A 768528-nucleotide genomic window follows, 5' to 3' on the forward strand; every position below is an offset into this window, starting at 1 on the left:
CGATGCCCGAAGACGCGGATTTCATCATGAAGAACACCGCCAATTGCCATGGCTTCTATGGAGCCTCCTCGATGGAGAGGTTGCCGACCGAAGTCGCGCTTACCGAGCAGACCCGCCAGTTCAAGCGGATCAAGGGAAAATGACATGCCGATAGAATTCATCACGTCGGCACCTTCGCGGGAGGGACGAAAATGACTGGACAGATCATCGGCCAGCTCATCCTGTGGCTCATCGCAGCCGTCATAGTCATCGCCATCATCTACTGGGTGATGAACTGGCTCTACCGCCGGTCGACGAAGGAGATAGCCTTCGTGCGGACCGGCTTCCTCGGCGAGAAGGTTGTGATCGACGGCGGCGCCTTCGTATGGCCCATCGTCCACGACGTAACACCGGTCAGCATGAACACGCTGGTGCTGGAGGTCGTCCGCAACAAGGACCAGGCCCTGATTACCCGCGACCGCATGCGCATCGATGTGGAAGCGGAGTTCTATGTGCGGGTGCGGCCGACACGCGAGGCGGTGTCGGTTGCGGCCTCCACGCTGGGCCGGCGAACGCTGGACGCCAAGAACCTGCACGAACTGCTGGTCGGCAAATTTGAAAGCGCCATGCGCGCGGTCGCGGCCGAAATGTCGATGGGCGAAATGCACGAGCAGCGCGGGGTCTATGTCAGCCGCGTTCGCGAGGCGGCGCAGGAAGACCTGTCCCGCAACGGCCTGGAGCTGGAGTCGGTCGCCATCGTCGACATTGACCAGACCGCGCTCGAATATTTCAACCCCTCGAACCGCTTCGATGCCGAAGGTCTGACGGCGCTCATCAAGGACATCGAGGAGCGCCGCACGCTGCGCAACGACATCGAGCAGGGTGCGATGATACAGATCCGTACCCGCAACCTCGAGGCGGAGAAGCAGTCGCTCGAGATCGAGCGCGCCAGCGAAGAAGCGCGACTGGAACAGGAACGCGACGTCGAGTTCCGGCGCGCCCACCAGCGTGCCCAGCTCGCGCGCGAACGCGCCGAACGCGACACCGAGGCCGAAAGCGCGCAGATTACCGCGCGTGAGGCTATCGAGCGGGCGCGCATCGCCAACGAACAGTCGATCGCCGAAAGCCGCATCGCCTCCGAGCGCGAGATCAGGCAGCGCGAGATCGAGCGCCAGCGCGCGATAGACTCTGCCGAAATCACCACGCGCGAGGAGATCGAGAAGGCCCGCATCGCACAGGAGCGTGCGATCAAGGAAGCCCGTATCGACAACGAAAAGGAAACACAGACCCGCGAGATTTCACGCCAGCGCGAAGTCGAGCAGGCCGAGATCGCGGCAAAGGAGTCGACCGAGAAAGCGCGCATCGAACAGGAGCGTGCGGTCGCCGAAAGCCGCATCACGACCGAGCAGGACATCCGCCGGCGCGAGATCGAGCGCAGCCGCGCCATCGAAGAGGCGGAGATCGCCTCACGCGAGGCGACCGAGAAGTTGCGTATTCTCGAAGCTGCGAACACCCACGAAGAGCGCATAGAGACCGACCGCAAGATCCGCGAGCTGGAGATCGGCAAGCAGAAGGCGCTGGAGGAAGCCGAGATCGCCGCGGGACAGGCCACGGAGGCAGCCCGCATCGCGCGCGAAAAGAAGATCGCGGCCGAACGCATCGCCTACGAGCAGGAAACGCGCGAACGCGAAATCGCCCGCAACCGGGCCGTCGACCAGGCCGACATCTCGGCACGCGAGCTGATCGAAAGTGCCCGCATCGAGGTGGAAGCCAAGATCGAGCGCGAGCGCATCGACAGCGAACGCGGCACGCGCGAGCGCGACATCGAACGCAGGCAGATGCTAGACGAGGCGCAGGTCGCGGCCGACGAGGCGGTCGAAGCCGCCCGCATCGCGCAGAGAAAGATGCTCGACTTCGAGCGTATATCTGCAGAACAGGAGACGCGCGAACGCGAGATCGAACGCGAGCGGATCGTCGAGGAGGCCAGCGAACGGCGCATCGTCGAGCTCGCCGCCAGGAAGAGCGAACGTGCCGAAGCGGACGCCAAGGTGCGGCAGGCCGAGATCCTGGCGCAGCGCGACGTGGAGCGCAGCGACATCGCACGCCAGCAGGCGCTGGACGCGGCCAAGCTCGAACGCCAGCGGGCACTGGAACAGCTCGAGATCGCCCGCTTGCAGATGCTTCGCGAGGCCGAGATTGCTTCGAAAGAAGAGATCGAACGCGCCCGCATCGCGTCCGAGCGAGGTCTCGACGAGGCCCGCATCGGCCACGAGACGGAGCGGCGCCGTCTGGAGGTCGAGCGCGAGCGCAATATCGAGAGCGCGCAGATGGAAAAGGCCATCGTGCTCTACCGCAAATCGCTGGAGGAATCGGCTGCCCGTGCCGAGGCCGACATTGCCAGAGCCCGCGCGGCCGAGGCCGAGGAGCAGATCAAGACCGCCCGCGAGACCGAGGAGGCCAACCGTCGCAAGAGCGTCGATGTGCTGATGGCGGAGAAGCGCGCTCAGGAGGAAAAGATCGCCGCCGAGGCCGAGAAGGTCCGCCGCGCGGTCGAGGCCGAGGCGCAGAAGCTGCTCAACGAGGCCGAAAACGTGCTGTCCGATCCGGCCCGGCATTCGCTGTTCCGCCGCAAGCTGCTGGAGCATGTCGAGGGCATCGTTTCGGCCTCCGTCAAGCCGCTGGAGAAGATCCAGGACATCCGCATCATGCAGCTCGACGGCATCGCAGGCGGGCACGGGGGCGAACGGGCCAACATGACCGACGAGGTCATCAACTCGGCGCTTCGCTATCGCGTCCAGGCCCCGCTGGTCGACAGCCTGCTTGCCGACATCGGCATCGAGGGTGGCAACCTGACGAAGCAGGGCGGCCTGATCCGCGAGGCGTCCGACCTGACGCGCATCGCCGGTGAGGTGCAGAAACAGCAGCGCTCTGGAGGTGACGGTGGCTCCAGCGGTGGCGGCAGCGGGTCCGATGGCGGCGGAAAACCGTCGTCCGGTTCGCGGTCGAAGAAATAGGGGCCGGCAATGCCAAGGGTATTCGTCTCCACTGTCATCGACGCGCCGCCCGCCAGGGTTTGGGAGCGGATCAGGGATTTCAACGCGCTGCCGCGCTGGCATCCCCGCATCCGCGAAAGCCGCATCGAAAACGGCGAGCCTTCCGACAAGGTCGGCTGCGTGCGCGATTTCACGCTGCAGAACGGCGACCGCCTACGCGAAAAGCTGCTCGGCCTGTCGGACTACGACATGTTCTGCACCTACGCGATCCTCGAAGGACCGATGCCGCTGACCGATTACGTCGCGACGTTGCGGCTGACCCCGATAACGGATGGCGACCGCACCTTTGCCGAATGGTCGGCCGAGTTCGAGTGCGCCGACGAGGTGGCCGACGACCTCGTCGGGGGGATCGGCACCAATGTTTTCCAGGGCGGCTTCGACGCGCTCAAGCGGCATTTCGGGGGATAGGCGGATGCTTGCCGACGCTGCCTCTTCACGTTGCCCCCCTCTGGCCTGCCGGCCATCTCCCCCACAAGGGGGGAGATCAGCCGTCGGCCGATCTTTCGCCAATCTCCAGCGTTGGAGAGGCAGCGCTGAGCGTGAAGCTGCCGATCTCCCCCCTTGTGGGGGAGATGTCCGGCAGGACAGAGGGGGGCGTGAAGGAACGCAGAGCATTCAGGAGTTGCTATCACCCTGGGAGGTGGCCCCGTTGTGGTGAAGATCGTCAAATCCACCATCATGGAGGCGCCTGTGGAGGCCGTGTGGGAGGTGCTGCGCGACTTCAACGGCCACGACCAGTGGCACCCGGCGGTCGCCGACAGCCACATCGAGCGCGGACAGCCCTCCGACAAGGTCGGATGCGTTCGCCGCTTCCATCTGGCCGATGGTTCGGAACTGCGCGAGCAGCTTCTGACCATGTCCGACATCGACATGGCGTTCTCCTATTGCCTGCTCGATACGCCGATTCCGCTGCTCAACTACGTCGCCCACGTCCGTCTGATCCCGGTCACTGACGGTGACATGACGTTCTGGCATTGGGAGTCGCGCTTCGACACGCCGCCGGGCCGCGAAGCCGAGCTTCAGAAGCAGGTCGGCGAGGAAATCTACGAGGGCGGCTTTCACGCCGTCCGCGCCTTCATGGGGCTCGCGCCCGCATCGCAGGGAGGGGCCTGATGCCCGTGAAAGTGGAGACCTACGATCGCGTTGAGGAGGCCGCGCGCGCCCTCTCGGCAAGCCGTTCGGCGCGTTTTCTTGGTGGTGGCACGCTTGTCATGCGCGCGGTGAATGCCGGCGACCAGTCGTTCGATACGATCATTCGACTGCGCGATCCCGATTTTCGGACGATCAGGATGCAGGGCGACGGTCTCGTCATCGGCGCCGGGGTCACCATGGCCGCGCTCGTCGCCAATCGCGATGCGGCATTCCTCGCACCCGTCGCGCGGGTGATCGGCGGTCCGGCCATCCGCAACATGGCGACCGTTGGCGGAAATTTGTTCGCGAGCGGCAATTACGGCGATCTCGCCGTGGCGCTGCTGGCGCTGGGCGCCACGGTGCAACTCGCCGGCAGCGGGAGCCGCAGCATGCCGATCGACGAGTTCCTGCGCGACCGCGAGCGCCATGCGACCTCCCTGGTCCAGTCGGTCACGGTGCCACGGCCGCGCGACCCCGCCGCATTTCGCTTCACCAAGGTCAGTCGCGTGAAGCCGAAGGGTGTGTCGCTGATGTCGATCGCGGCACTCCTGCCGCAGTCGGGCGGGCGCGTGCAGGGCGCGCGAGTCGCCTATGGCGCAATGGGGCCGACGCCGCTGCGCGCTATTGCGGTCGAGCGTGCGCTTGAAGGACAGGCGCTCGATGCCGCTGCCATCGATCGGGCGGCTGCGCTGGCGGTAGAGGGCATCGCGCCGCCGACCGACGCGCTCGCCTCATCCTGGTATCGGGCGGAGGTGGCCGGTGTGCATCTGAAACGGCTCCTGGCCGGGGAACGGAGATAGGCATGGCGAAGAAACCGGTCCAGTTTCGTCTCAACGGCTCGGAAAAGGCGGTGTTCGTCGACGACGGGCAGAACCTTCTCGACGTACTGCGTCGCGGCGTCGGCGACCTGACCCCGAAATATGGCTGCGGGCAGGGAACCTGCGGCACCTGCACGGTGCTGATCGATGGCGAGCCGCATCTGTCATGCCTGACGCTCGCCGAAACCATCGACGGCCGGCAGGTCTCCACCACCGCCGGGCTTGCGCGCGGCAGCGAGCTTCATCCGCTGCAGGCCGCCTTCATGGATGGGTTTGCTGCCCAGTGCGGCTACTGCACGCCGGGCATGCTCATGGCCGCGAGCGCGCTGCTGGAGCGTAACCCGGACCCTTCGCGCGAGGACATCGTGGAAGCCATCTCCGGCAATATCTGCCGCTGCACCGGCTACGAGCCGATCATCAACGCGATCCTTGCCGCGGCGAAGGCCGGCGGCGCACGGCGCTACGGGTAGGTGAGCCAAATGAGCATCGAGTTCCGCAAGGAATATTTCGCCGACGAGCGCGACGACAACCTGAATGAGGTCGGCAAGCCGACCCAGCGCCAGGATGCGCTTGGCCATGTCACCGGCAGGTCGCCCTATTTCGACGACCATCTCTTCGACGGACTGCTTCACATCCGCTGCGTGAGAAGCCCGCACCATCACGCGCGCATCCGGCGCATCGATACAAGCGAAGCAGAACGCATGCCGGGTGTGGTGAGGATCATCACCGGCAAGGATGTGCCGCATAACCTCAACACGCTGCTGTCGCTGCTCGACTTCGGCCTCGATGACGAGCCGCTGCTTTCCGACAAGAAGGTCGCTTACAAGGGCGAGCCGGTGGCGGCGGTGATCGCCGAGAGCGAGCGGGCGGCACGCGACGCGGTCGCGAAGGTGCGGGTCGACTGGGAGGAGCTTCCTGCCGTCTTCGACGTGGAGGAAGCGGTCAAGCCGGGCGCGCCGGTGGTCAACGAGGTCTACCCGAAGAACCTCTTCGTCTATCACGGCCGCTACGACCACCAGAAGCTGCGCTACGGCGACGTGGAAGCCGGTTTCCGTCAGGCCGATCGCATCATCGAGGGGCGATACCAGATGTCGCCGATCGAGCAGGCGCCGACGGAAACCTGCGGCGCGATCGCTGCCCCCGAGACAAATGACCGCTACGTCGTCTACACATCCACGCAGGCGCTGTTCTTCTCGCTCGACACCACGTCGAAGCTGCTCAAGACGCCGTCCAACCGGCTGCATTTCATCGGCGGTACCGTGGGCGGCGGCTTCGGCGGCAAAGTCGATTCCCTACACGAGCCGATGGCGGTGCTGGGCACCATGCTGACCGGCCGGCCATGCAAATACATCTTCGACCGCGAGGAGGAGATGCAGGTGGGCGCACCGCGCGGCGCGGAACGCTGGTATCTCAAGGACGGTGTGATGAATGACGGGCGCATCGTCGCCCGCAAGTTCGTCGGCTATTTCGACAGCGGTGCCTACACGCGGCTTTCCAGCTACGCCATCATCAAGGGTGTGGGGCACCTGCCCGGGCCATACACCATCCCCAACGTCTATGCCGACGTCTATTGCGTCTTCACCAACCGCACGCCGGCCACAGCCATGCGCGGCTTCGGCATTACCGGTGTCGATTTCGCCATCGAGGCGCATATGGACAAGGTGGCACACGAGGTCGGCATCGATCCAATCGAACTGCGCATTCTCAACGCCTATCGCGACGGCGATATGAAGGCGCATCGCCGTCTCGCCAAGAACACGGCGCTGATCGAGTGCTGCCAGGTGGCTGCCGAAAAGGCCAAGTGGCCGATCAGCCAGGCGGCCAGCCAGGCATCGTCACTGCGCGATGGCGGCGGCGAGCGCGGCCGGCTGCCGGCCCATACGGCGACCGACCAGAACGGTCTCGTCACCGGGTTCACCGCCCAGAGTTACGCCAAGAAGTCCAGGGCCACGCAGCCATCCGCGACACCGCCGCCCCAGATGCCGCGGCACGAGAGTGCGCCGGTGACACCGCGTGTCGAACAGCCCCGGCCGCAGCCTGCGCGACCCGCTTCTGCGCCGCCCCCGCCACCGGCCGCAACCGAACAACGGCACACGCGGTTTTCCTCCATCTCCGGCCTCAGGAGGCGATGACATGACGATCCATCGCGGACGCGGCTTTGCCTCGATCAACTATCCCATCGGCATGAATCTCGGTGGCGACCCCTCGCAGGCGCTCGTGCACTCCAATCCCGGCGGCAAGTTCATGGTGGCGCTGTCTTCCATCGATCTCGGCCAGGGCATGAAGTCGGTCACCAGACAGATCGCTGCCGAAACGCTCGGCGTGCCGGTAGAAGACGTCTATGTAGATACGGCCGACTCCGACACCGGCCCGCACTGCATGGGCTCCTTCGCCTCGCGCGGGACGCACCGCGTCGGCAATGCCGTCATTCAGGCCGCGCAGGAAGCGCGCGCGGTCATGCTCGAAGCGGCGGCCGAGGAACTGGAGGTCGACCCCGCCGATCTCGTCACCGACGGCAAGGGCAACATCCACGTGAAGGGCGCGCCCTCGAAATCGATCACCACGGCGGAAGCTTGCGGCGCGGCGCAGTTCAAGCAAGGCCGCACCGTTTCGGGGCGCGGCATCTTCCTGATCCCGCTGTCGGAGGTGGACGCGGATACCGGCGAGATGACGCCGGTGTCCTGTTTTGCCCATGCCGCGCTGATCGTCGACGTCGATGTCGACGACGAGACGGGGGAAATCGATGTCATCCAGATGAACAGTGCCTATGAGCTCGGGCGAGCGCTCAACCCGCGCCTTGTCGAACAGCAGCTCGTGGGTGGGGCCTGGATGGGTATGAGCCATGCCGCATGGGAGACCACGGAACCCTACTATCCCGAACGCAGCCACGGTCCGCTCGACTTCAACACCTATCTGATGCCCGGGCCGGGCGACATCGCCCCGCATAACATCGCGATCCTCGAGCGTCCCGCGCCGGATGGCCCTTTTGGCGGCAAGGGGCCGGGCGAAATGTGCGCCAATCCGGTGCTGCCGGCGATGGTCAATGCCGTTTTCAACGCCGTCGGGGTCCGCATCGACGAATTGCCCATCACGCCGGAAAAGGTGCTGCGCGGCATCCGCGCCAATGGCGGTGCGCAGCCGCAGGGCCGGCGGGGTTGAGGGGCTTCTAGGATGCAGGTGCTCTACGTTGCCCCCCTCTGTCCTGCCGGACATCTCCCCCACGAGGGGGGAGATCGGCAGCTTCGACCTCGCCGCTTCTCCTGCGGCGCTGACGACTGGCGAAAGCAGCGCGGCCGGCTGATCTCCCCCCTCGTGGGGGAGATGTCCGGCAGGACAGAGGGGGGTGCGAAGGAACGCGACGGTGACCAGCGGGGTGCCCCATGCCGATAAGGCGCTCCATCGTCGGCATAGACAGCCCCGATCGCCTCGCGACCTCGCTGCGCGACGCGCAGTATCTGGCCGATGACAGCCTGGCGACGGCGGCCTATCTCGCACTGGCGCTCGGCAAGCCGCTGCTGCTGGAGGGGGCGCCGGGGGTCGGCAAGACCGAGGGTGCAAAGGCCATCGCCTCCGTGCTCGGACGCCAGCTCGTGCGGCTGCAATGTTACGAGGGAATCGATTCCGCCCACGCGCTTTACGAGTGGAACTATCCGCGCCAGATGCTGGCGATCCGGCAGGCGCGGGAGGAGTTCGTCAACATCTATGCCGACGATTTCCTCATCGCGCGGCCCATGCTGGAGGCGCTGCGCCATCCGCGCGACACGGTGCTGCTGATCGACGAGATCGACCGCGCCGACCATGAGTTCGAAGCGTTCCTGCTGGAGTTCCTGTCCGATTTCTCGATCTCGATTCCCGAGCGCGGGACGATCCGCGCTCAGGAGCATCCGGTGGTCGTGCTGACATCTAACCGCACCCGCGAGCTTCATGAGGCCTTGCGGCGGCGCTGCGTCTATCACTGGATCGATTATCCCCATCCGACGCGCGAGGCGGAGATCGTGATGATGCGCGCCAGCCAGGTCGCGCACGACACGGCCTATCGCGTGGTCGCGGCGGTCGGTGCGCTGCGTGCCGAGCCGCTTGCGAAGCCTCCCGGCGTTGCGGAAACCGTGGAGTGGGCCGAAGCAGCGACCTTGCTGCACGAGCAGGGCGCTGCGTGGCCGGCGGCGTTCCGGCGGGCCATCGGTGTGGCGTTGAAGGACCAGGACGACCTGACCTTTCTCGAATCCCGCCTGGACGACATGCTGCGGGAGGCTGCGGCGTGAACGATCCGCTCCCCCGTCCGCTTCTGCCATTCGTCGAATTCGCGACCCTGCTGCGAATGAATGGTTTCGCGGTTGCGCCGGAGCAGACCCAGACATTTGTCGCTGCGGTGGGACTGCTCGGTCCGCGCTCGATGGAGGAGATTCACCGCGCAGCCCTCGCCACAATCGGCCCGTCGCCGGATCGCCGCGACGAGTTCGATGCGCTGTTTCGACTGGCCTTCCTCGGACAATCGCTCCCGGCCGCGACCGGCGAGCCGGACGAGGACGAACTGGAGGCCTATGACGATCGCGACGGCGGTATGGAGCCGCCCGAAACCGACGAGGCCGAAGAGTCTGGCGGCACGCCGACGGGGGCGGAGCGCTTGTTCAATCGCCGCTTTGCCGAGCTCTCGGAGGCTGAGGCGCTGCGCCGTTTCCGCCGCCGCGCGCCATCGGAACTACCGCGCAGGCGCTCGCGGCGGCTTGTCGCGGGTAAGGGGCGCGGGCGTCTCGACATGCGCGGCGCACTGCGCGAAGCGGTCGCGCGCGATGGCGAGGTCGTGCATCTGCCGACGCTCGATCGCAGGCAGCGCCGTCGGCGTATCTTGCTGCTGATCGACGTGTCCGGATCGATGAAGGACAACACCGACACCTATCTGCGCTTTGCCCATGCCTTGGCGCAGGCGACGGACAGGCTCGAGGTCTTCACGCTCGGAACCCGTCTTACGCGCATCACGCGGGCGCTCCGTCGGCGCAGCCGCGACCAGGCGCTTGGGCTCGCCTCGACGCTCGTGGCGGACTGGGATGGCGGCACGCGGCTTGGCGATGCCTTGCAGGCATTCCTCGCCGTGCCGCGCTTTTCCGGTTTTTCGCGCGGGGCGCTGGTCGTCGTTCTTTCCGACGGATTGGAGCGCGGCGACCACACCGCCATGACCGATGCGATGCAACGCTTGGCGCGGCTTGCATGGCGCATCCTGTGGCTGAGCCCGCTTGCCGGCGGTGCGGCCTATACCGCCGAGACCGGCGCGCTCAGATCGGTGCTGCCATTCATCGACCGGCTCGGCGATGGAACGAGCGCGCGAAGCGTGTGCGCAGAGGTGCTCGGCTTCGAACGGAGACTGTCTGCATGAAGATCATCGACGCGCATCATCATATCTGGCGGCAAGCGGATCTGCCCTGGCTTCTCGGGCCCACCCAGCCGCGCATCTTCGGCGCCTATGACGCGATCAAGCGCGACTACCCGATCGAAGAATATCTGGAGGACATTGCGGGAAGCGGCGTCGAGAAATCCGTCTACGTGCAGGCGAACTGGGCGCCCAACTGGGCCGAGGATGAGGTTGCGTGGGTGCAGGAAGCGGCCGACCGCACGGGATGGCCGCATGCGATCGTCGGCTATTGCGACATGACGGTTCCGGACGCGCGGCCCGCCCTCGACAAGCTTGCGAAATATCCGCTGATGCGCGGCATCCGCCAGCAGTTCCACTGGCACGAGAACGAGCAGTACCGTTTCGCCAGCACGCCCGACCTATGTCGTGACGCCAACGTGCAGCGCAACGTCGCCTATCTGAAGGATTACGACTGGAGCTTCGACCTGCAGGTCTTTGCCGACCAGATGGACGGGGCGGCCGAGCTTGCGGAAGCATGCCCCAAGATCACGTTCATCCTCCAGCATGCCGGCATGCTGGAGGACCTTTCCGACGACGGCCGCGCCACGTGGAAGGCGCAGATGCGCAAGCTTGCAAAGCAGGAGAACGTCGTCTCGAAACTTTCGGCCTTCGGCACCTTCATCCACCAGAACGACACTGCGCACATCGAGCGCATCCTGCACGACACCGTCGCGATCTTCGGCGCGAAACGCTGCCTCTACGGCTCCAATTTCCCCATCGAGAAACTGTGGACCAGCTACGGGGAGCTCATGCGCGCCTTCCTGAAGGCCGCGAACGACCTCAGCGCGGGACGGCAGAAAGCGATCTTTTACGACACGGCAAAGCGGGTCTACCGGCTTTGAGCATCAGGCAAGGGAGGGAGAGGGACCATGGCTCTTGAAATCAAGGTTCTCGACTATGGCGACATCGAGCTCGAATCGAGCTTCCTCGTGCTCGGCCGCAACTGCGGGATCAGGGCGCGTGTCTACACCTATGGGTTTCTGATCCTCGGCGGGCAGTATCCGATCGTTGTCGACACCGGATTCCGCGACAACGCGATCATGGAAACGCTTGGCATGCGCGGCCTGCAGTTCCATGAGCAGATGATCGAGAACCAGCTTGCCCGGCACGGGGTGAAGCCCGGCGACGTCCGCTACATCTGCCATACGCATCTGCACATCGACCACGCCGGCAAGGACGACCATTTCCCGATGAACACGACGGTGGTGATAAACCGCCGTGAGATGGAATGCTCGGTCTCGGGGCTCATGCATCCGCAATATCCGAAGCCTGACATCATGCATCTCGTAGAACGGCTGCACACGCCCGGCGCGCTGCGCTTCGAGGATCTGGAGCTTTCGGGGCCGGTGGAGCTGATCCCGGGTGTGGTTCTGGAGGCCGCCAACGCCCACACCGAGGGCTCGATGAACGTCCATGTCGAGACCGCCGAGGGCCGCGCCACCATCTGCGGTGATGTGATCTACGACATCCAGAACCAGATCGTCGAACCGTTCCATCAGATCCAGGCCAACGAGCCGCAGGTCACCGGCAACCATGCCGGATCGAAACGCTCGGAAAAGGCTGCGATCAAGAAGCTGCTTAACGGTTCGCGTTTCCTGCTGCCGGTGCACGACAAGCCGGCCAAGGTGGAAAACGGCCAGATCGTCGGCCGGCTCGACATGGCCGTGCCGGGCCCGGTGAGCCAGACGGTGCACCGCCGCAACTGGTTCCCGGTCTAGGTTCGGCGATACGAGGAGGGGACAATGGCGCACGACGCAGCAAGACCGCATTTCCGCGATCTGATCGACGAACACGCGCCGGTGCGGCAGATCGGGTCCGGCTTCATCTTCACCGAGGGGCCGATCTGGCATCCGCTCGAGCATCATCTGCTGTTCTCGGACATGCCCGGCGATGTGCGCCGGCGCTGGGACCGCGACGGCGTGCGGGAGGTCATGCGGCCGGCCAACAAGGGCAACGGCATGACCTACGATGCCGACCTCAACCTGCTGGTTTGCGAGCACGCCACGTCGAGCGTAGCGCGGTTCGGGCCTGACGGCCGCCGCGATGTCGTTGCCAGCCATTTCGATGGCAAGGAGCTGAACAGTCCGAACGATCTGTGCGTACACTCCAGCGGGGCGATTTATTTCTCCGACCCATGGTACGGCCGCATGGCGCATTACGGCGTGGAGCGACCGCGCCAGCTCGGCTGGCAGGGCGTGTTCCGCATCCCGCCCGGACAGGTCGGCGGCGAACCACAATTGCTGGTCGACCGCTACCTCTTCAGCCAGCCCAACGGACTGTGTTTCTCGCCCGACGAGACGCTGCTCTATGTGAACGACACCGAGCAGTGCAACATCCGTGTCTTCGACGTGAAGCCGGACGGCACGCTGGGCGGCGGCCGCCTGTTGGCCTCTGGCATCAAGGATACGCTGAAGCCGGGCGTGCCCGACGGCATGAAGTGCGACGCGGACGGCAACGTCTGGGTGACGGCGCCGGGCGGTGTATGGGTCTACGATCCTGCAGGGCAGCTTCTCGGCAAGGTGTCCATTCCCGAACTCCCGGCCAACCTGCACTGGGGCGGGGAAGACTGGCGCACGCTGTTCGTGTGCGCGTCGACCTCGGTCTATGCCGTGGACGTCAAGATCGGCCCGCGTATCGAACCTTTCATGCGCGCGCGTGCTGCTGCGCGGTCGGCACCATCCGCCGCCGCGGCCGGCGATGGCAGCTTCAAGCTCGACACGTCGCGCTGCGCACTCATCATCCAGGACATGCAGAACGATGTGGTGATGGAAGGCGGAGCGTTCGCCGATTCGGGATCGCCGCAGCATTGCCGCGAGCAGAACGCGATCGAGAATGCGCGCCGTCTAGCCCAGCATTGCCGCGCCATAGGTATCCCGGTGATCCATGTCTGGTTCGAAGTGGACAATGCCGGTCGCGGCATGACGCTCAATGCGCCGCTGTTCGAGAACACCATGCAGGCCAACGCGCTGGTGAAAGGCAGTTGGGGCGCTCAGCCCGTGCCGGGGCTGGAAGCGCAGGCGGGCGACCATGTCGTCTCCAAGAACCGCATGAGCGCCTGGGAAGGCACTAGCCTGGAAACCGTGCTCAAGGCCGAGGGCCGGGACACCATCATCGAGACCGGCGCGTGGACCAACATGTCCATCGAGCACACGGCCCGGACCGGCGCCGACAAGGGCTACATCATGATCGTGCCGGAGGATGCCTGCTCGACCATGAACGCCGACTGGCACCGCGCCTCGATTGACTACGCGTTGCAGAACGTCGCCGCCGTGACCACGACCGACGAGGTCTTGCGGGCACTCGGAGCGACCGGCTAGGGCGTTCCGCCGCCGTTGGCACGACGCATCATCGCATGTGCTGCGACATTGTCGGCAAGCCGACCGGCATCGCCGACACCTGCCGGGCCAATCAGGTAGGATATCGGCAACGACGGGCGTCAGCGTGTCCCGACACGCGGGTCTACCTAGAAGCGCTTACCGATCTGCAATCCGAATGCGTGGTCCTGCTGGTCGCTGCCAAATGCGGTCCGGTAGTCGAAGCCCAGGGTCCAGTCCTGCGAGAGGTCCGCATCGAGCGAAAGCCCAAGCGTCACATAGTTCCGCTTGGATGGCTCGATCTCCAGCCAGTAGGGCAGGTGATCGAGATCGATGTAGCCTAGATTGATCCGGCTCGACCCTGCAAAATCATGCGTGTATTCGACGCGCGCGCCGGGCTTCAGCGTGCCCCAGGGCATCTTGAAGGCATATTGCGCGCGCAGGCCGATCACCCCTGAAACGGTATCGATGCTCTGGTCCCCATAGCGCAGGCCGAAGTCGCCGCCTCCTTCTTCCGCAAACCCGTCGAGCCACGTCCGGGAGAGTTCCACCCGGCCATAGGGTGAAAGAAGCCAGGTGTCGTCACGGAATTCGTATGCCGCCGTCAGCGAACCGAATAGCTGATGGCCCGACCGGCTGCCGTTGGCGAAGTCTCCGGTTGCCGAGACATAGCGGCGGCTGTCGAAATCGAGCCAGCTCCCGCCAACCAGGCCATCAAGGAAGAAATTGTCGAACGGCTTGTAGCTCCCATAGATGGCAGCGCTGTAGGCGTGGCCCGTGCTCTGCGTGCCGTTGTCACCGACATCCGTACGGTCGCGACCGAAGCCGACACCGAAGCCGGCGACGAACTTCGGCGAGAAGCGGTAATCGACACCGGCGCTGACGCCAACCATCGTGTGGTCGAGATCGAGCGCGCCATCGTCGCTCTCGCCAAAATTGATATAGCCGCCTGTCCAGACCGCGAAGGCGCCCAGATCCATGCCGCCGCTGCCGTTGGGCATCTCAGGTTCGGCGTTCGAACCAAAGGCGTCGCTTGGCGCTCTTCCATCGCTTGTCGATGCATAGCCGAGGAGCCCCGGAACATCGTGAGCCCGTTCGACAAGCTGCTGGATTTCGCGGTCGCCGCGCTTTTCCTTCGCATTGTAGCCGAGGCTCAGGTTCATGCTGCTTCTGCGCCTGTCGCCTTCATCGTGCAGCTGCTCAAGCCTGTCGTTGAAATTCTGCGTCTGGGCCTGGGCGAAGCGCCTTGCTGCATCCGTCTGCGCATTCAGGAGCCCTATAACCTCGGGGTCCTGCGCAGGGTTCGGGCGGCCGACGATCGTGAAGGCAATTGTTCCCGGTGCCGACATTCCGGTCGCGTTCGAAAGCGTGAAGCGGACATCCGCCCCACCCGCATAGGTCGAGCTGGAGGCAAAAAGGAGACGGTATGTCTGCCCGTCACGCTCTACGCGGGCCGATCCCGCATCGGGATTGGAGAGGTCGACGATTGCGGCATCCGTGAACGGGCCGCCGGTCGCGCCTTGTGTAAGGTCGACCGACGCCGTCTCGCCGGCATTGATTTCGATTTCGCGCGAAACCACTGTCGGCACCGGTTGCGCCCGCATCGCGGTGACCGTGTAGGTTCGGGTCGTTGTGCCGTCTCCAGCGGTGACAACAACAGAAATCGCGGTGGAGCCGACAGGCAAGGCGATTGCCTGGCTGACGCCGCCAGACGTCACACTCTGCCCATTGACCGTGATCGTCGCATTAGCGTCGTCGGCGGTTGGCGTCAGCGCGATGCTCTCGACGGCGTTGGCGACCGCCACAGCGTAGTCGAAGCTGTCGGGGTTGAAGCCCGGATCGAGTGCGCCGACGCTCGGCGTCAGGCTGGCAAGCTTTGCATTGGACGATGCCGCACGGGTGACCGTGACGGTGTAGGTGCGCGTCGTCGTTGCATCCCCGGCGGTGACGACAACCTCAATGACGGTCGATCCGACAGCCAGGGCGATCGCTTGGCTGGCGCTTCCGGACACGACATTTTGCCCGTTAACGGTGATGGTTACGTTGGGCTCGGCTGCCGTCGGCGTCAGCGCGATGCTGTCGGTCGAATTGTCGACCGCGACCGCGTAGGCCGCCGTTGACGGGCTGAAAGCTGGGTCGAGGGTACCCGCGCTGGGCGTCAGGCTTGCAAGCGTGGCATCGGCCGATGCTGCACGGGTTACCGTCACCGTATAGGTCTGCGTCGTCACGCCATCCTCCGCAGTCACGACGACGGGGATTACGGTCGAGCCGACTGCCAACGCGACTGATTGGCTTGCACTTCCGGAAACAACGCTTTGTCCATCGACGGTTATGCTCGCGTTCGAGCCGGCTGCAGTTGGGGTGAGGGCGATGTTGTCGATCGCATTGTAGACAGCAACGTCATAACCGGTGGTTGCGGGGCCGAAGGCCGGATCGAGGGTGCCCGCACTGGGCGTCAGGCTCGTAAGCGTGGCATCGGCCGATGCCGCGCGCGTAACCGCCACCGTATATGTCTGCGTGGTGACGCCGTCTTCCGCGGTCACGACGACCGGGATTGCAGTAGCGCCCACTGCCAATGCGAGTGGCTGACTGGCATTGCCGGAAGTCACGGCCTGGCCGCCGACGGTTATGCTCGCGTTCGGCTCGGCTGTCGTTGGCGTCAGCGTCAGGCTGTCGGTCGAGTTGTCCACGGCGACCGCATAGGTCGTCGTTGCCGGGTCGAAGGCGGGGTCGAGTGAACCAGTGCTTGGCGCAAGGCTCGCAAGCGTCGCGTCGGTGGATGCGGCGCGGGTGACCGTAACCGTGTAGGTCTGCGTCGTGGCGCCGTCCTCAGCGGTCACGACCACCCCAATTGGTGTGGAACCTACTGCCAGCGCGATTTGCTGGCTGGTGCTGCCGGACGCCACCGCCTGTCCGTCGACGGCGATTGTCGCATTGGCATCTGCTGCCGTTGGTGTCAGCGTGATGCTGTCGGTCGCATTGTCCACGGCAACAGCATAGGCCGTGGTTGACGGATCGAATGCGGGAGCGAGCGTGCCGGCGCTCGCTGCCAGGTTGGATAGCGTCGCGTCGGCAGAGCCACCGCGCACCCATGGCGTCCCTGACGTGTAAGCGGCAACCATCGCATTGCCGGCGCCGTCGCCGATAGACCCGTCTGCCAGGACGTCCATCCGCAGGGAGCCGGTGCCGGATATGCCCGTGATGGATACGACGTAGGTTATGTTGTCGGCTGTGGCGACCCCGCTGATGGTCCCGGAAACCGCCCCTGATGTTGTGAGTGCGAAATCCGAGGCATCGACACCGGTAACCGGCTCGGCGAATGACACCGAGAAATCGGCCGTGGTTGCATCTGGCAGCGGGCTGCCACTCACCGCACTGGACAGTACCGTGGGCGCTACCGCGTCAACGAGGACACCGCTCGTGCTACCCACGTTGTTGAGAGCAAGGTCTGCGGGCGTAGCAGAGGCGTTTGCGATGGTGCCGCCATCGAGCTCGATGGCGCTTCCCACTTGAATGCCATTCGTGTCCAGATCGCCCGGATTGACGGTGTACCGGAATACGAGCGCATTCGATCCGCTGCCGGACAAATAGTAGGCATCGGACGTCGTTGCTCCGATTGTGATGGGAACGCTCGGTGTACCCCCCGAGGTATTGACCACGACGCTCTCGTTGAAGTTCACTAAAAAGAAGAGAACATCTCCGGCACGATAGGACGCGTTTGCGGGAACACTCACCGAGCTGACAATCGGCGGCACCCCTGCATTCACTTGCAGCGAATAGGCTTGGCTGCCCGTAAACGGACCGGTTCCAGTGCTGCCGTCGGTAGCGGTGACGGTGAAGTTGAAGGTGCCGTTTCCCGTCGGTGTACCGGAGAGCACACCTGAGGAGCTCAGGTTAATGCCCGAAGGCAGGGCGCCAGCAGCAATCGAATAAGTATAAGGCGCCGTGCCGCCACTGGCGGTAACGGTCTGCGCGTAGGCGACACCTTGAGTGGCGGAAGGCAGCGTGCCGGGGCTCAGGGCGATGACGGGCGCCGCGACGGTGAGCGTATAGGCCCTGCTGCCGGTGTACGGCCCGATTCCGCCGCTGTCGTCAGTGGCGGTAATGGTGAAATTGAATGTCCCGCCCGCCGTAGGGGTACCGGAAAGCACGCCCACCGAACTCAGGTTCATGCCCGACGGCAAGGCGCCGGCCGTAACGGCATAACTATATGGTGCTGTTCCGCCACTGGCGGTCAAGGACTGGCTATAGGACGCCGCGACGGTTGCGGCAGGCAATGTAGCTGGGCTCACCGTTACAGTCGGCGCAGCGACGGCAATCGTGTAGGCTCTGCTTCCGGTATATGGTCCGGTTCCGCCGCTGCTGTCGGTCGCGGTGATGGTGAAATTGAACGTACCCTCTGCCGTTGGCGTGCCCGACAGTGCGCCTGCGGAGGTCAATGTCAGGCCCCCAGGCAACGCGCCGGCGGTGACGACATAGGTGTATGGACCCGTCCCACCGCTGGCGGTGACGGTTTCACTGTAGGTCGCCCCCACCGTTGTTGCGGAAAGGCTGGCAGGAGCCAGGGTGATCGTGGGTACGGCATCGTCGTTGACGATGGTGCCCACGCCCTGGCCATCGCCCAGGATAGCGTTTGTCACGTTGGTGATGTTGACGAAAAACGTCTCATTGGGTTCGTTGGTCGTATCACCGTAGACATCAACATTGAAGCTATACGTGCTCCCCCCTGGCGCGATGTAGGCACCCACGAGGCTGGTTGCTTCGTAGTCCTCGCCTGCTGTCGCTGTGCCGTCGGCCGTTGCGATGTCGAACGTTACACCACCGGGTCCGGCAGGCTGGCTGAGCGATATTGTGAACGATATCGCTTGAGTTCCGGAGTCCTCCTCGGGAATGGTGACATTGTTGATCGTCAGAACCCCAAAGTCGTCGTTCAGGATCGTGCCTGTGGCAGAGGAAGGTGCACCGACGGTATAGCCTGAGCCGCTCTGTATGCTAATGATTACGGTCTCATCCGCCTCCGCGATGGGATCGGCAAACGAATCTATCACCACGATGCCGCTCGTCGAGCCGGACGGAATGAGCACGGTCAAGGTCGCACCGTCATAATCGCTACCATCCGCGCTGCCGCTGTAACCGAGATTGACGAGAGTGGGGGTCGCCAGGTTCTGGCTGCGCGTGACCGTGTAAACCAGATTGGCTGCGCCGTCCTCACTCACCGAGGCCGGGCTGACGCTGATGGACACTGACGGTGCCGGTGCAACCGTCAAAGTAAAGTTCTCAAGCTCAAAATAGACACCCGGTCCAGTGCTGGAATCCGTGACCCGCAGCGTCAGAGGGTAAGATCCGGGCGCGCTGGAAGTGGTGCCGCTGAGAAGGCCGCTGCTGGACAGGGATATCCCCGCCGGCAAAAGGCCGCTCTCCACAGCGAAGGTATGAGGCGCTACACCGCCGCTGGCGAAGATGGTCTGCGAGAACGATACGCCCTGAATGGCCGTCGCCGATGTCGGGGCAATGGAGATCGTCGGGTTCAGCACCGTGCCGGTGTAGCCCTTGTCGACAAACTGGCCGATGTTGTCGGTCGCCCTCACGGCAAAGGCGTAACCACCGCGCTGCGTCGGGGTTCCGCTCAGCAGTCCCCCGGAAGTCAGGGAGATTCCGACAGGGAGCGATCCTGACTGGAGGCTGTAGGTGTAAGGCGCAGTACCGCCAGTTGCCGACAGCGACTGGCTGAACGCGGTTCCTGCGGTCATACTCGGGAGCGAGCCTGGCGAAACGGTGATCGGCGAGACCGGCGGGTCGATGGTTATGTTGACAGTCACGACACCCAGGTCGTTGTCTTCAAGGGCGAACTGATCGCTCGTCGCCGCATCGCCGCTATGTGCATAGGTGACGAACTGTATACCGCCGCTATTGCTGCCGATGGTCACCGTGCCATGCTGGGCGAACGGTGCGATCGGCCCGCTCATGCCGCCGTCGAACGGTCCGTCACAAGCGCTGACGTCGATCATTACCGATCCGCCATTGGCAACGGTAGCGTTTATCGTCGGGCAATAGACGGACGGCGCGGCGAAAGCCGTATTGGGCAACGGCAACAACAGCATGGCCGTGAGGGACATACAGAAAAGGACGGCAAGTCTTCCGAAGGCCGCATGCAATTTGCCGGTGAGCCGACCGCGCGGTGCCGGCCGCGGCGGGAGACGCAGAAAGGCAGAAAAAACTGCCCATATGGACAGGTGAGCCCTGTCCACAGGCCGCCAAACTTCTTGCATCTCCAGTTCCCCTCGTAGTTGCCTGAATATTGGGCGGAGATCGCAAAGTCGCCCAATATGCGCCAACATAAAGCCACGAACAGCCTCATGGCAACCACAGGTGGTATGATGCCGCCGTAAAATTGTGCTCCCGCGCGGCGGCACGACCAGGCGGACGCGAAAGCCTCCGGCGGATAAAAGCTGGTTCAGTCCATGGGATAAAATGGTGCTGCGAGAGAGGATTGAACTCTCGACCTCTCCCTTACCAAGGGAGTGCTCTACCACTGAGCTACCGCAGCAGGCCGTGAATGCGGCGGACTTCTGCCACAAGCGCCGGCCAAGCGCAAGCGCGGATCGGTGCATTCTTGAGCGCGTTTCGCATTGGGTGCCGCACCGGCGACCGATCCTGCAAATCGGGCGGCTTGAGCGCGGGCGCGCCTGTGCTGTAGGCTGCGCCGCCAGATGAACACAATTTGCTTTTAGCCGGGGTATTCCCGATTGAACCCGCCACGCGTGCCCTCACCGACCGATTCCGCGTCGAAACAGACCGAAGAGCAGGACAGGAAGGCCGCGCGGCTTGCCCAGAAGCTGCGGGCAAACCTTCAAAGGCGAAAGGCGCAGGCGCGATCGAGAGGGGAAGGCGGGGCCGATTCGCGCCCCGAAGGATTGTTGAAGGGGGAAGGGGACGACAGCGAATGAGCCGGCTTGCCGGTGCCGCTTCGCAATTGCTTCCCCCACGATCCGGTTGAATCAGACCGCCCGCCGCGCTAGACGGGCCGGCCTCGGACCATTGGACGCAAGCATGCCGGCAGGCCGGCGAGGGGACCACGCATGGATCGTATCAGGATAGTCGGCGGCAAGGAACTGAACGGGTCGATCCCGATCTCCGGCGCCAAGAACGCCGCCCTCCCGCTGATGATCGCATCGCTCCTGACCGACGAGACGCTCAGCCTCGAAAACGTGCCGCATCTGGCCGATGTCGAGCAGCTCACGCGCATCCTCGGCAATCACGGTGTCGACTATTCGGTCAACGGCCGCCGCGAGGCGCAGAATTCGACCTATGCCCGCACCGTGAACTTCACCGCCCGCAATATCGTCGACACCGTGGCGCCCTATGAGCTGGTGTCGAAGATGCGCGCGTCGTTCTGGGTCATCGGTCCGCTGCTGGCGCGCATGGGCGAGGCCCGCGTCTCGCTGCCGGGCGGCTGTGCCATCGGCACGAGGCCCGTCGACCTCTTCATCGACGGTCTGCGAGCGCTGGGTGCGGAGATCGAGATCGAGCAGGGCTACGTCCACGCCAGCGCGCCCAAGGGCCTGATCGGCGACCGTTATGTATTCCCCAAGGTCTCCGTCGGCGCGACCCATGTGCTGATGATGGCGGCGTCTCTCGCGCGCGGCCAGACGGTTCTGGAGAACGCTGCCCGCGAGCCGGAGATCGTCAATCTTGCCGAATGCCTGAACGCGATGGGCGCGCGCATCTCCGGCGCCGGCACTTCGACTATCGTGATCGACGGCGTCACCTCGCTGTCGGGCGCGACGCACCAGGTTATCCCCGACCGCATCGAGACCGGCACCTACGCCATGGCGGTCGCCATGACGGGTGGCGATGTTGTGCTGGAAGGCGCGCGCGCCGACCTTCTGGAAGACGCGCTCGACGCCGTTTCGCGCGCCGGGGCCGAAATCACGCCGCTCAACTCCGGTATCCGCGTCCGCCGAAACGGTGCCGGCATCCTGCCGGTCGATGTCACGACCGAACCTTTCCCCGGCTTCCCGACCGACCTGCAGGCCCAGTTCATGGGCTTGATGACGCGCGCGGCAGGCCGCTCGCGCATCACCGAGACCATTTTCGAGAACCGCTTCATGCATGTGCAGGAGCTCGCGCGTCTCGGCGCAAAGATCACGCTGTCGGGGCAGACGGCCATCGTCGACGGGGTGCCGCAGCTCAAGGGCGCACCGGTGATGGCGACCGACCTGCGCGCCTCGGTTTCGCTCGTGATTGCCGGGCTTGCCGCCGAGGGCGAGACCGTCGTCAACCGCGTCTATCATCTCGACCGCGGCTTCGAGCGGCTGGAAGAGAAACTCTCCGGTTGCGGCGCGACGATCGAGCGCCTGTCTTCATAGGGCCCCAAGGCATTAGGGCCGTGGGGAAACGGGTGGTTGTTTCCCTACTGCCTTACTCCCCTATTCCCTCTCATCCTGTTGCGCCGCACATCAAGACGGCCTAACACCGGAACTGAACGGTTCCGGCCCTCGCGGATTGCGTATCGATGTCACAACTGAAGCTTGTCGCGCTCGACGAACAGGATCTACAGGTCATCTCTGCCCACACGCAGGATGCCGTGATGAAGGTCGCCGACCTGTCCTACCTTGCCGCGGAGAAGCGTTTCGTGGCCGCGATCAACCGCTTCGCCTGGGAGGCGAAGAAGGGGTTCTTCTCGCGCCACAACGAACGACGTCGCAGCGCGCTGCATTTCGAGAGCGTTCGCGGCGTCAAGCTGACGGGCATCGATCGCAGCAAGGCCGACGATGTGCTGTCGCTGCTGGCGATCCGCTTCGAACCGGGCGCAGAGGCGCCGGCCGGTTCGATCGAACTCACCTTCTCCGGCGGTGCCGCGATCCGGCTGGAGGTGGACTACATCGAAGCGCGCCTTGCCGATCTTGGCGCTGCATGGGAAACACCGTCCCGCCCCGTCCATACGGGTTGAGGGAGTTCTACCGACCATGCCATTACGCCTCGACCGATCCGCTACCGGTTTCGAAGCCGACTTCGCCGCATTCCTCGCCACCAAGCGGGAAGTGTCGGAGGACGTCGACACGGTCGTGCGCGATATCATCGCGCGCGTTCGGGAAGAGGGCGACGCGGCGCTCATCGACTATACTAGGCGGTTCGACCGGCTCGATCTCTCCAAAACGGGCATAGCCGTAAGCGAAGCCGAGGTCGACGCGGCAATGGCCGAAGTCGATGCCGATACGCTTGCTGCCCTGCGTTTCGCACATGAGCGCATCACCGCTCACCATGCGCGCCAGATGCCGCAGGACGACCGTTATGTCGATCCGGTCGGCGTCGAGCTTGGCTCGCGCTGGACCGCGGTCGAAGCTGTCGGCCTGTACGTGCCGGGCGGCACCGCAAGCTATCCGAGTTCAGTGCTGATGAACGCCGTGCCGGCCAGGGTTGCGGGTGTCGAGCGTATCGTCATGACGGTTCCTTCGCCGGACGGACAGCTAAACCCGCTCGTTCTTGCCGCAGCCCGGCTTGCCGGAGTGTCCGAAATCTACCGTGTCGGCGGCGCGCAGGCGGTTGCCGCCCTTGCCTATGGCACCGAGACCATCGCGCCGGTGGCGAAGATCGTCGGTCCGGGCAACGCCTATGTCGCCGCCGCCAAGCGCCGCGTGTTCGGCACGGTCGGCATAGACATGATCGCCGGCCCGTCCGAGGTGCTGGTGATTGCCGATGGCAACAACGACCCGTCATGGCTGGCCGCCGACCTGCTCGCGCAGGCCGAGCACGACGCTGCCGCACAGTCAATCCTGATAACCGACGATGCAGGGCTCGCCGACGCGGTCGAGGCCGAGGTGGAGCGCCAACTGGCGCGCCTGCCGCGCGGCGAGATGGCAGCTGCAAGCTGGCGCGACTTCGGTGCGATCATCATCGTGGCGGATCTCGCCGATGCCGTGCCGCTCGCAAACCGCATCGCGGCCGAGCATCTCGAGCTCGCGATGGACGACGCCGAAAACTACGTCGAAAAAATCCGCAACGCGGGCGCGGTTTTTCTCGGCCGCCACACGCCCGAGGTGATCGGCGACTATGTCGGCGGTTCCAATCACGTTTTGCCGACTGCGCGGTCGGCGCGTTTCTCGTCTGGTCTCTCGGTGCTCGATTTCGTCAAGCGCACGTCTCTCCTGAAGCTAGGACCCGAGCAGTTGCGCCTGCTGGCGCCTGCTGCAATCGCGCTCGCGCGCGCCGAGAATCTGGACGGCCATGCGGCTTCCGTCGCAATCCGGCTCAATCCCGAAAGCTAGGTCATGAGCGAGCGCGATCGAAACGCCCGGCTGATCGATGTCGAACTCGACGAATCGATCGGGCGCTCGACACCGGACGTCGAGCACGAACGCGCAGTCGCGATTTTCGACCTCATCGAGGATAACTCGTTTCGGCCTGCCGGCGATGACAAGGGCGGTCCCTACAAGCTGAGGCTATCGGTTGTCGATTCGAAGCTGGTCTTCGCGATTTCACGCGAGGATGGCGAGGCCGTCGTCACCCACATCCTGTCACTGACGCCGTTCCGGCGCGTGGTGAAGGATTATTTCCTGATCTGCGAGAGCTATTACGAAGCGATCCGCACCTCGACTCCGTCGCAGATCGAGGCGATCGACATGGGTCGCCGCGGTCTTCACAACGAAGGGTCGCAAACCTTGATGGATCGCCTCTCCGGCAAGATCGATGTCGATTTCGATACTGCGCGCCGGATATTCACCCTGGTCTGCGTGCTGCACTGGCGGGGCTGACGATGCCGGCGACGGGCGCGGCCCCGCTTCCCCGTTCGATCCTGTTCCTGTGCGGCATGAACGCGATACGCTCGCCGATGGCGGAAGTGCTGGCCAGGAAGGTCTTGCCTCAGGCGACTTTTGTTGCCTCGGCCGGCGTACGAGCTGGCGCGCGCGACCCCTTTGTCGATGCCGTTCTTGCCGAAAAGGGGCTAACGCTGGGCAATCGCCAGCCGCAACGGCTCGATGAGATGGAAGACGCCTATTTCGACCTGATCGTTACACTCGCGCCCGAGGCGCATCACGCCGCACTGGAACTGACCCGCTCGATGGCTGTCGATGTCGAATACTGGCCGACGGCGGATCCATCCGGCGCGGCTGGAACGCGCGATCGCATACTCGACGCCTACCGCGATGTGCGCGACAGGATCGAGCAACGAATAGCCGCCCGCTTCGCTGCCGGAGGACCGTGAACATTCCAAGAATAAGCATGTTCACAAATCCGGAGTAATCATATAGGTTCCGCCGGAATTTCCGGCCGGGGCCGGCGATATCCAACAAGCCATAGGAATCGGATGCCGAAGGAAGAAGTACTGGAGTTTCCGGGCGTCGTCACTGAACTGCTGCCGAATGCCATGTTCAGGGTCAAGCTCGAGAACGAACACGAGATCATAGCGCATACGGCCGGCCGCATGCGCAAGAACCGGATTCGCGTTCTGACCGGCGACAAGGTCCTTGTCGAAATGACGCCCTACGACCTGACCAAGGGTCGTATCACCTACCGCTTCAAGTAGCGGTCGACGTTCTCTCCCGCATGCCGACGGGTCTTCGATGAGTGTTTTCCAGAAGCTTGTGCTTGCCTCGGGCTCGCCGAGACGGATCGAGCTTCTGCAGCAGGCGGGCATAGAGCCCGACCGCCTCTTTCCTGCCGACCTGGACGAGACGCCGCTGCGCGCGGAGCATCCGCGCTCGCTGGCCAAGCGCCTTTCGCGCGCGAAAGCCGAGAAGGCGCAGGAAGGGCTTGCCAGGGACGGCGAGGGCGATGCGTTCATCCTCGCCGCCGACACGGTGGTTGCCGTCGGCCGGCGCATCCTGCCCAAGGCGGAGCTGGTCGACGAAGCCTCGAACTGCCTGCGGCTGCTTTCGGGGCGCACGCATAGGGTCTACACCGGCGTCTGCCTCATCACGCCGTCCGGCAAGCTGCGCCAGCGGCTGGTGGAGACGCGCGTGCGCTTCAAGCGCCTGTCACGGGAGGAACTCGAAAGCTACCTCGCCTCGGGCGAATGGCGCGGCAAGGCGGGCGGCTACGGCATACAGGGCCTGGCCGGCACCTTCGTGGTCAAGATGGTCGGTTCCTACACCAACGTGGTGGGTCTGCCGCTCTACGAGACGGTGGGACTATTGACGGCTGACGGCTACAAGGTTCATTTCAACTGGCTGGCGGGCACGAGGGCCTGAACCGTGAGTGGTCAGGAAACCGGCAAGGTGACGCCGCTTCGCCCCCGCCGCCCATGCCCGGAATGCGGCAAGCCGTCCACCCGCGCGGACTATCCGTTCTGTTCGCCGCGCTGCAAGGATGTGGACCTCAATCGCTGGCTCTCCGGCTCCTATGCAATTCCCGTCACCGAGGCCGAAGAGAACCTCGACGACAACGAGCATTGACCGCTCGGACGTGAGGGCTAGCGGGTCCAGCGAAGCCCACTGAATTTAGTCGCGAAATCGCGCCGCTTCGCGCTGGACAGGCGCAAAACTCGTGCTATAACCCACGCGCTTTCGGGCGGAACACCAACGCCGCTCGTTGCAAGGAACGCCTTCAGGCGACCTTGCCGGATGCCCAGATAGCTCAGTTGGTAGAGCAGCGGATTGAAAATCCGCGTGTCGGTGGTTCGAATCCGCCTCTGGGCACCACTATTGTTTGCCGGTACTCTCACGGACAATCCATTTCAAACACCAAGAAACTCGCGCAGCCGTTCGAACTGGCCGAACGTCATCGCGCGGCCATTCACGGTCTGGAGGCCGATGGCCGCTGCGTCACGCAGAAATTGTGTCTCGACGGGTTCGGTGATGGCATCTGCTGCGAAGCTTCCTCTCCGCATCGTTGCCAGGAGCTCACGCGGGAAGACACTGCCCGGTGCGTAAGCCATTCCGACGGGCGTGGCATTGATCGCCATCGAAAATCCGTCCAGCGACAGGGGAATACCCGGCTCCACAGCCAAGCCTTTGCCTGCCAGCACGGCTATGAGCGCTTCAATTTCCCGATGTTCGCGCGACCAGACGGCGAGCCTGCGGCCGCCGCGCTCCGCAAACTCGTGGGCAATCGCGATGCCGGCAGCGCCAGCACCTGCAAGGACGACGCTGCTGCCTCGAACCTCGAAGCCGGCGCGACTGACGCCATTCCAGAAGCCGGCGCCGTCGGCCATGTCGCCCGACAGCCTGCCATCGGCGCCACGTTTCACCACATTGACGCTTGCAAGTGCCTTTGCGGTCGGAGAGGCGTCATCGACCAGATCGAGCAGACTTCCCTTGTTCGGAATTGTCGAAACGAAACCGTCGCAATTCGAAGCCTCCCGGATCATCTCCACAAAACCTGGAAGCGCGCGCGCGCCCACATCGACTGGAACCATGATCCGGTCCGCCCCATGGTCGGCAAAATACGTATTGAAAAGATAGGGCGATCTTGCCTGTGTGATCGGACTTCCGATCATGAAGATCACCCGGGTCTGCCCGGTGACCAGCCGTTCTCCTGCAGCCAAAATTCCCTCCCTTGGGTTGACTTGCTCCTGATCGTTCAATAGCAGGCGAAATGTTGAAGATTTTCTGGCACGTTGGAGGAGATAGCGTGTTCGGGAGGAAAACCCAGGATTCCGACACGGTCGTTCGGCTGATCGCCTCGCAATTGCGCCGCGACATATCCGTCGGCGTGCTCGCCCCGGATACCAAGCTCAAGATCGATGAACTGCGCCAGCGCTATGGGGGCTCGGCGCATTCGTTCCGGGAGGCCCTGACGCTTCTTGCCAGCGAGGGCATCGTCGAGGCCAGCGCCCAGCGCGGCTTCCGCGTGGCCTCGGCGACCCAGTCCGATCTCGAAGACATCTCTCGCCTGCGCGCCGAAATCGAAAGCCTGGGCCTTGGCTGGTCGATCAAGCACGGGGACCTGCGCTGGGAAGGCGAGGTACTCGCCGCCTTCCACACCTATTCGAAGCTCTGCATGCAGACGGATGCCGATCGCCAGGCCTTCGCCATCGAATGGGACGAGGCAGGTCGCCACTTCCACACGACGCTGGTGGCCGCCTGCCGCTCGCCGCGGCTGATCGGGTTCCAGGACAGGCTGTTCACACAGAGCCGGCGCTTTCGCTATGCCGCGCTCGTCGAGGGCAGCATCGACCTCGCCGCGGAGACCCGCGGCTTGGGGGAAGTCGTTGAGGCGACGCTCTCGCGCGATGCGGACCGTGCGTGTGAACTGCTTTCGAACCAGATTCTCGGCGCCTTGACGCGTTGAGATACGGCATCCGCCGGAACCATCACCAAAAGCGTATCGATTACAGGGAGGAATGACATGCTTAAGATTACCCGCAGAGCCTTCGCAGTGCTTGCCGCCGCGACCGTGTTGGCCGGCACCGGTGCGGCCAGTGCAGAGCCGATCAAGGTCGGCATTCTGTCGTTGGTGTCGCACTCGCCGAGCATCATCGCAGAAGGCAAGGGCTACTTCGCCGAACAGGGCCTCGAAGTCGAGTTTGTGCCATTCCAGGCAGCCCAGCCCATGGCTGTGGCGATTGCCTCCGGCGATGTCGATTTCGGCATGACGGCGATGACAGCCGGCCTGATCAGCCTCGCCGAGAAGGGCGCGGTCAAGATCATCGGCGGCGCGCTGCAGGAAACGCCGGAGATCGACGGCCAGAAAATCCTTGTCTCCAAAGCGGCCCATGAAGCAGGCGTGAAGACGCCTGGCGATCTCGCCGGCAAGCGCTACGGCATCACCACCGCAGGCTCTTCCTTCCACTACATGGCGCACAAGATCGCCGACAAGGAAGGCTTCGAGCGCTCGGCGCTAGAGTTGGTTCCGCTCAATGCCGTGCCAGCAGTCATCGCTTCGCTGAAGTCGGGCCAGATCGATGCCTGGTCGATCGTGCCGAACATTGCCGCGGGCCTGACCAAGAGCGGGGAGGTCTTTGAGATTGGCAAGGTCTCGGACTACATCGACGGCTACCAGGTGACGACCGTCTTCACCTCGGCAGACAATGTCGCCAACAATCGCGAACTCGTCGAGAAATACCTCGCCGCGCTCTCGAAGGGTGTTGCCGATTACAACGCCGCCTTTGTCGACAAGACCATGTCGGATGAAGACAGCACCGAGGTCGTCGGGATGATCCACGAATATGTCTATTCCGACCGCCCGCTCGACGCTGCGGACCCGGCAATCCGCGCTGGGGCAATGCGCATCAACGAAGACGCCAAGCTGAACGTGTCCAGTATCGAAGACCAGCTCGAATGGTTCAAGTCGGAGAACCTGGTTCCGGCGGAGGCTTCGATGGACAAGCTTGTGGACACGAGCTTCGTCGAAACCTTCTGAAATCGAGGCGCCGGCCCCTACACCCGTGGGGCCGGCTCCTCCCCAACAAGGCGATGATCATGGACATTGTGGTCGACAACCTCTCGCACCGGTACGGGCAGACCGATGTGCTCGACGGCATCACCTTCGAGCTGAAGGGCGGCGAGATCGTCTGTATCATCGGGCCGTCGGGCTGCGGCAAGTCGACCCTGCTGCGCTTTATTGGCGGTCTTGAGCAGCCGACGTCGGGCCGTATCCTGATCGCCGGTTCGCCGCCGGCGGGGTCTCTCAATCCGCTCACCTACATATTCCAGGACTTCGCGCTGCTGCCGTGGCGTACGGTCGAAGGCAATGTCAGCCTGGTTCTCGAGGACCACGGCATCAAGGGAGGCAAGGCAGACGCGATCATCGACGATGTTCTGCGCCGCACCAAGCTTTCTGATTTTCGCAAGGCGCTGCCGCGTCAGCTTTCCGGCGGCATGAAGCAGCGCGTCGCAATCGCGCGCGCGCTTTCAGTCAATCCCGCCGTCATGCTGATGGATGAACCGCTTTCGGCGCTCGACAGCCAGACCCGCGAGCTGCTGCTCGACGATCTGATCGAACTGTGGACCCGCGAACGCTTTTCCGCCTGCTACGTCACGCACAATCTCGCCGAAGCGGTGCGGTTGGGCCACAAGATCATCGTCCTGTCGCGCCGCCCCGGCCGGATACGACAGATCGTCAGGATCGACATGCCGCTTGACGAGCGCGCCGGGCGGATCGCGGAACTGGAAACGACCCAGCGCCATCTGTGGAACCTGATGCGCGAAGAAGCGCGCGCCGCGGACATGGAGCTGTCGGATGTCGCTTGAAACCGCGAATACGTTGCACGCTACGACCACCCAGGAAACCGTTGTTGCTCCCCCGGATGCCCGGCCCGTGCCCTTCCGCGGCGGCGGCTTCAAGGTCCGGAAATACCGGCTGATCTCGCCGCTGGTCTTCGTCGTGCTGATCGGCTTGTGGGAAATCGGCTCGCGGACGGGCTTCATCAGTTCGATTGCCTTGCCCGCGCCGTCCGAGGCGTTTCGCGCCTTTCAGGATCTCGTGCGCACCGGCATGCTCTGGACGCATCTGGAAGCCAGCCTGTATCGCCTGTCGGTCGGCTGGATATTCGGCTCGGCGCTTGGCGTCGCGGTGGGCCTGACGATCGGCCTCTTCTCGCTCGCGCGCGCCGGCATGCTGCCGATCGTCTCGGCACTGTTTCCGATCCCCAAGATCGCGCTTCTGCCGCTGTTCATCGTCTGGTTCGGCATCGGTGAGGGCTCCAAGGTCGCGACGATCCTGTTCGGCACCTTCTTCCCGACCGTCATCGCGACCTATGGCGGCGTCGACAATGTCGACCGAAACCTCATCCGCATGGGTCAGTCCTTCGGGCTTTCCTGGTTTTCCATCGTGCGTAAGATCATCATTCCCGGCGCGCTGCCGGCAATCCTGTCTGGGTTCCGCATTTCGGCATCGATTGCGATCGTCCTGCTTGTGGCCGCCGAGATGATCGGAGCACAGTATGGTATCGGCGCCTATATCCTGATGGCGGGCGCGCTGTTTGCCACCGACCAGTTGATCGCCGGCGTTGCCATGCTCTCGATCCTGGGTCTTACCGTCAGCTGGCTGATCGGCAAGGCTGAGCAGTATTTCCTCAACTGGCGGACGTGAAGAGCAAGGCATGACAAAGCGTTTCGAGGCCGACTACGACGTCGCGGTCTGCGGCGGAGGCGCTGCCGGCGTGGCTGCGGCCATCGGCGCGGCCAAGGCTGGAGCAAAGGTCTGCCTGGTCGAGAAATACGGCTTCCTTGGCGGCGCGGCCACCACGTCACAGGTCTACGCCTATTGCGGCCTGTTCCAGCAAGGTGTCGAACCGAAGCGGGCGGTTGCCGGCGTGGCGGCCGAAGTCACCGACGAATTGAAGACGCACGGACTCGACGGTGAGGCCTATCGTTCGGAAACGACAGGCAACTGGATCGTGCTGCTCGATGGGGAGGTGCTGAAGTTCGCTCTCGACAACCTTGTTCGCCGGTATGGCATCGACGTAAAACTGCATACGCGCGTGGCTTCCGTCGCCCGCACCGCCGAGCGCCTTGAGGCCGTCACGCTGGCCGGGATGGGTGGGCGCACACGCGTGACTGCCGAAGCGTTCGTGGACGCCAGCGGCGACGCCAAACTGGCCATGCTGGCCGGGGTTCCGTTCCAGATTGGCGACGGCGAAGGCAAGCTGCAGGCCTTGACCATGCCGATCCGCATCGGCGGCATCGACCGCGATCTCAAGATTGACCGGGCGGCGCTTCAAGCTGCCATCGCGCGCTACAACGGGAAGGGAGCATACCCGATCCAACGCACGGACGGGGGAATCATCCTCCGGCTGCCCTTGTCGCACGACATGTGGTGGATGACCGTCGACATTCCGCTTTCGAACCTGTCCTCGGAGAGCTTCACCGCAGCCGAGATGGAAGCGCGGGCGCGTGCCAACGACTATGTCGCGATGCTCAAACGTGAGTTGCCGGGCTTCGAAGGCGCATACCTCGTCGCAACGGGTCCGCAAATCGGCGTGCGCGAGACCCGGCATCCCGCCGCGCGCTACGAAATGACCGGGGAAGACGTTGTTCTGGGGCGATGCCGCGACGACGGCATCGCGCGCGCCGCATGGCCGATCGAATTGCACGGTGAAGCCGGCAAGCCGAGCTACACTTCGATTGGCGGTGCCGGCTACTGCCACGTGCCCTACGATTCCATCCGCGCCAAGGGGCTCGACAATCTCTGGTACGGAGGTCGTGTCATCGGCGCCGACCCGCAGGCCTACGGTTCGATCCGGGTCATGGGCACCGCCTTTGCCACTGGACAGGCCGCCGGGGTCGCCGCGGCCGACCATGTCGATGCTGGCCATCTTACCGATCTCGGGCAGATCCAGTCGAAGCTGCGCGAACAGGGAGCGCTTATCTAAGAGCGAGGGAACTGGTCTGCCAGGCGGAGCCGCGGTGCACCCATCCACTGCCCTGATGGCTATGGTGAAAGTCCCAACTATGCGCGTGATATCTGCGCATCGTGCTTCTCAATCTCATCCGATATGGTCGTTGCGGTCTGCACCACACCCTCGATGAGCGACGGAAGCCTGCGTTCGAGATCTGCCTGTTTGGCGTCGGTAACCAGACTGATGCTTGCCACCACGGCCGACCCGCGCATGATCGGTGCGGCGATGCCTACGCGGCCGGAGCCGACTTCCGACGTGGTGACGGAGTAACCCTGCCTCCTGACAGCTTTTAGCGCATTGCGCATTTCAGCATAGGCGGGTGCGCCGGTGCGACGCAGTTCTTCTTCGTTGCGTAGATAGAGCGCCTTCAGGGCCCGATCGGGCAAGAAAGCCAGAATGGCCTTGGCTGGCGCACCGACGAAAAGCGACATCGCCACGCCTCTCTCGTAGCTGACGGGCAGATGCGGCGCATCGCCCTCGCGCTTGTGCACGCTCATGATCCGGTCGCGAAAACGGCGGCACATGATCACGCTGGCGGCCTGGGACGCCTTTTCGAGCAACTCGGCCATCGGCTGGTCCGCGATATGGATCAGCGGGTCGCTCTGACGGATAAGCCGGTCGAAATGGATGAAAGCAGGCCCAAGAACATAGCCCGCACCGGTAACGGGGTCGAGAAACTCTGCCTGGCTCAGCTCGCGGACGTTGCGATAGGCGGTGCGAACCGAGATGCCGAGTGCGGCCGCGATGTCTTCCACCGTGAGCACCACGCCATCGCCGTCGAAGAGCTGGAGAATGCTCAGAAGGTTGTTTTGACTGGCCATTTAACGTTCCACATCCGGCTGTCCGACCGCCACTATAATGATGGCCGAGGATTTGCAAATAGTCAAAATTGACAAAATAAGACAATTCATCTTGATTGTTGAAATGAGGCAATTATAGTCGGTTCCAGGCAAGAGCGCAGAGACGCTCGCCCCAACCGACAGATGAGGAACAGATATGAGACCTTTCAGATTGATCGCTGCATGTGTCGCTGCTGCGGCCATCGCGTTTGCCGTTCCAGTCGCGAATGCGCAGGAAAAGCACCAAGTCCGTGTCGCCATGCTCGGACCCAGCTCGCTCCTCTGGCTCCACGCCATCGCCAAGGACCAGGGCTTCTACGACGCGCACGACATCGAGGTTCAGGAACTGGTTGCATCCACCAGCCCGGCTCTTCTCCAGGCTGTTTCCAGCGGTAGCGTCGAAGCCGGCATCTCGGTGGCGGACCTCGCAATGAGGGCAATCGACCAGAATGCGCCGATCATCATTTCCGGCGCGGTGCTCGGCAAGTCGATCCTGCGTTTCGTCGGCGGAAAGGGTGTTGAAACGGCGGCAGATATAGACGGACGTCCGGTGACCGCAGGTGGCGTGCAGGGCGGAACGGCCAATCTGCTGCGTTATCTGATGAACGAGCAGGGCGTGGACGGAACGGGGGCGCAACTGGTTGCGATGGCAAATTCGCGCGACCGCATCGTGGCTCTGCAGAACGGGCAGGTGGCCGGCTCGCTTCTCATCGCACCGTTTGATTCCATGGCCCAGCGCGATGGAATGAAGGTGCTTGGAGACTACACGGAAGACTATCTGCAGACGCCGCTTATCCTGAACACCAGCTGGGCGGAAGCCAATCGCGAGGCGGCTGTGGGCATCACGCAGGCGACCCGCGACGCCGCCAACTGGATCTACGATCCTGCCAACAAGGAAAAGGCGATCGATATCCTGGCGGCCTTCACCAATGTCGATCGTGAGCTGTGCGCAGAATCCTATGCATTCATCGTCGAGGAGCAGAAGGCAATCGGCGTCGGCCTTGAAGTGACGCCGGCAAGCCTCGAAAACCTCCTGAAGATCAGTGATGCCGTTGGCGCGTCGCGCGAAAGCGATCAGACGTTCGATATCTCGCGTTATTACGACCCGAGCTACCTCGCCGGAAACTGAAGCGCTCGTGTGAAGCCGCGCATCGAACCGGATGCGCGGCAGCCGAGCCAACTCTCCAAGTGAACGACATGCCTATTCCTGTGACCCTGCTGACCGGTTTTCTGGGCAGCGGCAAGACGACGCTGCTGAATGCCTGGCTGCGTGATCCGTCGCTGTCCGATGCCGCGGTCATCGTCAATGAATTCGGCGAGATCGGCATCGACCACGCCCTGATCGCCGCCAGCAACGACAACACCATCGAACTGAGCACCGGGTGCCTTTGCTGCATGGTGTCGGGAGATCTCGTCACGACTCTCCGGGAGCTGAATGAAAAGCTCGCTCGCGGCGATGTGCGTCCGTTCAGCCGCGTCTTCATCGAGACGACTGGCGTTGCCGACCCGATCCCGGTGATCCAGTCGCTGATGACGTTCCCCGTCGCGGGGCGCTACGTGCTCAACCGCGTGGTGACGGTGGTCGACGCGGTACAGGGCGAACGTACCCTGCGCGACTTCCAGGAAGCGTCGCGACAGGTCGCGGTCGCCGACGATGTGATCCTGTCGAAGACCGATCTTGCAAGCGCCCGGGACGGTGTGTTGGCACAGATCAACGCGCTCAATTCATCCGCGCGGGTTCTTGAATCCGGCGCAGCGGACCCCGTGCTGCCCTCTGACCTGCTGGCTCCCGGGGCTTTCAATCCGGCGGGCAGCGTCGTCGACGTCGAAAAGTGGATCGCCGATGCCGGTTTTGCGGCCGAGACCCCGCACCACGATCATCACCACGCCCATGATCACAAACACCACCATCACGAGAGCGGCTTCACCACCTTCACGCTGGAGTTCGACGAGCCGCTGGCATGGTCGCATGTTGCCCATTGGCTTGATGCGCTTGTGATCGCGCACGGCAGCGACTTGCTGCGCGTGAAGGGCATATTCGACATTGCTGGACAGCCCAGGCCGATCGTCGTCCAGGCGGTGCAGACGCTGTTTCATCCGCCCTTCGAGCTGCCGCGCTGGCCGCTGGGCGAAGCGCGTTCACGCGTGGTCTTCATAACGCGCAACCTCTCCAGGGATTTCGTCGTCGAGGTGCTCGACACGATCCGTGGCCGTGCGCCGGTGGCCGCGCAGGCCTGATCCCTTTCCATTCGAACATAAGGACTTGCAGATGGACACGCTGATCAAGAACGGAACTATTGTCGTGCCGGAAGGCCGGTACCAGGGCGACATCGCCATCAGCGGCGGCAAGATCGCAGCCATCTACGAGCCAGGCAAGGCGCCGGCATCCGGCGATGCCGAGATCATAGACGCCAACGGGCTGGCGGTGTTTCCCGGCGTCATCGACATGCATTCGCATCACCGGCAGGGCTCCAAGCCGGGCTTCGAGTACAAGGACACGATCTACACCTCGACGCAGCAGTGCGCGGCCGGCGGCGTGACGACTTCGGTTGCCATGCCCAATGTGACCCCGCCGCCGAATACGATGCAGCTGCTGCAGGATCAGTTCGCCATCTACGAGACCGATGCGATCGTCGACTGGAATTTCAATCCTGCACCGACCATCATCGAGGAGGTGCCGGCAATGGCGAAAGCCGATATCGCGGCCTTCAAGTTCTTCATGGTCGTCGATACCGGTCGCGACTATCCGCACATGCCGGGCATCGGCGTGCACGATCATGGCAAGATCCTTGAAATCATGATGGCCTGCGCCAAGGAAGGCGTGCCGCTGATGGTGCATCCGCACGATCAGGCGCTTATGGACATCATCGAGCAGGAATACTGGGCACGCGGCGAGCGCGACGCTCTCGCCTACGCCAAGGCCTATGCCGCTTATGACGGGGTGATCTGGGAAACGGCGATCGCTACGCTGCTGCGCCTGCAGAAGGCTGCGGGATGCCATCTGCATATTCTCCATACACAGACCGCGGGCAGCGTCGAACTGATCAGGCAGGCAAAGGCGAACGGCCAGAAGGTTACCTGCGAGATCAACCCGTGGGCGCTGTTCCTCGGTTGCGACTGGTCGTCAATCCAGCGGTTGGGATCGTATGCTTTGTCATACTGGGTGCCCGAAAAGAACGTGCCGGGACTCTGGGAGGGTCTCAATGACGGCACGATCGATATCGTGGCGACGGACCATGCTCCGCACATGCGCGAGGAAAAGGAGATCGGTTGGACCGACGGTTGGAAGGCCCATACCGGCACGCCGTCCGCGCAGTTCTACCTGAGCATGTTCGTGACTGCCGCGCTTGAAGGCAAGATTCCCCTCGAGCGCGTCTCGGAGGCAACGTCGGCTGCACCCGCTCGCCTGTTCGGTCTCAAGACCAAGGGCCGGATCGCGGAAGGGTACGATGCCGATCTGGTGCTGGTCGATCTCGAGAACGAATACGAGATCCGCGACGAGGACGTGCTCAGTCTGTCCGGCTGGAGCCCCTATGCGGGTCGCAAGCTCAAGGGCAAACCTGTCCGCACCGTGCTGCGCGGCCGCACCGTCTATCTCGATGGCAAGGTGGTTGGCGAGAAGGGATACGGACGTCAGGCCAAGGCGGTGCATGGGGCCCGGGCCTGATGAACGTTCCGCATCGCCCCGGCACGAACGATAGGACGGTGGCAGCGACGCTGGCTGAATGGCTGGTGGAGCTGCACGCCTCCGCAATTCCCGCAGGGGCGCTGACCGCAGCCCGGCGGTCGTTGATCGACGTTGCCGGGGTGATGCATGCAGGCATGGAGATGCCCATTGTTCGCCTCATCACCGATGAGGTGGTACAGGAGAGCGCCGCAGGGCCAGCGAGCGTTCCCGGCACCGGGTTGCGGCTCCCTGCGGTTGCCGCAACCCGTGTCAATTCCACGGCTGCGCACGCGCTTGACTTCGATGCAAACTTCAATCGCGGCATGGTCTTCGGGCCGGCCATTCTTTTCCCGGCGCTGCTTGCGCTCGGCGAAGCTGAAAAGTCCGATGGTCGTGCGCTTCTGAGCGCGTTCGCGATCGGCACGGAGGTTTGCCGGGTGCTCGCCGAGAGCCTTTCGCCGCGGCCGTATACGAAGTCGCGGGACAGCCTGTTCTATCTTGGCTGGTTCAACACGGGCGTGCTTGGCCCGATCGGCGTGGCGGCTGCCTGCGCGTGGATGTTGAAGCTTTCAGCGGAGCAGGCGCGCAACGCCGTCGCCATCGCCGCCGTGCAGGCGTGCGGTCTCAGGATCGGCGTAGGCTCTGACATGAAGCCGTTGCTGGCGGCGCGCGCCGCCGAAACCGGTCTGCGCGCAGCGTTGCTGGCGCGCAAGGGTGCTCTGGCGCCTGGCGATGCGATAGAGGGATATCGGGGCCTGGTGCAGGTGGTGAACCGGGGTCAATGGACCTCGGAGGCTTTCGCGTCGCTCGGATCGTTCGAAGACGCCGGCCCGTCACTGAAGCTCTATCCGGCCTGCTCCTCTGTTCAGGCCGCAGCCGAGGCGCTGGAAACAATGCTCGTTCGGGATAGCGTTTCGGGCGATCGTGTGGAGAGCGTCACCTGCGAAGTGACGCCCCATATCGCCAGCAACCTCACCTTCGACGATCCGCAGAACGTGACGCAGGCCCAGTTCTCAATCTCCTACGCGCTCGGATGCATCTTGGCCGACGGGGATTTCTCCTGGCGGCACCTCACCGCCGAAAAGATCGGCTCTGCCGAGATACGGCGCCAGATGGAAAAGGTGAGGATGGAAGCATCGCTTCGTTTCGACAACGACGCACTGGAACGGGAATCCCCCGAAGCCACGCGCGTCATCGTTCGTCTCTCCGATGGCAGCACCCGCGAAATGCGCCTGAACGCATCGACGGGAAAGCCGGTGAGCCCGATGAGCGACGCGCTGCTGGAGCGCAAGTTCCTGGCGAATACGGTTCCCGGGCTGGGCCGGACACAAGCGACTGCGTTGCTTGAGGCGCTGAGGAACATCGAAGATATGCCCGACGTGACCCTCCTTTTCGCCGATGCGGAAGGTCAGTCATGAGACTGGCGATCCTGGGCGCTGGTGCGATGGGATTGACTACGTCCGCTCTCGCGGTTTCGCGCGGCCACGATGTCGTCTTGTGGTCGCCATCGGGAGCATCGACCAATGGTCTCGGCAGCAAGACCCGGATCGAATCCACCGGTGCGCTTTCGGGCAACTGGTCCGTTTCCATCGCCCAAACGGCCAAGGAAGCCGTCGCGGACGCCAAGGCGGTGCTGCTTGCGGTTGACGCAAACGGTCATCGCACCGTCATGGAGGCAGTTGCGCCTCATATGCAGGCGGGCGTTCCTTTCATAGTCAGCGCCGCCCATTCGCTGAGCGGCCTCTATATGGCGCAGCTTCTACAGACGCGCGGCATCGATGCCGCGGTGGTTTCGCTCAACACCAGCCCGGGAACCGCGCACCGCACTGAAAACGGCAAGGTCGACATCCGCGTCGTGCGTGCGCATATCGAAGCATCCGTCACGCCGAACGGTTCACAGACGGATGCCTTGAATATATGCGCGGAGCTTCTGCCGGCGCAGTTTGCGCGGCGCGAGAGCGCCTTGGCGATCGGCCTTCTGGCCAACTGCAACCCTGTCTTTCACGTGCCGGTGTGCCTGCTGAATATCACGCGTATCGAACGCCCGGAAAACTGGGCACCTTATGGGCAGACGACGCCCGCCGTTGGCCGCATGATGGAAGCGCTGGACCGTGAACGTCTGGCCATCGCGGCGGCGTTTGGTTTCGACATTCACTCCGTCAATGAGCATTTTCACCGTTCCTTCAAGATCCCGCTGGCCCGCATGGACGTGATGAACGCTACGCTTCATGCCTCGGGCAGGGGACCCAAAGGTCCGAAAACGGCAATGCACCGCTATCTGATGCAGGACATCCCCTACGGGCTGGCATTCGCGTCCAGGGTCGCGCGCGTTGCGGGCGTGCCAGCGCCGGTCCACGATGCAACGGTCCTCCTTGCGGGCTCGATCCTCGACGTCGACTTTGCGCAAACAAACACGATTCTCGATGTGCTGGGCCTTGATGCCATGTCGCATGACCAGCTTATCGCATTCGCCACAACAGGGCTTCGGCCCGTCACGCCTTTCCACGAGGGAACAAGCCAATGACATTCTGGGCGCGCACCTACGACTTCCTCCAAGGAGACAGCCGGACGAGTTCCCTGGTTCGGGTCGCGTTCTCGGTGGCAGTCGTGCTGCTGATCTGGGAGATACTGACGGCGACGGTCGTGACCAACCGGCTCCTGCTGGTGCCGCCGCTGGAAGTTTTAGCCGCGCTCGGTCGCGAACTGGCTAATGGCAATGTCTGGACAAACGGCGTGGCAACCGGGGTCGCGCTGCTTGTCTCGTTTCCTGTTGCCGTCTTCATCGGTGTCGCGGGCGGACTGATCCTCGCGTCGAACCGGCTCTTTTCACTGACGGCAGGGCCGATGCTGATGGCCTTGTATTCCGTTCCAGTCGTCGCGCTGGCGCCCCTCTTCATCGCATGGCTTGGACTGGGGTTTGCCTCCAAGTTCGTGATCGTATCGCTAGTGGCGGTTTTCCCGGTACTGGTGACAACCGAAGTCGGGCTGCGCGCGACCGATAAAGCACTTGTCGACGCTGCCCGCTCGTTCAATGCCAATGGCTGGCAGATATTCACGACGGTGACTTTGCCCTACGCGCTTCCTTATGTGGTCAGCGGTATTCGTGTTGCCTGGGCGCGTGCGCTGGTAGGCATCGTCGTCGCAGAGTTCTTCGGATCGTTCGCCGGATTCGGTTTCGCCATCCTGGCAGCCGGCCAAACCTTCGACACGGCAACCTTGCTCGCCTACGTCATTCTGCTGGGCGCGATGGGCGTTGTCGGCAGCCTGGTTTTCGAAAGTGCAGAGCGTCGTCTGGCGCCCTGGCGGCACGAATAGGCGGTTTCTCATCATAGCGAGCAACACTTCTTCCACCCGAGAGGCATCCATGTCCAAAACCACCGCACTCGAGATCAGCAACATCTCGAAGAAGTTCGAGCGCCCCGGCCGCCCCACGATTGAAGCCTTGAGGGATATCAATCTGTCGGTGAAGCAGGGAGAATTCGTCTCCATCGTCGGCGCCAGCGGCAGCGGCAAGTCCACTCTCCTGCGCATTGTCGATGGGCTGACGCAGGCCACCGCCGGTACAGTCTCGGTGAACGGCAAGATCGTTACCCGCCCCGGCAAGGACAGGGCGGTGGTCTTCCAGCAGGATTCGCTGCTGCCCTGGAAGACGGTGATCGACAATGTCGCCTACGGGCTTGCGATCAACGGGGTCAGCCGGCGCGAGCGCGAGCAGACCGCGCGCCATTTCATCAACGTGTCGGGCCTGCAGGGCTTCGAAAGCCACTTCCCCCACCAGTTGTCGGGCGGCATGCGCCAGCGCGTCAACGTCGCGCGGGCCCTGGCAGTCAGCCCCGACATCCTTCTCCTTGACGAGCCCTTCGCGGCACTTGATGCCCAAACCCGCGAGGTCATGCAGACCGAGCTGCTTCGGATATGGGAAGAAGAAAAGAAGACCGTTGTGCTGATAACGCACCAGATCGACGAAGCTGTGTTCCTTTCCGATCGTGTGGTGGTTTTCAGTGCGCGCCCGGGTCAGATTCGCGAAGAAATCGAGATAGAACTGCCGCGCCCGCGCGATCTCGAGGTCAAGCGTAGCGCCACCTTCGTCGCGCATGTCGATCACATCTGGAAATTGATCGAACAGGAAGTGCGTATGGGCATGAAAAGCTGAAGCTGCTTACCTGGAGTTGCCGCAAAGGCGTTGATTGCAGCGTAATGACGGGAGGCACAAACTGTCAGTTTAAGTGCGCCGCAGCCTTCGATATCGGTTTTCGCAGATCGCGCTGCGTTCGACTACACTATTTCTGGTTACGATCATGCGGAATTGATGGCGTCGACCAGTGTGGTCCGGACCGTCCCTGCCAGTTCCGCGAGCCGCGGATTGGCAACTGATGCCATACTGACCACCGGATCGACAGCCGCGATCTCGACGCTTCCCGGCTTGGTTTCAGTGACGATCACGTTGCAAGGCAGCAGAGCACCGATTTTGTCTTCTTCCTGCAGTGCTCGCCATGCGAAGTGCGGATTGCACGCTCCGAGGATGGTGTAGGGCCGGAATTCCACGCCGAGTTTGTTCTTCATCGTGGCGGCGACGTCGATCGAAGTCAGCACACCGAAGCCGCGATCTGCAAGCGCCGTCTTTACCCGTTCGATCGCCGCATCGTGCGAGGAGGCAAGGGTTCTGGCGAAATAGTAGCTCATGGTAGCACTCCACAATATCGTGCATGCTTGCATACGCTACGCGGGGCGTTAGCTCCTTGATCTAGCACAACCCTGCGAGCGGCAGTGAAGATGGAGGAAGGGGACCCGTGAGCAGCAGGAATCTTGATCTGGCAGTGCGACCGCGTTCGCTGGCAGTCATCGGCGCCTCTAACCGCGAAGGGTCCGTCGGGCGCGTCGTGATCGACAATATCGTCCGGGGTGGGTTTGTGGGGACGGTCTGGCCGGTCAATCCCAAATATCGGCAAGTTTCCGGCCTGTCATGCTATCCGGATGCGGTCGCGCTTCCGGATGCGCCCGACCTTGCTATCATCATGACGCCGGCCGCAACCGTGCCGCAGATTATCGATGAACTCGGCAGAAAGGGATGTCGTGCCGGCGTCGTGATCACTGCCGGCCTGACGCCTGAGAACGGACTTCGCCAGGCAATGCTCGATGCCGCGCGTCCTCATCTCTTCCGGATCATAGGGCCCAACACGGTAGGTCTGATGATCCCGCCTTTGAAGTTGAATGCAGGCTTCGCCCACATGGCAGCGCAGCCCGGCAATATAGCGCTCCTGTCACAGTCCGGAGCCATCGCCACCTCGCTCATTGACTGGGCAGGCGAAAACAATGTCGGCTTCTCCTACATCGTTTCGCTCGGCGACATGGCCGATGTGGACGTTGGCGACTGGCTCGATCTCCTTGCCGGAGATCCGACCACGCGGGCGGTCGTGATGTATCTGGAGTCGATCCCCGAACCGCGAAAATTCATGTCGGCAGCCCGCGCTGCCGCTCGCATCAAGCCAGTGATCGCAATCAAGTCCGGACGTCATGAAGAAGCCGCCAAGGCGGCTTCCACACACACCGGAGCGCTTTCAGGCGCGGATAGGGTAGTCGACGCTGCCTTGCGCCGCGCAGGCGTATTGCGCGTCGATGGACTTGTCGAGCTCTTCGACGCTGCCGAGATCACTGCGCGGTTTGCACCGCTGGATCGCGCGCGCATCGGGATCGTGACGAATGGCGGTGGCGCCGGCGTGCTGGCGGTCGACGGATTGATCGACCTCGGTGGCGAACTCGCTCACCTCGCGCAGCAAACACTCTCGGCACTGAACGAGACCCTGCCTGCTACGTGGTCTCACGCAAATCCCGTCGACATCATCGGCGATGCCCCACCGGAACGCTACCGGGCGTCGGTGGCCGCAGTCGCCGCCGATCCAGGCGTCGACGCGCTGGTCGTGCTCAATTGCCCGACCGGCCTCGCATCGCCCGTAGATGCCGCGAAAGCCGTAGCCGACCTTGCCACGAACGGACTGATCGACGGCAAGCCGGTCATCTCATGCTGGCTGGGCGAGCAGACCGCACGAAAGGGCAGGGCGATCCTTCAGGAAGCGGGAATACCCAGCGTCGACACGCCCGCGGAAGTAGCGCGCGCCACGCGGTTTCTGTCGGATTGGTCCAAGGCGCAGAAGGCACTCGGCCGCGTGCCGGCAACGCGTGGGGAGGACGTATCCGTCGATCGCGCTGCAGCGCTGGCGATTTTCCGACGGGTAGCTGCCGACGGTCGCAGGATGCTCACCGAACCGGAAGCCAAGGCCGTCATCGGCGCCTATGGAATGGATGTACCGGAAACTGTTGTGGCTGCCACGCCCGACGCGGTGCAAAAGGCGGCACAGTCAATGCTTGCGGCTGGCGGCAAGGTCGCCGTCAAACTGCTGTCGAACGCGATTTCGCACAAGTCGGATGTCGGCGGCGTGGTGCTGGGGATCGAGACCGACGACGCGGCGGCCGAGGCGGCGGGCGCGATCGGTGAACGAGTGCGGAAGATTCGGCCGGATGCCGACATACAGGGTTTTGCAGTGCAGCCAATGATCGAACGCAAACATGCCCAAGAGCTGATCCTTGGCATGAGCATCGATCCGATCTTCGGTCCGGTCCTTCTGTTCGGCGCCGGCGGGGTCGCGGTCGAGGTCGTTGACGACACCGCCATGGCGTTGCCGCCGATGGACGAGGTGTTGGCCGGCGATCTCATCGAACGGACTCGTATCGGCCGGTTGTTGGCGGGCTATCGCGACCGCAAGCCCGCCGACCGCGCCGCGATCGTCAAGGCGCTCAACGGCCTGTCGCAACTGGTCGTGGACTTTCCCTGCCTGGTCGGTGTCGACATAAACCCGCTGCTGGCCGATGCCGACGGCGCCATCGCGCTCGATGCACGGATAGAGATCGACCCCGAACGCGTCGATGAACCCGGCCCGAACCCGGCGCTTGTGATCCGGCCATACCCCGCCGAATGGGCCAAGAGTGTCACGCTCGGGGATCAAGACTTCGATATTCGTCCGATCAAGCCGGCGGACGTGGCCCTGTATCCGCGGTTCCTCGCCAGAGTGTCTCCCGAGGATGTGCGCCTTCGTTTCCTGGCGCCTCGGCGTCGGTTTCCCGACGAGATGCTCAAACGGCTGACGCAACTCGACTATGACCGGGATATCGCCTTCGTCGCTCTTGAAGACAGCGGCGATCTGGCAGCGGTCGGCAGGCTGTCTTGCGATCCGGGGCGGAAGCGCGCGGAATACGCGATCCTCGTGCGCAGCGACTTGCAGGGCCACGGTCTGGGTTGGGCGCTTCTGCATCACCTGCTGGACTACGCCCGAGCGGAGAATATCGGCCTTGTCGAGGGAATGGTGCTGGCCGACAACGTCAAGATGCTTGCCATGTGCCGCGAGGCCGGTTTCAAGGTCGAACCTCATCCGGAAGAAGCAGGCGCCATGCGTGTCTGGCTTAACTTGTGATATTATCGCGATATCCTGCGTTCCCACGCGGGCACAGCGGTTGACCTTCGACAGTTGCGCGGCCATGCGAGATGCGGGCGCGCAATTGCGTCTGCCAATCTTGAAATTGGCCGTCAAGAATCCCACATAGAATTGCGCCCTGCAGGTTCTTGCGGATGGCGCCCATTCAGATTGTCAGAGGATACTCAGATGGCCGAACTCATCGAAGCCATCACGGTTGCGCTATCTTCCGGTACCAACCCGGTTACAGCCATCCGTGAAGCGACGGGCTACACGATCGAACAGCTCGCTGTAACGTCCGGTCTCGCCGAAGCCGAACTCGTCGATCTCGAGGCAGGGGCCGTGGACCAGGCCAGGCTAACAAGACTGGCTTCCGCGCTCGGGTTGCCGGAGAGCGTGGTGACGCTTTAGGCGTCTCCAACCGTGTCGAAAGCAACGTTAAAAGGCGGAGCGGCGACGATGTCGCAACGCTCCGCAAATCGGGAATGCCGCGCTGGGTAGCGGCTTCCCCGTCCCATGCTGGTTACTGGATCGTACGTGTTGCCGAGTTGAACCGGGCCCAGCCTACCGTGCGCGATTTCCCACCGGCTTCGACCGTCAGTTGATAGTTAGAGTTGAGCCGGCCCCCGGTGGTGTTGCACGGCGGCAGGAAACGGTGATTGACCGTTGTCGTTCCCGAGCCATCCGAGGTTACGCGTGTGCTGCGATGATTGAACGTGCTTCCGTCACTCAGCTTGTCCTGGAGGCTGAGGCGGATCGGCACGCCTGCCGCAGCCGTGTGTTTGATGGTCACCGTTGGCGCCTGTCCCTGTCCGCCGAGCTGGCTGCACAGGTTCGCCGTCGTCATCGGGCTGATGCTGACGCTGTCGATGGCGAAAGGCAGCGCAGGCGCAGTCGCCTGTCCCGTGCTTTCGCCGCTGGTCGAGCATGCCGACACCGCAAATGCTGCGCAGATTGATACAAGCATCCCGCCAAGCTTGCGTGGGCTCATGGATTTTCCCCTTACCGTTTGGATCCACTCATTCGGCGAATGAGCCTCTAGGTGCATATGCGGCCTGGCATCTCTGGTCAGCGCAGAATCGGGGAAGAAGTGGAAGTGCCAGGAAAAAACGCAAAAATTTCACATTAATATCAAAGGCATGCTATCCATTATCGACTGGGGTTGATTTTGGTGTGATCGATGGGCGGATCAGGCGATTGGGCAGCCTGTGAAACATGGCATGAGCTTCTGGATGCGCTTTGCATAGAGAAGGGACATCTGGATAACATGGCGCTTGCCGACCAGCTTTGTTCGGCCGCCGGCAACACGAGCCAGGCTGCTTTCGATACGGCGGTGAAAAATCTCCGCAACTGGCGGCAGGGCGTACACATCCCCCGGCGTCGCAACTTCGTGCTGCTTGCAAAGGTCCTGAACGTCAACGAGCGTCCTGACCTGCTCGAACATTGGAACAGGCTTTATGTCGAAGCCAAGTCCGGTGGCGAGAACGACGACGACAATGCCTCCAACGAGGCTCCGGTGCCCGACGCGCGTTGGTGGAAAAGGCGTTTTCGGGCGAACGGGATCGCCTTGGCTGCTTCGGCCGTGACGCTGCTGGCTGCGTGGTGGTTATGGCCGCATGGTTTTGCGCCGACAACAGACCCCGCAGCGACTTTCGAAGGGGTCCAGGCAGAATACGTGCGCAACGTATCCGTACAGGTTGGAGACGCTGTCATCATTCATGGGGCGCGAGGCAACGAATGTGGTCCGGCACCATCCTGGGACAGCGCCAGGGAGCTGCTGCCGACGCTGGTGACGGGCACCCTGGCGGATGGGGGCGTTGGCACGCGTTTGAGCCGCCAGTGCGGCGGTCGCGTTCCCGCCAGGGCCATCTTGTTCACGGCTGCCAAGGTGGGAGCGGAGCAGATCAGCCTCTACGGCGATGAAATCCACATTCGTGTGGAGCCGTGAGGTATCCGTGGCCCCAACACCGGCGCTTGCCCGCCAATGGCTACGGCGCTAGGGGTTGCGCGACCATCGCTCCCGGGATTCCCGCATGAACGAACTTCGCGACAATATCGACCGTCAACTGGTCGGGCTCTTGCTCGCCGACGGTCGTGCATCGGCGACCGAGCTTGCCCGCAAGCTGGGTGTCGGCCGCAGCACGGTTCAGGAGCGCATTGCGCGGCTGGAGCGCAGCGGGCTGATCGCGGGATACTCCGCGATCCTTTCGCATGATCCATTCGGTGATGCGGCGCAGGCGCTGGTGATGGTCAGCATCGTCCAGCGCCGGCAGAAGGATATCCTGGCCCGTCTGCGCGCACTGCCTGAGGTGGTGAACTGCCTTACGATAGCAGGGGACTATGACCTGGTGCTGACGGTGCAGACCCCCCGCGTCGAGGACATCGACGCGGTGCTTGACGAGATTCTCGGCTTCGAAGGTATCGAGCGCTGCAAGTCGTGGATCATCCTCGGCCGCCATATCCAGCGTGGAGCAGCGGCGACCGGTCAGGCCGCTGCCGTCACCGAAGGGCCGAGCGCGGGCGGCAAGTCGGCATAAACCTGCCCGAAGCGGTTTCCGAGGAAGGCCGACAAGGCGACATCTTCCTGGCGCACGAAGCCGCTTTTCGGCAGTACGCCCTGCGCCTGAAGATCGAGCGCGGCGCAGATGCCGGCTGCCGTCGTGATCTGGATCGCGCTGCGGTGCAACGTACCGATCCTGCCGCCGAAGATCTGCCTTGTGTAGGTTTCCTGTATCAGGCGTCCCGCCTTGTGGCCGGTGACGGTGACGTAGATCACGATCACATCCTGCAGCGTGGCGGGAATGGCCGTCTCGAGGATTTCCTTTAGCAGATCGCGGCGGTCACGCAGCTTCAAATCCTGCAGCAACAGCTTCATCGCAGCCGCGTGGCCGGGATAACGGATGGTGCGGTAGTTCAGATTCTGCACGCGACCGCCATAGGTCTCGCACAGCGTGCCCAGCCCGCCTGACGTGTTGAATGCCTCGTAGGTGACGCCGTCGACGATGATCTGCTCGATCTCCTGCAGCGGCGGCACCTCGGCCGGGCTGCCGTTTACGATCGCCTCACACGGCTCGCAGCATTCGTTGATCATGCCGTCCGTGCTCCAGGTCAGGTTGTAGCCGAGAGCGTTGTTGGGATAGCGGGGCAGTGCGCCAACGCGCAGGTTGATCGCGTCGAGCGTGTCGAACCCCTTGGCCATGTCATGGGCGACGATGGAGATGAAACCGGGCGCAAGGCCGCATTGTGGCATGAAGGCATTGGCGGAACCGGCAGCGAGCGCCTTGACGGCGCGCGTGCTGGCAACATCCTCCGTCAGGTCGAAATAATGGACGCCTGCGCTTGCCGCAGCCTGCGCGATCGCAACCGTAAGCTGGTAAGGAGCTGCGCTTAGCACGGCGTATTTGCCGTCGAGCAGGGCAGCGAGCGCCTGCTCGTCGCGCACGTCGATGACCGCCGTCTTGACCCGCGCACAGACCTGCAGCGCCGCGATCTGCGCCTCGCCCATGTCGACGACGGTAACGTCATAATCGCCGGTCAACGCCAGCATGTCCGCGATGGTGGACCCGACCTTGCCGGCTCCGATGACGACGATCTGCTTCATCAAGAAACTCCCTCTGCTTCGGCACCAAAGTGCCGGAGGGGGGCGCCGGGACAAAGCGGAGGAATGTCGGTTGGCGAGCCCGTTTCCGGCGATTTGCCGGACGAACCGTCACAATGCGGAATGGAGCTCGAAGACGTGGTGGTGAATATGCCCGTCGAACATCTGCATCAGCTCGCCGGTCAAGGCCCTGCTTTCGAACCGCACCGGCGCCTGGAGCGCGGCGGCAAGCGCCTCTTCGTTTTCGAAGGTCATCGCGAGCGATAGCGCGAAGGGCGGGGCGCCTTCGTCACGTGTTTGCGAAAAGAGCACGCGAACGTCGAGTACACCGGGAAAGAGCCGCCAGAGCGGCATCAGCCGCTCTTCCACGAAAACGCGGAACTCCGCCTCGCGGCCGGCATGGATGGTCCCCTCGAAGAAGGCCTGGCGGGCAATCATGAGTGGTGGCTTTCAGCCGTGAGCGATCTGCCCGAGGAAGGTGCGCGTGCGCTCCTGCTTCGGGTTCGAGAAGAACTCTTCAGGTTCCGCCACTTCCACGATCTCTCCCTGATCCATGAAGATGACCCGGTCGGCGACTTTGCGCGCGAAACCCATCTCGTGGGTCACGACCATCATCGTCATGCCTTCGGTGGCGAGGTCGATCATCGTGTCGAGCACTTCCTTCACCATTTCAGGGTCGAGCGCAGAGGTTGGCTCGTCGAACAGCATGATCTTCGGGTTCATGCACAGCGCGCGGGCGATGGCCACGCGCTGCTGCTGGCCGCCCGAAAGCTGGGCGGGGTATTTGTCGGCCTGTTCCGGAATGCGCACGCGGGCGAGATATTTCCGCGCGGTTTCCTCCGCTTCGGCCTTCGAGACGCCGCGCACCTTCATCGGTGCCAGCGTGCAATTCTCAAGCACGGTCATGTGCGGGAACAGATTGAACTGCTGGAAGACCATGCCGACATCGCGACGGATCTGCTCGACGTTCTTCGGCCCGGCCGTGAGCTCGATGCCTTCGACGAAGATGCGCCCCTTCTGCACGTCCTCGAGCTGATTGACGCAACGGATCAGCGTCGACTTGCCGGACCCCGACGGGCCGCACACGACGATCTTCTCGCCGCGCGCGACCTGGAGGTCGATATTCTTGAGGGCGTGGAACGTGTTGTACCACTTGTCCACGCCCTCCATCTTCACGGCGGGCATGCCGGCGTTGGCCGTATTGGTCTGGGACATGCCCGCGCTCCTTTGGTCTTACTGCAGGAATTCGGGCAGCGGGGCGCTGACCCACTTTTCGTGCAGTTCGTTCAGCTTGCCGCTTTCCTTGACCTTCGCCAGGAACGCGTTGATGTGTTCCATCAGATTGTCCTGACCGGGGCGGGTGGCAATGCCCTGGCTTTGCTGGCGCAGCGAGAACTTGGTCTCGTAGCGGTCCGGAGCAACGGACTGGACCTGCGAGACGACGACGTTGGACGCGCCCATCAGAGGCACCTGGCCCGAAAGCAGCGCCTGCACCGCCGATGCGTCGTCGTCGAAACGCTGGATGTTGGTGCCCTCAGGCGCGATTTCGGTGATGGAGGTGTCCTGCGTCGAGGCGCGCGCAACCGCAACGTTCTTGCCGGCGAGATCGGCCGCATCCTTCACTTCCGTGTTGACGTCTCCGAACACGAAGATTTCGATACCCGCATAACCCTGCGAGAAGTCGACCTGCTCGGCGCGCTCCGGCGTGATACCAAGCGAAGCGACGAGAATATCGACCTGATTGGACAGCAGGTAGGGGATGCGGTTGGGGCCGGTCACCGGCACGAGGTTTAGCGTGACGCCGAGATCCTCGGCGAGAAGCTTCGCCACATCGGCGTCGTAGCCGTCTGGCTGGCCCTGCTCGTTGATGATGCCAAAGGGTGCGAAGTCCACCAGCATGCCGATATTGACGCTGCCGCGCGCCTTGATCTCATCGACGGTCTGCGCCGATGCCGCGGTCGCGGCAGCGCCGGTTGCGAGCGCGACGCCAAGCGCAAAGCCCGCCAGTTTCTTCAAGATGTTCATCGTCGTTTCCTTCCCTGTTTGACTTCCCGGTTTCTTCTCAGCGCCGTGTCGCCACGGCGAAGCGGGCCTCCATGCGACGCGCGAGGATCGACAGCGGCCAGCAGAGGATGAAGTAGAGAGCGGCCACCAGCCCGAACACGGTGAACGGGTCGAAGGTGGCGTTGTTGATGATCTGTCCGGCGCGCGTCAGCTCCACGAAGCCTATGATCGAGGCCAGCGACGTGCCCTTTATGAGCTGCACCAGAAAGCCGACCGTCGGCGCCACCGCAATCTTGGCGGCCTGCGGCAGGACGATGGATTTCATGCGGTCGTGGTAGCGCAGCCCGAGCGCCCAGGCCGCCTCCGACTGGCCCTTCGGCACGGCTTCGATGCAGCCTCGCCATATCTCGCCCAGGAACGCGCTCGCATGCAGCGTGAGCGCGATCGCGGCGGCGACCCACGGATTGACGCCCGACCCGAAGATGTTGAGCCCGAAGAAAACCAGGAAGAGCTGCATCAGCAGTGGCGTACCCTGGAACAGGCGGATGAACCCCAATGCCGCGTAACGCAGCGGCGCGGCCGGGGAGACGCGCGCCAGTGCGACCGCGAGCCCGCCGAGAGCGCCGCCCGCGAAGGCGACGGCCGACAGCGCCAGCGTCCACTGGACGGCCATGACGATGAACCAGAATTCATTGATGCCGAAGGGGCGGATCATTCTTCGTCCCTCCCTAACGCGCCAGCGGGTAGTTGAACGCGTAGCGCTGGACCGCCGAGAAAAGCGCGGAGAAGCCGAGCGCCAGCACCAGATACATGGCGGTAATCACCAGATAGACCTCGAACGCCGCGAAGGTCTGCGACTGGATGTTGTTGCCGGCCGCCGCAAGGTCGGTGGCCGAGATGACCGAAACGACGCTCGATGTCAGCATCAGATAGATGAACTGGCTGGTTAGCGCCGGATAGATGGTCCGCAACGCAGGCTTGATGATGATGTAGCGGAAGATCTGCCAGCGCTTCAGGCCGAGCGCGACACCGGCCTCGACCTGCCCGCGATTGATCGACTCGATACCGGCCCGGATGATCTCCGTGGCGTAGGCCCCGACATTGACGGTCAGCGCGGTTAGGGCCGCGACGTTGGGCGAAAGCCTGATGCCGAGCGCCGGCAGCGCGAAGAAGATGAAGAAGATTTGGACGAGGAACGGCGTGTTGCGGATCAATTCGATATAGGCGTCGATCAGCCAGCGCACCGGCTTCGGTCCTGCCGTCTTGCCGATCGCGCAGGCAATGGCGACGATTGTGCCGAGGATCATCGCGCCGAAGGAAAGCTCGATCGTCACCAGCGCGCCGGCCAGCAATTGATCGAAGTTCCGGAAGACCGGCGCGAAGTTGAATTGATAGTCCAAGCTGACCTCCCGGCCGCGTCGCCAAGGCATGCGCGGCAGCGCACTTCACTCCTCCGTGCGTTTAGATCGATCTAAATCATTACTTTGGCACGGTCAAGCCGGAACGGTGCCTGCGGCCATGCGCACCGGCCCGCAGGAGCCGCGCTGCACGAAGTACGTTTCCTCGATGCTACTGGCGATCGTGCTGTCCGGCGCATCGATGCGCCTGAGAAGCAGCCGCGCCGCATTCTCGCCGACCACGAAAGGTTCGGTCGCGACCGATGCGAGGCCCGGCATCACGAGGTCCGCCTCCGCGACATTGTCGAAACCGACAAGAGAAACGTCGCGGCCCGGCATGACGCCGAGATCGCATAGCCCGCGATGAAGCCCCAGCCCGAGAACGTCGTTGTGGCAGATTATCGCCGTCGGGCGCGCGGGCCGGCTCATGAGCTCGGGTGCGGCCATGCGGGCGCTCATATGCGTGGATTCGAGCGGGCGCACGAAAAGCGGTGCGAGATTCGCAGCGTTCATCGCCGCGTGAAAGCTCTCGAGGCGTTCCGTGCGGGCGGAATGGTGGGTGTCCGTCGCGACATAGCCGATGCGGCGATGGCCGAAGCCGACGAGGCAGTCGACGGCCTCGCGCATGCCCGGCGTCGGGTCCATGCCTGCATAGTCGCTCGCCGTTTCCGGCACCATGCGCAGCGTCTGGACCAGCGGCACGCCCCATTTGCCGGCATCGTCGACGAAACGCCGCTCCGTGCCTTCGGCTGGACAGACGATCAGCCCGTCCACGCCATGCTCGCGCATGCGGTTGACGAAGCCGTCTTGCTTGGCGGCATTCTCGTTGGAATTGGCGAGGATGACGGCAAGACCGGCGGTTTCCAGAATGCTTTCAATGCCCGCCAGCAGAACCGCGAAGAACGGGTTGGTAAGGTTTGGGATGATGACCCCGACCGTTCGGCTGCGCGCCGCGCGCATCCTTGCCGCGCCGAGATTGTAGACATAGCCGAGCTCGGCCATGGCCGCCTCGACCTTGGCGCGCGTCGCCGCGCCTACCAAGGGGCTGTCCCGTACCACCAGCGATGCGGTGGCGCGCGACACGCCGGCATGCTTCGCCACGTCGAGAAGGGTGACCCGTTTCATGCCCGGACACGCTGGGTGACCATGGCCTCCTCCTGGCTTGGATCGATCTAATAGAACTTAGTATCAGTTGGGGATGTTCCGCAAGTTCGTTTAGGTCACGCCGCGGAATGGATGCGTACAGGCGCTGTTGCCGTCGGAAGGCGGGCGGTTGTGTCGCCCGGCTCGTTCCCGGCCTCATCGAAAGTGGCGTTTCCACTTACCAACTGCGCAAGCGCGGTTGCTTCCTCCTGCACGAGACGCCCAATCTCGGAGAATTTTTCGGCAGCCTCTATGTTGCGCCTTGCGGCAATGGCGATCCCGCCCATGAAATGCCGCACCCTTTGCAGCATTTCTTCGCGATCGTTGCAGTTTTCGATAGCCAAAAGCTCGATGTCGATCCGCTCGGCGAGCTTTTGGGCGCGCTGTCCGAGTCGACCGGCAGCCGCGTCGATTTCCTGCTGGTGCGCCACAAGATGCTTGCTGCTTGTCGTCAGCGTTGCGAAGGCGGCCTCCAGCCTTTCCATGGTCGCGTTGAAATCGTCGCGAAACGCCCGGTAGGGCTCGGGAAGGTCGAGCGTCACGCGGCGCGAAAGGTCGCCGTCGGCGAGGCTGCCTATGGCCGCGCCCATCAATCGGGCGACAGCAGCGTGAACTTTGCCGGCGCGTTGCCTGCCCTCGAGTCCCGAACGGCAGTGCTCGATGGCTGCGCCGAGGCCGGCGGTCTCGCTGTCCGCAAAGGGCGCGGCTGGCAGCCTGAAATCGTTCTGGGCGATCCGTTCAAGGCTATCGATCGCCGGTTCGAGGCTTGACGCGATGGCGCGATGTGCGCTTGTCCACGCAGTCGCGGCGACGACAATCGGCATCGCGATCAGCGGGAGGGCAATGAGCGCAAACGACGTGCCTGCTTCCCCCGAAAAGCTCCACAGGATGACAGTGCAACACGCGACAGCAGCTGACACGCCACCGGCTGCGATGGCGATCCGTGTGGCTGGCGACATTGAAATGTCCCGCTTTTGGCTGGCGCGCGTACGCATGCGGGCGCGAATTCCCATGCTCGATCTATTCTGCCATCGTACAAGCGCAACCTTGCATCAGGCAGGAGCGCCGCTGCGCGGTTGACATTCCGTGCGGCCGTCATTCTATCTGCCCGCAAAACTGCCAAGGATGGGAAACGCCATGACCAATGTCGCACTGACGGGCCTCGCCCGCGATCTGGCGCAGCGCGCCGACGAAGGCCGGCCGGTGCGCATCGGCCTGGTCGGCTGCGGAGAGATGGGCACGGACATCGTGACCCAGGTGGCGCAGATGCGCGGCATCGAGGTGGCAGCCATTGCCGATACGCGCGGAGAGCGCGCTCGGCAGGCGGTCGCAATCGCCCAGCGGCCGCCCGAAAGCGCAGGCGATGCGGCAAGCGCGCAGGCTATGTCGGCGCTGATCGAGGCCGGCCGCACGGCAATCGTGCCGGATTCGTCCATGGTCGTCACTCATGATCTGGTCGACGTCGTGATCGACGCCACCGGCAAGCCGGCCGTCGGCGCTGAGATCGGGCTCAAGGCGATGGAGCACGGCAAGCATCTCGTGATGATGAATGTCGAGGCTGATGTCACCATCGGTGCCTATCTGAAGCATGCGGCCGCGAAGCTCGGCGTCGTTTACTCGCTTGGCGCGGGCGACGAACCGTCCTCCTGCATGGAGCTGATCGAGTTCGTCTCGGCGATGGGCCATCGGGTCGTCGCGGCCGGCAAGGGCAAGAACAACCCGCTCAACCACGACGCGACACCGGACGAATATCGCGAGGAAGCGGAACGCCGCAACATGAACCCACGCATGCTGGTCGAGTTCGTGGACGGCTCCAAGACCATGGTCGAGATGGCGGCGATCGCCAATGCGACCGGGCTTGTGCCGGACAGGCCGGGCATGCACGGTCCAGCCGCCACGCGCGACGAACTTTCGCGGGTTCTCTGCCCGGTGGAGGATGGCGGTGTGCTGTCGCGCAAGGGATGCGTCGACTTTTCCATCGGCAAGGGTGTCGCGCCTGGCGTCTTCGTCATCGCGGAAATGGCGCATCCGCGCCTTCGTGAGCGGATGAACGACCTGAAGCTTGGCGAGGGGCCGTATTATACCTTCTTCAGGCCCTATCACCTGACCAGCCTCGAAGTGCCGCTGACCTGCGCTCGCGCCGTGCTTTACGGCAAGGCCGACATGGTGCCGCTCGACAGGCCGGTGGCGGAAGTGTGCGCGGTCGCCAAGCGCGACCTGAAGCCAGGCGACAGGCTCGACGCGATCGGCGAATACACCTACCGCTCCTGGATCATGACGGTCGAGGACGCCCGCGCGGCGAAGGCGATCCCGTGCGGTCTCCTCGAAGGTGGGGTCGTGACGACGCCCATCGCGAAGGGTGAGCTGCTCACCTACGCCAATGCCGCTCCGGATGCCGGTTCGGGCCTCGTTGCGCTCCGCCGCAAGCAGGACGAATTGGTCGGCGTTGCTTAGCCGCTACTTGCCCAGTTCGACCGATCTCGCCCTCGCCGCTTCGACGGCTTCCGTCATCAGCATCTTCAGGCGATCGTCACCCATAAGCACCGAAAGTGCTGCGGCCGTCGTGCCGTTGGGGCTCGTTACCTGCTGGCGCAGCGTGCCGGGTTCCTCACGGCTTTCGGCGGCAAGTGCCGCGGCTCCATAGACCGTCTGCATGGCGAGCAGCTTCGCGGTCTCGACCGGCAGACCGGCTTTCTCGCCTGCTGCCGTCAGGCATTCGATGAAATGGAAGACATAGGCGGGGCCGGATCCGGAGACCGCGGTCACGGCGTCCATCAGCCCCTCGTCGCCGATCGCCGCAACCTCGCCGCTGGCCGACAGAAGATCGCGCACGAAGTCGCTCGTGTCTGCACCGACATTGTCGTTTGCGACAACCACCATCATGCCTTTGCCGATTGCGGCCGGCGTATTGGGCATGCAACGGATAATGCCTGCGTCTGCACCCAGCGCACCTTCGAAGGCAGAGATCGGCGTACCGGCCGCAACGCTGACATAGGTTGCTGATGCCTTGAAGCGTGCGTAGGCCGGAACGACGTTTAGGATCACCTGCGGTTTGACGGCGAAAACGACGAGGCGCGGGGCCGCGTCGGCGGGAATCGCCCCAGCATCCGGAAGGGCGGTGACACCCAGCGTAGCCGCGCGCTCGCGCAGGGTGTCCGTTGGTTCGACGACGATTGCTTCATTCGCCGCAAGCTTGCCCGAGGACAACCACCCCGCCAGCATCGCGTATCCCATGTTCCCGCATCCCACGAGCACGATCTTGGCAGCCATGTCATTCTCCCGAGCTTTGCCGGCACGTTGCCGGCGTTGCGAAGCCGTTTAGTCCTTCGGCCACCAATGTTCAACACAACCGGATGGTCGCGCCGGTTCCGCCCGAAATTAACCTTTTGTTTTCCATCCCCGTTTAGCTTGCCTTAACGAATGAGGTCACCAGCTCGCCGTCGTGCGCGCATCTTCTGCAGGCAACGATGTCCGGTTCAACAAACGATTACAGGCAAGGTCGCGCTTCGCTGCTGGCTATGGTCAGCGACGAAGAGGACGCCGTAACGCGCCATGCCCGGGCACGCGCACGGCGCGAACGCCGCGCGAATCCTGTTCTTTCCGCGCCGATTGAACCGGAGGTCGACTCGGTCGATGAACCATTGGTGCACGAGCAGCCGGAACCGCATCGGCTGAGGGACCTGATTTCCGGTCATCTGGCCGAAGACGATCGTGGCACCACCGAATCGCCGATGGAATCCGAGCCGCTGGGGGGCGACGTGACCGGCAAGACAGTATCAGAACCGTTGAATGCCGACGGAGCCGTATCGCCTACTGAACGGCGGACCGGCGGCGGAACGTCGATGCGTCCCGTGATCGGGCTGACGCTTGCAGGTGCCGCGATCGGCGCCGCCGTCGCCTTTGCGTGGCCGAAGTCATATGTCGCCACGAGCGAATTGCTGATCGATCCGCAGGCGCTACGCGCCGGCGTGGTTTCGGGGCAACTCTCGGCCGATACCGCCTTCGCTCTGGTCGACAACCAGCTTCGCGTGCTGCGTTCGGGGACCATGCTTGAGGCAGCCGCCGACCGGTTGAACCTTGCCGCCGACCCCGAGTTCAACGGCGACGCCGCCGGCCCGTTCGGCCTGGGCGGCTCGCTTGCCGGTCTTGGCGACCTTGTGGCAGGCGACGGTGCCAGCTCGGTGGAGCGCCGCCGGGCCCGTTCCTTGCAGACGCTCGAACGCGCGGTCGAGACGAACCGGCAGGGCGGCTCGTCCGTCATCGAGGTTTCGGCTCGAACCGGCGATCCAGAAAAATCGGCGCTGATCGCCAACACGATCTCCGAGCTGTTTCTGGCGAATGCCGGCGGCGGCACTGCCTCGCCCAGCGGCAGCATGAGCGAACGCCTTTCGGAACTGCGCGCAGGCGTGGAGGAGGCTGAACGGGCGATCGCCGATTTCAAGGCACAAAACGATCTTGTCGATGCCCAGGGGCGGCTGATCTCCGATGATGAGATCGTTCGCCTCAGCGAGCGCCTCTCGGCGGCGCAGGCGCGTACGGTGGAGCTCAATGCACGCACCGCGTCGACCCGCGAGGCCAACGTCGATTCGATCGTCACCGGCTCGCTGCCGGAGCAATACGCGTCCTCGACATTGACGGATCTGAGAAGCCGGTACGCGGCAGCGCGGCAGCAGGTGGATCGGCTGGGCGTGAAGCTCGGACCCCGTCACCCCGAATTGCTCTCCGCCCGCGCCGAGCTTGAAGGCACGCGCCAGGAGATTGCCGATGAATTGCGGCGGGTGGCCGCGGCGCTGCAGACCGAATTGACACGGGCTGTGCGCGAGGAGCAGGAACTGGCCTCGCAACTCGCCGAGATGAAGACGCGCCAGGGCGACATCGGTGGCGAACTGGTCGCCTTGAGGGAGCTGGAGCGGGAGGCCGCGGCAAAGCGCTCGGTCTACGAGCAGTCTTTGCAGGCCGCACAGGCCGGTCCCGGTGCTTCGGCGCCCGGCAGTGCCAGCCTGATTTCAAGGGCGGCCCCGCCGCTCTTTTCAAGCGGGCCTTCGATGCCGGCCTTTTCAATGGCCGGCGCTCTGACCGGTTTGCTCGCAGGGCTGGCCTTTGCCGGGCTGCGCAGGCGGCGCGACGACGATGCCTGGCTCAAGGACGATGCGTATGCATCGCTTCAGGCCGACGAGGCATTCACCGAAGCACCTGAAACTGACCTGGATAGTGACATTCGTTCCGCAGAAAGCGGAAACGTCGAGGAGACCGACGAAATGCATTCCCACAATCCCTACAGCGCTTATCCGCATAACGATGCCCAGGCCGGCGGGCAGCCGGCGTCGACGGAAGCCCGGCAGCACCAGCCGGCCGGTGGGCACGGCCAGCAGCCATCGCAGCAGCCTCATCACCCCGGTGCGATGTACGCGCAGCCTGTTCCCCCGGCGCCGCCCGGATGGCCGCAGATGCCGATGCACGGCGTCTATCAGCCACAGCCCCCGCTGATGCCGATGCCGGGCTGGCCCGCAGCGCACTATCCGGCCCCGCCGCTGCATTATTATCCTCAGCCCGGGGCCTATCCCGTGTCGCCGCAGCCCTACTTCGGCGCGCCTGCCTATGCGCCGCCACAGCAGCATGCCTATCCGCAGAGCCAGGAAGCGCCGCGCCCGGTCGATGAGCCACGGCGGGCCGCGCCCGAGGCCGCCTTCGACCAGAACGAATATATTGACGAAAGCACGGACGCGGCGATCGAGGAAATCCGCCAGAGCCTGCGCGAGTTCCGGGACGCGATCGAGGACTTCGCCCATAGCCGGTCGCCCCGCAAACGCTACGGCACCTGACCGGCCGGCGATTTCGCCGCGCGTTTTCGGGTTTACGGCATCGGACGGCGCAATGACGGGATCGCCTTGCGTCGAAATCGCCAGAATGCGATGCCGAAACCGGACGACGCGGGGAGAATCATGGCGAACATCATCGACGGAAAACAGGTTGCCGAAGACGTCATTGCAACGGTGACGAAAGCGACCGCAACGCTTGCCGAAAAGGGTGTCACCCCCGGGCTTGCCGTCGTGATTGTCGGTGAGGACCCGGCCAGCCAGGTCTATGTCGCCTCCAAGTCGAAGAAGGCGAAGGCGTGCGGCTTCCACTCGGTGCAGCACACGCTGGCAGCCGATACGCCACAGGCCGATTTGCTGGCGTTGATCGGGCACCTCAACGCCGATCCGGCGATCCACGGCATTCTGGTGCAGCTTCCGCTGCCTGACCATATCGATGCCGGTGCCGTCATTCAGGCAATCTCCCCGGATAAGGATGTAGACGGCTTCACTTTCGTCAATGTCGGTCGACTGGGCACTGGCGAGGTGGCAAGCGCCTTCGTGCCCTGCACGCCTGCTGGCTCGATGCTGCTCATCGAGCGGGAACGCGGACGTGACCTCTCCGGCCTGAGCGCCGTCGTCGTCGGTCGCTCCAACATAGTCGGCAAGCCGATGGCGAACCTGCTGCTGGCGGCCAATTGCACCGTCACGGTTGCCCATTCTCGCACCAAGGACCTGCCTGCCCTGTGTCGCACCGCCGATATCCTGGTCGCAGCGGTCGGCCGGCCGGAAATGGTGCGCGGCGATTGGGTAAAGGAAGGTGCGACCGTCATCGATGTCGGCATCAATCGGATTCCAGCGCCCGAGAAGGGCGAGGGGAAAACGCGGCTCGTCGGAGACGTCGCCTTCGGTGAGGCATTCGAGCGGGCAGGTGCAATCACCCCCGTGCCGGGCGGTGTGGGACCGATGACCATCGCGATGCTGATGGCGAACACGCTCGTTTCCGCAAGTCGGGCCGCGGGCATCGAGCCGCCGAAATTCTGAGGCCGCTTTTCGACATTCAAACCAGCGAGTAGAACGCGGTTATGACCGATACGCCTTCGCCCGGCCGCCAGTTCGCCTTCCTGCTCGTCGACAAGTTCTCGATGTTCTCGCTCGCGGCGGCGATCGACACCGTGCGCTCGGCCAACCGGTTGCTCGGCCGCGACTTCTACGGCTGGACGACGGTCTCCGCCGATGGCGATTCCGTCATCGCGTCAAACGGCCTGCCCATCAAGATCGACTATGCGATCACCGACCTGCCGGTTGTTGACATCCTTTTCGTCTGCGCCGGGCTCTCCTACGAATTTCCAGGCAAGTCCAAGGTGCTCGGCGCGCTTCGCTCGCTGGGGCGTCGCGGCGCGGCCCTCGGAGGGCTCTCCGTGGGTTCCTACCTGCTTGCCGAAGCCGGCCAGCTCGAAGGTCATCGGTGTACGATCCACTGGGAGAACAAGGCGGGCTTCAAGGAGCGGTTTCCGGAGATCGACTGTACCGGAAACGTCTTCGAGATCGATCGTAAGCGCTACACATGCGCGGGCGGCACGACCTCCATCGACCTGATGCTCGAGATCATCCGTACCGACTTCGGCCAGAACCTCGCCAACGAGGTCGCCAACCAGTTCCAGCATGAGCGCATCCGCTCGGCGGGCGATCGCCAGCGTGTCGGGCCGGAACGCGATCTGACCGGCAAGTCCGAGAAGCTGCGGCGGATCGTCGAACTGATGGCGGACAACCTCGACGAACCCTATTCGGCCGTTCAGCTAGCCAAATCCGCCGGTCTCTCCGTGCGGCAGGTGGAGCGCCTGTTCCTGCGTCATCTCAACATGACGCCGGGGCGCTACTACATGCGGCTGCGGCTGGAGCGCGCGCGCGAACTGCTGCGCCAGACCAATATGCCGATCCTCGACGTGGCGATCGCCACCGGCTTCACCTCGCATTCCTATTTCGCGCAGAGCTACCGGCTGCTGTTCGGCCGCCCGCCGAGCGAGGAACGGCGGACGACGTACTGACGTGACGCTCGCACAAGGCAGCCAAAACAGAAACGCCGCCCGGTGGGCGGCGTCTCCGTATAAGGTTGTGGCGTACCGTCTTACGCAGGCGGAATGACGCCCTCGACATACCAGTCCATCGACAGCAGATCCGCGTCGGTCAGCGTCACGCCGGCGGCGACCTTCTCGGCGCCGGTATGGTCGTTGATCGGGCCGGTGAAGATGTGCATCGAGCCGTCGATCTGGCCGTTCTTGACGGCCTCGGCTGCGGCAACGACATCGTCGGGGATCGACTCGTTGTAGTCGCCGATTACGACTTCGCCTTCCTTGAGGCCCGGCCAGCTATCCTTGCTCTCCCAGGTGCCGTCGATGACCGCCTTGGCGGTCGCGGCATAGTGCGGGCCCCAGTTGTCGATGATCGAGGTGAGCTGCGCCTTCGGCGCGAAGGCGCTCATGTCTGCGCCCTGGCCGAAACCACCGACGATGCCGCGCTCCTCGGCCACCTGCAGGGCGGCAGGGCCGTCGGTGTGCTGGGCGATGACGTCGATGCCCTGGTCGATCATGGCGCGGGCGGCGTCGGCCTCGCGCGCAGGGTCGTTCCAGGTCGAGATGTAGACGGGCGTGATCGTGAATTCCGGGTTCACCTTGCGCGCCGCCAGTACAAAGGCATTGATGCCCATCACGACTTCGGGGATCGGGAACGAGCCGATGTAGCCAGCCTTGCCGGTCTTCGACAGGTGGCCGGCGAGCGTGCCGCAAACCGCGCGGCCTTCGTAGAACCGCGCATTGTAGGTCGCGACGTTTTCGGAGCGCTGGTAGCCGGTCGCGTGCTCGAACTTCACGTCCGGGAACTGCTGCGCGATCTTGATGACGTAGTCGCCGTAGCCGAAGCTGGTGGCGAAGATCAGCTTGCAGCCGGCCTGCACGAGTTCGCGCATGACGCGTTCGCAGTCAGGGCCCTCGGCGACGTTCTCAACGAAGACGCTCTCGACGGCGTCGCCCAACTCCTGCTCCATGTAGAGACGGCCCTGGTTATGGGCGTAGTTCCAGCCATTGTCGTTGATGGTGCCGATATAGATGAAGCCGACCTTGAGCGGTTCGGTCTGCGAGAAAGCCTTGTGGCCGAGCAGCGGCAGCGCGGCGGCTGCACCGCCGATCTTGAGGACGTTACGACGGGATAGGGTCATTTTGGTTTCTCCTGAGCTTGTGGTTCGGTCGATCGAAGGAGCTCCTCGCCCACTTCAATTGCTTGGCAGGAACGGCTTGCCGAGGCAGGCCGGCGCATTGGTCGAGGCATCGCGGCGAATCGATATGAGCACCAGCACGGCGATCGTCGCGAGATAGGGCATGGCTGCCCACAGTTCCGACGGGATGGCGGTCAACGGGCCGCCGCCCGCCTTAGCGTAGAGTTCCATGGTCATCACGAGGCCGAAGAGGTAGGCACCCGCCAGCAGGCGGAATGGCCGCCACGAAGCGAATACGACGAGCGCGACCGCGATCCAGCCGCGCCCGGCGGTCATGCCTTCGGCCCACTGGGGCGTCAGCAGCAGCGGGAAACACGCGCCGGCGATGCCGGCCATCGCGCCGCCGAAGGCGACCGCTCCGTAGCGTATCGCACGCACCGGGTAGCCGATCGAATGCGCCGACAGATCGTTCTCGCCCACCGCGCGCAGGATCAGCCCGCCGCGGGTGCGCTTCAGGAACCACCAGACCACCACGACCATGATGAGTGAGAAATACACCAGCGGTGAATAGCCGAACAGGACGCGCAGATACGGATGCGTCGTCAATTCGGCCGGGAAGACCGAGCGGAAAAGGCTGACCGGCATTGCCGAATAGCTCTGGCCGGCAAGCGCGGAAAAGCCGGTCCCGAAGATGGTCAGCGCCAGGCCGGTCGCGGTCTGGTTTGCCGACAGGCTGAGCGTCAGGAAGCCGAAGATGAGGGACGATAGCAGCCCGGCGATGGCGGCGACCAGCACCGCGAGCCACGGATTGCCCGTCGTGAACATGGTGATGAAGCCCGTCACCGCACCGATGAGCATCATGCCTTCGACACCGAGATTGAGCACCCCGGCGCGTTCCACCACCAGTTCTCCCAGCGCCGCGATCAGGATCGGCGTCGACGCGACGATCAGGGTCATAGTGACGGCGATCAGAAGGCCGATTGTCATGGCTGGGCCTCCGCTGCTGCGCGTACCTCGGCGACCGGCTGGCTGGAAACGCGCCGTACCCGGTACCGTACGAGAATGTCGCCCGCCAGCAGGAAGAACAGCAGCATCGCCTGGAAGATGCCGCTGGCCGCGCTCGGCAGTCCGGTCGTCGTCTGGGCCAGGTCGCCGCCGACAAACGTTACCGCGAGAACGATTGCCGCGAAGATGACGCCGATGGGATGCAGCCGGGCGAGGAACGCGACGATGATGGCGGTGAAGCCGTAATTCGTCGGGAAGCCGGGCACCATGCGCTGGAACGGCCCTGCGACCTCCAGCACCCCTGCAAGTCCGGCGAGCCCACCGCTGACCAGCAGCGCCAGCCAGATGGTTGCGTTGGTCGAGAAGCCGGCGTAGCGGGCGGCCTTTGGCGCCGCGCCCACGACCTTGATGCGGTATCCGAACACGGAGCGCGACATCACGAACCAGACGGCAAGCGCCACGATGATGGCAACCGGCACGCCCCAATGCACGATGGTTCCGGGGATCATGTTGGGTATGCGCGCGGCCTCGGAAAAGACACGCGTCTGGGGAAAGCCCATGCCCATCGGATCTTTCCACGGGCCTCGCACCACATAATATACAAGCTGGACCGAGGCGTAGGTCAGCATCAGCGACGTCAGGATTTCGTTGACGTTGAACCGCGTCTTGAAGAATGCCGGAATTGCCGCATAGGCCATGCCGCCCGCCATGCCCGCCAGCACCATCGCTGGAAGAATCCAGAGGCCCGTCATGCCATGGGTGGCAAGCGCGACCCATGTGCCGGTCAGACCGCCGACGATGTATTGCCCCTCCGCGCCGATGTTCCAGACGTTCGCGCGATAAGCGACGGCCAAGCCTACGCCGATGATGATCAGGGGCGAGGCTTTCACCGCAAGGTCCTGCCAGCGGAAGGTGCTGGTCAGCGGCGTAATGAAAATCTGCTGCACGGCGGCGAGGCCGTCATAGCCGATCAGCGAGAAGACGAGCGCCCCGGCAATCATAGTCAGTGCCAGCGCGCCGAACGGCGTCGCATAGAGCATCAACCTGCTCGGGGCAGGGCGCTTCTCAAGCCGGAACGGCATCGGAAGCCTCCGTTTCGCCGTGGATGCCGCCCATCAGCAGGCCGACCTCTTCAACGTCTACCTCCGCGACCGGCATCGCGCGCGAAAGCCGCCCCCCGTTGATGACCGCCATCGTGTCGCAGAGTGCAAGCAGCTCGTCCAGATCCTGCGAGATGATGACGATCGCCGAGCCGGCCTCGGCAAGATCCACCAGCGCTTGGTGGATCGCCGCCGCGGCGCCCGCGTCAACACCCCATGTGGGCTGGCTGACGACCAGCACCGACGGCCGCTGAAGTATCTCGCGACCCATGACGAACTTCTGCAGATTGCCGCCCGAGAGTGAGCCGGCGATCGCGCCGGGTCCCTGTGCCTTGACGCCGAACGTCTCGATCACCTTGCCGGCGAAGGCTTCGGCCTTGTCCCGGCCGATCAGCCCTAGCGTGACCATGTCGATGCGATCGCGCGCCGTCAGCACCGCGTTGTCGGCAAGGGTGAAGTCGCCGACCGCTGCATGGCCGTTTCGCTCCTCGGGCACCGCCGAGAGGCCTTTGCTTCGACGCGCCGAAACATCGGCCGTGCCCATCGGCTTGCTGTCGACGGCGACCGCGCCGGCTTCGCTGGCCGGTGCTTCGCCCGAAAGCGCCTCCAGAAGCGCGTTCTGTCCATTGCCGGCGACACCCGCGATGCCGAAAATCTCGCCAGCCCGCACCGCGAAGCTGACCTCCCGGACAGGCACGTCGAAATGGTCCGTCTGAACCGTCGAAAGTTTCGAGACGACGAGGCGCGGCTCCCCAAGCGCCCGGTCATGGCTGCGGGTGACGTCGCGCAAGCCTGCCCCGATCATCTTTTCCGCCATCGAGCGGGAGGTTTCCTGACGGGGATCGCAGGTATGCACCAGTCTCCCCGCGCGCAGGATCGTCGCCGTGTCGCAAAGTGCCTGGATCTCGTGAAGCTTGTGGGAAATGTAGAGGATCGAGCAACCCTGTGCGGCAAGCTGGCGCAGCACGCCGAAAAGCTGCTCCACCTCCTGAGGGGTAAGCACGGATGTCGGCTCGTCCATGATCAACAGCTTGGGATCGAGCAGCAGCGCGCGCACGATCTCGATTCGCTGGCGCTCGCCGACGGAGAGCGTCTCGACCGTACGGTTGGGATCGAGCGTCAGGCCGTACTCGTCCATGATCGCGCCTATGCGCGCGCGCAACTCGCGCGACGGCACCTTGGAGTCGATGCCGAGCGCGATGTTCTCCAATACGCTCAGGGCCTCGAAAAGCGAGAAGTGCTGAAAAACCATGCCGATGCCGAGGCGGCGCGCGGCGTTGGGATTGGAGATGGTGACCGGCTCGCCGTTCCAGCGAATCTCGCCCGCGTCCGGCTGCATGATCCCGTAGATCATCTTGACGAGCGTCGACTTGCCGGCTCCGTTTTCGCCAAGCAGAGCATGTATCTCGCCCGGCTTCACCCCGAAGCTGACACTGTCGTTGGCGAGTACTCCCGGAAATCGTTTCGTAATGCCGGAAAGTTCCAGCCGAAACGGCGTATCGCAGTTCAATCCAAGCCTCGGTTTCCCGGCGCTTCACGCGCGCCCAACTCTTATGTTCCCCAGCGCCATGTTGCACCAAGTTTCGGTGCGGTGCTAGTCTCACAAAGCATCAAGATTGCCTCTTTGCAAGGCCCTCAACGAGGATGCACAAAAATTAATCTTGAGCGCGCGAATGCTGCCGTGCGATGATGGTTTTATGAAGCCCGACAAGTTGATCGATCCCGTCACCCGCGACCTTTGGCAGGTCATCGCGGCAGCCGAGGAAGTGCCCATTGGCGCTGTCGAAACGACGCTGCTGCTGGATACGCCGATTGCCCTGACGCGAGACGGCGAGGGGCAGCCGGTGGTGTGGCTCAGAACCGTGGAGGAAGCCGGAGACGAGATCGACGCGGACGAAATCGTCGAGCGGCTCCCGGTTCTGGTGCGCTACGGTTATATCTGGACGAGCCTCGGCAACCCGCCGGCGGACATCTTCCCGATTCCCGAATATGCCGAGCCTGACCGCAAGAATATGAGCTGCGGCTCCATCGGCGTGAACGTCTCCGCACCGCGCGCGGTCGAGAACTTTCTCGACATGGGGCATTTCCCATATGTCCACACCGACATTCTCGGCGCCGAGCCTCATACCGAGGTGAAGGAATACGACGTCGAGGTCTCGGAGGAGCGCGACGAGGTCCTCGCCACGCGCTGCCGCTTCTTCCAGCCGCGCGCCGCGCTCTCGGCGACGGAGGGCATCGAGGTGGAATATGTCTACCGCGTGCCGCACCCGTTCTGTTCGGTGCTCTATAAATCCTGTCCGGAGGACGAAAGCCGCCGCGACGTGATCGCCATCTTCCTGCAGCCGATGACGCAGGACCGATGCCGCGCCCATCTGCTGCAATCGATGGTCGATTCGGTCTCGACGATCACCGAGCTGCGCCGGTTCCAGCAGACGATCTTCGGCCAGGACAAGCCCATCCTGGAAAACCAGATGCCGCGCCGACTGCCGCTCGACCCGCGCGCCGAAACCCCCATCCGCGCCGACAAGTCGGCGATTGCCTATCGCCGCTGGCTCAGCCGCAAGGGCATCGCCTACGGCGTCATTCCTCAAGCCGGCTGATAGCGCATATCGTTGAAACCATGACCCTTTCTATCGACGATGCCCGCTGGCATCCCATCGCCTCCAGTGACGACCTGCCTTTCCGGCACGTCTTCCACGGCCAGTTGCTCGGTCGCGAACTTGCGGTGTGGCGCGCCGACGACGGCAATGTGAACATCTGGGAAAACCGCTGCCTGCATCGCGGCGTGCGTCTGTCGATCGGCATCAACGAGGGCGGCGAACTGAAATGCCAGTATCACGGCTGGCGCTATGCGAACCGCTCAGCCGGCTGCACCTACATCCCGGCCCATCCCGCCGACGCGCCCGCGCGCCGTATCCAGAACAGGACCTATCCCGTGCGCGAGGCATTCGGGCTCGTCTGGTCTGCTCAAAGCGAGGGCGCGGCATTTCCGGACCTGCCTCGAGCAGAGGACGGGACCTGGCTGCCGCTACGGCCGATGCCTGTCAACGCGGCGCCTGAAGATGTGGCTGCGGGCCTTGCCAAGGCCTTCGACGCAGAAGGCCCGCACGGTCTGATCGTGCGCGCCGGCGACGCAGTCTATTTCGTGCAGCCGGTCGATTCAGGCCGCAGCGTGATCCGCGGACTTGTTTCCGATCCGACGGCCGACACGGCCCCACTGTTGCGCGAGAAGAATCGCACTCTGGCGAAGCTGCGCGACCGGCTGGAGCGCGCGGCTGCGCGCAAACCCGCGCCAGCCCCGCTGCAGCCTACCTACGAGAAGGTCTCCGCCGAGCTTGCCACGATGCCCGACATCGCCGTGCCGCACGGCGGCACAATGATCGTCGTCGTCAAGCGGAAGTGGCAGACGGCGCGCGGCGTGACCGGTTTCGAGCTGGCGGACCGTAGCGGCAGCCACCTGCCGACCTTCCAGCCTGGGGCGCATATCGACGTCCATCTTCCGAGCGGGCTGGTCCGGCAATATTCGATCACCAACGGTCCCGGCGAACTGCTGAGCTACGTGATCGGCGTCAAGCGGGAGGAGGTGTCCAAGGGAGGGTCGCATGCACTGGCCGACAGCGTCCGCGAAGGCGACCTGCTGACGATCTCGGAGCCGCGCAACAATTTCCCGCTCCGCCGCGATGCAACGCGCACCGTACTTGTCGCGGCAGGCATCGGCATCACGCCGATCCTTTCCATGGCCCGGTTCCTCGACAAGTCGGACCTGCCCTACGAACTGCACTACTTCGTTCGCGATGCCAACGCCGCAGCTTTCCGTGACAGGCTGAATGCCCTGCGCGGCAAGGTAACGGTGCATGATGCGCTCGCCCGCGACGCGATCAGGCAGACCATCGGCGAAGCGCTCGGCCGCTGGAGCTTCGCCCAGCACGTCTACATCTGCGGGCCGGGTTCGATGCTGGAGATGGTGAGGGCGCTCGCAGCCGATCTCGCCTGGCCGGACGAGGCGGTCCATTTCGAGTATTTCAAGAACGACCGGGTGATCGACGACAGCTCTTCCTTCGAGATCGAGCTTGCCCGCTCCGCCATGACCCTGCAGGTGCCCGCTGGCAAGACCATCCTGGAGGTGATGCGCGAGGCTGGCGTTACCGTGCTTTCATCCTGCGAGCAGGGTGCGTGTGGAACCTGCATGACCACGGTGATCGAAGGCGAGGTCGACCATCAGGACGTCTATCTCAACGAAAGCGAGAAGCGCGCCAACAAGGCGATCATGACCTGTGTGTCGCGCGCCAAATCCGCTCGTCTGGTTCTGGATATCTGACGTGGCCATCAAGCTTTACGATTTCGAGCTGTCCGGCAACTGCTACAAGCTGCGCCTGCTCATGAGCATCCTCAAGGTGCCTTACGAGGTGGTGCCGGTTGATTTCTATCCCGGTCGCGAGCATCGCTCGGGCTGGTTCCTGGAGCTGAACCCTTTCGGTCAGTTGCCGGTTCTGCAGGACGACGAGGAAACACTGTCGGACAGCGGTGCGATCCTCGTCTATCTGGCGCGCAAATACGACAGGTCCGGCCAGTGGTTTCCCGATGACCCGGCGACGATGGCTGAAATCCTGCGCTGGCATGCCGTCGGCGACGACCTGACGTCGACCGTATCCGCCGCGCGGCTGGTGCTGGGCATGTTCTACGACTTCGATCTGGAGAAAGCGCAAAAGGGCGCGCACCGCATCTTCCGCATCATGGACGAACATCTCTGGTTCGGTGAGAAGGAAGGGCGCGACTGGCTTTGCCGGCCGGCCCATCCGACGACGGCTGACATCGCCTGTTTTCCTTATGTGATGCTTTCCGACGAGGCGGAGGTATCCCGCCAGGATTACCCCGCCCTGCGCCGCTGGACCGATCGGGTTCGCCGCGTCCCCGGCTTCACCGTCATGTCCGGCATCTTCCCGGCAGGGCCGGCGCTGGAGGCGCAAGCCGCGTCGTGAGCACCGGCGTGCGAACACCGTGGCAGAGCCAAACCGGAGGTCTTCAGAGCTCCGGCCTAGACTAGATGTACTAGCACCCACTTTGCCGTTGCCGGCCCCGTGATCGTCCATTAGCTTCCGCTGGGGAATTTAGGCGACATGGACACAGGTGGCGGATGCGGGCGATTGTGATGGGTCTTGCTGCGGCGGGAATGGTGGCGGCATCGTCCCTCGCTGCATGGTCGGCTGAACGGACGATTATCGTCCTGGATGCTTCGGGTTCCATGTGGGGCCAGATAGACGGCAAGCCCAAGCTGGAAATCGCACGCGAGACGTTACGCTCCGTATTGCCGACAATCCCGGCCGATCGCGAACTCGGTCTGATGGCCTACGGTCACCGGCAGAAGGGAAGCTGCACCGACATCGAACTGGTGGTCGAACCGGCCGCGGGCACCGCTGACGCCATCGCGGCTGCCGCAGACAAGATGAAGTTTCTCGGCAAGACGCCGCTTTCCGATGCGGTACGCCAGGCCGCGGAGGCGCTGCGTTACACCGAGGACAAAGCCACCGTCGTCCTGATTACCGACGGTATCGAGACGTGCAACGCAGACCCCTGCGCACTCGGCAAAGAACTCGAGCAATCGGGCGTCGACTTCACCGCCCACGTTGTCGGTTTCGGCCTCTCTCGGGACGAGGGCCGGCAGGTCGCCTGCCTCGCCGAAAATACCGGCGGCCGCTATATCCAGGCAAGCGATGGGCAAGGGCTGAACGAAGCTCTCAGCGAGACCGTCGCCGCCCCGCCGGCTTCGGCGCGCGCGGAGCAACCGGAAAAGCCGGAACCTGTCGTCCTGCCCGAGGCGGCTGTAACGGCGCCGGATTCCGCGCCGATCGGCTCAGGCATAGAGGTGTCGTGGACCGGTCCAGGCACGGGCAACGACTACATCGACATCGTGCCCGCGGGATATGATGAAGTGTCCGGCGAGCTTGCCTATGCCTATGTCGATCGCGGCAGCCCGCTGCCGATCCGCGTGCCTGGCAAGGTCGGCGACTACGTCGTGCGCTATGTCTGGGAGGGGCCGGACGGTCGCCACGTGCTGGCTTCGAAGCCGATTGGCGTGATCGACAGCGAGGTTGCGCTTGTCGCGCCACCGAAGGTCTCGGTGGGAGAAGCGTTCAATGTCGAATGGAAAGGCCCCGACTCCGGCGGCGACTACATCGACATCGTGCCCGCCGGCTATACCGAGGTTTCAGGCGAAATTTCCTACTTCTATGTCGAGGGCGGCAATCCGGCGAAGATTGAGGCGCCGGGCAAGGCCGGCGACTACCAGATCCGCTACATCCTCGAGGGGCCGGACGGTCGCCGCATGCTGACGTCGATCCCGCTGGAAGTTTCCGACGCAGCTGTGAGCCTTGCTTTTCAGCCGACTGTCGGCGCGGGCGAGAAGATCGACATCCATTGGACGGGACCGGCTTCGAGCGGCGACTATCTCGACCTTGTGCCCGAAGGTCATACGGAGCCGAGCGGCGAAACGGCCTATTTCTACATCGATGGTTCGCCAGACGGCGAGACGGCGACCATGCAGGCGCCGGGCGATGCCGGTGAGTATCAGGTGCGCTATGTTCTGGAGGCTCCTGGGGGCCGACGCGTGATGGCCAGCCAGCCGATTACGGTGACGCCTGCCGCCGCGACGCTCAACGCCCCCGAAGCCGTGGAGACCGGAACGACGTTTGCTGTTGAATGGACGGGCCCCATGGCCGATCAGGACTACATCGATCTGGTACCTCAGGGGCATTCGGAGATCTCAGGCGAACTCGCATACTTTTATGTCGCGCAGTCGGAGGACGGCACCGCGAAGCTGACGGCGCCTGAAAAACCTGGAGCTTATGAGCTGCGTTACGTTCTCGAAGCACCTGGTGGACGTCGGGTTCTGACCCGGGTTCCGATCACGGTTCAATAAGAGTTCACGCCGGTAGGCAACTCGCCTACCGGCGTGAAAATCTAACCGAAGGCACCTGCACCCGCATCGGCGCGTAGTGCCAGGGCGCGCATGCCGGCGAAAAGTTCGCGGCCCATGCCGAACCCGTTGTCCGAAAGATCCGGTGCGGCGGGCGCGCGGCTCGCCAATACGCCGTCCCCCACCTTGACCTCCAGCGTACCGGCCTCCGCATTGAGGCGGATCACGTCGCCATTCTCGATCCGGCCGATCATGCCGCCGTCGAGCGCTTCCGGGGTCACGTGGATTGCCGCCGGCACCTTGCCGGAGGCGCCTGACATGCGTCCGTCCGTCACCAGTGCGACCTTGCGCCCGCGGTCTTGCAGGATGCCGAGGACAGTCGTCAGCCGGTGCAGTTCCGGCATTCCGTTGGCCTTCGGTCCCTGAAAGCGGATGACGGCGACGAAGTCGCGGTCGAGTTGTCCTGCCTTGAACGCCTCGTTCAGCGCCTCCTGGCTGTGAAACACCAGCGCGGGAGCCTCGATGACACGGTTCTCCGGCTTTACGGCCGAAACCTTGATGATCGCCGCCCCTAGATTGCCTTTCAGCACCTTCAGGCCGCCGCTCGGCTGGAACGGCTTGCCCGCCGTCGTCAGCACCTTGTCGTCGCCGCTTTTCTCGGGGGCCGGTGCGCGCGAGACGGAGCCGTCGTCAGCCAGATGCGGCTCGATAGCGTAGTTACGCAGCCCTTCGCCCCAGACGGTGCGCACGTCCTCGTGCAGCAACCCGTCATCCAGCAGTTCGCGGATGAGGAAGCCCATACCGCCGGCGGCATGGAAGTGGTTCACGTCGGCAAGCCCGTTGGGATAGACCCGCGCCAGCAGCGGCGTTGCGTCCGAGAGGTCGGATATGTCCTGCCAGGTGAGCCTGATGCCGGCGGCAGCCGCCATCGCGACCAGGTGGATTGTGTGGTTAGTCGACCCGCCGGTGGCGTTGAGGCCGACCACGCCGTTGACGATGGAACGCTCGTCGATCATCCGCCCCACCGGCGTGAACTCGTTGCCGAGCGCGGTGATGGCCAGCGCGCGCTTGGCGGCTTCCCGGGTCAGCGCGTCGCGCAGCGGCGTGTTGGGATTGATGAAGGATGCGCCAGGCGTGTGCAGGCCCATGATCTCCATCAGCATCTGGTTGGAGTTGGCCGTGCCGTAGAAGGTGCAGGTGCCAGGTCCGTGATAGGACTTGGACTCTGCCTCCAGCAATTCGGCGCGACCCACCTTGCCCTCTGCATAGAGCTGGCGCACGCGCGCCTTCTCATCATTGGGAAGGCCCGACGTCATCGGCCCTGCCGGGATGAACACCGCCGGCAGGTGGCCGAAGGTCAGCGCCGCGATCAGCAGGCCGGGTACGATCTTGTCGCAGACGCCGAGATAGACGGCGGCATCGAACATGTTGTGCGACAGGCCGATCGCCGCCGACATCGCGATCACGTCGCGCGAAAAAAGCGAGAGTTCCATGCCCGGCTGGCCCTGGGTCACGCCATCGCACATGGCCGGAACCCCGCCAGCCACCTGAGCCACGCCGCCCGCGTCCGCAGCCGCCTGCTTGATGAGCTGCGGGAAGGTTTCGAACGGCTGATGCGCCGAAAGCATGTCGTTGTAAGACGTCACGATGCCGAGATTGGCGACGCGGTCTCCGGCAAGAGCGGCTTTGTCGATGGGGCCGCAGGCCGCGAAGCCATGAGCGAGGTTGCCGCACGACAGCACACTACGGTGTGGGCCGCTGGAGATCGCGGCGTCCACACGCGCGAGATAGGCCTCCCGTGTCGGCTTCGACTGCTCCCGGATACGTGCTGTGATGGCTTCGATCTCAGGTCTGGCTGTCATGGCTGTCCGTCCTTTCAGCCGGCCCAATAGACGGGGACCGGCCTTTCCGCATGGGCAAAAACCGCGCTGACCGGCAGGTAGCCGCCTGGGGCAAGTGCGTTTTCCAGCACCGCGCGTTTCTCTGCCCCTTCGATATGCAGCGCGAGGAAGCGCGCTTCCAGAAGACGCCCCAGCGAGAGGGTCAGCCGCGGCTCGCCGGCGCTGTGAGCGTGAACCGGCAATACGAGAGCCTCGTTGTCCGGATCCAACAATGCGTCGAGATTTCCGGCGTCGGGGAAAAACGATGCGGTGTGGCCGTCCGTTCCCATGCCCAGAATGGCGGCATCGAGGGGCATCGGGAGATCGCGCAGTTCTGCAGAAGCCGCAGTCGCGGCTTCTTCGGCGTTCGCATCCTTATGGTAGAGACCAACGAGCCGGGCGGCATTTGCCTTGCCTCGCAGAAGCCTGGTCCGCACCAGCGCTGCGTTGGAGCGCGGCGAGCTTTCCGGAACAAGCCGTTCGTCCACGAGCGTGACGATTACGCGTTTCCAGTCCAGCGGCTGTTGCGAGAGCGCGTCGAAGAAGAGCCCGGGGGTCGTGCCGCCCGATACTGCCAGCAGTGCCGTCCCGCGATCCTTGATCGCGGCCGAAAGAACACGCGCTACCTCTGTCGCCAGCGCGGTCGCGAGCTGTTGCGACGAGGAATAGATTCGCCAGTCTGGAGATGCAGCCATCTCCAGACTCACATGCTCTCGTGCCAGGTCCGCCCGTCGCGCTCGATCAGCGCGATGGACGCAGAAGGGCCCCATGTGCCGGCCGTGTAACCTTGCACGGTGTGGCGGTTTTCCTCCCACGAGGCCTGGATCGGATCGATCCACTGCCATGCCGCCTCGACCTCGTCGCGGCGCATGAACAGCGTCTGGTTGCCGCGCACCACATCCATGATGAGGCGCTCGTAGGCATCCGGGTTGCGCACCTCGAAGGCGTCCGCGAAGCTCATGTCGAGCGGCACGTGACGCAGCCGCATGCCGCCGGGACCTGGGTCCTTGATCATGATCCACTGCTTGACGCCTTCGTCTGGCTGAAGCCGGATGACGAGCTGGTTGGCGGTGACGACACCGGCGCTGTCGTCGAAGATCGAGTGCGGCACCGGTTTGAACTGGATGCAGATTTCCGAGACGCGTTCGGCGAGGCGCTTGCCCGTGCGCAGGTAGAAGGGCACGCCGGCCCAGCGCCAGTTGGCGATCTCTGCCTTGATGGCGACGAAGGTTTCCGTGTCGCTGTCGTTGCCGAGTTCCTCGGCGTATCCCTTTACCGCACCGCCCGCCGATGCCCCCGCCTTGTACTGGCCGCGCACCGTCAGCTTCGGCGCCTCGTTGCCGTTGATCCGCTTCAGCGAGCGCAGGATCTTCAGCTTCTCGTCGCGCACCGCGTCGGCATCCATGGAGGAGGGCGGTTCCATCGCCATCAGGCACAGAAGCTGCAGCATGTGGTTCTGCACCATGTCGCGCAGCGCGCCGGCCTTGTCGTAATAGCTGACGCGGTCTTCGAGCCCCACCGTTTCCGCGACGGTGATCTGTACATGGTCGATATGCGCCGAGTTCCACAGCGGTTCGTAGAGCGTGTTGGCGAAGCGCAGCGCCATCAGGTTCTGCACTGTCTCTTTACCGAGATAGTGATCGATGCGGAAAATCTGCTGTTCGTTGAACACGCAGCCGATGGCGTCGTTCAGTGCCCGCGCCGAGGCAAGGTCGCGGCCGATCGGCTTTTCCACGACGATGCGCGGATCGCCTTCATTGAGGCCGTGTTTGGCGAGATGCCCGGCAATGTCGCCGAAAAGGCCCGGGGCCACGGCGAGGTAGAAGGCGCGCACGGCTGTGCTGTCGCCGATGGCCTCCTTCAGCCGATCGAAACCTTCGCCTGATTTCGCATCCACCGGCACGTAGGAAAGCCGCGCCAGGAAGCTGTCGAGCTCGCCATTGACGATTTCATCGGGCTTCACATGTTCGGTGATCGCCTTGCGGGCGAATTCCCGGTACTCGTCATCCGACAGCGAAGAGCGCGACGCGCCGATGATGCGGGTCGGCTCCGAAAACTGGCCGGCCATCTGACGCTGATAGAGCGCCGGCAGCAGCTTGCGTTCGGCGAGATCGCCGGTGCCGCCGAAGATGATGAAGTCGAACGGGTCGACGGGGATGATCTGGCTGGTCATGTCGGTCGCGGGAATCCTGCACTTCGCATCTGCAAAAAGGCGTATAATCTAATCGATTTAAAATGGCCAGTGCCGATATTCGGCTGTGTAGCCCTTGACACCTTTTGCCGCGCTGGGTTTGTCACGCGGCAAGACTGGTCCATCGCGCCCGCGCTTTCAAGCCGATAGGACCGGCACGATCGCGAACGCTGGAGACTGTCGACCATGGGCACCCCCTTTTCCCGCACCGTCGCCGAAGGCGCAGCCTTCATGAACCTCATCGACGGCAAGCCGGCCGATTCGCTTTCCGGGATGCGTATCGACGTCGCGTCGCCGTCCGATGGGAAGGTGTTCTCATCCATTCCCGCATCCAATGCAGCCGACGTCGACCGCGCGGTCAGGTCGGCTCACGAGGCTTTTCATGAAGGGCCGTGGAGCCGGATGCCGGCGGTGGAGCGCGGGCGCTGCCTGACGCGCCTGTTCCAGCTCGTCGAGAAGAATGGCGACGAACTGGCCGCGCTCGAATCGCGTGACACCGGCAAGCCGGTGCGGCAGGGCAGGGCGGATGTGACCGCCACCATGCGCTATTATGAGTTCTATGGCGGCGCGGGCGACAAGATCCACGGCGACACGATTCCGTTCCTGGACGGATATACCGCGCTGACGCTGCGCGAGCCGCACGGCGTCGTTGCCGGCATCATTCCCTGGAACTATCCGATGCAGATTCTGGCCCGCGTTGCCGGTGCCGCTCTTGCCATGGGCAACACGCTGGTGGTGAAGCCGGCGGAAGACGCATCGCTCACCACGATCCGCATTGCCCAGCTCGCGCTGGAGGCCGGCGTGCCCGAAGGTGTCTTCAATGTCATCACCGGCTATGGCCGCGACGCAGGCGCCGCACTCTCCTCCCACCCGCTGGTCGACTACGTCACTTTCACGGGTTCGCCGATGACCGGCACGGCTATCCAGCAAGCGGCGGCCGTCAACAATCGCGGCGTGACCATGGAACTTGGCGGCAAGTCGCCGCAGATCGTGTTCGCCGACGCTGATATCGAGGCAGCACTGCCGGTGCTGGTCAATGCGATCATCCAGAATGGCGGCCAGACCTGTTCTGCGGGCAGCCGCGTGCTGATCGAGAAGCCGCTCTACGAACAGATAGCCTCGGCTCTCGCAGAGCGGTTCTCCGCACTTGTCGCCGGTCCGCATGACGCCGACCTCGACCTCGGGCCACTCATCAACAAGTCGCAGCAGACCCGTGTCGCGGCGATGATCGCGGCGGCCAGGGAAGCGGGCGTATCGGTGCTTGCCGAGGGTTCTGTTCATGCCGATGCACCGGCAGGCGGCTACTACCAGGCGCCTGTGCTGTTCGGCGCCGTCGATCCGCGCGCTGCGGTCGCGCAGGAAGAGGTCTTCGGCCCGGTGCTGACACTCTTCCCGTTCGAGGGCGAGGAAGAGGCGATCCGTCTAGCCAACGGCACCGAGTTCGGTCTTGTCGCCGGCATATGGACGAAGGACGGCGCCCGCCAGCACCGCGTCGCCAAGCGCGTGCGTGCTGGGCAGGTGTTCATCAACGGCTATGGTGCTGGCGGCGGCATCGAGCTGCCATTCGGCGGCTTCAAGAAGTCCGGCCATGGCCGCGAAAAGGGGTTCGAGGCGCTTTACGACATGTCGGCAACCAAGACGGTCGTCTTTAATCACGGCTGAGCGGATCGAAATCCGTCGGTTTGTATTGTGTGACTGTGCCCGCCACTGAAGCGAAAGGCGGGCAACAAGCAAGAAGGAAAGCAACGCATATGGCACGTCTGCAGGACAAGGTCGCGATCATAACCGGCGCCGCGTCGGGTTTCGGCGAGGGCATGGCAAAGCGCTTTGCCGAAGAAGGTGCGAAGGTTGTTGTTGCCGACCTCAACGTGAAGGGCGCCGAGCGGGTTGCCAGGGAGATCGGCGAAGCGGCCGTGCATGTGCAGACCGACGTATCGTTGAGGTCCGAGATCGACGAGATGGTCGCCGCAGCCATGGATGCCTTCGGCCGCGTCGACATCATGGTCAACAATGCGGGCTATACGCACCGCAACGGCGACATGCTCTCGATCGAGGAAGAGACCTTCGATCTGATAGCCGCCGTAAACATGAAGGCGATCTACTATTCCACCCTGGCCGTTGCACCGATCATGGAAAAGCAGGGCGGGGGATCGATCATAACCACCGCCTCCACGGCGGGCCTGCGGCCGCGCCCAGGCTTGACCTGGTACAACGCCTCCAAGGGTTGGGCGATCACCGCCACCAAGTCGATGGCAGTCGAGCTCGCACCGAAGAACATCCGCGTCAACTGCCTGTGCCCGGTGGCCGGCGAGACCGGCATGCTGGCGCAGTTCATGGGCGAGGACACGCCCGAGAGGCGCGCGCAATTCCGCGCCTCGATCCCGCTCGGGCGGCTCTCGACGCCGCTCGACATTGCCAATGCCGCGCTGTGGCTCGCTTCTGACGAAGCGGCATTCATCACCGGCGTCGCGCTCGAGGTCGATGGCGGCCGCTGCATCTGAGCAACTCTCTCGACCCCGCTCCCGATAGACGCCGAGGCACCGCATGACTTACGAGCAGATTTTCCTCTTCTGCCTGCTGGGGGTGGTGTTTGGCTTTCTGGTGTGGGGTCGCATTCGTTACGACCTCGTCGCCTTTGCAGCACTTATCGTTGCCGTGGTTGGCGGCGTCGTCGAACCGCACGACGCCTTTGTCGGCTTCGGGCATGAAGCGGTCGTCATCATCGCGCTGGTGCTGATCGTTTCGCGCGCGATGATGAATGCCGGGGCCGTGGAGTTGATCGCGCGGGTCGTGCTGTCCTCGGGACGCTCGCTCTCGTCTCATATCGGCTTCATGTCGGTCATCGGTGCAGGCCTTTCGGCCGTTATCAACAATGTGGCCGCGCTGGTCATGTTGATGACGCTCGACATCGAGGCTGCCGAAAAGGCCAAGCGACCTGTTTCCCAATCGCTCATGCCGTTGTCGTTCGCGACCATCCTCGGCGGCATGATCACCCTGATCGGAACGCCCCCCAACATCGTCGTGGCCGAGTTCCGCGGGCGCGCCCTTGGCGAACCCTTTTCGATGTTCGATTTTTCTCCCGTCGGCCTCATTTGCTCGATCGTTGGCATTGCCTTCGTGACGCTGGTCGGATGGCGCCTGATACCGACAACGGGACAGGCCGCTGCCGCGGGCGGAGCCGATGAGCCGGGCCTGTTCGTGGCAGAGGCGGGGGTGAAGGAAAATTCCAAGGCGATAGGCAAGCCAGTCGATGAACTTTACCCCCTGGCCGAAGAGCACGACGTCGCCATTCTTGGGCTGGTGCGGCGTGGCAAGCGCCTGCCTGGCTTTGCCGCGAGCGAGGAAATCCGCAAGAGTGACCATCTCGTTCTGGAAGGCGAGCCGAAGGCGATCGAGGCCTTCATCGGCGCCGCCGAACTCAATACGTCGGCGTCGGAAAAGCACGGCGGAATTCGCGGTCAGTCGCTTGTTCTGGTCGAGGCGATCGTGCCGGACAATGCGCGCATGGTGGGACGCACTGCACTCGATTTGAGGCTTCTGTATCGGCGCGGCGTTACGCTGCTTGGCGTTTCCCGACAGGGCAAGCGGTTTCGCGAGCGCGTCCGCAAGCTGACGATCAAGCCCGGCGACGTCGTGTTGCTGCTTGGCCCGGAAAGCCGGGTGATGGACGCCACGGACTGGCTCGGCGTGTTGCCGCTGGCTGACAAACGTCACACGGTCATTCAGCGCGGCAAGGCGTTTTTTGCCGTGGCGGTCTTTGCGGCTGCTGTCGCGTCGTCGGTCATGGGCTTCGTGCCGCTTGTCGTCGCGCTGGCAGCGGCGGTGGCGATATACTGCCTCTTCAACGTCGTCGCGGCGCGCGAAGTCTATGAATCGGTCGAATGGCCCGTGATCGTGCTGCTGGCTTCGCTCATTCCGCTCGGCCTGGCGCTTGAGACGTCGGGAGGAACCAAGCTGATCGCGGATTCGATCCTGTCGCTGACAGGTGCGCTGCCTGCCTGGGCGATCCTCACGATCCTCATGATCGTAACCATGACCCTGTCCGATTTTCTCAACAATGTTGCGACCGCGCTGATCGCTGCACCGGTCGGTTTGTCGATCGCCCAGGGTCTGAATGTGTCGCCTGACCCGTTTCTGATGGCGGTCGCGGTTGCCGCGTCCTGTGCCTTCCTGACGCCTATCGGGCACAAGAACAACACGATCATCATGGGACCGGGCGGCTACCGCTTCGGCGATTATTGGCGGATGGGTCTGCCTCTGGAAATCATCATAGTGGCGGTCTCGGTGCCGGCACTGCTCTTTTTCTGGCCGCTCTAGATCCTGTCGCGCAGCGCATACCAGTTGAGGGCGAGGAAGAGCAGCGGCGCGCGCAGGCGTCGCCCACCTGGAAAGGGCGGTATCTTCAGGTCTTCGAACAGCTTCAGCCTGTCTCGGTTTCCCGCGACCGTCTCGGCGTAGAGCTTGCCCACGAAGTTGGACAGCATGACACCGTGACCGGAATAGCCGCCGGCGGAAATGACGTTCGGCATCACCTCGCGCACAAATGGCTTGCGCGGCATCGTGATGCCGACATAGCCGCCCCACGAATGGGTGATCTCCACGTCCTTCAACGCGGGGTAGATCTCTGCGATCTGCCGGCGGATGTGCACGGCGATGTCCTGCGGATTGCCCGGCGCATAAATTTCGCGCCCGCCGAAGAGTAGGCGCCCATCCTTGGACTTGCGGAAGTAACGCACCACAAAACGTGAATCGTCGACCGCCTCGCCGCCGGGAATGACCGGACTGTCGCTGCCCAGCGGCACTGTGGCCCCAATGAACGAACCGATGGGCATCACGTGCGACGCGCTCTCGGGCTCGAGGTTCCCGCCATAGGCGTTGACGGCGATCAGCGCCTTCTGGGCGGTAATCGTTCCCGAAGGCGTCGTGACGCGCACTTTACCGCCGTGGTTGGCGATGCCTGTGGCCCTGGTCTTCTCGTGGAGTTGCGCCCCCGCATCCGCGGCCACACGCGCGGTGCCGATGACCAGCTTCAGCGGATGGATATGGCCGGTGCCGGTATCGCGCACGCCACCGAAGTAACGGTTGGAGCCGAGCCGTTCGGCCGTCTCTGCGGCGTTCATGAAGTTTAGGTGCGGATAGCCGAAACGCTCGGCCATAACGTCCGGATGGGCCCGGTAATCGGCCAGATAGCGCTTCTTGTGCACGACCGACATCTGGCCCGGCGCGTAGTCAATCTCGATGCCGTTCGCCTCGGCGAAACCCAGCAGATGTGCCTTGGCCTCTTCTGCCAGCTCAAAGAGGGCGCGGGCACGCGTCAAGCCCAGCTCCGCTTCGAGCTCTTCCCCCCAGGCGCGCTGGCCTGTTCCCAACTGGCCGCCGTTGCGACCGGAAGCGCCGTCGCCGAAGCGGTGCGCTTCGATCAGCACGACATTCGTACCGGCCTTGGCCAGATGCGCTGCTGCTGACAGGCCGGTGAAGCCGCCGCCGATGATGACGACGTCGGCCGAAACGTCGCCGTCGAGCGCCCCATATTCAGGTCGCTCGCCAGCGGTATCTTCATACCATGAAAAGCCGGGAGAGATGGGGGATTGGTAAGGCATTCAGACGTTCAACAGCAGATATTCGCGTTCCCACGGGCTGATAACTTCCATGAAGGTCTCGAACTCGGCCTTCTTGATCGCAGCGTAGGTTGAAACGAAGGGTTCGCCCAGCATGTCGCGCAACGCGTCGTCGCTCTCGAAAAGGTCCACCGCTTCCAGAAGACCGCGCGGCAGCTCGATCTCGTCCTCGTTCACCGATGTCCCCACGGGCGCATCGCACGGCACCTTGTTGATCATGCCGATAAGCCCGCAGGCCAGCGAGGCAGCGAGTGCGAGGTAGGGGTTGGCGTCTGAAGATGGAATCCGGTTTTCCACGCGGCGCGCCTGTGGGTCCGAGCGCGGCACGCGAAAGGCTGTGGTGCGGTTGTCATATCCCCACTTCGTGTTGACCGGCGCGGAGGCTGCCTGAGTGAGCCGGCGATATGAGTTGACGTAAGGCGCCAGCATCACCAGCGCGTTGGGAATGTGGCGCTGCATACCGCCGATGAAATACCCGAAGGCTTCGGTTTCGCTGCCGTCATCGGCTGCAAAGATATTCTTTCCCGTCTTCCTGTCGACGATCGACTGGTGAATGTGCATGGCCGAGCCGGGCTGTCGCTGGATCGGCTTTGCCATGAAGGTTGCGTAGGTCTCGTGCTTCAGCGCGGCCTCGCGGATCGTGCGCTTGAACATGAACACCTGATCGGCGAGTTCGACAGGATCGCCATGGCGCAGGTTGATCTCGAGCTGCCCGGCGCCTTCCTCATGGATGAGCGTGTCGATCTCCAGACCCTGGCCTTCGGAGAAGTGGTAGATGTCGTCGATCAGCTCGTCGAATTCGTTGACGCCGGCGATGGAATAGCCCTGTCCGCCGCCGATGGCGCGACCGGATCGGCCGACCGGCGGTTCGAGCGGGTAATCGGGATCGGGATTCTTGCGTACGAGGTAGAACTCGATCTCCGGGGCAACCACCGGGCGGAGTCCGCGATCGGCGTACGCAGCGACCACACGCTTGAGCACATTGCGCGGAGTGAACTCGACCGAGCGCCCGTCCTGGTGCACGAGATCGCAGATGACCTGCGCCGTCGGATCGCTCTCCCACGGCACGACGGAAAGTGTCGACAGGTCAGGCAGCAGCTTCAGGTCGCCGTCATCTTCCGGGTAGGTGAAACCGTTGCCGTCTTCCGGATAATCGCCCGAGATCGTTGTCATGAAGACGGCCGAGGGCAGAGCGAGCGATGTGTTCGAGGTGAACTTCTTCGATGGCATCATCTTGCCGCGCGCCACGCCTGCCTGGTCGGGCGTGATGCACTCGATGTCCTCAATGCCGCGCCAGTCCAGCCAGCCGGACGCTTCCTTCCAGTTCTTCACGCCCCTTTGGCTTTGCACGAATGCAGGTATGCGTGTCCTGCCATTGCGGCTGGCAGGCCGGGCTTCCTTCTTCTGGACGGGCATCAATCACCGGTGGGTCGTTTGAGATATGCCAGTATAGCCGGGCCCGGTGAGCGAAGGAAAGGGGGGCTCAGGTGTTGACGCGGTCGATCAATGCGAAGGGCGGCGTGTCGACACGCCGCCCTTCATCGGTTTTGTAATGTCGGTCGGGTCAGGCGGCGTTGCGCGCCTGGGTCACGATCACCGGCACCAGCAGGTCGCCCCAGTTTCCGTCGCCGCCATGGTGGCGAGCCGAGCGAACGAGCTCGACCGACACGCCCGCCTCCACCGCCTTCATGACGGACTGATTGAGCCGGTGCAGGTCGTTCGCCACCATGCGGATGACGGCCTGCTGGTCGATGTTCATGCTCGAGGACTGTTCCTCGGCCCTTTCCTTGACACGGGTTCTGGGCGCCATTGGTCTTCTCCTTCGGTATGCCCTTGGGCGGTTGATCCGGTTATTCCGCCGCCGGGCGGAACTGGTCGTGTTCGGTCGATTCCTTCATGGCGGTGGTCGACGACTGCCCGCCGGTGATCGCCATGGAGACGGCGTCGAAATAGCCGGTGCCGACCTCGCGCTGATGCTTCGTCGCCGTGTAGCCGTTTGCCTCGGCCGCGAACTCGGCTTCCTGCAGCTCCGAATAGGCGGCCATCTGCCGGTCCTTGTAGCCCCGCGCCAGCTCGAACATGCCGAAGTTGAGCTGGTGGAAGCCGGCGAGCGTGATGAACTGGAACTTGTAGCCCATCGCGCCCAGCTCGCGCTGAAACTTGGCGATCGTCGCGTCGTCGAGGTTCTTCTTCCAGTTGAAAGACGGCGAGCAGTTATAGGCCAGCAGCTTGCCCGGGTGCGCCTTGTGCACACCCTCGGCGAACTTGCGCGCCTGCTCGAGATCGGGCTTCGAGGTCTCGCACCAGATCAGGTCGCAATGCGGCGCATAGGCCACCGCGCGGGCGATGCAAGGCTCGATGCCGTTCTTGACGTTGTAGAAGCCTTCCACCGTGCGGCCGGCGTCGTAGTCGACGAAGGGCTTGTCACGGTCGTCGATATCGGACGTCAGCAGCTTGGCGGCTTCCGCGTCGGTGCGAGCGATCACCAGCGTCGGCGTACCCATGACGTCGGCGGCGAGCCGAGCGGCGTTGAGGTTGCGGATGTGGGCCGCAGTCGGGATCAGCACCTTGCCACCGAGGTGGCCGCACTTCTTTTCGGATGCGAGCTGGTCCTCGTAGTGCACGCCCGCAGCACCGGCTTCAATGAAGGCCTTCATGATCTCGAAGGCATTGAGCGGGCCGCCAAAACCAGCTTCGGCGTCGGCGACGATCGGCGCGAACCAGGTATCGACCGACAGGCCCTTGCCTTCGGAGGTCTCGATCTGGTCGGCGCGCTGCAGCGTGCGGTTGATCCGCTTTGCAAGTTCGGGTGCTGCATTGGCCGGATACAGCGACTGATCCGGATACATCGCTGACGCCGTGTTTGCGTCGGCGGCAACCTGCCAGCCCGAAAGGTAGATCGCCTTGAGGCCGGCGCGCACCATCTGCATCGCCTGATTTCCCGAAAGCGCGCCCAGCGCGTTGACGAAGTCTTCCTCGTGGATGAGCTGCCACAGCCGGTTGGCGCCGTTCTCGGCCAGCGTATGCCGGATTTGGACGGAGCCCCGCAGTCGCTTCACGTCCGCAGCGGAGTAAGGGCGCTCGATGCCATCATAGCGGCCCTCGGGAGCGGAAGGGACGAGGTTGTAAAAATCAGTCATTGCAAACTCCGTGGCAATCTTTGCTATTCGTCAGGAGCCAATTTCGTCGACCCCGTATGTGACGAGATTTACATTGCGCTGCCGAAGACGACGAGGAAAATCAGGAAAAGGCTGCAAAGATTCGGGTTAAGCTGTATTGCGTTTGACATCGACGGTCTGTAAATTTGTAAAAAATGTAAATACTGCCAGATGGGCAAAGTTGTAAAATCTGGTCAAAGGCAGCGAGATGGCTGAGCAGAAAATATTCGCCGGGCCGCGCATTCGCCGGATCCGCAACGCGATGGGCCTGACCCAGACCGCGATGGCGGAGGGGCTCGGTATCTCACCCTCCTATCTCAACCTGATCGAGCGCAACCAGCGTCCGCTGACCGTCCAGCTCATCCTGAAGCTCGCCTCGGCCTACGACGTCGAGCCGGAAGCTCTGCAGGGCGAGGCTGGCGGTTCCGTCGCCGCGCTGCGCGAGGTGTTCGCCGATCCGTTGCTTTCAGGTGAACTGCCGAGCGACCAGGAACTGCTCGAGGTGGCCGAAGCCGCGCCCAATGCGTCGGCTGCGGTCGTCAAGCTGTTCCGCGCCTACAAGGAGCAGGCGGAGCGGCTGTCCGATCTTTCGGAACTGCTCGCGCGGGAGGGACGCGCGACCACGCTTTCCTCAGCCCGCTTGCCCATCGATGAGGTGCGCGAGACGTTCGAGCGCCGCCCGAACCATTTTCCGACGCTGGAGGAGGAGGCCGAGGCCTTCATCCAGCTCCTCCAGCCCGGCGACGATCTCTATGCCGCGCTGAAGGAATGGTTACGTCGCGATTACGGCATCGTCGTCAAGGTACTGCCGGCCGCCACCATGCCGAACTGGCGACGGCGCTACGACCGCCATTCGCAGCGCCTGTTCATCTCGGAGCGGCTGTCGCCCTTCGACCAGTTGCGCGAGGTGGCGATGGAGGCCTGCCTCATCCGCATGCAGGTGGCGGTGGCCGCCGAGCTGAAGGCGCTGAAGCTCGGCAGCGACGAGGCGCGCCGGCTTGCCCGCTTCGAGCTCGGGCGCTACGCGGCCCAAGCGCTGATGATGCCGTATGCGGCGTTTCTGGCTGCGGCACAGCGCGCCCGTTATGACATCGATGTGCTGCGCTCGCGTTTCGGTGTATCCTTCGAGCATGCCGCGAACCGGCTCACCATGCTGCAAAGGCAGGGCGCGGCGGGCGTGCCCTTCTTCATGCTCGAGGTGGATAATGCGGGCAACCGCTTCCGTCGCGCCGGCGCGCAGGGCTTTCCGCAGGCCCGCTTTGGCGGGGGATGCCCAAAGCTCGCCGTGCATGCGGCCTTCGCTCAGCCGGGGCAGGTGCTGGTTGAGGCTGTCGAGATGCCGGACGGCGCCGAGTTCCTGACGATCGCGCGTACGTTGGAAGGGCCGCAAGGCGGCTTCAATGAGCGCCCTCGGCGCACCGCGATCCTGATCGGTTGCGATATCGCTTTCAGGGATGAGGTCGTCTACGGCGCGGCTCTCCCGGCTTCGTCCGGCAAGGGGCCGGTGCCGTCCACGCCGGTCGGGGCTGCCTGCCGGCTGTGCGAGCGGGTCGGTTGTCTCGCGCGCGCCGAACCGCCGGTCACACGGCCGCTCGGCCTCGACGAGATGTCGACCGGCCTCAGCGCGTTCGATTTCCAGTAGCAGCAGCCTGGCTTCTACGCCCCGCCGACCGGCCGCTCGCCCTGGAACAGCGGCGCGTGAGCGCTGACCAGTTCCACGATGCGGTCGATGACGGTTCGCACTTCGGCGCGGTGTCGATCGTCATTGTGCATGACCAGCCATTGCGCGCCGCGCAGCTCTTCGATCTCCTCGCCTGCGCGCTCCAGCAGCGGGTCCCGGTCGCCGGCAAAACAGGGTAGCAGGCCCTTGCCGACACCGACGCGAACCAGATCGTGCAACGTACGCGGTGAGTTCGCCCAGGCGACGACATCGCCCTCGGCATGTTCGGCAAGCCAGCGGGCCGAGCGGGTCACCATATCCTCCGGTGCGATCGCAACCCACCCTTCCTCCCGGCCCGGATGCGAGTGGCCACGGGTCCGGAAAGGTGCCTGCGCGACCGTCACCGTGCGCCTGCCGGCAAGGTTGGGGCTTTCCGGCGGCGCATTGCGGATGCCGATTTCCACTTCGCGATGGGCGATGTCCAGCTTCGCCTCGGTGGCCTTGAAGGCGATGCGGAACGGGTCGTCAGGGGTCCACAGCCGGGCGAAATTGTCGGCGAGGAAGTTGGTCGTCCAGGTTCCGGACGAGATGCGGACCAGCGGCCGCCTGCCGCCCATATCGAGCCAGTCGTCGATCGTCCGCGCGCCGTCTTCCATCGTGCGCGCCTTGATGAGGAGCGATTGCCCGTCGGCGGTGAGTTCGTAGCCGGTCTGACGGCGGATGAAGAGTGGCCGGCCCACCGCCTGCTCCAACGCCAGCATCCGCCTGCCGATCGTGGCGGGACTTGATCCATGCGCCTTTGATGCTGCCGAAAGCCCGCCGCCGCGGGCGACTGCGATGAAAAGTTGCAGGTCGTCCCAGTTGATGTTTTTCATCAGTGAAACATGACATCCGGATTTCCGGCGTTCAAGCGCCGAATGGCCACTCCTATCTTTCAGTTACGAAAGAATTCAGGAGATGTGCTATGGATTTCATGACAGCTCTTGTGCTCCTCCAGCACGAACTGACGCGAAAGTCGCAACAACAGCGGGATTGGACGCTCGACACGCCCGAGCCCGATCATCCGACGGTGAGAACCACGTTTCCAGTCAGTCGGCCGCCTTCGACGGCCTCGTGCGCGGCAGCGATCTCGTCGAGCGGGAAAGTCGCGCCGACGGAGTGCTTGAGTGCGTCCGCCTCGAGCAAACGGGTAAGTTCGTCAACCGCCGCCGTCCTCTCGTCAGGCAGCAGGTCGTAAACGACGAAGACCGAAAGCTTGAGGCTGCCCCACAACATTGCCGGAAAGGAGATCGGTATCTCGCCGGCGACATTGGACCCATAGCACACCATGGTGCCATGAGGCGCGAGTGCGCCCTTGGGCAACAATGCAGCGGTGCTTGACAGGTCCATGTCAATGATGCCGTCGGCGCCCTTTCCGCCGGTCAGCGCCTTGACGCGCTCGGCGACGTCCTCGTGGCGGTAGTCGATCAGTTCGTCAACGCCGGCCGCCCGGGCATGGGCCTGCCGGACCGGGGAAACGGTGCCAATCACCCGCGCGCCTCGCAACTTGGCGATTTGAACGGCGTAGTGGCCTACGGCGGCGGCTGCTCCGGTTATCAGCAGGGTCTTTCCTTCGATGTCGCCATGCAGGCTCACCGCATGCAGCGCCGTCAGGGCCGGAATGCCGAGACAAGCGCCGACGGCAAAGTCGATGTTCGAGGGCAGGGGGACAGCCTGTTCCTGCGGCACGGCGATATATTCGGCAGCCGTGCCCATCGGCCGCTTCCACTGGCCGTTCCAGACCCAGACCCGCTCACCGACGCGGCTGTTCTCGACGCCTTTGCCTACCGCCTCGATGATTCCTGCGCCGTCCGAGTGCGGGATGATGCGCGGCGCGATCATGGGGCGGCCCTTGCGGCTCTTCACGTCGGAAGGGTTTACGCCGGATGCATGCAGCCGCACCAAAACCTCGCCCGGCCCCGGTTTAGGCGTTTCCATCTCGCCGACTTCCAGAACTTCACGTGCTTCGCCATTCCGGTCGTACCAGGCAGCCTTCATGCCATCCCTCCAGCTTTGCGTGGGTGCCACAACTAGACGAGGTGGCTGGACCACGCCAGCCCCGACCATTCGCGCTAGCGATAATTCCCTTCGTCACGTCTGGAATAGCGGCCATGGCCCACGCAGCGCCACAGCACGAGATGCCGTCCGCAACGCCGGCCGCGCGCGAGGAGCGCATCGGCTTTCTCCTCGTTTTCCTGGCTGCGCTCTGCTGGAGCCTGGGCGGGGTTATCGCCCGTTTCATCGAGGCGGACGATCCGTTCACGTCGATCTTCTGGCGTTCGATCTGGGCTGCCGCGTTCCTTCTTATGTACATGCTGTGGCGTGACGGCTTACGCGGCACGCTGCAGCTCTTCGGCGCCATGGGCCTGCCGGGACTGGCGGTTGCCTGCTGTTTCGCCATCGCGACATCGACCTTCGTGATAGCGCTGTCCTACACCACCGTCGCCAACATCCTGCTGATGCAGGCAGGCGCACCATTGATCGCGGCGCTTTTGTCGTTCCTGCTGTTTGGAGAGCGGATTTCATCGATTACGTGGCTCGCCATCGCGGTGGTCATCGCAGGCGTTGCCGTCATGGTGTCGGATTCGTTGACCGGCAACATGTCGATCGTTGGCGACGGGCTTGCGATCCTGATCGTCTTCGCCTTTTCGGTTGCGACCGTCCTGACCCGTCGTTTCGCGCATGTGCGCATGACGCCCGCCATGTGCCTCGGCACCGTCTTCGCCGCCGTCTTTGCCGCGAGCCAGGCCTCGACGCTGGCGGCCTCCGGTTCCGACATGGCGTTTCTGTTCGTTTTCGGTGCGGTCAATCTGGGACTCGGCCTTGCCTTCTTCGCAACCGGTGCGCGCGTCATCCCCGCCGCCTATGCCGCACTGCTGGCAACGTTCGAAACTCTGTTCGGCCCGGTATGGGTGTGGCTGGTGCATGGCGAGGTGCCGTCGTCGCGTACGCTGATCGGCGGCGCGATCGTCTTTGCGGCGCTGATCATCTACATCGGGATAGAGTTTCGACGCATGTCGCGGCCCGCCCGCCCGGGTGTCAGCGGCATAGCTGCACCGCACTGAGGTGCGCTTCCGCCGCGCCCGTCCCCATTGACAAGCGCGCTGGGGCAGGGGCAGGCTGGTACATCGGCAACAACCATACAGGTCTATTTTGCGTCCAACGTCACCCGGCGTCATCGCACCAGCAAGCAAGCGCACCGTCAAATCCAAAAGAATCGACACCGCCGGCGAGACCGGCAGCAAGCCTCGCGCGAAAGCAAAAGCGATTGGCTTTATCTCGCCCGATCACGAGCGCGAATATCTGGCCTTCGTGGAGGAACATCCGGATATCGAAGCCGTCGAGTTCCTCATGGTCGATCCCAACGGGGTGATGCGCGGCAAGTGGGCGCCGGGCGATGCGTTGAAGAAGGCCTTCGAGGAAGGCGTCAATTTTCCGATGTCGCTCCATGGCCTCGACGTGTGGGGCAGGGAGGTTGAGGAGACTGGCCTTCACATCGAAACGGGCGACAAGGACGGCTATTGCCGCGCCACCCGCGGCTCGCTTTCGATCGTACCGTGGGCCAAGCGCAAGACCGCGCAGGTGCTGCTCCAGACCTTCTCGCCCGAAGGCGAGCCCTTCATGGCCGATCCGCGACAGGTGCTGAAGAAGAAGGTCGCCGAAGCCAACGCCAAGGGCTTCTTCCCGGTCGTCGCGTTCGAGCTCGAGTTCTATCTGCTCGATCCGAACACGGACTGGGACGATGGGATGCCCGCCCCCGTGGGCGCGACAGCCGGGCCTGACCGACTGCGCATGTATGGGCTCGACGATCTGGCCGAGCATGCGGAGCTTTTCGACATGATCCGCGACGCGGCCGCCGCGCAGAGCCTGCCGATCGACACGATCATCAAGGAAGCCGCGCCCGGGCAGTTCGAGGTCAACCTCAAGCACCGGGCCGATCCACTGCGTGCGGCTGACGATGTCATCATGCTGCGCCGCATCGTAATCGGCTGCGCGCGTGCCCACGGGCTGACCGCCACTTTCATGGCGAAGCCCTTCCTCGAATATGCCGGCAACGGCATGCATGTTCATGCCTCGATGCTCGATGCGGACGGCGTCAACATCTTCGGCGGCAAGAAGGGCAGGAAGCGGCTGGAGTCGGCCGTCGCCGGCTTGCTCAAGACGATGCCGGAATCGCTACTTCTGTTCATCAACACCTGGAACGGCTTCCGCCGCATCACGCCCGGCTCCTATGCGCCGACGCGTGCCGTGTGGGCGGAAAACAACCGTTCCGTGGCGTTGCGCATACCGGTATCCAACGACGAAAATCGCCGCGTCGAGCATCGCATCGCGGGTGCCGACGCAAACCCATACCTCGTCATGTCCGCAATCATCCAGGGCATGGTGGAGGGCGTGGAGCAGAAGGCAGTGCCGCCGCCGCCCGTCGAGGGCAACGCCTACGACGACGAAGGGCTCTTCCTGCCGGACGACATGGATGACGCGCTTCAGCTCATGGAGAAGAGCAGGTTCGTCGACAGGGCGCTCGGACCGCTTCTCGCCAAGGTCTACAAGGATTTGAAACGGGCGGAGATACTGGCGTTCTGGGGCGAGATCACGCCTCTGGAGCGAACGACTTATCTTTGATGCAACGCAGCGTTTTCGTGCTTGTCGCACTGCGAAAACGCCAATAGGCTTTCACCCAACAACCCGGCCGTAAACGCAGACAACGAGCCGGGACGGGGCTTACAGAGGAGAACATCATGATCCGCAAGGCAATCGTCTATTCGACCGTCTCGCTCGCAGCGGCGACCTTCGCGTTCGCCGCGCAGGCGCAGGAGCGCGTCGTCAACGTGCTGAACTGGTCCGACTATATCGACGATTCGCTCATCGCGGAGTTCACCGAAAAGACCGGCATCCGCGTCGTTTATGACGTGTTCGATTCCAACGAGATTCTCGAAACCAAGCTGCTCGCGGGTGGCTCGGGCTATGACGTCGTCGTGCCGACCGGGTCGTTCCTGTCGCGTCAGATCCAGGCTGGCGTCTTCCAGAAGCTCCAGAAGGACAAGCTGCCCAATCTCTCCAACATGTGGGACGTGGTGACCACCCGCACCGACAAGTACGATCCGGGTGGCGAATACTCCATCAACTACATGTGGGGCACTGTCGGCATCGGCTACAACGTCCAGAAGGTTGCCGAAATTCTCGGAACCGAGAAAATCGATAGCTGGGACGTTCTGTTCAAGCCGGAAAACGCCGAGAAGTTTGCAAGCTGCGGCATCTACATGCTGGACTCGCCGAGCGACATCATCCCGATCGTGCTCAACTATCTCGGCTTCGACCCCAACAGCCACGAGCCCGATGAGATCGCCAAGGCCGAGGAACTTCTGCTTTCGATCCGGCCTTCCATTCGCAAGTTCCACTCCTCGGAGTACATCAACGCGCTCGCCAACGGCGACATCTGCATGGCGGTCGGCTGGTCCGGCGACGTGCTGCAGTCGCGCGACCGAGCGGCGGAAGCCGATCAGGGTGTGACGGTTGCCTATGTCGCGCCGAAGGAAGGCACGCAGATGTGGTTCGACCAGATGGCGATCCCGGCAGATGCGCCGCATGTCGAGGAAGCGCACGAGTTCCTCAACTTCATCATGGAGCCGGAAGTGATCGCCAAGGCGACCAATTACGTCTACTTCGCCAATGGCAACCTCGCCTCGCAGGAGTTCATCGACGACGAGGTGATCAACGACCCCGCGATCTACCCGGACAAGGATGCGCTGGAGACGCTGTTCACCCACATTCCCTACGATTCTAGGACGCAGCGCGTCGTCACCCGGAGCTGGACCAAGGTAGTGACAGGCCAATAGGACGACGAAAACGCCGGTGCATCGCGCCGGCGTTTTCCTTTTGAGCGTGGCATCTGGATTGGGGAACCCGAGATGAAATCGCTTGGCAGCATTCGCAGGAGCTTCGCGCCCTGGAACGATCCCGAGGCGAAACCCTACATTTCGTTTGAACGCGTGACCAAGCGCTTCGGCGATTTTACGGCCGTCAACGACCTCTCGCTCGACATCTACGAACGCGAGTTCTTCGCGCTGCTCGGCGCTTCCGGCTGCGGCAAGTCCACGCTGCTGCGCATGCTGGCTGGTTTCGAGGAGCCGACATCCGGCCGCATATTGCTGGAAGGCCAGGATCTGCGCGGCATTCCGCCCTATCGCCGGCCCGTGAACATGATGTTCCAGTCATACGCGCTGTTTCCGCACATGACGGTGGAAGCAAACATCGCTTTCGGTCTCAAGCAGGACGGCATGAGCAAGGCGGACATCGCGTCGCGCGTTGCCGAGATGCTCAAGTTGGTCAAGCTGGAGCAGTTCGCCAAGCGCAAGCCGCACCAGCTTTCAGGCGGCCAGAGGCAGCGCGTGGCACTGGCACGCTCTGTCGCCAAGCGGCCCAAGGTGCTGCTGCTGGACGAACCGCTCGGCGCGCTCGACAAGAAGCTGCGCGAGGAAACGCAGTTCGAGTTGATGGACCTCCAGCAGGAGCTCGGCCTCACCTTCGTCGTCGTCACCCACGACCAGGAAGAAGCCATGACGATGGCTGACCGCATCGCCATCATGGACAAGGGCCAGGTGATGCAGGTGGCAACCCCTGCCGAGGTCTACGAAGCGCCTTCTTCCCGGTTCGTGGCCGATTTCGTCGGCAACGTGAACATGCTCGAGGGCACGGTCGCAGAGCGAAGCGACAACGCGGCGACAATTACTGGCGCCAGCGGCGCGCGCATTCGTGTCGAGAATGCCGGCGAGGCAACCGAGGGCAGCAGCGTCGCCTTCGCGATCAGGCCCGAGAAGATCAAGGTGTCGTCGAAGCCGCCGGCGGACGGCGCCACGAACGTGATGGAAGGCGAGATCTGGGATCTCGCCTATCTCGGCGACATGACGGTCTATCACGTCAAGCTGTCCGACGGGCAGGTGGTAAAGGCTAGCGCGCTTAACAGCGCACGTACGATGGACGACCCTCTGAGCTGGCATGACCGGGCCTGGATTTCCTTCGCGCCGGATGCCGGCGTCGTGCTGACCCGCTAGGATCGGGAGGCGGCCATGGCCCAAACGATTGCACGAGATGTCGCCGCACCGGCAGGCCGGAATGAAGGGATCGGCGGCCGGCTTCTGGCTGCGGTGGCCAATCGCGCGGTGATCCTGGTCCCCTATCTTTGGCTTCTGATTTTCTTCCTGGTGCCGTTCGGCATCGTGCTCAAGATATCACTGTCGCAGACGACCATCGCTATGCCGCCCTACCTGCCGGTATTCGGCCTCGGCGACGGCGTCTCGGGCTTCATCGCCAATTTGCGCGAACTGTCCTTCGAGAATTATCTCTGGCTTCTGGATGATGCGCTCTATTTCAACGCGTACGTCTCCAGTGTTGTCATCGCCGCGGTTTCCACATTTCTGGCGCTGCTGATCGGCTATCCGCTGGCCTACGGCATGGCCAGATCGTCGGAATCCATGCGTCCGCTCCTGTTGATGCTGGTGATCCTCCCGTTCTGGACGTCGTTCCTGATCCGGGTCTACGCCTGGATCGGCATTCTCAAGCCTGAGGGCCTGCTGAACCAGTTCCTGTTGTGGGTTGGTGTTATCGACACCCCGCTGCAGATCATGAACACCAATACGGCGATCTACATAGGTATCGTTTATTCCTACCTGCCCTTCATGGTGCTGCCGCTCTACGCCACACTGGAAAAGATGGATTACTCGCTGATCGAGGCGGCGCAGGACCTTGGCTGCCCGCCGACGACAGCGTTCTGGAAGATCACATTTCCATTGTCGCTGCCGGGCGTCGTCGCCGGTTGCCTGCTGGTCTTCATCCCGGCAATTGGCGAATTCGTGATCCCCGACCTGCTTGGCGGTTCGCAAACGCTGATGATCGGCAAGACGCTCTGGAACGAGTTTTTCTCCAACCGCGACTGGCCCGTCGCGTCGGCGGTCGCCATCGTGCTGTTGCTGATCCTCGTGGTGCCGATGATGTTCTTCCAGCGTGCTCAGGCGCGCGCGCAGGAACAGGGGAGGTAGGCCATGCAGGGGCAACTCAGCCGCTTCAACATCGCCTCGCTGGTGCTGGGGTTCTCGTTTCTCTACCTGCCGATCGTGCTGCTGGTCATCTACTCGTTCAACGACTCGCGCCTGGTCACGGTATGGGGCGGCTTCTCGACGCGCTGGTATGTGTCGCTGCTGTCCAACCAGCAGCTTCTGGACGCCGCCTGGGTGACGGCTCGGATCGCTTTCGTTTCGGCAACCGTGGCCACAGTGCTGGGCACGTTGGCGGCACTCGCGCTCACGCGTTACACGCGCTTTCGCGGGCGGTTCCTGTTTTCCGGCATGGTCTTCGCGCCGCTGGTCATGCCAGAAGTCATCACCGGTCTGTCGTTGCTTCTGCTGTTCGTTGCCGTTGGGCTCGATCGTGGCTTCCTCACCGTCACGCTCGCCCACATCACCTTCACCATGTGCTTCGTGGCTGTGGTGGTGCAGTCGCGCCTGCTGAGCTTCGACCGGTCGCTTGAAGAGGCTGCCATGGACCTCGGCGCAACGCCGGTACGCACCTTCTTTCAGGTGACGCTGCCGGTCATCATGCCCGCCATCGTGTCCGGCTGGATGCTGGCCTTCACACTGTCGCTGGATGATCTCGTGATAGCCAGCTTCACCTCGGGGCCCGGGGCCACCACGCTGCCGATGCGCATCTACAGCCAGGTGCGGCTGGGCGTGACGCCGGAGATCAACGCGGTCTGCACGATCCTGATCGTGGTCGTCACCGCAGGTGTACTGACCGCCGCCGTTCTCAATAAGCGGCGTGACGTGCAGCGCCGGCGCGACGAGCAGGCCGCCCAGCGCGGATAGCGCAAACTATTCGAAATCGACTGTGGGGCCGACCTGCGCTGCGAAGGGAGAATCCCACGCGCCGCCGATGAAAAAGGACAGATCGGCGTCACCCTGCTGGCCGTCCTGGCCAATCGGCGCCAGATAGCCGGAGAGTGCGAGCGCGCGGCCGAAATAGGGAACGATGCCGCCCAGCGTCAGTACTTGCCCATTTGAGCGGAATTCAGCCTTCTCGATCTGTGCGACGCCGCCATTGACCTTCGCCTTGAATTCCGCGCCGCGCAGCGGCAGCGTGCCGCCGACGATTTCCGACAGGGCGAAGAATCCGCCTGTGGATGCGCGCTCCCTGAACTTGGCCAGGTCGAATCCCTGCAGAGCGCCTTCACCAAGGGTCGCGCTGACAGTGCCTTCGGCATTGCCCATCACCGTGTTCCAGTCGCGCCCGGTACCCTTGAGCATAAGCGAGAGATTCGCACGGCCTTGCGGCATCAACTGCGTCGCACCGGTGGCCTTTGCGAGTGCCTGCGCGTCGACATTGTCGGCCATCATGCGCATTTCGACAGCCTTGTTCTCGCCCTGCAGGTCGACCCGCACGCCGGCCTGTAGCTTGCCACCGAATACCGTGGCGTCGGAAATGTCGAAGGCGGCAAGCGTGCCCTTCACCTGAGCCGCAGCGGCCAGCTCGGTCATGGCGACTGATCCGAGTGTCGCATTGCCGGCCGACAGGCGCAGGTCCAGCGACAATTGCTCGGCGAAGCCCGTATCGATCTGGTCGTAAATGTTGCCGCTCGTGGAAGCGATCGGCGTGAACGCTGCAAGAAAAGACCGCACGTCGAGCGTATCGAATGCGAGCGTCCCAGAAATGGCTGGAAGTGGATCGGCGAAGGAGACCTCAAGTACGCCGCGACCTGAATTGCCGCCCAGGTTCAGCGCGACCGAGTCAAGCCGCAGCCGCTGCGCTGTGCCTTGAACCGTTCCCGCAATGGACATCGCGCCGATCGCCGCGCCCGGCGCGATGTCTGTCTTCGACCATTCAAGCATGCGCCGCAGAGACGGCGATGAGAGACTGGCCTTGCCGTCGAAGTACGTATTCGTCGACAGATTTGCCGTTCCTTCGAAGCTTGCTTCCAGCAGTGCCGATTTCAGGCTTGCGGTCGCAGGCGCATTGCCGCCGGCAAGAAGCAGCAGCGGCTGCGCGCTCGACCCTTCGACGCTGATGTTCTCGCCACGCCAGATTCCGGTGGCGTTCAGCCGCGCGGTGCGGTTAAGCGATGGCCAGACGATCTTGCCGTTCAGGCTGCTGATGCCATCATCATCGTCTCCATCGACAACCGCGATACGACCGTCGAAGAACTCGACCGTGCCGAACGCATCGTCCGGCAATGCGCTGCGGTCCGGATTGGCCGGGTTGCTGGCCACGATCCCCCGCGCCGCGGTCACCGCGCGGGTCATGCGCCCGCCGCCGGGCGAAGCGGGGAGATCGATGACCGAACCTTCGATGGTGAGCCGCAGCACCGGCCGGTACATCGCCACGGCCGAAAGCACCACATTGCCGCGCAGCGCCGACAGCGCCGAAAGGCCCACCTCCAGCCTGTCGGCCTTCAGCACGGGCGGATTTCCGTTGTCCGCCCATTCGAGGAATGCAACGTCGTGAAGCGTTGCCCTGAAGGTCGGCCAGACGTCGAGCACCGGCGCTTCACCCAGTACTACCCGGTAGCCGCTCCAGAGACTGAGCTCATGGGCGATGCGGTCCCGTACGATCTGCGTGGATGCCACCCAAGGCAGCGCGGCTATGAACAACACCGCGAGCGCAAGCACTGTCGCCAGCGCGATAACGCCTCGTTTCAACATGGAAAGCCGCATCTCGCCTCGCCGCTGCGGGATGTCGCCGGCGACGCTCCCTACACTACCCGACCCGCAGGATAGCTGTTTTTCAACCTTTTGTGGCCTGCCGATGGCGTTTTCCACCAGCCAGATAAGGGTATTTTCGCCACCTTGCCTTGCTGGCGGACGATATGCTTAACCGTCTGCGAATTGCCGTCGGCATATTCCGCGCCGCCCGGCCCCTCAGGAGGAACCCGCATGAACCAGACTGCCCCGCTTTGGAGCCCGTCGGCCGAAGAAATCGCGGCGTCGCCCATGACAGCCTTCATGGCGCTGGCTGCGAAGGCGAGCGGCAAGCCGATTGCGGATTACGAAGCGCTCCATGCGTGGTCGATCGACGATCGCGAAGCGTTCTGGTCGCTGGTGTGGGACTATTGCGATGTGATCGGCGAGCGCGGCGAGCGTACCCTGATCGACGGAGACATGATGCCGGGCGCCCGGTTCTTTCCGGATGCGAAGCTGAATTTCGCCGAGAACCTGCTTCGCAAGACGGGAGGTTCCGACGCGCTTGTGTTCCGCGGTGAGGACAAGGTTGAGCGCAGGTTGTCCTGGGACGAGCTGCGCGCACTGGTCTCGCGGCTTCAGCAGCTGTTTCGCGCGCATGGCGTCAAGGCCGGCGATCGTGTCGCTGCAATGATGCCCAACATGCCCGAGACCATCGCCTGCATGCTTGCGACTGCCTCGATCGGCGCGATCTGGTCATCCTGTTCACCGGATTTCGGCGAGCAGGGTGTGCTTGACCGCTTCGGACAGATCGAACCCGTGCTGTTCATCGCGCCCGACGGCTACTGGTATGCCGGCAAGCGCATCGATGTTAGCGCGAAGATCGCTGCGGTACTCGAAAAGATGCCATCTGTGAAAGCGGCCTTCGTGGTCGACTATCTCGGAACGGCCAACGATGTGGCGGGCGGCATCGCGAAAGCGGAGGCGCTGGACACGGCACTCGCGCCATTCGCGCCGGCATCTCTCCAGTTCGAACGGCAGGCTTTCGATCATCCGCTCTATATCCTGTTCTCCTCCGGCACGACGGGCATTCCCAAATGCATCGTTCATTCGGCAGGCGGCGCGCTGCTGCAGCACGTCAAGGAACAGCGATTGCATGCCGGCATCGGCGACGGCGACCGCTTCTTCTATTTCACCACATGCGGCTGGATGATGTGGAACTGGCTGGTGTCCGGCCTGGCATCCGGCGCGACGCTTCTGCTCTATGACGGCTCGCCCTTTTATCCGAACGGCAATGCCATCTTCGACTTCGCTCAGGCCGAGAAGATGACCTATTTCGGAACGTCGGCGAAGTTCATCGATTCCGTGCGCAAGGAAGGGCTGCGCCCGATCGAAACGCATGACCTTTCATCCGTGCGTGTCATCTCGTCGACCGGCTCGCCGCTGGCCCCGGAATGCTTCCGCTTCGTTTATGACGGCATCAAGAAGGACGTTCACCTGGCGTCGATCTCCGGTGGCACCGACATCGTCTCCTGTTTCGTCCTCGGCGTGCCGATCAAGCCGGTATGGGTTGGCGAAATCCAGGGTGCAGGGCTGGGTATGGCCGTGGACGTGTGGGACGATTCCGGCAATCCTGTCCGCGGGGAGAAGGGTGAACTCGTCTGCACCCGGGCGTTTCCCTGCATGCCGGTGAAGTTCTGGGCCGACCCGGATGGCTCCAAATACAAGGCCGCCTATTTCGACCGGTTCGACAATGTGTGGTGCCATGGCGATTTCGCCGAATGGACCGAGCATGGCGGGCTCATCATCCATGGCCGCTCCGATGCGACTCTCAATCCGGGCGGCGTGCGTATCGGAACGGCGGAAATCTACAACCAGGTCGAGCAGATGGAGGAAATCCTCGAGGCGCTCTGCATCGGCCAGACCTGGGACGACGACGTTCGCGTCGTGCTCTTCGTACGGCTTGCGGAAGGCGTTGTCCTGGACGAGGCGCTGGAAAAGAAAATCCGCACGAAGATCCGCACCGGCGCCAGCCCCCGTCACGTACCAGCGCGGATCGTGCCGGTGGACGATATCCCACGCACCAAGTCGGGCAAGATCACCGAGCTTGCCGTGCGCGACGTGGTGCATGGCCGTCCGGTCAAGAACAAGGAGGCGCTTGCCAATCCCGAGGCACTGGAGCTCTACCGGGACATCGCCGCGTTGCAGTCCTGACCGCGACTATGGTTATCAAACGGTTGCCGCGAAATTTACCTCGATTTCACGGATGATACAGAATCGTAAACTGCCGTATAGTCAGGTAAGGTTTTGTTAAGGTTCGGGCCCGATAGTCCTACTCAACTTGAGGGAGAAATCCCGCTCCGCTGCCTTGGAGCTCGGTACGCTCAAGCTTCTTGTGTGACAGCCAAATTCATACTCAGGCGCTTCTCTGAAGCGCCTTTTTCTTTGGCGGTAGCGGGACTGATTTACATCATCGCTTCGCGATCGCGCATCAGGGCGCCCGACAGGAGGACTATCGGGACGGTGGCCGTCACGATGATCAGCAATGCCGCCACGGCGCCATCCTGGGCCATGCCGCGTGATGCGCTCTCGTAGATGAAGGTGGCGAGCGTGTTGAAGCCGAACGGCCGCAGCAGGATCGTCGCCGAAAGCTCCTTCATCGTATCCACGAACACCAGTACGCCCGCCGTGAATATCGCCGGCCACAACAGGGGGATGGTAACGCTAGCCGCACTCTGCAGCGAGGAGCGCCCGAGGCTTCGTGCCGCTTCGTCGATGTTTGGCGGCAGCTTTTCCAGTCCGGACCGAATGGAGCCTTCTGCCAGCGCCAGAAAGCGGATGGAGCAGGCGAGCACGATCGCCGTTGCAGAACCCGTGAGCAGGAGACCGGTCGAGACATCGAACCATGCGCGCATCTGGGCGTCGAGCCAGTTATCGAAGCGCGCCAGCGAAAACAGCAGGCCCAGCGCCATGATGGTCCCCGGCAGCGCATAGCCGATCATGGCGAAGCGCGTGGCAAGCGTCACGCTCCTGGAGCGCGCGACGCGGGCTGCATTGATCAGCAACAGTGCGATCAACACGGCCAGCACCGCCGCTGCCAATGCGGTAGTGAGGCTATTGACGAAAGCGCGCGCCAGCGCCGGATCGAAGAACTGGTGAGCGCGGCGAAGTGCATAGGTGCCGAACACATAGATAGGGACACCGAAACCGAGCAGCATGGGTGTAGCAACGGCAAGCGTTGCTGCCGGTCCCTTCCAGCCGGTGAGTTGCACGCGCGGCGGCCGCGCCTTCATGTGTGTCGCGCGCGCCGAATGGAAACGCTGGCGTCGGCGGGCCCACTGCTCGGCCATCAAAAGGGTGAAGACCAGTACGAGCATGAGCATCGCGATCTGCGCCGCACCTTCGAGGCTGCCGCGATTGAGCCACGTCGTGAAGACCGACAGCGTCAGGGTGCGCACGCCGAGATATTCCGATGCGCCGAAATCGTTGAGCGTCTCCATGAGGACGAGCGCGACGCCCGCGATGATGGCGGGACGCGACACCGGCAGCAGGATGCGGCGGAACACCGTGGACGGCTTGGCGCCCAGCGTGCGTGCGACGTCGGCGATGTTGCGGCCCTGCATGATGAACACGACGCGCGCCGTCAGATAGACGTAGGGATAGAGCACGCAGGACATGACCAGGGCGGCCCCGCCTGTCGACCGCAGGTCCGGAAACCAGTAATCGCGGGCAGTATGGAAACCGAAGAGCGAGCGCCACGCCGTCTGCACTGGGCCGGCAAACAGGAAGAATTCCGCAAAGGCGTAGGAAGCCAGATAAGGTGGCACGGCGAGCGGCAGCACTAGTGCCCAAGCGAGCGTTTTGCGCAAAGGAAAGTCATAGCCCACAACGAGCCAGGCGCATGCGACGCCGGTAACGGATGTCAGTATCGATACGAGCGCGAGGAGGTGCAGCGTCGTCAGCGTGGCGCCTGGCAGCACGGTTGATGCCAGATGCGGCCAGGCCTCGCCGGTGCCGGAAAACGCAATTCCGGCGAGCGTGGCGACCGGCAGCAGCACCATCGCGCATACGGCGAGCGCAATGAAGAAGACCACACCGTGCCGCTCGCGCTTGACGCGCGGGGCAGAGGCTGTCTGCGTTCGTGCGGTTCCGTCCAGACTGGTCACGCCGGGTCCTTCAAATGCAAAAGCCGGGCTGCATGCGCAGTCCGGCTTCTGCCTTGCATTGGAGCAAGCCTAGCTCGACGGGCCGTCGTCGAGGGCCACGCGATCAACCATCTCGGAAGCCGCCTTTCGGTGAGCGGCGATCTCGGCCAGCGATAGGGTGTCGGCGTTCAGCTCGCCGAATGCCTGCACCACCGGTGAAGCCTCAAGGCCGGGCTGCACCGGATACTCGTAGGACTGCTCGGCCTGTATCTGCTGGGCTTCCGGGCTGGACAGGAACTGGATCAGCTTCACGGCATTGTCGCGGTTCGGCGCGTTCTTGGCGAGCGCGACGCCGGAGACGTTCACGTGGGTGCCGCCGTTCTCGAAGGTGGGGAACACGACCTTGATCGCGTTGGCCCATTCCTTTTCTTCCGGGTCCTTTTCGTTGGTCTGCATCAGGCCGACATAATAGGTGTTGCCGAGCGCAATGTCGCATTCGCCGGCCATGATGGCCTTGGCCTGCGGGCGGTCGCCGCCATCCGGCTTGCGGGCGAGGTTGTTCTTCAGCCCGGTCAGCCATTCCTCTGTCTTCTCCTCGCCCCAATGAGCGATCGCAGCGGAGAAGAGCGCCAGATTGTAGTCATGCTGGCCCGAGCGCATGCAGATCTTGCCCTTCCACTTCGGGTCGGCCAGCTCGGCATAGGTGATCGGCTCGTCCCCGACGCGCTCCTTCGAGGCGTAGAGCACACGGGCGCGCTTGGTGATGCCGAACCAGTGACCCTCAGGGTCGCGATACTCGGCAGGCAGGTTGGCGTTGACGGTCTCGTCTTCCAGAGCCTGAGTCACACCCTTTTCCTTGACGTTCGTCAGGCGTGCGATGTCGACGGTGAGGATGACGTCGGCCGGCGAATTGGTGCCCTCGGCAGCGATGCGGTCCTCGAGCCCCTTGTCCAGGAAAAGGATTTCGGTGCGGATGCCGGTTTCGGCCGTGAAGGCATCGAGAGCAGGCTGGATAAGGGCCGGCTGGCGATACGAATAGATGTTGACCACCTCATCGGCCGCCGCGGCAAAGGGTACATAGGCAATGCCGGCTGCAAGCGCCGCCGCCGCGAGGCGGGTGCTGGTCGAGCGAGATGCTCCGAAAATCATGACTTCCTCCAGGCAGGGGGTTCAAGGCCCCGTGTTCGAATGGATTTTGTTCCAGCGGTGGAACACGCGGTTCATGATCGAAACAGCGAGAGCGGTCAATAGAAAGCGCAACAAAATCAGCAGTTTAGAATAATTCTAAACTAGATCAGTCATGTTTTAATCTGTGAATCTCGGGGTTTGGCCCTGCCGCCTCAGTCTGCCAGCACCCGGGTTGACGGAAATGTGATCTCCACCATCGTGCCTTCGCCCGGTGTCGAGGAAATCGAGAATCTGGCCCTGTTCGCTTCCACCATGGCTTTGGTGAGCGGCAGGCCAAGCCCGGTCCCGTCATGCCGGCCCCGCTTCAGGGCGTTGATCTGCTTGAAGGGCTTCAGGGCCTGGTCGATCTCCGACAGGCTCATGCCGATGCCGGTGTCGCGCACCCGCATGACGACATCGCCCGACGGTTCGTACGAGGTCGATACGATCACCTGCCCGCCGGCCTGTGTGTAGCGAACCGCATTGGAAAGCAGGTTCAGCGCGATCTGGCGTACGCTGCGCAGGTCGGCCACCACTTCCGGCAGACGCGATGCGAAGCTCGAGCGAATGATGACGCGGTCGCGGTTCGCCTGCGGCTGCATGACCGCGACGGACTCGCCCAGCGTATCGTTGAGCGACACCGCCTCGTAATTCATCTCCTGCTCGCCGGCCTCGATCTTCGAGATGTCGAGCAGGTCATTGACGAGGTCGAGCACATGGTTGCCGGAACGGTTGATGTCGCGAAGATAGTCGCGGTAGCGGTCCGACCCGATCGGCCCGAACTTCTCGTCGATCATCAATTCCGAGAAACCGATAATCGCGTTGAGGGGCGTGCGGATTTCATGGCTGACGCGGGCAAGGAACTCGGTCTTTTGCGATGACGCGCGCTCGGCCTGCGTACGCGCCTGGGTCAGTTCCTCTTCAGCACGCTTCCACTGCGTGATGTCGCGCACGACGGCGCAATAGCCGCTGTCGCCGGGCAGCCGACCGATGGTCATGAACAGCGGAATGAAACGGCCTTCCGCCTCGCGGCCGATAACCTCGCGTCCGTCATTGAGCACGCTTGCAACGCCGTTTTCGGCAAGACCGGCGAGGTAGTCGCGCGCGGCGCGCTGGCTTTCTATGGCGAACAGCGACGCAAAGGGCTTGCCTTCGACCGCCGCGCTATCGAAGCCGAACAGCGCCTCGGCTGGTCGGCTGATGTTACGGATGGTCCCGTCGGCCGCGATCAGCACCACGCCATCGGTCGCCGTGTCGATGATCGTGCGCATCTCGGCGACGTGCCGCGCCATATCCTCGACCTCGGTGGGATCGGCCGTGATCGTCGGCTGGGCAAGAGGCTCCGCAGCCGCCATTGGCTGTGCGCCTTCGGCGCGTTGCAGCGCCAGCAACAACGCCGATCCGTTGCGCCAGCGTATGGACTGCAAATGTGCGTCGACCGGAAATTCCTCGCCACCCAGCGTGCGCAGCCGCAGCTTGCTCCCGTCGGGCTCCGATGCGGCATCCGGGCTCTTGTCGACGAACAACCTGTCGAGGCCGCCCTCTCGACGGATTTGATCAAGACTGGCGTAGCCGGTCAGGTTCAGGAATTCGCGATTGGCGAAATAGAGCTCGTCGCCGGCGTGCACCAGAAGCGGCAGCGGCAACCCGGCTACCAGTTCGGCATCCAGCCCGGTTTCATGGCTGCGCTCGCTGAAGACGAAAGCCGAAGGGGTGAACCCGTCTACGGCGATCGGCGGGGCAGGGGGAGGCGCGACGTTGCCAAGCATCGATCCAGCCGGCACCGCATCGAGGGGCTCGTCGGATTCGGCATCCTGCGTGCCTGCTATCGGCGCCTCATCATCGGCCTGGAGGGCAGATATGTTCTCTTCGGCGGGTTCGTCGTGATAGGCTTCGGTTTCTTCGTCATATTCGGCCGAACCTTCGTCCTGTCTGACGGTGGCGAACTCTGACCCTTCATCACCCGCTGTGTCGCCGGAGGCGCCATCGTCGTTGGCAGCAACGCCGGCCGCGTCGGCGTCTCGCTCGTCGGCGTTGTTGTAGGGGCCTGTTATGTCCTCATCGAAGTCCGAGCCTGCATCATCGGCGCCGTCTAGCTCGGCAAGGCGCGGCTCGTCGTAGAATTCGTCCGGAACTTCGTGGTGGTCTTCCGGTTCCAGCGCAACGGCATCATCGTCCGCCAAGTCGTTGGACCGCACAACTGCGGTTTCTGCGTTCGCAACGTCGGCAGGCGCTTCAGCCGCCTTCCTGTCATTCGTTGCTTCCGGCGCTTCAGGCTTCAAATCATCCGAGAGCTCGGTTGCCTTCTCTCTGGCGTGGTCCTGCTCTGCCTGACGCGCTTCATCGTAGTCGCGGCGCAGCCGTGTCCGGATCTCCTCGAACGCGTTCCGCTCGCCCGGGGAAAGCTGCCTGCCCGGTGTGCGGACCGGGCGGTGCTCGGCGAGGCGCACGACCTTGTCGCTAGACCGCCGCTCATGTCCCTCGGTGAGTGACAGCGCCGGCACTTCTCCGTTGAATGGATCGTTGTCGGCAGGAGTCGACGTTGTATCGGTCGCGTCGCGGGATTCCTCCCCCGGCTTTTCTTCTGTAGGAGGCACGCCACCGCCGCCCGCCAGTTTCATGCCGAGGGCATCCGGGTCGGCAGTCACGTCGCCCATGCGCACCACGCCGAAGCCGCGAAAACCTTCGAATTCGCGGTCGCGGTTGTAGACGGGCAGGGCTGCAAGATCGACGGGTGCCCGCAGGTCCGTGCCGGCGACGGGCCACAGTACCGAACGGCCTGACCAGGTGTCGCGACGCTGAAGCAGGCCGGCGATCTCGCCCTGCGGGTCGAGTTTGAACACGGCGGCAACATCGTTGAACCGCCGGCCGAGCACGTTGGCAGCCTCCTTGCCGACCGCGCGGGCGAAATCGTCGGAGACGGCGCTGAATGCGCCATTGGCATCGGTTTTCCAGACAAAGCGCACGGGACCTTTAGGCAGCTCCGGCCTCTGCTGCTGCCGATCGTCAAAGTACCAGTCATCTGACGCATCCGGCGCCGGTGTTTCCTGGTCGTCGCGCGTGGCGGTGATGGGATCGGCCGCAGGGGGGGGCTCGGTCGCGGTCTCCGAAGAGTGCGCGACTTCCGCGGCTTCATCCTCGACGACACGCTCCGGAAGGTCGGCATCGGACGGAAGCGGTGCGACTTCGTCTTCCACCGGCTCATGCCGCGCGTCGACGCTGGCCCGTGTCGGGATCTCGTCGCGGCCGCCTTCGCTGTCTGGCTCGATCTCCTCCACGGGCTCATCCACCGCGACAAGCAGGTGAAGGGAAGGCTCGTCCACGAGCCGTGCGATGCCCGCCGGAATCAGTCCACCTCCAGCCGGAATCAGCCGCTTCACCAGCCGGTCGCTTTCGCGGGCAACCTCTCCCACCAGCCGCGACAATGTCTCCTGCGAAATTCCAAGGCCGTCGAAGCCGGGCGACGTCGCGTTCGCATGCGCCGCATCGTCGATGAGGGCAGCGAAATAACCTGCCTCGCCGAACCCTTCGATGACGCGCGCAGCGGCTTCGTCACCGCCGATGGATCTGGGCGTTTGTGTCGGAACGGCCAGCAGTACCGCAGGCTCGCCATCGGGTAGCATGACGCCGGACACGAGAAACTGCACGGCGCGGCTCGTCATGCCGCTTGCCAGTCGCACCATTACCTGCCGGTCGCGATCCATGCGTGGAAAGCCCGGCGTCGCTGCAATCTGCCTGCGCGCCGCAAAACCCAGGCCGGGCGAGCCGCCCATCACCGCCTCGATGTCCGGATAGCCGAGCAATGCCGCGCCAGGGCCATTCGCCCAGATCACTTCATCAAGGTCGACCGTCAGGATTGCCAGCGCATCGCCTGCGGCAAAACGCGTACGCACCTCTTCCATCACGGCAATGTCGATGAAGGAATAGGGGCCTGAAGCCATGCGAAAACCTGAAGCCGTTGAGTGGGCGGACGAGCCGTTGTTAACTCTTTGTTAGTAAAAGTTCGGTGGCGCCGCGTCCAGAAAGTCGGGACCCCACAGCGCGCGAATCTTGTTCCTTGGTTAATCCCCGGGGCGCAATTTTGCTGCATCGCAACAAAATTGTTGCAATGCACAAAAGGGGCGCCTATATTGGCTTCAAGTCAAACGAGCCGGCACGATAAGACGTTGCCGGACCAAGTGTAAAGGATCGAGCGATGACCAAAGCCGCCGCAAAGACCGCCGAAACCATCGAATTCCCGACCTTCGACGCCGACAAGACGGCAGACCAGTTCCGCGCCTTCGCCGAGAAGGGCGTCGAGCAGTCGAAGGAAGCCTATGCCAAGATGAAGACCGGCGCCGAGAACGCGCAGAAGGCCATGGAATCGACCCTAGAAACCGCCCGCGCCGCCGGCAGCGAATTCTCGATGAAGTCGATCGCAGCCGCCCGTGCCAACACGGAAGCCGGCTTTGCTCACCTCGAGGCGCTCGTCGCGGCCAAGTCCCTCTCCGAGGTGATCGAGCTGCAGACAGCGTTCCTGCGCAAGGCTGTTGAGACCGCCGTCGAGCAGGGCAAGGATTTCCAGGCTGCGTCGACCAAGGCTGCCGAAGAGGTTTCCAAGCCCATGAAGGAAGCCTTCGAGTCGACCGTCAAGGAACTCAAGATCGCCTGACGCGTTCAGGTTGCAAGTACACCGCGTGAAGGAAACCTCCTCCCTTCCCGATCGCGGCTCAGAAGACCGGCTCCTCCTCCCGCCGGTCTCCTAACAGGAAAAGGCCGGGATCTCCTCCCCCCGGCCTTTTTCCTTTTTTAGGCTTGGCTTGCAGCGCATCGGGCTTGAAATCGCCGCCGATAGTCCGTAAGAGCCTCGCCAGCCAGAGCTTGGCGCGTGCGGTTGTAGCTCAGTTGGTTAGAGCACCAGATTGTGGATCTGGGGGTCGCTGGTTCGAGCCCAGCCAACCGTACCATCTTCTTCCGACATTCCGCCGTCAGTCGATTGCCTCGATGCCCTGAGCTTTCAGCCGTTCGAGATTGTCCTTCATTTCCTTCAGCCGTTCCGGAGAATGGCCCTGCCATTCAGCCACTTCGCCCGTGATGAGAAGCGGTTCACGCGTGCGGTAGGATTGTGTGGGGTTGCCCGGGAATTTCTTGTCGGTCAGGTTGGGATCATCCTCGATGGCACCCGTCGGCTCTACGATATAGATTCTCTGCCGGCCGTCGCCTGCGGCCAGTTCCGCACCCCATATCGCCGCGTCGAGCGTCGCTGTCAGATACACCCACGACGCGAGCTTTCGGGCGCCGAAATTGGAGTTGTAGCCGGCTCGGATCAGGTCTCCCTGTTTCAGGTCTGCGCGTGTGCCGTGGTAGAACAGGCGTGGATTGTCGTTGTCGGGGATCGTCATTGCGTCTTTGCTCCTTGCGCCGCCGCAACACATTTGGTGTGACTGCACGCGTCATCAAGACACGTCTGCGAATATGGACAAGACACAGACGGCTGGTTAGCGTCACGCCATGTCACGTCTGATCTTGCTGATCTGCATCGCTCTTTCCCTGTGCCTCTCCCCATACATAGCGAGCGCGGGCGAGACAGGCATGACCGGCGACGCGTCGTACGGAATGCAGATGTCGGCCGGCGGCGACCATGACATGTCGGCTATGGTCGACTGTCCGCGCCGGGGTAGCTGCATAGGCGCTGCATCGGTCTGCGCATGGGCCTGCACCGGCAATGCGGTGGTTGACCTGGCTCATCCTCGTGTAAGCTTGGCGCATGTTCCTCGTGAGCTTTATGCGCTGCTCCTGACGCAGGTGGGCGAAGGCGTGTTTCTTTCCACGACAGAGCGCCCTCCCAAAATCCGTCTCCTGTGAGCCCGCGCCCTTCGGGGTGTGAATCGTAGGATTTGCATTGGGGCCACTGCGTCCCAAGGAGACGGATATGACTACTTTTTCAAGACGCGGCTTTCTGGCCGCCAGTGCTGCCGCTTTGGCAATCTCACAGTTTCCGCGAACGGGTTCGGCACAACAGCATGCACTGGACCTGCGTGCCACAAGCCGGACGTTGGACATCGACGGAAAGGCTGCAACGGTGTGGGGACTGGCCGGCCCGCCCGGTCAGGGCCTGGTGCTCGATCCCGGTCAGCGCTTCATGGTGAACCTGACCAATGAACTGCCGACGCCGACTCTGATCCACTGGCACGGCCAGATTCCGCCCAATGAACAGGACGGGGTGCCCGATATGCCTATGCCCATGCTCGCGCCCGGCCAGATGCGTGGCTACGACTTTGTGGCTACTCCGGGAACGCATTGGATGCACGCGCATATTCCGCTTCAGGAGATGCGGCTTCTCGCGGCGCCGCTGATCGTCCGCAGCCCGCAAGACATCACCGGCGACCGTCAGGAAGTGACAATGTTTCTGCACGATTTCGCCTTCAAGTCCCCTGAAGAGGTAATGGAGGAAATTACCGGCGGGCATTCCTCAGGCGGACATGCATCCATGGGACATGGCGAAATGTCCGGGAACCGCATGCCGCAGATGGACCAGTCCGCCATGCCTGGAATGGATCATGGAAGCATGCCGATGGCTGGTATGGAGATGGACCTCAATGACTACAATTGGGATGCCTACCTAGCCAATGATCGAACGCTTTCGGACCCGGAAGTGGTTCGCGTCGAGCGTGGCGGGCGCGTACTTCTGCGCGTCATCAACGCTTCTGCCGCCACGGTGTTCTGGGTCGATACCGGGGCCGTCGATGCGCGGCTCGTCGCAGTCGATGGTCACGCGGTGCAACCGGTGAAGGGCAGCCGCTTTGGTATCGCGATGGGCCAAAGGCTGGACATGGAGATCGACCTGTCCGGCTCCGGAGCCTGGCCGATGCTCGCCTTGCGGGAAGGCGCGCGTGAGCGCACGGGGCTGATACTCGCAACGGCAGGCGCAGACACAGCCAAGATCGGATCGACAGCCGACGAGGAGGCCGCGGCTTTCGACACCGATCTTTCCCAGGAATTGCAGCTCGTAGCCCGCGATCCGCTGCCGCCACGCGCGCTGCAGCGCAGTCACATGGTGATGCTTGGCGGTGGGATGCAGCCTTACCGCTGGACGATCAACGGCAGAACCTGGGGTGAGCATGTTCCGGTCACGGCACGTACCGGCGAGCGTGTTGAGATCATGTTCCACAATATGTCGATGATGGGCCATCCGATGCACTTGCACGGCCACGTTTTCCAGGTGGTGGAGATAAATGGAAAGCGCATCGACGGGGCCAGGCGCGACACGGTCTTTGTGCCTCCGATGGCGATGGTGACTGTCGCACTGGACGCGGGCGAGGCCGCGCGCTGGATGCTGCATTGTCATCATATGCCGCATCTTGAAACCGGCATGATGACCGAGTTTGCAGTCGCGGCGTGATGATGACGGGGCGCGGCAACGCTCCCCGTCAGATCTTCCCGCGGTCGCTCGCCATTTCGTCAAAAATCCAGCCCCGGAAGGCGCGGACGCTTTTCTGCCTGAGCGCGCCTTCCGGATAGACGACGTAGTATTTCCATCTCGATTCAAGCGCGAGATCGAAGGGCCGAAGCAGCCGCCCGCCCGCCAGGTCGGCGGAGACAAGGACGCTGCGGCCCAACAGCACGCCTTCTCCCTGCACGGCCGCCTCAACCGCGTAAGCGGCGGCTTCGAAAGTCACGCCACTTTCCGGATCGATTCCATCGAGACCCGCATGCTCCAGCCACGCCGCCCAACCGATGCGAAAATTGTCATGAATGAGCCGGTGATGCCTCAAATCGCTGGGCTGCCGCAGCGGATGGTCTCCTTGCAGCAGTTGTGGGCTGCAGACAGGAGACACCGTTTCGTCGGACAAAAGCTCTGATACAACGCCCTCATACCCGCCCGCTCCGTAGCGTATCGCGATGTCGATGCCGTCCCGCAGGAAGTCCACCAGCGCGCCAGACGTGGAAAGGCGCACGTCAATATCGCGATGCGAGCGGTGAAAACGGTGAAGGCGCGGCACAAGCCATCGGCCGGCGAAGCCGTCGGATGTGCTGACGTTGAGGGTTCGTTGTGGACGGGCGGCGGTGGCTGACATGGTGGCTGCCGCGATGCGGTCGAGGCTCTCCCCGACCGCCGCCGCATAGGCGGTGCCGGCGTCAGTCAGACGCACAGACCTGGTCCCCCGGTCGAAAAGCCTTATGCCAAGCTTGTCTTCCAGATTGCGGACTGCGCGGCTGACCGCGCCGTGCGTAACGTTCAGTTCGGCGGCAGCCTTGGAGAAGCTCAGGTGTCGCGCAGCGGCTTCGAAGGCGGGAAGGCTCATCAACGGAGGCAGCTTGCGGGGCATGGATGACCTGTGAGCGATACTCACAAATGCTGCACGATTAATCGTTTGTCGTCCAGCGTGTCAGCACCAATTCTACGCTCAGGCCGGTGCGGTCAGGGGCTCGCCGGAAGCTGTTTCGGCAAAGAAAGAAGCCGGTGTTTGCGGCGGTGTCGCTGCAGATCGGACAATGGCAAAGGATATGACGATGAAAATCTACCCCCATCTCTGGTTTGCATCCGAGGCCGAGGAGGCGATGGAGTTCTATACCTCCATCTTCAAGGGATCGAAGGTTCTGGAACGTGTCGACCTGCCCGATCCGGAACTCTCCGTCGTGCGCTTCGAGCTCCCGGGAATGCCCGTGGCGGCTCTCAATGCCCATTCGCGCGTGCCCTACAACGAGGCCTTTTCTTTCCTGGTCGAGACGGATGATCAGGAAGAGACCGACTATTACTGGAACGCGCTGACGGCGGGCGGCGGCAAGGAGCAGCCCTGTGGATGGCTGACTGACAAATTCGGCGTCTACTGGCAGGTAACGCCAACCATCCTGCTCCGCATGATCGCGGATCCGGATCGTCAGAAAGCCGCCCGAGCGCTGCAGGCCATGTACAAAATGAAGAAGATCGTCATTGCCGATCTTGAGCGCGCCTTCGCCGGCGATGCGCGTTTGTCGGCGTAGGTGCCACGGCAGGAGATATTCATGGCTATGTTGAAGGATGGCAAAGTGGTCATCGTTGGCGGCAGCTCCGGTATCGGTCTCGGTGTCGCCCAGGCAGTGGTCGCAGCCGATGCGCATGTCGTGATTGTGGGTCGGTCGGCAGCGAAGCTTGAGCTGGCGCAGCGAACCCTCGACGCCGGCTCGCGGGTGAGTGCGATCGCCGCCGATATGACGAACGAGCAGGACGTTGCCCGTACGTTGAGCGACGTGGGCTCTTTCGACCATCTTGTATCGACGGCCGGCACGCCGCCGCCCGGTTACCCGATTGGCGATACCGATATGGAGGTGGTCCGCGGCTTTGTTGACAACAAGCTGGTCGGCGCCGTGCTGCTGGCGAAGCATGCGGTTCGGACGTTAAAAGTGGGTGGATCGATGACGTTCACGTCGGGAATCAACAAGGACCGGCCGCCGGTGCCCGGAGGGGCGGTCGTGTCCGCGGTCGCCGGGTCATTTAGCTATTTTGCGCGGGCACTGGCGCTGGAACTGGCCCCGATGCGAGTGAACATAGTCTCGCCCGGATGGGTCGACACGCCGATGTGGGACGAACTGGTCGGGGAAGCCAAATCGGCGTTCTTTGCAGAAATGGCGCCCCGATTGCCGGCCCGAAAGATCGCGACGCCGGCGGACGTTGCACCCGCCTACATCCATCTCATGGAAAGCGAATTCACGACGGGCGAGACAATCCGTATCGACGGCGGACACAATCTGATCTAGCCGCCCTCAGAAAAGCGAACCCTGTTCCCCGCCGCCGGCCTTTGGCTTTGTCGTCTGCTTTCTGGCTGGAGGCTTCGCGGGGACCTCGCTGCCTGATGCCACGGCCTCGGCACGGCCGTCTGCAAACTCGATGCTGAGCACGTCGCCCGGCTTTATGTGTGTCGCGCTTTTGACCGGCTTTTCATCAGCATCGCGGATGAGGGCGAAGCCGCGTTGCAGCACCGACTTGTGGGACAGCGTTTCCGCCAGTCGCCCGGCCTGGGCAAGACGCGTCGAACGCCGTTCCAATGTCGCGGCAATACATTGATCTGCGCGCCGGCCAAGCAATTGCAGCGTCTGACGGTGCGTCTCCATCCTTCGCGTAAGCGTGGCCGGTGCAACCCGTGCGGCATCGCGGGCAAAGCGCGTCCGGGCCTCGTTGACGCGACGCTGAAGCATTGCCGGCGAAAGGCGCAGGCCGCGGAAGCGCAGGCGCTTCGCTTCGGTGTTGGCGAACAGAGCGCGGCCCAGCCGGCTTGCGGCCTCGTCGAAGCGTCGGCGCGGCAGGGCCAGCAACTGGTCGGCCGAGGGCAACGCGCGCGCCGCAGCGCGCAGGCCCTGGCGTTTGCGTTCCGTGCTGCGCGAGACGGCACCTTTGAGACGAGCCGAGAGCCGCGAAAGCGCCGCTTCCAGATCGGCCTTTACCGGCACCGCGAGCTCCGCCGCTCCGGTCGGCGTGGGCGCGCGCACATCGGCTGCATGGTCTATCAGCGTCCAGTCGGTCTCGTGGCCAACGGCCGAGATCAGTGGAATGCTTGATGCGGCGGCCGCGCGAACCACCGCTTCATCGTTGAAGCCCCACAGGTCCTCGAGGCTGCCGCCCCCGCGTGCGACGATCAGAACGTCCGGCCGGGGTATGGGACCTGCCGGGTCGAGCCGGTTGAAGCCTTCGATCGCAGTGGAAACTTCCGCACCGGTCGTGTCGCCCTGCACCCGCACGGGCCACACCAGCACGTGCAGCGGGAAGCGATCGGTTATGCGGTGAATGATGTCGCGGATAACCGAACCAGTGGGTGATGTGACGACACCGACCACGCGCGGCATGTAGGGTAGGGCGCGCTTGCGCTCGTCGTCGAACAGCCCCTCGGCTGCGAGCTTGCGGCGGCGTTCTTCCAACAGCGCCATCAGGGCGCCGGCTCCGGCCGGCTCCAGATTGTCTATGACGATCTGGTATTTCGACGAGCCCGGATAGGTGGTCAGCTTGCCGGAGGCGATGACCTCCATCCCTTCCTCGGGCCTGAATTTCAGGCGCGAAAACGTACCCTTCCAGATAACCGCTTCCAGTCGCGCGCGCTCGTCCTTCAGCGCGAAGTAGGCGTGGCCGGATGAGTGCGGACCGCGATAGCCCGAGATCTCGCCACGCACGCGCACATTGCCGAACTGATCCTCGACCGCGCGCTTGAGCGCGCCCGAAATCTCGGAAACGGTGAATTCGGCGGCATTGGTTGCGGCGCCGGATGACGGGTCAGACGTGAGAAAGGAATCGCTCATCGGCAAAACATGGCACCAAAGCCTCCGTTCGCGTCAAGGCGCACGAGACATTCAACCGGCGGCAACGTCACAGTAAAAGCCGCTGCTCCACCGTGCGTCCAGCATCCGTCACCAGCCAGCCATCGCCGGCCGTTGCTTCTGTCGCTTCACGCGGGCAAACGCCATTCCGTCGAAGTCGAACTGGCCGGACTCCTCCGGCACAGGCACGGAGATGTTGTCGAGGCTGTCGCAGATGTGACGCGCCAGCGCATCGACCAGCTCCGGCTGGCTCGAATGGCCCCGCACGATGCCGATCCGCACGTCGGGCAGGGCGCCGAACCCGTCCGTCTCCCCGAGAATGCGCATACCCGGCCGCAGCGCGCACTCCGGCAGGATCGAAACGGCCTGGCCCGACAGCACCGCAGCGATGATGACGGTAGCCGACCAGCTCGTGAACAGGATGCGGTAGTCGCGACCCATCTGGTCGAGCATGTCGCACGCCGTCCTGCGCCACATGCAGGTAGCACGGCCGACGGCAATCGGCAGCACGTCCTCCATATGGATCGAGTGGTTCGCGGACGTGACCCACAGCAGCGGCTCGCGCCGCACCACTTCGGCCGCGCCCTTGTCGCTGTCGTGGGTAATCAGGGCGATGTCGAGATGGCCGCGCTTGATGTGGTCGATCAGGTTCACCGTCGGCTCACAGATGACGGACAGTTCCACGCGCGGGTTGGACCGAGCGAAGCGGGCCATGATCTCGGGCAGGAACCGGTCGGCATAATCGTCCGGCGTGCCGATGCGAATATGGCCTTCCAGGCTAGCGTCATCGAAGGCCGCGAGCGTCTCCCTGTTCAGGCGCAGAAGCCTTCGTGCATAGGTCAGCAGGCGTTCGCCTTCCTCGGTCAGCCGGTTTGTGCGGCCTTCCTTTTCGAAGAGCGCCTTGCCCAGGCGTTCCTCCAGCCGCCGCATCTGCATGGAGACCGCCGATTGCGTGCGATGCACTTCATCCGCGGCCCTCGTGAAGCTGCCGGTGTCGGCTATGGTGATGAACGTGTGAAGCTGGTCGAGATCGAGTGGAGCGGCCATGCGCGTGATCCATCATGTTTTCTGATCCGACACATTAAAAACATTCGTTAGACTAATCAATCGCCTCGTGGGACTGTCTCGATGCTAACCAGCAGACGCGATTCAACAGCGGCTGCCGCGGCGCATTCATGCGCTGGCGGTGGATTCGTGATGAGCCGCGTCGATTTTGAAGGAGAGATGAGATGACCGCCCTTGACCACCACACGCATGCGATCGCTGCCGAACGGCGCACGGTTGCCGCCGTGTCGCGCGTGGCCAACGGTTTCCGCGCACTCTTGCGCGCGCTCATCAATCGACGCGAAGTAAACCGCCTTGGCGACCTTTCGGACCACGAACTCGCCGACATCGGGCTGATGCGCACCGACCTCGTGGTCGCCATGCGCTCGCCGATGAGCATCGATCCGACGGCGCGCCTCAGCGACATCGCCCGCGAACGCTACCTCACCGAGGATGGCGCGCGCCGGGTCTGCTGATGCCACAGTTTCCGCAGGCTGACTCCCACATCCCGCCGGTTCCCCTCCGGTAGCCTGCATGCTGCCCGGTCATCCTCCCAGGATGGCCGGGCTTTTTTATTAGCGCGGCGGGTTCTTCATGCCCTGCAGAAACTTGTCGAAGACCGATTCCATATTCTTCTGGTAATCGTCCCGCGTCTTGCGGCCGCTTTCGAACATGTCGCCGAAGAGATCGTCATAGGGCGTTCGCGCGCGTCCGCTTGGATTGGTGCGCTGGGGTTGGGATTCGCGCTGGGTCTGCGGCCGAGGCTGTTGTTGCCCGCCACGCATCATCTCCTCGAAAATCTTGCCGAGCGGGTTGTCGAACGGCCCCTGCGGCGCGCTGGGCGCCTGCCGCTGGGCCTGTCCGCCGCCGAACATGCCTTCCAGGATCTTGCCGAATGGGTTGTCGAACTGGTTGAGGTCGGGCTGCGGCGCTTCCGGGCGTGGTGCCGGCTGCTGGGGCATGCCGCCCTGCTTCATCATCTGCTCGATGATTTCCTGGAGCGGATTGCCCTGACCACCGAAGCCGGCCGCCTGCACCTGGCCGGTCGACTGCTTGAAAAGCCCGCCCATGATCATGGTCGCCAGCGCGGGCAGCATCTGCTTGAGGACGTCCTGGCCGATGCCTGTCGCCTGCGAGGCCTGTGCCGCCACTGCGCGCGAAAGCTCCTTGGAGCCAAAAAGATGGCCTAGGATGCCGTTGCCTTCTTCCATTCCCTGAGGCGAGAAGGCCCGTGTCGCATCCTCGAAATATTTGGCGTGCTGGCCGGAAGACAACGCAGTGAGGAACGAGCCGAGATCGTAGGGGTTCGAGGCATTGCGCTTCAGCCCCTGGCTGAAGGCAGGCAGCAGCGCTTCCATGGCCTGCTGTGTCTGCTGTTGGGAAAGGCCGAATTGCCGCGCCATCTGGTCGACGGCATTGCCGTTCTGGGCCTGGGCGAGCATGTCGAACAACGGCAGCATGGCGGTCTCCTCCGGTATCGCTTTAGGCCGAAAGCCTACCCTATGGGCAGGCGTTCGCAAGCGTCATCGCAAGTTTGCCATAGACGGGCATCGTGGAGTGCGGTGCCGGAAGCCCTCTGCCTCAGTAGGCGTATTCGAGGAAGACGGGTTCGATGGAGCCGCCCCAGCGCGTGTTGTAAGCCTTGAGCATCTCCTCCGCGCTCGTGCTGCCGCGCGCGACCACTTCCTCCAGCGGGGCCAGGAAGCCGGTCTCGTCGTAGCCTTCGCGGTTCTTGCGGTCACGGCGGGCGAGGCCGCCGCGCGAGATGTCGAGCACGTCGCGCGCAACCTCGCGCAGCGTCCTGTTCCCATAGGGCGTCGCCAGTCCCTGCGCCGGCACGGCATTCCGCATTGCCTCGACGTCGGTAAAGGTCCACTCTTTCGTCAATGCCTCGGCGGCGTCCAGCGCGGCCTCGTCGTAAAGAAGACCGACCCAGAAGGCGGGCAGGGCGCAGATACGCCGCCACGGCCCGCCGTCGGCGCCGCGCATTTCGAGAAAGCGCTTGAGCCGTACATCGGGAAACAGCGTGGACAGATGGTTGGCCCAGTCGCCCATCGTCGGCAACCCGTCCGGAACGCTGTCGCGGAGCGCCCCGTCCATGAACTGGCGGAAGGTGACGTGGGTCACGTCGAAATAGCGCCCCTCGCGGATCAGGAAATACATCGGCACGTCGAGCGCCCATTCGACGTAGTCTGCAAAGCCGAAATCGGGCGAGAAGCACAATTCCAGCAGCCCCGCCCGCTGGTTGTCGGTGTCGCGCCATATCTCGCCACGCCAGCTCTGCAGGCCGTTTGGCCGTCCCTCGGTGAATGGCGAGTTCGCGAAAAGCGCGGTCGAAAGCGGCTGCAGCTTCAACGAGACCTGCATCTTGCGGCGCATGTCCGCCTCGCTCTCGAAGTCCAGGTTCACCTGGATCGTGCAGGTCCGGTACATCATATCGAGGCCCTGCGTCCCAACCTTCGGCATGTAGGCCGTCATGATGTCGTAGCGCGATTTCGGCATGCGCGGCGTTTCGGCGAGCGTCCATTTCGGGCTGCCGCCAAGGCCGAGGAAGCGGATTCCCAGTGGCTCGGCGATCTCGCGAAGCTGGGCGAGATGGGCGTTGCCTTCGCGGCATGTCTGGTGGATCGTCTCGAGCGGCGCTCCGGAGAGCTCGAACTGACCGCCCGGCTCAAGTGAGATCGCGCCCTGTCCGGTCGGCTCCACCAGTCCGATGATGTGGCCGGCATCGACGATCGGCTCCCAGCCGAGCACGCGCTGCATGCCTTCCAGTAGTGCCTTGATGCCGCGCTCGCCGCCATAGGGTACCGGGGCGTTGCCGTCGATATAGAAAGGAAACTTCTCGTGCTCGGTGCCAATTCGCCATTGATCGCGCGGCTTGTTGCCGGCGCTCAAATAGGAGACCAGTTCGTCGATGCCTTCGATCGGCCGGAAATCGGTCGTGTCGCGCGCCATGTCGTTTCCTCAACTAAATGTCCGGCCGGCCGTTCTTGCGACGGCGCGCGAGTGTTGAACGAAAGACCGCCGTGCGATCAAGCGAAAAATCCTGACAGCACGTTGACGCTAAGTTGATTGTCGCGCGTTGAAAGCTTCTCTCGGCCTTCCCATGCATCAGCTCCAGTCGCCGATTGTCGCCTGGATGACGGCGAGCGCAGCAACCGCGGCCGTGTCGGCGCGCAGGATACGCGGGCCAAGCGGTATGGCGGTCACGAACGGCAAGGCTCTCAGCATTCGGCGTTCGTCTTCTGAAAATCCCCCTTCGGGACCGACGAGCAGGCCAAGTCTGGTTTCAGCGATTGAGCGCAGCGCCGGCACCGGGTTGTTTGTTGCGGCGTCCTCGTCGCAGAAGATCAGCCGTCTGTCGGGCTCCCAGTCGCCGAGCAGCCGCTCCAGTTTCAGGGGCGGGCGCACCGGCGGCACTGCCAGCACGCCGCACTGCTCGGCCGCCTCGATCGCGTTCGCCTCGAACTTCTCAAGTGATGTCCTGGTGTTCTGCGTGTGCTGTGTGATGACGGGTTGCAGCACGCCAGCGCCCATTTCCACGGCCTTTTGCACCAGATAATCGAGCCGGCCGACTTTCAGGGGCGCAAAGGCGTAGACAAGGTCGGGTGTGGGCGGTTGCGGTCGTGTCTGGCTTTCCACCGCGATGCGCACGGCCTTCTTTCCGAGCGCTTCTATTCTCGCGCTCCACTCGCCGTCGCGCCCGTTGAAGACGAGTAGTTCGGCCCCTTCGGCCATGCGCAGCACGTGGGCCAGATAGTGGCTCTGTGCCTTGTCGGCCTCGAAGGTCGTGTTCTGGGCGAGGTCGTGCGGCACGTAGAGCCGCTGAAGCTTGTAGTTGGCGCGCATGATGCTGTGTTGCGATGGCTGCCCGGCATTCGTCAAGTTCGCCTGCCGTTGAATCTTGCTGCCGTCCTGTCGGTTCGCACCCGCCGCAAACGTCCTGAGTGGGCAGTCACGCAAACAAAGGAGAAGAATGCGATGCTCACTTTGCCGGAAATCGTCGAGCGTGGTCCGCAGCCATACGTCGCCGTGCGAGAGCGTGTTTCGCTTGGCGCGATGAAGCCGGCGGTGGACCGGGCGTTCCAGAAGCTGTTCGGATGGCTTGGCGCGAACGGAGTGGAGCCGGTCGGCGCTGCGTTCTTCAAGTACAATCTCATCGACATGGGTGGAATGTTGGACGTCGAGTTCGCTGTACCGGTGGCCAGAGAGATCGATTCAGGCGGAGAGATCACCGCAGCCATGCTGCCGGCAGGCCACTATGCTCAGGTCAAATGGACCGGACCCTATGACGCGCTCGTCGATGTCAACGCTGTTCTGGTCGGTTGGGCGAAGGAAAAGGGTGTCCGCTGGGACACGCAGGAAACTCCGGAGGGCGACCGCTTCGCTGCCCGCATCGAAATCTACGAAAACAACCCTGCCGAAGTCGAAGATCCGAAAGACCTGGTGACGACGGTCGCCATCAAGGTCGCCGACTGACCGTCAAGGCAGTGCGCTGGGATGCCATGCCGGCGCATAGCCTGCTCGCAACGCCGCGATTGTGGATCGTGGCGTGAGGAGCCGGGCATGCGCAGGCAAGGCCCGGGGCTCCCCATACCCGCTGAAGCTCCATGGCAGAGCCAGTCCGGCTCGGAGTGCAAATATCCCTGCATTGGCCACGATTGCCGCGCCGTCGGGAAGCTGGCGGATCTGGTCTTGCTGCAGCGGTGGCTTCTCGCCGGTGACGGCGTGCCTTTCGGCGTGCAGCAGGCTGTCGATCTCAGGCGCCGTTGCAGTGGCAAGACCGTTGCCCCTGGCGAAGAACCGTTGGAAATCTCGCGCAGCGTCGCGCCGGCAATAGAAGCAGGGCCGGTGGCCCGCAGCCAGCGCCGTCACCTCGTCGAGGAAGAAGAGTTCGGTCCAGCCTGCTCCCCTGGAAGGACTGTTGCGCCCCATCGGCTCCCGCCGCGTTCCGTGCGGGTGTTCCAATGTGCAGACGATCCACGCTTTGGTCGTCCACCGTCGCGAAAGAAGCGTCTTCGACGCTGGATCGTGAATGACGCCGCGATTGCCTGTGAAGAGACCCCGCGCCGGCGTCGCGACGATCTCACCGGCAGGGTCGACCCGGTTCTGCAGTGGCACAAGCAGCCTCCCTTTCCTGCGTCGCGCGCGCCATGCTATCGCTCCGCGCAGTCTTCGACACCACCCGAAAAAAAAGCCGGAAGCTTCCATGCACGTTCTTGTTGTCCAGAATTTCGAGGGTGCGAGCCTTGGACAGGTGGCGATTGCGCTCGACGAAGCCAATGCAAGCGTCGAGACGATCCGCGCCGACAAGGGTGAGCCGCTGCCGGACGGCGCGAATGGCTACGACGCACTGGTCGTGCTGGGTGGCGCGCAAAATGCGCTGGCCGACGATGTGTGCCCGTGGCTTCCCGCACTGTGCGATCTGATGCGCGATTTCTCCGAAGCCGATCGGTCCGTGCTGGGCATTTGCCTTGGTAGTCAGCTTCTCGCTCGCGCCTATGGTGGGCAGAATATCGTAGGCGGGGCGACCGAGTTCGGCTGGCGCGAGGTCGAGTTGACGGGCGATGGCGTTGCCGACCCGATCTTTGAAGGCGTGGGTGAGCGCTTTCGCACCTTCGAGTGGCACGACGATACATTCATGTTGCCCGGCGGTGCCGTGCGGCTTGCCGGCAATCTCGACGTTCAAAATCAGGCTTTCAGGGTTGGCCGCGCGGCCTATGGCATGCAGTTTCATTTCGAGGCCGACCGGCCAATGGTCGAGCAATGGAGCGATGCATTCGCGACGCTGCTGGCCGATCTCCAGCCTGGTTGGGCCGAGCGGCACCCGGCTGAGGCCGCCCTGCACGGGCCGCAGGCCGACGCTGCCGGCATGACCATCGCCCGCAACTGGGTGCGCACCATCGCAGCGCCTTAACCCGTGATGCGAACCGAAAATTTCGATACCGTCATCCTCGGCGCGGGCGCGGCGGGCATGATGTGTGCGATTCATGCCGCTGCGCGCGGCGGTCGCGTCCTTGTCATCGATCATGCAAAATCGCCAGGCGAAAAAATTCGAATCTCAGGCGGCGGTCGCTGCAATTTCACCAATCTGGGCTCAAGCCCCCGCAACTTCCTCTCGCAAAATCCGCATTTCGCCAAGTCGGCTTTAGGCCGCTACACGCAGCACGATTTCATCACGCTGGTGGAAAAGCACGGCATCGCCTACCACGAGAAAACACTCGGGCAGCTCTTCTGCGACCATTCCGCCAAGGACATCATAGCGATGCTGCTGGATGAGATGGCGCAGGTCGGTTGCGAGATCAGGCTCAAGACAAGCCTCGGTACGGTCGAACGAACGGATGCGGGGTTTTCGCTTGTGCTGGCGGGCGATGGCGCGGGCAAGGTGCGATGCCGCCACTTCGTGGTCGCTTGCGGGGGGAAGTCTATTCCCAAGATGGGCGCGACGGGGTTGGGCTATCAGATCGCGGAGCGGTTCGGGCTTGCCGTCACCGAAACGCGACCCGCATTGGTGCCGCTGACATTCGGCGAGGACATGCTGGACGGTTTCCGCGAGATCGCCGGTGTGGCGGTCGATGCGCGCGTTTCCTGCGGCAAGGCCGCCTTCAAAGAGGCTTTGCTGTTCACCCACCGCGGCCTTTCCGGCCCGTCCATCCTGCAGATTTCGTCTTACTGGCGTGAGAAACAGCCGATCAGCATAGCCTTGCTGCCGGACGTAGACTTCGCTCGCGTCCTGCTGGATGCCAAACGGGAGAACGCGCGACGAAGCATCGCAAACGCGCTGGGGGAAATCCTGCCGAAGCGGCTGGCGTCGTATCTGGCGCAGACGCATGGCTGGTCGGGAACCCTCGGTGAGGCAAGCGACCGGAAGCTCTTGTCGATCGCGCAGGCGCTTCACGGATGGGAGCTGTATCCCGTCGGATCAGAAGGCTACCGAACCGCCGAGGTGACTTTGGGCGGCGTGGATACGGCTTGCCTGAACTCGCGCACGATGGAAGCGAAGGGGGCCGATGGCCTCTATTTCATTGGCGAGGTGGTCGACGTGACCGGCTGGCTGGGCGGGTACAATTTTCAGTGGGCGTGGTCGTCGGGCTGGGCCACCGGGACGGCTATCGCCGAACGCGGTACGGCGCATTAAGTAAAACCGCACGGCCCTTAACCAAGACGCGAGTCGATCTTCTTGACTCGCCCGGGCGCAGTGACTATCTCACCGGTCATGTTAGCACTCTCTTCAGGTGAGTGCTAACCGCGATCCGGCCCAGCCGGACGGAGGGAACCCCTTAACCTATCCTTATCGAGGACACCAGAGACATGGCAAAGTCGAAATTCCGCCCGCTCCATGACCGCGTGGTCGTTCGTCGGGTCGAATCCGAGGAAAAGACCGCCGGCGGGATCATCATCCCGGACACCGCCAAGGAAAAGCCGCAGGAAGGCGAAGTTGTCGCCGTCGGTTCCGGCGCTCGTGACGAGGCCGGCAAGCTCGTGCCGCTCGACGTCAAGGCCGGCGACCGCGTCCTGTTTGGCAAGTGGTCCGGCACCGAAGTGAAGCTCAATGGCGAAGACCTTCTGATCATGAAGGAATCCGACATCATGGGCATCATCGGCTAATCCGACCAAACCCGAATTCAGGTTCACGATGGCCGGTTCGCCAAGGCGACCAGCCGTGAAAACAGGAGCTCAACATGGCTGCCAAAGACGTAAAATTCTCCCGTGACGCCCGCGAGCGCATGCTGCGCGGTGTCAACATTCTCGCCGACGCTGTGAAGGTCACGCTCGGCCCCAAGGGCCGCAACGTCGTGATCGACAAGTCGTTCGGCGCCCCGCGCATCACCAAGGACGGCGTCACCGTCGCCAAGGAGATCGAGCTGGAAGACAAGTTCGAGAACATGGGCGCCCAGATGGTGCGCGAAGTGGCCTCGAAGACCAACGACATCGCCGGTGACGGCACCACCACCGCGACCGTTCTGGCTCAGGCGATCGTTCAGGAAGGCCACAAGGCCGTTGCTGCCGGCATGAACCCGATGGACCTGAAGCGCGGCATCGACCTCGCTGTCAGCGACGTCGTCGCCCAGCTTGCCAAGGCCACCAAGAAGATCAAGACCTCGGAAGAGGTTGCTCAGGTCGGCACCATCTCGGCAAATGGCGAGAAGGAAATCGGCGAGATGATCGCCGCCGCCATGCAGAAGGTCGGCAACGAAGGCGTCATCACCGTCGAGGAAGCCAAGACCGCCGAGACCGAGCTCGAAGTCGTCGAAGGCATGCAGTTCGACCGCGGCTACCTGTCGCCGTACTTCGTCACCAACCCGGACAAGATGGTTGCCGAGCTGGAAGACGCCTACATCCTGCTGCACGAGAAGAAGCTCTCCAACCTGCAGGCAATGCTGCCGGTGCTGGAAGCAGTCGTTCAGACCTCCAAGCCGCTCCTCATCATCTCCGAGGACGTCGAGGGTGAGGCTCTGGCCACGCTCGTCGTCAACAAGCTGCGCGGCGGTCTCAAGATCGCTGCCGTCAAGGCTCCGGGCTTCGGCGACCGCCGCAAGGCCATGCTGGAGGACATCGCGATCCTCACCGGCGGCCAGGTGATCTCGGAAGACCTCGGCATCAAGCTCGAAAATGTCGGCCTCAACATGCTCGGCCGCGCCAAGAAGGTGTCGATCTCCAAGGAGAACACCACCATCGTCGACGGCGCCGGCAAGAAGGGCGAGATCCAGGGCCGCGTTGCCCAGATCAAGCAGCAGATCGAGGAGACCTCTTCCGACTACGACCGCGAGAAGCTCCAGGAGCGTCTGGCGAAGCTGGCTGGCGGCGTGGCCGTCATCCGCGTCGGCGGTGCGACCGAGGTTGAGGTCAAGGAAAAGAAGGACCGCGTCGATGACGCCCTGAACGCGACCCGCGCGGCCGTTGAGGAAGGCATCGTTCCTGGCGGCGGCACCGCGCTGCTGCGCGCTTCCCACAACCTCAAGGCCAAGGGCGAGAACGCCGATCAGGACGCCGGCGTCAACATCGTTCGCCGTGCTCTGCAGGCTCCGGCCCGCCAGATCGCGACCAACGCCGGTGACGAAGCTTCCGTGATCGTCGGTAAGATCCTCGAGAACAAGTCGCAGACCTATGGCTACAACGCCCAGACGGGCGAGTTCGGCGACATGATCTCCAACGGTATCGTCGACCCGACCAAGGTCGTGCGCACCGCGCTGCAGGACGCGGCTTCGGTTGCCGGTCTGCTAGTCACCACCGAGGCCATGATCGCCGAAGCTCCGAAGAAGGAATCGGCAGCTCCTGCGATGCCCGGCGGCGGCATGGGTGGCATGGGCGGCATGGACTTCTAGGAAGTCCATAAAGCTCGCCCATCACTTGAGAATCTCAAGCCCGTCAAGCGGGCTTGAGTGGCGGCATGGACTTCTAGGAAGTCTATAAAGCTTGAGAATACGAAGGGGCGGCAGCAATGTCGCCCCCTTTTTCTTTTGTGCCCAAGCAACCAAAATCCTGTCCTGCCGTTGTCTGACGCCGCAAGCGTGCGGTTGTTCGAAAGGAACCAGGCAGATGGTCAATAAGGATCAGGTCAAAGGTGTCGCAAAGCAGGCCACGGGTTCGGCCAAGGAAGCCGTCGGCAAAGCCACTGGCTCGAAGAAGACCGAAGCCAAGGGCAAGGCCGAAAAGGTGGCCGGCAAGGTCCAGAAGGGCTTTGGTGACGCCAAGGAAAAGGTCAAGAAGGCGCTCTGAACCCGCCTTACCGTCAGGCAAAGACAGGGAGCGATGCGATCGCTCCCTTTTTTCGTGTCGGACAGCCGCCGGTAAGAGGTACGAGCCGACGCGATAGCTGCTCCCCGACCCCACCGGGATTGCAGCGCGTGCAGCCGGAGACACTGCCAACCAGAACCATTGACAGCTTTGACGCTGCCCGCTACCCACCGCCGCGGCAAGAGGCGCCGGCCGCTCGCGGCGAAAGCCAAGGTGAAGCCTCTCCGACACGCTCGTCGTAACCGACGCATCGGCAACAATGGCAATGCGAGCCCCATTCGCTCTCCGTCGATGCGATCTGGAGACGACCACATGACGACGCCTGAACCGTCGCGTCAAAACGCGTTCCTGCATGGCCCATTGGGCCCGCTTTTCATCAAGACTGCACTTCCCATCATTCTCATCATGAGCACGAACGGTCTGCAGACCGTGATCGATGCCTGGTTCCTCGGCGAATTCGTCGGCGCGGATGCACTGGCCGCCGTAACGCTGATGTTTCCGGCATTCATGCTGCTGGCGGCACTTTCGACACTCGTCGCGAGCGGTATGGCAAGCGTGCTGGCCCGCACCTTCGGCGCGGGCGATATCGGCGCCACGCGTGTGGTCTTTGCCGGCGCGCACGGCCTTGCGCTGTTGGTCTGCGCGGTGCTGATCGCCTGTTTCTGGCTGGGCGGAGAGCCTCTGGTCAACCGCCTTGCAGATGGTTCGCCGTCGCTTGCAGCCATGGGCTACACCTATATCGCGATCGTCATATGGAGCTCTCCGTTGATGTTCGTCCTGTCCATCAATGGCGATGCGTTGCGCAGCGAAGGACGGCTTGGCTTGATGACCGTGGCTAGCCTCGTCACTTCCCTCGCCAACATCGTCATGAACTACCTGCTTATTGTCGAGTTCGGCTATGGCGTTGCCGGCTCCGCAATCGGCACCGTGCTTGCGCAAATTATCGCGCTGGCGATCGTGGTGGTCTATCGGACGAGGGGCAGGACGCCGCTTCGCTACGGCGTGCTTTCCGTGCGGCACTGGCGCGCGCATTGGGGATCGTTCCTGGCGCTTGGCGCGCCGCAGAGTCTTAGCTTCATCGGCATCTCGCTGACGGCTGCGGCAGTGATCCTTTCCGTCCAGCGCTGGTCCGGCGAAGATTATGCAGCAACGGTCGCGGCCTATGGCATCATCACCCGCATCATGACATTTGCCTTCATGCCGCTGCTGGGCCTCAACATGGCCATGCAGACGATCGTTGGCAACAATTTCGGGGCGCAGCTCTGGTCGCGTTCGGATGCCGGCTTGAGGCTCGGCCTCGTGGTGGCGCTGGGTTATTGCCTTACCTTCGAGGTCGCGATGCTGCTTTTCGCGCCGGTGATCGGCGGTATCTTCGTCGACGATCCGGCCACCATCGCGGAGGTTGGGCGCATTCTGCCGGTTACGATCATGCTCTATGTCGTCGCCGGACCGATGATGATGCTTTCCGGGTATTTCCAGGCGATTGGCGATGCGCGACGGGCGCTGTTCCTGAGCGTGACGCGAACCTACTGTTTCACGATCCCGCTGACTATCGCTCTGCCATTTGCGATTGGAGAGTGGGGTATCTGGTACGCCGGACCGACCTCGGAAGGGCTTATGCTCCTGCTTGCTCTGGGCCTGCTGGCCTATACCCAGGCCGCAACCGGCTATCGTTGGGGTGTGTTGCGGGCTGCTAGATCGTGAACCGGCCCGGGTAGGGCGAAGGAAGGGTTGAGCGTGACACGTGGCGGATAGTTCCTGGCTCCTTGTGCTGGCGCTGTCCGCCTTTAGCTCCGCCACGTTGCTGCCCGGATCCTCGGAGGCAACGCTGATTGGCCTGCACCTTTCGCAGGTCGCACCGGGCTGGCTTTTGCTGGCAGTTGCGTCGACGGCCAACGTCGTTGGCTCATGTGTCAACTGGATGCTAGGCCGGTTCGCGGCCCTGTGTGCCGGGCGGCGCTGGTTTCCGGCAACGCCCGAGCAACTGGACCGTGCGTCAGACTGGTATCGACGTTTGGGCTGGCCGACGCTTCTGCTTTCATGGGTTCCGATCATCGGCGACCCGCTGACGGTCATGGCCGGCATCCTGCGCACACCGCTATGGCTGTTCCTGATCGTTGTGGCCTTTGCCAAGACGGCGCGCTATGCAGCCTTGCTCTGGTTGATCGACCTGATCTGAGCACCAGATTTAATGCCGGCCACGCCAGCCCCCTACGGACGAGCAAGCCACGGACGGCTCTGAATAAGGAGACCGACAATGACGAAAACCCGCACCGAAACCGACACCTTCGGCCCCATCGAGGTCGATGCCGGAAAATATTGGGGCGCGCAGGCGCAGCGCTCGCTCGGCAATTTCAGGATCGGTTGGGAGAAGCAGCCGCAGCCGATCGTGCGCGCGCTCGGCATCGTCAAGCAGGCTGCTGCAGAGGCCAACATGGACCTCGGCCGCCTCGACCCGGCGCTCGGCAAGGCGATCGTCGATGCCGCGCAAGAGGTGATCGATGGCAAGCTGGACGATCACTTCCCGCTGGTCGTCTGGCAGACGGGCTCGGGCACCCAGTCGAACATGAATGCCAACGAGGTGATTTCCAACCGGGCAATCGAGATGCTCGGCGGCGAGATGGGCTCCAAGAAGCCGGTCCATCCCAACGACCACGTCAACATGAGCCAGTCGTCCAACGACACCTACCCGACGGCGATGCACATCGCCTGCGCGGAGGAGATCGTGCACCGGCTGCTGCCGGCGCTGAAGAAGCTGCACGGCGCGCTGGACGCAAAGGCAAAGATGTGGGGCGACATCATCAAGATCGGCCGCACCCACACACAGGATGCAACACCGCTGACGCTCGGCCAGGAGTTTTCCGGCTATGCGCAGCAGGTCGAAAACGGAATCGCTCGCATCGAACAGACCCTGCCGGGCCTGATGCAGCTCGCGCAGGGCGGCACGGCCGTAGGCACCGGCCTCAATGCACCTGTCGGCTTTGCCGAGAAGGTCGCCGCGCGCATTGCCGCGATCACCGGGCTCGAATTCACCAGCGCGCCCAACAAGTTCGAGGCGCTCGCAGCCCACGACGCGATGGTATTCTCCCATGGCGCGATCAACGCGGTCGCGGCGTCGCTGTTCAAGATAGCCAACGACATCCGCTTCCTCGGTTCCGGTCCGCGTTCGGGCCTTGGCGAACTGGCGCTGCCGGAAAACGAGCCCGGCTCGTCGATCATGCCGGGCAAGGTCAATCCCACCCAGTGCGAGGCGCTGACGCAGGTCTGCGTACAGGTCTTCGGCAACCACGCGGCGCTCACCTTTGCGGGCAGCCAGGGCCATTTCGAACTGAACGTGTTCAACCCGGTCATGGCCTACAACTTCCTGCAGTCGGTGCGGCTGATGGCGGATGCAGCGGTCTCCTTCACCGACAATTGCGTCGTCGGGATCGAGCCGCGTGTGGACAACATCAAGGCCGGCGTGGAGCGATCGCTGATGCTGGTGACGGCACTGGCGCCGAAGATCGGCTACGACAATGCGGCTAGGATCGCCAAGACCGCGCACAAGAACGGCACGACACTTCGCGAGGAAGCGCTGGCCACGGGGCTGGTGACGGCGGAAGAGTACGATTCCATCGTACGGCCCGAGGCGATGACGCAGCCGGGGTGAGGCACCCAGAGATTGTGAACGGAATTTTCGGTGCCGTTCGCAATCAATGAACACTGAGTTTGCAGCTCTGCGGATTGTTGCAGCGCACAGATAGTCTATTTGGGTGGAACGAAACCCGGAGAGTTACCTGCCAATGTCAAACGACCTCGTACTACTCGTCGCGCGCATCTTTCTCGTCGCGCTGTTCCTCGCTTCCGGCATCCCGCTGATTTTCGCTCCTGGCGGCTTCGCCGGCTTCATGGGCTCAATCGGCTTGCCCGCACCCATGCTCGTTACGTGGATCGTCATCGCCGTAAAGGTGCTTGGTGGACTGGCCGTTCTCGTCGGCTTCCAGACGCGCTATGCAGCTTATGCTCTTGCCGCCTTCTCGATCGGCTCGGCACTGCTCGGCCACACCAACTGGGCCGACATGAACGAGTTCAACAACTTCTTCAAGAATTTCGCGATCGCCGGCGGCTTCCTTGCCCTGTCGGTCGCGGGCCCGGGCGCGCTGTCGGTTTCCGGCCGCCGCTGATCCCAAACCCTCCCAAGGCGGATACGAAGAGGCCCGGAGCGATCCGGGCCTTTTTTATTGTGCGTCCTTCGAGGCTCGCCCTCGAAAGGACATAGCGAATTTGCAAGCGGCCTTGCGGGCTCGCACCTCAGGATGAGGGAGGTGGGCTGATCGAATCCGCTCAAAGTGGGCTCGATACGGGCCAATGGAAAGATCCTCTAGCCCGCGAGCTTTGCTAACCATCCTCATCCTGAGGTGCGAGCCCCCGGGTCTTGCCTTTGGCAAGCCCGAGGACAGGCTCCGCGAGCCTCGAAGGACGCACCTACTTACAGACCGTTCACCGCCTTCAGCACGCCATCGAGGGTAGCGGCATCCGCGTTGCTCCGCTCCTTCAGCGATTGCACGAGGCACGCTTCCGAGCGCAGTATGACGCCGTCTTCCAGTATCTTCAGGTGGTTGGCGCGCAGCGTCGAGCCGGTCGTGGTGATGTCGACGATCACGTCCGCCGAACCGGCCGCCGGTGCACCCTCGGTCGCGCCGAGACTCTCGACGATGCGATAGACCTGAATGCCGTGCTGGCTGGAAAAGAACTGCTGGGTCAGCCGCCAGTATTTGGTGGCGATGCGCAGGCGACGGCCATGCCGCTGGCGGAAATCGGCGGCGACGTCGTCAAGGTCCGCCATGGTGTCGACGTCGAGCCAGGCGTCGGGCACGGCAACGACCACGTCTGCGCGGCCAAAACCGAGCCGCGCGCCGACCGACACGCGCTTTTCCCATTCCGGTATGGTTTCGCGCACGAGGTCCTCGCCGGTCACGCCGAGATCGACTGTGCCTGCGCCGAGCTCACGGGCGATTTCGGACGCGGAGAGGAAAGCGACTTCGATGTCGTCGCGACCTTCGACCCGCGCGCGATAGCGGCGCTCGTCTTCCGGCTGCACGACCACCAGCCCGGCGCGGTTCAGCGCGGCCATTGCCTCATCCTTGAGGCGGCCTTTGGAAGGCAGTGCGAGGGTGATGGTCATGCCGCCCCCCTTTCCTTCGACTCTATCCTCGCGGGTTGGCGGATTGCATACCCCCACCCCTCACCCCTCCCCACAAGGGGGAGGGAGATTCTGAGGCGCTGATGCCCCCCTCCTCTTTGTGGGGAGGGGTAAGGGGTGGGGGTAGGAACGTAAGAAGCCATACGCCGACGGGTCATGCCGTCTCTCCCCGCAGCGCCGCGATGCGGTCGAGCCAGACGGAGAAGCCGACGCCGGGAATGGGGTTCGCGGCGCCGAGAAGCGTGAGCAGCCGGTCGTAGCGCCCGCCACCAACGAGTGGCTTAGCGCCACCAGCGGCCGAAATTTCGAAGACAAGGCCGGTATAATAGTCGAGCGGTCGGCCGAAGCTTGCATCGTAGTCGACGCTGCCTGTTGCCAGTCCATGCGCCCGAAGCGCCTCGACCCGCGCGCCGAACAGGTCGAGCGCGGCACCCAGCGATACGCCTGCCTCGCCGGCGAAACCGCCGAGCGCGCCGGCCGCCTCTTCCAGTGGCACGCGGATCGCAAGGAACCGCTTCAGCGCGTCGAAGGCGTCCTTCGAAAGCCGCACGCTGCGCAGCTCGGCCTTCTCGATCAGCCGCCGCGCGATTTCCTGGGGCGTGCGCCCGGCGCTCGCCGAAAGCCCGGACTGTTCCATCAGCACGCCGACATGGCCGGCAAGGCCGTCGATGTCGCCCTCGGATACGAAATCGGCCACCGCCTCGGCGGGCGCCGCGCGCTGGGACGGGTTGGCCAGATCGTCGAGCGCGGCTGCAAGTTGCTCGCGCGAACCGAAAGCGCGCGCCAGGCGCTTCTGCCAGCCGCGCGGCAGGCCGAGCGCCGCCAGCACCGCCTCGAACACGCGCTGGTCGCCCAGCGTTACGGTCAGCGTTTTGCCGGGCAGGGTGCGTGCCAGCAGGGCATGGGCGTCGGCAATCGAGCGGGCGTCGGCGGTGGCGATGTCGGCCTCGCCGAGGTCCTCGATGCCGGCCTGGAAAAATTCCGCCTCCCCCTCGCGGCGCTGGCGGAACACCTCACCCAGATAGCCGTAGCGGCGCGGCGTGCCAGCGCGGCTGGCGATATGGTCGAGGCAGACGGGAATCGTGAATTCGGGCCGCAGGCACAGCGCCTCGCCGGTCTCGCTTTCGGTCAGGAATATGCGGCGGCGCAGATCCTCGCCGGCCATGTCGAGGAATGGATCGGCGGGCTGGATGGTCGGCACGTCGATCAGCCCGGCCCCGCGTTCGGAAAACAGTGCGAGGATGTCGGGCGCGAATGAGGGCAGGGCGGTCATGGGTTGACCTGCGTAATGGTCGAGGCAGAGGCTTGCGCTCTACGTTGCCCCCCTCTGTCCTGCCGGACATCTCCCCCACAAGGGGGGAGATCGGCAGCTTCGCATCCTTCACCTTCTCTCCAACGCCGACGATTGGCGAAAGCCGTGCAGTCGGCTGATCTCCCCCCTTGTGGGGGAGATGTCCGGCAGGACAGAGGGGGGCGCGACAGGACGCCGGCCTCTGCAATCATTGGTCCCGCTCCGCCGCCTGATCCGCCAGCACCTTGCGCACCGCCTCCACCAATTCATCCACGGGCACGGAAAACTGCGCCGGCCGGCTTTCGCGCCATTCGGTGTTATCGGTGATCGCCTCGGCGGCTTTCGCGCCGGCGACGAGGTCCTTGATCTGCACCTCGCCCTTTTCCAGCTCGTCGCCGCCCTGAATGACGACGCAAGGGCTGCCGCGTCGGTCGGCATATTTCATCTGCGCCTTCATGCCCGAGCCGCCGAGATACATCTCCGCGCGGATGCCGGCCTGGCGCAGCGAGGCGACCATCTTCTGATAGCGGCCGAGCGCCTCGGTGTCCTTGTCCATGACGAGGACGACGACGGGGGCGACGACGTCGGAAGCGTCGAGCTTGCCGAGATTCTTGAGCGCCGCGGTCAGTCGCGAGACGCCGATGGAAAAGCCCGTCGCCGGCACCGGCTCGCCGCGAAAGCGCGAGACCAGCCCGTCATAACGCCCGCCGCCCGCCACGGAACCGAAGCGCACGATCTCCCCCTTCTCGTTGGGCACCTCGAACAGCAGCTCGGCCTCGTAGACCGGGCCGGTGTAGTATTCGAGACCGCGGACGACGGAGGGATCAATCCTGATGCGATCTAGGTAGCCTGAATCAATTACTAAGCGATCAATTATCGCGAGTTCCGACAGCCCCTCGTTGAGGATATCTGAGTCGAAGTCGCGAGAAATTCGCCAACCGGTCTGAGGGCGGCCGGTTTTGTCCATCTGATTCTGAACGCCATCCCACATATCACGCGGGACAGGCCCTTTCAGAAGCTCTCGAGGCACGCCAGTGACGACGGACAGGACCAATGCTGTCTGATCCTCATCCAGCCCCGCGCCCTTGGTAAAATCGCCGCTCTCGTCGAGCCTGCCTTTGCCCAGCAGGAGCCTCACCCCGTCCGACCCGAATTTGTCGAGCTTGTCGATGGCGCGCAGCACGGTGAGCCGGCGTCCGGCATTCTCGTCGCCGCCCAGCCCGATCGCCTCAAGCACGCCGTCGAGCACCTTGCGGTTGTTCACCCGGATCACGTAGTCGCCGCGCTTGATGCCCACGGCCTCCAGCGTGTCGGCCATCATCATCGCCATTTCGGCATCCGCCGCCACGCCCGGCGTGCCGACGATGTCGGCATCGAACTGCATGAACTGGCGGAAGCGGCCGGGGCCGGGCTTCTCGTTGCGGAACACCCAGCCCTGCCGGTACGACCGGTACGGCTTCGGCAACTGTTCGAAGTTTTCCGCCACGAAGCGCGCCAGCGGGGCAGTCAGGTCGTAGCGCAGCGACAGCCACTGTTCGTCATCGTCCTGGAAGGAGAAGACGCCTTCGTTCGGGCGGTCCTGGTCTGGCAGGAATTTTCCGAGCGCGTCGGTGTATTCCACCATCGGCTGCTCGACCGGCTCGAAACCGTAGAGCTCGTAGACTTCGCGGATGCGCGCGGTCATCGCATCGACGGCGCGGATGTCGGCCGCATGGCGATCGACGAAGCCTCGCGGGAGCCGCGCCTTCATCCTGTCCGCCTTGTCAGCCATGGTTTTTCCGTCCGTCTGTCTTGGAGAATGCATCCCCGGCGGGGAGCGCCGGTTTCCTAGCCGATAAGGTCCGGAGCGGCAAGGGCGGCAGGTACGTTGCATTTCAGCAACGCTCAGCCGAATCCCCAGGGAACGTACCAAATGGATATGGCGTTTGTGGAACGCCAGCCCTATCAGCGCGTTCCGAACGAAGCCGGCCCGAAACCGGATCGTAACTTTGTCGAAGCTATAACATCGGAAAACCAACCGAGATGTCGCCCGTGAAAGCCGTTATCCTGTCCGTATTCATGCTCTCCGGCATCCTGATGTGGGGCGCGGGCATCTATGCCGCCGACGCGGCAGGCGATCACATCGCCGTCGACGGCTACGGCGTCACCATGGCGACGCGCTAATCTGGCTAAGAAAACTCGGTTGGAGCTACGCGCTTTAGAACGCGCGCTGCTCTAGGCTTCAGCCACCAGAAACCGTTTTTGCATTCCGTCGACCACGAGCACGGTCAGCCGCCCGGTGTCGAACGCGGCCGTGTCGACGTTGACACGGTTGCCCATCACCTGCGGCTCGTGATGCGGCGTGTGGCCGTGCACCACGACCTTCTCGAACAGGCCGGGATGGTTGAGGAACTCGCCCCGAATCCAGATCAGGTCGTGCGGGCTCTGCGCGTCGAGCGCCACGCCGGGTCGCACGCCGGCGTGACAGAAGAAGAAATCGCCGAACGAGATCGAGCGCGGCAGGTCGCGGATAAAAAGCGGATGCGCGTCCGGCATCGCAGCAAGCAGCCGCCGGTGGCTGTCGGCGCGGGCCTGCGGCGTCTGCACGTCCAGCACCACGCCGTATGAGGCGGCGGTGTCGAAGCCGCCGTAGCGCACGAACAGCTCCGAGTCTGCGGGGGAGGCGAGAAAGTCCAGCATGCCTTCGTCGTGGTTGCCCATCAGTGCGAGGACGCGTTCGTCGCGCGCGGTCGCCTCGACCAGGAAGTCCAGCACCTGCGCGGATTGCGGCCCGCGGTCGACATAATCGCCAAGGTGGATGATGCGCCAATCCGACGGTCTGTCCCGCTCGAGCTCGTCGGCAATCAGTGCGTGCATGCGCGTCAGCAGGTCGAAACGGCCATGCACGTCGCCGATGGCGTAGAGCCTCATGCCGTCCGGCGCAGCCGCATCCAGGAAATGTACGCCTTCGTTCATGATGCGCCTCCCGCGCCGATCGGCGGCGTGTCGTTCATCCCTGCCAGCACCTCGGCCACGTGTCGAACTTCCACCGCCGATCCGTCGCGCTTGAGGCGCCCTGCCAGCCCCATCAGGCAACCGAGATCGCCGGCGAGCAGCATGCCCGCGCCGGCAGCACGGATGCTGGCAGCCTTTTGCGCCGCAGCCTTGCCCGCCAGGCTGGCACAGCCGGCGGCGCCAAGTCCGCAGCAGGTGGCAGCGCCGTCCATCTCCCGGAGCGCCAGCCCGTCCACCGAGGCGAGCAGCCGGCGCGGCTGCGGCGCGAGCCCGCCGCCGCACGCGTCCTGATAGGTCACGCTGCCATGAAGCCGCGTATCCACGCGCGAAACCCCCATCACGTCGACCAGAAAGGCGACCAGCTCGTGCACCTTGGCACAGAACGCTTGCGCGCGTTTTGCCCACACTTCATCGCTCGCAAAGTGATCCGCATGATAGGCCACCAGCGTCTCGGCACAGCTTGCCGAGGGCGCCACCACATAGTCGAAATCCTCAAAGGCGCGGATGGTTGCTTCGGCAGCCGCACGGGCGTCGGCCGCATCGGCAACGCCGCGCGATGGCCGTCCGCAGCAGCTCTGCGCTGCCGGCACCTCGACGATGCAGCCGGCATCCTCGAGCAGCTTGACCGCCGCGAAACCCACGCTCGGTCGAAACAGATCGACAAGACACGTGACGAACAGGCCGACTCGCGGCGGTTTTGAACTGGTTTGCCGCAAAATTGGTCCCGTCTGCACACTATTTGCCTGTCGCGGTTGCGGATTTTACACTACCCGCGGCGCGTGAGCTGGTTATAAGGACTGTGCTTCGCTGGCGGAAGGCCCCGCCGGGAGGAAGGAGGAAGTCATGTCCGGCCTTGCCATGCCAGCCCTCGATACGGCCACGCTTGCGCGGCGCGACGAGATCGTCGCCGATATGCGCATCATCGTGCCCGGCGAGGGCGTGGTCGACACCGAAAACGCGATGCGTCCGTTCGAGACGGATGCGCTGACGGCCTACCGGCAGCTTCCGCTGGTGGTGGTGCTGCCGCAGACGACGGCGCAGGTGGCGCGCATCCTCAAATATTGCTCCGACCGCAATATCCGTGTCGTGCCGCGCGGCTCGGGCACCTCGCTGTCGGGAGGTGCGCTGCCGCTGGGCGATGCGGTGCTGCTGGTGATGAGCCGCTTCAACCGCATCCTCGACATCGACTACGCCAACCGCACCGTCACGGCGCAGCCGGGCGTCACCAATCTCGGCATCACCAACGCCGTCCAGCACGAAGGTTTCTATTACGCGCCGGACCCGTCCTCGCAGATCGCCTGCTCGATCGGCGGCAATGTCGCGGAAAATTCCGGCGGCGTGCACTGCCTGAAATACGGGCTGACGGCCAACAACGTGATCGGCGTCGAGATGGTGCTGATGAATGGCGAGGTGGTGCGGCTCGGCGGCAAGCATCTCGACGCGGAGGGCTACGACCTGCTCGGCATCATGACCGGTTCGGAGGGGCTGCTGGGCGTGGTGACGGAGGTTACCGTGCGCATCCTGAAGAAGCCCGAGACGGCCCGCGCCGTGCTGCTCGGCTTCCCGTCCAGTGAACAGGCGGGCCAGTGCGTCGCCGACATCATCGGCGCCGGCATCATTCCCGGCGGCATGGAGATGATGGACCGCCCGGCCATCAAGGCGGCGGAGGACTTCGTCCAGGTCGGTTATCCGCTCGACGTGGAAGCGCTGCTGATCGTGGAACTCGACGGACCGGGCGCCGAGGTCGACCACCTGATTGCCGAGGTGGAGGCGATAGCCGGCCGCAATGGCTCGACCACCTGCCGTATATCCACCTCCGAAGAGGAGCGCATGGCATTCTGGGCCGGCCGCAAGGCGGCCTTTCCGGCAGTCGGCCGCATCTCCCCCGACTATCTGTGCATGGACGGCACGATCCCGCGCAAGGAACTGCCGAAGGTGCTGGCGGGCATGCGCGAGCTTTCGGAAAAATACCGGCTGCGCGTCGCCAACGTCTTCCATGCTGGTGATGGAAACCTCCATCCGCTCATTCTCTACGATGCCAACAAGGACGACGAGCTTGAGCGCGCCGAGGCGTTCGGTGCCGACATATTGCGCCTGTGCGTCAAGGTCGGCGGGGTCTTGACGGGCGAGCATGGCGTCGGGGTCGAAAAGCGCGACCTGATGCCGGAGATGTTCTCCGAGGATGACCTCAATCAGCAGATCAGGGTCAAATGCGCCTTCGACCCGAACCACCTGCTCAACCCCGGCAAGGTGTTCCCGCAACTCCACCGCTGCGCCGAACTCGGCCGCATGCACGTCCATCGCGGACAGGTGGCGTTCCCGGACATTCCGAGGTTTTGAGATAGGCGCACGGCCCGGCCAGATTGACAGACAGGCATGACGACATTCACCCCCGATACAGCCGACGAAACGCTCGAGGCAATTCGCTGGGCCGTCTCCGAGGAGACGCCGCTTGAAGTGCTGGGGCAGGGCTCCAAGCGCGGGATCGGCCGCCCGGCGCAGACGGAACATGCGGTGGATTTGTCGCGTCTCACCGGCGTGACGCTCTACGAACCCGAGGAGCTGGTGCTGTCGGCGCGCGCGGGCACACCGCTGGCCGAGTTGCAGGCGCTGCTGGCGCAGCACCGCCAGGAATTCGCATTCGAGCCGATGGATTACGGGCCGCTGCTGGGCGTCGAGCCCGGCCGGGGCACCATCGGCGGCGTGCTTGCGGCCAACCTTGCCGGCCCCCGCCGCCTCAAGGCGGGCGCGGCGCGTGATCATATCCTCGGCGTGCACGCCGTTTCGGGGCGCGGAGAGGCCTTCAAGTCGGGCGGGCGGGTGGTCAAGAACGTCACCGGCTACGACCTTTCCAAGGCGATGGCCGGCTCGTGGGGCACGCTGGCAGTGGTCACCGACGTGACCTTCAAGGTGTTGCCCGCGGCAGAGACCGAAGCGACGCTTGTGCTGCGCGGGCTGACCGAGGAACAGGCTGCCGAGGCTATGGCGATAGCCATGGGATCGAGCGGCGAGGTTGCCGGTGCGGCCCACCTGCCCGAAAGCGTGACAAGCCGCGTGCTCGATGGAGCATTGGCGGGCCAGGGCTCCACCCTTTTGCGCCTCGAAGGGTTCGGCCCCTCGGTCGCCTACCGTTTCGAGCGGCTTGCTGCTCTTCTTTCAGGCCATGGAACGCACGAGCGGCTGGAGGAAGAACAGTCGCGCCGCGTCTGGCGCGAAATCCGCGATTGCCTGCCCTTCGCCGATGGAACCCAGCGCCCGGTCTGGCGCGTCTCGATGGCACCGTCGGACGGTCACCGCATGGTCATGGCGTTGCGCATGGGGGCTGCGGTCGATGCCTTTTATGACTGGCAGGGCGGCCTCGTCTGGCTGCGCATGGAGGGCGACCCCGAGGCCGATGCGCTGCGGCATCTGATCGCCCGCCACGGCGGCGGCCACGCGACGCTGGTCCGTGCCGCGCCGTCTGTCCGCGCCGCCGTGCCGGTCTTCCAGCCACAGCCGCCGGCGCTTGCCGCGCTTTCGCAGCGCCTGAAGGATCAGTTCGATCCGAAAGGCATCCTCAATCCCGGACGGTTGAATGCCTAACCGGTCCATGACAGCTTCGATCCGTTCTCACAGGGAGATCACGCAATGTCCGATCCGAACATGAACCCGGTGCCGCGCAGCACGGATGGCTGGCTCGACCCGGGCCCGAAGAACGTGCAGGTGATCTATATCTGCTACATCGTCGGTTTCGTGATCGGCATCACCACGCTGGTGGGTATCGTTCTCGCCTACCTCAACCGCGGCAAGTCGCCCGCCTGGGTCGAAACCCATTACACCTGGGCAATCCGCACCTTCTGGATCGGTCTTCTGTTCGGCTTCATTTCGCTGCTGCTGCTGTTCGTCGCCATCGGGTTCCTGACGGCGCTTGCGACTGCGGTCTGGGCAATCGTGCGCATCGTGATCGGGCTACAGGCCATCGGCCGCAGCGAGCCGATCAAGAACCCGCAAAGCTGGCTGATCTAGTTCGAATGCAGACCAACTTTTCCCTCGCCCAGCTTGCCGACGCGCATGTCGCCGAATCGGAGCAGATTCTGCGCAAATGCGTGCATTGCGGGTTCTGCACGGCGACATGCCCCACCTATGTGACGCTCGGCAACGAGCTGGATAGCCCGCGCGGGCGCATCTACCTAATCAAGGACATGCTGGAAAACGGCAGGGCCGCGGACGAGGAGATCGTCACCCACATCGACCGCTGCCTCTCGTGCCTCTCCTGCATGACGACGTGCCCGTCGGGCGTGCACTACATGCACCTCGTCGATCACGCTCGTGCGCATATCGAGCAGACCTACCGCAGGCCGTTCCTCGACCGCACGATCCGCGCGGTGCTGGCGGCGGTCCTGCCCTATCCGGCGCGTTTCCGGTTCGCGCTCGGGCTCGCGCGTTTTGGCCGGCCGTTCGCGGGGCTGTTCGACAAGGTCCGGCCGCTTAAGCCGCTTGCGGCCATGCTGAGGCTGGCACCTTCTTCCGTGCCGGCAAAGCAGGACGCGGTGTCGACCGCCCCGGCACAGGGCGTCCAACGACGCGGCCGCGTCGCCATACTTGCTGGCTGCGCGCAGTCGGTGCTGGACCCCGGCATCAACGCGTCGACCGCGCGGCTTCTCGCGCGCTTCGGCGTCGAGGTTGTCGTGCCAGTGGGGGAGGGGTGCTGCGGTGCCCTGGTCCATCACATGGGCCGCGAGGATGACGCGCTGGCTGCGGCACGGCGCAATGTCGAGGCCTGGACGCGTGAGATCGAAGCCGGCGGGCTGGATGCCATCATCATCACTGCGTCGGGCTGCGGCACCACGATCAAGGATTACGGTTTCATGCTCCGCCTCGATTCGGCCTATGCGGAAAAGGCTGCACGTGTGTCGGCGTTGGCGAAGGACATCACGGAGTATCTCGCGACCCTCGATCTGCCGGAACCCGACACACGTCCGGGCCTGACCGTCGCCTACCACTCCGCCTGCTCGATGCAGCACGGCCAGAAAATCCTGCGCCAGCCGAAGGACCTGTTGGCGCGCGCGGGCTTCGTCGTCAGGGAGCCGGCGGAGGGGCATCTGTGCTGTGGCTCTGCCGGCACCTACAATATCCTGCAGCCTGAAATCTCGCGCACGCTGCGCGATCGCAAGGTCAGGAACATCGAGGCGACCGGCGCGGTGGCGGTCGCCACAGGCAATATCGGCTGCATGACGCAGATCGCCTCCGGCTCCGAGCTGCCGGTGATCCATACCGTCCAGCTTCTCGACTGGGCCTGGGGCGGACCGAAGCCGGCCATGCTGCCGGATGCAATAGCGCCTTCGCCCGAGGTGGCTGCCTGAACCGTCAGCCAGCCAGGCGCCGCCGCCACAGCACGAACGGGATCGACACCACATACATGGTGATGCCGTAGACGCCCGACGGCAGGCTGAACGGCGGCAGCGCCGTAGCCTGCTCGACGATCAGCGAGCCGACGGTGATGCCCAGTGTGGCGTTCTGGATACCGGTCTCGATGGAGATCGCCGTTGCTTCATCGCGGCTGAGCGAGAACAGACGGGCAAGGCCCAGTCCGAGGGCCAGCAGCAGCACGTTGAGAATCACCACCACCGGGCCGAGCGCGTAGAGGTTCTCGACGAGTAGCCGCCAGTTGGTGGCGACGGCGCCTACAACCACGATGACGAATAACGCCAGCGCGATCTTCTCCACAGCGCGTTCGATCGTTTGCGCGAAGCCGCTCGCGAACCCGCGCAGCAGCATGCCAAGGATCACCGGCACCGCGGTGATGAGGAACATCGAAAGCCCGAGCGCCGTCACGTCGACTGCCGGCGCGTCGAGGCCCATGAAGCGGTCCGCGAAAAACGCAACCAGAAACGGCACAGTCGCCACCGCCACCAGGCTGATGATGCCTGTCAGCGAGATCGAAAGTGCGAGGTCGCCCTTGCCGTATTTTGTCAGGACGTTGGAGGTTACGCCGCCGGGGCACAGCGACAGGATCATGATGCCGACCGCTAACTCCGGCGGCAGGTTAAAGATTACCGCCAGAGCATAAGCGACGATCGGGATGAGGATCAGTTGCGAGGCCGCACCGATGGCAAAGGCCTTCGGCTGCAGCAATACGCGCCGAAAGTCAGCCAGGGTCAGGCCGAGACCCAGCGAGAACATGATGATTGCCAGCGCAAGCGGCAGGAATACTGTCAGAAGCATGTTTATTGGTCCCCCGAACGGCTGCCCTCCCGCAGCCTCGCCAATCCTTAGCGAAAGCCGCTACGTCAGACAAATGCGGCGAACCTAAACAAGGGGCGGCCCGACCAATGCCGGACCGCCCCTTTTTAGCGACAGCGGAGCTGACTGCCGCTTGTCGGCGCCGCCCGTCCCCTGGGCGTACCGCCATCCCCTGCTCCGGAATTGACGCGCAGAAACTAGATCACGACCACCTTGGCTCCGACGGGCACGCGGTCATAGAGGTCGATGACGTCCTCGTTGCGCATGCGGATGCAACCTGATGACACCGCCCGGCCGATGGTCGAGGGCTGGTTCGTCCCGTGGATACGGTAAAGTGTGGACCCCAGATAGAGCGCACGCGCGCCGAGTGGATTGGCCGGGCCGCCCTTCATATGCGCGGGCAGTATGCGCCCCTTCTTCTTCTCACGGGCGATCATCTCCGCCGGCGGACGCCAGTCGGGCCATTCCGCCTTGCGTGTCACCTTGTGCGATCCGGCCCACTCGAAGCCAGGCTTGCCGGTGCCGACGCCGTAGCGGCGCGCCTGACCGCCGGCCTCGACCAGGTAGAGCAGGTTCTGCGTGGTATCGATGACGATGGTGCCCGGGCCGTGCGGCCCGTCATAGGCGACGGTCTGCGGCAGGAATTTCGGATCGATCTGCGCGCCGGCATCGCGTGTCGCGCTGGGCAGCGCCGCCGTCTGCATCTGGTCGGGTGCGGGCGCGATTGCCACACGCGCCCGTTCACGGACGATGGGTTGCGGCGCAACCCGGACTTCGACGCCTGGCAGGCCGTGGCGCGCGGGCTGCCGTCGTTGATGGCCGACTGGCGATCGCTGCAATTGCATGACCCATGGCGCCGAAAGATCCGGGCTGACGACCACAGGCGGCAGCTCGCGATAGCGCTCCTGCGCCATGCCTTGCGATGCAATACTGGCTAGAATGGCGGCGACCGCCACGGAAAGAACATGTCTCATCGAACCCACTCGCAACATCTCGTCGTGAGAAAGCCGCAAACCGGGTGGCTGGCGACTGTTTCATGCCCGATTGTCAGGAGAGGCGACGCAAAAAGTGTGAACGGACTTCCGTAAAATGCCGCCTTTTGCGTAAACCTTCAGGTGTGGTTACCGCGTCGTTGAGCGGCATGGTAAAAGCGAACTTAAGGAACCTTTCGAAGATGGATGGATCGAACGGCCTGGTGACGGGCGAAGACGGCGTGGTGCGCTGCGCGTGGCATGGCAACCTGCCGGACTATCAGCGTTACCATGACGAGGAATGGGGGCGGCCCGTGGTCGATGACATCCGGCTGTTCGAAAAACTCTGCCTCGAAGGGTTCCAGTCCGGCCTGTCGTGGCTGACGATCCTGCGCAAGCGCGAGAACTTCCGTATAGCGTTCGAAGGATTCGACTTCCGCAAGCTGGCCGTGGCGGATGAGGACGCCGAGATCGAACGGCATCTGCAGGACCCCGGCATCGTCCGCCATCGCGGCAAGATCGCCTCGGTCTACAACAACGCGCGCCGGGCGGTTGAGCTGGCGACGGAAAGCGGCTCGTTGTCCGCATTCTTCTGGTCGTTCGAGCCCACACTGGACCAGCGTCCCTTGGTCATCGACATCGCAGCCGTACGCGCCATGCCGAAGACGGAGACTTCGACCCGCATCTCGAAGGAGCTGAAGAAGCGCGGCTGGTCCTTCGTCGGGCCGACCACGGTCTACGCCTTCGTGCAGGCGATGGGCATGGTCAACGACCACATCGAAGGCTGCATCTGTCGTGCCGAAGTCGAGCAGGCAAGGTCCGCATTCAAGCGGCCGCTCTAGGCTGTTCCTGCACGATGCGGCCTGGCAGGCATGCGAGCCGTATTAATCTGGTCATCGATGGGCGGCAGTTTGGCACTAGTGACAGGTCAGGCCGCTTCGGCTAATTCCGGGCGCCCGGCAGCGGCCGGCAACAATGACAGTGGACGGAGTGCAATGGCCGAACTGATAGAGACACTGGATGAACTCGCGGAAGGCTACGCGGCGATCTTCTGCGACGTCTGGGGTGTCGTTCACAACGGCATTCGTCCGTTCCAGAATGCGGTGGATGCGCTCAGGCGCGCGCGGCAGAAGGGCAAAGCGGTCGTGCTGCTGACCAATTCGCCGCGCCCGAGCAAGGGCGTGGTCGAGCAGCTGGGTGCGATCGGCGTTGCCGAGGATTGCTGGGACAGTATCGTCACCTCGGGCGACGTGACCCGCGACCTGATCAGCGATGGCCCGCGGCGCGTCTTCCACATCGGCGACGAGCGACAGCTTGCGATCTATGACGGGCTCGACGTCGAGCTCGTCGAGGAATTCGAGGCGCAGACGGTTGTCTGCACGGGCTTTCTCGACGATGAAACGGAGGGACCGGAGGACTACGCCGAACTGCTGCAGCGCCTGCGCGCACGCAACCTGCCCTTCATCTGCGCCAATCCGGATATCGTGGTCGAACGCGGCGACAGGCTGATCTGGTGCGCCGGCGCGCTCGCCCGCGACTATGCCCAGCTTGGGGGGCGCACCGAGATTGCCGGCAAGCCGCATCGGCCGATCTACGAAGCCGCGCTGGCTTCTGCTGCCGACGTTCTCGGCCGTGACGTGGAACGTGGCGAGGTGCTGGCGATCGGAGATGGCATGCTCACGGATGTGAAAGGCGCGGCGAGCAACGGTTTCGACGTGCTCTACGTCTCCGGCGGTATCCATGCCGCCGAGTATGGTAGCGAGCTTGCACCGGATCGCGAGCGTCTTACTGCCTTTCTCGACAAGCACGGCTACCGCCCTGTCGCCGTCATCCCGCGTCTCGGGTAGTCGTCCATGAGCCGCCAGCCGATCGAGCGCATTGCCGGCTCTTCAACCCTTCCCGCTTCATGCCGGGGGGGCGTGGTCGCCATCGGCAATTTCGACGGTGTGCATCGCGGCCACCAGACCGTGCTCGCCCGCGCACTCGCCGAGGCCGAGCGGCGCGGCGTGCCTGCGCTGGCGCTAACCTTCGAGCCGCATCCGCGTGCCGTCTTCCGGCCGGACGTGCCGCTCTATCGTATCACGCCCGCGCCCGTTCGCGCCCGCCTCCTTCAGGTGCTGGGTTTCAGGGCGGTGGTGGAGCAGCCGTTTGACCGGCAGTTCTCGTCGCTCAGCGCCGATGCGTTCGTGAGCGACGTGCTGGTCGGTGGGCTCGGGATCAATCATGTCGTTACAGGCTTCGATTTCCATTTCGGCAAGAACCGGCAGGGCGGGCCTGCCTTCCTGATGGAAGCCGGCGAGCGGCTTGGCTTCGGCGTCAGCCTCATCGACGCCTTCCGGGATGAGGGCGCTCAAGTCGTCTCGTCGAGCCGCATCCGCGAACTGCTTTCGGCCGGCGAGGTCGCGGAAGCAGCGGGGCTGCTCGGTTATCGCTACACCGTTGAGGCGGAGATCTCGCACGGGAAAAAGCTGGGCCGAGAATTGGGCTTTCCGACAGCTAACATGCAGTTGCCTGTTTCTACTGGCCTCAAGCATGGCATCTACGCGGTCAGGCTGCGCCGCGCCGATGGTTCGCTTCATGACGGCGTGGCAAGCTTCGGCCGCCGGCCGACCGTCACCGAGGACGGCGCGCCGCTGCTCGAGACATTCGTGTTCGACTTCTCCGGCGATCTCTATGGCGAGGTTTGCAGCGTCTCGTTCTTCGGTTTCCTGCGCGGTGAGGAGAAGTTCGACGGGCTGGAGCCGCTCATCGCGCAGATGAAGCGCGACGAGGACGAAGCGCGCGCGCTGCTCTCTGCTGTGCAGCCTTTGTCCGAACTGGATCGCACGATTGCGTTTTAATCGTCCGGCGGGTGGACGAATCTGGACCCTTAATGCAAAATTTACCGAACGCTTGCAGTGCTGAATGCAAGAGTATCGCGTAGGTGAGTGGTATGAACCGCCAAAAATATCTGGGTATCGCGCTGACAGCGCTCGCTACACTTGGCCTGGCCGCGCCTGCAGCCGCCGAGGGATGGTTCTCAGGAGACTGGTATCTGAAGCTTGGAGGCACCGCGCTTTATGCACCGAAATTCGACGGTGCTTCGGGTCGTTCGCTCGCCTTCCAGCCGATCGTTTCGCTGGGCAAGCACGGTCGCTCGTCGCGCTTTTCCTCGCGCAATGACAACATCTCGCTGGCGCTGGTCGATACCGGTCTGATCCGCGCGGGCGCTGCCGGCAAGCTGGTTTTCCGCCGCGATGGAGACACCGATGCGCGCCTGATCGGCCTGTCGCCGGTGCGCTTCGGCGGGGAGCTAGGCGGTTTTGCCGAGATCTATCCTACTGACAACATGCGCATGCGTGCCGAGCTGCGCCATGGCATCCGTTCGCATGACGGCGTAGTGGCCGACCTGTCGGCCGACTTCTTCGTCAACGTTACCGATACGATCCAGATTTCGGCCGGTCCGCGTGCCCGCTGGGCATCGGCGGACTATTTCGATGCCTACTACGGCGTCGATGCAGCCGAATCGGCGGCAACCGGGCTTTCCCAATATGCGCCGGGCAGCGGCTTCGCCTCTGCTGGCGTCGGCGGCGCGGTCAACTGGAAGGCGACGGACAGGCTCGACACCAGCCTCTTCGCCGAATATGCGCGGCTGACGGGACCGGCTGCGGATTCGAGCCTGGTTCGCGAGGGCGGCTCCCGCGACCAGTTCACGGTTGGCGCCAGCGCGACATGGCGCTTCGACTTTTCGATCCGCTAGGTCGGGGCTTGCATTCGCCTCTTTATTCCGCGTTCGCGCTCGGCTAAAAGCGCGGACCATGAGACAGCGCGCGCTTCCGATCGCGATCACGATACGAATTATTGGCCCGGCTTTCCGGGCGGCCTGAGCGGCTGCCGGAAGGTCCGGGTATTTCGCGCGCCGCACGCCCGCGCGCCTTTCGCCTGTTTGACAAGACACCCGCCCGGAGCCACGCCGCCCGGGCCGACGATGCGACGAGATCATGACGACCGCTGAGAAGATCGACTATTCCAAGACCCTCTATCTGCCGCAGACGGAATTTCCGATGCGCGCCGGCCTGCCGGACAAGGAGCCGCTGCTGGTCAAGCGCTGGCAGGAGATGAAGCTCTACAACCGCCTGCGCGAAAGCGCTGCCGGCCGGCCGCTCTATGTGCTGCACGACGGCCCGCCCTACGCCAACGGCAACATCCATATCGGCCACGCGCTCAACAAGATCCTCAAGGACGTCATCACCCGCTCGTTCCAGATGCGCGGTTATGATTCCAATTACGTGCCGGGTTGGGACTGTCACGGCCTGCCGATCGAGTGGAAGATCGAGGAGCAGTACCGCGCCAAGGGGTTGGACAAGGACCAGGTGCCGGTCAACGAATTCCGCAAGGAATGCCGCGACTTCGCGCAGCACTGGATTGAGGTGCAGACCGGGGAGTTCAAGCGCCTCGGCATCGAGGGCGATTTCGACAATCCCTATACGACGATGAACTTCCACGCCGAGGCGCGCATCGCCGGCGAGCTGATGAAGTTCGCCATGTCCGACCAGCTCTATCGCGGCTCCAAGCCGGTGATGTGGTCCGTGGTGGAGCGCACCGCGCTGGCGGAGGCAGAGGTCGAATATCAGGACTATGAGTCGGATACGATCTGGGTGAAGTTCCCAGTGATGATTGCACCGGACGCAACGGTGGTGCAATTCTCTGAAGGAGGGTCTGCTGTTGTTTCTCCGCCGGAGAGCCTTGGGCACGCCTCGGTCGTCATCTGGACGACGACTCCCTGGACGATCCCCGGCAACCGTGCAGTGGCCTATTCGCCGCGCATCTCCTACGGACTTTACGAGGTCACTGCCGCGGAGAACGATTTTGGCCCGAAGCCCGGCGAGAAACTGATCTTCGCCGATGCGCTAGCCGAAGAGTCTTTCGCCAAGGCAAAGCTTGAATACAAAAGGCTGCGCAAGGTCGAGGCTGATGAGTTGTCATCCATGGTGCTGGCGCACCCGCTGGCGGGCTTTGGTGGTGGATACGACTTTGAAGTTCCGCTTCTCCCCGGCGACCATGTCACCGACGATGCCGGTACTGGTTTCGTCCACACTGCGCCGGGCCATGGCCGCGAGGACTTCGACGCGTGGATGGACGCAGGCAAGGAGCTTGCCGCGCGCGGCATCGAAACGCGCATCCCCTTCACCGTGGACGATGCCGGCTACTTCACCAAGGATGCGCCGGGCTTCGGGCCGGACCGCGAAGGCGGGGCCGCGCGAGTCATCGACGACAACGGCAAGAAGGGCGACGCCAACAAGGCCGTCATCGAGGCGCTGATCGCGGCGAACATGCTGTTTGCGCGTGGGCGCCTCAAGCATTCCTACCCGCATTCGTGGCGTTCCAAGAAGCCGGTGATCTTCCGCAACACGCCGCAGTGGTTCGTCTATATGGACAAGGACCTGGGCGGCTACGGCCTTCCTCGGGAGGGCCGAGCGTCCGACCGGACGCCGGGCGACGTTTCGCCCGCCCCCGCGGAGGCCAGCGAGCGGAGCGAGCGCTCGGCCGTGAGCGATAACACACCCGACACGCTGCGTAGCCGCGCGCTCAAGGCCATCGACGACACGCGCTTCGTGCCGGCTACCGGCCAGACCCGCCTGCGCGCGATGATCGAGGACCGGCCCGACTGGGTTCTTTCCCGTCAAAGGGCATGGGGCGTGCCGATCTGTGTCTTTGCCGACGAGAAGGGCGAGGTGCTCAAGGACGAGGCCGTCAACGCCCGCATCCTCGAGGCTTTCGAAGCCGAAGGCGCCGACGCATGGTTTGCCGAGGGCGCGCGCGAGCGCTTCCTGGGTTCGCGTGCCAACGAGAACTGGACGATGGTGATGGACATCCTCGACGTCTGGTTCGATTCGGGCTCGACCCACACTTTCACGCTCGAGGACCGGCCGGACCTGAAGTGGCCGGCCGACGTCTATCTCGAAGGCTCCGACCAGCATCGCGGCTGGTTCCATTCCTCGCTGCTGGAAAGCTGCGGCACGCGGGGCAGGGCGCCCTACGACACCGTCATCACCCATGGCTTCACCATGGACGAGGACGGCCGCAAGATGTCGAAGTCGCTCGGCAACACCGTCGTCCCGCAGGACGTCATGAAGCAGTCGGGCGCCGACATACTGCGCCTGTGGGTCATGACCACCGACTATTGGGAAGACCAGCGCCTCGGCAAGAACGTGCTGCAGACCAATATCGACGCCTATCGCAAGCTCCGCAACACCATTCGCTGGATGCTCGGCACGCTGGCCCATGACGAGGGCGAGGACGTTGCCGTCGCCGAAATGCCCGAGCTGGAGCGGCTGATGCTGCATCGGCTGGCCGAGCTCGACGAACTTGTGCGCAAGGGCTACGACGCGTTCGACTTCAAGCGCATCACCCGCACGCTGATCGACTTCATGGTCGTCGAGCTGTCAGCGTTCTATTTCGACGTGCGCAAGGACACGCTCTACTGCGACGCTCCATCGAGCACGCGGCGCAAGGCGGCCATCGTCGTCGTGCGCCGGCTGTTCGACAGCCTCGTGACCTGGCTTGCGCCGATGCTGCCGTTCACCATGGAGGAAGCTTGGCTCGACCGTCATCCGCGGGCTGAATCCGTGCACCTGGAGCAGTTCCCCACCATTCCCGCCGAATGGAAGGACGAGAAGCTTGCCGCCAAGTGGCGGAAGGTGCGGCAGGTTCGCCGCGTCGTCACGGGCGCACTGGAGATCGAGCGGCGCGAGAAGCGCATCGGCTCCTCGCTGGAGGCCGCGCCGATCGTTCACGTTACCGATCCGGAGCTGCGTGCGGCAATCGCCGACGTCGACATGGCTGAAACCTGCATCACCAGCGGCATCTCGATCGTGGATACGCCGGCACCCGATATCGCCTTCACGCTGGACGAGGTGAAGGGCGTTGGGGTCGTTCCGGCCATGGCCGGCGGGGCCAAGTGCGCGCGCTCCTGGCGCTACACGTCCGATGTCGGCTCCGATCCGGAGTTTCCCGATGTCTCGGCGCGCGATGCGGCCGCCCTGCACGAATTGCGTGCTTTAGGCCGCTTGTAAACAGGGCCTGGCGGGCAAATGTCCTCCGACATTGCCCGCCGGAGCCGATTAGGGTACAAGGCGCGCTGACTGAACGCCTTGTTGTCGCCGGATTTTCTGGCGAAACTGGACGTTGATCCGGCGTTTTTCGCCCGATGTGAGAGGCAAGTTTCAGTGAAGATCGACCGCATTCAAACGCGTGGCCGCACGCCGCTCCTTCTTGGTGCTTCCATGGCATGCGCCGCAACGCTGCTTTCGGGCTGCATGGGCTCGCCCACTTACGGCACCGGCAAGACCGCCAACCAGCAGCTTGTCGAGGATCTCACCGGCATTCTCTCTGTCGGCCCGGCCGACAAAGGCCCCGAGATCGCCTACAATCCACGGCCGAAGCTGGTCCAGCCGGCCTCGCTCGAGGTTCTGCCCGAGCCACAGCAGGATTTGGCCAGTGCTGGCAATCCGGCCTGGCCCGAGTCGCCCGAGGAACGCCGCGCGCGCATTCGCGACGAGGCGACCGCCAACCAGAACAATTCCTCCTACAGGCCCCAGGTTGCGCCCGGGGGCGTTGGCAAATCCGATCCCAACTACGATCCGGAGCGCTGGGGGGCTCAGCCCATGGTCAGCGGTGCTGCCCAGCGGGCGGAAGTGCAGCGTCGCCTGCGCGAGCGCAATCAGGGCGAAGCGACCAGCCGCCGTTACCTGAGCGAGCCGCCGCTCGACTACCGCCAGCCGAACGCGACGGCGCCTGTTGGCGATCTCGGCGAGGAAGAGTGGAAGAAGGAACGTCGCGTCAAGCGTGCGTCGAGCAAGTCTTCCTGGCGCGACTACGTACCCTGGCTTTGAGGACCGGTCTTCAGCGCCGATCCCTGAAGAAGTTTTTCAGCATTTCAGAAGCGCGTTGTTCGCCGATGCCGGCGTAGACATCCGGCGCGTGATGGCAGGTGGGCTGCGCGAAATAGCGTCCGCCGCTGACGACGGCGCCGCCCTTTTCGTCGACTGCGCCGAAATAGAGCCGCCGGATGCGCGCGAAGGAAATTGCCGCCGCGCACATCGGACACGGCTCGAGCGTCACGTATAGATCGGCGTCGGGCAGCCTTTCGCTGGCCACGAGCCGGCAGGCATCGCGGATCGCCAGGATTTCGGCGTGAGCGGTGGGGTCGTTCAGTTCCCGGGTGCGGTTGCCGGCCTTGGCCAGTAGCACCCCTTCGCGAACGAGAACGGCGCCGATTGGCACTTCGCCGCGGTCGCGCGCGGCTTCCGCCTCGGCAAACGCGGCTTCCATGAAGGGGGACGATCTCATGCGTTCTCCGCCAATGACATTTCACTCGCAAGGCCCAATGTGGTCTGATAGTTACCCGCGCTGAAAGGCGAGCGCCACATGAACGATGACAAGAAAAGACCGCCGCGCGGCGACGCAGGACGCGGCCCGCGCGGTGAAGGTGGCGAAAAGCGCCAGTTCCGCAAGCGCGAGGACAGCGAGCGCCGGCCCGGAGCCAAGGCCGATGGCGAACGCAAACCCTTCCGAAAGCGCGAGGATCGTCCCGCCGGCGAAGGCGGTGATAAGCGTCCGTTCCGTAAACGCGAGGATGGTGAGCGCCGGCCCTACGCGAAGGCAGAAGGTGAGCGCAAACCCTTCCGAAAGCGCGAGGACCGTCCCACTGCGGAGGACGATAAGCGCCCGTTCCGGAAGCGTGAGGATGGCGAGCGCAGGCCCTATGCAAAGGCAGAAGGCGAACGCAAGCCCTTCCAGAAGCGCGAGGATCGTCCAAGGGGAGAGGGTGGCGACAAGCGACCATTCCGCAAGCGCGAGGACGGCGAACGCCGGCCCTATGCGAAGGCGGACGGCGAGCGCAAGCCGTTCCACAAACGCGACGACACCGCCGCACCGCGTCCGGGCAAGCGAGAGCGTGAGGCAGTCGAGGCGGGCGAGGAGACTGCTACGAGCGAGCGCATCGCGCGGCGTCTCGCACGGGCTGGCGTGGCCTCGCGTCGCGACGCCGAGGAAATGATCGCGGCCGGCCGTGTCAGGCTCAACGGCAAGGTTCTCGACACGCCGGCTGTCAATGTCGGTCCACGCGACCGTATCGAGCTCGATGGCAACGAAATTCCGGCCATCGAGCGCACGCGGCTGTTTCTGTTCCACAAGCCGGCCGGTGTGGTCACCACCAACCGCGATCCGGAGGGCCGCACGACCGTCTTCGACATCCTGCCGAAGAAGCTGCCGCGGCTCATGACCGTCGGGCGGTTGGACATCAACACCGAGGGGCTGTTGCTGCTGACCAATGATGGCGGCCTGTCGCGTGTGCTCGAACTGCCGGCCACGGGCTGGCTGCGCCGCTATCGCGTGCGCGTGCACGGGAAGGTCGAGCCGGAGGCGCTGGCCGCCCTCAAGGATGGCATCGCCGTCGACGGCGTTTTCTACGGCGGCGTTGAAGCGACGCTCGATCGCGAGCAGGGCTCCAATGCCTGGCTGACGGTCGGCCTGCGCGAGGGCAAGAACCGCGAGGTCAAGAACATCCTCGGCGCGCTCGGGCTCGACGTGACGCGGCTGATCCGGCTGTCCTATGGCCCCTTCCAGCTTGGCGAACTTGCCGAGGGCGAGGTGCGAGAACTCAAGGGCAAGCTCCTGCGCGACCAGCTCGGCGAACGCCTGATCGAGGAATCGGGCGCGAATTTCGATGCGCCGGTGCTCAACGAATTCTCCAACAAGCCGGTCTCGGCCACCTCGGAGAAGAAGCGCGAGGAGCCGGCTGAAAGGCCCAATCGCAAGCGCGAACGCGAGCAAAAACGCGAGGACGCGCTGGGGCGGCTGCAGACTAAGCCGATGCGTGGGGCGGGCCCGAAACGGGGAAATCCCAACGACAGGGCCGCGCCGGCCGTCGGAAAGTTCCCGCGAGCCAAGGACGGTCCGCGCGAGGAGCGTCAGCCCGAGAAGCAGCGTTCGCGTACGGCCAATGTCTGGATGGCGCCCGGCGCACGCCCTATGGGCGAGAAAAAGGCGGCAGCACTTGCCGAGCGCAACGACGGGCGCCGGTACGCGGGAAAACCGCGACCTGACGGTGCCAAGGGTGGCAAAGGCGGCGGGAAGCCCGGACCGCGCGGCAGCGGCCCGCGTAAGCCGCGAGGCGAGGGCTGAGCTTGCGCGTCGTCGGGGGCGAATTGCGCGGGCGCCCGTTGGCCGCGCCGCGTTCTGATGCGATCCGGCCGACGACGGACCGCACGCGCGAGGCGGTCTTCAACATCATCACCCACAGCCAGTCGGTGCGGCTTGAAGGCGCGCGCGTGCTCGACCTTTTCGCGGGCACCGGTGCTCTTGGCATCGAGGCGCTGTCGCGCGGCGCGGCGCATTGCCTCTTCATCGAGGAATCAGCCGAAGGTCGTGGCCTGATCCGCACCAATGTCGAAGCGATGGGGCTTCAGGGCCGCACCAAGATATTCCGCCGCGACGCAACCGCGCTCGGCGAAACGGGTACGATCCAGCCTTTCGATATCGTCTTTGCCGATCCGCCCTACGGCAAGGGACTGGGTGAACGCGCGCTTGCCTCGGCAATTGCCGGCGGCTGGCTCAGGCAACAAGCCTTCGTGATGGTGGAGGAGGCGAGCGGATCCCCATTCCATCCGCCCGCGGGGCTGAAACTGGTTCAGCGCCGCGACTATGGCGACACCACCGTGACTTTCTGCGAGCGCGCCTGACTTTTGTCACGGTTGCGCCCGATGACGCAGATGTTAGTGCCGCCGCGATTGCTTGCATCGCCGCAGGCGCTAAGTCTCGCAGGGTCTCTGGAGAAGGAAGCTTTCATGATGCTGATTCCCGGCCGCGGTGCTGGCGCTCCTTTCAGGGCAGTGCTCACCGCCGCGTTCATGGCCGTCCCGCTTGCCTTTGCCACCGCAGAGGAAGCGCCGCAGGTCGAGCATTTCACCCTCGACAACGGCCTCGAGGTCGTGGTGATCCCCGACCGGCGCGCGCCGGTCGTTACCCAGATGGTCTGGTACAAGGTCGGCAGCGCCGACGAGGAACCCGGGAAATCGGGCATCGCCCACTTCTTCGAACATCTGATGTTCAAAGGCACCAGCAATCATGGCCCCGGTGAGTTTTCCGCCCGTATCGCCGAGATCGGGGGGCGCGAGAACGCCTTCACCTCCTATGATTACACCGCCTACTTCCAGCAGGTCGCGCCGGGTGAGCTGAAGACCATGATGGAGTTCGAGGCTGACCGGATGCGCAACCTCATCCTCACGGATGACGTGATCGGGCCCGAGCGCGACGTCATCATCGAGGAGCGCAATTCGCGGGTCGAGAACAGCCCTGAATCGCTGCATGGCGAGGAAGTCAACGCTACGCTCTACCAGAACCATCCCTATCGCTTTCCCGTGATTGGGTGGATGCAGGAGATCGAGCAGCTCAACCGGGAGGACGCGACCGAGTTTTACGACCGGTTTTACGCGCCGAACAATGCTGTGCTGGTCGTAGCAGGCGACGTGGATGCCGCGACCGTGCGCAACCTTGCCGAGGAGACATACGGGCTTGTCGAGCGCGGCCCGGACCTGTCGCCGCGCATACGCCCGGTGGAGCCGGAGCAGAACACGAGCCGTATCGTCGAGATGTCGGACCCGCGCGTCGGCGTGGCGAGCTACTCCAAGCGTTGGGTTGTGCCTTCCTACACGACCGCCGAGGACGGCGAGGCCGAGGCGCTCGACCTGTTGTCCGAAATACTTGGCGGCGGCATGCGCAGCCGTATCTATCAGGAACTGATCGTGCGGCAGGGCATCGCCTCGTCGGCCGGCGCCTACTATCAGGGCACCTCGCTCGATGACACGGCGTTTGTCGTCTACGGATCGCCGCGCGGCGACTCCACGATCGAGGAAGTCGAGCGCGCGATCGATGCGGAAATCGCAAAGGTCGCAGGAGAAGGCATTTCCGAGGACGAGCTTGCGAAAGCCAAGAAACGGGCGACCCGTTCCATGATCTTCGCCCGCGATGACCAGTCCGGCATGGCGCGTATCTACGGCTCGACACTGACGACCGGCGGGACAGTCGAGGATGTTCTGGAGTGGCCAGAGCGCATCGACGCCGTCTCCGCCGACGACGTAAAGCGGGCCGCCGCGCGCTACCTCGATCAGCGCCGGTCTGTGACCGGCTATCTGCGGCCCGAAAAGGACGACCGCTCATGAACGCGACGGAGGCAACCCCCTCAATGCAGGCCAATCGCTTCACGCTGACGCTGACGACGCTGCTTCTGGCGTTGATGTTTCTCACGCTGCCGGCCGTCCTTCCGGCGCGCGCCGCCGTCGACATCCAGGAGGTCACCTCCGACAGTGGCGTCAAGGCCTGGCTGGTGGAAGATTACACCGTGCCGATCATCTCCGTGCGGTTTGCCTTCAAGGGCGGCAGCACCCAGGATCCGGAGGGCAAGGAGGGTGTCTCCACGCTCATGACTGGCCTGTTCGACGAGGGTGCAGGCGATCTCGATGCCGACGCCTTCCAGGAACGGCTGGACGAGGTTGGCGCGGAAATGAGCTTCAACGCCACGCGCGATGCCGTGTATGGCCAGATGCGTATGCTAGAGGAGGGGCGCGACGACGCGTTCGACCTTCTTCGGCTTGCCGTCAACAACCCGCGTTTCGACCAGGAGCCGGTCGACCGCATCCGCGCCCAGATCATGACGCGCATCCAGCGCGACATGCGCGATCCGGAATCGCTGGGGCAGGAAGAATTCGCCCGCGCGCTATACGGCGATCATCCCTACGCACGCCGGTCGGACGGGACCGACGAAACGCTCGGCTCGGTAACGGCAGAGGACCTGAAGGCGCTGCATGCGCGCACCTTCGCGCGCTCGAACGTCAGCATTGGCGTTGTCGGTGCCATCGATGCCGAAACCCTCAAGACGATGCTCGACAAGGTGTTCGGCGACCTGCCGCAGGAACCCGAGCTGCTGCCGGTGGAACACGTTTCGCCAAAGCTGGACCAGGAAATCTCCTACGCCTATCCCCTGCCGCAGGCGACGATCCAGCTTGTCTATCCGGGCATTGCCCGCGACGATCCGGAATTCTTCCCAGCCTTTCTCATGAACCACATCCTTGGCGGCGGCACCTTCTCTTCGCGCCTGTTCGACGAGGTGCGGGAAAAGCGCGGTCTTGCCTATGGCGTTGGTTCCGGCCTTCATACCGGCGAATACGCCGACATGCTGACAATCGGCACGTCCACGCGAGCCGATCGGGCAAAGGAAACCCTCGAACTCATTCGCGACGTGGTTCGCGGGATGGCGCAGGAGGGGCCTACGGAGGCAGAGCTGGAGCGCGCCAAGACCTACCTGATTGGCGCGTATCCGATCAACAATCTCGATTCGTCGGCGGCTATCGCGCGGACGCTCGTTGAATTGCAGCTCGACGATCGCGGCATCGACTACATCGACCGCCGGGTCGGCTACATCAACGCCGTGACGCTCGATCAGGTCAAGGCGGCTGCCGGCCGCCTGCTTGTTGCCGAACCTGCGATACTGGTGATAGGTCCGGAGGCGGCAGACGGCGGCTGAAAGGAAGGCTATGGAAGCCTCGGTCCCCGAGCGCGCCACGGAAAGCGGCGCGCCGCAGCTCGAGAAAGGTCGTGACCCGACCTTTGCGGTCGCCTTCGGCGGCGGTGGTGCGCGAGGCCTTGCTCATATCCACGTCATCGAGGCGCTCGACGAACTCGGCATCAGGCCGGTGGCGATTTCCGGCTCGTCGATCGGGGCAATTATGGGCGCCGGCATGGCCGCCGGAATGTCGGGCAAGGAGATCCACGATTATGCGCACTCGATACTCGGGCGACGGTCCGAGGTGGCAGCGCGCATGTGGCGCGCACGTCCGGGAAGCTTTTCGGAGATGGTTTCCGGCGGGGTGGGTCTCACGCAGTTCAATGTAGAGCGCATCATCCACGCGTTCCTGCCAACTGTCATTCCGGAGACCTTCGAGGAACTGCAGATTCCGCTGCAGGTGACGGCTACCGATTTCTTCGCCCATAGGGAAACGATTTTCGATAGCGGTGATCTTTACAAGGCGGTCGCGGCGTCGGCGGCCATTCCAGCCGTGTTTCGCCCGGTCAGGCATGAGGGCCGCATCCTGGTCGACGGCGGCATAGCCAATCCAGTCCCGTTCGACCTGCTCGAAGGCAAGGCGGACATATTGATCGCCATCGACGTGGTGGGCTCGCCGGTGCATGACCGCCGTGCCAAGCCCAACTCGCTCGATCTCGTATTCGGCGCCAGCCAGATCATGATGCAATCGATTATCGCGCTGAAGCTGCAGCAGGGCCGTCCGCAGATACTGCTGCGTCCGCCCGTGTCGCACTTCCGCGCGCTGGACTTCCTCAAGGTCGACCGCGTCATGGCAGAGACAGCCTCCATCAAGGACGAGCTGAAACAGGCCGTCGGCGCCGCGGTGGAGCGCTTCGAGAAGGACGCGGCCTGAGCATCGCTCCCCGTCGCTATTGAAGTGTCGCCGCCTTACCGGTGGAGAAGGGCGAGTTGGCGGCAGGCGGCGGCGACGGCACGTCATCTTCAGCCGGTGGCTTGTCGCCGATGCCGCGAACGACGCGAAAGGCCACGACGGCGGCGACGATGCCGAACACGATCGCGCCGAGACCCCAGCCAGCGATGACCCCTTTGGCTCCGTATAGCTGCGCGCCCGCCCAGACGAACGGGATCACGCCCAGCGTCGACCGTCCCCAGTTGAAAACCGTAGAATAGGTTGCAAAGCCGAGATTGTTGAAGGCGGCATTCGCCACGAACAGCATGCCGTTGAAAAGGAAGCTGCCCGCAACAAAGAGGCAGAAGAAGATAACGAGCTCGCGCGCTTCGCCCACAGCGCCGAAAAGATCGGCGACCGGTGTCGACAGCAGGGCGAGTAGCATCCAGACGCCCAGGCAATAAAGCGTGACGAAGACCAGCGCATCGCGCAGGGCGGCGTTGAGGCGATCGTAGCGCCGCGCGCCGTAGTTCTGGCCAAGGATCGGTCCAACAGCCCCGGAAAGCGCGAAAATCACGCCGAAGGCGACAGGGATGAGCCGGCCGATGATCGCCCACCCTGCGACCGCCTCGTCGCCGAAGCGCGCCATCTCGATCGTCACATAGGCGTTGCCCACGGGCGTTGCGATTTGGGTCAGGACGGCGGGTATCCCGATCGCAAAGAATGGCCGCGCTGCCGCCACCATCTTGCGCGGGCCGGGCAGCGCCATCAGTCGGTGCACGACATGCGCGCCATGGATACCGATTGCGAGCAGGACCAGTCGCGACAGCACCGTCGAGATCGCCGCGCCGTCAAGCCCAAGATCGAACCCGAAGATGAGGATGGGGTCGAGCACCGCAGCCGCCGCGCCGCCAGCCAGCGTCACATACATGGCGCGCCGTGCATCGCCGACGCCACGCAGGATGCCGGTTGCGCACATGCCCATGGAGACGAGCGGCGACGACGGGATCACGATCTGGAGAAACCGCGTTGCTAGCTGGCGGGTCTCGCCCGTTGCGCCCAGGAGACCGACGAGCGGATCGAGGAACGGCCAGATGGCCAGCACGATGACGCCCGTCGTCAGGCCCATGAACATCATCGCCGCGCCGCCCATGCGCGCGGCTTCCGCCCGGTCGCCGCGCCCGAGTGCGCGCGAAACCAGCGCCGAGGCCGCGATTGTCAGGCCGATGGAGACAGACAGGGTAAAGAACATCAGCGTGCTGGCAAAGCCGATTGCCGCTGCGAGCTCCTGCACGCCGAGCATCGAAATGTAGAAGAGATTGAGGGCATCCACGATGAAGATGGCGACCAGACCCACCGAGCCCGTCGCTGTCATCACGGCGACATGGCGCATCGTCGATCCTGTGACGAATTTGGCCTGTGTGGAGGTGGCGGATGCGGGTGCTGGCATCGGACTCGGGCGCGGTGTTTATCGCTCCTACCACGAATTGGCGTCGCCGCCAGCCATTGCAACGCGCAACCCATGGCCATAGATGGAGGCTACATACCGCCAGACACCTCCCGTATCCGCAGGACCAGAGCTTTTTGATGAACCAGAAGATCGATTCCAGCAGCCTCGCCGATCTCGTTGCGCGGCTTGTGGACGCTGCGAAGCGTGCCGGGGCCGATGCTTCCGATGCCGTTGCTGTCCGTTCGCGGTCGACCAGCGTTTCGGTGCGGCTGGGCAAGGTGGAGAACACCGAGGCAGCCGAAAGCGACGACGTCTCGCTTCGCGTCTTCCTCGGCAATCGCACCGCCAGCGTTTCGGCCAATGCCGCGTCCGATCCGGCGTCGCTCGCCGAGCGTGCGGTAGCGATGGCGAAGGCCTCGCCCGAAGATCCGCATCAACGGCTTGCCGATCAGGCGCTGCTTGCACGTTCGATCCGCAACCTCGATCTGTTTGACCCGACGGAACTGTCGGCGGAAACGTTGCGCGAAGATGCGCTTGCGATGGAAGAGGCGGCCATGGCCGTATCAGGCGTCACCAATTCCAGCGGTTCCGGCGCGTCGGTGGGCATGGGAGGGCTGGTGCTCGCCACCTCGCATGGTTTTCTTGGCGAGTACATGGCGACGCGCTTCTCGCGTTCCGTCAGTGTGATCGCTGGCGAAGGCACGGGCATGGAGCGCGACTACGAATACTCGTCCCGTCTCCATTTCGCAGACCTCGACCAGGTCGCGGAGATTGGCCGCAAGGCGGGCGAGCGCGCAACTAGAAGGCTCGGTGCCCGCAAGGCACGCACAGGCCCTGTGACGGTCATCTACGACCCGCGTGTCGCGCGTGGCATCGCCGGACACCTGGCGGGCGCCATCAATGGCGCGTCGGTGGCACGCAAGACCAGCTTCCTGCGCGATATGATGGGCAAGAAGGTGGCGTCAGCCGGCATCACGGTGACCGACGATCCGCTCAAGCTGCGCGGCCAGTCCTCCAGGCCGTTCGACGGTGAAGGCGTGCAAGGCGAGAGCATGACCATGGTTGACCGCGGCGTGCTTGGTCACTGGTTTCTCTCGACCTCTGCTGCAAGCGAGCTCGGGCTGCAGACCAACGGACGCGGCGTGCGTGCATCGTCATCGGTGTCCCCATCGTCGACCAACCTAGCGATTGAGCCCGGTGACCGGTCGCCGGAAGAGATGATTCGTTCGCTCAAGTCCGGATTCTACGTCACCGAAGTGTTCGGGCAGGGCGTAAACATGGTGACGGGGGAGTATTCGCGCGGCGCTTCGGGCTTCTGGATTGAAAATGGCGAACTCGCCTGGCCGGTGTCCGAGGTCACGATCGCCGCCAACCTCAAGGACATGTTCCTGAATATGGTTCCGGCCAGCGACCTCGATCGCAATTTCGGCACGGCCGCGCCGACGCTTCTTATCGAAGGGATGACGCTTGCAGGCGAATGAAATGGTCGTTGACGATCTGGATGCTGACCTTGCGCTCCTGCGCGACGCGGCGCGGGAGGGCGGCGAGATCGCGATGCGCTATTTCCGCAAGGAGCCGGAGGCCTGGCTCAAGGACGGCTCGTCTCCGGTAACCGCCGCCGACATTGCCGTCGACCGGTTCCTGTTCGAAACGCTGCGCGCCGCGCGACCTTCCTACGGCTGGCTCTCGGAAGAGACGGTCGACAATCTTGATCGGCTTTCAGCGCGACGCACATTCGTGGTCGATCCGATCGACGGCACGCGCGCCTTCATCGCGGGCAGGCGGACGTGGTGCGTTTCCGTCGCCGTGGTCGAGAACGGCGTTGCCATGGCGGGCGTACTCGACTGCCCGGCCAAGCAGGAGATCTACGAGGCGGCCGCTGGCGGTCCGGCGATGTGCAACGGCAAGGTGATCGCCGTCGCCGGCCATGGCGAACGCCCGCGCGTCGCCGGCCCCAAGCAGCTTCTGGCGCGTGCGCCCGCTTATATGCGTGCCGGCCCGGAGATCGCATACATTCCATCGCTTGCCTATCGGCTGGCAATGGTGGCGAGCGGGCGTCTCGACGGAACCTTCGTCAAGCCCAATTCCCATGACTGGGACCTTGCCGCCGCCGATCTGATCCTGCGCCGTGCGGGCGGTGCCGTGGTCAATGATAGGCGCGAAGCGCCGTTCTATGCCGGCGCTGATCCGCGCCACGGCGCGCTGGCGGCCGGCAGCGGCAAGCTGCTGCATGATATGGCGCAGGTAATAGCGGTTGCGGAATGACGCAGCGCCTTCACGCGACGGTTTCAAAACGTAACGAATTCCTCTAGAGGAATTGCCATCGCCTCGGCGCCGCCCCCGCGCCGGGGTGCTGCTCCACCCAAGACATGTGTGACCGATATGGCCGAAGACACCGGAAGCAAGCAACTCCTACACCTCGTATTCGGCGGCGAGCTGACGTCGCTGTCCAACGTTGATTTCCGCAATCTCGACGAGCTGGACATCGTCGGAATCTTTCCCGACTACAAATCCGCCGAAATTGCGTGGAAAGCAAAGGCGCAGGCGACCGTGGACAATGCCCATATGCGCTATTTCATCGTCCACCTGCATCGCCTGCTCGACCCGCAGGCCAAATAAGCCAGAACGACAACAACAAGAATAACGATACGCATGGACGACAACGCCGTTTCACCCCTGCAGGACACGCGCGCGAAGGCGCGCAAGTCCAAGCCGGGCGTCTTCAAGGCCACCTGGAAGAAGATTAGGCAGCCGCTCGTCCGCTCGACATTCGTGAAGCATCTGCTGGCGACGCTCATCGCGGGCTTGGTCAAGTTCATCTACTGGACCAATCCGGCTGTTGCCGGGTCCGACGATCCGGCACCGCGCATTGCCGCACTGTCTCCAGCGATCGGTGCGCTGTGGCACGGCCAGCACCTGCTGGGGCCGGCGGTCAATCCGCGCCGCCACAAGCTGGTTGCCATGTTCTCGCGCAGTGCCGATGCCGAGCTCAACGCGCTCGTTGCACAGAAGCTCGGCTTCGGCATCGTGCGCGGCTCGGGCGGCCGTGAGGGCACCAAGGCCGACAAGGGCGGCGCCAAGGCGCTCATCACGCTCAAAAAGACGCTCGACAGCGGCATGAACGTGGCAATGATCGCCGACATTCCGCACGGCACGCCGCGCCAGGCCGGGCTCGGCATCGTGACGCTGGCGAAGGTTTCCGGCCGGCCGATCGTCCCGGTGGCGATTGCCACCAGCCGCCGCAAGGTGCTGGAGCGAAGCTGGGACAAGACCACCATCAACCTGCCTTTCGGCCGCCATGCGCTGGCGGTCGGGGAGGAGATCTACGTGCCCTCCGATGCCGACGCGGAGACGATGGAGGCAAAGCGGCGCGAAGTGACCGCATCGCTCAACGCGGCGACTGAGCGGGCGTATAAACTGGTCGACGGTACGCGATGAGCGAACGCTGGGCCCGTACGCTGCTGACAGCATACAGATGGGCGGGCGCAGCCGCCTACCCTGTCATAGGCGGCTACGTGGCCTGGCGCGCGACCAAGGGCAAGGAAGAACACAACCGCCGGCGCGAACGCTACGGCCGCGCTGGCCTGCCCCGCCCGGAAGGGCCGCTGGTGTGGCTGCATGCGGCGAGTGTCGGTGAAACGATCGCGGTTGCACCGCTGATCGAGCGTATCGTCGATTTCGGCATCAATGTCGTGCTCACCACGGGCACCGTCACGTCGGCACAGGTCGCCAAGGAGCGCCTCGGCGACCGCATCATCCACCAGTATGTGCCGCTCGACCTGAAACCCGCAGTGAGCCGGTTTCTCGACCATTGGCAGCCCGATCTGGCGATCATCGCCGAATCCGAGATATGGCCGATGACCATTCTGGAACTGGGCGCGCGGCGTGTGCCGCAGGTGCTGGTCAATGGCCGGCTGTCCGATCGCTCGTTCGCGAGCTGGAGCAAGCGTGGGTTCATCGCGGAAGCATTGCTCGAGAACCTCGCCCATGTGATTGCCCAGTCGGAGGTGGACGCCGAGCGCTTCCACAAGCTCGGTGCGCGCCCCGTTACGGTTTCCGGCAATCTCAAGGTCGACACGGTGCCGCCGCCCGTCGATGCCGAGATTCTGGCCCGCATCAAGGGCGAGATCGGTAACCGCAAGGTCTGGGCCGCGGTCTCCACGCACGACGGCGAGGAGGACGCAGCGGTTCATGTGCATACCCTGCTGCGGGGCCGTCATTCGGATCTGCTCACCGTGATTGTCCCTCGCCATCCCGAGCGCGCCGATGCTATCGCCGCTGCCTGCGCCGAAAAGGGACTGACCGTGGCTCGCCGCAGCCTCGGCGACAAGATTTCATCGGGCACGGACATCTTCCTCGGCGACACAATCGGCGAGATGGGGCTCTATCTGCGCCTTACCGAGATTGCCTTTGTCGGGCGCTCGCTGACCGGACAAGGCGGCCAGAACCCGCTGGAGCCGGCCATGCTCGAGACGGCGGTGCTGGCTGGCCGAAACGTGCAGAATTTCCGCGAATCCTATCAAAAGCTCGCGGCCGCCGGCGGTGCCCGGTTCGTGCGCGACAAGGATGTGCTGGCGGGTGCGGTCAATTTCCTGCTCAACAATGAGCCGGAGCGGCGCAAGATGATGGACGCGGGCATGCGCACGGTCGAGGAGATGCGTGGCTCCCTCGCCAAGACGCTGCAGGCGCTTGAGCCCTACATCCATCCCCTCATCGTTCAGGCGCGGTTGGGCACCGCCGTCAACGGCAGCGGGCGCTAGGGCCGGCCATGGTCAGCGAAGCGCCGCCCTTCTGGTGGGGTAAGCCCGACTGGCGCGCCTGGGGGCTATGGCCGTTTGCCGCGATCTACGGTGCGGTTGCCCGCAAACGGCTTCTGAATGCGCCACGCGAAAAGGTCGATGCGCCGGTGCTGTGCGTCGGCAACCTGACGGTCGGCGGTTCCGGCAAGACGCCGGTTGCGATCGCCTTGGCGCGCGAAGCCGCCACGATAGGGCTGAAACCCGGCATCCTGTCTCGCGGACACGGCGGATCGGTCGCGGGTGAACCGCACCTCGTGGATGCCCATCACGATAGCGCGCGCCATGTCGGCGACGAACCGCTGCTTCTGGCGCGCGCGGCACGGGTCGCCGTCAGCACCGACAGGTCCGCCGCCGCACGGCTGCTGATCGATCTTGGCTGCAACTTTCTGATCATGGATGACGGTTTTCAGAGCGCCCGCATTCATATCGATCATGCGTTGATCGTGGTCGATGCGCGCCGCGGCATTGGCAACGGCTACACGATTCCCGCAGGTCCGATGCGGGCGGCACTCGTCGACCAGATGCGTTATGCCGACAGCGTGCTCAAGGTCGGCGACGGACCGGGCGCAGATGTGGTGCTTCGTCAGGCAGCCCGCGCCGCGAGACCGTTCCACGAAGCATCGATAAAGCCGGCTGCGCCCGAAGGCATCGCAGGCGCGCGCTGCCTGGCTTTTGCGGGCATCGGCGAGCCGCAGAAATTCTTCGACACTGTCACGGCGGTCGGCGGCCAGATCGAGATCGCGAAAAGTTTCGGCGATCATCATTTCTATTCGGATTTCGACGCGCAGGACCTTCTCGCGACAGCCGACGCGCAGGGCCTTGAGATCGTCACCACCGCCAAGGATGCCGTGCGGCTCGACCACGCCAGCGAGGCGCTCTCCGCGCTGCGCAAACGTGTCAAGATCATCGAGATCGAAACGGTGTTCGAGGTTGCCCGCGCGCCGCGCGCCATCATCGAGGCGACGCTTGAAGCGTGGCGGCTGCGCCGCATCGAGGCGCGGTAGGTCCTAGCCGCGCTTGCGAAGCTCGGGGTTGACCTCGATCTCGCGGGACAGAGAGGCGGCCGCATTTGCGTAAGGCTCCTGCCGCGCGACGCTCCAGTATTTCAACTCGTCCAGCGGGATCGGCTCGCCGCTGACGGCACAGCGGACGAACGCGCCCGGCGTAAGAACCTGGAAATCGCCATCCAGATAGCGGATGCGAGCTTCCTTGCCGCCTGGCCCTTCGAAACGGTTCATCTCATTCGCCTTTCGCAACGCGCCTGTACCGCCATAAAACCGGTGTCAGGTCAAGCCGGCAGCTCAGCGGCGGCCGAACAGCCGTTCGATGTCGGAAAGCTTCAGCTCCACATAGGTCGGCCGGCCGTGGTTGCAGGTGCCGGAGCCGGGTGTCGCTTCCATCTGCCGCAGCAGTGCGTTCATCTCTTCAGGTCGTAGCCTGCGGCCAGAGCGGACGGAGCCGTGGCAGGCCATGGTGGCGGCGATGGCGTCCAGGCGTTCCTTGAGGGTTTCCACCGTATCTGTGTCGGCGATCTCGTCGGCGAGGTCTCGCAGCAGCCGCTGAACGTCGACCTCGCCCAGCATCGCGGGCGTCTCACGCACGGCAACCGCGCCGGGACCGAAGCGCTCCACCCCGAGACCGAAGCGGCGCAGCAGGTCGCCATGCGAGGCGAGCCGTTCGGCGTCTTCTTCAGGCAGGTCGACAATTTCCGGCAGGAGCAGCATCTGCGCAGGGACGTCGCGCGAGGCGAGCGCCTGCTTCAAGGCCTCGTAAACCAGCCGTTCATGCGCGGCATGCTGATCCACGATAACGAGTGAATCGTCGGTTTGCGCGACGATGTAGTTCTCGTGCACCTGCGCACGAGCGGCCCCGAGCGGCCTTGCCGTCATTTCCGGCATTGGCTCGACAACGCCGGCACGCGCATCCGCGCTTGGCGCCGTCGTGTCGAACATCGCCTGTACAGTTTCGGCGAAACCGCCGTTCAGCGGCCGGTGCGGTGAGGCTGCCATGTCGAAGCCAGCTGCGGCAGAGGCCTGCAATCCCGCAGGGGCGTATGCCGGCTGGCTCCCGCCGCCCGTGCCGCCTGGCCGGAACGCGTCCATCATCGCGCCTGCGGCGGTGGTGGCCGGACGGATGCCTGCCTGGGCAAGAGCCTGCCGGATCGAGCCGACGATCAGCCCGCGCACCATGCCCGGATCGCGAAACCGCACGTCCGCCTTGGCCGGATGCACGTTGACGTCCACCAGCGCCGGATCGAGTTCGATGAACAGCGCGGTTACAGCATGGCGATCACGTGGCAGAACGTCGGCATAAGCGCCGCGGATCGCGCCCGCCAGCATCTTGTCGCGCACCGGGCGCCCATTGACGTAGAGATACTGGTGTAGCGAATTGGCGCGGGTATAGGAGGGGATCGACGCGTAACCAAACAGCCGCACGTCGTCCCGCATCGCCTCGACGGCAAGCGCGTTGTCCGCGAACTCCCGGCCGATGACCTGTGCGATACGCTGCTGCAAGCCTTCGCGGGATTGGCCGCACGCGGCAAGGTCCAGCGTCGAGCGATCGGTGCCCGACAGCGTGAACCGTACATGGGGGAACGCGATGGAAATGCGCTTGACGATGTCGGCGACGGCCGTCGCCTCGGCACGCTCGCCTTTCATGAATTTGAGCCGTGCCGGGGTGACGAAAAACAGGTCGCGCACCTCGACCAGCGTGCCGCGGTTGCCCGCTACCGGCCGCACCGGAATGATGCGTCCGCCCTCGACGGCGATCTCGTGCGCGGTGTCTGCGGCGGCAGGGCGGGAGCGGATCGAGAGTTTGCCGACCGAGCCGATGGAAGGCAGTGCCTCGCCGCGAAAGCCGAGCGAGCGGATGTCGTGAATGTCGTCGGAAAGCTTCGACGTGCAGTGCCGTGCAATGGAAAGGGCAAGGTCGCCGGCATCCATGCCGCCGCCGTCGTCGGTGACCCGGATGAGCGAAAGCCCGCCGCCGGCTGTCGCGATCTCAACGCGCGAGGCGCCCGCATCCAGCGCGTTCTCGACCAGTTCCTTGACCACGCTGGCCGGGCGCTCGATCACCTCACCGGCGGCGATCTGGTTGATGACGGTCTCTGAAAGCTGGCGGATGTTCATGGCGCCATTCTAGCGGGATTCGCCAGCTCAAGGTAAGGGTGTGGGACAGCGCGGGGGTCGCCGTCCCCGCTATACTATGCCCAACTCCCGGCCCACCTCCGCGAACGCCTCAACTGCCCGGTCGATGTCGTCGAACGAATGGGCGGCGGACATCTGCGTGCGGATGCGGGCCTGCCCGCGTGGTACCACGGGGAACGAGAAGCCGATCACGTAGATGTCGCGCTCCAGCATCCTCGCGGCCATGTCTCCCGCCAGCGCGGCATCGCCGATCATCACCGGGATGATCGGGTGGTCGGCGCCGGCCAGCGTGAAACCTGACGCGGTCATCGCTTTGCGGAATCGGTCCGCGTTGGCGTAGAGCTTTTCGCGCAGCGCGTCGCCGTCATCGATCATGTCGAAGACCTTGAGGGAAGCGCCCGCGATCGCCGGCATCAATGTGTTGGAAAACAGATATGGACGTGAGCGCTGGCGCAGCCAGTCCACGACCTCGCGCCGTCCACTCGTATAGCCGCCCGATGCACCGCCCAGCGCCTTGCCCAGCGTGCCGGTGATGATGTCGACGCGCCCCTCGACGCCGCAATGCTCGACCGAACCGCGTCCGCGGGTGCCGACGAAGCCGACCGCATGGCTGTCGTCGACCATCACCATGGCGCCGTACTCCTCCGCGAGATCGCAAACGCCCCGCAGATTGGCGATGATGCCATCCATCGAGAAGACGCCGTCGGTTGCGATCAGCCGGAACCGCGCATCCTTCGCCTCTTCTAGGCGCGCGCGCAGTTCGGCCATGTCATTGTTGGCATAGCGGTAGCGCCGGGCCTTGGAGAGCCGCACACCGTCGATGATCGAGGCATGGTTGAGCGCATCGGAGATGATCGCATCCTCTTCGGAAAGCAGGGTCTCGAACAGGCCGGCATTGGCGTCGAAGCAGGAGGAGTAGAGGATCGTGTCCTCCATGCCGAGAAAGGTGGAGATGCGCTCTTCGAGCTTCTTGTGCTCCTCTTGCGTGCCGCAGATGAAGCGCACGGACGCCATGCCGTAGCCGTAGCGGTCGAGAGCGGCCTTGGCCGCATCGCGCAGGTCCTCGCTGTCGGCAAGTCCAAGATAGTTGTTGGCGCAGAAGTTGAGGACCTTGCGGCCGCCGACTTCTATCTCGGCAGACTGCATGGACGAGATGACGCGTTCCGATTTGTAGAGCCCCGAATCCTCCAGCCCCGCGAGTTCTTGGGAAAGATGTGCGATAAAATCCTGCGTCATGATTCGCCTCCGATCGGTATCGGCCGAGTCTTGCGCCGACGCGGTTCGAAATCCACCAGCAATCCGATCTGCGGAGTGCAAGCTGTGGCAGCCGATGCGCTGAGACGCGGGGCAAGCAAATATTAGGATTGGCTGCCTAAGCTTACATGGCGTAATTTGAGGCGGGTCGCGGTGGCGGAAACACAGGCAGAAAACGAAGAACACGACGCCATCCTCAAGATGCGCATGGATGCGATGCTCAATTCGTCGCCCGCGTCGTTTTTGAGCCTCGTTGGCGCGCTCTTCGCCGTCTATGTCTATTGGTCGCCCTCCACGGCCATCCCGTTGATCGCCTGGCAGTTCGTCATCACCGCGGTTGCGGTTACCAATCTCGTGTCGACCGTGCTTTACGCCCGCAATCGTCCGCAACGTTGGGGCGCGAGGTCCTGGGCCCGCTTCGTCTGTGTCATGCATCTGGTGTCGGGGCTGGCCTGGGGCGTCGGTGGCGCCTGGATGCTGACATTCGCCAACGAGAATCAGGCTGTACTTACGCTGTCGATCGGAATGGCGGCCGTCACTGTGTCGATCCCGTCTGTCGTTTATCTTAGGGCCTACAACCTTTTCCACCTGCCGATCTTCTGGACCTATGCGCTCGGCCTCGCGCTCAGCACGTTGCAGTTCAAGTGGCTCATCGCTTCCGGCTTCTTCCTGATGGGCGCCTTCGCGATCATCATCGGCCGGGCTCTCGGCGACCAGCTTTCCAATGCGCTGCATCTGTCGATGGAAAACAAGCGGCTGGCCGAGCGGCTCAAGGATCGTGGCGCGGAACTGGAGGCCGCCAACCGGCAGCTCGAGATTGAAAGCCACACCGATCCGCTTACCGGTGTTGCCAATCGGCGCCGTCTGATGAGTTTCGCGCGGGCTGTACGCGGCCGCTGCGCGCTCCTCGTGGTCGATATCGATCACTTCAAATCCTACAACGATAGCTTCGGTCACGTCGAAGGCGACACCTGCCTCGTCGCGGTTGCCGCCGCGCTGGAGCGCAGCATTCGCCCTGATGTGGATCTTCTCGCCCGCCTCGGCGGGGAGGAGTTCGCAGTCGTTCTGAATGGCGTGAGCGCGGAAGAGGCGTCGACCATCGCCGAACGGATGCGCGTCAACATTGAGGCGCTCAAGTCGGCCCGCAGAGCGCGGATCAAACGGGATGTCACGGTCAGCATCGGGCTCGCAGTCCGCGGCGCGGACGAGACCAGATCACTGGCGGCGCTGATGGAGCAGGCCGACGTGGCCGTCTATCGCGCAAAGTCGGAGGGCCGTAACCGGGTTTGCATCGGCGGCGACGTGGAAGGCAACCGCAACGTCGCCTGACAACGCTGCTAAGGCCTCTCGTGGCCCTTGCCGTAGTGGCGTTCGATGCGTGCCTGGATCAGCTCGAAGCAGATCGACAGCGCCCAGTAGATGATCGCGGCCGCGATCAGCATCTCGAAAACGCGGAAATCCCGCCGCCCGATGATCTGCGCCGTACGCGTCAGCTCCCACACCCCCATCACCGACACCAGCGACGAATCCTTGAGCATCGCGATAAACTGGTTGCCTGTGGGCGGCACGATCAGGCGCATCGCTTGTGGAAAGACGATCTTGCGAAAGGTCAGTCGTGGCGGCAGGCCCAGCGCCTTGGCCGCGTCGTGCTGGCCATGCGGTACACCCAGTATGCCCGCCCGGAAGATCTCCGCGAGATAGGCGCCGTAGCATAGCGACAGTGCGAGTATTCCCGAAGGTACGGCGTCGAGCGCGAATTGCGGGCCGAGTTGCGGCAGGCCCAGATAGATCAGGTATACCTGCAGCAGCAGCGGCGTTCCGCGGAAGAACGAGGTGTAGAAGGTCGAGACCGCATAGGCCGGGCCGAAGCTGGAGAGCCGGGCGAGGGCCGCGGTCATGGCAAAAATGCAGGCCACGACGATGGAAATCGCCGAGACGTAGAGCGTGGTGACCGCGCCAGTGGTGATCATGTAGGCGATGTTGGAAACGCCGTCCTGGCTCTGCTCGAACCAGATGCCGAAATCGCGGTTGAAGCTGTTGACGAAGGCGACGAACAGCAACAGCAGCTCCGCCCACACGATCATCACTTGCAGCCGGAAGGGCAGCAGCCGCAGAACGATGATGTTCACCCACACCGCACCGGCGACGAGAAGCCCTGTCAGCACATGAAGCCCCCAGCCCGGCGCCGTGTTTTCGCCGGTCGCACCGCCGGTCAGCGGCGCAATCAGGCCGCCGATACGCGTTCCGCCGAGCTGCAGCCAGATGAGTAATATAGCCACGCACGCAATTGCGATCGCCTCGCCGCGCGATGGCCTTGCCGCGTCGTGCCAGGATCGCGCGGGCTGATCTTCGCGCGATCCTGTCCGGCTTGCTGCTGCCGTCACCTCACTCTGCCGTAGTCAGGTCGACGCCATACCACTTCTCCGAGAGCGCCGTGAGCGTACCATCCTCATGCATAGCGCCGACCACCTCGGCGATCTTCGCATCGAATTCGGCGTCACCCTTGTCCGTTGCCACCGAAAGCGGTTCGTAGAAAGCAGGGTCGCCCACTACTTTCATAGGGTAGCCGTTCTTGATCGCTTCCTGGATGGTTGGCAGTGCCGAGAACACGGCGTCCACGCGCACACCGTCGCCCAGCCGCAGGTCGTCGAAGGCGTTGGTGTCGGTTTCGTAGGTGCGGATTTCGCCCGCGGTCACCTGATATTCGAAAGGCGGTGCGCCCTCCGCGTCGATCACCAGATCCTTGTTGAGATAGGCATCGTAGGTGCAGCCGCCGCAGGTTCCGATCACCTTGCCGTCTAGGTCGGCAAGCGTTGCCGCCGAAGAGTCCGCATGCACCGCGAACGACGCAGGCGTGTAATAATAGACGGCGGGGAAGCTCAGCACCTCCGCGCGCGAGGCCGTCGGGGTCATCGAGCCGACCGACATGTCCCATCGCCCGGCCCAGCCGCCGGCGGTGATGACCTCCCAGGCCGGCGTGACGATCTTGAGCTCGACACCGAGCCGCTTTGCGATCTCCTTGCCGACGTCGACGTCGAAGCCGTCCATTTCGTTTGCATCGTTCAGGAAGGACTGCGGCGGATATTCCGGGTCGGACGACATGGTCAGCGTGCCGCTGCTCGTCACCCGGTCCAGGGTTTCACCGGCCATAGCCGGAGAAACCAGGCATGCGATCGCGGCCGCCACAAGCGGCAGTCTGGTCATCGTCATCGGTCGTCTCCCATTGCTGTTTCGTATCTCTGCCGGTCGCGTTCCCGTTTTTGTCGTCCCGGCTATCACACCCAGCAGACTAAGGCGGAAGCACGTGGAAGTGAAAGCCCTGCTGTCCGGATCGGCAGACGATTGCGCGCAATTCGAGCGATTGGCGGAATTCTACGCTAACCAGCAGGTCAGAAAAAACGTCCATTTGCACGCGCCGTGGCCGCGATGCGCAGTTCCGTTAATGTCTCCTCCGGCAAGGATTCCACCAAAAGCGCGGGCAACAGCACTACAGGGGGATTTCCATTCCATGGCGTCTACGGATCAGCCAACATCGGGATCGGACAGACTGATCCTGACCATCAAGGCCGCTTACTGGATGGCAGCGCTCATCATCGCCGCCATGGTGTTCGCAGGCTATATGCTGCTTCAGCAGCGGATCGGCGCACACCAGCGCGACGAAACGCTGCTGGATCTTGTCGACGACCAGAAAGCACTTTCGCAGCGGATCGTATTCCTTGCCAGCGAAGCGCGGCTGGCTGCGCCCGACAACCGGCTGCCATTACTTGCCTCGCTGCGCGCTTCAACCGACCGCTTCGATTCCAACTATTCGGCAATCGTCGCGCAGGTTCGGCTTGAGGAAAATGAAGCCGGTGTCAACGCGGATCGGGTGCTGAACGACAGTCCGCACCATCTCGCCCATTTTTCCGCCAACCTCTCCAGCAGCAGCAGGCACTTCCTGAAATCGCTCGGGTTGCGGCTCGAACCGTCCGGCGTGGGCGCGACCGACAATCGGGCCATCGAGAATACGGTGCTGGACGAAACAGTCGCCACCGCCACGCTTGCGGGCTACACGGCCCTGGGCAACATACTTGCCGCGCATTCGCAGGACATGTTGGCGCGGATGCTTGCGGTCCATCGCATGCTGTTTGCGGCGACGCTGGCGGTCATAGGTCTCGTCGTGCTGTTCATCTTCCGGCCGGTGACGGAGATCATCCGCCGCCGCACGAGCGAACTTGTCGACGCGCGCAACTCGATGGCCATGGTTGCCGTGCGTGACGGTCTTACAGGTCTCTATAATCGCGCCTTCATGCGCGACCATTTCGATACGCTCATCAAGGCATCTCACCGGCGTCAGGAACGGCTGGCGGTTATCCAGATCGATCTCGACCGCTTCAAGCAGATCAACGACACGCTCGGTCATGCGGCTGGCGACCTCGTTCTGGTGACTACAGCCGAGCGCATGCGCGGTTCATGCCGTGCCTCCGACATATGCGCCCGCCTCGGTGGCGACGAGTTCGTCATGGTCATGCCGGCAGCCGGAAACCCGGAGGACATAGACAGTCTGGCGCGGCGCATACTCACGCGACTCAATGAGCCGATCGTCTACGAAGGCGCTACCATCTTCTGCGGCGCGAGTGCCGGCATCGCTGTCTATCCCGTCGATGCTGACAATGTGGGCGATTTGCTGGTGCACGCCGATCTCGCGCTTTATGCGGCCAAGAAGCAGGGCGGCGGCACCTTCTCCTTCTTCTCGGATGAGCTTCGACGCGAGCTGGAACACCGCAAGCAGCTCGAGCGCGACATTGCCGATGCGATCGCCAATGACGGTTTCAGTGTCTACTTCCAGCCTCAGGTCTCGCTCGTCAACGGTTCGATAACCGGTGTCGAGGCGCTGCTGCGGTGGCATCACCCCGAACGCGGGATGATCCCGCCGGTGGAATTTCTCCCGGTAGCCGAGAAGGCGGGCGAAATGCCGCGCATTGGCCGCATCGTCATGCGCAAGGCAATCGAGGAAGCGGCATCGTGGCATCGCGCCGGGCTGCAATTCGGGCGCCTAGCGCTTAACGTCTCCGGAATGGAGCTGCGTGAACCCGACTTCACCCGCTTCCTCTTCAAGACGCTCGAGGATGCCGGCCTTCCGGCGCAGAAGCTGTCGCTGGAGATCGTCGAATCCGTCATTCTGGACGACGAAAAGACCGGCATTGCATCAAAGCTGAGGATGATTCGCGCCGCCGGCGTGCATCTCGAACTGGACGATTTCGGCACTGGCTATGCCTCGCTTAGCCACGTCAATCCCAACGAGATCGACCGGCTGAAGATCGACCGACGGTTTGTGCAGAACATCAACCTGAACGGCGACAATTCGAAGATCGTCCGCGCGATCACGGAGTTGGCTCGCGGCCTCGGCATCTCCATCATCGCCGAAGGCGCGGAGACTGAGGAGGAGCTTTCGGCGCTGCTGTCGATCGGCTGCGAGCAGGTGCAGGGCTATTCGATCGCGTTTCCGATGCCGGATGCGCAGACGCGCGACTGGCTCGTGGCACGCTCGCCGCGCCGTCCAGTTCTGACGGTCGTTCAGGGCACGATGGCTTGACGGTTCAGATACGCATAGCGAACCGGATGCCGTCATAGATCGCCGCGTGGATGTTGCGTGAGGCAACGGCGTCGCCGATGCGCAGCAACATGAAGGCTGCATCTGGATTCGCGATAGGGAAAATCGCACCGTTGCCCACCAGCCGCTCGTAGTCGACCGCGCCGCCGTTCTTTGCCAGCGGCTTGAGCGCATGATAGAGTTCGTCATTGGCCATGGTGCCGTGCTCGACCACGATTTGGTCGACCAGTCGTTCGCCGCGCCATCCCTGGGCGAAGTCGGAGCCGAGGGTCGCCACCAGCTTGTTGCCGTCACGGCGCACGGCGACGAGCCGCGTATTGATGGTGACCGTGACATCCTTCTCATGGAAGGAGCGCATGTAGGGCACGTGGTTGAGCCCGCCCATCTCGGGCGCGAAGAAGCGCTCGGGCGAGACGAGCTCAATACGCGCGCCGGCATTCGCGGCAACTTCCGCGACGCTCATGCCGGGGTGGCCGCCATTGTCGTCGTAGACCAGTACGCTTTCCGCCGGCTTGACCGCGCCCGACAGAAGATCCCAGCTTGATATCACCAGTTCCTCGCCCGTTTTGAGCGGAGGGGATTGCGGCAGGCCGCCGGTTGCAACGACGACCACGTCCGGCTCCAGCGCCAGCACGTCCTCTACCTCCGCCCAGCAGTCGTAGCGGATTGTGACGCCGAGATGCTCCAGCTCGGAAAGCCGCCAGTCGACGATGCCGACCAGCTCACGCCGGCGCGGGTTCTGGATTGCCAGATTGATCTGGCCGCCCGCCTTGCCGGACGCTTCCAGCACCGTTACCGCGTGGCCTCTCTCCGCAGCCACCCGTGCGGCTTCCAGCCCCCCGGGACCGGCGCCGACCACGACGACGCGCTTCGGCGCGTCGTCGGTGCGCGTCATCACGTGCGGTATCGTCGCCTCGCGTCCCGTCGCGGCATTATGGATGCACAGCGCCTCGCCGCCCTCATAGATGCGGTCGAGGCAGTAGGTCGCGCCCACACAGGGCCGTATGCGATGTTCCTGGCCCGCCGCGACCTTGCGCGCGATATGCGGGTCGGCGATGTGCGGCCGGGTCATGCCGACCATGTCGAGCTTGCCAGCCTCGATGGCATGCCGTGCGGTTGCGACATCGGAGATGCGCGCCGCATGGAATACCGGGAAGCCGGTTGCCGAGCGCACCTTACCCGCGAAGTCGAGATGGGGCGCGGAGCGCATGCCGGTGATCGGGATGACATCGGCCAGCGCCGCATCGGTCTCGATGTGCCCGCGGATGATGTTCAGGAAATCGATCTTGCCCGACCCGGCGAGGCGCCGCGCGATTTCGATGCCTTCATCTCGCGAAATCCCGGTTGCGAGGTCCTCGTCCGCAACCATGCGCACGCCGACAACGAAATCCGGTCCGACGGCCTCCCGAACCGCGTCGATAACCCGGTTGGAAAAGCGCATCCGGTTGTCGAGCGCACCGCCGTAGTCGTCATTGCGATGGTTGGTGGCCGGCGACCAGAACCCGTCCATCAGGTGGCCGTAGGCCTCGAACTCGATGCCGTCGAGCCCGGCAGCCTGCATCCGCTGGGCCGCAGAGGCATAGTCGGCGATGATGCGTTCTATGTCCCAGTCCTCCGCCTCTTTCGGAAAGGCGCGGTGGGCCGGCTCGCGCACCGGCGAGGCGGAGAGTACCGGCAGCCAGTCTGCCTTGTTCCACCCGGTCCGCCGCCCGAGATGGGTAAGCTGGATCATCACCTTGCAGTCGTGCTCGTGGCAGGCTTCCGCCAGCTCCGCCAACCAAGGCACGATCTCGTCGCGATAGGCCTGCAGATTGCCGAACGCGGCAGGGCTGTCACGCGACACGATCGCGGAGCCCGCCGTCATCGTCATCGCGATGCCGCCCTTCGCCTTTTCGGCATGGTAGAGCCGATAGCGCTCCTTCGGCAGACCCTCTTCCGAATAGGCCGGCTCATGCGCCGTCGACATGAGGCGGTTCTTGAAGGTCAGGTGCTTGAGGCGATACGGGTGGAGAAGCGGGTCGGTCGTCATGCTGATGTGGAGCGCCTATTCACACACGAACTGGCTCACGCGCCAGCCCGCCGCCTCGTTGGCGATGTCGGCGACCTTCCAGGCGCCGTTCTCCTCAACCAGTGTCCACTCGATCTCGCGTGGTTGGCCGAAATTCGTGAAGCGTGCGACCACGATTGCCGCGCCGTCATTGGCGGCCTCGTCAAGCTCCAGCGTGCTTGCAATTTCCGTAGGGTCGAAATCCTGCCCGTCGACGGCAAGCCCGAAATCGAGACAGATCTCCTCCCGTTCGTCGAAGGCGCGATCGCTGGCGTCAAGATAGGCCTTCGCTGGTCCCGTGAAGCGGTCCCGGCTCGCCTCGTCCGCTTCCATGCCGATCCCCTCGGAATAAAAATAGCCGACTGCATCGGCTGCGGGTCCGGCCCATGCCGGATGCGACCACACGGCCGCGATTGCCAGGAGGGGGCCGAACAGCTTCTTCACGCGTACGCTCCGTGCAGGTGGGTGTGGGCAATCAATACCACGCATCGTCGGCTGCGGCCTTCTTCCGTTCGATGAAATCCTTCAGCGCCTCGTCCACGCCTTCGTCCAGCGGCGGCGCTTCGTATTCGGCCAGCATCGCTTTCCATTTGCGGTTTGCATGAGTCGCTGCGTCTTCGCTTCCGGCCGCCTCCCATTTCTCGAACGGCTCGTTGTCGGCGATGCCGGAATCCCAGAAGGCGTGTTCGTAGTTCGCCATCGTGTGGGCGCAGCCGAAGAAATGGCTGCCCGGCCCAACCTCGCGGAAGGCGTCGAGCGCGAGCTGGTTGTCGTCCACGGTGACGCCGTCCAGATAGGTATGGAGCGCGCCGCAGAAGTCGGCGTCCATGACGAACTTTTCGTAGGACATCGACAGCAGCCCGTCGAGGAAGCCTGCCGAATGCAGGATGAAGTTCGCCCCGCAATGGACGGCGGCAAGCATCGACATGGTGCCTTCGTTCATCGCCTGCGCATCGGGAAGCTTCGAGGTGGTGAAGTTGCCCGAGCAGCGCAGCGGCAGGTTCAGGCGCCGGGCAAGCTGGCCCACGATCATCGAGCCGATGGCCGGTTCGGGCGTGCCGAAAGTCGGCGAGCCGGAGCGCAGCGACATCGACGAGAGGAAATTGCCGAAGATCACCGGGGCGCCCGGCCGCTCGAGTTGCGTCAGCGCGCAGCCAGCCATGGTTTCGGCCAGCGATTGTGCGATCGCGCCCGCATTGGTCACCGGGCCCATCGCGCCGCCGAGTATGAACGGCACCACCACCGCCGCCTGGTTGGCCCGCGCATAGGCGCGCAACGCGGTGGTCATCGTGGCGTCCCAGACCAGCGGCGAGTTGACGTTGACGTTGCCGAGGATCACGCAGTTCCGGTCAACGAAGTCCCGTCCGAAGACGAGCCGCGCCATCTCGATTGAATCCTCGGCGCGGCTCTCCGCCGTCACGGAGCCCATGAAGGGCCGGTCGGAATAGCGGATGTGGGCATAGACCATGTCGAGATGCCGCTTGTTGACCGGCACGTCGACCGGCTCGCAGATCGTGCCGCCGGAATGGTGCAGCCAGGGCGAGGCCTGCGCCAGCTTCACGAAATTGCGGAAATCCTCGATCGTGCCGTAGCGCCGGCCCCGGTCGAGATCCATGACGAAGGGTGAGCCGTAGGCGGGCGAGAACACGACATTCCTGCCGCCGATGACCACCGACTTGGCCGGGTTGCGCGCATGCTGAACGAATTCGGACGGCGCGGTGGAAAGAATTTCCCTCAACATGCCGGGTTCGAACCTGACGAGTTCCCCGTCGATGCGCGCCCCGGCTCGTCGCCAATGGTCAAGCGCTATCGGATCGTCGCGGAACTCGATGCCGATCTCGGCGAGAATCCGGTCCGCCGTCTGTTCTATGCGACGCAGGTTTTCTTCCGACATCACGTCGTAGGTCGGAATGTTGCGGACAATATAGGGCCGGCCGGGACCGTCCTGCCCGTGGCTGCGCTGCTCGCGGCGTGCCTGCCTGCCGCCGCGTTCGCGGCGTTGAGCGGTCGGGTTTGAGGTGGCGGCTTCGGAAGCGTGCATGCCATGGTGCCCTTGCGTCACGGTCGAGGCTAGGCTGCCAAAACCGTCATGGCCATGCTTCGTTGCGGCTTCCGGTGACGTAAATGGCACAAAGCTGTGCTATCTGGCGCAGGCGATTTTGGAGGAAGGCGACGATGTCGAACATGATGCGCGCACTCGTGAAGGCCAGGGCCGAGCCGGGCATCTGGATGGAACAGGTGCCGGTTCCCGAGATCGGGCCCAACGACGTGCTCATCAAGGTGAAGAAGACCGCGATCTGCGGCACCGACGTGCATATCTACAACTGGGACCAGTGGGCGCAGAAGACCGTGCCGGTTCCGATGGTGACCGGCCACGAATTCGTCGGCGAGGTCGCCGATTTCGGTTCCGCCGTCACCGAATACAGGGTCGGCCAGCGGGTCGCCGGCGAGGGCCATATCGTCTGCGGCCATTGTCGCAACTGCCGCGCGGGCAGGGGACATCTCTGCCGCAATACGCTTGGTGTCGGCGTCAACCGGCCCGGCGCATTCGCCGAATACCTCGCCCTTCCGCAGCACAACGTCGTGCCCATCCCGGACGACGTGCCGGACGAGATAGCCGCGATCTTCGATCCGCTCGGCAATGCCGTGCATACCGCGCTGTCTTTCGATCTGGTGGGTGAGGACGTGCTCGTCACCGGCGCCGGGCCGATCGGCATCATGGGTGCGCTGGTCGCCCAGTGCGTCGGCGCGCGCAAGGTGGTCATTACCGATATCAACCCCGTTCGCCTCGACCTGGCGCGCAGGATGGGCGTGCATCACGTCGTCGACGCATCGAAAGAGAGCCTGCGCGACGTGATGAACGAAGAGGGCATGACGGAGGGCTTCGACGTCGGCCTCGAAATGTCGGGTTCTGCCGTGGCCTTCCGCGACATGATCGACACGATGAACAATGGCGGGAAGATCGCCATCCTCGGCATCGCGCCGACCGGCTTCGAGATCGACTGGAACAAGGTCATCTTCAAGATGCTGCACCTGAAAGGCATCTACGGCCGCGAGATGTTCGAGACCTGGTACAAGATGATCGCGCTGATACAGGGTCCGCTGGACGTGACAGGGCTGATCACGCACCGCATCGGTATCGACGACTATCAGGCCGGTTTCGACGCGATGCGCAGCGGCAATTCCGGCAAGGTGGTGATGGACTGGTGAGAGATTGCCTTGTGGAACGCCGTGAGCAGTCCCCATTTGAGAATGCGGGCCGGGCCTGTTAGGCCAGAATGTCCTGCAAACAGAACATCCCGCCCATGAAAGCCTTCCTCAAAGCCTTTTTCGTCAGACACGAACCTCCGGTGGCGCTACGGGCCAATCTGCGCGCCGGGCTTGCGGCAATCGCGGGCATCGCGCTTGTTGGAGGGCTTGCCACATGGATCGACCTGCCGCTTCTGATCGCGCCGCTTGGCGCGACCTCGGGTCTTCTTTTCGGCCAGCCGTCGAGCGCGCTTTCCCAGCCGATCAATGTGATGGGCGGCTATCTCGTCGGCACGATCGTCTGCGAAGCGGCGTTCTTTATCTTTCCGGGCGCCTGGCTGGCGGCTGCCGTGGCCGTCGGCCTCACCATCGTCGTGATGCGCGCTTTAAGGGTCACGCATCCGCCGGCGGCGGCGCTGCCGATACTCGGCTTCGGCGAGCCTGTACACGGCGTGCAGCTCTTCCTCATCGTCTTCATGGCATGCGCCGTGCTGATCGCATTTGCGCTAGTGGTGCACAACCTGCCGCCGCGCCGGCCTTATCCAATGCCGGAGGAGCCCGACCGGAAGAACGGATAGATAGAAATTGAACGATCCGGTAAGCGGCTCGTTTACCGCATCTGCAGGTTTGACGTTGGGTTAAGTGCCGATTTGCACTTCCGTGGCAGTGATGAACGCATCAACAGGGCCATGGAGACCGACCATGCGGGGCACTTTTCACTTCGAAGCCGACAATCTTTCCACAGAGTGGAACAAGAAAATCGTTCCGGTACGCCATGATCTGGCGACCAATCCCCTCTTTGCCGACGAGGCGCTCGCCAAGCTGATCGAGGGCAATCCGCAAGCGATCCGCGAGGTCTCGACCATGGATCCCGGTCGCGAGGACCGCGCCAGCTGGAAGCGTGCCTCGTTCGAGGACATGAGCGGCATGGAAATTCTCCAGGCCGTGCGCGACGGTCTTCTGTGGATAAACGTTGCCGAAGCCGGCAGCTTCGATCCGCGCTATCAGGCGATCATCGACAAGCTCTTAGGCGATCTGGCCGCGCAGGTTCCGGGCCTCAAGACGTTCCAGCACCGCATCGGCCTGCTGATTTCCTCGCCCAATGCGCGGGTATTCTACCATTGCGACATTCCGGGGCAGGGATTGATGCACGTCCGTGGCGAGAAAACCATCTGGATCTATCCCGACGGCGACCCCTTCCTGCCGCAGGAAGCGCTGGAGCGTGTCGTCACCGGCCTGTCCTACGAGGAGATCGACTACGATCCGTCCTTCGAGGAAAAGGCGACTGTCCTGCATCTCAAGCCGGGCATGGGCGCGCTGTGGCCGCTCAACTATCCGCACCGGGTCGTCAACGGCGACAGCCTCAACGTTTCCTTCACGGTTGAATACTGGACCGACGAGATCCGTCGGCACTATCTCGTCAATCTCGCCAACGGCGTGGGACGGCATTTCGTCGGCTGGAAACCCCGCTCGCGCGCAATCAGCGGTCCGGTTTTTTGGATGAAGGCCGGTTTCGCGGCTGCCTGGAAGCTCTCCGGCGCCAAGAAACGCTTCGCAGCCAAGATCAAGCCGGATTTCAGCATCAGCAAGAAGAAGCAGCTTGAAGCGGCGAGCCAGCCATTCAAGGAAGCGGCGGAGTAGCCATTGATGCATGCGGCGAAAGTGTTTCGTCGCATGCGCTTCAATCGTGGTCCCTTTGCTTCAGCATGGCGCGTTCCAGCGCGGCCAGCCCGCTTATGATGGCGCTTTTCTCAGCTGGGCGCATCTGCTCGAGGATGCGCGTCTCGAACTCCCGCGCTAATGGCACAAGTTCGCGGTAGGAGTCCTCGCCGGCTTTCGTCAGCGTCAGGTGCTCCACCCGCCGATCCGTCCCGTCCGGTGTCCGTCGCAGCCAGCGGCGTTCCTCCAGTGCGGTCACCGCGCGACTCACCTTGGTCTTGTGCATGGCCGAGTGGTGGCCGATCGCGGTCGCCGTCATCGTGCCATATTGGCCGAGCGTCGCCAGCAGCCGCCATTCAGGCCGGGTCAGGCCGAAGCGGTCGCGATAGAGCCGTGAAAAGTCGCGGCTGACGGCGTCGGCCAACCGGTTGAGGCGATAGGGCAGGAATTCTTCGAGCGAAAGCAGGTCGTCGTTCACAGTCAGGCCGGGTTGATAGTTACATATTCAATTGTTACCGATGTAACAAATTCGGGCGCCTGTCAAAGGACATGCGCCACGGCGAGATGTCGCCGCGATCCGATCGGGAGGCGAAGATGAACGAGATGAGCACCCCCGCCGCGCAGGCGCGAGCCGGCAAGGTGGCGTCCGCCTATACCTACATGCCTGGTTTCGGCAACGACTTCGAGACCGAGACGTTACCGGGTTCCCTGCCGCAGGGACGCAATTCGCCGCAGCGCCCTGCCTATGGCCTCTACGCGGAGCAGCTTTCCGGCTCTCCCTTCACCGCGCCACGCGGCACCAACGAGCGCTCCTGGCTTTACCGCATCCGGCCCAGCGTCAAGCATCACGGTCGTTTCAAGGCTTTCGACCTGCCGCTCTGGAAATCAGCACCGAACGTCGGCGACCATGAGCTTCCGCTTGGCCAGTTGCGTTGGAACCCGACGCCGATGCCGTCGGAACCGACCGATTTCATCCATGGCATGCGCACCATGACCACCGCCGGCGACGTGTTCGGGCAGGCGGGCATGGCCTCGCACGTGTATGTCGCCAATACCGACATGGTGGACGATCATTTCTTCAACGCCGATGGCGAGCTGATGGTGGTGCCGCAGGTGGGCGGCGTCCGCTTCGTTACCGAGATGGGCGTGATCGAGGTGCAGCCGGGCGAAATCTGCGTGCTGCCTCGTGGCCTCACCTTCAAGGTGGAGTTGATGGATGGAACGGCGCGCGGCTATGTCTGCGAGAACTATGGCGCCAAGTTCACGCTCCCCGACCGCGGGCCTATCGGCGCCAACTGCCTCGCCAATCCGCGCGATTTCAAGACGCCCACCGCCTGGTATGAGGACAAGGAAACGCCCTGCCGCATCGTGGTGAAGTGGTGCGGTCGCTTCCACGTCACCGAGATCGGCCATTCGCCGCTCGACGTCGTCGCCTGGCACGGCAACTATGCGCCCTATAAATACGACCTCTCGACCTTCTCGCCTGTTGGCGCGATCCTGTTCGACCACCCGGACCCTTCTATCTTCACGGTACTGACGGCTCCTTCGGGTGAGGAAGGTACGGCCAATATCGATTTCGTCATCTTCCCGCCGCGCTGGATGGTGGCGGAGGACACGTTCCGCCCGCCCTGGTATCACCGCAACATCATGAGCGAGTTCATGGGCCTCATCCACGGCCAGTACGACGCCAAGGAAGAGGGCTTCGTGCCAGGGGGCATGAGCCTTCACAACATGATGCTCGCGCACGGCCCCGACGCGACGGGGTTTGAGAAGGCGTCGCGCGCCGACCTGAAGCCGGTCAAGCTCGACCACACCATGGCGTTCATGTTCGAGACGCGGTTCCCGCAGCTTCTGACCGGCTACGCCGCGGGGCTCGAAACCTTGCAGGCGGATTACGTCGACTGCTGGTCCGATCTGAAGAAGCGTTTCAACGGTACGCCGGAGGGTGACTGGAGCTGATTTGTTTGGGGCCTGTCGGAACCGGCGCCGTCCATTCGTCCTTTGACAGTCAACACCAAGAGAGGAGTCTGTCATGACCTATGTGGATGGTTTCGTTCTGGCGGTGCCGAACGCCGAATTCGAGGAATATCGAAAGAATGCCGATCTCGGCAGGACGGTCTGGATGGAGCACGGCGCCCTGTCCTATGTTGAGGCCAAGGCCGATGACGTGCCGGACGGGGAGGTTACCTCCTTCCCCATGGCAGTAAAGCAGGGGGAAGGTGAGACGATCGTCTTTTCCTACGCCACCTACAAGTCGCGAGAACATCGCGACGAGGTGATGAAGAAGGTGATGGCCGACCCGCGCTTGGCGGCGAGCATGGAAAACATGCCCGCCTACATGAAACGAATGATCTATGGTGGCTTCCAGGTGTTCGTGGAAGCCTGACGGAGGAAGAATGAAACTTGCCAGCCTGAAGAACGGGACGCGTGACGGAAGACTCGTCGTCGTCTCGAAAGACCTGACGCGCTATACTGACGCGTCTTTCCTCGTCCCGAATCTTCAGGCCGCGCTTGATGACTGGCGGCGCATCGCGCCGCATCTCGAAGCCTTGGCCGAAAGCCTCGATCACGGCTCGGTGCCGTCCGAACGCTTCCACGAGCATGACGCCCATTCGCCGCTGCCGCGCGCCTATCAGTGGGCGGACGGCTCGGCCTACGTCAATCACGTCGAGTTGGTGCGCAAGGCCCGCGGGGCCGAGCTGCCGGAAAGTTTCTGGACCGACCCGCTGATGTATCAGGGGGGCTCCGATTCCTTCCTCGGCCCGCGCGATCCCATCGTGATGGCCGACGATGCCTGGGGCATCGACATGGAAGGCGAGATCGCCGTCATCGTCGACGACGTGCCGGCGGGTGCCAGTGTCGACGTGGCGCGGGACGCGATCCGTCTCGTCATGTTGGTCAACGATGTCTCGCTGCGCCGCCTGATTCCGGATGAGCTTGCCAAGGGCTTCGGCTTCTTCCACGGCAAGCCGTCCTCGGCATTCTCGCCCGTGGCGGTCACTCCCGAAGAACTCGGCGAGGCATGGGATGGCGGCCGGCTGCACCTGCCCTTGTGCGTGGATCTTAACGGCAAGCCCTTCGGCCGCGCCAATGCCGGCATCGACATGACTTTCGACTTCCCGACCCTCATTGCCCACGCGGCAAAGACGCGCCCGCTCGCCGCCGGCACGATCGTCGGGTCCGGCACGGTCTCCAACAAGCTCGATGGCGGACCCGGCAAGACGATCGCCGAGGGCGGTGTCGGATATTCCTGCCTTGCCGAGCTGCGCATCGTTGAAACGCTGGAAAACGGCAAGGCCACCAGCAACTTCATGCGCTTCGGCGATACGGTTCGTATCGAGATGAAGGACAAGGACGGCCACTCGATCTTCGGCGCCATCGAGCAGGTCGTGGAAAAACAGGCGGCCGAATAGGCCTTCCCGAACGTTCTCTCCGTCTGACGACCCGTCGCCAGACGGCTGTGGAACCGCGTAAAGACTGAAATGGAGTTTGCATTGACCAAGCAATTCGCATCGCAGGGCGACCTTACCGAAAAGAAAATCTCTTTCACGGAGATCGGCCGCGACCTGTGGGCATTCACCGCCGAGGGCGATCCCAACACCGGCGTCATCATCGGCGACGATTCCGTGATGATCGTTGACGCGCAAGCCACGCCCCGCCTTGCCAACAAGGTCATCGAGAAGATCAGGACCGTTACCGACAAGCCGATCAAATATGTGGTGCTGACCCACTATCACGCCGTGCGCGTGCTTGGCGCATCGGCTTATGGCGCCTCCGAGACCATCATGTCCGAGAAGGCGCGCGCAATGGTCGTCGACCGCGGCCAGGAGGACTGGGAAAGCGAGTTCGGCAGGTTCCCGCGGCTGTTTCAGGGGCACGAGTCGATCCCCGGCCTCACCTGGCCGACCCTGACCTTCACCGACCGCGCGACGTTCTACCTCGGCAAGCGCCGGGTGGACCTCGAGTTCCTCGGCCGTGCGCACACGGCGGGCGACATCGTTGCCTACGTGCCTGACGCCAACGTCATGTTCACTGGCGACATCGTCGAATATCACTCGGCCTGCTATTGCGGCGACGGCCATTTCGGCGACTGGCCCGCCACGCTGGAATCGATCCGCTCCTTCGATCTCGACGCGATCGCGCCCGGCCGGGGTGACGCGCTGGTGGGCTCCGACATGGTCGATGAGGCGCTCGACAACACCGCCGACTTCGTCATGTCCACCTACCGGCCGGTCGCCCGCGTCGCGCAGGGTGGCGGCTCGCTCAAGGAGGCTTGGGACGCCTGCCGTGAAGCCTGCGACCCGAAGTTCGCGGACTATGCCATCTACGAGCACTGCCTGCCCTTCAACGTCGCGCGCGCCTATGACGAGGCGCTGGGCATCGACACGCCGCGCATCTGGACCGCCGATCGCGACCGGCAGATGTGGGAGGCCCTGCAGGGCTGAGGGCGAAGGGAGGAGCAGGCATGGCGTCGCTGACGGCGCATTTTTCGGCCATGGCCCGCAACAATCGCTGGTCGAACCATGTGCTGTTGCGAGCGGTCTGCTCGCTTCAGCCGGGCGAGTTCGAGGCCGAGCGCACCAGCTTCTTCCCGTCCATCGCCGAGACGCTGAACCACAATCTGGCGATTGACCGCTATTATCTCGACGCGCTCGCGCAGGGCGGCGTTGGTCCAGCCGCATTCCATGTCTTCGAGCCCTATCGCGAACCGCAGGCACTGACCGACGCCCAGCGTGCGCAGGACGAGGCGTTGATGGCATTCTGCGATCGGCTGGGGGAAAGCGATCTGGACCGAAGCGTCATCACGGATCGAGGGCGCAATGGCCAGATTCCCGAACGCATCGACAATCTGCTAGCGCATCTCTTCCAGCACCAGATTCATCATCGCGGCCAGGTTCACGCCATGCTCGCCGGCACGTCGGTAAAGCCGCCGCAACTTGACGAGTTCTTCCTCGACTACGACCGCGATCCTGAGATCGCGCGCATGGGACTGCTGTGATGCCGCGCTACGATTACAAGCCGTTTCCATACCGCACCCCGGCTGAACTCTCCGGCGGCGAACCGCGGCGCGCGCCGGTCGTCATCGTCGGCGCAGGTCCCGTCGGGCTCGCGGCTGCGATCGACTGCGCGTTGCATGGCGTGCCCTGCGTCGTTCTCGACGACAACGACGTCGTCTCGCTGGGCAGCCGCGCTATCTGCTGGTCGAAGCGCACGCTGGAGATATTCGACCGGCTCGGCATCGGCGAGCGCATGGTCGAAAAGGGCGTGACCTGGAAGGTCGGCCGCCTGTTCCACCGCGACCGCGAGGTCTGGAGCTTCGACTTGCTGCCGGAAGCGGGCCACAAGATGCCCGCCTTCATCAATCTCCAGCAATATTACGTCGAGCAATATCTGGTCGAGCGCGCCGCCGAGTTTCCCGACTTGATCGAGCTGCGGTGGAAGAACCGCGTGACGGGTGTCGCGCCCCGCGCCGACGGCGCGCAAGTCTCCATCGAGACGCCGGACGGCGCGTATACGCTCGAAGCCGACTGGCTGATCGCCTGCGACGGCGCGCGCTCGCCAGTGCGTGGTATGCTGGGCCTCGACTTTGCCGGCCGCGTGTTCGAGGAACGCTTCCTGATCGCCGATGTCGAGATGAAGGCGGAGTTCCCGTCCGAGCGCTGGTTCTGGTTCGAGCCGCCCTTCCACAACGGGCAATCGGCCCTTCTGCACAAACAGCCCGACGGCATATACCGCATCGACCTTCAGCTTGGCTGGGACGCCGACCCGGACGAGGAGAAGAAGCCGGAAAACGTCATCCCGCGCATCGAGAAGGTGATCGGGCATCGCGATTTCGAGCTCGACTGGGTGTCGGTTTACACATTCCAGTGTCGCCGACTTGAGCGGTTCATGCACGGCCGCGTCGTCTTTGCGGGAGACTCGGCCCACATCGTCTCGCCGTTTGGCGCGCGGGGCGGCAATGGCGGCATCCAGGATGTCGACAACCTGATCTGGAAGCTGGCGATGGTGGTGCGCGGCGAAGCGCCCGAGAGTCTCGTCGGCACCTACGACGAAGAGCGCATCCACGGCGCAGACGAGAACATCCTGAATTCTTCGCGCTCCACCGCTTTCATGACGCCGAAGACGGAGATGGAACGCATCTTTCGCGACAGCGTGCTCGACCTCGCCCATGAGCATGAATTTGCGCGCAAGCTTGTCAATTCCGGCCGGTTGTCGAAACCCTGCGGGCTCGGTGGTCTGTCGTTGCAGACGCCCGTTGGCAATGGGAACGGCGTTGCGCCCGGCAGCGCCATGCCCGACGCGCCGGTCGCCAACGGCGATGCCGGTTGGCTTCTCGGTCATGTCGGCGGCCGCTTCACCTTCCTTGCGGTGGAAGCTGCGATCCCTGACGATCTGCCGGCCGGTCTCGACCGCGTTCTGGTCACCGCCGACCGCTCGCGTCGCGCCAACGGTGCAACCACACTGTTCGACGAGGAAGGCCACGCCATTGCGCGCTACGGCGCGGGCCAGTCCTATCTGGTCCGTCCGGATCAGCACATCGCGGCACGATTTGACGCAGCCAGTGGTGAGGCTGTCTCCGCAGCCCTGCGGCGCGCGACGGGGAGGGGAGCATGAGCGGCGACGAAGACATCGGTGCCGACCGGCTTGGCCCCGCCGGCGACGATTTCTACGCGGCGTTTATTGCAGCGCATGAGGGCTTGAGCTTTGAAGAAAGCGCCCGGCTCAACGCCCGGTTCGTGCTGCTGCTGGCCAACGAGGTCGGCGACCTCGACCGACTGGAAAAGCTGCTGGCGGCGGCCATGAAGTAGCTGCCAGGCCCCGTGATAGGTGCGTCCTTCGAGGCTCGCTACGCTCGCACCTCAGGATGAGGACCGTAGTGCATCGAGCCGGCAGACGGTGGCTTCGATAAACTCGCCTCCCTTATTCTCCGAAGCTGGCGGAACTCGCACCTGAGGATTAGGACCGGAGTGTTTCGAGCCCCCGGAGAGTGGCTTCGATCAAACCACCTCCCTCATCCTGAGGTGCGAGCGCAGCGAGCCTCGAAGGACGCACCCATAACTGGCCGTCGACCTACTCCGCGGCTTCCGTCTTGATGACGCCGCGCCGGATCTGGTCTTCCTCGATGGATTCGAACAGCGCACGGAAATTGCCTTCGCCGAAGCCTTCGTCGCCCTTGCGCTGGATGAACTCGAAGAAGATTGGCCCGATCACGGTCTTGGAGAAGATCTGCAGCAGTATCTTGGTCGTGCCGCCGTTCACCACGCCCTCGCCGTCGATGAGGATGCCGTGCTTCTTCATCCGCTCCAGGGGTTCGTCATGCCCGTTCACGCGGTCGTACGACATTTCGTAGTAGGTCTCCGGCGGCCCGGGCATGAACTTCAGCCCGTTGTTGGCCAGCCTGTCGGTGGCGTCGTAGATGCCGTCGGTGCCGACCGCGATATGCTGGATGCCTTCGCCCTTGTATTTGCGCAGGTATTCCGCGATCTGGCTGGTGTCGTCCTTGGACTCGTTCAGCGGAATGCGGATCTTGCCGCAAGGGCTCGTGATCGCGCGGGAGACCAGCCCGGTGATGCGACCGTCAATGTCGAAGAAGTGGATCTGCGTGAAGCCGAACAGCTCGCGGTAGAAATCCCACCACTTGTCCATGTTGCCGCGATAGACGTTGTGCGTCAGGTGGTCGAGGTAATAGAAGCCCACGCCCTCGGGCCGCGGGTTGCGATCGCCCAGCCATTCGAACTCGGTGTCATAAGCCGAGCCCTTGTCGCCATATCGCTCGATGAAATATAGCAGCGACCCTCCGATTCCGACGATCGCCGGCACGTCCAGCGCCTTGTCGTCGCCTTCATAAGGAGTGGCGCCCTTGGAAACGGCGTGCTCGAAAGCATGTTGGGCGTCGACCACGCGCCACGCCATGGACGGCGCGCAAGGGCCATGCTCGCCGACGAAGCGCATGGCGTGCGAACCCGGTTCGGAATTCACCACATAGTTGATGTCGCCCTGGCGCCAGACGGTGGTGTTCTTGCTGCGATGCTTGGCGACCGGCGCATAGCCCATGCGCGAAAACAGCTCTTCCAGCTTCGCCGGGTCCTCATGCGCGAACTCGACGAACTCGAATCCGTCGGTGCCGGCGGGATTTTCCGCAGTGATTTTAGCGGGCGGTGCGTCGTGCGGGAACGGACCCATGATGTTCCTCCTTTGGGGAGCTGATTGAAGCTTGGAGGAATCCTAGCACCTGCCCTCCGCAAGGGGCTTGCATTCGGCGTGCGTAAGGTCACTATGCATGCGGGGATGATGCATCATGAGGAGGAATATCGTGGCAGTGGAGCGTCTCGACAAGTTTGACCGCAAGATACTGGCACATTTGCAGGAGGATGCGCGACTGACGAACAACGATCTTTCGGAGCGCGTGAACCTGTCACCCTCGCAATGTTCGCGCCGGCGGCAGCGCCTTGAGGATGAAGGGCTGATCCGCGGCTATCGCGCCGTCCTCGACCGCGACCGCCTCGGTTTCCCGCTCGTCAACGTCATCTCGGTGACGCTCGCGACGCACAACCGCGACAACGCACGGCGCTTTGGCGAACTTCTGACCCGGTTGCCCGAGGTGCAGGAAGCGCACGCGCTGACCGGCGAGATGGACTACATCCTGAAGGTCGTGACTCCGGACCTGAAATCATTGGCCGATTTCGTCAACGACGTGCTGCTGCCACACGATTCCGTGCAGCACGTTAAGACGGCGATCGTGCTGGAAACGCTCAAGGAGACCAACGCACTGCCTATCTGAATGTTACAAAAAAAAGCCGAAGGCATACTTTATTGTTACATAAAGTTCTGTAGGATCGCGAGCCCGGACCGGGTAAAAGGGGCATCGAGGAGCCACCCGGAAATCGGATCGTTCAGGGAGGAACAGAATGAAGCCTGCATTCTTCAAATCGCTCGTCGTCGCCGCATCGATTGCATCGGCGGGATGGCTGGCAACCACAACCACCACGCTTGCGCAGGAAGTCACCCTGCGCCTCCACCAGTTCCTGCCGCCGCAGGCAAACGTGCCGAAGCTTGTGCTGGACCCGTGGGCCGACAAGGTTGAGGCGGAGTCGGGCGGCCGCATCAAGATCGAGCGCTACCCGGCCATGCAGCTCGGCGGCACGCCGCCCCAGCTCATCGACCAGGCACAGGACGGCACGGTCGACATCGTGTGGACGCTTCCGGGCTCCACCCCGGGACGCTTCCCCTCGACAGAGGTGTTCGAACTGCCCTTCATGATGACCAACGCCGAGGCGACGTCGCGGGCCTATTGGGACCTCTTCGAGTCGCGCATGAAGGACACGGAGTTCAAGGATGTCCACGTCATCGGCGTTTGGGTCCATGGACCCGGCATGCTGCATTCCAAGACGCCGATCGAGAAGCTGGAAGACCTCACGGGCATGAAGGTGCGCGCGCCGACACGCATCATCAACACGCTTCTGGGCACGCTGGGCGCCACCCCGGTAGGCATGCCGGTGCCGCAGATCACCGAGGCGCTGTCGAAGGGTGTCATCGACGCCTGCGTCATCCCGTGGGAGGTAACGCCGGCACTGAAGGTTCCGGAATTGGTGGAGAACCACACCGAGTTCGGTGGCGACCATGCGCTCTACACGACGACCTTCGTGCTCGCGATGAACAAGGCGAAGTATGACAGCCTGCCTGACGATCTGAAGAAGGTGCTCGACGACAATTCCGGCCAGGAGTTTGCTGCCTTCGCCGGTCGTACCCAGGCCGGCGCCGACGGTCCGAGCCGCCAGATCGCCGTCGATCGCGGCAACAACATCATCACGCTCGACGAGGCCGAGGTTGCCCGGTGGCAGGAAGCCGCCCAGCCGGTGATCGACAACTGGGTCGCCGAGATGGATGGCAAGGGACTGGACGGCAAGGGCCTTCTGGAAGAAGCCCGCGCGCTGATTGAGAAATACACGGCCGCGCAGTAACATCGTCCGACAGAATGAAGCGGGGCGGATGACGAGTCCGCCCCGCTTCGCATCCGGGGAAGCCAATGAGCGTCATCATCGTCGGCGGCGGCATCGCGGGACTGTCGCTTGCGCTGTCTCTGCATCAGGCCGGCATCGCAGCCCGCGTGTTCGAGCAGGTGTCGGCGATCCGTCCGCTCGGCGTCGGCATCAACGTGCAGCCGCATGCGGTACGCGAGCTTTTCGAAATGGGGCTGGAGGCTGAACTCGAGGCCATCGGCGTGCGGACGCAGGAAGTCGCCTATTTCTCCAAGCGCGGACGCCTGATCTGGTCGGAGCCCCGCGGTCGGTTCGCCGGATACGACTGGCCGCAATTTTCGGTCCATCGCGGCATGCTGCAGACCATGCTGTTCGACGCAGTGCGCAAGCGCCTCGGGGAGGGGGCAGTCGTCACCGGCATGGCGGCCGAAGGCTTCCAAGAGTTGGGCGGCAAGGTCGAGGTGACGTTCAGCGACGCAGGCGGTGCGGCCTACCCGGCGGAGGCCGACATATTGATCGCAGCCGATGGCATCCATTCGGCCGTGCGCAGGCAGCTTTTCCCCAATGAGGGACCACCGCGATGGGGCGGGGCGGTGCTGTGGCGGGGAACGACCCGTGCCCTGCCGTTTCTGACTGGCGCGACAATGGCAATGGCCGGACACGAATGGCAGAAATTCGTCACCTACCCGATCTCGCGGCCGGATCCGGAAACCGGCGAGGCACTCATCAACTGGATCGGCGAGTTGAAATATGACGCCGGTGCCGGCTGGAACCGCGAGGACTGGAACCGTCAGGGCGACCTTGCCGATTTCCTGCCGGCTTTCGAGGACTGGCGTTTCGATTGGCTGGATTGCCCGTCGCTGATGCGCGCCGGCGGCGTATGCTTCGAATATCCCATGGTCGACCGAGACCCGCTGGAGCGCTGGACGCATGGGCGCGTCACGCTCATCGGCGACGCTGCCCACCCTATGTATCCGATCGGTTCCAACGGAGCCTCGCAGGCTATCATCGATGCGCGCGTGCTCACAAGGGCGTTCATCGACCATGGCGTGGGTCAGGAAGCGCTCGAGGCATATGAAGCAGAGCGCCGCCCGGCGACAACGCGCATCGTCGTTGCCAATCGCGGCAATGGACCGGATCAGGTAATGCAGGTCGTGGAGGAGCGTTGCGGGGGCGAGTTCGACGATGTGACGGAGGTGCTCTCCCGCACCGAGCTGGAGCAGACGGCAGCCGCTTACAAGAAGCTTGCCGGTTTCGACGTGGAGACGCTGAACGCGCGACCCTCGCTGCTTCCGCCACGTGGCGCATCGGTTCCGGCTTGAACGCGGATGGGGCAATCTGTTATGAAACATAACAAAAATGAACAACCGGACGGTTGTCGCTGCATTCGGCAGCGAGTAGCGTTCCGATCCGGACGTCTGGTGGGTGGAGGAACTGGATGAGGCGATCGGCGGCCATCGAGTGGCTGGCGCGGGCGCTCGCCATTCTCGGCGGGCTCGTGCTGGTGGTCATTACACTGCTGATCGTGGTCAGCATCACGGGCCGTGGGCTTGTGCGTCAGGGTTTGGGACCGATACCCGGCGACTTCGAGCTGGTCGAGGCTATGACCGCCTTCGCGGTCTTCTCGTTCCTGCCCTGGTGCCAGCTCCAGCGTGCGCATGCGACAGTGGATGTATTCACCAGCTTCTTTCCCGACAGGATCAACAGGGTCATCGACCTGCTCGCCGAGTTGTTGATGACGCTGGTCATGATCCTGCTCGCCTGGCGGCTCTGGTACGGCATGATGGACAAGATCCGCTATCAGGAGACGACTTTCATCCTGCAGTTTCCGGTATGGTGGGGTTTTGCAGCCGCCATGTGCGCCATCGTCGTTGGCGTGATCGTGTCCGTATACATGACGATTGTCCGGGCTCAGGAAGCGTTCGCCGGCGAAAGCCAGTTCGCACCGACGAAGGGGGGAGATGCGTCTTGAGCAATCTCGAGCTGGGTATCTACTCGTTTCCCGTCCTTCTGCTGCTGATCTTCCTGCGTATTCCCATCGGTCTGGCGATGCTGACATGCGGGCTGGCCGGCACATGGCTTATCATGGGCTCGACCGCGCCGATCCTCGCGCGCCTGAAATTCGAGACCTACTCGACGTTCTCAAGCTATTCGCTGTCGATCATCCCGCTCTTTCTGCTGATGGGGCAGTTCGCCACGCTTGGCGGTATGTCGCAGTCGCTGTTCAAGGCCGCGAATGCGTGGCTCGGCCATCGCCGTGGCGGCGTTGCCATGGCGGCCATCGGGGCCTGCGCCGGCTTCGGCGCGATCTGCGGGTCGTCCCTCGCCACGGCCGCCACGATGGCGCAGGTGGCGCTGCCCGAGCTGCGCCGCTACGGCTATTCCGGGGCGCTGGCGACCGGCACGCTTGCCGCGGGCGGCACGCTGGGTGTGCTCATTCCGCCGTCTGTCGTGCTCGTCATCTACGCGATCCTTGCCGAGCAGAACATCGCCAAGCTTTTCGTGGCTGCGTTCATTCCCGGTATCCTGGCCGCCATAGGCTACATGATCGCCATCTCGATCTATGTCAGGCTTTTCCCGGGCGCGGCCGGCTCTCACCCGAGACAGACCTATCGCGAGCGTTTCAGGGCGCTGGCCGATGTCTGGCCGGTGCTGCTGGTCTTCATCGCCGTCGTCGGCGGCATCTACACAGGCTGGTTCACGCCCACCGAAGCGGCTGCCGTGGGCGCTGCCGGCACCGGCCTGATCGCGCTGATCAATGGTGGGCTGACCCGCGAGACGCTGGTCGCTTCCATCCTCACCACCGCCTCGGCAACAGCGCTGATCTTTTTCATCGTTTTCGGCGCGGCGATCTACAACAGCTTCCTGGCGCTCTCGCAGCTTCCTGTCGAAGCCGCCGCCTTCATCACCGAGCAGGGCTTTAACCCCTGGATCGTGCTGATCTGCATCCTGCTGTTCTATCTCGCGCTTGGCTGTTTCATGGATTCGCTGTCCATGATCCTGCTCACCGTGCCGATCTTCTTCCCGATCGTTAGCGGGCTGGATTTCGGTCTCGGTGCGGAGGAGTTCGCGCTCTGGTTCGGCATACTGGTGCTGATCGTGGTCGAGGTCGGGCTGATCACACCGCCGGTGGGGATGAATCTCTTCGTCATCAACTCGATGGCAAAGGATATTCCGATCCTGCACACCTATCGCGGCGTCACGCCTTTCGTCATCAGCGACGTGGTCCGCACCGCCTTGCTGGTGCTTTTCCCGATGATCTCGCTGTTCATGGTGCGATTGCTCTATTGAGCGCAAAAGAAAACGGCCGGCATCTGCCGGCCGTCTTTCAGGTCTGTCGTAGCACTCAGCCCCGCTGCTGCGTGACCAGTCCGTAAAGGTTCGTGCAGCGGGCGCCGGAGCGGCAGTAGGCCAGTACCGGGCCGGGCAGGGCATCCAGTGCCGCCGCCTGGTCGTCCACGTTCTCCTGCGTGATCTGGCCGCTTATGACCGGAATGTAGCGGAACTCCAGCCCCGCCTCGCGAACGGCCGCCTCGATGGCATCGTGTGGCACCGCGCCATCCTCGGCATCGGGCCGGTTGGAGATCACGCTCTTGAAGCCGGCGTCCTTGATCTGCGCGATGTCGTCGATGCTGATTTGCGGGGCGACGGAATAGTTCTCGGTGATCTGGCGGATTTCCATGGATCTGTCCTGTGTCTGTGAAGCGGTGTCGGATGGCATGTAGGCATGCCGCCCCGCGCTTGCCAAGCACAGGGCGCCCGCCAATGCCGTTTTGCCGCTCAGGCAGCCGCGAACAGCCCGCCGCCGGCCGACAGCAGATATAGATGATGGTCGCCGTCGCCGAACGTCGTGTCGATCATCGTCATGCGTTTGAAGTAGTGGCCAACCGCGTATTCCATGGTCATGCCGACGCCGCCGTGAAGCTGGATCGCGTTCTCGCCGCACAGCCGCCCGCCGCGTCCTATCTCGGCCTTTGCGGCGTGCATGGCCCTGCCGCGCTCCTCCTCGTCCTCGCTGTCCGCCATCATCGTGGCGTAGAGCGCGATGGAGCGGGCCTGCTCGATGGCGACGAACATGTCCACCGCCTTGTGCTGCAGCACCTGGAACTGACCGATCGCGACGCCGAACTGCTTGCGCACTTTGAGGTAATCCACGGTCAGAGCGTGCATTGCCGCCATCACACCGACCGATTCGGCCGCCAGCGCCGCGATGCCGGCATCGACAACGCGGCGAACGAGCGGGAGCCCGTTTTCGGGATCGCCGAAGACGCCGTTCGCCCCTACCTTGACGTTGTCGAACGTGACTTCGGCCGCGCGCGCGCCATCCTGCGTTGGGTAGCCGCGCACCGAAACGCCGTTCGCCCGGGCATCGACCAGGAAGACGCCGATGCCGCCTTCGTCGCGCGGCCCGCCGGCCGTGCGCGCGGTGACGAAGAACTTGTCCGCGCTGTCGCCGTGCAGCACGACGCTCTTCTGGCCGTTCAACAGGTAGCCCTCGCCGTCCCTGGCGGCCGTCGTCTCGACATGATGAAGGTCGTAGCGCGAATTGCGTTCGACCTGCGCAAAGGCCAGTTTCAGCGAACCGTCAGCCACCGCCGGGATATACTCGGCACGCTGGTCGCCATTGCCGCCAAAACGCAGGAACGACCCGCCGAGTACGACGGTCGGGAAGTAGGGTTCGAGCGCCAGCGCGCGGCCGAGCGATTCCATCACGATCATCGTCTCGACAGGGGTGCCGCCAAGCCCCCCATCCGCCTCTGCGAACGGCAGCGCCATCAAACCCATCTCGGCGTAGCTCGCCCACATCTGCGCGCTCCACCCTTCCGGTGCGGCCATGTGGCGCTTGCGGTCTTCGAAGCCGTATTTGTCCGTCAGCAGCCGGTCGAGCGAATCCTTGAGGATCGATTGTTCTTCTGTGAGGTCGAAATCCATGTCCGTATTCGCTCCCTAGAGTCCCAGAACGGCCTTGGCGATGATGTTCTTCTGGATCTCGTTCGAGCCGCCATAGATCGAGACCTTGCGATAGTTGAAGTAGGACGGCGCGGCGTGCGCCGCGTAGTCGGGCTCGATCGGCGGCATGTTGGAACCCTCGATGTCATGATCGTGGTAGGGCAGCGCGTGCGGCCCCATCACCTGCATAAGCAGATGCGTTGTCGCCTGCTGTATCTCCGACCCCTTGATCTTGAGGATGGAAGATGCCGGGTCGGGCCGCCCGGTGTTGCCGCGCTTGGCATCGGCTGCCACCACGCGAAGCTGGGTCAGCTCCAGCGCCTTCAGTTCGATCTCGACCGCCGTCAGCTTTTCGAGGAAACGCGGATCCTCGATCAGCGGCCTGCCGCGTGACATTTCCTTGCCGGCAAGCTCGCGAATGCGGGCGATGCGCTGCTTCGACATGCCGACACGGGCGATGTTGGTGCGCTCGTTGCCGAGCAGGAACTTGGCGTAGTCCCAGCCTTTGTTTTCCTCGCCGACGAGGTTCTCGACCGGCACCCGCACGTCGGTGAGGAACACCTCGTTGACCTCGCGCCCACCGTCGATGGTGACGATCGGCCGTACCTCGATGCCGGGCGTCTTCATGTCGATCAGCAGGAAGGAGATGCCTTCCTGTTTCTTCACCTGCGTGTCCGTGCGCACCAGGCAGAAAATCCAGTCGGCATATTGCGCCAGTGTCGTCCATGTCTTCTGGCCGTTGACGATGTAATGGTCGCCGTCGCGCACCGCCCGCGTCTTCAGCGAGGCGAGGTCGGAGCCCGCGCCGGGCTCGGAGAAGCCCTGGCACCACCAGTCGTCCAGATTGGCGATGCGCGGCAGGTATTGCGCCTTCTGTGCCTCGTTGCCGAAGGTATAGATGACTGGTCCGACCATATTCACGCCGAAGGCGAGCGGCTGCGGCGCAGGCCATTTCTGCGTCTCTTCGAGGAAGATGTACTGCCGCATCGGATCCCAGCCGGTGCCGCCGTATTTTTCCGGCCAGTGCGGAACGGCCCAGCCCTTCTGGTTGAGAATGCGTGACCAGCTTACGAGGTCTTCCTTGTTGCCGTATTCGCCATTGTTCAGGCGCTGGCGGACATCTTCGGGCAGGTTCTCTTTCAGGAACGCGCGCACCTCGTCGCGGAAGGCCAGTTCCTCGGGCGTGTATCGAAGGTCCATCTGTATTCCTCCAATGTTGATTTGCCCCCGCCGCCGCGCCGGGCCTGCCTCAGGCAGAGCAGCCGACGTTGCTATCATCTTCGAAGGTAAGTCCTCACCCGTTCGGGGGAAGAGCCGTCATCGAAGGCGGTAAAGGGGCGGTATAAGTCAGGCGATCTCGAACAGCCCGGCAGCGCCCATGCCGCCGCCGACGCACATCGTCACCACAGCGTATTTCGCGCCGCGCCGCTTGCCTTCGATCAGTGCGTGGCCGGCCAGTCGCGAGCCGCTCATGCCGTAGGGGTGGCCGAGTGCGATCGCGCCGCCGTTAACGTTGAGCTTCTCCGGGTCGATGCCGAGCCGGTCGCGGCAGTAGAGGACCTGCACTGCGAAGGCCTCGTTGAGCTCCCAGAGACCGATGTCGTCAACCTTCAGGCCGTGGCGCTCCAGCAGGCGCGGCACCGCGAAGACCGGACCGATACCCATCTCGTCAGGCTCGCACCCTGCGACCGCGAAGCCGCGGAAAATGCCCAGCGGGGTCAGGCCGCGCTTTTCGGCTTCGTTGGAACTCATCATGACGTTGGCCGAAGCCCCGTCTGAGAGCTGGCTGGCATTGCCGGCGGTGATCGTGCCGCCCTCGCGCACCGGCTTCAGGGCGGCCAGGCCCTCGGCGGTGGTTTCGGGACGTGGGCCCTCGTCATGCGCGATCTCCACGTCGCGATGGCTGACTTCTTTCGTCTCCTTGTCGATGACGGCCATGCGCGTCTTGATCGGAGCGATCTCGTCGGTGAACTTGCCTGCCTCGCGGGCGGCCGCCACGCGCCGCTGGCTCTCCAGCCCGTATTCGTCCTGCCTCTCGCGCGAGATGCCGTAGCGCTTTGCGACCACCTCGGCCGTGTCGATCATCGGCATGTAGACGTCGGCGGCTGGGCCGGTCAGCGTCTTGTCGACAAGCCGGAACGTGTTGCGATGGTCGTTCTGCACCAGGCTGATCGATTCCAGCCCGCCGGCGATGCCGGCTACGACGCCGTCATTACGGATCGCGTTTGCAAGCAGCGCCATCGACTGCAGGCCGGACGAGCATTGACGGTCGATGGTGGTTCCCGCCGCCGTTACCGGCAGCCCGGCGACGAGGAGGGCGCGCCGTGCGACGTTCAGCCCGGTCGTGCCTTCCTGCATAGCGCAGCCCATGATCACGTCCTCGATCTCGCCGCCCTCCAGGCCCGAGCGCTTCAGCGCGTGGCTGATCGCATGGGCGCCGAGCGTGGCGCCGGGCGTGTCGTTGAGCCCGCCGCGATAGGCCTTGCCGACCGGGGTTCGTGCGGTTGAGACGATGACGGCATCAGCCATGTTGTTCTCCCTGTGGGTTCAAGAAACCTTGGCGGGTTCTTGCCGCGCGGCTTCTTCCTGTTTGAGCTGGAGTTTGGAAAGCTTGCCGACCGAGGTTCGCGGCAGAGCGTCCCGGATTTCGACAAGCGTGGGCAATTCGTGCGGACCGAGCCGCGATTTGAGGAAGGTGCGCAGTGCCTCGATCGTGAGCTGCGGCGCGCCTGCCTTCAACTTGAGGAATGCCTTCGGCGTCTCGCCGCGATAACCGTCGGGCACGCCCAGCACCAACACCTCCTCGACGTCGGGATGCTCGTATATCGCCTGCTCGATCATCTGCGGATAGACGTTATAGCCGCCGCACAGGATCATGTCCTTCTTCCGATCCACGATGGTGAAGAAGCCGTCCTCGTCCATGAAGCCGATGTCGCCGGTCAGCAGTCCGCCTTCGCTGAAGGCCGCGCGCGTCTCGTCCTCGCGGTTCAGGTATCCGGCCGTGACGTTCGGCCCGAACACCCGCAACTCCCCGGTCTCGCCGGTGGACAGCACGCGCGTCGGGTCGTCGAGCGCGACGATGTCGAGATGAACGCCCGGCAGCGGCACCCCGATGGTCGCCACCTTGTCCGGCCGGTTGATGGGAATGTTTGTGCCTGCGGGCGATGTCTCCGTCATGCCCCAGCCGCCTAGAATGGCGTGGCCGGTTGCTGCCCGCAGCCGCCGCGCGATCTCGACCGGCAGCGGCGCGCCGCCCGATGCGCAGTAGCGCAAAGAGCTGAAGTCGCGTTTCTCGAAACCCGGCACGGATGCGATTGCGATCCACATGGTCGGCACGCCGGGAAAGCTGGTCGCGCCGGCCTCGATTTCCGCCAAAGCGGTCTCGGCGTCGAAGCGCGTATGCAGGATCAACTCCTGGCCATTGTTCAGCGTCCGCAGCATCACCGCTACCAGGGCGTAGATATGGAACAGCGGGAGAAACAGCAGCACCCGCTCCTGACCTGGGCGGGAAAGGTTCCACCCGTTGAACCACAGGTCGTAGCTTGAAACGGCGGTCGATAGGTTGCGGTGGCTCAGCATCGCCCCCTTGGGCATACCGGTGGTGCCGCCGGTATATTGCAGCAGGGCAATGTCATCGAGACCGACGGTGGGAAAGCGTTCGGCCTGCGCACCGGCGACGAAGTCTGCGAAGGTGACGATCTCTGCGCCTGAGATCACTTCGCCGGGTGTCGCTGGAGGTCCCCACGCGCTGTCCTCGCCAAGGATGATCTTATCGACCGCTCCATCCCTCAGCAGCGCCTCCGCGCGCTGTCCCAGATTGCCGATATTCGTCGTCACCAACAGCCTTGCGCCGCTGTCGGCAAGCTTGTGGGCAAGCACGCGCTCGCTGTCGAGCGGCGACAGATGCACCACCGCCGCGCCGGCCTTGAGCGCGCCGAAGAAGGCGATCGGGTGATAGAGGGTGTTGGGCAGCAGCAGCGCTACCTTCGACCCGCGGGCGATGCCGTGGCGCATGAAAGCGGCCGCGCAAAGCTCCACCTCGGTTGCCAGCGCATCGTAGCCGAGCACCGTATCGCGAAAGCGGAATGCCGCCTTGCTTCCCCAGCGCGCCGCCGCCCGATCGACGATCTCGTGAACCGGAAAGGCCGCGAGTGCGACCTCCGGCACGAGGCCGGGCGGGTAGGCGCTTCTCCAGGGAGCGGCGGCCAGGTTCATCGCGCTCAGGCCGCTGGCCGGCCCGAGAAGCTGCCGCCGTCCTCGGCCATCTGCTTGAGGAGGGCCGCGGGCTTGAACACGTCCTTGCCCGTCTTGCCGTGCCAGTATTCCAGACGCTCGACGATCTTCCTCAGCCCTTCGGTATCGGCCCAGAACATCGGACCGCCCTTGCCGATCGGAAAGCCGTAGCCATTGGTCCAGACGATGTCGATGTCGGACGGCCGCGCGGCGATCTTCTCCTCGAGGATGCGGGCGCCTTCGTTGATCATCGGATAGAGCGTGCGCTCGGTGATCTCGTCGTCGGAGATGTCGCGCCGGTTGACGCCGCGCTCGCGCGCCTTCTCTTCGATCAGCTTTGCCACTTCCGGATCGGGGATCGGCTTTCGCGACCCCTGTTCGTAGAGATAGAAGCCCTTGCCCGTCTTCTGGCCGAAGCGGCCGGCTTCGCACAGCGCGTCGCCGATCGCGGCCGTCTTGCCAAGCGACTTGCGGTTGCGCCAGCCGATGTCGAGACCCGCGAGGTCGCCCATCGCGAACGGCCCCATCGGCCAGCCGAAATCGGCGAAGACCTTGTCGATCTGCTCGGGAGATGCGCCTTCCAGCAGCAGGTCCTCGCCTTCGGCCGAACGCGCGCCGAGCATGCGATTGCCGACGAAGCCGTGGCAGACGCCGACGACGACCGGTACCTTGCCGATCTTGCGGGCGACGGTGAGAGCCGTCAGAAGGACGTCGGGCGCTGTCTTGTCGCCGCGCACGATCTCCAGCAGCCGCATCACGTTTGCCGGCGAGAAGAAATGCAGCCCTACGACGTCCTGCGGCCGGCCGGTTGATGCCGCGATCTCGTCGACGTCGAGGTAGGACGTGTTGGAAGCGAGGATCGCGCCGGGCTTGGCGATTGCGTCGAGCCTGCCGAAGACCTCCTTCTTGACGCCCATCTCCTCGAAAACGGCTTCGATGATGAGGTCGCAATCGGCAAGGTCAGCATAATTTGTCGTGCGCGAGAAGCGGCCCATGCGCTCGGCCTTGGCCTCCTCGCTCAGCGAGCCGCGCGAGACCGAGATCCCGTAATTCTTGTCGATGGTGGCAAAGCCGCGGTCGAGCGCTTCGTCGCTCATTTCGAGGATCGTGACCGGGTATCCGCCATTGACGAAGGACATGGCGATGCCGCCGCCCATCGTCCCGGCACCGATCACGCCAACCTTCTTGACCGCGCGCGGCTGGACCTCCTTGCTGACGCCCGGCACTTTGGCCGCCTCGCGCTCGGCAAAGAACAGGTGGCGCTGGGCGCGCGACTGCACGCCGTTGACGAGCCCGATGAAGAGCTCGCGTTCCTTTTTCAACGCTTCATCGAAGGGCAGGGTGACGGCATTGCGAACGGCAGTGGCGCAGGCAAGCGGCGCTTCGAGCCCGCGCGTCTTCCTGGTCGCCTCCTTGACCGCCGCCTCGAAACCGGAGAGGTCGGCGCGTGCAGGAGCGATCTTGTCGTCGCGATCACGCACCGGAACATGCGGGCCGCCATCGGCCACCCTGGCCTTTGCGAAGGCAATGGCATCGGCTGTCAGATCGCCCGCGGCGATGGCATCGACCACACCGGCCTCCAGCGCTGCTGAGGCGTTGATCGGGTTGCCGGAGACGATCATCGCCACTGCCTTTTCGGGACCAACGAGGCGCGGCAGGCGCACCGTGCCGCCAGCTCCTGGCAGAAGGCCGAGCTTGACCTCGGGTAGGCCGACCTTGGCGCCCTTGTCGGCGACGCGGTAATGGCAGGCGAGCGCCAGCTCGAGCCCGCCGCCCAGTGCGGTGCCGTGAATGGCGGCGACCGCCGGCTTGGGCAGCGATTCCAGCAGCGCACAGAGTTCCGGCAGGGAGGGGCTTGCAAGCGCCTTCGGCGTGCCGAATTCCGTGATGTCGGCGCCGGATATGAAGGTGCGCCCGGCGCAGGCGATGACAATCCCCTCGACCGCCGCATCGTCTCGTGCGGCTTCCAGCGCCTTGAACAAAGGCTCGCGCAGGTGGTGGCTGAGCGCGTTGACCGGCGGATTGTCCAGCGTGATGACCGCGATTGCGCCATCGCGCGCCACTGTCACATAGTCACTCATGGGTCGTATCCTCGGTGTTCGTTGTCTTGGGATGGCGGCGTCAGCGCCAGCCGGCGTCGTTCAGGAACCCGCCGATCAGTCGGGCGGTTTCATCCGGTCTTTCGATACACGGCAGGTGGCCGGCGCCCTCGATGATCTCGAAGCGCGCGCCCTCGATCAGGTCGGCGGTCGAGCGCACGAGATCGGGCGGTGTCGATCCGTCCTGGCCGCCGACGACGCAGAGCACCGGCAGCTTCAGCGCGCGGGTGGATTCCGTCAAGTCGGCATCGCGCAGTGCCGCGCAGGTTCCCGCATAGCCGTCGACGTTCGTCCGCGTCAGCATTGCTGTGTATCCAACATAGTCGGCGTTTTCGGGGTCGCGGTAACCGACGGTGAACCAGCGCTCCAGGATCGCGCCGGCAATAGATTCGATGCCGTTCTTCGTCACCGCGTCGATGCGGGTGTTCCACAATTCGTCATTGCCGATCTTGTGGGCCGTGTCGCATAGCACCAGCGCCGCGACATGGTCGGGCCGCATCGCTGCCAGCCCCTGCGCGATCAGGCCCCCGACCGACAGGCCGACGACGCCCGCCTTCTCGATTCCGAGATGGTCGAGCAGCGCAGCGAGATCGTGCACGTGGTCGATCAGACGATAGGGCGCGGGCGTCGCCTCCGACAGGCCATGGCCGCGCTTGTCGTAGAGCACGATGCGATAATCGTCGCCTAGCGTCTCCGCGACCTTGTCCCAGATGCGGAAGTCGGTGCCAAGCGAATTGGAGAACACCAAAACAGGCCCGTCAGGCCTGCCGCGTACGTCATGATGCAGAACGACGCCGTTCACCCGCGCGAACGCCATATGGCTCCTCCCTCAAGAACATACTACCGAGTATGTTGCATCATCGGAGCGCGGTCAATCGTGCCTGTAAGGAATTTCAGGCGCGATCGAGCCCCGACAGATCCAGCTCGTCCGGCAACGGTGCGAAATAGGCGTCGACATCGGCCGTTGAAACGCCGTCGAGCCCGGCAGGTTGCCAGTTGGGCGCGTTGTCCTTGTCGATGATGACTGCGCGCACGCCTTCATAGAAGTCGACGCCATCGATGATGCGGCTGACGATCCGGTATTCGATGCCCATGCAGGCCTCGAACTCCACCTTTGCGCCCTCCTGCATCTGCCGCAGCGCGATCTTGAGGCTGGTGGGCGACTTCTGGCGCATGGTTGCAGCCTGCTTGGCTGCCCATTCGGCATGCTCGCCGGTTTCTGCATCGAGCAGCGCCAAAATCTCTTCCACGGTGTTGGCGGAAAAGCAACGATCGATCACCGGCTGCAGGGCCGGTGCCTTGGCTCCATCCAGAACCTGGGCGAATGACGCAAGCGTGGCGTCGGGATCGCCCTTGTCGCAAAGCGCCTCCAGGATTGCATCGAAATCGGCCGAACGGGCGGCATGGGTGGCGAAACCTGTCCACAGCGCATCCGCCTGGCCGAGCCGTGCTGCGGTGAGCCCAAGCCAGGTACCGGTCCTGCCGGGCAGGCGAGGCAGGAAGTAGGTGCCGCCGACATCGGGAAAGAAGCCGATGCCGGTCTCGGGCATCGCGAACATCAGCTTTTCTCCAGCCACGCGATGACTGCCATGAACGGAAAGGCCGACACCGCCGCCCATCACGATACCGTCCACCAGTGCCACATAGGGCTTCGGATAACGCTTGATGAACGCATTGAGTCGGTATTCGTCGCGATAGAAGGAGCGTATCGCCGGGTCGCCGGCCTTACCCCAGTCGTGGAGCTGGCGAATGTCGCCGCCCGCGCAGAACGCCTTTTCGCCGGCGGCCTTGACGATCACGAGTTCCACCTTCGGATCGTTCGCCCAGGCAACGAGCTGGGGATGCATCAGTGCGACCATGTTGCTGTTGAGCGCGTTGAGCGCTTTGGGCCGGTTGAGCGTGACCACGCCCGCACGGCCGCGCGTCTCGAAGATGATGTCCGGCTCGTCGCTCATGCGGCTCCTCCTTGCTGCTTCGAGGCGACCATAGCGGCTATCGTTCGTGCTGGAACATCAAAATGCGCACCGCCGTTGTGCGCCCCGTCAATCGAGCCGGTAGGGCACCGCGCCGCGATGGTTGTGGTCCACCACCAGCCTGCGCTTGAGCGGCGGCACCGCGCGTTGCGCGCAGTTGGGCCTTTCGCAGATACGGCAGGATATGCCGATCGGGTCGAAGCCGGCGCGGTTGGCAATGTCGAGATCGTCGGCATAGACGAAGTCGCCCGCATGCGTCACTTCGCAGCCCACCGCGATGGCATAGCGCCGCTGCGGTGCACGGAAGCCCCCGCCGCCCTTCGATATCTCCGTTGCGAGACACAGATAGCGCACCCCGTCCGGCGTTTCGGCAAGCTGGCGGATGATGCGCCCCGGCGTCTCGAACGCCTGATGCACGTTCCACAACGGACAGGCCGCGCCGAAGCGTGCGAATTGCAGCTTGGCCGCGCTGTGCCGCTTGGTGATGTTGCCGGCACGGTCGATGCGGGCGAAGAAGATCGGCACACCCTTGCGGCCGGGGCGCTGCATTGTGGAAAGCCGATGGGCGATCTGTTCGACGCTGGCGCCGAAGCGGCTCGCCAGCAGGTCGAGGTCGTGGCGCAGTTCCCGCGCCGATGCCAGCAACGCTTCGTAAGGCATCATCAGTGCGCCGGCGAAATAGTTGGCGAGCCCGATACGGCAGATCTCGACGGCCTCGCCGCTGTGGAAGCCGGCATTCTCCGCGATGGTTGCGATGGTCTCCGCCATCTCGAGTTCGCCGATCTGGAATGCGGCCTGAAAGCTGCGGGTCGAGACTGGCGAGAAGGGATTGAGGTGCAGCGTGCGCCTGACGGGGTCGAAGCGCCGCAGCAGGTTTTCTTCAGGTGCTGCGCGCGCGGTCGTCACCCCATGCTGACGCTCGAGATAGTCGGGCAGGGCGGCAGAAGGGTCGCGGTCGGGGATGCCAAGCTTTGCAGCCAGTTCCTCGGCGGCGATGTCAAGTTCATGGATGTAGTTGTCGACGAAGTGGAAGAAGTCGCGCACCTCCTCATAGGCGCTTGGCTCAGCCACGCCGGCCCCGCGGCCAATCGTATCGTCGAAGCTCGCAAGCTGTTCGGAATTGCGTCGATAGGCCTGATGCGCGGTGATAAGCGCGTGCGCGAAGCCGGGCGCGTTCTGGGTTACCAGCTTCATTTCCTGGAGACTTGGTTTGAAATTCTCGAACAACGGATCAGTCACCGCCTCGGACAGCGCCGACAGCAGCCTGTCGCTCTCCCCGGACGAGAAATCGGAGATTTCGATGCGAAAGGTCTCGGCCAGCGCCAGCAGCACGGCCGCCGACACGGAGCGCTGGTTGTTCTCGATCTGGTTCAGGTAGCTTGTCGATATGCCGATGCGCTCGGCAAACGCTGCCTGCGCAAGGCGGTTGGCCTCGCGCAGGTCGCGTATCTTACGGCCGATGAACAGTTTGGTGTTTCGCATTTCGCAAATTCGCTTTTTGCAATATTGCGAAACCTACTTTATGCGCCTCCGCCCGTTCAAGTCTTTTCGCCGTCTTGCTAAGGCGTTATGCCGGAAAGTGCCGGCCATGCCGCAACAAACGCGAACAAACTGCCCAGGGGACGCCCGATGCACAGACAAGCCGACGCCGCGCGGGGATACCGCTGATGCGCGAAATCCTTGAGCAACTGGAAGAGCGCCGCGCCCAGGCGCGCCTCGGCGGCGGCCAGAAGCGCATCGATGCGCAGCACGCCAAGGGCAAGCTGACGGCGCGCGAGCGCATCGAGGTGCTGCTCGACGAAGGCTCCTTCGAGGAATTCGACATGTACGTCGCCCACCGCGCGGTGGATTTCGGCATGGGGAGCCAGAAGTATCCCGGCGACGGCGTCGTCACGGGCTGGGGTACCATCAACGGCCGGCTCGTCTATGTCTTTTCGCAGGATTTCACCGTGCTTGGCGGCTCTCTGTCAGAGACCCATGCGCAGAAGATCTGCAAGATTATGGATATGGCGGTGCGCAACGGCGCGCCGGTAATCGGCCTTAACGACAGCGGCGGCGCGCGCATCCAGGAGGGTGTTGCCTCGCTTGCCGGCTATGCCGATGTTTTCAAGCGCAATGTCGACGCCTCCGGCGTCGTGCCGCAGATCTCCGTCATCATGGGGCCGTGCGCGGGCGGCGCGGTGTATTCGCCGGCGATGACCGACTTCATCTTCATGGTGCGCGATAGCTCATACATGTTCGTCACCGGGCCGGACGTGGTGAAAACCGTCACCAACGAGATCGTAACTGCGGAAGAGCTTGGCGGGGCGCGTACGCACACGCAGAAATCCTCCGTCGCCGACGGCGCCTTCGACGATGATGTCGAGACCCTGGAACAGGTACGACGGCTATTCGATTTCCTGCCGCTCAACAATCGCGAAAAGCCGCCGGTGCGGCCCTTCCACGACGACCCGGACCGGACGGCGATGCGGCTCGACACGCTCATTCCCGATTCCGCCAACAAGCCCTACGACATGAAGGAGCTGATCCTGGCGCTGGCCGACGAGGGCGATTTCTTCGAGATTCAGGAAGCGTTCGCCCGCAACATCATCACCGGCTTCATGCGTATCGAAGGGCAGACCGTGGGCGTGGTCGCCAACCAGCCGATGGTGCTGGCGGGCTGCCTGGACATCGATTCATCGCGCAAGGCGGCGCGCTTCGTGCGCTTCTGCGACGCCTTCTCGATCCCGATCCTGACGCTGGTCGACGTGCCTGGCTTCCTGCCGGGCACCGCGCAGGAATATGGCGGCGTGATCAAGCACGGCGCCAAGCTGCTGTTCGCCTATAGCCAGGCGACGGTGCCGATGGTCACGCTCATCACTCGCAAGGCCTATGGCGGCGCCTACGACGTCATGGCGTCGAAGCATATCGGCGCCGACATCAACTACGCCTGGCCGACGGCCGAGATTGCGGTCATGGGGGCGAAGGGCGCCACCGAAATCCTCTACCGCTCCGAGCTTGGCGACGCTGACAAGATCGCCGAGCGCACCAAGGAATACGAGATCAACTTCGCCAACCCCTTCAAGGCGGCCGAGCGTGGCTTCATCGACGAGGTTATCCTGCCGCATTCATCCCGCAAGCGTATCGCGCGAGCCTTCGCCGCGCTGCGCACGAAGAAGCTCGACCAGCCCTGGAAGAAACACGACACGATCCCCCTGTGAGGAACGACATGACCGACGAGAACAAATTCCCGCCCGAGAAGAATTTCCCCGCAGGCTATGTGCCGCCGAAGGTCTGGACATGGGATTCGGCAAGCGGTGGAACGTTTGCTTCCATCAACCGTCCGATCGCCGGCCCGACGCATGACAAGGAACTGCCGGTCGGCAAGCATCCGCTGCAGCTTTATTCGCTGGGCACGCCCAACGGCGTCAAGGTCACCATCATGCTCGAGGAGCTGTTGGCGGCGGGCCATGCCGGCGCGGATTATGACGCCTGGCTCATCAAGATCGGCGACGGCGATCAGTTCGGCTCCGGCTTCGTCGACGTCAATCCGAACTCCAAGATCCCGGCGATGATGGATCATGCGCCGAAGGGCGGCGGCGACCCGGTGCGCCTCTTCGAATCCGCCTCGATCATGTTCTATCTGGCCGAAAAATTCGGCGCCTTCCTGCCGACCGACATACGCGCCCGCGCCGAGACGATGAACTGGCTGTTCTGGCAGATGGGTTCCGCCCCCTTCCTCGGAGGCGGCTTCGGCCATTTCTACGTCTATGCGCCGATGAAGATCGAATACGCCATCAACCGCTATGCAATGGAGGTGAAGCGCCAGATGGACGTGCTGGACCGGCATCTGGCGAAGAACGAATATATGGCCGGCAAGGACTATACGATTGCCGACATGGCGATCTGGCCTTGGTACGGCCGGCTGGCTGCCAGCGGCGCCTATGAGGATGCCGGCGACTTCCTCGAGGTCGACAAGTACGAGCACGTCCAGCGCTGGCGCAAGGCGATCGGCGAGCGCCCGGCGGCCCAGCGTGGCTCCATGGTCAACCGCACCTTCGGCGAGCCGGCCAAGCAGCTCCACGAGCGCCATGATGCTTCGGATTTCGAGTTGAAGACGCAGGACAAGGTCTCGGGCCAGTAATGTTCAAGAAAATCCTCATCGCCAATCGCGGCGAGATTGCCTGTCGTGTCATCAAGACGGCATCGAGGCTCGGCATCGCTACGGTAGCCGTCTATTCCGACGCCGACCGCGATGCCCTGCACGTCAAGATAGCCGATGAGGCGGTGCATATCGGGCCGGCACCCTCGTCGCAGTCCTATATCGTCATCGACCGGATCATCGAGGCGATCCGACAGACCGGGGCCGACGCCGTTCATCCAGGCTACGGCTTCCTGTCGGAGAACGCGAAGTTCGCCGAAGCGCTGGAAAAGGAAGGCGTCGCCTTCATCGGCCCGCCGGTCGGCGCCATCGAGGCGATGGGCGACAAGATCACCTCCAAGAAGCTTGCCGCCGAAGCCAGGGTCAACACCGTGCCCGGCCACATGGACCTGATCGCCGATGCCGACGAGGCTGTGAAAATATCGTCCTCGATCGGCTATCCGGTGATGATCAAGGCGTCGGCGGGCGGCGGAGGCAAGGGCATGCGCATCGCCTGGAACGACGCCGAGGCGCGCGAGGGCTTCCAGTCGTCGAAGAACGAAGCGAAGTCATCGTTCGGGGACGACCGGATATTCATCGAAAAGTTTGTCACCCAGCCCCGCCATATCGAGATTCAGGTGCTGGGCGACAAGCATGGCAACACCATCTATCTCGGCGAGCGCGAATGCTCGATCCAGCGCCGTAACCAGAAGGTCGTGGAGGAGGCGCCGTCGCCCTTCCTCGACGAGGCGACCCGCAAGGCGATGGGCGAACAGGCCGTCGCGCTGTCGAAGGCGGTCGGTTATCACTCGGCCGGCACAGTCGAGTTCATCGTCGATGGCGAGCGGAACTTCTATTTCCTCGAGATGAACACGCGACTGCAGGTGGAGCATCCGGTGACGGAGCTCATCACCGGCATCGATCTGGTCGAGGAGATGATCCGCGTCGCCGCCGGCGAGAAGTTGCAGATCGCCCAGGATGATGTGACGCTTGATGGTTGGGCGATCGAGAGCCGCCTTTATGCCGAGGACCCCTACCGCAATTTCCTGCCGTCGATCGGCCGGCTGACGCGCTACCGGCCGCCGGAAGAAGGCACGCAGGACAACGGCACGGTGATCCGCAACGATACCGGTGTCTTCGAGGGCGGCGAAATCTCGATGTATTACGATCCGATGATCGCCAAGCTGTGCGCGTGGGGGCAGACGCGCGAGGACGCAGTGCGCGCCATGAGTGGGGCGCTCGATGATTTCGAGGTCGAGGGCATCGGCCACAACCTGCCGTTCCTGTCGGCGGTGATGGAGCATCCCCGCTTCAAGGCAGGGCGGCTGACCACGGCCTTCATCGCCGAAGAATGGCCTGAGGGCTTCGCGGGCGTAACGCCCGACGATGGCGAGGCGCGCACGCTTGCCGCGGTCGCGGCATTCGTCAACCTGCGCACGCAGAAGCGCAACGTGCTCATTTCGGGCACGCTCGCCAACCATCCGCGCCATGTCGGCCGCGACTGGGTCGTCAAGCTCAACGGCAGCGGCGAATTCGCGGTGAACGTGCGCGACGAAGGCGGCAAGACGCAGGTCGCGTTCGTGGATGACGACAGCTCGCTGGCTGTTGCCTCCGACTGGCTTCCGGGCCGCAGCCATGCGCATTTCACCGTTGGCGGCCGGCGCATCGGCGTCAAGGTCCAGCCCGCCAACTCCGGCTGGCGTCTTCGCTGGCGTGGCATTGACGCGAAGGCGCACGTGCGCAGCCCGCGTGTCGCTGAGCTTACGCGGCTGATGCCGGAAAAGCTGCCGCCGGACACCTCGAAGATGCTTCTGTGCCCGATGCCAGGAGTGGTGACGGCGATTGCCGTTGCTGCTGGCGACGAGGTGCAGGAAGGCCAGGCGCTCGCCACAGTCGAGGCGATGAAGATGGAGAACGTGCTTCGTGCCGAAAGGCGCGGCGTCGTCAAGAGCGTCGCCGTCGAGCCCGGCTCCAGCCTCGCCGTCGACGAGCTGATCATGGAGTTCGAGTGATGGTTGCGGACAACTCCAAACTCGACACCTGGCGCGCCGCTGCCGAAAAGGAAGCCAAGCGCGACCCGGAAACGCTTGTCTGGCAGACGCCCGAGGGCATCGCGGTCAAGCCGCTTTACACTGCCGAGGACCTTGAAGGCGTCGGGCATCTCGGCTCGCTGCCGGGGCAGCCGCCATTCGTCCGCGGGCCGCGCGCCACGATGTATGCGGGGCGCCCGTGGACCATCCGCCAATATGCGGGCTTCTCCACGGCCGAGGAGTCCAACGCCTTTTACCGCAAGGCGCTCGCGGCCGGCCAGCAGGGTGTTTCGGTCGCTTTCGACCTCGCCACCCATCGCGGCTACGACAGCGACCATCCGCGCGTCGAAGGCGATGTCGGCAAGGCTGGTGTGGCGATCGATTCCGTTGAGGACATGAAAATCCTGTTCGACGGCATTCCGCTGGACCAGATTTCCGTGTCGATGACCATGAACGGCGCAGTCATTCCGATCCTCGCCTCCTTCATCGTCGCCGGCGAGGAGCAGGGCGTCTCGCGCGACAAGCTTTCGGGGACCATCCAGAACGACATCCTCAAGGAGTTCATGGTCCGCAACACCTACATCTACCCGCCCGAACCCTCGATGCGCATCGTCGCCGACATCATCGAGTACACGGCGAAGGAGATGCCGAAGTTCAACTCTATCTCGATCTCCGGCTACCACATGCAGGAGGCGGGGGCGACGCTGGTGCAGGAGCTTGCCTTCACGCTCGCAGACGGGCGCGAATATGTGCGCGCCGCGCTGAAGAAGGGGCTCGACGTCGACGCTTTCGCAGGCCGACTTTCCTTCTTCTTCGCCATCGGCATGAACTTCTTCATGGAAGCAGCAAAGCTGCGCGCGGCGCGCCTTTTGTGGACGCGCATCATGGAGGAGTTCGAGCCCAAGAAGGCCTCCTCGCTGATGCTGCGCACCCATTGTCAGACCTCCGGCGTGTCGCTGCAGGAGCAGGACCCCTACAACAACGTCATCCGCACCGCCTATGAGGCGATGTCCGCAGCGCTCGGCGGCACGCAGTCGCTGCACACCAACGCGCTGGATGAGGCGATCGCCCTGCCGACCGAGTTTTCGGCGCGCATTGCCCGCAACACGCAGCTCATCCTCCAGCATGAGACAGGCGTAACCAAGGTCGTCGATCCGTTGGCCGGTTCCTACTATGTCGAGAGCCTGACGAACGAGCTTGCCGAAAAGGCATGGGCGCTGATCGAGGAGGTCGAGGCGCTGGGCGGCATGACCAAGGCGGTTAACGACGGGCTGCCAAAGCGGCTGATCGAGGAAGCCGCGACCCGCAAGCAGGCGGCGATCGACCGCGGCGACGAGGTGATCGTCGGCGTCAACAAGTACCGTCTCGAAAACGAGGACGATCTGGACATCCTCGACATCGACAACAAGGCAGTGCGCGAGGCGCAGATCGCGCGCATCGAGAAGACGCGTCGCCAGCGCGACCCCGGGAAGTGGGAAGCGTCGCTCGACGCATTGCGCGCGGTGGCCCGCACCGGCGAGGGCAACATCCTCGAGGCGGCTGTCGAGGCAGCCCGCGCCCGCGCCACGCTCGGCGAGATTTCGGATGCGCTGCGCGAGGCCTTCGGCGATCACTCCGCCGTGCCCGAGGTGGTTCGCAAGGTTTACGGTCCTGCCTATGAGGGCGAGCCGGAATACGAAAACCTCGTCGGCCGGTTGGAGCAGCTTGCCGCCGCGCTTGGCGAGTCGCCCAAGCTCTTGGTCGCCAAGCTCGGCCAGGATGGCCACGACCGCGGTGCCAAGATCATCGCTTCGGCGTTTGGTGACATCGGTTTCGAGGTGATCGCAGGTCCGCTGTTCCAGACGCCGGCGGAGGCCGCCGATCTCGCCGTGAAGTCGAAGGTTCACGTCGTCGGCATCTCGTCGCTCGCCGCCGGACACAAGACGCTCGCTCCGCAACTCGTGCAGGAGCTGAAGGCCAGGGGCGCTGAAAACGTCATCGTCGTTGTCGGTGGCGTCGTGCCCAGGCAGGACTACCAGTACCTGCTCGATCACGGCGTAGCCGCCGTGTTCGGCCCCGGCACCAACGTGCTCGATGCAGCTCGCGCCGTCATCGACCTGATGGAAGGCAAACGCCGCAACGAGTGAGTGGCGCTCGCGGCGGTGCGGCTACCACGCACCGCCGTCATCCCGGCCGACTGAACGCAGTGAAGGAGAGCCGGGACCTATTGGCGCGAAAATCGTGTGGCAAGGCCCGGCTCACGAGTTGGCTCATGTCATCGCCGCCGCAAGAGCCCGCAACCCGGCCGCGCCTCTCAATGAATTCCGGCTCGGCGGTCGCTTGTGCTCCCTTGGCCGGGATGACGCTCCACAGACGACCGCCCTACCATTCCCTTTCGTTTCGCTTTATGGTCGAAGAAAACGAAAAGGGAGGGAAGCGATGTACCTGCCGCCACGCCATGCCGAGATCATCCAGATGGCCAAGGACCATGGCCGGGTGCTTGTCGACGACCTTGCGAGCCATTTCGGCGTGACGCCGCAGACCATTCGCAAGGATCTCAACGACCTTTGCGACCAGCGCATGCTGACGCGCGTGCATGGCGGTGCGCTGTTCCCGTCTGGCATCGAGAACATGCAATACGAGGCGCGGCGCAAGATCGCGGCCGACGAGAAGGATGCCATCGGCCGTGCTGCCGCGCGTCTCATCCCCGACAGCGCGTCGCTTTTCGTCAATATCGGCACCACAACCGAGGCCGTCTCGAACGCGCTGCTCGACCATCAGGGGCTGATGGTCATCACCAACAACATCAATGTAGCCAACAGGATGCGCGTCTATCCGTCGCTCGAGGTGGTTATCGCCGGCGGTGTCGTCCGTGGCGCAGATGGCGGTATCGTCGGCGAGGCGGCGGTGGATTTCATCCGCCAGTTCAAGGTGGACTATGCGGTGATCGGTGCATCCGCCATCGACCATGATGGCGCGCTGCTCGACTTCGATTTCCGCGAGGTGAAGGTCGCGCAGGCAATCATCGCCAATGCGCGCCACGTCATCCTTGTCGCGGACTCCACCAAGTTCGAGCGTACGGCGCCCGTGCGGATCGGCCATCTCAGCCAGGTCGACACCTTCATCACCGATACCTGTAACGTCGAGGCGATACGCACCATCTGCCGCGATTCCGAAGTGGAGCTCCTGGAAACGACCCGCGAGTAGCCGGGGAGGTGTGCTTCGTTTGACATTCGTTCTGTTTTCGAAATAATCGCATTTGAGTTTCGGTATTGCCGCTAACGTTTGTGACGGAACTCAATACCGCCGGGAGGGGACATGAGCGGGCATATTCTCGCGATCGATCAGGGCACCACGTCCAGCAGGGCGATCATATTCGGTCCCGACATGAAGGTCGTCGCGGTCGGCCAGAAGGAGTTCGCCCAGCATTATCCGGCGTCGGGATGGGTCGAGCACGATCCGGAGGAGATCTGGTCGACGGTGGTATGGTCGGTGAAGACGGCGCTGAAGAAGGCCAAGCTCAAAGCCTCGGACATCGCCGCCATCGGCATCACCAACCAGCGCGAGACAGTCGTCGTTTGGGACCGTCAGACCGGCGAAGCGATCCACAACGCCATCGTATGGCAGGACAGGCGCACTGCCGGCCTGTGCGCCAAACTCAAGAAACAGGGGCTTGAGCCCGTCTTCGCGCGCAAGACCGGCCTGCTGCTCGACCCTTATTTCTCCGGCACCAAGATCGCCTGGCTCTTAGGCAAGGTGAAGGGCGCGCGTCGCCGCGCGGCCAAGGGCGAGCTTCTGGCCGGCACCATCGATTCCTTCCTGATCTGGCGGCTGACTGGCGGCAAGGCGCACGTCACCGACGCCACCAACGCGTCGCGTACGCTCGTCTACAATATCGAGAAGAACGCGTGGGATGCCGAGTTGCTGAAGCTGCTCGATATTCCCGCAGCCCTGCTGCCGCAGGTGAAGGACTGCGCCGACGATTTCGGCGTCACCGACAAGAAACTGTTCGGCGCGGAGATTCCGATTCTCGGCGTTGCCGGCGACCAGCAGGCGGCCACCATCGGCCAGGCCTGTTTCGAGCCCGGCATGCTGAAATCGACCTATGGCACGGGCTGCTTCGCGCTTCTCAACACCGGCGACAAGCTGGTGCGGTCGCGGAACCGGCTGCTTTCCACCATCGCCTATCGGCTCGACGGCAAGACGACTTATGCGCTTGAGGGCTCGATCTTCATCGCGGGCGCGGCCGTCCAGTGGTTGCGCGACGGTATCAAGGTGATCGGCAAGGCCGAGCAAAGCGGTGTGCTTGCGGCCGAAGCCGACGAGACCCAGTCGGTCTATCTTGTGCCTGCCTTCGTCGGCCTCGGCGCGCCCCATTGGGACGCCGACGCGCGCGGCGCGATCTTCGGTCTCACCCGCAATTCCGGCCCGGCCGAATTCGCGCGCGCCGCGCTCGAATCCGTCGCCTACCAGACACACGATCTGCTGACGGCGATGCGAAAGGACTGGAAGGGCGGCGCCAACGCCGACACCGTGCTGCGGGTCGATGGCGGCATGGTCGCCTCGGACTGGACCATGCAGCGCCTTGCCGACCTGCTCGACGCGCCGGTTGACCGGCCGACGATCCTCGAAACGACGGCCCTGGGTGCAGCCTGGCTTGCAGGTCAGCGCGCGGGCGTTTGGCCCAAGGCCGCCAAGTTCGCGAAGTCCTGGTCCCTCGACCGGCGCTTCAAGCCGTCGATGGACGCTGCGACCCGCAAGGCCAAGCTTGCCGGCTGGACGGATGCCGTCCGGCGCACACTTTCGAGCTGATCCTTAACCTCATCGTTCAATCGGGCGCTTTCCTTTCTGCCATCTCCGTGTTACCAGCCACCGCCATCCTGAAAGGGAGAAAACGAGTCGCCGCCAGCCTTTGGGCCAGGGCGCTCCTCCCGCGCACCCGAACGTCGAAGGATCGGCAATGGCAAGAATCATCGAGACCGCAACCGGCGCGCTGGCGCTTACCTTCGACGACGTGCTGCTTCAGCCCGGCCATTCGGAGGTGATGCCCGGGCAGACCGACGTTTCCACCACGATCGCGCGCGACATCGAGCTGAATATCCCGATCCTGTCGGCGGCGATGGACACCGTCACCGATGCGCGGCTGGCCATCGCCATGGCGCAGGCGGGCGGCATCGGGGTGGTTCACCGCAACTTCTCGCCCGAGGAGCAGGCCGAGCAGGTGCGCCAGGTGAAGAAGTTCGAAAGCGGCATGGTCGTAAACCCGCTCACCATCGGCCCTGACGCGACGCTGGGTGATGCGCAGGCTTTGATGCGCACCCACGGCATCTCCGGCATTCCTGTCGTGGAGAACGGCGGCACCGGCGGTCACACGACCGGCAAGTTGATCGGCATTCTCACCAACCGCGACGTGCGCTTTGCCTCCGACCCGGCGCAGAAGGTCCGCGAACTGATGACGAAGGAGAGGCTCGTCACCGTGCGTGAGAGCGTCGAGCAGGAAGAAGCCAAGCGTCTCCTGCACCACCACCGCATCGAGAAGCTGCTGGTCGTGGACGGGGAGGGCCGCTGCGTCGGCCTCATTACCGTCAAGGATATCGAGAAGTCGCAGCTCAATCCGCATGCGGCGAAGGACGCGCAGGGCCGGTTGCGCGTGGCGGCCGCCACCAGTGTCGGCGACGACGGGTTCGAGCGCGCCGAACGTCTGATCGATGCCGGTGTCGACCTCCTGGTCATCGACACGGCCCACGGCCACTCGCAGCGCGTGCTCGATGCCGTTGCGCGGGCGAAGAAGCTGTCCAATTCGGTGCGCATCATCGCCGGCAATGTCGCCACCGCTGACGGCACCATGGCGCTGGTCGATGCCGGCGCGGATGGCGTCAAGGTCGGCATCGGTCCCGGTTCGATCTGCACCACGCGCATCGTCGCCGGCGTCGGCGTGCCGCAGCTTTCGGCGATCATGTCGGCGGTCGAAGCGGCAGACCGGGCGGGCGTCGGCATCATCGCCGACGGCGGCATCAAGTTCTCCGGCGATCTTGCCAAGGCGCTTGCCGCAGGTGCATCGGCCGCCATGGTTGGTTCCTTGCTGGCCGGCACGGACGAGAGCCCCGGCGAGGTCTATCTGCACCAGGGCCGTTCCTTCAAGGCCTATCGCGGCATGGGTTCAGTCGGCGCGATGGCGCGCGGCTCCGCTGACCGCTACTTCCAGGCGGAGGTGCGCGATACGCTCAAGCTGGTGCCGGAAGGCATCGAGGGGCAGGTGCCCTACAAGGGGCCGGTCGGCGGCGTGCTGCATCAGCTCGTCGGGGGGCTGAAGGCTGCGATGGGTTATGTCGGCGCTGCGAACCTCACCGAATTGCGCGACCGCGCGACCTTCGTGCGCATCTCCAATGCGGGCCTGCGCGAGAGCCACACGCACGACGTGACCATCACCCGCGAAAGCCCCAACTATCCGGGCGGCATGTAGAACCGGTCAAGGATACAAGCATGAACCAGACCGCAATCTTCTGGCCGATGATCGCCCACGCGGCGCTGGTCGTAATAATCTACGGCATGCTCGGCCTGCGCCGTCGGCAGGCGGTCGCGGGCGGCAACGCAAAGGTGTCGCAGTTTCGCGAAAACCGTGAAGAACCGGCCGAGAGCCTGTTCGTGCGCAACGCGCTGGAAAACCAGTTCGAGCTTCCGATGCTTTTCTACGCAGTCTGCCTCGCACTGCAGGCAAGTGGCGCTGTTGATGCAATCACATTGTCGCTCGCATGGGTGTTTGCAGCGTCACGCTATATGCACACCTTCATCCACGTCACCTCCAACCGCATCCGCTACCGTCAGCCCGCCTTCACTGTTGGCTTCCTGGCGCTCATCGCCTTGTGGGTCCTGCTCGCCGTCCATCTGCTGGGCGGCGCGGGCTGAGGCCGGCGCAAGCCCGCGGACGATTTCGGCCAGCGACCGGCATTCGCCCTGCCGGCTCGAGTTGCGCCGCCAGGCAAAGCCCAGCATCCGCGCCGGCATCGGCTCGGCGAAGGGCACGACCCTGAGCTCCGGCATCGCCTCGCTGGCCGCGCGCGCCATCTCCGGGATCAATGTCACGCCCTGGCCGTGGGCAACCATCTGCAACAGCGTCGTCAGGCTGGTCGCGCCGTAATTGGCCATAGCGGCCGGCCGCACAGAGCCGCAGACCGCCAGCGCCTGGTCGCGCATGCAGTGGCCTTCCTCCAGCAGCATCAGTCGCTCGAGCGCCGGACTTTCCGGCGGTACCGGTGGCGAGACGAAACCAGGATCTGCCTTCGGCACCGCGAGAAAGAAGCGGTCCTCGAAGAGCGGCTCGACGCTGACACCCGCATGGTCGAGCGGCAGCGCCGCGATCATGCCATCAAGCCGGCCAGCTACCGTCTCCTCTATCAGTGTCGCCGTCACCGCCTCGCGCAGTTCCACGGCCAGTGCTGGAAACCGCTTGCGCAGTTCCGGCAGAAGCGCCGGCAGGAGATAAGGCGCGACAGTGGGAATGACGCCCAGCCGGAATCGACCTTCCATCGACGCTCGACCTCGCCTCGCCGTCGCTTCGATTTCCCTTGTCTCGGCAAGCACCCGATCTATCCGCGGTTTCAGAGCTCGCGCTTCCTCCGTCAGGTGCACGGTCTTGCCGCCACGGTCGAACAGCCGACGGCCAAGCCGCTCTTCCATCTCCGCAATCTGCGAGGAAAGGGCGGGCTGCGTCACGCCTGCCAGTTCGGCAGCACGGCCGAAATGCAGCGTTTCCGCCAGAGCCTCGAAATATTCCATCTGTCGGAGTGTCAGTCTTATCATAATCATAGATTATCGAAACGAATAGGAAATGCAATTTGTCCCTATCGGCGCGTCGGGATAGTTTGGAACAATTCCAGACTTGGAAGCCGGCAAACCTGCCATAGGCGGGATGCCGAAGCCTTGGTTGGAGACCGGCAGATTTTACACATGCCCCGCCGCGCACGCCGCAGCCAAGGGTACTGAACAAGCGCCTAACGATCGGAGATGAAGATGGACAAGAAGGTTGACGACAGCGCGGGTAAATGCCCGTTCAGCGGAGGCGCGCGCGGACACAGGAACCGCGACTGGTGGCCGGAACAGCTCGATCTCGACGGCTTGCACCGCAATTCCGATCTGTCGGATCCGATGGACCCGGACTTCGACTATGCCGAAGAGTTCAAGTCTCTCGACCTTGATGCGGTGAAGCAGGACCTTCACGCGCTGATGACCGATTCGCAGGACTGGTGGCCGGCGGACTTTGGCCACTATGGCGGCCTGTTCATCCGCATGGCCTGGCACAGCGCCGGCACCTACCGCATCACTGACGGCCGTGGCGGCGCCGGTGCGGGCCAGCAGCGCTTCGCTCCGCTGAATTCCTGGCCGGACAACGCAAACCTCGACAAGGCGCGCCGGCTGCTGTGGCCGATCAAGCAGAAATACGGTCGCAAGATTTCCTGGGCCGACCTGATGATCCTCACCGGCAATGTCGCGCTGGAATCGATGGGCTTCAAGACCTTCGGCTTTGCCGGCGGCCGTGCCGACGTGTGGGAGCCGGAGGAGCTTTACTGGGGCCCGGAGGGCACCTGGCTCGGCGACGAGCGCTACAGCGGCGAGCGTCAGCTCCAGGAGCCGCTCGGCGCGGTCCAGATGGGTCTCATCTACGTCAATCCGGAAGGCCCGAACGGCAATCCCGATCCCGTCGCTGCGGCCCGCGACATCCGCGAGACCTTCGCGCGCATGGCGATGAACGACGAGGAAACCGTCGCGCTGATCGCCGGCGGCCATTCCTTCGGCAAGACCCACGGCGCGGGTGATCCGTCGCTTATAGGCGCTGACCCCGAGGGTGCGGATATCGAGGATCAGGGGCTCGGTTGGAGAAGCGGCCATGGCACCGGAATCGGCGCCGATACGATCACCGGCGGACCCGAGGTCACCTGGACCCAGACGCCGACGCAGTGGAGCAATCTCTTCTTCGAGAACCTGTTCAACTTCGAATGGGAGCTGACTGCGAGCCCAGCCGGTGCCAAGCAGTGGAAGGCCAAGAACGCGGAGCCGTCGATCCCGGACGCCTACGATCCGTCGCGCAAGCACCTGCCGACGATGCTGACGACCGATCTGTCGCTGCGCTTCGACCCGGAATACGAGAAGATTTCGCGTCGTTTCCTGGAGAATCCGGACCAGTTCGCCGACGCCTTCGCCCGCGCCTGGTTCAAGCTGACCCACCGCGACATGGGCCCCAAGGTCCGTTACCTCGGCCCTGAGGTTCCGGCCGAAGACCTGATCTGGCAGGACGTCATCCCGGCGGTCGACCATCCTCTTGTCAACGAGCAGGACATCGCCGCCCTCAAGGCGAAGGTGCTTGCTTCCGGCCTTTCGGTCTCCGAGCTCGTCTCCACTGCCTGGGCCTCGGCATCAACCTTCCGTGGTTCCGACAAGCGCGGCGGCGCCAACGGCGCGCGTATCCGGCTTTCCCCGCAGAAGGACTGGGAGGTCAACCAGCCCGGACAGCTCGCCAGGGTCCTGTCGAAGCTCGAGGCGGTCCAGGCCGAGTTTAACGGCGCACAGTCAGGCGGCAAGAAGGTATCGCTCGCCGATCTGATCGTGCTCGCCGGCGGCGCCGCCATCGAGAAGGCGGCCAAGGACGGCGGCTATGACGTCGCCGTGCCGTTCACGCCGGGTCGCGCCGACGCCTCGCAGGAGCAGACCGACGTACAGTCCTTCGCGGCGCTCGAGCCGCGTGCCGATGGCTTCCGCAACTATCTAAGCGGTCGCCAGTTCATGGCCCCGGAAGAGTCGCTGGTAGACAAGGCGCAGCTTCTCACCCTGACCGCGCCGGAGATGACGGTTCTGCTGGGCGGTCTGCGCGTGCTCGGTGCCAATGCCGGCAACTCGGATCACGGCGTGCTGACTGACAGGGCCGGCGTTCTGACGAACGACTTCTTCGTCAACCTGCTGACCATGGACACGCAGTGGAAGGCGCTGTCCGATGGCACTTACGAAGGCCGCGACCGAAAGACCGATGCCCTGAAGTGGCGCGCGACCCGCGTCGACCTGATCTTCGGCTCGCACTCGCAACTGCGTGCGCTGGCCGAAGTCTATGCCAGCGCGGATTCGCAGGTGAAGTTCGTGAAGGACTTCGTTGCCGCCTGGGTGAAGGTGATGAACGCGGATCGCTTCGACATCGCCTGAAAGCGTGACTGAACAAGAGCTAGCGGGCGCGGAGAAATCCGCGCCCGCTTCCGTTTGCGTATAAGGTTCATCTTGCCTTCATCCCGTCCCTGCTAGCCAAGGAGCAAGAATTCATTAACCATAACACCATATCGATCTTGGCGAACAATTGCTTTGGGGGACGTCATGACCATTTCACGCCGCGGTTTCATTGCGGGCCTGCCGCTTCTTTTCGCCGGTTGCGCTGTCACCGAATACCGATCCGACCAGCTCAACTACGCCGCGGTCCCGCATGATCGCTTCCCGCTGGCGGCCCTTTCGCCGGAAAAGATCAAGCCGGAGCTGCGCCGCCGCGAAGTGGCGTATGACGGCAACTACAAGGCGGGAACTGTGGTTGTGGATACGCCGGCCCGCCGCCTCTACTACGTGATGGGTGATGGTCGCGCGATGCGCTATGGCATCGGTGTCGGCCGCGCGGGGCTGGCCTTGCGCGGCGATGCTACCGTCGGCCGCAAGGGCGAGTGGCCGAGCTGGACGCCTACCGACAACATGATCCGCCGCGACCCCCGCAACCGACGCTACGCCGGTGGCCTGCCGGGCGGGCTGAGCAATCCTCTGGGTGCCAGAGCGCTCTACCTCTATCGCGGCGGCCGCGACACGATGTTCCGCATTCACGGAACCAACCAGCCGAACTCCATCGGGCAGGCGGCGTCGAGCGGCTGTGTCCGCATGCTCAACCATGACGTGGTCGATCTCTACGAGCGCGTCCCCGTCGGCGCCCGCGTCGTGGTCATTCAGGCCTGACCCGAAGGCAGCGAGGCGAGGGGGATGTCCGCAGGGCTCTCAGAATGATCCAGCATTCCACGCGCGAGCGGCTCGTCGCCATGCCCATGGCGGCGCTCGCCGGCTTCGTGGATGCGGTCGCCTTTCTCCACCTCGGGGGCTATTTCGTTTCCTTCATGACCGGCAACACGACGCGACTTGGCGCGTCGATTGCCGAGGCCAACGGCCGGATGTGGCTGCCGGCCCTGCTCATCGTCCTATTCGTCTCCGGCGTTGTCGCGGGAACGCTGGTAAGGCAGGCGGCGGTGTCGCGCGGCCAGGGCTGGGTCATGGCTCTGGTCACCGCAATGCTGGCCTTGGCCGGTCTGGCTTCCATTGCCGGATTCCCATGGCTTGCGATGGGCGCGCTGGCAGTCGCGATGGGCGCCGAGAACGCAGTGTTCGAGCGTCATGGCGAGGTCAGCATCGGTGTCACCTACATGACAGGCACGTTGGTCAAGATGGGGCAGCGCATAGCCTCCGCATTGCGGGGTGGCAGCCGCACGGCATGGGCCTGGTATGGCCTTTTGTGGCTGGGGCTCGCTCTTGGCGCAGTGATGGGAGCAGGCGCTTTCCTCGCACTCGGCCTTGGCGCGATCTGGATCGCCGTAGCCATCTCCGTGACGATCACGGTGTTCTTCTTTCTCCTCGATCCGGCCAACGAGACCGCCTGAAGCGGTTTCTATCCGTGGTCGGTTGCCGCCGGCGCTCGAAGCGTCTAACAGCCGGACGACGGGTCAACCGAAGCGGGAACACCGAAAATGCGTTTAGGCGGCAGGCTGGCGGCAGCCATCGAAATTCTTGACGACATGGAACGACGGCACCGCCCCGCAGCCGAAGCGCTCAAGGATTGGGGGCTTTCCCACCGCTTTGCCGGTGCCGGCGACCGCGCGGCCATCGGCAACATCGTCTATGACGCACTGCGGCGCAGGCGATCGGCGGGCTGGCTGTTCGATGCCGATACCTCGCGCGCGCTCGCCTTCGGCGCGCTGGCGCTGGAGTGGGCTATGGATGGTGCTGCGATCAACAGCGCTCTTGACGGCGACCGCTTCGCGCCGGCGATGCTCGACGGCGCGGAACTGGCTGCACTTTCCTCACGCTCGCTCGATGACGCGCCGGATGCAGTGCGCGCCGACTGCCCCGACTGGTGCGTGCCGCTGGTGACCGACGCCTTCGGTGACGATTGGGTGCAAGAGCTGGCGGCGCTGGCCGCGCGCCCGCCGCTGGACCTGCGCGTCAACACGCTTGCGGCTACACGCGACAAGGTCCTGAGCGAACTCAAGGGCACTGGCGCCGCGCCATGCCTGCTGGCGGCCGACGGCATCCGCATCCCGCCCATCGATGGCGCAGGCCGGCACCCGAACGTGCAGGCCGAACCCGCATTCCGCAAAGGCTGGTTCGAGGTTCAGGACGAAGGTTCGCAGATCGTTGCCGAGCTTGCCGGTGCGGAAGCAGGAATGCAGGTGCTGGACTATTGTGCCGGCGCCGGCGGCAAGACGCTGGCTCTGTCGGCGGCGATGGACAATCGCGGCCAGATCTTCGCCCATGACTCCGAGAAGCAGCGTTTGGCCCCGATCTTCGATCGGCTCCGCCGCGCCGGTGCCCGAAACGTCCAGGCTGTCGCCGATGCCTCAGGGCTTGGACCGCTGGCTGGCCAGATGGACCTCGTCCTGGTCGACGCGCCTTGCACTGGCAGCGGGACCTGGCGGCGGCGGCCGGATGCGAAATGGCGGCTCACCGAGCGCCAGCTCGATGTGCGGCTGCGCGAGCAGGCGGATATACTCGAGAAGGCCAGCGCCTTCGTGAAGCCCGGCGGTCGGCTCGCCTATATCACCTGTTCGATCTTCGCGCGCGAAAACCAGCGGCAGGTGGAGGCATTTCTCGCTGGAAACGCGGATTTTTCGCTCGTCGAACCCGTACCACTATGGCGCGCCCGGTTTGCAAAGGCTGCGGATCGCGCGCGCCTCGGCGACGGCGGCATCGTTCTAACCCCAGCCAACACGGGAACCGACGGGTTCTTCTTTGCCGCACTTCAGCGGCGCCCCGCCTGAGGCAGACACGGAACGCCAAGGCGACACCGCCGTTTACCCTTTGATGAAACATCGGGGGACGCCGCTTATGTCGCGTATCGTCACGCTTGTTCTGTTTCTTGTCCTTGTCGTCGGCGGCGGAGTGCTGATTGGAACGGCAACCGTCCCGGGTGAATGGTACGAGGCTCTGGCCAAACCGGCCTTCAATCCGCCCAACTGGATTTTCGCACCGGTCTGGACCATCCTCTATGTGATGATCGCCGTAGCGGGCTGGCGTGTATGGACCCGGACCCACACCGCAGGAGCTATGGCCATCTGGTGGCTGCAGCTTGGTCTCAACTTCCTCTGGTCGCCCGTCTTTTTCACGCAAAAAGCGATAGGTCCGGCCTTTGTTATCATCCTCGCATTGCTGGTGAGCATCCTCGCCTTTATCTCGGTTACAAGACGGCGGGACCGGGTGGCTGCATTGATGTTTGTTCCTTACGCGGCATGGGTCGCATTTGCTGCACTACTCAACGGCTCGATTCTGGTTCTCAACTAACCTCTGCTGCGCTGCACAAATTGCACGTTGCCTGCACGATGCCGCTTTGCGATAAGCGAAGCCGGCGAAGCTGAGGGAGAGATGCATGTCGGTTCGTTTCGAGCCTTCCGGTGATTTCGAGGGCCGCGTGCGCGCGAGTTTCGCGCGCCAGCAGATCATGACCACCATCGGCGCCGAGCTCACGCGGGTGAACGCCGGCGAGGTCGAGATCGAAATGGGTTACCGCCCGGAGTTGACCCAGCAGCATGGCTTTCTGCATGCCGGCATCATCTCCACCGCGCTGGATTCCGCCTGTGGATATGCCGCCTATTCGGTGATGCCGGAAAACGCGGCCGTGCTTACCATCGAGTTCAAGGTCAATCTTCTCTCGCCGGGCAAGGGCGAGCGCTTCCTGTTCCGCGGCTCCGTCACGAAGCCCGGCCGCACGATCATCGTCGCCGATGGCCAAGCTTATGCCTATGACGGGGACGGCAACGCACGTCTCGTTGCCACTATGACGGCGACGATCATGGTTGTGAGCGGTCGCGATGGCATCGAAGGCTGAACCTGCGCTGACGCCGCTTGCCGGCCGTCGCATTCTCTTCGTGATGGCGGCGCAGCCAGAATACGGGCCGCATCTCAAGGTTCGCTTTTCCCCGCTGATGACCGGCGTCGGGCCGGTTGAAGCGGCGGTGGCGCTCTCTGCCGCGCTCGCCCGGCTCGAGATCGCAGGCAACTTGCCCGATCTGGTTGTCTCGCTTGGTTCGGCCGGTAGCCGCACGCTTGAGCAGACCGGCGTCTATCAGGTTTCCTCGGTGTCCTACCGCGACATGGACGCGTCGCCGCTGGGGTTCCCCAGGGGCGAAACGCCGTTCCTTGATCTTTCGCGCGTCGTCGACCTCCCGCTTTCCGTGCCGGGTGTTCCTTCGGCCAGCCTTTCGACCGGCGCAAATATCGTCTCGGGGCCTGCCTATGACACGATCGATGCCGACATGGTGGACATGGAGACCTTCGCCGTTTTACGCGCCTGTCAGGCATTCGACGTGCCGTTAATCGGTTTGCGCGGAATCTCCGACGGGGCGGCCGAGTTGCGCCACGTTGCCGACTGGACCGAATATCTGCACGTGATCGACGAGAAGCTCGCGCAGGCGGTGGACCGTTTGGAGGCGGCTCTGGCCGAGGGGACGGTCCGGCTCTAGCGCTGGCATTGCCAATGAGGGAGGTGGCCCGCGCAGCGTGTGCCGCGCGGACCGTTGGCGTCAGCTCAGGAAGTCGAGCAGGACTGTGTCGAACAGCTCAGCTTCCTCCAGTTGCGGCGTGTGGGCGCTGCGTTCGAACAGCGCCAGTCTCGGCGTGTTGCCCTCCGGCAGCAGTGGTAGCCACGTCTCTGTCGGCGCCACAAGGTGGTCGTGGCGTCCCATGCAGATCAGCAGCGGCTGTACGATTTCCGCTAGCACGTCGCGCGTCGGATAGGTGGCAAAGACCTCACCCCACAAGCGGTCGAAGACAGGCATGTTGACCCTGACGCCTTCCCACAGCATGGCAGCATCGTAGACCGGATCGAACCAGCTTCGCGCGCCCAGCCCCAGGCACATCCAGATGAAGCGACGTTCGGGGTCAGTGCGGATGCGCTTCTCCATCACGGCCAGATCGGCCTCCAGCCGCGCCTTGCGCTCTGGGGCCGCGAGAGCCTCCCATATCTGCGCGCCCGTTTGCATGTGAGCCTCCGCGTGGCTCGGTCCGGTGCCGACGAGAACGGTCCGACGAACCCGTTCCGGAAAACGTCGCGCGAATTCCAGCGCCATATAGCCATGGCCGGAATGGCCGAGCACATCGACTTCGCCCAAATCGAGCACGTCGCACATCGCCGCCACATCGTCGACGATGGTCTCCAGTTCGCAATCGCGCGCTTCAAGCGGGCGCTGCGCCTCCGCGAAGCCGCGGTGATCGATGAAGACGAGCCGCCGCTTCTGGCGAAGCTGTGTCGAGAAAGTGCGCGGATAGAAGACATGGCTGCCGATGACCAGAAGCGTCGGTCCTTCCCCCTCTATCGTATAGCCGAAGGAGAAGCCGTCGCGCGGGACCGCGCCACGCACCGCCAGGGTGTTCGTGGATTGAGACATAAAAACATATTCGCAAGGTACTTCGCCCTTGCGCTCCATTATCGTGAATGCAGAAAGCGGCCCTGCCATCTCAGGCGGGCCGGCGAATGGTCTGCGAGCTTCGCTAACGGATCAGTTTCATTGTCGTCTCGATCATAGTCGGTGCGGTTGATACATGCCCGCCGCGGTTGGCACAAGGCCGCCGGCTGTTCGAGGTCAGGCGGCCTTGCTGGTTGCCGGATAAGCGCCTTTATGTTGCCCGCGCCGATGTTCCACCTTGGCGAGAAGCGTCAGGCTTGCCGTCAGGAGCAGCGCCGCGTTGGCGGGATGCAGCGAGAGCGGCAGCGGTGCGCCGGTAGCTGCCAGCGAGACTTGCACTACATAAAGCGCGAAGAGGAGACCGGCCCACAAACCAAAGCCGCGCAGGCGTCTGACGAAAAGCGCGCCTAGGAACAAGCCCATCGCCGGCAGCGACAGCGTGAAACCCATCGAAGCATGCAGCCCGATCAGGTCCGGGTTTAGGAACAGGCCGAGCCCGGCACTTGCGAATTGGGCAAACAGGCCGATCGGCATCAGCCATGCCAGCACCGTGAACCAGCCGGGTGTTCCAAGATGCAGATCGGCGAACGTGTCGTGGGTGTTGTCCATCATCGTATCCGTTCTTGCTTGGCGGCCTTTAGGCCGACGCCTGGCGCAAAAGGGGCAAGGGGGTGTCCGCAATGCAGCCCATCTCGATCAGCGTTGCCCGCATCGCTTCGTCCAGCGGCGTGCGCGGCTCGGAACCGATGAGTTCTACCAAGCGGGTGTTGTCGAACCGCATCGGGTGCTGCCACACAGGTGCGATCTCTGCTGCCTCACGCGGGAAGCTGGCGAACGGTGCCAGAAGCCGCATCGCCCACCATGGAAAGCCGTAGACGGGAACCTTGCGGCCACAGACGCGGCGGATCGCGTCCACCATGCGCATGCCGGTGTCGTCGTAGAGGCCCTCGAACTGGACACGCTCGAACGGACGCAGGCGTTCCGGCCTGTCGAGCAGGAGCGCAAAGGTCTCGGCCAGATCGGGCAGATAGGCCCAGCTATGACCTCCGCCACGCGCCGGATTGACGATGCGGCGAACGGGCTTTCCTGGCGCAACCATCGCCTGCGCGAACCAGCTCGAGCGGGCGCCCGGACCGAAGAAGTCGCCCGCTCGCAGGATCAGCGATTGCACCTCGGGCGCGGCTTGTTCCAGCCGCTGCTCCAGGGCGACGCGGATCGCACCTTTACGACCTGTCGGGTTCTGCGGCGTGCCGGCCTTGACCACGGGCGTCTTCGCGGGATCGTAGTTGTAGACCGTGCCCGGCAGCACGACACGGGCACCGACTGCTCTCGCGGCCGCGATCGTATTGTCGATCATCGGCAGGACCAACTTGTCCCAGTTCATGTAGTTTGGCGGGTTCACGGCATGGACGATCACGGCCGCACCTTCGGCTGCACGCATCACGTCTGCGCGCTGCATGGCGTCGCCCTGCACCCATTCCATCTGACCCTTGTTGCGAAGGCTCGTCACGTCGCGGGCCATGCCGCGCACTTGCCAGCCATGGCGCGCAAGTGCAGCGGCGACACTGCCGCCTACGCCACCGGTCGCGCCAAGCACGAGTGCTGCTTTCGTGGTTTCCATCGGTCCAGCTCCTGATGTCCAAACATTGCGATGGAAGGAAAGTGGCGCATGCGGGCATGAAAAGGAATTGCAAACGAACCAACATTCGTCTGTAATATATTTATGAGTGATATGGTTGGCTGGGACGATCAGCGCATCTTTCTCGCGGTCCTTGAGGAGGGCAGCCTTTCGGCTGCGGCGCGCCGACTCGGCCTGTCGCATCCGACCGTGCGCAGCCGTATCGAGACGCTGGAACGACAGCTCGGCACCGTGCTGTTTACCCGGTCCGTCAACGGCTTGACCCCGACCGAGACAGCCGAGGCGCTGCGCGAGCCCGCCCGCGCCATGGCCTTGGCATCAGAGTTCTTCGTCAGGCAGGCGTCCGCCTCAGGTGGCGAGGCTTCAGGAACGGTGCGCATCAGCGTACCGGATTTCATGGGCATCGAGGTGATCCCGGTCATGCTCGCGCGCTTGCGCGAGGCGCATCCAGCCATCCGCATCGAGTTGTCGCTGAGCAATCTGCCGGCCGATCTGCTTGCCCAGGAGGTCGATCTGGCCGTCAGAACCGTCGCCCCGAAGCAGGACGCTCTGGTGGCGCGCAAGGTCGCGGCGATACCGCTGGGGTTCTTCGCCTCACCGTCCTATGTCGAGCGCCGCGGCCGCCCGACCAGCCTCGCTGAACTGGCCGAGCATGACGTGATCGGCCCGGACCGCAATCGCAGCGACCTGGCGATGGTCGAAAGGCTCGGCGGCCTTGCGCGAGACCGCCTTGTTCTGCGCACGGACAGCCACCCCGCTCATGTGGCCGCCGCCCGCGCCGGAGTGGGCATAGCGGTGGCGCAGGTGCCAGTGGGCGAGCGCGATCCCAACCTCGTGCGCATCCTGCCCGACCTCGACGTCATGGTGCTGGAAACCTGGATCGTGACCCACGAAAACCTCGCCCGCGTTCCGCGCGTTCGGGCTGTCTTCGAATCCCTGGTCGAGTCTTTCCGGGAAATGTCCCGATCGGTCTGACGAGGAGGCGGCATGCGGTCGACCGGCCCCCATTGCGCCGACTCGCTTCTTTCACTAAAGGCTCACCATGACCGAGACAGCCCATCCCGACACCGTCCTAATCATCGACTTCGGCAGCCAGGTGACGCAGCTTATAGCGCGTCGCGTGCGTGAGGCCGGCGTCTATTCCGAGATCGTGCCGTTCCAGTTGGCCGATGAGGCGTTCATCCGCCTTGCCCCGAAAGCAGTGATCCTTTCCGGCAGCCCTGCCTCCACTGTCGACATCGGTAGCCCGCGCGCTCCGCAGGCGATCTTCGAAGCCGGCATTCCGGTGCTCGGCATCTGCTATGGCGAGCAGACCATGTGCGCGCAGCTCGGTGGCAAGGTGGAAAGCGGCCACCATCGCGAATTCGGGCGTGCCTTCCTCGATATTGAGGATGAAAGCGCCCTGTTCGAAGGCGTCTGGGCCAAGGGGACGCGCCACCAGGTGTGGATGAGCCACGGCGACCGCGTGACCGCGCTGCCGGAAGGGTTCCGGGTCATTGGCACGTCCACCGGCGCGCCCTACGCCGCGATAGCCGACGAGAAGCGCCACTTCTACGCCGTGCAGTTCCACCCGGAGGTTGTGCATACGCCCGACGGTGCGATGCTGCTTGCGAATTTCGTGCATCGCATCGCCGGCCTAAAGGGCGACTGGACAATGGCAGCGTATCGCGAGCAGGCCATTGCCGCGATTCGCTCGCAGGTCGGAGATGGCCGGGTAATCTGCGCGCTCTCGGGCGGCGTCGACTCCTCCGTTGCTGCGGTTCTGATCCATGAGGCGATCGGCGAACGGCTGACCTGCATTTTCGTGGACCACGGCCTGATGCGAAAGGACGAGGGTGAGCAGGTCGTCTCGATGTATCGCGAGCACTACAACATCCCGCTGGTCCATGTGCAGGCGCAGGACAGGTTCTTGGCCGCGCTTGACGGCGAGGCCGACCCGGAAAAGAAGCGCAAGACCATCGGCCGCCTCTTCATCGAGGTGTTCGAGGAAGAGGCAAAGAAGCTCGAGCGCGACGGCAAGCAGGCCGAATTCCTGGCGCAGGGCACGCTCTATCCGGATGTGATCGAGAGCGTGTCGTTCACCGGTGGACCTTCGGTAACGATCAAGTCGCACCACAACGTGGGCGGCCTGCCGGAACGCATGAACATGAAGCTGGTGGAGCCGCTGCGCGAGCTCTTCAAGGATGAGGTGAGGGCGCTTGGCCGGGAGCTCGGTCTGCCGGACCATTTCATTGAGCGCCATCCTTTCCCGGGGCCGGGGCTCGCCATTCGTTGCCCGGGCGCGGTCACCCGTGAAAAGCTCGACATCCTGCGCGAAGCAGACGCGATCTACCTCGACGAGATCCGCAAGGCCGGGCTCTACAACGCGATATGGCAGGCCTTCGCCGTGCTGCTTCCTGTGCAGACGGTGGGCGTGATGGGCGACGGCCGCACCTACGAATATGTCTGCGCGCTTCGTGCGGTGACATCTGTCGACGGCATGACCGCCGACTTCTACCATTACGACATGGATTTGCTCGGCCGCGCCGCCACCCGCATCATCAACGAGGTCCGCGGCATCAACCGTGTCGTCTACGACGTCACCTCAAAGCCGCCCGGCACCATCGAGTGGGAATGATCTAGCTCCCGCGTTGCAGGCGGTAGGCCGGCTCGAGCATCTATGACGCAGGCACGCTACGCGCCGTGGTCAACCCCGGTAAAAGTGGACATCGTCCGGCGCATGGGGGCGCGCCGGACGATGTTTGCACAGAAAATCAGCGATACGGGTACCCTGCCTTCTCCTGGTCGGCGGCGTAGCGCTTGAATATCTCGACCACGCGGGCCGCGCGCTCCGATTCCTGCGAGATTTCATCCCAGAAGCCTTCGGCATCTTTCGTGATCTGGCTCCATTCCTCGGCCGGCAGCGAAGTCTGTTCCATCTTCTCGCCGTGTACGCGAAGCTGCGCTTCTCCGCCCCAGTACCAGACGTTTCGGTAATAGTGCGACTGATCGATCGTCGTTTTGTAGAGCTGCTGCAGGTGTGGCGGGACCTTTTCCCAGCTTTCGGTATTGGCAAAATATGAGCCGAACCACGCGCCGGTCACCGAGTTCGACAGCGCGTATTTGCAGACGTCCGCCCAGCCGACTTCGTAAGCTTCGGTGAAGCCGCACCAAGCCACGCCGTCGAGGTCGCCCGTGCGCATCGCAACTTCGACATCGTCCCACGGCACGGTGACTGGCACCATGCCGTACCGTGAAAGGAAACGGCCGGCCGTTGGGACGCCGAACACGCGAAGGCCGTTGAAGTCGGCGATGCTGCGGATCGGCTTGTTTACGGTGAAGACGTGCAGCGGGTCCCATGCACCGGTGGACAGGTATGTCACGTTCGGGACGTCCGCGTAGGCTTCCCGCCAGATCTCATCGAGCCCGTAATACATGAACATCGATGCCACATCGAGGCTGAAGCGCGTGGCAAACGGGAAGTAGCCGCCGAACACGGCGATATCGACGGGTGAGGCCATGGTCGCCTCATCGGACTGGATGGCGTCGAGCGTGCCGTTCTGCAGTGCACGGAACAGTTCCGAGGTCGGGACCAGCTGGTCGGCGTAGTAAAGCTCGATCTCCATCTCACCATTCGCAGCCGCGTTGAAAGCATCGATCTGTGGCTTGATCACATGCGCGCCCAGCGGGGCGCCCGAATAGGTCTGCAGCCGCCATCTGATCGGCGCCTGTGCGCGCACGATCGCGGGTGCGGCAAGCGTGGCCGGCATCGCCAGGCCTGCCGCCGTGAGGAACTTGCGTCGGCTGGCGAGAATCCTTTGGGAAGGCGTCTTATCGATTTTGTCTGTCATGCTGTTTCTCCTCTGGTCGCTCTGTGAACACTACTCTCATCCACGAAACTGGCTGGGCAGCCAGGTCGCAATTTGCGGGAATGTCATGAGCAGCCCGATCGTCAGGATGATCATGATCACGAAGGGCCAGATCGACTTGTAGATGTCGATCAGCGTGATTTCCTTTGGAGCCAGCCCGCGCATCAGGAACAGATTGTAGCCGAAAGGCGGGCTGATATAGGCGATCTGGCATGTCATCGTGTAGAGGATGCCGAACCAGATCATCTGATTGTCGATGCCGAGGTCGAGCTGCGCGACAAGCGGTATGTACAGGGGCGCGACGATCACAAGCATGGCAGTGTCGTCGAGGAACATGCCCATGACGATGAAGCTGGCCTGCATCAGCAGGATGACCGCCCATGGCGACAGTTCCCAATTATTGATGAACACGTTCTCGATCGCCCTGACGGCGCCGATGCCGTCGAAGACAGACGAGAAAGCCAGCGCGCCCAGGATCACCCACATGAACAGGGCAGTCACTGACATGGTTTCCCGCGCGGTTTCGTTGAGCAGGGCAAAGGATAGGCGCCCCTTCCATGCGGCGGCTAGAATGGCCGATACGGCACCGACGGCGGCGCTCTCCAGCAGGCTCGTGTAGCCAGTCACGAACAGGCCGATCATCACGACGAAGATGAGGACCGGTATGATTCCGGCCCGCAACAGCTTCAGCTTGTCCACAAGCGGCATGGCAAGTTCCTCATCGCTGAGCTTGGGCGCCAGCGACGGGTTCACCTTGCAACGGATCCAGACATAGGCCGCGAAGATCACGGCCATGATCAGCCCCGGGAACACGCCGGCGAGCCACAGGTCTGACACCGGCTGCCTGGCGATGACGGCGAAAAGGACCATGACGACCGACGGAGGCAACAGGATGCCCAGCGTCGAGCCACCCTGCACCACGCCCGTGATCAGGGCCTTGTCGTATCCCCTGCGCAGCATCTCGGGAAGTGCGATCGCGGAACCGATTGCAAGCCCGGCCACCGACAGACCGTTGATGGCACTGATGATCACCATCAGGAATACGGTTCCCAACGCCAGACCGCCAGGCAACTTTCCGAACCAGACATGCATCATCTGGTAGAGTTCTTCGGCGATGCCGCTCTTCGACATCATGTGGCCCATGAACACAAATAGCGGCAGTGTCAGGAGCGCGTGCCAGGAGAACAGCTTGAACGCGGCGTTGAACGGCAATTCCGCGGACGCGTTTCCATAGAGCGCAAGCGCGCTTGCGGCCGCTACCGCGCCAATCATCGCGAAGACGCGTTGACCCGTCAGCATGAGAAACACCATGCCGGCGAACATCAGTACGGCGATTGTCTCGTAACTCATGCCACCACCTTGCCACGCGCCCTGGCGAGGTCTTTGAAGAAGATTGCGAAGCACTGGAGGATCATCAGCACCAGGCAGATGGTCATCAGGACCTTGATTGGTACCAGCGAGGGCGCCCAAAGCGACGGAAGGCGCTGATTGGTCGCCCAGGAATATTGCAGCGAGGAAATAGATCCCCAGAGCATCACAGAGAGATAAAAAGTCACGATCCAGATCGTGATCATGTCTATCCAGGCCTTGGCCCGGTCGGACAAATTCGCATAGATGAGGTCCAGCCGGACGTGGCTGTCATCCTTCAGGGTCTTGGGCCCGGCTAGAAAATAGAAGGCGGCAAGCGTGAATTGTGCGGTCTCGACGGTCCAGTTCTGAACGAAGCCGAAGGCCTTGTCGGACACCACATCGAACAGCAAGACACCGATCATCAGGTAGATCAGATATTTGGCAAAAGCCCCGATGAACTCGGCAAGGCGGTCCATGAGGCTGACATAGGATCTTATCACAGCGGCCATCCGTTACCTCTGCGTGGTGTGTGTGTGAACATCGGTCATTGCACCGTCACCGCGGCCGACTGGAGCGCGAGCCTTGTCTGCGTTTCAAGCATCCCGTCGCACACCAGAATGTCGATCTCATCCAGCCGACAGATGCGATGCGCCGCCTGCCGTCCGAATTTGTCCACATGCGCAACGACGACGATCTTGCGGGCGTTGGAACACATCGCCCTCGCGATGGATGCTTCGTCGAAATCCGCAGCATAGGCGCCGGCTGACATGTCCAGGGCCGCAACGCCGACGATCGCATAGTCGGCGCGAAAGCGGGCAATCTGCTCGATCGCATCGGCGCCGACGGATTCATCGTTGTCTGGCGCGTAGAGGCCTCCGATAAGGTGCACGCGCGCATTCCCCGGCCCCCTGGCCATGACGTTAGCTATACGCACCGAATTCGTAACGATTGTCAGCCCGGTCGTGCCGGTCAGCGCATGGGCGCACGCCAAGGTCGTCGATCCGGTGTCGATCAGGCATGTATCGCCCGGTTTCACGATTTGCGCCAGCTTGCGTGCGATCTCGTTCTTGCCCGCAGCGGCCTCATCCATGCGTTCGTCGAAGGTGCCCTCGGCATGGAGCCGCATCCGCCGCGCGCCGCCGTGAACCTTCTGGACAGATCCTTCTTCGGCAAGCACCGCCAGATCGCGACGGATCGTCTCTGCCGACACTCCGAAATCGGAGGCAAGCGTATCGACGGTCACTTCGCCTTCGCGTTCGATGATATCGAGCACGCGTGTCCGACGCTGCTGCGGCTTCACCCCTGTTCCCCTTCTCCAGACTCTGGAATGGTCCGGTCTCAGGATTTAGGCCTGCCGGAAATGGCCATGTCAACAAAATAAATCCACTTCTCAAAGACAAAACGGTCAAAACCTCATTCGATGTTGACTATTTGGGCAATCTGGCTGACAAACAGGCTTTCAAACGGAGAGTTCCTTGACCGCTTCGGCTCCAGCCCTGTCCGGTCTGTTCGACGTCGCGATCATTGGCGCGGGCGTGGTCGGCTGTGCGCTCGCGCGCCGGTTCACTTTGGCCGGGGCCCGCGTGGCGGTCGTCGAGAGGGCGGCGGATATTCTGGACGGAGCCTCGAAGGCCAATTCCGCCATCCTTCACACGGGGTTTGACGCCCCACCCGGATCGCTCGAGCAGGCGTGCATTGCGCAAGGATATGAGGAATACCTGAGGATCCATCCGAAACTCGGCCTGCCGCTCGTCAGCTCTGGTGCGCTCGTCGTGGCGTGGACAGAAGAGGAGGAGGCGGCCCTGCCAAGCTTGGTGGCGCAGGCGCAGGAAAACGGAGTCACGGACGTGGAGATGCTCTCCCACTCCGCCATGCGGGACGCCGAACCAGGCCTGGGTCCAAGGGCTCGTAGTGCGTTCCGCGTTCCTCGTGAATACCTGATCGATCCGTGGTCGGCTCCCTTTGCCTATATGTTGCAGGCTATCGAGAACGGAGCGAAACTGCTTCGCGGCGCCGAGGTGGTGGGAGGGCGCCATGAGGGGCATTGGGTTCTCGAAACCACGAGAGGCACGGTGAGTGCAGCGCTGGTCGTCAACGCCGCAGGGCTCTGGGGCGACGTGATTGACGAAAGGCTGATCGGTCGACGCGATTTCAGCATCAGACCCCGCAAGGGGCAGTTCGTCGTCTACGACAAGTCCGCAGCCGCGCTGGCAGCGCATATCATTCTTCCGGTGCCAAACAAGGTGACCAAGGGGGTGGTGGTCTGCCGAACGGCCTTCGGCAATCTGCTCGTCGGTCCGACTGCCGAAGATCAGGAAGAGCGCGAGCACGCCACGCTGGTTCCCGAGACCCTCGAACAGCTTCGCAAGCGCGGCGCGGAGATACTCCCCGGACTGGGCGCGCACGCTGTGACTGCCATCTACGCCGGGCTACGCCCCGCGACCGAGTTCAAGGATTTTCAGATTCGCAGCCATGAGGGTCGAAACTACATTACCGTCGGCGGCATTCGTTCGACCGGCCTGTCGGCTGCTCTCGGTATCGCGGCACATGTCGAGCGCCTTGCCGGTCTGACGCTCGATGCGCCGTCTACTCCGGTTTGGCCGACCGTCTCCAATATAAGCGAGTATGCTCCCCGCGACTGGGAGGTCCCTGGTCATGGCGGGGTCGTTTGCCACTGCGAGATGGTCACGCGGCGCGAAGTGCTCGCAGCGCTCGACGGTCCGCTGCCCGCTCGGTCCCTTGCCGGTCTGAAGCGTCGTACACGCGTCACGATGGGGCGCTGTCAGGGGTTCTTCTGCTCGGCGGAGCTGGCCAGCATAACGGCCGGTCGTCTCGAACATGACATGGCGGACAGGATCGAATGAGCTTGCCGCCCGAAGTAGACGTGATCGTCATCGGCTCCGGACCGGCCGGACTGGCCGCGGCGACGACGCTCGCGTCTGTCGCGTCGGTGCTGGTGCTGGATCGCGAGAATTGCGCAGGCGGCATCCCGCGTCATTGCGGGCACTATCCATTCGGCTTCCGGGAATTTCATCGGCTGATGAAGGGCCCCGACTATGCGAAGAAGCTGGTGGACCGTGCCGTGAAGGCGGGGGTGCGCGTCGCGACGGGCGTCAACGTTGTGGAGCTCGAGCCGGGACCGCGGGTTGGCGTCACGTCGAATGCCGGCCGTTCGCACATTCGCTCCAAACTGGTCCTGATCGCGACCGGGGTACGGGAAAGTTCCCGTGCGCAAAGGCTTATCGGTGGCGACAAGCCGGGTGGCATCCTGCCCACGGGCGCACTGCAGGGTATGGTCTATCTCGAAGGCAGAAGGCCATTCCGGCGGCCGGTGATCCTGGGAACCGAACTTGTCTCGTTCTCTGCAATCATGACCTGCGGCCATGCGGGCATTCGTCCTGTCGCGATGATCGAGCCGAACCCTACGGTCACGGCACGCTGGCCAACGGGGATCTATCCCTGGCTCAAGGGTATCACCCTGCATTTGTCGACGGACATAAAGCGCATTGAAGGCCGTAGCTGGGTGGAGCGCGTCGTGCTCGAAGGCCCGGCCGGCGAAACGGTGGTTGAAACCGACGGAGTGATCGTCAGCGGGCGTTTCCTGCCAGAGGCGACGCTGCTGCATGGGAGCCATATCGAGCGTGATCCGGCCACCGGCGGCCCGGTTGTGGACAGCTACGGCCGCTGTACGGATCCTGCATACTTCGCCGCCGGGAACGTACTGCGTCCGGTGGAAACCGCTGGTTGGAGCTGGGCTGAAGGCAGGGCCGTAGGTAAGGCCATGTGCCTTGCGTTGGAAAACGCCTTGCCTGCACGCGAGACACCACGACTCAATCTCGTAGGTGATGCGCTCGCCTGGGCCATTCCGCAGCACGTGGGAACGGGTGCGGAGGCCGCCCTGGATAGGCTGCAACTGCGTGTCACTCGCCCCGTGCGGGGGCGGCTTTCCATGCGCGTTGACGGGGTGGAAGTCGCCTCGCGCCGCATCAGTACCCGCCCGGAGCGCCGCATAACTTTGCCGTTGCCCCACAGAAGCGGTTCGGTCGAAATCGTGCTTGAGGAAGAATGAGGGCGCTGGCCATTGATCAGGGCACGACGTCGACCCGCGCTTTAGTGGTGGATGAGGCCGGCGTCACCACTGTCCATTCCGTGGAACACAGACAGTTCTATCCTGCTCCCGAGCATGTGGAACACGACCCTGAAGAGCTGATCGCGAACCTGACTGGATGTCTGCAAGCGGCGCCCGATGTCGATTGCGTCGGACTGGACAATCAGGGCGAGAGCTGTCTGGCCTGGGATGCGCAGACGGGCCGTGCCATAACGCCGGTCATTGTCTGGCAGGACAGTCGCACGGCGCAGATATGCGAACGCCTCAAGGCAGGCGGGGCCGAAGCGCTCACCTTGTCGAAGGCTGGGTTGCCGCTCGATCCATACTTCTCCGCGTCGAAGCTGGGGTGGATCATGACTCATGTGCCGCAGGCGCGGGAGCTGCTGCGCGCAGGCAGGCTTCGGCTGGGAACCACCGACGCGTTCTTTCGAGACAGGCTGACTGGAAGTTTCGCGACCGACCCGAGCACCGCATCCCGCACGAGCCTGCTGGATCTGGAGACCGGGACATGGGATCCGGAATTATGCGCTCTGTTCGGCGTGCCCATGGAGGCGCTTCCAGAAATACGGCCTACGAGCGGCATCCTCGGAACCCTTCCGGGCGGGAGGAAGCTGACGGCCTCCGTCGTGGACCAGCAGGCCGCTCTATACGGACATGGCGCGCGTAAGCAAGGCGACACCAAGATCACCTTTGGCACCGGCGCTTTCGCGCTCACGCTGACGGGTACGTTAGCCCGCGGGAACGGACCATTGCCGACCATCGCGTGGAGCGATCAGGCTGGTCGAAATGTCCATGCGCTCGATGGCGGGGTGTATGCCGCCTCGTCAGCGATCAACTGGGCGAGGGGCTTGGGACTGTTCTCCGATTTCGCAGACATCGATGAATTCGACCGACCACCGGCGATCTCGCGTGGCATAGCTTTCGTGCCTGCACTGGCCGGGCTTGCCTGCCCGCATTGGGACCGCAACGCCAGAGGCGCCTGGATGGGGCTGTCGCTGGACAGTAAATCCATCGATATGGCGCAGTCCGTTCTGGAAGGCGTGGCTTTCAGGACTGCCGAGGTGATGTCGTCCATCGCGGCAACCACTGCCATTTCGGAGCCCGTCAGCATTGATGGTGGTATGAGCCGCAATCCCTGGTTCTGCCAGTTCCTCTGCGACGTGCTCGGCCGGCCGCTTATGATTTCGGATGAGCCCGAACTGACGGCGTTGGGATGCGCGCAGCTTGCCGCTGTCGGCGCGGGTTCCTCGCTCGAGAGAGCGCCCACCGGCCGTCTGTTGACGCCTCGTCCGGTCGATCCGGGGTGGTTCGAGACGTTCGTGAAGGCTAGGGACGCGATCCGCGCCTTCGGCGCGAACGGGTAGCACGCCCGACCTGTTAGCGTGGTTCGGATACCATTATCGACAGCCGTTTGGCCGCGCCGGCAACGTCGCCAGCGTCCGGGAAGACGCGAAAGGATGCTAGTTCTCGGACAGGCTATTGGCTTCAGCTCGGGTCGACTAAGGCGTCAAGGAAACGCGCTTTGATCGCTTCGGCGTCGCAATCGAGCAGAACATTCACCGAGGGGCGGCCGTGTGTGCGGCGGGTTTTTCCGATCGCAGGGCCTTCCAGATCCACGCTCAGCGGCGTTCGCTCGCCGGAAAAGAGTTCAGGATGGCGGGCGGCGATCAGTGTCATGGGGTCGTGAAGGCCGCAGCCCGTCAATCCGATCGATCTGTAGAAATCCAGGTAGAATCGGCTGATGTCCTTGAGAAAGGGGCCGTTTGCGATGTTGCTGGCGGCGACGAGATCGAAATCTGTGTCGGTAAGCAATACCCTGAGAGTTACGTCGAGGCCGACCATGGTTATCGGAGCGCCGGAGGCCAGCACGACATCGAGCGCATGAGGGTCGTGATAGGTATTGGCCTCGGCAAAAGGGGTCACGTTGCCGGGTGCGTCGAGCGCTCCGCCCATCACGACGATCTCGCGCACGTTCGTGGCAAAGCCAGGGTCCATTTCAATGGCGGCCGCTATGTTGGTAATCGGCCCGATCGGACAGACCACAACATCTCCAGGATGTTCACGAACGGTCCGGCAGAGAAATTCGGCGGCGCTTTCAGTGTGGGGCGCTCCCCGGGGCAGCGGCGCGGCTAGCGCGCCAAAGCCTTCGGGCCCATGGACGTGGTGCGAAGGTGCAAAGGGGGGCAACACAAGGGGTTGTGCGGCACCCTGCGCAACGGGCACGTCGCGCCCGATACGCTCGACGAGATGCAGCGCGTTGCGAGTAGCCTGGGCTACGGTGACGTTGCCGAAGACCGTGGTTAACCCCAGAAGCTCGATTCCCGGGTCCGCTGCGGCGTAGACAATGGCCAGAGCGTCGTCGACGCCGGGGTCTGTGTCGATAATCAGTTTCATGACGCCAGGTCTTAATCGACGTCGCGCGTCTGTGGAAGACGTATGCGATCATCGCCCTCGTTGGTCTAGCCGGTATCAGGCCTGAGCGAACGCCGTGTTTCCGCTTGCAGATAGCGCTCCGGTTCGGGCGCTATCCTTGCGAAGCGGCGCGAACGGTTCGCGGCGCTCAAGAGCGCCGCGATTGTCGGCGCGGTCAATCGACGATCTTGGTGTCGGTCTGCTTGTAGCGGAATTTGACGTCGGTTAGCCCGGCTGCGTCTGACAGTTCTGCTGCAAGAAGCTGTGCGGTGAAAATGTCGACGATGCCGCGCAACACGAGGTCGTCGCACGCAGGCACGTGTACGACTGAAAGTGTGCCGTGATCCGAAATGCCGGTATCGCTGGTGACCAGTAGGCTCGGGCAGCCGATCTCGTTCAGGTTTTCCGCCAGAGCCAGCTCGCGCGCGTCACCGAACAACACGACCCCCGTCGACGCATCCATGGCTTCCATGGGGCCATGCAGATAGTGCCGTGTCTCGTAGCCGGAAGCAGGCAGCCGTGCGGCCTCGCGGATCAATAGCGAAGCGCCGTCGGCCGTCCCGATGGACGCACCTGCGCCGACACAGTCGATGGCTCGGCGATCCCGGAACAGTTCGGCCAGACGCGGCATTTTCGCGGCTGCGCGGCTTTGAATGTCCTTCGTCAACGCCGACAGGCCGGTCCAGTCGGCGCCGCCGCTGCCCTGGATCGCGTCGACAACGAGGCCGGCAGCCAGCAACGTCGCGGTGTAGCCGGTGCTGGACGGCGTCGCATCCGTGCCGTTGTTGAGTGTGAGGTGGTAGGTCGCAGCCTTCGCCAGGGGGCTTTCGGGATTGTTGGTGATCGCGATGCTCTTGGCCCGCGGCAGTTTCTGCAGGGCCTCGACCGTCTCGACGCTGCGGCCGCGATGCGACAGCGCCAATACTGTATCGGCGATGTCGTAGCCCTCCATCATTTCACCGGAGCGGACCGCGAATGCCCGCCGACCGCGGCGCTGGAGTTCCGCGGCGACGACCACAGCCGCCGCATAGGACGCACCGATGCCGGTCACGGCGACAACCCCCGACGCCATAGGCGTCAGGTCGAGCCCTTTGAGTTCGGCCTGCGCGGCGGTCAGGGTGTCAGCGAGCGACTCGGATTGTCGCGCAACGGTGGAACGATAGCTCATGGTTCTCGCCTTTTCGGATCAGTTTTATTGAGGGCCTGCGGCCTTTTCAGCCGCCAGTTTGTCGGCCAGGACGATCGCGCCTTCGACGGGCGGGCCTTGATGGAGAAACAGCGCCAGTTCCTCACCGCAGGCATCCGCGACGCCATCTTGGAATGCTTCCCAAAGCCGTGGCTGAGAGGCGATGACGCTGCCACCGGCGACGACTGAGGACGCCTGCGCTCCGCGCAGTCGCAACCGCGTGACGAGGTCCGCCAGCGCACGTCCGCCATCGCGGATCACACCATCGGCAAGATGCGACCCATCCTCCGCAGCCTCGAAGATCAGGCTGGCGTGGCGTCCGACTGCGACGGCATTGCCAAGGCTGCCGAGGCGGCTACCGATGCGTGCGGCGGACGGTATCTCGAGAGAGGCGAACAGGCGACGCACGAGCGGGTCGCTCGCAGCCCCGCCTCGATCGAGGTGCAGGGCAACCGTACGGGCGGCCTCGCGCACGAGGCTCGCTGCGCTGCCTTCGTCGCCAATGATCCAGCCCCAGCCGCCGGCCACCAGCATCTCGCCGTCGGCCGCACGACAGACCGCAATGGATCCGGTGCCAGCCACCACGCCGATCTGCCGTTCGAGCCCGAATGCGGCGGGCATGAGTTCGGCATCGTTGACCACCCGAACCGGCAAGGGGCCAGCGCGGCGGAACGCATCCTCGAACGCCCGGCATTCGTCGCTGTCGTCGCACCCGTGTGCACCCACGCCAATGGCCTCGAGCGGAGCGCCTTGGCTGAAATGCGCGACCAGTTCCAGCAGCGACCGAGCGTCGCGCTGCCATTCGCGATGCCGCCAGTCGCTGGTCGGCACGACAAGGTCGCGCTGGCCTGCGGCGTCCCGTAGCCGCAAATGGGTCTTGGTCCCGCCGATATCGACGCCGACGACGCTGGCCTGCGGCGCCAGCGGCATCACCTTAGGAATTGTCATGATGTCAGGCCCCGTTCTCGCGCAGGCGCCGACCGTCGGCGTCGAACAGCAGCAGCCCTGCGGGATCAAGAGCGACCCGGCAGGCGTCAGAGCCATCATGGCGCATACCGTCGCTGCGGATGGTCAGTGGCGAACCCGCCGGAAGCTTGCCATGAATGTAGGTGACGTCGCCAAGTTCCTCGGCGAAGCTCACGACAACCGGCAATTCGTCTGCGCCGCCTGTTCCGGGCCTGACATGCTCCGGTCGCACGCCAACCGCGACAGTCTTCACTTTCGGATCGAAGCCGCGGAAGGGAATGCGAAGTTTAGCTTCGCTGCCGCCCACATCGGCAAGGGTTACATGCTCCGCGCCTGCCTCGGCGACCGCTGCATCGATGAAGTTCATTTTCGGCGAGCCGATGAAGCCGGCGACGAAACGATTGTCTGGATCGTCGTAGAGATCGAGCGGCCGGCCGTATTGCTGCACCACGCCGCCATTCATCACCACGATGCGGTCGGCCAGCGTCATCGCTTCCACCTGGTCGTGGGTGACGTAGATCATCGTCGCGCCCAGGCGGCGGTGCAGATCGATCAGCTCGGCGCGCATCTGCACCCGCAGTTCGGCATCGAGGTTGGACAGCGGCTCGTCGAACAGGAACACCTTAGGCTGCCGCACGATGGCCCGACCGATCGCCACGCGTTGCTTCTGCCCGCCGGAAAGCTGACCTGGCCGGCGGTCGAGAAGCTGCTCGAGGCGCAGAATTGAGGCGGCCTCTTCCACTTTCCCTCGGATCGACGCCTTCGGCTCGCCCGCCATTTTCAGACCGAAGCCCATGTTTTCGGCCACGGTCATGTGCGGATAGAGCGCGTAGGATTGGAACACCATCGCCGTGCCGCGCTTTGCGGGGTCGACATCGTTGACGCGCTGGCCGCCAATGAAGAGGTCCCCGGCGCTTTCCGTTTCAAGCCCCGTGATCATGCGCAGCAGCGTGGACTTGCCGCACCCGGACGGCCCGACAAACACGACGAACTCGCCCGAGTTGATCTTCAGGTTGACGTCCTTGAGCACCTCGACTGCGCCAAAGGATTTGGAGACGGATCTGATTTCTACTTCAGCCATGATTTTCTCACTGTGTCCGTTCAGCCTTTGGAGCCCGACATGGCGATGCCCTCGACGATCTTGCGCTGGAAAATGAGGAAGAAGATCAGCGGCGGCACGGCTGCGAGCAGGTTGGCCGTCATCACCACATCGACGGTCTGGTGCGAGAAGGGCGCGTTGAACAGGCCGACCACCTGGCCGACCGTATAGGTGTCGGGACGCGGAGCCACGATCAGTGGCCAGGCGAAATTGCCCCAGGTCTTCATGAAAGTGAGGATCGCCAGCGTGACCATCGCGTTCTTCGACAAGGGGAGGGCGATGTACCAGTAGATCTTGAAGTGGCTCGCGCCATCCAGCCTTGCGGCCTCGATCATCTCCATCGGCAGGGTGCGCATGAACTGCACCAGCATGAAGAGCCCGAAGGCGGAGGCAAGCCCCGGAACCACCAGGCCTTGCATCGTGTTGAGCCAGCCGAAGTCCGCAACGAGAAGGTAGGTGGGAATGATCGTCACGACGGTCGGCACCATCAGCGACAGCATCACGAGCCCGAACAGGATGCGTTTGCCCGGAAAATCGAACAGGGCGAACTCGAAGGCCGCCATCGAGCCGATGAACAGCACCCCCAGTATGGTCAGCAGCGCATAGGCGATGGTGATGTAGTAGGCCCGCAGATACTGGGTCTCCGTCAGGATCATCTGTATCTTCGACAGGCCTGAACTGAGCGAAGTCGGGTAGAGGCGCGGGTTGATCGAGACAGGCGCGCCGGGGTCGGCGAAGACCACGTTGATCATCCACCAGATCGGGAACACCGCGACTATCGCGACGCATATGGCCACCACCCATTTCAGGAAGCGCCAGGTCCACAGGTCGGCAATCACATATCTGTTGGCGGCAAAGGCTTGGCTGGCGCTCATTTCGGCGTCCTCCAGGCGCGCACCGCGAACATGGCAGCGGTGATGAAGATGATGATCGCAGTCAGGATGAAGCCATAAGCGGCGGCTTCGCCAAAACGCACCGAGCCGAAGGCCCGTCCCATCATGTCCATGACCGGAAACAGCAAGGCACTGCGCCGGCCGCCATATGCGGTGAAGGACGACCCCGTCAGCAGCCATGGCACGTCGAATACCTGTAGCGCCGAGATGAAGCCGTAGGTGATGACAAAGAACAGCACCGGCGCAAGCATCGGGATGGTGATGTAGCGCACCTGCTGGAAACGGCCCGCGCCGTCCAGCCGCGCCGCTTCATAAAGGTCTTGCGGAATGTTCTTCAGACCGGCGAGCAGGATGACCATGTTGAACCCCGCCGATACCCACACATCTACGGCGATGAGCGCGTAAAGCATGGTGCCGGTGTCGTTGAGGAAGTTGATCGACGGCATGCCGAACCAGCCCAGAACCATGTTCACAAGGCCGAAGTTCGGTGCGTACATCCAGCGCCATATCGTGGCCGCCAGAAATGCCGGCAGCACCACGGGAAGGAAGAAGGCGCTGCGGAAGAAGTTGGCCCAGAAACCGGCGAAGCTGTCGACAAGCAGCGCCAGTCCGAACGCCACTGTAATGCCGAGTGGCACGGTTATGGCGATGTAGACGACGAGATTGGACATGGAGCGCGAGAAGTCGCGCGAACTCAGCACCGCCTCATAGTTGGCCCAGCCCACGAACTGCGCTTCGGTGGCGGCATTCCAGCTATGGAAGCTGTAATAGAGCCCGCTCACGATCGGATAGAGGAAGAATGCCGCGAACAGGACGCCGAATGGCAGCACCATTGCGTAATGCGGCAGAAGTCGTCTGACGCTCATGACGGCTCCAGGGTGAAGCGGGTTCAGGGGGTGAAAGGCGGATGGCGCGGATGGATGTCCGCGCCATCCGAACGCAGGCTTATTCGGCCAGGCAGTCGTTGAGTTCGGCGATGAGCTCCTCGGCGCCCTCTTCTGCCGAATACTCGTCATCGGCCACGGCTGAAGCCATGTCGGTCATGATCGAGCGATAGCAGTTCGGCACCGCGCCCTCGAAATAGGGCGGCATGACATCCATTGCATACTTCACCGCCTCGACCGACCGGACAATGAGCGGAAGTGCGGTGACTTCCGGGTCGGCCATCGCCGCGGCGTTGGCATTGTATCGCGACAGCAGCTTCGCCCAACGGGCCATCTGGTTCTTTTCGGTGATGTAGGTCGCGAACTTCCACGCGATCTCGCGGTTCGGCCCCGGAGCGACGCTGACGAATTCGTAGCTCTTGATGCCGCCGTGGTCGCCATCCGTGCCGCCCGGCACCAGCACGAAGTCGTACTTCAGACCGGAATCGGCAGCAGCCTGCGCGTAGGTGGGGTTGACCCATGGACCCACAACATGGAAGGCGAGCTGGTTTGTGATGAACAGATCTCGCGTACCCTGGTCGTTTCGGCTCGTGCCGCTGTTGAGCGGTGCCATGTCGACGAACATCTGCATGACCCGCGTCATCGGCTCGGGTTCGATCAGCGTCTTGCGCGCCTCGAAATCGATGCCCCACTTGGACTTGTCGCCGCGCACGGCATACATGCTGGCAACGGAATTGAAGACCTGCGTCTGGTCCGGCACGGCATATTTGCCGGATTCGCTCACCTTGAGCATCTGGTCGTACCATTCTTCCCAGGTGGCCGGCGGTGTCGCCGTGTCGATGCCGGCTTCTTCCAGGACGGTCAGGTTGCGGTACATGATCTCACCGAAGCCGGTGTAGGGGATGCAGTACATCTCCTCGGGCCTGGGGGTGCAGCTCGCGATCGCGTCCGCGTCGAACTGGTCGCGGAATTCCTGCGGCATGGCCATCCAGTCGTCGTGGATGTTTGCGAGCGCGCCGACCTCGACGAGTTGCGCGCCGACGGCAAGGCCGTTCATGAAGACGTCGGGAAGCGTGCCCGAGGCGGCACCCGCGATCTGACCGGAGGTCAGGTCGTCATCGCCCCGGCCGGAGATCACGATCTTCACGCCGGGGTTCTCAGCTTCAAATTCCGCGATGAATTCCTGTTGAAGCGCAAGCGCATCGCCCTGCGCGAAGTCGGAATAGACCCAGTATTGCAGTTCCTGGGCAGCCAGGCTGCCGGTACCCAGAAAGGTTGCGCTGGTTGCCAGTATGGCAGCGCGGCACGTCATTGCGATCATGATCGTCTCCCTTGTTAACACCCTCGAAACACGGTCCGTCCAGCGGCCGCTTATTATGTTAGGCAAGTTAACAAAAAAATTCGGGAGCGCAACGGGAATCGTCACAGGCACGTCGGCATATCGAGAATTTCAGTCCCGCCGTTCGCCTAGAAGCAGGTCGACCGTTTGCTCGCAGGTCAGCTTTTCGATGCCGAGCACGGTCGCGTCCTGTCCAAGCGTACTGGTGCGAACTTCAACGGGGTAGCTCAGCCGGTTGGCGACGTCGGAGACGGTGGGCAGGAGTAGCGAGCTGCCTCCAAGCCCGCCGCCGAGCACGACCAGGCCAGGGTCCAGCACACTAACGCAACTGGCGACGATCGCACCGATGTCTTCGGCGTGGCGCGTCACATGCGCCAGCGCGGTCGCGCAGCCTTCACCCGCCCTCGCCATCAGATCGGCGGCATCGGCCGGTTGGCTATCAGCGCTATCCGGCCAGGTCGCGAGCACGCGCTGCATGAACGCTTCAGTCCCCATGTAGCGCTCGATCTCACCCGGTATCGGCCTGCTGCCATCCGCCATGGGGAAGGCGAGGTGGCCGATTTCGCCGGCCGCCCCGTTGCGCCCGCGCAGGAGCCCGCCGCCGAGCATGACCCCCATGCCTATTTTCAATCCGATCTGGACATAGGCGAATGTTTCCGCGTCCTTTGCGGCGCCATTGGAACGCTCGGCAACTGCCGCGCAATTCACGTTGTTTTCCAATACGACGGGCACGTCTGCCGGCGGCTCGAAACGGCTGAATATCTCCTCCTGCCGGGTCGCGTTCTGATCGCCCTGCGGTCCCACGACGCGCGATGGAACCGCGATGCCGATCATGCGCAGCGGCCCCCATCCCTCGTCGGTCTCGGCAAGGGTGGCCGAAACCTCGTCGGCAACGGCGCGGCTGATTTCCTCGCCGAGCAGAAGCTGGCTCGCCGGAAGGCGATAGACCCGGCTGTGGAGCAGCCGCCTGTCGATAGTCGAGACGCGCAGGCGCACATGGGTGGAGCCCGCATCGATCGCAATGACGTGACCAGCTTGTGGGCCAGGGCGATAGATTGCTGCCTTGCGGCCTATCAGTCCCTGAACTTCGCCTATCTTGGCCACCAGCCCGAGCTGTTCCAGCTCGCCCATCGCCGCCGACATCGTCGGCCGGGACAGGTTCAGCACCTCGCCCAGTTGCGGACGGGTTGACGGGTTGCCCTCGGCCAGGAGCCTGAATATCGACTTGGCGCTCGCTGTAAGCGAGCTGCCGGGATTCGATTGCAACGTTGCTCGCAAGCGATGTCTCTTTCTTTTGTTCCGCCGCTTTGCAAAAATAGCTGCATTAGCCGAGTGCCATCAACCTGCATCGCCCGGCACCAGGGAGTTTTATTGTGACATACGCGAATAATCGCCGCTTTCCCGATGCTGGCGAACTCGGTTTCGATGTGCCCGCGATACCTGGGATGGCTTTACACGAAATCCAGACACCGGCGCTACTGGTCGATCTCGACGCGCTGGACCGCAACATCGACAGGATGCGGCAGGCGATCGAGGAGAGCGGTGTGCGCTTGCGGGCCCATGCCAAGACCCACAAGTCGGCCGATATTGCGCGCATCCAGATCGAGCGGGGCGGCGCCTGCGGCATCTGCTGCCAGAAGGTCTCGGAAGCCGAAGCCATGGTGCGCGCGGGCATAAGCGACGTTCTCGTGGCCAATGAAGTGCGTGATCCCGCAAAACTCGCCCGGCTGGCGCGGCTCGCCAGGCATGCGCGCATAATCGTCTGCGCCGATGATCCGGCTGCCGTGCCCGATCTGTCTGCGGCAGCGGTGGAGGCCGGCACGACGCTGGAAGTGCTGGTCGAGATCGATTGCGGCGCGGGGCGCTGCGGCATCGCGCCCGGTATTCCGGCGCGTGACCTGGCGGTGGCAATATCTGAAGCGCCGGGCCTGCATTTCGCCGGCATCCAGGCCTATCATGGCCGCGCCCAGCATATGCCGACGGCAGATGCGCGGCGCGCAGCCATCGCATCTGCCGAGGCGCTTACGCGCGATACCGTCGCGCTTGTGGCGGCGGCCGGCCTTTCCTGCGACATCGTCGGCGGCGCGGGCACTGGCACCTATCCGCTCGAGGCCGCCAGTGGAATCTGGAACGAGCTGCAGTGCGGCTCATACGTCTTCATGGATGCCGACTACCGGCGGGTGCTTGGCCCCACCGCTAATGCCGGTTTCGAACACGCTCTGTTCGTGCTCACTTCGGTCATAAGCAGGGCACCCGGCCGCGCGGTGGGCGATGCCGGGCTGAAGTCTTTCTCGGTGGACAGCGGCCTGCCTGTGGTCGACCAGCTCGATGGCGTAACCTGCACAGGCCTGTCGGACGAGCATTGCCAGCTCGACGATCCGCAAGGGCAGCTTGCGATCAACCAGCGCCTGCAACTGATCCCCGGCCACTGCGACCCGACCTGCAATCTATATGACTGGTATGTCGGCATCCGCGGTGGCCGCGTCGAGACGCTTTGGCCTGTCACCGCGCGCGGCAAACTCTATTGAACTGCGCCCTTCTGTGACGGTTGAAGCGAGGGCAAGGCACGGGTGACTTCTGTGTAACAGGGCTCGACTGCCTCTTGCACCGACGGGTTCTATTCGTCGACGGCTTCGCGACCGGACATGTGCTCGATGCGGATGCGGAAGAAGACGTTCCCGGTATGGTCGGAAAGCGGTGGCGTGACCGGCTTCAGAGCTCCCGGTTCCCACCAACCGGCGTGTTGGCTGAGCAGCGACCAGGCGTAATCCCTCTGTCTCTTGGACCCGATGCGATCGGGCAGCTCTTCGAAGCGTCCTTCTGCCACGACGCTGCTCCAGCCCCGGCCGTTGCCTTTTTCCTCAACAAGCAGCGTTACGTTCGGATTGTTGCGCATCATGTTCAGCTTCCGACCCGGCATGGTGAAGGCATAGGCGCAGCTATCGGCATAGGCATAGAAGATCGGCACGAGATAGGGGCGATCTGCCTCGGAGCATGCAAGACGCGCGAGCCGGTTGGCAGCGACAAGCGCTTTGCATTGGGCCTGTGGAATATCGCGGATAATCATGGCGGCGTCTCCGTTGAAGACTGATCAATAAGCGCCAATTGCCGGCACCCGCTTTGTCGCGTGTCAATTCGGCGCCGAAACCCGTTCCGGTCACTTCACCATCGGATCACGAATCGAGCCGCAGTTGCGCCAAAGCGCGGCGGATTTCGTTGCCCAGCAGCCGTTCGGGCGGCGAGATGCCGGACGACGCGGACATAACGACGCCGATCCTCAGGTTGAGAAGCACGTCGTGCATCAGTGGCACGAAGCACAGTGTGCCTTGCTGGATGTCCTCGTAAAAGCCGATCTTCGTGTAGAGGCCCACACCGCGCCCGGCCAAAATCATCTGCTTGGCAACATGGAGAGTGTCGGTGAAGCAGCTCGTCGACAGCGCCGCCGACATGCCGGAAATCGCCTGGTCGATGATCGAATTGCGGCCGCGCGCATCGACCGTGCGCACCATTTTCTGCCCGGCTATATCGGCAATCGTCAGGTTGGTGCGACCTGCAAACGGATGGTCCGGCCGCATGATGATGCCTATAGGCGCGGTCTTTTCGGAAATGACGCGGACGTCCGGATGTAGGTCGAACGTGAATGTTATGCCGATGTCGGCGAAGCCGTCGGCTACCGCCTGCATGATCTCGTCCGGCTGTGCCGTGGTGATCGAATACGTCACCTGGGGATAGATGCTGTTGAAGCTGAGAAGGATGCGCGGCAGCAGCCCGTAGGTCACGGAATCGATCGCCGCGATGTTGAGATGGCCGGCACGCAGGTCGCGGATGTCGTCAAGGAGCGTTCTGGTGCGCTCGTAGTCGTGCAGCGTCTTGCGGCAATGCTCGAGGACAATGGCACCCGCATCGGTCAGCGTGACCCCTTCCGGGGTTCTCTCGAACAGGCGAACCCCCATCTCGGCTTCGGTGCTGATGATCTTGCGGTTCACGGTCGTCGACGAGACATTCAGGATAGCCGAGGCTTTCCGGATCGAGCCCTGCCGGGCGACTTCGTCAAAGTACCGCAGAAAGTTGGAATGCACCGTACGGCTCCTGAAAGGGGCGATGCAGAATATGCCTCACTGTTAGCATGTTTTTGCACTTTTTGCATCAGGCATATCCCTTCTACTCTTCGTGATGGAAGCCGGCACGGGGAACAGTCGGCCCATCGCCACAATCGTTGGAACCGGGAGAACTGCAAATGTCACATGCAATTTCCAAAGGGGTAAACCGCCGCTCGTTTCTCAAGACAATGGGTGCTGCCGCCAGCCTGGCCGGCACGGGCACGTTCGTCAGCATCTCGCGCGCCGCAGCGCAGGACAAGTTCAAGGTTTCCATGCAGCTTGGCTGGCTTGCCGGCAACGGCAACCTTGGCGAGATCGTCGCCGACAAGCTCGGTTATTTTGCAGAGGAAGGGCTGGAATTCGAAATCGTGCCGGGTGGCCCCAATGTCGATGGTGTCGCCTCTGTCGCCTCCGGCCGTTCCAATCTCGGCCAGGTCTCGTCGAGCCCTTCGCTGCTTCTGGCGCGTTCGGCAGGCATTCCCATCAAATGCATCGCGGCCGGCTATCAGCAGCACCCCTACACCTACTTCTCACTGAAGAAGAGCCCGATCAATACCCCGCAGGACATGATCGGCAAGGTCATCGGTACTCAGGCGACAGGACGCATCCTTTTGCGCGCCCTGCTGGCGAAGAACGGCATTTCCGAAGACCAGGTCGAGCTCAAGGTGATCGGCAGCGACATGGCGCCACTGATGACCGGACAGGTGGATGCCATCACCGGCTGGAAGACCAACATCAATGCGCTTTCAGTGCTCGGCGACGAGCGCGTCGACATGACCCTGTGGGATGCCGGCATCCAGCTCTATGCCAATCCGTTCTACACCACTGACAGCGTGCTCTCAGAGCATGGCGACAAGGTCGAGGCGATGATCCGTGCGATCTCCCGAGGCTGGGGATGGGTTCGTGAAAATCAGGAGGAGGCCGTCGACCATCTCGTCGAGCGCCTGCCCAATGTCGACAGGGATAGCGAACTCAAGGCCGTGCCGCTCGTGGTCGACTATTCCTTCAGCGAAAGCACCAAGACCGGCGGCTGGGGTGTAATGACGCGCGAGAACTGGCAGGCCCAGATCGATACCTATGCGGAACTCGATCAGTTCGCCAAGGATGCTCCGACGGTCGACGACATCATGACGCTGGACATTCTCGACAAGACCGCCGACGTCCGCCCGAAGGTCGGCTGATCCGATGGTCGCTGTTTCGACGAATGGCGCTGCAGGAACCCAGGTCCCTGCAGCCAGCCTGCGCAATGCCTGGGTCAAGTTCGGGCAGTTCACGGCTATTCAGGACATCAGTCTTGAGATCGAGGCGGGCGCCTTCTATTCGATCCTCGGCCCGTCCGGTTGCGGCAAGTCCACATTGCTGCGTCTGGTCTCCGACCTCATCCCGCCGGCGGCGGGTGAGGTCTCGGTCTTCGGCAAAACGACGGAGGCAGCGCGACTGGCGCGCGAGTTCGCCTTCGTCTTCCAGGACGCAACGTTGCTGCCCTGGCGCAGCGCCCTGAAGAATGTCGAACTTCCGCTGGAGATCGGCCGCAGCCGCGGCATCGACATTCCGGTCAGCGACAAGACCCCGATGGAGCTTCTCGAACTGGTAGGGCTCAAGGGGCGCGAGAACGCCTTGCCGCACGAACTCTCAGGCGGCATGCGCCAGCGTGTGGCGATCGCCCGCGCGCTGGTGTGCCAGCCAAAGCTGCTTCTGATGGACGAGCCGTTCGGCGCCCTCGACGAGATGACGAGGGACCATCTCAACCTTCAGCTTCTGAAGGTGTGGGAAGAGACGGGCGTGACGATCCTGTTTGTCACCCACTCGATCCCCGAGGCGGTGTTTCTCGGGCAAAAGGTGCTGATGCTGAAGGCGCATCCGGGCCGGTTGCACGAAATCGTCGATATCGATCTGCCGTATCCGCGCAGCATCGCACAGCGCGATACGCCGGAGTTCACCCGCTATTCCGCGCATCTGCGCGGACTGCTGGAGGCGTGCTGATGACCACCCTCGAAAACGCATTGAATGTGATCCAGACAGACGAAGCCGCTGAGATCGCCGCAGCAAGGCGGAACCGACTGATCGCCGTCGCCACGCCCGTGGCAACCGCCGCGGCGCTGATTGCGGTGTGGGAAGTCGGTGTGCGCGCCTTTGGCGTGCCCGATTACATCGCGCCGACACCGAGCGCCGTGGCGTCGACGCTCGTCGGCGAGTTTCCGCAGCTCATGCGCAACTTCTGGCCGACCTTCTACGAAAGCGTATTGGGGTTTGTCGTCGGCAATCTGGCCGCGGTTCTGATCGCCGTCGCTTTCGTGCATAGCCGGCTGGCCGAACGCGCATTCTTTCCTATCGCGGTCTTCATCAACACCATCCCCATCCTGGCCATCGCGCCAATACTAGTCCTGATCTTTGGGGCGGGCCTTACGGCGAAGGTCGTGATCGCGGCGCTCATCTGCTTCTTCCCCACCCTGGTCAACATGGTGCGGGGCCTGCAGGCGGTCAGCCCGCAGGCGCTGGAGCTGGCCCGTATCCTGTCGGCCTCAAAGTCGGAGGTGTTCTGGAAGATCCGCCTGCCGTCCTCGCTGCCGTTCCTGTTCTCGGCACTGAAGATCGCGGCCACCACCTGCGTCATCGGCGCGATCGTCGGCGAATGGGTCGGGGCCGATCTCGGGCTGGGCGCGCTGATCCTCGACGCCACATTCAACTTCCGCTCCGCCTTGCTCTACGCGACCGTCTTCCTGTCGTCCGGCCTGTCGGTGCTGTTGTTCGTCGCGGTCTCGGTCGTCGAACGGCTGGTGGTGCGATGGTGAGCACAACCTGAGCAGAAGCAAAATTTGAACTGAAACAGGGCCGCCCGCAGCGGCTCAACGGGAGGAGTGCGCCGAAATGAGCACCAACACAACGCATATTTCCTTGAACCGAAGCGAGCAGATACCGGTCGTTGCCGATTGCGACGTGGTCGTCGTGGGCGGTGGTCCGGCCGGTCTGAGCGCGGCCGTCTCCGCTGCCCGCAACGGTTGCTCCGTAACCCTTCTGGAGCGCTACCATCACCTTGGCGGGATGGCGTCCGGCGGCATGGTTCTCGTTCTCGACGACATGGTCAACGACGGAAACGAGATCGTCACCACCGGCATCGTCAGCGAGTTCGTCGATCGGATGGCAGCCCAGAACGGCGCGGTCTATCCGCCGTCGCAGGACTGCCTCACCAACTGGGATATGTGGAAGAAGTGGTCGCGCTGGGGCTGCATCGACTTCCACAAGACCGGCATGCCGCAGCCGATCATCCATGCCGTCGCGTTCGACCCGGACTGCTGGAAGCGTGTCAGCCTCGACCTCGTGCGCGAAGCCGGCGTGAACCTGCGCCTGCATTCCTGGTTCTCCGAAGCGATGGTGGAGGACGGCCGCGTGACCGGGGTGATCTGCCAGACCAAGCTCGGTCGTCAGGCGATCCGTGCAAAGATGGTGATCGACGCCAGCGGCGACCTCGACGTGGCATCCTCGGCCGGGGCATCGTTCATGACGGGACAGTATATCGTCACGACCGTGTTCCGCCTTTGCGACGTCGACACGGACAAGGCGGAAGCCTTCGAATACGAGAACCCGGAAGAATACAAAGCGCTCGACCGGCAGGTGCGCCGGGTCATCGGCGGGGCCTGGGGCATGTGGTGGCTGAAGACGCCCCTGCCGGGCATCGTCTGGTGCAACTGTCCGCACATGCCGGGCTATGACGGCCTGTCGCCCGAGGACATGCTGGCGGCCGAGGTGGAAGGCCGCTCGCGGATGATGAAGCTGCTGGCTTTCGTACGCGAAAACCTGCCGGGCTTCGAAAACGCGAAGATGCTGGGCGCCGCGGAGCAGATCGGCATTCGCCAGACGCGGTTGTTGCAGGGAGAATACGTCGTCACGCGCGACGACGTGCGCTCTCGCCGCCACTTCTCCGACAGCGTCTGCCGTGGCCGCGACTATTACACGCCGTTCCGCGCACTGCTGCCCAAGGGCATCGACAATCTCATCGTTGCCGGCCGGCACTACTCCGTCGAGAGCGAGGCACAGAAGCTTTCGCGCGAGATCCCGCCCTGCATGGCCCAGGGCGAGGCGGCCGGCGTGGCGGTCGCGGTGGCGCTGGACCAGAACTGCGCGCTGCGGGACGCCGATGTCGCGACCATCCAGAAACGCATGCGCGCGCAGGGCGCTGACCCGGGCGACGTTCCGTCTGCAAACGCACTCGTCGCAAACGTCGCCGCCGAATGAAGGATACGACCGTGAATACCGATACTCTCCCACTTTCCGGAGTCCGCATCCTGGACTTCACCCAGGTCATGCTCGGCCCCTGCGCCACGCAGATGCTGGCGGATTTCGGCGCCGACGTGATCAAGATCGAACGGCCGGGCGCCGGCGATCTGTCGCGCAATTTCTTCGATCAGCGGTCCGAGGCCGGCATGAACAATGCCGTCTATTCCTCGCTCAACCGCAACAAGCGCTCCGTGGAAATCGACACCAAGTCGCCTGCCGGCAAGCAGATGGTCTACGACCTTGTGCGTCAGGCCGATGTGGTGGTCGACAACTTCCGCGCCGGCGTCATGGACCGTCTCGGCTTCGGTTACGAGACGCTGAACGCGATCAACCCGCGCATCATCTGCGCCTCTGGCACGGGGTTCGGTGAGAAGGGGCCTTATGCTCACAAGGGCGGGCAGGATGTGCTGGCGCAGGCGATGAGCGGTGTCATGGAGAAGACCTCCGACCCGTCCATACCGCGCTCCATCTACCCGACGACGCTGTGTGACTATACCGCCGGAATGCATCTGGTTCAGGGCGTGCTTGCCGCCCTTCTGGCGCGCGGCAAGACGGGCCACGGCCAGAAGGTCTCGGTGTCGCTCTACGATTCCATGATCGCGATGCAGATGCAGGAAGCCGCTCAATGGAGCAAGCATCGCGAAGTGCTCAACTGGGCCGCGATGCCGCTCACCGGCGTGTTCGACACCACGGATGGTGCGCTGGTTGTGGTCGGTGCCTTCAAGGCAAATCCCCTTCGCGACATCTGCACCGCTCTGGGGATCGAAGACCTGTCGAACCGGTTTCCCGATCTCGCCAGCCAGCGTGCGGACAAGCCCTACCTGCAGGGGCGTTTCCGGGATGCCTTCGCGACGAACACGACTGCCCACTGGATCGCGCGGCTGGAGGAACAGGACTTGCTGTGCGCGCCGGTGCGCGCGCTCAGCGAAGCCCTTGACGACCCGCAGACGGCGATCAACGGCATGCTGCTCGATTTCGAGCATCCGGTACTCGGGCAACTCACCGTCGTCGGCTCGCCAGTTCATCTCAGCGACGCACCGCTGGTTCTCCGGCACGCGCCGCCGCGTCTCGGCGAACATACCCAGGAAGTGATCGACGAGTTCGGCCTGCAACCGACGGCGAGGGCAGCGGAATGACGGTCCGGCTCGAAATCGATGGCCATGTGGCAAGGGTGACGATCGACCGGCCTGCGCGCATGAACGCGGTCGACGCCGATACGGAAGCGGCGCTGGAGGCGATCTGGCAGAAGATCGAGAACGACGACGCGATCCGTTGCGTCGTCCTGACCGGGGCAGGGGACCGTGCGTTCTCGGCGGGCGCGGACCTCAAATCAGGTTCCGGCCTCTCAGGGCTGGAATACTGGGCGCGGCAGAACCCCAACGGTTTCGGCGGCATCTCGTTACGCGAGAGCCTGAGCGTGCCCGTCATCGCGCGGGTCAACGGGCTGGCTCTGGGCGGCGGGATGGAGATGGTGCTTGGCTGCGACATCGTCATCGCTGCGGATACCGCGCGTTTCGGCCTTCCCGAGGCGAAGGTGGGGCGCTTGCCGCTCGACGGCGGCATGGTCGCGCTGCAACGGCTCGTGCCGCGCAACATCGCGGCGGGCCTTATGCTGACGGGCCGTATGATGAGCGCGACCGAGGCCGCCGCCTACGGCCTCGTGAATGCGGTCGTGCATGCCGAGCAACTGGACGCGGAGGTCGAGGCGTGGGTGGCCGACATTCTCGCCTGTGCGCCTCTGTCGACGAAAGCCATCAAGGCGACGCTACGAAAGACCGCCCATCTCTCACCGCGCGAGGCGCGCTCCTTCCAGACCCCGGAGCTGATCGCAGCGCTCCTTTCCGAAGATCAGGACGAGGGCGTGCTGGCCTTCCGGGAGAAGCGGGCACCTGTCTGGCAGGGAAAGTGAGCTGCAATGCCTCTGGTCATCACGAGCGCGTGCATCGACGTCAAGGATGGGATCTGCACGACAAGCTGTCCAGTCGATTGCATCTACGAAGGCGAGCGGATGTTCTACATCCACCCGGTGGAATGCATCGAATGCGGCATGTGCGAAAGCATCTGTCCCGTTGACGCAATCCGCTACGCCGACGAGGTGAGCGAAGCGGAACAAGAGTTTGTGCGTATCAACAATGACGTGTTTTATGACGCCGACGGAAAACTGAACGAGCCTGGAGGCTGGCGCCGAGGCGACAAGCCGATACCGGACCACCGCGCAGTGCATGAATTCCCACGTAGAACGATCGAGGACAAGACAGCATGAAAGGCATAGTAGCGGCGGTTCCGACACCGGTTGACGAGAATGGTCGTGCCCTGAAAGAGGCCTTCCTGGAGCACTGCGGCTGGGCATTGGCCAATGGCTGCGATGCCCTGAACGTTCTTGGCACCACGGGCGAGGCCAATTCGCTGGGCGTCGCCCAACGCAAGCACGTCATGGCTTGGGCGGCGGAAGCGTTCGATGCCGGCAAGCTGATGGTGGGCACCGGCCTGCCGGCGCTGGAAGACACGCTCGACCTGACCCGGTCGGCTGCCGAAATGGGCTATCGGGTGGCCCTCGTCCTGCCGCCGTTTTACTACAAGCCCGTGAGCGACGATGGTCTCGTGGCCTGGTACGAAGCGCTGGATCGCGCGCTCGGCGATACGCCGATCCAGGTCTATTTCTACAATTTCCCGCAAATGACCGGCGTGCCGATTCCGGTCGACGTGGTTGCGCGCTTGGCAAAGGCCAATCCGCAACGCTTTGCCGGCATCAAGGATTCCTCCGGCGACCTGGCTTACTGCCGCGCTCTGGTGAAGGCGGTGCCGGGCCTCAAGGTTTTCCCGAGTTCGGAAACGGCCCTCGGGGAGGCGAAGGAGGCGGGCTTTGCGGGATGTATCTCTGCGACGGTCAACATCAGCGCCCCGCTCTGCGCAACCCTTGTCGAAAAGGGAGACGAAAACGGCCTTGCTGCCCGGATCGGCAAATTGCGAGCCGACATCGCCGCGCATCCTCTGGTGCCGGCGGTCAAATATCTCGTAGGCAAGCGGTCCGGCGACACAATCTGGAACCGTGTACTTCCGCCATTCGTACCGCTTGCCGGTGCTGCGCGTGAGGCACTCGACGGCATCGACGGACAGCTTTGAATTCGGGGGAATCAATGGACAGACACGACAATCTGATCGGCGGCGAGTGGGTCGGCGCTGATACCTATGGCGAGAACCGCAATCCCTCGAATTGGGACGAGGTGATCGGCCTTTATGCGCAGGGCAGCAGCGCCGATGCGGAGAGGGCGGTGGAGGCAGCGCGTGCTGCGGCACCGGGTTGGGCCGCGGCCACACCGCAAGCGCGCCATGATCTCCTGGAGGCTGTGGGCCGCAAGCTCGCCGAACGGTCGCAGGAAATCGGCCGCCTGCTGTCGCGTGAGGAAGGCAAGACGCTGGCCGAAGGCATCGGCGAAACCATGCGGGCCGCGCAGGTGTTCAAGTTCTTCGCCGGCGAGGCCTTGCGCGTGACCGGGGACATGCTGGCATCGGTGCGCCCCGACATCGATGTCGAGGTGACCCGCGAGCCGGTCGGTGTCGTTGGCCTGATCACGCCATGGAATTTCCCGATCGCCATTCCTGCTTGGAAGACAGCCCCGGCGCTCGCCTACGGCAATTGTGTGGTCCTCAAGCCGGCTGATCTGACGCCTGCCTGCGCGCATGTCATCGCACGGCTGCTGGACGAATGCGGCTGCCCGCCGGGCGTCTTCAATCTCGTGATGGGCCGCGGTTCGGTGGTTGGCGAAACGATCGTCACGCATCCCGGCGTCGATGCTCTCTCGTTTACCGGGTCTGTGGGCACCGGCAGCCACATCGCCGAGGTCTGCGGGCGACTGAAGCGCAAGTGCCAGCTCGAGATGGGCGGCAAGAACCCGATGGTGGTGCTCAACGACGCCGATCTCGACGTAGCTGTTTCGGCTTGCCTTAATGGGACATTTTTCTCCACCGGTCAGCGCTGCACCGCTTCGTCTCGGCTGATCGTCGAGGACGGCATCCACGACGCGTTCGTCGAAAGGCTCGTTGCCGGGATGCGGGCTCTGCGGGTAGGGGATGCGCTCGCACCCGAAACGCAGATTGGACCGGTCGTCGACGGCAAGCAGCTTGATTCCAACCTCGCCTATGTCGACCTTGCCGGCAAGGAAGGAGCCGAAGTGATCGGCGGCCAGCGGCTCGAACTTGCGACAAACGGCTTCTTTCAGGCGCCGGCCCTGTTTCTCGGTACCGACAATTCCATGCGCATCAACCGCGAGGAAATCTTCGGGCCTTGCGGCTCGATCATCAAGGTCGGTGACTTCGATGAAGCGCTCGCGGTGGCCAACGACACCGAGTTCGGCCTGTCCGCCGGCATCTGCACAACAGGCCTGAAATCGGCGCGCGAGTTCAAGCGCAGGTCTCAGGCTGGCATGGTGATGGTCAATCTGCCGACGGCGGGTGTCGATTTCCACGTGCCTTTCGGTGGCCGCAAGGGTTCGTCCTACGGACCCCGCGAGCAGGGTCGCTATGCGGCTGAGTTCTACACCACGGTCAAGACCGCATACGTCTTCGCGGGGTGAATCGAATGGGAGACGACGTCTGGCGTGATCGTTTTCTCGGCCTATGTGACGAGGTCGCGAGCTGGTCGGAGGACCGCGACTTCAAGGTCGGCGCGGTGGTTGTCGGGCCCGGCCACGAGGTCCGCGCGACCGGCTATAACGGCCTGCCGCGTGGCGTCTCGTCAGCCGACGAGCGCCGTTTCGACCGCGCGAGCGGCGAGAAGTTCTTCTGGATCGAACATGCCGAGCGCAATGCCATCTACAATGCGGCGCGCGCGGGAACTGCACTCGCGGGATGCACGATCTACGTGAACCGCTTCCCCTGCGCCGATTGCGCCCGCGCGATCATACAGTCGGGCATCGTCTGCGTCGAATGTCCGCCGAAGCCCCGGAACGATGGAAAACTGGATCACAGCTTCGACGTGTCAGAGACCATGCTGCGCGAGGCGGGTATTTCCGTCCTGACGCTTGATGAGCCGCTTGCGCACAAAAACTGATCCAACACCCTTCCTACCGATCGAGATTGGCGTTCCGTGCTGAAAGCCAGCGCAGCACGATCGATTCATCGGCGTCCAGGCCCTTCAGTGGCTGCCGGTAGCGCCGCCGCAGTGTTTGGATTTCGTCCCCCAGCGTGCCGTCCTGCCAGGCTTCGATGACCGCAGGGTGCACGTAGCAGCGACGGCAAACCGCGCGGGTGTTGCGCAGGCGCTTCGCCACCGCGTCCAGCACTTCGTTGAGCGCGATTGCCTGCTGGCGCTTCGAGGGCGGCAACTCCCTGGCCGCCAGCGCGAGCGCGGCAGAAACCGTCGCGCCCCAGGTGCGAAAGTGCTTGGACGTGAATTCCGCGCCGATAGCAGTCCTGATGTAGTCGTTGACGTCCTGCGAGCGGATATCGCGTCTTTCACCCTCGTCGCCGAGATATTGGAACAGACGCTGGCCCGGCAGTTCCTGCACTGCGCGTACGACTGACGCGACCCTCCGGTCGGTGAACTTGAGGCGCCATTTCTGCCCGGATTTCCCGATGAAAGAGAAACGCAGGCTTGCCCCTTCCACATCAAGGTGTTTCGAGCGCAGAGTGGTCAGGCCGAAACTCTTGTTGTCACGGCTATAGATGTCGTTTCCGACCCGGATCAGCGTGTTGTCGAGCAGTCTGACCACGGAAGCCAGAACCCGCTCGCGCGGCAGGCCACGCCTTCGAAGATCGCTGTCGATCTGTTTGCGAAGTTTCGGCAGTGCGCGGGCGAACATGGCAAGGCTCGAAAACTTCGCTTCGTCGCGACAGGCCGTCCAGGCCGGATGGTAACGGTACTGCTTGCGTCCGCGCAGGTCGCGACCAGTGGCCTGGATGTGACCTTCAGGCAGAGTGCAAATCCACACATCCATCCATGCAGGTGGTATGGCCAGCGCCTTGATCCGCCCGATGACAGTCTCGCTTCCGAGGCGCTTTCCGTTATCGTCGAGATAGACGAAGCCCTTGCCGACGCGGCGGCGGCGGATGCCCGGTTCCGCATCATTGACGTAAGCGAGATCGGCCCGCTCTGCGACCTCGGCTGGATCTCTGCCGACAACAAGCGCGTCCATCGCCGTCAATAGCCGCCTATGATGGGCAGGATTTCGCCCGTGATGTAGCTGGAGCACTGCGGTGACGCGAGGAAGACATAGGCCGGCGCGATCTCCTCGGGCTGTGCCGGTCGCTTCATCGGCGTGTTCGCACCGAAAGTCGCTACCTGCTCCGCGGGGCGCTCGGAGGGATTGAGAGGTGTCCAGACCGGCCCCGGCGCGACGCAATTGACGCGGATGCCCTTCGAAACGAGGCTGGAGCCGAGCGCGCGCGTGAAGGCGTGGATGCCGCCCTTGGTCATGGAGTAGTCAAGCAGTTCCGCGCTCCCTTCGATGCCGGTCACGGATCCGGTGTTGACGATCGCGCCGCCGTTCTTCATGTGCTTCACGGCGGCGCGCGCCATGTAGAAATAGCCGTAGAGGTTGGTTTTCAGGGTCGTATCGAAGTGCTCGCTTGTGAGGTCCTCGAGACCGGCCGCGTGATACTGGAAGGCGGCATTGTTGACGAGCACGTCGAGCCTGCCGAATTCCTGCACGACCTGCTCCACGGCATGCTGGCAGTAGGCTTCATCGCTGACGTCTCCCGGAAGAAGCAGGCAACGCCGACCTTCATCAGCAACGGCCAGCCGCGTCGTCTCGGCGTCTTCGTGTTCGCTCAGATACGAAATGGCGACGTCGGCGCCTTCACGGGCAAACAGAACCGCGACGGCGCGGCCGATGCCGGAATCGCCGCCGGTGATCAGTGCAGTCATGCCTTCCAGCTTGCCCGAGCCACGCCAGAACGGCGCGTCGTACATGGGCGGCGGCTCGAGTATCGCCTCGTCGCCCGGCTTGGCCTGATGCTGTTTCGGAAAGGGCGGCACCGGATAGGTTCGGGCGCCTGCCTGCATCGCGCCGGGCTTCGCGCCGTCGCCTTGCTCCTGGTCGCTGCTGTCCACCTGCTGCTGGATGCGGTGCTGCTGCTCGACGGCGTCGGCAGCGGTTTCATCGTGCTTCTGGTCAGCCATCGTCTGCTCCTCGATTTTGAGCGCAGAACGGCGGTGGATCGGTATGGTTCCAGACGGCTTCGAATTCGCAATGCCGCCCCGGATCGCCGCCGCGGAACCTTCGCCAGCGCCCCGTGTTGTGGAGCATACGGAGAAGCATCGATGGCGACGAGAGCCCTCTGGAAAGGCCATCTCAGTATCGGAGAATTGAGTTGCGCGGTTGCCCTCTACGCAGCCGCGACGACTTCTGACCGCGTCTCTTTCCATATAGTCAATCGAAAGACCGGCAATCGCGTACGGCGCGAATACGTTGATGAGGAAACCGGCAAGCCGGTCGATCGCGACGATCAGGTCAAAGGCTACGAGACGTCCAAGGGCAACTACGTGCTGCTCGAACCGGATGAGATCGCGGCGGCGGTGCCGGAGAGCGACAAGACGCTGGCAGTCGAGAGTTTCGTCCCGTGCGACGACGTCGACACGGTCTATTTCGACAAGCCCTATTTCGTCGCGCCGGCAGACGAAGCGGCCGAAGAGGCATTCGCCGTGATGCGCGAGGGCATGCGCAAGAAGAAGGTGGTTGCGCTGGCGCGCGCCGTACTCTTCAGGCGGGTGCGCACCCTGCTGATCCGGCCGCGCGGCTGTGGCCTCCTCGCCAACACGCTGAACTTCGACTACGAGGTGCGCGCCGCCGACGATGCGTTCGACGCTGTCCCCGAAATGAAGATCAAGGGCGAGATGCTCGACCTCGCCAAACACATCATCGACACCAAATCCGGCACGTTCGACCCGTCCGCTTTCGACGATCGCTACGATGCCGCGCTTGCCGAACTGGTCAAGGCCAAGGCCGAGGGCCGCGAGATCGAAAAGCCAAAGCGAAAACGCGAGGGCAAGGTCATCGACCTGATGGAGGCGCTGCGCGAGAGTGCCGCCGCAGGCAAGGGAAAGCGGAGCGCGAAGAAGAAGGCTTCGACGACTTCTACTCCCAAACGCAAGGCCGGTTGAGCAATGGCGCTCGACACATATCGCCGCAAGCGCGACTTCGAAAAGACGCCTGAACCGAAGGGCGCGGATGGCAAGGCCGCCGCCGGAAACAGCTTCGTCGTGCAGAAGCATGACGCGCGCCGACTGCATTACGATTTTCGACTGGAGATGGACGGCGTTCTCAAGAGCTGGGCGGTCACCCGTGGCCCGAGCCTTGTGCCGTCGGAGAAGCGGCTTGCCGTCCATGTCGAGGACCATCCGCTCGACTATGGCGACTTCGAGGGAACGATCCCGAAAGGCGAATATGGCGGCGGCACGGTCATCGTCTGGGATCGCGGGACGTGGATGCCGGAAGGTGACGCGGAGAAGGGGCTCAAGAAGGGCCATCTCGAATTCACGCTCGAGGGCGAGAAGCTTTCCGGCCGGTGGCATCTCGTGCGGATGGCGAAGCGGCCGCGCGAGAAGCGCGACAACTGGCTGCTGATAAAGGGCGACGATGAGCAGGCCCGCTCGGAAGACGATCCCGACATTCTGGAGGAACGGCCGGAATCCGTCAAAACCGGCAGGGAGGTCGCGGACGTGGCCGGCGAGGAGCCAGGCTGGTCGTCCAGGACCGGCAAGATCGACAAGGCGCCACAGAAGGCTGCACCCGCGGTTCGTGGCACGAAGAAGGCGCGCATGCCGGATTTTGTCGCGCCTCAGCTCGCCACGCTGAAGCCGCACGCGCCTGCCGGCAAGGGCTGGATCCACGAGATCAAGTTCGACGGATACCGTCTCCAGGCCCGCATCGAAAAGGGCAAGGTGACATTGCTGACCCGAAGCGGCCTCGACTGGACCGCAAAATTCGGCAAAGACGTGCCGAAGGCGCTTGGCGCGTTGCCGGTCGAGCAGGCTATCCTCGATGGCGAACTGGTCGTCGAAGGGTCTGGCGGCGCGTCGGACTTTTCCGCGCTACAGGCGGATTTGAGCGCGGGCCGCGCGGACCGTTTCGTCTATTATGCCTTTGATCTTCTTTATCTGGACGGTCGCGACCTGCGCGGTGCCGCGCTCGTGGATCGCAAGGCGGCGCTGGCCAAGCTTATCGAGGGCGCGCCGGATACGCTACGCTACTCCGACCACTTCGAAGAAGACGGTGAAATGGTACTTCGCCATGCGTGCCGCCTCAGTCTGGAGGGCGTCGTTTCCAAGCGTGCCTCAGGCAAGTACGCCTCCGGTCGCGGGCGCGACTGGGTCAAGTCGAAATGCAGCGATCGGCAGGAGATGGTCGTTGGTGGCTTCATGCCTTCGACAACGTCGAAACAGGCCATCGGTTCGCTCGTGCTCGGCGTCTACGACGACGGGAAGCTGCGTCACGTGGGGCGTGTTGGCACAGGCTTCAGTCGTGAAGTCGCGCAGGACCTCTACGCGCGTCTCAGCGCCTTGGAGCGCAAGACGTCCCCGTTTGCCGACAAGCTCGACGCGGTGGCCCGGCGCGGCGTCCGTTTCGTCAAACCGCAATTGGTCGCCGAGGTCGAATTTCGCGACTGGACTGCGGATGGCAGGCTGCGCCATGCTGCGTTTCGTGGCCTGCGGGAGGACAAGCCTGCCGGCGAAGTGGTGCGCGAGGATGAAGGCGTGGCAACCAGAAAGGCGTCGACCTCAAAGGTGAAGCTCACGCACCCGGACCGCGTCTACTGGAAGGATGCCGGCGTCACGAAAGAGGGACTTGCGAGCTATTATGCTCAGGTCTGGCGGTTGATGGCCCCGCATGTCGTTTCGCGCCCTCTGGCGCTTGTGCGCTGTCCGCAAGGCACAGCCAAGCAGTGCTTCTTCCAGAAACACGGTTGGAAGGGGATGAGCGGCGAAATCCTCACACGTCGCGATCCGCAGGGAGACGGCGAGGATGACACCCTGATAGCCGTCGATTCCCTGGATGGACTGGTCGGCCTCGTGCAGGGCGCTTCCCTGGAAATCCATACCTGGCAGGCCAGCCTCGACGAGCTCGAAAGGCCGGACCAGCTCGTGATCGACCTCGATCCGGGCGATGGCGTTGCCTGGAGCACGGTGATCGACGCTGCGCTTGAGGTGCGTGAGCGGCTGGAAGCCGCCAAGCTCACCGCTTTCGTCAAGACCACTGGCGGCAAGGGCCTCCATGTCGTCGCGCCCCTGAAACCGGCGGTCGGCTGGGACGGGGTCAAGGACTTCGCGCGGCAACTTGCCGATTCCATGGAAGCGGATGCTCCGGACAGCTTCATCGCCAAGGCGACCAAGGCGGAGCGCAAGGGCAGGATATTCGTCGACTATCTGCGTAACGGCCGCGGTGCGACCGCGATTGCGCCGTACTCGACGCGTGCTCGGCAAGGTGCGACGGTGGCGATGCCGCTGGGCTGGGACGATCTCGGACCTGAAATTGGCCCAGGCTACTTCACCGTCGACAATGCGATGGCACGGCTCGACAATCTCGCTGCTGATCCATGGGGCGATTTCCGCAAGGCCGCCGCGCCGCTGAAAGTCAAGAAATCATAACCTTTAGCGCGACTTGCCGCCCTTCTTCTCGGCCTCGACGCTTTTACGCAGCGCGTCCATGATCGAAACCACATTGTCGGGCGTCTCGGCCGATGCTTCCTTCTTCCCACCCTTTCGCGGTGCCGGCGGCTTCTGCTTTTTCTTCTTTGAAGAAATGATGCGTTTCAGGCGCTTCTGCACCGGGTCCTGCACCATGGATGGGTCCCACTCGGCGGTGCGCTCGTCGATCAACTTGCCGATCATGCGCAGCGCTTTTGTATCCGGTTTGCCTTCATCGATGCCGGAGAAATAGTCTTCCGCTTCCCGCACCTCGTCACCGTATCGCAGCGTCCAGACGACGATGCCCTTGCCGCGCGGCTCCAGCATCAACGCGCGCTCTCGCCGGTAGAGCACCACGCGCGAAATGCCCACCATGCCCGTGGCGGCCATCGCATCGCGGATCACCGAGAAGGCTTCTTCGGCGATCTTGTCGTCGGGGGTGAGATAGTGGGCCTTGTCGAGCCATATCCAGGGAATTTCGTCACGGGCAACGAAGGTGTCTATGTCTATGGTGCGTGCGCTTTCGAGCGCGACCGCCTCCAGTTCGTCATCCTCGAGCAGGATGAACCTGTCCTCGGAAACAGGGTAGCCCTTGACCTCGTCGCTCTCGCGAACCGGCTTGCCGGTTTCCTCGTCGACATAGCGGCTTTCGACGCGATTGCCGGTGGCTCGGTTGATTGTGTGAAAACGCACTTTGCCTCTGGGCGAGGTAGCAGGAACCATCGCAACCCGGCATGTCACCAGCGAAAGCCGCAGATAACCCTTCCAGAAGCTGCGTGGCGCCATTGCCGTCTCCACGTTCCAGATCAGGCAACGTGGGAGCTTCTCCTTCGTTCCGTCTGCCCTGCAGGGCAACGGCAAGGGCGCTGAAACGCTGGACATTGACGGCTGGCAATCGCGATGGAAACCTCGGCGCGGGAAACGTCGCGGCCGATGCTCACGACCGCATCACGCGGCCTCCACTGACGTGAAGGCCGATTTGGAGGTCTTGCGCGCGCTTGCAAGAAGTCCTCGGGTGTAGTCTTCGTTCGGCGCGTTGAAGATGTCTGCCGTCTTGCCCTGCTCGACGATCCTGCCTCGGTTCATCACCAGCACCCGGTCGCACAGTTCGCGCACCACCGCGAGGTCGTGGGAAATGAAGACGTAGGTCAGGTCCAGTTCCTCACGCAGTTCGCGCAGGAACGCGAGCACCTGTGCCTGCACGGACACGTCGAGTGCCGAAGTCGGCTCGTCTAGAAGCAGGAGTTTCGGGTTCAGCGCGACGGCACGAGCGATGCACACACGTTGCTTCTGGCCGCCCGACAGTTCATGCGGGTAGCGATAGCGGAAAAGGCGCGGCAACTGCACTATGTCCAGCAGCCTGTCCACCTCCGCGTCGATGTCACGCCGCGACAGCTTCGACTGGATGCGGAATGGTTCGCCGATGGCATCGCCGATCGTATGGCGCCCGTTGAGCGCCGAATGCGGATTCTGGAAGACGAGTTGCATATGCCGGCGCATGAGCCGCAAAGGCTCTCCGGAAAGCCCGGTAATGTCCTGCCCGTCAAAGATCACCTGTCCGCCGGTCGGCTCGATAAGGCGCAGCACGAGGCGGGCGATCGTCGATTTGCCGGAGCCGGATTCGCCGACGATGCCGAGTATCTCTCCCTTGGCCACGGAGAAATCGACCGCGTCGACGGCACGGACTTCGCCGCCCGAGCGCGTCGCGTAGACCTTCGACAGATCCTTGACCTCGAGCAGCGGCGCGCTTGCCGTCGGCGCTTGCTGCAGGTCGAGCGGAGCGTCGATATCGGGAACGGCGGCAAGCAGCTTTCTGGTGTAGTCGTGCCGAGGCGCGCGCAGGATGTCGACGGTCTCGCCTTCCTCGACGATTTCGCCGTGGTACATCACCGCGCATCGCTTCGCCACGGTCGCGATCGCGCCGACGTCGTGGCTGATCATGATGACAGTGAGGTTCAGCTTCTCGACAAGCTCGTTGATGAGGTCGAGCACCTGTGCCTGAACCGTGACGTCGAGCGCGGTGGTCGGCTCGTCGGCGATCAGCAGGTCGGGCTTGCCGGACAGCGCCATGGCAATCAGCACCCTCTGGCGCATGCCCCCGGAGAGCTGGTGCGGATACTGGTCGCAAACGCGTGCAGGATCGGGAATGCCGACCTGGTCGAGCAGTTCCTCGCTGCGCGCGCGGCGCGCTTTGGGCGTTGTTGCCGTTCCGGTCGCGCGGCCATGTGCGGCGATGACGTCGCCAATCTGCTGCCCGATCGTGAATAGCGGATTGAGATAGGTCATCGGATCCTGAAAGATCATAGAGATCCGCACGCCGCGGATCTTCTTCCATTCCACGTCGCTCAGCGTCGAAAGGTCGATCCCGTCGAACGCAATGCTGCCGTCTACCGTTCGTGAGCGCTTCGGGCCTATGCCGAGGATGGAACGGACCAGCACCGTCTTGCCTGAGCCGGACTCCCCGACGATGCCCAGCGTCTCGCCGCGCTTCACGGTGAGGTTGATGTTCTTCAGCACATGGACCGGACCGTCGAACGTGTCGATGTCGAGGGTGAAGTTTCTGATCTCGAGCAGGTCGCTCATCGTTCGCGGCTCCTCGGATCGAGAATGTCACGCAAGCCGTCGCCGAGCAGGTTGAAGCCCAGCACGGTCAGGAAGATCGCGGCTCCGGGGAAGAAAGAATACCACCACCAGTCGGGCATGTAGCTGCGCGCCACCGAGATCATGGCACCCCATTCCGGCGCCGGCGGACGCGCGCCCAGCCCGATGAAACCGAGGCTGGCGGCCGAAAGGATCGCCATGCCCATGTCCATGCTCATCTTGACGATGATCGGCGACCAGCAGTTCGGCAGGATGTGATGCCACAGGATCCATGGCGTGCGAGCGCCGAGCGAGCGGGCGGATTCGACGAACAGCTCTTCCTTGACCGAAAGCGTCTTGGCTTCGACCAGGCGGACATAGCCCGGCCACCATACGATCGCCAGCGCTATGACGCAGTTGGTAATCCCGGGGCCTAGGGCGGCGACGATGGCCAGCGCAAGCGCCAGACCGGGAACGGCCAGGAAAAGTTCCGTGAGACGCATGATGGCCGCGCGGATGAAGCCGCCCTTGTAGCCGGCGATGATGCCGAGCGGTATGCCGATGAGCGCGCCGATGCCGGTGATGAGGACGCCGATCCAAAGCGAGGTCCGGGCACCGACGATGACGCGCGACAGGATGTCGGAGCCCATCTCGTCAGTGCCGAAGAGATGTTCGGCACTGGGCGGCTGAAGCCGCTGCGCCATGTCGAAGCCGCCGGTCGTATGTTCGGGATAGGGGGCGAGCCAAGGCCCGAAAGCTGCCAGAAGCAGGAACAGCACCACCAGCACGAGACCCAGCATCGACGAGAAACTGCCGGCGAAGGTGTAGGCGTAGAGACGCCACTGCCGGATGCTGCTTTCGTGCCGCTCGCGGAAGGACAGCCGTGCCGGCGGCGTGATGTCGTTGGTCGTCATCAGGCGTTCCTCAGGCGCGGGTCGATCCATGCATAGGCGAGGTCGACGATGGTATTGGCGATGATGAAGAAGAAGCCGATCAGCAGGGTCACGCCGATGACCGGCTTGAAGTCCGACGACAGCGCCGACGACACCGCGTAAAGGCCGATTCCCGGCCAGTCGAAGACGGTTTCCACCAGCACCGTCGACCCCAGCATCCAGCCGAAGCGCAGGCCAATCATCGCAAGCGTTGGCAGCATTGCGTTCTTGAGCGCGTAAAGCGCAACGATGCGGCGCGACGACAGCCCGTGCGCGCGGGCAGCGACGACGTGGTCGGATTGCAAAACCTCGACCATCTCGGCGCGATTGACGCGCAGGATCGAGGCCAGACAAGGAAAGGAAAGCACGACCGCAGGAAGGATGATGTGGCTGAGTGCCGTCCAGAACAGGGAGAACTGCCCGCGCAGAAGCGCATCGACCAGCAGCAGGTGCGTGATGGGTTCCGGCGGCCGTGCGACGAGCGGCAGGCGTCCCGATACGGGCAGCCAGCCCATCTGGACCGCGAAGAATAGCTGCAGGAGTATGCCGAACCAGAATGCCGGAAGTGCTACACCGGAGATGGAGAATATCCGCGTCAGGTGGTCGAACCAGCTATTGCGATAGACAGCGGACAGCATGCCGAGCGGCACGCCGACGAATATGCCCAGCGCCATGGCGACCAGAACCAGCTCTATCGTCGCCGGTGCGTAACGCAGAAGCTCGTCGATGACGGGGCGCGTCGTCACGATGGATGTGCCGAGATCGCCCCGCAGCAGGCCACTCATGTAGATGATGAACTGCTCGGGAAGAGGCTTGTCGAGCCCGTTTGCCACGCGGATGGTCTCGACCATGTCCTCGGTGGCATTGGGGCCGGCGACGAGGCGGGCCGGATCGCCCGGCGCGACATTGGTGATGAGAAACGTCAGCGCGGCGATGCCGAGCATGGTTCCCACCAGGGTCGCCAGTTTCCGCAGCGTGAAGCTCAGCATGTGGCCTTTGGTCCTTGTCGGTGCGGGGAGCGCGGACGCTCCCCGCGTAGCGGTATTATTCCGCGTCGATCCACAGGGGATAGAGGTCGACCTCGCCGGTAAACCGTACGGGGCTGAACTTGAAGCCCTCCAGATAGTCGCGGTGTGCCCAGCGGCGGTTCTGGAGCATGCCGAACACCTCCGGCTGGTCGGCGACGATCTGCGTCTGGATCTTTGCGTAGAGATCGGCGCGCTCGTCCCAGTCTGTGCTGGCGCGAGCCTTGTCGATCATACCGGCAACCTCCGGATTGTCGTAGAACGCCATCGCGTAATACTGGCCCCAGCTATTCTTGTGATACTGGTACGCCACCGCATCCGGGTCGGTCGAGATCGGCGTGACGTAGACCGAGGTCATTGCCGGCGAGGTTTCAACCCGCGAGCCGTTGGCGACCATGTTGGGCCACTGCTCTGGCGTGATCTCGACGTTGATGTTCAGTTCCTTGAGGTTTTCGAGAAGCACCAGGCCGATACGACGCGCCTCTTCCAGACCGGCGACATGGACGTAAGGCAGCGTGATGCCTCCATCCGGGTATTGGGATTTCGCCAGATATTCCTTCGCCTTGGCCATGTCCTGTCGCGGAATATCGGGGACGTCGATATGACCGCGCATGGCATCGGGCAGGGGGCTCGTCTGCAAGGACGCCGCGCCGTTGTAGATCTGGATGAGAGCGTCGTAGTCGAGCGCGTAGGCAATCGCCTTGCGCAGGTTGATGTCGGCGGTGGGGCCCTGCTGGGTGTTGAACTTGATGCCGAAGGTGGTCATGCCCTTGTGGTTCTGGATCTCGATCCCGGGCGTGTTGGCGATCTGGACATAGTCGTCAGAGGTCAGGCCCTCTACAATGTCGACCTCGCCGCGCTGCAGCGACGCGCGCTGTGCGGATGGTTCGCGGATGATGCGGTAGATGAAGCCCGCCGGACGATTCTCGCCTTGTGGCCAGCCTTTCCAGTAGTCCGCGACGGCCTCGATTTCATAGAGGACGTTCGGCTCCCAGCGGCCGAGCTTGAAGGGACCGGACCCAGCCGCGTTTTCCGTCAGCCACTTCTCGCCATAGTCGCCGTCGACCTCGTTGGCCTTGAGCTGCTCGGGATTGACGATGAACCACCAGGGCATGAAGGACAGGAACGGCGCGTAGGGCGCCTTGAGTTCGAACTGGACGGTGTAGTCGTCAACGACGGTGATGCCTTCGGGTGCGAGGAAGTCCTTCAGCATCCAGGCCACGCCCTTGTTGAGCTTGAGGCCGCGTTCGAAGGAATAGCGAACGGCCTCGGCGTTGACGGGATCGCCGTTGTGGAACTTGGCGTTCTCGACCAGCTTGAAGGTCCAGGTCTTGCCGTCTTCGCTCGTCTCCCAGCTCTCGGCGAGCCACGGCTTGATCTCGGCTGGGTCGCCTTCGTATTTGACCAGCGCGTCATAGACGGCCTGCTGGATCATGCGCGTCGACCAGTCGTAGCGCACATGGGGATCGAGAACAGGGATCGCCTGGCGACCGGCAAAGACGACGATTTCGCCATTGTCGGTGCGCTCGAAGGCGGATGCCGGCGATGTCATCAGGGTGCCGCTCAGCAGCGCTGCTGCCATCGCGGCCAGAACAAGGTTTTTCTTCATCGATAGTTCCCCTTTTTTCAGGTGTTCAACCCAAGCCTCAAATCATCTGGCGAACGACGCCTGCCACGACGCGCCGGGAGAGCAGAACAGGTGCATTCGTCTGGGTACGGACCTCATCCAGCATTGCGGCCGTGTAACCCATGCAATGCATGACCACGAGGTCGCAGTCGGCCACGCCCTTCGCGCCGTCCGATACGCCGTTTCCCGAATAGGGTGACGCCGACACCACGGTCGGCTCTCCTGCGAAGACGTGCCGGCGCGCAAATTCCGCGACCTGCCTTTCGAGCGGGACGATGACGCCCAGCTTGCGGCAGGAAGCGGCAAGCGCCTCGACGGTGGAGTCCACGATCCTCTGGGCTTCGACCACAAGCGTGTTCTTCAGCGGGTCGATGCGGGTACCGGTGCACAGAAGCACCACAAGATCAAATCCGCCGGCATCGATCTCGGCCAGGATTTCGTTCAGGCGCGCTTCGGTCCGTTCCTTGGAGGTAATGATCTCCGTGCCGTCGCGCATGCGGGTCGCGAACGACAACTCGCCATCGTGTGCGCGAAACGTATCCAGCGCGTCGCCTTCAAGGTGGTCCAGGACTCCGAATTCTTGGAAAGCAGGTTTGGCGTCGAGCCCGGCCGTGATCTCGGCCATCATCTCCGGCACGATGTCGGAACGCGGGGTCTGGCCGATCGTAACGAATGCGATGCGCGCAATGCCGGACATGTGGCTCGGTTCCTCCTGCTGATGGAACCAAGCTAGCCGTCAAAAAGTCCGCGCGACTATAGGGAACTCCCCCTAGGTGAGGAGGGAAACGCGGATTGGCGCTGCCGCTCCGCCGTGCAATCGCGTGCCTTCCACGGCGGCAAATCAGGGATGCCCGGCCTGAATCACCATACGGATGAGGGCAGCCGAGGAAGCGACTTCCATTTTCGACATCACGTTCGAGCGGTGTATCTCGACGGTCTTCGGGCTGATGCCAAGCTGTCGCGCGATCGCCTTGTTCGAAAGCCCTTCGGCGACCAGCGACATGACCTGCCGCTCGCGCGCGGTGAGCCGGTTCACGCGGTCGGTGAACTCGCTCGACATGCCCGGCAGGGTAATCGGCTGCGACTGGTAGAGAAGCAGGCGCACGGCGCTGGCAATGATCCTGCGGGCGAGCACGACCGGCTTGCCAGTCACCTTGGCTGCCATCTCGCGGTCGGCTTCGGAAAAGCTCACAGAGTTGAGCACAATGATCTCGCAGTCGGCGAGGTCGAACAGCGCGCGCGCAAGCGACTGCTTGTCGTTGTCGAGCGCATGGCTGGCTGTGATCCGGTAGGGCTGGAGCGCCGGGATGTCGAGTTCGTTGATCTGCCGTTCCAATGGCTGGATCAGGCCGACCGACGAGCCTTGCGCGGCCAGCGAAAAAACCGCCGATTCCAGCGCGCGCTGCGCGTTGACGGTCAGGCAGGTGCTGTCGAAGTCGCGGAAAAGACCGGTCGAAAGGATAACGACCAGGTCGAATTCATTCGGTCGAAACGCGGCGACAAGTTGCGCCATGCGCTCGCCGATCCGCGCTTTGGAAACAACGATTTCGCTGTTGTCGGCCAGCCGGGTCACGATGCTGGTCTCGCCCGGCCTGACCCGGAGGTTGTCGATCTCTCGTGCCGACAGCCCGTCCAGCGCTCCCAGTTCCAGGGCCTCGATCGGCATGTCGAGATTGGCGAGTATGTCGCCGATCAGGTCGGAGCGCGGCGACTGCCCGACGCTGACGAACATCACCTTCTTCGGCGGGGCCGGGGCGGTGCTGTTGTCCGTCGTGGTCACGTGGCGAGATACTCCTGTCGATGCCCATCGGCGTGCCTATTCGTTGGGCAAGCGCGATATAGGGGCAGTTCCTTATATTGTCGGCCGGTCTCCGAAGCTAGCTTCTAGCGCATCTTTCGGAGGTGAATATGATCCGTGACTTCGAGGTGGACGAGATCGATCCGCTGGCAGTGGGCGCCTGGATACTGGGAACGGGTGGCGGCGGCAGTCCTTACCTGGCGCAGCTCAATCTCAAGAAACTTTATCGCGACGGCCGCAAATGCAGGCTCATCGACCCGCTGGAACTCGATGACGACGATGCGGTGGCTGTCGTTTCCAAGATGGGCGCGCCACTCGTCGGTCAGGAGAGGCTGGTGGACCCGGCGCATCTCGCGCGCGCCATGAAACTCATGGAAGAATATACGGGCAGGCCGTTCCGCGCGGTTATGAGCGTCGAGATCGGCGGCGGCAACGCGCTGTCGCCCTTCCTTGCCGGTGCGATGCTCGACATCCCGGTCGTTGACGCCGACGCGATGGGCCGCGCCTATCCGGAAGCACAGATGACCTCCTTCGCGATCGGCGATCTGCAGATGTATCCGCTGACACTGGTCGATTGCCGCGACAACGAGGCGATCGTCGCCAAGGCGGCAAGCTGGAAGTGGATGGAGCGGATTTCGCGCAAGGTCTGCACCGAAGTCGGTTCCACCTCGGCAACCTGCAAGGCGCCACGTACGGGCCGCGAGGTGAAGGACTGGGGTGTGCTGCACACCGTCACCAAGGCAACGAGCCTGGGCCGGGCGGTGCTCTCGGCGCGCGCGCGCCACACCGACCCCGTTGCCGCGGTGCTGAAGCACGAGGGCGGCGTCGAGCTTTTCAGGGGCAAGGTCACGGATGTCGACCGCACCACGACCGGCGGCTTCCTGCGCGGCGTTGCAAAGATCGAAGGGCTCGATTCGGATCGCGGGTCTTTGCTGGAGCTCTCCTTCCAGAACGAGTGGGCCGTCGCCTTCCGCGATGGCACACCGATGGCGATGACGCCGGACCTGATCTGCCTGCTCGATACGGTGTCGGGCGAAGCGATCGGGACCGAGACCGTCCGCTACGGGCAGCGCGTCACCGCCGTCGCTCTTCCGGCTCCCGCCGTGCTTCAGACCCCCAAGGGTCTCGAACATGTCGGCCCCCGGGCATTCGGCTACGACCTGGACTTCAAATCGGTATTTGCATCATGAAGCGTATTGGCATCGACGTCGGCGGGACGAACACCGACGCTGTCCTGATCGACGGCGAAACCGTTCTCAGTTCAATCAAGTTTCCCACCACGGCGGATGTGATGAAAGGCGTGGTCGATGCGATCCGCCATGTCACTGCCAGCCAGCCGGCCAGCGCCTCGCAGGTCGATGCGGTGATGATCGGCACCACGCATTTCACGAATGCGGTGGTGGAGCGGGCGCGCCTCGAACGCGTCGGTGCGATCCGCATCGCGATGCCGGCCGGCGCCTCCCTTCCGCCGATGGTCGACTGGCCGGACGACCTGCGCGAGGCAGTCGATCCGCTGAGCTTCATGGTGGAAGGCGGGCATGAATATGACGGGCGGCCGCTCGTGCCGCTGGATCGTGACGCCGTGCGGGATGCCGCGATGCGCATCCGCGATGCTGGCATCCAGTCAGTCGGTATCACTGCGCTGTTTTCGCCGCTGACCACGGAATGTGAGGTCGAGGCCGCTGAGATCGTACGCTCAGTGATGCCCGACGCGCGGATCACCCTGTCGCATACGCTTGGCCGCATCGGCCTGCTCGAACGCGAGAACGTGACACTGCTCAACGCCGCATTGCAGGGGCTTGGCCAGCGCACAGTCGACGCGTTCGCCAAGGCGCTGAAGGAATCGGGTGTCCATGCGCCGTTCTATCTGACGCAGAACGACGGCACGGTGGTGCTCGCCGAAGTGGCGGCTGCCAACCCGGTTTACAGCTTTGCGTCAGGCCCGACCAATTCGATGCGCGGCGCTGCATTCCTGACCGGTCTCAAGGAGGCGATGGTCATCGATGTCGGCGGCACGACCAGCGACATCGGTTGCCTCGTCGGCGGCTTCCCGCGCGAGGCCAATAATGTGGTCGAGGTCGGCGGCGTGCGCACGCTATTCCGCATGCCAGACCTGTTGCCTATGGCGCTCGGCGGGGGCACGATCATCGACGCGGAGAAGGGTACGATCGGTCCGCGCAGCGTCGGCTATCGCATCACCAGCGAGGCGCTTGTCTTCGGCGGATCGACGCTGACCACGACCGACATCGCGGTTGCCGCGGGGCTCGTCGAGATCGGCGATCGCGATCGGGTCAGCCACCTCGACCAGACGCTCGTTTCGACCTTGCTCAAGCGTATCGAGCAGATGGTCGAGGACAGCGTCGACCGTATGAAAACCTCCGCGGATGGCGTCGAGCTCATCGCTGTGGGCGGGGGCTCGTTCCTGATCCCCGAAAAGCTGAACGGCGTCAGCGAGGTCCTGCGCGTCGAGCACGCCGGCGTCGCCAATGCGCTCGGCGCTGCCATGGCGCAGGTATCGGGCGAGGTCGATCAGGTCTTTTCCGAGATGAGCCGCGACGCTGCCATCGCGGAGGCCGAGAAACTTGCCCGGCAGCGCGCGATCGAGGCCGGAGCCCAGCCGGGCACGATCTCCTTGCTCGACACGGAAGACATTCCGATCGCCTATCTGCCCGGCGATGCACGCCGCGTGAGGGTACGCGTCGTGGGCGACATCGCCTTCAACGAGAAGCGCGAGGTCGCTTGACGGCGCAGACGGCGGTGGGCAAGCCCATCGTCCGTCTGTGCATGATGATCGGTTAGCTGGCGAAAGTGAGCTGCATCTTGATGGCGCGGCTGCGGTCGCCGGCGACCTCGAAGGCGGCCGGCGCTTCCGCGAGATCGACCGCGCCGGTGATGATCGGCCTGACATCGATGCGCCGCTGATCGATCAGCTTCACCGCCTGGGCGTATTCGCCGACAAACCGGTGCGTGCCGACGAATGAGATCTCCTTGCCGACGATCAGGTTCAGCGGCACGGCGACATCTCCGGCCACGCCCACTTCGACCAGAGTGCCCTGCGGCCGGATAGCCGCGATAGCGGTGCGTACCGCTGGCGCCGCAGCCGAGCATTCGAAGGCCAGGTCGAAAGTGCCTTTTCCCTCTGTGTAGCGATCCAGCCGCTCCGAGTTGGATCCGACGTTAATGATCTCGTCCGCGCCCATGCGTCGTGCGACATCCAATGCAGCGTCCTGCAGGTCGGTCGCCACGATGTGGCTCGCGCCTGCATGGCGCAGGGCAGCGATTACCAGCGCACCGATCGGACCAGCACCACTGACGAGCGCCGTCTTGCCGGCGAGGTTCCCGGCCGACGCGCCGGCGCGGTTGAGCGCATGCAGGCAGACCGCCAGTGGCTCCGCACAGGCGGCCTCGGCAAGCGAAACGTCGTTGTTTTCGAGCTTCACGCACTGGTAGGCGTCGACGACCATGAGGTCGCGAAAGCCGCCTTGTTCGTGTGGGAACCGCAAGGCCGAACCGAAGAAGCGCATCGTCATGCAGTGCTGCTGGAGACCTGCGAGACAATAGCGGCACTGGTTGCACGGGCGGCTGGGGTTGACCGCGACCCAGTCGCCCGGCGCGAGCCCTTCGACGTGGGTTCCGACAGCGCGAACGGTGCCCGCAACCTCGTGGCCGAGGATGATCGGCTCGCGAACGCGGATCGGGCCGAAACCGCCATCCTGATAGTAGTGAAGGTCGGACCCGCAGATGCCGCCGGCGCCCATGGCAACCAGCACTTCGCCTGCGCCCGGCTCCGCGACATCGATCTCCTCGATCCTTATATCGCCCTTCCCATGCAGGCGGCAGACGCGGGTTTTCATGGAACGACTCCGTACAGGTTATCGCGCCATCAGCGTGGTTGGCAGCCAGGTCGAGATTGCCGGGATGTAGGACACCAGCAGCAGCACGATGATGTTTGAAAGCAGGAAAGGCATGATCGCCTTCACCACCGGCAGCAACGGTAGCCGGGCGATGTTGGCACAGACGAACAGGCAGACGCCGACCGGCGGCGTGGTCAGCCCCAGCATCAGGTTGAGCACGGCGAAGGTGGCGAAATGCAGCGGGTCGATGCCCACGGCCTGCGCCAGCGTAAGCAGCGGCACGAACAGAATGATGAGCGCTGCGATCGTCTCCATGAACATGCCGACGAACAGGAGAAGCAGGTTGATCAGCAGGATTACCAGAAACTTGTTGTCGGTGATGGACAGAACCGCACTGACGATCATCTGCGGGATGCGTTCGGCTGAGAGTATCGATCCGAAGACGTTGGCGAAGCCGACCAGCGCGAGAATGCCCGCTGACGAGACGGCGCTGTCGATGACGATCTTCGGCACTCTGGCGATCGGCAGTTCGCGGTAGACGAAGGCGCCGACGACGAAGGCGTAGATGGCAGCGACTATGGCGGTTTCGGTCGGCGTGGCGACGCCTGACATCAGCCCCCCGACGATGAGCGCCGTCATGGCGATCGCCCAGAATGCGCTGAAGAACGACGCGACGAGTTCGCGCACGCCTTTCCATTCCTGGCGGGGAAAGTCTCGGCGTACGGAGATGATGTAGCACACGACCATCATGCCCACGCCCATCAGGATGCCGGGTATGGCGCCTGCCAGAAACATCTGGCCGACCGAGATGCCCGACAGCGCGCCGACGATGATCATCGGCACGCTGGGCGGGATCATCGGCCCGACCGTGGAAGACGCCGCGGTGATGGCCGCCGAGAAGTCTGCCGGATAGCCGGACTTCTTCATGCCCGGTATCAGCACGCTGCCGAGCGAGGCGGCGTCGGCTACAGCCGTGCCCGAAATGCCGCCGAAGAGCATCGAGCCGGCGACATTGGTCATGCCGAGCCCGCCGCGCATCCATCCGACAAGCGCGTTGGCGAAACGGATGATGCGCTCGGTGATGCCGCCGCCGTTCATCAGGTTGCCGGCGAGGATGAAGCCGGGGATGCACAGGAGCACGAAGACATCGATGCCCGCGAACATGCGTTGCGGGATGATCACCAGCGGCATGCCCGAGGCGACGATATAGGCAAGTGACGCCAGTCCGAGGCAGATCGCCACCGGGACGCCAAGCGCGAGCGTGATGAGAAATGTGCCGAAGAGCCAGAAAAGTTCCACCTATTCCTCCTCGGCAAACTGCGCCCGGCCATCGTCGGTGCCCGTCAGCATTCCGATGGCGCGGAGAAGCGAAAACACCAGCAGGGTGATCGCAAGAACCAGAACGCTGGCGTGAATCATGTCCATGGACCAGCGCAGACTGGGTGAGGTCTGCATGGCGCCGATGCTTGTGAAGCGCCAGGCCGGCGCGATCATCAGAGCCGCGAGCCCGGCGGTAAGGATGGTCGACACGAGCCGCATCCACCATGCGAGGCGTTCGGACATCGCATCCTGGATAATGTCGACATTGACTAGGTCGCCGCTGCGAAGCGAAAGGCCTGCTCCGATGGCCGCCATATAAAGCAACATGAAGCGCGCCAGCTCTTCGGTCCAGATCGGCGAACTGGCCGTGAAGGTGCGGGCATAGACCTGGATCGCGACCGCGGCGATCAGCACGGCGAAGACGGCGCCGATCGCGATGCGGCAGAGCATGTCCAGGATGTCGGCTATGCGGGTGACGGCCGTCATGATGCGCCCACCTCATTGGAAGGGGAGCGCGACCGTTGGTGGCCGCGCTCCGTTTAAGTGACTACTGCTGGCTGAACAGGTCTTCGACGATCGGCCGGATGCTCTCGTCGACGCTGTTGATCACGGCATCGCGCGCGGCGGTTGCGAAAGCCGCTGTATCGACCTCGACGAAGGTCATGCCCTTGCTCTCCAGATCGTCGCGGATCGCCTTTTCGTCGCTGAGGAACTGCTCACGCTCGAATTCCTGCGCGCGCCGTCCCGCTTCCAGCACGTGCTCGCGATCTTCCTCCGACAACTGGCCCCATATCTGCTCGGAGATCGTGAGGTAGATCCACGAGCGGACGTGCTCGGTGAGGTTCACATGGCTTTGCACTTCGTTGAACGAAGCGGACTGGATGAGCGCCAGCGGGTTTTCCTGGCCTTCGATCGTGCCGTTCTGCAGCGAGGTGAACACCTCCGAGAAGGCCATCGGGGTTGGAGATGCGCCGAGCGCCGACCAGGTGTCGACGAAGAGCGGCACATTTGGAACGCGCATACGGAAACCGTTCAGCTCCGAGGGCGATGCGATCGGCCGGTTCGAGGTGAGATTGCGCGGCCCGCGTGCGAAATAGGCGATCGGGCGCACCTGTGCGCGCTCGATGATCTGGGCTTCGATCTGGTCGCCGATCTCACCGCTCGCGACCCCGTCCATCTGCTCGAGAGAGGTGTAGGCATAGGGGACGGCAAGAAGCGCGGCCATCGGCGCCCAGTTCTGCAGGCTCTCGCCGGTGATCGTCATCTCGACGGTGCCAAGCTGCATGCCGTTGATGAGGTCCATTTCGCGGCCGAGCGAGTCGTTCGGAAACACCTCGACGGCGATGCGGCCGTCGGTGAGCGCGGAAAGCTCCTCGCCGAACTTCACCGATGCCTTGTGCCAGGAGTTCTGCTCGTTGGCGAGGTGGCCGAGCTTGAGCGTGAGCTCCTGGGCAAGGGCGCCGGTGGCCGTCAGTGCTGCAAGCGCCAGGCCCGCGGCGAACGACTTGATGATGGAACGAGACGTCATGAGGTATCCTCCCTGTGGATTGATTTTCTCGGTTTTCAGTTTCATCGCGCTGCGCCGAAAAGGTCCGGCCTTGCCTTGGCGACCTCGGGCAGGGATTTCAGGATTTCACGCAGATGAGCGCGCATCGCGGCTTCCGCGCGCGGAGCGTCATTTTCGACGATGCCGGCGACGATTTCCTCGTGCTGGCTGATCAGCAGCCGCACATGCAGCTTCTCGACGCTGAGGTAGCGCACACGGTCCATCTGCGCCTTGACCTCTTCGATGACCCTCCAGGCGTATGACTTGCCGGCCATCTCGGCGAGCGTGCGGTGGAAGAGTTCGTCCAGCTTGACGAAGCCGTCTGAATCGTCGTCCGCGACGCGCTTCTGGCGGTCGATCTGCCCGAGCAGTTCCGTCCTGATCGTCGTATCGCACCGCTCGACGACGAGCTTGACCACATCGGCCTCGATCGCCTCGCGCACGAAGCGGGCATCCATGACGGCGTCGGTCGAAATGCGGGTGATCATCGTGCCACGCTGCGGCCTGATCTGCACGAGCCCGGCTTCAGCAAGCTTGATGAAGGCCTCGCGCACCGGCTGGCGTGAAACGTCGTAGCTGCGGGCGATCTCGGTTTCCGAAATCACCTCGCCGGGAAGGAGTTCGGTGCGGACGATGCGATCGCGCAGCAGCCGGTAGATCTGCGGCGCAATTGCTGCCGAAGAGTTTATGGCGCTCGCAATGACGACGGTGTCCATAGTCAGGTTGCTCCTCCCATGGGCAAAACTATCCACCATACTTCCATACTAGTCAACACTTGTGTATGAATCGGGTCCTGACTATGGACACATGGCTGGCCTCGCTGCTGTTACAAAGCGACCGCCCTGGGAGTGAGATGCACAGATGAGACAGACTTGGCGTTGGTTCGGCCCGCGTGACCTCACCTCGGTCGACGATATGCGGCAGGCGGGTGTCGAGGGCGTTGTCAGCGCTCTGCATCACGTTCCAACCGGCGCGGTGTGGACGAAGGACGAGATCGCCAGGCGTCAGGCAGAGATAAGCCGCATGAAGGACGGGTCGTCGTCCGGCCTCGCTTGGGAGGTGGTCGAAAGCCTCCCCGTTTCGGAAGACATCAAGAAACAGAAAGGCTCTTGGCGCGAGCATATCGACAACTACAAGACGAGCCTCGAAAACCTCGCCGCACAAGGCCTAGAGACCATCTGTTACAACTTCATGCCCGTGTTGGACTGGACGCGCACCGATCTTGCTTTCCGTGTCGCGCATGGCGGGACCTGCATGCGCTTCGATCTCATCGACTTCGCTGCATTCGACATCCATATTCTCAAGCGCAAGGGTGCTGCGGAAGGCTTCGATGCCAAAGTTGTCGAAGCGGCTGCCCAGCGTTTCGCCGGCATGAGCGAAGCGCGCAAGGTCGAGCTCGCCGCCAATGTGACCGCGGGCCTGCCCGGCTCCACCGAAAGCATGTCGACTGCGGAAGTGTTGCAGCATCTGGACGAATACGCCGCCATCGATGCCGAGCGACTGCGCGCTCATTTCGTCGCCTTCCTTGAGGAAGTGACGCCGGTCGCCGAGAGGCTGGGCATGCGGCTGTGCTGCCACCCGGACGATCCGCCGTTCCCGCTGCTCGGCCTGCCGCGCATCATGTCCACGGCCGACGACTACCGCCGTGTGCTCGATGCGGTTAATTCGCCGGCCAGCGGCATGACCTTGTGCTCGGGCTCGCTGGGCGCGCGGCCGGACAACGACATGCCCGCGATCATGCGCGAGTTCGCGCCGCGCGTGCACTTCCTGCATCTGCGCAATGTCACGCGTGAGACGCCGGGAACGCCGGCTTCCTTCCACGAGGCGGAACATCTCGGCGGCCACACCGATATGGTGGCGCTGATCGCCGAGGTGTTGAGGGAAGAGGCTCGTCGCAAGGCGGAAGGCCGAACGGACCACCAGATCCCGATGCGGCCCGACCATGGCCAGGACATCGTCGACGACCTTGGCCGCAGGGGCCAGCCGGGCTACCCGACCATCGGCCGTTTGAAGGGGCTCGCCGAACTGCGCGGCATGATGGTCGCGCTGTCGCACCCGGTGGCCGGGCTCGGGCAATGACGACGCGCCTTAGCGCAACGTCAATGCCGCTCGCGGGCGTCGCGATGCCTGCCTATGATCCGGAAAGTTGCGGCGCGGGCATCGTGCATATCGGGGTCGGTGCTTTCCACAAGGCGCATCAAGCCGTCTACACCGATACGGCGATGGGCCTCGCCGGCGGCGACTGGCGGATAACCGGAGTCAGCCTGCGCAGTGCCGACGTGGCGTCCGCCCTTAATCCGCAGGATGGACGCTATCTCCTCATGGTCCGCGACGAGGCGGGTGACAGCGCGCGCCTGATTGGCAGCATCGCGAAGGTTGTCGTCGCGCCGGCCGAACCGGACGCGGTGATCCAGGCCGTTGCATCGCCTGAAACGCGGATCGTGACGCTAACGGTGACGGAAAAAGCCTACGGCATCGACCGAGCAACGGGTGGTGTCGACGTTACGCACGATGTAATCACCCACGACCTGAACAATCCGACAACCCCCAAGGGACTGGTAGGCTTCCTGATCGCCGGTCTCAGCCGACGGCGTGAAAGGGAGGCAGGGCCGCTAACCATCCTGTGTTGCGACAATCTTCCCGAGAACGGCCGTTTGGTGCGGCGGATCGTGCTCGACTTCGCCGAAAGGGTGGAGCCGGCTTTGGCGCAATGGATTGCACGGACCGTCACTTTCCCCTCTTCAATGGTCGACCGCATCACGCCGGCTACGACGTCGCAGACCCTGCAAGACGCTGAGCGGCTGTCGGGGTTCAGCGACATGGCAGCGGTGGAGACCGAACCATTCAGCCAGTGGATCGTCGAGGACAATTTCGCTGCAGGCAGGCCCGAATGGGAGGCGGCCGGCGCGCTGTTCGTTGAAGACGTCGCGCCCTACGAAAAGATGAAGCTGCGGCTGCTCAACGGAACGCACTCGCTGCTTGCCTATGCGGGTTTCCTCGCCGGTCACGAGACAGTCGGCGAAGCCGTCCGCAACGAGGCGCTGCGTGCGATCGCCGAAAGGCAGATGCAGGCCAGTGCGGCGACCCTTCCGCCGGTTCCGGGCATCGATCTCGATGCGTACCGCGCCGAGCTTCTTGCACGTTTTGCAAACCGCGCCATCCGCCACCTGACCTACCAGATCGCCATGGACGGCACCGAGAAGCTGCCCCAACGCATCTGTGCGCCGCTTGGCGAAACCCTGGCGGCAAACGGTGATGCCTGCGCATTCGCTTTCGCCGTTGCCGCATGGATGCGCTACTGCCTCGGCGTGACGGATGACGGCCGCAGCTACGACTTGCAAGACCCCCGGCAGGCGGCTATCGCCGCAAGGCTCGACGGTGTTCCGCGCGACGCCGACGCGATTTTCGACGCCTTGAGTGCCCTGCAGGATGTATTCCCTAAGGAACTGGCCGGCGATCCGCGCATGCGTGGGCGGGTGGTCGAGGCGCTATCCACCATCCTTGAGCTGGGCATGGCCGAAGCGATACGTGTCCATGCGAGGCGACAAGTAGATAGAACGCGGATCTGAGGTCGCCGTCGGCGCCAGATTGCGCGGGCGGGTTATATGTTCGATAGAGGTCCTGTCGAAGATCAACCTGCTGTGCCGAGGGTGTCATGGCGTCGTCAAAGTCCGAAAGGTCCGATCGCCGCCGCTCGCTCGCGATCGGGCTGTTGCGGGCGCGCGAAGCGGTCATGAGCCATTTCAGGCCGATACTTGCTGCCCACGACGTCACCGAGCAGCAATGGCGGGTGATCCGCACCCTGTCCGAAGCCGGCATGCTCGACGCGACGGAAGTGGCCGAAAAGGCCTTCATCCTCGCACCAAGCCTTACCCGCATGATCCGCTCACTGGAGGAGCGGGGGCTGATCACGAAACACAAGGACGAAAGCGACGGCAGGCGCGTGCTTCTCAAGCTCTCGCCTGCCGGTCATGCACTGATCGACGCTGTGATGCCGGATTCTCGGAGAGTCTATGCGGAAATCGATGCGCGGTTCGGCGCGGCACGCGTCGAGGAACTGCTCGATCTCCTCGACGAGCTGGCTGCCCTGAAGCTGGACGGCAGGACAGGCGGCGGCGGCTAGTTTGCCGCGCGTTTCCCGGCCGTCAGTCGAAAAACAGGCTCACGGTACCGTAAGGGCCGAAATCGCCGATGATGGTGTCGCCGTGGCGCGCCTCGATGGGACGGATGAAGGAACCGGCGAGCACGATCTGCCCGGCCTCGATACCATCGCCATACTCCGCCAGCCGATTTGCAAGCCATGCGACGCCCCGGGCCGGCTGGTTGAGGACACCGGCGCCGAGGCCGGTTTCCTCCACCTCCGCGTTGCGGCTGACGATGGCGCCCATCCATCGCATGTCGATCTGGTCCGGTCGCATCGCGCGGCCACCCGTGACGATGCCGGCATTGGCGGCATTGTCGGCGATCGTATCGAAGATGGTCCGCGCCTTCTTCGTCTCGCGATCGACGCGCAGGATGCGCGTGTCGAGGATTTCCAGCGCCGGCGTCACGTAGTCCGTGGCGTTCAGCACGTCGAAGGTGGTGACGCCGGGTCCTTTCAGCGATTCTTTCATGACGAAGGCGATTTCCGCCTCGACGCGCGGCTGGATGAAGCGTTCGGCCGGCACCGTCGCGCCGTCCTCGAAGACCATGTCGTCGAAGAGTACGCCGGAATCGGGAACGTCGATGTTCAGCGCATATTGCATGGCTTTGGACGTGAGGCCGATCTTCCAGCCGATCACCTTGCGCCCGTGCGCCAGCTTCTTCTTCACCCACGCACTCTGGATCGCATAGGCGTCGTCCATGGTGATGCCGGGATGTTTCAGCGATAGCAGGCCGGTCTGCACCCGCGTGCGCTCGGCCTCGTCGAGACTGGTCGCGGCCGCTTCAATCACGTCTGGCGTCATCATGGTCGTCAAACCTCGTCGGCGATGGTGTTTCGCAAAAGGCCGATGCCTTCGGCCTCAACCTCGACCACGTCTCCCGGCTTCAGCCAGACGGGCGGGTCGAAGCGCGCGCCTGCGCCGGTCGGGGTGCCGCAGACAATGACGTCGCCCGGCACCAGCGTCGTGAAGGTCGAGATGTAGTTGATGATCTTGGCGAAGGAGAAGATCATCCGGCCAGTGCGATCGCTCTGCCGGAGTTCGCCGTTGACGCGGGTTTCGAGCTTGATGTCGGCAAGCTGGCTTTCCTCCGCATAGGGTACCAGCCACGGGCCGATGGAGCCGCTGGCATCGAAGTTCTTGCCCTGCGTGACGTTGAACTTTGCGTGGCGCACCCAGTCGCGGATGGTGCCTTCGTTGCACAGCGACAGCGCGGCGATGTGGCCGAGCGCGTCGGTCTGCGCGATGCGCCGTCCGCCCTTGCCGATGACGATGACGATCTCGCCTTCATAGTCGAGCTGGGGGCTTTCCGGCGGGCGGATCAGAGGCCGGTCATGACCGGTGAAGGAACGCGGAAACCGGACGAAGAGCGACGGGTTGGGCGGTGCGTCCTGGCCGTCCCTGTATTCCGCGTTGCGGTCCGGGAAGTTCACGCCGACGCAGATAATCTTTTCCGGTGCGGGGATCGGGATTTCGTAAGCGATGTCGGCGAGTGCATAGTCTGCGGGAAGAATCGCCGCCTCATCCGCGAGCCTCGCCAAAACACCTTCCTCTATCATTTCGCGAAGGCTCCGCCAGCGTTCGCCATGGCGCGCGGAAAGATCGACGATGCCGTCGTCTCTGACGAGCCCGTATTTCAGGACACCGCGATGGGAGAAGCCGGCGAGGCGAGTGCGCTCGGTCACGTCGGGCTCCTCAGGGAAAGATTTCGGGCAACCTCGACGATCACCTTGAAGGCGTCATCGGCGTCGTCGCGCGTCATCTCGAACTGGCCGGCCTGGAAACGGATCGCGATCCGTCCGTCGACGCGTGTCTGTGTCAGGTAGATGCGGCCGTCGTCATTGATGGCGTTGACGAGCGCGAGATTGTGGCCGTCGGCATCATCGCCCGCCTCGTGGCGAAATGAGAACAGCGAAAGCACCGGCTGGGTGACGATCTCGAAATCAGGCTCGGCAGCAAGCCGCGCGGCCAGTGCCTCCGACCATTTCACGTGGTTGCGGATCACGCCGCGCAGGCCTTCCAGCCCGTGATAGCGCAGCAGGAACCAGAGCTTGAGCGCGCGGAAGCGGCGGCCGAGAGGGATCGACCATTCGGAATAGTTGATGATGCCGTCATGGCCGTGCGTCTTGAGGAATTCCGGGTGGATGGCGAGCGTGCGCACCTGATCCTCGGGGCTGCGGATGAACTGCACCGAGCAGTCGAAATTCGCGCCGAGCCATTTGTGCGGGTTGAAGACGATGGAATCGGCCGCCTCGATGCCGTCCCAGAGCGTGCGGAATTCCGGGCAGATCATCGCCGAGCCTGCCCAGGCCGCATCGACATGCAGGTAGAGCCCATGTGACCTGACGACTGCTGCGACAGCGCGAATCGGGTCGCAGGCGCCGATCGAGGTGCCGCCGGTACAGGCGATCACGCCTGCCGGGATATGACCGACGGCAAGGTCTGCCCGAATGGCGGCGTCCAGCACGTCCGGGTCCATCCCGTTGAGCGGTCCCTTGGTCGGAATGCGTACGAGGTTCGCCTCGCCGACGCCGGCAATCCAGATGGCGCGGTCGATGGAGGTGTGAACCTGCTCGGAGGCATAGACGCGCACCGCCTTGTGCGCCGCAAGACCCTGGCTGTTGCCTTTCCAGCCGAGCGCCTTTTCGCGCATCACCAGCACTGCGGTGAGCGTGGCGGTGGATGCGGAATCCTGTATCACGCCGGAGAAATCTTTCGGCAGTCCGAGTGCCTGGCGCAGCCAGTCGACGACGCGGGTTTCGAGTTCGGTTGCTGCCGGCGAGGTCTGCCACAGCATGCACTGGGCGGCGATCGACGTAACGAGATAGTCGGCGATCACCGACACCGGCGCCGCGTTGGCCGGGAAATAGGCGAAGAAACGCGGATGCTGCCAATGGGTCAGCCCGTCCGGGATGATGCGCTCGAAATCGGCGAAAATCGCCTCCATGGTGTCGCCGGTCTCCGGAGCTGCGTCGGCTATCTGGCGGGCGATGTCGCCCGGCTTCGTCTGCGCGCGCACTGGCCGCTCGCGTAGACCCGCGCGATAGTCCGCGCCCCAGTCGGCAACCCGTCGCGACCAGTCGCGGAATTCTTCGCTGTCCATATCCTGCTCCCTGTCGGTGTCAGGCTGTTGTCTGCGGTTGCCCGCGGCGATGCAATGCCCCTCAGGGCGCGATGATAGGCTGTGCCTTCAATTGCGCATCCACCACATCCGTGCCGGCAAAAAGGCTGCCATGCTCGAACCAGGATTTCGGCGCCGGCGCGCCCCATAAGGTCTGCCGCTGCGGGTCCTTGAGGTCCCATTTGATCGGTTCGAGATCCGGGTCAACTGTCTGGTAGTCCGAGCAGTAAATCTCGATGCGGTGGCCATCCGGGTCGAGGATGTAGAGGAAGAAGGCGTTGGAAATGCCGTGTCGGCCGGGGCCGCGCTCGATGTTGGAAACCCAGCCGGTCGTCGCCATCAGGTCGAGCAGGTCGATGATGTTGAGCGGTGTCGGCACCCAGAAGGCGGTGTGGTGCAGGCGCGGGCCGCGGCCGTTGGTGAAGGCGATGTCGTGGACGCCGCCCTTGCGGTGCGTCCAGGCTGCCCACAGCCGGCCGGTCTCCTCGTCCTCGGTGTACTCCGTCACCCGGAAGCCGATCTCGTTGTAGAAGGCGACGCTTTCGTCGACGTTGGGCGAAAAGCAGTTGAAGTGATCGATGCGCAGCGGCTTCACGCCGCGATAGAGCGCGTATTTCTGGTGGATCGGTGGTAGCCGATCCATCTTCGCATAGAATTCCAGCGGCACACCATGCGGGTCGCGCGTGCGGAATGTGCGGCCCTGATAGGGGCGCTCGACCCATTCCACCGGCAGGTCCTTTTCCCTGAAGAACTGTTCGGCCCTGTCGAGGTGGTCCTCGTCGAACACCTTGAAGCCGAGGTCGCGGGCTTCCGCCTTGCCGGATTTCTTCAGCATGATGCAGTGGTGGCCACGCTCCTCCATGGCGCGCAGATAGATCGTGTCCGCCGTCTCGTCGGTGACCTGCAGGCCGAGTGTGTCGACATAGAATGTGCGCGATTTCGCAAGGTCGGTGACGCCGAATTCGACATGGCTGAGCCGCACGATGTTGAACGGCGGGTAGAGGTTCGGCTGCGGTACGGGCATCGGGTTCCTCCTCCGATCCGCCCCGACAGGCGAGGGCGGTTTCTATCCTGTGCTTGCGCGGTCAGCCGCCGAGTTTCGGGATGGCGTGAGCGCCGGTGGCGAAGGCGACGTTCTTCGTCTCCATGTAGAAGTCGAACGACCAGTCGCCGCCGTCGCGGCCGATGCCGGAATTCTTCACCCCGCCGAAGGGCGTCGGCAGGTGTCGCACATTCTCCGAGTTCACCCAGATCATGCCCGCGTCGAGGCGATCGGTGAAGCGGAAGGCGCGCGTGACATCGCAGGTCCAGAGATAACCAGTGAGGCCGTATTGCACGTCGTTGGCAAGCTCCAGCGCTTCGGCCTCGTTCGCAAAGGGGATAGCGGTCAGGACCGGCCCGAAGATTTCCTCCTGCGCGATGCGCATTGTGTTGCTCACACCGGTGAACAAGGTCGGCGAGACGTAGCATCCGCCGCCGGGGCCATCGAATTTGCCGCCCCCGGCAGCGATCGTGGCGCCCTCTTTCCGGCCAATCTCGATATAGTCCAGCACCTTCTTCTCATGCACCGGATGGATCAGCGGGCCGACCACCGTGTCCGGGTCGAGCGGGTGGCCGACCTTGATGCGCTTCGCCTTCTCGGCGACGAGTGCGGTGAAGCGATCATGGATGCTTTCCTCGACCAGCAGGCGTGAGGAAGAGGTGCAGCGCTCGCCGTTGAGCGAATAGATCATGAAGACGGCGGCATCCGCGGCGCGCTCCAGATCGGCATCGGCAAAGACGATGACGGGGTTTTTGCCGCCGAGCTCGAAATGCACGCGCTTCAGCGTGTCGGCCCCCTGCTTCATGATCAGCGAGCCGGTGCGGCTCTCGCCGACGAAGCCGATGGCCTTGATCAGCGGATGTTCGGTGAGAGCCTTGCCGGCGTCTTCGCCGAACCCGTTGACGAGGTTCCACACACCTTTGGGCAGGCCGGCCTCTTCCGCGATCTCGACCAGAAGGCGCGCGGTCAGCGGCGAAAGCTCGGCCGGCTTGTGGACGATGGTGCAGCCTGCCGCGAGCGCCGGCGCGATCTTCCACGTCGACAGCATGAAGGGCGTGTTCCACGGCGTGATGATCCCGACGGGGCCGATCGGCACGCGCGTCGTCATGTTGACCTGACCTTCCGTGCGCAGCGTCTTGCCGTCGCGGGCCTCCGGCGCACGGTCGGCGAAGAAGCGGAAGTTCTCCGCCCCGCGCAGCGCCGCCTTGGCCATGAAACGCAGGGATTGCCCGGCGTCCATGCATTCGACGAAGGCAATCTCTTCCGCGCGCGCAACGATTGCGTCGGCTATTCTGTGCAGCAGCTTCTTGCGCGTCCCTCCTGGCATCGCCGCCCATTCGGCAAAGGCAGCCCTGGCGGCCTTCGCGGCGCGGTCGATGTCAGCCGCCGTGCCCCTTGCAACGGTGGCAAGCGGCTTCAGATCGACGGGAGAGATGGTCTCGAATGTCACTCCATCGGCGGCTGGCAGATCTTCGCCGGCTATGCGATTCATAACGCCGTGTTCCCTGAAGCGGGCAAGATAGGCATCTGCCTTCGCGATATTTTCCTCGAGCTTCGACATGCGGTTTCCTGTCACTTGCCGCGCAGGCGCGGATGAATGGCGTTCTTCTTCCAGCTCAGTTCGGCGTCGATCTCGCGGATTTCGAGCGACAGTGCGAAATGCGGCGTCTTGAGGAGCGGAGCCAGCAGACTGCTGGCGGTAGCGAAAATAGCCTCTCCGGCGCGCTTCTTCTCGTCAGCGCTGCGGCCTTTGCCGATCCGGAAACTAAGGTCGACGAAAGCGTTTTCCGGCAGGCGGTCGGCGATCGCATAATGATCGGCGCGCAGCGCCCTGACGCGCACGGCCCCAACCTCGAACAGGCCGGTCTCCAGCACGGTCTCCAGCAGGGCCGCGCAGAGCGCGTCGAGATCGACACGCCCGTCCAGATTGGCCGAATATTCGATGGTCAGATGCGGCATCGTTCCTCCCCATGTGCATTCTCATTAACATGTTAAATAATGGCAGTCTTGTCAAGCAAAGCGACCACCGGCACGAGAGTGCCGGTGGTCGCAATGATCTTGTCAGGGTGTGCCGGTGGCCGGCTGTCGTCGCAGGGCAAACAGGCCTACGCTGTAGTCTCCCTGCCGGCAACGGAGCTGTGCCAGGGGGTAAGCCAGGCGCGGAGCTGTGAGATCAGCGTGTAGAGCGTAAGGCCGATGAGCGTAAGCAGCACGATCACGGCGAAAAGGCCGGGCACCTGGAGTTCCTGCAGCATGGCGACGGCGAGATAGCCAAGCCCCTCATTGCCACCGATGAACTCACCCACGATCGCGCCGATCATCGACATCACCACCGCGACCTCCACACCTGCCAGCACGACAGGCAGCGCCGTCGGCAGGTCGAGCATGGTGAAGCGCTGGATCGGGGTCGCCTGCAGCATGGTGAACACGTCACGGTCGCCCGGCTCCACCGAACGGAAGGCTACCAGGGCGTTTGAGAAGACCGGGAAGAAGGCGAGCGCGGCGGCGATTACGATCTTCGATTCCAGCCCGAAGCCGAACCACAGGATGAACAGTGGCGCCAGCGCGATCTTGGGGATGAGCTGAAGGCAGACGATGAACGGCTTGAAGGCCCATTCCAGCATCTGGACGCGCGCCATGGCCATGCCCAGCGTGACGCCCAGAAACACGGCGATGAGGAAGCCGGAAACGGCCTCGATCACGGTGACGAGCGCGTGGCGCCACACGGATGCGTCGCTCACGAGGTCGACAAAGGCCATGATGATCTGCCACGGCGTCGGCAGGATGAACGCCGACACGTCAGCCGTGCGCACATAGAGCGTCCAGATCAGCAGAAAGGCGATGACGGTGCCGGTCGGCAGTGCGACGCGGATGAGACGATCTGTGCGCATCAATGGCCTCCCGTCAGGCTGGAACGCAGTCGCACAAGCATGTCCTGAAACGCGGTGGTGCGCTGCAGGTCGAGCGTGCGCGGACGTTCGAACGGCATCTCGATGACCTCGGTGATGCGCGCGGGCCGCGCGGCGAGCACCACCACGCGATCCGAAAGGAACGCGGCCTCGGTGATCGAGTGCGTGACGAGGATGGTCGTCACCCGCGCTTCGGCGCAGACAGACATCAGCTCCATGTTGAGCGTGTCGCGCGTCATCGCGTCGAGCGCGCCGAACGGCTCGTCGAGAAGCAGCACCTGCGGCTTGGTGATAAGTGCGCGGGCAAGCGATGCACGCTGGCGCATGCCACCGGACAGGGCCGACGGGCGCATCGCCTCGAAGCCCTTGAGGCCGACGGTCTCGCACAGCGCATGCGCGCGCGCTTCCCGCTCAGCCTTCGCCACGCCCTGCAGGCGCAACGGCAGCGCCACATTCTCCGCGACGGTGAACCACGGGAACAGCCGCGCTTCCTGGAACATCATGGAAACCGGTCTGGTCGCCTCGCTCGACCGCCTCCCGTCTTCCCAGACGGCGCGGCCACGTACCAGGATTTCGCCCTCGGTCGGCCTCTCAAGGCCGGCAATGATGCGCAAAAGCGTGGTCTTGCCGCAACCCGACGGGCCCAGAAGCGAGATGAAATCGCCGCGCTGCATGTCCAGCGTGGCATCTCCTATGGCGCGGACGGCGTTCGCGCCACTGCCGAAGGTCTTGCCGACACCCGCGAGACGGATGTCGGCCTCCGTCTCCATCTTCATGCCTTGAGAGCCTGATCGAGCAGGTCGTTGGTGTAGAGTTCGGTCGCCGGCACCGTCTTGTCGATCAGCTTCGCGCCGGCAAGCAGCCCCACGGCGCGGTCCCACATCTCGGGAATGTTGCGCAGCAGGTTTTCCTCGCCTTTCGAGGCCCAGTTCTGTGCGTTGGCGCGCAGGTCCTTCTGGGCTGTTTCCATGTTCTTGAGGCCGGAGACATCGTGCTTGCCGCCGATCGTCGTAAGGATCGGCGTCAGGTCTTCCGTACCGACGATCTCCTTCGCCGCGCGGTGGGTTGCGCGCAGGAACGCGACGAACTTTTCGGGGTTCTCCGCTACCTGGTCGGGACGCGCCACATAGACCTGCCCGGGCATGCCGTCATCGATCGGCATCGCCGCGACGTCGTCGCGTGCCGAGCTTGCAATCACCATGGACGACGTGTTGCCGAGGAATGCGCCGGCGCGCCCGGCTTCGATCAGCGCGAAGGAGGCGGCTGAATCGGCCACCTTCACCTTGTTGACCTTCTCCGGCGATGCGCCGGCATTGGTCATCATCAGGTCGAGCGTACCTTCCATCGAGCCGCCGAGCGTCGCCATGCCCACGGTGCGGCCTTCCAGGTCGGCGATCGTGTTCACCGGGTTCTCAGTGGAGGACAGTACGAAGAAAGGCGACATCTGCGCAATGGTGGCGATCGAGATCAGCGGCGCGTCGTTGTTGACGCGGGAGACGATGTAGTTGGTGCCGCCGGTGCGGCCCGAATCCATCTGTCCGGCGATCGTCATCTGCGCTGCCAGCGCCGCGCCCTTGCCGGCCTGCAGGTTCATCTCCAGCCCCTCATCGCTGTAGTAGCCGGCGGCGTCGGCATACAGCACCGGCGCAAAGGCCAGGGAGAAGGTGAAGGGGGTGATGAAACTGAACGCGTTCTGCGCCCGCGCTCCGACCGGAAGCGACAGCAATGCAGCGCTCCCCATTGCACCCAGCATCAGGCTTCGCCGCGTCAATTCCATCAGTTTCGCTCCATGTTCAAATGTGAACCTATTGTTCAATACTAGGCGCAAAATTAGAACTGTTGCAAGTCCAGACCTTGACTGGGCATTGCGCAGCCAGGACTTGCGCAATGAAATCCGCGTGTTACCGATCGCAATACGTGCGTGTTTCGCCGGGTGAGAGGCGCGGCCTCACTCGGTTGCGGTACTTTCGGGGAGGCCGCCAAGCAACCGGGTAATGGCGGCGGCCGTACGGAGGACTTCCGTTTTGACCCCGGCTTCGATGTCGTCGACGACGTTGCCGGAAGCCGCCCGCGTGACGTTTATCGCGGCGACGATGTTGCCACTTATGTCGCGCACCGGCGCTGCCACGCTGGCGATCCCGGTTTCAAAACTGCCGATCTGGACGACCGCGTCCGCCTTCCGGTCGCGCCGCCATTGCGCGACCAGTTCGGTCAGGCTGCGCGGGGTCTGGCCGGGCGCGTTCTGATAGGTCTCGTCGCGATAGAGCCGCAGCAGGCCGTCCTCGTTCAAGTCGGTGAGAAGGACGCGGCCCATGGTGGTACCCGCGGCTGGAAGCCGGCTGCCGACATGGACGATGCTGGCCAGGCCAAGGTGGCTGGGCACCCGCAGCATGTAGAGCACGAAGCGCCCGTCGCGAACGCCCAGATGCGCCGACCAGTCGGTCGCATCACGCAGCTTCTCGAGCTCCGGTAGCGCGATCTCCACCAGTTCGCGCGTTGCGAGATAGCCATAGCCGAGCCGCAGCACCGCCGGGCCGAGCGTGTAGCGGGCGGTTTGCTGGTCGTGCAGCAGGTAGCCGTGGTGGGCGAGCGTGTAGACGGCGCGAAAGGCAGCCGAGCGGGTGGTGCCCAGGCGGCGGGCGATATCCGAAAGCGTCATCTCGCGCGTCTCGGGCGTGAAAGCCTGCAGCACTTCAAGGCCGCGGATCAGGCCGGGCACGAGATATTTGTCGTCGGACTGTGTGCGAGGGGGATCGATTTGTGTTTTGTCCATAAAACGTCGTCTAGCAGGTAAAACGCCGTCCCGATAGCCTTGTTGCAGTTGAGGAGAAAGGACAGCCCCATGACTATGCACACCACGCCCACATCCGCGCTGGCACAGGAACTCGCGGCCCATGTCGGCCGCTTCACCGACAAGTCGTTCGACTGGAACGCATTTCCTTCCAATGCAGGCTTCGACGATCTGGCCCGCGCGCAGATGCGCTATATCGGTGCCGGCGGCTCGCCCAAGGTCGGCGACACGACGACGCTCAAGCCGGACCATTTCACCGTCAGCCTGATCTACAAGGAGCCGGGGAAATACGCCGCCTGTCACAGCCACGAGATCGAGGAGAGCTTCCTCATCATCGACGGCGTGCTGGTCGTCGGCTGGGAGAAGGACGGCGAGGTCGTCGAGGTCAAGCTCGGCGCCAGGGACATGATCCTCAACGCCCGTGAGATCGGTCACGGCTTCCGCAACGATGGCGTAACGCCGGTGCTGATGTCGATCTCGGTCGACGTCGGCAAGCCGCTGCCGCCCGTCTATCACTACCATCCGAAGGAGCATCCGGCGGAACTCGCCCGCAGCTTCGGCGCAGCGCCCGGCAAGACGCTGCCCTTCGACCGCAATGGCAGCCACCCGCTGCAGAAGCTGATGGCGAAATATGTGGTGCGCCACAGCGAACTGCCGACCGTATGGGAGAAGGCGGGCTTTACCCGCAAGGTCTATGTCGGCAAGGGCGGCATCGAGGACGACACCTGCCGCAAGGAGATGCTCGGCATCCCGTCGCAGGTCGGCATCAAGCCGATCGTGCGCGACGTGGAAGACGCTTACCTCGTTCTCGAAGGCTCGCTGACGGTGGGCTGGGAAGAGAATGGCGAGAAGGTCGAGCTCGAGCTCGGGCCGCGTGACCTGGTCAAGACCCCGGCCGGCCGCAAGCACTGGTTCCGCAACAACTCCGCCGCCCACGCGACCATCTGGTCGGTCATCGGTTCGGCGGAAGAGGACAGCATCGTCTACGAAGCCGCCTGAGAAATACTGTCTGCGAACTCAACCTGCGCCCCGGCCCGAGCCGGGGCGACAGACCGGGCTGCGCATGCCCGCCTCTTGCCGCAGCCCACAACGACAATGAGGAGGAGAGGAAAAGTGCAGATTACACGCAGAACCGGCCTGAAGCTGATGGTCGCCGGCGCGGCCGCTTCGGCTTTCCCGACTATCTCGGCTGAAGCAAAGTCGCCCCCGGCTCAGGCTAAATCGACCCGGTTGATCCTGCTGGGGACGGGCGGAGGCCCGACGCCCCTGCCGGGACGCAACCAGCCTGCCAATGTCCTGCTGGTCAATGACGAGCCCTACATTGTCGATGCGGGGAACGGCGTTGCGCGACAGTTGATGTTGGCCGGAATAGCGGCGCACCGCGTCGGTCGCATCTTCATCACCCATCACCATGACGACCACAATGCCGATATGGGAACGCTGATGGGGCTCGCCTGGTCGAATGGCCGCGCTTCACCTTCCGAAGCTTACGGGCCGCCCGGCACGGAGGCCATGGTCGAGGCGTTCGTCGAGTATTTCGAACCGAATGCAGCCGTGCGACTTGCCTTCAGCGGTGGCAAGAAGCCGCCGCGCGAGCTATTCCGTGGCCATGACATATCGGCCTCCGGGCCGGTGTACGAGGACGACAATGTTCGCGTGACCTGTGTCGAGAACACCCACTATCCGAACCAGGGGCACAAGGACGGCGTGCACCATGTTTCCTACAGCTATCGCTTCGAAACGGCGGATCGTGTCGTGGTCTTCAGCGGTGACACTGCCGCCAGCGAGGAACTGACGGAACTGGCGAAAGACGCCGACGTGCTGGTGCACGAGGTGATCAATGCCGAGCGCACGGCCGCATTGTTCCGTGAGAAATTCGCCTCACAGGGACGCTCGCCGGAAGAGATCGAGCGTGTTCTCCAGGCGGTAATCGCTATTCACACGCCACTCGAGGATGTCGGCCGCATCGCTGAGGCCGCGAAGGTCAAGACGCTCGTCCTCAATCATTTCGTGCCGGGTTTCGACCCGGAAGAAACGCCGGAGGGTTGGACTGTCGGCGTCAGCAGGCATTTTTCCGGCAGGGTCATCGTCGGTGAAGATCTGATGGAAGTATGAAACGGAGAGGGGCGGCGGGTTACCGTCGCCTTTCTTCTTACCAGGAATGGACCCGTCTCAGGCCGGCTCGGTCAGTTCCGTCGCCCAGGCGTCGTACCCGTACACCCAGTCGGCATTGGTGCCCTGTTTGAGCCAGTCATTGGCCAGCGACCCTTCCTGCACAAGTGCGGTGCGCGGTATGCGGGCAGCCTCGTAGCGCTTGAGTGCATCCGACACCGTCACTTCGGTGGCGCCTTCCAGGGCGCGGCCGAGCATCACTGCGTCCTCCACTGCCATACAGGCGCCCTGCGCCATGAAGGGCACCATCGGATGGGCGGCGTCGCCAAGCAGCGTGATCGCGCCGTGCGACCAGTGGGGCATCGGCTCGCGCACATGCAGCGCGGAGCGGGTGACATCCTCACAGGCGTCGAGCAGGGCGCGCGCTTCCGGATGGAAATCGGCATAGGCCGAACGCAGTTCGTGGATGTCGCCCGGCAGCGTCCAGCCCTCCTCACTCCAGTCCTGCTGCGGCGTCGTCGCGAAGACGAAGATTTCCTCACCGCGATTGAGGGGAAAGGTCACGATTTGCCGGTCCGGCGTGGGACCCCACCACTTGGTGAAGGAATCAAGATTGGGGATACCTTTGCCGCGTTCGCGCGGGAACACGGCTCGGTAGGAAACGAGGCCGGTGAAGCGCGGGTGATCCTCGCCGAACAGGGCATGACGGACCGCGGAATGGATGCCGTCGGCGCCGATCACCACGTCGGCCTGCACCCGCGTTCCGTCTGACAGAACCAGTGCGGCACCATCGCCATCCGGCTCCGCAGTCTCGACCGCAGACGCAAAACGGATGGTGCCGGGCTGCAGTGCGCCTTCCAGCGCGGCGAGAATATCAGCGCGGTGAATGGTGAGTTGCGGCGCGCCGTAACGCTCTTGCGCTGCCGTGCTCATTGGTAGCCGCGAGGTCTCTTCGCCCGTGTCCCAGGTGCGGCTGATGCGAAATTCCGGCCGGGCCGCCGTCTGACGCAGCACATCGCCCACGCCCAGGCCGTCCAGCGCATGGACGGCATTGGGCGTCAGGTTGACGTCTGCGCCGATGCGGCCGAACGCGCGCGCGCGCTCGAAGATCATCACCTCATGCCCCTGCTTCTGAAGGGCGATCGCCGCCGCCATTCCTCCGACGCCACCGCCGGCAATCACGATCTTCATCAGGCACCACTCCAGTGTTCAAAAATGAACAAATTGTTCAAAGAAAACGATACTTGCGTGGAATGCCCCTGTCAACGCGGCGGGAAAGCCGCCTTGCGTACCGACGTTTCAACTCTCCGAACCAGCGTCTGTTTCGCCCGATCCGCCCTGCACAAGGCCAGTTGACTCCGTCTTCAGCTTGAGGCAATCTGTTTTGAACAAAGTGTTCTTATTTGAACATAGCTGGGGAGCTAGAGATGGACGCATTCAAAGATCGCCTCTCGCAGCGTGCCTTCGATACGGGCCGGGCGGATCTTGCACATCAGTGCCGGGGCCGCGAACTGGACGAGAAAGAGAACGAGCTGGCGGACGCGCTGATGGCGATCTTCGCAACCGGCGAGCACGACTTCGCCGGTGTTGCGCGTCAGCTCGCCGACAAGGGCGCGGTCGCGCCGCGGTCGGGCCGCACGGACTGGAACGAGGCGCTTCTGGTCGAGGAGCTGGAGGCCACCAACCGCGAGCTCGATGCCGCCTACGAGGCCGACGGCTATGGCGCTTGAGTTTCGCTCGGTCACGAAGGAATTCACGACCGGCTCCGGCCAGAACCTCGTTGCCGTCGACGACATCAGCTTCCGCGTGAATGGAGGCGAATTCGTATCCGTTGTCGGGCCTTCCGGCTGCGGCAAGAGCACGATCCTCAGCATGACGGCGGGCCTCTACCAGCCGACCCAGGGCGAGGTGCTGGTCAGCGACGACCGCGTCGGCGGCCCCAACGGGCATGTCGGCTTCATGCTGCAGAAGGACCTGCTTCTGCCCTGGCGCAACATCGTCTCGAATGTCGAGTTCGGCCTCGAAGCGCGCGGCGTGGCGAAGTCGGAACGCCGCGATCGCGCGATGGCCGAATTGAAGCGCTGCCATCTGGCTGGGTTCGAGAACCATTATCCCTACCAGCTTTCCGGTGGCATGCGGCAGCGCGCCGCCCTTGCCCGCACGCTGGCCATCGAGCCGGAGATCGTGCTGCTGGACGAGCCGTTTTCAGCGCTCGACGCCCAGACCAAGTTGCTGCTCCAGAACAGCTTTGCCGGCACGATTTCGGAAACCGGCAAGACGACGCTGCTGATCACCCACGATCTCGCCGAGGCGGTGCTGATGTCGGACCGCATCCTCGTTCTTTCCGAACGGCCGGGCACCGTGGTGGCCGAGATCAAGGTCGACCTTCCGCATCGTGACCAGCCGCTTCGTCGCAGGGTGATGCCGGAGGTCAGCGATTATGCGGCGCAATTGTTCAAGCATCTCAAGCTCGAAGAAAAAGCCGTCTGACGGCTCAAGAACGCAAAGGGGAATTTCATGAGACACATGCTTCGTTCGACCATCGCCGCGGCAATGCTGGCGGCTTCCGCGACGGCCGCCTTCGCTGCCGAAAAGGTAACCTACCTCTTCCCCGCGCCGGACTTCCTGCCGGCCTTCGCCCCCTTCCAGCTTGCCAAGAGCAAGGGCTATTTCGACGAGGCCCGCCTCGAGGTGACGTTCCAGGTCGGCAAGGGCGGTGCCGATGTGGCCACGCAGGTCGCCGTCGGCAACGCCGATCTGGGCGGCGGCATCGGCGACACGCCGATCATCGTGCGGGCCAACGGTCTCGACATTCGCGGCGTGGCTCTGCTCGGCGGGCGCGGCCTGACACAGCTCGCATGGCGCAAGGATAGCGGCATCACCGGCCCGGCCGACCTGAAGGGCAAGGCGATCGGCGTCCTCGCCTTCCAGGACACGACTTATTACAACCTCCTCGGCGTGCTCGCTTCGGTCGAGTTGTCGAAGGGCGACGCCGACATCCAGGCTGTCGGGCCGGGCGGCATCATCCAGCTCACCATCGCAGGTAATCTGCAGGCGCTGTCCGGCGTGCCGGAATGGATCGCGGCCATCGAGGCTGCAGGCGTCGAGATGGAGCAGATGCCGGTCGACGAGGTGTTCCCGGCGATGGCGCAGGCGATCTTCGCCTCCGACAAGACGATCGCCGAGCGGCCGGAGATCGTTCGCGGGTTCGTCGGTGCGGTCCTGAAAGCGGTTCGCGACATCTCCGCCGATCCGGCACAGGCTGCGAAGGATTATGTCGCCGCCATGCCCCAGCACGCCGGCAAGGAGGCCGAGATCGAGGGCATCATGCGCTCCTACGCGACGCTTGTTTATCCGGAGGCCGAGAACCAGCCGCTCGGCGCTTTCGATCCGGAGCGCATCACCAAGGTGCAGGCCTTCTACGTCAATAACGGCATCGTCCAGACCGCCGTGCCCGTCGAGGATCTCTACACGAACGACTTTGTCCAATGACACAGGCAAGCTCGATAGAGACCGGAGCACGCGCTCCGGTCTCGGCAACCAAACCACGGAAGCCAGCCATGAACGGTCGCTCGGGAACGCTCGTCGTCAGCCTTGGTCTCCTTGTGCTCGTGCTGCTCGCCTGGCAGTTCCTGCCGCCAGCGCTCGACGTTCCGAAGTTCATCATTCCGACGGTTACGGATTGTCTTGCTGAACTGAAGCGCATGTGGATGCAGGAAGGACTTGTCGGTCACACCCTGTCGACCGCGCTCTACACCGTGCTCGGCTTTGCCATCGGCAGCCTGCTCGGCGCGGTGATCGGCTACCTGCTCGGCATGTCCGAATTCTGGGAGAAGGTGCTGTCGCCCTACATTCTGGCGCTGCAGATCGCTCCCAAGGTCGCCTTCGCGCCGCTCTTCATCATGTGGTTCGGCTACAACGCCATGCCGAAGCTGCTGGTTACCGTGCTGATCGTGTTCTTCCCGGTTCTCGTCAACGTGCTGCAGGCCATGCGCACCGTCGACCGCGATCTGGTCAATCTGGCGCGTGCCTACAACCTGTCGCGCTGGGGCATCTTCCTGAAGGTCGAGATGCCGTCCACCGTGCCGAACCTGATGGCCGGGCTGCGCATCGCCTCGACCCTCGCCGTCATCGGCGTAACGGTCGGAGAGCTGGTCGGCGGCAATACCGGCCTCGGCTTCCTGATTTCCTACGGCGGCGGACAGGCGAACGCGGCGATGGTGTTCAACGCCATCGTGCTCCTGACCGTCATTGGCTACCTGCTCTACACGGTCCTCGTCATGATCGAGGAGCGGGTGCTCCACTACCTGCCCAAGGCCCAGCACTAGCAGGCCGGTCGAAACATTGCGGAGGCGGGAGGCCTCCGACCATCGAGGATGGAGACGCACATGACAGCCACCGACAAGAAATCCCTGATCGAGGACCGGGTGAACAGCGGCCTGCTCGGCCAGTGGTATCCGGTTGCGAAGTCGGTCGAGGTGAAGGCGACGAAGCCCTATGGCACAAGGCTGCTCGGCGACAAGATCGTGCTGTGGCGCGACACCGAAGGCCGCCTGCGCTGCGTCGAGGACTTTTGCCCGCATCGCGGCGCGCCGCTCTCCTATGGCGAAATCCACGAGGGCAATATCGGCTGCCGGTATCACGGCGTGGTCGTCAACGGCGATGGCGTGGTGGTTCGGGTTCCAGCGATGCCGGAATGCGCGCTCGAAGGGCGCAAGGCGCTGAAGTCGTTCGAGGTGACCGAGGCCAACGACGCGGTCTTTGTCTACGTGCCCTCGATCGAACAGCCCGAGGCGCCGGAGCTGGTGCTGCCCAAGGAGCTGACGAGCGACGACTGGACCGGCTTCCTCTGCACCGGCCTATGGGAGACCAACTATCGCTACGCGCTCGACAACCTCGCCGACCCGATGCACGGCTGCTATCTGCATGCCGAGAGCTTCACGCTTGCCTTTGGCTCCAAGCAGGACCTGATGAAACTCGACAAGACCGATGCGGGATTCCGTGTCAGTCGTGTTGGCCAGGTCGGCGAAAACTTCGACTGGACCGAATTCGAGGTCCATCCCGGCTCGATGTTCTGCTTCCTGGAAATCCCGTACCCGCCGGCTGCCGGACCCGGCGGCGTCTTCCGCATCATCGGCTTCGTGACGCCGGTCGACGCGACGACCTGCAAGGTCTTCTTCTGGCGTATGCGGCAGGTCTCCGGGCTCGCCCGCGAGAGCTGGCGTTTTCTTTATCGCGCCCGGCTGGAGCGCAACCACTGGAACGTTCTGGAGCAGGATCGCGTCATGCTCGAGGGCATGCCCGACGACGCCCGCAGGCGCGAGATGCTCTACCAGCACGACCTTGGTGTCTCACGCGTCCGCCAGATCCTGACGCGCGCCGCCAAGAGCCAGGTTGAGGCCGAGCTGGAGCAGACGGCAGGCTGATGCTCGACGGACGCACCATACTTGTCACGGGCGCCGCGCGCGGGCTGGGGGCGGAGATCGCCCGCAGCCTGGCCGCGAAGGGAGCCGACCTCCTGCTCGCCGATATCGCCGAGGACGAAGGCCGTGCGGTTGCTCAGGACCTCGGCGCGCGCTTCCTGCCCGTGGATCTCGGCGATCCGGCTTCGATCGAAGCGGTCGGCGCGCATCTCGTGCGAGAGGGAAATGGTGTGCTGCACGGGCTCGTCAACAATGGCGCCATCGCGACCGGCATCGGCGGCATCCCGTACGACGAAATCGCGATCGATAGCTGGGACCGGGTGATGACTGTCAATGTGCGTGGCACCTGGCTGATGACCCGCGCCGCCGCGCCCGCGCTCAAGGCTTCCGGTTCCGGTCGCATCGTCAATGTCGCGTCCGACACCGCACTGTGGGGCGCGCCGCGCCTGATGTCCTATGTCGCCAGCAAAGGCGCCGTCATGGCCATGACGCGCTCGTTCGCTCGCGAGTTGGGTCCCGACCGGATCGGGGTCACCGCGGTGGCGCCTGGCATCCTGACGACGGAGTCCACCGACTACGTGCCCGAGGCGCGCCACCGGCTTTACGCGGAGGGCAGGGCGGTTCCAGGGCCGCAGGCACCCGGTGAGATTACCGACGTCGTCGCCTTCCTGCTTTCCGAGGGCGCACTGTCGCTGACGGGGCAGGTGCTGCCGGTCAACAACGGCTTCGTGTTCAATTGAGGCGGCAGTGATGTTCGAACAGCATATCAACGGCAACATCGAATATCTGGAACGGCCGGGTGCCAACGGTCCGGTCCTCGTGATGCTGCATGGCGTCGGCTCCAACGCCGCGTCGTTTTCGACATTGCTGGATCATATGCCGCGCGACTGGCGCGTGATCGCGTGGAACGCACCGGGCTATGGCGGGTCAGCCGCCCTCGATGCGCAGTGGCCGCTGGCGCTCGATTATGCCGAGGCGCTGCGCGCGTTTCTCGACCGGCTGGGCCTGAAACGTGTGCTGCTGGCAGGCCATTCGCTCGGCTGCCTGACGGCGGCCTCGTTTGCCGCCACGCACCGCGAACGCGTCGCCCGGTTGCTGCTGAGTTCGCCGGCGCTCGGCCACGGCGTGCCGCGCGGTGCCGCTTTGAGCGCGGCGGCACAGGCGCGCATCGACGACCTCGAAACGCTCGGGCCCGACCAGTTCGCAGCCTTGCGCGCGCCGCGGCTCGTCTACCAGCCGGAGAGCAATCAGGAGATCGTCCGCCGCGTACGCGACGGCATGGCGCGCGTGACGACGCCCGGCTACCCGCAGGCCGCGCGCATGCTGGCATCGGGCCGCCTCATCGATGACGCCGAGCGGCTGCAGGTGCCGACGGATGTGATCGTGGGCGCGGAAGACGTCGTTACCCCGCCCGACTCGGCGCGTCGCGCGCATGCAGCGCTTCGTGACCCGTGGCGCGGCTCGCTAACCATCGTTCCGGGTGCCGGGCACGCCCTTTATCAGCAGGCTCCAGCGGCCTTTGCCGGCGCGCTTGCAGCACTTGCAGAAACCGTCGGCTAGAGCCGGGGAGGAGAAGAGACATGGCAGAGACCGTTCGCGTCGGCAGCCTTCGAGGCATCATGATGCGTGGGCCCGGCATCACCCAGACGCTGCCCTTCTACGAGGACATGTGGGGCCTGAGCCTCGCCCACAAGGAAGACGGCATCGCACTGTTGCGCGGCACCGGCAGCGAACCTTTCCTGTACGGCCTCAAGGACGGCCCTGTCTTCGGCATCGAGTATGTGCATTTCGCCATGCCGGATCGCGCCTCCATGCACGCGCTCCACGCGCAGATCGTCGAGCGCGGCGGCATCGTACTCGGCGAACCGGCTGCGTTCGACGACTATGCCGGCGGCTACGGCTTCGAGATGCTCGACCCTGACAACCGGCGTCTGCGTTTCCGCACGGAAGCGATGTCTCTGGACGAGGAACCGGAATGGGCGAAACCCCGCAAGGTCAGCCATGTGGTGCTCAACACGCCCGACATGGAGGGCGTGCAGGAGTTCTACTCCCGCGTTCTCGGTTTCCGCGTGTCGGACTATTCCGCCGACCAGATGGTGTTCCTGCGCTGCAACTCGGACCATCACTCGATCGCGCTGGTGCGCGGCAACTATGCCAGCGTCAATCACGTCGCCTTCGAGATGCCGTCGATCGACGAGTTCATGCGCGGCATCGGCCGCATGAAGCAGAAGGGCCACGTGCCGACCTGGGGGCCTGGCCGTCACGGACCGGGCAACAATCCCTTTGCCTACTTTGTCTCGCCGTCAGGTTTCGTCATCGAGTTCACCTCCGAGCTGCAGCAGATCGACGAGACGACTCACGAGGCCAAGGTGTGGCCGCGCGACAATCCGGAGGCGATGGACCGCTGGATGACGGCAGGCCCGCCCACGCCCGCGCAGCGCGCCGTCATGCAGGGGCGGCCTGATCCGGGCTTTCCCGAGCTAGCATCGGGCAAGGAGGTCGCGTGATGGACTATGGTTATGCCGGCAAGGTGGCAGTCGTCACCGGTGGTTCGTCGGGCATCGGGCTCGCGTCCGTGCAGACGCTGCTGGAGTCAGGGGCAAAGGTTGCGCTGTGCGCCCGCACCGAAAGCCGCCTAAACGACGTCGCGTCGGTTCTGATCCGTGATTTCGGCAAGGAGAATGTGCTTTCCAGCGCGTTCTCGGTGCTCGACCCCGAAGCCGTCAACGGTTTTGCCGCGCAGGTGAAGGAGCGTTTCGGTCGCTGCGACCTGCTCGTCAACAATGCCGGGCAGGGGCGGCAGTCGACCTTCGCCACCACCTCCGATGACGACTGGCGCGCCGAATACGAGCTGAAGCTGTTCAGCCAGATCCATCCCGTGCGGGCTTTCCTGCCCATGCTGCGCGAGGCGAAGGGATCGATCGTCGTCGTCAATTCGCTGCTGGCCTACCAGCCCGAGCCGCACATGGTCTGCACGTCCTCGGCCCGCGCCGGGGTGCAGAACCTGGTCAAGTCGCTGTCGATCGAACTGGCGCCCGACATCCGCGTCAACTCGATCCTGATCGGCATGGTCGGCTCCGGCCAGTGGCTGCGCCGCTTCGCCGAGCGTGAGGACCAGAGCCAGAGCAAGGCCGAATGGTACGGCGCGCTGGCCAAAAACAAGGGCATTCCGCTCGGCCGCCTCGGCGACCCTTCGGAAGCCGCTTCGGCCATCGCATTCCTGGGATCGCCGGGAGCAAGCTACATCACAGGCGCTCACCTCGAGGTTTCGGGCGGCCTCGCGCGTCATATCTGAAGGATACGAGATGAAACTCGAAACCATTGCAGCTTCGGAGACGGTCGGCGACTTCATCGCCCGCTATCTCGCCGAGATCGGCGTCACCACGGTTTTCGGGGTGATCTCGATCCACAACATGCCGATCCTCGACGCCATAGCCCGCCAGGACCGCATCCGTTTCGTGCCGTCGCGCGGCGAGGCGGGCGCGATGAACATGGCAGATGCCTATGCGCGCGTTTCCGGTGAGCTAGGCGTCTGCCTGACGTCCACCGGCACGGCTGCCGGCAACGCCGCCGGCGCGCAGGCCGAGGCACTGACCGCCGGCTCTCCGGTGTTGCACATCACCACGCAGGTCGATCTCGAATTCGCCGACCGCGACCGCGCGGCGATCCACGACGTGCCGCGCCAGCCCGAAATGCTACGCGGTGTCTCCAAGGCGGTGTTCCGCATGTGGGATGCCAACGGCGCGATCGGCGCGCTGACCGCCGCCGTCTCGGCAGCCCTTTCCGCGCCGACGGGGCCGGTAAGCCTGGAGATCCCGGTCGACGTGCAGCGCAAGCCCGCCCGTTCGACAGAACGCATCCACCGCCCGCAGCCCACGCGCCCGGTAGCACCCGATACCGTCATCGACGAGATCGCGGAGATGGTGAAGGCGTCCAGGCGTCCCTTGCTGTGGCTGGGCGGCGGCGCGGTCGGCGCGTCGCGCGAGGCGACCGAGTTGATGCGGCGCGGCTTTGGCGTGGTCACGTCGACCAACGGCCGCGCTACCGTCTCGGAGGCTGAGCCCGCGACACTCGGCGCCTTCAACATGACGCCGGAGGCCGTCGAGCTCTACAAGAGCTGCGACCTGATGATCGTCGTCGGCTCGCGCCTGCGAGGCAACGAGACCCGCAACAACAAGATGCCGCTGCCGCGACCGCTGGTGCAGATCGATGCCGATGCGGCTCAGGGCGGGCGCAACTATCCCGTCGAGGTGTTCGCGCACGGCGATGCCGCCGACACGCTTTCGCGCCTGCTCGAACGACTGCCCGATACGCTGGATACGGACACGAATCTGTCGTTCGACATCGCCCGCACACGGGCTCAGGCCGAAGGCAGGATGCGCGATGTCCTTGGGCCATATCGTGTCGTCGCCGATACCTTGGCTGACCGCATCTTCGCCGGCGGCCACCCGTGGGTGCGCGACGTGACCATCTCGAACTCGACCTTCGGCAATCGGTATGTCCGCATCGCAGGACCCAATCTCGGCGTTCATGCGCTGGGCGGCGGCATCGGGCAAGGTGTGGCCATGGGTGTCGGCGCCGCACTTGGATCGAAGGGGGCCAAGGCGGTCACGCTGCTGGGCGACGGCGGCACGATGCTGGGCCTTGCCGAGATGATCACCGCCGTCGAAGAAAACGCCCCGCTGGTCTACCTGCTGATGAACGACAAGGCCTACGGCGTGATCCAGAACATCCAGGATGCGCAATATGGCAACCGCCGGCACTATTCGGCGCTCGCGACCCCCGACTTTGCTGCCTTCTGCGGCTCGATTGGCATGCCGCACACGCTGGTGCGCGACGTTGCGGATTTCCCCGCGCTTCTCGACGAGGCGCTGGCCTCTGAAGGCCCGCGCCTGATCGAGATCGACATGTGCACGATCGGGCCGTTCAACGAAGCGTTCGCCGGGCCTCCCGCCGGCGCGGCCGGAAACGGTGGGTGAGCCGATGCGGCTGGGACTGATCGGCTTCGGCAACATCGCCGTCACGCTGCTCGGCCAGTTGGCCGGCATGCACGACGCGCCGCTCGAGCGGCTGACGGTCCTGTGCCTGCCCGATTCCGCCGACGAAGCATCAGCGCGGCTGGCTGCCGAGTTTGCCGGCGCTTCGCGCGAAACCGCAGTCGTCACCGATGTTCAGGCGTTGCTCGCAGACCGACCGGACATGGTGGTCGAATGCGCGGGGCACGCCGCAGTCGTCGCGCATGTGCCGCCTGTCCTTCGAGCGGGAACGGACGTGGTGATCGTTTCGATCGGCGCGCTTGCAGACGCCCCTCTTGAACAGGAATTGCGCAACGCTGCGGCCGAAGGCAAGGCACGACTGATTCTGCCGGCGGGCGCGGTCGGCGGCATCGACCTTCTCGCGGCAATAGGGCAGGCCGGTGGTCTCGAGGTGCGTTATCGCGGCTTGAAGCCGCCACTCGCCTGGAGCGGAACGCCGGCCGAAGCCCTGATCAATCTCGGCGCGTTGCGGGAACCCAAAACGTTCTTCACCGGCACTGCGCGCGAGGCAGCGCAGGCCTATCCGAAGAACGCCAACGTCGCCGCAACGCTGGCGCTCGCCGGCGCCGGCTTCGAAGCAACGCATGTCGAACTGATTGCCGACCCCGCCGCGCCCGGCAACGTGCATGAATATTCAGTCGTCTCGCCGCTGGCGAAATACACCATGCGTATCGAGAACCTTCCGTCCGCGGCCAACGCCAAGACGTCCGTATCCACGGTCTACAGCGTGCTGCGGGAAATCCGCAACCGCATCGGCCCCGTGTCGATCTGAGGTGGAGCCAGAGATGATAGAACTACCGCAGAACAAGCTTTTCGTCGGCGGCGAATGGGAAGAGGGCACAGGCGCCGAGATCGTCTCGATCTTCCCCGCTGACGGCAGCATCAACAGGGTTTTGCGCGGTGCATCGGTTGCAGACGGCGAGCGCGCGATCGAACGCGCGAAGCGGGCACAGGCTGATCCGGCATGGCGCAATCTCAAGCCACATGAGCGCGCGCGCTTCCTCTATGCGATTGCCGACGGCATCCAAGCCAATGCGCAGCGCATCGCCCACATCCAGAGCCGCGATACCGGCAAGACGCTGCGTGAAACGAGCGCGCTCGCCGCTTCCGCAGCAGGTACCTTCCGCTATTTCGGCGCTGTGCTCGAAACCTCGGATGACGCGCTGACGGCGCAGCGGGGCGATGCCCTGACCATGTCCGTGTACGAGCCGCTGGGGCTGGTGGGAGCGATCACGCCGTGGAACTCGCCGATCGCATCCGATGCGCAGAAGGTCGCGCCAGCGCTTGCCGCAGGCAATGCCGTGCTGCTGAAACCCGCCTCGTGGTCGCCGCTCGTCTCCCTGGAACTGGCTCGCATCGTCGAGGCATCCGGCCTGCCGAAGGGATTGTTCTCCGTCCTGCCTGGGTCCGGCCGCGAGATTGGCAATCTTCTGGTCGAGCACCCCGACATTGCCAAGATCAGCTTCACCGGCGGCACCGAGACCGGCCGGGCGCTGGCCTTGAAGGCTGCGCAGAAGCTGATGCCGGTGTCACTGGAACTCGGCGGCAAGTCGCCCACCATCGTCTTTGCCGACGCCGACATTGAGCAGGCGCTGGCCGGCGTGCTGTTCGGCATCTTTTCGTCGACGGGGCAGAGCTGCATCGCCGGTGCCCGGCTGTTCGTCGAACGGCCGATCTACACGCAGTTCGTCGAGCGGCTGGTGGAAGCGACGAAGCGGCTCAAGGTCGGGCATCCGTTCGAGGCCGATACGCAGGTCGCGCCGCTGGTGCATTTCGACCATCGCGACAGCGTCGCTGACCATGTGCGGCGCGCACGGGAAGAAGGAGCGGAGCTTCTTGCGGGCGGTGGTGCGCCGGAGGGCGCGGCCTACGAGAAGGGCGCCTACTATCTGCCGACGATCCTTGCCGGCGTAGACAACGGGGCACGCATCTGCCGCGAAGAAGTGTTCGGGCCGGTCCTGGTGGTGCTGCCTTTCGATGACGAGGCGGACGTGATCGCGCAGTCAAATGACAACGACTACGGGCTCGCCTGCGGTATCTGGACACGCGACTTCCCGAAGAGCTGGCGCGTAGGCAAGGCCATCCGCTCCGGCACGGTCTGGGTCAATACCTACAAGCAGTTCTCGATCTCCACGCCCTTCGGTGGCGAAAAGGAAAGCGGCATGGGCCGCGAGAAGGGTCGCGACGGCATCAGGGCCTATATGGCTCAGAAATCATTCTACACCGACCTGTCCGGCGCGCCGCATCCCTGGGCTGCGGCGACGGTGCGCGTATCATGAGCCGCGCCGTCGCCATCGTCGGCTCCGGACCGTCCGGCTGCTATCTGGCGCAGGCGCTGCTGAAGGCTGACCCGCAATTGCGCGTCGACATACTGGACCGGCTGCCGGTGCCATACGGGCTGGTGCGCTATGGCGTCGCCGCGGACCATCAGGGCACGAAGGCCGTCATCCGGCAGTTCGAGCGCCTGTTCGAGCGGCAGGGCGCGGGCTTCATCGGTAATGTGGTTGTCGGCGAGGACGTCAGCCTCGACGAACTGCGCCAGGCCTACGACGCCGTGGTGCTTGCAACCGGATTGTCCGGCGACCGGGCGCTCGGCATTCCGGGCGAGCATCTGGAGGGCGTTCATCGCGCCGGCCACCTGACCCGCGCGCTTTACGAACATCCCGACGCTGAGCCGCTGCCGGAACTCGGACGGCATGTCGTCATCATGGGCAATGGCAACGTCGCCATCGACCTCCTGCGCCTGCTAGCCAAGACGCCGGGCGAGCTTGCCGGTTCCGACCTCGGCCCCGTGCCGACCGGCTGGCTGGCGGGCTCGGGGGTCGAAACCATCGACATCATCGGACGATCGCCGGCCGCTGACGCGAAGTTCGATGCCGTGATGATCAAGGAGCTGGCCAAGCTCGAGGGCGTCACGATCGACGTGGTTGGCGCCGGCGCAAGCGACGACGAGGAAGGCGCCAAGAAGATCGCGGCTCTCGAATCGATACACGGCCACGGAACCGGAGGTCGGCGCATCACCTTCCGCTTCAGCCTGACGCCCGTCAGTTTGGAAGGTTATGGCGGGCGTATCGGCGAGGCAGTTTTCCGCAATATCGATGGCGACACGGTCTCTCTGCCGTGCAGCGCCTTCATCACGGCCATCGGGTTCGAGGCGGCAGCAGGCCTGCCGCGTGACGAACTGGTCGGCTCTGCAGTCGAACTTGAGCTGGGCGTGCTTGCCGACGGGCTTTACGCAACCGGCTGGTTCCGGCGCGGCCCGCGCGGCACCATCCCCGATAATCGCACCGATGCGCAGCTTCTTGCAGCGCGCATACTGGCCGACCTTGAAGCTTCGGATACCGGGCTTGAAAAGCCCGGCCGTCACGCCTTTCCGCAATGGACGGCGGCCGTCTGCTACGACGACTGGAAGCGCATCGATGCGGCGGAGACGGCATCGCCGCCGCAGGACCGCTGCCGCGTCAAGATTCCCTCGCGCGAAGCCATGCTGGCGCTTGCCCGCCAAACGAAGGAGCCCGACCTATGAAGATCATGCTGCTTTACGGCACCGAGACAGGCAATGCCGAGATGCTCGCCGAGGACATCATGGCCGAACTGGAAGGCGAGCACGAGGTGGAGTGCCGCAACCTGTCGAACTTCGAGCCGGCCGAATTCGATGCAGGGCGTCTCCACATGATCGTCTGTTCGACCTATGGCGACGGGGAGCTGCCGGCATCCGCCCAGCCCTTCGCCGAAGCCTTGAAGGCTGCAGCCCCCAGTCTGTCCGATATTCATTTCGCGATTTTCGGCCTGGGCGACAGCGAATATGAAGAGACGTTCAATTTCGGCAGCAAGGGGATGGCGGAACTGCTGGCAAGCTACGGCGCAGTCCAGATCGGCGAACGCGTCACGCATGATGCCTCCGGCAGCGACATGGCCGAGGATCTGGCGTTTCCATGGGCCGCAGGCATCGTCGCGCTGGCGGGCGAGAAGATCGGCGAGGTCGCCTGAGATGAAACCGGCGGAGATACGCGACCTGATCGCGATGCCGTGGCAGCACGGAGACTGTGTCGACCTGGCAGGCGTCATCTGCGAAGGCCCGCTCGATCTTGCCGGCCTTGATTTGACGGGCTTCGATATGAGCGGCGCGTCCTTCCCCGAAGGTATCGACGCAACGGGGGCGCGCTTTTTGGGCGTGAGTTGGTTCAGCGGTGCGCGCTTCGGCGGCAAGGCGACTTTCGAGCGTGCGGTTTTCACCAACGATGCGCGTTTCGAACGCGCGCAGTTTGGCGAAACGGTACGGTTCGACGAGGCGGAATTTCGCGGCATCGTGCGGCTCGATGACGCCCGCATGGCGGGCGACGCCAGCTTCGAGCTAATTTCCAGCTACGGCAATTTCTCGCTTCAGAACGTCGAGATAGGCGGGCGCGCATCGTTCAGCGGCGCCGAGTGGCTCGGCGGGCTGTGGTGTCAGGACGCTAGGCTACCGGCGGGCGCTGACTTCTCCGACACGCAGGTGCATGGCCGTTTGTGGCTGCGCCGCGCGGTTGCCGGCAATGCGCCGCTGCCGGACAGCGCCTTCGCCCTGTCCTACGGCTACACCTACATCTGATCGGCTGACCAGCCGCGATAGCCCAACGCTTCCGACATACTGCGCGCGGCGGCCTTCAACTCCTTCTCGATCCGTTCGACGTGCGGGCCGTCGTCAGCGAAGACGCTCGCATGGCCGGTGACGTTGATCGCACCGACGGCGCGCGCCTGATGATCGTGAACGGCGACGGCGGCCGATCCGATCTCGGCTTCGAAATTGGCGACGCTCCATGCCATGCCGCGCGAACGGTCCGTGCGAAGCTGCTCCTCGAGGTCCGCGAGCGACGTGCGGGTCTTGGGCGTAAACGATTCCATGGCCTGCCCGGCATAGAGCGATTTCAGCGCTGCGGGTGACAGCTCGGAGAGCAGGATGCGCCCGATGGTGGTCGCGTGCGCGGGCAGGCGGGTTCCCTCGCGCACCGTGCTGGCAAGGTGGGAGTTCGGTGTCTCGCGGGCGAGATAGACGATCTCCCGGCCTTCGAGCACGCCGAGATGGGCCGAAAGGTTGAGCGAATCGACAAGCTGTTTCAGGAAAGGCCTCGCGACCTGCAGGATGCTGCGCTCGTTAAGGGCTTCGGACGCGAGCGCGATCAGTCCGGTACCGAGGCGATAGCCGCCATCGTCGGGCAGCGGCTCGAGAATGCCCTCTACCTCCAGCGTCGAAAGCAGGCGAATGAGCGTGGTGCGGTTGATGTTCAGCGCCTTTGCGGCGCTGCTGGTATTACGGCAGCGATTGCCTGCTGCGATGTAACGCAGGAGCGCAATTGCCCTGGTAACCGGCGGAACGACGTAGAGCGACCGCCCCGCTTCCTGATGTTCTGTCTCTGCCATGTCGATCCCTAGACTGCTGCACATATATGCGCAGTTTAGTCATATGTGAACAGTCAGGGGATTGATAGGCAGGGGCTCTCTTGTCCCCACCCCGCCAACTTAACGCTGCTGGGCGCGTCCGCCCAGCCCTACCAACGTCGTGCTTGTCGTCCGCTTACGATCCAGGGCTCGCCAGCAGCGCGTTTGCCGCGTTCAACGCAGCCAGCAATTCGCCGGCACCTTCGGCAACCGCGTCCGCGCCCGCTGCGCGAAGGACCTTTGCACGCTCCGGCCGCGGGTCGGCGGGATCGACGAAGCCGATCGCGATCATGCCGGCGGCGACCGCCGCCTCGACGCCGTGGGGGCTGTCGTCGATCATCACGCAAAGCGACGGATCGACTTTGAACTCCTGCGCACAGTGCAGCATCAGGTCGGGCGCGGGCTTCGGTCTTGCCACCGCTTCGGCGCTGAAGATGGCTGGCTTGAAATGATCCCAGAGTTCCAGATGGCCGAGGCTGAGTTCGAGCCGGCGCATGCTGCTGTTAGATGCCACGCATTTCGGCCGTTGAAGGTCGCTCACCACCTGCAGGATGCCCGGCATCGCCGTCAGACGTTCTCCGAAGGTCCGAAACAGGGTCTCGTGCCACGACGACATCAGTGGCTCGATGTCGGTGATGCCGTAATCGTCCTCGATCATGCGGCGGATGGTCGAGACCGAATTGCCGGTGAATTTGACGTGTGATTCCGAAGCCGAGATGTCGACGCCTGCGCCGCGCAGGCTTTCCGCAAGCGTGCTGCTTGCGATGGGCTCGCTGTCGATCAGCACGCCGTCGCAGTCGAAGATGATGAGGGCGATGTTCTGCAACGGATCGCGTTCCGCCACAATGGCGGCAGTCTGAAGTGGCATGTTGTGCAAGTCTTTATGCTCCGCGCAGGGCGACGGCCAGATCGGGGCGGTCGGTGGTGATCTGGCGGATCGGCTTTCCGAGCCAGTAGGCGATGTCGGCTTCGTCGTTCGGCACCCAGGCGCCGAGCCTGTCGCCCGGCACCAGATCGGTGATCATGTCCCAGTTCTGATCGAGGACGTGTCTTTCGATAGCGATTACGTCGGAGAGATCGAGCATACGGCGAAGCCCTTCGGTCAGGCCGTGGCGCTCGACCGACTTCGCGTCGAACGAGGACAGCGTTCGAATGTGCGGTGCAACCTCGCGGATCGTCGCCAGCACTTCGGGCAGGAAGCTCGTCAGAATCGAGCGGGCAGCCATGCCACGATCATCGAGCAACGCCGCCGCCTTGGCCTCAAGGCCGGGATAGGGCTTTCGCTCGTGGTCAGCCTTCAACTCCACATGCAGTTCGATTGCGCTGCCGGCGAAGACATCGAGGACTTCGTCCAGCGTCGGTATCGTGCCACCATTGTCCTTCAGCCTGACCTTGTGATTTTCGCCAAGGCCGAGCTCGGCGACCGGTCCGCTTCGTTCCGTCGTCCGGTCGAGTGTCGGATCGTGGATCACGAGCATCTCGCCCGCCTTCGTCAGATGGACGTCGAACTCGACACCTTCGACGGGCAGTTCCAGGAGTTTGCGGAAGCCTTCGATGCTGTTTTCAGGCCAGAGATTGCGGCCACCGCGGTGACCGATGATGGAGACCATATGCGTCAATTTCCTTTGTTGGGGGATGTCACTTGCCTGAATCGACCAGGCCCTTCGTGAACCAGCGCTGCATCAGCAGGATGATGACGGCTGGCGGCAGCATGACGAAGAAGGCCGCGCTCATGGCTATGTTCCAGGCCGGTTCAGCATCCGAGACTGGAACCAGATGCTTCAGGCCCAGGATCGCCGTCTGCATCTCGGCATCGGTGGTGAAGAGGAGCGGCCAGAGATACTGGTTCCAACCGTAGATGAAGAGGATGATCGACAGCGCGGCAATGTTTGCGCGCGACAGAGGCAGCAGGATATCGAGGAAGAACTTCACTGGCCCAGCGCCATCCAGCCTCGCTGCCTCGCACAGCTCCTCCGGCACCGTCAGGAAGAACTGGCGAAACAGAAAGGTCGCCGATGCGGATGCGATCAAAGGCAGGATCAGGCCGCTATAGGTGTTGACCATGTTCCATTGCAGCGCCGCCTCAAGCTGGTAGCCGGTGACGCTGCCGACAAGCCATGAGATGCCTGTGATGTCGGCGAACCAGCGTAGCGGCCCTGCTGCGTCGGCCACCGCCTCGTAGGTCGGTATTATGCGCACCTCGACCGGCAGCATCAGTGAGACGAAGATGAGCCAGAACGCAGTCATCCTGAAGGGAAACCGGAAATAGGTGATGGCGAATGCCGCGATCAGCGAGATCATGAGTTTGCCGACAACGATGCCGACGGTCACGATCAGGGAGTTGATGTAGAGCCGCGAGAAATTGCCCTGGTTCCAAGCCGTGGCGATGTTGTCGAGGAAGTGCGTGCCCGGCACCCAGGGAAACGGTGTCTGCTGCACTTCCTGCAATGTCAGCGAGCCGGCGACGAAGGCGAAGTAAAGCGGCAGACACACGGCTGCCGCGCCGAGCAGCAGCACGGCGTGGCAGAAGATCGTCAGCCCGAGATTGCGCTCGATCATGGTTACACCTGATAGTTTACCCGGCGCTCGAGCGCGCGGAACTGGAGGACGGTGAAGAGGATCGCGATGATCATCAGGATCACCGACTGGGCGGCCGAGGAACCGAGGTTGAGCTGGACGAAACCGTCCTGGTAGACCTTGTAGACGAGCGTGTTGGTTGCACCCGCCGGACCGCCTCGCGTCACCGCGTCTATGATGCCGAAGGTCTCGAACAGTCCATAGACCACGTTCATGACCATCAGGAAGAAGATGGTCGGCGTCACCAGCGGCAGTGAAATCGTGAAGAAGCGCCTGACCGGTCGCGCGCCGTCGAGCTTTGCAGCTTCCAGCAGCGACTGCGGCACGGCGAGCAAAGCGGCGACCAGGAAGATGTAGTCGTAGCAGATGTGCTTCCACACCGACGCGACGATCACGAGAAGCTGCGCGTCGAACGGGCGGCGGTTTGGATCCCAAGGTATGCCGAGCGACTGGATGAACTGCGCCAGCGGACCGACGGCCGGATTGAACAGGAACGCCCACAGCACGCCGGAGATCACGGGCGCAATCGCATAAGGCATCAGGATGACGCTCTTGTAGAGGCCGCGGCCTCGGATCACGAAATCGGTGGCGAATGCAAAGAGCAGTGCCAGAGCGATGGTCACAACGGCCTGGATCACAGTGAACCAGAGCGTGAAGAACACGCTTTGCCTGTAGTCCGGGCTTCCCAGAAGTTGCGCGAAATTGGCGAACCCGACGAAGATTTCCCGAGCACCGAACGGGTCGACCTGCACGAAGGCGAGCGAAAGCGCTTTGTAGGATGGAATGAAGAAGAAAAAGAGCAGGATCAGCAGTTGAGGGGCGAGCAGCGCCGCCGCAAGGCCTGGCTTGCTGAAATGCGCGGTCTTGAGCCCGGCTTCCGAGGTCTTCGGCAGCAGGCGGCTGAGCGCGATGCCGATCGCGAGTGGGGGGCGCGTGTCCGCGCCCCCAATGCCCGCTGTCGCGTTACTGCGAGGCATGGAGCCTCTCATACTGGCGCAGGATTTCATTGCCGCGGCGCGCGGCGTTGTCGAGCGCTTCCTGGGCCGTCTTCTGGCCGGTCCACACGCCCTGGATCTCTTCGACGAGAAGCTGCATGGACTGGTTGTGGTTGCCGAAACGGAAGCCGCGCGAATTCTCGGTCGGCTCGCCCCGGCTGAGCTGCAGGATGGCGATCTCGCGGGTCGGGTTCTCCTCGAAATAGCCTTCGGCCTTCAAGGCTTCATAGGCGGTCGTTGTGACGGGGACATAGCCGGTCTGCTTGCTCCACCAGACCTGCGTCTCGGGGGAGGCGACGAAGTCGATGAAGGCTGCAGCGCCGGCATATTCCTCGTCGCTCTTGCCCTGCAGCACCCACAGCGCACCGCCGCCGATCGTGCTGTTCTTCGGTTCAACACCCTCCTCATGCGGCAGGAAGGTCGCGCTCCAGTCGAATTGCGCGCCCGAGCCGATGCCCGCATGCGCGGCGGTCGAGGCGACGTAGGTCGCGCAGGTGCCAGAGGTGAAGAGCTGCTCCGGCGACAGACCCTGGCCGGCGATCTGGAGGACGTCGTCGTCCATCCACTTCGACAGCCGCTCGAGTTGGCCCACGACCAGCGGGCTCTTGTTGAACACGAACTCCGTGCCAAGCCCGTCGAACCCGTTTGCGAGCGTGCCGTAGGGCTGGTCGTGCAGGGCGGCGTAGTTCTCGATCAGGCTCCAGAAAAAGTCATTGGCCAGCGCCATCGAGCATTCGCTGACGCCCTGCTCCTTGATGGCGTAGAGCTGCTTTTCGACTTCCTGCCAGGTCTCGCCGGGCGCGTCGAAGCCGGCTTTCTTGAACATGTCCCGATTGTACCAGAATATCGGGGTCGAGCTGTTGAAGGGCAGGGCGGCCGGAACGCCGTCGACGAGGAAGAAGCCCGAGACCGGCGCGATGAAGTCGTTCCAGTCGACGTCGTGGCCTTGCTCTTCCATCAGCGTCGGCACCGGAACGACGGCGCCCGAATTCAGCATCGTCATGAAGCCGCGTTCGGCTGCCTGGATGATCGTCGGCTGTTGGCCAACGCGATAGGCCGCGACCATCGCGGCCATGTTCTCTTCGTAGTTGCCCTTGTGGACCGCGACCACTTCGTACTGGTCCTGCGAACCGTTGAAATCCGTGACGAGCTTGTCGACTACCTCTCCGAGACGGCCGCTGAGCGCGTGCCACCATTCCACCTTGACGCGTTCCTGCGCGGCTGCTGCGCCGGGCAATGCCAGCATGCCGAGCGCAATACCGGCCGCCAGCGTCTTCGCGAATTTGCGCGGCGCATTCCTGATACCAAAATCGATTGTCATCTGTGTCTCCTCTCGCATCGCCGTATTCCTTGCCCGCGTCTTTCCAGCACGCGGGTGGGCCGCTTCCACGGCGGCGACAAAAAGAAGCTAGCGCCCACGGATTACAAATGTCAATATCATGTTACAAATGTATGACGCATTGCTAGGAGGAACTCATGGCCGCTATCGAACTGGTGGATCTGAAGAAGAATTACGGGACTGTCCCCGCGGTGAAGGGCATCGACCTTTCCGTCTCCGATGGCGAGATGATTGTGCTCGTCGGACCGTCAGGCTGTGGAAAATCAACCTTGCTGCGCATGATCGCGGGCCTCGAATCGGTCACGTCGGGGCACCTGCGGATCGCGGGCAAGGACGTCGGTTCGGTGGAGCCGGCCGACCGTGACATCGCCATGGTCTTCCAGAACTACGCGCTCTACCCGCACATGTCGGTGCGGCAGAATCTGGAATATGGCCTGAAGAACCGGGGCTTTCCGCGCCAGGACATCGCGCGCCGCGTTGCCGAAGCCGCAGCGATCCTCGAGATCGAGCCGTATCTGGAACGCCGGCCCCGGCAGCTTTCAGGCGGCCAACGCCAGCGCGTCGCGATGGGGCGGGCGATCGTCCGCAACCCGGCTGCCTTCTTGTTCGACGAGCCGCTCTCCAACCTTGATGCCAAGCTCCGGGTGCAGATGCGTGTCGAGATCCGCAAGCTGCAGAAGCGGCTCGGCACCACGAGCATCTACGTCACGCACGACCAGCTCGAGGCGATGACGCTGGCCGACCGCCTCGTCGTCATGAATGGTGGCCGCATCGAGCAGATCGGCACGCCGATCGAGGTTTACGAGCGGCCGCAAACGCTCTTTGTTGCTGGCTTCATCGGCTCGCCGCCGATGAACCTGATCGACGTCGGGCAGGCCGATAATGTGGATTGGGGCGAACTGCCGCCGCAGACCGGCGTCGTCGGCGTGCGGCCGAATGCGGTTCGCACGACGCCGACGAAGGGCGCCATCCGGTTCACCGGTGTGGTCGAACTGATCGAACCCATCGGTGGCGAGAGCCACGTGCACTTGATGCTGGATCGCGGACAGGCTCTTATCGCCTCCGTTCCTGGCAAGGCCGGTATCGCGGAAGGCGACCGTGTGAACTGGCATGTCGACCGCGCCGACCTGCATTGTTTCGACAAGTCCACCGGGCGGCGAACCGACTAACCGGAAGAGGGCTTTCGCGGGAGGCTGCGATTGACAAGCGCCCCGCGTGAAGTCCTATACCGGAAGTCAATCAAGAAAGTGCATGAATGCTTGCAGACCAGCCCGCGCCGACCCCAGAAGAGCAGATGAATGTCCGGGTCGTCTGGATGTATTTCATGGAAGGGCGCACCCAGGGCGAAATCGCCGAAGCGCTTTCGACCAACCGGTTGAGGGTCAACCGCATCATCAGCGATGCCCGGCGCACTGGCCTTGTGACCATCAAGCTCAACTCCAGGCTGACCTCCTGCGTGGAACTGGAGCAGCACCTTGCCGAGAGCTTCGGTCTCCACCGCGCGATTATCGTTCCAACGCCGAACGACCCGGAGCTCGTTCCGGTGCTTCTTGGCCAGGCCGCTGCCGACTATGTCACGCAGCTTCTCGCAGACGGCAAGATGAGCGGCATCGGCGTGGGGTGGGGCGCTACCTTGCGCGAATTGGTGCGGCATATGCCGGCGATGCGCCGGCCCGAACTGTGCGTGAACTCGGTCATGGGCGGACTGACGCGCGGCATCGAGATCAACACCTTTGACATCGCCAGCGATTTCGCGCGACAGCTCAGCGCGACCTGCGCATACCTCGCCGCCCCGATCTACGCCGGCAGTCCCGAATCGCGCGACGCGATCATGACGCAGGACGTGTTCCGCAGCGCGTTCGAACGCATCGCGGCCAACGACATGATCATCCTGAGTGCAGGCGACCTTTCCGAGCGCTCCCTTCTGATGCGCTACGGTATGCCGAGCGATGTCGACATCGACGGCCTGCAGGCGGCAGGCGCGCAGGGCGACCTGCTTGGCCAATTCATCAACAGCGCCGGCAAACCGGTCAACCACGAGATCAACCGTCGTGCCATCGCCCTGCCGCTCGAAGCCTTGCGCGACGTGCCCAACGTCGTCCTCAGCTCCGGCGGTCTGAACAAGGTCGGCGCCATCGCGGCGGCGCTGCGTTCGGGCCTTTGCAATGTTCTTGTCTGTGACGAGGATACGGCGCGCGCGGCCGCCGACCTGGCCGCTAAGTGGCGGACGCAAGAGGGCGACTGACGCCGTCCTTCCAAACGGAAATTTCCAGCGGGTAGGGACTTGCCCTGCGCACTATCGCCTGTTAAACGTTTAACAGTAAAACGTTTAACAGGTTGCTCGCGCTCTATGGAACGCAGGAGAGTCACGATCAAGGACGTCGCCGCCCGGGCAGGGGTTTCCATTGCCACGGTGTCAAATGTCTTCAGCGGCACCAAGCCGGTGACCGACGATCTGCGCCGCCGCGTGGAAAAGGCGGCGAGCGATCTGTCCTACCAGATGGACCGGGCCGCCTCGCAGCTCCGCTCCGGTCAGGCTCGCGTCATAGGCGTGCTGGTTCCCGATCTCGATGACACGTTCTTCACCTCCCTCGTCTCGCGGATCGAGGTGTTGGCCATGGAGGATGGCTACGATGTCATCGTGGCCAGCTCCCGCGATGACGCGGACCTCGAGCAGTCACGTATCCGGGCTTTACTTGGCTGGCGCCCTTCGGGCCTTATCGCGGTGCCGTGTTCGGATACCGTGCCGGATCTTCTTAAGTCCGAAGCCGCTCGGCTGCCCATGGTGTTCGCCGACCGTGTCGGGCCTGAAGGCTCTTTCGTGGATACGGTGGCGATCGACAATTTCGAGGCCGGCGCGATCGCCGCCAGGCATCTGGTGGAACTCGGCCATCGCAAGGTCGTCGTTGCCGCGTCGGACATGGGCATATCGCCGATCCGCGAGCGTGTGCGCGGCGTCGCTGAGACGCTTATCGCAGCGGTTGGCACTGAGCCCGTGGTCGTGGAGCTCGGCTCAAACGGCGAGCGCGGCGCCGATAGATTCTCCTCGTTTCTTGCCGGCAATTCCGCACCCTTCGCGGTCATCGGGCTTACCAATGTCACCACGCTCAGTGCTCTCTCGGCGCTGGCGCGGCACCGTATCGACATCCCGGAGGCCGTGTCGGTGATCGGCTTCGATGACTATCCGTGGATGAGCGCACGCAAGACGGCGCTGACGGCAATTCGCCAGCCCATCGAGGAGATGGGCAGGCTGCTGTGGGAGCGCCTGACGCTGCGCATGTCCGGGGAAGATGCGCCGCCGCGCCACGTCTCGCTGTCGACAGCGCTGCAGGTGCGGGACTCGGTCCGGCCCGTGATCGGGCAGCCGCGCCGTAATTCATCGGGCGAACCCGCGGAGGAGCGGGGCGCCGGGCAACATCATTCAGCAGGCCAGGAGCCGGCCTAGGAAAGTACGAGTCCGCGTTGCGGTCGGGAGGACCTTTTGCGTTCAAGAAGTATCATCGGCATCGCGCCGCTCCTGGCGCCAGTTCACGTTCTCATCTTGAGCGTGATCGTGCTGCCGTCGCTCTATGTCGTCTGGCTGAGTCTGAGCGAGTCGAGCTTCGGGCAGGCGCCGACCTTCGTCGGCCTGCAGAACTTTATCGACGTCATCACCGATCCCGCATTCCGCAGCGCGCTCTGGAACACCGTTGTGCTTGTGGTGGTTGCGGTCCACATCGAACTGGCGCTGGGGCTTGGCATGGCGCTGCTGTTCGCTGGAGGCCTGCCGTTCCGCCGTTTCCTTCTGGTTGCCGTGCTGGCGCCCTATGCCGTCAGCGAGGTGATCGCCGTTGTCATGTGGCGCTTTCTGTTCGATCCCGATGTCGGGCCTGTGACGCTGATGCTGCAGTCCATGGGGCTGCCGATCCTCGACTGGTCCTTCGAGCCGTCGCACGCCATGATCCTGATTGCGCTGCTGACGATCTGGCTGCATCTGCCTTTCACCTTCATCATCCTCTATGCTGCGCGGCTGGCGATCCCCAGCGACCTCTATGAGGCGGCCCGGATCGATGGCGCTACCGCATGGCAGGCGTTCAAGCGGGTCACGCTACCTCTGCTTGGCCCCGCAATCGTCGTGGCGCTGCTGTTCCGCTACATCTTCGCGTTCCGCCTGTTCTCGGAAGTGTGGCTGCTGACCCAGGGTGGGCCGGCGCGCTCGACCGAGGTGGTCGCGGTTTATCTCTACCAGGAGGCGTTCAGCTACAACGCGTTCGGCACCGCCGCCGCCACGGCGTGGATCATGGTGTTGGCTTCACTGCTGCTCGGTGCAGGCTACGTGTTCATCCTCCGCAGACAGGTGTCCGCAAATGCGAACGCGTAACCTCCTCGCCGCCATCGGCAAGACGGTCGCCGTCGCCGCGATGCTGTTCTGGTCGCTGTTCCCGATCGCATTCATCGTGATGTCGTCGCTCAAGCCCGGGCAGGACATCTTCGCCGTGCCGCCGCGCTATGTCTTCGAACCAACGTTCGAGCACTACGTCTCGCTGTGGCAGCAGTGGGGAGCCTTCTTCGACGGCCTCCTCAACAGCACGATCATCACCGCAGGCGCGACGGTGATCGCCATCGCGGGCAGCACCTTTGCGGGCTACGTCTATTCCCGCAACAGCAGCCGCATGCTGGACGCCAGCGTCCTGTTCCTCATCGTGGTGCGGCTGATCCCGCCCATCGTGGTCACGCTGCCGCTGTTCCCGATCGTCAACGTGCTGGGGCTCAACGACACGCATGCGATAATGATGGTGCTTTACGCCACCTTCTTCGTCTCGCTTGGCACGGTCCTGATGCGGACCTTCATCGACCAGATCCCGCGCGAACTTGACGAGGCTGCCGAAATAGACGGTGCCGGGCGCCTGACCGTGCTGCGCCGGGTGATCGTGCCGCTGGCCGCGCCCGGCATCCTTGCCGTTGCCGTCTTCGTAGTCGTGTTTGCGTGGAACGAATATCTGTTCGCCTTCATCTTCACGTCGACCCGCGCCAAGACCGCGCCGCTCGTCATCTCGGAGATGATCGGTTCGATCGATGGTGTCGACTGGGGCATCCTGTTCGCCGCCTCGACGGTGCAGTTGGCGCCGGTCCTGCTCTTCGTCGTCTTAATGAATCGCTATCTCGTCGCCGGTCTCACCGCCGGCGCGACCAAGGGGTAAGTCAGCGTAAAAAAGGGAGGTTTGAAATGAACGATCGCAACATCATCGCCCTGTCCCGCAGGGGATTTCTGGGTACCGCCCTGGGCGGCATCGCAGCACTTGCCACGCAGCCTTCGTGGGCCGCGTCCAAGACACTGAACGTACTCAGCCACAAGGTTCACCAGACGGTGCTCGGCGCCGACGGTGGCGACCTGCTCGCCGACTGGAAGGCATCGAACGATGCCGACGTTTCCTGGACGACCTTCGATTCCAACCCGCTTCAGGATCGCCTCTTCCGTGAGGCCAGCCTCGGCTCGACCGACTACAGCGTCGGCTACATGATCGACAACCGGCCCACGTCCGAGATCGCGGCACTGTTTGAGCCGCTGGACGACTATCTCGCCAGCGATCCCATCGAAGACTTCCAGGACATTGCGCCCGGCCTCGTCGACGGCATGACGGTCGACGGCAAGCTGATCGGCATTCCCGTCCGCCATGCCACGCAGGGCCTGTTCTACAACGAAGAGCTTTTGCAGGAAGCCGGCATCGACGCGCCGCCCACGACGCTGGAGGAACTGGTCGAGCAGGCTCGCAAGCTGACCTTTACATCGTCGGCGGGTACGCCGGTGGTCGGCATGGTGCTTGCGAGCGACCTCGCGGTCTTCCCGGTGATGTTCGCCCGCGCTTTCGGCGGCGACTTCATCACCGGCGACTTTCAGCTCATGCCGGACAAGGACGCCATGGTGAAGGGCCTCACGGTTCTCCGGGAAATGTTTGAGGCCGGAGCCTTGCCGCGCAGCTACGCCACCACCCGCAACGACGATCAGGTGACCTGGCTCCAGCAGGGCCGCGCAGCCTTCACCGTGCTGCCATTCGCCCGCCATGCGCAGCTCAACAATCCCGAGCAGAGCAAGTATCCCGGCAAGATCAAGGCCGTCGAGTTCCCGATTTCCGCCGAGTTGAAGGGCAAGATGCCGATGTCGTCCATCGTCGAGGCGTGGGCCATGGTCATTCCCAAGAACGCTGCCGACAAGGACCTAGCCTGGAGCTTCATCAAGGACGTGTCCAGCAAGCGGGCGACGCTCGGCATGGCGCTCAACGGCAACGGTCCGGTTCGGGTCTCGACCTATGCGGAACCGGATCTTGTCGCCAAGAACCCGCTCGCCGAGGTCGAGGCCGCGGTGCTGGCCAATGCGCGCGGCGCGTTCCCGCCGTTCCCGGAAGCGGCTAGGGCGCAGGGCATCATGCTTGAGGAGGTGCAGCTTGCCGTTCTCGGCCGCAAGCCGGTCGCCGAGGCGGTGGATGCGATCGTCGAGCGCGTGACGCCACTCATGCCGGCCTGACCGGAACGATAGATGCTGCCGGGCTTCGGCCCGGCGGCCACCAACCCTTTCACCCCTGATCACTCCTGAGGATCACCCATGCCTGCTTCCCCCGTCCGCTCGATAGAAGAGCCCGCCCGTTCGATCCCCGTATCAGCCGAATACGATGTGCTTGTCGTCGGCGGTGGCCCCTCCGGCCTCACCGCCGCTCTGGCGGCTTCCGAGGATGGGCTGCGGGTCGGATTGATCGAAAGCCGCAGCTTCGTCGGCGGCAACATGACAATCGGCTTGCCCGTGCTCGGTTTCCTTGGCCAGAAGGGCAACCAGATCATCGACGGTTTGCCGCAGAAATTCATCGAGCGGCTGCGCAAGGAGCGTGACGGGGCGAGCGAGCACAGGCCCTGCCCATTGCATATGGGGATAACGCTGGTCGAGCCGGAAGCCGTTAAGACGGTTGCCCTCGAAATGCTGACCGAGGCCGGCGTCGACGTGTTGTTTTACACCTTCTTCGCAGGCGTGGTTATGGACGGCGACACGATCCGCGGCGTTATCACCGAGAGCAAGAGCGGCCGCACGGCAACGCTTGCAAAGGTCGTGATCGATTGCACCGGGGATGCGGATGTCGCATATCGCGCCGGCGTGCCGACGGAGAAGGGCAACGCCGATGGCGGCATGCAGCCGCCGACCCTGATGTTCTGCCTTGGCGGCGTCGACACCGAGAAGCTGCGCCTCAGCATTGCCAATGCGCCGCCGCAGGCGCGCACCTACCTGACCGACTTCATTCCTGCCGAGTATTTCGGCCAGAACCATCAGTTCATCGTCGTCGGCATGCGCGAACTGATGGCCAAGGCCAAGCAGGAGCGCGGCCTGCAGATACCCAACGAGCGCACCATCATCATCACCGGCCTCAAGAAGGGCGAGGTCTGGATCAACATGACGCGCGTGAAGGACACCGACGGTACGGATGCCCGCAGCCTCACCCGCGGCGAGATCGAGGGCAGGGCGCAGATCGACGACATCATCACCTATCTCGTCAATTACGTGCCCGGTTTCGAGCAGGCCTACTTCACCAAGACAGCCCCTTTCCTCGGCATCCGCGAGACACGACGCATCGTCGGCCAGTATGTGATGACGCAGGAAGACGTACTCGCCTGCAGCCATTTCGACGACGCGATCGCGGTCGCCAGCTATCCGATCGACATTCACCGGCCGGCCGACGACGGCTGCACGCTGATATGGTGTGGCGACTGCTACGACATTCCCTACCGCTCGCTGGTGCCGCAGAAAATCTCGAACCTTCTGGTGGCCGGAAGAAGTATCTCCGCCACCCACGAGGCGATGGGTGCCATCCGGGTCATGGCGACCTGCATGGCGATGGGTGAGGCAGCCGGTCGCGCGGCCAAGATTTCGGTGCGCGGCAACCGCACGCCGGCCGAGATCGACGTTCAGGAGCTGCGCCGCCAGCAGCTCGAGCGCGGCGTCTACCTTCGCAATCCGGACGGCACGAGGGCACCGGCTGCCGAGCACGCGCCTGCCGCGTGACCGAAGCAATCCGCAAATCGAGAGGAGGGAGCTTTGCTCCCTCCGGCAACGAGGCTTTTGCATGAGCCAGGCTCATTTCATCGGCATAGATGTCGGCACCGGCAGCGCCCGCGCCGGTATCTTCGACGCGGCGGGAGCGATGCTCGCTTCGGCCAAGTGCGATATCGCGCTCCATCTGGAAGCTGGCGACATCGCCGAGCAATCCAGTGAGAACATCTGGCAGGCTGTCTGTACGAGCGTTCGCCAGGCAATGTCGTCTGCCCGCCTTGCGCCGGGGGATATTGCCGGCATCGGCTTCGATGCAACCTGCTCGCTGGTGGCGCTTGGCAAAGATGGCGCGCCGCTGCCCGTCGGCCATCATGGCGACGCCAACCGCAACATCATCGTCTGGATGGACCACAGGGCCATGGATCAGGCGCGGCGGATCAATGCCGGCGGCCATCCGGTTCTCAACTATGTCGGCGGCACAATCTCGCCGGAGATGGAAACGCCCAAGCTGCTCTGGCTGAAGGAAAACCTGCCGGAGACCTATCGTGCTGCATGGCAGTTTTTCGACCTCGCCGACTATCTGACCTGGCGCGCCACCGGCAGCCTCGACAGGTCGGTCTGCACCGTTACCTGCAAATGGACCTATCTCGCCCACGAACAGCGCTGGGACGAAAGTTATTTCCGCGCGATCGGTCTGGACGATCTTGCCGATGACGAGTTTGCCCGCATCGGTACGACGATCGTGCCTGCAGGCCAACGCCTCGCCGACGGGCTGACAACCGCTGCTGCTCGCGATCTCGGGCTGATGCCCGGAACGCCTGTCGCCGCCGGGTTGATCGACGCCCATGCAGGCGGGGTCGGTTCTGTCGGCGCCAGCGGCGGCGACGGGTCGGCGACGACGCGCATGGCCTATGTGTTCGGCACCTCCGCATGCACGATGGCAAGCAGTGTCGAGCCGGTTTTCGTTCCCGGTGTCTGGGGGCCGTATTACTCGGCCATGGTGCCGGGCCTCTGGCTCAGCGAGGGCGGACAGTCGAGCGCCGGTGCCGCGATCGACCAGATTCTCGCCCTTCACCCGGCCGCGGTAGAGGCTCGCGAAACGGCGAAGACGCGGCAGATGTCGCTGCCGACACTGCTTGCGGATATTGCCGTGGATCGGGCCGGCTCGAACGCAACCGCGGCAAAACTTGCGGGACATCTTCTGGTCGTCCCCGATTTCCTCGGCAACCGCTCGCCGCATGCCGATCCCGATGCGCGCGCGGTGATCGCGGGGCTTGGCATGGAGCGCGACCTCGACAGCCTCGTCGCACTCTATGTCGCCGGCGTTCTGGGCATCGGCTACGGACTGCGCCAGATCATCGAGGCCAGCCGCGCGAACGGCATAACAGTCGAGACGGTGGCGCTGAGCGGCGGTGCCGGGCTGCATCCGCTGGTCCGGCAACTGCTCGCCGATTGTGCCGGCCTGCCGGTCACTACCTCGCGGCAGCCGGAGCCGGTGCTTCTCGGATCGGCCATGCTCGGCGCCACGGCAGCCGGCGCGTTCCCGGACCTGCAAGCCGCCATGCGCGCAATGTCCTCATCCGGTGACACATTCGCACCGGAGCCGGACTTGGCCGGCTTTCACAGTCGCCGCTTTGCAGCCTTCGAGGCGCTCCAGTCCGCGGCGAAGACGACGCGCGACATTATAAATGGGGAGAAATGAGATGGCCGGCTTGCAGCTCGAAAAGCTGGAAAAGCGCTTCGGTTCGGTCGACGTCATCAAGGGGGTCGACCTTGAGGTCAAGGACGGCGAGTTCGTCGTCTTCGTCGGACCGTCGGGATGCGGCAAGTCGACCTTGCTGCGGATGATCGCCGGCCTCGAGGACATAACCGGCGGCACGCTGTCGATCGGTGGAAAGCGCTGCAACGACATGGAGCCGCGCGAGCGCGGCATCGCGATGGTTTTCCAGTCCTACGCGCTCTATCCGCACCTGACCGTCTATCAGAACATGAGCTTCGGGCTCACGCTCAACAAGACGCCGAAAACCGAGATCGACGCACGGGTGCGCGAGGCAGCACGCATCCTCAAGCTGGAGCCGCTGCTGGCGCGCAGGCCGAGCCAGCTTTCGGGCGGTCAGCGGCAGCGCGTGGCCATCGGCCGCGCCATCGTGCGCCAGCCCTCGGTCTTTCTGTTCGACGAGCCGCTGTCCAATCTGGATGCGGCGCTGCGCATGGACATGCGCATGGAAATCGCCCGGCTCCACAAGGAACTCGGCGCGACGATGATCTACGTCACCCACGACCAGGTCGAGGCGATGACGCTCGCCGACAAGATCGTGGTGCTGGAGGGCGGTGTCGTCCAGCAGATCGGCGCGCCGATCGAGCTCTACAAAAAGCCCGCGAACAAGTTCGTTGCCGGCTTCATCGGCTCGCCCCGGATGAATTTCCTGGACGTGCGGGTCACCGGCGTCGCTCGCGGCTCGGTCACCGTCGAATCGCCCTCGATAGCGCCGGTCACGATCGATGCGCGCGGCTTTGCCGCTGGAGATCGGGCGCTTCTGGGCGTGCGGCCCCAATATCTGAAGCGCGAGGGGCTGGATGGCGCGGCAGGCGCAGTGCGTGGCAGCGTTTCTCTGGTCGAGCGGCTTGGTGCAGAGACCGTCGTCAGCTTCGAAACCGCGTCGAGCGAGCGGGCACTTGCAGCGATCCCGCAGGACGAGGTGTTCGAACCGGGCAGCCCGGTCGAGTTCCGTTTCGATCCCGGCGCGGCGCACCTGTTCGCAGCCTGACAGTGGCGGCTAAATGATACGAGGAGAGGGTAGATGAGGCGTCTGGAACTGACTGGCAAGGTAGCGGCCGTTACGGGTGCCGCCTCCGGCATCGGGCTGGAATGCGCGAAGATCATGCTGGAAGCTGGCGCGCGCGTGGTGCTGGTCGACCGCAACGAGGAGGCGCTGCAGTCGATCTGCACCGAACTCGGACCTGAGGCCATGCCGCTCGTGGTCGATCTGGTTTCGCCTGAAAGCGTTGCATCGATGATGCCTGCGATACTCGATAAGGCGGGCTGGCTCGACATCTTCCACGCCAATGCGGGCGCCTATATTGGTGGCGAACTGGTCGATGGCGATCCGGATGCGTGGGACCGTATGCTGACCCTGAACGTCAACGCTGTGTTCCGAAGCGTCCACGCTGTGCTGCCGCACATGATCGAACGGCGAACCGGCGACATCGTCGTCACCAGCTCGATCGCCGGCGTCGTTCCTGTCGTGTGGGAGCCGATCTACACAGCCTCCAAACATGCCGTGCAGGCGTTCGTACACACCGTGCGTCGGCAGGTTGCAAAGCACTCCATCCGCGTCGGCGCAGTGCTGCCGGGGCCGGTGGTCACCGCGCTTATCAGCGACTGGCCGAAGGACAAGCTCGAATCCGAACTGGCGGCCGGTGGCCTGATGGAACCGGTCGAGGTCGCCGAGGCAGTTCTGTTCATGCTGACGCGCCCGCGCAACGTAACGGTGCGGGACCTCGTGATACTGCCGCAGGCAAACGACCTCTAGGCATTGACCATTTGGCGATGGTTGCGCCCGAAAACAGCCTCCGATTTGATTTCTCTAGCCAGACGCTTTTTATTGTCGCCGGGCATATCGAAGGGGGATGCTGTTGCAGGCGGAGCGCTGGCGTGTAGAGCCTTGGCAGGTCGTCTATCTGTGCGAGATCGGCAGCAGGGCGTGGTTCATTCATATCGCGGTCGTGCTCCTGGCCTTTCTTGCCCAGGGAGACACCGGCACGCTTGCGCAGCTATGGCTCGCCGGGATGGTGGTCCTTTCGCTCGTCATATGCGGCATGTGCCAATATGCCATCCGTCGGAAAAGTGCAGATGACCGCTGGCTGATCCGCGCAGGCTGGGCTCACACGTTCCTGACCACACTGGTGGCGCTGTTCTGGTTTCTCGGGGCCGTACTTGCTGCCCGCTCCTCCTTCGAGAACCTGCTTCTCTACAGTTTTGCGCTCGGCGGAACGGCGCTGGGCGCTGTCTCCTCGCAGCATTCGGTGCTGCGGTCCTGTTTCATCAGCATCTGGATCGGCCTGTTGGGGCTGGCGGTCGCTCACATTCTGCTCGACCCGGGCGCTGCCGGCGCTATCAATGCAGGCATGATTGTCCTGTATGGCGGAGCGCTCAGCATTCTGGCCGTGCGGATGAACCGCTTTCTCATGTCGAACCGTGGGCTCGCGAGAAACCTCGATGCTCAGCTTGCCGAACTGTCGCGCGAGCATCAGCGCGCGGAGGAGGCCAACCAGGCCAAGACGCGCTTTCTCGCCAATGCGAGCCACGATCTACGCCAGCCGGTGCATGCCATCGGCATGTTGACAACCATTCTGCGCCAGTCGTCACTCAACGACGAGGCCCGCGAACTCGTCGACCGGATCGACGCCTCGGTGGATTCCCTGTCGGGACTCTTCCAGTCGCTGCTGGACGTTTCGGCGGTCGATCTCGGCCGCGTGGTGCCGCGGTCCGAGGTCTTCAATCTGGGCGGGCTGCTCAACCAGCTTGCGATTCAGAATGCTCCGTTGATCGAGAAGCAGGGCGGCAGCCTCCGGCTCGTGCCGACGAAGCATTGGGTCGAAACCGACCCTCGAATTCTGGCGAACGTCATTCAGAACCTGCTCACCAACGCTGCCAAGTACGCGCCGGGCCACGCTGTTCTGCTTGGGGTCAGGCGATGCGGAGAGGAGCTCGCGATCGTCGTTGCCGATCAGGGACCGGGCATTCCCCAGTCGGAACAGCAGCTTGTCTTCCAGGAATTCTACCGCGTTGCAGGGAAGTCTGGCGGGGCGGCCCAAGGGCTTGGCCTCGGATTGCCCTTGGTGGCGCGGTTTGCCGCCTTGCTGGGTTTGCGTCATCGGCTGGAGTCGGAACCCGGCAAGGGAACTATGGTTCGGATTTCAGGTTTGCGCCCGACAGAGGCGCGCAAACGTGGAACCACAGCCAGGCCCGCGATCGCTCACAGGCTAACAGGCTTGCACGTGCACGTAACCGACGACGATGCCGATATACGGCAGGCGATGGTTGAATTGCTCGAAAGCTGGGGTTGCGTCGTTTCGTCCAGCGCTGGCGTGCCACAGGCCGCGACGCGCGCAGACATGCTGGTGACCGACTACGATCTAGGAGATATGCACACGGGAGCTGAGTGCATCGCCGCAGTACGCGCTCAGGAGGGTTTTGCCGTGCCGGCGCTTGTCGTCACCGGTGTCGCCGGTTTCGACCAGCATCGACTGGACGGTCTGGAGCCTGTCCGTCTGCTTGCCAAGCCGGCGCGGCCGGCGCAGTTGCGTGCCGCACTCATGTCCCTGGCCCTTGAACACGCCGGTGACAAATTGGATCAACAGCCGAGGTCGCGCCCCAATGCTGCCGCAGCCGAACGCGACGTGACATTGAGTGCCCGGAACAACGCGGATGCGTGAATCCTGACCGTGTGCGGCGAGATGCCGAGCGCACGCCCGATTTCCTTGTTTGTCATACCCTGCACGATCAGGCGCAGAACATCCCGTTGCCGGGGTGGAAGGCTTTCGAGTTCGACATCGCTATAGTCGAGGAGATCGGCGTCGCCGCCGTCCTGCGGCCCGATCACCACGATCTTGCCGTTCAGCACATCGAGCACACCGCCTGCGATTACCTGCGGATGCATGGCCTTGCTGACGAACCCGTCGGCGCCCATCGACATGACGCGCTCGATCGTGGCGTCGTCGTCCAGCATGGATACGATCACGATGGAGGCCAGCGGCCATATCTTGCGTAATCGTGCAATCGAATCCGGCAGTACGAAATCTGGAAAGTTGAGGTCTAGAAGAAACAGGTCTGGCGCACCAATGCCCGCCATTTCCAACACGCTACCGAAATCCGCGGCCTCGGATATTTCGGCATCGGTGATGGTGCGCTGTACTAGGCGGCGCATGCCGTCGCGGAAGACGGGATGGTCGTCGGCAATGATGATTTTCACGGCCCTGTCCTCGCCGGCGTAATCGTCGTGGGGCATCAGTCTACGGCCTTCGTTACGCAAGCGCGACCCGATCGGTTCTGCGCATTCGTCGTCACTTGCTGCTGCATCGCTTCGCGCGAATTTTTCGTTTCTGGAAAGCGTAATCGACACTGGGCGGCACCGCTATTAGTTCATGTGCACTAGCGCCCGGTGGCTGGGGCGTCCTTCGCACCTGTATCTCGAGATGGAAACCGCCTAAGACCACCGCAGATACGATTCCGGATCTGCAAGAGGAGCGTTCGATGTCCGCCACGATCTACGGCATCAAAACCTGCGACACGATGAAGAAGGCGTTTCGCTGGCTCGAGAGCGAAGGCGTCGCCTATCGCTTTCACGATTATCGCGTCGAAGGCATCGACCGGGCTTCCGTGGAACGCTGGTGCGCCGCTGCGGGTTGGGAGAAAGTGCTGAACAAGGGGAGCACCACGTTCCGTGCCCTGCCAGATGCGTCGAAGATCGACCTCGACGAAAGTTCAGCGATCGATCTGATGCTCGCGGAGCCAACCATGATCAAACGCCCCGTTCTGGAGACCGGCGGCCGGATCGAGGTCGGCTTCAAGCCGGAGCGCTACGCCGCACTTTTCAAGGGCTGAAGACAAGGCAGTCATCTGGTCCGGGTGTCGCCACCAAGTCGCCTCTTGCAGAGAGTTCATGTTTTGTTCTAATTTGTCGGATGCAACTGGCATTCGACCTCGACTTGCCTGCCGAAGCGGCGCCGACCGTAAAACGAGCCCGCGCGCCGAATCCCATAGTGGGGCGTCGCCGCGCCGAGCAACTTAGCCTACCGGGTCTTCCGCCTGCTCCGATCGCGTCGCTGTTTCTGGCTATCGGCCCTGACGCATGTGCGTCTGCGGAAATCGACCAGAGGATTGTCCCGGCAATTAAGGGTGCTATCGCCAGCAAGATCGGCATTGTGCCTGGAGAATGCAGGCACATCTCGATGGTCGGCTTCGGAAAGTTCGACCACGTTGCTCCAGCACAGGTCGACAAGCTGGATGCCCTATTGCGTGAACTGAAAGCCCCAGCCTTTTCTGCGATCTTCGACCGACTGATGACATTCGGCCCGAGTGGTGCCGTCGTCATGACAGGTGTGGACTGTGTTGGGCCCCTGCGCGATTTTCATGACAGGGTTTGCGACGCTTTGCAGTTGCCCCGGCATTGTCGCAACTTCACGCCACATATGACTGTCGCGCGCGCGCCGCGGATCATGCCGGAGCTTGAGATTCCGCCGGTCTCCTGGCAGGTGCGGGAGTTTCAACTCATCCACAGCCTGCGCAAACCTTATCGGCATGTCATCAAGGCGCGCTGGCCGCTCGCAGCTTGATGTGCAGTGCACCATAACCGGCTTTCGAGTGGACCAGCGCGGCTAAACGGTTGTGCGCCGGCACACCGGTCGTAAGCTTCGCTCCAATGGATTCTCACGCACGTTCCCCGGTCACGTATGCGATCTCAGGCATGATCGCCATGGCGGTCGCCATGGGTATCGGCCGCTTCGTCTATACTCCGATCCTGCCCGGCATGATGGACGGTCTCGGCCTCTCTGCATCCGACGCCGGGCTGATCGCATCGGCCAACTATGCAGGCTACCTCGCCGGCGCCATTCTTGCCGCGGGCAATTGGGGCCAGGGCAGGGAGCGGGCGATTGCAATGGCCGGCCTTGCCGCCAGCACGGTTCTCGCTGCGGCGATGGGCCTGACCGAAAGCGTCGCATTGTTCCTGGCGATCCGCTTCCTCGCAGGCGTCGCAAGCGCCTTCGTTATGATCTTCCTGTCGACCATCATTTTCTCGCGGCTGGCGGCGGGTGGACGCAACGACCTTCAGGCGTGGCATTTCGGCGGTGTGGGGGCCGGAATTGCCGTCTCGTCGGTGATGACCGGTGCCCTGCTTCTGGCCGGTGCCGAATGGCAGGCGAGCTGGCTCTGGTCGGGCGTGTTGTCTGCAGCAGGGTTCGCGGTGGTGTTCTGGTTGGTCGACAAGGGGCCTGCGGCGGCCCAACGACCCGTTGCCGAGCCGGCCATGCCGATGAGCCCGGCAATGGTGCGCATCATTCTCGCCTACGGCCTTTTCGGTTTTGGCTACATCGTCACCGCCACCTTTCTGGTTGCCATCGTCAGGCAGGGCGATGCGGGACGGTTGTTCGAGTCGGTGGTCTGGTTTGCCACCGGCCTGGCGGGGTTCTTCTCCGTGTGGCTCTGGGGCAAGGCTGTCAGGCGGCGTGGTCTCGCCACCATTTTTGCCGCTGGCTGCGTGGTCGAAGCCGTTGGCGTCGCGGCCAGCGTCAGCGTCGGCGGGTATGCAGGCCCGTTGATCGCGGGCGTTCTGCTGGGTGGTACATTCATCGCCGTCACCGCCTTTGGGCTGCAACTCGGGCGTCAACTGGCCGGCGAAGCGCCACGGCGGGTGCTGGCGCTCATGACGGCGGCCTTCGGGCTCGGTCAGATTCTCGGGCCAATCGTTGCAGGGCTCGTGGCGGACCGCACCGGCAGCTTTACCGCGCCGTCCTTGCTTGCCGCCGCGACGCTTCTGCTCTCGGCAATCATTGGCTACGGCGTCAGGCCGCAGACCTGATCGCTACCCGTCGGCAGGCGTGGCTGGTCCTGTCGCGTCAAGATAGCCGCGATATGTGACGCACTTCACTTCGGCCCGCGCGCATGCATCTTCGGTGAAACGCTCCAGCGCACGCCAGTAAGCCCCACCGTTCATAAGCGTGAAATGCAGGCCGATCTGCAGCGGCACGCGATTGCCTTCGAGTTCGGCATCGAGCGCGGCGCGAAGTGCCGAGAGCGTGCGTTCCTCGAAAGCGCCATCTACATCTTCCGTCTCCACGGCTTTGGAGTGACGCACGAAGAGGTTGTAGTCCATGGCGATCACCGCCCGGCCTTTGGGACCTTCGGGGATCATTGGCAGCGCGAAGCGCCTGACCGGGCCTTCCGTTGCCATCGCCGGTCCGCTCGATACCGTGCTTGCATCATAGGCGAAACCGGTTTGCGCCAGCGCATCGAAGAGACCCGGCCCGGTGGAGAGATAAGGCGCGCGGAAACCGACGATCTCGTTTGCAACGAAGTCTTTCCAGTTGTCGGGTTCCCGCTCGCCGATGCCGTTTCGCTGCCAGGCATCGGTCAGCAGTGCCGAGAACTGCCCGAACTCGCTCTTCCAGTCGGCCGCGCTCCAGTCGCCGCCGTCGAAATGGCCGCACCCGTGGCTCGCGATCTCGTGGCCCTCCGCCCGCGCGGTCCATATCTGTTCGAGGCGTTGAGCCGCCTCACCGCGCGATTCGGCGAAACCGACATTGGAACCGCCCGCCCGATGGCGCGGCGGCTCGTATATCGCCCGATCCTCGCGCGCCACGGCATAGACGCAGGACAGGAAATAGGTGAATCGCGCACCGGTGCGATCGGCAAGGGCGCGGCTGCGTTCCCATTGCTCGATCGGCCCCGCGCCGTCGAAGGAGATCATCACATATTGGAGAGGGCGATCACGCGTTTCGTCGGCAAAAGCCGGAGCGGTGCTCAGGCAGGCGATGACGGCGAGGGCGGAACAACGGACAGAAGACATGGGGAGAGGCAACGCAGTACACATATTGAGGGTTCCCGTTCCTCGCAGGCGAATATGGCGCGCGTGGGACCTCGCTGAGCTGTCTTGCCACCCTTAAGCGATCACGGTTTTTGCCAAAGCCCCTTCCATGGCCAAGAAATTTCGCTAAAACCCATGCCGATATAGGCCTGATAAGGAAAATCCGGGCCTGATTTTCCCCTAGACGCCGGTGACCGATGTCGGACGACAGTTTCATTCGCGAAGTAAACCAGGAGCTCCGCCAGGATCAGGCGAAGGCGCTGTGGGACCGTTTCGGCCCCATCACCATCGCCATCGCGGTGGGTGTGGTGCTGGTTACCGCCGCATGGGTTGCCTGGGACTACTGGACGCAGACGCAGGCCAACAGCTCGGGCGATGCCTACTCGCAAGCCTTGTCCCTGGCACGCGAAGGCCGGACCGACGAGGCGACTGCCGCACTGGAGCAGCTCGAGGCCGATGGTCACGGCGCCTATCCGGTTCTCGCGCGTATGCGCGGCGCGACCGTGCTGGCCCAGGCGGGCGACTACGAAGGCGCGGTTGCCGCCTTCGACAATGTTGCTTCAGACAGCTCGGTGCCGGGCTCGATCCGTGACATGGCCAAGCTGCGCGCCGGACTGCTTCTGGTCGACCATGGTTCCTACGAGGATGTGTCGGCCCGTGTCGAGGCGCTGGCGGTCGAAACCAATACGTTGCGCCATTCGGCGCGCGAGGCGCTGGCGCTGTCCGCCTGGAAACAGGGGCGCACGGAGGATGCCGCAACCCTGTTCAACCAGATCATCGATGACGAGGGCGCACCTCAGAACATGCGTCAGCGAGCCGAACTCATGTCCGAACTGATCCGCGGTTCGGGCTCGTCGTCGTGACGAATCCGGATGCGCTTCAAGGTCTCGATCATCGGCCGTCCCAACGTCGGCAAGTCGACGTTGTTCAACCGGCTTGCCGGGCGCAAGCTCGCGCTCGTTGACGACACGCCGGGCGTGACGCGCGATCGGCGCGTGCACCCTGCAAAACTCTTCGATCTTCGCTTCGATGTCATCGACACCGCCGGTCTGGAGGATGCCGCCGCGTCATCGCTCGAAGGCCGCATGCGTGCCCAGACTGAAACCGCGATAGACGAAGCCGATCTCGTCCTGTTCCTCATCGACGCCCGCACGGGCCTGATGCCGGATGACCGCACCTTTGCCGAGGTAGTGAGACGTACGGGCAAGCCCGTGGTGCTGGTTGCCAACAAGGCGGAGACACGTGGTGCCCAGGGCGGCATGCTCGAGGGGTGGGAACTCGGTCTCGGCGAGCCGATCCCCATTTCGGCCGAGCACGGCGAGGGCATGCCCGATCTGCGTGAGGCGATCATCGAGGCGCTCGGCGAGGAGCGTACGCTGGGCGACGATGAGGACGAGCCGGCTGCGGTTGCTTCCACGGGCGTGTTGATCGGCGAGGATATCGAGAATCCCGATGACGAGACCGTGCCGGAGTATGATGCAACCAAGCCGTTGCGCATCGCGGTCGTCGGCCGTCCGAATGCGGGCAAGTCGACGCTTATCAATACCCTGCTGGGTGAGGAGCGGCTGCTGACCGGTCCTGAGGCGGGAATCACGCGCGATTCGATTTCGGTCGACTGGGACTGGCGTGGCCGTCGCATCAAGCTCTTCGACACAGCCGGCATGCGCCGAAAGGCCCGCGTCCAGGAAAAGCTTGAGAAGCTGTCCGTCGCAGACGGTTTGCGCGCCATCCGCTTCGCCGAGGTCGTGGTGATCGTATTCGACGCGACCATCCCGTTCGAGAAGCAGGATCTGCAGATCGCCGATCTGATCATCCGCGAAGGGCGTGCGCCGGTTCTGGCCTTCAACAAATGGGACCTGATCGAAAACCGGCAGGAACTTCTGGCCGAGCTGCGCGAAAAGACCGAGCGGCTGTTGCCGCAGGTGCGCGGCCTCCAGGCTGTGCCTGTGTCCGCAGAGACGGGCAGGGGCCTCGACAAGCTGATGGAGGCGATCGAAAAGACGCATCGCGTCTGGAATAGCCGTGTCTCCACCGGCAAGCTCAATCGCTGGCTGGAAGGTGTGCTTACGCACCATCCGCCTCCGGCAGTCGCCGGCAGGCGGCTCAAGATCAAGTACATCACCCAGGCCAAGACCCGTCCGCCGGGCTTCGTCCTCTCCTGTTCGCGGCCGGATGCCATGCCGCAATCTTACATCCGCTATCTGGTCAATGGCCTGCGCGAGACGTTCGAGATGCCGGGCGTGCCGATCCGCATGGCATTGCGCGCGCCGGACAATCCGTTTGCCAACAAGGCCAAGAAGCGCCGCTGAGGCGCTTTGCCGCGCCTGGCGCGGCCGCCACAATGTCGTCTTTCCCGCACCGTTAACGCTCCATCAAGGTTAATGCCTGACTATCGCGGCCTGTTCAGTTGGGTTGCGTTTCTGGAGAAAATTCGTGCTGCGTCGAAAGGTTTTGCGCCGGCGGGATGTCGTCGGCAGCATGCGATCCCTCGCTGCTCCTTTCATGGTCGGTCTCGGCATTTGGGTCTGTTCGCCGACCCAGGCCGCCTACCAGGATATTGCCAGCTATGTTTCCGGCGTCGAGCGGGGCGGAGAGCGTTGGGGCTCCTTCGTCGAGCGCGCGGTTGCGGGTTCGGTTCATCAGGCGGAAATGCCTTTTCTCGATTCCACCACAACGGGCTCGATTTCCGGTGGAGGTCTGAATGCGGCCGGTCTTGGCGCGGTCGCTTTCCGCGGCAAGGGCGCAACGAGCGAAACGCCTGACGAGGCGCGCATCAACCGGTCCGACAAGCGCGGCCGCATCGTCAACGTTGCGCCTGTGGCGCCGCCGAAGCTGTTCAACGCCGGCTCGGTATTCGAGCGCACCAGCTCGCTGATCGACCTCAAGGCCGAGCCGGAGGTCGCAATGGCCTTCGCCGTGCCGGACATCAAGGGCAAGGAAATCCAGATCGCCGGGGCCTTCCATATCAAGGAAGACAAGATCGACCCCGGCGTTCCGGCTTTCCTTGCCTCGCTGGTTACCAATGAGAAGGCCGACATTCTGGCGACAGCCTATGCGCCGCCGGAGCCGGACTACGCGACCGCCTCGCCGTTTGCCAGCCTGCTCAAGAACGAGCAGGACGAGACCGCCGGCCGGTTCATTCCGCCCGTTGTGGCAGGCGACCACGAATGGATGAGCAAGCCGCTGCCGGCTACCGTATTCTCTTCTGCGGAGCAGAAGTGCCTCGCCGAGGGCATCTATTTCGAGGCGCGCGGAGAAGACGTCAAAGGCCAGGCGGCGGTTGCGCAGGTCATCCTCAACCGCGTACGCAATCCGACCTACCCGTCGACGATCTGCGGTGTCGTCTACCAGAATCGCAGCTGGCGCAATCGCTGCCAGTTCTCGTTTGCCTGCGACGGCTCGCGCCCGCGCGTGCGCAGCGCCTCGCATTACAAGGTGGCGCAGGAGGTGGGCATGGCCGTGACCGCCGGCAAGATCTTCATTCCCGAGGTCGGCTCGGCCACGCACTATCACGCCACCTATGTCCACCCCGGCTGGGCACGAACCATGGAAAAGATGAAGAAGATCGGCCTCCATATCTTCTATCGCACCTATGGCGGCGGCTGGAGCTGAGGCCGCCTTGGCGCGGGGATTCGCGCCAATCCGCCCGGCTTTGCCTGACGACGCATTGTCGCATATGGTCAAGTAATTGAAATTATTTGGCAAATAAGTTCCCTCCAGCCGTCCCGCCCCGGCTTGACTGGGGACATACCCCTAACTATGTTGCGCGCGACTTTGAAAGCGGAGAGCCGATACCGGCTGTTCGGGCAGGAGGTTCGCGATGGCCGGCTCAAACAGGCCAGACGAAACCGGAGACGAAAAGCCCGGCGCAGCGGCAGGATCGCCCAACCGCGAGCAGGACCTCGTCCGCCGCAGCCGTGAACTGGATGCGGCTCTCGCAGCCAGAAAACCGGCGCGGGACGAAACCGAGAGTAAACCCGCGACCGGCGGCATGGCCGGTTTCGGACAGGCGCTGAAGCTGTCGAGCGAGTTCATCGCTGGGATAGCGGTGGGGGCGGGCCTGGGATGGCTGATCGATCGCGTGGCGGGTACGTCGCCATGGGGTCTCATCATCTTCCTGCTTCTGGGGTTTGCCGCTGGCGTGCTTAATGTCCTGCGTTCAGTGGGCATGGTCGCCGAGGGAGGGCCGGGAAAGGCGCGGAATGGCGCCGGACGGCCCGATTGAGATTGAATTGCGCCGCGTGGCGCGCGTGACGCATCGAGGGGGTCCAGGTTGGCCAACGATCCAATTCACCAGTTTCAGATCTCGAAACTGATTCCGATCGAAATCGGTGGGCTCGATTTCTCGTTCACCAACTCGTCGCTGTTCATGGTCGCCACCGTGGCGACCGCAGGCGCGTTTCTTTATCTGACGACCTCCAGCCGCGGTCTGGTTCCCAGCCGTCTGCAGTCGGTTTCGGAGATGTCCTACGAATTTGTCGCCAACATGCTGCGCGACGCTGCCGGTACCCACGGCATGAAGTTCTTCCCGCTGGTGTTTTCGCTGTTCATGTTCGTGCTGGTGGCAAACCTGCTGGGCATGTTCCCCTACTTCTTTACCGTCACCAGCCACATCATCGTCACCTTCGCGCTTGCGATGCTGGTGATGGGCACCGTCGTCATCTACGGTTTTTGGAAGCACGGGCTCAAGTTCCTCGGTCTCTTCGTGCCCGAAGGTGTTCCGGCCATTCTCGTGCCGCTGGTGGTGCTGATCGAGGTGATCTCGTTCCTGTCGCGTCCGATCAGCCTTTCGGTGCGTCTCTTCGCCAACATGCTGGCTGGTCACATCACGCTCAAGGTTTTCGCCGGCTTCGTCGTCTCGCTGGGTTCGCTGGGCGCGCTTGGCATCGGCGGAGCTATTCTGCCGCTGCTCATGACCATTGCGCTGACCGGCCTCGAGTTCCTGGTGTCGTTCCTGCAGGCCTACGTTTTCGCAGTGCTGACCTGCATGTATCTCAACGACGCGCTACACCCGTCGCACTGACCCGTTCACCGGCGGGCTCTCCCGCCAACTTCGAAACCGCATCAATCTCAAAGTTCCATTGAAGGAGTTCTACCATGGAAGCGGAAGCAGCAAAGTTCATCGGCGCCGGTATTGCCTGCCTTGGCATGGGCGGCGCGGGCATTGGTCTCGGCCACATCTTCGGCAACTACCTCGCCGGCGCCCTGCGCAATCCTTCGGCTGCTGACGGCCAGTTCGGCCGCCTGATCTTCGGCTTCGCGGTGACGGAAGCGCTCGGCATCTTCTCGCTGCTGGTCGCGCTGCTGCTGCTGTTCGCAGTCTAAGACCGAAGCCGTATATTGTCGGCCGCCTTGTGCGGCCGGCCACTCTCTAGACAGGGGTAGCCCATGTTCGTGGCGCCTGCATTCGCGCAGGAATCGGAAACGGAAGCGCACGGCGAGACGCAATCCGAAGTTGGCGTCGACCACGGCGCTGGCGGCGGTTCGTTCCCGCCATTCGATTCTTCCACATATCCGTCGCAGCTTCTCTGGCTGGCGATTACCTTCGGCCTGTTCTACCTGTTCCTGCAGAAGGTGGTTCTGCCGCGCATCGGCGGCATCCTCGAGGTGCGCAGCGATCGCATCGCGCAGGATCTCGACCAGGCCGCCAAGTTGAAGGAAGAGGCGGACGCTGCCCTTGCTGCCTACGAGCAGGAGCTTGCCGACGCCAAGTCCAAGGCGAATGCGATTGGCCAGGAAGCCCGCGAGGGTGCCAAGGCGGAAGCCGAGGCGGAACGCAGGCAGGTTGAGGCAGCGCTGGATTCCAAGCTTTCGGAAGCCGAGGCACGCATCGCGCTGATCAAGGACGCCGCCATGCGCGACGTCGGCCAGATCGCCGAGGAAACCACCGGCCTGATCGTCAAGGAGCTTGTCGGCACCACGATCGACAAGGCTGCGGTTTCATCCGCGGTCAAGGCTTCGAGGAGGTAGGACCATGGATGCTACATTCTGGGCCACAGCCGCTCTGCTTATCTTCCTCGCGCTTATGGCCTATCTGCGTATACCGGGGATGATCTCGAAGTCGCTCGACGCGCGCGCCGAACGTATTCGCAACGACCTTGAGGAAGCGCGTCGCCTGCGCGAGGAGGCCCAGCAACTGCTGGCCGAATACCAGCGCAAGCGTAAGGAAGCCGAGCAGGAAGCGGGCGATATCGTCGCCGCCGCCAAGCGCGAGGCCGAGCTTCTGGTTTCTGAAGCCAAGCAGAAAACCGAAGACTACGTGGTGCGGCGTACGGCGCTCGCGGAGCAGAAGATCGCTCAGGCAGAGCGTGACGCAGTCAACGAGGTGCGCAGCAGCGCGGTGGATATCGCCATCGAGGCTGCCGGCAAGCTGCTCGCGGACAAGGTCGATGCACGCGCTGACGCCGCGCTTTTCAAGTCGACGCTTGACGACGTCAAGGCGAAGCTGAACTGATCGGTTCTACCGGTTCGAACACTCTAAGGCCGCCTCCGGGCGGCCTTTTGTTATGGTGCGTCCTTCGAGGCTCGCTTTGCTCGCACCTCAGGATGAGGACGGCTGTGCACCGCCCGGCGATGTTGCGGGCTTGAGGGGGCTTCTTTGACGTCCGTCGAGCCACCCGTGGGAGAGTTTGATCAACCCTCGTCCCTCATCTTGAGGTGCGAGCAAAGCGAGCCTCGAAGGACGCATGACGGCAAACAGGTTTTCTGGGCAACTGCTCTTTATGTGCGGAACGGCGCGAAGGAGAGCCTGTGCAGCCGTGTTACCGGCCCGTGTTCCAGGATCGCGGTGCGATGGCGGACCGTTGCGTAGCCCATATGGAGCTCGAAACCGTAGCGCACGTCACAGGCTCCGGCGCGCGCCATCATCCGGTCTCGCATCACCTTGGCGATGATGGAGGCTGCCGCGATCGATTGCGAGCGCTGGTCACCCTTGACGACCGCGCGGCCGAGACAGGGGAGCCCGGGTGGAACGTCCCGGCCGTCCGCAAGCACCAGCAACGGCTTCACAGTAAGCGTGGCCACTGACCGGCGCATGGCTTCCAGGCTTGCCTTGCGGATATCGCCGCTGTCGATGGAACCCGCGCATACGGCCGAAAACGAAACCGCCCTTGCGCGCGTGAGAATTTCGGTGAACACGCCTTCGCGTGCTGCTGCATCCATCCGCTTCGAATCGTCCAGCCCATCCGGAATGTTCTCAGGATCGAGGACGACGGCGGCCGCAACCACCGGGCCTGCGAGAGGCCCCCGGCCTGCCTCGTCGGTGCCGGCCACGGGCCAGCGGCTATCGCGCAGGGCCTCCCTCTCCAGCGAGAAATCGGGTCGCACGGGCAGGTCGAAAAGAAGCGGAGAATCGGGCTGTGGTCGTGGCATAGCCTGTCGATGCTTGCACCGGCTGAGGCCCCGGTGCAAGCAGCGAACCATCCCACAGCGAGCGTATCCACTTGTCGTCGGGCAAAAGAAAAGCGGAGAACCGGAGCGCGGGCGAGGCATGTTGCGGCGATGCTCGCGGGGCTCCGGTTCTCCAGTCCTTCCCGCCGGATGGGGCGGGGCGGGAAGGCTCCGTCGGGTGCCAGGGGACGGGGCAGGCCGGACGGAATTCGCTGGCGCGGGCGATGCTGGACATCGCCCGCGCTGCCTATGATTACTAGAGCAGCATCAACTGCTCGCCCGCCTGGGCCGGCGGCTTGAACAGATCGGTTCGCAGCCGCCTCTTCTCAACATTGAGTTCCAGCCGCTTTGCCGCGATTTCGAAGCGCCGGCCGATCTGCCATGCATAGGGCCCTGCGCCCTTCATCCGTTTGCCCCACTCGGCATCGTAGTCCTTGCCTCCACGCATCGAACGGATCAGCGAAATCACGTGGCGGTATCTGTCCGGATAGTGCCGCAGCAGCCAGTCCTTGAAGATCGGCGACACCTCCAGCGGCAGACGCAGGATGATGTAGCCTGCCTCGCGGGCGCCGGCCGCCTGGGCGGAGTCAAGAATGCGCTCGATCTCCTGATCGTTCAGCGCCGGGATCACAGGGCCGATCATCACCGAGACTGGCACCCCCGCATCTGCCAGCGTGCGCAGAGCCTCCAGCCGCTTCGGTGGCGTGGCCGCGCGCGGCTCCATCATCCGTGCCAGCTTGCGGTCGAGCGTGGTGATCGAAAGCGCCACCTTGGCCAGCCCCTTCTCGGCCATGCGTCCGAGAATGTCGGCGTCGCGTGTCACCAATGCCGACTTGGTGACGATGCCGACAGGGTGGTTATGCGCCTCCAGCACTTCGAGAATTTCGCGCATGATGCGCCACTGTTTCTCGATCGGCTGGTAGGGATCGGTGTTGGTGCCGATCGCAATCGTTCGGGGCTCATAGCCGGGTTTCGCCAGTTCCCGCTCCAGCAACCGGGCAGCGTCCGGCTTGGCAAACAGCTTCGCCTCGAAGTCCAGCCCCGGCGACAATCCCATGAAAGCGTGGGTCGGCCGCGCGAAGCAATAGACGCAGCCATGCTCGCAGCCGCGATAGGGATTGATCGAACGGTCGAATGAGATGTCCGGCGACGTGTTGCGGGTGATGATGTTGCGTGGCTTCTCGACCTGAACTTCGGTCTTGAACGGAGGCAATTCCTCGAGGCTGTTCCACCCGTCGTCGAAGACATGCCGCGTCAGCGGCTCGTAGCGGCCGGAAGGATTGACGCCGGCCGCGCGGCCGCGCCGCCTGTCGAAGCCGACGCGGAGCCCGCTATCGTCCACCAGCGCGTTCGCCGCGGCCGCGCCGCCGCCAGCAAAGGCTGCCATATCCGCTTGTCTGATCGGTTCCATGTCTGGCTCCGTTGGCGAACGACTCGCCTGTCCGTGATGAAACTATTCCTATTTCTGGACGCAGAACAAAGCAAGAACTTTTTCTGCTGCAGTGCAGCACTGGCTTTAGCCGGCGCTTTCAGCTATTCCGGTCGAATGCTGTCCGTCCTGATCGAGACGCGTAACCATGAAGATGCGTTGGCGCGCACGCTCGCCTCGCTCGTTGGCGGGGCCGTCGAAGGCGTGGTGCGCGAGGTGATCGTCTGTGACGGCGGCTCGTCGGACCGCACCCACACCGTCGCTGAACATGCCGGTTGCAGCTATCTGGCCGGTGCCGATGCGCTGTCCGGCATCAGGCAGGCGCGCAGCGAATGGATACTGATTCTCGAGCCGGGCGCGCGGCTGCTTGAAGGATGGATGGACGCCGTTCTCAGCCACGCGGAAGTGGCCGCCGGCGCGGCCCGCTTCACGCGCGCGCGCCAGTACAGGCAGCCCTTCCTCGCCCGCGTCTTCGCCGGTCGTAGACCGCTGGCAGACGGGCTGATGATTACTAAACGCCAGGCGCTATCGCTGGCTCGGGCTGACGGTCTGGCGATCGCTCGGTCGGTATCGGCGCGCAGGCTGGGCGCGGAGATTCTTCCCGCGCCGCCTTCCGCAAAGACAGCCTAGCTTGTTCCGCCGCGCTTCAGATGCTCGTCCAGCCGCGGCATGATCTCCACGAAATTGCATGGCATGTGGCGGTAGTCGAGCTGCGCCTTGAGGATATGGTCCCACGCGTCACGGCAAGCTCCCGGCGAGCCGGGCAGCACGAAGACGAACGTGGCGTCGACCACTCCGCCAGTCGCCCGCGACTGGATCGTGGACGTGCCGATCTTGTCGTAGGAAATCCGGTGGAAGACTTCCGAGAAGCCGTCCATGCGCTTCTCGAAAATGGGCTCCAGCGCTTCCGGCGTCACGTCGCGGCCGGTGAAGCCGGTGCCGCCTGTTGTGATGATCACGTCGACAGCATCGTCCTTCGCCCAGCCACGTACGACGGAGCGAATTGCCTCGACGTCGTCCTTCACGATGTCGCGTGCGGCGAGCCGGTGACCGGCCGCCCCGATCCGCTCGGCAAGCGTCTGCCCGGACTTGTCGTCCTCCGGCGTCCGCGTGTCGGAGACGGTCAGCACGGCAATGCCGACAGGCAGGAAGGGTCTGTTCTCGTCAAGTGGCATCTGCTCGAGCCCTTTCGATCGTTCGCGTCGCCGTCACGTACCACGAGGGGTGCAGCACCGCGATGGCGGATGCGGCGACCTTCGCCTCGTCGCGCGATGCGAACAGCCCGAAACACGTTGCACCCGAGCCAGACATACGCGCCAGCGCCGCGCCGTTGGCGGTGAGCGCCGACAGTACCTCACCAATTTCCGGCGCGAGCGTTTGAGCCGGCACTTCCAGGTCGTTGCGCGTATCCGTCAGCCAGGCAGACAATGCCTGCGGTCCCGGCAGCGTCGGCAAAGGCGGGTTCTCGCGGCTGGCCAGCGCGCGGAATATCGCGGGGGTCGGTACGGCTACGCCGGGGTTGGCCAGCACCATATGAAGCGGCGGAATGCCCTCGACCGGCTCGATTTCCTCTCCGATCCCGCGTGCTACGAGCGTCCGTGCATAGAGGCACATCGGCAAATCTGCACCCAGCCGCAGAGCCGCTGCCGCCAGCGTATCGGCGGAAAGCTCGATGCCCCATAATCGCATCAGTGCCCGCAGTGTCGCCGCTGCATCGCTTGAACCGCCGCCGATGCCGGAGGCGACAGGCAGGTTCTTTTCAAGCGAGATAGCGACCGGCGGCAGGTCGCCGTGCTTGCTTCGCAGCAGGTCCCGCGCCCTCAGCACGAGGTTGTCGGCCTCGTCGTCGAGCAGACCAGCGAAAGGACCCTGGATGGTAAAACTGTCTTGCTCCGCCGCCGCGACCGACACTGTGTCGCCTACCTCGGTGAACACCACGAGCGTGTCGAGCAGGTGGTACCCGTCATCCCGGCGGCCGGTGACATGCAGCGCAAGGTTCACCTTGGCCGGCGCGTGCTCGACGACTTTTGCAGGCATGGACCGGCGTTCAGTCCTTCAGGAGGTGGTATTCGCCGGTCTTGGGGTCTTTCACCAGCGTGCCCTGCGACCCCGTGCGCTGCTCCGCCTCGGCGCGCCGCGCTTTCGCTGTCAGGCGCTCTGCCTCGCGGATGAAGGAGCGGTAGCCGACATAGGCGACGATGCCGAGCGCTGCGAAGAAAATAAGCTGGGGCATTGTCCGGTCTCCTCCCGGATTGGGATGCTAAGGGTCACGGTGCCAGTACGGACCCAATTCTAGTGCCTTTTCCCGCGTCGTCAAAGGCCGAACCGGCTCCAGAGGGCGCGTTCTTCCGCCGCATCGAAAAGCCCATCTGCTGCCGAGGCCGCGATCCCGTTCGCCTGGGAGCTGAACACGCCGAGCTTGCGCCCGAACAGGCCGCGCGGCATCGACACGAGCTGCAGCCGCGTCTTCTCGCCGTATCGCTGCTTGAGAAACGAACGCATGTCGCCAAGAGCGTCGACAAGGCCCAACTCCAGCCCCTTCTTTCCGGTCCAGAACATGCCGGTGAAGAGGTCTGGATCGTCCGTGAGCCTGGCGCCGCGCCGCCCTTTGACCAGGTCGATGAAGGTGTCATGGATTTCGAGCTGAAGCGCCTTCAGGCGTTCCACATCCTCCTTCCTCTCTGGGCTGAACGGGTCGAGAATCGACTTGTTGCGCCCGGCGGTGTGGACGCGGCGTTCCACTCCGATCTTCTTGATCATCTCCTGGAAGCCGAAACCGGCCGAAACAACGCCGATGGAACCGACGATGGAGGAGGGGTCCGCGACGATCTCGTCGCCGGCGACAGCGATCATGTAGCCACCCGAGGCGGCCACATCCTCGACGAAGACGATCACGCGCTTATTCTTTTCCTCGGCAAGGTCGCGAATGCGCCGGAAGATCAGACGCGACTGCACCGGCGAACCGCCGGGAGAGTTGATGGAGATTGCGACTGCGGGCGCCTCCTTGAACGCGAAAGCCTTCTCGATCAGCCCCGCTGTCGAGGCCAGCGACAGGGAGGGCCGGAACTGGTTCCCGCCCGCCATGATAGCGCCGTGCAGCCGAATGACGGGAATGGTGATGGCGCCGGAGCGCATGGAGCGGGGAAGAAGGCGGCTGAAAAGTCGTCTCAAAGGGGCAGGTCTCCACTGTTCATTGTGGATGTAGGCATTCGCGGCGCGCAAGCAATATGGGGCGCCACGCCTTTGTGGCTCAATCGCCGAAAAGTGTAGCCCGGCCGTTGTTGATCGCATCCGCTTGCTGCGAGAAGCGGCGACCCGTCGGTTCGTGTATCGCCAGGGCCGGCATCAGCGTCAGCCCCGCGCGCGAGCCTCGCAAGGCGCGAATCAGGATCCGTATCGCAGGCTCGTGCGTGCGGGGGTGAATGGGCAAGATCTGCGCCGCGCCGAACCGTCCCTGCATCGCGGCCAGGATTTCCGGTAGCGAACCAGGGCGAGCGATGATCGAGAGTCCCCCACGCGGGCGCACGATTGCCGCCGCCGTGCGCAGCCAGCGCTCGAACAGCCCGTCCTCCATCACATGGGCCGAGCGGCGCAGAGCGTCGGGTGAGGGGCGGTCTGCCGCGGCGTTGAAGGGCGGGTTCATCAACGCGAAATCGAAAGCCCTGTCGGCGAGGCCAGCTGTCATCCGTGCCTTGCCCGTCAACGTGACGTCAGCCTCGATCACGGAGGCGCGGTCGCGTAAGCCAGCATTGGCCTCGTGCGCAATCGAACGCCGCGCGTAATCGGCCATTTCCTGATCGCGTTCCACGAGGGCCACTGTGGCGTCCGGACAACGCGTGGCAACTGCAAGTCCGGCCGCGCCGGCGCCAGAGCCGAGATCGGCGAGCCGGCCTGCGAAGGAGCCCGGCACGCTTGCGGCCAGCATCATGGCGTCCATGCCGGCGCGATGGCCGCGCCGCGGCTGTATCAAATGAAACGCCCCCCGGTGGAAGGCGTCCAGCGTGGACTCTTCGGCCTTGTCTGCGATCTCCGCGAACGCCGTCATTGTTTGCCCAGTTCGCCCGCTATGCCGGCCTCTTCCAGCAGCTGGCGCGCGGCATCCAAGTCGTCGTCCGAAACCATGACGCGGCGCGGGAGGATCCCCAGCGAGCCCTCTATGACGCTCATATTCTGGTCGGCCACGAAGTAGGAGAGCCCCGCGTCGCGCAACAGCGCCTCGACGAACGAGATCAATACGGGGTCGTTGGTGCGCATCAGTTCGATCATGGCGGCGAGGCTTTCAGGTTGCAGCGCTAAAGTAAACGACAAACCGCGCCAATTCGCCACTTGCCGCGCCTCATACGCCTGCCTAGAGTCGCGCAAGAAAGTTACGGGCGGCGGGCCGCGCTCAAGGGAGTTTCATGTGGTGGGTGTCGTAGTCAATCTGGAGGGCGGTAAACGCGAAAACGCCTCCATCGAGGCGTTGATAGCGCTGACGCGCGCGGATATGGGCCGCGTCAACGAACTCATCCTGTCGAAAGCCGGCTCCGACGTCGAGATGATTCCGGAAGTCGCCAATCACCTGATCTCGTCGGGCGGCAAGCGGCTTCGGCCCATGCTCACCCTCGCAGCCGCGCAGATGTTCGGCTATCAGGGTGATGGCCACATCAAGCTGGCGACCAGCGTGGAGTTCATGCACACCGCGACCCTGCTGCATGACGATGTCGTCGACGAGAGCGACATGCGGCGCGGCAAGCGCACGGCGCGCATGATCTGGGGCAATCAGGCAAGCGTGCTCGTCGGGGACTTTTTGCTCGGCCAGGCCTTCCGTATGATGGTCGAGGTTGGCTCGATTGATGCTCTCGACATTCTCTCCACCGCGGCATCGATCATCGCCGAAGGCGAGGTGATGCAGCTCGGCGTGGCGAAGAACCTGGAGACCACCGAGGACGACTATCTCGCCGTCATCAAGGCGAAGACGGCAGCCCTGTTCTCGGCAGCCGCCGAGGTCGGGCCGATCGTTGCGGGAGCGTCAAAGACGGACCGCGCCGCGCTGCGTTCCTACGGCATCAATCTCGGCCTTGCTTTCCAGCTCATTGACGACGCGCTCGACTATGGCGGCGATTCGAAGAACCTCGGCAAGAATGTTGGCGACGACTTTCGCGAGGGCAAGGTCACGCTTCCCGTGATCCTCAGCTACCGCCGTGGTTCCGCCGAGGAGCGCGAATTCTGGAAGGCGGCGATCGAGAACGACCGCACCGACGACGAATCGCTTGACCGCGCCCGTGGCTTGATGACCAAGCACGGCGCTATCGGCGACACCATCGGGCGGGCAAGGCACTTCGGCGAGATTGCCCGCGACGCTCTCGCGCCGCTCAGGCAGACGCCGCAAAAGCAGGCGATGCTCGACGTGATCAACTTCTGCATCAGCCGCGTAAGCTGAAGGGTTAGGCCCTGCCGCGCTACGGCTGTCCTGATCGTGAAGTAAGGCGGATTGAACCGCGACCGCAAAAAGGCCATGCTTTGTGCCTTCAACGTCTGACATGCTCGCCGTGTCGGGCGCGGCGGACCGACAGGAAGGGAACCAATGCGGCTTAAGACTGGACGCTGGATCATGGCTGCGGGATTGGCAGCCGGCATCGCGACAGGCAATGCGTGGGCAGCGCCGGAAACGGACGAAACGGTATCGATCAAGACGCTGTCAGGTGCCTATCTTGCGGCCAGGGTCGCCGAGACGGACAACGATCTCGCATCCGCGATCGCCTATTACCGCCGTGCCATCTCGTTCGATGCGGACAACCAGACGCTGCAGCAGAGCCTGATGCTTGGCCTGATCTCGGAGGGAAGCTTCGATGAGGCGCTTCCTTATGCCGAAAAGCTCAAGGAAGTGCCCGAGGTCGAGCGCTTCTCGCGCCTCGCACTCGCCGTCGACTCGATCCGCGGCGAGCGCTACGCCGAGGCTGAAACGTGGCTCAAGCTGACGCTCGAATCGGACCTCGACAGGCTGATCACCGGCCTTATGACTGCCTGGGCGAAGCTTGGCGCTGGTGACAGTGCGGGTGCGCTGGCGTTTGTCGATCAGCTTTCGGGTCCCGAATGGTACGACCTCTTCATTGGTTATCATCGTGCCCTGATCGCCGAGCGCGCGGGCGACATGGAGACTGCGCGCACGGCCTTCGAGGCGACGCAGACCAATGTGTCGGGTGGCGGCGCGGCTCCGGAAGTGTTCCTGCGTAGCCTGGAGGCCTATGCGGGCTTCCTGGCACGCGAGGGTGAAAACGACAAGGCGCTGGAGGTGCTTGCCAAGGCTGAGGAGTTTGCGCCGGGCCGGGTCACGATCCAGGCACTGCGCGAGGACATCGAGAGCGGCGAACAGGCCGCACTGCTGGTGCCAGACGCGCAGGCGGGTGCCGCCGAAGCGCTCCTCAATCTCGCAACGGCCCTTAACCGCAGCGGCGGCGAATCCTTTGTGCGGCTTTACCTGCAATACGCAGTGGCGCTGCGGCCGGACAGCGACGCGATCCTCGTCCAGCTTGCCGGCATCGCCGAGCAGCAGAGCAACGCCGAAGCGGCCATCGCCAATTATGAGAAAGTACCTGCATCGTCGCCGATGCGGCGCATCGCCGAATTGCAGCTCGGTCTCAACCTTGCCGATCTGGAGCGTTTCGACGAGGCCGAAGGGCATCTGAAAGCCGCGCTTGCCGAAGACGAGAACGACATGCGGGCCTATCTCGCGCTGGGCGGGGTCTATGCACGGCAGGAGAAATACCGGGACGCCGCCAACCTTTACGACCAGGCGGTCGCCCGCATGGGTGAGCCGACGCGGGCCGAATGGAACATCTTCTACCAGCGCGGCATCGCCTATGAGCGGTTGAAGGAGTGGGACAAGGCCGAGCCCAATTTCCACAAGGCGCTGGAGCTCTATCCAGACCAGCCGCAGGCGCTGAACTATCTGGGCTATTCCTGGGTCGACATGAACATCAATCTCGAAGAAGGGCTGGAGATGATCCAGCGCGCTGTCGAGTTGCGACCGAGCGACGGCTACATCGTGGATTCGCTTGGCTGGGCCTTCTACCGGCTCGGTCGTTTCGAGGATGCTGCACGCGAGCTCGAGCGTGCGGTGGGTCTGATGCCCGCCGACCCGATCCTCAACGACCATCTCGGCGATGCCTACTGGCGTGTCGGCCGCAAACTTGAGGCCACGTTCCAGTGGCGGCACACGCTCGCGCTGGAGCCGGACGACGAGGTAAAAGCCGATGCCGAGCGCAAGCTGGCGGAAGGCATGCAGCCGTTCGAACAGCGCGCGGATGCGAATGACGCTTCGGAGGAAACCCTGCCCGCCAACGTGGTGCCGCTGCCGGATGGTGCCGACAGCAAGGCCGACGAGCCGCCCGTTGAAACCGTGGCGGTGGGCAGCACTGTCCATGTCGTGTCGCCCGGACAGTCGCTGTGGTCGATCGCGGCCGAATTGCTGGGCGACGGCAACCGCTACATCGAGTTGCTGGACCTCAATCCCGACCTCCGTGGAGATCCCGGCCGCATCGTGCCCGGCTACCGGCTTAACCTGCCGCAGCCGGCAAACTAGCCGCCTCCGCTACAGTGCGCTTCCTTGACGCTTGCGAACGGCCGCACTAGGACGTGCCACGTCCCGACATAGGCCGTGAAAGGCACGCACGTGAACGCCGAACAGTCCGCCATGCACCCCAGCCGCTCGTTCCAGGGGCTGATCCTGACGCTGCACCGATACTGGGCGGATTACGGCTGCGTCATCCTCCAGCCCTACGACATGGAAGTCGGCGCAGGTACGTTCCACCCGGCAACCACCCTGCGCGCTCTGGGCCCGCGCCCGTGGAACGCGGCCTATGTGCAGCCCTCGCGCCGGCCTAAGGATGGCCGCTACGGCGAGAACCCCAACCGGCTGCAGCACTACTACCAGTATCAGGTGATCTTGAAGCCCAACCCGTCGAACCTGCAGGAGCTTTATCTTGGCTCGCTTGCCGCGATCGGCATCGACCCGCTGCTGCACGACATCCGCTTCGTGGAAGACGACTGGGAAAGCCCGACGCTGGGCGCCTGGGGTCTGGGCTGGGAATGCTGGTGCGACGGCATGGAGGTCTCGCAGTTCACCTATTTCCAGCAGGTCTGCGGCATCGAATGCGCGCCGGTGGCCGGCGAGCTGACTTACGGCCTTGAGCGGCTGGCCATGTATGTGCAGGGCGTCGACAACGTCTACGACCTGAACTTCAACGGCCGCGAGGGCGCTGAGAAGGTGACCTATGGCGACGTTTTCCTGCAGGCCGAGCAGGAATACTCGCGGCATAATTTCGAGCACGCCGACACGGCGATCCTGTTCCGCCACTTCGAGGACGCAGAACGCGAGTGCAAGGCGCTGCTGGCCGCCGGTGCGCCGAAGGAAGGCGACAACAACCCGATGCACAAAATGGTGCTGCCAGCCTACGACCAGTGCATCAAGGCGAGCCATGCCTTCAACCTGCTCGACGCACGCGGCGTGATCTCGGTCACCGAGCGGCAGAGCTATATTCTGCGCGTGCGCAATCTGGCCAAGGCGTGTGGCGAGGCGTTCCTGGCGACGGATGCGGGCGGTTACGCATTCGAGACGAAAGCTGCCTGACATGCCTGATCTTCTTCTTGAACTCCGCTCCGAGGAAATCCCGGCCCGCCCGCGCGCCCGCAGCGCCGCAGGCGCGAGGACGTGCAAACAGAAGGCATGCGGCATGGAGAGCACCGATGCCTGATCTGCTTCTCGAACTTCGCTCCGAGGAAATCCCCGCCCGCATGCAGCGCAAGGCTGCTGGCGACCTGAAGAAGATGGTCACCGACGGTCTGGTCGATGCCGGTCTTACCTATGAGGCGGCGACGGAGTACTGGACGCCGCGCCGGCTGACGCTCGACATTCGTGGCCTGACGGCGCGATCGAAGGATGTGCGCGAGGAGCGCAAGGGCCCGTCGACCAAAGCGCCCGAGCAGGCTGTCCAGGGCTTTCTACGCTCCGCCGGGCTTTCCTCCGTCGAGGAGGCGCAGATCCAGTCCGACCCGAAGAAGGGCGAATTCTACGTCGCGGTGATCGAGCGGCCGGGCCGTCCGGCCGAGGAGATCATCGCGGACCTGATGCCCGGCATCGTTCGGAGCTTCCCGTGGCCGAAATCGATGCGTTGGGGTGCTGCCTCGGCGAAGCCCGGCTCGCTGCGCTGGGTGCGCCCGCTGCAATCGATCCTCTGCACCTTCGGGCCTGAGACCGAGGAGCCGGTGGTGGTCGATTTTGAGGTCGACGGCATCCGCGCCGGCAACGTCACCTACGGCCATCGCTTCCATGCACCGGGTGAGATCATCGTGCGCCGCTTCGACGATTATGTCTCCAAGCTGGAGGCCGCAAAGGTCGTGCTCGACGCCGAGCGGCGCAAGAGCATCATCCTCGACGACGCGAAGAACCTCGCATTCGCCGCAGGGCTCGAACTGGTCGACGATGAGGGCCTGCTGGAAGAGGTCTCAGGTCTCGTCGAATGGCCGGTGGTGCTGATGGGCGAGTTCGAGCAGGCCTTTCTCGACATTCCGCCGGAGGTCATCCGGCTCACCATCCGCGCCAACCAGAAGTGCTTCGTCACGCGTCCGCAGGGCGATGGTGACAGGCTGTCCAACCGCTTCGTGCTCGTTTCCAACATCGAAGCGAAGGATGGCGGCGTGGAGATCGCCCACGGCAACGGCAAGGTCGTGCGGGCGCGCCTGTCGGACGCGGTCCATTTCTGGAAGACCGACCAGGCCGACCTGCCGGACCTAGCCACGCTGGAGGCTTCGGCCGCAAAATTCGGGCTCGATCTCAGGAAGCCGCTCGACCAGCGCATGGCACGGCTCGACCATCTCGGCGTCACCTTCCATGCCAAGCTCGGCACGCAAGGCGAGCGCGTGGAGCGCATCCGCAGGCTCGCGCGCGAACTGGCACCGCTGGTCGGCGCCGATCCCGATCTGGCCGACCGCGCGGCGGTACTTGCCAAGGCCGATCTCCAGACCGAAGTCGTCGGTGAGTTTCCCGAATTACAGGGCGCGATGGGCCGCAAATATGCGCTGTTGCAGGGCGAGGATGCTTCCGTCGCCGCAGCGCTTGAGGAACACTACCGCCCGCAGGGGCCGTCCGACGTCGTCCCGACCGATCCGGTCTCGGTAGCGGTGGCGCTGGCCGACAAGCTCGACACGCTGGTCGGCTTCTGGGCCATCGACGAAAAGCCCACCGGTTCCAAGGACCCGTATGCGCTCAGGCGAGCGGCGCTGGGCGTTATCAGGATCGTGGTTGAAAATGGGGTGAGGGTGGCGCTGCGAGAGCGGGTCGCCGTCCATGCCGTGGACACTGGGCTTTTGGATTTGCAGGATATCGGCGGGTTCGATTCTTCGGCAGCGGACGACCTCCTCTCCTTCTTCCACGATCGCCTGAAAGTCTATCTCCGCGACAAGGGCGCGGGGCACGACCTCATCGACGCGGTGATCTCTCCGGAAGCCGACGACCTTCTCCTCGTCACAAGCCGTGTCGCGGCACTCGGCATCTTCCTCGATTCCGACGATGGCAAGAACCTGCTCGCCGGCACCAAGCGTGCGGCGAACATTCTGGCTGCCGAAGAGAAGAAGGGCACCACCGTGGCCGACGCCGTCGATCCCGCCCTGTTGCGCGAGCCAGCCGAGAAAAAGCTGTTCGATGCGGTGAATCAGGCTGAGAAGAACGCGGGCGAAGCGATTCAGAAACAAGACTTTTCCGCTGCCATGCTTGCACTTAGCGCACTGCGTGAACCAGTTGATTCATTCTTTGAAGCGGTTCTCGTGAACGATGAGGACGAGGCGGTGCGGGCCAACCGGCTGGCGCTGCTCGCCCGCATCCGTGAGGCGACCGGCCAGGTCGCCGATTTCTCGAAGATCGCGGGCTAAATAAACACCCACACGCCGAGTGCCATCGCGACCAGCGTCAGCACCGGCGTCGTCATGCCGAGCTTCGGCAGCCAGGCGGGCGGCGGCGTGCCCGTCTTCGCCGCACGCGCATTGATGCGGTCGATCGCAAGGATCACGCCCAGCAGCACCAGCGCCGTCAACAGCTTCAACGAATAGGCGGCGCCGAGATCGACGAAGTCGTAGCGGAACATCCACAGCCCCAGCCCGCTCAGCCAAAGAAGCGTGATTCCGGTCAGAGCCATAGTCGAGAAGACGGACCGAAGGGCGGCAAGATCGGGCGAGGGCGCACCGGCCCGCCGGGCCTGCCGCGCGACGACCATGGCACCGAAGCCGGCGGCCGCGCCCAGCATCAGGCCCAATATGTGCAGGAACTTGAAGACGAAATTGACGGTCAGTTCGATCACGTTGCCTCCGCCGGCTGAAATGGTGGCCAGCGAGATGGCCCTCGTCAAACGACCGCGATACTAGTCGACGAGAGAGACAAGTCCATGGCCGTCGGTCCCGCGAATCGCCAGCGGCATCGCGTCGGCCACATCCTCAGGAGCAGGCGCTTCATCGGCCGTGATGGAGGCGACCTCGTCTGACGAGACGGGAATGGCGTCTGCGCCGAAGGCCATGACCGAGGTGCTGATTGCCAGAGGGGCCTCGCCATTGTCCTGCAGTGAAGGCGTCTCTGCCTCCAGGGCCTCGATCGGCGTCGCTTCCGGGTCTAAGTGCGCGATGAACGAGGGAAGCGCGGCCGGCTCCACCTCCGGCAATTCGATGAGTGAATCCGCAGCACTGGTGCCGGCCGTCGCGGCAAGGATCAATGAAACACGCAGGAATGACCCGACAGGAACTCGAAACGCAAACATACCCAACCCGCCTTGCTTGCCGCCGGCACCGAACAGGCGCAACACGGACGGCGGGCACCGTACCGACCGGGGATTAACAAATCGGTGACGCAACGGCACTTGTCGCGTGGTCCCGGGCGGGGTAGGCAATCGGCTCCATCAAACCAACGCTGCGGGGAGCGCTCTTGGCCCGGATACTGCCGCTCGAGGAAGCCTTCGATCCTGCACTCGACCTTCTGGAAGCCGGCGACGTGGTCGCGCTTCCCACCGAGACCGTCTACGGCCTCGCTGCCGACGCGACCAATGGCGAGGCGGTCGCCCGCATCTTCGAGGTCAAGGGCAGACCGCGCTTCAATCCGCTGATCGTGCATGTCAGCGACATGGCGATGGCGCAGAAGATTGCCGTTTTCGATGACATTTCGCTGCGGCTGGTTGCCGGCTTCTGGCCGGGCCCGCTGACGCTCGTCCTGCCCTTGCGCGAGGGTCACGGCATACATCCGCTGGTCACGGCCGGGCTCGATACGGTAGCCCTGCGCATGCCGCGCGAATTCGCCCGCGAGGTGATCGACGAGCTGCGGCATCCGCTTGCCGCCCCGTCGGCCAATTCTTCGGGACGCATCAGCGCCACCACGGCGCAGGCGGTGGAAGACGATCTGGGCGACAGGATCAAGCTGATCGCTGATGGCGGGCCGACGCATGTCGGCGTGGAATCGACGATCCTCAAAGTCACCCCCCAGGCGGTCTACATGTTGCGGCCGGGTGGCGTCACGGCGGGCGAGATCCGCAACGCCATCGGCGTCGACGTGGTACGCGGCGGCGGCAAGGGCATCGAGGCGCCCGGCATGCTGGCGTCCCATTACGCGCCGAACGCCGCGGTGCGGCTCGACGCCACCGAGCTGCGCGAGGGTGAGGCGCTGCTGGCCTATGGCCCGAACCGCATCCCCGGCGCGGATAAGGCAGTGGCGATGCTGAACCTTTCGGAGAAGGGACACATGCGCGAGGCTGCCGCCAATCTTTATGCAGACCTGCAGGCGCTCGACCGCTCGGGTGCCGCGACCATCGCCGTTGAGCCGATCCCCGAGGACGGGCTGTGCGAGGCGATCAACGATCGGCTGCGCCGCGCAGCCGCGCCGCGTTCCTGAATGATGAGTTGAGCGTGATGCCGACCGAGCAGCATTTCCCCGATCCTGCGGTTCTCGACCGCTTCGCGGCGATCGTCGGCGAAAGCCACGCGCTTCGCGATCCCGCCGACATCGCGCCCTACGTGACCGAGCGGCGCGGCCTCTGGCCGGGCGCAACCGCGCTTGTGCTGCGGCCGGGCAGCGTGGAGGAGGTGAGCGCGATCATGCGGCTCGCCACCGAAACCGGCACCCCCGTTGTGCCGCAAGGCGGCAATACCGGGCTGGTCGGCGGGCAATCGCCCGACATTGGCGGCGGCGAGATCGTCCTGTCGCTGTCGCGACTGAACCGCATCCGTGAGGTCGACCTTGCATCGAACACCATCACGGTAGAGGCCGGTGTGGTGTTGCAGACACTGCGCGACAAGGCAGACGAACTCGACAGGCTCTTTCCGCTCTCGCTGGGCTCGCAGGGCACCGCTCAGATCGGCGGCAACCTCTCATCCAATGCCGGCGGCACCGGGGTTCTGGCTTATGGCAACACGCGCGAACTCTGCCTCGGCGTCGAGGTGGTGCTGCCCACCGGCGAGGTGTTCGATGACCTGCGCAAGCTAAAGAAGGACAATACCGGCTACGACCTGAAGAACCTGTTCGTCGGCGCCGAGGGCACGCTTGGTGTCATCACGGCGGCGGTGATGAAGCTGTTTCCCAAGCCCAAGGGCAGGGAGGTGGCGTGGGTCGGCCTGCAAAGCCCGAAGGATGCGCTCGCCCTTTTCACGCTTGCCTCGGAGCGCGCCGGCGCCAGCCTCACCGCGTTCGAGCTGATCGTCGATGCGCCGCTCGCCTTCGTGCTCAAGCACATTCCGGGTTCGGTTGCCCCGCTGTCTTCGCCCCATCCGTGGCATGTCATGCTCGAAATCTCATCCGGCCGCTCGGCGGAAGATGCGCGCGCCCTGATCGAGGAAATCTTGTCGGAAGGCTTCGAGGCCGGAACCGTTTCCGACGCGGTGATCGCGGCAAGCCTTGCGCAGGCGGAATCTTTCTGGAGGATCCGGGAATCGATGTCCGACGCGCAGCGACCGGAAGGCGGCTCCATCAAGCACGACATTTCCGTGCCGGTTGCTTCCATCCCCGATTTCATCGATGCCGCATGGCAGGCGGTGCTGGCCGTGGAGCCCGGCGCGCGCATGGTCTGCTTCGGCCACATGGGCGACGGCAACCTGCACTACAACATTTCCCAGCCCGTGGGCGGCGACAAGGATGCGTTCCTGGCGCTCTACCGCCCGATCAATGATGCGGTCCATGACGTCGTGCGCGCGTTCGACGGTTCGATCTCGGCCGAGCACGGCATCGGCCGCATGAAGCGCGACGAGCTGATCGCCACTGCCCCGCCGGTCGCCATCGACCTGATGCGGCGCGTCAAGGCCGCCTTCGACCCGGCTGGCATCATGAACCCGGGCAAGGTGATTTAGCCTTTGTTCACCCCGGTTTACGGGCCGTTGCGCGTGGTTGCAAAGCGATAACCATCCTCCAAGGCGACGAAACCTTAACCCTGCTTCTTAAGCCGGTCGGAACGGGCCGGCGCCTAGTCTCACACACATAACGAGGCGGGATAACCCGCCCGCGGGAGACCGGAAAACCGGCTCTCAGGAGAGACAGGAAGGCAGTGCAACCATGAACACCCGGTTGAAACCCGTCTGGGCTGGCAGCGACCTGCGGCTCGACCCGTTCCGTCTGCCGCAGGCCGTGAGCTATGCGGCGCGCGACGATCTCGGCGACGTTACCTTCACCATCGACCGCCGCGGCGTGAGCCTGCGCCGTGTGCTGGAAAACAGCCGCCTGCCGATGTCCATCGTCTTGCCGGCCAAGGCATTTCGCGGTGTCGCCGCGCGCGCCATTGAGGATGGCGACGGCAATGTTACGGTGACGCTCGAACTCATGCACAGCGACCCGATGCTGTCCGTGCCGCTGCTGGTCGCCCACAACCTCGACGATGTCGCCGCCGACTGGCGCGCCTGGTCCGAAGCCTACGGTCTGCCGATGCTGCTGGTGGAAGCCGATGGCGTCGCCCGCACGCTCGAGGAATCGGTCGGCCTCGTGAAGAAGGGACAGCCGATCGAGCGCCGGAAGGGCCGCGTCTCGATGCATCGCCGTCCGCGTTTCCTGGCGCGCCGCCGCACCGGCACTCTAGGCCTGCGGCTGGTGGTCAACGGCGAGGAGATCATCGCCCGCAAATAGGCCGCACCGGCCTGTTGTTCGGCGAATTGAGACGAGCGGCGCGACACCCTACATTCGGGGTCCGCCGCTTCGTCCCATCTCACTGTCGCAATCTTCATGACAATCGAACAGTCCGCGCCTGAATCCCAATCCTCCGCCGCGCGGTTCGCGGTCAAGGTCGACCTCGTCGTCATCGGGGCAGGGCAGGCAGGGCTCTCTTCTGCCTATCATCTTCACCGGCTGGGCTTCGCTCCCGACCGCGATTTCGTGGTGCTCGACCGGGCACCGGCGCCCGGCGGCGCATGGCAGTTCCGCTGGCCGTCGCTCACGCTTGCTACCGTCAATCGCGTGCACGACCTGCCGGGCATGCGTTTCGACGAGATCGTCGGCACCGAAAGCGAAACCGTGCAGGCCTCCGTGGCAGTGCCGCGCTACTACGCGGCCTACGAAGAACGCTACGATCTCCGCGTCCACCGGCCGGTGAAGGTTAGCGTCGTCTGCGACCGGGGCGAGCGGCTGCGCGTCGAAACCGACGCCGGCGCTTTCTCCGCACGCGGCATCGTCAACGCGACCGGGACGTGGGAAACGCCCTATATTCCAGAATATCCGGGTGCTGACAGCTTTCGCGGCCGGCAACTGCATACGAGGGACTATCGCACCGCCGACGCGTTCCGCGGTCAGCATGTCGTCGTGGTCGGCGGCGGCATTTCAGCCATCCAGTTGCTCGACGAGATTTCGCAGGCAACCACGACCACCTGGGTCACGCGGCGCGAGCCGCAATTCCGCGAAGGGCCGTTCACCGAAGAGTTCGGCCGGCGCATCGTCGCGATGGTCGAGGACAGAGTTCGCCAGGGCTTGCCGCCCGGTTCCGTGGCCTCGAACACCGGCAGTCTGCCGCTCACACCCGCCGTCCGCGCCATGCGCGAGCGAGGTGCGCTAAACAGGTTGCCGATGTTCTCCGAGATCACCGAGACGGGCATCCGCTGGGCGGATGGAACGGAACAGCGCGCCGACGTCATCCTGTGGTGCACCGGTTTCCGTTCGTCGCTGGACCATCTTGCGCCGCTGCAATTGCGTGAGGAAGGCGGCGGCATCACCATGACCGGCAGGCTCGCCACGCAGGTCGCGCGCGATCCGCGCATCCACCTGGTCGGCTACGGCCCGTCCGCTTCGACCATCGGGGCGAACCGGGCAGGCGGGGCTGCTGCCCCCGAGTTGACGCAATATCTTGAAATGTCGCCTGCGGAGATCAGAAGCTCGGGCTGATCGTCGCCCAGACGCCGCCACCCATCAGGCCAAGGAAGATCAGCCAGCCGACGATCTTGTTGGAGTGAAACAGCTTCAGGCACTGCTCCGGATTGTCGATGTCGAGGACCTTGATCTGCCGCGCCATGTGCGCTGCCGCCGCGACCAGCCCGGCCAGCGCCGGCATCGGCACGGCGGCATTGGCGAAGGCGACCACGAAGAACAGCAGCGCGCCGCCATAAAGCGCGACCAGCCATTGCTTGGTCCTGTCGCCGAAAAGCCGTGCGGTGGAACGAACACCCACCAGCGCGTCGTCTTCCTTGTCCTGGTGGGCATATAGCGTGTCGTATCCGATCACCCACAGGATGGAGCCGAAATAGAGTAGCAGCGGTGCCAGCTCCAGCGAGCCGAAATGCGCCGCCCAGCCCATCAACGCGCCCCAGGAGAAAGCAAGGCCGAGGAAGAGTTGCGGCCAGTCGGTGAAGCGCTTCATGAACGGATAGATCGCCACCGTCGCAAGCGATGCGATGCCGACGAGGATCGCGAAGCCGTTGAACTGCAGGAGCACCACGAGCCCGACGAGGCTTTGCGCGATCAGGAAGGCCCATGCCTGCGCGCGTGAGACCTTGCCGGATGGCAGCGGCCGTGAGCGGGTGCGCGCGACCTGCTCGTCGATATCGGTGTCGACGATGTCGTTATAGGTGCAACCCGCGCCGCGCATCGCGATCGCACCGGCCAGGAACAGGAAAAGGTGCCACGGTGAGGGAAGCACGTTGGCGATGCTGTCGCCCGGCTGCGCATGAGCGGCGGCTGCCATCGCCGCAGACCACCAGCACGGCCACATCAGCAGCCACCAGCCGATCGGCCTGTCCCAGCGCGCGAGCTGCGCATAGGGCCACATGCCGCGCGGCAGCGCGCGGTAGACCCAATGGCCTGACGGCGCGTCGGCGACGCGGCCCTGGCTCTGTTTCGACTGGATCTCTTCCATGCCCCGTGCAGTGGCAGGGGCCGCCGCCGCCGTCAAGGCGCGGCAATGTCGCAAGGCGGGGCTGGTGGGGCGAACGCCTGACTTGTCTTGACCCGCGCCCGCTGTCGCCCTACCGGGAAGCGCATCCGAAGGGACAACAGGGAATCGCCGCCATGAACGTACTTCTGATCGGATCGGGCGGGCGCGAACATGCGCTGGCGTGGAAGATCGCGGCCTCGCCCCTTTTGACGAAGCTGTACGCGGCGCCCGGCAACCCCGGTATATCGGAAGAAGCCGAATGCGTGCCCCTCGATATTGCGGACCATGCGGCAATCGTGGCTTTCGCCCGCGATAACCGGATCGACCTCGTCGTCGTGGGCCCAGAAGCGCCCTTGGTCGCTGGCCTCGCCGATGATCTCGCCAGCGCCGGCATCCGCGTCTTCGGGCCTTCCGCCGATGCCGCGCGCCTCGAGGGATCCAAGGGTTTCACCAAGGATTTCTGCGCCCGTTACAACATCCCAACGGCCGCTTACGGCCGCTTCAACAATGCGCCCAAGGCCAAGGCCTATGCCCGATCGGTGGGCGCACCCATCGTGGTCAAGGCCGATGGCCTCGCGGCCGGAAAGGGCGTCACCGTCGCGATGACGCTGGAAGAAGCGCTCGATGCCATCGACCAGTGTTTCGAGGGCGCGTTCGGCGAGGCCGGCGCGGAGGTGGTGGTCGAAGAATTCCTGGAGGGCGAGGAGGCGAGCTTCTTCTGCCTCTGCGATGGCCAGAATGCGCTGCCCTTCGGAACCGCGCAGGATCACAAACGGGTAGGCGAGGGCGACACCGGCCCCAACACCGGCGGCATGGGAGCCTATTCGCCCGCGCCAATCCTTTCCGACGACATGGTCGAGCGCGTCATGGCCGAAATCGTGCGGCCGACCATGATTGGCATGGCCGAAATGGGGACGCCTTTCGTGGGGGTGCTGTTTGTCGGTCTGATGATCGGGCCGGACGGCCCCAAGCTCATCGAATACAATGTCCGGTTCGGTGATCCCGAATGCCAGGTGCTGATGATGCGCCTCAAGGACGATCTTCTGGTGCTCATGAACGCCGCCGTCGATGGCCAGCTCGGCCACCTTTCGGTGCGCTGGCGCGATGATGCGGCGCTGACGGTCGTGCTTGCCGCGAAGGGCTATCCGGCAGCACCGGAAAAGGGCAGCCAGATCGTTGGCGTCGCCGATGCGGTGGGCGATGACGGCGTAGCCAAGGTCTTCCATGCAGGGACCCGGCTTGACGGCGACCGCCTTCTGGCCGCAGGCGGCCGGGTGCTGAACGTTACCGCCTTGGGCGAGACCGTTTCCCAGGCTCAGCGGAGAGCCTATGAAACGGTGGACCTCATTGACTGGCCCGAAGGCTTCTGCCGCCGGGATATTGGCTGGCGCGCGGTCGAGCGCGAAGCCGCAAAGGGCTGACGCCGTCATCAGACCTGCCGTTGAAGTCACGTCGTTCCGGGGTCGATCCTTTCAGATGCTATCTCGTGGAGTGCCAACGTTTGACGTTTACGTAAAAAGGAAATAGCACTCGGCGTTGAAAAAGGATGGACGGAGCGGCTGCCATGCAGGCAGGGTTCCGGGATGCAGCAGGAGGAGAAACACGGATGTATCGCGCGCCCGTAGACGAGATCGCTCACACCCTCAAGCATGTTGCCGGCCTTCGCGCCGCGCTGGACGCGGGCCGGTTGGGCGATCTGTCGGAAGACCTCGTCGACGCCATCCTGGGAGAAGCCGGTCGTTTCGCGACAGACGAGGTCACGCCCTTGCGCAAGATCGGCGACGAGCACGGCGCGGTGCTCAAGGATGCGGCGGTCACCACGCCGCCCGGCTGGAAAGACCTTTACCGCCGCTGGACGGAAGGTGGCTGGAACGCGCTCACCGGCCCGGAGGATTTCGGTGGCCAGGGCCTGCCGCAGATGCTGTCGGTTGCAGCGCTTGAGATGTGGAACTCGGGATCGATGGCCTTCGCAATTGGCCCCACGCTCACCATGGGCGCTGTCGAGGCGCTGGACAAACACGGCTCGGACGAGCTCAAGGCGACCTATCTTGAAAAGCTCGTCTCCGGCGAGTGGATGGGCACGATGAACCTGACGGAGCCGCAGGCTGGCTCCGACCTCGCCGCTCTGCGTTCACGCGCCGAGCCGGTTGGCGACGGCACCTACCGTATCTTCGGCCAAAAGATATTCATCACCTATGGCGAGCACGATTTCACCGACAATATCGTGCATCTTGTGCTCGCGCGCCTTCCCGATGCACCTGCGGGCACCCGGGGCATCTCGCTGTTTCTCGTGCCTAAGTTCTTCGTCAACGAGGATGGCTCGCTGGGCGCGCGCAACGACGCGTTCTGCGCCTCGATAGAGCACAAGCTCGGCATTCACGCCTCCCCGACCTGTACGATGATCTATGGCGATGGCTTCGCGAAGGATCGCGAGCCCGGCGCGATCGGCTGGCTGATCGGCGAGGAGAACAAGGGTCTCGCCTGCATGTTCACGATGATGAACAACGCCCGCCTTGCGGTCGCCATGCAGGGTGTGGCCATTGCGGAAGCCGCACGCCAGCAGGCGCTTGCCTATGCGCAGGATCGCCGTCAGGGCAAGGCGGCCGGCTTCGACGGCGAGGGGATGGCGCCGATCGTCCACCACGCCGACGTCAAGCGCAATCTGCTGACCATGAAGGCGCTGACCCAGGTCGCGCGCTCGATCGCGTACTCATGCGCGCATGCGCTCGACATGGCCCGCACCGGCGAGGGCGACGATGCCCGCCACTGGCAGGAACGCGCAAACCTGCTGACCCCGGTTGCCAAAGCTTTTGCCACCGATGTCGGGGTTGATGTTGCCTCGATCGGCGTGCAGGTGCATGGCGGCATGGGCTATATCGAGGAGACCGGTGCGGCTGCCCTGCTGCGCGACGCACGCATCGCTCCGATCTACGAAGGCACCAACGGCATCCAGGCCATCGACCTCGTCACCCGCAAGCTACCGTTGTCCGGCGGGGAGCACGTAAAGGGCTATATCGGTGAGTTGCGCGCCGACATCGAGGCCCTGCGCAAGTCCAACGCCGACGGTTTCGGTGCGACGGCGGAACGGTGCAATGCCGCGCTCGACGACCTCGCCGAGGCCACCGATTTCCTCCAGCGCGCGCTCGCGGATGGTCGGCAGGAGGAAGCGCTGGCCGGCGCGACGCCGTATCTCAGGCTGTTCGCGCTTGCGGCGGGCGGCGCGTATCTCGTGCGTGGCGCTCTTGCTGGCGAAGACAAGGCTCGCGTGGTGCTGGCCCGTTTCTTTGCCGAAAACCTGGTCGATGAGGCCTCGGCTCTCAAGCGGCGTGTGATCGCCGGCGCTGAAAGCCTGGTGTCCGCCGACGCCGCGCTGGCGTCCTGAGGAGATTGCGATGAGCCAGCATATCGAAATCGAGCGCAAGGGCGCGGTTCAGATCATCCGCATGAATCGCCCGGACAAGAAAAACGCCATCACCCGCGACATGTATGCGGCAATGGCTGCGGGACTGACGGCCGCCGATAAGGACCCGCAGGTGCGCGTCCATCTGATCCTCGGCGTTCCCGGCGCTTTCTCGTCCGGCAACGACCTGGCGGATTTCATGGCCGTCGCGACAGGCGGCGACGGGGGTATGGAGGTCTACGACTTCCTGCTGGCGCTCGCGAAATCGCAGAAGCCGATCGTGTCGGGCGTCGACGGCATTGCCGTCGGTATAGGCACCACCATCAATCTTCACTGCGATCTCACCATCGCCACGCCGCGCACTGAGTTCCGCACGCCGTTCGTCGATCTTGGTCTGGTGCCCGAAGCCGGCTCCAGCCTGCTCGCACCCGCCGTGCTCGGACGTCAGCAGGCTTTCGCGTTGCTGGGTCTCGGCGAAGGCTTTTCGGCTGACCGAGCAAAGGCTGCCGGCCTCATCTACGAGGTCGTTTCCGAACAAAAGCTTGAGGCCGCGGCCCTCGAAGCCGCCGAGCGTATCGCGGAAAAGCCGCCGGAAGCGCTGAAGATCGCACGTGACCTCATGCTCGGCGACCGCGAGGCGCTGGTTGCCCGCATCAAGGAGGAGGGCGCGCATTTCAGAGCCCGGCTGAAGTCCGACGAGGCGCGAAACGCCTTCGTCGCCTTCATGAACCGGAAGAAGAACTGACGCCGATCCATTCTCTCGGGACGACAGGGTTGCGAAGCCATCTCACGGATAAAGCCGCGTCTTCTTCCAGCCGTCGCCTTCGGCTTCGAACAGGACGCGGTCGTGCAGGCGGAACGGGCGGTCGTGCCAGAACTCGATCGACACCGGTTTGATCCTGAAGCCTGACCAGTGGGCAGGCCGCGGAATCTCGCCGATCGCGTAGCGCGCCGTATATTCGGCCACCGCTTTTTCGAGCGCAAAGCGACTTTCCAACGGCCGTGACTGTGCCGAAGCCCATGCACCGATCCGACTGCCACGCGCACGCGTTGCAAAATAAGCGTCGGCTTCGGCGGCGGTGACCTTCTCCACCGGCCCGCGCACCCGCACCTGCCTGCGCAGGCTTTTCCAGTGGAAGCACATGGCCGCCTTCATCGAGGCGAGGATTTCCCGGCCTTTGGTGCTTTCATAGTTTGTGTAGAAGACGAAACCGCCTTCATCGAAACCCTTCAGCAGCACCATGCGCACATTCGGCAGCCCATCGGGATCGACCGTCGCCAGCGCCAGCGCGTTGGGATCGTTCGGCTCGGCCGCGGTGGCGTCGTTGAGCCAGCGGGCAAAAAGCGCGTAGGGCTCGGCGCTCTGGGTGAAATCACCGTCCGTTAACCCTGTCTCGGTCATAATCCTGTCCTGACGTATTGGGATAGACGGGAGAATGCCCATTGGCGCGCCCGGCGCAACCTTTCGCTGGATGGGACAGGCAGGTTTTCCGTTGGCTCAGCGCACGCGGGGCGCTTGTGCTGCTTGCCGTTGTCGCGCTTTCGGGGTGTGGCGCCAGAGGCTTTTCCATCGACGATGCCGTGCCGGACCGTTCGATCGTCACCGGATCCATCTTCCGTGATTCAGCGGCACCGGCCAGCGATGCGGCCGCGACCTCGGATGAAATGACCATTCGCAACGCCGTCTCGTCCGCCCTCGTCGAGGAGTTGAGCGCGGAGGGTATCGGATGGGCCAATGCCGAGACCGGTTCTCGCGGAGCGATCAGCGCCATCACCGAAAGCCGCGACAGCGGTTATCTCTGCCGCGCCTTCACCGCCTCCCGCGAGAGCTTCGACGGTGTCCGCCTCTATCGCGGCGAAACCTGCCTTGGATCAGCGAAGCTTTGGGTGATGAAATCCTTCGTCCCTGTCGATTAGCGCTGGAAATGCTGCATCGCACTGGAATTTCTTCCTAGCCATACGCATATTAGCGGCGGAAGACCTCACAACGCTTTTTCGGCAGACAGGACACGATGCGCGATCCCTATGACGTCTTGGGCGTTGCGAAGAACGCCTCTGCGAAAGACATCAAGTCGGCGTTCCGCAAGCTCGCGAAGAAATATCACCCGGACCAGAATCCGGACGACCCGAAGGCCAAGGAACGATTCGCCGAGGCGAATCAGGCCTATGAGGTGGTGGGCGACGAGACCAAGCGCGCCCAGTTCGACCGCGGCGAGATAGACGCCAGCGGCAAACCCCGCTTCGCCAATTTCGAGGGCGCGGGCGGTGGCGACCCGTTCGAGGCGTTCCGTCGCGCAGGCGGGCGAGGGCCCGGCGGCGCGCGGTTCGAATTCCGTGGCGGCGGTTTCGATGGCGATGCCGGCGACATTTTCAGCGAGATTTTCGGCCAGTCGTTCAGGCGTGGCGCGGGAGCGGGAGGCCCCGGTGCGGGCGCGCGGCAGGCCCCGGCAGGCGCAGATCTCAATGCCACGCTCGACGTCACCGTCGAGGAGGTGGCCACGGCCGCCAAGGTGACGGCGGCGTTTCCCGATGGCCGCAAGCTGGGCATCAAGCTGCCGGTCTTCGTTGAGGACGGCCAGACCATACGGCTCAAGGGGCAGGGGTCTCAGTCGCCGCTTGGAGGTGCGCCGGGCGATGCCCTGGTCAAGGTGCGGCTGGCAAGGCATCCGCTCTATCGCGTCGAGGGGCGTGACCTGCATGTCGACGTTCCGGTGCCGCTGGCCGACGCCGTGCTTGGTGCGAAGGTCGCCGTCGAGACGCCGTACGGGCGGCTTGCCGTCTCCATCCCCGCGTGGTCGAGTTCCGACCGCAAGCTGCGCCTCAAGGGCAAGGGCCTGCCGCTGAAGGGCGGCGGCCACGGCGATCTCTACGCGCATGTGCGCATCATGCTGCCCGAAGGTGGCGATGCGGACCTTGAAGCGCTGATGCGCGCGACGAAAGCCGGCACTGCATAGGCGGGAGCCGTCACCGTTCAGCTTGAAGCATCCATGCGGCTGTGCGATAGGCAGCCAACGGCAGAAGATGCGGAGAGATGTCACATGTCGGCAGGAAACGGCCTCTTGGCGGGCAAGCGCGGCCTCATCATGGGTGTCGCCAACAACAGGTCGATTGCCTGGGGCATAGCAAAGGCGTGCGCCGATCAGGGCGCGGAACTGGCGCTGACCTATCAGGGTGAGGCGTTCCGCAAGCGTGTGGAGCCCTTGGCCGCCGATCTCGGCGCCGTGGTGGCCGGCGATTGCGACGTCACTGACATGTCGAGCGTGGATGCTGTTTTCGACGGTCTGCGCGAGAAATGGGGTAAGCTCGACTTTCTCGTTCACGCCATTGCCTTTTCCGACAAGGACGAACTCGACGGTCGCTATGTCGAGACCACGCGCGAGAACTTCCAGCGCACCATGGACATCTCCGTCTATTCGCTGACGGCTGTCGCACAGCGCGCCGAGAAATTGATGACCGAGGGCGGTTCGATCCTCACTCTGACCTATTACGGCGCCGAAAAGGTCATGCCGCACTACAACGTCATGGGCGTCGCCAAGGCCGCGCTCGAGGCGAGCGTGCGTTATCTGGCCGTCGATCTCGGCGGCTCGGGCATCCGCGTCAACGCCATTTCCGCCGGCCCGATCAAGACGCTTGCCGCCTCCGGCATCGGCGATTTCCGCTATATTTTGAAGTGGAACGAATACAATGCTCCGCTGAAGAAGACCGTCTCGATCGAGGAGGTCGGCGGTTCAGGCCTGTACCTTCTTTCCGATCTTTCCAAAGGCGTCACGGGTGAGGTGCACCACGTCGATTCGGGCTACCACGTCGTCGGCATGAAGGCAGTCGACGCGCCTGATATTTCCGTCGTCAAGGAATGATGCCCCGCACCGTCTATTTCGTTCGCCACGGACAAACCGACTGGAACGCGGAAGGCAGGCTCCAGGGACAGGCCGACACCGACCTGAACGACACCGGCCGCGCTCAGGCGACGCGCAATGGTGAGCTTCTGCGCGGGCTGGTTGGCGACCCGGCGGCTTTCGACTTCGTATCAAGCCCGTTGCGTCGTACGCGCGAGACGATGGAGCGCATTCGCGTTGCCATAGGTATGGCGCCAGACGGCTACCGGCTCGACCCGCGGCTGGTGGAGGTGCATTTCGGCGACTGGCAGGAACATACCTTCGCCGAGCTTGAAGCCAGTGATTCCGGCTGCTTTGCGCGCCGCGAAGAGGACAAGTGGAACTTCGTGCCGCCGGGCGAGGGGGCGGAGAGCTACGCGATCCTGACCGAGCGCATCCGGCCTGTGCTGGAAGAGATGGAGCGTGACACGATCTGCGTCACGCATGGCGGCATCATCCGTTCGATCTTCCGGCTGACCGACACACTGTCGCCTGCCGAATGCGCTGCCCTTATCGTGCCGCAGGATCGCGTGCTGCGCCTGCGCGACGGCAGGCTGGAGTGGCTTTGAAGCCTATTCGTAGATAATCAGGTCGGTGACGGTCTTCACGCCGCCGATCGTGTCGTAGGCCAGAACGACGTCGACGCCTTCCTGGAGCGATTCGACGTCGAATTCTCCCGACAGCTTGTAGGTGTTGCCATTGTCCAGCGTGATCGTCAGGCCTTCGCGGTCGACCGTGGCGATCGTGCCTTCATCGTCGTCGGCGGCGAATGCGGTCATCGGCGACAGCGCGATGCCGGTTGCGATCAGAAAAGCGGAAGCAGCCCTTGTCACCTTACGCATTGTGGTTCCTTGCAACTGGCCTCGCACCGGCGAGGCGACCTACGAGCTTGTGGCGCGACCAAAGCAGAAACAGGCTGACTGTGTCAAAACTTTAACCGTGCCCGGTGGCAACTGTTCCACCGCATAATCCGGCTCGCAGGTCGGGCCTGTTCAGGCCGCCATGCCAAGCAGTTCCTGCTCTTCGGCTGCAAGGACCGTCCGGACCGAATCGCGGGCCTCTATCAGTCCCGCAAGTGCTTGCAGCCTTTCCGGGACTTCCAGTTCAACCATGGCCGCCCAGCGCAGCATGACATAGCCAAAGGCGTCCGACGCCGAGAAGTGCTCACCTAGAATGTGGCGCCCCCGCATGACGGAACCGATCCATGCGAAGCGCTGTGCCAGGACTTGGCGCAGATAGGTCTTTTCGTCTTCGCTCTCGGTAAAGAACATTCGCACGAAAGGCTTGTGCACCTCGGTGGACAGGAAGGCGAGCATCTGGAGGTGCCGGTAGCGCTCCATCGGCGTTGGCGAACCAGCATCCGTGCGCTGCGCATCGATCCAGTCGAGCAGGGCGACGTTTTCCGTTAGCAGCGTGCCGTCGTCGAACGCGATTGCCGGCACATAACCATTCGGGTTGATCGCCCTGTAGTTACTGCCATCCTCAACCTTGCCGGAAAAGATGTCGACCTTGTGCGCGCGAAATGCCAGCCCTGCCTCGCGAAGCAGAATGTGGGCAGCCTGGCTGCAGGTTCCCGGGGTGTAGAAGAAATCCATCATTGCCTCCATCTGGTGAGCGGGCGCCGTGCCCGATGCGGTGATGGTGGCGTAGCCGCAGCTTTCGTGTCAGTGGCGAAACGGCAGCGAACGGGGCAAACGAGCCATCATTGGGCGAGCCCGCGAAACCGGTTGCGCTGCCGGTATTGTGCGGGCGTCACGCCGACCCGACGTCGGAACAGCTTCCGGAAGAAGGTCGGATCGCTGTAGCCGACCTCGGCGCCGATCTCCTCGATGGCGCTGTCCTCCGTTTCGAGCATCTGCTTGGCTTCCTCGATGCGCAGCGCCTGCACATATTCGACGGGCGCATAGCCGGTGGCCGCCTTGAACCTGCGCTTGAGCGTGCGCTCGGGCAGGCCGGAGCGTTCCACCATCGCGGTGACGGCATTCGGCGTGGCGTAATTATCCACCAGCCAGGCCTGCACCCTGCTCACAACGGCGTCGCTGTGCTGGCGCGGACGGGCCATGGAGGCGAAGGGAAGCTGGCCGTAGCCGCGGTCGCCCAGCAGAAACAGCCGCGCCACGCGTGCAGCTTCCTCTGCCCCGCAGAAGCGTCCGATCAGGTATAGCGCGAGGTCCTGCCACGACGAGGCGCCTCCTGTCGTGACGATCTGGCCGCCGTGCCCGCTGTCGCACAGGATGCGTTCCGGCCTGAACGTCACGCTCGGATAGCGGTCGCGGAAGAGGTCGGCCATCGTCCAGTGCGACGCTGCCTCGGCTCCGTCCAGCAGCCCCGCTTCGGCGAGAAGCACGGCGCCGCTGCAGGTCGAACAGACGAGAGCGCCGCTGTCGAGGTGGCTCCGCACCCAGATGATCTCTTCGGCCCAGCGGCCTTCCGGCGAGTCGCTCTGGTCGAGATGGATGTCGCAGACGATGACCACGTCCGCGCGTTCGGCGCCGAGATCCTGCTGCGGCGTGACGCGCAGCCCCGTGCTGGAATTGAACGCTTGCTCGCGCCGGGCGGTCAGTCGGGCCTCCAGCGGACGCGCGCCATGGCCTTTGCCGGCATCGTTCAGCACCTCATGCAGGCCGAAGGCGGCCATCGTCCCGCTTTCCGGCAGGGAAAGGATGGACACGCGCAGAGGCTCTGTCGGGCAAGGTTGAAATGGCATGAGAGAAGAATGGCACGAATGCCCCGGTTTTGTCGATACGTGCTCTGGCGGCCTGGCGCTGCTTTGCCGATGCTGGCCTCGTCAAACACCCGGCAGGAAAGGAAAAATCATGAAACTTGAAGAAGGCACCGTCGATCTGACGAAGGAGTACCATCACCCGGTCGCTGCGGTATTCGCGGCCTGGTCGCAGGAGGACGCGCAACGGCAGTGGGGCCATCCCGGCCCGGGCTGGCATATGGATTTCGACCGCTTCAGCTTCGCTGCCGGTGGCACCGACATCTGCCGGTTCGGCCCGAAGGGCGGCGACGAATATCTGAACGAGAACCGCTACCTGGAGATCGATCCCGAACGCCGGATTGTCTACGCCACATCGCTGCGGTCCAACGGCGTTTTGACTTTCGCAGGTACGGTAACCGTCGCCTTTGACAGCCACGGCGAGGGCACGCGCATGCGGCTGGTGGAACACGGGCTCTATTTCGACGGTCATGACAGCGTCGAGGGTCATCGCGAAGGCTGGCAGCATATGCTGACATCCATCGAGGGTTGGCTGGACGGCAAGGCGAAGTAGGCGCGGATACCAGAGCCACGGGCGTCGTTTGACGCCCATGGCAAACGCCAATAGAAGCGACGCGAAAACTCTCCGCGGGCTGTCGCATGTCGCACAATACATTCGGTCATCTGTTTCGCGTCACGACCTGGGGCGAAAGCCACGGGCCGGCGCTCGGCTGCGTCGTTGATGGCTGCCCGCCCGGTATCCGTTTCACGCTGGCCGAGATCCAGGCCGAACTCGACCGGCGACGCCCTGGCCAGTCGCGCTTCGTCACCCAGCGCCGCGAGCCGGACCAGGTCAAGGTGCTCTCCGGCGTGGTCCCCGACGAAGCGGATGCGGAAATACTGATTACCACCGGCACGCCTGTGTCGATGATGATCGAAAACGTCGACCAGCGGTCCAAGGATTATGGCGAGATCGCCCGCCAGTATCGGCCCGGCCATGCCGACTACACCTACGACATCAAATACGGCATTCGCGACTATCGCGGCGGCGGCCGATCCTCCGCGCGGGAGACGGCGGCGCGGGTGGCGGCCGGCGCGCTGGCGCGCAAGGTCGTGCCGGGCATGGTCGTGCGCGGCGCCCTGGTGGCGATGGGAACGAAGGAGATCGACCGCGCGAACTGGAACTGGGATTTCATCGAGAGCGCCGACAATCCGTTCTTCACGCCCGATCCGGCTTCCGTGGCCGTCTTCACCGACTATCTGGATGAGGTGCGTAAAGCCGGCTCCTCCGTCGGCGCATTGATCGAGATCGTCGCCGAGGGTGTGCCCGCCGGTCTCGGCGCGCCGGTGTACGCCAAGCTCGATCAGGACATCGCCTCCGGATTGATGTCGATCAACGCGGTAAAGGGCGTTGAGATCGGCGACGGTTTCGCCACCGCGCGCATGACGGGTGAGCAAAACGCCGACGAGATGCGCATCGGCAACGATGGCAAGCCGCTGTTCCTGGACAACCATGCTGGTGGTATCCTTGGCGGCATCTCCACGGGCCAGCCGGTCGTCGCGCGTTTTGCGGTGAAACCGACATCGTCGATCCTGACGCCCCGCCGTTCCGTCGACGTCGACGGCAAGGATGTTGATGTGCGCACCAAGGGCCGTCACGACCCTTGCGTCGGAATCCGCGCCGTACCGATCGGCGAGGCCATGGTTGCCTGCGCAATCGCGGACCATTATCTGCGACATCGCGGCCAGACCGGCCGCATTGCCTGACCGGACATAGCGAGGGGCAGCCTGCATGGCATACGACCAGAAGAAGATCGTTGAGGCGCTGCGCGCCTTCGAGCGCGGCGAGATCGTCGTCGTCATGGACGATGATGGACGCGAGAACGAAGGCGATCTGATCGTGGCCGCCGTGCACTGCACGCCGGAGAAGATGGCTTTCATCGTGCGCCACACCTCGGGCATCGTCTGCACGCCCATGCCGCGCGAGGAGGCCAAGCGGCTCAATCTTCAGCCGATGGTGGCCGACAACGACGCGCCGCACTCGACGGCTTTCACCATCAGCGTCGACTTCAAGCACGGCACCACGACCGGCATTTCGGCCGAGGACCGCACGCTGACGGTGCGCAATCTTGCGAACGGCAACGTCGGTGCTGCCGATTTCGTGCGACCGGGCCACATCTTTCCGTTGGTCGCGCGCGAGGGCGGCGTGCTGATGCGCTCCGGCCACACCGAGGCTGCCGTGGACCTGTGCAAGCTGGCCGGTCTGCCGCCGGTCGGCGTCATCTGCGAACTGGTCAACGACGACGGCACCGTGATGCGCGGCCCGCAGGTTTCCGCCTTTGCCGAAAAGCACGGCCTCCGGCAGGTCTCGGTCGCCGACCTCATCGCCTACAGGCAACGGCAGGAAACGCTGATCGAGCGCGTCGCCTGTTTCGACGTCGACACGGTCGCCGGCCCAGCCAAGGCCTATACATACCGGCTTCCGTGGGACGCCATGCAACACTTCGCGCTGGTCTTCGGCGACATCCGCGACGGCACCGACGTGCCCGTACGTCTGCATCCCGAAGACGTGGTGACCGACGTGTTCGGTCCCGACAGCCGCCTGGACGAGCTCATGCGCCGCATGGGCGAAAGCCGCCGCGGCGTCATCGTCTATCTGCGCGAGGGCTCCGTCGGCGTTGGCCAGAAGACGCGCAATCGCCCAGCTCACGAAGGCAGCGAGGCGCATGAGGAGGCGCTGCGGCGCGAGAGCGAGTGGCGCGAGATAGGCCTCGGCGCGCAGATCCTGCGCGACCTCGGCATCGCCTCCATCCAGCTCATCACCTCGCGCGAAAAGCACTATGTCGGGCTGGAAGGCTTCGGCATCGAGATCAGCGCGACGGAAATCCTGTAGCCGCTTTCGCCTGCAGGTGCCTGAACGGAAAAGAGCCCCGCAACTGCGGGGCTCCTCGTTTCCGGCGGGGCGCTACTCTGCCGGCTGAGCCAGCGAGGCAGCCGATGCCCGCCTTTCGCCGGCAAGGCTCCGCTGGCCGAGAAGGACGGTCGTGAAGGCTGCGGTGCCTGCGATGACCGATACCCAGAAGCCGTTTCGGGCTCCGAAATTGTCGACCACCCAGCCAGTCGCGAACGCGCCGAGCGCCATGCCGATGCCGATGCCGGTCATCACCCAGGTAACACCCTCGGTGAGCATGTTGGCCGGCACGCGCCGCTCAATCAGGCCGAAGGCCGTAATGAAGGTCGGCGAGATCGCCACGCCGCTGAGGAAGACCGCAAGTGCCAGCAGGGTGACGGTGTCTGCGAAGAGAAGCGGAACCGTGGTGGCGCCGACGATCGACAGCGCAATCAGAAGCTGGCGGTGCAGCGGCGTCTTCAGGCTGAGCGCGCCCATGATGAGCCCGACGACGAACGAGCCCAGCGCATAGACGCCGATGACGAGCGTGGCGGCGTTCGGCTGGCCGAGTTCTTCCGTAATCGCCACCGAGCTGACTTCGGCGGTGGCGAAGATGGCGCCGACGAAAATCAGTGCCAGCGTCACGATCTGTACCGGGCGCTGCCGGATCGCGGAATGCGTCGACGCGTCTTCGGCGGGCTGCAGCGCCGGCTCAGTAGATCGCTGCGCCAGAAAGACGGTTGTGCCGACGATCAGCAGGACGGTGCTGGTCAGCATGCCTGCTTCGGGAAACAGCGCGACGCTGAGGCCGACGGAAAGCGAAGCGCCGGCGATGTAGACCAGCTCGTCGGCTGCCGATTCGAAGGCGAAGGCGGTGTTGAGTTCCGGCCTGTCACGGAAGAGCTCCGTCCACCGCGCCCGCACCATCGCAGGCATGCTCGGCATGAAGCCTGCGAGAAAGGCCGAAACGAATAGCGTCCAGTTCGCCCAGCCCTGGTTGGTGGCGGCAAGCAGAGCCAGGAACGCTAGCGCGGAGACGATCGTGGCCGGCGTGGCAACGGCCGTCTGCCCGAACCGGTCGATGAAACGCGATATCTGCGGCGCGATGAACGCGTTGGTAAGTGCAAAGGTGGCCGAGACGGCACCGGCCAGCCAGTATTCGCCATGGGTTTGGGACAGCATCGCCACGATGCCGATCGGCGCCATCGCGATCGGCAGGCGGGCGAAGAAGGCCGCGGAGGAAAAGCCCTTGGCTCCCCGCGCACTGAAAATTACGCCATATGGATTTGCCATCGGGAAACTCCTCGATTTTCGGCATGAGTTGACTTACATACGCATCGTATGAATGTGCACGTAAGTTCATACGTCTCGTATGTCAATTGGCATACGAGACGTATGTCGATTGGTGCAGAAGCTGATAGGAAACCAGACCATGGCGCACAGACCGCGCAGCGAGATGATCGCCGAAACCAGAGGCAAGCTGATCGTGGCTGCGCGGAAGGCTTTCGGGACAGTCGGTTATGCGGAAGCGTCGATGGACGATTTCACGGCCGAGGCAGGGCTGACGCGGGGCGCGCTCTACCATCATTTCGGTGGCAAGAAAGGGCTGCTCGAAGCCGTCATTGCTCAGCTCGACAGCGAGATGTCGGCGCGGCTGAACGAGATTTCCAGCAGGGCGGATAATCCCTGGCAGGGCTTCGTGGACGAATGCACCGCCTATATCGAGATGGCGCTCGAGCCTGAAATCCAGCGCATCGTTCATCGCGATGGCCCGGCGGTGCTGGGCGACCCCTTTCAATGGGCCAACCAGGATGGTTGCATCGCTTCGCTGATCAGGAACCTGACCGCGCTGAAGGCGGCGGGCTTCGTGCGGCCGGACGTCGAAGCGGACGCAGCCGCGCGCATGATCAATGGTGCGTCGGTGCAGGCAGCTATTTGGATTGCCAATTCCGACGATCCCGAGGCCACTTCTGCAAGGGCAGTCGTAGCCTTCAGGGCAATGCTGGAGGGCTTGCGACTAGTCCATCGCGCTCAGTGACGTAGCGGAAGTGCCGCCGCTATACTCCGCACCTGTGATTCGTTTCAGGGGCTTTGGGATGTGGGACTTCGACATAGGCAGGACGCTCGGCATCATGGCGAGGACCTGGCCGTTCATCGCGCTTAGGCTGGTCGTCTATTTCGGCATTACCGTGGCTTACATCGTCGCGACGGGAGCAGGCGCAGGCGTCGGCTACGGTGTTGGCCACATCTCCGACAGCCCCGGCAGTTTCGCGCTCTGGGGCGGCATCGCGGGCTTCGGGCTGGTGTCGGTCGTCGTCTACTGGATTCGTGAATACATCCTCTACGTCGTGAAGGCCGGCCACATCGCCGTGATGGTGCACCTGATCGACGGGCGCGAGGTTCCGGGCGGGCAGGGGCAAATCTCCTACGCGACCGATACGGTCAAGGCGCGCTTTGCGGAGGCCAACGTGCTCTTCGTTGTCGACCAGCTCATCAAGGGCGTTGTTCGGGTGATCACCGGGCTGATCGGCGGCACGGCCGCGCTCCTTCCGATACCCGGCCTGCAGGGCATCGCCAACTTCGTCAACACGGTCGTGCGCATCTCGCTCACCTATGTCGACGAGATCATCCTCGGCTACAACATCCGCACAAACAGCAGCGCGCCGTTCGAAAGCGCCCGGCAGGGCGTCGTGCTCTACGCCCAGAATGGCACGGTGATGATCAAGAACGCCGTCTGGCTGGCGGTCTTCATGTGGGTGCTGGCGGCTGCGGTCTTCCTCGTCATGCTCGCGCCAGCGGCCGCGATCCTCTATGTGATGCCGGGCCAGCTTGCCGGCTGGTCTTTCGTGCTGGCGCTTGTCTTCGCTTGGGCGGTCAAGGCAGCGCTGATCGAGCCCTTTGTCATCGCCGCCCTCATGCAGGTCTATTTCCGCGCGATCGAGGGGCAGGCCCCCAATCCGGAATGGGATCGCAAGCTCGCAGGCGCTTCTCGTCACTTCCGCGATCTCAAGGACAAGGCCGCCGCTTCCATGGGCATGGGGCGGGGCAGCGAGGCAGGCGCGCCGGCATAAAGCCTGTTGAACACAGGCTCTGTTTCAGCTCGCGACATGGTCATTTTGCGCGACTGCGCCTATATCGGGGCATGACCACGAGGCTCTATACCCACCCGATCTATCTCGAGCACCTGACGCCGGCTGGTCACCCGGAGCGGCCGGACAGGCTACGCGCCATAGAGCGGGTGCTGGCCGACGAGGCCTTTGCCGATCTGGACAGGCAGCAGTCGCCGGAGGGTGATCCGGCGACGATCCTCTATGCGCATCCTGAAGAGTTCGTGGAGAAGGTTCGCTCACGCATTCCCGAGGAAGGCATTGCCCGCATCGATACAGACACTTCGGCGAGCCCGAAGAGCTGGCAGGCGGCACTGACGGCTATCGGCGCGGCCAATGCCGCCGTGGACGACGTTTTCTCCGGTACAGCCGACAACGTGTTCGTCGCCGCCCGCCCGCCCGGTCATCACGCCGAGAAGGTGACGGCGATGGGCTTCTGCCTTTTCAACAATGCGGCGATTGCGGCCCGCCACGCGCAGCGTGTGCACGGTGCAGAGCGCGTGGCCATTGTCGATTGGGATGTGCACCACGGCAACGGTACGCAGGACATCTTCTGGGACGATCCGTCCGTGCTCTACTGCTCCACGCACCAGATGCCGCTTTATCCCGGCACAGGCGCCAAGGACGAGACCGGCGCGGGCAACATCGTCAACGCACCGCTGACGGCCGGAACGGGCAGTGACACCTTCCGCGACGCGTTTCTCTCGCGTGTCCTGCCGGAGATCGACCGTTTCCGGCCCGACCTCATCATCATCTCGGCCGGCTTCGACGCCCATCACCGCGACCCGCTGGCCGAGATCAATCTTGATGAGGACGATTTCGACTGGGCGACCGGCGAGTTGATGGACAAGGCAGGTCGGTGGTCCGACAATCGGCTCGTCAGCCTGTTGGAAGGCGGTTACGACCTTCACGGGCTGGCCTTCTCGGTCGCTGCCCACGTACGCCGCCTGATGAAGGGATGATGTGATGAACCAGGATGCGGCCAACGAGGACATCAAGGCGCTGAGCTTCGAGCAGGCGCTCGAGGCGCTGGAGCGTATCGTCGACGATCTGGAGCGCGGAGACGTGCCGCTCGAGCAGTCGATCCGCATTTACGAGCGCGGCGAAGCGCTCAAGGCGCATTGCGAGAAGCTGCTGAAGGCGGCCGAGGACAAGGTGGAGAAGATCCGCCTGTCGCGCGACGGTGCGCCTGTCGGCACCGAGCCGCTCGATCCCGAATAGGCGATTCTAGCCGTCCGCCGGAGCGGCCTCGCCAAAATCCTCCGGCCTTGCCGCATAGAACCGTTCAGGCGCTTCCCATCTGTCCGGAATGTTTGCCTCGCCCCATCGGGCGAGCTCCTGCAGGGCGGGAATAAGTTCCGCGCCACGCGGCGTCAGCGCGTAGGCGCCCCGGATGGAGCCTTGGCGCGCGGTAGTGCGCGCAATCAAACCTGCATCTTCCAGCCGGCGCAGCCGCTCCGCCAGAATGTTGGTCGATATCTTCTCGGCCGAGGCGAGAAAATCCGAATAGCTCGTCGCTCCGACCACCATCGACCTGAGGATCAGCAACGACCACTTGTCGCCGACGATGTCGAGCGTCGAGGCGATCGGGCATTGGGAACGAAACTCCATCATGCCACCATTATGGATTCTCACTTGCAAAATGCAAGTACGAAGGCTTAAGCTGCACGAAGAGTTGAGACTGGAGGAGTTTCCATGCTGCCCATCACGTCCATGGTCGCGTCGCTTGCGGCGGTCGCGCTGATCGCCATCAGTATTTCGGTCAGCCTTCGCCGGATGAAGGTGGACACCAGGATCGGCTTCGGTAGCGACGAGACTTTGATGCGACGCATCCGTGCGCAGGGCAATTTCACGGAATACGTCCCGCTGGTGCTTATTCTTCTGGGCCTCGCTGAATATCGCGGCGCAGCTACCCACTGGCTTTGGCTTGTTGCCGGTCTTCTGGTTGCAGGCAGGGCGCTGCACTATGCCGGCATCATCACCGGCAGCACCGCCATACGCGCGCCGGGCATGATCTTTACCTACAGCGCCCTCCTTGCAGGCGCATGCATTCTCGCCTTCGCATAGGGGCCCGCGGCTCTGAGGCCAAATCCCTCTTGGCAAGCGCGTTGCGGGGGGCGAAGATGTCTCATGAGCTTCTTCCCCGGCAATGATCCCCAGCCCGGCGACGCGCTTGCGTGCGACGCCATCGAAACCCTCATCATACCCAATGCAAAGGATATCGGCGGGTTCGAGGTGCGCCGTGCACTGCCGACGGCCAGGCGAAAGCTGGTCGGCCCTTTCATCTTCTTCGACCGCATGGGACCGGCGATCCTGCGCGGGGACAAGATGCTCGACGTACGCCCGCATCCCCATATCGGACTTTCGACCGTCACATACCTTTTTGACGGCAAGATCAGGCATCGCGATTCGCTCGGGACCGAGATGGTCATCGAGCCCGGCGACATCAACCTGATGACCGCAGGGCGGGGTATCGTTCATTCCGAACGCTCGCCCGAGGAGTTGCGCGGCAACCCCATGGCGATGTCCGGTCTGCAGACCTGGCTCGCCTTGCCGGACAGCAAGGAGGAAGTCGATCCGCTGTTCGAGAACACCGCGCGTGACGAGATGCCGGTGCTCGATGCCGACGGCGTCTCGGGCCGCGTGGTGATCGGCGCCTTTCACGGTCTGCGTTCGCCGGTCAAGACGGCATCCGACACACTCTATGCGGATATCAGGCTTGCTCCCGGAGCGCGCCTGCAGATTCCAGCCGATGCCGAGGAGCGCGCCATCTATGTACTGGACGGCGAAGTCGACGTTCTCACCGACCGCTTCCCATCCGACCGGTTGCTTGCCTTCCGTCCGGGTGACGAGATCGTCGTCTCGTCCGAGCGCGGTGCGCATCTGATGCTGTTCGGCGGCGCATCGCTGGGCTCGAAACGCTACATCTGGTGGAACTTCGTGTCCTCCTCCAAGGAGCGCATAGAGCAGGCGAAGGAAGAGTGGCGGACCGGCCGTTTCGACATCGTTCCGGGCGACGAGGAAGAGTTTATTCCGCTGCCCGAAGGTTGAACCGGCCCAAAGGCCGCATTTACTTTCGTGGCTCAACGGCCTATTTCGGGCTCGATACGACAATGGATGAAACGGCGAGCCTGTGACGCCAGCCCCCGATACCCCGCTCCTCGACAAGGTCCGCATTCCAGCCGACCTGCGCGACCTGACCGAAGGCGAACTGCCGCAACTGGCTTCCGAGCTGCGGGCGGAACTGATCGACGCGGTTTCGCAGACCGGCGGCCATCTGGGAGCCGGCCTCGGCGTGGTCGAGCTGACGGTGGCGCTTCACTACGTCTTCGACACGCCCGCCGACCGCATCATCTGGGATGTCGGCCATCAGGCCTATCCGCACAAGATCCTGACCGGCCGGCGCGACCGCATCCGCACGCTGCGGCAGGAAGGCGGCCTTTCCGGCTTCACCAAGCGAGCGGAGAGCGAATACGATCCGTTCGGCGCGGCGCATTCCTCGACCTCGATTTCCGCCGGCCTCGGTATGGCGGTTGCGCGCGATCTAAAGGGCGGCGCCAACAATGTGATTGCCGTGATCGGCGACGGCGCCATGTCGGCCGGCATGGCCTATGAGGCGATGAACAACGCCGGCGCGCTCGACGCGCGGCTGATCGTCATCCTCAACGACAACGACATGTCGATCGCACCGCCGTCCGGCGCGATGAGCCACTATCTGGCCCGGCTGGCGTCTGGCTCGACCTATGCCGGCATCCGGGATTTCGGCAAGAAACTGACGTCCTATCTCGGCAAGCGCGTCGACCGTGCTGTTACGCGCGCCGTCGAACATGCGCGCGGCTACGTCACCGGCGGCACGCTGTTCGAGGAAATGGGCTTCTTTCACATCGGCCCCATCGACGGGCATGACCTGGAACACCTCGTGCCCGTGCTGCGCAACGTGCGCGACAACGGTACCGGTCCCGTGCTCATCCATGTCGTCACCCAGAAGGGTAAGGGCTACGCGCCGGCCGAACAGGCTGCCGACAAGTATCACGGCGTCAACAAGTTCGATGTCATCAGCGGCGCGCAGGCCAAGGCGCCGGCCAATGCGCCGAGCTATACCAAGGTGTTCGCCGAAAGCCTCGTGCGCGAGGCCCAGGAAGACGACCGTATCGTCGCCGTCACCGCTGCGATGCCGAGCGGCACGGGCCTCGATCTCTTCGGCGAGGCGTTCCCTTCGCGCACCTTCGACGTCGGCATCGCCGAGCAGCATGCCGTCACCTTCGCGGCCGGTCTGGCGACTGAGGGGCTGAAGCCGTTTGCGGCCATCTACTCGACCTTCCTGCAGCGCGCCTACGACCAGGTCGTGCATGACGTTGCGATCCAGAAGCTGCCGGTGCGCTTTCCGATCGACCGTGCCGGCTTCGTCGGCGCTGACGGCCCGACTCATTGCGGCGCGTTCGACGTGACCTATCTGGCTTCGCTGCCGGACTTCGTCGTCATGGCGGCCGCCGACGAGGCGGAACTGCGCCATATGGTGCGCACCGCCGCCGATTTCGATGAGGGTCCTATCGCCTTCCGCTATCCGCGAGGCAATGGGGTGGGCGTTGAGATGCCCGAGCGTGGCCAGCCGCTGGAGATCGGCCGCGGCCGCATCGTCAAGCAGGGCACAAAGGTGGCGCTGCTGTCTTTCGGCACCCGCTTGGCTGACTGCCTGCTGGCGGCGGAAGAACTGGACGCTGCGGGCCTCTCAACGACGGTCGCCGACGCCCGCTTCGCCAAGCCGCTCGACGCCGATCTGGTGCGGCGGCTCGCGCGCGAGCATGAGGTGCTCATCACGGTCGAGGAAGGCGCGATCGGCGGCTTCGCGACACATGTCCTGCACCAGCTCGCCCATGAGGGCCTGCTGGAAAGCGGCCTCAAGGTCAGGCCGCTGATCCTGCCGGACGTCTTCGTCGATCACGCCAAGCCTGAGAAGATGTATGCGGATGCCGGGCTCGACACGGCCGGCATCGTGCGTGCGGTATTTGGCGCGCTCGGTCGCTCGGTGGGCGCCGCAAGCGCCTGATTGAGGCCAATGAGTGCCCGCCTTCCAGGCTTTGGTGCGCACGTCGCGCATACGTTTCGCTAACCCTTCCGCTTGGCGCTTCCTTAGGTCCGCTGCGATAGAACCGCGCCCGAAAGCGAATGGGGTTTCGGGATGCGCAGGCTGGCGTTTGCCTTGCTGGTGGTGATGGTGCTTGGCGGTGACGTGGCCGCCGACGAACGCTATGACCGCCGCCTCGATGAGGCGGCCGCCAGCATAGTCGCTTCCCGACTGAACGCCCCGTTGCGCGGCGCTTTCGGTCTCGGCGAGGAGCCCCGATTGGGGAGGCGACCCGAGGAGGGCAAGCCGGCAAGACCCGGCGCCAGACTGCCCGGCGTCTGGCAGGACGGGCTGGCGATCGCGGTCGAGAGAAGACCGCGGGCCTCTCCTGAACTCTGACAATCCCCGATCCGTCTTGCCTTGGCCGCGCGCTTGGCCCAAGGAAGGCGCATGAACACGCAACACCAACCCGCCGGCCGACTGCGCCTGGATGAACTGCTCGTCCGGCGCGGGCTGTTTGCCAGCCGTTCGCGGGCGCGCGACGCGATCACGCGGGGCGCGGTGGTCGTAAATGGGGTTGCGGCGGCGAAGCCGGGGCAGGCGACCGTCGAGACGGCTGAGATTGCCGTCGACGATCCGGCGCGCGCCTACGTCTCGCGCGCGGCGCTTAAGCTGGTGGCGGGGCTCGACGCATTCGGCATCGATCCGGCGGGGCTGCATGCGCTCGACATCGGCGCATCCACGGGCGGTTTCACGCAGGTGCTGCTGGAGCGCGGCGCAACACATGTGGTTGCGGTTGACGTAGGCCACGGCCAGCTCGATCCGGCGCTTGCATCCGATACACGCGTCACGTCGCTGGAAAAGCTCAACGCGCGCGAGCTTGACGCCGACCATCTCGGCGGCATCCGGCCTAGCCTCGTCGTTTCCGATGTCAGCTTCATCTCGTTGAAGCTGGCTCTGCCGCCGGCCCTCGAACTTGCCGCGCCCGGCGCGCGCTGCGTGCTGCTGGTCAAGCCGCAGTTCGAGGCAGGCCGGGAAGCGATCGGCAAGGGCGGCCTCCTCCGCGACCCCGCGATGGGCGAGCAGATTGCGCGCGACCTCGAAGCATGGCTCGACGCGCTGCCCGGATGGCGTGTGCTTGGCTTCGTGCCGTCGCCGATCGAAGGTGGCGATGGCAACCGGGAATTCCTGCTGGCAGGCGTGAAGGACAGATGAGCGGCATTCTTACCATTTCGCGTCTCGGCGCCCAGGGCGACGGCATCGCCGAGACGGGGCAGGGGCAGGTCTTCGTGCCGTTCGCGCTGCCCGGAGAAAAGGTCAACGCCTCGCTGGACGGAAAGAAGGCCGACCTCGTCTCGGTCATCGAGCCGTCGCCGCTGCGCGTCGAGCCGCCATGCCGTCATTTCGGCGATTGCGGCGGCTGCGCCCTCCAGCATCTGGAAGAGACGGCCTATCGCGAGTGGAAACGCGAGAAGCTTGTCGAGGCGCTGCGGTCGAAAGGGCTCGAAGCACCGGTGGACGATTTGGTCCCCTGCCAGCCGCACACGCGCCGCCGCGCGGCATTTACCGCGCGCACGACGGACAAGGGTGTGCTGCTCGGCTTCAACGCCGCGCTCTCGCACCGCATCGTGGATGTCGAGGAATGCCCGCTCCTTCTGCCGTCTATCGTCGATAGCCTGCCGCTGCTCCGCGATCTGACGGCGCTGATCGCGCGCAGCTTCAAGCCTTTCCGGCTCAACGTCACGCACACCGCATCCGGCCTTGATGTGGCCGCCGAAGGGAGCGGGTCGCTGGAAGGTAAGGCGCGCCAGGCAGTGGTCGAATTCGTCGTGCGCAGCGGTCTCGCCCGCCTTTCCATAGACGGCGAGATCATCGTCGAGCCAAAGAAGCCGCTTATCATGGCCGGTGAAGTCGCGGTGCTGCCGCCACCGGGCGCCTTTCTGCAGGCGGTCGCCGAGGCGGAGACGACCATGGCCGGACTGGTTGGCGCGCATCTGGCGAAGGCAAAGCGCGTGGCCGACCTTTTCGCCGGCGTCGGCACGTTTGCCCTCCGGCTGGCGCGCAACGGCGAGGTCCATGCGGTGGAGGGCGACGCGGCGGCGATTGCAAGCCTCGATCGCGCCTACCGTTTCGGCGAGGGACTCAAGAAGGTTACGGTCGAAAAGCGCGACCTGTTCGTGCGCCCGCTCACCTTCAAGGAACTCGACGCGACATTCGACGGGCTGGTCTTCGATCCGCCGCGTGCCGGCGCGGAAGATCAGGCCAAGCAAATAGCCCGCAGCCAGGTCCGCTTCGTCGCAGCCGTTTCTTGCAATCCGGTCACGCTGGCGCGCGATCTGCGCATCTTAGTCGATGGCGGCTATCGCATTACGCGGGTGGTGCCGGTCGACCAGTTCCTGTGGTCGCCGCATCTCGAAGCGGTGGCGCTGCTGGAGAAGCCGCGGAAAAGGCGATAGTCAGGCCAGCAGCCGGTCGACGAACGCCGGCACGGTTTCCGTTGCCGGCCCCCGGATCGTTTCGTCAAACAATTCGGTATTTTCCGACTGTTCGAGGTTAAGTTCCACCGTGCGCGCACCTGCTGTCCGTGCCTCCTCGACGAAAGCCGCGGCCGGATAGACATTCCCGGAAGTGCCAATGGCAATGAAAAGCTCCGCCTCACGCAGCGCGCGGTAGATGCGGTCCATCTGGTACGGCATCTCGCCGAACCACACCACGTCGGGCCGCAGGCGCCCGATGGTCCCGCACAAGGTGCATTGCGAATTCACGGTCATGTCGCCGCGCCAGCGCATGCGCATGCCGCATGCTTCGCACAGCGCCGACCCGTGCTCGCCATGCATATGGATCAGCTTCCTAGATCCAGCCGATTCGTGCAGGTCGTCGACATTCTGCGTCACCAGCAGGAATTCACCTTTGAACCCACCTTCAAGCCGCGCCAGCGCGTGATGCGCTTCGTTGGGGTAGATGTTGGCCAGGTTGCGTCGGCGCATGTTGTAGAATTCGAGCACTTTGCCGGGATTGCGCGCATAGCCCTCGGGTGTCGCGTAATCGCGATAGTCGATCTTCGACCAGAGACCGTTCTTGTCGCGAAAGCTGGGTATGCCGGATTCGACGGAAATCCCCGCACCGGTGAGGATAACGATGGAGGAGGGGGGCTTCATAGGCGGCTCAGCTTGAAATGGGCGACTATTGAGCGCATATTGAGCATACAAATGTCAAAATACGCAAGGATGTTGTCATGTCCATGATGGCGTTGGAAAGCTCCGCACAGAAGTTCGGCGAGGGCGGCACGCCGTTCCTGTCGGCGCGGCGCGTGGCCGATCTGCTCGGGGTGACGATGACCGAGCTGGCCAGCCTGATCGGTGTTGCCCGCAACACGCTGGCAGCCAAGGGCGGTGCACGCAAGGTCGACGCCGCATTGAGCCCGGTGGTGCGGGTGCTGGCGATGGCCGGCGAGATGGCCGGCGGCGAGGAGCGCGCGGCGATCTGGTTCAAGCATCAGCCGATTCCGGGCTGGGCCGGCAAGACCGCCTACGATCTCGTCCGCGACGGCAAGGCCGACAAGGTTCTGGCCTATCTGGAGGCAGTGCGTTCCGGCGTCTATGCCTGACGGAAAGCCACCGCTGACCCTTTGGCGCGCTTTCGTGCCGCGCTGGGCGCATCTGCCGCTCTCGGGCGAAGGCGCCGCGCGCTTCGGTGGACGGTGGAATCCCGAAGGTGAGCCGACGATCTATGCCGCGCGCGAGCTCTCGACAGCCTGGGCAGAGTACAATCAGGGCTTCGTCCAGCATCCGGCCCTCATCGCCCGGCTCGAGCTGGAGGGCGCAAGCCTGGCCGATCTGACCGATGAGCAGGTGCTTGGTGGTTTCGGCGAGACTTCAGAAATTCATCGTTGCGAATGGCGCGCTGCGCTTGATGCCGGCGAGCAGTCGCAGACCCACATGCTGCGCGAGCGGCTGCTCGACGAAGGGTTCCACGGCGTCGTTTATCCATCCTTCATGTCGCCGGGCGGCACCTGTGTGGCCCTGTGGCGGTGGAACGGGCCTGACGAGCCGAAGCTGACGGTGGTAGATCCCGAAGGCAGCCTGCCAAAGACCCCGGCGTCATGGCTCTGACAGCTTGATTTCAGGTGCGTCCTTCGAGGCTCGCTGCGCTCGCACCTCGGGATGAGGGAGGTAGGTTGATCGAACCCGCCTACAGTGGGCTCGATGCACATTACCGAAACGGCCCTCGAGCGCACGAGCTTGCAGGATTGGTACAACGGTCCTCATCCTGAGGTGCGATCCTGAGCCTGTCGAAGGGGAGCCTCGAAGGACGCACAACCGGAACTACGTCCGCGTGCCGCCCACGGTCATCTGGTTCATGCGCAGATGCGGTTGTCCGACGCCAACCGGCACGCCCTGGCCGGCCTTGCCGCACATGCCGATGCCGTTGTCGAGCTTCATGTCGTTGCCGATCATGCTCACGCGGTGCATCGCGTCCGGGCCGTTGCCGATCAGCATGGCGCCCTTTATCGGCTGGGTCACCTTGCCATCCTCGATCATGTAGGCCTCGGTGCAGCCGAACACGAACTTGCCCGAAGTAATGTCGACCTGCCCGCCGCCGAACGATACGGCATAGATGCCGTTCTTCACCGAAGAAATGATCTCCTCGGGCGTATGCTCGCCGGCGGTCATGTACGTGTTGGTCATGCGCGGCATCGGCGTGTGTGCGTAGGATTCGCGCCGTCCGTTGCCGGTCGGGCGCATGCCCATCAGCCGCGCGTTCTGCCGGTCCTGCATGTAGCCGACCAGCTTGCCGTCCTCGATCAGAACGGTGCGGTTGGTGGCCGTGCCCTCGTCGTCGATGGTCAGCGATCCGCGGCGGTCTGTAATCGTGCCGTCGTCCACCACGGTGACGCCTTTGGCGGCGACCTGCTGGCCCATAAGGCCCGCAAAGGCAGATGTCTTCTTGCGGTTGAAATCGCCTTCGAGCCCATGTCCGACAGCCTCGTGCAGCATCACGCCCGGCCAGCCTGCCGAAAGCACGATGTCGAACGTGCCGGCGGGGGCGGGCACCGCTTCGAGATTGACCAGGGCCTGGCGCAGTGCCTCCTCGGCCGCATGCTTCCACGATTGCTCGGCGATGAACTCGCCGAAACCCTTGCGTCCGCCCATGCCGTAGGAGCCACTCTCCTGGCGGTCGCCCTCGCCGACGACGACCGCGACATTGACGCGGACCAGAGGCCGGACGTCATGGGCGATGCGGCCGTCGGCGCGCAGGATTTCCACCTGCTGCCACGAGGCCGCCAGCGACGCGGTGACTTGGCGCACACGCGGATCGCGATCGCGAACCCATGCGTCGATCTCCTGCAGCAGCTTTGCCTTTTCGCCGAAGACCGGCTCCGAGGTAGGGTTTTCTTCGCCGTAAAGCTTGCGGTTCGTGCCGGCCGGCGCGTCCGCCAGCGTGCCGCTATAACCGGCTTTGACTGCGGAAACCGCGTCGGACGCGCGCAGAAGTGCCGCGTGCGAGAACTCGCTGGCGTGCGCGTAACCAGCCGCTTCGCCGGCGACTGCGCGCAGCCCGAAACCGCGATCGGCGTTGAAGTTCGCGGTTTTCAGGCGGCCGTTGTCGAAAACGAGAGCCTCGCCTTCGCGATATTCCATGAAGAGTTCGCCGTCATCGGCGCCATCGATGGTTTCGGCGACAATGCGGCGGATGGTATCTTCGGAGACGTCGAACTGTTCGAGAAGGCTGGCTGGCACTGTGCGGCTCCGTTCCTGAATGGCACTGGCCGCTATATAGTCGCGCGGGCGAAAAGTTGCACCCGCCGCCGTCAAATGCCCAAAAAATCAGGGAAGCGCGTCGAAGCCTTCGGCGAAACCGTCGAGTTCGACGGGGATACCGATGCCTTCCTCGGGTGTCTGGAACACGATGAAGGTCGCCGCCTGGCCGTTGCGCAGCATATCGAGCAGGGGCTGTTCGAGAATCACCTCGGCGTAGCAGCCGTCCTGGAAGCAGCGAACGAAATAGGCGCGCCCGACGTCGTTGCCGTCGACATTGAGCCCGAGCCCGTTGGGAAGAAGCACGCCGAGCGGTGCCAGCACCCGCAGGATTTCTGCCCGGTCGTCCGCCGTGCGCAACACCACGACGGAAAGGCCAACCTCCGGCCTGTCTTCAGCGATCACGTTCTGCATCAGGGCGCATTGCTCGGTCGCTGCGCCGCCGGGCGTATCGCAGATCACCGACCACGCCCCATGGGTCGACTTCACCGCGCCCGAGGGCGCCTGCTGCTGCGCCGCCGCCGGAAGGCAAAAGGCGATCGCACCGAGGGCGGCCGCAAACGGCATTGTCCAACGAAACGGCATCGATCCTACCCCTTGCATCCTTAAGCACTCTGGCGGCGCGGCATCTTCGCCTGCGTCGCGTCAGGTCAGCCCAAATCACATCGATGGGGCATGATCGTGTCCGAAGCCGGCATCTGCGACCGGAATTTGCGATCATGCCTTCGCGAATCACGACAATCTAGCCCGAGAGTCGGTTCGCGCAAACAAGACTGTGCGCAAGTCCTTGCGATGCCTCGCGATTGTACCCCGTCGATGCGCATCTTGAGCGCGCCCGATGCTTTCGTCGCAAGTTGAGCGAAATCAAGGCATATGGGGCAGGATGTGGGCCGCGCGCGCAAAAATGCCGCAGATATCCCGCCATGCCTTTCTTGCGGTTGATATGAGAGTATGGTTTGAACGCGCGATAGCGGCCCGGCGCATGTCCGCCAGCCGGCATTGTAGTTTCGTCGAGACGTTTCGACCGGGGAGATGAAGAGGGTTATGAAGAAGTTCCTTGCGGGCCTGGGCGCCGTTTCGCTGGTACTTGCCGCTTCGAGCGCATTCGCGGGGCAGGCGGCTCCCTGGCAACTGAGCTTCCAGGAGCCAGCTTCCGACATGATGGAGGCGATCGTCTGGTTCGAGCGCTACACGCTCTGGTTCATCGTGCCGATCACCTTTCTTGTGCTGGCGCTTCTGGCCTGGTGCATCATCAAGTTCCGCGCGAGCGCCAATCCGACGCCGTCGCGCACCAGCCACAACACCATGATCGAGGTGATCTGGACCGTAGGTCCGGTTATCGTTCTGCTTTTCCTGGCGGTTCCCTCGTTCCAGCTCCTGACGGCGCAGTACAATCCGCCGGAAGAGCCGACCATGACCATCAAGGCCACCGGCTACCAGTGGAACTGGGAATATGAGTACCAGGACGAGGAACCGCTGACGTTCGCTTCCTTCATGCTGCAGGAGGGCGATCGCGCCTCGGCGGGCAAGGAAGACATGGCAGAGTTTCCGCGTCTTCTGGCTGTCGACAACGAGGTCGTCGTGCCGGTCAACACCACCGTGCGCGTTCTCGTCACCGCGGCCGACGTGATCCACGCGTTCGCGATGCCGTCCTTCGGCATCAAGGTCGACGCCGTGCCGGGGCGTATCAACGAGACCTGGTTCAACGCCACGCGCGAAGGCATCTTCTACGGCCAGTGCTCTGAGCTCTGCGGCAAGGATCACGCCTACATGCCGATCGGCATCCGCGTCGTCAGCCAGGAGCAGTACGACGCATGGCGCTCGGAGGCTCAGGCGAGCCTCGAAGAGGCCAACAAGTCGCTGATGGCCTCGATTCGCGGCCAGCAAATGAATGTAGCGGACGCCGGCAACTGAAGTCTGCGTGAGAGAACAGGATACGGAGCGGGAAAATGGCAGGCGCTGCAGCTCACGACGCCCATGACGATCACAAGCCGACCGGCTGGGTTCGCTGGGTCTATTCGACCAACCACAAGGACATCGGCACTCTCTACCTGATCTTCGCGATCATGGCGGGCATCATCGGCGGCTTCCTGTCGGTGATGATGCGCTGGGAGCTCGCCGAACCGGGTATCCAGATCTTCCATGGCCTGGCGTCCATGGTCTACGGCTATGAGGGCGATGCCGCCATCGACGGCGGCAAGCACATGTTCAATGTGTTCACCACCGGCCACGCGCTCATCATGATCTTCTTCATGGTCATGCCGGCGATGATCGGCGGTTTCGCCAACTGGATGGTGCCGATCATGATCGGCGCGCCGGACATGGCGTTCCCGCGCATGAACAACATCTCGTTCTGGCTGCTGCCGCCTGCCTTCATCCTGCTGCTGATCTCGATCTTCATGCCGAGCGCCCCCGGTGCCTATGGCGTTGGTGGCGGTTGGACGATCTATCCGCCGCTGTCGACATCGGGCCAGCCCGGCCCGGCGATGGACTTTGCGATCCTCTCGCTGCACATCGCGGGTGCCTCGTCGATCCTCGGCGCCATCAACTTCATCACCACGATCTTCAACATGCGCGCTCCGGGCATGACGCTGCACAAGATGCCGCTGTTTGCCTGGTCGGTGCTCATCACCGCGTTCCTGCTGCTGCTGTCGCTGCCGGTTCTGGCTGGCGCGATCACCATGCTGCTGACTGACCGCAACTTCGGCACGGCCTTCTTCGACCCGGCCGCCGGCGGCGATCCGATCCTGTTCCAGCACCTGTTCTGGTTCTTCGGTCACCCCGAGGTGTACATCCTGATCCTGCCGGGCTTCGGCATCGTCAGCCACATCGTGTCGACCTTCTCGCGCAAGCCGATCTTCGGTTATCTCGGAATGGCCTACGCCATGGTGGCAATCGGCGCGGTGGGCTTCATCGTGTGGGCGCACCACATGTATACGACCGGCCTGTCGCTTGACACGCAGCGCTATTTCGTCTTCGCGACGATGGTCATCGCGGTTCCGACTGGCGTGAAGATCTTCTCGTGGATCGCCACCATGTGGGGCGGATCGATCTCCATGCGCACTCCAATGCTGTGGGCGATCGGCTTCATCTTCCTGTTCACCGTCGGCGGCGTGACGGGCGTTCAGCTCGCCAATGCCGGCCTCGACCGCGCGCTTCACGACACCTACTATGTGGTCGCGCACTTCCACTACGTGCTGTCGCTGGGTGCAGTGTTCGCGATCTTCGCGGGCTGGTACTACTGGTTCCCGAAGATGTTCGGCTACATGTACTCGCCGCTCATCGCGCGCACCCACTTCTGGGTCACGTTCATCGGCGTGAACCTGGTGTTCTTCCCGCAGCACTTCCTGGGTCTGGCCGGCATGCCGCGCCGCTACATCGACTATCCGGATGCCTATGCGGGCTGGAACGCCGTCTCGTCCTATGGCTCCTACATCTCCGCAATCGGTGTGCTGATCTTCCTCTATGGCGTCTTCGAGGCCTTTTCGAAGAAGCGCGAGGCCGGCGCCAATCCGTGGGGCGAGGGTGCAACCACGCTTGAGTGGCAGCTTTCGTCGCCGCCGCCTTACCACCAGTGGGAACAGCTGCCGAAGATCAAGTAAGGCAGCAGCCGCAACAGAATGGAAACCGCCGGCCCGGCCGGCGGTTTCGGCCAGACGGAAAGAACGGACCGCGTACGCATGGCCCTCGTCGAGAAGAATGGATATGAAGACGCCGCCTTCCGTATTTCGGAAGCGCAGGCTGGCGACTATCTCGCGCTGCTCAAGCCGCGGGTGATGTCGCTGGTCGTCTTCACCGCCTTCGTCGGGCTGGTGACGGCGCAGGTGCCGGTCAACCCGATCATCGCGGTGGTCTCGATCCTCGCGATCGCGGTCGGCGCCGGTGCGTCCGGCGCACTCAACATGTGGTACGACGCCGACATCGACGCCGTGATGTCGCGCACTGCAGGCAGGCCGGTGCCATCGGGCCGCGTGTTGCCGGGCGAGGCGCTGGTCTTCGGCCTGTTCCTGTCGGCTTTCTCGGTGATGACGCTCGGTCTCGTCGCCAACTGGCTGGCCGCGAGCCTGCTGGCCTTCACCATCTTCTTCTACGCCGTCGTTTACACGATGTGGCTCAAGCGCTGGACGCCGCAGAACATCGTCATCGGCGGTGCGGCCGGCGCATTCCCTCCCATGATCGGCTGGGCGGCCGTCACGGGCCAGATTGGCCTAGAAAGCGTAATCCAGTTCCTCATCATCTTCCTGTGGACCCCGCCGCACTTCTGGGCGCTGGCGCTGTTCAAGTCTGGTGACTACGGTCGCGCCGGCATCCCCATGATGCCGAACGTTGCTGGCGAAGCATCGACCAAGCGGCAAATCTTTGCCTATGCGGTGCTCGTGGCTGTCGTCGGCGTTCTGCCGTCGGTGCTCGGCCAGGCAAGTGCTACTTACGGCGTGTTCGCCGCAGCGCTCGGTGCCGGCTTCGTCTGGTATTCGTGGAAGGTGCTGCGTATGCCCGACGCCGATCGCGTCATGCGGCCGGCCAAGGCGCTTTTCGGATATTCGCTGCTCTATCTCTTCGCGATCTTTGCGGCTCTGCTGCTTGATTCGATTGCGACGCGCCTCGGGGCGCCGGTCTGGTGAGTGTGATGGAAGACGACAAGGTCAGCCTTACGGATTCGCAGAAGAAAGCGCGTCGTGGTCGCTCGGTCGCCATCGCGCTGGCGCTGGTCGCTTTCGTGGTCATCATCTACGTCGTGACCATCGTGAAGATGGGCCCGACGATCCTCGACCGGCCGATGTGAGAGTATCGATGAGCGAACGCGATAACACTGTCAGCGAAAAGGCCCAGCGCTCCAACCGCGTGATTGCAGTTGTATGCCTGGCCTTCTTTGCCAGCATGGTTGGCGCAGCCTACGCGGCGGTGCCCTTGTATCAGCTCTTCTGCCAGGTGACAGGCTATGGCGGCACCACGCAGCGGGTCACGCAATATTCGCAGACCGTGCTCGATCGGGAGATCAAGGTTCGCTTCGACGCCAACACGGCCGGCGGCCTGCCGTGGGACTTCAAGCCGGTCCAGCGCGACGTGACCATGAAAATCGGCGAGACCACGCAGATTTCTTACAAGGCGAAGAACATGTTCTCGCGCCCCACTTCGGGCCGCGCGTCGTTCAACGTCACGCCGCAACTCGCGGGCGCCTACTTCATGAAGGTGGAATGCTTCTGCTTCACCGATACGGAGTTGCAGCCCGGCGAGGAGATGGATATGCCGGTCGTCTTCTACGTCGATCCGGAGATCGTGAATGTGCCTGAGTTGAAGAACGTCGGTACGATCACGCTGTCCTACACCTTTTTCCCGCTCGCCGAGGGCAAGCCGCAGGAATCGGCGGCCACAGGCGGGCAACTGAACAGCAATACGGACGCCGACACCGAAATCGGGGGATGACATGGCAGACGCACACGCAAAGAACCACGACTATCATATCATCGACCCAAGCCCATGGCCCTTCCTCGGCTCCGTCGGCGCGCTTGTCATGGCGGTTGGCGGCATCGGCTGGATGCAGTATCTGAAGGGTAACGAGTTCTCGCTCGTCGGTATCCCGCTGGCGACGCCGTGGCTTTTCTTCATTGGCCTGGCGCTGGTGCTCTATGTGATGTTCGGCTGGTGGAGCGACACCATCAAGGAGGCTCATGAGGGTCACCATACGCGTGTCGTTTCGCTGCACCTGCGCTACGGCATGATCATGTTCATCGCCTCGGAGGTGATGTTCTTCGTCGCCTGGTTCTGGGCCTTCTTCGACGCAAGCCTTTTCCCCAACGAAGCGGCGCAGGTCGCCCGCGCCGAGTTCCTCGGTGGCCAGTGGCCTCCGGCAGGCGTTGAGGTTCTCAATCCTTTCCATCTGCCGCTCTACAACACCATCATCCTGCTGCTCTCCGGCACGACGGTGACGTGGGCGCACCACGCATTGCTGCACGACGATCGCAAGGGCCTTGTATGGGGTCTCGCAATCACCGTTGCGCTCGGCGTGCTGTTCAGCTTCGTCCAGGCCTACGAGTATTCGGTCGCGCCGTTCAGCTTCTCCGGCTCGATCTATGGCGCCACCTTCTACATGGCGACCGGCTTCCATGGCTTCCACGTGTTGATCGGTACCATCTTCCTGCTGGTGTGCCTGTTGCGCGCGATGGCAGGCCACTTCACGCCCAAGCAGCATTTCGGCTTCGAGGCGGCAGCCTGGTACTGGCATTTCGTTGACGTGGTGTGGCTGTTCCTCTTCGCCTGCGTCTACGTATGGGCATCGGCCGGCGCGCCAATTGCTGCGCACTGAGCAGCCTGAATCGAACGGTTTTCGGGAGGCGGCCGTGGCAACATGGCCGCCTTCTTTCTTTGGCCCGTTTCGCATGCGATAGCGTGCCACCATGCACGAGGCTGCAACATGACTGACGATCGCAAGCCCGACAGCGCCATCTGGGCGCCGGTCGACCCGGTGAAGGCCGGCCTGTCCGGCCGCTGCCCACGCTGCGGCGAGGGCCGCCTGTTCCGAGGGTTCCTCTCCGTCGGCGATCGCTGCGGCAACTGCGGGCTCGACTATTCGTTTGCGGATGCCGGGGATGGACCGGCGGTTTTTGTCATACTCATCATCGGCTTCGTGGTCGTCGGCCTTGCGCTGTGGATGGAGGTGTCGCTCAATCCGCCGCTATGGCTGCATTTTATGCTCTGGATACCACTGACGCTCGTGCTGAGCCTGGTGGCCTTGCGGCTCATCAAGGGACTGCTGATCGTGCTGCAATACCGCAACAAGGCGGCGGAAGGGCGATTGGACGACCGATGAGTGTCAGCGACAGCAGGGCGAAAGTCCGCAGGCCGGGCATCAGCGTGCTGTTGGCCATCGTTTCTTTTGCAGCGCTGGCCGCGCTGCTGGCGCTCGGCACCTGGCAGGTGCAGCGGCTGCACTGGAAGGAACAACTGATCGCGACCATCGACGCGCGCATCACGTCCGAGCCGCGCTCCCTTGCCGATGTGCAAACGCGGCTGACGACGACCGGCGACGTCGACTACTGGCCGGTGACCGTCAGTGGCGAGTTCCGCCACGAGGGCGAGCGTCACTTCTTCGCCACACACCAGGGGCAGTCCGGCTATTTCGTCTATACCCCAATGGCGCTCGAAAACGGGCAGTTTGTCCTCGTCAATCGAGGCTTCGTACCATTCGAGTTGAAGGAGCCCGAAACACGCCCTGAAGGGCAGGTCGAGGGTCCCCGGACCATCACCGGCCTTGCGCGCAACCGGCTCGATGCCAAGCCGTCCCTCATCGTGCCTGACAACGATCCGGCCAAGAACATCTTCTACTGGAAGGACCTCGACGTCATGGCGGCGACATCGGGCGTGGGCGACCAGGGAGACTACCTGCCGTTCTTCATCGATGCGAACGATGCGCCCAATCCCGGTGGGCTTCCGGTCGGCGGTGTGACGCTGATCGATCTGCCAAACAATCATCTCCAGTATGCCGTCACGTGGTACGGGCTTGCCGGCGCGCTCGTGGCGGTGCTAGGCGCGTGGTCGTTGCGACAGCGCCGCACGCGCGCCGCCGATGCGGGTTGACAGGGCAGGGCCTCAACCGCCATCTGCACACGACGGATCACAGGTAGAATGATGAAGCGACCATTGACGATCAGGCTTTGCGGCCCGCGCGGTTTCTGTGCGGGCGTCGACCGCGCGATCCAGATCGTGGTGCTGGCGCTGAAGAAATACGGCGCGCCGGTCTATGTGCGCCACGAGATCGTGCACAATCGTTACGTGGTCGAGGGGCTGCAGGCGCGGGGCGCAGTATTCGTCGAGGAACTGGACGAGATTCCGCCCGAACACCATGCCCAGCCGGTGGTCTTTTCCGCCCACGGCGTTCCCAAATCCGTGCCCGCGGATGCCGAGGCGCGCAACCTGTTCTATCTCGACGCCACCTGCCCGCTGGTTTCCAAGGTGCACAAGCAGGCGATGCGCCATCAGCGTCAGGGGCGTCATGTGCTGCTGATCGGCCATGCCGGCCACCCGGAGGTGATCGGCACCATGGGTCAGTTGCCCGACGGTGCGGTGACCCTCGTGGAGACCGAGGAAGACGCTGCGGGCATCCAGCCGGCCGACCCGACCGCGCTCGGCTTCGTAACGCAGACGACGCTGTCCGTGGAGGACACCGCCGGCATCATCAGCGCCCTTCAGGCGCGCTTCCCGCAGATGCAGGCGCCTGCCGCAGAATCGATCTGCTACGCCACCACCAACCGTCAGGACGCGGTGAAGGAAGCCGCGCCCGGCGCGGACCTGTTCCTGATCGTCGGCGCGCCGAACTCGTCGAACTCCATGCGGCTGGTCGAAGTCGCCGAGCGCGCGGGTGCGAAGCGCGGCCTGCTGGTGCAGCGAGCATCCGAGATTCCCTGGAACGAGATCGGCAACATCGGCACGCTCGGCCTGTCGGCTGGTGCTTCGGCGCCGGAGATCATCGTCGACGAGATCATCGATGCCTTCCGCGAACGGTTCGACGTCACCGTCGATCTCGCCGTCACTGCCGAGGAGACGGAGAACTTCCCCGTCAACCGCGTCCTGCGCGACATCGAACTCACCACGGCCGACATGGCATTCGTCAACGGGAACGCCTGAAAACATGGCCGTCTACACCGACATCACCGAGATGGAACTCGGCGCGTTCCTGCGCGGCTACGCCATCGGCGACCTGCTGTCCTACAAGGGCATCGCCGAAGGCACCGAGAATTCCAACTTTATCCTCCATACCAGCGGGGGCTCCTTCATCCTGACGCTGTATGAAAAGCGGGTGGAAAAGAACGACCTCCCGTTCTTTCTCGGACTGATGGAACATCTTGCCCGGCAGGGCATCTCGTGTCCGTTGCCGGTCCATCGCCGCGACGGCGAGATCATCGGCGAGCTTGCCGGCAGGCCCGCGGCCATCATCACGTTCCTCGAAGGCATGTGGCCGCGCCGGCCGAGCGCCGCCCACTGCCGCGAGGTGGGCAAGGTGCTTGCCGCCATGCACCTGGCCGGGGCGGATTTTCAGCTCTCGCGTCCAAACGCGCTTTCGCTGCCCGGCTGGCACAGGCTGTGGGAGGGCTGCGTCGACCGTGCGGACGAGGTCGAGCCCGGTTTGCGCGCCGAGGTGAGCGCGGATTTTGCCAGTCTGGAGGCGGCGTGGCCCGCCGATCTGCCGGCGGGCGTCATCCATGCGGATCTCTTCCCCGACAACGTCTTCTTTCTCGGCAACGACCTCTCCGGCGTCATCGACTTCTATTTCGCCTGCAACGACTTCCTCGCCTACGATGTCGCGACCTGCCTCAATGCCTGGTGTTTCGAGCGCGACCACGCTTTCAACCTGACCAAGGGCACGGCGTTCCTCGCCGGCTACCAGAGCGTGCGCCCGCTGACCCCGACCGAGATCGAGGCGCTGCCGTTGCTCTGCCATGGCTCGGCGCTACGCTTCATGCTGACGCGGCTCTACGACTGGCTCAATGGTCCTGGCGGCGCGCTGGTCAACAAAAGGGACCCGCTCGAATATGTGCGCAAGATGCGCTTCCATCGGCAGATCGGTTCCGCCTCCGAATATGGCGCGGTGATGCCATGAAGAATGTCGAGGTGTTCACCGACGGTGCATGTTCGGGCAACCCCGGTCCCGGCGGCTGGGGCGCGATCCTGCGCTTCAACGGCGTCACCAAGGAGCTCTCCGGTGGCGAGGCCGAAACCACCAACAACCGTATGGAGTTGATGGCGGCGATCTCCGCGCTCGGCGCGCTGAAGGAGCCGTGCACGGTCGATCTCTACACCGATTCAAACTACGTCAAGGACGGCATTTCAGGCTGGATCGAGGGCTGGAAGCGCAACGGCTGGAAGACGGCGGCGAAAAAGCCGGTCAAGAATGCCGAGCTTTGGCAGGCGCTGGACGAGGCGCGCCGGCGCCACAAGGTCACCTGGCACTGGGTCAAGGGCCATGCAGGCCACCCCGAGAACGAGCGTGCCGACGAACTCGCCCGCCTCGGCATGGCCCCCTTCAAGACGAAACGCCGACCAGCGGCGGCCGGCTAGCCTTTGCGGGCCGCCGCCTGTGCCGCCGCCAGCCTGGCGATCGGCACGCGGAAGGGCGAGCACGACACATAGTCGAGCCCAACCTCCTCGCAGAAATGGATCGAGGTCGGGTCGCCGCCATGTTCGCCGCATATGCCGAGCTTGATGTCGGGCCGCGTCGCCTTGCCTTTCTCTGCCGCCATCCGCACCAGCTCGCCGACACCCTCGAGATCGAGCGAGATGAATGGATCCTGCTCGATGATGCCCTTCTGGCGATAGGTTTCGAGGAAGGACGAGGCGTCGTCGCGCGAGATGCCGAAAGTCGTCTGGGTCAGGTCGTTGGTGCCGAAGGAGAAGAACTCCGCCGCTTCCGCAATCACATGGGCGCGGATCGCCGCGCGCGGCAGCTCGATCATCGTGCCGACCAGATAGTCGATGGTCGTTCCGCTCTCCTCCATCACCGCCTTGGCGACCTCGTCGATGCGGGCCTTGACGTAGTCGAGCTCTTTCATGATGCCCACCAGCGGCACCATGATCTCCGGCACCACGGGGCTTCCGGTCTTCTTGCCGGCCTCAACCGCGGCCTCGAAGATGGCGCGCGCCTGCATTTCGGCGATCTCCGGGTAGGAGACCGCCAGCCGGCAGCCGCGATGGCCGAGCATCGGGTTGAACTCGTGCAGCGCCTCGGTGCGCTGGCGCAATTTCTCCGCCGAAACGTTCATCGCCCTGGCGACCTCGGCGATTTCGTCCTCGCTCTTGGGCAGGAACTCGTGCAGCGGCGGGTCCAACAGGCGGATCGTCACCGGCAGGCCGGCCATGATCTCGAACAGCTCGGCGAAGTCCGAGCGCTGCATCGGCAGAAGCTTGGCCAGCGCCGCGCGGCGGTCCTTCTCGACATCCGACAGGATCATCTCGCGCATCGCCACGATACGCTCGTCGTCGAAGAACATGTGCTCGGTGCGGCATAGCCCGATGCCTTCCGCACCGAAGGAGCGCGCCATGCGTGCGTCGGCCGGGGTCTCGGCATTGGTGCGCACCCTCATCCGCCGGATCTGGTCGGCCCACTCCATGATCGACGCGAAGTCGCCGGAAAGCTCGGGCTGCAGCATCGGCACCGCACCCTTCAGCACCTGTCCGCTGGCGCCGTCGATGGTGATGACGTCGCCCTTCTTCAGCGTCTGCCCCATCGCCGTCAGCGTGCCGGTCTTGTAGTCGACGCGCAGCGTGCCCGCGCCCGAGACGCAGGGCTTGCCCATGCCGCGGGCCACCACGGCGGCATGGCTGGTCATGCCGCCGCGTGTGGTCAGAATGCCTTCGGCGGCGTGCATGCCGTGAATGTCTTCCGGGCTTGTCTCCACGCGCACCAGGATCGCCTTGCGGTTCTGTGCGCGCATCTCCTCCGCCTCGTCGGATGAAAAGACGATCTCGCCGGTAGCTGCACCGGGCGACGCCGGCAGGCCGATGCCGATCACGTCACGCTTGGCGGACGGGTCGATGGTCGGGTGCAGAAGCTGGTCCAGCGATGCCGGGTCGATCCGCGCCACAGCTTCCTGCTTGGTGATGAGCCCCTCGGCAGCCATGTCTACGGCGATCTTCAGCGCGGCCTTTGCCGTGCGCTTGCCCGAGCGGGTCTGCAGCATCCACAGCTTGCCGCGCTCGATGGTGAATTCGAGATCCTGCATGTCGCGGTAGTGGCGTTCCAGCCGCTGCGAGATGTCGACGAAGGCGGCAAACGCCTCAGGCATCACCTTCTCCATCGAGGGCTTGTCGGCGCCCGCCTCGATGCGGGCTTCCTCGGTCAGGTTCTGCGGCGTGCGGATACCCGCCACCACGTCCTCGCCCTGCGCGTTAACGAGGAACTCGCCATAGAGCCTGGCTTCGCCCGTCGACGGATTGCGGGTGAATGCGACGCCCGTTGCCGAGGTGTCGCCCATGTTGCCGAACACCATCGCCTGCACGTTGACCGCCGTGCCCCAGCTTTCGGGAATGTCGTGCAGCCGGCGATAGGTGATCGCCCGGTGGTTCATCCAGCTCGAGAACACCGCGCCGATCGCCCCCCAGAGCTGCTCCTGCGGGTCTTGGGGGAAGGGAGAGCCAAGCTCTTCGTCGACCTTCGCTTTGTATAGCCCGATCACCTCCTGCCATTCCCTGGCGGAGAGGTCGGTGTCGAGCTCATGGCCGCGACGGGCCTTCTCGTCTTCCAGGATTTCCTCGAAATGCTCGTGGTCGACGCCCAGCACGACGTCCGAATACATCTGGATGAACCGGCGATAGCTGTCATAGGCGAACCTCTCGTCGCCGGAATCGCGCGCAAGCGCGGCGACGGTCTCGTCGTTGAGGCCGAGGTTCAGCACCGTGTCCATCATGCCGGGCATCGATGCCCGCGCGCCGGAACGCACGGAGACCAGCAAGAGCTTGTCCGGGTCTCCGAAGCGCCTGCCGACGATCGCGCCGATGGCTTCCAGCGCCTCGGCGACCTGCGCCTTGAGATCGTCGGGGTAGGTGCGGCCGTTCGCATAATACGAGGTGCACAGCTCGGTCGTGATGGTGAAACCCGGCGGGACCGGCAGCCCCAGGCTACACATCTCGGCAAGATTTGCACCTTTGCCGCCCAACAGGTTCCGGTCTCCGGCGCTGCCTTCCGCCTTGCCGTCGCCGAAGCTGTAGACCCACTTCGTCATCCTGCTTCCCCGTCTCCGTGCGTGTTCGCCGGCGTGTTTCCGCCCGCGCGCTGAGCGATAAGACCCCGAACCCGCAAAGGCAAGCAGCCAGCAGGGGCGGTTCCCAAATCAATCGATTAGGCACGGCGAAAATTTTCGACTTGCGGGTATCGGCCGTACGGATTAGAACAAAAAGAGAACAATGGAGAGTGGAATTATGCGCAAGGACGGCAAGCTCGATTATCTGGAAATGCAGGCTGCTGCCGGCACGATCGACAGCGTCAAGTCCTTCTACAGCGCCGCCTTCGGCTGGTCGTTCACGGATTATGGCCCATCCTATGCAGCCTTCGAGGAGGGGTTTGACGGTGGTTTCGACGCGCAGGCAACGGCACAAACGAAGCCGCTTCCGGTGCTCTATTCGGATGATCTGGAACGGTCGGTGGAGGCCGTCGAGGAAGCGGGTGGCAGGATCGTCCGGCCGATCTTCACCTTCCCGGGCGGCAGGCGTTTCCACTTTACCGATCCGGCCGGCAACGAGTTGGCCGTATGGACCGAGAAAGGCGCGTGAAGATGCAGGTCGGAAGCTGCCATTGCGGCAAGGTGAAGTTCGAGGTCGAGGGAGAGTTCGCCGAGGCTATGGAATGCAACTGCTCGCATTGCAGCCGCAAGGGTTATCTCCTGTGGTTCGTGCCGCGCGAGCAACTGCATCTGCAGACACCGCAGGACGACCTGTCGACCTATCGCTTCAACCGTCACGTGATCGACCACCATTTCTGCCCGAATTGCGGTTGCGCCCCATTCGGGTTCGGCACCGCGCCAGACGGAAAAGCGACTGCAGCGGTCAACATCCGTTGCCTCGAGGGCGTGGATCTCACGTCCGTGAAACGGGTGCCGGTCGACGGCCGGAGCTACTGATTGGCGAGCAGCTTGCGCAGGCGTCCGGTGGCGAGCCCGACCTCCGGTTCTTTCTGGAGCGCCATCAGGTGACGCAGCCGAAAGGCAGCGGCAGCTTCGCCTCCCGCCTCGCCGATCAGCCCCGCCGCTTCTTCGCGGAAGCCGGGCAGGGCGGCGATTTCGTCCACCTCCTTGTCGGCAACCATGTGATCGATGCGGGCGATCAGCTCCGAGAGCGTGCCCATCCACGCAAAGCGCGGGTCGCCGATCAGGGCAAAAAGCATCGTGTACGGGTTCTGCAGGGCAGGATCGTCGCCTATTTCGGCGCGGATGAGCGCGCGATGAAGGTCCTTCAGCGCGCTTGAGAGCGCGACAACCTGGGCCGTATCGAAATTCTGGTCGGGCATCTCTAACTCTCTTTCGTGCACTGGCGTCAACCAACCGCGCCGACGCTCGTTATCTCGCGGCTAGGCCTTTGCAAGCTGCACTATGTGAGGTCGCCGAGGCTGGAACGCAACAGCAGCGGATCAGTCTCGATCAGCCTGAGCGAACGGACCATTTTTTCGGTGCCCGTCTTGTACTTGAGGAAGTGTTCGGATTGCAAATGAGCCCGATAGGCGTCGTCGTCGGCATAGATTTCGACAAGGCGCCGCTGCGTCGGCTGTCCAAGCACGCGCAGCGCATAAAGCATAAGCACACCTGGTTCTTTTGAGATCGAGGCCTCGATCTCCTCCTTCAGCAGTGCATCGTATTCGTCTAGGCAATCCGGATCGATCTCGATTTCTGCCAGTCTCACCAGTGGATGGTCGCTCACGAACCCCTCCGGTTCTGCGATGCCGCGTCCACGTCGGTCAGCTCGCCTCGCGCATCTGCTCGGCAGTTTGCAGGTCGACCGATACGAGCTGGCTCACGCCCTGCTCGGCCATTGTGACGCCGAACAGGCGGTTCATCCGCGCCATGGTGATGGGGTTGTGGGTGATGATGACGAACCGCGTCTCGGTGGTCGCCGCCATTTCGTCCATCAGGTTGCAGAAGCGCTCGACATTATGGTCGTCGAGCGGCGCGTCGACCTCGTCCAGCACGCAGATCGGCGCGGGGTTGGTGAGGAACACGGCAAAGATCAGCGCCATGGCCGTCAGAGCCTGCTCCCCGCCCGAAAGCAGCGTCATCGTCTGCGGTTTCTTGCCGGGCGGACGGGCGAGAATTTCCAGCCCCGCCTCAAGCGGGTCGTCGGATTCGATAAGCTGCAGTTCTGCGGTGCCGCCGCCGAAGAGGTGCGTGAAAAGTCGCTGGAACTGGGTGTTGACCACCTCGAAGGCGGCTAGCAGGCGCTCGCGGCCTTCCCTGTTCAGGCTCTGGATGGCCTGCCGCAACCGGCGGATCGCCTCGATCACGTCCTCGCGTTCGGCGACGATCGTCTCCAGCCGCTCGGCCATTTCACGCTGTTCTTCCTCGGCGCGCAGGTTCACTGCACCAAGCCGCTCGCGCTCGATCTTCAGGCGGTCCAGGTTGCGTTCGACGACGGCCATGTCGGGCATCGGATCGTCGGCTTCGAGCCCGGTATGACGGATCACCAGATGCGGCGGCACGTTCAGCGCCTCCAGGATGCGCGCCTCGACCTCCTTGCGCCGCTCGTCGGCGGCCGTCAGCCGCTCTTCCGCGCGAACGCGGTTCTCGCGGCCTTCGGCCAGCGCCTGGATCGCGGCGGTAGCCGCCTTGTCCAGATCGGCCTGTCGGTTCTCGGCCTCCTGCAGCCGGTCGGCTGCAGCCTTGCGCAGCGTTTCGGCCTCGCTGAGCTGCGACATCAACGCCCGGCGGCGCGCATCGAGCTCATCCGGCGCCTCCGCCAGTGCTGCATGCTCGTTGGCGGTCTCCGTGCGGCGCTCGCGCAGCGAAGCGATGTGCGTGTCGGCATTGGCCGCACGTTGCGTCCACGATGTCCGCTCGGTGCCGATCGCGGCCAGCCGGCGCGCGCGGGCCTCGGCTTCACGGCGCAGCCCCTCATGTGCCGCGCGCGCGTCGGCGAGCTTCGCCCGATCCTGCGCCACGTCGCGTGCCAGCCCGTCCAGTCGCACCTGAAGCTCCGTAAGGTCGGGTGCGGCTTCGAGCGCCTTCTGCGCCTGCTGGAACCCTTCCTCGGCCTCGGCGACGCTTTCGGCGACACGGCCGCGCGACTCGTCCAGCACAGCGCGGCGGCTGGCCAGCTCGCCGGCTGCCTTTTCGGCGCGCGCCAGCGTGTCGCGTGCCTCACCCAGCGCCCGCTGGGCCTCGCGCCAGCCGTCGCGGGCGGCCTTTTCGGCATCCACGGCCTGCTTCACCTGAGCTTCGCTCGCGGCAAGCGCTGCCTCCGCGGTGCGCAAAGCGCGCGTGGCTTCGGTCGCTTCCGCTTCGAGTTCCGCGAGGCGGTTCTTCTGCGCCAGCCGTAGTGCGGCTGCAGTAGGTGCATCGGCGCTCGCCGTCAGCCCGTCCCAGCGCCACAGCGCACCGCTGGCGCTGACAAGCCGCTGGCCGACCTTCAGTTCGCGTTGCAGCCTGACCCCGTCCGCATCGTCGACAATGCCGATCTGCGCTAGACGTCGGGCAAGCTGGTGGGGTGCCGTAACCACATCGGCCAGCGGCCTCACGCCTGCAGGCAGGGCAGGATCGTCCGCCTGCCGTTCGGCCTCGCCCCAGTGGGCGGGTGCCGCGCGGTCCAGCGGTACGTCGAGGTCTTCGCCCAGCGCCGCGCCAAGCGCCGTTTCGAAACCACGCTCGACCTTGATCTGTTCGAGCACGGCGGGGAAGAGATCGCCACTCGCGGCATTCAGCATTTTGGCGAGAGTGCGCGCTTCGGTTTCCACCCGCTGCAACTCGCTGCGGGCCTCGGCGAGCGGGGGACGGGCAGCAGCTTCGGCCGCGCGGGCGTCCGCGACGGTCTTTTCCGCCTCGACAGCGGCCGTCTCGGACGCGGTCGCCGCCGCCTCGGCCTCATCCACCAGAACGCGCTTCTCGGCCGGGTCGGCAAGACCCGCGATGCGCTGCGCGATCTCAGCCGCCTCGCGGTCGATCTCGGCAAGTTGCCGCTGAAGCCGGTCGCGGCGCTCACCGGTCTCGCGCAGCGTGCGCTCGATCTGTCCGCGCGCGGCGGACGCCTCGGCGCGTTCGGAGGTCACCTTGGCAAGTGCTGCCTCGCTTGCCGTCAGATGCGCCTGCGCTTCCTCGAAGGCGGCGCGCGTCTGCGCCTCGCGCTCGGCCGCACCTGCATTTTCCGTGTTCAGCGCGCGTTCCTCGGCGTCGAGCCGTTCCAGCACGTCGGCGTTGTCGCGCACGAGCTGTTCCTCGCGGGCGATGTCGGCGTCGAGTTGGGCAAGCCGTTTCTCGAGCTCCGCATTGCGCGCGCGCATGCGGTTGGCTTCTTCCTCGAGCTGCGTCTTGGCGATCGTCAGCCTTTGCAGGGCTGCGGCGGCCGCTGCTTCCGCGTCGCGAAGCTCCGGCAGCTTGTGGGCGCCGACCGCCTGGTCCTTGGCGGCCTGCATCTGGCCCGCCGCGCGGTCGCCCACCAGCGTGGTCGCCTGCGCCAGGGCCGACTTCGCTTCCGCTTCCTGGGCCTTGGCCTGCGTCCAGCGCAGGTGCAGCAGGGTGGCTTCCGCCTTGCGGATCTCCGCCGAAAGATTCTTGAAGCGCGAGGCCTGTCGGGCCTGTCGTTTCAGGCTTTCGATCTGGCTTTCGAGCTCGCCGACGACATCGTCCAACCGTTCGAGGTTCTGTTCGGCGGCGCGCAGCCGCAGCTCGGCCTCGTGGCGGCGCGTATGCAGGCCTGAAATGCCCGCCGCCTCTTCCAGCAAGGCCCGGCGCGCCTGCGGCTTGGCCTGGATCAGCTCGCCGATACGGCCCTGTCCTACCATCGAAGGCGAGCGCGCGCCGGTCGACTGGTCCGCGAAAAGAAGCTGCACGTCCTTGGCGCGCGCTTCCTTGCCGTTGATGCGGTAGATCGACCCCGCCTCGCGCTCGATGCGGCGCGAGACCTGCAATTCATCCGCGTCGTTGAAGGCGGGCGGCGCGGTGCGGTTGCTGTTGTCTAGAAACAGCGTCACCTCGGCCGTGTTGCGGGCAGGGCGCGTGCCGGAGCCCGAGAAGATCACGTCGTCCATGCCGGACGCGCGCATGTTCTTGTAGGAGCTTTCGCCCATCACCCAGCGCAGCGCTTCGACAAGATTGGACTTGCCGCAGCCGTTCGGCCCGACGATGCCCGTCAGGCCGCGCTCGATGACGAATTCGCCGGGTTCGACGAAGGACTTGAAGCCGAGAAGGCGAAGGCGCGAGAACTTCATGCGCGCGCCTCCGCGGACGCGCGGAAGCGGTGCCGCGCGGGAACCGTGCGGTTACAGCATGCTGTCGATGATGGCCGACATCTCGGCAACCGTCAGTGCCCCCGAATACTTGTTTCCGTTGATGAAGAAGGTCGGCGTGGCATCCACGCCGAACTCGCTTGCGCCGCGGGCCCGCACTGCTCTCACATCGTCCAGAAGTTTCTGGTCAGTCAAGCAGGCCTCGAACGACTCCTGTGAAAAACCGGCCAGTTTGGAGATTTGCAGCAGTGCTTCGCGCGCATTTTCCACGCCGGCCCAGGCCTGCTGCTGCTTGAACAGCACGTCCACCATGGCGAAATACTTGGTGTCAGCGCAGCGCGCGAGCATGAAACCTGCCTCCGCGCGTGGGTCGAAGGGGAACTCGCGCATGATCATGCGCGCCTTGCCGGTGTCGATGTAGTTTTCCTTGATCGCCGGCAGCGTGTTGTTGTGGAAGTTGGCGCAGTGGCCGCAGGTCATCGACGCATATTCGACGATCGTCACCGGCGCATCGGCTTCGCCCAGCACCTTTTCTGGCAACGAGCCCTCTTCAAGCAGCTTGGCCATGTCGACGGTGCCGGCGGGCTGCGGCGCATCGGCTGCCGCCGGCGTGGTCGACGAGGTCTGCGCCTGCGCGCTGCCGGAATCGCTACATGACGACAGGAATGCCGCGGCTGCGGGCACTGCCACCAGCGATGCGAGAACGGTTCGGCGTGGAATGGCGCGGGTCATGCGAATCACCTGTTTGCGGTTGAATGGTGCAGCTTTGGAGCATCTAAAGGCGAGTGTCGAAGCGAAATAAGGCAAATCTGTCCCCAATCCAATCGCCTTGAAGCGACAGATCGTTCACGAAAGCGCGAAACAGGGTGTGACTTCAGCGCTTTTCGCCGAACACCGAGCGGCCAAGCCGTGCCAGCGCCTCGCGCAGGCCGTCATCCTCGATGCCTTCCACCAGCGTGTCGAGCCGTGCCGTCTCCTGCCCGCTGAGCGGCCTCATTCGCGGCCGGGGCTTTGGCGCGGGGGCGACCGGTTTCTGCACGATGCGTATGCGGCCGATCGCGGCGAAGCCGAGGAAGGCGTTCACCCTGGCGATGATCTCGCCCGTTTCGTGCTGTAGCCGCAGCGCGGCCGCGCCTTCGCAGGCGATCACCAGCGTCGCCGGCTCGAACGGATCGTCATCGCTCAGCCGGCGCGGCCATGCGATCTTTTCCGGTCGTGTGCTCTGCGCAAGCCGCTCACCGGCGATTTCATCCCACGACTGCACCAGTCCGATGGTGATGCCGGCGCGCTTGCGCAGCACCGGATCGATCACATGGGCGGCGAGATCGCTCACCGGCACGGCATTGCCGTCTCTGCGTTTCCCTGTCATGAGCGGTCGGCGCTTATCCTTCGCGCGGTGGCGCGGTTACGGTTCACTGGGTTGATGACGACCGACACTAGCAGCATTCGCAGCGAAAATCAGGAGGCGAGGGCGGCGGCTCTTCTCGCCTGGTACGACGCCCACCATCGCGAACTGCCCTGGCGCACGCCGCCGCGCGAGATCGCCGCCGGCCGCCGGCCGGACCCCTACGGCGTCTGGCTGTCGGAAGTCATGCTGCAGCAGACCACGGTGGAGGCGGTGAAGTCTTATTATTTGCGCTTCCTGGCCCGCTGGCCCACCGTCGCAGACCTGGCCGCTGCCGAAACCGACGACGTCATGAAGGCCTGGGCCGGCCTCGGCTACTACTCGCGTGCCCGCAACCTCAAGGCCTGCGCCGACCGGGTCGCGGCCGACCATGGCGGCCTTTTCCCTGACACGGAGGACGGGCTTCGCGCTCTGCCGGGCATCGGCGCCTACACGGCCGCCGCAATTGCCGCGATCGCCTTCGGCAGGCCTGCGGTGGTCGTCGACGGCAATGTCGAGCGCGTGGTGTCGCGACTTTTCGCCATCGCCACGCCGCTGCCGGCGGCCAAGGAGGAAATCAGGCGGCATGTCCAGGCTATGCTCCCGGCGGACTGCCCCGGCGATTTCGCGCAGGCCATGATGGACCTGGGCGCGACCATCTGCTCGCCCCGCCGGCCGAAATGCATGCTCTGCCCGCTGAATGAAGGCTGCGCCGCGCTGGGCGAGGGCGACCCCGAGCGCTACCCGGTGAAGCTGCCCAAGCCCGAGCGGCCACAGCGGCGCGGCGCGGCCTTTGTCGCGATCCGCAGCGATGGCGCCGTACTTCTGCGCAAGCGGCCGGGTTCCGGCCTTCTGGCAGGCATGGCCGAGCCGCCCACCACAGGCTGGACCGCCCGCGCCGACGGCGAGACGGGCGTCGGCGCGGCACCCTTCGCTGCCGGCTGGCGCGCGGCAGGTTCCATCCGCCACGTCTTCACCCATTTCGAGCTGACGCTGGACGTCTTCCGCGCCGAGCGCGTCGAGCATGTGCCGCCGTCCGGCTGGTGGTGGTCGCCGCCGCAGGACCTTTCCGGCGAGGCGCTGCCCACCGTCATGAAGAAGGCAATTGCCGCGGCTATGGAAGGTGCTGCAACCTATCGAGAGCAACAGGACAAGGCATGACCCAGATCGACCACATCGTCTTCGACATCGGCAAGGTGCTGATCCACTACGACCCGGACCTGCCGTTCAGCCGGCTGATTCCCGACGAGGCCGAACGCCGCTGGTTTTTCGACAATGTGTGCACGTCGGACTGGAACATTGAGCAGGATCGCGGCCGCACCTGGCAGGAGGCCGAGGCGCTGCTGATCGCCGAGCACCCGACACACGAGGAAAACATCCGCAACTTCCGACGCCACTGGCACGAGATGGTGCCGCATGCCTATGACGGCAGCGTCGCCATCATGGAAGGTCTGATCACGCAGGGCCGCGACGTGACCATGCTCACCAATTTCGCCGCCGACACCTTCACCGAGGCGAGAGGGCTCTTTCCGTTTCTGGAAAAGCCGCGCGGCGTCACGGTCTCCGGCGAGGTCGGCCTTATCAAGCCGGACGAGCGCATCTATCGCCTGCACGCCGAAACCTTCGGCCTCATCCCCGCCGCCACGCTCTTCATCGACGACAGCGCGAAAAACGTCGAAGGCGCGAAGGCGGCCGGCTGGAACGCGTTGCTATTCACCGGTGCCGATAGGCTGGCGGAGGATTTGAAAGGGCTTGAGGTGATGTGAGGGGGAGCGCTTGTTGTTCGTGACAGCTTGCGATCCCCTTTCGGTCTTTGCGAGCTATAGCTGGGGGGCGGAAAAGCAGACTGGCCAGTGTACTTGGAAGTGCCTACGGTCTCGCGCGCCTGTCGGCGGGCGAGACCGTTTGGATTAGAGGCTCAGCCAGGCCGGAGCGATGGCAGTGCCCTTGCCCAGACCATAACCAAGACGAATGTTGAGCATGGCGACAGGTTCGATCAACCGTGCCGCATCCAGCCCGCCGGTCTTCTCCGCGGCAAAGCCTGATGCCTGGACAAGCTGTTCCACCGTGGCAACGGCAGCTTCGTCATTTCCGGCGAGGAACACCGGCACGTTTGCCGTATCAGCCGCAGGAAGGTCGAACAGGCCGGCGAAAACAGTGTTGTAAGCTTTGACGACCTTGGCCGAGGAGGCCGCTGCCTGGATTTCTTCGGCAGCGGATGTGGTGTGGCCGATGGTGAGGCCAGAAAAATCGGGCTTCACCGGATTGGTGAGATCGACAACGACCTTTCCTGCCAGGCTGGGCTTTTGAGAAATTTCGAGGGCGGCTTCATAAGGCAGCGCCAGGATCACGACGTCAGCGCGAGAAATGGCAGCGTCGATTTCGAGGACTTCGGGGCCCGCGGGCAGCGTGGCGGCGAAAGACCGGGTTGTTTCGGTGTTCCGGCTCGCCAGCATCAGATTGGTCTTGCCTGCCAGCCGCTTGGCGATGCCCTTGCCCATGTTGCCCAGGCCGATGATTGCAACGTTCGTCATATCGTGTCTCCAGAATTGTGTTTCGTGAGATCCATATGGACCGCACCGGCCTTTTCGTTAATTGCTTGAATTTAGTGTTCTTAATTGCAAATATGTATCGAATGGCCGATTTCGACGAACTCCGAACATTTGTGACAGCGGTTCGCCTGGGCAGCTTCGCCGCCGCGGCGAGGCAGCTCAACCTGTCTCCAGCAATGGTCGGCCGTCGTATCCAAACACTGGAGGAGCGATACCGGCTAAAGCTGATCGAACGCTCCACACGCAGCCAGCATATAACTGAGGAAGGGCGAGATTTTCTGGCCCGTGCCGAAACAGTTCTGGAGGCTGCGGAAGCGTTGGGAGAAAGCACGGGCGGGACGGAGCTGACCGGCCGTATCAGAATTACCGCACCCACAATTGTCGGCGTAACCCGTCTACCTGCCATTCTCGCTGCGTTTGACGCCAGGCATCCTGGTGTCATCCTTGAGGTCAATCTCAACAACAGGCGCGTTGATCTCATCACCGAAGGGTTCGACCTGGCCATCCGGATCGGCACGCTGCCCGATTCAGGACTCATTGCCCGGCGTTTGGGCGACTATGGCTTTGCCTGTTGCGCTGCTCCCGACTTCATACGCCGCTATGGCAAGCTGTCCCACCCAAGCCAGTTGTCGCAGGCGCGCTGCCTGCTCAATCTGAATCTGGTTCCGCGCAACCGTTGGCCATTCGTCGGACCAGATGGACAGGAGGTGATCATTACGGTGGGGGGCGGGATCGAGATCGACCTTGACGAAGCGCAGCGCAGGCTCGCTATCGATGGCGCCGGTATCGCGTACTTGCCGTTGGATCTGGTGGAGGCAGATCTTGCACAGGGGCGCCTGGTGCCCATGTTCTCGGACTGGACCATGCCCAGCATGCCCATACACGCCGTGCAGCCTTCTCGCCGCTTCGTGCCGCGGCGTGTCAGGGAATTCGTGGAAGTCGTAGCGGCCAGCTTTAGCGGCAGTTCCCAGCTTGGTTCCGCTCCGGAAATGTAGATGCTGGAACATTCGCACCTAAGAGCTCTCCAGCTTTAGCCTGCTTTCTAAACTTTCTTTGCGAGCAGTGGGCTGTTGTCACCCCACCCCGACCAGGGCGCAATGGACCCCGAGCCCGATGGTGTGCACGTCTTGGGAAAACTGCGTTCGATATCTGGCTGAAAAACCGTACTCTTAGCTCAGCCAGCTTCGTTCCGGTCGTCACACCCATAAGTCTTGGATTTCGTGTCCGGATCAATGGCGGTCCCATTTACGTGTAACCACGGAACCTGCCGCTCTCACTGCCGTTGGTAGTGCTTATCCCCACAACGCACTCCGAGGGCACGATCATGGCCGACAAGACACCCGCCCCCCGCACGACAACCGATGCAGGCATCCCGGCCCAGAGCGACGAGCATTCGCTCACGCTGGGGCGAGACGGCCCGATCGTGCTTAACGATCACTACCTGATCGAGCAGATGGCGAATTTCAATCGCGAGCGGATCCCTGAACGGCAGCCTCATGCCAAAGGAAGTGGAGCTTTCGGCCATTTCGAGGTGACGAAGGACGTCAGCAAATTCACCAAGGCAAAATTCCTCCAGCCTGGTGCAAAAGTGGAGACCGCGGTTCGTTTCTCCACCGTGGCCGGAGAGCGCGGCAGTCCCGACACATGGCGAGATCCGCGTGGGTTCTCAGTGAAGTTCTATACCGAAGACGGTAACTTTGACATGGTCGGCAACAACACGCCGATCTTTTTTATCCGCGACCCGATGAAGTTCCAGCATTTCATCCGCAGCCAGAAGCGCCGGGCCGACAATGGACTGCGCGATCATGACATGCAGTGGGACTTCTGGACGCTCAGCCCCGAAAGCGCACACCAAGTCACGTATCTTATGGGCGATCGCGGCGTTCCGAAGAACTGGCGAGAAATGAACGGCTACGGCAGCCACACCTACATGCTAGTAAGCGCAACGGGCGAAAAGTTTTGGGTCAAGTGGCACTTCCACACCGATCTGGGCGACGGCAACGCGCACCTGACGCAGGACGAGGCTGACAAAATGGCCGGGCAGGACGGCGACTATCACCGTCGCGACCTGTTTGATCACATCGCCCGGGGCGAATTCCCAAGCTGGACGCTGAAGTTCCAGGTGATGCCGTTCGAAGACGCCAAGACCTATCGGATCAACCCATTCGACCTCACCAAGACATGGCCGCATGCAGATTATCCGCTGATGGAGGTTGGCAAGCTAGCCCTCGATACGAACCCGGTAGATTGGGACACCCAAATCGAGCAGTTGGCGTTCGAGCCCAACAACATGGTGCCCGGTATCGGCCTGAGCCCGGACAAGATGCTTCTAGCGCGCGGGTTTTCGTATGCGGACGCGCATCGCGCTCGGCTGGGGGTCAATTACAAGCAGATTCCCGTCAATCAGGCTAAAGCGGCGGAGGTGCATTCCTATTCGCGCGCAGGACGGGGGCGGACGGTCAACGCGGTTGATCCGGTCTATGCTCCCAACTCCTACGGCGGCCCCGGAGCACAGCCGGAAACAGGGGGAGAAGCGACCTGGATGGCCGATGGCGACATGGTCCGCGCTGCTTACACCTTGCGCGCGGGAGATGACGATTGGAGCCAGCCCGGCGCACTCGTACGCGAGGTCATGGATGATCCGCAACGCGAACGATTTGTCAAAAATGTCTCCGGGCATCTCGCCGACGGGGTCAGCGAGCCTATCCTGGAGCGCGCGTTTGCTTATTGGCGCAATGTCGACAGAGATATTGGTGACCGGATCGAAAAGGCTACCCGCGATGTACTCGGCGGCAAGTCGCAGTCTCCGGGGATGGCGAGCGCCGCATCGATTTCCGGCTACCATGGCGTTCCCGCGACGTCGTCGATTGCCAAAGGTGAAGGGCAAAAGAACGCCTTGATTGACCAGCGTGAAGTAGCAGGCTCAAAATAGCTGCCACGTCGTTTGATCCTTAATTTTGCTTGTCCAGGTTTGACCGCCGGAAGCGGTCGGATGGTACACCACCCCAGGTCACGCGGTTCACCGCGCAACGATGCCCTTAGCTCCGTGCAATGCGCACAACGATCCTCATCCTTCTTAGGTGCGACCCTGAGCTTGTCGAAGGGAAGCCTCGAAGGAAGCACCACTCTTCTCGGGGCCGGAACCCATTGAGCAGCACGGCCAGGACGACGGCGGAAAGCTGAGCGCTATCCGCTGAAGGCGAGACGGCGCGTGAGCGTGTATATGCTGGAAATCCCGCGACTGCAGGTCGTCGGACGTCTGGCGACCTCGCGGAGCGCCAATGAGAAGGCGAGTGAAACTGGGCGCGAGCGAAGACCTACGCCCCCGAACGCTCCATGCCGAGGCGGGCGATGCGGCGGAGGTCGTCGATGGGGTTGAGGCCGCCATTGCGTTCGTAGTGCCAGAAGGTCCAGCCGTTGCAGGCATCGAGCCCTTGTACGGCCGCGCCCACCTTATGGATCGAGCCGGAGACTGCGTCGCTGGTCAGCGTGCCGTCGGCGCGCACGCGCGCACTCCAGCGCCGCTTGGCGTCGTAGAGCGTCGCGCCCGGCTTCATGAGACCGCTGTCCAGCAGGCTGACGAAGGCGACGCGCGGCTCGGCGCGCTTGCTGGTCATCACCGAAAGCTCGGCCTCGCCCAGCGGGCGCACGGCGGAGATGCGGTCGAGCGCAGCGTCGATATAGGCCTGCTCGCGCTCGACGCCGACGAAATGCCGGCCAAGCCGCTTAGCAACCGCGCCGGTGGTGCCGGAGCCGAAGAACGGGTCAAGCACCACGTCGCCGGGCTTCGAGGAGGATAGCAGCACCCGCGCCAGCAGCGCTTCCGGCTTCTGGGTCGGATGAACCTTGGCGCCGTTCTCGTCCTTCAGGCGTTCCGCCCCGGTGCAGATCGGAAATAGCCAGTCGGAGCGCATCTGCACGTCGTCATTGGCCGCTTTCATGGCTTCGTAGTTGAAGGTGTAGCTCTTCGCCTTGGCGTCGCGTGAGGCCCAGATCATCGTCTCGTGGGCATTCTGGAAGCGGCGGCCGCGGAAGTTCGGCATCGGGTTGGTCTTGCGCCACACCACGTCGTTGAGGATCCAGAAGCCCAGGTCCTGCATCGTCGCGCCGACGCGGAAGATGTTGTGATAGGAACCGATCACCCAGATCGTGCCGTTGGGCTTGAGAACCCGCCGCGCTGCCAGCAGCCAGGCACGGGTGAAGGCGTCGTAGGCCGCAAAGCTCTCGAACTGGTCCCAGGCATCGTCGACCGCGTCGACCTTCGACTGGTCCGGCCGATGCAGGTCGCCATCGAGCTGCAAATTGTAGGGCGGATCGGCGAAGATCACGTCGACCGATTTTTCCGGCAGCCGCTCGAGGGCAGCGACGCAGTCGCCCTTGAGGATCGTGTCGAGCCACTGGGCGGCGGGGGCGGCATGGGAGAGGTCGTCGAGGAGACGCAGGGCAGACATGGTACACCGGATACGCGGGGTTACTGTTTACTTCGCGTTATGGTTACCGCAGCGCGTAAATATTTAATGAAGCGGCGATTGAGAGGGGCAGGGCGGATTTGCCGTTTGTGCCTGCATGGTGTAAGCCCCGCGCCTTCATTGGCTGGCCGTGGAGAGCGCTGAAGGATGTCCGGTATCGATCTCGTCATTTTCGATTGCGACGGTGTGCTCGTCGATTCCGAGATCATCGCCGCGCGGGTCGAAGCGGAACTGTTGACCGCCGCCGGCTACCCGATCGAGGCCGAGGAACTCGCCCGGCTCTATTCGGGGCTCACCTTCAAGGACATCATGCTGCGCATCGAGCAGGAATCGCAGCAGCTCTTCCAGGCGAGCCTGATTGCCGAAGCCGAGGATTTGGTGGATCGCCGGCTGCGCGCCGAGGTCCGCGCCATCGACGGGGCAGCCGAAGCGGTCGCGTCGGTGACGGGCAAGCGCTGCATCTGCTCCAATTCCGGCACAGAGCGCCTGCGCGCCATGCTAACCCGCACGCATCTGCTGCCCTTTTTCGACGGTGTGGTGTTTTCGTCGCTCGACACCCCGTCGGGCAAGCCGAAGCCCGCGCCGGACGTCTTCCTCTACGGCGCGGAGAAGATGGGCGCCGATCCCGCCAGAACTTTCGTCGTCGAGGATTCTGTGCACGGTGTTGCCGGCGCGAAGGCTGCCGGCATGAGGGTGATCGGCTTCACCGGTGCCTCACACAGCCATCCCGGCCATGCCGACCTCCTGATGGAGGCGGGCGCCGAGACTGCCATCCGCCGCTGGGCCGACTTCGCGCCCATGCTGGCCGCGCTGTCGGAATGGTCGGAAGACGCCTGAGCCTAGCGTTTGGCGTTCGAGGGCTCGTCGAAGCCGACGAGGACGCGGATGTTGCGCGCCGTCGGGTTCGGCATCGAGATGCTGGCATCGCTGAACACGAACTGCGTCGCGCCTGCGATGTCCGTGACGTTGACCTGATGGGTCTTCACGTCCGACTGAACCTGCTCGGTGTCGCGGAAAACCGTGACGCGCAGCGGCAGGTTGACCTGACCGGCGCTGCCCTGAGGGCCGGGGACCACACGGCCCGCCACGGCGATCGTCATGTTCATGATGCCGTTCTGATAGGTGCAGCTTCGCGTGGTGTCGCTGATCGACGCCTGATAGATCACGGCAGAGGGATCGTCAGCAGCGTTGCGCTGGTACGTCGTGTGGACCGCGCCGTCGCTGCGGAGCGCAACCGACGGGCAGTAGGCCAGAAGCTCCTGCTGTGTAACCCGCGTGTCGGGCGCCGCTGGCTGGGCGTTGCCGCCGCCCCCGAGGTTGAGCGCGCCGAGAGTGTCGCCGGACTGGCATCCGGAGACGGCGAGTATAAAGCCTGCAGCGGCGATACCCGCCAGCTTTCTGCGTTCAAACAAACTGACAGCCATAAACTGCACTTCCCTCATGCAAAGCTGGCGTTCTATACCAACGCCGCAATGAAAATGCGACCATTGGATTGCGGTTTTTCCGTAGCCGGATTCGAGGTCCCGACGATGGACGAGCAATCATGCGTTATGTGAGCACCAGGGGCAGCGCGCCCGATCTCGGTTTCCGCGACGTTCTGCTGGCCGGGCTCGCCCGGGACGGCGGCCTCTACGTGCCGGCCGAATGGCCGAAGTTCAGCGAGGCCGAGATCCGCGCCATGCGCGGGCTGGCCTATCCGGAACTGGCGTTGCGGCTGCTCACCCCGTTTGTCGGCGGCGAGATCGACGAGGCGACGTTCGCCCGCATCGTCCGGGAAGCTTACGCCACCTTCCGCCACGAAGCCGTCTGCCCGATCGTCCAGACCGGGCCTAACGAATTCGTGCTGGAACTCTTCCACGGCCCTACGCTGGCCTTCAAGGACGTCGCCATGCAGCTTCTGGCCCGCCTGATGGATCACGTCCTGGCGGAGCGCGGCGAGCGGGCAACCATTGCCGGCGCGACGTCGGGCGACACGGGTGGCGCGGCCATCGATGCTTTTGCCGGCCGCGACCGCACCGACATCTTCATCCTGTTCCCGCATGGCAAGGTCTCGCCAGTGCAGCAGCGGCAGATGACGACGTCGACGGCGGCCAACGTGCACGCGATCGCGGTCGAAGGCAATTTCGACGATTGCCAGGACCTCGTGAAGGGCATGTTCAACCACCATGCCTTCCGCGACAGGGTGCGGCTGTCCGGTGTGAACTCGATCAACTGGGCGCGCATCATGGCCCAGATCGTCTATTATTTCTCGTCGGCGCTTTCACTCGGTGCGCCCGACCGGGCCGTTTCGTTCACCGTGCCGACCGGCAATTTCGGCGACATCTTCGCCGCTTATGCGGCCAAGCGCATGGGCCTGCCGATCGACCGTCTGGTCATCGCCACCAACGACAACGATATTCTGGCGCGTACGCTCGCCACCGGCACTTACGAGACACGCGGCGTGATGGAGACCACGTCGCCATCGATGGACATCCAGGTCTCGTCCAATTTCGAGCGGCTGCTGTTCGAGGCGCATGGCCGCGACGCGGACAGCGTGGTGCGGGCGACGCAGGGGCTGCGTCAGTCCGGCAGCTTCGAGATCGACAAGCCGGCGCTCGAGGCGATCCGCACCGAATTCGACGCCGGCCGCTCGTCAATGGCCGAGACTGCCGACACGATCCGCGACGTGCTTGCGAAATCCGGCTACCTCATTGATCCCCACACGGCCACGGCCGTGAAGGTCGCGCGCGAGAAGGCGGATCCGACAACGCCGATGGTCGTGCTTTCCACAGCCCATCCGGCAAAGTTCCCGACGGCCGTCGAGGCCGCATGCGGCGTGTCTCCGGCTCTGCCGGTATGGCTCGGCGACCTGATGGAACGGCCCGAGAAATTTGCGGTGCTTCCATCCGATCCGAAAATGTTGGAAGATCATCTCAGCCGCCTGTCCAGAGCGGACCGCGAGAGTTCAGGGAGTTAAGCCTATATGGGTGTTGAGGTAAGCCGTCTGTCGAACGGCCTGACGGTCGCCACCGAAACCCTTCCCCACATCGAGTCCGTTGCCCTTGGCGTCTGGGTCAAATCCGGCGCCCGCAACGAACGCGACGACGAGCACGGCCTGGCGCATCTGCTGGAACATATGGCCTTCAAGGGCACTGGCGGCAGAAGCGCGTGGAGGATCGCCTCCGAGATCGAGGATGTGGGCGGGGAGATCAACGCGGCGACAAGCGTCGAGACCACCTCCTTCTTTGCGCGGGTGCTCAAGGACGACGTTCCGCTCGCAGTGGACATCCTCGCTGACATCCTGACTGACTCAAAGTTCGACCCGCAGGAACTCGAGCGCGAACAGCACGTGATCCTTCAGGAGATCGGTGCCGCGCACGACACGCCCGACGACATCGTGTTCGACCGCTTCACCGAAACGGCCTTTCGCGATCAGACGCTCGGACGCTCCATTCTCGGAACGCCGGAAACGGTGAAATCCTTCACTTCGGAGCAACTGCATAAATTCATCGAGCGGCAGTATGGGGCAGACCGCATGGTGGTGGTCGCCGCCGGCGGCGTGACCCATGACGAGTTCGTCCGTGAGGTGGAGAAGCGTCTCGGCGGGTTCCGCGCCAACGCCAAGATCGAGGAGCCTCGCCAGGCGATCTATACCGGCGGCGACTATCGCGAAAGCCGCGACCTTATGGACGCACAGATCGTGCTCGGTTTCGAGGGGCGGGCCTATCATGTGCGCGATTTCTACGCCTCGCAGGTGCTTTCCATGATCCTCGGCGGGGGCATGTCGTCCCGGCTTTTCCAGGAAGTGCGGGAGAAGCGCGGGCTCTGCTATTCCGTCTACGCGTTTCATTGGGGCTTTTCGGACACCGGCGTTTTCGGCGTCCATGCCGCCACGGGGCGCAGCGACATCGCCGAACTCGTCCCCGTGCTGATCGAGGAACTCCAGCGCGCCGGCAAGGACATCAGTCAGGAGGAGCTTAACCGTGCGCGGGCCCAATATCGTGCGGGGCTCATGATGTCTCGCGAGAGTGCTGCGAGCCGCGCAGGGCAGATCGCGCGCCAGCTTCTGCTGTTTGGGCGTCCGATCGATACCGACGAACTGGTTGACCGCCTTTCGAAGCTGACGATTGAACGCCTGACCGACTTGTCATCGCGGCTGTTCTCCACCAGACCGACGATTGCCGCTGTCGGTCCGGTCGGCATGTTGCCCACCTTCGAGACCGTCAACGACAGCCTAATGGGCATTGCGCCGGCCGCGCGCAAGCTCGCCGTCTGATTTCCAGCATCAATGCTGGCGCTTCCGTTCTTCAGCCGTCCGAAGCTGACGCTCAAGGGCACGCGTGTTACGCTGCGCTTGCCCGCACCATCCGACTACCACGAATGGGCGGCGTTGAGGCACGAGAGCCGCGCCTTCCTGGAACCGTGGGAGCCGCGCTGGGCGCGTGACGAACTGGAGCGCGCAGGCTGGCGCCACCGCATCCGCCGCTACCGAGAGGAATTTGCGGCGGGCACTGCCATTGCGTTCCTGATTTTCGAGAACGAGACTGATCGGCTCATCGGCGGCGTCACCATCGGCAATATCCGCTACGGCGTCTCGCAATCGGCACAGATTGGGTACTGGATGGGCGAGCGTTACGCCGGCAAGGGGTACATGCAGGATGCCATCCGCGCTCTGATTTCCCATGCGTTCGGCGCGATGAGGTTGCACCGTATCGAGGCCGCCTGTATTCCAGAAAACGCACGTTCGATCCGCGTGCTTGAAAAAGCCGGATTCACGCGTGAAGGACTGTTGCGTTCATACCTGCGCATCAACGGGGTCTGGCAGGATCACTACATATACGCCCTGATCGCGGACGAGCGTCGGGACGCTGAAACAAAAGGCTGAACGTTTGAGATCGACAGTGCGAACGGGGCAACGGCTCGCATGCGCCTTTCTGGCGCTGGTATTTGCGATGCTGGCATTTCCCGCTTCCGCGATCGAGCCGATCAAGATTTCGCGTGAGGATGTCGCGCTCGACCTGTCGCGCGCCGTCGAGATCTACCGCGATCAGGGCGAGAATTTTCAGGTATCGACGGCTCCCGGCGTCGATGGAATCGTGCGGCGCATCGAGGTCGAAGCGCTGGACGAGCGCTCGAGCGGCGACTGGGCGGTCTTCGCCCTCGCCAACACGACTGACGAGCAGCTCGACCGGCTGATCGTCGCGCCGCATTTCAGGCTGGTTGGATCGGGTCTGGTCTGGCCCGATCTCGGTTCGAACCGCATCGCCGCGATCACGCCGAGCGAGGGCTTCGCGCTCGACCGCCAGGCCAGCCGCGACGCGGACGTTTTTCTCGTCACCCTCAATCCCGGATCGGTCGTCACCTTCATCGCTGAACTCTCGTCCCCGCGGCTTCCGCAGGTCTATCTCTGGGAGCCGGAAGCCTACAAGGACACCACCAACTCCTACACGCTGTTCCGTGGCATCGTGATCGGCATCGCCGGTCTTCTGGCCTTGTTTCTCACCATCCTTTTCGTGGTCAAGGGCACGTCGATGTTCCCGGCCACGGCGGCGCTTTCGTGGGCGGTGCTGGCATATATCTGCATCGACTTCGGCTTCCTCAATCAGGTGTTGGACATTACAGCCGGCAATGAGCAGCTATGGCGCGCAGGCACCGAGGTAGCGCTGGCGGCCACCTTCGTGGTCTTCCTGTTCACCTATCTGAACTTGAATCGCTGGCATTTGCATTTCAGCTACGGCGCTGTCGCGTGGATAATGGCGCTTCTGGCTCTCGCCGGCGTGGCGCTCTTCGACGCGTCGATTGCTGCCGGGGTGGCGCGTTTCTCTTTCGCGCTGACGGCGGTCGCCGGTATCGGCCTCATCGCCTATCTGTCGTTCCAGGGCTATGATCGCGCGATCATGCTGGTGCCGAGCTGGCTGATGATCCTTGCATGGCTTGTCGGCTCGTGGATGGCTGTGACGGGCGTGCTGGACAACGACATCGTCCAACCCGCGCTGGGTGGCGGTCTCATCCTGATCATTCTGCTGATCGGCTTCACGGTCATGCAGCACGCCTTTGCGGGCGGTGCCCTGCATCAGGGGCTTTTCAGCGACATGGAGCGGCAGGCGCTGGCCGTGACCGGGGCCGGCGACATCGTCTGGGACTGGGATGTGCTGCGCGACCGCGTGGTGACGAAACCCGACGTCAGCAAGCAGCTCGGTCTTGCGCCTGGAACCCTCCATGGAGCCGCCCGCAACTGGCTGCCGGCGCTGCATGTCGATGATCGCGATACGTTCCGTACGACGCTTGATGTGATACTCGAACATCGCCGCGGCCGCGTCTCGCAATCCTTCCGGCTGCGCGGCGCCGACGGCCATTATCATTGGTTCACGCTGCGCGCCCGCCCGGTCATCGGCTCCGACGGCGAGGTCATCCGTTGCGTCGGCACGCTCGTCGACGTGACCGAGCAGAAGAAGGCGGAAGAGCGCCTCCTACACGATGCCGTTCACGACAACCTGACCGGACTGCCGAGCCGCGAACTGTTTCTCAACCGGCTGGAAGCGGTGATCTCCATCGCGCGAACCGAGGAGAGTGTTCGCCCCACGGTGATGGTCATCGACATCGACCGCTTCAAGCAGGTCAATGACGGGCTTGGCATCTCGGCCGGCGATACGATCCTGCTGACGATTGCGAGACGTCTGCACAGGCTTCTCAAGCCACGCGATTCGCTCTCCCGCTTCGGCGGCGACCAGTTCGCGCTGATGCTGCTTTCCGAACAGGACCCGGCGCGTATCGCGGGCGTCGCGGATGCGGTGAAACAGGCGATCAATGCGCCGATCACGTTTGCCAAGCGCGAGATCGTGCTGGCCGCTTCCATCGGCCTCGTTTCGTGGAATTCCTCGCAGGCCGGCGCCGAGGACATGGTCAAGGACGCCGAACTGGCCATGCATCAGGCCAAGCGCTTCGGCGGCGACCGCATCGAGCCGTTCCGGCCGGCGTTCCGCTCCGTCGGCACGGACCGGCTGCAGCTTGAATCGGACCTTCGGCGCGCGGTCGAGCGCTCGGAGCTGAGACTTGCCTACCAGCCGATCGTGCGGTTGGAAGACCGATCGATCGCCGGCTTCGAGGCGTTGCTGCGCTGGGAGCATCCACGGCGCGGATCGATTCCACCGTCCGATTTCATTCCAGTGGCCGAAAGCTGCGGGCTGATCGTGCAACTTGGCCTGTTCGCGATGCAGCAGGCGGCGGACGATCTCGCTTCGTGGCAGAAACAGGTTGGCGACGTGCCGCTTTCAGTCTCGGTGAATCTGTCGAGCCGCCAACTCATCCGCCGGGATCTCGTAAGCGACGTGCGGTCCATCGTGGCGCGAGCCAATCTCAAGCCGCGCTGCTTTCGGCTGGAACTGACCGAGTCGCTCGTGATGGACAATCCGGAGCAGTCGGCCCACATCCTGGCCAAGCTCAAGCAGTTGGGCATCGGCCTTTCGCTCGACGATTTCGGCACCGGCTATTCGTCGCTCGCCTACCTCACCCGCTTTCCGTTCGACACGATCAAGATCGACAAGAGCTTCGTCGACGATGCTAGCCCAAAGCGGGCAGTGCTGCTGCGGTCGATGGTCAATATGGCGCATGAACTCGGCCTGTCGGTCGTTGCAGAGGGCGTTGCTGACGAAAACGATGCGCTGGAGCTTCGCCAGATGGGTTGCGAATACGTGCAGAGCTATATGTTCGGCCCGCCCATGCAGGCCGACGCGGCGGTCAAGCTGCTGAAGGAGCAGTTCCCGCTGGTGCAGGCCTGATACGCCAGCGCCCGCACGGAGAATACTGCCGATATGCCTGCGTTTCGATCAGGCGTGGCCGGCGTCGATGCTCAGATGCGCGGGGTTGATGCCGAGCGAGGCGAGAATCCGATCGTATTTGCGGTCGAGATCGGGATCGAACAGCAGGTCCATGCTGGCAGGGCAGGTGAGCCAGCCATTCTCGGCGATCTCGTGCTCCAGCTGTCCGGCACCCCATCCCGAATAACCCAGCGCCATCAGCGCGTGGCGGGGCCCGCTGCCCGCCGAGATGGCGCGCAGGATATCGACGGTCGCCGTCAGGCAGATCTCATCCGACACCGGCATCGAGGATTCGACCATGTAGTCGTCGCTGTGAAGAACGAAGCCGCGGCTTCGGTCGACGGGTCCACCATGACGGATGACAAGATCACGCGCCTGCGGCGGCAGGCGGATCGCCTGCTTCTCGTCGAGCACGCCAAGCTGCACCAGAAGGTCCGGGAACAGCATTTCCTGAACCTGATTGATGATCAGGCCCATCGCGCCTTCCTCGCTGTGCGCGCAGATGTAGATAACCGAGCGCGCGAAGCGCTCGTCCTTCATGCCCGGCATGGCGATGAGGAACTGGTCGTCTAGGAAGCCGGCCCGCGCCGACGTCTTTGAACCCGGAATATCCATGATGGAAGGCTAGCCTGTTTCCTTGCCGCTTGAAAGACGTCGCGAGCCCGCAATCGGGCTGCGGCTTTTCGCTCACACAATTATGATGATGAGCATATCGCCGCCGATTGCGAAACAGACGGAACCGTACCAAGTTCCAGCCCATGAAAATCACCTGCATTTCCGCATCGCTGCTTGTCCTTGCCGTGGCCGGCGCAGGTCACGCTCAGGCTGCTTCCAGCGAATGGCATGACGTCGAGGGAGGCGCGATACGCATCGTGACCAGCGGCGCGCCCGATGCCAGCGGGCAGGTGCGCGGCGCTCTGGAGATCAGGCTCGATCGTGGCTGGAAAACCTACTGGCGCGATCCTGGCGAGTCGGGTGTGCCTCCGACGGTCGCGATCCTGGCTGACGGGAAGGAGACGCCGGTCCAGATAGACTACCCGGCGCCCAAGCGGTTCGATGACGGTTATTCCATCTGGGCCGGCTACGACAAATCGGTTTCGCTCGGGCTCACATTCACGCTGCCCGACGATACGGAACACGAACAGGTAGAGGCGGATGTCTTTCTCGGCGTCTGCGAAAGCATCTGCGTGCCGGTGCAGGCGCGGCTGACCCTTGACCCGAATGCCAACGCTCATGCCGGAGATGACATAACCGCCGTCGCTGCGGCATTTGCCGCGATGCCGGGGCCGGCACGAGCGGGATTTGAGGCCAGAGCGGTCGATATGTCGGGTGATCGGATGCAGGTCGAGGCAAAGTTGCCAGAGAATGTGAAACCGCTGGAACTTTTCGTGGCCGGAACCGAAACGCTGGTGCTGGGCACGGCCGAGCTAGATGTTGCATCACGCACTTTCAGTATAGCCGTCCACGATCGCGACGAGGCTGGCGGCGACAAACAGCTTGCCTACACGCTGATCACCAGCGCGGGCGCGGTCAGCGGAACCCTCGATCTGCCGTGACCTGTTGCGTTCGCGCTGGGCAAAGGCTAACCGTTTCGTCCCACCAACAACCAATCTCCCGCTCTGCCTGAGGTAAACACGATGACGATCGCCGTTGGACAGAAACTGCCCGATGTCAGCTTGAAGACGATGACCGAAGACGGGATGAAAGACCTGAACACGGCGGATATCTTCGCCGGCAAGAAGGTCGTCCTGTTCGGCGTGCCGGGCGCGTTCACGCCGACCTGCTCCAACAACCATCTGCCCGGCTATCTCGAGAATTACGATGCGATCCTGGCGCGCGGCGTCGACACTATCGCCGTCGTAGCCGTCAACGACGCCTTCGTGATGTCGGCCTGGGCCCGCTTCACCGGCGGCGAGGGCAAGCTGCTCTATCTGGCAGACGGCAGCGGTGACTTCGCCAAGGCGACCGGGCTCGATCTCGACATGTCCGCACGCGGCCTCGGCCTGCGTTCGGCGCGTTTCTCGATGATCGTCGAAGATGGCACGGTCACCGCGCTGAACATCGAGGATTCTCCCGGCAGCGCCGTCACGTCGGGCGCCGCGGTGATCCTGGAGCAGCTCTGACCGCTACGGCTTCGCGGCGTCGATCCTGACCTTGTCAGGGTAGAAGGCGCCGTGGCCGGCTATGGCGGTCATCTCGTCGTAGGGCTCTTCGTAAACCCACAGGACATCGGCGGCCGCCGCGCCGTGGGCGCGCACGCTCCAGTAGGTCGCATCGCCCTTGAACGGGCAGTGTGTTGTCGTCGCGCTTTTCTCGAAATGCTCGAGATAGATGTCTTCCAGGGGAAGATAGAGGACCGGCGGATAGCTGCCTTCGCGCAGCTCTAGTGCCCGTTCGGATGATGCGATCACCGTGTCGCCGAAGCGAACCGTTACCGTGCCCATGTAGGGGTCGACAACGATCCGATGGTCCGGTCGACGCTGGAAACCGGGTGCGGGGTTGGGCATGGCTTGCTCCTTCGTCGCTTCTCAAAGCTGAAGGTAGGAATGCCAGCCGGGATGTGAAGGGCTAGCCGGCTAGCTGGCGCGCAACCCTTGCGTCGAGACCCATGCCTCGCAATCGTCGAGGGCCTTTTCCAGCCGGTCGAAAAGCTCTTCCAACTCGCTCTCCGTAATGATCATCGGCGGGCACAGCGCGATGGTGTCGCCGATCCCGCGCAGGATCGCACCATGCGCCTCGCAGAACCGCGCGCATTGCGCGCCGACGCCGGACTTGGCGTCGAAGCTGCGCCTGGTCGCCTTGTCGGCTACCAGCTCCACGCCGCCGACAAGCCCGCAATAGCGTGCTTCGCCGACCAGCGGATGGTCCGCCAGTTTGCGCATGCGCTTCTCGAAAACCGGAGCAAGCTTGCGGACGTGGCCGAGTATGTCGCGCCGCTGGTAAATCTCGATAGCCTTGACCCCCAGCGCGCAGCCAAGGGGGTGGCCGCCATAGGTGAAGCCGTGGCCGAAGGTGCCGATCTTGGCCGAATGGTCCACATAGGCCTGATAGATATCCTCCGGCACCATAACGGCGCCCAGCGGCGCATAGGCGGCCGTCAGCTGCTTGGCGGCCGAGATCGTCGTCGGCTTCATGCCCAGCGTCTGGCAACCCCACCAGTTGCCGGTACGTCCGAAACCGTTGATGACCTCGTCGTCGATCAGGATGATGTCGTGCTCGTCGAGCACTTCCTGAATGGCCGGATAGTAGCCGGCCGGCGGCACGATCACGCCGCCCGCGCCCATGACGGGTTCGGCGATCATCGCCGCGATGGTGTCCGGTCCCTCGCGCTCGATGAGATCGCGCAGCGAGCCTACGATCCGCGCCACGAACTCGGCCTCGCTCTCGCCCTCCGCACCGAAGCGATAGTAGTGCGGGCAGTCGGTATGCAGCACCCGGTCAACCGGAAGGTCCCAGCCCATATGGTTATAGGGCAGGCCGGTCAGCGATGCCGACATGACGGTCACGCCATGGTAGGCTTTCATCCGCGAGATGATCTTCTTCTTGTCGGGCCTGCCGAGCGCGTTGTTCATGTACCAGGCAAGCTTCACCTGGGTGTCGTTGGCCTCCGATCCTGAGGAGGTGAAGAACACCTTGGAGATCGGCATCGGCGCGATCTCCTTCAGCTTCTCGGCGAGCTCGATCGCCGATTCCGTGCCCTTGGCACCGAACAGGTGATAGTAGGGAAGCGAACGGAGCTGCGCGGTGGCGGCCTCCACCATCTCCTCGTCGCCGAAGCCGAGGCCCGCGCACCACAGACCGGACATGCCTTCGATATAGGGCTTTCCCTGCGTGTCGTAGACGTAGACACCTTCGCCGCGCTCGATCACCAATGGCCCCATCTCACCGAGCTTGTGGATCGGCGTGTATGGATGCAGCACGGACGCAATGTCGCGTGCCTGAAGATTGGTGAGCGGGATCGGCTGGGTCATCATGGCCTCCTTGGTGGAGACCAAACCTACCTGCTAACGGATGGTCGCGTAAGGTCGCGCGGAAGCTGGTTCACATCGCCGTGGATGCTGGACCATCCCGGCGATGTTTCAGGCGGCGGTCGCCCAGCAGTCCGCGAGGCTCGCATAGGCGGCCGCAATTCGTGCAATCGGCAGGTCGCTCTCGGATGCCGGGATGACACTGGCGCTTTCCCCGCTGCATGGCAGGTCGATGATCGCGATCTCGCGGCCTTCGGCACTTTCGAGCGCGATCGCCGCCACCCAGTGGCCGACACCTTCCTTCTCGATCTTCATCTGGAACAGGAGCACGCCGCCGACGGCCTCGACCGTTTCGCGGATCGTCGTCTCGTACTGTTCCTCGCCGATCTCCTTGCGGCCGAGCTCCAGCTCGATCTCGACGGCTTCGAGCGATGCTATGACGGCGGGCGGGGGAGGGGGCTGAAGGGGCGGAGGAGTAGTTTCCGCAACTGACATATTCATGGGACGCCTCTTACGACACTGAATCCCTTACCGCCCCGCATTAACGGTTCGGTCGCAAAGATGGCGGCTTTGTGGCGAACGGTCCGAGGATGCCCGGACGACCTTGGAATCGAGGGGTTGAAGCACCCTTCCGGTTTCCCGGATTTGCCGCCGCCAACCACATGCCAGGGTGAATTTCGAAGGCGGGAGACTGGACAAGCCGCGTGTTCCGGCGAAGACTGCCGACAGCCAAAAAAGGAGGAGGAACGCGATGCATGGATTGATGCAGGATTGGCCGCTGCTCTGCCACAAGATACTGGACCACGCGGCAACGCAGCACGGCGCGCGCGAGATCGTTTCGCGCTCGGTCGAGGGGCCGATCGTGCGCACGACCTATGCCGAGACACGCCAGCGCGCGCTGAAGGCGGCACAGCTTCTCGAACGCGAGGGCTTTGCCGCCGGAGACCGGATCGCCACGCTGGCCTGGAATACCGGGCGGCATCTGGAGGCCTGGTACGGCATCATGGGTGTTGGCGGTGTCTACCACACGCTCAATCCGAGGCTTTTCCCCGAACAGATCGCATGGATCATGAACCATGCCGAGGACAAGGCGCTGTTCGTCGACCTGACCTTCGTGCCGCTGGCCGAGAAGATCGTCCCGCAGGTGCCGTCCGTGAAGCGCGTGATCGTCTTCACCGACAAGGCGAACATGCCGCAGACCTCACTCCCGAACGCGATAGCCTATGAGGAATGGCTAGCCGACGCGGACGGCGACTTCCGTTGGAAGCAGCTTGAGGAAACGGCCGCCTGCGGCATGTGCTATACGTCGGGCACGACCGGCGATCCGAAGGGCGTTGTCTATTCGCATCGTTCGAACGTGCTTCACGCCATGATCGCCCTTGTGCCTGATGCGATGGGGCTTTCCTCGCGCGACACCGTGCTGCCGGTGGTGCCTATGTTCCACGCCAATGCGTGGGGGCTCGCACAGAGCGCGCCGATGTGCGGGGCAAAGCTCGTCATGCCCGGCGGACGCATGGACGGCGAGGCGATCTACGAACTGCTGGACACTGAGAAGGTGACCTTCACCGCCGCGGTGCCGACCGTGTGGTTGATGCTGCTGCAGCATCTGGAGGAAACCGGCAAGAAGCTGCCACATCTCAAGAAAGTGGTGATCGGTGGATCTGCCTGCCCGCGCGCCATGACCAAGAAGTTCCAAGAGAACTACGACGTCGAGGTCATCCACGCATGGGGCATGACCGAAATGTCCCCGCTCGGCACGCTGGCCACGATCAAGCCGGAATATCTGGAACTGGAAGGCGACGCCAAGCTCGACATACAGCAGAAGCAGGGCTTCGCGCCCTTCGGCGTGGAGATGAAGGTCACCGACGACGAAAACCATGACCAGCCTTGGGATGGAAAGACCTTCGGCAGGCTGAAGGTGCGAGGGCCGGCCGTTGCCCGCGCCTATTACGGCGGAGCCGGCACCGAGCAGTTCGATGATGAAGGCTGGTTCGACACGGGCGATGTCGCCCACATCGACCCGCAGGGCTACATGCAGATCACCGACCGGGCCAAGGACGTGATCAAGTCCGGCGGCGAGTGGATCTCGACCATCGACCTGGAAAACCTTGCGGTCGGGCATCCTGACGTCGCCGAGGCCGCTGTTATCGGTATCGCGCATCCGAAATGGGATGAACGGCCGCTGCTCGTCGTCGTGCGCAAACCCGGCAAGGAACCGTCCAAGGACGAGCTTCTCGGCTTCATGGAAGGGAAGATCGCCAAATGGTGGATGCCGGACGACGTGGTCTTCGTCGACGAGATTCCCCATACCGCCACCGGCAAGATCCAGAAGACGACGCTGCGCAAGCAGTTCGAAACCTACGAGCTGCCGACAGCCTGAGGCCTTCGCCCGCGAACTTTACCCCGCTGCCGTGTTATCTTCGACCGGCAGCGGGAACCATGACAGGAAGCGTTCGAAAGCCCCACGGTCGCCGGTGAGCCGAAAATCCTTTTCGGCGATGGCGCGATCCAGATCGGCACTGTTGAAAAGCAGCGAGTCCAGTGTCGAGGCCTCGGTTACCACTTCGGCGTCGGCATTGTCGTCGTGCTGATGCGCTGCGACTTCGAATTCTCCGTCACATACCCGAGCGCTGAACGGCATGCCGTCGAGAACGAGCGATAGCCGTAACGCGGCGTCGCCCGCAATCGTCGGGTCGAACAGTGTTCGGAGCGAAAGCACCACCGATGCCGCGCTGATCGGCCTGCCCTGTGGCAGGGCAGGCGACTGTGCGCCCCACCGCCCGAGCTCGACCAAGACCGGCTCCAGCGCGCGACCCCAAGGGGTAAGTTCGTAGACGGATGATGCTGCCGGCGGCGGGAGACGGCGCCGGGTGATGATCCCTGCCACCTCCAGGTCTTCCAGCCGCTGTGTCAGGACGTTGGGCGTGATCGTGCGCAGGTCGGCCTTCAGGTCGGAGAAGCGCTTCGGCCCGAACATCAGCTCGCGAACCACCAGCAAAGCCCAGCGCTCGCCGATCAGATCCAGCGCAAACGCTGCGGCGCAGCCATCGTCGTAACTCCGCTTTCCAGCCATATGTCTCTTTTTCGTATTTGTCAGTAGCAAAATAATACCATCAGATTATAATAGCATACTACGTTATCCGGCCCACATGAAGCCGAGAAACGAAAAGGCAAAACCTCAGCCGCCTAGCGGCGTTGGAAAACCGGAGCTATTCATGACCACCACCGCGGCAATGCAATCAACCGCGACACCCCGCGCAACCGTCAAGGAATGGACGGGGCTGGCGGTGCTTGCGATTCCCTGCATCCTCTATTCCATGGATTTGACGGTGCTCAACCTTGCGGTTCCCAAGCTCACGGCAGATCTCGGACCGAGCGCGGTCGAACTCCTATGGATCGTCGACATCTACGGCTTTGTGCTGGCTGGCGCGCTGCTTCCCATGGGCGTCCTCGGAGACCGCGTCGGGCGTCGGCGTCTGCTGATGATAGGTGCTGCCGCTTTCGGTCTTGCATCGATCGTCGCTGCGTTCTCGACCACAGTATGGATGCTGATCGCGGCCCGGGCGCTTTTAGGGCTGGCAGCGGCAACGCTTGCGCCTTCGACCCTGTCGCTTGTGACAAACATGTTTCGCGATCCCGCGCAGCGCACCTTTGCGATCGGTGTTTGGATCGCAAGCTTTTCGTCGGGCGCCGCGATCGGGCCGGTGCTGGGCGGCGTGGTGCTTGAATATTACTGGTGGGGCGCCGTTTTCCTGCTCAACGTGCCGATCATGGTGCTGTTGCTGGCGGTGGGGCCGTGGCTGCTTCCCGAAGCACGTGAAGCCGATGCGCCCTGGCCGGACTTCGTGAGCGCCGCCTTGTCGATAGTGGCCGTCCTGTCACTGGTCTATGGAATCAAGCTCTTTGCACATTCCGGTCCCAGCCTCGCCGTCGGTGCGGCGTTGGTTGTGGGCGTGCTGGTGGCGGCCCTCTTCGTGCGTCGGCAGAAACGTCTGGCCGATCCACTCATCGACCTGGCACTCTTCCGGCGACCGGCATTCAGCACGGCGCTGACGGTCAACATCTTCGGTTTTTTCATAGCCTTCGGCTCGTTTCTGCTGATCGCGCAATATCTCCAGCTCGCATTGGGGCTTTCTCCCTTGGAGGCGGGGCTGTGGTCGGCGCCTTCCGGCATCGCCTTCGTGACCGGTGCGCTGCTGACGCCGCCGATGACCCGCCTTGTCTCCCCGCCCAGGCTGGTTGCCCTGGCCTTGACGGTTGCTGCGGGGGGCTTCCTGATGCTCGGCATCGGCGACGATCCGGACCTCGCGCGGGTCGTTGCGGGCTATGTCATCTTTTCGTTCGGTCTAGCGCCGGTGTTCACGCTGACGACCGACCTGATCGTCTCGGCTGCCCCGCCGGAGCGTGCAGGCTCGGCCGCCGGCATCGCCGAAACCAGCACGGAGCTTGGCGGCGCGCTGGGTATCGCACTCCTGGGTAGCCTCGCTTCAGCGCTCTATCGACTAGACCTGAAGAGCAGCATTCAAGGTGTCGTTTCCGACACCGCGCTAGCCGAAGCAGGCGAAGCGCTTGGTCGCGTGTCTTCGCTTGCGGCGGAATTGCCGACCGCGCAGGGCGCTGCTCTGGTCGCGGCTGCGCAGTCTGCTTTCGGCAACGGCTTCCAGATGGCGGCACTGGCGAGCGCTGCCATCGCTCTTGGGACGGCTGCCGCCACGTTTCTGGTTATCGGACGGCAGTCAACTCCCGGAGGAGGTCCCTTTGACGCTCCGATAGCAAGCCGGTAAGAGGCTCGAACAGTCTCAGGCATGGCAAGGCACGGATGGCGACAGGACCGGAACGGCGGGTTTCGCCGATGGCGCAGCGAGCGAGGAGGATTGCCGGCTTTTCGCTCGTGCTTTTGATCGTTGCCGGTGTCGGCCATCGTTACGGGATGGTCGAGACCGTCGCGTATTTCTGGATTCTGGCGCTTGTGGCCGGACTGGCACTCCTGGCGCTGGGGCTTGCCGCCGGCGGTTTCTGGCGGCTTTGGCTGTATGGCGAAAAGGCCGGCAAAGCGTCGCTTGCCGCAACCGTTCTCGCGGCGATCGTGCTCGCCCCCTACGCGGCCGGCGCTTATTTCGTACTGCGTTATCCCGTGCTGAACGACATCTCGACCGACCTCGTCGAGCCGCCGCAATTCGTTCTGGCGTCTGCGCGCCGCAGCGGCGCCATGAACGCCATCGTGCCGATCACGCGCGAGGCCGCCGCGTTGCAGACCGAACATTATCCGGATGTGAGCGGGCGCCGTTACGACGCCTCGATGAGCAGGGTCATGAATGCCGCAGCAGCGGTGATTGCTGCGCGAGGCTGGAAACCCTATGCGCGCTTGCCCCTGGAGGCCGAGCACGGGGAAGTTTCCATCGAACTGGAAGCGCCGACGCTGCTGGTCCGCTTCCCGGCCGATGCGGTGCTGCGACTGACGGACGAGGGCGCGTCGACCTTCGTCGACATGCGTCTGAACACCCGCTACGCCAAGCACGACCTGGGCGATAATGCCCGACGTATCCGCGCCTTCATGTCCGACCTGGACGCCGAGTTCGCGCGGCAGTCGCTGGAGATCATCGATATTCCGGCCTCAGACGAGGAAGAAGACCCCGTCGATTGACGGCTCACCTTCTGCCGCGGCGATGCCGCGGCCGACAAGGTCTTCCAGATGCGCCAGTACCGACAGGCCGGCTGCACCGTAGAGACGCGGATCCGTGTCGCGGTAAATGGCTGCGACCATCTCGGGAATGGTGCGGTCGCCGCCGCGAAGCCGCTCGATGATGGCCCGCTCACGCATCTTGCGATGTGCTTTCAGCCCCCGCATGAAGGCGGCAGGCTGGGTCACCGGCCCGCCATGGCCCGGCAGGAAAAGTCGATCGTCGCGCACCAGAAGCCGGTCGAGCGAAGCCATATAATCGGACATCGCGCCATCGGGCGGCGCGACGATGGATGTCGACCAGGCCATCACATGATCGGCCGAAAACAGCGTGCCGGTGCCCTCCAGGGCGAAGGAGACGTGGTTGGCGGTGTGGCCGGGCGTGTGGATTGCGCGCAGCGCCCAGCCGTCACCCTCGACCAGCTGGTCATCGGCCAGTGTGACATCCGGCAAGAAATCGGTATCGCCGCTGGCGTCCAGCGGATTAATCTCGCCGATGCGCAACGGCCTTGCCGGGCGGTGCGGTCCTTCGGCCAACACGGTCGCGCCGGTTCGCTCCGCCAGCCGCCGTGTCAGTGGCGAATGATCGACGTGCGTGTGGCTGACGAAGATATGACTCACCGGCCTGCCTGCAATCGCGCCTATGAGAGCGGCGAGATGCGCGTCGTCTTCCGGTCCGGGATCGATGACGGCGAGCGTGTCTTGTCCAACCAGATAGCTGTTGGTGCCGTGAAAGGTGAAGGCGCTCGGATTGTTGACCGTGATTCGCGCCACACCGGGCGCGACCTCGACCGCCTCGCCATAGGCGGGTTCGAACTTTGTATCAAAATCGAGGGCCATGGAGAGTTGCCGTAGCGATGTGGAAGGGGCAGGCGAAACGAGTTGCCGCATATCATGTAAGACCATATAGGGGAACCATCGCAACGGGCCGCTTGCCCGCCGAAACTCTGATGGAGAACGACATGTCCGCCGCAATCCTCTCTCGTCCGCTGGTTTCGCTCGCATTGCCCGAAAAGGGCGTTGCGCGTTATGCCGCGCTCGCCTTCCTGGCAATAGCCGGCACGCTGCTGCTCACCCTTTCTGCAAAGACCAAGGTGGTGCTCGGCCCGGTCGACATGTCGCTGCAGACGCTTGCCGTGCTCGGCATTGCCGCAACCTTCGGCCTGCGGCTCGGCGTCGCGACGCTGCTGCTCTACATGGCCGAGGGCGCCATGGGCTTCCCTGTCTTCCAGTCGACTCCCGAGAAGGGAATCGGCATCGCCTACATGATGGGCACCACCGGCGGCTTCCTCGCCGGCTTCGTCGTCATGGCGGCAATCGTCGGCTGGGCCGCCGATCGCGGCTGGGATCGCAACCCCTTCAAGCTCTTCGGCGCCATGCTTGCTGCCGAGGTCGTCATGATGGCAATGGGCTTCGCCTGGCTTGCCGGCATCATCGGTGCGGCGGCATCCTGGCAGTTCGGCGTCGCGCCGTTCATCCTGCCGGACCTGATCAAGGTTGCTCTCGCCGCGGCAATCGTGCCGGCCGTATGGGCGCTGTTTGCTCGCAGCTAAAGGCGCTTGAGACATCTCAAGAAAAAAGAAGGGCCGGTCGATCGACCGGCCCTTTTTCGTTTGGCTGTGTGCGGCCTCAGTGACCGATGAAGTCCACGATGGTTGCGATGATCCGGTCCTGATCCTCTGTTGAGAGGTAGGGATGCATCGGCAGGCACAGGATTCGTGACGGCAGTTCTTCCGAGAGCGCAAGCCCGCCCGGCGTGGTCTGGTACTGAGAATACGCCACCTGCTGGTGCAGCGGCTTGACGTAGTAGATTACCGACGGGATGCCCTGGGCCTGCAGATGAGCTTTCAGCTCGTCCCGACGCAGGGTTTCGATGGCATACTGCGCCCAGGCCGAACGGCTGCCGGCTGGAATTTCCGGAACCTTGACGACGCCCTGCAAGCCCTCCTTGTAGCGCCGCGCGACCGCCTGGCGCTTCTCCATCTCGTCTTCGAGGATGGCGAGTTTCTCGATGAGAATGGCGGCCTGCAGCGTGTCGAGACGCGAATTGATGCCGACATGGACGTTGTCGTACTGCGTCTCGCCCTTGCCGTGAAAGGCCAGCGAGCGCAGCTTCTCAGCCATCTCGTCGTCGTTGGTGAACATCGCTCCGCCGTCGCCGTAGCAGCCTAGCGGCTTTGCGGGGTAGAAGCTGGTGGAGCCGACCTGGCCGAACCCGCCGCACATGCCGTTGCCGAACTTGCCACCGATTGCCTGGGCCGCGTCTTCGATGACGGCCAGCCCGTGGCGCTCGGCGATCGCGGTGATCGCGGAATAGTCGGCGGCGAGGCCGAAGAGATCGACGGGGATGATGGCGCGCGGCGTGAGCCGACCTTCGGCCTTGATCATCTCGATAGCGGCCTCAAGGCTGGCGGGGTCGATGTTGTAGGTGTCCGGATCGATCTCGACGAAGACCGGCTCGGCCTGCCTGAGCGCGACAACTTCAGCCGTGGCAGCAAAGGTGAAGGAGGGGCAGAAAACGGCGTCGCCGGGACCGACCCCGTACGCCATCAGGGGCAGCAGCAGCGCGTCGGTGCCGTTGGCGCAGGCAACCACGTGCTTGACGCCGACATAGTTTGCCAGCGCCTTCTCGAATTCGGCTACCTGCGGCCCGAGTATGTATCGGCCGTCTTCGACGACATTGTCGATCGCCGCTTTAAGCTTGTCGCGAATGCGCTCCCGTTGAGCGCCCAGATCGATGAATTGCATGTCTTCCCGTTCACTGTGATGCGGCCCGCCTGCCTTGCGGTGACGCTGTTAGCAGAGTTGAGGGGAGACCGAAAGCGTGGCGGTGAAGCGTCTTTTGTCGCCAGATCGCCAAGCGTTGATGGCTGGGGCGCCTGGATTCGAACCAGGGAATGGCGGTACCAAAAACCGCTGCCTTACCGCTTGGCTACGCCCCAACGCGGCCGGGCCGTTCAATATCGCGTGCGCCCGACGCCGTAAAGCCTCATCTTGATGCGAACAGCACAGAACATGGCGCAAGCCGGCAACAGGAAAAAACGTGCAAGGACCAGGGCCGAAGGGTAGGGGTATTTTTGATGTTCGGCGCAAATTTGAAAACCTAATTTTGTCTTCCTTGCGCACTATGCGGTAGTTTCGCGCCGAGCCAGAAGGGAAGGCATGATGCCGCCGACGCTTGCGGCACTCCATCAGGCGGTTACCGATCGATTATGACACAAAGTTCCTCAGCAAAGCTTCCGACACTCACCCATCTTGATCGACTGGAGGCCGAGGCGATCCACATCTTCCGGGAGGTGGCGGCCACATTCGCCCGCCCGGTGATGCTCTATTCGGTTGGCAAGGATTCGTCCGTGCTGCTTCACCTTGCGATGAAGGCGTTCTATCCGGCGAAGCCTCCGTTCCCGTTCCTGCATGTCGACACCACCTGGAAGTTCCGCGAGATGATCGCCTTCCGTGATAAGATGGCGGCGACGCACGGCCTCGACCTGCTGGTTCATATCAATCAGGAGGGCGTTGAGCAGGGCATCAACCCGATCGACAGCGGCTCCAACGTCCATACCCATGTGATGAAGACGCAGGGGCTGCGCCAGGCGCTCGACAAATACGGTTTCGACGCCGCTTTCGGCGGTGCCCGGCGTGATGAGGAAAAATCGCGCGCCAAGGAGCGTATCTTCTCTTTCCGAGACGACAAGCACGGCTGGGACCCCAAGAACCAGCGCCCGGAAATGTGGAAGATCTACAACACGCGGATCAACCAGGGCGAATCGATCCGGGTCTTTCCGCTCTCCAATTGGACCGAGCTCGATATCTGGCAGTACATTCTGCAGGAGAGCATCCCGATCGTGCCGCTCTATTTCGCCGCGAAACGGCCGGTGGTCGAGCGCGACGGCATGTTGATCATGGTCGACGATGACAGGCTGAAGCTGCAGCCTGGCGAAGTGGTCAGTGAGCGTCTCGTGCGTTTCCGCACGCTTGGTTGCTACCCGCTCACCGGCGCGATCGAATCCGATGCCGATACGCTCGAGGGGATCGTCTCCGAAATGCTGACGGCACGCACCTCCGAACGCCAGGGGCGTCTCATCGACCGTGACGAGGCGGGTTCGATGGAGAAGAAGAAGCGGGAAGGGTATTTTTGATCATGCTCCAGAATGTGGCTGAGAGCTCGCCCGCTTCGAGCGATATCCGGGACTACCTCGCGGAGCAGGAGCAGAAGTCGATGCTTCGCTTCCTGACCTGCGGTTCCGTGGACGACGGCAAGTCGACGCTGATCGGCAGGCTGCTTTACGACACCAGGCTGATCTTCGAGGATCAGCTTGCCACACTCGAACGCGATTCCAAGAAGCACGGCACCACCGGCGACGAGATCGATTTCGCGCTGCTGGTCGACGGCCTGGAGGCCGAGCGCGAGCAGGGCATAACGATCGATGTCGCCTACCGGTTCTTTTCGACGCCCAGTCGCAAGTTCATCGTCGCCGATGCGCCGGGACATGAGCAGTACACCCGCAACATGGCGACCGGTGCGTCGACGGCCGATCTCGCCATCGTGCTGATCGATGCGCGCAAGGGCGTGCTGCCGCAGACGCGCCGCCACTCGTTCATCGCCTCGCTCCTTGGCATTCGTCACATTTTGCTGGCGGTGAACAAGATCGACCTCGTCGATCACGATCAGGCGGTCTTCGACGGCATTGTTGAGGACTATAGCGCGTTTGCGACCGATCTCGGGTTCGCCTCCGTCGTGCCGATCCCCGTTTCCGCGCGCTATGGCGAAAACGTCGTGACGCGCTCCGACAGGACGGCCTGGTATCGCGGGCCTACGATGATCGAGCATCTGGAAACGGTGAAGGTCGATGAGGACAAGGCGCAGCGGCCATTCCGCTTCCCCGTCCAGTATGTGAACCGACCCAATCTTGATTTCCGCGGTTTCGTGGGGACCATCGCTTCCGGGACTGTGCGGCAGGGCGAAGAGGTTGTCATTGCCAAGTCCGGCAAGACCGCGCGCGTGAGCCGCATCGTGACGGCCGATGGAGATATTTCCGTCGCGCGCGAAGGGCAGGCTGTGACGCTGGTCCTCGACGACGAGGTCGAAGTATCGCGCGGCAACATGCTGGTCGCGCCGGATGCGCGCCCGCAGGTGGCCGACCAGTTCGCGGCCAACCTTGTCTGGTTCGATGAGCACGCTCTGATTCCCGGACGGTCCTATCTGTTGAGAACCGAGACAGACCAGGTCGGCGCTACCGTTACGGAACTTAAGTATCGCACGAATATCAATAACTTCTCCCATGAAGCGGCGAAATCGCTGGAGATGAACGAAGTCGGTGTTTGCAACATCTCGGTGCAATCGCCCCTTGTGTTCGACAAGTTTGCCGACGACCGGACGACCGGCGCATTTGTGCTTATCGACCGCATCACCAACACAACGGTCGGTGCGGGCATGATCCTGCATCCGTTGCGCAGGGCGGCCAACATTCACTGGCAGGCGCTGGATGTGAACAAGAAGGCCCGCGCCGGCCTGAAACATCAGAAGCCAGCGGTGCTGTGGTTCACAGGCCTGTCGGGCTCCGGCAAGTCGACCATCGCGAACCTGCTTGAAAAGAAGCTGCACGCCTCCGGGCGTCACACCTACATTCTCGATGGCGACAATGTGCGCCACGGCCTCAACCGCGACCTCGGCTTCACCGAGGAAGATCGCGTGGAGAACATTCGCCGGGTGGCCGAGGTGGCGCGCCTGATGGCCGATGCGGGTCTGATCGTACTCGTCTCCTTCATCTCGCCCTTCCGTGCCGAACGCCGGATGGCCCGCGAGCTGATGAGCGACGGCGAATTCGTCGAGGTGTTTGTGGACACGCCGTTCGAGGAGTGCGCGCGGCGCGACCCGAAGGGGCTCTATGCGCGCGCGCTGAAGGGTGAGATCGCCAACTTCACGGGCGTCGATTCCCCTTACGAGGCACCGGAGAATGCGGATGTTCATCTGGAGACCGCCGGACGCGCGCCAGAGGAGATGGCCGACGAACTGGAAAATTGGTTGCGCCAGCGCGGCTATTGCTGACGGTGCGCCGACGCTGTATCGCGATGGCCATGCAGATATTCCCTGACGACAGAGCCGTGAATGCCGTTCTTGAACCCCTCGCATTGGCGGCGGGGCGGCGGATCATGGAAATTTGCGACCGTGGCTTTGCCGCCGAGGAGAAATCCGATTGCTCGCCGGTGACCGAAGCCGATCGGGACGCCGAGGCAATCATCCTCAAAGGACTGCGCGAGAGCTTTCCCGGCATTCCTGTCGTTGCCGAAGAGGAGGCCGCCGAGGGGCACGCGCCCGATTCTGTCGGCAGTGTCTTCTTTCTCGTAGATCCGCTGGACGGCACGCGGGAATTCGTCAGCGGCAATGGCGACTTCACCGTCAACATTGCGCTGGTGCGTGACGGCACGCCTGTCATCGGCGTGGTCTACGCGCCGGCGCGGAGGGAGCTTTACTCGGGCTATCCGGGGTCGGCCTCGATGATAAAGACCGACGCGGATCATGGCCCGCTGGACCGTCGCGCGATCGTCGTGCGCGATGGCTGCGCGCCGCTGACCGTCGTTGCAAGTCGCTCCCACAACACGCCGGATACCGATGCCTTCATCGGCCGCTACGAGCCCGCGCTGCGCGTGTCCGTCGGATCGTCGCTGAAATTCTGCCTGCTCGCCTGCGGCGAGGCCGATCTGTACCCGCGCCTCGGGCGTACGATGCAGTGGGACACCGCGGCAGGCGACGCGGTGCTACGCGCAGCAGGCGGCATGACCCGCACTCTGGACGGCAAGCCGTTTCGTTATGGTGCGGGCACAGCGGAAGGCGACGCACCTTTCGCGAATCCGCATTTCGTTGCCGAAGGCCGGCTGCCGCGCGATTAGGCTGCGGCGACCATAACGGCCGAATAACCCGTTTTCCGTGTGATCTCACCGTCAAGCGCATGTGGCAAAAGGCTGCCATGGGCCGTGCGGGATTTGCCATTCGCGCCCGCATGCCTATAACCCGCCCCGAGACCCGAAGGCGAATTGCACGATGACCACGATTGCCACCCCGTACTATCTGATCGACAAGCAGAAGCTGCTTCGCAACATGGAGAAGATCGCCTATGTGCGCCAGGCCTCTGGCGCCAAGGCGCTGCTGGCGCTCAAATGCTTTGCGACATGGTCGGTCTTCGACCTCATGCGCGACTACATGGATGGTACCACCTCCTCGTCGCTCAACGAGGTGCGGCTGGGGCGTGAGAAGTTCGGTGGCGAAACCCACGCCTATTCGGTCGCCTACGCGGATCACGAGATCGACGAGGTAGTTTCCCACGCCAACAAGATCATCTTCAACTCGATCGGCCAGCTAGAGCGCTTCGCCGACCGGGCGACCGACATTGCGTGCGGGCTTCGGCTCAATCCTCAGGTCTCGTCATCGAGCTTCGATCTCGCCGACCCGGCGCGCCCGTTCAGCCGGCTGGGTGAATGGGACGTTGCCAAGGTCGAGACGGTGATGGACCGGGTAACCGGCTTCATGATCCACAACAACTGCGAGAACGCCGATTTCGACCTGTTCGACCGGATGCTCGGCCAGATCGAGGAACGGTTCGGCACGCTGCTGTCGCGCGTCGACTGGGTCAGCCTCGGCGGCGGCATTCATTTTACCGGCGACGACTACCCGATCGACGCGTTCTGCGCGCGACTGAAGGCGTTCGCCGAGCGCTACGGTGTTCAGGTGTATCTCGAGCCGGGCGAAGCCTCGATCACCAAGAGCACGACGCTCGAGGTCACGGTGCTCGACACGCTGTTCAATGGCAAGAACCTCGCCATCGTCGACAGCTCGATCGAGGCGCACATGCTCGACCTGCTGATCTATCGCGAGACCGCCAAGATCGAACCCAACAAGGGCGAGCACACCTACATGGTGTGCGGCAAGTCGTGCCTTGCGGGCGATATCTTCGGCGAGTTCCGCTTCCCCGCCGAGCTCAAGGTTGGCGACCGGATCTCCGTCCAGGACGCCGCCGGTTATACCATGGTCAAGAAGAACTGGTTCAACGGCGTGAAGATGCCGTCCATCGCGGTGCGCGAGCTCGACGGAACCGTAAAGGTCGTGCGCGAGTTCGGCTTTGACGATTATGCTGCGAGCCTTTCGTAGGCCCGTCCCGTTTCAAGCAGTCTTGAAGGAGACAGACCCCCGAAATGAAGAAAAACGTCCTCATCATCGGCGCCGGCGGCGTGGCGCAGGTCGTGGCGCACAAATGCGCGCAGAACAACGACGTTCTCGGAGACATTCATGTCGCCTCGCGAACCGTCGAGAAATGCCACGCCATCGTGGATTCGATCAACGAGAAGAAGGCTCTCAAGACAGACGGCCGGGTCGAGGCTCATGCACTTGACGCAATGGATGTCGGCGCGACAAAGGCGCTGATCGAAAAGACGGGCGCCGAAATCGTCATCAATGTGGGCTCGGCCTTCGTCAACATGTCGGTACTGTCTGCCTGCATCGAGACGGGCGCGGCCTATATCGACACCGCCATCCACGAGGACCCGCTGAAGATCTGCGAGACGCCGCCGTGGTACGCCAACTACGAATGGAAGCGGCGCGAGGAATGCGAGAAGGCCGGCGTGACTGCCGTCCTGGGCGCGGGCTTCGACCCTGGCGTGGTGAACGCCTATGCCAAGCTCGCCTATGACGAATATTTCGACCGGGTCGACACGATCGACATCATCGACGTCAATGCCGGCAGCCATGGCCGCTGGTTCGCGACCAATTTCGACCCGGAGATCAATTTCCGCGAGTTCACGGGGCAGGTCTGGTCCTGGCAGAGCAACGAATGGGTTTCGAACAAGATGTTCGAGGTCCGCAAGGAGTGGGACCTGCCGGTGGTCGGCACCAGCACGACCTACATGACCGGGCACGACGAGGTGCACTCGCTGTCGCAGAACCTCGGCGTGCCGACGGTGCGCTTCTGGATGGGCTTCGGCGACCACTACGTCAACGTCTTCACTGTGCTCAATAATCTGGGGCTCCTCTCCGAGCAGCCGGTCACCACCGCAGAAGGGCTGGACGTCGTGCCGCTGAAGGTGGTGAAGGCGGTATTGCCCGATCCGTCGTCGCTCGCGCCGAGCTACATCGGAAAGACCTGCATTGGCGATCTGGTCAAGGGCGTGAAGGACGGCAAAGAGCGCGAGGTCTTCATCTACAACGTGGCCGACCACAAGGAAGCCTACGAGGAGGTTGGCAGCCAGGGCATCTCCTACACTGCCGGCGTTCCTGCGGTCGCGGCCGCGATGCTGATTGCGACCGGAGAGTGGGACGTGAAGAAGATGGCCAATGTCGAAGACCTGCCGCCGCGTCCGTTCCTCGCGGTGCTCGACAGGATCGGCCTGCCGACGCGGATCCGTGAAGGCGAGGACGACAGGGCGGTCGACTTCGCCTAGTTTCCACTGAACGTGCCTGTAACCCGCCTCGGCCAGACGCCGGGGCGGGTTAGTTTTTGGCCGTTGCCAGCATGCGCTGGTAGAACATGCCGATGCCGATCAGCACGCCGCCCAGCCCCATGAAGGAGAGGGCGCGCAATACACCTTCAAGCTGGCGCATGTCGTAGACGAAGACCTTGGCCACAGCCACCACGACCAGCACCGCCGAGGCGAGACGCAGGGCCCGCGAACCGAAGCGTAGCCCCGCGACCAGCAGGAGTACGCCGAGCACCAGCCAGACGGCGGAGTGCGTGTACGCCTCGACTTCGCCCATGCCCTTCCACGCGCCGATGAACTCACCCTGGAAAAGGCGACGCACGGAAAGCGTGACGTAGGCAAAGCCGAGCGCTGCCGCACAGATGGACAGCATCGCGACGTACCAGTCCGGCCGGATGCCCCGCGCGCGCCATGCCAGCGCAGCCAGCGCGATCGCGGGCATCAGATAGCCAAGCAGCAGAAGGTTGACGACTGGAATGGTGCCCGTGGACTCGTTGGTGAGCAGCGGGTTGAGGCCGATGAAATGCGCGCTCGCGATGAACAGGACGGACAACGCGCCGAGCCCGATGGAACCCCATTGAAACACGGGGCTCGGCGAGCGCCTGTCGAGTGCCAGCAGCACCGCGCCGCCGCCGATGGCGATCAGTGTGTAGATGGATTGTTCTCCGAGTGTCGGCTCGCTCGCGTCGATGACGCCGCCATACATCGCGTGCCGCGCCAGCATGCCTGCGCCAACCAGCGCGAAAAGCGCCGAGAATGCCTCCATCGTCAGCCGCGCCCTGCCATCAGTGGTGCGCAGCAGTTGCCATGCGGCATAGGCGAATGCCGCAGCAGGCAGCAGGTAGCCGGGCGTCAGCTCGTTGAAGAACGGCGTCGTGCCGAGGAATTCCGGACCGGCGATGGTCGGATCGACAATCACCCTGCCAAGCGTCACCGCGGCGAAGCCGGTTGATAGCCAGCCGAGCACAGGCCACCGCCGCAGTCGTGTCAACGCAGCCGGCAAAGCCGCGGCGACGCCGGTCAGCACTGTTGTCAGCACCGGACCGAAACCGGTGACGAGAGCAAGGGCAAAGGCTGCCGCAGCACCCGCTGCGAGGAAGGTGACCGCCCAGCCGCCGGTCTGCGGCGGTTGCTCGGCTCGGGCGACCAGTTCTGCCGCTGCACCCAATGCTCCTGCAAGGACGAATGCCGCTGCGGCAAAACGCCAGTCGATGTTGAGATTGCCGTGGAGGAACCAGGTGATCGCGAGTGTGCTGACGGGTAACACCGCAGCCCAAAACGCCCAGCTCAACGCCTGAACGGGATTGGTTGCGACCGAACGCCTGGCCATCGCAACGCCACCGGCAAAAAACAGGATCGCGATGGCGGCGGCATAACGCGCGAAGCTGCCGGCGCCGATATCGGCCCAGATTCCGTCCATGGCGAAGCGGCCGCCATAGAGGTCGAAAATGAAATCGCCATTCAGAATGCGCAGGCCCTGGAGGACGATTGCCGCCAGTCCGGCTGCGTGCAGCATCGCAATCGCGCGGGCGCGCCATGCGGCCACGCCGAGCATGGCGGTTATCAACGCCGCGGCCCAGACATTGCTGGAGGTCGTGCCGTCGAGATTGACCGTAGTGAGCGCCATGAGCGCGGCGAAGATCGCAGCGACCACGCACGCGGCATCGGTAGTGCGGGTGGTGTCGGCATCGGACCGTCTGGCAAGCCAGATGCCACCGAGAACGGCAAGTCCCACCAGATGCAGGAATACGAGTGGGCCCGCCTCAGGTACGGGAGCGCCGGCGAGATAGGCGACGCTCCACAGGCCAGCGCCCAGATATGCGCCCGATGCCAGCAACTGCCAGCGCCTTGTGGCAGCGACGGCAACGGCCGCGCCCAGCACGATCGCCAGGTAGATGAACAGCGTCCACGCGCTCGGCGCGTCGGACGCGACCAGTAACGGCGTCAGGTAGGAGCCGAGAAGCCCGAGGCCGGCGAGCGCCTGTCCGTGAATGAGCGCTGCGGCAACGGTGGCCAGCGCCAAAGCGCCAAGCAGCACGAACGCGACAGTCGGCCCGATGAAACCGTAGATTCCATGAGCAGCGTAGGTGGCGCCAAACAGTGTAAAGGCACCGGCGGCAGTCAGAATGGCGGGGATATAGGCGGCATCCAGCCCTCCAACGGGCGATCGGAAGCCGCGCCGTCTTGACAGTTCGCCCGCACCGGCCAGCAGCGCGCCGAACACGGAGGCGAAAGTGAGTCGTACGCCGGGGCCGAATATGCCGGCCTCGATCGAGTAGCGGACAAGGAAGACACCGCCCAGCGCCAGCGCTAGACCCCCGACCCAGACAGCCCAACGCGTGCCAAGCGTCGTTTCAAGATCCGGCTTTCGGGTCACCTCCGTGACGTAGGGCAGGGCGGTCGCCGCTGCTTCGTCGCTTGTGGCGCGTGCCGCAGCCTGCGCCCACGGGCTTGGCGACTGCTCCTCAATATCGGGCTCGCTGTCCTCGACCGGCGCGGGTTCAGCAGGCTCGACGGTGCCCTCTTCGATGGAAACAGACGTTGCTTCCGTTACCGCTGCGGGCACTGCGTTCGCGGCCATCGAACTGTCGGCCGCGACCCGTGCCTGCAACGCAACGAGCTGACGTTCCAGCTCACCGAGACGCGTGTGCTGTTTGCGCAGCACGGCGAATACCGCGATGGCGGCTATGAGGATGATGAATTCCATCGCGGGGCTTCCCTCTCTCCCGGCGCGAGTCGCGCAGAAGGATGGCTACCGCTTATTGCCCGTTCGTTCAATCTAGCCGTGCATTGGCGGTCTTTTGCCGCCCTGACCGGCGAGCAGCCGGTTTAAATCCGCCTAGCTGCCCGCAGCACCCGGTTGAGAAGCCTTTTCGCTCGCCTGCTGCACCGGCCGGTCGCGCGCGAGCAGGTCGCGCAACACGATCTCGGTCTCGATCAGCAGGTTTCTCACTTCATGCGCAGGCAATGCATCCAGATGTTCCAGAGCCGATTGCACATTCAGCAAAAGATCAACGCCACGCTGGTGAAGTTTCAAGTTGGCCCCCTGTAACCCGCATAAAGCGCGATTTTAGCCGCTGAAATGTTACCGCGCAAACGAGAGTTTGCATCCTTGTGCAACAAATAGCCGCTAGAAAAAGTCTGGGAGCATGCGGATTGGAGATGTGCCTCAGGGCAGGAAGGCGACTTCCAGATGGCGGTCCGCTCTCGCGACAACCCGGCATCTCTTTTCAATCAGTTCCGGTCCGATACGCAGCGCGAAACCGTCAGGAACGCCGTTCGTGCTCGATACATCGATGCCGGCACCGTCTTCCCCCAACGACCGCACCGTACAGTCGACGGTCGAGGAGCGGTTCTGAAAGATAATGAGGCCGGATTTCAGGACGCGACGCCGATCCGATATCTGCGGAGCTGCCGTGCAGCGGTTGCGCCCCTCATGCTTCGAAACATACATCGCAGTATCTGCCGCAGCCAGCAGCGCGGCAAAATCGGAGACCCCGCGATCAAGCGTCGCAACGCCGAAGCTTCCGGTAATATTCAGTTTTTGAGGGCCGACGTCGATGGGGCTGGAGGAAAGTGCGCTGCGCAACTTTTCGGCCGCGTCCAGCGCGCCCTGGAGGGGCGTCTGGGGCATCAGAATGGCGAATTCCTCGCCGCCCACTCGCCCGAACAGGTCCGATTCGCGCAACGCCGAGCGAACGGTGTTGGCGGCGCCTGACAGCACCAGATCGCCCGCCTTGTGGCCGTGGTTGTCATTGACGGCTTTGAAATGGTCGAGATCGAAGGTCACACAGGACAGGCTATGGCTGTGCCGGCGCGCCGCGGCGAATGTGCGATTGCTTTCTTCCATGAACACGCGGCGAGCCACGCAGCCGGTCAGGTCGTCGGTCGCGACATGCCTGCTGAGTTCCATCGTGGTCATCGCGATTGCCGCGATATCGGACAGGATTTGCGTTTCACGCGCTGTCCATTTGCGCGGCCGGTAATCGATGGCACAGACAGTGCCAACGACCTCGCCTTCGCGGGCCCGAAGCGGCACGCCGGCATAAAAGCGTATTCCGGACGTTCCCGTCACGAAGGGATTGTCGCGGAAGCGAGGGTCGAGTGCTGCATCCTCCACGACCATATGTTCGCCGGAGACGATGACGTGCTTGCAGAATGTGTCAGGCCTCGCCGCCTCCTCATTCGCAAGACCGGTATGGGCCTTGTACCACTGACGGTGCGCATCCATCAGGGAAATGATGGCAACCGGCACGTCGAATATGCTTTCGATGAGCGAGGCGAGCTGCTGGAAGGCGGGGTCGCGGGGCGTATCCAGGATATCGAGCCGATCCAGGGCTTCGAGGCGCAGGGCCTCGTCGACACTCAGCAGCGGACTTGGAACGGCGAGCACATTCTGAGTCATAATCTCTCCTGCCACGCCCACACCGACATGCCCCAAATCAATTAGCAGCAGGTTAATTGCGACGGGTATGCAGTCGACGACTCCCACGCAGGTTCAGTCGAACTCTGCTGCACGCCTATCCAGCGCGCAACGAAACGCATGTTCTGAAAACTCTCGGACAAGAAATCAGGAAATGGCCAGATCGTTGGCCGGCATGGTCGGAGTGGCAGGATTTGAACCTGCGACCCCCTCGTCCCGAACGAGGTGCGCTACCAGGCTGCGCTACACTCCGTGACCAGCAGGCCGGGCTTATAGCGTTCGGCCGCATCGCCCGCAAGCCCGAACCGGCGGACAATCGCTATTTATACGCCGGGCGTCAGTAAGGGCTGTCGACGTCCCCCGTCTCCACGTACACCGACTTGAGTTGCGAGTAGTGGGAAAGCGCGGCCAGCGAATTCTCGCGGCCGATGCCGGACTGCCTGGCGCCGCCGAAAGGCAGTTCGACCGGCGTTAGATTGTAGGTATTGATCCAGCAGGTTCCCGCTTGGAGCTCGCCGATCACCCGGTGTGCGCGCGGCAGATCACGTGTGAATACGCCGGCCGCCAACCCGAATTCGGTATTGTTGGCGCGTTCGATCGCCTCGACCTCGTCGGAGAAGGAGAGCACGCTCATGACCGGCCCGAAGATTTCCTCGCGCGCGATGCGCATGTCATCGGTCACGGCGGTGAAGATGGTCGGTTCCACGAACAGGCCGTTCTCGAAACCCTGAAGCTGCGGCACGGCGCCGCCATAATGGAGCTTGGCGCCTTCGGACTTGCCGATCTCGATGTAGTCAGTGACTTTATCGTGCTGCGCCTTGTTGATCAGCGGTCCCATCTGAGTGTCAGGGTCGAGCGGGTCGCCGATGACGATCTTGCTCGTGCGGGCGGTCAGGCGTTTGAGGAAACGCTCATAGATGCCGTCCTGCACGAAGACGCGGGTGCCGTTCGAACATACCTGCCCGGTGGAATAGAAATTGCCAAGCATCGCGCCGCTGACGGCGTTTTCCACGTCGGCGTCGTCGAAAATGATGATCGGCGACTTGCCGCCCAGTTCCATCGTCGCGTGCTTCATGTGCGAGCCGGCCAGCGACAGAACCTTCTTGCCGGTCGGCACCGAGCCCGTCAGCGAGACCTTGGCGACTGCCGGGTGCGCGACCAGTGCGGCGCCAACGTCGCCGAAGCCCTGAACGACGTTGAAAAGCCCCGCAGGCAAACCGGCTTCCGTGTAAATCTCGGCAAGCCGGAGCGCGGATAGCGGCGTGACCTCGGACGGCTTGAAGATCATGGCGTTGCCCATGGCCAGCGCCGGAGCCGATTTCCAGCCAGCGATCTGGATCGGATAATTCCACGCACCGATACCGACGCACACACCCAGCGGCTCGCGCCGCGTGTAGCCGAAGGGGCCGCCGCCGAGGTCGACATATTCGCCATGATAGCCCGCAACCGCGCCGCCGAAGAATTCGAGGGCCTCGGCGGCCGATGCAGGATCGGCGACCGTGGTTTCCTGCAATGGCTTGCCGGTATCCAGCGTTTCAAGCCGCGCGATCTCGTCGTTATGCCGGTAAAGCAGCTCGGCTGCGCGACGCAGGATGCGGCCGCGCTCGGCGGGGCGCATACGGGCCCATTGCTCCTGGGCGGCGCGTGCGGCTTCGACTGCAAGTTCGACAATATTGCCGGTCGCCGCGTGCAGCCGCGCGATTACCTCCCCGGTGGCCGGATAGATCACCTCGAGTGGCTGGCCTTGCTCGTCGTCCACGAAACGGCCGTTGATGTAGTGCGATGCCTTGGGCTGGGCGCGCATACCGGAACTCCTATCGGTCGGAAATCTGCCAGCGTGGATTGATCCACGGCTCCTGATTGGACGGGCTGAGCGGCTGGCGGCCGAGGATGTGGTCGGACGCCTTTTCGCCCACCATAATGGAAGGCGCGTTGAGATTGCCATTGGTTATGCGCGGGAAGATCGAGGAATCAGCCACACGCAGCCCCTCAACGCCGATCACCCTGCATTCCGGGTCGACAACGCTCCGGGGGTCGTCGGCGGCTCCCATCCGGCAGGTGCCGCACGGATGGTAGGCGCTCTCCGCATGCTCCCGGATGAAATCGTCGAGCTGGTCGTCACTCTGAACGTGCTCGCCGGGCGAGATTTCGCGGCCGCGATAGAGGTCGAACGCCGCCTGTCCGAAAATCTCCCGGGTCAGCCGGATGCAGTGGCGGAAGTCTGACCAGTCGTCAGGGTGGGACATGTAGTTGAAGCGGATGAGCGGCTTTTCGCGCGGATCGCCCGAGCGAAGCGTGACGGCCCCGCGCGACCTGGAGCGCATAGGCCCGACATGGGCCTGAAAGCCGTGCGCCTTCGCCGCCGCCTTGCCGTCATAGCGGATGGCGACGGGGATGAAGTGATACTGGATGTCGGGATAGTCGACGCCTGCTGCCGAACGCAGGAAGGCGGCCGCCTCGAAATGGTTGCTCGCGCCAAGGCCGGACTTGAAGAACAGCCACTCGGCGCCAATGAGCGCCTTGGACCACAGGTTCAGCTTCGAATAGAGCGTGATCGGCTGGAGCGATTCCTGCTGGATGTAGAGCTCCATGTGGTCCTGCAGGTTCTGGCCGACTCCTGGCCTGTCGGCGACGACAGCGATGCCGTTTTCCCGCAGATGGTCGGCGGGCCCGATGCCGGAAAGCATCAGCAGTTTCGGCGAGTTGATAGAGGAGGCGGCAAGCACCACCTCGCGTCGTGCCTTAACGACCTGAATCTTTCCGCGAGCTTCGATTTCCACACCGACGGCGTGTTGATTCTCGATGACCACACGCCGTGCGAAGCCGTTGACGAGATTCACGTTTCTGCGTTTCAGCGCCGGGCGGAGATAGGCGTTGGCGACGGACCAGCGGCGACCCTTATGGATCGTCTGTTCCATCGGCCCGAAACCTTCCTGCTTGGCGCCGTTATAGTCGGGCGTGAGCTCGAAGCCGGCCTGCTGGCCCGCCTCTACGAAAGCGGAATAGAGCGGGTTCTTCCGCGGCCCGCGTTGCACGTGGAGAGGGCCGTCGTGACCACGCCAGCCATCTTCGCCGCCGTGCGAATTTTCCATCCGCTTGAAATAGGGGAGCACGTCGGCATAGGCCCAGCCGGCCGCGCCTTCGTCCGACCAATGGTCGAAGTCGCGGGCATGCCCGCGCACGTAGACCATACCGTTGATGGACGACGAGCCGCCGATCACCTTGCCGCGCGGCGTCGCCAGCACCCGCCCGCCGAGATGAGGCTCGGGCTCGCTCTGGAAGCCCCAGTCGTAGCGGCTCATGTTCATCGGGAAGGACAGGGCAGCCGGCATCTGGATGAATGGGCCGATGTCGGTGCCGCCATATTCGATCACGAACACCGAATGCTTGCCGTCCTCCGACAGCCTGTAGGCCATGGCGGCACCGGCCGAGCCCGAGCCGACGATGACGAAATCCGCTTCAAGCATCGCCGACATGCCGCATGAAATCGGCCAGCGCGACATTGCCGCCCGACGAGACCACGAGGATCGTTTTCCCGGCGACATCCACCTTGCCGGAAAGCAGGGCGGCGAGGGAGGCGGCGCCCGACGGTTCGAGCACCAGCTTCAGTCGCTCAAAGGCGAATTTCATCGCGCTTCGCACTTCCGCATCGCTGATCGTGACGGGACGGGCTCCTGCCTTTTCCATTGCCGCGAAAGGCGCCACGCCTGGCCGGCGCGCCATCAGCCCGTCGCAGATCGATGGCGGGGTCGTCAGCGGAACCGTTTCTATGCCGCCTTCCGAAAGCGAGGTGCCCATGCCGTTGAAGCGTTCGGGCTCGACGGCAACGATTTCGGTTGTCGGTGAGAGGTAGTGAAAGGCGAGTGCCACGCCGCCAATCAGCCCACCGCCGCCAACGGGACAGAAGACGATGTCGGCCGCCGCATTGCGTGCGGCGAGCTGGTCGATCGCTTCGATGCCGACGCCGCCCTGGCCGGCCACGACCTCGGGATCGTCGAACGGATGGAGAAGGGTCAGCCCTTCATCCACGGCGATCTTCTGCGCGCGCTCCAGGGCGACTTCCTCCCGCGCCCGGCTGCCATGCTCCGTTTGAACCACGCGTGCTCCGTAGCCGCGCGTGGCGTCGCTCTTGGCCTTCGGCGCATCGATGGGCATGACGATGGTGACTGGCACGCCGAGCGCCTGGCCTGCCGCCGCCAGACCCTGCGCGAAATTGCCGGAGGAGTAGGCGACGACCCCGCGTTTGGCCTCTTCGGTTGAAAGCTGCTTCAGGCGCCAGTACGCACCGCGCACCTTGAAGGAGCCTGCCCATTGCAGCGACTCCGGTTTGACGAAGACGCGCGCCGCGCCGGTGAGCCCGGCAAGTGCGGCCGATTCAAGCAGCGGCGTAACCTGCGTTGCCTGCGAGGTTGCGGCATAGGCGCGGCGAAGATGGTCCAGATCCGGGATCATTTTGCCCTCAGCGCGTCGTAGGAGACCATCACGTGCTCGGCATAGGCGGGACGGGCGACAAGCCTGTCGTAGTAGGCGCGCAGGTTGGGGGTATCGGCGCGGTCGAAGTCGAGCGTGAAATAGCGATAAAGCAGCGTGCCTACGATCATGTCGGCAAAGCAGGGTTCGTCGCCGCCGAGATACGGACCGTCCGCGAGCCGCGCGTCGAGCATCCGAGCCAGCGGCTTAAGCTTTTCCACGGCGGTCGTGAACGCGGCGGCATCACGGTTTTCCGGCTTCTGGAGAAGCGACCAGAAGACGCCCGTGAGAAAGACAGGGCCGAAGCTTGTCTTGATCCACTCCGCCCATTTGTCGACCCGCGCGCGCTCGAACGGATCGGTAGGCCAGAACGCCCCGGAGCCGTACTTGGCTCCGAGGTAGCGCACGATCGTAGCACTCTCCCACAAGGGTTCGGCATCGCCGTCGATGAGCACCGGCACGAGGCCGTTGGGGTTCATCGCCCGGAACTCTGGCGTGTCGACCTTTCCGAAGCTGTGCCCGGCGTCGATACGATGGCATTCAAGACCGATCTCTGCCAAGGCCCACATCACGATCTGGACGTTCGAAGATGTTGCGCGGCCCCATACGGTGATCATCTCATTCTCCCCTTGGAAAGCGTTGGCGGTCTTCCAGTACGTTCAGGTCCATGTGATTGCGCATGTAGCGCTCGGACGCCTTCTGCAGCGGCTGGAAGTCCCACGGATAATATGCGCCGTTGCGCAGCGCCGGGTAGACAACCCAGCGCCGAGCCTGGCTCTCACGCACCTCGGCGTCGAAGCGGGCCAGATCCCAGCGGGCACGCACCGTCTCCATGAACCGCTGGACGGTGGCCTGATTGACGGGATCGGCCGCGAGATTGGTCAACTCCCGCGGATCGGCCTCCAGATCGAAGAGTTGCGGCGGATCGAGCTCGCAATGGACGAACTTCCAGCGTCCCTCTCGGATCGTGACCAGCGGGGCGTAGGATCCTTCGGCGGCATATTCCATCAGCACCGGTCCAGCGCGCGGCTCGCCACGTGTCAGTGGCAGCAGCGACTGCCCGTCGGCCCACGGCGCCACCGCACTCAAATCCACGCCTGCGAGGTCGCAAAGCGTGGGCAGGATGTCGAGGTTCGATACCGGGCTGTCATGGCGGCCGGCCGGGATTCCGGCGCCGGCAATCATCAACGGCACCCGCGCGGAGCCTTCGAAGAAGCTCATCTTGAACCAGAGGCCGCGCTCGCCGAGCATGTCGCCGTGATCGGAGCAGAACAAGATGACGGTGTCGTCCAGCATGCGCGTGCGCTCGAGCGTGTCGAGCAATTCGCCAACCTTGTCATCGAGATATGAGATGTTGGCGAAATAGCCGCGCCGCGAGCGTCGGACGTCTTCCGGCTGGATGTCGAATGAATCGTAGTCGCTGGCCTTGTAGAGGCGCTGCGAATGCGGGTCCTGCCGCTCGTATGGGATGAAACCGACTTCCGGCTCGAGCTGCTCGCAATCCTCATACAGATCCCAGTATTTGCGGCGCGCGACATAGGGATCGTGAGGGTGGGTGAAGGAGACGGTCAGGCACCAGGGACGGCGTTCGGCGTCCTGCGAGGCGCGCGAGAGCTGGTAGAGCTTCTGGACCGCGTGATGCGCGACCTCGTCGTCATATTCGAGCTGGTTGGTCGTCTCGGCCACGCCGGCCCCGGTGACGGACCCGAGGTTGTGATACCACCAGTCGATGCGCTCGCCCGGCTTGCGGTAGTCGGGCGTCCAGCCGAAATCGGCGGGATAGACATCGGTATTCAGCCTTTCCTCGAAGCCGTGAAGCTGGTCCGGTCCGACGAAGTGCATCTTGCCGGAAAGGCAGGTCTGGTAGCCCGCCATGCGCAGATGATGCGCGAAGGTGGGGATCGACGAAGCAAACTCGGCAGCGTTGTCGTAGACGCCGGTGCGTGACGGCAGCATGCCGCTCATGAAGGCAGCGCGGCCGGGTGCGCAGAGCGGCGAGGCGGTATAGTTGTTGACGAACCGGGCCGAACGCTGCGCCAGCGCCTTCAGGTTCGGCGTATGCAGGAAGTTGGCCGGCCCGTCGGGAAACAGCTTCCCGTTAAGCTGGTCGACCATAATGACGAGAATGTTCGGCCTGCCGGTCATGTGCGAGCGGTCTCCCTTGCCAGCCGGGTTTCGAGATAGTCTTCCACGAGAGCGACGGCGCTGGCCGCATCCGGCGCGCCATCCACGAGCGCGCGGCGGATGTAGAGCCCGTCGATCAATGCCGCGATACCTTCTGCGGTGCGCTCGGCTTCGCGCTCGGGCAGCAGCTCGCGCAGTCCGCTCATGAGATTGGAATGAAGCCGGCGCGTATAGACGCGCAGCAGGCGGCGCATGGGGGCGGAGCGCTGCGCTTCGACGTAGAAGGCGAGCCAGGCCGCGATCGTTTCGCGGCGGAACTGGCTGTGCGCGAAGTTGACCGCGATCACCGCGCTGACGCGGCCCAGCGGGTCCGAGACGCCGGCAAGCGCGGCCACGGAGTCCCTGCCGAGCTCGCGCAGGATGTGCCGCATGGTTGCTTCGAGCAGGTCATCTTTTCCGCCGAAATAATGATGCGCGAGTGCCGCCGAAACGCCGGCGCGCGTGGCGATTTCGGACATCGTGACGTCGAGCGAGCCGCGTTCGCCTATGGCGAGCACGGCGGCATCGATCAGCGCCTTGCGGCGCAGGGGTTCCATTCCAACCTTGGGCATAGCGACTCCTAAAGGGAGCCTATTATTGATTGACCAATCAATCAAGAAAAACGGCGTGTTCGCGCTTGCGAAAAAGGCTTTACGGCGGCGCACAAACAGTTCATCGTTGAACAATATATAAGTATGCGCCGAACCGGATCGGCCATGTTATGTTGAAGTCAGGGAGAGAAGAATGACAGCTTGTATCGTGGGCTGGGCCCATTCGCAGTTCGGCAAGCTTTCCGACGAAACCGTGGAAAGCCTGATCGTCAAGGTGACCAACGACGCCCTCGAGCACGCCGGCATCGGGCCTGAGGATGTCGACGAGATCGTTCTCGGCCATTTCAACGCAGGTTTTTCCGCGCAGGACTTTACCGCGAGCCTCGTTCTACAGGCCGATGACAGGCTGCGCTTCAAGCCGGCGACGCGGGTCGAGAACGCCTGCGCAACGGGTTCGGCAGCCGTGCGCCAGGGCATCCGTGCGCTGGAAGCGAAAGCGGCCCGCGTGGTGTTGGTGGTCGGCGTGGAGCAGATGACGACGACGCCGGGACCCGAGGTCGGAAAGAACCTTCTGAAAGCCTCTTACGTCGTTGAAGAAGGCGACATTCCGGCAGGATTCGCGGGCCAATTCGGCAAGATCGCGGCCGCCTATTTCCAGCGCCATGGCGACCAGTCGGACGCGCTCGCCCGCATCGCGGCCAAGAACCACAAGAACGGCGTCGAAAACCCCTATGCGCATATGCGCAAGGATTTCGGCTATGAGTTCTGCCGCACCGAAAGCGATAAGAACCCCTTCGTCGCCGGCCCGCTGAAGCGCACCGACTGTTCGCTGGTCTCGGACGGTGCTGCGGCGATCGTGCTGACCGACGCGAGCACCGCGCTTTCGATGAAGCGCGCCGTCGCCTTCCGCGCCAACGAGCACGTACAGGACTTCCTGCCGATGTCGAAGCGCGACATCCTGCTGTTCGAGGGCTGCGAGGCAGCCTGGGAGCGCGCGCTGAAACAGGCCGGCGTGTCGCTCGACGACCTGTCCTTCGTCGAAACGCATGACTGCTTCACAATCGCCGAACTGATCGAATACGAGGCGATGGGGCTGGCTCCGCGGGGGCAGGGCGGCAAGGTGGCGCTCGAAGGCCAGACCGAGAAGGGCGGCCGGCTGCCGGTCAATCCGTCCGGCGGGCTCAAGGCCAAGGGACATCCGATCGGGGCCACCGGCGTCTCGATGCACGCGCTGACAGCGATGCAGCTTACCGGCGAAGCCGGCGGCATCCAGGTCGAGGGCGCAAAGCTCGGCGGCATCTTCAACATGGGCGGCGCCGCCGTCGCCAACTACGTGTCCATCCTCGAACGGATCAAATGAAGCCATCCGCCATCGTCACTGGGGGCGCATCCGGCATTGGCCTTGCCACTGTCGAATGGCTCCTCGACGATGGTTGGCCGGTGGCCGTGCTCGATTCCGATCCCGTGGCGCTCGTCGCCGCCGAGGACATGTTTTCGGGCGAGAACGCGGTCTTCATCGGCGTCGACGTCACCGACGAGGAGATGGTCGCCGAGGCTTTCGACCAGGCCGTCGACGCGCTTGGTCCGCTGGGCGGGCTCGTCAACTCCGCCGGCATACCCATGGACGTGTCGGTCATGGAAACCACGGCCGAAAAGTTCCGCGAAGTGCTCGACGTCAATCTGGTCGGTACGCTCATCGCCTCGAAGGCGGCGGTGGAGCGGAAGGCCGAGACGCTGTCGATCGTCAACATCGCCTCCGTCTCCGGTTTGCGTGCAAATCAGGGCCGATGTGCGTATGGCGCGTCGAAGGCAGGCGTGAGGCTGATGTCGGAGGTGATGGCTGTGGAGCTTGCCACCCGCGAGGTTCGGGTCAATTGCGTGGCGCCGGGCCCGATCGACACGCCGATGGTCGCGCGGCTGCATGGCGAGCACGCCCGCAGGCAATGGCTCGATCGTCTGCCTCAAGGGCGCTACGGGGAGCCGGACGAGGTCGCGGCGGCGATTGCCTTCCTGCTGTCGCCCGAGGCGAGCTTCATCACCGGCCAGACGATCGCGGTCGACGGCGGCTTCATGGCAGCCGGGATCATCCGCCGGGACAATTCGTAACACGGGAGACTATTCGACATGAGGAAATGGGCTGCGGTCCTGGCGATGACGCTTGCCACCACTTTTGTGGCTTCGGCGCAGGATGCCGATGTCGACGCCTACGTGCAGGCGTTCTGCAGCCTGCGCGAAGCCGATGGCGGCGCGGCGCGCATCTACCTGCTGAGCCCGAGCCTGACCGAAATGGTCACAGCGGCGCTGGAGAAGAACGCGGCGATACAAGCCGAAACGCCTGAAGAGAAGCCGCCGCTGGGCGATGGCGTTCCCTATCAGGGCTTCCAGGACTACGCGCCCGTCTGCGAGCCGGGTGAATCCGTCGTGGAAGGGGATAAGGTCATCGCCGAGGTAAAATACGCATTTCCGGACCAACAGGACGCCGACGCGATGGACCGGCTGGTGCTCGTGAAGGGCGAGGGTGGGGTCTACGTGATCGACGATATCCGCTATGGTGCGGAGGGTGACAAGAACACGCTGCGCAGCGCGCTTGCCGGGGCTTTCGCCGACTAGCATCCGCAAGGCGGCGGCAATCGACCGGAGAAGAGGAATGCTGACGGCACGCGAGCCGGAGGAGGAAGCGGCGAGACTCGTCATCGACCGGCTCTGGTGCGTGTCGGATCCGGCTGCGGACGGCTTCGAGACGCTGCTGCCGTCGGGCCGGGCGCAGATCATCTTCAGCTTTCAAGTTCCGCTCGATGAGCATGACCCGACAGCGCCGCAACCCCGCTCCGGCTCGCTGCATGTACTGCAGGGGCCATCGACGCAGCCGCGCCGCATTGCGCGTGCGTCGCAGGTGTCGTCCTGCGGCGTGAGCCTCCGGCCGGGCGGTGCAGGCGCGCTCTTTGGCCCGGTGATCGACCGGACGACCGATAAGGTCATCGACCTCTCCCGCTTTTGGGGTGATGAAGCCGGGCAGATCCAGAAGCGGTTGAAAGCACTCGAATCGCATGATGCACGCCTCGATCTCCTCGAAGCGGAAGTCGAAAGCCGCCTGGGCGACTTGGCAGCCGCCGCGCTGCTGGCCCGCAGCATCGAGCGCATGAGGAAAGGTGTCGCCATCAAGAACGTTTGCGAGGGCGAAGGGCTTTCACCGTACGTCTTCAGGAAACTCTTCGTCGCCAATGTCGGCATGACGCCGAAGCGCTACCTCAGGATCGCGAGGTTTCGCGACGCGCTCGGGCGCCTCACGCCGGCTTCCTCACTGTCCGACCTGGCATTCGATGCAGATTTCGCAGACCAGTCGCACATGACGCGCGAGATCGAACAGTTCGCGGCCATGACGCCCGGTCGCCTGCGCGCGAGCAATCGACCCTATGCCGGCCACGTTCGCGATCCTTCCGCGTAGCTTTTCGTTCAAGACGCATCACTGCTCATGACGCTAATGCCGGGGCCCTCAATAGCTGCAGGAGATCGCCATGCCAGATGTTGCCAGCCCGCGGGCGGCCTTTCCCCGCCTGATCGTCCGTGACGCCGATGCCGCGATCGGCTTCTTTGAAAAGGCACTTGGGGCCCGGCTCATCGAACGCTTTGCCGAGCCAGGCGGACGTGTGGCCTTTGCCAGATTGGCCTCGGGATATTTTACCTTTTCACTGAGCGAAGAGGTGCCCGAATGGGGATGGACCTCGCCGATCACGCTGGGCGGTTCTCCGGTCCTTATGCAACTTGACCTGGACGACTGCGGCGCTGTCGCTGCTCGGATGGAGGCCGAGGGCGCGGAGATCGTCATCTCGATCAAGGATCGTCCTTATGGCAAACGGGAAGGTCGCCTGCGCGATCCTTTCGGCCATCTTTGGATTCTCAGCCAGGAGCTGACCACATGATGGTTCTACGCATCGTTCCGAACATCGCGGCTGACAAGGTTGCCGATGTTCGCAATTTCTATGCCGAGCTCTTCGGGCTCGAAATAGTTATGGATTTCGGCTGGATCGCGACACTTGCCACCGACGCTGCCACGAACCCGCAGGTCAGTATCATGTCGGGAGGTGGTTCCGGCGCGCCGGTTCCCGACCTTTCGATCGAGGTCGACGACGTCGACGAAGCCTATCGCCGCGCCATCGCGATGGGATGCACGATCCTTCATGACCTGACCGATGAGCCGTGGGGTGTGCGGCGCTTCTTTACCGAGGATCCGACCGGCAAGCTGCTCAACGTGCTCTCGCACCGCACCTAAAGCCTACCAGAGGTGGGCAATGCCGACGCTGCCCAATGCCGGCACCTTGAGCGCCGGGTTCACGAAGTCGACGCCGGCGACGACACCGAGCAGATGGACCTCCAGCCCGCTCCGCGCCCCTAGGGCGAAACCGGCCAGGCCGCCCAGCGTGACATGAAGGTCCCGCCGATCGGGTGCGAGCCGCACGGAGGCAAACCCGGGGGCATAGTCGCGCCCGGTCGCGTTTGGCGGTAGCCTGATGCCGATGCCGGGGACCTCTCGCAGCACATGGGCAACGAAGCTGTTGGAGTTTGGTCCCGGCCAGATACGGTAATCGCCGTTGTTGCGCCAGGGGTAGTCGGCAATCGCCGCTTCGACCTGCGGAATGAGACGTTCAGCCTCTTCGCCGGTGATGGAATGGACGAAGAAGGGCCGGTTGGAATACCAGTGCGCGTCGGCGGGATAGCCGTTGCGCCGGATCGGCATGCCCCAGCCGACCTTGTCGTAGCGCTCGTAGTTCGCCTCGCCGGGGCGCTTGATGACGATCCAGCTATGCACGGCGAGAGCACCCTTGAGCCCGCCGGTGCGCGCCGCCAGCACATGGATGGCGGCCCCGGCTGCCTGTGCGGGCGGAAGCACGCCACTGGACTGCCAGTTTGCGGCATGCCATGAGGCCGGACGGTCCAGCATCGCCCACCAGGCCGAGGTGGCGGCGACGGGCAACAGGAACACGACCACGAAGACGGCGAATGTGCCCTTGAGAATCTGGAACAAGCGAAAGCCTTTGCGTCGAACGGTATCAGCGATTACAGCCCTCGGAACGCGAAATTCCGGTGAGATAATGGCAAATCCAGTCCTCGTTGAAGTCACGCGCGGTAACATCGTCGAGAGCCGGCACTGTGGCTCGGCCATTGTGGTTGACGCCGATGGCAAGGCGGTGCTCTCGATCGGCGATGTCGACCGGCCGGTTTTTCCGCGATCGGCGGTGAAATCGATACAGGCACTGCCGCTGGTGGAATCGGGCGCCGCCGATGCTTACGGATTCGGCGAACGGGAGATCGCGCTGGCCTGTGCGTCGCATTCGGGCGAGCCGGAACATGCCGCGCTCGCGACCGCCATGCTTGCAAAGGCCGGGCTGGACGAGTCCGCACTTGAGTGCGGCGCGCACTGGCCCTCAGGGCAGGAGGCAGCGCTGGACCTTGCTGCCGGCGGCGGAAAGCCCGGAGCCCGGCACAACAACTGCTCCGGCAAGCATTCGGGATTCTTGTGCACCTGCCGCCATGTCGGTCTGGAACATCGCGGCTATGTCCGCGCGGGGCATCCGCTACAGGAGATGGTGCGCGAGGCGATGGAGGCGGTGACCGGGGCCGCTCACGGTGCCGATGTCTGCGGCACCGACGGCTGTTCGATCCCGACCTACGCGGTGCCGCTTAAGAACCTCGCGCGGGGCTTCGCTCGCATGGCAAGCGGGCAGGGGCTTGGGGCCGAGCGGGCGCGTGCCGCGCGGCGGATATTGGCCGCCTGCATGGCAGAGCCGTTTTACGTTGCGGGCACCGACCGTCTGGATACCCGCCTGATGAAGGCGGCGAGCGGCCGGATCATGGTCAAGACCGGCGCAGAAGGCGTCTATTGCGGAGCCGTGCCCGAACTGGGCCTGGGCATCGCCATCAAATGCGACGACGGCGCCGGCCGGGCTGCCGAGGTGGCGGTGGCCGCGATCCTGGCGAAGCTGTTGGCAGACGATGCCGAACTGGCAGGCGCTCTTCGGGATATGGCAAATCCTGTCCTGCGCAACTGGAACGGGATAGAGGTGGGCCGGCTGAGGCCGACTGCCGAGCTTGTCTAGCTCACGAGATTTCGCTCGACCCTGAGATGGGCGAAGCGGGTTTCGTCGTCGCCGGCGAGATCGCCTGTGGCGGGATCGGCCCAGCGGTATCCGACCACCCCGCGTCCCGCGGCTTCGATGATGTTGTCGGCGACAATCGCCGATCCCGCACCTTCGACCACCGAGACGGCGATGCCTTCGCCCGCCATACGGATGACATTGCCGGTCGCAGCTACATTGCGCAGGAACGGTCCCCAGCCGAGCATCATGCCGTAGCGCGGCGCTTTCTCAATCACGTTTCCGGTCACGGCCGTGTCGGCCTCGACGCTGATGCCGATGCCGAAACCGACGGCCTCGAAGGCTTCGTAAGGAGCTTCGTCGACGAGGTTTCGCACGATGTTGCCGTTGCAAACGGCCATGCGGCCGCCTTCGTTGGAATTTGCGATGGAGATGCCGACCGCCGCCCCGTCGACGATGTTTGAACTGATGACCGCTCCTTCGAACGAAAATTCGGAATAAACCGCCGTTTCGCCGGAGCGCAGGCACTGGTTGCCGGTGATGTGGACGTTGCTGGCGCTATTGGCGCGAATGGCCGAGAAAGCGCAGTCGGCGACGTGGTTGTTCGAGACGATGACGTTGTCGGCGCGAAAGACATTGATGCCGTTGCCGTATTGCCCCGTGCCGCCGCTGCGCGCACCGATCCGCTCGATGCGGTTGTTGATGACGATCGAACCGTCGCCCGCCGCCTCCCAGCGATGCACGAGAATGCCGCCATCGGCACAGTCGGCGACGACGTTCGATGCGATCCGCATCCGGCCGGCTTCGACGCTATAGAGCGCGTACTCGGCAGCACCCGTGATCGTCGATCGCTCGACGGAGCCCGAGACGCGCTCTAGCGCGATTGCCGAGCGCGCGCTGTCGGTCACTTCGCACCGGTCCATGGTGAAGGAAGCCACACGGCGCATCTCGACCAGCGCCTGGGCCTGTTCGCCGAGCGGCCGGTTGGCACCGTCGATCGAGAAGCCCGTGAGGTCCACGGTAGAGGCGTCTTCGGCCGCGAAAAGGAAGCCGCCGCCACCATAGACGATACGGGTCGTGCCCGGCACGCCGATCAGCCGCGTTTCGCGCGGGAAGCGGATGTTGGAGACGACATAATCGCCCGGCGGCAGGAATACGGGCGCGCCGCGCTCGTCGGCCGCGTCGAGCATCTTCTGGAAATTGCGGCTCTGGTCGTCGACAGCGCCGGGCCGGACGCCGAATTCTTCCGCGTTGATGGAGCCGCGGATGGCGGCCGTCACGGTCAGGTCCGACAGAGGTGAAGCCATCGCGCGCGTTGCCAGCCCGCCAAGCGCGAGGCCAATACCTGTTGCGAGAAACTTCCGTCTGTCCATCTTCGATACAATCCCGTCCTGTCAGACAAGCCGAAGCATGAAGCGTGCCATGCGTCGGTGGATCGGCTCGCGCTTGCCGATTCCGGGGTTCGGACCTAGATTCACTCCATGAGCAGAGCTTTTACCCGAGAAGACGATGGCGACGGCGCGCTGCCCGATATTGGAGAGCGGCCCGTCAGCCAACACCGAAACCTGGTGACCCGCGAAGGGCTTGCCGCGATCGATCACGAAGTCACGCGATTGCGCGAAGAGCTCGCACGCGCGGAGGCGGAAGGCGTGCGCGAACGCATAGCGCTCGTTTCGCGAGATCTGCGCTATTGGAATGCACGGCGCGAAACGGCCGAACTGTCAGAGCCGCATGACGACAAGGTCGTACGTTTCGGCATGCATGTCACCATCGTCAACGACGACGATGAACGGCGCACCTGGAAAATCGTGGGCGAGGACGAGACGGACGTCTCAGCCGGCAAGATTTCCCACGTTTCGCCAATGGCACAGGCGCTTTTCGGCAAGAGCGTCGGAGACGTCGTGACCGTTAGCGGCAAGGATTGGGAAATCGTCGAACTCGGCCTTTAAGGCGTGTCGCGATAACAGACCAAGTCAATCGTCCAGAAGCGCATCGAGACGCAGGGGCGGCAGCTTCTCGCAGAAGACCACCCCGTCCGATGGGGGATTGCGGCGCTCCGTTGAAAGCGTCGGCGCGGCGCCCTCGTCTGTACCCTGCCCGTGCAGCGTGGTGCCGACGATCTTCAAACGGTCATCGCGCAAACGCTGGGTGCGTCTTTCGCGCGCCTCGACAACCCGCTTCTGAAGCCGACCAGCAGCGAGACTGGCAAGCAGACCGCCTTCGGATTCGATCTGCCGGAATTCCTCCCAGGCTGCCTCGCACAGCGAAGCGGTGAGGATATCCAGGTCTTCGGAGCCGGTCTGCGGATCGCCGAGCAGGCTGAGATTGGTCTCGTTCGCCAGAATGAGCTGCGCATTGCGTGCAAGCCGCCGCGCTTTGGATTCCGGCAATCCGTGTGGAAGCGTATGCGGCAGCACGCTGATTGTGTCGGCCCCGCCAGCCGCCGCGGCGAACGCTGCCAGCGTAGAGCGCAGAATGTTCGTCTCGACAGCCCGCGCACTCATCATCCTGTACGACGTTTCGACGTGCACCTTGGTCGGCGAAGGCGGAATACCGCATGCTTCCTGCGCCTTGGACCATAGCTTGCGCAGAGCCCGCACCTTCGCGACCGACAGGAACTGATCCTGGTCGACGGACAAGGCGAAACCGATGTGAGGCGTAGCATAGACAAGCGGCTGGCGCGCTTCCTGGAACATGCGCAGGTGAGAGACGGCACTGGCCAGCATCGCGCCGAGCTCCTGTGCCTCCGTCGCGCCGGCGTTGTGGAACACGCGGCCGTCAGCCTCCAGAAGCACAGCCGGAATGCCCATGCCGAAGAAATGCGCCAGCGATTGCGGCATTGATGCCTGCAAGGCCTCGATCGACATCCGCAGACTGCCGTTGCCGGCAAAGATGGCGGCTGGATCGATGCCGAAGGACAGTCCCAAACGCGTCGGGTCAACCTTCTTGCGGCGCATCAGTTCGACGATCCAGTCGACGGACGCGCGGCTCGACGGATGAACGTCGATGCGCAGATAGATCCTGTTCAGGGGAATGTTGTGGAGGGCTGCTGCAAGCGCCTCGGGCTTGGCAGGAAGGCCGAAGCCGAAAGCGTTCGGGGCATCCTCGAAGACGATTGCCAGGCCGGTTGCCCCGTTGGCGATGTCTTCCTGAGCCTGCGCATTCGCACGCTTGGCATCCGAATCGTCTACGCGCTGCACGACGGTCCATCCTGCCGCCGCTCGTGACATCAGCCCAGGCCGAGACCGGTCCTGCCTGATGCTTTCGAATTGCAGGTCGGCATAGGATGGCACTGCGGGCGCTTCGGTGTGCGCAGCCGTGGGGCCACGCACCGATTCCAGCCATTGCGAACGGCCGATCGGCGGAAAACTGCCGGTATTTATGATTGCAGCTTCCATGCCTGCTCCCATCTCCGCCTTATGGCGAGCGTCGTCGCAAGTTTAGGATGCACGCCAGCTTGCTGCAATGCGAAGCGGCACCCCCGATAGGCTTATCACGGCTGATGACGGCATTTCATGAACGCGTGTGTTCATTCGGCAACGGCTAGCATCATCCGCATTGGCAGGGTCCGCCGGGGTGGCTATACCGGCTGGGCAGCCCGTGCCGGCCACGGAAACGATAGCGGAGAGGGAACTCATGTGGGACGAGCAGCAGAAGAGCATATTTCTGGGGGCCAGTCGCAAGCCGGATGACAGCTATCAGCAGCCCGAGGAATTACTGCTGAAGTTCGGCAATCGCCACGGGCTCGTGACTGGCGCGACCGGCACCGGCAAGACGGTGACCCTGCAGATCCTGGCAGAAGGTTTCTCCAATGCGGGTGTTCCGGTCTTCTGCGCCGACATAAAGGGCGACCTGTCCGGCATAGCAATGATGGGCGAGGCCAAGGACTTTCTGCTGAAGCGCGCCGAAACGATCAAGCTGGAGCCGTATGAGTTCGGCGAGTTTCCGGTCATCTTCTGGGACCTGTTCGGCGAGCAGGGGCATCCGATCCGGGCGACCGTTTCGGAAATGGGACCGCTGCTCCTGTCGCGCCTGATGAACCTCTCCGAGGCGCAGGAAGGCGTCATGAACATTGCCTTCCGCATCGCCGACGAAGAAGGCCTGCTGCTCCTCGATATGAAAGACCTGCAGGCGATGCTGGCCAACATGGCCGAACGTGCGTCGGAGATCGGTGCGCGCTACGGCAACGTATCGCGGCAGTCGGTCGGCGCGATCCAGCGCCAGCTCCTGGTGCTGGAACAGCAGGGTGGTACCTACTTCTTCGGCGAGCCGGCGCTGAAGATCAGCGACATCATGCGCACCACGCGCGACGGGCGCGGCGCGATCAACGTGCTGGCAGCCGACAAGCTGATGATGAATCCGCGGCTTTATGCAACCTTTCTGCTCTGGCTGCTCTCCGAACTGTTCGAGGAACTGCCCGAGGTCGGCGATCCGGACAAGCCGAAGCTGGTGTTCTTCTTCGATGAGGCGCACCTGCTGTTTGACGAAGCGCCGCGCGCGCTGGTCGAACGCGTCGAGCAGGTGGTGAGGCTGATCCGCTCGAAAGGCGTGGGCGTTTATTTCGTCACGCAAAACCCGCTGGATGTGCCGGAAACGGTGCTGGCGCAGCTCGGCAACCGCATCCAGCATGCCCTGCGCGCCTATACGCCGCGCGAGCAAAAGGCGGTGAAGACGGCCGCTGATACGTTCCGCCCCAACCCGGATTTCAATTGTTTCGAGACCATCACCCAACTCGGCACCGGCGAGGCGCTGGTTTCGACGCTGCAGGAAAAAGGCATCCCCTCGATGGTGCAGCGCACGCTTATCCGGCCGCCTTCTGCGCGGATGGGTCCGATCACCCCGGACGAGCGCAAGAAGGTGATGGGACTGAGCCCCGTGGCTGGCCAATACGATCAGGCCGTGGACCGCGAGTCGGCGTACGAACTTCTTCAAAAGAAGGCCGAGGAGGCAGCCAAGACCGCCGAGCAGGAAGAACGACAGGCAGAGAAAGAAGCCGCAAGCGAAGGCGGTTCCGGCTGGACGCTACCCGATTTTGGCGGCTCCAGTGGTGGAAACGCGCCGCGAAAGACATCGCGGCGCAGCGGCTATCAGCGGCAGACGGTTACCGAAACCGCGATCAAATCGGTGGTCCGCACGATTGGCTCGACGCTCGGGCGCGAACTTGTGCGCGGTATCCTCGGAAGCCTGAGGCGGCGCTAGCGCCCCTCAGGTAACCCTAAGGCCGGAGGTGACGACGATGGGCGACTTCTCGGCGACACGGTCGTAGAGGTCGATCACGTCCTGATTGATCAGGCGCACGCAGCCCGACGAAACTGACTTGCCGATCGACCACCATTCCGGCGAGCCGTGCAGGCGGTAGAGCGTGTCCTTGCCATCCTGGTAGATGTAAAGCGCACGCGCGCCGAGGGGATTTGTGACGCCGGCGGGCATGCCGCCTTCCCATTCGTTGGTGCCCGGAACCTGGCGCGCGCGGTACTTATCCAGTTCCGGACGCCGTTCGATCATCTCCTCCGGCGGGAACCAGCGCGGCCAGTGCTGCTTCCACTCGATCACGCCGTTGCCCGACCATTCGAAGCCCTGACGGCCAAGGCCGACGCCGTAACGCATGGCGCGTCCGAAGCGCTGGACCACATAGAGGAAGTGGTTGGAGGTATCGACGACGACGGTCCCCGGCCTCTCACCCGTGGGATCGGAGACAACCTGGCGAAGGTAGCGCTGCTCGATCCGGTCGAACGGCACTGCCGGTACGGCGTGTCCACCGTCGTTCACGGCCGCGTACATGGAAACAGGCGCACCGAGTTTTTGTTCGATCGGACGAGCTTCCTCGATCACGCGGTTGCGCTGGGGCGGGCCGTTCGTCGTGCAGCCAGCGAGCGCTGTTGCAGCGGCGGCAGCGGTGGCGGACGCAAGCAAGGAGCGTCGGGTCATCAATGGATTGGTGGGGGCGGCGGACACGTCGGCTCCTTGGACGATTCAAGCGACAGAAATGAAGCGGAAGCCGGACACGAGTTTCTCCCCGAAACCAATCCCCGATCCGGCTCTGTGGACAGGTGATCCTGACTTTGTCAGAAACATGGATAACAATTACCTAACACAGCCGGTGCTCGACCACTGTTGCCGCACCGCAACAGAGGCGGCAAATGACTTTCCACGGCGTGGTTGTCGGAGCTAGAGAGCTTCGAGCCCGTTGAGTGACGGAAGGATGAGCGCGGGCGGGTGATCCCTGTATTCGTCCGGCTGGCCGGTCCGATTGATCCACACTGTCCTGAACCCGAATTTGTGAGCTCCCGCGACATCCCAGCGGTTGGAGGACTGGAATGACACCGACTGTGGATAGAGGCGCCATGCGGTCGTGACCATCTCGTAGACATCTGGAACGGTCTTGTAGCGACCGATCTCATCAACGGAGAACACTTCGTCGACGACGGTGTCGAGCGCGGCCGATTTTACGGCCGATTCCAGCATGGCCGGCGAACCGTTGGACAGGATCGCAATGCGCCCCCCGGCGGCCTTGAGTGCTGCGAGTACGGCCGGAACCTCGGGAAAGCAGTCGAGTCGCCAATAGGCGTCCAGCAGTTTGCCGCGCAGCGCGGGATCGGCGGTCGGAACCTTGAGGAACGCGTAGTCGAGCGCTTCTTCCGTCAACTGCCAGAAGTCCCGGTAGCTGCCCATCAGTGTCCGGACCCATGAATATTCAAGCTGCTTGGCCCGCCAGATCTCCGAAAGGGCCTGTCCATCGGGTCCTATTTCGCCGGCATGGCGGCGCACGGCCGCGTGCACGTCGAACAGTGTACCGTAGGCGTCGAAGACATAAGCGGAATGAGTCATGGCAGTTGCACCTTTCGCGGCCGACTTGATCCCAATGGCAGGATGCGGTCAAGCGATGGCTGCCGTTGGGTCTGGACCGAAAGAAGCCGCCTCGCTGTCGGTTGACGCGGCGCGGCAAAGGCCGTTCGATGGTGTACATCAGAAGAAGGAAAGCCAGCATGAGCCTGTCCACCCCAGCGCAAACAACCACATGGACATTTGTCGATGGCGACTGGCACGAGGGCAACGTGGCCGTTGTCGGCCCGCGCAGCCACATCATGTGGCTCGGCTCAAGCGTTTTCGATGGCGCACGCTGGTTTGAAGGGGTTGCCCCCGACCTCGATCTTCATTGCAAACGCGTCAATGTTTCCGCGATCGCGCTCGGCCTGAAGCCGACCAAGACCCCCGAGGAAATCGTCGCGCTGACCTGGGAAGGTTTGAAGAAGTTCGACGGCAAGACAGCGGTCTACATACGGCCGATGTACTGGGCTGAGCACGGCGGCTATATGGGCGTGCCCGCCGATCCCGAATCGACGCGCTTCTGCCTGTGCCTCTACGAAGCGCCGATGCTGGAGCCGACCGGCTTCTCGGTTTCCGTGTCGCCGTTCCGTCGCCCTACCATCGAGACGATGCCGACCAACGCCAAGGCCGGCTGCCTTTATCCCAACAACGGCCGCGCGATTCTCGAGGCGAAGATGCGCGGCTTCGACAACGCGCTGGTGCTCGACATGCTGGGCAACGTCGCCGAGACAGGATCGTCGAACATCTTCATGGTCAAGGACGGCCATGTGCTCACGCCGGCGCCGAACGGTACGTTCCTGTCAGGCATCACCCGATCCCGCACGCTGACGCTGCTAGCCGAGGCAGGCTACAAGGTGGGCGAGCGCACGTTGAGCGTTCGCGATTTCATGGAGGCCGATGAAATTTTCTCCACCGGCAACCACTCGAAAGTCGTGCCAATCGTGCGTATCGAGAACCGCGACCTCCAGCCGGGGCCGGTCGCCAAGAAAGCCCGCGAACTCTATTGGGAATGGGCCCACTCCTGATCTTTGGCCTGATCGCGGAGCAATTTTCACATTCCGCGCGGAACGGTGTTGCGCCCGTGCGGATTGCCCCTATGTAGAAGCTGAGCCATCAACCCATTCATTTAAGCAAGGGAGAATTTGCCATGGCCTTCGAACTGCCCGAACTGCCTTACGATTACGAGGCCCTGCAGCCCTACATGTCGAAGGAAACGCTGGAGTTCCACCACGACAAGCATCACAAGGCCTATGTCGACAACGGCAACAAGCTGGCCGCCGAAGCGGGCATGGAAGATCTCTCGCTGGAAGAGATCGTGAAGCAGTCGTATGGCAAGAATCCCGGCCTCTTCAACAATGCGGGCCAGCACTACAACCACATCCATTTCTGGAAGTGGATGAAGAAGGGCGGCGGCGGCAAGAGCCTGCCGGGCGCGCTGCAGAAGGCGGTCGACAGCGACCTCGGTGGCTACGACAAGTTCCGCTCCGACTTCATCAATGCCGGCACCACCCAGTTCGGTTCCGGCTGGGCGTGGCTGACGGTCAAGAACGGCAAGCTCGAGATCACCAAGACGCCGAACGGCGAGAACCCGCTGGTGCATGGTGCCGAGCCGATCCTCGGCGTCGATGTGTGGGAGCATTCCTATTACATCGACTACCGCAACGCGCGGCCGAAATATCTGGAAGCCTTCGTCGACAGCCTGATCAACTGGGATTATGTGCTGGAGCGCTACGAAGCAGCGACCAAGTAAGCTCCGTATCGATCGGACTTTGGAAAGGCCCCGGGCGACCGGGGCCTTTTATTTTTGCCCGGACGCGGCACGCGATCACGCAACCGTGACGAGTGTGCCGGGCGATTTGACTTTGACTATGCGAAGAATCCGCGAAGATCGGTCCGAAATTCCGTTCCAGCCATTGCCAGATATCGGAGCCCTTCATGAAATTGTTCGCATATGCCGCAGTAGCCCTTACGGCCATGAGCGTCGCCGCCGCCGCCGACGCGTTGGAAGACCGGCAGAACCTGATGAAGGAGCGTGGCAGCTTGATGCGCATTCTGGCGCCGATCGCCCAGGAAAAGCAGCCGTTCGACGCGGCAACCGTGCTCGATGCGCTTGAGAAGATGAACGCGAACGCGCAGGCCACCACCGACGTGGCGGCACTTTGGCCCGAGGGAAGCAATACCGGCGATACCGAATCGTCTCCGAAAGTCTGGGAGGACATGGCGGGGTTCCAAGCAGCCAACGACAAGTTCGCCGCCGACACGGCAGCGGCAGTCGCGGCTGCCCCGCAGGATCTCGCCGCATTCCAGGCGGTCTTCGGCCCCGTCGCCAGCAATTGCGGCTCCTGCCACGAAGCCTATCGCATGTAGGCTCGGGCCATCGAAGCCGCCTCGATGTCCCGTTCCGGCAAATTTCTGCTGAGCCTGGCCGTGTTGGCGCTGGCTGGAAGCGCGGCCTTCTGGTTCGCCAGTGCGCCGCAGCCGCTGGATGATGCAGCGCTGGCCGAACTCGAAGGCGGCGATGCCGGGCGGGGCGAACAGATATTCTGGGCAGGCGGCTGCGCCTCCTGCCATGCGGCGCCCGGAGCGACCGGCGACGACCGGTTGGTTCTTGCCGGTGGTGTCAGGCTTGAAACGCCGTTCGGGAATTTCGTCGCGCCGAATATCTCCCAGCACCCACAGGATGGCATTGGCGGCTGGTCGGCCGGCGATCTGGGGAACGCCATGTTGCGCGGCGTTTCGCCGGCGGGCGAGCATTATTATCCTGCCTTTCCATATGGGTCATATGCCCGGATGAAGCCCGGTGACGTAGCCGACCTTCATGCCTTCCTGGTCACGCTTCCGGAGGTGGAGGGCAAGGCGCCGCAGAGTGAAATCGCTTTCCCGTTCAGCATGCGACGCGGCATCGGTCTTTGGAAGATGCTCTTCCTGAACGACGAGCCTGTCGTGGCGCTGGACAATCCATCCGAAGCGATCGCGCGCGGCCAATACCTTGTCGAGGGTCCCGGCCATTGCGGCGAGTGTCACACGCCCCGCAACGCGCTCGGTGGGCTCGACAGGGGGCAATGGCTTGCCGGAGGTCCGGCGACCGAAGGCGAGGGTAGGGTGCCCAACATCACCTCCGGCGAGGGCGGGATAGGCGACTGGAGCGAGGCCGAAATCGCAGACCTGCTCGAGACCGGTTTCACGCCCGATTTCGATTCAGTCGGCGGCTCGATGGCGTCGGTCATACGCAACATGGCGGAACTGCCGTCTTCGGACCGCGACGCCATCGCCGCCTATCTGAAGGCCATACCCGGACATCCTGATGGATCCTGAACGATCCTAAGCCTTGCCTACGACCTTCAGTGCGAAAGCGTAGCCGTAGGCGATTTCCTCAAGGCGCGAGAAACGGCCCGACGCACCTGCGTGGCCCGCGTCCATGTTGATGCGGAACAGGACCGGATTGTCGTCGGTCTTGCGCGCGCGCAGCCGCGCGACCCATTTGGCAGGCTCCCAATAGGTAACGCGCGGATCAGTAAGGCCGGCGACCGCGAGGATCGGCGGATAGGCCTGTGCCGACACGTTGTCGTAAGGTGAATAGGCCGCAATCGTTCGATAGTCGGCCGCAGATTCAATCGGGTTGCCCCATTCCGGCCATTCCGGCGGGGTCAGCGGCAGGGTTGCGTCGAGCATTGTGTTGAGCACGTCGACGAACGGAACCTCCGCGATGATGCCGGCGAATGCCTCTGGCGCCATGTTTGCGACGGCACCCATCAGCATGCCGCCCGCAGATCCACCCTGAGCGACGATCCGGTCGTGGCTGGTCAACTTCTCGGCAACGAGGTGGCGCGCAGCGGCAATGAAATCGGTGAAGGTGTTTTGCTTGCGGTCGCGCTTCCCGTCTTCGTACCAGCCATAGCCCTTGTCCTTGCCGCCACGGACATGCGCGATGGCATAGACGAAACCGCGATCGACCAGCGAAAGACAGTTCGTGTTGAAGGATGCCGGGATCGCGATGCCGTAGGAGCCGTAGCCATAGAGCAGGCAAGGTGCGGAGCCGTCGAGCGGCGTGTCCTTGCGGTAGAGCAATGACACGGGAACCAGTTCGCCATCCGCCGACGGAGCGAGCAGACGCCGTGTCACATAGGCGTCCGAGTTGTGGCCGGAAGGCACTTCCTGCGTTTTCAGAAGCACACGCTCGCGGGTGCGCATGTCGTAATCGTAGACCTGCGCGGGCGTGGTCATCGACGAGTAGCTGAAGCGGATGATGTCGGTGCCGTATTCGTAGGAGCCGGCCAGTCCAAGCGAATAGGCTTCTTCCTCGAAGGCCACCACGTGCTCTTCGCCCGTAGCTCGGTGGCGCACGACGATGCGCGGCAGCCCATCCTTGCGTTCCAGCCGGACAAGGTAGTCCCGGAAACCGATGACTGACAGGATCAGCCGTCCGGGCTCGTGCGGGACCAGTTCGGTCCAGTTCGCCTCGCGCGGATCGGACACCGGCGCCGTCATGATGCGAAAGTCCTTCGCGCCCCCCGAGTTCGTGAGGACGAAGAAGACATCGCCGCCTTCCTCCAGATCGTACTGAATGCCCGCTTCGCGGGCTTTCACGAGAACCGGTTCCGCGTCGGGTCTGGCAGCGGGCAGCAGACGGTACTCGCTCGTTTCGTGATCGCTGATCGAGATCATGATCCAGTCGTTCAGGCGGGTTCCGCCCACGCTCATGAAGAAGCCCGGATCGGTTTCCTCGTAGACCAGCCTGTCCTGCGCGGTATCGGTGCCAATGCGGTGATGGAAGACCTGCGAGGGGCGATGGTTGTCATCCAGCCTGGTGTAGAAAAAGCCGTTGTCGGTGGCATCCCACTGGCCTTCTCCGCCGGTGTCGGCGATCAGGTCTGCGAGGTCCTCGCCGGTCTGAAGGTCGCGAACCTTGAGCGTGTAGAACTCGGAACCCTTGTCGTCGAAGCCCCACACAAGCCGCTCGTGGTCGCCAGCGTGATCGACGCCTCCGATACGGAAATAGGCCTTGCCCTCGGCTTCCGCGTCACCATCGATGAGTATGGTCTCCGCCCCACCTTCGCGCGGAACGCGGAAAAAACGCGGATGCTGGCCGCCGGTGCGGTAGGACGTACCGTAAGCGAAAGGACCATCCTTCATCGGCACGCTCGAATCGTCTTCCTTGATCCGTCCCTTCATCTCGCCGAAGAGTGTTTCGCGAAGGGTGGCCGTGTCGGCCATCAGCGCCGCCTGATACGCGTTTTCCGCCTCCAAGTGCGCCCGGATGGCCGGATCGAGCTTCGACGGATCCTTGAACATCTCCTGCCAGTTGTCGGCGCGCAGCCAGGCATATTCGTCCACACGCTCGACTCCGTGACGCACATCGCTATGCGGGCGTTGTTCGGCGCCTGGCACGGTGGCGGTCGAAAACCTTGCTGTCGATGACATGTTGCTTGCTACTCCTCGTCGATGGTCGTGGGAACCGACATGTACTGGCCCGCCGGTCAGACGCGCAGGCCATGCGAATAGGCAGATGTGGTGAGGGGCGCAAGGGATGCCAAGCCCAGACGATTTCGGACCGGGAAGCCACGCCTGGCGTCTTCGGTTCGACAGCCAAGCCTCGTCTATGACAACTATTGAATTGAGCAAATGCCCAAAGAAGATCGATATGTCTTATACTGATACTTAATTTGATTTTTTGGGAAAATAGAAGATGAAGAATTGACTTGCTGTACTGTTGGCCCCATGTATGCGGCGTAACGCGAATCGGAAGGTGCAACACAAATGCGCCCGTGCGTTATATTCCGGGAGCGGACATGCCTCGGAAGGTGCAATTTCTTACCATACTGGGGCCAAATGATGGACATTACCGAAACTCCCGCGAGAAATGACGAGATGCTGATCGAGCTGACCGCCGATGTGGTGGCAGCCTATGTCAGCAATAATCCGGTTCCGGTCGGCGATCTTCCTAATCTGATCGCTGACGTTCATGCTGCACTCGGCCGCGTCGGCGGTGCGACGGAAGTGGCGCCGGTCGACAAGCAGAAGCCGGCGGTGAATCCGAAGAAGTCGGTTCACGACGACTATATTGTCTGTCTCGAGGACGGGAAGAAGTTCAAGTCGCTGAAGCGGCACCTGATGACCCATTACGGGCTGACGCCCGACCAGTACCGCGACAAGTGGGGTCTGGATGCGAGCTACCCGATGGTCGCGCCGAACTATGCGGCAGCGCGGTCTCAGCTTGCGAAGAAGATGGGTCTGGGCCGCAAGCGCAAATAGGCGCTGGGTCCTACATCGCTATGATTAGACGAAAGCGGCGTCGGTGGCGCCGCTTTCGTGCGTTAAGGTCACTAGTCGAGCAGCGTGCCCGCACTGTGTCGCAGTCGGTTCAGCGTTTGCTTCAATGCGATGTGCCGATTGAGATCGTAGCTCCAGTGGCGGCCCATGCCCCTCAGACGCTCGCGCTCGATCAGCCGCTCGAGCCTGAGCGCAATCCTCTTCTTTTCAACCCGCGGCGCCGATAGCGCGTCGGCAAGATCCACGCCGCACGTGAGAAAAAGCGCCGCCGTCTGCCCGGCAACGCGCTGTTCGTGATGCTTTTTGCGCTGGAAGGCATGGATGTCGCTGCAAAGTGTGTCCACCGGAAAGCTCCTTCTTGTCTTGATGCTTGGATCATCGGCGGTGGCTGGACCCGGTGGATAAAGTCATGCGCGGAAATGACGGTGTTCAGAAAAATCGGCTTCAATTTCAGAGCCATAGGAATTTTCCGGGTTAAATTAGTTCTCTGTTTGTTCACACTCTGATGGTGCCTTATTATAAGAAATCATTCCTATTCATGGGGTGAGATCTTGTTGTCCACGGCGCTAAAACAAACGGATGAGACGGAAGGCGATACCGCAGCAGTTGCTCAATCGCCTGCTGCCCGTCTGCAGAAGCTTTCCCCCGCCGAACGAGTGCCTGCGATCTGCGATGCGGTGATCGACATCGCTGCTGCGCTTTTCAATGTCAGCGGGCGTGAACTGCGCCATCCCGGCCGCTCGAGTCTGAGCGTCAGCCGGGTCAGGCAGATCGCAATGTATGTGACCCATGTCGCGCTCGGGCTGAGCATGCGCGAGGTCGGTCAAGGTTTTGGCCGCGACCGGACGACCGTCCTTCACGCGTGCCACCAGATTGAGGACATGCGGGACGATCAGGAATTCGACGGCATCGTTGCGATGACCGAACGGGTGATGACGGCGGCGCTGGGGCGTCCGGGAGAATAGAGAGGCTTACATGATGCAAGGTAAGGGGGCTGTGCGCGCGATGCGGTTTCTTGCAAGGGGAGCTGCATCCTTGCGCAAAGCAGGCGCGGGCGGCGCAACACTGCTTGAGGGCGGTGATCGCGGAACGATCGCGATCGAGACGGATGCGCTGGGGCGCCTGGCGAATGCGGGGCTGGTCTCGATTTCCGATGAAGAAATCAGACTGACGGAGGTCGGAACGCGCTCGCTACGAGAAGTGACTACCATGCAGGCGGAACAACCGCAGGCCCGCAGTGAGATCGGCGCCGCCACGGTGGTGGTGGAGGGCGCGAGCCAGTCTGTAGCGATCAACCATGCCGAGTCGCCGCTTGCACTTTTGTGGCGACGCAAAGCGCGCGACGGCTCACGCTTCCTGGAAGCACGGGAGTTTCGGGCAGGCGAGCGCCTCAGGTCTGATTATACCCGCGGGCAGCTCGTGCCGCGCCTGGGCGTCAACTGGAACAGCTTCGGCACGGGGCACTCGGACGGCGGCGGTGCGGGCGGCATCGCCGACCTGACCGACGCGGCTCTCGCGGCGCGCAGGCGGGTCGACCACGCGATCAGCGCGGTGGGCCCGGAACTTGCGGGCGTGCTGGTCGATGTATGCTGCTTCCTCAAAGGGCTCGAGCAGGTCGAGGTCGAACGAGGCTGGCCGGCACGCTCGGCAAAGGTGGTGCTGAAATCTGCGCTTTCGGCGCTGGCACGACACTACGAACCGAACCCCGCCTCTCGGGCTCGGGAGCCTCTGCTCCATTGGGGAACGGATGATTACCGTCCGACCATTCGGTGAGCTGATCAGGATACTGCGGGCGCGGACAACGCGTCTTCCGCCTCGCGGCGGATGCGCTGAACCATCGAGCGCAATCCATTGGCCCGCTGTGGCGTGAGATGCTCGTCGAGCCCCAGTTCCCGCAGCGTTGCTTCCGCATCGGTGGCAAGGATTTGCGATGCCTTACGGTCGGAATACAGTGCAAGCAGGATAGCGACCAGCCCTCGCACGATATGGGCGTCGGAATCGCCGAGGAACTTCAGCGTCGGATCATCGCCCTCGCCCCGGGTCGTGTGCAGCCAGACCTGGCTGGCGCAACCGCGCACCTTGTGGGCGTCATCACGAGCGTCGTCCGGATAGGGAGGCAGGTCTCCGCCCAGTTCGATAACGTACCGATAGCGATCCTCCCAATCGTCGAGGAAGGCGAAGTCGTCGCGGATGGTTTCGATCGTGGCGCTCATCGCCCGGATATAGAGTGTGCTGCCTTCGCTGTCACTCCTGCGGGCGTGCCACGGGCTCGGAGGGCGTCGGCACCGATCCGGTGTGGATCGGCTCAACCGGCGGGACAAGGTCTGAACTCGCAGCCATATTGGACGTCTCGCCGAAATGCTCGTCCAGCAAGCCGTAGGCGATACGCGCGCCTTCGCGGGCCCGGACGCCGATCGTCTGCATGGCAGACCGTCCCACGTCACAGACATCCGGCTGCCGTTCGCACAACCCCGCCATATCGCCGATTGCCGCACGGGCCGCAAAAAAGGCCTCGATGGCTCCCACGGTGGGCTGGCCTTCGTTGTTCTCGGCCCCGCCGAACGGAATCAGGAAGAGCACCAGCGACAGCCAGAAAGCAGACTTGATCAGGAACCCCATGACTTCACCCTCGATATCAGCGCGGACTCATCCCCAATTCCGCGAATGCAGTCATACAATGCACGACGCGCGCAAAAGACCGCTTGCGGCACTCGGTCAGATTCGCATCAAATTCAGTTCAAATTTTAGCTTTCGGCATTCGTATCGACCTTGAATCTGAGTTGATACGAATGCTTATCGGGTCGGTCGCCGCTTAACTATATGAAATTGCATCAATAATTGGCCTGCCTGATTGGCCGACGTCTCGTTTCGAGGTGCCAGTTCGGGACGATCTCGCCCTTACCCTCTGTTTACCATGGCGCGAATTCGGCCCTTTCCGCAGCGAATAATCCTTTGGAAAGCGGTGTCTCGGGGCCGATCGCGGCGTCGCGTTTATTCATTCCTTAAACCGCGGCTGCGAGTGTCGGGGCCAATGAGATCGATCCGCAAAAGCGGACACTGTGCGAGTGCGTTGAGTTGAGTGCAGATGCAACCAGACCGGGCAACTGGATCACGGGGCTGATCGCGGTAAGCGAGCGCCTTGTCCATCCTGCCGTGCACGGAAATGAGCGTGAACGGCAGCATCGCCTGCTGGTCGCGCTTCTGGCTGGACCTTTCATCCTGACGGCCGCGATCGTGCAAGTTACAATGCCGGCTTATGGCCCTTCGGTCAGCATGGCGCTTCTATGTGCCACCTACGGGCTGAGCTGGCTGGCAGCGCTGACAACAAGTACTCGGGGCTCGTCCCGCACAATAGAGATCGCGGTGCTCGCGGGCGCGGCAGGCGTCTCCGGTCTGCTGGTCGCTTTGGGCGGCGGCTTCAGTGCGCCGCTGGCGGTTCTTGTGGCTGCATTGGCGGCTGAAATCTATTGGATCGGCCGTTCGCGCAAGGCCGCCATGATCGGCGGCGCGATGGCTTTCGGTTCAGCCGTTCTATTTGGTCAGGCAATAGCAGCCGAGGGTGCATTGACGTCCGCCTGGGTCTGGGCGACGCCGCTGCTCTACGCCGCGACGCTCGTTGGCCGTTTGCTGAAGTATGAGCCACGGGATCAAAACGGTGCCGTCGATCTGGCCAGCGTTCTGCCTGAAGCCTGTTTCGATGCGCTGGTTGCAAGGATCACCCGCGTTGGTGAAGTGGAGAATGCGTCTAGCCACGCCTTGGCCTCGCTTGGCGTCGAGCCCGAGTTGCTGCTTGGCACAGGACTGTTCGAGCGCATTCATGTGGCAGACCGGGTCGCGTTTCTGTGCACGGTGGCAGACGTTCACGACAGCGGTAGGCCGGCGCGGTGCGAGCTGCGTATCCGCATGCCGATGACGGTCGACGGGAGCAGCGGCGGCTATCGGCACTTCGATCTCGAGATTCTGCGCGCACGCAAGGGTGACGATACGGTTGTCGCCATCGTGCGCGACGGACGGGAAATAGCCGAGCTTCGCGGCGAACTTGCGCGCGCCGTTGAACAGGCGGGTGCGACGGAAGTGGCCAAGAGCAGGTTCCTCGCCGCGGTCAGCCACGAGCTGCGCACACCGCTGAACGCGATAATCGGTTTCTCGGACATGCTTTTGCATCCGGAAATTTCCGGCGAGCTGGCGGCCAAGCAGGCCGAGCACGTGCAGTTGATCGGCGAAGCGGGCAATCATCTGCTGTCGGTCGTCAATGCGATCCTGGACGTTTCGAAGATCGAGTCGGGCTCCTATCAAATCTATGTCGAGCCGTTCGATCTTAAGCCGGCCGTGGAGATGTGCCGGGCGATGCTGGAGCCGCAGGCAAAGGCAAAGAACATTGCGCTGTCCGTCAGGCTGCCGCAGGGGTTGAGCCCGATTGCAGGAGACCAGCGGGCGGTGCAGCAGATCCTGCTTAACCTTTTGTCCAACGCCATCAAGTTCACGCCTGACGGTGGCAGCGTCAGCGTCAGCGCGGCTTCGCACGGCGATACTGTTCGTATTTTCGTCAACGATACAGGCATCGGCCTGTCATCGGACGAGCTGGCTCAGGTCGGAAGGCCGTTCGTGCAAGTGCACAACGACTATACGCGCCAATTCCAGGGGACGGGCCTCGGGCTGTCGCTGGTCAAGGGGCTGGTTGAACTGCATAAGGGCACGATGACCATCGAGAGCGCCACGGGGCTGGGCACGACGGTTACCATCGGCCTGCCATCGGCAGCGCCCAGCGAGCTGGGCGGCGACGATGATGACCACGAAGTTGAGGCAACACGAGGCGAGAAAGGGGAGAGATATGGCATCGCGCTCCGCAAGACCGCCTAGGCGCCGTACGGCGGCTGAGGAAATTTTTGACGAGGGAAGTGGCGTCGCAGCTTTCCTGATGCGCCATAGGATGGCGGTGGGCGGCTTGACCGCATTCGCAGTGGCGTTTTCCTACGTCGCGGCAAATGCGGTCTGGTATCAGCCCCATGCCCATGGCAGCGCATTCTTCGCAACGCGGCCGCTCGTGGCTACGCCGGAAAGTGAATTCGCAGGCGGCGGAGCAGAGATCGCCGACGGCGAGACGGTGATCCGGCTGGAGCGCGAGGAGCAGACTTCGCCGGCAGAGTTGCCGTCAGCTCGACCGCAGACGACGCAGACACAGGCGATAGAGACGCTGATCGCCGCGCCCGCGCCGAACCCCGCCGAAGTGCCCATGCCGGCAATCTCGCCGCGAGGCGATCCGGTCGTCGAGGACGTCCAGCGCATTCTGGCCGAGCTGAAGCTGTACGACGGTAAGATCGATGGCTTGACAGGTCCGCAAACCCGCAGCGCCATCGAGGGCTATCGCAAGATGGTCGGTCTGAGCGTCTCAGCGGAAATCGACGATCAGCTTCTGACGCAGCTTGGCGCGGCGCCGCGTTCGGTAAGCGGGGCACCGCCTTTGCCTGAGGGCTCGCCGGGTACAGACCTGATTGAGACGTCGTCAGCCGGGGTCGGCGATGCCACCGTCAAACGTATTCAGGCCGGCTTGAAAGCTTTCGGCAATGAGGGAATAGAGGTCGACGGGGTTGTGGGCTCCAGGACAAAGTCGGCGATACTCGAGTTCCAGTCGCTGTTCGGCCTTCCCGAGACCGGCGAGCCCGACGAGGCGCTCTATGCGAAGATGCGTGAGATCGGCCTTGCGGACTGAGTTCCGCACATGCGCGTAACAACCGATTTCTGGGTTTCATCGATCGTCCGACGGGCCTTTTCCGCCGGCGGTTTCGCTGCTGTCGCACGGCGCGGCGCCAGCGAGGCGGGGGCTGTGATGATTACCCAGCGCGACCGCATGGGACAGACCCGACTTTACGGACCGGCGCCTCAAACCAGCTATGAGGATGCGAAGCCAGACCAGCGGCTTTTCGTGGAGCTTCTGAATTCGGATGACGAGCAGTCGATCCACGACAAGATAGAACGGGAACTGCGGTTCGATCCGGATATCTGGGTGGTTGAGCTCGAAGTCGACGACGCATTGTTCGCAGAACTTGTGAACGTTACGACGCCCTGAGCCTCGTCGATGATGGGGCCAGTTGGTTGGCCGGTTCTCGATGAAGGTTCTCGTGCGGCGATTCGCGCCATGCTTCGACAAATCTCGCTGCTGTTTCGGAGCTTACGGCAGCGTAGGCATCGAGAAATGCGGCGATGGAGCGGATGTCCTGGCTGCGGTCGCGGCGGACGCACTGCATCAGCAGAAACGCCTGCTCATCTGAAAGACATAGCGCACGCAGGGCAACGATGAAGGACGAGACGTCGCTGTCGTCGGCGATCGCGGCCGCGCGCTGGAGGCCGATGCCGAGTGCGTCCGCAAGCGCCGTGTGGAAAAGGGTGGGTACGCCGGCGAGCGCAGTGGACCTCAACTTGCGATAGGGTGTGGGCTCGCTGTCCCAACGCAGATTCACTGCCGTGCCCGGCGGCAATGCGCTTTCCTGTACCAGGGCTCCCGCAGGTCGCATCATGTGACGGAGACGCTCGCGCGCCTCCTCGGCAGCACCGGTTTCCTTCTCGGTCAATACTGGCGAATGCTCCATTGCGCCGACCACCTGTACCAGGCGCCTGATGCGGTCGTCGAGCCCGGCGCGTGCGGCAATCGCCCGCGCGTGCCCCAATCCATGGCGCCCGATGAGGGCGACCAGGTCGATATTTGTCAGAACCGGAGAACTGACAAGCAACGGCGCGGAGATATCCGCAGGTAGATCGGCAAGGCGGCGGACCAGTGCAGCGGGCGCGTGTGGCGTTTCTGAAAGTGCTGCCGCCACGAAGCGCAGCGTTTCATCCGAAACCCGCCCCAGCAGGGGTGTCGCCAGATCGTCCAGTTGTGCGATTTCGCGTCGCGTCGGGCGCGGGGTCGCGCAGAAGGCTGTAACCGACGCCCGCAGGAGCCGTTCCGGTCGGCCGGCGGCGCGATGCGAATTGTACGGGTGGGATGCCAAGCGATACACGTGGAAACGTCCGATACGCAAATCAACACAAACGGGTGCCGTGCCTATCGATCTGGCTGCGAGTCCCCGTATCGACTCAAATTAGAGTGTATTCGTTAGCGTCGTGTTAACCCTCTGATGCGCTTAGTTGGGACGGAGGCGTAGCGTTCTGCTCCGGTCTAACCGAGAAAAGAGCATAGTCATGGCTACCATACTTCCCTTCGTGGTCCGCCCACGCGCGACGGCACCGGCCCCGGACCGACAGGGACACAGCACGATCATCATCTTTCCGGGCATTCGTTATGAGAAGGCGCGCGAGAGCATCGAGCGCGACGGTCATGAGACGCCGGCTACGGTTGATGGCGGGTCGCGCAAGGGCAAGCGCAAGGCGCGCTAGGACAACGTTCGTCCACAATCAGCCTGAGACGCAGCTCAGCCCTGCCAGATAGCGCGTGACCGTCGGCTCCCAGCTTTCATCGGGAGCGAAGGCGCGCACCACCACGATGCCTTCGTCGACATCGGCTTCGACGAAGACAGCGCGGTCGTAATCCGCCGGCAGCGCATTGCGCAGGTCGATCATCTGTTCGGAAGTGGCGACGACGAAATCGAGCGCTCCGTCGGTCGAGGATCGATCGTTCATGCTGAAGATGTTCTGGCCCGCTCTGTCGTAGACCGAGATCGACCAATAGGGGACGTCGCCACGGCCGGTCATGTGAAGGGTGCCGTCACGCAGGTCGAACCGGCACGCCGCCGCATCGAATAGCGGGTCCAGCGAAGAGATCAGCGGCGCGGCATCGGGTGGATCAAGGCGCGTCACGGCATAGTAGTTAGCTTGTCTGGAGAGAATCGACCACGCGTCGCGCTCGGAATAGGAGGGCAGCATCAGCAAAATGGCGATGTGCACGATGCCCGCGCCCACCAGGCCCAACACCAGTGCATGCAACAGCCCCGTCCAGAACGGGCGCGTGGTGCGGGGCTCAGCCATCGCAGCCCTCGCGCAGCACCTGCGGCAGTTCCACGTCGGCGATCCGGGCGCTGGATGCGACCGCCGTATCGTAGAGGGTCAGCACGAGAGCAAATGCACCGCTGCCGTCAACGGCAAGCCAGTTGCCGGGCACGGGATTGCGGGAGACGGTGGTTGCCACGGTGTTGTCGGACTGCCGCAGCAGCGCGTAGGAATGCAGAGCAGGAATGCTGTCGTCGGGAGCAATAAAGCCGCCGTCTGCATCGCGCGCTGAAAGCGTCCAGAAACGCGCGGGAGGCAGACTGCCCTCGACTCGGTAGTCGCATTCGCGACGCAGAAGTGCGCCTGAAGCATCGCGTGTGGCGGTAAAGACGAGCCCCTCGGCATAGCCCAGGGCGAGATCGGCTTCGCGCGAGAACCTGGCTTTCGAATAGGGGTCCGCGGCCGGCGTGCCGCGCTTGGGATACGCTGTCCAGTTGCCGATGGTAACGGTTCCGAACTCGAAATCGCGCTCGACCACAAGCCAAACGCTTGCAGCACCGCCACCGATGGCGATCGCAAGTGTCAGTGCGGTCAGGAAGATCGTCTTCAGCATCGATTGCTATCGAGGTCAGTCATTGTTCAGGCGGGATATGGCAACTGTCGCGCGCACACAGCGGTTGCCGTCCTGCCCGCGAAAGTCAAGGCGGAGCTGTCACCTACAGCGAGGAAAGTGTTTCCGGTCCCGGCGGAACCTCGAGACGCGGCGCGTTGCGGAATTCGCCGGACATCTCACTCAGCAGGCGTGTGGTGCGTGCCGACAGGACGGAAGGCCTTTCCTCCTGGGCCGCCTCACCGTTTTCGCCATCTGCACTTGCGACAGCGGCGTCGGATGGCTTGTCGATAAACGGATTCTCGATGCCTGGGATAGGTTTGAGCTCGACGTTCTGGTGCGCGTACTCCATCAGCTTCTGCCACACCATCGCGGGGACGGAACCGCCGGTCATGTTGCGGGTCGAAGTGTAATCGTCGTTGCCGAGCCAGACGGCCGCCGTGTAGTTGCCGGTAAAGCCCACATACCACGCATCGCGATAGGCCTGGGTCGTGCCGGTTTTGCCCGCTGAACGGATACCGGGGAGGGCGGCGCGCCGCCCGGTGCCAATCTCCGGGATCTGCACGAGGATGGAATTCATCGATGCCGCAGCCTGCTCGGACACCACGCGTCGCGGTTCGGGTGCCTCGCGGCCATAATCGTAGACGATGTCGCCGGAATGGGTCAGGAGCTGCGTGATGCCGTGACGCTTGCCCACGAACCCGCCCGTTGCAAGCGTGAGATAGCCGGTGGCCTGGTCCATGACGGTCATGCCCGACGTGCCGAGCACCATGGTCTTGTGGCCGTTGAGTTCGGACTCGACGCCCATCGCCTTGGTCGTCTCGATGACCGCCGGAATGCCCAGATGGTCCTTTGCTAGCCGCACCGGCACAGTGTTGAGCGAGCGGATCAGCGCGTTGGAAAGCGGGACGCGGCCTGCATAACTGCGACCGTAGTTGCGCGGTGACCAGCCGCCCCACGAGATCGGCGCGTCGGAAATGACGGAATCGGGCGTGAAGCCCGCTTCCATCGCCGCCGTGTAGACATAGACCTTGAAGGACGAACCCGTCTGGCGTTGTGCGCGCGTGGCGCGGTTGAACTGGCTGCGTGCATAGTCGCGCCCGCCGACGATGGCGCGGACCGCGCCGTTGTTCTCCAGCACGACCATCGCGCCCTCTGTCACGCGGTAGGCCTGGCCGTGCTGACGCAGGTTGAACTCAACCGATTCCTCGGCTGCCTTCTGCAGGTTGAGGTCGATGGTGGTGCGGGCGACAAGCGCATGGGGGCCGTTCTTCGGTGCGATCTTCTTGACCTCCTCGAACGCCCAGTCGAGGAAGTAATCGGGGCTGTCCTGACTGCCGCGGTCTATCGCGGTGGCCGGATGCAGACGCGCGGAAAGCACCTGGCCCTCGGTCATGAAGCCGCTTTCGACAAGGTTGGAGAGCACAACGTTTGCGCGACCGCGCGCGGCGGGCAGGTTGATATGCGGCGCGTAGTTGCCGGGAGCCTTGAACAGGCCGGCGAGCATCGCTGCCTCGGCGAGGTTGACCTCCTTGATGCCCTTGTCGAAGTAGAAATCTGCGGCGGCCGTGATGCCGAACGTACCGCCGCCCATATAGGCGCGGTCGAGATAGAGCTGGAGGATTTCCTTCTTGGAGAGGTTCCACTCCAGCCAAAGCGCCAGATAGGCTTCCTTGATCTTTCGCTCCACCGAGCGCTCGTTCGTCAGAAATAGGTTCTTGGCGAGCTGCTGCGTGATGGTGGAGCCACCCTGGACGACCGAGTTGGCGCGCACGTTTTCGCCCATGGCGCGGGCGAGGCCGATGAAGTCGATGCCGAAATGCTCGAAGAATCGGCGGTCTTCCGTTGCCAGAACCGCCTTGATGACATGGTCGGGTATCTCGTCGACCGGGACGGAGTCGCGCTGGATGATGCCGCGTTGTCCGATCTCGTTGCCGTAGCGGTCGAGGAAGGTAACCGCGTAATCCCCCTGGCTGCGCCAGTCCTTGGCGGTTTCTTCGAAGGCGGGCAGCGCAAGCGCGAGCATGACGATCGTGCCCAGCGTGCCGAGCGTGAACCCTTCGCTGCCAAGCTCGACGAGCGCGCGCCGCCAGCCGGTTACCCGGAAGCGGCGGAAGAAGATGGTGATGTTTTCCCAGGCCTCGCGCGCCTTGAAGCCTGCTTCGTAAAGGCTGGAATCGATCCAAGCGTCAATGGCGAGCAGACGCGTTGCCCGCGGGGCCTTCGATTTTCTCGCCTCGAACGGATTTTCCATTACACCCACGCCACGCGATCGACCCCGCCTTGCCCGAGTGTCGCTCGATCAGCGGGCAGTCTACGCAGGGTCAACTTACGACTTTTCTTGCCTATTTCGATACCGGGAACAAGGACTAGTCCGATAAATCCGTGGTGATCGTAAATTTCCCAGCGGCAGTGTGTGAAGAAGGTCGCACTCGCTGGCGATGGCGGGTGCGGGTCGTATCCACCCTTTCAGCCGGCTTCCATGATCGTAAGATCCGTGAAGCGCCGCACCGTGCGCAAGCGGCTGAAGAGGGGGACCGCGAAGGAGCCCGCGTAAGCTGCCGCGACGAAGACCAGCGCGGCATCTGGCGATGCCGTTCCCGCTATGAAGCCGCCAAGAAGCGCTCCCACGGGCCTGATCCCGTAGATGGCTGTCTGGATGACGGCATTGACGCGGCCGAGCATGGCCGCGGGCGTGACCAACTGGCGGACGGAGTTCTGCGTGGTGAGCCACATTGACGGGCCGAAACCCAGAATGAAGAAAGCAGCATAGACCGGCAGGACCGAACCGCCGGGAGCGACCGCAAACAGCAAGAGGATGGCAGCCACCGAGCTGCCCGGCCCGAAAAGCAGGAAGAAACTGGTGGGCAGCACCGCCGATAGACGACCAACGGTGAAGGCGCCGAGTGTGGCCGCCAGCCCGAAAGCCGAGAGCGCGATGCCGAACACGCCCGGTTCGGCTAGATAGATGTCGACTGCCAGCGGCACCATGATCGCCAGCAGCGCCGCGAAGGCGAGGTTCCACAGGACCGCGCAAAGCGCGATCGGCAGCAGGAGCTGGTGCCGAAGGACGAAGCGGCCACCTTCGCGGATGAGGCTGAAAATTCCGGCTGGTTGTGGCGGGGAGACCGGAAAGCGCGGCAGCCCGATTGCGGCGGCCAGCGCCAGAAGCCCGCCCGCGGCCGCAACGGCGAAGACCCAGTTTGCAGTCCGGGTCGTTATGAGGAGGCCGATTGCGAGCGGAACGGCGAAGGAGCAGAGCGCGCGTGCGAGGTCGAGGCGGGCATTGGCCCGTGCGATATCGGATGGCTGGGCAAGGCGCGGCAGGATCGACAGGCTGACCAGCACGAAAACGACGATGCCGAAGCCGCCGACAACGACGAAGGCGCCGAACCCGACGAGGCTGCCCCCGAGAATGCTCAGTGCAGCACCGCCGAAACCGGCAAGCGAGATGAGTGTCGAGACGATGGCGACCGTGCGCGCCTGGGCACGGTCTATGATGAGGCCGAAGGGCAGGGAGCCGAGCAAATGGGCCATCGACTGGCAGGCGACGAGCAGCCCGATGACCTGCGCCGAAGCGCCGAAAACGAGCGCGGCGACCAGCGGGACGGCGACGAGCGCGATCTGGTCTGCGAGATGCATGCCGTAGGCGGCGAAGGTCAGGTTGCGGATGGCGCGCATGGAAAGGCCTCGACGTTGTTGTCGAGGTGCAGCTAGCGCGTGGGGAGAGGTGCTCTCCACCCGAAACCTGCCAACCGGATCAGGCGCGGGCCTTCCCGTCTAATCGGGCAGGCGCAGCCGCACCGGTTTGGGGCTGTCGCGCAGGATCGTGCCCTTGGCCTCCATGTCGAGCTGGGCGGCCTTGAGCCACCAGCCGGCCTTGTCGCCGCCCGGAAATAGGTCCTGGGGCAACAGCGGCAGCAGCTTTGCCTTGGCCTCGGCCACCGTGAGCCCCGGGGAGGAACGCGGCAGGACAGCGAGCAGCGCGTCGCGCATCGCTTCGTATTTGGCGCGGTCGACCCGTACGGTGCGGCCGGGCGAGACGACGTTTTCGATTTCGATCTTGTCTTCAGCGGACATCGAGGCTGCCTTTCACATAGTCGATCTTGGGAACGCGGAAGCCCATGGCGGCCCAGGCGATGACCAGCTTGGCATAGAAGCTCAAGGTATGTGTCTTCGGGTTGGGCACGTCGTCGGGCAGTTGCACGCCGGGCGGCGTGTCGCGGGTCATGGTGCGCAAATCCAGCGGGGGTAGAGTGCCTTCGGGCCAGAGCGTGCCGAAAAGGTCCAGCCAGTGCCCATCGGTGAAATCGAGGAAGATCGGCGTGTTGCAACAGGTGGCGACCACGCGCCTTGTCTTGCTGTCTGCGGTAAGGCGGTGCTCGCGCAGGAACTCGGCCCCTCGCACGCAGCGGACGCGATCCTTGCGGTAGACGACGTGGAACGTCGCGCCCTTCTCGTCGACGATCGGTTCCGCGCCGGGCAGGGTTGCGAAAAACGCGCCGGCCTTCTGGCAGTCGGAACACAGGCATTCCACGGAAAGGATCGGCGCGCCTTCGACGCGCATCGCCACCTTTCCGCAGGTGCAGCTCAGTTCGGTAGGGCTGGCCATCGGCAGTCTCCATTGGATCGTTAATTAGACTGTACGGTCCAGTTTGATTTGTCAAGCGGCCGTGGTATGCTTTGCCGGTTCATGCCAAGAGCAGGTGCCATGTCGAACGGAGCCGCCACCCGCACGCGAAGAAGCCGCGAGAAGATCGTCGCGGCGGCGGAAGAGGTGTTCCTGCACAATGGTTTCCTGGGCGCCAACATGGATACGGTGGCCGAGCACGCCGGCGTTTCCAAGCAGACTGTCTATGCGCATTTCCATTCCAAGGAGGCGCTGTTCATCCAGGTCGTCGAGGCTATGACCGGCGGGGCGGCGCGCGAAATCCGCGAAGACGAGGAGGATGTGTTCGGCGACCGCTCGGTGCGCGATTTCCTCATGCAGTTGGCATTGGATCAGCTCACCGTGGTGCTGACCCCGCGCCTGATGCGGTTGCGGCGCATGGTGATCGGCGAGGTCGAGCGGTTTCCCGAACTCGGACGATCCCTGCACGACAACGGGCCGGGGCGCTCGATCCGCCGGATGGAGCGGGCGTTCGCGCACTATACGCGGATCGGGCAACTCGCGACGCCGGACCCGAAGGCGGCTGCTGTGCAGTTCAACTGGATCCTGATGGCCGCACCGACGAACGCGGCGATGCTGCTGGGCGATGCAGGTATCCCGAAACCGGCCGAGCTGCGCAGCCACGCCGGGGAGGCGGTGCGCATCTTCCTGTGCGCCTTCGGGCCGGATGTGCCTAGGGTCGAATGAGGCGGCTGCTTTATTGACTTGCCATATGGCGAATACTATATTGCCATTTGGCAAGGAGATTTCGGCATGGCCCAGCCTGTCACATCTGACGAATTGCTCGACGTGTCGGCAGCCGACGAGCGGGCAGCCATCGTCAAGGCGCTGACGCGCATCGCCGCGCTCTGGAACCTCACCAACGAGGAGGCGGCCGCGCTGGCCGGCGTGAACGTGCGGACGTGGTCGCGCATGAAGGGCGGCACCTTCTCCGGCACGCTGAACCAGGACCAGGAGATGCGGGCGAGCCTGCTTGTGGGCCTGTTCAAGGGGCTGCGGCTGCTCTTCAACGGACCGCTGACCTATGAATGGCCGAAACGCGCCAATCAGGGTTTCGACGGAAGGGCGCCGGTGGAGCTGATGGTGCGGGACGGCATTCCCGAAATGGTGCGGATGCGTCGCCACATCGACGCCCTCAGGGGTGGCGCGTGAGCGCTTTCGACGTCCAGTTCATCGACGAGCAGAATACGCACCGTCTCCTGTCCAGCGCCTATGTCGACGAGCCGGCCATCGCGCCGCTTTGCGACGACGAGGGCGAGAAGGCGATACTGGACAGGCTGGAGGCCAGAACCAGCAACCGGCTGCTGGGGCAGGACGGCCAGCTCGACGAGGTCGACCCGAGGGAACTGCTGACGGAGACGTTCGGCTATGGCTGGTCCTTCGTCAACGCCGCGTTTTCCTACACACGCATCGGCGGCAACCGGTTCAACCGGGAAGGGCGGGGCGCTTGGTATGCCGCGCTCGCCATCGAAACCTGCCTGGCGGAGATCGCCTTTCACCTCGGCCGCGAACTGAAGAACACCGGCGAGACCGAAAACATCACCCAATATGTGCAACTGATGGCCCATATCGCCGGGCCGATGGCATGCCTGCTCGAGCACCGCGACGCCGCGTGCCTGAACCCCGACCCGCTGGTCGGCTACCCGGCGGGGCAGGCCTTCGCGGCGGACATCCGCGCCAAGGATCTCATCGGCATCCGCTACCCCTCGGTGCGCCACGCCGGCGGCGTGTGCCTCGCGGCCCTGAAACCCTCCTGCATCAAGACCGTGACGCGCGGTGACGCGTTCGTGCTTACGTGGAGTGGCGGTGAGGGGCCGGAGGTTGAGAGGGTTTAGGTTTGGTGGGACCGGCGGGGCCGGCAGCCTTTAGTATGTGCTAAATATATAGGAGAAAATCCGCATATTATACCGTGGGTGCCCGTCGCTGGCGCAGGTGAAAGGCTTGAGGTACCACTGGTTTTCGGAAGAGCCAATTTGCGGGGGGTACTAAGGGGGGTACTAAATGGCAACAAACACGGTCAATTTGGACGCACTGATATTGCGCGCCGACTTTGCCACCGACACTGATCAAACTGGTGGGAACCCACGTGGCGATATTTCGCTTACGGACTTGGACCGAGGTTTCTTTTCCAGCGATCTACGAAAGCCCGATTTTCAACGGGAAACCACCCATTGGTCCCCGCAAAAGGTGCTCGATCTTCTACGCGCTTTCATCGATGGCGATCTGATACCAGCGGTGATTCTGTGGCAACGCGGTCGTGAGATATTCGTGATTGACGGTGCACATCGCCTAAGCGCCCTAATTGCATGGCTACGTGACGATTATGGAGACCGCGCAGCCTCTCTGCAGTTCTTCGGTTCCCAAATACCGCCTGAGCAGCAGGCCATAGCCGAGCGTACCCGCAAGTTGGTAAATAAGAACATTGGGCCGTATTCCCGCTTTAAGGGGCTGGCAGATGTTCAAGATGTTGGTGATGAAGATCGGCGCATAATGTCGGCGTTGGGACGCAACTCGCTGGTAGTGCAGTGGGTTCCAGCCAAAGACGCGCAGTCTGCAGAGGCATCCTTCTTTAAAATCAACCAAGCAGCGCAGCCGATTGATCCCACCGAACGTCGCATCCTCCAATCGCGGCACGCCGCAAATGCGATTGCCGCCCGTTGTATTGTCCGTGGTGGAAAGGGACACAAGTATTGGTCGAAATTTTCGAGCGACGCACAAGCGGAAATACAAACACTTGGAGAGGAACTTTACGACGCGCTTTTCAAGCCGCCGCTTACTGATCCGGTCAGCACCTTAGACATGCCAGTTGCCGGACGAGGGTACAACCAGCTTCCATTCGCGTTTGATCTCACCAATCTTTGCAACAATGTCCCTCTCCCAGAGCGTTCTGATACAATAAGGGTTGAAGGCCCACTCCACAGTGACATGGACGGCGCTCAGACGATTGAGTTTTTGAAAGCAGTTCGGCGGAGGGTCCAGTTAATCACCACCAAAGAATCCAAGTCGCTTGGCTTGCATCCAGCGGTCTATTTCTACGCGATGTCCGGCACGTTCATGCCGAACGCCTTTCTCGCAACTGCCGAGTTTGCCAAAAGGCTCGGTGAGTCAAAGAGGTTTGATGAATTCACGAGGGTTCGGGGGATCTTCGAGGATTATCTTTTTGAGAATAAAATATTTATTTCGCTCACCGTCACGAAACTTGGCAGCGGCGCTAGAAGCCTTGGGCGATTGTCAGAGTTGTTCTGGCGTGTGTTCGAAGGCTTCTCTGTTGGGCATTCATGTGCGGACGTTTCCGAAACGCTCTACAATGATCCGGACTTCAACTATTTGGTTCAGGCTAAGCAGCCACCGCCACGAACAGATCGCGGAAAAACCGGTAGGATGAGCGGAAGCACTAAGTCGGCGGTAATGATGCGAGAGGGCTACGCAAAAGCTATGCGATGCGGCATCTGTGGAGCTGCCGTGCATTTCCGATCCCAGACTGTTGATCACATACAGCGTAGATCGGAAGGGGGCGCAGCCGATATGAAGAACGGTCAGATTGTGCATCCGTACTGCAATTCCGGTTTCAAGGCCTAGTAAGACGACGATTCCGAGAGGGATCTAGGTTGATGTAGGAAAAAATTCCTTGACACCGTGACGGTGCTTTGGTAGGTTGTCGCTATCGTCGAAGAATTGCGCCTGACGGCGGCGTCTCCGGCGCAATCTCTCCCGAACGGATCATTCTCTTTCATGGCCAAGCAGACCAGGCGGCGGTGCGTTATTGCGGCGGCGCGGTGGGGTGCCGTGCGCGCGGTTGCGGAGGGGGCAGCGACGCCGGGGAACCTTGCAGCGGCGCTGGGGTGCAGCGAAGCCACCGTGAGGCGGCGTGCGAATGGCGAAGGCTGGGTGTGGCGTTCGCGAAACGCCGGGGCGGTTTCCGCGCCGCAGGGTGCCGTTGGGGCGGCTGACGAGGGTTTTGTGGGGCCGCAGCCGGGAGAGGACCCGGTGTCGATGATGGCGAGATGCGCGGCGCATGTCGCCCGCCAGGTCGGTGCGCTGGTCTCGCGTGCCGAGGCGGGGGAGCAAATCCAGAAGACCGAGATCGAGGCGCTTGTCGCCCTCATGCGCATGATGGAGCGCTGGGAGGTGCTGGCCACGGAACGCTCGCAACAAGAAAAAGAAGAATTGGGCGATGAAGAGCTGGCCGCCATACTCGGGCGCATCAACGATCGCATCATCGAACTGGCTGAGGGACTTGCAGGCCAACTGGTCGCGGCGCGTGCTGACGCCCGACCGGCTGAAGCTGCTTCGTGACGCCTGGGTTGGACATGCGCGGCTGGCGCAATATCCGCTCGGGTTCGAACTGCTGGGCATGCCGCCGATTGTCAACTGGATGGTCGTCGGCGGGCGCGGCTCCGGCAAGACCCGGCTCGGCGCGGAATGGGTGAACGCGCTGGCGCGCGGGCTCGGGCCTTTTTCGCACCGGCACAGGCACATGCGCATCGCGCTGGTGGGCGAGACGCTGGGCGACGTGCGCGAGGTGATGGTGGACGGACCTTCGGGCATCGCGACGATCGCGCACCGGAACCGGCCACGCTACGAGCCGACGCGGCGCAGGCTCTTGTGGGACAGCGGCGCGGTGGCGCAGGCGTTCTCCTCGGAGGACCCCGAAAGCCTGCGCGGGCCGCAGTTCGAGGCCGCCTGGTGCGACGAGGCGGCCAAGTGGAAGAACGCGACGGCGTGTTTCGACATGCTGCAGTTCGGGCTGCGGCTGGGGCAGCAGCCGCGCCAGCTCGTGACGACGACGCCCAAGGCGGTGCCGCTCATCAAGCGGCTGCTGGCCGATCCGGCGTTCACCGTGACGCGCATGGCGACGCGGGAGAATGTGGATAACCTCGCGGCGGGTTTTCTGGAGACGGTGCGCGCCCGCTATGCGGGCTCCCGGCTCGGTCGCCAGGAGCTCGACGGCGAGATGATCGAGGATCGCGCCGATGCGCTGTGGACGCGCGCGGCGCTGGAGACGCCGGCCGCTCCGGTCGGCACGCTGCGGCGCATCGTCGTGGCGGTGGACCCGCCGGCAACCTCACGGCGGACTTCGGATGCGTGCGGCATCGTGGTGGCGGGGCTGGATGAAAGCGACCGCGCGATCGTGATCGAGGACGCTACGATGGCCGCGGCAAGGCCGCAGGACTGGGCGGCGCGCGCGGTGGCACGGTTTCATGCCCATGAGGCGGATTGCGTGGTCGCCGAAGTCAACCAGGGCGGCGAGATGGTGGCGGCGGTGCTGCGCACGGTCGACCCTGCCGTGCCGGTGAAGGAAGTGAGGGCAAGCCGCGGCAAGTGGCTGCGTGCCGAGCCGGTCGCAGCACTCTATGCGCAGGGGCGGGTGGTGCATGCGCGCCACTTTCCAGAACTCGAGGACGAGATGTGCGATTTCGGCCCCGACGGGCTTTCGGGCGGCCGCTCGCCCGACCGTGTCGACGCACTGGTGTGGGCGATCACCGAACTGCTGCTTGGCCGGGCGAACCGGCCGCGCATCCGCAATCTGAGCTGAACGGGATATGATGATGGGTTGGAACTGGCCGTGGAGACGGGGCCGGCGCGATGGCGCGCGCCTCGAACGCAAGGACGGCTACGGCTTCGTGGCGCTGCACGCGCAGGGCGACGCCCGCTGGACGCGGCGCGACTATGCGGCGCTGGCGCGCGAGGGGTTCATGCACAATCCGGTCGTGCACCGGGCGGTGCGCATGGTGGCGGAATCAGCCGCCGCCGTGCCGTGGCTGCTCTATGACGGCGCGGAGGAACTGAGCGAACACCCGCTGCTGGAACTCCTGGCGCGCCCCAACCAGCGAAGCGCCGGCGCAGGCTTCTTCGAGACGCTCTACGGCCACCTGCTGATGTCGGGCAACGCCTATGTCGAGCTGATCGAGGCGGCGGACGCACGCGAACTGCACCTGCTGCGGCCGGATCGGGTGGCGGTGGCGGCCGACGCGTCCGGCTGGCCGGTGGCGCTCGAATACCGGCAGGGCGCGACGAAGCGGCGGATTCCGCTGGATGATGGCGCGCTGCATCTGTCGCTGTTTCACCCCCTCGACGACCACTACGGCTTTCCACCCCTGCAGGCGGCGCTGATGGCGCTGGACATCCACAACGCGGCGGGGCGCTGGAACAAGGCGCTGCTGGACAATTCGGCGCGGCCTTCCGGCGCGCTGGTCTATGCGCCGAAGGAGGGCGGAAACCTCAGCGAGGAGCAGTATGAGCGGCTGAAGGTGGAGCTGGAGGACGGCTATTCGGGCGCGTCGCGGGCCGGGCGTCCGATGCTGCTGGAAGGCGGCCTCGATTGGAAGGCGATGGGGCTTTCGCCCAAGGACATGGACTTCATGGAGGCGCGCAATGGCGCCAGCCGCGACATCGCGCTGGCGTTCGGTGTGCCGCCGATGCTGCTCGGCATTCCCGGCGACAACACCTATTCGAACTACCAGGAAGCCAACCGCGCCTTCTACCGCATGACCGTGCTGCCGCTGGTGGCGCGCACGGCGGTGGAGCTGTCGGCCTGGCTCGCGCCGCGCTTCGGGACTGGATTGCGGCTCGGCTTCGATGCCGACCGGATCGACGGCCTCTCGGCGGAGCGCGAGGCGCTGTGGGCGCGGCTGGGCGCGGCCGACTTCCTGACCGACGACGAGAAACGCGAGGCGGTCGGCTATGGACCGCGCGGTTGAGGCTACGGGCATTCGGAGCGGAAACGAAATGACGGATGCAAGCTGGCTTTGGCTGGCCAAGTTCGGCGGCGCCGTGGCCGGCTCGGCCATCTCTCTCGCCTATGTGCTGCCGGCCGGGCGGCGCGAAGCGGCGATCCGCTTCGGCATCGGGGTTGCGAGCGGGTTGGCATTCGGCGGAACGGCCGGACTGAAGATCGCGGTGGAGCTGGGCATCGAGGAGAGCCTCGGCCCCCACGAACTGGTGCTGATGGGATCGGCGGCGGCGAGCCTGAGCGCCTGGTGGGCGCTGGGTCTCGTCATGCGCGTATTCAGGGCGAACGGGCGCAATCGGAGCAACGAACATGATGCATGAGATGCCGCTGGCCGCGCGCGAGCGCAAGTTCACCGACGTGTCCATCGGCACCATCGGACGGGACGGTACGTTTTCGGGCTATGCGAGCCTGTTCGGCAAGGTCGACCTGGCGCGCGACATGGTGGAGCCCGGCGCGTTCGCGCGCGCCTTGAGGCTGCGCGGTGCCACCGGCGTGCGCATGCTCTACCAGCACGACCCGGCACAGCCGATCGGCACATGGCTGGAACTGCGCGAGGACGAGCGCGGCCTGTTCGTGCGCGGTCGGCTGGCACGCGGCGTGGCGCGGGCCGGCGAGGCGCTGGAGCTGATGCGCAGCGGTGCGCTCGACGGGCTCTCCATAGGCTTTCGGACAGTGAAGGCGCGCCGGGATACGAAATCCGGCGTGCGCCGGATCGTCGAGGCCGACCTTTGGGAAATCTCGATCGTGACCTTTCCGATGCTGCCGGGCGCGCGGATCGAAAGCGTCAAGGATGATGCATCCGCGCTGCCATCGGTGCGGGACTTCGAACGTTGGCTGACGCGCGACGCGAAGCTGACACGCGGGGAGGCGCGCACCGTGATCGCGCGCGGCTTCTCCAGCCTGCTGCGCGAGCGGGATGCCGCGCGGGGCACACCGGACCGCCTTGCCGGGCGAATACGCGAGGCGACAAGACTGATCAGAAATGAGGAACAACAGACATGACGACCCATGAGGCCGCACCCGAGATCAAATCGGAAGGCGGCGGCTTTGCCGCGCTTTCAGATACGTTCGACGAATTCATGACCACCTTCGCGGAATTCCGCGAGGCAAACGACCGGCGCCTGCGCGAGATCGAGACCCGCAAGGGCGCCGACACTGTGACCAGCGACAAGGTCGACCGCATCTCCGAAGCGCTCGACCGCCAGAAGCAGTTGCTGGACAATCTGGCACTGAAGCGCGTGCGGCCGGCACTTGGCCGCGACGACGCGCTGTCGGTCGCCGGGGCCGAGCGCAAGCAGGCCTTCGACGCCTATCTGCGCTCGGGCGACGAGCATGCGCTGCGGTCGATCGAGACCAAGGACATGTCGTACGGCTCCGGCCCGGATGGCGGCTATCTCGTGCCCGACGAGGTGGAAGCCGAGATCGGCCGGCGGCTTGCGGTGATCTCGCCGATCCGGTCGATCGCGTCGGTGCGACAGGTTTCGTCGGCGGTGCTGAAGAAGCCGTTCATGACCTCCGGCCCGGTGGTCGGCTGGGTCGGCGAGACGGCGGCGCGTCCGAAGACCACATCGCCGGTTCTGGATGCGCTCCAGTTCCCGACTGCGGAGATCTACGCGATGCCTGCGGCGACGCCGTCGCTGCTCGACGACAGTGTGGTCGACCTCGACCAGTGGATCGTCGGCGAGGTGGAATCCGCCTTCGCCGAACAGGAGGGCACTGCCTTCGTCAGCGGTGACGGCAGTGACAAGCCGCGCGGTTTTCTCGACTACGATCAGGAGCCGGAGGCAAGCTGGGCCTGGGAGAAGATCGGCTACATCGCGACGGGTGTCGACGGCGCCTTTGCGGCCAGCCACCCCTCCGACAAGCTGATCGACACGATCTATGCGCTGAAGGCCGGCTATCGGCAGAACGCCAACTGGGTCATGAACCGCAAGACCCAGGCCGCGATCCGCAAGATGAAGGACGCCGACGGCAATTATCTCTGGCAGCCGCCGGCGGTGCCCGGCGGGCGCGCGGTGCTGATGGGTTTCCCGGTCGTCGAGGCCGAGGACATGCCCGACATCGCCCCCGACGCCACCGCGATCGCCTTCGGCGACTTCCAGCGCGGCTACCTTGTCGTGGATCGCGCCGGCGTGCGAGTGCTGCGTGATCCGTACTCCGCCAAGCCCTACGTGCTCTTCTACATCACCAAACGCGTAGGCGGCGGTGTCCAGGACTTCAACGCGATCAAGCTGGTCAAGTTCGGCGTGGCATAAGACCCGGCGATAGTCCCTTCGCCGAAACACCATGCCGCGACGGCCCCGGTTCCCCTTGCCGGGGCCGTCTTCTTTTCATCCGCACCCTTCGAGGCATGCATGACACTATTGCGAACCGTGGCGCCCTCGGCAGAGCCCGTCACACTGGTGGACGCCAAGCGCAACCTGCGCATCGACCATGACAGCGAGGACGCGCTGCTGGACGGTTTGATCCGCGCCGCGCGCGAGGAGGTGGAAGCCGCATGCGGCCTGGCGCTGGTCGACCAGTCGTGGCGGCTGGTGCTGGACAAGATGCCATCGACGCAGCGCGTGCTGCTCCGCAGGCATCCGGTGCGCGAGGTACTTTCCGTGACGATCTATGACCACGACGGTGCGGCGTCCGTGATGGATCCGGCCGGGTATCAGCTCGATGCCCACGCACGGCCCGCTCGTTTGCATTTCGTGGACGGCCCGGAGCCGGGCCGTGCAATGAACGGGATCGAGATCGACTTCACAGCAGGTTTCGGCGAAGCGGGGACCGATGTGCCCGATTTGCTGAAACGAGCCATGCTGTTGCTGGTCGCGCACTGGTACGAGTTCCGCACGTATTTTGCGCCGTCCGCGCAGCCGGTTTCGTATCCGCCGGGTTACGAGCGCCTGATCGCTCCCTGGCGGACGCGGAGGCTGTAGATGCGGACGGAATTCATCGACCCGGGATCGTTCCGTCACGAACTCGTCCTGGAAACGGTTTCGACAATTCCCGATGGGGCAGGCGGGTACACCGAAGCGTGGGCGGAGGCCGGCACGATCTTCGCGCGGATCGAGCCGTTGGCAGCGAAGAGCCGTTACGGCGCTGATCAGACGCTGGAGAAGGTGACGCATCGTGTGACGCTGCGCTACCGCGAAGACCTGCGCAGCGGCATGCGCCTGCGCAAGTTTGGGCGGCTGTTCGACATCGTTACTGTCCACGATCCCGATGAAACAGGGCGCTATCTGATTTGCACAGTGACGGAGGCGGGGCTTTGAAGGCGGCGATGAAATTGACGCTCGACGGCCTGATGCGAGCGTTGCAGATGAAGGCAGCGAGTGTGCTGGACACCAAGGCCGCGGCAAGCGCGATGCGGGCGCGGCGGAAGGCCATGACGGAGGCGCGGGACCGTGAGGCGATATCGCGCGCCAGGAGGCAGCAATGAGCTCGGCTGCTACCGCGTTGCGCAAGGCCGTGTATGCAGCATTGAGCGGGAATAGCGACCTGACGGCAAAGCTCGGTGAGAGCCGCATCCACGACCATGCCCCCGCCAATGTGGCGTTTCCCTATCTGACGTTCGGCCTGACCTCGATGCAGGACTGGAGCACCGACACCGAGGATGGCAGCGAGCATGTCTTCACCGTGCATGTCTGGTCAAAGGCCAAGGGCCTGTCGGAGACGCTGGATGTGATGGAAATCGTGCGCTCCACGCTCCATGACGCGAACCTGGCGTTGGAGGGGCACCATCTGGTCAATCTGCGCCGCGAATTCGAGGAAGCGCGTTTCGACGACGATCTCGCGGTTCATCATGGCACCCTGCGGTTCCGCGCCGTGACCGAACCGGTCGACTGACCCTTTCATTTCTTCACATCATTTCAACGCAGAGGAGGCTCGCTGTGGCAGCACAGAAGGGCAAGGATCTTCTTTTGAAGGTCGACAATGGCGGCTCGTTTACGACTGTTGCAGGTTTGCGCACCAAACGTCTCGCCTTCAACAGCGAGACCGTGGACGTCACCGATTCCGATTCCACCGGACGCTGGCGCGAGCTTCTGGCCGGCAGCGGCGTGCAGCGCGCATCGCTGAGCGGCGCAGGCATCTTCAAGGACGCGCAGTCGGACGCACTTATCCGGACCGCCTTCTTTGGCGGATCGGTCACGTCATGGCAGTTCGCCATACCGGATTTCGGTACGGTTCAGGGGCCATTCCAGGTGACGTCGCTTGAATATACGGCCAACCACGACGGCGAGGTGACATTCGAAATCGCGCTCGAATCCGCCGGCGCCATCGAGTTTGCGGCCGCGTGATGCCGGCGAACAGGAGACGCGGCGAAATCGCCGCCACCATTGCCGGTCGCGATTGCGTGCTGTGCCTGACGCTTGGGGCGCTCGCGGAACTGGAAACCGCGTTCGGTGTCGATGATCTCGGTGCCCTGGCCGAGCGGTTTGCCTCGGGCAGGCTCTCGGCACGTGATCTCACGCGCATCATCGCAGCCGGATTGCGAGGTGCGGGTGCGGCCGTGAGCGACGACGATGTCGCGGGAATGACCGTCGAGGGCGGTGTAGCCGGCTTTGCCCGCATCGTAGCCGATCTGCTCAAGGCGACGTTCGGGGATTCCGGCGAGACCCGGCCGGACCCTTGAACGCCGCAGGCGGCAAGGCGCGTCAGTTCCGGTGGGATCAGGTGATCGCCATCGGGCTGGGCCGGCTGCGGCTTTCCCCGCGCGACTTCTGGGCGATGACGCCGCGCGAACTTGCCGGCGTCTTGCGCGGTTTGAATGTGGTGTCGGGCACCGTGGCAGCGCCACGGCGTGGAACGCTTGAAGCGCTGATGAACAGGTTCCCGGACGGTGCTGAAAGGCAGGATCGATGAACGACTCTCTCAAGCCGCTGGAGATCCAGTTCGAGATGGACACGCAGCCTTTCGCGGATGCGATGCGGGAACTGGCGGACCTGTCCGACGCGTTCGGCCAGCAGCTGACGGGTGCGCTGAGGGATGCGGCAATCAATGGCCGGTCCTTGGAGGACGTGCTCCAGCGTATCGGTCTGAACCTGGCGAGCATGGCGCTGAGCCAGGGGCTGAAGCCGCTGTCAGGCCTTATATCCGACCTGCTGCCCCGTCTCGTCGGTGGATTGCCATTCGCAACCGAGGCTGGCGCGATGAGAATGCCGGACTTCTTTCCAGACGTGGAAGCGATCTCCATGGGCGCGCCGATACTGTCATCGGCCTTGACTGGCGCCGAAGCCGGTCAGACCGCAGCGCGTGCCGGGTCGCCGGTCAATGTCGTCTTCAACGTGACGGCGCAGGACGCGGCCTCGTTCCGCAAATCCGAGGCGCAGATCACCGGCATGCTTGCGCGTGCGGTGTCGCGCGGCGCGCGCACATTGTGAACCGGAGAGGCAGATGGACAGCTTTCACGAGGTTCGCTTTCCTGTCGGCGTGTCATTCGGCGCGACGGGCGGGCCGGAACGCCGCAACGAGATCGTCGCGCTGACATCGGGGCGTGAACGGCGGAACCTGCGGTTCGCGCAGTCGCGCCGGCACTTCGATGCGGGCACTGGCGTGCGATCGCTCACCGATCTCTATGAGATCATCGCATTTTTCGAGGCGCGTCGCGGCTCATTCCACGGCTTCCGCTTTCGCGATCCGTCCGACATGAAATCATGTCCACCGGACAATGCGCCGTCTGCCACGGATCAGATCATTGGCACCGGCGACGCCGCGACGGCGAGTTTCCAGCTCATCAAGCGCTATGGCAGCGGTGCGGATTCCTACCTGCGCCGGATATGCAAGCCCGTGGAGAATAGCGTGCGGGTTTCCGTTGACGGTATGGAACGCAGCGACCCGGCAGATTTCACCGTCGACCATGAAATCGGCATCGTGACTTTCGGGCCGAGTGCCATCCCGGCAAACGGCCAGATCGTTCGCGCCGGATACGAATTCGATGTGCCTGCCCGATTCGACACCGAGCGCATCGCCATCAGCCTGAGCGCCTTCAAGGCCGGGCAGATTCCGTCCATCCCGATCGTGGAGATCGAACCGTGAGCAGCTTCTCGCCTGCATTTCGGGAGCATCTCGATCGTGAATGCACGACGCTCTGCCATTGCTGGCGCGTCGCCCGGCGCGATGGTCAGACCTATGGCTTTACCGACCACGACAGGGCGTTGACCGTGGACGGACAGACCTTCGAACCCGAAAGCGGCTTCGCCCAGTCCGAAGCGCGCACGTCGCTCGGGATGGCACCGGACAGCGTCGATGTGGAAGGCGCGCTTTCATCGGATCGGCTGACGGAGGAGGACATCCAGTCGGGACTGTTCGATGGCGCCACGGTCGAGACGCTGCTGGTAAACTGGTGCGAGCCGGAACAGTTCGCAACGATCCGCACTGCGGTCGTCGGCAAGATGACACGCGCCGACGGTCGCTTCGTGGCGGAGCTGGAAAGCGTCGCAGCGAGCCTCGACCGGCCGAACGGGCGCTATCTGCGTCGCGGCTGCGACGCGCGTCTGGGCGATGCGCGATGTGGGGTGGATCTGGGCGCCGCCGAGTTCAACGGCAGTGGCGCGGTCATTGCGATTGCGGCACCGGGCATGCTTCGCGTCAGCGGTCTCGCGGGTTTTACGGCGAGTTGGTTCTCTTTCGGCGAGATCACCTGGACAAGCGGCCAGCTTGCCGGACGAACGTCGACGGTCGTCGATCACCGCAACGCATCCGGCACTGTGATGTTGGCCGTGCCGTCCGGGGAGCGTCAGCCGGCGCCGGGCGATGCGTTCACCGTCGTTGCCGGATGCGACAAGCGTTTCGCGACATGCAAGGCCAAGTTCTCCAACCCGATCAACTTTCGTGGCTTCCCGCATTTGCCAGGCAATGACGCGGCCTACGGCTATGTCTCAGAAGGCGGGAATTTCGATGGGAGGCCAATCGTAGAATGAACGCTGAACTGGAAGACCGTAAAGCGGCTGCAGCAGTTTTGGCCGAAGCGGTAACATGGATCGGCACGCCATATCGCCACCAGGGATCGACCAAGGGCGTGGGATGCGACTGCCTCGGCCTTGTGCGCGGCATATGGCGGGCCGTCTATGGCAGCGAACCGGAAGCGCCGGGACCTTATGCGCCGGACTGGGCGGAAGCAGGAGGTCGTGACCGCCTGTTGGAGGCTGCTGGCCGACACTGTGCCGAGAAGGCTATCCACGAGGCACTGCCCGGCGACCTCATCGTTTTCCGCTGGCGGGTTCATCACGCGGCGAAACATGTGGGCATCCTGATGAGCGAGCACCGTTTTCTTCATGCCTATGAAGGGCACGCAGTGACGGTTTCTGCACTTATCCCGCAATGGCGTCGCCGGATCGCCGGCGTTTTCGTCTTTCCCGACCTTCCGCCGTACTGAGGAAGCATTTCGATCATGGCGACTATCGTTCTGCAGGCTGCCGGTGCCTTTCTCGGCGGCATTCTTGGGCCTGTCGGAGCCGCTCTGGGTTCCGCAGCCGGCGCGATGGCCGGCTATATGCTCGATCGCAGCCTGTTGCAGAGCCTTCAGCATGTGGAAGGGCCGCGACTGAGCTCGATGCGCCCGTTCATGGCGGAGGAAGGCGCGCCGGTCGCGCGCGTTTACGGCACAGTGCGAACCGGCGGCAACGTCATCTGGGCAACACGCTTCGAGGAAAGCAGCCAGTCGCGGCGCGAGGGCGCCAAGGGTGGGCCGAAGGTGACCACTTATACCTACTTTGCCAATGTGGCATTCGCGCTGTGCGAGGGCGAGATCAGCGGTGTGCGCCGTGTATGGGCGGATGGGAAGGAGCTGGACCTCGAGCAGATTACGATGCGCATCTATCGAGGGAGCGAGGACCAGCCGGTCGACCCGCTGATCGCTGCAAAGCAGGGCGAGGGCAATGCGCCCGCCTATCGCGGCATGGCTTGTGTGGTCTTCGAGCGGTTTCCGTTGGCCGAATACGGCAATCGCATTCCGCAATTCCAGTTCGAGGTTATGCGGGCGACGGGTTCGTTGAACGACAAGGTAAAGGCGGTCGTGCTGCTGCCCGGTTCAACCGAATATGGCCTGCTGCCGCGCGCCGTCACCCGCGCGCCTCGGCCGGGCGTGACGGAGCAGATCAACAGGAACATGCTCCAGGGCGCATCGGACCTTGTGGCGTCGCTGGACGAATTGCAGGCGCTGTGTCCGAATCTCGAAGAGGTCGCCATCGTGGTCACCTGGTTCGGCAGCGATCTGCGCGCCGGTTCGTGCACGATCCGGCCGGCAGTCATGCACAGCGACACTCACGGCTATTCGGAACCGTGGAGCGTCGGAGGCATAACGCGCGCTGCTGCTACCACGGTGAGCTCGGTGGACGACCATGCATCGTTTGGCGGCACGCCGTCCGATCGCTCGGTCATCGAGTGCATCGGCGAGATCAGGAGTCGCGGCCTGCGGGCGATGCTCTATCCATTCGTCATGATGGACATCCCGCCGGAGAACACCCTCCCCAACCCGTATGGAGGAGAAAGCCAGCCCGCTTTTCCCTGGCGCGGGCGCATAACCTGTAACCCAGCGCCCGGCGCGGAAGGAAGCGTCGACAAGTCTGCCGGCGCACGCACGCAGGTGGCGTCCTTTTGCGGGAATGCGGACGTCGCCGATTTCGAGGTTCATGGCGGCGGGGTCGCGTATACGGGCGACGGCGGCGACTGGGGTTATCGCCGGCTGGTCCTGCACTACGCGCATCTCGCGGTTGCTGCTGGCGGTGTCGACGGGTTGCTGCTTGGATCGGAAATGCGCGGGCTGACGACGCTTCGTGACGAAGCGAATGCGTTTCCTTTCGTGGAAGCGCTTTGCCAGCTGGCCGGCGAGGTGCGGGATTTGCTCGGCCCCGAGGTGGCCATTACTTATGGGGCCGACTGGTCGGAATATTTCGGTCATCAGCCGGCCGACGGGTCCGGTGACGTATTCTTTCACCTCGATCAGCTGTGGTCGCACGAGGCAATAACCGCGGTTGGCATCGACAACTACATGCCGCTCTCCGACTGGCGCGACGAGGACTACGCCGGAGGCAATCCCGACGGGTTCCGCAGCCCTTACGATGCGGACGGATTGCGCGGGCAGATCGCCTCCGGGGAAGGGTATGACTGGTATTATGCCAGCAATGCTGCCCGTGCCGACCGACACCGGTCGCCGATTACGGACGGTGCTTACGGAAAACCCTGGGTCTTCCGGTTCAAGGACATCAGGTCGTGGTGGGAGAACCATCACTACAACCGGATCGGCGGCGTCGAAGCGGGCGTGCCGACGGACTGGCTACCGGGTTCGAAACCTGTCTGGTTCACGGAAATAGGGTGTCCAGCGGTCGACAAGGGGCCGAACCAGCCGAACGTGTTTCCCGACGCATTGTCGTCAGAGGCGGCGTTGCCGCATTTTTCATCGGGCGGGCGTTCGGATGACGCTCAGCGGCAGTTCCTGTTGGCGCATCTCGACCACTGGAATCCGGCCAGCGCCGTCTTCGATCCGGCGCAGAACCCTCTCTCGCCGATCTATGGCGGCCGGATGGTCGATGCGGATCGGCTGTATATCTGGGCCTGGGACGTGCGTCCTTTTCCTGCGTTTCCGGCGCATTCGGCGCTCTGGAAGGATGCGATCAACTGGCACAAGGGGCACTGGCTGAATGGCCGGCTTTCGGGCATTGCCCTGAGCGATCTGGTTCGGGCGATCCTGGCCGATCACGGGTTCACCAATGTCGACGCGACGCGCGTGAGTGGTACGCTTTCAGGCTACATGATCGAGGCGCCGACCACGGCGCGCGCAGCGCTTGAACCGCTGGCGGAATTGTGCGGCCTTGCCGTGCGCGACGAGGCCGGCACAATCCGCTTTCAAGATGCGAACGCGTTCGAGGGCGATTCCGTCAAGATCACAGAGATGATCGTTGAGGAACAGGCGGCTACGCTGGAGCGCGTCCGCCTTCCCGATCGCGAACTGGCGACGGAAGCGGAGCTCGCCTTCGCCGACCCGTTTCAGAGCTATCAGCCGGCGCTTGCGCGAGCCGCTTCGCCGGGTGCCGCCAAGGGCGGAAGCCGCGCGCTCAGCATTCCAGGGTGCCTCGAGATAGGGGCCGCATCCGCTTTGCTGGACGACTGGCTGGCACGACAGCGCAATGGAAGGGAGAGTATCGCATTTTCGGTGCCACCCGGACAGGTCGACATCGCTCCGGGGACGCTTATCTCAATGGCAGGCGAGACTGGCGAACGCGAGTATGTCGTAAACGAAGTGGAGATCGGCCTAAGCCGACGGGTTTCGGCATGGCAGGTCGTACGCTCCGCGCCGACGCCGTGGCATGTCACCAGCCTGGCAGGTGCCGACACGCGTCCGTCCGTTCCCGGGGCGCCCTATGTGGTTCTGCTGGATTTGCCGATGTTACCGGGTAGCACGACACCGGAAGACCAGTTCCGCGTTGCCGCCTACGCGTCACCATGGCGAACACAGGCAGCTTATGCCTCGCCGGAGGAAACCGGTTTCGCCCTTACCGCCAGCATCGCCGCACAGGCGACCATCGGCGAACTGGTGGAGGCGAAGGGGCAGGGGCCGGAAGGAAGACTGGACCATCACGGGGCGATCACTGTTGCCTTGTTCGATGGCGCGATGGCTAGCGTACCGACCCTTCAGCTTCTGAACGGCGCAAACATGGCCGCCATCCGCGCCGACAACGGCGTTTGGGAAATCGTCCAGTTCGGCGATGCGGAAGAAATAGCGCCATCGGTCTGGCGGCTGACCAGGCTGCTGCGCGGCCAGCAGGGAACCGGCGATGCGCTGGCTGTCGGCGTCTCCGCGGGCGCCCCGTTTGTTCTGCTGGACCACGCCGTCGTCAAGGCCGGTCTGCCGCCCGAGCACGCGGGGCTCGCCCTGAACTGGATGGTCGGACCAAGCGGCCAGGACTTTGGCGTGCCGACGCATGTCGGACTGGCAACGGCAGGCGGCATCAGGGCGCGGTTGCCTCTGGCGCCTGTGCATCTGCGCCTAGCCAGGCAATCCGGTGGCGATGCACTCGTCACATGGACAAGACGCGGCCGGATCGATGCCGATAGCTGGCTTTCCGAGGAGATACCGCTGGGCGAGGAATACGAACGCTACCGCGTCGAGGTGCGGGACACGGGTGGTGCAATGGTTCGCACGGCAGAAACGGCTGCCGCGAACTGGATCTACGACGCGGCGTGGATCGCTTCCGATCTTCCAGCCCTGCCGGCGGGCATCGAAATCACCGTCCGGCAGATCAGCGCTACGGCCGGGGCAGGGCTGCCGACGACCCGGGCGTTCCTGATTTTGTGAACCGGCTCGCAATAATCGCAATCAACAAGGAGAGTAGTGCATGGAAATCCGCAAACCGTGGTATCTTTCACGAACGATCTGGGCCGCGCTCGTAATGGTTGGCGCGACGACGGCTGGCGCGTTCGGGATATCGGTCGAGGAAGGCGAGACGCAGGCGATCGTCGACGCAATCCTGCAGGCCGTCGCCGCCGTCGCCGGGGTTGCCGCCATATTCGGGCGACTGGCCGCGACCACCCGGATCGACTGAACGGGCCATATAGCAATTGTTCATTCCGTGTTCAGCCGCGTTGGGTTAGAAACACGCCATGACCCAGTTCCGAACCCTTCTGCGTAAAGCGACCATCGGCATTTCGATGGCAGGCGTGTTCGCATCCTCCGTTGTGGCGGCACCCCTTGCGGTGCCGTCAGTGCCGGGCGCGCCCAATCTGGTTGTACCGGTGTCGGGCGACTGCTACGCCATCGGAATGCAACAGGCAGCCCAGGTAGGCGGCCAGCTTGCCCGGGCCACGCCGGAGGTGCGCGGAGGCCAGCAGGTCTGCGTGATCGTGGTGCTGATGCCAGCGCGGGATGGCCAGCGCCCGCGGCGCAATGAGATCGTCGTGCCGATGGGCTGAAGACAGAAGCCGGCAGCCACTTTGCCGGTATGCCCGAATCCGGCAATATCCGCCGAGGGTCAACTTTATCCGACAGGAAACCCCATGCGCATACTCGTGGTCGAGGACGACAAGGACCTTAACAGGCAGATCGCCGATGCGCTGACCGATTCCGGCTATGTGGTCGATCGCGCCTACGATGGCGAGGAAGGGCATTTCCTTGGCGATACCGAGCCCTACGATGCAGTGGTACTGGATATTGGGCTGCCGCAGATGGACGGTATCAGCGTGGTCGAGCGCTGGCGGCGCGACGGCCGTAAGATGCCGGTTCTGATCCTGACGGCGCGTGACCGCTGGAGTGACAAGGTTTCCGGCATTGACGCAGGCGCCGACGATTACGTCACCAAACCTTTCCACATAGAGGAAGTGCTGGCGCGGCTACGCGCGCTCATACGCCGCGCTGCCGGCCATGCGTCTTCCGAACTGAGCTGCGGCCCGCTGCGTCTCGACACCAAATCCTCCAAGGCGGACGTGAATGGCGTGCCGCTCAAGCTCACGTCCCACGAGTTCCGTCTGCTCGCCTATCTGATGCATCATATGGACGAGGTGGTGTCGCGCACCGAGCTGGTCGAGCATCTTTACGATCAGGATTTCGATCGCGATTCCAACACGATAGAAGTGTTTGTGGGCCGGTTGCGCAAGAAGATGGGTGTCGATCTCATCGAAACCGTGCGCGGCATGGGGTATCGCATGCGCGAGGTGCAGGATTGACCGGCGCGCGCGAGCGCAAGACCTGATCGGCGGGCGGCGATGTCATCGCTGAGGCGCCGGTTCAACTCCCTTACGTTTCGAGTCGTCGCCTTCTCGACTCTTTGGGCCGTGGTGGCGCTCGTTGTCATCTCGACAGTGATCTCCTCGCTTTTCCGGCAGGTCAGCGAACGCGGCTTCGAAAGCCTGCTGACGGCGCATCTCTTCAATCTCATCAGTTCCGTGGGCGTCGGCGACGGCGGCAGGCTGGAGGGAACGCCCAATCTGGGCGATCTGCGATTCACCGTGCCGCAATCGGGGTGGTACTGGTCGGTCGAGCCGGTATCCGGCGTCAGCGGTCAGCTCAGCTCGCTGTCGCTGACGAAGCCGGTTCCGTCACCGCCTTCGTCCCAGGTGCCGTTCAGCAGCGAATTCCAGCGCAGCTATGTCACCAACGGGCTGGGAGGGGAGACGATCGAGGTGTTCGAGAGCGAGTTCGTGCTCGACGGTGACAACAGCATCGCCCGCTTCCGCGTGATGGGTAATCGCACAGAACTTGAAGCCGACATCTCCGATTTCGAACATCGGCTATACCTTTACCTGACGATCTTCGGCGCCGGTATGATTGCAATCAACGCGCTGGCCATCATTGTCGGTCTCGATCCGTTACGGCGTGTGAGCCGATCGCTGGCCGAGATCAGGGCCGGCGCGGCGCAGAGGCTCGACGGCAACTTTCCGGTCGAAATCGCGCCTCTTGCCAACGAGACGAACGAACTCATCGAAAGCAACCGGCGCATCGTCGAGCGATCGCGGACGCAGGTGGGTAACCTCGCGCACTCTCTGAAAACACCTCTGGCCGTGCTGACGAATGAGGCGCGTGCCATCGGCGGCGCGAAAGGTGGGCTGATCGCGGACCAAGCCGCTTCCATGCGCCAGCAGGTGGAGCACTATCTCCAACGCGCCCGGATGGCCGCGCAACGCGACACGATCGTTTTCCGTACGCCGGTAAAAGCGACACTTGAGCGAATGGTCCGTGTCGTGGGCAAGCTCAACCCGCAGACGCGGCTGTTGACACACTTTCCGCAAGACGAGCTCGTATTCGCAGGCGAGCGGGAGGATCTGGAGGAGATTGTCGGAAATCTCCTCGAGAATGCGATGAAATGGGGTCGGAAGACGGTTTCTATTGGCCTGGAGGCGACGCCGGAAGAAGGCCAGCATCGCAGCTTCAGCCTGATCGTCGAGGATGACGGGCCTGGCATTCCCGAAGAGAAGACGCGCGACGCCCTCATCCGCGGGCGGCGGCTGGACGAAACGAAACCGGGTACGGGACTTGGTCTCGCCATCGTCGCTGATTTGGTCAAGGAGTATGGTGGCAGCCTTCAACTGTCCCGCTCGGAGCTGGGCGGGCTCAAAGTGTCGGTGGTGCTGCGTCGTGCCCAGGAATGATGCTTAAATTGCCGTCATGCCATTTATGCGCCAAAGTCGCAGGCAAGAAGGCTTGAACTGATGGCAGGCAGAGCCGATCTACCTGCCGGCGATAGCGGAAAGGCGTTCAAGGTTATGGGCTGGAAGACTGGCTTTGCAGGCCTGTTGGCGATGGCAGTTCTGTCGGCATGCTCGACGACGGGCGGCGGCTCCGGTTCGGTCGTGCAGGCCTTTGCAGAGGATAGCCGACCCGCCGAGAAACCTGTTGCCGCTGCAATCGTGGACGCCATGGGCGGTGGGTTGATTGGCGGCCAGATCGGTACCAATCTTGACCAGAGAGAGCGCCGCCGTGCGCTGGAGGCGGAATACAGGGCGCTGGAATACACGCCTGCCGGACAGGCCGTTGCATGGGGCAAGGAAGGTGGGCGCCGTTACGGCGAGGTCGTGGCCGGTTCGCCCTATCGTGTCGGCTCGCAGGATTGCCGACAGTATGTCCATACCGTCACCGTCGGCGGACAGGCGAATTCCGCGCGCGGAACAGCGTGCCGCAATCCGAACGGAAGCTGGACGCCGCTCGCGTAGGCTGTTGCGGGCGCAGGAACCGACAGTCGCCAAAAAGCCGCACGTGCCGGTCATTGGCTTGCCATGATGCAGCGGGTATCTGGGGTTCATGCTGTTCTGGATCGTTGCCGCACTTCTGACGCTGCTCGCCTGCCTGGCGATTCTTGTGCCGATGGTGCGCGTGAAGGCACACGCGAGCGCGGACTCGGATCACGACCTTGCGGTGTACCAGGACCAGCTCGCCGAGCTTGAGCGTGATGTTGGCCGTGGCGTGATCGGCGAGACCGAAGCGGAACAGGCCAGAGCCGAGATTGGCCGCCGCATACTGCGGATTGCAGGCGAGGGGCGGGGCACCGGCTCTTCGAAAAGTTCGAGAACAGGTCGAACGATTGCTACGCTCGCTATCCTCGCAGTGCCGCTGGCGAGTTGGGGTATCTACGCGGTTACCGGCTCGCCGGAGCTGCCGGGGCAGCCGCTGCAGGAGCGGCTCACCGCCAATCCCGCCGAAAACAGCATAGAGGAGCTGGTGGCGCGTGCGGAGGGGCATCTGACCGCCAATCCCGAGGATGGCCGGGGTTGGGACGTCCTTGCGCCAATCTACTATCGCATGGGGCGCTACAACGATTCCGTCGTCGCCTACCGCAATGCGATCCGCCTGCAGGGTTCGAGCGTAACCCGGGAGCTCGGGCTTGGTGAAGCGATCGCGGCCAATGCCGGCGGTACGATCACCGTCGAGGCGCAAGCCGCACTGGAAAGGGCCCTGGTGCTGGAGCCACAGAACCCGCAAGCGCAATTCCTGCTGGCAACCGCTATGGCACAGGAAGGCAAATCCGCCGAAGCGTCGCAGGCTTGGCGATCGATGCTTGCGGGTTTGCCGACAAACTCGCCATGGCGCGGCGCGGTGGAACAATCGCTTGCCCGTCTGGGGGAGCAGCCGGCGATACCGGGACCCTCCGCAGAGGACGTCGAGGCCGCAGACTTGATGTCGGACAAAGACCGGGCTCAAATGATCGAGAATATGGTTGCAGGGCTCGACCAGCGTCTGCGCGACAATCCGCAAGACGCGGAAGGGTGGCAGCGGCTGGTGCAGTCCTATGTGGTTCTTGGCAGACTGGACGATGCACGCGACGCGCTTCAACGTGGACTTAACGCGCTGGGTCGGCCCAGTCAGCCGGCAGCGTCGCTTGAAACCTTCGCTGCCGAACGAGGCGTGACGCTGAACGGACAGGCGGAATGATGACGCGCAAACAGAAGCGACTTGCGGTGATCGGCGGGGCCATGGTCTTTCTCGCGCTGGCGTCCGGTCTGACGCTTTATGCGCTTGGCCAGAAGACTTCGTATTTCTACATGCCTGCCGAACTTGTCGCAGCGCAAATCGAGCCGGGCCAGCGGATCAGGCTCGGCGGGCTGGTCGAGAAAGGCACTGTTCTTCGCGGTGAGGGACAGGACATTTCGTTTTCGGTCACCGACCAGGTCGGTTCTGTCACGGTGGCCTATAGCGGCATCCTGCCCGATCTTTTTCGTGAGGAGCAGGGCGTCGTGACTGAAGGAACACTGCGACAGGACGGTGTCTTCGTGGCTGATAGCGTCCTTGCGAAGCATGACGAGAATTATATGCCCAAGGAAGTGGCCGACGGCCTGAAGGCCACCGGCCTTTGGCAGGACGAGGACTAACGGAGGCGCTGAACGTTGATCGTTGAAACCGGCCACTTTGCGCTTGTGCTGGCTTTCGCGCTGGCGCTGGTTCAGTTCGCCGTTCCGCTGGTCGGCGCACGGACAGGCGATGCGCGGCTGATGGCGGTCGGCGGCCCGGCTGCTGTCGCCGGGTTTGCGCTGGTGGTGCTGTCCTTCTTCGCCTTGACGGCAGCCTACGTGCAGTCGGACTTTTCGGTTGCCAATGTCTGGGAGAATTCCCATTCGCTGAAGCCGATGCTCTACAAGGTGACCGGCGTCTGGGGCAATCACGAGGGCTCCATGTTGCTGTGGGTCCTTATCCTCACCTTCTTCGGCGCGCTCGTGGCATGGTTCAGCGGCAATCTTCCCGCGACGCTTCGGGCGAACGTGCTATCGATACAGGGCCTGATCGGGGCGGCATTTCTCCTTTTCATCCTCGCCACTTCCAATCCATTTGCCCGGATCAACCCGGCTCCGATCGAGGGACGCGACCTCAATCCCATTCTGCAGGACATCGGTCTGGCTGTGCATCCGCCGCTGCTTTACCTGGGATATGTCGGCTTTTCCGTCTGCTTTTCCTTCGCGGTTGCCGCCCTAATCGAGGGTAGGATCGATGCGGCGTGGGCGCGCTGGGTTCGCCCCTGGACGCTTGCCGCGTGGATATTCCTGACCGGCGGTATCGCGATGGGCTCCTATTGGGCCTACTACGAATTGGGTTGGGGAGGATGGTGGTTCTGGGATCCCGTCGAGAACGCGTCGTTCCTGCCGTGGTTGTCGGGAACGGCGTTGCTTCATTCGGCCATCGTCATGGAAAAGCGTTCGGCATTGAAGATCTGGACGCTGCTGCTCGCGATCCTGACCTTCTCGCTGTCGTTGCTCGGTACGTTTCTTGTACGCTCCGGCGTGCTCACCTCGGTTCACGCCTTCGCGACCGACCCATCGCGTGGCCTGTTCATCCTCGCCATCCTGGTGTTCTTCATTGGCGGTTCGCTGAGCCTGTTTGCACTGCGCGCGTCGTCGCTGACGCAGGGCGGGCTTTTCCAACCGATCTCCCGCGAGGGTGCGCTGGTCCTCAACAACCTGTTTCTGACGACCGCAACCGCAACCGTGCTGATCGGCACGCTCTATCCGCTGCTTGTTGAAGCAGTGACGGGCGACAAGATTTCGGTCGGCGCGCCGTTCTTCAATATGACATTCGTGCCGCTGGTTGTGCCGTTGTTGCTGGCGGTGCCGTTTGGGCCTTTGCTTGCCTGGAAGCGCGGCGATCTTGCTGGCGTCGCCCAGCGTCTCTTTGGAACTGCCGGCGGCGCATTGCTGGCCGTGATGATCGCGCTTTTCTTCATTGACGGTACCGGCGTACTGGCTGCCCTCGGCATCGGCCTGGCTGTGTGGCTTATGCTGGGTGCGGTCACGGATCTCGCGCTCAAGGCGGGTATCGGCAATGTCGGCGCCAGGGTGGCCGTTCGCAGGTTTGTCGGCCTGCCGCGCTCTGTCTTTGGCACGGCCCTCGCGCATTTCGGCCTTGGCATTACGACGCTGGGCATCGTTGCCGTCACCTCGCTTGAAATTGAAGAGATCGCAGTCATGCGTCCGGGCGACACTCTGACGGCTGCTGGATACACGCTGCGTTTCGAGGAAATTTCTCCCTACAGGGGCCCGAACTATACGGAAGATCAGGGCCGCTTTGTCTATTTCGATGCCGCTGGCCGGCGGGTCGGTGAAATCGTGTCCTCAAAGCGCTTGTACACCGCCCGCCAGATGCCGACGACCGAGGCGGGCATAGCAACACGTGGTTTCAGTCAGCTCTACGTGTCGTTGGGCGATCCAACCGCCGACGGCGGTGTGGTCGTGCGGGTGTGGTGGAAGCCGCTCGTTCTGCTGATCTGGCTTGGCGGCGTGGTCATGATGGCCGGTGGTACCGTCTCGCTTCTCGATCGTCGATTGCGTATCGGTGCCCCAGCGGCCCGTCGCGAGCGCGTTGCCCGTCCGGCCGAGGCCGCGGCTGAATGAAGCGCTTCCTGACGACACTTATCTTTTGTGCTGCGCTGGCGATGCCGGCCTTCGCCGTGCAACCGTCCGAGGTGCTGGATGATCCGGTCCTTGAGAAGCGGGCCCGCGACCTTTCAGCAGGCTTGCGGTGCATGGTCTGCCAGAACCAGTCTATCGATGACTCCGATGCCGAACTGGCTCGCGATCTGCGCGTGCTGGTACGAGAGCGTTTGGTTGCCGGCGAGACCGACGAACAAGTGATCGATTACGTTGTTTCGCGCTATGGCGAATTTGTCCTGCTCAGGCCCCGCTTCAGCATGCGCAACGCAATGCTATGGGCTACGCCCGCAATACTGCTTCTGCTAGGCGGCGGCGCATTGATGATCTACGCCTCACGGCGGCGGCGTGTGGCGCCGTCGACCCTGAGCGACGAGGAAGAAAGCCGCCTTCGTGACATCCTGAAGGGCTCTGAATAGTCTGCCAGCGGCAGGGTCGTCGGCAATATTACCAAAGTTTCATGTGCCGGAAAGAGCGCCGTAAGGTTGGCGGTCCTATCTGTGTATCCAGCGATGCGAGCCATCCGCATCCAAGAGGATTTCACAAAGGATTCCATAGTCATGGCAAACAGCACCAATACCGGGTCGAAAACCCGCAAGCGTCTCCTGGCAACAGCAGCTTCCGTCGCTCTCGCCGGAGCGATCGGCCTCGGCGCAGTCGCGTCCGGCACCGTGCCGGTCATGGCCGAAGCCGTCCGTGTTGAGGGCGTTCAGGCACCAAGCTTCGCCGATGTCGTAGAGCAGGTCACGCCCGCTGTCGTCAGCGTGCGCGTACAGGCCAAGGTCGAGCCCGTCTCCGACCGTGGCGACGGCAACTTCTCTTTCGATATGCCGGGTTTCGAGGACCTTCCTCGCGATCATCCCCTGTATCGCTTCTTCCGCGACTTCCGTGGCGATCGCGACTGGCGCAATGACGGCGGCCAGCGCGGCGAGCGTTTCGACCGTCGCGAACGTCGGGAACGCGCACGTCCCGTTTCGCAGGGCTCGGGCTTCTTCATCTCGGAAGACGGCTTCCTCGTCACCAACAATCATGTCGTCGAGGGTGGTTCCACCTTCACCGTGGTAATGGATGACGGCGAGGAGCTGGATGCCCGGCTTGTAGGGACCGACCCGCGAACCGACCTGGCAGTGCTCAAGGTCGAGGAAGCACGCAAATTCACCTATGTGAGCTTCGCCGATGACGAAAAGGTCCGCGTCGGCGACTGGGTCGTCGCCGTTGGCAACCCGTTCGGCCTTGGCGGCACCGTCACGGCAGGCATCGTTTCGGCACGCGGCCGCGACATCGGCGCCGGTCCCTACGACGACTTCATCCAGATCGACGCTGCAGTCAATCGCGGCAACTCCGGTGGCCCCGCCTTCAATCTCTCGGGCCAGGTGGTCGGCATCAATACGGCAATCTTCTCCCCGTCCGGCGGCAATGTCGGTATCGCCTTTGCGATCCCCGCTTCGACTGCGCAGGACGTGGTGACGAGCCTGATGGAAAGCGGAGCCGTTCTGCGCGGATGGCTCGGCGTCCAGATTCAGCCGGTTACGCCAGAGATTGCTGAATCCATCGGCATGGAGAACGGGAAGGGCGCGCTGGTCTCCGACGCCCAGGCAGACGGCCCCGCGCGTGACGCCGGTATCCAGGCGGGCGATGTGATCACGGCGGTCAATGATCGCGAGGTTGCTTCGCCACGCGAGCTGGCGCGCATCGTCGCCAACTACGCGCCGGACACCAAGGTCGACGTGACGCTGTGGCGCGGCGGTTCCCAGCAGCAGGTGAGCGTTGAGCTCGGCAAGCTGCCAGGTGAGGACCAGCTGGCTTCGCGTGAGGCGGCGCCCGCACCCTCGTCCAACAATACTACGCTGGAGGATTTCGGCCTCACGGTGACGCGGGCCGAGGAGGGCGATGGCCTGGTCGTGACCGATGTCGAGGCTGGCAGCGCGGCTGCCGATCGCGGCATCCAGGCCGGAGACGTGATCGTCAGCGTCAATTCCATGGCGGTCAGCAATTCCGACGACGTCGCCAAGGCGGTGGCGGAAGCGGAGGGGGCCGGCCGCAAGGCTGTCCTCGTGCAGATCAGTCGTGATGAAGGCAATCGCTTCGTGGCGCTTCCCATTACCAGCGGCTGACGTCGTTCTCGTTCCGGCAGGCACATGTCCCCCGCCTGCCGGAAAGGGACCTTGGAGCCCCAAGCCTGCGTCTGGTTTTGGCAACGGGGTTCCGGCGGCGGCGGTCTTGAACGACCGTCGCCGCTTCGCCGTCTCGCCACGCCGTGTTTTTGCGTATAGTCGGCCCATGAAGATTCTTGTTATCGAAGACGACCGCGAAGCTGCCGAGTATCTTGAGAAGGCCCTCGGCGAGGCCGGTCACAACGCCCATGTCGCCGGCGACGGCGAAACCGGGTACACGCTCGCAGGCGACGGTGACTATGACGTGCTCGTGGTCGACCGGATGCTGCCGAAACGCGACGGGCTTTCCGTCATTGCGGGGTTGCGCGCACGCGGCGTGGAAACGCCCGTACTGATCCTCTCGGCGCTCGGCGAGGTCGACGACCGTGTCACCGGCCTGCGGGCAGGCGGTGATGACTATCTGACCAAGCCCTATGCGTTCAGCGAGCTTCTGGCGCGCATAGAGGTGCTCAGCCGCCGCGCCGGTACCAAGGACGTGGAAACCGTTTATCGGGCGGGTGATCTGGAGCTCGACCGCCTGTCCCACACCGTCAAGCGCGCGGGCAAGGAAATCGTTCTCCAGCCGCGTGAGTTTCGCCTGCTCGAATATCTGATGCGCCACGCGGGCCGCGTCGTCACGCGCACCATGCTGCTTGAGAATGTCTGGGACTATCATTTTGACCCGCAGACAAACGTTATCGACGTGCACGTGTCCCGCTTGCGCTCCAAGATAGAGAAGGGCTTCGATGCCCCTGTCCTGCATACGATCCGCGGCGCCGGCTACATGCTGAAGGCGGGATAACGTGGTGGCATTGACCGCGATCATGAAGACTACAGCGGCGCGGCTTTCTGCGCTGTTTCTTGTCCTGTTCGCGCTCTGTGCGACTGTGCTGGTCTTCTACATGTCGTCGCTGTCTGTGCGCATGTTGACGACGCAGACGCAGGAAACGGTCGCCGCCGAAGCGCAGGTGCTCGGGCGCGCCTATCAGCGCGGCGGACTTCCTCTGCTGGTCCGTTTCGTTGAGACGCGCTCGCGCCAGCCGGGCGCAAACCTCTATCTGGTGGCCGATCCCAACGGGCGCATTCTTTCCGGCAACGTTGAAAGCCTGGACCCCGGCGTGCTCGAAACGGATGGATGGACGGAGCAGGCATTCGAATATCGCCGGTTCGGCGTAAGGGGCACCGCTAACGGCGACGATCCTGTAGGTACGTCGCGGCTCGCGCACCGCGCGGTCGCGCTGGTGCTTCGCCTCCCCAACCAGATGATCCTTTTGGTGGGTCGCGATCTCGGCGAACCGGAGATCGTACGCGACATTATCAATCGCGCACTGATCGTCGCCTTTGGCATGATGGGCGTCGGCGCCCTGCTGATCTGGTTCTTCGTCGGCCGCCGCGCCCTGAAGCGCATCGATAACGTGTCTGAGGCAAGCCGCCGCATCATGGGCGGCGATCTGTCCGGTCGCCTGCCGGTGACCGGTTCCGGCGACGAATTCGACCGGCTTTCGGAAAACCTCAATGGGATGCTGGCGCGCATCGCCAAGCTCAACGACGGGCTTAAACAGGTTTCCGACAACATCGCCCATGATCTGAAGACACCGTTGACCCGGCTTCGCAACAGGGCTGAGGCAACGCTTTCAGGCAAGAAGACCGCCACCGAATACCGCGAGGCGCTAGAGGCGAACATAGCGGAGTCCGATCATCTGATCCGCACCTTCAACGCCATCCTGATGATCTCCCGGCTCGAGGCGGGCTATTCTGCGGAGCAGACCGGGCCGGTCGATCTGGCCGAGATTGTTGCAGATGTGGTCGAGCTCTACGAGCCGGTAGCCGAGGAGCAGGGTGTCATCCTCGAAGCAACGGTACCGAGTGCCGCGATCGTTCCGGCCAACCGCGAGCTCGTAGCGCAGGCTCTTTCCAACATTGTCGACAACGCGATCAAATATTCCGCCGGCAGCGGCGATGCGCCCAAGGTGGTGGTTTCACTGCTTCGCGAGGCCAACAGCGTGGTCATGGAGGTTGCCGACAACGGGCCGGGCATCGGGGAGGACGATCGTGAGCGGGTCACCGAACGGTTCGTGCGGCTGGAGCAAAGCCGGTCGCAGCCCGGATCCGGGCTTGGGCTGAGCCTCGCCAAGGCGGTGATGAAATTTCACGGCGGTGGGCTTGAACTTTCAGGCAGAAACCCCGGACTATCGGTGCGGATGGTCTTTCCGGGGGATTCGCGCAGGGCATGAGCAAGATCGAAACAGGCGAAGCATGGTTCGGCGCGCCCGTTGCAGCGCTTCAACCGCTAGACCCCGACAATGCCGCCGCCGAGCTGCGCGATCTCGCCGAGACAGCCGACGAACATGGCCTGAAACGACTGACGAAGCTGGCGGCGGCACAGAGTCCGCTCGCTTCGTTTCTCGGAACTGTCTTCGACCTGTCGCCCTTCATGCGCGACTGTGCTCGTCGCCGGCCTGAGGCGCTGGATGCATTGTTCGACCAGCCGCTGGACGAACGCCTCGATGCAGTTATCGACCGCATCGGTGGCTTGGGCCGTGCCGAGGATCAGAGCGAATCCGGCTTGATGGCCGAGCTGCGCGGCCTGAAGGGAGAGGCGCACTTCCTGATCGCGCTGGCCGACCTTGCGGGTGCGGCGGACGCGCAGATGACCGTTCGGCGGCTCAGCCGGCTGGCTGATAGCTGCGTTTCGGCAGCGGTCGACTTCCTGCTTTGCGATGCGCACCGCGCCGGCAAGATCGCGCTGCCGGACCCCGCCAATCCTGGCGTCGGCTCAGGCTGGATCGTGCTCGGCATGGGCAAGCTTGGCGCGTGCGAACTCAACTTCTCGTCGGACATCGACCTGATCGTGTTCTTCGAGCCCACGGCGGCCGCCATCGCCGATCCACTGGAAGCAACGGACCTCTTCTCGCGCCTGACGCGCCGGCTCGTCCGCATCCTGCAGGACCGCACCGAGCACGGCTACGTCTTCCGCACCGATCTGCGCCTGCGTCCAGATCCCGGCTCTACGCCGCTGGCGATCCCCGTCGAGGCTGCGCTTCACTATTACGAAAGCCGTGGCCAAAACTGGGAGCGCGCCGCGATGATCAAGGCGCGGCCGGTGGCAGGGGACCTGAAGGCCGGTGCCGCCGTGCTCAAGGAGCTGACCCCATACATCTGGCGCAAGTACATGGATTTTGCGGCCATTGCCGATGTCCATTCCATCAAACGCCAGATCCATGCGCACAAGGGTCATGGCGAAGTGGCGGTTAGGGGCCACAATGTGAAGCTCGGGCGCGGCGGCATCCGCGAGATCGAGTTTTTCGTGCAGACCCAGCAACTCATTGCCGGCGGCCGCTTCCACGAGCTGCGCGGCCGCGAAACGGTGGCGATGCTTGGCGAGTTGGCTGCGCGCGGCTGGATCACGCCGGAGGTGCGCGACGCCATGGCCGCCCAATACTGGTTCCTGCGTGACGTAGAGCATGCCATCCAGATGGTGGCCGACGAACAGACCCATAACCTGCCGGAAGACGACGAGGGACTGGAGCGCATCGCGCACATGTTGGGCTTCGAAGATGCCGAGGCGTTTTCAGCAACGTTCCGAGCCTCGCTTCATCTTGTGGAGAAGCATTACGCAGCTTTGTTCGAGACAGCGCCGGAACTGTCGCGCGGTGTCGGCAATCTGGTCTTCACCGGCGATGTCGATGATCCGGGTACGCTGGAAACGCTCCACGAACTCGGCTTCTCCCGGCCCAGCGACATCTGTCGGGTCATTCGCACCTGGCATTTCGGCCGCTACCGCGCCACCCAATCTGCCGAGGCGCGCGAACGCTTGACCGAGCTGACGCCGGCACTGCTCGAGACCTTCGGGCGCACGAGGCGCGCGGACGAAGCGTTACTGCGCTTCGACGAGTTTCTCTCCGGCCTGCCCGCCGGCATCCAGCTCTTTTCGCTGCTGCAGTCGAACCCCGCCTTGCTAGATCTGATCGCGACGATAATGGGGGCGGCCCCCCGGCTTGCAGCGATCATCACGCGCAGGCCGCATGTGTTCGACGGGCTGCTCGACCCGGGACTGATGTCGGAGCTGCCCAACAAGGCTTATCTGGCGAGCCGGCTCGAGGCTTTCCTGCAAGGCGCCGACCTGCACGAGGAAAAGCTTGACCGGCTGCGCATCTTCGCTGCCGAGCAGAAATTCCTGATCGGCGTGCGCCTGCTGACCGGTGCGATCGACGCGGTGCGCGCCGGCAAGGCGTTCTCGGATCTCGCCGACCTCTCCATCGGCGCGGCGCTGGAGGCGGTGAAGGACGAGTTCGCTCTGCGGCACGGGCACGTGTCAGGCGGGCAGGTGGCAATCCTCGGCATGGGCAAGCTGGGCAGCCGTGAACTCACGGCAGGCTCCGATGTCGACCTGATCCTTCTTTACGATCACGACCCGAAAGCCGACGAGTCAGACGGCGAGAAGGGCCTGGCGCCTTCGCACTACTATGCACGGCTGACGCAACGGCTAATCGCGGCCGTTTCCGCACCGACAGCGGAAGGCGTGCTCTATGAACTTGATCTGCGCCTGCGCCCCTCTGGCAACAAGGGGCCGGTTGCCACCCATATCGAGGCCTTCCGGAAATACCAGCGCGAAGAGGCGTGGACCTGGGAGCATATGGCTTTGACGCGCGCCCGGCCGGTAGCCGGCGATGCCGAATTCTGCGACGCTGTCGAGGCGGAGGTGGCCGAAATCCTCGACCATCCGCACGACCGGGCAAAGGTGTTTCGCGATGCCGTCGAGATGCGCGAGACGATCGCGCAGGAAAAGCCCGCGCGCGACATCTGGGATTTGAAGCTGATCCCCGGTGGCCAGATCGATCTGGAGTTCATCGCGCAATGCGCACGCCTTACGGATAACATCGAGCCCGATCGATGGCCGCCGACGTCGACCGGTGACGGTCTGGCCAGGCTGACTCCCGCCTTTTGCGATGCGCAGACGCGTGAGGAGTTGCAGGCGGCCTATGGGCTCTACCTGTCGCTGACGCAGATCATCCGGCTTTGCCTGACAGGTCCGTTCGAGCCCGAAGATGTGCCGCCGGGTCTTGCCGATCTGCTCCTACGTAGCACTGATCTTCCTGAACTTTCAGTGCTGGAAGCGCATATCAAGGAGACCTCGAAGCGCGTCGAAGGGCATTTCAGGACGCTGCTGAGCGCGGGCTGACGTAAAGAGCTCCGGCTGGCGTGCCGCTTGTCAGGCGGCCGCCTTCAGCTTCTTACCGACGGGGATGCGCACAGAGACGATGGTGCCTGCGCCTTCGGTCGACCGGATCTTGAGCGCGCCGCCGTGCAGTTCGGCGAGCGAGCGGGAGATCGCAAGTCCCAGCCCGGAGCCGGTGTGGTTCTTCGAGAACTGGTTCTGTACCTGCTCGAACGGACGGCCGAGCTTCTTCAAGGCATCCTTCGGAATGCCGCAGCCTGTATCCTCGATCGTCAGCATCACCGCGCCGGCGACCTTGCGCGCGCGCAGCGAGATGTGCCCACCCTGGCCGGTGAACTTCACCGCGTTGGACAGCAGGTTGATGACAATCTGCTTGATGGCTCGGCGGTCCGCATGCAGCACCATCTGATCGGAAATCTTCGTGTCGAGCGTGATCGACTTCTCGGCTGCCTGCAGCGCGACCACCCGCACGGTCTCGGTGATCAGCGGATGGAGGTCGATGCCTTCCCGATCGATCGAGAACTGTCCTGCCTCGATCTTCGACATGTCGAGGATGTCGTTAATGACGCCCAGCAGGTAGGAACCGCTGGCATGGATGTCCTTGACGTATTCGTCGTATTTGTCCGACCCCAGCGGTCCGAAATAGGCCTGCTGCATCATTTCCGAGAAGCCGATGATAGCGTTTAGCGGCGTGCGCAGTTCATGGCTCATATTGGCCAGGAACTCGGACTTCGCACGGCTCGCGGCCTCCGCGCGCTCGGTTTCCTTCATGTATTTGCGATTGAGCTCCACCAGTTCCGCCGTGCGCTCGCCCTCGGCCTTGCGGGCGAGGCTCAGGTCGTGAATCGTTGCCATCTGGCGGCGTTCGCTATCGACGAGCTTCTCCTGATGCAGCTTCATCTGCGTGATGTCGGCGCCGACCGACACCATGCCACCATCACGGGTGCGCAGTTCATTGACCTGCAGCCACCGTCCGTCGACGAGTTGCCGTTCATAGGTCGCACCACCGGATGGGCCGTTGGGGTTGGCAAGGCGGCGCTGGTGCACCGGCGCTGTCATGCGCTCCTCGACGCTGGCGCGAGGAGTGCCGGGGATGATGTCCTCGTCGCACAGGCCGTTATCCTGCTTGTACTTGGAATTGCACATCACCAGGCACTGCCTGGAATCCCACAAGACGAAGGATTCCGAGATACTCTCGATGGCGGTGCGCAGCCGCATGTCCGCCGTCTCGGAGCGCTGGGCGAGCGTGCGCTGCTCGGTCACGTCAACGGCGATACCAATCAGATGCACCTCTGGCGCATCCGGGTCGCTGACCTGCGCCTTGGCGCGGATCCAGACCCACTGACCAGCAGCGTTGCGCATCCGGAACACGTGGTCGACCTGGCCGACCTCGCGCGACACGATGCGGTTTGCGAGTTCGAAAAGGTCCGCATCGTCCGGATGGATGATTTCCGCGACAGCCCCGAACGACAGCATGGCTTCGGACGGCTCATAACCGAGCATCTCGTACATCGAGCGTGACCAGTACATCTGGCCCCGCACCATGTCCCAGTCCCACAGCCCGCACCTGCCGCGCACCAGCGCCAGGTCCACGCGTTCCTGCGCTTCCAGGTACAAACGGTCGGCGGCCTGCGCCCGCGCTGCCTGGCCGAAATAGGCATAGAGTATCACGATCAACACCCCGGCCGTCGCCACGAACAGGGTGATGTTGAGGGTGACGGCCTTGTTCCATTCGGCGAACACATCGTCCTGCGAGATCATCGCAAGGGCTGCCCCGAGGCGGCTGTCGTCTATGCCCATGGCCGCGTACCAGGTCTTGTCGCCGACACGGACTTCCATCACGCCGGCGCGTTCGCCGAAGAGGAAGAGCGGCTGCGCGCCGGACAGGACCGTTTCCAGCGAGCGCCCGACCCACTGCGCGCCGGCAGGGGTGGCGGCTTCGATGACGAAGCGGTCGTCGGTGACGACCATGACATGCCTGCTGCTGATGGAACCGTAGAGGGCGACATTGCTGATCAGGGCGTCGAAAGTCTCCCTGTCAGGTTCTCCCTCTGCCTGAGCAACGGACATGGCGTGGGTGAGGTGGCCGGCGGCCAGTCCCAGCAACCCCTTTGCCGAACGCTCGACGTCATCCCGCTGAGCCAGCAGCGACATGCAGCGCGTGCCTGCAACGATGATGAGAAAGATCACGATCAGGATAGGGATAAGGCGCTTCAGGATCGGCTCTGCCGCGAGAAGCTGGCGGTAGGCAGGCGCGGCGATCATGCGTGCATGGCCGGTCAACTGTCCGCGCGCATGCCGGGCAACCTTATGCCGGGCATGCATAATCCCCTCGGCCGCGTTCCACGCGTCCGCCTTTGCCATGAATGGCTCCCCGATCTGTCCCTCAAATGATCCGGCAACGCCGCACGCCCGAATCATGCATAAAGAATCAGACGCGATTCGCGCTGTCTAGTGGCCGCGCGCCGAAAGTTACGAATTCGTTACCTGCCGGCTGTGCTCAGATTGTCGGGCGCGGCGTCAGCGTCCTGCGAACTACGCCAGGGTCCGTTCGACAATGTCGCGCAGATCGCTGGACAGGTCCTTCGGCGCCGCAATTGCAAGCAGCGCTTCCCGCGCGGCGGCCTGTCGGTTCGGTTCGAGCGAGCGCCACGAGCGCAACGCCGTTGCCAATCGTGCCGCCAACTGCGGGTTCCGCTTCTCGATCTCCAGCACCGTCTCGGCGAAAAAGCGGTAGCCATCGCCGTCGGCGCGGTGGAAACCGGTCTGGTTGAGCGTCGAGAATGTTCCGATCAATGCCCGCACGCGATTGGGATTGGCGAGCGAAAAGCCTTTGTGGCGTGTCAGCGATTTGACGAGGTCGAGCGCAGCCTCGCCGGGAACAGTCGCCTGTGTCTGGTACCATTTGTCGAGTACCAGCGGGTCGTCGCCATATTGCGCTTCGAACGTATCAAGCGCCCGCTTCGTCGCGTCATGGCCGGCGAATCTGTGTGCGAGCACTGTCAGGGCCGCCGCCTTGTCGGTCATGTTCGTTGCTTCGTTAAACTGGTTCGCGGCAAGCGCCGGATCGTCGTCGGCGGCAGAGAGATAGCCGAGCAGGGTGTTGCGCAGGGCCCTCTGGCCCGCACTTTCCGCATCGGGGCTGAATGTGGAGCTATCGTCCAGTTCGGCATAGAGGCTGCGGAAAGTTTCGCGGTTTTGCCGTGCTATCGCATCCGTCAACGCTTCGCGGGCAATGAAGATCGCATCCGGATCGATGTTGGCGCCGATCTCGCGGGCAACGTCGGCTTCCGCCGGCAGTGTGAGCGCAAGCGCGCGGTAGGCCGGCTCCAGCGTCCGGTCGGCCGCGATCTCGCCGGCTGCTTCGACCAGGCTGTGGTCGAACTCCGGCTGCTTCTGGCCGCGCACCATGCGAAAGCCCTGTATCAGCGATTGCGTGAAAAGCGTCGTCAGCGCCTGCCAGCGGGCAACCAGATCGCTGTCGTTGCGCGCAAGGAACAGCAGGTCTTCGGGGCGTTGCTCCACCGACAGCGTGATCGGCGCGGAAAAGCCGCGATTGAGCGATAGCACCGGGCGGCTTTTCACGCCGTGGAAGCGCACGAGATGTCGCCGCTTCTTCACGTGGATGACGCCGTTCTCAACGGTAGCGCCTTCCACGCTCGTGGGCTCGATATCCTCGCCGTCCTCTCCGACGAGACCGAACGCGAGCGGGATATGCATAAGGCGCTTGCGGCTTTCCGAAGGGGTGGGCGGCACGGACTGCTCGATCTCCATCCGGAATTCGCTGCGCTCGGCATCGTGAACGCTGGAGATGGAAAGGTTCGGCGTGCCGGCCTGATGATACCAGAGCGCGAACTGAGAGAGGTCGCGTCCCGATGCATCCTCGAAGGCCTTCAGGAAATCCTCGATCGTCGCCGCATCGCCGTCATGCCGGCTGATGTAGAGCTTCATGCCTTTTCGGAAATCGTCGGCTCCCAGCACGGTGCGGATCATGCGCACCACTTCGGAACCCTTTTCGTAGACCGTGGCCGTGTAGAAGTTGTTGATCTCGCGGTACCTGCGCGGACGCACGGGATGCGCGAGCGGCCCCTGGTCCTCGGGGAACTGGTGGGCCCGCAGCGTCCGCACTTCGGCGATGCGCTTGACCGCGCGGGAGCGCTGGTCGGCCGAAAACTCGTGGTCGCGGAAGACCGTCAGCCCTTCCTTCAGGCAAAGCTGGAACCAGTCACGGCAAGTGATTCTGTTTCCTGTCCAATTGTGGAAGTATTCGTGAGCGATGATCGCCTCGATATTGGCGAAATCGGCGTCTGTGGCGGTCTCTTCGTCGGCAAGCACATACTTGTCGTTGAAGATGTTGAGCCCCTTGTTCTCCATCGCGCCCATGTTGAAGTCGGACACGGCCACGATGTTGAAGATGTCGAGGTCGTATTCGAGCCCGAAAACCTCCTCGTCCCATTTCATCGAGCGCTTCAAGGCATCCATCGCGTAGGCGGCGCGCGCCTGCTTGCCATGTTCCACATGGATGCCGAGCGCGACCTTGCGGCCGGATGCCGTGACGAACTCGTCGCGCAGCACCGCCAGGTCGCCCGCAACGAGAGCGAAGAGATAGGACGGCTTGGGGAAGGGATCGTGCCAGACGGCAAAGTGGCGCCCACCGTCCAGCATTCCGCTTTCGACCAGATTGCCGTTCGACAGCAGTATCGGCGCGTCCTTCCGGTCCGCTTCGATCCGTACGGTGTAGACGGACAGCATATCCGGACGGTCGACGAAATACGTGATCCGGCGGAAGCCCTCGGGTTCGCACTGGGTGCAATAGACGCCGTTCGAGCGGAAAAGACCCATCAGCGTGCTGTTGCGGGTTGGGTCCAGCCTGGTCTTGATCGTCACGCTGAAGCGCTGTGCCTGGGGAGGCCGGGCGATGGTCAGCCGCTGTGGCGTCACCTCGAACGACGACGCGTCCGCTGACTTTCCGTCTATGGCTAGGCTCTCAAACACCAACTCGTCGCCTTCGAGCACCAGCGGCGCATTTGCAGTCGCGCCTTCGCCGCGCTCGATCTCCAGCTCCGCCGTCACAACGGTCGCGTCGCCGTCCAGCGCGAAGGTAAGTTGCGTGGTGGGAATGATAAAATCGCTGGGCCGATAGTCCTCGATCCGGAAAATCTGGCCTGTGTCCTTGCGCATGCGCTGTCGTTCCTGCTGGTGGCGCGGCCTGACCGCGCAACAATCGGGTGCCGTGCTCTTTACATGATCCCGACGCTCGACAAAACTGACAGCGAACCTATCTCACAATGGTCGACAGATCGTTTCCGGGAAATCGTCATGAACGTTATGACTCCGAAATTCGGAATGGGCGCGTCCGTTTTGCGCGTCGAGGACGAGGCTTTCATCACTGGCAAGGGCCGCTATACGGACGATATCTCGCCCGACGGCACTGTCCATGGATACGTGCTGCGCTCACCGATTGCGAAGGGGACGTTCCGGATCGGATCCGTCGAGGCGGCGCGCGCTGCGGAAGGCGTGCATCTGGTCCTGACCGGCGCTGACATTGCACATCTGGGCGACCTGAAGACCGGGGGCATGCAGAAACAGCCCGACGGCTCGCGTGCGCCCGGCCGCGACATTCCCATCCTGTGCCGTGATCGCGTCAGCTATGTCGGTGATGCGGTTGCTTTCGTGGTTGCCGATACGCGGGCGCAGGCGCAGGACGCCGCGGAACTCATCGAGATTGATTTCGAGGCTGAAGACGCCGTTTCCGGCACCGCCGAGGCGCTCGACGACGACGCGGAACTGGTCTGGCCCGAGCATGGCACCAACAAGGCGTTCGAATACGCCATTGGCGACAAGACAAAAACCGACGCTGCCTTTGCCGGTGCCGCACATGTCACGCGCATCGAATTCGCCAACAACCGTCTGGTCTGCAACTACATGGAAGCGCGCGCCGCGATCGGCGAATGGAACGAGGCCGACGGACGTATGACCCTGACGACCGGGTCGCAGGGCGTGCATTCGATGCAGCGCATCATTGCGGACCAGGTATTCGGCATTTCGCACGACAAGTTGCGCGTCATCACGCCCGATGTCGGCGGTGGCTTCGGGCCGAAGGTTTTCGTCTACCGCGAATACCCGCTGGTTCTGGAGGCGGCGAAGCGGCTGGGGCGGCCTGTGAAATGGACCTGCGACCGTACGGAGCATTTCCTGACGGATGCGCAAGGCCGCGACAATGTGGTCACGGCCGAGATGGCGATGGATGCCGACGGTCGTTTTCTCGGGCTTCGCGTGCGACTGGCGGCAAATATGGGCGCCTACACGCATCAGTTCGGGCCGTTCATCCCCTATGTGGGCGCCAGCATGTCCACCGGCGTCTACGACATCGAGGCGCTCGATGTGGCGATCACCGGCGTCTACACCAACACCTGCCCGGTAGACGCTTATCGCGGTGCGGGACGGCCGGAAGCGGCGTTCCTGGTCGAAAAGCTCGTGGATGCCTGCGCGCGTGACCTCAATCTGTCGCCGCATGAGATCCGGCGACGCAACTTCATCAGGCCGGACCAGTTTCCCTATCGGACACAGACCGGCCGGAACTATGATGTTGGCGAATTCGAAGGCCATATGAACCAGGCGATGGAGCGCGCCGACTGGGCGGGGTTCGAAGCCCGCCTCGAGCAGTCGAAGGCATCGGGCAAGCTGCGCGGCATCGGCATGGCGACCTATGTCGAGGCCTGCGCCTTTGCCGGTTCCGAGCCCGCCCATGTGGAGTTGGGGGACGACGGCGTCGTGACGTTGCTGATCGGCACCCAGTCCAACGGTCAGGGCCATGCGACCGCGTATGCGCAACTGGTCGCTGACAAGCTCGGCCTCGACGTGACGCAGGTGCGCCTGCACCAGGGCGACACCGACCAGCTCGACAAGGGCGGCGGCACGGGCGGCTCGCGGTCGATCCCGCTTGGCGGCGTTTCCGCGGCGCGGGCCGGCGAGGATCTCGCCGAAAAAATCCGGAAGATCGCTGCCGACGAGCTCGAAGCGGCGGCCGCCGACATAGAACTCGTCGACGGCGAGGCGCGTATCGTCGGCACCGACCGGCGGATCGACTTCTCCGCAATTGCCAAGGCCGCCAAGTCGCCGGACGACGTAAAGGGGTTCGGCGAGTTCGTCCAGGACGAGGCGACCTATCCGAACGGCACGCATATCTGCGAGCTGGAGATCGAGCCGGAGACCGGCCAGATCGAAATCGTCAACTACACGATCGTCGACGATTTCGGGGCTACCGTGAACCCGGTGCTGCTCGCAGGCCAGGTCCATGGTGGTGTGGTTCAGGGCATCGGCCAGGCGCTCACCGAGGACACGGTCTATTCGGAAGACGGGCAGCTCCTGACGGCCAGCTTCATGGACTACGCCATGCCGCGTGCCGACATCGTTCCGTCCTTCCATTTCGAGACCCGCAACGTGCCCTCGACCACCAACGCGCTCGGCATCAAGGGCGCGGGCGAGGCCGGAACCATCGGTGCGACCCCGGCAGTGATGAACGCTGTCACCGACGCGCTTCACAGGGCATGCGGAATCGGCCATATCGAAATGCCCGCCACGCCGCAGCGCGTATGGCAGGCGCTCGCCGAGGCCCGCTCGTCCTGATGAGTTCCTGCTGATGCCCATTCCCTCTACCGCCGGCCTCGACAGGCCGGCCTGATCTCCATGGCCGTACAACAATCTTCGTCGGCCATGGCCGGCGGCACCAATCCGCTGCGCGGCATAGCGATGAAGATCGTTTCCGTTTCGGTGTTCGTGGCCATGTCCGCGCTCATCAAGGCGGCAGGGCAATTGCCGGCGGGGCAGATCGTCTTTTTCCGTTCGTTCTTTGCCATTCTGCCGATCCTGGCCATGCTGGCATGGCGTCACGAACTGCGCACTGCGCTGCACACGTCCAATCCTCTGGGTCATATCGCGCGTGGCGTGGTTGGCGTCAGCGCCATGGGGCTCGGCTTCTTCGCGCTGACCCGGCTGCCTTTGCCCGAGGCGATCACGCTCAACTACGCCCAGCCGCTGCTGGTCGTCGTTTTCAGCGCGCTGTTTCTGGGCGAGACGATCCGCGTCTATCGCTGGACGGCGGTCGCCGTCGGCCTGTTCGGCGTCGTTATTATCTCCTGGCCGAATCTGACGCTGTTCGCCGGCGCGGCTGGCATGGAGAGCGAGCAGGCGCTGGGTGTCGCGGCTGCCCTTGTCGGTGCTGCTGTCTCCGCAGTTGCCATGCTGCTGGTGCGCCGGCTGGTCCAGACCGAGAAAACCGCGACCATCGTGCTGTGGTTTTCGCTGACGGCCTCTTTCATGGCGCTGCTGACGCTGCCGTTCGGCTGGACGGCGCTCTCGGCCTTCCAGGCTGCGCTGCTCGTCGGAGCGGGCATTTGCGGTGGGCTGGGCCAGATCCTGATGACGGAGAGTTACCGCTACGCGGAAGCCTCCACTGTCGCGCCGTTCGAATATTCGTCCATGATACTGGGCATCGCGGTCGGCTATCTGGCCTTCGGCGATCTGCCCACTGTCTACACCATCGTCGGCGGGCTGATCGTCGTCGCCGCCGGCATCTTCATCATCTGGCGCGAGCGGCAACTGGGGCTCGAGCGGGGCAGGGCGCGCAAGGTCGCGCCGCCGCAATAGGGCGCAGGCCTACCCCCCGGAAGCGAGCGCACGCAGAAGCTCGCCGGTGCGCGCGTCCGCGGGAAAGAACGATTCGATAGCGATCTCCGACAGCGTCACGTCGAGCGGGGTGCCGAACACCGTTATCGTACTGATGAAAGACAGCACCTCGTCTCCGGCGCGCAGGCGCAGCGGCACGGCTACATTGGCGGCCGCGTCATACGCCTTGCCGTTACCGCGCGGGCGGCCCGGGTAGCCCGAGAGCTCCTTTTCCAGCGCTTCGAGCGCCGGGTCGGCTGAGGCCTCGATCTGCAGCTTGAGGCGCTCGATCAGATGGTTGCGCCATTCGTCGAGGTTGACGACCCGTGGTGCCAGCCCCTTCGGATGAAGCGTGAGCCGCAAGACGTTGACAGGCGGTGCGAGTAACGACTGGTCTTCGATGCCCGCCAGCAGCGGTCCGACGGCGGCGTTGGCAAGCACCATGTTCCAGCCCCTGTCGACTGCGATGGCCGGATAGGGCTCGTGGCCCTTGAGCACCAGCTCGACCGCTGCCAGTGCCGGCTTGAAGGAGTCGTCCTCCAGATTGCGTTCGCCGTAGATCGGCGCGAAGCCTGCAGCGACAAGCATCTGGTTGCGCTGGCGCAATGGCACAGCCAGCCGCTCGGCAAGCCTCAGGACCATCTCGCGCGACGGCAATGAACGGCCGCTCTCCAGGAAGCTGAGGTGGCGCTGGGATATTTCGGCCTCGAGCGCAAGATCGAGCTGGCTCATGCGGCGGCGCTGCCGCCATTCTTTGATCAGCGTGCCGGCGGGCGGCTGCATCGTGTTCATCGCTTCTTCTCCGGATGACGTCGTTGGTCATCGGAATCTATCCGTCCGAGGTGCGATTTCCTATTACCTGATGCGTAATCGCCAGCGATCCGAAATGCCGTCATCTTCCCGGCCATCGGGTTGGCAAACGGCTCACAGCAGGCCAGCCCAAGGTTTCAACCAAGGGAGAACGACCATGACCATTCCGATGAACTCTTTCCTCAAGAACACGCTCCTGCTCGACGCCGTGGTGTCCGGTGCAGCCGCCGTGCTGATGGCGGCCGGCGCCAGTCTGCTTGGCCCCTTCCTCAACTTGCCGACTTCGCTGCTTTTCTGGGCCGGTATCGTGCTGCTGCCGTGGGTGGCGCTGCTCGTGGTGCTGTCGCGCCGCCAGAGCCTGTCGCGGATGGTGCTGCTCGATGTGGTGCTGGTCAACGTCGCCTGGGTTCTTGCCAGCATCGGTATCGTCGCTTTTGGCTACGTCGAACCGAACTTGCTGGGTGTGGCCTTCGTGGTGGCACAGGCTCTCGCGGTGGCGTTCTTCGCGGTGCTCCAGTATGCCGCGCTGCGTCAAGCCCGGCCGGCAATGGCGTGAGCCTATCCGCGAAGCACTTCCAGCTTCGCCTTCACTTCCAGCAGATCCCGCCACGCAAGTTTCTTGTGGGCGGGATTTCGCAGGAGATAGGCCGGGTGCAGCGTCGGCATGGCGGCGATCTCGATGCCCGAAGCCGTCGCATGCGTCTTCCACTTGCCGCGCAGCCGCAACACGCCCTCGGTCGCATGCAGCAGCACCTTTGCAGATGGTCCGCCCAGCGTCACCAGCACCTTGGGAGCGGCGAGCTCGATCTGCCGCTCGATGAACGGACGACAGATTTCCGTTTCCAGAGGCGTCGGCGTGCGATTGCCGGGCGGCCTCCACGGAATGACGTTGGCGATATAGGCGCTGGTCCGGTCTATGCCGATGGCCGCCAGCATCCGGTCCAGCAGACGGCCGGAGCGGCCGACGAAGGGCAGCCCATCAATATCCTCGTCGCGCCCCGGTGCTTCGCCGACCAGCATCAGGTCGGCCTGCGGGTTTCCATCGGAAAATACGGTCTGCTTGGCCGTGAATTTGAGGTTGCAGCCGTCGAAGGCCGAAACGATCTCGCGCAGTTCCTCCAGCGACTTGGCCTCCTGCGCGAGTTCGCGTGCACGGGCCGCCTGGGCTTCGTCCGGAACCGCCATCGCAGGAGCGGGTCTGGTCTGAGCCTGAGGTGGTTGCGCTTTGGTCTCCCGGCTTCTGGCTGGCTCGTTCTGCTGCGGAGCCTGCGCGCGCGCCGTTGTTCCTGCCGATTCCTCGAACCGGTCGATCGGCTCGTCGAACAGCGCCTCGTCGACGCCCGCATCCGCATAAAAGCGGAGGAGGTCGGCAAGGTCGGGCAGGGGATGCTTAGGGTCGGCAATCGACATCACGGCTCGATCTTATGCGAGCGCCGGCCTCAGGAGAAGGGCACTGTCGGGTCCTGCACCAGAAAGAACTCCCAGCGCGGCGTGAAATCCGTGATGAAGATGCGAAACGTCACCGTTTTCAGCGGATCGGTAAATCCGTTGCGAAAGATCAGGCGGTCATAGGGCTCGAAGTCGCGACTGTATTCCGCGTATCGGTCCGACGAAATGTTGCTCGACTCCGTCCGCCGCTGATCGAAGGAAAGTCCATCGCCGAAGGTGCTCGGTTCGCCGACGATCTCCTGCAGTTCGAACTCGAATTCCAGCCAAGGCAGGCCGCTGTTGTTCAGCGCGACGATCTGCATGTGGATGAAGCCATGCGCGAAATTGCCGGAAAAGTCTCTTGCGCGAACCGGTTTCTCCGCGCGTACAACCAGTGTGACCGGGCTCGCCGAGACCATCTCCTGGATCAGCACCACGGGGTCTTCCGCGCTGCCCGTGCCAGAGATTTCGCGAATGGTGAAGCCGCCCATTTCATCGGAGAAAGAATAGGGGCCGGCGTGCCAGCGGCCGAGATCGTCGGCGCCAAGCGCTGGTGCCACAGCGACCGGTTGAGCCAGGACTAGCAGGATCGGCAAGTGTCTTGCCATGCATCCTCCCGCCGGCAGCACGCACCCGGTTTTCTGTTCGTTCCGGAGCGGCTGCCTTTCGGCAGTCTAGCGCCGATCGGGACATGCGAGAAGCGTCTATGTTTGCCACAAGCGGGCACTCGGAACCTTGCCGCAATGATTGACGTTTACGTCAACGTCGCTTAAATTCGGAAGATAGCGGCTAAACAGTAAGCTGGGACCTTGGGTCGCGGGCGGTTTCGCCGCTTCCCAACATGCGCTATGAGCGCAAAGGGTATCAGCTTGAGTGCCGACGGGCGGACGCGGAGGATTGATTGATGAGCGAGACTGAGCGCGAAAGCATGGAATTCGACGTGGTGATCGTCGGCGCGGGGCCGGCCGGTCTTTCCGCGGCGATCCGCCTCAAGCAGCTCAATCCCGATCTGTCCGTCGTCGTTCTCGAAAAGGGCGCGGAAGTCGGCGCGCACATTCTTTCGGGCGCCGTGGTCGATCCGATCGGTATCGACCGGCTGCTGCCCGACTGGCGCGAGGAGAGCGACCATCCATTCAAGACCCCGGTCACGGACGACCATTTCCTCGTGCTCGGGCCTGCGGGTTCGGTGCGGCTGCCCAACATCCTGATGCCGCCGCTGATGAACAATCACGGCAATTACATAGTATCGCTCGGCAATGTCTGCCGCTGGCTCGCCGGCCACGCCGAAGCGCTCGGTGTCGAGATTTATCCGGGCTTCGCCGCGGCCGAGGTTATTTATAACGATGCCGGATCGGTGATCGGCGTGGCCACCGGCGACATGGGGGTCGAGCGCGACGGATCGCACGGGCCGAACTATGCGCCCGGCATGGCGCTGCTCGGCAAATATGTGCTGATCGGCGAGGGTGTGCGCGGCTCGCTCGCTAAGCAGCTCATCGCGAAATACGCGCTAGGCGAGGGGCGCGAGCCGCAGAAGTTCGGCATCGGTCTGAAGGAGCTGTGGCAGGTCGCGCCGGAGAACCATCGTCCCGGCCTCGTCCAGCACTCGTTCGGCTGGCCGCTCGGCGGCAGCACGGGCGGCGGCTCGTTCCTCTACCATCTGGAAGACAACCAGGTCGCCGTGGGTTTCGTGGTTCACCTCAACTACAAGAACCCTTATCTCGCGCCGTTCGAAGAGTTCCAGCGCTTCAAGACGCATCCGGCGATCCGCGGCACGTTCGAAGGCGCCAAGCGGCTGTCATACGGCGCGCGCGCGATCACCGAGGGTGGCTACCAGTCGGTGCCGAAGCTCTCGTTCCCGGGCGGCGCGCTGATCGGCTGCTCGGCGGGGCTCGTCAACGTGCCGCGCATCAAGGGCTCGCACAACGCCGTGCTGTCGGGAATGCTCGCGGCCGAGCATGTCGCCGAGGCGATCGCGGGCGGTCGTGCCCATGACGAACTTGCCGGTTACGAAGAAGCCTGGCGCGCCACCGACATCGGCAAGGACCTGAAGAGGGTCCGCAACGTCAAGCCGCTTTGGTCGAAGTTCGGCCTGTGGCTGGGCGTCGGGCTCGGCGGTCTCGACATGTGGCTGAATACGCTGTTCGGCTTCTCGCCATTCGGCACCATGAAGCACGGCAAGACCGATGCGGCCGCGCTCGAGCCAGCCGCGCAGCACAAGAAGATCGAATATCCCAAGCCGGATGGCGTGCTGACCTTCGACAGGCTGTCTTCGGTGTTCCTGTCCAACACCAACCACGAGGAGGACCAGCCGGTCCATCTCCAGGTCAAGGACATGGAACTGCAGAAGCGCTCGGAGCACGACGTCTATGCCGGACCCTCGTCGCGATACTGCCCGGCTGGCGTCTATGAATGGGTGGATGCCGACGGCAACGCGGCCGCCGACCGCATGGGCATCGACGTCCGTTTCGTCATCAACGCCCAGAACTGCGTCCACTGCAAGACGTGCGACATCAAGGACCCCAACCAGAACATCAACTGGGTGCCGCCGCAGGGCGGCGAGGGACCGGTCTATCCGAATATGTAGGCGATTGGCGAATGGTGAGTAGCGAATTGGGTTGCCGGCTTAAACGCCAGCGCCAACCTGTTCGCTACTCGCTCAGCGACGCCTGCAACACGGCGGCGGGCTGTTCCTGCGGCAGCAGCATGAATTCGAAAAGCAGCGGCAGGTGGTCGGATCCCACCGCTTCGAGCTTGCGCACATTCACCGGCACGATGCCGCCCTTGATCATGACATGGTCGATGGGCAAGCCTAGCGACGGGCGCATCCAGGCCGGAAAGCGGCGGTCGAGATAAGTCGGCCCAACCCCGCGCAGGATCTCGGTTCCACTAGCCCGTTCCACGCGCTGGGCCGTCTGGCTCCACGGAACGGCGTTCAGGTCGCCGGCAACGATGGCCGTAGAGCCGATCTCGGCGAGCAGCGGCTCCATCAGCGGCACCTGCCATTGCTGGCTGAACGGCCACGGCCAGCCAAGATGCACCGCCGCAACCTCCAGCCGCCTCCCGTTCATGTCGAGGATGACGTGGCCGAACGAGCCTCGGTCTCCGCAGTCCGGCTCGAAATCTGCGGCGAAGGGACGGCGTGACAGGATTGCCGAGCCGCCGATATAGGCAGGCGGCGGGCAGATGAGCTGGTACGGATAGGTGGCCTTGAGCACGCCCAACTTTTCGACCCAGTAGGCCGAGACTTCGTTGAGCGTGATGACGTCCGGCTTTTCGCGCCCGATCATCGAGAACACATCGTTTGGCCGCGGATTGTCGTAGCGCAGGTTGAGCTGCACCAGACGGTACAGACTGCCGCCGGGTTCCGCCGAAGCGGCGTTCACCTTCAGCGCATGTCCCGAAAATCCCACGGTCTGGACGATCGCGGTCGCACCGAAAAGCAGGGCGAAGACGGCCTCCGGCCAATAGCGCAGGAAGACCAGCAGCGGCACGCCGCAGACGAGCAGGCCCGCAGCCAGATGAATGCGCAGGTGCGAGAAGGAATCGAACGCGAAATGGATCCAGCCGAGATAGCCGAACGCCAACGCCGCCGCGATGCCAAGCAGCGTGGTGACGGCCAGCAGCCGCAATATGATTGATCCCCTCAGGCGGTCCATGGCGCTCGGATGGTCGAAGATTGAGGCGCGATCAAGACAGCCGCGCCGCTCTGCTGAGCGTCGAACCTACAGGAACGCAGTTTCCGAAAAGCTGCGCAGTTTGCGCGAATGCAGCCTTTCGGCCGGCATCTCGGCGAGCTTTTCCATGGCGCGGATGCCGATGGTCAGGTGCTGGGACACCTGCCGCTTGTAGAATTCCGTCGCCATGCCCGGAAGCTTCAGTTCGCCGTGGAGCGGCTTGTCCGAGACGCAAAGCAATGTCCCGTAGGGAACGCGGAAACGGAAGCCGTTGGCCGCGATGGTGGCCGATTCCATGTCGAGCGCAATGGCGCGCGATTGCGAGAGCCGCTGCACCGGCCCGCGCTGGTCGCGCAGCTCCCAGTTGCGGTTGTCGATGGTAGCGACCGTTCCCGTGCGCATGATGCGTTTCAGGTCGTAGCCTGAAAGTCCGGTCACCTCAGCCACCGCTTCCTGCACGGCCACCTGTATTTCGGCCAGCGCCGGGATCGGAACCCAGACCGGTAGATCGTCGTCGAGCACGTGGTCCTCGCGCACATAGGCATGAGCCAGCACGTAGTCGCCCAGCGCCTGTGTGTTGCGCAGCCCGGCGCAGTGGCCGAGCATCAGCCAGGCATGCGGGCGCAGCACCGCGATATGGTCGGTGATCGTCTTTGCGTTGGAAGGGCCGACGCCGATATTCACCATCGTGATGCCGCCATGGCCCGGCTTGGACAGATGGTAGGCCGGCATCTGCGGCATACGGGTCAGCGTCGAGCCTTCGTGCGGCATGGTCTCGCCGGCACGCGTGATGACGTTGCCGGGCTCGATGAAGGCCTCGTAGCCGTCGCCGCCCTTGGCCATCAGCTCGCGCGCCAGCACGCAGAACTCGTCGATGTAGAACTGGTAGTTCGTGAACAGCACGAAATTCTGGAAGTGGTTCGGGCTGGTGGCCGTGTAGTGCGACAGCCTGTGCAGCGAGTAGTCGATGCGCTGCGCGGTAAACGGCGCCAGCGGCATCGGCTCGCCCGGCAGCGGCTCGTAGGTGCCGTTGGCGATGTGGTCGTCGGTGGCGTTCAGGTCCGGTACGTCGAAGAGGTCACGCAGCGGCCGCTGGATGCGGTCGGCCACGCCGGCGTCCACGTGCGTGCCTTCGAGGAACGCGAAATGCAGCGGGATCGGCGTTTCGGATTCGCCCACCGTCACCGGCACGCCGTGATTGCGCATCAGCAGTCGAAGCTGCTCGGTCAGGTAGCTGTCGAACAGATCGGGGCGGGTGATGGTTGTCGAGTAGTGCCCCGGCGCGGCCATGTGCCCGTAGGAAAGTCGCGTGTCGATCTGGGTGTAGGAGGAGGTCGAGACACCGACCTCGGGATAGAAGGCGCGATAGCGGCGCTGCTGATCGACACCTTCGCCGAGCTTGTCGAACGAGTCCCTCAGGAAGCTGGTGTTGCGGTCGTAGAGGGCCTTGAGCGCGTCGACGGCCTCGCGTGCGTCGGTGAAGCTCTGGCGGGCATAGGGGTCCGGCGTGGAGACCGATTCGATGGGTTGTGGGTAGATTCGCTTTTCCATGACCTATTATAGAGACTTGGTCATGACGTTTCGAGGGTCCCCACCTCCAATTTCCGTTTGAAGCTGTTTTGCGGTCTGCCTGACACTCACAGGCGGCGCAGGCTCGTGACCAGCACGAAACCGATGCCCTTCTGCGGCGAGCCGGCGCTTTCGATGATGCTGGCCGAACCGGCCTGCACGGACTGTATCGCGAGCAGCGGCGTGAACAGCAGCATGAAAAGCAGGGTCACGCGCAATGCAGCGGTGAACAGGCCTGGGAAAGTGTTTGCGATCTGGTTCATCGGTCGCCTCTTCAGTGACGGGCCGGGATGGCGCAGCCGCTGGCATCGCAGCTCAGGAAGCCCGTCGGGCGCACGTGGTTGGCGCGGCTGTCCTCTGCGACGAGCATGGAGAGCGCCATGCCGAACGAGGCGACGAGCAAGCATACGATTGTGAAGCGGCGGCTGAGCATCTCTGGCGGTGTCCTTCGTTTGTGACCGAAAGATGCCAGAAGCCGGCTGAACCATGGCTGAGATGTGCATTCATCTGCCGTTCAGCGACCTTAACGAAAGCTTGCAGGTATTGATTGGTGCGGCTTTGCGCCGGCTTGGGCGGCCAGCACGAACGTTTTCCTAGCCATGCCGTCGAAGGATTGTACTGCTGGACGGGAGCCGGACCGGCGGCCCAGCGTCATGCGGGACCGCCGGCGGCAGCGTGATCTACTGCCGCTTCCAGTTCTGGGTGCGGCAGAAGATGGCCGCTACGCAGCCCTGCATGGCAAGGCTGTTGCCGTTCAGCGTGGCATTGCCGGAATAGGTCTTGTCGTTCGCGGGGTCGGTGATTTTCCCCTTGTATTTGCCGCTTCCGGCCGGCTGCATCTGCCCGATGCGTTTGCCATTATGCTCGCCGCTGCGCAGCGTAATCATGAAGCTGCCCCCGGACGCAGCGATCTGGGCGATGGCGCCGCTGTCTGTCTTCCAGTTCCCCTCGATGGGATCGGCAAGCGCGGTGCCCGCGAGCATGAGGGACAGTGCTGCTGTGACTGTAATTCTGCGAAGCATGTTTCTCCTCCCATCCCGGACGGGCTCATATCCCGGCGCGGGCTTGTTACTTACGCAAACGTAAACGTAAACGAATTCGTGTTGCCGCGAAAGACCCCGCATGCACGGCAGGATTGCGCGACTTTCTGCGCCATGCGGTCGCGCAATCGTCGAAAGAAGCCGGAGCGTGGTTAGCGAAAGCTTTCCCCGGCACAGGACAATTTTCAACGACTTTTCGGCGAAATGCGGAGAACTCCGCGCTTCCTATCCTTAACGAAATCCGAGCTTTACTTCTTGTTTTAGTTTTGTTTTCCGCAAATTAAGCAAGCCATTTAACGACGGATTCAAGCCTCCGCTGCATTCTCCAAACCATCGGATCACACGACGGGACCCGCACAAAACAAGGGTTCTCGGGAGACACACAGGGGACTGGAACATGGCACGTTTTGACATGCTTGAAGCCGGCATCGGCTCCACCGCACAGGCTGAAATTCTGTTCGAACTCGGCATGATGTATGCCACCGGACGCGACTGCGACGTCGATCTCGTCGCCGCCCACAAATGGTTCAACATCGCCGCGATCAAGGGTTCTGATCGTGCTGCCGGGCTGCGGGCCGAACTTGCCGCGACCATGAGCAAGCATGACATCGCAAGGGCGCTTCGCGCCGCCCGCGAATGGATGACCGTGCACTGAGTTTTACGAGGCGCGGCGTTCGCGCCTCAAGGAATGAACAGGGATGGCGAGTTGGGTGCGGGCGCACCGGGGCTTGACCATGAGCGAGGGTCGCGACCGGCGGGAACAGCCGGCGCGGCCTTCGCTTTTTTCGGCTCAGGCCTCGGCTTCCTCCTGGAATCGCACCAGCACGGTCCCGTCGGTAACCTGCGCGCCTTCCGCGGCCATGTCCTCGATGATGCCGTCATGCGGTGCTGCGATCGTGTGCTCCATCTTCATCGCTTCCAGCACCAGCAGCGGCTGGCCCTTGGCGACCGCATCGCCCACAGCCGCCCGCACCACTTTGACCAGCCCCGGCATCGGCGCACGCAGGGCGTCACCGCCAGCCGCCGCCGCTTCGGCTTCGGCGAACGGGTCTGCCACCGCAAAGGTGTGGCTGGCCGCACCGGCGAAGACTGTGACGTGGCCGGGCCAGCGTGCGGCCCGCCTGGCGGTCGCGAGCGGCTGCGTTGTCGTGGCGCCGTCGATGGTGACGGCCGCGTTGCCGTTGGCTGCGATGGCGAGCTTTGCGACGATCTCGTTGCCCTCATGTGAGAGACGCACCTGCCGCACGGGCGCATGGAAATGCGCGTAGCCGGCCAGCGATGCCCAGGGGTCCACCGCCTTCGGGTCGGTCTCGACACCGGCGGCTGCAATGGCAGCGGCTGCAAGCTGGCCTGTTGTCGGCACGTGTGAAGCGGTCAGTTCCGCCTGCTTGCGTTCTATGAGCCCGGTATCGACGTCGCCGGCTGCGAAATCCACGTCGCTGGCAAGTGCTGCGAGGAACGCGGTATTGACCACCGAGCCCGCGATTTCCGTGCCGGAGAGTGCTTCGCCCAACGCCTCCAGTGCGGCACCGCGGTCGGGGCCGTGAACCACCAGCTTGGCGATCATCGGGTCGTAGAACGGTGAGATCGCATCGCCCTCGCGCACGCCGGTTTCGACGCGAAGTGCCGCCGTTGCCGCCGGAAAACGCAGATGATGCAGGGTGCCGATCGCCGGCAGGAACCCCTTAGCCGCGTCCTCGGCGTAAAGCCGTGCCTCGAACGCATGGCCCGACAGCAAAATCTGGTCCTGCAGCTTCGGCAGCCGCTCGCCGCTTGCCACCCGCAACTGCCATTCGACCAGATCGACGCCGGTGACCATCTCCGTCACCGGATGTTCCACCTGCAGTCGCGTGTTCATCTCCATGAACCAGAAGCGGTCGGGCCGCAGCCCCTGCGAGGCGTCGACGATGAATTCGATCGTGCCGGCGCCCGAATAGTTGATGGCCTCTGCCGCGGTCACGGCGGCTTCGGTCATCGCCGCCCGCATCTCGGGCGTCATGCCGGGGGCAGGGGCCTCCTCGATGACCTTCTGATGGCGCCGCTGTGCGGAGCAGTCGCGCTCGAAGAGGTGCACCACATTGCCGTGGTTGTCGCCGAACACCTGCACTTCGATGTGCCGGGGCTTCTCGACATATTTCTCGACCAGAACCCGGTCGTCACCGAACGCCGCCTTGGCCTCGCGCCTTGCCGCTGCCAGCGCCTCGGGAAAGGCGTCCGGGTCTTCGACCTTGCGCATGCCCTTGCCGCCGCCGCCTGCCCGCGCCTTGATAAGCACCGGGTAGCCGATCTCGCGTGCCTTGGAGGCGAGGATCACGATCTCCTGGCCTTCGCCGTGATAGCCGGGCACCACCGGCACGCCGGCCTTCTCCATCAGACGCTTGGCAGCGTCCTTCAGCCCCATGGCACGGATCGACGCTGCCGAAGGACCGATGAAGACGAGACCGGCTGCTTCCACCGCCTCCACGAAATCCGGGTTTTCCGACAGGAAGCCGTAGCCGGGGTGGATCGCCTGCGCTCCGGTGGCCTTGGCGGCCTCGATAATCTTCGCCGCCACCAGATAGCTCTCGCCGACGGGAGACGCGCCGATATGCACGGCTTCGTCCGCCATCTCCACGTGCAGCGAGCGGCTGTCGGCATCCGAATAGACGGCGACGGTCGCGATGCCCATCCGGCGAGCGGTGCGGATAACGCGGCACGCGATCTCGCCGCGATTGGCGATCAGGATCTTGTCGAACATGAAGCTCTCCTGGAAACGGGAATCCTGCAACGGCGTTGGCCCTCCGTGACGATAGCCATGCCGAATGCGGTTGTGCAGATTGGTGCTTTGCCCCTACCTTGCCGCGCGAGCGAGGCAGGCGAGGAAATGCCATGACGAGAAGTTTGCGATTGCTGGCCGCGGCGGCAGCGATTGTATGGATGCCGGCGGCAGCCCATGCCGACTGGAAGCCGGTGGAGAAGATCGAGCACTACCGGGTATCGGGCAGCTCGGGCATCGATCTCTACCGGTCCATCGGTGAGAACGGGCCGCAGGTCGGCGTCGGACGCGCCATCGCGTTCACCGACTTCAAGCTGTTGTGGTCGCGCGACTATCGTCCGCAGCCTGACGGCTCCTGCACGCTCGTCTCCGCGCGTCCGAGCCTGACCATCATCTATCGCCTGCCAAAGGCATCCGGGGACATGCCGGCGGCGACCCGGCGCCTGTGGGAAACCTTCGTCACCGGCGTAGCCGCGCACGAGAAGGTCCATGGCGAGTTCATCATCGATCTCGTCAAGGCGATCGAGGCCACCTCGGTAGGCCTGTCCGCGCCGAACGATCCCGACTGCCAGAAGGTTCGCGCCGAGCTGCAGAGCCGTCTCGGCCCGCTTTCGCAGGAGCAGCGGCGTCGCAGCCGCGAATTCGACCAGGTCGAGTTGACCGACGGCGGCAACGTCCACCGGCTGGTGCTCGCGCTGGTGAATGGCGGGTAGGGCGGTCGCGCCCGTCCAGTGTTCCGGTTTTCTGATGCCAGCCTGCATCATCACATCCTGAACACGCCGAACTTCGTGTCCGGCACCGGCGCGTTGAGGGCGGCGCTCAGAGACAGCGCCAGCACGTCGCGGGTCTTCGCCGGATCAATGATGCCGTCATCCCACAGCCGGGCGGACGAGTAGAGCGGGTGCCCCTCATGCTCGTATTTCATAAGGATCGGCTTGCGGAACTTCGCCTCGTCCTCGGCCGACCAGTCCTCACCCCTGCGCTCGAAACCCTCGCGCTTTACCATCGCCAGCACGGTCGCTGCCTGTTCGCCGCCCATCACGGAGATGCGCGCGTTGGGCCACATCCACAGGAAGCGCGGCGAGTAGGCGCGCCCGCACATACCATAATTGCCCGCGCCGAAGGAGCCGCCGATGATGACGGTGAGCTTCGGCACCTGCGCGGTTGCCACCGCCGTGACCAGCTTGGCGCCGTCCTTGGCGATGCCGCCTGCCTCGTATTTGCGTCCGACCATGAAGCCGGTGATGTTCTGCAGGAAGATCAGCGGAATCTTGCGCTGGCAGCACAGCTCGATGAAGTGCGCGCCCTTTAGCGCGCTTTCGGAAAACAGCACCCCGTTGTTGCCGAGGATGCCGACCGGCATGCCGTGGAGGTGGGCAAAGCCGGTTACCAGCGTCGTGCCGTAGTTCTGTTTGAACTCGTCAAACTCCGAACCGTCCACCAGGCGTGCGATGACTTCGCGCACGTCGTAGGGCTGGCGCAGATCGGTGGGCACCACGCCGTAAATCTCTTCCGGTGCGTAAAGCGGTTGAATCGGTTTGCGCAGCGTCACGCCTATCCGCTTGTTCCGATTCAGGTTCTTGACGATGCGCCGGACGATCGCGAGCGCATGCGTGTCGTCGGTGGCGTAGTGGTCGGCGACACCGGATTCGCGCGTATGCAGGTCCGCCCCGCCGAGGTCTTCGGCCGTTACGTCCTCGCCTGTTGCCGCCTTCACCAGCGGCGGGCCGCCCAGAAAAATGGTTGCCTGCTTTCGCACCATGATCGTCTCGTCCGACATTGCAGGCACATAGGCGCCACCTGCTGTACACGACCCCATCACGCAGGCGATCTGCGGAATGCCGGCAGCCGACATGTTGGCCTGGTTGAAGAAGATGCGGCCGAAATGCTCGCGATCCGGAAACACCTCGTCCTGGTTGGGCAGGTTGGCACCGCCTGAATCGACGAGGTAGATGCAGGGCAGATTGTTCTGCAGCGCGATCTCCTGCGCGCGCAGATGCTTCTTCACCGTCAGCGGATAATAGGTGCCGCCCTTCACCGTCGCGTCGTTCACGACGACCATGCACTCGGTGCCCTCGATCCGCCCGATGCCGCAGATCATGCCGGCCGAGGCGATGTCCTCGCCATACATGCCCCATGCCGTGAACTGGCCGATCTCGAGGAAAGGCGCGCCGGTGTCGAGCAGCTGGGCCAGGCGTTCGCGCGGCAGGAGCTTGCCACGGGCGACGTGACGCTCGCGGGCCTCCTCGCTGCCGCCGAGCTCGACGGTCGCGGCCTTGTCGGAGATGTCGGCGACGAGCTCGCGCATCCGCTCGGCATTTGCCTTGAAGGTGTCGGACGAAGGGGAGAGTTCGGACTTGATGATGGGCATTGCGGCTCCCGTGAGCTTTTTATTGCGCGGTGGTGTTGCCGTAGGCGGGAACGCCGCCCGCATCGTTCAGCATGCGCGCGAAGTGCATGAGATTGAAGGTCATGGTGGTCAGATTCTTACGGGTGAACTCGTTGTCGAAGCCGGCCTGGCTCCCGTCGTCCATCTTGTCGCCGTAGGCGGGGCCGGGGCCTGCCTCGCCGATCCAGCCACAATCGGCTTGGGGCGGCACCGTGTAGCCCACATGTTGCAGCGAATAGAGCACCGTGTTGGACACGGCCTTGATGCCGTCCTCGTTGCCGGTGACCATGCAGCCTCCCACCTTGCCGTAGTAGATGTACTGGCCTTTGTCGTTTTTCTGCGCCGAATGCGCGTAGAGCCGTTCGATGATCATGCGGCAGATGGAACTTTCCTCTCCGAGCCAGATCGGCGTGCCGATAACGAGGATATGGCTGTCGCGCACCTTCGGCCAGATGCGGTCCGGCCAATCGTCCACTTCCGCGCCGTGCTTGCGCATGTCCGGCTGGACGCCGAAGGCGATCCTGTGGTCGGCCGCGCGCAGATAATCGGTCGAAACACCGCAATCCGACATGATCTCGATCGCGTCGCGCATGAGCGTCTCGGTGTGCGATCGGCCTTGTCCGGTGGGTGTCAACGTGGTGTTGATGAACAGCGCGCGCAGACCGGAAAAGTCGGCCCGGTTGCCGGAAATGAGCTCTTTCTGGCGTTGGTCAAGCGGCATGTCGTGCCTCCATTTTGTTGGAAATGAAGAACTAGAGCGCCAAGGCCCGACGTCACGCAGACTCCCCCATCATCTCCCGGCCGATCAGCCAGCGCCTGATCTCACTCGTGCCGGCGCCGATCTCATAGAGCTTGGCATCGCGCAGCAGGCGGCCGGTCGGATAGTCATTGATGTAGCCGTTGCCGCCGAGAAGCTGGATCGCGTCGAGCGCGGTCTGCGTCGCCTTCTCCGCAGCATAGAGGATGCAGCCGGCCGCATCCTTGCGCGTGGTCTCCTTGCGGTCGCAGGCCGCCGCGACGGCGTAGACATAGGCCCTGCAGGCGTTCATCGTGGTGTACATGTCGGCGAGCTTGCCCTGCACGAGCTGGAACTCGCCGATCGCGCTGCCGAACTGGCGTCGCTCCTGCGTATAGGGGATCGCAACATCGAGAGCGGCCGCCATGATGCCGAGCGGCCCGCCCGACAGCACGACGCGTTCGTAGTCGAGCCCGGACATCAGCACCTCGACGCCCTTGCCCTCTTCGTAAAGCACGTTTTCGAACGGCACCTCGACATCCTCGAACACCAGTTCGCCGGTGTCGGAGCCGCGCATGCCCAGCTTGTCGAGTTTCTGCGCGACCGAGAACCCCTTCATCTCGCGCTCGATCAGCAATGCGGTGATGCCGCGCGAACCCATCGTCGGCTCCGTCTTGGCATAGACGACCAGCGTATTCGCCGAGGGGCCGTTGGTAATCCACATCTTGGAGCCATTGAGCACGTAGCGGTCGTTCTTCTTGTCGGCCCGCAGCTTCATCGACACCACGTCCGATCCCGAGCCGGTCTCCGACATGGCCAGCGCGCCGACAGCCTCGCCCGAACAGAGCGAAGGCAGGTATTTTTCCTTTTGCTCCTGCGTGCCCCAACGGTTGATCTGGTTGACGCACAGATTGGAGTGCGCGCCATAGGAAAGCCCGACGGACGCGGACGCGCGGCTGATCTCCTCCATCGCGATCACATGAGCGAGATAACCCATGCCGGTGCCGCCGAAGTCAGGGTCGGCCGTCATGCCGAGCAGGCCGAGCGCACCCATCTCACCCCACAGATGGGCCGGGAACTCGTTGGAACGATCGATCTCGCCGGCGATCGGCGCGATCTGTTCCTGCGCGAAACGGCGCACCATGTCGCGCATCGCGTCGATATCCTCGCCGAGGCCGAAATTCATCGAATGGTCGTACATCGTCTCTCCCCTTATGCGTTGCGCGCGCCGACGAGGCGCATCGTCATCTTGTGATAGGTATCCGTCACCTCCGCGACGGAAAGGCGTTCGTCCGGACGGAACCAGACGATCACGCCGGTGACCATCTGGATGATGGCCATCGCTGTCAGCGTCACGTCCTCGACCGTGAAGAGCCCGGCATCGGCACCTTGCCGCAGGATTTGCCGCAGTTCCTTTTCATAGCCAGCGCGCAGGCGCAGGATCGTAGACAGGCGATCCCGCGACAACGACCGCAACTCCATGTTGTTGACGTGTGTCGAGTGCCGCCGCTCCACATGGAAGTTGATATGGTTTCGGACGAAAGCAGCAAGCAGGGCGGTAGCATCCCCGGTGGCCGGCCGGGCGGTTTCCCAACTTGCGACGAGCGCGTTCATATGCGCCGTCATAAGGTCGTAGAGCAGGTCTTCCTTGGTCGGGAAATAGCGATAGAGCGCCGCCGGTTGCACACCCACCTCGGCGGCGAGCTGGCGCATCGACACCGCTTCGTAGCCGTAGCGCGCGATCAGGTTCACGGCGGCATCCCTTATCGCCGCCTGCGTCCTTTCACCGTCCGATCCTGCAGTTCGCGCCATCATCTTCTCCGGATGGTCATATAATAAAACGAACGTTCAATTAATTCAAGGGGTAGGTGTGAAGCGGCCGCTCTCGGTTCTACGACGAGCCTAACCTTTGGATATGCGGATTGCTCGCCTAGCTACGCGCCGCGGTAAGCGCGTCCGGCAGCATCTGCTCGAACAGGTCGATCGCTGCATCCGGGCCAACGCTGACGCGGATGCAGCGATCGAGCACTGGCGCCATCGGCTTGCGCACGAACACGTCGCGCGCAATGAGCGCCTGCATGATCTTGAGCGCGAACGCACTGTCCCCGCCGCAATCGAAGGTGACGAAGTTTGTGGCAGACGGCAGCGGCTTCAGGCCGTTGGCCTCCGCGATCGCGGCGATCCGGTCACGGCATGCAGCGACTGAGCCGATAACGGAGAAAAGGTAGTCCTGATCGGCGAGAGCGGCCAGCGCCGCGGTCTGCGCGATCCGGTTGACGCCGAAATGGTTGCGAACCTTGTCGAATGCCCGGATCGTCTCCGCTTCGCCTATGGCGTAGCCGCAGCGCAGGCCGGCAAGGCCATAGGCCTTGGAGAAGGTACGCATCCGCAGGACATTGGGCCGCGCGACATCGAGCGGCGGTATGGCCGAGGCCGGCGCGGTTTCGCCATAGGCTTCGTCAAGAACCAGCAGCGTCGTTTCCGGTAGGGCCTCGATCAGCCGCGAGATTTCCGCAGCCTCCCACCATGTGCCCATCGGGTTGTCGGGGTTGGAGAGATAGACCAACGGCGCATTTTCGCGCCGCGCAGCATCGGCAAGTCCCTGAAGATTTTCACGGTCATCCAGGTAGGGAACGCTGACCAGATGCCCGCCGAAACCCGCCACGTGGTAGTTGAAAGTGGGGTAGGCGCCGAGCGAGGTTACCACCGGCTGTCCCGGCTCGACGAATAGCCGCACGATCAACCCGAGCAGCCCGTCGATCCCTTCGCCGACCGTGATGTTTTCCGGCTCGACCCCGAGATGAGCGGCCAGTGCCGCCTTCAGGTCGTGGTTCTCCGGGTCGGCGTATTTCCATACGTCGCCCGCCGCCTCGGCAATGGCCGCCTTGACCGCGGGTGAGGGGCCGAAGCCGCTTTCATTGGCGCCTATGCGCGCGCGGAAAGGGCGCCCGCGCTGGCGTTCCTGCGCTTCCGGGCCGACAAAAGGCACAGTGGCGGGCAATGTTGCGGCAAGGGCGGTGAGGGCAGGGCGGTTCATGATCGGCAAAGGCTTGAGCAGGTTGCGGATGCTGCGCTTTACAGCGTTTCGTAGGCTTTGGCGATCTGCGAAAGCATGGCGACTTCGAGCGCGGTGGCATCGTCGTCGCTGGCATCGGGCCGTGACGATGTCTTGGCGATGACCACGCGGCTTTGCGGGTCGGCCCAAAGCCACTGGCCGTGTATTCCGACCGCCGCGAGCGTGCCGCGGCCATCGCCGACATCGTACCAGCACGAGCGGTAGCGCCCGTCCTCGAACATGTCTGCGAAATTGCCGTCCACCCAGGCTTGCCGGTCGCCATTGGTGCGCATGTCGTCGATCCAGTCGCGCGGGATGACGCGCGTACCGTCGGCCGTGCGACCATCGTTCATCACGAGTTGACCCAGCCGGGCAAGATCGCGCGTGGTGATGCAGACGCCACCCGCGGCTCGCGCGGTGCCGACCCGATCGACCGTGACGCTGGCAGCGCCCCGCGCGCGCATTGCCCGCCAGAGGCGGTTCGCCAGGTAAAGATGATAGCGCACGCCCGTTGCGCGTTCGACGACGAGACCGAGCAGATCCGTGTTCGGTGACGCGTAATAGAACTGCGTGCCATGACCGTGCCCGCGCGGCCCCAGCGTGGCGAGGAACGCTTCCATCGTTTCCGGCTGGCTGTCGCCGCGCTCGGGGTTCCACAGCATGGCGCGGCGATAGCGGTCGAACGCGCCGCCGTCGTCGAGATATTCCTCGTCGAAATCGAGGTCGACGGTCATGTCGAGCAGGTCGCGAACGCGAGCATCGCCATAGGCGGAGCCCTGCATCGAAGGGACGTATCGCGTGACCGCCGCATCCGGGTCCAGCAGCCCTTCGCCGGCGGCGATCCCGGCGAGCAGGCCGGTGACCGACTTGCTGATCGAGAAGATCACGTGCGGTCGCGCCGGATCGGCGTTCTCAGCCAGCCATTCCGCGATCACCGCACCATCGCGCATGACCACCAGATGATCGGTATGAGAGCGCTCCATGTGAGCCAGTACCCCGATGGCGCTTCCGTCGATGTCCTTGAGTGAAAGCTCTTGCAGGGCGGCGGGGCCGGGAGAGGGAGTTTCGTTTCCGGTCGCGGGGGCAATTTCGGCGGTTGGAACGAATTCGGCCACGTGCTGGAAGCTGTAGCGGCTGAACGGGCTCGTTCTCCAGTTGGCAAGCGTGATGTCGGAACGCTTGAAACTGTCGGTCATCGCGAACTCCCCCGAATCCTGTCTTTGCAATCGCGCGCCGATTGGCGGCAGGCAGGCCTTTGGAGTCAACAAAAAAGCCCGGCGGTCACTCGCCGGGCTTTCAAGAACGTGGAATGTCGGGATCAGAAGCTGCGGGTCACGCGCAGCACGCCTTCCCAGCTATCGGCACCGCCGGAAACCTTCGTGTAGCGAACCTCCGGCAGCACTTCGAGATTCTCGATCGGGGTCAGCGCGAGGCCGCCCTTTGCCTGCCAGGCGCTGTCACCGCTGGTCGTCGCATCGAACCACTGCAGGTAGCCGTTGACGGCAATCTTCTCGTTCAGCTTCACCTCGGCATGCGCCAGGATCGACCATTCCGAGGTCTCGCCGGAGCCAGGATTGACCGCCCCGTAAGTACCGCTCTCGCTGCTGCTGTAAAGTACGTGCACGCCGAGCGCGAACGGGTCGAAGTTCACGCGGCCCACGGCCTTTGCACCCCAGGAGTCATCGGGATTGTCGTAGCCGACCATGCCGCCGATCGATCCCCAGTCCTTGCGGTAGATCGCGCCGGTTTCGATATTCGGCTCGAACTGACCGGTCCCGGTCTCGACAGCCGCGATGACGGCTGAGAAGCCGTTGGCCGCCTCGTAGGTATAGGACACCTCGCCGCTATTGTAGATCTGGCCTGCGAAGTCGCCTTCGAACTCGCCCGGCGCGCCATAGTCGCCGAAGAACCGTGCATAGGGATTGTCGGTCTTGCCGACGAGCAGCGTGCCGCTGCCCATCTGAAGCTCCATGAAGAGCTGGTCGGCGTAGACATCATTGCCGTCGAGCGAATTCCATTCGAAGAAGAGGTGCGCGAAGCCACGCAGCGTGCCCCACTCTGTCTCGGAGCGGACATCGAAGCTGGGGGCGAAGCGGGCCGTCTTCGTGAAGACGTATGGCAGCCCTTCCTGCTTCACATAGTCCATCCGGTAGCGCATATAGCCGCCGATCTGAAGACAGGTCTCGGTTCCGGGGATATAGAAGAAGCCCGCGCCATAAACGTCGCATATGCGAACATATTCCATTGGTTCAGGCTCTGCATATACAACGGCGTCAGCTGCATGTACTGCCGAGATACCGGAAAGGGACGCAAGAGATGCAAGGATAGCGCCGCGCAATTTCATGAATTATCTCCGAATCGGAACGAGGTGTATCGGTTTCTTTGGTCAGGGCCTGATGTTGGAAATAAAACGACTCTGCTCAGGCTTGTCATGAAGTGGAGATTTCAGAAATTTGGCCGGCTGGACAACAGAAATATCGAATGGATCGATTTCAACTGCAGAGGGAAAGTTGCGTGTTGCAGAAATGCTACGAATCGATGGCGCAAGAATAGGCAGATGCTGAATCCGCATGCCGAGGCGCCTGTGGCGCAAGGTCGGGACGACCTTTCATGAAAAAGCTTCTAGCTCGGTTCCTGTCGATTGATGAACAGCGTCAATGCTGTTATCTGCACGCACTTCGAAGGGGTGGCGGGGCTTCAACCGGCTTCTGGCGACCGATCCGTGAGCGGAAGCTTCAGCAGAGTGGTATTGATGCCGTTTGAACGTATCTCCGTGGTGGGGCTCGGATATATCGGACTTCCCACCGCGGCGGTGTTTGCCAGCCGCAACAAGAAGGTAATTGGTGTTGATGTCGCCCCGCATGTGGTCGACACCATCAATGCCGGCGGGACTCATTTCGTAGAGCCCGATCTCGACGCGCTGGTGCATCGCGTGGTGAAAGACGGTTTCTTCCATGCCACGCTGACGCCGGAGGAGGCCGACGCCTTCGTGGTCGCCGTGCCGACACCGTTCCGCGACGCGACCGTGTCGCAGGTGCCAGAGCCGGACCTCAGCTACATCGAAGCTGTCAGCCGCATGATCGCGCCCGTGCTGCGGCCAGGCAATCTCGTGGTGCTCGAATCCACCTCGCCCGTCGGAGCCACCGAGCAGATGGCCGCGTGGTTTGCCGAGGAAAGGCCGGACCTCACTTTTCCGCAGACGCATGGCGAGGCATCGGATATCCGCATAGCTCACTGCCCGGAACGCGTACTGCCGGGTCAGGTCCTGCGCGAGCTGGTTGAGAACGACCGGGTGATCGGCGGCATGACACCGCTCTGTTCGACACGGGCGGTCGAGCTCTACAGGCAGTTCGTAAAAGGCGAGTGTTTCGTCACCGATTGCCGCACCGCGGAGATGACCAAGCTTACCGAGAACAGCTTTCGAGACGTCAATATTGCTTTCGCCAACGAACTGTCCCTGATCTGCGATCGCCTGGGTATCGACGTGTGGGAATTGATCCGCATGGCCAACCGCCATCCGCGCGTCAATATCCTTCAGCCCGGCCCGGGCGTAGGAGGGCATTGCATTGCCGTCGATCCGTGGTTCATCGTCAGCGCGGCCCCCGAGCAGGCGCGGCTTATACGCCAGGCGCGCGAAGTCAACGATTCGAAGCCGCGCTGGGTCCTGTCCAGGGTGGATGCCGAAATCGAGGCGTGGACGACCGAAAATCCGGGCTTGAAACCAACGGTTGCCTGCTTCGGCCTGGCATTCAAGCCGAACATAGACGACCTGCGCGAGAGCCCTGCGCTCGGTATCGCTCGCGCGCTGGCGGAGAAGGTGCGAGATCGCCTTATGGTGGTCGAGCCGCATATCGCGAAGCTGCCTGACGGGTTGGGCGAGGCCACCCTCGTGTCCCCGCAGGACGCTCTCGCGAATGCTGATATCTGCGTGCTCCTGGTGGACCACGACGCGTTCAAGTTCGGCGGTACGCCGGATCGTGGCCGCGTCAGGATCGTCGACACAAGGGGAATATGGAAGGCATGATGCGCGTTCAGGGACGCAGGCAAGCTTGCGCCCCGGCCTGGTAACGGACGAGCGCCTGGATTTATTAGGAGAGTTGTTTTGAACGAGATGAACAAGGGATCGGCGGCCGCCGTGGCTGATAGCGCGATTTATGAGAAGCTTCTGTCCTCCATCGGCTCGCGCGATGCGCTAGTCGGGATCGTGGGGCTTGGCTATGTCGGGCTTCCGCTTGCGGTGACGGCAACGAACGCCGGCTTCGGCGTGATCGGCTTCGACATCGACGCGCAGCGCGTTGCCAAGGTGAACCGCGGCGAGACGGTCATCAAGCATATTGACGGTGCGCTCCTGGGCGATGCCATCGCCAAGGGCAAGTTCGAGGCTACGGCCGACTTTGCGCGGCTGGCCGAGGTCGATGCGATCCTGATCTGCGTGCCGACGCCGCTGACGCGCCATCGCGAACCGGACCTCTCCTTCGTGGTGGCCACGGCGCGCTCTGTCGCGGGCAGCCTGCGGGCCGGCCAGCTCGTGGTTCTGGAATCGACCACCTATCCCGGCACCACCGATGAGGTGCTGCGGCCGATCCTGGAAGAAGGCGGCCTGAAAAGCGGCCAGGATTTCTTCCTCGCCTTCTCGCCGGAGCGCGAGGACCCGGGCAATCCGGATTTCGGCACCTCCACGATCCCGAAAGTGGTGGGCGGCGACGGTGCGCATGCGCTGGAACTGGCCAACACGCTTTACGGTGCTCTGGTGACGAAGACGGTACCGGTGTCGTCTGCCGCGACGGCCGAGGCGGTGAAGCTGACGGAGAACATCTTCCGCGCCGTCAACATCGCGCTCGTGAACGAGCTGAAAGTCGTCTACGAGGCGATGGGCATCGACGTGTGGGAAGTGATCGACGCGGCTAAGACCAAGCCGTTCGGCTTCATGCCGTTCTATCCGGGGCCGGGGCTGGGCGGTCACTGCATCCCGATCGACCCCTTCTACCTGACGTGGAAGGCGCGCGAATACGAGATCTCAACACGCTTCGTGGAGCTTGCCGGCGAGATCAACACGGCAATGCCGCAGCGCGTGGTGAGCCAGTTGGCAAGGGCCATGGATTCAAGGCTCAAGCGCGGCCTCAACGGCGCGCGCATTCTGGTGCTTGGCATTGCCTACAAGAAGAATGTCGACGACATGCGCGAGAGCCCGTCGCTACGGCTGATCGAGCTTCTTGAGGAGCGCGGGGCGGTGACCGCCTACCACGATCCTCACATTGCCCAGATCCCGCCGACGCGCGAACATGCCCCGCTGACCGGTCGCCGCTCGGTCGATCTTACAGCGCAGGAGGTGGCGGCCTATGACGCCGTCCTCATCGCTACCGATCACGACACAGTCGACTATGCTCTGGTCGTCGACAACGCCAAGCTCGTCGTCGACACCAGAAACGCATGCGCCAGGCGGGATCTGCCAAACACCAACGTCGTCAAGGCTTAAGGCTCCTAGGGCTGCCGGCTAAGCTTCGAGCCAGACGTTTTCGAAATGCTGTTCGAGCGACTGATGTTGCTCGCAGCCTTTCACGCTGGCCTGGAACGAACGGAAGACCGACCGCCAGTAGGGCTGGATAATGATGCCCGAGTTGCGCAGATTGGATTCGATCTTTTCCATGATCGTGCGGCGCTCGTCCGGGTCGGGGGTCGCCAGCGCCTCGTCCACCAGGGCGTCGAACTCGGGGTCGGAGTAGCCACTCTCGTTCCAGGCACCGCCTGACCGATAGGCGAGCGCCAGCACCTGCACGCCGAGTGGGCGTCCAAGCCATTCGGTGCACGAGAATGGGAATTTCGTCCAGTCGTTCCAGAACGTCGCTTCTGGCAGGACGGTGCGCCTCGTGTTGAGACCGGCTTCGCGCATCTGCCCGGCGATCGCGTCGGCGGTCGCCTTCTGCCAGTCGACATCCACCGAGATCAGTTCGTATTCGTGATTTTCCATGCCAGCTTCGGCGAGCAATGCCTTGGCCTGCTCGACATCGCGAACGTGGGGGCCGATATCGGCGTATTCCTCATGGATGGGGGCGACGTGATGGTTCTCGCCCTGTTTGCCGCGACCATCAATGCCGAGAAGAAGGACCGCCTCGTTGTCGACGGCAAGCTGCCCGGCGCGACGAACGCGCGCATCGCCATAGGGTTCGGCACGTGCGCTGAAGCGTGCGACGATTGTGGAACCCGTGGCAATCTCCGAGGTCGTCAGGCCGATCGCCTCCACCTGATCGACCTGCTCGGCCGCCGTCTCGTGGTTGACATCGACTTCGCCCGCCTCGAAGGCGGACAGTGCCGCGTTCGGATCGGTGCCGTAGTCGATCCAGCGAATCCCGTCGAGGTGGAAGTCACCGCGCCACCAGGGCGCATCCTTGCGGCGGACCTCCGCGCTCTCGCCGGTGTTCCACGACACCATTTCGCATGGGCCGGTGGTGATCGCCAGTGCCTCAATGGGGTCTTCGCTCCCGTCGTAGCTGCGGTGCATGATGAGCCCGGGATAATCGGCCATGCCGGCGATCAGCGAGATGTCCGGCTTGGGCAGGTTCAGGCGGACAGTCATGTCGTCCAGCTTCTCGATCGCGCCCTCGATCGCCTGCTTCGACTCCGGGTCGATCAGCACGGACATGCGGTTCGCCATCGAATTGCCTTCGGCGGCGCTGTCGCACCAGCGGGTCAGGTTGTGGACGACATCGTCGGCGTTGAAATCATCGCCATTGGACCATGTGATGCCGGAACGGACCTTCAAGGTTATGACGCGGGCGTCGTCGCTAACCTCCCATGCTTCCAGCAGCCAGGGCTCGAAAGTGAAATCGCTATTCCAGCGCACCAGATACTCGTTGCACTGGCGCGCGATATTGGACATCTCGACCCCGTCGAAGGTGCGGGGGTCGCGCCAGTTCTTGACGGTCATGGAAACACGCAGCGTCCCGCCGGTTTGCGGCTCCTGCGCTGCGGCGGGCGTGACTGCCAGCCCGCCAAGTGCGCGCGCACCCGCCGCGCTGACCCCGAGGGCGGCGAGCGACGCAAGGAACTCGCGCCGGCCGATGCGGCCCGAGCGAAAGCTGCCGGTAACGGCTTCAGCCATTGGATGAAGGGATCGGTTTGTCAGCATGTGCCTGCTCATGTCGCTCTCCGTCGGTCGGTTGGGTGGAGCCGGATGGCTATGACGGCGGATCGTAGAGGCATCGGAGCGAGGCAAATGTGCGTGAATCCGCAAATGGTATGCGTCCAGCCGCGCGTTAGGACGCACTCATGGATTTCACAGCGTCGACTATCCGGTCGAAAGCTTCGGCCGCGCGGGCAACACGGGTTCGCGCTCGTAGAAAGCTGTGAACCAGACCAGGCTCGACCGTACAAACCGCGTTGCCGCCGGCTGCGCGGATCCGCTCGCAATAGAGCTCACCCTCGTCACGGAGCGGATCGAACTCAGGAACGGACACGAAGGTGCGCGGCAGGCCGGCGTAGTCGGTGTCGCGCAGAGGGTTGACGGCGGGGTCAGTCGCATCACCGGCGTCGCCTAGTCGAACCGCCTGATATTCGCCGATCTCGGCGGCTGAAAGCAGCGGCGCCTCGGCATGCTCACTGAAAGAAGGCAGGTCGCCATGGCTGCCGAGGCCGGGATAAACCAGCACCAGCCCGTGCGGCCTCGCCGGATCGTGCCGCGCCTTATGGGACACCGCCGCAGCCAATGCACCGCCGGCGCTTTCGCCGAACAAGATCGGAGGCCGCCCGAAAGTCCGGGCAGTCCATGCAAACGCGGCCATCGCGTCATCGAAGGCCGCGGGGTGAAGGTGTTCCGGTGCAAGCCGATAGTCGACAGAGATCACGTCGACGTCGGCGCGGCTGCACAGTTCGGCGCACATGTCGCCGTGGCTGTCCAGGTCGCCGAAGACAAACCCGCCTCCGTGGAAATAAAGGACCGTGGCCACGCCTTTCCGGCCGAGCGGTCGGTAGATGCGCAATAGTATGGTCCGGTCAGGAAACTCGAGTGCGGTATCGAGGATTTCGATGTCGGCAGGCGTGGGCGCGTGAAAGGCGCGGCACATCTCCCCGTAAACTGCCCTCTGGCGATCCAGCGGCTGGGTTGCCAGATCCGTTGGAAAGCCTCGCTCGTGCGCCTCTATGAAGGCAGCGAGGTCTGCATCCAGCAGGTGACGGTATCGGTCGAGTGCGGACATCGAGAGGCTCAGGGCTGCCTACAACGCATCGTAAAGTGCCCCGGCATCATCATACGCGAAGCGCAGCGGCACCGAGCCAACCACCTGCCAGGCGGAGACCGTCTCGCCGGCCATCAGCCTGCAAGCAGCATCGGTGTCCGTGACGGCGCCGCCATAAAGCCGGTTGGCGATGTTGAGGACCGCCGTCTCGTGCATGGCGCGGCTGCCGCTCGAACAGGCATCCTTGACCAGGATTGCGCGAAAGCCCTGGTCCACGGCGTCCTTGACGGTCGCGGCGATGCAGGCCTCGGTCCAGACGCCGCACACGAAAATCCATTGCAGGCCGTGAGCGCGGAAAAGCAGGGGCACGTCGCCTTGCGCGAGGCTGCTGGCGTCGGTCTTGACGAGCACGAGTTCGTCGCCGGCCGGCCCGACTTCCGGGCAGATTGCCGACAGCGGATCGTTCACATCGCTGAAGGCAGAGCGGCCGTCTTCCATCATCGGATGAAAGGGCCGGTGCGTTCCGGCACCGGCATCCACCACATAGGCCGAGTGGTGAACGGCGATGCCGCGCTCCCGCGCCGTTGCCTGCAAGCGCTGGACGTTTTCGAGCAGGCGGTCGAAGCCGTCGACTAGATAGCGGCTGTCCTGGCGGTGTTCTTCCTGCAGGTCCACGCAAAGAAGCGCGCTCTGTACGGGGTCGATCGTCAAAGGCTTTCTCAAGCTGCACCGCCTGCCAGAAACTCGTCCTCGTAGGGGAAACGCGACAGAAGCTCGGTGCCGGTCTCGGTGATCAGGATCTCATCCTCGAGCTTGACGCCTTCGCTGCCGCCCTTCTCACCGATATAGCTTTCGACTGACACGACCATGCCCGGCTGGATGATGCCATCGCGACCGTAGGTTTCGTAGTCCATTGAATGGGCGATGAAGGGCGTTTCGCCATGCATGCCAACGCCGTGCATGACCGAGGTGTAGCGCTGGTCGACGAACCGGTCGGGAATTTTCCACGCCTTTTCGGCTATCTCGCGAAACGCCATGCCGGGCTTCACGATCGAGATGTTGTGCTGAACCTGATCGTGGGCCATGCGATAGAGCATCTTCTGGTAGTCGCTCGGCTTGCCGGGACCACAGCGGAAGGTGCGCGAGAAGTCGGAATAGTAGCCGTAGCATCCGATCGTGTCGGTATCGAGCGCGACCAGTTCGCCCGGCCTGATCTTGCGACCGCTCGCCTCGTTGAACCACGGGTTGGTGCGCTGGCCGGAGGTGAGCAGGCGCGTCTCAATGAACTCGCCGCCCTGGCGGATGACCTCGCCATACATGATGGCGAACAACTCGTTCTCCGACACGCCCGGCTTGATCGCCTCGCGAACCGCGGAGACCGCGGCTTCCGCACCCGCCATCGAAGCGACGAGGCATTTGACCTCCTCCGGCGTCTTGATGGCGCGCACGGCGAGTATCTCGCCCTGGCAGTCCTTCACTTCGCAGCCGCGCTTCTCCAGCGCCAGAGCCTGGAGGTGGCTGCAGCGGTCTAGCCCCAGCTTCATCGAGCCGCCGCCGTGAGCCTTCAGCAACTCGGCGATTTCATCGGCGAAGGGACCGGCGGTTTCGTCGTCTCGTCCGGAGACCGACGACCATACCAGCTTCGACGGCCGCGCCTCGTCGACGGTGTCGAGCACCATGGAGACATGGTAGCTCTGGGGGTATTCGAACAGCACGATCGGCCCCTCGGCAGGCACGAAGAAATAGCGCGTCGAATTGCGCAGGAAATAACCGAACATGTTGCGCGAACCGGTCGCGTAGCGCTGGTTGTACGGGTCGAACAGCACCAGCGCGCCATAGCCGGCGTCCTTCATCCAGGCGCGCAGCTTCGCCAGCCGTCCCTTGCGCAGGGCATTCGCGTCGATGAAGGAGGGTTCGGTGTCGGAGAGCCACATGCCGCCCGCCGGGTCCGCAGCCGCCGGATGGCGCATGCGGTCCCTGAAGTCGACGTCTTCGGTGCTGTCGGGATCAAATACGACGATGCTCATTCATGCCTCCTGTATGCGGCGATGATGATGCCGGTCAGCTCGCTGGTTTGTGCCAGATTCCGCAAAAGAAAGCCCTGAAACCGCGAGACGGATCGGGAGTCATGCGCGGCGATAGGCGCCGGGAGTTGCTCCATGCGTTTCGCGGAAGGCGCGGGCGAAGCTGGACATGCTGGCAAAGCCGCAGGCCAGAGCCACCTCGCGGATCGGCAACGAGGAATGCGCCAGCAGGTCGGCGGCGCGGCGCAGACGCAACTGCCGGTAATAGGCGCTGGGCGCGACGGAGAGTTCCGCCTGGAACGCGCGCTCAAGCCTGTCGTTCGAGACCCCCAGCCGATGGGCCAGCGCCGCGATCGCGAGCCGCCCTTCGACTTCCTCTTCCATGATGGCAATCGCCGAGAGAACCAGTTCGTCGCGCACGCCGGTCCGCAGCCGAACAGGCATCAGCCGTCGGTCGACGCTGGAGCGCAGCGGCGAATGCACGAACCATTCGGCAACGCCGGCGCCAAGTTCGGCACCGTGATCGCCGGAAATGATCTCGAGCATCATGTCGAGGCTGCCGACACCGCCCGCCGAGGTAAAGCGGTTGCGGTCGACCACATAGAGATCGCGCTTCAGGTCGAGTTCCGGAAACGCCTCGTGGAATGCCGCCTGGCTGGTCCAGTGCAAGGTGCAGGCGTGGCCGTCGAGCAGACCGGCCCGCGCGAGAAAGAAGGCGCCATCCGCCACGGCTCCAATCGCGGCGCCGCGACGAAGGCAGCGCCGGATCCATGCGGTGGCCTCCTTCGATACCACCTGATCCGCATCGCCGCCCGAGCAGACGACGACCCGGTCGACGATAGGAGCGTCCGCAACGCCATGGTCGGGCGCGATCAGAATTCCGTTCGACGCTCTCACCGGCCTGTTCGAAGGGCCGACCACGATCCACCGATAAAGCTGACGTTTGGCCAGTACATTGGCCGCGCGAAGCGGCTCGATGACCGAGCTGAACGCCATCATCGGAAAGGCCGGAAACACGAACGCGGCGACCAGCCGCGTGGTCTCCCGGCTTGCAGCTGCCGCGCTTTCAGCGATGCTGGGGTTTGGAAGTATGTGTGCCATGTCGCAATGCCGCGCGATCGCTTGTAAATTTCGGGCGTCGGAGGACGCCTCGGGAGATGCGTTGCCGCAAGCCGGTGAAGGCATCACGGCGCAGGCCCGCAGACGCCGTCGATACGGCGGATCGTGTAGAATGGCTGCGCCGTTGTCCATCCATCGCGAGCGGCATTTTAGCCGGGTCAACTCAACTCTACATGGGTTGATGATTCTGCCGTGCCGTGCTTGGAGAGCAGGCAAGGTGACCGACCCTATGTTGGCATTGATGGAATCCGGTAGAGGCAGTGCTGATGGCGACTGAAGAGCCACTTTCGAAAGAGGGGCGCGATCTCAAGGTAAAATGCAAGTCGATGGCCTTTTACGAGGTCAGGTACCGGCTGCGTACGCATGAGAAGGAGGGCCCCAAGGCCGCGCTCGTACAGTTTCTCGACGCTGACGGCAGGCCGATCAACGAGGAGCACGTTTCTCCCGGCTTTTCCGAAGAAGTGGGCCGGTACTCCTATCTGAAGGCGAACCCGGAGACGGGGGCAGGGGTGGTGCGGTTCTTCGCGCCCACCTCAGGCGGACGTGTAACGCTGCGGTTTCGCGCATGGGCGAACCGCCACCCGGTGTTGCTGGGGCATGATATTTCCGTGCGTGAGGTCGCGGGTTGGACTATTGCGGCCGAGCGTTCCAACAGCGAGCCAATTCGTCTGACGTCTGTGGCACGGCCGCTTTCGATCCCCGTTCCGGGCGGCGCCAAAGCCCAGCTAAGCGTTACCCTTCGCTCTGAAGCGGATGGCCGCCACATCGTACTTCATGCGCCGTGTGCGATGGCAATGGCCGGGGCACGCGTGAGGCTGGGCGAAACCTTTGAAAAGGCCGGAGGCCTGTCTCCAGCCAACGGCGGCAATCTGCATTTCGCGCTTCTCGAAATGGACATCCTGCGCGCACTTGGCAGGGTAGAGGAAGCGCGCTCGGTCGGCTTTCGTGCCCGGAAAAAATTCGGCGAAGACCCTCGCGTCAACATCGCGCTTTCGGCACTTTTTGAAGAGCCGGATAGACGGCTGAACCTGCTAAGCCGCCCGCTTGCAACAGCTGGCTTCGCCAGGCTCCGCCTACGCGATCCGAGCCTGCCGCTTTCGATCCACAACGTCGCGGCGGATCCGGCGCCTGTGACGGGCGGGCCGCTGGTCTCCGTCATCATGCCCGCCTTCAACGCAGCAGAGACGCTGGAGACCGCGGCGCGGGGGGTTCTAGAGCAGAGCTGGCGCAATCTTGAACTGATCATCGTTGATGACGCCAGCAGCGACGAGACATGGTCGATCGCTGCCCGGCTGGCCGAGATGGATGGTAGGGTTAAGCCCGTTCGTCAGCCAATAAACGCTGGCGTTTATCGCGCGCGAAACACCGGTCTCGCCGCATCGTCGGGCACCTATATCACGGTCAACGACGCTGACGACTGGTCGCATCCACAACGCATCGAGGCGCAGATGCGAGAGATTGGAGACGATCGACCGTTCAACACCACCTTCGGTGTTCGGGTGACCGATAGTCTGGTTGGCGCGATCAAATATCGCAGCGGGTCTTGCATCGTGGAGAATACGTCATCCCTTCTTGTGGCGACGCGCATCGTGAAAGAGCTCGGCGGGTGGGACGAGGTTCGGTTTTCTGCCGATACTGAACTCTATCTTCGAATTATGAAGCTGACGGGTCAGAGCGAGCGAATTTTATGGCCTTACACCCCGCTCGCATTCATCCTTTCACTGCCGGAGTCGCTCACCAACAGCGGTGCAACGAGCCTCAAGTCGCTCCACTACGGCGCGCGGCGGGAATATAGGGAAGCCGCCGCCCACTGGCGCGACACGGAGCAAAGTCTCATTGCCAACAACGGGCCGCGTCCGTATCCGCTGCCGCGAATCGCGTCGGAGCAGGCCGGAGAGCCTGTGCGGGTCGCCAATCTGCTGGTCGCGGATATGACAAAACCCTCAGCACTTGCTTATTTAAGATGGCTAAACGGAAAAACCACGTTCGCCGTACTTCATATCCCCGAGATAGAGAGCTTCGGGGTCGACTTTAGCCCTCATGTTCGTGCTTTCATAAACGACGAGCGGATTGAGGTTGTAGTTTCTGGACAGCATGTTGAGTGCGAGGAGGTTATAATCCCGGACCAGGGCTGCCTTGCAGCATTGCCGGACATGCTGCCCGAAATTTCGGCAGACCGGTGCCTGGTAGCGGGGCATGCAGATGTGTCGAGATTCGGCGCACGCAAAGTCGTACGCACCGAAGCAGATCAAATTTCAGCAATTTGGTCTGCCGCTGATTAAGACCTGATAGATCACGCGATCAGATACCCAATTTCAGTGTGCAAGGCCTTCTCCATTGTTGGCGCACCCGACAGGATTCGAACCTGTGACCTCTGCCTTCGGAGGGCAGCGCTCTATCCAGCTGAGCTACGGGTGCTTATCCCGGAAGTGCTCCGGGTGTGGCCACTGGGTCGCCTAGTGCGGGTTCTTACAGGATGGCATCGGCGGCTTCAACAGGTGAAATCGAAGCTAAGACCGGCAACAGGCTCTCAAGATCGGACGCGGGCCGATCACATTCAACATAAGCTATCGGCGTCGTAGGTCCATTGCAGGCCAGTTTGGCTGGCGAAGATAGATTCGCAAAGCTGCGTATGAATGTCGGAAGCCCTGCAGCGACATTGCTGTAATTCCAGCTTATCGCACGCGCCGACCTGGACTCGAGTGCCGGAGTTCTGCGCCTCGGTGCGGAGGTGGCGACTGCGTTTAGCCTCTCACAGGCTGTATCCGACAGAGATTGAAAAGCCTTGGCGCAGCAACTGGCGGAGAGGATGGGATTCGAACCCACGAGGCCCTTTTGGAGCCTACTCCCTTAGCAGGGGAGCGCCTTCGACCACTCGGCCACCTCTCCGTCGCCCGCTGGATAAAGAAAACGCGCGGGACAATCAACAAGCGCGTAGCCCGCATATGAAAAAAGCTGAGAGCCTCGGCTCCTTTTAGAGCGGCGCTTTCCGCGTCTCTTTCCAAGCATCAGGGAATCAGCGTGCACGCCCCATGTGAGGAATCGCTGACTGCCCGCGATTCTCCGCCCGGCACCGACCGATTCTGAACTCAACCGGCCCCATAAAGGCCCTCGGGGCGGCCTGGCGGTTAAGAGTTCCTTACCAGGGGCATCGAAATCGTGTCATTTGTGCAACAGCGATTTTGGATAGCACTCACACAAGCCCCTCCTGACCGGGAACGCAGTTGAACGCGACGGCGCGATGCGTATTGTCATGCTCGAAGAAGGGGCGTGAAGTCGCGTCTTTTTCGAGAATTGGGGATGGGGCAGGGAACGCTGTCCTTCAGCAAAAAATACCCAGACCCGCTTTTTAACTTTTGACTGGAGGTCAGAAAATGAACATCAAGAGCCTTCTTCTCGGCTCCGCAGTGGCTGCTGTCGCTGCAACCGGCGCTCGCGCAGCTGATGCGATCGTCATCGCCGAGCCGGAGCCGATGGAATACGTTCGCATCTGCGACGTGTACGGCGCTGGTTTCTTCTACATCCCGGGCACCGAGACCTGCCTGCGCATCGGTGGCTACATGCGCTACGAGATGCACTACGACGATGCCGACTGGGTTGACGGCAACGGCGACCTGCATGACTACCGCTTCGGCAAGTTCGCTCGCTTCCAGCTCAATGTTGATGCGCGCAACGAGACCGAGTGGGGCACGCTCCGTTCGTATGTTGAGGCTCGCTTCAACTGGAACTCGACCGGCGGTCTGGTTGGCGGTTCCGGCGGCACCGTCCTGAACCAGGGCTTCATCGAGCTGCAGCAGGCCAATGGCACCATCCGTCTCGGTAAGAGCGATACGCCGTATGCTCGCTTCCTCGGCTATGGTTCGCCGTTCGGCCCGTTCGATGGCTCCTACGGCTTCAACAACTCGGGCGAGCTGTCCTACCAGTACAATGGCGCCAACGGCTTCTCGGCGATCATCGCTGCTGTTGAGCGTGGCTCTGGTGAGTTCGAGCCGGCTGTCGAAGGCGGCGTGAAGCTGACCCAGGGCTGGGGCGACATCGGCGCCATGGTCGGCTACGACACCGTTGTGGAAGAGTGGGGCGCGAAGCTCGTTGGCAATGCCAAGTTCGGCATGTTCGACGTCGGTGCACACCTCTTCTACGCAAGCGGCCCGGGCTCCATCTACACCATCGGTGGTTCGGAGTTCTCGGTCCTGGCATACGCCAAGGCTAACGTGAGCCAGACCCTGGCGATCGCTGCTGCTGTCCAGTACTTCGACGACGAGTACCTGGCCTCCAACGACACCTGGCAGGTCACCGGTGGTCTCGACTGGCGTCCGGTTTCGGGTCTCCGCATCCGTCCGGAAGTCCAGTACACCACGACCGACACCATTGTGGGTGACGTCGACAACTGGCGTGCGGCTATCCGCTTCGACCGTACCTTCTAATCAGCTTACGAGTTGATTTGAGAAAGACCCGGCAGGCAACTGCCGGGTCTTTTCGTATTTCGGGATGGCTTGAACGGTTTTAGGCGCTCATGGCCATGGCCAGATGGACTTGTGTGCTGTCGTGCAGATGCAGGCTAGGAAAGTCGGGTCGGGCGCAGCGGAGCAGCTTTCGTCAGACAGCGGCGGCCTTCAGCCCAAGACCAACGGACCGTCGGTAGCGTTCGATTGCCTATCGATTGGCTTCGGAGCGCTCCAGAAAAGCTTCTATGCGCGCAGGCAGATCGCCGGTCTCGAGCATCGGCGCATGGCCTTGGCCATCCACCGTCAGAGCTTCGAGCCGCGGATGATGGTCTTTCATCGCTTTCAGTGTTTCGGCGGATAGCAGCATCGAATTCGCGCCGCGTATCGCCAGAACCGGTGCTGCCTTCAATCCCAGAAACTGTGGCCAGAAGACGGGCAGCGGCTTGCTGAAATCGATCCCTTTCAACGTCTTGACGAGCGCGGGGTCGAAATCGGGCACGGGCCGCCCTTTTTCGTCGCGATAGAGGGCACGAGCCATCCGCTGCCAATCGTCTTCGGTCAGCGCGGGAAAGGCCGCTCCCTGGGCTGCTTTCAATATGCCGGCCGCTTTCTCGAAACTCTGCGGCTTCGGTGCTCTTTCGACATAAGCGCGTATCTGCGCCAGACCTGCGCCTTCAAGCACCGGGCCGATGTCGTTCAGAACGACCGCCTTGATCGCGCGCGGCACCATCGCCGCCAGTGCGAAGATGATCAGGCCACCCCGAGACGTGCCGATGAACGCGCAATTCTCCAGCCCCAGCGCCACGAGGCCGGCGGCCACGTCGCGTGCCTCAACGGCGACATTGTAGTTGTGCCAGTCCTGGTCATAGTCCGAGCGGCCGCGCCCGCGATATTCGAACACCACCACTTTCCGGGGCGTATGCGCGTGCCTGGAAAGATAAAGCGCCAGCTCGTGAAAATCGCGGGCGTTGCGGGTGAGGCCGGGCAGGCATATTGCCGGCATCAAGCCATCGTGGCCCGCGCCATAGATCCGTGCCGACAGCATCAGGCCGTCGGGCGCGGAGAAGCGCTGTTCGATGAAGTCCGGCGCGTTCAGGGCGCGCGCCCGCTCACCAGATCGGTGGCGATTTCCATCTGCCCCGAAAGCCGCATCTTGTAGACCTGATAGTTTTCCATCACGCGCTGAACATAGCTGCGCGTTTCATGGAATGGAATGCGCTCGATCCAGTCGACGACCGTATCGATGTCCTTGCCGCGTGGGTCGCCATAGCGCTCCACCCATTCCTGCGCGCGCCGCGGGCCCGCATTGTACCCGGCGAAGGTCAGCACATAGGAGCCCGCGAAGCGCCCGAGCTGTTCGTCCAGGTAGCGTGCGCCCAACGTGGCATTGTAACCGGCGTCACTCGTCAGCCGCGCCGGCGCGTAGCTCAACCCCGCCTTGCGGGCCATATCCCGTGCGGTACCCGGCAGCAGTTGCAGGAGCCCGAGAGCGCCCGCACCGGAGCGAGCGCCGGCGTTGAACTCGCTTTCCTGCCGCGCAATGGCATAGGCCAGCGCCTTGCCGGGGCTGGCGATGTCGGCACTGGCGGGAATGGCCCCGACCGGATGGGTGAGCCCGCCGACATCGAGCCCGCGCGCTGCCGCCCATTTCCCTATCCTCAGGGCGAGGAAGTAGTTGCCCTGGCTCTCGGCCATGCCTGCCAGCAGCGCGAGCTCGCCGACGCTCGTCAGTTCCTGAGACAGCGCCCGGTAAAGGTCGGTGCTGCGGTAGCCATGGCCGGCGGCGTCGAGTCGGCGTATGGCTTTCACCGCGTCGCGTCCTTCGAAGGTGCTGCGGTCGGCCTCGGTCGGGGAGGGCGGCTCGGCCAGCACCGTTTCGCGGCCCAGTTTAGCGGCCGCGAGCTGGCCGTAGAATGCGGTGCCGTAGGCTGCCGCACGTTCGTAATGTGCGCCCGCATCGCCGGGTCCTCCCGCCTCGGCGGCCCGGCCAAGCCAGTAATAAGCGCGCGACAGCGAGATCGGGCCTTCCGCAATCTCGGCAATGCGGGCGAAATGCCTGGCGCCGGCCTCAGCGTCTTTCAGGCCCCGAAGGGCATACCAGCCTGCATGAAATTCGGCGTCCGCTGCCTGTGCGGGGCTCTCGGCGGCATGGGCTGCAGCGAGCTTGTAGGCCGTCTTTGGATCTCCGAGGTCCAGCATCTCGCGCGAAAGAACGCGTCTTTCGATCCACCAGGCATCCGGGTCCACCAGCAAGGATGCGTCGGTCGGCGCCGAAAGCATCACCGTGGCTGCCTCGTTGTACTTTCCGGTCCTTCTCAGGTGCCGCGCACGCGCGAAGATATATGCTGCGGATCGCTGGTCTTCCGGCACCAGATCGAGCAGTTCGCCGGAATTGCGCTCGTTGCGCGCGACAGCGGTGAAGGCGCGTGCCAGCTCCCGGCCGTCGGCAAGAGCTGCAACACGTTCCGCCGAGGCGATCCGGTCATCATAAAGCATGCGCTCCATGCGGAATCGATGGTCGAAGACGGGAATCAGGCCGCCGAACTCGCGAAGGATCGCCTGCTCGTCCTGGGCACTCAGCTTTTGTGTCCGCCAGAAGGGTGACAGGACCATACGTGCTGCATCGACCTGCCCCATCGCGAGCCGGGCCCGGGCAAGGATCATCACACCCTCGGCCGTTTGCGGTGGCCGGTCGGCCATCGCGGCCAGAACCGCACGCGGTCCGGCATCTTCCCGGTTGAGCGCGCGTTCCATGTTGGCGCGCAGCGCGTCGAGGCCGGGCCAGCTGGCAAGTTCCTGGATGGCGGCTTCGATCTCGGCACTCGATAGATTGGCTCCGCCGGATGAGGCGATGGCCCATGTCAGCAGCCGATGCTCTATTGTATCTTTCTTGATGGCATCACGAATGCCGCGAGCCGTGCCGATCTCTCCGGAAGCGATGGCGTCGAGCCCGCTCCGCAGCAGCGTTGACGGGTCTGCTGCAAGCAGGTCGGCAGCCATACCGGCCGCCGAGAACGCCGCGACCGAGCCGGTGGCCATCGCACCGTCAATGGCCGAAAGCCCCGAACTCGCTTGCGGCCGGCTGAACGGCAGCGGCGCAAGTTCTGGCAGCGCGCTCTGCGCCAAGGCAGAGCTGCTCAGGAAAATCAGGAGGCTGGCGGATGCAGCGAGTGAGCTGCACTTCATCGATGATAACCTCTGTTTCAGACCACGACAGGACCGGATAAAACGCATTCTGTCGCCAATCGCTGAAAATGGCGTTAACGAAAGGTTAGCGCAGGGCTGGCCAATCAACGAGCCACATTCGCCCGCATCTTGCCGGCTGCAAGTGTCAAGACTATGGTGCGCAGCCGCGCTTTCGGCTAGAAGCCGGCGCAAAACCTTCACCCAAAGCCGCCCGAAGGGGCATCCCAGGAGTCCGCATCATGTTCAGAGGGTCACTGACCGCGCTTGTCACGCCGTTCACGCGGGATGGCGCGCTGGACAAAGATGCCTTCCGCAGCCTTGTCGAGTGGCAGATCGCGGAGGGGACGAACGGGCTCGTCCCGGTGGGTACCACCGGCGAGTCGCCCACGCTATCGCATGCCGAGCATCGCGAGGTGGTCGAACTGTGCGTCGAGGTTGCGGCCGGCCGCGTGCCGGTCATAGCTGGCGCCGGCTCCAACAACACCGCCGAGGCGGTGGAACTCGTGCGCCATGCCGAGAAGGTTGGCGCAGATGGCGTGCTCGTCGTCACCCCCTATTACAACAAGCCCACGCAGCGCGGGCTCTACGCGCACTTCTCCGCGGTCGCGCGGGCGACCAAGCTGCCGATCATCATTTACAACATCCCCCCGCGCTCGGTGATCGACATGACGCCGGAAACGATGGGCCGCCTCGCTGGCGAGTTCGCCAATATTGCCGGCGTCAAGGATGCCACCGGCAAGGTCGAGCGCGTCTCCGAGCAACGCATTACCTGCGGCAACGACTTCATCCAGCTTTCGGGAGAAGACGCCTCCGCTCTGGGATTCAACGCGCATGGTGGGGTAGGGGCGATTTCGGTCACTGCCAACGTTGCCCCACGGCTCTGCGCCGAATTTCAGGAAGCGTCGCTTGCTGGCGAGCGCGACCGCGCAATCGAACTTCAGGATCGCTTGATGCCGCTTCACAAGGCGATCTTCATCGAGCCGGGCGTCTCCGGCGCGAAGTATGCGCTTTCGCGTCTTGGGAAAGTCGAAAACAGCGTGCGTTCGCCGTTGATGACGGTCGAGGCCGGCACCGCGGAACGAATCGACGCCGCGCTTATCCATGCGGGGCTTCTGAACTGACGCGCCTCGCGCGCGTTCACTGATCATGGCCAAGAACAGCAACACCATAAACGGCAAGACCGTCGCCGAAAACCGCAAGGCCCGCTTCGCCTATGAGGTGGTCGACACCTATGAGGCCGGCCTTGTGCTGACCGGCACCGAGGTCAAGTCGCTGCGCGAGGGGCAGGCCAACATCCAGGAGTCATACGCCTCGGTCGAGGGCGGCGAGATCTGGCTGATCAATTCCTATCTGCCTGAATATCTCCAGGGCAATCGCTTCAATCACGAGCCCCGGCGAAGGCGCAAACTCCTGCTCAACAAGAAGGAGATGGCGCGGCTGTCCCAGGCGGTTGATCGCGAAGGCATGACCATGGTGCCGTTGAAGATTTACTTCAACGATCGCGGCCGCGCGAAGATGCTGCTTGCCGTCGCACGCGGCAAGAAGCTTCACGACAAGCGCGAAACCGAGAAGAAGCGGGACTGGGCGCGCGAAAAGGGACGGCTTCTCAAGCAGCACGGCTAGCCCGTGTGAGCCAGCCTAGTCGCTATCAAGAAAATCCCTTACATCCTTGAAAACGCTGACGAACATCTCTTCGGTCAGCCGGCCGGTATTGGTGTTGTACCGCGAGCAGTGATAGCTCGAGAACAGCCTGATCGTGCCGACATCCTGCGCCGCGCGGTGGGCAAACGGGTAGGCTGCAACACGCTGGCCCAGCGCGCGCACGGTCGACTGGTGAGCGATCGTTCCGAGGGTGAGAATGGCGCGAAGATTGGGAAAGCGCTGGATCGTCGGCGTGAGGAAATTCCGGCAGGTGTTGATCTCTGCGCCAACCGGCTTGTTTTCCGGCGGCACGCAGCGCACCGCATTGGTCAGCGCGGTCTCGATGAGTTGCACCCCGTCATCCGGTCGGGCCTTGAACTCGCCGCGCGAGAAGCCAAAGCGCGAAAGCGTCGAATAGAGCAGGTCGCCGGCATAGTCCCCCGTAAAGGGACGCCCGGTCCGGTTGGCCCCCCGCAAACCCGGGGCCAGCCCGACAATAAGAAACCGCACCGTCTCGTTCCCGCCGGCCGCCTCGAAGGTTGGCACCGGTGCGTTGAACCAGTCCGGCTCGCGGGCGCGCCACAGCGCGATGAAGGAATGAAGGCGTGGGCAGAGCGGACAATCGCGGCCCGGTTCCGCGCACGCGGCAGATGTCGGCGCCATCATAGATCGTCTTCGCCGTCGTCCTGCTCGGGATCGGGCCGGCGCGCGGGGCGTTCGCCAGGTTCACGTCCGATCTCGTTCTTCAGCGATGCAAGGTCGATGAAGTGATCCGCCTGGCGCCGAAGGTCATCCGAGATCATCGGCGGCTGCGATGCCATGGTGGACACGATGGAGACCTTGCGACCCTTGCGCTGCAATGCCTCGACGAGCGTGCGGAAATCGCCGTCGCCGGAAAAGATGACGTAATGGTCGACGACGTCCGCAAGCTCCAGCGCTTCGACGGTCAGTTCGATGTCCATGTTGCCTTTGATCTTCCGGCGGCCCGTGGCGTCAGTGAACTCCTTGGCCGGCTTCGTCACCACCATGTAGCCATTGTAGTCGAGCCAGTCGATCAGCGGTCGGATCGATGAATATTCCTGATCCTCCACCAGCGCGGTGTAATAGTAGGCGCGCAGCAGGTAACCGCGTTTCTGGAAGTTTGCGAGCAACTTGCGGTAGTCGATGTCGAAGCCCAGCGACCTGGAAGTTGCGTAGAGATTGGCGCCGTCTATGAAGAGTGCGATCTTCTCGCGGGGGTCGAACATGCTGAAATATCCTTGGTCATCAATACAAGCCGTCTGAAACGTCGAGCCTGTGGCAACGTCGTTTGGTAATCTGAACGTTGTTTGAGACCCGCTACCAAATGAGATAACGCCGCAATCTGTTCATTCCAAGGGGATCAACCGCGCCCCGAGGCGATTTGCATCACGATTACGCGAAGTGGCGAGGCTGGGGGACTTTCGGCTTGACCTTCCAGCAGGTGGAAGCCGCATGCCGTCGATCGTCCCTAGAAAAAAATGGAGTTTTCGATGTCCCGCATCCTCACCTCGCTCGGCGCGATCGTCTTTGCCTGCGGTCTGGCTGTTTTCGGCGCTCAGGCGCAGACTGTACATGGCAGTCACGGCTCTGCTCCCATGGAAGGCGCCTCAGGGGCCTATATGGACGCAATGGCCAGGATGAACGACGACATGATGGCCATGCAGATGACCGGCAAGCCAGGCGTCGACTTCGCTCTGATGATGATTCCGCATCACCAGAGCGCCATCGACATGGCAAAGGCATATCTGGAAAGCGGCGAGGGCGATGCCGAACTCGTCAAGCTCAGCGAGGAGATCATCGCCGCGCAGGAGGGCGAGATCGCGTTTCTGAAATCCTGGTTGGAAAAGAACGCCCAATAGCTGCGGGTGTGGGCGGGCCGTGCTCGGAAGGTTTGCCGGTTCGGTGCATGAAGCTTGTTTTTCGGCGCCGTTCGCGATATGGACCGGCAAACTCTCCGACAATTCCACCAATGAAAGGGGCGATACATGGCCCGCGTTACCGTTGAGGATTGCATCGACAAGGTCGAGAACCGCTTCGAGCTGGTTCTTCTGGCCGGACATCGTGCGCGCCAGATCTCCCAGGGCGCGGCGATCACGATCGATCGCGACAACGACAAGAACCCCGTGGTCGCGCTTCGCGAGATCGCCGACGAGACGCTCTCCCCGGGCGATCTCAAGGAAGACCTGATCCATTCGCTGCAGAAGCACGTCGAGGTTGACGAGCCCGAAGCCGTCGACGCGCCGGAGCTTGCCGATGCGACGACCGTCGCGTCGGTCGAGACGGAATCTGAAGACGACGCCGTCACCTTCGACCGCATGTCGGAAGAAGACCTGCTTGCCGGCATCGAGGGGCTCGTTGCGCCGGAGAAGAGCGACGATTTCTGATAGCTGGCACAGCAGCCGCCACTTTATCGGCGGCGCAATCGTGTCTATCTAGAACATGCGCCCGCAGGCCTGCGCGGCGCATGTCTTCGTTTGAGCGACAGGATTTCCGCCCATGATGCGACAGTACGAGCTTGTCGAGCGCGTTCAGCGCTACAAGCCCGACGTCAACGAGGCGCTGCTCAACAAGGCCTATGTCTATGCCATGCAGAAGCATGGCCATCAGCGGCGGGCTTCGGGCGACCCCTATTTCTCGCATCCGCTCGAAGTTGCTGCGATTCTCACTGACATGCGCATGGACGAGGCCACGATCGCCGTCGCGCTCCTCCACGACACGATCGAGGATACCTCAGCTACCCGCGCCGAGATCGACACCCTGTTCGGGCCGGACATGGGCAAGTTGGTCGAAGGCCTGACCAAGCTCAAGAAACTCGACCTCGTCTCCAAGAAGGCCGAGCAGGCCGAAAACCTCCGCAAGCTGCTTCTGGCGATTTCCGACGACGTACGCGTCCTGCTCGTCAAGCTGGCCGACCGCCTCCACAATATGCGGACGCTCGACCACATGCGGCCCGAAAAGCGGCTCCGCATTGCCGAGGAGACGATGGAAATCTATGCGCCGCTCGCCGGTCGCATGGGCATGCAGGACATGCGCGAAGAGCTGGAGGAACTGGCCTTCCGCTACATCAATCCGGAAGCGCATAAGGCCGTGACCGAGCGTCTTGCCGAGTTCTTCGACCGCAACAAGGGCGTCGTTGGCGAGATCGAGCACGCGCTGTCAGAACTGTTTGTTGAGCACGCGCTCTATGCCGAGGTGAAGAGCCGCCGCAAGAAGCCGTGGTCGGTATTCCGCAAGATGGAAACCAAGGCGATTTCCTTCGAGCAGCTCTCCGACCTGATCGGCTTCCGCGTCATCCTCGCCAATATCGAGGATTGTTACCGGGCGCTGGGCGCCATCCACACACGGTGGTCGATGGTTCCGGGCCGCTTCAAGGACTACATCTCGACGCCGAAGCAGAACGATTACCGGTCGATCCACACCACCATCGTCGGCCCGTCGCGCCAGCGTGTCGAGCTGCAGATCAGGACCCAGGCCATGGATGCCGTGGCCGAATATGGCGTTGCCGCGCATTCGATCTACAAGGACCATGGCAGCAAGACCGAAGCTGCAGGCCACACCATCTCGAAGGATACCAACGCCTATGCCTGGCTACGCCAGACCATCGAGGCGCTGTCGGAGGGCGACAATCCCGAGGAGTTCCTCGAAAACACCAAGCTGGAGCTTTTCCAGGACCAGGTCTTCGCGTTCACGCCGAAGGGCAGGTTGATCGCGCTGCCGCGTGGGGCGACGCCAATCGACTTCGCCTATGCGGTCCACACCGATGTCGGTGACACCTGCGTCGGCGCCAAGGTCAACGGTCGCATCATGCCGCTGATGACCGAGCTGAAAAACGGCGACGAGGTCGAGATCATCCGTTCCAAGGCGCAGGTGCCGCCGGCCGCATGGGAATCGATCGTCGTCACTGGAAAGGCGCGCTCGGCCATCCGCCGTGCGACCAAGAACGCGATCCGCAAGCAGTATTCGGGCCTCGGCGCGCGCATCCTCGAGCGCGCCTTCGAGCGTGCCGGCAAGACCTTTTCCAAGGACCAGCTCAAGCCGGTGTTGCACAGGCTTGCACGCAAGGAGGTCGAGGACGTGCTGGCGGCCGTCGGGCGCGGCGAACTCTCCTCGCCGGATGTCATGAAGGCGGTGTTCCCCGAGCACAAGGAAGAGCGCGTCACCCAATCGGCGAAGGAGCGCGAGGAGGGCTGGTTCAACCTGCGCAACGCAGCCGGCATGCTGTTCCAGATCCCGGGTCGCGCATCTGCGCGCAAGAGCCGCAAGACGGAAGTGTCCGGTGCCGGCGGGGCCGTGCCGATCCGCGGCGTACGCGGCGACCTGCCGGTTTCATTCGCGCCGGAAGGAGCCGTGCCCGGGGATCGAATCGTCGGCATCATGCAGCCGGGATCGGGTATCACCATCTACCCGATCCAGTCGCCATCGCTGACCGCGTTTGACGACCAGCCGGAACGCTGGATCGACGTGCGCTGGGACATCGACGAGGACATGAAGGAGCGTTTTCCGGCGCGCGTTTCGGTCACCGCCATAAACGAGCCCGGATCGCTTGCTTCGATTGCCCAGACGATCGCAAACAACGACGCCAACATCCATACGCTCTCGATGGTGCAGACGGCGCCCGACTTCACCGAAATGGTCTTCGACCTGGAAGTCTGGGACCTCAAGCACCTCAACCGGCTGCTCTCCCAGCTGAAGGACAATTCGAGCGTCAGCGAAGCACGTCGCGTCAACGGCTGACAGGACCTCTCATGATCATCGGCATCGGCAGCGACCTGATCGACATACGGCGGATCGAAAAGACGCTGGAGCGTCATCCTGAGCGCTTCATCGCCCGCGTCTTTACCGACGTCGAGCGCGAGAAGTCGGAGCGCCGCAAGGAGCGTGCTGCATCCTATGCCAAGCGGTTCGCCGCCAAGGAAGCCTGCTCCAAGGCGCTGGGCACCGGCTTTGCGCGCGGCGTCTTCTGGCGCGACATGGGTGTCGTCAACCTGCCCGGCGGCAAGCCGACCATGGCGCTTACCGGCGCCGCCGCGCGGCGTCTGGACGAGATGCTCCCAGCCGGCCATGAGGCGTTCGTGCACGTCACCATCACCGACGATTTCCCCCTGGCTCAGGCCTTCGTCATCATCGAGGCGCGGCCGTTGGGCTGAGCGCCAGCTATGCGTTGCCCGCCGCCGCGCGAGCGGCTAAGAGGGGCGCGACCGAACAGAGGACAAAATGAGCGTGGCCGATAAATCGCAGAAGAAATCGGGCGGGTTTGGCGAGACCGTCAGCGTCATCGTGCAGGCGCTGCTGCTTGCGCTCGTCATCCGCACATTCCTGTTCCAGCCTTTCTCGATCCCGTCCGGCTCGATGCGCCCCACGCTGCTGGAAGGCGACTACCTGTTTGTGACCAAGTGGGCCTACGGCTATTCCAAGCATTCGCTGCCATTCTCGCCCGACCTGTTCTCCGGCCGGATCTTCGGCTCGGACCCGGAGCGCGGCGACGTGGTTGTCTTCAAGTTCCCGCCCAACCCGTCGCTCGACTACATCAAGCGGGTGATCGGCCTGCCCGGCGATACCGTGCAGATGCGTGACGGCCAGCTCTTCATCAATGGCGACGCTGTTCCACGCGAGAAGGTCGGCGAAATCAACAACCCGGACATCACCGAGGTTAATCGCCCGGTCGAAGTATGGCGCGAGACGCTGCCGAATGGCGTCTCCTACGACACCCTCGATCTGACGCCAGAGGGCATCGGCGACAATACCCGCGAATTCGTCGTTCCTGCCGGCCACTATTTCATGATGGGCGACAACCGCGACAACTCCACCGACAGCCGCTTCAACGTCGGCTTCGTTCCGGAAGATCATCTCGTCGGCCGTGCCAACATCATCTTCTTCTCCATCGCCGGCGGCTCGAGCCCGCTGGAGCTTTGGAAGTGGCCGACCGATCTGAGACCGTCGCGCTTCTTCTCGATGGTCCGGTAAAGCGGTCATGGCGTGATGGCCGCAAGAAACCAGAAGCGTATTGAGGCCAGCGACGCCGAACTGGTAAGCGCGATCGAGGCTTTCAGCGGCTTTTCCTTCGCCGATGTCGCGCTTCTGCGCCGTGCGCTGACCCATGCCAGCGCGAAAGGCACCGAAGGCAGCGACTACCAGCGGCTGGAATTCCTTGGCGACCGGGTGCTTGGCCTTGTGGTCGCACAGATGGTTTTCGAGGCGAATCCGGGTGCGCCGGAAGGCGAACTCTCGCTGCGTCTCAACGCGCTGGTCAACGCGGAAACGCTTGCGGAGATCGCTGACGAGGTAGGCCTTTCCGGGCTCATCCAGACCGGCAGCGAACTGCGGGCGCTTGCCAGCCGCAAGCAGGTCAATCTGCGCGCCGACGTCATGGAGGCGCTGATCGCGGCGATCTATCTCGATGGCGGGTTGGAGGCAGCGCGTGCCTTTATTCGCCGGCATTGGGAGAAGCGTTCGAAAGCACCCACGGCGGCGCGGCGCGATGCCAAGACCGAGTTGCAGGAATGGGCGCATCAGGTTGCCAAGGCGTCGCCGCTTTATGTGATCGACAGGCGCGAGGGACCGGATCATGATCCGGTGTTCGACGTGTCGGTAAAGATAGCCGGCGTTGCGCCGGCCACGGGGTCGGGAAGGTCGAAGCGCGAAGCCGAGCAGGCGGCGGCTGCCGCGATGCTGCTGCGCGAGGGCGTGTGGGCCCAGGAGACGGATTGATGAGCGACGAAAATCTGGCAGCACCGGCGGAGACCCGCTCCGGCTTCGTTGCGTTGATCGGCGCGCCGAACGCAGGCAAGTCGACGCTCGTCAACCAACTCGTCGGCGCCAAGGTATCGATCGTCACGCACAAAGTGCAGACCACACGCGCCGTCGTGCGGGGCATCGCGACACATGACAACGCGCAGATCGTGTTCGTCGATACGCCGGGCATCTTCAAGCCCCGCCGCCGGCTCGATCAGGCCATGGTCACCACCGCCTGGGGCGGCGCCAAGGATGCCGACGTCGTGGTGGTGCTGATCGATGCGGAGCGCGGCATCAGGGGTGACGCCGAGGCGATGCTTGAAAACCTCGCCAACGTGCGCCAGCCCAAAATCCTCATCCTCAACAAGGTCGACCGGGTCAAGCCGGAAAACCTGCTCAAGCTGACCGCCGAGGCCAACGAGCGCGCCGAGTTCGAGCGGACCTTCATGATTTCGGCGCTGACCGGTTCGGGTTGCCGCGACCTTCTCGATTATCTTGCCAAGCGCCTGCCCGAGGGGCCCTGGTATTACCCGGAAGACCAGATTTCGGACCTGCCGATGCGCCAGCTCGCAGCCGAGATCACCCGCGAGAAACTGTACCTGCGGCTGCATCAGGAGCTGCCATATTCGTCCCACGTCGAAACCGAGAAATGGGAGGAGAAGAAGGACGGCTCGGTGCGCATCGAGCAGGTCATCTACGTCGAGCGCGACAGCCAGAAGAAGATCGTGCTCGGCCACAAGGGCGAGACGATCCGCGCCATCGGCCAGGCGTCTCGCAAGGAGATCGGCGAAATCCTGGAGCAGCCGGTGCATCTGTTCCTGTTCGTCAAGGTTCGCGAAAACTGGGGCAATGACCCGGAGCGCTATCGTGAAATGGGGCTGGAGTTCCCGCACTGATCAGGCAGCGGACGTCTCCCGTCCTTCGGTGACGAGGTCCTTCTCGAACCACAGTTCGGCATAGGGATTGTCGTTGTAGCGGCCGATTTCGCGGTAGCCGGCCTTGCGGTAGAGCGCCTGCGCTTCCTTCAGCGTCCCGTTGGTGTCGAGCCGCACGCGCGTCATCCCGGCCTCGCGCGCCAACCCCTCCAGTTCGTTCAGCAGCCGCCGCGACAGGCCGAGCCCACGCGCATCTGGCGCGATCCACATGCGCTTGATCTCGCCCGTCGTGGCATCCAGCGCCTTGAGCGCACCGCATCCCACCGGCTGCCCGTCGCTGCGCGCGATGAGAAACCAGCTTCGGCTTTCCCGATCCTTTGTGTCACCCGCATAGCCGCCATTGCCCGGATCGAACCCGTTTTTGAACCGCCGGTCGAGTTCCTGGAAATAGGCGTCGACGCATCGCTTCGCATCCTCGCTGTCTTCTGGCTCCAGCGCGATGGTGATTGATGCCGCGTTCAGCAGCAGCTCGATCTCGGCCATGGCCGCGGTCAGCCGTTCGCGCTGCCTTTCGCCGAGCGGCTGCAGCATCGACCGGGCAAAGTCGTCGGAAAGCGCGTCATAGGCATCCCATTCGGCCCTGCCGACCTTGGTAAGTTCCACGCGCCTGCGCCGCCGGTCGGCGAGGTCGGCTTCGACGACGGCGAGCCCGTCGTCGGTCAGCGTCTTCAGCAGCCGGCTGATATAACCGGAATCGAGCCCAAGTCTTTCGCGCAAGTCCTGCAGGTCTGCACCGTCCGGACCTACCTCGAACAACAGCCGGGCAAGCCCGAGCGGACGCCCACGCCCGAGATAGCTGTCGTTGAGCGCGCCGACGCGCAGTGTGAAGAGCCGGTTGAAACTGCGAACGCGGGAGATTGCTGAACGATCCATTATTTGACTTTAGTCAGATATATGGCAATGGCAAGAGGCTAGCGCGTCCGCCTTGAATTTCGCACCGTGTTGGTGGAAGGCTCCTGCGATGGAATGGCGCGACGAAGGAATCGTTCTGGGCACCAGGCGGCACGGCGAAACGAGTGTCATCCTGGAGTTGATGACCCGCGCCCACGGCCGGCATCTCGGCATGGTGCGCGGCGGCCGGTCGCGGCGCATGCAACCGCTGCTTCAGCCTGGAAACCGCATCGACGTCATCTGGCGCGCCCGGCTGGACGAGCACCTCGGCCTTTACCAGGTCGAGCCGCTTGAATTGCACGCTGCACGCCTGTTCGACAGCGCCTGTGCCGTCTATGGCCTGCAGACGATTGCCGGCCATCTGCGGCTTCTGCCGGAGCGCGATCCTCATGCCAATCTATACGAGACGCTGAACCTTCTGATCGAGCATCTCGATGATCCAGCATCCGCCGCCGAGCTGGTGGTACGGTTCGAACTCCTCATCCTGGACGAACTCGGTTTCGGCCTCGATCTTGCCCGCTGCGCCGCCACCGGCGGCAGCGACGATCTGGTCTACGTTTCACCAAAGACCGGCCGTGCGGTCAGCCGCACCGCCGGCGCACCGTGGGCCGACCGCCTCTTGGCACTGCCTGCCTTCCTGCGCCGCGGATCGGGCCTGCGGGCCGATCTGGCAGCGATGGAGGATGCGTTTCGGCTCACAGGTTTTTTCTTTGCCCGCAATGTCTATGAGCCGCGCGGGCTGGAGGAGCCGGAGGCGCGCCTTGGCTTCCTGGCCGCACTTCGCAAACAACTTTCATCGCCCGGCAATGGAGAAAACGCCGCATGAACGCAATCGAACTGTTTCCCGGTCATGTGGCTCGCCTCGGCCTCGGCACGATCCCGCATGCCGACATGGCCACGCTCAGCGGTATCGAAGCGTTGAGCCGTGTGGTTGCTGGCGAATATCCGGCGCCGCCCATCGCCGAGCGCATGAACTTCGCGCTGGTCGAGGTCGGAGAGGGCAGGGCGGTGTTCAAGGGCGTGCCGGGCATGCAGCATCTCAATCCGCTTGGCGGCGTTCATGGCGGCTGGGCAGCGACGGTAATGGATTCCGCCCTCGGCTGTTGCGTCCATACGCTGCTCAAGGCGGGCGAGGCCTATTCGACGGCGGAGATGAAGATCAACTACACAAGGCCGATCACGCCCGACACCGGCGAAGTCACCTGCGAGGGCAAGGTCGTGCACAAGGGCCGCACGCTGGCCGTCTCCGAAGCGCGGTTGACCGACGCTAACGGTCGGCTGCTGGCCTTCGGTACCGAAACCTGCTCGATCTTCCCGCTCGCGAATCTGGCTCCGCGCTAGGCTCGGCCGCGCCTACTCGGCCGGCTGAAGGGTGGGACGGTCGACTGGCCGCTCCTTGATGGGCCAATGGACGACCGCAGCGAACAGACCGAGCAGCACACCCAGCCACCACACCGGATCGTAAGTGCCGAAGGCGTCGTAGAGATAGCCGCCCAGCCACACGCCCAGGAAAGAGCCGATCTGGTGCGAGAAGAAGACCACGCCGCCCAGCATGCCCAGATGCGCGGTGCCGAACATGATCGCCACGAGCGAGTTGGTCGGCGGCACGGTCGAAAGCCACAGCAGGCCCATCAGGATCGAGAACGTGACCACCGTCGCGGGCGTCTGCGGCAGCAGCAGGAATGCTGTTACCAGCACCGAGCGGCCGAGATAGATCCAGACGAGAAACATCGGCTTGGAATAGCGTTGGCCGATATATCCGGCCGATAGCGAGCCGATGATGTTGAAAAAGCCGATCAGCGCCAACGCGATCACAGCATAGCGCGCGTCGATGCCGATATCGGAGATATAGGCGGGAAAGTGCGCTGTAATGAACGCGACCTGGAAGCCGCAGACGAAGAACCCTGAGACCAGAAGCAGATAGCTGCGATGGCCGAGCGCTTCCCGCAGCGCCTCGCCCGCCGTCTGACGGTAGACCGCCTGTTGTGCTGAGCCGCTTGATGAGTTGCCGCGCAGGGGAATTGCAAGCACCGGGATGATGAGCATCATCACGCTCATGACCACCAGCGTATCGTACCATCCATAGGCGGAGATCAGCCCCTGGCTGAGCGGTGCGAACAGGAACATGCCGGCGGACCCGGCGGCGGTTCCGAGCCCGAAGGCGAAACTGCGCTGCTCAGGCGCGACATTGCGGGCGAAGGCGGCAAGCACGATCCCGAACGAGCCGGAGGCAACGCCCAGGCCCACAAGCACGCCGCCACCCAGATGCAGCATCGCTACCGAATCCGAATTGGCCATCATCACCAGCCCGGCAGCGTACATCACGCCCGAAAGCGCCAGCACGCGCCAGGTGCCGAACTTGTCGGCCAGCGCGCCGAAGATCGGCGTTCCGAGCCCCCAGGCAAGGTTCTGGATCGCCATCGCCAGCCCGAATGTTGTCCGGTCCCAGCCCTTTTCCGCCAGCATCGGCAACTGGAAGAAGCCCATGGCCGAACGCGGCCCGAAGGTTATCGCGGCGATCAGGCACCCGCATATGATGATAAGCCAGGGCAGGCTCGGCGCACCGGATTGAGCGGAAGCGGTCTTGGACATGCTGGGAATCCCGAACGAAAGAGAACGCAAGCTAGGCCACAACCGGCTTTTGTGGAAATGAATAGAAGCGATGAACACTTCAATTCTGTTGAAGCTTGAACAGTTCGCGCGTCGCTGCTCAGTTGAACGGGCTGGAATGGCCGGGCGGCAGCGGGAGCTGGCCCGGTTTGTCGCCGAACCCGCGCAGAATATGTTGCTGCGGCACGGGCAGCGGCTCTGGTGGAAGGATCACCGTTGACGAGCCACCGCCGCCGATGGCCGGCGGAACCAGCGGCGGGGCGATACGCACCAGCGGCCGGTTCGTTTCGGCCATGGGGGAAGGGAGCGCCGGCCGTGGCACGGTGATCGACATTCCCGCGCGCAGGTTCGCCGCGCTCAGGCCGGGGTTGGCGCTTCGCAGCGCTGCGACGCTGATACCGCAGGCATTGGCGATGGAGCTCAGCGTGTCGCCATAGGATATGAGCACCCGCCCGGGGCAAAGGCTGGCCGCGCCAGCGGGTGCACCGCCAAGCAGCAGGGCGGCGATCATCGCCATATGTATCTGCACCTTCATCTCGCGATCATAGCGGAATTTCGGCAACAGAAATATGGCGCAGGCGCCGCCCGTTGATTGCGCCGGCTCAGTCGGCCGGCAACGCATCGCCTTGCGGCTGCCCGACGTAATGGACGCTTCGCTGCGGGAACGGGATCGAGATGCCCTTTTCGTCGAAGAGGTGCTTGATCCGCTTGGTGAATTCGAGCTTGGCCGGCCACCAGTTAGGGGTGCTGGTCCAGTAGCGGATCGTTACGTCGACGGCGCTGTCGCCTAGCTGCGAAACGAAGACAGCCGGTTCTGGATCGGAAAGCACGCGCTCGTCGCCACCGATCACCCCGGTCATGATGTCAAATGCCAGGTCGATGTCGTCGTCATAGCCGATGCCGATGGTCAGGTCGTTCCTGCGCAGCGGGTTGCGGGAGTAGTTGGTGACGGGCGTGTTCCAGAGTTCGCTGTTGGGAGACAGGACGAAGAGCCCGTCGAGCGTTTTCAACTCCGTGGCGAAAAGCCCGATTTCCTGGATCGTACCGGAAACACTGCCTGCATCGATGTACTCGCCCACGCGGAACGGGCGCAGCGCGAGCAGCATGATGCCGGCGGCGATGTTCTGGAGCGTTCCCTGCAGCGCCAGGCCGATGGCCAGGCCGATTGCGCCAAGGGCTGCGATGATGCTGGCCGTCTGAACGCCGAACTGGGCCAGCACGGTGATGCCAACCAGGATAAGGATCGCGTAGCGTACGATCTGCGAGAAGAACTTCCTCAGTGTCTCGTCGAACCCACGGAAGCGGCCCAGAGCCCCATAGACCGATCGCTGCGCGACATTGGCAACGATATAGCCGCCGATGATGAGGAGGATCGCACCGAGGATCGAGAAGGAATAGGTCACTCCCAACTCGCTGAGCCGGAGCAGTGCAACCTGGCCGGCATCCATCATATCCGCGGTTCTGGTCTGAAGTTCTTCCATGTGTTCGGCCTCGTCCTTTCATCTGGTTTCGCTTGGGCTAATTAGCACAGACTTGGTGCGGTTGCGCTCGAAGCCCAGAAAATTTCAGCGAAACGTCGGTTAGATCGACCCAGACGGGGAGGCTGGCCTTATCGACCGCGCAGCTTCTCGATCTCGCCAAAGCGCCTGACGAATGCTTTCTGCGCGACCTTCGCCGGCACCGGCTCGAGCGCCAGTCCGTCGCTGTTGAGCCCGCGCGGACGCCCGAAAAACTTTGCTGCTTCCTGCTCCGAAAAGCCAGCAAGCTGCGTTGCCTCGAACCATGCCGCCACGTGGTCTGCACGCTTGATCGACTTCTTCAGTCGTTCGCTCAGCAGCGGCGGCAGCGAAAAGCGCAAATGGATCGCGCGCTGCAGCCGGGCTTCGACCTCCTTGTAGCCGCCGCCGACGACCGACTTGAAGGGCGAGATCATGTCGCCGATCACGTATTCGGGGCTGTCATGCAGCAGCGCGGCAAGCCGCTCGTTGGGTGAGCAGGCCGGCGTAGCGCGCGTGAAGATTTCTTCTACCAGCACCGAGTGCTGGGCCACCGAGAAAGCGTGGTCGCCGCGAGTCTGGCCGTTCCAGCGCGCCACGCGCGCCAGCCCATGCGCAATGTCAGCGATTTCCACGTCCAGCGGCGAGGGGTCGAGCAGGTCGAGCCGGCGTCCGGAAAGCATGCGCTGCCAGGCGCGCGGCGGGGCCGACGGCTTGTCGGCCATTACGACTGCTCCGCGTCTGTCTTGTCCTGTGGCAGCGTGTAGCTTGCCCATGCCGGAATCGAGAGTGTTACGGCGACGTCGCCGGCCATGACAGGTTGGCCGGCGTCGAGCGCATCCTTCACCCGGTCGATGCGCACGATGGCGAGACCAGCGGTTCCCTTGGAGCTGCCAAGTGTGCCGATCGCACGATCGTTGACGCGAAGCTCCGTTCCACTGTCGGGAAGCTCGTCCGCCGCCTCGACCAGCATCACCCGGCGTCGCGCGGTGCCGCGATGCTGCATGCGCGAGACGACTTCCTGGCCGATATAGCATCCCTTGCCGAAACCGACGCCGCCGGCAAGGTCCAGCAGCACGTCGTGCGGAAAGGCGTCACCGGCGGCAAAATCCTCTCCGCTTTCGGCAATGCCGTTGGCGATGCGCATGCCCGTCCATTTCTGCTCGCTCGCATCGGCGCTGGCCGGAGTCCCGTAGCGCCGCAGCACCTTTGCGGATGCGGGGAAGCGTCGGTCGACCAGCCAATCGGCGCCGGCTGCCGTTGAATCGGTTTGTGAGCCACCCGATTCATCGCCCCAGTAAACTGCGATATCCGCTTGATCCTGTTTGCTGATTTCCGCCTTTGCACGCAGCTTGTAGAGCGTCAGTCGTTTCACGAAGTCGTCGGCAAGGTCGGAGCGGCAATCCAGGCGAAAACCGGTTTCGCCGTCGCGCGAGATCAGGAAGTCGAACATAATCTTGCCCTGCGGCGACAGAAGCGCGCCGGGTTTCAGCTCGCCCTGACCGAGCCGGTCGAGATCGGTCGTCAGGATGTTCTGGAGGAAATGTTCCGCGTCCGGCCCGTCGACGAGAATCACGGAACGGCTGGAGAGGAGTGCTGTCGGCATAAGACGGCCCGATTTGCGATGATGACGCCGCCTTACCTAAGCGCCTCGGGAGGCTCGGGCAAGTGCGCTGCGGGTCAGTCTCCTGCCACGAAGAAGATCCAGCGGCCTTCCGGCGAGATGCCGATTCGGTAGAATATATAGGCCCCGAAATTCTTCATGTCCTCGTAGTCGCCCGCCGTCACCAGCTTGAAGAGCTCCACCCGCTGCGGGTCGGTGAGGTTTTCCAGCGGCACCGCGAAGAAATATGGCCAGACATACATCTCGCCCGGCTCTCCTTCGTCCAGCCGCACGTAGCCCGCCGCCAGCACCTCATAGAGGATGGCAAGGATTTCGTGCCCCTTATCGTCGCCGGAAAGCCCGCGCAGGTGCTCGATGGGATCGCCGGACACCTGCCCGAAAGAGAGTTGCGTTCCGTTCTCGCCACCGCTCAGCAGTGGGCGCAGCCGTTCGATGTCGCCGGAAGCGCACGCCTCCATGATCAGCGCACGCATGCGCTGCACCGGTTCGGGCAGCAGTTCCACATCGTAGAGAATTTCAGGAACCGGTTCGTCCTGCCCGGCTCCGCTTTCGACGTCGGTGGGCTGCGGGTCACGGGGAATGACGATTGGGTCGGGCAGGGGCACCGACATATCGGCCGGCGGCGGGGCAGGCTGGCTTTCCTCGCTCGGCACCGGTTCGCTCTCCTCTACGGGAGCGGGGGGCGGAAGCTCCTCGCGCTGGATTTCGCCGGAACCGTTTTCCTCTTCCTCCGAAACCGGCACGTCCTCACGTTGAATCTCGCTCAGCGCGAGCGCTTGAGGCGTGGCAAGGGCCATCGCCAGTACAACAAAACCGGCCGCTGCGCCGAAACGCGCTGCCTGATAGCCAAAAAGTGGGTCACGGCTGATCGCCATGGGTCGCGGTCGCTCCCTGCAAGAGTGCCTACTTGACCCGACTATAGTGCAAATCACCGCACCGCGGGATGCGGCGCTGCAACACTTCAGATGAATGCGGGTGTCAGTGGATGCGCAGTTCGGGCTCGAACTCGCCCGCTACGAGGCGTTCGCGCATCCGCTCCAGCAACGCGAGCGCGCCCGTTTCTCCGGCCGTGCGCATCAGTTCGCCCAGTGCCGTGGCAATTGCGGCATCGGCCATGATTTCCGGCTCGATCCCGGCTGCACGGCCCTCCGCCCATGCGTCTTCGTAGCTCTCGACCGCAGTGAGGCGCTTTTCCTCGCGAATCAGCACGTCGATGTCGCTGAGCCCTCGATCCATTCAATCCACCCGTAGCTGTCGCCGAATCTGACCGGCTCAGTCCCTTTAATGTCCCATTAAGGCTTCTAGCACAGGAAATGCGGCGCGCGCCGCCCCAATTACTTAAAAGTTAACTTATTCCTAAATCCCGTCCAGATACGGTTAATTTCCGAACCGTGTTGCAGTATCGCGCGTCAGCGCCTCGCCCTCTTTCATGTAGCGGTCGATTGCCTCGATCGCAGAGTCCGTGCAGGTCGCGTAGGTGCCTTCGAAAGTGCGATAGCCGTGGTTGAAGCTGGCTACGAAGCGCGCCCGGCGGGTGTCGTCCGGGTCTTCAGCTTCGAGCAGCGCCTGCATCCGGTCGCGCCACTCATAGCCGCTCTCCCCACACAGGTTGCGCAGGTAATGCAGCGAACCCAGAATCTCGGCGAGGCGGATCAACTGACCCTCGAAAGGCGATTCGGCCGCGCGCGCAGCGGGCACGCCGGTGAAAAGCAGGGCGCCGAGAAACAGCGGTATCAGGCGTGTGGCGAGTACGTTCATGGCTGAATGTCTCGCTGAATATGCTAGCTGCCGCAAGACGCTTGTTCTTCCGCGATCTGCCGCGCGATCTCCAGCACGGAGCCGGCGAGCGGCAGACGCGCCATCTCGTCGACTGTGAGCCAGGCAACCGCATCGGCGTCGTCTCCGGGCGCGATGTCGCCGCCGGCAAAGCCCGCGATATGGACGCTGAGCACGAACTCGACACGATCGGTGTCGTCTTCGGCGACAATGTCGAGGTCGACCAAATGGTCGACGGTGGCGAGCGTGGCGCCTGTTTCTTCCATCACCTCGCGGCGCACGGCATCCTCGAGACTTTCGCTTTCCTCGACCCGGCCTCCGGGGAAGGCGTAGAGCCCCTTGGCCGGTGCCCGCCCGCGTCGCACCAGCAAGAACCGCCCGTCATGAAAGATCGCGGCCGAAACGGCGCTCAGCGGTCTATGTTTCATGTCCGGTCCGGTCTCCGTCTGTTGGTCGGGGAAAACCGCATCCATTTCCAGAACCGCTTCCGGTTCGGGTTGCACGCGGTTTCCCGCGCGTTCAGATTGCGCGGCGAGCAGGTAAGCAGGGGGCTTTCAATCTTGTCAAACCATCTTTCCTTGGCGTGGCGCGTTTCAACCGTAGCGGTTGCATTCGCTGGCCTCGCATCGTGCGCGACGCTGAACGAGGACCAGTGCCGGACCGCCAACTGGCAGCAACTCGGACGGGAGAACGGCGCGGCCGGTCATCCCGCCAGTTACATCGAAGATCATCGGCGTGCCTGCGCGGAGCACAAGCTGCCCGTCGACCAGCAACAGTGGAGCATCGGCTGGGAGCAGGGCTTTCGAGTGTTCTGCACGCCGGAAAACGGCCTGACCATGGGACGGGAAGGGCGCTCTTACGCAAACTCCTGCCCGTTGGAACTGAAGACCGATTTCGAGGCCGCATATTCCGTGTCCAAGGCGCTGTACGATGCGAGGGCGTCCCGCGACAGAATCCAGCGCGAGCTCGATTCCCTTCTGGATGCGAGGCAGAAAGCCGAAAAGCCGGAGGATCGCCAGCGAATTTCGGGAGACATCGAGATCAAGCGTTCGTCCCTGCGATCTGCGGAGCGCCGTGTCTGGGAGGCCGAGGGCGACTATGATCTCTATGTGAATTCGCGCGGCTTCACGCGTCGATAGCAAATGAGGATGGCCGGCCGATGTGCGGTCGCTTTGCACTGGTTCAGGAATTCACGGAGATCGAGGAGGCGCTCGGCGCGCCTGTCGAGGCGTTTCCGCCGCGCTACAACATAGCGCCGACCCAGCCTGTCCTCGTCGTCATGGGCGGCCCGCCGCGCGCGCCCGGCTCAAACCAGCCGGATCGCACCAGCATGCTCGTACGCTGGGGGTTCATTCCCGGCTGGGTCAAGGATGTCAGCAAATTCCCGCTGCTCATCAACGCGCGCTCGGAAACGGCGGCTACCAAGCCGGCGTTCCGCGCCGCGATGCGGCATCGCCGGGTGCTGATCCCGGCATCCGGTTTCTACGAATGGAAGCGTGCGGGTCGCAAGGTGCCGCAGCCCTATTGGGTGAAACCGGCAAATGGCGGTGTCGTGGCGTTCGGCGGATTGATGGAAACCTATGCCGAGCCCGGCGGATCGGAAATCGACACCGTCGCGATCCTCACTTGTGCGGCCAACGAACAGATATCGCACATCCACGACCGCATGCCGGTCGTAGTGAAACCGCAGGACTTCGCGCGCTGGCTCGATTGCATCAACAACGAACCGCGCGACGTCGCTGATATCACGCAGCCGGTCGAGCCCGGCTTTTTCGACGCCATTCCGGTTTCCGACAAGGTCAACAAGGTCGCCAACACGAGTCCCGACATTCAGGAGCGTGCCGAGGTGGCCGAAGAACCGCCGCAGAAGCCGAAACCGAAATCCGCCGGCGATGATCAGCTAAAGCTGTTCTGAAAGCTCTCGTTCGTGTGTCCTTCGAGGCTCGCTGCGCTCGCAGCGGAGAGGGTCCACCGCGTCAACAGAACGACCGTCGAGCCCGCGAGCTTGTCGCGCCGATGCGCAACGATCCCCTCATCCTGAGGTGTGAGCGCAGCGAGCCTCGAAGGACGCACCTTTGTAGCACCGGCGCGTTCATGCTGGCTCATTGCGAAATCGGTCGCACTGTTTCACACGACTGAAATGTCGCCTTCGCTTGCTCCCGCGTTCTTTTCCGGTTTTCTGCTCGGTCTGTCGCTGATCATTGCGATCGGCGCGCAGAACGCGTTCATCCTGCGCCAGGGCCTGCTGCGCCAGCATGTCTTTGTGCTGTGCCTGATATGTGCGCTCTCCGATGCCGTGCTCATCGCCGCGGGCGTTGCCGGCCTCGGAACGCTCGTTGCGGCATCGCCGCGTCTCATACTGGTGGTGACGATCGGCGGCGCGGCGTTCCTCTTCGCCTATGCGGCGATCGCCTTCCGGCGAGCGTGGAACCCCCAGGCGATGCAGGCAGCAAGGAGCGGCGAGGGCAGTCTGCGTGCAGCGATAGCCGCGTGCCTCGCCTTCACCTTCCTCAACCCGCATGTCTATCTGGATACGGTATTGCTTCTGGGCTCGCTTTCGGCCCAGTTCGAGGGGTGTGCACGGCTTGCCTACGGCGTTGGCGCATGCATCGCGTCGTTTGTCTGGTTCTTCGGCCTGGGCTACGGGGCCAGGCTGCTGCAGCCAGTATTCGCAAAACCGGCTGCGTGGCGCGTGCTCGACATCCTGGTCGGGCTCGTCATGGCCGCGATCGGCATCAGCCTGTTACGCGGCCTTTGAGTCCTGCTCTGTATCGCGCTTCTGCTGGGCACACACCAGCGCAGCCAGCAGTGCCGCAGAGCCGATCTCGCCATAGTGAGCGGTCAGCGTCGCGTATTGTGCGCGTCGTGCGCGGTCCTGTTCGGCTTCCAGGGCTGGGTGTGTGGCGGTCGGTTGCATCGTCTTCCCCTTTTGCGCCCCGCTGGCGCTGTTGGACATGCCCCTGAGATGGGTACCGAATTGGTCGAAACGGTGTCCCGGTGAGGGCATTTCGATGAGTTTGGGCGCTGTCTTTGAAGACATGTTTAATAAAATCCTATTGTCCGCCGCGTGTTGCATCCGCGCCACGCCCGGACGGGGCGCGTCCGCGTCCACGCTCTCTTGACGGCGGCGGGGCGGGGCGCGATAAAGCGAGCGATGAAAACGTCTTTCGCCATTATCGGCATCTGCATTATCGGCTAGCGCCTTCGCTGGTCCGGCCGTTTTCGTCCTTCCGACAGATACGAGAAAACGCCCCGGCCAGCCGGCCAGGGAGAATTTATGTCTGAATCCGTCGGGCAGCTTCGGCTTTACAACACGCTGACGCGCGAGAAGGAGCATTTCGCTCCGATCGATCCGCAGAACGTGCGCATGTATGTGTGCGGGCCGACGGTGTACGACTACGCCCATATCGGCAATGCGCGCCCGGTGATCGTCTTCGACGTGCTCTATCGCCTGCTGCGCCATGTCTACGGTGCCGACCACGTCACCTATGTCCGTAACATCACCGACGTCGACGACAAGATTAACGCCCGCGCCGCGCGCGATCATCCCGATCTCGCTCTCAACGACGCGATCCGCAGGGTCACCGAGGCGACCAACGCGCAGTTCCAGGCCGACGTGAAAGCGCTCGGCTGCCTCGAGCCCGACAGCCAGCCGCGCGCCACCGAGCATATCGACGGCATGAGGGCGATGATCGACAGGCTCGTGACGCAGGGCGTGGCCTATGTCGCGGAAGGCCACGTGCTGTTCTCGCCGTCGGCCATGAATGCCGGCGAGGGCCCGCGCTACGGCGCGCTGTCGCGCCGGCCCTTCGACGAGATGCTGGCCGGCGCACGGGTCGACGTCGCCTCCTACAAACGCGACGAGATGGATTTCGTCCTCTGGAAGCCGTCGAAGCCGGGCGAGCCTGGCTGGCCGTCCCCTGCCGGCATCGACGGGCTAGGCCGCCCCGGCTGGCATATCGAATGCTCGGCCATGTCGATGGCGAAGCTGCTGGAGCCGTTCGGTGGCGGGCTTTCCTGCGACGACCCGATGAAGAACGTCTTCGACATCCATGGCGGCGGCATCGATCTCGTCTTTCCCCACCACGAAAACGAAATCGCCCAGTCCTGCTGCGCGTTCGGCACCGACCGGATGGCGAACATCTGGATGCACAACGGTTTCCTGCAGGTCGAGGGCCGCAAGATGTCGAAGTCGGAAGGCAACTTCGTCACCATCCACGACCTTCTGCACACGGAAGCCTTCGGCGGCCGCAAATGGCCCGGCGAGGTGCTGCGGCTGGCCATGCTGATGACCCACTACCGCGAGCCGATCGACTTCTCGCTCCGCAAGCTGGAGGAGGCCGAGGCAAAAATATCTAGCTGGAACTCGAGGATTGCGGATTGGAGTATTGGATACTTCCTCTGCCCACCTGACCAGCACGTCGTATCGGCCATCGAAAATGACTTGGATATGTCGCGCGTGCTGTTTCGGCTAAGCGAACTGGAGAAAGCCACCGGTAGTTCAGAAGAAGCCAAAGCGTTTGCCGGAAGTCTTGCTCTGCTTGGGCTCGTCCCTTCGCCCGAAATTCAAAGCTGGATCGACCACCAAGCTCGTCAAGAAGATATAGAGTTTGGAGCGGTTTGGGATGAGAATGCTCCGCTGTTGATTGAGCGACCGACCGTTGCACAATTTCTCTTGTCAGAACGTCTGTCGATTGATCGACACCAAATCGACGTTGCGATCGGGAAGCGTGTTGCAGCAATCCGCGAAAAGAACTGGTCGGAGGCCGACCGCATCCGCGACGAGTTGCTAGGACAGGGCATCCAGTTGAAGGACGGCAAGGACCCAACCACCGGCGAACGCGTCACGACCTGGGAGGTGAAGCGGTGAGATCGCCTGCGGCGAATGCGGAGGGGTTGGCGGGACAGCGCCCCCCTCTGTCCTGCCGGACATCTCCCCCCCGAGGGGGGAGATCAGCCGACCGGCCTGCTTTCGCCAATCGGTGGCGTGGCAGAACAAGCGGCGATGGCGAAGCTGCCGATCTCCCCCCTCGTGGGGGAGATGTCCGGCAGGACAGAGGGGGGCAACGTAGGGCACTGAGCCTGCGGCGTTGCGTGCTCTATGATCTGCAGGGTGCGGCAGGCTGACCATGCCTCATACCCCTTTACCCCCCAACAATCGTTCTCGCGCCAAGGCGATGCGGCGCGTGATGACTGATGCCGAACTGAAGCTGTGGAATGCCGTTCGTGCCCACAGGTTGATGGGGCTCGGCTTTCGCAGGCAGTTTCCTGTTGCTGGTTTCATTGTCGATTTCGCATGCCCTGAAAAACGGCTGATCGTCGAAGTCGACGGCAGCCAGCATGCTGATGGTGCAGCGTTAAAGTACGACGTCGCCCGCACCGAAACCCTGCGCGTTAACGGCTGGACCGTTCTGCGCTTCTGGAACGACGACGTGCTGCGCGACATGGACAATGTCTGCGCACATATAGTTGCTGCGAGCGGGCTGGCCACGGAAGATGCGGCGCGATGGGCCGGCAACACTGAACGGAATCCATATGCCAACAGTATCGAGCAGGAACTGAAGCCATGAGCCTCGACAACAAGCCGATCTATTCGGGCGGGTGCCAGTGCGGCGCGGTGCGCTTCCGCGTCGAGGGCGCTCTCCGCGACGCTTCCGTCTGCCATTGCCGCATGTGCCAGAAGGCGTTTGGCAGTTTCTACGCGCCGCTGGTCTCCGTGCGCGAGGCGGAGCTGGAATGGACGCGCGGCGAGCCGAAGCGGTTCCGTTCGTCCAACCACGTCTTGCGCGGCTTCTGTGCCGAATGCGGCACGCCGCTGACCTTCGAGGCGCCGGACGGCGTTGCGCTCGCCATCGGGGCGTTCGACCAGCCCGAAGAGATCGCTCCGGTGATCCAGTGGGGCGTCGAGGCGAAGCTGCCTTATGTCGATGCTGTCCCCTCATTGCCGGGTGAGGCGACGGAAGCCGACATGGAATCCGCCCCGTATCTTGCGGAGCTCGACAGTTACCAGCATCCCGATCACGACACCGAAACCTGGCCGCCGGAGGAAAGACGATGAACGACACAGTGAGAACCGGCGGGTGCCAGTGCGGCGCGGTGCGCTTCCGCATCCACGGCGAGCTCGGCCGGCCTTCCATCTGCCACTGCCGCATGTGCCAGAAGCAGTTCGGCTCGTTCTTTTCCGCGCTGGTGACCGTGCCGAAGGACGGCGTCGAATGGACACGCGAGGAGCCCGGCTACTTCCAGTCTTCGGTCAACATTGACCGTGGCTTCTGCCCGCGCTGCGGCACGCCGCTGACCTATCGCCATCCGGGCGGGCTCGAGATCGCCATCGGAGCCTTCGACGATCGTTCCGATCTTGCGCCGCAGATACAGGTCAACCATGCCGCGCGCTTGCCTTGGGTAGAAAAGATCTTCGACGCGCCGGTTCATGAAGACCCTGGCTATTATTCGCGACAGGAGGCCGTCATTTCTTTCCAGCATCCAGACCACGAAACCGAAGCCTGGCCCGCACGGGGGTTGCAGCTGTGAGCGACCTCCGCACGCTTTACCCCGAGATCGAACCGTTCGAGACCGGCTTCATGGACGTCGGCGACGGCCACACCATCTACTGGGAACGTGTCGGCACGCGCGGGGCGAAGCCGGCCGTATTCCTGCATGGCGGGCCGGGCGGCGGCTTCTCGCCGGCTCACCGCCGACAGTTCGACCCGGCGCTCTACGATGTGCTTTTGTTCGACCAGCGCGGCTGCGGGAAGTCGACACCCCATGCAGGGCTCGAGGCCAACACCACATGGCATCTCGTTGCCGACATCGAGCGGCTGCGCGAGATGGTGGGCGCTGAGAAGTGGCTGGTTTTCGGCGGCTCCTGGGGCTCGACGCTGGCGCTCGCTTATTCGCAAACGCATCCCGAGCGCGTCAGCGAGCTCGTCGTGCGCGGCGTCTATACGCTGACGAAGGCGGAACTCGACTGGTACTATCAGTTCGGCGTCTCCGAAATGTTCCCCGACAAATGGGAGCGCTTCATCGCGCCAATCCCGAAAGCCGAGCGCGGCGATCTGATGGCAGCCTATCGCAGACGGCTAACCGGTGACGACAAGGCTGCGCGCATCGAGGCGGCCCAGGCCTGGAGCCTGTGGGAGGGCGAAACGATCACGCTGCTGCCTCAGCCGGAAACGAGCGACAAGTTCGGCGAGGACGACTTCGCGCTCGCTTTCGCCCGCATCGAGAACCACTATTTCGTCCATGGCGGCTGGCTGGATGAAGGCCAGTTGCTGCGCGACGCGCACAAGCTGCGCGGCATTCCAGGCCTCATCGTGCATGGTCGCTACGACATGCCGTGTCCGGCCCGTTATGCGTGGCAGCTTCACAAGGGATGGCCCGACGCCGAGTTCTTTCTGATCGAGGGTGCCGGCCACGCCTATTCCGAGCCCGGCATACTCGACCGGCTCATCTACGCGACCGACAAGTTCGCGGGGAAATGATGATGGGTCCTTTCAGCTTGCACGGTGCTTTGTCACGCCCCCCTCTGTCCTGCCGGACATCTCCCCCACGAGGGGGGAGATCGGCAGCTTTGCGTTCAACGCTTCTTTTTCAACGCTGGCGATCGGCGAAAGCCGGACGGCCAGCTGATCTCCCCCCTCGTGGGGGAGATGTCCGGCAGGACAGAGGGGGGCAACGTAGAGTGCGCACGAGGAAAGTGCTGGCATGACCAAGGAGCGCATCTACCTCTTCGACACCACGTTGCGCGACGGCCAGCAGACGCCCGGTATCGACTTCTCGGTCGAGGACAAGATCGTCATCGCAGGCATGCTGGATGCGTTCGGCTTCGACTATGTCGAGGGCGGCTATCCGGGCGCGAACCCTACGGACACTGCCTTCTTCAGCGAGAAGCGCACCAGGCGGTCGGCCTTCGTCGCCTTCGGCATGACCAAGCGTGCAGGCGTCTCGGCCTCGAACGATCCGGGCATCGCAGCACTCGTCCAGTCGAAGGCCGATGCCATCTGTTATGTCGCCAAGAGCTGGGACTATCATGTACGCGTCGCACTCGGCTGCTCGAACGAGGACAATCTCGAATCCATCGGGGCTTCCGTCGAAGCGGCCCGCGCGGCCGGCAAGGAGGCGCTGGTCGATTGCGAGCACTTCTTCGACGGCTTCAAGGCCAATCCCGACTACGCGCTGGCCTGCGCGCGCACTGCATACGACGCCGGCGCGCGCTGGGTCGTGCTGTGCGACACCAATGGCGGCACGCAGCCTGCGGAGGTGCGCGAGATTGTCGGTCGGGTGATCGACGCAGGCATTCCCGGCGCCAATCTTGGCATCCACGCGCACGATGACACGGGTCAGGCCGTCGCCAATTCGCTTGCCGCGGTGGAGGCGGGGCTGCGCCAGGTACAGGGCACGCTCAACGGCATCGGCGAGCGCTGCGGCAACGCCAATCTGGTGACCATATTGCCGACGCTTATGCTCAAACCGCGCTTTGCGGAGCGTTTCGAGACCGGCATCTCCGCAGACGCGCTGACCGACATTTCGCGCCTGTCTCACGGCTTCGACGAGCTGCTGAACCGTGCGCCCGATTCGCAGGCGCCCTATGTTGGCGGGTCCGCATTCGCCACCAAGGCCGGCATTCACGCCTCCGCGCTGCTCAAGGAGCCGCAGACATACGAGCATGTCGCGCCGGAGTCGGTGGGCAACACCCGCCGCGTGATGGTTTCCGACCAGGGCGGCAAGTCCAACTTCATCGCCGAGCTCAAGCGGCGCGGCATAGCCGTGGCCAAGGACGACCCGCGCCTCGATATCCTGATCGCGCTCGTCAAGGAGCGCGAGGCGCAGGGTTACGCCTATGAGGGCGCGGATGCGAGCTTCGAACTGCTGGCGCGGCGCACGCTGGGCGGCGTGCCGGTCTTCTTCCACGTCGATTCCTTCCGCTGCATGGTCGAGCGGCGCTACGACGCCAATGGCAGCCTCAAGACCGTCTCCGAAGCGATCGTGAGGGTGACTGTCGACGGCGAGGAGAAGATGTCGGTGGCGGAGGGCGACGGCCCCGTGAACGCGCTCGACATCGCCCTGCGCAAGGACCTCGGCAAATACCAGGACGAGATTTCCGATCTGACCTTGACCGACTTCAAGGTGCGTATCCTCAACGGCGGCACAGAGGCGATAACCCGCGTACTGATAGAATCGCACGATTCCACCGGCGCGCGCTGGTGGACGGTCGGCGTCTCCGAAAACATCATCGACGCTTCCTTCCAGGCCCTGATGGACTCAATCGTCTACAAGCTGGTCAAGAATCGCGAGAACGTGGCCCGGGCGGCGGAGTAGCTCCCAATCATCAACCGTTATCGATCGTTGGATCAGCATAATGCGTTGGTCTGGCGGTCGCCGACGCGTTAGGACGCCAGTCTGAAACGTTGAAGGCTCGATTTATGCAGGAAAGGGTACAGCCGGCCGCCGCGCAGGCGGAAGCGCCGGCGCAGTCCGAGGCGACGCGCGGTTTCGTGTTCGCGCTGTCGGCCTATCTGCTGTGGGGCTTCCTCCCGCTCTACATGAAGATGGTGGCGCACATCCCGCCGGTGGAGGTGGTGGCGCATCGCATCCTCTGGTCGGTCCCCGTCGCCGGCCTCGTGCTGCTTGCGCTGGGCCGCACGGCCGACATCAAGACGGCCCTACGGCAGCCACGTACGCTGCTGATGGCGGCGCTTACGGCCGCGATCATCACCGTCAACTGGGGCATCTATGTCTGGGCGATCGCGGTCGACCGCACGGTCGAGACCGCGCTCGGCTACTACATCAATCCGCTGGTGACGGTGCTGCTGGGTGCCGCGCTGCTGGGCGAGCGGCTCAACCGCTATCAGCTCGTGGCCGTGGCGCTGGCAATCGCAGCCGTCGGCGTCCTTACGGTGGATGCCGGCGGCCTGCCGTGGGTGTCGCTGGCCCTCGCGCTGTCGTTTGCCGCCTATGGCTATCTGCGCAAGACGCTGCCGATAGGCCCGAGCCAGGGCTTTTTCCTCGAAGTGCTGATCCTGTCGGTGCCGTGCCTGGCCTATGTGATCTGGATCGAGGCCACGGGGCAGGGGCACTTCACCGGCAGCACGCAGAATATCGGCCTGCTGATGTTCGCCGGACCCGTGACGGCGATCCCGCTGATCCTCTATGCGTTCGGCGCCAAGCTGCTGCGCATCTCGACCATCGGCATCATGCAGTACATTGCGCCGACGATGATCGCGATCATTGCCGTCTTCGTGTTCGGGGAGCCGTTCGGCACGGCGCGTATCGTGGCATTCGCGCTGATCTGGACCGCGCTTGCGCTCTACACCTGGTCGATGTTCTTCGGCGCCAGGCAGGCGAAGGCAGCCAGACCCTAAAGCCGGTCGATCAGCTTCGGGTCGCCCTCGGCGGGAATGCCGGTAGCGGCGGCTTCCGACAGCACGGCCGGCACGATCGCTTTCGCATCATCGACGACGATCGGCTGCACCAGGTGGCCGGTATGCACGAAGCCCTCGTTGCGCATGTGGTCGAGGAGGGTGAGCATCGGATCCCAGAAGCCGCCGATGTTGGCGAAGACGATCGGCTTGCGGTGGCGCCCGAGTTGCGCCCAGGTCATGATCTCGACGATCTCTTCAAGCGTTCCGATGCCGCCCGGCAGCGCCACGAAGGCGTCCGACTTCTCGAACATCTTGTGCTTGCGGGTGTGCATGTCCTCGGTGACGATCAGGTCGTCGAGCTTGCCGAGCGCGGCTTCGGTCGCTTCCTTGTTCATCAGAAAACGCGGGATGATGCCGGTCACCTTGCCGCCGCCCTCGATCGTGCCTTTGGCGACTGCGCCCATGATGCCCTTGGTGCCGCCGCCATAAACCAGGCTCAGGCCGGCATCCGCGATGGAGCGGCCGAGCGCGTATCCGGTCTCCATGTAGATTTCGGAACGGCCCGTAGACGAGCCGCAATAAACGCAGATGGATCGAATCAGGTTCATGGCCGGAATTGGTGTATGCATCTCTGGGAGCGGTCAAGCCGCATGGGGCTTTTTGTTGTAGCTGTTCATAAAACACGCTAGACGCTGTTGGAAAGCCGTCAAAGGAACGGAATCATGGTTGTTTGGCTCAAGGCGCTTCTGTTCGTGGTCGGCGGGGTGACAGCCGCTGCGGGAACCGCCTATGTGACGGGAATGCTCGACCCATGGCTCGGTCGCGAGCCGGTTTCGATCGCAGCGCTTCCGGAGACGACAACCCAGCAGGAGCAAGATCAGGAACAGCCGCCGGCTGTCGATGGCGACGATGTAGTGCCGCTTCCCGATGAGGCGACATCGACGGACAAGGGCGACCGTCTCGTCGCCCCGACTTTCAGCCTCCTTCGCGTCGAGCCCGATGGCTCGGTTGTCGTGGCCGGCAATGCGGCCGGAGAATCCACCGTCGAAATTCTGAACGGCGACACCGTGATCGGCACTGCTGAGGCGGGCGCCAGCGGCGACTTCGTCATCGTGCTCGACGAGCCGCTTTCACCCGGCGACTATCAGCTTTCCCTTCGCTCGATGGCCGGAGACGTCGTTTCCCAGTCGCAGGAAACGGCCGTCGTTTCTGTGCCTGAAACGCCCGACGGGCAGGTGCTGGCGCTTGTCGATAAGCCCGGCGCACCCGCCGAGCTGGTGACGGTGCCGGAGGCAGGCGATGAAGCCGCCTCTCAGCAGCCCGCCGGCGACGTGGTTGCGCAGGCACCCGAAGATGCGGCGGATGACGTGGCGGCCGGCGCTGACGCTTCGCAGCCCGACGACAATGCGCAGTCCGAAGCGCCGCAAGTTGCCGCAAGCGACGAAGATGCTCCGGCACCCGATGAAGCAGCCGCGTCCGCAGCGGACATACCTGCCGGGCAACAGGACGAACAGGTCGCGGCAGACGCGAGCACGCCTGCTGCCGATCCGAAAACGCAGGGCGACGTGACCGAACCGACCGCAGCGGAAGCACCGGCCGATGCGGAGGAGCAAGTGGCTTCGGCCCCTGAAGCACAGCAAAAGCCGGAACCGTCGACCGAACCCGCTCTGGCAACAGCTCCTCAGGTCGTGGTGGAAGCCGTCGAGATCGAGGGCGGCACGGTCTTCGTCGCGGGGTCGGCAAATCCGGGCAGCATCATCCGGGTTTACGCCAATGACATTCTTCTTGGCGATGCCCGCACGTCGGAGGCGGGGCGTTTCCTGGTCGAGGCAAATCGTGAATTGCCGGTCGGCAACTACCTGATCCGCGCCGATGTGCTCGACGCGAGCGGGGCGGTGCTCGCGCGGGCCGCTGTTCCGTTCGAACGCGAGCCGGGTGAGGCGATTGCTGCCGTGGCGCCGTCAGCAACCGCTCCGGCAACGCAGCAGGACGGCACACAGGACGAAGTGGCGGTTGCGGAAGCACCCGCGGGCAAGCAAGAGCCTGAGACACAGCCAGCCGGGCAGGAGCCCGCCTCACAGCAGGCGCCATCCTCGGCGTCGAGCGAGCAGGCGGCAGCCAACAATGCCCTGACGACGGCCGACAACGCCCAGCCTGCGAACGAAACGGTTGCGGCAGCTGATAGCGGCGAAGCTTCCACTGCCGGCGGCGCCGATACGAATGCGGGAGCCACGGCGCCGGCGCTTCAGAAGGCGGATGGCTCCGTCATCATCCGGCGGGGCGATTCCCTGTGGCGCATTTCCCGGCGCGTCTATGGTCGCGGCGTTCGCTACTCGACCATCTATCTCGCCAATCAGGAGCAGATCCGCGATCCTGACATGATCTGGCCGGGACAGGTCTTCGCCGTTCCGCAGGAAACGCCCGAAGGCGACACGGCCGACATGGAGGCCATCGGCGACCAGGCTGTCGCACCCGGTACGGAAACACCGACCGCCGATCAGTAAGCCTTTATCGCCGTAATTTTCGTCGACCGCTTGATCGCGGCGGGTATTCATCGTAAATCGCCGATCTACGATGAATATCGATCTTGCCTCACCTGATTCAGCCCCTCCCTGCGGCGACCGCGTTGCCGTGGCAGCCAAGCTCGCTGCGCTGTCGCATCCGGCGCGGATCGAAATCCTGTTGCATCTTGCGGGGTCGGAGGCCTGCTGCTGCAAGGACGTCGTTCAAAGGCTGGATCTCGCGCAGTCGACCGTGTCGCAGCATCTGAAGGTGCTGGTCGATGCAGGGCTGGTGCGTTTGACGCCTGAGCGTCCGCGCTCCCGTTACGAAGTTGATCGCGAAGCGCTGGCTGCACTTTCAGGTGCCGTCAGCGGACTTCTTCTTTCCTGCTGCGCCGGGCCGCATTCCGGTCCGGCGCGCTAACAGAATTTTTCAGGACCTTTTACCTTGGCAGACAAGACCGTTTCAGCCGAATCCGGCTCGACCCTGCGAACACTGGCCAATCTGTGGCCCTATATGTGGCCCGCCGACCGCGCCGACCTGAAGGTTCGCGTCGCTTGGGCGACCCTGTTCCTGGTGCTTGCCAAGCTGATCCTCGTGCTCGTGCCCTATTTCTTCAAATGGGCAACCGATGCGCTCGTGGGCGAGCTCCAGCCGGCCGACTACATTCCGGCCGTTCTCGTGGCGCCCGTCATGCTGGTGCTCGCATACAACGTCGTGCGCATTGTCCAGCTCGGTTTCAATCAGCTGCGCGATGCGCTGTTCGCGCGTGTGGGGCAGCACGCCGTGCGCCAGCTTGGCTACCGGACCTTCGTGCACATGCACAAGCTGTCGCTGCGGTTCCATCTGGAGCGGCGCACGGGCGGCCTCTCGCGCATCATCGAGCGCGGCGTGAAGGGCATCGAGACCATCGTGCGCTTCACGATCCTCAACACCGCGCCTACGGTGCTGGAATTCGCGCTGACCGCGATCATATTCTGGGTAACCTATGGCTGGATCTATGTCGCGATTATCGCCGCGACCGTCTGGCTCTACACCTGGTTCACCGTGCGCGCGAGCGACTGGCGCATCGCAATTCGTCGCGAAATGAACGACAGCGATACGGAAGCCAACACCAAGGCAATCGATTCGCTGCTCAACTACGAGACGGTGAAGTATTTCAACAATGAGAAGATGGAGGCCGAGCGCTTCGACCGCTCGATGGCGCGATACGAGGACGCCGCGACCCGCACATGGACATCGCTCGGCTGGCTGAATTTCGGCCAGGGCGTCATCTTCGGCGTCGGCATGGCGGCTGTGATGGCGATGTCGGCGTGGGAAGTGTCGCGGGGCACGCACACCATCGGCGACTTCGTCTTCGTTAACGCGATGCTGATGCAGCTTTCGATCCCGCTCAACTTCATCGGCTTCATCTATCGCGAGATCAGGCAGGCAATGACCGACATCGAGCAGATGTTCGACCTTCTTGACGTCAAGGAAGAGGTGACCGACCGCGACGGCGCTTCGGCGCTGGCCGTCAGTGACGGCAAGGTTACTTTCGACGACGTGCATTTTTCCTACGACGCCAACCGGCCGATCCTCAAGGGTATCTCCTTCGAGGTTCCGGCCGGCAAGACCGTCGCCATCGTCGGGCCGTCGGGTGCCGGCAAGTCGACCATCTCGAGGCTTCTCTTCCGCTTCTACGATGTCCAGCAAGGCTCGATCCGCATTGACGGGCAGGACATCCGCGACGTGACGCAGGAGAGCCTTCGTGCCGCGATCGGCATGGTCCCACAGGATACGGTGCTGTTCAACGACACGATCGCCTACAATGTCCGCTACGGACGGCCCTCGGCCAGCGAGGATGAGGTGGCGCAGGCAGCCGACCTCGCGCAGATCGGTACATTCATCGCTGCGCTGCCGGATGGCTACAGGACCATGGTCGGCGAGCGCGGGCTAAAGCTCTCCGGTGGCGAAAAGCAGCGCGTCGCGATTGCCCGCACCATCCTGAAGGCACCGCCTGTGCTGATGCTGGACGAGGCGACCTCGGCGCTGGACACGCAGACCGAGCAGGAAATCCAGGCCGCGCTGGACCTTGTCAGTCGCGGGCGCACCACGCTTGTCATCGCACATCGGCTTTCGACGGTCATTTCGGCCGACGAGATCATCGTGCTGCAGGATGGCCGCATCGCCGAACGCGGTCGCCACGCCGAGTTGCTGGTCGCGAAAGGCCTATATGCTTCGATGTGGGACCGCCAGCGCGAGGCGACCGAGGCCGAGGAGAAGCTGCGCCGTGCCCGCGAGACCGACGAGATGGGTGTCGTCGTCCGCCGCCGCATATCCGAGGTCTAGCTGCCCCGGGCCTCCATACATGCGGCTCTGTAGCCACTTTGTACCGCTTGCCTTGTGAGGATGGAGACGCTGTGCATTGCGGCGGAGGGCGGATTTCTGTAATCAGACGCCTCACCACCGGGAGCCTTGGCCGCGATGAGCCTCGTCGACAGCATCAAAAACGCGTTCGTGCCGATCAACCGTGAAGGCTATCCCTTCATCGCCGGTTTTGGCGCGGTTGCGGTTGTTCTGGGCTTCTTTTCCACCAGCCTCTTCTGGATTGGCGCGATCCTGACCGCCTGGTGTGCCTACTTCTTCCGCGATCCGGAGCGCGTGACGCCGGTCGATGACCGTCTTGTGGTCAGTCCGGCGGATGGCATCGTGTCCGCCGTAGGGCCGGCGATCCCGCCGCGGGAGCTCGGCCTTGATGGCGGCGAGATGACCCGCATCTCCGTATTCATGAACGTCTTTTCCTGCCACGTGAACAGAGCGCCGGCCCGTGGCCGCATCACTGCCGTCGAGCATCGTCCGGGCAAGTTCCTGAACGCGGAACTCGACAAGGCGAGCGCGGAGAACGAGCGCAACGGCATCGTGATCGACAGTCCAAACGGCCGCATCGCCGCGGTGCAGATTGCCGGGCTCGTCGCGCGCCGCATCGTCTGCTGGGTCGACAGCGGCAACGACATCGCCATCGGCGAGCGCATCGGTCTCATTCGTTTCGGCTCGCGGGTCGACGTCTACCTGCCTGCCGGCGCGGTCGCGAAGGTTGCCGTCGGCCAGACGGCGGTTGCAGGCGAGACCATCATTGCCGAGTTCGGCGCCCACGCGGCTTCACCGCTCGTGCGCGTTTCCTGAGCGACCGATGGCGCCGTTTCCTCCCTTCGAGCCTCATGGCGCCCGCCGCGGCCAGCGCCTGCGCGAGATACCGCTGCGGCTGGTGCTGCCGAACCTGATCACGGTGATGGCCGTCTGCGCCGGCCTGTCGGGGGTGCGGCTTGCTTTCGAGCAGCGGTATGAGCTCGCGGTTGCCATGGTGCTGATCGCCGCGCTGCTAGACGCGGTGGACGGGCGTATTGCGCGCATGCTCAAGGCGACCTCGAAATTCGGCGCGCAGATGGATTCGCTCGCCGACATCGTCAATTTCGGCGTCGCGCCGGCGCTGGTGCTCTACGTCTATCTGCTCGACCGTGCCGGTGCGTTCGGCTGGATCGCCGCGCTGCTGTTCGCCATTGCGTGCTGTCTCAGACTGGCACGGTTCAACGTCATGCTGGAAGATCCCAACCGCCCCGCATGGCAGGGCGACTATTTTGTCGGCGTGCCTGCGCCGGCCGGTGCGCTGCTTGTTCTGTTGCCTGTTTATATGGGCTTCCTCGGCATGCCGCTGGTCGTGTCCACCGCCTTCGGTGCAAGCGCCTTCGCGGTTGTGGTTGCATTGCTGATGGTAAGCAGACTGCCGGTCTACTCGGGCAAGACAAGCGGAACCCGCATCCGTCGCGACGCCGTCATGCCGATGATGCTGGGCATGGTTTTGTATGTGGCGCTGCTGTTCAGCTACACCTGGCACACGATGGCGGCCACGGCGCTCGCTTATCTGGCCTTCCTGCCGTTCAGTTGGCGCGCCTATGCCCGCCGCGTGGCCAAAGAAGAAGTGGCTGCTTCCGATGAGGGCGAGTAGCGGCCCTTCAGGCTGCTTCCTTGTGGATCTCCGTCCGGCTGACTTCCGTCATGCGGCCATAGAGTGCGCCCGACGAGGTGCCCGGCTGAGGATCGTTGCGCGCCACCAGTTCGGCAATGGTTGCAGGCGCCAGCGCCCGCACCGTCAGCGACGGTAGTAGCCGGCGCCGGGTGGCGTCGCGCGGCAGCAGCGAAAAGGGCAGGTCGCGCGCGCCGGCAACGTAGATGGGCACCACCTTGGCTTCCGCGCGCAATGCGATGCGCGCCACGGCGCGATAGAGGCGGAAGCCGCGGGTTTCCGGCGCGACATCGGCCGGCATATAGACGCACAGCTTGCCGCCGCCGCGTAGCACCCGAACGAGCCGCCTGCTGATGAACAGGTGCTCCGGATTGAAGGCGATCGTACGCGCCAGCGAGCGCCATGGATCGAGCCACGCGGCGTTTGCCGAGTATTCGTCGAGGATGTGCAGCGTGTCGTCCGGCAGCAGCCCCAGCATCAATGCCGGGTCGAGGCGCGACTGGTGCGAAACGACGTAGATCACCGACGACGGAGCCTTGATGTCGCGCAACGCATGAGCGTCGACGCGCCAGATCAGCGCCAGCGGTGCATGCAGCACCGCCTGCCGAAAGGTAATCTTCTGCTCGTAAACCAGCCAGGCCGCGGCTGCGAGCCACAACGCTGCAATGCCGGCGATGATGATTCCGGCCAGTATCATGTGCCCCTCACAGCAAATGCCAAGCTTGCGGCTCCTGCCGGTCGCTGAGGCGCAAACGTAGCGGATTGCGTGGAGGCGTCAATTGCGGCTCTTGCGATCGCCCAAGACCACAAGCGCAAAATCCCGAACGCAGATGAGAAATCCGCAAAAGAATCAGAGAAATGGATGAATAGATCAGCAGCCCGCTTACGGACGCCAGCCCTCGGCCCAGGGCGGCGGGTTGCCGCCATAGGTCGTATCGTAGAGCTGGTTTCCATTTGTTCCGGTGGTGGTCAGCGAGAAATTGCCGAACTTGCAGGTCGTGCCCTTGCGGCTCTCGAATGTGTCGCGCGGGGAATAGGCCGGCACCTCCACCTCTTCGCAATTGCCGCCGCTGACACCGAAACCGGGCGCGGCATCGAGGTTCACGCCGGGCAGGTTGTTTGCGGTGGCGGTGTCGCCGCTGAAATCCTGCGAACTGAAGACGTCGGCTTGAGCGGCAGAAGCTGCGAACAAGGCGCCTGCGGCAAAAAGCGGAAGGAGAAGGTTTCTCATAAGGCGAGCCTTGCGAATGCGATACGGTCCATCGCGACCGGTTTCCACACATTTAGCATGCAACGCCGATCTGGTCGATAGTTTGACCGTCGTTGCGTTCCCTACTCGGGCAGACGATAGCGCAGAAAGCGCTCGGTCGGGGCATCGAAGATAAGACCTGTTTCGGTCAGTTCCGGACTTGCCAGCGGTACGATTTTCCGCGCGATCTCGGAAGGGTGCGGCAAAATCTTCGGGTCCTCGCCGGGCACCGCCTGCGCGCGCATGGCCGTGCGTGTCGCGCCGGGATTTACGGCGTTGATGCGCAGTGGCAGGTTCTTGGTTTCGTCGGCCCACGACCGGACCATCGCTTCGACCGCTGCCTTGGACGCTGCGTAGGGACCCCAGAAGGCCTTTGCCGAATGGGCCGCGCCGGAGGACATGATGATGGCGCGCCCGGCGTCGGAAAGCCGCAGCAGCGGGTCCACGGAGCGAATCAGCCGCCAGGTGGAGTTGACGTTCACCGCCATCACCTTCTCGAACACCTTTGCCTCAACGTGGCCGAGCGGCGAGATGACGCCCAGAACACCGGCATTGGCAACGAGGATGTCCAGCTTGCCCCAGCGCTCATGGATCGCGCCGCCGAGCCTGTCGACGCCCGCCCCGTCGGCAAGGTCGAGCGGCACCAGCGTTGCTTCCCCCTTGCCGGAGATCGCCTTTTCCGCCTTGATCTCGTCGTCAAGCTCCTCAAGCCCGCCGATCGTGCGCGCCACGGCAACGACGTGAGCACCGGCTGCTGCGAGCTCTTTCGCGATAAAATAGCCGATGCCGCGCGACGCGCCGGTGACGACGGCCACCCGGCCGGAGAGATTTAGGGAGGAGGTCATGCTGGTCCTTGTGCCTACTATTGTCCGCCTGTCGCCAGCAGCGACAGCGTGCGTACGTTGTCCGTGCCCTCGAGGTCGAGCAGGCGGGTCGGATATTCGCCGGTGAAGCAGGCATCGCAGAATTGCGGCTGTTCGGCATCGCGGTTGGCTTCGCCGACGGCCCGGTAGAGCCCGTCGATGGACAGGAAGCCCAGCGAATCGACGCGGATGAAATCCGCCATCTCCCGGATGGACATGCGCGAGGCGAGCAGCTTGGACTTTTCCGGCGTGTCGACGCCGTAGAAGCACGACGCGCGTGTCGGCGGGGAGGCGATGCGCATATGTACTTCCTTCGCGCCGGCGTCGCGCACCATCTGCACGATCTTCTGGCTCGTCGTGCCGCGCACGATCGAATCGTCGACCAGCACCACGCGCTTGCCCTCGATCATCTTGCGGTTGGCGTTATGCTTCAGCTTCACGCCCATATGGCGGATCGAATCGCCGGGCTGGATGAAGGTACGCCCCACATAATGGTTGCGGATGATGCCGAGCTCGAACGGCAGTGCCGCCTGCTGCGCGAAGCCGATGGCCGCCGGCGTGCCCGAATCCGGCACCGGCACGACGATGTCGGCCTCGACCGGGTTCTCGATCGCCAGTTCGCGCCCGATATGCTTGCGCACGTCGTAGACGTTCCTGCCCTCGACGGAGGAATCGGGACGGGCGAAATAGACATATTCGAAGATGCAGAAACGCGATTTCTGCGGCTCGAACGGGAAGAAGCTCTCGATGCCCTTGGTGGTGATCACCACCATTTCCCCGGGCTTCAGGTCGCGGACGAAACGGGCCCCGATGATGTCCAGGGCGCAGGTTTCGGACGCGAGAATCCACGCGCCGTCGAGATCGCCGAGCACGAGCGGGCGTATTCCCATAGGATCACGGCAGCCGATCATCTTCTTGGCCGTCAGCCCGACGAGCGAAAACGCACCCTCTAGCTGCCGCACGGCCTCGATGAAACGGGAATTGATGTCCTTCTCGCGGCTGGTCGCAACGAGGTGGAGGATCGTTTCCGTGTCCGAGGTGGATGTGAAGATCGAGCCCTGCTTCTGCAGCGCGCGCTGCACGGTCATCGCGTTGGTCAGGTTGCCGTTGTGGGCAACCGCGATGCCGCCTTCGGCAAGCTCCGCGAACAGCGGCTGCACGTTGCGCAGCCCCGCGCCGCCCGTAGTGGCGTAGCGCGTGTGGCCTATGGCGCGGGTACCGGAAAGCCGGTCGATCACGGACTGCTTGGTGAAGGTGTCGCCGATCAGGCCGACATGGCGCTCGACGTGGAACTGCGACCCGTCATAGGAGACGATGCCGGCCGCTTCCTGCCCACGATGCTGCAAGGCATGCAGCCCGAGCGTGACGATCGCGGCGGCATCCTGCCTGCCAAAAATGCCGAAGACGCCGCATTCGTCATGAAAGCGGTCGTCGGCACCTGATGAAAACGGAGTATCGTCTGCGTCTGCCATAAGGCACCGCCTCTCGATTGTTTTCTGTTTGCGTATCCCGCGCCGGTATGGCGCAGCCTCAGTTTTCCGGCTGTTCGGTGCCGGGCGTATCCTCGCCGGGCGATATGCGGTTCAGTATCGAGTTTTCCGGATCGTCCGGCAGGATACCTTCCAGCCAGTTTCCGATACTTTCCAGCAGCGGCAGCGACTTGGCTTCCGAAATCCATGCGGGCGGGTTGGTGCCCACCAGCCACGAGAAGAACAGAAGGCCCACGGCCACGACGAGTATGCCGCGCGCGGCTCCATAGAGGAAGCCCAGCGTCCGGTCCAGCGCGCCGATGCGGCTGTCGATGATGAAGTCGGCGATCTTCATGGTGATGACCGTCACGACGATCAGCGCGATGAAGAACACGATGGCCGCGGCCACCGCTATGCGGAGCTGCGGGTGATCCACATAGGATTCGATATAGGGGACGAGCGCCGGGTAGAAGAAATACGCCGCAACCGCAGCAGCGCCCCACGATGCGATCGACAGGATCTCGCGCGAAAAGCCACGCACCATGGCCAGCATTGCGGAAACGAGGGTGAAGCCGACGAGGATTCCGTCCAGCAGGGTAATGGGCATTCAGGCTCCACTCCAGTCGCGCAAGCGAAGACCGCTCGCCACTTGCATCCCTTCAGTCATCCGCGTCGCGCCGCTTCGAACCGGCGATGCGCACGACCAGATCGGAAAGCGTAGCCGGCTGAAACGCCCGCTGGCCGCTCCCGCCATTCTGCTCGTCACCCGCACTAGGCATTACCGCCTGGGCGAAACCCAGCTTTTCCGCCTCTTTCAGGCGTTGCTGGGCGTGTGCGACGGGCCGTATAGCCCCCGAAAGACTGATTTCGCCGAAATAGACGCAATCGGCCGGAAGGGCAAGACCGGTAAGCGAGGAAACCAGCGCGGCGGCAACCGCGAGGTCGGCCGCAGGCTCCGTGATGCGATAGCCGCCGGCAACGTTCAGATAGACGTCGTGCTGGGCGAAGCGGACGCCGCAATGGGCTTCCAGTACCGCGAGCACCATCGACAGCCGCGCAGAATCCCATCCGACCACCGCCCGGCGCGGCGTGCCGAGCGGGGAGGGGGCGACCAGCGCCTGGATTTCGACGAGCACCGGCCGCGTGCCTTCCATGCCGGCAAACACCGCCGCCCCAGGCGCCTTGGCGCTGCGCTCGCCGAGGAAGAGTTCGGACGGGTTGGCCACCTCGCGCAGCCCCTTGTCCGACATCTCGAACACACCGATCTCGTCCGTCGGCCCGAAGCGGTTCTTGACGGTGCGCAGGATGCGGTAATGGTGCCCGCCTTCGCCCTCGAAATAGAGCACGCCGTCGACCATGTGCTCGACCACGCGCGGACCGGCGATCTGGCCTTCCTTGGTCACGTGGCCGACAAGCACGACCGCCGCGCCAGTCGACTTCGCATAGCGGATCATCGCCTGCGCGGCCGCGCGTACCTGCGTCACCGTGCCCGGTGCGCTGTCTGCCATGTCTGTCCACAGCGTCTGGATCGAATCGAGGATGACGAGGTCGGGCCGCTTGCCTTCCGCGATGGTGGCGAGGATATCCTCGACATTGGTCTCGGCAGCCAGTTCGACGGGCGTGTCGGCGGCACCCAGGCGCTGTGCGCGCAGGCGTATCTGCGCCACCGCCTCCTCGCCCGACACATAGACGATCCGATGACCGCGCGAGGCGAGTGCAGCCGCCGCCTGGGTCAGCAGGGTCGACTTGCCGATGCCCGGATCGCCGCCGACCAGCAGCGCCGACCCACGCACGAACCCGCCTCCGGTCGCCCGGTCGAGTTCGCCGATACCGGAGATGATGCGCGGCGCTTCCTCGATCTCGCCGGAGAGCGTGGTGAGCGTGACGGGCCGCCCCTTGCGGCTGCTTCGCAGGCCGGCCGGCCCACTGCCGATGCCGCCGGACGTGCCTTCCTCGACCAGCGTGTTCCACTCGCCGCAAGCGTCGCACTTGCCGGCCCAGCGCGCATGCGCGGTACCGCAATTCTGGCAGATGAACTGAACGCGGGACTTAGCCATGTATATCCGATCCGCGAAGTTGCGTTCCTTCGCGCCCCCCTCTGGCTTGCCAGCCATCTCCCCCACGAGGGGGGAGATCAGCGGGCGGCCCGGCTTTCGCCAATCGTCTGCGTTGTAGAAGGAGATGCAAGCGCAAACCTGCCGATCTCCCCCCTCGTGGGGGAGATGTCCGGCAGGACAGAGGGGGGCAACGTAGAAAGGCGACGGAGACGGGCATCAGTTCCCTGTCCCACCCACATAGTGCCGATAGTATCGCTTCGCCAGCGAGGTCAGCAGTTCGTAGGAAATCGTGCCCGCGGCCGCGGCCGCGTCATCCACGGCGATGTTGGGACCGAACAGTTCCACCCAGTCGCCGACGCTCACCGCATCGGCGCCTAGATCGGTGGCGTCGAACATGGTCAGGTCCATAGTCACGCGCCCCAGCACCGGCACTTTCCGGTCATGCAGAAAACCATGGCCTCCACCTGCGACCTGTCGCAAAGGCACGCCGCTGCCTGAACTCGCCCGATGGTACCCGTCCGCGTATCCCGCCGAGACCACGGCGATGGTCGTGTCCCGCGCAAGCGTGTGCGTCGCGCCGTAGCTAACCGTTTCCCCCGCTTTCGCCTGCCGGACCTGCACGACGCGCGCTTCCGCCGTGACCACGGTGCTCATGGGGTTCTCTGCGCCGTTGACCGGCCGGCCGCCATAGAGCGCGATGCCCGGACGGACGAGGTCGAAGGCGAAATCGGCGCCCAGAAATGTCCCGGACGAATTGGCCAGGCTTGAATCGATCCCCGAGAAAGCCTGCCTAACCGCCTGAAACGATTCGAGTTGCCGCCTGCTGAGCGGATGATCGGGATCGTCGGCGCAGGCGAGATGGCTCATCAGCAGGCGCGGGGTGATCGCACCCGTCAGCGCGTTTTCCTCGGCAAACGCGACCGCCTCTTCGGGCGTTAGCCCGAGCCGGTTCATGCCGGTGTCGACATGGATCGCGCAGGGGCGTGGCGCGTCGCCGTCCCAGCCGAAGGCCTCCCAGCAGGAAAGATCGGTTGGCGAGCCGAGAACCGGCAGCAGGCGATATTCGCCGTAGGCGGGGGCGGCTTCGGGGCCGAAGAGCCCGTTCAGCACGAAGATGTCCGCCTCCGGCAGTATCGCACGCAAGGCGATGCCTTCTTCCGGCAGCGCGACAAAGAATGTGCGGCAGCCTGCGTCCCACAGCACCGGCGCGACATGGCCGGCACCCAGGCCGTAGGCATCCGCCTTGACCACGCCGGCTACCGCCGCGGGTGCCGCCTGACGGGCAAGCAGGCGATAGTTCGCGGCCAGCGCCGCGAGATCGATCGTCAGCCGGCCGCCGGCGAGCCGAGGGTCGGCGCCCTCGTGGAGCGCGTCGGGTTCGAAGGGAAGCCAGCCGGACAATGTCTATTCGAACCGCTCTGGCAGACGGTCTTCCTCGGCAAGGTCCGAGAAGCGCGTGAACTGGCCCTCGAAAGCGAGCTCCACCGTGCCGGTAGGGCCGTGGCGCTGCTTGGCGATGATCAGTTCGGCCTTGCCTTTCACGCGCTCGAATTTCAGCCGCCAGTCTTCATATTCCGGCGTGCCTTCCTCCGGCTGCTTGTTCTGCATGTAGTATTCGTCGCGATAGACGAACAGCACCACGTCCGCGTCCTGCTCGATCGAGCCCGATTCGCGCAGATCGGCGAGTTGCGGCCGCTTGTCGTCGCGGCTCTCGACCTGGCGCGAGAGCTGGGAAAGCGCGATGATCGGCACGTTCAGCTCCTTGGCAAGCGCCTTCAGGCCGGTCGTGATCTCGGTGATTTCCTGAACGCGGTTCTGGCTGGATTTGGCCGATGAGCCCTGCATGAGCTGCACGTAGTCGATCACGATCACGTCGAGCCCGCGCTGCCGCTTGAGGCGTCGCGCGCGGGCAGCGAGCTGCGCGATGGAGATGCCGCCGGTCTGGTCGATGAACAGCGGCGTCTTCTGCATCATCTGCGAGCACGCAACCAGCTTCTCGAAATCGGCTTCGGTGATCTCGCCGCGCCTGATCTTGGAGGACGAGATTTCCGTCTGCTCGGAGATGATACGTGTCGCGAGCTGTTCCGACGACATTTCGAGCGAGAAGAAGCCGACCACCCCGCCATTCGCAGCCTTGAAGGAGCCGTCGGCCTGCTGCGCCGGCGTATAGGCGCTGGCGATGTTGAAGGCGATGTTGGTGGCGAGCGAAGTCTTGCCCATGGCGGGACGCCCGGCAAGGATGATGAGATCCGAGGACTGGAGGCCGCCGAGCTTGCGGTCGACATCGCGCAACCCGGTCGAAATGCCGGAAAGGTGACCGTCACGCATATAAGCGGCATTGGCCATGTCGACGGCGGTCTTGACCGCATCGTTGAAGCTCTCGAAGCCGCCGTCATAGCGGCCGGTCTCGGCCAGCTCGAACAGCCGGCGCTCGGCATCCTCGATCTGCTCGCCGGGCGACATGTCCACCGGCGCGTCATAGGCGATGTTGACCATGTCCTCGCCGACGGTGATGAGCGCGCGGCGGGTGGCGAGGTCGTAGATGGCGCGACCGTAGTCGGCTGCGTTGATGACCGTCACGGCTTCGGCGGCAAGGCGCGCAAGATAATGCGCGACCGTCATGTCGCCGACCTTCTCGTCGGCCGGAAGAAATGTCTTGATCGTCACCGGATTGGCCATCTTGCCCATCCGGATCAGCTCGGCCAGCACCTCGTAGATCTTGCGGTGCAGCGGCTCGTAGAAATGGCTCGCCTTGAGGAAGTCGGAGACGCGATAGAACGCGTCATTGTTGACCAGAATGGCCCCGAGCAGTGCCTGTTCAGCCTCAATGTTATTGGGTGCTTCGCGATAGAGCGGTGTCTCCGCCGCCGCGAGCTTGCGGACTGCTTCAGCCATGCCGGCTCCGTTTGATTTGCCTTGCCGGACTCAGAGAACCAAACTGCCCCGTCGCCCATCCCCGATACCGTCCTATCGCTCCGGTCGTCCGGTTCAAAGCTCCTTCTGCCTCAACCTTCGTGATCCACAGCGATCCACAGCCAGTGTCGCGTAGGCACACATTTGGCAGTTGACGCGAATCGGCGCGCAAGCATAACGCCCGCATATCGAGAACAAAAGGGGAATATCTGGAATCAGCCGGCAAACCTATCGCCCCAGTCTGCGCGCCGGGCCTCCTTGAAGCTCGCGCCGTCGCGCTTGGTCAACAGGCGCTCGACGGCGTTTCCATCGGGCTGGCAGATTTTGAGCTGCACTTTACCGGAACCGTGCCTTGGCGAGGCGAGCACGCGCGCTGCGCGATCAACAGGCGCGGCCCGCGTCGCCGCAAGATAGATGAACTTCTCGTCTTCCCAAGGGACGTCGGCGCCCTTGGCGACCCGGTGGATGCGCGAGCGCGCGACGCGCCGGGCAAAGTGGCACCAGTCCGGAGCGGCAAGCGGGCAGGGCGCTTGATGCGGGCACGGGGCGGCGACATGGGCACCGATGCCGATAAGGCGCGCCCGGGCATCCAGAACGCGCCGCCAGCCGGCCGGCGTGCCGGGCTCTACGATGATCAGCATATCTCCTGTCAGCGCCCAGAGGTTGTCGACAAGCGCCTCAAGTGAAGCTGGGGGCACCTCATCCAGGACATACGCGCATGTCACCAGCTCGTGCGGCGTCTGCCCGCGCAGATCGAGCGTTGCATCGCCTGCGATCCATGTCGTGGTCACTTGCCGGAGATTGTCCGAAAGCGCACGGCCCGCGCGGCGCGCCGGTTCGCTGGCGTCCAGCAACGTTGCGGTTTCAAGCTCGGGCCAGACGGAGGCAGCAGCCCAAAGCACGGTTCCCGGTCCGGACCCGACATCGAGCATGGTTCTGGGCGCGAAATCCGGCATTGCCGCCGCCGCCGTATCGAGACTTGCATGAACGGCGGCAAACGTAGCCGGCATGCGCGTTGCGAGATAGGCCTTCACCGCCAGATCGGCATTCATATGCAGGCGGCCGTCGCGCACCTCCGCACGGTAGCGCTCCGAAAGCACGGTTGCCGCCCGCGCGATCTCGGAGGCTGGAATGCCGTGAAGCATTGCATCGATCGCCTGGCGAAGCGGAGCTGGCAGTTCCATCGCGTCAGGCCCCGCGCGGCGCCAGCAGAATGACGGATGCACCGACGAGACAGATACCCGCACCCACCACATCGAAACGGTCGGGTTTCACGCCCTCGGCCAGCCAAAGCCACAACAGCGACGCGCAGATATAGATGCCGCCATAGGCGGCATAGGCGCGTCCTGCCGCGCTCGTATCGGCGAGGGTCAGCAGCCAGGCGAACATCACGAGACTGAGCGTACCCGGAATCAGCCACAGCGCCGACTTGTCCAGGCGCCACCATGCCCAGAACGCGAAGCAGCCTGCGATCTTGAAAAGTGCTGCGGCAATGAATACGGGCAAGGTCATCCGGGTCTCGATCGTCGAAGCCCGATCTTCTTTCCCGTCCATCGCCGAAACGCAAGCCCGGGCGATGGCTCGGGGCTTGATCTTAATCGCGGTCGGCCACTCTGCGACCGGTCTTGCGCGCGCGCCGGGCAGGGCGCGCCTGCGCGTGGCCCATCTCGTGCATAGCCAGCGCCTTCTCGCACTTGCCGATATAGTCGCGGGTGATGGGCACGGCATCGTTCTTCAACGAAATCTGCAGCTGGAACACCATCAGGTCCTGCCAGCGGAACGCGGCTTCCGACCCGGCAAGATAGAAATCCCACATGCGCGCGAAGCGCTCGCCGTAGATCTCGACCACGCGTTCGCGGTGCGCCAGGAAGCGCTCTCGCCAGTGTTTCAACGTTTCCGCGTAGTGCAGCCGCAATATCTCGACATCGGTGACCATCAGGCCCGCCTTCTCGATATGCGGGAACACCTCGGAAAGAGCCGGGATATAGCCGCCCGGGAAGATATGCTTGCGGATGAATGCATTGGTGGCGGTCGGTGGCCCGGCCCTGCCGATCGAATGCAGCACCATGACGCCATCCGGCTTCAGGAGCGCAGCGCAGCGGTCGAAGAAGGCGCGGTAGTGGTTGACGCCTACATGCTCGAACATGCCGACCGAAATTATGCGGTCGAATCGCTCCTGCAGGTCCCGGTAGTCCTTCAGTTCGAAATGAACGTGACTTTCAAGCCCTGCTTCGTGCGCGCGGTCGGTGGCGAGAGTATGCTGTTCGGAGGAAAGCGTAATGCCCAGCACATTCACGTCGAAGGTGCCGGCGAGATAGAGCCCGAGCCCGCCCCAGCCCGACCCGATATCGAGCACCTGCTGGCCCGGCTGGAGCCGCATCTTTGCGGCCAGATGTCGCTTCTTTGCCAGTTGCGCCTCTTCAAGCGTCATGTCCGGCCGCTCGAAATACGCGCAGGAATACTGCATGTCTTCGTCGAGGAAGAGCCGGTAGAATTCACGCGAGAGGTCGTAGTGGTGCTGGACGTTTCGTCTTGAGCGCGTCGCCGTGTTGAGCTGCTGCAGCCGTCGGAACACGACGCGAATGCCTTCGATCGCCTTCGTCCAGGCTGCATCGATCCCGTCCGGCCCCATGTTCTGGTACACGATCCGCAGGAATTCGAGCACATCGCCTTCGACGAAGTCGATCTCGCCATTCATGTAGGCTTCGGGAAATGCCAGCGTGGGATCGAGAAGAATCGCGCGCTGCGCCTGATGGCTCTTGACGACGACGTGGACCGAAGCACCGCTTCCGTCGCCGAAGGTCTCGACCGTCCCATCCGGCGCGGTCACCTTGAGGTTGCCGGTCCGAACCAGCCGTTCGACAACACCTTGCAGCAATGTGTTCATGTCACTCGCTCACGTACGTTGCCACCCGTCGCAAGAAAGCCAGATTACGAAACCCCACAGAGTGAAAAAAGTTCCTCTTTTGCGTCAGCGAATGGTCCAGTGAAAAAAATGCCCGGCCGTTTCCGGCCGGGCATCGCGATCAGTTTCGATTGAAGCCGGATCAGGCTTCTTCTTCGTCCCCTTCGAAACCGTCTTCGTTCGGATCGAAGAAGGCGTCGGGACGGGCGTTCTCGTTGATGTCGTCGCCGTAGATGGCTTCGGCCGAATCCAGCTTCTCGCCGGCGGCCTGACGCTCGGCTTCGTCCGCCGAGCGGGCGATGTTCAGCGTGATCGTCACTTCCACTTCCGGATGCAGCGCCAGCGCGACATTGGAAAGGCCGATGGTCTTGATCGGCTGGTTCAGCTCGACCTGGTTGCGGCCGACCGAGAAACCTTCGGCGGTCAGGATGTCGGAGATGTCGCGCGTCGACACCGAACCGTAGAGCTGGCCGGTCTCGCCGGCCGAACGAACGACCACGAAGGTCTTGCCGTCGAGCTTGTCGGCGACCTCCTGGGCCTCGGACTTGCGCTCGAGGTTGCGGGCTTCGAGCTGGGCGCGCTGGCCTTCGAACTTCTTGTTGTTGGCTTCGTTGGCGCGAAGGGCCTTGCCCTTGGGCAGAAGGTAGTTACGGGCAAAGCCGTCCTTGACCTTGACGGTGTCGCCCATCTGGCCGAGGCGGGCAATGCGCTCGAGAAGAATGACTTCCATGATTGTCTCCTGTTCGCGCCCTGGCGGCGCTGATCTGTGGAAACAGGCAGGGAAGCTGTTGGGGGCACGGTTGCCGCCGGGTCGCTGTCCTGCCTGTTCTGGCAGTTAGGGCCGTCAGGCCCAACTCGGATTTATGGTTCCGGTCCCTGCGCCGTTCGCAGAGGCGGGCGAGGGGCGGCGGACCGCCCCTCATATAATCACTTCACGACGTAGGGCAGCAGGCCCAGGAAACGCGCGCGCTTGATCGCCTTGGCGAGCTCGCGCTGCTTCTTCTGGCTGACGGCCGTGATGCGCGACGGCACGATCTTGCCGCGCTCGGAAATGTAGCGCTGCAGCAGCCGCACGTCCTTGTAGTCGATCCGCGGCGCATTGGCGCCGGAGAACGGGCAGGTCTTGCGGCGGCGATGGAAGGGGCGCCGGGTCGGGATCTGGTTGATGTCGACCATTATTCTGCAGCTCCTTCAGACTGTGCCTGCTCGCGCGGACGGCGCGGACCACGGTCGCGGTCGCCACCACGGTCGCCGCCGCGATCGCGATCGCCAAAGCGCGGACGGTCGCCGAAGCGGCCTTCGCGCTCGCGGTCGTCGCGCTTCTGCATCATTGCCGACGGGCCTTCCTCGTGGGCTTCGACGCGAATGGTCATGAAGCGCAGCACGTCTTCGGACAGACCCATCTGGCGCTCCATCTCCTGGATGGCAGCGGCCGGGGCCGTGATGTCCATGAGCGTGTAGTGCGCCTTGCGGTTCTTCTTGATGCGGTAGGTGAGGGACTTGAGTCCCCAGTTCTCGACCCGGCCGAGGGAGCCGCCATTCGCTTCGATCACGCCCTTGTACTGTTCCACAAGAGCCTCGACCTGCTGCGAGGACAAATCCTGGCGGGCAAGAAACACATGTTCGTAAAGAGCCATATTGTCTTGCCTTTCTTCGTTTCTCTGTCCGGTTCCCGGCGGCTAAAGCCTCTGCAACTTCTCTTGTCCCGCATTTGGCGGGCGAAGAAAGGAGCACGACGAGACGGTCGAGAGCGGAGACACGGGAGGCGGAAGAGCTTTTGCCTTCACGCGCGCCATCAGAAGAATGACACGGCCCTCCGTTCAGCCCCCAGCTGGGACCGGCAGATTGGCGGGGTCTATATGGGTATTCCGCTGCTTTTGCAAGCCGGCACTGCCGTCAAGCTTTTGGTCCCACAAAGAATGCCGGCAGAATGTGGCGTCACCACGCGGTTCGGTCCTGCTGTTGCGCAATCAGCGGGGCTTCAAGCTGCGGGAAGAAACGGCTGGCGCCGTGGCGCGCACCGAACATTACGTCGTACTGGATAAGGCGATAGTCGCGTAGCAGCGGGTCGACCACGCTTTGGCTCCAGCCCTCGGTGGGGCTGCCGTTCTTGTCGACGAGCAGATGCCGGTCGATCACATGCCAGCGGTCGTAGGCGGTGCTCAGGAACCCGGTATAGTAGGGGTGCTCCATCCCTGCGGCCTGCAGCAGATGCAGCGGCAGGAAAGCCGGACTCAGTGTCCCGGCCTGCTTCACCGATCCGGTGCGGTTGGACCAGATGACCAGCGGCGTCTCGCGCTCGCGCGTCAGCTTCGTCGCGTCGCCAAAGCGGTTGCTGACCGTGCGCTCCATGAAGCCGGTGGCGACATAGGTCTGACCGAGCGGCGGCAGATGGTCGCCGAAAAAGACGACAATGGTTTCCCGGTCGCGGTTTTCGGCCCATTCGAGAAGCCGGGCGAGCGAACGGTCCGAATCCATCATGCCCTCGGCGAAGCTGCCGATCGCGCCGCGTGCTGCCTCGCCTGCACCGGTTTTCACCGTGACCCGGTCGTCCGGATAGCGGTTCGGCTCATAGGGGCCGTGGTTCTGCAGGGTCACCGCGAATGCGAATATCGGGTCAGCGGAGGCGTCGACTTCCTTGATGATCAAGTCGGTCAACGCTGCATCGGAGGCCAGCCGGCCACGCTTTTCAAGCGGATCTATGTTGTCTTCGGACAGGAAACGGTCGAAGCCGAAGGCTTCATAGACATTGCCGCGATTCCAGAACCAGCTCTGGAAAGGATGCATGGCGAGCGTGGCGTAGCCCTTCTGCGAGAGAAAACTTGCCAGCGACGGCATCTCGCCACGCACATATTGCTGATAGGGGATGCTGCCATAGGGCAGGAAGGCGTTGGAAAAGCCTGTCAGCGCCTCAAACTCCGCATTGGCGGTCATGCCGCCGAACTCCGGCGAGAAGATGTGGCCCGACTGCATGGAGCGTGTGAACGCAATCGGGTCGGGCGTGATGGTCACACCTGGAAGCCGCGTCGGGTCCCAGAACGACTCGCTCATCACCATGACGATGTCAGGCCTGCGCGTCGACGCGTAAGCGACGGGCGCCGACGCCGGGATCGCATTCACCGATGCGGGGCTGTAGCCGGCCGGGGGGCTCACATTGGCCATCGGCACGTTCAGGGCAAATGCCATGACGAGTCCGTTGTGACGGTAATTCGCGGCCTGGTCCCACATCATGGGTTCTATATTGAGGGCGGAGCGCAGCGGCGAATGGCGCGCATAGTCCATCTGCATGGCAAACAGGGCCAGAAGCGGCACAGCCAATGCCAGCCGCACGATTCTTCCCACGGGGCTCGTTATAGGGAAAACCCGCGACCGGAACCACATCGCCGCCAGCGCAGCCCCGGCGGCTATCGTACTTGCGACGATCAGCAGGCCGGCGATGGGGCGCTCTGCGACCATCAGGGGCAGTAGTTCCACGATCTGGCGCGCGTAGAGGAAATCGGTCGGATAGGGCGGGTCGCCAAGATAGAACCGCTTCTGGGAGCCCACCCAGGCCAGCAGCAGAAGCAGGGGAGCCAGCAACAGCACCGACTGGCCACTCCGACGGGTGAAAGCGTCGAGCCCCAGAAGAACGAGAGCGATGGCCGCGATCGTTGCCAGTGCGGGCCTTGTGGGATCAGTGATGAAACCGACGGCGTCGCCTGCGGATCCGCGCAGGATCGTTTCCATAAGGAAGGTCAGCGTCACGGCCGCCAGCATGATCGCCGCCACATAGGCGAAACCATGCGCCAGCCTGTTCAGGCTGTTGAAAGACGAAGTATCGGTTAGGCCCGGAGCGACCGGGTCGACGATGCGGCTCAATCCACGGTTCCTTGTCGCGGGCGCGTGTCATCTAGTTGTCATAAAACTGTCATCCAGGCCAGAGGTTGCCTTGGCCGGCAAAGAAGTTTCGGATCGCAGGCAAAAGCACGACACTTGACCTGTAGCCGCGCTTGCGCCACACGCTGGCGCAAAGAACGCAGGGAGAAACGCCATGTCGATCGCCTTTACCTTTCCCGGTCAGGGCAGCCAGGCCGTGGGAATGGGCAAGGATCTCGCAGACGCCTTTCCCGAGGCGCGGGCGGTCTTCGATGAGGTTGATGACGCACTCGCGCAGAAGCTCTCGACGCTGATGTGGGAAGGGCCGGAAGACGAACTCACGCTGACGGCCAACGCCCAGCCGGCCCTCATGGCGGTGTCGCTTGCGGCAATCAGGGTACTCGAGGCGCGGGGCCTGTCTCTCAAGAACAAAGTAGCCTATGTGGCTGGCCACTCGCTGGGCGAATATTCGGCGCTGGCGGCGGCCGGAACGTTCTCCATCGCCGATACCGCACGGCTGCTGCGCATTCGCGGCAACGCCATGCAAGCTGCGGTTCCCGTCGGCGAAGGTGCGATGGCGGCAATCATCGGTCTTGAGCAGGCCGACGTCGAGGCCGCCTGCGAGGAAGCCGGCAAGGGTTCGGTCTGCCAGATCGCCAACGACAATGGCGGCGGCCAGCTCGTCATTTCCGGCGCCAAGCCGGCGGTTGAGCACGCGGCGCGCATTTGCACCGAGAAAGGCGCCAAACGTGCGCTCATGCTCCCGGTCTCCGCGCCTTTCCACTCGGCTCTTATGCAGCCGGCAGCGGACGCCATGCGCGAAGCGCTGGCAGGTGTGGTCAAGAATGCCCCCGTCGTGCCGGTCGTTGCCAACGTTGTCGTGCGCCCGCTGAGCGACCCGGACGAGATTGCTGCCCGGCTGGTGGAACAGGTGACCGGTCGCGTGCGTTGGCGCGAAACCGTGGAATGGTTCGGGCAGAACGGCGTGACCAAGCTTTACGAGGTTGGGGCCGGAAAAGTGCTTTCCGGCTTGTCGCGCCGCATCGACCGCAACATCGCCACGGCCAATATTGGCACGTCTGTCGACATCGACGCGGCATTGGCCGAATTTGGCCAGGCTTGAGAGAAGGATTTCCCATGTTTGATCTTGGCGGCCGCAAGGCACTTGTAACCGGCGCAACCGGAGGCATCGGCGAAAGCGTTGCCCGCACGCTTCACGCGGCTGGCGCGACCGTGGGGCTGCACGGTACCCGGATCGAGAAGCTGGAGGCTCTTGCCGCCGAGTTGGGCGATCGCGTGAAGCTGTTTCCCGCCAACCTCTCCGACCGCGAGGAGGTCAAGGCGCTGGGCCAGAGGGCTGAGGCGGAGCTGGAAGGCGTCGACATTCTCGTCAACAACGCCGGTATCACCCGCGATGGCCTGTTCGTGCGCATGTCCGACGAGGACTGGGACGCGGTGCTCGAGGTGAACCTGACCGCGGTATTCCGTCTGACCCGCGAATTGACGCATCCGATGATGCGCCGCCGCTTCGGCCGCATCGTCAACATCACCTCCATCGTCGGCGTCACGGGAAATCCGGGGCAGGCCAACTATTGTGCCTCCAAGGCCGGCCTCATCGGCTTCTCGAAGTCGCTTGCCCAGGAGATCGCCACCCGCAACATCACCGTCAATTGCGTTGCGCCCGGCTTCATCGAATCGGCAATGACCGAGAAGCTGAACGACAAGCAGAAAGACGCAATCATGGGGGCCATCCCGATGAAGAAGATGGGGACGGGCGAGGACATCGCCGCATCCGTCCTCTACCTCGCATCCAACGAGGCCGGCTATGTCACGGGGCAGACACTTCACGTCAATGGCGGCATGGCGATGATCTGATAACGGCCATGCGGCGGCGAATTTGGTCTTTGACCGTGAAGTGTTTTCGTGTAATGCCGCCGCTCCATGGCGAATGAACGCCGCCTTCGGGAGCTTCAGGACTGATCAATACGGGCAGGAAATAACCGGTTGAAACCGGGATTATCCCCACCCTATGCTCCCATCTTTCAGCTTGATTACCGGCAATCGTGCCGCTAACGAAGTCCCACCAACTTTTTGAAGTCGAGGGTTTGCAAATGAGCGATACCGCAGAACGCGTCAAGAAAATCGTTGTCGAGCATCTGGGCGTAGATGCCGACAAGGTCACCGAGGGCGCGAGCTTCATCGACGACCTCGGCGCAGACAGCCTCGACACCGTCGAGCTGGTCATGGCTTTCGAGGAAGAATTCGGCGTCGAGATTCCCGACGACGCTGCCGAGACGATCCTGACCGTCGGCGACGCGGTCAAGTACATCGACAAGGCGTCGGCCTGACGCCTTCGCCGCGCGACTTGACCAAAGCCAGATCAGAGTGAAGCGATGAGACGCGTCGTCGTCACCGGTATGGGACTGCTTTCGCCGTTTGGCGTCGGCGTGGAACATGCCTGGAAAGAGATTCTGGCCGGGAAGAGCGCCGCGCGGCGTGTGGACACTTTTGAGGTGGACGATCTTGCCTGCAAGATCGCCCACGTCATCCCCCGCGATGGCGGGGACAATGCGTTCGATCCGGATCGGTTCATGGAGCCGAAGGAGCAGCGCAAGGTCGGCGACTACATCATCTACGGCGTTGCCGCGGCCGATATGGCTCTCAAGGATGCCGGTTGGCATCCGACGAGCGCCGACGACCAGAACGCCACCGGCGTGATGATCGGCTCTGGCATCGGCGGTATCGAAGGCATTGCCGAGAACGCGCTGATCCTGCAGGAAAAGGGGCCGCGTCGCATCAGCCCCTTCTTCATCCCCGGCAACATCATCAATCTCGTATCCGGGCAGGTTTCGATCCGCCACGGCCTCAAGGGGCCGAACCACGCGGTCGTCACGGCCTGCTCAACGGGTGCGCATGCGATCGGCGATGCCGCGCGCCTCATCATGTTCGGCGATGCCGACGTGATGGTGGCCGGCGGCGCAGAATCTCCGGTTACACGGCTTTCGTTGGCTGGCTTCGCAGCCTGCAAGGCGCTCTCCACCGCCCGTAACGACGATCCGCAGAAGGCATCCCGCCCGTATGACAGGGATCGCGATGGCTTCGTGATGGGCGAGGGCGCCGGCGTGGTCGTGCTGGAAGAACTCGAGCATGCCAAGGCGCGCGGCGCGAAGATCTACGCCGAAGTCGTCGGCTACGGTCTGACGGGCGACGCCTACCACATTACGGCCCCGGCTGAAGATGGCGATGGCGCGTTCCGCTGCATGACCGCAGCGTTGAAGCGCGCCGGGCTATCCCCGGCGGATGTCGACTACATCAACGCCCACGGCACATCCACGATGGCCGACACGATCGAACTTGGCGCGGTCGAGCGACTGGTGGGTGATTCCGCCTCCAAGGTGTCGATGTCGTCCACGAAATCTGCGATCGGTCATCTGCTCGGCGCCGCCGGTGCGGCCGAGGCGATCTTCTCGGTACTTGCCATTCGTGACAATGTCGCTCCGCCGACCATCAATCTCGACAATCCCGAGAGAGAAACGGCGATCGATCTGGTTCCCAACGCGCCCCGGCAGCGTCAGATCGATGTTGCGCTCTCCAATTCCTTCGGCTTCGGCGGCACCAATGCGTCGCTGGTGTTCCGCAGGTATGAAGGCTGAGCGGCCACTTCTTCGGCCGCATCGCCAATTTCGCCATATTCCGGCTTAGCTTCGGTTCGCTGAATCGGACAGTGTCGGCTTGAAGGAGTGCCGGGAGGCCATGACGAGCAATCCTGCGGACGATGGCGCTATAGCCAGCCAGCATCAATCCGGGCCCAAGCCCATCGTGCCGAAAAGCGCCAGCGAGGCGCTTCGCCCCCAAGCGGGGACACCTCCGCCGCGTCGCTCGCGCCGTTCCCGCAGCCAGGTCGTCGTTTTTCTGAACTTCCTGATGTCGTCGATCGTGCTGCTGGTCATCGCGGCCTTTGTCGCGGTCTGGTTCGGCAAGACCACCTTCGAAGGCCCTGGGCCGCTGGCGACGCCCGACACGTTCCTGATCAAGCCCAATACCGGCGTCACCGAAATCGCGGACCAGCTTCAGCGCCGCGACATGATCAGCGACGCGCGCATCTTCCGCCTCGGGCTTCGCGCGTATCGCAACGACGGCCGCCTGCAGGCTGGCGAATACGCTATTCCCGCCCGCGCTTCGATGCACGACATCATGGAGCTGCTGGTCAGCGGCAAGTCGATCCTTCATTCGGTCACCATCCCCGAGGGGCTGACCGTGGCTCAGGCCTTCGCGCGCATTGCCGCGGCGGAGGAACTCGAAGGCGAGATGCCTGCCGAGATGCCGGCTGAGGGATCGCTGGCAGCCGATACGGTCCGGTTCACCCGTGGCCTGAAGCGCCAGGATATCATCGACCGCCTCACCGCCGACCAGAAGAAGCTGGTTGAGGGCATTTGGGAGCGTCGGGCGCAGGACCTTCCCATCTCGGACATCAACGAGTTCGTGACGCTAGCCTCGATTGTCGAGAAGGAAACGGCCCGGGCTGACGAACGCTCGCGCGTCGCCTCCGTTTTCATCAACCGGCTGGAGCGCGGCATGCGCCTGCAGTCCGACCCGACGATCATCTACGGTCTCTTCGGCGGCGAGGGGAAGCCGGCGGACCGTCCCATCTATCGCTCGGACATCGACAAGCCCACGCCCTACAACACCTATACGATCGACGGGCTTCCGCCGGGGCCGATCGCCATCCCGGGCCGTGCATCGCTTGAAGCGGTCGCCAACCCGTCGAGGACCGAGGATCTCTACTTCGTGGCGGACGGCAGCGGCGGGCATGCCTTCGCGACCACGCTGGAGGAGCACAACGAGAATGTCGCGCGCTGGCGGCGGATCGAAAGACAGCGCGCGGAGGCAGCAGGCGAAGCGGAGGAGAGTGACGCCGCAAACGAGTGACGACGCGAAATGGGGGGTAGGGGACGCCATGGGTTTGCAGAGCATGACCGGCTTCGGCCGGGCGGTCGCCGACAACGCCGGCGCGGCGATTGTCTGGGAGTTGAAATCCGTCAACGGCAAGGGCCTTGAGGCGCGGTTGCGGCTGCCGCCGGGTTGCGAGCGGCTGGAGCAGCCTGTCCGTCAGGCCATCCAGAAGCGCTTCTCGCGCGGCAATGTGCAGGCGAGCCTCACGCTCACGCGCACCGGCGCGCAAGCCCAACCGGTTGTCAACGATGAGTTCCTGAGGGATCTCGCCGGCCTTGCTAGGCGATTGGAGGAACAGTTTGGCGTCGCGCCGGCAACGGCCGATGGCCTGTTGGCCCTGCGGGGCGTGCTCGATGCGCCGGAAGCAGCCGAGAGCGAAGAGGCGCGTGCGGAACTGGATGCCGCCATTCTCGCCACGCTCGATGCGGCACTGGCAAGCCTTGAGACCGCACGCCGAGACGAGGGGGCAGCGCTTGGCGAACTGCTTCTCGGGCATCTGGGGGCCATCCAGTCTTTGACGGAGCGCGCCGAGGCTGACCCGTCGCGTGAGCCGACCGCCATCCGTGCCCGCCTTGCGGAGCAAGTGAAGGCGCTTCTCGAGACCGGCGCGCCGCTCGATGAGGCGCGTCTTCACATGGAAGCCGCCTTTCTCGCTACCAAGGCGGATATCCGCGAAGAGATTGACAGGCTGAAGACGCATGTCGCCTCCGGCCGGGCGCTGATCGCCCAGGGCGGGCCGATCGGCCGCAAGCTCGATTTTCTTTCACAGGAATTCAACCGGGAATCGAATACGCTCTGCTCCAAGTCCAACGCGGCCGCCGTGACGGCCATCGGGCTGGAGCTGAAATCCGTCGTCGATCAGTTCCGCGAGCAGGTTCAGAATCTGGAGTAGCCCATGGCGGATACGCCCCTTATCGCTTCGATCCGCCGTCGCGGGCTCATGCTGGTGCTGTCGTCGCCTTCCGGTGCCGGCAAGTCGACGATTGCGCGCAATCTGCTCGAAAGCGATCCCGCCTTCGAACTGTCGATCAGCGTGACGACGCGCGCGCGGCGCGGCAGCGAAATCGACGGCCGGCACTACCATTTTCGCTCCAGGCGCGATTTCGAGTTCATGCGCGACAACGACGAACTGCTCGAATGGGCCGAAGTCCATGGCAACTTCTACGCCACGCCGCGGGCGCCAGCCGAGAAGGCGCTCGCCGAAGGGCGGGACATGCTGTTCGACATCGACTGGCAGGGCGCGGAACAGTTGCGCGAGCAGATGCGCGCCGACATCGTTTCGATCTTCATCCTGCCGCCCTCGATGCGAGAGCTCAAGGAGCGGCTGCGCCGCCGCGCGGAGGATCGTGACGAGGTCATCGCGGCACGGCTTGCCAACGCGCGCGCCGAGATCGAGCACTGGCGCGACTACGATTACATCGTCATCAACGAGGATCTGGACACGGCGTTCGCCGAGGTGGAGGCGATTGTCGCGGCGGAACGCCTGCGTCGGGACCGCCGCCCGGGCCTGTTCGATTTCATCTCTGGCCTGCTGGACGAGAAGCTGGAGTAAATTCTTAAGACACGGTGTGCATGCTGCCGGCGGCTTTGTTCGCCGGGCATGATGCACGGCCTGTTTGACGATGTGCCGCGCATGACGTGCCGGGCGCATTGCCGGAGTGAACATGTCCGTGTTACCGCCCGCAAACCTCGCGGCCCTGCAGCTTCTCCAGCAAACTCACTTGACGTCGCTCGCGTCCGGGGCAAAGGAGCGCCAAGCTGATAGCAACGCCATCCTCACGGTTACCGCGTCGCCGGCGCAGCCCCGGCAGCCGGACCCAATGTTCAGCCCAACCTTGGTCGACGTGAACAAGCTCAAAGTCCACTACGTGGAGCAGGTGGGCAAGGCGCTCGGCCTCGACGTTGACGACTTTGAAACGGCCTCGGCATTTGGGCAGGCGATCAAGGATGAAATAATAAAGATCAGGCAATCGCCTGACGCAGAGAAGATCATTCGTAAGATCGAGGAAGACAGCGGTCTGGATGAATTGGGTATCTCGCTCGTGGACTTCGCAAACGCCTTGATTGATCCCGAGAGTAGGGCTGCCGAAAAGCTTCAAAAGGCTCTGCAGGAGATGGCAGGTGAACTAGCAGGGCAAGACGACACCGATGCACCCGTCAGGTTCGACGAGATCGGCATCTACAGCTTCATCTCATAGCCGCTTCGGCGCGGTCGATCGTCAGATCGCATTGGCGAGCGTCACGAACTCTGCAACCGACAGCGTCTCTGCGCGGCGTGTGCCGTCGATCCCGGTGGCCGCCAGCAGGCTCTCTCCGCCTATCCCCTTCAGGCTTTGCCGCAGCATCTTGCGCCGCTGGCCGAAAGCAGCCTCCGTCACGCGCGCGAGCTTCCTGCCGTCGGCGGGCAACGGCTGTGTACGCGGCACGATGTGAACCACCGCGGACGTAACCTTGGGCGGCGGCGTGAACGCCTGCGGCGGCAGGTCGAAGACGATCCTTGCCTCCGTGCGCCATCCCGCGAGCACGCCCAGCCTGCCATAGGCGCTGTCGCCCGGGGCCGCCACGATGCGTTGCGCCACCTCCTTCTGGAACATCAGCGTCATCGACGAATAGAAGGGAGGCCAGTCGGCGACGGTCAGCCAGCGGATCAGCAACTCGGTGCCGATATTGTAGGGCAGGTTGGCGACGATCCTGACATCCTGCGCGCCTTCGGCGAGCGCCGGGAAGTCTGTTTTCATGGCGTCGCCCGCAATCACGTCGAGCCGACCGGGATAGTGCGCCGCGACCTCGGCAAGTGCCGCGAGGCAGCGCTCGTCGCGCTCGATTGCAACGACCCGCGCCGCGTCGTGAGCCAGCAGCGCGCGCGTCAGGCCGCCCGGGCCGGGGCCGACCTCGATCACGGTGGTCGATGACAGATCGCCAGCCGCCCGCGCGATCTTGCCGGTCAGGTTGAGGTCCAGCAGGAAGTTCTGTCCGAGCGATTTTTTCGCGCGCAGTTCGTATCGGTCGATCACCTCGCGAAGCGGCGGCAGCCCGTCTATGGTCATCGACGCGCGGCCTTTGCATCGGCCATCTGCCGGGCCAGCCGCAGCGCCGCGATCAGGCTGTCGGGCCGCGCGGTGCCCTTGCCCGCTATGTCGAATGCGGTGCCATGGTCTGGCGACGTGCGGATGAAGGGCAGGCCGAGCGTGACGTTCACGGTCTCGTCGAAAGCGAGCGCCTTTGCGGGGATGAGAGCCTGGTCGTGATACATGCAGATCGCCACGTCATAGGCTGCGCGGGCACGGGCATGGAACATCGTATCCGCGGGCAGGGGCCCCCGGGCATCGATGCCTAGCCTGCGAAGCTGCTCCACGGCCGGGCGTACCACGTCCTCGTCTTCCCTGCCCATCGCCCCGTCTTCGCCGGCGTGGGGGTTCAGTCCCGCGATGGCGAGCCGCGGATTGTCTATCCCGAACTTGTCACGCAGATCGGACGCCGTGATCGAAGCCGTCTCGACGATGAGCGCCGTCGTCAATGTCGGAGCAACCTTGGCCAGCGGAATATGGATGGTGACCGGCACGGCCCGCAGTTCGGGACCTGCAAGCATCATGACGGGTGTCGCCGACGATCCTGCGATCGTCTCCGCTAGATGACCGAGGAATTCGGTGTGCCCGGGATAACCGAACCCCGCATCGTAGAGCGGTTTCTTGGCGATCGGGCAGGTGACCAGCGCATCAGCTCTGCCCGAGACGACGAGCCTGACCGCGGTCTCGATTGCTTCTATCGTGCCGGCTGCGTTGACCGCGTTGGGATTGCCCGGTGAATCCAGAAACGATGCACCGAGCGGAACGATTGGCAACACATCCGCAAATGCGGCGCCGGCTTCTTCCGGCGTTACGGTCGCGATCTTGACCGGCAGACCCATGCGACTGGCCCGCGCCTCGACGAGTGCGGGGTCGCTGAGCAACAGAAACGGAGGCGTTTCGTCCTGCTTGCGCAGGCGCCATGCTTCGATGGCGATCTCCGGGCCGATACCCGAAGGATCACCCGATGTCAGAGCAAGTATGCCCACGCCCGCCGGTCCTGCCTGCTGGTTTCGATCGAACGTCAGCGCCTGATAATCTGGGCCTTGGCGCGAAGTTCCTCGGTCAGCTTCTTGGACGTGTCGTTATTGTCTTCGCTGCTGCCGCTGCCTTCGGCCTGAAACACCATCTGTGCGACCCGATCGTCGGAAACCTCGCGCGCGCTGCAGATGCCGATAAATTCGGCGCCGCGCTCGGTTTCGCGCACGACCGTCGCGGAACCGGCCTTTGCCGCCTTCACCTCTTTCGCCCAATCCGACGGCAGTTCCGGCTCCAGGACGCGACCCAGATCGCGCACGGTGACATCCAGCAGGCCCTTGGCGAATTCGCGGGTCGTCTCGCAGTTCTGGAAACGCTGGCGCATCGCTTCAGCTTCGCGCTTGCGCGCGCCAAGCTTGGCGCGGCGTTCGGATGCCGGCACCACGAAGATAACCTGCTGCAGCATGTATTCGGTCGCGGACGGCTTGTCGCCGCCCTGCTGAAGCATGCGCTGAACGGCGTCCTGCTCGCTCATCTGGCTGGAACGCGACTGCTGGCTCAGCACCTGCGACCAGCCCATCTGGGAGCGGATGAACTCCCGGAAGTGCGCCTTTGTGACGCCGGACTGGTTCAGCACCTGATCCATCTGCGAGGGCGACATGTTGTTCGACTTGGCGAAGCGCTCATAGGCACCTGCCACCTGGTCGTCGCTGATGCGGATATTCATCCGCTGGATTTCAGAAGCACGTACCGCCTGGTTGATCATCTCGTCGGCGGCAAGCTGCTGCAGGTTGCCGCGCCGGTTCTGAATGCGCAGGAACGCTGCGCGCCGCTGGATATCGTAGCTCGTCACCGGAACGTTGTTCACGATGTACTTGATTTCGGAAGCTTGCGACGCCGTAGCAGCCAGAGGCGCTGAAAGGCCCGCAAGCATCAGGGCCAATGCGCAGGTGCGCAGGGTGGATGCAAGCTTTGCCATACTGTGTCTCCCTAGATTGCCAGACACCGCGATTTAGATCATTCCCTGATGGGATTATAGGGCAAAAGCGTGACGCGGGGGATCGAAGTCTTCGCGGCGCTTAAAAAGAGTCCAGAGCAGCCGTCGAAGCACCGATATCGCCGATCGTGCGAAGAGCGATCTTGAAGCCGAACGTCTTTTCCTTCTCGACCTCACGGGTTCTGGAATTTCTGGACGCCGTTTCACCGCCAAAGAACGTGAACGAGAAGCATTCGTCGTCGTAGCTGAAGCCGATCGTCTTGCGGGTCATCAAATCGTCTTCGATGTCATAGGTCCCGCTGCCGAACACGCGCCAGTATTCATGCAGTTTGACAGAGCCGCCGCCGCGAACCTCATGCCGGTCTTCCGCATACCCGTAGTCGGGTTGGGCCTCGATAAAGGAATAGACGCCGGAGATACCGAAATTGGGCGTTGCATACCCAGCGCTGACATCTGTGCGACGCAGCTCGAACGTGTCTTCGTCGAACCGTGCGCCGGCACCCAGCCTCAGGCCGACGGGGCTCGTCAGGTTGACTGCCGTGACATAGTCCGAGCGATCGGTTTCAAGCCCCGAGGCCGCGCCGACATTGACCAGATCAGGAGACGCGTAAGGGTTTGTACCGGCAATGTGAATCGACTGACCGGCGATGGCAGTTGTGGTCCAGCCATTGGCGAATGCGCCTGAATAGCGAATGCCCAAATTGGCGCGAATGCCGCCTTCGATACGGTCGTAGCCGGCGAACTTGTCGCGCTCGAAGAGGTTCGATGCGTCGAATACGAGGTTCTGCGCGTCCTCGTTGGGAATGCCCAGCACATCGCCGTAAGGCGCATCAGGCCGCACGAAAACCTGTGCTATGGGTTCCAGCACGTGCGTCGAGCTGGTGGTGGAGAACAGGACCGGCCAGCGCGCTTCCAGGCCTGCCGTCGCCATTGCGCGGTAATACGAGGACCGAATGTCCGCCGTCACGCCGTTGTTGGCGGCAGCGCGCCGTATAGCGTCCTCGGTCAGTCCATCGTAGCTCACGCCGATGGCGTCGCCCCTGGCATGCAGGATCGACGTCAGCATCAGGCCGCCCGGCGCCACGTAAGAGCGTTTCCACTCGGCCTGCGCGGTAACGCGCCCCGAGGTGCCGTCGATACCTGTCAGCCGCGTCCGGCTGTTTCCTGCAACTGAGAAATCGCGCACGTCGAGTTCGCTGCGGTGCACGCCCTGCACGTTGACGTCGATGTTCAGCTCGCCGCCGGCGATCGATTGATCTGGAGTGTAGGAATAGTCGAAGGAGGGCAGAACCCACGGCTGGCGCGGATCACGCGATGTCGGCAGCACACGCGCTTCCTGCACGTTGAAGCGATAGCCGCGCAGGTCGAAATAGTTCCGATCGTTCAAACCGGTCAGATAGACTTCATTGGTACGGTTGAGTTCACTGAAACCCGCGATCCCATACCGATGGGAGAAGTTCTTGTCGCTCTGGGCCATGACGTCCCAGCCGAAAGTCCAGCGCGGATTGATCTGAAACTCGCCCTTGGAGCCGACCATGCCCCTGAAGGTTTCGTTGTCGGTAAACGACAGCGGGTCGGGATTTCCCGCTATATCGTTGTAGAACTCTTCGGGGTTGCGCTGGCGAATGCCGGCAACCGTGATCGAATAGGAGCCGTTGTCAAAGCGCTGGCGCCATTCGGCCTCGGCAAGGAAGCCCTGTTTCGAATAGACGGTCGGCTTGAACGTGATGTCGTAGGTTGGCGAGATTCCCCAATAGAAGGGAACAACCACGCCATGCCCGAGGTCCTCATCGGACTTGTAGCTCGGAATCAGGAAACCCGTACGCTGCTTTACCGTCGGGTCGGCGATCTCGAAGGCGGGCAGGAACGCCAGAGGCATGCCGAACATCTCGAAGCGCGCGCGCTCGAAACGAACGGTCTTCGTCTGTCCGTTCCAGATGATCTTCTGCGCCTTCACGCGCCAGACCGGCGCCTTGTCCGGCTTTTCCTCGCAGGGCTTACAGGCCGTGTAGACGCCGTAATTGAAGGTGGTGATGCTGCCGTCGCGGCGGTCGGCGCTTTCCGCGGCGAAATAGGTCTCGTCGGCTGTTTCCACCCGAAGGGTACGCACGAAGGCGTCGCGGAAATCGTCGGTGACATCTATTTCGTCGGAGAAAATCCGCGTGCCCTGCCTGTCGACGATCTCGACATTGCCGGTGGCGATCAGGCGCGAGGTAGCGCGATCGTAGGTAACGCGCTGTGCGACGAGCCGGCTGCCGTCATAGTCGATCTGTACGCCGCCGACTGCGGTGATGGTATTGCGATCGTTATCGTAGACGATGGTATCCGCCTCGAGCAGCATGTCGGCGTCTGGCGACGAGGTCATGCCTTCAAGGTCGATCTGCTGTGCAGTCGCTACGCCGGGTGCAACGCTGACCGCCATGACGCAGGCGAGCGCCGTCGCACCGATGAGGCGCAAAGTCCGGGCGGACTTGCGATATGTCGCGAGTTCGCCCCTCAACTAACCGTCCTCCTTGTACAAGAGAAAAGTCACCCCAAAAAAACTGGCGATCAGAACCGGAAACCATGCCGCCGCCACAGGCGGCACGAATCCGGCGCTTCCAAACGCCTTGACCAGAACCGAAACGACATAAAGCAGAAAGCCGGCGAGGACGCCACCCAGAATAATCGTTGCCGACTGCCCCATACGGGCGAAGCGCATCGATACCGTCGCGGCAATCAAAGTCATCGCAACGAGCAGGGCCGGCAGCGCCACCAGCGAGTGAAAATGCATCGCGAAGGCGTTCGCGCCGAGGCCGAACGAGCGGGCTGCGGCAATTTTGCGCGGCAACTCGTAGATCGGAATCGTCTCCGGTGCGGCCAGGCGCTCGAGCACGAACTCGGGAGTGAGATTGGTATTGATTCTCACTGTCCCGGCCGCTTCCGGCGTTTCGCCGGTACGGGTCCGCGTCGCTCCGCGCAACTCCCAGCGCCCGTCTCTGAGGTAGGCACGCCGCGCATCGATGCGTTCGTAAAGATCGCCACGTCGGTCGATGCGAAGGAAGGTGGCATCCACGAGCTCGAGCCCGCGGTTGAGAATCCGGCGTGCGCCGATGATCGTTTCGCCTTCGTTCGTTCGCTGCTTGATCCAGGGTGACGCCGGCTGTCCCAAGGCCGTGTCGCTGTCGGTACGAACCTCCACTTCGAGCACCTGGCTGCGCTCGAAACCATTGGCGGCGATCGGGTTGAGAAGCAGAATAGTCACCAAGCCGTAGGCGAGGGCACCCAGGCAGATCGGCAGCAGAAATTGCCAGGCCGATATGCCCGCCGCACGTGCAACGACGAGCTCGTATTTGCGGTTCAGCGAGACCAGCGTCGTCATGGCGGAAATCAGCGCGACGAAGGGCACCGCCTGCATCATGATCATCGGCGTCTGCAGCGTGGCGATGCCCAGCGTCAACCCGACCGAATAGTTTGGCAGGCCGCCCAGGCGCCCGGACAACTCGGTGAAGTTGATGATGAAGATGATCGCCGCGATTCCGGCGAGGAACCAGAAGGTGATCGAGACATAGCGCGTGAACAGATAGCGCCCGAGCGTGAGACCGATCATACGGGGTCTCCCGGAAGCGCGCGCTTGTAGCCAGACAGTCTCACCTTGATTGCGACAAGCTGCTGCTGGAGGCGGGTCCAGATCGTCTGGCCGCGCTCCACCACCGACAGCGGCAGTTCCATCACACGATTGGTCGCGATGAAGAATGCCGCCACACCGCATGCCGCGATGGGCACGCCGTACATCATCGGCGTGAAGGCGGGCACGTTCCACACCTTGTCCGCGGCGAAGAAGCCCGCCCAGCGCACGATCAGCGCGATGGTCATCGTCGTCAGAAGCGGATGAACCCGCGCCTCGCGAAATGAGCGCGAGTCACCCGCTACCGCCAGCGCAATCAGCGCGAACACCATGGGGTAAAGCCATTCGGTAAAGCGCTTGTGCAGTTCCGCCCGGAAGCCCTGGGGCGACTTCTTGAACACCGGATCGTTGGGATCGGGATTCATCAGGTAAGCCAGCGTGCGGTCCTTCGGCAGGAGAGTCGGGCCGGAATTGCTGGCAGTGAATTGCGAGAGATCGAGCGCGTAGGATTTATACTGCACGACGGAAACGCCGTCTGCGGTCTTCCGGTGCACCACCCCATCCTGCATGACCAGAAGATTCGTGCCGTTCAGGTCCACTGTCGCGCCGCTCTTGGCATAATAGATCAGCTCGATGCCCTCTTCACGGGTATCCGAGACGAATATGCCGCCGAGCCTCCCATCGGGCAGTCGCTCGCCGATCTGCATGTTCAGACCCTGCTCTACCTGTTGGAAGGTCCCTTCCTGTACGATGCTGGTGATGAGGTCGGCGCGAGCATCGGAGATCAGCACCCGCAGGCGCTCGCGCGAATAAGGCTCGACGAAATTGTTGACCGCGAACGATACGATGCAGGCGCCGACGGCCAGCAGCAGGATTGGCCGCATCACGGTCATGCGCGGGCTTCCCGCGGCGCTGATGACGATGAGTTCGGAATCGGTGTTCATCGTGGTCAGGGTCTGCGCGACCGCGATGCCCACCGCAAAGGGAATCACCACGGGAATGACCGCCGGCAACACCAGCCAGGCGATCTCGAAGAAGGTCGCAGCCGACTGGCCGTTGCCGGTTACGACATTGATGCGGGTCAGGATCTGGGTGGTCCACACGATCGCCAGCACCCAGAACAGGGTTGCTACGAAAATGCCCAGAGTGCGTCGCAATATGTACTGTTCAACGACCTTCATGCGGCGCGACGTTCCGGTTTCAATTTGACGAGCGTGCGGCGCAAACAAGACCTTTTCCGGCTGCGCACTACCTGCAAGGCGGCGCGCATCGAAAGCGTGTCCCGTTCGTCGCCCCGTCTGTCCGAGGACTGTCCCCGATGGCAAGTCTGCGGAATTTAGGCGAACAAACTACCAATAAACAAGGTTAACGGTTCCCGATCACGCATAGTGTGATGTGAAGCTTGAGCCGGACTTGTCAAACCGTCCGAAAACGCCACTATCAAAGCAGGCCGCTCGGCTTACGGAATTTGCAGAATCAGAAGGCAGTCAGAAAGCTTATGTCCCAACGTCCCTCCATCGCATTCGCCAAGCTAGCCACGCCGAAAAAGGGAAGCGTCGTCGTACTGGCGACAGACGGGGGCGGGCTTTCCGAGGCTGCGTCCGCGTGCGACCCGCAAGGCGCTCTCAAGAAGGCGTTTGGCGTAGCGGACTTTTCCGGCAAGCTCGCCGCGAGCCTCGAAGTGCTCGCCCCTCAGGGAGCCGACTATGACAGGCTCGTCGCCATCGGCGCCGGCAAGGCGGATGCGCTTGACGAGCGCGCCTGGAACCGCATCGGCGGTGCCGCCTTTGCCGCGGCGAAGAAAACCGGCGAAATCTCGATCCTGGCCGATATCGACGGCGCCGAGGCCTCTGCTGAAGATGTCGCCTCGCTCGCATTCGGCGCGATGCTCGGCGCCTACGCCTTCGACAAATACAAGACGAAGAAGGACAACGGCAAAGCCGATGCCGCCAAGCCGGCGAAGGTCACGATCCTCTGCGCCAACCCTTCCGCGGCCAAGAAGGCATTCGCCACGGCTGAGGCGGTGGCCGACGGTGTGCTGCTCGCCCGCGACCTCGTTAACGAACCCGCCAACGTGCTCGGCACGCTGGAGTTCGCCGACAAGGCGAAGGAGCTCGAGAAGCTCGACGTCAAGGTCGAGATCCTGACCGAAAAAGAAATGAAGAAGCTCGGCATGGCCGCGCTTCTCGGCGTTGCCCAGGGCTCTGCGCGTCCGGCGCGCCTCGCGGTCATGCGCTGGGACGGCGGCAAGGCAAAGGACCAGCCGGTCGCCTTCATCGGCAAGGGCGTGGTGTTCGACTCGGGCGGCATTTCGATCAAGCCCGCCGGCGGCATGGAGGACATGAAGGGCGACATGGGCGGTGCCGCCGCCGTGACCGGCCTGATGCACGCGCTCGCCGCCCGTAAGGCCAAGGTCAACGCCGTCGGCATCATCGGGCTTGTCGAGAACATGCCGGATGCCAATGCCCAGCGCCCCGGCGACATCGTCACCTCCATGTCGGGCCAGACGATCGAGGTCATCAACACCGATGCGGAAGGCCGGCTCGTTCTTGCCGACGCGCTCTGGTACTGCAACGAGCGTTTCAAGCCTCGCTTCATGATCAATCTCGCGACGCTGACCGGCGCCGTGATCGTCGCGCTCGGTAACGAGCATGCCGGCCTTTTCTCCAACAATGACGAGCTTGCAGACCGGCTCCTGGGCTCGGGCAAGGATACGGGCGAGAAGGTCTGGCGCCTGCCGCTCGCGCCCGAATACGACAAGCTCATCGATTCCAAGAACGCCGACATGAAGAACACCGGCGGGCGCAATGCCGGTTCCATCACCGCGGCGCAGTTCCTCCAGCGCTTCGTCGGTGACACGCCCTGGGCGCATCTGGACATTGCCGGCACCGCGATGGGTTCGCCCTCCAGCGAGATCAATCACTCGTGGGCGTCCGGCTTCGGCGTGCGGCTGCTCGACCGTCTGGTTCGCGACCACTACGAAAGCTAGTCGGACGGACCGTAATGGCTTCGCTCTACGTTGCCCCCCTCTGTCCTGCCGGACATCTCCCCCACGAGGGGGGAGATCGGCTTGCGCGACGGCCGGTACCCTTCTTGCAAGGTTGGAGATTGGCGAGGGCCTACATGAAAGTTGATCTCCCCCCTCGTGGGGGAGATGTCCGGCAGGACAGAGGGGGGCGCGAAGGAACGCGATCCTTCCAATCAGCCTGGGCTTCATCATGACCGAGGTGCTGTTCTACCACCTGACCGAGTCGGCGCTGGAAGACGCCTTGCCGCCGCTCCTGGAAAAAAGCCTGGAGCGCGGCTGGCGTGCGGTGGTGCAAACCGGCAGCGACGAACGGCGCGACGCGCTCGACACGCACCTGTGGACCTACCGCGACGATTCCTTCCTCGCGCACGGCACGGAGCATGATCAGCATGCACAGCATCAGCCCGTACTTCTGACCACCGGCACGGGCAACGCGAACGCAGCGCGTATCCGGTTCATGGTCGATGGGGCGGAACCGCCTGAACTGTCGGGTTACGACCGGGCCGTCTTCATGTTCGACGGGCACGATATGAGCCAGGTGGAGCAGGCGCGTGGCCACTGGAAAGCCATGAAGACTGCGGGCCACGCGGCGACCTACTGGCAGCAGACGCCGGAACGCCGCTGGGAGCGCAAGGCTTGACCTGCATGCCTTCCCTGCCGGCGGCTAGTGATCACGAAACCTGGAAGTTACCGCGATGAGATGGGTATTCCGTCTCTTGTTCATGCTGATGCTTGTGGCCGGAGTGGTGCTCGGCATCGTGTATCCGCGCGTCCTCGTCGGCTCCGGCGGCGACGAAATCGGCAGGTGGCGCATTTATGAGCGGGGAACTGGGGAACGCACGGTCGAGACCGTCCTTGACATTAGCAGGGAGGTCGCCGTCGGCGCCGAGTTGCGAACGGAAGACGCTCTGCCCGATGACCTTCGGCTTGCGACGCTGACGGTAGTCGTTCGCGATGCCGATGAAAATGTCGTGTTACGGGAAGGCCTCGCACTGTCCGGTGCTGCGGTTCTGGAAAGCCCCCAATCGCAGGTGCGGCTCTATCGCGCGGCAGCCGGCATCCTGAACGGCGCCGAGGGAGCCTACCGCTTCGACATCGAGGTCGCCGACGATGTCGGGCCATCCTTGCTGAGCGTCGATCTCGTGCTTAGAACGGTGGCGGCCTCACCCGATCCGCGCATGCAGCCCGCGGGCTTCGTCCTGATGGCGGTGGGCGTGGTCGGCTTTTTGCTTACCTTTCGCCGCCGCCGCGAAAATCCCAATTCCAAGCCGCCAAAGTGGGGCAGGGTCTAGGCCGAGGACCTCGGGAGTTCAGATTCCGTCGAAATCGCCCGCGCGCCCTTTGCCGGATGCGAAGCGGCCCGCGCCGGCCATGCCTTCCTGGCGGAAGGTCTCGACGCTGCGCCATTCGGCCGCCAGCGCTTGCTCCGGCGCCAGGGACCACTGGCGTATGGCCGACATACGGTCGGCGCGCATGCAGGCCTGCGGAAAGCGAGTTAGATCGCGCGCGATGCCGAGCGCAGTCTGCAAGGCTTTACCGTCGTCGCAAAGATAGTTGGCGAGCCCGATCGCCCGGCATTCCTCGGCATCGACCTGCCGCCCTGTGAGGATCAGGTCCATCGCGCGGCCATGGCCGACGATGCGCGGCAGGCGGACCGTCCCGCCGTCGATCAGCGGCACGCCCCAGCGACGGCAGTAGACGCCCATATAGGCCGATGTTTCCATCACCCGCAGGTCGCACCACAAGGCGAGCTCCATGCCGCCCGCGACCGCTGGGCCGGAAATCGCGGCGATCACCGGCTTCGAGAGCGTCAGGCGCGTCGGTCCCATCGGCCCCTTGCGCGGCCTGTCGTCGCTGCCGTCGAACGAGCCGTCCAGATCGTGATCGGCGAACCAGGTGTCCTTTACGTTGGTCGCGGCCCATTTCAGGTCGAACCCGACCGAGAACGCACCCGGCACACCGGTCAGGATCGCGACTTTCTGCGTGTCGTCCCGCTCGAAATCGACGAAGGCGCGGAACATTGCATCCGCCATCTCCGGGTTGACCGCGTTGCGGGCTTCAGCCCGGTCTATCGTGACGATGGTGATGTCGCCGTCGCGCTCGGTACGAATCGTCATTCTGCGATCCCTTCCTCATACTCCGCCGACAGGGTCAGCCATCTGTCCTCGTGGCGGGCGAGCGTATTGGAAAGGTCGGACCGTTCCTTGGCAAGCTGCGTGGCGGTCGACGGGTCCTTTTCGTAGAGCGCGGGATCGGCAAGCTGGTCCTCGATCGCGTCGATCCGCTTGCGCGTGCGCTCGATCAGGCCTTCCGTGGCGCGGATTTCCTTGGCGACAGGCTCCATCGCCTGGCGGCGGGCTGCGGCCTCGCGCCGTTTGTCGGCCTTTGACGCCTTGTCGGCCTCGCGCCTCTCGCGCCGGTCGGAGGCTCCGCCGGTGACAAGCTGGCGATAGTCTGTGAGGTCGCCGTCATAGCTGGCAACCGTGCCGTCCTTGACGAGCCAAAGCCTGTCGACCGTCGCTTCGATCAGATGCCGGTCGTGGCTGATGAGGATCACGGCGCCTGGAAACTCGTTGAGCGCTACCATCAGCGCCTCGCGGCTGTCGATGTCGAGATGGTTGGTCGGCTCGTCGAGGATCAGCAGGTTCGGTCCCTCGAACGCCGCCAGTCCCATCAACAGGCGCGCCTTCTCGCCGCCCGAAAGATCCTTCGCCTTTGTCGACATCTTCTCGGTCGTCAGGCCCATCTGCGCCACGCGGGCGCGAACCTTGGCTTCCGGGGCATCGGGCATGAGGCGACGCACGTGCTCGACGGCGCTCTCCTCCGGCCGCAGGTCGTCGAGCTGGTGCTGGGCGAACATGGCGACCTTCAGCCCCGGCGCGATGGTCATGCCGCCGCTGTCCAGCGAAAGCCGCCCGGCGAGCAGCTTGGCGAAGGTCGACTTGCCGTTGCCGTTGGAACCCAGCAGCGCAATGCGGTCGTCCTCGTCGATCCGCAGCGTCAGCCCCTTGAGCACGGGTTTGCCCGGCTGATAGCCGACTGCGCCTGCCTGCGTGGTCACGATCGGCGAGGCGACCGTCTTGACGGGTTCGGGAAACGAGAACGGCCGAACGCTGTCCTCGATGACCGCCGAGATCGGCTTCATCTTCTCCAGCGCTTTCAGGCGCGACTGCGCCTGTCGTGCCTTGGAGGCCTTGTAGCGGAAGCGCTCGACGAAGCTTTCCATATGCTGGCGCTGCGCTTCCTGCTTGATGCGGCTCTTTTCCTGCAGTTCGAGCTGCTCGCTGCGCAGGCGCTCGAACTGGTCGTAGCCGCCGCGCCAGAAGGTCAGCTTCTTCTGGTCGAGATGCACGATCGAATTGACCGCGCGGTTGAGCAGGTCGCGATCGTGGCTGATGAGCAGCACGGTGTGCGGATATTTTGCGACGTAGCTTTCCAGCCACATCGTGCCTTCGAGGTCGAGATAGTTGGTCGGCTCGTCCAGCAGCAGCAGGTCAGGCTCGGCGAAAAGAACGGACGCCAGCGCGACGCGCATGCGCCATCCGCCGGAAAACGAGGATGCCGGCCGCTTCTGCGCCTCGGTGTCGAAACCGAGCCCGGCAAGGATCGTTGCCGCGCGCGCTTCGGCCGAATGGGCATCGATGTCGGCGAGCCGCATCTGGATTTCGGCGATGCGATTGGCGTCGGTGGCCGTGTCCGCTTCAGCCAGAAGCGCCAGCCGCTCGGTATCGGCCTTGAGCACGATCTCGATCAGCGGCTCCTCGGTGCCGGGCGCTTCCTGCGCCACCTGTCCGATCCGCGTGTTCTTCGGAAAGCTGATCGAGCCGGTTTCGGTTGGCATCTCGCCGGTGATCGCCTTGAACAGCGTGGTCTTGCCGGTGCCGTTGCGGCCGACGAACCCCGCCTTCGATCCCGCTGGAAGCGTGAGCGAGGCGTGGTCGAGCAGCAGGCGGCCGGCAATGCGGAGCGATATGTCGTTGATGATAAGCATGGCGCCGCTCTATTGGCCGAGCGGCGCCGGGAAGGCAAGGGCGGGCGCGGCGGCTTTTGGTTGCCGCCGCGCTCACATGCCGGTTAGCGAGACGCCTGGAGCGTCATGCGGCACAGCGACACGAGGTCCCGATCGTAGAAGGACGGATTGGAAACGATCTCGGGGCAACGCCTCTGGGCCACCTCGGGCTTGCCGTTGCCGAGGCCGGCAATGCCGGGTGCAGGCACGCCGCCTCCACCGCCGCCGCCATTGTTGCCGCCACCGCCGGCGCTACCACCGCCGTTGTTACCGCCGCCGCCGGTACCACCGCCGCCTCCACCACCGCCATTGTCATCGCCGCCGTCGCCACCGATACCGATGCCGATACCGACATCGACGCCGCCGCCGCCAATGGAGGCAGATGCTCCCGCATTCACGCCATTGCTGCCGCCGACAGATGCACCCACGCCCGCGTTGATGCCCTCGCTGCCGCCAACGCTGGCGCCGACGCCGGCATTCACGCCGTTGCTGCCGCCGACCGAGGCGCCTGCACCTGCGTCGATACCACTGTTGCCGCCGACGCTTGCACCTGCGCCGGCGTTGACGCCGCCGCTGCCTCCAATCGAAGCGCCCAGCCCGGCGCCGATGCCTTCATCGCCGGAAACTCCCAAGCCAACGCCGGCGTCGATACCGCCGGCATCGACCCCAATGCCGATGCTCTGTCCCTGGGCCGGGCCGCTCAGAACAAAGGCAACCGCCCCGCCGGCCAGCGTCTTGCTTATGATGGACATGATATTAGCCATGATAACGCTCTCCTTCAGGTTTGATGCCGGCAGGGGTTGCCGGCTACATGAAGGGGTACGAATGCCCGCCCGCGAAAGTTGCGGATCACCGCCCGCCAGGGTTGTGCATCGGTTTAGGGTGGCGTCGGCCTTTGATTCAAACTCGAGTTGGTTTTCCGCTACCGGCCCAGCATGACCAGATCCTGACGCAGCCTTTCAGGATCGGAACCGATCAGGAGAGCTTCTATCTGCTCTTCCGTGCGGGCCCACACTGGTACGGCTCGTGCCAGCAGGGCGTGTCCCTCTGGCAAAAGCACGAGCCGTTTGCCGCGGCGATCCGCTTCATCGGTCCTGGCTTCGAGCAGGCCGCGCCGTTGGAGCGGTTTGAGCATCGCTGTCAGCGTCGTGCGGTCCATGGCGAGAAAGGCCGCGATCTCGCCCATCAGCGGCGGGGCAGGGCGGTTGAGCGACATCAACAGTGAGAACTGGCCGCTGGTAATGCCGATCGGCCGCAGCGCTTCGTCGAACATGCGCGCCGTGGCGCGCGCAGCCCGCTGCAGGTGCAGGCAAAGGCATTTGTCCCGCACATGCAGGGTTGTTGCGAAGGGAAGCGTATCGTGGTCCGGCGAATCGGCAGGCTTTGACATGCCATAATTATGTTGATATCAACTTTATTGTCCAGAGAGGTGCGGCGGACGGCGGAATAGGCGAGGGAGGAACAACCATGCCGGAACAGGTGCTGGTCCTGATCGGTACCAAGAAAGGCGTCTTCATCGCGCAAAGCGATGCGGCCCGCAGTTCCTGGGAATTGCGCGGACCGTTCTGCGAAACCTGGCCCATGCAGCATGTGATCGGCGACCCAGCCACGGGCACGATCTATGGCGCGGCCGGCAATGAATGGTTCGGCCCGGCGGTATGGAAATCCACCGATCTCGGCGAAAGCTGGTCGCATTCGAGTGAGGGGCTCGCCTACGAGGCGGGGCAAGAGCCCATCAAGGCGGTCTGGAGCCTCGCGGCCCGTAACGGCCGCCTCTATGCCGGCGTGCAGCCGGCAGGCCTCTTCTTCAGCGACGATGCAGGCCAGAGCTGGACCCACATGGAAGGCCTGCAGAAGCATCCGACGCGGCCCGACTGGGAACCCGGCGGAGCGGGGCTCATCCTGCATTCGCTGGTGCCCGACCATGCCGACCCGGATCGCATCTGGATCGGTATTTCGTCGGCCGGCGTGTTCTTCACGGGTGATGGCGGCAAGACTTGGGAGCCGCGCAACAAGGGCACACGCGCGGACTTCATGCCCGAGGGGCAGAACTACCCTGAATTCGGGCAGTGCGTGCATTGCCTCGTGCAGGCGCCTGGCGAGCCGGACCTGCTCTACCAGCAGAACCATTGCGGCATGTATCGCAGCGCCGATGCCGGCAAGACGTGGGAGAGCATAGAGGCGGGCCTGCCTTCAAGCTTCGGTTTCCCCGCGGCGGTTCACCCGCGCGATCCGTCGACGCTCTATCTGCTGCCGCTCAACGGCGACATCCACGGCCGGTTCGTGCCCGACGCCAAGGCGGCCGTCTGGCGCACGCGCGACGGCGGCAAGAACTGGCAGGACATGCGCGAAGGCCTCCCGCAGAAGAACGCGTTCTTCGGCGTACTGCGCCAGGCCATGGCTGCCGACCGCATGGACCCAGCAGGCGTCTATTTCGGCACATCCGGCGGCGCGCTCTTTGCCTCCAACGACGAGGGCGATAGCTGGTCCTGCATCGCGGAGCACCTGCCGTCGATCTCGTCGGTCGAGACGATGGTCGTGACGCGCTGACCAGTTATGCCTTCCGACGCTCCGCAGAACATGGCCCCGGTCGTAGTAAAGCTCTCGCCGCTGCTGGTCGATCTGTTTCCTGGCTCGACGCGTCACGTCGAGATGCACGCCGACAGCGTTTCGGCAATGGTGCGCGAACTCGACCGCCGCTGGCCCGGCATGGGCGACCGCATCTGCGATTCTCGCCCCGCCATCCGCAAGCACATCAACATATTCGTGGGCGGTGAGCGTGCCTCGCTCGGCACCGCCCTCGCGCCAGGCTCGGAAGTCTTCGTGCTGACCGCGATCAGCGGCGGCTGACCCGTCTGGTGCCGTGGCCCCGCGCCTCAGGCGAAGGCGCGGCCTTCCTCCATGCGCTGGAAATAGACGAGGTCGAGCCGCAGGCTCGGCTGACCCAACGCCGTAAGCATCGCGTGCGCCTGCCCCCGGTGGTGGGTCTGGTGGTTGAAGAAATGCGCCAGTGCCGGGGCGAGCCGCTGTGAAATGGTGCGCATGTCGGTGGCCGTCACATAAGTGAAGCGGCCGGCCAGGTCTTCCTTGCTCAGCGAACCTATCCAGTCGACGATGCGTGCATCTTCCGCCTCGCGAGCGCCGCGCAGGCCGACGAAGTCCGGATACAGGATCGTGTCGAGAGACGCCGGTGCCGCACCTTCTCCGGTGAAGCGCTTGAGCCATATCCGGTCGGTCACCAGCAGATGGTTGAGCGTGCCCATTAGCGAGCCGAAAAACGCGCCCATGTCGCGGTTCTGGTCCTCCTCCGAAAGGGCCGCGGTCGCCTCGTAGACGAGCGCATTGGCCCAACGGTTATAGACTGCAAACATCTGAAAATGCTGACGCATGGGCTTTCCTTTCAACCTCGGACGGTCGATGTTGCGGCACACCTACACAAGCAAGAGGCCCGCGCCAATGACCATTCTGCTTTATGACCTCGTCGGCACCGACCGCAGCCGGCCGTTCAGCCCGCATTGCTGGAAGGTGGCTTTTGCTCTTGCGCATAAGGGGCTCGCCTACGAAAGCGTGCCCACGCCCTTCACCGCCGTTAAGGGCGTGGAACAGGGCGTCTGCGGCACCGTGCCGGTTATCCGCGATGGCGAGCGGGTTGTCGGCGACAGCTTCGCGATCGCGCTCTATCTCGAGGAAACCTATCCCGACCGGCCGTCGCTGTTCGGCGGCGAAGGCGGCAAGGCTGCCGCCCGTTTCATCGAGCGCTGGTCGCAACTCACCGTTCACCCGTTCCTGGGCGCGGCCGTGCTCATGGACATCCACGACAGGCTCGATCCGGCGGATCAGGCGCATTTCAGGACGACCCGCGAGGCGCGGTTCGGCAAGCCCATTGAGGAAGTGCCGGTCGGCCGCGATGCCGGGCTCGACGCGTTCCGCGCAAAGCTGGAACCGCTGCGGTCAATGCTTTCCGTCCAGCCATTCATCGGCGGAGAGACGGCACTCTTTTCCGACTACATCGTTGCCAGCGCGTTCCAGTGGGCGCGGGTGATTTCCCCCTATCCGGTGCTTGCGGCCGACGATCCGGTGGCAATGTGGTTCGAGCGATGCCTCGATCTCCATAGCGGGCTCGGCCGAAGCGTTTCTGCTGCGGCCTGACGGCCCCGCTCGCCCCTTCACATCGGCACGGCGGGCCTGTATAGACCCGCCACCTCTCCGATTTTTCTCATGACTGAAGGACCGACCATGGCGATCGAACGCACCTTTTCGATGATCAAACCCGACGCAACGCGCCGCAACCTCACCGGCGCGATCACCAAGATGCTGGAGGACGCAGGTCTGCGCGTCGTCGCATCCCGTCGCGTGTGGATGAGCCGCCGCGATGCGGAAGGCTTCTACGCCGTCCACAAGGAGCGCCCGTTCTTCGACGAACTGTGCGAATTCATGTCCTCCGGCCCGACCGTCGTTCAGGTGCTGGAAGGCGAGAACGCCATCGCCAAGAACCGTGAAGTCATGGGCGCCACCAACCCGGCCAACGCAGATGAAGGCACAATCCGCAAGGTGCACGCCCTGTCGATCGGCGAGAACTCCGTTCACGGCTCGGATGCCCCGGAAACGGCAGCCCAGGAGATTCGCTACTGGTTCTCCGACACCGAGATCGTCGGCTGAATCGGATTATCGGCCTTTGCCGATAATGCTATGAACTGATTGAGCAAAAGGCCGCGGCGATGCTGCGGCCTTTTCGCTTTTCGCGGGGTATCAGGCCGACTGGCGCAGCCTCGGAGCGGCCGTCAGCGCCGCTGGTTGTCGACGATTCTGAACGAAAGCAGCGAAAGCGTCCTCGGGCAGGGCTGGGCTGTAGTGGTAGCCTTGGAAGAAATCGCAGCCGAAAGCTCGCAGAAACGCTTCCTGCCGCGCATTTTCGACGTGCTCGGCCACGGCTGTCAGCCTCAGTGTCCGCGCGGTCCCGAGAATGGACTTGACCAGCGCTCGGTCGCTCTCGCCGCTCTCGATATCTGCCACGAAGCTGCCGTCGATCTTCAGTTCGTCGAACGGCAGCCGCTTGAGGTGGGCGAGCGAGGAGTAGCCGGACCCGAAATCGTCGAGCGAAAGCCGTACGCCGAGCGCCTTCAGCGCATGCATCCGATTGCCGATATGTCTGCGATCCCTCGTCATGATGCTTTCCGTCAACTCCAGGGTCAGAAGGCCGGGCTTGACGCCGTGGGCTTCAAGCAGTGCGGAAAGGTTGGAGACGAAGTCGTCGCTGGAAAGCGCCTGTGCGTTGACGTTGATGGCAAGGCGTAGCCCAGCGGTCGTCGCGTCCCGCTGCCAGCGTGCGAGTTGCGCGACACCCGTGGCCAGAACGAAATTGCCGAACTCGCGGATCAGGCCGAACTGCTCGGTCAACGGCACGAACCGCTCCGGCAGCAGCGTGCCGAATTCGGGGTGTTGCCAGCGGCAGAGCGCCTCGGCGCCGATTACGTGGCCGCTGTCGTCCATCTGCGGCTGATAATGGAGTTCCAGCGCATCCGTGCCTAAGGCTGCCTTGAATTCATTGAGCAGCCGGTAACGGTCCGATTCCGGGCTCATCGATAGATGATCGTAGACCGCCATGCCGTTCCGTCCGGCAGCCTTGGCCTGGTACATCGCGATGTCGGCCTGTTTCAGCACGTCTTCCGGCTGGCAATCCCTGCCGTTGAAGACGACGACGCCGAGGCTTGCGGACGATGCGTGGTTGAATTGACCAATCTCGAAGGCGCCACGCATTGCCGCCAGAACCTTGTTGGCGGTCATGATGGCCGCGCGATACGTATGCGCATAGTCATGGCCAGCAATGTCGAGGATAACGACGAATTCGTCACCGCCGATGCGCGCCACCGTGTCTCCCTCGCGTACGCAAGCTTGCAGCCGCCGGGCGACCTGCACCAGATATTCGTCGCCGACGTCGTGGCCGCGCGTATCGTTCAGTGTTTTGAAGTTGTCGAGGTCGATGAAGATCAGGGCGCCGCAGCCGGCCCTGTCGTGGCAGCGACCAACCGCCCTGGCCATGCGATCCATGAACATGCGACGATTGGGCAGGCCGGTAAGCGGGTCGAAGAAGGCAAGCTTCTGGATCTCCATCTCGTTGCGCTTGCGCACGGAGATGTCGTTGACGTAGCCGTGCCACATGACGCCGCCGCGGACGCGTTCGGGTTTGGCGCTCGCGCGCAGCCATTTGTTCGTTCCGTCTGCTGCGATTGCCCGGAATTCCATGTCAAACGGTTCGAGGGCATCGCGGGAGGCGCGCAGGGCGCGTGCAAAGTCTCTCCGGTCGGCTTTCTCGATCATTCGCAGGAAGCGGCTTGGACTGCTGAAAGACTCGTGAGGCTCGAGACCAAAAATGGTGCGGAAACCGGCGCTTGCGTATGAGAGCTCGTAGGTGCCCTTTGCATTCCTCTCGAGCTGCACAAGTCCGCCCGGCACCTGAGATGACAGCTTGCGAAGCAACTCTTCGGCTTTCAGCCGGTTGACCGTCTCGGTTATCTCGCGAACAGAGCCTTCGTAGAAGAGCGTCCTGCCGTTGCCGTCGCGCACGAGGCGGGCCGACTCCGTGATCCAGATGCGCTCGCGGGTCTTGTGTCGATAGATCTCGGAGACGAAGTCCTTGACGAAGCCGTCGCGCGCCAGGATGGCGCGGAACTGGTCCCGGCGACGTGGTTCTACATACCACTCCTTGCCGATATTCTTGGCCGCCGCGAGAAGCTCGGCCTCTGTTTCGTAGCCATTGAGCTTTACCAGCGCCTTGTTGGCGCTGAGCTGCCGCCCTGCCGGTGAAGAACGATATATGCCTTCCGAAAGGTTCTCGATCAGATCGCGCTGGTTTGCCTGCTCGGCGCGGCTGCGCCGGTAGAGGCGGCGGTTGCGAAAGATCCAGATGCCCAGCAGGCAGGCGAGCACGACATTTGTCGTGGCAAGCCATTCCCGGCTGATCACCAGATCAATCATCGTGGCAAAGAAGAATTCCATGCACCGCCGCCCGATTACCCAGCGGCAACACTAAGTCGACGAAGTTGCAAATATTATAATTGCGACAACGAGGTCATGGCATGTTTAACGCCAGGTAAACCTTCACCAGCGCCTGGTGGATGTTTCATCCGCTTCGGTGGCGTCCACCCATGGACCTGGTGTGCCGTCGATGAGATGTTCCCGTTTCCAGAATGGGGCGCGCGTCTTCAGAAAGTCCATCATGAACGAGGCGGCCTCGAATGCGGCCTGGCGATGCGATGACGCTGCAATCACCACCACGATGTTTTCGCCCGGCACGATAAGGCCATGGCGGTGGATGGCCGTAAGGCCCGTCAACGGCCAGCGGCGGATCGCTTCCTCGGCGATACGGCCGATCTCGGCTTCCGCCATGCCCGGATAATGTTCAAGCTCCAGCGCTGAAAGGCGACCGTCCTCGTCCCGGCAAAGTCCGGAAAAGGTGACGACGGCGCCGATATTGGAGCCGGCGGCCGAAAGCCGCGCGACTTCCTCGGCGAGATCGAAATCCTCCTGCTGGATGCGCACTGTCGGAACAACGGTGCTGCCGCCCATCGGATTATCCGCCGGTCATGGGCGGGAACAGCGCGATCTCGCGCGCGCCTTCCAGCCGTTCCTTGTGGTCGACATGTTCCTGGTTGATCGCCACGCGGATCGCCTCGGGATGGCGCAGCGCCTCGGCGTAGCCATCATCACGCGCCTGCAGCCACAAAAGCAGGTCGCGCACCGTGTTGAGATAGGCAGGAAGCTCGATATCTTCCTCGGCCGTGCCTATCCGTTCACGTACCCAGGCAAAATATCTCAGCTTCACAGCCGTCACCGCTATTCCTCGATCACGTGCTTCAGCCCGGCGCGGAAATAATCGTATCCCGTGTAGAGCGTGACGATCGCCGAGACCCACAACAGAACGATGCCGATTTCGGTGGTGTAGGGCAGAATCTTGTCGCCTGCCGGTCCGGCCAGCAGGAAACCGATCGCCACAAGCTGGATGGTCGTCTTCCATTTCGCGAGCTGCGTGACCGGCACCGAGACTTTCAACGCCGCCAGATATTCGCGCAATCCGGAAACGAGGATTTCGCGGCACAGGATGATAATCGCCGCCCACAGCGACCATTTGTCGATGGTGCGGTCGAAAGCCAGCAGCAGCAGGACGGCCGAGACGAGCAGCTTGTCGGCGATCGGGTCGAGCATCTTGCCGATATTCGAGGTCTGCTCCCAGATGCGCGCTATATAGCCGTCGAAATAGTCGGTCACGCTGGCGGCGACAAAGATCCAGAATGCCGCCCAGCGCCACCAGTCGGTGGGCCGTATCCGTCCCTCGAGATAGAAGCAAAGAACGATGACCGGTACGGCAAGTATGCGCCCATAGGTCAGCATGTTTGGCAGGTTGAAGGCGCGTCTGGACATGGCTTCCCGAAACGATTCTCGCTCCTACTAATCAGTACGTGCCGTGGGCGGTCAACCTCGCACCCTGCGGCATCTGGCCCGAACCGGCATCTGGCTCATCCATTCTCGTGAAAATGGCCATATATTTGACGGGCGACCCGCTCCGAAATCCCGTCCACCGCCATCAGGTCGTCCACCCCGGCACGACTGACGGCCTTGGCGGTGCCGAAATGATGCAGCAGCGCGCGCTTTCTGCCGGGGCCGATGCCTGCGATCTCGTCGAGCGGGTTTCTCACCATTTCCTTCTTGCGGCGGGCACGATGCGACCCGATGGCGAAACGATGCGCCTCGTCGCGCAGCCGCTGGACAAAATACAGCACCGGGTCGCGAACCGGCAGCATGAAAGGCTCGCGGCCCGTCACGAAAAAGCGCTCACGCCCCGCATCGCGGTCCACGCCCTTCGCCACGCCGATAGCCGTCACCCGCTCGGCGATCCCCAGGTCCGCCAGGATCTTGCGCACGGCGGACATCTGTCCCTGGCCGCCATCGATCAGGATCAGGTCCGGCCATGCCGGCAGCGTGTCGGCTACGAAGTCGTCATCGGCTTCGGTCCCGGCATCGGCCTCCTCCTTCGCGCCGTGTTCCTTCAGCAGCCGCGAGAATCGCCGCTCCATCACCTCGCGCATCATGCCGAAATCGTCGCCGGGCGTGATGTCAGTCGAGCGGATGTTGAACTTGCGATACTGGTTCTTCACGAAACCTTCCGGTCCCGCCACGATCATCGCGCCGACCGCGTTGGTGCCCATGATGTGCGAGTTGTCGTAAACCTCGATGCGGCGCGGCGTTCTTCCCAGCCCGAACGTCTCGGCAAGGCCCGCCAGCAGCCGCGCCTGCGACGACGTCTCCGCCAGCCTGCGCCCCAGCGCTTCGCGCGCATTCTGCAAGGCGTGGTCGGTGAGGTCCTTTTTCTCGCCGCGTCGCGGAACCGAAACGGTGACCTTGTGTCCGGCGCGGGTCGCCAGCGCCTCGGCAAGCAGGGCGTGCTCCTCAACCTCGTGCGAGAGGAGCACGGTGCGCGGGCAGGGCTTGTCGTCGTAGAACTGCGCCAGGAAGGCCCCCAGCACCTCGCCTGCCTCCAGCGACGGATCGGCCTTGGGGAAATAGGCGCGGTTGCCCCAGTTCTGGCCGGTGCGGAAGAAGAAGACCTCGATGCAGTTCTGCCCGCCTTCCTGATGGATCGCGAACACGTCCGCTTCCTCGACGGACTGAGGGTTGATGCCTTGGTGGCTCTGGATGTGCGAAAGTGCTGCAAGCCGGTCGCGGTAGATCGCTGCCCGCTCGAAGTCGAGCGCTTCCGAGGCCTCCTGCATGGCGCCCGAAATCTCGGCCTTCACCTTGCTGGAGCGTCCGGTGAGGAACGCCTTCGCCTCGCGCACCAGCTCCGCATAGCCCTCGCTGTCGATCTCGCCCGTGCAGGGCGCGGAGCAGCGCTTGATCTGGAAAAGCAGGCACGGCCGCGTCCGGTTCTCGAACATCGAGTCGGCGCAGGAGCGCAGCAGGAATGCGCGCTGAAGCGCATTGATGGTCCGGTCGACCGCGCCCGCCGACGCGAACGGGCCGAAATAGTCGCCCTTGCGGGAGCGCGCACCGCGATGCTTGAAGATGCCCGGCGAGGGATGATCGGTCATCAGGATATATGGAAACGACTTGTCGTCGCGCAGAAGCACATTAAAGCGCGGTCGCAAGCGCTTGATCAGATTCGCTTCCAGCAGCAGCGCTTCGGTTTCCGTACGGGTGACGACGAATTCCATCGCCGCGGTCTCGCGCACCATGCGCCCGATGCGATTGGTGTGTCCGCGCCCCTGCGCGTAGTTGGTGACGCGCTTCTTGAGGCTGCGCGCCTTGCCGACATAGAGCACGTCCCCGGCGGTGTTCATCATCCGATAGACGCCGGGCGCATTCGGCAGACGCTTGACCAGCTCCTGTATGACCTCGATGCCGGCCTTGCTCTCGCCCGTGTCGGCCGTCAGCGTGCCCCATTCGATGTCGAGAGCCACTTCGGCTACGGGTTCGGCCGTTTCTGCGAGTTCGGCATCATCGTCAGCGTCATCGCCGGGCATGATGCCTGCGACATCCTCATCTGCTTTCGGGCGAAGCGGGTCGTGTTTGGGGATGGGCGGCTTCATTCGGCCACTCCATAGACGTCCGGCGTCTTCCAGGAGAGATGCTGGCCTCCGTCGAGCGCGATCATCTGCCCAGTCACCGAGCGCGCCTGCCACAGATAGCGGATCGTAGCCCCGAATTCCGACAGGTCCGGCCCCCGCTTGAGGAGCAGGGCGTCGCTCTGCTTGCGAAAGTCGTCCGTGTCCTGCCGTTCGTTCTTGAGCGTCGGGCCCGGCCCGATCGCATTGACGCGAAGGCGCGGGCCGAAGGCCTGCGCCATGGTCTGCGTGGCCGTCCACAGCGCCGATTTCGACAAGGTGTATGAAAAGAAGCGCGGGGTGAGCCGCCACACCCTCTGGTCGATAACGTTCACGACCAGGCCCTCGACGCCTTTCGGCAGGGATGTGGCGACATCCCGCGCCAGCGCCACGGGTGCCTTGAGGTGAACGTCGAAATGCCGGTCCCAGACCTGCCAGTTGAAATCGTCGGCCGCATCGTCCTCGAACAGAGATGCGTTGTTGACCAGCAATCTCACGGGGCCGAGAGCGGCCTGTACCTCTGGTATGATGCGATCGACCGCATTCATGTCGTTCAGGTCTGCCTGAACGACATGTGCCTGCCCGCCTGCCGAGGCGATTTCAGCGGCCAGAGCGTCGGCCTCACCGCGCGAAGTGTTGCAGTGAATCGCCACGGCAAACCCGTTGGCCGCGAGGTCGCGTACGATCGCTGCGCCAACACGCCGCGCCCCGCCTGTAACCAGGGCGACTGTCAACTCTTCCTTTACCATGAAGCGGTCGTCCTCAAGGATTTGGCCGGTCTTCCATCGGCTCCTTCTCAGGATTCGGGAAGCCGGAAAACCTTGATATAGGCCAGCTTTCGCCTGCAACCAAGCCGGACCCCGGCGCTGCGCGACGGGCACCTGACACCGGTGTTGCCAAATCGCAACGTCAAGTTTCAGCCTCATTCTCGCCGATGAAACACCTACTTTCAGGTGTTGTTCAGCCGCAATCGGGGACCAAGTAGGGAACCGTGGACGCCGACGACCGTTTGCCTCCCGTTACGGCGAGGGCGTCAAACCAAGGGGGAAGCGCGTAATGCTTCCTGCGGCAAAGGAGTTAGAATAACATGCAGACCAAGACCAGATTTGCCATCAAGGCAGCCGCAGGCCTGGGCCTGGCGGCATTCACCGTCCCGGCAATGGCGGCTGACGTTGTGTATCAGGAGCCCCCGGCACCTGCACCGATCGTTCAGGCCGCTCCGGTAAGCACTTGGGCCGGCCCTTACGCCGGTGTTCAGGCTGGTTACGGATTCTCGGGCGACGTGTCCGATGGCACCGGTGGCTCGATCGGCACCAACGGCTGGCTCGGCGGTGCGTTCGGCGGTTTCAACATGCAGAACGGCCAGTTCGTGTACGGTGTTGAAGGCGACGTGAACTACAGCAACATCGACGGTTCCGACGGCACGTTCACCGCGCGTTCGCGCATGGACGGCTCGATCCGTGGCCGCGCCGGTGTGGCTGTGACCGACGACATCCTGCTCTACGGTACGGCAGGTCTTGCCGCTGAGCGTCTGCGCATCACCGAAGACGCGACCGGCACGGCCGACACCAACACCATGCTCGGCTACACGGTCGGCGCTGGTACGGACGTCAAGCTGACCGATCAGGTGTTTGCGCGTGGCGAGTATCGCTACACCGATTACGGCTCCAAGGAGTTCACGCTCCCGGGCGTCGGCACTGCGGACATCGATTCCAGCAACCACCGCGTGACGATGGGTGTTGGTATCAAGTTCTGATCGTCCAACGACGAACAGTAAAAGAAGGCCCGGAGCGATCCGGGCCTTTCTTTTTGCGCGCCCTCTAGCGCGGGGTCAGCGCGGCGAGTTCCGGAAAACGCTCGTCGAAGCGCTTTGCCCAGCGTGTCAGCTTTGAGCGACCGCGCTCCCATTTGCCGTCGAAGCGCAATGCCAGGTAACCGAGCATCGCCCGCATGGCGATCTGCCCGCCAGTCGCCTTCTTGGTCATCTTCGGCGGGTTGGCGTTCAATGCGTCAAGCCCACGCTCGGCCTTCGCCCACTGTTTGTCGAGCCAGGGCTGGTGGACCATGTCTTCCGGACGGCTGCGGCGCTCATAAACATGTGCGAGCAGGCAATCGCAGATGCCGTCGGCCAATGCCTCCAGCCTTTCCGCTTCCAGCCGCTTCTGGGCGTTGCGCGGGAATAGCGCATTGCCGGAGAGGCGATTGAGATACTGCGTGATGGCGCGACTGTCGTAGACGGTCTCACCGTCATCGGTGATCAGCACCGGGATCTTGCCCAGCGGATTGGCGTCGATCAGTTGTGCCGGTTCGGCATTGGTGTCGACCACCTTTGCATCGACTTCTATGCCGCACCATGCGGCTGCCATGCGAACCTTGGCACTGTAGGGGGAGGCGGGTGAGTACAAGACGACGGGCATGCGTGAACTCCAGGAGCGATTCATCCGGGGCAGACGCTATTGCTTTGCTCGGTTGGCATCAATCCGTCGGAGTTGGTCCAGCCTCAGCCCCCCGGCGCCGGCATCAGGGCGCGGGGCATCCGGCAGGCGCGTGCGTTCACTTCCGCGCATGAGCGGAATTCCAGTTCCTTCGTCATGCAGATGCGCACCTCGCGCACGAAGCGCCCGTCGCAGGTCACCGCGATGCCATCCTCCGGCATCGTCGGATTGGCGGCAATAAAGTCCGTCTCGACATCGTCCGGCTCGATCTCCACGCGCTTGGCCGACCGGGCGAAGCGGGTAGGGATATTGATGCGCTCGCGCGCGGCGCGCACCACGGAGAAATAGTCCTGCTGGCTCATGCCGGCGCAGGATCCATGTTTGCGCCATTGGTGGCCGACAAGACCAGCAGACGGCATCACGTCGAGCATCTGCCGCACAGTCGCGTCGGGAACGCGCTCCGGTTCGGCGCTGTCGCAGAATTCGGGCCAGCCGCTTTCGAACTGCGGCCACAGGCCATGCACCACGAAAGCGTGATCCCGACCGGTCCCGCATTGCTGGCGATTGGCATCGGACCCTTCCGCCGCGCAGTAGCTAGGCGACCAGGATAACGATAGGACGAAGAAATCGTACCCGTCACCCGTAGGCAGGTCCGGCTGCTGGGACGCGGATGGAGCGCAGGCGCTCGCAACCAGCAACACCGCCAGCAGCGGTGCCTGAATAATTCTGGCCGTGAAGATTACCACTTTGCTGGGCGGAGGACCCGGCAGCGGCTGTTATAGACGTTCCAGCGGTCGAAGCCCGACACGCAGAATTCCACATTGCTACCGATGCCGGCGAAGCCCATCGGGCGTTCGATCAGGTACCAGACGTCGCGGCTATGGCCATCGGAGAGTGCAGCGGTCGCATGGCAATAGCGCCTGTCGATCGGTCGCTCGGCATGGCTGGGCTGGTAACGCGTTTCGCTGATCCGGTAGAAATCGACGATGTCGACCTGCGGCAGCCGCGGCACGTTGCGCACCTGGTGGCGGAAGCGATTGGTGATCTTGCTCAGCACCTTCTCGTTGCCGCAGATGCCGGGCTCGTCGATGCGCACAGCAACCGGGTCGGCCGCCGACGCGGCAACGACTGCTCCCGACAGAGCGAGCATCGAAGCCAGAAGCAGTCTGGCGAAACGGATCATTGGAGCCTCCGGCCTGTTGTTGAGCGCGCGATTCCCGCCGCCGCGGCAGTCTGGTCAAAGCCTTGCCGCTGGTCAAGCAGGCGTCAGCCATACGGTTTCCGCAAGTGCCGACCGGTCTTCGGCAAGCACGTCGCGCAGCGCCGGCAGCAGAACCTTCAGTTCGTCCTCGAGGACATAGGGCGGATTGACGACGATCATCCCCGTACCATCGAAACGTGGTTCCGGCGAGGGCTGCCGCAGTTCGAAGACCACGTCCATGATCTTCGGTATGCCGGTCTGTTTCAGCATCTCGCGCATGGCCGTCACCGCATTGTGGTCCTTGATGGGATACCAAAGCGCGTAGGTGCCGCCCGGCCAGCGGCGATGTGCTTTCTGAAGGCCATCCACGATGCGCTTGAATTCGCCTTCCTTCTCGAATGGCGGATCGACGATCACAAGCCCGCGCTTTTCCTTCGGCGGCACCTGCGAGCCCATGGCGAGCCAGCCGTCGAGTTCGATTACCCGCACCTGCCAGTCGCCGGCAAAGCGTGTCCGCAGCGCGAAACAGTCATCCGGATGCAGCTCGATTGCGGTCAACCTATCGGCGCCGCGCAATAGCTGTTTCGTCAGGACAGGCGAGCCGGGATAGTAGCGGAATGGATGACCGACGTTGAACGCGCGAACCGCGTCGAGATAGGGCGCAGCCAATGACGCCGCCGCGTCAGGCAGCGCGGCATCGAGTAGCCTGCCGATGCCGTCGCGCCATTCACCGGTTTTCTGCGCTTCTTCCGAAGACAGGTCGTAAAGCCCGGTGCCGGCATGAGTATCGATCACGCGAAATGCACCCGGCTTGCGTTTGAGATACTCGATGATGCGCGTCAGCAGCAGGTGCTTGACCACGTCGGCGAAATTTCCGGCGTGATAGGCGTGGCGGTAGTTCATGCCTGCTCCGTCTGGCTTGCCTTTTGCGAAGCTGGCTCTACTCCGCACGCTCGATTTCGGCTAGGTCTTACACCATGAACCAGCATGCCAAAATCCGCACCGGCCATTCGGCCTGCCCGCACGATTGCCCGTCCACCTGCGCGCTCGATGTTGAACTCCTCGACGAGCGCACGATCGGGCGTGTGCATGGTGCCAAGGACAACAGCTACACCGCCGGCGTCATCTGCGCCAAGGTCGCGCGCTATGCCGAGCGCATCCACCATCCGGACCGGCTGACGAAGCCACTCGTCCGCGCTGGAGCCAAGGGCGAGGGCGCATGGAAGGAGGCGAGCTGGGAAGCCGCACTAGACCTCGTGGCGGAGAAATTCATCGCGGCGGAGGAGAAATACGGCTCGGAGACCGTCTGGCCTTACTTCTATGCTGGCACCATGGGCCTCGTGCAGCGCGACGGCATCGAGCGGCTGCGCCACGCCAAGAAATATTCCGGCTTCTTCGGCTCGATCTGCACCAACCTTGCCTGGACCGGCTGGATGATGGGCACCGGCAAGCTCGCCGGCTCCGATCCGCGCGAGATGGCAAAGTCGGATTGCGTGGTGATCTGGGGCACCAACGCCGTCGTCACCCAGGTCAATGTGATGACCCATGCGATCAAGGCCCGCAAGGAGCGCGGCGCCAAGATCGTCGTCATCGACATCTACGACAACGCCACCATGAAGCAGGCCGACATGGGCCTGATCCTCAAGCCGGGCACGGACGGCGCGCTTGCCTGTGCGGTCATGCACGTGCTGTTCCGCGAGGGCATGGCGGACTGGGCCTATCTCGAGAAGTACACCGACGATCCGAAGGGCCTCGAAGCGCATCTTGCGACGCGTACGCCGCAATGGGCTTCCGCCATCACCGGGCTTTCGGTGGAGGAAATCGAAGCCTTTGCACGGCTGATCGGAACGACGAAGAAGACGTTTTTCCGGTTGGGCTACGGCTTCGCGCGCCAGCGCAACGGCTCGGTCAATATGCACGCGGCACTCTCGGTCGCCGCCGTCACCGGCTGCTGGCAATATGAGGGCGGCGGCGCGTTCCACTCCAATTCCGGCGTGCTGAAGCTCGACACCCAGTTGCTGGAAGGCACCAGCCTGCGCGACCCGAACATCCGCCATCTTGACCATTCGCGAATCGGGCCGGTGCTGATGGGCCATGAGGACGCGCTCTATGGCGGGCCGCCTGTCACGGCGATGCTGATCCAGAACACCAACCCGGCAAATGTCGCGCCCCAGCAGCGCCTCGTGAAGCAGGGCTTCCTTCGCGACGATCTCTTCACCTGCGTCCACGAACAGTTCATGACGGACACGGCGAAGCTGGCCGACGTCGTGTTGCCGGCAACGATGTTCATGGAACATGACGACATCTACAAGGGCGGCGGCAACCAGCACGTCACCCTCGGCCCCAAGCTGATCGAGCCGCCGGAAGGTCCGCTTACCAACCATTTCGTGATCGAGGAACTGGCGAAGCGGCTCGGCGTCTCCCATCTGCCGGGCTTCGGCATGACGGAGCGCGACCACATCGACGTCATGCTTGCTGCCAGGGGCCTCGGCACCTTCGAGACCTTCCGAGAGCAGCGCTGGGCGGACCTGCAACCGCCCTTCGAGGACGCTCATTACATAAAGGGCTTCGGCCATGCCGACGGAAGGTACCGCTTCCGGCCCGACTGGACCGGTCAGGCCGCGCCGAACCGCCCGCCGAAATCGATGGGCATCTTCGGCCCTCACCATCAATTGCCCGAGTTTCCGGACCATGTGGAGCTGATCGAGGTTGCCGACGAGGAGCACCCCTTCCGTCTCGCGACATCGCCGGCCCGCACATTCCTCAATTCGAGCTTCACCGAGACGCCTGGATCGCGGAAGCGGGAACGGCGACCCGAACTGATGCTTCACCCGGACGATGCGGAAGCGCTGGGTGTTTCGGACGGCGGACGGGTCGAGATCGGCAACACGCGCGGCGAGGTGGTGCTCCACGCGAAGCTTTTCGACGGCGTGCGGCGCGGCGTGGTGGTGGCGGAGGGCATCTGGCCGAATTCCGATCACGAGCGCGGCGAGGGCATCAATGTGCTCACCGGCGCGGACGCCCCTGCGCCTTATGGTGGTGCTGCTTTCCACGACAACAAGGTGTGGGTAAGGGCTCTCTGAAGCGGTGTGAGGCGATCGCTGAGGCGGCCCCCGTCTCAGCCAAGCTCTTTCGGCGTGACGAACCCTTCAAGCATAGCTGCGCCAGGTCGGAGCGCCAGCCATGGTCCGCCAAAGCCGAAGCGCGCAATGGCGGCCGTCGGAAACTTGGCTGACAGCCTCGCCATCGCCTCGTCGTTGCTTTCCGGCGAGGCTATAAGGGCGGCAAGTTCCTCCAGACCCGGATTGTGCCCGACGACGAGCAGGCAGCCCGCCTCGTCAGGGGCTGACCTGACGGCCTCCAGAATACGCGCGGCCGGTGCCTCGTAGATCGCCGGCACGAAATCGCATAAAATGCCGTGCGGAAGCGCCGCGGCGACGAGTTCCCACGTCTGTCGCGTTCTCAGCGCCGGTGAGATGAGCGCGTGGTCCGGCTTCCAGCCGCGCAGCGTCATCTCCTCCGCAATCCTGGAAGCCGCCTCGCGCCCGCGCTTTGCCAGCGGCCGGTCGAAATCGTCGAGCGACGGGTCGTCCCAGCTCGATTTCGCGTGACGCAGCAGGAGCAGGCTTCTCTCCGTCATGCCTTCTTGCGGCTGTGATAGGTCAGCGCCAGCGCGATGCAGTGCTTCAACTCGTCTTCCGGCAACGCGTCCGAGGCGCAAAAATGCATGGCGCGATTGCCCTCGAACGCGAAGCTGTTGGGATAGAGGCGCCGGAACGTTGCCACCAGATCGGTCTGGCAATGAAAATAGATTGCGAAACGCTGCGGATCATCCTTGATCGCATCGATGCGGATCGTGCTGCCGCTACGCGTCTGCGGGGTCAGGTAGCTTGGCTGCCCCCATTTCAGCGTCTCTTCGAGGTGGCCGACGCCAGCGGTCTCGGCTGCGGTGTCGAAGATCAGGCGGCGCAGTTGCAGCAGTTTGTCGTGCGAGGGGCGAGGATAGTTTCCGAACGCGGCCGCCACGTTGACATCGTCGAAGGCTGGTGTCGGCGCTGTGTCAGGCATGGCCAATCGCTCGTTACGGATCCGGGTTCAGCCCATCCTAGCGCATTGCTGCTGCCAGCGCATGGCAGCAGTCTTCAGGGCGTCATGCGGGCAAGGCTCTCGATGTCGACGGCTTCGCTGGCCGATCCAGGCGAAAGCAGGCTGCCTTCTGCGCCCACGCCGCTGAGCACGGCGCGGCCGTTCTCCATGCGCGCCTTGCCCTCGGCAACGAGACGCAATGCCAGCGGATAGAGCTGGTGCTCCACGCCCAGAACGCGCGCGGCAAGCGTATCTGCGTCGTCGTTGGGCAGGATTGGCACCGCGGCCTGCGCGATGATCGGGCCGCCATCCATTTCCGCCGTCACGAAGTGCACGGAACAGCCGTGGATTCGCATCCCTTCCTTGAGCGCGCGTTCATGGGTATCGAGACCTTTGAAAAGCGGCAGCAGCGAGGGGTGGATGTTGATGAGGCGGCCGGCCCATTTCTCGGTGAAGGCTGGCGAAAGCAGCCGCATGTAGCCTGCCAGGCAAACGATGTCGGCGCGGAGCTCTTTCAGCTTCGCATCCAGCGCTTCGTCCATTGCTGCCTTGTCGGCGTGGTCCGCCTTGGTGATGGCAACCGTCTCGATGTCCTGCGCCGCGGCGACCGACAAGCCTTTCGCATCGGCATTGTCGGCGATGACGCCGACGATCTCGGCCGGGTAGGCGGGGTCGCCGGTCGCTTCGATCAGGGCGTTCATGTTCGAGCCGCGTCCCGAAATCAGGATGACGACGCGTTTGCGTGCGGTACTCACAGGCCAATTTCTCCACGATATACGACGCCGGCCTCGCGGCGCGGCATGATCCGTCCGATGGTCGTCACCTCCTCGCCCTGCTGAGCCAGAACGGCGGCGACCTGCGCGGCCTGGCCGGCAGCCACCACCATCACCATGCCGATCCCGCAGTTGAAGGTGCGCATCATTTCCGCCGGGGCTACGCCGCCGGTCTTGGCAAGCCACGAAAATACCGGCGGTACGTCGATCGCGTCGAGGTCCAGCTCGGCTGCGAAATCCTTCGGCAGCACGCGGGGTATGTTTTCCGGGAATCCGCCACCGGTGATATGCGCCAGCGCCTTGATGCCGTGGGTCGAGCGGATCGCGGCAAGAACGGATTTGACGTAGATCCGCGTCGGTGTCAGCAGCGCCTCGCCAAGCGAGCGGTAACCGTCGAACGGTGCCCTGTCGTCCCACCCGATACCCGAGGATGCCACGATGCGGCGAACCAGCGAATACCCATTGGAGTGAACGCCTGAAGATGCGAGCCCCAGCACGATGTCGCCTTCGACGATGTCGTCGGTTGGCAGCAACTGCCCGCGCTCGGCCGCACCAACCGCAAATCCCGCAAGGTCGTAGTCGCCTTCGCTGTACATGCCGGGCATCTCGGCCGTTTCTCCGCCGATGAGCGCGCATCCCGCTTGCCGGCAGCCTTCTGCGATGCCGCTGACGATCGCTGCGCCCTGATCAGGGTCGAGCTTGCCGGTCGCGAAATAGTCAAGGAAGAACAGCGGCTCCGCGCCCTGTACCACAAGGTCGTTGACGCACATGGCGACGAGGTCGATGCCGACCGTATCGTGTCGGCCCGCCTCGATCGCGACCTTCAGCTTGGTGCCGACGCCATCGTTGGCGGCGATGAGGATAGGATCGCTGAAGCCGGCGGCCTTGAGGTCGAACAGGCCGCCGAAGCCGCCGATCTCGCCGTCGGCGCCGGGCCTGCGCGTGGAGCGCACCATCGGCTTGATTTTTTCGACAAGCGCGTTGCCTGCGTCGATGTCGACGCCCGCATCGGCATAGGTGAGGCCGTTCTTACGTTCGCTCATGGCTGCGCGCCCCGATCCTGATTCAAGGCGGGCTCTTCGCACGAAGCGACCGCGCGGGCAAGCACAAGCACGCCTGTGGACAGGCACGGGACGACTTAAACCGTGGATACGTGGACGGAGAAACGTGGCATCTTGATCGCAACGGCGGCCGCGATCATCTAACAGGCGCCGATGCAGCGCCATGGGAGAGAATTGCAGGCGTGACCATACCCAATTTCATCACGATCTTCCGTTTCCTGCTCGTCCCGGCGGTCATTTGGGCACTGGTGACGGACAACAAGGAATGGGCGCTGGTCTGCTTCGTCGTCGCCGGCCTGTCCGATGGCATCGACGGCTTCATAGCGAGGCATTTCAACCAGAGGTCCGAACTCGGCGCCTATCTTGACCCGATGGCCGACAAGCTGCTGCTGGTCAGCGTCTTCGTGGTCCTGGGCTATATGGGCGAGCTGCCGCTCTGGCTGGTCATTGCCGCAGTCTCCCGCGACGCGCTGATCGTCGCTGCCGTGCTGCTTTCGAATCTGATGGGGAACCCCGTCGCGATGAAGCCGTTGTTTGTCTCCAAGGCGAACACCGCGGCGCAGATCGTTCTGGCAATCGTCGTTCTCGCCGAATTGGCTTTCGACACCATGTTCGGACCTGCGCGGGTGCTGCTCGTCTTCACCTCCGCCCTCTTGACCGTGGCTTCGGCGGCGGCCTATCTCGTGCAATGGCTGAGGCATATGGGCCGCTATGAACAAGCAGGAAGCTGAACTCCAGAAAAAGGCGGTCGAAGTCGTCGTCGCGTCGGCCTTTCGCCGGCAGGTGATCTTCTGGCTGGTGGCCGCTGCCGTCCTCATCGGCTTTCTCTACCTGTTTTCTGCGATCCTGCTGCCGTTCTTCGCCGGCATGATCCTGGCCTATTTCCTGGATCCCGTGGCCGACTGGCTGGAGCGCAGGGGCCTGTCGCGCATGGCCGCGACGGTCCTCATCCTCATCATGTTCCTGATCGCGCTGGTCATCGGGCTGATGCTCATCATCCCGGTCCTGGCCTCGCAGCTCGCCGATTTCATCGGTCGCCTGCCGGACTACATGTCCCGGCTGCAGGCACTGGTGACCGGCGTCGACGCGGAATGGCTGAGCCAGCGTCTCGGCGTCGACCCCGCGTCGCTCCGCGATGGGCTCAACTCGCTGCTCACCCAGGCCGGGGGCTTCATCTCGGGTCTGTTCTCGTCGATCCTGAGTTCCGGCAAGACGCTGATCGACATCGCCGGCCTGTTCGTCATCACCCCCGTGGTGGCGTTCTACATGCTGCTGGACTGGGACAAGATGGTCGCGCGCGTCGATAGCTGGGTTCCGCGGGACCATCTGGGAACCGTGCGGCAGATCGCGCTCGACATCGACCGTGCAGTGGCAGGCTTCGTGCGCGGGCAGGGCACCGTCTGCATCATCCTCGGCGTCTTCTACGCCATCGGCCTCACCGCTGTCGGCCTGAACTTCGGCCTGCTGATCGGTCTCTTTGCGGGCCTCGTCAGCTTCATTCCCTATGTCGGCTCGTTGCTCGGCCTCGTTCTGTCGATCGGTGTCGCGCTGGTCCAGTTCTGGCCGGAATGGCACTGGGTGGCGGCGGTGGCGGCCATCTTCTTTGCCGGCCAGTTCGTCGAAGGCAACATCCTGCAGCCCAACCTCGTGGGCAAGAGCGTCGGGCTCCACCCCGTGTGGCTGATGTTCGCACTCTTCGCCTTCGGCGCGCTGTTCGGCTTCGTCGGCCTGCTCGTCGCCGTGCCGGCGGCAGCCGCGGTGGGTGTCCTGGTGCGTTTCGGCCTTTCTCGCTACCTGGCCTCGCCGCTCTATCGCGGCCACGCGGTGGACGAAAAGTCCGCGTCGAAGTAGGGCAGTGCAACGCATGTCGACACGACCGAGGCAGTTGCCGCTGGACCTTGCGCACAATCCCGCGCAAAGCCGCGACGACCTCGTCGTCGGACCATCCAACATCGCGGCCACCGCGCTGGTGGATCGCTGGCCGGACTGGCCATCGCCCGTGGTCGTGCTTGCCGGACCGGCCGGCTCGGGCAAATCCCATTTGGCGGCCATCTGGCGGGAGCTGAGCGGCGCTACCGAATTCGCGCCAGGCAGGCTCGCGGCGGAGGCTGTCGAAGCGTCGGGCAGGGGGCCTGTGCTGATCGACGACGTGGATTCCGCGCCTATCGACGAGGCAGGCCTTTTCCACCTCATCAATGCGGTGCGCCAGGCCGGAACCACGCTGCTGCTGACGGCACGGCGTTTCCCGCTGGCATGGGGCGTAAAGCTTCCCGATCTGGAATCCCGGCTCAAGGCGGCGTCCACCGTCGAGATCCACGAACCCGACGACGCGCTTCTGGCCGGCGTGGTGACCAAGCTATTCGCCGATCGGCAGGTCGAGGTCGAGCCGCATGTCGTGCAGTTTCTGGTCCGGCGTATCGAGCGCTCGTTGTCGACGGCCATCGACGTCGTCGCAAGGCTCGATCACGCCGCGCTGGAGCACAAATCGCGGATCACGCGGGCGCTTGCCGCGCAGGTGGTGGATGCGATGGATACGGGGCAGAGCCGGTTCGACCTTTAGCGGCGGCGCCCCGCTAACGAACGGTTAACCATAATCGGGTCTACACTTGGTAAGCGCCGGCATGTTGGCCTGCGCTTCGCCAGCCCATCAAGTTTCCGCGTTGGCAGGTGGCTTTAGTTCGACATCGATTTGCGGAGTTCCGTCGATGCGCCAGCCACGCCGCATGGTTGCGATCCTGTCTGTTAGCGCGGCAGCAATCGTATCCGCCTGCGCGGGTAACCCGAAGCCCGATACCGTCGATCCGGTGACTGTATCGTCGACGACCCGCGATACCGCTCCCGGCACGGCTCCACGCACCGCCGTCGCGACGGATGCGGGCGCAGCAGCGCCGCAAACGCCGCCCAAGGGACCGCTGACGCTTGAAAGCGCGGTGCAGCATGCAGTCTCGTACCATCCCTCCGTCGTCGAGGCCGTGAGCAGGCTCAACCAGCAGGGTGAGGCGGTCAACGAGGCGCGCGCCGGCTACAGGCCACGCGTGAGCTGGGGCGTGAACACCAATTTCGATTCGCGCGAAGGCGATTACCGGCCAAGCCTCGACGTCAGCGCTTCGCAGATGATCTACGATTTCGGCAAGGTCGACGGACGCGTGAAGATCGCGACGGCCGGCATAGAAGGCCGCAAGTCGCAGGTGCTTATGGCCGTGGATGATCTGATACGCGAGACGGCCCAGGCCGCGATCGAGGTCCAGCGCAACAAGGCGCTCGCCGGGGTGGCGAGCGACCAGGTGAAGGATACCAGCGCCATCCTCGATCTGGTCAAATCGCGCACGCAAAAAGGCGCCAGCACCCGGTCGGACGAGCTTCAGGCGGCCGCCCGTGTTCAGGCCGCAGAGGCGACGACCCTCGAGGTACAGGCGCAGACCCGCCGTTGGACGAGCGCGCTCGCGGCGTTGACGGGCACAAATGGCGCGATGGCGCGTGGCGCACGCGCTCCAGGCTGGCTGTCCAAGGCATGCGATTCGGTCGACCCCGACTGGTCGCGCGTTCCGGCGGTGATGCAGGCTGAGGCCGAACGGTCCGCCGCCGTCGCGCAGATCGGCCTCAGCCGGGCCGAAAGCCTGCCCACGGTGTCACTGGATGCGGGAGTAGGCACCGACCTGACGCGTATCGGTTCAAGCGACCCGGACTACACGATTGGCCTGAACGTCACCGGGAGCATCTATAATGGCGGAGAAGCCGGCGCACGTCGCGCCGCTGCCGGACACGCGCTGCGCTCGTCCGAGGCTGCCAAGCAGCGTGCGCAGGTGGATATCCGCCGCAGCCTGACCGAGGCGACTGGTCAGATTGCAAGCATGCGCGCGCTTCTTGCATCGTTGACGAAGCGCCAGGCGATGATGGACGAAACACGCAGCCTCTATCAGACCCAGTATCTCGAGCTTGGCACCCGCACGCTGCTGGATCTGCTCAACGCGGACCAGGAATTTCACGCGGCGCGGTTTGACGAGATCAACATACGATACGATCTTCAGAGGCTTGCCATCGACTGCGCTTACAGCGCTGGCGATTTGCGCGGAAAGTTCGCTCTGGAGGGCAAACCGCTGTTCGGCGTGTCCCTGTAGCGAGAAAACACCTGCCACTGCCGGCAGAGGCGTCGCTGTCCCGATATGGTGCAACTCTGGCGCGCGTTTTCATCTCGCATAGCGGGTGGCCCCGGACGGCGTGATGTCAAATCGGCGGCGCACGATTCATCGCTTAAGTAGAATCGCGTCGCAAAATCCATGCACATAAGTAAATTATAATCATCCGAAATATATACAAAAACACGCGTTGCTTCTAGTTTTAATAAAAATTGGTTGTGGAGCGTAGTAAGTTGTAAATGCAAGCTTAACGTTTCATGTTCCGAAATGGAACAGTTGAGCGTTTTCATTTGCCAACATTTTCACGATATGGCCGATTGTGGGACACGAAGGCCGTATCCGCAGCAGGCGGAACGAGCCTGCGGCGGCTTGTATCGCAGTAGTTTGCCTGGGTAAGGCACCGCCGTCTCTGATTGAAAACTTGATGAAACGCTGTTTGGCGGGGGCTCGGCGATTGCCGAATCCTTGCGGCGGGCTCAGGCAATGAGGAGGCAGTCCAGTGGTGGCAGTTGTTACCGATAAATCCAATGGAACATCGCAAAGTTTTCCCGATGGCGATGTCGTCCTGAGCAACCCCAGCGTGGTCAAGCTATCGCTGTCGCCGCGAGATGTGGCTTCGGCGGCGCGCGAAGGCGACGATCTCGTGCTGCGACTGACGTCGGGCGAAACCGTCAGGATCGGCAACTTCTACGCGGCGGGAGAGGAGCAGAGCCAACTCGTTCTGGAGGATGAGGACGGCAATCTCTGGCTGGGCGAGCACTCAGAAGGCCTGGCCGATTTCCAGTTCTCGCAGATCGAATCTGTCGACGAGCTTGTCGCTGCCTCCAGCGGAGATGATTCGATCCTCGGTCTTGCTGGCCTGGGCCTTCTGGCAGCCGGTGGTCTCGCCCTGAGCGGTGGCGGTGATGATGGCGATGCAGACGCTGACTCGGATGCAGACGCTGATGCTGACTCGGACTCGGATGCCGACGCAGACTCGGATTCTGATTCGGATGCAGATGCCGATTCTGACGCAGACGCTGATGCCGATTCAGATTCAGATTCCGACGCTGACGCTGACGCTGACGCCGACGCGGATGCGGACGCTGATGCTGACGCTGACGCTGACGCAGATGCCGATGCTGACGCAGATGCGGACGCTGATGCTGACGCTGACGCAGATGCCGATGCTGACGCAGATGCAGATGCAGATGCAGATGCGGACGCTGATGCGGATGCCGACGCGGACGCAGACGCAGACGCAGACGCAGACGCCGATGCAGACGCCGATGCCGATGCCGACGCCGATGCCGATGCTGACGCGGATGCGGATGCCGACGCTGACGCCGACGCTGACGCTGATGCCGACGCTGACGCAGACGCAGACGCAGATGCGGACGCTGACGCTGACGCAGACGCAGATGCGGACGCTGACGCTGACGCCGATGCGGACGCAGATGCAGACGCCGATGCGGACGCAGACGCCGATGCGGACGCTGACGCCGACGCTGACGCTGATGCCGACGCAGACGCAGATGCGGACGCAGATGCAGATGCAGATGCAGACGCCGACGCCGATGCGGATGCTGACGCAGATGCAGATGCGGACGCTGACGCTGACGCGGACGCAGACGCCGATGCGGACGCTGATGCGGATGCCGACGCTGACGCGGATGCCGACGCTGATGCCGACGCCGATGCGGACGCTGACGCAGACGCTGACGCCGATGCGGATGCTGACGCGGACGCTGACGCCGATGCGGACGCGGATGCTGATGCCGACGCTGACGCCGATGCAGACGCCGACGCTGATGCCGACGCTGACGCCGATGCTGATGCAGACGCTGATGCCGATGCAGATGCGGATGCCGACGCTGACGCGGATGCCGATGCCGATGCCGATGCCGATGCGGACGCGGATGCTGATGCCGACGCTGACGCCGATGCAGACGCTGACGCCGACGCTGATGCCGACGCTGACGCCGATGCCGATGCAGATGCGGATGCCGACGCTGACGCGGATGCCGATGCTGACGCCGATGCCGACGCTGACGCAGACGCCGATGCCGATGCCGACGCTGATGCGGACGCGGATGCTGATGCGGATGCCGACGCTGACGCGGATGCCGATGCTGACGCCGATGCCGACGCTGACGCAGACGCCGATGCCGACGCTGATGCGGACGCGGATGCTGATGCGGACGCTGATGCCGACGCTGACGCAGATGCTGATGCAGACGCTGATGCCGATGCAGACGCGGATGCCGACGCTGACGCAGATGCCGATGCGGATGCTGACGCAGACGCAGATGCCGATGCGGACGCGGATGCCGATGCGGACGCGGATGCCGATGCAGATGCTGACGCAGACGCAGATGCGGACGCTGATGCCGATGCAGACGCCGATGCTGATGCCGACGCTGATGCAGACGCAGATGCCGACATCGAGGCCTTCGACGACATCGGTAATGCCGGCCTGAACATCCTGCCGACCTCGACCGATGTCGATCTCGGCGACGCGAACTACCTCGCGCTCGTTTCCGTGGGCGTGCTGGATCTGCAGGCGACCGTGCTCGGCACCCCGAGCGTGGAGTTCAATGTCGAGGAGGGGCACACACTTGAAGCCGACTTCGACTACAGCGCGCTCGCGTCACTCGGCGTGCTCAGCGACTACGCCGTGGTGGTGCAGAAGTTTGATCCGGAGCTGGGCCAGTGGGTCGGTATCGACGGCTCCGGCGAGGCGACCGTCCTCGACATCGGCCTGCTTAGCGGCAACACCTACCAGGCCACCGCAACGCTTGATGCGGGTCAATATCGTGCCTTCGTGACGTTCGAAGGTGTAGGCCTGGGTGTCCTTGGCGAACTCGGTGTAGGGGGAACCGATCTCGATTACACGGAGATCGGCGGCTACGAGGTGGAGCCTGCCAACGGCAATGTCATCACCGATGTCAATGGCGATGGCGACTCCGACGTCGTCACCCCGACGACGATCGTCTCGGAGGTCAACGGCGAAGCGATTCTTGCCGGCGGAACGACGATCATCGGCACCTACGGGACGCTGGTGATCGACCAGGACGGCTCATACACCTACACGCCGAACGAGGATGCGGCAGCCATAGGCCAGGTCGATCAGTTCCAGTACACGCTGTTCGACCCGGATACGGGCAACACGGCGACGGCAACGCTCTACGCGCAGATTGGCAGCGACAGCGTGGCGTTGACGTTCGACCCCGCCAACCCGGACCAGCCGGCGACGTTGGACTTCAGCACAACGGATGATGCCGGCGGCGCTTCGGTCGTCTGGGCCAATGTGAGCGACGATGCGTTCTTTGACGATAGCGGAGCGGCATCTCTGGGTGCACTCGGTGGAAGCACGTCGTACACCAGTGACAGCTTTGTAATCACTGACCAGATGGACGTGTCAGGCAGCATCGATGTTTCCGTGGTGCTGGCGGCCCTTTCAAGCGGCACGCTGTTCCTGGAGCAGGAGACGAGCCCGGGCGTATGGGAGACCGTAGCAAGCGATCCATACAGCATGCTCGTTGGAGCCGTCGGCACGGTTGCATCCTTGGACCTCGGCGCATTGGCGCTTGATGAGGGGACGTATCGGGTACGCGTAACATTGACCAGTACACTGGTATCGACGGGAGTCAGCGTGACGACTGACGTCGATGTCACCTACCTCGACCAGTTCGAGATCGAGACCTCGACCGGTGACAACGGAAACCTGCTCGACAACGACGTGCCGGGCTCCGATTTCACCACGGTCCAGATCTTCGACGCCGATCTCGGCTCTTTCGTCGAGATCCCGAGCGGGTCGCCGATAACCGTTCAGGGCACATACGGCACGCTGACGGTCGATGCGGGGGGCAACTACACCTACACCCCCGATCCAGCTTCCGCATACTTCGATACGCCGCAGCTCGACAGCTTCACCTATCAACTCGTCCATCCGACCGGCGCGGTCGTGACGGGCAGTGTCGACGTCACGGTGACCCCGTCTGGGGCGGGCGTCGCGGGTGCGCCGCTGGCATTGTTCAGCGACGATGTCGTGGGCATCGACGACCTCGAGGTGGCGTCCCAGGACGAGCCGCAGGACGGCGGGACGCATTCCACGACCGAGGAACTGGCCCTGACTCTCGACGAAGGCGACGATCAGGACATCCCGCTCGGCGGCATCGACAATCTCGGCGACGCGCCGGCCGAGGATACATCGTTCGATGGAGCGGCAGTCATGCAGGAGAGCATTGTCGAGGCAAGTACCGAGACCGTCGATCCGTTCGGCCATCTGGTGACGGATGACGACTGGACCGAAAACAACTCGGTCGTTTGACAGCCGACATGATGGTGCGCGGCGCTCCGGCGTCGCGCACCGCAAGACCAGTGGAGAAAACTGAAGGGGCATCATGATCGACCCCGAGCTACAGATCGACCCAAACGCCGCCAGCAGCTTCGGACGGACGGAGCTGGAAGCCTGGATCGATGCCCTTGAGCATGTAGCCCGTCACTACAATGTTCCTTTCTCGCCGCGCGGTGCCCTGCAGCTTGGCCGCGCTCTTGAAGGCGAGGACGCCGCCACCCAGATCGGTCGCCTCGCGCGCAAGCTGGGCCTGCGGGTTCGGCAGGCCGACCCTGCGTCGATCTCGCTGACGAGTTGGCGCCTGCCCGTCATCGTCCAGCTCAACGATCGCTCGGTCGGCGTCATCATGACCCTGAGCGGCGATGGTAATGCGTCGGTCGTCTTCAGCGGCGATGGCGGCCAGTCCGTTTCCATTCCCGTCGACACATTGTTGCACGAAACGCGGCATCTCGTCATTCCGCGCCCCGAACGCGCGATGGCCGACGAGCGGGTGGATGCATACATCGCGCCGTATCGCCGGCACTGGTTCCGACGCCTGGCCTTCAGCGACATACGGCCCTATGGCCATGTGATGCTGGCCTCGCTGGTCGCCAACACGCTTGCCCTTTCAGGCGTGCTGTTTTCCATGCAGGTCTACGACCGGGTTGTGCCGGCGCATTCCTACAGCACGCTCTACGTCCTGTTCATCGGCGTGATGCTCGCGGTCGCGTTCGACTTCGCGATGCGCCGTGTGCGCACGCGCATCATCGACATCGTCGGCAAGCGCACCGACATGCGCATGTCGGACATGGTGTTCGGCCATGCCCTGCGGGTAAAGAACCGCGTACGGCCAAGCTCCACCGGCACATTTATTTCCCAACTTCGCGATCTCGAGCAGGTGCGCGAGCTGTTGACGTCGACGACACTCGCGGCCGTCGCGGATCTGCCGTTCTTCATCCTGTTCCTGTTTATCTTCCTGCAGATCGGCGGCGTGCTGGCGGCGGTGCCAGCCACGGCGCTGGTGCTCCTGGTCCTGCCCGGCCTGCTTGCTCAGCGCCGGCTGCGCGCGAGCGCCAACGAATCGATGCGCGAAGCGTCTCTCCGGAACGCCATGCTGGTGGAGGCGATCCAGGGCATCGAGGACATCAAGGCGCTGCAGGCGGAAGACCGCTTCCAGCAGCGCTGGAACCACCTCAACGCCGTCACGGCCGAGGCGCAGCTGCGGCAGCGCTCCATCACCAATTCGCTCACGGCCTGGAGCCATGGCGTGCAGACCAGCACTTTCGCCGTCATCGTCTTCATCGGCGCGCCGATGGTGATGGCGGGCGACATGACTACCGGTTCGCTCGTCGCCTGCTCCATTCTCGGCTCGCGCATGATGGCGCCGATGGCGCAGATCACCCAGGTGCTTGCCCGCTTCCAGCAGGCGCGCGTCGGGCTCAAGAGCATCGACAGCATCATGCACATGCCGGTCGATCATCCCGAGGCGGAGACCCGTGTCAGCGCGCCCGTGCTCAAGGGCGCGTACCGCATGAAGGATGCGGTCTTTCATTATGGCGATGCCGCCGCGAAGCCGGCGCTCACGGTTCGCGACCTCTCGATCGGAGCGGGCGAGAAGATCGCGCTGCTTGGCAAGAACGGCGCCGGCAAGTCGACATTCCTGCTCGGTCTTTCCGGCCTGATGGAGCCGGCGCTCGGCGAGGTTCATCTAGACGATCTCGCCCTCAGCCAGATCGATCCCGCCGACGTGCGGCGTGGCGTCGGGTTGCTGACGCAGAATTCCCGCCTGTTCCACGGAACTATCCGCGACAACGTCACCATGGGCGCTCCGCACGCGGGGCAGGCGGCATTGCTGGACGCGCTCGCCATGGTCGGCGCCGACGATTTCATCCGCAAGCTGCCGCGCGGCCTCGATCATCCGATTCTGGAAGGCGGGCGAGGCCTGAGCGGCGGCCAGCAGCAGGCGTTGCTGCTAGCCCGGCTGCTGATCCGCGATCCGTCGATCGTGCTCCTGGACGAACCGACCGCCGCGATGGATGAAGCCACGGAGCGCGCCTTCATCACGCGTTTCCGGGCGTGGAGCCATGAGCGCACGGTGGTGATCGCCACCCACCGCATGCGGGTGCTCGATTTGGTCGACAGGATCATCGCGTTCGACAACGGGCAGGTGGTGCTCGACGAGACCAAGGACGAGGCGCTGAAGACACTGAAGGGGGTCAAGAAGGTAGTACCAGCCAATCTTCGCGGCACGCCGGAAACGGCTGTCCGCCGCGCTGAAGGAGCGTGATTTCATGGCCATGACGATGCGCGACACCCCGGCTGACCTGCGAGAATGGAGCTATGGCGATGACGATGGCGTACGGCTTTCCCGTTCCGGTCGCATCGTCAGGATTGTCTTCCTCCTGCTCGCCTGCGGTCTCGTCTGGGCCTACTTCGCCGAGCTGGCCGAGGTATCGGCCGGCGACGGCCGCGTGGTGCCGACCTCGCGCGAGCAGGTCATCCAGTCGCTCGAGGGCGGTATCGTAGCCGCCCTGCATGTGCGTGAGGACGAGGTGGTGGAACCCGGTCAGATACTTGCGCAGCTCGATCCCACCAAGTCGGAATCGAATGTCGAGGAGAGCGCCGCCAAATACCGTGCGGCACTCGCCGCGTCCGCGCGTCTGCGGGCAGAGGTCGAGCAGACCCCGCTCGTATTCCCGAAGGAACTCGACGGATATCCGGAACTGATCGCTTCCGAAACCGAGCTTTACGAAGCGCGTCGCCGTGCCCTGGAGCAGTCGCTGGAGTGGGTGGAGGAATCGCTCGCGCTGGTCCGCAGCGAACTGGACATCAACGAATCGCTGACTGCCATCGGCGCCGCCAGCAATGTCGAGGTCATCCGTCTCAAGCGCCAGCTCGTGGAGCTCGAGCTCAAGAAGGTCGAGATGAATGCCGAGTATGTCGTGCGAGCGCGCGAGGAACTGACCAAGGCGAATGCCGAGGTCAATTCGCTGTCCCCGGTGGTCAAGGGCCGCTCCGACAGCCTTGCAAGGCTCACGCACCGCTCGCCGGTGCGTGGCATCGTCAAGAACATCGAGGTCTCCACGATCGGCGGCGTCGTTCCGCCCAACGGCAAGCTGATGGACATCATCCCGCTGGATGACAAGCTTCTGATCGAGGCACGCATCTCGCCGCGTGACATTGCCTTCATCCGGCCCGGACAGGAGGCACGGGTCAAGATCAGTGCGTATGACTACGCGATCTACGGCGATCTGGAAGGGCATGTGACGACCATCTCGCCCGACACGATCCAGGACGAGGTGGACAAGGACATCTACTACTACCGGGTCTTCATCAAGACCGGAAAGGACGCCCTGACCAACGATGCGGGCAAGACGTTCCCCATCGTGCCGGGGATGATCGCAACCGTCGACATTCACACCGGCGGTAAGACGGTGCTCGAATATCTCATCAAGCCGTTCAACAGGGCGCGCGAGGCGCTGCGCGAGCGTTAGTCGCGCGCGCCGGTTATCGAAGGAGGTTGTTTCCAGTGGACGTCAAACTCGACACCGTCGACAAGCTTTCCAGCATGCGCGCCCTCCTGCGCACCAGAGTTGAAGGTCTGCAACCGCCGTTTCCCCGCATCGTCCTGTTCTTCTCCGTCTCTGACGGCGATTCACGCGCCCGCGTGGTGAATGCTTCGGGCGCCTCGCTGGAGTCGGCCTGGCAGAAGGGGCTCGCCGCGCTGCGCGAAATCATGAAAGGCGAAAAGCTGGCCGGTCGCTGGCTTCGGGTGGACTGGGTCGACCGCGCCGAGCGCAAGGACTGGCGCCGCCTGCGTGCTTTGCTCGTAAAGACCAAGCGCAACTATTTCCGCTACGGCATCGCGTTCGACCCGGAGCTGAATTTCGCTTTCACCGAGCTTGAGCTCAACGCCAACGCGGCGCTTTACGGTGGCAACACCATCGCGCATGCGGTGTTCAACCAGAAGAACTTCGCCACCTATGCCGGCATCCGCTATCCCGACATGCCGGAACCCGATCTCGCCGACGAGGCCGATGTCTATCTGTTCTCAACGCGTGGCGTCTTTTGCGACGAGGCCGGCAATCTCCACGAACTGAATGGCGCGGGTTTGGATGCCGGCCGGCGCATCGTGGCCGAGCTTGGCGAAGGCGACGTGACCCCATTGGTGCGCGATGCGTCGGCCTACCTTGCCCGGCAGGTCGAGCGCTACGGCACCTTTGTCTACGGCTATCACCCGTGCTTCGACCGGCGGATAGCCGCCTACAACACCTTGCGCCATGCCAGCACCACCTACGCCATGGTCGAAGCCTGGGAGGTCACACGCGACGCGCGCCTCAAGGCGGCGATCGACCGCTCATTGAAACGCTTGTGCGGCGCGCTCATACAGACATGCAGCCTGCCGGATGGGACCGAGGCCGCATTTCTAGTCGACGTCGGCAACGAGGTGAAGCTCGGCGGCAATGCGGTCGCGATCCTTGCGCTCGCCAAATACGCCGCCGTTACCGGCTCCAAGGCCCATCACCCGATGATGGAGAAGCTCGCGCTCGGCATCCGCTACATGCAGGATGAGGAGACCGGTGCGTTCAGCCACGTGCTGAGCTTTCCGGATCTCGGCGTGAAGCAGGATTTCCGTACCATCTACTACGAAGGCGAGGCCGCCTTCGGCCTGATGCGGCTCTATGGCCTGACGCGCGATCCACGCTGGCTCGAAATGGTCGAAAAGGCCTTTGTTCACTTCATCCGCAATGACCACTGGAAGCACCACGACCACTGGCTCAGCTACTGCGTCAACGAGCTGACGCGCTACCGCCCGGAGGAGCGCTATTTCCGCTTCGGCATCGCCAATGTCGCCGGCTATCTCGACTTCGTCTCGGATCGGATCACGACATTCCCGACGCTGCTCGAACTGATGATGGCGGCACGCGAAACGCTGGCGCGCATCGACGAGCGACCCGAACTGCACCACCTCTTCGACGGTATAGATCTCGAGCGATTCGAAAACGCCCTGGAAAAGCGCGCCCACTACCTGCTCAACGGGCATTTCTGGCCCGAACTCGCCATGTACTTCCGCAAGCCGGACAGGATCGTCGGATCTTTCTTCATCCGCCATCACGCATTCCGCGTGCGCATCGACGATGTCGAGCACTATCTGTCCGGTTTCGTCGCCTATCGCCGCTATCTGGAAGAACGTGACGCGTTCCGGCGTCTCGTCGCAAGGCATACCGCCCCTGAGTCCGAACCGGCCGATCCGGACGCGATCTGGACTGCCGCGCATGTCGAGGCCGCGACCGGCGGAACCTGGGTCCGTCATCCGCCGCAGGACTGGTCGGCACGGGGGCTTTCGACCTTCGCGCCCGCCATGCAGCCGGGCGACATGGCCGTCGTGCGAACCGGCGACGAAACGGTCGGCATGCTGCCGCAGGTGGTCCGTCGCATGAACCCGCCTCCGGCCGCCCTGATCGCACGCGATCCCGAAGCGGTCGACGTGACGGACGTGCCGCTGCTCACCGTACCCGATTGCGACGAGGCCGTGCTTGCCATGGGCCGCTACGCGCGGACGCGCATGACCGGCAAGGTGCTGGGCGTGACCGGCAGTTCCGGCAAGACCACCGCGGTGGCCATGCTGGCTCATGCGCTGTCGGCGCATGGAACCGTCGCCAAGAGCGCGCACAACGCCAACCTGCCTCATGGCGTGGGCTGGAACCTGGCTTCCATACCTTGGGACACGCAGCATATTGTGATGGAGCTCGCCATCGGCCGCATGGCCGTCAGCGCACGGATGGCGCGACCTCAGGTCGCCATCTTCACCAACATCGCGCCTGCCCACCTCAATGAGACCAGCACGGTAACGGATGTTGCGCGCACGAAGAGCGCGATTTTCCTCGGCATGTCGCCGGGCGATGTCGCAGTCATCAACCGCGACATGATCGAATGGGAGACGGTGCGCGCCGCCGCCGAGAGCCGCAGCCTGCGCATCGTCCACTACGGCGAGCACGCCGATTGCGCGTTCCGCCTCGTCTCGCACGACGCCAGCGACGGCTCGGTCAAGACTAGCATCGAGGGGCGCGAGATCAGCTACCGCGTCGGCGCCGCAGGCCGTCACATGGCGATGAACAGCCTTGCCGTGCTGGCCGCCGTCTCCGCCCTCGGTTACCCGCTGGAGCCCGCAATCGCCAAGCTCCAGACATTCGCGCCGCTGCCGGGTAGGGGGCAGATCTGCGACCTCTCGCTTGGGGGACGCAAGCTTACGGTCGTCGACGATGCCTACAATGCCAATCCGGGCTCGATGGAAGCAGCCTTCGATCAGTTGAACGACTATCCGGGCGCACGCCGCCGGGTCGCCGTGCTGGGCCAGATGGCCGAGCTTGGCCCGCAGTCGCCGATGTTTCATACGCAGCTTGCGAAGCTGATCGAGGACCGCGCTATCGACCGGGTCTATGTGACCGGAGAACTCTACCAGGACTTCTGGCGCACCCTGCCGCGATCCCGGAAGGGGCTCTATCTCGGCTCACTGGATGCGATGAAGGAAGTGCTGGAGGAACAGCTCGCCGATGGCGACGTGGTGCTGGTCAAGGGCTCCAACAGCACCCGCATGTACGAGATCGTCGCCTGGCTCAAGGAAATGGCGCAGGCCGACGTCGAACGGCCGGCCGCCGAATAGGGCTACTCGCGCTGATCGAGTTCGAAGTCGGTCAGAGCCCGGCGAATCTCGTTGGTCGAACGACCTTGCGCCAGCAGCGCGGCGGCAAGCCGGCCGTTCAGCGCCAGCAGGTGCCGTCGCGGATCGGCCGCCTGCGCGTAGACGTGCTGCGGATCGAAACCTGCGCTACGCAGGCGTCGCACATAATAGAGCTGGCTGAAGAACGGCACGACACGGTCTTCCGGGTCCGAAATCACATAGATCTGCGGCTTCGGATCGGTGGCGATCCGGTCGATCTCGTCCATCGGATCGTAGAAGTTGCGCGAATCGTAAAGCAGCCGGCCGGGCAGGGAACGCCGACGCTCCCAGAACCTCGATACCTGCTTCACGGATACGAGGCCGGAACTCATCACGGCAGCCGAGATGTCGGTTCGCCGGTTGAGCAGCCCGGCGACGATCTGCGCGCCGGCCGAATGGCCGCTCAGGATGAACGAGGAGACGTTGTAGCGTTCCTTGATCATGTCGACGGCCCGGTTCATCAGCGCGATCTCGCGCGGATGGCGGCGCATGTTGTGGTCGCCGGAAGAACCGTAGATGCCCGGTCGCGCGATATAGATCGTGGGTCGCCCCGCCAGCGTCGACCACTCGGTCATGTCCGACGCGATGGATGCTGGGGAGCGCTCGATATACGACCCGGTGATGAAGCGCACGCCGCGCGTGTTGCGCAACATCACATCCCCGGCGAAATAGACGAGCACGCTGCGATTGCCACCCTCGGCCAGCCCGTGGGGATAATATCTGATGCAGTCGCCGCGCCCTTCATGATCGATCCAGAGCCCGTTCGGAACCTGTGCGCAGTGCTCAGGAGAGCTGAAACTGCCGTTCAGCGCCTCGAAAGGGCTAAAGTGCTCGTCGCCCGTGGGTACCGCAAGCTCCTGCGGCTGCGGCAGTTCGAACGGCCCGAGCCGCGGCGCATCGGCATGCGCGGCCTGCGAAGCGCCCTGCACCGACAAGGCCAGCAGCAGCCAGCGCACCAGATGCCAGCTCAGTGTATGACCGTCATCGCTCATCGCCCGACTATGCGCTTTTCTTGTCTCTCCATGTTGAGAGCCATCCATCTGCAAGCTTCCGACGCAAGGCCGCGCTCGCTCGGCGTCGTGACATGGTTAGCGAAACGATAATCCGCACCAAGAAAAACGCCGCCGAGGTGAGCGAGGAACTGTCTATCGTCGTAAGGCTGGGGCAGATTCGGGTTTTAAGGCGGGAAGTGGCGCGGGATTATGATCTGCGTCGCGAATATGGCGATCCCGGCAGGATTCGAACCTGCGACCATCGGCTTAGAAGGCCGGTGCTCTATCCAGCTGAGCTACGGGACCGTCGCTGCGCCTTGGTCGGCCGCGAGATCAGGGCGCGTCAGTGTGTCCAGGGCGTTTTGCGGTCATAGCGGAAATTCTCCGCGTAGGAAATCTGCCGCCGGCGCGTTTCCTTGGGTTCCTGGACCCGGTAGGCAAGCCCGTTCTTCTTGGCGTAGGCGATGGCCTCTTCCAGTGTGGGGAAGGTGAGGCGGATCTGGCTCTTCATGTCGCCGGAGGAGGTGTAGCCCATCAGCGGGTCGATCTTGCGCGGCTGCTCTGGATCGAATTCGAGAACCCAGTGGCCGGTCTTCGCCTTGCCGGACTGCATGGCGGTCTTCGCCGGGCTGTAGATGCGCGCTGACATGTGAGCCTCGTTCCTTGCCTTTGCCGGCCTGCCGGTGGTCGGAGCGGCAGGATTCGAACCTGCGACCCTCTGGTCCCAAACCAGATGCGCTACCAGGCTGCGCTACGCTCCGTGGCCGGTCAAGACCGCTGGTTCCCATAAGTTTTCGCCGGCGGCGAGGCAAGCCTTTATTTTGCCGCCGGCCTTCATGTCGCGGCGCGAACGGTTTCAGCCGGCCGCCGCCGCAAGCCCTCGCGCCAGGTCCGCCTTGATGTCTTCCGGGTTTTCGAGGCCGATCTGCAGCCGGATGACCGGCCCCTGATAATCGCCCTTGGCAACGGTCCGGTCGCCCAGAAACACGTGTACGGCAAGGCTTTCATAGCCGCCCCACGAATAACCGAGGCCGAAAATCTCCAGCGCGTCGAGGAAGGCATGCGCCTCGCGTTCGCCGCCGCCCGACAGCACAATGGAGAAGATGCCGCTGGCGCCGGAAAAGTCACGCTTCCAGATGTCATGGCCTGGAAAGCTCTCGAGCCCCGGATGCAGCACGCGCGCCACGCCTTGCTGGCCCTCCAGCCAGCGCGCGACGTCGAGCGCGTTTTCCTCGTGCCGCTCCAGCCGCACACCCATGGTGCGCAGGCCGCGCAGGACCTGGTAGACGTCGTCGGGCGCCGCGCAGCAGCCCATCGTGAAATGCGTCTCTTGCAGCCGCTTCCAGCAGGCCTCGTTCGCCGAGACGGTTCCGAGCAGCACGTCCGAATGGCCTGCGGGGTATTTCGTCGCCGCATGGATGGAAATGTCGACGCCGTGGTCGAGCGGACGGAAATAGAGCGGCGTCGCCCAGGTGTTGTCCATCATCACCACCGCGCCGCGCGCCTTGGCTTCCCGGGCAATCGCGGGGATGTCCTGCATCTCGAACGTGTTCGAGCCGGGCGATTCGGTGAAGACCACCTTCGTGTTGGGTTTCATCAGCGCGGTGATTCCGGCGCCCACCAGCGGGTCGTAATAGTCGACCTCGACGCCCAGCCGTTTCAGCATCGTGTCTGCGAAGTTACGTGTCGGGTGATAGACCGAATCGACGATCAGCACGTGGTCGCCCGCCGACAGAAACGCCAGCAGCGGTATCGTCACAGCCGCCAGGCCGGACGGCACCAGGATCGTCCCTGCGGAACCTTCGAGCGTGTCTATAGCGGAGCTCAGCGCATCGGTCGTCGGCGTGCCGCGCGTACCGTAGGTATATTTCTGGGTGCGCGCCGCCATGGTCGCGGCGTCGGGGAAGAGCACGGTGGATGCATGGACGACGGGCGGGTTCACGAAACCGAAGAACTCGCGTGGATCGTTACCGATATGGGCAAGCCTGGTGTGGATGCCCTTGTTCGCGTAGTCGCCCTTGCTCATGAAAACCTCGCCTCTTGCTGCAGGCCTGAACGCATATCGGTTGCCCTGCGAACCTGCAACCGCCACAGCGGCACTGCCCGGTGGGGCACATTCGCAAGCGCTTGATTTGCCATGGATTGCGGCAGGCGCAGCCCATAAAACGCGCAGTGCTGCCTGTGCGGTCACCAATTAGGCGGCGTGTTTCATTCGCACTTGACCGGCGCTGAATAATGGCCTTCGATGCCGGTCGTGAGTGGGAGGTGGAGCACGCGCGTCTGCAACGATGCCGAGTTCCGGTCAGGGGCCGGGACGGAATGCTGCTTCCGTACGGAATGAACAGGGGCGAAGACCCCGAAACAGAAAAGGGTATGTGGGCATGAAAAAGCTAGTAACGGGTATTCTCGGCTCGGCCGCGCTGGTGTTTACGGCTTCGGCTGGCTGGGGCGCGACGCTCGACGATGTGAAGGAACGCGGCACGCTGCGCTGCGGTGTGCATACCGGTCTTGCCGGTTTCGCGGCTCCCAACGACCAGGGTGAATGGTCGGGTTTTGACTATGATATGTGCCGCGCCATCGCGGCGGCCATCTTCGGCGATCCAAGCAAGGTCGAGGCGGTTCCCACCAACGCCACCGAGCGCTTTCCTGCGCTGCAGTCGGGCGAGATCGACGTTCTCTCGCGCAACACGACGTGGACGCTCAGCCGCGACACGTCGCTGGGCTTCAACTTCACGGGCGTCAACTATTATGACGGCCAGGGCTTCATGATCAACTCGACGAAGCTGCCGGGCATCAACTCGGCGCTGCAGCTTTCGGGCGCCGCGATCTGTGTGCAGACGGGCACGACGACCGAACTCAACCTGGCCGATTACTTCGCGGCCAACAACATGGATTACAACCCGGTTGTCTTCCAGGGCTTCGACGAGACCAACGCAGCCTACGAGGCCGGCCGTTGCGATGCCTACACCACCGATCAGTCCGGTCTCTATGCGCTTCGCCTGACGCTCGCCAACCCTGACGAGCATGTCGTGCTGCCCGAGATCATCTCCAAGGAGCCGCTCGGACCTGCCGTTCGCCATGGCGACGACCAGTGGTTCGACATCGTCAAGTGGACGCTCTTCGCGATGATCCAGGCCGAGGAACTCGGCATCACCCAGGCCAATGTCGAGGAGATGAAGGGTTCGGATAACCCGGAAATCCGCCGCATACTCGGCCAGGAGGATGACTCCTCCATCGGAACGGTGCTCGGCCTCGAGAACGACTGGGTCGTCAAGATCGTGTCGGGCGTCGGCAACTACGGCGAGGTCTTCGAGCGCAACATCGGCCAGGAAAGCCCGCTCAAGATCGCACGTGGTCTGAACCAGCTCTGGACAAAGGGCGGCATCCAGTACGCTCCGCCGATCCGCTGATCGAGATACTGCTCCGGAAGGCTCCAGCAGCCTTCCGGAGTGGTCGGCATCACTGAATCGGGAAGGAGGGGGCATGGCTTCCCCGACGAGCGTTCATGACCGCGCACCTGCGCGCGCGTCCCTGCTTTACGATCCCCGCGTGCGCGGCATCGTCGTCCAGGTTGTGGTCGCGATCGCGCTGGTCCTCATCGTCTACTGGATCATCGGCAACACGACCGAGAACCTGCAGCGCGCCAACATCGCATCGGGTTTCGACTTTCTAGGCCGCCGCAGCGGTTTCGACATCAGCCAGACCCTGATCGACTATTCGGCCAACTCGACTTTCGGCCGCGCGATCCTGGTCGGCCTGGCCAACACCATCCTCGTTGCCGTCATCGGCATCGTCACCGCAACGATCATCGGCTTTCTCATCGGCGTCGGGCGGCTGTCACGAAACTGGCTGATCTCAAAGATCTGCACGGTTTACGTCGAGGTGTTCCGCAACATTCCGCCGCTGCTGGTGATTTTCTTCTGGTATCTCGGCGTGCTCGCCGTGCTGCCCGGCGCGCGCGAAAGCCTTGACCTGCCGCTGGGCACCTATCTCAACAATCGCGGCTTCTACATGCCGATGCCGATCTGGGGGGAGGGGGCGTGGCTGATCCCCGTGGCGTTCGTGATCGCCATCGCGATGTCCTTTTTCGTCGCGCGCAAAGCGCACCAGCGGCAGATGGCGACCGGCCAGCGCTTCCCCGTGTTGTGGACATCGCTCGCGCTGATCGTCGGTCTTCCGCTGCTTGCCTTCGCGGCAACGGGATTTCCGCTGACGTTCGACATGCCGGAACAGGGATCGTTCAACCTTGTCGGTGGCTTCTCGATCAAACCGGAGTTCCTTTCGCTTTATCTGGCATTGTCCTTCTACACGGCCTCCTTCATCGCCGAGATTGTCCGTGCCGGCATTCTCGGTGTTAGCAAGGGACAGACGGAAGCAGCCCACGCGCTTGGCATCCGCCCCGGCCCGACATTGCGTCTGGTCATCATTCCGCAGGCCATGCGCATCGTCATTCCGCCGCTGACCAGCCAGTATCTCAACCTGACCAAGAATTCGTCGCTCGCCGTCTTCATCGGCTACCCCGATCTCATCCAGACCGGGCAGACGACGATGAACCAGACCGGTCAGGCGATCGAGGTCGTGGCGATCTGGATGCTGATCTATCTGGGCCTGAGCCTGTCGACGTCGACGTTCATGAACTGGTTCAACGCCAAGATGGCGCTGGTCGAGCGATAGGAGAGATTGATGCAACAGGAAGATCTCTCCTTCGTCCGCACCGAGCTGGAGCCCGAACGACCGGCTCCAGCCGGCGAGCGCGGTATCGCCCGGTGGCTGCGGATAAACTTGTTCGCGACACCGCTCGATTCGGTCCTCACCGTGCTGGGCATGCTGTTGATCGTGTACTTCGTTCCACCGATGATCCGCTGGGCGTTCATCGACGCGGTGTGGAGCGGGCCGGATCGCTCGGTCTGCGCAACGGTCGCGCAGGGCGGCATCCAGCCCGAAGGCTGGTCGGGCGCCTGCTGGGCGTTCGTCAACGCCAAGTTCGAACAGTTCATGTACGGCCGCTACACGGTCTCCGAGCGCTGGCGGGTCAATCTGACCGCCGTGATGTTCGTGGCTTTGCTGGTGCCGCTGCTGATCCCGCGCGTGCCGCACAAGTTTCTCAACGCGGTGGCGTTCTTCATCGTCTTCCCCATCATCGCCTTCATCCTTCTGGTGGGCGGCTGGTTTGGCCTCGATTACGTGGCGACGAGCCTGTGGGGAGGCATGCTGGTGACGATGGTGCTGTCCTTCGTCGGCATTTCGGTGTCGCTGCCGCTGGGCATCCTGCTCGCGCTGGGGCGTCGTTCCAGGATGCCTGTGGTCAAGATGCTGTGCGTCGCCTTCATCGAGACGGTGCGTGGCGTGCCGCTGGTGACGGTGCTGTTCATGGCGAGCGTGATGCTGCCGCTGTTCCTGCCCGCCGGCATGACCTTTGACCGCTTCCTTCGGGCATTGGTGGGTGTCGCGCTCTTCGCGTCGGCCTACATGGCCGAGGTGGTGCGTGGCGGCCTCCAGGCAATTCCCAAGGGGCAATATGAGGGCGCGGATTCGCTCGGTCTCAGCTACTGGCAATCGATGGGATTGATCGTCCTGCCGCAGGCGCTGAAGCTGGTCATTCCGGGCATCGTCAACACCTTCATCGGCCTCTTCAAGGACACCAGCCTCGTCTACATCATCGGCATGTTCGACCTGCTCGGGATCGTCCGTCAGAATTTCGCCGATGCGAACTGGATTTCGGCGCAGACACCCATGTCGGGCCTGATCTTCGCCGGGTTCATATTCTGGATATTCTGCTTCGGCATGTCGCGCTATTCCATCTACATGGAACGCCGGCTGGATACGGGCCACCGACGGTAGGGCGGAAGAATAACAACAGGCCAAAGCGCCAAAAAGGGGAATGATATGGCCACTGAAAACGCAGTCGCCGCGGACCAGATCGCAATCGACCGATCGCGGATGCAGATTTCGGACACCGAGGTCGCCATCGAGATCGAGGGCATGCACAAATGGTACGGCGATTTTCACGTTCTCAAGGACATCAACCTCAAGGTCATGCGCGGCGAGCGGATTGTCGTTTGCGGCCCCTCTGGCTCCGGCAAGTCGACGATGATCCGCTGCATCAACCGTCTTGAGGAGCACCAGCAGGGACGCATCGTCGTCGACGGTATCGAACTGACCAACGATCTCAAGAAGATCGATGAGGTGCGCCGCGAGGTCGGCATGGTCTTCCAGCACTTCAACCTGTTTCCGCATCTGACCATCCTGGAGAACTGTACGCTGGCGCCGATATGGGTCCGCAAGACCCCCAAGAAGCAGGCGGAGGAAACCGCCATGCACTTCCTCGAGCGGGTGAAGATTCCCGAGCAGGCCAACAAATATCCGGGCCAGCTCTCCGGCGGTCAGCAGCAGCGTGTCGCCATCGCGCGGTCGCTGTGCATGAACCCCCGCATCATGCTGTTCGATGAGCCGACCTCCGCGCTCGATCCAGAGATGATCAAGGAAGTACTGGAGACGATGGTGGGCCTCGCCGAAGAAGGCATGACCATGATCTGCGTCACCCACGAGATGGGCTTTGCCCGCCAGGTGGCCAACCGCGTGATCTTCATGGATCAGGGCCAGATCGTGGAGCAGAACACGCCCGAGGAATTCTTCGACAACCCGCAACACGAGCGCACCAAGCTGTTCCTCAGCCAGATCCTGCACTGAGACGCCCAGCATTTCCTCGAGCAGCGCGACGGTAATGATGCGCCGTGCGGCTCTTGCTTTCGCGGTCTTGGCTGCGCTTGCCGCCGTGGCGGCACTTCTGGGCGCGGCGCTGCCGCGTCCGTTCCTTGCAGCCAAGCAGAGCGAACAGGATGCGGGGCCGCTGAGGCGCATCCTGATATTTGCCAATCCAATTCATACCGATATTGCGCTGCCGCCGGATCCGGATGTGCTGGCCAGCTTTGCGTTTCTGCGTGAAGACGGCTTGCCGATCGACGATCCCGCGGTCGGATGGATCGCGTTCGGCTGGGGTGGGCGTTCCTTCTATCTGGAGACCCCGACCTGGGCCGAATTGAAGCCCGGCCCCGCATTCCGGGCTCTGACGCTCGACAGGGCCGTCATGCATGTGGCGCTGGCAGGCGAGGTCGACCCGGCGCAGGCTGGCGTTCTTGCGCTCGACCTCACTCCTGCGCAATTCCAGCGGATCTTGGATGATGTCCTTGCCAGTTTCACACGGAATGCCGAAGGCGCCGTCGTTCCGATCGAGGGGCGTTCCTACGGTCTCTACGATCGTTTCTACGAAGCAAACGGCTGGTTCAACGCGCTCGTGGGATGCAATGTCTGGACGGCTTCGGCTTTGCGCTCCGCGGGGCTACGAACCGGGTGGTGGAATCCACTGCCTCTGAGCCTGCTCTGGTCCGTCGAAACCTACAATCCGGTCTGAGAGGGCCGGCTTGTTTCAAGGCGTGGGAGGTCGTCGCCGATATCCCAGCCGTAAAGCCAGTCGAAGTCGGCGGCGAGCGTTTCCGGTTTGCGCAGCGCGAGCACCCGGTCGCGTACAAAGGCGACCGGACCGGACGCATGCCATGTGAAGCGGTTGAACGCGCCACGCGCCGCCACGCGCTTGACCCGCTTGCGCCGCGCCTGCTCGTAAAGCGACAGCGCAGCCGCCAGACTGGTGGGTTCGCGGGCAAGTGCCGCAGCCAGCGCGACCGCGTCCTCTATCGCCATTGCGGCCCCCTGTGCGGCGTAGGGGCTCATGGCATGTGCAGCGTCGCCGATCAGCGCGATGCCTTCCTTAGCCGTCCAGGCGCCGTCCGGCGGCACTTCGTGGATCGGCCAGGTCGTCCAGTGGTCTGCTGCCTGCACCAGTTGTTGAAGGGCAGGGGAGGCGCCGCCCATTGCCGCTACCAGCATCGACAGGTCAGCCGCGTTGGACCATCTGCGCGTCAACTCCGGCGCGCGCGTCACGGCCACCAGGTTGATCGCCTCACCCGCGCGAACGGGATAAGCGACCAGGTGAAAGCCGGCGTGCAGCCACGCGGTGACGCGGTCGTTCGGCGGCAGTGCCGCATCCGTTCCGCTCCCCGCCTGCGCGGACGGCAGCATCGCGCGCCAGGCAACATATCCCGAATAGCGGCTTTGCCGCCCATGCCTGCCGAGTTCGCGCAATGTCGACCATACGCCGTCGGCGCCAATTGCGAGTTTGCAGCCGAACTCCTCGATCCGTCCGTCGCGGTCGACCGAGAGCGTGACCCCGTAGTCATGGAACGCGGCGTCGCGCACGGTCGCGCCGGTCGCCAGGTCAATCTCGGGTTGCCGTTTCACCGCGGCAAGAAGCGCGCTCTGCAGGTCGGCGCGATGGACTGTCAGATAGGGCGCGCCCCAGCGGCGCACCGCCTTCTCGCCAAGAGGGACGGACGCGAGCCGGCCAAGCGTTCGCGCACTGCGGATTTCCACCGCCTCGGCGCGCACCGCAATCGGTTTCAGGATCGAAAGAACGCCCAGCCGGTCGAGCAGGCGCGTAGCGTTTGGTGAAAGCTGCAGCCCGGCGCCGACTTCTTCCAGCCGGTCGGAGCGTTCGAAAAGCCTGACCTGAAAACCACGCTGTGCGAGCGCCAGCGCTGCCGTCAGGCCCGCAATGCCAGCCCCGGCAATCGCGATCGGCCCGGCGCGGAGGTCCACTTCAGGCTCAGGCGGCCTGCGGATGGTAGAGCGCGCCGGCGGGCGAGGTCTCGGTGGCCTTCAGCTTCGCATTGTAGCGATAAAGCGTCGAGCAGTACGGGCAGACCTTTTCGGCGTCATCGCCCATGTCGAGAAAGACATGCGGATGGTCAAAGGGCGGATTGGCGCCCACGCACATGAATTCCTTCACGCCGATCTCGATCGCGGCGTGACCTGCGTCGTTCTGGAAATGCGGTATCGCGTGGCCGGCCATCGGAAGCTCCCGGATGCTGCAAACTCGAAGCGGATTGCCTGCGTTTGCAGCATAAACCCGGTCTTTGCAAGTCGATGATATGAAACTGTCGCAAAAGCCTGTCACGAGGTAGATTGGCGCCTTGTCGCCTGGCAAACCTTTGGGGCACTGAGGAGATCATGAACGAACTGAGACCGGCAACGAGTGAATTTACCGGCGAGATGCAGGCGCTGGCGGCCGCGCCCGACGGCAATCCGGACCGGTTCGTGAACCGCGAATTCTCCTGGCTCCAGTTCAATCGCCGCGTGCTCGACGAATCGCAGAACCCTTGCCATCCGCTTCTGGAGCGTGTGCGGTTCCTGTCGATCTCGGCGACCAATCTCGACGAATTCTTCATGGTGCGGGTCGCTGGTCTTGCTGGCCAGATCCGCGAGGGGATTGCCATCAAGAGCCCGGATGGGCGCACGCCGGAACAGCAGCTCGAACTGCTGCTGCTCGAAGTCAGCCGCCTTCAGGAAGACCAGCAGCAGAGCTATTCGCTGCTGACCGGTCTGATGCGCAAGGAAGGGATCGAGATCGTCCGCGCCACCGCGCTCGTAAAGGACGAGAAGGCGTGGCTGGACGAGCACTTCATGGAGGCGATCTTCCCGGTGCTGACACCGCTGTCGATCGACCCGGCACATCCGTTTCCGTTCATTCCCAATCTCGGTTTTTCGATCGCGCTGAACCTGCGCCACCGCAGGCAGGCCGAGGAGATGACGGCGCTGCTGCGCCTGCCCGTAGCCCTGCGCCGTTTCATCCGGCTGCCGGACCGCAAGAGCACGGTGCGCTACATTGCGCTGGAAGATGTCGTGGGCATGTTCATCGGCAAGCTGTTCCCTGGCTACGAGGTGAAGGGTTCGGGCACGTTCCGCATCATCCGAGACTCCGACATCGAGGTCGAGGAGGAGGCCGAAGATCTCGTGCGCCTGTTCGAAAGCGCGCTGAAGCGCCGCCGCCGGGGCCAGGTCATTCGCATCGAGTTCGATGACGAGATGCCGGAAGGCCTGCGCGATTTCGTTGCCAGCGAGCTTGGCGTCGGTTCGTCGCGCATCAGCGTCCTGAAGGGGCCGCTGGCGGTGAACCAGATTTCCGAGATCGTCGCCCTGCCGCGCGACGATCTCAAGTTCACGCCCTACAATCCGCGCTTCCCCGAGCGCATACGCGAGCATGGCGGCGATTGCTTCGCCGCGATACGCGAGAAGGACATTGTCGTCCATCACCCCTATGAGAGCTTCGACGTGGTGGTGCAGTTCCTGCGTCAGGCCGCGCTGGACCCGGAAGTCGTCGCCATCAAGCAGACGCTCTACCGCACCTCCAACGACAGCCCCATCGTGCGCGCCCTGATCGATGCGGCCGAAAGCGGCAAGTCGGTGACGGCGCTGGTCGAGCTCAAGGCGCGTTTCGACGAGGAAGCCAACATCCGCTGGGCGCGCGATCTCGAGCGCGCCGGCGTCCAGGTTGTCTTCGGCTTCATCGAGTTGAAGACGCATTCGAAGATGTCGCTCGTGGTGCGCCGCGAGGACGGGAAGCTGCGCAACTACGTGCATCTGGGCACGGGCAACTACCACCCGATCACCGCGCGCATCTACACCGACCTGTCCTATTTCACTTCCGATCCGGTGATCGCGCGTGACGTTGCGCAGGTTTTCAACTTCATCACCGGCTACGCGGAGCCCGCCAACGAGATGCATCTCGCTATCTCGCCGCTGACGCTGCGAAACCGCATCCTCGAGCACATCCGTGCGGAGAAGGAGTTCGTCGCTGCGGGCAAACCTGCCCAAATCTGGATGAAGATGAACTCGCTGGTCGACCCGACCATTATCGACGCGCTCTACGATGCAAGCCGCGCCGGCGTGGAGATCGACCTCGTGGTGCGCGGCATCTGCTGCCTTCGTCCGCAGGTGCCGGGGCTGTCGGAGAACATCCGCGTCAAGTCGATCGTGGGCCGCTTCCTGGAGCACAGCCGTATCTACTGTTTCGGCAATGGTCACGGGCTGCCTTCAGACGATGCGATCGTCTACATCAGTTCCGCGGATCTGATGCCCCGCAACCTCGATCGCCGTGTCGAAACGCTGGTGCCGATCACTAACGGGACTGTGCATGAACAGGTGCTGGGCCAGATCATGCTCGGAAACATCATGGACAACCAGCAAAGTTTCGAAGTATTGGCGGACGGTACCTCGCGGCGGATGATGCCCGAGGAGGGAGAGGAACCGTTCAACGCGCAGGAATATTTCATGACGAATCCCAGCCTGTCCGGTCGAGGTGACGCCCTGAAATCCCATGCGCCGAAGCGCATTGCGCAACACAAGCGCCGCAAGAAGGCCAACACAGCCGAGACTGCATGATTCATACATCCCAGGGCCGGCTGCAAGATCGCCAGCCACTGTCGATCATCGACATCGGGTCGAACTCGATCCGTCTCGTCGTCTATGAGGGTGTTGCGCGTTCGCCGACCGTGCTCTTCAACGAGAAGATGCTGGCGGGCTTGGGGCGCGGCATCGTAACGACCGGCAAGCTCGACCCCGAGGCCGTCCGCCGCGCGGTGGACGAGTTCCGGCGCTTTCGCGCGCTGTCCGAGCAGGCGGGTTCCGAGCAACTGCACGTGATCGCCACGGCCGCTGCCCGCGAGGCTGAAAACGGCATGGATTTCATCCATCGCGCCGAAGAAATCCTCGGTGCGGAGATTCGCGTGCTGTCGGGCCGTGAAGAGGCTCATTATTCTGCCCTCGGCGTTATCTCCGGCTTCCACAAGGTGGATGGCATCGCCGGCGACCTTGGCGGCGGCAGCCTCGAACTTGTCGACGTCACGGGCGAGACGATCGGCGACGGCATCACCCTGCCGCTCGGCGGCCTGCGGTTGCAGGACATGGCGAAGAGCTCGGCCGACGCGGCGGCCCGCATCGCCCGGCGCGAGCTCAAGCGTGCCAGTCTGCTTGCGGGTGGCGAAGGCCGCACCTTCTACTGCGTTGGCGGCACATGGCGAAACCTCGCGCGCCTCCACATGAACGCCACCGGTTATCCGCTCAACGTGATGCATCATTACGAGTTCGACGTCGAAGGTTCCGGTGCCTTCCTGAAGCAGGTTGCCAGCGGCGACATCGGCAAGATGAAGGGCATCGAGCGCATTTCCAAGTCGCGACGAGCGCTTCTGCCTTACGGCGCCACCGTGCTGCAGGAAATCATCACGGCGATGAAGCCGAAGGACATCGTCGTCTCGGCGCTGGGTGTGCGCGAGGGCTATCTCTATTCGCTGCTGGAGGAGGAAGACCGCCGCCGCGACGCGCTGCTTTCGGCGGCGGAAGAGCTTGCGGTCCTGCGCGCCCGCTCGGTCACCCATGCGCGCGAGCTGGCGGCGTGGACGGGCGAGGCGTTCGAAGTTTTCGGGCTGGAGGAAAGCGAGGAGGACGCGCGCTACCGGCAGGCGGCCTGCCTGCTCGCCGACATCGGCTGGCGCGCGCATCCGGAATATCGTGGCACGCAGTCGCTCAATATCATCGCGCACGCATCCTTCATCGGTGTGGACCATCCGGGCCGCGCCTTCATCGGCCTCACCAGCCTGTTCCGGCATGAAGGCATTTATGAGGATGCGGTCTCGCCGACGATGCAGGCGCTTGCGGGCGCGCGCCACGTGGAGCGGGCGCGCATCCTCGGCGCGCTCCTGCGGGTGGTCTATCTGTTCTCGGCATCCATGCCAGGCCTCATGCCGCGGCTCAAATGGCGCAAGGGCGAGGGCGACAGCCTCACCCTTGTGGTACCTGCCTCGCATGCCGGCCTGCTGGGCGAGCGCCCCGAGGGACGCATGGCCCAGCTTTCAAAGGTGCTCGGCAGGCCGATGGACATCGCCGTCGGCGAGTGATCGGGCGGCTGGCCTCAGTAGGACAGCTTCGGATACCAGTCCGTGCCGCGTCCGCCGGGCGTGAGATCAAGGATTGACCACAACGAGGCGATGTCCGGCGCGAGGCGCGGATCCTGCCCGGGGTCTGCAGCGGCAGACGGCATTTCGGCCGCCCAGAATAGCCGCACCTCGTCGCCCTTGCGTGAAAAGACCACCAGCGCCGGGTTCTCCGTGCCGTCCTCGTTGATGAGGCCCAGATCGTTGGCGTAATTGTCGCCGACCGTCTGCACGAAATCGAGGTGTTGCCAGCCGCGCTCTTTCGCAAACGCCTGCTGGCGTTCGACCGGGCTGCGGCCGAAGATCTTGAGAGACACCCGCTGCTCGATATCGGCCGCGTTGCCGTCGACCGCGCCGAGCCAGTTGGTGCACATAGGGCAGGGGCGTTCGCGCTGCGGTCCATACATCCAGAAATAGCTCACGAGCGTGTCGTGCTTTCCGAACAGGTCCGCGAGGCCGAGGTCGTTCCCTGCAGCATCCCGGAACCTGTAGTCCTTGTCTATGACCGGGCCAGCCGGCAGGGACTGCCGCTGCTCGCACAGACGCGTCATGTGGCGGCGAAATTCGATCTCCTCGGCCAGCAAGGTCTCACGCGCCTTGCGATATTCCGCGCTTTCGCCGGGAAACGGCGGTTGCCTGAGGGCAGCCAGCTCGGCTGCCTGCGGGAGTGGATTGGCCATGTCAGCAACTCCTTCTTTTGCGATCTTACTCAAAGACGGATTGCGTTTGCCGGTTCCGACAATCCCGCAACGTCCAAGCCTCAAGTCGGCCGATCGGCGGGAACGTAGGTCAACCTGACTGCTTCCTCGCCGATGCGCTCGCTTGCCGTCAGCCGGAGCTTTGGTGGGGGAGAGGCAAAGTACGGCTTGCCGCTGCCAAGCGCGACCGGATGGACGTAGAGGCGGTAGGCGTCGATCAGGCCAAGCTCTGTCAGGCTCTGCGCCAGTTCCGGCCCGCCGACCTCGATTTCGCCATCAAGGTCTTCCTTCAGCCGCCGTATCTCGGTGCCAGCATCTCCTTGGATCAGCGTTGCGTTCGGGCCGACAGACTGCAACGAGCGCGACACGACCCATTTCGGCTGGTTACGCCAAGCCTCCGCGAAGGCCCGCAGATCAGGCGTCCACTCCGGATGCTCCTCGTCCCAATAGCGCATCACCTCGTAGAGGCGCCGTCCGTAGATACTGCCTGTCTGTTCTTGCGCCTGCTCGATGAAATGCTGAAACAGTACGGGGTCGGGCCCGAATTTGTCGTGGTCGACGTAACCGTCGAGCGATACGTTCATTCCGAAAACAAGCGTCGCCATCGTCTCTGTCCTCCCAGGTGCCGCGTAACCGGCGTATTGAACTCTCTTCGCAGCGAAAGCGTAGGTGGCTGGCAGTGCGATCACGCCATGGCGTAGCGCATCAGAACGCCGCCATTCTGAAGCGCTTTCGCTTCCAGGAGCGTCAACGAGGTCTTTTCCTTGGCCGTCTTGAACAGCGGCGTGCCCGCACCCCGAAGCACCGGCGCGATGCAGATGCGGTACTCGTCCACGAGACCTTCGGCGATCAGCGTCGTGAGCAGGTCGGCGCTGCCGAAGACATAGATATTGCGGCCGTCCTCGGCCTTCAGTCGGCGGATCGCGTCGCCGATGTCACCTTCGATCAGCGTCGAATTGTTCCAGTCGACGCTCTTGAGCGTGCGCGAGGCGACGAGCTTCGGCACCGTGTTCATTGCCTTGCCGATCTCACCTTCGCTGTTCTCGGTCCAGTGCGCTGCCATGCCCTCGTAGGTCTTGCGGCCGAACAGCAGGTAATCGAGGTCTGCCAGTTGATCGGTTGACAGTTTCTCGAGTTCGGGACCCCACACGGTTTCGTGGAAGTCGAGCTCCCAGGGTTCCGTTCCCTCGAAATAGCCATCGAGCGTTGCGACGTTCCAGGCGATCAGCTTGCGCATCGTCTTTCTCCCTAATCTGCTTGCTATTTGCAACCGGTATGTGTCTTCTCTCATATCCGATTGCTGATTGCAAGTGGTATTCTCTGAAGTGCTCGCAAAGGTGCCCGGACCGGACGGGAGAGGGTGCCGGCCCGGGCTGTGCGCAGCAGGCGGTCTGGTTCTACAAACCCGGCGCCGGATACCGCTCCCAGAAGCCTGGAGCGGGCTCCGTCTGCTGCACGACGTCGACCAGCACACCGGCCGGGTCGCGGGTCATGAAGCGGCGCTGTCCCCACTCCTCATCCGTGAGGGGATGCACGATCGGCGCGCCGCTGGCTGCGAACCGGTCATGGACCGCTGCCACGTCACTGACCTCGACGGTCAGGATCATGCCGAGCCCGTTGAAGGACTCGGGGCCGGGCGGATTGGACGGATGATCGGGATGCATGAACGCAAGCGTCGCTCCGCGCGTCTCGCCGTCGGCGGGACCGGACAGGTAGACGAACCAGCTCGCCTCGAACAGTACGTCGAACCCGAAATGCGTGACGTAGAAGTCGCGTGCTTCGAACAGCGCCGGCGTGGTGATGAGCGGGTAGAGGTCGCGAATTTTCATGGCCTGTTCCTCCTGCTGTGTGGCAGCATTGTCTGCAAAGGCGGCTGTGGTTGGTGCCGTGGCGGCCAGCATAGCGCCGGCGACGAGGCTTGCGATCGCGCGCGCGCAACGGCGCGCCGGCCCCCGCCTGGGGCGGCTTTGGTATTTCATGGCAGGTTCCTTTCTTGTGGGGGCAGGTGGTCACATGACCACCAGGCCTGCCGCGAGATTAGGCTTTGCCGGAAGCAAAACAATTATCCGCAAGGTAATGGCGAAGACGAGCTTTGCGGTAATCGGCCGGGCACCTTGCGGGCCGCTCCCCAACCATGCACGCCGACAAGCGGTGCATGACACACAATCGGTCTTCTCATGCGGTATGTTATACTATAACAAATGCCTGCCAACAGATATGGAGGTTAGGCAATGAAGTCTATTTCACGCTGGACGTGGCTGGTTTTCGCCGCCGGCGTCGCAGCCGCTTCGGTCGCAGGAAACGCGAAGGCCGATGAGGTGTCGCATTGGCGGCTTTTCGTCGGCGACCACACCGATCCCGTGGTGCGAGCCATAGAGCTGGATGATGGAACGGAGGCGGGCCGGTTCGACCTCGATTCCTATGCGAGCCTTTATCGCAGCAAGTCTGGCCGCACCGTGTTCGCTGTCCAGGGCGAAGCCGGCAAGGTCACGATACTTCGCTCAGGTCTTACATTGGAGGATCATGGCGAGCACGTCGATCTCGACATCGACGATCCGGAACGCCTCGAAACGGCGTTTTCAGGCGAAAAGCCTGCGCACTTCTTCGAAAATGGCGGCCGCATCGCGATGTTCTACGATGGCGAGGGGCGTGCCGACATCTTCCCCGAGGGGCAGGTGCTCGACGGCAAGTTCAGCCCGCTCACCCTCGATGTCGGGGCGCCGCATCACGGCTTGGCCGCGTCCTTCGGCGACTACGTGATCCACTCGGTTCCCGATCCGGAGGACGCGTCGCGTCGCCCCGTGGCGCTGCGTATAAAGGATTCCTCGGGCAATCAGGTCGGCGAAGACGTCGCGTGCCCGGGCCTTCACGGTCAGGCGGGTTCCGGCGGCGTTCTGGCTTTCGGGTGCCATGACGGTATCGTCGTTGCCATGTCCGCCGGGTCGGGCGCTCCCGAACTGCGGCACGTGTCGACCGCGGAACTTGGAGAAGGCAACGTCTCGACGCTGCGTGGCGGCACGGCGCTGCAGTTCTTCCTGACGAATTATGGCCAGAGCGCCGTGGTGCTGGTTGAGCCGGGCGCCGAGACCACGTTCCGTAAGGTCGATCTGCCGATGCGGCGCGTCGATTTCGCGGTGGACCCGGCCAAGACGCGCAACACCTACATCCTTACCGAGGATGGCAAGCTGCATCTGCTCGACGTTCTTTCCGGCAAGATCGAGAAAAGCCTGCAGTTGACCGAGCCCTATTCGATGGACGGCCACTGGCGCGATCCGCGTCCGCGGCTGGCGGTCGCCGGCGACTATCTGGCCGTGACCGACCCGCTGAAAGGCGTCATCCGGCTTGTCGATACGGATAGCTTCGCGGAAGAGCGCACGATCGCCGTGGAGGGCATGCCCTACACCATCGTCGCCGTCGGCGGCTCCGGGAAGCAGCACGATTGATCGGGCCAATCGCTGGTCTCAGCCGGCGACATCCCTCTCCCCCGTCGATCGGGGGAGAGTTGGACGGCAAAGCCAACCGGAGTGGGAGGCGAATCGCGAAGGTTCAGATCGCCAGTTGGTCAGGCGTTTCGAAAATCGCGATCTTGCGTTTGTGGAATTTCAGCGCGATCTCGCCGCGCACCAGGCTGAGCGCGCGTTCGCCGAAGACCTCGCGGCGCCAACCCTGCATCGCCGGCACGTCCGCTTCCTCGCCGGCCGCGGCGATCTTCTCGATGTCGTCGCTGGAGGCGAGAACCTTGGGCGCCACGCCCTGCTGTTCGGCCACCAGCTTCAGGAGCACTTTCAGCAGTTCGGCGGCCGCGCCCGTGCCCTCGGGCTGCTGTACGAATTTCGGCAGTTTCGGCAGCTCCTCCTTCGGCAGGTCCAGCGCCGCGTTGACGATGCTGAGCAGCGCGGTTGCCGTCGCCGAGCGCTCCCAGCCCTTGGGCGTGGTGCGCAGACGGCCGAGCGCCGTGGTGTCGCGCGGCCCCTGCTGGGCAATCTCGAAGATGGCGTCGTCCTTGAGCACACGTCCGCGCGGCACGTTGCGTTCGCGTGCTTCCCGCTCGCGCCAGGCGGCGACGGCCTGCACGACGGCAAGCTCCTGCGGCTTGCGAACCCGCATTTTCAGCCGCTTCCACGCATCGTCGGGATGCGGATCGTAGGTCTCGCGGGCCGTCAGCACCTCCATCTCCTCGTTCAGCCAGTGGGCGCGGTCCTCGCGCTCGAGCTGGTCTCGAAGATGGTGATAGACATCGATCAGCCAGGTGACGTCGGCGAGCGCGTATTCGAGCTGCTTGTCAGAGAGTGGCCGGCGGCGCCAGTCGGTAAACCGCGACGACTTGTCGAGCCGCGTTCCGGTCACCTTCTGCACGAGCTGGTCGTAGGAAACGCTGTCGCCGAAGCCGCACACCATCGCGGCGACCTGGGTGTCGAACACCGGATGCGGGATGAGCGCGCCCAGATGATAGATGATCTCGATGTCCTGCCGTGCGGCGTGGAAAACCTTGATCGTCGACTCATCGGCCATCAGCCGGAAGAACGGGGCGAGGTCGATGTCGGGCGCAAGGGGATCGATCAGCGCCGTGACGCCTGGCGCGGCCATCTGGATCAGGCACAGTTCGGGCCAGAAGGTGGTCTCGCGGATGAATTCGGTGTCGATGGTGATGAAATCGGAACGGCCGAGCGCGTCGATGGCGGCTTCGAGTTCGTCCTGGCGTGTGATGAGGTCCATATAGCTACTTTTTTCGTGCAATCCTGCCTCAATTCCAGCAGCGGGCGCTCCCGTCAACCCTTTCGAAAGGGGGAGGGCTACCTTTCCCGGCCGTTCGTGTCTTTGCTGCCGCCGCGCTGCGCCAGTCTGGCGAAGATGGTGGAGGTGCGCAGCAACGCCGTGAATCGCCCGCGTTCGGTGCTGGGCGCGGGCGCGCGCCGCCGCATCCGGTACAGGATGAGCGTTATGAAGATCGCGTAGACCAGCGCGCTGAACAGGAACAGCGCCTGCGGGCCGTACCATTGCATGACCGTTGCCGCTGCGAACGGACCGCCGATCGCCCCGAACGAGTAGAACAGCATCAGCGCGGCGTTGAGCATGACGTACTCGTTCTTGGCCGCTCGATCGTTGGCATGCGCTGCCGACAGCGAGAAGAGCGGCATGGCAAACGAGCCGAAGACGAACACCAGCGCGAAATTCAGCAGGCGATCGCCGCCCGCGAACAGGCCGAGCGCCAGCGCCGCTGCCATGGCGAGGCCGGTCGTGACCAGCAGCACGATACGCCGGTCATGCCGATCCGACGCATAGCCGAGCGGATACTGGATCAGCACGCCGCCGATGATCGACACGCTGACGAAGGTTGCGACGTCGGCGACCGACATACCGATGTCCTGCGCATAGACCGGTGACAGCGTGCGAAAGGCGCTGTTGGTGACGCCGACCGCGATGCAGCCGATCGCAGCGACCGGCGAGATCTGCCAGGCGCGCTTCAGATCGAGCTTCACGTCTTCGGGTGGCGACGGATTCGACCGGTCGCCGAGCGACACCGGGACGAGGGAAAGCGTGATCATGATCGCCATGACGGCGAAGATCGGGAAGCCTTCGACCCCGACGATGGGTATCAGGAACTGTGAACCGGTCACCGCGCCAAGGTCGATGATGCGATAGAATGCGAGCACCCGCGCCCGGTCGGCATTGGCGACGCCGGAGTTGAGCCAGCTCTCCATCACGGTGAACAGGCCTGCGAAGCAGAAACCGGATATGAACCGCACCGCCGTCCACATCGTCACGTCGATGGCGATCGCCATCAGCAGCGTGCCGGCCGCAGCGATGGCGGCAAGGGCGGAGAAGGCGCGGATGTGCCCGACGGCGCGCAGCATCCTTACGATAACGAGGCAGCCGATCAGGAAGCCGGCGAAATAGGCCGTGCCCATGAAGCCGATCGCGGCCGGGGAGAAGCCTTCCTGCGCGCCGCGCAGCGCAATGAGCGTGCCCTGAAGCCCGTTTCCCCCGAGGAGAATGCCCGCGGCCGTCAGGATGGGAATGAGGGGACGCAGGCTCGTCATCGGACCGGGATAGGGAGGGCGCTCATCCCTCTATAGTCTGGCCCGGCCGATTGCGCCAAGGACAGTTTGTCAGGCGTGCTGGTCCAATCCGACGCAGCGTCAGCGTCGTGAAGCCCAATCCTGTCGTTTCAGGCTGTAGAGCACATGCCGCTTGAGCTGCGGATGCGTGTCCGGCACGCGTGGGTGGTCGAAATCGGCTTCCAAGTCGCGCGTCATGCCGATCCGGCGCATGACAGCGGTCGAGCGGTCATTGTTCCAGACGGCGAACGAGATGATCTCTTTGAGTCCCAGCTCTTCGAAGCCGAATGCGAGCAGCGCCTCGGCCGCCTCGGTGACGTAACCCTTGCCCCAGTATTCAGGGGCGAGCCGCCAGCCGATCTCGACAGTACCGGCCGGCCGGCTTGGGGCGACATTGTCCGGATAAAGTCCCGCGAATCCGATGCACTCGCCGGTCTCCTTCAGTTCAAGTGCCGCAAAGCCGTAGCCGCGCGCCTCGTTCTCGGCACGAATGCGATCGAGGAAGGCTTCGGCCTCCGCGCGGCTGCGCCGGAAGGGAAAGAATTTCATCACATCGTCGTCGGAATTGATGCGATGGAACAGCTCCCGGTCGCGCTCTTCCCAGTTGCGGATGATGAGCCGCTCGGTCTCAAGCCGCATCATGCGACGAACTCCTCCTGGCGATAGCCCTGCATGTAAAGCAGCGCCGTGAGGTCGCCATGGTCGATCCGGATACGCGCCTGGGATGCAACCGCAGGTTTAGCATGCAGCGCGACGCCGCTACCCGCCATCGCCAGCATGTCGAGATCGTTCGCGCCGTCACCCACGGCGATGGCGTCGTCAGCGGAAATGCCAAGCCGGCCCGCGATTTCCCCCAGCGCTTCGGCCTTGGCCGCGCGGCCGAGAATGGGCTCCGCCACGGTGCCCGCAAGACGGCCGTGCTCCTCGATCAGCCGGTTGGCACGGTTTTCTCGAAACCCGAGCTTGCCGGCGATCGGGCCGGTAAACGAGAGGAAGCCGCCCGAGACCAACGCCGTCCATGCGCCGTTGGCGTTCATGGTGGCAACGAGTGCCGGCCCGCCAGCGGCGAGCGTGATGCGGTTTTCGATGATGCGCTCGATGACCTCGGTCCCGAGCCCCGCCAGCAGCGCGACGCGTTCGCGCAGCGCCGGCTCGAATGCGATCTCTCCGTTCATCGACCGCGCTGTGATGTCGGCGACGCGCTCCTTCAGCCCGACCTCGTCTGCCAGCTCGTCGATGCATTCCTGGTCGATCATGGTCGAATCCATGTCGGCGATCAGCAGCTTCTTGCGACGTGTCGCGACGTCCTGCACCACCACATCGACGGGCGCGCCGGCAAGCGCGTCGGCCGCTATGGGCCTCGCCGCCTCCACCGAGATGCGCTCCGGCAGCAACAGATCGGCCGCGATCCCGTCCGCGAGCCAGTCGATACGGCTTGCGCCGAGTGCGGCGAACGCCCTATCTGCCAGTTGACGATCCAGAACCGGGCGCGCGGGATTGGCGATCAGCGTTGCGACGAGGGGCATGAGCATTTCCGATTGGACTGGCCCGCAGGGGCCGTTGAAGAACGCGATCCTGATAGCCGGGCCGACCGCCAGCGGCAAGTCGGCGCTGGCATTGCGGCTGGCGCGGGAAACCGGCGGGACCGTGGTCAACGCGGATTCCATGCAGGTCTACGGCGTGCTGCGGGTGCTGACCGCGCGACCCGACGAAACGCAGCTCGCCGCCGCCCCACACAGGCTCTATGGCCATGTCGACCCGCGCGAGGCCTATTCCACCGGCCGATGGATGCGCGATGTCGAGGCGCTCATCCGCTCAGGCGAACTTGGGAGCAAGCCGGCAATCTTCGTCGGTGGCACCGGCCTCTATTTCCGTGCGCTGCTGGATGGGCTTTCTGCGATGCCGGAGGTTCCACCCACGATAAGGCAACGCTGGCGGGATGCCCTCGCCGATAAGGGGCCGGTTGCGCTTCACGATCTGTTGGCCGAGCGAGACCCGGCCGCGGCTGGCACGATCCGCTCCACCGATGGCCAGCGCATCGTGCGCGCACTGGAAGTAATGGACGCATCGGGCAAGCCGATCTCTCAGTGGCAGGCACGCTCCGGCACACCAATGGTCGATCGATCGTCAGCGCAACTTATGGTGATCGAGCCGGACAGGGTGGTTCTGAAGGCCCGGATCGACCAGCGCTTCGACGCGATGATCGAGGAGGGTGCACTTGACGAGGTGCGCGCGATAGCTGCGCTCGACCTCGACGACGCATTGCCGGCGATGAAGGCGATCGGCGTCCGCGAGCTTATCGCTGCCGATCGTGGCGAAATGGGGTTCGAGGAGGCGATTGACAGGTCAAAGATCGCCACCCGTCAGTATGCAAAGCGTCAGTCGACCTGGTTCCGCAATCAACTGGGTCCCGAATGGCAGCGGATTTCGATGCAGGAATAGACCCTGCGCTGCGCCGACGCGAGCGACATATCGCCGGCCTTTAAACGAAAAAAGTTCGCGTTTTAGTTGTTTAAATTAACTTCCCGTAAGCAACAGCGTGCAATAACCGAGCCTGCATTATCCGGTGGGGAGCAGATGCGGTTTCACAAGGCCGAGTCGGCTTTTTTTGTCTTTATCGTCGTCATCCTCGCCGCCGGCGTGCTGATCCTGCACGCCTACAATACGGTCTATGCGAACGCGCGAACGCCCGATCTTGCTGAGTGGGCCTCCACCCTGGACTGGTTCCCGCGGCTGCTCTTCGCCACCGGAGTCCTGCAGGCAACTGCGCTATTCTTCGGCGTCTTCTTCATCTATCCGCTCATCCGCACGCAGGTCAGGGAAGAGGGCAAGCTGCGCGCCATGACCGCCTCGCTCAGCGCTCGTTCCGAGACCCTTGAGCACGCCGCCCTGACGGATGGCCTGACCGGCATGCAGAACCGGCGCTTCTTCGACGACGCCTTGCGCGAATACATCGACGAGTTCCGGAGAATCGACAAACCGGTCGGGTTGATCATCCTCGACCTCGATCATTTCAAGGCGGTCAACGATACGCACGGCCACGATGTCGGCGACCAGGTGCTGAAGGCCGTCGCCAACAGCCTGATGGACATGACGCGCTATCACGACGTCGTTGCCCGGCTCGGGGGCGAGGAGTTTGCCGTCGTCGCCCCCAACATGGACGAAGCGCTGCTGATGAAGCTGGCCGAGCGGATTCGCAAGGCGATTGCCGGGCTGGTGATCGTATCCGGCAATGTACGGCTCAAGGTCACCACCAGCGTCGGACTTGCGGTCTGGGACCAGCACGAAAGCGCGGAGGAATTCTACCGTCGCGCCGACAAGCATCTGTATGAGGCGAAGCGGCTTGGCCGCAACCGTGTCTGCGCCTAGGCGATAATTGGTTGAGTTGTCGGGCGGGGCCTATTCGTAGAGCCGTCTGAAGGACTCGTCGTCGAAGCGGCGCTGCGGCCTGCTTGCAGGTTGTTGTGCAGGCGGCTGGGTCGGTTGCGGGGCAGCGGGCTCGCCGGCCTGACGGAATGTCTCGACCGGAGAGCCCAGCATCGACGGTGTCGTTTCCTGCTGCAGCATATGTCCCACGCTGCGAAGGTTGCGAACAAGCGAGGCAAGATCGACTTCACGCTCGCCATTGGCCGCTTCGGCCACGTCGTCGCCCGTCGTTCCCGGAAGCAGTGAGGGCGGCAGATACTCGAACTTCATGCGCATCGTCGTTGCCACGCCTTCGCCGAAGGCGATCGCCTCGCGCTGTCCCATCGATGAGAGGAAAGCAAGCGTGGAAGCCGACGAATCCGCGATGGCCGAACGTACGATCTCCTGGTCGATCTCGTTGGCAAGCCGCATCGCGAACACCGTAGAACATTGCGACAGAACGGTCGGGTCAAGCTCTCCCGGGCGCTGGGTGACGATGCCGAGATAGCAGCCGTATTTGCGGCCTTCCTTGGCAATCCGCGAAAGCGCATGCCGCGTGGGCGCAAAGCCCAGCCGGCTGTCAGCCGGCATGTAACGGTGCGCTTCCTCGCACAGGACCAGAAGCTTGAGCCGTCCATGGCTGTTCAGCGCCAGGTCGAAGGCAAGCCGCGCCAGCACTGAGCAGACCGAATTGACGACTTCCGAAGGCATGCCGGCCAGCTCGAAACAGGTGATCGGCCGGCCTTCGTGCGGCACGCGGAAGATGCGGCCGATGGTTTCGTGAATGTTGTCGTCGATCAGCCGCGAGCCGAACATGAACCTGTAGCGGGGATCGTTCAGCGCTGCGTCGATGCGGGCGCGCAGCGCGCGGTAGAACGGGCGGTCGTTCTTCGTCTCCAGCATGCCCATGCGCTCGTCGATGATGCGCAGCACATCTGCAATGCGATAGGGGACGGGCGTATCGGCGGTAAGCGCATTGGCGTCGGCGGCCCTGCGCATAAGCCCCGCCTGACCCGAACTGCGGTAAAGCTGCTTGGCGAGCGGCACCAGATCGCGCAGGAGGTCGACTTCCTCCGGTACCGCGTCGCGGCCGCGGAACAGGACCTCCACCAGTTCCTCGAGGCGAAACAGCCAGAACGGCAGGTCCAGCGTCGTCGTGTCGATGCGGATCGAGCGATCCGGAAATGCAGAGGAAAATTCGTTGTGCGGGTCGAGGATCAGCACGCGCAGGTCAGGCCGTGCCTCGATCGCCTTGCGCAACAACAGCGACACCGCCGTCGACTTGCCCACGCCGGTGGTGCCGACGACGGCGAAGTGGCGGTTGAGCGTGTCGTCAATGGCGATACGCGCGTCGATCGCCGTGTCCTGCGAGAGCTGGCCGATCGTCAACGTGCGACGGCCGGCAAGATCGTAGACTGCCGCGAGGTCGCGTGCGCGGATGCGGTGCGAGATCGCGCCGATATGCGGATAGGTGGTGATGCCGCGGTCGAAGACTGGCTTGCCGTCTTCGGTGTCGCGCACTTCGCCCACGAGTTCGACATGAACGTTGATCGGGTTCGGCTCGTTCTCGCTCCAGGTGCCGACCGGCGTCTCGATGCGATAGACTAGGCCAACTGTGCGGATGTTGCCGAGGTTGATCGAGATCATGCGGCCGACGGTCCAGAGACCGCGCATGGCTTCGCTGCCATCAGATGCAAACGCAGCCAGCATCGCGCGGGCGCCGTCGCACTGAACGACACGTCCCAGAACGCGCGAATCCGATTGAGAACCGTCGCGCCGTTCCTGACTCGTTGCCTCGCCGATCTCCGCGCGTTCAACGAACATTGATCACACACTTCCCCGCTTACAATCCTCCCAACTTAGCACCAGGACGGTTAAGCGGCGGTGTGGCTGCATGGTTGAGGGGACGTTAAGCTTAACCGGCGCGTTTGAACTTTGTGGGCATGGGCGAGGGTGGCGTGACGCCTGGGCTCACGCAGGCCGCTCCCGAACCGTTGTCGATGGCCAGGCTGGCATCGGTGATCGTGTAATTGCAGCTGACCGTCACGCCATTGCCCGATGTCAGCGCCACTCGGCCCTTGCTGGCGAGCTTCCAGTCGAGGCGAAGCGTGTAGCCCCTGTCATACTGGTAATCGAAGACGCCGTCGGCTTTGAACTCGACATTGCGGCCGGATCCGTCGTCGGGCAGCCAGATTGCCGTCAATGCCGTCCTGTCGGCCTCGGTTGCCGGCTCGCCGCAGCCGGGAAGCAGGACAGTGGGCACGATCAGAAGCCATTTGCGCATGGTGGCCCCCTCCAGGATGCGCGATCATGCCGGATTTCCGATTGACAGTCATCGGATTGCGCAATTAATGTCCGCTCCGATGACAAATATAGCGATCATTCTCGTAGGAAGGCGCATGGGCAAGGCGGTGTAACCGCCGGGCGGAAGCTCCCATGCGCGAAACACAGGCTCCTCAGGGGGCCTTTTTTATTGCCCGCAAGACCGATAAACGACCATTGACGCGATACGCGAAGACAGGAAGAGACCGATGAGCAACGCAGGAAGTGACGCCGGCAGGCGCGAGATGAGCGGCGCGGAGATGGTGGTGCAGGCGCTGAGGGACAATGGCGTCGAGCACATCTTCGGCTATCCGGGCGGTGCGGTCCTTCCGATCTACGACGAGCTTTTCCAACAGGACGATATCCAGCACGTTCTCGTGCGCCACGAGCAGGGCGCAGGCCACGCGGCGGAAGGCTACGCGCGCTCGACCGGCAAAGCCGGCGTTTTCCTCGTCACCTCCGGCCCCGGCGCGACCAATGCGGTGACGCCGCTGCAGGACGCGTTGATGGATTCGATCCCGCTGGTCTGCATCACCGGCCAGGTTCCGACGACGCTCATCGGCTCCGACGCGTTCCAGGAATGCGACACCGTCGGCATCACCCGGCCCTGCACCAAGCACAACTGGCTGGTGAAGGACGTCAACGACCTGTCGCGCATCATCCACGAGGCGTTCCATGTCGCCACGACCGGCCGGCCCGGTCCCGTGGTGGTCGACATTCCCAAGGACGTCCAGTTCGCCAAGGGCATCTACACCCCGCCGCAGCAGGCGCCGCGGACGTCCTACAGCCCCAAGGTGCAGGGCGACATCGAGGCCATCAAGCAGGCGGTCGCATTGATGGCGGGCGCCAAGCGGCCCGTGATCTATTCCGGCGGCGGCGTGGTGAACTCGGGCCCCGAGGCCAGCCACCTGCTGCGCGAACTCGTCGACCTGACCGGCTTCCCGATCACCTCCACGCTGATGGGGCTCGGCGCCTATCCGGCTTCGGGCAAGAACTGGCTCGGCATGCTTGGCATGCATGGCACCTACGAAGCCAACATGGTCATGCACGACTGCGACGTGATGATCTGCCTCGGCGCGCGTTTCGACGACCGCATTACCGGCAGGCTGGACGCGTTCTCGCCCAACTCGAAGAAGATCCATATCGACGTCGACCCGTCCTCGCTGAACAAGAACGTCCATGTCGACATACCGGTCCTCGGCGATGTCGGCCGGGTTCTGGAGGATTTGGTCCGGCTGTGGCGCGCCACGGTGAAGCCCGAGAAATCGGCTCTGCACCCATGGTGGGAGCAGATCGCGCGCTGGCGCTCGCGGGACTCGCTCGCCTACCGCAGCAGCGACGACGTGATCATGCCGCAATACGCGATCCAGCGGCTCTACGAACTGACGAAGGACCGTGACACCTACATCACCACCGAGGTCGGCCAGCATCAGATGTGGGCCGCTCAGCATTACGGTTTCGAAAAGCCGAACCGCTGGATGACCTCGGGCGGCCTCGGCACCATGGGTTATGGCCTCCCGGCAGCTCTTGGCGTGCAGATCGCGCATCCCGACGCGCTCGTCATCGACATCGCCGGCGACGCGTCGGTGCAGATGACGATGCAGGAGATGTCGACGGCGGTTCAGTACGAGGCGCCGATCAAGATCTTCATCCTCAACAACCAGTATATGGGCATGGTGCGCCAGTGGCAGCAATTGCTCCACGGCAACCGCCTGTCGCACTCCTACACCGAGGCGATGCCTGATTTCGTGCTGATGGCGCAGGCCTTCGGGGCGCACGGCATCCGGTGCGAGAAGCCGGGTGACCTCGACGCGGCGATCCAGGAGATGATCGACGTGAAGAAGCCGGTCCTGTTCGACTGCCGCGTGGCAGCACTCGCCAACTGCTTCCCGATGATCCCCTCCGGCAAGGCCCACAACGAGATGCTCCTGCCTGACGAGGCGACCGACGAAGCCGTCGCCAACGCCATCGACGCCAAGGGCAGGGAACTGGTTTGACATACAATTGAAGTAAGACGCGGTAAGGCGTATATTCGTCTTACCGCATCTTACTTGGAGCAACGCGATGAACGCGCGGGCAAAAATCTCGAGCAAGGGTCAGATCGTCGTACCGAAGGCGGTTCGCGACGAGCTAGGCCTTGGCGAAGGCAGCGAAGTCGAGTTCATCCGCAAGGGAAAGGGATTCTTCGTGCAGCCGGTCGAGAAGTTGGATCCGAGATTCCCGCCTCAACCCAGAGGCGCGTTCCTCAAGCACGTGCTGAAGGTCGACCGGCCGTTTCCCACGGATGCCGAGATCGATCGCGCGATGATGGCCGAGGCGGCCAGACGGTTCGATGCCACTCGCCGTTGACACGAATGTCCTCGCCCGGGCGTTGGTTGACGACGGGTCGGATCAGTCGAAACGTGCGCAGAAGCTCTTGACCGACGAAGAGATTTTCATCGCAGATACGGTCCTTTTGGAGACGGAGTGGCTGATGCGCAGCGTCATGAATGTCGCCCGGGAAGACATCGGCGGGATATTCGCCGTGCTCGTGGCGACCGAGAACATCTTCTTCGCGGACCGTGGGCGGGTCGCAAACTGCATCCTGGCCCACCAGGCCGGGCTCGACTTCGCGGACGCCATGCATCTGTACGCCGCAGCCGGCAACGATGCCTTCGCCACATTCGACACCGGTTTTCGCCGCAAGTCCAAACGCTTGGCAAGCAGTGTTCCAGTGATCGCGGCATAGAATGAAACTTCAAATTCGGAAACAGTCATGAACGCCCAGCTTCAGCCCACCGGCTCCGCCTATTTCATCGCCAAGGAAACCGAGAGCGCGGAAAAGCACACGCTTTCCATGCTCGTCGATAACGAGCCCGGCACGCTTGCCCGCGTCATTGGTCTGTTCTCTGGCCGCGGCTACAACATCGACAGCCTGACCGTGTCGGAGACCGAGCATGAGAAGCACCTGTCGCGCATAACGATCGTGACGCGTGGCACGCCGCACGTGCTGGAGCAGATCAAGCACCAGCTCGAGCGCATCGTGCCGGTGCATCGCGTCAACGACCTGACGGTCATCGCGCGTGAACTTGGGCAGGAGCGCCCGCTGGAGCGCGAGCTTGCGCTGGTCAAGGTGGCCGGCACCGGCAATGCGCGGGTGGAGGCGCTGCGGCTGGCCGAGGCGTTTCGCGCCAACGTGATCGATGCAAACACAGGCCATTTCATCTTCGAGATCACCGGCCGTGTGTCCAAGATCGAACAGTTCATCGCCATCATGCAGCCGCTCGGCCTCGTCGAGGTGTGTCGCACCGGCGTAGCCGCCATGAACCGCGGTCCGCAGGGCATGTAGCGGGCGCCTGCGGTGATCATCGGAGCGGTTTGCTTGAATTGTCACCGGGACAACAATGCGCTTGGAGTTGCTGTTTTAGGTCAGTAACATTGACTTAAAACGCCCTTGGGAAACGCCCCATGTCCACCGACCTTTTGCTTGCGCTGGTCGTCTTCGCCTTTGTGACGTCGATCACGCCGGGCCCTAACAACTTTATGCTGCTGGCGTCCGGCGTCAATTTCGGCTTCCGGCGCACGATCCCGCATATGCTCGGCATCGGTGGCGGCTTTCTGTCGCTGCTGCTGGGCGTCGGCTTCGGGCTCGGCGCGCTGCTCACGGCCTATCCGTCGCTTCATCTTGCGCTGAAGCTCGCCGGCGGTGCCTATCTCCTCTACCTCGCCTGGCGTATCGCCATGTCGCGCTCACTGTCGGAAAAGGACGGCAAGGCGGCGCGGCCGATGACGTTCCTGGAGGCTGCGGCTTTCCAGTGGGTCAATCCCAAGGCGTGGGTGATGGCCGTCACCGCGATGGCGGTCTATTCGGACCCGGCGGCGCCGTTCCTGTCGGTGCTGGTCGTTGCGCTCGCCTTCGCGCTGGTGAATCTGCCGAGCGTCTCGACCTGGGCCGGCTTTGGCATGGCGCTGCGCGGTTTCCTCGCCGATCCGGTCCGTTTGAAGTGGTTCAACATCGCCATGGGCGTGGCGCTGGTGGTCAGCCTGTGGCCGATGCTGCGCTAACGATTGCCCTGACGCTGGGTAATCGACGGGGCAAATCGCTGCTGCTAGGGTCTCGGGCATGATTGAGAAGCTCGTCTCGCTTAAAGGACTGGTGCTGGTGGCCGTGGTGCTGCTGGTGCCGCTGTTCGCGCTTGGCTGGCTCACCCGGGAGGATCCTGCCGACAAACCCTATCTGCGCATCGTCGGCGGCGGCTTCATCTTCAACTACCGTGTTTCCGACGTGTACTACGGCTTCACCGCAATCGTGCAGAAGCCGCTGCCGACGGGCACCATCGTCGAGGCTGAATTCGAGGACCCGGCTGGCGGCACGATGCATACCGTGCGCCAGCGCATCGGCGGGCCGGAGATGGCGAAGTTTGCCATGCGTTCACCCTCCGTGCGCGGTGTCGAGGCTGGAAAGCCCTACAACGTGGCGATCCGCGTTTTCGATCGCGATGAAAAGCACCTGCTGTGGCAGGATGACATGCAGTTCACCAGCCAGATCAGCGATGCGGTGGTGCCTGATGCGCCGCTCACCGTTGGACCGGGCTACGCCCGCAATCCCAATGCCGGCGGATAAGACGGGAATTCAATGAGCGGCCACGCACACGACCACCACGATCACCATCACGACAATCATCTTGATCCGATGGATGCCCGGGTGAGGGCGCTTGAGACGATCCTGACCCGCAAGGGCCTCGTCGATCCGGCCGCGATCGACGCCATCGTCGAGACCTACGAGACCAAGGTCGGCCCCCGAAACGGCGCCGCGGTGGTGGCGAAGGCGTGGGCCGATCCGACCTATGCCGACTGTCTGAAACGCGATGCGACGGCGGCCATCGCCGAACTGGGCTTCACCGGCCGGCAGGGCGAGCACATGCAGGCCGTGTTCAACACGCCCGACACCCACAACCTCGTCGTCTGCACACTCTGTTCCTGCTATCCGTGGTCGGTGCTTGGCCTGCCGCCGGTCTGGTACAAGTCGCCGCCCTATCGCAGCCGCGCGGTCATCGATCCGCGCGGGGTGCTGGCCGAATTCGGGCTGGCGCTCGATCCCCAGACGCTGGTCCGGGTCTGGGATTCCACTGCCGAGCTTCGTTATCTCGTCGTTCCCATGCGCCCGCAGGGTACGGAAGGCTGGAGCGAGGACCGGCTTGCCGGTCTGGTCACGCGCGATTCAATGATCGGCACCGGCGTTGCGGCCGCCCCGGAGGCGGCATGAACGGTCCCCACGATCTCGGCGGCCAGATGGGTTTCGGGCTGGTCGCGCCCGAGACAGACGAGCCGTTCTTCCACGCCGAATGGGAAAAGCGCGCGCTTGGCGTCACGCTCTGCGCGGGCGCGGTTGGCCACTGGAACATCGACGAGAGCCGCCACGCGCGAGAATCCTTGCATCCGGCGGTCTATTACGGCTCCAGCTACTACGAGATATGGACGAGGGCGCTGGAGACGCTGTTGAAGCGTCACGGCTTCGTCACCGATGCCGAGTTGGCTGCGGGTGCTGCACTCGAAGCAGGCACCCCGCCGCGCAGGGTGCTGAAGGCAGCCGACGTGCCTGCGGTTCTGGCGCGGGGCGGCCCGTGCGACCGGCCGGTCGCCGCCGAGCCCCGCTTTTCCGTAGGCCAGCGCGTGCGCACCCACAACATGCATCCGACCGGCCACACGCGCCTGCCGCGCTATGTGCGCGGCAGGACGGGCGTTATTGAGGCGATGCATGGCGGCTTCGTGCTGCCCGACACCAATGCGCACGGCCATGGCGAGAACCCGGAACGGCTCTACACGGTCGTATTCGCTGGGCCGGAGCTCTGGGGCGACGGAGCCGACCCGACCCTGACCGTTTCGGTCGACGCCTGGGAGAGCTATCTTGAACCGGCCTGATACGCCGCCGGCAGACCCGAAGCCTTTCGATGCCCCCTGGCAGGCGCAGGCCTTCGCGCTTGTCGTTGCGCTGCATGAGCGCGGCGTCTTCACATGGGCTGAATGGGCAGAGGCGCTTGGCGCCGAGGTCCACCGCGCCGATGCTGCCCCGGACGGCCACGATTACTACGAGCACTGGCTGGCGGCACTCGAAGCGCTGCTGGGTCGCAAGGGCATCGCGCTTCCGGCTCAGGTAGAGGAACTGGCGGATGCCTGGCAGCGCGCAGCCCACGCCACGCCCCACGGTAGCCCCATCCTGCTCGCCAACGATCCTTCGGGCGGCCCCTGGCCTGCTCAAGTGCTGGGCCCTCAGGCAAATTCCAGCAGCAGCGGCCGGTGATCCGAGACCTCCGGTTCGGCGAGGGCATCGAACGACAGCACCTTCACCGCATCGTTGACGAGCATGTAGTCAGCATAGCGGCCCGCTTTGGTGTAGTGCGACGTCCGCGTATCGGTGAAGCCGCGCGCCGTCACGAGATCAGCAAGGCCAAACCCGCGCAGCACCGCGAAGGTTTCGCTGTCCGGAAGCACGTTGAAATCGCCGCACACGATAACCGGGTCTCCGTCCTCAGCGACGGATCGTGTCAGTTCGAGCAGCCGCGCGCCCTGCGCGGAACGCGCGGGCGTGTCGTGCTTGCCAGTGGGGTCGCGCAACCCGTGCATATGGGCGATCGTCACCGGATGATCGGCTTCCGGATCGTAAAGCCGCACCGCATGGGCGCTGCGCGAGCGCGGATGCTCGCCATAACCGTGCGGCGAGAAGGCGCCATGCACGAAACCCTGTTGCTGACCGATAATCGGTATGGTCGCACGTACGAATGTCGCAAGCCCCCAGAAAGACGGGTAGCGCTGCTCGCCGTTCCAAAGGTCGCCGCGAGCAGCAGGGCAGAAGGTCGCGACATGGCCGGGCAGGGCGCTACTCACCTCGGCAAAGAAGTTCGCGCGCTGCGGCAGGTCGGTCCCGCCGTCGCGATAGGCGAGCCAGCCGCGGTCGGCGGATGGCGTGTGCACCACTTCCTGCAGGCACAGCACGTCCGGGTCGGCTTCCCCGAGGAAGGCGATCAGCGATTCGTGGAGCTTTCCGCCCCATCCGTTCAGGCAGATCAGGCGCAATGAAAAACCTCGCTTCTCTCGATCGACGCGCCGACCATACTGTCAGCACGCGTTGCATCAAGAGCCTGCCCGGTATTGCCCCCGCTTCGCGAATCCCGCACTAACGCGCGATGCAGTTCTCACCGCAACAGGACGAGGCACTCCGCGCCGTGGCCCGCTGGCTGAAGGAGGGGCAGAAGCCGCTCTTCCGCCTGTTCGGTTATGCTGGCACCGGCAAGACGACGCTGGCGCGCTATTTCGCCGAGCATGTCGACGGCCAGGTGCAGTTCGCGGCCTTCACCGGCAAGGCCGCGCAGGTGCTGCGCGCCAAGGGCGCGACCAACGCCCGAACAATTCATTCGCTGATCTACCGCCCGCGCGGCGAGGAGGCGGTCGAGGACGAAACCACCGGCAAGACCTCGATCAACCCCACCTTCTCGCTCAACCGCCAGAGCCCCATCGCCAAGGCCGCCCTTGTCGTCGTAGACGAGTGCTCGATGGTCGACGAACAGCTCGGCCGCGACCTGATGAGCTTCGGCACGCCGATCCTCGTTCTGGGCGACCCCGCGCAGTTGCCGCCGATTTCCGGTGGCGGCTTCTTCACCGAGCACGAGCCGGACCACCTGCTGACGGAAATCCACCGGCAGGCGCGCGACAACCCGATCATCCGGCTGGCGCTGGACGTGCGCGAAGGCCGCGAATTCATGAAGGGCGACTACGGCACGGCAAAGGTGATCGGTCGTGACGAGGTGAACCAGGACCTCGTTCTGGCGGCGGACCAAGTTCTTGTCGGCACCAACCGCACCCGTCGCCGCTACAACCAGCGCCTGCGCGAGCTGAAAGGTTTCGATGCCTCCTACCCGCAGGCCGGCGACAAGCTCGTCTGCCTGCGCAACGATCCCGCCAAGGGCCTGCTGAACGGCTCCCTGTGGAAGGTGATGACCTCGTCGCGCGAGACGGTGAAGCCCGGCATCAACCTGCTGGTCTCGCCCGAAGAGGACGACCCCGATCGCGGCATCTCCAAGATCAAACTGCTGAAGGCCGCCTTCGAGGACCCTGACGCCGAGATTCCCTGGCAGCAGAAGAAGCGTTTCGACGATTTCGACTACGGCTACGCGCTGACCGTGCACAAGGCGCAGGGCTCGCAGTGGGACGAGGTCGTGCTTTTCGACGAAAGCTACGCCTTCAAGGACACGCGCCAGCGTTGGCTCTATACCGCGATCACGCGCGCGGCTGAGCGGCTTACCGTCGTCCGCTGACCGCGCGGTCCCCCACGATCTCGAACAGCACGGCCGTGGCGTCGTCCGAAACCTTGAAGCGCGGATAGGCCTGTCCATCCGGGTCTTCGCGCTGCTCGATCGCGCGCAATTCTGCCAGCAGCGGCACGAGCCCATCCGTACGTGCGCGCTCGATCAGCGAAGCGGCGTCATAGCGCCCGTAAAGATCCACCAGCGCAGCGAAGCCGTCGGTGCAGAGCAGGCCGCGAGCCGGCAGCGTAGCGGGCAGGGGCTGCGAGACGATGTGGGAAGCGGCTTCCGGGTTGGCGCCCAGCGTCCAGACCGGCCCGCCATCGGTGTTATAGAGCGCCCGGCGGCGGCGCAGTTCGGCGCGGATTTCGGGCTCGGTCGACAGCGACCTGAACTTGGTCAGGCCGCCGGCATGGGCCACGGCGCGCTTTGCCTCCTCGTTCTCCGCCGCCGCGCCGCCTTCGATAGCGCTCAGCGCATGCGTGGCGCCGAGCGCGTCCTGCAGAAACAGCCGGCAATCGCCGAGGCCATGGCTCACGATGCCGTCTTTCTCGACCCGGATCATCTGGAAACCGGCGCAGGGCAGGTTCCAGGGATCGACCGGCATGGAGCCAGCAAGATCGCCGATGATGCGCGACACGCGCTCATTGATCTTGCGGACGCTCTTGGCCACCGCGCAGCCGGCCAGCGCGTCTTCCTCGAAGGTTACGGCTGCAAACTTCGCCAGCCACGCCGCATCCGATTCGGCCTCGTCGATGATGTTCTCGCCAAGGCCCGTCGCACCGTCGATGACGAAGGCGCAGTTCGCCGCGCCTCCGCTTGCGTCTTCGTTGGGACGGCGGGGGTCGCCACGGTCGGTGATCGAATCGAGAATGCGCAGATGGGTCATGGTGCGCTCACCTGCACGCCCGCGGTGTAAACAATGTGACGGTTCGTCGGCGGTAGTGCGCCGCTAGATGTTTTCTTCGATCTCGTTCGCGCCAAGCCACCGCCATGCCTCAGGCTCGTCATCGGTTGCGAAATGACGCGTCTCGATGCCGTCGCCGGGGTCGAAGAGCCGCGTCACGCGGTCCGCCCAGCTGCCGTCGTCGATGATCGCACATCGTCCGACATGCTGGGCGACGTGTTCCTTCATGAAACTGCTCGTCTCCGGCGAAAGATCGGCAGTGTCCACTTCCTGAAGCTCTACAAGGCGCACCAGCAGGTCGAGTGTCGGATGAATCGCAAAGGCACCCTCCAGAAGGCCGCACAGATTTTCGGCGTCGGCGGATGTGAATTCGCCAGTGATCTCGATGGCGAAAACGGTCGATTTGTCCGTTTCCAGACGCCGGACAGCCGGAACCCGTTCCAATGGCCGCATGTTTGCTCCTTTCGTTCCGCGTGCAGTTTGGTCTGGAACACACGAAACCCGATGTCTGTTCCCCATCAAATGGATATAGGATGACGCGACCGTTTAACCAGAAGACTGCCAAGCAATGCCTGCAAAGCTTTCCGTCAACCTGAACGCCATCGCCCTGTTGAGAAACCGGCGCGACCTGCCGTGGCCGAGTGTGACCGGTCTGGGTCGCATCGCGCTCGCCGCCGGCGCGCACGGGCTGACTGTGCATCCGCGACCTGACCAGCGCCACACGCGCAATTCGGACCTGCCGGAGCTGCGGGCGCTGATCGACGACGAGTTTCCTGCGGCCGAATTCAACATCGAAGGTTATCCTACAGGCGATTTTTTGGCGCTGGTGGAGGCCGCCGAGCCCGAGCAGGTGACGCTGGTACCGGATGATCCGGAGCAGCCGACCTCGGACCATGGCTGGGACTTCGTCGCCAACCGCGACAGGCTCAAGGCGATCGTCACTCGTCTGAAGAAGACCGGCGCGCGGATTTCGCTCTTTTGCGATCCCGACGCGTCCGAGGAGCAGATCGCCGCGGCGCAGGCGACCGGTGCGGACCGTATCGAACTCTACACCGGCCCCTATGGCGGTTGCCATGACGATGCAGAAAAAGCCGCCATGGAACTGGAAAGACTCGGCAAAACGGCCGAGCTAGCCAGAGCGGCTGGGCTTGATGTGAATGCAGGCCACGACCTTACCGTCGCCAATCTCCCGCCGCTGGCCCGGCGTATTCCGCATCTGGCTGAGGTGTCGATCGGCCATGGCCTGACGGCCGACGCGCTGGAGCATGGCATGGCTGGAACTGTGCGCCGTTTCCTGACGGCAAGCGGGTGGTAGTCGTGCGTCTACTGCATGGCGAGGCGTACAAGCCCTCCTAAAGCAGCATTTGTTGTTGCACTGCAACAGGAGTAGAAACCGCGCCCGTCCTTTGAAGGAGGGCACGACATGCATGAAAATGCAGAAGGTTCTGCCGCCGCAGACCATTTGGCCGCCAATGGCGGCCAGGAAACCCCACGCAAAACGTCACAGACGACAACCGCGCTCGCATTGGGTGCGATCGGCGTCGTCTATGGCGACATCGGCACCAGCCCCATCTACGCGCTGCGCGAGGCAACCCGCGCCGTGGCCGGAGACCGTCCGCCGACTGAAGCCGAGATGCTCGGCATCCTTTCGATCATCGTCTGGTCGCTGACGCTGATCGTCTCGGTGAAATACGTGCTTTTCGTGCTGCGCGCCGACAACGACAGGGAAGGCGGCACGCTGTCTCTCATGGCGTTGGCCAGGCGCGATGCCGGCCGCTACGCGCCGCTGATCCTGGTCCTCGGCATGGTTGGCGCAGCGCTCTTTTTCGGCGATGCGATCATTACACCCGCCATCTCCGTGCTTTCGGCGGTCGAGGGGCTTGAGGTCGTCACCCCGGCTTTCTCGGATTACGTGGTTGCCATCACGCTGGCGATCCTCTTGGCGCTGTTTGCCGTCCAGCGCTTCGGTACGGCGGGTGTGGCAAGCGTTTTTGGTCCCGTAACCGCACTGTGGTTCCTCACGCTTACTGTTTCGGGCGCGATCGAGCTTGCCGAATATCCTGCCGTGCTGGCCGCGCTCGACCCCAGCTACGCCGTTCTGTTCCTGGTCGACCACGGCGGTGTGTCGCTGGCCGTCATGGGCGCGGCATTCCTTGCTGTTACCGGCGCGGAGGCGATCTATGCCGATCTCGGCCATTTCGGGCGCCGGCCGATTATGCTGGCGTGGTTCGCCCTCGTCTTTCCCGCCCTGCTGATCAACTATTTCGGGCAAGGCGCCTATGTAATCTCGCATGGCGGCCTCGTAGGGCAGCCCCTGTTCCAGATGGTTCCGTCATGGGCGACGCTGCCGATGGTGGTCCTCGCGACGATGGCGACAGTCATCGCCAGCCAGGCCGTGATAACCGGCGCCTATTCGCTGACGCGTCAGGCCATCCAGCTTCAGCTTCTGCCGCGCCTTCAGGTGCAGCATACGTCGGAGACCCAGTCCGGCCAGATCTACATGCCGCAGGTCAACCTCCTGCTTCTCGTCGGCGTCTTCATTCTCGTAGCCGAGTTCGGCTCGTCGGAAGCGCTCGCCTCCGCTTACGGCATATCCGTCGCCGGCGAGATGGTGGTGACGGCGCTGCTGTTGTTCTTCGTCTTCTGGCGCACCTGGCGCCGGCCCGCCTTGCTGGCGGCACTTGTGGTTGCGCCCTTCCTGCTGCTCGATGTCACCTTCCTGTGGGCCAACGCACAGAAGTTCACGGACGGCGGTTGGGTGTCCATCGCAGTGGCGGCGGCGCTCGCGGTCATGATGATGACCTGGCGCAAGGGCAGCAGGCTGCTGTTCCGCAAGACCCGCAAGACGGAAATCCCCCTCGCGCTGCTCACCGACAACCTGGCTGCGAAGCCGCCGCACCTCGTCGCAGGCACGGCGGTATTCCTGACAAGCGACCCGGAAAGCGCGCCGACGGCCCTGATGCACAGCCTCAAGCACTATCACGTCCTGCATGAGCAGAACGCGATCCTGACCGTCGAAATGACCGAGGACCCCTATGTCGCCGAAGAAGCACGCGCGCAGATCACCCCGATCAACGACCTGTTCATGAGAGTGGTGCTGCGGTTCGGCTACATGGAACAGCCGAACGTGCCAAAGGCGCTCGCGGTCTGCCGCAAGCTGGGCTGGAAGTTCGACATCATGTCGACCTCGTTCTTCGTGTCGCGCCGGTCGTTGAAAATCTCGCGCCGCTCGCTGATGCCGCGCTGGCAGGACAAGCTGTTCATCGTGCTGGCCCGAAACGCCAGCGACGCGAGCGCCTATTTCCAGATCCCCACCGGTCGCGTTGTCGAGATCGGTACTCAGGTCACGCTTTGAGTGAAGGGCGGCGCGAATTCCGCGCCGCCCAGCCATTTTAGCCGGCCAGTGCGGCCTTGTTCGCAGCAAGAAAATCCCGCAGCGCTTGCGGCTTCCGGCCCGACAGGCGTTCGACATCCGTGGTGATTGCCCCGAGATCACCTTCCCGTGTAGCCACGTCAAAGGAGACGAGCGTCGGGATGACCGGCTCCGGCACGCCGGAAGCCTTCATGCCCCCGGCCAGCTGCTCGTCGCTCACGTCGACGACCGTGATCGGCTTGCCGATGACATCCGATGCCAGCGCAGCAATCTCCGCGTTGGTGAAGGCCTCGTCGCCTGTCAGCGTGTAGGTGACGCTGCCTTCGGGCGGGTTTGCGAGTGCTGCTGCGATGGCCGCGGCGATGTCGTCGCGGGCGACGAAAGCCGTGCGCCCGTTCCCTGCGGAGGTGAACCACTGGCCGCTGGCCGCGGCTTGCGGCAGGCTCATCTGAAGGTTTTCCTGATACCAGCTATTGCGGAAGATCAGGTGGGGAAGGCCGGTGGCTTTCACCGCTTCTTCGGACTGATGATGATCCGGCGCGAAGCTGACATGCGAACTCTCTGCCTTGGGAAGTGATGTATAGGCGATGCGCCCGACGCCGGACTTTGCGGCGGCAGCGATTGCGGCCTTATGCTGGCGTAGCCGCGTCCCGGCGCCATCCAGCGCGTCGGTGGAGATGACGAGAACCGTCCCGACGCCGGCAAAGCCGTTTTCCAGGCTTGCCGCATCGTCGAAATCGATATGGCGCGCAGTCACGCCTTTCGCGGCGAGGTCCGCCAGTTTCTGCGGGTCGCGCGTACCCGCGATGATGCGCGAGGGCTCGACACCCTGGCTTTCGAGGAGGTGGGTGATGACGGCCCGGCCGAGATGGCCCGACGCGCCGGTGACAAGGATCGTGTTGGACATGGCGGTAACTCTGCTGGTTGCGTTGTTGCTCTCATTTTGAGACCAGCACTACATTGTAGATTGACCGCGTCCCGTAAAGGAGGCAGTTTCGGCTCTGCTGGTAACCTTGAAGGAACCACCCATGGACACGACGGTTGTTTCGGCGCGCCGCAAGATCGAGATCTACCGCGCCAATGTTGGTAATGGCGGGCTCGACAACTGCCCGATCCGCACGGTCGTGCAGAACATTTCGGGGAAGTGGAGCGCCTTGCTGCTGATGGCTCTTGCGGAGCGACCGTACCGTTTCGGCGAGCTGCGCAGGCTCGTGCCTGACATTTCACAGCGCATGCTCACCCAGACCTTGCGCGATCTACAGCGGGACGGCTATGTCAGCCGCGAAGTCTTTCCAACCAAGCCGCCCAGCGTCGAGTACAGCCTGACGGATCTCGGTCGCTCGATGTACGACGCGATCGAGCACCTGTTCCACTGGGCCGAGAACAATCACCAGCAGGTGCGTGCGGCACGGGTGGAGTTCGACGCGGCGGGCGACTGAAGGTCGGCGGGCAGGGCAGCATTTGAAATCACTCGATATTGCAATTGCCGGTGCGGGACCGGCCGGGCTTGCCGCGGCGCTGTTCCTTCATCGCACCGGCCACCGCGTCACCGTCTTCGAGCGCTTCGATACACCGAAGCCGCTCGGCTCTGGCCTGATCCTGCAGCCGACGGGCCTCACCGTTCTCGATCGACTCGGCCTGCTGCCCGAAATTATGACGCGCGGCAGCCGCATAGATCGCCTCCGCGGCAGCGATGCGAAAAGCGGCCGCACGGTGCTGGACGTACGCTATGACGCGCAGCGCAAGGGCCGCTTCGGGCTTGCCGTCCATCGTGCGGCCCTGTTTGGCGTCCTGCATCGTACTGTCGAAGCGCAGGGTATCGCCATCGAGACCGGCAGCGAGATCGTGGAGCTGGATGTGGGCTCCGCTCATGCGACGCTCAAGCGGGCGGGTGGTCGTGACATCGGACGCTTCGACCTTGTCGTCGATGCCAGCGGCGCTCGTTCCCCGCTCGCCGCCTTTTCGGTTCGGCCTGCAACCAGGCGTCCGCTCACCTACGGCGCATTCTGGGCCACACTCGACTGGGTCGGCGAAGGCTTCGACGCCAACGCGCTGATGCAGCGCTACCGCCGCGCCAGCGTCATGATCGGTGTGCTGCCGATCGGCAGCGACGAGCCGGGCGGCAAAGGGCAGGCGGCCTTCTTCTGGAGCCTCAAGCCGGACAACGCCGATGCGGTAATCGCCGCCGGGCTCGATGTCTGGAAGGAGCAGGTCGCCGGGCTTTGGCCCGAGACAACTCCCTACCTTGACCAGATCGGCGACTTCTCGCAGCTCACACTGGCGCGCTACGGCCATCACACGTTGAAGGTGCCGGCGGGGCGTCGTCTGGCGGTGATCGGCGATGCCGCGCATTCGACCAGCCCGCAACTCGGGCAGGGCGCCAACATGGCGCTGCTCGACGCGGCCGCGCTTGCCCACGCCCTTGAGCTGTCGCCAGATCTTGAAACGGCGCTTGGCACTTATGCCCGCTCCCGCAGGCTGCATGTGCGCGTCTTTCAGATGCTCTCGGCGGCCTTCACGCCTTTCTATCAGTCGGATTCGGTTCTGCTGCCGCTGCTGCGCGACCGGCTTGTGGCAACGGTTGCAAAGGTCCCGCCGGCCCCGCAAATCCTCGCCTCGATGGTCGCCGGCACCATCATTGATCCCTTCGGGCCGCTCGGGCTGCGGGAAAAGGACTGGAACCGCTCCTGACCTGCCGCTGGGTCATAGGTCATCCACGCTGCAATCGACATAACCCGACATTCTCTAAGTTGACTCATAGAGTCATCTTTTATAGCAGTCGCGCCTAGGGAGCCTCTTTGGCACCCGAAAGGAATCCTCCAACGCCGCAAGGGGGCCGTCGTGTCTGCTCGTCCGTTCCGTACCTTCAACGCCGCTCTGCTTGCCGCGAGCGCTCTCGCATGGCCGACGATCGGCCTCGCGCAGGAAGCCCCGACCGTTCTCGACGTCATCGAGATCCAGTCAGAGAGTAACGACATCCTTGTGCAGGAGGGCTATGTCGCTAAGCAGGACAGGATCGGCACCAAGGTCGATACGCCGATTGCAGATATTCCGCAGGCCATTTCGGTCATCACGCAGGACCAGATCGAGGACCAGAAGCCGCGCACGCTCAACGAGACGCTGTCCTACACGGCGAGCGCCAATCCCAACGGCTTCGGTTTTGACAGCCGCTATGACGCCTTCACCCTGCGCGGCTTCCCTTCCTACTATAACGGCATCTTCCGGGACGGGCTGCGCCAGTACAACGGGCCCTCGGCCTGGTTCAAGACGGAGCCCTACGGCATCGAAGGCCTGACCGTGCTCAAGGGGCCGGCGTCGTCGCTCTACGGCATCAGCGGCCCCGGCGGGCTGGTCAATCTGGTCACCAAGCGGCCCAAGGATGAGCCTTTCCGCGAGATCGAGCTGCTGCTGGGCGGCAACGACCGCTATCAGGCCGCGTTCGACCTGTCCGGTCCCGCAAACGAGGACGGCACGCTGCTCTACCGCCTGACCGGCCTTGCGCGTCAGTCCAACACCGATCTTCCGGGCTACGCCGACGACAAGCTCTATCTTGCGCCCGCGGTCACCTGGAAGCCGGACGAGGGCACCAAGCTGACCGTTCTGGGCGAAATCTCGCAGGCCGTGAGCGGCGGAACCGCGTTCTTCTACAACCCGGCCTACGGCGAGGTGTCGAACCTCTACGAAGGCGATCCGGCCTGGAACGATTTCACCGGCTTGCAGGGGCGCATCGGCTACGAGCTCGAGCATCGTTTCAACGACACGCTGACAGTGCGCCAGAACCTGCGCTTCAACGCCGTGGATGCCGATCTGCAATATAGTGGCCACTACTTGGTCGATCCGTCCGACCCCGACGATCTCGCCCGCTACTGGGGGCACTACAAGGAGAACGCGAAGAATTTTGTCGTGGACAATCAGGCCCAGTTCGAGTTCGACACCGGCCCGGTAAGCCATGTCGCGGTCGCCGGGTTGGACTATAGCTGGACCGACTACGAAGCACAGAACGCCACGTCCTACGTCTCGGTCGAGGACATCGAGAATATGCCGATGTCGTTCTCCGGCAGCCAGCGAATGCACCAGATCGGTGCTTATGTGCATGACCAGATGCAGTGGAACAACTTCACGCTGTTCGCCAGCGGCCGCTACGACTGGGTCGACACGCAGAGCGTCGACTACCTGTTCAACGAGACCGAGCAGACGGACAGTGCGTTTTCCGGCCGCGTCGGCGTTTCCTACCGCACGGATTGGGGCATCATCCCCTACGCCAATTACTCCACCTCGTTCTCGCCCAATATCGGCTTCGTCTATGACAGCGCCACCAATGAGCGCCGGGTCGCGCGGCCGACCAGGGGCGAGCAGGTCGAGATCGGCGTCAAATACGAAATCCCCGACTACAACGCCATCATCAACGCCTCGGTCTTCAACATCGACCAGACGGACGGCGTCGTCTATGACGGCACCTTCGACGATGCCGGCAACCAGCGCCAGCGCCAGCTCGACCTGAATTCGCGCGGTTTCGAACTGGAGGCCGCCACGACGCTGGACAATGGCATCAGCCTGGTCGGCTCATACACCTACATGCGCATGAAGATCGACAGGGGTGCGGCCGGCACCGAAGGCAACGAGCTGTCGTCGACGCCCAACCACATCTTCTCGCTGTGGGGCCAGTATCGGTTCCGCGACGGTGCGATGGCTGGTCTCGGGCTCGGCGCCGGCGTGCGATATGTCGGCGAGAGCTTCGGTGACGATCAGAACTCGTTCAAGAACGATGACCGCATATTCGTCGATGCGTCGGTCTCCTACGATTTCGGCGTCCGCAACCCTGAGCTCGAAGGCCTGCTGATGCAGGTCAACGCCAAGAACCTGTTCGACGAGCGCAAGAAGATCTGCACCGCCGGCAACTGCTACTGGGATGAAGGCCGCTCGGTCTTCGGCAGCCTGCGCTACCGGTTCTGACACCGATGGCCGACGGCACGCCAGTGTCTGCCAACCCCGCCGCGGTCGTGTTCGCGGTGGGCGGCCTCTACGTCGCGCAAAGCGTCATCGGCGGGGTGACGTGGACCGGGCTGCCGGCCGTTCTGCGCGATCAGGGCCTGTCGCTCGATAATGTCGGGCTTCTCTCGCTGATCGCGCTGCCGTGGGCCTTGAAGTTCCTGTGGGCGCCGATGGTGGAGCGCTATCGCCTGCCGCCGGTGGGCCGCAATCGCTCCGGCGTCATCGTCGCCGTGGGTGGCATCATCTCGATTGCCGGCCTGATCGTGGTTGGCCTGCTCGGGCCGAGCCCGCTGGCGCCCGTTCTCGCCTGTCTCACGATCGTGGCCCTTGCCGCGGCCACCGTCGACATCGCGTGCGACGGCTACGCGGTCGAAAGCCTCCCGCGCTCGCAGCACGGCTGGGCAAACGCGGCCCAGGTCGGTGGCGCGTATCTGGGGTCCGCCATCGGTGGCGGGCTGTTCCTGCTGCTTGTGGCCGGCCTCGGCTGGACCGATGCGATGTGGGCGATGGCAGCACTTCTGGCGGTCCTTGGATTGCCGTTCCTGCTGCGCTCGCAGGCAGCCGGGGCGAGCGAGGAGCGTGCGCACGTGCCGTCGCTTGCCGCGGCCCTGCGTCGGCCGGAGATACGCCGGGGCCTGCTAGCCGCCGCGCTCTATGTGGTGGCACAGAAGACCGCGCTGATGATGCTTGGCCCGTTTCTCGTCGATGCCGGGCTCGACCTCGCGACCCTGGGGCTGCTCAACGGGGCCGGCAGCATGGTCGTCGGGCTTGGTGCCGCACTTGTTGGCGGGGCGCTGGTGCGCATGCTTGGCGCGCGTGCCGTGCTGGTCATTGCGCTGATGCTGCAGGCGCTTGCGCTGGGCACATTCGCAGCGCGCGATCTTCTGTTCATCGACCTGCCGCTCCCGGTGCTGCTCGCCGTCGCTGTCGCCAGTTCCTCGGGCATCATGGCGCTTGGCTTCGTCGCTCTCTATGCGCAGTTCATGCACTGGTCCGACCCGCGTCAGGGCGGCGTCGACTTCACGTTGTTCCAGTCGATGGATGCTCTCGTCAGCATGGCCGGCGGGGTTGCCGCCGGTTTCGTGGCCGAGCATCTCGGCTACGGCGTCTTCTTTGCCGGGGCCGGCGTGATCGCGCTTGCGACGATACCCGCTATCGCGTTCGTCACGCGTCGCACAACGCCCGACATTCCCGCAACGCTCGAGCCGGTCGGAGAAAGCCAGTGACCACGCAACACAATCTTCGTGCCGAAACCACCATAGCCATTTCATCGCCGCTCGACGTGATGGCACGGCTGCGCGACCATTTCGTCGAGCATGGCGCCGTATCGGGTTCCGACGAGCGCTGGAGCGCCGATTTCGGCATCGGTACGGTTGAGGCCGCAGTGCGCGCACAGGCCATGCAGTTTCGCGTTCAGGCCTCTGACGAGACCTCGCTCGCCTTCCTGCAATGGGGCGTTACCGAGCACGTCGGCGAATTCGCGGATGGCCCGGTGCCCGATGTTGTGTGGCAGGGCGGTATAAGCGCAGGCGCGCCCTTGCCTTATTTCCGGGAGATGCGGGTTGTCCGCGCAGCTCAGGTCACGCCGCGCATGCGGCGGCTGACGCTTGCAGGCGAGGATCTGCGGCGCTTCAGCTATGGCGGCCTGCATATGCGGCTGCTGCTCGCTCCGAAGAAAGGAATAAACCCCGTCTGGCCCGTCATGGCGGCCGATGGGCGGCAGGCTTGGCCGGAAGGGCCAAGGCCGGTCAATCGTGTCTACACCATTCGCCGCATCGACGTCGAAGCCGGTGAGATCGATGTCGATTTCGTTCTGCACGAGGGCGACGCGATGCCGGGCGCGACATTTGCCGCCGAAGCCGCGGCGGGCGATGTCGTCGGCATGACCGGGCCGGGCGGTGGCGAGCTGCGCGATGCGGACTGGTGCGTTCTGGCGGGCGACGAGACGGCGTTGCCCGCCATCGGCCGCATGCTCGAGGAGATGCCGACCGGCCGCAAGGTCGTCGCCATGATCGAGATCGCCGACGACGCGGAACGCCAGCCCCTGACAAGTAGGGCCGATCTCGACCTCCGCTGGCTCTCGCGGGAGGGCAGGCCCGCCGGAACGACGCCGCTGCTGGCCGACGCGGTGAAAAGCCTGGCACTGCCCGAAGACGGCCGCTCGGTCTTCATCTGGGCAGGCTGCGAGCACGCCGCCGCGCGCGAGATCCGCACATACCTGCGCAAGGAATGCGATCTGCCGCGCGGCAGCAGCCTCATTGCCGCCTATTGGCGGCGAGGAAAGAGTGGCGAAGTCGAGGACCGCGACTAGCCATTGCACGCGGCTTTCGGCGCCGCAGGGCAGGGCTGCTCGTCAGTACATGAAATTTCCCGCGCCGCTTGTTGGGGGCCCTCTTGCAATCCGCCGGATTTCGCGCGATAGACCCGAACCGTAACGTACGGTACGGGCTTTGAAGCCTTCTGCCGGACCATCGCAACGAGGCGGATCAGGTGCAGGAAACGAGCGCCATCGAGCACGAGGAGACGCTGACGCCCCGCCAGGGCGAGGTGCTCGACGCCGTGCTGGCGCTGCTGGTGGAAGGGCGCGACGCGCTGACCATGACGGCCGTTGCCCGACGTGCGAGCTGCTCCAAGGAAACGCTCTACAAATGGTTCGGCGACCGGGATGGCCTGCTCACCGCTACCGTCAAATGGCAGGCTTCCCAGGTCCGTGCTGGCAATTATGACCGGCAGAAGCTGGATGCGGCTGCGTTGCGCGAGAGCCTCGAGCGGTTTGCCGTGAACTGGCTCGGCGTGATCTCGTCGCCCACCTCGATCGCGCTCAACCAGGTCGCCGTGGCTCATGCCAGTTCGGCCAAGAGCAATCTTGGCGGCATCGTGCTCGCCAACGGGCGTTTCGCCATCGGCGAGCGGCTGAAGCCGCTGCTCGAAGCCGCCCGAACCGCGGGCCTGATCGAATTCGAAGACGCCGAGGAGGCGTTTCGCACCTTTTTCGGCCTCGTCGGCCGCGACATTCAGATCCGGTTGCTGCTCGGCGACCGGCTGGAAATGACTGAGGCGGGGATCGCGCGGGATGCCGCACGCGCCACGCGGCAGTTCTTCGCTCTCTATGGGGCAAAACCGACACCGGCGGCGAGCGCCGGCTGAGATCAACGCAAGGGAAGGAAACGACATGCGGGTTTATTACGATCGCGACGCCGATCTCAATCTCATCAAGGGCAAGAAGGTTGCCATCATCGGCTATGGCTCGCAGGGCCGTGCCCACGCGCTCAACCTCAAGGAGTCAGGCGTCAAGGACATCGCCGTCGGCCTCAAGGCCGGTTCGCCCACCGCGGCCAAGGTGGAAGCCGATGGGCTCAAGGTCATGACGGTTGCGGAAGTTGCTGGCTGGGCCGACCTGATGATGATGGCCACGCCCGACGAACTGCAGGCCGACATCTACAAGAACGAGATCGCCCCCAACATCCGTGACGGCGCGGCGATTGCCTTCGCCCACGGCCTCAACGTCCATTTCGGCCTCATCGAGCCGAAGGCGACCGTCGACGTGCTGATGATCGCGCCGAAGGGCCCGGGCCACACCGTGCGCGGCGAATATCAGAAGGGTGGCGGCGTGCCGTGCCTCGTCGCCGTTCATCAGGATCCCTCGGGCAACGCGCTCGACCTCGGCCTGTCCTACGCCTGCGGCGTCGGCGGCGGCCGTTCGGGCATCATCGAGACCAATTTCAAGGAAGAGTGCGAGACGGATCTGTTCGGTGAGCAGGTCGTCCTGTGCGGCGGCCTGGTCGAGCTCATCCGCGCCGGCTTCGAGACGCTGGTGGAAGCCGGCTACGCGCCCGAGATGGCCTATTTCGAGTGCCTTCACGAGGTGAAGCTGATCGTCGACCTCATCTACGAGGGCGGCATCGCCAACATGAACTACTCGATCTCGAACACCGCCGAGTGGGGCGAATACGTGTCGGGTCCGCGCATCATCACCGCTGAGACCAAGGCCGAGATGAAGCGCGTGCTCAACGACATCCAGACCGGCAAGTTCACCTCGGAATGGATGCAGGAGTACCGCTCCGGCATGGCGCGATTCAAGGGCATCCGCCGCATGAACGATAGCCATCAGATCGAGGAAGTCGGCGAGAAGCTGCGCGGCATGATGCCGTGGATCGCCAAGAACAAGCTGGTCGACAAGGCCCGTAACTAGGCGGCGCCGTCGTTTCCGCCTGCCGTAGGGATTGTACCCGGCGCTGGCGGTAAAGCATTGCGAAACCTCATCGAGCCGCGGCCCACACCGCGGCTCGATTTTTTGCTAGGCTGCGATTCGCGGGCGGGGCGCGTTGGAGGACGCAATGAAGGTCGATTCCGCGCTTGAGCTCCAGGCCCGTATTTTCTCGCAGATTTTCGAGTTCGTCGAAGCGCCGGTGGTTGCCGGCATGGAATATCCGTCGCCCGGGCTTTTTCTCGATCCGGCACTTCTGGAAACGAAGGCAGCCCGGCCGCGCAAGCCCAGGCATCGCGCGGTCGAGGACATCGCCCTTGGCATAACGGCTGACGAGGGCAGGGACGACGCCAGGCTGGCGATCCTTGTGCAGGACCGCCGCAAGGTGAACTGTTCGATGGTCGAGCAGGCCGTCGAGGCAGCCCGCGGTGAAGCGGAGGTGCTCTATATTGGTCGCCAGAAGCCGCTGTGGACCATGGTCCGCAACGATCCCCTCAGGCTCGGCTGCAGCATCTCGCCGACGACCGTCAGATATGCCGGCACGTTCGGCTGCTTCTGTCGCGACAACGAGAGCGGCAGCGTCGGCATCCTGTCGAACAACCACGTGCTCGCCGACGTCAACAGCACGCCGGTTTCCACCCGGATCATGCAGCCCGGCGCGCGCGATGGCGGTCGGCCGGGGCAAGACGACATTGCCGAGTTGACCCGCTTCGTCCCGATCCAGTTCGGCGGCTTCCCGAACCCGGTCGATGCCGCCTTCGCCACGCTCATCGGTCACGACCGTGCCGAAGACAGGGCAACACTCTTCGACAGCGCCGACGAGCCGCAACCTGCCGTCACGCTTCAGCCGGCATCGCCCGTCGATGCGATGCCCGGCATGACCGTGCTCAAAACCGGCCGCACCACGCGCCACACCGGTGGCCTGGTGCGCGCCGTCAACGTCAACAATTTCCTGGTCGACGTGGGCGTGGGCGTCGCCCGCTTCGACAACCAGATCGTCATCGAGACAGCAGCGCCCCCACAGCCTTTCGGCAGGCCCGGAGATAGCGGGTCGCTGATCGTCGACGAAGAGGGCAGACCGGTCGCGCTGCTCTTTGCGGGCTCGGCCTCCGGCGGCGCAGGCAATGTTGGAATTACGGGGGCAAACCCTATATCATCCGTGACCGCTCAACTGGGAGTGACCTTGGTCTGAGGCATCAAATGGTGGCCACGAAACACTCGATGGAACAAGCCATCGAGATACAGAAGGCATTTGAACGCCGCTTCGCCGGCAAAGGCGAAGTGGTGAGCGTCGGCATCGGGCTCAACGGTGCCAAGGACGATCTGGCCATCAATGTATGCGTCTCCCGCCCGAATGAGGCCGAAAACCTGCCCAAGACCTTCGACGGGTTGGATGTCGTTGTCGACGTCGTGGGCGCGATCCGCGCTTACTAGGCAGCGCAATCCCGACGCTTTCACTACAAACGCCGGAGGCCCGCTTCCGGCTGTTCTGTTTCGGCACAGCGCATCTGGCACGTCTTTCGCTGGAAAGACGGGATCGAAGCAGGGGAGTTTCGCTATGGAACCCATCACGACCAAGTCGATCGGCCTCGATGGCGAGGTGTTCGAGGAACGGCGACGGGAAACGCGTCGGCGTGCGTTCAAGGGCGCAACACTCACCTTCAACGGCGGTTATGGCGCTTTCGAATGCGTGGTCCGCAACATTTCGGAAGGTGGAGCCAGGCTCACATTCGGGGAGGCTTCGGCCGTCCCGGCCCGGTTCGACCTGGCCATGTCGGGCGACGTTCGCAGCCGGGCGGCCGTTGTCCGCTGGCGCTCGCTCACCGACGTGGGTGTTGAGTTCGTGCCAGCCTGAGTAAAAAAAATGCCCGAAGCGAATGGTCGCTCCGGGCATTTCCGTCTGCAAAAGCCTTAGTAGTAGGGCGACACGCACTCGCGGCGCGGGCCGTTATAGGGCTGGTAGCTGTTGTCATATGCCCTGTACGACCGCCAGCGCGCCTCACACCAGCGATAATGGGCCGCCGACAGGCGATAGCCGGGGCGTGGCCGGTAACGCGGCGCCGGCGCGACATGGAACTCGATGGTCGGGCGCGGGCGATAGTGACGGCGGTAGCGCCAGCGGTCGTCGTCGCGCCAGTCACGGCGGCCACGCCAGTCGCGGCGATCACGGTAGTCGCCGCGGTTGCGCCAGCGCTCGCCGTCTCTGCTCCAGTGACGCCGGTCGTTTTCACCTTGCACGAGCTGGATTGTCGGCTTCTGCGCGCTGTCGGCAGTTGCCGATGCTGCGTTGAGTGCAGCCGCTGGCGAGGCCATGGCACCCGAACCCAGCCCCAGACATACCGCCGCGGCGAGGGCAAAGGCAGCGATCTTATGTTTCATGGTTATGCTCCTTGGTGTAGCCCACCCTTCATGGCGGACACTATCGCTTCTGCCAAATGAACGAGCGATGAACGCAAATTAACGCGGTTTGCGGGTTTTCGTTGCCGGCCGGTGCTTGCATTCGCGCGTGCGGTTGGGTCAAGTGCCGGTCATGTCGCTGCGCCTTGCCACCTTCAATGTCGAGAACCTGATGAACAGGTTCGATTTCTCCGGTTTCCGCAACGAACTGCACCAGGACAGGGTGCTGTCGCTTTACGAGATCAAGGACGAAGCTGAATACCGCCAGCTCGAGCGGGCCCGTGCGATTTCCCATACGGATGATGCGCGCCAGCTCTCCGCATTGGCGATCGCAGCGGCCCGGGCAGACATATTCTGCCTGCAGGAGGTCGACAATATCGAGGCGTTGCGCGCCTTCGAATACGGCTACCTCTTCAAGATGATCGGCCACGGCTACCGCGAGAAATACACGACCCAGGGCAATGATGGGCGCGGCATCGACGTGGCCGTCATGGTGCGCGACCAGACTGTCCACGGCCAGCCGATCGAATTCGTTTCCATGCGCAGCCACGCGCATCTGACCTATGCCGATCTGGACCTGTTCACGCCGGGGCTGGCGGAATTGGGCGAAGAGCCGCACGAGCGCGTCTTCCGGCGCGATTGCCTCGAGCTCGACCTACGCATCGGCGGCAAGCCGATGACGATTTATACGGTCCACTTCAAATCCATGGGCAGCCCGCGCAACGGGTTGAATGGACGCGATGCGACGATGCCGGTCCGCTTCGCCGAGGCCGCTGCCGTGCGCCGGATCATCGAAGACCGTTTCGGCGTCGATCATGCCGCGGACAAGCGCTGGGCCATCTGCGGCGACTTCAACGACTATCGCGAGCGCGTCGTCATCACCGGCGACGCACACAACGGCTTCGCCTTCGACCCGGTGCGCGAGGCGCGCTCCAGCATAGACGTGCTCACCGCCGGAGACTTTTGTGAGAACGTGGTCGAGCGTAGGGCCGAGCTCGACCGCTGGACGCTCTACCATACGCGGGGGCCGGCCGAACGGCACCTCTGCCAGCTCGACTACATCATGCTGTCGCGCGGCCTGGCGCGGCGCAACGCCACGGCGATGCCGGAAATCGTCCGCGCAGGCCAACCGTTCCGCACGCCTTTCCCTCCGGGACAGGAGGTGGACCGGTTCCCGCGCACCGGCTGGGATAGACCGAAGGCTTCCGACCACTGCCCCGTCGTCGTGGAACTCGACATCGCATGAGCTTCGACCTTCCAGCCGACGTCATCCTTCCGGTGCGAAACGTCTCCGTGCGGCTCGATCCCGCGCCGCACCCGTTCGGCGTGGCGAATGAGGAAGCGATCGCGCAGCACTGGCAGCGCGCGGTGGCGGACAACCCGGCGCTTTTCAACGGCGAGGTGGCGCTGCTTTCCAGCCTGCGGATCGACAATGGCGACCTGCTGGGGCGCTGCCATATCGTCCGCTATGCCACCTTCCTCTACTGGCGCAGCCTCAGGCCGATCAGCGGGGCAGGGCATGCCTATACCCACGCCATGCTGGTTAGCGCCGAGAATGCGCTGGTGGCGATACGCATGGGGCCGTCGACCATCAATGCCGGGCTGGTCTATTTTGCTGCCGGGTCGTTCGAGCCGGTCGATTTCCGCGATGGCCGGGCCGACCTCGAATTCAACATGCATCGTGAGGTCGGCGAGGAAACCGGCATCGACCTTTCCGGCGTGCGGCATGAGGATCGCTACCACCTTTTGTCGAAAACGACCGGCACCGTGCTCTTCCGCCGCTACTTCCTCGACCGGCCGGCCGACGAGCTCGCCGAAGAAATCCGCCGTCACGTTGCCGCCGAAGACGATCCCGAGATCGAGGGTCCCGTCATCATCCGCGATCCGAACGACATGCCGGACCGACTTGCCGCCCAGATGCCGGGCCTGATCGACTGGCATTTTTCGACGCCGCGCGAGGCGTGACGCGGGCGCTATTTATCGTCGTGCGTCCTTCGAGGCTCGCTGCGCTCGCACCTCAGGATGAGGACTGTTGTGCATCGGGTACGCATGACGTGGGTTCGATCAACCCACCTCCCTCATCCTGAGGTGCGAGCGCAGCGAGCCTCGAAGGACGCACAGCGCCGCTGACGACTACTATTCGTGCCGCAGCGCGTCGATCGGGTCGAGCCGCGCGCCGCGCAGGGCGGGGAAGAACCCGAATACCATGCCGATCATGGCAGAGAAGCCGACGGCGAGCGCAATCACCGCAAGGCTCGGCACGAACGGGATGGCCAGCGTCGTCGTGGCCAGCACGGCCAGCAGCAGCCCGAGCGCGATGCCGATCAACCCGCCCAGCAGCGACAGCACCGTCGCCTCGACGAGGAACTGTACGAGAATGTGCTTCTCATGCGCGCCGATGGCGAGCCGGATTCCGATCTCGCGCGTGCGCTCGGTCACAGACACCAGCATGATGTTCATGATGCCGATGCCACCGACCAGCAGGCTCACGCCCGCCAGCGCGCCCAGCATGCCGGTCATAACCGTCGTCGTGCTCGTCATCGCGTCTGCGATTTGCGTCATGTCGCGGACGTCGAAATTGTCTTCCTGACCCGGCCCTATGCGGCGTGTGTCGCGCAGGATGTGCTCGATGTTCGTCATGACCTCGCTCGTCGAAACGCCGTCCTGCGCCGCGACATAGATCATGTCGATGTCGTGATTGCCGGCGATACGTCGTTGGAACGTGCTGTGCGGCATGACGACGATGTTGTCCTGGTCCTGGCCGAAGCCGGATGTGCCCTTGGCGGCAAGCACGCCGATCACGCGGCAGCTCATTCGCCCGACTCGGATCGCCACGCCCGTCGGGTCGCCTGCGCCGAAAAGTTCGCTGCGCACAGTCTCGCCCAGCAGGCAGAGATTGGCGCCGCCGCGCACCTCCGAATCCGTGAAGACACGCCCCAGCGCGACTTCCCATTCGCGCGCGATGAAATAATCCGTATCGGCACCCGTGACCTGCACGGCCATGTTGTCGGCGCCATAGACCACGCGCACGGTCTGCTGCGATGCCGCCGAGACCGCCTTCACGCCCTCCAGCCCCTCGGCCAGGCCCTCCAGGTCGCTTTCGCCGAGCGCGCGCGGGGTGAAGTTGGTCAGCCCGCCACGCATAGGGCGCGAGGCGCGCACCATCAGGAGGTTGCTGCCCAGCTTGCCGATGTCCTGCTTGACCTTTTCCGTGGTGCCGGAACCGATGGTGATCATGGCGATGACCGCCGCCACGCCGATGACGATGCCCAGCAGCGTCAGGAACGAGCGCAGCGCGTTGCGGCGAACCGAGCGCAATGCCAGCCGGATTGTCTCGAACAGCATCAGGCCGTCTCCATCCGGGCGGTGTCGGACGCGATCTTGCCGTCGACGAAGGAAACGATACGGTCTGCATAGGCCGCGACGTCTGCTTCGTGCGTCACCATGACTATGGTCAGACCCTTTTCCGCGTTCAGGCTGGTCAGCAGATCCATGATCTCGTGCGTGCGGGCCGTGTCGAGATTGCCGGTCGGTTCGTCGGCGACGAGCAGGGTCGGCTGCGTGACGATGGCGCGCGCGATCGCGACGCGTTGCTGCTGCCCGCCGGAGAGTTCCGCCGGCGTATGGCTCTCGCGGCCCTGCAGCCCGACCTGCGCCAGCGCCTGCATGGCAAGCTCGCGGCGCTCGCGTCCGGGCACGCCGCGATAGATCAGCGGCAGCTCGACATTCTCCGCTGCGGTGGTGCGCGGCAAAAGATTGTAGCCCTGGAAGACGAAGCCGATGTAGCGGTTGCGCAGCATCGCGCGCCGCGAGCGGTCAAGCGCGCCGGCGTCGATGCCGAGAAAGCCGTGAACGCCGCGCGTCGGCGTGTCGAGGCAGCCGATGATGTTCATCGACGTGGATTTGCCCGAGCCCGAAGGCCCCATGATCGCGACGAATTCGCCCCGGCGGATGGTGAGATCGACGCCGGCCAGCGCATGCACCTGCGCTTCGCCAGTACCGTAAGTCTTCCAGACGTCGCGGAAGGTGAGGAGAGGGGTATCGGCCATCATGTTCATGGCCGGCCGCTCCTCGTGCCTCCCTCGGCCGCTGCGCGCGGTTGGCCTCGGGAAACGCCGACGATCACGCGATCGCCCTGTTCGAGACCGGAGAGGATTTCGACGAAATCGCCATCGGTGGCGCCGGTCTCCACGCGCACCTGCTGAGGCTCGCCGTCGCGCAGAACGTAGAGCGGGCGACCGTCGCTGTCGCCACTGCCGGACCGCCGCCCGAAACCACGGCCCATGCGCATGCGCGGCATGAACAGCGATTGCAGCGACCAGCCTGCGCGCTCTTCCGTCTGCGGCGGGCTGAACCGGAAGGCGGCGGCCGGCGCGAGCAGCACATCATCGGCCTCGCGCGTGACGATGTCGACCGTCGCCGTCATGCCCGGGCGCAGCAGAAGCTCGCCGTTGTCGACGTTGAGCCGCGCCTGATAGGTCACCACACCCTCTGTCTCGGCCGAAGCGTAGGAGATGTCGCGGATCGTCGCGTCGAACCGGCGGCCCGGAAACGCGTCGACGGTGAAGCGGGCATTCTGGCCGGCCTCGACCGTGCCGATGTCTGCTTCGTCGACAGCGGCCTTCAATTCCATCGTCTCCAGATTTTCGGCAATGACGAACAGCACCGGCGCCTGCATGGAGGAGGCGACCGTCTGGCCGGGGTTGACCGCGCGGCTGAGAACGATGCCCTCGATAGGCGCATAGATCGTGCTCTTGGCGAGATCGGCCTGCTGCAGCTTGAGCTCGGCTTCGGAGACCGCGAGGTTGGCGCGGGCGATCGACACCGCGCTCGCCGCCCGGTCGTTGGAGGCGGTGGCCGTTTCGAGCGCCTGCTCGGTCGCCATCCCGCGCCCCGAGAGCTGGCGCGTGCGCTCCAGCACCTGCTCGGTCTCGCGCTGCGTGACCTCGGCATCGACGACCCGCGCGTCGGCGGCAGCGACATTGGCTTCGGCCCGCTCGATCTGTGCGAGGATGCGCATCGTGTCGAGCTGCGCCAGCACGTCGCCGGCTGAAACCCTCTGGTTTTCCTCGACATCGACCGAGCGCACGACGCCCGAAAGCTCGCTCGAGATTTCCACCTGCGTCAGCGGCTGCAACGTGCCCGTTGCGGACACCTCCACGGTGAGCGACCCCGGCTCGATCGGAACGGCCCGGTAGAAAACCTGCTGTGTTGTCGCGCCACCGAACTGCCACCACGCAAGGCCGCCGCCGGCGGCGAGCACCAGCAGGACGAACAGCGGCCATCGCGGCCGCCTGCGCCCGGCGCTCTTGAGTGCAAGCGCCTCCTCGATCGGTTCCGGGGAGGCGAACGTTGCCTTCTCGGGACGCTCGACGATCTGGTCCATGCGCTCTTCCGCCTATGGTCTATCAATATCCCTTCAACCGACACATCATGGAAATAGCACGTGATTTCAAATTAAAGTTTGGCCATCTTTTGCATCGCGCCATGGTTGAAGGAGGCTCGAAACATCCAATGCCGCAACGCCCATACCTCATCTACGACGTGTTTGCCGACCGCCGCCTCGCCGGCAATCCGCTCGCCGTGGTGCTCGACTCCACCGGGCTCGACGATGCCGCGATGCAGAAGATCGCCGGCGAGTTCAACCTGTCGGAGACAGTCTTCGTCTCGCCGGCGGCAAATGCCGCGCACACAGCCGCGATCCGCATCTTCACGCCGAAATACGAGCTTCCGTTTGCCGGTCATCCGACCGTGGGGACGGCCATCGCGCTTGCCGAACGCGGCAGCGGCGATGGTCCTGCCAACGATGCCGCAGCGATTCTCGTGCTGGAGGAAAAGATCGGCAATGTGCGCTGCGCGGTCACGCATGAGGGCGGCCTCGCCTTCGCCGAGTTCGATCTGCCGCAGCTTTCGCAGAAGCTCGAGTTCGAGCCCGACAACGCGGCCATCGCGGCAGCGATAGGTCTGGGGCCGCACGAAATCGGCTTCGAGAACCACCAGCCCAGCCTGTGGTCAGCGGGCGTGCCCTATCTCGCCGTGCCGGTCGCGGGCCTCGAGGCAATGGCGCAGATCCGCTTCAATGGTCCCGCCTGGCTCGAACTTGCGCCGCGTCGCGGAGACGGCAATCCAGCCTGCGCCTATCTTTATTGCCGGGAGACCGTCGGCCATGAATGCGCCTTCCACGCCCGCATGTTCGTGCCCGGGCCGCCCACCTATGAGGACCCGGCGACCGGTTCAGCCGTAGCAGCGTTCTCCGGCGCGGTGCTGCATTTCGATCAGCCGCGCGACGGCACCCATACCTTCTGGATCGAGCAGGGGATGGAAATGGGCCGTCCGTCCCGTATTCGGCTGGAGATCGAGGTGAAAGGGCTTGCCGCAAACACGGCGCGCATCGGCGGGAACGCGGTGAAGATCGCCGAAGGCGTCCTCACCGTTTAAGCCTTCCGTCGTGATCCGTCTCCGTCAGAGGCCGAGCAGCGCCTTGGCTTCCTCGAGCGCGGCCATCGATCCGTCATGATCGCCCGCCCCATGGAGTTCTTCCCCCCGGGCGCGCAGTTCGGCAACCTTGGCCGCGTCCTCGCTCGAGAGTTCGGCGTCCGGCAGGGCGGCATCGATTTCGCCCATCAGGACAGGGCAGGAGTGTGCAAACGCGGCAACAGGCGTAAGCGCCAGACCCGCGGCGACAAGCATTATACGCAACATGGTTTCCTCCTTCGCCGGCTTGGTCGGCTCGTATCGAGCGACCTGCGACCGACCGCAAAAGCCTACACCCGTGCAGGCCCGCAAAACAGGCTTGCCGGATAATTTGATTGGTGGCCGCATTTGCGTCTGGACAGCCGTACCATGAGCCGCTATAGGGGCCTCCTCTTGCAGCGGCCGCACGCGGCTGCGGCCCGGCGGGTGATTAGCTCAGTTGGTAGAGCAGCTGACTCTTAATCAGCGGGTCGTAGGTTCGATCCCTACATCACCCACCATATTTTCCAAGGCGTTGCGGGTTTTGCGGACAAGGGGCGATTTCGCTGTGTCCGCATAATGTCCACATTGGCGGTTGGGTTGGCCGCATGTATCGTGCTGTGATACATTTCCCTTGCATAATGGCTTGTATCACGGCATGATACATCATAGGTAAGGGGGGATAATGATTGTTAGCTACGCTGACAAGCACGCAGAGGAAGTTGCAAAGGGTAACGCGCCCCAAGGGTTTCCGGCAGATATCCTCCGAACCGCATTGCGGAAATTGACGATGCTTGAGGCCGCAACCAGTTTGAAGGATTTGCGTTCTCCTCCGGGGAATAGGTTAGAGGCCCTGAAGGGCGATAGAGATGGTCAGCACTCAATCCGAATAAATGACAAATGGCGAATTTGTTTTATTTGGACGGAGGCAGGACCGGATTCCGTGGAAATTGTGGACTATCATTGAAGGACCAAGGGAAATGAAGAATTCTATTCTTCCTCCAATACACCCCGGTGAGATACTGCGCGAAGAGTATCTGGTTCCAATGGAGATGAGCGCAGGAGCGCTCGCTAAGGAAATCGACGTACCGCGTACGCGTATTGAGCGGCTTGTTAATGAGCAGACTTCGCTGTCTACCGACACGGCGCTTCGCTTGGCGAAGTACTTTGACACGTCTCCAGAGTTCTGGATGAACTTACAGGCCAGCTACGATTTGAAGATCACGGCGAAAGCGCTTGAGGATGAGTTGGCGCTGATCGAAGCGTACATTGAGCCTGTACGGCAGTACGCCTAAGCCTCATACGTGAGAAGCCATAGAACTCGCATATTTAGCATGCCAGTCTGTGCTGGTCTCAGCGGCTCGTTTCCGCTCGGCACCGATGCGGCGGATCAAATCCTCAAACTCGGCTAGCGTCATGCCGTACCGCTCGGCAAGCAATTCAGGCGCATACCCGCTGTGAAAGAGCTTCCACGCGGTTTCACGCTGGCGTGCGTCGAGCAATTCCTCCGCTCGACGCTCCTTGCCGCGATGTACTTGCTTGCCTGACATTTCACGTCCTATCGATATTTGAGGCGTGGCTGCGTGATGATCCACAGCCACGCCTCGGGGTGCTGCTCTTGATGGGACCGCCGAACAGCAGGCGGTGCGCCGGGCTAGAGGGGCGTGAACCCACCGGCATCCAGCGACGGCCACGCGGGCGCACATATCGCCGAATTCTTGAGAGGTGGCCCGCAGCGGAGCGAAGAACAACACTGCGGGCCTTTGCGGAGTAGCATGACTTCCCCCGCACGGCGGCGCGCTGAGTGAACGACGCGCCGCAACTACTGTTAAACGTTGGTACGATCCCGCCTGTCGACCTGCCGCTGGACGTATGCCGCTTCGTCTTTCTGGTAGGCGAGTGCAACCTTGTCCGGGCGTCGGTTCTGAAGGTCGACGGCGGCATTCTCAAAGGTCATGTCGGCCTTTTCCATGTGTTCGCGGACAAGCTGCTTGTAATGGTGGTCCGGTTCAATTGCGTTCATGTCGTAATTTCCTTCGTCGTTCATTTTCTTGAAGTCTGCGAGCAACTGTTCGTGTGCCGCGATCTGGCCTTTCACGATTTCCAGCACCTCAGGCGATGCACCGTGGAGCGCCTTTGCCATCTCCGATGCGGACGGATATTCCGGCGCGGGGTCGGCAGCTTTGTGGAGCACGATTTCGGCATGCTGGTTCATTCCGTTCTCACACAACGAGATTTCCTTGATGCGGAGGTTGCGGAGCCGTGTGGGTTTGCGTGCCATCGTTAAATGTCCTCATGTCTGGTTGCCGACGCGCCAATGCTTAGGGATTTCAGCCGGCCACTTTTCACGGCCTTCCACACTTCGTCATCATCGATGCGGATGCCCACAATCCAGCCAAATCGCCCCTTGGAATCGATGTTCAGAGCGGACGCGACCGATGGCGATAGAGGCAGCGAGTGGAGAACCGTGCCAACTTGTCCGCCGCTATGGCGAAGCAGCGACGTGCGGGCATCCGCCATGAAATCCGTTGCGGCTTTCACAAGGTCTTCCGGATCGTCGTACTGGTCGCCTTCCAAGTCGGTGACTGTCTGGTATTTATCGACAGCCACAGCGGCCCATCCGATTAGCAAGCGTTCATCGGCGATCTTGAATACGTCCACGGTGCTCATGCCGTTGCCTTCGCGATAGTCTTGGCGTCAAGGAAACCGTGCAGGACTCGAATATCGATATCGAGGAACCGCGCATCAGCGCCGCGCTGCTGCATGTGCGCCAGCTTCAGGATGTCACCAAGCGCGGATGCATAGAGATGCGACCGGTGAGCGTGGTTGCGAAGCGATGAACCGGCAACGGCATGATATTTCCTCGCGAAGTCGTCCAGCGACTCGCGGCGTTCGATGAGCACGCGGAACAGTTCGTCGGTCAGCTTCGTGGCCTTCTCGCTTAAGTCGATGAGATATTCCGCATGGGTTTTCGCCTCATCACGGAGGGCGTCACGCGCCTTCTCGGCCTCTGCGGCTTTGCGCTCTACCTCTGCGCGGCGTTCTTCTTCAACAGCCGCAGCAAGTTTTGCGCATTCATCAGCATAGAAGGCGTCTAGCCGTGCCTTCTCGTCGGTTGCTGATAGTTTTTCCTTGGCCATGTAAAATGTACCTGCATATCAAATCTCGATAAATACAAAATAATGCTGTTCAGGGCCGTTGAATAGAGTATCAATTGTCACGCAATGTCTAATATTGTCAGCGCGCAATTGTAGCACCGAACTGAGATGGGTCGTGGTCGGCGTGCGAGAGCGGAGAATCCGACCACTGGCCATTTACGCAGAATGATGGCGCAACCCATGTGGTGGCTCGGTGCTGCGGCTTCATGACTAGGTTTATGCAGCCGACAAGTGCATTGGCGTGGTCGTCGTGCTGTCCTGCACCGGAAGGGTGGTCCACGCTATCCTTCCCGCTGCGGCTGGTGCGACGTTCCAGCAGGCGTAGCTCACGGATCAACTGCGGATGGTTCGGGATTTCGACCTTACCCTGCATCCACACAGGGACGGATTCCAGATAAAGCTGCGACTTGTTCAGCTTGCTGCGGTGATAGGTCATGCCGAGTTTTTGAACGGCACCGGAGAGCCAGGAGCCACTGTAATTGTCGCCAGTCAACTCGCGACAGCCGTATTCCCGCGCCAGCGTGACAAACTCCTTAAGCACCTCGGCAGGATCGTGAGGGGCTTTCCGGCTGCGGATCGCGTCAAGGACGAATTGACCATCGCTGCCCTTGTGACCCACACAGATGACGGATGCGTCTGAACGCCCTCCGCTGACATCAAGAAATGCCCGTCGCTGCGTCTTTGACGTTAGATCAGGCGGCAAGTCCATCGGGCGACCATGAACGATAGCCGCGTCAATCGTGGCGTCATCAAGCAAGCTCGACAAATCTGTTCTAAATTCCGCGTCCCACTCACTGGCCGCCGCAGTGGCATCGTCGCGGCGTGATCGCTCGATGATATTAAGATCGATGGTAGGATTCATCACCGTTGTGGGCGCTTGGATGACCAGCGTATCGGCATCGTTCTGGCCGAAATAATCGCGATGCTTCGTGTACATCAGGCCGATGCGACGATACGGGCTGGAAATTCCAATGAGCATGCCGCCTGTTGTCGCCAGCGCGGGAATGACAGCACGGTAGACTTCCACATCCGGCGAGGCTGACGTTTCGTCACGCCAGAAGGCCGTTTCATCGAAGATGGCGGCGAGCAACGTCCGACCGCGAACCGTGCGGAAGCTGTTCGTATGAACGCTGATTGAGATATTGCCCTTGAGCTTGATCTCTTCGGAATTAATGTCTTCCAGCATCTGGCGAAGGATCGGCGACGACTCGAAGAACCCGGCGACATAATCATGCACGGCGCGGGCCTGCGACTTCGATGCAGCAAGGACGATGACGTGACCCACTTCGCCCGGTGCAAGCTTCCCGGCATGGTCACCAAACGCTGCAATGTACGACGCCGCGAGGGCTGCCATGCGTGACTTGCCACCTCGGCGCGATACGATGGCCCAGAGTTCGGAAACGCGACTGGTGGGCACGCTACGGCCTCCGGCGACCTTCGCGAACGTGTCAGCTTCAAGATCGGTGAGTGCGAGGCCGAAAGCAGCCTTCAAGATGGCTCGCCATGCGGCCCATGGTGCAGGATCGCCCAGCGCCGCGCCGAGTAGCTTAGGATCATTCATCGCTTGTTCGATTGTGACGCTCATCGGATCACCTCGGCAGCGTCCACAAAGCGCCCGACGATATCGGCCCGACGATGATAGTTGGCCGGTTCCTCGGTCTTGCTCATTTCAGATAGAAAGAGACGCATGGTGTACGATTGCAACGGCGATAAACGGCCCTCCATGATTGCGGTCTCTACAGCATCTGACAGGACGGCGAGCGCGTAAGGGTCGGCCACAGTCATCGTGCGCCCTCGCCATATGTCGCGGCGATGTAATCATCTACGGAAGGGGTCACGTCGCGCATATTGCGTTTGACACCCAGCAACTGCATGTCGCGGCGTCTCGCATTGGCGATGGTTGTGATTTCCGTGAGGTTCACGCCCGGCTCACCTTTCAACCAACGCACTTGCGCGTCTTCGATGATGGCCGTCGAGATGGCTACAGAGTCCACGAGCGCCCGTTCAATCGCGCTAAGCTGGTCTTCGCCACCAAGATCGGCCACGATGTCACGACGCATCGCCCGCGCCGTCTTGGCGGCGTTCGTCCTGCCGTCCAGATCGTTGATGGATAGGAGGGAAACCTTGATCTTTTCATCAGGTATCGGCGGGGTAACGCCGGGCAACTCGATATGCATTTCTAAGCCTTTCCACGTACACTATGCGGACACGCGCATTGTATCGGCAGGCTACCGCGTTGAATAGGTTATCAAATGTCTAGATTTGTCATCTGATTAATTATCAGATGGACGGCCACAAGAGGCGATTTGCGCAAGAAAAAGTCGCGGGCCGGTCGAATGCCAAGGACGGCGTTTTGACCGTAAAATTCGGATCGTGCGCACCGCATTCACAGGGGGCGTTCCGACACTTCCGACACTTCCGACACTTCTAGTAGGCCGGTCCCCATACAGATTATTCTATACCCCCCATAATTATAGAACGTCATTCCGTTATAACCTGAACCTTGAATTTAAGTGTTTTAAGTGTCGGAAGTGTCGGAAACGATTAGATTTCAATGACTTGCCCGATTGCTTAAGTGTCGGGCAAGTGTTCCGTAAGTGTCGGAGGTTTCAAGCCGCGTTCGCGACATATATCGGTAACTTGAACGTTCGCCCGATCCAGCCTCGTTGCTTGCCGTCTCTCCCGCCAAACCCTTTGAGCAGCTTGTAGCCGCGCAATCTGCGACCCAGCGAGTTCATGCTCATCTCTGGTCCGCCGTTGTCACGCGCCCAGCACGAGTAGGATTCGTGAATGGTACGGTTTGACGCCCATGCACCGGGCGCGATGATCGATTCATCGTGGAGCCATTGGCCGATGTAATCATCCCCGTCGATCTGCTCGTCGGTTGCCAATGTCACGGCTGGGGGCGGGTTCAATCCATCGCGCTGCCAAGCTATGCAACCATTGATCGCCCAGCGTAGGATTCCGGGCCACTCGGCTTTCAGCTTTTCGCCAAGATCACGGTCGCGTTGCGCTGGCGTATGGTCGAATGGCACGAACCTGAAGCGGCGACGAACTGCATTATCGGCTGCGGAAAGCGTCGGTGGTTCGTTTGCGGAAATCACAAGGGTGAATTGCGGAACGAACGTGAAGGGATTGCCCGCCATGAAGTTCGCTTCGACGGCATCGCCTCCGGTGAAGGATTGAATGCGCTGTAGATTCCAACTGACGCCACGCGGCATCTCGGCGACCGACACGAACCGCCTGCGGTGCAGCGACGCGATGAAAGCAAGGTGCTGGCTGTTCCGAGTGTTCACGAACGTCTCGGGCGTGGCTTCCTTTGCATAACTGCCAAGCAAACGTTGGATCGTTTGCGTCAGGGTGCCTTTGCCGTTGCCGCCTTGCCCTGTGAAAACCCAAAGCTGCTGCTCGCTGGCAATACCAGTCAACGCATATCCGGCCAGCTTTTGGAGATAGATCGCAAGATCACGGTCCCCGCCTGTCGCCTCGGCAATGAACTGGTGCCACCTCGGGCAATCTTCAGCTTCAGCGGGCGCAACGGCGGTTAGCATAGTCGTCAAGTCTTCGGGCCTCGCCGGTCGCACCTCGCCGTTGCGCAGATCGACAAGACCGTTGGGGGTGGCAAGAATCCACGGGTCTGCATCGAAGTCGTCGGGCTGGGCGATCATGGCAGGGTTAGCCTGGGCGAGTTTTGTCACGCCGCTGATGGTGCCGAAATTCGCGATTGATCGCTTGGTCCCTTCGGTCGCCAATTCCTTCTTGCGGGCAGCACTTTGGCAAAGGTTTCCAACTTCATGATGGATCGACGTGTCTTCACGCCAGCCATCCGCGCCGAAACGATACCACTGCTTCCACGCAGGGACGTAGCGCCAGCGTGGGCCAAGGAAATGAACGGCAGCGTCGGCAAGTTCGACGTGCGACAATTCTGCTATGGGCAGCGGATCGCCAGCGGCCACGATCTCGCCGTCTAGCGGTTTCGCGTCGATGGTAAGGGCCGATTGCGGAACGCTGTAAACGGTCGTGCAACCGGCGATAGCCTTGCTAATGGTCATCGCACGATAGTCGGCACGTTTAACCCACTTATCGCGTTTGCCGAGTGCGGACATGCCGAAGATGCGCTCCATGCGCTTGGGATCGCAACCGGCGTAGAAAGCGACTGACCCCATCAGGGCTAGATCGCAAACGTTTCGGTCGATGTCATCACCAGCCGTATTCGGATAGCTCTTGAGAAGGTTCGACTCGTTCCCATGCCATAGATCGCGAATATCCGCGCCAGTCCCCCACATGGCGGCGTCGTTCGGCCGTTGGTTGAGCATCTTTTTTACGATCTCGTCGTCGCCAAGATGCTCCAAGGTCCATTCCGGGCGCGGACCATCAGGCAACGCTTCGACCGCCACAGCGGAGGATGGCGCTGTACTAGGTGCAATGCCCAGCATCAGATTCGTGATGTCCGTGTCGGGATCGCCCTGCCAACCGGTGGGGCCGAATGCGCAAAAACGCTTCTCCCGGTAAAACTCCCAACCCGGCCAACGGATCGCTTTGCCAGCCGTGAGCAGTTTGTCAACGCGACCGATGATGTGAAGGCCGGTATCGGATTGACTGCGTTCCCACGCGGCTCCAGCGTTAATGAGCGACAGGGCGGCATTGCCGCGATCAACATCCGTGAAGGTGGTGTCACCAGCGACAAGACAACCATCTATATCCACGAAGCCATACGGGCACGACAGATCGAACACGAAGCCGATGCCGTTGAAGCTGCCGCGCTGGTATGCCACGCACGCTTCCGAGTGTGTTCCCCATGTCGCCGGGTCCGAAGACGATGCGGCCCGTCCGGTCTTCGGATCATACGGGATTTTATCGGGTTTAGGCTTGTCGGGTTTCTGCACCAGCTTCCACACAACCCAATTCGGGCGGGTTGTCAGAGCCGAAGGTACGGGCGGAAGATTGTTTACTGATGGTTGACAATCAACCGTTGAACTGCTATATTCTATTGACACTGATTATTCCTGATTTTTGGCCTGCTGGTTGCTCCACTTCCAGCAGGCCGTTTCATTTTCATCACTTCGGCTTCTTCGTAGGGACCGCCTGAAGCTTCGCGGCGGCGCGACGAATGCGACGTGCGGACTTTGGTTTCGGCTTTGCCGCCTGCCATCCATTCGGGTTCATCAGCGACGCCCCCAGCCACGAGCGACCGGGTTGCGGCTGACTTCACGTTCCGCGATCCAGTTACGTGCGCTTTCGAGCCGGTAGAAAACCCGGTTCCCGATTTTCGTTACGGGCAGGCCGTTCGGCTGGTCGGTCCAGCGGGCAATAGTCCGTTCCGTGACGCCGATAGCGGCGGCGAGTTCGTTACGCTTGGCGTAACCTTCCAAAATGTTCACTGCGTTCATATTCAAGTCCTCATGTTTGCTTCGTTACGTTCGATGCGCATTTTCGTTTGTCTTCATGTGCATCTACATAGTTGTCGGGCGATGACCTTTCGGGCGGTTCGGGTGTGAACGCCTAAGGCCTCCGGTCCAATGCAAGTTTAGATATGTCGCGTTGCGTCTTCTGCAAGACCAAAAGTCTATCAAAATCAATGTGTTAAGTTGTCACGTGTCAACTTGAACGAGATAATACTTTAAAATCAACGCCGCTATATTGTTGACATTGTCAATTCGACAATAAAAAAGCCCGTCGATGGTGCGACGGGCTTCGTAGAGTGTGGCGGGGGAGGGGCTATTTCGAGTTGATCTTCGCTGCTGCAAGATTGGCTGCGGCCCGTTGCGGGTCGGCCATGAGATGCGCATAACGCTGTGTCGTTTGAGCCTGCGTGTGGCCGAGCAAGGCACCGATAAGGGGTAACGATAGTCCAGCCGACACGAGTACAGAAGCATAGGTGTGCCGAAGGTCATGAACCCGAAACCCCGCAATTCCCGCTTCCGCTGTCACCTTCGCCCACGCGTTTTTCACATCAATCTGATACGGAGTGACGGCCGTCTTCTTTGCAGGCTTTTCTCCGCGCTTCAGCTTTCGCAAGTTTTGGCGAAGACCTTGGTTCGGAAACAGATACGGCGACATCTTCGTGCCTTCGATTGCTGCTCGTTCCCGCGCCGCGCGATACATGCGGATCACAAGCTTGGCTGCCGCGCGGGACAGGTGGACTTCGTGCTCTGTCCCTTGCTTGGTCGTTGCGCCGGGTTTCGTCCACACACGAGTTCGATGATTGAACTGGTCCCAACGGGACTTTAGCACTTCGCTGCGGCGCGCGCCGGTTAGCATGATAAGGCGGATCGCGTTCGCCGACTGTTGGTCGCGCAGGTTTTCTAGAGCGGCAGACACTCGTGCAAGTTCGGCTGGCTTCAGATACGCCTTGCGCTTAACCTCCGGGTTCTTTTTTACGCCTTTGACCGGGTTTACCGGATCGGGCGTCCATTTCCACTGGATCGCCAAATTCATCATCTTCGATAGGACGGCGAGCATACGGTTTGCGGCGTAGGTCTTCCCTTGCTCCGTGATTTTCCGATGGACCGCCTTTACGTCTTCTTGCGTCAGGTCGGCTACCGGCACGCGCTTCAACTCCGGTCGGATGTAGAGCCTGATCAGCGCCGCATAGTCGGTCGCCGTAGATGGCCTGCATTCGTGTGCCACGTAGTCGGAGAGAAAGCGGTCGCAAAGGTCGCTGATCGTCTTGGCGTCTCGCTGCGCTTCGCGTTCGCCAAGCGGATCAATACCACGGTCGATCTTGTCGCGCTTCAACTCGGCCGCATAGTCACGGGCTGCGGTGATCGACCAGTCGGGCCAATCTCCAATGGTCAATCGACGTTCCCTTCGCCCGATACGATAATTGAGAATGAACGCCTTGGAGCCGCCTGCCGTCACCCGGATACCAAGGCCGGTGACACTCTTGTCGTGCCCACGGTCGTAACGGATGAAATTGCCTTTCTCCGGTGGTTCAAGGGCGTTGATGGAAGGCTTGTCGAAACTGAAGGTCATGTCCGCGTGTCCGTATTGTGTCCGTCATCTCGACGGCGTTTCGCTGACATGCAATGTCTAGCTATGTCCTGATTTTGTCAAGCGTGGCACGTTGCGTTATAAGGGGTTGCGTTGCGGACACGCAGGAATCCTTGCTACACAAGGCTTTGCGAATTATGGTGCGGATAAAACTCTTAATCAGCGGGTCGTAGGTTCGATCCCTACATCACCCACCATCTCCCCACATCCTGACGACCATATCTGGCCCTGTGTGACTTGATCGCGGGCGTTCTTCGTCGACGTATAGCTTCGCAGGCATGGAACATCGGCCCGCGAACGCCGTTGGACACGCTGGAGCGTGACGATGGCCGTATCGACCCGAAACTGGTCTGCCGAAGTGACCGAGAAGAGCGATGCGCTCGATCTCGAGCAGGACGTGTTCGCGCAGGACGATCCCAAGGCGATTGCAAGTTCCTTGAAGCGCTCGGCCGACAGGAGCGAACGGCGCAAGGGCGAGCCGTTCCGATCGGCGATGTCGATGTTGACCTTCTATATCAATCGCGCCGGCAAGAACCTGCCGGCGAAACAGCATCAGGTGCTTGAGGCGGCCAAGGACGAGTTGCGCGGGCTCTACGGAAGGAAGAGGACAGATCGATGACGCCAAGGCAGACCGACAACAGGCGAGAAACCGGCAAACGCATCCCCAAACCCGCGGCCACCGACGATCCCTCGAAGGATTTTTCGCAGGACGCGGCAGCAAACCGCAAGCCCAGGGGAGGGGTCGGGTTGTCTGAACCCGTGGAAGAAACGCAGGCGCATACCCGCAAGTCGGAGGGCGTCGACGGAGCCGCCGACAAACGGCGCAACAGCGCCGGCAATTCGTGACATCACAGAGGAGATAAGCCTGATGGCGAAGATACTGGTTCTCTACTATTCGAGCTGGGGACATATGGAGGCGATGGCGCAGGCGGCCGCCGACGGCGCCAGGGAGGCTGGTGCCGATGTCACCATGAAGCGCGCGCCCGAACTCGTGCCCGAGGAGGTTGCCAAGAAGGCGGGCTACAAGCTCGACCAGAAAGCGGAAATCGCCGATCCGCTGGAACTGGCCGATTACGATGGCCTCATCCTGGGCATCTCCACGCGTTTCGGCGCCATGGCGTCACAGATGAAGAACCTGCTCGACCAGACCGGACCGTTGTGGGCGAAGGGTGCGCTCGTCGACAAGACCGCCACCGTCATCTCGTCGACGGCAACGCAGCACGGCGGCGCGGAGCTGGCGATCCTGTCCGCGCAGGCATCGCTTCAGCACCACGGCATGATTATCGTGCCGCTGTCTTATGCTTACGAAGGCCAGAGCGGAAACGACAAGGTGCGCGGCGGGTCGCCCTACGGGATGACGACGACCGCCGACAGCGACGGAAGCCGGATGCCTTCGGAACAGGAACTCGAAGGAGCACGGTTTCAGGGCCATCGATTCGCGAAGATTACCCATCGGCTTGCGAGCACGGCTTCATAAGCGATCTGAAGCGCGGGTGCGTTCGTCGGCGCCCGAAGGTGTTTGCGGCCGACCCCCCGCTTCGTCAATATGTGATGCTCGTCTATCCAGTTGCCCGCTGGCCTCATCGGACCTGCGATGCAGGCTTAGGAACGCAAGCCAATCGGCACGCACGACGGCGGCAGCGCTTGGCGGACAGGCGTCGTCCCCGGATTCTGCTGCACTGCAGCACAGATTTTCCGCCAAGAGGCTATTGAAATCGATTTCATTGCCGATACAATCGATTTCATTGAGTTCTTTGGGAGGAGTTAAATGTCCAGACTTTCCGCATTCGCAGCATCCGTCGCCGCCATCGCGCTTACCGCGTCCGTCGCGCAGGCCGATGAGTTCACCATCGGTCTTTCCAACGGCTGGGTCGGCTCCGAGTGGCGCACCCAGATGATCGAGGAAGCGCAGGCCGCCGCAGCCGCCTGGGCCGACAAGGGCCACACCGTCAACGTCGTGGTGCAGAGCGCCAATGTCGACGTGCCGGGCCAGATTGCGCACGTGCGCAATTTCATCAGCCAGGGCGTCGACGCCATCATCATCAATCCGAACAGCCCGACGGCGTTCGATCCGGTCTTCGCGCAGGCCAAGGAAGCCGGCATCCTCGTGATCTCGACCGATGCCGAGGTGTCGTCGCCTGATGCGATCTATGTCGGCATCGACCAGACCGCCTGGGGTGCTGCCGGCGCCGAGTGGCTTGCCAAGACGCTCGACGGCAAGGGCAAGGTCGTGGCCATCAACGGCGTTGCAGGCCACCCGGCCAACGAGATGCGCGTTGCCGGCTATCGCTCGGTCTTCGAGAAGCACCCCGACATCGAGGTCGTCAACGAGGTCAACGCCAACTGGGATCAGGCGCAGGGCCAGCAGGCCATGCAGAACCTGCTCGCCACCTATCCGGACATCAACGGCGTCTGGGTGCAGGACGGCATGGCCGCCGGCGCATGGAAGTCGATCATGGATGCCGGCAAGGCCGGCGACATCGCGGCCACCGGCGAAATCCGCAAGGATTTCATCGACCTGTGGACGGCGGATAACCTGAACTCCGGCGCGTCGGTGAACCCTCCCGGCGTGATGGCCTCGGCGCTCAACGTCGCCGTGTTCATGCTGGAAGGCCGCGAGCTGAAGGAGCCGGCCACGGCGGGCCAGTACGGCAATGCCATGTATCTGCCGATCCCCTTCATCGACTCGTCGAACCTCTCGGAGGCCGCGGCGCAGGTCGAGGGCAAGCCAGGGCATTACTCCTACACCAGCGAGCTCTCCATCGAGGACGCCGAAGCGCTCTTCAAGTAGGCGCATCGCGGCTGGCGCGCCGTCTCCTGCGGCGCGCCGGCTTACCTTTCAGTTCGAGGCAAGACGATGACCGAGCTGCTCATCCGCGGCGCGCGGAAAGCCTATGGCGCGACGCTGGCTCTTCGCCGCGGCGATTTCGACCTCAAGGGCGGTGAAGTGCACGTGCTGATCGGCTCGAACGGGTCGGGCAAGAGCACGCTGTGCAAGATCGTCGCCGGTTCGGTGAAGCCGGACGCCGGCGAGGTCATCCTAAACGGCCAGCCCGTCACCATCGCCGGCCCGCAGGCTTCCCGCGCGCTCGGCATCGGCATCTTCTATCAGGAGCTCAGCCTGTCGGCGCGGCGTACGGTCGCCGAGAACATCCTTTTGCCCGACCTGCCGATGAAGGGTGGGCTGTTCGTTGATCGGGTGGCGCTCGCCAGCCGCGCGGCGCGCCAAATCGCGGAGTTCGAAGGCGTTTCCGGCGAAGGGTTCGCCGCCGACACGCCCGTCTTCAAGCTGCGCGCCGACCAGCGCCAGCTCGTCGAGATCATGAAGACGCTGGCGACCGAAGCGCCCATCCTCATCTTCGATGAGCCGACCTCGGCGCTCGACCGGGCGCAGGTCGAACGGTTTTTCGAAATCCTCAATCGGCTGAAAGGCGAGGGCAGGTCCATCGTCTTCATCTCGCACCGCATGGACGAAATCTTCGCCATCGGCGACCGTGTCACCGTCATCCGCGACGGCGAGACCGTGGCGACCTCCAACATCGCCGAAACGGATGTTCCCTCCGTCATCCGCCAGATGGTCGGCGAGCATGACGAGGTTGTCGCAGCCCCGCCGGCTGCACCTGCCGTATCAGGCGATACCGGCACCGCGCTCAGCGTGGAAGGTCTCGGCGGAAGCGGCTTTTCCAACGTGAGTTTTTCAGTCGCGCGCGGCGAAATCCTCGGTTTCGGCGGTCTGCATGGGCAAGGCCAGTCGGCAGTGCTGCGTGCGCTCTTCGGCGCCGCGCCGCATGCGTCGGGCTCGATCGCGGTGCGGGGCGAGCCTTTCGCAGCGGCTAACCCCCGCCAGGCGATCGCCCGTGGCGTTGCCTACGTATCAGGCGATCGCGGCCGTGACGGCATCGTGCAGGGCAGGCCGATCCTGGAAAACGTTACGCCGGTCCATTTCCTGCGCAACCGTCTGCGCATCGTGCGTCCGGGAGAGCTGCAGAAGAAGGCGGCTGGGCCGCTCGATGCGCTCAAGACCAAGTTCCAGACCATCGACCATCCGATCAATTCGCTGTCGGGCGGCAACCAGCAGAAGGTGGTCATCGCCCGCTGGCTGATCGACCGGCCAGACGTCCTCTTGCTCGATGATCCCACCAAGGGCATCGACCTTCAGGCCAAGTCGGATCTCTTCGCCCTGATCCGCCAACTGGCCGGCGAAGGTCTCGGTATCGTGCTGTATTCTTCGGAAGATGCCGAACTGCTGGCCAATGCCGACCGCATCCTCGTCTTCAACTCGGGCAGCGTGACGCGCGAGCTGAGCGGCGAGGACCGCACCCGTTACAACCTCTACCACGCCGCTTACGAGGCCGCCTGATGACGAGCCTTTCCGCTTCATCCCAACGCAGCGGCTTCGCCGCCGCCATCGAGCGCCTGCCGTTCCTGCCCGCCGTCCTCATCCTGGTCGCTCTCATTGCGCTCAATGGCTGGTTCGAGCCCAACAGTCTCGGCTTCCGCGCCGTCACCGGCCTCGTTAGCACCTATTTGGCGCTGATGATGCTGGCCATTGCCCAGACCTATGTGGTCATGGCCGGCGACATCGACCTGTCCGTGGGCGCGATCCTGTCGCTGGTCAACGTCGTCGTCATCGTGCTGATGGAGCAATGGGGTGGGGGCGGATTGACGGTGCTGGCGGCTTGTTTCGTCGGCATCCTCACCGGTCTCGCCTGCGGACTGGTCAACGGCCTCGTGGTGGCAGCCCTGCGACTCCAGGCGATCGTTGCGACCTTTGCCACCTCGATCTTCTTCACCGGCCTTGCGCTCTACGTGCTGCCGGTTGCGGGAACGCCGGCGCCGGCCGCGTTCTGGCGCACTTATGGCGGCCGCATACTCGAAATCCCGTTCGTCTTCTGGGCCGTGGCGGTGCTTGCGCTCCTCCTCGTGGCCTTGGTGCGCACGCGGCTGACCACGCTGCTGCTCGCCGTCGGTGACGACGCGCAGGGCGCATTCCAGAGTGGCCTGCCGGTCGTTGCCATCCGCATCAAGGGCTATGTACTTTGCGGCCTGTTCGCCGCGCTCGCCGCACTCTGCGTCACCGGTGACACGGCCAGCGGCGACCCGTTGGTCGGCGGCAAGATGACGCTCTACAGCGTCGCGGCCGTCGTTCTCGGTGGCAGCGCGCTTTCCGGCGGCAAGGGCACGGTGGTCGGCTCGCTCGTCGGCGCGCTCATCATCGGGCTCATCAATTCGCTGGTGTTTTTCGTCGGCACGCCGTCCGAGTGGCAGAACCTCGTCCAGGGCCTCGCGATCCTCATCGCGCTGATGGCCGGCGTCTTCGTCGGCCGGAGGGTGGGCCAATGAGCGCACCGGTAAGCACCCAAAAGACGACGCCCGGCGGCAATGTCGTGCTCGATCTCGTCAAGCAGCCCATCGTCGTCGCGCTGATCCTGATCGCAGTTTTGCTCGCCCTTGGCGAGGCGCTGTCGCCTGGTTTCGCCTCGCTGCAGCAGATCCTGCGGCTGGCCATCGTGGCCGCATTGCTCGGCATCGTGGCGGCCGGCCAGAACCTCGTCATCCTCGGCGGCCGCGAAGGAATCGACCTGTCGGTCGGCGGCGTCGTGTCGCTGTCGGCGATCCTCGCCGGCAACATCATGTCGGGGCAGGATGGCGGCATCCTGCCGGCAGTGCTTGCCTGCGTTGCCGTCGGCGCTCTCTTCGGGCTCTTCAACGGCCTCGGCGTCACCTTGCTGCGCATCCCGCCGCTGGTCATGACGCTGGGCATGCTGGGCGTGCTTCAGGGGCTGCTGGTGGTCATCCGCCAGGGCATTCCCTCCGGGCGCGCAGCACCCGCCCTGTCGCAGTTCGTGTCCCAGCCGTTCCTGTTTGGCCTGCCCGGCATCATCTGGCTGTGGATCGCGATCGGCCTGTTCATGGCCTTCCTGCTCAAGCGCACCGTGTTTGGTCACCGCATCTATGCGGTCGGCTCCAACGAGCAGGCGGCTTTTATGGCAGGCGTTCCGGTGCGCACCATCAGGGTCGCGCTGTTCATGCTGTCGGGCATGTTCGCGGCCATCGCCGGCATCTGCCTGCTCGGTTATTCCGGCTCGTCCTTCGCTAATGTCGGCGAGACCTACATGCTGCCGTCGATCATCGCCGTGGTGCTTGGCGGCACGCCGCTCGCCGGCGGTCGTGGCGGCTACACCGGCACGATGGCAGGCGCCATGCTGCTGGTGGTGCTGCAAAGCATCCTGACGACCATCAACATCGACGAATCCGGCCGCCAGATGATCTTCGGCGCCACGCTTCTCGTGCTGATGCTGTTCTACGGGCGTGGGAAGGCGATGCGGGGATGAGCAGCCGCGCCAAGATCAAGGACATCGCGGCGTCGGTCGGCGTGTCGCCGGCCACCGTTTCGCGCGCGCTGACCGGGTCTGGCCTCGTGGCGGAGCCCACGCTCAGCCGCATCCGCGAGGCGGCGCAGAAGATGCACTATCGCCCCAACGTCTCAGCGCGCAACCTGCGCACCCAGCGTTCGATGGCGGTGTTGATGGTCGTACGCGACGTCGGCAACCCCTTCTATCTCGAGATCCTCAAGGGCGTGGAAACGACCGCCCGCGAGGCCGGCTATTCGGTGCTGATGGGCAACACCGAGAACAATCCGGAGCGTGAGGTCGAATATTTCGACATGCTGCGCGACGGCCATGCCGACGGCATGATCCTGATGACGGGCAAGCTGCCCGACCGTGCAGGCTATTCCGAACAGGTGAGAGGCCTGCCCGTCGTTGTGGCGCTGGAAGAGATCGCCGAAAGCGGGCTCCCGCACGTCATGATCGACAATGAGGCTGCATCGCGGCGCGCCGTTGAGCATCTGATCGGCCTCGGCCATCGCCGCATTGCCCACATCACCGGCCCCGTGCCCGAAATCATGAGCCTGCGCCGTCAGGACGGCTATCGTCGCGCCATGGCCGCTGCGGGGCTGCCGATACCGGAGGGATACGAACCGGTAGGTGATTATCTTCTGCATACCGGCGAGCGCCTTTGCCGCGACCTGTTCTCGCTGGCCGAGCCGCCCACGGCCGTCTTCGTTGCCAATGACGAGATGGCTTTCGGTGCGATCAACGAACTGCGTCGCATGGGGCTCGACGTGCCCGGCGACGTGTCGGTGGTCGGCTTCGACGACCTTTTCCTGAGCCAGGCCTTCCACCCGCCGCTGACCACCGTCAGCCAGCCGCGCATGGCAATCGGCCAGCAGGCGATGGAACTGCTGCTGCGCGTCTTCTCCGACGAGGGCGTGGCCCCGTCGGCAGTGGAGATGCCGACCGAACTCAAGTTGCGCGGATCCACTGCGGCGCCGCGCGCCCAATCCTGAAAAGACAGAACAACGGAGACAACCCATGGGCTTCGAGCCGAAGAACACGCTGCGTATCGGTCTGGTCGGCACGGGCTTCATCGCCCAGTTCCATCTGCGTTCGATGCTGGGCGTACGCAATGTCGAGGTGACGGGCGTCTACAGCCGCAGCGGCGACAAGCGGCAGAAGATTGTCGAACTGGTCGACGAACTGGGCCTTGGCCAGTGCACCGCGCATGAGAGCCTGGAAAGCCTGCTGCAGGCCGGCGATGTCGATGCGGTCTGGATTCTCTCGCCCAACCACACCCGGCTCGACATCATGCGTACCATTCATCAGGAGGTGACGGCTGGGCGTTCGAAGATTTTCGCCGTCGCCTGCGAAAAGCCGCTGGCGCGCACCATCGGCGAGGCGCGCGAGATGCTTCGGCTCGCCGAGGAAGCGGGCCTCAACCACGGTTATCTCGAGAACCAGGTATTCTGCACGCCCGTCATTCGCGGCAAGGAGATCATCTGGCGCCGCGGTGCATCGACCACCGGCAGGCCCTATCTGGCGCGCGCGGCGGAGGAGCATTCCGGCCCGCACGAGGCTTGGTTCTGGCAGGGCGACAAGCAGGGCGGCGGCGTTCTTTCGGACATGATGTGCCACAGCGTCGAGGTCGGCCGGCACCTGCTGACGGCGCCCGGCGCGCCGCGCAATTCGCTCACCGTCAAGGCCGTCAACGGCATGGTCGCCAACCTCAAATGGACGCGCCCGCATTATGCCGACCAGCTTCGTGAGCGCTACGGCGCCGAAGTCGACTACCGCAATCGCCCGTCCGAGGACTTCGCCCGCGCGACCATTGCGCTGGAGGACGAGGAAGGCAACGAACTGGTGATCGAGGCCTCCACCTCCTGGGCCTATGTCGGTGCGGGTCTACGAATCCAGCTCGAACTGCTGGGGCCCGAATATGCGATGGAATTCAACTCGCTGGCGACCGGCCTCAAGGTCTTCATGTCGCGCGCCGTCACCGGGTCGGAGGGAGAGGACCTTGTCGAGAAGCAGAATGCCGAGCAGGGGCTGATGCCGGTGCTTGAGGACGAAGCCGGCGTCTACGGCTACACCGACGAAAACCGCCACATGGTGGAGTGCTTCCGCAAGGGCGAGACGCCACTCGAGACCTTCCACGACGGCCTCGCCGTCGTCGAGATGCTGATCGGCCTCTACCGTTCGGCCGAGACCGGGCAGACGATCAATTTCCCCGCGCCGGAGCTGGAAGACTACGTGCCGCCCGTCGCGCGTCCCCGGGCCTGACGGTCGCACCGTGGAAGCCGAACGCATTCTGGTTCTGGGCAACGTCAACGTCGATCTCGTCATGGGCGAGGTCGACGGCTGGCCTGCCGTCGGCACGGAGGTGATCCTTCCACGCAGCGAGATGCGTGCTGGCGGCTCCGCCGGCAACACAGCTCTGGCCTTGTCTGGCCTGCGCGTCCCCCACCGGCTGGTCGCCTCGGTCGGCACCGACGTGATGGGCGACTGGCTCGCCGGCTGCTTCGACGACGCCTACTCGACCTGGATCGCAATGGACGGCGCAACCACGCTGACCGTGGGCATCGTGCACAGGGGCGGCGACCGCGCGTTCTTCACGACGACCGGGCATCTTGCTGTCGCGGCCGTCGAGGACCTTCTGGCGCATGTTCCAGGAGCTCCGGCGGGCAACGCCTACGCCATCATCTCCGGGGGGTTCCTCATGCCCAAGATCGAACGGGAAACCTCTGCCCTGATCGCCGCGCTGCAGGCGAGGGGCTGGAAGGTCGCCATCGATCCCGGTTGGCCGCCCGCCGGCTGGACGACCGAGACGCGCGACCGGATGCGCACTTGGCTGGCCGAGGCCGACATCGCGCTCATTAATGCGGAAGAAGCAAAAGGTATTGCGGCAACGGATACGCTCGATGCCGCGATTGCATTCCTGCGTCCGGACAGCGCTTCGGACCGTATCCTGGTGGTCAAGAGCGGCGCCGACGGTGCTCTCGTGATGGAGCGCGACGAGACCATCGCAGTCGAAGCCCCGAAGGTCGAGGTCATCGACACGGTCGGAGCCGGTGACACCTTCAATGCCTGCTTCCTCTCCGTGCTCGCGCGCGGCGGCAGCATGCGCGAGGCCGGCGAGGGCGGTGTCCGCGCCGCCTCCAGTGCCATCTCCACCTTCCCGCGACGTTACGACCTCTGATCCACCCTACACGGGTGGAGCGTTTTTCACCTCCGCGCGTTGTTCGCGCAGAGGAGACTGATCATGACCGAGATACTCTGGCTGCTGATCGTTATAGGCGGCCCCATTTTGATCGCCGTACTTTTGGCCTACGCGATGCTTAATCGCCGCAAACGCTCGACAGGAGAGGTGGCCGCGCAGCGCAGTGCCACGCGCCAGCTCTACGAAGAGAAGGAAAAGCCTGCCCCCGCGCCACTCAACAAGGTGGCGACGCCCGACGAGTCGCGTGAAACGCCGGCAACGCGCTCCCTGCGCGCCGAACGGGCCCGCGCGGATGCCGAGGAAGAACTGGAAGAGGGGCTGGAAGACACGTTTCCCGCCAGCGATCCGGTTTCAGCCACGTCCACCACAACCACCGGCGCGCCGAAGCAGCGCCGCAACGGTCAGTAGTCGCGCTCGAAGAACACGCCGAGGGACGAGTCGCCGTCGCTTCCGAGCGAGCCGCGCGCCTTCAGTTCCTCGGTGATGTCGAGATTGATCGTTCCACGCGTCGAGCCCTGCGCGCCGGCTTCCACGCCCAGATAGATGTTGTCGCTGATGTAGCGGCCGGCCCGCACGGCGGCATTGCCTTCACTGTCGGTCACCACGTCGAGATCGTCGAGGCCCGTCGCGTTACGCAGGCTGCCGAGCAGCGACGTGTTAGAGCCGCCCGCCAGTTCGGCCGCCGCTGCCGCAAGCTGCGCGATCTGCAGCGGCGACAGTTCACTCAGGCCTCGGTTGAAGATCAACCGCGCCAGCACCTCGTCTTCAGGCAGCGCCGGCTGCGAGGAGAATGAGATATCGAGATCGGAAACGCGTCCCGACACCGTGATGAACACGGTGATGTCGCTGCTGGCCGAACGGGCGACGAAGTTCAGGAACGGATCGAGGTCGCCCACCAGCGTTACCGTGCCTTCGTCGAAGGTGATACGCTGGGCGAGGATCGAAAGCCGGCCGCGAATGAGGTTGAAGCCGCCCACCGGCTGGATGTCGGTCACCGGCCCCGTCAGCTGGACGCGCCCGCCGAGTTCCGCGTCGAGCCCGCGGCCGCGCACGAAGATGCGGGCAGGGGCGTTCACACCGACATTGAGCCGCAGAACACTCGGCCGCGCCGAGGGCGTCGGCGTGCCGTCATTGGCCCGAGCGCGCTCCAGTGTCCGCTGTACGCCGGGCGGTGGGTTTCGGTGTATGACGTCGATGGAAGCAGCACCTCCGGCCAGATTGTCCGGCACGGTGATCTCCGCGCGCTCGACATTGATCTCGCCCGCAAGAACCGGGTCCCGGGTCAGCGCGCCGGTAACTGCGAGGTTGCCGTTCACCGTCGCGACCACCATGTCGCCGTCTGCATAGCGCGCCTGGTTCAGCGCGACGCGGATGTCGGCCGGGAAGCCCGCCGCTGCGTTGGTCGAAATCGTACCGCTGGCGCTCAGACTGCCGCCTGCCGACAGCGAGGCATTGGCGGAGCGGATGGTCACGGTCTCGCCGTCGATCGACGCCATGACGTTGATGTCGCGCAGGCCCACATTGCTTTCAGGGTCGATCACCTGCGCGCCGTTGGTGGACGCCATGCCGCGGATGACCGGCTGCTGGATGCTGCCTGAGACCGAACCGCTGAGTTGCACGACGCCGACGAGCTGCGTGCCGCGGTCGGCCAGGAAGCGGTTCGCCAGCGACAGCGGCGCAGCACCGTTGAGGTTCACGGAAAGGCCGTTGCCGGACAGGGGCACCGTTCCGCTCGCGTCGAGCGACAGGCCGGCCGGTCCGGTCACCGAAACGGACGAAAGCGTCACCGCCTGGTCGGCGAAGCGGCCCGCTGCGGTCGCGTCCAGCGAAGCAATGCCGGCCGCCTGCAGGGGAGCGGCGCTGAGGCTGCTTCCGCGCAGGTTGAAATTCGCCTGCGGGGCGCTCGTTGTCCCGGCAACCCGCGCGGTTCCGGTGATGGTCCCGCCGAGGTCCTGGCCGGGCGCAACGCGATTGAGCGCCGCCAGCGGAAACGCATTGAGGTCGATGTCGAGCGCGAGCTGGCCGTCATCGAGCGGCACGCCTCCGCGCACATCAGCGCGCAGGCCTTCCGGGCTGCTGACGGAGGCATCCACATTCAGCCGCTGCCCGGTCGTCTCGCCGCTCGCCCGCACGTTCAGGGAGCTCTGTCCGGCCTGTTGCAGCGCGGCGGCGGTGATGGCGTCGCCGTTAAGCGTGAACCGCGCGTTTGGCGCGTCGCGCTCACCCGAAACTGTCGCTTCGGCGTTGAGCGTGCCGCCCAGGCCGAGGTCGGGCCGCACGAGATTGGCGATCGACAGCGGCAGCCGCGCGATCGAAACGTCGAGGTCGATGATCCGTGCGATGCTGCCGTCTGCCGAGATGCGTCCACCGGCGACGTCGACGGCCAGGGAATCGATCTCGATGCTGTCACCGACGATCAGCAGCGATGCCGGTTCCAGCAGGCGCGCGGTGACGACGCCCTGGCCGAGCGAGGCTTCCTCGAGACCGATGCGGAACCCTTGACCTTCTGGCGAAAGCGCTCCGCGCGCCCGAGCCTGGGTGCCGTTGTCCAGCTTCGCGTCGGCCTCGAAGGCGGTGGTCTCGCCGCTGCTCTGCGCGCTCGCGTTCAATGTCGCGACTTCGACGCCGCCGGCTACCAGCGCCTGCGCGTTGACCGTGCCATTCACCACCGGCACGCCGAAGAGGTCTTCGAGCTTGGCCTCGATGTCGGCCTGCCCGAGCTGCGTTTCCCCCATCCGGAAGTCGCGCACGGTCGCCTCCGCCGTTGCGTTCTGTTTGCCTTCCTCGGTCGAGGAAAGCGCCACAGTCGCATCGACGGCACCTGCCGCTTGAACGAGGAACAGGGCAGCGGCCGTCGAGATGTCTGCGGCGTCGACAGCCAGATCGCCGTCGAGCAGGCCGGTCGGGCCCTGCGTGACCGATCCGGTGAGCCGCGCGCCGCCGGCGGTGAATTCGAGGTCGCTCAGGCGGCGCTCGCCGGCCGCTGAAGCAACGCCAGCCGAAAGCTGCACGCGCACGCCGTCGAGGAAGGCGTCGCCGCCGACCGTGCCTGCGACCGCGCCACCGTCCAGCGTGCCGTCGAAGGCGATCTGCGCCTGCGTCAGGCGCTTGCCCGCAAGGCTGCCGTCGGCCACGCGCGCCAGCGTGTTGATGGCGATCGGCCCTTCGCTGCCGGAAAGCCGTCCGCGCGCTTCGAGCCGGCCCTGCGCCTGCTGCGATACGAGCGCGAGGTCGGAAAGGGTCAGCGCGTAGTCAAAATCGGCCGCGCCCGTGGCGATTGTGCCGTCTGCGGTCAATTCGATGCGCTCGTTGCCGACGCGCAGGTTCTCGGCGGCCAGCCCGTTCTCGCCGCGCGCGACCCGGCCGGTGATCGTTGTTTCCCCGCCAAGAAGATTGTCGGCAGCCTCGATCCCGATGCGAAGTTCTCTGGCCGCGCTGTCGATCGTCAGGTCGAAAGCGCCGCTCACAGGCCGCAGCTCGCCACTGGCACGCAGGTCGAGAGCACCCTGCAGGTCGCGACCGGCAAGGCCAGAGAAGGGCGCTATGCTCTGCGCCTGAACCGCCATATCGCCGTTGAAGGCCAGTTCGGCGATCTTGCCTTCCAGCGAGACCGAGAGGCCGTTGCCTGAAAGGACCGCGTTGGCGAGGTCTACCTGCGCGCCGGCATTCCACGAGCCGTCGACGTCGAGCGTGATCTCGTCGCCCAGCGCTTCGCCGACGTCGGCACGCGTCGCGATGATGCCTGACAGGGCCCCGTCGACGCCAAAGGTGATGCTGCGCGCGTCCGGTCGGTCTAGGTTGCGAGCGAGCCCGCCGAGATCGAACACCGCGCGCTCGGCGGTGAACTCGGGCGTTGCCAGCGCGTCGACCGCGATCTGGCCCGACCATTCCTCGCTGCCGGCTTCTCCGAAGGAGAGGTCCACCGTGGCGCGTCCGACGGTTGTCTCGCCGCCTGGCAGCGGGAGCACCACGCGCTCGGCGCTGCCGTTGTCGATCGTCGCATCGAGGTTCAGATGGCGCAGAAACCCGTCGGCCTGCGTTTCGGCCGCGGCCTGCAGCGACAGTGCCGCGCTGCGCAGATCGAGCGTATCGAGCCGCATGCCGCCTGCATCCTTGACGAGGCCGCGCGCCTCGAGCGTCGTCTCCGCGCCGAAGAAGTCGCGGAACTGCACCGGGATGAGCCTTGCGATCGGCCCGGAAAGCTCCGCGCCATAGGCCAGGCCTTCGTCCTGGCGACGGATCTGCGTGATGCCGCTCAGCACGCGCTCGCCGTCGGCGTCGAGCGCCAGCGTCACGTCGAGGCTCGACAATGGCCCCGCGCCGGTAACCTCGAGAGCGACGGGCGGGCGGCCCTCGATGTTCAGCGCGTTGGCGACGATGCCGTCTGCCGGTTCGGAAAGCTTCAGATCGAGGTCCAGCTCCTCGGTTTCGTTCGCATAGGTCGCGGTCAGGCCGAACTGCCCGCCGGGGCCGTCCAGTCGCGTGATATCGAGGGCGGTATCGAGCGAACCGTCTTCCAGCCGGATGCGGCCCGCGACCGAGAGCTCGGATTCAAGGCCGAACACGTCCTGTCCGAAGCTGATCGAAGGCACTTCCAGCGCATCCAGATTGATCGCGATGGGTAGTTCCGGGATCTGGAACGAGCTCGATTCCGGCGCCGGCAGGCTTTCGTCCGGGATCGGCTTGCGAACCACCTCGATCCGTTCGGCGCTCAGCGTGTCGATCTGCAGGCGCTGCCGCAACAGCAGCGTCGTCCGGCTCCAGACGATGGAGGCGTTGACGATGCGCAGCCACACACCTTCATTGTCGGCGACGGTGATCTGGCCGATCTGCGCATTGGAGGACAGAACGCCCTGTATGCCCTGTATACGGATCTGACGGTTCGGCGCAGACAGCCGGTCCTCGATGAACGACATCAGGAGCCCGCGTTCCTCTTCCGGCGTTTCCTGCTGCGCAAGGGCAGGGGCCGTCATTAGGAACATCAGAAGGGCGGCGAGAATGCGCATCAGAATGCCTGTCCTATGCCGACATAGACGCCGACGCTGGGATCGCCCTCCCGGCGGTCGAGCGGAACGGCCACGTCGAGCCGGATCGGCCCGAGCCCGGTGATGTAGCGCAGGCCCACACCAGCGCCCACCCGCACGTCCTCGTTGAAGCTCGGGATCGTGTCCTCGCCGACATAGCCGGCATCGACGAACCCGACGACGCCGATGGAATCGGTGACGCGAACGCGCGCCTCGACCGATGCTTCCGCCAGCGAGCGGCCGCCGATCACGTTCCCGGCGGCCGTCGGCACACCGATATTGCGGTAGCCGTAGCCGCGTACCGAGCCGCCGCCGCCGGCAAAGAACAGCATGTCCGGCGGCAGTTCGGCGATCGAGGGGCCCGTCAACATCCCCAGCTTGAGGCGACCAGCCAGCACGAAGCGGTTCTCCGCGCCGAAACCGTAATAGGCGCGGGCCTCGGCGGTGGCTTTGAAGGCCGGGTTGCCGTATTCGAATTCGTAGAACGGATACGCCGTCGCCTCGAGGAACAGGCCCTCGGTTGCGTCCGCGGCGTTGTCGCGGCTGTCATAGCTGAGGCTGCCCGACACGCCGACGGTGGTGAAATCGCGCCTGCCGAATTCGTCGTCGTCGAAGCGCGCCCGCCCACCCATGAGGAACAGCTTGGCCGACAGCTCCTCGCTGAAAAGGTGTGTGAAGCCGCCGGTCGCGGTGACGGCGGTGCGGGTATAGGCGTCAAGCACCTCGCGGTCGCCGAAGAGCGATGCCGTGAAATCGGTATCCGGCGTATAAACGCCGGGCTTCACGAAGGTCGCGCCCACGCGATAGGTGAATTCGTCCGGCTTGAAGGTTTCGCCGATGCCTGCGACCTTGGCTTCGACACGCAGCCGCTCGGCGCGCCCGAAGAGGTTGCGGTGCAGCCAGAAGGTCTCGAGCCCGAGTCCGTCAATGGTCGAATAGGTGCCGCCGACGCCGAAGCGGCGCGGCAGCCGTTCCTGCACGATATAGGTGATCGGCAGCATGCCGTTGGCGTCCAGCATCTCCGCTTCCTGGAAGCGCGCGGCGCGGAAGACGTCGAGGCGGGCGATGCGCGTGCCGGCGCGCTTGATGTCGTCTGGGTCGTATTCCTGCCCCTGCCGCAGCCCGGTCATCCAGGCGAGCCATTCCGGGTCGATCCGCTCCGCGCCCTCCACGGTCACCGGTCCGTAATAGGCCTTCTGGCCCGGATCGACGGTAATGCGTGCATCGATGACATCGGCGTCGTGCGCGGCCTCCACGCGCCGGTCGGCGATCTCGGCCTTGGCGTGGCCCTGCTGGCGCCAGGCTTCCACCGCAAGCCGCTCGGCGCGCAGCACGGCGCCCGACTTTGCGACCTCACCAGCGGCGAAACCTTCTTCACGCGGGTCGTCGACCTCGTCGCGGCGGTTGGTTGCCGGCGGCGCCTGGTTGACGATCTCGGCCTCGCGGAAAGTGAAGAGGGGGCCGGGATCGACGGTCACCAGGACGGTGGCCGGTTCGGCCAGCGTGGCATCGGGCGCAAGCTCGGCGGCCTCACGTCCGTCTATGCGGATCGAGATCGTGCCGCCGTAGCGTCCCTCGGAATAGAGCGTCGCAAGCAGCCGGCGATAGTCGCCACGGGCCTTTGCCAGCAGGCCGGCAGCACCCGAAGCCGGTTCCTCGCGGTCGGCCCATAGCGTCGAGGCGCCGCGCAGCTTTCGCTCCAGCCCGTCCTCGTCCTCGCCGACGGCGAACTCGACATCGTAGTTCTGCGGCTCGCCGATCACCAGGTCTTCCTCGGCCGGTTCATCGCGGCCGAAGAGCTTGAGCCCGAAAATCTCGAACGCATGTGCGGGCAGCGGCGCGGCCATGGCCACGCACACGACACCCGCAACGACACGGAAAGCCAATCCTGGAGACGACCTGCGCCCGATCAAGCGTACACCTTACACATCACAACAATCGCGCTGGCTTCTGGCTGCCACCGGCGCGATTATCGATGTCATAACCTTAAGAATCCGCTTTCAACGGACCGCACCCGGGGCAATCTACCGATGCGGCACCCCCTTGTCCAACGCCCCCCGGTCACGGAATGTTACGGAACATCCTGTTGTTCTTCACGTTTTCTTGTTTCGGCGGGGCCGCGAAACAGGAGTGAGCACCATGCCTGCGACATCCAAGGCACAGCAGAAGGCAGCCGGGGCAGCGCTCGCCGCCAAGCGCGGCGAGATCAAGAAATCCGAGCTGCAGGGCGCGTCGCGCGAGATGTATGAATCGATGACCGAAGACCAGCTCGAGGACTTCGCGGAGACTAAGCGCAAAGGCCTGCCTGAGAAGAAGTCGGACTAGTTATCGCGCCGCCAGGAACGCCGCGATTGCCGGTATTCGTAGATGCTCGACCAGCGCCACGCGCTCGGGCGTGAAGTGACCCTCGACATCGAGCATATTGACAGTACCCAGCATCTTGCCGCGCACGAAGACCGGCATGTTGACGCAGGAGCGGCAGCCGAGCGAGCCGATCAGCTCCCAGTCGGGGAAGTGGCCCGCGATCGCCTCCAGCGTGTTGGCGACGAACAGTTGCTTGCCGATGACCACCTGTTCGAACCAGGGATCGACGGTGATCGGCTTGGTGCCGGAGACAGGATAGGCCTCCGGCATGTTGGTGTAGAGGCGCCGTGCGACTTCGGCGTCGAGGTCGACCGTCGTCACCGTGAACAGCTTTGCGCCGACGATTTGTTGGGCCAGCGCCTGCAATGCCTGCCATGGCTTCTGCGGCCCGGTTTCCTCGGCGATGGCGCGGTGAAATGCGCCGAGCGCGGCGTGGATGTCATGCGATGTCATGGGTGTCCTCAGGCGGATAGGCGCGTCGTGCTCTTTTCGACGAGTTCGCGCGAATAGGGGTCGGTCATGGTGTTGGTCTTGAGCGCGTCGACCGTCGCCACTTCCACGATACGGCCCTGACGCATGACAGCCAGCCGGTCGCACAGGAAGGAGACGACAGGCAGGTCGTGGGTGACGAGGATGTAGGTCAGGCCCTGTTCGCGGCGCAGGCGCTTGAGCAGATTGAGGATTTCAGCCTGGACCGAGACGTCGAGCGCCGAGGTCGGCTCGTCCAGCAGCAGGATTTTCGGCTTGAGCATCAGCGCGCGGGCAATCGCCACGCGCTGCCGCTGCCCGCCGGAAAGCTGGTGCGGCAGCCGGAACCGGAATTTCGGGTCGAGCCCGCAGGCGTCCATCATCTCGGGAACGCGCTTGTCGGCGCCGCCGATGCCGTGGATGGTCAGCGGCTCGGACAGCGTCGCGTCGACCGTCTGGCGCGGATGCAGCGATCCGTACGGATCCTGGAATACCATCTGGCAAAGTGCCGCGAATGTCCGGTCGATGCGCTTTCCGCGCGCCTTGCCGAACAGCGAGATTTCCCCTTCCCAGTCGGGCGCGAGCCCGGTGATGGCGCGCAACACGGTCGATTTGCCGGACCCGCTCTCACCCACCAGCCCGAAGCATTCGCCCTCGGCGATGTTGAGCGAGAGGCCTTCAACGACAAGGGTATCGCCGTAGGAGATGTCGAGGTTGCGCAGTGAGATCGCGTTCATGCCGTCTCCCACTGGCTGCGGTCGAGCACCGGCAGCTCGTCGCGCGTTTCATCCAGCCGCGGCACGGATGCCAGCAGGCCGCGCGTATAGGGGTGCGTGGCCTTGTCGAGTTCGCTCGCCCGGCATTCCTCCACCACCTCGCCGCGATACATGACGAGGATGCGGTCGCAGAAGGCGGAAACCAGATGCAGGTCGTGGCTGATGAAGATCAGCCCCATGCCGTTTTGGGTGATCAGCTCGTCTATGATCTTCAGAACCTCGCCCTGCACCGAAACGTCGAGCGCCGAGGTCGGCTCGTCTGCGATCAGGATCGACGGGGCAGGAATCAGCATCATGGCGATCATTACGCGCTGGCCCATGCCGCCCGATACCTCATGCGGGTAGAGGTCGAACACCCGTTCGGGATCGCGGATCTGCACCGCCTCCAGCATGTCGAGCACCCGCTGGCGTATCTGCTTGCGCGGCAGCTTCTCGTGCACGGCCAGAGCCTCGCCGATCTGCTCGCCGACGGTCAGCACCGGGTTGAGCGAGAATTTCGGGTCCTGCATCACCATCGAGATGCGCGCGCCGCGCACCTTGCGCATCTCGCGCTCGGAGATTGACAGCAGGTCCTGGCCCTCGAAGCGCAGCCTGTCGGCGGTCACCACCCCCGGCGCGCGGATGAGGCGCAGGATCGAGCGCCCCGTCATCGACTTGCCCGAACCGCTTTCGCCGACGATGCCCAGCCGCTCGCGGCCGAGCGAGAAGGAAACGCCGCGCACCACCTCCACCGGGCCGGTCGCGGTGGGAAAGCGCACCCGCAGGTTCTGCACGTCCAGCAGCGGTTCGCTCATTGCTTGCCTCCGCTCTTGGGGTCGAGCACGTCGCGCAGGCCGTCGCCGAGGAAGCAGAAGCCCAGGCTGACGATTACGATGGCGAAGCCCGGCATGGTGGCAACCCACCACTGGTCGAGGATGAACGCGCGGCCACGCGAAATCATCGCGCCCCATTCCGGCAGCGGCGGCTGTGCGCCGAGCCCGAGGAACCCGAGGCCCGCCGCCGTCAGGATGATGCCGGCCATGTCGAGCGTCACGCGGATGATGACCGAGGACGAGCACAGCGGCAGGATATGGCGCAGAATCACCCGTGCGGCCGATGCGCCCTGCAGGCGGATCGCGGCGATGAATTCGGAATTGCGGAAGGTGAGCGTCTCGGCGCGTGCAATGCGCGCATAGGCCGGCCACGACGTGATGGCGATGGCGATGACGGCGTTCTCGATGCCGGGCCCGAGTGCCGCCACGAAGGCGAGCGCCAGGATCAGCTTCGGCATCGACAGGAAGACGTCCGTCACACCCATCAGGATGCGGTCCGTCCAGCCGCCGAAATAACCCGAGATGGCGCCGATGATCAGGCCCAGCGGCGCTGCGATCGCCGCCACCAGCAACACGATCACCAGCGTGATGCGTGCGCCGTAGACGATGCGCGACCAGATGTCCCGCCCGAGTTCGTCGCTGCCGAGCCAGAATTCAGGCCCCGGAGGCTGCAGCCGGTCGGTCAGCGTGCCGGCATAGGGCGAATGCGTGGCGAAGAACGGCGCGAAGACGGCCAGCACCACCAGCGCGAGAATGATGAGCGCACCGATCACCGCAAGCGGGTTGCGCATCAGCGCCATGAAGACGCGATAGGAGCGCCCGAGCCGCGCCTGCATGCGCGAGGCGGGGGATTCCGTCAGAAACCATTCGCGGGTCGTCATGGCGCGCTCCTCGACGTAGGGTCGCGAATGACGAGTTCTTGCGCGCCCCCCTCTGTCCTGCCGGACATCTCCCCCACGCGGGGGGGGATCGGTCCGCGCGCCACTTTTCGCCAACCTTCAGCGTTGCAGACTAGGTGCGGAAGCAAATGAAGGCTGATCTCCCCCCATGTGGGGGAGATGTCCGGCAGGACAGAGGGGGGCAACGTAGAGCGCGGCGTGTGGATCGAGAGGTCTTGCATCGTCCTCACCTCGCTCTCGGGTCCAGCACGCGATAGAGCACGTCGGAGACCTTATTGATGGCGATGAAGACCGCGCCGATCACCAGCGTCGCGCCCAACACTGCATTCATGTCCGCATTGAGCAGCGCCGATGTCAGGTAGTTGCCGATGCCCGGCCAAGAGAACACGGTTTCGATCATCACCGAGCCTTCCAGAAGCCCGGCATAGGAGAGGCCGATGACCGTGATCAGCGGCACCCGGATCGGCCTGAACGCGTGGCGCCAGATTACCTGCCGCTCGGGCACGCCCTTCACGCGGGCGGTGATGACGTATTCCTGGCTCAATTGGTCGAGCATGAAGGAGCGGGTCATGCGTGCGATGTAGGCGAGGCTGAAGAAGCCGAGGATCGAGGCCGGCAGCACCAGATGGCTGACGGCATTCCAGAACACCGTCCAGTCGCCTGCGATTATGCTGTCCACCAGCATCAGGCCGGTCACCGTCGGCACCAGCCCGTCATAGAAGATGTCGAGCCGGCCCGGCCCACTCACCCATTGAAGGCGGGCGTAGAAGAGCAGCAGCCCGATGAGGCCGAGCCAGAAGGCGGGAACGGAATAGCCGAGCAGGCCGACGACGCGGATCGCCTGGTCGGTGAGGCTGCCGCGCCGCGCCGCCGCCACGACGCCCATCGGCACGCCGAGCACCACGCCGATGATGATGCCGAGCGTCGCCATTTCCAGCGTGGCGGGAAAGACGCGCGCGAGGTCCGAGGCAACAGGCCGGCCGGTGGTGACAGATGTGCCGAGATTGCCGGTCAGCACGTCTCCGACATAGGATGCGAACTGCATGACAAGCGGCCGGTCGAGCCCCATCTCCACCCGCACCCGCTCATAGACTTCCTGCGGCGCGCGGTCGCCGACGACGGCGAGAACCGGGTCGATCGGGATGATGCGGCCGATGAAGAAGGTGATCGCCAGCAGCCCAAGGAAGGTAAGCGCGATGGTGATCGCGAACGCCCCCGCCGACATCGCGAAACGCCGGCCTGCGCGCATTCGGCCTCCAGCCGCGCTCGTCTGGGCACGGCCGATACCCGGCTCGACTGCTGGTTCGATCGACAAGCTGAGATTGCTCCGCTGGCGTCGCACGATCTGTCGATAGTACCCAACAGGAAAAACGCGCGCTCTCGAAATTTCAGACTTGGATAATACAAATAATTTTGCTTGTATCAAAAAAATTTTGATGGAGTGCGCCGGCCTGTGAATATCCCGCAGCACCAAAGCCCGGCCCAGCAATCGGCGCAGCCGCGTGTGGGCGCGTTGATCCGGGCGCGTCGGCGCCAATTGCACATGACGTTGCAGGCGCTCGGCGAGGCGGCCGGGCTCTCCGTCGGCTTCCTCAGTCAGGTCGAGCGTGACCAGGCGACACCGTCTCTGGGCGCGCTTGCGGGGATCGCACGCGGCCTTGGCGTCGATATTGACTACTTTGTCGCCACGCCGTCGATCGGCAACGGCGTCACCCGCGCCGGCTCGCGCCAGACCTTCTCGCTGCCGGGCTCATCGGTGATGTACGAGCGGCTGCACGCCGAGTTTCCGGGCAGGGGGCTTTCGTCCTTCGTCATGATCGTGCCGCCGGGCCACCATTCCGAGATGGTCCATCACGAGGGCGACGAGCTGCTCTACGTCCTCGACGGCGAGATCGCGCAGACGGTGGACGGCGAGACGATCCGCCTCGGCGCCGGCGACAGTCTCCATTTCAGGGGCTCGAGCAATCATAGCTGGGCCAATGAGAGCGACCGGCCGGCGCGCATTCTCTGGACCGGCACCATGGCGCTCCTGCGTCCAAGGCAGGAGACGGACCGCCACCAGTCGGCCGACACGGACAGAAACCCGGCGGTCGTCACCGAACTCAATCACACCGCTTCAGCAGGGAGAACAAAACCATGAAAATCCTCAAGCAGGCCGTCCTCGCGGCAATGCTGTCGACCGCAGCACCCTTCGGTGCGGCCTTTGCCGCCACCCCGGCCGACGTGCTGGTCGTCGCGCAGAACATCGACGACATCGTCGCCATCGATCCGGCCCAGGCCTACGAGTTCTCGTCTGGCGAGCTCGTCACCAACATGTACGACCGGCTCGTGCAGTACGAGCCCGAGGATCTGGAGACGCTTGCCGGCGGTCTCGCCTCCGAGTGGACTGTCGACCCGGAAGGCAAGACCATCACCTTCACGCTGCGTGACGGCGTCACCTTCCATTCCGGCAACCCGCTGCGGCCCGAAGACGTGCTGTTCTCCTTCAGGCGCGTGGTGGCGCTAGAGAAGGCGCCCGCCTTCATCCTTACCCAGCTCGGCTGGACCGCCGACAACATCGAGGAGATGGTCACGCTTGGCGACAACACCGTCACCATCAAGTATGAAGGTGACTTCTCGCCGAACTTCGTGCTCAACGTGCTCGCCTCGCGCCCGGCGTCCATCGTTGACGAAGCGACGGTGATGGAAAACGAGGTCGACGGCGATTTCGGCAACGCCTGGCTCAACACGAATTCGGCTGGCACGGGCCCGTTCAAGCTGCGTGTCTATCGCCCGGCGGAACTGGCGACGCTGGACGCGAACCCCGACTATTTCAAGGGCGCGCCAAAGGTCGGCTCCGTCATCATCCGTCACGTCGCCGAGGCTGCGACCCAGCAGCTCCTGCTGGAATCCGGCGATGTCGACATGGCCAAGAACCTGACGCCAGACCAGATCGCCTCGCTCGAGGGCAAGGACAATGTGGAGATCGAGACCTACCCGCAGGCAGCCGTGCACTGGTTCTCCTTCAACCAGAAGGTCGAGGCGCTGACCAACGAAGCGGTGTGGGAAGCGGCACGTTATCTCGTCGACTATGAGGGCATGGCCTCCACCTTCCTCAAGGGCCAGATGCAGGTGCATCAGGCGTTCTGGCCGTCGGGTTTCCCTGGCGCTCTGAACGACACGCCCTTCACCTACGATGTGGAGAAGGCGAAGCAGATTCTCGCGGACGCCGGCGTCGAACTGCCGATCACGGTCACGCTGGACGTCATCAACTCGACGCCCTTCACAGACATCGCCCAGTCGTTGCAATCGACTTTCGCCCAGGCCGACATCAATTTCGACATCGTGCCCGGCACCGGCGCGCAGGTCATCACCAAGTACCGCGCCCGCACGCATGAAGCGATGCTGCTCTACTGGGCGCCGGACTTCATGGACCCGCACTCCAACGCCAAGGCGTTCGCCTACAACGCTGACAACTCGGACGACAAATACGTCTCCACGACCACATGGCGCAACGCTTGGGCCGTGCCGGAGGAGATGAACAAGGAAACCATGGCCGCGCTCGCAGAACCCGATCAGGAAAAGCGAAACCAGATGTATATCGACCTCCAGAAGCAGGTGCAGGAGAAGGCGCCGTTCGTGGTGATGTTCCAGGCCGTCAAGCAGGTCGGCATGGCGCCGCAGGTCGAGGGCTTCGTCAACGGCGCGATTTCCGATTTCGTGTTCTACCGTCTGGTCGACAAGAACTGACCGGACAGTAGGCGGGCCGTCGGGGGCCGACGACGGCCCGCTTTCATTCTTCCCGACTTCTGATCAATTGAGGAAAATGCCGTGACGGATATTGTCACCGAGCGCATTGCGCGCCTGCGCGAAAAAATGAAGCAGACCGGAACCGGGCTCGTCGCCGTCGGGCCGGGCACGCACATGCAGTGGCTGGTCGGGTTCTATCCCCATCCCGACGAGCGCCCCTGCCTGTTGCTGGTGGGCCCGGAAAAGGCGGGCTTTCTGATGCCGGCGCTCAACGCCGAAGCGGCGAAGCAGCAATCCGGTCTGCCGATGTTCGAATGGGCCGACGCCGATGGCCCCGACGCGGCGCTTGCCGAGGCTCTTGCCGCGATTTTCCCCAACAAGGAAGGCCGCATCGTGCTCGACGAAACGATGCGTGCCGACTTCGCCTTCCTGCTGGCCGACGCGCTTCCGGGCCTCGCCCGCGCCTTCACCGGCGATACGCTCGGCCTGCTGCGTTCGATGAAGGATGAAGAGGAATACAGGCGGCTCAAAGCCTGCGCCCTCCTCAACGACGAGGCGATGAAGGCCGCTTGGGCCGCCATCAAGCCGGGCATGACCGAGATGCAGTTAGCTGACGTCGTACGCGGCCACTTCTCCGACAATGGCGGCGCACCACTGTTCTGGATCGTCGGCGCCAGCGAGAACGGAGCCCATCCGCACCATGCCACCAGCGATCGCGTGCTGAAGCGCGGCGACGCCGTGGTGCTCGACATCGGTGGCCGGCGCAACGGCTACCCAAGCGACATGACCCGCATGGCGATTATCGGCGAGGCGCCCGAAGGCTACGCCGAGGTCCATGAGGTTGTTGAGCAGGCGGTGCAGGCGGCCCTGGCTGCGGCAAAGCCCGGCGTCAAGGCGAAGGATGTCGACAAGGCCGCGCGCGACGTCATCACGGCCGCCGGCTACGGCGAATATTTCGTCCATCGCACCGGCCACGGCCTCGGCATCGACGTCCACGAGCCGCCTTACATCACCGCCACGTCGGATACGGTGCTGGAGGAAGGCATGGTCTTTTCCATCGAGCCCGGCATTTATCTGCCCGGGCGCTTCGGCATCCGCCTGGAAGACATCGTCTTCCTGCGCGCCGACGGCCCCGAGATTCTCTCAGGCCTCCCGCGCGATGCGTTCTTGGCGAGGGTTTGAGGACTGGGCCTGCTTGAACCGCTGCGAAGTCGAGCGGTTCAGGCATGGATCCTCGGGTCAAGCCCGAGGATGACGACCGTATTCGGCGTCACCGTCAATCGCATGCGTTGGCGCTTGGCAGGCACCATCTCCACCTCGTCATCCTCGGGCTTGACCCGAGCATCCATGCCTGAACGGTCTCACCCTGCCGACGGTAACGTTCCTCGCCTCACACGAAGGGCATGCCCGGATCGAAGCGTCTCGGCAGCAGGCGGTCGAGATAGGCGTGGCCCTTCGCTGACAACCGGTTCTCGTCCGGTTCCAGGAAATCATCCGGCATATGCCGCGTCTTGCCGGCCACCGCCGAAAGCGGCACCAGCCGGATGACCGTCTTGCCGTCTTCCTCCTGCAGCGCCACCGAGCCGCCGCCGCGCGTGGCGGCGTCGAAGGCGAACACGCCCGCGTCGAACGCTTCCTGCGCGTCGACCGGGCTGATCATGCCGATATTGCCGCGCGGCAGGTAGCCGAACGTATCGACCCGCGCCCGCACGCCTTTCAGGTCTTCGGCCAGAATGCGTTCGATGGCCTGTCCGAGATCGGTGCCGGAGAGGCGCACATTGCCATGCGCGTCGCGCTCCAGCATCTCCGCCGGGATCAGGTCCTCAACCAGCGAGCGCCCCGACGCTGATGAAATGCCTTCCGAAAGCGCGATGATGCATCGCCCGTGGCGCGCCATCGTCGCCTTGATGTCGTCGACGAACCGCGCGCGGTCGAACGCCCGTTCGGGCACGTAGACGAGATGAGGGCCCGAGTCGTCGTCCAGCCGCCATGCGGCCGACGCGGCTGTCAGGAAGCCCGCATGCCGCCCCATGACGATGCCGGCATAGATGCCGGGCAGGGCGCGGAAATCGAGGTCGACGCTGAGGAAGGCCGAGGCCACGAACTCGGCCGCCGAGATGAAGCCGGGCGTATGGTCGTTTTGCTCCAGGTCGTTGTCGATGGTCTTCGGCGCATGCACGAAGGCCATCGAACCGCCGGAAGCTTCCGTCAGGATCTGCTGGGTGCCCGCCGTATCGTTGCCGCCGATATAGATGAAGGCGTCGGCGCTTACCTTGCGCAGGCCGGCAAGGATCGTTTCGCAATAGGCCGCATCCGGCTTGTCGCGGGTGCTGCCCAGCGCTGCGCTTGGCGTGGCCGCGATCCGCCGCAGCTCGTCCTCGGACCGTCCCCCGAGATCGACATAGTCGCCGTCCCTGATGCCGCGCACGCCATGGCGCGCGCCGAGCACGCGGCAGCCGGGATGTCGCCGACGCGCTTCCAGTACCGCGCCTGCAAGCGTCTGGTTGATGACGGCGGTCGGTCCTCCGCCTTGTGCGATGACGATCGTTTCGCTCACGGCGCTCCTCCCTTGATTTCGAGCCATCCTTAAATCGATTTAGCAATCCATGCAACGCCGCCGGGCCGGCATCACGTTTGCGCGCGCTCGCGCCAATCCACAGTGCCAACGCGCAACGATTCTGCTAATTGCTTCGTTGAAGGGCGTTCTCGCGATCGAAAGGAACGTTGATGTTACGTCGTTTCGTTGTCACTGCCGCGGCACTGGCCGCTGTTGCCGGCCCGGCGCTTGCACAGGGGCGGCCCGATGCGCGCACCATGAGCTGCGGCCAGGTTCACGGATTGATCGACCAGCGCGGGTCGGCGGTGCTGACCACAGGGCGCTACACATACGACCGCTATGTCGCTGACCGGCGGTTCTGCATGATGGAGGAAACGGTGCGGACGGTCTCCATCCCGACCAGAGACACCGACGATTGCCGCGTCTATCTGTGCGAGCTCGACAGCCGCGACCCGATCTGGGACCGTGGGAACTGACCGATTTAGGCTCTAACCCGCTCGGCCTTTGGATCGTAGAGCGGCCGCAGCGACGCGTCCGCTGCAACCCGCGTGCCTGCGATCTCGACCTCGTAGCGTGAAGCGAGTACCTGCGCTTCGCTTTCGCCGGGGCAGGGAACGTATCCAAGCCCCACCGCGCCGCCGAGATGATGGCCGTAATTGCCTGACGTGATCGTCCCCACGATCTGCCCGTCGCGCAGGATCGCCTCGTTGTGGAACAGCAGCGGCTCGGGATCGCGCAAGCGGAATTGCACCAGGCGGCGTGACAGGCCGGCTTCTCTTTTGGCCAGCACCGCTTCCCGGCCAATGAAGTCGCCCTTGTCCGCCTTCACTGCAAAGCCGAGGCCAGCCTCCAGCACATGGTCTTCGTCGGTGATGTCGTGACCGAAATGGCGGAACGCCTTTTCGATCCGGCAGGAATCGAGCGCATGCAGGCCGCAGAGCTTCAGGTCCAGCCCGTCGCCGGCCTCGGCGATTGCTTCGAACACGTGGGCTGCCTGATCCGACGAGACATAGAGCTCCCAGCCGAGCTCGCCCACATAGCTGACCCGGTGCGCGCGGGCGGTGCCGTAGCCGATCTCGATCTCAGCAAACGTGCCGAAGGGATTCTTTTGATTCGAGAAATCGGCCGGGCTCACCTTCTGCATCAGTTCGCGCGAGCGCGGCCCCATCACGCACAGGACTGCTTCGCTGGCGGTCATGTCCGTGACGGTCACGAACGCGTCGCCGACATGCCGCCTGATCCAGGCGAGGTCGCGTTGCAGCGTCGCCCCCGGCACCACAAGCAGGAACGCGGTTTCGGAAAGCCGCGACACCGTCAGGTCGCTTTCGATGCCGCCGCGCCGGTTTAGCATCTGGGTGTAGACGATCCGCCCGGTCTCCACGTCGACATCGTTGGCGCAGAGCCGTTGCAGGAGGGCGCATGCGTCGCGCCCTTCCACCTGGATCTTGCCGAACGAGGTCATGTCGAACAGGCCGACGCCTTCGCGCACGGCCAGATGTTCATCGCGCTGGTTTTCGAACCAGTTCTGCCGCCCCCATGAATAGCGATATTCGCGCTCCTGGTCCGGCCGCGCAAACCAGTTTGCGCGTTCCCAACCGGCAGTTTCGCCGAACACCGCGCCACGCGCCTTAAGGTGCTCGTGGATCGGCGAGCGCCGCACCCCACGCGCCGAAGTCATCTGGCGATAGGGGAAGTGGTCGGCATAGAGCAGGCCGAGCGTTTCCTTCGAGCGGTCGTAAAGATAGGTCCTGTTGGCCTGGAACGGCTGCACACGCCTGATGTCGACGTCCCACAGGTCGAAGGGCGGCTCGCCGCCCTCCATCCATTGCGCGAGCGCCATGCCGGCGCCACCCGAAGATTGGATGCCGATCGAGTTGAAACCGCAGGCTACCCAGAAATTGCGCAGGTTCGGTGCCTCGCCGAGATAGTAGCGGTCGTCGGGCGTAAAACTCTCCGGCCCGTTGAAGAACGTATGGATGCCGGCGTCGGCCAGCAGCGGCATGCGCCGCACCGCCTTGTCGAGGATCGGCTCGAAATGGTCGAAATCCTCTGGCAACTGGTCGAAGCAGAAATCCTCGGGGATGGGCTGGCCAAGCGGCGGCCACGGCTTCGCCACCGGCTCAAAGGCTCCGAGCAGTATCTTGCCCGCATCCTCCTTGTAATAGGCGCATTCGTCGGGCACGCGCAGCACCGGAAGCTGCCCCAGCCCCGCGATCGGCTCGGTCACGATGTAGAAATGCTCGCAGGCATGCAGCGGCACCGCCACGCCCGCCATCGCACCCACCCCATGCGCCCACATGCCGGCGCAATTGACGACATGCTCGCAGGCGATATGCGCCGGCTCGCCGCCGGCATCGACATCCACCCCGGTCACGCGGCCCTTCTCGCTGCGGATCGCGGTCACCTTGGCATTCTCGACGACCCGCACCCCGCCACTGCGCGCCCCGCGCGCCAGCGCCTGGGTGATGTTGGTGGGGTCGCCCTGGCCGTCGCGCGGGATATAGACCGCGCCGGCGACATCGGCGGTTTCGAGATGCGGATAGCGCTCCTTCACCTCGGCGACGGAGATTTCCTCGACCTCGACGCCGTTGGCGCGGCCCATCGTGGCGGACCGCAGCAATTCCTCCCGGCGTTCCGTCGTCAGCGCGACCGAGATGGAGCCGCACTGGCGCATGCCGGTGGCGATGCCGGTTTCGTCTTCCAGCTTCACGTAGAGGTCGGCCGTGTATTTCGCGAGCCGCGTCATGTTGGCACTTGCCCGCAACTGCCCGATCAGCCCCGCCGCATGCCATGTCGTGCCGCTGGTCAACTGCTTGCGTTCCAGCAGCACAATGTCGGTCCAGCCGAGCTTGGCCAGGTGATAGGCGACCGAGCACCCGGCCACCCCGCCGCCGATGATGACCACACGCGCCGAGGCGGGCAGGGCGGTCATGCGAGGGTCACCGCTTTTATAGCCCGGAACGATTTCGCCGAGTCACCTCCACCCTTTATCCCTCCCCACAAGGGGGAGGGATACGCCAGCGTCGCGCTGTTCCTTACAGCTAGACAGCTGGCGGAAGGGTGGGCGCTGCGTGGATGTCCTCCCTCCCCCTTGTGGGGAGGGGTAAGGGGTGGGGGTATGTCTCTCGAGACGCTCGTAGTTGCCATCACGCCGCGTCCCGCTTGTAGCTGCCTGCAAACCGTTTCAGCCGCGTCGCCGCCTCGCGCAGCACTTCGTCCGGCTGGCACAGGCTGATGCGGATATGGCCTTTCGCGGCGTCGCCGAAGCTGCCACCCGGCATCACCGCAACCTTTTCGGCTTCCAGCAGCGCCCAGGCGAAGGCCTCGCAGTCGGGCTCCAGCGCCGAGACGTCGAGCATCACATACATGCCGCCTTCCGAGCCGCGCATCGTCACGTCGTTCATGCCCCGGATCGCGTCGAGGAATACGGTCCGGCGCTTGGCGTAGCGCTCGGCGATGTCGGCGACGCCGTGGCCGTTCTCCAGCGCGTCGACGGCCGCGCGCGAGATGAAGTCCGGCAGCCCGTAGGTGGAGACGAGGTTGAGGCTGATGAGCATGGTGACGAAGTCTTCCGGCCCGGTCAGCCAGCCGATGCGCCACCCCGTCATGCCATGGCTCTTCGACATCGAATTGACCACCAGCGTGCGTTCTTCCATGCCGGGCAGCGAGCGGGGCGAAACGTGCCTCCGCGTGCCGGCGATCGTCCAGTAGACCTCGTCGGAAATCAGCCACAAATCGTGGCGCCGGCACACATCGGCGATGCCTTCCAGCGTCTCGTGCGTATAGACCGCGCCGGTCGGGTTGTTCGGTGTGTTGATCAGGATCGCCCGCGTGCGCGGCGTTATCGCCGCCTCGATGGCTGCTGCCTGCGGCTGGAAGCCGTCCTCAGCGTGCGCATCCACGATCGAAATGTCCACCTGCGCGGCGCGGAAGGTCGGCGGGTAGGTGGCATAGAAGGGTGCCACGATGATGGCGTGATCGCCTGCGTCACAGGTCGCAAGTGCCGATGCAAAAAGCGCGGCCTGCCCGCCCGGCGTCGATAGGATCTGCGCGGGCGATGTCTCCACTCCCGTACACGCACTCGTCGCCTTCGCCATCGCCGCGCGCAGGCGCGGAATACCCGGAAGCTGGGTGTAGTGGTGGTGCCCAGCCCGTACCGCGCGCACGCAGGCCTCCACCGTTTCGGCCGGAGTATGGAAATCATGGTCGCCGACCGACAGCATGATGATCGGCTCACCGGCCTGATGGCGTGTCATCGCCTCGAAATGCACCTCCCAGCCATCCTTGCCGGAGGGCGTGATGCCGGAAACGCGCGATGAAGGTGTGGGCATGGGGAGTCCAGTCTATGTTTCAGTTTTTCAGGCGCAGGTTCTGCGGGTCCCAGAGCGGTCCATCGCCGTGCACGGTGGCAGCGAAGCGCTCGCCGAATATCTCGATTTCGATAGCCTGTCCGGGCACAGCAAGCTCGCTGCGCAGCATGCCGAGCGCGATCGACTTGTCCACCCTGTGCCCGTAGCCTCCTGACAGCGTCTCGCCCACGATCTGTCCGTCATGCCACAGCGTCGACATGTAGGGCGCATCGCACGGTCCCGGCGCGTCGAGGGTCAGCACCGCGAAGCGCCTGGTCACGCCGGCCTGCTTCTCATTGAGAAGTGCAGTCTTGCCGATAAAATCCGGCTTATCCCAGCGCACGAACCGCTCGAGCCCGCCTTGCAGCACAGTGTAGTCCGTCGAAAGCTCCGCCTTCCATGCGCGGTAGCCCTTTTCCAGCCGCAGCGAATCCAGCGCGAACATGCCGAACGGTTTCAGCCCGTGCTTCTGCCCGGCCTGCCAGACAGCGTCGAAGATCGTGGCGGTGTCCTCGACCTTGGTGTGGATTTCCCAGCCGAGTTCACCCGCGAACGACACGCGCACGAGTTGGCACCAGCGCTCGCCGATCTGCGCCGACTGGTGCGTCAGCCACGGTTGCGTCAGGTCGGCTTGCGTCACCTCTTGCAGGATCGCGCGCGATGCCGGCCCGGTGAGGATCTGGCACGAAAACGCGTCAGTGACGTTCTGAATCGAAATCTCAGCATCAGCCGGCAAGTGATTCTGCAGCCATTCGAAATCGTGCTGCTCTGCCACCGCGGCGGTGATGAGAAAGAAGAAATCTTCGGCCAGCGCCATCACCGACATCTCGGTCTGGATGCGCCCCTTGTCGTCGGCGAAGTAGGCGAGCCCGATCCGTCCCGGCTTCGGCACCGCGCCAGTAATCAGCGAGGAGAGCCAGTCGCGCGCGCCTTCGCCCTGCACTCTGAACCTCGAGAACCCCGGCAGGTCGAGGATGCCGGCCGCGTCGCGCACAGCGTGGCATTCCTCGCGGATGCGGGCGAACCACGGCCCCTCGCGGTCGAATGTCTGCGTTGCGGCCTCGGAAGTGTCGTCGCCCTCATGCGCATACCAGTTGGCGCGCTCCCAGCCATTGTAGGCCCCGAACTGCGCGCCGAGCGCGGCGATCCGGTCGTGGATCGGCGACAGCTTCCGCCCGCGTCCCGCCGGCCATGCGTGGCGCGGGAAGTGGATCGCATATTCGTGGCCATAAACCTCCATGCCCTTCGCCACAGCATAGTCGCGGTCGGCAGCAAAGGACGTGAAGCGGCGCGGGTCGCACGACCACATATCCCATTCGGTGGCCCCCTCCGTCACCCATTCGGCCAGCACCTTGCCCGCGCCGCCGGCCTGCGCGATGCCGAAGGTGAAGACGCAGGCCTCGAACGCGTCCGGCACGCCGGGCATCGGCCCGATCAGCGGGTTGCCGTCCGGCGCATAGGGGATCGGCCCGTTGATGACCTTGGAAAGCCCCGCCGTGCCGAGGATCGGCACTCGCGCCACCGCGTCGTTCAAATACCATTCCAGCCGCTCCAGATCGTCCGGAAAAAGCTGGAACGAGAAATCGTCCGGCATCTCGTCGCTGGGCGTGGCCCAGTGGGCACGGCAGTTCTTCTCATACGGCCCGAGATTCATGCCGTACTTTTCCTGCCGCAGATAATATGACGTGTCGACGTCGCGTAAGAGCGGCAGCTTGCGGCCGGCGCCTTCGGACCACGCCTTCAGCTCGGGGATCTCGTCGAACAGGATATACTGGTGGCTCATCACCATCATCGGCACGTCGCGGCCGAACAGCCTGCCGACCTCAGCCGCGCGGTAGCCGGCGGCATTCACCACCTTCTCGCAGCGGATCTCGCCTTTCTCGGTCGTCACCACCCATTCGCCGCGCTCGCGCCGCACCGCCGTCACTGGGCAGAAGCGCACGATCGTCGCGCCCATGTCGCGCGCGCCTTTGGCCAGCGCTTGCGTGAGCTGCGCGGGGTCGATGTCGCCGTCATTCGGGTCGTAGAGCGCGCCTTCCAGCTCGTGCGTCTCGATGAACGGGTAGCGCGACCGGATCTCGTCCGGCCCGATGATGTCGATCTCCATGCCCTGATAGCGGCCCATGCCTTTCGCGCGCTGGAACTCGCGCACCCGTTCCTTGCCGTGGGCGAGGCGGATCGAGCCGGTCACGTGGTAGTTCATCGGGTAGCCGACTTCTTCCGCCAGCCCGCGATAGAGCTCCGCCGAATAGCGCTGCATGTTCATCAGCGACCACGAGGAGGAGAAGGTCGGGACGTTGCCGGCCGCGTGCCATGTCGAGCCGGAGGTCAGCTCGTTCTTCTCCAGAAGCACGCAGTCGGTCCACCTGGCCTTCGCCAGATGATAGAGCGACGAGACACCGACAGCGCCGCCGCCGATGATCACCACGCGCGCCTGTCCCGGCAGTTCGGCCATCATTTCCCCTCTTTTTGTTCTTTTCAGCGAGCTTTTCACGATGCAGGCCCGTGGTGGAGAGACAAGCGGATGCACGCATTTGTGCCAAAGAATTTGATTGCGGGCCGCGATTCGCCTATTCCGGGCGAAAATTTGGCGGGCTCGCGCGCGGTTCCGCCGCACCGCATACCGAAAGGCTGGGGCATGCTGGCACCCGACAACAACAGGCAGGACATCGACGAGCAGGAAATCGTGGACGAGGCGCTGACGTCGCGCCGCTCGGTCCGCGCCTTCCTTCCGACCCCCGTAGACGACGAGACGGTCAAGGACATCCTGCGCGTCGCGGCACGCGCGCCGTCTGGTACCAACATGCAGCCCTGGAAGGTGTATGTCGTCACCGGCGACAAGAAGCAGGCGCTCAGCGACGCGATCCTGAACTCGGGCGTGCGTGCCGAAAAGGCCACATGGGACGAATACCGCTACTATCCCGACCAGTTCTTCGAGCCATACCTGACCCGTCGGCGCGCCGTCGGCTTCGCGCTCTATAGCCTGCTCGGCATCGGCCGCCGCGACACCGACCGGATGCGCGCCCAGCACGACCGCAACTTCGTCTTCTTCGATGCGCCCGTGGGCATGATCTTCACCATCGACCGCCGGCTCAACCAGGGCTCGTGGATCGACCACGGCATGTTCCTGCAGTCGATCATGATCGCGGCGCGGGGCAGGGGCCTGCACACCTGCCCGCAGGCGGCGTTCGCGCCCTATCATCGCCAGATCAGGCCGCTTCTGGGCATTCCTGACGAGGAGATCGTCGTGTGCGGCATGGCGCTCGGCTACGAGGACGCCTCGAAGCCTGAGAATTCACTGCGCAGCGAACGCGCGCCGCTGGACGAATTCGTCACCTTCGTCCGCTGACCCGCCTCAAACCTCCACGAAACGCTCCGGCGCCGCGCGCAGCCGGTCGATGTCGCGCCGGGGCGGCGCGCCGAACAGGCGGCTATATTCGCGGCTGAATTGCGACGGGCTGTCGTAACCGACCCGGTGGCCGGCCGATGCCGCGTCCAGAGCTTCGGCTAGGATCAGCCGCCGCGCCTCCTGCAGCCGAAGCTGCTTCTGGTATTGCAGCGGGCTCAGCCCCGTCACCTCCTTGAAGTGAAAATGCAGCGACGACAGGCTCATGCGCGACTCGGTTGCCAGCACTTCCGCGCGGAATGGCTCGGTGAAATTGGCCTGCAGCCAGCCGATGGCGCGGCTCACCTGCTGCGCGCGGCTTTCGCCGGTGGCGATCTCGCGCAGCCTTCCTGCCTGCGGCCCCGTCAGAAGCCGGTAGAGGATTTCACGCTCGATCAGCGGCGCCAGCATGGCGATGTCACCCGGCGCGCCCAGCAACCTGACGAGGCGAAGCGCTGCGTCCGCGAGGCTCGGTGCGGCCTCCGACACGGCGATCGCTAACGGATCGCGCGAGCGCTCGACAGGCGGCAGCCTCATCTCGAAGATCAGGCTCGCCAGCATCGCGGGGTCGAGTTCCAGCTTGAAGCACAGATACGGCGCGTCCGGCGTCGCTTCGACCACCTGGCCCGCCATCGGCACGCCGACCGAGATCACCAGGCACTGCCCGGTGCCGTAGGTGAGCATGTCCTCGCCCAGCAGAACCTGCTTGCGACCCTGCGCCACAATGCAGAGCGCGGGGTGCTGCACGCCGTGCACCGGCGCGGTCGCCTGCGATGTCCGGAAAAGCGAAAGACGCGGCACTGGCGTTGTATGACAGCCATCGACGGGCGCGAATCGGGCAATTTCTTTCGCCAGCTCGCCGATCGGCGCAAAAGCGTTTTCTTGCATGACGTGCCTCCTTTCTCACGAAGCACTGGTAGTTTGTGTTGCACGCTATGTATCAGCGTCCATCACGCGTGAATAGACGCTTTCACGGACATTCGGAGGATCGTGCAATCATCGCGGAGAGCTGTTCTACCGTGATGGCGCCTTGATGCGGCATGTTGCACCCATTGCAGCGTCAGAGGCTGCGTCGAGCCGGAAAGGAGATCCACGATGACAAGAAGACACGACACCCGCCGACGCCTGCCGCGGTCGCTCGACACCGGACCCCGCATCGTCGTCACCATGCCGCTGCTCGCCTCACTGGCGCGGCTGTTCCGTTCCTCGAAGCCCTCACGGTGGATGAATGGCTAGGCGCTGCAAGTCGGCCGCGCCCGCGCTGATCCTGTTTGCGGCATCATTCCTTTCGATCGCCGCAATGACCGTCGGCGCCTTCGGCAATCCCGCAAACGAGACGAACATGACAACGCAAGAAACCACGCATCCCTATGTCGGCATGTGGGTGACGGAAGACGGCCGCATCCGCCACGAGCTTCTGCCCAACGGCCGCTATGATGAAGCCCGCGGCAATCGCGAAAGCGCCTATCAGGGGCAATACTGGGTAAAGGGCAGCCGCATCGAATATCTCGACGATACCGGCTTCCGGGCCGATGGCGAGTTCCGCGATGGCGTGCTCTATCACGCCGGCATGGTCATGCGGCGCAGATAAGCCTCATGCGGCCAATCAGGCCGCACTGCGTGACAGCGCGGCCCAGCGGCCCGGCGTCATGCCGAACGCCTTCTTGAAATGACGGTTCATGTGGCTCTGGTCGACGAAGCCCGAGGAGATGGCTGCGTCGGCCAAACTTTGCCCTTCGCCGATGAGGCGTTTCGCCCGGTCCAGCCGGCGCATCACCAGATAACGGTGCGGGCTGGTGCCGAGCGCGCGGCGGAATTGCCGGGCGAGCGTAAAGCGGTCGAGGCCGCTCACACGCTCCAGATCGGCCGAGCCGATCGCCGTTTCGTGGTCTTCCTTCAGATAGGCGCAGCAGCGGGCGATGGCGTCCCGCGCGACGATGCATGTCTGCGCGCGCTCCTGGCCGGCGTGAAGGGCCAACGCGTCGGCCAGCAGCACCATGCGGTCGTCGAGCGCGATGTCCTCCATCTCGTTGTCGAGGTCGGCAAGCATCGATGCGACGATCGCGCTTAGCCGCGCGTCGGCGACCACGCCGGCCGGCACGAAGGGCAAGCCCGCATGACTGCCGCCGGCCTCGAGCAGCCTCGCGGGGTCGAGATAGAGCATGCGATAGCGCAGCCCATGCGCCGTTCCTGCGCCGCCGTCATGGATTTCGTCCGGGTGCAGTACGACGACCTCGCCCGGCAGGCTGTGCCACGAGACGCCGCGATAACGGAATGTCTGCACGCCCTCGATGGTGACGCCGATTGCGTAGGTGTCGTGGCGGTGCGGCTCGTAGCCTTCGCCGGCGAAGCGCGCCTCGATCCGCTCGAGCCCCCGCACCGGTTGGCCGGAACGGATCCAGTCGCGCGCCCCGTCGCCGCACAAACGTCCAAGACCGAGCACCTCGCCGTCGGGTAGGGGGCGGGTCATGAGGTTTTATCCGTTTGAGAGGTCAAAGGCATGTTCAACACCAAGATAGCGATCGTGGTCCGCGAGGATCTGGCGATGTGGCAGAAGCTCAACGTCACGGCATTCCTGTCCACCGGCATCGCATCGCAATCACCTGAGGTAATCGGCGAACCCTACCGCGACAAGGCGGACAATGTCTTCAACGCGATGTCCATCCAGCCGATTGTCGTGATGGCGGCCGACCTCGCGACGATGGCCAGGATACATGCCCGCGCCATCGAGCGAGGCGTCCAGGCCTCTGCCTATGTGGACGCGATGTTTGCGACCGGCCACGACGCCGCCAATCGCGCGGTCTTCGCCGAGACCGGGCCGGACGACGCTCGCATCGCCGGTCTCGCCTTGCGCGCCGACAGGAAGCTGGTGGACAAGATCACCAAGGGCGCGAAGCTGCATCCCTAGCAGAGCCGGCAGCAGGTCGCCCGCCCGTCAGCCCGTACCATGCGGCCATCGCGCCGTCCGCGACCGCCAGCAGCGTTTCGCGGCTGGCGCCGTCGCGGGCCTGGATCGACATGCCCTGTTGCACGGTCACGTAGAACGCGGCCACGCCGTCGCAGTCGGTGCCTGCCGGCAATTCTCCCTCGTCCACGGCCCGGCGTAGCCTTGCGGCAAGATCGGTGACGTTGTCCGCGCGCAACTTGCGCAGGGCCGCGCAGACGGCCTCGCTGCCGGTGTCGTCGGCGTGCAGCGCGCCCAGCACGATCAGGCAGCCGTGCGGCTTGTCCGGCTGGGTGAACGAAAACGCCGTCGCGCGCAGGAAACCGTCGAAAGCCTCGCGCGCGGTCGGCGCTTCTTCCACGGCAAGCCAGATCTCGGGCGACTCCGTGCGGCCATAAAGCGATACCGCCTCATGAAACAGCGCTTCCTTGGAGCCGAAAGCCGCATAGAGGCTCGGCGGATTGATGCCCATCGCCGCCGTCAGCTCCGAAAGCGAGGCGCCGGCAAAGCCTTTTCGCCAGAAAAGCTCCATTGCGCGTCCAAGTGCTTCTTGGCGGTCGAATTTTCGCGGCCTGCCTCTCTCGGCCATGCCTCGCTCCTTTTTTATCGATCAATACATAAATCGCTTGACGCGTGACCGCAAGGTGGAGAGAGATATGTATCGATTGATACATAAAAGGAGATTCCAATGGCCAATCTGGCAGGCAAGAAAGCGTTCGTGACTGGCGGCAGCCGCGGCATCGGGGCTGCGATCGTGCGACGGCTGGCGGCGGAAGGCGCCGACATTGCCTTCACCTACGCCCGCTCCGCGGAGAAGGCGGGCCAAGTCGCCGGCGCGGTCGAAGCCGAAGGCCGCCGCGCCATGGCGATACAGGCCGACAACCGCGATCCGGAATCGGTACGAGCCGCCATTGAAAAGGCAGCGAAGACGTTCGGCGGGCTCGACATCCTCGTCAACAGCGCCGGGATCTATGAAGAGGCGTCGATCGAAGAACTCACGCTGGAGGATTTTGAACCGCCCCGGGTTTGCCGGAGGCCGTTTCTTTTGAGTCACGCGGCCATGGCTGGTTCTTCCAGCATGGCGTAGTAGCGTTCCTCGGCTTCCGCCGG

The 768528-nt window shown here is 63.7% G+C and carries 733 protein-coding genes, 10 tRNA genes and 2 pseudogenes (1 of these 745 running past the window's edge); 431 read left to right on the forward strand and 314 right to left on the reverse strand.

Annotated features, from left to right (window positions below; all coding sequences use genetic code 11):
* From V1479_RS06715 to V1479_RS06775, 13 genes are all read left to right on the forward strand, one after another.
* Window positions 1–143: the 3' portion of a phosphoenolpyruvate hydrolase family protein gene (locus V1479_RS06715; protein WP_368802233.1), read on the forward strand. 688 nt of this gene lie to the left of the window's left edge; only the last 143 of its 831 coding nucleotides appear in the window; the start codon falls outside the window, past its left edge; the stop codon is at window positions 141–143.
* A gap of 48 nt (window positions 144–191) precedes the next feature.
* Complete coding sequence (locus tag V1479_RS06720) at window positions 192–2993, forward strand: flotillin domain-containing protein (RefSeq protein ID WP_368802234.1); 2802 nt, start codon at window positions 192–194, stop codon at window positions 2991–2993.
* Between the two features lie 9 nt (window positions 2994–3002).
* Window positions 3003–3440 carry an SRPBCC family protein gene (locus tag V1479_RS06725; RefSeq protein ID WP_368802235.1) on the forward strand — a complete coding sequence of 146 codons (438 nt, stop codon included), beginning with the start codon at window positions 3003–3005 and terminating at the stop codon, window positions 3438–3440.
* Window positions 3441–3683: 243 nt separating this feature from the next.
* Window positions 3684–4145, forward strand: coding sequence for an SRPBCC family protein (locus V1479_RS06730; protein WP_368802236.1), 462 nt, complete (start codon window positions 3684–3686; stop codon window positions 4143–4145).
* Complete coding sequence (locus tag V1479_RS06735) at window positions 4145–4963, forward strand: FAD binding domain-containing protein (RefSeq protein WP_368802237.1); 819 nt, start codon at window positions 4145–4147, stop codon at window positions 4961–4963. Before V1479_RS06730 ends, V1479_RS06735 begins: the two co-directional genes overlap by 1 nt.
* A gap of 2 nt (window positions 4964–4965) precedes the next feature.
* Window positions 4966–5451 carry a (2Fe-2S)-binding protein gene (locus V1479_RS06740; RefSeq protein WP_173187069.1) on the forward strand — a complete coding sequence of 162 codons (486 nt, stop codon included), beginning with the start codon at window positions 4966–4968 and terminating at the stop codon, window positions 5449–5451.
* 9 nt (window positions 5452–5460) lie between these two features.
* Complete coding sequence (locus tag V1479_RS06745; RefSeq protein ID WP_368802238.1) at window positions 5461–7113, forward strand: xanthine dehydrogenase family protein molybdopterin-binding subunit; 1653 nt, start codon at window positions 5461–5463, stop codon at window positions 7111–7113.
* 1 nt (window position 7114) lies between these two features.
* Window positions 7115–8140 carry a xanthine dehydrogenase family protein molybdopterin-binding subunit gene (locus tag V1479_RS06750; protein WP_368802239.1) on the forward strand — a complete coding sequence of 342 codons (1026 nt, stop codon included), beginning with the start codon at window positions 7115–7117 and terminating at the stop codon, window positions 8138–8140.
* 221 nt (window positions 8141–8361) lie between these two features.
* The gene (locus V1479_RS06755) at window positions 8362–9243 is read left to right on the forward strand and encodes an AAA family ATPase (protein WP_368802240.1); all 882 of its coding nucleotides are present in this window, start codon (window positions 8362–8364) and stop codon (window positions 9241–9243) included.
* The gene (locus tag V1479_RS06760) at window positions 9240–10352 is read left to right on the forward strand and encodes a vWA domain-containing protein (protein ID WP_368802241.1); all 1113 of its coding nucleotides are present in this window, start codon (window positions 9240–9242) and stop codon (window positions 10350–10352) included. Before V1479_RS06755 ends, V1479_RS06760 begins: the two co-directional genes overlap by 4 nt.
* The gene (locus V1479_RS06765; RefSeq protein ID WP_173187060.1) at window positions 10349–11230 is read left to right on the forward strand and encodes an amidohydrolase family protein; all 882 of its coding nucleotides are present in this window, start codon (window positions 10349–10351) and stop codon (window positions 11228–11230) included. Before V1479_RS06760 ends, V1479_RS06765 begins: the two co-directional genes overlap by 4 nt.
* A 27-nt stretch (window positions 11231–11257) precedes the next feature.
* Window positions 11258–12106 carry an N-acyl homoserine lactonase family protein gene (locus V1479_RS06770; RefSeq protein WP_368802242.1) on the forward strand — a complete coding sequence of 283 codons (849 nt, stop codon included), beginning with the start codon at window positions 11258–11260 and terminating at the stop codon, window positions 12104–12106.
* A gap of 24 nt (window positions 12107–12130) precedes the next feature.
* Window positions 12131–13705 (forward strand): isochorismatase family protein, encoded by a 1575-nt coding sequence (locus tag V1479_RS06775; RefSeq protein ID WP_368802243.1) that lies wholly within the window; start codon window positions 12131–12133, stop codon window positions 13703–13705.
* A 146-nt stretch (window positions 13706–13851) separates the two neighbouring features.
* On the opposite strand, the gene V1479_RS06780 is transcribed toward V1479_RS06775, so the two are convergent.
* On the reverse strand, window positions 13852–19710 hold the full coding sequence (locus V1479_RS06780; protein ID WP_368802244.1) for a cadherin-like beta sandwich domain-containing protein: 5859 nt from the start codon (window positions 19708–19710) through the stop codon (window positions 13852–13854).
* 464 nt (window positions 19711–20174) lie between these two features.
* Window positions 20175–20249 (reverse strand) — tRNA-Thr (locus V1479_RS06785).
* Window positions 20250–20781: 532 nt separating this feature from the next.
* On the opposite strand from V1479_RS06785, the gene murA reads away from it, so the two are divergent.
* The 9 genes from murA (at window position 20782) to V1479_RS06835 (ending at window position 26343) form a co-directional block, all read left to right on the forward strand.
* Window positions 20782–22071, forward strand: coding sequence for a UDP-N-acetylglucosamine 1-carboxyvinyltransferase (murA, locus tag V1479_RS06795; RefSeq protein ID WP_173187038.1), 1290 nt, complete (start codon window positions 20782–20784; stop codon window positions 22069–22071).
* A gap of 146 nt (window positions 22072–22217) precedes the next feature.
* Window positions 22218–22655, forward strand: a complete 438-nt coding sequence (locus V1479_RS06800) for a DUF2948 family protein (RefSeq protein WP_173187036.1) — start codon at window positions 22218–22220, stop codon at window positions 22653–22655.
* A gap of 16 nt (window positions 22656–22671) precedes the next feature.
* Window positions 22672–23970 (forward strand): histidinol dehydrogenase, encoded by a 1299-nt coding sequence (hisD, locus tag V1479_RS06805; RefSeq protein ID WP_368802245.1) that lies wholly within the window; start codon window positions 22672–22674, stop codon window positions 23968–23970.
* Between the two features lie 3 nt (window positions 23971–23973).
* Window positions 23974–24456 (forward strand): UPF0262 family protein, encoded by a 483-nt coding sequence (locus V1479_RS06810; protein WP_368802246.1) that lies wholly within the window; start codon window positions 23974–23976, stop codon window positions 24454–24456.
* Window positions 24453–24908 (forward strand): arsenate-mycothiol transferase ArsC, encoded by a 456-nt coding sequence (locus V1479_RS06815; protein ID WP_376769146.1) that lies wholly within the window; start codon window positions 24453–24455, stop codon window positions 24906–24908. The genes V1479_RS06810 and V1479_RS06815 overlap by 4 nt, the downstream gene beginning before the upstream one ends.
* Window positions 24909–25010: 102 nt before the next feature.
* Window positions 25011–25229 carry a translation initiation factor IF-1 gene (gene infA, locus V1479_RS06820; protein WP_006200926.1) on the forward strand — a complete coding sequence of 73 codons (219 nt, stop codon included), beginning with the start codon at window positions 25011–25013 and terminating at the stop codon, window positions 25227–25229.
* A gap of 37 nt (window positions 25230–25266) precedes the next feature.
* The gene (locus V1479_RS06825; RefSeq protein ID WP_368802247.1) at window positions 25267–25893 is read left to right on the forward strand and encodes a Maf-like protein; all 627 of its coding nucleotides are present in this window, start codon (window positions 25267–25269) and stop codon (window positions 25891–25893) included.
* A 3-nt stretch (window positions 25894–25896) separates the two neighbouring features.
* Window positions 25897–26097 carry a DNA gyrase inhibitor YacG gene (gene yacG / locus V1479_RS06830; protein WP_173187026.1) on the forward strand — a complete coding sequence of 67 codons (201 nt, stop codon included), beginning with the start codon at window positions 25897–25899 and terminating at the stop codon, window positions 26095–26097.
* Between the two features lie 170 nt (window positions 26098–26267).
* Window positions 26268–26343 (forward strand) — tRNA-Phe (locus V1479_RS06835).
* 35 nt (window positions 26344–26378) lie between these two features.
* Here V1479_RS06835 and V1479_RS06840 read toward each other — a convergent pair.
* Window positions 26379–27188 carry a shikimate dehydrogenase family protein gene (locus tag V1479_RS06840; protein WP_173187024.1) on the reverse strand — a complete coding sequence of 270 codons (810 nt, stop codon included), beginning with the start codon at window positions 27186–27188 and terminating at the stop codon, window positions 26379–26381.
* 86 nt (window positions 27189–27274) lie between these two features.
* On the opposite strand from V1479_RS06840, the gene V1479_RS06845 reads away from it, so the two are divergent.
* The 5 genes from V1479_RS06845 to V1479_RS06865 are packed head-to-tail and all read left to right on the forward strand — an operon-like array spanning window position 27275 to window position 31958.
* A complete protein-coding gene (locus V1479_RS06845; protein WP_368802248.1) occupies window positions 27275–27934 on the forward strand; it encodes a GntR family transcriptional regulator in 660 nt (219 codons plus the stop codon).
* Between the two features lie 57 nt (window positions 27935–27991).
* Window positions 27992–29005 (forward strand): ABC transporter substrate-binding protein, encoded by a 1014-nt coding sequence (locus V1479_RS06850; protein ID WP_368802249.1) that lies wholly within the window; start codon window positions 27992–27994, stop codon window positions 29003–29005.
* A gap of 59 nt (window positions 29006–29064) precedes the next feature.
* A complete protein-coding gene (locus tag V1479_RS06855) occupies window positions 29065–29835 on the forward strand; it encodes an ABC transporter ATP-binding protein (protein WP_368802250.1) in 771 nt (256 codons plus the stop codon).
* Entirely contained in the window at window positions 29825–30676 is an 852-nt protein-coding gene (locus V1479_RS06860; RefSeq protein ID WP_368802251.1) for an ABC transporter permease, read from the forward strand. Before V1479_RS06855 ends, V1479_RS06860 begins: the two co-directional genes overlap by 11 nt.
* A gap of 10 nt (window positions 30677–30686) precedes the next feature.
* Window positions 30687–31958: an FAD-dependent oxidoreductase gene (locus V1479_RS06865; protein WP_368802252.1), complete on the forward strand. Its 1272-nt coding sequence runs from the start codon at window positions 30687–30689 to the stop codon at window positions 31956–31958.
* Between the two features lie 77 nt (window positions 31959–32035).
* Here the strand turns inward: V1479_RS06865 and V1479_RS06870 are convergent, their stop codons facing one another.
* On the reverse strand, window positions 32036–32806 hold the full coding sequence (locus V1479_RS06870) for an IclR family transcriptional regulator (protein WP_173187016.1): 771 nt from the start codon (window positions 32804–32806) through the stop codon (window positions 32036–32038).
* A gap of 175 nt (window positions 32807–32981) precedes the next feature.
* Between V1479_RS06870 and V1479_RS06875 the strand changes: the two genes are divergently transcribed.
* The 7 genes from V1479_RS06875 (at window position 32982) to V1479_RS06905 (ending at window position 40644) form a co-directional block, all read left to right on the forward strand.
* A complete protein-coding gene (locus V1479_RS06875; RefSeq protein ID WP_368802253.1) occupies window positions 32982–33953 on the forward strand; it encodes an ABC transporter substrate-binding protein in 972 nt (323 codons plus the stop codon).
* Between the two features lie 68 nt (window positions 33954–34021).
* Window positions 34022–35062 carry a CobW family GTP-binding protein gene (locus tag V1479_RS06880; protein WP_368802254.1) on the forward strand — a complete coding sequence of 347 codons (1041 nt, stop codon included), beginning with the start codon at window positions 34022–34024 and terminating at the stop codon, window positions 35060–35062.
* 31 nt (window positions 35063–35093) lie between these two features.
* Window positions 35094–36491 (forward strand): dihydroorotase, encoded by a 1398-nt coding sequence (locus V1479_RS06885; protein WP_368802255.1) that lies wholly within the window; start codon window positions 35094–35096, stop codon window positions 36489–36491.
* A gap of 38 nt (window positions 36492–36529) precedes the next feature.
* Window positions 36530–37909 (forward strand): MmgE/PrpD family protein, encoded by a 1380-nt coding sequence (locus V1479_RS06890; protein ID WP_368802256.1) that lies wholly within the window; start codon window positions 36530–36532, stop codon window positions 37907–37909.
* On the forward strand, window positions 37906–39015 hold the full coding sequence (locus tag V1479_RS06895) for an NAD/NADP octopine/nopaline dehydrogenase family protein (protein ID WP_368802257.1): 1110 nt from the start codon (window positions 37906–37908) through the stop codon (window positions 39013–39015). Before V1479_RS06890 ends, V1479_RS06895 begins: the two co-directional genes overlap by 4 nt.
* A complete protein-coding gene (locus V1479_RS06900; protein ID WP_368802258.1) occupies window positions 39012–39806 on the forward strand; it encodes an ABC transporter permease in 795 nt (264 codons plus the stop codon). The genes V1479_RS06895 and V1479_RS06900 overlap by 4 nt, the downstream gene beginning before the upstream one ends.
* Window positions 39807–39855: 49 nt before the next feature.
* A complete protein-coding gene (locus V1479_RS06905) occupies window positions 39856–40644 on the forward strand; it encodes an ABC transporter ATP-binding protein (protein WP_368802259.1) in 789 nt (262 codons plus the stop codon).
* A gap of 143 nt (window positions 40645–40787) precedes the next feature.
* Here the strand turns inward: V1479_RS06905 and V1479_RS06910 are convergent, their stop codons facing one another.
* On the reverse strand, window positions 40788–41174 hold the full coding sequence (locus V1479_RS06910) for a DUF302 domain-containing protein (RefSeq protein WP_368802260.1): 387 nt from the start codon (window positions 41172–41174) through the stop codon (window positions 40788–40790).
* 107 nt (window positions 41175–41281) lie between these two features.
* On the opposite strand from V1479_RS06910, the gene V1479_RS06915 reads away from it, so the two are divergent.
* Window positions 41282–43957, forward strand: coding sequence for a bifunctional acetate--CoA ligase family protein/GNAT family N-acetyltransferase (locus V1479_RS06915; protein WP_368802261.1), 2676 nt, complete (start codon window positions 41282–41284; stop codon window positions 43955–43957).
* Window positions 43958–44146: 189 nt separating this feature from the next.
* Window positions 44147–44368 (forward strand): helix-turn-helix domain-containing protein, encoded by a 222-nt coding sequence (locus tag V1479_RS06920; protein ID WP_368802262.1) that lies wholly within the window; start codon window positions 44147–44149, stop codon window positions 44366–44368.
* A 112-nt stretch (window positions 44369–44480) separates the two neighbouring features.
* Here V1479_RS06920 and V1479_RS06925 read toward each other — a convergent pair whose 3' ends face one another.
* Window positions 44481–44948 carry a hypothetical protein gene (locus V1479_RS06925; RefSeq protein WP_368802263.1) on the reverse strand — a complete coding sequence of 156 codons (468 nt, stop codon included), beginning with the start codon at window positions 44946–44948 and terminating at the stop codon, window positions 44481–44483.
* 276 nt (window positions 44949–45224) lie between these two features.
* Here V1479_RS06925 and V1479_RS06930 point away from each other — a divergent pair, with 276 nt between their 5' ends.
* Together V1479_RS06930 and V1479_RS06935 are read left to right on the forward strand one after the other, a co-directional pair.
* On the forward strand, window positions 45225–45905 hold the full coding sequence (locus tag V1479_RS06930) for a hypothetical protein (RefSeq protein WP_368802264.1): 681 nt from the start codon (window positions 45225–45227) through the stop codon (window positions 45903–45905).
* Window positions 45906–45990: 85 nt separating this feature from the next.
* Window positions 45991–46494 carry an Lrp/AsnC family transcriptional regulator gene (locus V1479_RS06935; protein WP_368802265.1) on the forward strand — a complete coding sequence of 168 codons (504 nt, stop codon included), beginning with the start codon at window positions 45991–45993 and terminating at the stop codon, window positions 46492–46494.
* Here V1479_RS06935 and V1479_RS06940 read toward each other — a convergent pair.
* The 8 genes from V1479_RS06940 to V1479_RS06975 all read right to left on the reverse strand — a co-directional run bounded on the left by V1479_RS06940 (window position 46443) and on the right by V1479_RS06975 (window position 53058).
* The gene (locus tag V1479_RS06940) at window positions 46443–47558 is read right to left on the reverse strand and encodes a saccharopine dehydrogenase family protein (protein ID WP_368802266.1); all 1116 of its coding nucleotides are present in this window, start codon (window positions 47556–47558) and stop codon (window positions 46443–46445) included. The genes V1479_RS06935 and V1479_RS06940 overlap by 52 nt on opposite strands.
* Window positions 47559–47666: 108 nt before the next feature.
* Complete coding sequence (locus tag V1479_RS06945; RefSeq protein ID WP_368802267.1) at window positions 47667–47993, reverse strand: hypothetical protein; 327 nt, start codon at window positions 47991–47993, stop codon at window positions 47667–47669.
* 12 nt (window positions 47994–48005) lie between these two features.
* Window positions 48006–48770: an amino acid ABC transporter ATP-binding protein gene (locus V1479_RS06950; protein ID WP_368802268.1), complete on the reverse strand. Its 765-nt coding sequence runs from the start codon at window positions 48768–48770 to the stop codon at window positions 48006–48008.
* An 18-nt stretch (window positions 48771–48788) separates the two neighbouring features.
* The gene (locus tag V1479_RS06955; protein WP_368802269.1) at window positions 48789–49580 is read right to left on the reverse strand and encodes a transporter substrate-binding domain-containing protein; all 792 of its coding nucleotides are present in this window, start codon (window positions 49578–49580) and stop codon (window positions 48789–48791) included.
* Window positions 49581–49617: 37 nt separating this feature from the next.
* Window positions 49618–50274 (reverse strand): amino acid ABC transporter permease, encoded by a 657-nt coding sequence (locus V1479_RS06960; protein ID WP_368802270.1) that lies wholly within the window; start codon window positions 50272–50274, stop codon window positions 49618–49620.
* A 13-nt stretch (window positions 50275–50287) separates the two neighbouring features.
* Entirely contained in the window at window positions 50288–50959 is a 672-nt protein-coding gene (locus V1479_RS06965) for an amino acid ABC transporter permease (protein WP_173186982.1), read from the reverse strand.
* A 93-nt stretch (window positions 50960–51052) separates the two neighbouring features.
* Window positions 51053–52081, reverse strand: coding sequence for a LacI family DNA-binding transcriptional regulator (locus tag V1479_RS06970; RefSeq protein ID WP_368802271.1), 1029 nt, complete (start codon window positions 52079–52081; stop codon window positions 51053–51055).
* Window positions 52082–52176: 95 nt separating this feature from the next.
* Window positions 52177–53058, reverse strand: coding sequence for a methyl-accepting chemotaxis protein (locus V1479_RS06975; protein WP_368802272.1), 882 nt, complete (start codon window positions 53056–53058; stop codon window positions 52177–52179).
* Between the two features lie 178 nt (window positions 53059–53236).
* Between V1479_RS06975 and V1479_RS06980 the strand changes: the two genes are divergently transcribed.
* Window positions 53237–54553 carry an NAD(P)H-dependent oxidoreductase gene (locus V1479_RS06980; protein ID WP_368802273.1) on the forward strand — a complete coding sequence of 439 codons (1317 nt, stop codon included), beginning with the start codon at window positions 53237–53239 and terminating at the stop codon, window positions 54551–54553.
* Window positions 54554–54556: 3 nt separating this feature from the next.
* On the opposite strand, the gene proC is transcribed toward V1479_RS06980, so the two are convergent.
* Window positions 54557–55369, reverse strand: coding sequence for a pyrroline-5-carboxylate reductase (proC, locus tag V1479_RS06985; RefSeq protein WP_368802274.1), 813 nt, complete (start codon window positions 55367–55369; stop codon window positions 54557–54559).
* Between the two features lie 197 nt (window positions 55370–55566).
* On the opposite strand from proC, the gene V1479_RS06990 reads away from it, so the two are divergent.
* The 3 genes from V1479_RS06990 (at window position 55567) to V1479_RS07000 (ending at window position 59942) form a co-directional block, all read left to right on the forward strand.
* Complete coding sequence (locus V1479_RS06990) at window positions 55567–57921, forward strand: hypothetical protein (RefSeq protein WP_368802275.1); 2355 nt, start codon at window positions 55567–55569, stop codon at window positions 57919–57921.
* 120 nt (window positions 57922–58041) lie between these two features.
* On the forward strand, window positions 58042–58938 hold the full coding sequence (locus tag V1479_RS06995; protein ID WP_368802276.1) for a bifunctional methylenetetrahydrofolate dehydrogenase/methenyltetrahydrofolate cyclohydrolase: 897 nt from the start codon (window positions 58042–58044) through the stop codon (window positions 58936–58938).
* Between the two features lie 41 nt (window positions 58939–58979).
* The gene (locus tag V1479_RS07000) at window positions 58980–59942 is read left to right on the forward strand and encodes a GlxA family transcriptional regulator (RefSeq protein WP_173186965.1); all 963 of its coding nucleotides are present in this window, start codon (window positions 58980–58982) and stop codon (window positions 59940–59942) included.
* A gap of 80 nt (window positions 59943–60022) precedes the next feature.
* On the opposite strand, the gene V1479_RS07005 is transcribed toward V1479_RS07000, so the two are convergent.
* The 4 genes from V1479_RS07005 to V1479_RS07020 are packed head-to-tail and all read right to left on the reverse strand — an operon-like array spanning window position 60023 to window position 64720.
* A complete protein-coding gene (locus V1479_RS07005) occupies window positions 60023–61108 on the reverse strand; it encodes a BMP family ABC transporter substrate-binding protein (RefSeq protein ID WP_368802277.1) in 1086 nt (361 codons plus the stop codon).
* A gap of 54 nt (window positions 61109–61162) precedes the next feature.
* Window positions 61163–62092, reverse strand: coding sequence for an ABC transporter permease (locus V1479_RS07010; protein ID WP_368802278.1), 930 nt, complete (start codon window positions 62090–62092; stop codon window positions 61163–61165).
* Window positions 62089–63192: an ABC transporter permease gene (locus V1479_RS07015; RefSeq protein WP_368802279.1), complete on the reverse strand. Its 1104-nt coding sequence runs from the start codon at window positions 63190–63192 to the stop codon at window positions 62089–62091. The genes V1479_RS07010 and V1479_RS07015 overlap by 4 nt, the downstream gene beginning before the upstream one ends.
* Complete coding sequence (locus V1479_RS07020; RefSeq protein WP_368802280.1) at window positions 63176–64720, reverse strand: ABC transporter ATP-binding protein; 1545 nt, start codon at window positions 64718–64720, stop codon at window positions 63176–63178. The genes V1479_RS07015 and V1479_RS07020 overlap by 17 nt, the downstream gene beginning before the upstream one ends.
* 187 nt (window positions 64721–64907) lie before the next feature.
* On the opposite strand from V1479_RS07020, the gene V1479_RS07025 reads away from it, so the two are divergent.
* The 4 genes from V1479_RS07025 (at window position 64908) to V1479_RS07040 (ending at window position 70126) form a co-directional block, all read left to right on the forward strand.
* The gene (locus V1479_RS07025; protein WP_368802281.1) at window positions 64908–65810 is read left to right on the forward strand and encodes an aromatic ring-hydroxylating oxygenase subunit alpha; all 903 of its coding nucleotides are present in this window, start codon (window positions 64908–64910) and stop codon (window positions 65808–65810) included.
* A gap of 20 nt (window positions 65811–65830) precedes the next feature.
* The gene (locus tag V1479_RS07030) at window positions 65831–67528 is read left to right on the forward strand and encodes a Rieske 2Fe-2S domain-containing protein (protein ID WP_368802282.1); all 1698 of its coding nucleotides are present in this window, start codon (window positions 65831–65833) and stop codon (window positions 67526–67528) included.
* 1 nt (window position 67529) lies between these two features.
* The gene (locus tag V1479_RS07035) at window positions 67530–68189 is read left to right on the forward strand and encodes a glutathione S-transferase family protein (protein ID WP_368802283.1); all 660 of its coding nucleotides are present in this window, start codon (window positions 67530–67532) and stop codon (window positions 68187–68189) included.
* A 155-nt stretch (window positions 68190–68344) separates the two neighbouring features.
* Entirely contained in the window at window positions 68345–70126 is a 1782-nt protein-coding gene (locus V1479_RS07040; RefSeq protein ID WP_438620501.1) for a VWA domain-containing protein, read from the forward strand.
* A 41-nt stretch (window positions 70127–70167) separates the two neighbouring features.
* Here V1479_RS07040 and edd read toward each other — a convergent pair whose 3' ends face one another.
* The 3 genes from edd to zwf are packed head-to-tail and all read right to left on the reverse strand — an operon-like array spanning window position 70168 to window position 74176.
* Window positions 70168–71985: a phosphogluconate dehydratase gene (gene edd, locus V1479_RS07045; RefSeq protein WP_368802285.1), complete on the reverse strand. Its 1818-nt coding sequence runs from the start codon at window positions 71983–71985 to the stop codon at window positions 70168–70170.
* Between the two features lie 14 nt (window positions 71986–71999).
* The gene (pgl, locus tag V1479_RS07050; RefSeq protein ID WP_368802286.1) at window positions 72000–72698 is read right to left on the reverse strand and encodes a 6-phosphogluconolactonase; all 699 of its coding nucleotides are present in this window, start codon (window positions 72696–72698) and stop codon (window positions 72000–72002) included.
* A gap of 8 nt (window positions 72699–72706) precedes the next feature.
* Window positions 72707–74176: a glucose-6-phosphate dehydrogenase gene (zwf, locus tag V1479_RS07055; RefSeq protein WP_368802287.1), complete on the reverse strand. Its 1470-nt coding sequence runs from the start codon at window positions 74174–74176 to the stop codon at window positions 72707–72709.
* Between the two features lie 204 nt (window positions 74177–74380).
* Here zwf and V1479_RS07060 point away from each other — a divergent pair, with 204 nt between their 5' ends.
* The 3 genes from V1479_RS07060 (at window position 74381) to V1479_RS07070 (ending at window position 78511) form a co-directional block, all read left to right on the forward strand.
* Window positions 74381–75856, forward strand: coding sequence for an aldehyde dehydrogenase family protein (locus V1479_RS07060; protein WP_368802288.1), 1476 nt, complete (start codon window positions 74381–74383; stop codon window positions 75854–75856).
* A gap of 89 nt (window positions 75857–75945) precedes the next feature.
* Entirely contained in the window at window positions 75946–76695 is a 750-nt protein-coding gene (locus V1479_RS07065; protein ID WP_368802289.1) for an SDR family oxidoreductase, read from the forward strand.
* A 43-nt stretch (window positions 76696–76738) separates the two neighbouring features.
* Complete coding sequence (locus V1479_RS07070) at window positions 76739–78511, forward strand: SLC13 family permease (protein WP_368802290.1); 1773 nt, start codon at window positions 76739–76741, stop codon at window positions 78509–78511.
* Here V1479_RS07070 and V1479_RS07075 read toward each other — a convergent pair.
* The 4 genes from V1479_RS07075 to aceA all read right to left on the reverse strand — a co-directional run bounded on the left by V1479_RS07075 (window position 78508) and on the right by aceA (window position 82952).
* Window positions 78508–79794, reverse strand: coding sequence for an NAD(P)/FAD-dependent oxidoreductase (locus tag V1479_RS07075; RefSeq protein ID WP_368802291.1), 1287 nt, complete (start codon window positions 79792–79794; stop codon window positions 78508–78510). The two genes, V1479_RS07070 and V1479_RS07075, sit on opposite strands and share 4 nt — an antisense overlap.
* Entirely contained in the window at window positions 79795–81228 is a 1434-nt protein-coding gene (locus V1479_RS07080; protein ID WP_368802292.1) for a glutamine synthetase family protein, read from the reverse strand. It lies immediately after the preceding gene.
* Window positions 81229–81376: 148 nt separating this feature from the next.
* Window positions 81377–81622 carry an SMc00767 family acetate metabolism repressor gene (locus tag V1479_RS07085; RefSeq protein ID WP_173186949.1) on the reverse strand — a complete coding sequence of 82 codons (246 nt, stop codon included), beginning with the start codon at window positions 81620–81622 and terminating at the stop codon, window positions 81377–81379.
* A gap of 40 nt (window positions 81623–81662) precedes the next feature.
* A complete protein-coding gene (gene aceA / locus V1479_RS07090; protein ID WP_173186947.1) occupies window positions 81663–82952 on the reverse strand; it encodes an isocitrate lyase in 1290 nt (429 codons plus the stop codon).
* Window positions 82953–83178: 226 nt separating this feature from the next.
* On the opposite strand from aceA, the gene V1479_RS07095 reads away from it, so the two are divergent.
* Window positions 83179–84612: a helix-turn-helix domain-containing protein gene (locus tag V1479_RS07095; protein WP_368802293.1), complete on the forward strand. Its 1434-nt coding sequence runs from the start codon at window positions 83179–83181 to the stop codon at window positions 84610–84612.
* A gap of 14 nt (window positions 84613–84626) precedes the next feature.
* On the opposite strand, the gene V1479_RS07100 is transcribed toward V1479_RS07095, so the two are convergent.
* Together V1479_RS07100 and V1479_RS07105 are read right to left on the reverse strand one after the other, a co-directional pair.
* Window positions 84627–85505 carry a LysR family transcriptional regulator gene (locus V1479_RS07100; protein WP_368802294.1) on the reverse strand — a complete coding sequence of 293 codons (879 nt, stop codon included), beginning with the start codon at window positions 85503–85505 and terminating at the stop codon, window positions 84627–84629.
* Window positions 85506–85689: 184 nt separating this feature from the next.
* The gene (locus V1479_RS07105) at window positions 85690–86667 is read right to left on the reverse strand and encodes an NADPH:quinone reductase (protein WP_368802295.1); all 978 of its coding nucleotides are present in this window, start codon (window positions 86665–86667) and stop codon (window positions 85690–85692) included.
* Window positions 86668–86780: 113 nt separating this feature from the next.
* Between V1479_RS07105 and V1479_RS07110 the strand changes: the two genes are divergently transcribed.
* The 6 genes from V1479_RS07110 (at window position 86781) to V1479_RS07135 (ending at window position 93527) form a co-directional block, all read left to right on the forward strand.
* On the forward strand, window positions 86781–87734 hold the full coding sequence (locus V1479_RS07110) for a DMT family transporter (RefSeq protein WP_368802296.1): 954 nt from the start codon (window positions 86781–86783) through the stop codon (window positions 87732–87734).
* 88 nt (window positions 87735–87822) lie between these two features.
* Window positions 87823–89292 (forward strand): glutamine synthetase family protein, encoded by a 1470-nt coding sequence (locus V1479_RS07115; RefSeq protein ID WP_368802297.1) that lies wholly within the window; start codon window positions 87823–87825, stop codon window positions 89290–89292.
* A 116-nt stretch (window positions 89293–89408) separates the two neighbouring features.
* Window positions 89409–90506: a polyamine ABC transporter substrate-binding protein gene (locus V1479_RS07120; protein WP_173186937.1), complete on the forward strand. Its 1098-nt coding sequence runs from the start codon at window positions 89409–89411 to the stop codon at window positions 90504–90506.
* A gap of 72 nt (window positions 90507–90578) precedes the next feature.
* Window positions 90579–91721, forward strand: coding sequence for an ABC transporter ATP-binding protein (locus tag V1479_RS07125; RefSeq protein ID WP_368802298.1), 1143 nt, complete (start codon window positions 90579–90581; stop codon window positions 91719–91721).
* A 15-nt stretch (window positions 91722–91736) separates the two neighbouring features.
* Entirely contained in the window at window positions 91737–92705 is a 969-nt protein-coding gene (locus V1479_RS07130) for an ABC transporter permease subunit (RefSeq protein ID WP_368802299.1), read from the forward strand.
* Window positions 92706–92708: 3 nt separating this feature from the next.
* Window positions 92709–93527 carry an ABC transporter permease gene (locus V1479_RS07135; RefSeq protein WP_173186933.1) on the forward strand — a complete coding sequence of 273 codons (819 nt, stop codon included), beginning with the start codon at window positions 92709–92711 and terminating at the stop codon, window positions 93525–93527.
* 6 nt (window positions 93528–93533) lie between these two features.
* On the opposite strand, the gene V1479_RS07140 is transcribed toward V1479_RS07135, so the two are convergent.
* Complete coding sequence (locus tag V1479_RS07140) at window positions 93534–95369, reverse strand: AsmA family protein (protein WP_368802300.1); 1836 nt, start codon at window positions 95367–95369, stop codon at window positions 93534–93536.
* A 219-nt stretch (window positions 95370–95588) separates the two neighbouring features.
* Between V1479_RS07140 and V1479_RS07145 the strand changes: the two genes are divergently transcribed.
* On the forward strand, window positions 95589–97547 hold the full coding sequence (locus V1479_RS07145; protein ID WP_368802301.1) for an acetoacetate--CoA ligase: 1959 nt from the start codon (window positions 95589–95591) through the stop codon (window positions 97545–97547).
* A gap of 251 nt (window positions 97548–97798) precedes the next feature.
* Here the strand turns inward: V1479_RS07145 and V1479_RS07150 are convergent, their stop codons facing one another.
* From V1479_RS07150 to V1479_RS07160, 3 genes are all read right to left on the reverse strand, one after another.
* A complete protein-coding gene (locus V1479_RS07150; RefSeq protein WP_368802302.1) occupies window positions 97799–99499 on the reverse strand; it encodes an ABC transporter permease in 1701 nt (566 codons plus the stop codon).
* 69 nt (window positions 99500–99568) lie between these two features.
* Entirely contained in the window at window positions 99569–100627 is a 1059-nt protein-coding gene (locus V1479_RS07155; protein WP_173186927.1) for a Fe(3+) ABC transporter substrate-binding protein, read from the reverse strand.
* Window positions 100628–100818: 191 nt separating this feature from the next.
* A complete protein-coding gene (locus V1479_RS07160; protein ID WP_368802303.1) occupies window positions 100819–104586 on the reverse strand; it encodes an ATP-binding protein in 3768 nt (1255 codons plus the stop codon).
* A 254-nt stretch (window positions 104587–104840) separates the two neighbouring features.
* Here V1479_RS07160 and V1479_RS07165 point away from each other — a divergent pair, with 254 nt between their 5' ends.
* Together V1479_RS07165 and V1479_RS07170 are read left to right on the forward strand one after the other, a co-directional pair.
* Complete coding sequence (locus V1479_RS07165) at window positions 104841–105296, forward strand: phasin (RefSeq protein ID WP_173186923.1); 456 nt, start codon at window positions 104841–104843, stop codon at window positions 105294–105296.
* Window positions 105297–105514: 218 nt separating this feature from the next.
* A tRNA-His gene (locus V1479_RS07170) sits at window positions 105515–105591 on the forward strand.
* Between the two features lie 21 nt (window positions 105592–105612).
* On the opposite strand, the gene arr is transcribed toward V1479_RS07170, so the two are convergent.
* Complete coding sequence (arr, locus tag V1479_RS07175) at window positions 105613–106026, reverse strand: NAD(+)--rifampin ADP-ribosyltransferase (protein WP_368802304.1); 414 nt, start codon at window positions 106024–106026, stop codon at window positions 105613–105615.
* 190 nt (window positions 106027–106216) lie between these two features.
* On the opposite strand from arr, the gene V1479_RS07180 reads away from it, so the two are divergent.
* Both V1479_RS07180 and V1479_RS07185 read left to right on the forward strand, forming a co-directional pair.
* Window positions 106217–106489, forward strand: coding sequence for a hypothetical protein (locus V1479_RS07180; RefSeq protein WP_368802305.1), 273 nt, complete (start codon window positions 106217–106219; stop codon window positions 106487–106489).
* A 67-nt stretch (window positions 106490–106556) separates the two neighbouring features.
* Entirely contained in the window at window positions 106557–108026 is a 1470-nt protein-coding gene (locus tag V1479_RS07185; protein ID WP_368802306.1) for a multicopper oxidase family protein, read from the forward strand.
* 28 nt (window positions 108027–108054) lie between these two features.
* On the opposite strand, the gene gcvA is transcribed toward V1479_RS07185, so the two are convergent.
* Entirely contained in the window at window positions 108055–108954 is a 900-nt protein-coding gene (gcvA, locus tag V1479_RS07190) for a transcriptional regulator GcvA (RefSeq protein WP_368802307.1), read from the reverse strand.
* A gap of 184 nt (window positions 108955–109138) precedes the next feature.
* Between gcvA and V1479_RS07195 the strand changes: the two genes are divergently transcribed.
* Window positions 109139–109609, forward strand: coding sequence for a VOC family protein (locus V1479_RS07195; RefSeq protein ID WP_438620502.1), 471 nt, complete (start codon window positions 109139–109141; stop codon window positions 109607–109609).
* Window positions 109610–109630: 21 nt separating this feature from the next.
* Complete coding sequence (locus V1479_RS07200; protein ID WP_368802309.1) at window positions 109631–110362, forward strand: SDR family oxidoreductase; 732 nt, start codon at window positions 109631–109633, stop codon at window positions 110360–110362.
* 6 nt (window positions 110363–110368) lie between these two features.
* Here the strand turns inward: V1479_RS07200 and xseA are convergent, their stop codons facing one another.
* Together xseA and V1479_RS07210 are read right to left on the reverse strand one after the other, a co-directional pair.
* A complete protein-coding gene (xseA, locus tag V1479_RS07205) occupies window positions 110369–111892 on the reverse strand; it encodes an exodeoxyribonuclease VII large subunit (RefSeq protein WP_368802310.1) in 1524 nt (507 codons plus the stop codon).
* A 108-nt stretch (window positions 111893–112000) separates the two neighbouring features.
* A complete protein-coding gene (locus tag V1479_RS07210) occupies window positions 112001–112957 on the reverse strand; it encodes a LysR substrate-binding domain-containing protein (RefSeq protein WP_368802311.1) in 957 nt (318 codons plus the stop codon).
* A 182-nt stretch (window positions 112958–113139) separates the two neighbouring features.
* Between V1479_RS07210 and V1479_RS07215 the strand changes: the two genes are divergently transcribed.
* The gene (locus tag V1479_RS07215) at window positions 113140–113430 is read left to right on the forward strand and encodes a YjiS-like domain-containing protein (RefSeq protein ID WP_173186887.1); all 291 of its coding nucleotides are present in this window, start codon (window positions 113140–113142) and stop codon (window positions 113428–113430) included.
* A gap of 99 nt (window positions 113431–113529) precedes the next feature.
* Here V1479_RS07215 and V1479_RS07220 read toward each other — a convergent pair whose 3' ends face one another.
* From V1479_RS07220 to V1479_RS07230, 3 genes are all read right to left on the reverse strand, one after another.
* Window positions 113530–114414, reverse strand: a complete 885-nt coding sequence (locus tag V1479_RS07220; RefSeq protein ID WP_368802312.1) for a DUF937 domain-containing protein — start codon at window positions 114412–114414, stop codon at window positions 113530–113532.
* A gap of 121 nt (window positions 114415–114535) precedes the next feature.
* Complete coding sequence (locus tag V1479_RS07225; RefSeq protein ID WP_173186885.1) at window positions 114536–115909, reverse strand: glutamate--cysteine ligase; 1374 nt, start codon at window positions 115907–115909, stop codon at window positions 114536–114538.
* Window positions 115910–116065: 156 nt separating this feature from the next.
* Window positions 116066–116803 (reverse strand): 16S rRNA (uracil(1498)-N(3))-methyltransferase, encoded by a 738-nt coding sequence (locus V1479_RS07230; RefSeq protein WP_368802835.1) that lies wholly within the window; start codon window positions 116801–116803, stop codon window positions 116066–116068.
* Window positions 116804–116935: 132 nt separating this feature from the next.
* Here V1479_RS07230 and V1479_RS07235 point away from each other — a divergent pair, with 132 nt between their 5' ends.
* Complete coding sequence (locus tag V1479_RS07235; RefSeq protein ID WP_368802313.1) at window positions 116936–117433, forward strand: GyrI-like domain-containing protein; 498 nt, start codon at window positions 116936–116938, stop codon at window positions 117431–117433.
* Between the two features lie 3 nt (window positions 117434–117436).
* On the opposite strand, the gene V1479_RS07240 is transcribed toward V1479_RS07235, so the two are convergent.
* On the reverse strand, window positions 117437–118075 hold the full coding sequence (locus tag V1479_RS07240; protein WP_173186881.1) for a hypothetical protein: 639 nt from the start codon (window positions 118073–118075) through the stop codon (window positions 117437–117439).
* 88 nt (window positions 118076–118163) lie between these two features.
* On the opposite strand from V1479_RS07240, the gene V1479_RS07245 reads away from it, so the two are divergent.
* The 9 genes from V1479_RS07245 (at window position 118164) to V1479_RS07285 (ending at window position 126855) form a co-directional block, all read left to right on the forward strand.
* A complete protein-coding gene (locus tag V1479_RS07245) occupies window positions 118164–118871 on the forward strand; it encodes a type 1 glutamine amidotransferase (RefSeq protein ID WP_173186879.1) in 708 nt (235 codons plus the stop codon).
* Between the two features lie 6 nt (window positions 118872–118877).
* Window positions 118878–120092 (forward strand): BaiN/RdsA family NAD(P)/FAD-dependent oxidoreductase, encoded by a 1215-nt coding sequence (locus V1479_RS07250; protein WP_368802836.1) that lies wholly within the window; start codon window positions 118878–118880, stop codon window positions 120090–120092.
* Window positions 120093–120265: 173 nt separating this feature from the next.
* Entirely contained in the window at window positions 120266–120562 is a 297-nt protein-coding gene (gene groES / locus V1479_RS07255; protein WP_173186877.1) for a co-chaperone GroES, read from the forward strand.
* A gap of 74 nt (window positions 120563–120636) precedes the next feature.
* Window positions 120637–122280 carry a chaperonin GroEL gene (gene groL / locus V1479_RS07260; protein ID WP_368802314.1) on the forward strand — a complete coding sequence of 548 codons (1644 nt, stop codon included), beginning with the start codon at window positions 120637–120639 and terminating at the stop codon, window positions 122278–122280.
* A gap of 214 nt (window positions 122281–122494) precedes the next feature.
* Window positions 122495–122674: a CsbD family protein gene (locus tag V1479_RS07265; protein ID WP_368802315.1), complete on the forward strand. Its 180-nt coding sequence runs from the start codon at window positions 122495–122497 to the stop codon at window positions 122672–122674.
* Between the two features lie 330 nt (window positions 122675–123004).
* The gene (locus V1479_RS07270; RefSeq protein ID WP_368802316.1) at window positions 123005–124396 is read left to right on the forward strand and encodes an MATE family efflux transporter; all 1392 of its coding nucleotides are present in this window, start codon (window positions 123005–123007) and stop codon (window positions 124394–124396) included.
* Between the two features lie 40 nt (window positions 124397–124436).
* On the forward strand, window positions 124437–124871 hold the full coding sequence (locus tag V1479_RS07275) for a YqaA family protein (RefSeq protein WP_368802317.1): 435 nt from the start codon (window positions 124437–124439) through the stop codon (window positions 124869–124871).
* A 78-nt stretch (window positions 124872–124949) separates the two neighbouring features.
* A complete protein-coding gene (gene fumC / locus V1479_RS07280; RefSeq protein ID WP_173186869.1) occupies window positions 124950–126341 on the forward strand; it encodes a class II fumarate hydratase in 1392 nt (463 codons plus the stop codon).
* 133 nt (window positions 126342–126474) lie between these two features.
* A complete protein-coding gene (locus V1479_RS07285) occupies window positions 126475–126855 on the forward strand; it encodes a DoxX family protein (protein ID WP_173186867.1) in 381 nt (126 codons plus the stop codon).
* 305 nt (window positions 126856–127160) lie between these two features.
* On the opposite strand, the gene hisG is transcribed toward V1479_RS07285, so the two are convergent.
* The 3 genes from hisG to hisS all read right to left on the reverse strand — a co-directional run bounded on the left by hisG (window position 127161) and on the right by hisS (window position 130936).
* On the reverse strand, window positions 127161–127856 hold the full coding sequence (gene hisG / locus V1479_RS07290; RefSeq protein WP_368802318.1) for an ATP phosphoribosyltransferase: 696 nt from the start codon (window positions 127854–127856) through the stop codon (window positions 127161–127163).
* Window positions 127857–128028: 172 nt separating this feature from the next.
* Entirely contained in the window at window positions 128029–129147 is a 1119-nt protein-coding gene (locus V1479_RS07295) for an ATP phosphoribosyltransferase regulatory subunit (RefSeq protein ID WP_368802319.1), read from the reverse strand.
* Between the two features lie 226 nt (window positions 129148–129373).
* Complete coding sequence (hisS, locus tag V1479_RS07300; RefSeq protein WP_368802320.1) at window positions 129374–130936, reverse strand: histidine--tRNA ligase; 1563 nt, start codon at window positions 130934–130936, stop codon at window positions 129374–129376.
* 251 nt (window positions 130937–131187) lie between these two features.
* Here hisS and V1479_RS07305 point away from each other — a divergent pair, with 251 nt between their 5' ends.
* Window positions 131188–131328, forward strand: coding sequence for a hypothetical protein (locus tag V1479_RS07305; RefSeq protein ID WP_173186863.1), 141 nt, complete (start codon window positions 131188–131190; stop codon window positions 131326–131328).
* 51 nt (window positions 131329–131379) lie between these two features.
* On the opposite strand, the gene V1479_RS07310 is transcribed toward V1479_RS07305, so the two are convergent.
* Together V1479_RS07310 and V1479_RS07315 are read right to left on the reverse strand one after the other, a co-directional pair.
* A complete protein-coding gene (locus V1479_RS07310) occupies window positions 131380–132123 on the reverse strand; it encodes a metallophosphoesterase family protein (protein ID WP_368802837.1) in 744 nt (247 codons plus the stop codon).
* Complete coding sequence (locus tag V1479_RS07315; RefSeq protein ID WP_368802321.1) at window positions 132117–132893, reverse strand: (Fe-S)-binding protein; 777 nt, start codon at window positions 132891–132893, stop codon at window positions 132117–132119. The genes V1479_RS07310 and V1479_RS07315 overlap by 7 nt, the downstream gene beginning before the upstream one ends.
* Before the next feature lie 109 nt (window positions 132894–133002).
* Here V1479_RS07315 and V1479_RS07320 point away from each other — a divergent pair, with 109 nt between their 5' ends.
* The 4 genes from V1479_RS07320 to glcF are packed head-to-tail and all read left to right on the forward strand — an operon-like array spanning window position 133003 to window position 137501.
* Window positions 133003–134499 (forward strand): FAD-linked oxidase C-terminal domain-containing protein, encoded by a 1497-nt coding sequence (locus V1479_RS07320; RefSeq protein WP_368802322.1) that lies wholly within the window; start codon window positions 133003–133005, stop codon window positions 134497–134499.
* Window positions 134500–134535: 36 nt separating this feature from the next.
* On the forward strand, window positions 134536–135741 hold the full coding sequence (gene glcE / locus V1479_RS07325) for a glycolate oxidase subunit GlcE (protein WP_368802323.1): 1206 nt from the start codon (window positions 134536–134538) through the stop codon (window positions 135739–135741).
* A gap of 45 nt (window positions 135742–135786) precedes the next feature.
* Entirely contained in the window at window positions 135787–136164 is a 378-nt protein-coding gene (locus tag V1479_RS07330) for a DUF4870 family protein (RefSeq protein ID WP_173186859.1), read from the forward strand.
* Window positions 136165–136169: 5 nt separating this feature from the next.
* The gene (gene glcF / locus V1479_RS07335) at window positions 136170–137501 is read left to right on the forward strand and encodes a glycolate oxidase subunit GlcF (protein ID WP_368802324.1); all 1332 of its coding nucleotides are present in this window, start codon (window positions 136170–136172) and stop codon (window positions 137499–137501) included.
* Between the two features lie 4 nt (window positions 137502–137505).
* Here glcF and V1479_RS07340 read toward each other — a convergent pair whose 3' ends face one another.
* Together V1479_RS07340 and V1479_RS07345 are read right to left on the reverse strand one after the other, a co-directional pair.
* Entirely contained in the window at window positions 137506–138363 is an 858-nt protein-coding gene (locus tag V1479_RS07340) for a bile acid:sodium symporter family protein (protein WP_368802325.1), read from the reverse strand.
* A gap of 215 nt (window positions 138364–138578) precedes the next feature.
* Window positions 138579–139355 (reverse strand): L,D-transpeptidase, encoded by a 777-nt coding sequence (locus tag V1479_RS07345; protein WP_368802326.1) that lies wholly within the window; start codon window positions 139353–139355, stop codon window positions 138579–138581.
* 200 nt (window positions 139356–139555) lie between these two features.
* Here V1479_RS07345 and V1479_RS07350 point away from each other — a divergent pair, with 200 nt between their 5' ends.
* The 6 genes from V1479_RS07350 (at window position 139556) to V1479_RS07375 (ending at window position 147226) form a co-directional block, all read left to right on the forward strand.
* Window positions 139556–140194, forward strand: coding sequence for a DNA-3-methyladenine glycosylase I (locus V1479_RS07350; RefSeq protein ID WP_368802327.1), 639 nt, complete (start codon window positions 139556–139558; stop codon window positions 140192–140194).
* A 153-nt stretch (window positions 140195–140347) separates the two neighbouring features.
* A complete protein-coding gene (locus V1479_RS07355; RefSeq protein WP_368802328.1) occupies window positions 140348–141199 on the forward strand; it encodes a TIGR01459 family HAD-type hydrolase in 852 nt (283 codons plus the stop codon).
* A gap of 6 nt (window positions 141200–141205) precedes the next feature.
* Entirely contained in the window at window positions 141206–142192 is a 987-nt protein-coding gene (locus V1479_RS07360; protein WP_368802329.1) for a bifunctional riboflavin kinase/FAD synthetase, read from the forward strand.
* Between the two features lie 92 nt (window positions 142193–142284).
* Window positions 142285–143091, forward strand: a complete 807-nt coding sequence (locus tag V1479_RS07365) for a MipA/OmpV family protein (RefSeq protein WP_368802330.1) — start codon at window positions 142285–142287, stop codon at window positions 143089–143091.
* 241 nt (window positions 143092–143332) lie between these two features.
* A complete protein-coding gene (gene ileS / locus V1479_RS07370; RefSeq protein ID WP_368802331.1) occupies window positions 143333–146407 on the forward strand; it encodes an isoleucine--tRNA ligase in 3075 nt (1024 codons plus the stop codon).
* Between the two features lie 153 nt (window positions 146408–146560).
* Window positions 146561–147226, forward strand: a complete 666-nt coding sequence (locus V1479_RS07375) for a hypothetical protein (RefSeq protein ID WP_368802332.1) — start codon at window positions 146561–146563, stop codon at window positions 147224–147226.
* 10 nt (window positions 147227–147236) lie between these two features.
* On the opposite strand, the gene V1479_RS07380 is transcribed toward V1479_RS07375, so the two are convergent.
* Window positions 147237–147683: a nucleoside deaminase gene (locus V1479_RS07380; protein WP_368802333.1), complete on the reverse strand. Its 447-nt coding sequence runs from the start codon at window positions 147681–147683 to the stop codon at window positions 147237–147239.
* A gap of 78 nt (window positions 147684–147761) precedes the next feature.
* On the opposite strand from V1479_RS07380, the gene V1479_RS07385 reads away from it, so the two are divergent.
* From V1479_RS07385 to V1479_RS07405, 5 genes are all read left to right on the forward strand, one after another.
* On the forward strand, window positions 147762–149519 hold the full coding sequence (locus tag V1479_RS07385; RefSeq protein ID WP_368802334.1) for a pseudouridine synthase: 1758 nt from the start codon (window positions 147762–147764) through the stop codon (window positions 149517–149519).
* A gap of 2 nt (window positions 149520–149521) precedes the next feature.
* Window positions 149522–150076, forward strand: coding sequence for a 16S rRNA (guanine(966)-N(2))-methyltransferase RsmD (gene rsmD, locus V1479_RS07390; protein ID WP_173186847.1), 555 nt, complete (start codon window positions 149522–149524; stop codon window positions 150074–150076).
* A 105-nt stretch (window positions 150077–150181) separates the two neighbouring features.
* Window positions 150182–151555 (forward strand): M16 family metallopeptidase, encoded by a 1374-nt coding sequence (locus tag V1479_RS07395; protein WP_438620503.1) that lies wholly within the window; start codon window positions 150182–150184, stop codon window positions 151553–151555.
* Window positions 151552–152916: a M16 family metallopeptidase gene (locus V1479_RS07400; RefSeq protein ID WP_368802335.1), complete on the forward strand. Its 1365-nt coding sequence runs from the start codon at window positions 151552–151554 to the stop codon at window positions 152914–152916. Before V1479_RS07395 ends, V1479_RS07400 begins: the two co-directional genes overlap by 4 nt.
* A gap of 10 nt (window positions 152917–152926) precedes the next feature.
* A complete protein-coding gene (locus V1479_RS07405; protein WP_368802336.1) occupies window positions 152927–153829 on the forward strand; it encodes a patatin-like phospholipase family protein in 903 nt (300 codons plus the stop codon).
* Window positions 153830–153845: 16 nt separating this feature from the next.
* Here V1479_RS07405 and V1479_RS07410 read toward each other — a convergent pair whose 3' ends face one another.
* Window positions 153846–155219, reverse strand: a complete 1374-nt coding sequence (locus tag V1479_RS07410) for an MATE family efflux transporter (RefSeq protein WP_173186845.1) — start codon at window positions 155217–155219, stop codon at window positions 153846–153848.
* A 194-nt stretch (window positions 155220–155413) separates the two neighbouring features.
* Here V1479_RS07410 and V1479_RS07415 point away from each other — a divergent pair, with 194 nt between their 5' ends.
* The 6 genes from V1479_RS07415 to lpxK all read left to right on the forward strand — a co-directional run bounded on the left by V1479_RS07415 (window position 155414) and on the right by lpxK (window position 161079).
* Entirely contained in the window at window positions 155414–156757 is a 1344-nt protein-coding gene (locus V1479_RS07415) for a TldD/PmbA family protein (protein ID WP_368802337.1), read from the forward strand.
* Between the two features lies 1 nt (window position 156758).
* Window positions 156759–157541 carry a 3'(2'),5'-bisphosphate nucleotidase CysQ gene (locus V1479_RS07420; RefSeq protein WP_368802338.1) on the forward strand — a complete coding sequence of 261 codons (783 nt, stop codon included), beginning with the start codon at window positions 156759–156761 and terminating at the stop codon, window positions 157539–157541.
* Between the two features lie 117 nt (window positions 157542–157658).
* Entirely contained in the window at window positions 157659–157895 is a 237-nt protein-coding gene (locus tag V1479_RS07425) for a DUF4170 domain-containing protein (protein ID WP_173186841.1), read from the forward strand.
* A 33-nt stretch (window positions 157896–157928) separates the two neighbouring features.
* Window positions 157929–158714, forward strand: coding sequence for a lysophospholipid acyltransferase family protein (locus V1479_RS07430; RefSeq protein ID WP_368802339.1), 786 nt, complete (start codon window positions 157929–157931; stop codon window positions 158712–158714).
* Window positions 158711–160036 (forward strand): lipid IV(A) 3-deoxy-D-manno-octulosonic acid transferase, encoded by a 1326-nt coding sequence (waaA, locus tag V1479_RS07435; RefSeq protein ID WP_368802340.1) that lies wholly within the window; start codon window positions 158711–158713, stop codon window positions 160034–160036. The genes V1479_RS07430 and waaA overlap by 4 nt, the downstream gene beginning before the upstream one ends.
* Window positions 160037–160044: 8 nt before the next feature.
* Complete coding sequence (gene lpxK / locus V1479_RS07440; RefSeq protein WP_368802341.1) at window positions 160045–161079, forward strand: tetraacyldisaccharide 4'-kinase; 1035 nt, start codon at window positions 160045–160047, stop codon at window positions 161077–161079.
* Between the two features lie 3 nt (window positions 161080–161082).
* Here lpxK and V1479_RS07445 read toward each other — a convergent pair whose 3' ends face one another.
* From V1479_RS07445 to V1479_RS07455, 3 genes are all read right to left on the reverse strand, one after another.
* Window positions 161083–161313 (reverse strand): DUF2093 domain-containing protein, encoded by a 231-nt coding sequence (locus V1479_RS07445; RefSeq protein WP_368802342.1) that lies wholly within the window; start codon window positions 161311–161313, stop codon window positions 161083–161085.
* 63 nt (window positions 161314–161376) lie between these two features.
* Entirely contained in the window at window positions 161377–163203 is a 1827-nt protein-coding gene (gene mutL / locus V1479_RS07450) for a DNA mismatch repair endonuclease MutL (protein ID WP_368802343.1), read from the reverse strand.
* Between the two features lie 69 nt (window positions 163204–163272).
* Complete coding sequence (locus V1479_RS07455; protein WP_368802344.1) at window positions 163273–164457, reverse strand: glycine C-acetyltransferase; 1185 nt, start codon at window positions 164455–164457, stop codon at window positions 163273–163275.
* Between the two features lie 171 nt (window positions 164458–164628).
* Between V1479_RS07455 and V1479_RS07460 the strand changes: the two genes are divergently transcribed.
* On the forward strand, window positions 164629–165804 hold the full coding sequence (locus V1479_RS07460) for a GGDEF domain-containing protein (protein WP_368802345.1): 1176 nt from the start codon (window positions 164629–164631) through the stop codon (window positions 165802–165804).
* Between the two features lie 8 nt (window positions 165805–165812).
* Here the strand turns inward: V1479_RS07460 and V1479_RS07465 are convergent, their stop codons facing one another.
* Window positions 165813–166754, reverse strand: coding sequence for an amino acid ABC transporter permease (locus V1479_RS07465; protein WP_368802346.1), 942 nt, complete (start codon window positions 166752–166754; stop codon window positions 165813–165815).
* Window positions 166755–166860: 106 nt separating this feature from the next.
* The gene (locus V1479_RS07470) at window positions 166861–167685 is read right to left on the reverse strand and encodes a transporter substrate-binding domain-containing protein (RefSeq protein WP_438620504.1); all 825 of its coding nucleotides are present in this window, start codon (window positions 167683–167685) and stop codon (window positions 166861–166863) included.
* 298 nt (window positions 167686–167983) lie between these two features.
* Here V1479_RS07470 and V1479_RS07475 point away from each other — a divergent pair, with 298 nt between their 5' ends.
* The gene (locus V1479_RS07475; protein WP_368802347.1) at window positions 167984–170050 is read left to right on the forward strand and encodes a putative bifunctional diguanylate cyclase/phosphodiesterase; all 2067 of its coding nucleotides are present in this window, start codon (window positions 167984–167986) and stop codon (window positions 170048–170050) included.
* Window positions 170051–170054: 4 nt separating this feature from the next.
* Here the strand turns inward: V1479_RS07475 and V1479_RS07480 are convergent, their stop codons facing one another.
* Genes V1479_RS07480 through V1479_RS07490 form a run of 3 tightly spaced genes read right to left on the reverse strand, consistent with a single transcriptional unit; the run spans window position 170055 to window position 174156 of the window.
* Entirely contained in the window at window positions 170055–172097 is a 2043-nt protein-coding gene (locus V1479_RS07480; RefSeq protein ID WP_368802348.1) for an oxidoreductase, read from the reverse strand.
* A 15-nt stretch (window positions 172098–172112) separates the two neighbouring features.
* On the reverse strand, window positions 172113–172559 hold the full coding sequence (locus V1479_RS07485; RefSeq protein WP_368802349.1) for a DUF3828 domain-containing protein: 447 nt from the start codon (window positions 172557–172559) through the stop codon (window positions 172113–172115).
* Between the two features lie 31 nt (window positions 172560–172590).
* Window positions 172591–174156, reverse strand: coding sequence for a trimethylamine methyltransferase family protein (locus V1479_RS07490; RefSeq protein ID WP_368802350.1), 1566 nt, complete (start codon window positions 174154–174156; stop codon window positions 172591–172593).
* 134 nt (window positions 174157–174290) lie between these two features.
* On the opposite strand from V1479_RS07490, the gene tdh reads away from it, so the two are divergent.
* The 3 genes from tdh (at window position 174291) to V1479_RS07505 (ending at window position 177005) form a co-directional block, all read left to right on the forward strand.
* Window positions 174291–175325, forward strand: coding sequence for an L-threonine 3-dehydrogenase (gene tdh, locus V1479_RS07495; protein ID WP_368802351.1), 1035 nt, complete (start codon window positions 174291–174293; stop codon window positions 175323–175325).
* 95 nt (window positions 175326–175420) lie between these two features.
* Entirely contained in the window at window positions 175421–175942 is a 522-nt protein-coding gene (locus V1479_RS07500) for an HPP family protein (RefSeq protein WP_368802352.1), read from the forward strand.
* Between the two features lie 124 nt (window positions 175943–176066).
* Window positions 176067–177005 (forward strand): hypothetical protein, encoded by a 939-nt coding sequence (locus tag V1479_RS07505; protein ID WP_368802353.1) that lies wholly within the window; start codon window positions 176067–176069, stop codon window positions 177003–177005.
* 40 nt (window positions 177006–177045) lie between these two features.
* Here the strand turns inward: V1479_RS07505 and V1479_RS07510 are convergent, their stop codons facing one another.
* Complete coding sequence (locus V1479_RS07510) at window positions 177046–177501, reverse strand: MarR family winged helix-turn-helix transcriptional regulator (protein WP_368802354.1); 456 nt, start codon at window positions 177499–177501, stop codon at window positions 177046–177048.
* Between the two features lie 125 nt (window positions 177502–177626).
* On the opposite strand from V1479_RS07510, the gene hmgA reads away from it, so the two are divergent.
* The 7 genes from hmgA (at window position 177627) to V1479_RS07545 (ending at window position 183832) form a co-directional block, all read left to right on the forward strand.
* Complete coding sequence (hmgA, locus tag V1479_RS07515) at window positions 177627–178982, forward strand: homogentisate 1,2-dioxygenase (RefSeq protein ID WP_368802840.1); 1356 nt, start codon at window positions 177627–177629, stop codon at window positions 178980–178982.
* Window positions 178983–179055: 73 nt separating this feature from the next.
* Window positions 179056–179409 (forward strand): DUF1428 domain-containing protein, encoded by a 354-nt coding sequence (locus V1479_RS07520; protein ID WP_368802355.1) that lies wholly within the window; start codon window positions 179056–179058, stop codon window positions 179407–179409.
* A gap of 10 nt (window positions 179410–179419) precedes the next feature.
* A complete protein-coding gene (locus V1479_RS07525; RefSeq protein ID WP_368802356.1) occupies window positions 179420–180436 on the forward strand; it encodes a fumarylacetoacetate hydrolase family protein in 1017 nt (338 codons plus the stop codon).
* A gap of 81 nt (window positions 180437–180517) precedes the next feature.
* A complete protein-coding gene (locus tag V1479_RS07530) occupies window positions 180518–181468 on the forward strand; it encodes an MBL fold metallo-hydrolase (protein ID WP_368802357.1) in 951 nt (316 codons plus the stop codon).
* Window positions 181469–181488: 20 nt separating this feature from the next.
* Complete coding sequence (locus V1479_RS07535; protein ID WP_368802358.1) at window positions 181489–182022, forward strand: DinB family protein; 534 nt, start codon at window positions 181489–181491, stop codon at window positions 182020–182022.
* On the forward strand, window positions 182022–183638 hold the full coding sequence (locus tag V1479_RS07540; RefSeq protein WP_368802359.1) for an FAD-dependent oxidoreductase: 1617 nt from the start codon (window positions 182022–182024) through the stop codon (window positions 183636–183638). Before V1479_RS07535 ends, V1479_RS07540 begins: the two co-directional genes overlap by 1 nt.
* Complete coding sequence (locus tag V1479_RS07545) at window positions 183635–183832, forward strand: DUF2783 domain-containing protein (protein ID WP_368802360.1); 198 nt, start codon at window positions 183635–183637, stop codon at window positions 183830–183832. Before V1479_RS07540 ends, V1479_RS07545 begins: the two co-directional genes overlap by 4 nt.
* A gap of 262 nt (window positions 183833–184094) precedes the next feature.
* Here the strand turns inward: V1479_RS07545 and hppD are convergent, their stop codons facing one another.
* Window positions 184095–185207 (reverse strand): 4-hydroxyphenylpyruvate dioxygenase, encoded by a 1113-nt coding sequence (gene hppD / locus V1479_RS07550; RefSeq protein WP_368802361.1) that lies wholly within the window; start codon window positions 185205–185207, stop codon window positions 184095–184097.
* A gap of 115 nt (window positions 185208–185322) precedes the next feature.
* On the opposite strand from hppD, the gene V1479_RS07555 reads away from it, so the two are divergent.
* From V1479_RS07555 to V1479_RS07575, 5 genes are all read left to right on the forward strand, one after another.
* Window positions 185323–185805 carry an Lrp/AsnC family transcriptional regulator gene (locus tag V1479_RS07555; protein WP_194248433.1) on the forward strand — a complete coding sequence of 161 codons (483 nt, stop codon included), beginning with the start codon at window positions 185323–185325 and terminating at the stop codon, window positions 185803–185805.
* Between the two features lie 127 nt (window positions 185806–185932).
* Entirely contained in the window at window positions 185933–186985 is a 1053-nt protein-coding gene (locus tag V1479_RS07560; protein ID WP_368802362.1) for a TRAP transporter substrate-binding protein, read from the forward strand.
* Window positions 186986–187050: 65 nt separating this feature from the next.
* Window positions 187051–188325, forward strand: coding sequence for a flavin-dependent oxidoreductase (locus tag V1479_RS07565; protein WP_368802363.1), 1275 nt, complete (start codon window positions 187051–187053; stop codon window positions 188323–188325).
* 116 nt (window positions 188326–188441) lie between these two features.
* Window positions 188442–188975 (forward strand): TRAP transporter small permease, encoded by a 534-nt coding sequence (locus tag V1479_RS07570; RefSeq protein ID WP_368802364.1) that lies wholly within the window; start codon window positions 188442–188444, stop codon window positions 188973–188975.
* Window positions 188972–190294 (forward strand): TRAP transporter large permease, encoded by a 1323-nt coding sequence (locus V1479_RS07575; RefSeq protein WP_368802365.1) that lies wholly within the window; start codon window positions 188972–188974, stop codon window positions 190292–190294. The genes V1479_RS07570 and V1479_RS07575 overlap by 4 nt, the downstream gene beginning before the upstream one ends.
* 55 nt (window positions 190295–190349) lie before the next feature.
* Here the strand turns inward: V1479_RS07575 and V1479_RS07580 are convergent, their stop codons facing one another.
* The 9 genes from V1479_RS07580 to V1479_RS07620 form a co-directional block, all read right to left on the reverse strand.
* Window positions 190350–190685: a protein tyrosine phosphatase family protein gene (locus tag V1479_RS07580; protein ID WP_173186794.1), complete on the reverse strand. Its 336-nt coding sequence runs from the start codon at window positions 190683–190685 to the stop codon at window positions 190350–190352.
* A 98-nt stretch (window positions 190686–190783) separates the two neighbouring features.
* Window positions 190784–191935: an acyl-CoA dehydrogenase family protein gene (locus tag V1479_RS07585; RefSeq protein WP_368802366.1), complete on the reverse strand. Its 1152-nt coding sequence runs from the start codon at window positions 191933–191935 to the stop codon at window positions 190784–190786.
* A 15-nt stretch (window positions 191936–191950) separates the two neighbouring features.
* Window positions 191951–193153 (reverse strand): pimeloyl-CoA dehydrogenase large subunit, encoded by a 1203-nt coding sequence (pimC, locus tag V1479_RS07590; RefSeq protein WP_368802367.1) that lies wholly within the window; start codon window positions 193151–193153, stop codon window positions 191951–191953.
* A 147-nt stretch (window positions 193154–193300) separates the two neighbouring features.
* Window positions 193301–194482 carry an acetyl-CoA C-acyltransferase gene (locus V1479_RS07595; protein ID WP_368802368.1) on the reverse strand — a complete coding sequence of 394 codons (1182 nt, stop codon included), beginning with the start codon at window positions 194480–194482 and terminating at the stop codon, window positions 193301–193303.
* Between the two features lie 18 nt (window positions 194483–194500).
* Complete coding sequence (locus tag V1479_RS07600; protein ID WP_368802369.1) at window positions 194501–196168, reverse strand: AMP-binding protein; 1668 nt, start codon at window positions 196166–196168, stop codon at window positions 194501–194503.
* 5 nt (window positions 196169–196173) lie between these two features.
* Window positions 196174–198267 (reverse strand): 3-hydroxyacyl-CoA dehydrogenase NAD-binding domain-containing protein, encoded by a 2094-nt coding sequence (locus V1479_RS07605; RefSeq protein ID WP_368802370.1) that lies wholly within the window; start codon window positions 198265–198267, stop codon window positions 196174–196176.
* Window positions 198268–198307: 40 nt separating this feature from the next.
* Window positions 198308–199102: a 3-oxoadipate enol-lactonase gene (gene pcaD, locus V1479_RS07610; protein ID WP_173186783.1), complete on the reverse strand. Its 795-nt coding sequence runs from the start codon at window positions 199100–199102 to the stop codon at window positions 198308–198310.
* Between the two features lie 76 nt (window positions 199103–199178).
* A complete protein-coding gene (locus V1479_RS07615; RefSeq protein WP_368802371.1) occupies window positions 199179–200240 on the reverse strand; it encodes an enoyl-CoA hydratase/isomerase family protein in 1062 nt (353 codons plus the stop codon).
* A gap of 87 nt (window positions 200241–200327) precedes the next feature.
* Window positions 200328–201740: a helix-turn-helix domain-containing protein gene (locus V1479_RS07620; protein ID WP_368802372.1), complete on the reverse strand. Its 1413-nt coding sequence runs from the start codon at window positions 201738–201740 to the stop codon at window positions 200328–200330.
* Between the two features lie 185 nt (window positions 201741–201925).
* Between V1479_RS07620 and V1479_RS07625 the strand changes: the two genes are divergently transcribed.
* The 8 genes from V1479_RS07625 to V1479_RS07660 all read left to right on the forward strand — a co-directional run bounded on the left by V1479_RS07625 (window position 201926) and on the right by V1479_RS07660 (window position 213293).
* The gene (locus V1479_RS07625) at window positions 201926–203458 is read left to right on the forward strand and encodes an acyl-CoA carboxylase subunit beta (RefSeq protein WP_368802373.1); all 1533 of its coding nucleotides are present in this window, start codon (window positions 201926–201928) and stop codon (window positions 203456–203458) included.
* A gap of 8 nt (window positions 203459–203466) precedes the next feature.
* Window positions 203467–204381, forward strand: coding sequence for a glutathione-dependent disulfide-bond oxidoreductase (yghU, locus tag V1479_RS07630; RefSeq protein WP_368802374.1), 915 nt, complete (start codon window positions 203467–203469; stop codon window positions 204379–204381).
* On the forward strand, window positions 204381–206390 hold the full coding sequence (locus tag V1479_RS07635; protein ID WP_368802375.1) for an acetyl-CoA carboxylase biotin carboxylase subunit: 2010 nt from the start codon (window positions 204381–204383) through the stop codon (window positions 206388–206390). The genes yghU and V1479_RS07635 overlap by 1 nt, the downstream gene beginning before the upstream one ends.
* Window positions 206390–208534, forward strand: coding sequence for a methylmalonyl-CoA mutase (gene scpA, locus V1479_RS07640; protein WP_368802376.1), 2145 nt, complete (start codon window positions 206390–206392; stop codon window positions 208532–208534). The genes V1479_RS07635 and scpA overlap by 1 nt, the downstream gene beginning before the upstream one ends.
* Before the next feature lie 292 nt (window positions 208535–208826).
* On the forward strand, window positions 208827–209594 hold the full coding sequence (locus V1479_RS07645) for a DeoR/GlpR family DNA-binding transcription regulator (RefSeq protein WP_368802377.1): 768 nt from the start codon (window positions 208827–208829) through the stop codon (window positions 209592–209594).
* 111 nt (window positions 209595–209705) lie between these two features.
* Complete coding sequence (gene glpK, locus V1479_RS07650) at window positions 209706–211199, forward strand: glycerol kinase GlpK (protein ID WP_368802378.1); 1494 nt, start codon at window positions 209706–209708, stop codon at window positions 211197–211199.
* Between the two features lie 148 nt (window positions 211200–211347).
* On the forward strand, window positions 211348–212850 hold the full coding sequence (guaB, locus tag V1479_RS07655) for an IMP dehydrogenase (RefSeq protein ID WP_173186770.1): 1503 nt from the start codon (window positions 211348–211350) through the stop codon (window positions 212848–212850).
* A gap of 20 nt (window positions 212851–212870) precedes the next feature.
* On the forward strand, window positions 212871–213293 hold the full coding sequence (locus tag V1479_RS07660) for an MAPEG family protein (protein ID WP_368802379.1): 423 nt from the start codon (window positions 212871–212873) through the stop codon (window positions 213291–213293).
* On the opposite strand, the pseudogene V1479_RS07665 reads toward V1479_RS07660, so the two are convergent.
* A pseudogene (locus tag V1479_RS07665) lies at window positions 213294–214187 on the reverse strand (hydrogen peroxide-inducible genes activator); the annotation flags it as partial.
* Between the two features lie 210 nt (window positions 214188–214397).
* Here V1479_RS07665 and katG point away from each other — a divergent pair.
* The 7 genes from katG (at window position 214398) to V1479_RS07700 (ending at window position 221125) form a co-directional block, all read left to right on the forward strand.
* Window positions 214398–216575, forward strand: coding sequence for a catalase/peroxidase HPI (gene katG, locus V1479_RS07670; protein ID WP_368802380.1), 2178 nt, complete (start codon window positions 214398–214400; stop codon window positions 216573–216575).
* A 165-nt stretch (window positions 216576–216740) separates the two neighbouring features.
* On the forward strand, window positions 216741–217358 hold the full coding sequence (locus V1479_RS07675; protein ID WP_368802381.1) for a L,D-transpeptidase: 618 nt from the start codon (window positions 216741–216743) through the stop codon (window positions 217356–217358).
* Window positions 217359–217402: 44 nt separating this feature from the next.
* Window positions 217403–218050: a YoaK family protein gene (locus V1479_RS07680; RefSeq protein ID WP_368802382.1), complete on the forward strand. Its 648-nt coding sequence runs from the start codon at window positions 217403–217405 to the stop codon at window positions 218048–218050.
* A gap of 87 nt (window positions 218051–218137) precedes the next feature.
* Window positions 218138–219427, forward strand: a complete 1290-nt coding sequence (locus V1479_RS07685) for an RsmB/NOP family class I SAM-dependent RNA methyltransferase (RefSeq protein ID WP_173186760.1) — start codon at window positions 218138–218140, stop codon at window positions 219425–219427.
* A gap of 67 nt (window positions 219428–219494) precedes the next feature.
* Window positions 219495–219947 carry a TspO/MBR family protein gene (locus V1479_RS07690; protein WP_173186758.1) on the forward strand — a complete coding sequence of 151 codons (453 nt, stop codon included), beginning with the start codon at window positions 219495–219497 and terminating at the stop codon, window positions 219945–219947.
* An 85-nt stretch (window positions 219948–220032) separates the two neighbouring features.
* On the forward strand, window positions 220033–220491 hold the full coding sequence (locus V1479_RS07695) for a PaaI family thioesterase (protein WP_173186756.1): 459 nt from the start codon (window positions 220033–220035) through the stop codon (window positions 220489–220491).
* A complete protein-coding gene (locus tag V1479_RS07700; protein WP_368802383.1) occupies window positions 220475–221125 on the forward strand; it encodes a 5'-methylthioadenosine/S-adenosylhomocysteine nucleosidase in 651 nt (216 codons plus the stop codon). The genes V1479_RS07695 and V1479_RS07700 overlap by 17 nt, the downstream gene beginning before the upstream one ends.
* A 60-nt stretch (window positions 221126–221185) precedes the next feature.
* Here V1479_RS07700 and V1479_RS07705 read toward each other — a convergent pair whose 3' ends face one another.
* From V1479_RS07705 to V1479_RS07715, 3 genes are all read right to left on the reverse strand, one after another.
* Entirely contained in the window at window positions 221186–222049 is an 864-nt protein-coding gene (locus V1479_RS07705; RefSeq protein WP_368802384.1) for an alpha/beta fold hydrolase, read from the reverse strand.
* Window positions 222050–222244: 195 nt separating this feature from the next.
* On the reverse strand, window positions 222245–222676 hold the full coding sequence (locus V1479_RS07710) for a DUF6220 domain-containing protein (protein WP_368802385.1): 432 nt from the start codon (window positions 222674–222676) through the stop codon (window positions 222245–222247).
* A 28-nt stretch (window positions 222677–222704) separates the two neighbouring features.
* Complete coding sequence (locus V1479_RS07715) at window positions 222705–223688, reverse strand: NAD(P)H-binding protein (protein WP_368802386.1); 984 nt, start codon at window positions 223686–223688, stop codon at window positions 222705–222707.
* Between the two features lie 102 nt (window positions 223689–223790).
* Here V1479_RS07715 and V1479_RS07720 point away from each other — a divergent pair, with 102 nt between their 5' ends.
* Both V1479_RS07720 and guaA read left to right on the forward strand, forming a co-directional pair.
* On the forward strand, window positions 223791–224681 hold the full coding sequence (locus V1479_RS07720) for a LysR family transcriptional regulator (protein ID WP_368802387.1): 891 nt from the start codon (window positions 223791–223793) through the stop codon (window positions 224679–224681).
* Window positions 224682–224748: 67 nt separating this feature from the next.
* A complete protein-coding gene (gene guaA, locus V1479_RS07725; protein WP_368802388.1) occupies window positions 224749–226323 on the forward strand; it encodes a glutamine-hydrolyzing GMP synthase in 1575 nt (524 codons plus the stop codon).
* Between the two features lie 136 nt (window positions 226324–226459).
* On the opposite strand, the gene V1479_RS07730 is transcribed toward guaA, so the two are convergent.
* Genes V1479_RS07730 through V1479_RS07745 form a run of 4 tightly spaced genes read right to left on the reverse strand, consistent with a single transcriptional unit; the run spans window position 226460 to window position 230204 of the window.
* Window positions 226460–227536: a type 2 periplasmic-binding domain-containing protein gene (locus tag V1479_RS07730; RefSeq protein ID WP_368802389.1), complete on the reverse strand. Its 1077-nt coding sequence runs from the start codon at window positions 227534–227536 to the stop codon at window positions 226460–226462.
* Between the two features lie 36 nt (window positions 227537–227572).
* Window positions 227573–228904 (reverse strand): TRAP transporter large permease, encoded by a 1332-nt coding sequence (locus V1479_RS07735; protein ID WP_368802390.1) that lies wholly within the window; start codon window positions 228902–228904, stop codon window positions 227573–227575.
* Entirely contained in the window at window positions 228901–229413 is a 513-nt protein-coding gene (locus V1479_RS07740) for a TRAP transporter small permease subunit (RefSeq protein ID WP_368802391.1), read from the reverse strand. Before V1479_RS07740 ends, V1479_RS07735 begins: the two co-directional genes overlap by 4 nt.
* 35 nt (window positions 229414–229448) lie before the next feature.
* Complete coding sequence (locus V1479_RS07745; RefSeq protein ID WP_368802392.1) at window positions 229449–230204, reverse strand: DeoR/GlpR family DNA-binding transcription regulator; 756 nt, start codon at window positions 230202–230204, stop codon at window positions 229449–229451.
* Window positions 230205–230379: 175 nt separating this feature from the next.
* On the opposite strand from V1479_RS07745, the gene V1479_RS07750 reads away from it, so the two are divergent.
* The 3 genes from V1479_RS07750 to V1479_RS07760 are packed head-to-tail and all read left to right on the forward strand — an operon-like array spanning window position 230380 to window position 234376.
* Complete coding sequence (locus V1479_RS07750) at window positions 230380–231768, forward strand: NAD(P)/FAD-dependent oxidoreductase (protein WP_368802393.1); 1389 nt, start codon at window positions 230380–230382, stop codon at window positions 231766–231768.
* Window positions 231769–231788: 20 nt separating this feature from the next.
* Window positions 231789–232973 carry an FAD-dependent oxidoreductase gene (locus tag V1479_RS07755; RefSeq protein WP_368802394.1) on the forward strand — a complete coding sequence of 395 codons (1185 nt, stop codon included), beginning with the start codon at window positions 231789–231791 and terminating at the stop codon, window positions 232971–232973.
* Window positions 232970–234376 carry an FGGY family carbohydrate kinase gene (locus V1479_RS07760; protein ID WP_368802395.1) on the forward strand — a complete coding sequence of 469 codons (1407 nt, stop codon included), beginning with the start codon at window positions 232970–232972 and terminating at the stop codon, window positions 234374–234376. The genes V1479_RS07755 and V1479_RS07760 overlap by 4 nt, the downstream gene beginning before the upstream one ends.
* 121 nt (window positions 234377–234497) lie before the next feature.
* Here the strand turns inward: V1479_RS07760 and V1479_RS07765 are convergent, their stop codons facing one another.
* The 8 genes from V1479_RS07765 to V1479_RS07800 form a co-directional block, all read right to left on the reverse strand.
* On the reverse strand, window positions 234498–235406 hold the full coding sequence (locus V1479_RS07765; protein WP_368802396.1) for a nucleoside hydrolase: 909 nt from the start codon (window positions 235404–235406) through the stop codon (window positions 234498–234500).
* Between the two features lie 193 nt (window positions 235407–235599).
* Window positions 235600–236592 carry an SIS domain-containing protein gene (locus tag V1479_RS07770; RefSeq protein ID WP_368802397.1) on the reverse strand — a complete coding sequence of 331 codons (993 nt, stop codon included), beginning with the start codon at window positions 236590–236592 and terminating at the stop codon, window positions 235600–235602.
* A 24-nt stretch (window positions 236593–236616) separates the two neighbouring features.
* Window positions 236617–237558 carry an N-acetylglucosamine kinase gene (locus V1479_RS07775; protein ID WP_368802398.1) on the reverse strand — a complete coding sequence of 314 codons (942 nt, stop codon included), beginning with the start codon at window positions 237556–237558 and terminating at the stop codon, window positions 236617–236619.
* Between the two features lie 4 nt (window positions 237559–237562).
* Complete coding sequence (locus V1479_RS07780; protein WP_368802399.1) at window positions 237563–238657, reverse strand: ABC transporter ATP-binding protein; 1095 nt, start codon at window positions 238655–238657, stop codon at window positions 237563–237565.
* 20 nt (window positions 238658–238677) lie between these two features.
* Complete coding sequence (locus V1479_RS07785) at window positions 238678–239550, reverse strand: carbohydrate ABC transporter permease (protein WP_368802400.1); 873 nt, start codon at window positions 239548–239550, stop codon at window positions 238678–238680.
* Window positions 239547–240434, reverse strand: coding sequence for a carbohydrate ABC transporter permease (locus V1479_RS07790; RefSeq protein ID WP_368802401.1), 888 nt, complete (start codon window positions 240432–240434; stop codon window positions 239547–239549). The genes V1479_RS07785 and V1479_RS07790 overlap by 4 nt, the downstream gene beginning before the upstream one ends.
* A 79-nt stretch (window positions 240435–240513) precedes the next feature.
* Window positions 240514–241773, reverse strand: a complete 1260-nt coding sequence (locus V1479_RS07795; RefSeq protein WP_368802402.1) for an ABC transporter substrate-binding protein — start codon at window positions 241771–241773, stop codon at window positions 240514–240516.
* 129 nt (window positions 241774–241902) lie between these two features.
* Complete coding sequence (locus tag V1479_RS07800) at window positions 241903–243057, reverse strand: ROK family protein (protein WP_368802403.1); 1155 nt, start codon at window positions 243055–243057, stop codon at window positions 241903–241905.
* A gap of 179 nt (window positions 243058–243236) precedes the next feature.
* Here V1479_RS07800 and V1479_RS07805 point away from each other — a divergent pair, with 179 nt between their 5' ends.
* Window positions 243237–244319 carry a DSD1 family PLP-dependent enzyme gene (locus V1479_RS07805; RefSeq protein ID WP_368802841.1) on the forward strand — a complete coding sequence of 361 codons (1083 nt, stop codon included), beginning with the start codon at window positions 243237–243239 and terminating at the stop codon, window positions 244317–244319.
* An 89-nt stretch (window positions 244320–244408) separates the two neighbouring features.
* Here V1479_RS07805 and V1479_RS07810 read toward each other — a convergent pair whose 3' ends face one another.
* Both V1479_RS07810 and V1479_RS07815 read right to left on the reverse strand, forming a co-directional pair.
* A complete protein-coding gene (locus V1479_RS07810) occupies window positions 244409–244858 on the reverse strand; it encodes a pyridoxamine 5'-phosphate oxidase family protein (RefSeq protein WP_368802404.1) in 450 nt (149 codons plus the stop codon).
* A 106-nt stretch (window positions 244859–244964) separates the two neighbouring features.
* On the reverse strand, window positions 244965–245870 hold the full coding sequence (locus V1479_RS07815) for a LysR family transcriptional regulator (protein ID WP_173186623.1): 906 nt from the start codon (window positions 245868–245870) through the stop codon (window positions 244965–244967).
* A 158-nt stretch (window positions 245871–246028) separates the two neighbouring features.
* On the opposite strand from V1479_RS07815, the gene V1479_RS07820 reads away from it, so the two are divergent.
* The 10 genes from V1479_RS07820 to V1479_RS07865 all read left to right on the forward strand — a co-directional run bounded on the left by V1479_RS07820 (window position 246029) and on the right by V1479_RS07865 (window position 255216).
* A complete protein-coding gene (locus tag V1479_RS07820) occupies window positions 246029–247072 on the forward strand; it encodes an ABC transporter substrate-binding protein (RefSeq protein ID WP_368802405.1) in 1044 nt (347 codons plus the stop codon).
* 4 nt (window positions 247073–247076) lie between these two features.
* Window positions 247077–247874: an ABC transporter ATP-binding protein gene (locus tag V1479_RS07825; RefSeq protein ID WP_173186619.1), complete on the forward strand. Its 798-nt coding sequence runs from the start codon at window positions 247077–247079 to the stop codon at window positions 247872–247874.
* Window positions 247874–248683 carry an ABC transporter permease gene (locus V1479_RS07830; RefSeq protein WP_368802406.1) on the forward strand — a complete coding sequence of 270 codons (810 nt, stop codon included), beginning with the start codon at window positions 247874–247876 and terminating at the stop codon, window positions 248681–248683. The genes V1479_RS07825 and V1479_RS07830 overlap by 1 nt, the downstream gene beginning before the upstream one ends.
* Window positions 248684–248759: 76 nt before the next feature.
* Window positions 248760–250124, forward strand: coding sequence for an FAD-dependent oxidoreductase (locus tag V1479_RS07835; RefSeq protein WP_368802407.1), 1365 nt, complete (start codon window positions 248760–248762; stop codon window positions 250122–250124).
* A complete protein-coding gene (locus V1479_RS07840; protein WP_368802408.1) occupies window positions 250121–251302 on the forward strand; it encodes a CaiB/BaiF CoA transferase family protein in 1182 nt (393 codons plus the stop codon). The genes V1479_RS07835 and V1479_RS07840 overlap by 4 nt, the downstream gene beginning before the upstream one ends.
* Window positions 251299–252075 (forward strand): enoyl-CoA hydratase-related protein, encoded by a 777-nt coding sequence (locus V1479_RS07845; RefSeq protein ID WP_368802409.1) that lies wholly within the window; start codon window positions 251299–251301, stop codon window positions 252073–252075. The genes V1479_RS07840 and V1479_RS07845 overlap by 4 nt, the downstream gene beginning before the upstream one ends.
* 6 nt (window positions 252076–252081) lie before the next feature.
* Window positions 252082–252429, forward strand: a complete 348-nt coding sequence (locus tag V1479_RS07850; RefSeq protein WP_368802410.1) for a ferredoxin family protein — start codon at window positions 252082–252084, stop codon at window positions 252427–252429.
* Complete coding sequence (locus tag V1479_RS07855) at window positions 252426–253289, forward strand: dihydrodipicolinate synthase family protein (protein WP_368802411.1); 864 nt, start codon at window positions 252426–252428, stop codon at window positions 253287–253289. The genes V1479_RS07850 and V1479_RS07855 overlap by 4 nt, the downstream gene beginning before the upstream one ends.
* A 14-nt stretch (window positions 253290–253303) precedes the next feature.
* Window positions 253304–254740, forward strand: a complete 1437-nt coding sequence (locus tag V1479_RS07860) for an aldehyde dehydrogenase family protein (RefSeq protein ID WP_368802412.1) — start codon at window positions 253304–253306, stop codon at window positions 254738–254740.
* Window positions 254741–254745: 5 nt separating this feature from the next.
* Complete coding sequence (locus tag V1479_RS07865; protein WP_368802413.1) at window positions 254746–255216, forward strand: deoxycytidylate deaminase; 471 nt, start codon at window positions 254746–254748, stop codon at window positions 255214–255216.
* A 13-nt stretch (window positions 255217–255229) separates the two neighbouring features.
* On the opposite strand, the gene V1479_RS07870 is transcribed toward V1479_RS07865, so the two are convergent.
* On the reverse strand, window positions 255230–256300 hold the full coding sequence (locus tag V1479_RS07870; RefSeq protein ID WP_368802414.1) for a DNA topoisomerase IB: 1071 nt from the start codon (window positions 256298–256300) through the stop codon (window positions 255230–255232).
* Window positions 256301–256305: 5 nt separating this feature from the next.
* A complete protein-coding gene (locus tag V1479_RS07875) occupies window positions 256306–257286 on the reverse strand; it encodes an SDR family oxidoreductase (RefSeq protein ID WP_368802415.1) in 981 nt (326 codons plus the stop codon).
* Between the two features lie 141 nt (window positions 257287–257427).
* Here V1479_RS07875 and ku (V1479_RS07880) point away from each other — a divergent pair, with 141 nt between their 5' ends.
* Complete coding sequence (gene ku, locus V1479_RS07880) at window positions 257428–258267, forward strand: non-homologous end joining protein Ku (protein WP_368802416.1); 840 nt, start codon at window positions 257428–257430, stop codon at window positions 258265–258267.
* A 3-nt stretch (window positions 258268–258270) separates the two neighbouring features.
* Window positions 258271–260751 carry a DNA ligase D gene (gene ligD / locus V1479_RS07885; protein ID WP_368802417.1) on the forward strand — a complete coding sequence of 827 codons (2481 nt, stop codon included), beginning with the start codon at window positions 258271–258273 and terminating at the stop codon, window positions 260749–260751.
* Window positions 260752–260754: 3 nt separating this feature from the next.
* Here ligD and ku (V1479_RS07890) read toward each other — a convergent pair whose 3' ends face one another.
* The 7 genes from ku (V1479_RS07890) to V1479_RS07920 all read right to left on the reverse strand — a co-directional run bounded on the left by ku (V1479_RS07890) (window position 260755) and on the right by V1479_RS07920 (window position 268734).
* Window positions 260755–261576 carry a non-homologous end joining protein Ku gene (gene ku / locus V1479_RS07890; RefSeq protein WP_368802418.1) on the reverse strand — a complete coding sequence of 274 codons (822 nt, stop codon included), beginning with the start codon at window positions 261574–261576 and terminating at the stop codon, window positions 260755–260757.
* A gap of 162 nt (window positions 261577–261738) precedes the next feature.
* Window positions 261739–263373: an ABC transporter ATP-binding protein gene (locus tag V1479_RS07895; RefSeq protein WP_368802419.1), complete on the reverse strand. Its 1635-nt coding sequence runs from the start codon at window positions 263371–263373 to the stop codon at window positions 261739–261741.
* A complete protein-coding gene (locus V1479_RS07900; RefSeq protein ID WP_368802420.1) occupies window positions 263370–264284 on the reverse strand; it encodes an ABC transporter permease in 915 nt (304 codons plus the stop codon). The genes V1479_RS07895 and V1479_RS07900 overlap by 4 nt, the downstream gene beginning before the upstream one ends.
* Complete coding sequence (locus tag V1479_RS07905) at window positions 264284–265291, reverse strand: ABC transporter permease (RefSeq protein ID WP_173186595.1); 1008 nt, start codon at window positions 265289–265291, stop codon at window positions 264284–264286. The genes V1479_RS07900 and V1479_RS07905 overlap by 1 nt, the downstream gene beginning before the upstream one ends.
* Before the next feature lie 55 nt (window positions 265292–265346).
* A complete protein-coding gene (locus V1479_RS07910; protein WP_368802421.1) occupies window positions 265347–266936 on the reverse strand; it encodes an ABC transporter substrate-binding protein in 1590 nt (529 codons plus the stop codon).
* Window positions 266937–266973: 37 nt separating this feature from the next.
* Window positions 266974–267651 (reverse strand): AroM family protein, encoded by a 678-nt coding sequence (locus V1479_RS07915; protein WP_368802422.1) that lies wholly within the window; start codon window positions 267649–267651, stop codon window positions 266974–266976.
* Between the two features lie 144 nt (window positions 267652–267795).
* Entirely contained in the window at window positions 267796–268734 is a 939-nt protein-coding gene (locus tag V1479_RS07920; RefSeq protein ID WP_368802423.1) for an AroM family protein, read from the reverse strand.
* Window positions 268735–268862: 128 nt separating this feature from the next.
* On the opposite strand from V1479_RS07920, the gene V1479_RS07925 reads away from it, so the two are divergent.
* Entirely contained in the window at window positions 268863–269942 is a 1080-nt protein-coding gene (locus tag V1479_RS07925) for an S-methyl thiohydantoin desulfurase family protein (RefSeq protein WP_368802424.1), read from the forward strand.
* On the forward strand, window positions 269939–271495 hold the full coding sequence (locus V1479_RS07930; RefSeq protein WP_173186585.1) for a hydantoinase/oxoprolinase N-terminal domain-containing protein: 1557 nt from the start codon (window positions 269939–269941) through the stop codon (window positions 271493–271495). The genes V1479_RS07925 and V1479_RS07930 overlap by 4 nt, the downstream gene beginning before the upstream one ends.
* A 52-nt stretch (window positions 271496–271547) precedes the next feature.
* On the opposite strand, the gene V1479_RS07935 is transcribed toward V1479_RS07930, so the two are convergent.
* The 5 genes from V1479_RS07935 to V1479_RS07955 form a co-directional block, all read right to left on the reverse strand.
* Complete coding sequence (locus V1479_RS07935) at window positions 271548–272606, reverse strand: L-idonate 5-dehydrogenase (protein ID WP_368802425.1); 1059 nt, start codon at window positions 272604–272606, stop codon at window positions 271548–271550.
* A gap of 18 nt (window positions 272607–272624) precedes the next feature.
* Window positions 272625–273905, reverse strand: coding sequence for a TRAP transporter large permease (locus V1479_RS07940; protein ID WP_368802426.1), 1281 nt, complete (start codon window positions 273903–273905; stop codon window positions 272625–272627).
* Window positions 273906–274412: a TRAP transporter small permease gene (locus tag V1479_RS07945; protein ID WP_368802427.1), complete on the reverse strand. Its 507-nt coding sequence runs from the start codon at window positions 274410–274412 to the stop codon at window positions 273906–273908.
* A 61-nt stretch (window positions 274413–274473) separates the two neighbouring features.
* Window positions 274474–275454 (reverse strand): TRAP transporter substrate-binding protein, encoded by a 981-nt coding sequence (locus tag V1479_RS07950; RefSeq protein WP_368802428.1) that lies wholly within the window; start codon window positions 275452–275454, stop codon window positions 274474–274476.
* Between the two features lie 41 nt (window positions 275455–275495).
* A complete protein-coding gene (locus tag V1479_RS07955; RefSeq protein ID WP_368802429.1) occupies window positions 275496–276188 on the reverse strand; it encodes a GntR family transcriptional regulator in 693 nt (230 codons plus the stop codon).
* A gap of 145 nt (window positions 276189–276333) precedes the next feature.
* On the opposite strand from V1479_RS07955, the gene uxuA reads away from it, so the two are divergent.
* From uxuA to hpaR, 3 genes are all read left to right on the forward strand, one after another.
* On the forward strand, window positions 276334–277551 hold the full coding sequence (uxuA, locus tag V1479_RS07960; protein ID WP_368802430.1) for a mannonate dehydratase: 1218 nt from the start codon (window positions 276334–276336) through the stop codon (window positions 277549–277551).
* Window positions 277548–279041, forward strand: coding sequence for a mannitol dehydrogenase family protein (locus tag V1479_RS07965; RefSeq protein WP_368802431.1), 1494 nt, complete (start codon window positions 277548–277550; stop codon window positions 279039–279041). Before uxuA ends, V1479_RS07965 begins: the two co-directional genes overlap by 4 nt.
* Window positions 279042–279127: 86 nt before the next feature.
* Window positions 279128–279595 (forward strand): homoprotocatechuate degradation operon regulator HpaR, encoded by a 468-nt coding sequence (hpaR, locus tag V1479_RS07970; protein ID WP_368802432.1) that lies wholly within the window; start codon window positions 279128–279130, stop codon window positions 279593–279595.
* Window positions 279596–279617: 22 nt separating this feature from the next.
* Here the strand turns inward: hpaR and hpaH are convergent, their stop codons facing one another.
* From hpaH to V1479_RS08020, 10 genes are all read right to left on the reverse strand, one after another.
* Window positions 279618–280421, reverse strand: coding sequence for a 2-oxo-hept-4-ene-1,7-dioate hydratase (gene hpaH, locus V1479_RS07975; protein ID WP_368802433.1), 804 nt, complete (start codon window positions 280419–280421; stop codon window positions 279618–279620).
* 5 nt (window positions 280422–280426) lie between these two features.
* The gene (locus tag V1479_RS07980; protein WP_438620512.1) at window positions 280427–281254 is read right to left on the reverse strand and encodes a fumarylacetoacetate hydrolase family protein; all 828 of its coding nucleotides are present in this window, start codon (window positions 281252–281254) and stop codon (window positions 280427–280429) included.
* A 41-nt stretch (window positions 281255–281295) separates the two neighbouring features.
* Entirely contained in the window at window positions 281296–282717 is a 1422-nt protein-coding gene (locus V1479_RS07985; RefSeq protein WP_368802435.1) for a pyridoxal phosphate-dependent decarboxylase family protein, read from the reverse strand.
* A gap of 61 nt (window positions 282718–282778) precedes the next feature.
* A complete protein-coding gene (gene hpaD, locus V1479_RS07990) occupies window positions 282779–283759 on the reverse strand; it encodes a 3,4-dihydroxyphenylacetate 2,3-dioxygenase (protein WP_368802436.1) in 981 nt (326 codons plus the stop codon).
* A 61-nt stretch (window positions 283760–283820) separates the two neighbouring features.
* A complete protein-coding gene (hpaE, locus tag V1479_RS07995; protein WP_368802437.1) occupies window positions 283821–285338 on the reverse strand; it encodes a 5-carboxymethyl-2-hydroxymuconate semialdehyde dehydrogenase in 1518 nt (505 codons plus the stop codon).
* A gap of 11 nt (window positions 285339–285349) precedes the next feature.
* Complete coding sequence (locus V1479_RS08000) at window positions 285350–285736, reverse strand: 5-carboxymethyl-2-hydroxymuconate Delta-isomerase (protein WP_368802438.1); 387 nt, start codon at window positions 285734–285736, stop codon at window positions 285350–285352.
* Window positions 285737–285882: 146 nt separating this feature from the next.
* Entirely contained in the window at window positions 285883–286668 is a 786-nt protein-coding gene (locus tag V1479_RS08005) for an ABC transporter permease (RefSeq protein ID WP_368802439.1), read from the reverse strand.
* Entirely contained in the window at window positions 286668–287462 is a 795-nt protein-coding gene (locus V1479_RS08010) for an ABC transporter ATP-binding protein (protein WP_368802440.1), read from the reverse strand. The genes V1479_RS08005 and V1479_RS08010 overlap by 1 nt, the downstream gene beginning before the upstream one ends.
* A complete protein-coding gene (locus tag V1479_RS08015; RefSeq protein WP_368802441.1) occupies window positions 287459–288463 on the reverse strand; it encodes an ABC transporter substrate-binding protein in 1005 nt (334 codons plus the stop codon). The genes V1479_RS08010 and V1479_RS08015 overlap by 4 nt, the downstream gene beginning before the upstream one ends.
* 171 nt (window positions 288464–288634) lie before the next feature.
* Entirely contained in the window at window positions 288635–289459 is an 825-nt protein-coding gene (locus V1479_RS08020; RefSeq protein WP_368802442.1) for an IclR family transcriptional regulator, read from the reverse strand.
* Window positions 289460–289528: 69 nt separating this feature from the next.
* Between V1479_RS08020 and V1479_RS08025 the strand changes: the two genes are divergently transcribed.
* Entirely contained in the window at window positions 289529–290476 is a 948-nt protein-coding gene (locus V1479_RS08025; RefSeq protein ID WP_368802443.1) for a cupin, read from the forward strand.
* Between the two features lie 114 nt (window positions 290477–290590).
* Window positions 290591–291592, forward strand: coding sequence for an MBL fold metallo-hydrolase (locus tag V1479_RS08030; RefSeq protein WP_368802444.1), 1002 nt, complete (start codon window positions 290591–290593; stop codon window positions 291590–291592).
* 57 nt (window positions 291593–291649) lie between these two features.
* Here V1479_RS08030 and V1479_RS08035 read toward each other — a convergent pair whose 3' ends face one another.
* Window positions 291650–292780 carry an FAD-dependent monooxygenase gene (locus V1479_RS08035; protein WP_368802445.1) on the reverse strand — a complete coding sequence of 377 codons (1131 nt, stop codon included), beginning with the start codon at window positions 292778–292780 and terminating at the stop codon, window positions 291650–291652.
* A 236-nt stretch (window positions 292781–293016) separates the two neighbouring features.
* Between V1479_RS08035 and V1479_RS08040 the strand changes: the two genes are divergently transcribed.
* The 15 genes from V1479_RS08040 to V1479_RS08110 all read left to right on the forward strand — a co-directional run bounded on the left by V1479_RS08040 (window position 293017) and on the right by V1479_RS08110 (window position 306639).
* Window positions 293017–293319 (forward strand): recombinase-like helix-turn-helix domain-containing protein, encoded by a 303-nt coding sequence (locus V1479_RS08040; RefSeq protein ID WP_368802446.1) that lies wholly within the window; start codon window positions 293017–293019, stop codon window positions 293317–293319.
* The gene (locus V1479_RS08045) at window positions 293309–294079 is read left to right on the forward strand and encodes an ABC transporter ATP-binding protein (protein ID WP_368802447.1); all 771 of its coding nucleotides are present in this window, start codon (window positions 293309–293311) and stop codon (window positions 294077–294079) included. The genes V1479_RS08040 and V1479_RS08045 overlap by 11 nt, the downstream gene beginning before the upstream one ends.
* A gap of 27 nt (window positions 294080–294106) precedes the next feature.
* Window positions 294107–295081, forward strand: a complete 975-nt coding sequence (locus tag V1479_RS08050) for an ABC transporter substrate-binding protein (RefSeq protein ID WP_368802448.1) — start codon at window positions 294107–294109, stop codon at window positions 295079–295081.
* 68 nt (window positions 295082–295149) lie between these two features.
* The gene (locus tag V1479_RS08055) at window positions 295150–295917 is read left to right on the forward strand and encodes an ABC transporter permease (protein ID WP_368802449.1); all 768 of its coding nucleotides are present in this window, start codon (window positions 295150–295152) and stop codon (window positions 295915–295917) included.
* Window positions 295918–295977: 60 nt separating this feature from the next.
* Window positions 295978–297015, forward strand: coding sequence for a Rieske 2Fe-2S domain-containing protein (locus V1479_RS08060; protein ID WP_368802450.1), 1038 nt, complete (start codon window positions 295978–295980; stop codon window positions 297013–297015).
* The gene (locus V1479_RS08065) at window positions 297015–297752 is read left to right on the forward strand and encodes an SDR family oxidoreductase (protein WP_368802451.1); all 738 of its coding nucleotides are present in this window, start codon (window positions 297015–297017) and stop codon (window positions 297750–297752) included. The genes V1479_RS08060 and V1479_RS08065 overlap by 1 nt, the downstream gene beginning before the upstream one ends.
* A 10-nt stretch (window positions 297753–297762) precedes the next feature.
* Window positions 297763–298572 carry an alpha/beta fold hydrolase gene (locus V1479_RS08070; protein WP_368802452.1) on the forward strand — a complete coding sequence of 270 codons (810 nt, stop codon included), beginning with the start codon at window positions 297763–297765 and terminating at the stop codon, window positions 298570–298572.
* Between the two features lie 20 nt (window positions 298573–298592).
* The gene (locus tag V1479_RS08075) at window positions 298593–299519 is read left to right on the forward strand and encodes a VOC family protein (RefSeq protein ID WP_368802453.1); all 927 of its coding nucleotides are present in this window, start codon (window positions 298593–298595) and stop codon (window positions 299517–299519) included.
* The gene (locus V1479_RS08080; RefSeq protein ID WP_368802454.1) at window positions 299519–300307 is read left to right on the forward strand and encodes an SDR family oxidoreductase; all 789 of its coding nucleotides are present in this window, start codon (window positions 299519–299521) and stop codon (window positions 300305–300307) included. The genes V1479_RS08075 and V1479_RS08080 overlap by 1 nt, the downstream gene beginning before the upstream one ends.
* A gap of 10 nt (window positions 300308–300317) precedes the next feature.
* On the forward strand, window positions 300318–301991 hold the full coding sequence (locus tag V1479_RS08085; protein ID WP_368802455.1) for a thiamine pyrophosphate-binding protein: 1674 nt from the start codon (window positions 300318–300320) through the stop codon (window positions 301989–301991).
* Window positions 301992–301995: 4 nt separating this feature from the next.
* Window positions 301996–302820, forward strand: a complete 825-nt coding sequence (locus tag V1479_RS08090) for an aspartate dehydrogenase (protein WP_368802456.1) — start codon at window positions 301996–301998, stop codon at window positions 302818–302820.
* 13 nt (window positions 302821–302833) lie between these two features.
* Window positions 302834–304327 carry an aldehyde dehydrogenase gene (locus tag V1479_RS08095; RefSeq protein ID WP_368802457.1) on the forward strand — a complete coding sequence of 498 codons (1494 nt, stop codon included), beginning with the start codon at window positions 302834–302836 and terminating at the stop codon, window positions 304325–304327.
* Window positions 304324–305574, forward strand: a complete 1251-nt coding sequence (locus tag V1479_RS08100; protein WP_368802458.1) for an FAD-dependent oxidoreductase — start codon at window positions 304324–304326, stop codon at window positions 305572–305574. Before V1479_RS08095 ends, V1479_RS08100 begins: the two co-directional genes overlap by 4 nt.
* Complete coding sequence (locus tag V1479_RS08105; protein ID WP_368802459.1) at window positions 305571–306038, forward strand: flavodoxin domain-containing protein; 468 nt, start codon at window positions 305571–305573, stop codon at window positions 306036–306038. The genes V1479_RS08100 and V1479_RS08105 overlap by 4 nt, the downstream gene beginning before the upstream one ends.
* A gap of 1 nt (window position 306039) precedes the next feature.
* Window positions 306040–306639 (forward strand): pentapeptide repeat-containing protein, encoded by a 600-nt coding sequence (locus V1479_RS08110; RefSeq protein ID WP_368802460.1) that lies wholly within the window; start codon window positions 306040–306042, stop codon window positions 306637–306639.
* Here the strand turns inward: V1479_RS08110 and V1479_RS08115 are convergent.
* The 6 genes from V1479_RS08115 to V1479_RS08140 all read right to left on the reverse strand — a co-directional run bounded on the left by V1479_RS08115 (window position 306630) and on the right by V1479_RS08140 (window position 312359).
* On the reverse strand, window positions 306630–307448 hold the full coding sequence (locus V1479_RS08115; RefSeq protein ID WP_368802461.1) for an IclR family transcriptional regulator: 819 nt from the start codon (window positions 307446–307448) through the stop codon (window positions 306630–306632). The two genes, V1479_RS08110 and V1479_RS08115, sit on opposite strands and share 10 nt — an antisense overlap.
* 154 nt (window positions 307449–307602) lie before the next feature.
* On the reverse strand, window positions 307603–308334 hold the full coding sequence (locus V1479_RS08120; RefSeq protein WP_368802462.1) for an HAD family hydrolase: 732 nt from the start codon (window positions 308332–308334) through the stop codon (window positions 307603–307605).
* A gap of 13 nt (window positions 308335–308347) precedes the next feature.
* The gene (locus V1479_RS08125) at window positions 308348–309076 is read right to left on the reverse strand and encodes a glycerophosphodiester phosphodiesterase family protein (RefSeq protein WP_368802463.1); all 729 of its coding nucleotides are present in this window, start codon (window positions 309074–309076) and stop codon (window positions 308348–308350) included.
* Window positions 309077–309104: 28 nt separating this feature from the next.
* A complete protein-coding gene (locus V1479_RS08130) occupies window positions 309105–310025 on the reverse strand; it encodes an ABC transporter permease subunit (RefSeq protein WP_368802464.1) in 921 nt (306 codons plus the stop codon).
* Between the two features lie 2 nt (window positions 310026–310027).
* Entirely contained in the window at window positions 310028–311020 is a 993-nt protein-coding gene (locus V1479_RS08135; protein WP_368802465.1) for an ABC transporter permease subunit, read from the reverse strand.
* Window positions 311007–312359: an extracellular solute-binding protein gene (locus V1479_RS08140; protein WP_368802466.1), complete on the reverse strand. Its 1353-nt coding sequence runs from the start codon at window positions 312357–312359 to the stop codon at window positions 311007–311009. Before V1479_RS08140 ends, V1479_RS08135 begins: the two co-directional genes overlap by 14 nt.
* Window positions 312360–312514: 155 nt before the next feature.
* Here V1479_RS08140 and V1479_RS08145 point away from each other — a divergent pair, with 155 nt between their 5' ends.
* The 11 genes from V1479_RS08145 (at window position 312515) to V1479_RS08195 (ending at window position 325827) form a co-directional block, all read left to right on the forward strand.
* The gene (locus tag V1479_RS08145; protein ID WP_368802467.1) at window positions 312515–313546 is read left to right on the forward strand and encodes a sn-glycerol-3-phosphate import ATP-binding protein UgpC; all 1032 of its coding nucleotides are present in this window, start codon (window positions 312515–312517) and stop codon (window positions 313544–313546) included.
* Between the two features lie 86 nt (window positions 313547–313632).
* Complete coding sequence (locus tag V1479_RS08150; RefSeq protein ID WP_368802468.1) at window positions 313633–314622, forward strand: sugar-binding transcriptional regulator; 990 nt, start codon at window positions 313633–313635, stop codon at window positions 314620–314622.
* A 105-nt stretch (window positions 314623–314727) separates the two neighbouring features.
* Window positions 314728–315822 (forward strand): LacI family DNA-binding transcriptional regulator, encoded by a 1095-nt coding sequence (locus tag V1479_RS08155; protein WP_368802469.1) that lies wholly within the window; start codon window positions 314728–314730, stop codon window positions 315820–315822.
* A 36-nt stretch (window positions 315823–315858) separates the two neighbouring features.
* Entirely contained in the window at window positions 315859–316737 is an 879-nt protein-coding gene (locus V1479_RS08160; protein ID WP_368802470.1) for a carbohydrate ABC transporter permease, read from the forward strand.
* Window positions 316724–317557 carry a carbohydrate ABC transporter permease gene (locus tag V1479_RS08165; RefSeq protein WP_368802471.1) on the forward strand — a complete coding sequence of 278 codons (834 nt, stop codon included), beginning with the start codon at window positions 316724–316726 and terminating at the stop codon, window positions 317555–317557. Before V1479_RS08160 ends, V1479_RS08165 begins: the two co-directional genes overlap by 14 nt.
* Before the next feature lie 26 nt (window positions 317558–317583).
* The gene (locus V1479_RS08170) at window positions 317584–318879 is read left to right on the forward strand and encodes an ABC transporter substrate-binding protein (RefSeq protein ID WP_368802472.1); all 1296 of its coding nucleotides are present in this window, start codon (window positions 317584–317586) and stop codon (window positions 318877–318879) included.
* A gap of 78 nt (window positions 318880–318957) precedes the next feature.
* Window positions 318958–320400 carry an FAD-dependent oxidoreductase gene (locus V1479_RS08175; protein ID WP_368802473.1) on the forward strand — a complete coding sequence of 481 codons (1443 nt, stop codon included), beginning with the start codon at window positions 318958–318960 and terminating at the stop codon, window positions 320398–320400.
* 61 nt (window positions 320401–320461) lie between these two features.
* Entirely contained in the window at window positions 320462–322090 is a 1629-nt protein-coding gene (locus V1479_RS08180; protein WP_368802474.1) for an FGGY-family carbohydrate kinase, read from the forward strand.
* 1 nt (window position 322091) lies between these two features.
* On the forward strand, window positions 322092–323156 hold the full coding sequence (locus V1479_RS08185; protein WP_368802475.1) for an ABC transporter ATP-binding protein: 1065 nt from the start codon (window positions 322092–322094) through the stop codon (window positions 323154–323156).
* A 33-nt stretch (window positions 323157–323189) separates the two neighbouring features.
* Window positions 323190–323921, forward strand: coding sequence for an SDR family oxidoreductase (locus V1479_RS08190; RefSeq protein WP_368802476.1), 732 nt, complete (start codon window positions 323190–323192; stop codon window positions 323919–323921).
* 97 nt (window positions 323922–324018) lie between these two features.
* Window positions 324019–325827 (forward strand): ATP-binding response regulator, encoded by a 1809-nt coding sequence (locus tag V1479_RS08195; protein WP_368802477.1) that lies wholly within the window; start codon window positions 324019–324021, stop codon window positions 325825–325827.
* On the opposite strand, the gene V1479_RS08200 is transcribed toward V1479_RS08195, so the two are convergent.
* Window positions 325746–326399, reverse strand: coding sequence for a LuxR C-terminal-related transcriptional regulator (locus tag V1479_RS08200; RefSeq protein WP_368802478.1), 654 nt, complete (start codon window positions 326397–326399; stop codon window positions 325746–325748). The two genes, V1479_RS08195 and V1479_RS08200, sit on opposite strands and share 82 nt — an antisense overlap.
* 245 nt (window positions 326400–326644) lie before the next feature.
* Between V1479_RS08200 and V1479_RS08205 the strand changes: the two genes are divergently transcribed.
* The 3 genes from V1479_RS08205 (at window position 326645) to V1479_RS08215 (ending at window position 328970) form a co-directional block, all read left to right on the forward strand.
* Window positions 326645–326995 carry an arsenate reductase gene (locus tag V1479_RS08205; RefSeq protein WP_368802479.1) on the forward strand — a complete coding sequence of 117 codons (351 nt, stop codon included), beginning with the start codon at window positions 326645–326647 and terminating at the stop codon, window positions 326993–326995.
* 80 nt (window positions 326996–327075) lie between these two features.
* Window positions 327076–327726 (forward strand): 2'-5' RNA ligase family protein, encoded by a 651-nt coding sequence (locus V1479_RS08210; RefSeq protein WP_368802480.1) that lies wholly within the window; start codon window positions 327076–327078, stop codon window positions 327724–327726.
* Between the two features lie 131 nt (window positions 327727–327857).
* Window positions 327858–328970, forward strand: a complete 1113-nt coding sequence (locus V1479_RS08215) for a YbfB/YjiJ family MFS transporter (protein ID WP_368802481.1) — start codon at window positions 327858–327860, stop codon at window positions 328968–328970.
* A gap of 3 nt (window positions 328971–328973) precedes the next feature.
* Here V1479_RS08215 and V1479_RS08220 read toward each other — a convergent pair whose 3' ends face one another.
* On the reverse strand, window positions 328974–329957 hold the full coding sequence (locus tag V1479_RS08220) for a polysaccharide deacetylase family protein (RefSeq protein ID WP_368802482.1): 984 nt from the start codon (window positions 329955–329957) through the stop codon (window positions 328974–328976).
* A gap of 215 nt (window positions 329958–330172) precedes the next feature.
* Between V1479_RS08220 and V1479_RS08225 the strand changes: the two genes are divergently transcribed.
* From V1479_RS08225 to V1479_RS08260, 8 genes are all read left to right on the forward strand, one after another.
* Complete coding sequence (locus tag V1479_RS08225) at window positions 330173–330838, forward strand: tetratricopeptide repeat protein (RefSeq protein WP_173186498.1); 666 nt, start codon at window positions 330173–330175, stop codon at window positions 330836–330838.
* A gap of 9 nt (window positions 330839–330847) precedes the next feature.
* The gene (gene der / locus V1479_RS08230; protein WP_368802483.1) at window positions 330848–332284 is read left to right on the forward strand and encodes a ribosome biogenesis GTPase Der; all 1437 of its coding nucleotides are present in this window, start codon (window positions 330848–330850) and stop codon (window positions 332282–332284) included.
* Between the two features lie 127 nt (window positions 332285–332411).
* Window positions 332412–333587: a cell wall hydrolase gene (locus tag V1479_RS08235; protein WP_438620513.1), complete on the forward strand. Its 1176-nt coding sequence runs from the start codon at window positions 332412–332414 to the stop codon at window positions 333585–333587.
* Between the two features lie 208 nt (window positions 333588–333795).
* The gene (locus V1479_RS08240; RefSeq protein WP_368802485.1) at window positions 333796–334200 is read left to right on the forward strand and encodes an AtpZ/AtpI family protein; all 405 of its coding nucleotides are present in this window, start codon (window positions 333796–333798) and stop codon (window positions 334198–334200) included.
* A gap of 48 nt (window positions 334201–334248) precedes the next feature.
* Window positions 334249–334998 (forward strand): F0F1 ATP synthase subunit A, encoded by a 750-nt coding sequence (locus V1479_RS08245; RefSeq protein WP_368802486.1) that lies wholly within the window; start codon window positions 334249–334251, stop codon window positions 334996–334998.
* 74 nt (window positions 334999–335072) lie between these two features.
* The gene (locus tag V1479_RS08250; RefSeq protein ID WP_173186488.1) at window positions 335073–335300 is read left to right on the forward strand and encodes a F0F1 ATP synthase subunit C; all 228 of its coding nucleotides are present in this window, start codon (window positions 335073–335075) and stop codon (window positions 335298–335300) included.
* Window positions 335301–335363: 63 nt separating this feature from the next.
* Window positions 335364–335945 (forward strand): F0F1 ATP synthase subunit B, encoded by a 582-nt coding sequence (locus V1479_RS08255; protein ID WP_173186486.1) that lies wholly within the window; start codon window positions 335364–335366, stop codon window positions 335943–335945.
* Between the two features lie 4 nt (window positions 335946–335949).
* Window positions 335950–336429: a F0F1 ATP synthase subunit B gene (locus V1479_RS08260; protein WP_173186484.1), complete on the forward strand. Its 480-nt coding sequence runs from the start codon at window positions 335950–335952 to the stop codon at window positions 336427–336429.
* A 266-nt stretch (window positions 336430–336695) separates the two neighbouring features.
* Here the strand turns inward: V1479_RS08260 and rnhB are convergent, their stop codons facing one another.
* Both rnhB and V1479_RS08270 read right to left on the reverse strand, forming a co-directional pair.
* A complete protein-coding gene (rnhB, locus tag V1479_RS08265) occupies window positions 336696–337346 on the reverse strand; it encodes a ribonuclease HII (protein ID WP_368802487.1) in 651 nt (216 codons plus the stop codon).
* Between the two features lie 274 nt (window positions 337347–337620).
* A complete protein-coding gene (locus V1479_RS08270) occupies window positions 337621–338775 on the reverse strand; it encodes a PA0069 family radical SAM protein (RefSeq protein ID WP_368802488.1) in 1155 nt (384 codons plus the stop codon).
* A 135-nt stretch (window positions 338776–338910) separates the two neighbouring features.
* Between V1479_RS08270 and V1479_RS08275 the strand changes: the two genes are divergently transcribed.
* Window positions 338911–339423, forward strand: coding sequence for a glycosyltransferase family 2 protein (locus V1479_RS08275; protein ID WP_368802489.1), 513 nt, complete (start codon window positions 338911–338913; stop codon window positions 339421–339423).
* Here V1479_RS08275 and moaB read toward each other — a convergent pair.
* The 6 genes from moaB to V1479_RS08305 form a co-directional block, all read right to left on the reverse strand.
* Window positions 339420–339968, reverse strand: coding sequence for a molybdenum cofactor biosynthesis protein B (moaB, locus tag V1479_RS08280; RefSeq protein WP_368802490.1), 549 nt, complete (start codon window positions 339966–339968; stop codon window positions 339420–339422). The genes V1479_RS08275 and moaB overlap by 4 nt on opposite strands.
* The gene (locus V1479_RS08285; protein WP_368802491.1) at window positions 339958–340830 is read right to left on the reverse strand and encodes a 4-(cytidine 5'-diphospho)-2-C-methyl-D-erythritol kinase; all 873 of its coding nucleotides are present in this window, start codon (window positions 340828–340830) and stop codon (window positions 339958–339960) included. Before V1479_RS08285 ends, moaB begins: the two co-directional genes overlap by 11 nt.
* Before the next feature lie 10 nt (window positions 340831–340840).
* The gene (locus tag V1479_RS08290; protein WP_173186470.1) at window positions 340841–341026 is read right to left on the reverse strand and encodes a hypothetical protein; all 186 of its coding nucleotides are present in this window, start codon (window positions 341024–341026) and stop codon (window positions 340841–340843) included.
* 80 nt (window positions 341027–341106) lie between these two features.
* Entirely contained in the window at window positions 341107–341964 is an 858-nt protein-coding gene (locus V1479_RS08295; RefSeq protein WP_368802492.1) for a S49 family peptidase, read from the reverse strand.
* A gap of 79 nt (window positions 341965–342043) precedes the next feature.
* A complete protein-coding gene (locus V1479_RS08300) occupies window positions 342044–342838 on the reverse strand; it encodes a tRNA1(Val) (adenine(37)-N6)-methyltransferase (RefSeq protein WP_368802493.1) in 795 nt (264 codons plus the stop codon).
* Entirely contained in the window at window positions 342835–343059 is a 225-nt protein-coding gene (locus tag V1479_RS08305; protein WP_368802842.1) for a putative signal transducing protein, read from the reverse strand. The genes V1479_RS08300 and V1479_RS08305 overlap by 4 nt, the downstream gene beginning before the upstream one ends.
* Before the next feature lie 139 nt (window positions 343060–343198).
* Between V1479_RS08305 and V1479_RS08310 the strand changes: the two genes are divergently transcribed.
* From V1479_RS08310 to glyS, 4 genes are all read left to right on the forward strand, one after another.
* Window positions 343199–344215 carry a polyprenyl synthetase family protein gene (locus V1479_RS08310; RefSeq protein ID WP_368802494.1) on the forward strand — a complete coding sequence of 339 codons (1017 nt, stop codon included), beginning with the start codon at window positions 343199–343201 and terminating at the stop codon, window positions 344213–344215.
* A gap of 144 nt (window positions 344216–344359) precedes the next feature.
* Window positions 344360–346357, forward strand: coding sequence for a tetratricopeptide repeat protein (locus tag V1479_RS08315; protein WP_368802495.1), 1998 nt, complete (start codon window positions 344360–344362; stop codon window positions 346355–346357).
* A 111-nt stretch (window positions 346358–346468) separates the two neighbouring features.
* Window positions 346469–347404, forward strand: a complete 936-nt coding sequence (locus V1479_RS08320; RefSeq protein ID WP_173189823.1) for a glycine--tRNA ligase subunit alpha — start codon at window positions 346469–346471, stop codon at window positions 347402–347404.
* Between the two features lie 116 nt (window positions 347405–347520).
* On the forward strand, window positions 347521–349701 hold the full coding sequence (gene glyS / locus V1479_RS08325; RefSeq protein ID WP_368802497.1) for a glycine--tRNA ligase subunit beta: 2181 nt from the start codon (window positions 347521–347523) through the stop codon (window positions 349699–349701).
* Here the strand turns inward: glyS and V1479_RS08330 are convergent.
* Entirely contained in the window at window positions 349698–350126 is a 429-nt protein-coding gene (locus V1479_RS08330; RefSeq protein WP_368802498.1) for a hypothetical protein, read from the reverse strand. The two genes, glyS and V1479_RS08330, sit on opposite strands and share 4 nt — an antisense overlap.
* Window positions 350127–350186: 60 nt before the next feature.
* On the reverse strand, window positions 350187–350576 hold the full coding sequence (locus V1479_RS08335; RefSeq protein WP_368802499.1) for a hypothetical protein: 390 nt from the start codon (window positions 350574–350576) through the stop codon (window positions 350187–350189).
* A gap of 164 nt (window positions 350577–350740) precedes the next feature.
* Between V1479_RS08335 and V1479_RS08340 the strand changes: the two genes are divergently transcribed.
* From V1479_RS08340 to V1479_RS08355, 4 genes are all read left to right on the forward strand, one after another.
* Window positions 350741–351697, forward strand: a complete 957-nt coding sequence (locus tag V1479_RS08340) for an L-threonylcarbamoyladenylate synthase (protein WP_368802500.1) — start codon at window positions 350741–350743, stop codon at window positions 351695–351697.
* Between the two features lie 17 nt (window positions 351698–351714).
* On the forward strand, window positions 351715–353145 hold the full coding sequence (locus tag V1479_RS08345; RefSeq protein WP_368802501.1) for an FAD-binding oxidoreductase: 1431 nt from the start codon (window positions 351715–351717) through the stop codon (window positions 353143–353145).
* A 202-nt stretch (window positions 353146–353347) separates the two neighbouring features.
* Window positions 353348–353911, forward strand: coding sequence for a DUF6101 family protein (locus V1479_RS08350; protein ID WP_368802502.1), 564 nt, complete (start codon window positions 353348–353350; stop codon window positions 353909–353911).
* Window positions 353912–354007: 96 nt separating this feature from the next.
* On the forward strand, window positions 354008–355156 hold the full coding sequence (locus tag V1479_RS08355; protein ID WP_368802503.1) for an NAD(P)-binding domain-containing protein: 1149 nt from the start codon (window positions 354008–354010) through the stop codon (window positions 355154–355156).
* On the opposite strand, the gene ubiA is transcribed toward V1479_RS08355, so the two are convergent.
* The gene (ubiA, locus tag V1479_RS08360) at window positions 355140–356123 is read right to left on the reverse strand and encodes a 4-hydroxybenzoate octaprenyltransferase (RefSeq protein ID WP_368802504.1); all 984 of its coding nucleotides are present in this window, start codon (window positions 356121–356123) and stop codon (window positions 355140–355142) included. The two genes, V1479_RS08355 and ubiA, sit on opposite strands and share 17 nt — an antisense overlap.
* A gap of 152 nt (window positions 356124–356275) precedes the next feature.
* Here ubiA and purD point away from each other — a divergent pair, with 152 nt between their 5' ends.
* The 3 genes from purD to V1479_RS08375 all read left to right on the forward strand — a co-directional run bounded on the left by purD (window position 356276) and on the right by V1479_RS08375 (window position 360286).
* Entirely contained in the window at window positions 356276–357562 is a 1287-nt protein-coding gene (gene purD, locus V1479_RS08365) for a phosphoribosylamine--glycine ligase (protein ID WP_368802505.1), read from the forward strand.
* Window positions 357563–357747: 185 nt separating this feature from the next.
* Window positions 357748–359523, forward strand: coding sequence for an acyl-CoA dehydrogenase family protein (locus V1479_RS08370; protein WP_368802506.1), 1776 nt, complete (start codon window positions 357748–357750; stop codon window positions 359521–359523).
* Window positions 359524–359533: 10 nt separating this feature from the next.
* On the forward strand, window positions 359534–360286 hold the full coding sequence (locus tag V1479_RS08375; protein ID WP_368802507.1) for a crotonase/enoyl-CoA hydratase family protein: 753 nt from the start codon (window positions 359534–359536) through the stop codon (window positions 360284–360286).
* 42 nt (window positions 360287–360328) lie between these two features.
* Here V1479_RS08375 and pdxH read toward each other — a convergent pair whose 3' ends face one another.
* A complete protein-coding gene (gene pdxH / locus V1479_RS08380; RefSeq protein WP_368802508.1) occupies window positions 360329–360943 on the reverse strand; it encodes a pyridoxamine 5'-phosphate oxidase in 615 nt (204 codons plus the stop codon).
* A gap of 41 nt (window positions 360944–360984) precedes the next feature.
* Between pdxH and V1479_RS08385 the strand changes: the two genes are divergently transcribed.
* The 4 genes from V1479_RS08385 to V1479_RS08400 all read left to right on the forward strand — a co-directional run bounded on the left by V1479_RS08385 (window position 360985) and on the right by V1479_RS08400 (window position 363985).
* Window positions 360985–361458 (forward strand): RT0821/Lpp0805 family surface protein, encoded by a 474-nt coding sequence (locus tag V1479_RS08385; protein ID WP_368802509.1) that lies wholly within the window; start codon window positions 360985–360987, stop codon window positions 361456–361458.
* 95 nt (window positions 361459–361553) lie between these two features.
* Window positions 361554–362495 carry a DnaJ C-terminal domain-containing protein gene (locus V1479_RS08390; RefSeq protein WP_368802510.1) on the forward strand — a complete coding sequence of 314 codons (942 nt, stop codon included), beginning with the start codon at window positions 361554–361556 and terminating at the stop codon, window positions 362493–362495.
* Between the two features lie 84 nt (window positions 362496–362579).
* Entirely contained in the window at window positions 362580–363398 is an 819-nt protein-coding gene (gene fabI / locus V1479_RS08395; protein WP_173186441.1) for an enoyl-ACP reductase FabI, read from the forward strand.
* A complete protein-coding gene (locus tag V1479_RS08400) occupies window positions 363395–363985 on the forward strand; it encodes a histidine phosphatase family protein (protein ID WP_376769115.1) in 591 nt (196 codons plus the stop codon). Before fabI ends, V1479_RS08400 begins: the two co-directional genes overlap by 4 nt.
* A 3-nt stretch (window positions 363986–363988) precedes the next feature.
* On the opposite strand, the gene V1479_RS08405 is transcribed toward V1479_RS08400, so the two are convergent.
* The 3 genes from V1479_RS08405 to V1479_RS08415 form a co-directional block, all read right to left on the reverse strand.
* Entirely contained in the window at window positions 363989–364258 is a 270-nt protein-coding gene (locus V1479_RS08405) for a DUF1344 domain-containing protein (RefSeq protein WP_244648422.1), read from the reverse strand.
* Between the two features lie 150 nt (window positions 364259–364408).
* A complete protein-coding gene (locus V1479_RS08410) occupies window positions 364409–365011 on the reverse strand; it encodes a glutathione S-transferase N-terminal domain-containing protein (protein WP_368802511.1) in 603 nt (200 codons plus the stop codon).
* A gap of 107 nt (window positions 365012–365118) precedes the next feature.
* A complete protein-coding gene (locus tag V1479_RS08415) occupies window positions 365119–366087 on the reverse strand; it encodes a GlxA family transcriptional regulator (RefSeq protein ID WP_368802512.1) in 969 nt (322 codons plus the stop codon).
* 145 nt (window positions 366088–366232) lie between these two features.
* On the opposite strand from V1479_RS08415, the gene V1479_RS08420 reads away from it, so the two are divergent.
* The 3 genes from V1479_RS08420 to ribB all read left to right on the forward strand — a co-directional run bounded on the left by V1479_RS08420 (window position 366233) and on the right by ribB (window position 369010).
* The gene (locus V1479_RS08420) at window positions 366233–366691 is read left to right on the forward strand and encodes an SRPBCC domain-containing protein (protein WP_368802513.1); all 459 of its coding nucleotides are present in this window, start codon (window positions 366233–366235) and stop codon (window positions 366689–366691) included.
* An 86-nt stretch (window positions 366692–366777) separates the two neighbouring features.
* Complete coding sequence (gene aroC, locus V1479_RS08425) at window positions 366778–367884, forward strand: chorismate synthase (protein WP_368802514.1); 1107 nt, start codon at window positions 366778–366780, stop codon at window positions 367882–367884.
* A gap of 25 nt (window positions 367885–367909) precedes the next feature.
* A complete protein-coding gene (ribB, locus tag V1479_RS08430; RefSeq protein ID WP_368802515.1) occupies window positions 367910–369010 on the forward strand; it encodes a 3,4-dihydroxy-2-butanone-4-phosphate synthase in 1101 nt (366 codons plus the stop codon).
* A gap of 72 nt (window positions 369011–369082) precedes the next feature.
* Here the strand turns inward: ribB and V1479_RS08435 are convergent, their stop codons facing one another.
* Entirely contained in the window at window positions 369083–370300 is a 1218-nt protein-coding gene (locus tag V1479_RS08435; RefSeq protein WP_368802516.1) for an MFS transporter, read from the reverse strand.
* A 139-nt stretch (window positions 370301–370439) separates the two neighbouring features.
* Between V1479_RS08435 and V1479_RS08440 the strand changes: the two genes are divergently transcribed.
* The 4 genes from V1479_RS08440 to V1479_RS08455 all read left to right on the forward strand — a co-directional run bounded on the left by V1479_RS08440 (window position 370440) and on the right by V1479_RS08455 (window position 373335).
* On the forward strand, window positions 370440–371045 hold the full coding sequence (locus tag V1479_RS08440; RefSeq protein WP_368802517.1) for a TetR/AcrR family transcriptional regulator: 606 nt from the start codon (window positions 370440–370442) through the stop codon (window positions 371043–371045).
* A gap of 58 nt (window positions 371046–371103) precedes the next feature.
* Window positions 371104–372078 carry a hypothetical protein gene (locus V1479_RS08445; RefSeq protein WP_368802518.1) on the forward strand — a complete coding sequence of 325 codons (975 nt, stop codon included), beginning with the start codon at window positions 371104–371106 and terminating at the stop codon, window positions 372076–372078.
* A gap of 71 nt (window positions 372079–372149) precedes the next feature.
* Window positions 372150–373076, forward strand: a complete 927-nt coding sequence (locus tag V1479_RS08450; RefSeq protein ID WP_368802519.1) for a histone deacetylase family protein — start codon at window positions 372150–372152, stop codon at window positions 373074–373076.
* A 4-nt stretch (window positions 373077–373080) separates the two neighbouring features.
* Window positions 373081–373335, forward strand: a complete 255-nt coding sequence (locus tag V1479_RS08455) for an exodeoxyribonuclease VII small subunit (RefSeq protein ID WP_173186426.1) — start codon at window positions 373081–373083, stop codon at window positions 373333–373335.
* A gap of 6 nt (window positions 373336–373341) precedes the next feature.
* Here the strand turns inward: V1479_RS08455 and V1479_RS08460 are convergent, their stop codons facing one another.
* Window positions 373342–373728, reverse strand: coding sequence for a winged helix-turn-helix transcriptional regulator (locus V1479_RS08460; protein WP_368802520.1), 387 nt, complete (start codon window positions 373726–373728; stop codon window positions 373342–373344).
* Between the two features lie 81 nt (window positions 373729–373809).
* Between V1479_RS08460 and V1479_RS08465 the strand changes: the two genes are divergently transcribed.
* The 6 genes from V1479_RS08465 (at window position 373810) to V1479_RS08490 (ending at window position 379635) form a co-directional block, all read left to right on the forward strand.
* On the forward strand, window positions 373810–374181 hold the full coding sequence (locus V1479_RS08465) for an MAPEG family protein (protein WP_368802521.1): 372 nt from the start codon (window positions 373810–373812) through the stop codon (window positions 374179–374181).
* A 63-nt stretch (window positions 374182–374244) separates the two neighbouring features.
* Complete coding sequence (locus V1479_RS08470) at window positions 374245–375165, forward strand: pirin family protein (RefSeq protein WP_368802522.1); 921 nt, start codon at window positions 374245–374247, stop codon at window positions 375163–375165.
* An 82-nt stretch (window positions 375166–375247) separates the two neighbouring features.
* Window positions 375248–377161: a 1-deoxy-D-xylulose-5-phosphate synthase gene (gene dxs, locus V1479_RS08475; protein ID WP_368802523.1), complete on the forward strand. Its 1914-nt coding sequence runs from the start codon at window positions 375248–375250 to the stop codon at window positions 377159–377161.
* Window positions 377162–377293: 132 nt separating this feature from the next.
* The gene (locus V1479_RS08480) at window positions 377294–377578 is read left to right on the forward strand and encodes a hypothetical protein (protein ID WP_368802524.1); all 285 of its coding nucleotides are present in this window, start codon (window positions 377294–377296) and stop codon (window positions 377576–377578) included.
* Between the two features lie 51 nt (window positions 377579–377629).
* Entirely contained in the window at window positions 377630–378394 is a 765-nt protein-coding gene (locus V1479_RS08485; RefSeq protein ID WP_368802525.1) for a TlyA family RNA methyltransferase, read from the forward strand.
* Window positions 378391–379635 carry a class I SAM-dependent RNA methyltransferase gene (locus V1479_RS08490; protein ID WP_368802526.1) on the forward strand — a complete coding sequence of 415 codons (1245 nt, stop codon included), beginning with the start codon at window positions 378391–378393 and terminating at the stop codon, window positions 379633–379635. The genes V1479_RS08485 and V1479_RS08490 overlap by 4 nt, the downstream gene beginning before the upstream one ends.
* On the opposite strand, the gene V1479_RS08495 is transcribed toward V1479_RS08490, so the two are convergent.
* On the reverse strand, window positions 379636–380337 hold the full coding sequence (locus V1479_RS08495; RefSeq protein WP_368802527.1) for an NAD-dependent deacylase: 702 nt from the start codon (window positions 380335–380337) through the stop codon (window positions 379636–379638).
* 77 nt (window positions 380338–380414) lie between these two features.
* On the opposite strand from V1479_RS08495, the gene V1479_RS08500 reads away from it, so the two are divergent.
* Window positions 380415–380786: an antitoxin Xre/MbcA/ParS toxin-binding domain-containing protein gene (locus V1479_RS08500; RefSeq protein ID WP_438620505.1), complete on the forward strand. Its 372-nt coding sequence runs from the start codon at window positions 380415–380417 to the stop codon at window positions 380784–380786.
* Window positions 380779–381291, forward strand: coding sequence for an RES family NAD+ phosphorylase (locus V1479_RS08505; RefSeq protein WP_368802528.1), 513 nt, complete (start codon window positions 380779–380781; stop codon window positions 381289–381291). Before V1479_RS08500 ends, V1479_RS08505 begins: the two co-directional genes overlap by 8 nt.
* Before the next feature lie 213 nt (window positions 381292–381504).
* On the opposite strand, the gene tldD is transcribed toward V1479_RS08505, so the two are convergent.
* Both tldD and V1479_RS08515 read right to left on the reverse strand, forming a co-directional pair.
* Complete coding sequence (gene tldD, locus V1479_RS08510; RefSeq protein WP_368802529.1) at window positions 381505–382920, reverse strand: metalloprotease TldD; 1416 nt, start codon at window positions 382918–382920, stop codon at window positions 381505–381507.
* A gap of 87 nt (window positions 382921–383007) precedes the next feature.
* On the reverse strand, window positions 383008–383505 hold the full coding sequence (locus V1479_RS08515; RefSeq protein ID WP_244648679.1) for an invasion associated locus B family protein: 498 nt from the start codon (window positions 383503–383505) through the stop codon (window positions 383008–383010).
* Window positions 383506–383982: 477 nt separating this feature from the next.
* Here V1479_RS08515 and coxB point away from each other — a divergent pair, with 477 nt between their 5' ends.
* The 11 genes from coxB to rnhA all read left to right on the forward strand — a co-directional run bounded on the left by coxB (window position 383983) and on the right by rnhA (window position 392991).
* Entirely contained in the window at window positions 383983–384852 is an 870-nt protein-coding gene (gene coxB / locus V1479_RS08520; RefSeq protein ID WP_173186406.1) for a cytochrome c oxidase subunit II, read from the forward strand.
* 35 nt (window positions 384853–384887) lie between these two features.
* A complete protein-coding gene (ctaD, locus tag V1479_RS08525) occupies window positions 384888–386540 on the forward strand; it encodes a cytochrome c oxidase subunit I (RefSeq protein WP_368802530.1) in 1653 nt (550 codons plus the stop codon).
* A gap of 78 nt (window positions 386541–386618) precedes the next feature.
* Window positions 386619–387560, forward strand: coding sequence for a heme o synthase (locus tag V1479_RS08530; protein ID WP_368802844.1), 942 nt, complete (start codon window positions 386619–386621; stop codon window positions 387558–387560).
* A gap of 5 nt (window positions 387561–387565) precedes the next feature.
* Window positions 387566–387721 carry a cytochrome c oxidase system small membrane protein gene (locus tag V1479_RS08535; protein ID WP_368802531.1) on the forward strand — a complete coding sequence of 52 codons (156 nt, stop codon included), beginning with the start codon at window positions 387566–387568 and terminating at the stop codon, window positions 387719–387721.
* Between the two features lie 8 nt (window positions 387722–387729).
* Window positions 387730–388362: a cytochrome c oxidase assembly protein gene (locus V1479_RS08540; RefSeq protein ID WP_368802532.1), complete on the forward strand. Its 633-nt coding sequence runs from the start codon at window positions 387730–387732 to the stop codon at window positions 388360–388362.
* A gap of 1 nt (window position 388363) precedes the next feature.
* Window positions 388364–389242 (forward strand): cytochrome c oxidase subunit 3, encoded by an 879-nt coding sequence (locus V1479_RS08545; protein WP_173186400.1) that lies wholly within the window; start codon window positions 388364–388366, stop codon window positions 389240–389242.
* Window positions 389243–389350: 108 nt separating this feature from the next.
* A complete protein-coding gene (locus tag V1479_RS08550; protein WP_173186398.1) occupies window positions 389351–389746 on the forward strand; it encodes a DUF983 domain-containing protein in 396 nt (131 codons plus the stop codon).
* Complete coding sequence (locus tag V1479_RS08555) at window positions 389743–390513, forward strand: SURF1 family protein (protein ID WP_368802533.1); 771 nt, start codon at window positions 389743–389745, stop codon at window positions 390511–390513. Before V1479_RS08550 ends, V1479_RS08555 begins: the two co-directional genes overlap by 4 nt.
* Before the next feature lie 48 nt (window positions 390514–390561).
* Window positions 390562–391560, forward strand: coding sequence for a 4-hydroxy-3-methylbut-2-enyl diphosphate reductase (gene ispH, locus V1479_RS08560; RefSeq protein ID WP_368802534.1), 999 nt, complete (start codon window positions 390562–390564; stop codon window positions 391558–391560).
* A 4-nt stretch (window positions 391561–391564) separates the two neighbouring features.
* Complete coding sequence (locus V1479_RS08565; RefSeq protein ID WP_368802535.1) at window positions 391565–392533, forward strand: homoserine kinase; 969 nt, start codon at window positions 391565–391567, stop codon at window positions 392531–392533.
* Window positions 392530–392991, forward strand: coding sequence for a ribonuclease HI (rnhA, locus tag V1479_RS08570; RefSeq protein ID WP_368802536.1), 462 nt, complete (start codon window positions 392530–392532; stop codon window positions 392989–392991). The genes V1479_RS08565 and rnhA overlap by 4 nt, the downstream gene beginning before the upstream one ends.
* Here rnhA and ppdK read toward each other — a convergent pair.
* A complete protein-coding gene (ppdK, locus tag V1479_RS08575) occupies window positions 392988–395651 on the reverse strand; it encodes a pyruvate, phosphate dikinase (RefSeq protein WP_368802537.1) in 2664 nt (887 codons plus the stop codon). The two genes, rnhA and ppdK, sit on opposite strands and share 4 nt — an antisense overlap.
* 196 nt (window positions 395652–395847) lie before the next feature.
* On the opposite strand from ppdK, the gene V1479_RS08580 reads away from it, so the two are divergent.
* Both V1479_RS08580 and V1479_RS08585 read left to right on the forward strand, forming a co-directional pair.
* Complete coding sequence (locus tag V1479_RS08580) at window positions 395848–396198, forward strand: VOC family protein (RefSeq protein ID WP_368802538.1); 351 nt, start codon at window positions 395848–395850, stop codon at window positions 396196–396198.
* Between the two features lie 2 nt (window positions 396199–396200).
* The gene (locus V1479_RS08585) at window positions 396201–396545 is read left to right on the forward strand and encodes a GFA family protein (RefSeq protein ID WP_368802845.1); all 345 of its coding nucleotides are present in this window, start codon (window positions 396201–396203) and stop codon (window positions 396543–396545) included.
* Here the strand turns inward: V1479_RS08585 and V1479_RS08590 are convergent.
* The 5 genes from V1479_RS08590 to V1479_RS08610 all read right to left on the reverse strand — a co-directional run bounded on the left by V1479_RS08590 (window position 396539) and on the right by V1479_RS08610 (window position 402221).
* Complete coding sequence (locus V1479_RS08590; RefSeq protein WP_368802539.1) at window positions 396539–396931, reverse strand: hypothetical protein; 393 nt, start codon at window positions 396929–396931, stop codon at window positions 396539–396541. The genes V1479_RS08585 and V1479_RS08590 overlap by 7 nt on opposite strands.
* A gap of 80 nt (window positions 396932–397011) precedes the next feature.
* Window positions 397012–397338, reverse strand: a complete 327-nt coding sequence (locus V1479_RS08595; RefSeq protein ID WP_368802540.1) for a putative quinol monooxygenase — start codon at window positions 397336–397338, stop codon at window positions 397012–397014.
* A gap of 37 nt (window positions 397339–397375) precedes the next feature.
* Window positions 397376–400834: a chromosome segregation protein SMC gene (gene smc / locus V1479_RS08600; protein ID WP_368802541.1), complete on the reverse strand. Its 3459-nt coding sequence runs from the start codon at window positions 400832–400834 to the stop codon at window positions 397376–397378.
* Between the two features lie 51 nt (window positions 400835–400885).
* The gene (locus V1479_RS08605; RefSeq protein WP_368802542.1) at window positions 400886–401584 is read right to left on the reverse strand and encodes a DsbA family protein; all 699 of its coding nucleotides are present in this window, start codon (window positions 401582–401584) and stop codon (window positions 400886–400888) included.
* 142 nt (window positions 401585–401726) lie between these two features.
* Entirely contained in the window at window positions 401727–402221 is a 495-nt protein-coding gene (locus tag V1479_RS08610; RefSeq protein ID WP_173186383.1) for a DUF721 domain-containing protein, read from the reverse strand.
* Window positions 402222–402275: 54 nt separating this feature from the next.
* On the opposite strand from V1479_RS08610, the gene mutY reads away from it, so the two are divergent.
* Both mutY and V1479_RS08620 read left to right on the forward strand, forming a co-directional pair.
* Window positions 402276–403397 carry an A/G-specific adenine glycosylase gene (gene mutY / locus V1479_RS08615; RefSeq protein WP_368802543.1) on the forward strand — a complete coding sequence of 374 codons (1122 nt, stop codon included), beginning with the start codon at window positions 402276–402278 and terminating at the stop codon, window positions 403395–403397.
* Entirely contained in the window at window positions 403394–404002 is a 609-nt protein-coding gene (locus V1479_RS08620) for an HAD family hydrolase (RefSeq protein ID WP_368802544.1), read from the forward strand. The genes mutY and V1479_RS08620 overlap by 4 nt, the downstream gene beginning before the upstream one ends.
* A gap of 144 nt (window positions 404003–404146) precedes the next feature.
* On the opposite strand, the gene V1479_RS08625 is transcribed toward V1479_RS08620, so the two are convergent.
* Entirely contained in the window at window positions 404147–404737 is a 591-nt protein-coding gene (locus tag V1479_RS08625) for an NADPH-dependent F420 reductase (protein WP_379016067.1), read from the reverse strand.
* A 68-nt stretch (window positions 404738–404805) separates the two neighbouring features.
* Between V1479_RS08625 and V1479_RS08630 the strand changes: the two genes are divergently transcribed.
* The gene (locus tag V1479_RS08630) at window positions 404806–405783 is read left to right on the forward strand and encodes a LysR family transcriptional regulator (protein ID WP_368802545.1); all 978 of its coding nucleotides are present in this window, start codon (window positions 404806–404808) and stop codon (window positions 405781–405783) included.
* A 329-nt stretch (window positions 405784–406112) separates the two neighbouring features.
* On the forward strand, window positions 406113–407720 hold the full coding sequence (locus V1479_RS08635; RefSeq protein ID WP_368802546.1) for a catalase: 1608 nt from the start codon (window positions 406113–406115) through the stop codon (window positions 407718–407720).
* 385 nt (window positions 407721–408105) lie between these two features.
* Here the strand turns inward: V1479_RS08635 and V1479_RS08640 are convergent, their stop codons facing one another.
* On the reverse strand, window positions 408106–409239 hold the full coding sequence (locus V1479_RS08640) for a site-specific DNA-methyltransferase (protein WP_368802547.1): 1134 nt from the start codon (window positions 409237–409239) through the stop codon (window positions 408106–408108).
* Window positions 409240–409404: 165 nt separating this feature from the next.
* Here V1479_RS08640 and V1479_RS08645 point away from each other — a divergent pair, with 165 nt between their 5' ends.
* Window positions 409405–410094, forward strand: a complete 690-nt coding sequence (locus V1479_RS08645) for an HAD family hydrolase (protein WP_368802548.1) — start codon at window positions 409405–409407, stop codon at window positions 410092–410094.
* 2 nt (window positions 410095–410096) lie between these two features.
* Here the strand turns inward: V1479_RS08645 and V1479_RS08650 are convergent, their stop codons facing one another.
* The gene (locus V1479_RS08650; protein WP_368802549.1) at window positions 410097–410681 is read right to left on the reverse strand and encodes a hypothetical protein; all 585 of its coding nucleotides are present in this window, start codon (window positions 410679–410681) and stop codon (window positions 410097–410099) included.
* A 119-nt stretch (window positions 410682–410800) separates the two neighbouring features.
* On the opposite strand from V1479_RS08650, the gene thrC reads away from it, so the two are divergent.
* The 4 genes from thrC (at window position 410801) to V1479_RS08670 (ending at window position 417014) form a co-directional block, all read left to right on the forward strand.
* A complete protein-coding gene (gene thrC / locus V1479_RS08655; RefSeq protein ID WP_368802550.1) occupies window positions 410801–412213 on the forward strand; it encodes a threonine synthase in 1413 nt (470 codons plus the stop codon).
* 6 nt (window positions 412214–412219) lie between these two features.
* Complete coding sequence (locus V1479_RS08660; RefSeq protein WP_368802551.1) at window positions 412220–413512, forward strand: M16 family metallopeptidase; 1293 nt, start codon at window positions 412220–412222, stop codon at window positions 413510–413512.
* Between the two features lie 12 nt (window positions 413513–413524).
* A complete protein-coding gene (locus V1479_RS08665) occupies window positions 413525–414121 on the forward strand; it encodes a GNAT family N-acetyltransferase (RefSeq protein WP_368802552.1) in 597 nt (198 codons plus the stop codon).
* 67 nt (window positions 414122–414188) lie between these two features.
* Entirely contained in the window at window positions 414189–417014 is a 2826-nt protein-coding gene (locus tag V1479_RS08670; RefSeq protein WP_368802553.1) for an EAL domain-containing protein, read from the forward strand.
* Between the two features lie 48 nt (window positions 417015–417062).
* Here the strand turns inward: V1479_RS08670 and V1479_RS08675 are convergent, their stop codons facing one another.
* Entirely contained in the window at window positions 417063–417668 is a 606-nt protein-coding gene (locus V1479_RS08675) for a YqgE/AlgH family protein (RefSeq protein WP_368802554.1), read from the reverse strand.
* 143 nt (window positions 417669–417811) lie between these two features.
* On the opposite strand from V1479_RS08675, the gene V1479_RS08680 reads away from it, so the two are divergent.
* Both V1479_RS08680 and V1479_RS08685 read left to right on the forward strand, forming a co-directional pair.
* The gene (locus V1479_RS08680) at window positions 417812–418609 is read left to right on the forward strand and encodes a protein-disulfide reductase DsbD domain-containing protein (protein WP_368802555.1); all 798 of its coding nucleotides are present in this window, start codon (window positions 417812–417814) and stop codon (window positions 418607–418609) included.
* A gap of 81 nt (window positions 418610–418690) precedes the next feature.
* A complete protein-coding gene (locus V1479_RS08685) occupies window positions 418691–419176 on the forward strand; it encodes a peroxiredoxin (RefSeq protein WP_173190164.1) in 486 nt (161 codons plus the stop codon).
* A 3-nt stretch (window positions 419177–419179) separates the two neighbouring features.
* Here the strand turns inward: V1479_RS08685 and V1479_RS08690 are convergent, their stop codons facing one another.
* From V1479_RS08690 to V1479_RS08700, 3 genes are all read right to left on the reverse strand, one after another.
* Window positions 419180–419560, reverse strand: coding sequence for a DUF427 domain-containing protein (locus V1479_RS08690; protein ID WP_368802556.1), 381 nt, complete (start codon window positions 419558–419560; stop codon window positions 419180–419182).
* A gap of 69 nt (window positions 419561–419629) precedes the next feature.
* On the reverse strand, window positions 419630–421024 hold the full coding sequence (locus V1479_RS08695) for an aminotransferase (RefSeq protein ID WP_376769190.1): 1395 nt from the start codon (window positions 421022–421024) through the stop codon (window positions 419630–419632).
* Between the two features lie 108 nt (window positions 421025–421132).
* Entirely contained in the window at window positions 421133–421522 is a 390-nt protein-coding gene (locus V1479_RS08700; RefSeq protein WP_173190168.1) for a hypothetical protein, read from the reverse strand.
* A 250-nt stretch (window positions 421523–421772) separates the two neighbouring features.
* On the opposite strand from V1479_RS08700, the gene V1479_RS08705 reads away from it, so the two are divergent.
* The gene (locus tag V1479_RS08705; protein WP_368802557.1) at window positions 421773–423401 is read left to right on the forward strand and encodes a fatty-acid--CoA ligase; all 1629 of its coding nucleotides are present in this window, start codon (window positions 421773–421775) and stop codon (window positions 423399–423401) included.
* An 18-nt stretch (window positions 423402–423419) separates the two neighbouring features.
* On the opposite strand, the gene V1479_RS08710 is transcribed toward V1479_RS08705, so the two are convergent.
* Complete coding sequence (locus V1479_RS08710; RefSeq protein ID WP_368802558.1) at window positions 423420–424094, reverse strand: winged helix-turn-helix transcriptional regulator; 675 nt, start codon at window positions 424092–424094, stop codon at window positions 423420–423422.
* 142 nt (window positions 424095–424236) lie between these two features.
* Between V1479_RS08710 and V1479_RS08715 the strand changes: the two genes are divergently transcribed.
* A complete protein-coding gene (locus V1479_RS08715) occupies window positions 424237–425805 on the forward strand; it encodes an MFS transporter (RefSeq protein ID WP_368802559.1) in 1569 nt (522 codons plus the stop codon).
* 35 nt (window positions 425806–425840) lie between these two features.
* Complete coding sequence (locus V1479_RS08720; protein WP_368802560.1) at window positions 425841–426665, forward strand: DUF1499 domain-containing protein; 825 nt, start codon at window positions 425841–425843, stop codon at window positions 426663–426665.
* On the opposite strand, the gene V1479_RS08725 is transcribed toward V1479_RS08720, so the two are convergent.
* On the reverse strand, window positions 426636–427541 hold the full coding sequence (locus tag V1479_RS08725) for an MBL fold metallo-hydrolase (RefSeq protein ID WP_368802561.1): 906 nt from the start codon (window positions 427539–427541) through the stop codon (window positions 426636–426638). The two genes, V1479_RS08720 and V1479_RS08725, sit on opposite strands and share 30 nt — an antisense overlap.
* A gap of 122 nt (window positions 427542–427663) precedes the next feature.
* On the opposite strand from V1479_RS08725, the gene V1479_RS08730 reads away from it, so the two are divergent.
* Window positions 427664–428254 carry a biotin transporter BioY gene (locus tag V1479_RS08730; RefSeq protein ID WP_368802562.1) on the forward strand — a complete coding sequence of 197 codons (591 nt, stop codon included), beginning with the start codon at window positions 427664–427666 and terminating at the stop codon, window positions 428252–428254.
* Window positions 428255–428330: 76 nt separating this feature from the next.
* On the opposite strand, the gene V1479_RS08735 is transcribed toward V1479_RS08730, so the two are convergent.
* The gene (locus tag V1479_RS08735; protein WP_368802563.1) at window positions 428331–429449 is read right to left on the reverse strand and encodes a DegT/DnrJ/EryC1/StrS family aminotransferase; all 1119 of its coding nucleotides are present in this window, start codon (window positions 429447–429449) and stop codon (window positions 428331–428333) included.
* Between the two features lie 119 nt (window positions 429450–429568).
* A tRNA-Gln gene (locus V1479_RS08740) sits at window positions 429569–429643 on the reverse strand.
* A gap of 270 nt (window positions 429644–429913) precedes the next feature.
* Between V1479_RS08740 and cysD the strand changes: the two genes are divergently transcribed.
* The 5 genes from cysD (at window position 429914) to V1479_RS08765 (ending at window position 436133) form a co-directional block, all read left to right on the forward strand.
* A complete protein-coding gene (cysD, locus tag V1479_RS08745) occupies window positions 429914–430840 on the forward strand; it encodes a sulfate adenylyltransferase subunit CysD (protein WP_368802564.1) in 927 nt (308 codons plus the stop codon).
* Between the two features lie 2 nt (window positions 430841–430842).
* Window positions 430843–432750, forward strand: coding sequence for a sulfate adenylyltransferase subunit CysN (cysN, locus tag V1479_RS08750; RefSeq protein WP_368802565.1), 1908 nt, complete (start codon window positions 430843–430845; stop codon window positions 432748–432750).
* 29 nt (window positions 432751–432779) lie between these two features.
* Window positions 432780–433592, forward strand: coding sequence for a 3'(2'),5'-bisphosphate nucleotidase CysQ (gene cysQ / locus V1479_RS08755; RefSeq protein WP_368802566.1), 813 nt, complete (start codon window positions 432780–432782; stop codon window positions 433590–433592).
* Between the two features lie 151 nt (window positions 433593–433743).
* Window positions 433744–434847, forward strand: a complete 1104-nt coding sequence (gene nspC / locus V1479_RS08760; protein ID WP_368802567.1) for a carboxynorspermidine decarboxylase — start codon at window positions 433744–433746, stop codon at window positions 434845–434847.
* Window positions 434848–434891: 44 nt separating this feature from the next.
* Window positions 434892–436133: a saccharopine dehydrogenase family protein gene (locus V1479_RS08765; RefSeq protein WP_368802568.1), complete on the forward strand. Its 1242-nt coding sequence runs from the start codon at window positions 434892–434894 to the stop codon at window positions 436131–436133.
* A 49-nt stretch (window positions 436134–436182) separates the two neighbouring features.
* Here V1479_RS08765 and V1479_RS08770 read toward each other — a convergent pair whose 3' ends face one another.
* The 10 genes from V1479_RS08770 to betI form a co-directional block, all read right to left on the reverse strand.
* Window positions 436183–438876, reverse strand: a complete 2694-nt coding sequence (locus tag V1479_RS08770; protein ID WP_368802569.1) for a DUF2339 domain-containing protein — start codon at window positions 438874–438876, stop codon at window positions 436183–436185.
* A 132-nt stretch (window positions 438877–439008) separates the two neighbouring features.
* Window positions 439009–439206, reverse strand: coding sequence for a hypothetical protein (locus V1479_RS08775; RefSeq protein ID WP_368802570.1), 198 nt, complete (start codon window positions 439204–439206; stop codon window positions 439009–439011).
* Window positions 439207–439338: 132 nt separating this feature from the next.
* A complete protein-coding gene (locus tag V1479_RS08780) occupies window positions 439339–440574 on the reverse strand; it encodes a sensor domain-containing diguanylate cyclase (RefSeq protein ID WP_368802571.1) in 1236 nt (411 codons plus the stop codon).
* 194 nt (window positions 440575–440768) lie between these two features.
* Window positions 440769–440845: transfer RNA gene (locus V1479_RS08785), tRNA-Pro, on the reverse strand.
* A gap of 84 nt (window positions 440846–440929) precedes the next feature.
* Complete coding sequence (gene betB, locus V1479_RS08790; protein WP_368802572.1) at window positions 440930–442396, reverse strand: betaine-aldehyde dehydrogenase; 1467 nt, start codon at window positions 442394–442396, stop codon at window positions 440930–440932.
* Between the two features lie 10 nt (window positions 442397–442406).
* Window positions 442407–444059, reverse strand: a complete 1653-nt coding sequence (gene betA, locus V1479_RS08795; RefSeq protein ID WP_368802846.1) for a choline dehydrogenase — start codon at window positions 444057–444059, stop codon at window positions 442407–442409.
* A complete protein-coding gene (locus tag V1479_RS08800; RefSeq protein WP_368802573.1) occupies window positions 444052–445044 on the reverse strand; it encodes a threonine/serine dehydratase family protein in 993 nt (330 codons plus the stop codon). The genes betA and V1479_RS08800 overlap by 8 nt, the downstream gene beginning before the upstream one ends.
* Window positions 445041–445679, reverse strand: a complete 639-nt coding sequence (locus tag V1479_RS08805) for a glutathione S-transferase family protein (protein WP_173190191.1) — start codon at window positions 445677–445679, stop codon at window positions 445041–445043. Before V1479_RS08805 ends, V1479_RS08800 begins: the two co-directional genes overlap by 4 nt.
* A 1-nt stretch (window position 445680) precedes the next feature.
* The gene (gene betC / locus V1479_RS08810; protein WP_368802574.1) at window positions 445681–447207 is read right to left on the reverse strand and encodes a choline-sulfatase; all 1527 of its coding nucleotides are present in this window, start codon (window positions 447205–447207) and stop codon (window positions 445681–445683) included.
* The gene (betI, locus tag V1479_RS08815) at window positions 447204–447797 is read right to left on the reverse strand and encodes a transcriptional regulator BetI (protein WP_368802575.1); all 594 of its coding nucleotides are present in this window, start codon (window positions 447795–447797) and stop codon (window positions 447204–447206) included. Before betI ends, betC begins: the two co-directional genes overlap by 4 nt.
* 172 nt (window positions 447798–447969) lie before the next feature.
* On the opposite strand from betI, the gene V1479_RS08820 reads away from it, so the two are divergent.
* From V1479_RS08820 to V1479_RS08845, 6 genes are all read left to right on the forward strand, one after another.
* The gene (locus V1479_RS08820; RefSeq protein ID WP_368802576.1) at window positions 447970–449136 is read left to right on the forward strand and encodes an acetyl-CoA acetyltransferase; all 1167 of its coding nucleotides are present in this window, start codon (window positions 447970–447972) and stop codon (window positions 449134–449136) included.
* Window positions 449133–449882 (forward strand): SDR family NAD(P)-dependent oxidoreductase, encoded by a 750-nt coding sequence (locus V1479_RS08825; RefSeq protein ID WP_368802577.1) that lies wholly within the window; start codon window positions 449133–449135, stop codon window positions 449880–449882. Before V1479_RS08820 ends, V1479_RS08825 begins: the two co-directional genes overlap by 4 nt.
* Window positions 449883–449900: 18 nt before the next feature.
* Window positions 449901–450386: a hypothetical protein gene (locus V1479_RS08830; RefSeq protein ID WP_368802578.1), complete on the forward strand. Its 486-nt coding sequence runs from the start codon at window positions 449901–449903 to the stop codon at window positions 450384–450386.
* A gap of 37 nt (window positions 450387–450423) precedes the next feature.
* Window positions 450424–451221: a helix-turn-helix domain-containing protein gene (locus V1479_RS08835; protein ID WP_368802579.1), complete on the forward strand. Its 798-nt coding sequence runs from the start codon at window positions 450424–450426 to the stop codon at window positions 451219–451221.
* 70 nt (window positions 451222–451291) lie between these two features.
* Window positions 451292–451696: a VOC family protein gene (locus tag V1479_RS08840; RefSeq protein WP_368802580.1), complete on the forward strand. Its 405-nt coding sequence runs from the start codon at window positions 451292–451294 to the stop codon at window positions 451694–451696.
* Window positions 451693–452046 carry a VOC family protein gene (locus V1479_RS08845; protein WP_368802581.1) on the forward strand — a complete coding sequence of 118 codons (354 nt, stop codon included), beginning with the start codon at window positions 451693–451695 and terminating at the stop codon, window positions 452044–452046. Before V1479_RS08840 ends, V1479_RS08845 begins: the two co-directional genes overlap by 4 nt.
* A 3-nt stretch (window positions 452047–452049) precedes the next feature.
* On the opposite strand, the gene V1479_RS08850 is transcribed toward V1479_RS08845, so the two are convergent.
* Window positions 452050–452799: a DUF3750 domain-containing protein gene (locus tag V1479_RS08850; protein WP_368802582.1), complete on the reverse strand. Its 750-nt coding sequence runs from the start codon at window positions 452797–452799 to the stop codon at window positions 452050–452052.
* Between the two features lie 67 nt (window positions 452800–452866).
* Between V1479_RS08850 and V1479_RS08855 the strand changes: the two genes are divergently transcribed.
* Window positions 452867–453871: an asparaginase gene (locus tag V1479_RS08855; protein ID WP_368802583.1), complete on the forward strand. Its 1005-nt coding sequence runs from the start codon at window positions 452867–452869 to the stop codon at window positions 453869–453871.
* Here V1479_RS08855 and V1479_RS08860 read toward each other — a convergent pair.
* On the reverse strand, window positions 453868–455241 hold the full coding sequence (locus V1479_RS08860; protein ID WP_368802584.1) for a TIGR03808 family TAT-translocated repetitive protein: 1374 nt from the start codon (window positions 455239–455241) through the stop codon (window positions 453868–453870). The genes V1479_RS08855 and V1479_RS08860 overlap by 4 nt on opposite strands.
* A gap of 108 nt (window positions 455242–455349) precedes the next feature.
* On the opposite strand from V1479_RS08860, the gene V1479_RS08865 reads away from it, so the two are divergent.
* On the forward strand, window positions 455350–455817 hold the full coding sequence (locus tag V1479_RS08865) for a GreA/GreB family elongation factor (RefSeq protein ID WP_368802585.1): 468 nt from the start codon (window positions 455350–455352) through the stop codon (window positions 455815–455817).
* A 24-nt stretch (window positions 455818–455841) separates the two neighbouring features.
* On the opposite strand, the gene V1479_RS08870 is transcribed toward V1479_RS08865, so the two are convergent.
* On the reverse strand, window positions 455842–457266 hold the full coding sequence (locus tag V1479_RS08870) for a methylmalonyl-CoA mutase family protein (RefSeq protein WP_368802586.1): 1425 nt from the start codon (window positions 457264–457266) through the stop codon (window positions 455842–455844).
* A 238-nt stretch (window positions 457267–457504) separates the two neighbouring features.
* Here V1479_RS08870 and V1479_RS08875 point away from each other — a divergent pair, with 238 nt between their 5' ends.
* Window positions 457505–459067, forward strand: coding sequence for a helicase HerA-like C-terminal domain-containing protein (locus V1479_RS08875; RefSeq protein ID WP_368802587.1), 1563 nt, complete (start codon window positions 457505–457507; stop codon window positions 459065–459067).
* A gap of 6 nt (window positions 459068–459073) precedes the next feature.
* Here V1479_RS08875 and V1479_RS08880 read toward each other — a convergent pair whose 3' ends face one another.
* Together V1479_RS08880 and V1479_RS08885 are read right to left on the reverse strand one after the other, a co-directional pair.
* Window positions 459074–459796 (reverse strand): L,D-transpeptidase, encoded by a 723-nt coding sequence (locus V1479_RS08880; RefSeq protein ID WP_368802847.1) that lies wholly within the window; start codon window positions 459794–459796, stop codon window positions 459074–459076.
* A 240-nt stretch (window positions 459797–460036) separates the two neighbouring features.
* A complete protein-coding gene (locus V1479_RS08885) occupies window positions 460037–460696 on the reverse strand; it encodes a haloacid dehalogenase type II (protein ID WP_368802588.1) in 660 nt (219 codons plus the stop codon).
* Window positions 460697–460854: 158 nt separating this feature from the next.
* Here V1479_RS08885 and V1479_RS08890 point away from each other — a divergent pair, with 158 nt between their 5' ends.
* The 4 genes from V1479_RS08890 (at window position 460855) to V1479_RS08905 (ending at window position 464011) form a co-directional block, all read left to right on the forward strand.
* Entirely contained in the window at window positions 460855–461721 is an 867-nt protein-coding gene (locus V1479_RS08890) for a branched-chain amino acid aminotransferase (protein WP_368802589.1), read from the forward strand.
* 122 nt (window positions 461722–461843) lie between these two features.
* Complete coding sequence (locus tag V1479_RS08895; RefSeq protein WP_173190221.1) at window positions 461844–462446, forward strand: superoxide dismutase; 603 nt, start codon at window positions 461844–461846, stop codon at window positions 462444–462446.
* A 185-nt stretch (window positions 462447–462631) separates the two neighbouring features.
* Window positions 462632–463063, forward strand: a complete 432-nt coding sequence (locus tag V1479_RS08900; protein ID WP_368802590.1) for a c-type cytochrome — start codon at window positions 462632–462634, stop codon at window positions 463061–463063.
* Between the two features lie 24 nt (window positions 463064–463087).
* Entirely contained in the window at window positions 463088–464011 is a 924-nt protein-coding gene (locus tag V1479_RS08905; RefSeq protein ID WP_368802591.1) for a c-type cytochrome, read from the forward strand.
* Window positions 464012–464017: 6 nt separating this feature from the next.
* On the opposite strand, the gene V1479_RS08910 is transcribed toward V1479_RS08905, so the two are convergent.
* A complete protein-coding gene (locus tag V1479_RS08910; RefSeq protein ID WP_368802592.1) occupies window positions 464018–466117 on the reverse strand; it encodes a S9 family peptidase in 2100 nt (699 codons plus the stop codon).
* A 411-nt stretch (window positions 466118–466528) separates the two neighbouring features.
* Between V1479_RS08910 and V1479_RS08915 the strand changes: the two genes are divergently transcribed.
* A complete protein-coding gene (locus V1479_RS08915) occupies window positions 466529–466948 on the forward strand; it encodes a Ros/MucR family transcriptional regulator (protein WP_368802593.1) in 420 nt (139 codons plus the stop codon).
* Between the two features lie 71 nt (window positions 466949–467019).
* On the opposite strand, the gene V1479_RS08920 is transcribed toward V1479_RS08915, so the two are convergent.
* Complete coding sequence (locus V1479_RS08920; RefSeq protein ID WP_368802594.1) at window positions 467020–467310, reverse strand: cytoplasmic protein; 291 nt, start codon at window positions 467308–467310, stop codon at window positions 467020–467022.
* Window positions 467311–467517: 207 nt separating this feature from the next.
* Here V1479_RS08920 and V1479_RS08925 point away from each other — a divergent pair, with 207 nt between their 5' ends.
* Together V1479_RS08925 and V1479_RS08930 are read left to right on the forward strand one after the other, a co-directional pair.
* On the forward strand, window positions 467518–467931 hold the full coding sequence (locus tag V1479_RS08925; protein WP_368802595.1) for a helix-turn-helix domain-containing protein: 414 nt from the start codon (window positions 467518–467520) through the stop codon (window positions 467929–467931).
* A gap of 70 nt (window positions 467932–468001) precedes the next feature.
* Window positions 468002–468739: a DUF6456 domain-containing protein gene (locus tag V1479_RS08930; RefSeq protein WP_368802596.1), complete on the forward strand. Its 738-nt coding sequence runs from the start codon at window positions 468002–468004 to the stop codon at window positions 468737–468739.
* 5 nt (window positions 468740–468744) lie between these two features.
* Here the strand turns inward: V1479_RS08930 and V1479_RS08935 are convergent, their stop codons facing one another.
* Window positions 468745–469179: a SufE family protein gene (locus V1479_RS08935; protein WP_368802597.1), complete on the reverse strand. Its 435-nt coding sequence runs from the start codon at window positions 469177–469179 to the stop codon at window positions 468745–468747.
* A gap of 31 nt (window positions 469180–469210) precedes the next feature.
* The gene (locus tag V1479_RS08940) at window positions 469211–469585 is read right to left on the reverse strand and encodes a DUF5330 domain-containing protein (RefSeq protein ID WP_368802598.1); all 375 of its coding nucleotides are present in this window, start codon (window positions 469583–469585) and stop codon (window positions 469211–469213) included.
* 456 nt (window positions 469586–470041) lie between these two features.
* Between V1479_RS08940 and V1479_RS08945 the strand changes: the two genes are divergently transcribed.
* The 3 genes from V1479_RS08945 to V1479_RS08955 all read left to right on the forward strand — a co-directional run bounded on the left by V1479_RS08945 (window position 470042) and on the right by V1479_RS08955 (window position 473033).
* Window positions 470042–471826 carry a sensor histidine kinase gene (locus V1479_RS08945; RefSeq protein WP_368802599.1) on the forward strand — a complete coding sequence of 595 codons (1785 nt, stop codon included), beginning with the start codon at window positions 470042–470044 and terminating at the stop codon, window positions 471824–471826.
* Between the two features lie 76 nt (window positions 471827–471902).
* On the forward strand, window positions 471903–472676 hold the full coding sequence (locus tag V1479_RS08950; RefSeq protein WP_368802848.1) for a peptidoglycan-binding domain-containing protein: 774 nt from the start codon (window positions 471903–471905) through the stop codon (window positions 472674–472676).
* A 9-nt stretch (window positions 472677–472685) separates the two neighbouring features.
* Complete coding sequence (locus tag V1479_RS08955) at window positions 472686–473033, forward strand: DUF1491 family protein (RefSeq protein ID WP_368802600.1); 348 nt, start codon at window positions 472686–472688, stop codon at window positions 473031–473033.
* Here the strand turns inward: V1479_RS08955 and V1479_RS08960 are convergent.
* Entirely contained in the window at window positions 473020–473964 is a 945-nt protein-coding gene (locus V1479_RS08960; protein ID WP_368802601.1) for a hypothetical protein, read from the reverse strand. The genes V1479_RS08955 and V1479_RS08960 overlap by 14 nt on opposite strands.
* A 181-nt stretch (window positions 473965–474145) precedes the next feature.
* On the opposite strand from V1479_RS08960, the gene V1479_RS08965 reads away from it, so the two are divergent.
* Window positions 474146–474340: a hypothetical protein gene (locus V1479_RS08965; RefSeq protein ID WP_368802602.1), complete on the forward strand. Its 195-nt coding sequence runs from the start codon at window positions 474146–474148 to the stop codon at window positions 474338–474340.
* A gap of 18 nt (window positions 474341–474358) precedes the next feature.
* Here the strand turns inward: V1479_RS08965 and V1479_RS08970 are convergent, their stop codons facing one another.
* The 6 genes from V1479_RS08970 to V1479_RS08995 all read right to left on the reverse strand — a co-directional run bounded on the left by V1479_RS08970 (window position 474359) and on the right by V1479_RS08995 (window position 480111).
* Window positions 474359–474928, reverse strand: coding sequence for a DUF1254 domain-containing protein (locus V1479_RS08970; protein ID WP_368802603.1), 570 nt, complete (start codon window positions 474926–474928; stop codon window positions 474359–474361).
* Window positions 474921–475502: a DUF1214 domain-containing protein gene (locus V1479_RS08975; RefSeq protein WP_368802604.1), complete on the reverse strand. Its 582-nt coding sequence runs from the start codon at window positions 475500–475502 to the stop codon at window positions 474921–474923. The genes V1479_RS08970 and V1479_RS08975 overlap by 8 nt, the downstream gene beginning before the upstream one ends.
* Window positions 475503–475605: 103 nt before the next feature.
* Window positions 475606–477753, reverse strand: coding sequence for a transglycosylase domain-containing protein (locus V1479_RS08980; protein ID WP_368802605.1), 2148 nt, complete (start codon window positions 477751–477753; stop codon window positions 475606–475608).
* A 215-nt stretch (window positions 477754–477968) separates the two neighbouring features.
* Window positions 477969–479180 (reverse strand): MFS transporter, encoded by a 1212-nt coding sequence (locus V1479_RS08985; RefSeq protein ID WP_368802606.1) that lies wholly within the window; start codon window positions 479178–479180, stop codon window positions 477969–477971.
* Window positions 479181–479279: 99 nt separating this feature from the next.
* On the reverse strand, window positions 479280–479579 hold the full coding sequence (locus V1479_RS08990; RefSeq protein ID WP_368802607.1) for a DUF6958 family protein: 300 nt from the start codon (window positions 479577–479579) through the stop codon (window positions 479280–479282).
* Window positions 479569–480111, reverse strand: coding sequence for a GFA family protein (locus V1479_RS08995; protein ID WP_368802608.1), 543 nt, complete (start codon window positions 480109–480111; stop codon window positions 479569–479571). Before V1479_RS08995 ends, V1479_RS08990 begins: the two co-directional genes overlap by 11 nt.
* Before the next feature lie 99 nt (window positions 480112–480210).
* Here V1479_RS08995 and V1479_RS09000 point away from each other — a divergent pair, with 99 nt between their 5' ends.
* The 35 genes from V1479_RS09000 (at window position 480211) to V1479_RS09170 (ending at window position 512563) form a co-directional block, all read left to right on the forward strand.
* Entirely contained in the window at window positions 480211–480855 is a 645-nt protein-coding gene (locus tag V1479_RS09000; protein WP_368802609.1) for a TetR/AcrR family transcriptional regulator, read from the forward strand.
* A gap of 66 nt (window positions 480856–480921) precedes the next feature.
* Window positions 480922–481320, forward strand: a complete 399-nt coding sequence (locus V1479_RS09005; RefSeq protein WP_368802610.1) for an antitoxin Xre-like helix-turn-helix domain-containing protein — start codon at window positions 480922–480924, stop codon at window positions 481318–481320.
* Complete coding sequence (locus tag V1479_RS09010; protein WP_368802611.1) at window positions 481317–482003, forward strand: RES family NAD+ phosphorylase; 687 nt, start codon at window positions 481317–481319, stop codon at window positions 482001–482003. The genes V1479_RS09005 and V1479_RS09010 overlap by 4 nt, the downstream gene beginning before the upstream one ends.
* A gap of 166 nt (window positions 482004–482169) precedes the next feature.
* Window positions 482170–483747, forward strand: a complete 1578-nt coding sequence (locus V1479_RS09015; protein WP_368802612.1) for an HNH endonuclease family protein — start codon at window positions 482170–482172, stop codon at window positions 483745–483747.
* Between the two features lie 153 nt (window positions 483748–483900).
* A complete protein-coding gene (locus V1479_RS09020) occupies window positions 483901–484464 on the forward strand; it encodes a hypothetical protein (RefSeq protein WP_368802613.1) in 564 nt (187 codons plus the stop codon).
* Window positions 484406–485704, forward strand: a complete 1299-nt coding sequence (locus V1479_RS09025; RefSeq protein WP_438620506.1) for a DNA-packaging protein — start codon at window positions 484406–484408, stop codon at window positions 485702–485704. Before V1479_RS09020 ends, V1479_RS09025 begins: the two co-directional genes overlap by 59 nt.
* 13 nt (window positions 485705–485717) lie before the next feature.
* Window positions 485718–486869, forward strand: coding sequence for a phage portal protein (locus V1479_RS09030; protein WP_438620507.1), 1152 nt, complete (start codon window positions 485718–485720; stop codon window positions 486867–486869).
* Window positions 486870–486897: 28 nt separating this feature from the next.
* Entirely contained in the window at window positions 486898–487221 is a 324-nt protein-coding gene (locus V1479_RS09035) for a DUF6107 family protein (protein ID WP_173190264.1), read from the forward strand.
* Window positions 487214–487903 carry an HK97 family phage prohead protease gene (locus V1479_RS09040; protein WP_438620514.1) on the forward strand — a complete coding sequence of 230 codons (690 nt, stop codon included), beginning with the start codon at window positions 487214–487216 and terminating at the stop codon, window positions 487901–487903. The genes V1479_RS09035 and V1479_RS09040 overlap by 8 nt, the downstream gene beginning before the upstream one ends.
* On the forward strand, window positions 487900–489156 hold the full coding sequence (locus V1479_RS09045; protein ID WP_368802615.1) for a phage major capsid protein: 1257 nt from the start codon (window positions 487900–487902) through the stop codon (window positions 489154–489156). The genes V1479_RS09040 and V1479_RS09045 overlap by 4 nt, the downstream gene beginning before the upstream one ends.
* Before the next feature lie 99 nt (window positions 489157–489255).
* Window positions 489256–489825 carry a head-tail connector protein gene (locus tag V1479_RS09050; RefSeq protein ID WP_368802616.1) on the forward strand — a complete coding sequence of 190 codons (570 nt, stop codon included), beginning with the start codon at window positions 489256–489258 and terminating at the stop codon, window positions 489823–489825.
* Window positions 489826–490161 carry a phage head closure protein gene (locus V1479_RS09055; protein WP_368802617.1) on the forward strand — a complete coding sequence of 112 codons (336 nt, stop codon included), beginning with the start codon at window positions 489826–489828 and terminating at the stop codon, window positions 490159–490161.
* Between the two features lie 8 nt (window positions 490162–490169).
* Window positions 490170–490328, forward strand: coding sequence for a hypothetical protein (locus V1479_RS09060; protein ID WP_368802618.1), 159 nt, complete (start codon window positions 490170–490172; stop codon window positions 490326–490328).
* Window positions 490325–490735: a DUF3168 domain-containing protein gene (locus V1479_RS09065; protein WP_368802619.1), complete on the forward strand. Its 411-nt coding sequence runs from the start codon at window positions 490325–490327 to the stop codon at window positions 490733–490735. The genes V1479_RS09060 and V1479_RS09065 overlap by 4 nt, the downstream gene beginning before the upstream one ends.
* 44 nt (window positions 490736–490779) lie before the next feature.
* On the forward strand, window positions 490780–491187 hold the full coding sequence (locus V1479_RS09070) for a phage major tail protein, TP901-1 family (RefSeq protein WP_368802620.1): 408 nt from the start codon (window positions 490780–490782) through the stop codon (window positions 491185–491187).
* Window positions 491187–491522 (forward strand): gene transfer agent family protein, encoded by a 336-nt coding sequence (locus V1479_RS09075; protein WP_368802621.1) that lies wholly within the window; start codon window positions 491187–491189, stop codon window positions 491520–491522. The genes V1479_RS09070 and V1479_RS09075 overlap by 1 nt, the downstream gene beginning before the upstream one ends.
* Window positions 491519–491752, forward strand: coding sequence for a rcc01693 family protein (locus V1479_RS09080; protein ID WP_368802622.1), 234 nt, complete (start codon window positions 491519–491521; stop codon window positions 491750–491752). Before V1479_RS09075 ends, V1479_RS09080 begins: the two co-directional genes overlap by 4 nt.
* The gene (locus V1479_RS09085) at window positions 491749–492270 is read left to right on the forward strand and encodes a phage tail tape measure protein (protein WP_368802623.1); all 522 of its coding nucleotides are present in this window, start codon (window positions 491749–491751) and stop codon (window positions 492268–492270) included. Before V1479_RS09080 ends, V1479_RS09085 begins: the two co-directional genes overlap by 4 nt.
* A 13-nt stretch (window positions 492271–492283) precedes the next feature.
* On the forward strand, window positions 492284–492925 hold the full coding sequence (locus V1479_RS09090) for a phage distal tail protein, Rcc01695 family (RefSeq protein ID WP_368802624.1): 642 nt from the start codon (window positions 492284–492286) through the stop codon (window positions 492923–492925).
* Complete coding sequence (locus V1479_RS09095; RefSeq protein WP_368802625.1) at window positions 492922–493809, forward strand: phage/gene transfer agent baseplate hub protein; 888 nt, start codon at window positions 492922–492924, stop codon at window positions 493807–493809. Before V1479_RS09090 ends, V1479_RS09095 begins: the two co-directional genes overlap by 4 nt.
* The gene (locus V1479_RS09100; protein ID WP_368802626.1) at window positions 493806–494264 is read left to right on the forward strand and encodes an NlpC/P60 family protein; all 459 of its coding nucleotides are present in this window, start codon (window positions 493806–493808) and stop codon (window positions 494262–494264) included. Before V1479_RS09095 ends, V1479_RS09100 begins: the two co-directional genes overlap by 4 nt.
* Before the next feature lie 15 nt (window positions 494265–494279).
* Window positions 494280–498182, forward strand: a complete 3903-nt coding sequence (locus V1479_RS09105) for a baseplate multidomain protein megatron (protein WP_368802627.1) — start codon at window positions 494280–494282, stop codon at window positions 498180–498182.
* Between the two features lie 40 nt (window positions 498183–498222).
* The gene (locus tag V1479_RS09110) at window positions 498223–498429 is read left to right on the forward strand and encodes a hypothetical protein (protein WP_368802628.1); all 207 of its coding nucleotides are present in this window, start codon (window positions 498223–498225) and stop codon (window positions 498427–498429) included.
* 58 nt (window positions 498430–498487) lie between these two features.
* Entirely contained in the window at window positions 498488–498796 is a 309-nt protein-coding gene (locus V1479_RS09115) for a hypothetical protein (RefSeq protein WP_173190290.1), read from the forward strand.
* Window positions 498797–498880: 84 nt separating this feature from the next.
* Entirely contained in the window at window positions 498881–499546 is a 666-nt protein-coding gene (locus tag V1479_RS09120; RefSeq protein ID WP_173190292.1) for a response regulator transcription factor, read from the forward strand.
* A gap of 39 nt (window positions 499547–499585) precedes the next feature.
* Complete coding sequence (locus tag V1479_RS09125) at window positions 499586–500968, forward strand: ATP-binding protein (RefSeq protein ID WP_173190294.1); 1383 nt, start codon at window positions 499586–499588, stop codon at window positions 500966–500968.
* Between the two features lie 60 nt (window positions 500969–501028).
* Window positions 501029–501529 carry an RT0821/Lpp0805 family surface protein gene (locus V1479_RS09130; RefSeq protein ID WP_244648925.1) on the forward strand — a complete coding sequence of 167 codons (501 nt, stop codon included), beginning with the start codon at window positions 501029–501031 and terminating at the stop codon, window positions 501527–501529.
* Window positions 501530–501617: 88 nt separating this feature from the next.
* Window positions 501618–502745 carry a c-type cytochrome biogenesis protein CcmI gene (gene ccmI, locus V1479_RS09135; protein WP_368802629.1) on the forward strand — a complete coding sequence of 376 codons (1128 nt, stop codon included), beginning with the start codon at window positions 501618–501620 and terminating at the stop codon, window positions 502743–502745.
* Window positions 502745–503182 carry a cytochrome c maturation protein CcmE gene (gene ccmE, locus V1479_RS09140; protein ID WP_173193417.1) on the forward strand — a complete coding sequence of 146 codons (438 nt, stop codon included), beginning with the start codon at window positions 502745–502747 and terminating at the stop codon, window positions 503180–503182. Before ccmI ends, ccmE begins: the two co-directional genes overlap by 1 nt.
* 18 nt (window positions 503183–503200) lie before the next feature.
* Window positions 503201–505192, forward strand: a complete 1992-nt coding sequence (locus V1479_RS09145; RefSeq protein WP_368802851.1) for a heme lyase CcmF/NrfE family subunit — start codon at window positions 503201–503203, stop codon at window positions 505190–505192.
* Window positions 505189–505647, forward strand: coding sequence for a cytochrome c-type biogenesis protein (locus V1479_RS09150; protein ID WP_173190298.1), 459 nt, complete (start codon window positions 505189–505191; stop codon window positions 505645–505647). Before V1479_RS09145 ends, V1479_RS09150 begins: the two co-directional genes overlap by 4 nt.
* 141 nt (window positions 505648–505788) lie before the next feature.
* Window positions 505789–507342, forward strand: coding sequence for a Do family serine endopeptidase (locus V1479_RS09155; protein WP_173190300.1), 1554 nt, complete (start codon window positions 505789–505791; stop codon window positions 507340–507342).
* Window positions 507343–507508: 166 nt separating this feature from the next.
* Window positions 507509–508183, forward strand: coding sequence for a response regulator transcription factor (locus V1479_RS09160; RefSeq protein WP_173190302.1), 675 nt, complete (start codon window positions 507509–507511; stop codon window positions 508181–508183).
* 22 nt (window positions 508184–508205) lie between these two features.
* A complete protein-coding gene (locus V1479_RS09165; RefSeq protein WP_368802852.1) occupies window positions 508206–509615 on the forward strand; it encodes a sensor histidine kinase in 1410 nt (469 codons plus the stop codon).
* On the forward strand, window positions 509612–512563 hold the full coding sequence (locus V1479_RS09170; RefSeq protein ID WP_368802630.1) for a bifunctional [glutamine synthetase] adenylyltransferase/[glutamine synthetase]-adenylyl-L-tyrosine phosphorylase: 2952 nt from the start codon (window positions 509612–509614) through the stop codon (window positions 512561–512563). The genes V1479_RS09165 and V1479_RS09170 overlap by 4 nt, the downstream gene beginning before the upstream one ends.
* A gap of 30 nt (window positions 512564–512593) precedes the next feature.
* Here the strand turns inward: V1479_RS09170 and V1479_RS09175 are convergent, their stop codons facing one another.
* Both V1479_RS09175 and pepN read right to left on the reverse strand, forming a co-directional pair.
* Window positions 512594–514924, reverse strand: coding sequence for a PAS domain-containing sensor histidine kinase (locus V1479_RS09175; protein ID WP_368802631.1), 2331 nt, complete (start codon window positions 514922–514924; stop codon window positions 512594–512596).
* Window positions 514925–515095: 171 nt separating this feature from the next.
* Window positions 515096–517741: an aminopeptidase N gene (gene pepN, locus V1479_RS09180; RefSeq protein WP_368802632.1), complete on the reverse strand. Its 2646-nt coding sequence runs from the start codon at window positions 517739–517741 to the stop codon at window positions 515096–515098.
* Window positions 517742–517879: 138 nt separating this feature from the next.
* On the opposite strand from pepN, the gene V1479_RS09185 reads away from it, so the two are divergent.
* The gene (locus tag V1479_RS09185) at window positions 517880–520189 is read left to right on the forward strand and encodes a xanthine dehydrogenase family protein molybdopterin-binding subunit (RefSeq protein WP_368802633.1); all 2310 of its coding nucleotides are present in this window, start codon (window positions 517880–517882) and stop codon (window positions 520187–520189) included.
* A gap of 60 nt (window positions 520190–520249) precedes the next feature.
* A complete protein-coding gene (locus tag V1479_RS09190; RefSeq protein ID WP_368802634.1) occupies window positions 520250–521209 on the forward strand; it encodes a DMT family transporter in 960 nt (319 codons plus the stop codon).
* Window positions 521210–521218: 9 nt separating this feature from the next.
* Here V1479_RS09190 and V1479_RS09195 read toward each other — a convergent pair whose 3' ends face one another.
* A complete protein-coding gene (locus V1479_RS09195) occupies window positions 521219–522010 on the reverse strand; it encodes an MmyB family transcriptional regulator (RefSeq protein WP_368802853.1) in 792 nt (263 codons plus the stop codon).
* A 184-nt stretch (window positions 522011–522194) separates the two neighbouring features.
* On the opposite strand from V1479_RS09195, the gene V1479_RS09200 reads away from it, so the two are divergent.
* Window positions 522195–522593: a hypothetical protein gene (locus V1479_RS09200; protein ID WP_368802635.1), complete on the forward strand. Its 399-nt coding sequence runs from the start codon at window positions 522195–522197 to the stop codon at window positions 522591–522593.
* A 2-nt stretch (window positions 522594–522595) separates the two neighbouring features.
* Here V1479_RS09200 and V1479_RS09205 read toward each other — a convergent pair whose 3' ends face one another.
* A complete protein-coding gene (locus V1479_RS09205; RefSeq protein ID WP_368802636.1) occupies window positions 522596–523447 on the reverse strand; it encodes a uracil-DNA glycosylase in 852 nt (283 codons plus the stop codon).
* Window positions 523448–523476: 29 nt separating this feature from the next.
* Entirely contained in the window at window positions 523477–524073 is a 597-nt protein-coding gene (locus tag V1479_RS09210) for a hypothetical protein (protein ID WP_368802637.1), read from the reverse strand.
* A 296-nt stretch (window positions 524074–524369) separates the two neighbouring features.
* Between V1479_RS09210 and V1479_RS09215 the strand changes: the two genes are divergently transcribed.
* On the forward strand, window positions 524370–526049 hold the full coding sequence (locus V1479_RS09215; RefSeq protein ID WP_368802638.1) for an electron transfer flavoprotein-ubiquinone oxidoreductase: 1680 nt from the start codon (window positions 524370–524372) through the stop codon (window positions 526047–526049).
* Between the two features lie 64 nt (window positions 526050–526113).
* Here V1479_RS09215 and V1479_RS09220 read toward each other — a convergent pair whose 3' ends face one another.
* The 5 genes from V1479_RS09220 to V1479_RS09240 form a co-directional block, all read right to left on the reverse strand.
* Window positions 526114–527121 carry an endonuclease/exonuclease/phosphatase family protein gene (locus V1479_RS09220; protein WP_368802639.1) on the reverse strand — a complete coding sequence of 336 codons (1008 nt, stop codon included), beginning with the start codon at window positions 527119–527121 and terminating at the stop codon, window positions 526114–526116.
* A gap of 66 nt (window positions 527122–527187) precedes the next feature.
* Window positions 527188–528690, reverse strand: coding sequence for an AMP nucleosidase (locus V1479_RS09225; protein WP_173190317.1), 1503 nt, complete (start codon window positions 528688–528690; stop codon window positions 527188–527190).
* 86 nt (window positions 528691–528776) lie between these two features.
* Window positions 528777–528971: a hypothetical protein gene (locus tag V1479_RS09230; protein WP_173190319.1), complete on the reverse strand. Its 195-nt coding sequence runs from the start codon at window positions 528969–528971 to the stop codon at window positions 528777–528779.
* Between the two features lie 11 nt (window positions 528972–528982).
* Window positions 528983–529141: a hypothetical protein gene (locus tag V1479_RS09235; RefSeq protein WP_173190320.1), complete on the reverse strand. Its 159-nt coding sequence runs from the start codon at window positions 529139–529141 to the stop codon at window positions 528983–528985.
* 247 nt (window positions 529142–529388) lie between these two features.
* Window positions 529389–529730, reverse strand: coding sequence for a DUF2147 domain-containing protein (locus tag V1479_RS09240; protein WP_173190322.1), 342 nt, complete (start codon window positions 529728–529730; stop codon window positions 529389–529391).
* Between the two features lie 415 nt (window positions 529731–530145).
* On the opposite strand from V1479_RS09240, the gene V1479_RS09245 reads away from it, so the two are divergent.
* The gene (locus tag V1479_RS09245) at window positions 530146–530403 is read left to right on the forward strand and encodes an SEL1-like repeat protein (protein ID WP_368802640.1); all 258 of its coding nucleotides are present in this window, start codon (window positions 530146–530148) and stop codon (window positions 530401–530403) included.
* Between the two features lie 135 nt (window positions 530404–530538).
* Here V1479_RS09245 and V1479_RS09250 read toward each other — a convergent pair whose 3' ends face one another.
* Window positions 530539–532485, reverse strand: coding sequence for an acetyl/propionyl/methylcrotonyl-CoA carboxylase subunit alpha (locus V1479_RS09250; RefSeq protein WP_368802641.1), 1947 nt, complete (start codon window positions 532483–532485; stop codon window positions 530539–530541).
* Window positions 532486–532616: 131 nt separating this feature from the next.
* On the opposite strand from V1479_RS09250, the gene V1479_RS09255 reads away from it, so the two are divergent.
* The gene (locus tag V1479_RS09255) at window positions 532617–533216 is read left to right on the forward strand and encodes a DUF922 domain-containing Zn-dependent protease (protein WP_368802642.1); all 600 of its coding nucleotides are present in this window, start codon (window positions 532617–532619) and stop codon (window positions 533214–533216) included.
* Window positions 533217–533266: 50 nt separating this feature from the next.
* Here V1479_RS09255 and V1479_RS09260 read toward each other — a convergent pair whose 3' ends face one another.
* The 7 genes from V1479_RS09260 to V1479_RS09290 all read right to left on the reverse strand — a co-directional run bounded on the left by V1479_RS09260 (window position 533267) and on the right by V1479_RS09290 (window position 541027).
* Window positions 533267–534874, reverse strand: coding sequence for a carboxyl transferase domain-containing protein (locus V1479_RS09260; protein ID WP_173190330.1), 1608 nt, complete (start codon window positions 534872–534874; stop codon window positions 533267–533269).
* A 19-nt stretch (window positions 534875–534893) separates the two neighbouring features.
* The gene (locus tag V1479_RS09265) at window positions 534894–535613 is read right to left on the reverse strand and encodes a flavodoxin family protein (protein WP_368802643.1); all 720 of its coding nucleotides are present in this window, start codon (window positions 535611–535613) and stop codon (window positions 534894–534896) included.
* Between the two features lie 52 nt (window positions 535614–535665).
* Window positions 535666–536829 (reverse strand): isovaleryl-CoA dehydrogenase, encoded by a 1164-nt coding sequence (locus tag V1479_RS09270; protein WP_368802644.1) that lies wholly within the window; start codon window positions 536827–536829, stop codon window positions 535666–535668.
* An 11-nt stretch (window positions 536830–536840) separates the two neighbouring features.
* On the reverse strand, window positions 536841–537440 hold the full coding sequence (locus V1479_RS09275) for a TetR/AcrR family transcriptional regulator (RefSeq protein ID WP_173190336.1): 600 nt from the start codon (window positions 537438–537440) through the stop codon (window positions 536841–536843).
* Between the two features lie 118 nt (window positions 537441–537558).
* Window positions 537559–538668, reverse strand: coding sequence for a pyridoxal phosphate-dependent aminotransferase (locus V1479_RS09280; protein ID WP_368802854.1), 1110 nt, complete (start codon window positions 538666–538668; stop codon window positions 537559–537561).
* A gap of 35 nt (window positions 538669–538703) precedes the next feature.
* Window positions 538704–539879 (reverse strand): serine hydrolase domain-containing protein, encoded by a 1176-nt coding sequence (locus V1479_RS09285; protein ID WP_368802645.1) that lies wholly within the window; start codon window positions 539877–539879, stop codon window positions 538704–538706.
* A 122-nt stretch (window positions 539880–540001) separates the two neighbouring features.
* Window positions 540002–541027, reverse strand: a complete 1026-nt coding sequence (locus tag V1479_RS09290; protein ID WP_368802646.1) for a porin — start codon at window positions 541025–541027, stop codon at window positions 540002–540004.
* A gap of 408 nt (window positions 541028–541435) precedes the next feature.
* On the opposite strand from V1479_RS09290, the gene wecC reads away from it, so the two are divergent.
* Window positions 541436–542707 (forward strand): UDP-N-acetyl-D-mannosamine dehydrogenase, encoded by a 1272-nt coding sequence (gene wecC, locus V1479_RS09295; RefSeq protein WP_368802647.1) that lies wholly within the window; start codon window positions 541436–541438, stop codon window positions 542705–542707.
* 87 nt (window positions 542708–542794) lie between these two features.
* Window positions 542795–544159 (forward strand): nucleotide sugar dehydrogenase, encoded by a 1365-nt coding sequence (locus tag V1479_RS09300; protein ID WP_173193425.1) that lies wholly within the window; start codon window positions 542795–542797, stop codon window positions 544157–544159.
* 18 nt (window positions 544160–544177) lie between these two features.
* On the opposite strand, the gene V1479_RS09305 is transcribed toward V1479_RS09300, so the two are convergent.
* The 5 genes from V1479_RS09305 to V1479_RS09325 form a co-directional block, all read right to left on the reverse strand.
* Window positions 544178–545821: an ABC transporter substrate-binding protein gene (locus V1479_RS09305; RefSeq protein WP_368802648.1), complete on the reverse strand. Its 1644-nt coding sequence runs from the start codon at window positions 545819–545821 to the stop codon at window positions 544178–544180.
* A gap of 115 nt (window positions 545822–545936) precedes the next feature.
* Window positions 545937–546875, reverse strand: coding sequence for an alpha/beta hydrolase (locus V1479_RS09310; RefSeq protein ID WP_368802649.1), 939 nt, complete (start codon window positions 546873–546875; stop codon window positions 545937–545939).
* Between the two features lie 18 nt (window positions 546876–546893).
* A complete protein-coding gene (locus V1479_RS09315; RefSeq protein ID WP_368802650.1) occupies window positions 546894–547577 on the reverse strand; it encodes an isochorismatase family protein in 684 nt (227 codons plus the stop codon).
* Window positions 547574–548881: a M24 family metallopeptidase gene (locus V1479_RS09320; RefSeq protein WP_368802651.1), complete on the reverse strand. Its 1308-nt coding sequence runs from the start codon at window positions 548879–548881 to the stop codon at window positions 547574–547576. The genes V1479_RS09315 and V1479_RS09320 overlap by 4 nt, the downstream gene beginning before the upstream one ends.
* A gap of 99 nt (window positions 548882–548980) precedes the next feature.
* Entirely contained in the window at window positions 548981–549877 is an 897-nt protein-coding gene (locus tag V1479_RS09325; protein ID WP_368802855.1) for a GlxA family transcriptional regulator, read from the reverse strand.
* Between the two features lie 386 nt (window positions 549878–550263).
* Between V1479_RS09325 and V1479_RS09330 the strand changes: the two genes are divergently transcribed.
* Complete coding sequence (locus V1479_RS09330) at window positions 550264–552279, forward strand: glycosyltransferase family 2 protein (protein ID WP_368802652.1); 2016 nt, start codon at window positions 550264–550266, stop codon at window positions 552277–552279.
* A 59-nt stretch (window positions 552280–552338) separates the two neighbouring features.
* Here V1479_RS09330 and V1479_RS09335 read toward each other — a convergent pair.
* Window positions 552339–552415: transfer RNA gene (locus V1479_RS09335), tRNA-Arg, on the reverse strand.
* Window positions 552416–552795: 380 nt separating this feature from the next.
* Window positions 552796–552886 (reverse strand) — tRNA-Ser (locus tag V1479_RS09340).
* Between the two features lie 485 nt (window positions 552887–553371).
* Here V1479_RS09340 and V1479_RS09345 point away from each other — a divergent pair.
* A complete protein-coding gene (locus V1479_RS09345; RefSeq protein ID WP_368802653.1) occupies window positions 553372–554421 on the forward strand; it encodes a porin in 1050 nt (349 codons plus the stop codon).
* A 229-nt stretch (window positions 554422–554650) separates the two neighbouring features.
* On the opposite strand, the gene V1479_RS09350 is transcribed toward V1479_RS09345, so the two are convergent.
* Both V1479_RS09350 and V1479_RS09355 read right to left on the reverse strand, forming a co-directional pair.
* Window positions 554651–555487, reverse strand: a complete 837-nt coding sequence (locus V1479_RS09350) for an alpha/beta fold hydrolase (protein WP_368802654.1) — start codon at window positions 555485–555487, stop codon at window positions 554651–554653.
* Window positions 555488–555534: 47 nt separating this feature from the next.
* The gene (locus tag V1479_RS09355) at window positions 555535–557628 is read right to left on the reverse strand and encodes a lytic transglycosylase domain-containing protein (protein ID WP_368802655.1); all 2094 of its coding nucleotides are present in this window, start codon (window positions 557626–557628) and stop codon (window positions 555535–555537) included.
* 239 nt (window positions 557629–557867) lie between these two features.
* Here V1479_RS09355 and dapA point away from each other — a divergent pair, with 239 nt between their 5' ends.
* Together dapA and smpB are read left to right on the forward strand one after the other, a co-directional pair.
* The gene (gene dapA, locus V1479_RS09360; protein WP_368802656.1) at window positions 557868–558749 is read left to right on the forward strand and encodes a 4-hydroxy-tetrahydrodipicolinate synthase; all 882 of its coding nucleotides are present in this window, start codon (window positions 557868–557870) and stop codon (window positions 558747–558749) included.
* A 25-nt stretch (window positions 558750–558774) separates the two neighbouring features.
* Entirely contained in the window at window positions 558775–559251 is a 477-nt protein-coding gene (smpB, locus tag V1479_RS09365; protein WP_368802657.1) for an SsrA-binding protein SmpB, read from the forward strand.
* Window positions 559252–559266: 15 nt separating this feature from the next.
* Here the strand turns inward: smpB and V1479_RS09370 are convergent, their stop codons facing one another.
* Together V1479_RS09370 and V1479_RS09375 are read right to left on the reverse strand one after the other, a co-directional pair.
* Window positions 559267–559932: a uracil-DNA glycosylase gene (locus V1479_RS09370; protein ID WP_368802658.1), complete on the reverse strand. Its 666-nt coding sequence runs from the start codon at window positions 559930–559932 to the stop codon at window positions 559267–559269.
* Window positions 559932–560516 carry a LabA-like NYN domain-containing protein gene (locus V1479_RS09375; protein ID WP_173190391.1) on the reverse strand — a complete coding sequence of 195 codons (585 nt, stop codon included), beginning with the start codon at window positions 560514–560516 and terminating at the stop codon, window positions 559932–559934. Before V1479_RS09375 ends, V1479_RS09370 begins: the two co-directional genes overlap by 1 nt.
* 264 nt (window positions 560517–560780) lie before the next feature.
* On the opposite strand from V1479_RS09375, the gene V1479_RS09380 reads away from it, so the two are divergent.
* The 7 genes from V1479_RS09380 to era all read left to right on the forward strand — a co-directional run bounded on the left by V1479_RS09380 (window position 560781) and on the right by era (window position 566918).
* Window positions 560781–561149, forward strand: a complete 369-nt coding sequence (locus V1479_RS09380; RefSeq protein WP_368802659.1) for a DUF305 domain-containing protein — start codon at window positions 560781–560783, stop codon at window positions 561147–561149.
* Window positions 561150–561275: 126 nt separating this feature from the next.
* On the forward strand, window positions 561276–561674 hold the full coding sequence (gene rpoZ / locus V1479_RS09385) for a DNA-directed RNA polymerase subunit omega (RefSeq protein ID WP_368802660.1): 399 nt from the start codon (window positions 561276–561278) through the stop codon (window positions 561672–561674).
* Window positions 561675–561786: 112 nt separating this feature from the next.
* Window positions 561787–564024, forward strand: a complete 2238-nt coding sequence (locus V1479_RS09390; protein WP_368802661.1) for a RelA/SpoT family protein — start codon at window positions 561787–561789, stop codon at window positions 564022–564024.
* Window positions 564025–564035: 11 nt separating this feature from the next.
* Window positions 564036–564437, forward strand: a complete 402-nt coding sequence (gene acpS, locus V1479_RS09395; protein WP_368802662.1) for a holo-ACP synthase — start codon at window positions 564036–564038, stop codon at window positions 564435–564437.
* Window positions 564438–564504: 67 nt separating this feature from the next.
* Window positions 564505–565254, forward strand: a complete 750-nt coding sequence (gene lepB / locus V1479_RS09400) for a signal peptidase I (RefSeq protein WP_368802663.1) — start codon at window positions 564505–564507, stop codon at window positions 565252–565254.
* A 15-nt stretch (window positions 565255–565269) separates the two neighbouring features.
* Window positions 565270–565998 carry a ribonuclease III gene (gene rnc, locus V1479_RS09405; protein WP_368802664.1) on the forward strand — a complete coding sequence of 243 codons (729 nt, stop codon included), beginning with the start codon at window positions 565270–565272 and terminating at the stop codon, window positions 565996–565998.
* Window positions 565998–566918: a GTPase Era gene (gene era / locus V1479_RS09410; protein WP_368802665.1), complete on the forward strand. Its 921-nt coding sequence runs from the start codon at window positions 565998–566000 to the stop codon at window positions 566916–566918. Before rnc ends, era begins: the two co-directional genes overlap by 1 nt.
* Here the strand turns inward: era and V1479_RS09415 are convergent, their stop codons facing one another.
* Window positions 566919–567830, reverse strand: a complete 912-nt coding sequence (locus tag V1479_RS09415) for a bifunctional helix-turn-helix transcriptional regulator/GNAT family N-acetyltransferase (RefSeq protein ID WP_368802666.1) — start codon at window positions 567828–567830, stop codon at window positions 566919–566921. It lies immediately after the preceding gene.
* Window positions 567831–567918: 88 nt separating this feature from the next.
* On the opposite strand from V1479_RS09415, the gene recO reads away from it, so the two are divergent.
* Window positions 567919–568674 carry a DNA repair protein RecO gene (gene recO / locus V1479_RS09420; RefSeq protein WP_368802667.1) on the forward strand — a complete coding sequence of 252 codons (756 nt, stop codon included), beginning with the start codon at window positions 567919–567921 and terminating at the stop codon, window positions 568672–568674.
* Entirely contained in the window at window positions 568671–569189 is a 519-nt protein-coding gene (locus V1479_RS09425) for a PaaI family thioesterase (RefSeq protein ID WP_368802668.1), read from the forward strand. Before recO ends, V1479_RS09425 begins: the two co-directional genes overlap by 4 nt.
* Window positions 569190–569201: 12 nt before the next feature.
* Here the strand turns inward: V1479_RS09425 and V1479_RS09430 are convergent, their stop codons facing one another.
* From V1479_RS09430 to V1479_RS09470, 9 genes are all read right to left on the reverse strand, one after another.
* Window positions 569202–570440: an MFS transporter gene (locus tag V1479_RS09430; RefSeq protein ID WP_173190409.1), complete on the reverse strand. Its 1239-nt coding sequence runs from the start codon at window positions 570438–570440 to the stop codon at window positions 569202–569204.
* Window positions 570441–570558: 118 nt separating this feature from the next.
* A complete protein-coding gene (locus tag V1479_RS09435) occupies window positions 570559–570993 on the reverse strand; it encodes a LysM peptidoglycan-binding domain-containing protein (protein WP_368802669.1) in 435 nt (144 codons plus the stop codon).
* Between the two features lie 67 nt (window positions 570994–571060).
* On the reverse strand, window positions 571061–571939 hold the full coding sequence (locus tag V1479_RS09440; RefSeq protein ID WP_368802670.1) for a mechanosensitive ion channel family protein: 879 nt from the start codon (window positions 571937–571939) through the stop codon (window positions 571061–571063).
* Window positions 571940–572067: 128 nt separating this feature from the next.
* A complete protein-coding gene (locus V1479_RS09445; protein WP_368802671.1) occupies window positions 572068–572679 on the reverse strand; it encodes an HD domain-containing protein in 612 nt (203 codons plus the stop codon).
* Entirely contained in the window at window positions 572679–573560 is an 882-nt protein-coding gene (gene ygfZ / locus V1479_RS09450) for a CAF17-like 4Fe-4S cluster assembly/insertion protein YgfZ (RefSeq protein ID WP_368802672.1), read from the reverse strand. The genes V1479_RS09445 and ygfZ overlap by 1 nt, the downstream gene beginning before the upstream one ends.
* A 74-nt stretch (window positions 573561–573634) precedes the next feature.
* The gene (locus V1479_RS09455) at window positions 573635–574453 is read right to left on the reverse strand and encodes a hypothetical protein (protein ID WP_368802673.1); all 819 of its coding nucleotides are present in this window, start codon (window positions 574451–574453) and stop codon (window positions 573635–573637) included.
* 103 nt (window positions 574454–574556) lie between these two features.
* The gene (locus V1479_RS09460; RefSeq protein WP_173190414.1) at window positions 574557–574814 is read right to left on the reverse strand and encodes a hypothetical protein; all 258 of its coding nucleotides are present in this window, start codon (window positions 574812–574814) and stop codon (window positions 574557–574559) included.
* Between the two features lie 141 nt (window positions 574815–574955).
* Window positions 574956–575336 carry a TIGR02301 family protein gene (locus V1479_RS09465; RefSeq protein ID WP_173190416.1) on the reverse strand — a complete coding sequence of 127 codons (381 nt, stop codon included), beginning with the start codon at window positions 575334–575336 and terminating at the stop codon, window positions 574956–574958.
* Window positions 575337–575359: 23 nt separating this feature from the next.
* Window positions 575360–575782, reverse strand: a complete 423-nt coding sequence (locus tag V1479_RS09470; RefSeq protein WP_368802674.1) for an NUDIX hydrolase — start codon at window positions 575780–575782, stop codon at window positions 575360–575362.
* Between the two features lie 132 nt (window positions 575783–575914).
* Here V1479_RS09470 and V1479_RS09475 point away from each other — a divergent pair, with 132 nt between their 5' ends.
* The 3 genes from V1479_RS09475 to V1479_RS09485 all read left to right on the forward strand — a co-directional run bounded on the left by V1479_RS09475 (window position 575915) and on the right by V1479_RS09485 (window position 578112).
* The gene (locus V1479_RS09475) at window positions 575915–576493 is read left to right on the forward strand and encodes a DUF2799 domain-containing protein (protein WP_368802675.1); all 579 of its coding nucleotides are present in this window, start codon (window positions 575915–575917) and stop codon (window positions 576491–576493) included.
* 20 nt (window positions 576494–576513) lie between these two features.
* The gene (locus V1479_RS09480; protein WP_368802676.1) at window positions 576514–577269 is read left to right on the forward strand and encodes an SOS response-associated peptidase; all 756 of its coding nucleotides are present in this window, start codon (window positions 576514–576516) and stop codon (window positions 577267–577269) included.
* A 225-nt stretch (window positions 577270–577494) separates the two neighbouring features.
* Complete coding sequence (locus V1479_RS09485; RefSeq protein ID WP_368802677.1) at window positions 577495–578112, forward strand: LysE/ArgO family amino acid transporter; 618 nt, start codon at window positions 577495–577497, stop codon at window positions 578110–578112.
* On the opposite strand, the gene V1479_RS09490 is transcribed toward V1479_RS09485, so the two are convergent.
* On the reverse strand, window positions 578098–578271 hold the full coding sequence (locus V1479_RS09490) for a transcriptional regulator (RefSeq protein ID WP_173190424.1): 174 nt from the start codon (window positions 578269–578271) through the stop codon (window positions 578098–578100). The genes V1479_RS09485 and V1479_RS09490 overlap by 15 nt on opposite strands.
* Window positions 578272–578631: 360 nt before the next feature.
* On the opposite strand from V1479_RS09490, the gene cysS reads away from it, so the two are divergent.
* From cysS to rarD, 7 genes are all read left to right on the forward strand, one after another.
* Window positions 578632–580224: a cysteine--tRNA ligase gene (gene cysS / locus V1479_RS09495; RefSeq protein ID WP_173190426.1), complete on the forward strand. Its 1593-nt coding sequence runs from the start codon at window positions 578632–578634 to the stop codon at window positions 580222–580224.
* Between the two features lie 259 nt (window positions 580225–580483).
* Window positions 580484–580924: an endonuclease domain-containing protein gene (locus tag V1479_RS09500; protein ID WP_368802678.1), complete on the forward strand. Its 441-nt coding sequence runs from the start codon at window positions 580484–580486 to the stop codon at window positions 580922–580924.
* Window positions 580921–581412, forward strand: a complete 492-nt coding sequence (locus V1479_RS09505; protein ID WP_173190430.1) for a GFA family protein — start codon at window positions 580921–580923, stop codon at window positions 581410–581412. The genes V1479_RS09500 and V1479_RS09505 overlap by 4 nt, the downstream gene beginning before the upstream one ends.
* Window positions 581409–581885 (forward strand): GFA family protein, encoded by a 477-nt coding sequence (locus tag V1479_RS09510; RefSeq protein ID WP_368802679.1) that lies wholly within the window; start codon window positions 581409–581411, stop codon window positions 581883–581885. Before V1479_RS09505 ends, V1479_RS09510 begins: the two co-directional genes overlap by 4 nt.
* Window positions 581882–582835, forward strand: a complete 954-nt coding sequence (gene pip / locus V1479_RS09515) for a prolyl aminopeptidase (protein ID WP_368802680.1) — start codon at window positions 581882–581884, stop codon at window positions 582833–582835. The genes V1479_RS09510 and pip overlap by 4 nt, the downstream gene beginning before the upstream one ends.
* A 223-nt stretch (window positions 582836–583058) precedes the next feature.
* Window positions 583059–584672, forward strand: a complete 1614-nt coding sequence (cimA, locus tag V1479_RS09520; protein ID WP_368802681.1) for a citramalate synthase — start codon at window positions 583059–583061, stop codon at window positions 584670–584672.
* A gap of 104 nt (window positions 584673–584776) precedes the next feature.
* Entirely contained in the window at window positions 584777–585715 is a 939-nt protein-coding gene (gene rarD / locus V1479_RS09525) for an EamA family transporter RarD (RefSeq protein ID WP_368802682.1), read from the forward strand.
* Here the strand turns inward: rarD and V1479_RS09530 are convergent.
* A complete protein-coding gene (locus V1479_RS09530) occupies window positions 585712–586323 on the reverse strand; it encodes an LOG family protein (protein ID WP_173190439.1) in 612 nt (203 codons plus the stop codon). The two genes, rarD and V1479_RS09530, sit on opposite strands and share 4 nt — an antisense overlap.
* 114 nt (window positions 586324–586437) lie before the next feature.
* On the opposite strand from V1479_RS09530, the gene V1479_RS09535 reads away from it, so the two are divergent.
* From V1479_RS09535 to V1479_RS09555, 5 genes are all read left to right on the forward strand, one after another.
* Window positions 586438–588219, forward strand: a complete 1782-nt coding sequence (locus V1479_RS09535; RefSeq protein ID WP_368802683.1) for a LysM peptidoglycan-binding domain-containing protein — start codon at window positions 586438–586440, stop codon at window positions 588217–588219.
* A gap of 70 nt (window positions 588220–588289) precedes the next feature.
* Entirely contained in the window at window positions 588290–588640 is a 351-nt protein-coding gene (locus tag V1479_RS09540; RefSeq protein WP_173190441.1) for an ArsR/SmtB family transcription factor, read from the forward strand.
* Between the two features lie 24 nt (window positions 588641–588664).
* A complete protein-coding gene (locus tag V1479_RS09545; protein ID WP_368802684.1) occupies window positions 588665–590548 on the forward strand; it encodes an ABCB family ABC transporter ATP-binding protein/permease in 1884 nt (627 codons plus the stop codon).
* Between the two features lie 135 nt (window positions 590549–590683).
* The gene (locus V1479_RS09550) at window positions 590684–591382 is read left to right on the forward strand and encodes a phosphatidylserine decarboxylase (RefSeq protein WP_173190444.1); all 699 of its coding nucleotides are present in this window, start codon (window positions 590684–590686) and stop codon (window positions 591380–591382) included.
* 7 nt (window positions 591383–591389) lie between these two features.
* A complete protein-coding gene (locus tag V1479_RS09555) occupies window positions 591390–592202 on the forward strand; it encodes a CDP-alcohol phosphatidyltransferase family protein (RefSeq protein WP_368802685.1) in 813 nt (270 codons plus the stop codon).
* Between the two features lie 7 nt (window positions 592203–592209).
* Here V1479_RS09555 and V1479_RS09560 read toward each other — a convergent pair whose 3' ends face one another.
* The 15 genes from V1479_RS09560 to V1479_RS09630 all read right to left on the reverse strand — a co-directional run bounded on the left by V1479_RS09560 (window position 592210) and on the right by V1479_RS09630 (window position 607534).
* Window positions 592210–592917, reverse strand: coding sequence for a 1-acyl-sn-glycerol-3-phosphate acyltransferase (locus tag V1479_RS09560; protein WP_368802686.1), 708 nt, complete (start codon window positions 592915–592917; stop codon window positions 592210–592212).
* 186 nt (window positions 592918–593103) lie between these two features.
* Complete coding sequence (locus tag V1479_RS09565; RefSeq protein WP_368802687.1) at window positions 593104–593451, reverse strand: hypothetical protein; 348 nt, start codon at window positions 593449–593451, stop codon at window positions 593104–593106.
* Window positions 593452–593552: 101 nt separating this feature from the next.
* On the reverse strand, window positions 593553–594314 hold the full coding sequence (locus V1479_RS09570; protein ID WP_368802688.1) for an SDR family NAD(P)-dependent oxidoreductase: 762 nt from the start codon (window positions 594312–594314) through the stop codon (window positions 593553–593555).
* Between the two features lie 17 nt (window positions 594315–594331).
* Window positions 594332–595804 carry an amidophosphoribosyltransferase gene (purF, locus tag V1479_RS09575; RefSeq protein WP_368802689.1) on the reverse strand — a complete coding sequence of 491 codons (1473 nt, stop codon included), beginning with the start codon at window positions 595802–595804 and terminating at the stop codon, window positions 594332–594334.
* Between the two features lie 58 nt (window positions 595805–595862).
* Complete coding sequence (locus V1479_RS09580) at window positions 595863–596408, reverse strand: CvpA family protein (RefSeq protein WP_368802690.1); 546 nt, start codon at window positions 596406–596408, stop codon at window positions 595863–595865.
* Window positions 596409–596460: 52 nt separating this feature from the next.
* Window positions 596461–597858: a DNA repair protein RadA gene (radA, locus tag V1479_RS09585; RefSeq protein ID WP_368802691.1), complete on the reverse strand. Its 1398-nt coding sequence runs from the start codon at window positions 597856–597858 to the stop codon at window positions 596461–596463.
* Window positions 597859–598074: 216 nt separating this feature from the next.
* Window positions 598075–599259 (reverse strand): alanine racemase, encoded by a 1185-nt coding sequence (gene alr, locus V1479_RS09590; protein ID WP_438620508.1) that lies wholly within the window; start codon window positions 599257–599259, stop codon window positions 598075–598077.
* A gap of 3 nt (window positions 599260–599262) precedes the next feature.
* Complete coding sequence (locus V1479_RS09595; RefSeq protein WP_173190456.1) at window positions 599263–600753, reverse strand: replicative DNA helicase; 1491 nt, start codon at window positions 600751–600753, stop codon at window positions 599263–599265.
* Between the two features lie 233 nt (window positions 600754–600986).
* Window positions 600987–601955 (reverse strand): small ribosomal subunit Rsm22 family protein, encoded by a 969-nt coding sequence (locus V1479_RS09600; protein WP_368802692.1) that lies wholly within the window; start codon window positions 601953–601955, stop codon window positions 600987–600989.
* A 4-nt stretch (window positions 601956–601959) separates the two neighbouring features.
* Window positions 601960–602283: a YnfA family protein gene (locus V1479_RS09605; protein WP_368802693.1), complete on the reverse strand. Its 324-nt coding sequence runs from the start codon at window positions 602281–602283 to the stop codon at window positions 601960–601962.
* An 82-nt stretch (window positions 602284–602365) separates the two neighbouring features.
* Entirely contained in the window at window positions 602366–603658 is a 1293-nt protein-coding gene (locus tag V1479_RS09610) for a cyclopropane fatty acid synthase (RefSeq protein ID WP_368802694.1), read from the reverse strand.
* A 160-nt stretch (window positions 603659–603818) separates the two neighbouring features.
* A complete protein-coding gene (gene rplI / locus V1479_RS09615; RefSeq protein ID WP_173190462.1) occupies window positions 603819–604406 on the reverse strand; it encodes a 50S ribosomal protein L9 in 588 nt (195 codons plus the stop codon).
* 197 nt (window positions 604407–604603) lie between these two features.
* Complete coding sequence (gene rpsR / locus V1479_RS09620) at window positions 604604–604852, reverse strand: 30S ribosomal protein S18 (RefSeq protein ID WP_173190471.1); 249 nt, start codon at window positions 604850–604852, stop codon at window positions 604604–604606.
* On the reverse strand, window positions 604852–605313 hold the full coding sequence (rpsF, locus tag V1479_RS09625; protein ID WP_173190473.1) for a 30S ribosomal protein S6: 462 nt from the start codon (window positions 605311–605313) through the stop codon (window positions 604852–604854). The genes rpsR and rpsF overlap by 1 nt, the downstream gene beginning before the upstream one ends.
* A 301-nt stretch (window positions 605314–605614) precedes the next feature.
* On the reverse strand, window positions 605615–607534 hold the full coding sequence (locus V1479_RS09630; RefSeq protein WP_368802695.1) for an LTA synthase family protein: 1920 nt from the start codon (window positions 607532–607534) through the stop codon (window positions 605615–605617).
* A gap of 172 nt (window positions 607535–607706) precedes the next feature.
* On the opposite strand from V1479_RS09630, the gene fabD reads away from it, so the two are divergent.
* The 8 genes from fabD to V1479_RS09670 all read left to right on the forward strand — a co-directional run bounded on the left by fabD (window position 607707) and on the right by V1479_RS09670 (window position 614682).
* Complete coding sequence (fabD, locus tag V1479_RS09635) at window positions 607707–608654, forward strand: ACP S-malonyltransferase (protein ID WP_368802696.1); 948 nt, start codon at window positions 607707–607709, stop codon at window positions 608652–608654.
* A 14-nt stretch (window positions 608655–608668) separates the two neighbouring features.
* Entirely contained in the window at window positions 608669–609406 is a 738-nt protein-coding gene (gene fabG, locus V1479_RS09640; RefSeq protein ID WP_368802697.1) for a 3-oxoacyl-[acyl-carrier-protein] reductase, read from the forward strand.
* Window positions 609407–609642: 236 nt separating this feature from the next.
* The gene (locus tag V1479_RS09645; RefSeq protein ID WP_047143752.1) at window positions 609643–609879 is read left to right on the forward strand and encodes an acyl carrier protein; all 237 of its coding nucleotides are present in this window, start codon (window positions 609643–609645) and stop codon (window positions 609877–609879) included.
* 45 nt (window positions 609880–609924) lie between these two features.
* Complete coding sequence (gene fabF, locus V1479_RS09650) at window positions 609925–611184, forward strand: beta-ketoacyl-ACP synthase II (protein ID WP_173190480.1); 1260 nt, start codon at window positions 609925–609927, stop codon at window positions 611182–611184.
* Between the two features lie 100 nt (window positions 611185–611284).
* Window positions 611285–612460 carry an endolytic transglycosylase MltG gene (gene mltG, locus V1479_RS09655; RefSeq protein WP_368802698.1) on the forward strand — a complete coding sequence of 392 codons (1176 nt, stop codon included), beginning with the start codon at window positions 611285–611287 and terminating at the stop codon, window positions 612458–612460.
* A gap of 28 nt (window positions 612461–612488) precedes the next feature.
* Window positions 612489–613376 carry a YicC/YloC family endoribonuclease gene (locus V1479_RS09660; protein WP_368802699.1) on the forward strand — a complete coding sequence of 296 codons (888 nt, stop codon included), beginning with the start codon at window positions 612489–612491 and terminating at the stop codon, window positions 613374–613376.
* A 3-nt stretch (window positions 613377–613379) separates the two neighbouring features.
* Window positions 613380–614036, forward strand: a complete 657-nt coding sequence (gene gmk / locus V1479_RS09665; protein ID WP_368802700.1) for a guanylate kinase — start codon at window positions 613380–613382, stop codon at window positions 614034–614036.
* 112 nt (window positions 614037–614148) lie between these two features.
* The gene (locus tag V1479_RS09670) at window positions 614149–614682 is read left to right on the forward strand and encodes a hypothetical protein (RefSeq protein ID WP_368802701.1); all 534 of its coding nucleotides are present in this window, start codon (window positions 614149–614151) and stop codon (window positions 614680–614682) included.
* A gap of 21 nt (window positions 614683–614703) precedes the next feature.
* Here the strand turns inward: V1479_RS09670 and rsmA are convergent, their stop codons facing one another.
* The 6 genes from rsmA to lptF form a co-directional block, all read right to left on the reverse strand.
* Complete coding sequence (rsmA, locus tag V1479_RS09675) at window positions 614704–615531, reverse strand: 16S rRNA (adenine(1518)-N(6)/adenine(1519)-N(6))-dimethyltransferase RsmA (RefSeq protein ID WP_368802702.1); 828 nt, start codon at window positions 615529–615531, stop codon at window positions 614704–614706.
* Complete coding sequence (pdxA, locus tag V1479_RS09680) at window positions 615528–616538, reverse strand: 4-hydroxythreonine-4-phosphate dehydrogenase PdxA (RefSeq protein WP_368802703.1); 1011 nt, start codon at window positions 616536–616538, stop codon at window positions 615528–615530. The genes rsmA and pdxA overlap by 4 nt, the downstream gene beginning before the upstream one ends.
* Window positions 616539–616573: 35 nt before the next feature.
* A complete protein-coding gene (locus V1479_RS09685; RefSeq protein WP_173190490.1) occupies window positions 616574–617506 on the reverse strand; it encodes a SurA N-terminal domain-containing protein in 933 nt (310 codons plus the stop codon).
* 100 nt (window positions 617507–617606) lie between these two features.
* Complete coding sequence (locus V1479_RS09690; RefSeq protein ID WP_368802704.1) at window positions 617607–620024, reverse strand: LPS-assembly protein LptD; 2418 nt, start codon at window positions 620022–620024, stop codon at window positions 617607–617609.
* Window positions 620025–621113: an LPS export ABC transporter permease LptG gene (gene lptG / locus V1479_RS09695; protein ID WP_368802705.1), complete on the reverse strand. Its 1089-nt coding sequence runs from the start codon at window positions 621111–621113 to the stop codon at window positions 620025–620027.
* The gene (gene lptF, locus V1479_RS09700) at window positions 621110–622312 is read right to left on the reverse strand and encodes an LPS export ABC transporter permease LptF (protein WP_368802706.1); all 1203 of its coding nucleotides are present in this window, start codon (window positions 622310–622312) and stop codon (window positions 621110–621112) included. The genes lptG and lptF overlap by 4 nt, the downstream gene beginning before the upstream one ends.
* 317 nt (window positions 622313–622629) lie before the next feature.
* Here lptF and V1479_RS09705 point away from each other — a divergent pair, with 317 nt between their 5' ends.
* The 3 genes from V1479_RS09705 to V1479_RS09715 all read left to right on the forward strand — a co-directional run bounded on the left by V1479_RS09705 (window position 622630) and on the right by V1479_RS09715 (window position 625451).
* Entirely contained in the window at window positions 622630–624120 is a 1491-nt protein-coding gene (locus tag V1479_RS09705; RefSeq protein WP_368802707.1) for a leucyl aminopeptidase, read from the forward strand.
* Window positions 624121–624349: 229 nt separating this feature from the next.
* A complete protein-coding gene (locus V1479_RS09710; RefSeq protein ID WP_368802708.1) occupies window positions 624350–624799 on the forward strand; it encodes a DNA polymerase III subunit chi in 450 nt (149 codons plus the stop codon).
* Window positions 624800–624854: 55 nt separating this feature from the next.
* On the forward strand, window positions 624855–625451 hold the full coding sequence (locus V1479_RS09715) for a hypothetical protein (RefSeq protein ID WP_368802709.1): 597 nt from the start codon (window positions 624855–624857) through the stop codon (window positions 625449–625451).
* Between the two features lie 18 nt (window positions 625452–625469).
* Here V1479_RS09715 and V1479_RS09720 read toward each other — a convergent pair whose 3' ends face one another.
* The 4 genes from V1479_RS09720 to V1479_RS09735 form a co-directional block, all read right to left on the reverse strand.
* Window positions 625470–626276 carry a crotonase/enoyl-CoA hydratase family protein gene (locus tag V1479_RS09720; RefSeq protein ID WP_368802710.1) on the reverse strand — a complete coding sequence of 269 codons (807 nt, stop codon included), beginning with the start codon at window positions 626274–626276 and terminating at the stop codon, window positions 625470–625472.
* Window positions 626273–628150 (reverse strand): ABC-F family ATP-binding cassette domain-containing protein, encoded by a 1878-nt coding sequence (locus tag V1479_RS09725; RefSeq protein ID WP_368802711.1) that lies wholly within the window; start codon window positions 628148–628150, stop codon window positions 626273–626275. Before V1479_RS09725 ends, V1479_RS09720 begins: the two co-directional genes overlap by 4 nt.
* Window positions 628151–628233: 83 nt before the next feature.
* Window positions 628234–628932 carry a hypothetical protein gene (locus V1479_RS09730; RefSeq protein WP_368802712.1) on the reverse strand — a complete coding sequence of 233 codons (699 nt, stop codon included), beginning with the start codon at window positions 628930–628932 and terminating at the stop codon, window positions 628234–628236.
* A 158-nt stretch (window positions 628933–629090) separates the two neighbouring features.
* Entirely contained in the window at window positions 629091–629558 is a 468-nt protein-coding gene (locus V1479_RS09735; protein WP_368802713.1) for a MarR family winged helix-turn-helix transcriptional regulator, read from the reverse strand.
* A gap of 77 nt (window positions 629559–629635) precedes the next feature.
* Here V1479_RS09735 and V1479_RS09740 point away from each other — a divergent pair, with 77 nt between their 5' ends.
* Both V1479_RS09740 and V1479_RS09745 read left to right on the forward strand, forming a co-directional pair.
* A complete protein-coding gene (locus V1479_RS09740; RefSeq protein WP_368802714.1) occupies window positions 629636–630718 on the forward strand; it encodes a WD40/YVTN/BNR-like repeat-containing protein in 1083 nt (360 codons plus the stop codon).
* 6 nt (window positions 630719–630724) lie between these two features.
* Window positions 630725–631018, forward strand: coding sequence for a ubiquitin family protein (locus V1479_RS09745; protein ID WP_368802715.1), 294 nt, complete (start codon window positions 630725–630727; stop codon window positions 631016–631018).
* Window positions 631019–631044: 26 nt separating this feature from the next.
* Here V1479_RS09745 and V1479_RS09750 read toward each other — a convergent pair whose 3' ends face one another.
* A complete protein-coding gene (locus V1479_RS09750; protein ID WP_368802716.1) occupies window positions 631045–631557 on the reverse strand; it encodes a DinB family protein in 513 nt (170 codons plus the stop codon).
* A gap of 67 nt (window positions 631558–631624) precedes the next feature.
* Between V1479_RS09750 and V1479_RS09755 the strand changes: the two genes are divergently transcribed.
* Window positions 631625–632317 carry a glutathione S-transferase family protein gene (locus tag V1479_RS09755; RefSeq protein WP_368802717.1) on the forward strand — a complete coding sequence of 231 codons (693 nt, stop codon included), beginning with the start codon at window positions 631625–631627 and terminating at the stop codon, window positions 632315–632317.
* An 87-nt stretch (window positions 632318–632404) separates the two neighbouring features.
* A complete protein-coding gene (gene ndk, locus V1479_RS09760) occupies window positions 632405–632827 on the forward strand; it encodes a nucleoside-diphosphate kinase (protein ID WP_173193435.1) in 423 nt (140 codons plus the stop codon).
* A gap of 90 nt (window positions 632828–632917) precedes the next feature.
* Here ndk and V1479_RS09765 read toward each other — a convergent pair whose 3' ends face one another.
* The 6 genes from V1479_RS09765 to V1479_RS09790 form a co-directional block, all read right to left on the reverse strand.
* Complete coding sequence (locus V1479_RS09765) at window positions 632918–635164, reverse strand: putative bifunctional diguanylate cyclase/phosphodiesterase (RefSeq protein ID WP_368802718.1); 2247 nt, start codon at window positions 635162–635164, stop codon at window positions 632918–632920.
* A gap of 102 nt (window positions 635165–635266) precedes the next feature.
* Window positions 635267–635734, reverse strand: coding sequence for a molybdenum cofactor biosynthesis protein MoaE (locus tag V1479_RS09770; protein ID WP_368802719.1), 468 nt, complete (start codon window positions 635732–635734; stop codon window positions 635267–635269).
* A gap of 4 nt (window positions 635735–635738) precedes the next feature.
* Entirely contained in the window at window positions 635739–635990 is a 252-nt protein-coding gene (gene moaD, locus V1479_RS09775; protein WP_368802720.1) for a molybdopterin converting factor subunit 1, read from the reverse strand.
* A gap of 11 nt (window positions 635991–636001) precedes the next feature.
* Window positions 636002–636586: a CDP-diacylglycerol--glycerol-3-phosphate 3-phosphatidyltransferase gene (pgsA, locus tag V1479_RS09780; RefSeq protein ID WP_173190511.1), complete on the reverse strand. Its 585-nt coding sequence runs from the start codon at window positions 636584–636586 to the stop codon at window positions 636002–636004.
* Window positions 636587–636681: 95 nt separating this feature from the next.
* Complete coding sequence (gene uvrC, locus V1479_RS09785; RefSeq protein ID WP_438620509.1) at window positions 636682–638751, reverse strand: excinuclease ABC subunit UvrC; 2070 nt, start codon at window positions 638749–638751, stop codon at window positions 636682–636684.
* On the reverse strand, window positions 638748–639515 hold the full coding sequence (locus V1479_RS09790; RefSeq protein WP_368802721.1) for an SDR family oxidoreductase: 768 nt from the start codon (window positions 639513–639515) through the stop codon (window positions 638748–638750). Before V1479_RS09790 ends, uvrC begins: the two co-directional genes overlap by 4 nt.
* A gap of 338 nt (window positions 639516–639853) precedes the next feature.
* Between V1479_RS09790 and V1479_RS09795 the strand changes: the two genes are divergently transcribed.
* Entirely contained in the window at window positions 639854–640522 is a 669-nt protein-coding gene (locus V1479_RS09795; protein WP_368802722.1) for an outer membrane protein, read from the forward strand.
* Between the two features lie 64 nt (window positions 640523–640586).
* Here V1479_RS09795 and V1479_RS09800 read toward each other — a convergent pair whose 3' ends face one another.
* The 4 genes from V1479_RS09800 to V1479_RS09815 form a co-directional block, all read right to left on the reverse strand.
* Complete coding sequence (locus V1479_RS09800) at window positions 640587–641183, reverse strand: glutathione S-transferase family protein (protein WP_173190519.1); 597 nt, start codon at window positions 641181–641183, stop codon at window positions 640587–640589.
* Between the two features lie 83 nt (window positions 641184–641266).
* Window positions 641267–641947, reverse strand: coding sequence for a ribonuclease T2 family protein (locus tag V1479_RS09805; protein WP_368802723.1), 681 nt, complete (start codon window positions 641945–641947; stop codon window positions 641267–641269).
* A complete protein-coding gene (locus V1479_RS09810) occupies window positions 641941–642384 on the reverse strand; it encodes a hypothetical protein (protein ID WP_173190521.1) in 444 nt (147 codons plus the stop codon). Before V1479_RS09810 ends, V1479_RS09805 begins: the two co-directional genes overlap by 7 nt.
* Window positions 642385–642456: 72 nt before the next feature.
* Window positions 642457–643305 (reverse strand): 23S rRNA (adenine(2030)-N(6))-methyltransferase RlmJ, encoded by an 849-nt coding sequence (locus V1479_RS09815; protein ID WP_368802724.1) that lies wholly within the window; start codon window positions 643303–643305, stop codon window positions 642457–642459.
* Between the two features lie 74 nt (window positions 643306–643379).
* On the opposite strand from V1479_RS09815, the gene V1479_RS09820 reads away from it, so the two are divergent.
* Window positions 643380–645485, forward strand: a complete 2106-nt coding sequence (locus V1479_RS09820) for a molybdopterin-containing oxidoreductase family protein (protein ID WP_368802725.1) — start codon at window positions 643380–643382, stop codon at window positions 645483–645485.
* 35 nt (window positions 645486–645520) lie between these two features.
* Here V1479_RS09820 and V1479_RS09825 read toward each other — a convergent pair whose 3' ends face one another.
* From V1479_RS09825 to purM, 4 genes are all read right to left on the reverse strand, one after another.
* Window positions 645521–646042 (reverse strand): SixA phosphatase family protein, encoded by a 522-nt coding sequence (locus V1479_RS09825; RefSeq protein ID WP_368802726.1) that lies wholly within the window; start codon window positions 646040–646042, stop codon window positions 645521–645523.
* Entirely contained in the window at window positions 646039–646470 is a 432-nt protein-coding gene (locus V1479_RS09830) for a DUF1801 domain-containing protein (RefSeq protein WP_368802727.1), read from the reverse strand. Before V1479_RS09830 ends, V1479_RS09825 begins: the two co-directional genes overlap by 4 nt.
* A 74-nt stretch (window positions 646471–646544) precedes the next feature.
* Window positions 646545–647243 carry a phosphoribosylglycinamide formyltransferase gene (gene purN, locus V1479_RS09835; RefSeq protein ID WP_368802728.1) on the reverse strand — a complete coding sequence of 233 codons (699 nt, stop codon included), beginning with the start codon at window positions 647241–647243 and terminating at the stop codon, window positions 646545–646547.
* Entirely contained in the window at window positions 647240–648304 is a 1065-nt protein-coding gene (gene purM / locus V1479_RS09840; protein ID WP_368802729.1) for a phosphoribosylformylglycinamidine cyclo-ligase, read from the reverse strand. The genes purN and purM overlap by 4 nt, the downstream gene beginning before the upstream one ends.
* 200 nt (window positions 648305–648504) lie before the next feature.
* On the opposite strand from purM, the gene V1479_RS09845 reads away from it, so the two are divergent.
* From V1479_RS09845 to V1479_RS09890, 10 genes and pseudogenes are all read left to right on the forward strand, one after another.
* A complete protein-coding gene (locus V1479_RS09845; RefSeq protein ID WP_368802730.1) occupies window positions 648505–649053 on the forward strand; it encodes a CDP-alcohol phosphatidyltransferase family protein in 549 nt (182 codons plus the stop codon).
* Window positions 649034–650173, forward strand: coding sequence for an AI-2E family transporter (locus V1479_RS09850; RefSeq protein ID WP_368802731.1), 1140 nt, complete (start codon window positions 649034–649036; stop codon window positions 650171–650173). The genes V1479_RS09845 and V1479_RS09850 overlap by 20 nt, the downstream gene beginning before the upstream one ends.
* A 13-nt stretch (window positions 650174–650186) precedes the next feature.
* Complete coding sequence (hdaA, locus tag V1479_RS09855; RefSeq protein WP_368802732.1) at window positions 650187–650882, forward strand: DnaA regulatory inactivator HdaA; 696 nt, start codon at window positions 650187–650189, stop codon at window positions 650880–650882.
* Window positions 650883–651027: 145 nt separating this feature from the next.
* Window positions 651028–652440 (forward strand): TolC family outer membrane protein, encoded by a 1413-nt coding sequence (locus V1479_RS09860; RefSeq protein WP_368802733.1) that lies wholly within the window; start codon window positions 651028–651030, stop codon window positions 652438–652440.
* Window positions 652441–652960: 520 nt separating this feature from the next.
* Window positions 652961–653287: pseudogene (locus V1479_RS26175) on the forward strand (BapA/Bap/LapF family prefix-like domain-containing protein); the annotation flags it as partial.
* Window positions 653288–653456: 169 nt separating this feature from the next.
* Complete coding sequence (locus tag V1479_RS09870; protein WP_368802864.1) at window positions 653457–654917, forward strand: hypothetical protein; 1461 nt, start codon at window positions 653457–653459, stop codon at window positions 654915–654917.
* 62 nt (window positions 654918–654979) lie between these two features.
* Window positions 654980–656770, forward strand: coding sequence for a BapA/Bap/LapF family large adhesin (locus V1479_RS09875; protein ID WP_368802858.1), 1791 nt, complete (start codon window positions 654980–654982; stop codon window positions 656768–656770).
* Window positions 656771–656843: 73 nt separating this feature from the next.
* Complete coding sequence (locus tag V1479_RS09880) at window positions 656844–659063, forward strand: type I secretion system permease/ATPase (protein WP_368802734.1); 2220 nt, start codon at window positions 656844–656846, stop codon at window positions 659061–659063.
* 4 nt (window positions 659064–659067) lie between these two features.
* Entirely contained in the window at window positions 659068–660270 is a 1203-nt protein-coding gene (locus V1479_RS09885) for a beta-barrel domain-containing protein (protein ID WP_438620510.1), read from the forward strand.
* 35 nt (window positions 660271–660305) lie between these two features.
* Window positions 660306–663440, forward strand: a complete 3135-nt coding sequence (locus tag V1479_RS09890) for a UDP-N-acetylmuramoyl-tripeptide--D-alanyl-D-alanine ligase (protein WP_368802735.1) — start codon at window positions 660306–660308, stop codon at window positions 663438–663440.
* 2 nt (window positions 663441–663442) lie between these two features.
* On the opposite strand, the gene V1479_RS09895 is transcribed toward V1479_RS09890, so the two are convergent.
* The 5 genes from V1479_RS09895 to V1479_RS09915 form a co-directional block, all read right to left on the reverse strand.
* Window positions 663443–664489, reverse strand: a complete 1047-nt coding sequence (locus tag V1479_RS09895) for an alpha/beta hydrolase (RefSeq protein WP_368802736.1) — start codon at window positions 664487–664489, stop codon at window positions 663443–663445.
* A gap of 229 nt (window positions 664490–664718) precedes the next feature.
* Window positions 664719–664795, reverse strand: a tRNA-Arg gene (locus V1479_RS09900).
* Between the two features lie 37 nt (window positions 664796–664832).
* Window positions 664833–665138 carry an ETC complex I subunit gene (locus V1479_RS09905; protein WP_173190548.1) on the reverse strand — a complete coding sequence of 102 codons (306 nt, stop codon included), beginning with the start codon at window positions 665136–665138 and terminating at the stop codon, window positions 664833–664835.
* A gap of 35 nt (window positions 665139–665173) precedes the next feature.
* A tRNA-Pro gene (locus V1479_RS09910) sits at window positions 665174–665250 on the reverse strand.
* A gap of 95 nt (window positions 665251–665345) precedes the next feature.
* Window positions 665346–666515, reverse strand: a complete 1170-nt coding sequence (locus V1479_RS09915) for a cystathionine beta-lyase (protein ID WP_368802737.1) — start codon at window positions 666513–666515, stop codon at window positions 665346–665348.
* Between the two features lie 355 nt (window positions 666516–666870).
* On the opposite strand from V1479_RS09915, the gene V1479_RS09920 reads away from it, so the two are divergent.
* From V1479_RS09920 to V1479_RS09940, 5 genes are all read left to right on the forward strand, one after another.
* Window positions 666871–667899, forward strand: a complete 1029-nt coding sequence (locus tag V1479_RS09920; protein WP_173190552.1) for an amino acid ABC transporter substrate-binding protein — start codon at window positions 666871–666873, stop codon at window positions 667897–667899.
* Window positions 667900–667972: 73 nt separating this feature from the next.
* Window positions 667973–669163 carry an amino acid ABC transporter permease gene (locus tag V1479_RS09925; RefSeq protein WP_368802738.1) on the forward strand — a complete coding sequence of 397 codons (1191 nt, stop codon included), beginning with the start codon at window positions 667973–667975 and terminating at the stop codon, window positions 669161–669163.
* A 9-nt stretch (window positions 669164–669172) separates the two neighbouring features.
* Window positions 669173–670330, forward strand: a complete 1158-nt coding sequence (locus V1479_RS09930; protein WP_368802739.1) for an amino acid ABC transporter permease — start codon at window positions 669173–669175, stop codon at window positions 670328–670330.
* Window positions 670331–670375: 45 nt separating this feature from the next.
* On the forward strand, window positions 670376–671179 hold the full coding sequence (locus V1479_RS09935) for an amino acid ABC transporter ATP-binding protein (protein ID WP_368802740.1): 804 nt from the start codon (window positions 670376–670378) through the stop codon (window positions 671177–671179).
* A gap of 37 nt (window positions 671180–671216) precedes the next feature.
* Complete coding sequence (locus tag V1479_RS09940) at window positions 671217–671900, forward strand: TIGR02117 family protein (RefSeq protein WP_438620515.1); 684 nt, start codon at window positions 671217–671219, stop codon at window positions 671898–671900.
* Here the strand turns inward: V1479_RS09940 and V1479_RS09945 are convergent.
* Together V1479_RS09945 and V1479_RS09950 are read right to left on the reverse strand one after the other, a co-directional pair.
* Complete coding sequence (locus tag V1479_RS09945; protein ID WP_368802742.1) at window positions 671885–673141, reverse strand: FAD-dependent monooxygenase; 1257 nt, start codon at window positions 673139–673141, stop codon at window positions 671885–671887. The two genes, V1479_RS09940 and V1479_RS09945, sit on opposite strands and share 16 nt — an antisense overlap.
* A 7-nt stretch (window positions 673142–673148) precedes the next feature.
* Window positions 673149–673394, reverse strand: a complete 246-nt coding sequence (locus tag V1479_RS09950) for a zinc-finger domain-containing protein (protein WP_173190558.1) — start codon at window positions 673392–673394, stop codon at window positions 673149–673151.
* A 158-nt stretch (window positions 673395–673552) separates the two neighbouring features.
* On the opposite strand from V1479_RS09950, the gene V1479_RS09955 reads away from it, so the two are divergent.
* A complete protein-coding gene (locus V1479_RS09955) occupies window positions 673553–675763 on the forward strand; it encodes an RNA degradosome polyphosphate kinase (protein ID WP_368802743.1) in 2211 nt (736 codons plus the stop codon).
* Complete coding sequence (ppx, locus tag V1479_RS09960; protein ID WP_368802744.1) at window positions 675760–677274, forward strand: exopolyphosphatase; 1515 nt, start codon at window positions 675760–675762, stop codon at window positions 677272–677274. The genes V1479_RS09955 and ppx overlap by 4 nt, the downstream gene beginning before the upstream one ends.
* Before the next feature lie 14 nt (window positions 677275–677288).
* Here the strand turns inward: ppx and V1479_RS09965 are convergent, their stop codons facing one another.
* The 4 genes from V1479_RS09965 to V1479_RS09980 form a co-directional block, all read right to left on the reverse strand.
* Complete coding sequence (locus V1479_RS09965) at window positions 677289–677990, reverse strand: DUF899 family protein (RefSeq protein WP_368802745.1); 702 nt, start codon at window positions 677988–677990, stop codon at window positions 677289–677291.
* An 80-nt stretch (window positions 677991–678070) separates the two neighbouring features.
* Window positions 678071–678613 (reverse strand): dihydrofolate reductase family protein, encoded by a 543-nt coding sequence (locus V1479_RS09970; protein ID WP_368802746.1) that lies wholly within the window; start codon window positions 678611–678613, stop codon window positions 678071–678073.
* A gap of 80 nt (window positions 678614–678693) precedes the next feature.
* The gene (locus V1479_RS09975; protein WP_368802747.1) at window positions 678694–679245 is read right to left on the reverse strand and encodes a dihydrofolate reductase family protein; all 552 of its coding nucleotides are present in this window, start codon (window positions 679243–679245) and stop codon (window positions 678694–678696) included.
* 160 nt (window positions 679246–679405) lie between these two features.
* Complete coding sequence (locus tag V1479_RS09980) at window positions 679406–679987, reverse strand: VOC family protein (protein WP_368802748.1); 582 nt, start codon at window positions 679985–679987, stop codon at window positions 679406–679408.
* Between the two features lie 252 nt (window positions 679988–680239).
* Here V1479_RS09980 and V1479_RS09985 point away from each other — a divergent pair, with 252 nt between their 5' ends.
* The gene (locus V1479_RS09985; RefSeq protein WP_368802749.1) at window positions 680240–681451 is read left to right on the forward strand and encodes a hypothetical protein; all 1212 of its coding nucleotides are present in this window, start codon (window positions 680240–680242) and stop codon (window positions 681449–681451) included.
* Between the two features lie 103 nt (window positions 681452–681554).
* Here the strand turns inward: V1479_RS09985 and rnd are convergent, their stop codons facing one another.
* The 4 genes from rnd to serB all read right to left on the reverse strand — a co-directional run bounded on the left by rnd (window position 681555) and on the right by serB (window position 685593).
* The gene (rnd, locus tag V1479_RS09990) at window positions 681555–682724 is read right to left on the reverse strand and encodes a ribonuclease D (RefSeq protein WP_368802750.1); all 1170 of its coding nucleotides are present in this window, start codon (window positions 682722–682724) and stop codon (window positions 681555–681557) included.
* 77 nt (window positions 682725–682801) lie between these two features.
* Window positions 682802–684049, reverse strand: a complete 1248-nt coding sequence (locus V1479_RS09995; protein WP_368802751.1) for an MFS transporter — start codon at window positions 684047–684049, stop codon at window positions 682802–682804.
* Between the two features lie 99 nt (window positions 684050–684148).
* Entirely contained in the window at window positions 684149–684709 is a 561-nt protein-coding gene (locus tag V1479_RS10000) for a GNAT family N-acetyltransferase (RefSeq protein WP_368802752.1), read from the reverse strand.
* Window positions 684706–685593, reverse strand: a complete 888-nt coding sequence (serB, locus tag V1479_RS10005; RefSeq protein WP_368802753.1) for a phosphoserine phosphatase SerB — start codon at window positions 685591–685593, stop codon at window positions 684706–684708. Before serB ends, V1479_RS10000 begins: the two co-directional genes overlap by 4 nt.
* Between serB and miaA the strand changes: the two genes are divergently transcribed.
* Together miaA and V1479_RS10015 are read left to right on the forward strand one after the other, a co-directional pair.
* Complete coding sequence (gene miaA, locus V1479_RS10010; protein WP_368802754.1) at window positions 685592–686509, forward strand: tRNA (adenosine(37)-N6)-dimethylallyltransferase MiaA; 918 nt, start codon at window positions 685592–685594, stop codon at window positions 686507–686509. The genes serB and miaA overlap by 2 nt on opposite strands.
* Window positions 686510–686644: 135 nt before the next feature.
* A complete protein-coding gene (locus V1479_RS10015) occupies window positions 686645–687436 on the forward strand; it encodes a GGDEF domain-containing protein (protein ID WP_368802755.1) in 792 nt (263 codons plus the stop codon).
* Between the two features lie 30 nt (window positions 687437–687466).
* Here the strand turns inward: V1479_RS10015 and V1479_RS10020 are convergent, their stop codons facing one another.
* Both V1479_RS10020 and V1479_RS10025 read right to left on the reverse strand, forming a co-directional pair.
* Window positions 687467–689296, reverse strand: coding sequence for an ATP-binding protein (locus tag V1479_RS10020; protein ID WP_368802756.1), 1830 nt, complete (start codon window positions 689294–689296; stop codon window positions 687467–687469).
* 91 nt (window positions 689297–689387) lie between these two features.
* The gene (locus V1479_RS10025; RefSeq protein WP_173190587.1) at window positions 689388–689756 is read right to left on the reverse strand and encodes a hypothetical protein; all 369 of its coding nucleotides are present in this window, start codon (window positions 689754–689756) and stop codon (window positions 689388–689390) included.
* A gap of 247 nt (window positions 689757–690003) precedes the next feature.
* Here V1479_RS10025 and V1479_RS10030 point away from each other — a divergent pair, with 247 nt between their 5' ends.
* From V1479_RS10030 to V1479_RS10070, 9 genes are all read left to right on the forward strand, one after another.
* On the forward strand, window positions 690004–691791 hold the full coding sequence (locus V1479_RS10030; protein WP_368802758.1) for an acetolactate synthase 3 large subunit: 1788 nt from the start codon (window positions 690004–690006) through the stop codon (window positions 691789–691791).
* A 67-nt stretch (window positions 691792–691858) separates the two neighbouring features.
* Window positions 691859–692143 (forward strand): AbrB/MazE/SpoVT family DNA-binding domain-containing protein, encoded by a 285-nt coding sequence (locus V1479_RS10035; RefSeq protein WP_173190590.1) that lies wholly within the window; start codon window positions 691859–691861, stop codon window positions 692141–692143.
* Window positions 692127–692522: a type II toxin-antitoxin system VapC family toxin gene (locus tag V1479_RS10040; RefSeq protein WP_173190592.1), complete on the forward strand. Its 396-nt coding sequence runs from the start codon at window positions 692127–692129 to the stop codon at window positions 692520–692522. Before V1479_RS10035 ends, V1479_RS10040 begins: the two co-directional genes overlap by 17 nt.
* Window positions 692523–692549: 27 nt before the next feature.
* Window positions 692550–693122, forward strand: coding sequence for an acetolactate synthase small subunit (gene ilvN, locus V1479_RS10045; protein ID WP_173190600.1), 573 nt, complete (start codon window positions 692550–692552; stop codon window positions 693120–693122).
* A 119-nt stretch (window positions 693123–693241) separates the two neighbouring features.
* A complete protein-coding gene (locus tag V1479_RS10050; RefSeq protein WP_368802759.1) occupies window positions 693242–693838 on the forward strand; it encodes a LysE family translocator in 597 nt (198 codons plus the stop codon).
* Window positions 693839–693896: 58 nt separating this feature from the next.
* Complete coding sequence (locus tag V1479_RS10055) at window positions 693897–694397, forward strand: hypothetical protein (RefSeq protein ID WP_368802760.1); 501 nt, start codon at window positions 693897–693899, stop codon at window positions 694395–694397.
* 12 nt (window positions 694398–694409) lie between these two features.
* Window positions 694410–695039: a nitrile hydratase subunit alpha gene (gene nthA / locus V1479_RS10060; RefSeq protein ID WP_368802761.1), complete on the forward strand. Its 630-nt coding sequence runs from the start codon at window positions 694410–694412 to the stop codon at window positions 695037–695039.
* Window positions 695036–695695 carry a nitrile hydratase subunit beta gene (gene nthB, locus V1479_RS10065; RefSeq protein WP_368802762.1) on the forward strand — a complete coding sequence of 220 codons (660 nt, stop codon included), beginning with the start codon at window positions 695036–695038 and terminating at the stop codon, window positions 695693–695695. The genes nthA and nthB overlap by 4 nt, the downstream gene beginning before the upstream one ends.
* Complete coding sequence (locus tag V1479_RS10070) at window positions 695682–696074, forward strand: nitrile hydratase accessory protein (RefSeq protein WP_368802763.1); 393 nt, start codon at window positions 695682–695684, stop codon at window positions 696072–696074. Before nthB ends, V1479_RS10070 begins: the two co-directional genes overlap by 14 nt.
* On the opposite strand, the gene V1479_RS10075 is transcribed toward V1479_RS10070, so the two are convergent.
* Window positions 696044–696847 carry an endonuclease/exonuclease/phosphatase family protein gene (locus V1479_RS10075; RefSeq protein ID WP_368802764.1) on the reverse strand — a complete coding sequence of 268 codons (804 nt, stop codon included), beginning with the start codon at window positions 696845–696847 and terminating at the stop codon, window positions 696044–696046. The genes V1479_RS10070 and V1479_RS10075 overlap by 31 nt on opposite strands.
* A gap of 110 nt (window positions 696848–696957) precedes the next feature.
* On the opposite strand from V1479_RS10075, the gene V1479_RS10080 reads away from it, so the two are divergent.
* On the forward strand, window positions 696958–698085 hold the full coding sequence (locus V1479_RS10080) for an ATP-dependent DNA helicase (protein WP_173190611.1): 1128 nt from the start codon (window positions 696958–696960) through the stop codon (window positions 698083–698085).
* On the opposite strand, the gene V1479_RS10085 is transcribed toward V1479_RS10080, so the two are convergent.
* Complete coding sequence (locus V1479_RS10085) at window positions 698069–698962, reverse strand: hypothetical protein (protein WP_368802765.1); 894 nt, start codon at window positions 698960–698962, stop codon at window positions 698069–698071. The two genes, V1479_RS10080 and V1479_RS10085, sit on opposite strands and share 17 nt — an antisense overlap.
* A 63-nt stretch (window positions 698963–699025) precedes the next feature.
* Entirely contained in the window at window positions 699026–699433 is a 408-nt protein-coding gene (locus tag V1479_RS10090; protein WP_368802766.1) for a SpoIIAA family protein, read from the reverse strand.
* Between the two features lie 115 nt (window positions 699434–699548).
* Between V1479_RS10090 and V1479_RS10095 the strand changes: the two genes are divergently transcribed.
* Together V1479_RS10095 and V1479_RS10100 are read left to right on the forward strand one after the other, a co-directional pair.
* Window positions 699549–700295 carry a pyridoxine 5'-phosphate synthase gene (locus V1479_RS10095; protein WP_368802767.1) on the forward strand — a complete coding sequence of 249 codons (747 nt, stop codon included), beginning with the start codon at window positions 699549–699551 and terminating at the stop codon, window positions 700293–700295.
* A gap of 108 nt (window positions 700296–700403) precedes the next feature.
* Window positions 700404–702335, forward strand: a complete 1932-nt coding sequence (locus V1479_RS10100) for a potassium transporter Kup (protein ID WP_368802768.1) — start codon at window positions 700404–700406, stop codon at window positions 702333–702335.
* A gap of 37 nt (window positions 702336–702372) precedes the next feature.
* Here the strand turns inward: V1479_RS10100 and V1479_RS10105 are convergent, their stop codons facing one another.
* Window positions 702373–703260: an SDR family oxidoreductase gene (locus V1479_RS10105; RefSeq protein ID WP_368802769.1), complete on the reverse strand. Its 888-nt coding sequence runs from the start codon at window positions 703258–703260 to the stop codon at window positions 702373–702375.
* 121 nt (window positions 703261–703381) lie between these two features.
* On the opposite strand from V1479_RS10105, the gene V1479_RS10110 reads away from it, so the two are divergent.
* From V1479_RS10110 to V1479_RS10155, 10 genes are all read left to right on the forward strand, one after another.
* Entirely contained in the window at window positions 703382–703792 is a 411-nt protein-coding gene (locus tag V1479_RS10110; protein ID WP_368802770.1) for a winged helix-turn-helix transcriptional regulator, read from the forward strand.
* A 22-nt stretch (window positions 703793–703814) separates the two neighbouring features.
* Window positions 703815–705044: an FAD-dependent oxidoreductase gene (locus V1479_RS10115; protein WP_368802771.1), complete on the forward strand. Its 1230-nt coding sequence runs from the start codon at window positions 703815–703817 to the stop codon at window positions 705042–705044.
* Between the two features lie 150 nt (window positions 705045–705194).
* Window positions 705195–707306: a TonB-dependent siderophore receptor gene (locus V1479_RS10120; RefSeq protein ID WP_368802772.1), complete on the forward strand. Its 2112-nt coding sequence runs from the start codon at window positions 705195–705197 to the stop codon at window positions 707304–707306.
* 5 nt (window positions 707307–707311) lie between these two features.
* Window positions 707312–708571, forward strand: a complete 1260-nt coding sequence (locus V1479_RS10125) for an MFS transporter (RefSeq protein ID WP_368802773.1) — start codon at window positions 707312–707314, stop codon at window positions 708569–708571.
* Window positions 708568–709656: a DUF2218 domain-containing protein gene (locus V1479_RS10130; RefSeq protein WP_368802774.1), complete on the forward strand. Its 1089-nt coding sequence runs from the start codon at window positions 708568–708570 to the stop codon at window positions 709654–709656. Before V1479_RS10125 ends, V1479_RS10130 begins: the two co-directional genes overlap by 4 nt.
* A gap of 179 nt (window positions 709657–709835) precedes the next feature.
* The gene (locus V1479_RS10135) at window positions 709836–710492 is read left to right on the forward strand and encodes a TetR/AcrR family transcriptional regulator C-terminal domain-containing protein (RefSeq protein ID WP_368802775.1); all 657 of its coding nucleotides are present in this window, start codon (window positions 709836–709838) and stop codon (window positions 710490–710492) included.
* A complete protein-coding gene (gene ilvC, locus V1479_RS10140) occupies window positions 710455–711537 on the forward strand; it encodes a ketol-acid reductoisomerase (RefSeq protein WP_368802860.1) in 1083 nt (360 codons plus the stop codon). The genes V1479_RS10135 and ilvC overlap by 38 nt, the downstream gene beginning before the upstream one ends.
* Before the next feature lie 145 nt (window positions 711538–711682).
* Window positions 711683–712744: a chymotrypsin family serine protease gene (locus tag V1479_RS10145; RefSeq protein ID WP_368802776.1), complete on the forward strand. Its 1062-nt coding sequence runs from the start codon at window positions 711683–711685 to the stop codon at window positions 712742–712744.
* A 29-nt stretch (window positions 712745–712773) separates the two neighbouring features.
* Window positions 712774–712986 carry a hypothetical protein gene (locus V1479_RS10150; RefSeq protein ID WP_173190633.1) on the forward strand — a complete coding sequence of 71 codons (213 nt, stop codon included), beginning with the start codon at window positions 712774–712776 and terminating at the stop codon, window positions 712984–712986.
* 124 nt (window positions 712987–713110) lie between these two features.
* Window positions 713111–713407: a PilZ domain-containing protein gene (locus tag V1479_RS10155; RefSeq protein ID WP_368802777.1), complete on the forward strand. Its 297-nt coding sequence runs from the start codon at window positions 713111–713113 to the stop codon at window positions 713405–713407.
* A 56-nt stretch (window positions 713408–713463) separates the two neighbouring features.
* Here the strand turns inward: V1479_RS10155 and V1479_RS10160 are convergent, their stop codons facing one another.
* A complete protein-coding gene (locus V1479_RS10160; RefSeq protein ID WP_173190637.1) occupies window positions 713464–713931 on the reverse strand; it encodes a BA14K family protein in 468 nt (155 codons plus the stop codon).
* A 151-nt stretch (window positions 713932–714082) separates the two neighbouring features.
* On the opposite strand from V1479_RS10160, the gene V1479_RS10165 reads away from it, so the two are divergent.
* Window positions 714083–715195: an endonuclease/exonuclease/phosphatase family protein gene (locus tag V1479_RS10165; protein ID WP_368802778.1), complete on the forward strand. Its 1113-nt coding sequence runs from the start codon at window positions 714083–714085 to the stop codon at window positions 715193–715195.
* Complete coding sequence (locus V1479_RS10170; RefSeq protein ID WP_368802779.1) at window positions 715192–715914, forward strand: hypothetical protein; 723 nt, start codon at window positions 715192–715194, stop codon at window positions 715912–715914. Before V1479_RS10165 ends, V1479_RS10170 begins: the two co-directional genes overlap by 4 nt.
* 171 nt (window positions 715915–716085) lie before the next feature.
* Here the strand turns inward: V1479_RS10170 and V1479_RS10175 are convergent, their stop codons facing one another.
* The 3 genes from V1479_RS10175 to V1479_RS10185 are packed head-to-tail and all read right to left on the reverse strand — an operon-like array spanning window position 716086 to window position 719335.
* Window positions 716086–717294 carry an ABC transporter permease gene (locus tag V1479_RS10175; protein ID WP_368802780.1) on the reverse strand — a complete coding sequence of 403 codons (1209 nt, stop codon included), beginning with the start codon at window positions 717292–717294 and terminating at the stop codon, window positions 716086–716088.
* The gene (locus tag V1479_RS10180) at window positions 717294–718001 is read right to left on the reverse strand and encodes an ABC transporter ATP-binding protein (RefSeq protein ID WP_368802861.1); all 708 of its coding nucleotides are present in this window, start codon (window positions 717999–718001) and stop codon (window positions 717294–717296) included. The genes V1479_RS10175 and V1479_RS10180 overlap by 1 nt, the downstream gene beginning before the upstream one ends.
* A 2-nt stretch (window positions 718002–718003) precedes the next feature.
* Window positions 718004–719335 (reverse strand): efflux RND transporter periplasmic adaptor subunit, encoded by a 1332-nt coding sequence (locus tag V1479_RS10185; RefSeq protein ID WP_368802781.1) that lies wholly within the window; start codon window positions 719333–719335, stop codon window positions 718004–718006.
* A gap of 128 nt (window positions 719336–719463) precedes the next feature.
* Between V1479_RS10185 and V1479_RS10190 the strand changes: the two genes are divergently transcribed.
* A complete protein-coding gene (locus V1479_RS10190; protein WP_368802782.1) occupies window positions 719464–720387 on the forward strand; it encodes a PhzF family phenazine biosynthesis protein in 924 nt (307 codons plus the stop codon).
* A gap of 24 nt (window positions 720388–720411) precedes the next feature.
* Here V1479_RS10190 and V1479_RS10195 read toward each other — a convergent pair whose 3' ends face one another.
* The gene (locus V1479_RS10195) at window positions 720412–720651 is read right to left on the reverse strand and encodes a PA2433 domain-containing protein (protein WP_173190647.1); all 240 of its coding nucleotides are present in this window, start codon (window positions 720649–720651) and stop codon (window positions 720412–720414) included.
* A 196-nt stretch (window positions 720652–720847) separates the two neighbouring features.
* Here V1479_RS10195 and V1479_RS10200 point away from each other — a divergent pair.
* From V1479_RS10200 to V1479_RS10210, 3 genes are all read left to right on the forward strand, one after another.
* Window positions 720848–720923, forward strand: a tRNA-Lys gene (locus V1479_RS10200).
* 164 nt (window positions 720924–721087) lie between these two features.
* On the forward strand, window positions 721088–721369 hold the full coding sequence (locus tag V1479_RS10205) for a type II toxin-antitoxin system RelE/ParE family toxin (protein WP_368802783.1): 282 nt from the start codon (window positions 721088–721090) through the stop codon (window positions 721367–721369).
* 13 nt (window positions 721370–721382) lie between these two features.
* Window positions 721383–721697: a HigA family addiction module antitoxin gene (locus V1479_RS10210; protein WP_368802784.1), complete on the forward strand. Its 315-nt coding sequence runs from the start codon at window positions 721383–721385 to the stop codon at window positions 721695–721697.
* Between the two features lie 3 nt (window positions 721698–721700).
* Here the strand turns inward: V1479_RS10210 and V1479_RS10215 are convergent, their stop codons facing one another.
* The 10 genes from V1479_RS10215 to V1479_RS10260 form a co-directional block, all read right to left on the reverse strand.
* Window positions 721701–721952, reverse strand: coding sequence for a hypothetical protein (locus V1479_RS10215; RefSeq protein ID WP_368802785.1), 252 nt, complete (start codon window positions 721950–721952; stop codon window positions 721701–721703).
* Window positions 721953–722230: 278 nt separating this feature from the next.
* The gene (locus tag V1479_RS10220) at window positions 722231–722683 is read right to left on the reverse strand and encodes a hypothetical protein (RefSeq protein ID WP_368802786.1); all 453 of its coding nucleotides are present in this window, start codon (window positions 722681–722683) and stop codon (window positions 722231–722233) included.
* Between the two features lie 2 nt (window positions 722684–722685).
* Complete coding sequence (locus V1479_RS10225; RefSeq protein ID WP_368802787.1) at window positions 722686–723072, reverse strand: XkdF-like putative serine protease domain-containing protein; 387 nt, start codon at window positions 723070–723072, stop codon at window positions 722686–722688.
* On the reverse strand, window positions 723069–723542 hold the full coding sequence (locus V1479_RS10230; RefSeq protein ID WP_368802788.1) for a hypothetical protein: 474 nt from the start codon (window positions 723540–723542) through the stop codon (window positions 723069–723071). The genes V1479_RS10225 and V1479_RS10230 overlap by 4 nt, the downstream gene beginning before the upstream one ends.
* Window positions 723543–723639: 97 nt before the next feature.
* Window positions 723640–725145, reverse strand: coding sequence for a terminase (locus V1479_RS10235; protein ID WP_368802789.1), 1506 nt, complete (start codon window positions 725143–725145; stop codon window positions 723640–723642).
* On the reverse strand, window positions 725142–725345 hold the full coding sequence (locus tag V1479_RS10240) for a hypothetical protein (RefSeq protein WP_368802790.1): 204 nt from the start codon (window positions 725343–725345) through the stop codon (window positions 725142–725144). The genes V1479_RS10235 and V1479_RS10240 overlap by 4 nt, the downstream gene beginning before the upstream one ends.
* Window positions 725342–725737, reverse strand: a complete 396-nt coding sequence (locus tag V1479_RS10245; RefSeq protein WP_368802791.1) for a hypothetical protein — start codon at window positions 725735–725737, stop codon at window positions 725342–725344. Before V1479_RS10245 ends, V1479_RS10240 begins: the two co-directional genes overlap by 4 nt.
* A 432-nt stretch (window positions 725738–726169) precedes the next feature.
* A complete protein-coding gene (locus V1479_RS10250; RefSeq protein ID WP_368802792.1) occupies window positions 726170–728335 on the reverse strand; it encodes a phage/plasmid primase, P4 family in 2166 nt (721 codons plus the stop codon).
* Window positions 728336–728725: 390 nt separating this feature from the next.
* Complete coding sequence (locus tag V1479_RS10255; RefSeq protein WP_368802793.1) at window positions 728726–728950, reverse strand: hypothetical protein; 225 nt, start codon at window positions 728948–728950, stop codon at window positions 728726–728728.
* 328 nt (window positions 728951–729278) lie between these two features.
* Window positions 729279–730535: a tyrosine-type recombinase/integrase gene (locus tag V1479_RS10260; protein WP_368802794.1), complete on the reverse strand. Its 1257-nt coding sequence runs from the start codon at window positions 730533–730535 to the stop codon at window positions 729279–729281.
* Window positions 730536–730878: 343 nt separating this feature from the next.
* On the opposite strand from V1479_RS10260, the gene V1479_RS10265 reads away from it, so the two are divergent.
* The 11 genes from V1479_RS10265 to V1479_RS10315 all read left to right on the forward strand — a co-directional run bounded on the left by V1479_RS10265 (window position 730879) and on the right by V1479_RS10315 (window position 740519).
* Entirely contained in the window at window positions 730879–731172 is a 294-nt protein-coding gene (locus tag V1479_RS10265; RefSeq protein WP_368802795.1) for a DUF3175 domain-containing protein, read from the forward strand.
* Window positions 731169–731399: a hypothetical protein gene (locus tag V1479_RS10270; RefSeq protein ID WP_368802796.1), complete on the forward strand. Its 231-nt coding sequence runs from the start codon at window positions 731169–731171 to the stop codon at window positions 731397–731399. Before V1479_RS10265 ends, V1479_RS10270 begins: the two co-directional genes overlap by 4 nt.
* A gap of 22 nt (window positions 731400–731421) precedes the next feature.
* A complete protein-coding gene (wrbA, locus tag V1479_RS10275; RefSeq protein ID WP_368802797.1) occupies window positions 731422–732030 on the forward strand; it encodes an NAD(P)H:quinone oxidoreductase in 609 nt (202 codons plus the stop codon).
* Window positions 732031–732321: 291 nt separating this feature from the next.
* On the forward strand, window positions 732322–733344 hold the full coding sequence (locus V1479_RS10280) for an ABC transporter substrate-binding protein (RefSeq protein ID WP_173190654.1): 1023 nt from the start codon (window positions 732322–732324) through the stop codon (window positions 733342–733344).
* 66 nt (window positions 733345–733410) lie between these two features.
* Complete coding sequence (locus tag V1479_RS10285; RefSeq protein ID WP_368802798.1) at window positions 733411–734913, forward strand: sugar ABC transporter ATP-binding protein; 1503 nt, start codon at window positions 733411–733413, stop codon at window positions 734911–734913.
* Window positions 734913–735896, forward strand: coding sequence for an ABC transporter permease (locus V1479_RS10290; RefSeq protein WP_368802799.1), 984 nt, complete (start codon window positions 734913–734915; stop codon window positions 735894–735896). Before V1479_RS10285 ends, V1479_RS10290 begins: the two co-directional genes overlap by 1 nt.
* Window positions 735893–736888 (forward strand): ABC transporter permease, encoded by a 996-nt coding sequence (locus tag V1479_RS10295; protein WP_368802800.1) that lies wholly within the window; start codon window positions 735893–735895, stop codon window positions 736886–736888. Before V1479_RS10290 ends, V1479_RS10295 begins: the two co-directional genes overlap by 4 nt.
* Complete coding sequence (locus V1479_RS10300) at window positions 736885–737904, forward strand: LacI family DNA-binding transcriptional regulator (protein WP_368802801.1); 1020 nt, start codon at window positions 736885–736887, stop codon at window positions 737902–737904. Before V1479_RS10295 ends, V1479_RS10300 begins: the two co-directional genes overlap by 4 nt.
* Before the next feature lie 25 nt (window positions 737905–737929).
* A complete protein-coding gene (locus V1479_RS10305; protein ID WP_368802802.1) occupies window positions 737930–739174 on the forward strand; it encodes a Gfo/Idh/MocA family protein in 1245 nt (414 codons plus the stop codon).
* A 10-nt stretch (window positions 739175–739184) separates the two neighbouring features.
* Entirely contained in the window at window positions 739185–740090 is a 906-nt protein-coding gene (locus tag V1479_RS10310; protein ID WP_368802803.1) for a carbohydrate kinase family protein, read from the forward strand.
* A 63-nt stretch (window positions 740091–740153) separates the two neighbouring features.
* Window positions 740154–740519 carry a cytochrome c oxidase subunit II gene (locus V1479_RS10315; protein WP_368802804.1) on the forward strand — a complete coding sequence of 122 codons (366 nt, stop codon included), beginning with the start codon at window positions 740154–740156 and terminating at the stop codon, window positions 740517–740519.
* Here V1479_RS10315 and V1479_RS10320 read toward each other — a convergent pair.
* Together V1479_RS10320 and V1479_RS10325 are read right to left on the reverse strand one after the other, a co-directional pair.
* A complete protein-coding gene (locus tag V1479_RS10320) occupies window positions 740513–745117 on the reverse strand; it encodes a translocation/assembly module TamB domain-containing protein (protein WP_368802805.1) in 4605 nt (1534 codons plus the stop codon). The genes V1479_RS10315 and V1479_RS10320 overlap by 7 nt on opposite strands.
* Window positions 745117–746982 (reverse strand): autotransporter assembly complex protein TamA, encoded by a 1866-nt coding sequence (locus V1479_RS10325; RefSeq protein ID WP_368802862.1) that lies wholly within the window; start codon window positions 746980–746982, stop codon window positions 745117–745119. The genes V1479_RS10320 and V1479_RS10325 overlap by 1 nt, the downstream gene beginning before the upstream one ends.
* Before the next feature lie 292 nt (window positions 746983–747274).
* Here V1479_RS10325 and V1479_RS10330 point away from each other — a divergent pair, with 292 nt between their 5' ends.
* A complete protein-coding gene (locus V1479_RS10330) occupies window positions 747275–747460 on the forward strand; it encodes a DUF3008 family protein (protein WP_173190673.1) in 186 nt (61 codons plus the stop codon).
* Here V1479_RS10330 and V1479_RS10335 read toward each other — a convergent pair whose 3' ends face one another.
* The 5 genes from V1479_RS10335 to V1479_RS10355 all read right to left on the reverse strand — a co-directional run bounded on the left by V1479_RS10335 (window position 747461) and on the right by V1479_RS10355 (window position 751703).
* Window positions 747461–747952: a GAF domain-containing protein gene (locus V1479_RS10335; RefSeq protein WP_368802806.1), complete on the reverse strand. Its 492-nt coding sequence runs from the start codon at window positions 747950–747952 to the stop codon at window positions 747461–747463.
* 8 nt (window positions 747953–747960) lie between these two features.
* The gene (locus V1479_RS10340) at window positions 747961–748704 is read right to left on the reverse strand and encodes an ABC transporter ATP-binding protein (RefSeq protein WP_368802807.1); all 744 of its coding nucleotides are present in this window, start codon (window positions 748702–748704) and stop codon (window positions 747961–747963) included.
* Window positions 748701–749537: an ABC transporter ATP-binding protein gene (locus V1479_RS10345; protein ID WP_368802808.1), complete on the reverse strand. Its 837-nt coding sequence runs from the start codon at window positions 749535–749537 to the stop codon at window positions 748701–748703. Before V1479_RS10345 ends, V1479_RS10340 begins: the two co-directional genes overlap by 4 nt.
* The gene (locus V1479_RS10350) at window positions 749534–750436 is read right to left on the reverse strand and encodes an ABC transporter permease (RefSeq protein WP_368802809.1); all 903 of its coding nucleotides are present in this window, start codon (window positions 750434–750436) and stop codon (window positions 749534–749536) included. The genes V1479_RS10345 and V1479_RS10350 overlap by 4 nt, the downstream gene beginning before the upstream one ends.
* Window positions 750437–750680: 244 nt before the next feature.
* Window positions 750681–751703 carry an ABC transporter permease gene (locus V1479_RS10355; RefSeq protein ID WP_173190679.1) on the reverse strand — a complete coding sequence of 341 codons (1023 nt, stop codon included), beginning with the start codon at window positions 751701–751703 and terminating at the stop codon, window positions 750681–750683.
* Between the two features lie 294 nt (window positions 751704–751997).
* On the opposite strand from V1479_RS10355, the gene V1479_RS10360 reads away from it, so the two are divergent.
* The 3 genes from V1479_RS10360 to V1479_RS10370 all read left to right on the forward strand — a co-directional run bounded on the left by V1479_RS10360 (window position 751998) and on the right by V1479_RS10370 (window position 755365).
* The gene (locus V1479_RS10360) at window positions 751998–752594 is read left to right on the forward strand and encodes a helix-turn-helix domain-containing protein (RefSeq protein ID WP_173190681.1); all 597 of its coding nucleotides are present in this window, start codon (window positions 751998–752000) and stop codon (window positions 752592–752594) included.
* Window positions 752591–754183: an ABC transporter substrate-binding protein gene (locus V1479_RS10365; protein ID WP_173190683.1), complete on the forward strand. Its 1593-nt coding sequence runs from the start codon at window positions 752591–752593 to the stop codon at window positions 754181–754183. The genes V1479_RS10360 and V1479_RS10365 overlap by 4 nt, the downstream gene beginning before the upstream one ends.
* 81 nt (window positions 754184–754264) lie before the next feature.
* Window positions 754265–755365, forward strand: coding sequence for a M24 family metallopeptidase (locus tag V1479_RS10370; RefSeq protein ID WP_368802810.1), 1101 nt, complete (start codon window positions 754265–754267; stop codon window positions 755363–755365).
* A 38-nt stretch (window positions 755366–755403) separates the two neighbouring features.
* Here V1479_RS10370 and V1479_RS10375 read toward each other — a convergent pair whose 3' ends face one another.
* Both V1479_RS10375 and V1479_RS10380 read right to left on the reverse strand, forming a co-directional pair.
* Window positions 755404–755532 (reverse strand): hypothetical protein, encoded by a 129-nt coding sequence (locus tag V1479_RS10375; RefSeq protein ID WP_368802811.1) that lies wholly within the window; start codon window positions 755530–755532, stop codon window positions 755404–755406.
* A 41-nt stretch (window positions 755533–755573) separates the two neighbouring features.
* Window positions 755574–756740, reverse strand: coding sequence for a diphosphate--fructose-6-phosphate 1-phosphotransferase (locus V1479_RS10380; protein ID WP_368802812.1), 1167 nt, complete (start codon window positions 756738–756740; stop codon window positions 755574–755576).
* A 170-nt stretch (window positions 756741–756910) separates the two neighbouring features.
* On the opposite strand from V1479_RS10380, the gene V1479_RS10385 reads away from it, so the two are divergent.
* Window positions 756911–757216, forward strand: coding sequence for a hypothetical protein (locus V1479_RS10385; RefSeq protein WP_368802813.1), 306 nt, complete (start codon window positions 756911–756913; stop codon window positions 757214–757216).
* A gap of 5 nt (window positions 757217–757221) precedes the next feature.
* On the opposite strand, the gene V1479_RS10390 is transcribed toward V1479_RS10385, so the two are convergent.
* The 3 genes from V1479_RS10390 to V1479_RS10400 all read right to left on the reverse strand — a co-directional run bounded on the left by V1479_RS10390 (window position 757222) and on the right by V1479_RS10400 (window position 763544).
* A complete protein-coding gene (locus tag V1479_RS10390; protein ID WP_368802814.1) occupies window positions 757222–759672 on the reverse strand; it encodes a GcvT family protein in 2451 nt (816 codons plus the stop codon).
* 214 nt (window positions 759673–759886) lie between these two features.
* Entirely contained in the window at window positions 759887–761071 is a 1185-nt protein-coding gene (locus V1479_RS10395) for a pyridoxal phosphate-dependent aminotransferase (RefSeq protein ID WP_368802815.1), read from the reverse strand.
* 19 nt (window positions 761072–761090) lie between these two features.
* Window positions 761091–763544 carry a GcvT family protein gene (locus V1479_RS10400; protein ID WP_368802816.1) on the reverse strand — a complete coding sequence of 818 codons (2454 nt, stop codon included), beginning with the start codon at window positions 763542–763544 and terminating at the stop codon, window positions 761091–761093.
* 183 nt (window positions 763545–763727) lie between these two features.
* Here V1479_RS10400 and V1479_RS10405 point away from each other — a divergent pair, with 183 nt between their 5' ends.
* Entirely contained in the window at window positions 763728–764438 is a 711-nt protein-coding gene (locus V1479_RS10405; protein WP_173190693.1) for a nitroreductase, read from the forward strand.
* Between the two features lie 6 nt (window positions 764439–764444).
* Here V1479_RS10405 and V1479_RS10410 read toward each other — a convergent pair whose 3' ends face one another.
* A complete protein-coding gene (locus V1479_RS10410; RefSeq protein ID WP_368802817.1) occupies window positions 764445–765362 on the reverse strand; it encodes an AraC family transcriptional regulator in 918 nt (305 codons plus the stop codon).
* A 207-nt stretch (window positions 765363–765569) separates the two neighbouring features.
* On the opposite strand from V1479_RS10410, the gene V1479_RS10415 reads away from it, so the two are divergent.
* Together V1479_RS10415 and V1479_RS10420 are read left to right on the forward strand one after the other, a co-directional pair.
* The gene (locus V1479_RS10415) at window positions 765570–765710 is read left to right on the forward strand and encodes a hypothetical protein (RefSeq protein WP_173190697.1); all 141 of its coding nucleotides are present in this window, start codon (window positions 765570–765572) and stop codon (window positions 765708–765710) included.
* A gap of 64 nt (window positions 765711–765774) precedes the next feature.
* Window positions 765775–766065, forward strand: coding sequence for an Atu4866 domain-containing protein (locus tag V1479_RS10420; protein ID WP_368802863.1), 291 nt, complete (start codon window positions 765775–765777; stop codon window positions 766063–766065).
* A 15-nt stretch (window positions 766066–766080) separates the two neighbouring features.
* Here V1479_RS10420 and V1479_RS10425 read toward each other — a convergent pair whose 3' ends face one another.
* Window positions 766081–766944, reverse strand: a complete 864-nt coding sequence (locus tag V1479_RS10425; RefSeq protein WP_368802818.1) for an AraC family transcriptional regulator — start codon at window positions 766942–766944, stop codon at window positions 766081–766083.
* A 30-nt stretch (window positions 766945–766974) separates the two neighbouring features.
* Here V1479_RS10425 and V1479_RS10430 point away from each other — a divergent pair, with 30 nt between their 5' ends.
* Window positions 766975–767382, forward strand: a complete 408-nt coding sequence (locus tag V1479_RS10430; RefSeq protein ID WP_368802819.1) for a DUF2000 family protein — start codon at window positions 766975–766977, stop codon at window positions 767380–767382.
* On the opposite strand, the gene V1479_RS10435 is transcribed toward V1479_RS10430, so the two are convergent.
* Window positions 767354–768007: a TetR/AcrR family transcriptional regulator gene (locus tag V1479_RS10435; protein WP_368802820.1), complete on the reverse strand. Its 654-nt coding sequence runs from the start codon at window positions 768005–768007 to the stop codon at window positions 767354–767356. The two genes, V1479_RS10430 and V1479_RS10435, sit on opposite strands and share 29 nt — an antisense overlap.
* Window positions 768008–768106: 99 nt before the next feature.
* Between V1479_RS10435 and V1479_RS10440 the strand changes: the two genes are divergently transcribed.
* The gene (locus tag V1479_RS10440; protein WP_368802821.1) at window positions 768107–768505 is read left to right on the forward strand and encodes an SDR family NAD(P)-dependent oxidoreductase; all 399 of its coding nucleotides are present in this window, start codon (window positions 768107–768109) and stop codon (window positions 768503–768505) included.
* The last annotated feature ends 23 nt before the right edge of the window (window positions 768506–768528 follow it).

It is taken from the genome of Neoaquamicrobium sediminum (assembly GCF_040970315.1).
In the GTDB taxonomy this organism is placed as follows: domain Bacteria; phylum Pseudomonadota; class Alphaproteobacteria; order Rhizobiales; family Rhizobiaceae; genus Aerobium; species Aerobium sediminum.

Bases quoted from the DNA above. Each gene is read 5' to 3' on its own strand.
- V1479_RS06720 (WP_368802234.1), top strand. From the start codon at position 192: ATGACTGGACAGATCATCGGCCAGCTCATCCTGTGGCTCATCGCAGCC.
- V1479_RS06725 (WP_368802235.1), top strand. From the start codon at position 3,003: ATGCCAAGGGTATTCGTCTCCACTGTCATCGACGCGCCGCCCGCCAGG.
- V1479_RS06735 (WP_368802237.1), top strand. From the start codon at position 4,145: ATGCCCGTGAAAGTGGAGACCTACGATCGCGTTGAGGAGGCCGCGCGC.
- V1479_RS06740 (WP_173187069.1), top strand. From the start codon at position 4,966: ATGGCGAAGAAACCGGTCCAGTTTCGTCTCAACGGCTCGGAAAAGGCG.
- V1479_RS06745 (WP_368802238.1), top strand. From the start codon at position 5,461: ATGAGCATCGAGTTCCGCAAGGAATATTTCGCCGACGAGCGCGACGAC.
- V1479_RS06750 (WP_368802239.1), top strand. From the start codon at position 7,115: ATGACGATCCATCGCGGACGCGGCTTTGCCTCGATCAACTATCCCATC.
- V1479_RS06755 (WP_368802240.1), top strand. From the start codon at position 8,362: ATGCCGATAAGGCGCTCCATCGTCGGCATAGACAGCCCCGATCGCCTC.
- V1479_RS06765 (WP_173187060.1), top strand. From the start codon at position 10,349: ATGAAGATCATCGACGCGCATCATCATATCTGGCGGCAAGCGGATCTG.
- V1479_RS06770 (WP_368802242.1), top strand. From the start codon at position 11,258: ATGGCTCTTGAAATCAAGGTTCTCGACTATGGCGACATCGAGCTCGAA.
- V1479_RS06775 (WP_368802243.1), top strand. From the start codon at position 12,131: ATGGCGCACGACGCAGCAAGACCGCATTTCCGCGATCTGATCGACGAA.
- V1479_RS06780 (WP_368802244.1), bottom strand. From the start codon at position 19,710: ATGATCGACGTCAGCGCTTGTGACGGACCGTTCGACGGCGGCATGAGC.
- murA (WP_173187038.1), top strand. From the start codon at position 20,782: ATGGATCGTATCAGGATAGTCGGCGGCAAGGAACTGAACGGGTCGATC.
- V1479_RS06800 (WP_173187036.1), top strand. From the start codon at position 22,218: ATGTCACAACTGAAGCTTGTCGCGCTCGACGAACAGGATCTACAGGTC.
- hisD (WP_368802245.1), top strand. From the start codon at position 22,672: ATGCCATTACGCCTCGACCGATCCGCTACCGGTTTCGAAGCCGACTTC.
- V1479_RS06810 (WP_368802246.1), top strand. From the start codon at position 23,974: ATGAGCGAGCGCGATCGAAACGCCCGGCTGATCGATGTCGAACTCGAC.
- infA (WP_006200926.1), top strand. From the start codon at position 25,011: ATGCCGAAGGAAGAAGTACTGGAGTTTCCGGGCGTCGTCACTGAACTG.
- V1479_RS06825 (WP_368802247.1), top strand. From the start codon at position 25,267: ATGAGTGTTTTCCAGAAGCTTGTGCTTGCCTCGGGCTCGCCGAGACGG.
- V1479_RS06850 (WP_368802249.1), top strand. From the start codon at position 27,992: ATGCTTAAGATTACCCGCAGAGCCTTCGCAGTGCTTGCCGCCGCGACC.
- V1479_RS06855 (WP_368802250.1), top strand. From the start codon at position 29,065: ATGGACATTGTGGTCGACAACCTCTCGCACCGGTACGGGCAGACCGAT.
- V1479_RS06860 (WP_368802251.1), top strand. From the start codon at position 29,825: ATGTCGCTTGAAACCGCGAATACGTTGCACGCTACGACCACCCAGGAA.
- V1479_RS06865 (WP_368802252.1), top strand. From the start codon at position 30,687: ATGACAAAGCGTTTCGAGGCCGACTACGACGTCGCGGTCTGCGGCGGA.
- V1479_RS06870 (WP_173187016.1), bottom strand. From the start codon at position 32,806: ATGGCCAGTCAAAACAACCTTCTGAGCATTCTCCAGCTCTTCGACGGC.
- V1479_RS06875 (WP_368802253.1), top strand. From the start codon at position 32,982: ATGAGACCTTTCAGATTGATCGCTGCATGTGTCGCTGCTGCGGCCATC.
- V1479_RS06880 (WP_368802254.1), top strand. From the start codon at position 34,022: ATGCCTATTCCTGTGACCCTGCTGACCGGTTTTCTGGGCAGCGGCAAG.
- V1479_RS06885 (WP_368802255.1), top strand. From the start codon at position 35,094: ATGGACACGCTGATCAAGAACGGAACTATTGTCGTGCCGGAAGGCCGG.
- V1479_RS06895 (WP_368802257.1), top strand. From the start codon at position 37,906: ATGAGACTGGCGATCCTGGGCGCTGGTGCGATGGGATTGACTACGTCC.
- V1479_RS06900 (WP_368802258.1), top strand. From the start codon at position 39,012: ATGACATTCTGGGCGCGCACCTACGACTTCCTCCAAGGAGACAGCCGG.
- V1479_RS06905 (WP_368802259.1), top strand. From the start codon at position 39,856: ATGTCCAAAACCACCGCACTCGAGATCAGCAACATCTCGAAGAAGTTC.
- V1479_RS06910 (WP_368802260.1), bottom strand. From the start codon at position 41,174: ATGAGCTACTATTTCGCCAGAACCCTTGCCTCCTCGCACGATGCGGCG.
- V1479_RS06920 (WP_368802262.1), top strand. From the start codon at position 44,147: ATGGCCGAACTCATCGAAGCCATCACGGTTGCGCTATCTTCCGGTACC.
- V1479_RS06925 (WP_368802263.1), bottom strand. From the start codon at position 44,948: ATGAGCCCACGCAAGCTTGGCGGGATGCTTGTATCAATCTGCGCAGCA.
- V1479_RS06930 (WP_368802264.1), top strand. From the start codon at position 45,225: ATGGCGCTTGCCGACCAGCTTTGTTCGGCCGCCGGCAACACGAGCCAG.
- V1479_RS06935 (WP_368802265.1), top strand. From the start codon at position 45,991: ATGAACGAACTTCGCGACAATATCGACCGTCAACTGGTCGGGCTCTTG.
- V1479_RS06940 (WP_368802266.1), bottom strand. From the start codon at position 47,558: ATGAAGCAGATCGTCGTCATCGGAGCCGGCAAGGTCGGGTCCACCATC.
- V1479_RS06945 (WP_368802267.1), bottom strand. From the start codon at position 47,993: ATGATTGCCCGCCAGGCCTTCTTCGAGGGGACCATCCATGCCGGCCGC.
- V1479_RS06950 (WP_368802268.1), bottom strand. From the start codon at position 48,770: ATGTCCCAGACCAATACGGCCAACGCCGGCATGCCCGCCGTGAAGATG.
- V1479_RS06955 (WP_368802269.1), bottom strand. From the start codon at position 49,580: ATGAACATCTTGAAGAAACTGGCGGGCTTTGCGCTTGGCGTCGCGCTC.
- V1479_RS06960 (WP_368802270.1), bottom strand. From the start codon at position 50,274: ATGATCCGCCCCTTCGGCATCAATGAATTCTGGTTCATCGTCATGGCC.
- V1479_RS06970 (WP_368802271.1), bottom strand. From the start codon at position 52,081: ATGAAACGGGTCACCCTTCTCGACGTGGCGAAGCATGCCGGCGTGTCG.
- V1479_RS06975 (WP_368802272.1), bottom strand. From the start codon at position 53,058: ATGTCGCCAGCCACACGGATCGCCATCGCAGCCGGTGGCGTGTCAGCT.
- V1479_RS06980 (WP_368802273.1), top strand. From the start codon at position 53,237: ATGACCAATGTCGCACTGACGGGCCTCGCCCGCGATCTGGCGCAGCGC.
- proC (WP_368802274.1), bottom strand. From the start codon at position 55,369: ATGGCTGCCAAGATCGTGCTCGTGGGATGCGGGAACATGGGATACGCG.
- V1479_RS06990 (WP_368802275.1), top strand. From the start codon at position 55,567: ATGTCCGGTTCAACAAACGATTACAGGCAAGGTCGCGCTTCGCTGCTG.
- V1479_RS06995 (WP_368802276.1), top strand. From the start codon at position 58,042: ATGGCGAACATCATCGACGGAAAACAGGTTGCCGAAGACGTCATTGCA.
- V1479_RS07000 (WP_173186965.1), top strand. From the start codon at position 58,980: ATGACCGATACGCCTTCGCCCGGCCGCCAGTTCGCCTTCCTGCTCGTC.
- V1479_RS07005 (WP_368802277.1), bottom strand. From the start codon at position 61,108: ATGACCCTATCCCGTCGTAACGTCCTCAAGATCGGCGGTGCAGCCGCC.
- V1479_RS07010 (WP_368802278.1), bottom strand. From the start codon at position 62,092: ATGACAATCGGCCTTCTGATCGCCGTCACTATGACCCTGATCGTCGCG.
- V1479_RS07015 (WP_368802279.1), bottom strand. From the start codon at position 63,192: ATGCCGTTCCGGCTTGAGAAGCGCCCTGCCCCGAGCAGGTTGATGCTC.
- V1479_RS07025 (WP_368802281.1), top strand. From the start codon at position 64,908: ATGAAGCCCGACAAGTTGATCGATCCCGTCACCCGCGACCTTTGGCAG.
- V1479_RS07030 (WP_368802282.1), top strand. From the start codon at position 65,831: ATGACCCTTTCTATCGACGATGCCCGCTGGCATCCCATCGCCTCCAGT.
- V1479_RS07040 (WP_438620501.1), top strand. From the start codon at position 68,345: ATGCGGGCGATTGTGATGGGTCTTGCTGCGGCGGGAATGGTGGCGGCA.
- edd (WP_368802285.1), bottom strand. From the start codon at position 71,985: ATGACAGCCAGACCTGAGATCGAAGCCATCACAGCACGTATCCGGGAG.
- pgl (WP_368802286.1), bottom strand. From the start codon at position 72,698: ATGGCTGCATCTCCAGACTGGCGAATCTATTCCTCGTCGCAACAGCTC.
- zwf (WP_368802287.1), bottom strand. From the start codon at position 74,176: ATGACCAGCCAGATCATCCCCGTCGACCCGTTCGACTTCATCATCTTC.
- V1479_RS07060 (WP_368802288.1), top strand. From the start codon at position 74,381: ATGGGCACCCCCTTTTCCCGCACCGTCGCCGAAGGCGCAGCCTTCATG.
- V1479_RS07065 (WP_368802289.1), top strand. From the start codon at position 75,946: ATGGCACGTCTGCAGGACAAGGTCGCGATCATAACCGGCGCCGCGTCG.
- V1479_RS07070 (WP_368802290.1), top strand. From the start codon at position 76,739: ATGACTTACGAGCAGATTTTCCTCTTCTGCCTGCTGGGGGTGGTGTTT.
- V1479_RS07075 (WP_368802291.1), bottom strand. From the start codon at position 79,794: ATGCCTTACCAATCCCCCATCTCTCCCGGCTTTTCATGGTATGAAGAT.
- V1479_RS07080 (WP_368802292.1), bottom strand. From the start codon at position 81,228: ATGCCCGTCCAGAAGAAGGAAGCCCGGCCTGCCAGCCGCAATGGCAGG.
- V1479_RS07085 (WP_173186949.1), bottom strand. From the start codon at position 81,622: ATGGCGCCCAGAACCCGTGTCAAGGAAAGGGCCGAGGAACAGTCCTCG.
- aceA (WP_173186947.1), bottom strand. From the start codon at position 82,952: ATGACTGATTTTTACAACCTCGTCCCTTCCGCTCCCGAGGGCCGCTAT.
- V1479_RS07095 (WP_368802293.1), top strand. From the start codon at position 83,179: ATGGCTGAGCAGAAAATATTCGCCGGGCCGCGCATTCGCCGGATCCGC.
- V1479_RS07100 (WP_368802294.1), bottom strand. From the start codon at position 85,505: ATGAAAAACATCAACTGGGACGACCTGCAACTTTTCATCGCAGTCGCC.
- V1479_RS07105 (WP_368802295.1), bottom strand. From the start codon at position 86,667: ATGAAGGCTGCCTGGTACGACCGGAATGGCGAAGCACGTGAAGTTCTG.
- V1479_RS07110 (WP_368802296.1), top strand. From the start codon at position 86,781: ATGGCCCACGCAGCGCCACAGCACGAGATGCCGTCCGCAACGCCGGCC.
- V1479_RS07120 (WP_173186937.1), top strand. From the start codon at position 89,409: ATGATCCGCAAGGCAATCGTCTATTCGACCGTCTCGCTCGCAGCGGCG.
- V1479_RS07125 (WP_368802298.1), top strand. From the start codon at position 90,579: ATGAAATCGCTTGGCAGCATTCGCAGGAGCTTCGCGCCCTGGAACGAT.
- V1479_RS07130 (WP_368802299.1), top strand. From the start codon at position 91,737: ATGGCCCAAACGATTGCACGAGATGTCGCCGCACCGGCAGGCCGGAAT.
- V1479_RS07135 (WP_173186933.1), top strand. From the start codon at position 92,709: ATGCAGGGGCAACTCAGCCGCTTCAACATCGCCTCGCTGGTGCTGGGG.
- V1479_RS07140 (WP_368802300.1), bottom strand. From the start codon at position 95,369: ATGCGGCTTTCCATGTTGAAACGAGGCGTTATCGCGCTGGCGACAGTG.
- V1479_RS07145 (WP_368802301.1), top strand. From the start codon at position 95,589: ATGAACCAGACTGCCCCGCTTTGGAGCCCGTCGGCCGAAGAAATCGCG.
- V1479_RS07155 (WP_173186927.1), bottom strand. From the start codon at position 100,627: ATGATTTTCGGAGCATCTCGCTCGACCAGCACCCGCCTCGCGGCGGCG.
- V1479_RS07160 (WP_368802303.1), bottom strand. From the start codon at position 104,586: ATGGCTTCAGGCCCCTATTCCTTCATCGACATTGCCGTGATGGAAGAG.
- V1479_RS07165 (WP_173186923.1), top strand. From the start codon at position 104,841: ATGACCAAAGCCGCCGCAAAGACCGCCGAAACCATCGAATTCCCGACC.
- arr (WP_368802304.1), bottom strand. From the start codon at position 106,026: ATGACGATCCCCGACAACGACAATCCACGCCTGTTCTACCACGGCACA.
- V1479_RS07180 (WP_368802305.1), top strand. From the start codon at position 106,217: ATGACCGGCGACGCGTCGTACGGAATGCAGATGTCGGCCGGCGGCGAC.
- V1479_RS07185 (WP_368802306.1), top strand. From the start codon at position 106,557: ATGACTACTTTTTCAAGACGCGGCTTTCTGGCCGCCAGTGCTGCCGCT.
- gcvA (WP_368802307.1), bottom strand. From the start codon at position 108,954: ATGCCCCGCAAGCTGCCTCCGTTGATGAGCCTTCCCGCCTTCGAAGCC.
- V1479_RS07195 (WP_438620502.1), top strand. From the start codon at position 109,139: ATGAAAATCTACCCCCATCTCTGGTTTGCATCCGAGGCCGAGGAGGCG.
- V1479_RS07200 (WP_368802309.1), top strand. From the start codon at position 109,631: ATGGCTATGTTGAAGGATGGCAAAGTGGTCATCGTTGGCGGCAGCTCC.
- xseA (WP_368802310.1), bottom strand. From the start codon at position 111,892: ATGAGCGATTCCTTTCTCACGTCTGACCCGTCATCCGGCGCCGCAACC.
- V1479_RS07210 (WP_368802311.1), bottom strand. From the start codon at position 112,957: ATGGCCGCTCCACTCGATCTCGACCAGCTTCACACGTTCATCACCATA.
- V1479_RS07215 (WP_173186887.1), top strand. From the start codon at position 113,140: ATGACCGCCCTTGACCACCACACGCATGCGATCGCTGCCGAACGGCGC.
- V1479_RS07220 (WP_368802312.1), bottom strand. From the start codon at position 114,414: ATGCTGCCGTTGTTCGACATGCTCGCCCAGGCCCAGAACGGCAATGCC.
- V1479_RS07225 (WP_173186885.1), bottom strand. From the start codon at position 115,909: ATGGCGCGCGACACGACCGATTTCCGGCCGATCGAAGGCATCGACGAA.
- V1479_RS07230 (WP_368802835.1), bottom strand. From the start codon at position 116,803: ATGCGCGCCAACTACAAGCTTCAGCGGCTCTACGTGCCGCACGACCTC.
- V1479_RS07235 (WP_368802313.1), top strand. From the start codon at position 116,936: ATGCTCACTTTGCCGGAAATCGTCGAGCGTGGTCCGCAGCCATACGTC.
- V1479_RS07245 (WP_173186879.1), top strand. From the start codon at position 118,164: ATGCACGTTCTTGTTGTCCAGAATTTCGAGGGTGCGAGCCTTGGACAG.
- V1479_RS07250 (WP_368802836.1), top strand. From the start codon at position 118,878: ATGCGAACCGAAAATTTCGATACCGTCATCCTCGGCGCGGGCGCGGCG.
- groES (WP_173186877.1), top strand. From the start codon at position 120,266: ATGGCAAAGTCGAAATTCCGCCCGCTCCATGACCGCGTGGTCGTTCGT.
- groL (WP_368802314.1), top strand. From the start codon at position 120,637: ATGGCTGCCAAAGACGTAAAATTCTCCCGTGACGCCCGCGAGCGCATG.
- V1479_RS07265 (WP_368802315.1), top strand. From the start codon at position 122,495: ATGGTCAATAAGGATCAGGTCAAAGGTGTCGCAAAGCAGGCCACGGGT.
- V1479_RS07270 (WP_368802316.1), top strand. From the start codon at position 123,005: ATGACGACGCCTGAACCGTCGCGTCAAAACGCGTTCCTGCATGGCCCA.
- fumC (WP_173186869.1), top strand. From the start codon at position 124,950: ATGACGAAAACCCGCACCGAAACCGACACCTTCGGCCCCATCGAGGTC.
- V1479_RS07285 (WP_173186867.1), top strand. From the start codon at position 126,475: ATGTCAAACGACCTCGTACTACTCGTCGCGCGCATCTTTCTCGTCGCG.
- hisG (WP_368802318.1), bottom strand. From the start codon at position 127,856: ATGACCATCACCCTCGCACTGCCTTCCAAAGGCCGCCTCAAGGATGAG.
- V1479_RS07295 (WP_368802319.1), bottom strand. From the start codon at position 129,147: ATGACCGCCCTGCCCTCATTCGCGCCCGACATCCTCGCACTGTTTTCC.
- hisS (WP_368802320.1), bottom strand. From the start codon at position 130,936: ATGGCTGACAAGGCGGACAGGATGAAGGCGCGGCTCCCGCGAGGCTTC.
- V1479_RS07305 (WP_173186863.1), top strand. From the start codon at position 131,188: ATGTCGCCCGTGAAAGCCGTTATCCTGTCCGTATTCATGCTCTCCGGC.
- V1479_RS07320 (WP_368802322.1), top strand. From the start codon at position 133,003: ATGTCCGGCCTTGCCATGCCAGCCCTCGATACGGCCACGCTTGCGCGG.
- glcE (WP_368802323.1), top strand. From the start codon at position 134,536: ATGACGACATTCACCCCCGATACAGCCGACGAAACGCTCGAGGCAATT.
- V1479_RS07330 (WP_173186859.1), top strand. From the start codon at position 135,787: ATGTCCGATCCGAACATGAACCCGGTGCCGCGCAGCACGGATGGCTGG.
- glcF (WP_368802324.1), top strand. From the start codon at position 136,170: ATGCAGACCAACTTTTCCCTCGCCCAGCTTGCCGACGCGCATGTCGCC.
- V1479_RS07340 (WP_368802325.1), bottom strand. From the start codon at position 138,363: ATGCTTCTGACAGTATTCCTGCCGCTTGCGCTGGCAATCATCATGTTC.
- V1479_RS07345 (WP_368802326.1), bottom strand. From the start codon at position 139,355: ATGAGACATGTTCTTTCCGTGGCGGTCGCCGCCATTCTAGCCAGTATT.
- V1479_RS07350 (WP_368802327.1), top strand. From the start codon at position 139,556: ATGGATGGATCGAACGGCCTGGTGACGGGCGAAGACGGCGTGGTGCGC.
- V1479_RS07355 (WP_368802328.1), top strand. From the start codon at position 140,348: ATGGCCGAACTGATAGAGACACTGGATGAACTCGCGGAAGGCTACGCG.
- V1479_RS07360 (WP_368802329.1), top strand. From the start codon at position 141,206: ATGAGCCGCCAGCCGATCGAGCGCATTGCCGGCTCTTCAACCCTTCCC.
- V1479_RS07365 (WP_368802330.1), top strand. From the start codon at position 142,285: ATGAACCGCCAAAAATATCTGGGTATCGCGCTGACAGCGCTCGCTACA.
- ileS (WP_368802331.1), top strand. From the start codon at position 143,333: ATGACGACCGCTGAGAAGATCGACTATTCCAAGACCCTCTATCTGCCG.
- V1479_RS07380 (WP_368802333.1), bottom strand. From the start codon at position 147,683: ATGAGATCGTCCCCCTTCATGGAAGCCGCGTTTGCCGAGGCGGAAGCC.
- V1479_RS07385 (WP_368802334.1), top strand. From the start codon at position 147,762: ATGAACGATGACAAGAAAAGACCGCCGCGCGGCGACGCAGGACGCGGC.
- V1479_RS07395 (WP_438620503.1), top strand. From the start codon at position 150,182: ATGATGCTGATTCCCGGCCGCGGTGCTGGCGCTCCTTTCAGGGCAGTG.
- V1479_RS07400 (WP_368802335.1), top strand. From the start codon at position 151,552: ATGAACGCGACGGAGGCAACCCCCTCAATGCAGGCCAATCGCTTCACG.
- V1479_RS07405 (WP_368802336.1), top strand. From the start codon at position 152,927: ATGGAAGCCTCGGTCCCCGAGCGCGCCACGGAAAGCGGCGCGCCGCAG.
- V1479_RS07410 (WP_173186845.1), bottom strand. From the start codon at position 155,219: ATGCGCCATGTCGCCGTGATGACAGCGACGGGCTCGGTGGGTCTGGTC.
- V1479_RS07415 (WP_368802337.1), top strand. From the start codon at position 155,414: ATGAACCAGAAGATCGATTCCAGCAGCCTCGCCGATCTCGTTGCGCGG.
- V1479_RS07420 (WP_368802338.1), top strand. From the start codon at position 156,759: ATGGTCGTTGACGATCTGGATGCTGACCTTGCGCTCCTGCGCGACGCG.
- V1479_RS07425 (WP_173186841.1), top strand. From the start codon at position 157,659: ATGGCCGAAGACACCGGAAGCAAGCAACTCCTACACCTCGTATTCGGC.
- V1479_RS07430 (WP_368802339.1), top strand. From the start codon at position 157,929: ATGGACGACAACGCCGTTTCACCCCTGCAGGACACGCGCGCGAAGGCG.
- waaA (WP_368802340.1), top strand. From the start codon at position 158,711: ATGAGCGAACGCTGGGCCCGTACGCTGCTGACAGCATACAGATGGGCG.
- lpxK (WP_368802341.1), top strand. From the start codon at position 160,045: ATGGTCAGCGAAGCGCCGCCCTTCTGGTGGGGTAAGCCCGACTGGCGC.
- V1479_RS07445 (WP_368802342.1), bottom strand. From the start codon at position 161,313: ATGAACCGTTTCGAAGGGCCAGGCGGCAAGGAAGCTCGCATCCGCTAT.
- mutL (WP_368802343.1), bottom strand. From the start codon at position 163,203: ATGAACATCCGCCAGCTTTCAGAGACCGTCATCAACCAGATCGCCGCC.
- V1479_RS07455 (WP_368802344.1), bottom strand. From the start codon at position 164,457: ATGACGCAGGATTTTATCGCACATCTTTCCCAAGAACTCGCGGGGCTG.
- V1479_RS07470 (WP_438620504.1), bottom strand. From the start codon at position 167,685: ATGACGATGACCAGACTGCCGCTTGTGGCGGCCGCGATCGCATGCCTG.
- V1479_RS07475 (WP_368802347.1), top strand. From the start codon at position 167,984: ATGGCGTCTACGGATCAGCCAACATCGGGATCGGACAGACTGATCCTG.
- V1479_RS07480 (WP_368802348.1), bottom strand. From the start codon at position 172,097: ATGACGACCGACCCGCTTCTCCACCCGTATCGCCTCAAGCACCTGACC.
- V1479_RS07490 (WP_368802350.1), bottom strand. From the start codon at position 174,156: ATGCACGCTTCCGAAGCCGCCACCTCAAACCCGACCGCTCAACGCCGC.
- tdh (WP_368802351.1), top strand. From the start codon at position 174,291: ATGTCGAACATGATGCGCGCACTCGTGAAGGCCAGGGCCGAGCCGGGC.
- V1479_RS07500 (WP_368802352.1), top strand. From the start codon at position 175,421: ATGAAAGCCTTCCTCAAAGCCTTTTTCGTCAGACACGAACCTCCGGTG.
- V1479_RS07505 (WP_368802353.1), top strand. From the start codon at position 176,067: ATGCGGGGCACTTTTCACTTCGAAGCCGACAATCTTTCCACAGAGTGG.
- hmgA (WP_368802840.1), top strand. From the start codon at position 177,627: ATGAGCACCCCCGCCGCGCAGGCGCGAGCCGGCAAGGTGGCGTCCGCC.
- V1479_RS07520 (WP_368802355.1), top strand. From the start codon at position 179,056: ATGACCTATGTGGATGGTTTCGTTCTGGCGGTGCCGAACGCCGAATTC.
- V1479_RS07525 (WP_368802356.1), top strand. From the start codon at position 179,420: ATGAAACTTGCCAGCCTGAAGAACGGGACGCGTGACGGAAGACTCGTC.
- V1479_RS07535 (WP_368802358.1), top strand. From the start codon at position 181,489: ATGGCGTCGCTGACGGCGCATTTTTCGGCCATGGCCCGCAACAATCGC.
- V1479_RS07540 (WP_368802359.1), top strand. From the start codon at position 182,022: ATGCCGCGCTACGATTACAAGCCGTTTCCATACCGCACCCCGGCTGAA.
- V1479_RS07545 (WP_368802360.1), top strand. From the start codon at position 183,635: ATGAGCGGCGACGAAGACATCGGTGCCGACCGGCTTGGCCCCGCCGGC.
- hppD (WP_368802361.1), bottom strand. From the start codon at position 185,207: ATGGGTCCGTTCCCGCACGACGCACCGCCCGCTAAAATCACTGCGGAA.
- V1479_RS07555 (WP_194248433.1), top strand. From the start codon at position 185,323: ATGAGGAGGAATATCGTGGCAGTGGAGCGTCTCGACAAGTTTGACCGC.
- V1479_RS07560 (WP_368802362.1), top strand. From the start codon at position 185,933: ATGAAGCCTGCATTCTTCAAATCGCTCGTCGTCGCCGCATCGATTGCA.
- V1479_RS07565 (WP_368802363.1), top strand. From the start codon at position 187,051: ATGAGCGTCATCATCGTCGGCGGCGGCATCGCGGGACTGTCGCTTGCG.
- V1479_RS07570 (WP_368802364.1), top strand. From the start codon at position 188,442: ATGAGGCGATCGGCGGCCATCGAGTGGCTGGCGCGGGCGCTCGCCATT.
- V1479_RS07580 (WP_173186794.1), bottom strand. From the start codon at position 190,685: ATGGAAATCCGCCAGATCACCGAGAACTATTCCGTCGCCCCGCAAATC.
- V1479_RS07585 (WP_368802366.1), bottom strand. From the start codon at position 191,935: ATGGATTTCGACCTCACAGAAGAACAATCGATCCTCAAGGATTCGCTC.
- pimC (WP_368802367.1), bottom strand. From the start codon at position 193,153: ATGGACCTTCGATACACGCCCGAGGAACTGGCCTTCCGCGACGAGGTG.
- V1479_RS07595 (WP_368802368.1), bottom strand. From the start codon at position 194,482: ATGGCTGATGCCGTCATCGTCTCAACCGCACGAACCCCGGTCGGCAAG.
- V1479_RS07600 (WP_368802369.1), bottom strand. From the start codon at position 196,168: ATGAACCTGGCCGCCGCTCCCTGGAGAAGCGCCTACCCGCCCGGCCTC.
- V1479_RS07605 (WP_368802370.1), bottom strand. From the start codon at position 198,267: ATGAGTGACTATGTGACAGTGGCGCGCGATGGCGCAATCGCGGTCATC.
- pcaD (WP_173186783.1), bottom strand. From the start codon at position 199,102: ATGGCGTTCGCGCGGGTGAACGGCGTCGTTCTGCATCATGACGTACGC.
- V1479_RS07615 (WP_368802371.1), bottom strand. From the start codon at position 200,240: ATGAGCGACGAGCCGGACATCATCTTCGAGACGCGCGGCCGTGCGGGC.
- V1479_RS07620 (WP_368802372.1), bottom strand. From the start codon at position 201,740: ATGCGAAACACCAAACTGTTCATCGGCCGTAAGATACGCGACCTGCGC.
- V1479_RS07625 (WP_368802373.1), top strand. From the start codon at position 201,926: ATGCGCGAAATCCTTGAGCAACTGGAAGAGCGCCGCGCCCAGGCGCGC.
- yghU (WP_368802374.1), top strand. From the start codon at position 203,467: ATGACCGACGAGAACAAATTCCCGCCCGAGAAGAATTTCCCCGCAGGC.
- V1479_RS07635 (WP_368802375.1), top strand. From the start codon at position 204,381: ATGTTCAAGAAAATCCTCATCGCCAATCGCGGCGAGATTGCCTGTCGT.
- scpA (WP_368802376.1), top strand. From the start codon at position 206,390: ATGGTTGCGGACAACTCCAAACTCGACACCTGGCGCGCCGCTGCCGAA.
- V1479_RS07645 (WP_368802377.1), top strand. From the start codon at position 208,827: ATGTACCTGCCGCCACGCCATGCCGAGATCATCCAGATGGCCAAGGAC.
- glpK (WP_368802378.1), top strand. From the start codon at position 209,706: ATGAGCGGGCATATTCTCGCGATCGATCAGGGCACCACGTCCAGCAGG.
- guaB (WP_173186770.1), top strand. From the start codon at position 211,348: ATGGCAAGAATCATCGAGACCGCAACCGGCGCGCTGGCGCTTACCTTC.
- V1479_RS07660 (WP_368802379.1), top strand. From the start codon at position 212,871: ATGAACCAGACCGCAATCTTCTGGCCGATGATCGCCCACGCGGCGCTG.
- katG (WP_368802380.1), top strand. From the start codon at position 214,398: ATGGACAAGAAGGTTGACGACAGCGCGGGTAAATGCCCGTTCAGCGGA.
- V1479_RS07675 (WP_368802381.1), top strand. From the start codon at position 216,741: ATGACCATTTCACGCCGCGGTTTCATTGCGGGCCTGCCGCTTCTTTTC.
- V1479_RS07680 (WP_368802382.1), top strand. From the start codon at position 217,403: ATGATCCAGCATTCCACGCGCGAGCGGCTCGTCGCCATGCCCATGGCG.
- V1479_RS07685 (WP_173186760.1), top strand. From the start codon at position 218,138: ATGCGTTTAGGCGGCAGGCTGGCGGCAGCCATCGAAATTCTTGACGAC.
- V1479_RS07690 (WP_173186758.1), top strand. From the start codon at position 219,495: ATGTCGCGTATCGTCACGCTTGTTCTGTTTCTTGTCCTTGTCGTCGGC.
- V1479_RS07695 (WP_173186756.1), top strand. From the start codon at position 220,033: ATGTCGGTTCGTTTCGAGCCTTCCGGTGATTTCGAGGGCCGCGTGCGC.
- V1479_RS07700 (WP_368802383.1), top strand. From the start codon at position 220,475: ATGGCATCGAAGGCTGAACCTGCGCTGACGCCGCTTGCCGGCCGTCGC.
- V1479_RS07705 (WP_368802384.1), bottom strand. From the start codon at position 222,049: ATGTCTCAATCCACGAACACCCTGGCGGTGCGTGGCGCGGTCCCGCGC.
- V1479_RS07710 (WP_368802385.1), bottom strand. From the start codon at position 222,676: ATGGACAACACCCACGACACGTTCGCCGATCTGCATCTTGGAACACCC.
- V1479_RS07715 (WP_368802386.1), bottom strand. From the start codon at position 223,688: ATGGAAACCACGAAAGCAGCACTCGTGCTTGGCGCGACCGGTGGCGTA.
- V1479_RS07720 (WP_368802387.1), top strand. From the start codon at position 223,791: ATGAGTGATATGGTTGGCTGGGACGATCAGCGCATCTTTCTCGCGGTC.
- guaA (WP_368802388.1), top strand. From the start codon at position 224,749: ATGACCGAGACAGCCCATCCCGACACCGTCCTAATCATCGACTTCGGC.
- V1479_RS07730 (WP_368802389.1), bottom strand. From the start codon at position 227,536: ATGACAGACAAAATCGATAAGACGCCTTCCCAAAGGATTCTCGCCAGC.
- V1479_RS07735 (WP_368802390.1), bottom strand. From the start codon at position 228,904: ATGAGTTACGAGACAATCGCCGTACTGATGTTCGCCGGCATGGTGTTT.
- V1479_RS07740 (WP_368802391.1), bottom strand. From the start codon at position 229,413: ATGGCCGCTGTGATAAGATCCTATGTCAGCCTCATGGACCGCCTTGCC.
- V1479_RS07760 (WP_368802395.1), top strand. From the start codon at position 232,970: ATGAGGGCGCTGGCCATTGATCAGGGCACGACGTCGACCCGCGCTTTA.
- V1479_RS07765 (WP_368802396.1), bottom strand. From the start codon at position 235,406: ATGAAACTGATTATCGACACAGACCCCGGCGTCGACGACGCTCTGGCC.
- V1479_RS07770 (WP_368802397.1), bottom strand. From the start codon at position 236,592: ATGAGCTATCGTTCCACCGTTGCGCGACAATCCGAGTCGCTCGCTGAC.
- V1479_RS07775 (WP_368802398.1), bottom strand. From the start codon at position 237,558: ATGACAATTCCTAAGGTGATGCCGCTGGCGCCGCAGGCCAGCGTCGTC.
- V1479_RS07780 (WP_368802399.1), bottom strand. From the start codon at position 238,657: ATGGCTGAAGTAGAAATCAGATCCGTCTCCAAATCCTTTGGCGCAGTC.
- V1479_RS07785 (WP_368802400.1), bottom strand. From the start codon at position 239,550: ATGAGCGCCAGCCAAGCCTTTGCCGCCAACAGATATGTGATTGCCGAC.
- V1479_RS07790 (WP_368802401.1), bottom strand. From the start codon at position 240,434: ATGAGCGTCAGACGACTTCTGCCGCATTACGCAATGGTGCTGCCATTC.
- V1479_RS07795 (WP_368802402.1), bottom strand. From the start codon at position 241,773: ATGATCGCAATGACGTGCCGCGCTGCCATACTGGCAACCAGCGCAACC.
- V1479_RS07805 (WP_368802841.1), top strand. From the start codon at position 243,237: ATGGCTTTACACGAAATCCAGACACCGGCGCTACTGGTCGATCTCGAC.
- V1479_RS07810 (WP_368802404.1), bottom strand. From the start codon at position 244,858: ATGATTATCCGCGATATTCCACAGGCCCAATGCAAAGCGCTTGTCGCT.
- V1479_RS07820 (WP_368802405.1), top strand. From the start codon at position 246,029: ATGTCACATGCAATTTCCAAAGGGGTAAACCGCCGCTCGTTTCTCAAG.
- V1479_RS07825 (WP_173186619.1), top strand. From the start codon at position 247,077: ATGGTCGCTGTTTCGACGAATGGCGCTGCAGGAACCCAGGTCCCTGCA.
- V1479_RS07830 (WP_368802406.1), top strand. From the start codon at position 247,874: ATGACCACCCTCGAAAACGCATTGAATGTGATCCAGACAGACGAAGCC.
- V1479_RS07835 (WP_368802407.1), top strand. From the start codon at position 248,760: ATGAGCACCAACACAACGCATATTTCCTTGAACCGAAGCGAGCAGATA.
- V1479_RS07840 (WP_368802408.1), top strand. From the start codon at position 250,121: ATGAAGGATACGACCGTGAATACCGATACTCTCCCACTTTCCGGAGTC.
- V1479_RS07845 (WP_368802409.1), top strand. From the start codon at position 251,299: ATGACGGTCCGGCTCGAAATCGATGGCCATGTGGCAAGGGTGACGATC.
- V1479_RS07850 (WP_368802410.1), top strand. From the start codon at position 252,082: ATGCCTCTGGTCATCACGAGCGCGTGCATCGACGTCAAGGATGGGATC.
- V1479_RS07855 (WP_368802411.1), top strand. From the start codon at position 252,426: ATGAAAGGCATAGTAGCGGCGGTTCCGACACCGGTTGACGAGAATGGT.
- V1479_RS07860 (WP_368802412.1), top strand. From the start codon at position 253,304: ATGGACAGACACGACAATCTGATCGGCGGCGAGTGGGTCGGCGCTGAT.
- V1479_RS07865 (WP_368802413.1), top strand. From the start codon at position 254,746: ATGGGAGACGACGTCTGGCGTGATCGTTTTCTCGGCCTATGTGACGAG.
- V1479_RS07870 (WP_368802414.1), bottom strand. From the start codon at position 256,300: ATGGACGCGCTTGTTGTCGGCAGAGATCCAGCCGAGGTCGCAGAGCGG.
- V1479_RS07875 (WP_368802415.1), bottom strand. From the start codon at position 257,286: ATGGCTGACCAGAAGCACGATGAAACCGCTGCCGACGCCGTCGAGCAG.
- ku (WP_368802416.1), top strand. From the start codon at position 257,428: ATGGCGACGAGAGCCCTCTGGAAAGGCCATCTCAGTATCGGAGAATTG.
- ligD (WP_368802417.1), top strand. From the start codon at position 258,271: ATGGCGCTCGACACATATCGCCGCAAGCGCGACTTCGAAAAGACGCCT.
- ku (WP_368802418.1), bottom strand. From the start codon at position 261,576: ATGGCGCCACGCAGCTTCTGGAAGGGTTATCTGCGGCTTTCGCTGGTG.
- V1479_RS07895 (WP_368802419.1), bottom strand. From the start codon at position 263,373: ATGAGCGACCTGCTCGAGATCAGAAACTTCACCCTCGACATCGACACG.
- V1479_RS07900 (WP_368802420.1), bottom strand. From the start codon at position 264,284: ATGACGACCAACGACATCACGCCGCCGGCACGGCTGTCCTTCCGCGAG.
- V1479_RS07905 (WP_173186595.1), bottom strand. From the start codon at position 265,291: ATGCTGAGCTTCACGCTGCGGAAACTGGCGACCCTGGTGGGAACCATG.
- V1479_RS07910 (WP_368802421.1), bottom strand. From the start codon at position 266,936: ATGAAGAAAAACCTTGTTCTGGCCGCGATGGCAGCAGCGCTGCTGAGC.
- V1479_RS07915 (WP_368802422.1), bottom strand. From the start codon at position 267,651: ATGTCCGGCATTGCGCGCATCGCATTCGTTACGATCGGCCAGACCCCG.
- V1479_RS07925 (WP_368802424.1), top strand. From the start codon at position 268,863: ATGATCCGTGACTTCGAGGTGGACGAGATCGATCCGCTGGCAGTGGGC.
- V1479_RS07930 (WP_173186585.1), top strand. From the start codon at position 269,939: ATGAAGCGTATTGGCATCGACGTCGGCGGGACGAACACCGACGCTGTC.
- V1479_RS07935 (WP_368802425.1), bottom strand. From the start codon at position 272,606: ATGAAAACCCGCGTCTGCCGCCTGCATGGGAAGGGCGATATAAGGATC.
- V1479_RS07945 (WP_368802427.1), bottom strand. From the start codon at position 274,412: ATGACGGCCGTCACCCGCATAGCCGACATCCTGGACATGCTCTGCCGC.
- V1479_RS07950 (WP_368802428.1), bottom strand. From the start codon at position 275,454: ATGACGTCTCGTTCCATCATCAAGTCGTTCGCCGCGGGCCTGGCGCTT.
- V1479_RS07955 (WP_368802429.1), bottom strand. From the start codon at position 276,188: ATGGACACCGTCGTCATTGCGAGCGCCATAAACTCTTCGGCAGCAATT.
- uxuA (WP_368802430.1), top strand. From the start codon at position 276,334: ATGAGACAGACTTGGCGTTGGTTCGGCCCGCGTGACCTCACCTCGGTC.
- V1479_RS07965 (WP_368802431.1), top strand. From the start codon at position 277,548: ATGACGACGCGCCTTAGCGCAACGTCAATGCCGCTCGCGGGCGTCGCG.
- hpaR (WP_368802432.1), top strand. From the start codon at position 279,128: ATGGCGTCGTCAAAGTCCGAAAGGTCCGATCGCCGCCGCTCGCTCGCG.
- hpaH (WP_368802433.1), bottom strand. From the start codon at position 280,421: ATGATGACGCCAGACGTGATTGAAGCGGCCGCGACCAGTCTCGACGAG.
- V1479_RS07985 (WP_368802435.1), bottom strand. From the start codon at position 282,717: ATGGACAGCGAAGAATTCCGCGACTGGTCGCGACGGGTTGCCGACTGG.
- hpaD (WP_368802436.1), bottom strand. From the start codon at position 283,759: ATGCCCGTACCGCAGCCGAACCTCTACCCGCCGTTCAACATCGTGCGG.
- hpaE (WP_368802437.1), bottom strand. From the start codon at position 285,338: ATGTCGAAGCTCGAGGAAAATATCGCGAAGGCAGATGCCTATCTTGCC.
- V1479_RS08000 (WP_368802438.1), bottom strand. From the start codon at position 285,736: ATGCCGCATCTGACCATCGAATATTCGGCCAATCTGGACGGGCGTGTC.
- V1479_RS08005 (WP_368802439.1), bottom strand. From the start codon at position 286,668: ATGCGCACAGATCGTCTCATCCGCGTCGCACTGCCGACCGGCACCGTC.
- V1479_RS08010 (WP_368802440.1), bottom strand. From the start codon at position 287,462: ATGAAGATGGAGACGGAGGCCGACATCCGTCTCGCGGGTGTCGGCAAG.
- V1479_RS08015 (WP_368802441.1), bottom strand. From the start codon at position 288,463: ATGGAATTGACGCGGCGAAGCCTGATGCTGGGTGCAATGGGGAGCGCT.
- V1479_RS08020 (WP_368802442.1), bottom strand. From the start codon at position 289,459: ATGGACAAAACACAAATCGATCCCCCTCGCACACAGTCCGACGACAAA.
- V1479_RS08025 (WP_368802443.1), top strand. From the start codon at position 289,529: ATGACTATGCACACCACGCCCACATCCGCGCTGGCACAGGAACTCGCG.
- V1479_RS08035 (WP_368802445.1), bottom strand. From the start codon at position 292,780: ATGAAGATCGTGATTGCCGGCGGTGGCGTCGGAGGAATGGCGGCGGCG.
- V1479_RS08040 (WP_368802446.1), top strand. From the start codon at position 293,017: ATGGACGCATTCAAAGATCGCCTCTCGCAGCGTGCCTTCGATACGGGC.
- V1479_RS08045 (WP_368802447.1), top strand. From the start codon at position 293,309: ATGGCGCTTGAGTTTCGCTCGGTCACGAAGGAATTCACGACCGGCTCC.
- V1479_RS08050 (WP_368802448.1), top strand. From the start codon at position 294,107: ATGAGACACATGCTTCGTTCGACCATCGCCGCGGCAATGCTGGCGGCT.
- V1479_RS08055 (WP_368802449.1), top strand. From the start codon at position 295,150: ATGAACGGTCGCTCGGGAACGCTCGTCGTCAGCCTTGGTCTCCTTGTG.
- V1479_RS08060 (WP_368802450.1), top strand. From the start codon at position 295,978: ATGACAGCCACCGACAAGAAATCCCTGATCGAGGACCGGGTGAACAGC.
- V1479_RS08065 (WP_368802451.1), top strand. From the start codon at position 297,015: ATGCTCGACGGACGCACCATACTTGTCACGGGCGCCGCGCGCGGGCTG.
- V1479_RS08070 (WP_368802452.1), top strand. From the start codon at position 297,763: ATGTTCGAACAGCATATCAACGGCAACATCGAATATCTGGAACGGCCG.
- V1479_RS08075 (WP_368802453.1), top strand. From the start codon at position 298,593: ATGGCAGAGACCGTTCGCGTCGGCAGCCTTCGAGGCATCATGATGCGT.
- V1479_RS08080 (WP_368802454.1), top strand. From the start codon at position 299,519: ATGGACTATGGTTATGCCGGCAAGGTGGCAGTCGTCACCGGTGGTTCG.
- V1479_RS08085 (WP_368802455.1), top strand. From the start codon at position 300,318: ATGAAACTCGAAACCATTGCAGCTTCGGAGACGGTCGGCGACTTCATC.
- V1479_RS08090 (WP_368802456.1), top strand. From the start codon at position 301,996: ATGCGGCTGGGACTGATCGGCTTCGGCAACATCGCCGTCACGCTGCTC.
- V1479_RS08095 (WP_368802457.1), top strand. From the start codon at position 302,834: ATGATAGAACTACCGCAGAACAAGCTTTTCGTCGGCGGCGAATGGGAA.
- V1479_RS08100 (WP_368802458.1), top strand. From the start codon at position 304,324: ATGAGCCGCGCCGTCGCCATCGTCGGCTCCGGACCGTCCGGCTGCTAT.
- V1479_RS08105 (WP_368802459.1), top strand. From the start codon at position 305,571: ATGAAGATCATGCTGCTTTACGGCACCGAGACAGGCAATGCCGAGATG.
- V1479_RS08110 (WP_368802460.1), top strand. From the start codon at position 306,040: ATGAAACCGGCGGAGATACGCGACCTGATCGCGATGCCGTGGCAGCAC.
- V1479_RS08115 (WP_368802461.1), bottom strand. From the start codon at position 307,448: ATGGCAGAGACAGAACATCAGGAAGCGGGGCGGTCGCTCTACGTCGTT.
- V1479_RS08120 (WP_368802462.1), bottom strand. From the start codon at position 308,334: ATGCCACTTCAGACTGCCGCCATTGTGGCGGAACGCGATCCGTTGCAG.
- V1479_RS08125 (WP_368802463.1), bottom strand. From the start codon at position 309,076: ATGGTCTCCATCATCGGTCACCGCGGTGGCCGCAATCTCTGGCCTGAA.
- V1479_RS08130 (WP_368802464.1), bottom strand. From the start codon at position 310,025: ATGATCGAGCGCAATCTCGGGCTGACGATCTTCTGCCACGCCGTGCTG.
- V1479_RS08135 (WP_368802465.1), bottom strand. From the start codon at position 311,020: ATGCCTCGCAGTAACGCGACAGCGGGCATTGGGGGCGCGGACACGCGC.
- V1479_RS08140 (WP_368802466.1), bottom strand. From the start codon at position 312,359: ATGACAATCGATTTTGGTATCAGGAATGCGCCGCGCAAATTCGCGAAG.
- V1479_RS08145 (WP_368802467.1), top strand. From the start codon at position 312,515: ATGGCCGCTATCGAACTGGTGGATCTGAAGAAGAATTACGGGACTGTC.
- V1479_RS08150 (WP_368802468.1), top strand. From the start codon at position 313,633: ATGCTTGCAGACCAGCCCGCGCCGACCCCAGAAGAGCAGATGAATGTC.
- V1479_RS08155 (WP_368802469.1), top strand. From the start codon at position 314,728: ATGGAACGCAGGAGAGTCACGATCAAGGACGTCGCCGCCCGGGCAGGG.
- V1479_RS08165 (WP_368802471.1), top strand. From the start codon at position 316,724: ATGCGAACGCGTAACCTCCTCGCCGCCATCGGCAAGACGGTCGCCGTC.
- V1479_RS08170 (WP_368802472.1), top strand. From the start codon at position 317,584: ATGAACGATCGCAACATCATCGCCCTGTCCCGCAGGGGATTTCTGGGT.
- V1479_RS08175 (WP_368802473.1), top strand. From the start codon at position 318,958: ATGCCTGCTTCCCCCGTCCGCTCGATAGAAGAGCCCGCCCGTTCGATC.
- V1479_RS08180 (WP_368802474.1), top strand. From the start codon at position 320,462: ATGAGCCAGGCTCATTTCATCGGCATAGATGTCGGCACCGGCAGCGCC.
- V1479_RS08185 (WP_368802475.1), top strand. From the start codon at position 322,092: ATGGCCGGCTTGCAGCTCGAAAAGCTGGAAAAGCGCTTCGGTTCGGTC.
- V1479_RS08190 (WP_368802476.1), top strand. From the start codon at position 323,190: ATGAGGCGTCTGGAACTGACTGGCAAGGTAGCGGCCGTTACGGGTGCC.
- V1479_RS08195 (WP_368802477.1), top strand. From the start codon at position 324,019: ATGCTGTTGCAGGCGGAGCGCTGGCGTGTAGAGCCTTGGCAGGTCGTC.
- V1479_RS08200 (WP_368802478.1), bottom strand. From the start codon at position 326,399: ATGCCCCACGACGATTACGCCGGCGAGGACAGGGCCGTGAAAATCATC.
- V1479_RS08205 (WP_368802479.1), top strand. From the start codon at position 326,645: ATGTCCGCCACGATCTACGGCATCAAAACCTGCGACACGATGAAGAAG.
- V1479_RS08210 (WP_368802480.1), top strand. From the start codon at position 327,076: ATGCAACTGGCATTCGACCTCGACTTGCCTGCCGAAGCGGCGCCGACC.
- V1479_RS08215 (WP_368802481.1), top strand. From the start codon at position 327,858: ATGATCGCCATGGCGGTCGCCATGGGTATCGGCCGCTTCGTCTATACT.
- V1479_RS08220 (WP_368802482.1), bottom strand. From the start codon at position 329,957: ATGTCTTCTGTCCGTTGTTCCGCCCTCGCCGTCATCGCCTGCCTGAGC.
- V1479_RS08225 (WP_173186498.1), top strand. From the start codon at position 330,173: ATGTCGGACGACAGTTTCATTCGCGAAGTAAACCAGGAGCTCCGCCAG.
- der (WP_368802483.1), top strand. From the start codon at position 330,848: ATGCGCTTCAAGGTCTCGATCATCGGCCGTCCCAACGTCGGCAAGTCG.
- V1479_RS08240 (WP_368802485.1), top strand. From the start codon at position 333,796: ATGGCCGGCTCAAACAGGCCAGACGAAACCGGAGACGAAAAGCCCGGC.
- V1479_RS08250 (WP_173186488.1), top strand. From the start codon at position 335,073: ATGGAAGCGGAAGCAGCAAAGTTCATCGGCGCCGGTATTGCCTGCCTT.
- V1479_RS08255 (WP_173186486.1), top strand. From the start codon at position 335,364: ATGTTCGTGGCGCCTGCATTCGCGCAGGAATCGGAAACGGAAGCGCAC.
- V1479_RS08260 (WP_173186484.1), top strand. From the start codon at position 335,950: ATGGATGCTACATTCTGGGCCACAGCCGCTCTGCTTATCTTCCTCGCG.
- rnhB (WP_368802487.1), bottom strand. From the start codon at position 337,346: ATGCCACGACCACAGCCCGATTCTCCGCTTCTTTTCGACCTGCCCGTG.
- V1479_RS08270 (WP_368802488.1), bottom strand. From the start codon at position 338,775: ATGGAACCGATCAGACAAGCGGATATGGCAGCCTTTGCTGGCGGCGGC.
- V1479_RS08275 (WP_368802489.1), top strand. From the start codon at position 338,911: ATGCTGTCCGTCCTGATCGAGACGCGTAACCATGAAGATGCGTTGGCG.
- moaB (WP_368802490.1), bottom strand. From the start codon at position 339,968: ATGCCACTTGACGAGAACAGACCCTTCCTGCCTGTCGGCATTGCCGTG.
- V1479_RS08285 (WP_368802491.1), bottom strand. From the start codon at position 340,830: ATGCCTGCAAAAGTCGTCGAGCACGCGCCGGCCAAGGTGAACCTTGCG.
- V1479_RS08290 (WP_173186470.1), bottom strand. From the start codon at position 341,026: ATGCCCCAGCTTATTTTCTTCGCAGCGCTCGGCATCGTCGCCTATGTC.
- V1479_RS08300 (WP_368802493.1), bottom strand. From the start codon at position 342,838: ATGACGGCGTTCGCGGAGATCGCAGACAAGGCCGAAGAGTCCACGCTG.
- V1479_RS08305 (WP_368802842.1), bottom strand. From the start codon at position 343,059: ATGATCGAACTGATGCGCACCAACGACCCCGTATTGATCTCGTTCGTC.
- V1479_RS08315 (WP_368802495.1), top strand. From the start codon at position 344,360: ATGCGGCTTAAGACTGGACGCTGGATCATGGCTGCGGGATTGGCAGCC.
- V1479_RS08320 (WP_173189823.1), top strand. From the start codon at position 346,469: ATGCACCCCAGCCGCTCGTTCCAGGGGCTGATCCTGACGCTGCACCGA.
- glyS (WP_368802497.1), top strand. From the start codon at position 347,521: ATGCCTGATCTGCTTCTCGAACTTCGCTCCGAGGAAATCCCCGCCCGC.
- V1479_RS08335 (WP_368802499.1), bottom strand. From the start codon at position 350,576: ATGTTTGCGTTTCGAGTTCCTGTCGGGTCATTCCTGCGTGTTTCATTG.
- V1479_RS08345 (WP_368802501.1), top strand. From the start codon at position 351,715: ATGCCGACCGAGCAGCATTTCCCCGATCCTGCGGTTCTCGACCGCTTC.
- V1479_RS08350 (WP_368802502.1), top strand. From the start codon at position 353,348: ATGAACACCCGGTTGAAACCCGTCTGGGCTGGCAGCGACCTGCGGCTC.
- V1479_RS08355 (WP_368802503.1), top strand. From the start codon at position 354,008: ATGACAATCGAACAGTCCGCGCCTGAATCCCAATCCTCCGCCGCGCGG.
- ubiA (WP_368802504.1), bottom strand. From the start codon at position 356,123: ATGGAAGAGATCCAGTCGAAACAGAGCCAGGGCCGCGTCGCCGACGCG.
- purD (WP_368802505.1), top strand. From the start codon at position 356,276: ATGAACGTACTTCTGATCGGATCGGGCGGGCGCGAACATGCGCTGGCG.
- V1479_RS08370 (WP_368802506.1), top strand. From the start codon at position 357,748: ATGTATCGCGCGCCCGTAGACGAGATCGCTCACACCCTCAAGCATGTT.
- V1479_RS08375 (WP_368802507.1), top strand. From the start codon at position 359,534: ATGAGCCAGCATATCGAAATCGAGCGCAAGGGCGCGGTTCAGATCATC.
- pdxH (WP_368802508.1), bottom strand. From the start codon at position 360,943: ATGACCGAGACAGGGTTAACGGACGGTGATTTCACCCAGAGCGCCGAG.
- V1479_RS08390 (WP_368802510.1), top strand. From the start codon at position 361,554: ATGCGCGATCCCTATGACGTCTTGGGCGTTGCGAAGAACGCCTCTGCG.
- fabI (WP_173186441.1), top strand. From the start codon at position 362,580: ATGTCGGCAGGAAACGGCCTCTTGGCGGGCAAGCGCGGCCTCATCATG.
- V1479_RS08400 (WP_376769115.1), top strand. From the start codon at position 363,395: ATGATGCCCCGCACCGTCTATTTCGTTCGCCACGGACAAACCGACTGG.
- V1479_RS08405 (WP_244648422.1), bottom strand. From the start codon at position 364,258: ATGCGTAAGGTGACAAGGGCTGCTTCCGCTTTTCTGATCGCAACCGGC.
- V1479_RS08410 (WP_368802511.1), bottom strand. From the start codon at position 365,011: ATGGATTTCTTCTACACCCCGGGAACCTGCAGCCAGGCTGCCCACATT.
- V1479_RS08420 (WP_368802513.1), top strand. From the start codon at position 366,233: ATGAAACTTGAAGAAGGCACCGTCGATCTGACGAAGGAGTACCATCAC.
- aroC (WP_368802514.1), top strand. From the start codon at position 366,778: ATGTCGCACAATACATTCGGTCATCTGTTTCGCGTCACGACCTGGGGC.
- ribB (WP_368802515.1), top strand. From the start codon at position 367,910: ATGGCATACGACCAGAAGAAGATCGTTGAGGCGCTGCGCGCCTTCGAG.
- V1479_RS08435 (WP_368802516.1), bottom strand. From the start codon at position 370,300: ATGGCAAATCCATATGGCGTAATTTTCAGTGCGCGGGGAGCCAAGGGC.
- V1479_RS08440 (WP_368802517.1), top strand. From the start codon at position 370,440: ATGGCGCACAGACCGCGCAGCGAGATGATCGCCGAAACCAGAGGCAAG.
- V1479_RS08445 (WP_368802518.1), top strand. From the start codon at position 371,104: ATGTGGGACTTCGACATAGGCAGGACGCTCGGCATCATGGCGAGGACC.
- V1479_RS08450 (WP_368802519.1), top strand. From the start codon at position 372,150: ATGACCACGAGGCTCTATACCCACCCGATCTATCTCGAGCACCTGACG.
- V1479_RS08455 (WP_173186426.1), top strand. From the start codon at position 373,081: ATGAACCAGGATGCGGCCAACGAGGACATCAAGGCGCTGAGCTTCGAG.
- V1479_RS08460 (WP_368802520.1), bottom strand. From the start codon at position 373,728: ATGATGGAGTTTCGTTCCCAATGCCCGATCGCCTCGACGCTCGACATC.
- V1479_RS08465 (WP_368802521.1), top strand. From the start codon at position 373,810: ATGCTGCCCATCACGTCCATGGTCGCGTCGCTTGCGGCGGTCGCGCTG.
- V1479_RS08470 (WP_368802522.1), top strand. From the start codon at position 374,245: ATGAGCTTCTTCCCCGGCAATGATCCCCAGCCCGGCGACGCGCTTGCG.
- V1479_RS08480 (WP_368802524.1), top strand. From the start codon at position 377,294: ATGCGCAGGCTGGCGTTTGCCTTGCTGGTGGTGATGGTGCTTGGCGGT.
- V1479_RS08485 (WP_368802525.1), top strand. From the start codon at position 377,630: ATGAACACGCAACACCAACCCGCCGGCCGACTGCGCCTGGATGAACTG.
- V1479_RS08490 (WP_368802526.1), top strand. From the start codon at position 378,391: ATGAGCGGCATTCTTACCATTTCGCGTCTCGGCGCCCAGGGCGACGGC.
- V1479_RS08495 (WP_368802527.1), bottom strand. From the start codon at position 380,337: ATGAAGCCCCCCTCCTCCATCGTTATCCTCACCGGTGCGGGGATTTCC.
- V1479_RS08500 (WP_438620505.1), top strand. From the start codon at position 380,415: ATGTCCATGATGGCGTTGGAAAGCTCCGCACAGAAGTTCGGCGAGGGC.
- V1479_RS08505 (WP_368802528.1), top strand. From the start codon at position 380,779: ATGCCTGACGGAAAGCCACCGCTGACCCTTTGGCGCGCTTTCGTGCCG.
- V1479_RS08515 (WP_244648679.1), bottom strand. From the start codon at position 383,505: ATGCCGTTTGCGGCCGCCCTCGGTGCGATCGCCTTTTGCCTTCCGGCG.
- coxB (WP_173186406.1), top strand. From the start codon at position 383,983: ATGAAGAAGTTCCTTGCGGGCCTGGGCGCCGTTTCGCTGGTACTTGCC.
- ctaD (WP_368802530.1), top strand. From the start codon at position 384,888: ATGGCAGGCGCTGCAGCTCACGACGCCCATGACGATCACAAGCCGACC.
- V1479_RS08530 (WP_368802844.1), top strand. From the start codon at position 386,619: ATGGCCCTCGTCGAGAAGAATGGATATGAAGACGCCGCCTTCCGTATT.
- V1479_RS08535 (WP_368802531.1), top strand. From the start codon at position 387,566: ATGGAAGACGACAAGGTCAGCCTTACGGATTCGCAGAAGAAAGCGCGT.
- V1479_RS08540 (WP_368802532.1), top strand. From the start codon at position 387,730: ATGAGCGAACGCGATAACACTGTCAGCGAAAAGGCCCAGCGCTCCAAC.
- V1479_RS08545 (WP_173186400.1), top strand. From the start codon at position 388,364: ATGGCAGACGCACACGCAAAGAACCACGACTATCATATCATCGACCCA.
- V1479_RS08550 (WP_173186398.1), top strand. From the start codon at position 389,351: ATGACTGACGATCGCAAGCCCGACAGCGCCATCTGGGCGCCGGTCGAC.
- V1479_RS08555 (WP_368802533.1), top strand. From the start codon at position 389,743: ATGAGTGTCAGCGACAGCAGGGCGAAAGTCCGCAGGCCGGGCATCAGC.
- ispH (WP_368802534.1), top strand. From the start codon at position 390,562: ATGATGAAGCGACCATTGACGATCAGGCTTTGCGGCCCGCGCGGTTTC.
- V1479_RS08565 (WP_368802535.1), top strand. From the start codon at position 391,565: ATGGCCGTCTACACCGACATCACCGAGATGGAACTCGGCGCGTTCCTG.
- rnhA (WP_368802536.1), top strand. From the start codon at position 392,530: ATGAAGAATGTCGAGGTGTTCACCGACGGTGCATGTTCGGGCAACCCC.
- ppdK (WP_368802537.1), bottom strand. From the start codon at position 395,651: ATGACGAAGTGGGTCTACAGCTTCGGCGACGGCAAGGCGGAAGGCAGC.
- V1479_RS08580 (WP_368802538.1), top strand. From the start codon at position 395,848: ATGCGCAAGGACGGCAAGCTCGATTATCTGGAAATGCAGGCTGCTGCC.
- V1479_RS08585 (WP_368802845.1), top strand. From the start codon at position 396,201: ATGCAGGTCGGAAGCTGCCATTGCGGCAAGGTGAAGTTCGAGGTCGAG.
- V1479_RS08590 (WP_368802539.1), bottom strand. From the start codon at position 396,931: ATGCCCGACCAGAATTTCGATACGGCCCAGGTTGTCGCGCTCTCAAGC.
- smc (WP_368802541.1), bottom strand. From the start codon at position 400,834: ATGAAGTTCTCGCGCCTTCGCCTTCTCGGCTTCAAGTCCTTCGTCGAA.
- V1479_RS08605 (WP_368802542.1), bottom strand. From the start codon at position 401,584: ATGACCCGCGCCATTCCACGCCGAACCGTTCTCGCATCGCTGGTGGCA.
- V1479_RS08610 (WP_173186383.1), bottom strand. From the start codon at position 402,221: ATGACAGGGAAACGCAGAGACGGCAATGCCGTGCCGGTGAGCGATCTC.
- mutY (WP_368802543.1), top strand. From the start codon at position 402,276: ATGACGACCGACACTAGCAGCATTCGCAGCGAAAATCAGGAGGCGAGG.
- V1479_RS08620 (WP_368802544.1), top strand. From the start codon at position 403,394: ATGACCCAGATCGACCACATCGTCTTCGACATCGGCAAGGTGCTGATC.
- V1479_RS08625 (WP_379016067.1), bottom strand. From the start codon at position 404,737: ATGGGCAAGGGCATCGCCAAGCGGCTGGCAGGCAAGACCAATCTGATG.
- V1479_RS08630 (WP_368802545.1), top strand. From the start codon at position 404,806: ATGGACCGCACCGGCCTTTTCGTTAATTGCTTGAATTTAGTGTTCTTA.
- V1479_RS08635 (WP_368802546.1), top strand. From the start codon at position 406,113: ATGGCCGACAAGACACCCGCCCCCCGCACGACAACCGATGCAGGCATC.
- V1479_RS08640 (WP_368802547.1), bottom strand. From the start codon at position 409,239: ATGTCTGCCCTGCGTCTCCTCGACGACCTCTCCCATGCCGCCCCCGCC.
- V1479_RS08645 (WP_368802548.1), top strand. From the start codon at position 409,405: ATGTCCGGTATCGATCTCGTCATTTTCGATTGCGACGGTGTGCTCGTC.
- V1479_RS08650 (WP_368802549.1), bottom strand. From the start codon at position 410,681: ATGGCTGTCAGTTTGTTTGAACGCAGAAAGCTGGCGGGTATCGCCGCT.
- thrC (WP_368802550.1), top strand. From the start codon at position 410,801: ATGCGTTATGTGAGCACCAGGGGCAGCGCGCCCGATCTCGGTTTCCGC.
- V1479_RS08660 (WP_368802551.1), top strand. From the start codon at position 412,220: ATGGGTGTTGAGGTAAGCCGTCTGTCGAACGGCCTGACGGTCGCCACC.
- V1479_RS08665 (WP_368802552.1), top strand. From the start codon at position 413,525: ATGCTGGCGCTTCCGTTCTTCAGCCGTCCGAAGCTGACGCTCAAGGGC.
- V1479_RS08670 (WP_368802553.1), top strand. From the start codon at position 414,189: ATGCTGGCATTTCCCGCTTCCGCGATCGAGCCGATCAAGATTTCGCGT.
- V1479_RS08675 (WP_368802554.1), bottom strand. From the start codon at position 417,668: ATGGATATTCCGGGTTCAAAGACGTCGGCGCGGGCCGGCTTCCTAGAC.
- V1479_RS08680 (WP_368802555.1), top strand. From the start codon at position 417,812: ATGAAAATCACCTGCATTTCCGCATCGCTGCTTGTCCTTGCCGTGGCC.
- V1479_RS08685 (WP_173190164.1), top strand. From the start codon at position 418,691: ATGACGATCGCCGTTGGACAGAAACTGCCCGATGTCAGCTTGAAGACG.
- V1479_RS08690 (WP_368802556.1), bottom strand. From the start codon at position 419,560: ATGCCCAACCCCGCACCCGGTTTCCAGCGTCGACCGGACCATCGGATC.
- V1479_RS08695 (WP_376769190.1), bottom strand. From the start codon at position 421,024: ATGACCCAGCCGATCCCGCTCACCAATCTTCAGGCACGCGACATTGCG.
- V1479_RS08700 (WP_173190168.1), bottom strand. From the start codon at position 421,522: ATGAATATGTCAGTTGCGGAAACTACTCCTCCGCCCCTTCAGCCCCCT.
- V1479_RS08705 (WP_368802557.1), top strand. From the start codon at position 421,773: ATGCATGGATTGATGCAGGATTGGCCGCTGCTCTGCCACAAGATACTG.
- V1479_RS08710 (WP_368802558.1), bottom strand. From the start codon at position 424,094: ATGGCTGGAAAGCGGAGTTACGACGATGGCTGCGCCGCAGCGTTTGCG.
- V1479_RS08715 (WP_368802559.1), top strand. From the start codon at position 424,237: ATGACCACCACCGCGGCAATGCAATCAACCGCGACACCCCGCGCAACC.
- V1479_RS08720 (WP_368802560.1), top strand. From the start codon at position 425,841: ATGGCGACAGGACCGGAACGGCGGGTTTCGCCGATGGCGCAGCGAGCG.
- V1479_RS08725 (WP_368802561.1), bottom strand. From the start codon at position 427,541: ATGGCCCTCGATTTTGATACAAAGTTCGAACCCGCCTATGGCGAGGCG.
- V1479_RS08730 (WP_368802562.1), top strand. From the start codon at position 427,664: ATGTCCGCCGCAATCCTCTCTCGTCCGCTGGTTTCGCTCGCATTGCCC.
- V1479_RS08735 (WP_368802563.1), bottom strand. From the start codon at position 429,449: ATGCAATTCATCGATCTGGGCGCTCAACGGGAGCGCATTCGCGACAAG.
- cysD (WP_368802564.1), top strand. From the start codon at position 429,914: ATGACACAAAGTTCCTCAGCAAAGCTTCCGACACTCACCCATCTTGAT.
- cysN (WP_368802565.1), top strand. From the start codon at position 430,843: ATGCTCCAGAATGTGGCTGAGAGCTCGCCCGCTTCGAGCGATATCCGG.
- cysQ (WP_368802566.1), top strand. From the start codon at position 432,780: ATGCAGATATTCCCTGACGACAGAGCCGTGAATGCCGTTCTTGAACCC.
- nspC (WP_368802567.1), top strand. From the start codon at position 433,744: ATGACCACGATTGCCACCCCGTACTATCTGATCGACAAGCAGAAGCTG.
- V1479_RS08765 (WP_368802568.1), top strand. From the start codon at position 434,892: ATGAAGAAAAACGTCCTCATCATCGGCGCCGGCGGCGTGGCGCAGGTC.
- V1479_RS08770 (WP_368802569.1), bottom strand. From the start codon at position 438,876: ATGGAATTCATCATCCTCATAGCCGCCATCGCGGTATTCGCCGTGCTG.
- V1479_RS08780 (WP_368802571.1), bottom strand. From the start codon at position 440,574: ATGACTCAGAATGTGCTCGCCGTTCCAAGTCCGCTGCTGAGTGTCGAC.
- betB (WP_368802572.1), bottom strand. From the start codon at position 442,396: ATGCGCGCCCAGCCCAAGGCATCGCACTACATCAACGGCCGTTTCGTG.
- betA (WP_368802846.1), bottom strand. From the start codon at position 444,059: ATGCTTGAAGCGGATTTCGTCATCGTCGGCTCGGGCTCGGCCGGTGCC.
- V1479_RS08800 (WP_368802573.1), bottom strand. From the start codon at position 445,044: ATGATCCCGGATCTGGACCATCTTCGCCGCGCCTATGCCGCAACCTCG.
- V1479_RS08805 (WP_173190191.1), bottom strand. From the start codon at position 445,679: ATGATCACCGTATGGGGCCGCGCAACATCTTCGAACGTCCAGATCGTG.
- betC (WP_368802574.1), bottom strand. From the start codon at position 447,207: ATGACCGGCAGGCCGAACATTCTCGTCATTATGGTCGACCAGCTTAAC.
- betI (WP_368802575.1), bottom strand. From the start codon at position 447,797: ATGCCCAAGGTTGGAATGGAACCCCTGCGCCGCAAGGCGCTGATCGAT.
- V1479_RS08820 (WP_368802576.1), top strand. From the start codon at position 447,970: ATGACAGCTTGTATCGTGGGCTGGGCCCATTCGCAGTTCGGCAAGCTT.
- V1479_RS08825 (WP_368802577.1), top strand. From the start codon at position 449,133: ATGAAGCCATCCGCCATCGTCACTGGGGGCGCATCCGGCATTGGCCTT.
- V1479_RS08830 (WP_368802578.1), top strand. From the start codon at position 449,901: ATGAGGAAATGGGCTGCGGTCCTGGCGATGACGCTTGCCACCACTTTT.
- V1479_RS08835 (WP_368802579.1), top strand. From the start codon at position 450,424: ATGCTGACGGCACGCGAGCCGGAGGAGGAAGCGGCGAGACTCGTCATC.
- V1479_RS08840 (WP_368802580.1), top strand. From the start codon at position 451,292: ATGCCAGATGTTGCCAGCCCGCGGGCGGCCTTTCCCCGCCTGATCGTC.
- V1479_RS08845 (WP_368802581.1), top strand. From the start codon at position 451,693: ATGATGGTTCTACGCATCGTTCCGAACATCGCGGCTGACAAGGTTGCC.
- V1479_RS08855 (WP_368802583.1), top strand. From the start codon at position 452,867: ATGGCAAATCCAGTCCTCGTTGAAGTCACGCGCGGTAACATCGTCGAG.
- V1479_RS08860 (WP_368802584.1), bottom strand. From the start codon at position 455,241: ATGGACAGACGGAAGTTTCTCGCAACAGGTATTGGCCTCGCGCTTGGC.
- V1479_RS08865 (WP_368802585.1), top strand. From the start codon at position 455,350: ATGAGCAGAGCTTTTACCCGAGAAGACGATGGCGACGGCGCGCTGCCC.
- V1479_RS08870 (WP_368802586.1), bottom strand. From the start codon at position 457,266: ATGGAAGCTGCAATCATAAATACCGGCAGTTTTCCGCCGATCGGCCGT.
- V1479_RS08875 (WP_368802587.1), top strand. From the start codon at position 457,505: ATGTGGGACGAGCAGCAGAAGAGCATATTTCTGGGGGCCAGTCGCAAG.
- V1479_RS08880 (WP_368802847.1), bottom strand. From the start codon at position 459,796: ATGACCCGACGCTCCTTGCTTGCGTCCGCCACCGCTGCCGCCGCTGCA.
- V1479_RS08885 (WP_368802588.1), bottom strand. From the start codon at position 460,696: ATGACTCATTCCGCTTATGTCTTCGACGCCTACGGTACACTGTTCGAC.
- V1479_RS08890 (WP_368802589.1), top strand. From the start codon at position 460,855: ATGAGCCTGTCCACCCCAGCGCAAACAACCACATGGACATTTGTCGAT.
- V1479_RS08895 (WP_173190221.1), top strand. From the start codon at position 461,844: ATGGCCTTCGAACTGCCCGAACTGCCTTACGATTACGAGGCCCTGCAG.
- V1479_RS08900 (WP_368802590.1), top strand. From the start codon at position 462,632: ATGAAATTGTTCGCATATGCCGCAGTAGCCCTTACGGCCATGAGCGTC.
- V1479_RS08905 (WP_368802591.1), top strand. From the start codon at position 463,088: ATGTCCCGTTCCGGCAAATTTCTGCTGAGCCTGGCCGTGTTGGCGCTG.
- V1479_RS08910 (WP_368802592.1), bottom strand. From the start codon at position 466,117: ATGTCATCGACAGCAAGGTTTTCGACCGCCACCGTGCCAGGCGCCGAA.
- V1479_RS08915 (WP_368802593.1), top strand. From the start codon at position 466,529: ATGGACATTACCGAAACTCCCGCGAGAAATGACGAGATGCTGATCGAG.
- V1479_RS08935 (WP_368802597.1), bottom strand. From the start codon at position 469,179: ATGAGCGCCACGATCGAAACCATCCGCGACGACTTCGCCTTCCTCGAC.
- V1479_RS08940 (WP_368802598.1), bottom strand. From the start codon at position 469,585: ATGGGGTTCCTGATCAAGTCTGCTTTCTGGCTGTCGCTGGTGCTCTTC.
- V1479_RS08955 (WP_368802600.1), top strand. From the start codon at position 472,686: ATGCGCGTAACAACCGATTTCTGGGTTTCATCGATCGTCCGACGGGCC.
- V1479_RS08965 (WP_368802602.1), top strand. From the start codon at position 474,146: ATGGCTACCATACTTCCCTTCGTGGTCCGCCCACGCGCGACGGCACCG.
- V1479_RS08970 (WP_368802603.1), bottom strand. From the start codon at position 474,928: ATGGCTGAGCCCCGCACCACGCGCCCGTTCTGGACGGGGCTGTTGCAT.
- V1479_RS08975 (WP_368802604.1), bottom strand. From the start codon at position 475,502: ATGCTGAAGACGATCTTCCTGACCGCACTGACACTTGCGATCGCCATC.
- V1479_RS08980 (WP_368802605.1), bottom strand. From the start codon at position 477,753: ATGGAAAATCCGTTCGAGGCGAGAAAATCGAAGGCCCCGCGGGCAACG.
- V1479_RS08985 (WP_368802606.1), bottom strand. From the start codon at position 479,180: ATGCGCGCCATCCGCAACCTGACCTTCGCCGCCTACGGCATGCATCTC.
- V1479_RS08990 (WP_368802607.1), bottom strand. From the start codon at position 479,579: ATGTCCGCTGAAGACAAGATCGAAATCGAAAACGTCGTCTCGCCCGGC.
- V1479_RS08995 (WP_368802608.1), bottom strand. From the start codon at position 480,111: ATGGCCAGCCCTACCGAACTGAGCTGCACCTGCGGAAAGGTGGCGATG.
- V1479_RS09000 (WP_368802609.1), top strand. From the start codon at position 480,211: ATGTCGAACGGAGCCGCCACCCGCACGCGAAGAAGCCGCGAGAAGATC.
- V1479_RS09005 (WP_368802610.1), top strand. From the start codon at position 480,922: ATGGCCCAGCCTGTCACATCTGACGAATTGCTCGACGTGTCGGCAGCC.
- V1479_RS09015 (WP_368802612.1), top strand. From the start codon at position 482,170: ATGGCAACAAACACGGTCAATTTGGACGCACTGATATTGCGCGCCGAC.
- V1479_RS09020 (WP_368802613.1), top strand. From the start codon at position 483,901: ATGGCCAAGCAGACCAGGCGGCGGTGCGTTATTGCGGCGGCGCGGTGG.
- V1479_RS09030 (WP_438620507.1), top strand. From the start codon at position 485,718: ATGGGTTGGAACTGGCCGTGGAGACGGGGCCGGCGCGATGGCGCGCGC.
- V1479_RS09035 (WP_173190264.1), top strand. From the start codon at position 486,898: ATGACGGATGCAAGCTGGCTTTGGCTGGCCAAGTTCGGCGGCGCCGTG.
- V1479_RS09040 (WP_438620514.1), top strand. From the start codon at position 487,214: ATGCATGAGATGCCGCTGGCCGCGCGCGAGCGCAAGTTCACCGACGTG.
- V1479_RS09045 (WP_368802615.1), top strand. From the start codon at position 487,900: ATGACGACCCATGAGGCCGCACCCGAGATCAAATCGGAAGGCGGCGGC.
- V1479_RS09050 (WP_368802616.1), top strand. From the start codon at position 489,256: ATGACACTATTGCGAACCGTGGCGCCCTCGGCAGAGCCCGTCACACTG.
- V1479_RS09055 (WP_368802617.1), top strand. From the start codon at position 489,826: ATGCGGACGGAATTCATCGACCCGGGATCGTTCCGTCACGAACTCGTC.
- V1479_RS09060 (WP_368802618.1), top strand. From the start codon at position 490,170: ATGAAATTGACGCTCGACGGCCTGATGCGAGCGTTGCAGATGAAGGCA.
- V1479_RS09065 (WP_368802619.1), top strand. From the start codon at position 490,325: ATGAGCTCGGCTGCTACCGCGTTGCGCAAGGCCGTGTATGCAGCATTG.
- V1479_RS09075 (WP_368802621.1), top strand. From the start codon at position 491,187: ATGCCGGCGAACAGGAGACGCGGCGAAATCGCCGCCACCATTGCCGGT.
- V1479_RS09085 (WP_368802623.1), top strand. From the start codon at position 491,749: ATGAACGACTCTCTCAAGCCGCTGGAGATCCAGTTCGAGATGGACACG.
- V1479_RS09090 (WP_368802624.1), top strand. From the start codon at position 492,284: ATGGACAGCTTTCACGAGGTTCGCTTTCCTGTCGGCGTGTCATTCGGC.
- V1479_RS09100 (WP_368802626.1), top strand. From the start codon at position 493,806: ATGAACGCTGAACTGGAAGACCGTAAAGCGGCTGCAGCAGTTTTGGCC.
- V1479_RS09105 (WP_368802627.1), top strand. From the start codon at position 494,280: ATGGCGACTATCGTTCTGCAGGCTGCCGGTGCCTTTCTCGGCGGCATT.
- V1479_RS09110 (WP_368802628.1), top strand. From the start codon at position 498,223: ATGGAAATCCGCAAACCGTGGTATCTTTCACGAACGATCTGGGCCGCG.
- V1479_RS09115 (WP_173190290.1), top strand. From the start codon at position 498,488: ATGACCCAGTTCCGAACCCTTCTGCGTAAAGCGACCATCGGCATTTCG.
- V1479_RS09120 (WP_173190292.1), top strand. From the start codon at position 498,881: ATGCGCATACTCGTGGTCGAGGACGACAAGGACCTTAACAGGCAGATC.
- V1479_RS09125 (WP_173190294.1), top strand. From the start codon at position 499,586: ATGTCATCGCTGAGGCGCCGGTTCAACTCCCTTACGTTTCGAGTCGTC.
- V1479_RS09130 (WP_244648925.1), top strand. From the start codon at position 501,029: ATGGCAGGCAGAGCCGATCTACCTGCCGGCGATAGCGGAAAGGCGTTC.
- ccmI (WP_368802629.1), top strand. From the start codon at position 501,618: ATGCTGTTCTGGATCGTTGCCGCACTTCTGACGCTGCTCGCCTGCCTG.
- ccmE (WP_173193417.1), top strand. From the start codon at position 502,745: ATGACGCGCAAACAGAAGCGACTTGCGGTGATCGGCGGGGCCATGGTC.
- V1479_RS09150 (WP_173190298.1), top strand. From the start codon at position 505,189: ATGAAGCGCTTCCTGACGACACTTATCTTTTGTGCTGCGCTGGCGATG.
- V1479_RS09155 (WP_173190300.1), top strand. From the start codon at position 505,789: ATGGCAAACAGCACCAATACCGGGTCGAAAACCCGCAAGCGTCTCCTG.
- V1479_RS09160 (WP_173190302.1), top strand. From the start codon at position 507,509: ATGAAGATTCTTGTTATCGAAGACGACCGCGAAGCTGCCGAGTATCTT.
- V1479_RS09165 (WP_368802852.1), top strand. From the start codon at position 508,206: ATGAAGACTACAGCGGCGCGGCTTTCTGCGCTGTTTCTTGTCCTGTTC.
- V1479_RS09170 (WP_368802630.1), top strand. From the start codon at position 509,612: ATGAGCAAGATCGAAACAGGCGAAGCATGGTTCGGCGCGCCCGTTGCA.
- V1479_RS09175 (WP_368802631.1), bottom strand. From the start codon at position 514,924: ATGGCAAAGGCGGACGCGTGGAACGCGGCCGAGGGGATTATGCATGCC.
- pepN (WP_368802632.1), bottom strand. From the start codon at position 517,741: ATGCGCAAGGACACAGGCCAGATTTTCCGGATCGAGGACTATCGGCCC.
- V1479_RS09185 (WP_368802633.1), top strand. From the start codon at position 517,880: ATGAACGTTATGACTCCGAAATTCGGAATGGGCGCGTCCGTTTTGCGC.
- V1479_RS09190 (WP_368802634.1), top strand. From the start codon at position 520,250: ATGGCCGTACAACAATCTTCGTCGGCCATGGCCGGCGGCACCAATCCG.
- V1479_RS09195 (WP_368802853.1), bottom strand. From the start codon at position 522,010: ATGCAGCCGCCCGCCGGCACGCTGATCAAAGAATGGCGGCAGCGCCGC.
- V1479_RS09200 (WP_368802635.1), top strand. From the start codon at position 522,195: ATGACCATTCCGATGAACTCTTTCCTCAAGAACACGCTCCTGCTCGAC.
- V1479_RS09205 (WP_368802636.1), bottom strand. From the start codon at position 523,447: ATGTCGATTGCCGACCCTAAGCATCCCCTGCCCGACCTTGCCGACCTC.
- V1479_RS09210 (WP_368802637.1), bottom strand. From the start codon at position 524,073: ATGGCAAGACACTTGCCGATCCTGCTAGTCCTGGCTCAACCGGTCGCT.
- V1479_RS09215 (WP_368802638.1), top strand. From the start codon at position 524,370: ATGAGCGAGACTGAGCGCGAAAGCATGGAATTCGACGTGGTGATCGTC.
- V1479_RS09220 (WP_368802639.1), bottom strand. From the start codon at position 527,121: ATGGACCGCCTGAGGGGATCAATCATATTGCGGCTGCTGGCCGTCACC.
- V1479_RS09225 (WP_173190317.1), bottom strand. From the start codon at position 528,690: ATGGAAAAGCGAATCTACCCACAACCCATCGAATCGGTCTCCACGCCG.
- V1479_RS09230 (WP_173190319.1), bottom strand. From the start codon at position 528,971: ATGAACCAGATCGCAAACACTTTCCCAGGCCTGTTCACCGCTGCATTG.
- V1479_RS09235 (WP_173190320.1), bottom strand. From the start codon at position 529,141: ATGCTCAGCCGCCGCTTCACAATCGTATGCTTGCTCGTCGCCTCGTTC.
- V1479_RS09240 (WP_173190322.1), bottom strand. From the start codon at position 529,730: ATGCTTCGCAGAATTACAGTCACAGCAGCACTGTCCCTCATGCTCGCG.
- V1479_RS09245 (WP_368802640.1), top strand. From the start codon at position 530,146: ATGGCACGTTTTGACATGCTTGAAGCCGGCATCGGCTCCACCGCACAG.
- V1479_RS09250 (WP_368802641.1), bottom strand. From the start codon at position 532,485: ATGTTCGACAAGATCCTGATCGCCAATCGCGGCGAGATCGCGTGCCGC.
- V1479_RS09255 (WP_368802642.1), top strand. From the start codon at position 532,617: ATGACGAGAAGTTTGCGATTGCTGGCCGCGGCGGCAGCGATTGTATGG.
- V1479_RS09260 (WP_173190330.1), bottom strand. From the start codon at position 534,874: ATGCCCATCATCAAGTCCGAACTCTCCCCTTCGTCCGACACCTTCAAG.
- V1479_RS09265 (WP_368802643.1), bottom strand. From the start codon at position 535,613: ATGCCGCTTGACCAACGCCAGAAAGAGCTCATTTCCGGCAACCGGGCC.
- V1479_RS09270 (WP_368802644.1), bottom strand. From the start codon at position 536,829: ATGTACGACCATTCGATGAATTTCGGCCTCGGCGAGGATATCGACGCG.
- V1479_RS09275 (WP_173190336.1), bottom strand. From the start codon at position 537,440: ATGGCGCGAACTGCAGGATCGGACGGTGAAAGGACGCAGGCGGCGATA.
- V1479_RS09285 (WP_368802645.1), bottom strand. From the start codon at position 539,879: ATGACCGACAGTTTCAAGCGTTCCGACATCACGCTTGCCAACTGGAGA.
- V1479_RS09290 (WP_368802646.1), bottom strand. From the start codon at position 541,027: ATGAAATTGCGCGGCGCTATCCTTGCATCTCTTGCGTCCCTTTCCGGT.
- wecC (WP_368802647.1), top strand. From the start codon at position 541,436: ATGCCGTTTGAACGTATCTCCGTGGTGGGGCTCGGATATATCGGACTT.
- V1479_RS09300 (WP_173193425.1), top strand. From the start codon at position 542,795: ATGAACAAGGGATCGGCGGCCGCCGTGGCTGATAGCGCGATTTATGAG.
- V1479_RS09305 (WP_368802648.1), bottom strand. From the start codon at position 545,821: ATGAGCAGGCACATGCTGACAAACCGATCCCTTCATCCAATGGCTGAA.
- V1479_RS09310 (WP_368802649.1), bottom strand. From the start codon at position 546,875: ATGTCCGCACTCGACCGATACCGTCACCTGCTGGATGCAGACCTCGCT.
- V1479_RS09320 (WP_368802651.1), bottom strand. From the start codon at position 548,881: ATGAGCATCGTCGTATTTGATCCCGACAGCACCGAAGACGTCGACTTC.
- V1479_RS09325 (WP_368802855.1), bottom strand. From the start codon at position 549,877: ATGATGGCGTTCAGCTCGGTCATCGAGCCGCTTCGCGCGGCCAATGTA.
- V1479_RS09330 (WP_368802652.1), top strand. From the start codon at position 550,264: ATGGCGACTGAAGAGCCACTTTCGAAAGAGGGGCGCGATCTCAAGGTA.
- V1479_RS09345 (WP_368802653.1), top strand. From the start codon at position 553,372: ATGAACATCAAGAGCCTTCTTCTCGGCTCCGCAGTGGCTGCTGTCGCT.
- V1479_RS09350 (WP_368802654.1), bottom strand. From the start codon at position 555,487: ATGCTGTCGGCACGGATCTATGGCGCGGGCCACGATGGCTTGATGCCG.
- V1479_RS09355 (WP_368802655.1), bottom strand. From the start codon at position 557,628: ATGAAGTGCAGCTCACTCGCTGCATCCGCCAGCCTCCTGATTTTCCTG.
- dapA (WP_368802656.1), top strand. From the start codon at position 557,868: ATGTTCAGAGGGTCACTGACCGCGCTTGTCACGCCGTTCACGCGGGAT.
- smpB (WP_368802657.1), top strand. From the start codon at position 558,775: ATGGCCAAGAACAGCAACACCATAAACGGCAAGACCGTCGCCGAAAAC.
- V1479_RS09370 (WP_368802658.1), bottom strand. From the start codon at position 559,932: ATGGCGCCGACATCTGCCGCGTGCGCGGAACCGGGCCGCGATTGTCCG.
- V1479_RS09375 (WP_173190391.1), bottom strand. From the start codon at position 560,516: ATGTTCGACCCCCGCGAGAAGATCGCACTCTTCATAGACGGCGCCAAT.
- V1479_RS09380 (WP_368802659.1), top strand. From the start codon at position 560,781: ATGTCCCGCATCCTCACCTCGCTCGGCGCGATCGTCTTTGCCTGCGGT.
- rpoZ (WP_368802660.1), top strand. From the start codon at position 561,276: ATGGCCCGCGTTACCGTTGAGGATTGCATCGACAAGGTCGAGAACCGC.
- V1479_RS09390 (WP_368802661.1), top strand. From the start codon at position 561,787: ATGATGCGACAGTACGAGCTTGTCGAGCGCGTTCAGCGCTACAAGCCC.
- acpS (WP_368802662.1), top strand. From the start codon at position 564,036: ATGATCATCGGCATCGGCAGCGACCTGATCGACATACGGCGGATCGAA.
- lepB (WP_368802663.1), top strand. From the start codon at position 564,505: ATGAGCGTGGCCGATAAATCGCAGAAGAAATCGGGCGGGTTTGGCGAG.
- rnc (WP_368802664.1), top strand. From the start codon at position 565,270: ATGGCCGCAAGAAACCAGAAGCGTATTGAGGCCAGCGACGCCGAACTG.
- era (WP_368802665.1), top strand. From the start codon at position 565,998: ATGAGCGACGAAAATCTGGCAGCACCGGCGGAGACCCGCTCCGGCTTC.
- V1479_RS09415 (WP_368802666.1), bottom strand. From the start codon at position 567,830: ATGGATCGTTCAGCAATCTCCCGCGTTCGCAGTTTCAACCGGCTCTTC.
- recO (WP_368802667.1), top strand. From the start codon at position 567,919: ATGGAATGGCGCGACGAAGGAATCGTTCTGGGCACCAGGCGGCACGGC.
- V1479_RS09425 (WP_368802668.1), top strand. From the start codon at position 568,671: ATGAACGCAATCGAACTGTTTCCCGGTCATGTGGCTCGCCTCGGCCTC.
- V1479_RS09430 (WP_173190409.1), bottom strand. From the start codon at position 570,440: ATGTCCAAGACCGCTTCCGCTCAATCCGGTGCGCCGAGCCTGCCCTGG.
- V1479_RS09435 (WP_368802669.1), bottom strand. From the start codon at position 570,993: ATGAAGGTGCAGATACATATGGCGATGATCGCCGCCCTGCTGCTTGGC.
- V1479_RS09440 (WP_368802670.1), bottom strand. From the start codon at position 571,939: ATGGAAGAACTTCAGACCAGAACCGCGGATATGATGGATGCCGGCCAG.
- V1479_RS09445 (WP_368802671.1), bottom strand. From the start codon at position 572,679: ATGGCCGACAAGCCGTCGGCCCCGCCGCGCGCCTGGCAGCGCATGCTT.
- ygfZ (WP_368802672.1), bottom strand. From the start codon at position 573,560: ATGCCGACAGCACTCCTCTCCAGCCGTTCCGTGATTCTCGTCGACGGG.
- V1479_RS09455 (WP_368802673.1), bottom strand. From the start codon at position 574,453: ATGGCGATCAGCCGTGACCCACTTTTTGGCTATCAGGCAGCGCGTTTC.
- V1479_RS09460 (WP_173190414.1), bottom strand. From the start codon at position 574,814: ATGGATCGAGGGCTCAGCGACATCGACGTGCTGATTCGCGAGGAAAAG.
- V1479_RS09465 (WP_173190416.1), bottom strand. From the start codon at position 575,336: ATGAACGTACTCGCCACACGCCTGATACCGCTGTTTCTCGGCGCCCTG.
- V1479_RS09470 (WP_368802674.1), bottom strand. From the start codon at position 575,782: ATGAAACATAGACCGCTGAGCGCCGTTTCGGCCGCGATCTTTCATGAC.
- V1479_RS09480 (WP_368802676.1), top strand. From the start codon at position 576,514: ATGTGCGGTCGCTTTGCACTGGTTCAGGAATTCACGGAGATCGAGGAG.
- V1479_RS09485 (WP_368802677.1), top strand. From the start codon at position 577,495: ATGTCGCCTTCGCTTGCTCCCGCGTTCTTTTCCGGTTTTCTGCTCGGT.
- V1479_RS09490 (WP_173190424.1), bottom strand. From the start codon at position 578,271: ATGCAACCGACCGCCACACACCCAGCCCTGGAAGCCGAACAGGACCGC.
- cysS (WP_173190426.1), top strand. From the start codon at position 578,632: ATGTCTGAATCCGTCGGGCAGCTTCGGCTTTACAACACGCTGACGCGC.
- V1479_RS09500 (WP_368802678.1), top strand. From the start codon at position 580,484: ATGCCTCATACCCCTTTACCCCCCAACAATCGTTCTCGCGCCAAGGCG.
- V1479_RS09505 (WP_173190430.1), top strand. From the start codon at position 580,921: ATGAGCCTCGACAACAAGCCGATCTATTCGGGCGGGTGCCAGTGCGGC.
- V1479_RS09510 (WP_368802679.1), top strand. From the start codon at position 581,409: ATGAACGACACAGTGAGAACCGGCGGGTGCCAGTGCGGCGCGGTGCGC.
- cimA (WP_368802681.1), top strand. From the start codon at position 583,059: ATGACCAAGGAGCGCATCTACCTCTTCGACACCACGTTGCGCGACGGC.
- rarD (WP_368802682.1), top strand. From the start codon at position 584,777: ATGCAGGAAAGGGTACAGCCGGCCGCCGCGCAGGCGGAAGCGCCGGCG.
- V1479_RS09530 (WP_173190439.1), bottom strand. From the start codon at position 586,323: ATGAACCTGATTCGATCCATCTGCGTTTATTGCGGCTCGTCTACGGGC.
- V1479_RS09535 (WP_368802683.1), top strand. From the start codon at position 586,438: ATGGTTGTTTGGCTCAAGGCGCTTCTGTTCGTGGTCGGCGGGGTGACA.
- V1479_RS09540 (WP_173190441.1), top strand. From the start codon at position 588,290: ATGAATATCGATCTTGCCTCACCTGATTCAGCCCCTCCCTGCGGCGAC.
- V1479_RS09550 (WP_173190444.1), top strand. From the start codon at position 590,684: ATGAGCCTCGTCGACAGCATCAAAAACGCGTTCGTGCCGATCAACCGT.
- V1479_RS09555 (WP_368802685.1), top strand. From the start codon at position 591,390: ATGGCGCCGTTTCCTCCCTTCGAGCCTCATGGCGCCCGCCGCGGCCAG.
- V1479_RS09560 (WP_368802686.1), bottom strand. From the start codon at position 592,917: ATGATACTGGCCGGAATCATCATCGCCGGCATTGCAGCGTTGTGGCTC.
- V1479_RS09565 (WP_368802687.1), bottom strand. From the start codon at position 593,451: ATGAGAAACCTTCTCCTTCCGCTTTTTGCCGCAGGCGCCTTGTTCGCA.
- V1479_RS09570 (WP_368802688.1), bottom strand. From the start codon at position 594,314: ATGACCTCCTCCCTAAATCTCTCCGGCCGGGTGGCCGTCGTCACCGGC.
- purF (WP_368802689.1), bottom strand. From the start codon at position 595,804: ATGGCAGACGCAGACGATACTCCGTTTTCATCAGGTGCCGACGACCGC.
- V1479_RS09580 (WP_368802690.1), bottom strand. From the start codon at position 596,408: ATGCCCATTACCCTGCTGGACGGAATCCTCGTCGGCTTCACCCTCGTT.
- radA (WP_368802691.1), bottom strand. From the start codon at position 597,858: ATGGCTAAGTCCCGCGTTCAGTTCATCTGCCAGAATTGCGGTACCGCG.
- V1479_RS09595 (WP_173190456.1), bottom strand. From the start codon at position 600,753: ATGGCTGAAGCAGTCCGCAAGCTCGCGGCGGCGGAGACACCGCTCTAT.
- V1479_RS09600 (WP_368802692.1), bottom strand. From the start codon at position 601,955: ATGGAACTGCCAGCTCCGCTTCGCCAGGCGATCGATGCAATGCTTCAC.
- V1479_RS09605 (WP_368802693.1), bottom strand. From the start codon at position 602,283: ATGACCTTGCCCGTATTCATTGCCGCAGCACTTTTCAAGATCGCAGGC.
- V1479_RS09610 (WP_368802694.1), bottom strand. From the start codon at position 603,658: ATGAACACATTGCTGCAAGGTGTTGTCGAACGGCTGGTTCGGACCGGC.
- rplI (WP_173190462.1), bottom strand. From the start codon at position 604,406: ATGGAAGTCATTCTTCTCGAGCGCATTGCCCGCCTCGGCCAGATGGGC.
- rpsR (WP_173190471.1), bottom strand. From the start codon at position 604,852: ATGGTCGACATCAACCAGATCCCGACCCGGCGCCCCTTCCATCGCCGC.
- rpsF (WP_173190473.1), bottom strand. From the start codon at position 605,313: ATGGCTCTTTACGAACATGTGTTTCTTGCCCGCCAGGATTTGTCCTCG.
- fabD (WP_368802696.1), top strand. From the start codon at position 607,707: ATGTCGATCGCCTTTACCTTTCCCGGTCAGGGCAGCCAGGCCGTGGGA.
- fabG (WP_368802697.1), top strand. From the start codon at position 608,669: ATGTTTGATCTTGGCGGCCGCAAGGCACTTGTAACCGGCGCAACCGGA.
- V1479_RS09645 (WP_047143752.1), top strand. From the start codon at position 609,643: ATGAGCGATACCGCAGAACGCGTCAAGAAAATCGTTGTCGAGCATCTG.
- fabF (WP_173190480.1), top strand. From the start codon at position 609,925: ATGAGACGCGTCGTCGTCACCGGTATGGGACTGCTTTCGCCGTTTGGC.
- mltG (WP_368802698.1), top strand. From the start codon at position 611,285: ATGACGAGCAATCCTGCGGACGATGGCGCTATAGCCAGCCAGCATCAA.
- V1479_RS09660 (WP_368802699.1), top strand. From the start codon at position 612,489: ATGGGTTTGCAGAGCATGACCGGCTTCGGCCGGGCGGTCGCCGACAAC.
- gmk (WP_368802700.1), top strand. From the start codon at position 613,380: ATGGCGGATACGCCCCTTATCGCTTCGATCCGCCGTCGCGGGCTCATG.
- V1479_RS09670 (WP_368802701.1), top strand. From the start codon at position 614,149: ATGTCCGTGTTACCGCCCGCAAACCTCGCGGCCCTGCAGCTTCTCCAG.
- rsmA (WP_368802702.1), bottom strand. From the start codon at position 615,531: ATGACCATAGACGGGCTGCCGCCGCTTCGCGAGGTGATCGACCGATAC.
- V1479_RS09685 (WP_173190490.1), bottom strand. From the start codon at position 617,506: ATGGCAAAGCTTGCATCCACCCTGCGCACCTGCGCATTGGCCCTGATG.
- lptG (WP_368802705.1), bottom strand. From the start codon at position 621,113: ATGATCGGTCTCACGCTCGGGCGCTATCTGTTCACGCGCTATGTCTCG.
- lptF (WP_368802706.1), bottom strand. From the start codon at position 622,312: ATGAAGGTCGTTGAACAGTACATATTGCGACGCACTCTGGGCATTTTC.
- V1479_RS09705 (WP_368802707.1), top strand. From the start codon at position 622,630: ATGTCCCAACGTCCCTCCATCGCATTCGCCAAGCTAGCCACGCCGAAA.
- V1479_RS09710 (WP_368802708.1), top strand. From the start codon at position 624,350: ATGACCGAGGTGCTGTTCTACCACCTGACCGAGTCGGCGCTGGAAGAC.
- V1479_RS09715 (WP_368802709.1), top strand. From the start codon at position 624,855: ATGAGATGGGTATTCCGTCTCTTGTTCATGCTGATGCTTGTGGCCGGA.
- V1479_RS09720 (WP_368802710.1), bottom strand. From the start codon at position 626,276: ATGACGATTCGTACCGAGCGCGACGGCGACATCACCATCGTCACGATA.
- V1479_RS09725 (WP_368802711.1), bottom strand. From the start codon at position 628,150: ATGCTTATCATCAACGACATATCGCTCCGCATTGCCGGCCGCCTGCTG.
- V1479_RS09730 (WP_368802712.1), bottom strand. From the start codon at position 628,932: ATGGCTAATATCATGTCCATCATAAGCAAGACGCTGGCCGGCGGGGCG.
- V1479_RS09735 (WP_368802713.1), bottom strand. From the start codon at position 629,558: ATGTCAAAGCCTGCCGATTCGCCGGACCACGATACGCTTCCCTTCGCA.
- V1479_RS09740 (WP_368802714.1), top strand. From the start codon at position 629,636: ATGCCGGAACAGGTGCTGGTCCTGATCGGTACCAAGAAAGGCGTCTTC.
- V1479_RS09745 (WP_368802715.1), top strand. From the start codon at position 630,725: ATGCCTTCCGACGCTCCGCAGAACATGGCCCCGGTCGTAGTAAAGCTC.
- V1479_RS09750 (WP_368802716.1), bottom strand. From the start codon at position 631,557: ATGCGTCAGCATTTTCAGATGTTTGCAGTCTATAACCGTTGGGCCAAT.
- V1479_RS09755 (WP_368802717.1), top strand. From the start codon at position 631,625: ATGACCATTCTGCTTTATGACCTCGTCGGCACCGACCGCAGCCGGCCG.
- ndk (WP_173193435.1), top strand. From the start codon at position 632,405: ATGGCGATCGAACGCACCTTTTCGATGATCAAACCCGACGCAACGCGC.
- V1479_RS09765 (WP_368802718.1), bottom strand. From the start codon at position 635,164: ATGGAATTCTTCTTTGCCACGATGATTGATCTGGTGATCAGCCGGGAA.
- V1479_RS09770 (WP_368802719.1), bottom strand. From the start codon at position 635,734: ATGGGCGGCAGCACCGTTGTTCCGACAGTGCGCATCCAGCAGGAGGAT.
- pgsA (WP_173190511.1), bottom strand. From the start codon at position 636,586: ATGTCCAGACGCGCCTTCAACCTGCCAAACATGCTGACCTATGGGCGC.
- uvrC (WP_438620509.1), bottom strand. From the start codon at position 638,751: ATGAAGCCGCCCATCCCCAAACACGACCCGCTTCGCCCGAAAGCAGAT.
- V1479_RS09790 (WP_368802721.1), bottom strand. From the start codon at position 639,515: ATGGTAAAGGAAGAGTTGACAGTCGCCCTGGTTACAGGCGGGGCGCGG.
- V1479_RS09795 (WP_368802722.1), top strand. From the start codon at position 639,854: ATGCAGACCAAGACCAGATTTGCCATCAAGGCAGCCGCAGGCCTGGGC.
- V1479_RS09800 (WP_173190519.1), bottom strand. From the start codon at position 641,183: ATGCCCGTCGTCTTGTACTCACCCGCCTCCCCCTACAGTGCCAAGGTT.
- V1479_RS09810 (WP_173190521.1), bottom strand. From the start codon at position 642,384: ATGATCCGTTTCGCCAGACTGCTTCTGGCTTCGATGCTCGCTCTGTCG.
- V1479_RS09815 (WP_368802724.1), bottom strand. From the start codon at position 643,305: ATGAACTACCGCCACGCCTATCACGCCGGAAATTTCGCCGACGTGGTC.
- V1479_RS09820 (WP_368802725.1), top strand. From the start codon at position 643,380: ATGAACCAGCATGCCAAAATCCGCACCGGCCATTCGGCCTGCCCGCAC.
- V1479_RS09825 (WP_368802726.1), bottom strand. From the start codon at position 646,042: ATGACGGAGAGAAGCCTGCTCCTGCTGCGTCACGCGAAATCGAGCTGG.
- V1479_RS09830 (WP_368802727.1), bottom strand. From the start codon at position 646,470: ATGCCTGACACAGCGCCGACACCAGCCTTCGACGATGTCAACGTGGCG.
- purM (WP_368802729.1), bottom strand. From the start codon at position 648,304: ATGAGCGAACGTAAGAACGGCCTCACCTATGCCGATGCGGGCGTCGAC.
- V1479_RS09850 (WP_368802731.1), top strand. From the start codon at position 649,034: ATGAACAAGCAGGAAGCTGAACTCCAGAAAAAGGCGGTCGAAGTCGTC.
- hdaA (WP_368802732.1), top strand. From the start codon at position 650,187: ATGTCGACACGACCGAGGCAGTTGCCGCTGGACCTTGCGCACAATCCC.
- V1479_RS09860 (WP_368802733.1), top strand. From the start codon at position 651,028: ATGCGCCAGCCACGCCGCATGGTTGCGATCCTGTCTGTTAGCGCGGCA.
- V1479_RS09870 (WP_368802864.1), top strand. From the start codon at position 653,457: ATGCCGATTCTGACGCAGACGCTGATGCCGATTCAGATTCAGATTCCG.
- V1479_RS09880 (WP_368802734.1), top strand. From the start codon at position 656,844: ATGATCGACCCCGAGCTACAGATCGACCCAAACGCCGCCAGCAGCTTC.
- V1479_RS09885 (WP_438620510.1), top strand. From the start codon at position 659,068: ATGGCCATGACGATGCGCGACACCCCGGCTGACCTGCGAGAATGGAGC.
- V1479_RS09895 (WP_368802736.1), bottom strand. From the start codon at position 664,489: ATGAGCGATGACGGTCATACACTGAGCTGGCATCTGGTGCGCTGGCTG.
- V1479_RS09905 (WP_173190548.1), bottom strand. From the start codon at position 665,138: ATGTCAGCGCGCATCTACAGCCCGGCGAAGACCGCCATGCAGTCCGGC.
- V1479_RS09915 (WP_368802737.1), bottom strand. From the start codon at position 666,515: ATGAGCAAGGGCGACTACGCGAACAAGGGCATCCACACCAGGCTTGCC.
- V1479_RS09920 (WP_173190552.1), top strand. From the start codon at position 666,871: ATGAAAAAGCTAGTAACGGGTATTCTCGGCTCGGCCGCGCTGGTGTTT.
- V1479_RS09925 (WP_368802738.1), top strand. From the start codon at position 667,973: ATGGCTTCCCCGACGAGCGTTCATGACCGCGCACCTGCGCGCGCGTCC.
- V1479_RS09930 (WP_368802739.1), top strand. From the start codon at position 669,173: ATGCAACAGGAAGATCTCTCCTTCGTCCGCACCGAGCTGGAGCCCGAA.
- V1479_RS09935 (WP_368802740.1), top strand. From the start codon at position 670,376: ATGGCCACTGAAAACGCAGTCGCCGCGGACCAGATCGCAATCGACCGA.
- V1479_RS09940 (WP_438620515.1), top strand. From the start codon at position 671,217: ATGCGCCGTGCGGCTCTTGCTTTCGCGGTCTTGGCTGCGCTTGCCGCC.
- V1479_RS09950 (WP_173190558.1), bottom strand. From the start codon at position 673,394: ATGGCCGGCCACGCGATACCGCATTTCCAGAACGACGCAGGTCACGCC.
- V1479_RS09955 (WP_368802743.1), top strand. From the start codon at position 673,553: ATGAACGAACTGAGACCGGCAACGAGTGAATTTACCGGCGAGATGCAG.
- ppx (WP_368802744.1), top strand. From the start codon at position 675,760: ATGATTCATACATCCCAGGGCCGGCTGCAAGATCGCCAGCCACTGTCG.
- V1479_RS09965 (WP_368802745.1), bottom strand. From the start codon at position 677,990: ATGGCCAATCCACTCCCGCAGGCAGCCGAGCTGGCTGCCCTCAGGCAA.
- V1479_RS09970 (WP_368802746.1), bottom strand. From the start codon at position 678,613: ATGGCGACGCTTGTTTTCGGAATGAACGTATCGCTCGACGGTTACGTC.
- V1479_RS09975 (WP_368802747.1), bottom strand. From the start codon at position 679,245: ATGCGCAAGCTGATCGCCTGGAACGTCGCAACGCTCGATGGCTATTTC.
- V1479_RS09980 (WP_368802748.1), bottom strand. From the start codon at position 679,987: ATGAAATACCAAAGCCGCCCCAGGCGGGGGCCGGCGCGCCGTTGCGCG.
- V1479_RS09985 (WP_368802749.1), top strand. From the start codon at position 680,240: ATGAAGTCTATTTCACGCTGGACGTGGCTGGTTTTCGCCGCCGGCGTC.
- rnd (WP_368802750.1), bottom strand. From the start codon at position 682,724: ATGGACCTCATCACACGCCAGGACGAACTCGAAGCCGCCATCGACGCG.
- V1479_RS09995 (WP_368802751.1), bottom strand. From the start codon at position 684,049: ATGACGAGCCTGCGTCCCCTCATTCCCATCCTGACGGCCGCGGGCATT.
- V1479_RS10000 (WP_368802752.1), bottom strand. From the start codon at position 684,709: ATGATGCGGCTTGAGACCGAGCGGCTCATCATCCGCAACTGGGAAGAG.
- miaA (WP_368802754.1), top strand. From the start codon at position 685,592: ATGAGCATTTCCGATTGGACTGGCCCGCAGGGGCCGTTGAAGAACGCG.
- serB (WP_368802753.1), bottom strand. From the start codon at position 685,593: ATGCCCCTCGTCGCAACGCTGATCGCCAATCCCGCGCGCCCGGTTCTG.
- V1479_RS10015 (WP_368802755.1), top strand. From the start codon at position 686,645: ATGCGGTTTCACAAGGCCGAGTCGGCTTTTTTTGTCTTTATCGTCGTC.
- V1479_RS10020 (WP_368802756.1), bottom strand. From the start codon at position 689,296: ATGTTCGTTGAACGCGCGGAGATCGGCGAGGCAACGAGTCAGGAACGG.
- V1479_RS10025 (WP_173190587.1), bottom strand. From the start codon at position 689,756: ATGCGCAAATGGCTTCTGATCGTGCCCACTGTCCTGCTTCCCGGCTGC.
- V1479_RS10030 (WP_368802758.1), top strand. From the start codon at position 690,004: ATGAGCAACGCAGGAAGTGACGCCGGCAGGCGCGAGATGAGCGGCGCG.
- V1479_RS10035 (WP_173190590.1), top strand. From the start codon at position 691,859: ATGAACGCGCGGGCAAAAATCTCGAGCAAGGGTCAGATCGTCGTACCG.
- V1479_RS10040 (WP_173190592.1), top strand. From the start codon at position 692,127: ATGCCACTCGCCGTTGACACGAATGTCCTCGCCCGGGCGTTGGTTGAC.
- ilvN (WP_173190600.1), top strand. From the start codon at position 692,550: ATGAACGCCCAGCTTCAGCCCACCGGCTCCGCCTATTTCATCGCCAAG.
- V1479_RS10050 (WP_368802759.1), top strand. From the start codon at position 693,242: ATGTCCACCGACCTTTTGCTTGCGCTGGTCGTCTTCGCCTTTGTGACG.
- V1479_RS10055 (WP_368802760.1), top strand. From the start codon at position 693,897: ATGATTGAGAAGCTCGTCTCGCTTAAAGGACTGGTGCTGGTGGCCGTG.
- nthA (WP_368802761.1), top strand. From the start codon at position 694,410: ATGAGCGGCCACGCACACGACCACCACGATCACCATCACGACAATCAT.
- nthB (WP_368802762.1), top strand. From the start codon at position 695,036: ATGAACGGTCCCCACGATCTCGGCGGCCAGATGGGTTTCGGGCTGGTC.
- V1479_RS10080 (WP_173190611.1), top strand. From the start codon at position 696,958: ATGCAGTTCTCACCGCAACAGGACGAGGCACTCCGCGCCGTGGCCCGC.
- V1479_RS10085 (WP_368802765.1), bottom strand. From the start codon at position 698,962: ATGACCCATCTGCGCATTCTCGATTCGATCACCGACCGTGGCGACCCC.
- V1479_RS10090 (WP_368802766.1), bottom strand. From the start codon at position 699,433: ATGCGGCCATTGGAACGGGTTCCGGCTGTCCGGCGTCTGGAAACGGAC.
- V1479_RS10095 (WP_368802767.1), top strand. From the start codon at position 699,549: ATGCCTGCAAAGCTTTCCGTCAACCTGAACGCCATCGCCCTGTTGAGA.
- V1479_RS10100 (WP_368802768.1), top strand. From the start codon at position 700,404: ATGCATGAAAATGCAGAAGGTTCTGCCGCCGCAGACCATTTGGCCGCC.
- V1479_RS10105 (WP_368802769.1), bottom strand. From the start codon at position 703,260: ATGTCCAACACGATCCTTGTCACCGGCGCGTCGGGCCATCTCGGCCGG.
- V1479_RS10110 (WP_368802770.1), top strand. From the start codon at position 703,382: ATGGACACGACGGTTGTTTCGGCGCGCCGCAAGATCGAGATCTACCGC.
- V1479_RS10125 (WP_368802773.1), top strand. From the start codon at position 707,312: ATGGCCGACGGCACGCCAGTGTCTGCCAACCCCGCCGCGGTCGTGTTC.
- ilvC (WP_368802860.1), top strand. From the start codon at position 710,455: ATGGGGCAAAACCGACACCGGCGGCGAGCGCCGGCTGAGATCAACGCA.
- V1479_RS10145 (WP_368802776.1), top strand. From the start codon at position 711,683: ATGAAGGTCGATTCCGCGCTTGAGCTCCAGGCCCGTATTTTCTCGCAG.
- V1479_RS10150 (WP_173190633.1), top strand. From the start codon at position 712,774: ATGGAACAAGCCATCGAGATACAGAAGGCATTTGAACGCCGCTTCGCC.
- V1479_RS10155 (WP_368802777.1), top strand. From the start codon at position 713,111: ATGGAACCCATCACGACCAAGTCGATCGGCCTCGATGGCGAGGTGTTC.
- V1479_RS10160 (WP_173190637.1), bottom strand. From the start codon at position 713,931: ATGAAACATAAGATCGCTGCCTTTGCCCTCGCCGCGGCGGTATGTCTG.
- V1479_RS10165 (WP_368802778.1), top strand. From the start codon at position 714,083: ATGTCGCTGCGCCTTGCCACCTTCAATGTCGAGAACCTGATGAACAGG.
- V1479_RS10170 (WP_368802779.1), top strand. From the start codon at position 715,192: ATGAGCTTCGACCTTCCAGCCGACGTCATCCTTCCGGTGCGAAACGTC.
- V1479_RS10175 (WP_368802780.1), bottom strand. From the start codon at position 717,294: ATGCTGTTCGAGACAATCCGGCTGGCATTGCGCTCGGTTCGCCGCAAC.
- V1479_RS10180 (WP_368802861.1), bottom strand. From the start codon at position 718,001: ATGATGGCCGATACCCCTCTCCTCACCTTCCGCGACGTCTGGAAGACT.
- V1479_RS10185 (WP_368802781.1), bottom strand. From the start codon at position 719,335: ATGGACCAGATCGTCGAGCGTCCCGAGAAGGCAACGTTCGCCTCCCCG.
- V1479_RS10190 (WP_368802782.1), top strand. From the start codon at position 719,464: ATGCCGCAACGCCCATACCTCATCTACGACGTGTTTGCCGACCGCCGC.
- V1479_RS10195 (WP_173190647.1), bottom strand. From the start codon at position 720,651: ATGTTGCGTATAATGCTTGTCGCCGCGGGTCTGGCGCTTACGCCTGTT.
- V1479_RS10205 (WP_368802783.1), top strand. From the start codon at position 721,088: ATGATTGTTAGCTACGCTGACAAGCACGCAGAGGAAGTTGCAAAGGGT.
- V1479_RS10210 (WP_368802784.1), top strand. From the start codon at position 721,383: ATGAAGAATTCTATTCTTCCTCCAATACACCCCGGTGAGATACTGCGC.
- V1479_RS10215 (WP_368802785.1), bottom strand. From the start codon at position 721,952: ATGTCAGGCAAGCAAGTACATCGCGGCAAGGAGCGTCGAGCGGAGGAA.
- V1479_RS10220 (WP_368802786.1), bottom strand. From the start codon at position 722,683: ATGGCACGCAAACCCACACGGCTCCGCAACCTCCGCATCAAGGAAATC.
- V1479_RS10225 (WP_368802787.1), bottom strand. From the start codon at position 723,072: ATGAGCACCGTGGACGTATTCAAGATCGCCGATGAACGCTTGCTAATC.
- V1479_RS10230 (WP_368802788.1), bottom strand. From the start codon at position 723,542: ATGGCCAAGGAAAAACTATCAGCAACCGACGAGAAGGCACGGCTAGAC.
- V1479_RS10235 (WP_368802789.1), bottom strand. From the start codon at position 725,145: ATGAGCGTCACAATCGAACAAGCGATGAATGATCCTAAGCTACTCGGC.
- V1479_RS10240 (WP_368802790.1), bottom strand. From the start codon at position 725,345: ATGACTGTGGCCGACCCTTACGCGCTCGCCGTCCTGTCAGATGCTGTA.
- V1479_RS10245 (WP_368802791.1), bottom strand. From the start codon at position 725,737: ATGCATATCGAGTTGCCCGGCGTTACCCCGCCGATACCTGATGAAAAG.
- V1479_RS10255 (WP_368802793.1), bottom strand. From the start codon at position 728,950: ATGAACGCAGTGAACATTTTGGAAGGTTACGCCAAGCGTAACGAACTC.
- V1479_RS10260 (WP_368802794.1), bottom strand. From the start codon at position 730,535: ATGACCTTCAGTTTCGACAAGCCTTCCATCAACGCCCTTGAACCACCG.
- V1479_RS10265 (WP_368802795.1), top strand. From the start codon at position 730,879: ATGGCCGTATCGACCCGAAACTGGTCTGCCGAAGTGACCGAGAAGAGC.
- V1479_RS10270 (WP_368802796.1), top strand. From the start codon at position 731,169: ATGACGCCAAGGCAGACCGACAACAGGCGAGAAACCGGCAAACGCATC.
- wrbA (WP_368802797.1), top strand. From the start codon at position 731,422: ATGGCGAAGATACTGGTTCTCTACTATTCGAGCTGGGGACATATGGAG.
- V1479_RS10280 (WP_173190654.1), top strand. From the start codon at position 732,322: ATGTCCAGACTTTCCGCATTCGCAGCATCCGTCGCCGCCATCGCGCTT.
- V1479_RS10285 (WP_368802798.1), top strand. From the start codon at position 733,411: ATGACCGAGCTGCTCATCCGCGGCGCGCGGAAAGCCTATGGCGCGACG.
- V1479_RS10290 (WP_368802799.1), top strand. From the start codon at position 734,913: ATGACGAGCCTTTCCGCTTCATCCCAACGCAGCGGCTTCGCCGCCGCC.
- V1479_RS10295 (WP_368802800.1), top strand. From the start codon at position 735,893: ATGAGCGCACCGGTAAGCACCCAAAAGACGACGCCCGGCGGCAATGTC.
- V1479_RS10300 (WP_368802801.1), top strand. From the start codon at position 736,885: ATGAGCAGCCGCGCCAAGATCAAGGACATCGCGGCGTCGGTCGGCGTG.
- V1479_RS10305 (WP_368802802.1), top strand. From the start codon at position 737,930: ATGGGCTTCGAGCCGAAGAACACGCTGCGTATCGGTCTGGTCGGCACG.
- V1479_RS10315 (WP_368802804.1), top strand. From the start codon at position 740,154: ATGACCGAGATACTCTGGCTGCTGATCGTTATAGGCGGCCCCATTTTG.
- V1479_RS10320 (WP_368802805.1), bottom strand. From the start codon at position 745,117: ATGCGCATTCTCGCCGCCCTTCTGATGTTCCTAATGACGGCCCCTGCC.
- V1479_RS10325 (WP_368802862.1), bottom strand. From the start codon at position 746,982: ATGGCCGCGCCGCTGCCCGCACATGCGTTCGAGATTTTCGGGCTCAAG.
- V1479_RS10330 (WP_173190673.1), top strand. From the start codon at position 747,275: ATGCCTGCGACATCCAAGGCACAGCAGAAGGCAGCCGGGGCAGCGCTC.
- V1479_RS10335 (WP_368802806.1), bottom strand. From the start codon at position 747,952: ATGACATCGCATGACATCCACGCCGCGCTCGGCGCATTTCACCGCGCC.
- V1479_RS10340 (WP_368802807.1), bottom strand. From the start codon at position 748,704: ATGAACGCGATCTCACTGCGCAACCTCGACATCTCCTACGGCGATACC.
- V1479_RS10345 (WP_368802808.1), bottom strand. From the start codon at position 749,537: ATGAGCGAACCGCTGCTGGACGTGCAGAACCTGCGGGTGCGCTTTCCC.
- V1479_RS10350 (WP_368802809.1), bottom strand. From the start codon at position 750,436: ATGACGACCCGCGAATGGTTTCTGACGGAATCCCCCGCCTCGCGCATG.
- V1479_RS10355 (WP_173190679.1), bottom strand. From the start codon at position 751,703: ATGCGCGCAGGCCGGCGTTTCGCGATGTCGGCGGGGGCGTTCGCGATC.
- V1479_RS10360 (WP_173190681.1), top strand. From the start codon at position 751,998: ATGACGTTGCAGGCGCTCGGCGAGGCGGCCGGGCTCTCCGTCGGCTTC.
- V1479_RS10365 (WP_173190683.1), top strand. From the start codon at position 752,591: ATGAAAATCCTCAAGCAGGCCGTCCTCGCGGCAATGCTGTCGACCGCA.
- V1479_RS10375 (WP_368802811.1), bottom strand. From the start codon at position 755,532: ATGGATGCTCGGGTCAAGCCCGAGGATGACGAGGTGGAGATGGTGCCT.
- V1479_RS10385 (WP_368802813.1), top strand. From the start codon at position 756,911: ATGTTACGTCGTTTCGTTGTCACTGCCGCGGCACTGGCCGCTGTTGCC.
- V1479_RS10390 (WP_368802814.1), bottom strand. From the start codon at position 759,672: ATGACCGCCCTGCCCGCCTCGGCGCGTGTGGTCATCATCGGCGGCGGG.
- V1479_RS10395 (WP_368802815.1), bottom strand. From the start codon at position 761,071: ATGCCCACACCTTCATCGCGCGTTTCCGGCATCACGCCCTCCGGCAAG.
- V1479_RS10400 (WP_368802816.1), bottom strand. From the start codon at position 763,544: ATGGCCGAACTGCCGGGACAGGCGCGCGTGGTGATCATCGGCGGCGGC.
- V1479_RS10405 (WP_173190693.1), top strand. From the start codon at position 763,728: ATGCTGGCACCCGACAACAACAGGCAGGACATCGACGAGCAGGAAATC.
- V1479_RS10410 (WP_368802817.1), bottom strand. From the start codon at position 765,362: ATGCAAGAAAACGCTTTTGCGCCGATCGGCGAGCTGGCGAAAGAAATT.
- V1479_RS10415 (WP_173190697.1), top strand. From the start codon at position 765,570: ATGACAAGAAGACACGACACCCGCCGACGCCTGCCGCGGTCGCTCGAC.
- V1479_RS10420 (WP_368802863.1), top strand. From the start codon at position 765,775: ATGACCGTCGGCGCCTTCGGCAATCCCGCAAACGAGACGAACATGACA.
- V1479_RS10425 (WP_368802818.1), bottom strand. From the start codon at position 766,944: ATGACCCGCCCCCTACCCGACGGCGAGGTGCTCGGTCTTGGACGTTTG.
- V1479_RS10430 (WP_368802819.1), top strand. From the start codon at position 766,975: ATGTTCAACACCAAGATAGCGATCGTGGTCCGCGAGGATCTGGCGATG.
- V1479_RS10435 (WP_368802820.1), bottom strand. From the start codon at position 768,007: ATGGCCGAGAGAGGCAGGCCGCGAAAATTCGACCGCCAAGAAGCACTT.
- V1479_RS10440 (WP_368802821.1), top strand. From the start codon at position 768,107: ATGGCCAATCTGGCAGGCAAGAAAGCGTTCGTGACTGGCGGCAGCCGC.